Origin of the sequence: Siminovitchia sp. FSL W7-1587 (genome assembly GCF_037963795.1) — a bacterium.
GTDB classification, from domain to species: domain Bacteria; phylum Bacillota; class Bacilli; order Bacillales; family Bacillaceae_C; genus Siminovitchia; species Siminovitchia thermophila.
In genome coordinates, this window is the sequence record NZ_CP150169.1 from 3,222,246 (window position 1) to 4,144,991 (window position 922,746).

Annotated in this window: 832 protein-coding genes, 24 tRNA genes, 3 rRNA genes, 1 other RNA gene, 13 pseudogenes, 4 CRISPR repeat arrays, 7 riboswitches and 6 other annotated features (2 of these 890 running past the window's edge); of the genes and pseudogenes, 646 read left to right on the forward strand and 227 right to left on the reverse strand. The window is 41.6% G+C overall.

The window, feature by feature from the left end; all coding sequences use genetic code 11:
* The 5 genes from trxB to NST31_RS15060 form a co-directional block, all read left to right on the forward strand.
* Positions 1-207, forward strand: the 3' end of a protein-coding gene (trxB, locus tag NST31_RS15040; protein WP_339161679.1) for a thioredoxin-disulfide reductase. 741 nt of this gene lie to the left of the window's left edge; the window shows 207 of its 948 coding nt (coding positions 742-948); its start codon lies off the left edge, out of view; the stop codon is at positions 205-207.
* Between the two features lie 380 nt (positions 208-587).
* A complete protein-coding gene (gene rapZ, locus NST31_RS15045; RefSeq protein WP_077112876.1) occupies positions 588-1,481 on the forward strand; it encodes an RNase adapter RapZ in 894 nt (297 codons plus the stop codon).
* A complete protein-coding gene (locus NST31_RS15050; RefSeq protein WP_205178729.1) occupies positions 1,478-2,461 on the forward strand; it encodes a YvcK family protein in 984 nt (327 codons plus the stop codon). Before rapZ ends, NST31_RS15050 begins: the two co-directional genes overlap by 4 nt.
* Before the next feature lie 26 nt (positions 2,462-2,487).
* Positions 2,488-3,447, forward strand: coding sequence for a DNA-binding protein WhiA (gene whiA, locus NST31_RS15055; protein ID WP_339161682.1), 960 nt, complete (start codon positions 2,488-2,490; stop codon positions 3,445-3,447).
* Positions 3,448-3,466: 19 nt separating this feature from the next.
* Positions 3,467-3,724 (forward strand): HPr family phosphocarrier protein, encoded by a 258-nt coding sequence (locus NST31_RS15060; RefSeq protein WP_077112873.1) that lies wholly within the window; start codon positions 3,467-3,469, stop codon positions 3,722-3,724.
* A gap of 55 nt (positions 3,725-3,779) precedes the next feature.
* Here the strand turns inward: NST31_RS15060 and clpP are convergent, their stop codons facing one another.
* Positions 3,780-4,388, reverse strand: coding sequence for an ATP-dependent Clp endopeptidase proteolytic subunit ClpP (gene clpP / locus NST31_RS15065; RefSeq protein ID WP_077112872.1), 609 nt, complete (start codon positions 4,386-4,388; stop codon positions 3,780-3,782).
* A 237-nt stretch (positions 4,389-4,625) separates the two neighbouring features.
* Here clpP and NST31_RS15070 point away from each other — a divergent pair.
* The 3 genes from NST31_RS15070 to NST31_RS15080 all read left to right on the forward strand — a co-directional run bounded on the left by NST31_RS15070 (position 4,626) and on the right by NST31_RS15080 (position 7,788).
* Positions 4,626-4,697, forward strand: a tRNA-Arg gene (locus NST31_RS15070).
* Positions 4,698-5,412: 715 nt separating this feature from the next.
* Complete coding sequence (locus NST31_RS15075; protein ID WP_077112870.1) at positions 5,413-5,769, forward strand: VOC family protein; 357 nt, start codon at positions 5,413-5,415, stop codon at positions 5,767-5,769.
* A 339-nt stretch (positions 5,770-6,108) separates the two neighbouring features.
* Positions 6,109-7,788: a hypothetical protein gene (locus NST31_RS15080; RefSeq protein ID WP_339161686.1), complete on the forward strand. Its 1,680-nt coding sequence runs from the start codon at positions 6,109-6,111 to the stop codon at positions 7,786-7,788.
* A 507-nt stretch (positions 7,789-8,295) separates the two neighbouring features.
* Here the strand turns inward: NST31_RS15080 and NST31_RS15085 are convergent.
* Entirely contained in the window at positions 8,296-8,847 is a 552-nt protein-coding gene (locus NST31_RS15085; protein WP_077112868.1) for a hypothetical protein, read from the reverse strand.
* Between the two features lie 26 nt (positions 8,848-8,873).
* Positions 8,874-9,227 carry a DUF4064 domain-containing protein gene (locus NST31_RS15090; protein WP_077112867.1) on the reverse strand — a complete coding sequence of 118 codons (354 nt, stop codon included), beginning with the start codon at positions 9,225-9,227 and terminating at the stop codon, positions 8,874-8,876.
* Positions 9,228-9,864: 637 nt separating this feature from the next.
* Here NST31_RS15090 and NST31_RS15095 point away from each other — a divergent pair.
* The 9 genes from NST31_RS15095 (at position 9,865) to NST31_RS15135 (ending at position 17,328) form a co-directional block, all read left to right on the forward strand.
* Complete coding sequence (locus NST31_RS15095) at positions 9,865-10,494, forward strand: pyridoxamine 5'-phosphate oxidase family protein (protein WP_339161690.1); 630 nt, start codon at positions 9,865-9,867, stop codon at positions 10,492-10,494.
* 233 nt (positions 10,495-10,727) lie between these two features.
* On the forward strand, positions 10,728-11,396 hold the full coding sequence (gene queC / locus NST31_RS15100) for a 7-cyano-7-deazaguanine synthase QueC (RefSeq protein ID WP_339161693.1): 669 nt from the start codon (positions 10,728-10,730) through the stop codon (positions 11,394-11,396).
* Complete coding sequence (gene queD / locus NST31_RS15105) at positions 11,396-11,884, forward strand: 6-carboxytetrahydropterin synthase QueD (RefSeq protein WP_205178789.1); 489 nt, start codon at positions 11,396-11,398, stop codon at positions 11,882-11,884. The genes queC and queD overlap by 1 nt, the downstream gene beginning before the upstream one ends.
* Positions 11,877-12,605 (forward strand): 7-carboxy-7-deazaguanine synthase QueE, encoded by a 729-nt coding sequence (gene queE, locus NST31_RS15110; RefSeq protein WP_339161696.1) that lies wholly within the window; start codon positions 11,877-11,879, stop codon positions 12,603-12,605. The genes queD and queE overlap by 8 nt, the downstream gene beginning before the upstream one ends.
* Positions 12,606-13,379: 774 nt before the next feature.
* A complete protein-coding gene (locus NST31_RS15115) occupies positions 13,380-13,538 on the forward strand; it encodes a hypothetical protein (protein ID WP_339161699.1) in 159 nt (52 codons plus the stop codon).
* A gap of 340 nt (positions 13,539-13,878) precedes the next feature.
* Positions 13,879-15,000, forward strand: coding sequence for a HAMP domain-containing sensor histidine kinase (locus NST31_RS15120; RefSeq protein WP_205178759.1), 1,122 nt, complete (start codon positions 13,879-13,881; stop codon positions 14,998-15,000).
* Entirely contained in the window at positions 14,978-15,667 is a 690-nt protein-coding gene (locus NST31_RS15125; RefSeq protein WP_077112921.1) for a response regulator transcription factor, read from the forward strand. Before NST31_RS15120 ends, NST31_RS15125 begins: the two co-directional genes overlap by 23 nt.
* A 246-nt stretch (positions 15,668-15,913) precedes the next feature.
* The gene (locus tag NST31_RS15130) at positions 15,914-16,522 is read left to right on the forward strand and encodes a DUF5957 family protein (RefSeq protein WP_205178761.1); all 609 of its coding nucleotides are present in this window, start codon (positions 15,914-15,916) and stop codon (positions 16,520-16,522) included.
* Between the two features lie 305 nt (positions 16,523-16,827).
* Positions 16,828-17,328: a hypothetical protein gene (locus NST31_RS15135; protein ID WP_339161702.1), complete on the forward strand. Its 501-nt coding sequence runs from the start codon at positions 16,828-16,830 to the stop codon at positions 17,326-17,328.
* Positions 17,329-17,860: 532 nt separating this feature from the next.
* On the opposite strand, the gene NST31_RS15140 is transcribed toward NST31_RS15135, so the two are convergent.
* Positions 17,861-18,310, reverse strand: a complete 450-nt coding sequence (locus NST31_RS15140; RefSeq protein WP_205178763.1) for a YrvL family regulatory protein — start codon at positions 18,308-18,310, stop codon at positions 17,861-17,863.
* Positions 18,311-18,495: 185 nt separating this feature from the next.
* On the opposite strand from NST31_RS15140, the gene NST31_RS15145 reads away from it, so the two are divergent.
* Positions 18,496-19,503: a YHYH domain-containing protein gene (locus NST31_RS15145; protein WP_236016966.1), complete on the forward strand. Its 1,008-nt coding sequence runs from the start codon at positions 18,496-18,498 to the stop codon at positions 19,501-19,503.
* 916 nt (positions 19,504-20,419) lie between these two features.
* On the opposite strand, the gene NST31_RS15150 is transcribed toward NST31_RS15145, so the two are convergent.
* Positions 20,420-20,740 (reverse strand): CotD family spore coat protein, encoded by a 321-nt coding sequence (locus NST31_RS15150; RefSeq protein WP_083717621.1) that lies wholly within the window; start codon positions 20,738-20,740, stop codon positions 20,420-20,422.
* Between the two features lie 179 nt (positions 20,741-20,919).
* Between NST31_RS15150 and rpoN the strand changes: the two genes are divergently transcribed.
* The 15 genes from rpoN to ssrA all read left to right on the forward strand — a co-directional run bounded on the left by rpoN (position 20,920) and on the right by ssrA (position 37,828).
* A complete protein-coding gene (rpoN, locus tag NST31_RS15155) occupies positions 20,920-22,260 on the forward strand; it encodes an RNA polymerase factor sigma-54 (protein ID WP_205178771.1) in 1,341 nt (446 codons plus the stop codon).
* A 15-nt stretch (positions 22,261-22,275) separates the two neighbouring features.
* Entirely contained in the window at positions 22,276-22,518 is a 243-nt protein-coding gene (locus NST31_RS15160) for a glutaredoxin family protein (protein ID WP_205178773.1), read from the forward strand.
* A 110-nt stretch (positions 22,519-22,628) separates the two neighbouring features.
* The gene (locus tag NST31_RS15165; protein ID WP_077112918.1) at positions 22,629-23,666 is read left to right on the forward strand and encodes a sugar-binding domain-containing protein; all 1,038 of its coding nucleotides are present in this window, start codon (positions 22,629-22,631) and stop codon (positions 23,664-23,666) included.
* Between the two features lie 29 nt (positions 23,667-23,695).
* Entirely contained in the window at positions 23,696-24,706 is a 1,011-nt protein-coding gene (gap, locus tag NST31_RS15170; RefSeq protein ID WP_205178799.1) for a type I glyceraldehyde-3-phosphate dehydrogenase, read from the forward strand.
* 121 nt (positions 24,707-24,827) lie between these two features.
* Positions 24,828-26,021, forward strand: a complete 1,194-nt coding sequence (locus NST31_RS15175; RefSeq protein WP_205178775.1) for a phosphoglycerate kinase — start codon at positions 24,828-24,830, stop codon at positions 26,019-26,021.
* A gap of 36 nt (positions 26,022-26,057) precedes the next feature.
* On the forward strand, positions 26,058-26,819 hold the full coding sequence (gene tpiA, locus NST31_RS15180) for a triose-phosphate isomerase (RefSeq protein WP_077112852.1): 762 nt from the start codon (positions 26,058-26,060) through the stop codon (positions 26,817-26,819).
* The gene (gpmI, locus tag NST31_RS15185; protein ID WP_205178777.1) at positions 26,812-28,344 is read left to right on the forward strand and encodes a 2,3-bisphosphoglycerate-independent phosphoglycerate mutase; all 1,533 of its coding nucleotides are present in this window, start codon (positions 26,812-26,814) and stop codon (positions 28,342-28,344) included. The genes tpiA and gpmI overlap by 8 nt, the downstream gene beginning before the upstream one ends.
* Positions 28,345-28,372: 28 nt before the next feature.
* Positions 28,373-29,662, forward strand: coding sequence for a phosphopyruvate hydratase (eno, locus tag NST31_RS15190; RefSeq protein WP_077112850.1), 1,290 nt, complete (start codon positions 28,373-28,375; stop codon positions 29,660-29,662).
* 198 nt (positions 29,663-29,860) lie between these two features.
* Entirely contained in the window at positions 29,861-31,225 is a 1,365-nt protein-coding gene (locus NST31_RS15195) for an MFS transporter (RefSeq protein WP_205178779.1), read from the forward strand.
* A gap of 159 nt (positions 31,226-31,384) precedes the next feature.
* Positions 31,385-32,740 (forward strand): branched-chain amino acid transport system II carrier protein, encoded by a 1,356-nt coding sequence (gene brnQ / locus NST31_RS15200; RefSeq protein ID WP_077112848.1) that lies wholly within the window; start codon positions 31,385-31,387, stop codon positions 32,738-32,740.
* A 620-nt stretch (positions 32,741-33,360) separates the two neighbouring features.
* Positions 33,361-33,594 (forward strand): preprotein translocase subunit SecG, encoded by a 234-nt coding sequence (secG, locus tag NST31_RS15205; RefSeq protein WP_077112847.1) that lies wholly within the window; start codon positions 33,361-33,363, stop codon positions 33,592-33,594.
* A 115-nt stretch (positions 33,595-33,709) separates the two neighbouring features.
* A complete protein-coding gene (locus NST31_RS15210; protein WP_339161710.1) occupies positions 33,710-34,456 on the forward strand; it encodes a carboxylesterase in 747 nt (248 codons plus the stop codon).
* Between the two features lie 23 nt (positions 34,457-34,479).
* Positions 34,480-36,810: a ribonuclease R gene (gene rnr, locus NST31_RS15215; protein WP_339161711.1), complete on the forward strand. Its 2,331-nt coding sequence runs from the start codon at positions 34,480-34,482 to the stop codon at positions 36,808-36,810.
* A 76-nt stretch (positions 36,811-36,886) separates the two neighbouring features.
* Positions 36,887-37,354 (forward strand): SsrA-binding protein SmpB, encoded by a 468-nt coding sequence (gene smpB / locus NST31_RS15220; protein WP_077112844.1) that lies wholly within the window; start codon positions 36,887-36,889, stop codon positions 37,352-37,354.
* 109 nt (positions 37,355-37,463) lie between these two features.
* Positions 37,464-37,828, forward strand: a transfer-messenger RNA (tmRNA) gene (gene ssrA, locus NST31_RS15225).
* A 62-nt stretch (positions 37,829-37,890) separates the two neighbouring features.
* Here ssrA and NST31_RS15230 read toward each other — a convergent pair.
* Complete coding sequence (locus NST31_RS15230) at positions 37,891-38,976, reverse strand: tyrosine-type recombinase/integrase (protein ID WP_339161713.1); 1,086 nt, start codon at positions 38,974-38,976, stop codon at positions 37,891-37,893.
* Between the two features lie 68 nt (positions 38,977-39,044).
* Positions 39,045-39,692, reverse strand: a complete 648-nt coding sequence (locus tag NST31_RS15235; RefSeq protein WP_339161716.1) for an XRE family transcriptional regulator — start codon at positions 39,690-39,692, stop codon at positions 39,045-39,047.
* A gap of 207 nt (positions 39,693-39,899) precedes the next feature.
* Between NST31_RS15235 and NST31_RS15240 the strand changes: the two genes are divergently transcribed.
* The 3 genes from NST31_RS15240 to NST31_RS15250 are packed head-to-tail and all read left to right on the forward strand — an operon-like array spanning position 39,900 to position 40,611.
* Positions 39,900-40,112, forward strand: a complete 213-nt coding sequence (locus NST31_RS15240; RefSeq protein WP_339161718.1) for a hypothetical protein — start codon at positions 39,900-39,902, stop codon at positions 40,110-40,112.
* Between the two features lie 48 nt (positions 40,113-40,160).
* Positions 40,161-40,370 carry a helix-turn-helix domain-containing protein gene (locus tag NST31_RS15245; protein ID WP_339161721.1) on the forward strand — a complete coding sequence of 70 codons (210 nt, stop codon included), beginning with the start codon at positions 40,161-40,163 and terminating at the stop codon, positions 40,368-40,370.
* Positions 40,371-40,407: 37 nt separating this feature from the next.
* A complete protein-coding gene (locus NST31_RS15250; RefSeq protein WP_339161724.1) occupies positions 40,408-40,611 on the forward strand; it encodes a hypothetical protein in 204 nt (67 codons plus the stop codon).
* Here NST31_RS15250 and NST31_RS15255 read toward each other — a convergent pair.
* Positions 40,608-41,234 carry a hypothetical protein gene (locus NST31_RS15255; RefSeq protein WP_339161726.1) on the reverse strand — a complete coding sequence of 209 codons (627 nt, stop codon included), beginning with the start codon at positions 41,232-41,234 and terminating at the stop codon, positions 40,608-40,610. The genes NST31_RS15250 and NST31_RS15255 overlap by 4 nt on opposite strands.
* A gap of 67 nt (positions 41,235-41,301) precedes the next feature.
* Here NST31_RS15255 and NST31_RS15260 point away from each other — a divergent pair, with 67 nt between their 5' ends.
* The 49 genes from NST31_RS15260 to NST31_RS15500 all read left to right on the forward strand — a co-directional run bounded on the left by NST31_RS15260 (position 41,302) and on the right by NST31_RS15500 (position 76,568).
* Positions 41,302-42,006, forward strand: coding sequence for an ORF6N domain-containing protein (locus NST31_RS15260; protein ID WP_339161729.1), 705 nt, complete (start codon positions 41,302-41,304; stop codon positions 42,004-42,006).
* A 110-nt stretch (positions 42,007-42,116) separates the two neighbouring features.
* On the forward strand, positions 42,117-42,326 hold the full coding sequence (locus NST31_RS15265) for a hypothetical protein (protein WP_339161732.1): 210 nt from the start codon (positions 42,117-42,119) through the stop codon (positions 42,324-42,326).
* A 78-nt stretch (positions 42,327-42,404) separates the two neighbouring features.
* Positions 42,405-42,602 (forward strand): hypothetical protein, encoded by a 198-nt coding sequence (locus NST31_RS15270; RefSeq protein WP_339161734.1) that lies wholly within the window; start codon positions 42,405-42,407, stop codon positions 42,600-42,602.
* Positions 42,577-43,545, forward strand: a complete 969-nt coding sequence (locus tag NST31_RS15275; RefSeq protein WP_339161736.1) for a hypothetical protein — start codon at positions 42,577-42,579, stop codon at positions 43,543-43,545. Before NST31_RS15270 ends, NST31_RS15275 begins: the two co-directional genes overlap by 26 nt.
* A complete protein-coding gene (locus tag NST31_RS15280; protein ID WP_339161739.1) occupies positions 43,499-44,302 on the forward strand; it encodes a PD-(D/E)XK nuclease-like domain-containing protein in 804 nt (267 codons plus the stop codon). The genes NST31_RS15275 and NST31_RS15280 overlap by 47 nt, the downstream gene beginning before the upstream one ends.
* A gap of 25 nt (positions 44,303-44,327) precedes the next feature.
* A complete protein-coding gene (locus NST31_RS15285; RefSeq protein WP_339161742.1) occupies positions 44,328-44,888 on the forward strand; it encodes a DUF559 domain-containing protein in 561 nt (186 codons plus the stop codon).
* Between the two features lie 12 nt (positions 44,889-44,900).
* Entirely contained in the window at positions 44,901-45,779 is an 879-nt protein-coding gene (locus NST31_RS15290; RefSeq protein ID WP_339161744.1) for a hypothetical protein, read from the forward strand.
* The gene (locus tag NST31_RS15295) at positions 45,679-46,485 is read left to right on the forward strand and encodes an ATP-binding protein (protein WP_339161746.1); all 807 of its coding nucleotides are present in this window, start codon (positions 45,679-45,681) and stop codon (positions 46,483-46,485) included. Before NST31_RS15290 ends, NST31_RS15295 begins: the two co-directional genes overlap by 101 nt.
* A 19-nt stretch (positions 46,486-46,504) precedes the next feature.
* Positions 46,505-46,660, forward strand: coding sequence for a hypothetical protein (locus tag NST31_RS15300; protein ID WP_339161749.1), 156 nt, complete (start codon positions 46,505-46,507; stop codon positions 46,658-46,660).
* Positions 46,657-46,965, forward strand: a complete 309-nt coding sequence (locus tag NST31_RS15305) for a hypothetical protein (RefSeq protein ID WP_339161751.1) — start codon at positions 46,657-46,659, stop codon at positions 46,963-46,965. Before NST31_RS15300 ends, NST31_RS15305 begins: the two co-directional genes overlap by 4 nt.
* A gap of 146 nt (positions 46,966-47,111) precedes the next feature.
* Positions 47,112-47,420 carry a MazG-like family protein gene (locus tag NST31_RS15310; protein WP_339161753.1) on the forward strand — a complete coding sequence of 103 codons (309 nt, stop codon included), beginning with the start codon at positions 47,112-47,114 and terminating at the stop codon, positions 47,418-47,420.
* On the forward strand, positions 47,413-47,556 hold the full coding sequence (locus NST31_RS15315) for a hypothetical protein (RefSeq protein WP_339161754.1): 144 nt from the start codon (positions 47,413-47,415) through the stop codon (positions 47,554-47,556). Before NST31_RS15310 ends, NST31_RS15315 begins: the two co-directional genes overlap by 8 nt.
* Positions 47,557-47,973 (forward strand): RusA family crossover junction endodeoxyribonuclease, encoded by a 417-nt coding sequence (locus NST31_RS15320; RefSeq protein ID WP_077114099.1) that lies wholly within the window; start codon positions 47,557-47,559, stop codon positions 47,971-47,973.
* A gap of 124 nt (positions 47,974-48,097) precedes the next feature.
* Positions 48,098-48,334: a hypothetical protein gene (locus NST31_RS15325; protein ID WP_339161758.1), complete on the forward strand. Its 237-nt coding sequence runs from the start codon at positions 48,098-48,100 to the stop codon at positions 48,332-48,334.
* A 21-nt stretch (positions 48,335-48,355) separates the two neighbouring features.
* Positions 48,356-48,664, forward strand: coding sequence for a hypothetical protein (locus NST31_RS15330; protein WP_339161761.1), 309 nt, complete (start codon positions 48,356-48,358; stop codon positions 48,662-48,664).
* On the forward strand, positions 48,661-48,993 hold the full coding sequence (locus NST31_RS15335) for a hypothetical protein (RefSeq protein ID WP_339161762.1): 333 nt from the start codon (positions 48,661-48,663) through the stop codon (positions 48,991-48,993). The genes NST31_RS15330 and NST31_RS15335 overlap by 4 nt, the downstream gene beginning before the upstream one ends.
* Positions 48,986-49,291, forward strand: a complete 306-nt coding sequence (locus tag NST31_RS15340; protein ID WP_339161764.1) for a hypothetical protein — start codon at positions 48,986-48,988, stop codon at positions 49,289-49,291. The genes NST31_RS15335 and NST31_RS15340 overlap by 8 nt, the downstream gene beginning before the upstream one ends.
* Before the next feature lie 14 nt (positions 49,292-49,305).
* Complete coding sequence (locus NST31_RS15345) at positions 49,306-49,554, forward strand: hypothetical protein (protein WP_339161766.1); 249 nt, start codon at positions 49,306-49,308, stop codon at positions 49,552-49,554.
* 1 nt (position 49,555) lies between these two features.
* The gene (locus NST31_RS15350; protein ID WP_339161769.1) at positions 49,556-49,729 is read left to right on the forward strand and encodes a DUF3954 domain-containing protein; all 174 of its coding nucleotides are present in this window, start codon (positions 49,556-49,558) and stop codon (positions 49,727-49,729) included.
* 17 nt (positions 49,730-49,746) lie between these two features.
* Positions 49,747-50,037 (forward strand): hypothetical protein, encoded by a 291-nt coding sequence (locus tag NST31_RS15355; protein WP_339161771.1) that lies wholly within the window; start codon positions 49,747-49,749, stop codon positions 50,035-50,037.
* A gap of 221 nt (positions 50,038-50,258) precedes the next feature.
* On the forward strand, positions 50,259-50,714 hold the full coding sequence (locus NST31_RS15360; protein WP_339161773.1) for a DNA-binding response regulator: 456 nt from the start codon (positions 50,259-50,261) through the stop codon (positions 50,712-50,714).
* A gap of 147 nt (positions 50,715-50,861) precedes the next feature.
* Positions 50,862-51,401, forward strand: coding sequence for a hypothetical protein (locus NST31_RS15365; protein ID WP_339161774.1), 540 nt, complete (start codon positions 50,862-50,864; stop codon positions 51,399-51,401).
* Positions 51,402-51,417: 16 nt separating this feature from the next.
* A complete protein-coding gene (locus NST31_RS15370) occupies positions 51,418-51,762 on the forward strand; it encodes a hypothetical protein (protein ID WP_339161776.1) in 345 nt (114 codons plus the stop codon).
* A 34-nt stretch (positions 51,763-51,796) separates the two neighbouring features.
* Positions 51,797-52,210: a hypothetical protein gene (locus tag NST31_RS15375; protein WP_339161779.1), complete on the forward strand. Its 414-nt coding sequence runs from the start codon at positions 51,797-51,799 to the stop codon at positions 52,208-52,210.
* Complete coding sequence (locus NST31_RS15380; RefSeq protein ID WP_339161781.1) at positions 52,207-52,545, forward strand: HNH endonuclease signature motif containing protein; 339 nt, start codon at positions 52,207-52,209, stop codon at positions 52,543-52,545. Before NST31_RS15375 ends, NST31_RS15380 begins: the two co-directional genes overlap by 4 nt.
* A gap of 103 nt (positions 52,546-52,648) precedes the next feature.
* Positions 52,649-52,966: a P27 family phage terminase small subunit gene (locus NST31_RS15385; RefSeq protein WP_339161784.1), complete on the forward strand. Its 318-nt coding sequence runs from the start codon at positions 52,649-52,651 to the stop codon at positions 52,964-52,966.
* Positions 52,944-54,761 (forward strand): terminase large subunit, encoded by a 1,818-nt coding sequence (locus NST31_RS15390; protein ID WP_339161786.1) that lies wholly within the window; start codon positions 52,944-52,946, stop codon positions 54,759-54,761. The genes NST31_RS15385 and NST31_RS15390 overlap by 23 nt, the downstream gene beginning before the upstream one ends.
* 204 nt (positions 54,762-54,965) lie before the next feature.
* Positions 54,966-55,346: a hypothetical protein gene (locus NST31_RS15395; protein WP_339161789.1), complete on the forward strand. Its 381-nt coding sequence runs from the start codon at positions 54,966-54,968 to the stop codon at positions 55,344-55,346.
* Positions 55,347-55,377: 31 nt separating this feature from the next.
* A complete protein-coding gene (locus tag NST31_RS15400; protein ID WP_339161791.1) occupies positions 55,378-56,589 on the forward strand; it encodes a phage portal protein in 1,212 nt (403 codons plus the stop codon).
* Complete coding sequence (locus NST31_RS15405; RefSeq protein WP_339161794.1) at positions 56,582-56,833, forward strand: hypothetical protein; 252 nt, start codon at positions 56,582-56,584, stop codon at positions 56,831-56,833. Before NST31_RS15400 ends, NST31_RS15405 begins: the two co-directional genes overlap by 8 nt.
* 28 nt (positions 56,834-56,861) lie before the next feature.
* Positions 56,862-57,617 carry a head maturation protease, ClpP-related gene (locus NST31_RS15410; protein WP_339161795.1) on the forward strand — a complete coding sequence of 252 codons (756 nt, stop codon included), beginning with the start codon at positions 56,862-56,864 and terminating at the stop codon, positions 57,615-57,617.
* Between the two features lie 3 nt (positions 57,618-57,620).
* Positions 57,621-58,760 (forward strand): phage major capsid protein, encoded by a 1,140-nt coding sequence (locus tag NST31_RS15415; protein ID WP_339161797.1) that lies wholly within the window; start codon positions 57,621-57,623, stop codon positions 58,758-58,760.
* Positions 58,761-58,856: 96 nt separating this feature from the next.
* A complete protein-coding gene (locus NST31_RS15420) occupies positions 58,857-59,318 on the forward strand; it encodes an Ig-like domain-containing protein (protein WP_339161800.1) in 462 nt (153 codons plus the stop codon).
* Positions 59,318-59,575: a hypothetical protein gene (locus NST31_RS15425; protein ID WP_339161802.1), complete on the forward strand. Its 258-nt coding sequence runs from the start codon at positions 59,318-59,320 to the stop codon at positions 59,573-59,575. The genes NST31_RS15420 and NST31_RS15425 overlap by 1 nt, the downstream gene beginning before the upstream one ends.
* Before the next feature lie 4 nt (positions 59,576-59,579).
* Positions 59,580-59,924 (forward strand): phage head closure protein, encoded by a 345-nt coding sequence (locus NST31_RS15430; protein WP_339161805.1) that lies wholly within the window; start codon positions 59,580-59,582, stop codon positions 59,922-59,924.
* Positions 59,917-60,300: an HK97-gp10 family putative phage morphogenesis protein gene (locus tag NST31_RS15435; RefSeq protein WP_339161807.1), complete on the forward strand. Its 384-nt coding sequence runs from the start codon at positions 59,917-59,919 to the stop codon at positions 60,298-60,300. Before NST31_RS15430 ends, NST31_RS15435 begins: the two co-directional genes overlap by 8 nt.
* Entirely contained in the window at positions 60,297-60,683 is a 387-nt protein-coding gene (locus NST31_RS15440; protein ID WP_339161811.1) for a hypothetical protein, read from the forward strand. Before NST31_RS15435 ends, NST31_RS15440 begins: the two co-directional genes overlap by 4 nt.
* Positions 60,684-60,732: 49 nt before the next feature.
* Positions 60,733-61,302 (forward strand): major tail protein, encoded by a 570-nt coding sequence (locus tag NST31_RS15445; protein WP_339161815.1) that lies wholly within the window; start codon positions 60,733-60,735, stop codon positions 61,300-61,302.
* Between the two features lie 142 nt (positions 61,303-61,444).
* Positions 61,445-61,786, forward strand: coding sequence for a hypothetical protein (locus NST31_RS15450; RefSeq protein WP_339161818.1), 342 nt, complete (start codon positions 61,445-61,447; stop codon positions 61,784-61,786).
* Between the two features lie 176 nt (positions 61,787-61,962).
* Positions 61,963-66,843, forward strand: a complete 4,881-nt coding sequence (locus NST31_RS15455) for a phage tail tape measure protein (protein ID WP_339161821.1) — start codon at positions 61,963-61,965, stop codon at positions 66,841-66,843.
* Positions 66,844-66,853: 10 nt separating this feature from the next.
* Positions 66,854-68,836, forward strand: a complete 1,983-nt coding sequence (locus NST31_RS15460; RefSeq protein ID WP_339161825.1) for a distal tail protein Dit — start codon at positions 66,854-66,856, stop codon at positions 68,834-68,836.
* Positions 68,827-71,535, forward strand: a complete 2,709-nt coding sequence (locus NST31_RS15465; RefSeq protein ID WP_339161826.1) for a phage tail spike protein — start codon at positions 68,827-68,829, stop codon at positions 71,533-71,535. Before NST31_RS15460 ends, NST31_RS15465 begins: the two co-directional genes overlap by 10 nt.
* 12 nt (positions 71,536-71,547) lie before the next feature.
* Entirely contained in the window at positions 71,548-71,931 is a 384-nt protein-coding gene (locus tag NST31_RS15470) for a hypothetical protein (RefSeq protein WP_339161828.1), read from the forward strand.
* A gap of 29 nt (positions 71,932-71,960) precedes the next feature.
* Complete coding sequence (locus NST31_RS15475; protein ID WP_339161830.1) at positions 71,961-72,353, forward strand: phage holin family protein; 393 nt, start codon at positions 71,961-71,963, stop codon at positions 72,351-72,353.
* 40 nt (positions 72,354-72,393) lie between these two features.
* Complete coding sequence (locus tag NST31_RS15480) at positions 72,394-73,284, forward strand: N-acetylmuramoyl-L-alanine amidase (protein WP_339161833.1); 891 nt, start codon at positions 72,394-72,396, stop codon at positions 73,282-73,284.
* Between the two features lie 91 nt (positions 73,285-73,375).
* A complete protein-coding gene (locus NST31_RS15485; protein ID WP_339161834.1) occupies positions 73,376-74,293 on the forward strand; it encodes a M23 family metallopeptidase in 918 nt (305 codons plus the stop codon).
* 276 nt (positions 74,294-74,569) lie between these two features.
* On the forward strand, positions 74,570-75,346 hold the full coding sequence (locus NST31_RS15490; protein WP_339161837.1) for a hypothetical protein: 777 nt from the start codon (positions 74,570-74,572) through the stop codon (positions 75,344-75,346).
* 24 nt (positions 75,347-75,370) lie between these two features.
* The gene (locus NST31_RS15495) at positions 75,371-75,985 is read left to right on the forward strand and encodes a hypothetical protein (RefSeq protein ID WP_339161840.1); all 615 of its coding nucleotides are present in this window, start codon (positions 75,371-75,373) and stop codon (positions 75,983-75,985) included.
* On the forward strand, positions 75,978-76,568 hold the full coding sequence (locus tag NST31_RS15500) for a hypothetical protein (protein ID WP_339161843.1): 591 nt from the start codon (positions 75,978-75,980) through the stop codon (positions 76,566-76,568). Before NST31_RS15495 ends, NST31_RS15500 begins: the two co-directional genes overlap by 8 nt.
* Before the next feature lie 70 nt (positions 76,569-76,638).
* On the opposite strand, the gene NST31_RS15505 is transcribed toward NST31_RS15500, so the two are convergent.
* The 4 genes from NST31_RS15505 to NST31_RS15520 form a co-directional block, all read right to left on the reverse strand.
* The gene (locus tag NST31_RS15505; RefSeq protein ID WP_339165574.1) at positions 76,639-76,842 is read right to left on the reverse strand and encodes a hypothetical protein; all 204 of its coding nucleotides are present in this window, start codon (positions 76,840-76,842) and stop codon (positions 76,639-76,641) included.
* Between the two features lie 21 nt (positions 76,843-76,863).
* Entirely contained in the window at positions 76,864-77,184 is a 321-nt protein-coding gene (locus tag NST31_RS15510; RefSeq protein ID WP_253191977.1) for a toxin-antitoxin system HicB family antitoxin, read from the reverse strand.
* A 75-nt stretch (positions 77,185-77,259) separates the two neighbouring features.
* Positions 77,260-77,484, reverse strand: coding sequence for a type II toxin-antitoxin system HicA family toxin (locus NST31_RS15515; protein WP_077114133.1), 225 nt, complete (start codon positions 77,482-77,484; stop codon positions 77,260-77,262).
* Positions 77,485-77,543: 59 nt separating this feature from the next.
* On the reverse strand, positions 77,544-78,332 hold the full coding sequence (locus NST31_RS15520; RefSeq protein WP_339161846.1) for a helix-turn-helix domain-containing protein: 789 nt from the start codon (positions 78,330-78,332) through the stop codon (positions 77,544-77,546).
* Between the two features lie 1,513 nt (positions 78,333-79,845).
* Between NST31_RS15520 and NST31_RS15525 the strand changes: the two genes are divergently transcribed.
* A complete protein-coding gene (locus NST31_RS15525) occupies positions 79,846-81,246 on the forward strand; it encodes a sodium:alanine symporter family protein (protein ID WP_339161848.1) in 1,401 nt (466 codons plus the stop codon).
* Between the two features lie 672 nt (positions 81,247-81,918).
* Here NST31_RS15525 and NST31_RS15530 read toward each other — a convergent pair.
* The gene (locus NST31_RS15530) at positions 81,919-82,323 is read right to left on the reverse strand and encodes a DUF1259 domain-containing protein (protein WP_077112842.1); all 405 of its coding nucleotides are present in this window, start codon (positions 82,321-82,323) and stop codon (positions 81,919-81,921) included.
* Positions 82,324-82,560: 237 nt separating this feature from the next.
* On the opposite strand from NST31_RS15530, the gene NST31_RS15535 reads away from it, so the two are divergent.
* From NST31_RS15535 to NST31_RS15565, 7 genes are all read left to right on the forward strand, one after another.
* Positions 82,561-82,890, forward strand: a complete 330-nt coding sequence (locus tag NST31_RS15535; RefSeq protein ID WP_077112841.1) for a PadR family transcriptional regulator — start codon at positions 82,561-82,563, stop codon at positions 82,888-82,890.
* Positions 82,887-83,519, forward strand: coding sequence for a hypothetical protein (locus NST31_RS15540; RefSeq protein ID WP_339161851.1), 633 nt, complete (start codon positions 82,887-82,889; stop codon positions 83,517-83,519). The genes NST31_RS15535 and NST31_RS15540 overlap by 4 nt, the downstream gene beginning before the upstream one ends.
* A gap of 68 nt (positions 83,520-83,587) precedes the next feature.
* Positions 83,588-84,142: a hypothetical protein gene (locus tag NST31_RS15545; protein WP_077112839.1), complete on the forward strand. Its 555-nt coding sequence runs from the start codon at positions 83,588-83,590 to the stop codon at positions 84,140-84,142.
* Between the two features lie 60 nt (positions 84,143-84,202).
* Positions 84,203-84,577: a hypothetical protein gene (locus NST31_RS15550; RefSeq protein WP_339165576.1), complete on the forward strand. Its 375-nt coding sequence runs from the start codon at positions 84,203-84,205 to the stop codon at positions 84,575-84,577.
* Complete coding sequence (locus NST31_RS15555) at positions 84,564-85,082, forward strand: RNA polymerase sigma factor (RefSeq protein ID WP_339161855.1); 519 nt, start codon at positions 84,564-84,566, stop codon at positions 85,080-85,082. The genes NST31_RS15550 and NST31_RS15555 overlap by 14 nt, the downstream gene beginning before the upstream one ends.
* Positions 85,072-85,302, forward strand: coding sequence for a hypothetical protein (locus NST31_RS15560; protein WP_339161857.1), 231 nt, complete (start codon positions 85,072-85,074; stop codon positions 85,300-85,302). Before NST31_RS15555 ends, NST31_RS15560 begins: the two co-directional genes overlap by 11 nt.
* Positions 85,303-85,314: 12 nt before the next feature.
* On the forward strand, positions 85,315-85,563 hold the full coding sequence (locus NST31_RS15565; protein WP_339161859.1) for a DUF2164 domain-containing protein: 249 nt from the start codon (positions 85,315-85,317) through the stop codon (positions 85,561-85,563).
* Between the two features lie 31 nt (positions 85,564-85,594).
* On the opposite strand, the gene NST31_RS15570 is transcribed toward NST31_RS15565, so the two are convergent.
* On the reverse strand, positions 85,595-85,801 hold the full coding sequence (locus NST31_RS15570) for a hypothetical protein (protein ID WP_339161862.1): 207 nt from the start codon (positions 85,799-85,801) through the stop codon (positions 85,595-85,597).
* A 311-nt stretch (positions 85,802-86,112) separates the two neighbouring features.
* On the opposite strand from NST31_RS15570, the gene NST31_RS15575 reads away from it, so the two are divergent.
* From NST31_RS15575 to NST31_RS15610, 8 genes are all read left to right on the forward strand, one after another.
* Positions 86,113-86,853 carry an IclR family transcriptional regulator gene (locus tag NST31_RS15575; RefSeq protein WP_077112829.1) on the forward strand — a complete coding sequence of 247 codons (741 nt, stop codon included), beginning with the start codon at positions 86,113-86,115 and terminating at the stop codon, positions 86,851-86,853.
* A 163-nt stretch (positions 86,854-87,016) separates the two neighbouring features.
* A complete protein-coding gene (locus tag NST31_RS15580; protein WP_339161864.1) occupies positions 87,017-88,720 on the forward strand; it encodes a M20/M25/M40 family metallo-hydrolase in 1,704 nt (567 codons plus the stop codon).
* A gap of 893 nt (positions 88,721-89,613) precedes the next feature.
* The gene (locus NST31_RS15585) at positions 89,614-91,017 is read left to right on the forward strand and encodes an APC family permease (protein ID WP_339161866.1); all 1,404 of its coding nucleotides are present in this window, start codon (positions 89,614-89,616) and stop codon (positions 91,015-91,017) included.
* Positions 91,010-91,891 (forward strand): agmatinase family protein, encoded by an 882-nt coding sequence (locus tag NST31_RS15590; RefSeq protein WP_077112823.1) that lies wholly within the window; start codon positions 91,010-91,012, stop codon positions 91,889-91,891. Before NST31_RS15585 ends, NST31_RS15590 begins: the two co-directional genes overlap by 8 nt.
* Before the next feature lie 665 nt (positions 91,892-92,556).
* Positions 92,557-93,030, forward strand: a complete 474-nt coding sequence (locus tag NST31_RS15595; RefSeq protein WP_339161869.1) for a CarD family transcriptional regulator — start codon at positions 92,557-92,559, stop codon at positions 93,028-93,030.
* Between the two features lie 161 nt (positions 93,031-93,191).
* Positions 93,192-96,152: a formate dehydrogenase subunit alpha gene (gene fdhF / locus NST31_RS15600; protein ID WP_339161871.1), complete on the forward strand. Its 2,961-nt coding sequence runs from the start codon at positions 93,192-93,194 to the stop codon at positions 96,150-96,152.
* On the forward strand, positions 96,145-96,705 hold the full coding sequence (locus NST31_RS15605; protein WP_339161873.1) for a DUF1641 domain-containing protein: 561 nt from the start codon (positions 96,145-96,147) through the stop codon (positions 96,703-96,705). The genes fdhF and NST31_RS15605 overlap by 8 nt, the downstream gene beginning before the upstream one ends.
* A gap of 1,448 nt (positions 96,706-98,153) precedes the next feature.
* Positions 98,154-99,806, forward strand: a complete 1,653-nt coding sequence (locus tag NST31_RS15610; RefSeq protein ID WP_339161875.1) for a PucR family transcriptional regulator — start codon at positions 98,154-98,156, stop codon at positions 99,804-99,806.
* Here NST31_RS15610 and pepD read toward each other — a convergent pair.
* The 7 genes from pepD to NST31_RS15645 all read right to left on the reverse strand — a co-directional run bounded on the left by pepD (position 99,783) and on the right by NST31_RS15645 (position 109,585).
* Positions 99,783-101,243 carry a beta-Ala-His dipeptidase gene (pepD, locus tag NST31_RS15615; RefSeq protein ID WP_077111050.1) on the reverse strand — a complete coding sequence of 487 codons (1,461 nt, stop codon included), beginning with the start codon at positions 101,241-101,243 and terminating at the stop codon, positions 99,783-99,785. The two genes, NST31_RS15610 and pepD, sit on opposite strands and share 24 nt — an antisense overlap.
* Positions 101,244-101,458: 215 nt before the next feature.
* Complete coding sequence (locus NST31_RS15620; RefSeq protein ID WP_077111052.1) at positions 101,459-102,406, reverse strand: LD-carboxypeptidase; 948 nt, start codon at positions 102,404-102,406, stop codon at positions 101,459-101,461.
* 167 nt (positions 102,407-102,573) lie between these two features.
* Positions 102,574-103,785: a M20 family metallopeptidase gene (locus NST31_RS15625; RefSeq protein ID WP_077111054.1), complete on the reverse strand. Its 1,212-nt coding sequence runs from the start codon at positions 103,783-103,785 to the stop codon at positions 102,574-102,576.
* A gap of 23 nt (positions 103,786-103,808) precedes the next feature.
* Positions 103,809-105,224 (reverse strand): hypothetical protein, encoded by a 1,416-nt coding sequence (locus tag NST31_RS15630; RefSeq protein ID WP_339161879.1) that lies wholly within the window; start codon positions 105,222-105,224, stop codon positions 103,809-103,811.
* Between the two features lie 1,006 nt (positions 105,225-106,230).
* A complete protein-coding gene (locus NST31_RS15635; RefSeq protein ID WP_339161881.1) occupies positions 106,231-107,523 on the reverse strand; it encodes an MFS transporter in 1,293 nt (430 codons plus the stop codon).
* Positions 107,524-107,621: 98 nt separating this feature from the next.
* Positions 107,622-108,821 carry an amidohydrolase family protein gene (locus NST31_RS15640; RefSeq protein WP_339161884.1) on the reverse strand — a complete coding sequence of 400 codons (1,200 nt, stop codon included), beginning with the start codon at positions 108,819-108,821 and terminating at the stop codon, positions 107,622-107,624.
* Positions 108,822-108,874: 53 nt separating this feature from the next.
* Positions 108,875-109,585 carry a GntR family transcriptional regulator gene (locus NST31_RS15645; protein WP_339161887.1) on the reverse strand — a complete coding sequence of 237 codons (711 nt, stop codon included), beginning with the start codon at positions 109,583-109,585 and terminating at the stop codon, positions 108,875-108,877.
* An 836-nt stretch (positions 109,586-110,421) separates the two neighbouring features.
* On the opposite strand from NST31_RS15645, the gene NST31_RS15650 reads away from it, so the two are divergent.
* Both NST31_RS15650 and NST31_RS15655 read left to right on the forward strand, forming a co-directional pair.
* Positions 110,422-110,763 carry a DUF3139 domain-containing protein gene (locus NST31_RS15650; RefSeq protein ID WP_339161891.1) on the forward strand — a complete coding sequence of 114 codons (342 nt, stop codon included), beginning with the start codon at positions 110,422-110,424 and terminating at the stop codon, positions 110,761-110,763.
* A 202-nt stretch (positions 110,764-110,965) separates the two neighbouring features.
* Positions 110,966-112,543, forward strand: a complete 1,578-nt coding sequence (locus NST31_RS15655; protein WP_339161894.1) for a hypothetical protein — start codon at positions 110,966-110,968, stop codon at positions 112,541-112,543.
* Between the two features lie 812 nt (positions 112,544-113,355).
* Here the strand turns inward: NST31_RS15655 and opp4C are convergent.
* The 5 genes from opp4C to NST31_RS15680 form a co-directional block, all read right to left on the reverse strand.
* Positions 113,356-114,258: an oligopeptide ABC transporter permease gene (gene opp4C, locus NST31_RS15660; RefSeq protein ID WP_339161896.1), complete on the reverse strand. Its 903-nt coding sequence runs from the start codon at positions 114,256-114,258 to the stop codon at positions 113,356-113,358.
* 19 nt (positions 114,259-114,277) lie between these two features.
* Entirely contained in the window at positions 114,278-115,228 is a 951-nt protein-coding gene (locus tag NST31_RS15665; RefSeq protein ID WP_339161898.1) for an ABC transporter permease, read from the reverse strand.
* 91 nt (positions 115,229-115,319) lie between these two features.
* Positions 115,320-116,972, reverse strand: coding sequence for a peptide-binding protein (locus NST31_RS15670; protein ID WP_339161900.1), 1,653 nt, complete (start codon positions 116,970-116,972; stop codon positions 115,320-115,322).
* A 61-nt stretch (positions 116,973-117,033) separates the two neighbouring features.
* Positions 117,034-118,050, reverse strand: coding sequence for a dipeptide ABC transporter ATP-binding protein (locus NST31_RS15675; RefSeq protein WP_339161903.1), 1,017 nt, complete (start codon positions 118,048-118,050; stop codon positions 117,034-117,036).
* Positions 118,031-119,029, reverse strand: coding sequence for an ABC transporter ATP-binding protein (locus tag NST31_RS15680; protein ID WP_339161905.1), 999 nt, complete (start codon positions 119,027-119,029; stop codon positions 118,031-118,033). Before NST31_RS15680 ends, NST31_RS15675 begins: the two co-directional genes overlap by 20 nt.
* A gap of 669 nt (positions 119,030-119,698) precedes the next feature.
* Between NST31_RS15680 and NST31_RS15685 the strand changes: the two genes are divergently transcribed.
* The gene (locus NST31_RS15685; RefSeq protein ID WP_339161907.1) at positions 119,699-120,148 is read left to right on the forward strand and encodes a GNAT family N-acetyltransferase; all 450 of its coding nucleotides are present in this window, start codon (positions 119,699-119,701) and stop codon (positions 120,146-120,148) included.
* 328 nt (positions 120,149-120,476) lie between these two features.
* On the opposite strand, the gene NST31_RS15690 is transcribed toward NST31_RS15685, so the two are convergent.
* Positions 120,477-120,626, reverse strand: a complete 150-nt coding sequence (locus tag NST31_RS15690; RefSeq protein ID WP_139345603.1) for a lmo0937 family membrane protein — start codon at positions 120,624-120,626, stop codon at positions 120,477-120,479.
* A gap of 324 nt (positions 120,627-120,950) precedes the next feature.
* Here NST31_RS15690 and NST31_RS15695 point away from each other — a divergent pair, with 324 nt between their 5' ends.
* The 7 genes from NST31_RS15695 to NST31_RS15725 all read left to right on the forward strand — a co-directional run bounded on the left by NST31_RS15695 (position 120,951) and on the right by NST31_RS15725 (position 129,526).
* The gene (locus NST31_RS15695; protein WP_077111162.1) at positions 120,951-121,553 is read left to right on the forward strand and encodes a spore coat protein; all 603 of its coding nucleotides are present in this window, start codon (positions 120,951-120,953) and stop codon (positions 121,551-121,553) included.
* A gap of 144 nt (positions 121,554-121,697) precedes the next feature.
* Positions 121,698-122,876 (forward strand): rod shape-determining protein RodA, encoded by a 1,179-nt coding sequence (gene rodA / locus NST31_RS15700; protein WP_339161910.1) that lies wholly within the window; start codon positions 121,698-121,700, stop codon positions 122,874-122,876.
* 835 nt (positions 122,877-123,711) lie between these two features.
* On the forward strand, positions 123,712-124,524 hold the full coding sequence (locus NST31_RS15705; RefSeq protein WP_077111080.1) for a carbon-nitrogen hydrolase family protein: 813 nt from the start codon (positions 123,712-123,714) through the stop codon (positions 124,522-124,524).
* Between the two features lie 386 nt (positions 124,525-124,910).
* On the forward strand, positions 124,911-126,065 hold the full coding sequence (locus NST31_RS15710) for an iron-containing alcohol dehydrogenase (protein WP_077111082.1): 1,155 nt from the start codon (positions 124,911-124,913) through the stop codon (positions 126,063-126,065).
* Between the two features lie 17 nt (positions 126,066-126,082).
* Positions 126,083-126,253, forward strand: a complete 171-nt coding sequence (locus tag NST31_RS15715; protein WP_171973863.1) for a hypothetical protein — start codon at positions 126,083-126,085, stop codon at positions 126,251-126,253.
* Between the two features lie 26 nt (positions 126,254-126,279).
* Complete coding sequence (locus NST31_RS15720) at positions 126,280-127,683, forward strand: cytosine permease (RefSeq protein ID WP_339161913.1); 1,404 nt, start codon at positions 126,280-126,282, stop codon at positions 127,681-127,683.
* 283 nt (positions 127,684-127,966) lie between these two features.
* A complete protein-coding gene (locus tag NST31_RS15725) occupies positions 127,967-129,526 on the forward strand; it encodes a multicopper oxidase (RefSeq protein WP_339161915.1) in 1,560 nt (519 codons plus the stop codon).
* 171 nt (positions 129,527-129,697) lie between these two features.
* On the opposite strand, the gene NST31_RS15730 is transcribed toward NST31_RS15725, so the two are convergent.
* Positions 129,698-129,976 carry a spore coat protein gene (locus tag NST31_RS15730; protein ID WP_339165578.1) on the reverse strand — a complete coding sequence of 93 codons (279 nt, stop codon included), beginning with the start codon at positions 129,974-129,976 and terminating at the stop codon, positions 129,698-129,700.
* Between the two features lie 94 nt (positions 129,977-130,070).
* Positions 130,071-130,346 carry a hypothetical protein gene (locus tag NST31_RS15735; RefSeq protein ID WP_077111092.1) on the reverse strand — a complete coding sequence of 92 codons (276 nt, stop codon included), beginning with the start codon at positions 130,344-130,346 and terminating at the stop codon, positions 130,071-130,073.
* Positions 130,347-130,615: 269 nt separating this feature from the next.
* On the opposite strand from NST31_RS15735, the gene NST31_RS15740 reads away from it, so the two are divergent.
* The 12 genes from NST31_RS15740 (at position 130,616) to sufB (ending at position 144,073) form a co-directional block, all read left to right on the forward strand.
* The gene (locus NST31_RS15740) at positions 130,616-133,000 is read left to right on the forward strand and encodes a 3-hydroxyacyl-CoA dehydrogenase/enoyl-CoA hydratase family protein (protein ID WP_139345604.1); all 2,385 of its coding nucleotides are present in this window, start codon (positions 130,616-130,618) and stop codon (positions 132,998-133,000) included.
* Positions 133,001-133,036: 36 nt separating this feature from the next.
* Positions 133,037-134,215: an acetyl-CoA C-acetyltransferase gene (locus NST31_RS15745; RefSeq protein ID WP_077111096.1), complete on the forward strand. Its 1,179-nt coding sequence runs from the start codon at positions 133,037-133,039 to the stop codon at positions 134,213-134,215.
* 17 nt (positions 134,216-134,232) lie between these two features.
* A complete protein-coding gene (locus tag NST31_RS15750; RefSeq protein ID WP_077111098.1) occupies positions 134,233-136,017 on the forward strand; it encodes an acyl-CoA dehydrogenase family protein in 1,785 nt (594 codons plus the stop codon).
* A gap of 151 nt (positions 136,018-136,168) precedes the next feature.
* Entirely contained in the window at positions 136,169-136,528 is a 360-nt protein-coding gene (locus NST31_RS15755) for an arsenate reductase family protein (RefSeq protein WP_077111163.1), read from the forward strand.
* A 71-nt stretch (positions 136,529-136,599) separates the two neighbouring features.
* Positions 136,600-136,983: a glycine cleavage system protein GcvH gene (gene gcvH / locus NST31_RS15760; RefSeq protein ID WP_077111100.1), complete on the forward strand. Its 384-nt coding sequence runs from the start codon at positions 136,600-136,602 to the stop codon at positions 136,981-136,983.
* 733 nt (positions 136,984-137,716) lie between these two features.
* Positions 137,717-138,091 carry a toprim domain-containing protein gene (locus NST31_RS15765; RefSeq protein ID WP_077111164.1) on the forward strand — a complete coding sequence of 125 codons (375 nt, stop codon included), beginning with the start codon at positions 137,717-137,719 and terminating at the stop codon, positions 138,089-138,091.
* Between the two features lie 20 nt (positions 138,092-138,111).
* Positions 138,112-138,417: a thioredoxin family protein gene (locus NST31_RS15770; protein ID WP_077111102.1), complete on the forward strand. Its 306-nt coding sequence runs from the start codon at positions 138,112-138,114 to the stop codon at positions 138,415-138,417.
* A gap of 464 nt (positions 138,418-138,881) precedes the next feature.
* On the forward strand, positions 138,882-139,667 hold the full coding sequence (gene sufC, locus NST31_RS15775) for a Fe-S cluster assembly ATPase SufC (protein WP_077111104.1): 786 nt from the start codon (positions 138,882-138,884) through the stop codon (positions 139,665-139,667).
* Between the two features lie 17 nt (positions 139,668-139,684).
* Positions 139,685-140,995: a Fe-S cluster assembly protein SufD gene (gene sufD, locus NST31_RS15780; RefSeq protein WP_077111106.1), complete on the forward strand. Its 1,311-nt coding sequence runs from the start codon at positions 139,685-139,687 to the stop codon at positions 140,993-140,995.
* Positions 140,995-142,224 carry a cysteine desulfurase gene (locus NST31_RS15785; protein ID WP_077111108.1) on the forward strand — a complete coding sequence of 410 codons (1,230 nt, stop codon included), beginning with the start codon at positions 140,995-140,997 and terminating at the stop codon, positions 142,222-142,224. Before sufD ends, NST31_RS15785 begins: the two co-directional genes overlap by 1 nt.
* Positions 142,214-142,657: a Fe-S cluster assembly sulfur transfer protein SufU gene (gene sufU / locus NST31_RS15790; RefSeq protein ID WP_077111109.1), complete on the forward strand. Its 444-nt coding sequence runs from the start codon at positions 142,214-142,216 to the stop codon at positions 142,655-142,657. Before NST31_RS15785 ends, sufU begins: the two co-directional genes overlap by 11 nt.
* 18 nt (positions 142,658-142,675) lie before the next feature.
* Positions 142,676-144,073 carry a Fe-S cluster assembly protein SufB gene (gene sufB / locus NST31_RS15795; protein WP_077111111.1) on the forward strand — a complete coding sequence of 466 codons (1,398 nt, stop codon included), beginning with the start codon at positions 142,676-142,678 and terminating at the stop codon, positions 144,071-144,073.
* A 130-nt stretch (positions 144,074-144,203) separates the two neighbouring features.
* On the opposite strand, the gene NST31_RS15800 is transcribed toward sufB, so the two are convergent.
* Genes NST31_RS15800 through NST31_RS15815 form a run of 4 tightly spaced genes read right to left on the reverse strand, consistent with a single transcriptional unit; the run spans position 144,204 to position 145,744 of the window.
* Positions 144,204-144,518: an ABC-2 transporter permease gene (locus NST31_RS15800; protein ID WP_077111112.1), complete on the reverse strand. Its 315-nt coding sequence runs from the start codon at positions 144,516-144,518 to the stop codon at positions 144,204-144,206.
* Entirely contained in the window at positions 144,496-144,837 is a 342-nt protein-coding gene (locus NST31_RS15805) for an ABC-2 transporter permease (RefSeq protein WP_077111113.1), read from the reverse strand. Before NST31_RS15805 ends, NST31_RS15800 begins: the two co-directional genes overlap by 23 nt.
* Positions 144,834-145,367 carry an ATP-binding cassette domain-containing protein gene (locus tag NST31_RS15810; protein ID WP_077111114.1) on the reverse strand — a complete coding sequence of 178 codons (534 nt, stop codon included), beginning with the start codon at positions 145,365-145,367 and terminating at the stop codon, positions 144,834-144,836. The genes NST31_RS15805 and NST31_RS15810 overlap by 4 nt, the downstream gene beginning before the upstream one ends.
* Entirely contained in the window at positions 145,367-145,744 is a 378-nt protein-coding gene (locus NST31_RS15815) for a GntR family transcriptional regulator (RefSeq protein ID WP_077111115.1), read from the reverse strand. The genes NST31_RS15810 and NST31_RS15815 overlap by 1 nt, the downstream gene beginning before the upstream one ends.
* 388 nt (positions 145,745-146,132) lie before the next feature.
* On the opposite strand from NST31_RS15815, the gene NST31_RS15820 reads away from it, so the two are divergent.
* Both NST31_RS15820 and NST31_RS15825 read left to right on the forward strand, forming a co-directional pair.
* On the forward strand, positions 146,133-146,348 hold the full coding sequence (locus NST31_RS15820; protein ID WP_077111116.1) for a DUF3955 domain-containing protein: 216 nt from the start codon (positions 146,133-146,135) through the stop codon (positions 146,346-146,348).
* 377 nt (positions 146,349-146,725) lie between these two features.
* The gene (locus NST31_RS15825; RefSeq protein WP_077111117.1) at positions 146,726-147,202 is read left to right on the forward strand and encodes a glutathione peroxidase; all 477 of its coding nucleotides are present in this window, start codon (positions 146,726-146,728) and stop codon (positions 147,200-147,202) included.
* Between the two features lie 204 nt (positions 147,203-147,406).
* On the opposite strand, the gene NST31_RS15830 is transcribed toward NST31_RS15825, so the two are convergent.
* Positions 147,407-148,075 (reverse strand): helix-turn-helix domain-containing protein, encoded by a 669-nt coding sequence (locus tag NST31_RS15830; RefSeq protein WP_339161926.1) that lies wholly within the window; start codon positions 148,073-148,075, stop codon positions 147,407-147,409.
* 271 nt (positions 148,076-148,346) lie between these two features.
* On the opposite strand from NST31_RS15830, the gene NST31_RS15835 reads away from it, so the two are divergent.
* The 10 genes from NST31_RS15835 (at position 148,347) to NST31_RS15880 (ending at position 158,960) form a co-directional block, all read left to right on the forward strand.
* The gene (locus tag NST31_RS15835) at positions 148,347-148,730 is read left to right on the forward strand and encodes a hypothetical protein (protein ID WP_077111119.1); all 384 of its coding nucleotides are present in this window, start codon (positions 148,347-148,349) and stop codon (positions 148,728-148,730) included.
* 721 nt (positions 148,731-149,451) lie between these two features.
* Positions 149,452-150,414 (forward strand): ring-cleaving dioxygenase, encoded by a 963-nt coding sequence (locus NST31_RS15840; protein WP_077111120.1) that lies wholly within the window; start codon positions 149,452-149,454, stop codon positions 150,412-150,414.
* Positions 150,415-150,977: 563 nt separating this feature from the next.
* Complete coding sequence (gene panD, locus NST31_RS15845; RefSeq protein ID WP_077111121.1) at positions 150,978-151,361, forward strand: aspartate 1-decarboxylase; 384 nt, start codon at positions 150,978-150,980, stop codon at positions 151,359-151,361.
* Positions 151,362-151,509: 148 nt separating this feature from the next.
* On the forward strand, positions 151,510-152,352 hold the full coding sequence (locus tag NST31_RS15850) for a DUF72 domain-containing protein (protein WP_339161929.1): 843 nt from the start codon (positions 151,510-151,512) through the stop codon (positions 152,350-152,352).
* An 18-nt stretch (positions 152,353-152,370) separates the two neighbouring features.
* Positions 152,371-153,741 carry a bifunctional UDP-sugar hydrolase/5'-nucleotidase gene (locus tag NST31_RS15855; protein ID WP_339161932.1) on the forward strand — a complete coding sequence of 457 codons (1,371 nt, stop codon included), beginning with the start codon at positions 152,371-152,373 and terminating at the stop codon, positions 153,739-153,741.
* Positions 153,742-154,242: 501 nt separating this feature from the next.
* The gene (locus NST31_RS15860) at positions 154,243-154,545 is read left to right on the forward strand and encodes a DUF1805 domain-containing protein (RefSeq protein ID WP_077111124.1); all 303 of its coding nucleotides are present in this window, start codon (positions 154,243-154,245) and stop codon (positions 154,543-154,545) included.
* Positions 154,546-154,612: 67 nt separating this feature from the next.
* Positions 154,613-155,380, forward strand: a complete 768-nt coding sequence (yunB, locus tag NST31_RS15865) for a sporulation protein YunB (protein WP_077111125.1) — start codon at positions 154,613-154,615, stop codon at positions 155,378-155,380.
* Between the two features lie 216 nt (positions 155,381-155,596).
* Complete coding sequence (locus NST31_RS15870; RefSeq protein ID WP_339161934.1) at positions 155,597-157,174, forward strand: Na+/H+ antiporter NhaC family protein; 1,578 nt, start codon at positions 155,597-155,599, stop codon at positions 157,172-157,174.
* A gap of 167 nt (positions 157,175-157,341) precedes the next feature.
* A complete protein-coding gene (locus NST31_RS15875) occupies positions 157,342-158,856 on the forward strand; it encodes a sodium-dependent transporter (RefSeq protein ID WP_339161936.1) in 1,515 nt (504 codons plus the stop codon).
* Entirely contained in the window at positions 158,853-158,960 is a 108-nt protein-coding gene (locus NST31_RS15880; RefSeq protein WP_236016967.1) for a MetS family NSS transporter small subunit, read from the forward strand. Before NST31_RS15875 ends, NST31_RS15880 begins: the two co-directional genes overlap by 4 nt.
* 67 nt (positions 158,961-159,027) lie before the next feature.
* On the opposite strand, the gene NST31_RS15885 is transcribed toward NST31_RS15880, so the two are convergent.
* On the reverse strand, positions 159,028-159,999 hold the full coding sequence (locus tag NST31_RS15885; RefSeq protein ID WP_253191869.1) for a M23 family metallopeptidase: 972 nt from the start codon (positions 159,997-159,999) through the stop codon (positions 159,028-159,030).
* A gap of 58 nt (positions 160,000-160,057) precedes the next feature.
* Positions 160,058-160,651, reverse strand: coding sequence for a YhcN/YlaJ family sporulation lipoprotein (locus NST31_RS15890; protein WP_077111129.1), 594 nt, complete (start codon positions 160,649-160,651; stop codon positions 160,058-160,060).
* Positions 160,652-160,764: 113 nt separating this feature from the next.
* Here NST31_RS15890 and NST31_RS15895 point away from each other — a divergent pair, with 113 nt between their 5' ends.
* A complete protein-coding gene (locus tag NST31_RS15895; RefSeq protein ID WP_077111165.1) occupies positions 160,765-161,040 on the forward strand; it encodes a YutD family protein in 276 nt (91 codons plus the stop codon).
* 24 nt (positions 161,041-161,064) lie between these two features.
* Here the strand turns inward: NST31_RS15895 and NST31_RS15900 are convergent, their stop codons facing one another.
* Positions 161,065-161,379 (reverse strand): cytosolic protein, encoded by a 315-nt coding sequence (locus NST31_RS15900; protein WP_077111130.1) that lies wholly within the window; start codon positions 161,377-161,379, stop codon positions 161,065-161,067.
* Between the two features lie 110 nt (positions 161,380-161,489).
* Between NST31_RS15900 and NST31_RS15905 the strand changes: the two genes are divergently transcribed.
* Complete coding sequence (locus NST31_RS15905; RefSeq protein ID WP_077111131.1) at positions 161,490-161,927, forward strand: DUF86 domain-containing protein; 438 nt, start codon at positions 161,490-161,492, stop codon at positions 161,925-161,927.
* A gap of 13 nt (positions 161,928-161,940) precedes the next feature.
* Entirely contained in the window at positions 161,941-162,708 is a 768-nt protein-coding gene (locus NST31_RS15910; protein WP_339161941.1) for a TIGR01457 family HAD-type hydrolase, read from the forward strand.
* A 595-nt stretch (positions 162,709-163,303) separates the two neighbouring features.
* Here the strand turns inward: NST31_RS15910 and NST31_RS15915 are convergent.
* Positions 163,304-163,804 carry a phosphatidylglycerophosphatase A gene (locus tag NST31_RS15915; RefSeq protein WP_083717412.1) on the reverse strand — a complete coding sequence of 167 codons (501 nt, stop codon included), beginning with the start codon at positions 163,802-163,804 and terminating at the stop codon, positions 163,304-163,306.
* Between the two features lie 144 nt (positions 163,805-163,948).
* Between NST31_RS15915 and yutH the strand changes: the two genes are divergently transcribed.
* Positions 163,949-164,938, forward strand: coding sequence for a spore coat putative kinase YutH (gene yutH, locus NST31_RS15920; RefSeq protein ID WP_077111134.1), 990 nt, complete (start codon positions 163,949-163,951; stop codon positions 164,936-164,938).
* Positions 164,939-164,999: 61 nt separating this feature from the next.
* On the opposite strand, the gene NST31_RS15925 is transcribed toward yutH, so the two are convergent.
* Positions 165,000-165,236 (reverse strand): NifU family protein, encoded by a 237-nt coding sequence (locus NST31_RS15925; RefSeq protein WP_077111135.1) that lies wholly within the window; start codon positions 165,234-165,236, stop codon positions 165,000-165,002.
* Between the two features lie 117 nt (positions 165,237-165,353).
* Between NST31_RS15925 and NST31_RS15930 the strand changes: the two genes are divergently transcribed.
* Positions 165,354-165,677 (forward strand): YuzD family protein, encoded by a 324-nt coding sequence (locus NST31_RS15930; protein WP_077111136.1) that lies wholly within the window; start codon positions 165,354-165,356, stop codon positions 165,675-165,677.
* 47 nt (positions 165,678-165,724) lie between these two features.
* Here NST31_RS15930 and NST31_RS15935 read toward each other — a convergent pair whose 3' ends face one another.
* Entirely contained in the window at positions 165,725-166,792 is a 1,068-nt protein-coding gene (locus NST31_RS15935; RefSeq protein WP_339161944.1) for an NAD(P)/FAD-dependent oxidoreductase, read from the reverse strand.
* Positions 166,793-166,980: 188 nt separating this feature from the next.
* Between NST31_RS15935 and NST31_RS15940 the strand changes: the two genes are divergently transcribed.
* Together NST31_RS15940 and NST31_RS15945 are read left to right on the forward strand one after the other, a co-directional pair.
* Positions 166,981-167,217 carry a YuzB family protein gene (locus tag NST31_RS15940; RefSeq protein WP_077111138.1) on the forward strand — a complete coding sequence of 79 codons (237 nt, stop codon included), beginning with the start codon at positions 166,981-166,983 and terminating at the stop codon, positions 167,215-167,217.
* Positions 167,218-167,408: 191 nt separating this feature from the next.
* Positions 167,409-167,771 (forward strand): iron-sulfur cluster assembly accessory protein, encoded by a 363-nt coding sequence (locus NST31_RS15945; protein WP_077111139.1) that lies wholly within the window; start codon positions 167,409-167,411, stop codon positions 167,769-167,771.
* A 74-nt stretch (positions 167,772-167,845) separates the two neighbouring features.
* Here NST31_RS15945 and NST31_RS15950 read toward each other — a convergent pair whose 3' ends face one another.
* Complete coding sequence (locus NST31_RS15950; RefSeq protein ID WP_339161946.1) at positions 167,846-168,844, reverse strand: NAD(P)/FAD-dependent oxidoreductase; 999 nt, start codon at positions 168,842-168,844, stop codon at positions 167,846-167,848.
* Positions 168,845-169,191: 347 nt separating this feature from the next.
* On the opposite strand from NST31_RS15950, the gene NST31_RS15955 reads away from it, so the two are divergent.
* The 4 genes from NST31_RS15955 (at position 169,192) to NST31_RS15970 (ending at position 172,916) form a co-directional block, all read left to right on the forward strand.
* Complete coding sequence (locus NST31_RS15955; RefSeq protein ID WP_339165580.1) at positions 169,192-170,409, forward strand: NAD(P)/FAD-dependent oxidoreductase; 1,218 nt, start codon at positions 169,192-169,194, stop codon at positions 170,407-170,409.
* Between the two features lie 288 nt (positions 170,410-170,697).
* Entirely contained in the window at positions 170,698-171,180 is a 483-nt protein-coding gene (locus NST31_RS15960; RefSeq protein ID WP_339161949.1) for an NUDIX hydrolase, read from the forward strand.
* 110 nt (positions 171,181-171,290) lie between these two features.
* On the forward strand, positions 171,291-171,614 hold the full coding sequence (locus tag NST31_RS15965) for a YuiB family protein (protein WP_077111142.1): 324 nt from the start codon (positions 171,291-171,293) through the stop codon (positions 171,612-171,614).
* 657 nt (positions 171,615-172,271) lie between these two features.
* The gene (locus tag NST31_RS15970) at positions 172,272-172,916 is read left to right on the forward strand and encodes a 3D domain-containing protein (protein WP_339161951.1); all 645 of its coding nucleotides are present in this window, start codon (positions 172,272-172,274) and stop codon (positions 172,914-172,916) included.
* A 59-nt stretch (positions 172,917-172,975) separates the two neighbouring features.
* On the opposite strand, the gene NST31_RS15975 is transcribed toward NST31_RS15970, so the two are convergent.
* On the reverse strand, positions 172,976-173,461 hold the full coding sequence (locus tag NST31_RS15975) for a divergent PAP2 family protein (RefSeq protein WP_339161952.1): 486 nt from the start codon (positions 173,459-173,461) through the stop codon (positions 172,976-172,978).
* Between the two features lie 154 nt (positions 173,462-173,615).
* Here NST31_RS15975 and NST31_RS15980 point away from each other — a divergent pair, with 154 nt between their 5' ends.
* The 4 genes from NST31_RS15980 to NST31_RS15995 all read left to right on the forward strand — a co-directional run bounded on the left by NST31_RS15980 (position 173,616) and on the right by NST31_RS15995 (position 176,351).
* The gene (locus NST31_RS15980) at positions 173,616-175,133 is read left to right on the forward strand and encodes a leucyl aminopeptidase (RefSeq protein WP_339161954.1); all 1,518 of its coding nucleotides are present in this window, start codon (positions 173,616-173,618) and stop codon (positions 175,131-175,133) included.
* Between the two features lie 94 nt (positions 175,134-175,227).
* On the forward strand, positions 175,228-175,437 hold the full coding sequence (locus tag NST31_RS15985; protein ID WP_077111145.1) for a hypothetical protein: 210 nt from the start codon (positions 175,228-175,230) through the stop codon (positions 175,435-175,437).
* A gap of 75 nt (positions 175,438-175,512) precedes the next feature.
* Positions 175,513-175,920, forward strand: a complete 408-nt coding sequence (locus NST31_RS15990; RefSeq protein WP_077111146.1) for a hotdog fold thioesterase — start codon at positions 175,513-175,515, stop codon at positions 175,918-175,920.
* A gap of 59 nt (positions 175,921-175,979) precedes the next feature.
* Positions 175,980-176,351, forward strand: coding sequence for a DUF2188 domain-containing protein (locus NST31_RS15995; RefSeq protein ID WP_321189667.1), 372 nt, complete (start codon positions 175,980-175,982; stop codon positions 176,349-176,351).
* A 46-nt stretch (positions 176,352-176,397) separates the two neighbouring features.
* On the opposite strand, the gene mnhG is transcribed toward NST31_RS15995, so the two are convergent.
* The 9 genes from mnhG to NST31_RS16040 all read right to left on the reverse strand — a co-directional run bounded on the left by mnhG (position 176,398) and on the right by NST31_RS16040 (position 184,686).
* On the reverse strand, positions 176,398-176,739 hold the full coding sequence (mnhG, locus tag NST31_RS16000; RefSeq protein ID WP_077111148.1) for a monovalent cation/H(+) antiporter subunit G: 342 nt from the start codon (positions 176,737-176,739) through the stop codon (positions 176,398-176,400).
* The gene (locus NST31_RS16005; RefSeq protein ID WP_077111149.1) at positions 176,723-177,007 is read right to left on the reverse strand and encodes a Na(+)/H(+) antiporter subunit F1; all 285 of its coding nucleotides are present in this window, start codon (positions 177,005-177,007) and stop codon (positions 176,723-176,725) included. The genes mnhG and NST31_RS16005 overlap by 17 nt, the downstream gene beginning before the upstream one ends.
* Positions 177,007-177,483: a Na+/H+ antiporter subunit E gene (locus NST31_RS16010; RefSeq protein WP_339161956.1), complete on the reverse strand. Its 477-nt coding sequence runs from the start codon at positions 177,481-177,483 to the stop codon at positions 177,007-177,009. Before NST31_RS16010 ends, NST31_RS16005 begins: the two co-directional genes overlap by 1 nt.
* 81 nt (positions 177,484-177,564) lie before the next feature.
* Positions 177,565-179,046 (reverse strand): Na+/H+ antiporter subunit D, encoded by a 1,482-nt coding sequence (locus tag NST31_RS16015; RefSeq protein ID WP_077111151.1) that lies wholly within the window; start codon positions 179,044-179,046, stop codon positions 177,565-177,567.
* A gap of 1 nt (position 179,047) precedes the next feature.
* Positions 179,048-179,380 (reverse strand): Na(+)/H(+) antiporter subunit C, encoded by a 333-nt coding sequence (locus NST31_RS16020; protein ID WP_077111152.1) that lies wholly within the window; start codon positions 179,378-179,380, stop codon positions 179,048-179,050.
* Entirely contained in the window at positions 179,380-179,805 is a 426-nt protein-coding gene (locus NST31_RS16025) for a Na(+)/H(+) antiporter subunit B (RefSeq protein ID WP_077111153.1), read from the reverse strand. Before NST31_RS16025 ends, NST31_RS16020 begins: the two co-directional genes overlap by 1 nt.
* The gene (locus NST31_RS16030; protein WP_339161958.1) at positions 179,802-182,207 is read right to left on the reverse strand and encodes a Na+/H+ antiporter subunit A; all 2,406 of its coding nucleotides are present in this window, start codon (positions 182,205-182,207) and stop codon (positions 179,802-179,804) included. The genes NST31_RS16025 and NST31_RS16030 overlap by 4 nt, the downstream gene beginning before the upstream one ends.
* A 209-nt stretch (positions 182,208-182,416) precedes the next feature.
* Entirely contained in the window at positions 182,417-183,643 is a 1,227-nt protein-coding gene (locus NST31_RS16035) for an MFS transporter (RefSeq protein WP_339165582.1), read from the reverse strand.
* A gap of 632 nt (positions 183,644-184,275) precedes the next feature.
* Entirely contained in the window at positions 184,276-184,686 is a 411-nt protein-coding gene (locus NST31_RS16040; RefSeq protein WP_339161959.1) for a kinase-associated lipoprotein B, read from the reverse strand.
* 147 nt (positions 184,687-184,833) lie between these two features.
* Here NST31_RS16040 and NST31_RS16045 point away from each other — a divergent pair, with 147 nt between their 5' ends.
* The 3 genes from NST31_RS16045 (at position 184,834) to NST31_RS16055 (ending at position 187,386) form a co-directional block, all read left to right on the forward strand.
* The gene (locus NST31_RS16045; RefSeq protein WP_339161960.1) at positions 184,834-185,439 is read left to right on the forward strand and encodes a peptidylprolyl isomerase; all 606 of its coding nucleotides are present in this window, start codon (positions 184,834-184,836) and stop codon (positions 185,437-185,439) included.
* Positions 185,440-185,871: 432 nt separating this feature from the next.
* Positions 185,872-186,090, forward strand: a complete 219-nt coding sequence (locus NST31_RS16050) for a hypothetical protein (RefSeq protein ID WP_083717414.1) — start codon at positions 185,872-185,874, stop codon at positions 186,088-186,090.
* A 765-nt stretch (positions 186,091-186,855) separates the two neighbouring features.
* A complete protein-coding gene (locus tag NST31_RS16055) occupies positions 186,856-187,386 on the forward strand; it encodes a superoxide dismutase family protein (protein ID WP_339161962.1) in 531 nt (176 codons plus the stop codon).
* Between the two features lie 43 nt (positions 187,387-187,429).
* On the opposite strand, the gene NST31_RS16060 is transcribed toward NST31_RS16055, so the two are convergent.
* On the reverse strand, positions 187,430-188,593 hold the full coding sequence (locus NST31_RS16060; protein ID WP_339161964.1) for a PatB family C-S lyase: 1,164 nt from the start codon (positions 188,591-188,593) through the stop codon (positions 187,430-187,432).
* 76 nt (positions 188,594-188,669) lie between these two features.
* Positions 188,670-189,497, reverse strand: coding sequence for an alpha/beta hydrolase (locus NST31_RS16065; RefSeq protein WP_339161966.1), 828 nt, complete (start codon positions 189,495-189,497; stop codon positions 188,670-188,672).
* Between the two features lie 312 nt (positions 189,498-189,809).
* Here NST31_RS16065 and yugI point away from each other — a divergent pair, with 312 nt between their 5' ends.
* On the forward strand, positions 189,810-190,202 hold the full coding sequence (gene yugI, locus NST31_RS16070; RefSeq protein WP_077111159.1) for a S1 domain-containing post-transcriptional regulator GSP13: 393 nt from the start codon (positions 189,810-189,812) through the stop codon (positions 190,200-190,202).
* Between the two features lie 23 nt (positions 190,203-190,225).
* Here the strand turns inward: yugI and NST31_RS16075 are convergent, their stop codons facing one another.
* Positions 190,226-191,563, reverse strand: coding sequence for a sigma 54-interacting transcriptional regulator (locus tag NST31_RS16075; protein ID WP_339161969.1), 1,338 nt, complete (start codon positions 191,561-191,563; stop codon positions 190,226-190,228).
* Between the two features lie 145 nt (positions 191,564-191,708).
* Here NST31_RS16075 and pruA point away from each other — a divergent pair, with 145 nt between their 5' ends.
* The 5 genes from pruA (at position 191,709) to NST31_RS16100 (ending at position 197,074) form a co-directional block, all read left to right on the forward strand.
* Positions 191,709-193,253, forward strand: a complete 1,545-nt coding sequence (pruA, locus tag NST31_RS16080) for an L-glutamate gamma-semialdehyde dehydrogenase (RefSeq protein WP_339161970.1) — start codon at positions 191,709-191,711, stop codon at positions 193,251-193,253.
* Positions 193,254-193,313: 60 nt separating this feature from the next.
* Positions 193,314-194,504, forward strand: a complete 1,191-nt coding sequence (locus NST31_RS16085) for an ornithine--oxo-acid transaminase (RefSeq protein ID WP_339161972.1) — start codon at positions 193,314-193,316, stop codon at positions 194,502-194,504.
* Between the two features lie 45 nt (positions 194,505-194,549).
* Positions 194,550-195,794 (forward strand): Glu/Leu/Phe/Val dehydrogenase, encoded by a 1,245-nt coding sequence (locus tag NST31_RS16090; protein WP_339161974.1) that lies wholly within the window; start codon positions 194,550-194,552, stop codon positions 195,792-195,794.
* Between the two features lie 246 nt (positions 195,795-196,040).
* Positions 196,041-196,445, forward strand: a complete 405-nt coding sequence (locus NST31_RS16095) for a YugN-like family protein (protein ID WP_339161976.1) — start codon at positions 196,041-196,043, stop codon at positions 196,443-196,445.
* Positions 196,446-196,774: 329 nt separating this feature from the next.
* Positions 196,775-197,074 (forward strand): hypothetical protein, encoded by a 300-nt coding sequence (locus NST31_RS16100; protein ID WP_339161978.1) that lies wholly within the window; start codon positions 196,775-196,777, stop codon positions 197,072-197,074.
* Positions 197,075-197,272: 198 nt separating this feature from the next.
* On the opposite strand, the gene NST31_RS16105 is transcribed toward NST31_RS16100, so the two are convergent.
* Both NST31_RS16105 and NST31_RS16110 read right to left on the reverse strand, forming a co-directional pair.
* Entirely contained in the window at positions 197,273-197,554 is a 282-nt protein-coding gene (locus NST31_RS16105; protein ID WP_339161981.1) for a hypothetical protein, read from the reverse strand.
* A gap of 161 nt (positions 197,555-197,715) precedes the next feature.
* Positions 197,716-198,228 carry a DUF3231 family protein gene (locus NST31_RS16110; protein ID WP_339161982.1) on the reverse strand — a complete coding sequence of 171 codons (513 nt, stop codon included), beginning with the start codon at positions 198,226-198,228 and terminating at the stop codon, positions 197,716-197,718.
* A 156-nt stretch (positions 198,229-198,384) separates the two neighbouring features.
* Here NST31_RS16110 and NST31_RS16115 point away from each other — a divergent pair, with 156 nt between their 5' ends.
* The gene (locus NST31_RS16115; protein WP_339161983.1) at positions 198,385-199,098 is read left to right on the forward strand and encodes a TerC family protein; all 714 of its coding nucleotides are present in this window, start codon (positions 198,385-198,387) and stop codon (positions 199,096-199,098) included.
* Between the two features lie 307 nt (positions 199,099-199,405).
* Here NST31_RS16115 and NST31_RS16120 read toward each other — a convergent pair whose 3' ends face one another.
* The 5 genes and pseudogenes from NST31_RS16120 to NST31_RS16140 form a co-directional block, all read right to left on the reverse strand.
* Complete coding sequence (locus NST31_RS16120; protein ID WP_339161985.1) at positions 199,406-200,497, reverse strand: glycosyltransferase family 2 protein; 1,092 nt, start codon at positions 200,495-200,497, stop codon at positions 199,406-199,408.
* A 2,496-nt stretch (positions 200,498-202,993) separates the two neighbouring features.
* A complete protein-coding gene (locus NST31_RS16125; protein ID WP_339165652.1) occupies positions 202,994-204,991 on the reverse strand; it encodes a hypothetical protein in 1,998 nt (665 codons plus the stop codon).
* Positions 204,992-205,201: 210 nt separating this feature from the next.
* A pseudogene (locus NST31_RS16130) lies at positions 205,202-207,473 on the reverse strand (NTTRR-F1 domain); the annotation flags it as partial.
* Positions 207,474-207,737: 264 nt separating this feature from the next.
* Positions 207,738-208,724, reverse strand: coding sequence for a glycosyltransferase (locus NST31_RS16135; protein ID WP_339161988.1), 987 nt, complete (start codon positions 208,722-208,724; stop codon positions 207,738-207,740).
* 781 nt (positions 208,725-209,505) lie between these two features.
* A complete protein-coding gene (locus tag NST31_RS16140; RefSeq protein ID WP_339161989.1) occupies positions 209,506-210,927 on the reverse strand; it encodes a nucleotide sugar dehydrogenase in 1,422 nt (473 codons plus the stop codon).
* Positions 210,928-211,715: 788 nt separating this feature from the next.
* Between NST31_RS16140 and dcuS the strand changes: the two genes are divergently transcribed.
* The 3 genes from dcuS to NST31_RS16155 all read left to right on the forward strand — a co-directional run bounded on the left by dcuS (position 211,716) and on the right by NST31_RS16155 (position 215,829).
* Positions 211,716-213,317 carry a DcuS/MalK family sensor histidine kinase gene (gene dcuS / locus NST31_RS16145; protein ID WP_339161991.1) on the forward strand — a complete coding sequence of 534 codons (1,602 nt, stop codon included), beginning with the start codon at positions 211,716-211,718 and terminating at the stop codon, positions 213,315-213,317.
* Positions 213,314-214,036 (forward strand): response regulator, encoded by a 723-nt coding sequence (locus NST31_RS16150; RefSeq protein WP_339161993.1) that lies wholly within the window; start codon positions 213,314-213,316, stop codon positions 214,034-214,036. Before dcuS ends, NST31_RS16150 begins: the two co-directional genes overlap by 4 nt.
* A 143-nt stretch (positions 214,037-214,179) precedes the next feature.
* Complete coding sequence (locus tag NST31_RS16155; protein ID WP_339161996.1) at positions 214,180-215,829, forward strand: DASS family sodium-coupled anion symporter; 1,650 nt, start codon at positions 214,180-214,182, stop codon at positions 215,827-215,829.
* Positions 215,830-215,997: 168 nt separating this feature from the next.
* On the opposite strand, the gene NST31_RS16160 is transcribed toward NST31_RS16155, so the two are convergent.
* The gene (locus NST31_RS16160) at positions 215,998-216,372 is read right to left on the reverse strand and encodes a carboxymuconolactone decarboxylase family protein (RefSeq protein WP_339161998.1); all 375 of its coding nucleotides are present in this window, start codon (positions 216,370-216,372) and stop codon (positions 215,998-216,000) included.
* A gap of 247 nt (positions 216,373-216,619) precedes the next feature.
* On the opposite strand from NST31_RS16160, the gene NST31_RS16165 reads away from it, so the two are divergent.
* Positions 216,620-216,820 carry a hypothetical protein gene (locus tag NST31_RS16165; protein WP_339161999.1) on the forward strand — a complete coding sequence of 67 codons (201 nt, stop codon included), beginning with the start codon at positions 216,620-216,622 and terminating at the stop codon, positions 216,818-216,820.
* 944 nt (positions 216,821-217,764) lie between these two features.
* Here the strand turns inward: NST31_RS16165 and NST31_RS16170 are convergent.
* The 3 genes from NST31_RS16170 to NST31_RS16180 all read right to left on the reverse strand — a co-directional run bounded on the left by NST31_RS16170 (position 217,765) and on the right by NST31_RS16180 (position 220,372).
* Positions 217,765-218,919 carry an ISL3 family transposase gene (locus NST31_RS16170; protein ID WP_253191846.1) on the reverse strand — a complete coding sequence of 385 codons (1,155 nt, stop codon included), beginning with the start codon at positions 218,917-218,919 and terminating at the stop codon, positions 217,765-217,767.
* 237 nt (positions 218,920-219,156) lie between these two features.
* Positions 219,157-219,229 (reverse strand) — tRNA-Ala (locus tag NST31_RS16175).
* Positions 219,230-219,676: 447 nt separating this feature from the next.
* The gene (locus NST31_RS16180) at positions 219,677-220,372 is read right to left on the reverse strand and encodes an MgtC/SapB family protein (protein WP_077113002.1); all 696 of its coding nucleotides are present in this window, start codon (positions 220,370-220,372) and stop codon (positions 219,677-219,679) included.
* Between the two features lie 94 nt (positions 220,373-220,466).
* Here NST31_RS16180 and NST31_RS16185 point away from each other — a divergent pair, with 94 nt between their 5' ends.
* On the forward strand, positions 220,467-221,357 hold the full coding sequence (locus tag NST31_RS16185) for a DMT family transporter (protein ID WP_205180359.1): 891 nt from the start codon (positions 220,467-220,469) through the stop codon (positions 221,355-221,357).
* A 3-nt stretch (positions 221,358-221,360) separates the two neighbouring features.
* Here the strand turns inward: NST31_RS16185 and NST31_RS16190 are convergent, their stop codons facing one another.
* On the reverse strand, positions 221,361-221,552 hold the full coding sequence (locus NST31_RS16190) for a hypothetical protein (protein WP_077113000.1): 192 nt from the start codon (positions 221,550-221,552) through the stop codon (positions 221,361-221,363).
* 305 nt (positions 221,553-221,857) lie between these two features.
* On the opposite strand from NST31_RS16190, the gene NST31_RS16195 reads away from it, so the two are divergent.
* The 24 genes from NST31_RS16195 (at position 221,858) to NST31_RS16310 (ending at position 229,334) form a co-directional block, all read left to right on the forward strand.
* Positions 221,858-223,408, forward strand: a 16S ribosomal RNA gene (locus NST31_RS16195).
* Positions 223,409-223,909: 501 nt separating this feature from the next.
* Positions 223,910-226,840, forward strand: a 23S ribosomal RNA gene (locus NST31_RS16200).
* A 233-nt stretch (positions 226,841-227,073) separates the two neighbouring features.
* A 5S ribosomal RNA gene (gene rrf, locus NST31_RS16205) occupies positions 227,074-227,189 on the forward strand.
* Together the 16S, 23S and 5S rRNA genes with 21 tRNA genes alongside form the textbook arrangement of a ribosomal RNA operon.
* A gap of 17 nt (positions 227,190-227,206) precedes the next feature.
* A tRNA-Val gene (locus tag NST31_RS16210) sits at positions 227,207-227,282 on the forward strand.
* Between the two features lie 7 nt (positions 227,283-227,289).
* A tRNA-Thr gene (locus tag NST31_RS16215) sits at positions 227,290-227,365 on the forward strand.
* Between the two features lie 52 nt (positions 227,366-227,417).
* A tRNA-Lys gene (locus NST31_RS16220) sits at positions 227,418-227,493 on the forward strand.
* A 4-nt stretch (positions 227,494-227,497) separates the two neighbouring features.
* Positions 227,498-227,579, forward strand: a tRNA-Leu gene (locus NST31_RS16225).
* Between the two features lie 10 nt (positions 227,580-227,589).
* A tRNA-Gly gene (locus tag NST31_RS16230) sits at positions 227,590-227,661 on the forward strand.
* Between the two features lie 10 nt (positions 227,662-227,671).
* Positions 227,672-227,757: transfer RNA gene (locus NST31_RS16235), tRNA-Leu, on the forward strand.
* Positions 227,758-227,763: 6 nt separating this feature from the next.
* Positions 227,764-227,837, forward strand: a tRNA-Arg gene (locus NST31_RS16240).
* A gap of 15 nt (positions 227,838-227,852) precedes the next feature.
* Positions 227,853-227,929: transfer RNA gene (locus tag NST31_RS16245), tRNA-Pro, on the forward strand.
* A gap of 13 nt (positions 227,930-227,942) precedes the next feature.
* Positions 227,943-228,018, forward strand: a tRNA-Ala gene (locus NST31_RS16250).
* Positions 228,019-228,040: 22 nt separating this feature from the next.
* Positions 228,041-228,117, forward strand: a tRNA-Met gene (locus NST31_RS16255).
* A 5-nt stretch (positions 228,118-228,122) separates the two neighbouring features.
* A tRNA-Ile gene (locus NST31_RS16260) sits at positions 228,123-228,199 on the forward strand.
* A gap of 15 nt (positions 228,200-228,214) precedes the next feature.
* Positions 228,215-228,307 (forward strand) — tRNA-Ser (locus tag NST31_RS16265).
* Between the two features lie 145 nt (positions 228,308-228,452).
* Positions 228,453-228,526 (forward strand) — tRNA-Met (locus NST31_RS16270).
* A 6-nt stretch (positions 228,527-228,532) separates the two neighbouring features.
* Positions 228,533-228,608: transfer RNA gene (locus NST31_RS16275), tRNA-Asp, on the forward strand.
* 75 nt (positions 228,609-228,683) lie between these two features.
* Positions 228,684-228,759 (forward strand) — tRNA-Phe (locus NST31_RS16280).
* An 8-nt stretch (positions 228,760-228,767) separates the two neighbouring features.
* Positions 228,768-228,842: transfer RNA gene (locus tag NST31_RS16285), tRNA-His, on the forward strand.
* Between the two features lie 13 nt (positions 228,843-228,855).
* Positions 228,856-228,929: transfer RNA gene (locus NST31_RS16290), tRNA-Gly, on the forward strand.
* A gap of 6 nt (positions 228,930-228,935) precedes the next feature.
* Positions 228,936-229,012 (forward strand) — tRNA-Ile (locus NST31_RS16295).
* A gap of 1 nt (position 229,013) precedes the next feature.
* Positions 229,014-229,085: transfer RNA gene (locus NST31_RS16300), tRNA-Asn, on the forward strand.
* Positions 229,086-229,148: 63 nt separating this feature from the next.
* Positions 229,149-229,239 (forward strand) — tRNA-Ser (locus tag NST31_RS16305).
* A 23-nt stretch (positions 229,240-229,262) separates the two neighbouring features.
* Positions 229,263-229,334: transfer RNA gene (locus NST31_RS16310), tRNA-Glu, on the forward strand.
* A gap of 38 nt (positions 229,335-229,372) precedes the next feature.
* Here NST31_RS16310 and NST31_RS16315 read toward each other — a convergent pair.
* Both NST31_RS16315 and NST31_RS16320 read right to left on the reverse strand, forming a co-directional pair.
* Positions 229,373-230,131, reverse strand: a complete 759-nt coding sequence (locus NST31_RS16315; RefSeq protein ID WP_205179636.1) for a TraR/DksA C4-type zinc finger protein — start codon at positions 230,129-230,131, stop codon at positions 229,373-229,375.
* Positions 230,132-230,680: 549 nt separating this feature from the next.
* Entirely contained in the window at positions 230,681-231,607 is a 927-nt protein-coding gene (locus NST31_RS16320; RefSeq protein ID WP_205179635.1) for a 1,4-dihydroxy-2-naphthoate polyprenyltransferase, read from the reverse strand.
* A 190-nt stretch (positions 231,608-231,797) separates the two neighbouring features.
* Here NST31_RS16320 and NST31_RS16325 point away from each other — a divergent pair, with 190 nt between their 5' ends.
* The 5 genes from NST31_RS16325 (at position 231,798) to NST31_RS16345 (ending at position 238,352) form a co-directional block, all read left to right on the forward strand.
* Positions 231,798-233,198 (forward strand): isochorismate synthase, encoded by a 1,401-nt coding sequence (locus tag NST31_RS16325; RefSeq protein ID WP_205179634.1) that lies wholly within the window; start codon positions 231,798-231,800, stop codon positions 233,196-233,198.
* Entirely contained in the window at positions 233,195-234,937 is a 1,743-nt protein-coding gene (gene menD / locus NST31_RS16330) for a 2-succinyl-5-enolpyruvyl-6-hydroxy-3-cyclohexene-1-carboxylic-acid synthase (protein WP_339162006.1), read from the forward strand. Before NST31_RS16325 ends, menD begins: the two co-directional genes overlap by 4 nt.
* Complete coding sequence (gene menH / locus NST31_RS16335) at positions 234,937-235,749, forward strand: 2-succinyl-6-hydroxy-2,4-cyclohexadiene-1-carboxylate synthase (RefSeq protein WP_339162008.1); 813 nt, start codon at positions 234,937-234,939, stop codon at positions 235,747-235,749. Before menD ends, menH begins: the two co-directional genes overlap by 1 nt.
* A gap of 24 nt (positions 235,750-235,773) precedes the next feature.
* The gene (menB, locus tag NST31_RS16340) at positions 235,774-236,592 is read left to right on the forward strand and encodes a 1,4-dihydroxy-2-naphthoyl-CoA synthase (RefSeq protein WP_077110957.1); all 819 of its coding nucleotides are present in this window, start codon (positions 235,774-235,776) and stop codon (positions 236,590-236,592) included.
* A gap of 314 nt (positions 236,593-236,906) precedes the next feature.
* Positions 236,907-238,352: an o-succinylbenzoate--CoA ligase gene (locus NST31_RS16345; protein ID WP_339165584.1), complete on the forward strand. Its 1,446-nt coding sequence runs from the start codon at positions 236,907-236,909 to the stop codon at positions 238,350-238,352.
* 100 nt (positions 238,353-238,452) lie between these two features.
* Here the strand turns inward: NST31_RS16345 and NST31_RS16350 are convergent, their stop codons facing one another.
* The 3 genes from NST31_RS16350 to ytzI form a co-directional block, all read right to left on the reverse strand.
* Positions 238,453-238,608 (reverse strand): DUF1540 domain-containing protein, encoded by a 156-nt coding sequence (locus tag NST31_RS16350; protein ID WP_077110954.1) that lies wholly within the window; start codon positions 238,606-238,608, stop codon positions 238,453-238,455.
* A gap of 137 nt (positions 238,609-238,745) precedes the next feature.
* On the reverse strand, positions 238,746-238,967 hold the full coding sequence (gene yidD, locus NST31_RS16355; RefSeq protein ID WP_077110952.1) for a membrane protein insertion efficiency factor YidD: 222 nt from the start codon (positions 238,965-238,967) through the stop codon (positions 238,746-238,748).
* 27 nt (positions 238,968-238,994) lie between these two features.
* Entirely contained in the window at positions 238,995-239,144 is a 150-nt protein-coding gene (ytzI, locus tag NST31_RS16360; protein WP_139345598.1) for a YtzI protein, read from the reverse strand.
* Between the two features lie 222 nt (positions 239,145-239,366).
* On the opposite strand from ytzI, the gene NST31_RS16365 reads away from it, so the two are divergent.
* From NST31_RS16365 to NST31_RS16390, 6 genes are all read left to right on the forward strand, one after another.
* Positions 239,367-239,816, forward strand: coding sequence for a Dps family protein (locus NST31_RS16365; protein WP_077110950.1), 450 nt, complete (start codon positions 239,367-239,369; stop codon positions 239,814-239,816).
* A 359-nt stretch (positions 239,817-240,175) separates the two neighbouring features.
* Positions 240,176-240,634, forward strand: coding sequence for a VOC family protein (locus NST31_RS16370; RefSeq protein WP_205179628.1), 459 nt, complete (start codon positions 240,176-240,178; stop codon positions 240,632-240,634).
* 48 nt (positions 240,635-240,682) lie between these two features.
* Entirely contained in the window at positions 240,683-241,435 is a 753-nt protein-coding gene (locus NST31_RS16375; protein WP_083717400.1) for a glucose 1-dehydrogenase, read from the forward strand.
* Between the two features lie 17 nt (positions 241,436-241,452).
* Positions 241,453-242,499, forward strand: coding sequence for a TRAP transporter substrate-binding protein (locus tag NST31_RS16380; RefSeq protein WP_339162013.1), 1,047 nt, complete (start codon positions 241,453-241,455; stop codon positions 242,497-242,499).
* A gap of 49 nt (positions 242,500-242,548) precedes the next feature.
* Positions 242,549-243,037 (forward strand): TRAP transporter small permease, encoded by a 489-nt coding sequence (locus tag NST31_RS16385; RefSeq protein ID WP_077110944.1) that lies wholly within the window; start codon positions 242,549-242,551, stop codon positions 243,035-243,037.
* A 15-nt stretch (positions 243,038-243,052) separates the two neighbouring features.
* Positions 243,053-244,375: a TRAP transporter large permease gene (locus NST31_RS16390; RefSeq protein WP_205179621.1), complete on the forward strand. Its 1,323-nt coding sequence runs from the start codon at positions 243,053-243,055 to the stop codon at positions 244,373-244,375.
* Positions 244,376-244,545: 170 nt separating this feature from the next.
* Here NST31_RS16390 and NST31_RS16395 read toward each other — a convergent pair whose 3' ends face one another.
* Positions 244,546-246,210 (reverse strand): sigma 54-interacting transcriptional regulator, encoded by a 1,665-nt coding sequence (locus NST31_RS16395; RefSeq protein WP_339162018.1) that lies wholly within the window; start codon positions 246,208-246,210, stop codon positions 244,546-244,548.
* Positions 246,211-246,442: 232 nt separating this feature from the next.
* Here NST31_RS16395 and NST31_RS16400 point away from each other — a divergent pair, with 232 nt between their 5' ends.
* From NST31_RS16400 to NST31_RS16425, 6 genes are all read left to right on the forward strand, one after another.
* The gene (locus NST31_RS16400; RefSeq protein WP_321189664.1) at positions 246,443-247,375 is read left to right on the forward strand and encodes a thiamine pyrophosphate-dependent dehydrogenase E1 component subunit alpha; all 933 of its coding nucleotides are present in this window, start codon (positions 246,443-246,445) and stop codon (positions 247,373-247,375) included.
* 20 nt (positions 247,376-247,395) lie between these two features.
* Positions 247,396-248,376 (forward strand): alpha-ketoacid dehydrogenase subunit beta, encoded by a 981-nt coding sequence (locus NST31_RS16405; RefSeq protein ID WP_339162020.1) that lies wholly within the window; start codon positions 247,396-247,398, stop codon positions 248,374-248,376.
* A gap of 13 nt (positions 248,377-248,389) precedes the next feature.
* Positions 248,390-249,727: a dihydrolipoamide acetyltransferase family protein gene (locus tag NST31_RS16410; RefSeq protein WP_339162022.1), complete on the forward strand. Its 1,338-nt coding sequence runs from the start codon at positions 248,390-248,392 to the stop codon at positions 249,725-249,727.
* A gap of 12 nt (positions 249,728-249,739) precedes the next feature.
* Positions 249,740-251,122 carry a dihydrolipoyl dehydrogenase gene (gene lpdA, locus NST31_RS16415; RefSeq protein ID WP_077110933.1) on the forward strand — a complete coding sequence of 461 codons (1,383 nt, stop codon included), beginning with the start codon at positions 249,740-249,742 and terminating at the stop codon, positions 251,120-251,122.
* 21 nt (positions 251,123-251,143) lie between these two features.
* Positions 251,144-251,896, forward strand: coding sequence for an SDR family oxidoreductase (locus tag NST31_RS16420; RefSeq protein WP_077110932.1), 753 nt, complete (start codon positions 251,144-251,146; stop codon positions 251,894-251,896).
* A 599-nt stretch (positions 251,897-252,495) separates the two neighbouring features.
* A complete protein-coding gene (locus tag NST31_RS16425; protein WP_339162025.1) occupies positions 252,496-252,942 on the forward strand; it encodes a universal stress protein in 447 nt (148 codons plus the stop codon).
* 634 nt (positions 252,943-253,576) lie between these two features.
* Here NST31_RS16425 and NST31_RS16430 read toward each other — a convergent pair.
* The 3 genes from NST31_RS16430 to NST31_RS16440 are packed head-to-tail and all read right to left on the reverse strand — an operon-like array spanning position 253,577 to position 255,247.
* Positions 253,577-253,825, reverse strand: coding sequence for a GHKL domain-containing protein (locus NST31_RS16430; RefSeq protein WP_339165585.1), 249 nt, complete (start codon positions 253,823-253,825; stop codon positions 253,577-253,579).
* The gene (locus tag NST31_RS16435; protein ID WP_339162026.1) at positions 253,826-254,539 is read right to left on the reverse strand and encodes a hypothetical protein; all 714 of its coding nucleotides are present in this window, start codon (positions 254,537-254,539) and stop codon (positions 253,826-253,828) included.
* Positions 254,540-254,548: 9 nt separating this feature from the next.
* Entirely contained in the window at positions 254,549-255,247 is a 699-nt protein-coding gene (locus tag NST31_RS16440) for a LytTR family DNA-binding domain-containing protein (protein WP_339162027.1), read from the reverse strand.
* Between the two features lie 200 nt (positions 255,248-255,447).
* Here NST31_RS16440 and NST31_RS16445 point away from each other — a divergent pair, with 200 nt between their 5' ends.
* Positions 255,448-256,194 (forward strand): ATP-binding cassette domain-containing protein, encoded by a 747-nt coding sequence (locus NST31_RS16445; protein WP_077110925.1) that lies wholly within the window; start codon positions 255,448-255,450, stop codon positions 256,192-256,194.
* Complete coding sequence (locus NST31_RS16450) at positions 256,187-257,350, forward strand: ABC transporter permease (RefSeq protein WP_077110924.1); 1,164 nt, start codon at positions 256,187-256,189, stop codon at positions 257,348-257,350. Before NST31_RS16445 ends, NST31_RS16450 begins: the two co-directional genes overlap by 8 nt.
* 352 nt (positions 257,351-257,702) lie before the next feature.
* On the opposite strand, the gene NST31_RS16455 is transcribed toward NST31_RS16450, so the two are convergent.
* Entirely contained in the window at positions 257,703-257,957 is a 255-nt protein-coding gene (locus NST31_RS16455) for a DUF6154 family protein (protein WP_077110922.1), read from the reverse strand.
* A gap of 121 nt (positions 257,958-258,078) precedes the next feature.
* On the opposite strand from NST31_RS16455, the gene NST31_RS16460 reads away from it, so the two are divergent.
* Together NST31_RS16460 and ytkD are read left to right on the forward strand one after the other, a co-directional pair.
* The gene (locus NST31_RS16460) at positions 258,079-258,441 is read left to right on the forward strand and encodes a hydrolase (protein WP_077110920.1); all 363 of its coding nucleotides are present in this window, start codon (positions 258,079-258,081) and stop codon (positions 258,439-258,441) included.
* A gap of 56 nt (positions 258,442-258,497) precedes the next feature.
* On the forward strand, positions 258,498-258,974 hold the full coding sequence (gene ytkD, locus NST31_RS16465) for an RNA deprotection pyrophosphohydrolase (RefSeq protein WP_077110918.1): 477 nt from the start codon (positions 258,498-258,500) through the stop codon (positions 258,972-258,974).
* A 407-nt stretch (positions 258,975-259,381) separates the two neighbouring features.
* Here ytkD and opp4A read toward each other — a convergent pair whose 3' ends face one another.
* The 8 genes from opp4A to NST31_RS16505 all read right to left on the reverse strand — a co-directional run bounded on the left by opp4A (position 259,382) and on the right by NST31_RS16505 (position 268,378).
* Positions 259,382-261,202 carry an oligopeptide ABC transporter substrate-binding protein gene (opp4A, locus tag NST31_RS16470; protein WP_205179613.1) on the reverse strand — a complete coding sequence of 607 codons (1,821 nt, stop codon included), beginning with the start codon at positions 261,200-261,202 and terminating at the stop codon, positions 259,382-259,384.
* Between the two features lie 96 nt (positions 261,203-261,298).
* A complete protein-coding gene (locus tag NST31_RS16475; RefSeq protein WP_205179638.1) occupies positions 261,299-262,177 on the reverse strand; it encodes an ABC transporter permease in 879 nt (292 codons plus the stop codon).
* Between the two features lie 56 nt (positions 262,178-262,233).
* The gene (gene opp4B / locus NST31_RS16480) at positions 262,234-263,196 is read right to left on the reverse strand and encodes an oligopeptide ABC transporter permease (protein WP_077110916.1); all 963 of its coding nucleotides are present in this window, start codon (positions 263,194-263,196) and stop codon (positions 262,234-262,236) included.
* Positions 263,177-264,133: an ATP-binding cassette domain-containing protein gene (locus NST31_RS16485; RefSeq protein ID WP_339162037.1), complete on the reverse strand. Its 957-nt coding sequence runs from the start codon at positions 264,131-264,133 to the stop codon at positions 263,177-263,179. The genes opp4B and NST31_RS16485 overlap by 20 nt, the downstream gene beginning before the upstream one ends.
* A complete protein-coding gene (locus NST31_RS16490; protein WP_339162039.1) occupies positions 264,114-265,139 on the reverse strand; it encodes an ABC transporter ATP-binding protein in 1,026 nt (341 codons plus the stop codon). Before NST31_RS16490 ends, NST31_RS16485 begins: the two co-directional genes overlap by 20 nt.
* A 660-nt stretch (positions 265,140-265,799) precedes the next feature.
* The gene (locus tag NST31_RS16495) at positions 265,800-266,612 is read right to left on the reverse strand and encodes an ABC transporter permease (protein WP_339162042.1); all 813 of its coding nucleotides are present in this window, start codon (positions 266,610-266,612) and stop codon (positions 265,800-265,802) included.
* Positions 266,593-267,369 carry an ABC transporter ATP-binding protein gene (locus NST31_RS16500; protein ID WP_339162043.1) on the reverse strand — a complete coding sequence of 259 codons (777 nt, stop codon included), beginning with the start codon at positions 267,367-267,369 and terminating at the stop codon, positions 266,593-266,595. Before NST31_RS16500 ends, NST31_RS16495 begins: the two co-directional genes overlap by 20 nt.
* Before the next feature lie 31 nt (positions 267,370-267,400).
* On the reverse strand, positions 267,401-268,378 hold the full coding sequence (locus tag NST31_RS16505) for an ABC transporter substrate-binding protein (RefSeq protein WP_339165587.1): 978 nt from the start codon (positions 268,376-268,378) through the stop codon (positions 267,401-267,403).
* A 133-nt stretch (positions 268,379-268,511) separates the two neighbouring features.
* On the opposite strand from NST31_RS16505, the gene NST31_RS16510 reads away from it, so the two are divergent.
* Both NST31_RS16510 and speB read left to right on the forward strand, forming a co-directional pair.
* On the forward strand, positions 268,512-269,297 hold the full coding sequence (locus tag NST31_RS16510) for a prolyl oligopeptidase family serine peptidase (RefSeq protein ID WP_077110906.1): 786 nt from the start codon (positions 268,512-268,514) through the stop codon (positions 269,295-269,297).
* Positions 269,298-269,888: 591 nt separating this feature from the next.
* Positions 269,889-270,830 carry an agmatinase gene (speB, locus tag NST31_RS16515; protein ID WP_339162047.1) on the forward strand — a complete coding sequence of 314 codons (942 nt, stop codon included), beginning with the start codon at positions 269,889-269,891 and terminating at the stop codon, positions 270,828-270,830.
* Between the two features lie 22 nt (positions 270,831-270,852).
* On the opposite strand, the gene NST31_RS16520 is transcribed toward speB, so the two are convergent.
* Positions 270,853-271,002 carry a hypothetical protein gene (locus NST31_RS16520; protein WP_339162049.1) on the reverse strand — a complete coding sequence of 50 codons (150 nt, stop codon included), beginning with the start codon at positions 271,000-271,002 and terminating at the stop codon, positions 270,853-270,855.
* A 764-nt stretch (positions 271,003-271,766) separates the two neighbouring features.
* Here NST31_RS16520 and speD point away from each other — a divergent pair.
* The 5 genes from speD to NST31_RS16545 all read left to right on the forward strand — a co-directional run bounded on the left by speD (position 271,767) and on the right by NST31_RS16545 (position 276,690).
* Positions 271,767-273,074, forward strand: a complete 1,308-nt coding sequence (speD, locus tag NST31_RS16525; RefSeq protein WP_339162051.1) for an adenosylmethionine decarboxylase — start codon at positions 271,767-271,769, stop codon at positions 273,072-273,074.
* A 345-nt stretch (positions 273,075-273,419) separates the two neighbouring features.
* A riboswitch (glycine riboswitch) is annotated at positions 273,420-273,526 on the forward strand.
* Positions 273,527-273,698: 172 nt separating this feature from the next.
* Positions 273,699-274,949, forward strand: a complete 1,251-nt coding sequence (gene glyA, locus NST31_RS16530; protein WP_339162053.1) for a serine hydroxymethyltransferase — start codon at positions 273,699-273,701, stop codon at positions 274,947-274,949.
* Between the two features lie 15 nt (positions 274,950-274,964).
* Positions 274,965-275,459, forward strand: a complete 495-nt coding sequence (locus NST31_RS16535; RefSeq protein WP_077110900.1) for a serine dehydratase beta chain — start codon at positions 274,965-274,967, stop codon at positions 275,457-275,459.
* Positions 275,460-275,464: 5 nt separating this feature from the next.
* Positions 275,465-276,361, forward strand: a complete 897-nt coding sequence (sdaAA, locus tag NST31_RS16540; RefSeq protein WP_339162056.1) for an L-serine ammonia-lyase, iron-sulfur-dependent, subunit alpha — start codon at positions 275,465-275,467, stop codon at positions 276,359-276,361.
* A gap of 23 nt (positions 276,362-276,384) precedes the next feature.
* Positions 276,385-276,690, forward strand: coding sequence for an iron-sulfur cluster biosynthesis family protein (locus NST31_RS16545; protein ID WP_339162058.1), 306 nt, complete (start codon positions 276,385-276,387; stop codon positions 276,688-276,690).
* A gap of 266 nt (positions 276,691-276,956) precedes the next feature.
* On the opposite strand, the gene pckA is transcribed toward NST31_RS16545, so the two are convergent.
* Positions 276,957-278,546 (reverse strand): phosphoenolpyruvate carboxykinase (ATP), encoded by a 1,590-nt coding sequence (pckA, locus tag NST31_RS16550; protein ID WP_077110895.1) that lies wholly within the window; start codon positions 278,544-278,546, stop codon positions 276,957-276,959.
* Between the two features lie 264 nt (positions 278,547-278,810).
* Positions 278,811-278,939: riboswitch (SAM riboswitch) on the forward strand.
* Positions 278,940-279,092: 153 nt separating this feature from the next.
* On the opposite strand from pckA, the gene metK reads away from it, so the two are divergent.
* From metK to asnB, 3 genes are all read left to right on the forward strand, one after another.
* Positions 279,093-280,292, forward strand: a complete 1,200-nt coding sequence (metK, locus tag NST31_RS16555) for a methionine adenosyltransferase (RefSeq protein ID WP_339162061.1) — start codon at positions 279,093-279,095, stop codon at positions 280,290-280,292.
* A gap of 257 nt (positions 280,293-280,549) precedes the next feature.
* Positions 280,550-281,470, forward strand: coding sequence for a nitronate monooxygenase (locus NST31_RS16560; protein ID WP_077110891.1), 921 nt, complete (start codon positions 280,550-280,552; stop codon positions 281,468-281,470).
* Between the two features lie 161 nt (positions 281,471-281,631).
* Positions 281,632-283,527 (forward strand): asparagine synthase (glutamine-hydrolyzing), encoded by a 1,896-nt coding sequence (gene asnB, locus NST31_RS16565; RefSeq protein WP_339162064.1) that lies wholly within the window; start codon positions 281,632-281,634, stop codon positions 283,525-283,527.
* Here asnB and NST31_RS16570 read toward each other — a convergent pair.
* Together NST31_RS16570 and NST31_RS16575 are read right to left on the reverse strand one after the other, a co-directional pair.
* Positions 283,524-284,351: a C39 family peptidase gene (locus tag NST31_RS16570; protein ID WP_339162067.1), complete on the reverse strand. Its 828-nt coding sequence runs from the start codon at positions 284,349-284,351 to the stop codon at positions 283,524-283,526. The two genes, asnB and NST31_RS16570, sit on opposite strands and share 4 nt — an antisense overlap.
* A gap of 103 nt (positions 284,352-284,454) precedes the next feature.
* Positions 284,455-284,973, reverse strand: coding sequence for a gamma carbonic anhydrase family protein (locus NST31_RS16575; RefSeq protein WP_077110886.1), 519 nt, complete (start codon positions 284,971-284,973; stop codon positions 284,455-284,457).
* 366 nt (positions 284,974-285,339) lie between these two features.
* Between NST31_RS16575 and NST31_RS16580 the strand changes: the two genes are divergently transcribed.
* Positions 285,340-286,149: an alpha/beta hydrolase gene (locus NST31_RS16580; protein ID WP_077110884.1), complete on the forward strand. Its 810-nt coding sequence runs from the start codon at positions 285,340-285,342 to the stop codon at positions 286,147-286,149.
* Between the two features lie 14 nt (positions 286,150-286,163).
* Positions 286,164-287,261 (forward strand): tetraprenyl-beta-curcumene synthase family protein, encoded by a 1,098-nt coding sequence (locus NST31_RS16585; protein WP_077110882.1) that lies wholly within the window; start codon positions 286,164-286,166, stop codon positions 287,259-287,261.
* Between the two features lie 678 nt (positions 287,262-287,939).
* On the opposite strand, the gene NST31_RS16590 is transcribed toward NST31_RS16585, so the two are convergent.
* Positions 287,940-288,512 (reverse strand): class I SAM-dependent methyltransferase, encoded by a 573-nt coding sequence (locus tag NST31_RS16590; protein WP_339162071.1) that lies wholly within the window; start codon positions 288,510-288,512, stop codon positions 287,940-287,942.
* Between the two features lie 114 nt (positions 288,513-288,626).
* On the opposite strand from NST31_RS16590, the gene NST31_RS16595 reads away from it, so the two are divergent.
* From NST31_RS16595 to ggt, 6 genes and pseudogenes are all read left to right on the forward strand, one after another.
* Positions 288,627-288,917: a YtzC family protein gene (locus NST31_RS16595; protein WP_077110878.1), complete on the forward strand. Its 291-nt coding sequence runs from the start codon at positions 288,627-288,629 to the stop codon at positions 288,915-288,917.
* A 215-nt stretch (positions 288,918-289,132) separates the two neighbouring features.
* Positions 289,133-289,375: a binding site (T-box leader), on the forward strand.
* Positions 289,376-289,428: 53 nt separating this feature from the next.
* Entirely contained in the window at positions 289,429-291,843 is a 2,415-nt protein-coding gene (gene leuS / locus NST31_RS16600) for a leucine--tRNA ligase (RefSeq protein WP_339162073.1), read from the forward strand.
* A 79-nt stretch (positions 291,844-291,922) separates the two neighbouring features.
* Positions 291,923-292,237: a rhodanese-like domain-containing protein gene (locus NST31_RS16605; protein ID WP_077110874.1), complete on the forward strand. Its 315-nt coding sequence runs from the start codon at positions 291,923-291,925 to the stop codon at positions 292,235-292,237.
* A gap of 72 nt (positions 292,238-292,309) precedes the next feature.
* The gene (locus tag NST31_RS16610; protein WP_077110872.1) at positions 292,310-292,492 is read left to right on the forward strand and encodes a sporulation protein Cse60; all 183 of its coding nucleotides are present in this window, start codon (positions 292,310-292,312) and stop codon (positions 292,490-292,492) included.
* A 1,696-nt stretch (positions 292,493-294,188) separates the two neighbouring features.
* Positions 294,189-294,437: pseudogene (locus tag NST31_RS16615) on the forward strand (gamma-glutamyltransferase); the annotation flags it as partial.
* A 633-nt stretch (positions 294,438-295,070) separates the two neighbouring features.
* A pseudogene (gene ggt, locus NST31_RS16620) lies at positions 295,071-296,810 on the forward strand (gamma-glutamyltransferase); the annotation flags it as partial.
* 593 nt (positions 296,811-297,403) lie between these two features.
* Here ggt and NST31_RS16625 read toward each other — a convergent pair.
* Positions 297,404-298,657, reverse strand: a complete 1,254-nt coding sequence (locus tag NST31_RS16625; protein WP_339162076.1) for an NAD(P)/FAD-dependent oxidoreductase — start codon at positions 298,655-298,657, stop codon at positions 297,404-297,406.
* A gap of 307 nt (positions 298,658-298,964) precedes the next feature.
* Between NST31_RS16625 and NST31_RS16630 the strand changes: the two genes are divergently transcribed.
* A complete protein-coding gene (locus NST31_RS16630; RefSeq protein WP_339162079.1) occupies positions 298,965-300,584 on the forward strand; it encodes a polysaccharide biosynthesis protein in 1,620 nt (539 codons plus the stop codon).
* Between the two features lie 40 nt (positions 300,585-300,624).
* Here the strand turns inward: NST31_RS16630 and NST31_RS16635 are convergent, their stop codons facing one another.
* Positions 300,625-301,023 (reverse strand): hypothetical protein, encoded by a 399-nt coding sequence (locus NST31_RS16635; protein WP_236017095.1) that lies wholly within the window; start codon positions 301,021-301,023, stop codon positions 300,625-300,627.
* Between the two features lie 118 nt (positions 301,024-301,141).
* On the opposite strand from NST31_RS16635, the gene NST31_RS16640 reads away from it, so the two are divergent.
* Positions 301,142-301,861: a pseudouridine synthase gene (locus NST31_RS16640; RefSeq protein WP_077111915.1), complete on the forward strand. Its 720-nt coding sequence runs from the start codon at positions 301,142-301,144 to the stop codon at positions 301,859-301,861.
* Positions 301,862-302,269: 408 nt separating this feature from the next.
* Here NST31_RS16640 and NST31_RS16645 read toward each other — a convergent pair whose 3' ends face one another.
* Complete coding sequence (locus tag NST31_RS16645; protein WP_077111916.1) at positions 302,270-302,491, reverse strand: DeoR family transcriptional regulator; 222 nt, start codon at positions 302,489-302,491, stop codon at positions 302,270-302,272.
* A gap of 286 nt (positions 302,492-302,777) precedes the next feature.
* Between NST31_RS16645 and NST31_RS16650 the strand changes: the two genes are divergently transcribed.
* From NST31_RS16650 to NST31_RS16685, 8 genes are all read left to right on the forward strand, one after another.
* The gene (locus NST31_RS16650; protein WP_321189679.1) at positions 302,778-303,491 is read left to right on the forward strand and encodes an ABC transporter ATP-binding protein; all 714 of its coding nucleotides are present in this window, start codon (positions 302,778-302,780) and stop codon (positions 303,489-303,491) included.
* Positions 303,484-304,671 (forward strand): ABC transporter permease, encoded by a 1,188-nt coding sequence (locus NST31_RS16655; RefSeq protein ID WP_339162086.1) that lies wholly within the window; start codon positions 303,484-303,486, stop codon positions 304,669-304,671. The genes NST31_RS16650 and NST31_RS16655 overlap by 8 nt, the downstream gene beginning before the upstream one ends.
* Before the next feature lie 45 nt (positions 304,672-304,716).
* Complete coding sequence (pepV, locus tag NST31_RS16660; protein WP_339162087.1) at positions 304,717-306,135, forward strand: dipeptidase PepV; 1,419 nt, start codon at positions 304,717-304,719, stop codon at positions 306,133-306,135.
* 29 nt (positions 306,136-306,164) lie between these two features.
* Positions 306,165-307,007 carry a D-amino-acid transaminase gene (gene dat / locus NST31_RS16665; RefSeq protein WP_077111920.1) on the forward strand — a complete coding sequence of 281 codons (843 nt, stop codon included), beginning with the start codon at positions 306,165-306,167 and terminating at the stop codon, positions 307,005-307,007.
* A gap of 22 nt (positions 307,008-307,029) precedes the next feature.
* Positions 307,030-307,602, forward strand: a complete 573-nt coding sequence (gene thpR / locus NST31_RS16670) for an RNA 2',3'-cyclic phosphodiesterase (protein WP_339162089.1) — start codon at positions 307,030-307,032, stop codon at positions 307,600-307,602.
* A 29-nt stretch (positions 307,603-307,631) separates the two neighbouring features.
* Positions 307,632-308,399, forward strand: a complete 768-nt coding sequence (locus NST31_RS16675; RefSeq protein WP_339162091.1) for a hypothetical protein — start codon at positions 307,632-307,634, stop codon at positions 308,397-308,399.
* A gap of 248 nt (positions 308,400-308,647) precedes the next feature.
* On the forward strand, positions 308,648-309,421 hold the full coding sequence (locus NST31_RS16680) for a phosphotransferase family protein (RefSeq protein ID WP_077111925.1): 774 nt from the start codon (positions 308,648-308,650) through the stop codon (positions 309,419-309,421).
* A 172-nt stretch (positions 309,422-309,593) separates the two neighbouring features.
* A complete protein-coding gene (locus tag NST31_RS16685; protein ID WP_339162093.1) occupies positions 309,594-310,454 on the forward strand; it encodes an MBL fold metallo-hydrolase in 861 nt (286 codons plus the stop codon).
* Positions 310,455-311,554: 1,100 nt separating this feature from the next.
* Here the strand turns inward: NST31_RS16685 and NST31_RS16690 are convergent.
* Complete coding sequence (locus NST31_RS16690) at positions 311,555-312,391, reverse strand: MurR/RpiR family transcriptional regulator (protein WP_339162095.1); 837 nt, start codon at positions 312,389-312,391, stop codon at positions 311,555-311,557.
* Positions 312,392-312,604: 213 nt separating this feature from the next.
* On the opposite strand from NST31_RS16690, the gene NST31_RS16695 reads away from it, so the two are divergent.
* The 4 genes from NST31_RS16695 to NST31_RS16710 all read left to right on the forward strand — a co-directional run bounded on the left by NST31_RS16695 (position 312,605) and on the right by NST31_RS16710 (position 316,895).
* A complete protein-coding gene (locus NST31_RS16695) occupies positions 312,605-313,489 on the forward strand; it encodes a cell division protein FtsQ (protein ID WP_339162097.1) in 885 nt (294 codons plus the stop codon).
* Between the two features lie 26 nt (positions 313,490-313,515).
* On the forward strand, positions 313,516-315,225 hold the full coding sequence (locus NST31_RS16700; protein WP_339162098.1) for an energy-coupling factor transporter ATPase: 1,710 nt from the start codon (positions 313,516-313,518) through the stop codon (positions 315,223-315,225).
* Positions 315,200-316,024, forward strand: coding sequence for an energy-coupling factor transporter transmembrane component T (locus tag NST31_RS16705; protein ID WP_339162099.1), 825 nt, complete (start codon positions 315,200-315,202; stop codon positions 316,022-316,024). Before NST31_RS16700 ends, NST31_RS16705 begins: the two co-directional genes overlap by 26 nt.
* A gap of 106 nt (positions 316,025-316,130) precedes the next feature.
* Positions 316,131-316,895, forward strand: a complete 765-nt coding sequence (locus NST31_RS16710; protein WP_339162101.1) for a PHP-associated domain-containing protein — start codon at positions 316,131-316,133, stop codon at positions 316,893-316,895.
* A gap of 427 nt (positions 316,896-317,322) precedes the next feature.
* Here NST31_RS16710 and NST31_RS16715 read toward each other — a convergent pair whose 3' ends face one another.
* Positions 317,323-318,813, reverse strand: coding sequence for a peptide MFS transporter (locus NST31_RS16715; protein WP_339162102.1), 1,491 nt, complete (start codon positions 318,811-318,813; stop codon positions 317,323-317,325).
* A gap of 332 nt (positions 318,814-319,145) precedes the next feature.
* On the reverse strand, positions 319,146-319,463 hold the full coding sequence (locus tag NST31_RS16720; protein ID WP_077109986.1) for a PepSY domain-containing protein: 318 nt from the start codon (positions 319,461-319,463) through the stop codon (positions 319,146-319,148).
* Between the two features lie 142 nt (positions 319,464-319,605).
* Between NST31_RS16720 and NST31_RS16725 the strand changes: the two genes are divergently transcribed.
* Positions 319,606-320,676, forward strand: coding sequence for a M42 family metallopeptidase (locus NST31_RS16725; RefSeq protein ID WP_339162105.1), 1,071 nt, complete (start codon positions 319,606-319,608; stop codon positions 320,674-320,676).
* A gap of 38 nt (positions 320,677-320,714) precedes the next feature.
* Entirely contained in the window at positions 320,715-321,239 is a 525-nt protein-coding gene (locus NST31_RS16730) for a DUF84 family protein (RefSeq protein WP_339162107.1), read from the forward strand.
* Between the two features lie 166 nt (positions 321,240-321,405).
* Here the strand turns inward: NST31_RS16730 and NST31_RS16735 are convergent, their stop codons facing one another.
* Entirely contained in the window at positions 321,406-321,846 is a 441-nt protein-coding gene (locus tag NST31_RS16735; protein ID WP_339162109.1) for a YtoQ family protein, read from the reverse strand.
* Between the two features lie 127 nt (positions 321,847-321,973).
* A riboswitch (TPP riboswitch) is annotated at positions 321,974-322,071 on the forward strand.
* A 157-nt stretch (positions 322,072-322,228) separates the two neighbouring features.
* Here NST31_RS16735 and NST31_RS16740 point away from each other — a divergent pair.
* The 9 genes from NST31_RS16740 (at position 322,229) to NST31_RS16780 (ending at position 330,290) form a co-directional block, all read left to right on the forward strand.
* Positions 322,229-322,993 carry an ABC transporter ATP-binding protein gene (locus tag NST31_RS16740; protein WP_339162111.1) on the forward strand — a complete coding sequence of 255 codons (765 nt, stop codon included), beginning with the start codon at positions 322,229-322,231 and terminating at the stop codon, positions 322,991-322,993.
* Positions 322,990-323,742 (forward strand): ABC transporter permease, encoded by a 753-nt coding sequence (locus NST31_RS16745; RefSeq protein WP_205179319.1) that lies wholly within the window; start codon positions 322,990-322,992, stop codon positions 323,740-323,742. Before NST31_RS16740 ends, NST31_RS16745 begins: the two co-directional genes overlap by 4 nt.
* Positions 323,739-324,767, forward strand: a complete 1,029-nt coding sequence (locus NST31_RS16750) for an ABC transporter substrate-binding protein (protein ID WP_077109991.1) — start codon at positions 323,739-323,741, stop codon at positions 324,765-324,767. The genes NST31_RS16745 and NST31_RS16750 overlap by 4 nt, the downstream gene beginning before the upstream one ends.
* A gap of 138 nt (positions 324,768-324,905) precedes the next feature.
* The gene (locus NST31_RS16755; RefSeq protein ID WP_339162112.1) at positions 324,906-325,922 is read left to right on the forward strand and encodes a PTS sugar transporter subunit IIC; all 1,017 of its coding nucleotides are present in this window, start codon (positions 324,906-324,908) and stop codon (positions 325,920-325,922) included.
* A gap of 1 nt (position 325,923) precedes the next feature.
* Positions 325,924-326,241 (forward strand): thioredoxin family protein, encoded by a 318-nt coding sequence (locus NST31_RS16760; RefSeq protein ID WP_077109993.1) that lies wholly within the window; start codon positions 325,924-325,926, stop codon positions 326,239-326,241.
* A 257-nt stretch (positions 326,242-326,498) separates the two neighbouring features.
* Positions 326,499-326,590, forward strand: a riboswitch (TPP riboswitch).
* Positions 326,591-326,767: 177 nt separating this feature from the next.
* Complete coding sequence (locus NST31_RS16765) at positions 326,768-328,045, forward strand: acetylornithine deacetylase (protein ID WP_339162113.1); 1,278 nt, start codon at positions 326,768-326,770, stop codon at positions 328,043-328,045.
* 82 nt (positions 328,046-328,127) lie between these two features.
* Complete coding sequence (locus NST31_RS16770) at positions 328,128-328,946, forward strand: DUF1444 domain-containing protein (RefSeq protein ID WP_339165589.1); 819 nt, start codon at positions 328,128-328,130, stop codon at positions 328,944-328,946.
* The gene (gene ytpR / locus NST31_RS16775; protein ID WP_077109995.1) at positions 328,943-329,548 is read left to right on the forward strand and encodes a YtpR family tRNA-binding protein; all 606 of its coding nucleotides are present in this window, start codon (positions 328,943-328,945) and stop codon (positions 329,546-329,548) included. The genes NST31_RS16770 and ytpR overlap by 4 nt, the downstream gene beginning before the upstream one ends.
* A 322-nt stretch (positions 329,549-329,870) precedes the next feature.
* Complete coding sequence (locus NST31_RS16780; protein WP_077109996.1) at positions 329,871-330,290, forward strand: universal stress protein; 420 nt, start codon at positions 329,871-329,873, stop codon at positions 330,288-330,290.
* Positions 330,291-330,353: 63 nt separating this feature from the next.
* Here NST31_RS16780 and NST31_RS16785 read toward each other — a convergent pair whose 3' ends face one another.
* On the reverse strand, positions 330,354-331,871 hold the full coding sequence (locus NST31_RS16785; RefSeq protein ID WP_139345558.1) for a BCCT family transporter: 1,518 nt from the start codon (positions 331,869-331,871) through the stop codon (positions 330,354-330,356).
* 680 nt (positions 331,872-332,551) lie between these two features.
* On the opposite strand from NST31_RS16785, the gene NST31_RS16790 reads away from it, so the two are divergent.
* The 4 genes from NST31_RS16790 (at position 332,552) to NST31_RS16805 (ending at position 337,007) form a co-directional block, all read left to right on the forward strand.
* Positions 332,552-333,256, forward strand: coding sequence for a response regulator transcription factor (locus tag NST31_RS16790; protein WP_077109998.1), 705 nt, complete (start codon positions 332,552-332,554; stop codon positions 333,254-333,256).
* Positions 333,257-334,228, forward strand: coding sequence for a sensor histidine kinase (locus NST31_RS16795; RefSeq protein ID WP_205179310.1), 972 nt, complete (start codon positions 333,257-333,259; stop codon positions 334,226-334,228).
* 126 nt (positions 334,229-334,354) lie between these two features.
* A complete protein-coding gene (locus NST31_RS16800; protein ID WP_321189653.1) occupies positions 334,355-335,119 on the forward strand; it encodes an ABC transporter ATP-binding protein in 765 nt (254 codons plus the stop codon).
* The gene (locus NST31_RS16805; protein WP_339162116.1) at positions 335,094-337,007 is read left to right on the forward strand and encodes an ABC transporter permease; all 1,914 of its coding nucleotides are present in this window, start codon (positions 335,094-335,096) and stop codon (positions 337,005-337,007) included. The genes NST31_RS16800 and NST31_RS16805 overlap by 26 nt, the downstream gene beginning before the upstream one ends.
* 611 nt (positions 337,008-337,618) lie before the next feature.
* Here the strand turns inward: NST31_RS16805 and NST31_RS16810 are convergent.
* Complete coding sequence (locus tag NST31_RS16810; protein ID WP_339162118.1) at positions 337,619-337,768, reverse strand: hypothetical protein; 150 nt, start codon at positions 337,766-337,768, stop codon at positions 337,619-337,621.
* On the reverse strand, positions 337,765-338,001 hold the full coding sequence (locus tag NST31_RS16815; protein WP_339162119.1) for a DinB family protein: 237 nt from the start codon (positions 337,999-338,001) through the stop codon (positions 337,765-337,767). Before NST31_RS16815 ends, NST31_RS16810 begins: the two co-directional genes overlap by 4 nt.
* Positions 338,002-338,163: 162 nt before the next feature.
* Here NST31_RS16815 and sigY point away from each other — a divergent pair, with 162 nt between their 5' ends.
* The 12 genes from sigY (at position 338,164) to NST31_RS16875 (ending at position 346,269) form a co-directional block, all read left to right on the forward strand.
* Positions 338,164-338,700 (forward strand): RNA polymerase sigma factor SigY, encoded by a 537-nt coding sequence (gene sigY, locus NST31_RS16820; RefSeq protein WP_236017058.1) that lies wholly within the window; start codon positions 338,164-338,166, stop codon positions 338,698-338,700.
* The gene (locus NST31_RS16825; RefSeq protein ID WP_077110003.1) at positions 338,697-339,032 is read left to right on the forward strand and encodes a YxlC family protein; all 336 of its coding nucleotides are present in this window, start codon (positions 338,697-338,699) and stop codon (positions 339,030-339,032) included. Before sigY ends, NST31_RS16825 begins: the two co-directional genes overlap by 4 nt.
* The gene (locus NST31_RS16830; protein WP_139345559.1) at positions 339,019-339,219 is read left to right on the forward strand and encodes a transcriptional regulator; all 201 of its coding nucleotides are present in this window, start codon (positions 339,019-339,021) and stop codon (positions 339,217-339,219) included. Before NST31_RS16825 ends, NST31_RS16830 begins: the two co-directional genes overlap by 14 nt.
* 14 nt (positions 339,220-339,233) lie before the next feature.
* Positions 339,234-339,425, forward strand: coding sequence for a PLDc N-terminal domain-containing protein (locus tag NST31_RS16835; RefSeq protein WP_339162120.1), 192 nt, complete (start codon positions 339,234-339,236; stop codon positions 339,423-339,425).
* A gap of 12 nt (positions 339,426-339,437) precedes the next feature.
* Positions 339,438-340,325 carry an ABC transporter ATP-binding protein gene (locus NST31_RS16840; RefSeq protein WP_339165591.1) on the forward strand — a complete coding sequence of 296 codons (888 nt, stop codon included), beginning with the start codon at positions 339,438-339,440 and terminating at the stop codon, positions 340,323-340,325.
* Positions 340,322-341,098 carry an ABC transporter permease subunit gene (locus tag NST31_RS16845; RefSeq protein ID WP_339162122.1) on the forward strand — a complete coding sequence of 259 codons (777 nt, stop codon included), beginning with the start codon at positions 340,322-340,324 and terminating at the stop codon, positions 341,096-341,098. The genes NST31_RS16840 and NST31_RS16845 overlap by 4 nt, the downstream gene beginning before the upstream one ends.
* A 688-nt stretch (positions 341,099-341,786) precedes the next feature.
* Positions 341,787-342,425, forward strand: a complete 639-nt coding sequence (locus NST31_RS16850) for a hypothetical protein (RefSeq protein WP_339162124.1) — start codon at positions 341,787-341,789, stop codon at positions 342,423-342,425.
* Complete coding sequence (locus tag NST31_RS16855) at positions 342,422-342,964, forward strand: TlpA disulfide reductase family protein (RefSeq protein ID WP_339162125.1); 543 nt, start codon at positions 342,422-342,424, stop codon at positions 342,962-342,964. The genes NST31_RS16850 and NST31_RS16855 overlap by 4 nt, the downstream gene beginning before the upstream one ends.
* 206 nt (positions 342,965-343,170) lie before the next feature.
* The gene (locus NST31_RS16860) at positions 343,171-343,887 is read left to right on the forward strand and encodes a cytochrome c biogenesis CcdA family protein (protein ID WP_077110737.1); all 717 of its coding nucleotides are present in this window, start codon (positions 343,171-343,173) and stop codon (positions 343,885-343,887) included.
* Positions 343,888-343,901: 14 nt separating this feature from the next.
* Entirely contained in the window at positions 343,902-344,489 is a 588-nt protein-coding gene (locus NST31_RS16865) for a TlpA disulfide reductase family protein (RefSeq protein ID WP_077110739.1), read from the forward strand.
* 12 nt (positions 344,490-344,501) lie between these two features.
* Entirely contained in the window at positions 344,502-345,185 is a 684-nt protein-coding gene (locus tag NST31_RS16870; protein ID WP_077110741.1) for a response regulator transcription factor, read from the forward strand.
* Positions 345,172-346,269, forward strand: a complete 1,098-nt coding sequence (locus NST31_RS16875; protein WP_339162129.1) for an ATP-binding protein — start codon at positions 345,172-345,174, stop codon at positions 346,267-346,269. The genes NST31_RS16870 and NST31_RS16875 overlap by 14 nt, the downstream gene beginning before the upstream one ends.
* 350 nt (positions 346,270-346,619) lie before the next feature.
* On the opposite strand, the gene NST31_RS16880 is transcribed toward NST31_RS16875, so the two are convergent.
* On the reverse strand, positions 346,620-347,024 hold the full coding sequence (locus tag NST31_RS16880; RefSeq protein ID WP_077110745.1) for a DUF3021 family protein: 405 nt from the start codon (positions 347,022-347,024) through the stop codon (positions 346,620-346,622).
* A 7-nt stretch (positions 347,025-347,031) separates the two neighbouring features.
* Positions 347,032-347,478, reverse strand: a complete 447-nt coding sequence (locus tag NST31_RS16885; RefSeq protein ID WP_077110747.1) for a LytTR family DNA-binding domain-containing protein — start codon at positions 347,476-347,478, stop codon at positions 347,032-347,034.
* A 129-nt stretch (positions 347,479-347,607) separates the two neighbouring features.
* Here NST31_RS16885 and NST31_RS16890 point away from each other — a divergent pair, with 129 nt between their 5' ends.
* The 3 genes from NST31_RS16890 (at position 347,608) to NST31_RS16900 (ending at position 349,703) form a co-directional block, all read left to right on the forward strand.
* On the forward strand, positions 347,608-348,585 hold the full coding sequence (locus NST31_RS16890) for a D-glycerate dehydrogenase (RefSeq protein ID WP_205179298.1): 978 nt from the start codon (positions 347,608-347,610) through the stop codon (positions 348,583-348,585).
* Positions 348,586-348,632: 47 nt separating this feature from the next.
* Positions 348,633-348,908: a YciI family protein gene (locus NST31_RS16895; protein WP_205179296.1), complete on the forward strand. Its 276-nt coding sequence runs from the start codon at positions 348,633-348,635 to the stop codon at positions 348,906-348,908.
* Between the two features lie 102 nt (positions 348,909-349,010).
* Complete coding sequence (locus tag NST31_RS16900; protein WP_339162133.1) at positions 349,011-349,703, forward strand: ankyrin repeat domain-containing protein; 693 nt, start codon at positions 349,011-349,013, stop codon at positions 349,701-349,703.
* Positions 349,704-349,724: 21 nt separating this feature from the next.
* Here the strand turns inward: NST31_RS16900 and NST31_RS16905 are convergent, their stop codons facing one another.
* Positions 349,725-350,603: a cation diffusion facilitator family transporter gene (locus NST31_RS16905; protein ID WP_205179292.1), complete on the reverse strand. Its 879-nt coding sequence runs from the start codon at positions 350,601-350,603 to the stop codon at positions 349,725-349,727.
* Between the two features lie 578 nt (positions 350,604-351,181).
* Here NST31_RS16905 and NST31_RS16910 point away from each other — a divergent pair.
* The 3 genes from NST31_RS16910 to NST31_RS16920 all read left to right on the forward strand — a co-directional run bounded on the left by NST31_RS16910 (position 351,182) and on the right by NST31_RS16920 (position 353,129).
* Entirely contained in the window at positions 351,182-352,387 is a 1,206-nt protein-coding gene (locus NST31_RS16910) for an amidohydrolase (protein WP_339162137.1), read from the forward strand.
* A gap of 158 nt (positions 352,388-352,545) precedes the next feature.
* Positions 352,546-352,737: a hypothetical protein gene (locus tag NST31_RS16915; RefSeq protein ID WP_339162138.1), complete on the forward strand. Its 192-nt coding sequence runs from the start codon at positions 352,546-352,548 to the stop codon at positions 352,735-352,737.
* A gap of 197 nt (positions 352,738-352,934) precedes the next feature.
* The gene (locus tag NST31_RS16920; protein ID WP_077110759.1) at positions 352,935-353,129 is read left to right on the forward strand and encodes a hypothetical protein; all 195 of its coding nucleotides are present in this window, start codon (positions 352,935-352,937) and stop codon (positions 353,127-353,129) included.
* 20 nt (positions 353,130-353,149) lie between these two features.
* Here NST31_RS16920 and NST31_RS16925 read toward each other — a convergent pair whose 3' ends face one another.
* Positions 353,150-353,725, reverse strand: coding sequence for a YhcN/YlaJ family sporulation lipoprotein (locus tag NST31_RS16925; protein ID WP_077110761.1), 576 nt, complete (start codon positions 353,723-353,725; stop codon positions 353,150-353,152).
* Between the two features lie 190 nt (positions 353,726-353,915).
* Here NST31_RS16925 and NST31_RS16930 point away from each other — a divergent pair, with 190 nt between their 5' ends.
* From NST31_RS16930 to ccpA, 6 genes are all read left to right on the forward strand, one after another.
* Entirely contained in the window at positions 353,916-356,603 is a 2,688-nt protein-coding gene (locus tag NST31_RS16930) for a DNA translocase FtsK (RefSeq protein WP_339165592.1), read from the forward strand.
* Positions 356,604-356,688: 85 nt separating this feature from the next.
* Entirely contained in the window at positions 356,689-357,789 is a 1,101-nt protein-coding gene (locus NST31_RS16935) for a nicotinate phosphoribosyltransferase (protein WP_077110762.1), read from the forward strand.
* Positions 357,790-357,997: 208 nt separating this feature from the next.
* Complete coding sequence (murC, locus tag NST31_RS16940; protein ID WP_077110764.1) at positions 357,998-359,317, forward strand: UDP-N-acetylmuramate--L-alanine ligase; 1,320 nt, start codon at positions 357,998-358,000, stop codon at positions 359,315-359,317.
* Between the two features lie 139 nt (positions 359,318-359,456).
* Positions 359,457-359,960 carry a DUF948 domain-containing protein gene (locus tag NST31_RS16945; protein ID WP_339162140.1) on the forward strand — a complete coding sequence of 168 codons (504 nt, stop codon included), beginning with the start codon at positions 359,457-359,459 and terminating at the stop codon, positions 359,958-359,960.
* 36 nt (positions 359,961-359,996) lie between these two features.
* On the forward strand, positions 359,997-360,512 hold the full coding sequence (locus NST31_RS16950; RefSeq protein ID WP_077110768.1) for a YtxH domain-containing protein: 516 nt from the start codon (positions 359,997-359,999) through the stop codon (positions 360,510-360,512).
* 1,379 nt (positions 360,513-361,891) lie between these two features.
* On the forward strand, positions 361,892-362,893 hold the full coding sequence (gene ccpA, locus NST31_RS16955; protein WP_077110770.1) for a catabolite control protein A: 1,002 nt from the start codon (positions 361,892-361,894) through the stop codon (positions 362,891-362,893).
* 54 nt (positions 362,894-362,947) lie between these two features.
* On the opposite strand, the gene NST31_RS16960 is transcribed toward ccpA, so the two are convergent.
* The 3 genes from NST31_RS16960 to NST31_RS16970 are packed head-to-tail and all read right to left on the reverse strand — an operon-like array spanning position 362,948 to position 365,437.
* Positions 362,948-364,132, reverse strand: a complete 1,185-nt coding sequence (locus NST31_RS16960) for an acetoin utilization protein AcuC (RefSeq protein ID WP_339162142.1) — start codon at positions 364,130-364,132, stop codon at positions 362,948-362,950.
* Positions 364,129-364,776 carry an acetoin utilization AcuB family protein gene (locus NST31_RS16965; protein ID WP_205179290.1) on the reverse strand — a complete coding sequence of 216 codons (648 nt, stop codon included), beginning with the start codon at positions 364,774-364,776 and terminating at the stop codon, positions 364,129-364,131. The genes NST31_RS16960 and NST31_RS16965 overlap by 4 nt, the downstream gene beginning before the upstream one ends.
* Positions 364,777-364,804: 28 nt before the next feature.
* Entirely contained in the window at positions 364,805-365,437 is a 633-nt protein-coding gene (locus NST31_RS16970; protein WP_077110773.1) for a GNAT family N-acetyltransferase, read from the reverse strand.
* A gap of 190 nt (positions 365,438-365,627) precedes the next feature.
* Between NST31_RS16970 and acsA the strand changes: the two genes are divergently transcribed.
* Complete coding sequence (acsA, locus tag NST31_RS16975) at positions 365,628-367,346, forward strand: acetate--CoA ligase (protein ID WP_077110775.1); 1,719 nt, start codon at positions 365,628-365,630, stop codon at positions 367,344-367,346.
* 1,004 nt (positions 367,347-368,350) lie between these two features.
* On the opposite strand, the gene NST31_RS16980 is transcribed toward acsA, so the two are convergent.
* Together NST31_RS16980 and NST31_RS16985 are read right to left on the reverse strand one after the other, a co-directional pair.
* Entirely contained in the window at positions 368,351-368,503 is a 153-nt protein-coding gene (locus NST31_RS16980; protein ID WP_171973854.1) for a hypothetical protein, read from the reverse strand.
* A 63-nt stretch (positions 368,504-368,566) separates the two neighbouring features.
* A complete protein-coding gene (locus NST31_RS16985) occupies positions 368,567-371,569 on the reverse strand; it encodes a transglycosylase domain-containing protein (protein ID WP_339162146.1) in 3,003 nt (1,000 codons plus the stop codon).
* Between the two features lie 110 nt (positions 371,570-371,679).
* Positions 371,680-371,896, forward strand: a binding site (T-box leader).
* Positions 371,897-371,944: 48 nt separating this feature from the next.
* On the opposite strand from NST31_RS16985, the gene tyrS reads away from it, so the two are divergent.
* Positions 371,945-373,210: a tyrosine--tRNA ligase gene (gene tyrS / locus NST31_RS16990; protein WP_339162149.1), complete on the forward strand. Its 1,266-nt coding sequence runs from the start codon at positions 371,945-371,947 to the stop codon at positions 373,208-373,210.
* 73 nt (positions 373,211-373,283) lie between these two features.
* Here tyrS and NST31_RS16995 read toward each other — a convergent pair whose 3' ends face one another.
* From NST31_RS16995 to NST31_RS17005, 3 genes are all read right to left on the reverse strand, one after another.
* Positions 373,284-373,550: a phospholipase gene (locus NST31_RS16995; RefSeq protein WP_339165593.1), complete on the reverse strand. Its 267-nt coding sequence runs from the start codon at positions 373,548-373,550 to the stop codon at positions 373,284-373,286.
* Positions 373,551-373,630: 80 nt separating this feature from the next.
* Positions 373,631-373,798 carry a hypothetical protein gene (locus NST31_RS17000; protein WP_339162151.1) on the reverse strand — a complete coding sequence of 56 codons (168 nt, stop codon included), beginning with the start codon at positions 373,796-373,798 and terminating at the stop codon, positions 373,631-373,633.
* A 19-nt stretch (positions 373,799-373,817) separates the two neighbouring features.
* On the reverse strand, positions 373,818-374,027 hold the full coding sequence (locus NST31_RS17005; RefSeq protein WP_339162153.1) for a hypothetical protein: 210 nt from the start codon (positions 374,025-374,027) through the stop codon (positions 373,818-373,820).
* 312 nt (positions 374,028-374,339) lie between these two features.
* Here NST31_RS17005 and NST31_RS17010 point away from each other — a divergent pair, with 312 nt between their 5' ends.
* Entirely contained in the window at positions 374,340-374,882 is a 543-nt protein-coding gene (locus tag NST31_RS17010) for a GNAT family protein (protein WP_077110783.1), read from the forward strand.
* 227 nt (positions 374,883-375,109) lie between these two features.
* On the opposite strand, the gene NST31_RS17015 is transcribed toward NST31_RS17010, so the two are convergent.
* A complete protein-coding gene (locus NST31_RS17015; RefSeq protein ID WP_339162157.1) occupies positions 375,110-376,039 on the reverse strand; it encodes an aldo/keto reductase in 930 nt (309 codons plus the stop codon).
* 499 nt (positions 376,040-376,538) lie between these two features.
* Here NST31_RS17015 and NST31_RS17020 point away from each other — a divergent pair, with 499 nt between their 5' ends.
* The 6 genes from NST31_RS17020 to NST31_RS17045 all read left to right on the forward strand — a co-directional run bounded on the left by NST31_RS17020 (position 376,539) and on the right by NST31_RS17045 (position 382,284).
* Positions 376,539-376,655, forward strand: coding sequence for an RAxF-45 family protein (locus tag NST31_RS17020; protein ID WP_321189662.1), 117 nt, complete (start codon positions 376,539-376,541; stop codon positions 376,653-376,655).
* Between the two features lie 89 nt (positions 376,656-376,744).
* Positions 376,745-378,448 carry an ABC-F type ribosomal protection protein gene (gene abc-f / locus NST31_RS17025; RefSeq protein ID WP_339162159.1) on the forward strand — a complete coding sequence of 568 codons (1,704 nt, stop codon included), beginning with the start codon at positions 376,745-376,747 and terminating at the stop codon, positions 378,446-378,448.
* 106 nt (positions 378,449-378,554) lie between these two features.
* Positions 378,555-379,100: a DUF1697 domain-containing protein gene (locus tag NST31_RS17030; protein WP_339162161.1), complete on the forward strand. Its 546-nt coding sequence runs from the start codon at positions 378,555-378,557 to the stop codon at positions 379,098-379,100.
* Positions 379,101-380,076: 976 nt separating this feature from the next.
* Positions 380,077-380,553 carry a DUF2975 domain-containing protein gene (locus tag NST31_RS17035; RefSeq protein WP_077110793.1) on the forward strand — a complete coding sequence of 159 codons (477 nt, stop codon included), beginning with the start codon at positions 380,077-380,079 and terminating at the stop codon, positions 380,551-380,553.
* A gap of 10 nt (positions 380,554-380,563) precedes the next feature.
* Complete coding sequence (locus NST31_RS17040; protein ID WP_077110794.1) at positions 380,564-380,779, forward strand: helix-turn-helix transcriptional regulator; 216 nt, start codon at positions 380,564-380,566, stop codon at positions 380,777-380,779.
* Between the two features lie 743 nt (positions 380,780-381,522).
* Positions 381,523-382,284: an isoprenyl transferase gene (locus NST31_RS17045; protein WP_339162163.1), complete on the forward strand. Its 762-nt coding sequence runs from the start codon at positions 381,523-381,525 to the stop codon at positions 382,282-382,284.
* Positions 382,285-383,065: 781 nt separating this feature from the next.
* Here the strand turns inward: NST31_RS17045 and rpsD are convergent.
* The gene (rpsD, locus tag NST31_RS17050; RefSeq protein WP_077110798.1) at positions 383,066-383,668 is read right to left on the reverse strand and encodes a 30S ribosomal protein S4; all 603 of its coding nucleotides are present in this window, start codon (positions 383,666-383,668) and stop codon (positions 383,066-383,068) included.
* A 692-nt stretch (positions 383,669-384,360) separates the two neighbouring features.
* Here rpsD and refZ point away from each other — a divergent pair.
* The 7 genes from refZ to rarD all read left to right on the forward strand — a co-directional run bounded on the left by refZ (position 384,361) and on the right by rarD (position 392,541).
* Positions 384,361-385,023 carry a forespore capture DNA-binding protein RefZ gene (gene refZ / locus NST31_RS17055; protein WP_077110802.1) on the forward strand — a complete coding sequence of 221 codons (663 nt, stop codon included), beginning with the start codon at positions 384,361-384,363 and terminating at the stop codon, positions 385,021-385,023.
* 253 nt (positions 385,024-385,276) lie between these two features.
* A complete protein-coding gene (gene ezrA / locus NST31_RS17060) occupies positions 385,277-386,986 on the forward strand; it encodes a septation ring formation regulator EzrA (RefSeq protein ID WP_339162165.1) in 1,710 nt (569 codons plus the stop codon).
* 120 nt (positions 386,987-387,106) lie between these two features.
* The gene (locus NST31_RS17065) at positions 387,107-388,258 is read left to right on the forward strand and encodes a cysteine desulfurase family protein (protein ID WP_339162167.1); all 1,152 of its coding nucleotides are present in this window, start codon (positions 387,107-387,109) and stop codon (positions 388,256-388,258) included.
* The gene (gene thiI, locus NST31_RS17070) at positions 388,255-389,469 is read left to right on the forward strand and encodes a tRNA uracil 4-sulfurtransferase ThiI (protein ID WP_077110808.1); all 1,215 of its coding nucleotides are present in this window, start codon (positions 388,255-388,257) and stop codon (positions 389,467-389,469) included. The genes NST31_RS17065 and thiI overlap by 4 nt, the downstream gene beginning before the upstream one ends.
* A 100-nt stretch (positions 389,470-389,569) precedes the next feature.
* Positions 389,570-389,773, forward strand: coding sequence for an alpha/beta-type small acid-soluble spore protein (locus NST31_RS17075; protein WP_077110810.1), 204 nt, complete (start codon positions 389,570-389,572; stop codon positions 389,771-389,773).
* Between the two features lie 177 nt (positions 389,774-389,950).
* Entirely contained in the window at positions 389,951-391,537 is a 1,587-nt protein-coding gene (locus tag NST31_RS17080; RefSeq protein WP_077110866.1) for an acyl--CoA ligase, read from the forward strand.
* Between the two features lie 92 nt (positions 391,538-391,629).
* A complete protein-coding gene (gene rarD, locus NST31_RS17085; RefSeq protein ID WP_339162170.1) occupies positions 391,630-392,541 on the forward strand; it encodes an EamA family transporter RarD in 912 nt (303 codons plus the stop codon).
* A 5-nt stretch (positions 392,542-392,546) separates the two neighbouring features.
* On the opposite strand, the gene NST31_RS17090 is transcribed toward rarD, so the two are convergent.
* Positions 392,547-393,359 (reverse strand): NAD kinase, encoded by an 813-nt coding sequence (locus tag NST31_RS17090; RefSeq protein ID WP_077110868.1) that lies wholly within the window; start codon positions 393,357-393,359, stop codon positions 392,547-392,549.
* Between the two features lie 122 nt (positions 393,360-393,481).
* On the opposite strand from NST31_RS17090, the gene sppA reads away from it, so the two are divergent.
* The 11 genes from sppA (at position 393,482) to argH (ending at position 403,684) form a co-directional block, all read left to right on the forward strand.
* On the forward strand, positions 393,482-394,483 hold the full coding sequence (gene sppA, locus NST31_RS17095; protein ID WP_339162172.1) for a signal peptide peptidase SppA: 1,002 nt from the start codon (positions 393,482-393,484) through the stop codon (positions 394,481-394,483).
* Positions 394,484-394,498: 15 nt separating this feature from the next.
* Positions 394,499-394,969, forward strand: a complete 471-nt coding sequence (locus NST31_RS17100; RefSeq protein WP_339162173.1) for an RDD family protein — start codon at positions 394,499-394,501, stop codon at positions 394,967-394,969.
* 554 nt (positions 394,970-395,523) lie between these two features.
* Complete coding sequence (locus NST31_RS17105) at positions 395,524-396,213, forward strand: DUF2953 domain-containing protein (RefSeq protein WP_339162175.1); 690 nt, start codon at positions 395,524-395,526, stop codon at positions 396,211-396,213.
* A complete protein-coding gene (gene ytfJ / locus NST31_RS17110; protein ID WP_077110819.1) occupies positions 396,119-396,586 on the forward strand; it encodes a GerW family sporulation protein in 468 nt (155 codons plus the stop codon). The genes NST31_RS17105 and ytfJ overlap by 95 nt, the downstream gene beginning before the upstream one ends.
* An 81-nt stretch (positions 396,587-396,667) precedes the next feature.
* On the forward strand, positions 396,668-397,162 hold the full coding sequence (gene tpx / locus NST31_RS17115; protein ID WP_077110821.1) for a thiol peroxidase: 495 nt from the start codon (positions 396,668-396,670) through the stop codon (positions 397,160-397,162).
* Between the two features lie 160 nt (positions 397,163-397,322).
* Complete coding sequence (locus NST31_RS17120) at positions 397,323-398,312, forward strand: class I SAM-dependent methyltransferase (protein WP_077110823.1); 990 nt, start codon at positions 397,323-397,325, stop codon at positions 398,310-398,312.
* A 30-nt stretch (positions 398,313-398,342) separates the two neighbouring features.
* Complete coding sequence (locus tag NST31_RS17125; RefSeq protein ID WP_339162179.1) at positions 398,343-399,533, forward strand: acetate kinase; 1,191 nt, start codon at positions 398,343-398,345, stop codon at positions 399,531-399,533.
* Between the two features lie 68 nt (positions 399,534-399,601).
* A complete protein-coding gene (locus NST31_RS17130) occupies positions 399,602-400,444 on the forward strand; it encodes an EcsC family protein (RefSeq protein ID WP_339162181.1) in 843 nt (280 codons plus the stop codon).
* Complete coding sequence (locus NST31_RS17135; RefSeq protein WP_339162184.1) at positions 400,441-400,947, forward strand: molybdenum cofactor biosynthesis protein B; 507 nt, start codon at positions 400,441-400,443, stop codon at positions 400,945-400,947. Before NST31_RS17130 ends, NST31_RS17135 begins: the two co-directional genes overlap by 4 nt.
* 128 nt (positions 400,948-401,075) lie before the next feature.
* Entirely contained in the window at positions 401,076-402,317 is a 1,242-nt protein-coding gene (locus tag NST31_RS17140; protein WP_077110830.1) for an argininosuccinate synthase, read from the forward strand.
* Positions 402,314-403,684 carry an argininosuccinate lyase gene (gene argH, locus NST31_RS17145; RefSeq protein WP_339162186.1) on the forward strand — a complete coding sequence of 457 codons (1,371 nt, stop codon included), beginning with the start codon at positions 402,314-402,316 and terminating at the stop codon, positions 403,682-403,684. Before NST31_RS17140 ends, argH begins: the two co-directional genes overlap by 4 nt.
* 217 nt (positions 403,685-403,901) lie before the next feature.
* Here the strand turns inward: argH and NST31_RS17150 are convergent, their stop codons facing one another.
* Positions 403,902-404,357, reverse strand: coding sequence for a universal stress protein (locus tag NST31_RS17150; RefSeq protein ID WP_077110834.1), 456 nt, complete (start codon positions 404,355-404,357; stop codon positions 403,902-403,904).
* A gap of 259 nt (positions 404,358-404,616) precedes the next feature.
* On the opposite strand from NST31_RS17150, the gene NST31_RS17155 reads away from it, so the two are divergent.
* From NST31_RS17155 to NST31_RS17175, 5 genes are all read left to right on the forward strand, one after another.
* Positions 404,617-405,459: a basic amino acid ABC transporter substrate-binding protein gene (locus NST31_RS17155; RefSeq protein ID WP_077110836.1), complete on the forward strand. Its 843-nt coding sequence runs from the start codon at positions 404,617-404,619 to the stop codon at positions 405,457-405,459.
* 93 nt (positions 405,460-405,552) lie between these two features.
* Complete coding sequence (locus NST31_RS17160) at positions 405,553-406,209, forward strand: amino acid ABC transporter permease (protein ID WP_077110838.1); 657 nt, start codon at positions 405,553-405,555, stop codon at positions 406,207-406,209.
* Entirely contained in the window at positions 406,206-406,928 is a 723-nt protein-coding gene (locus NST31_RS17165) for an amino acid ABC transporter ATP-binding protein (protein WP_339162187.1), read from the forward strand. Before NST31_RS17160 ends, NST31_RS17165 begins: the two co-directional genes overlap by 4 nt.
* Before the next feature lie 647 nt (positions 406,929-407,575).
* Positions 407,576-407,788, forward strand: coding sequence for an HNH endonuclease signature motif containing protein (locus tag NST31_RS17170; protein WP_339162188.1), 213 nt, complete (start codon positions 407,576-407,578; stop codon positions 407,786-407,788).
* Positions 407,789-407,913: 125 nt separating this feature from the next.
* Positions 407,914-408,363, forward strand: a complete 450-nt coding sequence (locus NST31_RS17175; protein WP_339165596.1) for an SMI1/KNR4 family protein — start codon at positions 407,914-407,916, stop codon at positions 408,361-408,363.
* A 261-nt stretch (positions 408,364-408,624) separates the two neighbouring features.
* Here the strand turns inward: NST31_RS17175 and NST31_RS17180 are convergent, their stop codons facing one another.
* The 6 genes from NST31_RS17180 to NST31_RS17205 form a co-directional block, all read right to left on the reverse strand.
* Entirely contained in the window at positions 408,625-409,848 is a 1,224-nt protein-coding gene (locus NST31_RS17180) for a M20 family metallopeptidase (protein WP_339162189.1), read from the reverse strand.
* Positions 409,845-411,311 (reverse strand): sodium/pantothenate symporter, encoded by a 1,467-nt coding sequence (gene panF / locus NST31_RS17185; RefSeq protein WP_339162190.1) that lies wholly within the window; start codon positions 411,309-411,311, stop codon positions 409,845-409,847. The genes NST31_RS17180 and panF overlap by 4 nt, the downstream gene beginning before the upstream one ends.
* Entirely contained in the window at positions 411,308-411,595 is a 288-nt protein-coding gene (locus tag NST31_RS17190) for a YhdT family protein (RefSeq protein WP_339162191.1), read from the reverse strand. The genes panF and NST31_RS17190 overlap by 4 nt, the downstream gene beginning before the upstream one ends.
* A 108-nt stretch (positions 411,596-411,703) precedes the next feature.
* A complete protein-coding gene (locus tag NST31_RS17195; RefSeq protein WP_339162192.1) occupies positions 411,704-412,195 on the reverse strand; it encodes a hypothetical protein in 492 nt (163 codons plus the stop codon).
* Between the two features lie 4 nt (positions 412,196-412,199).
* The gene (locus NST31_RS17200) at positions 412,200-413,762 is read right to left on the reverse strand and encodes a sodium/proline symporter (protein ID WP_339162193.1); all 1,563 of its coding nucleotides are present in this window, start codon (positions 413,760-413,762) and stop codon (positions 412,200-412,202) included.
* A 21-nt stretch (positions 413,763-413,783) separates the two neighbouring features.
* Complete coding sequence (locus tag NST31_RS17205) at positions 413,784-413,909, reverse strand: hypothetical protein (protein ID WP_268920976.1); 126 nt, start codon at positions 413,907-413,909, stop codon at positions 413,784-413,786.
* A 198-nt stretch (positions 413,910-414,107) separates the two neighbouring features.
* Between NST31_RS17205 and NST31_RS17210 the strand changes: the two genes are divergently transcribed.
* The 6 genes from NST31_RS17210 (at position 414,108) to NST31_RS17235 (ending at position 420,434) form a co-directional block, all read left to right on the forward strand.
* Positions 414,108-415,370, forward strand: a complete 1,263-nt coding sequence (locus NST31_RS17210; protein WP_339162194.1) for a M20 family metallo-hydrolase — start codon at positions 414,108-414,110, stop codon at positions 415,368-415,370.
* Positions 415,367-415,588 (forward strand): DUF3311 domain-containing protein, encoded by a 222-nt coding sequence (locus NST31_RS17215; RefSeq protein WP_077110855.1) that lies wholly within the window; start codon positions 415,367-415,369, stop codon positions 415,586-415,588. Before NST31_RS17210 ends, NST31_RS17215 begins: the two co-directional genes overlap by 4 nt.
* Positions 415,588-417,054: a sodium:solute symporter family protein gene (locus NST31_RS17220; RefSeq protein WP_339162197.1), complete on the forward strand. Its 1,467-nt coding sequence runs from the start codon at positions 415,588-415,590 to the stop codon at positions 417,052-417,054. Before NST31_RS17215 ends, NST31_RS17220 begins: the two co-directional genes overlap by 1 nt.
* A gap of 25 nt (positions 417,055-417,079) precedes the next feature.
* Positions 417,080-418,699, forward strand: a complete 1,620-nt coding sequence (locus tag NST31_RS17225) for an amidohydrolase (protein WP_339165598.1) — start codon at positions 417,080-417,082, stop codon at positions 418,697-418,699.
* 294 nt (positions 418,700-418,993) lie between these two features.
* A complete protein-coding gene (locus tag NST31_RS17230; RefSeq protein ID WP_339162200.1) occupies positions 418,994-419,236 on the forward strand; it encodes a hypothetical protein in 243 nt (80 codons plus the stop codon).
* Positions 419,237-419,576: 340 nt separating this feature from the next.
* The gene (locus NST31_RS17235; protein ID WP_077112956.1) at positions 419,577-420,434 is read left to right on the forward strand and encodes an ABC transporter ATP-binding protein; all 858 of its coding nucleotides are present in this window, start codon (positions 419,577-419,579) and stop codon (positions 420,432-420,434) included.
* Positions 420,435-420,622: 188 nt separating this feature from the next.
* On the opposite strand, the gene NST31_RS17240 is transcribed toward NST31_RS17235, so the two are convergent.
* A complete protein-coding gene (locus NST31_RS17240; protein WP_339162202.1) occupies positions 420,623-420,775 on the reverse strand; it encodes a hypothetical protein in 153 nt (50 codons plus the stop codon).
* A gap of 286 nt (positions 420,776-421,061) precedes the next feature.
* Between NST31_RS17240 and NST31_RS17245 the strand changes: the two genes are divergently transcribed.
* The gene (locus tag NST31_RS17245; protein ID WP_236017056.1) at positions 421,062-421,751 is read left to right on the forward strand and encodes an ABC-2 transporter permease; all 690 of its coding nucleotides are present in this window, start codon (positions 421,062-421,064) and stop codon (positions 421,749-421,751) included.
* Between the two features lie 122 nt (positions 421,752-421,873).
* On the opposite strand, the gene NST31_RS17250 is transcribed toward NST31_RS17245, so the two are convergent.
* On the reverse strand, positions 421,874-423,487 hold the full coding sequence (locus NST31_RS17250; RefSeq protein ID WP_339162205.1) for a PucR family transcriptional regulator ligand-binding domain-containing protein: 1,614 nt from the start codon (positions 423,485-423,487) through the stop codon (positions 421,874-421,876).
* A 148-nt stretch (positions 423,488-423,635) separates the two neighbouring features.
* On the opposite strand from NST31_RS17250, the gene NST31_RS17255 reads away from it, so the two are divergent.
* The 3 genes from NST31_RS17255 (at position 423,636) to ald (ending at position 428,026) form a co-directional block, all read left to right on the forward strand.
* Positions 423,636-425,105: a CoA-acylating methylmalonate-semialdehyde dehydrogenase gene (locus tag NST31_RS17255; RefSeq protein ID WP_205179270.1), complete on the forward strand. Its 1,470-nt coding sequence runs from the start codon at positions 423,636-423,638 to the stop codon at positions 425,103-425,105.
* Positions 425,106-425,408: 303 nt separating this feature from the next.
* Entirely contained in the window at positions 425,409-426,764 is a 1,356-nt protein-coding gene (locus tag NST31_RS17260) for an aspartate aminotransferase family protein (RefSeq protein WP_339162209.1), read from the forward strand.
* Between the two features lie 149 nt (positions 426,765-426,913).
* The gene (ald, locus tag NST31_RS17265; protein WP_339165599.1) at positions 426,914-428,026 is read left to right on the forward strand and encodes an alanine dehydrogenase; all 1,113 of its coding nucleotides are present in this window, start codon (positions 426,914-426,916) and stop codon (positions 428,024-428,026) included.
* A gap of 395 nt (positions 428,027-428,421) precedes the next feature.
* Here ald and NST31_RS17270 read toward each other — a convergent pair whose 3' ends face one another.
* Positions 428,422-429,516, reverse strand: coding sequence for a Xaa-Pro peptidase family protein (locus NST31_RS17270; RefSeq protein ID WP_339162211.1), 1,095 nt, complete (start codon positions 429,514-429,516; stop codon positions 428,422-428,424).
* Positions 429,517-429,668: 152 nt separating this feature from the next.
* On the opposite strand from NST31_RS17270, the gene NST31_RS17275 reads away from it, so the two are divergent.
* The 3 genes from NST31_RS17275 to NST31_RS17285 all read left to right on the forward strand — a co-directional run bounded on the left by NST31_RS17275 (position 429,669) and on the right by NST31_RS17285 (position 432,044).
* Positions 429,669-430,352, forward strand: coding sequence for a metal-dependent hydrolase (locus tag NST31_RS17275; protein ID WP_205179048.1), 684 nt, complete (start codon positions 429,669-429,671; stop codon positions 430,350-430,352).
* Positions 430,353-430,404: 52 nt separating this feature from the next.
* Positions 430,405-430,659: a hypothetical protein gene (locus NST31_RS17280; protein ID WP_205179045.1), complete on the forward strand. Its 255-nt coding sequence runs from the start codon at positions 430,405-430,407 to the stop codon at positions 430,657-430,659.
* Positions 430,660-430,733: 74 nt separating this feature from the next.
* Positions 430,734-432,044 carry a CBS domain-containing protein gene (locus NST31_RS17285; RefSeq protein WP_077110082.1) on the forward strand — a complete coding sequence of 437 codons (1,311 nt, stop codon included), beginning with the start codon at positions 430,734-430,736 and terminating at the stop codon, positions 432,042-432,044.
* A 152-nt stretch (positions 432,045-432,196) separates the two neighbouring features.
* Here NST31_RS17285 and NST31_RS17290 read toward each other — a convergent pair whose 3' ends face one another.
* Positions 432,197-432,508, reverse strand: coding sequence for a YtpI family protein (locus NST31_RS17290; RefSeq protein ID WP_077110083.1), 312 nt, complete (start codon positions 432,506-432,508; stop codon positions 432,197-432,199).
* Between the two features lie 134 nt (positions 432,509-432,642).
* Here NST31_RS17290 and NST31_RS17295 point away from each other — a divergent pair, with 134 nt between their 5' ends.
* The gene (locus tag NST31_RS17295; protein ID WP_077110084.1) at positions 432,643-433,581 is read left to right on the forward strand and encodes a bifunctional oligoribonuclease/PAP phosphatase NrnA; all 939 of its coding nucleotides are present in this window, start codon (positions 432,643-432,645) and stop codon (positions 433,579-433,581) included.
* A 9-nt stretch (positions 433,582-433,590) separates the two neighbouring features.
* On the opposite strand, the gene ytrI is transcribed toward NST31_RS17295, so the two are convergent.
* Both ytrI and NST31_RS17305 read right to left on the reverse strand, forming a co-directional pair.
* Positions 433,591-434,097: a sporulation membrane protein YtrI gene (gene ytrI, locus NST31_RS17300; protein WP_077110085.1), complete on the reverse strand. Its 507-nt coding sequence runs from the start codon at positions 434,095-434,097 to the stop codon at positions 433,591-433,593.
* Positions 434,094-434,426 carry a YtrH family sporulation protein gene (locus NST31_RS17305; protein WP_321189654.1) on the reverse strand — a complete coding sequence of 111 codons (333 nt, stop codon included), beginning with the start codon at positions 434,424-434,426 and terminating at the stop codon, positions 434,094-434,096. Before NST31_RS17305 ends, ytrI begins: the two co-directional genes overlap by 4 nt.
* A 136-nt stretch (positions 434,427-434,562) precedes the next feature.
* On the opposite strand from NST31_RS17305, the gene dnaE reads away from it, so the two are divergent.
* The 7 genes from dnaE (at position 434,563) to NST31_RS17340 (ending at position 444,732) form a co-directional block, all read left to right on the forward strand.
* Positions 434,563-437,871, forward strand: a complete 3,309-nt coding sequence (gene dnaE, locus NST31_RS17310) for a DNA polymerase III subunit alpha (RefSeq protein ID WP_339165601.1) — start codon at positions 434,563-434,565, stop codon at positions 437,869-437,871.
* Positions 437,872-437,971: 100 nt separating this feature from the next.
* Entirely contained in the window at positions 437,972-439,210 is a 1,239-nt protein-coding gene (locus NST31_RS17315) for a malic enzyme-like NAD(P)-binding protein (protein WP_077110086.1), read from the forward strand.
* 111 nt (positions 439,211-439,321) lie between these two features.
* Positions 439,322-440,191: an acetyl-CoA carboxylase, carboxyltransferase subunit beta gene (accD, locus tag NST31_RS17320; RefSeq protein WP_077110087.1), complete on the forward strand. Its 870-nt coding sequence runs from the start codon at positions 439,322-439,324 to the stop codon at positions 440,189-440,191.
* Positions 440,185-441,162: an acetyl-CoA carboxylase carboxyl transferase subunit alpha gene (accA, locus tag NST31_RS17325; protein ID WP_077110088.1), complete on the forward strand. Its 978-nt coding sequence runs from the start codon at positions 440,185-440,187 to the stop codon at positions 441,160-441,162. Before accD ends, accA begins: the two co-directional genes overlap by 7 nt.
* Positions 441,163-441,543: 381 nt before the next feature.
* A complete protein-coding gene (gene pfkA, locus NST31_RS17330; RefSeq protein ID WP_339162218.1) occupies positions 441,544-442,503 on the forward strand; it encodes a 6-phosphofructokinase in 960 nt (319 codons plus the stop codon).
* Positions 442,504-442,538: 35 nt separating this feature from the next.
* Entirely contained in the window at positions 442,539-444,299 is a 1,761-nt protein-coding gene (gene pyk, locus NST31_RS17335) for a pyruvate kinase (RefSeq protein WP_077110090.1), read from the forward strand.
* 46 nt (positions 444,300-444,345) lie between these two features.
* The gene (locus NST31_RS17340; protein ID WP_077110091.1) at positions 444,346-444,732 is read left to right on the forward strand and encodes an FxsA family protein; all 387 of its coding nucleotides are present in this window, start codon (positions 444,346-444,348) and stop codon (positions 444,730-444,732) included.
* Between the two features lie 162 nt (positions 444,733-444,894).
* Here the strand turns inward: NST31_RS17340 and NST31_RS17345 are convergent, their stop codons facing one another.
* Together NST31_RS17345 and ytvI are read right to left on the reverse strand one after the other, a co-directional pair.
* Complete coding sequence (locus NST31_RS17345) at positions 444,895-445,182, reverse strand: hypothetical protein (protein WP_171973816.1); 288 nt, start codon at positions 445,180-445,182, stop codon at positions 444,895-444,897.
* A gap of 61 nt (positions 445,183-445,243) precedes the next feature.
* On the reverse strand, positions 445,244-446,374 hold the full coding sequence (gene ytvI / locus NST31_RS17350) for a sporulation integral membrane protein YtvI (RefSeq protein ID WP_077110093.1): 1,131 nt from the start codon (positions 446,372-446,374) through the stop codon (positions 445,244-445,246).
* 120 nt (positions 446,375-446,494) lie between these two features.
* Here ytvI and NST31_RS17355 point away from each other — a divergent pair, with 120 nt between their 5' ends.
* The 12 genes from NST31_RS17355 (at position 446,495) to NST31_RS17410 (ending at position 461,091) form a co-directional block, all read left to right on the forward strand.
* Positions 446,495-446,971: a DUF441 domain-containing protein gene (locus NST31_RS17355; RefSeq protein ID WP_139345563.1), complete on the forward strand. Its 477-nt coding sequence runs from the start codon at positions 446,495-446,497 to the stop codon at positions 446,969-446,971.
* Positions 446,972-447,218: 247 nt separating this feature from the next.
* Positions 447,219-448,337: a citrate synthase gene (citZ, locus tag NST31_RS17360; RefSeq protein WP_077110094.1), complete on the forward strand. Its 1,119-nt coding sequence runs from the start codon at positions 447,219-447,221 to the stop codon at positions 448,335-448,337.
* 105 nt (positions 448,338-448,442) lie between these two features.
* Complete coding sequence (gene icd / locus NST31_RS17365) at positions 448,443-449,714, forward strand: NADP-dependent isocitrate dehydrogenase (RefSeq protein WP_077110095.1); 1,272 nt, start codon at positions 448,443-448,445, stop codon at positions 449,712-449,714.
* Positions 449,715-449,832: 118 nt separating this feature from the next.
* Positions 449,833-450,771, forward strand: a complete 939-nt coding sequence (gene mdh, locus NST31_RS17370) for a malate dehydrogenase (protein WP_077110096.1) — start codon at positions 449,833-449,835, stop codon at positions 450,769-450,771.
* Between the two features lie 142 nt (positions 450,772-450,913).
* Positions 450,914-451,363 carry a MaoC/PaaZ C-terminal domain-containing protein gene (locus tag NST31_RS17375; protein WP_339162224.1) on the forward strand — a complete coding sequence of 150 codons (450 nt, stop codon included), beginning with the start codon at positions 450,914-450,916 and terminating at the stop codon, positions 451,361-451,363.
* A 752-nt stretch (positions 451,364-452,115) separates the two neighbouring features.
* A complete protein-coding gene (gene hflK / locus NST31_RS17380) occupies positions 452,116-453,078 on the forward strand; it encodes an FtsH protease activity modulator HflK (RefSeq protein ID WP_339162227.1) in 963 nt (320 codons plus the stop codon).
* Positions 453,078-454,013, forward strand: a complete 936-nt coding sequence (locus NST31_RS17385; RefSeq protein WP_339165603.1) for a protease modulator HflC — start codon at positions 453,078-453,080, stop codon at positions 454,011-454,013. The genes hflK and NST31_RS17385 overlap by 1 nt, the downstream gene beginning before the upstream one ends.
* 475 nt (positions 454,014-454,488) lie before the next feature.
* On the forward strand, positions 454,489-457,122 hold the full coding sequence (gene polA, locus NST31_RS17390) for a DNA polymerase I (protein WP_339162230.1): 2,634 nt from the start codon (positions 454,489-454,491) through the stop codon (positions 457,120-457,122).
* 625 nt (positions 457,123-457,747) lie between these two features.
* Positions 457,748-458,578: a DNA-formamidopyrimidine glycosylase gene (gene mutM, locus NST31_RS17395; protein ID WP_339162232.1), complete on the forward strand. Its 831-nt coding sequence runs from the start codon at positions 457,748-457,750 to the stop codon at positions 458,576-458,578.
* 95 nt (positions 458,579-458,673) lie between these two features.
* Positions 458,674-459,303, forward strand: a complete 630-nt coding sequence (ytaF, locus tag NST31_RS17400; RefSeq protein ID WP_077110103.1) for a sporulation membrane protein YtaF — start codon at positions 458,674-458,676, stop codon at positions 459,301-459,303.
* 18 nt (positions 459,304-459,321) lie between these two features.
* Positions 459,322-459,924 carry a dephospho-CoA kinase gene (gene coaE, locus NST31_RS17405; RefSeq protein WP_339162234.1) on the forward strand — a complete coding sequence of 201 codons (603 nt, stop codon included), beginning with the start codon at positions 459,322-459,324 and terminating at the stop codon, positions 459,922-459,924.
* A 138-nt stretch (positions 459,925-460,062) separates the two neighbouring features.
* Positions 460,063-461,091: a glyceraldehyde-3-phosphate dehydrogenase gene (locus NST31_RS17410; protein WP_077110226.1), complete on the forward strand. Its 1,029-nt coding sequence runs from the start codon at positions 460,063-460,065 to the stop codon at positions 461,089-461,091.
* Between the two features lie 28 nt (positions 461,092-461,119).
* Here NST31_RS17410 and NST31_RS17415 read toward each other — a convergent pair whose 3' ends face one another.
* Positions 461,120-461,536, reverse strand: coding sequence for a hypothetical protein (locus NST31_RS17415; protein ID WP_339162236.1), 417 nt, complete (start codon positions 461,534-461,536; stop codon positions 461,120-461,122).
* 56 nt (positions 461,537-461,592) lie between these two features.
* Positions 461,593-462,141 (reverse strand): signal peptidase I, encoded by a 549-nt coding sequence (gene lepB, locus NST31_RS17420; RefSeq protein ID WP_339162237.1) that lies wholly within the window; start codon positions 462,139-462,141, stop codon positions 461,593-461,595.
* A gap of 208 nt (positions 462,142-462,349) precedes the next feature.
* Here lepB and nrdR point away from each other — a divergent pair, with 208 nt between their 5' ends.
* Genes nrdR through dnaI form a run of 3 tightly spaced genes read left to right on the forward strand, consistent with a single transcriptional unit; the run spans position 462,350 to position 465,171 of the window.
* Positions 462,350-462,805 (forward strand): transcriptional regulator NrdR, encoded by a 456-nt coding sequence (gene nrdR, locus NST31_RS17425; RefSeq protein WP_077110107.1) that lies wholly within the window; start codon positions 462,350-462,352, stop codon positions 462,803-462,805.
* 16 nt (positions 462,806-462,821) lie between these two features.
* Complete coding sequence (locus tag NST31_RS17430; protein WP_339162238.1) at positions 462,822-464,252, forward strand: replication initiation and membrane attachment family protein; 1,431 nt, start codon at positions 462,822-462,824, stop codon at positions 464,250-464,252.
* Positions 464,236-465,171: a primosomal protein DnaI gene (gene dnaI, locus NST31_RS17435; protein ID WP_339162241.1), complete on the forward strand. Its 936-nt coding sequence runs from the start codon at positions 464,236-464,238 to the stop codon at positions 465,169-465,171. The genes NST31_RS17430 and dnaI overlap by 17 nt, the downstream gene beginning before the upstream one ends.
* 179 nt (positions 465,172-465,350) lie before the next feature.
* Here the strand turns inward: dnaI and NST31_RS17440 are convergent.
* Positions 465,351-465,536: pseudogene (locus NST31_RS17440) on the reverse strand (hypothetical protein); the annotation flags it as partial.
* A gap of 208 nt (positions 465,537-465,744) precedes the next feature.
* Between NST31_RS17440 and NST31_RS17445 the strand changes: the two are divergent.
* Both NST31_RS17445 and thrS read left to right on the forward strand, forming a co-directional pair.
* Positions 465,745-466,551 carry a putative sporulation protein YtxC gene (locus tag NST31_RS17445; protein WP_339162243.1) on the forward strand — a complete coding sequence of 269 codons (807 nt, stop codon included), beginning with the start codon at positions 465,745-465,747 and terminating at the stop codon, positions 466,549-466,551.
* A 61-nt stretch (positions 466,552-466,612) separates the two neighbouring features.
* Positions 466,613-466,833: a binding site (T-box leader), on the forward strand.
* 42 nt (positions 466,834-466,875) lie between these two features.
* Positions 466,876-468,807: a threonine--tRNA ligase gene (thrS, locus tag NST31_RS17450; RefSeq protein WP_077110112.1), complete on the forward strand. Its 1,932-nt coding sequence runs from the start codon at positions 466,876-466,878 to the stop codon at positions 468,805-468,807.
* Positions 468,808-469,360: 553 nt separating this feature from the next.
* On the opposite strand, the gene NST31_RS17455 is transcribed toward thrS, so the two are convergent.
* On the reverse strand, positions 469,361-469,906 hold the full coding sequence (locus NST31_RS17455) for a YusW family protein (RefSeq protein ID WP_171973818.1): 546 nt from the start codon (positions 469,904-469,906) through the stop codon (positions 469,361-469,363).
* A gap of 560 nt (positions 469,907-470,466) precedes the next feature.
* On the reverse strand, positions 470,467-471,339 hold the full coding sequence (locus NST31_RS17460; RefSeq protein WP_077110115.1) for an ATP-binding cassette domain-containing protein: 873 nt from the start codon (positions 471,337-471,339) through the stop codon (positions 470,467-470,469).
* A 682-nt stretch (positions 471,340-472,021) separates the two neighbouring features.
* Between NST31_RS17460 and NST31_RS17465 the strand changes: the two genes are divergently transcribed.
* The 13 genes and pseudogenes from NST31_RS17465 to rplT all read left to right on the forward strand — a co-directional run bounded on the left by NST31_RS17465 (position 472,022) and on the right by rplT (position 483,948).
* Positions 472,022-472,933, forward strand: a complete 912-nt coding sequence (locus NST31_RS17465; protein ID WP_339162247.1) for a class 1 isoprenoid biosynthesis enzyme — start codon at positions 472,022-472,024, stop codon at positions 472,931-472,933.
* 18 nt (positions 472,934-472,951) lie between these two features.
* On the forward strand, positions 472,952-473,113 hold the full coding sequence (gene comX / locus NST31_RS17470; protein WP_339162249.1) for a competence pheromone ComX: 162 nt from the start codon (positions 472,952-472,954) through the stop codon (positions 473,111-473,113).
* A 47-nt stretch (positions 473,114-473,160) separates the two neighbouring features.
* The gene (locus NST31_RS17475; protein ID WP_339162252.1) at positions 473,161-475,509 is read left to right on the forward strand and encodes an ATP-binding protein; all 2,349 of its coding nucleotides are present in this window, start codon (positions 473,161-473,163) and stop codon (positions 475,507-475,509) included.
* Positions 475,478-476,146, forward strand: coding sequence for a response regulator transcription factor (locus NST31_RS17480; RefSeq protein WP_339162255.1), 669 nt, complete (start codon positions 475,478-475,480; stop codon positions 476,144-476,146). The genes NST31_RS17475 and NST31_RS17480 overlap by 32 nt, the downstream gene beginning before the upstream one ends.
* 1,373 nt (positions 476,147-477,519) lie before the next feature.
* Positions 477,520-477,903, forward strand: a complete 384-nt coding sequence (locus NST31_RS17485) for a hypothetical protein (RefSeq protein WP_339162258.1) — start codon at positions 477,520-477,522, stop codon at positions 477,901-477,903.
* Positions 477,904-478,566: 663 nt separating this feature from the next.
* The gene (locus NST31_RS17490; protein WP_339162261.1) at positions 478,567-479,394 is read left to right on the forward strand and encodes a hypothetical protein; all 828 of its coding nucleotides are present in this window, start codon (positions 478,567-478,569) and stop codon (positions 479,392-479,394) included.
* Between the two features lie 15 nt (positions 479,395-479,409).
* Positions 479,410-480,264: an ABC transporter ATP-binding protein gene (locus NST31_RS17495; protein ID WP_339162264.1), complete on the forward strand. Its 855-nt coding sequence runs from the start codon at positions 479,410-479,412 to the stop codon at positions 480,262-480,264.
* A complete protein-coding gene (locus NST31_RS17500; protein WP_077110121.1) occupies positions 480,261-481,091 on the forward strand; it encodes a hypothetical protein in 831 nt (276 codons plus the stop codon). Before NST31_RS17495 ends, NST31_RS17500 begins: the two co-directional genes overlap by 4 nt.
* Positions 481,088-481,891: a hypothetical protein gene (locus NST31_RS17505; protein ID WP_339162267.1), complete on the forward strand. Its 804-nt coding sequence runs from the start codon at positions 481,088-481,090 to the stop codon at positions 481,889-481,891. Before NST31_RS17500 ends, NST31_RS17505 begins: the two co-directional genes overlap by 4 nt.
* A gap of 101 nt (positions 481,892-481,992) precedes the next feature.
* A pseudogene (locus NST31_RS17510) lies at positions 481,993-482,127 on the forward strand (ATP-binding cassette domain-containing protein); the annotation flags it as partial.
* Between the two features lie 454 nt (positions 482,128-482,581).
* Positions 482,582-482,726, forward strand: a sequence feature (ribosomal protein L20 leader region).
* Positions 482,727-482,836: 110 nt separating this feature from the next.
* On the forward strand, positions 482,837-483,340 hold the full coding sequence (gene infC, locus NST31_RS17515) for a translation initiation factor IF-3 (protein ID WP_139345566.1): 504 nt from the start codon (positions 482,837-482,839) through the stop codon (positions 483,338-483,340).
* A 19-nt stretch (positions 483,341-483,359) separates the two neighbouring features.
* Positions 483,360-483,560: a 50S ribosomal protein L35 gene (gene rpmI, locus NST31_RS17520; protein WP_077110124.1), complete on the forward strand. Its 201-nt coding sequence runs from the start codon at positions 483,360-483,362 to the stop codon at positions 483,558-483,560.
* Between the two features lie 34 nt (positions 483,561-483,594).
* The gene (gene rplT / locus NST31_RS17525; protein ID WP_077110125.1) at positions 483,595-483,948 is read left to right on the forward strand and encodes a 50S ribosomal protein L20; all 354 of its coding nucleotides are present in this window, start codon (positions 483,595-483,597) and stop codon (positions 483,946-483,948) included.
* A gap of 694 nt (positions 483,949-484,642) precedes the next feature.
* On the opposite strand, the gene NST31_RS17530 is transcribed toward rplT, so the two are convergent.
* The 3 genes from NST31_RS17530 to NST31_RS17540 form a co-directional block, all read right to left on the reverse strand.
* Positions 484,643-485,179: a hypothetical protein gene (locus tag NST31_RS17530; RefSeq protein ID WP_339162270.1), complete on the reverse strand. Its 537-nt coding sequence runs from the start codon at positions 485,177-485,179 to the stop codon at positions 484,643-484,645.
* A gap of 178 nt (positions 485,180-485,357) precedes the next feature.
* Positions 485,358-485,630, reverse strand: coding sequence for a hypothetical protein (locus NST31_RS17535; RefSeq protein WP_077110127.1), 273 nt, complete (start codon positions 485,628-485,630; stop codon positions 485,358-485,360).
* Between the two features lie 194 nt (positions 485,631-485,824).
* Positions 485,825-486,016, reverse strand: a complete 192-nt coding sequence (locus NST31_RS17540) for a hypothetical protein (RefSeq protein WP_077110128.1) — start codon at positions 486,014-486,016, stop codon at positions 485,825-485,827.
* A gap of 233 nt (positions 486,017-486,249) precedes the next feature.
* On the opposite strand from NST31_RS17540, the gene NST31_RS17545 reads away from it, so the two are divergent.
* Positions 486,250-486,825, forward strand: coding sequence for a VTT domain-containing protein (locus NST31_RS17545; protein ID WP_077110129.1), 576 nt, complete (start codon positions 486,250-486,252; stop codon positions 486,823-486,825).
* Position 486,826: 1 nt separating this feature from the next.
* Here the strand turns inward: NST31_RS17545 and NST31_RS17550 are convergent, their stop codons facing one another.
* Positions 486,827-487,219, reverse strand: a complete 393-nt coding sequence (locus NST31_RS17550; RefSeq protein WP_077110130.1) for a sigma-w pathway protein ysdB — start codon at positions 487,217-487,219, stop codon at positions 486,827-486,829.
* Between the two features lie 103 nt (positions 487,220-487,322).
* Between NST31_RS17550 and NST31_RS17555 the strand changes: the two genes are divergently transcribed.
* From NST31_RS17555 to NST31_RS17565, 3 genes are all read left to right on the forward strand, one after another.
* Positions 487,323-487,814, forward strand: a complete 492-nt coding sequence (locus tag NST31_RS17555; RefSeq protein ID WP_077110131.1) for a dUTP diphosphatase — start codon at positions 487,323-487,325, stop codon at positions 487,812-487,814.
* A gap of 61 nt (positions 487,815-487,875) precedes the next feature.
* Positions 487,876-488,961: a M42 family metallopeptidase gene (locus NST31_RS17560; RefSeq protein WP_077110132.1), complete on the forward strand. Its 1,086-nt coding sequence runs from the start codon at positions 487,876-487,878 to the stop codon at positions 488,959-488,961.
* 98 nt (positions 488,962-489,059) lie between these two features.
* The gene (locus tag NST31_RS17565; protein WP_339162274.1) at positions 489,060-489,512 is read left to right on the forward strand and encodes a small multi-drug export protein; all 453 of its coding nucleotides are present in this window, start codon (positions 489,060-489,062) and stop codon (positions 489,510-489,512) included.
* Positions 489,513-489,539: 27 nt separating this feature from the next.
* On the opposite strand, the gene sspI is transcribed toward NST31_RS17565, so the two are convergent.
* A complete protein-coding gene (sspI, locus tag NST31_RS17570; protein ID WP_339162277.1) occupies positions 489,540-489,749 on the reverse strand; it encodes a small acid-soluble spore protein SspI in 210 nt (69 codons plus the stop codon).
* Positions 489,750-490,182: 433 nt separating this feature from the next.
* Here sspI and NST31_RS17575 point away from each other — a divergent pair, with 433 nt between their 5' ends.
* The 4 genes from NST31_RS17575 to NST31_RS17590 all read left to right on the forward strand — a co-directional run bounded on the left by NST31_RS17575 (position 490,183) and on the right by NST31_RS17590 (position 495,914).
* Entirely contained in the window at positions 490,183-490,935 is a 753-nt protein-coding gene (locus NST31_RS17575; protein ID WP_339162278.1) for an RNA methyltransferase, read from the forward strand.
* Positions 490,936-491,260: 325 nt separating this feature from the next.
* Positions 491,261-492,298 carry a phenylalanine--tRNA ligase subunit alpha gene (pheS, locus tag NST31_RS17580; protein WP_339162281.1) on the forward strand — a complete coding sequence of 346 codons (1,038 nt, stop codon included), beginning with the start codon at positions 491,261-491,263 and terminating at the stop codon, positions 492,296-492,298.
* A 17-nt stretch (positions 492,299-492,315) separates the two neighbouring features.
* Positions 492,316-494,730: a phenylalanine--tRNA ligase subunit beta gene (gene pheT / locus NST31_RS17585; RefSeq protein ID WP_339162284.1), complete on the forward strand. Its 2,415-nt coding sequence runs from the start codon at positions 492,316-492,318 to the stop codon at positions 494,728-494,730.
* A 326-nt stretch (positions 494,731-495,056) separates the two neighbouring features.
* The gene (locus NST31_RS17590) at positions 495,057-495,914 is read left to right on the forward strand and encodes a cytochrome c oxidase assembly protein (RefSeq protein WP_339162288.1); all 858 of its coding nucleotides are present in this window, start codon (positions 495,057-495,059) and stop codon (positions 495,912-495,914) included.
* A 68-nt stretch (positions 495,915-495,982) separates the two neighbouring features.
* On the opposite strand, the gene NST31_RS17595 is transcribed toward NST31_RS17590, so the two are convergent.
* The gene (locus NST31_RS17595) at positions 495,983-496,750 is read right to left on the reverse strand and encodes an NRDE family protein (RefSeq protein WP_339162290.1); all 768 of its coding nucleotides are present in this window, start codon (positions 496,748-496,750) and stop codon (positions 495,983-495,985) included.
* Positions 496,751-497,349: 599 nt separating this feature from the next.
* On the opposite strand from NST31_RS17595, the gene NST31_RS17600 reads away from it, so the two are divergent.
* A complete protein-coding gene (locus tag NST31_RS17600; RefSeq protein ID WP_339162294.1) occupies positions 497,350-498,429 on the forward strand; it encodes a PQQ-dependent sugar dehydrogenase in 1,080 nt (359 codons plus the stop codon).
* An 18-nt stretch (positions 498,430-498,447) separates the two neighbouring features.
* Here the strand turns inward: NST31_RS17600 and rnhC are convergent, their stop codons facing one another.
* Positions 498,448-499,380, reverse strand: a complete 933-nt coding sequence (gene rnhC, locus NST31_RS17605) for a ribonuclease HIII (protein WP_077110141.1) — start codon at positions 499,378-499,380, stop codon at positions 498,448-498,450.
* A gap of 120 nt (positions 499,381-499,500) precedes the next feature.
* Between rnhC and zapA the strand changes: the two genes are divergently transcribed.
* The 13 genes from zapA to NST31_RS17670 all read left to right on the forward strand — a co-directional run bounded on the left by zapA (position 499,501) and on the right by NST31_RS17670 (position 514,468).
* Positions 499,501-499,761 carry a cell division protein ZapA gene (zapA, locus tag NST31_RS17610; protein WP_339162296.1) on the forward strand — a complete coding sequence of 87 codons (261 nt, stop codon included), beginning with the start codon at positions 499,501-499,503 and terminating at the stop codon, positions 499,759-499,761.
* A 7-nt stretch (positions 499,762-499,768) separates the two neighbouring features.
* Positions 499,769-500,311, forward strand: coding sequence for a CvpA family protein (locus NST31_RS17615; protein WP_339162299.1), 543 nt, complete (start codon positions 499,769-499,771; stop codon positions 500,309-500,311).
* A 91-nt stretch (positions 500,312-500,402) separates the two neighbouring features.
* Positions 500,403-502,115, forward strand: coding sequence for a DNA polymerase/3'-5' exonuclease PolX (gene polX / locus NST31_RS17620; protein ID WP_339165605.1), 1,713 nt, complete (start codon positions 500,403-500,405; stop codon positions 502,113-502,115).
* Positions 502,116-502,140: 25 nt separating this feature from the next.
* Positions 502,141-504,492 carry an endonuclease MutS2 gene (locus tag NST31_RS17625; RefSeq protein WP_339162302.1) on the forward strand — a complete coding sequence of 784 codons (2,352 nt, stop codon included), beginning with the start codon at positions 502,141-502,143 and terminating at the stop codon, positions 504,490-504,492.
* 37 nt (positions 504,493-504,529) lie between these two features.
* Positions 504,530-504,937 (forward strand): DUF350 domain-containing protein, encoded by a 408-nt coding sequence (locus NST31_RS17630; RefSeq protein ID WP_139345567.1) that lies wholly within the window; start codon positions 504,530-504,532, stop codon positions 504,935-504,937.
* Between the two features lie 224 nt (positions 504,938-505,161).
* Complete coding sequence (locus NST31_RS17635) at positions 505,162-506,856, forward strand: long-chain-fatty-acid--CoA ligase (RefSeq protein ID WP_339162306.1); 1,695 nt, start codon at positions 505,162-505,164, stop codon at positions 506,854-506,856.
* Between the two features lie 204 nt (positions 506,857-507,060).
* The gene (locus NST31_RS17640) at positions 507,061-507,654 is read left to right on the forward strand and encodes a TetR/AcrR family transcriptional regulator (protein ID WP_077110230.1); all 594 of its coding nucleotides are present in this window, start codon (positions 507,061-507,063) and stop codon (positions 507,652-507,654) included.
* A gap of 17 nt (positions 507,655-507,671) precedes the next feature.
* Positions 507,672-508,439 carry an enoyl-CoA hydratase gene (locus NST31_RS17645; protein WP_339162309.1) on the forward strand — a complete coding sequence of 256 codons (768 nt, stop codon included), beginning with the start codon at positions 507,672-507,674 and terminating at the stop codon, positions 508,437-508,439.
* 36 nt (positions 508,440-508,475) lie between these two features.
* Positions 508,476-509,240 carry an electron transfer flavoprotein subunit beta/FixA family protein gene (locus NST31_RS17650; RefSeq protein ID WP_077110146.1) on the forward strand — a complete coding sequence of 255 codons (765 nt, stop codon included), beginning with the start codon at positions 508,476-508,478 and terminating at the stop codon, positions 509,238-509,240.
* Positions 509,241-509,283: 43 nt separating this feature from the next.
* A complete protein-coding gene (locus NST31_RS17655; RefSeq protein WP_077110147.1) occupies positions 509,284-510,264 on the forward strand; it encodes an electron transfer flavoprotein subunit alpha/FixB family protein in 981 nt (326 codons plus the stop codon).
* A 119-nt stretch (positions 510,265-510,383) separates the two neighbouring features.
* A complete protein-coding gene (gene trxA / locus NST31_RS17660) occupies positions 510,384-510,698 on the forward strand; it encodes a thioredoxin (RefSeq protein ID WP_077110148.1) in 315 nt (104 codons plus the stop codon).
* A 440-nt stretch (positions 510,699-511,138) separates the two neighbouring features.
* Positions 511,139-512,917, forward strand: coding sequence for an excinuclease ABC subunit UvrC (gene uvrC / locus NST31_RS17665; protein ID WP_339162313.1), 1,779 nt, complete (start codon positions 511,139-511,141; stop codon positions 512,915-512,917).
* 38 nt (positions 512,918-512,955) lie between these two features.
* A riboswitch (Lysine riboswitch) is annotated at positions 512,956-513,143 on the forward strand.
* A 92-nt stretch (positions 513,144-513,235) separates the two neighbouring features.
* Positions 513,236-514,468, forward strand: a complete 1,233-nt coding sequence (locus NST31_RS17670) for an aspartate kinase (RefSeq protein WP_339162316.1) — start codon at positions 513,236-513,238, stop codon at positions 514,466-514,468.
* A gap of 94 nt (positions 514,469-514,562) precedes the next feature.
* On the opposite strand, the gene NST31_RS17675 is transcribed toward NST31_RS17670, so the two are convergent.
* Positions 514,563-515,006, reverse strand: coding sequence for a YslB family protein (locus NST31_RS17675; protein WP_321189656.1), 444 nt, complete (start codon positions 515,004-515,006; stop codon positions 514,563-514,565).
* Positions 515,007-515,240: 234 nt separating this feature from the next.
* Between NST31_RS17675 and NST31_RS17680 the strand changes: the two genes are divergently transcribed.
* The 6 genes from NST31_RS17680 (at position 515,241) to NST31_RS17705 (ending at position 519,617) form a co-directional block, all read left to right on the forward strand.
* The gene (locus tag NST31_RS17680; protein ID WP_077110152.1) at positions 515,241-515,864 is read left to right on the forward strand and encodes a succinate dehydrogenase cytochrome b558 subunit; all 624 of its coding nucleotides are present in this window, start codon (positions 515,241-515,243) and stop codon (positions 515,862-515,864) included.
* 64 nt (positions 515,865-515,928) lie between these two features.
* Entirely contained in the window at positions 515,929-517,695 is a 1,767-nt protein-coding gene (gene sdhA / locus NST31_RS17685; RefSeq protein ID WP_077110153.1) for a succinate dehydrogenase flavoprotein subunit, read from the forward strand.
* On the forward strand, positions 517,692-518,459 hold the full coding sequence (gene sdhB / locus NST31_RS17690) for a succinate dehydrogenase iron-sulfur subunit (protein ID WP_077110154.1): 768 nt from the start codon (positions 517,692-517,694) through the stop codon (positions 518,457-518,459). The genes sdhA and sdhB overlap by 4 nt, the downstream gene beginning before the upstream one ends.
* A 71-nt stretch (positions 518,460-518,530) precedes the next feature.
* Positions 518,531-518,980, forward strand: coding sequence for a thioesterase family protein (locus NST31_RS17695; protein ID WP_339165607.1), 450 nt, complete (start codon positions 518,531-518,533; stop codon positions 518,978-518,980).
* Positions 518,981-519,048: 68 nt separating this feature from the next.
* Positions 519,049-519,261 carry a hypothetical protein gene (locus tag NST31_RS17700; protein WP_077110156.1) on the forward strand — a complete coding sequence of 71 codons (213 nt, stop codon included), beginning with the start codon at positions 519,049-519,051 and terminating at the stop codon, positions 519,259-519,261.
* 131 nt (positions 519,262-519,392) lie between these two features.
* Positions 519,393-519,617, forward strand: a complete 225-nt coding sequence (locus NST31_RS17705) for a response regulator transcription factor (protein ID WP_077110157.1) — start codon at positions 519,393-519,395, stop codon at positions 519,615-519,617.
* 404 nt (positions 519,618-520,021) lie between these two features.
* Here the strand turns inward: NST31_RS17705 and NST31_RS17710 are convergent, their stop codons facing one another.
* Complete coding sequence (locus tag NST31_RS17710) at positions 520,022-520,189, reverse strand: hypothetical protein (RefSeq protein WP_339162320.1); 168 nt, start codon at positions 520,187-520,189, stop codon at positions 520,022-520,024.
* Positions 520,190-520,311: 122 nt separating this feature from the next.
* On the opposite strand from NST31_RS17710, the gene NST31_RS17715 reads away from it, so the two are divergent.
* From NST31_RS17715 to NST31_RS17780, 14 genes are all read left to right on the forward strand, one after another.
* Positions 520,312-521,505 (forward strand): FAD/NAD(P)-binding oxidoreductase, encoded by a 1,194-nt coding sequence (locus NST31_RS17715; protein ID WP_339162322.1) that lies wholly within the window; start codon positions 520,312-520,314, stop codon positions 521,503-521,505.
* Between the two features lie 12 nt (positions 521,506-521,517).
* The gene (locus NST31_RS17720; protein ID WP_339162323.1) at positions 521,518-522,057 is read left to right on the forward strand and encodes a hypothetical protein; all 540 of its coding nucleotides are present in this window, start codon (positions 521,518-521,520) and stop codon (positions 522,055-522,057) included.
* A gap of 15 nt (positions 522,058-522,072) precedes the next feature.
* Positions 522,073-523,473 carry a rhodanese-like domain-containing protein gene (locus tag NST31_RS17725; protein WP_339162326.1) on the forward strand — a complete coding sequence of 467 codons (1,401 nt, stop codon included), beginning with the start codon at positions 522,073-522,075 and terminating at the stop codon, positions 523,471-523,473.
* 358 nt (positions 523,474-523,831) lie between these two features.
* Positions 523,832-524,863 carry an ATP-binding protein gene (locus tag NST31_RS17730; RefSeq protein WP_077110162.1) on the forward strand — a complete coding sequence of 344 codons (1,032 nt, stop codon included), beginning with the start codon at positions 523,832-523,834 and terminating at the stop codon, positions 524,861-524,863.
* Positions 524,860-525,495, forward strand: a complete 636-nt coding sequence (locus NST31_RS17735) for a response regulator transcription factor (RefSeq protein ID WP_077110163.1) — start codon at positions 524,860-524,862, stop codon at positions 525,493-525,495. Before NST31_RS17730 ends, NST31_RS17735 begins: the two co-directional genes overlap by 4 nt.
* A gap of 227 nt (positions 525,496-525,722) precedes the next feature.
* Complete coding sequence (locus tag NST31_RS17740; RefSeq protein WP_339165608.1) at positions 525,723-526,499, forward strand: sulfite exporter TauE/SafE family protein; 777 nt, start codon at positions 525,723-525,725, stop codon at positions 526,497-526,499.
* A 165-nt stretch (positions 526,500-526,664) separates the two neighbouring features.
* A complete protein-coding gene (locus NST31_RS17745; RefSeq protein ID WP_339162330.1) occupies positions 526,665-528,011 on the forward strand; it encodes a cytochrome ubiquinol oxidase subunit I in 1,347 nt (448 codons plus the stop codon).
* On the forward strand, positions 528,008-529,048 hold the full coding sequence (locus NST31_RS17750) for a cytochrome d ubiquinol oxidase subunit II (protein ID WP_339162332.1): 1,041 nt from the start codon (positions 528,008-528,010) through the stop codon (positions 529,046-529,048). Before NST31_RS17745 ends, NST31_RS17750 begins: the two co-directional genes overlap by 4 nt.
* A gap of 836 nt (positions 529,049-529,884) precedes the next feature.
* On the forward strand, positions 529,885-530,031 hold the full coding sequence (locus NST31_RS17755; RefSeq protein ID WP_171973822.1) for a hypothetical protein: 147 nt from the start codon (positions 529,885-529,887) through the stop codon (positions 530,029-530,031).
* Positions 530,032-530,418: 387 nt separating this feature from the next.
* Positions 530,419-531,132, forward strand: a complete 714-nt coding sequence (locus tag NST31_RS17760) for a Fic family protein (protein WP_339162334.1) — start codon at positions 530,419-530,421, stop codon at positions 531,130-531,132.
* Between the two features lie 215 nt (positions 531,133-531,347).
* Entirely contained in the window at positions 531,348-532,316 is a 969-nt protein-coding gene (locus NST31_RS17765; protein WP_253191854.1) for a tripartite tricarboxylate transporter substrate binding protein, read from the forward strand.
* A 74-nt stretch (positions 532,317-532,390) separates the two neighbouring features.
* Positions 532,391-532,846: a tripartite tricarboxylate transporter TctB family protein gene (locus tag NST31_RS17770; RefSeq protein ID WP_339162337.1), complete on the forward strand. Its 456-nt coding sequence runs from the start codon at positions 532,391-532,393 to the stop codon at positions 532,844-532,846.
* A gap of 21 nt (positions 532,847-532,867) precedes the next feature.
* On the forward strand, positions 532,868-534,376 hold the full coding sequence (locus tag NST31_RS17775) for a tripartite tricarboxylate transporter permease (RefSeq protein WP_339162340.1): 1,509 nt from the start codon (positions 532,868-532,870) through the stop codon (positions 534,374-534,376).
* Positions 534,377-534,429: 53 nt separating this feature from the next.
* Positions 534,430-535,422 carry an asparaginase gene (locus NST31_RS17780; protein WP_339162343.1) on the forward strand — a complete coding sequence of 331 codons (993 nt, stop codon included), beginning with the start codon at positions 534,430-534,432 and terminating at the stop codon, positions 535,420-535,422.
* Between the two features lie 750 nt (positions 535,423-536,172).
* Here NST31_RS17780 and NST31_RS17785 read toward each other — a convergent pair.
* The 3 genes from NST31_RS17785 to NST31_RS17795 form a co-directional block, all read right to left on the reverse strand.
* Positions 536,173-537,063 (reverse strand): LysR family transcriptional regulator, encoded by an 891-nt coding sequence (locus NST31_RS17785; RefSeq protein WP_339162345.1) that lies wholly within the window; start codon positions 537,061-537,063, stop codon positions 536,173-536,175.
* 375 nt (positions 537,064-537,438) lie between these two features.
* The gene (locus NST31_RS17790) at positions 537,439-538,050 is read right to left on the reverse strand and encodes a DUF2812 domain-containing protein (protein WP_339162347.1); all 612 of its coding nucleotides are present in this window, start codon (positions 538,048-538,050) and stop codon (positions 537,439-537,441) included.
* A complete protein-coding gene (locus NST31_RS17795; protein ID WP_339162349.1) occupies positions 538,043-538,390 on the reverse strand; it encodes a PadR family transcriptional regulator in 348 nt (115 codons plus the stop codon). The genes NST31_RS17790 and NST31_RS17795 overlap by 8 nt, the downstream gene beginning before the upstream one ends.
* Before the next feature lie 280 nt (positions 538,391-538,670).
* Between NST31_RS17795 and NST31_RS17800 the strand changes: the two genes are divergently transcribed.
* The 6 genes from NST31_RS17800 (at position 538,671) to NST31_RS17825 (ending at position 546,735) form a co-directional block, all read left to right on the forward strand.
* Positions 538,671-539,120, forward strand: coding sequence for a GyrI-like domain-containing protein (locus NST31_RS17800; protein ID WP_339162352.1), 450 nt, complete (start codon positions 538,671-538,673; stop codon positions 539,118-539,120).
* A 342-nt stretch (positions 539,121-539,462) separates the two neighbouring features.
* A complete protein-coding gene (locus NST31_RS17805; protein ID WP_339162354.1) occupies positions 539,463-539,795 on the forward strand; it encodes a cupin domain-containing protein in 333 nt (110 codons plus the stop codon).
* A gap of 496 nt (positions 539,796-540,291) precedes the next feature.
* On the forward strand, positions 540,292-542,349 hold the full coding sequence (locus tag NST31_RS17810; RefSeq protein ID WP_339162357.1) for a penicillin-binding transpeptidase domain-containing protein: 2,058 nt from the start codon (positions 540,292-540,294) through the stop codon (positions 542,347-542,349).
* An 83-nt stretch (positions 542,350-542,432) separates the two neighbouring features.
* Positions 542,433-542,822 (forward strand): BlaI/MecI/CopY family transcriptional regulator, encoded by a 390-nt coding sequence (locus NST31_RS17815; RefSeq protein ID WP_077110173.1) that lies wholly within the window; start codon positions 542,433-542,435, stop codon positions 542,820-542,822.
* On the forward strand, positions 542,822-544,621 hold the full coding sequence (locus NST31_RS17820) for a BlaR1 family beta-lactam sensor/signal transducer (RefSeq protein ID WP_339165610.1): 1,800 nt from the start codon (positions 542,822-542,824) through the stop codon (positions 544,619-544,621). The genes NST31_RS17815 and NST31_RS17820 overlap by 1 nt, the downstream gene beginning before the upstream one ends.
* 95 nt (positions 544,622-544,716) lie before the next feature.
* Positions 544,717-546,735: a penicillin-binding protein 2 gene (locus NST31_RS17825; RefSeq protein ID WP_339162361.1), complete on the forward strand. Its 2,019-nt coding sequence runs from the start codon at positions 544,717-544,719 to the stop codon at positions 546,733-546,735.
* Between the two features lie 291 nt (positions 546,736-547,026).
* On the opposite strand, the gene NST31_RS17830 is transcribed toward NST31_RS17825, so the two are convergent.
* Together NST31_RS17830 and NST31_RS17835 are read right to left on the reverse strand one after the other, a co-directional pair.
* Entirely contained in the window at positions 547,027-548,109 is a 1,083-nt protein-coding gene (locus tag NST31_RS17830; RefSeq protein ID WP_339162363.1) for a tartrate dehydrogenase, read from the reverse strand.
* A gap of 275 nt (positions 548,110-548,384) precedes the next feature.
* The gene (locus tag NST31_RS17835) at positions 548,385-549,065 is read right to left on the reverse strand and encodes a GntR family transcriptional regulator (protein WP_339162365.1); all 681 of its coding nucleotides are present in this window, start codon (positions 549,063-549,065) and stop codon (positions 548,385-548,387) included.
* A gap of 873 nt (positions 549,066-549,938) precedes the next feature.
* Here NST31_RS17835 and NST31_RS17840 point away from each other — a divergent pair.
* A complete protein-coding gene (locus tag NST31_RS17840) occupies positions 549,939-550,541 on the forward strand; it encodes a YpjP family protein (RefSeq protein WP_339162369.1) in 603 nt (200 codons plus the stop codon).
* Between the two features lie 167 nt (positions 550,542-550,708).
* Here the strand turns inward: NST31_RS17840 and NST31_RS17845 are convergent, their stop codons facing one another.
* The 3 genes from NST31_RS17845 to NST31_RS17855 all read right to left on the reverse strand — a co-directional run bounded on the left by NST31_RS17845 (position 550,709) and on the right by NST31_RS17855 (position 554,827).
* Positions 550,709-552,232, reverse strand: a complete 1,524-nt coding sequence (locus NST31_RS17845; RefSeq protein WP_339162371.1) for an AbgT family transporter — start codon at positions 552,230-552,232, stop codon at positions 550,709-550,711.
* A gap of 95 nt (positions 552,233-552,327) precedes the next feature.
* Positions 552,328-553,626 carry an amidohydrolase gene (locus tag NST31_RS17850; protein WP_339162373.1) on the reverse strand — a complete coding sequence of 433 codons (1,299 nt, stop codon included), beginning with the start codon at positions 553,624-553,626 and terminating at the stop codon, positions 552,328-552,330.
* On the reverse strand, positions 553,607-554,827 hold the full coding sequence (locus NST31_RS17855) for a M20 family metallopeptidase (protein ID WP_339162376.1): 1,221 nt from the start codon (positions 554,825-554,827) through the stop codon (positions 553,607-553,609). Before NST31_RS17855 ends, NST31_RS17850 begins: the two co-directional genes overlap by 20 nt.
* Before the next feature lie 658 nt (positions 554,828-555,485).
* On the opposite strand from NST31_RS17855, the gene NST31_RS17860 reads away from it, so the two are divergent.
* From NST31_RS17860 to NST31_RS17900, 9 genes are all read left to right on the forward strand, one after another.
* Positions 555,486-556,802: a hypothetical protein gene (locus NST31_RS17860; RefSeq protein ID WP_339162378.1), complete on the forward strand. Its 1,317-nt coding sequence runs from the start codon at positions 555,486-555,488 to the stop codon at positions 556,800-556,802.
* Positions 556,803-557,107: 305 nt separating this feature from the next.
* Positions 557,108-557,680, forward strand: a complete 573-nt coding sequence (locus NST31_RS17865) for a VanZ family protein (RefSeq protein ID WP_339162380.1) — start codon at positions 557,108-557,110, stop codon at positions 557,678-557,680.
* A 655-nt stretch (positions 557,681-558,335) separates the two neighbouring features.
* Entirely contained in the window at positions 558,336-558,908 is a 573-nt protein-coding gene (locus NST31_RS17870; RefSeq protein WP_339162383.1) for a hypothetical protein, read from the forward strand.
* 170 nt (positions 558,909-559,078) lie between these two features.
* Positions 559,079-559,654: a cadmium resistance transporter gene (locus NST31_RS17875; RefSeq protein WP_077110186.1), complete on the forward strand. Its 576-nt coding sequence runs from the start codon at positions 559,079-559,081 to the stop codon at positions 559,652-559,654.
* A 181-nt stretch (positions 559,655-559,835) separates the two neighbouring features.
* Positions 559,836-560,387: a cupin domain-containing protein gene (locus tag NST31_RS17880; protein WP_339165611.1), complete on the forward strand. Its 552-nt coding sequence runs from the start codon at positions 559,836-559,838 to the stop codon at positions 560,385-560,387.
* A 152-nt stretch (positions 560,388-560,539) separates the two neighbouring features.
* Positions 560,540-560,794 (forward strand): hypothetical protein, encoded by a 255-nt coding sequence (locus NST31_RS17885; RefSeq protein ID WP_339162386.1) that lies wholly within the window; start codon positions 560,540-560,542, stop codon positions 560,792-560,794.
* 231 nt (positions 560,795-561,025) lie between these two features.
* Positions 561,026-563,236 carry a DUF2339 domain-containing protein gene (locus NST31_RS17890; RefSeq protein ID WP_339162389.1) on the forward strand — a complete coding sequence of 737 codons (2,211 nt, stop codon included), beginning with the start codon at positions 561,026-561,028 and terminating at the stop codon, positions 563,234-563,236.
* Positions 563,237-563,860: 624 nt separating this feature from the next.
* Positions 563,861-564,580, forward strand: a complete 720-nt coding sequence (locus NST31_RS17895; protein WP_077110189.1) for a cytochrome c biogenesis protein CcdA — start codon at positions 563,861-563,863, stop codon at positions 564,578-564,580.
* Positions 564,581-564,861: 281 nt separating this feature from the next.
* Complete coding sequence (locus NST31_RS17900) at positions 564,862-567,903, forward strand: ATP-binding protein (RefSeq protein WP_339162392.1); 3,042 nt, start codon at positions 564,862-564,864, stop codon at positions 567,901-567,903.
* 834 nt (positions 567,904-568,737) lie between these two features.
* On the opposite strand, the gene NST31_RS17905 is transcribed toward NST31_RS17900, so the two are convergent.
* Positions 568,738-570,375 carry a PucR family transcriptional regulator gene (locus NST31_RS17905; RefSeq protein ID WP_077110191.1) on the reverse strand — a complete coding sequence of 546 codons (1,638 nt, stop codon included), beginning with the start codon at positions 570,373-570,375 and terminating at the stop codon, positions 568,738-568,740.
* 285 nt (positions 570,376-570,660) lie between these two features.
* On the opposite strand from NST31_RS17905, the gene NST31_RS17910 reads away from it, so the two are divergent.
* From NST31_RS17910 to NST31_RS17920, 3 genes are all read left to right on the forward strand, one after another.
* Positions 570,661-571,809 carry a M20 family metallopeptidase gene (locus NST31_RS17910; RefSeq protein WP_077110192.1) on the forward strand — a complete coding sequence of 383 codons (1,149 nt, stop codon included), beginning with the start codon at positions 570,661-570,663 and terminating at the stop codon, positions 571,807-571,809.
* 99 nt (positions 571,810-571,908) lie between these two features.
* Complete coding sequence (locus tag NST31_RS17915) at positions 571,909-573,078, forward strand: iron-containing alcohol dehydrogenase (protein ID WP_339162395.1); 1,170 nt, start codon at positions 571,909-571,911, stop codon at positions 573,076-573,078.
* 27 nt (positions 573,079-573,105) lie between these two features.
* Positions 573,106-574,584: an aldehyde dehydrogenase family protein gene (locus NST31_RS17920; protein ID WP_339162398.1), complete on the forward strand. Its 1,479-nt coding sequence runs from the start codon at positions 573,106-573,108 to the stop codon at positions 574,582-574,584.
* Positions 574,585-575,266: 682 nt separating this feature from the next.
* On the opposite strand, the gene NST31_RS17925 is transcribed toward NST31_RS17920, so the two are convergent.
* Together NST31_RS17925 and NST31_RS17930 are read right to left on the reverse strand one after the other, a co-directional pair.
* On the reverse strand, positions 575,267-576,847 hold the full coding sequence (locus NST31_RS17925; protein WP_339162400.1) for a M1 family aminopeptidase: 1,581 nt from the start codon (positions 576,845-576,847) through the stop codon (positions 575,267-575,269).
* A 52-nt stretch (positions 576,848-576,899) separates the two neighbouring features.
* Positions 576,900-577,184, reverse strand: coding sequence for an AbrB/MazE/SpoVT family DNA-binding domain-containing protein (locus tag NST31_RS17930; RefSeq protein WP_205178512.1), 285 nt, complete (start codon positions 577,182-577,184; stop codon positions 576,900-576,902).
* 323 nt (positions 577,185-577,507) lie between these two features.
* Here NST31_RS17930 and NST31_RS17935 point away from each other — a divergent pair, with 323 nt between their 5' ends.
* From NST31_RS17935 to NST31_RS17960, 6 genes are all read left to right on the forward strand, one after another.
* Entirely contained in the window at positions 577,508-578,050 is a 543-nt protein-coding gene (locus NST31_RS17935) for a VTT domain-containing protein (RefSeq protein ID WP_328799764.1), read from the forward strand.
* 853 nt (positions 578,051-578,903) lie between these two features.
* On the forward strand, positions 578,904-579,611 hold the full coding sequence (locus tag NST31_RS17940; protein ID WP_205178508.1) for a cytochrome c biogenesis protein CcdA: 708 nt from the start codon (positions 578,904-578,906) through the stop codon (positions 579,609-579,611).
* 40 nt (positions 579,612-579,651) lie between these two features.
* Positions 579,652-580,182, forward strand: coding sequence for a thiol-disulfide oxidoreductase ResA (locus tag NST31_RS17945; protein ID WP_205178506.1), 531 nt, complete (start codon positions 579,652-579,654; stop codon positions 580,180-580,182).
* A 15-nt stretch (positions 580,183-580,197) separates the two neighbouring features.
* Entirely contained in the window at positions 580,198-581,823 is a 1,626-nt protein-coding gene (locus tag NST31_RS17950; RefSeq protein WP_339162406.1) for a cytochrome c biogenesis protein ResB, read from the forward strand.
* Positions 581,824-583,014 carry a c-type cytochrome biogenesis protein CcsB gene (ccsB, locus tag NST31_RS17955; protein ID WP_339162408.1) on the forward strand — a complete coding sequence of 397 codons (1,191 nt, stop codon included), beginning with the start codon at positions 581,824-581,826 and terminating at the stop codon, positions 583,012-583,014.
* 59 nt (positions 583,015-583,073) lie between these two features.
* Positions 583,074-583,802 carry a sulfite exporter TauE/SafE family protein gene (locus NST31_RS17960; RefSeq protein WP_205178493.1) on the forward strand — a complete coding sequence of 243 codons (729 nt, stop codon included), beginning with the start codon at positions 583,074-583,076 and terminating at the stop codon, positions 583,800-583,802.
* Between the two features lie 428 nt (positions 583,803-584,230).
* On the opposite strand, the gene NST31_RS17965 is transcribed toward NST31_RS17960, so the two are convergent.
* Both NST31_RS17965 and NST31_RS17970 read right to left on the reverse strand, forming a co-directional pair.
* Positions 584,231-584,548 carry a four-helix bundle copper-binding protein gene (locus NST31_RS17965; protein WP_205178550.1) on the reverse strand — a complete coding sequence of 106 codons (318 nt, stop codon included), beginning with the start codon at positions 584,546-584,548 and terminating at the stop codon, positions 584,231-584,233.
* Between the two features lie 485 nt (positions 584,549-585,033).
* Positions 585,034-586,317: a cell wall-binding repeat-containing protein gene (locus NST31_RS17970; protein WP_205178548.1), complete on the reverse strand. Its 1,284-nt coding sequence runs from the start codon at positions 586,315-586,317 to the stop codon at positions 585,034-585,036.
* A gap of 160 nt (positions 586,318-586,477) precedes the next feature.
* Between NST31_RS17970 and NST31_RS17975 the strand changes: the two genes are divergently transcribed.
* Together NST31_RS17975 and NST31_RS17980 are read left to right on the forward strand one after the other, a co-directional pair.
* Positions 586,478-587,035 (forward strand): hypothetical protein, encoded by a 558-nt coding sequence (locus NST31_RS17975; RefSeq protein ID WP_339162411.1) that lies wholly within the window; start codon positions 586,478-586,480, stop codon positions 587,033-587,035.
* Positions 587,036-587,264: 229 nt separating this feature from the next.
* Complete coding sequence (locus NST31_RS17980) at positions 587,265-589,226, forward strand: copper-translocating P-type ATPase (RefSeq protein ID WP_236016953.1); 1,962 nt, start codon at positions 587,265-587,267, stop codon at positions 589,224-589,226.
* A gap of 567 nt (positions 589,227-589,793) precedes the next feature.
* Here the strand turns inward: NST31_RS17980 and NST31_RS17985 are convergent.
* From NST31_RS17985 to NST31_RS18030, 10 genes and pseudogenes are all read right to left on the reverse strand, one after another.
* Entirely contained in the window at positions 589,794-590,708 is a 915-nt protein-coding gene (locus tag NST31_RS17985; protein ID WP_236016942.1) for an endonuclease, read from the reverse strand.
* 53 nt (positions 590,709-590,761) lie between these two features.
* Positions 590,762-592,207, reverse strand: coding sequence for a multicopper oxidase domain-containing protein (locus tag NST31_RS17990; RefSeq protein ID WP_339162414.1), 1,446 nt, complete (start codon positions 592,205-592,207; stop codon positions 590,762-590,764).
* Between the two features lie 17 nt (positions 592,208-592,224).
* The gene (locus NST31_RS17995) at positions 592,225-592,347 is read right to left on the reverse strand and encodes a hypothetical protein (RefSeq protein WP_268920943.1); all 123 of its coding nucleotides are present in this window, start codon (positions 592,345-592,347) and stop codon (positions 592,225-592,227) included.
* Between the two features lie 176 nt (positions 592,348-592,523).
* Positions 592,524-593,105 (reverse strand): annotated as a pseudogene (locus NST31_RS18000) (hypothetical protein); the annotation flags it as partial.
* A 12-nt stretch (positions 593,106-593,117) separates the two neighbouring features.
* Positions 593,118-593,432 carry a hypothetical protein gene (locus tag NST31_RS18005; RefSeq protein WP_339162417.1) on the reverse strand — a complete coding sequence of 105 codons (315 nt, stop codon included), beginning with the start codon at positions 593,430-593,432 and terminating at the stop codon, positions 593,118-593,120.
* 22 nt (positions 593,433-593,454) lie between these two features.
* Positions 593,455-594,132, reverse strand: a complete 678-nt coding sequence (locus NST31_RS18010) for a response regulator transcription factor (RefSeq protein WP_205178477.1) — start codon at positions 594,130-594,132, stop codon at positions 593,455-593,457.
* The gene (locus NST31_RS18015) at positions 594,132-595,511 is read right to left on the reverse strand and encodes an ATP-binding protein (RefSeq protein WP_339162421.1); all 1,380 of its coding nucleotides are present in this window, start codon (positions 595,509-595,511) and stop codon (positions 594,132-594,134) included. Before NST31_RS18015 ends, NST31_RS18010 begins: the two co-directional genes overlap by 1 nt.
* A gap of 699 nt (positions 595,512-596,210) precedes the next feature.
* Positions 596,211-596,657 (reverse strand): disulfide oxidoreductase, encoded by a 447-nt coding sequence (locus NST31_RS18020; protein ID WP_077110208.1) that lies wholly within the window; start codon positions 596,655-596,657, stop codon positions 596,211-596,213.
* Positions 596,650-597,324, reverse strand: coding sequence for a DsbA family protein (locus NST31_RS18025; protein ID WP_339162423.1), 675 nt, complete (start codon positions 597,322-597,324; stop codon positions 596,650-596,652). The genes NST31_RS18020 and NST31_RS18025 overlap by 8 nt, the downstream gene beginning before the upstream one ends.
* A gap of 29 nt (positions 597,325-597,353) precedes the next feature.
* Entirely contained in the window at positions 597,354-598,394 is a 1,041-nt protein-coding gene (locus NST31_RS18030; protein ID WP_339165613.1) for an NAD(P)-binding domain-containing protein, read from the reverse strand.
* Between the two features lie 159 nt (positions 598,395-598,553).
* On the opposite strand from NST31_RS18030, the gene NST31_RS18035 reads away from it, so the two are divergent.
* Positions 598,554-598,940 (forward strand): metalloregulator ArsR/SmtB family transcription factor, encoded by a 387-nt coding sequence (locus NST31_RS18035; RefSeq protein ID WP_205178471.1) that lies wholly within the window; start codon positions 598,554-598,556, stop codon positions 598,938-598,940.
* A 338-nt stretch (positions 598,941-599,278) separates the two neighbouring features.
* Here the strand turns inward: NST31_RS18035 and NST31_RS18040 are convergent, their stop codons facing one another.
* Positions 599,279-600,130, reverse strand: a complete 852-nt coding sequence (locus tag NST31_RS18040) for a cation diffusion facilitator family transporter (RefSeq protein ID WP_339165614.1) — start codon at positions 600,128-600,130, stop codon at positions 599,279-599,281.
* Between the two features lie 498 nt (positions 600,131-600,628).
* Here NST31_RS18040 and NST31_RS18045 point away from each other — a divergent pair, with 498 nt between their 5' ends.
* From NST31_RS18045 to NST31_RS18055, 3 genes are all read left to right on the forward strand, one after another.
* Positions 600,629-601,303, forward strand: coding sequence for a response regulator transcription factor (locus tag NST31_RS18045; protein ID WP_205178469.1), 675 nt, complete (start codon positions 600,629-600,631; stop codon positions 601,301-601,303).
* Positions 601,300-602,655, forward strand: a complete 1,356-nt coding sequence (locus NST31_RS18050) for a HAMP domain-containing sensor histidine kinase (protein ID WP_205178460.1) — start codon at positions 601,300-601,302, stop codon at positions 602,653-602,655. The genes NST31_RS18045 and NST31_RS18050 overlap by 4 nt, the downstream gene beginning before the upstream one ends.
* A gap of 104 nt (positions 602,656-602,759) precedes the next feature.
* The gene (locus NST31_RS18055; RefSeq protein WP_339162425.1) at positions 602,760-605,840 is read left to right on the forward strand and encodes an efflux RND transporter permease subunit; all 3,081 of its coding nucleotides are present in this window, start codon (positions 602,760-602,762) and stop codon (positions 605,838-605,840) included.
* A 574-nt stretch (positions 605,841-606,414) separates the two neighbouring features.
* Here NST31_RS18055 and NST31_RS18060 read toward each other — a convergent pair.
* On the reverse strand, positions 606,415-607,008 hold the full coding sequence (locus tag NST31_RS18060; RefSeq protein WP_205178456.1) for a TetR/AcrR family transcriptional regulator: 594 nt from the start codon (positions 607,006-607,008) through the stop codon (positions 606,415-606,417).
* A gap of 117 nt (positions 607,009-607,125) precedes the next feature.
* On the opposite strand from NST31_RS18060, the gene NST31_RS18065 reads away from it, so the two are divergent.
* The 11 genes and pseudogenes from NST31_RS18065 to NST31_RS18115 form a co-directional block, all read left to right on the forward strand.
* Positions 607,126-607,668 (forward strand): hypothetical protein, encoded by a 543-nt coding sequence (locus NST31_RS18065; RefSeq protein WP_339162429.1) that lies wholly within the window; start codon positions 607,126-607,128, stop codon positions 607,666-607,668.
* Positions 607,669-608,888: 1,220 nt separating this feature from the next.
* Positions 608,889-609,035 (forward strand): hypothetical protein, encoded by a 147-nt coding sequence (locus NST31_RS18070; protein ID WP_205178452.1) that lies wholly within the window; start codon positions 608,889-608,891, stop codon positions 609,033-609,035.
* Positions 609,036-609,039: 4 nt separating this feature from the next.
* A complete protein-coding gene (locus NST31_RS18075; RefSeq protein ID WP_205178450.1) occupies positions 609,040-610,632 on the forward strand; it encodes a sodium:solute symporter family protein in 1,593 nt (530 codons plus the stop codon).
* 438 nt (positions 610,633-611,070) lie between these two features.
* Positions 611,071-611,880 carry a TrmB family transcriptional regulator gene (locus NST31_RS18080; RefSeq protein WP_205178448.1) on the forward strand — a complete coding sequence of 270 codons (810 nt, stop codon included), beginning with the start codon at positions 611,071-611,073 and terminating at the stop codon, positions 611,878-611,880.
* Between the two features lie 72 nt (positions 611,881-611,952).
* A complete protein-coding gene (locus tag NST31_RS18085) occupies positions 611,953-612,669 on the forward strand; it encodes an alanyl-tRNA editing protein (protein WP_205178446.1) in 717 nt (238 codons plus the stop codon).
* Positions 612,670-612,697: 28 nt separating this feature from the next.
* Positions 612,698-613,414 (forward strand): AzlC family ABC transporter permease, encoded by a 717-nt coding sequence (locus tag NST31_RS18090; protein ID WP_205178444.1) that lies wholly within the window; start codon positions 612,698-612,700, stop codon positions 613,412-613,414.
* Positions 613,405-613,725 carry an AzlD domain-containing protein gene (locus NST31_RS18095; protein ID WP_205178442.1) on the forward strand — a complete coding sequence of 107 codons (321 nt, stop codon included), beginning with the start codon at positions 613,405-613,407 and terminating at the stop codon, positions 613,723-613,725. The genes NST31_RS18090 and NST31_RS18095 overlap by 10 nt, the downstream gene beginning before the upstream one ends.
* Before the next feature lie 899 nt (positions 613,726-614,624).
* Positions 614,625-614,912, forward strand: coding sequence for a DUF5316 domain-containing protein (locus tag NST31_RS18100; RefSeq protein WP_339162434.1), 288 nt, complete (start codon positions 614,625-614,627; stop codon positions 614,910-614,912).
* A gap of 371 nt (positions 614,913-615,283) precedes the next feature.
* Positions 615,284-616,747, forward strand: coding sequence for a hypothetical protein (locus NST31_RS18105; protein ID WP_339162436.1), 1,464 nt, complete (start codon positions 615,284-615,286; stop codon positions 616,745-616,747).
* Between the two features lie 95 nt (positions 616,748-616,842).
* Positions 616,843-617,277: a MarR family transcriptional regulator gene (locus NST31_RS18110; protein WP_205178433.1), complete on the forward strand. Its 435-nt coding sequence runs from the start codon at positions 616,843-616,845 to the stop codon at positions 617,275-617,277.
* A 172-nt stretch (positions 617,278-617,449) separates the two neighbouring features.
* Positions 617,450-617,601, forward strand: a pseudogene (locus NST31_RS18115) (DUF819 family protein); the annotation flags it as partial.
* A gap of 87 nt (positions 617,602-617,688) precedes the next feature.
* On the opposite strand, the gene NST31_RS18120 reads toward NST31_RS18115, so the two are convergent.
* A complete protein-coding gene (locus NST31_RS18120) occupies positions 617,689-618,861 on the reverse strand; it encodes an MFS transporter (RefSeq protein ID WP_205178424.1) in 1,173 nt (390 codons plus the stop codon).
* Between the two features lie 202 nt (positions 618,862-619,063).
* On the opposite strand from NST31_RS18120, the gene NST31_RS18125 reads away from it, so the two are divergent.
* The 8 genes from NST31_RS18125 (at position 619,064) to NST31_RS18160 (ending at position 626,230) form a co-directional block, all read left to right on the forward strand.
* Positions 619,064-619,573, forward strand: coding sequence for a type 1 glutamine amidotransferase domain-containing protein (locus NST31_RS18125; RefSeq protein ID WP_205178422.1), 510 nt, complete (start codon positions 619,064-619,066; stop codon positions 619,571-619,573).
* A gap of 88 nt (positions 619,574-619,661) precedes the next feature.
* Positions 619,662-620,117, forward strand: coding sequence for a MarR family transcriptional regulator (locus NST31_RS18130; RefSeq protein WP_339162440.1), 456 nt, complete (start codon positions 619,662-619,664; stop codon positions 620,115-620,117).
* A gap of 10 nt (positions 620,118-620,127) precedes the next feature.
* Positions 620,128-620,943: a glutamate racemase gene (gene racE, locus NST31_RS18135; RefSeq protein WP_205178418.1), complete on the forward strand. Its 816-nt coding sequence runs from the start codon at positions 620,128-620,130 to the stop codon at positions 620,941-620,943.
* Positions 620,944-621,822: 879 nt separating this feature from the next.
* The gene (locus NST31_RS18140) at positions 621,823-622,965 is read left to right on the forward strand and encodes a GerMN domain-containing protein (RefSeq protein WP_339162442.1); all 1,143 of its coding nucleotides are present in this window, start codon (positions 621,823-621,825) and stop codon (positions 622,963-622,965) included.
* A gap of 129 nt (positions 622,966-623,094) precedes the next feature.
* Positions 623,095-623,871, forward strand: coding sequence for a ribonuclease PH (gene rph, locus NST31_RS18145; protein ID WP_339162445.1), 777 nt, complete (start codon positions 623,095-623,097; stop codon positions 623,869-623,871).
* Positions 623,868-624,470 (forward strand): XTP/dITP diphosphatase, encoded by a 603-nt coding sequence (locus NST31_RS18150; RefSeq protein WP_339162446.1) that lies wholly within the window; start codon positions 623,868-623,870, stop codon positions 624,468-624,470. The genes rph and NST31_RS18150 overlap by 4 nt, the downstream gene beginning before the upstream one ends.
* A gap of 690 nt (positions 624,471-625,160) precedes the next feature.
* Positions 625,161-625,439 (forward strand): hypothetical protein, encoded by a 279-nt coding sequence (locus tag NST31_RS18155; RefSeq protein WP_339162448.1) that lies wholly within the window; start codon positions 625,161-625,163, stop codon positions 625,437-625,439.
* A 717-nt stretch (positions 625,440-626,156) separates the two neighbouring features.
* Positions 626,157-626,230, forward strand: a tRNA-Arg gene (locus NST31_RS18160).
* A 1,131-nt stretch (positions 626,231-627,361) separates the two neighbouring features.
* Here the strand turns inward: NST31_RS18160 and NST31_RS18165 are convergent.
* Positions 627,362-627,877, reverse strand: coding sequence for a DinB family protein (locus NST31_RS18165; protein WP_339162450.1), 516 nt, complete (start codon positions 627,875-627,877; stop codon positions 627,362-627,364).
* A gap of 512 nt (positions 627,878-628,389) precedes the next feature.
* Here NST31_RS18165 and NST31_RS18170 point away from each other — a divergent pair.
* Positions 628,390-628,737, forward strand: a pseudogene (locus NST31_RS18170) (hypothetical protein); the annotation flags it as partial.
* Between the two features lie 201 nt (positions 628,738-628,938).
* On the opposite strand, the gene NST31_RS18175 reads toward NST31_RS18170, so the two are convergent.
* Entirely contained in the window at positions 628,939-630,165 is a 1,227-nt protein-coding gene (locus tag NST31_RS18175) for a crosslink repair DNA glycosylase YcaQ family protein (protein WP_205178393.1), read from the reverse strand.
* A gap of 488 nt (positions 630,166-630,653) precedes the next feature.
* Between NST31_RS18175 and NST31_RS18180 the strand changes: the two genes are divergently transcribed.
* The 6 genes from NST31_RS18180 to glnA all read left to right on the forward strand — a co-directional run bounded on the left by NST31_RS18180 (position 630,654) and on the right by glnA (position 641,204).
* Positions 630,654-631,442: an AraC family transcriptional regulator gene (locus NST31_RS18180; RefSeq protein WP_205178391.1), complete on the forward strand. Its 789-nt coding sequence runs from the start codon at positions 630,654-630,656 to the stop codon at positions 631,440-631,442.
* A 256-nt stretch (positions 631,443-631,698) separates the two neighbouring features.
* Complete coding sequence (gene gltB, locus NST31_RS18185; protein ID WP_339162453.1) at positions 631,699-636,198, forward strand: glutamate synthase large subunit; 4,500 nt, start codon at positions 631,699-631,701, stop codon at positions 636,196-636,198.
* 22 nt (positions 636,199-636,220) lie between these two features.
* On the forward strand, positions 636,221-637,699 hold the full coding sequence (locus tag NST31_RS18190; RefSeq protein ID WP_339162455.1) for a glutamate synthase subunit beta: 1,479 nt from the start codon (positions 636,221-636,223) through the stop codon (positions 637,697-637,699).
* Positions 637,700-637,717: 18 nt separating this feature from the next.
* Entirely contained in the window at positions 637,718-638,959 is a 1,242-nt protein-coding gene (locus tag NST31_RS18195) for an LL-diaminopimelate aminotransferase (protein WP_339162457.1), read from the forward strand.
* Between the two features lie 14 nt (positions 638,960-638,973).
* The gene (gene dapF, locus NST31_RS18200; RefSeq protein ID WP_339162459.1) at positions 638,974-639,831 is read left to right on the forward strand and encodes a diaminopimelate epimerase; all 858 of its coding nucleotides are present in this window, start codon (positions 638,974-638,976) and stop codon (positions 639,829-639,831) included.
* Positions 639,832-639,878: 47 nt separating this feature from the next.
* Positions 639,879-641,204 carry a type I glutamate--ammonia ligase gene (glnA, locus tag NST31_RS18205; protein WP_339162461.1) on the forward strand — a complete coding sequence of 442 codons (1,326 nt, stop codon included), beginning with the start codon at positions 639,879-639,881 and terminating at the stop codon, positions 641,202-641,204.
* 578 nt (positions 641,205-641,782) lie between these two features.
* Here glnA and hisF read toward each other — a convergent pair.
* Positions 641,783-642,562 (reverse strand): imidazole glycerol phosphate synthase subunit HisF, encoded by a 780-nt coding sequence (gene hisF, locus NST31_RS18210; RefSeq protein ID WP_339162463.1) that lies wholly within the window; start codon positions 642,560-642,562, stop codon positions 641,783-641,785.
* A gap of 15 nt (positions 642,563-642,577) precedes the next feature.
* Positions 642,578-643,177, reverse strand: coding sequence for an imidazole glycerol phosphate synthase subunit HisH (gene hisH, locus NST31_RS18215; protein WP_339162465.1), 600 nt, complete (start codon positions 643,175-643,177; stop codon positions 642,578-642,580).
* Between the two features lie 313 nt (positions 643,178-643,490).
* On the opposite strand from hisH, the gene NST31_RS18220 reads away from it, so the two are divergent.
* The 6 genes from NST31_RS18220 to NST31_RS18245 all read left to right on the forward strand — a co-directional run bounded on the left by NST31_RS18220 (position 643,491) and on the right by NST31_RS18245 (position 652,058).
* Complete coding sequence (locus NST31_RS18220) at positions 643,491-645,239, forward strand: sigma 54-interacting transcriptional regulator (protein ID WP_339162466.1); 1,749 nt, start codon at positions 643,491-643,493, stop codon at positions 645,237-645,239.
* A gap of 264 nt (positions 645,240-645,503) precedes the next feature.
* A complete protein-coding gene (locus NST31_RS18225) occupies positions 645,504-645,881 on the forward strand; it encodes a Rid family detoxifying hydrolase (RefSeq protein WP_339162467.1) in 378 nt (125 codons plus the stop codon).
* A gap of 11 nt (positions 645,882-645,892) precedes the next feature.
* On the forward strand, positions 645,893-647,134 hold the full coding sequence (gene dpaL, locus NST31_RS18230) for a diaminopropionate ammonia-lyase (protein ID WP_339162468.1): 1,242 nt from the start codon (positions 645,893-645,895) through the stop codon (positions 647,132-647,134).
* 14 nt (positions 647,135-647,148) lie between these two features.
* Positions 647,149-648,333 (forward strand): YgeY family selenium metabolism-linked hydrolase, encoded by a 1,185-nt coding sequence (locus NST31_RS18235; RefSeq protein WP_339162470.1) that lies wholly within the window; start codon positions 647,149-647,151, stop codon positions 648,331-648,333.
* Between the two features lie 267 nt (positions 648,334-648,600).
* Complete coding sequence (locus tag NST31_RS18240) at positions 648,601-650,208, forward strand: D-aminoacylase (RefSeq protein ID WP_339162472.1); 1,608 nt, start codon at positions 648,601-648,603, stop codon at positions 650,206-650,208.
* Between the two features lie 452 nt (positions 650,209-650,660).
* Complete coding sequence (locus tag NST31_RS18245; protein WP_339162474.1) at positions 650,661-652,058, forward strand: hypothetical protein; 1,398 nt, start codon at positions 650,661-650,663, stop codon at positions 652,056-652,058.
* A 674-nt stretch (positions 652,059-652,732) separates the two neighbouring features.
* On the opposite strand, the gene NST31_RS18250 is transcribed toward NST31_RS18245, so the two are convergent.
* Entirely contained in the window at positions 652,733-653,482 is a 750-nt protein-coding gene (locus tag NST31_RS18250) for a cyclase family protein (RefSeq protein WP_339162475.1), read from the reverse strand.
* A gap of 302 nt (positions 653,483-653,784) precedes the next feature.
* On the opposite strand from NST31_RS18250, the gene NST31_RS18255 reads away from it, so the two are divergent.
* From NST31_RS18255 to NST31_RS18305, 11 genes are all read left to right on the forward strand, one after another.
* Positions 653,785-654,579, forward strand: coding sequence for a YwqG family protein (locus NST31_RS18255; protein ID WP_339162477.1), 795 nt, complete (start codon positions 653,785-653,787; stop codon positions 654,577-654,579).
* 161 nt (positions 654,580-654,740) lie between these two features.
* The gene (locus NST31_RS18260; RefSeq protein WP_077111194.1) at positions 654,741-654,989 is read left to right on the forward strand and encodes a CotD family spore coat protein; all 249 of its coding nucleotides are present in this window, start codon (positions 654,741-654,743) and stop codon (positions 654,987-654,989) included.
* A 443-nt stretch (positions 654,990-655,432) separates the two neighbouring features.
* A complete protein-coding gene (locus NST31_RS18265; protein WP_339162479.1) occupies positions 655,433-656,776 on the forward strand; it encodes a hypothetical protein in 1,344 nt (447 codons plus the stop codon).
* 459 nt (positions 656,777-657,235) lie between these two features.
* Positions 657,236-657,457 carry a helix-turn-helix transcriptional regulator gene (locus NST31_RS18270; protein WP_339162480.1) on the forward strand — a complete coding sequence of 74 codons (222 nt, stop codon included), beginning with the start codon at positions 657,236-657,238 and terminating at the stop codon, positions 657,455-657,457.
* Positions 657,458-657,554: 97 nt separating this feature from the next.
* Positions 657,555-660,137, forward strand: a complete 2,583-nt coding sequence (locus NST31_RS18275) for a type I restriction-modification system subunit M (protein ID WP_339162482.1) — start codon at positions 657,555-657,557, stop codon at positions 660,135-660,137.
* Positions 660,119-661,342 carry a restriction endonuclease subunit S gene (locus NST31_RS18280; RefSeq protein ID WP_339162484.1) on the forward strand — a complete coding sequence of 408 codons (1,224 nt, stop codon included), beginning with the start codon at positions 660,119-660,121 and terminating at the stop codon, positions 661,340-661,342. The genes NST31_RS18275 and NST31_RS18280 overlap by 19 nt, the downstream gene beginning before the upstream one ends.
* Before the next feature lie 16 nt (positions 661,343-661,358).
* On the forward strand, positions 661,359-664,442 hold the full coding sequence (locus NST31_RS18285) for an HsdR family type I site-specific deoxyribonuclease (RefSeq protein WP_339162486.1): 3,084 nt from the start codon (positions 661,359-661,361) through the stop codon (positions 664,440-664,442).
* A 567-nt stretch (positions 664,443-665,009) separates the two neighbouring features.
* Positions 665,010-666,122, forward strand: coding sequence for a dipeptide epimerase (locus NST31_RS18290; protein WP_205178355.1), 1,113 nt, complete (start codon positions 665,010-665,012; stop codon positions 666,120-666,122).
* A gap of 1 nt (position 666,123) precedes the next feature.
* Positions 666,124-667,518, forward strand: coding sequence for a TIGR00366 family protein (locus NST31_RS18295; protein ID WP_339162487.1), 1,395 nt, complete (start codon positions 666,124-666,126; stop codon positions 667,516-667,518).
* A 38-nt stretch (positions 667,519-667,556) separates the two neighbouring features.
* Positions 667,557-668,681, forward strand: a complete 1,125-nt coding sequence (locus tag NST31_RS18300) for an amidohydrolase (protein ID WP_339162489.1) — start codon at positions 667,557-667,559, stop codon at positions 668,679-668,681.
* Positions 668,682-669,613: 932 nt separating this feature from the next.
* Positions 669,614-670,842 (forward strand): IS3 family transposase gene (locus NST31_RS18305; protein WP_212951973.1). Its coding sequence is split into 2 segments (ribosomal slippage): positions 669,614-669,902 and positions 669,902-670,842, totalling 1,230 coding nucleotides; the frame shifts between segments, so codons are not numbered across the junction.
* A gap of 291 nt (positions 670,843-671,133) precedes the next feature.
* Here NST31_RS18305 and NST31_RS18310 read toward each other — a convergent pair.
* From NST31_RS18310 to NST31_RS18330, 5 genes are all read right to left on the reverse strand, one after another.
* Positions 671,134-671,613, reverse strand: a complete 480-nt coding sequence (locus tag NST31_RS18310) for a DUF4097 family beta strand repeat-containing protein (protein ID WP_339162491.1) — start codon at positions 671,611-671,613, stop codon at positions 671,134-671,136.
* Between the two features lie 360 nt (positions 671,614-671,973).
* Positions 671,974-673,202 (reverse strand): IS3 family transposase gene (locus NST31_RS18315; protein WP_212951973.1). Its coding sequence is split into 2 segments (ribosomal slippage): positions 671,974-672,914 and positions 672,914-673,202, totalling 1,230 coding nucleotides; the frame shifts between segments, so codons are not numbered across the junction.
* 70 nt (positions 673,203-673,272) lie between these two features.
* Positions 673,273-673,650 carry a DUF4097 family beta strand repeat-containing protein gene (locus tag NST31_RS18320; RefSeq protein WP_339162493.1) on the reverse strand — a complete coding sequence of 126 codons (378 nt, stop codon included), beginning with the start codon at positions 673,648-673,650 and terminating at the stop codon, positions 673,273-673,275.
* The gene (locus tag NST31_RS18325; protein ID WP_339162495.1) at positions 673,651-674,355 is read right to left on the reverse strand and encodes an ABC transporter permease; all 705 of its coding nucleotides are present in this window, start codon (positions 674,353-674,355) and stop codon (positions 673,651-673,653) included.
* Entirely contained in the window at positions 674,348-675,268 is a 921-nt protein-coding gene (locus NST31_RS18330) for an ABC transporter ATP-binding protein (protein ID WP_339162497.1), read from the reverse strand. The genes NST31_RS18325 and NST31_RS18330 overlap by 8 nt, the downstream gene beginning before the upstream one ends.
* 152 nt (positions 675,269-675,420) lie before the next feature.
* On the opposite strand from NST31_RS18330, the gene NST31_RS18335 reads away from it, so the two are divergent.
* Complete coding sequence (locus tag NST31_RS18335) at positions 675,421-676,143, forward strand: response regulator transcription factor (RefSeq protein ID WP_205178345.1); 723 nt, start codon at positions 675,421-675,423, stop codon at positions 676,141-676,143.
* Complete coding sequence (locus tag NST31_RS18340) at positions 676,140-677,228, forward strand: HAMP domain-containing sensor histidine kinase (protein WP_205178343.1); 1,089 nt, start codon at positions 676,140-676,142, stop codon at positions 677,226-677,228. Before NST31_RS18335 ends, NST31_RS18340 begins: the two co-directional genes overlap by 4 nt.
* Before the next feature lie 400 nt (positions 677,229-677,628).
* Here NST31_RS18340 and NST31_RS18345 read toward each other — a convergent pair whose 3' ends face one another.
* From NST31_RS18345 to NST31_RS18355, 3 genes and pseudogenes are all read right to left on the reverse strand, one after another.
* Positions 677,629-678,345 carry an alanyl-tRNA editing protein gene (locus NST31_RS18345; RefSeq protein WP_205178340.1) on the reverse strand — a complete coding sequence of 239 codons (717 nt, stop codon included), beginning with the start codon at positions 678,343-678,345 and terminating at the stop codon, positions 677,629-677,631.
* 61 nt (positions 678,346-678,406) lie between these two features.
* Positions 678,407-678,907, reverse strand: a pseudogene (locus NST31_RS18350) (LysE family transporter).
* A gap of 86 nt (positions 678,908-678,993) precedes the next feature.
* A complete protein-coding gene (locus NST31_RS18355) occupies positions 678,994-679,812 on the reverse strand; it encodes a TrmB family transcriptional regulator (RefSeq protein WP_205178338.1) in 819 nt (272 codons plus the stop codon).
* 224 nt (positions 679,813-680,036) lie between these two features.
* Here NST31_RS18355 and NST31_RS18360 point away from each other — a divergent pair, with 224 nt between their 5' ends.
* The 7 genes from NST31_RS18360 to NST31_RS18390 all read left to right on the forward strand — a co-directional run bounded on the left by NST31_RS18360 (position 680,037) and on the right by NST31_RS18390 (position 687,195).
* Positions 680,037-680,732, forward strand: a complete 696-nt coding sequence (locus NST31_RS18360) for a response regulator transcription factor (RefSeq protein WP_205178336.1) — start codon at positions 680,037-680,039, stop codon at positions 680,730-680,732.
* A 1-nt stretch (position 680,733) separates the two neighbouring features.
* Positions 680,734-681,669 (forward strand): sensor histidine kinase, encoded by a 936-nt coding sequence (locus NST31_RS18365; RefSeq protein ID WP_205178334.1) that lies wholly within the window; start codon positions 680,734-680,736, stop codon positions 681,667-681,669.
* Between the two features lie 106 nt (positions 681,670-681,775).
* Complete coding sequence (locus tag NST31_RS18370; RefSeq protein ID WP_328799759.1) at positions 681,776-682,699, forward strand: ABC transporter ATP-binding protein; 924 nt, start codon at positions 681,776-681,778, stop codon at positions 682,697-682,699.
* A gap of 32 nt (positions 682,700-682,731) precedes the next feature.
* Complete coding sequence (locus tag NST31_RS18375) at positions 682,732-683,424, forward strand: ABC transporter permease (protein WP_339162503.1); 693 nt, start codon at positions 682,732-682,734, stop codon at positions 683,422-683,424.
* Positions 683,425-683,937: 513 nt separating this feature from the next.
* Positions 683,938-684,240, forward strand: coding sequence for an MFS transporter (locus tag NST31_RS18380; RefSeq protein WP_328799758.1), 303 nt, complete (start codon positions 683,938-683,940; stop codon positions 684,238-684,240).
* 15 nt (positions 684,241-684,255) lie between these two features.
* Entirely contained in the window at positions 684,256-685,725 is a 1,470-nt protein-coding gene (locus NST31_RS18385) for an MDR family MFS transporter (RefSeq protein ID WP_205178328.1), read from the forward strand.
* Positions 685,726-686,061: 336 nt separating this feature from the next.
* The gene (locus NST31_RS18390) at positions 686,062-687,195 is read left to right on the forward strand and encodes a C45 family peptidase (protein WP_205178326.1); all 1,134 of its coding nucleotides are present in this window, start codon (positions 686,062-686,064) and stop codon (positions 687,193-687,195) included.
* Between the two features lie 174 nt (positions 687,196-687,369).
* Here the strand turns inward: NST31_RS18390 and NST31_RS18395 are convergent, their stop codons facing one another.
* On the reverse strand, positions 687,370-689,490 hold the full coding sequence (locus NST31_RS18395; RefSeq protein ID WP_339162506.1) for a sigma 54-interacting transcriptional regulator: 2,121 nt from the start codon (positions 689,488-689,490) through the stop codon (positions 687,370-687,372).
* Positions 689,491-690,008: 518 nt separating this feature from the next.
* Between NST31_RS18395 and NST31_RS18400 the strand changes: the two genes are divergently transcribed.
* The 13 genes from NST31_RS18400 (at position 690,009) to NST31_RS18460 (ending at position 704,394) form a co-directional block, all read left to right on the forward strand.
* A complete protein-coding gene (locus tag NST31_RS18400; protein ID WP_205178313.1) occupies positions 690,009-690,794 on the forward strand; it encodes an enoyl-CoA hydratase-related protein in 786 nt (261 codons plus the stop codon).
* Between the two features lie 11 nt (positions 690,795-690,805).
* The gene (locus NST31_RS18405; protein WP_339165616.1) at positions 690,806-691,021 is read left to right on the forward strand and encodes a biotin/lipoyl-binding carrier protein; all 216 of its coding nucleotides are present in this window, start codon (positions 690,806-690,808) and stop codon (positions 691,019-691,021) included.
* A gap of 25 nt (positions 691,022-691,046) precedes the next feature.
* A complete protein-coding gene (locus tag NST31_RS18410) occupies positions 691,047-692,411 on the forward strand; it encodes an acyclic terpene utilization AtuA family protein (RefSeq protein WP_339162509.1) in 1,365 nt (454 codons plus the stop codon).
* 6 nt (positions 692,412-692,417) lie between these two features.
* Entirely contained in the window at positions 692,418-692,753 is a 336-nt protein-coding gene (locus tag NST31_RS18415) for a hypothetical protein (protein ID WP_205178307.1), read from the forward strand.
* Positions 692,754-692,778: 25 nt separating this feature from the next.
* The gene (locus NST31_RS18420; RefSeq protein WP_339162511.1) at positions 692,779-693,936 is read left to right on the forward strand and encodes an acyl-CoA dehydrogenase family protein; all 1,158 of its coding nucleotides are present in this window, start codon (positions 692,779-692,781) and stop codon (positions 693,934-693,936) included.
* A gap of 14 nt (positions 693,937-693,950) precedes the next feature.
* Entirely contained in the window at positions 693,951-695,096 is a 1,146-nt protein-coding gene (locus NST31_RS18425) for an acyl-CoA dehydrogenase family protein (RefSeq protein ID WP_339162513.1), read from the forward strand.
* A gap of 174 nt (positions 695,097-695,270) precedes the next feature.
* Positions 695,271-695,702, forward strand: coding sequence for a MaoC/PaaZ C-terminal domain-containing protein (locus NST31_RS18430; RefSeq protein WP_339162515.1), 432 nt, complete (start codon positions 695,271-695,273; stop codon positions 695,700-695,702).
* Between the two features lie 150 nt (positions 695,703-695,852).
* Positions 695,853-697,196, forward strand: a complete 1,344-nt coding sequence (locus NST31_RS18435; protein ID WP_339162517.1) for an acetyl-CoA carboxylase biotin carboxylase subunit — start codon at positions 695,853-695,855, stop codon at positions 697,194-697,196.
* A gap of 14 nt (positions 697,197-697,210) precedes the next feature.
* Entirely contained in the window at positions 697,211-698,746 is a 1,536-nt protein-coding gene (locus NST31_RS18440; protein WP_339162519.1) for an acyl-CoA carboxylase subunit beta, read from the forward strand.
* A gap of 79 nt (positions 698,747-698,825) precedes the next feature.
* Positions 698,826-700,382: an AMP-binding protein gene (locus tag NST31_RS18445; RefSeq protein ID WP_205178289.1), complete on the forward strand. Its 1,557-nt coding sequence runs from the start codon at positions 698,826-698,828 to the stop codon at positions 700,380-700,382.
* Between the two features lie 43 nt (positions 700,383-700,425).
* Complete coding sequence (gene fadH, locus NST31_RS18450; RefSeq protein WP_339162521.1) at positions 700,426-701,193, forward strand: 2,4-dienoyl-CoA reductase; 768 nt, start codon at positions 700,426-700,428, stop codon at positions 701,191-701,193.
* A 143-nt stretch (positions 701,194-701,336) separates the two neighbouring features.
* Positions 701,337-702,893, forward strand: coding sequence for an AMP-binding protein (locus NST31_RS18455; RefSeq protein ID WP_339162523.1), 1,557 nt, complete (start codon positions 701,337-701,339; stop codon positions 702,891-702,893).
* A 313-nt stretch (positions 702,894-703,206) separates the two neighbouring features.
* Positions 703,207-704,394 carry a saccharopine dehydrogenase C-terminal domain-containing protein gene (locus tag NST31_RS18460; protein ID WP_339162524.1) on the forward strand — a complete coding sequence of 396 codons (1,188 nt, stop codon included), beginning with the start codon at positions 703,207-703,209 and terminating at the stop codon, positions 704,392-704,394.
* A gap of 386 nt (positions 704,395-704,780) precedes the next feature.
* Here the strand turns inward: NST31_RS18460 and NST31_RS18465 are convergent, their stop codons facing one another.
* Entirely contained in the window at positions 704,781-705,974 is a 1,194-nt protein-coding gene (locus tag NST31_RS18465) for an acyl-CoA dehydrogenase family protein (RefSeq protein WP_339162526.1), read from the reverse strand.
* Positions 705,975-705,986: 12 nt separating this feature from the next.
* Entirely contained in the window at positions 705,987-707,174 is a 1,188-nt protein-coding gene (locus tag NST31_RS18470; RefSeq protein WP_339165618.1) for a CaiB/BaiF CoA-transferase family protein, read from the reverse strand.
* 191 nt (positions 707,175-707,365) lie between these two features.
* Between NST31_RS18470 and NST31_RS18475 the strand changes: the two genes are divergently transcribed.
* From NST31_RS18475 to yihA, 6 genes are all read left to right on the forward strand, one after another.
* The gene (locus NST31_RS18475) at positions 707,366-708,352 is read left to right on the forward strand and encodes a tetratricopeptide repeat protein (RefSeq protein WP_205178281.1); all 987 of its coding nucleotides are present in this window, start codon (positions 707,366-707,368) and stop codon (positions 708,350-708,352) included.
* A 128-nt stretch (positions 708,353-708,480) separates the two neighbouring features.
* Positions 708,481-709,770, forward strand: a complete 1,290-nt coding sequence (gene tig, locus NST31_RS18480) for a trigger factor (RefSeq protein WP_339162528.1) — start codon at positions 708,481-708,483, stop codon at positions 709,768-709,770.
* Between the two features lie 328 nt (positions 709,771-710,098).
* On the forward strand, positions 710,099-711,349 hold the full coding sequence (gene clpX / locus NST31_RS18485; protein ID WP_077111233.1) for an ATP-dependent protease ATP-binding subunit ClpX: 1,251 nt from the start codon (positions 710,099-710,101) through the stop codon (positions 711,347-711,349).
* Positions 711,350-711,469: 120 nt separating this feature from the next.
* Positions 711,470-713,137 carry an ATP-dependent protease LonB gene (gene lonB / locus NST31_RS18490; RefSeq protein WP_339162530.1) on the forward strand — a complete coding sequence of 556 codons (1,668 nt, stop codon included), beginning with the start codon at positions 711,470-711,472 and terminating at the stop codon, positions 713,135-713,137.
* A gap of 155 nt (positions 713,138-713,292) precedes the next feature.
* On the forward strand, positions 713,293-715,617 hold the full coding sequence (gene lon, locus NST31_RS18495) for an endopeptidase La (protein ID WP_205178278.1): 2,325 nt from the start codon (positions 713,293-713,295) through the stop codon (positions 715,615-715,617).
* Positions 715,614-716,198 (forward strand): ribosome biogenesis GTP-binding protein YihA/YsxC, encoded by a 585-nt coding sequence (gene yihA / locus NST31_RS18500; protein ID WP_205178276.1) that lies wholly within the window; start codon positions 715,614-715,616, stop codon positions 716,196-716,198. The genes lon and yihA overlap by 4 nt, the downstream gene beginning before the upstream one ends.
* A gap of 662 nt (positions 716,199-716,860) precedes the next feature.
* Here the strand turns inward: yihA and NST31_RS18505 are convergent.
* Positions 716,861-717,349: a DUF5668 domain-containing protein gene (locus NST31_RS18505; protein ID WP_339162531.1), complete on the reverse strand. Its 489-nt coding sequence runs from the start codon at positions 717,347-717,349 to the stop codon at positions 716,861-716,863.
* A gap of 757 nt (positions 717,350-718,106) precedes the next feature.
* On the opposite strand from NST31_RS18505, the gene hemA reads away from it, so the two are divergent.
* From hemA to ysxE, 8 genes are all read left to right on the forward strand, one after another.
* Entirely contained in the window at positions 718,107-719,462 is a 1,356-nt protein-coding gene (gene hemA / locus NST31_RS18510) for a glutamyl-tRNA reductase (protein ID WP_339162532.1), read from the forward strand.
* Positions 719,463-719,474: 12 nt separating this feature from the next.
* Positions 719,475-720,305, forward strand: coding sequence for a cytochrome c biogenesis protein CcsA (ccsA, locus tag NST31_RS18515; protein ID WP_205178270.1), 831 nt, complete (start codon positions 719,475-719,477; stop codon positions 720,303-720,305).
* A 28-nt stretch (positions 720,306-720,333) separates the two neighbouring features.
* Positions 720,334-721,266: a hydroxymethylbilane synthase gene (gene hemC, locus NST31_RS18520; RefSeq protein WP_205178266.1), complete on the forward strand. Its 933-nt coding sequence runs from the start codon at positions 720,334-720,336 to the stop codon at positions 721,264-721,266.
* Entirely contained in the window at positions 721,263-722,063 is an 801-nt protein-coding gene (locus NST31_RS18525) for a uroporphyrinogen-III synthase (RefSeq protein ID WP_205178257.1), read from the forward strand. Before hemC ends, NST31_RS18525 begins: the two co-directional genes overlap by 4 nt.
* Before the next feature lie 2 nt (positions 722,064-722,065).
* Entirely contained in the window at positions 722,066-723,049 is a 984-nt protein-coding gene (hemB, locus tag NST31_RS18530; protein ID WP_205178255.1) for a porphobilinogen synthase, read from the forward strand.
* 12 nt (positions 723,050-723,061) lie between these two features.
* Complete coding sequence (hemL, locus tag NST31_RS18535) at positions 723,062-724,351, forward strand: glutamate-1-semialdehyde 2,1-aminomutase (RefSeq protein WP_339162534.1); 1,290 nt, start codon at positions 723,062-723,064, stop codon at positions 724,349-724,351.
* 321 nt (positions 724,352-724,672) lie between these two features.
* Entirely contained in the window at positions 724,673-725,848 is a 1,176-nt protein-coding gene (gene spoVID / locus NST31_RS18540) for a stage VI sporulation protein D (RefSeq protein WP_205178244.1), read from the forward strand.
* Between the two features lie 136 nt (positions 725,849-725,984).
* Entirely contained in the window at positions 725,985-727,007 is a 1,023-nt protein-coding gene (ysxE, locus tag NST31_RS18545; protein ID WP_205178236.1) for a spore coat protein YsxE, read from the forward strand.
* 15 nt (positions 727,008-727,022) lie between these two features.
* Here the strand turns inward: ysxE and NST31_RS18550 are convergent, their stop codons facing one another.
* Positions 727,023-727,214, reverse strand: a complete 192-nt coding sequence (locus NST31_RS18550) for a hypothetical protein (RefSeq protein WP_205178234.1) — start codon at positions 727,212-727,214, stop codon at positions 727,023-727,025.
* Positions 727,215-727,513: 299 nt separating this feature from the next.
* Complete coding sequence (locus tag NST31_RS18555; RefSeq protein WP_205178233.1) at positions 727,514-727,708, reverse strand: hypothetical protein; 195 nt, start codon at positions 727,706-727,708, stop codon at positions 727,514-727,516.
* 482 nt (positions 727,709-728,190) lie between these two features.
* Between NST31_RS18555 and NST31_RS18560 the strand changes: the two genes are divergently transcribed.
* Positions 728,191-728,370, forward strand: coding sequence for a hypothetical protein (locus NST31_RS18560; protein WP_205178232.1), 180 nt, complete (start codon positions 728,191-728,193; stop codon positions 728,368-728,370).
* A gap of 147 nt (positions 728,371-728,517) precedes the next feature.
* Here NST31_RS18560 and NST31_RS18565 read toward each other — a convergent pair whose 3' ends face one another.
* Positions 728,518-728,913, reverse strand: coding sequence for a hypothetical protein (locus tag NST31_RS18565; protein WP_205178231.1), 396 nt, complete (start codon positions 728,911-728,913; stop codon positions 728,518-728,520).
* A gap of 213 nt (positions 728,914-729,126) precedes the next feature.
* A complete protein-coding gene (locus tag NST31_RS18570) occupies positions 729,127-729,261 on the reverse strand; it encodes a hypothetical protein (RefSeq protein WP_339162537.1) in 135 nt (44 codons plus the stop codon).
* Positions 729,262-730,529: 1,268 nt separating this feature from the next.
* Positions 730,530-730,764, forward strand: a binding site (T-box leader).
* 98 nt (positions 730,765-730,862) lie between these two features.
* Here NST31_RS18570 and NST31_RS18575 point away from each other — a divergent pair.
* The 21 genes from NST31_RS18575 (at position 730,863) to NST31_RS18675 (ending at position 752,013) form a co-directional block, all read left to right on the forward strand.
* Positions 730,863-733,511: a valine--tRNA ligase gene (locus NST31_RS18575; protein ID WP_339162539.1), complete on the forward strand. Its 2,649-nt coding sequence runs from the start codon at positions 730,863-730,865 to the stop codon at positions 733,509-733,511.
* Between the two features lie 72 nt (positions 733,512-733,583).
* Positions 733,584-734,897 (forward strand): folylpolyglutamate synthase/dihydrofolate synthase family protein, encoded by a 1,314-nt coding sequence (locus NST31_RS18580; protein ID WP_339162541.1) that lies wholly within the window; start codon positions 733,584-733,586, stop codon positions 734,895-734,897.
* A gap of 98 nt (positions 734,898-734,995) precedes the next feature.
* The gene (locus tag NST31_RS18585) at positions 734,996-736,711 is read left to right on the forward strand and encodes a sensor domain-containing diguanylate cyclase (protein WP_339162543.1); all 1,716 of its coding nucleotides are present in this window, start codon (positions 734,996-734,998) and stop codon (positions 736,709-736,711) included.
* A gap of 37 nt (positions 736,712-736,748) precedes the next feature.
* The gene (locus tag NST31_RS18590) at positions 736,749-737,489 is read left to right on the forward strand and encodes a prepilin peptidase (protein WP_339162546.1); all 741 of its coding nucleotides are present in this window, start codon (positions 736,749-736,751) and stop codon (positions 737,487-737,489) included.
* 121 nt (positions 737,490-737,610) lie between these two features.
* Complete coding sequence (locus tag NST31_RS18595) at positions 737,611-738,630, forward strand: hypothetical protein (protein ID WP_339162548.1); 1,020 nt, start codon at positions 737,611-737,613, stop codon at positions 738,628-738,630.
* Positions 738,631-738,728: 98 nt separating this feature from the next.
* Positions 738,729-739,310 (forward strand): Maf family protein, encoded by a 582-nt coding sequence (locus NST31_RS18600; RefSeq protein WP_339162550.1) that lies wholly within the window; start codon positions 738,729-738,731, stop codon positions 739,308-739,310.
* A 21-nt stretch (positions 739,311-739,331) separates the two neighbouring features.
* Positions 739,332-740,018, forward strand: a complete 687-nt coding sequence (gene radC / locus NST31_RS18605; protein ID WP_339162552.1) for a DNA repair protein RadC — start codon at positions 739,332-739,334, stop codon at positions 740,016-740,018.
* A 1,687-nt stretch (positions 740,019-741,705) separates the two neighbouring features.
* Positions 741,706-742,716, forward strand: a complete 1,011-nt coding sequence (locus NST31_RS18610; RefSeq protein ID WP_077113066.1) for a rod shape-determining protein — start codon at positions 741,706-741,708, stop codon at positions 742,714-742,716.
* A 135-nt stretch (positions 742,717-742,851) separates the two neighbouring features.
* Positions 742,852-743,715 carry a rod shape-determining protein MreC gene (mreC, locus tag NST31_RS18615; RefSeq protein WP_205178217.1) on the forward strand — a complete coding sequence of 288 codons (864 nt, stop codon included), beginning with the start codon at positions 742,852-742,854 and terminating at the stop codon, positions 743,713-743,715.
* The gene (mreD, locus tag NST31_RS18620; protein ID WP_205178215.1) at positions 743,712-744,230 is read left to right on the forward strand and encodes a rod shape-determining protein MreD; all 519 of its coding nucleotides are present in this window, start codon (positions 743,712-743,714) and stop codon (positions 744,228-744,230) included. The genes mreC and mreD overlap by 4 nt, the downstream gene beginning before the upstream one ends.
* A 169-nt stretch (positions 744,231-744,399) precedes the next feature.
* Complete coding sequence (gene minC, locus NST31_RS18625) at positions 744,400-745,083, forward strand: septum site-determining protein MinC (RefSeq protein WP_077113063.1); 684 nt, start codon at positions 744,400-744,402, stop codon at positions 745,081-745,083.
* The gene (gene minD, locus NST31_RS18630) at positions 745,076-745,882 is read left to right on the forward strand and encodes a septum site-determining protein MinD (RefSeq protein WP_077113062.1); all 807 of its coding nucleotides are present in this window, start codon (positions 745,076-745,078) and stop codon (positions 745,880-745,882) included. The genes minC and minD overlap by 8 nt, the downstream gene beginning before the upstream one ends.
* Positions 745,883-746,285: 403 nt before the next feature.
* Positions 746,286-746,408: a hypothetical protein gene (locus NST31_RS18635; protein WP_321189687.1), complete on the forward strand. Its 123-nt coding sequence runs from the start codon at positions 746,286-746,288 to the stop codon at positions 746,406-746,408.
* Between the two features lie 180 nt (positions 746,409-746,588).
* A complete protein-coding gene (locus NST31_RS18640; RefSeq protein WP_339162558.1) occupies positions 746,589-747,362 on the forward strand; it encodes a M23 family metallopeptidase in 774 nt (257 codons plus the stop codon).
* The gene (locus NST31_RS18645) at positions 747,352-748,221 is read left to right on the forward strand and encodes a M50 family metallopeptidase (protein ID WP_339162560.1); all 870 of its coding nucleotides are present in this window, start codon (positions 747,352-747,354) and stop codon (positions 748,219-748,221) included. Before NST31_RS18640 ends, NST31_RS18645 begins: the two co-directional genes overlap by 11 nt.
* Positions 748,222-748,427: 206 nt before the next feature.
* Positions 748,428-748,509, forward strand: a sequence feature (ribosomal protein L21 leader region).
* Positions 748,510-748,523: 14 nt separating this feature from the next.
* Complete coding sequence (gene rplU, locus NST31_RS18650; protein WP_205178206.1) at positions 748,524-748,832, forward strand: 50S ribosomal protein L21; 309 nt, start codon at positions 748,524-748,526, stop codon at positions 748,830-748,832.
* Between the two features lie 7 nt (positions 748,833-748,839).
* Positions 748,840-749,178, forward strand: a complete 339-nt coding sequence (locus tag NST31_RS18655) for a ribosomal-processing cysteine protease Prp (RefSeq protein ID WP_205178204.1) — start codon at positions 748,840-748,842, stop codon at positions 749,176-749,178.
* A 5-nt stretch (positions 749,179-749,183) separates the two neighbouring features.
* Positions 749,184-749,468: a 50S ribosomal protein L27 gene (gene rpmA / locus NST31_RS18660; RefSeq protein WP_077113057.1), complete on the forward strand. Its 285-nt coding sequence runs from the start codon at positions 749,184-749,186 to the stop codon at positions 749,466-749,468.
* A gap of 206 nt (positions 749,469-749,674) precedes the next feature.
* The gene (locus tag NST31_RS18665) at positions 749,675-750,217 is read left to right on the forward strand and encodes a Spo0B C-terminal domain-containing protein (RefSeq protein WP_205178202.1); all 543 of its coding nucleotides are present in this window, start codon (positions 749,675-749,677) and stop codon (positions 750,215-750,217) included.
* A gap of 23 nt (positions 750,218-750,240) precedes the next feature.
* Positions 750,241-751,533, forward strand: a complete 1,293-nt coding sequence (gene obgE / locus NST31_RS18670) for a GTPase ObgE (RefSeq protein WP_339162563.1) — start codon at positions 750,241-750,243, stop codon at positions 751,531-751,533.
* A gap of 21 nt (positions 751,534-751,554) precedes the next feature.
* The gene (locus tag NST31_RS18675; RefSeq protein ID WP_339162565.1) at positions 751,555-752,013 is read left to right on the forward strand and encodes an ACT domain-containing protein; all 459 of its coding nucleotides are present in this window, start codon (positions 751,555-751,557) and stop codon (positions 752,011-752,013) included.
* Positions 752,014-752,057: 44 nt separating this feature from the next.
* Here the strand turns inward: NST31_RS18675 and NST31_RS18680 are convergent, their stop codons facing one another.
* Positions 752,058-752,597 carry a transcription repressor NadR gene (locus NST31_RS18680; protein WP_339162567.1) on the reverse strand — a complete coding sequence of 180 codons (540 nt, stop codon included), beginning with the start codon at positions 752,595-752,597 and terminating at the stop codon, positions 752,058-752,060.
* Between the two features lie 199 nt (positions 752,598-752,796).
* Between NST31_RS18680 and safA the strand changes: the two genes are divergently transcribed.
* The 5 genes from safA to NST31_RS18705 all read left to right on the forward strand — a co-directional run bounded on the left by safA (position 752,797) and on the right by NST31_RS18705 (position 758,000).
* Complete coding sequence (gene safA, locus NST31_RS18685; protein WP_339162569.1) at positions 752,797-753,882, forward strand: SafA/ExsA family spore coat assembly protein; 1,086 nt, start codon at positions 752,797-752,799, stop codon at positions 753,880-753,882.
* Complete coding sequence (locus NST31_RS18690; protein WP_339162571.1) at positions 753,875-754,858, forward strand: aminoglycoside phosphotransferase family protein; 984 nt, start codon at positions 753,875-753,877, stop codon at positions 754,856-754,858. The genes safA and NST31_RS18690 overlap by 8 nt, the downstream gene beginning before the upstream one ends.
* Positions 754,859-754,991: 133 nt before the next feature.
* On the forward strand, positions 754,992-755,711 hold the full coding sequence (locus NST31_RS18695) for a YebC/PmpR family DNA-binding transcriptional regulator (RefSeq protein WP_339162573.1): 720 nt from the start codon (positions 754,992-754,994) through the stop codon (positions 755,709-755,711).
* Positions 755,712-755,825: 114 nt separating this feature from the next.
* Positions 755,826-756,371, forward strand: coding sequence for a BofC C-terminal domain-containing protein (locus NST31_RS18700; RefSeq protein WP_339162575.1), 546 nt, complete (start codon positions 755,826-755,828; stop codon positions 756,369-756,371).
* 873 nt (positions 756,372-757,244) lie between these two features.
* Positions 757,245-758,000 (forward strand): exodeoxyribonuclease III, encoded by a 756-nt coding sequence (locus tag NST31_RS18705; RefSeq protein ID WP_339162577.1) that lies wholly within the window; start codon positions 757,245-757,247, stop codon positions 757,998-758,000.
* A gap of 99 nt (positions 758,001-758,099) precedes the next feature.
* On the opposite strand, the gene NST31_RS18710 is transcribed toward NST31_RS18705, so the two are convergent.
* Positions 758,100-758,999, reverse strand: a complete 900-nt coding sequence (locus tag NST31_RS18710) for a DMT family transporter (protein ID WP_205178181.1) — start codon at positions 758,997-758,999, stop codon at positions 758,100-758,102.
* A 126-nt stretch (positions 759,000-759,125) separates the two neighbouring features.
* On the opposite strand from NST31_RS18710, the gene NST31_RS18715 reads away from it, so the two are divergent.
* The 9 genes and pseudogenes from NST31_RS18715 (at position 759,126) to NST31_RS18755 (ending at position 767,983) form a co-directional block, all read left to right on the forward strand.
* Positions 759,126-759,632, forward strand: coding sequence for a DUF1648 domain-containing protein (locus NST31_RS18715; RefSeq protein ID WP_339162579.1), 507 nt, complete (start codon positions 759,126-759,128; stop codon positions 759,630-759,632).
* Positions 759,633-759,978: 346 nt separating this feature from the next.
* Complete coding sequence (gene glmS, locus NST31_RS18720; RefSeq protein ID WP_339162581.1) at positions 759,979-761,778, forward strand: glutamine--fructose-6-phosphate transaminase (isomerizing); 1,800 nt, start codon at positions 759,979-759,981, stop codon at positions 761,776-761,778.
* A 954-nt stretch (positions 761,779-762,732) separates the two neighbouring features.
* Positions 762,733-763,410, forward strand: a complete 678-nt coding sequence (locus tag NST31_RS18725; RefSeq protein WP_077114352.1) for a response regulator transcription factor — start codon at positions 762,733-762,735, stop codon at positions 763,408-763,410.
* The gene (locus NST31_RS18730) at positions 763,407-764,420 is read left to right on the forward strand and encodes a HAMP domain-containing sensor histidine kinase (protein ID WP_339162585.1); all 1,014 of its coding nucleotides are present in this window, start codon (positions 763,407-763,409) and stop codon (positions 764,418-764,420) included. The genes NST31_RS18725 and NST31_RS18730 overlap by 4 nt, the downstream gene beginning before the upstream one ends.
* Before the next feature lie 92 nt (positions 764,421-764,512).
* Positions 764,513-765,226: an ATP-binding cassette domain-containing protein gene (locus NST31_RS18735; RefSeq protein ID WP_339162586.1), complete on the forward strand. Its 714-nt coding sequence runs from the start codon at positions 764,513-764,515 to the stop codon at positions 765,224-765,226.
* On the forward strand, positions 765,223-765,972 hold the full coding sequence (locus tag NST31_RS18740; RefSeq protein ID WP_339162588.1) for an ABC transporter permease: 750 nt from the start codon (positions 765,223-765,225) through the stop codon (positions 765,970-765,972). The genes NST31_RS18735 and NST31_RS18740 overlap by 4 nt, the downstream gene beginning before the upstream one ends.
* Positions 765,969-766,727, forward strand: coding sequence for an ABC transporter permease (locus tag NST31_RS18745; protein WP_077114344.1), 759 nt, complete (start codon positions 765,969-765,971; stop codon positions 766,725-766,727). The genes NST31_RS18740 and NST31_RS18745 overlap by 4 nt, the downstream gene beginning before the upstream one ends.
* 91 nt (positions 766,728-766,818) lie before the next feature.
* Positions 766,819-767,052: pseudogene (locus NST31_RS18750) on the forward strand (prolipoprotein diacylglyceryl transferase family protein); the annotation flags it as partial.
* 310 nt (positions 767,053-767,362) lie between these two features.
* Positions 767,363-767,983 (forward strand): MepB family protein, encoded by a 621-nt coding sequence (locus tag NST31_RS18755; RefSeq protein ID WP_339162589.1) that lies wholly within the window; start codon positions 767,363-767,365, stop codon positions 767,981-767,983.
* 459 nt (positions 767,984-768,442) lie between these two features.
* On the opposite strand, the gene NST31_RS18760 is transcribed toward NST31_RS18755, so the two are convergent.
* On the reverse strand, positions 768,443-769,591 hold the full coding sequence (locus tag NST31_RS18760) for an MFS transporter (RefSeq protein WP_339162591.1): 1,149 nt from the start codon (positions 769,589-769,591) through the stop codon (positions 768,443-768,445).
* Positions 769,592-770,418: 827 nt separating this feature from the next.
* Between NST31_RS18760 and NST31_RS18765 the strand changes: the two genes are divergently transcribed.
* From NST31_RS18765 to NST31_RS18825, 13 genes are all read left to right on the forward strand, one after another.
* The gene (locus NST31_RS18765; RefSeq protein ID WP_339162592.1) at positions 770,419-770,817 is read left to right on the forward strand and encodes a RidA family protein; all 399 of its coding nucleotides are present in this window, start codon (positions 770,419-770,421) and stop codon (positions 770,815-770,817) included.
* A 575-nt stretch (positions 770,818-771,392) separates the two neighbouring features.
* The gene (locus NST31_RS18770) at positions 771,393-772,244 is read left to right on the forward strand and encodes a MerR family transcriptional regulator (RefSeq protein ID WP_339162594.1); all 852 of its coding nucleotides are present in this window, start codon (positions 771,393-771,395) and stop codon (positions 772,242-772,244) included.
* Between the two features lie 313 nt (positions 772,245-772,557).
* Entirely contained in the window at positions 772,558-772,728 is a 171-nt protein-coding gene (locus NST31_RS18775) for a hypothetical protein (protein ID WP_339162595.1), read from the forward strand.
* Between the two features lie 63 nt (positions 772,729-772,791).
* A protein-coding gene (locus NST31_RS18780) for an IS3 family transposase (RefSeq protein ID WP_212951973.1) occupies positions 772,792-774,020 on the forward strand; the annotation gives its coding sequence in 2 pieces (ribosomal slippage) (positions 772,792-773,080 and positions 773,080-774,020; 1,230 coding nt in all).
* A 319-nt stretch (positions 774,021-774,339) separates the two neighbouring features.
* On the forward strand, positions 774,340-775,323 hold the full coding sequence (locus NST31_RS18785) for a C45 family peptidase (RefSeq protein WP_339162597.1): 984 nt from the start codon (positions 774,340-774,342) through the stop codon (positions 775,321-775,323).
* 574 nt (positions 775,324-775,897) lie between these two features.
* The gene (locus NST31_RS18790; RefSeq protein ID WP_077114330.1) at positions 775,898-776,095 is read left to right on the forward strand and encodes a hypothetical protein; all 198 of its coding nucleotides are present in this window, start codon (positions 775,898-775,900) and stop codon (positions 776,093-776,095) included.
* 200 nt (positions 776,096-776,295) lie between these two features.
* A complete protein-coding gene (locus tag NST31_RS18795; protein ID WP_339165619.1) occupies positions 776,296-776,982 on the forward strand; it encodes a phosphoribulokinase in 687 nt (228 codons plus the stop codon).
* Positions 776,983-777,633: 651 nt separating this feature from the next.
* Positions 777,634-778,413, forward strand: a complete 780-nt coding sequence (locus NST31_RS18800; RefSeq protein WP_077114329.1) for an ABC transporter ATP-binding protein — start codon at positions 777,634-777,636, stop codon at positions 778,411-778,413.
* Positions 778,403-780,568 (forward strand): ABC transporter permease, encoded by a 2,166-nt coding sequence (locus tag NST31_RS18805; RefSeq protein ID WP_339162599.1) that lies wholly within the window; start codon positions 778,403-778,405, stop codon positions 780,566-780,568. Before NST31_RS18800 ends, NST31_RS18805 begins: the two co-directional genes overlap by 11 nt.
* 37 nt (positions 780,569-780,605) lie before the next feature.
* Positions 780,606-781,283 carry a response regulator transcription factor gene (locus tag NST31_RS18810; RefSeq protein WP_339162601.1) on the forward strand — a complete coding sequence of 226 codons (678 nt, stop codon included), beginning with the start codon at positions 780,606-780,608 and terminating at the stop codon, positions 781,281-781,283.
* Positions 781,280-782,317 carry a sensor histidine kinase gene (locus NST31_RS18815; RefSeq protein ID WP_077114323.1) on the forward strand — a complete coding sequence of 346 codons (1,038 nt, stop codon included), beginning with the start codon at positions 781,280-781,282 and terminating at the stop codon, positions 782,315-782,317. Before NST31_RS18810 ends, NST31_RS18815 begins: the two co-directional genes overlap by 4 nt.
* A gap of 469 nt (positions 782,318-782,786) precedes the next feature.
* Entirely contained in the window at positions 782,787-783,272 is a 486-nt protein-coding gene (locus NST31_RS18820) for a GNAT family N-acetyltransferase (protein ID WP_077114319.1), read from the forward strand.
* A gap of 887 nt (positions 783,273-784,159) precedes the next feature.
* A complete protein-coding gene (locus NST31_RS18825) occupies positions 784,160-784,975 on the forward strand; it encodes a DUF817 domain-containing protein (RefSeq protein ID WP_205178169.1) in 816 nt (271 codons plus the stop codon).
* A 506-nt stretch (positions 784,976-785,481) separates the two neighbouring features.
* Here NST31_RS18825 and NST31_RS18830 read toward each other — a convergent pair.
* The gene (locus tag NST31_RS18830; protein ID WP_339162604.1) at positions 785,482-786,117 is read right to left on the reverse strand and encodes a hypothetical protein; all 636 of its coding nucleotides are present in this window, start codon (positions 786,115-786,117) and stop codon (positions 785,482-785,484) included.
* 373 nt (positions 786,118-786,490) lie between these two features.
* Here NST31_RS18830 and NST31_RS18835 point away from each other — a divergent pair.
* Positions 786,491-786,580 (forward strand): annotated as a pseudogene (locus NST31_RS18835) (glutamine amidotransferase); the annotation flags it as partial.
* Between the two features lie 163 nt (positions 786,581-786,743).
* On the opposite strand, the gene NST31_RS18840 reads toward NST31_RS18835, so the two are convergent.
* Positions 786,744-787,430, reverse strand: coding sequence for a zf-HC2 domain-containing protein (locus NST31_RS18840; protein ID WP_339162606.1), 687 nt, complete (start codon positions 787,428-787,430; stop codon positions 786,744-786,746).
* Positions 787,420-787,917 carry a sigma-70 family RNA polymerase sigma factor gene (locus tag NST31_RS18845; RefSeq protein WP_339162608.1) on the reverse strand — a complete coding sequence of 166 codons (498 nt, stop codon included), beginning with the start codon at positions 787,915-787,917 and terminating at the stop codon, positions 787,420-787,422. Before NST31_RS18845 ends, NST31_RS18840 begins: the two co-directional genes overlap by 11 nt.
* A gap of 798 nt (positions 787,918-788,715) precedes the next feature.
* Here NST31_RS18845 and NST31_RS18850 point away from each other — a divergent pair.
* The gene (locus tag NST31_RS18850; protein WP_339162610.1) at positions 788,716-789,348 is read left to right on the forward strand and encodes a type 1 glutamine amidotransferase family protein; all 633 of its coding nucleotides are present in this window, start codon (positions 788,716-788,718) and stop codon (positions 789,346-789,348) included.
* 283 nt (positions 789,349-789,631) lie between these two features.
* On the opposite strand, the gene NST31_RS18855 is transcribed toward NST31_RS18850, so the two are convergent.
* Positions 789,632-790,054, reverse strand: coding sequence for an FtsX-like permease family protein (locus NST31_RS18855; protein ID WP_077114307.1), 423 nt, complete (start codon positions 790,052-790,054; stop codon positions 789,632-789,634).
* Positions 790,055-790,934: 880 nt separating this feature from the next.
* On the opposite strand from NST31_RS18855, the gene NST31_RS18860 reads away from it, so the two are divergent.
* The 8 genes and pseudogenes from NST31_RS18860 to NST31_RS18895 form a co-directional block, all read left to right on the forward strand.
* Positions 790,935-791,429: an RNA polymerase sigma factor gene (locus NST31_RS18860; RefSeq protein WP_339162611.1), complete on the forward strand. Its 495-nt coding sequence runs from the start codon at positions 790,935-790,937 to the stop codon at positions 791,427-791,429.
* Positions 791,416-792,075: a zf-HC2 domain-containing protein gene (locus NST31_RS18865; protein ID WP_339162612.1), complete on the forward strand. Its 660-nt coding sequence runs from the start codon at positions 791,416-791,418 to the stop codon at positions 792,073-792,075. The genes NST31_RS18860 and NST31_RS18865 overlap by 14 nt, the downstream gene beginning before the upstream one ends.
* 808 nt (positions 792,076-792,883) lie before the next feature.
* Positions 792,884-793,516 carry a TetR/AcrR family transcriptional regulator gene (locus tag NST31_RS18870; protein WP_339162614.1) on the forward strand — a complete coding sequence of 211 codons (633 nt, stop codon included), beginning with the start codon at positions 792,884-792,886 and terminating at the stop codon, positions 793,514-793,516.
* 393 nt (positions 793,517-793,909) lie between these two features.
* A complete protein-coding gene (locus tag NST31_RS18875) occupies positions 793,910-796,234 on the forward strand; it encodes an FtsX-like permease family protein (RefSeq protein ID WP_339162616.1) in 2,325 nt (774 codons plus the stop codon).
* Complete coding sequence (locus NST31_RS18880; protein ID WP_339162617.1) at positions 796,231-796,989, forward strand: ABC transporter ATP-binding protein; 759 nt, start codon at positions 796,231-796,233, stop codon at positions 796,987-796,989. Before NST31_RS18875 ends, NST31_RS18880 begins: the two co-directional genes overlap by 4 nt.
* A 731-nt stretch (positions 796,990-797,720) precedes the next feature.
* On the forward strand, positions 797,721-798,164 hold the full coding sequence (locus tag NST31_RS18885; protein ID WP_077114288.1) for a GNAT family N-acetyltransferase: 444 nt from the start codon (positions 797,721-797,723) through the stop codon (positions 798,162-798,164).
* A gap of 118 nt (positions 798,165-798,282) precedes the next feature.
* Positions 798,283-798,717: an aminoglycoside 6'-N-acetyltransferase gene (gene aac(6') / locus NST31_RS18890; protein WP_077114287.1), complete on the forward strand. Its 435-nt coding sequence runs from the start codon at positions 798,283-798,285 to the stop codon at positions 798,715-798,717.
* Between the two features lie 710 nt (positions 798,718-799,427).
* Positions 799,428-799,930: pseudogene (locus tag NST31_RS18895) on the forward strand (GyrI-like domain-containing protein); the annotation flags it as partial.
* A 414-nt stretch (positions 799,931-800,344) separates the two neighbouring features.
* On the opposite strand, the gene NST31_RS18900 reads toward NST31_RS18895, so the two are convergent.
* From NST31_RS18900 to NST31_RS18915, 4 genes are all read right to left on the reverse strand, one after another.
* Positions 800,345-801,373 (reverse strand): serine hydrolase domain-containing protein, encoded by a 1,029-nt coding sequence (locus tag NST31_RS18900; RefSeq protein ID WP_077114281.1) that lies wholly within the window; start codon positions 801,371-801,373, stop codon positions 800,345-800,347.
* Positions 801,370-801,966 (reverse strand): TetR family transcriptional regulator, encoded by a 597-nt coding sequence (locus tag NST31_RS18905; RefSeq protein ID WP_339162619.1) that lies wholly within the window; start codon positions 801,964-801,966, stop codon positions 801,370-801,372. The genes NST31_RS18900 and NST31_RS18905 overlap by 4 nt, the downstream gene beginning before the upstream one ends.
* Before the next feature lie 430 nt (positions 801,967-802,396).
* A complete protein-coding gene (locus tag NST31_RS18910) occupies positions 802,397-802,597 on the reverse strand; it encodes a hypothetical protein (protein WP_205178127.1) in 201 nt (66 codons plus the stop codon).
* A 590-nt stretch (positions 802,598-803,187) separates the two neighbouring features.
* On the reverse strand, positions 803,188-804,690 hold the full coding sequence (locus tag NST31_RS18915; RefSeq protein ID WP_339162621.1) for a CapA family protein: 1,503 nt from the start codon (positions 804,688-804,690) through the stop codon (positions 803,188-803,190).
* A 408-nt stretch (positions 804,691-805,098) separates the two neighbouring features.
* Between NST31_RS18915 and NST31_RS18920 the strand changes: the two genes are divergently transcribed.
* The 6 genes from NST31_RS18920 (at position 805,099) to NST31_RS18945 (ending at position 812,048) form a co-directional block, all read left to right on the forward strand.
* Positions 805,099-805,533, forward strand: a complete 435-nt coding sequence (locus NST31_RS18920; protein WP_339162623.1) for a VOC family protein — start codon at positions 805,099-805,101, stop codon at positions 805,531-805,533.
* A 259-nt stretch (positions 805,534-805,792) separates the two neighbouring features.
* Positions 805,793-806,434 carry a hypothetical protein gene (locus NST31_RS18925; protein WP_339162625.1) on the forward strand — a complete coding sequence of 214 codons (642 nt, stop codon included), beginning with the start codon at positions 805,793-805,795 and terminating at the stop codon, positions 806,432-806,434.
* A gap of 656 nt (positions 806,435-807,090) precedes the next feature.
* A complete protein-coding gene (locus NST31_RS18930; protein ID WP_205178119.1) occupies positions 807,091-807,930 on the forward strand; it encodes a CPBP family intramembrane glutamic endopeptidase in 840 nt (279 codons plus the stop codon).
* Positions 807,931-808,361: 431 nt separating this feature from the next.
* Positions 808,362-810,269 (forward strand): ATP-binding protein, encoded by a 1,908-nt coding sequence (locus tag NST31_RS18935; protein WP_339162627.1) that lies wholly within the window; start codon positions 808,362-808,364, stop codon positions 810,267-810,269.
* On the forward strand, positions 810,235-810,858 hold the full coding sequence (locus tag NST31_RS18940) for a response regulator transcription factor (RefSeq protein WP_339162628.1): 624 nt from the start codon (positions 810,235-810,237) through the stop codon (positions 810,856-810,858). Before NST31_RS18935 ends, NST31_RS18940 begins: the two co-directional genes overlap by 35 nt.
* 749 nt (positions 810,859-811,607) lie before the next feature.
* Positions 811,608-812,048, forward strand: a complete 441-nt coding sequence (locus NST31_RS18945; RefSeq protein WP_339162629.1) for a GNAT family N-acetyltransferase — start codon at positions 811,608-811,610, stop codon at positions 812,046-812,048.
* 889 nt (positions 812,049-812,937) lie between these two features.
* Here the strand turns inward: NST31_RS18945 and NST31_RS18950 are convergent.
* Entirely contained in the window at positions 812,938-813,372 is a 435-nt protein-coding gene (locus NST31_RS18950) for a PaaI family thioesterase (RefSeq protein ID WP_339162630.1), read from the reverse strand.
* A 795-nt stretch (positions 813,373-814,167) separates the two neighbouring features.
* Positions 814,168-814,668: a CRISPR direct-repeat array (repeat unit 19 nt; unit sequence ATTTCAATCCACGCACTCA).
* A gap of 1,105 nt (positions 814,669-815,773) precedes the next feature.
* Positions 815,774-816,946, reverse strand: coding sequence for an MFS transporter (locus NST31_RS18955; RefSeq protein ID WP_077114258.1), 1,173 nt, complete (start codon positions 816,944-816,946; stop codon positions 815,774-815,776).
* A 364-nt stretch (positions 816,947-817,310) separates the two neighbouring features.
* On the opposite strand from NST31_RS18955, the pseudogene NST31_RS18960 reads away from it, so the two are divergent.
* From NST31_RS18960 to NST31_RS18995, 8 genes and pseudogenes are all read left to right on the forward strand, one after another.
* Positions 817,311-817,654: pseudogene (locus NST31_RS18960) on the forward strand (MazG-like family protein).
* Complete coding sequence (locus NST31_RS18965) at positions 817,647-818,213, forward strand: TIGR00730 family Rossman fold protein (RefSeq protein WP_139345765.1); 567 nt, start codon at positions 817,647-817,649, stop codon at positions 818,211-818,213. Before NST31_RS18960 ends, NST31_RS18965 begins: the two are co-directional and overlap by 8 nt.
* Positions 818,214-819,714: 1,501 nt before the next feature.
* Complete coding sequence (locus NST31_RS18970; RefSeq protein ID WP_339162632.1) at positions 819,715-819,870, forward strand: hypothetical protein; 156 nt, start codon at positions 819,715-819,717, stop codon at positions 819,868-819,870.
* Between the two features lie 340 nt (positions 819,871-820,210).
* The gene (locus NST31_RS18975) at positions 820,211-820,921 is read left to right on the forward strand and encodes a LytTR family DNA-binding domain-containing protein (RefSeq protein WP_339162634.1); all 711 of its coding nucleotides are present in this window, start codon (positions 820,211-820,213) and stop codon (positions 820,919-820,921) included.
* Positions 820,918-822,231 carry an ATP-binding protein gene (locus tag NST31_RS18980; RefSeq protein WP_339162636.1) on the forward strand — a complete coding sequence of 438 codons (1,314 nt, stop codon included), beginning with the start codon at positions 820,918-820,920 and terminating at the stop codon, positions 822,229-822,231. Before NST31_RS18975 ends, NST31_RS18980 begins: the two co-directional genes overlap by 4 nt.
* 140 nt (positions 822,232-822,371) lie before the next feature.
* A complete protein-coding gene (locus NST31_RS18985; protein ID WP_339162638.1) occupies positions 822,372-823,169 on the forward strand; it encodes an ABC transporter permease in 798 nt (265 codons plus the stop codon).
* Positions 823,170-823,177: 8 nt separating this feature from the next.
* The gene (locus tag NST31_RS18990) at positions 823,178-824,647 is read left to right on the forward strand and encodes a hypothetical protein (RefSeq protein ID WP_339162640.1); all 1,470 of its coding nucleotides are present in this window, start codon (positions 823,178-823,180) and stop codon (positions 824,645-824,647) included.
* A 16-nt stretch (positions 824,648-824,663) separates the two neighbouring features.
* Entirely contained in the window at positions 824,664-825,335 is a 672-nt protein-coding gene (locus NST31_RS18995; protein WP_339162642.1) for an ABC transporter ATP-binding protein, read from the forward strand.
* Between the two features lie 463 nt (positions 825,336-825,798).
* Here NST31_RS18995 and NST31_RS19000 read toward each other — a convergent pair whose 3' ends face one another.
* Genes NST31_RS19000 through NST31_RS19010 form a run of 3 tightly spaced genes read right to left on the reverse strand, consistent with a single transcriptional unit; the run spans position 825,799 to position 828,460 of the window.
* A complete protein-coding gene (locus NST31_RS19000) occupies positions 825,799-826,788 on the reverse strand; it encodes a HAMP domain-containing sensor histidine kinase (RefSeq protein WP_339162644.1) in 990 nt (329 codons plus the stop codon).
* The gene (locus NST31_RS19005; protein ID WP_339162646.1) at positions 826,785-827,456 is read right to left on the reverse strand and encodes a response regulator transcription factor; all 672 of its coding nucleotides are present in this window, start codon (positions 827,454-827,456) and stop codon (positions 826,785-826,787) included. The genes NST31_RS19000 and NST31_RS19005 overlap by 4 nt, the downstream gene beginning before the upstream one ends.
* Positions 827,453-828,460, reverse strand: a complete 1,008-nt coding sequence (locus NST31_RS19010; protein WP_339162648.1) for an alpha/beta hydrolase — start codon at positions 828,458-828,460, stop codon at positions 827,453-827,455. Before NST31_RS19010 ends, NST31_RS19005 begins: the two co-directional genes overlap by 4 nt.
* 361 nt (positions 828,461-828,821) lie before the next feature.
* Between NST31_RS19010 and NST31_RS19015 the strand changes: the two genes are divergently transcribed.
* Positions 828,822-829,034 carry a DUF4428 domain-containing protein gene (locus NST31_RS19015; RefSeq protein ID WP_339162650.1) on the forward strand — a complete coding sequence of 71 codons (213 nt, stop codon included), beginning with the start codon at positions 828,822-828,824 and terminating at the stop codon, positions 829,032-829,034.
* A gap of 212 nt (positions 829,035-829,246) precedes the next feature.
* On the opposite strand, the gene NST31_RS19020 is transcribed toward NST31_RS19015, so the two are convergent.
* Positions 829,247-829,633 carry a sporulation protein gene (locus NST31_RS19020; protein WP_339162652.1) on the reverse strand — a complete coding sequence of 129 codons (387 nt, stop codon included), beginning with the start codon at positions 829,631-829,633 and terminating at the stop codon, positions 829,247-829,249.
* Positions 829,634-831,027: 1,394 nt separating this feature from the next.
* Positions 831,028-831,325: a CRISPR direct-repeat array (repeat unit 31 nt; unit sequence GTCGCACCCATGTGAGAGCGTGGATTGAAAT).
* A gap of 316 nt (positions 831,326-831,641) precedes the next feature.
* Positions 831,642-831,940: a CRISPR direct-repeat array (repeat unit 20 nt; unit sequence ATGAGTGCGTGGATTGAAAT).
* Between the two features lie 263 nt (positions 831,941-832,203).
* On the opposite strand from NST31_RS19020, the gene cas6 reads away from it, so the two are divergent.
* From cas6 to qoxD, 16 genes are all read left to right on the forward strand, one after another.
* A complete protein-coding gene (gene cas6, locus NST31_RS19025) occupies positions 832,204-832,959 on the forward strand; it encodes a CRISPR system precrRNA processing endoribonuclease RAMP protein Cas6 (RefSeq protein WP_339162654.1) in 756 nt (251 codons plus the stop codon).
* Between the two features lie 17 nt (positions 832,960-832,976).
* Positions 832,977-834,020, forward strand: a complete 1,044-nt coding sequence (locus NST31_RS19030) for a DUF6602 domain-containing protein (RefSeq protein WP_339162655.1) — start codon at positions 832,977-832,979, stop codon at positions 834,018-834,020.
* Positions 834,004-835,581: a hypothetical protein gene (locus tag NST31_RS19035; RefSeq protein WP_339162657.1), complete on the forward strand. Its 1,578-nt coding sequence runs from the start codon at positions 834,004-834,006 to the stop codon at positions 835,579-835,581. The genes NST31_RS19030 and NST31_RS19035 overlap by 17 nt, the downstream gene beginning before the upstream one ends.
* Positions 835,578-837,776: an RAMP superfamily CRISPR-associated protein gene (locus NST31_RS19040; protein ID WP_339162659.1), complete on the forward strand. Its 2,199-nt coding sequence runs from the start codon at positions 835,578-835,580 to the stop codon at positions 837,774-837,776. Before NST31_RS19035 ends, NST31_RS19040 begins: the two co-directional genes overlap by 4 nt.
* On the forward strand, positions 837,769-839,106 hold the full coding sequence (locus NST31_RS19045; protein WP_339162661.1) for an RAMP superfamily CRISPR-associated protein: 1,338 nt from the start codon (positions 837,769-837,771) through the stop codon (positions 839,104-839,106). The genes NST31_RS19040 and NST31_RS19045 overlap by 8 nt, the downstream gene beginning before the upstream one ends.
* Position 839,107: 1 nt before the next feature.
* Complete coding sequence (csx19, locus tag NST31_RS19050) at positions 839,108-839,725, forward strand: CRISPR-associated protein Csx19 (protein ID WP_339162663.1); 618 nt, start codon at positions 839,108-839,110, stop codon at positions 839,723-839,725.
* 1 nt (position 839,726) lies between these two features.
* A complete protein-coding gene (locus NST31_RS19055; protein WP_339162664.1) occupies positions 839,727-841,688 on the forward strand; it encodes a TIGR03986 family CRISPR-associated RAMP protein in 1,962 nt (653 codons plus the stop codon).
* Between the two features lie 675 nt (positions 841,689-842,363).
* A CRISPR array of direct repeats spans positions 842,364-842,664; the repeat unit is 32 nt; unit sequence GTCGCACTCTATATGAGTGCGTGGATTGAAAT.
* 399 nt (positions 842,665-843,063) lie between these two features.
* Complete coding sequence (locus tag NST31_RS19060) at positions 843,064-843,618, forward strand: delta-aminolevulinic acid dehydratase (protein WP_205178110.1); 555 nt, start codon at positions 843,064-843,066, stop codon at positions 843,616-843,618.
* A 190-nt stretch (positions 843,619-843,808) separates the two neighbouring features.
* Positions 843,809-843,967, forward strand: coding sequence for a hypothetical protein (locus NST31_RS19065; RefSeq protein WP_171974069.1), 159 nt, complete (start codon positions 843,809-843,811; stop codon positions 843,965-843,967).
* Positions 843,968-844,198: 231 nt separating this feature from the next.
* Positions 844,199-845,713, forward strand: a complete 1,515-nt coding sequence (locus NST31_RS19070; protein ID WP_339162667.1) for an AbgT family transporter — start codon at positions 844,199-844,201, stop codon at positions 845,711-845,713.
* Between the two features lie 32 nt (positions 845,714-845,745).
* Positions 845,746-847,515, forward strand: coding sequence for an alpha/beta fold hydrolase (locus NST31_RS19075; RefSeq protein ID WP_339162669.1), 1,770 nt, complete (start codon positions 845,746-845,748; stop codon positions 847,513-847,515).
* Positions 847,516-848,008: 493 nt separating this feature from the next.
* Positions 848,009-849,301 carry a hypothetical protein gene (locus NST31_RS19080; RefSeq protein WP_339162671.1) on the forward strand — a complete coding sequence of 431 codons (1,293 nt, stop codon included), beginning with the start codon at positions 848,009-848,011 and terminating at the stop codon, positions 849,299-849,301.
* Between the two features lie 706 nt (positions 849,302-850,007).
* On the forward strand, positions 850,008-850,892 hold the full coding sequence (qoxA, locus tag NST31_RS19085) for a cytochrome aa3 quinol oxidase subunit II (RefSeq protein WP_077114247.1): 885 nt from the start codon (positions 850,008-850,010) through the stop codon (positions 850,890-850,892).
* 65 nt (positions 850,893-850,957) lie between these two features.
* Complete coding sequence (gene qoxB, locus NST31_RS19090; RefSeq protein ID WP_077114245.1) at positions 850,958-852,904, forward strand: cytochrome aa3 quinol oxidase subunit I; 1,947 nt, start codon at positions 850,958-850,960, stop codon at positions 852,902-852,904.
* Complete coding sequence (gene qoxC / locus NST31_RS19095; protein WP_077114243.1) at positions 852,904-853,500, forward strand: cytochrome aa3 quinol oxidase subunit III; 597 nt, start codon at positions 852,904-852,906, stop codon at positions 853,498-853,500. The genes qoxB and qoxC overlap by 1 nt, the downstream gene beginning before the upstream one ends.
* Before the next feature lies 1 nt (position 853,501).
* Positions 853,502-853,783, forward strand: coding sequence for a cytochrome aa3 quinol oxidase subunit IV (qoxD, locus tag NST31_RS19100; protein ID WP_077114241.1), 282 nt, complete (start codon positions 853,502-853,504; stop codon positions 853,781-853,783).
* Here the strand turns inward: qoxD and NST31_RS19105 are convergent.
* The 4 genes from NST31_RS19105 to NST31_RS19120 form a co-directional block, all read right to left on the reverse strand.
* Entirely contained in the window at positions 853,740-854,057 is a 318-nt protein-coding gene (locus NST31_RS19105) for a hypothetical protein (protein WP_077114239.1), read from the reverse strand. The two genes, qoxD and NST31_RS19105, sit on opposite strands and share 44 nt — an antisense overlap.
* 323 nt (positions 854,058-854,380) lie before the next feature.
* On the reverse strand, positions 854,381-855,007 hold the full coding sequence (locus NST31_RS19110) for a sterol desaturase family protein (RefSeq protein WP_339162673.1): 627 nt from the start codon (positions 855,005-855,007) through the stop codon (positions 854,381-854,383).
* Between the two features lie 3 nt (positions 855,008-855,010).
* Complete coding sequence (locus tag NST31_RS19115; protein ID WP_077114235.1) at positions 855,011-855,703, reverse strand: GntR family transcriptional regulator; 693 nt, start codon at positions 855,701-855,703, stop codon at positions 855,011-855,013.
* Between the two features lie 371 nt (positions 855,704-856,074).
* A complete protein-coding gene (locus NST31_RS19120) occupies positions 856,075-856,668 on the reverse strand; it encodes an rRNA adenine N-6-methyltransferase family protein (RefSeq protein WP_077114231.1) in 594 nt (197 codons plus the stop codon).
* Between the two features lie 193 nt (positions 856,669-856,861).
* On the opposite strand from NST31_RS19120, the gene NST31_RS19125 reads away from it, so the two are divergent.
* The gene (locus NST31_RS19125) at positions 856,862-857,347 is read left to right on the forward strand and encodes a metallophosphoesterase (RefSeq protein WP_339162675.1); all 486 of its coding nucleotides are present in this window, start codon (positions 856,862-856,864) and stop codon (positions 857,345-857,347) included.
* On the forward strand, positions 857,289-857,564 hold the full coding sequence (locus NST31_RS19130) for a metallophosphoesterase family protein (RefSeq protein ID WP_339162676.1): 276 nt from the start codon (positions 857,289-857,291) through the stop codon (positions 857,562-857,564). Before NST31_RS19125 ends, NST31_RS19130 begins: the two co-directional genes overlap by 59 nt.
* Before the next feature lie 365 nt (positions 857,565-857,929).
* Here NST31_RS19130 and NST31_RS19135 read toward each other — a convergent pair whose 3' ends face one another.
* Positions 857,930-858,853, reverse strand: coding sequence for a PhzF family phenazine biosynthesis protein (locus NST31_RS19135; RefSeq protein ID WP_339162678.1), 924 nt, complete (start codon positions 858,851-858,853; stop codon positions 857,930-857,932).
* 1,065 nt (positions 858,854-859,918) lie between these two features.
* A riboswitch (cobalamin riboswitch) is annotated at positions 859,919-860,107 on the forward strand.
* Between the two features lie 225 nt (positions 860,108-860,332).
* Here NST31_RS19135 and NST31_RS19140 point away from each other — a divergent pair.
* The 13 genes from NST31_RS19140 to NST31_RS19200 all read left to right on the forward strand — a co-directional run bounded on the left by NST31_RS19140 (position 860,333) and on the right by NST31_RS19200 (position 878,790).
* On the forward strand, positions 860,333-863,743 hold the full coding sequence (locus NST31_RS19140) for an InlB B-repeat-containing protein (RefSeq protein ID WP_339162679.1): 3,411 nt from the start codon (positions 860,333-860,335) through the stop codon (positions 863,741-863,743).
* Between the two features lie 93 nt (positions 863,744-863,836).
* Positions 863,837-864,928, forward strand: a complete 1,092-nt coding sequence (locus NST31_RS19145) for a DUF4430 domain-containing protein (RefSeq protein WP_077114223.1) — start codon at positions 863,837-863,839, stop codon at positions 864,926-864,928.
* 162 nt (positions 864,929-865,090) lie between these two features.
* The gene (locus NST31_RS19150) at positions 865,091-867,211 is read left to right on the forward strand and encodes a DUF4430 domain-containing protein (RefSeq protein ID WP_205179835.1); all 2,121 of its coding nucleotides are present in this window, start codon (positions 865,091-865,093) and stop codon (positions 867,209-867,211) included.
* A gap of 29 nt (positions 867,212-867,240) precedes the next feature.
* Positions 867,241-869,163: a hypothetical protein gene (locus NST31_RS19155; RefSeq protein WP_339162680.1), complete on the forward strand. Its 1,923-nt coding sequence runs from the start codon at positions 867,241-867,243 to the stop codon at positions 869,161-869,163.
* A 15-nt stretch (positions 869,164-869,178) separates the two neighbouring features.
* Entirely contained in the window at positions 869,179-869,751 is a 573-nt protein-coding gene (locus NST31_RS19160; protein WP_205179833.1) for a DUF4430 domain-containing protein, read from the forward strand.
* Positions 869,748-870,662 carry an energy-coupling factor transporter transmembrane component T gene (locus NST31_RS19165; protein ID WP_339162681.1) on the forward strand — a complete coding sequence of 305 codons (915 nt, stop codon included), beginning with the start codon at positions 869,748-869,750 and terminating at the stop codon, positions 870,660-870,662. The genes NST31_RS19160 and NST31_RS19165 overlap by 4 nt, the downstream gene beginning before the upstream one ends.
* Positions 870,602-872,296 (forward strand): energy-coupling factor transporter ATPase, encoded by a 1,695-nt coding sequence (locus NST31_RS19170; protein WP_339162683.1) that lies wholly within the window; start codon positions 870,602-870,604, stop codon positions 872,294-872,296. The genes NST31_RS19165 and NST31_RS19170 overlap by 61 nt, the downstream gene beginning before the upstream one ends.
* Entirely contained in the window at positions 872,289-872,972 is a 684-nt protein-coding gene (locus NST31_RS19175; RefSeq protein WP_339162685.1) for an ECF transporter S component, read from the forward strand. Before NST31_RS19170 ends, NST31_RS19175 begins: the two co-directional genes overlap by 8 nt.
* A gap of 36 nt (positions 872,973-873,008) precedes the next feature.
* A complete protein-coding gene (locus NST31_RS19180) occupies positions 873,009-873,956 on the forward strand; it encodes a MoxR family ATPase (protein WP_339162686.1) in 948 nt (315 codons plus the stop codon).
* Between the two features lie 106 nt (positions 873,957-874,062).
* Positions 874,063-875,232 carry a DUF58 domain-containing protein gene (locus tag NST31_RS19185; RefSeq protein ID WP_339162688.1) on the forward strand — a complete coding sequence of 390 codons (1,170 nt, stop codon included), beginning with the start codon at positions 874,063-874,065 and terminating at the stop codon, positions 875,230-875,232.
* A gap of 13 nt (positions 875,233-875,245) precedes the next feature.
* Positions 875,246-877,675, forward strand: coding sequence for a transglutaminase-like domain-containing protein (locus tag NST31_RS19190; protein WP_339162690.1), 2,430 nt, complete (start codon positions 875,246-875,248; stop codon positions 877,673-877,675).
* Positions 877,676-878,168: 493 nt separating this feature from the next.
* A complete protein-coding gene (locus NST31_RS19195) occupies positions 878,169-878,456 on the forward strand; it encodes a hypothetical protein (RefSeq protein ID WP_205179821.1) in 288 nt (95 codons plus the stop codon).
* Entirely contained in the window at positions 878,419-878,790 is a 372-nt protein-coding gene (locus NST31_RS19200) for a multidrug efflux SMR transporter (protein ID WP_205179819.1), read from the forward strand. The genes NST31_RS19195 and NST31_RS19200 overlap by 38 nt, the downstream gene beginning before the upstream one ends.
* Positions 878,791-878,910: 120 nt before the next feature.
* Here NST31_RS19200 and fabZ read toward each other — a convergent pair whose 3' ends face one another.
* The 3 genes from fabZ to NST31_RS19215 form a co-directional block, all read right to left on the reverse strand.
* Positions 878,911-879,342 carry a 3-hydroxyacyl-ACP dehydratase FabZ gene (gene fabZ, locus NST31_RS19205; RefSeq protein ID WP_205179817.1) on the reverse strand — a complete coding sequence of 144 codons (432 nt, stop codon included), beginning with the start codon at positions 879,340-879,342 and terminating at the stop codon, positions 878,911-878,913.
* Entirely contained in the window at positions 879,308-880,324 is a 1,017-nt protein-coding gene (locus tag NST31_RS19210) for a ketoacyl-ACP synthase III (RefSeq protein WP_328799806.1), read from the reverse strand. The genes fabZ and NST31_RS19210 overlap by 35 nt, the downstream gene beginning before the upstream one ends.
* A gap of 70 nt (positions 880,325-880,394) precedes the next feature.
* Positions 880,395-880,982, reverse strand: coding sequence for a lysophospholipid acyltransferase family protein (locus NST31_RS19215; protein ID WP_339162691.1), 588 nt, complete (start codon positions 880,980-880,982; stop codon positions 880,395-880,397).
* A 139-nt stretch (positions 880,983-881,121) separates the two neighbouring features.
* Here NST31_RS19215 and NST31_RS19220 point away from each other — a divergent pair, with 139 nt between their 5' ends.
* Positions 881,122-881,598, forward strand: coding sequence for a DUF523 domain-containing protein (locus NST31_RS19220; protein ID WP_339162693.1), 477 nt, complete (start codon positions 881,122-881,124; stop codon positions 881,596-881,598).
* 254 nt (positions 881,599-881,852) lie between these two features.
* On the opposite strand, the gene NST31_RS19225 is transcribed toward NST31_RS19220, so the two are convergent.
* The 6 genes from NST31_RS19225 to NST31_RS19250 all read right to left on the reverse strand — a co-directional run bounded on the left by NST31_RS19225 (position 881,853) and on the right by NST31_RS19250 (position 886,797).
* Positions 881,853-883,076 (reverse strand): MFS transporter, encoded by a 1,224-nt coding sequence (locus NST31_RS19225; protein ID WP_339162694.1) that lies wholly within the window; start codon positions 883,074-883,076, stop codon positions 881,853-881,855.
* Between the two features lie 980 nt (positions 883,077-884,056).
* Positions 884,057-884,980 (reverse strand): YafY family protein, encoded by a 924-nt coding sequence (locus tag NST31_RS19230; protein WP_339162696.1) that lies wholly within the window; start codon positions 884,978-884,980, stop codon positions 884,057-884,059.
* Positions 884,977-885,153 carry a hypothetical protein gene (locus tag NST31_RS19235; RefSeq protein WP_205179809.1) on the reverse strand — a complete coding sequence of 59 codons (177 nt, stop codon included), beginning with the start codon at positions 885,151-885,153 and terminating at the stop codon, positions 884,977-884,979. The genes NST31_RS19230 and NST31_RS19235 overlap by 4 nt, the downstream gene beginning before the upstream one ends.
* 34 nt (positions 885,154-885,187) lie before the next feature.
* Positions 885,188-885,283, reverse strand: a complete 96-nt coding sequence (locus NST31_RS19240; RefSeq protein ID WP_205179807.1) for a hypothetical protein — start codon at positions 885,281-885,283, stop codon at positions 885,188-885,190.
* Between the two features lie 238 nt (positions 885,284-885,521).
* Positions 885,522-885,839, reverse strand: coding sequence for a hypothetical protein (locus NST31_RS19245; RefSeq protein WP_339162699.1), 318 nt, complete (start codon positions 885,837-885,839; stop codon positions 885,522-885,524).
* Positions 885,840-886,194: 355 nt separating this feature from the next.
* Complete coding sequence (locus tag NST31_RS19250) at positions 886,195-886,797, reverse strand: LysE/ArgO family amino acid transporter (protein ID WP_205179804.1); 603 nt, start codon at positions 886,795-886,797, stop codon at positions 886,195-886,197.
* Positions 886,798-887,015: 218 nt separating this feature from the next.
* On the opposite strand from NST31_RS19250, the gene NST31_RS19255 reads away from it, so the two are divergent.
* The 8 genes from NST31_RS19255 (at position 887,016) to NST31_RS19290 (ending at position 897,768) form a co-directional block, all read left to right on the forward strand.
* On the forward strand, positions 887,016-888,434 hold the full coding sequence (locus tag NST31_RS19255) for a PLP-dependent aminotransferase family protein (protein ID WP_339162700.1): 1,419 nt from the start codon (positions 887,016-887,018) through the stop codon (positions 888,432-888,434).
* Positions 888,435-888,848: 414 nt separating this feature from the next.
* Positions 888,849-889,574 carry an MOSC N-terminal beta barrel domain-containing protein gene (locus NST31_RS19260; RefSeq protein WP_205179800.1) on the forward strand — a complete coding sequence of 242 codons (726 nt, stop codon included), beginning with the start codon at positions 888,849-888,851 and terminating at the stop codon, positions 889,572-889,574.
* A 52-nt stretch (positions 889,575-889,626) separates the two neighbouring features.
* Entirely contained in the window at positions 889,627-889,860 is a 234-nt protein-coding gene (locus tag NST31_RS19265; protein ID WP_077114170.1) for a hypothetical protein, read from the forward strand.
* Between the two features lie 341 nt (positions 889,861-890,201).
* Positions 890,202-891,599 (forward strand): S8 family peptidase, encoded by a 1,398-nt coding sequence (locus tag NST31_RS19270; RefSeq protein WP_339162702.1) that lies wholly within the window; start codon positions 890,202-890,204, stop codon positions 891,597-891,599.
* A gap of 311 nt (positions 891,600-891,910) precedes the next feature.
* Positions 891,911-892,237 (forward strand): hypothetical protein, encoded by a 327-nt coding sequence (locus NST31_RS19275; RefSeq protein WP_339162703.1) that lies wholly within the window; start codon positions 891,911-891,913, stop codon positions 892,235-892,237.
* Positions 892,238-892,272: 35 nt separating this feature from the next.
* Positions 892,273-894,234 carry a putative thiazole-containing bacteriocin maturation protein gene (locus tag NST31_RS19280; protein ID WP_339162705.1) on the forward strand — a complete coding sequence of 654 codons (1,962 nt, stop codon included), beginning with the start codon at positions 892,273-892,275 and terminating at the stop codon, positions 894,232-894,234.
* Positions 894,231-896,174, forward strand: a complete 1,944-nt coding sequence (locus NST31_RS19285; RefSeq protein ID WP_339162708.1) for a TOMM precursor leader peptide-binding protein — start codon at positions 894,231-894,233, stop codon at positions 896,172-896,174. The genes NST31_RS19280 and NST31_RS19285 overlap by 4 nt, the downstream gene beginning before the upstream one ends.
* A gap of 22 nt (positions 896,175-896,196) precedes the next feature.
* Positions 896,197-897,768: a SagB family peptide dehydrogenase gene (locus tag NST31_RS19290; RefSeq protein ID WP_339162711.1), complete on the forward strand. Its 1,572-nt coding sequence runs from the start codon at positions 896,197-896,199 to the stop codon at positions 897,766-897,768.
* 475 nt (positions 897,769-898,243) lie between these two features.
* Here NST31_RS19290 and NST31_RS19295 read toward each other — a convergent pair whose 3' ends face one another.
* Positions 898,244-899,116, reverse strand: a complete 873-nt coding sequence (locus NST31_RS19295) for a GNAT family N-acetyltransferase (RefSeq protein ID WP_339162713.1) — start codon at positions 899,114-899,116, stop codon at positions 898,244-898,246.
* A gap of 327 nt (positions 899,117-899,443) precedes the next feature.
* Here NST31_RS19295 and NST31_RS19300 point away from each other — a divergent pair, with 327 nt between their 5' ends.
* From NST31_RS19300 to NST31_RS19325, 6 genes are all read left to right on the forward strand, one after another.
* A complete protein-coding gene (locus NST31_RS19300; protein ID WP_339162716.1) occupies positions 899,444-899,701 on the forward strand; it encodes a hypothetical protein in 258 nt (85 codons plus the stop codon).
* A 1,097-nt stretch (positions 899,702-900,798) separates the two neighbouring features.
* Entirely contained in the window at positions 900,799-901,635 is an 837-nt protein-coding gene (locus NST31_RS19305) for a deoxyribonuclease IV (RefSeq protein WP_339162720.1), read from the forward strand.
* A gap of 124 nt (positions 901,636-901,759) precedes the next feature.
* A complete protein-coding gene (locus NST31_RS19310) occupies positions 901,760-902,002 on the forward strand; it encodes a hypothetical protein (protein ID WP_139345586.1) in 243 nt (80 codons plus the stop codon).
* Positions 902,003-902,576: 574 nt separating this feature from the next.
* Positions 902,577-903,152, forward strand: coding sequence for an HXXEE domain-containing protein (locus NST31_RS19315; protein WP_253191863.1), 576 nt, complete (start codon positions 902,577-902,579; stop codon positions 903,150-903,152).
* Between the two features lie 43 nt (positions 903,153-903,195).
* On the forward strand, positions 903,196-904,209 hold the full coding sequence (locus NST31_RS19320) for a DUF1835 domain-containing protein (RefSeq protein ID WP_077110437.1): 1,014 nt from the start codon (positions 903,196-903,198) through the stop codon (positions 904,207-904,209).
* A gap of 331 nt (positions 904,210-904,540) precedes the next feature.
* Positions 904,541-906,106: a Vga family ABC-F type ribosomal protection protein gene (locus NST31_RS19325; RefSeq protein WP_077110439.1), complete on the forward strand. Its 1,566-nt coding sequence runs from the start codon at positions 904,541-904,543 to the stop codon at positions 906,104-906,106.
* Between the two features lie 142 nt (positions 906,107-906,248).
* On the opposite strand, the gene NST31_RS19330 is transcribed toward NST31_RS19325, so the two are convergent.
* Positions 906,249-906,734, reverse strand: a complete 486-nt coding sequence (locus NST31_RS19330) for a GNAT family N-acetyltransferase (protein WP_339162723.1) — start codon at positions 906,732-906,734, stop codon at positions 906,249-906,251.
* 836 nt (positions 906,735-907,570) lie between these two features.
* Between NST31_RS19330 and NST31_RS19335 the strand changes: the two genes are divergently transcribed.
* The 4 genes from NST31_RS19335 (at position 907,571) to NST31_RS19350 (ending at position 912,144) form a co-directional block, all read left to right on the forward strand.
* On the forward strand, positions 907,571-909,313 hold the full coding sequence (locus NST31_RS19335; protein WP_339162725.1) for an ABC transporter ATP-binding protein: 1,743 nt from the start codon (positions 907,571-907,573) through the stop codon (positions 909,311-909,313).
* On the forward strand, positions 909,310-911,058 hold the full coding sequence (locus tag NST31_RS19340; RefSeq protein WP_339162727.1) for an ABC transporter ATP-binding protein: 1,749 nt from the start codon (positions 909,310-909,312) through the stop codon (positions 911,056-911,058). Before NST31_RS19335 ends, NST31_RS19340 begins: the two co-directional genes overlap by 4 nt.
* Before the next feature lie 345 nt (positions 911,059-911,403).
* Positions 911,404-911,802, forward strand: coding sequence for a MarR family transcriptional regulator (locus NST31_RS19345; RefSeq protein WP_077110446.1), 399 nt, complete (start codon positions 911,404-911,406; stop codon positions 911,800-911,802).
* Positions 911,803-912,144 carry a DUF3147 family protein gene (locus NST31_RS19350; RefSeq protein ID WP_077110448.1) on the forward strand — a complete coding sequence of 114 codons (342 nt, stop codon included), beginning with the start codon at positions 911,803-911,805 and terminating at the stop codon, positions 912,142-912,144.
* A gap of 49 nt (positions 912,145-912,193) precedes the next feature.
* On the opposite strand, the gene NST31_RS19355 is transcribed toward NST31_RS19350, so the two are convergent.
* Entirely contained in the window at positions 912,194-913,600 is a 1,407-nt protein-coding gene (locus NST31_RS19355; RefSeq protein WP_077110450.1) for a dipeptidase, read from the reverse strand.
* A 150-nt stretch (positions 913,601-913,750) separates the two neighbouring features.
* Between NST31_RS19355 and NST31_RS19360 the strand changes: the two genes are divergently transcribed.
* The 6 genes from NST31_RS19360 (at position 913,751) to fosM (ending at position 920,045) form a co-directional block, all read left to right on the forward strand.
* Positions 913,751-914,119: a hypothetical protein gene (locus tag NST31_RS19360; protein ID WP_321189661.1), complete on the forward strand. Its 369-nt coding sequence runs from the start codon at positions 913,751-913,753 to the stop codon at positions 914,117-914,119.
* A 143-nt stretch (positions 914,120-914,262) separates the two neighbouring features.
* A complete protein-coding gene (locus NST31_RS19365) occupies positions 914,263-914,514 on the forward strand; it encodes a hypothetical protein (RefSeq protein WP_339162733.1) in 252 nt (83 codons plus the stop codon).
* Between the two features lie 408 nt (positions 914,515-914,922).
* Positions 914,923-915,031: riboswitch (SAM riboswitch) on the forward strand.
* A gap of 167 nt (positions 915,032-915,198) precedes the next feature.
* A complete protein-coding gene (locus NST31_RS19370; RefSeq protein ID WP_077110453.1) occupies positions 915,199-916,392 on the forward strand; it encodes an acyl-CoA dehydrogenase family protein in 1,194 nt (397 codons plus the stop codon).
* A complete protein-coding gene (locus NST31_RS19375) occupies positions 916,389-917,774 on the forward strand; it encodes an LLM class flavin-dependent oxidoreductase (RefSeq protein ID WP_077110455.1) in 1,386 nt (461 codons plus the stop codon). Before NST31_RS19370 ends, NST31_RS19375 begins: the two co-directional genes overlap by 4 nt.
* 466 nt (positions 917,775-918,240) lie before the next feature.
* Positions 918,241-919,122: an aminoglycoside 6-adenylyltransferase gene (locus NST31_RS19380; protein WP_077110457.1), complete on the forward strand. Its 882-nt coding sequence runs from the start codon at positions 918,241-918,243 to the stop codon at positions 919,120-919,122.
* 500 nt (positions 919,123-919,622) lie between these two features.
* Positions 919,623-920,045 (forward strand): FosM family fosfomycin resistance protein, encoded by a 423-nt coding sequence (gene fosM / locus NST31_RS19385; protein ID WP_077110458.1) that lies wholly within the window; start codon positions 919,623-919,625, stop codon positions 920,043-920,045.
* A gap of 186 nt (positions 920,046-920,231) precedes the next feature.
* Here the strand turns inward: fosM and NST31_RS19390 are convergent, their stop codons facing one another.
* The 3 genes from NST31_RS19390 to NST31_RS19400 form a co-directional block, all read right to left on the reverse strand.
* Complete coding sequence (locus NST31_RS19390) at positions 920,232-921,425, reverse strand: chromate transporter (protein ID WP_077110460.1); 1,194 nt, start codon at positions 921,423-921,425, stop codon at positions 920,232-920,234.
* A gap of 714 nt (positions 921,426-922,139) precedes the next feature.
* Positions 922,140-922,637 (reverse strand): hypothetical protein, encoded by a 498-nt coding sequence (locus NST31_RS19395; RefSeq protein ID WP_077110462.1) that lies wholly within the window; start codon positions 922,635-922,637, stop codon positions 922,140-922,142.
* 12 nt (positions 922,638-922,649) lie between these two features.
* Positions 922,650-922,746 carry the 3' portion of an ATP-binding cassette domain-containing protein gene (locus NST31_RS19400; protein ID WP_139345588.1) on the reverse strand. The gene runs 554 nt beyond the window's last position, so 97 of the gene's 651 nt are visible here — the last part of the coding sequence; the start codon falls outside the window, past its right edge; it ends in the stop codon at positions 922,650-922,652.

The following is a 922,746-nucleotide window of genomic DNA, read 5'->3' on the forward strand; positions in this document are numbered from 1 at the left end:
GTGGAGAATCTCGGAATTACGAATGATTCTGGTTATATCGAAACGAACGAAAACATGGCGACAAGCATACCAGGCGTATTTGCTGCAGGAGATGTTCGTGACAAACTGCTAAGGCAAATTGTCACCGCGACCGGAGATGGGAGCAACGCTGCCCAAAGCGCGCAAATATATATTGAACACTTGAAGGATCAACAGCTTGCCCAGTAAGCCGTAATCGCCATTTAATCTGTTTGTAACAGTGGTGAAATGTTATTTGTGTATATTTGTATATGAGATATTGACCCCCTTTTTATACAATATCCCTTTTTGAGCACAGGTGATCCTGTGCTTTTTTTAGATGCTTTTATTATGACGCTGATTCGTCACTGTTTTTCTCGGCGTGAAAATAGTATAATATAGTGAACAGTGTTTTATCTCGTTTCAGAATAATGTGCGGCGAGCGTTGAAACAGAGTCAAGGTGCGATTACGCACTGTTATGTGGATAATCGGCAAGGCGCTTTCGTGTTTACGGAAGAACTCTCATACGGCCTTGCATATACATATAGAAAGGTTCTTATTAGTTGATTAGTGGCAAGGGGTGAGGTCATTGTTAAATGGGACTTCTGAGGACATCCAATTGGTCATCATCACTGGAATGTCCGGAGCGGGAAAAACAGTAGCGATACACAGTTTTGAGGATCTTGGGTTTTTCTGTGTGGACAATTTGCCGCCTGCATTAATGCCGAAATTTCTAGAACTGATGAAGGAATCCGGCAATAAAATGAATAAGGTGGCATTGGTGATGGACTTGAGGGGCAGGGAGTTTTTTGACACGCTCCTTCGAGTGATTGATGAGTTATCGGATTCTAATTGGATTACCCCGCAAATCTTGTTTCTTGATGCTGATGATGGTGTGCTTGTGAGGAGATATAAAGAAACACGCCGCTCACATCCGCTTGCTCCGTCAGGTCTGCCGTTGGAAGGCATCATGCAGGAGCGTAAACTGCTGGAAGAATTGAAAGGCCGGGCACAGCATATTTACAATACGTCGGTCATGAAGCCGAAAGAGCTTCGTGAAAAAATTCTCACGGAATTTTCCGCGGATAGGCAAGCGATTTTTACGGTAAACGTTATGTCGTTTGGGTTTAAACACGGCATTCCGATTGATGCCGATCTCGTATTTGATGTCAGGTTTTTGCCAAACCCGCATTATATTGACCATATGAGACCCAAAACCGGATTGGAAGAAGAAGTTTCCAATTATGTGTTAAAGTGGAGCGACACGCAAAAGTTTTTGGCCAAAGTGACTGATTTGCTTAGCTTTATGCTTCCCCATTACAAACGGGAGGGAAAAAGCCAGCTTGTCGTGGCAATTGGTTGTACCGGAGGACAGCATCGTTCCGTGGCACTCGCCGAATATATTGGCCAATATTTTGAAAATGATTATCAAATCCGGATCACTCACCGTGACATCGAGAAAAAGAGGGGATTGGCTACATGAATAACAAACCATTGCCTAAAGTTGTCGTCATTGGCGGAGGAACCGGATTGTCGGTGTTGCTTAGAGGACTAAAGAAATATCCTGTTGACTTAACAGCGATTGTTACCGTTGCCGATGATGGCGGCAGTTCAGGGCGCTTGCGCAATGAGCTGGAAATACCGCCGCCTGGTGACATCAGAAACGTTCTAGCGGCTTTGTCGGATGTTGAACCGCTCATTGTAGAGATGTTCCAACATCGCTTTAACACGTCCAACGAGCTTTCCGGGCATTCTCTTGGAAATTTGATTATCGCTGCATTGACGTCCATTACCGGTGATTTCGTCTATGCTGTGAAGGAAATGAGCCGTGTTTTAAACGTACGGGGAAAGGTTCTTCCCGCCGCAAACCAGAGTGTGATTCTTCACGCGGAAATGATGGACGGTACGTTCGTTTCCGGGGAATCAAAAATTCCATATTCGGGAAAAGTAATTAAACGCGTCTATCTGACGCCGGAAGTGATTCAACCGCTGCCGGATACAATTGCAGCGATACAGGAAGCCGATTTAATCGTGATCGGGCCAGGAAGTTTATACACGAGTATTCTGCCAAATCTGCTTGTTCCAGGGCTCGGCGAGCAAGTATGCGCTGCAAAAGCGAAAAAAGTGTATATTTGCAACTTGATGACCCAGCCTGGAGAGACCCATGGTTTCACGGCGGCGGATCATGTCAAAGCGCTCAACGATCACATGAAGTGCTCGTTTATTGACACGATCATCGTGAATGACAATGGTATTCCTTCAGCCTTGCAGCACCGATATGAAGAAGAAATGGCTGTTCCTGTATATTATGATTTTGACCAGCTCCGTTCGTTCGGGATGGAAGTAATTTGCGACGAAATTGCCAGCATTGAGCAAGGGCTGATTCGGCATGATACTGAAAAAGTAGCTAACATCCTCTATTCATTATTGGGAACCAACGTGAGCCGCATTGCCAACTCGTAGGAGGTTGGTAAAGGGAGGAATATCTCATGTCATTTGCCTCGGTAACGAAAAAAGAGTTGACAAACTTATCTATAAAAGACTGTTGTACAAAAGCCGAGCTGTCAGCACTGATCAGAATGAACGGTTCACTTTCTTTTTCCAACCGGGAACTGATCGTCAATATCCAAACTGAAAACGCGGCCATTGCAAGAAGAATTTATATTCTCATCAAAAAAAATTACGATGCGGTGGTTGAACTGCTCGTCCGAAAAAAAATGAGGCTGAAAAAAAACAATGTGTACATTGTCCGGCTTCGGGATAAAGCAGAACCTCTATTAAAGGATTTAAAAATTTTGGGGGACAATTTCACGTTCATCCGTGAAATATCCCCAGCTTTGATTAGAAAGAAATGCTGCAGGCGATCCTATCTTCGGGGAGCTTTTTTGGCCGGGGGCTCAGTGAATAATCCTGAGACTTCTTCGTATCACTTGGAAATATTTTCGATTTATAAGGAACATAATGATTCCTTATGTGAATTAATGAACTCATTTCAATTGAACAGCAAGACGTTGGAGCGAAAAAACGGTTTTATCACATACTTAAAGGAAGCTGAAAAAATAACCGAGTTTTTGAATATTGTCGGGGCCCACAGCGCATTGCTCCGTTTTGAAGACGTCAGGATTGTCAGGGATATGAGAAACTCGGTCAACCGCCTTGTAAATTGCGAAACAGCCAATTTGAACAAAACGATTGGGGCGGCACTCCGGCAAGTTGAAAATATCCGCTATATTCAAGAAACCGTTGGCCTTGATTTACTTCCCGATAAATTGCGGGAAATTGCAGAGCTAAGAATGGCCCATCAAGATGTAACACTAAAAGAACTGGGAGAAATGGTGTCAGGCGGACAAATCAGCAAATCCGGCATTAATCATCGCCTTAGAAAAATCGATGAAATTGCCGATAAGCTGCGTCACGGCGATCGCTCTCTTTTATTAAATAAAAAATAAAGAATGGGAGGAAATTATTTTGGCAGAAAAAGATGTAACAGTAAAATTAAAATCAGGATTGCAGGCAAGACCTGCGGCTCAATTTGTTCAGGAGGCAAATCGCTTTTCATCCGATATTTTTATTGAAAAAGACGGAAAAAAAGTAAATGCGAAAAGCATCATGGGCTTAATGAGCTTAGCTGCGGGTTCCGGAGCAGCCATCAAGTTGATTGCTGAAGGACCTGACGAAGAAGAGGCATTGAAGAAGCTTGCCGAATTTGTGGAAAATGAACAGTAAAACAAAAAGGCCACCCCTTGGATTCCGTAAAGAACCCGGGATGGCCTTTTTCATATCATTCATTTTTATCCGTCTTCAAACCTTCATTACGCTGGATAATATGGTCAATGAGACCGTACTCTTTTGCTTTTTCTGCGGACATGAAATTGTCGCGGTCAGTGTCACGCTGAATGACTTCGAGCGGTTGGCCGGTACGTTCAGCCAAAATATTATTTAATTTTTCACGCATGGAAAGGATGCGCCTTGCAGCGATTTCAATTTCAGTCGCTTGTCCCTGCGCTCCGCCAAGCGGCTGATGGATCATAACTTCACTGTTTGGCAACGCGTACCGCTTTCCTTTCGTGCCGGCTGCAAGCAGAAATGCACCCATCGATGCAGCCATGCCGATACAGATCGTTTGTACATCTGATTTGATAAATTGCATCGTATCGTAAATGGCCATTCCGGCTGTAATGCTTCCGCCAGGGCTGTTGATGTAAATGGATATATCTTTTTCAGGGTTTTCCGCTTCAAGGAATAATAATTGAGCTACGATGGAATTCGCCACCGTGTCGTTAATGGGGCTGCCGAGCATAATGATCCGGTCTTTGAGCAATCGCGAATAAATGTCATAAGCACGTTCCCCACGGTTTGTCTGTTCAATGACTGTTGGAATTAAGGTCATAATTTATCCTCCTCATTTTTCAAGGCTTTCAACAAGCCTTTGGTAATTTGTGTATTACATTATATGTAATGATATCATACATGGATGGTCAAGGAAGGTCAAACAATTCGCTTTCTTTCCCAAAAATATATTTCCATACAAACCATATTATCCATATTACCGCATTTTAAACTAAAATAAAGGTTGCAACCTTTATTTAATTGGACTATAATAATATATCGTACGGAAAAAAAACAAGCCCTCGTAGTGTAACGGATAACACGCAAGATTCCGGTTCTTGAAATGTGGGTTCGATTCCTGCCGAGGGCGCTAAAACTTTGAAGCATCAACGTTTGTTGGTGCTTTTTTAATTGAAAGACCGACAATAGTCCGACTGGCTAATTTATTTCCTCTAACTTACGTGAACAATTCTTCTATTGTTTTATTGGGCTGAAGCTTCGACATATGCCCATAGGTTTCTAATAATATACTTTTGTCTCCAATGTAATTTAAAACAGAAATACCAGCTTCCCACATCGTCATTTCATTAGTATGACTAAACATATGTGGTGTTGTGTGTATTAGACCATTACTTTTACACAATGTTTTTAGTGCCCCGCCATAGTTTGGCATTTTAATCAATTCGCCTAGGGATTCATGAAAAACACTTTGGTCTTTTCTTTTAATCTGAGAATCATTTGTTAGCCATTCATCCTATTTGGAAATGTAAAGTCATCCAAACCAATCTCTCTTTCTCCTGTTTTGTCGTGCCATCTTCTCTCATAAGTGTTTTATCCAAGTTTAGTGTACATTTATCCTCATCAAAGTCAGAGAGCCGCAGAGCGCAAATCTCGCCTGCCCTGGCGTCAGTTACTGACAGCAAGCGGGACGCAGGTTTTATTTTTTAACGGCCAAATGTAACAGTTTTAGCTCCAATAACCTGTAAATTCCATTATTTGCTATTATCCTGCCGAATCGATAAGATAAAAAAACAATGATGTTCTGTTGGATAAAATAAGATATGAAAAACGCAGGAGGATGTAGAATGAAGGTTAAAAGAATTGTTGCCAATGTGGAGACACCGAACATTTCTAAAGCAATGTACTTCTATGGAGAAGTGCTCGGACTTGACCAGTTGATGGATATGGGATTCATTGCAACTTATGGCTCCCATGAGAAAATGGACACTCAAATTAACTTTCTTTCAGAGGGCGGCTCTGGGACACCAGTGCCCGATTTGTCAATTGAAGTTGATAATCTTGATAGTGCCCTGGCTCGGGTGAAAAAAGCAGAGATTCCAATTGAGTATGGGCCAGTTGAGGAGCCTTGGGGAGTTCGACGCTTTTATGTAAGGGATCCATTCGGAAAGCTCGTCAATATTCTTACCCACCTGCAGGAATAAAATGAATCTTGCTTTTTTAAGACTGGTTCTTTGCCTTATTTGAGGAGTGTTTATCATCCACTATTGCGTTTTACTTTTTAAAAGTAAATGCCTGTACTTCCTTTAATGACAATAGCAAGTATGCTGAGTTTAGTCACTTAAAAGTATAAGTGATCTTCGCGAAATCCCAGTAATGATGGAAAAAAATGTGTTTTACTCTACCGCAATCATCCAGACTATGGTATTTTCTTCTTAAGAGATCAATCGCATGATTAGGTGAATGTTTCCCTTAATATGGCGGAAACTCTATGGGATCTCTGTATATGACAAAAAGAAGTATTATAGAACAGGGTGGGCAAATTGGTAGAACTGAAGTTAAGAAAAATTTTAAGAAAGCTCAAAAGCAAGCATCCGCAAACGAGATATGATGCGCTTGGTGAGCTTTTTCAATTTAAGCAGCAGGATGATCTTCAGGTACAGGTTGAAGTGCTTGTAGATTGTGTTAAAGTGGCTGCCTCCAAATTTCCTGAACGTGTGGATCATTGGGATAATCCTTCTTATTATCTGATTGATTTTGTCTGTGATTTTCCAATGCCGCAGATTATGGAAGCTCTTATGAAGCATTTCGATAATCTCGATATATATGCAAAGGAGAGGACAATTGAATTTTTATTAACGACGGAGGATGATAAGGCTTTTTATTTTCTTCAAGCTAAAATCATCCATTTAATTCAAACGGAAGAATTTCCTCTTCCGATTAGAGCACTTGGTTCATACCCCGTTTTAGTGAAAAATATTCTAAATGCGACTTTGGACAAGATTCATACCGATTATTATAAATTCATGTTCTATCCTTTATTATCGATCATCAATGATTCAGGACTCGATCAAGGATATAAAAAAGAGTTCATTCTTCCTCTTTTACTAGAAGACTATCAGGCTGTAAAACAAGAATATTTACAGTTCGATCCTGATTATTCAACGAGATTTGTCTATGTGTCTTGGACGGATAGTTATTTTCTGATTAGAAATAAAATGTGTTTGTTGATTCGTTTAATGAATTACTATTTTTCAGCAGAGATTGCAAAAGAGTTAAAAGATGCTTTATCTTTTCGCGATCCTATTATCAAGACTGATGCTTTGCTCGTCTGTATATCAAAAAGCTTGCCTTATGACGATCAGATATTACTGGAGTGTGCGACACATATTGAAAGTGCTGAAATGCTCTATTGGAATTTTTTGGAACATAATTGGGAGCATCTTTATCCCGTTCACGAAGAAGTTCAGCTATTATTAGCGAGAACAAGGTTCTTTCATACAATAGCAGACAGCCCTAATGAAGATGGGACAGTGAACTATCCCGAGGATATTGAGATTGTAGACCACCTTGATACGGAAAATATCCATGGACGTCTTGTCCGTTACTATTTGATTCGTTTTAAGGTCCAGAATACTGAATATGCTGGTTGGGCCGGAGGCTATTCACTTGAAGCTGAAGACGCGCAAGGAACAATATGGGATGAGACATATTCAGATTATGTTGAATTTGACTCTGTAAGCATAGAAGAACATAAGCAAAAATTTCTTGAAAGAAGAGGCCAGTATTTTGATGCTCATGAGAACCATGTATTTTATGAGAGTTCACCGAAACTTGGTAGTGGTGTTTGGCTCACTTTAGGTCTGTTACTCCCGATTACCATAAAAACAGCCTATACAGTATTTGAGTCCCCGCTTAAATTTATTTTTACCATTGTCGCTTTAGCAATTGGTTGGTCTCTCAATGAGGCAAGAAGAAATAAGAAGAAAAAGGTGCTGATCATAGGTGACCAGCTTGTTGTTCAACACGGTTCCAAGCAGCAAAGTATTGAATTGCAAGAAATCGAGAAAATAGAGTACGACCGTAAGAATGTATTCGTTTATAATAAAAAACTTGAGCTAGCTTTCAAATTCCCGCTTAAATGGGTTCATTATTTTTTATTTCAACAACAAATGAACGAAAATGTAGCTCACTTCAAGAACAGACCATTTATACAGGCTTAGAATGTAAGCAACTGTCCCAATAGCGAATTCCATATGACTTCCTGGGACAGTTGTTTTTCTTTGATAAACCTTCTAAAGAGAAAGCGCGCCATTCGTAACATCAGGTACACGAACAACGCCGTGGAGCCAACATGTTAAGAGTATTGTTTTTGCCCATAAAAGAACTGTAAACGGATGGCGAGCTGACAGATAAAATAGCTCGAATAATGAAGTTACACACTTCATTTGAAAAACCTGCTCTTTGTTAGAGAATCGTTTCTGATAGGAAGTCCCCTGTCCCAGGAATACTGCCGGAAATAGTCGTTTCTCGGCCGCTTTTGCTCACTCCTTTTATTCTAATAGCGTTTTGACTGATTTACTTCCGAATACAAACGGTCTTTAAAAAATTAAATACTACGTTTTCTTCCTATATAAACAACAGATTGTTGCTTTTTTTACTTCTTTTGCACACATTTCAAGTTTCTCACTTATATTTGCATAAAAAAAAGCCCTTTCGGGCTTCTTTCATTACTTTACAGGAACTTCAAAGCTTACAGGCTCAGTTTGCATAAAATCGGCAGTAGTGATATCTCCAAAAACCAATTTAATGCTAGTTATAGATTCAACATCGATTTTCTTTCCTTCAGGAGCTAAAAATTCTATTACTCCATCTTGTTTCACGCCACCCTGAACTTCACCGCCGACTTTACCGGAAGTCATAAACAAATTTGCATCTAATTGCATGTCGCCAATTATAGCTTGGCCCTGGTCAGGGTAAAAATTTAGAGCAGCGCCTGTAGTATTTTCTATGTTCATACCTACAGAAACTTTATCCTCGGCAATTTTGATTTCACCAAGCGCAACCTTCATGCCCAAAACTTCTGTAGACTGATCGGAAGCGTCAAACTTTTTGGCTCCATCATCTTTGCTTTCCTCTTTGTTTTCTTCTTTTTTACCTGCTTCTTCTTTCTTTTCAGCTGTGTTTCCTTCTCCGCCTGTACCTACATCAGATGATCCACAAGCTCCTAGCATCAAGCCTAAAATTAAAAATACTAAAAACAACCATGACTTTTTAAACATATGAATCCCCCTAATTTGTATGAATATTATGCACTTATCATTTCTGTTTTTGGTTTTGTTTTTCTAAAAATACCCATTAAACCTGCAATCAATAACAGCACAAAAGGCAACAAGTAAAGTAAAAAAATAGAGATTAATCCGCCTATTGCAGATACTAACATAAGTATCCCGCCGACTTTTGGTTTCCCTTTTACCATGACAGAGCCGATGATGCCCAAAATGGATAGAGCAATTGCAACCCAACCCGAGCTGATGATAGAGCTTTCTCCCGAGCTATTAATTGTAGCGTCTACTCCGCCAATAAACAAAGCCATTATTGCTCCAAAAAAACCAAAAATGCTGCCGATTAAACCTAGCACAAATTCAGTAGTCCTTTTCAACTGTGCACCCCCCCTGTATGTTATTTTTATATAAACAAGAAAAAGGTCTTGTTTACAGCATGTATAATGGTTACATCTTCATTTTCATGAAGGTGTCGATACATTCGCTCTGCTCGTTTTCCTGAGAAAGTCAAGATCATCTGTATTTATGTATAGAGCAGAACAACTCGAATAAAAACAAAGAGAACATAAGTATGTCGTAAAAATGTAATGAGACAATATATCTAGTTTTTGTCTAAAATTTTTTATGTAAGATAACATTCAAATTTTTTAGAATGGACCACTTATTATCCGCGAAAATATATTTGTCGAGATTCATATTTTTTAAAATCAAACATTTTTTATTCGGTGATGTCTGATAGCTTGAATCTATGTTTATCCATTATCTCAGCCACACTAATGATCTACTTTCTCTTCATATGTCTTGTTGGAATTAAACATTACACACCCATTATATAACCTTACATGGTATCTTACTAACATGCAAGTGTTTGCGGCAATTTTTTCATATGCTTACATAATATGTTTCCCAGCCGCTGTAAAGGCGGGCTTAATTGGTGGATAAAAATAAGTGAAAGGTGCAGGTAGAACTGCTTTTGTGTATATAATAAAGGTAATAAAGGAGGAGTGATTCGGAATGGGGGTTACTCAACGGTTTAGCCAAACGATTGAATCTGAAGAAGAACTTCGTACCATTGTAGGGTTCCCTAGTACAATAGTAAAAAATAAGGTTATTACATATGTAGATGATCATTGTTCAAACTTTATTTCTAAATCACCATTTTTAGTTATTTCCACAGCAGATGAAGCTGGTTATTGCGATGCTTCTCCAAGGGGAGACATGCCAGGGTTTGTTCTTGTCTTAGATGAAAAGCATTTGATTATACCAGAAAGACCGGGAAATAGAAGAATTGATTCTATGCGTAATATTTTATCCAATCCCAGAGTGGGCCTTCTTTTTATCATCCCAGGTATGGAAGAAACGCTGAGAGTTAATGGAAAGGCATCCTTGGTGAAAGATGAAGAACTTCTTGAAAAAATGAAAGTGAAAGAACGAAAACCACTATTAGGTATTGGTGTAGAAGTGGAAGAATGTTTTATCCATTGTGCCAAAGCATTTAAACGCTCTCATTTATGGCAACCGGATTTCTGGGAAGATAAAGAAACATTGCCTTCTGCTTCAACCATTTTATCTGCTCACTCGAAAATGTCAAATCAAGATGTTGTTAATATTTTAGAAGAAAGTTATACGAAAAGGCTTTATTAAGTTTCCGTTGTTGAATTGAAATAGCTACTAAAAAGAATATGCACCTTGGCGAAGGGGAGACTGATATCCGACCGGATGGGCAGTCTCCAAAGTATTTTTCGTTTATGCTATAATGAGTTGACAACTTGATAATATGTGGTAGAGGTTCTAGCCCCCCTCGTTAAAAAAACTAAGCAGAAGCAATACTTCTATCTTGGGGGTATTGTTTTTTCTTTTTGTAAAGGAGTTTATCAATGCTAAAGAATGAAAAAGCGATTGTGGTTTTTAGTGGTGGACAAGATAGTACGACGTGTTTATTTTGGGCATTAAAAACGTTTAAGGAAGTAGAAGCTGTAACATTTGATTATCAGCAACGGCATAGAAAAGAGATTGAGTGTGCCAAAGCGATAGCACAAGAGTTACATGTCAAACATCATTTGTTGGATATGCAGCTGCTAAATCAATTAGCTCCGAATGCTTTGACAAGGGATCAAATTGAAATAACAAACGAAGAAGATGGAGAGTTGCCTTCGACGTTTGTTCCAGGGAGGAACTTGCTCTTCTTTTCATTTGCCGCTGTTTTGGCAAGCCAAGTGAATGCGAAGCACATTATAACGGGTGTGAGTGAAACGGACTTTAGCGGATACCCCGATTGTAGGGACGCTTTTATAAAATCTCTAAATGTGTCTATTAATTTGTCAATGGACAAGCAGTTTGTCATTCATACTCCACTCATGTGGCTAGACAAAGAAGAAACTTGGAAACTAGCCGATGAATTACATGTGTTAGATTACATCCGAGATAAAACATTGACATGCTACGAAGGAATCATCGGTGATGGCTGTGGCGACTGTCCTGCATGTCAGTTGAGAAACAAGGGGCTAGAAAAATACCTTATAGCACGAAAAGGAGGGGAGGCATGATGGGCAAAGACTTTTTCGGGTTTCGAATTGTAGAAGATTTACAAAAGCTGGGCCGGGATATTCAAAAAGATGAACTTACATACCATCATAAACGCGTGCTTGTCAGTAAGGAGTTTACCTTTGATGCGGCCCATCATCTTCACTGTTATGACGGGAAATGCAAAAATCTGCACGGGCACACTTATAAAGTCATATTTGGTATTAGCGGGTTTGTCGACGAAATAGGTCTTGTGATTGATTTTGGGGAAATCAAAGAGATTTGGAAAGAGGAAATTGAAATTCAACTTGATCACCGCTATTTAAATGAAACCTTGCCAAAGATGAATACAACTGCTGAAAACATGGTTGTTTGGATATATGAAAAAATGAGAGATTCTTTGAAAAAGAGGGCAGGAACATATAATGATGTAAAGGTGGAATTTGTTCGTTTGTATGAAACCCCTACTAGTTACGCGGAAGCTAGACGGGAGTGGATGGAAGTTGAGTAAAGTACCTGTAATAGAAATTTTTGGACCAACGATTCAAGGAGAAGGGATGGTTATCGGCCAAAAGACGATGTTTGTCCGAACAGCTGGTTGTGACTACTCTTGTTCATGGTGTGATTCTGCTTTTACGTGGGACGGTTCAGGAAAAGATACGATCAAGCTCATGGACGCGGAAGAAATTTGGCAAGAGCTCAAGTTACTTGGCGGTGATGGTTTTACTTTCGTGACGATATCTGGCGGCAATCCCGCATTATTAAAAAACCTCAGTTATTTCATCAACCTATTAAAAAAGAACAATGTACAAATCGGCTTGGAAACACAAGGAAGCAAGTGGCAGGATTGGTTTTTGGAAATTGATGAATTAACGATTTCTCCAAAGCCGCCAAGCTCTGGGATGGTAACGAACTTTTCCGCGCTTGATATGATTTTTGACAAACTAAAAAAAGCTGGCCCAACGCATAGCAGTAGTTTAAAGGTCGTTGTTTTTGATGACCGGGATTTCGACTATGCAAAACAAATGCACTATCGATACCCGGAAATTCCATTTTATCTGCAGGTAGGAAACGCCGATCATCAAACACGTGACAATCAACAGCTCGTTGAACGGTTATTGCAGAAATACGAATGGCTTGTTCATAAAGTAGTAGCAGATAACGAATGGAGGAATGTGAAAGTCCTACCCCAGCTTCATACGTTGATTTGGGGAAACAGGCGTGGCGTTTAAGAGCGATTGTAAGATGGCAGTTGATATGGTATTACCGCAAAAATTTTTGATGCTGGGACATAACTAAATCAGCTGATGAAAAAACGAACAATAAAGTGAAACTTCATTCAGTAGGGCTACTACTGAATGGTAGTTGAACCAATCGGGCATTTAGGTGCCGTTTTCTCACACTTAGACCTTTTGTATTCACTCAAGTTTTTGAAGTGGGAGTCTAACGGCACCTTACATACGGGATAAAGTAAAACTTCATTCTGTAGGCGATTTTTCCATCTCCTACAGAATGTTCGTTCAACGGCTGGGACATAAGTTGAAAGCTGATTCATATTCGTAAAATCGTGAGAATAAAACCACGTGAAATCAAGGTTTTAAACTTGATTCCATGTGGTTTATTTCATTTTTACAGGGTTTTGTCCGGGCCCCTTTGCTATTTCATATTTGCTTATGTCCCGGCCTTTTTTATTCTTTCAAAAATAAGTGATGAAGGAGGAGTCGTTTAGAACCCGATTGAGAGTGAAACGCTTTTTTTAAGGATTTAAGAAAAATGTAATCACTTCGTAATTGTTTGGTTAGAATCTTTGTTTACGATTTTGATGTATTCGAAATGGCACCCGAGCAACGGAGGAATTACTATCTGTTGCTGATACGGAAAAGAAGCGGGCTAGCGTTTTCCGATAGAGCTGCCGTGGGCATACTGCTGTTTATTGCTGCTGACTGAAACTTGCTCTGGAACGTCATGAAGATGGATCCGTTAGAGGCCAGGGAGAGGATTGAATAATGAGAAATGACATTTTAAAATTGGAACATAATGGAGATGCGCAAGCAAAGGTTCTGAAAGTTTTTTCATTGGCAGTTAAGGTCCTTGCGTTCTGGAAAAAGCTATTTAATGGCGCCGATAGGCAGACTCACCATCGGCCGTGGATTCCAAGTCTTTAAACTGGGAGTCCGGCATGTCGATATGAGTCTGGATGGGAGAGGCGGCCAAGCATCATTTCCCAAAACAATATCAACGGTTGGCACTTGCGAGAGCTTTCATCAATCATTCTTCCATTACTTTCGCTGATGAGCCGACAACGCTCAAAGCAGGGAAGGCGAAAGGAGAGTAGTTGAAATACCTCAAGGTTAAATCCCGCAAAAGCGCCCATCATTGAAGAGCGTATGTTTGATCTCTGTAAAAGTTATCAGATCGGTAATGATAATAATGAGTGTAAAAGATTCGTTTCGTACACTCCGTTTGAGTCACTTTTATATAGCAGTTCATTATTGGGGTGAATAGATGTCCATCAAAAAACGTTTACTTTTATCAAATATAGGCATGGTGATCATTCCTGTTATTTTATTTATTGTTTTGGAAATGATTATTGGATATATTTTGTTTTATCCTTTGAAAGGTGAGATCAATAAAGCATCACTGGATTTTTTTCTGTCGATTAGGCTTTTCATTTTAATCTTTGTACTTATCTTAACGAATGGGCTTTTGACATTTTTAGTGTCAAAAAGTATTATTAATCCACTCCGAAATTTAAAGAAGGCGACCCGTGAAATCAGCAGTGGAAACCTTGATGCGAAAGTGGAGGTAACAGGTTCAAACGATGAATTAAGTGAACTTGCCCATGCTTTTGAAATTATGAGGCGTAAGTTAAAGGAAGCACATGATATACAAAAACAATATGAAGAAAACCAGAAGGAGTTAATAGCGAGTATCTCGCATGACTTGAAAACCCCTTTGACAAGCATCAAGGGATACATTCGGGGCATTTCTGATGGAGTAGCCAATACACCTGAAAAGATGGATCGCTATATAAAGATCGTTGAAAAAAAAGCTGATGAAATGGAATCATTAATTTCCGAGCTGCTCCTGTACTCCAAACTGGATTTACCCCATGTTCCTTATGAAATGCGTGAATTGGATTTGTTAGCGTATTTCGAAGATTATTTGGAAGATTTACGCCCCCATTTGGCCAAGCGAAACATTCACATAACGTTGGAATATGATCGCAGCCATTCTTATTTGGTTATGGCCGATCGAGAAAAACTGAATCGTGTCGTTGCCAATATTGTCCAAAACAGCATTAGTTTTATGGATAAGGAAAATAAACATTTGAAATTCAAGTTGACATCAAACAACAAAGAGGTGCTGATTGAAATTCAAGATAATGGGATGGGTGTTTCAAGAGATGAGTTGCCCTATCTGTTTGACCGTTTCTATCGCACCGATGTGTCCCGCAATTCAACTACGGGAGGCAGTGGACTGGGCTTGGCGATCGTTAAAAAAATCATTGATGGCCACGGCGGGGCAGTTTGGGCAAGAGGTGATATTGGACAAGGATTACGTATATATTTCACTTTGAAAAAGCGAGTGGAGGCGGATCATGTTGAGCAGGATATTGGTGATTGAAGATGAACTGAGTATTGCCGAGCTGGAGCGGGACTATCTTGAATTGAACGGATATGAAGTTGATATTGCCACAAACGGGCGGGAAGGACTCAAATTATTTAAAGAAAAATCGTATCGGTTAGTTCTTTTAGATGTTATGCTTCCCGACAGTGATGGTTACGAAATTTGCAAACAAATGAGAGATATATCCGATATCCCAATCATCATGGTGACTGCTAAAAATGAAGACATAGACATGATTAGGGGACTAGGGCGTGGTGCGGATGACTATATTGAGAAACCTTTCAATCCGAATAAATTAATAGCTAGGGTAAAGGCTCATATAGCAAGATATGACCGCCTTGTATCCCGCGACCAAAAAGCACTGGACGAAATAAAAATAAGAGATTTGCTCATACAGCCTGCTACTCGGAAAGTATATGTACATGATCAGGAAAAAATATTGACAGCCAAAGAGTTCGACTTGCTTGTCTTTTTAGCTTCTTCACCAAATCAGGTCTTCAGCAAAGAACATTTGTTGGAACAGGTGTGGGGATTTGATTTTTATGGCGACATTACGACTGTTACGGTACACATCAGAAGACTTAGAGAAAAAATGGAGGAAAACCCCTCCCAACCAGAATATATTGAAACCGTTTGGGGTGTTGGGTACCGATTGAAACGATAAGCAGGAACCGGGACAAAAGTTGAAAGCTAATGGATATTCTTAAAAATCGTGAGAATAAAACCTAAACCGCGTGAAATCAAGGTTTTCTAAACTTGATTCCATGCGGTCTTTTCATTTTTATAGGGTTCTGTCCCGGCTTTTTTTGTAAAAAACCACATTTAATATTTATGTAAGAAATTCATAAGAGTGTTGTTAGAATGGCTGGATAAAATGACGTTGTAAATAACGTAAACCGGAGGGAATCATATGAATGAAACAATGTCACGAAGGCCGTTACTTCAAAATACGTATATAGGATTGGGCTTTATTTTTTTAGTTTGTTTATTGATTCAATTTTTGCTGGCAGGTTTGTCTATTTTTAAAGATCCGGCAACATGGGCCGCCCATAGAAATTTTGTCCATTTGTTTGGCTATACGCTCCCTATACTGATGATCATTTGTTCAATGATGGGAAGATTTTTTGGCCTTATTTACAAAGAGTTGTTGGCTATTTTTCTTCTCATTTTCTTGATGTACCTAACTGCAAATTCGGGCTGGAAAGTTGGCTGGTTAGGCGCCCTTCACCCGGTTGTGGGCTTACTTTTAATGTGTGTAACAGGTGTTGGTTTAGTGAAAGTGTACAAAAGAGGCGGGCAGAAAACCGATAAAAAAGTGGAGAATAAGAAGAGAGGACTCATTTCGTTGGTTTTGATCGGTGCTGTCGGCGGTTTTGTTGCCGGGCTTCTATTATCAAATATAGTAGGGGGGATTGGAGTTATTCTATTTGAAAAAGCAATAGGGGTTCAATTTTTGCCAATCTATCTTGCTGTTATTTCATCTATTATGGTTCCGGTTTTAAAGTACCGAAGAGAATAATATGAAAATGCGAGTCTAGAGATGAAGCCATCTGATAACAGGTATTATGGATTGGATATATAAGATAGTTACCGTTGTAGAAAATGCCAATCATGAGGTTTCCAGATGTTGGGCATGAACGGAAGGCTGCCTTTACAGGATGGGCAGGTTATAAAGACTTTTGCCAATCTGATGAAAATGGACGTAATAGAACTCACTCTGGATGTGGAATTGAGCTCAGAAAAAAGCATATGCCATCTTTTTACTGAGGATAAAAGATTAAGTATATGGCATTTTCATTACCCTACTAGAAAAGAGGAAATAAAATGAAGCAAAAGATAGCTTATGTCTTTATGTTATCCTACCTGTGGGTAACGTTGATTATGTTGGGGGCTTTTGCTCTGGAAGTTTTTATGGTGTATCCTAATATATTTCACGATGTTCCAAATTCATTTGAAATTTCAATGGACTTTATGAAAGTGGCCAGTCCACACACTTTCTTTCCTCCTCTTGGATTGGCAAGCTGGTTGACTGGCCTGGGAGCTTTAATCCTGAGTTGGGAAGCAAAAGCAGCGCGTTACTGGATATTAGGAAGCATTATGGTGATGATTTTATTAGGGTTGATATCAATGGTGTTCGAATGGCCCCGAAACGAGATTATGTTTATCGAAGGAAATAAAGTACATTCAGTTGCTTTTCTTAAACAAACCGCCCGCGAATTTTTGGTCATCAATTGGTTAAGGATAGCATGTAATACGATTGGCGCAGTCCTAGTATTTAAGGGTTTTCTGATGTTTTTTCAGTATAGATTGCGTGAAGGTAAATGATACTCGACGAATCAGCGATATTGTGAAACATGCTTCCTGGCGAGAGCCAGACTCCCTTGGAGCGTGTTCGATAAACTGTAAGCCAAACAGGGATCTTCTAAAAAGCCCCAAAAATCTATCAGTCGGAAGAAAACAAAGTGTTTTCCTTCGGCTGATTTTGTACTTTCAGGCCCTCACCTTGCAAGCAACTGAGGTGGGTAATTCATTAAACAAAACTATAACTAAAATAAAGTTTCATTATACTGATTGTAAAGGGATTTACTTCGCCTTTCCGCTTATATTTCTCAGCTCCCAAGCTCTCACAATTGCGAACTTTACTAGTTATTGGATCCTATAAGGCCGAAAATTGTTTAAGGAATGATTCGATATCCTTTACATTCTTTGAATGTGAACGGCCAGTTTATTGCTGAATACCCTACGATGATTTGTATAAACTTCCAGAAAATTGAATGGGTCATGGCCGATATTGAAACGACGAGGGCCTTTAAAAAGTGTTAAAGGTGGTCATGATGCCCAATGAAAATATTCAACTTTACACTGACTTTTTTTCGTCTGTTTCCATTGCGAAATCTATTATTGCAAAAATTAAAGATAATATCATTTTCGTAATGAACTGCAAATCAATAGAATTCATGAATGCATCCAAAAAGGAAATGATAGCCCAGTTTACTAAAAATGAAAACATGAATAGGCCCATTTTCATATGGAGTTTTGACCATTTTCCGGAAATCTTCATTAAAGAGAGCAAAACTTTTACGACACCATCGCCAATAATTCCTAAAAGAAAATAAAATAGGGTAAACAAAAACAGTGACCAAAGAGTATCGTATTTGACGCCTAATATGCTGAATAAACCTAGAATCCCAAAATAATAAATTGCTATTACAAAAGCAATTGCCCCTACTACCAATAAAGTAAGGATCGTAATAATAAAAACCTTTGATCCAAAGCTTTCATCTTTGGATGATGTATGATTGCTCATTAAGAAACACCTCGCGTCTATTATAACAATAAGGGGTAGCATCCAAAAAGGATATTTACAAAAATGAAACACGATACATCAAAAAACACGAAAAAACTTTTATGAGAGGACGTTATTTTGGGCAATTAGTTGCAGGAAAATATATCCTTTTGTCGAAATACAGTATGTGGAAGGGGGAGATACTCTTGTTTAGAAAGATTTTTTCAGGGATATGTTGCATTCTCATTTTTATGCTCATTATTCCAAGCTATTCTCATGCTCATCCTGGCAGAACTGATGCAAATGGAGGGCATACCTGTAGAACGAATTGCGAAAAGTGGGGGTTAAAGCAAGGAGAATATCATTATCATAATGGTGGCAGTTCCGGAGGGGGAGGAGGTTCATCCAATAACAGCGCACCCACTCAAACTCCAAATGTGAATAAGCAAACGGAGGAACAACGCAAACAAGAGGAATTAGCTAGACAAAAAGCGGAAGAAGAAAGAAAAAAAGCGGAAGAAGAAAAACAGAAGGCTGAACAAGAGAGGCAATTGGGGGTAAAAGAAGGAGCCGCCCAAGCTGCAAAAGATTTCGAGGAAAATGTAAATGATCCTGATAAATATCTTAACGACAAGTCAACACATTACGTGGAAGGGTTTAAAAAAAGTTATAACGATACCTGGAACGATAAGCAAGATGAAAAAGATTATTATCAAAAGGGATATGATCAAGGATTACATCAAGAAGAACTTAATGTAGATCAAGTTCCGGATCATAGAGTAGACGTTTTCAAAGAAGGTTTTAAGTCGGGCAACGATGAAAGAATAGAAAAAATAAAAAAAGAGCAGTACAAATTGGGGAAAAACCACGGTAAGAAAAAAGAAGAAATGAATCCTGGCAATACCGACCGCGAGGAATATGTTAAAGCTTATAACAAAGGTTACAGGTCCGGCATAAAAAAGACAATCACTAAAGAGGGAAAAAAGTTTGCAAAGACTAACTATAGTGTCAAAGTTCCCAAAGAGTATAAAAACAATAAAGATTATTCCAAGTGGTTTAAGCAAGGGTTTAAGTCTAATAAAAAAGCAGCAGAAGTTAGAAAGGCGGGATTCAAAAAAGGAAAGAAACTTTTTTCAACTAGTCGAGTCCCCAAAGAGTATAAAAAGTATAGTGAATTATATAAAGAAGCCTATAAAAAAGGCAAGGCCTCTTAAATTATTTTCTTTCCCGCTTTCCATAGGGATCTGCCATTTGGCTATATTAAAAGCCAATAAATGAGCACTTATATTTATTAGCACGAATCCGGTGCTTTATAACATGAAACAGATTATAGTGAAGTTTGGGGAGTCAACCGCCTGGGGCGCTTTGATTCCCGTTTTTTATACACTTTAACGTCCCTCTCACTGTATGCGCGAACCTTTTACCATTATATCCAAGTAGCCTATGAAGAACATATTGGCGATAACTTAATCCTCAAGCGGGCTCTCGGTAACTAAATCATATAAATGGCCCGGCGTTGGCCGGGATTTCGTACTTGATTAAATCGTCGTGACTTTATACTTCCTTTTCGGATAGTCTCGACCTTGCCTGTCCGCTAACCGTGTACATTTACCAATGCATTTTTTCTCTGTATAGTCGCTATTCATGTGATTGTGCGTTTAATCCCTCATCATGCAGAGCGTTTTTGTAAGGATTGTTGCGCTTGACAATATTTCTCTCGACATTTTTCGCAACCTTGAGTAATATCAATATATGAGTAGGTTTAACTGATCTCATTCATGTAGCTACATTTCTTCAAGGTGCAAGCAAAGTGATTATATGAAGCGATAAAATCTTTTATGGCCATAATGGTTAAAGCCTTGAATCATCAACATTTGTTGGTGTTTTTTTGTACAGTCGACCCATTTTTCCTTTTTGTTAGAAAAAAAAGCCCGGAATATCCGGACGGAAAGAAAAAAAGGAGATAACCTCCTGGGAGGCAAAGTCTCCATCTATACTAAAAAGGGGGTATTTACAAGGCCATTCACCTTGCTTATCATCATTGTACAACAAGTTTTTATTGATTACATGTGCCATTAGGCTCGACATTTTATGAGAAAAAAGCCCATATTTGGACTTTATGTTGCATATTTACCAATATTTTTTATGCTTCCAGCCGCAATGGTGTTTTGGAGGGCAGACACAATAATGTTCTTCCGAAATGGAGTTGACGGCAGATTTTGTATGTGGATAGGAATGCATGTATTTATAAGTCGTATGGTTGATTTGGGTTGTATGGCTCGGGTGCATAACCGGGATATAGACATCTTGCCCGACATATTCAGTGTTTTGCTTAGTGGGGCTGATTTGGGCAGGCATCGTTTTGGCGGGCAATTGCATAGCCGGTTTGACCGGTGGATAGCCGCACTTACACGGTTTTTTGCAGCTGCAAGGCTTATGGTACATTCTCATGAAAAAAGCCTCCTTTTTAAAATATCGTATACTCATTCTTATGAAAGACAACCGTCCAACGGTTGTACAACGGCCTAGTTCGCTGAAAAATAGGCCTGATGGGTGAGGCGACGAGAAAATGATTCTATATACGCGAAAATCAAAATATAGTAAAATAGTTGTGGGGGGAGGAAGGGCAAATGAAAATGGAACCGGCTTTACTACAGAAACAGACGCTTAATTTGACAATGACACAGGAATTGCAGCAAGCAATCACCATTTTACAATACACTGCCCATGAGTTAACGGCGTTTCTTGAAATGAAAGAAATGGAAAATCCGCTCATCCAGTTGGAATCACCGATCGTCCAGTCCGTCGATCCCCGCTACGACATGGTGAAGAAGCGGAAAATAACGAACCAGGAACACGATCAAAAGAAGTGGCTCGAACAAATGGCGGAGCCGACTGAAAATTTGGCGGATCACTTGTTTTCTCAGCTCTTGATGAAAGCGTTATCGGAAAAGCAACGCAAATTGGCAGAGCAGTTTATATATAATCTGGATCCTAACGGTTATTTAACGATTACCCTGGAGGAAGCGGCTGCTGCCGAACAAGCAACTATAAACGAAGCGGAAGAAGTGCTTGAAATCATTCAAAGCCTTGAACCGGCTGGAATCGCCGCCCGTTCATTGCAGGAATGTTTGCTGCTCCAAACAAAAAGAAAGCAAAGCACACCGGCGCTTGTGATCGATTTGCTCTCGGGCTTTTTCACAGAGTTTGCGGAGAAGAAATGGAAGCTCCTTTCTGAGCAACTGTCTGTCAGCTTGCAAGAAATCCAAAAAGCGGCTGATTTTATCACGACACTCGATCCGCGGCCCGGCATCCAGTTTGATCATGAGAGGACACAATATGTCATACCGGACCTTATTCTTGAAATCAATGACGGAACACTTGAGTTACGTCTGTTTGAAAGGAACCTTCCCGACATTCGCTACCAATCAGACTATTATAATACGATGTCGCAAATTGCGGATGAAAAGGTGAAGCAATTTTTAAATGATAAACGCCAGGATTACCGCTGGATTGTGCGCAGTATCGAACAGCGGAAGCAAACTTTGATGAAGGTGGGCATGGCCATTTTGGAAGAACAGCAGGATTTCTTTTTAAAAGGCCCGAGTTATCTAAAACCGCTCACGTTAAAGGATGTGGCTGAAAAAATTGATATGCATGAATCAACTGTTAGCCGGGCCGTTAGAGGCAAATACATCCAAACGCCAAGCGGTATGCATGAACTAAAGAGATTCTTCTCGCAAGCTCTCCAAACCGGAGCCAATTCGGATACCGAACAGGCTTCTGCCGCTCAGGCGAAAGCGCTGATCGAGGCAATGATAGCCAAAGAAGACAAAAAGAAGCCTCTTTCCGACCAATTAATCGCGGATAGGCTGAAGGAAAAAGGGTTGAAGCTCTCCAGAAGAACGGTAGCCAAATATCGGGAACAGCTCCGCATCCCTTCATCCACGAAAAGAAAACGGTATGAGTAAGGAATGGAATACAACATGGAAGTTTATTATTATACAAGAAAAAAATGCCCCCTCTGCGATGAGGGACTGCTGGTTTTACAAATGCTTCAACGAAAATATTCGTATGAGTTAATTGAAAAAGACATTGACGAAAGTGATGATTTAACAGAAAAATTCGGCTTAATGATCCCGGTAGTAGAAATTCGTGGAAAAATTGTTCAATATGGGATGATCGATCCTGTCACGATAGAAGATCAATTACGTAAATTTGAAAGTTGAAACGTTGCTGCGTACCTGTTACAATCAGTATGAAGGTAACAGGTTTCTTTTTTTTTTGATGAATTGGGACAAAAAACGTCCATGTGGGACGATTTTGAGGGGGTCGCATATTGCAAAAACTGTTAAAACTTCAACAAAAGCTGGTGCCAGATCTCCTTAAGATCATCCAAAAGCGGTACCAAATTTTAAAGTCCATTCAATTGACAGGACCTATCGGAAGAAGACCGCTCGCACATATGCTCGATATGACGGAACGTGTACTCAGAAGCGAGGTTGACTTTTTAAAAGAGCGGCAACTGATATCGGCACGGCCGGCGGGAATGGAAATTACAGATGACGGCATGGTGCTACTGAAGGAGCTGGCTGAATTAGTTCGCGGGATAACAGGGATTCATGAACTCGAAGAGCAGTTGAACAGGCTGCTCGGAATCGCTGAAGTGAAAATTATTCCCGGCGATTCAGACGACACTCCTGTTGTCAAGGAAGAGTTGGGCCAGGCCTGTGCCGATCAATTAAAAAAGATTTTGAAAGCCCAAAATATCATTGCCGTGACCGGTGGGACAACAATGGCCTGCGCCGCGGAAATGATGACACGGGAAATCGGTAAAGGAAAACAGATACTATTTGTACCTGCCCGGGGAGGCGTTGGGGATGATGTGAAAAATCAAGCCAACTCTATTTGCGCCAAAATGGCCGAACAAACGGGCGGGAGCCATCGGGCATTATATATTCCGGATCAGGTGAGTGAAAAAGTACGTGAGTCGCTTTTGCAAGATCCCAATATATCGGAAGTATTAAATTTGATTCAATCGGCTAATATCGTATTACACGGAATCGGGGATGCCATTAAAATGGCAACACGGCGAAACACGAACGATGCAGATATGGATAAACTGCTCAAAGAGCAGGCAGTGGGGGAGGCATTTGGCTATTACTTTAATATCGAGGGAGAAGTTGTCCATAAGGTATCCACTGTCGGCTTGCAATTGGCAGATCTGCACCGCGCCCGTCATGCCGTTGCGGTTGCCGGAGGAAAGTCAAAAGCAAAAGCGATCCAATCTTATATGAAAAGTGCTCCACCCAACACGGTGTTTATTACAGATGAGGGTGCGGCCAAAGAATTGTTCAAAGCACTGACAAACATATAAACAGCAACCTTTGAAGGAGGACATACATGATGACAGTGAAAATAGGAATTAACGGGTTTGGAAGAATTGGCAGAAATGTGTTTCGGGCGGCCTTGGACAATCCAAGTGTCGACATTGTGGCAGTGAATGATTTGACGGACGCGAACATGTTGGCGCACTTGCTAAAATATGACTCGGTTCACGGCACACTTCGGAATGACATTACAGTTGAAGGCAATGACATCTTAGTGGATGGCCAGCGCTTACAGGTGATGGCTGAAAGGGATCCGTCTCAATTGAAATGGGGAGACCTTGGTGTTGATATTGTCATCGAATCAACTGGCCGTTTTACAAAACGGAACGATGCGGCCAAACATTTGGAGGCTGGGGCAAAAAAAGTCATTATATCTGCGCCTGCAACTGATGAAGATATCACGATAGTCATGGGCGTGAACGAGGAGAAATATGATCCGGCGAATGATCATATTCTTTCCAATGCATCTTGTACAACAAACAGTCTGGCCCCTCTTGCGAAAGTGCTTCATCAGGAGTTCGGCATACGCCGCGGAATGATGACCACGGTTCACTCTTATACGAATGACCAGCAAATCCTGGACCTTCCCCACAAGGATTACCGACGGGCTCGAGCTGCCGCCGAATCGATTATTCCGACTTCAACAGGCGCCGCAAAAGCTGTCTCTCTTGTGCTTCCGGAGTTAAAAGGCAAGTTGAACGGAATGGCGATGCGGGTTCCGACCCCGAACGTGTCAGTCGTTGATTTGGTCGCGGAACTGGAAAAGCCTGCTACGGCCGAAGAGGTGAATGCAACATTGCAAGCCGCCGCGGAAGGGGAATTGGCGGGTATTCTCGCTTATTGCGAAACGCCGCTTGTTTCCCGGGATTTCAACGGGAACGCCCATTCATCCATTGTGGATGCTCTTTCGACGATGGTATTAGATGGAAATATGGTTAAGGTTGTCTCTTGGTATGACAACGAAACGGGCTACTCCAATCGTCTTGTCGATTTGGCGGAATATATCGCCAAACGCGGATTAGCATGAAAAATGGAGAATAGTATTGGATAAATCACGGGTTGGCATCTATAATATAGAGGGGAAATAAAAAAAGGGAGCGGGAAAGACCCACTCTCTTATTTTCTGCTTGAAATAGGAGGCTGTCCAAGTGAGGAAGAAAACAATAAATGATTTACAAGTAAAAGGGAAACGAGTTTTTTGCCGCGTGGATTTTAATGTGCCGATGGATGGTGGAGTGATCGCCGATGATACAAGGATTCGGGCGGCTTTGCCAACGATTCGGCATTTGTCTGATAATGGCGCAATGGTCATACTGGCAAGCCATATGGGACGGCCAAAAGGCAAGATTGTCGAAGAATTGCGGTTGGCGCCGGTTGCAAAACGCCTTGAGGAATTATTGGAGAGAAGCATTCATTACACAAGGGAAGTCATCGGCGAAGAGGTTGAAAAGCAAGTTTCCGAACTCCGGGAAGGCGATATTTTATTGCTGGAAAATGTGAGATTTCATCCAGGAGAGGAAAAAAATGATGCGGAGCTTGCGAAGGCGTTTGCCAACCTGGCCGAACTATATGTCAACGATGCCTTTGGCACTGCGCACCGCGCCCATGTTTCTACAGAAGGGGTGGCAAAATACTTGCCTTCCGCTGCCGGCTTTTTAATTGAAAAGGAATTGGAAGTGCTGGGCAACGCATTGTCCAATCCTCAGAGGCCTTTTACGGCGATTATTGGCGGCGCAAAAGTGAAGGACAAGATTGGTGTTATTGATAATCTTCTTGACAAAGTAGATCATTTAATGATTGGTGGCGGGCTTGCCTTTACGTTTGTCAAAGCCCAAGGTCACGATATCGGAAATTCGCTGCTTGAAGAAGATAAAATAGAACTTGCCAAAAGCTTTATGAAAAAAGCGGAGGAAAAAGGCGTACAATTTCTATTGCCGATTGATGCAATTGTAGCAGATTCTTTTTCTGAACATGCTCAAACGAAGGTAGTCGATATTGAACAGATTCCTTCTGGATGGCTAGCCTTGGACATCGGTCCCAAAACAACCGAGCTGTACAGCAATGTCATAAAAAAATCGAAGCTTGTCATTTGGAATGGGCCAATGGGTGTATTTGAAATGGAGCCTTTCGCTCAAGGAACGAAAGGTGTCGCCCAAGCGCTTGCAGAAGCGGACAATACATATACGATCATCGGCGGCGGCGATTCTGCCAGAGCGGTGGAACATTTTGGCCTTTCGGAAAAGATGGACCATATTTCGACAGGCGGGGGAGCATCGCTCGAATTTATGGAAGGAAAAGATTTGCCGGGCATTGCTGCGCTGGATGACCGTCATTCCGAATAACAGGTGCTTTCGTACAGAAAAGAAAGGATGTATGGTATGCGAAAACCGTTGATAGCAGGTAACTGGAAAATGAATAAAACGATACAAGAAGCGGTCGATTTCGCGAATGAAGTAAAAGGGCTTGTTCCCGACCGCTCCAAGGTTGACTCGATCATTTGCGCACCGGCCCTGTTTTTAGACCGGCTCTTGGCGGCGGTTGATGGCTATAATGTACATATTGGAGCGCAGACTATGCATTATGAAGAAAGCGGAGCCTTTACGGGAGAAATCAGTCCTGCGGCCCTGGAGGATTTAGGTGTGTCTTATTGCATTATCGGCCATTCCGAGCGCAGGGACATGTTTAATGAAACAGATGAATCCGTCAACAAAAAAACAGCGGCCGCTTTTCGTCATAACATTAAGCCGATCATCTGTGTCGGGGAGACATTGGAGCAGAGGGAGCGAAATGAAACAAAAGGGCATGTGGCTAATCAAGTGTCAAAAGCCCTTCAAGGGTTGACCGAAGAACAGGTAAAACAATTGATCATTGCTTATGAGCCTATTTGGGCGATCGGCACTGGAAAATCATCGACAGCAGAAGATGCCAATGAGGTATGCGGACATATCCGCCAAGTTGTTGAAAGCAGTTATTCCGGTTCTGCGGCACAATCAGTGAAAATTCTCTATGGAGGAAGCGTTAATCCCGGCAATATTGATGAATTGATGGCAAAGCCGGAAATTGACGGGGCTTTGGTTGGCGGAGCAAGTCTTGACCCACACTCATTCCTTCGCTTATTGGAGGCGGCCGCCAATGGGTAAATCCCCAGTAGCCTTAATCATTTTAGACGGCTTCGCATTAAGAGAGGAAGGGCATGGGAACGCTGTTGCCCAGGCAAATAAGCCGAACTTTGACCGCTATTGGAATATGTACCCCCATAATACACTGACAGCATGCGGTGAAGCAGTCGGCCTTCCAGAAGGGCAAATGGGCAATTCCGAAGTAGGACATTTAAATATCGGGGCAGGACGGATTGTTTACCAAAGTTTAACGAGAGTGAACATTGCCATTCGAAATGGTGAATTTGCAAAAAATGAAACCATTCAGGAAGCCCTTGCCCATGCAAAGAAAAACGGCAAAAAACTCCACTTGCTCGGTTTACTTTCTGATGGAGGCGTGCATAGTCATATCGACCACCTTCATGCTTTATTAAAACTGGCAGTTGAAGAAGGAATAAAAGACGTATATGTACACGCCATATTGGATGGACGGGACGTCGGGCCGCAAACGGCTGAGCGTTACCTTCGAGAAACAGAAGCGAAAATGAAAGAATGCGGTGTTGGAAAGTTTGCCACCGTTTCCGGCAGGTATTATTCAATGGATCGCGACAAGCGTTGGGATCGTGTGGAAAAAGCCTATCGGGCAATGGCTTTCGGAGAAGGACCGCAATACACAGATCCGCTTCAAATGGTGGAAGATTCTTATAAACAAGGCATATTTGATGAGTTTATGCTTCCATCTATTATTACGGATGAAAATGGAAAACCAAATGCGACTATTGACAGTGGTGATTCGGTCATCTTTTTCAATTTCAGGCCCGACCGGGCGATCCAAATTTCCAATGTGTTTACAAACAAAGATTTTCCTTCGTTTGACAGAGGTAAAAACAGGCCGAAAGATTTGTATTTTGTCTGCATGACCCACTATTCTGAAACAGTGGACGGACATGTGGCTTTTAAAACAGTGGACTTGGAGCAGACGCTGGGAGAAGTAGTGTCCCGTCATGGGCTTCAGCAACTGCGCATCGCGGAAACGGAAAAATATCCGCATGTTACTTTTTTTATGAGTGGCGGCAGAGAAGCGCCATTTCCGGGTGAAAAGCGGATATTGATTGATTCGCCTAAAGTGGCCACTTATGATTTAAAGCCTGAAATGAGCGCTTATGAAGTGACAGAAGCATTATGTGAAGAAATCCAAAAAGATATATTCGATGTGATTATTTTAAACTATGCCAATCCTGATATGGTCGGACATTCCGGCATGCTAGAGCCAACCATACAAGCGGTGGAAGCAGTTGATGAATGTCTCGGCAAAGTAGTGGATTTGATTTTGGAAAAAGGGGGAGCGGCGATCATTACGGCAGATCATGGCAACGCGGATGAAGTTGTGACACCGGAAGGCACCCCGATGACAGCCCATACGACCAATCCGGTGCCTGTTATCGTAACAAAACATGGCCTTCAGCTTCGCGATGGGGGCATTCTCGCCGATCTTGCGCCAACGATGCTCGATTTGCTAAATGTAGAACAGCCGCCAGAAATGACAGGCAGCAGCTTGATCAAATAAAACTTCATTTTTTTAAGGGGAGATATCGATGCCATTCATAGCAAATGTTTATGCCAGAGAAGTGTTGGATTCCCGCGGTAATCCAACGGTGGAAGTCGAGGTTTATACAGAGACAGGAGCTTTCGGAAGGGCTCTTGTTCCGAGTGGGGCATCCACTGGTGAATATGAAGCAGTTGAACTCCGTGATGGCGACAAAGACCGCTATTTCGGAAAAGGCGTTGAAAAAGCCGTCAACCATGTTAACGAAGTGATTGCCGAAGAACTCATCGGATACGATGTGACTGATCAGGTTGGAATTGACATGGCGTTGATGGAACTTGACGGAACAGATAATAAAGGAAAATTGGGCGCCAATGCCATTTTGGGAGTATCCATGGCAGTTGCCCATGCTGCTGCGGATTATTTGGACATGCAACTTTATCAATACTTGGGCGGATTTAATGCCAAACAGCTTCCAGTGCCGATGATGAATATTTTAAATGGCGGGGAGCATGCCGATAATAACGTGGATATCCAGGAATTTATGGTCATGCCTGTCGGAGCTTCCAGCTTTAAAGAGGCGCTCCGCATTGGTGCAGAGATTTTTCACAGCTTAAAAGCTGTTTTGAAGGAAAAGGGTTTGAGTACAAGCGTTGGAGACGAGGGAGGGTTTGCGCCGAACTTGAAATCCAACGAAGAAGCGCTTGAAACGTTAATGACAGCGATTGAAAAAGCCGGCTATAAACCGGGTGAAGAGATCAAGTTGGCAATGGATGTTGCTTCTTCGGAAATGTATAACAGAGAAGACGGCAAGTACCACTTGAAAGGTGAGGGAATTGTCAGAACATCTGAAGAAATGGTCAAGTGGTATGAAGAGCTCGTCAATAAATATCCGATCATTTCAATCGAAGATGGTCTGGATGAAAATGACTGGGAAGGCCATAAACTCCTGACAGAGCGGATCGGCTCCAAGGTACAGCTTGTCGGGGACGACTTGTTTGTGACAAATACGAAAAAGCTTGCGCGCGGTATTGAAGAAGGTGTTGGCAATTCCATTTTAATTAAAGTAAATCAAATCGGCACGTTGACCGAAACATTTGATGCGATTGAAATGGCAAAGCGTGCCGGCTATACGGCGGTGATTTCCCATCGTTCAGGTGAAACGGAAGACACGACAATTGCCGATATCGCCGTTGCGACAAACGCCGGCCAAATCAAAACAGGGGCCCCGTCCCGCACGGACCGTGTTGCCAAATATAACCAACTGCTTCGTATCGAAGATGTACTTGGAGATGCGGCGAGCTACGCGGGTGTCAATGCGTTTTACAATATAAAATAATGTGGGCAAAGGGTCTGGCGATGCGCCGGGCCCTTTGGCTCCAACCATTCCCCTTACACTTGTTCCTCTGACAGAAATCTTCCACTTTTATCTTTCCGGCAGTTCCGTTAAACTTAAATAGTTGTCTGTTTGAAAAATCTGTTCTATAGTAATTCGGAGCATGAATGTAACGAGCCGTATAAAAAAACAGGTGATGAAATGGCGAAATACATGGAAAAAAAGCAGTGGATATTCGTATTGACCATCGGGCTTGGCACTATGCTGAATCCGTTAAATTCGTCAATGATTTCAGTTGCTTTGACGCGTTTGCAGCATGACTATCAATTGTCGTTTGCCGATGTTTCTTGGCTCATCTCCATTTTTTATTTGGCAAGCGCAGCGGGTCAGCCGGTGATGGGAAAATTAAGTGACATGTTTGGCGCAAAAAAACTATTTTTGACCGGGTTAATCATCGTGACTGCAGCGTGTCTATTAGCCCTGTTTTCTCCTAACTTTTTGTTTCTGCTTGGCTGCCGGGCATTACAGGCAATTGGGAGTTCCGCATTATTTCCGAGCGGCATGAGCATGGTCCGCTCTCATATTTCAAAAAACCAGGCGCACGCTTTGGCCGTGTTATCTGTCTTTGCTTCGACTTCAGCGGCATTTGGTCCCTCCATAAGCGGTTTTCTCATCGCGGCGTGGGATTGGCACGCCATTTTTTGGATCAACTTCCCATTCACAATCATCGGTTTTGTCTTAGCCATTTTTATTTTGCCCAAAACCGAGAGTGGAACGATTGATATCCGGCGTATCGACTTTAAAGGAATTTTTCTTTTTATCGCTTCCATTGTCGGCTTAATTTTGTTTTTATTATCCCTGGATGGATATATTCGCTGGTGGGCATTGCTGATTTTTTTGGTGGGCGGCATTTTATTTTACGTTCAGGAAAAAGGGCATAATGAACCATTTATTGATATACAAAGCTTGAAAAAGAACCGGAATGTGACGATGGTCTATTTGCAGTTTACAAGTATTAATACGGTTTATTATTGCTATTTTTTCGGTTTTCCGACTTTTTTGCAACAAGTGCAGGGCTATACAGAGGAGCGCACTGGTTTGATCATGCTGGCACTGGCGGGCTTTGGTGTAATTGTTTCACCTATTGCCGGCGGACTCATTGACAGGCATGGTTCGAAATTGCCGATGATGATTGGAGCGGTTTTGCTTTTAATCGGGACGGGGCTCTTGTTGACCTACAGGGAAACTTCCCCGCTTCTTTGGCTGCTCGTTATTATGGCTGTACTGGGAATGAGTAATGGATTTAACAATATTTCGACCCAAACGGCTTTGTATGAACATGTGAACCCGGAAGACACGGGAACGGCTTCAGGCCTATTTCAGACAAGCCGTTATCTTGGCTCTATCCTCTCGGGAAGCTTGCTCGGTCTAACGTTCAACCGCCAATTAGATTTGTCCCAATTTCACCTTGTCGCGATGGTTTGCTTTACTTTTTGCTTATTGATTGTCGCCATGTCTTGGAAGCTTCCGGGGCAAATGGAGATAAGCAGGGAGAAAAAGGTGTAACTGACATAAAAAACCGGTTTTTATTTCGAGTATCTACAACGGGATAGATCGCGTTTTTAGATTTTAGGTCATACATTGCAAGCTGTCGTAAAAAAGAGTAGGATAGTACACATAATCGAATGAAATAGTAGAGGAACACATCTTAGGGGGAGCTATATTTTGAGTAAAAACCTGACATTTTCATCATATTTTGTTATTGGCGTTATGTTATTCGCATTATTCTTTGGAGCCGGAAATTTGATTTTTCCTGCATCGCTTGGTCAAAATGCCGGTACAAACATTTGGCCTGCCGTATTTGGATTTTTAATAACCGGAACCGGACTGCCTTTCCTCGGGGTGTTGGCAATGGGTTTTTCGGGAAGCAGGAATCTTCAGGAGCTTGCCAGCAGAATTCATCCGTGGTATGGCATCATTTTTACCGCACTTCTTTATTTGACAATCGGGCCATTTTTCGCCGCGCCTCGTACAGGGGCTGTTGCTTTTGATATTGGCATTTCTCCTTTTATAGAAGCAGATTTCACAAAAACCGGACTATTTATTTTTACATTTATATTTTTTGCTGTGACAACATGGCTTTCTTTAAATCCATCGAAATTAGTCGATCGAATTGGTAAAATTCTTGCGCCGGGGATTATCATTTTACTTGCTGTATTATTAATCACTGCGCTGGTAAATCCGATTGGATCGATCGAGTCACCACAAGAAGCATATGCCAGCGGTGCTTTTGTGAAAGGATTTATGGAAGGGTATAATACGATGGATGCACTTGCCTCACTTGTTTTCGGAATCATTGTGATCAATGCGATCAGCTCTATTGGAGTGACGACAAAGGCCGGCGTATTATCCGCAACCATTAAATCTGGAATTGTCGCCATTTTCTTTCTTTCTGTCATTTATGTGGGGATTGCTTTTCTTGGCGCGACGAGCACAAAAGAATTTGGCCTTTTTGAAACAGGAGGCCCTGTCCTCAGTCACGCATCTACCTATTATTTCGGAACATTCGGTTCTATTATATTGGCAATCATTATTATATTAGCATGTTTAACGACAAGCATCGGGTTAATGACAGCTTGCGGTGAGTATTTTCATACATTGATTCCAAAGGTAAGTTACAAATGGTTCGTCATTTTCTTTTCACTGCTTTCTTTTATAATTGCGAACTTCGGATTGGCGAACATCATCAATTATTCAATTCCAATTCTTATGTTCCTTTATCCGCTTGCCGTAGTGCTGATGCTTCTGACCTTTCTGTCACCGCTATTCAACCATGCCCGGCTTGTTTATGTGTCAGTGGCGGCGTTGACATTTTGCATAAGTATCATAGATGGTTTCAAAACATTTTGTGACCTGATTAAAATTCCTTATTTTGATTGGATGTTACCTATTATTTCTTTTTACGAACAAACATTACCGTTATATAAGCAAGGGCTTGGCTGGCTTGTTCCCGCTTTAGTCGCCATCCTGATTACTGGAACGATCAGCCGCCTTGCCGGGCTAACTGCTTCAGAAAGTTAAAACGAGCCTTTAGGCTGGGACAAAGCCTTGTAAAAATGAATAAACCGCATGGAATCAAGTTTAAAAGCCCTGGTGGTTAACCCTTGATTTCACGCGGTTTTATTTTACGAATATCCATCAGCTTCCAACTTATGCCCAGCCCTTCAGCATTAAATGAAGAGATTGCGGATGGGGTGTGGAGAATGGATGGGTGCGAATCATTACATGGAAGCGGCCAGTAATCGAAAAAGTGGTCGTAATCGCTAAAGTCGGTCGTAAAAGGAAAACTAAAGTATAAATGTTGGGGCCCTCTTCACCCTTTATACGTTGCCGAGAAAGCGTACCCTCTAGTCGTTGCTGAAAAAAGGGCTATGTATGGTCATTCTCTAGTCGTTGCTGAAAAAAGGCCATGTATGGTTATTCTCTAGTCGTTTCCGAAAAAAAGCCATGTATGGTCATTCTGATCGCTATCGTATTCGGACATCATTCATGCCGACTTTTCCCGATTATTAGTCACGTTTTGATTACCGAAAGATGAAACGCCGGCGGGGCAGTTTGACGGTGTAAAAAGCACTCTTGTGCAGAAAGGCTGTTTATGCTACATTAAAATTACTGTAGGCAGGCTCGGGAGGTGTGTACCAGTGCATACATTGGCCATTACTTTATTAATTATTGTTTCAATTGCATTGATTATTGTTGTATTATTGCAATCTGGAAAAAGTGCAGGTCTTTCAGGCGCTATTTCCGGAGGGGCGGAGCAGCTTTTTGGAAAACAAAAAGCTCGCGGAATGGATCTAGTGCTCCAGAGAATCACAGTCGTACTTTCGATATTATTTTTTGTACTAACAATGGCCGTTGCTTTTTTTGAAGTATAATGTTGACACAAACCTGGTTTCAATGATAACCGGGTTTTTATTTTGCCTGAAACTGTTACTTTGCTTAAAATAGGGTAATAGTGTAAATAAAGGAAGATATAGAAGGAGAAAGACCATGAAGATAAAACCACCGAAACCCTTTTTGTTTGAAGCCGGGAAGCGGGCTGTCTTGTTGTTGCACGGATTCACGGGAAGCACTGCAGACGTGAGAATGCTCGGCAGGTTTTTGGAAAAAAAAGGATATACCTGTCATGCGCCCCAATATAAAGGACATGGGGTGCCTCCTGAAGAGTTGGTTGTGACCGGTCCGAATGATTGGTGGCAGGATGTAATGGAAGGCTATCAATTTTTACAAGAAAAAGGGTATGAGGAGATTGCTGTTGCCGGGCTGTCGCTTGGAGGAGTATTTTCCCTGAAATTGGGTTACACTGTTCCGGTAAAAGGAATTGTTCCGATGTGTGCCCCGATGTATATAAAGAGTGAAGAAGTCATGTATCAGGGGATATTACAATATGCGCGTGAATATAAACAGTTTGAAGGAAAGTCCAAAGAACAGATCGAACAAGAGATGGAACAGTTTCAAGAAAGACCGATGAAAACATTAAGGGCGCTTCAACAGCTGATTGGCGATGTGCGGGATTGTGTCGATATGATTTATGCCCCTCTTTTCGTAGTACAGGCGCGGCATGATCATATAGTAAACCCCGACAGCGCAAATATTATATATGACAAATCGGAATCCATTCAAAAAGAGTTGAAATGGTATGAGAATTCCTCCCATGTGATTACTCTTGGAGAGGAAAAAGAACAATTGCACGAAGATATACTAAGTTTCCTCGAAGGGCTTGATTGGTCCGTTTAGGGTTATTTTAAGGAGAGATGTATATGGAAGAACAAATACAGCATCAAGTGGACAAAATATTGGCGTATATGAGAGAAGAAGCCTACAAGCCACTAACCGTTAAGGAATTGGAAGAAGTTTTTCAAGTTGAAGGATCGGAAGAATTCAAAGATTTTGTAAAGGCGCTCGTACAGATGGAAGAAATGGGGCTTGTCGTCAGGACAAGAAGCAATCGATATGGCGTTCCGGAAAAAATGAATCTCGTTCGCGGGGTATTGACAGGCCATGCGAAAGGATTTGCCTTTCTCATTCCGGATGAGGCGGGAATGGATGATGTTTTTATCCCCCCTCATGAGAAAAATGGGGCGATGCATGGCGATCATGTCCTTGTCAGAGTATCACCTTCCAGTTCTGGTTCCCGGAGAGAGGGTGCTGTTGTCCGCATCTTAAAGCGGGGGACGGTTCAGGTTGTCGGCACTTACAATGAAAGCCAATACTTCGGTTTTGTAATACCGGATGACCCGAAAATTGCAGATGACATTTTTATCCCGAAAAATGCCAATATGGGAGCGGTTGAAGGGCACAAAGTGGTTGTTCGCCTTACCGCCTATCCAGAAAATCGGAAAAATGCCGAAGGGGAAGTTGTAAAAATCCTTGGGCATAAAAACGATCCGGGCGTGGATATCGTATCGATCATTTATAAGCATGGTTTGCCACTCGCTTTTCCAGATGAAGTCATGGAGCAGGCGAACAGCATTCCAGAGGAGATTGTCGAAAGTGAAATAGGAGATAGGCGTGATTTGCGAAATGAAACGATTGTCACAATTGATGGCGCAGACGCCAAAGACCTTGACGATGCCGTGACGCTTTCCAAACTCGAGAATGGCCATTATAAATTGGGCGTCCATATTGCCGATGTAAGCTACTATGTAACGGAAGGCTCACCGATTGATCGGGAAGCGTTTGAACGCGGTACGAGTGTCTACTTGGTCGATCGGGTAATCCCGATGATTCCCCATCGATTGTCGAATGGAATTTGCTCACTCAATCCGCAAGTGGACCGCTTTACCTTGTCTTGCGAAATGGAAATCAATCCGCAAGGAGAAGTCGTAAACCATGAGATTTTTCCAGGGATCATCCGCACTACCGAACGGATGACCTATTCCGATGTCAATAAAATTTTGATCGACAAAGATCCAGAGCTCCGAGCAAAATATGAGCCTCTTGTTCCCATGTTTGAGTTGATGCAAGAGCTTCAGGGCATTTTACAGCATAAGCGAATGAAACGTGGCGCGATTGATTTTGATTTCAAAGAGGCGAAAGTGATTGTGGATGAGGAAGGAAAACCGGTCGATGTCGTGGTCAGGGAGCGCTCCATTGGCGAACGCATTATCGAGGAGTTCATGTTGGCGGCCAATGAAACGGTTGCTGAGCATTTTCATTGGCTGGATGTTCCGTTTATTTACCGGATTCATGAAGACCCTAAAGAAGAAAAATTGCAGCGTTTTTTTGAATTCATAACGAACTTTGGTCTTCTTGTCAGAGGCACAGCCAATTCAATCCATCCGCGGGCTTTGCAAGAAATCATCGAGGCTGTTCGGGAAAAGCCGGAAGAAATGGTTGTCTCGACCGTCATGCTCCGTTCCATGCAACAGGCCAAGTATGATCCAAAGAGTATCGGACACTTCGGGTTGTCGACGAAATTTTACACGCATTTTACTTCACCGATCCGCAGATACCCTGATTTGATCGTTCATCGGCTGATCAGGACCTATTTATTTGAAGGAAAAATGGACGAGACAACGCGTGAAATTTGGAAAGAAAAATTGGCGGATATCGCCCACCATTCATCAAAAATGGAGCGTCGGGCAGTGGATGCGGAAAGAGATACGGACGAGCTGAAAAAAGCGGAGTTTATGGAAGATAAAATTGGTGAGGAATTCGATGGCATCATCAGTTCCGTCACAAATTTCGGGTTGTTTGTTGAACTGCCCAATACGATTGAAGGCTTGGTCCACGTCAGTTACATGACCGATGATTACTATCACTATGATGACCGGCAATTTGCCATGATCGGCGAACGGACTGGGAATGTATTCCGTATAGGCGACGAAATTACTGTACGCGTCATTCATGTCAACAAAGATGAACATGCGATCGATTTTGAAATCGCCGACATGAAAAAAAGCCGCAAGCAGCCTGAAGAAGGCAAACTCAAAATTGTCAAATTGAAAAATGGGAATGGCAAGAGCAAGGGACCCCAAGGCCATGAAGAAGGGGAATGGACGACAAGGCGCCCGAGAAAAAAGAAAAAGTCATACGAAAATACACCCGCCAATGTTCGGCGTAAGCGCGGGAAAAAACGAAAAGGTTAGAGGGCCAAACTTCTAACCTTTTTCCGTTTCATGTTATAATTGTCCGAAGAGAAAACGGCAAGGGAGGGAAATCAGAATGGCGAAGGGAGAAGGAAAGCTGGTCGCTCAAAACAGAAAAGCGAACCATGACTATTTTATAGAAGACACGTATGAAGCAGGGATTGTTTTAAAAGGAACGGAAATTAAATCGATCCGCGCGGGACGGGTCAACTTAAAAGATGCTTATGCCCGCATACAAAACGGCGAAGTATTTCTTCATAACATGCATATTAGCCCCTATGAACAGGGAAACCGATATAATCACGATCCGCTCCGAACGAGGAAATTGCTGTTGCACCGCAAACAAATCAATAAGCTGATCGGGGAAACGAAAGAACAAGGATATACACTTGTTCCGTTAAAGCTCTATTTGAAAAACGGATTTGCCAAAATTCTTATCGGTCTCGGAAAAGGGAAAAAGCAATATGATAAACGCGAAGATCTAAGACGGAAGGAAGCGAAACGGGATATCGAAAGAGCATTTCGTGAACGCCAAAAAATGTAAACTCGAGTGACAAGTCTTGCATTATTTGCGTTTTCTGCTATAATATAATTTGTACCTGACAGACAGGTACTCCCGAAACGATCCTTTTTAAAGGTGTTTCTCATTTCATGGGGACGTTTTGGATTCGACAGGGATAGATCGAGCTCGAGTTGCGAGTCGAGGGGATCGTCCTCGTAAAAAACGTCAACGCCAATAATAACTGGCAAATCTAACGATAACCTCGCTTTAGCTGCCTAATAAGGCCTAAGCGGATCCTCCCTCCATCGCCCATGTGGTAGGGTCAGGGTCTCACTCTCAGTGGGCTACGCCGGAAGTCCTCCGCCTGGGGACCATGGAAGAGATGAATCAGGCTAGCGCTTTGGAAGCCCGTCGATAGGCCGAAGAAGACGCGAAACGCTAATATATCGACTACACTCGTAGAAGCTTGAGTGGCGATATTCTTGGACGTGGGTTCGATTCCCACCGTCTCCACTTATTGCGTTTTAGGGTTGATTTGACGCTGTTTGTGGAATCGTGGTAACATTTGTGGTAACATTTTATGCCTGTTTAAACTGAATAATTTCAGCAAGTTTGAAGTCGTCTTCCATTTTGAGGACGGCTTCTTTTTCGGTTGAAGGATAGAGGTGGCTATATGTGTTGAGTGTTGTTCCTACATCCTTATGACCGAGTCTTTTTGCCACAACAGATGGGATTGTGTTCCTGTTAATTAAATAGCTAGCATGCGAGTGCCTGAAGTCATGTAGGCGAATTTTTTTTACTTGCGCCGCTTTTACATATTCATCATATTTCCTATCCAATGTTGTTGTTGAAATGTGATCGTAAAACTCTCCAAATACTACATAGGTCATTTTAGGATTCACTTCCGCTTTTAACTGAGACAATAATTTCATGACGTGTTTAGGCATCATGATTTTTCGTATAGATGATGTTGTTTTAGGTTTGGTTACTACCCGTTGGTAAACTGTTTTGTCTATATTTATCGTGTTACTGTCAAAATCAATGTCTCCCCATGTGAGTGCTAGTAATTCGCCTTTACGCATCCCGCTATAATAAAGAGTCATAAAAAGGGCATAATACATTTGGTCATCTACATGTTGAATAAATGCTTTAAACTCGTCTAAAGTCCAATAGTTTATGTGTCTATCTTCTTCAATATCCACATTCCCGGCCAAACGCGCCGGATTGTCTTTTGTGTACTCCTGCTTAATTGCAAAGTTATAAACAGCGGATAATACTTGGTGTATCTTTTTGACATGAGTAACGGCATATGAATCGAGCAAATCATTCTGAAATCTCATGATGTCCCTTGAGCGGATATTGTTAATTTTTTTGTCCCCAAACTTGGGAATCAAGTGAGTTTCTATAACGCTGCTTGTTTTTAAGTATGATGATGCTTTTCTTCTTTTTTTGTACCATTTCAAATATTCTCTTGCCATAAATTCAAAAGATGGATTTTCTTCCTCGAACTCTTCTTCGTTTGCGATCACGAGCGCCTCTGCTTTGCGGGCTTCAGCGCGTGACTTAAAACCTCTTCTTTTTATCTGCTTTGTCCCTCCACCTTTTTTAGGTATTCGAGTAACAAAATAATAGGTTCCTCTTTCCTCATCTTTGTAGACAGGCATGGTTATCTTCCTTTCAAAAAATAGGCGGGTGATCAGCCCGCCGTGATTAAATTCTAACGCGTTAAAACTTAATCGAGTTCTACCAGGTAGAGAACAACTCTTCCATGAATTGTTAAATCCTCATTTTCTGTAGAGGTTTCGTAATCAGTGAACATAATATCGCTCGAGTCGGGTTTGAAGATGATTTTATCTCCCCTCTGATAAAACCTCTTAACAGCATAATCCCCGCCGTCACTGTATACGACAATGTCACCATCCTTTAACTCTGATAGAGACACAGGCTTGACAGCAATCAGCGATCCGTGTGTCATGATTCTGTTCATGCTGTCGCCGTTAACCCTCATCAAGAATATGTCGCTCCTCCCTGCCCATTTTCCCATAAGGTTATCCGGTATGGAGATATGCTCCAAATCACCCTCCTCTATGCTGTCTATGCATAGAGGAAGTCCGGCGGATACAGTAGCTGGGATATAGGGATATTCGGAAGATTCGATAGGTAGCTGAACAACCTTTTTGTCATCTTCATTGAGTAAATCTTCCACACTTATCCCTAGAGCCTCACAAATCTTTATAGTGTTATCAATAGATGCATTGGACAGGTTTCTTTCAATCATAGACCTGATAGTTGTATATGCTACTCCGGATCTTTTCGATAACTCCATAACCGTGTAGCCTTTCGAATCTATATAGGCCTTTAGTTTTTCACCTCTACTCACCACAATCACCTCCCTATCAATGACGCAATAAATTACGGTTTGTCGTAACTTACAAATTAATCATACCATGACTTACGGCAAATTGTAAATAAAGAAATTACGATAGGTCATAAATATTTTATAAAAAAGCGTTGACATGTTACGACAGATTGTATTATATTAAAATTGCGACTACGACAGATCGTAAATTGAGTCGGAGGTGATTATATGTACCCAAATTTAGATGCTGAAATGGCTAGAAAAGGAATAAAGCGAAAAGATCTTGCCCAATTATTTAAAGGACGTGTACCAACTGTATCCGAAAAACTAAACGGAAAGTATCCTTTGCTACTGGATGAGGCAGTACGAATAAGGGAAACGTTTTTCCCTGAGTATTCACTTGAGTATCTATTTGAAACTTGTGATAACAAAACTGCTTAAGGAGGAAAACAAAGAAATGGCAATCACGTACGGTGTGGGTGAGGCGTCATGATCCACAAACTCTATGTTGCTCGCCGAGAACGTGGGTTGTATCAAAAAGATGTGGCACGCAAAATCGGTATACACCCTCAGACCTATCATGAAAAAGAAACTGGTAAAAAGCAATTTACCATTCGCGAAGGGTTGATATTAGCGAAGATGTTTGGTTGTACGTTGAATGATTTGTTTCAAAGTGAGGACGAAAAGGAGTCTATGTAAAAATGAACAGAAGTATCAATTTACGGGAGGTGATTAAGTGAACAACGAAAAACGTGTTGCTGACCTCGGACAACGAGTTAAAAATATTGAAAAGGAAGCCACCGCGGCAACGATGGCTATCACAAACAGAAAGTGTTCTGTATGTAAAGAAAGACATGGTGCGTTTCACTGTGATGATGATTCGTGGATTTGTGAAACGTGTGCCCAGGTTATGAGTGAATTAGGTAATGAATTAAATTAATTTGTTTCCCCGTCCCAAATATTCCTAAAAGTAATAGCTTCATATTTTAATGCTTTTAAAATCTTCGGGGAGGGACTCTGTTCAACAAATAACCTAGATTTTTTGATATTTAACACACTTACGACTGTGCCTTCAGGGCACTGATGTTCTCGAGTTGAAGAAAGCATTAAATTTAATATTGGTTTAATGTTTCTCTCGGTTATTTTTTCGGTATTCCCCTTAAAAAATAATTTTACTAAGTGAGGAATGTCGTCAATTATTAAACCTAATTCCGGAGTTGAACGAACTACTACTTGATCACTGTAATTCCAATGTGATTTCGGGGGATCAAACCACGAAATTTGTTTGTTCTTAACAAACTTTTTAAAAGACAGAACAGCTTTTCTGTATGAGTTTGCTTTTCGTTCGTGTACCTCTTCCGGAAGACTATCGAGCACATTGAAATCCAATTGATTTTCACAACAATATCTAATTCGTTCACGTAGTTGCTTCCAATGATCTCTTGCAGGATGATATTCTCCCTGATTTTTAATTTCCGTTACTTTGTTTATTTTTGCTGTCATTGTTTGCTTTACCGTGAAATCAATAAACTGCGTAAGACCTATAACAGGTTTTTTATCCAATTATAATCACCTCCTTCTATTTACCTATTTCGACAAGAAGAGAGGAAATCCTTCAAAGGAGGAGACCATGAATCAATTACAACCAATAACTAAAAACGGCCAACGCGTATTGACAACGTTACAACTCGCCGAATCATTCGGTGCAGACACCAAAATCATCAATAGAAATTTCCAACGTAATTCAGACAGATATGTTCAAGGAAAGCATTATTTTTCCTTAACTGGTGAAGAGTTAAGGGAGTTTAAAGGGTCACGTCAAATTGACGACAGCCTAAAATTTACTTCTGTTTTGTACCTTTGGACAGAAAAAGGAGCATGGCTCCATGCAAAATCCTTGAATACCGATCAAGCTTGGGATGCTTACGAAATGCTCGTTGATGATTACTACCGTGTGAAAGAAAATGTCACTTCGTTATCAAAAGACCAAGCCCTGGTAACGGTACTTAGAACAACGGCAGATCTCGTTGAAAACTACGATTCGGTTGTCAAAGAGCAGCACGAGTTAAGAAAACTTGTGATTCAAGTTGACCAAAAGGTCGAGGAGCAAATCACACTAGACCATGGCGAACAGCGCCGATTACAAAAAGCAATCGCAACAAAGGTATACGAAGTTTGCGACGATCCGGAGGAAAGACCAAAATTGTTCCGGGAGATTTACCGAGAAATCAAAGATAGATTTGCTGTCACCAGCTATAAAGATGTTAAGCGGAAAGAGTTACAGTCTGCCATTCGGTACGTTGAAAATTGGATACCTAGAAAGGTGGTGAGTTGAATGTACATCGAGCCTGTAACGTTGATCTTTTTGATCTTATTAGTTTTCTGTCTGGGCGGATATGCCGTCTCATTATTGGAAGACAAAAATTAAAAAAAGGAGGAACAGAAATGTTTAGGCAGGATGTAGAAAACCCGATGGTGTTAGATCATCTTTGGAATGATGAACCAAAGGTGATCGGGACTGATGCCCTTGGAAATGAAATCTTTGCAGGGGATGAAGTTTATGAATATGAAAGTGAGTTGTTTGTTATCGAAGAACTTTCACATGATGCAAGGGAAATCCTTCAGTTACTTGGAGCGACGAAAAAAACAGCATAAAAAAACTTCCTTCAGCAAAAGGAAGTTCACTAAAAAAACAAACACTTTTTATTATACCACACTTAAGGAGGAAGTGGAATGTATTTTGAAACTCCTAGTGGCTCGGTTTATGAGCCGGAGAACCCGATGCTTAGATCGTTTTATGAAGCGCTAAAAAAACACGCTCCCACACTTGCTGGTAGTCCGGTATTTGAAGATTTTAAAGAGGTGTACGAAGCACTTGAATTTGATATGAGAGGAGAAAAATCGAATGAACCAACTATCACAGCAGTATAACCAAGATCACAACCAAGGAAATGTATTAGCTCAAGCATCGAGCAGCCGGGAAATGGAGGAAGTTAAGGGGCAGATATTCATGGCCCGTCAGTTTCCGAGGAATGTATTCCAGTCGGAGCAAAGAATCCTCGATGCCTGCAAACGTCCATCTTTAGCACAAACTGCTGTTTATAGATACCCAAGAGGCGGCGCAGTGGTTGAGGGTCCATCTATACGACTGGCCGAGGTTCTTGCCCAGAATTGGGGGAATCTTGCTTTTGGTGTAAAGGAGTTGGAGCAACGTGAAGGTGAATCAGTTGCAATGGCTTATGCATGGGACCTTGAAACAAATGTCCGGCAAGAAAAAATATTTACTGTAAAACATATTCGTGATACAAAAAATGGCCCTAAACCACTAAAGGAGCAACGTGATATTTACGAAATGGTAGCAAATCTGGGGTCCCGCAGAGTGAGGGCTTGTATCTTAGGAATCATCCCTGGCGACATCGTAGAGGCGGCCGTCAACGAGTGCAACAAAACGCTCCAAGGAAACAATAAGGGTCCACTAAAAGACCGGATCGCTAATGCTCTATCTGCATTTAAAAATCAATATAAAGTTACGCAAGAAATGATTGAGGAACGTTTTGGCTATAATGCAGATGCCTTTACAGAGGTTGATTACTTGGAGCTAATCAAGATTTATAACTCGCTAAAAGACGGCATGTCAAAAGTTGATGACTGGTTCGATAAATCAGTTAAAAACAATAAAGACTCAAAGCTTACAGAAGCGTTTGAAGAGAGTACTACCAAGAATCTCAAAAAAGCTCCAAAAGAATGGTTTGAGAAAGGAACCCCAAAAGAGGATGTCAAAGCCAAAAAGGACAAGGCTTCAAAGTCGAAAGACGAGGTGAAGTCTGATGCCACAAACGATAAGCCTGGACAAGAAGAATTACCATTCGACTAAGGCTAACAAACACTACTTTTCTGTTTCGCAGTTTAAAAGCTTTGAAGAGTGCGAAGCACGTACTATGGCAGAACTGGACGGGTCTTATACAAGGCCCTCCACTAACGCCTTGTTAGTAGGCTCCTATGTACATGCGGCATTCGAAGGTGATGAAACCTTTAACCAGTTCATCGAAGAGAACAACGGAGCTATTTTCAAGGGTCGTGGCGGTAAATATGCAGACTTTGAAACGGCAGACAGAATGATAGAAACAGTGAAAAATGACTCGTTTTGCATGTTTGCCCTAGACGGCGAAAAGGAGCAAATATATACCGCCAATTTATGGGGTGTCGACTGGAAAATCAAGGTCGACAGCATCAATCACGATCGGAAAACGTTTAGTGATTTGAAGACGACTCAAGACCTCCATAAACGCTATTGGAGTACCAAATATGATGACTGGGTATCTTTTGTCGAGGCGTGGGATTATGTCCTGCAAATGGCGGTTTACAGGCGTGTGATCGAAGAAAATACCGGAGTGCTTTACACGCCTTACATTGTCGCAGTAACAAAGCAAAACCCGCCAAATAAGGCAGTACTTCATTTTGCTGAATCTCGATTCGGCTTTGAGTATGAGTATATTGAAACGAAGATCGAACGGATGAAAGATGTGAAGGCCGGGGAAGTGGATCCCATCCGGTGTGAGAAGTGCGATTATTGCCGGATGACTAAACGGACGCGGGACACGATGGAGATCGGTGAACTCATTTGGAGTTAGCACAAAAATAAAGGAAGGTGATTTGATGTCAAACATTTATGAGGGTCACTGTAAAAAGAACATCGAAATGAATTGGGACAATCTTACTCCTAAGGTTCAAGAGGAAATAAATAAACTCCTACTTTTTCACAAAAATGCCTATTTAGCAGGTGCATTAAAATGCGATAGCCCAATTGAACAATTATTGCTAGTACGAATCATGCACTGGATCGACTCTTCGATAACGCAATATCAACACTATGACCCTAATTTGGTAATGATATATGACGCACAGCGTGAAGTTGCTGCATGCGGGAAGAAATATCGGATTGATATTTATGTTGAGGTTGTCTTTAAGGGTGAAGAATATCGTTTTGCGATAGAGTGCGATGGTCATGACTTTCACGAAAAAACAAAAGAACAGGCAGCAAGAGACAAACGAAGAGAACGTGATTTACAAAGTGCCGGCATTCACGTAATCCGTTTTACGGGATCGGAAATTTGGGCAGACGCCTACGAAAAATCTGTAGAGGCAATGAAAATAATCGAAGTTGTTTCGGGGTTGAGAAAAGCAATAAACGAAAACATTATACCTTATCGAGAGTAAAGGGGTGATTTGATGCCTCACGACAGCTATCCGTTTAACACATACACTGGATTGCTTACACCGGAACACTACAAAAATATAGGAAACGCCATCTGGTTGTTCCTATGGTGTATCAGTTCCACTACAGACGAAAAAGAGCGAGACGGAGTAGTGTGGGGCATCGTGTTAGGGAACAAGCCCCACAAGCTATCTGATTTATCCAAGATATTCGGAGTTAACGAAAAAACGGTCAGACGGTGGCTCGATGTATTAGAACAGCATGAATACATACGAATCACTCGTGCACCCTACGGATTGATTTTAACCGTTAAAAATTCAAAAAGGGGCTTTATTGAGAGAGTGGACAAAAATGTCCAATCCGAAAATAGAGATCGGACAAAAATGTCCAATCAGTTGGAGAGAGTGGACAAAAATGTCCATTCCAGATCGGACAAAAGTGTCCACTCTAATAAAGATATTATAAGTACTACTATTACTACTACTAATAAAGAGATGGATCCCGTGGATGTTATTGCAGAAAAATTCATCGACTTGCGAACGATGCAAGAAGGTCGTGTAATTCATCCGAATGTGAAAGACTACGATGCAATCGCCCGGATTGTCGCCCGTGGTATGCCGTTGCCACAAACAATCAAATTGCTCGAACAGTGCTTTCACGAATATGCAGAACGTGAACCTAATGGCGCCATTAAAGCCTTTAGTTACTGCGAAAAGTACATTACAGACCACTACGAAAAGCTAAAAGCTGCCGAAAAAGCTAGACAACTCGCGAAAAGGAGGATACCTGATAATGGCAAACCAGAACATAAACGAGGTGCTGGAAAAACTACACCAGAGGACTCAATCACCGGAGGCCAAGTCGGCCGAATCCGAAGAAGAAAGACAGTATGAGTGCCAAAAATGCAAAGATCAGCTTGGCTACATTCAAGGAGAATGGCCTAATGAAGTTTGGGTCCGGTGCAACTGCATCGAGTGGCGCCGAGCAAAAAGGTTGATGAAATCCAGTGACATTACCGAAGAATTTAAAAAGCTGGGTTTCAAAAACTTTATAACGGACGGGAAGCCCCAAGTGATCAAAGAGGCCTTTGATTGTGCCTTGGAGTATTTCCAAGAGTTTGACGCCATCAAGAGGCTGCGGCAAAACAGCATCGCTCTACTTGGACAACCCGGAGCTGGCAAGACTCATTTACTGACTGCTATAGCCAATAACTTGATTAATAGATTGCATGTGCCGGTTCTATATTTTCCATATGTCGAAGGATTTAATGATTTAAAAGACGACTTCGACAAGCTTGAGGAAAAGTCGGAGCGGATGAAAAAGATTGATGTGCTATTTGTAGATGATTTGTTTAAACCTGCTAAAAGTAAGCCCAGAGCTACAGACTGGCAAGTTGAGCAGATGTATGCCGTCATAAATCACCGATACCTTAACCACATGCCGATCATGGTGTCGTCCGAATTGACAGTGGACGAGCTATGCAATATTGACGAGGCGCTTGGGACTCGGATTTATCAAATGTGCCAAGATTATACAGTTGTGATTCAGGGAGATCGTAAGGTATTAAACCACCGATTGGAGGGATTGGTCGATGTGTAAATTTTGTGGAGGAACCCACGTGATCAAAGACGCAGGCGGGGCATTGGCGTTTTTTCAAGTATGCCCCGTATGTGGGCCAAAGGCGGCGGAGAAATTGGCAGAGGAACGGAAAGAAAGACTGCGACGATTGGAAGAGGCCAAAGCGAAATTCGGGATGGGGGTTGGATCTGCATGAGTTTAAGTGCGGTGTCAGCAAATGAAAATGCCCTCCGAAAATTGGAGTGGCAATACCTGAAAAACAGAGCCGGGCAAACGTACATTGCTTGCGAGGACTTGAATTTCCTTTGGACAAAGGAAGAAGTATTTGACTTTGATTGCCTGTGGGCAGAGGGAAAGAGGCTTGACGAACTAGCCCGATATTTTGGTAGACCGCAGGAGGAAATCCTTATCCTTGCCCTTGATCGCGGGACAAAAGGACGGATCGGTCCCAGAAAAGGAGGAATACTCGGTGAAATGCCCAGAGTGCGGGATGAAAACTAGGGTGATAGATGTTCGACACTTTGAAACATTTACAAAGCGAAATCGACGATGCTATGGGTGTGAAACGAGATTTGCCACGACAGAGAGCATCTCTCATGTGTATGTGGATCGTGGAAAGAAAATTGTAAAGGATGTGTACCAATAAAATGATGCAAGAATTAACCAAAAAAATACAAGAATGGGCAGTTGAACGGAATTTACATACAGCAGACCCAAACAAACAAATATTGAAACTTGGCGAAGAGTTTGGAGAGTTATGCCAAGGACGAGCCAAGGGCAACCCGGATCAAGTAAAAGACTCTATAGGCGATATGTACGTAGTACTTACTATTTTGGCGATGCAGTTGGGCACTAGCGTAGAGCATTGTGCGTCATTGGCATATGACGAAATCAAGGACAGGAAAGGAAAAATGGTTAATGGCGTGTTTATCAAGGAGGATGATTTGAATGTCTGACGAAAGCAAAGAATTCTATGTCAATGAATTATTAAGAGTAACTGGTTACAACGAAAAATACCTTCGATCACTACATATCAAGAAGCTATACGATCTGTATTGTGAGCGAGTGCTGGAAGGTCAGGGGATGGTGTGAGTGATAGAGTTTACCATCCCTGGGGAACCCGTAGCACAAGGCCGTCCCCGGGCATCTACTAGAAACGGAAAAGTAAGGATGTACGATCCGGCTAAATCCAAAAACTACAAGACTTTTGTCCAATTAGTAGCGAGACAGCATGCCCCGAAAAAGCCATTGGAAGGCGCCGTAAGCATGACAGTGAAGATTTATAGACCAATGTTAAAAGGATTCAGCATGAAGCGCAGAAACGAAGCGGAGGCCGGATTATATAGACCGATTACGAAGCCTGATAATAGCAATTACTTAAAAGGGATTGAGGATGCTTTAAACGGAGTGATTTATCACGATGATTCTCAAATCGTGACTAGCAAAGTTGAAAAATATTATTCTTACAACCCAAGAGTTGAAATAAGGGTGGAGGAAGTGATCCCATGAAACGCAAATACAGGGCAGGCTGGTATCTGCTCTTTCGCAAAGAGGGGCGGGACCGCGTTTGGCTCTATGAGAAATTACAGAATCATGAAGTACAAGCCCGGTTCCGGCAGGGATGGAGGATAGCATGAAACAAATCAATCAAGGCCTGCGGGAAATTACTTGTGGAAATTGTGGAAAACCCATAACCACTAAAACCGATGTTGAATATAGTCGATTTTATAGTCAGTTTTACTGTAATTATAACTGTGCATTAAATGATTTTTTCGATAGGGCGCAATGCACACCCTTCGACTTTACGGACAAACAACAACTAAGTGATAAAGGGATTGAGATAAAAAAAGGTAAATTTCATTGGAAATAAGAAGTAAAGGAGGAGTACGAATTGGATTTAATAGAGATTGACCGCCTTATCGCTGAAAAGGTGATGGGGTTTGAAGTGACCAAGGATGGCGAAAGGGTTCAAGATGGAAAAAGATTCGGAATACCATCCTATAGCGAAAAGATTGAACATGCTTGGTTGGTAGCTGAAAAGCTAGGTGATGAATACGGAGTGTGTATTAGTAATCAAGGTGGATGGGGTTGCTTAATATACGATTTGGACACGGAAACAAGCTATACAGCACAGGGACAAGTACCACTAGCAATCTGTTTAGCTGCACTGAAAGCTGTTGGAGTGGAGGTAGAGGAATGACTGATGAAGAAAAAATCGAACAAATAATAAGTTCTTTAGAAAATGGATATGAGTACAATCCACATACAATTGAAGAACAACGAATTATTTTGGATATGAATTGGCTTATCAATTATGCCAAAAGCGCATCTAAGCAAATAAATGAATTAAAAATAAACAATGAAACCGCTAGAGAGAATAGTAGAAGGTTAAGAAAACAAAACAAACGCTATCGTGAAGCGATTGAGAAAGCTATGGGGGAAGGAATTCTAATTAAAAATTGCGATAAAGCAATAGACCATATGTATGGAATTCTTGGTGAAGTATTGGAGGGTGAATCAGATGAATGATGAAACAGCAATCAATATAGCAATTACTTCTGTAATGGCAAGTGCACTAGATAACGACACAAAACAAGAAGTTATTAAAGTTCTTCGTGCATTGGAGGAACAGCAGAAGGAAATAGGACGGCTTGAAAAATATGTAGAAACTTTGCAGGATGTGCATTTCACGGAAATGCAAACAGAAAAAGCTGAAAACGACCGGTTGCGGAAAGCGTTGGAGAAGATTGGCAGTCCGATAATAGGAAGCACTTTTGCAGACATGTTTGAGTTAAAACAAATTGCCCGGCAAGCACTAAAGGAATGACAGGAGAGAATGGGATGATTGGTTACAAGGATAATGAAATGGCGACCATTACATTAGAACGATACGATGAATTAAATGAAGAAATCGAGCGTTTAACGGAAAGGGTAAATGACTTTGAGGCCTTATTCCGAAAAGAAAACGAAGGTGGCAGAATCGTGATAAATGTGGATAAGGCTTCATTGGACGACTGGTTAAAGTGTTGGCTTGGCTATGGATTTACTCATACAGAGGTACGGTACAACGACAAACGACAGGAGGACTAACATGCAGGACAACACAACAAAGGCGGTTATAAGCCTGCTTGACAACGCAGTTTATAGGGTTGTCGATGGAAAACTGGAACAAGTGGACAAACCTAAAGATGGATTTGGGGAACAAACGATATATTGGCAGGATGGTAAGCCACATAGATACAAAGTGAGCTATACAAAGAGATGAAAGGAAGGAAAAACAAAATGACTTTAAAAGGCGCTTCAGTAATAGGCGGACAAATAAACTATCCTAGTTTAACAAATAAACTCCCATCGGAAGAGTATGCAAAAGCAAAGGTTCATATCTGGTTAATGATGCTGAATGATGGTCAAAATCCCGTAAGGTGGCTTAAACCCAACGGTAAAGGAACGAAAGTGAATTTTGAAACACTGAAAGACCAAAGCGATTATGATGAGAAATTGCTTTTGTTGCAAGAATATATAAACCAAGTGAATGAAGATTACGGGCTAGATTTTAAGCTAAAACGAACCTAAACATTCTGGAAAATAACTAAATAACGCTATCGGAAAAACCGAGGCACTGAAAGGCGAAAGCTTTTTGGTGTCTTTTTGCATTTAGGAGGGAGTCATTTTATGAAGATGAAACGCCCAGAATGGCACTGTAAGGATTGTGTTTGGATTACGAGGGAAAATCTATGTCCATTTATTAGATGCGTCAGATGGAACGGATTTATTGCTAATAAGGGGGCGAAGTCATGCAAAGAAATGAAATCGAACAAATCTTAAAAGACTATCACTGGATGATCAATAGCATCAAAATCATGCGAAAATCATTGGAGCAAGCAGGCGAGGGGTTAACGGCCCAATACGGATTAGAAGCAGCTATGCCAAAGGCGAAAGGTGAAACAAGCGATCCAGTGCATAGAGAGGTTGTCAGAAGGGGTAAACGGTTCAAAAAGATTAGGGAGTTTGAAGAAAAGATATTGAAGTTTCAGGGGCTGTTCCATAAAGTAAGCGACGAAAGGGAGTGCGAGGTCCTGTACTGGCTCCTGGAAGGGAGAAGCTATCGGTGGATTGGCCATCACATGGGATTGTCCTTCTCTCACATCAAACGGATTCGGGATTCTATCGTGGATAAACTTTCATTTGAAACAAATGGCACAAATGGCACAGATGTTACAAAGTTGAAAAAAGAAAAATGTGCTTGTTAAAATGGGAGGGAGGTTCGGCGCGGATATGTTCTGGCTGATCCTCTATAACCTTACGTATCTGTCGGCGCTGTCCCTTGGAAAAGGATGGCGCTACTCTTTTTAAATTGGTAAGATATCCCTATACATAATGTGTAGGGGGATGGTGTCTTGAAGAAAGTTCTATTTATTTTTGCAGTAGCTTTATTGTTTGTGGCTGGGTGTTCAGGTGGTAAGGAAGAGTCTGCTGCGCCGAAAGAAGAAAAGATAAAAGAAAATCAGCCCGATCAAGAATCGCCTGAAAATGAAGAAAGCGTATATAGAGAAATGCATATCAACTTGGAACAATTTGTTACTTCATATAACGATATCGTGAAAGATGCTGATTTACCTCAGCTTGAACTTGCTGGAAATGAAAGCATTACAGCTGGTGGATTGGCCGTTAGCGTAAATGATAACGGAACGGTATGGGGGATCCTCCAACCAATGGGAGCAACGCCGTTATCAGTAACATCTGTACTGGAAGCAATAAGTGAACAATCCAGTTCGGAAGATGCTGCAAAAATTGATGAATACGCAAACAGGTTTATGTCCTCTTTAGACAACGAAGAATTATTTGTTGAAGAATTGGAACTGGAAAGTATGACTATTAGCACAAATGCATCAGGATCAGATTTTATCATGTTCTCAGTTTTAGGAGAAGAGAAATAAAAAGCGGAGTGATCAAATGAACATAGTGGAATGTGACCACTGCCGTAAACCAATCACGATCCGAACCAAAGAAAAGAAGCACGGCAAGGGAATCGTTGAAACTTACTTTGTATGTCCACATTGCCAACGTCGGTACACTGCATTTGTCACGAATGCGGAGATCAGAAAGAGACAACGAGAAATAAGACAGCTACATGAGTCGGTGAATAAACCTGCCAAAGACTTTACCGCTGGACGAATAGATAAGCATGAGTATAAACAAGCGATAGACAAGATCCATGAAAAGATCCACAAAAAGAAAGCAGAGCTTGAACCGTTGATGCAGGAACTGAAGAACAAAGTACAAGAGACACTTACTTAATTGTAGGTGTCTTTTTATTATGCCAAGAGAGGACGTGCTTATCGTGACGGAGATGACCAATAGGGTTGAAGGTGTCACAAAAAGAACAGAAAAAGAATTTGAAGTCTTGGAGAAAGAAGCAAGGAAGTTGGGCAAACAAACGAAACGATCTTGCAATGAAGCACATGATGCTTTAAAAACTTTAGCAGAACTTGGAGGCGGCCGAACAGATAAGCCACCATTATTAGTTATTGAATTAGAAAATGAAACAGCTGTCCCGAAAGTATTTTACAAAGGCGAAGAGATGACTGCTAAAGTTCATGTGGGCTTTGATTGGGAAACTAGAAGTTGCGAGCCATTAAGCGGTGGGATGAAGCTCAACATTGAACATGTTGACAAAAAGGTAAAGTGCCCAAACGTTAGACAGATTACTCATAAAGTCGGTAAGTTTGCCTTTGATGACGAATGACCAACCACCAACTCTACGACAAACTCAAACGCAATCAAGAAGCAAAGCGATTCTATAACAGTACAGTATGGATAAAGTGTCGGGAGTCGGTACTGATTAGGGACGACTATCTTTGTCAGGAATGTTTAAGACAAGGCATACTAACACCAGCTGATATGGTCCATCACATTAAACACTTCTTGGATTATCCAGAGCTTGCACTTGTTCAGGATAACTTGATTAGTCTATGCAATCCTTGCCACAACAAAGAGCATCCCGAAAAGGGAGGCGGCGAGAAGAAAAGGAAGGTGAAAATTGATGTGGTGGAGTTTGGGGCTAACCCAGAAATAACATAGCCCCCCCTACCCTCAAAAAGAAGAAACACTTTTCTCCCAGACCGGCCGCCCCCTTCGTTTGCACCGCAGGGAAATTTTTCATGAAAGGGGGGTACCCTAAAAAATGGCAGTTCCTACTAAAAAAATGTTGATTGGATATCTAGGTGAAAATTATGAGGAATCAGACGAACAACTCATCCAGCTGTATATTGAAACTCATCAATTTTATAGAAGGCTACAGCGGGAGATAAAAAAATCTGAATTGATGTATGAGTACACAAACAAGGCGGGAGCCACTAATATGGTTAAAAACCCCCTTTCAATTGAATTGACGAAGACAGTACAAACCTTGAATAACCTATTGAAATCGCTTGGTCTGACACCTGCTCAAAGAAAGAAAATAGTGAGTGGGGATGACGATGACGACTTCGATAATTTCTGAAAATGTAAAAAGAGAAAAACAAAGTTTTAGCTTCATTACTTGGAAAAAAGAGCAGGTTAAAAAAGGTCATATCCTTGAAAAGCCATCCGATAAATTACTGACTACTTGGTACGCTGATCAAGCTGTAAAAGGTAAAATTAAGGTCAGTAAAAAGAATAAAATGGCTGCAAGAAGGCACCTAAAAGACTTAAAAAGGCAAGGAACCGACGACTTTCCTTGGATATTTGATGAAGAAAAAGGGCATCGCCCTATCCGGTTTATAGAGAAGTTTTGTAAGCCATCAAAGGGTGACTTTGATCAATTAACTGCCCAACCTTGGCAGCATTTTGTTATTGGATCGCTTTATGGGTGGATTCATAAAGACACAGGTATACGGCGCTTTCGTGAGGGCCTTATATTTGTTGGTCGTAAAAATGGAAAATCTACTCTTGTTAGTGGATTAACTCTTTACTCATTTAGCAAAGACAATGAAAATGGTGCCGATGTGTTTTTGTTGGCCAACACCAGGAAGCAAGCAGGCATCATTTTCGATGAAGCCAAGGCTATGGTAAAAAAATCACCTAAGCTTCGAAAGCAGTTTAGGCCAACCCGAGACGCAATTTTCTATGATAAAACGATTTCAAAAATAGAGCCTCGTGCATCCGATAGTGAAAATCTTGACGGATTGAATACGCACCTTGGTATTTTTGATGAAATTCACGAATTCAAAGATTATAAGCTGATCAACGTTATCAAAAAATCTCGGAGTTCCCGTAAACAGCCGTTGATTTTGTACATCACAACCGCCGGCTATCAATTGGATGGCCCGCTTGTAAACTATTACGAGCAATCAGCAGATGTGCTTGAGGGTGCACTTGAAGACGAGCGCACTTTTTATTTTATTGCCGAACTTGACAGCGAAAAAGAGTTTGAACAGCCGGATGAGTGGATCAAGGCCAACCCAAATATGGGAGTCTCCCTTGACTTGGATATTCTGGTTGAGGACTGGGAAAAAGATAAACGTACTCCCGAGGAACGGTCAGACTTTATCACAAAACAGTTCAATTTCTTTGTTAAAGCTGATAATCAATCATTTTTGGATTATAGGACTATCAAGAAAAATAATAAGGTCATTGATTTAGAGACTCTAAAAGGAGCTCCTTGTGTTGGGGGGTACGATTTATCTGATTCAGAGGACCATTCAAGTGCTTGTTTAGAGTTTCCGCTTGATACAGGAGAGGTATTTGTCTATTCCCATACGTGGGTCCCGGAAAAGAAAGTTGAGGAAAACAATGAAAAAATACCATACCGGGAATATGAAAAGGAAGGTTGGCTAACTATTATCCCCGGAGAATATGTAAAAAAAGAATACATCGAAAACTGGTTCATAGAACAAAGCAAGCATTTTGTTATCCAAAAAGTAACCTACGATCCAGCAAAGGCTTTCAGATTAAATAAAGCACTTGAAGCACACGGATTCGAAACAGAAGTGGTAAGACAGGGAGCTATAACGCTTGGACCAGCAGTGGATGATGTTAAGGAATTGTTTATTGACGGACAAGTTATTTTTAGTTATCGAACAAACGTTAATGAAAAAGCAAAGATTAACAAACTTTTCCGTTGGTACGTGAATAACGTCAAAATGAAACCGGACAGAAAAAATAATATGCTGCCACAAAAACAAGGTCGCTACCGTAAAATTGACGGCTTCGCGGCTTTTTTAAATGCTCATACAGAGGTCATGAAATTGATGGTAGAGCCTGCGGGGGATGGAAATATTGAATTCTTATCTGTTAATGATTTGTTGGGAGGGTGAAAAGAATTTGTTCAAATTACTTCATAAATTTTTCTCTATGTTTGGGCTATCATTAGGCGGTGCAAGTGCTTGTATCAAGTACGAATGTAAGGAGTACTGCGGGTTATCACCTTCTCAATTAATATATTTCGAACAAATAAAAGCTATCAACAAGCACTTAACGAACATAATTAAGTGAAATTTTGACTGAAAGGTGGGCGAGAAATGGAATTGCGATTAGCAAACAGAACAATTTACAACCTTTTAGAGATAGCTGCTTTAAAGGATGAATACATTAGGACTCTTATAAATCATAGGAAAATAGGTAAAACATCAGCACTTGTTCAGTTTGCGAAGGATAATGGTTATTTTGTTTTGGTTGGTAGTACAGCAATTGCTAAATTCCTTATACGAGAACACGACTATAAGAATATAAGAACCGTCAACTCAATTGCTCTGGACGGAATACCTGGCTTTGTTTTTGATGAATGTTGCCCAATTGACAGGATAAACCAATTAAAAGAGAAGGGGTTCAATATCGTAACGGGGTTTGTTAAAGATGAAGATTTCTATGCGACTGTTTGTAATTGCGGAAAGTTGAAGTAAACGCGCAACCTATTTGAAAGGTGGTGAGAGTTTGAAATGGTTCAATCGATTTAAGGCGGCAGCTAAAGGAGCAGCTGCGGGGTGGAAAGGGAAAATGTACGACTTTTCTTCTTGGTTCGGTCGTAAATTTTGGGGTGTCGATAATAGCAAGCTGGCCACCAATGAAACTATCTTTTCTGTCATTTCGCGGTTAGCAAATACGGTTTCTATTTTACCCATTAAACTTCACCAAAATTACGAAATGAAAACCAACCAGGCATATGATGTATTGGTCAATAGCCCTAACCAAAACATGAATGGCTTCGATTTTATAAACAAAATGGAAGTCTCTAGGAATGAACGCGGCAACGCTTATGCTGTGATTATGCGAGATATACGTATGCAACCGGAGGCACTTATTCCAATTGATCCGACGTACGTCACGCCGTTTTTAAATACCGATGACGACACATTGTGGTACCAGGTTCAGGGGGCAGGCGGGACTTATTATTTTCACAATATGAACATGCTGCACGTGAAGCATATCACAGGTATATCACGGTGGCAGGGTATAAGTCCGCTGGATGTTCTTAAAAATACCCTTCTTTATGATAAAGCCGTTCAAGAATTTAGTTTGTCGGAAATGGAGAAACCAGAAAGCTTTGTCCTTAAATACGGGTCGAATATCAATGAGAAAAAAAGAGAAGAAGTCACAAAAAACTTCCGTGAATTTTATAAGAACAACGGCGGCGTCTTATTCCAGGAACCGGGCGTTGAAATTGATCCGATCGAGAAAAAATATTTTTCTTCAGACACTTTAAAATCTGAAAGGATTACCCGGTCAAGAGTGGCCAACGTGTTCAATGTTCCGGTTTCTTTTCTAAATGACGGGGAAGTACAGGCTTATACGTCAAATGAACAGGTCATGATTCAGTTTGTTCAAATGACCCTTACGCCGATAGTCCGGCAATATGAGCATGAGTTTAACAGAAAGCTTCTTACTGAGCATGAGAGGAAGCAAGGATACTACTTTAAATTCAGTCTCGGAGGATTGCTGAGAGGGGATACAGCTGCTAGGACGGCCTATTATCAATCCGGTATCCGCAACGGGTATTTAAAGCAGGATGAAATAAGGATGTATGAGGATTTACCTCCGGAAGGTGGCAATGCTAATAAACTTTGGGTTAGCGGGGATTTGTACCCGATTGATATGGATCCAGCTGAAAGGAAAATCACATCGAAAGGTGGCGGAAGTGATGAATAAAGCGAAACTAATCGCAGAGTTTGATAGGGCTCAAAAAGATAGTGATTATTCATTCGTTATTTTAGAAATAGTCGCTGAGGGCACGAGGGAATTTATTGTTGTACCAAGAGAATCATTTGCTGATAAACTGGCCTTTTATAAAAGGAGCTATACAGACGATTTAGTACACGTTATGAACAAAAACGTTTCAATTACTAGCTTTGCAGCAGTGAAGCATATCCTAACAAATACGATGTTTATGTAAGAGCAACCCTTGAAAGGTGGTGAGAAGAGTGAGGAAAAATCAAAAACCGAATAAATTTTGGAAAATGAAGGTGTCTGCCGATTCAAACGATACGGCGGATATTTTTATTTATGGAGAAATTACTAAATGGGCTTGGACAGAAGACGGGGAACATTCAGCCACTACATTCAAAGAGGAATTGGACAGCTTGGGAGAGGTTTCAACCATCAATCTCTATATAAATAGTCCAGGAGGTTCTGTTTTTGAAGGAATCGCCATTCATAACATGTTAAAGCGACACAAAGCGAAAATTAATGTTCATGTGGACGCTTTGGCAGCTTCAATTGCAAGTGTCATAGCTATGGCTGGTGACACTATTTTTATGCCAAAAAACTCTATGATGATGATCCATAATCCGTGGACGTTCACTTGGGGGAACGCTGCCGAATTAAGAAAAGAGGCTGATGATCTCGACCGAATTGGTAATTCCTCCAAACAAACCTATTTACAAAAGGCGGGCGACAAGCTAACTGATGAAAAACTGCAGGAAATGCTTGATGCTGAAACTTGGCTATCAGCTGAGGAAGCATTTGGATACGGCCTTTGTGATGTGGTGGAAGAAGAAAACAATATGGTTGCCTCCATAAGTGAAGAAGTGTTTTCAAAGTATAAGAATATCCCAAAACAGTTTGCGGCGAAAAAAAGCGCAACTATAACAGCTAAGGAAATGGCAATTCGACAAAAAATCGCAGAGGAAGCAAAAGCAAACTCTGCTTATTTAAATACAATTCTAGGAGGAATTTAAAATATGAAAACACTGTATGAATTAAAACAAAACTTGGCTACTGTTGGCCAACAATTACAAAAAGTAGAAGGAGAACTTGCTCAAAAAGCAATTGACCCTTCTGCTTCTATGGAAGATATCCAGGCCCTCCAAAAGTCAAAAGAGGACTTGAAAGCTCGTTTTGATGTAATTAAAGAGCAGCATGACACAATGGAGGCAGAGCAAAAAGCACAATTTGCTCAAAACAAAGGATTGCAAGCTGTTGCAGACCCAAAAGAAAAGGTAGTTCAAGCAAAAGCGGAATTGATTAAAAATGTTATGGCAAACAAGCCCGTTTCTCAAGAGATTTATCAAGCTTTGGGCGATGATTCCACGGGTGGAGGTAAATTCTTGCCGAAGACAGTGGCAAACGATATTATTTCCGAGCCACTAGTTAAAAATCAATTGCGTGAGATTTCTACTTTTACAGCCATTACTAATCTTGAAATCCCGAAGATCAATTTCACTCTTGATGATGATGACTTTATTGCGGACAAAGAAACAGCGAAGGAGTTAAAAACCACTGGTGATGTTGTTACTTTTGGACGTAACAAATTTAAAGTGTTTGCGGGGGTTTCCGAAACTGTTTTACAAGGTACGCATACTAACCTGGTGTCGCATGTGGAAAATGCTTTACAGTCCGGCGTGGCGGCAAAAGAAAGAAAAGTGGCGTTTGCTCAAAATCCAAAAACAGGAGAAGAGCACATGTCTTTCTATTCCAGCCAGAACGGCATTAAAGAGGTTGAGGGTGACAATCTCTATCAAGCTATAAAAAAAGCAATTGCTGACTTGCACGAGGATTACCGTGAGAATGCCACAGTCGTCATGAGGTACCAAGACTACTCTGACATCATCGAAACGCTAGCGAATGGAAATGCAACGCTTTACAGCGCACAACCTGAACAAATTCTTGGTAAGCGCGTTGTATTTAGTGATGCGGCTATTTATCCTATCGTGGGTGACTTCTCTTACTCACACTTCAACTATGACATTGGCACGACTCTATATGAGCGCGACAAAGATGTGAAAACAGGAGTCGAGCAGTTTGTTGTGACGGCTTGGTTTGATCATCAGATTAAACTAAAGTCAGCTTTCCGCATTGCAAAAGTCACTTCTACACCCTAACAGGCCCGTAAATGTAAAGGCTAGTGCTACTGACACGAAAGTAACTCTCTCGTGGGACTAGCCTTTATACAGGGCTATTCATAAAGGAGGTATATCATGACAACTTACAACGTTTATCGTAACGGTTCAAAAGTTAAAAGAGGTTTGACCGAAAAGACGTTTACTGATTCTGGACTGTCGCCTAACACGGAATACACATATCAAGTCAGTGCTGAAAACAGCTCAGGTGAAAGCGAGCTATCTGACCCAATTAAAGTAACAACTAATTATAGTGATCCGACAGCTATAGAGGTTAGCCCAAAAACAAATAATTTAGAGGTTGGCGGCACTCGTAATCTATCAGCTACTGTTTCGCCGTCCACTGCCAAGCAGACTGTTACATGGACGAGTTCGGACACTAAAATAGCTACAATTGATAATAACGGCAAAGTGACTGCTATTGCAGCAGGAACAGCCACAATAACGGCCTCGTCGACTGAAAAGAGCACTGTTAAAGGAACTGCTTCGGTGAATGTAACTGCGCCAGAACCTGAACAACCGCCTGAAGGTGAAGGATAATGCAGGATGACCTTTTGACTTTATGTAAACGGCAATTGAGACTTGAACTTGAGGAAGCTGATCATGACGAAGATATCACTTTCTTAATTGAATCAGCAAAAGATGAATTGGAAAAATCGGGAGTTGAAGACGATGAGTCGAAAAGTTATCAAAGACTTGTCGTTTTAATGGTCTCAAAAGCACATGAAGGCGAAGAAACACCAAAAAATCTTGATAAGAGTATTCAAACTCTGCTTTTGAAGCTGAAAAGATGGTGATCAAATGCCATTCAAGAAGAGTAGAAATCCAGCTAAATATCGGAATCGAGTCACCTTCCAAAAGAAAGAAAAAGTAAAGGACAAAGAGGGTAACACGGTTACAGAGTGGGTTGACCAATTTACGGTTTGGGCATCCATTAAGGGTTTGCGTGGTAGAGAGTTAATTGACGCTGGTGCTCAAGCTGTTAAAATCTCTACCCGTATTTATATACGGTACCGACCGAGCGTGACTCACGACATGCGGATAAAATTTGGAAGCAGAATCTTTGACATTGTCAATGTAAACAATATCGAGGAAAGAAATATCGAATATGAGATTCTAGCAAATGAGGTGAACCTCAATGGCTAAATTTGAAATGACGGGGCTTGAAGGAACCATGTCATTTTTTGAGAAGTTGGGAGAAGAAGCAGAAAAAGCGGAAGATCAAGCGTTAAAAGCTGGCGGTGAAGTTATTAAAAAGCATCAGATCGATAATGTTAAACGAAGCGCTAAAAATCAACCTCATATCCAGGACAATATTACTGTCGGAAGGCCGAAGGAGACAGATGAAGGAAAATTGGTTGAAGTCGGACCAAACAGAAAGGTTGCCTGGCGGGCTAAGTTTTTAGAATACGGCACATCGAAGATGCCTGCTTATCCTTTTATTGAAAAAGGCGGCGATCAAGGAGAAAACGAAGCTGTTAGTGCAATGGAGAAAGTATTCCTGGGAGCAATAAAAGGATGAGTGATATTACAGACAGCTTCGATGCAAAGGCGGAGCTTTTAAGAGCATTTGAATCAAGTGATCTCTTAAGTAGAGAAGTCGCGGGCGGTTTTCATAATAAGGTGGCCCCAGAAGTGGAGCCCTTCCCCCGAATTGTTTATCAAGAGATAAGAAATAGTGACGAGGACTATGCGGATAATGAATCAACATCGGCAATTGTCGCTTTCCAAATAAGTATTTTTTCCGATGAAGAGACTGTATCAAAAGAAACCAAAATAGCCAAAGAGGTTGACGAGGTACTAAAAATTATCGGTTATAAGCGGTACGATTCAATTGACCTGTACGAGGATGATACAAAAAGGCACCACAAAGCAATGAGATATAGAAAAAAGTATTTTTTTTAAGCGCTCTTTAGGAGTGCTTTTTTATTTTACATTTTTAGGAGGTTTTATAATGGGAAAAGTTTTACATGGATTGGATATGTTCCACCTAGCTTTACTTACTAGCGATAACGCAACAGGGGTTGAATATGAAACTCCAGAGGCGGTACTTGGTGCAGTGAATGTTAACGTACAGCCTAACATGGAGTCTAATCCATTTTATGCAGATAACGGAGTTTTTACGGTTCTTAATAGCTTAGGAGATATCGATGTTGATATGGAAGCTGCGGACCTACCTTTTGAGCTTCAAAAGAAAATTTTTGGTCATCAGGAAGAGAACGGAGTCCAATTTGCTAGTAAGGACGACATTTCGGCTGAACTAGCCTTGGGTTTTAGGGCTAAAACATCAACAGGTGGATACCGATTCTATTGGTTCTTGAAAGGAAAGCCTGAATTGCTTCCTATTGAGCATCAAACAGATGAGGGAAACACCACACCGCAAACAGCTAAGCTTAAACTGAAGTTCATGCCTCTCCAACACAATGGGCGCTGGAAAGCTCAAGCAGAATCAGATCAGTTGCAAGGCGCCGATTGGTTTAAACAGGTTGTATATAAAGGAGATATTTTAACACCTACTCCCTAAGGAGCCCTCGTCAGTATCGGCATCTAGCATCACAGACACTTCTGTCACATTAAACTGGACCGATTAGAACGAGGGTTTTCATTAAGAGAGATTCATTATCGAATCTCTCTTTTTATTTTAATTTTGAGGAGGATGTGCAACAGTGGAAAATCTAACAATCGTTTTAAACCTTGAAGGTAAAGAGAAAAAGTTTGTTACTCCCGACTTTATCAGTGGCCTTAAATTCAGAAGGGCTGCTGAAATAGCGGAAAAGATTGAAACGGGACAGGTATACGACGGAGAAGACCTGGACTCAATGATTAGCTTTGTGTGCGAACTTTTTGATCATAAATTTACAATTGAAGAATTTGAAGAGGGAACAGATTCAAGGGTACTTTTGAAAACCATTTATGGAGTAACTTGCTTCGTAATAGGAAATATTGCGAAAGCAAGCGAGCTGATCGGCGGAGAATTGCCAAAAGATGAAGGGGGAAAGTCAAACTGAGTGAAGCAGTCAAAGACTTGTACAACTCATTAATTGATGTTGGCTTCACTCAAAACCAAATAGATCAAATGGATATAGTCTATCATTTGCAATTACTTGCAAAACGTAAAAACGCCACTAAAGAAGATGAAGTAGTTTATATAGATCAAGTTCTTGGATAGGGAGGAGGTAGGATAATGGCGAAAGATATTAAGGTTAGACTGTATTCAAACTCGAGACAATTTAACAGCGAGATGTCCTCCATCTCAAGACAGATGAGGGTTGTAAAGTCCGAGTTTGAGGCTAACAGAACCAGCGTCCAAAACTGGGGGAATCAGATCAAGCAGTCTGAAGCCAGAATAAAATACCTCAACCAATCTATCGATCTCCAAAAACGTAGGGTCAGCGAACTAAGGAAAGCTCATAGTGACTCCGCCCAAGCAAAAGGAAAAGACGCCAAGGAAACCCAATCCCTTGCAACTAGGCTGAACAGGGCCACGGCCGAACTGAATAAGATGCAAGGCCAGTTGAAAACTGCTAATGCCGAGTTAAAAAGGTTCGGCCAACAACAATCCAGTAAGAAGTTGGAACAGGATTTAAAGTCTCTGTCCAATGAAGCCAAAAGGATTGATAACCAATTTAAGTTAGCCCAGTCCTCTTCCAAAAATTTCGGTAATGAGATGCGACAAACCAGTCTTGAAGCCGAACGCTTAAAACAGCAAATGACAGTTCAGTCAAATGTAATTAAGCGTTTGGAACAAGAATATAAAAAGGTTTGGTCTGAGAAACGGAAAAATACTGCCGAAGCCCGTAATCTTGCGAATGCGATTGATCAAGAGCGGATTAAATTAAATGGCCTGCAAAATAGCTTGACGCAAACAACAGCTAAAATGAAGCAGATGAACGCCCAATCCAAGTTAAGTGCCGCGTCCGTGAACCAATTTGGTGACCGAATGAACCATACAGGCATGGAAATGCGCCGGATGGGGATGGGCGTTGGTATTGTTGCTGGTACAGCTTTTGCCACTCTTACTGCAGGGTTGACCAGTGCGTACGGAGCTACTGCCAACTTTGAGCAAGGGATGTCCAAAGTTCAGGCTGTTTCGGGATCCAGCGCCAAAGAAATGAAGCTACTTGATAAGCAAGCGCGGGAGTTAGGAGCATCTACCAGATTTACGGCTACGCAAGCTTCCGAAGGCATGGAGAAGCTTGCACTTGCGGGATGGAAAGCTAACGAAATAATGGCGGGCATGCCGGGTATGCTCAATCTTGCCGCGGCGGGAAACCTTGATCTGGCAACAGCGGCTGATATTACCTCAGATACGATGGCGGCGTTTGGGTTAGAGGCTAAAAATGCAGGGCATTCAGCAGACGTTTTTGCTTACGCTCAAGCCAACGCAAACACCAACGTGGAGCAAATGGGAGAGGCTATGAAGTATGCGGCTCCTGTCGCCAACGCACTTGGATGGACTCTTGAGGAAACAGCGGCTGCGCAAATGGCTTTGGCCGACAGCGGGCTGAAAGGCTCGATTGCCGGGCAGGCTTTTGCTACCTCATTGGCTCGTCTAGCAAAACCGACAGACGACATGGTGGCAGAAATGGATCGTCTTAATATGAAATTCTTCGACGCTCAAGGCAATATGAAGCCTCTCCCGAAAGTCATGGCCGAAATAGAAAAAGGCACAAAGGGTATGACCAGGGAGCAAAGGTCAGCCACCTTGACAACTTTGTTTGGTGCAGAAGCATATAAACACTGGGCAATTTTGCTTGAAAGAGGATCAGATAAGCTCGCCAAAACAACTGAAGAGCTAAAAAATGCTGATGGCGCTGCCGAAAAAATGGCTAAAACGATGATGAATAATGCCGCAGGTAAGGTCATCGAGTTTCAGTCGGCTATTGAGGGTCTGCAAATTAGTCTGACTCGCCATTTAATGCCAGCATTCAGTGAAATAGTCGAGACGGCGACAGGCTGGGTTCGGAGTTTTACTGATTTGGACGAAAGTACACAAAAGACGATAGTATCAACAGCGGCTTTTGCAACAGCTGCTTTAGGAGTTACAACTGTTGTAGCAGGATTAACAGCTGCAGTTGGTGCATTTTTAACATTTGCTGGGCCTGTTGGACTTGCAATTGCAGGGGGAACAGCGGCATTAGGGGCGCTAGGTGTTGCTTTGTATGCTGCTACAACACATACTGAAAATTTAATGAAAGAGCAAGAAAAGGCAAAAGAGGAAGCTGTTCGTTACGGAGACGGCCTTTCGGCAGGGACCAAAAAAGGTGTAAAAGGGTACGTCGATTTGTACGAGGGCGCCAAGTTAAAAATGCATCAACTCAAAAATATGTCAGGTGAAGAAGCACAGAAAACTTCTGCGGAAATCGTTAATGCTTTTTCAAAAATGGCCGATCAAGTTATCGCTGAGCTAGAGACTCAAAAAGAAAAGTTGACCAGAACCATAAACGATGTTTATTCTATAGCCGGCGATGCAGGAAAAGAAGCAGCGCAGAAACTGACAGATGAAGTGCTCGCGAGATTCGATGAAGATATTGCGAATTATAAAAAAGCATTGGATATTGTAAAGAAAGCTCATGATGAGTACAATAACGACCTTTCAAAAATGCCAGCCGATTTTGCAAAAGCATATCAGGAAGCCTTGACAGTCCTAGAAGGAGGATCAAGGGAATTTGCTAAAAGCCAGGAAGAGATCCAAGCTATTCAAAAGAATATGGCTGAATCTCAAGGTAAAATTCTTTTTCAAGAAGCTGAAAAATACACTAAAAGTGTTAACAAAGCCTATAACGAATCACTTCGCAACGCGAATAAATTTTATGCTGATAAAAAAGAAATTCTTGATCAATCTTTAGCCCAAGGGCGAATCACTCAGCAGGATTATAATAATTTAATTATTGGTCTTGAAGCCCGTACGTATGACATGTATGCCAAAGCAAATACAGAGTATGAAAAAGCTTTAGGGATTCTCTCCCAAAACCTTGATAGTCGAGGTAAGCTGATTGATATTGCTACAGGGAAAGAGTTCAGAGCAATGAGACAGGCTGAAATTGATCGCCATGGTTTCATTGTCAGGGAAGCAGAAACACGCGAAGAGTATGTGCAGTCGTGGATGGAGCATACTCAAAACGTCTTAAAAAATACAGCAAATTTCTCTAAAAAGACAAAAGAAATTTACCAAAAAGACTTGCAAGCATTTCTTGAATCTACTGGCATGACTAAGCAGGAGGCAGTCATTTTATCCAAACAGATGACAGAAGAGGCGCTTGCGGAACTGGGCAAAGGTGAAGAAAAGGCAAGAAGCGCTGGCGAGAAAAACATCTGGGCTTTCGCAGAAGGACTAAAATCCAAAAAACCAAAAGAAATTGCTAAACAGATGGGACTGGATTTAAAATCTGAAATGGAAATTGATCTAGGTCCACAGGGTAAAGTTACTTCAGCAGCTTTTGCTCAAGGGCTTTCAGAAGGCACTTATGGATTGGATGCTATTTATAACTACTTCCAAGGTTCCTTGAAAGAAGGAATGAAGTTTGATCTATCGGATGAGGGAAAGAAAAACATTGAAACCTTGAAGTTGGGTATGCAGGCAGGGGCGATTGACGCTCGAGAAGCCGCACGCACAATTGGTTTAGATATTGAAAACAATGTGATGGTGGATCTAGGAAAAGCAGGAAAACACAATGTCGAATCCCTCATTTCAGGATTGGAAAGCGGAAAAATTAGCATCGAAACTTTTACAAAAGGCATAGAGCTAATACTCAAAGAAGGCGCCAAGGTTGATCTTACGGCGGAAGGCCGACAGACCGGAGAAACCGTAGCGGCTGGTTTGGATCAAAGCAAACCGTCAGTGGAAACATCGGGTCGTAATTTAGGGACTTCTTTTGGAACCGGTCTTAATAGCACTTTAGGGTATAACGAGAATGTTAGCGAAGTGATAAACAAGGCGACTTTAAACAAGCTTGGCAGCGGAGAGTCCATCATGTTCTCATCTGGAAACAATCTAGGACTTTCCTTTGGAACTGGTCTTAATAGTACTTTTCCGTATAACCAAAATGTCAGTAATGTTATAAATCAGGCGGCCTTAAATCAGCTAGGACAAGGAAATGTAGAAGCTGGCAAGCATGGTAAGAATAAAGGTGATGCTCACAAACAAGGATTGGATTCCACGAAGGGCGCAAACAAAACAGCTGCCGATGGGGTCGCAAAAGCATCTGATGACGGTTTAAAGCAAGGAAAAAATGAAGCCGGAAAACACGGAAGTGATAAGGGCACCAAACACAAACAAGGCCTAGACTCTACCCGGGGGGCTAACCTAGGATCAGCAGGAATTTTAGGCCGACTAGTTTCATCTGTTCTCGGAAAGACCACGGACGGTGGCGGAGGGCAAAGGGCAGGCATGATGTTTAGCTTAGGTCTGCGTGGAAGAACTGGAGCCGCATCTTCAGCTGGAAGTGGCGTAGCTAAGAGTGGGGAGAGAGGCCTGCGATCCATAAATACAAGCGGCGCAGGTATCGGATTTGTTTCTGGTTTTGTGGGGGCCATTAGTAGCGGCCGCGGATCAGTTTGGAAAACGGCCTGGAATTTAGGGCAATCAGCATTGTCAGCATTAAAAAAATCTATTGATTCGCGATCCCCTTCTAAGCGGACAGCTCTAGAGGGGATAAACTATGTTGATGGTTTCGCTGTAGCGATCGAGAAGCAATCCAAAAAAGCAGTCAAAAGCGCTGTTGAAATGGCAAAAGCAACTCACAAGGCTTTTACTGGCGAAATCGACAATTCGGCATTTATCATTGATGCAGCCGCAAAAGAGATTCGTGCAAATAAAGATAAATTTGTTATTCAGCACAAAGTCGAAAGCGACTCTTTGAAGGTTGAATTGACAAATTTAAAAAGCGAGATGGGCAGTATGGTAGAACTGTTTAAACAGATGCTGCACATGCAATCTCGCCAATTGGCATTGGCAGAACAAGGACAGCAACCGGTGTTTAAAATAAGTGGTCGAGAAATAGCAAGGGCGACCTATAAAGAAACAAAAAAATTAATTGATTTTGATGAGAATAGGTTTAGGTAGGTGGTGAAGTGTGACAACCATAAATTTTAACGGGAAAACCGACAAGCGACTTGTTGTCTTACGAGGAAAAGAACGGCCTGCCTGGGCGCCAGTGAACAGGGAATTTATCCGAGCGCCGGGTAGACCAGGAGGATACCCAGCAGAAACACAAACAGAGGAAAGAGTCATCCGTCTGCCAGTGTTAGTACAAGGTTTAACGATGGAAAATCTTCAAAAGATAAAAGAGGAATTGGCAGATTGGCTTGTAACAGACGATCCCGCGCCCCTTATTATTTCGGACGAACCCGACAGAACCTATTACGCTTATGTCAATGGTAGCCTTGATTTAGAAGAAGTGGTGAATTGGGGAAGTGGTACTTTAGAATTTGTCTGCCCCGACCCCCACAAATACGGCACGGAGCAATCCGCCCCTAGCGACGAGCCGGGGAGTGGACGTAATTATATAAGGAATTCCAACTTTCCGAATGAAGATTTAACTAGTTGGGGTATTCAAGGAGGGAATCTCTTTAATCAGGAGTTTATAAGGGCCGATAAAAACTATTTGCATATGTACAGTAGTACCGCGGACACATATAGAGGTCTGCAACAAGTGTTTAATTTAAACTTAAAAGCTAAAGATGTAATTACGGTGTCTTTGATAGCATACAAAAGGGCGCCAGATGTGGGCGGCTTTCAAATAGGGATACATTGGCGTAAAGACAATCAAATCGTATCTCAGAGTTGGTCAACGATAGACGGAAAGATCACAACGATGATTGATGACATTGGTGTAGAGCCCTCACGTTTTGAGTTTACTTATGCGGTCCCCAACACCACGGACGAGGTCGATCAAATAAATCTCATGTTATATGGGAGTCGCGGCAAGCCATTCGATATTTTCGTTACTGAAATAAAACTAGAGCTAGGAGACACCGCAACCCCGTGGTCACCGGCTCCCGAAGATACGGGAATATTAGAAATTAACAACGAAGGCTCGGCCGACACGTTTCCAGTCGTGGAGGTCAAGCTTAAAAAGCCTACCCCATTTGTGTCGATCAGTAACGGTCATGACATCAACATGATCGGAGAGATACCGGACGCAGAGGAACCGGTATACGAAAAATATAGTAATATCTTGATGGACTATCTAAAAACGACAGTCGGATGGGCAAAAATAAAGTTTTCTCCTTACACTGGCACGATCACGGACGGCATTATATCAGCCGATTCGCAAGGCTTTTTTCCGTCAAGTTACGGTTATGTTCCGGGCTTAGAGTGGCACGGTCCAGCATTGGCAAAAAGCCTGCCAGAGCCTGTTCAAGATTTACTTTTGCACTTGACATCTTATCTGCGGGCGGCTACCCCAAGGTTCCCGGCCGGTTTGTCGAGTGTCGGGCGCCAAGAACTGTATGCGTTAGACAGCGTAAACAAACCTGTCATGTCACTTCACTTTATAAAAGACAGTTATGGCAAAGTGGTGCGTCCCGAAGTAATCGTGTATAATTCTCGCGGTGAACCGAGAAAAATACTCTCGCTAAAGCGCGAGCAGGTGCCCGATTGGAAAGACTTTTACGGATACATCTCTATTTTGCGTGAAGGTCGGAGGATTGTTGCCCAAGCGGAGGAATCAGCGGGTTTATTCGGAGGTGTACGAGACCGAAGAATACAGATATTTCAAGACGTAAAAGGAGAATACCAACGTCCGATAGTGTCGGTGGCAATCGTTTTCCAGGCGTATAGGCAAATTCCTACATTGAATCGCAATCGGGCTGAAAGAGCGGCCGTTGATAAAATTGTACAAAAGCCCGGTGTTCCGTATGTCGCTACAACAGGCGACATTATTACGTTTGATCATCCGCAAAATGTCATTTATAAAAATGGCATTGATGTAAAAAAAGAAAAAGCCTTCATCGGCCAATATTTCGCTTTGAAACCGGGTGAAAATGCTTTGGCTATCGAGCCAGCAGACGCTATCGAGACTATGTCAGTGAGGTGGAGAAACAGATGGCGCTGATACACGTATTGGACAAGCAAACTGACGAAATCATCGAAACACTCAACAATGAGACAGGGGAATATTATGAGTCTCTTATAACAAGTTCACTTGAAAATCAAAACACATTCGATTTTATTGCACTAAAAAAGTTTGACAAACTGGAAAAGAGGAACCGCCTGCTTGTACAAGATGCAGACGGTTTTTTTAGTGAGTTTATTATCAATTACGCCGAGCAATATAAACGAAATGAAAAAATCGTTAAGTCTGATGCAAGTTTTATCGACCTGAAAAAAGCAAAGGTTATTGAGCCGATACGCCTAGAAGGACAAACCCCGGAGACTGCCGCCCACTATGCGCTCGAACGTACAGAGTGGCAGCTAGGCGACATTGATTTTGTAAATATACGAACAATCACCATAACCGATCTAACCAATCCATATGACTTTCTAAAACAGGTCGCCTCTACATTTGACTTAGAGTTGCGCTTTCGTGTGGAGGTTAAGGGCAGGCGGATAGTCGGCCGATACGTTGATCTGAAAAAGCAGATTGCAGGCTTCGAGGGAAAAGAAATTACCTTTGGAAAAGATTTAATCGGCATCAAGCGTGTTGAGGACAGTAGTCGCATTGTTACGGCACTTTTGGGAGTAGGTCCCGAAAAAGAGGACGGATCAAGTCTTGCCGTACTTGTTGAAAACGAAGAAGCTCTACAACGCTGGGGCCGTAATGGCCAACATCTGATTGAGGTGTACGAACCGGAATCAAGCGACCAAGATATGACAGAAGATCGGTTACGAACTCTCACGCAAAACGAACTGGAAAAACGCAATGACGCAGCAGTTAGTTATGAGTGCGAAGCTGTATCTCTCGAACACGTCTTTGGCAGGTCACATGAGCGTATCAGGCTTGGGCAGACTGTTCGGATTAAGGATGAAGGGTTTAATCCGCCTTTGTATCTTGAAGCCAGAATACAAGAGGTGCAAGAAAATCCAGCCACAAGGCAAGTCGTAAACTTTAAAATCGGGAATTTCATCGAGTACAAAAAAGAGGACTTGGAAAAACAAATAGCTTTATTAAAAAAAGTACTCGCTCAAAAAGTTAATGCAGCCGAACTAGAAGCTTTGGAAAGAGCTTTGCAAGGGGAAATAAGCGATATAAACGATGCTCTAACAGACATGGATGAATATATCGAAGGGGCCTTTTCGGATGGCCTTATTGAAAAGTCAGAAGCCCAGGCAATCGAGAAATACGTTAATTCCCTCAACGTGGAAAAAGCAGAATTGGATAGTCAGTATAGCTCGATTTATGATAATGCTGGTTTAACTGGTTCGGCTAAAACAAACCTTTTTAATGCAAAAAATGCATATAACATGTCTCATTCGGCGCTCATTAACTCAATTAACGCAGCAATCGCCGACGGAAAAACTACACCGTCTGAAAAATTAGATGTTGACAATAAATTCGTGGATTACCGATCAAAACTATCGTTATTATCGCAAAGGTTAGAAGAAGCACTTGACGGTATTGCCCAAGCAAAAGCAAGCAAGGCGCTTAGTGATGCCAATACGTTTACGCAAAACAAGATTAATGACGTAAACACAGACATCACAAACATTAATAACCGTGTTAATAATCTGGATTCGTATATAGATGGTGCTTTTTCTGACGGGATTATCGAGCAGTCAGAGGCAAAGGCGATTGAAAAGTATATAAATAGCCTCAATACTGAAAAGACAGACGTAGACAACAGATATATCACTGTCTACAATGACGCTGACCTTACCGGTACTGCTAAATCCAATCTGTACAACGCTAAATTATCATTTAATACGGCTTATAACTCTTTGGTCAGTTCAATAAATTCAGCAATCGCCGATGGAAAGACAACTCCTGCCGAAAAGCAGGATGTTGACAACAAATTTACTGCCTACAGAAATGCGATCGGCACCTTATCCACACGCTTTGAACAAGCGATTCGGGCAATCGAAAAAATGAAGGCTGACCGAGTTGAGGCAGAGGCTGAAAACTTTACAAGGGGATATGCAGAAACGCCTACTGGCGCACAACAAAAGGCGAATGCCGCCAAAGAAGAAGCTAACCAACACACGGATAAACAAGTAGAAACCCGTGTCGAAAAAACAAAAGTCATCCAGAGGGTCAACGAATCTCCTGAACCTAATCAAGTGATTGCGAGCCGTGTTGCTATGGACATCATCGGCCAAACTGGAGCGCCTCAGGCAGGGTCCCCGTTAGTCACAAACTGGGGGTCATTTTATTTCACTCATGAGGCTCCTTATGATTTCGACACCACGGCTCCCAAAAGTATGTTTTATATTGCGGTGGTGCATCAAAAACGGAAAATTACGGTACGTTTGCAAGGCGGGTGTTCTTGGGATCGAATTTTAAATGGCAGACCCGCCAATATTTCTGGCGCGAAAAATGAATATGCCATTACCAAAAACCGAGTAGCGTGGAACGATGAGTATATTTTGCACTTAGGTACTTTTACCGATGCATACAGAAATGAGACATGGGAGCCTCCAAAAGGTTTCACCCCACCGTCTAGTGTACAGGACATCACCATTGATCTGGGGCAACCCACAGGAGAAATGACCTTTTTATATTTTTTAGCAAAAGGAAATTACTGGCGGAGAACGTCAACCGAGAACGCATATGTAAGTCCATATTTACGAATTAATTATTTCCGTATGCACGATTAAAGGAGGGGTACCATGGCTTTTTTGCACATAGAAGAAATAGGCGGAGAGATTACAAATGTAGCTGTTCAGATGGCCGGGAGTTCGCCGTCCACTATGTTGGGCTACAGGTTTGCATACTCGTTACCAAAAGACGTAGCGCTATATATATTTGAAAACCGAGAAGAAGCTGTTTTGGATGGAGAAACATTGAAAATAAAAGACTTATCATATGTGCCTGTTGCTTATAATTTCCTCGGTTGGAAAAACGATTATGTTGTTGATAGCTTTGGTTATATACAGCAGGTGGAGCGTGTCTTGGCAGACGCAGAGGGCGGTATATATGTTGAGCCAGACTATTCAAAGGGTAAGCCAGTGTGGGATTTTGAAAAGCAGGAATGGAAGTACGAAGCCGAGTAGGGCTTTTTTATTTTGAAAGGAGTTAGGGCATGGAAAGCTTAATAAAATCAATTGTCGCTGTCACAGGGGCGATCATTACTTTTTTATTGGGAGGCTGGTCGCCTTTGTTACAGGTGCTTGTTATTTTTATCATCATGGATTACGTGCTGGGTTTCTTGGTTGCGGCCACACACGGGGAATTAAATAGTTCAGTTGGCTTTAAGGGGATTGCCAAAAAGGTAATCATCTTGTCACTGGTAGCAGTAGCATACTCAATTGATACGATTATGGGAGATGGCACGTTTATGAGAGACGCTGTCATCTTCTTTTATTTGGCAAATGAATTGTTGAGTATTTTAGAGACAGTAGGCAAAACCAATTTACCAGTGCCGGATGTTCTCAAAAAAGCAGTGGAAAAATTAAACGATAAGAGTGACGCATAAGCGTTGCTCTTTTTTTATTACAAAAAGGAGAGGACAAATCATGGTAGCAATCAAACAACAATTGGCATCACAAAACGTCATCAACAATCGAACTTTCGGCGCAGGCAATCCGTGTAACTTTATTACAATACATGAGACGGCTAACGAGAGTACGGGAGCCAATGCCCAAAGTCATGCAAACTTGCAGTCTAAACTTAACCCTCGTCAAGCAAGCTGGCATTATCAGGTTGACGAAAAAGGGGTTATTCAATCCTTTCCTGATAATATAAAATGTTGGGCCGGAGGAGATGGGAAAGGTCCAGGGAACACTCAGTCGATTCATATAGAGATATGTGTAAACAAAGATGGAGATTTTAATAAGGCTGTCAAAAACGCCGCAGAGTTGGTCAAGGTGTTAATGGCTCGTCACAAAATCCCTATAAGCAATGTCGTACAGCATAACAGATGGAGCAGGAAAGACTGCCCTCGATACTTGCGGAATGGCAAAAAGGGGATCAATTGGGGCAACTTTATTGCAATGGTTAAAGGTGCAAGTGCAGCCAAACCTGTAGCATCAAAGCCCGCCAGCAAGCCATCCAGCGGCTACACCGGTAGCAGTATCGTTGACTACCTGAAAAGCATTGGTGTGGATTCCAGCTATGCTAACCGGGCTAAATTGGCCGCACAATACGGGATCAAAGGATATAAAGGGACTGAGGCTCAAAACCTCACATTGCTAAATAAAATGCGTGCAGGCAAACCCGCCGCGGCCAAGCCCGTGACTGCCAAAAAAGGCGATCAAAAAACGAACAGCATCGTTGATTATCTCAAGTCGATTGGCGTTGACTCATCTTTTGCTAACCGGAAAAAACTTGCTTTAAAGCACGGTATCAAGAATTATGCGGGAACTGCTGCTCAAAATTCACTGTTGCTTAGGAAGATGAGAGGGTAAAAATTTAATCAAAAATAGAACGTACGTTCCTGTTTTGTGTTATAATAAATAGGAACGTACGTTCTATAGATAATATATAGGAGGTTTGCAAATGAGTTTTATTTGGCCATTACGAGGGGATTTTGTAGTAACATCAGGCTTTCGGACTCCGAGCAGACGGAACCACCATGGGATTGATTTGGACGTGAAAGGTTCCGGGTATCAATATAATGTTCCTGTTATTGCATCCGCAGCTGGAACGGTTTCGCGTTCCTATTTCTCAACAGGAGGCTACGGTGAGTGTGTGATGATTGTTCATAACATCAACGGCCAAACCTGGGAAACTGTTTATGCTCATATGCACAAAGGATCAAGGACGGTTAAGGTTGGAGACAGAGTTAGTCAAGGACAAAGAATAGGATACATGGGGGCAACAGGTCAGGTAGATGGTCAACACCTGCACTTTGAGCTTCATAGGCCTTCGTGGAATGGTAATAAAAGTAACGCTGTGAATCCATTAAATTATCTTTCTGATTCCGGAGGTGGCGATCCTGGAGGTGAAACTGGAGTACCGCAACCAGAGTATGCTCATCTTACGAAAAACGGACGAATCGGCATAGGAACAATTGTTGTTCCCGTATTAAACGTAAGGAATCAGCCATCTACGAATGGCAGAATTATAAGAACAAAAAAACGCGGGGAAGGATTTTATGTTTATAAAATAAGTGGAGACTGGCGTTGCATTGGGACAAACAAAGGAGAACAAGAATGGATTTCAAATGCTAATAAAGAATATGCTAATATTCGCTGGTTTGATTTAAAAGGTGGTAGAATTGGCGAATTTACAGTAACTGTAAAAGAAGTATATTCAAGATATACGACAGATCAAAATGGTGAAATCTCACGACTGCTAAAGCAAGGACACAAGGGTTTTATTTATAAGGAGTATGGAAATTGGATTTGTATTGGGAACAATAAAGGCCGAGAAGAATGGCTCCATAATAATTACGTAAATAATTTTTGGTACTGATCAGAGCTTCCGCATTTGCCCTCTCTGGTGTGAGGGGGCTTTTTAATTGCTTGAACTAATTCCGCATAATCAAGATGTGGAGAATGGAATATTTACGTTGAGCGGGAGACAGGCGCGGTGATTAAATAAAAAGAATTAGACGATATAATGTTATCTTTCGCATTTGGTCCCTCTTCAGTAGTTGAGATTATAAAAATCAAAATAAAAATAGAAAAAGAAGGAAAAATGCCTCCATCTGTCGAAGGAATTCATTAATTATGGACAGGGGGGCTTATTTTGGCATCTATTACTGTATATAAGTTAAATACAGCTGAACAACTTGACTTATTCTATACAACAGAGGGTAAACTAAACTTAAATAAAGTTCAGGAAGAAATGAATACAAAGTTTGCTACAATTGGACAAGATGGAAGGATAAGCGGTCAAGGCTTTTTAAACCCTCAAATTAAAACTCGTGAAGATATACAGCTTTTGGAAGCTTATGGAACTGACTTAATAAATTTAGGAAATTATTTTGATACGGTTTTTGATGAGGATGACATAACAACGAACGAGGCACAGTTTACATTTTACTCTAAAGCACGTATTATTATAACGGAAGATAGTGACTTGGTTTTAAGGTTTGAAAATAGCACTGAAGAGAAGGTAAGAGGAAAGATAAAAGCTCTTGTGGAAAGTCTGGGGTTCGAAGCCTCTTTATTGAAAATTGATGATATCTTATTAAGAAAAATTATGGACAATGATTTGTATGATTGGTCCGCAGCTAAAATAGACCGAGTAGATAAAGATGGAGATAAAACCACAAAAGTTTCCTACGAGATTGATTTGGCAAATGATTTACACCCATCAGAAGTTGATGAGGCTTATAGAAAATACGGAAAAATTTCCCATATAAAGTTTCAATTACCTATATCTAGATCCGGAGCACCTGACAGCATTACCATTAATTTGTATAACAATGGACATAGGGCATATTTTGAGACAAATGAATTAGGGACGTTTTCAATTGATAATTTTACGGTTTTTTTAATGAAAAAATTGAAGAGCATATAATACTGTAAAGGAGGCGGAGTAGGGATGAAATTTTCATTATTAAAAGTTGACAATCCACAGAAATTAATAAAGTTGTCAAAAAATAAAGTGAGTTTTTTAAAGAAAGAAGATGATGTCTCTCTTTTTCACTTTAATAAATTTAATAATGGTTTATATCATGCAGTATTCAACATTAATGATGAATACCAAATTGGCACCAAAAAATTAGGGAAGCAGTACAACTATCCCTACTCCTCCTTGGTAAATTTCTTTTTTACTTTAGAAAGTAATTTTGCTTTAGTGGAGTATGTAAACAGAAAGTATCAAGATGAAGTAATAAATAGTGTCAATAATAAGACAAAAGCGAAAATCAAAAAAAGTGTTTTAGATAATTCATCGATAATTAAACTAATAAAAAATTTAGGAGGGAGTATAAAAAAATTCGAGTACACCAATGAGGCTGATGAATTATTAAGTCAAGATTTTATAACTAAAGAAGAAATTTATGAGATAGCTGATTCATGCACCATAGACAGAGCTCTTTTATTGATTGATAGTCAAAACGTTAGTTTTGCAAATAACGGTGATATATCGGTGGATAATAGCGATGAAGTATTTTTAATTAATTTTACTAAAAGGATAATTAGTACAATTGAATAGGATTATAGGGATAGCAATAAGCTTTTTACTCATTATTTTAGGAGCGCTTATTGGGGAAGGTTTTAAGAGCCCGTTATATTTTTATTGGGTAAGCGTGTTAATTATTTGTCTACTGTGCATTGAGGTCCTTCTTGATTTATATACAAATAAGAAATCAGAACTTCAGAATGCTAATGACAAAGTGTCAACTTTATTAATACTTAAAGGCAACAAATCTGATGCTGTGCAAATAGCTCTTTTTCCAAAAGAGAAGATTTTTATAAATAAAGAAACGCAAATTGATTTATTTGTTACTTCCTCGATACCGACAACAAAAATACCTGATGTCAAACTAATTACAAAGACAAATTGGGAAGTAAAAATATCTAATCAGACTCAAAGAGAAGCGAAGTATGCAGATGGTTATGAATATATACTAAGACAGTCATTTGTGACGATTAAAGAAGATCGGTTTATTCATTACAAATTCTTTGTAATTTTTGATGCCCCTGGTAAACATGACTTTAGTCTAAAAGTGGATAATGGTGAAATTAGCGGGCAGTTAAAAAGTTCTATAATCGCCCATAGAGTTAAAGTCCCTTGAAAAATTGCAGCACCTAGCAAAGGGGCTTTTTTAGTTTGTGCTAAGTAACATGCCCGGCGCTGGCCGGGCTCTACTTAAACAGCTTTTTAATCAATTTAAAAATATCAAACGTTGTCCGGTTATACACTTTATTATAGACGTACCGTTTAGGATTTCTGACCCACCCATACCCACGCGGCATCTTAAGCCCGGCACGATGGACGACCTGTCTTTTGATACTCGTCCGGGCGCTGATACGCTTTTTAAGGCTGGGTTTACGGGGGCCGATTTTAATTTTCATTTTTTAAAAACTCCTCTACTGACTAAGTTTATACAGCATGTATTGATTTAGACTAACGCCTTCATGCTCCGCTAACATGGCCAGTTTTTGATGCAAGGATTTTGGCATGCGAAGATTGATTTTCCCACTGTAATCCTCACGTGGTTCTGGAACGGGATCGCCGTGTTCCAGTTTTGTTTCAAGCCATCCCTCCATAGCCTCACGGGCATTTTTGTATGCTTCTTCAGCGGTATCTCCGTGGCTGTGGCAGCCATCTAATTCCAGCACATCGGCAAAATAATACTGGCCGCTGCCATCGTTAATCTTTTTAATAACGATTGAATAAGGTAACTCCATGTAATAACTAACATCTTTTTTTACCATTTTAAACAGGCGAGGAATTGTCTATAATAGATGGTAGGAAAGGGGAACCTACTCCCCAATCCTTTTTAAAACATCTTCCACATAAACCGCCTTAACGGGATTGTGTTTAGGTATCGTGATGACGTCTCCGTACTCGTTTCGGAAATGATGGTGTGAGCCTCTAATTCTCACCATTATGTATCCGTTAGATTCAAGGACTTTGACGATCTCATTAAACCTTATTCCGTTAGGGCGGTTTCTCATCTTTTCGATGAGCTTTTCAACCCTCGCCATTTGTTCCCTCCTTCCATTATTATAGTATCATATATGGTACTACAAAGCAAGTCTTTTTGTTACTCTGCCATAAATTCCCGGTCAAAATAGAGCTTGTCCATCAAGTTATTAACAATGCCATTAAAATACCCAAATTTATTTTTCATCCGAACACCTTCTTTTACCTTCATCACAAACTCTTTAATCGCCCTGATCCCAATAGACAACTCCTGCTCACTGTTAAATGCCCTGTCACCAGTAAAAACATTTACAACGCGATTGCATTGTTTAATAACCTTCCAAAATTCTTGGATGGTTTTAGCTTCTTGGTAAAAACAGCTTACTAAAGATGCAAAGCGCTCCGGTACCCAATGTGCAACAAAATTAGCATTAAGAGAGGCGTCATTACGTTTATTAGTATTTTGTTTTAAAGAAATAGAAGTTGTTTTATTGGCCGGACACTTTGTCGGACTTTTAGCAGGGGTCTTGTCGGACACTTCCTTTTTAACAGGTTGAATAATGACAGCGTTGGCCGTCTGTAGCATATCGGATTTCCGTTTCATTGCTACTTGCCGGATCATGCCAAGGTCAACGAGTTTTTTCATAAGTCTTTGTACAGTTTTGTAGCTTACTTCTAACATGCCAGCAATTGAATTTTTGCATAGGAAACTAACGCCTACATATTTGCAACTGTGGCGCTTTAAAATTTCCAATAGATTAATCAGTCTAGCTTGTACATCAGCCCGTTTAACGGACGACTTGATAACGTCTCTGTAAGTGCGTACTGTTTCATTTAATGATTCCACATCTTTAAATGTAGAAAGGTTTGTATATGATTCTTCGTTTGCTATAACATCAATCTTCTTCATTTTTTTGTCTCCCTCTGGAAACAAAAAAGCAACGGCCTGTTAGCAAACCGTTGCTTAATAAGCCCTATGACTGTAAAATAGACATAAGGGTACAGCAAGTGTTTGCCTGGTCTGGACAGGCGGACGGTATAAGGGTGTGGGGACACCACTTATACACGCTGTGCTCTTTTGTTTTTAAAAGTTATTTTTTTATTTCTCCCTTTCCGTGGTAACATTTTTGGTAACAAATCAATAAAATTAAACACTTATTCATGGGATCAGCAAGTCATTGAAACGCCTGACATCAAGCCTTTTTGCTTAATGTTAAACCATTAACAGTACTGTCTATATGATTCCCACCGTCTCCACCAATACATACCTGCGTTCATATGACGGAGATTGTAATTGTGTGGTAACATTCGTGGAATAAGCTATGGTAGCTTTCATTTAATAATTTCAGCAAGTTTGAAGTCGTCTTCTATTTTGAGGACGGCTTCTTTTGTTGGTTCTATGTCAAATGTTGGGTAAGGTGATTTCTGCTAGAATTATTTTCAGATTGTGTTTTTAGGAGTGAGTCAAAATGAAAGAAAAATCAATCATAGGACTACTGTTGATACTTACAGGTATTTTAATCACCTTTTTCCTAAATACAGCTACAATGATTATTTCATTAATAATCCTTATATCAATAGCAATTTTTGATATATTTACCAAGCCTTCATTGAAAAAAATTCTTTTTTATGTGATTTTGTTTTTCATCTTTTTTCTTTATCTATATTTCAGATAGAGCTTTTGCATTACTCAAGAGTTTTAATTTCCTAACCCGATCATTAGTCTAGTCGAAAGTTAGTGTAAACAATGATTATAGATTTAGTTTTTTAGTGTACTTCTCCCTTTTCCATGGCAAGAAAATGGTAAGAACATATTAAAATTATAGACTTATCCTCAGAATTCACAACTCTATTAACCCTTAATACAAAGGCTATAGGGTTTTTTCCTACGTTAAATTTTCATTATGAACAAAAAAAGGCTATGACAGAGGTGTTGACATTTGTTCATTTATTTGACAAGGATTGTGGATATGATGGGGCTTCTGTTAGGGGGACAGACTTTAAAGGAGTGAAGCGTATTCGCATGGAAGAGAGAATACCGATTGTAAGTTGTCGCAGTGGATTTACCGTGACTTGAAATAAGTTACTGGATTGAGCGAGTACAGGGACATCTTTTGACATCATGAACTCCTATTCGAAAAGCGGAACAGACATCATGAACCCATGTCATGAACATTTTATAACATGAAAGGGATGAAGCCCGGTTACCACTCCGCCCTCCACACTTTGGTGAGGGTATTTTTTATGTCAATAACTTTTTTTTCAGTTGATAAAGTAAAAAAATCAATGGACAAATTTTTCTGGGTTGTTTATAATATGAACATGAATGGAAACGTTTTCCGTATAGCAGAAAAATAAAGGGGAGCGTTTTCTTCGTCTGCACTAAATGAAAGCGCTATTGCGGATCGAAGGAGAGAAGATTGTTGGAAAAATTGATGGAGCTAATTTCGAAAATATCCGAAGTGATTTGGGGTCTTCCCATGATGTTGCTTTTGCTGGGGGGCGGTTTATTTCTTACTTTTCGTTTAGGTTTTTTTCAGTTCAAGTATTTCCCTCACATTATTAAGCAAACTTTTGGGAAGATTCTGAGCAAACCGGATTCTGGCGAAGGAACATTAACCCCTTTCCAGGCAGCAACTTCCGCATTGGCTTCGACTGTCGGAGCTGCCAATATCATCGGTGTGCCGGTTGCCATTGCTTTTGGTGGGCCGGGTGCTATTTTTTGGATGTGGCTAGTCTCATTAATTGGAATGGCATCTAAATATTCAGAGGTTGTATTGGGTGTCAAATATCGTGAAAAGAATAAAAAAGGGGAATGGGTCGGGGGACCGATGTATTATATCGAAAAAGGTTTGGGGTGGAAACCTGTCGCACTCTTTTTCGCATTTGCCTTAATGCTGGAAATTGTGGCAAGCACGATGGTGCAGTCCAATTCATTGTCAACAACGATTAAGGGCGCTTTTAATATACCTCCAGAAGTGACAGGACTGATCGTAATGTTTCTTGTTGGGATCATCGTTTATGGTGGAATTTCCAGGATTGGCCAGGTGGCGGAAAAGTTTGTCCCCTTTATGGTTGGAGTGTATATTATCGGGTCACTCATCATTGTATTTTCTAATATATCCGTTATTCCGTCCGTATTCACCATGATTTTTAAGCATGCTTTTACGCCAATTTCAGCTGCCGGAGGCTTTGCCGGTGCGGGAGTTGCGGCCGCGATTCGCTGGGGGCTTGCGAGGGGAACCTATTCCAATGAAGCAGGAATGGGAACGGCGCCAATCGCCCATGCCACGGCTAAGATTGATCATCCTGCCAAGCAAGGTTTTTGGGGAATATTTGAAGTAATTGTCGACACACTCATCATTTGTACAATAACGGCTATTGTTATTTTAGGGACCGGGGTATGGAAAGAGGTTAAGCGGGAACAAGCTTCTTCCATGGTGACAGAAGCTTGGAGCCAAGTTTTCGGAAGTCAGCTGGCTGGAACCTTTATGGCGGTCAGTTTATTCTTTTTTGTCCTCTCCACTGTCGTGATCATTATTTTTTACGGCGAGAAACAGGCGGAATATTTATTTGGCACAACATTCTCCAAGGTCATGCGATTTATTTATGTGGTTGCCATTTTTATCGGAGCGATCGGGGGACTAAAGTTTGTATGGCAATTCCTCGACATATTATTGGCTCTGATCGTTGTTCCTAACGTTTTGGCACTCATATTACTGAATAATGATGTAAGAGAAGTGACCAATGACTATTTTACACGAATTTATAAGAAGAATAGGTCATCTTCACAGTCAAACTCCTCTGAGAAACAGGCCGAGTAGTCTTTTGTAAAATAATGTAAATCCGTATACAAAACTTTTGCTCTTTAAATGACCGAAGTGCGGCGTTAAGAGGAAATGATTTTGTTCAAATGACAGTCGGGGTGAGACTAGTTATAAAAGGTGCGAATTGCTCTATCCTTCATTTTAAAAATGCCAAGATCTCGAAGAAATTTTAAAAGTGACCCATTTTAAAATGTACGCATTCTACGTAAGAGGCTCTTGAACAACAACTATCAGTCGCCCATCATGTCAATCATGTCAATTGGAGTTTTTTGCCCATTTTAAAAGAAAAAAGAAAATGTTCTTTAGACTATGGGCTTTGCAATATTTCGGCAAGCATTTGGGATGTCACGGTATACTTGATAAATGGTTCGATTGATTCTGTCCGTCCAGCTTTCAATGAAGTTCTGTCAAGTTGGTGGAGAAAATCACTGGGGGATTGTTCCCTACGATCTGATATGTAAGAGTGATTTGCTTTGTACAGTTTGCCATTTTGAATCTTGGATGTCCCACACATCAGGCCATTGAGAAAATTTCCGAACATGTTGATGTGCATTCATGTCATCATTCAGTTCCACTTTTATAAAATATGTCTCTCTTTCATGAAAGTATCATTAAAAAGTCAATCTTATAAATGTAGGGCACCTCATCAGTTTGGGGTGCCCTGAAAATTTAGTAATCGCGTCCTTTAAATAGTCCTGCTTCTACTGCCGCTTCGAAGCTCGCACGTGCGAAATTAAAAGGGTTGCCTGTATTCTCCCAGTGCATGTACATAAGGCGCGGTTTATCAAACAGCCAGTGGTTATGGACGGCTGTAACAATCAGTCCGCGTTTTCTTAATGCTGACATAAACGGGTTGATTTCCCGCTGAAGTATCACGGTTTCACCCAGGTTTAATGTGTTGCCCCCTTTATTATTCTCAAATGACAATGCAAACGGAAGAGCCAATGGTGAACGTGTTCTTCTGCCTAAAATAGTGGCATTTATATTTCTAAGGCGTTGAACAACACAAACAGGTGCAGCCGTAATGACCTGTCCTCCAATAATATCTGCTAATTTCTGGCATGTTTTGGACATGGGTTCTCCTCCTTTCGAACCTTTAGAATATGCTATGTAAAGGCGGGGGAGCTTGTATAGATAAGAATCTAATAGTAGAAAAACAAGGCAATTAAAATAGAAAGGAATATATAGAAGGAGAAAGCCTGTCTGTCCTCCAGGCTCTATAAAATCCCGCACAACACTTATGAAATCATTGCTTTTTTGACAAAAAAAAGGTATGTTTTATATACATAGAATCTCTAGGTAGGTGCGGACATGTTTGACAGAGAGCTTTTAAAAGGAAGTACTTCTTTGCTCATTTTACAATTATTGGGTGATCGTCCGATGTACGGCTATGAGATTGCCAAGGTCATGGAACAAAGAAGTGATCATACATTGCGTGTCAGGGAAGGGACATTATATCCTGCCTTGCACAAGCTTGAACAGCAGGGGTATATTGATTCCTATTGGGAACAGCAAAAAAAAGGGAAGCCGCGTAAATATTACCGTTTGACAACGGAGGGTGTTAAAATGCTGGAAGCCAAAACGAAAGAATGGACGTTATTTTCAAATATGATGGACCGCATGTTGGGGAAAGAACAATGATACATACAAAGAACGAATATATTGAGCAGCTCAGGGAATTGTTAAAAGATCATTCGGATCGGGATGCCATTGTGGATGAAATTTCGGTTCATATTAATGAATGTTTGCGCCAAGACGGGCTGTCTGAACAGGAGGCGATATCACTGGCAATCAGTCAAATTGGCAGCCCCCAACAACTGGCGCAAGGTTTTATCCGTTCATCCACACCTCATACAACAGCGGCTAAAAAATGGTTTATTTACATGAACTTCATGTTTTTCCTTGCGGGTGGATTCCTTGCGGTTGGGGCGAATGTCTTACAAATCGATATGTTGCAGTGGATGTGGGACATGTTGTCGCAATCCGGCTGGACGATTTTGCTGGCGTATACGGGATACTGGGCATTTTTGGGATTTGAAATGGGCAAAGAATATGGTGTTTCGGGTAAAAAGCTTTTGTCGCGCACGATTGGAACCGCGATTATTCCCAATTTCATCTTAATGTTGGCGACATTGTTCGGTTTTCTTCCCATTGGGTGGTTTCACACCTTGCTGAACTCTTCATTTCTTATTGCGTGCCTGCTTGCCACATTTTGTTTTTTTCCAATTAGCCATATGGGATATTATGTTGGAGTACGTAAAGCTTTTTAAAGGAGTACTCTCTTTTTTTTGAAAATATACCTAGAATTACGATGTATAAACAGATAGAGGTGAATGAAATGGGATTAACAAGTATTGTTGGTATTGGTATTGTACTCGTCCTGGTTGTTTTGATTAAAAAGAATACGATGATGGAATGGGTGGGAAATCATTGGATAGTACGAAGATTATCTAAGCAACGATGGTTTAAAAATAAGTGGCTGAGCGGTTTGTTTTTATTTTTCTTGAATGCTGTATTATTTTTCTTGGCAACGGCGTTCATTGTTTTGTCAAGTTATATGTTGATTCCTTACCTTCATGTCGCGTTCATGTTTGCGGCAACCATTGCGAGTATCTATTTATGGATCGCAGTTCGCCGCTCGGGAAACAAAGGCCGTACAGAACAACGCATTATGGGTTTTGTCGGAAGCAGTTTTTATATGATTCTTTTTTTCATTTTTCTCTACCTGTTTTTGACGTTGGAGCCGGCAACACCGGAGCATGATCCATTCATGGCGGCCATCGGCTTGATGTTTGGGATGATCGTTTCTTTTGTTGCCTGGCTAACATGCTTTTTGATTACTGGAGGGGGAAGCGGGAAGCATCGTTTTATAAATAATGTGATGAAAAAATGAACCTTTTTGTTTCGCCAATTGTATTACATATAAAGAGACAAGAAGGGATGGTGTTTTGTGATGCCGGTAACTGGATGGGTGGCCAGCAGTATTGTCGCGGGCGTACTTGGTTCCCTATTCGTTGTAATCATTGCGCCCATGAATAAAAAAGTTGTTCGCGATAAATGGGGAAGAATTGATTTTTCAAAAACAGATATTTATTTTTATTGGACCCGCTGGGATACGATTATTCTGATTGCTGCGATTTACACAATGCTCAATATAACAGGGCTGCTTGTTTTTCTTTTGAGGGGAGATAATATTGAGAGCCCGTTGATCCAATATTTTATTCACCAAACATTTGTGTTCGGCGTTTTCACGTTTATGTGGTTGATTACGAAGCTTGCTTACGTATTTAAGGGAATTAAAGAACGGTGGCCCAATGAATTCAAATAAGGAGATTCGATTGGAAGATGGACGGGTAGAAACAATCGAATCCATTTATCAAGTATACCGGGACCCTCTATATCGGTTCGTTTATCGCTATTCAGGCGACCAGCAATTAAGTATAGACATCGTCCAAGACATATTTGAAAAACTGATCAAAAAACAGCAATATTCCCCAGAAAAAGGCCGTTTTAAAACGTACTTGTTTCAAATTGCGTATAATACAATGATCACAAAGTTGAAAAGAAGGCAAAAGCTTAGAACGCTGCTTCCTTTTTTGGCTTCCGAACGGCCCACCGCCATATCGATTGAAGAAAAGATGTCCGTGCAAAAAGCGGTGCAACGATTGCCGGAAGAGCAAAGAGCGGTTATATTATTAACGTACTATCATGATTTGTCGCAAAAAGAAATCGCCACAATATTGGAAGTTCCAATTGGAACAGTGAAGTCGCGAATACATCATGCGATCAAGAAACTGAAGGAAGAGTTGGAGGTGGACGGGGATGAACGATAAGGAGTATGAAAAGCTTGTTCAAAAGCTTGACGAGTATCAAGTCGATGTGCCGGACTTTCCCATGAAAAAATCAAGATTGGATAGAGCTGCTAACTGGCTGTTTGATCCGGTTTCGCTACCGGTATGGGAAGTTCATTTCACGAAAAAAGGGATGGCAGTCGCCATGTTTTTCCCCGTTTTATTGACCATTATTTCCGCAATTCCCTTCATCTTTTTGTAAAGAGGTGAGTCCATGTTTATGCCCAGGTTGTCACTGGAAAAGAAGCGAAAAATGATCAAAGAAATTCAAGCGTTTTTCCTAAAAGAACGTGGCGAAGAGATAGGAGAATTGGCCGCAGAAATATGCTTTGAATTTATAAAAGACCGCCTTGGTCCCGTCTTTTATAACGAGGGCATCCGTGATGCACGAGAGGTTGCCAACGAAAGAATGCAAATGCTGGAGGAAGATTTATATTCGTTGGAGCGAAAACTTTTTAATTAGGGCTGGACTTGAAAATGCCGCAGTGCCTTTTTCAGTTCGCCAATTTGGGACGGGGATGCCCCATCAGTTTATTGGGGCTTCCTATTTTTTTGGCCTCATCTGTCCCAGCTTTTGAAAAAACAGGCTCTTGTAAAAATCGAAAGAAGAGGGATGGAACCGGAGTGGCCGATTTGGCGGCTTTATGGAACGCCTTCAAAGTATTTTTCGTAGTAAAAAAGCGGCTTTTTTCAAGCCGCATCGAAAGATGGACCGCTTTTTTCTTCCATCACCAACTGTGATATTCGGAAGCACTTGTACATTGTGAGGCAGTAGAGCGAAATACCCGCGGAACGGTTTTTGAGATTTGCCGGAGATAGTGGATGGCGGCGGAAGGACGGGGAGCCCTCATTCCAGTTTGTTGTCAATATGGGGATTAAAAAAAAGATAGTGTTGTATCCAATACAAGTGGAAAAGTTCTCTAGATTCTAGTTTCATCAGCATATTTACTGTAACCTTTTTAAAAAAATAGTATAATTATGGAAACGCTTTTATTAGAATAGGAGAAATAGGATGATCCAGTCGATTGACAGAGCGATGGCCATTATTCACATTTTAATATCTGACCCGTATAAAAGAGAATGGTCGATCTCCGATTTATCAGAGCGGGCAGAATTGCCAATCAGTACAATGCATCGTATATTAAGTTCGTTGATTAAGCACAGACTCGTGACGCAAAATCCTGTTACAAAACACTATAGAGTCGGATATTTTTGGATGGAAGTTGGGATGCAGGTGCTTGAAAGCATTGATTTTCGAGGCGCAGCCCAGCCAGTGATGGAAAATCTCGCCAAAGAAGTGGAGGAAAGCATCTATTTGAACATCCAGGATGGAACCTTTGGCATTACAATTGAGATTGTGGACAGCCCGTTAAAAGTTCGTATCGCTGAAACAGTAGGTACTCGCATTCCCTTATATATCGGCGCTCCCAATAAAGCCATTTTATCTTTTTTAATGGAAGATGAGAGGGAACAGATTCTGGAAGAATCAGAGCTGACCAAAGAAGAAAAAGAAAGTTTGCGTAAAAGCATTGCCATGATTCAAAAAACAGGCTATGCCTATAGTGTGTCCGAACAGACAGAAGGGACAGCATCGCTTGCCGCGCCGGTTTTCGGTTATGGCAACAAAGTTGTGGCGGCAGTCAGTATCAATGGGCCCAGTTTTCGCATTACGAAAGAACGCATGCCGCTGCTTATTGAAAAGGTTAAAAAAGCAGCGGAAGATATATCAAAAGAATTAGGAAGGCATTACTAATCCACCTCCCCTGATAGTATCAGGGGTATTTTTTGCACCTGTTATTCTGAATATTCTTTTATTAACTAGAAAGTGATGACAAGAGGAGAGAAATGTTATATATTTAAATTAATCCACGAAGTAGAAATGAATTCCACAATACGGAAACAAAGGGGTGTCAACAATGTATGAACAATTAAAAACAATGAATTTGCCTGAACAGGCAGAATTTTTGACAAAGTATCTTGTGGGAGTCAACAGCATAAATGGCACGGCAGGGGAAGGAACCATAGCTGACATCCTCCAAAACATTCTTCTTAGCTTCCCTTATTTCCGGAAACGTCCGGATCATGTATGGGTGCAAAAAATACCCGATGATCCATATAGAAAGAATGTATTTGCCCTGATAGAAGGGCAGAAAGGATCTAGTCAAACAGTCATTTTTCATTCGCACATAGATACAGTGGGCGTAGAAGATTTTGGACATTTAAAGCCTGCCGCCTTTCAGCCGGATGTGTTGGAAGCGTTTTTTGCCACTTATGATTTAGACCCCAATGTGCAAGCGGATGCACAATCAGGAGATTGGATGTTCGGCAGGGGAGCGGTTGATATGAAAAGCGGAGTTGCCGTCCATTTAGCCAATGTATTGTATTTTTCAGAGCACTTAGACAGGCTTCCCGGAAATATTCTTCTCATGTTCAATCCTGATGAAGAAAGTCATCATAAAGGAGTCATTTCAGCTATTTCGGAGCTAAAGCGGTTACGAGATGAAAAAGGTTTGACATTTGTGTCGGCCATTAATAATGATTTCATTACGCCCCTTTATGACGGCGACCCGCATCGATATATTTATACAGGTGCTGCCGGGAAAATCTTGCCGAGCTTTTATATTTATGGTCGTGAAGCGCATGTGGGGGATACCCTTTCTTCTCTCGATCCCAACTTTGTTGCGGCCGAAATTACCCGTCGGATCCATAATAATGTGGAATTGGCGGAACATATCGAAGGAGAATTGACGCTTCCTCCAACTTGTTTGCAGCAAAGAGACAATAAGGAGTTCTACACGGTACAGACTGCAACAAGCAGTTATCTCTATTTCAATTATTTCCTCTTTGAGTTGTCTGCAAAAGAAGTGATGGAGAAGTTGATGGCCATTACGAAAGAAGCATGTATGGATGTGGAGTATTATTTTAAGAGGCAATATCAGCAGTTTATCGAGCGTACCGATTTACCTGGCAAGGACATTTCTTGGCACATTGAAGTTGTTAGTTTGGCGGACTTCATAAAGGAATTGGAAGGGAAAGGAATTCCGGCGCGGGAAGTGGCGAAAAAAGTGTGTTTGGAAAATAGTGAAATGGAACCGAGGGCGCTTTGTTTTAAAATGGTAGAAGAATTGCAGAACCTTGATCCTAATAAACAACCGAGAGTCGTGATTTTCTTTTCTCCTCCCTATTTGCCACACAATTATTTAAATGAGCAGAATGAAAGGGATGCCAAACTTCTTCAGTCCGTAAAAGAAGTATTAGAGGAAACAAAGTTGCAAACTGGAGAAACATTTGCCTTGAAAAGATTTTTCCCTTATTTGGCTGACGGCAGCTTTCTATCGCTGCACGAGACGGAAGAAGAACTTCACTCATTGATTCAAAATTTTCCCGAATGGGAATCGATTTACCCGTTGCCAGTCAATGACATACGTGAACTAAATATTCCATCCATCAATATGGGCGTGTACGGGAAAGACGGACATAAATGGACGGAGCGGGTGTATAAACCTTATTCATTCCACGTATTGCCAAAGCTGATTCGTCAAACGACTGTCAAATTGTTGGAACAGAAAGAAAGCGCCATTATTCGTTCATTTTTGAAAACAGAAAGTGCTCGCTTATAGGCTATTTACAATGTCACTTTCATTTATAGAAGTGACTACGACTTGTTGGTATGAGTCCGGTGTTGTGCCGGACCATACCTTTTCATTTTGCCTGAATCCCGTTTCATGCTGCGTTCCAGTGTTCGTTCGACTTTCATCTTGATTACGCCTTTATGTAATAGTATCCTTTATAAATGACATTTTTGCCTAAGAAGTCAAACAAGGTCTAATACAGTCAAACTCAAGCATTTTTCAAGTTGACATAGGGTTCGCCAATTTCATTGATCGCTTCAAAAGGCGGAAAAATGCAGCGATGTATGTGAGGAAAGAAAGGACTCTAGTAAAAAAGTATTGACAAAGTACATAAAAACTTATTTAATATAGTTATGCAATTTCAGAAAGCGATTCCATAATACGGAAATAAGGAGTAGATACATCTCGTACATGCGAACAATAGATGTAACACTTAATTATCCGTATTTTCAGAATAATAATACAATAAACAATCTGTCGTAAGCGATTACGACAATGTATGGGTTAAATGAAATGTAACTGAAATATTGAAAAAGGAGTCATCCAAGAGTAATTATTTTCACCTTGCCATCCCGGGTTTAGGGGAAAAAGCAAAAGATCTCGCAATTCATCAACGACTTTATTCCAGGAACAAGCACATTCCTTTTACCAATAAAGGAAATGGTATGAAAGGAATCCTTTAAAAAATGCTTTAAGGAATGGCAACAACAAGACGGCTTGGAGTCCAAGGGTGTCTTTCGCATTCAAATGGGAGTTTACTTGGATTGCCTACTTGAGTACCATGAACATTTACAATAAAGATTGGAGCGTAAAATGACGATGTAATGATGAAACAAGTTGCACCCAAGATCATTTAACTTTATTGAAGGAGGTCTTTTGTTTTGGCGAAGAATGGGATGTCTCCAAGAGATTATTTTAGTTTGGCATTTGGAAGTATGATTGGGATAGGATGGGTTATTTCAGTTCCTGCCTGGATGTCCTCTGCGGGCAGCATTGGCGCCGTTATCGCCATATTGATAACGATGTGCATCATTATTCCCATCGGCTTTGTTTATGGAGAATTAACCTCGAGCCTTCGGGTTTCTGGCGGAGAGTTTGCTTATACGTTTAAAGCGCTTGGCAAGCTTCCGGCATTTATATGTGGATGGTTTTTAATTTTGGGGTATTTAATCATTCTTCCTTGGGTAGCTATTTCTGTTGCCGCTCTAATTGCTTATTTATTTCCTGTCATGAATTCCATTCCGTTATATACAGTGCTTGGAAGTAAGATTTATTTGCCCCATTTGCTGATCAGCTTTCTTATGGTAGGAATCATTGTTTATTTAAACTGGAAAGGTGCTAAACAGTCCAGTACTTTTCAAAATATAGCAACCCTGTTAATGGTGATAACATTTCTTGTTTTTATCATCGGAGGTTTTATCAGCGGGTCTCCAACCAACATGAAGCCGCTTTTCCCAAGTGGAAATTTGTCCAGCGGTATTGCGCTTGCGATAGCTTCCATCATCTTTTTTATGAATGGATTTGATACCATTCCAAAAACGGTTTCGGAGGCAGATTCTTCCATAAATTATTCGAATCTTGGGAAGGCGATTACGGGAACAATAGTGATGGGGAGCTTGCTCTATGTTCTCATCGTTTTATCTTCAAGTTTTATTATGCCGGCATCACAATTGGTAAACTTGGGTGAACTTCCGCTTATTGCCGCTTTCGAGACAGCTACCGGCTCCAACCTTTTGGCAGGCATAATCGTCTTTGGGGTTTTAATGGGAGTCATCACAACGTTTAATGGCTTTTTGTTTGCGGGGAGCCGTTTAATTACTTCTTTTGCGAAAGCCGGATTTTTACCAAAAATATTTTCCAAGGTTGACTCTCGATATAAAACACCTAAAAACTCCCTGATATTTATGTTGGTGATCTCGGTAGCCGGCATTGTAATGGGACAAGGAATTCTTCTTCCGTTGATTGTAATGGGAGGAATCTCCTTTTTAATTGCTTGGTTTTTCATGGCGCTCAGCAGTATCAGCCTCAGAAAAAAAGATCCCAACTTGCACCGTCCGTATAAAGCGCCAGGCGGTATTGTGATGGGATATATCGCTGCTGTATTTTCGGGTCTGCTTTTGCTGTTGATGATTGTCCCCGGGACCCCTATTTCTTTAAAAGGCATCGAATATGTTCTATTTATCATATGGGCAGCTGCCGGCTTGCTGATGTATGCTATATATCATAAACAATACATTCAGATAGAGGAATTAACGTATACAAAGGGAGAGATTGTAAATGAGTAATGAAAAGTTTGGCATTGTAGGTTTTCCGTGGGATGGGGGAGCATCTTTAGGAAGACCTGGCGCCCGCTTTGCACCAAAAGAAATACGGGAAGCTTTCTCATGGTTTGCCAATCGAATTGAAGATAATCAAGTGTACGATGTTGAAAAAAGAAAGACATTTACACTAAGAGAAGACGGAATGGTAGATTACGGGGATATTGATATTGTCTCTTACAGTACAGAAGAAACATTTAAAAATGCGGAGACGAAAGTAAAAGAGCTGCTACAAAAAGATGTTTTTCCTTTTGTTCTTGGAGGGGATCACTCCATTTCGTACCCTATCATTAAAGCTTTGCATGATGAGTCAGAAGGAAAAGTCGGGATCATACAATTTGATGCGCACCTCGATTTAGTCGATGAAACACCAGTTCAGGGAAGATTCTCCCAAAGTAGCCAAATTCGCCGTTCCTTGGAATTGCCGAGGATTCAGCCCGAACACGTCGTGCAGATCGGTGTGCGAAGCTATAATTATCCATGGTATGGAAAATATTTAAAAGAAAATGGCATTGTTCAAATATCGGCAAGAGAAGTACATGAATCTTCTCCTGCCCAAGTTGTTAAACAGGCTCTTGATGCCTTAAAAGATGTTGAGAAAATTTATTTGACATTTGATATCGATGTATTGGACCCGGCATATGCACCCGGATCGGGTGCCAACGAACCGGGTGGCTTGACCCCTGTCCAGTGCATGTCCATGTTGGAGAAGTTATACAATGTCGTTGATGCTTTCGATATAGCTGAAGTCAATCCGCTATATGATCATCAGGATATTACAACTGCCTTTGCCGCCCGCATCATGTTTGATTGCGCAGTCGCTAGGTTAAGTGTTGAATAAAACAAGGAAATAGAGGAGAAGCAACTTTTTGCGATATTTGTTGGCGCCAGTTAGTCAACGAAGGGAAAAAAGCAATTTGCCGAATGTAAAACAAGGCTAACTATATAAAGTCAATACTGTGTTATTGATGTACTCCATCCATTTTCTCAGTGAAAATTAGGCATGACAAAAAAGCTTGATGATTCAAAAATGTAAATTTGGATCATCGAGCTTCTTTATAATCCTCATCAGTTTCGTGCCTATCCAAGAGTAAGTCGAAAAGCGTTCCCCCAACCCTAGTCTCGTGCCTGTAAGGAGAAAGTCGGAAAAACGTTTCCCAACTCGGGTCTCATGCTCATCCCAAATCAAAAAAAGCGTTCATCCAATCGGTTTTGTACCCGCTCAAGGTAAGAAGTCGGAAAAAACGTTCCTGCCCGAGTTATTCATACATACTCCAAGTAAGAGTGGTTCTATCACCTTTTGCCGCCCCTGCTTTCCCTTTAAAAAAGTTGTAATATCAACGTTTTTCAATTTTCCCTTTTAAGGAGTCGGTCCTTTATTTTTGGATATAAAAAGCCTATATAAAATCGTTGACATTGTATTAAAATCATGATATTATTATAAATTTTGCATTTTTAATTATTTGTGATATAATGAACATAAGAGATGAATGGGAGGTCGGTCTTTTGTTTAATGTTGGCGATAAAGTATTTTATCCAATGCATGGTGCTGGAATGATTCAGGCGATTGAGGAAAAAGATTTTCTTGGTAAAAAAGAAATCTATTACACGATCTTTATTCAGACAAGCGATATGAATGTCATGATTCCAAAAAAGAATGCGGAGGCTGTAGGTCTTCGCTCAGTCACCGACAGGGAAACGGCCAAAGAGATTTTAACAATTCTTCACGACTCGGGGACAGCTTCCAATTTGACGTGGAAACAGCGATACAGTTCAAATGTGGAAAAAATGAAAACAGGCGCTTTTGATGCGACTGCAGAAGTGATACGTGATCTTTTAAGCCAAAGAAGCGCAAAGCCGTTGAACGGCAGTGAGAAACAATTGCTGAATGAGGCGAGAAAATTGATGATCAGCGAATTGGCGCTTATTACAGGTGTAAGTGAAACCCAAGCGGCCAAATTATTAAAGCAAACTAGCTAAGGGATGATTCCTCATATAAAGGAGTCGTCCCTGTTTTTATTTTTAAAAAAAGGGTACATAATATAAGGGTATCCGATTTTATCGTTTGAAAACCGAGGTCCTTATGTTAGACTTTTAACTAATCAGAACTTTCTAAAATATGAAAAGGAGGAGAGAGCCGGGTGGCGAAAGAATACTTTGTAACCATTAACGGTGAAAAGGTTCAAATGAAAGGCGTCGGAACGATCATGGAAACATTGAAGGCTTTGGAAATTTCCGTTCCGGACGTCTGTTTTCATCCGAGCCTTGGTGCGATTGAAACATGTGATACGTGTCTCGTAAAGGTGAATGGGGAATTCGTCCGATCTTGTTCAACTGAAATTAAGGCAGAAGATGTTGTTGAGACGATAACGGATGATGTCAAAAAAGCCCAAGTCATCGCAATGGATCAAATTTTGCACAACCATGAATTGTATTGTACCGTTTGTGATTACAATAATGGAACATGCGAAGTACATAACACAGTCAAAGAGATGAAAATCAACCATCAAAGCATTCCGTTTGAGCCCAAGCCTTATGAAGTAGATGACTCTCATCCGTTTTACCGCTATGATCCCGATCAATGCATTTTATGCGGACGCTGCGTGGAAGCATGCCAAAACGTCCAGGTAACAGAAACGCTGACGATCGACTGGGAACGGGAACAACCGCGGGTGATATGGGACAACGATGTTCCCATCAACGAGTCGTCATGTGTTTCTTGTGGCCATTGTTCCACCGTCTGCCCTTGCAATGCCATGATGGAAAAGGGAATGGAAGGGGAAGCGGGATATTTAACAGGTCTTAAAAGGGAAACGTTGCGACCGATGATTGACTTGACAAAAGACGTTGAAACCGGGTACGGCTCGATCTTGGCGATTTCTGATATGGAAGCGGCAATGAGGGAAGAACGGATAAAGAAAACAAAGACAGTCTGCACGTATTGCGGAGTTGGCTGCAGTTTTGATATTTGGACAAAAGGACGGAAAATCTTGAAAGTGGAGCCGACCGTGGAAGCGCCCGCCAATGGCATTTCTACATGCGTAAAAGGCAAATTTGGCTGGGACTTCGTGAATAGTGAGGAACGTCTGAAAAAGCCGCTCATCAGGGATGGAAATGTTTTTCGGGAGGCGGAATGGGAAGAAGCTTTAACACTTATTGCCGAACGGTTGACCGCCGTCAAAAATGAATTTGGGCCCGATGCCCTCGGTTTTATCAGCTCTTCTAAATGTACGAACGAAGAATCTTATTTAATGCAGAAATTGGCAAGAGGGGTAGTCGGTACAAATAATATTGATAATTGTTCCCGCTATTGCCAGACTCCGGCGACGGTAGGATTGTTCCGGACGGTGGGATATGGGGGAGACTCAGGTTCCATCACAGACATTGAGCAATCGGACATGGTGTTAATTGTCGGCTCCAACACGGCCGAATCTCATCCTGTCCTGGCGACAAGGGTGAAGCGTTCCCATAAGCTCAAGGGGCAAAAGCTTGTCGTTGCGGATCTGAGAAAACATGAAATGGCGCAACGGGCAGATGTGTATATAAAGCCGAAACCGGCATCCGATCTTGTCTGGTTGTCTGCTGTTACGAAGTATATCATTGATCAAGGATGGGCAGATGAAACGTTTATCGCTTCTAAGGTCAATGGCTTTGATGAATATTATAAGAGTTTAGAGTCATATACGCTTACATTTGCGGAAAAAGAAACGGGTGTATCACAGGAAACACTTATCAAGATTGCCGAAATGATTCACGAATCAAAAAGCCTGGTCGTTCTGTGGGCGATGGGTGTGACGCAGCAGCTTGGCGGAAGTGATACGAGTACAGCCATATCCAACCTTCTGCTTGTTACCGGAAATTATGGGCGGCCCGGTACTGGATCCTACCCGCTTCGCGGCCATAACAATGTCCAGGGGGCAAGTGATTTCGGCAGTATGCCGGATCGGCTTCCCGGATATGAAAAAGTGGTGGATGAGCAGGTGCGAGCCAAGTATGAAAAGGGCTGGGGCGTAAAACTCCCGAAGCATCCGGGATTGAATAATCATGAAATGGTAGATGCCATGCATGACGGCAAGTTAAAGGCCTTATATTTAAAAGGGGAAGAGATGGCCCTCGTTGATTCAAACATTAACTACGTGCAGGCGGGGTTTGAAAAATTGGATTTCTTTATTGTGCAGGACATCTTTTTTTCAAAAACGGCCCAGTATGCGGACGTTGTTCTCCCGGCAGCGCCAAGTTTGGAAAAAGAAGGTACATTTACGAATACAGAGCGCCGAATCCAAAGACTTTACCAAGTATTTGAACCGCTCGGCGAATCGAAGCCGGATTGGCAAATTATGATGGAAATCGCCAACAGGCTCGGAGCAAATTGGAAATATGAGCACCCAAGCGATATCATGAGTGAAGCCGCCAGCCTTGCCGCACAATTTGCCGGTGTCAGATATGAACTGCTTGAAGGCTATAACAGCCTGCAGTGGCCTGTAAAAGAAGATGGGACAGACACCCCGCTTCTCTTTACAGACGGATTTCCATTCCCGGACGGAAAGGCACGATTATTTCCGGTTCAATGGACAAGACCATTGGAGTATGACGAACAATATGATCTTCATCTGAATAATGGACGATTACTTGAGCATTTCCACGAAGGAAACATGACATACCGCTCCGAAGGCATTTCTTCGAAAACGCCGAGCGTATTCCTGGAAGTGTCTCCGGAATTGGCAAAGGAAAGAAAACTCGCAAGCGGCACACTCGTCCGGCTTACGTCACCTTATGGCCAAGTCGTTGTCAAGTGCCACGTCACTGACCGTGTACAAGGAAAGGAAATATACTTGCCGATGAATGATGCCGGCGATGCCACGATTAACAAACTTACGAGCAGTTACGCGGATAAAGACACCGATACACCTGCCTATAAGGATCTCATGGTCAAACTTGAAGTTCTTCAAGAAGAAGGGGAAGACCCACTCCCGCCAGTGAATCATAGATTTGGCAACCCGCAACCGCAAAAAGGAGTGGAAGTGGAAAGAAAGTGGGCAAGGTCTGATTACGTATTTCCGGGTGATCTCGTAAAAAGGGAGGGCAAAGCGACACATGGCTGAACCGATTAAAGATATTCAATTTCAAGTACCCGATAAAGAAAAGCAGAAACAAAAAGAACTGCAAGAAATACAAGAAGCCCTTTTAAATAACAAAGAGGCAATACTTGAGACGATGGAGATCCTCGGTTACTTGAAACAAAGGGGCCTCCTTGATCTTGTAAAGGGATTGCTCGGACAAGGCGACAAAGTGCTGGAAGTTCTTGTGAATACGGCAAACATGAACGAAAATAAAAATACCATTAAAAATATTCTCCTCTTGCTCGGCACAATTGGAATGATTAATGTTACTCAACTTGAACCATTCCTTCTCAAACTAAATGCGGGAGTCGCAAGAGTGGCTGAAGTTGAGGAACAGCAAGAGGGGAAAACAGGCTATATTGAGCTGGCCCGTGCTTTAAAGGACCCTGAAATCAACAGAGCCATTACGCTGATGCTTGAATTCTTAAGAGGGATGGGGCAAGATATGAGCGATTTGGAAAAAAACAAACCATCCTCTTCTCCGGATACTAAACAGATGATGGACAGTGGAGAAACAATGGAACCAAAACGATAAAATGGAGCTGGTGATCGCCTGATCTTTAAGATCGGGCGGTCTCTGAGCTTCCTAATGAGAACGGTGCTGGGACATAAGCAAATACGAAATAGCAAAAACCGAACAATTCATTTATAATTGTTCGGTTTATTTGTGTTAAAAAAATCCTTATTATCGCTACGTCAACATATTTCGCGTTCCGCAGGTCTCTTCAGCTTCCTCGGCTTTCCTGCGGGATCTTCAGCTCAAGCTATTCTCGCAGGAGTCTACCTATTTTGACCACGCTAAAAGCTTGCGTATTAAGCACTGGGGCAATTTATCCCGCATGTAAGGTGCCGTAAGACTCCCACTTCAAAATCTTGAGTGAATACAAAAGGCCTAAGTGGGAGCAAACGGCACCTAAATGCCCGATTGGTTCAACTAACATTCAGTAGAAGCCCTACTGAATGAAGTTTCACTTTATCCCGCATGTAAGGTGCCGTAAAAAAGACTCCCACTTCAAAATCTTGAGCGAATACAAAAGGCCTAAGTGTGAGAAAACGGCACCTAAATGCCCGATTGGTTCAACTAACATTCAGTAGGAGATGGAAGAAAACTCCTACTGAATGAAGTTTCACTTTATCCCGCATGTAAGGTGCCGTAAGACTCCCACTTCAAAATCTTGAGTGAATACAAAAGGCCTAAGTGTGAGCAAACGGCACCTAAATGCCCGATTGGTTCAACAAACATTCAGTAGGAGATGGAAGAAAACGCCTACTGAATGAAGTTTCACTTTATCCCGCATGTAAGGTGCCGTAAAAAAGACTCCCACTTCAAAATCTTGAGTGAATACAAAAGGCCTAAGTGTGAGAAAACGGCACCTAAATGCCCGATTGGTTCAACTAACATTCAGTAGGAGATGGAAGAAAACTCCTACTGAATGAAGTTTCACTTGATCCCGCTCAGTTACTTTTTTTCCGGACGGTAAAGACAGAAAAATATCTGAAACAGTCATACATCCTCGAATAACACTTTGAAATGGTGGCGACGTTCTTTCATATGTTTACAAGCATCATTTTTAAATGCCTGATCTTCCCGGTTCGATGTTCGTTTATAACTTTGAATCTATGCTTTTTCTTTCTTTTTACAATCAAAAAGGGATGTGTGAGGGTTCGCGCTGTTTTGCTTGAGTATTGCATTGTGAATCGTTTTGCCACGATAATGTATACTAGAAGCAGGATTGTAGAGGTAGTCTAACGCCTAGGCACCCTAAACGAATCGATCAGGTTTATTTTATCACACATGTAAGGTGCCATATACACCACTTCAATACTTGAGTCGATACAAAAGGTCTAAGAGGGAAAAACGGTATCTAAATGCCCGATTGGTTCAACTAACATTCAGTAGAAGCCCTACTGAATGAAGTTTCACTTTATGGCGGATGAATAAATGGTTGTGGCTTCACCATTTATTTGCAGGGGGTTAAGAACATGTCTAATGAGCTAACGCTGACCGTACAAGATATTATGCGTCGTCCTCTTTTTCAACGAGCTAACATGATTGCCGGATTAAAAGGGAGAGATCGTCCGGTAGAGTGGGTGCATATTCTCGAAGATGGCCACTCTGGCATTGAGATCAATGGAAATGAATTCATTCTGACGACTGTTCATTTTTTTGATCGTGCCAGAGACGTATATATGTCTTATTTGAACGAGTTATTACGTCAAAAAGCGGCTGCGCTATGTGTCGTGGCTACAGCCGAACAGATTCCGAGTGACGTATGTCGATTTGCCGATGAGTATGAATTTCCGATTATTTTGTTGGATGACAAAGTCAGATTTGTCGATATAACAAAGGATATTCATATGTTTATTGTGAATGACCATGCGAAAACGGTTTTAGAATTGGAAGCTTATTCAAAAGAGCTATCTCATCTCACGTTACAATCCAGAAGTATCGGTCATATTTTGCAGGCTTTTTATCGATTCACCTCACACCACATTGTATATTATCCGATTGATGGAAATGCTGTTACGTTACCGCAGACTCAAAAGCAAGATTATGAGAGTTGTATACAAATCTTCCATGAACAGATTCTCCGTGATCATCAAGGGGCACTCACTCAAACTGAAACGATAACGGCTGGCAACATCACCATTTTATATCAGCCAGTAACGGCAATGGGGCAAGTACTCGCGTATGTCGCTGTTCTGCTGCATGATGGCGGGGGCGATCGTTATATGACTCGTGCGTTGGATTATACGGTAACAGCGATCGCGCATCACTTATTACGGGAATTATTTATTGAAGAACGGAATTTACAGAATCAAGCATTGTTGTTAGATGATTTGGTGAACAACCGAATGCAAAGTGAAGAATTGATGCGGACGAAGCTAGGGATTGTTACTCAAGATATTCATAATTTTTCTTATTATTGTGGCGTGATTCAGTGGGGCTTTTCGAAGTCGAATTGGAATGTGGGGGAACGTAATTCATTATTGCAGAACATCGCTATTGTTACGAGGACGATTATGAACCGGCATCAGTTTCATCCGGTTACTCTTACAATGGGCAACCGTCTTTATTTTCTTGTTTATCAAGTGCAAGCGGAACATAAAAATATGTTGCCCATTCAAAAGCGAATTGAAACAGCGACAGATCAAGTGAAACATGCGATGAATCAATTTTTAACAGATGGGGATTTTCTGATTGGCATGAGTAAAGCCAACCATATGTTGACGGATGCATATGAGGCGTTTCAACAAGCGCGGCAAGTGATTGAAGTGGCGCAAATTACGGAGTCTATTACTGATCCGTTTTATGAACATATCGGGATTTTTCGCATTTTACTCAACGTAAAAAATAATCAGACTATTCATTCGTTAATCCAAGATTATGTGGGAGAGGTATTGAAACATGATCAACAAAATGGGGCGGAATTATTAAAAACCCTTAAAGCGTATTTGAATAATAATGGTTCCAAACAAGCTACAGCCAATGAGTTATTTATTCATCGGCAAACGGTCAATTACCGTGTGGAACAACTGCATGAGTTGCTTGGTGATTTTATGGATCCAGACCGTCGTATTTGTATTGAAGTTGCTTTAAGGGCTTATGAATTACATCGTATTCATTTCTTTTAAAATAGTAAGTAAGTATTCCCACGTTTTCAATGTGGATGAAATGCTTAAGTGTTCACTGGGCGTATCAATGTTATGGATGTCAGGACCAATACAGACCGCGTCGACATCCATTTTTTTGACGAGGATGCCACACTCAATTCCTGCATGAGTAGAAACAAATGTCACTTCTTCATTATATGTTTCCTTGTAAATTTTTTTGCAAAGGGAGCGAATATTCGAAGTGGGGTGATACGGCCAAGCAGGATATTCTGAATGAAAAATAACACGACTTTGTAATAGCCTGGCTAACACCTTCATTTGCTGGCTGATATGTTCTTGCAAGCTATATACGGAGCTTCTGATTTCATTTTTTAACATGATGTGATCACTATTTGTCCGCATTGTACCTAAGTTATTCGAACTCTGAACCAATCCAGGGACTTCAGTAGACATGCTTTGCACACTATTTGGCATGAATGTTAAAGCTGTTATTACTTTTGTCATTGTTTCTTGGGAAAAGACGTTATTTCCTTTTCGCATCGAGGACGTACACTGTACGTAAACTTCAGGATCTGCCATATCCAGTTCTTTCTTTAATGTTTCATCCCATTTAAATATGAATGAATGGATCAGAGGAATATGTTTTCGTTCTATCGCAATCGTCGCTTCTGCTTCTCTTGGAATGGTATTTGCCTTTGCGCCTCCGCGAAGGTGAACGAGTTGATAGTCAAAATGTTCCGCGCAATGTTGCAGCACTCTACCGAGCAGTATATTGGCATTGCCTCTTCCTTTAACGATGGAACCGCCTGAATGTCCACCTTTCAGTCCGCCAATATGAATGTCGTACAGTACAGTATCTGGCTGTCTTTTATCGTACATAATCGGGATTGTAAATTCAGCAATCACTCCGCCTGCACTGCTGACAAGCAATGTTCCTTCTTCTTCCGCATCAATGCTGATGAGGATACTTCCGTTTAGAAGTGCCGGATCAATACGTTTGGCTCCGTTCATAGTTGTTTTTTCTTCTGTTGTGAGCATGACTTCAAGGTTAGGATGTGGAATATGTTTCGAATCTAATAATGCCAGAGCATAGGCGATTGCGACTCCGCTATCGGCACCTAGTGAAGTGTCCGTAGCATAGAGCATATCTCCTTCTATCCTTAATTCAAGAGGGTCTTTGTTAAAGTCATGAGGATTGTCTCGATTTTTTTCACAAACCATATCCATGTTTCCGTGGATAATGACGGTCGGTGCGAATTCATATCCGAAAGTTGCCGGTTTTTTAATAATGACGTTTTTTGCTTCATCTTGAATGACTTGCAGACGATGTTTGTGAGCAAAGGAAACTAAATAATCGCTCATTTGTTGTTCTTTACCTGAACACCTTGGGATACGTGAGACTTCAGAAAAATAATGAAAAATACGGTATTTTGTCAGTTCCTGTATACTTGTATACAAATTTGTCCCTCCTGTAGCACTATCATCTGAATAGGCGGGTAGTCCAATAGATTAAAAAAAGAAACAAGCACTGATTTCGTCGCTTGTTTCTTTTTATTGTAACATATGGATTACAGGGGGACACATGGTGAAATCATACCCCGATCACCCTGCGTTGTGCTGGCAGATGTTTTTCGCAAGGAACAGGAAGGTTGCATATAATGTTCCGGCGTGAATTATAATACTCCCGATTCTTCAATAATCAGTTGTCGTTTTGTCGCATTTACATATGCTTTCGCACCTATCGGGATTGTTGCAAGGTCATTTGTATGGCCTAAAGGCAGCCCGTAAAAGGCCGGTTTTTTCACTAGTTGCGTAAAGTGTTCAAAGATTTCTTCCAAGGTTAAAGAGTTTTCAAAGCCGATATTGTTAAAAGGTATACAATTCACACATTCCCCAAATACAATTCCGACCGCATCGTGGAGCTTTCCGGCATTGTATAAATGGTTCATAAAATGATCAATTTGCCATGGTTCCATGTTCCATTCTTCAATGAATAAAATCTTTCCTTTTGTATCTATTTCGTACTCTGTTCCTAGCGAAGCACTTATTAACGCTAGATTTCCACCGACAATCTCCCCGCGTGCCTCACCAGGAAAAAAAGTATGCAACCATTTTCTCTCGTCGGCCCGCTTTATTTCTCCCAGTGTTTCATTCGTAGTGATCGCTTTTAACATTTGTTCTTTTGTATATTCCGTCAACTCTTCACGATTCAATCGCAAGAGACCAGGGCCATGGAATGTTGTCAGCCCTGTAAACTGATGAATGGCGATATGGAGCGTCGTAATATCACTGTAACCGATTATTATCTTTGGGTTCTTTTTGATTACGTCATAGTCAATTTTATCAACGAGCCTTGCGGTCCCATATCCCCCGCCTGTCACCATAATGGCATCGACTTCATCATCTCTGAACATTTCATTTACATCATGGGCACGTTGTTCATCACTTCCAGCTAAATAGCCCATTTGTTCATAAATATATTTGCCTAGTTTTACGTTATATCCCCATTGTTCTAACTCATAAACGCCTCTTGCCAAAGCGCTTTTATAGTAAAATGGGCTTGCCGGTGCAATAATACCTATCGTATCGCCTTGATGTAAGGCTTTCGGCTTTAATGTCATTTGCGTAAACCTTCTTTCCTATATTTGCTAGGACGCATGTAAGGTGCCATATACACCACTTCAAGACCTGATTTGATACGAAAGGTCTAAGTGGGAGAAAACGGCACCTACATGCCCGATTGGTTCAACTAACATTCAGTAAAAGCCCTACTGAATGAAGTTTCACTTTATGAAATAATGTGTTGATGTTCTTGTTTTATCTCCGCCACTTTTTTTGGATCGCGAAATAGTTCTAATGCACTTGACGATAATGCACGGATTACTTGTGTCATTTTAAGATAGGCGTAGTGAGAGTTTACGTATTTCAAAGCATCTTCTTCATGCACCCTAAGCGGTTGGTCAGCCTCCAGATCAACTTCTACATACAAAGTCGGGCATTTATAACTGACGTTTCCAATGTCTGTTGATCCAGGAGGCGGTGCTTCTTCTTTCGATAATATGTTATGGATTCCCGCTGCTTCGAGATGTTTCTTTGTCAGTTCCATCAAGGAAGGAACATTGATTAAATCGTCGAAGGAGTTCCCGAGCTCTTTGTAGGAAAAAGAGGCGCCAGTCATGAGCGCAGCTCCTTTTCCACAATCAATGATGCGTGATTTTACATGCTTTAAGTATTCCCTGTCTTCAGATCTTACGGTAATAAGACATACTCCTTTATCTGGAATAATGTTTGCTGCAGCGCCACCTTCCGTAATAATTCCATGGATACGAACATCCGGTTTCACATGCTGCCGCAGGGCATTGATTCCCATAAAGGTTAGTTGGACAGCGTCAAGTGCATTAATGCCTTCCTCTGGATAAGATGCGGCATGGGCAGCTTTTCCAGTAAATTCAAATTGAAAGTCGGTCATCGCAAGTGCTGACGAGTCGATGACAGTTTCATCCGCCAAATGTGCTTGAAAAACAACATCGACGTGATCAAAGGCCCCTTTTTTCAACATGTTAATTTTTGCTCCGTAAGTTTCTTCAGCAGGTGTGCCAATAAGGAGAATTTTTCCTTTAAAGTGTTTTTTTAGCTTAGATAAAACGATTGCACAACCACACATTGTCGCGGCAATCCAATTATGTCCGCAAGCATGGCCGTTTCCGCTTGGCGTATTGTATCCCGGTAACGCGTCATATTCCGCTAAAAAGGCAATAGCAGGACCGTCTTCATCCCCGAACTCTGCAATAAAAGCCGTTTGCAATTCGGCATCATCAGGGTATGGGAAATGAACGCTAAATCCAAACGCTTCCATCATATCCGCTACATACTGAGAGGAGATATATTCTTTTCCACTTAATTCGGGGTGATGAAATAAATAATCACTGATTTGTTGAAACTGTTCCCGATAAGTTGCTTCGATTTCATTTATTTGATCTTTTAAAGCATTGACATCCATTTTCAGCCCTCCGTTTTATTTCATTAAAATATTGCTGTCGCTACCATCATTAATATGACTTGTAACACAAGCATGATTCCAAATAAAGGCATGATAAACCTGTACCATCTAACCATGGAAATGCCCATAATCGCACATTCAATCGCTACCCCGGTTGGCCAGAACATGTTGGAAAATCCATCACCAAATTGAAAAGCAATAACGGCAATTTGTCGGTCCATTCCCGCCAAGTCGGTAATGGGGGCCATGATCGGCATGGTTGCCATCGCTTGTGCAGCTCCTCCCGATATAAATAAGTTTATTAGATTTTGAGAAAAAAGCATCCCTAGTGAGGTCAAGTAACTATTTGTGCCTACTAAGAAAAACGACAAATAGTAAATGACAGTATCGAGAATCGCGGCATCTTCCATCGTAATAATGGCTCCCTTTATAAAACCGATCGTCAGAATCCCGAATAAAATTTGTTTCGCGCCATCAATAAAGATGTCCATGATTCTTCCCAAGGAATATCCGCTCAAAAATCCTACAATGAAAAACATGAGTAAAAACAGCGCGGCTAATTCATCAATATACCATCCCAATTTTAACGTAGAATAAATGATCATAGCGAATGTAATGATTAATGCAAGGAGACTTAACTTATGCTTCCATAACAACTTCTCTTTTTTTAGTGTGATTTGATTAATGGCGGCCACTTTTGTTCCATATAAAATTGATTTTGTAGGGTCTTTTTTTACTTTATGCGCATAATACATCACATAAGAGATGACTGCGATTTCAAAGATGATAAAGACGATCAAACGAAACGATAAACCAGAAGAGAGGGGGACATTTGCAATTTCTTGAGCAATTCCGATTGTAAATGGATTTGTAAGCGCGGCGGCAAAGCCTGTCGCAACACCGACAAAGACGATGGCCCCGCCAACGATGGCATCGTAACCAAGGGCGATTGCCACGCCGATAAATACAGGAATGAGTCCGTATACTTCCTCATAAAGTCCAACAGTTGCCCCTAAGATTCCGAACATCACCATTGAAATAGGAATAAATAGGAACGTTTTATTTTTTAATTTATCTACAACATTACCTAATACGACACTGAGTGTTCCATTTACTGTTAATATGTGGACAAACACATAAGCGAAAATTATAAAGAATGTGATTGATGCTGTATCAACGAATCCCAGTTGAATATTTTTAAATAAAGCAAAGACAGATGGAAGGTCTTTTTCTATGGTTTTATAAGTGCCGGCAACGACAGTTACGTCACCATTTTCATTTTTAACCCGATCAAACTCTCCTGATGGAAGTACTAAGGAGAGAATGTAAATAAGAAAGACGATACTTAAAATGACAACATATGGATGAATGTTTTCAAGATTAAAAAACTTCTTCTTAAAGTTACGTGGTTCTTGTTTTTTTGTTTGAACAGTATCCAATATTTTACCCTCTCTTCATCGCTTTGTTCTGTCATTTTGCTTGGTTGTCGTCCAGGGGAGGTGGGCATGACAATTGTGTAATAGATTGTAAAAGTTGACCGACAGAACGATGGCATTGCTGTCAGAAGCAAGTTAACGGATTATATAACTCGCTCTAAAATCCCAATGAAAGACGGAACACACTTTTAGCAATCGCTTTCAAAAAGGATTCAACCACGCTCTTGCTTCCAAGATGATTGCCCTCAGACCTACCGCTATCTATCGACAAAACAAAATACAGACAAAGTTAATATGGATCTTATCATTCTTTTTCTTCTATGAAAAAATCGAATCACAAGATAGTAAATGTATCTTATCCCATCTTTATCTTCCTTCGATATATACAACTTGTATAAAAATACCCAATATAATTATCCGATACGTATAAAGTCCCTATAAAAGCTTACATATCCGGATATTCTATCATCTTATAAAAAATAGGACGAAGCACGACTACGCTTGCACTAATAAAGTTGATAGTATAACTCGATCTAGAATCCGCGGGCGGCTGGTAAGCCTCCCCGTGCTTGTGCGCTTTTGCAGGATCATTGATGCCCTCTTTTCTCTTGCGGGAGTCTACGTATATTCCACCGTTAATACAGTGCATTGTGTGTCGCCCATTAGTGTCGATCTTTTGAGGTATGCTCCAGGCTTGTTTTTCCCTCGCATGGAAGGAAGATATTCAACATCGTCCGATTTACGACAACGATGTGTGATCCGGCTTAGCCGAATAGGTGCATAAAGAAAAAGAGGTGCCGGTTTTTCTAAAGAAGACAAAGCTTCAAAGGAGAGAAACGACAACCTCTATCTGATTGATAACTTAATGAGGAATTATCATTTAAAACGAGTTAATCTATACGAGGAAAAACATCAATTCCTCTTATAAGTCAAAAGTGAAAAAATAGTCAATAACTTATAACATGTTTGTGTCAAGGACTCCATTTTTTAAAAAAAGTGATGTGACAAGTTACTGTTGTTCGTCACCAGCAGGTTCTCCAATTTTCATATTGAAGAGAACGATTGTCGTAATAATGGTACTAAAGATAACATAAAATGCCGGCGCGATTTGCATGTTTGTTACTTGGATTAAATAGGTGGATATAAACGGTGCTGTTCCGCCAAAACAAGCCACTGCGACATTGTAACTAAAGGAAAGAGTGCTATGGCGCACTTTTACTGGGAAAATTTCTACTACGGTTGCAACACCCGGTCCAGAATAAAGCGCGATCAACAATGCATAAATAATCATGGCGATAACAATCAAGACTGATTTACCTGTTGCGATCATGAGAAACAGCGGATATATTAAAATGCCTAACGAAATAGAGGAAGCGAGCAATAATGGTTTCCGCCCAACTCGATCAGAAACAAATCCAAAAATCGGAACAAAAATTAAAATGATCATTGGTGCGATAATTTTTGCAATTAAAGATACTTTATCTGGAAGTCCAAGTACACCAGTTAAATAAGTCGGAATAAAGGTTAATAATCCATAATAAGAAACTGTCCAAAAAATGGTAAAGCCAATTCCGGTTAACATTTGTTTTCTGTATTTTGAAAATAATGAAAAAACATTCCCATTACATGTATCTTCACTTTTCTTGGCATCCTCGAACTCAGGAGATTCATTTGCTTTTTTGCGAATATATAACCCTGCCACACCAAGAATACCTGAAACGAAAAATGGAATTCTCCATCCCCATTCTTCTAACATAGGTACGGGCATGAATGTCGTTAAGAGTACGAAGAACATTGCGCCACTTAGTGTGCCAACCGTGACACTGACTTCTTGAAAGCTGCCCCAAAAGCCCCGTAAATGTTTATTTGCTGATTCAACGATATAGGATGCGGCCGCTCCATATTCTCCGCCTGCTGAAAACCCTTGTGATAATCGGGCGATCACAAGTAAAATCGGTGCCCAAATCCCGATTATTTCATGGCTCGGTATGATCCCCATTAAAAAAGTTCCGAGCGACATGATGATGATTGTTAACGATAAGGCTTTTCTTCGCCCCACTTTATCTCCATAGCGACCGATAACGAGTGCTCCGATCGGCCGCATCAAAAATCCAACTGCGAAGGTAGCGAATGTTTGCAGAAGACTTGATAAAGAGTCATCTGTCATAAACACATTGGCTGCGATATATGTTGCAAAATAAGCATAAATACTGTAATCAAACCACTCGACGACATTTCCGATACTTCCTGCAAAAACGGATTTACGGATGTTTCTATTGTTATTTACTGCTGTTGAGGCCATCAAAAAACCCCTTTCTTGTAGAAATATGAGCTGTCGCGGATCGTTTTGCTTTTATGTTTGACGTAAAAATGTATATGGATCCGCTATCATTGCAGTATTTATGATGATACATGGCGTCGATATGGATAATTGTCGACTAATTTGCCATTTTTCATGACCATTTTATCCGATTTTAAGAGGTGTAAGTTTTCTAATGGGTTGTTAGGTAATATGAGTAAGTCAGCTTTTTTTCCTTCGGCAAGCACACCTCTATCAGGTAAATCCAAACATTCCGCAGCTACCCGGGTCGATGCGTGGATGACTTGCATAGGTGTCATGCCGACATCATGCATAAACAATAGTTCATCGAAATAGGCGTCTGCACCCGTGACAGATGAACCGGCATCTGTTCCAGTAACGATATTGACACCGATTTCAATTGCTCTTTCAAGCATTTGGCGATGGGGTTCTAACACTTTTTCCGATTTCATACGAACCCACGCCGGCACACGTTCATCAAACGCCAGTCGTTTGTAAACTTCGAGTGTGGGAATCAAATAAGTTCCCTGTTCCTTCATCTGTTGCAATGCTTCTTCATTGGCATATATACCATGTTCAATCGTGTCAATTCCCGCTTCTAAACAAGTAAGAATTCCTTCCAATCCGCCAGTATGGGCCGCCACTTTTTTATTGCGCTTATGTGCCTCTTCGACAACAGCTTGTAATTCTTCTTTCGTTAACTGCGAGGAACCGGGCTCTTCTCCGTAGGTCGTCATTCCACCGGTAGCCATTACTTTGATAAAATCGGCCCCTTCTTTAAACAGTTGTCTCGTTGCTTTTCTAGCTTCATCTGCTCCATCGATTTCCCGGCAAATATGGTATACATGCCCGCCAGTCATTGAGATGGCTTCTCCACAAGTAATAACGGTTGGACCCATCAACAATCCGGATTCAATGGCGTTGCGCAGTTCAATGATCGTACGATGTATCGAACCGACATCCCGAACGGATGTGATGCCTAATGACAACGTTCTCAACGCGTTACGATATGATTTTAACGCAATAAAACTATCATCTTTATGGTGCATGACAAATTCATCGTCTGCACTCCCATCCCACATTAAATGGACATGGGCATCAATAAGTCCGGGGATAACGTATTGATTTGAACAGTCTATCACGTGATCTTCCAGCCCGATGGAAGGAGGTTCGTTGCTCATTTGTATAATCATATCCCCCTCGATGACAATGTTCATATGAGGTGTCACATCATTCGTTTTCCCATCAATGACATGACAATTTTTTAAAATCGTTTTCACAAAGATCCTCCTTTAGTCATTACGGCCCGAGCAAAACATAGAGTACTAGTTTGCTATCTGAAATTTACTTTATATTTCCAAATGTTTGTGTTGACATAGTGAGTGTTTATATCAATTGGGTTGGAATCGGTATCCGATGAAATACGAGTGATTTTTAATATGGGCTCACCTATTTTTATATCCAAGTGTTTGCCAACTTCTTCATCCGTTATAAAAGGTTCTACTTCTTCTTCCACTTCTTTAATTTCAATATCCATTTTCTCTTTTAACATTTCCCCGAGGACGACAAAATCATCGTTTTCTTCAAACACTTTGATCGGGATATTCGGATCAGGGTAGTGATGAATATAAATAATCGGCTTCTGATCGATGTAGATCACCCTGTTGACCTGTGTAAGAAGCCGTGACGCTTCTACGTGATAAAGTTGGGCGATTTCTGCATTCGTCACTTGATCGATGGAAAGAACTTTCGCTGATAAATGTCCTTCTTGTTCTAGATAGTTTAGTTTAAATCCGGTCATTCTAGTCCAAGCTTCAGAGACTGTACGACTAGCGACAAAAGATCCTTTTCCTTGAAAACGATAAATATACCCATCGCTTTCTAACTTCGCCAACGCTTGCCGGACAGGAGAACGACTCGCATTGTACAGTTTGTCCAATTCAGATTCAGAAGGCAATTGTTCACCAACTTTATAAGTTCCACTTAAAATCTTACTCACCAAATCATCGTAAATTTGTTGATGAAGCGCTTTTTTTATTCGCAAGTTTCTTCCTCCTTTCTTGTCATCAGTAGTATAGAAGAAAACGGTAACATAATGCGTGCTGCTTCTTCTCTCATTTGCTGTTTACATAAAGTTATTGCAACTTATTATAACAAGTTAAAGTTATTATAATAAGTTGGAGAAGCAAAGTAAAGAAGTTTTTTATGGGAAATTTTGGATTTAGTGTTAAGGGTTACGTGTTTGTGGGAGGAAATCAAGCTCAAGAATCCTTTAATAGTAATAGGAGACCTAGGGAGATGACAACATTAAGGAGGAAATACCAAAGGTTAGGAGGAAGTTGTGAAAGAAAACCCGTTTCCGGTGCTCAGATATTGTGGCAAACAAAACAAGGTGACTTTGACAAAGACTAGAAGGTTTTCACCAGAAGGTCCTTCTTGGCTTGATCTCCATTGAAAAACATATGAATGTGTGATATTGATTGTTAAAACCTCCATTTTATTTAAAGAGATGAGTCAGAAAGCAACGAAATTGGCTATTTTAATAGTTTCAGCTTTGAAAATACTATTGTAGGAAGCCTTTCAAAGGCTATGTGCTTGAACCGTGACGGCAATACTAAAAAGCGCAATAAAAGTGATGTTAATAGAACACTGTCTAATTTTCCGAAATGGAGGAATCCTCTTATTTATAGAGAGCCAACGGCGTTCGATAGATAGCGACTGCGTCATCCAGTCCATTCAAATAATTCTAGAGGTGCTAGTCTTTCTACTGAAGACAAAGCTTTAAGAAGAGAAACGAAAACTTCTATATTGAAACAGAATACTTTGAAATTGCACTTGTAAAAAAACCAGGTAATCACAATATACGGGGAGGTCGTCATAATGAAAAAGTACGTAATTGTCATTTTTTGTTTGATTACGTTTATTTTGGGGAGTGTTTTTGCTGTTAAATGGTACGAACGGCACCAAACGAATAAAATCGTGATGAAATACTTACAAGAAAAAAAGTATGACGAAAATATCAAAACCAAAGAAATCAAGTATGATTGGAAGCAAGGGGGGTTTTACATAAAAGTGATTTATAAAGATGAGCCGGACTACAGGTATGAGTATTATCCTCGACGTAGTGAGAAGCATGGTGTTTTTATAATGGGATTTGATGAACAAAATGTTAGTCTTAGAATTAGTAATAAAGGTAAGTATATGGATTATGATGATTCGTGAATTGTTGCATACGATCGTAGACACGACACTGTATGTAGCGACTTTCCCCTTCATGTCAAGCTTTCCAAGAGTAAAGGCTAAATATTCCAATATTTCCACGCTGATTATTCAGTTTATTTAAAAACATCATTCATTTTAGAATTGAACAACCACCCGCTTTCATAATGATCAATAAATGATCAATTAAATGGAGGAGAATTAAATGAGAAGCCGCTTGCTCGTCATGTTCTTGTTGGGGTTGTTTGTCCTATCCACTCCAATCCACGCATTTGCCCAATCAGAAGGTTTGCAAGAACAAAAATGGGGCAGCAAAGAAAATGATTTTTCGAAAATGGGGAAGATCGGCAATAGAAATAATGAAACACCAGGGGAATGGTTTTTGGGAGACACGCCGCCTAATCCACAACCAGATGCTCCGGTTTTGTTGTTTGTTCCTGGTTTAAACAACGTTGCTCAAATTTTTCTAGAGAAAAATGGTTTGTATCAAGCGGCATATCAGGCAGGTTATGAAACGGCCTTCATCCAATTGTATGATGCAGGTGGAACCTCAGCAGATATGTGGAAGAATGGAAAGTTACTTGCTGAAAAAATAAAAGAAATATCGGAGTATTTTAATGGTAAGCCGATTACCATTATCGCTTATAGTAAAGGAGGAGTTGATACACAAGCAGCGGTGACGTATTATGGTGCATGGCCATATGTGCACAATGTGATTACATTGTCCAGCCCCCATCATGGGTCTGAATTGGCGGATTTGGCAAATAGTAAGTGGGCTGGGTGGTTAGCAGATTTATTAGGTGTACGAGGCGAAGGAATGGCAGCAGTAGAAACAGGTTATATGGAATATTTCCGCTCAATGACAGATGACAAACCGTATGCGTATGTAAATGATTTTTATACTGTTGGCGGAAGAGATTGGGGAAAAATATTTTCTCCGACGTGGTTTGGTGGTGTATACTTATCTGAATTTGGCGAAAATGATGGGGTAGTTACAGTAGCGAGCTCACGTTTGCCAAAAGGACAAGAAATAGAAATTGGTAATTGGAATCACATCTCCATCCGTAGCAGCATTATTTTCCCCGTCATTGAACATTATCTTTCAGCCCCTGGGAAGAAAAATAATAAACAAAAATCAAGCTTAATGTACCTGACAGTTCCTAACGGTGACCGATTTATACACGGTAATAAAATAACTAAGAATAAGAAGACCAAACAGGTTTTTCCAATTGAGACGCATGTAGATAAGGCAACATTACAACTATACACTGGACATCAACTAGCTGAAGTGCACCTTGTTGATCCCAAGGGAAATGTTCATGCTGTCACACAAAATGTGACCATGGAAGACACAGGTATTTTTGATGGTGCAAAAGCCTACTCTGTTGAAGTGGAGAACCCTTTACCAGGAGAATGGTCGATTCAAATGAAGAGCTCACAAGAAAATGCTTATTTGCTTCATGCTCAGTTTAACAAAGCAAAGACCAAGAACATTATTTCACATGTCAACCATGACAAAAATGTCGTTAAAGAATATCAATTAAAAGTGGATAAATCTGCTGTAAAAGAAACTAGTTTGGAAGCGGTATATACAGTAATTGATTCGAAAAACAGGACCAACGTATGGACATGGAAAACGAAGGGAACTTTAAATTTATCAAAAGATCTCTCTCATTTGCAAAAGAATCGCAACTATAATATCACGGTTGATATTACTGGAGAGACGAATTCGGGATCGCCATTCAAACGGACAATTATCGATTCCGTGTACTTGTCTAATTAAAGGGAGCATATCCAATCTCGTCCATGATCAGGACGGTAGGACTCGCATGTTGACGCAGAAATTTTTTGATCTAATCTGAAAAAGAGTTAAGAAGAAAATTCTAATAATTGGCATATTTATTGTTGTGTTAGTAGTGATTGCTGTTGCTGAAGCTTTTATTTCACTAGCGTTGCCGTACCTTTCTTTAAAATGATACTGATTGACTATCGCGGACATGGTGGTTATGGAAAATATTTCCCGCAATATAATAACTGAAGATATTTCGGCTTTTTTAGATGCTCTTTCTCTTAATCGTGTAAACCTTGTGGGAGTATTTCGAGGGACAGATTGCTACCTTTGTTGGCCATAAAGAGACCTGACATAATAAAGAATTCAGTTATCGCAGATAGCTTCAGTGCCCCCTCATTGAGCTCTAAATTTGTATAAATATCAAACGCTTTGTTTTCATTACTTCTTTACAACGATTATCAATCTTATGATGAAAGTTTATAAGCCATATCCATTATGAGTATTATCCTCGGCGTAGTGAGAAGCATGGTGTTTTTTATAATGAGATTTGATGAACAAGGTGTTGATCTCAGCATTAATAATAAAGGTAAGTATATGGATGATGATTCATAAATCTTAGATGAATGAAAAAACATGATTTCAAGTTTAGGTATTTGTGTCAAAGGTGACAACTGGTCACCTTTGTGATTCCAATGACACAATCGCGGGGTAATGATAAAAATACTTGTGCAAATATATACGCTTTACGCGCTTTTGGTGAAACGGGGAAGGTAAGCTCAATAAGTATATTCGCTCTTGTCTCATTAGCGTTCTTTTGGATCGAGTGCATCCCGAAGTCCGTCTCCCACGAAGTTAAAGCATAAGACTGTAATGAATATCATGAACCCGGGAAAAGCGGGATACCAGGGAGCTTTCATAAGGACGGTGACATTTTGGGCATCCTGCAGCATATTCCCCCAACTTGGTGTTGGCGGCTGGACACCCAGTCCAAAATAGCTTAAGGCGGCCTCAGTCAAAATGACCGTGCCAATCAGTAAAGTAGCCGTTACGATAATCGGGCTCATGGCATTTGGCAACATATGGCTGAAAATTATTTTATACGACCTTGTCCCGATCGTTCTTGACGCTAGTACAAACTCTTTTGTCCGCAACGCTAAAAATTCCCCCCGGACAATTCTTGCAGTGCTTGTCCATGATATCAGGGCTAAGATGAAAATAAGTTTGTTCATGCCGGGCTCAAAAATCGTGACAATTGTGATTAAAAGAAAAATAGAAGGAATGGAGAGCACAATATCTACTAATCTCATTAAAACAGCGTCGAGGAATCCGCCATAATAACCTGCAAGCGCTCCAATTGTCGTGCCGATGACAAGGGTGCCTGCAACTGAGCTGAACGCTATAAGCAAGGAAATTCGGCCTCCATATAGTAAACGCGCTAAAATGTCACGCCCAAACCTGTCTGTGCCAAGCCAGTGTGCGGCACTGGGCGCCGCGAGTTTATTCGCTACATCTGTTTCAGCCGGGTGATAGGGGGATATCCACGGGGCGAGTATTGTTAAGAAGATAATGATCAGTAATACAATAGCACCAAAAACAGCTAGTTTATTTTTCTTGAATTTATGAAAATATAGCTTCATAAGCGTTTCAGGCTTCTCTTGTATTGATTGAATATCGTTTATCATTGATTCACAGTCAGGATGTGCCATCCTAATCCCCCTTTCTCCTTTAATACTCGATCCTCGGATCAATGACAGCATATAGTATATCCGCCAATAAATTTCCGAAAACGACAAAAATGGATGAGAGAAATGTAAGAGCCATGAGAACTGGATAGTCACGGCTAAATGCGGATTCAATAAAGAGTCTGCCAATACCCGGCCAGCTGAAAACCGCTTCTGTAATGGCTGCTCCCCCAATAAGTGATGGAAGCATCAGGCCGAAGAGGGTAATAATGGGAATCATTCCATTTCTTAATCCGTGCTTTAACACGACTGTCCTCTCATCAAATCCTTTTGATCTGGCGGTTCTGATATAATCTTGTTGTAACACCTCCAACATGCTGGCACGAGTGTATCTCGTCAGAGCCGCCATATCGGCAACAGCAAGTACTAATGCCGGCATGATCAGATGGTGGAGCCTGTCCCATATGCTGAAAGGAGCATTCAATGTTGCTGTGCCACCGGTCGGAAACCACCCAAGCTGTACTCCGAACAAAATAATCATCATCAGGCCCAGCCAAAAATTGGGGGTAGCCATTCCCAAAAATGAGCCGGCTGTCACTGTATAATCGAGTTTCGTATAGGGCCTTATGGCCGATAATATGCCAAGCGGCATCGCAAGGAGGAAAGTGATAAGTAAGGATACGCCCATTAGTAAAAGGGTATTGGGCAAGCGATTCATGATCATTTCACTAACCGGGACACCTCTTCTGATCAAAGAAGTTCCAAAATCGCCTTTCAGGATGTTTCCCAGCCATTTTCCATATTGGACGTGGATTGGTTCGTTCAACCCGTATGCTTCTTCAAGCTTTACGATATCCTCATGTTTGATCCTCGGATCCATATACAGACTTGCGGGGCCGCCCGGAGCTGCTTTCATAATGGCGAATGAAATCATTGTGATGCCGATCAGCAGCGGGATGGCCATCAAAATCCGGCGAATAATGAAAGAAATCATTCGTATGCTCCTTCCGCTGAATCAGAATGCCCGACCCGCTCTATCATAGGTTGGATGAAAATAGAGTGGCCCCCATCCCTTTTCTATAAACTTATTTGCTCAGCCACCATTTATGGGGTTTATATATCTTGTGTAGGGGATGGAACTCATACCCTTCAAGTTCTGCAGGCATTGCCCGATATTCTGTTGGATAGAAAAGCAACGTATAAGGCAAATCTTCAGCAAGTTTTACTTGAATGTTTCCAAGCAATTTTTTGCGCTTTTCGCGATCTCTTTCTTTCAACTGTTGTTCCAGCAATTTATCAAGTCCCGGATTGGAATAGCCAATAAAGTTGAGTCCTTTTTCAATTTCCTTTGAATGAAAGAAAATGCTTGGGTCCGGGTCTGTCCCAAGTAACCAGGCGAAAATGACCGCATCAAAATTCCAAACACCTGGTTTAACGTCGTTGGTAAAAGAACTGTACTCTACAAAAACGGGCTTTACTTCGATCCCTACTTTTTTCAATTGTTCATGTAAAAGAACAACAACATCTTCTCTTACTTGGCTGCCAAGGTTTGTTTTTAGTTCAAAGGAAAATCTTTTACCGCCCTTTTTAAGAATGCCGTCTTTTCCCGGCTTCCAACCCGCATCGGCAAGGATGCGCTTTGCTTTGCTGGGGTCGTACGTAAACTTTGGCACATCATCATGATAAGCCCAGCTTAAAGGACTTTCTGGAACATGGGCGACTTCGCCGTGACCTTCCAAAATTTCATTTACAATCGCTTCCCGGTCAATTGCGTGGTTGATTGCCTGGCGCACCTCTTTGTCTTTGAATAATTCATTTCTCATATTCCCGGCAAAAAAGGTGTAGGAAGGGGCCAATCCTTCTTTCAGTTTAATTCCGATCTTATCTTGGAATGACTTTACTGTTTCAATATCCGAAGCCGGGATGCCGGCATAAAAATCAATGTCGCGGTTTTGTAACTGGGTGAGCAAGGCATTGGTGTCAGTTGCAAATTTCATCGTAATCGTGTCCAAATGAGGCCTGCCTTGATAATAATCTTCAAAAGCTTCGACTTTTACAAACTCCCCATCTTTCCATTCAACAAATTTAAAAGGCCCTGAACCGATCGGTTTTTTTGTGTTGAATTCGTGTTCAGCCAGTTCGCGAATGGGAACATCTTTTAAAATGTGTTCCGGCAAGATCCCAAAACTCAAGCCAATCGAATGAAACTGGGCATCCACTTTGTTCAAGTGGAATTTGATCGTTCTGTCGTCAATTTTCTTTACACTTTCCAATGCTTCAAAGTAGGATTTTCTGGGCCCGTCGTAATCATCGCTCAGGGGAATGCGGTAGGTAAAGACAACATCATCTGCAGTAAGAGGCTCGCCGTCATGAAACTTGATGCCATCTTTTAATTTAACTGTGTAAGTCAGTCCATCTTCGGATTCTTCAACACTGGCTGCCAGCTTTTCGGTGTTAGGGCCGAAGTCTTTCTTGTTTGAACCAACAAGACCTTCAAAAAGGAAGTCTTGAATATCTGTACTAACGCCATCAGAAGAATAGAGCGGATTAAAAAGGATAGGTGAACCAATTGATCCAATAATCAAGTCTCCGCCATCCTCAGGCTTTTTCTGTTCTGTTAGTGCTTCGTCCCCCTGAGGCGCGCGATCGTCGGTTGTCGTTTTTTTTTCCATGCATCCACTAAGAAACAGCGATAGAAAAAGCATGATGCCTAACAATAACCATGCAGGTTTTTTCATGAAAAATCCTCCTAACTGTCTGTATAAAAAACCCCCATGTGTTTGATGGTTTGTATCATTTTCAAGTCATTTTGCAGTTTTTATATAAATGACATGTGACAAAATGCTCTTTCCTTATCTCATAAAAGTGAGGCTCCGTATGCTGGCAAATATCCATTGCTGCCGGACAGCGGGTATGAAATACGCATCCCGCCGGGGGATTTGCCGGACTGGGCAAGTCTCCTCTTAATACAATTCTTTCACGGGGTTTTGCCCCTTTTTTTCGTAGAACCGGTACTGTTGACAGCAAAGCTTTTGTATATGGGTGAAGCGGGTTTTCATACAAGGATTTTTTATGGGCAAATTCCATTATTCTTCCAAGATACATCACAGCGACACGGTTGCTGATGTAACGTACGATGCTTAAATCATGTGAAATGAAAATATATGTAAGACCAAACTCCGCTTGCAATTCTGTCATTAAATTAAGAATTTGTGCCTGGATGGAAACGTCAAGTGCCGACACGGCTTCATCCGCAATAATCAGTTCGGGATGAAGAGCCAATGCCCTGGCGATGGCTACCCGTTGGCGTTGGCCTCCAGAAAGTTCATGTGGATATCGATTCATGTACGCCGGGCTTAGGCCTACTTTCAAGAGTAGTTCCGCCATTTTTTGTGTGCGCGTGTTGCGGTCGTATAGGCCATGGGTTGCAAAAGGTTCGTTTAAAATCGATTTTAGTGTTTTTCTTGGATTCAAAGAAGCGTATGGGTCCTGAAAAATCATTTGGATGTTTTTTCTGACGGAGCGGAACAGTTCCCGTTCCGGCAAATGCGATATATCTTGTCCCTTAAAAAAAATCTTTCCTTCCGTAGGTTCGTATAAGCGAACAAATATCCTGCCGGCTGTTGACTTGCCAGAACCCGACTCTCCGACAATACCGAGTGTTTCTCCTTTTTTGACATACAGATTGATACCGTCCACAGCTTTTATTCGCCCTACAGTCCTTCGGAAAATACCAGCTTTGACAGGGAAATATTTCTTAAGATTTACGGCTTTCAACATATACTCGTTTGACTTATTAACCGGTATTTTCGACATTTCTTTCCCCCTTGACATCATATAAAAAACAGCGCACAGATCGGGCGGTGCCAATTTTTTTCAAATCGGGGGACTCTGTAAGGCAACGGTCAAATGCGTGAGGGCAACGCCCGGCAAAACGGCAGCCTTTTGGAAGGTGTTCTGGTAAAGGAACGTTACCCGGAATCGGAATCAGTTTCCCGTTGTCATCATCCATGACAGGAATCGAATTAAGCAGTCCAATTGTGTATGGATGAAGCGGTTCATGAAACAGACTATCTACTGGAGATTCTTCAACAATTTGTCCACAATACATGATCAGCACTTTGTCTGCTGCTTCGGAAACAACCCCAAAATCATGGGTAATGAGGAGAATCGCTGTTTGACATTTTTTATTTAGGTCCTTCATCATATCTAAAATTTGCGCTTGTATCGTTACATCCAATGTAGCGGTGGGTTCGTCTGCTATCAGAAGCTTTGGGTCGCAACTCATTGCCATGGCGATCATAACCCGTTGTCTCATTCCCCCTGATAGGCTGTGGGGATATTCATCTACCATTTCCCTCGCCCGCGGGAATCCAACCATTTTTAGAAGTTCAACGGCTTTGCGGGAAGCTTCTTTTTTCGATAGTTTTTTATGATACATTAAGACATCGATTATTTGCTCTCCTATTGTTAAAACAGGATTTAAAGAGGTCATCGGTTCCTGAAAAATCATTGAAATCTCGTTTCCTCTTATGTGATACATCTCCTTTTCCGGTAGGGGGAGCAAATCAACGTCATTAAATATCATTTGGCCCTCCACTATCTTGCCCGGCGGATTTGGAATGAGTTTCATAATGGATAAGGCTGTGATGCTCTTTCCTGATCCCGATTCTCCGACCAGGGCAACCGTCTCTCCCTTTTTAATGAATAAGTCGACTCCGTCAACTGCTCGAATGCACTTTTTATCAACAAAGAAATACGTCTTTAAATTTTTTACTTCGAGCAATGCGGTCAATCCTACCACCATCCTTGTTCAGGCTTATCATGATGCTTGTTTAAGGTAATGATAAAGGGAACTCGATTGTGTCATTATAGGAAAATTTTGAACAAAAATAACAAGTAACTGTCTCAATAATTCATTTCCGAATATATCATAATTCAGTATTTTATTCATGAGTGTAAAGGGCTATTCATAGGACCGGGAAGCATGCATGATTGAATAAATAGGAACAGGTTTTCCCTCTAATTGTTTATGTTTTCAGCTTTTCGTGATCCGACTGTTCATGAACGGTGGAATTGTCTGGTTTAATAGATCAAAAGACCTGCATCTAATAGCTTGCCATTCAGCTACGGTTTATAAGACCATACTAGTACAAAATGTATCCCAGTACAATCAGTTTTTGACGAAAATTGTCAAATTATGTCGTTAAAAGTAATAGTAACCGTTTTCTTACGTGTTTACTTGTACCATCACGTTGCCTGGAGTTACAAATGAGTTTTTCCTTCGTATTTGCCCGAGATTAGGCGTCATTAAAAAGTCTGTACGTCGGCTGATTCATCTGCCCTGTTTTTTAAATAAGTATCGACATTGCTGAATGATCAAGCCGGTTTTTGATCATTTTTTGAAACTTAAGTCATGTGTTATAATGAAAATTTTAAAAAAGTTGGTAAGGGGTAGAGGAAAATGGAATGGAAATTGAAAACGTTCGATGAATTGACAGTGGATGAACTGTATTCAATACTGCAGGCAAGGGTAGATGTTTTTGTTGTAGAGCAGGAATGTGCTTACCGTGAACTTGATGGTCATGACCGGGTCGCTTTTCATCTGTATGCTGTCGATGCTGAAAAATTGGCCGGGTATGCACGGATTTTGCCTCCGGGAAGTGCTTATCCGGAACTGTCGATAGGAAGGGTGCTCATTCGAAAAGAGTATAGAAGAAAGGGGTTGGCGAAAGAGTTAATGAAAAGGGCTCTGCGGTTTATTCGAGAGCAGACAAAGGTAGACTGCGTAAAAGTTCAAGCCCAAGAGTATTTATTATCCTTTTATGGCTCATTTGGTTTTCAACCTGTTTCGGAAGTCTACATGGATGAAGGGATACCGCACGTAGATATGATCTTGCAATTCGATGATTAAAGGCCCGCGCGATAGTCTAAATGGTGTTTCTCGAAATGTATACTCAGACGGGCAGGACGGTTTTTGGACCGCTGTCGCCATCGGACCAGAAGGGCTTTGATTAAGAGGAAAAACTGGGCACAATAAATGCTCCTGTGACGTACGACATTTACTAAATAAGATTCAGACAGTTCCTGCGATGAGCCGGTCAGCATCGACTTGGTTAAATGTATCCAGTCAAGTTCCATGAACATCGCAGGAAATTGAAAACGAGCTGATTGAATCGGGGGTTTCATACGTGAGCAGGCAAATGAACGGGAAAACGGAGCCACTCAAGAAACGTGCTGGATCAATCGGTGCCGCGTCTTCCTGTAATCAAGTTAATAATGAAGATAATGATCGCTGCAACGAGAAGAATATGGATAAGGGCACCGCCTACTTTGACAACAAGTCCGAGGATCCACAGAACAATTAATATCCCAATAATGGTCCAAAGCATATTTTTCACTTCCTTTCTTTGTCATAAATTACCCAAAAACAAGCAAATGAAACAACTATTTTCAACAGAGTTTCTCCCCCAATCGTTCGAACGCGGTTCAGGTAAAGAACAGATACAGGCGGATGGGCGGAATACTCTTACGTGTATTTTATGGATGGATAATTGATTTTATAAATCGGACAAGAAATTTTTGGAAAAATCAATCGCAGGCTGTGTTAAGCGCAAGATCGGTGGAACAGGTGCTTTCAGCATTTTTTCATGCTTATTTTTTCGCATAAAAAAGAGAAAGAGATCAACAATAATCGAAGATGGAGGTGAAAAATGATGCAATTAGCAGGACATGAACTACGGGATCTCAGTGAACTCATTGCAAGCTGTTACAACACGGTCACTTGCATGGGAGCTTTTATCAACCAGGCGCAAGATCCTGATTTGAAGTCGATGCTTCAAAGGCATTACCCGAAGCATATTGCCGACTATAACTTGAAAGTGGAGTTTGTCCAAAGCAATACCACTCCTGATATTTCCAAGTTTATGCCGGATGATTTAATGACGAAACTGGATAATTACACGACTCCGCCTGTACAGCCTGTGCCTGCCGGAGCACCAAGAACAAATGCTCAGACACATACAGACAGGGAGATTGCCCTTGCCTACTTATTGAACCAAAAGGCGGCGGCTAAAAATTATGCGGCAGCCGTTTTGGAGTGTGCCAACCCGCACCTGCGGACATTTTTGGAAAATGCTTTCTTGAACAGCAGCAGGCATTCCTATGAGGTATGGCAATATATGACAGAAAGGGGATATTACCCGCTTTCCCCCGCACCCCAGCCAGATATTCAAATGGTGGGCAGTATGTACGAAGTTGTTCCACAGCCGGCGACTTACATGGGAGATCAAGAGCCTCCTCAGCAGTTTTTACAGTGAAAAATGGAGACAGGCAAACGTTTGCCTGTCTCGGTTTCGTTTCGGAGGCGGCATCTTCAAAATTTGTTCCTTTTTAATTCGTCCCTAATTCAGTATAATGTTAAGATGGTAGAGCGTTATTTTTATGGAAGAGGAGTAATCGAGATGACCTCTGAGAAAAAGCCCATCCCTAAACTGGATTACGGAATTGTTTTAACAATCATGTTAATGATGATTGCAAGTGCAATTGTCATTTACAGCGCCCAAACGACGGGACAATATGGTGGAACAAACTTTGTTTTACAGCAACTCGTGTGGTATGGAATCGGAACGGCTGTTGCAGTGTTCGTCATACAGTTTGATTCTGATCAGCTAAGAAAAGTGTCCTGGTACTTGTATGGAATTGGCTTGTTGATGTTAATCATCTTATTTCTCGCACCTGAAACCTGGTCGTTAACAAAGAAGACAAATGGTGCGCAAAGCTGGTTTTTTATTCCTAAAGCCGGGGCTATTCAACCGTCGGAGTTTATGAAAGTGTTCACGATTCTTGTCCTTGCAAAAGTGACGGCTGATCATCATGTGAAATTTATTCGAAAAACGACGAAAACGGATTTTTGGCTTCTGACCAAGCTAGGTCTCATCGTGGTAGCTCCCGTTGTGTTTATTCTAAAACAGCCCGACCTTGGAACATCTCTTGTGTTCGTGGCCATTTTTCTTGGAATGGTGTTTGTGTCAGGCATCACCTGGAAGCTTTTGGTCCCCATTTTTTCTGCAGTCTCGTTATTGGGCGGCACGGTCCTGTATATCGCGATCAACAAACCGGAGCTGTTAAAATATTTTGGTGTGAAGCCATACCAATTTAAGCGGATCTATTCGTGGCTTGATCCATACACACATCAATCGGATGCAGGGTTCCAGCTCATGAGATCAATGCTTGCCATTGGCTCGGGACAAACGAGTGGAAAGGGATTTGGGAACCGTGAAGTATACATGCCGGAAAGCCATTCAGACTTTATTTTCAGTACGCTCGGCGAGGAATTTGGTTTTATCGGCGGAAGCATTCTCGTTAGTTTATTCTTTTTATTGATTTATCAGATTACAAGAGTGGGACTAGATACAAAAAACCCATTTTATTCTTATATTTGCGTCGGGGTAATCTCGATGATCACTTTTCATGTTTTTCAAAATATCGGTATGACAATCGGGCTTTTGCCGATTACGGGAATCCCGCTTCCGTTCATCAGTTACGGAGGAAGCTCGCTCTTGTCGAATATGATGGCGATCGGACTTGTTCTATCCGTCCGATATCATTATAAAAAATATATGTTCTCTTCAAGTGAATAGCATGGGCAAGCTGATTCAAAAATGAATTGCAAGTCACTTTTGCATCGATTAAATCGACAAAGATGCATAAGTGACTTGTTTTTTTGTTTTAGCATGTGTTTGTTAGTTGGCATGAATTTTGCGAAATATAAAAAAGAACTACAGGCAAGACATGCTTGCAGGTGAAATGATCAAAGAAGGGAGATAGATGATGAGAGGCAACAGTGTCCGATAAACGATCCCGTGATGATTTAACCAGTTTCAGTCATTTAGGGCAAAATGAGTGCGTGGATGGAAATAAATAACATAACAACAGAACTTCTGTTTGTGTTTTTCACACCCATACATTGTTGTAGTATGACTTGCGGAATTCACGACATTGATGAAATGCGTTTTGTATGTCTACTGCGATGAGAGTATTCAGTGGTTTTCACAATAGGTCAACATACACTCTGGAAGTATCGCTGCTTTTGGCGTTTCCCTTGAAACCGCTTTTTTAATGTCTGAGTTTAAGACGATTATGGGAGCGTGGATTGTAACCCGGCTAAACCGATTTTCGCGATTGTTTAACTGTTTTCGATATCGTTACAAAAATATGCTTCATCGCGGATGATAGCGCTTGAAATACTGTCTTATAAAAGATGCTTTTTGGGCATTTGTGTTGGCGTATTTGAGTCCGCTTTCTGTGGGTACGTTAGGAACGTAATGTGCTGGTGTTCCTTTCCAAATTTGAGCGCCAGGTGATCGAAAGGCTTGGCACTTGCCAGGTTTAATGAAATGACTGGATTCTATGCGTTGGTCTGGCAAAAGCAACGTATTCCAGTTCCATCAAGAATATGGAAGGTGAATAAGTGGTATGGCGAATTGGATGCTGGCAGTTGTACAAGATGATTTTAATAGTGAAAATAACTTGGGATTAATCGAATTTTATATACATGATTGTGTAGAAAAGTATCCCGAAACGAAGCTTATTTTATTTCCTGAAGCGGCAGCCTCGGGCTATCTTTTTTCGGAAGACCATGTGAAATGGAAAGCGGAGGCCGCAGATGGAGCTTCATTCGTTTTTCTATCCAATTTGGCAAAAGTGTATAAGCTATACATTGGCTATGGTTTTATCGAAAAGAAGGATGGCAAGATTTATAATTCAGTGAATTTGATTGGACCCGACGGCGAGCTTTTGGCTACTTATCAGAAAATGCACTTGACTCCTTTGGAAAAGCATCTGTTTACACCAGGAGGCCGCCTTGTCACTGTAAAGACCGAGCTTGGAACGATTGGTTTTGTTATTTGTTGGGACATGGCTTTCCCGGAGTTATCCCGTCTGTTGGAAAAACAGGGAGTGGATTTAATCCTTGCTCCCAGTGCATGGGAACGTCCTTATGAAGATTCATATGAGCGAATGGCGACTGCCCGGGCAATTGACAATACTGTATTTTTGGCAACATGCAATTACACTGGTGGCAAAGGAGAAATTCAGTTTTTCGGAAGGTCCGCCATTTATGGTCCCGATGGCGGGATGATCAGTGGGAGGCCAAAAGAGGAGAAAGGTATTGTCGTGGCTCCTATAGAAATCGGCAAAAGAAAAGAATTGAAAGAAAGCTTTTACTCTATGCGTGTGGATGAACGAACGGATTTATATACGATTCTATGGAGAGACAAAACGGACTGAGAATCAGTGGGGCATATTGGGATGTTTCCGGTTGATGCCAAACCGAAATCCGGCCCGAACATGCAGGGGTATTGAAATCATATAACTGTACTGATCACATACGAGCACAGGAATAGCTGTTTCCTGTTTTTCCATAAGGATGAATTGCCTGCTTCAGTGAGGAACTTTTAAAAAAGACGTGAACTTTACAATGTCGCTTTACTGATGGGAAGTAAGGCAAGTCAAATGCTGAGGCCTAGACGCTTTTTATTGATGTGAATAGGGGGAAGGATATCGCGCACTTACCTGGTGAATGCTCTATATCATTCTCGTCGGTCTTTAGAAGTTTGTGGAAAGTTTTCAGTGACCTAGGAGATATAGGAAATGAACGCTAAGGAGGCAATAAAATGGAGTATCAATTTATTTTGCGTACAAAAGTGATTTCTGAACAAGGCGCAACGAACAAAGCAGGCAGCTTTTTGAAAGAATATGACGTCAAAAAAGTGCTTCTTGTGACGGATCAGGCGATTGTCAATGCAGGTCTGTTGGGAGGCATGCTCGAGAATTTGAGGAAGGAAGGTTTAAGCTGCGTTGTTTTTGACCGTGTGAAACCTAATCCTAAGAATACAGAAGTGGAAGCTGTAGCCAGCATTGCCAAGGAAAATTCTATTGATGGCCTGATCGCTATCGGCGGAGGAAGTGTGATGGATTTTGCCAAAGGTGTGGGCGTGTTGCTGACACATGAGGGCAGTGTAAGGGAGTGGGAGGGCGATTTTACGCTTGAAAGGGATATTGCTCCTTTAATTTGTATCCCTACGACGGTTGGGACAGGTAGTGAAGTAACATGGATTGCGGTTATAACGGATACGGACAGAAATTTTAAGATGGGAATCGTTGATCCAAAAATTGCTCCAAAAATAGCATTACTAGATCCGGATGTAATCAAAACATTGCCTTCTTCTACTGTCGCCAGTACCGGCATGGATGCATTAACACACGCGATTGAAGCATACACTTCCCGTCTTTCGTCACCAATGACAGAAACACTGGCTTGCAAGGCGATCGTGATGATCAAAGAGAATTTGACAAGTTTGGTTAACGATTCAAGCAACCTCCGGGCTTCCCGGGCCATGCTGAGTGCCAGCATGATGGCGGGAATTGCTTTTAACAACGCTAATGTCGGGAGTGTGCATTGTCTTTCCGAAGCGATAGGCGGCTATTATGATCTTCCTCACGGTGTTTTAAACAGTATTTTCTTGCCTTTTGTATTCCGGCGTAATATTTCGGCCGATCCCGCCAGACATGCAGAAATCGCTTATTTATTAGGTGCCGAGAAACGATTTGCATCTGAAGAAGAGGCGGCTCTTGAAGGGCTCAACATAATCATGAATATAAGAAAAAGCTTACAGCTTCCCAAATTCAATGAATTGAAAAAGGTTTCGCCGGAAAACTTTGAATATTTGGCGAAGGTCGCGAAAGAAACGCCTATGGATGAAAGCAATATAAAAGAAATAAGTGAAGAGGAATATTTGGACATCATTAAAGAGGCGTTTAATGAGTGAAACAGGAGGAAATTGTGATGGATGAGAAAAACCTTGAATATAGAGAAGAACTTGACCGGAGAATTTCAATACTCACGGAAAACGGAAAAAAAGATAGTGTTATTGAACAACTGCAAACCTTAGATTATATCATGATGGTGATGATTGGAATGGCTTCATTTCTAACCTTTTATTGGGGTTGGCAGTAAGCTTACTATAAAAAGGGGAATTAGTGATGAATAAAAACGATAGTGCATTTGGTCTTTTACCCGTTTTGCCTAAGGAAAGGGTATGGAATGGCTTTGATTTTTCGATGGTGAATATTGGACTGGCTATTGCCACTTGGGGATTTTTAATTGGCGGCACACTGTCGGAATTTGTCGATTTAAAAATGGGAATTGCCGCTTCACTTGCGGGTAATACTCTTGCAGTAATGATTATGGCACTGGTTACGACTTTGCCGTCGACTAAATATGGGATCGATCAATATGTTTCTTTTCGAAGTGTGTTTGGCATTCAAGGAGTTAAATTGACTCTGGCGGTGATGGTTTTGATCGAGTTCGGCTGGTGCGCCGTTTTGGCGATTATGTTTGGCCGCGCTTCCAGTAATATTCTTGGAGAAGTGACCAATATATCATCTACATCGGTGATGCCAGTTATTATTTTTGCATTTATAGCGATTGTCATAAGTTGGCTCATTGTCGCTAAAGGACCTGTTTCTATTAAGTGGCTTAATCGAATTGTTGCCCCTGGCTTAGTTTTGATCCTTCTTATTATGCTGGGCATATTATTAAGCAAATATTCGGTTGCTGAAATTTTTTCCTTCAAACCTTCTAATCCCGCTCCCGACCGCTGGTGGAATTATATGATCGCCTTTGAATTAAACCTTGCTGCTGGGCTTTCATGGTGGCCTATCATGGGAGGGCTTTCAAGACTTTGTAAAACACAGCGTGCCGGCTTTTGGCCGAATTTGATTGGATTAAACTTTTTCGCGGTATTTGGGCAAATTGTCGGTTTGATGGCAGGGCTTGCTCTTGGAACGAGTGATCCTACAGAGTGGATGATCCCGCTTGGGGGAGCGGTGCTTGGTATGATCGTCCTTATATTTATTGCATTCGCCAATATTACGTCAATTACCTCGCTTGTTTTTTCAACATCTATGGCTTTAAAGCAGATTAAATGGGTTGAAAAAATGGAGTGGTCAAAGCTCACATTTTACTTTTTGTTATTGACCGTACCGCTCATCTTTTTCCCAGATGAAGTGTATAGTCGCTTTAATACATTTCTAGCGGTGTGTGGAACTTTCTTTGGGCCGCTTTCCGGGATATATTTTGTGGATTATTTTATTCTTCGGAAAAGACAGCTTGATATTCGCAATCTTTATTTCACCGATTCCGGAAAGCCATATTACTATTGGGGCGGATTTAACTGGTCCGCAATAGCGGCATTTGTGATTTCGACGGCCGCTTATTTCATTATGTTAGATCCGATTACATTTGAGCATTCTACGGCTTTTCTCTATTTATCAGCGTCCATTCCAGCGACGATTTTTGGTGGAATCCTCCATTATATTTTCACAAAAATGATTGTGATTCCGAAACAATTGGGTGGATATGTTAAAAGACAAGAGGAGACATGAACATGAAAAAAGCTGTAATTGTCGGTAAAGGTGTCTTTCAGCAGTCTCCTAAAGGCGTCGCAAGGGGGTGCTTGCGATCTTAGCTTTTTTTTCTGCTTCTTAACAGCGGACTAAAACCCCGCTGCTAGAAATTTTGCTTATTTTCATGAGGGAACGCTCCCGTTTGTACCTCGCTAAACGGGCGCTCGCCATTTTCTGAGCATTTCCAGAATAAGCAGGCACTTGCTCCAAACAAGGCTGTGTTGCATAACATGGCATTAAAAACAGTGGAGGTGCCTTTTAAATGAAAACACATGATAAACCAGCGGCTGCTGTTGACCCTTCGAAACCCGAGACAATCCCAAAGTTCATTGATGATCTGCCCATTCCTGTAACGGCCAAACCCAATCATAGAGAGGGGAAGGATTATTACGAAATCACAATGTTGCAAACTAAACATCGCTTTCATACATTTTTTCCGCCCACAACGGTATGGGGCTTTAACGGGCAGTATGCCGGACCGACCATTCAGGCGGATTCACATAAACCAGTGCATATAAAATGGAGAAATAATCTTCCTGATAAACACCTTTTGCCGGTGGATCGGACGCTCCATGGTGTAGAGGGTAATCCCGAAGTACGAACCGTTGTCCATCTTCATGGAGCACATGTGTCCCCGGACAGCGATGGAAATCCCGAAGCCTGGTTTTCCAGAGATTTTGCGCAAACAGGCCCTGCTTTCAAACGAAAAATATACGAGTATCCCAATTCCCAACCGGGAGCCACCTTGTGGTATCATGACCATGCAATCGGTATTACAAGATTGAATGTGTATGCGGGGCTTGCCGGTTTTTATTTCATTCGTGACCCCTTTGAGAAACAGCTGAATCTTCCGGACGGAAAATACGATATACCGCTGATGATTCAAGATAAAGCTTTTCATGCGGATGGCTCCCTGTTTTACCCTGAAAATTCAAATCCTCCGGCATCAGTGAATCCATCCGTTCTTCCCTTTTTTGTCGGCAATACGATTACAGTGAACGGAAAGCTGTGGCCTCGTCTGAAGGTTGAGCCAAGGAAATACCGCTTGCGATTTTTAAATGCATCCAATACGATTGGGTACACATTGAGGCTGGGGGACGGACGGGAGTTTTACCAGATCGCGACGGATGGAGGGTTGCTGGAAAAACCGGTTAAACTTCAGACGTTTTTGCTGGAGCCGGCTGAGCGGGTAGAGATCATTGTTGATTTTTCAAAGTTTCAAGGTAAAAAAATGATCCTGCAAAATACAAATGTTGAAGGAGATATGGGAGTGATCATGCGCTTCGATGTCACTTTGCCACTTTCTAAAAAAGATACGAGCCAGGTTCCCGAATATATGAGGCCCACACAATTTCCAGTAGAAGATGCAGCTGATAAAATAAGGCTGCTTACATTAAGTGCCAGTACGGACAAATACAATCGACCAGTTTTCTTGCTTGATAATCGGACGTGGGATGACCCGGTGACTGAGAAGCCGGTTCGCGGCAGTACAGAAGTTTGGAAGTTTATCAATCTCACGGATTTTCCGCACCCCATGCATATCCATCTTGTCTTCTTTAAAATTTTACATCGGCGGCCGTTTGATCTTGAACGTTTTCAAGAGGACGGATCAATCGTATATACGGGACCTGAGGTGGAGCCGGAGCCGTATGAACGGGGGTGGAAAGACACGGTGAATGCCGCACCCGGTATGGTTACCAGCATTATCATGGCATTTAAGGAATTTACCGGCGACTATGTGTGGCATTGCCATATATTAGAACATGAGGATTATGATATGATGCGGCCGATGAAGATTGTCGATGGGCCTGAAAAGTTTTAGAAAGCAAGTTTCGTTCCATCAGCCGGCGCTATTACATTCAAAGTCGGTGAGATGTTCCATAGTTCTTGTTTTCCAACTTTACCTGGATTGGGAGATCGAAAATGCGCACCCACGCTGTTCAAAATAAAAAAGCAGACCAAATAAAAAGGTCCGCTTTTTTATTTTGAAAGTTTATTGGATGTTGCCGCTATAGGGGAATTGATTCGTATAGCCAGTGTGCTGCTGGTATGATTGCTGGATTTTTTGCTCGTTTTCAGCATCCATTGCATACCAGCCCTTTCTGAACATGAGTTCAAACAGTCTTCTTTGTGCATGCTGGGTTTCATTAAAAATAGTCAACAAATCGTCGTATAAATGTTGATGGCTCGCTTCGTGCAGAGCGACCGCATAACTTCTTGTCAAGTATTTTTCCGTGGAAAGCATGTCATTCGTAAAGTCTCTTTCATTCATTTGCGGCGTCTTCGGCACTTGTGTGGCCGGGTTCTGGATTTTACGGCCTGTCTGGTTGTTGTGATTTGTTTGCAAAATGATTTCTCCCTTCATCTTACATGAATTGGTTGTTCTGTTGTTTTTCTTGTAAATGGGTCATAAGTAATTCGTAGTGGCGTTGATGCATTTGCCCGCACTGGTCCAGTTCAGATTTTATGTCCCTATCCTGGCACTGCTGTGCAAAGAAATGGGCTTTTTTCATCGCCAGCAAGTTCCACGCCAACATATCATTGATATACGCCAAATCTTTCGTTGTAATAACATGGGGCGGCTGCTCCATCATCGGCTGCTGATTTTGTGCTTGCTGCGGATTCATTTGTTCATTATGCATTTATTTCCCTCCTCAATGATGTCGGGATTAGTCTTTGTGGAAAAAATTGTTTTTATACATAATGTTGAGGAAAAGCCATTTTTTAAAAGGCAAAAATGGCTGGAAAGAGTCTCTAAAAGATGAAAAATAAAAAATTTTATAGAATTGATTGCTTCACATTGAAAATTTCGATATATTAATAAATAACCATACTTCATTTTCTAAAGGCATTTTTTTTAAAAAGAAAATGAATGAGCATTCATTCAAAAAGTTGCAGAGGAGGAATTGCATTGTCATTTCGCATTCGAAAAGCGGCAGTCCTTGGCTCGGGTGTTATGGGATCCGGCATTGCCGCGCATCTTGCCAACGTGGGCATTCCAACTATCTTGTTGGACATCGTCCCGAAAGAACTGACTGCAGAAGAAAGGGAAAAAGGCCTGACACTGGAAGACAAAGCAGTACGGAACCGAAACGCGGAACAATCTTTAAAAAAGCTGTTCAAACAAAAACCGGCTCCGCTTTCCAGTAAAAAGAACATCAAGCTTATCACCGCCGGAAACTTGGTGGATGATTTGGAAAAGCTCGCTGAAGTAGACTGGATTATTGAAGTCGTTGTCGAAAATCTTTCCGTTAAAAAGCAAGTGTTTGAACAGGTGGACCGATACAGAAAGCCGGGAACACTTGTCAGCTCCAACACTTCGGGCATCTCCGTTGAAGCAATGGCCGCAGGGAGATCGGAGGATTTTCAAAAACATTTCATGGGAACGCATTTTTTTAACCCGCCGCGCTATTTAAAGCTGCTGGAAATCATTCCGACAGAGAAAACAGATCCGGAAGCATTGGCGTTTATGAAAACATTCAGTGAGGATGTCCTTGGCAAAGGAGTTGTCATAGCGAAGGATACACCTAACTTTATTGCCAATCGAATCGGGACGTACGGGTTGCTCGTAACGGTCAGGGAAATGTTAAAGGGAGGCTACAGCATCGGGGAAGTGGATTCGATAACCGGACCGCTCATCGGAAGGCCGAAAAGCGCCACATTCCGCACCCTTGATGTTGTCGGGCTAGATACTTTTGTCCACGTCGCCAATAATGTATATGAACAAGTTGACGGGGAAGAGAAAGAAGTATTTAAAGTCCCCGGTTTCATGATGAAAATGCTTGAAAACGGCTGGCTGGGAAGTAAATCGGGACAAGGATTTTATTTGAAAAAAGGAAAAGAGATCCTTGAACTAAATCCGGAAACATTGGATTATGGAGAGCGAAAAAAGCTAAAAACCCCTGCTTTGGAAATGGCAAAACAGGCCAAGGGAACGAAGAAAAAGTTGAAAGCGCTTATTTATTCGGATGATCGAGCAGGGAAACTGCTTTGGAACATCACTGCCCCCGTTTTGTCCATCTCAGCTGAATTGCTAGGTGAAATCGCCGATGACATTGTGTCCATTGACCGGGCCATGAAATGGGGATTTGGCTGGGAGCTTGGGCCGTTTGAAATATGGGACGCCATTGGAGTCGAACAATCCGTCCAAAAAATGGAAGAAGACGATATCAAAGTGCCTGAGTGGGTGAAGCAAATGATCGCCCGCGGAGAGTCCCGTTTTTACAAAGAAACGGAATCAGGACGGCAATTTTACATGGGCGGCGAGTATAAGGAAGAAACACAGAATCCGAAGGTCATAGATTTGCGGCAATTGAAAAAACAAGGAAAAGTGCTCAAGAAGAACACTGGCGCGAGTTTCATAGATATCGGAGATGGAGTAGCCTTGCTGGAATTCCACTCTCCCAATAACGCGATCGGCTTCGATATTATTCAAATGATCAATCATGCCATCGAAGAAACGGAGAAGAACTTTAAAGGACTTGTCATTGGCAATCAAGGAAAAAATTTCTGTGTCGGCGCCAACTTAGCGATGATATTGATGGCTGCCCAGGATGACGATATTTTTGAAGTGGATCTCGTTATCCGCCAATTCCAGCAGGCGATGATGAACATTAAATACAGTGAGAAGCCCGTTGTGGCAGCCCCATTTGGGATGACGCTGGGCGGAGGCACGGAAGTATGCCTGCCAGCTGCGCGTATACAGGCATCTTTGGAAACATATATGGGTCTTGTTGAAACAGGTGTTGGCCTGATTCCGGGCGGAGGCGGAAATAAAGAGCTGTATATAAGAACGTTAAAACATTTTCCGGAAGGCATAGAGTTCGATTTGCAGAAAGTGGCAAACAAAGTGTTTGAAACGATCGCTATGGCGAAAGTATCGACATCCGCAGAAGAAGCAGCAGAAAACTTCTTTTTAAGTAAGGACGACGGGATCTCCGTCAATGGCGATCATTTGATCCATGATGCGAAACAGGTCGTTCTTGACCTCCACGAAAAAGGATACAAGCCGCCTGTTCGAGAGAAGGTTCCGGTTACGGGCGAAACAGGCTATGCGACACTGTTGCTTGGCGCGGAAGCGATGCGTCTTTCAGGGTATTTAACGGAGCATGATATGAAAATAGCGAAAAAGCTGGCATACGTCATTGCTGGGGGAAAAGTGCCTTATGGAACTGAAGTGGATGAGCAATATTTGCTTGACCTGGAAAGAGAGGCATTCATCAGTCTCGTGGCAAACCCGAAATCACAACAGCGCATGCAGCATATGCTCGTTAAGGGAAAACCGTTAAGAAACTAATTATAGATAGATTGATAGAAAGCGAGGAGGAACATCATGCGTGAAGCGGTCATCGTAGCCGGTGCGAGGACACCGGTGGGAAAAGCGAAAAAGGGGACACTTGCCCATGTGCGTCCGGATGATCTAGGGGCGCTCGTGGTCAAAGAAACGCTAAAGCGTGCGGGCAATTATGACGGAAATATTGATGATGTCATTTTTGGGTGTGCGATTCCGGAAGCGGAGCAAGGATTGAACATGGCCAGAAACATTAGTGGACTGGCGGGCTTGCCGGACGATGTTCCGGCCATTACGATCAATCGGTTTTGCTCATCAGGCTTGCAGTCAATCGCTTATGCGGCGGAAAGAATCATGCTTGGGGCATCCGATACGATCATTGCCGGCGGCGCGGAGTCGATGAGCCTCGTACCGATGACGGGGCATATTGTCCGTCTAAATGCCAAGCTTGTCGAATCAGCTCCAGAATACTATATGAGCATGGGCCATACGGCGGAGGAGGTTGCCAAACAATTTGGCGTAACCCGGGAAGACCAGGATGCATTTGCCGTCAGAAGCCATCAAAAAGCAGCGAAGGCCATTTCTGAAGGGAAATTCGATGAGGAGATCGTTCCGGTTGATGTGGCAGTTAGAACTGTTGGTCCCGATTTTAAACTCAAGGAAAAACAAGTCCAGTTTACAAAGGATGAGGGTGTGCGTCCTGATACCAACATGGAGGCACTCGGAAAACTGCGGCCGGCATTTTCAGTCAACGGCTCGGTGACAGCGGGCAACTCATCGCAAACAAGCGATGGGGCGGCAGCTGTTATGGTCATGGAGCGTACAAAGGCCGACTCCCTTGGACTTACCCCCTTGGTAAAATTCCGTTCTTTTGCTGTGGCGGGTGTTCCACCGCAAATTATGGGAGTAGGGCCTGTAAAAGCCATACCGAAAGCACTCGAATTGGCAGGCTTGGAATTATCCGACATTGGTTTGTTTGAATTGAATGAAGCATTTGCGTCACAGGCAATTCAGGTGGTAAGGGAGTTAGGGATTAATGAAGAAATCGTAAATGTCAACGGCGGTGCCATTGCGCTTGGGCATCCGTTGGGATGTACGGGCACAAAACTCACTTTGAGCCTTGCCCATGAAATGAAAAGAAGAAATGTTGAATTTGGCGTTGTGACGATGTGTATTGGCGGAGGAATGGGCGCCGCGGGAGTATTTGAATTACTATCCTAAAAAGGGAGGTTACTATTATGGAAAAAGAAACAAAAGATTTGGTAAAAGGCGGGGCATTTTTAATAGAAGATATTTCTCCGGATCAAGTGTTCACACCAGAGGAATATACGGAAGAACAAAAAATGATTGCGAAAACGACGGATGACTATGTCACGAATGAAGTCATGCCAAACATGGAGCATCTTGAAAACCACGAGTTTGACCGCTCAGTCAAATTATTAAAACAAGCAGGAGATCTTGGCTTGCTCGGAGCGGACGTACCGGAAGAATATGGCGGACTGGCGCTTGATAAAATCAGTTCTGCACTCATTGCGGAAAAAATGTCAAAAGCAGGCGGCTTTTCGATTTCTCACGGGGCGCATGTTGGCATCGGTTCCTTGCCGATCGTATTGTTTGGAAATGAGGAGCAAAAGCGAAAATACTTGCCCGCTTTAGCCACGGGCGAGCTGTTGGCGGCTTACGCCCTGACAGAACCAGGCTCGGGATCAGACGCGCTGGGAGCCAAAACAACGGCCAAACTGAATGACGCCGGGACTCACTATGTTTTGAATGGTGAAAAACAATGGATCACAAACGCGGCATTTGCCGATGTGTTTATCGTGTATGCCAAAGTGGATGGCGAGCATTTTACAGCATTTATCGTTGAGCGCCAATTTCCTGGTGTCTCAACGGGGGCCGAAGAAAAGAAAATGGGCATCAAAAGTTCCTCCACTAGGACACTTATTTTGGATGACGCCCACGTTCCTGTCGAAAATGTTCTTGGTGAAATCGGCAAAGGCCATAAAATTGCGTTCAATATTTTAAATATAGGCCGTTACAAGCTTGGTGTCGGCGCAGTTGGCGCATCAAAACTGGCATTGGAAATGACGCTGAAATATGCGAATGAACGCAAGCAATTTAAGACGCCGATTTCCCAGTTTAATTTGACGAAGGAAAAATTCGGAACGCTTGGAGCGGAAATTTATGCTTGTGAAAGCTCAGTCTACCGTACAGTTGGCCTGTTTGAAGAGCGGATGAGCAGGTTGACGGAAGAAGAGATCAACGACGGAGCGGAAGTGGCGAAGTCGATCGCTGAGTATGCCATAGAATGCTCACTGAATAAAGTGTTCGCAACTGAAGTTCTCGATCATGTTGTCGACGAAGGTGTGCAAATTCACGGCGGCTATGGTTACATGCAGGAATACGAGATTGAAAGAGCTTATCGGGATTCGAGAATAAACCGCATCTTTGAGGGAACAAATGAAATTAACCGCCTGCTGGTGCCTGGCACTTATATAAGAAAGGCATTTAAAGGGGAACTGCCGCTTCTTGCCAAAGCTCAGAGTCTGCAAGAAGAACTAATGATGCTCATGCCGGATGAGCCGGGTGATGAGCCACTTGCCAAAGAAAAACATTTGGTAAGGGGTGCTAAAAAGGCGGCTTTAATGATCGCCGGCCTTGGCGTACAGAAATATGGTCAGCAATTGGAAAAAGAACAGGAAATATTGGCGAAGCTTGCAGATATCGTTTCTTTTGCCTATGCAATGGAATCGTCTGTACTTCGGACGGAAAAAGCGATTGACCGTGATGGTCTCGAAAAAAATAAGCAGAAGCATTTGTATACGGAAATCTTTTGCCAGGATTACATCGTTAAGGTGGAACACTTGGCAAGAGAGTGCCTGGCCGCTCTTGAGCAAGGGGATTCGTTCCGCATGATGAACTCTGCTCTCCGCAAGCTGATCCGTCACAACCCGATTAATGTAATCGCCAAAAAACGCGAAGCGGCCGATGAATTGATCGCGGCGGAACGTTTTATCGTGTAACCATTTTTTCAAGCCATCGTGAAGCAGTCATTTGCCTGCGCACGATGGTTTGTTTTATATTTATGGTATATTTTATTTTTTTAAAAAAAGGTTTTTTGAAAAAATTGGCGAATCTATTTGTCGTATGCATGAAGAAAAGGAAGGTGATTCAATGCCACTTACGATGTATTCCTATCCAAAATGCGGAACTTGCCGAAAGGCGAAAAAATGGATGGAAGAAAATCAACTTGAGTTCGAGGAAATACACATCGTTGACAGTCCTCCGTCAAAGGAGGAGTTGAAAAGCCTGCATGAAAAAAGCGGCTTGAATGTAAAAAAGTTTTTTAACACGAGCGGAAAAAAGTATCGTGAGCTCGGATTAAAAGACAAAGTAAAAAGCGCTTCCGACGAAGAGCTCTTTGACCTATTAGCGTCAGATGGAATGTTGATCAAGCGCCCGATTGTAACGGATGGAAGCAAAGTCACTGTTGGATTCAAGGAAGAAGAATATGAAGAAACATGGCTGAAATAAGCATGTTTTCTTGCTTTACACGTTTTCTTTTTGTACATTTAAATCAGTAAAGTGAAGATGGAGGGATTTGGATGAATACACCAGCTGAGCTAAGATATTCTGAAGAGCATGAATGGGTAAAAGAAGAAGGGGAGAAGGTGAGAATCGGGATTACCGATTTTGCCCAATCCGAACTTGGGGACATTGTTTTCGTTGAACTTCCTGAAGTGGGTGACGACATTACAGCGGACGAGCCTTTCGGAAGCGTTGAATCCGTGAAAACAGTATCTGAATTATATGCTCCGGTCAGCGGCAAGGTTGTTGAGGTAAACGAAGAACTGGAAGACAATCCGGAATTTGTAAACGAATCTCCTTATGAAAAAGCCTGGATGATCGTTGTGGAACTGTCTGACCGCAACGAGTTAGAAAATTTAATGTCTGCTGAAGATTACGAAAAAATGACAAGCGAAGGATAAATACAAAGCGCCTTGGACGAGTGCCAAGGTGTTTTTTAAAAGGTCGGAAAAATACCTGTTTTATAATGCGTTCGAACATGAACATCTGAAATAATCTCGCTTTGCCCGACTTCGCCGTACAGGACTTCCCAGTTCGTTCGACTTGACAGTAAGTTGCCGCCTGATCCAGATGCGGTTCAGGACTTCCCAGTGCGAGCGAACCGGCAGTAATTCGTCGCCTGATCCAGTTGCCGGATAAGGCCCCCAGTTCGTTCGACTCGACAGTAAGTCACCGCCCGAGCCAGTTGCGGTTCAGGGCGCCCCAGTGCTGGTGAATGTCCAGGGCGCAAATAAGGCTTTTCAGCATATGATCTTATAAGGAAACAGTGCAAGCTCAAGCTTCGAAGATATCGGTCTTTGAATGATGATATATGCAGGACACCTTAGTGTTGCCTCGCCTTTAAACAAGAACTTTTGCGCCGCTATCATCTCATGGAAGAAATGAGCAAGTCTGGCAAGAAGCCAGTTACTTGATGGGCAGGCTTCATGTTGAACTTCTACAGTACTGCTTTATTCAGGAAGAAATAGCTGCTCGAGCTTTATCGAAGGTGTTTCCCGTGAGGCAGCAACATTGGCAGCTTTCTGCGGGACGCCCAAAATCGGTTTGCCTCTGGTCTATGCGTCAAAAAGCAAGGCGCTTGCGTTTTTCTTGCCTCCTTCTATGGCGCTAAGACAGCCGCGACTTTTGGCAACTATGGTTTTTCGTGAAAGCGAGGTTAGCAACGTGAATGTTTCGATGGAGAAAGTGATTATTGTTGAAGGATTGTCAGATAAGAAGAAAATCATGAAACTCATTAAGGAATCTGTGGAGATCATTTGTACAAATGGTACAATCGGGCTGTCCAGACTGGATGAGCTGTCAGAAGAACTTGAGGGAAAGGATGTATACATACTCGTTGACGCGGATGGCTCCGGTGAAAGTTTGCGTAAACAGTTGAAGCGGGAGTTTCCCCAGGCGCGGCATTTATACATTGACCGAAAGTTCAGGGAAGTGGCCACTACCCCATCTGAGATCCTCGCTAATATTTTAATTAGGGCACATATCGATGTTTATGCCGATTATCTTTAAAGAAGGACGATGTACAGCTTATGAAAGAATGGACAAAACAAGACATCCATGAAGCCATCGAAAAAAAAGAAAGTGCAATCATTTACTTTTATACGCCATTATGCGGAACCTGCCAAGTGGCAGGCCGCATGCTTGATGTCATTGAGGACATGACAGGCAAGATCATTTATCAAGCCGACTTGAATTATCTTCCGGATATTGCGGAACTTTTCAAGATTGAAAGTGTTCCGTGCCTACTGTTGTTAAACCGCGGTTGCGTCTCCAAAAAAATATACGCTTTTCGCTCAATTCCATACTTGCTTGAAATCTTAAAGGAATACAGTTAAAATAAAATCCCAGCCAAAAAGTTTAATTGCCTCCAAAAGAGGCAAAACATATCATTGTAAACAATGATAAATGAAAGGATTGGTTTTTTATTAACTCCCTAGACATTCAATACACGAATGTAATGGAAAAAGCTCTACATGGAGCACACGGCATTGGGTATGAAACATACAGGCATGATCATGCCGCCAGAATGGAAGTGGAAAAAAAGCGGGAAGCGGAATATGTAGAATCCCGACAGGTAATATTAACGATATCCGGAAACATGACGCATGGACAATGACAACCAGGCCTTTGTATTAACAAAGGCCTGTTTTTAATGAGAAAATTCTCAAATAAAATTTGAAAAACCGATACTTTTACGCTGTCTAGTTGATAATAATTTTAAAATGCGATAATATGGAGACTAGGAATTAGACAAAAAACAATTCAAGCTTCAAATACTTTTCTATATCCGGAGGTAATGATGATGGCTTCAACGTTAACAATTAAAGATCTTAATGTATCCATTGACGGAAAAGAGATCTTAAAGGGCGTAAACCTGGAAATAAATGGCGGAGAATTTCATGCTGTAATGGGACCAAATGGAACCGGTAAATCGACATTGTCCGCTGCAATCATGGGTCATCCCAGATACGAAGTAACGAGTGGAAGCATTACGCTGGATGGCGAAGATGTCCTGGAAATGGAAGTGGATGAGCGTGCGCGGGCTGGTTTGTTTGCGGCCATGCAGTATCCGAGTGAAATCAGCGGAGTGACAAATGCCGAATTTTTACGCACAGCGATAAATGCTCGCAGAGAAGAAGGAAAAGAAATTTCCTTAATGAAATTTATCCGTGACATGGATAAGAAAATGGAACTTCTTGAGATGGACCCCAACATGGCTCAGCGCTATTTGAATGAAGGATTCTCCGGCGGGGAGAAAAAGCGCAACGAAATATTGCAGTTGTTAATGTTAAAACCGAAGATTGCCATTTTGGATGAAATTGACTCTGGCCTTGATATAGATGCATTGAAAGTAGTTTCGCAAGGAATCAACGAGATGAGAAGCGACGACTTTGGGTGCTTGATCATTACTCACTACCAACGGCTTCTTAACTACATCGCCCCCGACTATGTCCACGTAATGATGCAAGGAAGGATCGTAAAATCCGGCGGTCCTGAACTGGCACAGCGTTTGGAAGCGGAAGGGTATGACTGGATCAAGGCAGAACTTGGCATTGAAGATGAAACAGTTGGCCAGGAAGCATAAGCGGTAGGGGGATTGAAATGACAACTGATACGAAAATGACGATCGATCAACAATACATTCGCTCTTTTTCAAGCAAGCATAACGAACCTGAATGGTTTACACAGTTTAGATTGGACGCATTTGGCAAAATGGATGAACTTCCGATGCCAAAGCCGGACAAAACAAGGATTACGAATTGGAATTTCACCGAATTCCCGAAACATGAGGCCGAAGGCCAGACATTTGCTTCTCTTTCCGATTTGCCTGAAGCGGCTCAATCTGTCATTAATATAGAAGAAAAAGATCAGAATTTATATGTCCAGTTTAATCAGCAGGTTGCATATATAAATGTATCCGAACAATTGAAAGAGCAGGGTGTCATTTTTACTGATATATTCACAGCCATTGCGGAGCATTCCGATCTGGTGAAAAAATATTTTATGACGGATGCAGTAAAAGTGGATGAACATAAATTGACGGCGTTTCATGCAGCGCTTGTCAATGGTGGAGCATTTTTATATGTGCCGAAGAATGTTCAAATAAAAGATCCTGTTCAGGCTGTTTATATTTTTGATGATAAAGACGCCGCCATGTTTAACCATGTCCTCATCGTGGCGGATGACAACAGTTCGGTCACATATGTGGAAAATTATTTGTCCACGAACGATGAAGTAAACGGAATCGTCAATATTGTTTCCGAGGTGATTGCCAATCAAAACGCCAAAGTGGTTTATGGGGCGGTCGATACGTTGGCAAAAGGCTCCACTGTATATATCAACCGCCGGGGAATTACCGGACGGGACGCACAGCTTGATTGGGCGCTTGGATTAATGAATGACGGCAACACGATTGCAGAAAATACAACAAACTTAATTGGCGAAGGTTCAAGCGGGGATGCGAAGACGGTTGTGGTTGGAAGAGGCAGCCAAACGCAAAACTTTACGACAAGCATTGTGCATTTTGGCAGACATACGGAAGGTTTTATTTTAAGCCATGGTGTGATGAAAGATTCTGCTTCGTCCATCTTTAACGGAATTGGGAAAATTGAAAAGGGCGCATCAAAGGCAAACGCTAATCAGGAATCTCGTGTCTTAATGTTAAGTGAAAGGGCAAGAGGGGACGCCAACCCGATTTTGCTCATTGATGAAGATGACGTTATTGCGGGACATGCGGCATCAGTAGGCCGTGTAGATCCATTACAGCTCTTTTATATGATGAGCCGCGGGATTTCCAAAGCGGATGCTGAGCGTCTCATTATTCATGGGTTCCTCGCTCCTGTTGTAGAAAAGCTGCCGATCGAAGCAGTGAAACGCCAATTGGTCGAGATTATTGAAAGGAAAGTGCAATAATGAACTGGAGTGAGGTTCGCAAACAGTTTCCCATATTGGACCAGGAAGTGAATGGACATCCGCTTGTGTACTTGGATAGTGCTGCGACCTCTCAAAAGCCGATCCAAGTCATTGCAGCTCTGGATGAATATTATAAAGGCTATAATTCGAATGTTCACCGTGGTGTGCACACGCTGGGGACGAAGGCAACAGACAAATATGAAGGCGCCCGCGAAAAGGCAAGGAACTTTCTCAATGCTTCCTCTGCCGAAGAAGTGATTTTTACAAGAGGGACGACAACGGCGCTCAACATAGTTGCCGCCAGCTACGGACGTGCCAATGTAGAGGAAGGCGATGAAATCGTCATCACCTATATGGAACATCACAGCAACATTATTCCTTGGCAGCAGATCGCCAAGGAAAAAGGGGCAACTCTGAAATATATACCTCTTCAAGAAGACGGCACGATCAATCTGGACGATGCGGCCAATACGATCAGCGAGAAAACGAAAATTGTTTCCGTTACACACGTATCGAATGTGTTGGGTGTTATCAACCCGATTAAAGAATTGGCTGCCATTGCCCACCGAAATGGCGCGGTCATGGTCGTGGATGGCGCCCAGGGTGCGCCGCATATTAAGGTTGATGTAAAAGATCTGGATGTCGACTTTTATGCGTTTTCCGGCCATAAAATGGGCGCGCCGACAGGGATTGGCATTTTATATGGAAAAAAAGAACATCTTGAAAACATGGAACCGATCGAGTTTGGCGGTGAAATGATTGACTTTGTCGGGCTGTACGAATCAACGTGGAAGGAACTTCCATGGAAATTTGAAGCCGGAACGCCGATTATTGCCGGCGCAATTGGTCTTGGTGTCGCGATCGACTTTTTAAATGAGATTGGACAGGAAGCCATCCTGGAGCATGAGCATAAACTTGCGGCTTATGCGATGGAGAAGATGTCCCAACTTGACGGTTTAACCATTTATGGACCTGTTGAACCGGAAAAGCGGGCAGGCGTTGTCACATTCAATCTGGAAGAAGTCCATCCCCATGATGTAGCTACAGTGCTTGATTCGGAAGGGATTGCCGTCAGGGCAGGTCATCATTGTGCACAACCGCTTATGAAATGGCTGGATGTTTCTGCGACAGCCAGGGCAAGCTTTTATATATACAACAACGAACAAGACATTGACAGACTCGTTGAAGGCCTTGTCAAAACAAAGGAGTATTTCACGAATGTCTTTTAACAACCTTGATAATCTGTACAGGCAAGTGATCATGGACCATTACAAAAATCCGCGGAACAGAGGGAGTTTACAAGACGGAAGCCTGACGGTGGACATGAACAACCCGACATGCGGAGACCGAATCCATCTAACGATGAAGCTGGATAACGGAAAAGTGGCTGATGCCAAATTTGAAGGGGAAGGCTGCTCCATTTCCATGGCATCGGCTTCCATGATGACACAGGCAATCATTGGCCAAGATACGGATTCGGCTTTGAAACTTGCGCATATCTTCTCTGAAATGATTCAAGGGAATGATCTTGACGACGAAGAAGAAGATCTTGATCTTGGCGATATCGAAGCCTTACAAGGAGTATCCAAATTTCCAGCGCGTATTAAATGCGCCACGCTCGCATGGAAAGCGATGGAAAAAGGATTAAAGCAGCACCAATAAAAGAGGGAGGAATGTACAATGGCGAAGCAAATACCCGAAATTGGTGATTACAAGTATGGTTTCAGGGATCGAGACGTTTCCGTTTTCCGTACCGAGCGCGGTTTGACGCGGGAGATCGTTGAAGAAATATCAAAAATGAAAGAAGAGCCTCAATGGATGCTCGATTTCCGGTTGAAATCACTTGAACACTTTTACAAAATGCCAATGCCGCAATGGGGCGGCGATTTAAACGCCCTAAACTTTGATGAAATTAGATATTACGTGAAACCGTCTGAGCATACAGAGCGTTCCTGGGACGAAGTGCCAGAGGAAATTAAGCAAACATTTGACAAGTTGGGCATCCCGGAGGCTGAACAAAAATATTTGGCCGGTGTTTCGGCGCAATACGAGTCTGAGGTTGTTTATCACAATATGAAAGAAGATCTCGAAAAAATGGGGATCGTCTTTAAAGATACGGACTCAGCTCTGAAAGAAAATGAAGATATTTTCCGTGAGCACTGGGCGACAGTTATTCCGCCAACCGACAACAAGTTTTCTGCTTTGAACTCGGCAGTCTGGTCCGGAGGATCGTTTATATACGTGCCGCCTGGCGTAAAAGTCGATACGCCGCTACAAGCCTATTTCCGGATCAACTCCGAAAATATGGGACAGTTTGAACGGACGTTGATTATCGTGGATGAAGGCGCGTCCGTCCACTATGTGGAAGGGTGTACGGCGCCTGTTTATACGACGAATTCATTGCACAGCGCAGTCGTTGAAATCATCGTCAAAAAAGACGGGTACTGCCGATATACGACCATTCAAAACTGGGCGAACAACGTTTATAATCTTGTTACAAAACGGGCAGTCTGCCATGAGCGTGCGACGATGGAATGGATCGATGGCAACTTCGGCTCCAAGGTTACGATGAAATATCCTGCCGTCTTTTTAAAAGGAGAAGGTGCAAGAGGCCTGACATTATCTATTGCGTTGGCCGGAAAAGGCCAGCATCAGGACTCAGGCGCTAAAATGATCCACCTGGCGCCTAACACGACATCATCAATCGTATCCAAATCAATGTCACAGCACGGCGGTAAAGTCACATACCGCGGAATCGTTCATTTTGGACGTAAAGCAGATGGCGCGCGATCCAATATCGAATGTGATACGATGATTTTAGATGACAAATCCACTTCCGATACAATCCCGTATAACGAGATATTAAACGACAATATCTCGCTTGAACACGAAGCGAAAGTGTCCAAAGTTTCGGAAGAACAGCTCTTCTATTTGATGAGCCGCGGAATCAGCGAACAAGAAGCAGTCGAAATGATCGTTATGGGCTTCATCGAGCCCTTTACAAAAGAACTGCCAATGGAATACGCGGTGGAAATGAACCGTCTCATCAAATTTGAAATGGAAGGTTCGATTGGTTAATAGATGATAAAACCCGTCACAACAACGCTTGTGGCGGGTTTTTTGTACCCATTTATTTTTCGCGAAACATGTACGATTTAGAAACAAAATCAAGTGACATAGGATATATATAATAGCTCTTTATCCTTTTTTAATATTCTTTCTTCATCATAATACGAGCAGAAAGCATGTAGCCGATGAGCATCCAAATGATGACGAATATAGGTGAGAAGGCAAACAGCTTTAAAATGGTTTGTTGTGTGAGTACGATGCCCATCTCTGATAGTTTTGAAAAGATAAAGGCGATGATGGCACCAGGAACAGCATAGCTTACGAATAAGTACATACGTGTTTTTTCGGCACCGAATTTAAAGAGCATGACTATGGAGTTTGTTCCGAAAATAAGTGATAATAATACGCCTAAAGCGATAAAGGAGGTAAATTCAGAATGTTGGTATTTTTCCAATAATAAGTGCTATGAGGCCGCCAATAATAGTGGACAGGATAACGCCAATCAAGACAAAGACAACTAGCGTAATAAATTTATTTTTTGCAATGTCCTGTCTTTTTATCGGAAATGTGAGTGCGAATTTTTCCCACTCACTTTGATGGTCTATTGAAAATGAAGTAATACTCATCATGCTACAGATGGCAATGCCAGCAATCACGAATGAAGCTAGATCTTGTGTCGGTACAATGGCAACGGCTAAAATGGTCATCATAAGCAGCAAACCTTTTCCATTGTTTATGACGGTTAATAAGTCTTTTATAATTAAACCTTTCATGCGGTGTTTTTCTCCCTTCTAATATAGATCGCTAATAGTTCATCGAGTGCGACTTTGTCGACGACAATTTCGGGATACGCTTCTTTAAATCCATGTGCGTCGTTAATAATGACATGATAAATTGCTTCATGTTGCAGATAAGCAAATATTAGTCCTTTTGGGATCAACTCAAATTGTTGTTTGGAACAACGCGCAATCCCGTAACCATACAATAAATCATCTTTATTCATTATAATTTTATCAATTTTGACAGCGTTTAATTTGTCATAAAAATTTATGTCATCATAGACGATGGCAATATCTTCTTTTAAGTCGGTACTGTTTACTTTTTTTTGATCGGAAAAAAATGTTACATCACCACTGTCTTTTTTCATAACGTCCATCAATAATTTTATGGTAGTTGTTTTATCAGCGCCATTCTCACCAACCAAACCGACAATTGCTCCTTGAGGCACGGTAAAGCTAATATCGTTAAGTGTGAATGTATCAAGTTTTTTACATAAACGATTAACATCAATTGCATTTGCCATTAGTCTTCCTCCTCGTTAAAAAAATCAATGAGTTCATGCAAAGTTGTGATGGGTATATCGAAATCGTGTGCGATTTGCACCGCTGATTGTAAATGCATTTCAAGCTTTTTTGTCATTTCTTCTTCAAAAAATGCCAAACAGTTTTCTGAGATAAATGATCCCTTTGCTGGAATCGTCTCAATAAAACCTTCTTTAGCAAGTTCATCATAAGCACGTTGAACGGTGATGACGCTAATACCGAGCTTTTTAGCAAGCGCCCGCATTGAGGGAATCGCTTCACCTGGCGATAGTTTTCCTTTTGAAATAAGTGCTTTGATTTGGGTCGTCACTTGTTCATATATAGGTAAATCGCTGTTTTTGCGAATGAAAATTTCCATTACAACACCTCTATTTAAAGTGTGCTAACTGTATAATCTGTATAAGTACAATATAGTCAAATTGTGCGAGAAGTCAAGTGAACCTAATGATTTATTATTACCAATTTTCGTTGCTAAGATTTAGTCCTTCACTTCATACCTATAATGTAAAAGGGTAAAAATATATTGAATTACGATAAAAAAATATTGAAAATTGATCAGGTTTGTATTAGAATGCAATAGTAACAAGAGAGGGGAATGGTATTTGAAACAAAGAATTAGCAAAGTGGTTAAAGATGATAAGCATGAGCGTTGCCTTTTTTAGGTTTGCTGTTTTGGCGTTTGTTGCCAGCCAGGCCATATTTTTAAATATCAAGAAGATACATTAAATGAATGAAGGAGAGTTAACATGAAAAAAAGATTTTTATTAGCTTTATTACCAATTGTAGCGGGTGTTATTTGTTTGATTAGTTATGAGGTCATAGGAGCAGAGGTTGAAGCAGATGGAACATTAAAAGAACCTTTTTTCTTAATTCCGATTAGTTTTCTTTTGTTATTTAGTGGAATCGCAGCGTTATTATTCGTGACTATTGTGACAGCCATCCAAAGAGGGAAACATGATTAAGAAGGATAGTATAAAAAACGACATAGCAGTCAGTTCGGTGTTATTCATGGAATATTATGAATAGTGGGGTTATTATAAAGGTTTCATTTGAATTTCAAGAAGTGAAAATATATGAGTTCTTGATCCGATACGGGCGTGGTAAAACAACAACCATGTGCAAGATGGCAGGTCTTTATTCAATGATATCTTGAGATCACTCTTTGGAGTCTCGTACAAGATTTAAAGAAGAAAATGTTCATCTGCTATTGTATCAATGTTATAGTGTAATCAATGTATGCTCTTGTGGCCATATAGACATCATGAGCAGTTTCAGAAAAAAGTTGTATTGTGTGCATTACATTTCATCGCGATAGATGGATGATGAGGGGGGAATCATCATGACAACTGTTTATGACTTTGAAGTAAGAAAGACAAATGGTGATTTGAAATCTCTGAAAGATTACGAAGGCAAGCCGCTCATTATTGTGAACACAGCAAGCAAGTGTGGATTAACACCACAGTTCAAAGGATTGCAGGAACTGTATGAAAAGTACAAAGACAATGGTTTGGAAATCCTCGGCTTTCCTTGTGATCAATTTCAAAATCAGGAATTTGCTCATATTGAAGAAACGATTGAATTTTGTCAAACTAACTATGGAGTGTCTTTTCCGATTTTCGCAAAAGTCGATGTAAATGGAGCTCATGCTGATCCTCTGTTTATTTTTCTAAAGGAACAGAAAAAGGGGTTCTTAATGAAGAACATCAAGTGGAACTTCACGAAATTCCTTGTAGACCGCAACGGCATTGTGGTTGAACGCTATGCCCCCACAACAGATCCGGCGAAAATCGAAGCTGATGTACAGAAAGTATTATAAGCTTTACTTATCCATTGACCTCATTGAAAGATTTCCGAGTAATGTATCAATCAATAACCTCTTGAATAGGGGTTTTTTATTATGAGGGCCATCATTTATGAGAATTCGGTACGGCATGGTCATTTAATGCTGGTCTTTGTTTATTCGCTTCCGTTTTTACGAGTGTAAAGTTTCGGCAGTATCACAAAAATATCAGGATCTGTTTTATGTTTCTTTCTTTTCAGTCAGCTCTGCGTCTTTTATGATCTCTTTGTAAATTTCTATATTGGCTTCAATGACTGTATATAGCAGCCTTTTTAAGTTTTGCGGCAACACAAAACTTTCCTCGCGCGGTTCATTCCAACTAACAGGTTTATCATTCTGGTTCAGTATACGCTTTAAATTGTATAAATTATTTTCATCTAGCTGTATTTTTATTTTTTGGCCATCCGAGAGGGAATATGTTTCTTCATTTTCAGCTTTGATCCAAGTGTTCCATTTTTTTATGTCTCTTATAAAACTTTCAGGCATGTAACTTTTTTCATGCTCTGCAACAACATTTGCGTTGCGTACGTTACCAGTACCTAGCTGGAGCTTGTCGGGCATTGGTTTTGCAAATTCTAGCGCAACTGATTCTAATAATCGCTGGCCTTTGGCTAACTTTGAGTATCCTGATTTTTCCAGCAGGTCCGCAAAGCTCACTTTATAATGTAGGTTTTTAGTGAGATTGTTAGCGATTTTTTCTAAGATGTCAGGTGTCGGAATTCTTTTTCCTGTTTCGATTTGGCTCATGTAAGGCTGACTCACTCCTGAATATCTGGCCATCTCAGATTTAGATATATTTTGAGATAATCGGATTTCTTTTATAAATCCCCCTAACTCATTTTTACTCACCTTCATCACCTCAATCGTATTATATAACAGAATTATAACTAAAGCAATAAAATTACATTATAAAAAAACATTTGCAATAAAGTGAGGTATGTGTTATTTTTAAAGAAATAATTTGGTAATGTATTTATTGCAATAGAAATAAATGAGAGGTCAAAACGATAATCGACAGGAAAAATGCGATAAGGGATCAAAAAGAATCTATGAGTTATGCTTTGTCAAAGTAATGTTGGAAACTGGCGATGGGATAAAATAATAAATGGGGGAATGGAATATGGATATTGAATTATTGCAGGAATTTCAACGTTATTGTTCAGAAAAAAGGAGCTTTTTGGATTTGAAGCCACATTTAAAGAATTTCGTTGAATTTGACGGCAGGAAAAAAGAATACAAGCTAAAAAACAATATTATGTTAGATAAGGTGGATAAAACAGCTATTTATAGCCTGCTGTGCCTCAAAATACGCATTGGTGGAGACAATTTTGAGTCTTTAAAAGAAGTTCTAGAGGTGGGTGTCACTATGCTGAACTACAGTTATCAAAATGTTATGGCCGCCGAGTTGAAATGGATTGGCTATGGGTTGCAACATCTAATCGCTAAAGCCGAGCCTTTTATTGTTTATACTGACTGCAATCCCAAACATGATATGTCTTATTAATCAGTTTGTTCGCTGTACTTGTGTCCGTAAAATCAAAGAATATCGTAGTATGTGGCTGATAACGATCGTTGTATTATTAAGAAAAAAGCATCATCGAAGTGTTTATTTCAATATTTAGCGACTTTTACTGATAGCAAGGAAGACTTACCTAGTGGGATAAACGCGTTCGAAATGGAAAACAGCAGCGGATAAGCACTTTCATTACGCTCCCCCAGTTATGTCCTCTAGTGGCACGAGTTAATGTTGGCCGGTCTCTTATATAGTGTCATCATGCGTTATGACTTTTCGAGTTTGTTTGCTTGTTTTAGCAGCTTAATCGTTCCGCTTCAAACTGATGAAATATTGTGTTCTTTTATATAGGTTACGTTACACTTGCTTTAGTAAAAAAACAGGGTTTTTAAGTGAAAAATTTAAATGCCAATGGATGGTCAGTGACTGGATCCATTTTTAAAAGTTGACCTTTTAGTGTTAAACTGATAAAAATTAGTCAAACTAGGGAATGGTTTTTTAAAGAACAATAGATTTTTGGTTTCGGTTTTTAATCAAGATTTGGAGAGTACTTGCTGTATAAATTTGACGTTCTTGTACCAATTGGATTAAGTGAACAGCCTTAATGTGACATAGTGCACGGTGTTGCAAATGGCGAGTAGTCCTCGTTCAAGAAGTAAATGGAAAAAGGCACCATTTTATTGCCGAAAAATCAAACCAAGGAGGAGTTACAGTGGAATTAAAAGGAATCCATCATGTTTCCGCTATTACAGCAAATGCAAGGGCGAATAAAGACTTTTATACAAATATTCTGGGTTTGCGCTTAGTAAAAAAAACAGTGAATCAGGATACCCCATCTATGTACCATTTGTTTTATGCTGATGAAACAGGCAGTCCAGGAACAGATTTAACTTTTTTTGAAATTCCACGAGCTGGAAAAACATATCAAGGGAATAACAGCATTTCTGCAACATCCCTTCGAGTACCGAATGATAAAGCTCTTTCTTATTGGCAAGAACGCTTTAAAAGAATGAGTGTGCCTCATGAAGAAATAAAAGAGCGAGCAGGTAGATTAACGTTGGCTTTCAATGATTTTGAAGGGCAAAGGCTTATTCTGGTGTCGGATGAAAATAACAAAGGAGTAAAAGGTGGTACTCCCTGGGGTAAATCTCCGATTCCCAAAGAGTTCGGTATTGTGGGACTTGGTCCTTCACAATTAACCATTGCCAATATAGAGGGGACTGTAGACTTGTTTACTAATGTTTTGGGATTCCGGAAGAAAGGGCAATATGCATCTTCTGTTAAAGGGCAGCCGGATATTGTAGTATACGAAACGGGAGAAGGAGGAACAGGTGCTGAGATTCACTTAGAGCACAGGTTAGATGTAACCGAGGAGCGCCCGGGACGCGGGAGTGTTCATCATATTGCATTACGTGTAGATAATGAAGAAGAATTCCATGCATGGATTGATAAGCTAAATGAACATAATATTGCTCATTCCGGTTTTGTTGATCGCTTTTACTTTCGCTCTGTTTATTTAAAAGATCCAAACGGGATTACGATTGAACTGGCGACAGACGGGCCCGGTTTTGATATTGATGAGGAATTGGAACATTTAGGTGAAAGCTTGGCACTGCCTCCATTTTTGGAGCATCGTCGTGAAGAGATAGAGGCACGATTGAAGCCTTTAGACTAAACTTGAGAAAAGGAAGAAATGAAACCAAGTCCGATTGCCAAAGACTTTTGAAGATCGAGAACAGTGGCATGCCAATTTTTTCAACCGGAATAAGTGAAGGGTTTTTGAGAAGCTGAAAGAAAATGTCTTCTACATTCCCATTTTTGATCCATCAAAGTTTGTTCGTTTGGGACTCTGTTTGTCAATAACATATACGGTCCATAATGGCTTTCATGTATATATTGAATCTTCCTTTTTTACTATAAAAATATGGCCTTAGTGGTTATCGTATTTGGAAAAATTCTCAATCTGACATGATTTTTTCGTTGTTTTTATATTGTCTTGCAGAATGTATGCCGTGTGGATTTTCATAGCTTTAGAAATTCTGTTGTTGATATCATTTAAATGGGCGGTATCATGGTTTGAACCGCACCTTTGCTAAGCTGTTATGATATGTATGTCTGCCCGGATCCATTTTCGGACAGGGACAGAGGGTGAAAAATTAAAAGTATCATAGGAACCTTCTGCCTTTTTGCCAAGATTTTTTTGACTGATAATTGAATGTTCAAGCAGGAGGAATGAGTATGTTTAGAACGATGATGAATGGGAAAATTCACCGCGCACGTGTAACTGAGGCCAATTTGCATTATGTGGGAAGTATTACAATTGACGCGGATATATTAGATGAAGTAGGAATGGTCGAAAACGAAAAAGTTCAAATTGTCAACAATAACAACGGTGCCCGCTTGGAAACATATATCATTCCGGGAGAAAGAGGAAGTGGTATCATCTGTTTAAATGGGGCTGCAGCTCGCCTTGTACAAGTGGGGGATATCGTTATTATCATTTCCTACATTCTTGTTCCGGAAGAAAATATCGCTGCCCATAAGCCCAAAGTTGCGATTATGGATGAAAACAATCGTATTCAGGAAATTCTGTCGGCCGAGCCAGAAAATACGATTTTGTGATTGTCATGAAAGCGCAAAACACCTGTCAAGCGATTTTTGACGCCAGATCATTGCCTTGATCATCTGAATGCCGAATAACAGGTAATATGCTTCGTGTTCATGATTGCCTTTGCTATAATAGTTATGAAAACGAAATGTTGGTGAGTATATGATTTATGTAGGAGTAACTGGTTGGGGCGACCACGATATTTATCCGAAAGGAATCGCTTCGCGTGATAAATTAAAAGAGTATAGTGCCCATTTTCCGGCCGTTGAGGTTGACTCCTTCTTTTATGCTGTTCAGCCGGCCCGCAACGTGGAACGATGGGTCAAAGATACACCCGACGATTTTCGGTTTGTTGTGAAAGCCTACCAAGGGATGACAGGGCATGAGCGCGGGGAAATGCCGTTTTCTTCGAGAGAAGAAATGTTTAACGCTTATGTTGAGTCCATTGAGCCGTTCGCTGAAAGTGGGAAATTGGCGATGGTATTGTTCCAGTTCCCACCATGGTTCGATTGTACGAAAGAGAATGTTGATTATTTACGGATGTGTCGGAAATGGATGGAAAGGTTTCCGGTTGCCGTGGAATTTAGAAATCGAACTTGGTTCTCTCCTCATTTACAGGAAAAGACACTTCAGTTTTTAAAAAACGAAGGGTGGATCCATGTTGTGTGTGATGAACCGCAAGTGGGGGAAGGCTCTGTTCCGATCGTGCTTGCGGCCACCCATGAGGAAAAAGCGCTTATCCGCATGCATGGGCGGAATACGGCCGCATGGATGAAGCCAGGTGGTAAAAATTGGAGGGCGACTCGCTATTTATACCGCTATAATCAAGCGGAGTTGGAACAATGGAAAGAAAACATTTTAAATCTGCAAACGGAAACGAAGGATGTCTTTGTCCTCTTCAATAATAATTCCGGCGGGGATGCCGCCGGCAATGCGAAAGAATTGATTCATTTGCTGGGCATACAATATAAAGGACTTGCAACAAGGCAACTTGATTTGTTTTGATGGATGGGAAGTGGATCAGTGAAGGAAAAAGTCCATATTTATCATACGAACGACATTCACAGTCACTTGGAAAATTGGCCGCGGATCAATCATTTTTTAGTAGAAAGAAGAGAGGCTCACGAAGCAGACGGTGAAGATGTTTTCATTTTTGATTGCGGCGATTTTGTTGATAGATGGCACCCTTTTACAGAAGGGACTAAGGGAAAAGGGAACGTCACATTGATAAATGAAGCCGGTTATACAGCTGTTACGATCGGTAACAATGAGGGGATGACATTGGATCATCGTTCATTGAATGAGCTGTATAGTGACGCACAATTTGATATAGTGTTGGCCAACCTTTTTTTGCCGGAAGGAAAAAGGCCGGCTTGGGCCCTTCCGCGTCAAATTTATATGACTTCCAGAGGGACGAAAATCGGGGTGACGGGCGTAACCGCCTATTATCACCGATTATATAAGCTTTTGGATTGGGAGCTTACTGAACCTCTTCATGAACTCTCCAAGCAAATTGAACTACTTCGGAAAGAAGCGGATGTCATTATTGTGCTATCTCACTTGGGCCTGCAGGCTGATCGCTGGATAGCGGAAAATGAACCCGGAGTTGATCTCATCTTGGGAGGACATACGCATCACGTTTTGCCAAATGGAGAACCGGCAGGTGCAGCTTTATTGGGAGCTGCAGGAAGGTATGGTGAATATGTCGGTTACGTGGCGGCGGAATGGGAGATTGAAGATGTATCTGCCAAGACATTCAATGCTACCCTATTTGAAACGGCCTACTTGGCTGCTCCTCCAGATGAAACCGAGCAAATGCACGAATGGAGAGAAATTGGCAAAAAGTTGCTATCCACGGAAGTTGTTTCCCTTCCGAATCCGCTTACATATTCTTGGGATAAAAATTCAGAGCTTCCGGCGATGCTCGCCGAAGCCCTCTATCACTGGTGTGGTGCGGATGGTGCACTGGTCAATTCAGGGCTGTTCCTTGCCCCGCTGGACGAGGGTCAGGTCACTAAATATGATATACACCAAATGCTGCCGCATCCGATCAATCCTTGCCTAGTGGAGCTGGACGGTGGAGCATTACGAGAAGTCCTGTATCAAGCTGAGGAGACCCAGTTGCCTCAACTTACATTTAAAGGATTGGGGTTCAGAGGTGTCATGATGGGAAAATTTGTTTATCATCATATTGAAGCAGATTTTCAAAACAATATCCTCCAAATTGGCGGCAAGCCTCTCAATCTTGAAGAGACCTATAAAATTGCCACAATTGATACATTTACTTTCGGTAAATTTTTCCCGCAAATCCAGCATGCTCAAATGAAAACATATTATCTCCCCGAATTTTTGCGAGATGTAATGGAGTGGCATTTAATCCAGTTGTATAAATAAGGGAGAATGCCCGCATATAAGGAGAAATGCTGTGGGGTGAGGAAAGCTCCTTGCGTATAAGGAGAAGCTCCCCATATAGGAAGATTCCCCGCATATAAGGAGAAATGCCGTAGGGTGAGAGGAAAGCACCTTGCGTATAAGGAGAAGCTCCCCGCGTATAAGCAGAGATTCCCCGCATATAAGGAGAAATGCCGTAGGGTGAGGGGAAAGCTCCTTGCGTATAAGGAGAAGCTCCCCCATATAGGATAGATTCCCCGCATATAAACAGAAATACCCACGGATAAGGAAAAACTCCCCCGAGGGTAAGGGGAAAAATTCCCCGTATACGGATAACCTGCTCGCATATTAGCAAGGGCCCCTCCCACTGTATAAGCGAAATACCATTGGATAAAACGAGAAACGCGCGTTTATGTGGCAGGGCGCAAGCTCACGCTCACGCCCAGTTGCGGGAACGCTCATTTGCCCTTTTCATATATATGGGTATCAGAAGGGGTGGATGGAATGATTTCTATTGAACCTGTAATCATTGACGGGCACATGTTTGTAGCCTCTGTTGTCCGCTTGCCAAAAACGACGCTTCTCACTGTGTCCAATGATCGTGGATACATTATGTGTGGTGCTCTTGATATCGGGCTTTTAAATAAAAAGCTTAAAGACCGGGGGATCATTGCGGGGAGAGCTGTTGGAGTGCGAACGATAGAAGAACTGCTGGAAGGCCCGCTCGAATCCGTGACAATTGCTGCTGAGGAGCGTGGGATATTTGCCGGAATGGCAGGGCGCGATGCGCTATTAAAAATGATTTAAATGAATTTTTTCTCAAAGAGCTATTACCCTAAATGTTCGCATATGCTAGTCATGGGAGGGGATTTTTTTGGCTCATTTTCGTGCGCGCAAGTTCCGGCGCGGTCCGTTGCCGTTCCGTTATGTTATGTTGATTTCATTCGTCTTTTTTTTATTGTCAACAGCTGCCGGGCTTTGGATCGTCAATTACGGGATTAAGCCAACATTAACGAGATATGCGGAATCACAAACGAAAAAAATTGCTCCCATGGTTATTAGCCGGGCTGTCAAAGAGGTGATTCCAAACGTAAAAGACATACGGGAGATTACGGAAATCGTTCCGAATCAATCGGGAGGTTCCTCTGTACAATATAAAACAGACATCATCAACCAAATTCAAGCAGATATTTCCAGGGCAATCCAGTCGAATTTAAAGCAGGCCGAAGCTGGTAATCTGGATGCCCTTAGAGAAGACACCGGGGTCGAATTTGATTATGAATCATCTTCTCAGGGTGAAGGAATCGTTTATTCTTTCCCGCTAGGCCAGGCGACAAAAAATGCTCTTCTCGGTAACTTGGGTCCACGGATTCCAATCCGGTTTACCGCTATTGGGGATGTCTCCACAAACGTTGACACAAGAGTGGAACAATATCCCATTAATAATATGTTTGTTACGATATCCATTCAAGTTCAGGTGAATGTACAGATCATTATCCCGTTTGGGACTAAAGAGGCGGTTGTTCAACAGGAAGTTCCTATTGCTATAGGATTGTATCCGGGAGACGTTCCACAATTTTACAACAACGGCGGAACAACCAACCCATCCATACAATTCCCAAAACAGGACAATTCTCCATAGTATTGTCAGCGAAAAAAATTAATGATATCATGTTTTGGTACGTTCTGAAAACATTTTCAACATGGTGGTAGAAGTTTATAAATCGCTTTTCTTGGATGGCCAATACTATTTTGCTAAAATTTCCTTTTACTCGTCTGCTCCCAAAGAGGATGGAAAGAGAACGTGCGCGTGAAAAATCATAAACGCATCTTTGTTTTTACTCAATGGAGGTTTGTCATGGAAAACTCAATCTTGTCTTTGCTTCCGCCATTACTTGCGGTCGTAATGGTCATGCTGACGCGCCGTGTTTTACTGTCTCTCGGAACAGGGATTGTCGTATCTGCTCTTCTGCTTGGAAAAGGGGATGTTGTCGCGACATTCATTCTGATATGGGAGGCAGTAAAAGGAATCTTTTTGAAGGAAGACGGATTCGATACTTGGAATATATATATTATCTTATTTTTGTTTATTTTAGGGGCGATAACAGCGCTCATTAACATAACAGGAGGAAGCAGGGCTTTTGGAGAGTGGGCACTTACCAAGGTGAAAAGCAGGATCGGGGCGCAAATATTATCCGCTATATTGGGAATCGCCATTTTCATTGATGATTATTTCAATGCGCTTGCGGTTGGTCAGGTTGCCCGACCGATTACAGATCGGCATCGTGTATCAAGGGCAAAGCTCGCCTATATTATTGACTCGACGTCGGCACCAGTGTGTGTTGTTTCTCCTGTTTCCAGTTGGGGCGCCTTTATCATTGGAATCGTCGGAACCGTATTTGCTACCCATAATATCAATGACATTTCCGCATTTGCCGCTTTTTTGGAAATGATACCGATGAATCTATATGTTTGGGCTGCCCTGGGGCTCGTTTTTATCACTGTCTCCCGAAATATTGATTTTGGAAGCATGAAAATGCATGAAAGGCGTACAATGGAAACAGGGGTTCCGTACGACCCTAAAAAAGAAATTCCCGGGGAGATTAAAGAAGATTTGCCTGTCGGAGAAAACGGAACCGTTGGTGATTTGATTGTTCCGATTGTAACGCTGTTTATTGGGACGATTGCTGTGATTGTCTGGAGCGGATTAAAAAACAGTGACAGCGTCACGGCGCCTATAGATATTTTTGGAAATGCGGATGTTTCGCTGGCCCTTGTATGTGGCGGTGTTATTAGCCTGGCTATTACGATCTTTTTATTTATTCGTCAGCAGGTGGCCCATAGAAAACTGCATTCTTCACTTTTGTTAACCGGGATTAGATTTGGCATCCAATCCATGGTACCTGCAGTGCTCATTTTAGTGTTTGCTTGGACCATTACTTCGCTTATTGATCAGTTGGGAACAGGTGTTTATTTGGGGAATATCGTTGCAAAGTCGTCTTTAAATATATCATTTTTACCTTTTATCGTATTTGTTTTTGCCGGACTGATGGCATTTGCTACAGGCACATCATGGGGCTCGTTCGGGATTTTGTTGCCGATTGCGGGGCAAATTGTTGCAACGACAGATGTGTCTATGTTGCTTCCCGTCATGGCTTCCGTGTTAGCGGGTGCCGTATTTGGGGACCACTGTTCACCTATTTCGGACACAACGATCCTTTCATCGACCGGTGCTGGATGCAACCACATTGACCATGTGTTGACACAATTGCCGTATGCTCTTACGGCAGCTGCCATTTCGGGAGCGGGATATATCGTGCTGGGTCTGACCCATTCTACCATTTGGGGTTTAGTGACCGTAGCTGCATTACTACTCATATTTGCGCTGTTTTTTAAACAGAATGATTTTGGGCATAAGACATTGAAAACCAAATAGGAAGGCGACAGCACAAGCTGTCGTTTTCTATATTAAAATAGTAATGATGTCACGCTGAAATGATATTTCCTTTGACAAAGGCATTGTGAGTCGCTATACTAATTCTAAGCTGTTGAATTGTCAGACTTTTCTCAAGAGAAAATTAAATGATAAAGGGGGTTTTATGTATGGAAAACCGAGCGCAATTCGGATCGAGGGCCGGTTTTATATTTGCCGCGGTCGGTTCGGCGATCGGGCTGGGAAACATTTGGCGCTTTCCGGGTGTTGCGTATGACAATGGGGGAGGGGCATTCTTTTTTCCCTATTTGTTTGCCTTGCTTACGGCAGGGATCCCACTTTTAATTTTAGAGTTTACGATTGGTCATAAGTACCGGGGATCTGCGCCGCTTTCTCTGGCAAGAATTAAGCGGGGAGGAGAATGGATCGGCTGGTGGCAAATCGCCATTGCCTTTGTCATCGCAACCTATTATTCCGTCATTATTGCATGGGCTATGTCGTACACTGTTTTTTCATTCAATCTTAAGTGGGGAGCGGATACGACGGACTTTTTAGTCGCTGATTACTTGAAAGTAGGAGATACTGCTTCCTTCGGCAGCTTTGTTCCAGGTGTTCTTATTCCATTAATTTTAGTTTGGTTAATCGTTCTTGGAATCATGTATGCCGGTGTTAAAAAAGGTATTGAGGTAGCAGCAAAAATTATGATTCCTTTGCTGGTCGTTTTGTTTGTCATTATTGTTATTCGAGCTCTTACTTTGGAGGGAGCAGTCGACGGGCTGAACACTTTCTTCAAACCTGATTGGGGCTCTATTATGAATGGAAAAGTTTGGGTTGCCGCATATGGGCAAATCTTCTTTAGCTTGTCTATCGGATTTGCTATTATGGTTACTTATTCCAGTTATTTGCCTAAAAAAGCTGATATTACAAATAGCGCCTTTATTACTGGGTTTGCGAATTCCGGTTTTGAATTGCTCGCCGGCTTTGGCGTTTTTGCGGCATTAGGATTTATGGCTGCCCAGCAAGGAGTTGGGGTGAACGAAGTTGTCCAGGGGGGAGTGTTGCTTGCGTTCTCCGTATTTCCGAGCATTATTAATGAAATGCCAGGATTTCAGCATGCTTTTGGCGTTTTGTTTTTCGTATCGTTGACGTTGGCGGGCCTGACCTCGCTTATCTCGATTGTAGAGACGTATATTGCGGGAGTCCAGGAAAAATTCAACGTCTCAAGAACGAAAGCGGTTACATTTGGCGGAGGCTTGACAGCTCTTGTTGCACTGGTGTTTTCCACGCAAAACGGGTTGAATTTGCTTGATGTTGCCGACTATTTCATCAATCAATTTGGAGTAGCCTTGGCAGGGCTGTTTGAAGTTGTGTTTATCGCCTGGTTTGCAAAAGAACTAAAGTCGTTGCAAGCACATGCTGACTCTGTTTCCGATATCAAACTTGGCGCCTGGTGGAGAATTTCATTGTCTGTCATCACGCCAATTGTTCTCGGTTACATGATGTTTGATAACCTGCGTCAAAACCTTATCGGCGATTATGGAGATTTTCCACGCGAATTCTTGTTCAAATATGGATGGACGGTCGCCCTTGGCGCCATGTTCTTCGGCGTACTTATGACATTAAAGCCATGGAAAGGCCACAGTCTGGATTACTCGGCTTCCAAAGTTGATAAGGAGGTTGTATGATGAGCGGCAGTGCTATTGCGATGATGTTTATTGGCGCTATTATTATTTGGGGTGGATTTGCTGCAAGCGTTGGAGTAGCCATATCCAAGTCGAAAAAACAATAAACCTGCATGATGGCCAAAAAGCTTCGGGCTCCCCGAAGCTTTTTGATATGGTTGACGAACGATATCCTCAAGTCTTTTCTGCCCGTTCCCAAGCTTTTAAATGGGGATAAGGGTCGAATGCCCATTCGTTGATCCCGTTATCTTTATACATACCAAAATGAAGATGGGGAGGAAATTTCCCTGATGTACCCGGAGGTCCATATCCTGAACTGCCAACGCTCCCTATGACTTGTCCGGCTTTCACAACATCGCCAATTTTTAAATCTTTTGCAAAACCGTTCAGGTGAGCGTAATAATGGTACGTGTTGTGCAAGTCTCTGATACCCACGCGCCATCCCCCATATTTATTCCAGCCTTTTAGTTCAACAACGCCATGTCGAACTGCGCGCACGGGTGTACCGTATGAAGCGAATATGTCCGTACCTTCATGCATTCTCCTGCCGCCCCATCCTCTGCGGTCTCCCCAAGTATTATGGTAGGTATAGTTGTATTCTTTTGGAATTGGAAAAGCTTTTTCATCTAAGTTTATTCGATTAAAGGTCCTGTATATTTTGGCATTGGCCATAATGGCGCTTACTGTTTTATCTCTTTTATAATAATTCCATAATGCTATTCGGACGCTTGTATCGTTAACACCGTATAGAGAGATGAGGGAGGCGGCTGTGTAAAGAAGGTCTTCATCATCTGTCCGGCTTGCTTTCCCATCCCCGTTACCGTCTCGTCCCTTCCCGGAAAAAAAGTCGATTGTCAGAGGATTATGATCTCCTTTGTCCGGATTTAGCGGTCCGCTCCAATGGGTGGCATCCATATAAAAGCCAGTCAACCCATCCGGTTTCGGCAGGTCTTTCCTTACATGCCGGATGCTGCGTTCGTATTGATCAATAGCAGCAATAAAATACCAAGGAACCCCGGAAACGACCTCCGTTTTTTTGTATAAATCCATCCTTTGTTTATACATCTCTTCAGGAGATATTTCCTTCGCGTCACCACTCCTAAATGGTATGAATATAAGGAGTATCAGTATCAGGAATTTCTTCACTTTCTCACCCCTTTCAAAAAGAGGGCCCATGATAAATAAAGATCACGGGCCGTCACAATTATTGATTCATCTTGGTGTCATTTCGCCCTTGAGGGGAATTTTCTTTCATCATTTTGACAGTGTCTTTGACTGCTTTATCCGTATTTGCCTGGTTGGGAGTCATGGAGGCAATGTTTTCCACATTTTGTCTAAGCGCTGGATCATCGGTTACATATATCCCAAACCATTTTGGCACAGCTGATTCAGCGGTTTTTTTAACTTGGTCGGCCACCTGGGCCCGCGAGCGTTCGTCCGAAGTATCTGCCTGATAAGCAATCAATACTTCTGCATCAGTAACAACAACGCTGCTATCGTTTACATCAGGCAGGCCAACAGTTAATTTGCTGATTTGATTGGCCAATTGCTCTCTTGTTATAACATCTCCAGCGTTAATGTTAGTTGATTCCCCTGGTACGGGATTTTTTACTTGACGGACAAAGCCGTAATTTTGATTATCATTCGATTCATTATATAAATCGTTTCTGTCTGTTTGATTCATTGTATTGCCGCTTTTTTTGTAAACTGAATCATTATCGGCAATTTGTTGGTCATTGCCACCGCAAGCGGATAAAAGAATTCCGCTTATGGCAAGTGCCGAAATCATTTTCTTCATAATTGGCACCTCCTTTTATATAGGTTGCTCATGATGAAATAATTTTTACTAGTAAATGTTGGTGTGTGAGTTATAATTTATGTAAGAGAAAATTTAAAAATGGGTGAATTTATATGATTGTCGTTCAAAATAAACAGTATGAATTAATCGAGGAGTTTAAGGACGGATTTAACGAGGAAGCTTTTAAGGCTCGTTTCAGTGAGATTTTGTCTAAGTATGATTACATTGTAGGAGATTGGGGGTATGGGCAGCTTCGGCTAAAAGGATTTTTTTCTGATGACAATCAAAAGGCTTCTTTTGATACAAAAATCAGTACACTGTTGGAATATTTGTACGAATACTGCAATTATGGCTGCGCTTATTTTGTTTTAAAAAGAGTGGACAAATAAGGGCCAAGCAATGCCTGGCCGGTTTCAGCTTTTTTGGTAAGGCGGTTCCGTATCTCTGTTCGGATCGTCGTGTGTCGGGTGCGCTCCTGGAAATTCACGTGGCCTGTTTTGATGCATGGATTTAAATTCATAGTTGAAGGCGCTATATTTGCGCTGTCCTTCCTTCCACGGTGTGGACTTATTTTCCACTGGAGCATGCCTTCGCCTTGGCGTACCGTATGGCCCTTCCGGAAATTCTTCGGCCGTTAAAAAGTTCCTTCTTGTCTCAGCTGTTGAAACATCGGTATATTCGTTTTCTTCTTTATCAATATCGTTTTTTTTGTCACGGGTTTCATCCATATTCGTTACCACCTTTCATTTATAAGGTGCCCCGACCTTTGGGCTATATTCGTAACGGCTTTTTGGATATGGTAAAATGAAATGGATGATCATTAATGGAGGTCTTGTCCGTGTACTTTGTTGACCGTGAACATATTGAAGCGACTCTTCAATATTTGGAAAAACAGCTTGCATTATTTCAAATCGAAAAACAGTGGGATTCAGATATCAAAAAAGCAGCGCTGGAAAGGTTGTTGCAAACTGCCATCGAGTCGATTTTGGATACAGGAAATGCCATGATCGACGGGTTTATTATGAGGGACCCCGGTAGCTATGATGATATCATTGATATTCTTGTGGATGAAAAAGTTATTGAAAGCGCAAATGGCGACAGTTTAAAAAAAGTGATTTCGTATCGGAAAATGCTTGTACAGCAATATATTCACGTAGATCATGAGCAATTGATTGCTGTTTTTGTGGAGAATTTGAATGCACTCCAGCAGTTTGCCCCATCTGTGCGGGCATACTTAACGAATGAGCTGGGACCTGTATCTGCTTTTAAGAATTAAAAGAGGAGAGACAATGAAACAATACGCGGGATATTTGATCGATTTGGATGGAACGGCATATAAGGGAATAGAAGTGATTCCCGAAGCAATTGAATTTGTTAAGCGGATAGAAAAAAAGGGGCTGCGTCATTTATTTGTTACGAACAATTCTTCCAAAACTCCGACCCAAGTTGCTGGCCATTTAAACCAATTGGGTTTTCGGGCTGGACCGGATGACGTATTCACCGCTTCTTTGGCCACGGCAAATTATCTATACGAAAAACACCCGAATGCCCGGGTATATGCCATTGGGGAAACAGGGCTGAAAGAAGCTTTGGCTGAAAAAGGTTTTGAACTGACAGACAGCCGTCCTGATGCAGTGATCATCGGGATCGACCGGGACATTAATTATGAAAAGCTGGCAAAAGCTTGTTTGGCAATTCGGGACGGAGCCGAGTTTTATTCGACAAACAGCGATGCGGCCATACCGACGGAAAAGGGACTCTTGCCTGGAAATGGGGCGCTTACCTCGGTTATCTCTTACTCGACACAGAAGGAGCCTGTCTTTATCGGAAAACCGCATCAGATTATTATGGAACAGGCCCATAAAATACTGGGTACTCCAAAAAAAGAAACCATTATGGTAGGAGATAATTACGACACAGATATATTGGCGGGCATGCGTTTCGGTATCGATACGCTGCTCGTCCATACAGGTGTGACAACGCCCGAGATGCTGGCAAAAAGACAGGAAAAGCCAACATATGTTGTTTCTTCCCTCGAACAATGGGAAATCCGCTGAGATCGTGTTGGACAAATACAAAAGCATGTGGAAAAACAAGCCGTTTTCTCGCATGCTTTTATTTTCATTCGGATATGAAAACAATAGAACAATAACGGTTACAATAAGACGACGCCTGAAATAAGCAACTTTTTAAATCGCCGCAGGAAGTAGCTGATTTTTTCGCATCATGTCGTAAAAAGTTTCCCTGGTCTTTAATCTAGAGCGAAAAAACTTACGTCCGTACTGGTTATTATTGAAATCGAAAAACTTATTTCAATGCTGGCTAGATTGAAAAAAGTTACATGCTTATGGTTGAGATCGCAAAGGCTACGTTAATCTGGTTTTGATCGAAATCAAAAAAAGTAACGTTTATATTGGCAATATGGTTGATATCGCAAAAGGCTACGTTAATCTGGTTATTATTGAAATCAAAAAAAGTAACGTTTATATTGGCAATATGGTTGAGATCGCAAAGGCTACATTAATCTGGTTTTGATCGAAATCAAAAAAAGTTACGCTTATACTGGCAATATTTATCGAGATCGACAAGACGTTATACTTGCTTTTATCCATGTTCAGAAAATGTTACATCCATAACATGCCACGCATTTCATTACTCTTCGCCTTTGGCGCTATGTGCCAGCCTGCTTGAAGCGGCTGCTGCGATGGCACCGACGATGTCGTCCAGAAATGTATTGACCATATCGTTAGAATGGTCATTCAGTTTTTCCAATATCCCAGGTTTTTGTTTATCGATATAACCGTAATTTGTAAAGCCGATCGAACCGTAGACGTTAACGATTGAAAAGGCAAGTATTTCATCTACTCCATACAGGCTTTCGTCAGTACCAATAATCGTTTGGAGCGGCTCTTCCAGTTTCCCCTGCTCCGCTAGTTTATCCAATTGGATGCCAGTCAAGATTGCGTTTTGCACTTCTCTTTTGCGAAGAACGCGTTCAATATTGTATTTACATTCATCCAATGTTAATGCAGGATGATATTTTTTTTGTAAAAACATTACAAGCTCTGCCAAATCATCAATCGTTACACCACGTTCATTTAACCATCGGCGAGCGGTCACTTCTAATTCGGTCATTTTTCTATCTTCAGCCATTCTCCTCATCCTTTACATTGCAATTTTACATTTTATCGCCTGGATTCCACTGCTTTTACACTCCCTCTTTATTCTATCGGCAAATTTTTCCGGTTTTGCTCATATAAATGAACAAAAGGGAAAAGCAAAAGAGAGGGATATGCCGTGGAAATTTTAGAGAAGTATTTTGGGATTAATCCCGACAGGTCAATACATCTTAACGGAAAAGAACGATTTTTGGCCGGTGATGTATTATATACTATTGTACCAGTAACCCATATGGAACAAAAAGTTTTAATTGAGCGATATGAAATGTCTGAGCATTTGGCAACATTGCGTGATCGGAAGGTGTCTCGCTTTACAGCGGCAAAAGATCATAAATTTCTTGTTACTCATGAAGATCATGATTATGTCCTTCTTAGAAACGAATTTCGGCCACAGTCAAGGCGAATACAAAAAACTGGCCGGAAACTGGCTAGATTTCATGAACGCGGAAAAAGACTGCAAGCTGAAATTGAGGCGTTAAATCGAATCGGCCAGTGGAAATCGCTCTGGAGTATGAGGGTGGATCAAATGGAGCAAGCCTGGTCTGCTTTTATTCAGGAGCCTCCGCGGGAGGAGTTTGAACGTTTGTTTTTTGAATCATTTCCATATTTTATGGGGTTGGCGGAAAATGCCATTCAATACGTTACAGATACGGAATTGGATGAGAAGCCTTACCACTGGGATCAGGCAACCATTTGTCATGAGCGATTTTCTAGCGGTTTGTGGGAAGGGGCGCAGGAAATCCGGGATCCTTTTGAATGGGTTTATGATCACCCATCAAGAGATATCGCGGAATGGACCAGAAGCCAATACTTTAAAAGCAGGCGTGCTCTGCGGCCTGAACTGCAAACTTTTTTGTATGAATATGAATCAATTGCCCCTATCTCCCCATTTGGATGGAGGTTGGTATATGCAAGGCTTTTGTTCCCTCTCCATTATTTTGTAACGGTTGAAGAATATTATCAGTCGAATTCACAGTCAAGACAGAAGTGGCTTGAGGAAAATATGAAGAGGTATTTGCGGGACACATCCGACTATGAACGCTTTTTACGGTCTTTTTACCAACTTGCGGATGTAAAACTTCACTTACCAGCGGTAGAATGGCTCTAAAAATGATGCAATAACGAACAAAGAAAAAAGCGATCCGGATGTTAACCGCATCGCCATTTAATTAAAATACTTGCTCTACTTCAACGACTCCCGGAACTTCTTCTATTAAAGCTCGCTCAATACCGGCTTTTAAAGTAATGGTGGAACTCGGACAAGTACCGCACGCACCAAGAAGGCGCAATTTTACGATTCCTTCTTCAACATCTACGAGTTCGCAGTCACCGCCATCGCGAAGCAGAAATGGACGTAATTTATCTAATACTTCTTGAACTTGATCAACCATTGTTTGATCGGACATTCCAATCTACTCCTTTCCTTATTCCCCATTATAAGCAGAAACGAAAAAAAAATCTATCGCCAAGTTTGTTGGCATTCTGCTAAAAAACGGTACAATAAGGAAAAGGGGGAGAGGTACGTGAAAAAAGAAGCCGAAATTTTTGTGTATGGTGCTGATCAAATTTGCGCAAGCTGTGTCAATTTGCCGTCGTCCAAAGAAACATACGAATGGCTGGAGGCGGCCATTTCCAGGAAATTTCCAGATCAACCGTTTACTATTCGCTATATTGATATTTTTAACCCTCCCGAGGAAGAGGAAGCGAAAGCTTTCTCGAAGCGGATCATTGAAGAAGATTTGTTTTATCCAGTTGTAACAGTTGGGAGCGAAATGATCGGAGAAGGAAATCCACGTTTGAAAGACGTATACAAAAAGTTAGAGGAATATGGTTATCAGGCTATGTAAAAAACCGGAGCGCACTTTTGGTTGCTCCGGCTTTCTAATACGGCATTTTACCCGTTATGATATTTGTACATCCAAAGAATTCCCGACTTGAGGATACGGGCGATACGCCCGGTAATGGCCCGGTCCGCCATGAGTCCGAAACCTTGTTTCTTTCCAAGGGAACCAAGCACACCTTTTAATTTGATGGTTGGAAGCGTTTCGGGAAGCTCCTGTCCGCTCCAACGCTTTAGGAGGACCTGCACAATTTGGTCGGCCTGTCCCTCGGCGAGCTGGGCGCTTGGAGCATAAGGAAGACTGGCGCAGTCACCGACAACATAAACATGTTCATTGTCTGGAATATTATGGTATTTAGTTAAAACGACTCTGCCCTGCGCATCCTTTTCAACATCCATTTCCTGAACAATGCGGTTTGGCTGAATCCCCGCTGTCCAAACAACAACATCTGAGTGGACAGGCTCATCGTGATTATACAACGTCTTTTCTTCCACTTTCGTAATGTTGGCCTGGTTAATGACTTCCACGCCGTTTGTTTGAAACCAGTTTTGTACATACCGGCTCACCCTTTCGGGAAAAGCTGAAAGGATGATTTTACCGCGGTCAAATAGTTTAATGACTAAATCAGAGCGGCTTTCCCTCAATTCGCTTGCAAGCTCAACACCGCTTAAACCTCCGCCTACAATACTTACAACGGAATTGGCTGGCAAGTTATTCAACGTTTGATAAGTTTCCCGGGCATTTTCAATGTTTTGGATGCTGTGTGTAAATTCTTTGGCCCCCGGAATGTTATGGTATTTATCTTCGCAGCCAAGGCCGATAATGAGATCATCGTAAGGAATAGGATCTTCTTGGTCCAAATGCACTAGTTGATTCTCTAAGTCGATGTTTGTTACTTCCCCATATTTTACTTCCAGGCGCGGATGTTCCGGGAAGGGTACGCGTACTTCTTGATCGGAGATGGTTCCGGCCGCTAAGGCATAATACTCGGTTTTTAGACAATGGTAAGGAACCCTGTCAATCAAAGTAATGGATACGTCTTCTGGTAGTTGGTTCGGTAATAAGCGGTGCAGCACACGCATATTCCCATATCCTCCGCCAAGCAGGACTAATTTTTTCATATTATATCTCCTTTTGCCATCTATATTAAAACAAACATTAGAAATAGTTAACAATATGTTCAAATATATCCCACGTAAAAGTATATCTGAATCTACATTTATATACAACCGGAGTCATCATTATCTTTCGGCGTTGACGAATCAGTGTGAAAGGAGTAGCATTATGACTGGTGATGAGGTGATATGGAATGAATCCAATTGTGGAATTTTGTATCAGTAATTTAGGAATGGGCGGATACGAAGCCCTGCAAAAGTTGGAGGAAGATCCGGATCTCGATATTATTGAATACGGCTGTCTGGATCATTGTGATCTTTGCGCCGAATCGTTGTATGCCCTTGTTAACGGTGAGGTTGTTACAGGTAAAACTCCGGACGATTTAGTCAAAAATATATACCAATATATAGAGGATAATCCGATGTTTTAATGATCATAAAATGCCCTAAATCTAAGCTGGGAGGAAAATGCATTCCAGCATTAAAACCTTGCCGGATATGCTTCGCGATGCAAGCCCAATTTGAAGGTTGCAATGTTGTAGAAGCCGGATAGGTTGAGAACGAAGCCCGCGGGGTATATAATAAAAGAAAGGTTTTATTTCGCAATAGGGGGTGCTGATTCATGAGTGCCATCGTTACTTTAACCGAGGCGGCTGCCTTGCGAATTAAAGAAATGATGAAACAAAATGGCGAAGAAGGTGCTTATTTTCGCTTTTCGATTAATGGGGGCGGTTGCAGTGGACTATCATACGGCATGAGTCTCGACCATGAAAAAACGGATGAGGATAAGCATTTCGAACAGCACGGCATTGAAGTCGTGATCGACAAGGACAGTGCGCCACTTGTCACCGGGACAACGATTGATTTCAAACAATCTTTAATGGGCGGCGGATTTACGATCGACAACCCCAATGCGTTGGTTTCTTGTGGCTGTGGTACGTCCTTCCGGACTGCCAAAGTGACCGGAACGCCGGAAGAATGTTAATGATAAAAGACCTGGACTTATGGAGGGCCTAAAGGGGCCCGCTAAAGTTCAGGTCTTTTCGTTTGGTTTGATCTCTATTTATCAAAAAGGGATGTGCTGTGCATTGGTTGCACACGCGCTTTCGGATCAATGTATGCTTTTGCATTGCTGACAGCGGTAGGAGCTTCGCCAAATCCTGTTGCAATGAGTTTGACTTTGCCTTCATATGTCGTCACATCGCCGGCTGCATAAATGCCTGGAATATTGGTTTCCATCTTGGAGTTGACAACAATCGAATTTTTTTTAATGTCGATTCCCCATTCTTTAATAGGGCCAAGCGAAGAAACAAAGCCATAGTTGCAAATGAGTTCATCAAGTTCAATTTCTTTCACTGCTTCGCCCCGAACTTCCTGGATAATAATTTTTCTGACAGCTTCTTCATCACAAATCATATCTGCCGCAGCAAAAGGGGTTATAACTTCAACAGTAGAAGCTTTCAGTTGTTCTACGCTGCTTTCGTGGGCCCGAAACTTATCCCGGCGGTGAATCAAAGTAACTTTTTCCGCAATAGGCTCCAACATAAGCGCCCAGTCTACGGCCGAGTCTCCTCCACCTAAAATGACTACCCGTTTGCCTTCAAACTTTTTCATGTCATCCACGAAGTAATGAAGGTTTTTACCTTCGTAATGTTCAGCTTCTTGAAGTTCGAGGCGACGCGGTTGGAAAGCTCCGATTCCTGCTGTAATAATAATCGCCTTTGTATAGTGGATTTCTTTATCGGTTGTTAACTTAAAAGTTCCGTCTTCCAACTTTTCAACGTTTTGGACTGACTGCCCTAAACAGATCGTTTGATCGAACAATTGTAATTGCTCTTTCAAGTTATTGACAAGGTCAATAGCTTTCACTTTTGGAAAACCCGCGACATCATATATATATTTTTCGGGATAAAGAGCCGCAAGCTGCCCGCCTAATTGAGGAAGGCTTTCAATGATCTTTACGGTCGAATTTCTCATCCCTGCGTAAAAGGCGGTAAATAGTCCAGCGGGGCCTGCCCCGATGATCGTCATGTCATATATTTGTTGATCTTCTTTCAAAGAAAATCCCTCCAGTTTAAACACCTTATAATTTTGTCATCATAACACTTTCCTATTGTGACATATATCATTCACTTTTGCATATGAAATGCCCAAAAAAAGAATGAAAAACGACGATTTTCACGCTTTTGTTTCAAAACTTTCGAAACATTTACATTTCCTATAAACTGCTTGAAAAAAGTATGCAAAAGCCATATGATGAACATATATTAAGTTTTTGTGACATTTATCTCTTTTTTTTTTGTCCTGGTACGTGAAGTGCATCACAATATTTTATATTTTATTATTTATTCCCGAGCATTTCAAACGTACTGATTGAATATTATGTAAAGGTGGAAGTGATGAAAGTGAGAAAGCCAAAGATTGTAGTACTCGGCGCAGGTTATGGAGGCCTCATGACGGTCACGCGTCTTCAAAAGCAAATAGGAAGCAATGATGCCGAAATTGTTCTAGTAAATAAAAATGATTACCATTATGAAACGACATGGCTGCATGAAGCTTCTGCCGGAACATTGCACCATGATCGTGTTAGATATGCCATCACCGATGTAATTGATAAAAGCAGGGTTCAATTTATTCAAGATACGGCGGAAAAAGTTGACTTGGAAGCGAAAAAGGTTCTTCTCAAAAATGGCGAAGTGACATACGATTATTTGGTTGTCGCCCTTGGAGGGGCACCTGAAACATTTGGCATCCCCGGGCTTGATAAATATGCATTCTCCATTACAAATGTAAACTCCGCCCGCCAAATACGCGAACATATCGAGTATCAATTTGCCACATATAAAGTGGAGCAAGGCGAAAAGCCGGAGCGGCTTACCATAGTTGTCGGCGGTGCCGGGTTTACAGGAATTGAGTTTTTGGGAGAGTTAGGTAACCGGATTCCGGAACTGTGCAAGGAATATGATATTGATCAAACTTTAGTCAAAGTCATTTGTGTAGAGGCGGCCCCTACGGCGTTGCCTGGTTTTGATCCAGAATTGGTCGAATATGCGACAGCCCAACTGGAAAGAAAAAATATTGAATTCCGCATTGGAACAGCGATTAAAGAAGCAACTCCTGAAGGAATTATCGTAGCAAAAGGTGAAGATGAAACAGAAGAAATTAAAGCGGGAACAGTGGTTTGGGCTGCTGGAGTCCGCGGCAATCCAATCATTGAAGCATCCGGATTTGAAAACATGCGCGGCCGTGTTAAAGTCGATCCGGATCTACGTGCGCCAGGACAACCAGATGTTTTTGTCATTGGCGACTGTTCTCTTGTGATCAACGAAGAGATCAACCGGCCGTATCCGCCAACTGCACAAATCGCCATGCAGCAAGGTGAACTAGTTGCTGCAAATCTTGCAAGACTTGTGCAAGGAAAATCGGATCTTGAGACATTCACATTCGAAAATAAGGGGACAGTTTGTTCCTTGGGCGATGATGACGCGATCGGTGTGGTCTTTGGAAAGAAAATGACTGGAACAAAAGCCGCCTTCATGAAAAAGATGATTGACAATCGTGCTTTATACATGATCGGTGGAGTCTCGCTCACGATGAAAAAAGGTAAATTTAATCTTTTATAATAGTTCATTGGCGAAAAGGCAGAATCAATTTGATTCTGTCTTTTTCAAAGGAAAGAATACGCCTAAAGAAAGCCTTGTTTTTTATGCTTCAGTCTTTTCTCGTTTGCTTTTTGTGACTGGATGCACAACGACTCTTGTGTATGTTAGAATGTTTGAACGATTATGTCAAAACGAATTGCGCAGTCATTATTAGTGGAACAGGGCAATAATCGTTTGCACCAGCTAAATGGTCATTTTACCCCAGTGGTGTAAATGTTTTTTCTATTATGCAAATAATAAGGAGAGAAAATGAATCAAAAGAGAGGGAATGTGTGGCTTGCCGCTTGTGGTTTAGTCGTTGACAAGAAAGGCCGTTGGCTTGTCGTCAAAAAGAAGTATGGCGGAGCAAAAGGTCAATGGACACTTCCCGCAGGATTTGTCGAAGCGGGGGAAACAGTTGATGAAGCTGTAAAGCGGGAAGTGCTTGAAGAAACGGGAATCGTCTGCCATATAAACGGTCTGCTGGGGATGAGGACAGGCGTGATCGACGAAATGATCAGCGACAATATGATTTTGTTTTTATGTACGCCAGAAAATACGACACTTCATATCGAAGAACGTGAAATTGACTCGGCCAGCTGGATGGCACCTGAAGATTTAGCTTATGATGAGAACGCTTCGCTCATTTTAAAAGAAATAATGAAAACTGGAATTTTACCCCTTCAAAAGGAGAGGACAGGTTTTCATCCGGGCCCGCAATTTGGATATACCGCATATAAGTTATTTTTATAAAAGCGACAGCAAACTGGTAAAAATGTCATGAATTCTCCTCTATTCTTGCATTGACGCTCTATTCACCATTCTGTAAACTTGTTAGTAGCGAACTTTAGGAGGATACATCCATGCCAATGACCGTTCCTGTCCTGCTTATTTCCATGTTATTATTTTTTGTCCTATTCTATGGAATTGGTTTTTTGTTGAATATGTTGTTGCGAATGACATGGATTATGGCAGTCATTTATCCAATTATCGCGATATTGATTGTAGATAAAGTAAGGTTTACAGAATATTTCACAGCCCCTTCTGCTTCTTTTTCCAGTCTGGGAGAAGTCATATCCCATTTGGCGCCCGCGGACATGCTTATTTTGGGCAGTGGCCTTGTGGGAGCCATAGCAGCAGGGCTTACCATGCGTTATTTAAGAAAAAAAGGATACAGAATGTTTTAAGGAGATGTCGCGGTTGTCGAGAACACCCTTTCGTGATTTCTTCAACATGGCAATATAAACGTACGGAAAAAAGCATCCCTTAGGACTCCTTCGAATGCTCTGAATAGGCCAAGGGTGTTAGGCTATATGGTGGCCTGTAAAGAGAAAAGAACAGCTTCGGATTCGTTTCGCAGCTGTTTTTATTTTTTAGTGAATAATTTAGCATCCCATTCACATTCCGACTTCACAATCGCAAGTCCTATCCACCTTTTTGAAAACCTCTCCATGTGTCGCAATGCTCCATATGTTATGGAAATCCTCTCGGACATGTATTGTCCTCCTCACCCGCTATCGAAATCCTTGTCTTGTGTCGCCCTCCTCATCACATGATCTCTCACACGAGTCGTAATCCTCTTCACATGATCGAAAACCTCTCCACACAAGTCGTAATCCTCTTCACATGATCGAAAACCACTCCACACGAGTCGTAATCTTCTTCACTTGATCGCAATACTGGCCCCTTATGCCGCAATCTTCTTCACATAATCGAAATCCTCGCACCCACAGTTAATCTTTAGGCGTATCGTAGGAGGGATTTCGATTTTCGCGACTTACTCAGCTTAAGCTAAAATGAATACTTCTTCTCAAGCGGGGCAACAATAGCCTTGAGAGGAGTGAATGCATGTCATGAAGGTTCTTTATGGCAGAAGGTTTGCCATGACGGTTTTATTTCTTGGGGCGTTGGCGGTAACTTATGAAACATTGTCCGGCATTCAGGCGTATACACTTGTTCAAGATATGATGGCCAATGCAAGTGTTGATCAAAAAAAATCCGATAAAACAAATGCTCAAGCAGAGGCGGAAAGCCCTGCACCTTCTTTGGAAGAGTCGTTCGATTGGTCCAAATACCCTGTAAAAAAGGTCGTTGCCACCGGTTACACTGCCGGGGAAGAATCGACAGGAAAAAAGCCGGGGCATCCTTCCTACGGGATTACATATTCGGGTGTCAAAGTAAAAAGAGATCTTTATTCAACCGTCGCCGCTGACCCCGATGTATTTCCTATGGGAACGATTTTATTTATTCCGGGTTACGGGTATGGTGTTGTGACTGATACGGGATCTGCCATTAAAGGCAATAAAATAGATCTCTATTTTGAAACAGTACAAGATGTTTATAAAGAGTGGGGAAAGCGTACCGTGGATGTTCATGTGATCCAGTTGGGATCTGGAAAAGTCACGGAAGAGGAACTCACGGCATTAAATGAAGATGAAACGATGCAAGTATTCCGGCAAAACTATTTAAAAAATGCGAATGAAAATTAGGTTGTTTCACATATATGGGCGTCCGCCCTGAAAAGCGGGCCGCCCTTTTTGTTATTTCGTTAAGTTACTTTTGAAAAAATATACCATAGGAACAAAGTTAATCCAACACCTGTAAGCCCTCCAAAAAAAACTTCCACAGGTTTGTGTCCAAGCAATTCTTTCAATTCTTCTCGCTTTTTCTGCTGCGGCTTTTCCGGCCATTCCTTCGCTTCTTCGATAAAACGCTGAAAATCGGATACGAGCTGGTTCAGCACGACAGCATGCTCCCCTGCTTGCCAGCGCACGCCTGTCGCATCAAACATGACAATAATGGCAAATACCACGGAGATGGCAAATAAAGGCGAATCCAGACCCGTTTCCAAGGCAACACCTGTTGAGAGGGCAGTAACAGCGGCTGAGTGGGAGCTGGGCATCCCACCTGTTGAAGTCAACAGTGACCAGTCTACTTTTTTGGTGATAAAAAACTGAAGGGGCACTTTAATAAACTGAGCGAAAAAAATCGAAGTAAGGGCAGACCAAAGTGGAAAATTGGAAAAAAGCTCCATCGATGACATCCTTTCTTTCCAACAACGTCTTCTTATTTTTTATCATACCATATCCAAGAAGCAATCAATCATTTCCTTTTAAGAAAAACAACCTGCCAGCTCGATGCATCCTGCTGTTTCGTCTATAATGATGAAAAGAAGGGAGTTGAAAGTAGTGGATGTCATTCATGCACAAAACAGCAATCCTTTTGAAACGGAGCAAGAATGTATGATCATCGGATTGCTTGATAAGCCGGAAAAATTTTCGGGCCCCCTAGAAGGACTGGATCAAATGTTTCAGGGAGAATTAACCAACCTCGTCAAAAGGGGCGACCTTTCGGCTAAGCTTAAAAAGGTGCGTACTGTATATAGCCTGGGATTATCGCCCATCAAGCGATTCGTTTTTGTCGGGTTGGGAAAAGAAAAGGATCTGACAGCCGATTTCCTAAGAGAGGCAGTCGGCAAAGCCTGTAAAATGATAAAAGAAATGCGGGTCCCATCCTTTGCAATTGCGCTTGACTCTTTTGTCCACGGGGATCTAAGCAGTACGGCCGTTGCTCAAATCATCGGCGAAGCTTTTACGATGGCAACATACGAATTTCCGGGCTACAAACAAAAGTCAAATGAACCCGAAGTAACCATAAAGAAAATGAATGTATTTACAAGTGAACAGCAACACGAAATTGAAACCTCTCTGAAAAATGGCATGATTTATGGAAAAGCGACCAATGCTGCACGGACGCTCGTAAATATGCCGAGTAATTTGCTGAACCCTGCTTATCTGGCGGAATACGCAAAAAATTTGGCAGGACGGTTTGGGTTTGAGTTGGAAATATTGGAAAAGGCGGACATGGAAAAGCTGGGAATGGGGGCTATGCTTGCTGTTAACCAAGGATCTGAGGAACCTCCTTATATGATCGTTTTAAAATACAGAGGCCAAGAGCAATGGAATGATGTTCTGGGACTAGTCGGAAAAGGGATCACGTTTGATACAGGAGGCTATTCGTTAAAACCAAAGTCGAGCATTGTTGAAATGAAGACGGATATGGCAGGCGGAGCGGCGGTCTTGGGTGCGATGGAAATTATCGGAGAACTGCGGCCAAACCAGAATGTAGTGGCAGTCATTCCCGCAACTGATAATGTAGTGAGCGGCAAAGCATTTAAACCGGATGATGTTATTACCAGCTTAAACGGCAAGACTATTGAAATATTAAATACAGATGCAGAAGGGCGACTCGTCCTCGCCGATGCGATTACGTATGCTAAAATGCATGGAGCTGAATATGTCGTGGATGCGGCTACTTTAACAGGTGGGGTCGTCGTAGCCTTAGGCCTTGATAAAACGGGAGCCATGACCAATCATGATGCTTTTTATGAAAAAGTGTTTCAGGCTTCAGAAAAAACAGGTGAATTTATATGGAGGCTTCCTCTTACAGAGCAAGATAAAGAGAGAGTGCGTTCAAGCGAAATAGCCGATTTAAACAATTCGCCGGGCCGGGAAGGCCACGCCATTATGGGTGGAGCATTTCTCGCTGAGTTTGCAGAAGACACACCATGGGTGCACTTGGATATTGCCGGAACAGCGACTTCGAAAAAAAGCTCCGAGCTTGGTCCATCCGGCGCCACAGGTGTCATGGTTAGAACCCTGGCAACTCTCGTCTGTGATGAAGACTTGAATGGGCTCGGCCAATGATTATTCATGGAACGAATGCCCATCCCAACCAGCCCTTTGTCGCATAGACAATAGTGAAAGGCTTTTATGCTTTCGACAAAGGAGGTAAACCTGGATGTATTATCGAAGTTTCGCACCACCAGTTGCCGACAGCAGGTTTTTATGGGGGTTTCCATTGCTAGGTGGTTTCCTTGGCGGATTAATTGGCGGCGGTATAGGAGGAGGGATAGGGAGCTATCTAGCTGCCCGTCCAAGACCTTTTTATCCCTATCCTTACCCTTATGGCTATGGAGCTCCCTACGGCTATGGAGCACCGTATTGGTAGATGTAATAAAGAGCCCGTCGGCCTTACGCGGATGGGCTTTCTTTTTTGAAGTTGGAAGAGGAGGAGAATACATAGATGGATAAGGAAAAAGTACAAGAACTGGCTAAAAATACGCTGCATGATTCATTGGGAATCGAGATTACATCGCTGGAAGAAGGAAGAGTAACAGCAACCATGCCTGTTGACGGGAGAACGAAACAACCATTTGGTTATTTGCACGGGGGTGCTTCCGTTGCATTGGCTGAAACCGTTGCCAGCATTGGGGCTGTATTGATGATTGACTTGGATAAAGAAATATGTTTTGGCCTTGAAATTAATGCCAATCACATACGCTCTATGCGGGACGGTATCGTCACTGCAGTAGCGGAAGTTGTTCATCGTGGAAAGAGTACGATGGTTTGGGATATTAGGATCAGGGATGAACAAGAATCCCTTGTTTGCATATCGAGGTGCACCATTGCCATTGTGCCAAAGCAGTCGTAGCCCTCGTGTTTGAATGCTGATTATTCCGGGAATCGTAACACCATAAGCGAAACAAAGGAGTGAGTGCATTGCCTTGGTCGCAAAATGATTACCCGGATTCCATGAAAAACCTGCCTGACCATGTTAGGAACAAAGCAATTGAGATAGCGAACGCTTTATTGGAAGAAAGATATAGTGAAGGGCGGGCCATTGCCATTGGAATTGCCCAAGCCCGCAAGTATTTCGAAGAGGATGTTGATCGTCCCGAGTACCATATAGAACCGAATGGAACAGACTGGGTATTGAAAAAGAAGGACGGAACAAAGGCGATTATGCGCGAAAATACAAAAGAAGATTTGCTAGAAAAGGCGAAAAGCTATGTCAATGAACACAAAGGAATGTTGGTCATTCATAAATCGGATGGAGCGATTTCCGAGACATTATATGATTGAAAAAAGAACGGGCAATTCCTTTTGGGAAAAGATTGCCCGTTCTTCTTTAATCCTTCGCTTCTTTCAGATCATCCTGCGAAGTTTGATCACACATTTTTACCCCTGTACGGTAAGCCGCTCTGCTGATCAAATGCCCCGCTACTGGAGCGGTAATGAATATAAAGGCGATTCCTAGCATAATCCGGGAATGAATAATGCCATCTTGAAAGAAAAAGTACATTAGCACCCCAAGCAAAGTGAACAAAACCCCGAGTGTTGTTGATTTTGAGGCGGCATGATTTCTCGTATAGACATCAGGCAGCCTGATAACTCCAAACGCTGCGGCCAGGCTTAAGAACATGCCGATGAGGATAAAAAAAGCGATAACTGTATCAGCGATTGCGTTCATACTCGATAATTTCTCCTTTCTCCAAAAATTTGGAAAAAGCTGTAGTGCCAATAAACGAGAGAATCCCGATCAGCAATATCGTGTCGAGAAACGCATTTGTCGACAATACGATCGAAACGAGAGCGCTGATCGCCACCAAGTTTATGCCCATGGCATCGAGAGCAACAACCCGATCTGGGATGGACGGCCCTTTTATTACCCTAATGAGGAGAAGAAAAGAGGAAACCGCAAACCCGATGATTGCGACCTTAACGACTATATCCAACATTATTGGCCCACCTCCATGATTGCCTTCTCAAAGGATTGCCTTATACTTTCGACCGCTTCATCGACGTCCCCTATATCCATCGCATGGATGTATAAGGTTTTGTTATCTTCAGATACATCCACTACAAGTGTTCCGGGCGTAAGCGTGATTAAATTTGCAAGCAGTGTTATCTCCCAATCTTCCTTCAGCTTTGTTTCAAGAGCAAAAATGCCGGGCTGAATGTTTAATTTTGGTTGAAAAATCACCTTTAACACAGCAAGGTTTGAGAGCATAAGTTCTTTAAAAAAGATGAGAAGCAATTTTAATATGGCATACAGCCGGTGTATATAAAATCTGGTTGAAAAAAAGCGCCGCATGAAAAAAACAACCAGCAGTCCAAGTAAATATCCAACGATAAAAGTCGTGGCGTTCATCGATCCCTCAAAAAACATCCATAAAAAAGCCAAAAAGATGTTCAGTATGATTTGAAATGCCATTGTTATTTGCCCCTCCTTTCAAAAACCTTCCGTCTTAACGAATTTTTTGGACTTTATATGGCAAAAGGCTTTCGTGTTTGCTTATTTTTGCAGAACAGCTTCAATATACATTTCCGGATTTTCAATCACTTCCACTGCCTGCGAAACATACATATGGACGTATTCCGAAAAGACTCCATAAGCGACCGCCGTTCCGACTAAGATGATCACAGGGAACAGATAGGTTCCCATTCGAATACTTTCTTTTTTCTTGCTCCCTTCAGGGTCGCCCCAAAATCCGTTTATAAATACTCTCATTAAAGAATACAACACGAAGAGGCTGGAAATGAGTATGATGAGCCCGCCAACAAGGTCCCCGTTTGAGAACGCACCGTTTACGATCAATATTTTTCCGATAAAACCGCTTAAAGGCGGGATTCCGGCGAGCGCCAATACCGAGATAAAAAACAGCCATCCCAGCAAAGGATAATGTTTGATGAGTCCGCTGAACTTATCGTAGCTGTTAGCACCGGTGATCGAAATAATCAATCCGACTAAAAGGAACAGTACCGCTTTAATCACCATGTCATGGATTAAATAGAAGACTGACCCGGTCAAGGCGTCGGTATTCATCGCTCCGATTCCATAAGTGATAACTCCAATGGCAATAATAATATTGTAAATGACGATCTTTTTCATGTCTTTATAAGCTACGGCGGCGATAGACCCCAAAACGATCGTAAGCAAAGACAATATCATCAGCAGTTCATGAGTAAACCCGGTGTCATGGTAAAAGAACAACGTATATGTTCTCAAGATGGAATAGACGCCGACCTTTGTGAGCAATGCCCCGAATAAAGCCATAATCGCGGCTGGCGGTGCATAATAAGAGCCCGGAAGCCAAAAGAATAATGGGAAAATGGCTCCTTTGAGGCCAAAAACAATCAAAAATAGCACGGCCAGCACGGTTAAAATAGCAGGCTGATTAACCTCGGCGATTCTCTCGGAAATGTGGGCCATGTTCAGTGTGCCCACAACAGAATATAGATAGGCGACGGAGATGACAAACAAGGCTGATGATGTAATATTGACCAAGATATATTTGATGGTTTCCCTCAATTGAATCTTTGTCCCGCCGATTACGAGCAGGACATAGGAAGACATAAGCATCACTTCAAAAAAGACGAACATGTTGAATATGTCTCCTGTTGTAAAAGCGCCGTTTACCCCAACGATCAAGAATTGCACAACAGGGTAGTAATAATTTCTTTCCCGTCCTTCACCGATGGAACGAAACGAATAAATGATACAACAAAGGGCGATCAGGGAAGTGGCCGTAACAAGTAAGGCCGACAGCATGTCCGATACAAGTGTAATACCGAAAGGAGCCGGCCAGCTTCCCACGTCCAATGTTTGAATTCCGTCATTCTTCACTTTTTCAACCAAAATGATAGAAGTCACAAGTGTTGCAGTGACGGAAATAACAGAAATCCATCGCTGCACCAGAATATATTTTTTAAAAAAGATCAGAAATACTGCTGTCAGCAAGGGAATGATAATGGGTAAAATTAACAAGTTGCTCATATTATTCAGTACCTTTCATATCTTCGACGTTATCCGTTCCAAGCTCCTGGTACGCCCGGTAGGCAAGCACGAGGAAAAAGGCTGTAACACCGAAGCTAATGACGATTGCAGTTAAAATCAATGCCTGCGGAACAGGGTCTGTATAAAATAAAGCATTCTCCCCCAGCAACGGGACCGTTCCACGCTTCAGGCCAGCCATCGTCAGCAGCATCAAATGGGCGCCGTGGCTTAATAGGCCGGTACCGATGATAATGCGGAGCAGGCTTTTGGACAGCATCAAATAGACAGCACATGCAAATAAAAGACCAATTAAAATAGACATCAAAACTTCCATTATTCGTTCTCTCCTATCGTTTGAATAATGGTCATCGTTGTTCCAACAACGACTAAATAAACTCCTATATCGAACAAAACAGCGGTGTGCAAATGGGTTTCTCCCAAAATAGGCAATGTAAAGATATCATGGGCGTGGGTCAGAAAAGGAACATCAAATACAAGAGACCCTAGCCCTGTACCAACGGCAAATAAAAGACCGACGGCTATTAAAATTTTATAGTCGATCGGCAGGCTGCCTGCCACAGTTTTTAGATCATAAGCGAGCAACAAAAGTACGATTGCTCCAGACGTTAATAATCCTCCGACGAACCCTCCACCCGGATTGTTGTGACCGGCAAAGAAAATATGGAGGGCGAACATGAAAATCATGAATGAAACGATTTTCGTCACTGTTTGCAATATGAGGTCGTTCGTTTTTCTCATCCGTCTTGCCTCCTTGATAAGCGAAGCTTGATCATCCCGAATATGCCCAACGCAGCAATGCCTAGAACGGCTATTTCAAACATTGTATCAAAACCCCTGAAATCAACAAGAATAACGTTGACCATGTTGGCACCGCCGGCTTGTTCCTTCGTATTTTCAATATAATATTGAGCAATGGAGTCAAAGAGTTTATTGTTGTGCGCAGATAAAGCGATCAGCGTAACCACAACTCCGACACCGAGAGATACGACAGCGCTCGCCATTTTAAATCGAATGCGCTCTTCTTTGCGGCTCATTTTAGGCAAGTGATAAAAAGCGAGCAGGAAAAGGGCGACGGAAACAGTCTCGATGACAAGCTGTGTCAAAGCAAGATCCGGGGCTCTGAATAAAACGAAAAACAAGGCCACAGTATAACCGACTGCACCCAATGCAATGATGGATGTCAAGCGCGACTTGGCAAACAGAATGGTAATGCTGGCAACCGTAATAATGATGGCCAAAACGATTTCATAAACACCGATTGGAGCCAAGTTGGACAACTCGAAGGAAATCGCTTTTTTCTCTATCATTGAATAAGAAAGAATGCCGATAAACGCTATGAATATATAAATCATATAGGAACGGATGGATCCATTCATGTAGGCATTTGTCATATTTTTTGAGATTTTTTCAGTCCGAACAAGTCCTTGATCATATAAAGCATTCAGTGAAAGCTTTTTTGGAAAAATATTGTAAATGTGTTTCCATTTCGGCAAAAATACATATAGGAATAATCCGACAACGACGACAGCAATTGTCATATATAATTCCGCCGAAAAGCCGTGCCACATAGTAATGTTGACGTTAAATGCCTGTCCTGCTTCAGCAAATGCGGGCATGATGGCATCAGCCGCGGGCTCAATGATAGAAGCTGAAAGGATATTTGGAAACAGTCCAAACACAATGACCAGCGCAGCTAAAATGATCGGGGATAAGAGCATGCCGAGCGGAGCTTCGTGCGGTTTCTTTTCCCATTTTTGCGCCGGCTGTTTTCCTGTAAAAGTTTTAAAAAGCAAAATCATACTGTAAATAAAGGTGAATACACTTCCGACCCAAGCCAAAACAGGGAATAAAACGCCATAAGTTTCCAAGTTGAATATATCTAAAGAAAGAACATTCACCATCGCTGCAAAAAACATTTCCTTGCTTAAAAATCCGTTAAATGGCGGGAGTCCGGCCATAGAAAATGTACCAATAAGAGCGATAGTAAAGGTGATCGGCATAAGATGCATTAAACCGCCAAGATGTCGGATATCTCTGGTCCCGGTTTCATGATCGACAATTCCCGCCACCATAAACAAACTTCCTTTAAAGGTGGCATGGTTAATGAGGTGGAATACAGCTGCTACAGTTGCCGCCATATAAATATTGTCGTTCAACTGTGTGTAGTGTAAGGCAGCAGCTCCGATACCAAGCAGGGACATGATCAAACCAAGCTGGCTCACTGTAGAGAATGCCAAAATGGCTTTTAAATCTGTTTGCTTGACCGCATTGAATGAAGCCCAGACCAGTGTGATAATGCCGAATATGGATACAAGCCAAAACCAAGTCCCTTCCTCTGCGAACACGGGGCTCATTCTGGCAACAAGGTATATCCCTGCCTTTACCATTGTCGCTGAATGCAGATAGGCGCTTACAGGAGTAGGCGCTTCCATTGCATCAGGCAACCAAATATGAAACGGGAATTGGGCAGATTTCGTAAAAGCACCAAGCAAAACGAGAATGAGTGCGGGAATAAAAAAGGGATCCCCTGTCATGTCGCCGGCCTGAGAAATGATCTCTCTAATGCTGAAGGACCCTGTCATGAAATAGAGAAGTAAAAATCCCCCAAGCATGGCCAGACCGCCAAAAACAGTAATGAGCATAGACTTTTGGGCACCGTATCGAGAACGTTCCCGATGATACCAATAACCGATTAAGAGAAAGGAAGAAAATGAAGTCAGCTCCCAAAATGTGTAGAGAACAATTAAATTATCCGATAAAACGACACCAAGCATCGCACCCATAAACATGAGCAAGTAGACATAAAAGCTTCCGAGGTTTTCTTTTGCTTTCGATAGATAAAAAATCGAATACAAAACGACTAAAGATCCGATTCCTGTAATAAGAAGTGCAAAAAGCAGCCCGAGCCCGTCTACATAAGCTGTAAAATCAATTCCCAACGATGGAATCCAATTCACTGTTTCCTGGATGGCTCCTTGATTTTTGACTGCAGGAAGAAAGCGAAGAAAATAGGCAAATAGTATTGCAGGCAAAATGAGGACAAACCAACCGGTATGAACTGCTTTTATTTTTTTATAAAAAAAAGGAACAAAAAAAGCGAGTATGAACGGGGCAATAATCGCCAAGTGCAATAGTGACAAAATGTTACCCTCCTATCCAAATGATTCTTGCATTCCGACTAAAGAGATTATAGCCTAGTTGGAGCAAAGTTTCATGGAGGTATTTCTTGAAACTGTAATTTGCTTCAGAAGTTATTAAATAGGTAGGAATAGATAAAACCCTGGAAAAATGTCATAAAATGTTCACAAATAAAAAAGGAAAAAATCCGGAGCTACTCCGGATTTTCACTTCATTTTGAATGCGTACCATCCAACATTTCTTTAAATCGTGATTCTTTTTGTTTCATACTCCACCATAGCATCGCAAAACCAAAGAGGAACAGGCTCCCCGTGACGTAAAACACGGTTGAAATGTCAAATTGAGCTGAAATAATGCCACCGAGAAGAGGACCTGCTACATTGCCAAGAAAGCGGAAGCTTTGGTTGTAGCCAAGAATTTCACCTTGCAGTTCAAGAGGAGATTCCATCCTGATATGGGCGGTAATACACGGCAGCATTCCCCCGACTGCCATGCCAAACAGGAAACGGAGAAAGACAAGTTGCCAAAGAGCCGTTACAAGCGCTTGCGGCACAATCAATATGGCAGCGAGCACCAGCAGAATCATTAACACTTTGTCATGCCCGATACGGTCCCCCAGGTCGCCCCACTTTCTGGTAAGAAGCAGGTTTCCAAACCCTGTTGCAGAAAAAGCGAGGCCCGAAAGAAAAGCAAGGTTACTTCCGGTGGTCAATTCACTGACATATAAGGCAAGGAGCGGCTGAATGCTGAACAGACCTACTTGAATGATAAAAGCAATTGCCATGACGCTAAGGAGCATGCGCCGAGATATAATCATTCGCATGACGTCTATTCTTGACGGCTGGGTTTTCTTTTTTTCACCAGGGGCCAGTGGCTTTTCAACGATGCCAAGGATGACAACAATCGTTGCAATAACAATGGAAACAGAAGTAATGACAAACGTATATTGGAAACCGAATGAATCGGCCATGAGCCCTCCGATGACAGGTCCAAACAATGTGCCCGACACGGTTCCCATTTGAAGCGTTCCGAGGACTTTTCCAACTTCTTTCTTAGAGGTTTGTTTAGAAATAAGTGCGGTAGAAGTTGGGATAAAGCCCGTGACAATTCCCATGATCAATCGCAACAAAAAAAGCCCATGTACGTGATCCATGAACCCCATCAAGAAAATGCTCGTCGCTATACCTAAACCATTCATCACAAGAATCGGCTTAAAGCCGTACTTATCACCAATTCGTCCCCAAACGGGAGACATCAGAAAGGCAGTTACGAAAGTTACTCCAAAGATAAAGCCCGCCCAGCGCTGTATATATTCATCACTAAAGTGTCCAAAAGTACTGATATACAAGGAAATGAAAGGCAGAACCATTGTCATGCTGGCGGCCACAAGAAAGTTGCAAACCACCATGATCAATAAATTCCGTTTTTCATAATCGATAAAAAACACCTTCTTAAATTTTTGTTTCGCTATCCTAAATATTATTATATACGAAAACACTTACTTTTCAATTGATTGGCACTGTCCCATGGCGCAAGACCAAACAGTGTGGGTGCAGCTTTTCAGCCAACGCAGTATCTTTGCATTAGTGACGTATTGAACAATCCCTAACTTCGAAAAAAGTTGTACGGGAGAGGAGAAATTCTTCCTCTCAATTAAGGCGTTGAAGTTATGACTCAAGTCTCCTACAATGCCACATCCGTTCCTTCCTTATTTATAGTTTGTCCGGTGGAGCTGGCGGCCACAAGAGTTTCTTGCCGGCGACGGTGTTAAGCGGTGACACCTTGTAACTGAAGGCGCTCTAATAATCTTGATGGCGGGGAGTCCAAACATCGGCATTGTCCGGGTGAAGGGAAGATTCCTAGCGAATCGTTCTTGATTCTGTTGTTTCGTCTGTCTCAGTGCTTCATGTTTGGCGGTGGGGAGCCAAGCTCCGCACTTTGGGAACTGGAAGCTTTATTCATGAAGTGATATGCCGACAAGTGTTCTTGATCCTGTTCTTTCAATCACATTGTGTTTTCGATGAAAAGCCTGTTTTTGGAAAACGTGAAAAAGCCGAACCCTTGCATGATTCAGCTTTTTCGAAGAGCCGGAAATTCAATGGAATACATCAGTTCATAGTCTTTCATTGATTCATACAACATTTCCAGGCTCTGGGAGCAGTATGGGTCCTCTGGTTTTGCGGAAAGTTCATCATATAGTTTCTGGACGGATTCGAGTAAACTTTTTTTGTAGTTTGGGACAGGGCCTTCAAAAGGACGGACCATATTGGCGGGAACATTTGTCTGTTCGCGGTAGGCGAGCGCTTTTCTACCGGGAAAGAAAGGAACGTCTGCCTGCCTCGGGTTATGAAGGTCTCCCTGTATCGGATGTTTTAAAACTGCCATGATGCGGACAGTATAAGTGTCGGGATTGATAGTCGTAATCTCACCGATATAAGTACCTGTTTTCTTGAATGCCTTTACAATTTGACCGATTTCCATAGTAATCACCTCTTAACCATCATTATGGATGAGAATGCAGAAAAATGAAAGAAGGATGATTTTTTATAGAGATTACTGTAAAGTATGTTTTGAGGTTTATCTTCGTTTGAAAATAATGAATCCTGAACAGACAAGGAGATGCAGAATATGGGAGAACAGACAATGTACCCGCAGCTATCAGCTGAAACAGTGGAAAACGAAAAAATTGTTCAAATGAATACGTCTTTAGGAGCTATTAAATTGAAATTATTTCCCGAACACGCTCCGAAAACGGTCGAAAATTTTATGACACATAGCAAAAATAATTATTATAACGGGATTATTTTTCACCGCGTAATCAAAGACTTTATGGTGCAAGGCGGGGATCCGACCGGAACAGGCATGGGTGGCGAAAGCATTTACGGAGCCCCTTTTGAAGACGAATTTTCGCGCGAACTGTTTCATTTGCGCGGGGCACTTTCCATGGCCAATGCCGGTCCCAATACGAACGGTAGCCAGTTTTTCATCGTTCAAAACAGTCATATGGATGCCGGAATGAAAGGGCAGATGGAAAATGCCGGCTTTCCGAAAGAGATTGTGGAGGCGTATATGGAGTCAGGTGGAACACCGCACCTGGACTTTAGGCATACAGTGTTTGGACAAGTAATTGAGGGCATGGAAGTTGTCGATAAAATTGCCAATGCTGAAACCGGTATGGCGGACAAGCCAGTAGAAGACATTACGATTGAAAGCATTGATATTATTAAGGAATAAGAGAAAAGCCACGGCTTTTTAATCGGAGCGATGCTCTCGACCCCGTTTTTATGGGCGAGCATCGCTCTTCCTATGTATTAACGAAATGATGGAGGAAGGCTTGGGTCATGTAGCTCAGGCCGAACGAAATACCCGCGCATAGCAGAAAATACCCGCGTATAGCCGGAAATACCCGCGTATAGCCGGAAATACCCGCGCATAGGCGAAAATACCCGCGCATAGCCGGAAATACCCGCGTATAGGCGAAAATACCCGCGTATAGCCAGGAAATCCCTTCAGCTGAACGATATGCATGCGTACAAATAAATGTAACATTGATGACGGTCCGTTTTTCACAATGGTATTCATAATCGTCACTATTTCGGCATTGGAACGGCTTGTGGAAACTTGCTATAATGGATGTATATCCAATGAGGAAAGGATGCGTCTCTCATGTTATCGATCGTAGATTCTTTTATGATATATATGCCATTTTTATATTTTCCGGAAGATAAGTCAGAGTATATTCCGGCAGCAATTTCAATGGCAATCTTTGGAGCCGCATGTGTCCTGACTTTTATATTTATTAAAAGGGTTTCTAAAAAGCAGGAGCTTAAAACGAAAGAAATTGAAGAACGCATTAATCGGGAACGAAACAGCAAGCACGTTTAAGGCACCTTTGTAAGGGTGCTTTTTATTTAGGGGGAAAATTTATAATATTCCGACAAAATCAAGGGTGTGCCGGTGCAGAGGATGCGACGGACAAGAAGCTTTTTCAGTAAAGTTGCCAGCAGAAAAGCATGAGCTTTTTAAAGGTTTCGTCCTAGTGGCCACCGCTGTCCAAAAGGAAAAAGCATTATTGCCCTAAAGCAAAACGAGCTCTATTAAAACTTTTCCATTCTAGTGTCGCCATTGTCATAAAGGAAAGAGAAATATTGCTCAAAGCAAAACGAGCTCTACTAAAATTTTCCATTCTAGTGTCGCCATTGTCATAAAAGGAAAAAGCAATATTGCCCTAAACTAAAGCCAAATGAGCTCTATTAAAACTTTCCATTCTAGTGTCGCCATTGTCATAAAAGGAAAAAGCATTATTGCCCTAATGAAAAACGACCTCTATTAAAGCTTTCTATTCTTGCGCCACCACCATCGTGCTAAAGGGAGTAAAGTATTGCCCGCAGGAAAGAGTGAGTATGAGGCCGGTGTCTGTTTGCCGGACTAGCTGGGAAGTCATGATGCTATGTTCATCTTGAGGCAAAATTGCATGGCATTCTATTACGGTCTTCCATTTGGTGCGATGCTTGCCGGAGATCAAGACGGAGTCCACTTTACCGTTAGTATGAAATGAGTATTCAATGCGCACTCACATCCTCTCGCTAGCGTCTGGAATAAACCCGCAATTTCATGGTTACAATGGGATAAGAAAGGAGCGGGGATGGGATGAATATTCAAAAGCTCGGGATTGTGACCGTTTTATTTCTTGTCGGTTGTACGGGGAATCCTCCTACGAAATTTGATGTAGACGTGAAAAACCCGGATGGCGATTCACTGGGAAAAATTACTTTTGAAGAAAAAGCAGATGGCATGCATTTAAAAGGGGATTTACAGGGCTTGCCTCCAGGTGAGCTTGCGATGCATATTCACGATCGCGGCAAATGCGAGCCGCCTGATTTCATTTCGGCAGGCAATCATTTCAATCCAGATAAAAAAGAACACGGGTTATTAAATGCGAAGGGCCCGCATGCAGGGGATTTGCCTAATATTACCGTCGATGAAGACGGAAAGGCCAAGGTCAAGATAACGGCAACAGGGATTACCTTTAAGGAAAGCAAGATCTCTCTGTATACAAATAAGGGAACGTCACTTGTTATCCATGAAAAAGCTGACGACGGAATGTCACAACCGGCAGGAGATTCAGGGGCAAGGATTGCTTGTGGGGAAATTACGAAAGACCGAAAGCCGGCAAAATAAAAGAGAGAACGAGTTGTTTTTACGTTCTCTCTAGACAGAGCCCTTATGTAAGGGCTAATCTTAATCGGTTCATGCCTTCCTTAACTATGTCTCTCGGGCAGGCGACGTTCATGCGCACAAATCCTTCTCCGCCGGGTCCGTATCCGTCTCCAAAGTTCAAAGCAAGCTTGCCTTTTTTCAAAAGGCGCTTTTTCAATTCCGCATCTGGTAATCCCATTTTTCTGCAGTCGATCCAAACCAAATACGTTCCCTCCGGCTCAATCACGGACAGTTCTGGCAGATTCTTCGCCACTTCCTCTTTCACAACTTCGATATTGCCGCGAATATAGTTCATCGCGTCATCCAGCCAGCTTTTTCCATGGGTATAAGCAGCTTCCATCGCAATTTGCCCGAATGTGTTGAGAAAGGAGAAGCCATCTTTGGCTTGGGCGGCCGCCATTTTTTTTCTTAAGTCAGGGTTCGGAATTACCATGAATGAAGCCTGTAATCCAGCCAGGTTGAATGTCTTCGATGGAGCCATGAAAGTCAGGGTCATATCCGCTATCGAATTGTCCAATGTCGCAAGTGGGACATGTTTATATGGTGGAGCTACGAGATCGGCATGTATTTCATCTGCCGCAATCACCACACCATATTTACGGCACAGGCTGGCCATTTCAGAAAGCTCATCCCTAGTCCACACCCTGCCGGCAGGATTATGCGGGCTACTGAGCAAGAATAGCTTCACTCCGGCTTTTAACTTTTCTTCGAAGTCGGCAAAGTCAATTTCATAGCGGTTATTTTTCAATAACAACTGCGAGTTGCACACGATCCGCTCGTTTCTTTCAATTGTATGAAAAAAAGGGGTGTAAACAGGGGATTGTAACAGCACTTTGTCTCCCGGTTCCGTAAATGTTTGAATCGCCATGCGTAAAGATGGAATAACACCGGGACTGAATAAAATACATTCTGAAGAAACGTCCCATCCATGCTGGTGTTTTAACCAATCGATGATTGCCTCATACGTACTGTCAGTAGCAATGGTGTATCCGAAAACCCCATGTTCGACTCTTTTTTCCAATGCTTGCAACACAGCCATGGGCGGGGTAAAATCCATGTCTGCTACCCACATCGGGAGTAAATCTTCTTTTCCAAAGACTTCTTTCAACCCGTCCCATTTCAGCGCCTGGGTATTTTTGCGGTTTATGTATTTGTCAAAATCAACCATACCAGTATTGCCTCCCCTTATCACAGTATCCAGATTCCTTGTAGCCCCCATTATAATTCATTGCGGGAAAAAATTGTTAGGTATTTAAAAATTTGCGGATTTGTTCGTATACTTTCTGGGGCTTCTCTTCCGGAAGTAGATGACCGGTGTTTTTTAGCACAACGAGTTGGCTGTTCGGCAAATCTTGTACAAGTCTTTCCCCAATTTGAAGCGGAACGATCCGGTCGTGCTCCCCCCAAATCAGAAGGCAGGGCGTTTGGATTTTTCGCAAACACTCTTCGGGAAGGTCTCCTTCTCTGTGCCGAATCATTCGCGCGAGTGCGGAAAATATTCGCGAATCCTCAAACTGTTCCGCATATCCCTGAATCATTGTGCCGTCAATTAAAGACTGGTCATATACAACATTTTTTAAATTTCCAATAACGCCGGTTCTACCTAAATAATGTTTTACGAATTGCGAAAAGAATGGAAGGTAAGATGCCAGCACATGGTGTTTCTTGGCTCGTTTATAGTAGCTGGAACTGGCCAACAGTATCGCTTTTTTAATTTTCTCGGGATGATGGAGCATCATGTTCAAGGCAATTTGCCCTCCCATGGAATGCCCGGTAAGAGAAAAAGTTCTGATTCCGAGAGTGTCTGTCAGCTGTAGCACGGTTTCAGCAATATTTTTGTAAGAGTAGAAGTATTTTTTAGATTTGTCGCTTTTGCCAAATGGGGGCATGTCGACGCAAATGACGTGATAATCGTTCGTTAAATAAGGTATAAGCTTTCTAAAGCTGAATGAAGAGGACAAAAAACCGTGGAGCATGACAAGTGTTTGCCTTTGTTCCATGTTTTCGCTTTCCTCATAATAAATGCGGAATCCGTTTATTTCCGCCGTTTTTCCAATTAAGTTGGTACCCACGGACATCCCTCCTTTTTAAGCTTAAATCAAACATTCATTGCCTTGTCAATAAAAAAATCCGTGACCTGTACACAGGCCACGAAAATCAAAAAAGGGGGAATACTGGAATGTCTTACAATAAAAGTATTACCGAAAATATGGCTTTTAAAACTTCGATTTTATTTTTTTTGTAAAACAGCGGCATCGCTTTTCCACTTGGGTCGGAGGACCATATTCCCCAAAACAGCCGATTGATTTCAGTCGTGTTTCATGTTATTATTCTTTATTGCGTTAATCAAAGGATAAAATTCAATTATATTTAGGAGTGTTTCCATGGCAACTCAATACAAGCAAGGCGACATACTGACGGGAAAAGTAACGGGTATCAAGCCGTACGGGGCCTTTGTCGCGCTTGATGATGAAACCCAGGGTCTCGTTCACATTTCCGAAATTAAACACGGATTTGTAAAGGATATCCATGACGTTTTGCATATCGGTGACGAAGTAAAGGTAAAAGTGCTGCAAATCGATGAGGAAAAAGGAAAAGTCAGCCTTTCCATCCGTGCGCTTGAAAAAGAAAACGCTCCACAAAAACAAACAAAAGCCCGCAGGCGGCAAGGAAGTATCCAGCTGGATCATGCAGGCGAGGAAGGCTTTAATACGTTAAAAGCCAAATTGAAAGAGTGGATAGAAAAGTCCGAAAGGGAGGATTTGATTAAAAAGTAAGCAAAAGCTGATTCCAAGCTGAATCAGCTTTTCTTCTTTTTATCAAGCAGGCCGAGTTTCCGAATTCGGTATTGCAAGTTTTGCCTGCTCATTTTTAATGATTCAGCCGTTTTTGTAATATTATGATCGTGTAACTTTAAAGCTTTTTGCAAGTAGTAAACTTCCGCTTCTGTCATATACTCATCAAACGGTTTTATGTCCTTCCCTCTTTGAACGAGAAGTGCATCCGCCTTTTCAAACGTTTTTTTCCGAAATAAGGATGGCAGATGGCTTACGGCTAATTGTTTTGCATCATCCGCATTTTTAATTGCCGATTCAATAACATATTTTAACTCTCGCACATTCCCGGGCCATTCATACTGAGAAAAAAGCTCAAAGACTCCGTTTGAAATGGATTGTACAGAAGCGCCAAGCAGCTCATTGTATTCGTTTAGAAATTGATGAGCCAAGAGCGGCACGTCTTCCAACCTGCTTTTTAACGCCGGGATGAAAATGGCGGCACCTGCCAGTTCGTAATAAAGGTTTTTCATTAGTTTACCATCTGCTGCCGCGTCGATTGGATCGAGGCATGTTGCAAAAATCAGGCGCGGCAAGGCTTTTTCTGATGATTGTTTTCTATCACGGATGATATGAAGGAGCCTTTGCTGAAGCGGGATAGACAATGCTGTCAGCTCATCAAAAAAAATGGTTCCAATGTTCGGATCGTTCAATATCCCGCCATCACGCATGCCAAACAACATTTCTTCCAATTGCCTGTTTTCATAGGAGATGCAACTTAATAGATAAAAGGGTTTTCCGGATACTTCGCTGTCATGATGTATGCAGTGGGCAAATGTTTCTTTACCGGTGCCAGCTTCTCCACTGATCAGGACGGGGAAGGTTGCGCCGGCCATTTTTTTTGCTTGATGTACCGCACTGACAAACTCGGGATGCTCTCCTGCAAGGTCTAAAAATGCACAACCGATCTGTATGTCTCTTTGCAGATGGTTTTGCACAACCTGCTCCAGTCTCGTTACATCCTTTGCTATTTCAATTGCGCCAATGATTTCCCCGTTGTGGAACACTGGGTGAGAGTCGTTGATCGTATTAATTTCTTCCCCTTTTATATTGATGTATTTTTGCCGCCTGTTGCATTCGGGCTTTTTTGTCCGCAACACTTTTAAAAGAGTACTTTCCTCATCATAAAATTGAAAAACATCCATAATGTTTTTATCCAATAAGTCTTCCAATTCCATTCCTTCGATTTCTCTCATTTTTCGATTATAAATGATCGTTTTTCCTTCAAGATCAACAGCATGTACGCCCGCATCGATGTTTTCCAGAACAGCGTTATATAAATGTAAAAGCATCTTTTGATCCATCTTCAAGATTCCCCTTTAAAAAAATACTTGAATTTTGTTGAATTATTTTGCATTATTATATACAGATACAACTTATTAATGCAAATTTTTTTTGCGTTTAATAAGTTGTTGTGAAAGGAAAAATAATAAAAAGGGAGGATATGAAATGATTGAATACAAACATGAACCATTCACGGATTTTTCAAAAGAGGAAAACAAGAAAGCGTTTCAAGCGGGAATGGAGCTTGTAGAAAGCTATCTTGGCCAGGATTATCCATTAATCATCGGCGGTGAACGGATCGAAACGGAAGAAAAAATCACTTCGGTTAACCCCGCGAACAAAGTGGAAGTTGTCGGCCGCGTATCCAAAGCGAACCGGGAATTGGCGGAGCGCGCCATGAACAGTGCGCTGGAAGCCTTTGAGTCGTGGAAAAAAGAAAAGCCGGAAGTCAGGGCAGACGTTCTTTTTAAAGCCGCGGCCATTGTCCGCCGCCGGAAGCATGAATTTTCCGCCTTGCTTGTGAAAGAAGCCGGAAAGCCGTGGAAAGAAGCCGATGCCGATACGGCAGAAGGCATTGATTTCTTGGAATACTACGGCCGGCAAATGCTGGAGCTCAAAGACGGCAAAAAAGTGCAAAGCCGTCCGGGGGAATATAACCGCTATGATTATATCCCGCTTGGCGTCGGCGTCGTTATTTCTCCGTGGAACTTTGCGTTTGCGATTATGGCGGGGACAACCGTTGCTGCCGTCGTGAGCGGAAATACGGTTCTTTTGAAACCGGCTTCCACAACACCTGTTGTTGCTGCCAAATTTGTGGAAGTGCTGGAAGAAGCAGGATTGCCAAAAGGTGTTGTCAACTACATTCCGGGAAGCGGCGCGGAAGTCGGCGACTATCTCGTCGACCATCCGAAAACACGCTTTATCAGCTTTACAGGCTCAAGAGAAGTCGGAACGCGAATTTATGAGCGCGCGGCTATCGTGAACGAAGGACAAATCTGGTTGAAACGTGTTATCGCCGAGATGGGTGGAAAAGACACGATCGTGGTCGATAAAGAAGCGGACCTTGAACTGGCTGCGCAATCCATCGTCCAATCGGCATTCGGCTTTTCCGGACAGAAATGTTCTGCTTGCTCCCGAGCAGTCATCGTCGAAGACGTATATGACCAAGTGCTCGAACGGGCAGTGGCGCTTACGAAAGAATTGACAGTCGGCGACCCGATGAATCCGGACAATTTCATGGGGCCGGTGAACGACCAAAACGCATTTGATAAAATCATGAAATACATTGAGATCGGGAAAACAGAAGGCGAATTAATGGCTGGCGGTGAAGGAGACGACTCGAAAGGATATTTCATCCAACCGACGATTTTTGCGGGGCTTGATCCGAAAGCGCGCCTCATGCAAGAAGAAATCTTCGGACCGGTCGTGGCTTTTGCCAAAGCGAAAGACTTCAATCATGCTCTGGAAATCGCCAATAATACGGAATATGGCTTGACAGGAGCCGTTATTTCCAACAACCGCGCGCACTTGGAGCAGGCGCGGGAAGATTTCCATGTGGGCAACTTGTACTTCAACCGCGGCTGTACGGGAGCCATTGTCGGTTACCAGCCTTTTGGCGGTTTCAACATGTCGGGAACCGACTCAAAAGCGGGTGGCCCGGATTACTTGCTGCTTCACATGCAGGCGAAAACAACGTCTGAAATGCTGTAAGAAATGGAAGGCCCTCTTCTTTGAGGGTCTTCATGTGAAAATATAAGGGGGAACATACGAATGTCCAATTCTGCTCAAATTATTGAACAAACCGAAAAATTTGGTGCCCGCAACTATCACCCGCTTCCCATTGTTATATCAGAAGCCGAAGGTGTATGGGTCCAAGATCCGGAAGGCAACCGTTACATGGATATGCTAAGCGCTTATTCAGCAGTAAATCAAGGTCATCGCCACCCGAAAATTATCCAGGCGTTGAAAGAACAGGCCGATAAAGTAACGCTAACTTCAAGAGCTTTTCACAATGATCAGCTTGGACCTTGGTATGAAAAGGTTACGAAATTGACCAATAAGGAAATGGCTCTTCCGATGAACACGGGCGCTGAAGCTGTTGAAACAGCAATTAAAGCAGCTCGCCGCTGGGCATACGATGTAAAAGGAGTTGCCAATGACAAAGCGGAAATTATTGCGTGTGAAGGCAATTTCCACGGACGTACAATGGCTGCCGTTTCACTTTCTTCTGAAAAGGAATACCAACGCGGGTTTGGTCCGCTGCTCCCTGGAATCAAGCTTGTTCCATATGGGGATTTGGAGGCCTTAAAGGAAGCCATTACACCGAATACAGCGGCATTTTTAATTGAACCAATTCAAGGAGAAGCCGGTGTTATCCTCCCTCCTGAAGGATTTTTGAAAGCTGCTCGGCAAGTATGTAAAGAAAACAACGTCCTCTTTATAGCCGATGAAATTCAAGCGGGGCTCTGCCGCTCGGGTAAAATGTTTGCTTGCGACTGGGAGAACGTGGAACCCGACATGTTTATTTTAGGAAAAGCACTAGGCGGCGGGGTATTCCCAATCTCTTGTGTGTGTGCCGACCAAGACATTTTGGGCGTATTCAATCCTGGTTCACACGGATCCACGTTTGGCGGAAACCCATTGGCCTGCGCCGTATCAATCAAAGCTCTGGAAGTATTGGAAGATGAAAATCTTGCGGCGCGTTCACTTGAACTTGGGGAGTATTTTATGTCAAAATTGAAAGAGATTGAAAACCCAATGATCAAGGAGGTCAGGGGAAAAGGTTTATTTATTGGCGTAGAATTGCATGAGGAAGCACGTAAATATTGTGAATCGCTTAAGGAACAGGGACTGCTTTGTAAAGAGACACACGATAATGTAATCCGCTTTGCTCCGCCACTTGTCATAACGAAAGAAGATTTGGATTGGGCGCTCACACGTATTAAAAAAGTGCTATCATAATGGTATAATGTTTTTGATCACAATATAAAGAGGCGAAAAAAAACGATGGCAGAGAATCTTAACTTATTTACATCAACTCAAAAGGTTATTAAACATAGCCTGAACAAGCTTGGATTTGGGGAGGAAATGTATGAACTGTTAAAAGAACCGATTCGAATGTTGACCGTAAGAATCCCGGTTAAAATGGACGATGGTTCCGTCAAAGTTTTCACCGGATATCGTGCCCAGCACAATGATTCCGTCGGCCCTACCAAAGGAGGGGTTCGCTATCATCCTGATGTGACGGAAGAAGAAGTCAAAGCGATGTCTCTATGGATGACCATCAAATGCGGGATCGTCAACTTGCCGTACGGCGGTGGAAAAGGCGGGATTGTTTGTGATCCTCGTACGATGTCTATGGGTGAAATCGAACGTCTCAGCCGCGAATATGTAAGGGCCATCAGCCAAATTGTCGGCCCTACAAAAGATATTCCGGCACCAGACGTATATACGAACTCCCAAATCATGGCTTGGATGATGGATGAGTACAGCCGTCTCCGTGAAAACGATTCTCCAGGGTTCATCACGGGTAAACCGATTGTTCTTGGCGGTTCCCAAGGAAGAGAAAAAGCCACTGCTCAAGGAGTAACTATTTGTATAGAAGAAGCTGCCAAAAAGCGCGGGATTGATTTAAAAGATGCGAGAATTGTTATACAAGGATTTGGCAATGCGGGAAGCTTCCTGTCGAAATTCCTGTATGATGCGGGTGCAAAAATTGTCGGTATATCTGATGCTTATGGCGCTCTTCATGATCCGGACGGACTTGATATTGATTATTTGCTTGACCGCCGGGACAGTTTTGGAACGGTTACGACCCTTTTTGAAAATACCATTACGAACAAAGAACTGTTTGAATTAGACTGCGACATCATCGTTCCAGCAGCTGTTTCGAACCAAATTACTGGGGAAAATGCTCCGAATATTAAAGCATCCATCGTTGTAGAAGCTGCCAATGGACCGACAACAGACGAAGCGACGAAGATTTTGACCGAACGGGGAATTCTCCTTGTGCCTGACGTACTTGCGAGTGCCGGTGGAGTGACCGTTTCCTATTTTGAATGGGTGCAAAATAACCAAGGCTATTATTGGCCCGAAGAAGAAGTCAATGAAAAATTAACAGCCAAACTGGTAGACGCCTTTAATAATGTATATAATCTATCGCAAAGTAGAAGAGTCAATATGCGCCTTGCCGCATATATGCTGGGTCTTCGCAATGTCGCTGAAGCGTCCCGTTTCAGAGGCTGGGTATAAAGTGAAACTTCATTCAGCGAGTTTTTTCGCTGAATGTTAGTAGAACCAATCGGGCATTTACTGGCAGTTGACCCAGCACTTTCTACCTTACATTTAGATTTCTAAGCAAAGGGGCTTACTGCCAGTTAAATGCGGGATAATTAAGAGAAGACTGCCAAAAAGGTGGTCTTCTTTTATTTGAAAATAAAAAGCATAACTCCCCCGTTAAGGAGGAATAATAAGAAAAATAACGGAGGGAGTAGCAGTATGATTCAAATCGACTCAACGATAGAAGGCAGACGCTTTAATTTGCACCACCTGGAGCAGTTGCTAAAACCGCGCGGATATACAATTGGCGGAAACTGGGACTATGACAGAGGCTGTTTCGATTATAAAATGGCTGATGATGGCGGCTATCAATTTTTGCGCATTCCTTTTACCGCAGTGGAAGGCGAACTTGACAGCAGAGGAACAGTAGTTGAGATGGGAAAGCCGTTTGTCCTCAATCATGTTTACCAACGCGGATTGGACGACCATGTAGATGTGGGCAATATGACCGCTACACTAAATCAATTTCAAGAACCTGAAGATCCGGATGGCTCGGTTGATGAAAAATATATCATCCAAGGAAAAAAACTTGTCAAGCAACTCGAGTTCATTCTTTCTAAATGATACAGATATTGTTGTTCAAAAATTACTATTATCACCTTCGGAAGATTAGAGTGAGAAGGCTGCCACGAAAGAACATGGACAGCCCTTTAGATATTCTTCATTGACTAGGCAATGATGAGGACTTTAATATCCCGGCAGTCTACATATGCATCTGCTGTACCGATACGTAGTGTCACGTAGCAAGTTTCACTATCATAGCTAATAAACAGTGCACTTAAGAGTTGCGGCGCATCACCAGTAGAGAATAAAATGGGAGTATTTCTGGCAAGATCCTTTAGCTGCTCACAGGCAGAACCGTTGCATTGCTCTCGTTCGCAGCAGAAATGGTCATGTTTATGCATGTGCTCACCCCTTTCATGCAAGTAATGCATGTGGTTATCCCAATCATGGTGACAATGACCTTGTTTATGCATGTGATCGTCCCAATCTTGGCAATCATGTTTATGCATGTGATCGTCCCAATCCTGGCAATCATGTTTATGCATGTGGTCATCCCAATCGTGGAGGTAATAATCGTGCGTTTGTTTGCGTTGTTTTCTTTTATTATCGCTATGGCGATGTCTGCGCTCTGGGGCTCCGCAATCGCACCAATCATCGTCGCTGTGTCGATGTTCGACGACATCTCCTGAGTCCCAGATTAATGGTCTGCGTCGACAAGAGTAGTCTTCACGTTCGTGCGCAAAATCTTCCACGATGTACACTTATATCACTCCTTTTTCGTTAATAAAGGCAAATATGCCTTTGTTAATAGTCTATTAAGGAAATTTGTACATTGATTGGACAATCGCTCTAATGAAAGAGAACATTTTTTATGTGAAAACGCCGATTTAATTCGATGCTCGCAAAGCATTTACTGATTGTTCTACTGCTGTTTTTGTTTGCTCCAATATTTCTGAAAGATCGGCTTCCAAGTTTACTTCTTGCAGGTTTTGAAGGGGATCCAATATTCTTTTGACATGCTTTAATGCTTCGTTGTTTTCAAGGACCTTGGAAAGTTGATCCAGGTTTTGTTGAGAAATGGCTGACCCTTTTGCTGGATTTAAGATATCTGCTTTCATTTTCTCGGAAAGCTCCTTGAGATGATTAAGCGAATTTTGGTTAGAAGGCAACACTGATCACTCCTTTTTCACTTTTATTAATAGGATATTATTCAGGAGTGAATAACGATTGGACAAACAAAATAGATAGATGCACATTTTTTCTATACATGTTCAGAGAGAGTTTCTGAAAAGACGAAAAAAGCAAGGTCTGCCAAGGACCTTGCTTTTCTTTATGGTTGTTCGGGAGCTGATAAATGGAGTGGAGGGGGAATAAGCCACCCTTTTTCTTTGTTTAATCTTAATATCTTTGCGCCAAGCTGGGCTTTACTCATGTGCATTTGTCCGAACATCATTGCAATATCTTCTCGATTACACATTCCCATTGTTTGACTACAAGCAACTAGGCCGGCAGCTATATCAATTGAAAGCTTGGCTGCGATTTCCTGGTCGTAAAACTTGGCACCTGCCGGAATGTCTTCCAAATCAGCCAAAGGCCGTTCCGGAGGAGCTGGTGGAAGGTTGATACCATTTATCTTGAGTACATCCTCCAACCCCTTGCTATCGGTTTTTGCTAACTCGATAGCTTCTTCTAAAATTCTTTTCAGATCTTTGTCTCCTACATGATTTAGGAGTGTTTGATACCCGCCTATCATTACTTTACAGCCCATTAAGGCTGTCCAAATTGCAAACACCTCACCATAATGCAACGGTTCGTTTTTAGGATTGCCACTTAAAACGCCCATATAACTCCTCCTGTAAATATGTTTTTTCACGTGTTAGTTTTTGTAAAAAGGGAAAAGTTATACCAAATAGGGGACAAAATAAATATAGACAAGTCTATGCTATAATGAATAAGCAAAAAATATGGGAACGAAAGTTCAGGGAAAGAAGGAAGTTTAATGGAGACGGCTGCAACAACTTTGGGATTCACTATTTCTTCTGCAGCGATGATCGCATTACTCAAAATTATTTCAATCGATATTATATTGTCCGGCGACAATGCAGTAGTCATTGCGATGGCTACAAGGCAATTGCCGAAAGAACAGCGCAATAAAGCCATCGTTTGGGGAACAGCAGGTGCAGTGGCACTGAGGATTCTATTTGCCATTTTGATTGTCTGGCTGTTGAAAATACCATTCGTTCATTTAATTGGAGGATTACTGCTTCTTTGGATTGCTTTTAAAGTACTTGTCGGTGGTGAAGAAACGGCTAACATTTCTGCCTCAAACAGTTTGATGAAAGCAATTGGAACGATTATTCTCGCAGACGCGGTAATGAGCTTGGACAATGTAGTGGCTGTCGCTGGAGCAGCCGACGGGCATATATTTATGTTAATGCTGGGGGTCGTAATCAGTATTCCGATTATGATTTATGGTTCGGTTTTTATTGTAAAAGCAATGGAGAAATATACGTGGATCGCCTATGCCGGATCAGGGATTCTTGCCTGGACAGCCGGAGAAATGATCCTGCGTGAAGATCATGTCCATGATATCTTCAACATTGCGAACAACTCAATAGAGTACATGATTACAGCCGGATTGACCTTTTTCATACTGCTGGCCGGATATATATCGAACAAAAAATCACGAGTAAAAAGAAAAGAAAAGCATTAAGAAATGATGCTGCAACAAGTGACAAAAAATCATCTATAGATCGTCTATATCGTTAACCACGGGATGTTCGCCTTTTATCGGCGTTTTTCCACAAAATGTTTAAGAGGCGAGTGTTATCAAAAATATCAATTAACCGCTTGTTTGCTAGACTTGAATGTGGAATAGGCGAATAGAAAGAGCGCTCCTATTCTTCTAAACTCTTATTTTGAATATAGCAACCATTTTTCTATTAAAATAGCACTCTAATTGCAGGTGGTGTCTACAATCAGAGTGCAGGTCAAATCACTAAATAATTGGAAGTTTTTTTCTATGTTTCTTGGGATATCGTCTTTAACTTATTTTCAAGCAATTTTTTATTATTCAAGATTCTCTCATCTGTTGGACGGTATTCTCGGGCTTTTTCGTTGTGTTCATAAGACTTTTCAATATCATTTAATTGATAATAACATACACAAAGTTGCAAATGTGGATACCAAGTAGAGTAGGCAGGATAGGTGAAGCTCCATCTGTTAGGGTCATCAGGCAGATTTGTAGCCAGCTCATACCAAAATATAGCTGATTGATAGTCCTTCTGTTGTTGAAAATGGTAACCAATTCGACTGCAAACTTCGGGACGAGGAATTTTAGAAAACGATAAAGACATTAATAATGATCGTAATTCTTCCTTGTTATTTCCCAAAACACGATGGCAATCTGCACGGAACATACAGGCATATATTTTATCTTCTACCCAACCTTCAGCCATTTCGATGTTCTTAGTGTAACTCTCAATCGCTTCTTTATAATATTGATTTTCCCGTAATTCATTCCCATAATAAAAATAATCCCGGGGTGAAAACGGATCGCCATTCGCAATTTTTTCTTTGTAAATGGAGAGGTTCCTGCCAACGGCGTGTTTCTTTTTTAAATGGGTGACCGCGATATCGGAATTTATTATATTACCCCATACTGCAATGTAATTGTGAACATCACCATGCCATTGAAACTGACGGCTTCGTTTTAAAAGTCGATTTCTTCGGTATCGTAATGTGACATTGCCGTACTCATCTATTCCCGCATTGTAATACATTGAAACAGAATCGACCTCAGGGTCCAAAGTTTCTTTCAACAATTTAAATTTTTCCCGATCTTCTTCCATCAGCACGTCGTCCGCATCAAGATATAGTATATAGTCCTTAGTTGCATATTTAAAAGATTCATTCCTGGCATCTTTAAATTTTCCTGTCCATTCAAAGAAAAATACACGGTCCGTATATTTTTTTGCGATCTCTACCGTTTTATCTGTTGAACCTGTATCCACAATGTTAATTTCATCTACTAAATCCTTAACCGAATCAAGGCATCTTTCAAGTACTTCTTCTTCATTTTTGACGATCATACATAAACTAATGGTTATCATGATTTTTCCCTCCTATATTTTTAAATAAGAAGATACTCAAATGAGTATCTGAGTATCTTCCATTTTAGGAATTGGGGGAAGAAGCCTGATGCTAAAGGTGTTATTTAAAATAAAGTATGAATGTTTTTATGATTGGTGAGCCCCCCCAACTCAGTTTTTGTCACTAAGGCCCAGTCGGTCCAGTCGGTCCAGTCGGTCCTTGAGGTCCTGTGGCTCCTGTAGGTCCTTGAGGTCCGGTAGGCCCTGTAGCTCCCGTAGGTCCTTGAGGCCCTGTGGCTCCCGTAGTTCCTGTAGGTCCTTGAGGTCCCGTGGCCCCCGTAGTTCCCGTAGGTCCTTGAGGTCCAGTAGCTCCCGTAGTTCCCGTAGGTCCTTGAGGTCCTGTGGCTCCTGTCGTTCCTGTAGGTCCACTAGGTCCGGTAGCCCCTGTAGTTCCTGTAGGTCCACTAGGTCCGGTAGCCCCTGTCAGTCCCGTAGGTCCTTGAGGTCCCGTGGCCCCCGTAGTTCCCGTAGGTCCTTGAGGCCCTGTGGCTCCCGTAGTTCCTGTAGGTCCTTGAGGTCCGGTGGCTCCTGTCGTTCCTGTAGGTCCTTGAGGTCCCGTAGCTCCTGTAGGTCCCGTCGGTCCAGTAGGTCCTTGAGGTCCCGTCGGTCCAGTAGGTCCTTGAGGTCCCGTGGCCCCCGTCGGTCCAGTCGGTCCAGTCGGTCCTTGAGGTCCCGTGGCCCCTGTAGTTCCCGTAGGTCCTTGAGATCCAGTGGCTCCCGTAGTACCCGTAGGTCCTTGAGGTCCCGTAGCTCCCGTCAGTCCCGTAGGTCCTTGAGGTCCCGTGGCCCCCGTAGTTCCTGTAGGTCCTTGAGGTCCCGTGGCTCCCGTAGTACCCGTAGGTCCTTGAGGTCCGGTGGCCCCTGTCGTTCCTGTAGGTCCTTGAGGTCCGGTGGCTCCCGTAGTTCCCGTAGGTCCTTGAGGTCCAGTAGCTCCTGTTGGTCCAGCAGGTCCGATAGGTCCCGTGGCTCCCGTCAGTCCCGTAGGTCCTTGAGGTCCTGTGGCTCCTGTCGTTCCCGTAGGTCCTTGAGGCCCTGTGGCTCCCGTCGTTCCTGTAGGTCCAGTCGGTCCCGTAGCTCCCGTCAGTCCCGTAGGTCCTTGAGGTCCCGTAGCTCCCGTCAGTCCCGTAGGTCCTTGAGGTCCTGTGGCTCCTGTCGTTCCCGTAGGTCCAGTCGGTCCCGTAGCTCCCGTCAGTCCCGTAGGTCCTTGAGGTCCGGTGGCCCCTGTAGTTCCTGTAGGTCCTTGAGGTCCTGTGGCTCCCGTAGTTCCCGTAGTTCCTGTAGGTCCTTGAGGTCCTGTGGCTCCCGTAGTTCCCGTAGTTCCTGTAGGTCCTTGAGGTCCCGTAGCTCCTGTTGGTCCAGCAGGTCCGATAGGTCCCGTGGCTCCCGTAGTTCCCGTAGGTCCTTGAGGTCCTGTGGCTCCCGTAGTTCCTGTAGGTCCTTGAGGTCCCGTAGCTCCTGTTGGTCCAGCAGGTCCGATAGGTCCCGTGGCTCCCGTAGTTCCCGTAGGTCCTTGAGGTCCGGTGGCCCCTGTAGTTCCTGTAGGTCCTTGAGGTCCGGTGGCTCCCGTAGTTCCTGTAGGTCCTTGAGGTCCCGTAGCTCCCGTAGTTCCTGTAGGTCCTTGAGGTCCCGTAGCTCCCGTAGTTCCCGTAGGTCCTTGAGGTCCAGTAGCTCCCGTAGTTCCTGTAGGTCCTTGAGGTCCCGTGGCTCCCGTAGTTCCCGTAGGTCCTTGAGGTCCGGTGGCCCCTGTCGTTCCTGTAGGTCCTTGAGGTCCGGTGGCTCCCGTAGTTCCTGTAGGTCCTTGAGGTCCCGTAGCTCCCGTAGCTCCTTGAGGTCCGGTGGCTCCCGTAGTTCCCGTAGGTCCTTGAGGTCCAGTAGCTCCTGTTGGTCCAGCAGGTCCGATAGGTCCCGTGGCTCCCGTCAGTCCCGTAGGTCCTTGAGGTCCTGTGGCTCCTGTCGTTCCCGTAGGTCCTTGAGGCCCTGTGGCTCCCGTCGTTCCTGTAGGTCCAGTCGGTCCCGTAGCTCCCGTCAGTCCCGTAGGTCCTTGAGGTCCAGTAGCTCCCGTCAGTCCCGTAGGTCCTTGAGGTCCGGTGGCCCCCGTAGTTCCCGTAGGTCCTTGAGGTCCGGTGGCCCCTGTCGTTCCTGTAGGTCCTTGAGGTCCAGTAGCTCCTGTTGGCCCAGCAGGTCCGATAGGTCCCGTGGCTCCCGTCAGTCCCGTAGGTCCTTGAGGTCCGGTGGCCCCCGTCGTTCCCGTAGGTCCTTGAGGTCCGGTGGCCCCTGTCGTTCCTGTAGGTCCTTGAGGTCCAGTAGCTCCTGTTGGCCCAGCAGGTCCGATAGGTCCCGTGGCTCCCGTCAGTCCCGTAGGTCCTTGAGGTCCAGTAGCCCCCGTAGTTCCCGTAGGTCCTTGAGGTCCTGTGGCTCCTGTAGTTCCTGTAGGTCCACTAGGTCCGGTAGCCCCTGTCAGTCCCGTAGGTCCTTGAGGTCCCGTAGCTCCCGTAGTTCCCGTAGGTCCTTGAGGTCCGGTGGCTCCCGTAGTTCCCGTAGGTCCTTGAGGTCCGGTGGCCCCCGTAGTTCCCGTAGGTCCTTGAGGTCCGTAGCTCCCGTCAGTCCCGTAGGTCCTTGAGGTCCGGTGGCCCCCGTAGTTCCCGTAGGTCCTTGAGGTCCGGTAGGCCCTGTCGTTCCTGTAGGTCCTTGAGGTCCAGTAGCTCCTGTTGGCCCAGCAGGTCCGATAGGTCCCGTGGCTCCCGTAGTTCCCGTAGGTCCTTGAGGTCCGGTGGCCCCCGTAGTTCCCGTAGGTCCTTGAGGTCCAGTAGCTCCTGTTGGTCCAGCAGGTCCGATAGGTCCCGTGGCTCCCGTCAGTCCCGTAGGTCCTTGAGGTCCAGTCGCCCCAGTCGTTCCCGTAGGTCCTTGAGGTCCTGTGGCTCCCGTCAGTCCCGTAGGTCCTTGAGGTCCCGTAGCTCCCGTCAGTCCCGTAGGTCCTTGAGGTCCTGTGGCTCCCGTAGTTCCCGTAGGTCCTTGAGGTCCCGTAGCTCCCGTCAGTCCCGTAGGTCCTTGAGGTCCGGTGGCCCCTGTAGTTCCTGTAGGTCCTTGAGGTCCTGTGGCTCCCGTAGTTCCCGTAGTTCCTGTAGGTCCTTGAGGTCCCGTAGCTCCTGTTGGTCCAGCAGGTCCGATAGGTCCCGTGGCTCCCGTAGGTCCTTGAGGTCCGGTGGCTCCCGTAGTTCCCGTAGTTCCTTGAGGTCCGGTGGCTCCTGTCGTTCCCGTAGGTCCTTGAGGCCCTGTGGCTCCCGTCGTTCCTGTAGGTCCAGTCGGTCCCGTGGCCCCCGTCGGTCCCGTAGGTCCTTGAGGTCCCGTGGCCCCTGTCAGTCCCGTAGGTCCTTGAGGTCCCGTGGCCCCTGTAGTTCCCGTAGGTCCTTGAGGTCCCGTAGCTCCCGTAGTTCCTGTAGGTCCTTGAGGTCCCGTAGCTCCTGTCGTTCCTGTAGGTCCTTGAGGCCCTGTGGCTCCCGTCGTTCCTGTAGGTCCAGTCGGTCCCGTGGCCCCCGTCGGTCCCGTAGGTCCTTGAGGTCCCGTGGCCCCTGTCAGTCCCGTGGCCCCTGTCAGTCCCGTAGGTCCTTGAGGTCCCGTGGCCCCTGTAGTTCCCGTAGGTCCTTGAGGTCCCGTAGCTCCCGTAGTTCCTGTAGGTCCTTGAGGTCCCGTAGCTCCTGTCGTTCCTGTAGGTCCTTGAGGTCCGGTGGCTCCCGTCAGTCCCGTAGGTCCTTGAGGTCCCGTAGCTCCCGTGGCTCCCGTAGTTCCCGTAGGTCCTTGAGGTCCTGTGGCTCCCGTAGTTCCCGTAGGTCCTTGAGGCCCTGTGGCTCCCGTCGTTCCTGTAGGTCCAGTCGGTCCCGTGGCCCCCGTAGTTCCCGTAGGTCCTTGAGGTCCCGTGGCCCCTGTCAGTCCCGTAGGTCCTTGAGGTCCCGTGGCCCCTGTAGTTCCCGTAGGTCCTTGAGGTCCAGTAGCTCCCGTCAGTCCCGTAGGTCCTTGAGGTCCGGTGGCCCCCGTAGTTCCCGTAGGTCCTTGAGGTCCGGTAGGCCCTGTCGTTCCTGTAGGTCCTTGAGGTCCAGTAGCTCCTGTTGGTCCAGCAGGTCCGATAGGTCCCGTGGCTCCCGTAGTTCCCGTAGGTCCTTGAGGTCCGGTGGCCCCTGTAGTTCCTGTAGGTCCTTGAGGTCCGGTGGCTCCCGTCGTTCCTGTAGGTCCTTGAGGTCCCGTAGCTCCCGTAGTTCCCGTAGGTCCTTGAGGTCCCGTGGCCCCCGTAGTTCCCGTAGGTCCTTGAGGTCCCGTGGCCCCCGTCGTTCCCGTAGGTCCTTGAGGTCCAGTAGCTCCTGTTGGTCCAGCAGGTCCGATAGGTCCCGTGGCACCCGTCAGTCCCGTAGGTCCTTGAGGCCCGGTGGCTCCCGTAGTTCCTGTAGGTCCTTGAGGTCCCATGGCCCCCGTAGTTCCCGTAGGTCCTTGAGGTCCCGTGGCTCCCGTAGTTCCCGTAGGTCCTTGAGGTCCGGTGGCCCCTGTAGTTCCTGTAGGTCCTTGAGGTCCGGTGGCTCCCGTAGTTCCTGTAGGTCCAGTCGTTCCCGTGGCCCCCGTCGGTCCAGTAGGTCCTTGAGGTCCGGTGGCCCCTGTAGTTCCTGTAGGTCCTTGAGGTCCCGTAGCTCCCGTCGTTCCTGTAGGTCCAGTCGGTCCCGTAGCTCCCGTCAGTCCCGTAGGTCCTTGAGGTCCAGTAGCTCCCGTCAGTCCCGTAGGTCCTTGAGGTCCGGTGGCCCCCGTAGTTCCTGTAGGTCCTTGAGGTCCCGTAGCTCCCGTAGTTCCCGTAGGTCCTTGAGGTCCCGTGGCCCCCGTAGTTCCCGTAGGTCCTTGAGGTCCCGTGGCCCCCGTCGTTCCCGTAGGTCCTTGAGGTCCAGTAGCTCCTGTTGGTCCAGCAGGTCCGATAGGTCCCGTGGCTCCCGTCAGTCCCGTAGGTCCTTGAGGTCCCGTGGCCCCCGTAGTTCCCGTAGGTCCTTGAGGTCCCGTGGCCCCTGTAGTTCCCGTAGGTCCTTGAGGTCCGGTGGCTCCCGTCGTTCCTGTAGGTCCTTGAGGTCCCGTAGCTCCCGTCGTTCCCGTAGGTCCTTGAGGTCCCGTGGCCCCTGTAGTTCCCGTAGGTCCTTGAGGTCCCGTGGCCCCTGTCGTTCCTGTAGGTCCTTGAGGTCCGGTGGCTCCCGTAGTTCCCGTAGGTCCTTGAGGTCCGGTGGCTCCTGTCGTTCCTGTAGGTCCTTGAGGTCCCGTAGCTCCCGTAGTTCCTGTAGGTCCTTGAGGTCCCGTAGCTCCCGTCGTTCCCGTAGGTCCTTGAGGTCCCGTGGCCCCTGTCGTTCCTGTAGGTCCTTGGCTCCCGTCGTTCCCGTAGGTCCTTGAGGTCCGGTGGCTCCTTCGTTCCTGTAGGTCCTTGAGGTCCTGTGGCTCCCGTCGTTCCCGTAGGTCCTTGAGGCCCGGTGGCTCCCGTAGTTCCTGTAGGTCCTTGAGGTCCCGTAGCTCCCGTCGTTCCTGTAGGTCCTTGAGGTCCCGTAGCTCCTGTAGGTCCAGTCGGTCCAGTAGGTCCTTGAGGTCCCGTGGCCCCTGTAGTTCCCGTAGGTCCTTGAGGTCCCGTGGCCCCTGTAGTTCCCGTAGGTCCTTGAGGTCCTGTGGCTCCCGTCGTTCCTGTAGGTCCTTGAGGTCCCGTGGCCCCCGTAGGTCCTTGAGGTCCCGTGGCCCCTGTCGTTCCCGTAGGTCCTTGAGGTCCTGTGGCTCCCGTCGTTCCTGTAGGTCCTTGAGGTCCCGTAGCTCCCGTAGTTCCCGTAGGTCCTTGAGGTCCGGTGGCTCCTGTAGTTCCCGTAGGTCCTTGAGGTCCGGTGGCTCCTGTAGTTCCTGTAGGTCCTTGAGGTCCCGTAGCTCCCGTCGTTCCTGTAGGTCCTTGAGGTCCCGTAGCTCCTGTAGGTCCAGTCAGTCCCGTAGGTCCTTGAGGTCCCGTGGCCCCTGTCGTTCCCGTAGGTCCTTGAGGTCCTGTGGCTCCCGTCGTTCCCGTAGGTCCTTGAGGCCCGGTGGCTCCCGTAGTTCCTGTAGGTCCTTGAGGTCCCGTAGCTCCTGTAGGTCCAGTCGGTCCAGTCGGTCCTTGAGGTCCCGTGGCCCCCGTCGTTCCCGTAGGTCCTTGAGGTCCCGTGGCCCCCGTAGTTCCCGTAGGTCCTTGAGGTCCAGTAGCTCCCGTAGTTCCCGTAGTTCCTTGAGGTCCAGTAGCTCCCGTAGTTCCCGTAGGTCCTTGAGGTCCCGTAGCTCCCGTAGTTCCCGTAGGTCCTTGAGGTCCCGTGGCCCCCGTCGTTCCCGTAGGTCCTTGAGGTCCCGTGGCCCCTGTAGTTCCGGTAGGTCCTTGAGGTCCGGTGGCTCCTGTAGGTCCAGCAGGTCCAGTAGGTCCAGGAAAACCAGGAGAACCAGGAAGACCCTCGAATTCCAGTAAATTAACATCATCTACCAATACTCTATAAATAGAGCCCACCACACCTGGTTTAATAATTTCTACTCTTGCTTGAGTTGCTGTAGGAGGTGCTGGATCTGTAACGTGATAAATTTCTTTCCAAGCTTCAAAAGTCGGGCTAGAGAAAATGCTTCCAAAGTTAACTTCTGTATCCAACCCGATCCCAACTTCTTCATCATTGTCATTTAGATATACAATTCGTAAAATGATTTGGTTATTAAATCCTTGGGTTGCCAATGATACTTTAAATAAATAGGTTTCATTAGGTGTGATTGGAACGGTTTGCGAAAGGGAGGATGTTTGGGAACCTATATCGAAGGAAGCTGCAAATTCGCCGCTATGAGCATTTGTTGAAGTAATGGTAGCATTGACAGCATTCCAGAATTCGAAGGTTCCAGTTTCGAATCCTTCATTTCTTATTAAATTAATGACTGACAAGCAATACCCTCCTTTTTTTAAAAAAGTAGTTCAATTGAATTGATCCAAAATGAACTCACAATATACTATGTATTGGAGAGAAGCTTGTTCAGGCAAAATCTCTATTGTTAACACACATTTAACTAATAAATTGTCGTTTTGGCTCGATACCGCCTATTAGAATAAGGATTAAAGCTGAAAGGAAAAGATAATGAATTCAAAAAAATCTGTAGTTCATATGGGTATCTACAGATTTGAAAATAATGGAGTTTATATAGCAGATCCTTATAAGATGGCATTTATTTCTTTCAGCAAATATTTTGCCCGTTCGTCATTTGTATGGTGTTTATGAATAAATTGATAACCGTTTTCTGTAATCCGCATGCGTTCTTCATCATTGGCCAAATAATACTCTGCCTTTTCCATAAAATTGTCAACCGTGCAAGCAACATAGTTTTCTTTATCAATGAAACCTAAGTCTACGATGTCATCATTCGGCTCCGCCAAAAGTAGTGTTTTACAAGCGGGCGCCTCAAAGAACTTGAGAACGGCTACCCGGCCTGTTTTGTAGCGGCCGCCGCAAGTGAAAAATATTTTGGCGCGATTCAGCTCTTTGGCATATTTTTTATTTACAATTAATTGGTCGGATTGTTTCGCTAGATGACCTGGATGGGGATGATAGACAAATCCCGGTTTATCCTTCAGATTGGAAAAAACAGCGTCCCTGAATTCATACCTTCCTTTTAAAGGTATCGTATTGGGCAGTTGATGACGTCCATGTGCATTTTTATCAAGATACACCAATCCCATAAGCAATAAATCAATTTCTTTTTCCAATCCATAATCTTTCATTACTGCAGGGTTAATCGCCCAAGGGAGCCAGCGGAACTTATGTTTAAATTGTGGAAACGACCTAAGAAATGGATACTTAGTCGCTGAAAAAATAAGGTCTATGTCATTTTTTTGAAAATATTGAATTCGTTCATCAGGATTCCAGTGAAGATCAATAACAAAGCAACCTTTGGGAATATCTATATCGGCTAAACCTTCAATTTTGGGCGCCATGAGATCATACCAAGCTATATCATAATGGAAGATAAAGTCGGGTTCCATATTTAATGTTTTTAGTATGTCTTTTATATGGCCATTATGATGCCAATAATAGACATCAGCGTACTTTTCAAGGGCATCAAAAATATCTTTTTTTACTTTATGTTTCGGGTATAACCAAAAAGGTTTCACAAGTACTAAGATTTTTCGTTTTTTTTCCATGCGCCTCATCACCTTTGATTCTTTTTGTGTCAATATATATATGGTAAAAAGCTGAATTTGTTTGGACGGCGTGAATAATTAAAAATAAAAAAACTGGGACACAACAAAATCAGCCGATGAAAAAACGAACAATACAGTGAAACTTCATTCAGCAGGAGTTTTCTTCGATCCTCCTACGAATGTTAGTTGAACCAATCGGGCATTTAGGTGCCGTTTACTCCCACTTAGACCTTTTGTATTCACTCAAGATTTTGAAGTGGGAGTCTTACGGCACCTTACATGCGGGATAAAGTGAAACTTCATTTCTTGGTATGTCTTTCCCAAGAAATGTTAGTTGAACCAATCGGGCATTTAGGTGCCGTTTTCTCCCACTTGGACCTTTTGTATTCACTCAAGATTTTGATGTGGGAGTCTTACGGCACCTTACATGCGGGATAAAGTGAAACTTCATTTCTTGGTATGTCTTTCCCAAGAAATGTTAGTTGAACCAATCGGGCATTTAGGAGCCGTTTTCTCCCACTTGGATCTTTTGTGTTCACTCAAGATTTTGAAGTGGGAGGCTTACGGCACCTTACATGTCGGATAAATGGTCCCAGTGTATCATACGCAAGCTTTTAGCGTAGTCAACATATGTAGACTCCTGCGGGAATAGCTCGAGCTGAAGATCCCGCAGGAAAGCGACCTTTGCTTTCCGAGGAAGCTGAAGCAGGGCCCGCGGAAAGCGAAATATGTTGACGTAGCGATGAAAATAGTATTTACTGATGTCCCAGCTTTTTAGTGGTCACATTCTCCAAACAAATATGCTTTTCTGGAGTGATTCTGTAGGAACAGCTCCTTTTAAATCCATTAAGATTCCTTTGTTGTTTTTAAATAAGGCATTCAAATCAGCCATTTTAAACTCTTTATGAGGTACAGTTAAAAGAACAACATCGGACTTTTTAAGTTGATCGAATGGTTTCAAGTCGATATTCATATGTTTTTTCTGGTCGTTCGTAATGTTTGGATCACATACTTGAAGAGGTAAACCAAGATCCATCAATTTCTTTACTAATTCCAAAGACTTTGAATTTCTGACATCAGAAATGTTTTCTTTAAAAGTGATGCCGAGGATTGTAATCAACACGTCTTGAACATTTAGTTTATGGGATATCATTAATTGCAATAAAGACGTTACAATATATTCTGGCATAAAATCATTTATTTTCCTGGCTTCAGAGAGAAAACTTGGATAATACCCTTCCAATTTCGACTTGTGCATTAAGTAGTAGGTATCGACTCCGATGCAATGGCCTCCAACTAAGCCAGGCGACAAGGGAATAAAATTCCATTTTGTTTTCGATGCGGCAAGTACATCATACGTATCAATGTTTAGTCGATCAAATATGAGAGAAAGTTCATTCATAAAAGCGATATTGATGTCACGTTGGGTGTTTTCGACAATTTTGGAAGCTTCCGCAACTTTGATGGAGGAAGCTTTATAAATGCCGGCATCAATCACGCTATGATACATTTTGAATATTTTTTCCAAAGTATGATTGTTTTGCCCAGAAACAACCTTTGGTATTGTATGAAAAGTATGTTCTTTATCCCCAGGGTTAATTCGTTCAGGTGAGTAACCGACAAAGAAATCAACTCCGGATTTTAATTCGGAGTATTTTTCTAATATTGGAATGCAAACATCTTCAGTCGTGCCAGGGTATACGGTAGATTCATAAACTACGATTGTTTGTGGGGAAAGATTTCTTCCGATGATGGCGGATGCTTCTTCAAGATAAGATAAATCAGGTTCCTTCGTTGAAGTAATCGGTGTTGGAACCGCCACAATAATGAAGTTACACTCTTTGAGCTTTTCTTCATTATATACAAATTCAATACCCGCTTTTTTTAAATCCTCGCTTGGAACTTGGCCTGCTGGATCTACATGATTGCTTAACAAGTTAATTTTCTGTTGATCAATATCAAATCCCACGACCTTGTATTTTTTAGAAAATCCCACTGCCACGGGAAGGCCGACATAACCAAGGCCAACGACACCTACTTTTGTGTTTTGTAATGTCAAGTCTATTTGGTCATCTTTATTCGAATTTTTGGCATGAATGTTGGTTTCATCCTTCCCTGTTGCTCCTATTACCTGTTCCCCCTGTTTTCCAAAAGGGACGTTTTTTTTCATTTTCGAGTAATGTGAATCCTGCTGAATGTCCACTATTGATTTTCCTTTCCTAAACGAAATTATTAATTTTATATGCAACAGGGCGTAAAACTGCCAAGCATTCTTGGAAAAAAAGGCGTCATCACTAGGATCAATGTTATTCGTATCTTTTCGAGTCGGGGGATGTGTCAGAGAAAGCAGTGATTTAAGATATGCGGCTTGTTATCTATATTGTTACTTTTTATTTTTGGTGCGTGATGTTGACTCTCTGGTTATATTTCAAATAAGATCGTGCTCAAAAAGGGAGGAGTATTTATGGATAACACTATGCTATAATAAATGGCGGAAAAAAAGAGTTGCTTATTTTATCGGGCATGAACTGGCAGTAAGATCCCCCAATCAGAATGCGGGATGAAAAAGAAAAGCGTGGATCAACTGCCTGATTAGCTCAGGCAGCAGGAGAAAAAAACGTCGGTGTCAAAGCATTGCGTGTTTTTCTAGGTTCTCAATACAATACACAAAGGCGTTGCGGTGGACAGGAAATCATTGGCAAGTGAGTCGACAGCTCAAGGAAAGCTCATCAGCTGCAAGTGAATCGACAACTCAAGGAAAGCTCATCAGCATCGTCATCATACGAAGAAAAAAGCGCGCGCTTCGAGGTCGCCATCGCTCGGCTTGCCGACAGGACGCGGCTTAGCTTTTTTGCTTCTTATCAGCGGGGATTTGAGATTCGCAGGCTAAGCAACGCCTGAATGACCCACATTCTGTGGATATCCCCGTTGGCCGGATAGTTACGAAAGATAACCATCTGCTTCACAATCTGTTTAAGGTAGGTTGCTAGTATGAATTTTGGCAGTAAATATCTTCCACTGCGCACCGTCATTATCATGTTGGTTTGTTCAGTCGTGATCATTGCCCTTGTAATTACAGGTGTGCTGTTAATAAACGCAAGTACGGAGAGTATTGAGCATCATCAAGGTGAAAAAGCAATGAGTATTGCCCAGACAGTCAGCATTACACCGCTCGTTATAGAAGCTTTGGAAAAAAATCAAAGGGGAAGGGACGTTCAGTCGTTTACGAGGAATATTCAGCAGGAAACAAATATGCTTTTTATTGTCGTCATGGATATGAACGGGATCCGGCTTTCCCACCCCGACCCATCCAGAATCGGAAAGAGATTTATTGGCGGGGATGAGAAGGAGGTTTTAAAAGGAAAGAAATATACTTCTACTGCGGAAGGTACGCTCGGGCCTTCTCTTCGTGCTTTTCATCCTGTATTTAATGAAAGTGGAAAACAAATTGGTGCGGTTTCAGTCGGCATTTCGCTTCAAAGTGTGAATGAAGCCGCGAATAAAAGAAAAAAAATTATCTTTACAGGAATGGGCGCTGGCATTGTCATTGGAATGATTGGCGCCATTATTTTGGCCGCAAATATTAATCGCATTTTATTTGGGCTTGAACCGGCTGCCATAGCCAGTTTGCTCCAAGAAAGAAATGCCATGCTTGAATCGGTGCGAGAGGGAATCATAGCGGTTAATAATAAAGCAGAGATTGTAGTAGCTAACGCGGAAGCGATAAAAATTTTTCAAAAAGCCGGGCTTGAACCCGATCCGATCGGGAAAAAAGCGGATGAATATTTACCTAAAAGCCGGCTTGTTAGAATTTTGCAATCCCCGAAAGCGGAATATGATCAAGAAAGTGATATTAACGGCCTGCCCATTTTGGTGAATCGGGTACCGATTATACTAAATGGAAAGCTGGCGGGGGCCATTTCAACATTTAGGGATAAAACCGAAATGAAGTTACTGGCCGAACAGCTGACGGGCATTAAAACATATGCAGATGCGTTGCGTGCCCAAACACATGAATTTATGAATACTTTGCATGTGATAACAGGTATGGTTCATATGAAAGAATACAAAGAACTGGAGTCTTATTTAAGAAAACAAACGAAACTCTACCAAACGGAAAGCAGCTCGATTGGCCATATTGTGAAGGACCCGGTCATTGCCGGATTTTTACTAAGCAAAAGAAGTTACGCCAGAGAAAATAAAGTGAAACTCAATTTGGAAGTAAATCGTCCCCTCCCGGCTTCCAACAATCATGAAATGACCCATCATATCATCACTATTCTTGGCAACTTGATTGAAAACGCATTTGATGCTGTAAAAGAAAAGCACGAAAAAAGGGTAGATATTACGATCGAGTATAACGGTTTCGCCTGTACGATTACCGTAAAGGATAACGGAGAGGGGATTCCTTTAGAGATAAGGAATTTATTATTCGATCAAACTGTTTCTACTAAAGGCGCGAATCATGGATATGGATTGCTCAATGTTAAAAAAAGCGTACAATCGCTAAGCGGCAAGATTTCTTTTCATACAAGTAATGAGGGCACTGTGTTTAAAGTGGTTTTTCCTTATAGAGAGGAGCGATCAGAATGATCCGGGTTTTAATAGTTGATGACGACCCGATGGTGGCGAAAATTAATAAGCGTTACTTAGAGGCGGTTCCTGGCTTTGTTTGTGCAGGAATCGCCGAAGGCGTTGATAGTGCCATCGATATGTTAAATAGCACCGAGATTCATCTTGTCCTACTCGATGTATATATGCCGGGGAAACGGGGGCTGGAGCTTTTAAAGAGAATGAGGAATGAACAAAAAGACATAGATGTCATCATCATTTCCGCGGCAAGCAACATTGAAACGATCCAATCAGCTTTACATTTTGGCGTTGTTGATTACTTGATTAAGCCGTTTGAATTTGGCCGTTTTCGGGATTCATTGAAAAAGTACAAGAAAAAGTTTGAACTGCTGCATGGGCACGAAAAATTCAGCCAGGAAGAGCTGGATAAACTGTTAAAAGGCAATGGCCAGACACCACGTCTGGAGGATATTCCAAAAGGGTTAACAAAAACGACGTTGCGAAAAATTGTCAAAACGATTTTAAGGAATAAAGACGCCACCTTTTCAATAGAGAGACTGGCGAATGAGATCGGAATCTCCCGGGTATCGATGGGAAAATATTTAAACTTTTTAACCGAAATTAAATTTTTGGATGTAGAAGCGGACTATGAAACGAAGGGCCGGCCAGCAAGAAAGTACCGTCTATCCAAACAAAATACCGAAGCGATCTATGTTTATATTGAGGCTGCCGATTTATAAAATAAATGGCAGTCTCGCTTTTATTACTTACATAACTATTTATTTAATTTAACAGCCTTTTATCTTCAACAAAGTAGATATAACATTAAAAGTATCTTGTAAGCGCTTTTTTACATCGGTAGAAAAAGGAGAGACTCATAACAATGGAAAGAACATATATACACTCTACATGGGATTTTCTATGGAAAACACATCGTCAAACGAAAAAATGGTTAATGATGGCCATACCGAACAAAGTGTTAAAACAGACACTTACATCAAAAGATGAGAAGACTAGTGAAAAAGAAAAAGGGACAGGCCCCGGACCTTACAGTACTGTCCAAAAAACAGGGCTGATTCTTGGCCCGCTTTTATTTGCATTGACCATGCTTTTCTTTTCTCCGGAAGGACTAAGTGCGGACGGAAGGGCTGTTTTAGCTGTTACTTTATGGGTAGCTACCTGGTGGGTCACAGAAGCGATTCCCATTCCTGCCGCATCGCTTTTGCCCATTATTTTGCTTCCTTTAACAGGAGCAGCGGAGGGTGGAGATGTAACCGCTGCCTATGGAGATCCGATTGTCTTCCTGTTTTTAGGTGGATTTTTCATTGCTACTGCCATGGAAAAGTGGAATTTGCATAAAAGAATAGCATTGTCGATTATTTCTTTAATTGGAACAAATATGTCCAAGATTACACTTGGATTTATGATGGCTACCGGGTTTTTATCAATGTGGGTATCCAATACGGCAGCTGTCATGATGATGATCCCCATTGGAACTGCTATTATTTATCAAGTTTCCCAGGCAGTGAAAACAAGCAAGGACGCTTCTGCCGATGACTATAGAAATTTTGAGAAATCCATTATATTAGCCATTGGCTATGCTGGAACGATCGGCGGACTTGGGACGCTTATCGGGACACCTCCCAATATTATTTTGGCAGCAACCGTTAATAAACTGTTTGACGTGCAAATTTCATTTGCCGGCTGGATGGCGTTTGCAACTCCTGTAACCGCAATCTTATTGGTTTCTATTTGGCTTTATATTACTAAAATTGCTTTTCCCGTAAAATTAAAGGAACTTCCTGGTGGAAAACAATTAATTCATGAGGAAAAATTGAAGCTTGGAAAGATTACGTTTGAGGAAAAATTTGTGTTGGCTGTTTTCTTGTTTGCGGCATTTATGTGGATTACGAGAACGTTTCTTTGGGAAAACGTATTAGGAATCAAAACGTTGTCTGATACGATGATTGCTATTATTGCGGCTGTTCTGCTATTTTTAATCCCTACTGTCAATCAAAAAGGAAGACTGCTTGCTTGGGATAGTGCCAAAGACATTCCGTGGGGCATTTTGCTCCTTTTCGGAGGAGGTTTGGCCATTGCCGGCGGATTTATTGAAACTGGACTAGCAGAGTGGATGGGCACCCAGCTTACCGTGATGCAAGGTGTTCACTTTATCTTGATTATTTTACTGTCATCCGCACTTGTTCTGGCTTTGACAGAGTTTACATCGAATACAGCGACAGCAACAATGATTCTCCCTGTTTTGGCATCATTGGCATTGGCGATCAACGTTCATCCTTACGCATTGATGGTTCCAGCGGCAATGGCGGCCAACTGCGCGTTCATGCTTCCTGTTGGGACACCGCCAAACGCCATCATTTTTGCTACAGGAAAAATAAAAATTATTGAAATGATAAGAGCCGGTTTTTGGGTCAACTTGTTTGTCCTCATTTTAATCGTCCTCACCGTATTCTTTGTTCTTCCAATTTTTTGGAATGTAGACTTAACGATTTATCCGCAAAGCTTTAAATAAGAAAAGGCAGGTTGTCCAAACAGGGGGACAACCTGCTTTTTTGTATTGGAATACATGATGGTGAGTCAAGAACTTGGCTCTGCTGTTTGGGGTATCAAGACATAATCAGAATTTCGTTCAACTGAATGTTCGGGCACAAAAGGAAACTTCCGCTTCATGAATTTAGGTTTAATGTGATTGTGGTTTGTTTTTTAATTCTTCAATGGATTGCTGAACAAGTGTTACTGCCTGACTCATTGCCGCGCCCCCGCCAAATGCTGCGGAAACCCCGCCAACCTCCAAAATTTCATCTTCACTGCACCCTTGATCAAGGCAGCCTTTTGTGTGGTAAATGATGCAATACTCATCCTGCGCATAGATGCTGATTCCAAGAGCAATCATCTGCTTCTCTTTTTGCGAAATTTTTCCTTCTGAAAAACACGCCTCTGTAAATGAATTATACGATTCCGCTATCTTTGGCATCTTTTTTGTAAAGATGCCCAGCCCTTCTTTATACTCCCGAATAGCTGCTTCTGTAAACGTCTGTTGATCCAACTGTTCCATCTCCTTTCAAAAAATAGTATTTCAAGTTTCCTGCGATTCATTCAATAAAAACCATGACAGCTTATAGAAGGCAATCAGTAGGACTTTTTTAAAACGGAAGGTGCTTTTATGGAACAGCTTTTAATAGTTTATTGGATGGAGAAATGTTTTATTGTATCAGACTGTCTGTCCAATCAATTTCGATAACCTCCAATATATTATTAATGAGTCGGCCGGCTTAAATAGATATAAAGGAGGTGTAAGCTGTATGTGGTTTGAAGATGATTTTGTTGGCGGCGAAAGAGAAGAACGGAGAAGACGCGTGAAATTAATCTGTAGATGCCGTGAAGTAAGACGTGAGCGTGAGAGGGAAGAGCGTGAGAGAGAAGAACGAGAGAGAGAAGAACGTGAAAGGTTTATTTGCAGATGCAGGAGAATTAGACATGAGCATGAAGATTGCGATTGGTAGGTAACTGATCAATAAAATGAGAAATCCCTAAGTGTAGGCTTAAAGGGATTTCTCTTTAGGTTTATATCATCGGTCTTCTTGGAAAATGCTGATCGTAGGATTGTTGACAAGATGTAAATGAGAAGTAATGCCTTACGTAAAATGAAGGCGAACTATGCTTTTTTCCCTCTTTCCCGATGATAGATTTTTTCATCAGATGTAAAGCTCTATCAGCCAATCCATTATACAAGTTCTATTGGATTACAAATGATCGTAAGCATAAATAAGGAAGGGATCAAATGATGACGCATCCATTGCTACTGCGATGAAAACTGCCTGAAGCAGCAAACTATTGATGAATTCTGCCGATCGAGGGAATTGAAACTGCGTTTGTCAAATAAACTAGCCAGCGAGGTGAGTTTCTCAAGAAAAAAAAATAATTTTCACCAAAAGAACTTATTAATGAAATCCTACATATATGATCTTTTTTAATACGATGACTAAAATAGTTGTCCGCTTATTAATGAATATAAGCAAAATGATATTCAACTTATTGCAGTAAAGAGATTCCGTCAAAAGGAAGTGCTGTAGAACCTTAATTGGAGAATAGAAATATTTAAAATATAAGAACCCTAAAAGGAAGCTGGCTTTGGATGTTCCTAGTAGGCGTTTAAGCCTGTAATAAAGGTATCGTATAAAAAACGAATCATTAGACTTGCAAACGATCGTTGTGGAGCTGCAGCACTGGTGTTGAAATTGGCCAGATAAGATTGTTCGAAGAGGTTGCTTATACATATTCGGGTAGTCATAAAAATGTTGAACGCATATATTTACATAAAATAAGCCCTTCTCGACAAATGAGAAGAGCTTATTTTATTTCACTTTGAAATTAGTCACGCGCATCAACAAACAATAAAAAATGGGTTCTATGTCAAATGTTGGGGTGAAGTGAGATGGAATCTCACCTACCCAACATGACTTCCAATTTTTTTATACTTATGTAAAAGAAGTATTCTTGCCCTTGCCCTTAGGAAGTTCCTAAATCCAAAGGCGTTCCTCTTCATGACTTTCGTCAGGTTATTAATTCCCTCCAAAAAACCATTTGAGTAATCAAATAAAAAGCTGTTTAGTACCTCTGTCTGCCAGTTCTTGAATGTACGGATAGCCTTCACAAATTCAGGGATGCCCTCTTGTTCTACCTTCCTATAAAAATCCATTAATCCTTGCTTGGTTTCTTGGATCTTAGCCTGTCCATTTTCCTTGGCTTGCTTAAACCAACAGCAGTAGGACTCTTTCAACTCGTAAGCCCTGCGAAGCTCTTCGTCCATCCCAAGGTACCTGTCCAAATACCAGCGATCCTCTTCGGTCAGCTTTGCACTGTCTTTGTAAAACACATAGCGCATCCTTTTACATTTCTTCCGATCATAATCATTCCAATCAGACTGGATTCTTCTTCTGACCCCGTCAAGAGCCCAATAAATATAACGGCAAAAATGAAAACGATCTGCTACAATAACTGGCTTCCCCAACGCCTTTCGGACAGCTGCTTTAAAAGAAGGGCTCATATCCATAATGACCACTTCCACATTGGTTCCATGTTTTTGGAGATAATCCTTGATGGTCTTCTTTTTTCGGTTTGGCAAGATATCAATCGGTTCCTTTGTCTCCCCGTCAGCAATAATCAATTGATATTTTCCTTCCTTTGTATCTCCCTTGTACTCATCGATGGCGATCACCCTGGGCAGTTCTTGAACCTCTGTCATTTCCTTTACGGCCAAACGATCAAACCTGCGCATGACAGTTGATACGGAGACACCAAACTGCTGGGCAGTTTCCTTAAATGTCTTCGCTTGCACGATCCGAACGGATACTGCCTGATTCCACTCGATAGAAAGCCGTTGATATCGATGAACAAAAGGATTGTCCTCCGCAAATCTCTTCCCGCACGAACAGGCATAGCGGCGCTTTTTGTAGAAGAGGTACGTCAACCGTTCAAACCACTTTAAATGTTTGATCTTTTGGATCCGGTAATCATGAATTTTCTTAGTCCTTTCCCCACAGCTGGGACACTTATGTACCTTGACAGCCATTTCTACATGAAGCGCAATACGATCTTCCATTTTCTCCACTTTTGTGATCCATACATCTTCAAGGCCGGGGATTTTTATGGTAAAATTCACTTGCACGCAACTCCAATCTTTTCTTGTTTCTAGGCAATTCAAGTATAAAAGAATTGGATGTTTGCGTGTATATTTTTATGTGCAAATTATGTGGAAACCCCAACATTTAGTATAGAGCCAAAAAATGCGCCACTTCTAAGTGCTTAGAAATGGCGCATTTTCAACGTTTAAAGCATATGGAGCATAGCGGGCTCGAACCGCTGACCTCTACACTGCCAGTGTAGCGCTCTCCCAGCTGAGCTAATGCCCCTAAAATTAGAATACATTTTCCATTATAAGAGCTTTTTAAAAAAGTGCAAGCTTTATTTTTAATTTATTGTCTCAAATTGTTGAACAAAGCTACGAACCCGCGGTTTTTTCAGGTGGAAATCTTTTACCTAAAGCACAATTATTGAAACTTAGTGCTTTTTTTATGTTATAAAAGAGAGGGTGGCGAGATCTGGTTAGCTGATATATTGATTAAGTATTTCAGATAAGGTGGTTTTATCTAACCAATTTTCGTATCTTCCATTTCAACGATTTCTGGAGAAATGAAACAGCCTGAGTTCAAATAATATCGAACGCAAGCTGTTTCGTAATATAGTCTTTTCCGGTGTCCTGTCGGGTGCAAGGAATTCCATTTTTCGAGGTGTTGTAATATGTCGTTGTATATTAAGAGAGATTTCCATAAGTAACGGGATATCATATAGGATACCCGTTAACTGATGATCTCGATTTCTTGAACATCGTCTAAAAGGGAAATTGTATAATAAATATTCGTGACAGGTCTGTTCGTGTTTACTCGCGTTTTTAATTCCATAAGATGAGCGGCGTTTTCTCTTAAATCTTTAATTCGCGTATGCGTAATCAAAATTTTGTCTTCCTGCAATTTTTTCATTACAGTCTCAACACTTTCCCTTTTACTTACTGTAATTTTGATTATCAGGTCTCTTTTATGCAATTTTTTCGGGCCAATCCTCGTTAGCAGGGAAGGGATTAATTCAACACTAATAATGAGGAGAATGACTCCGGCGATAGCTTCCATGTAAAATCCGGCTCCAACTGCAATACCAATTCCCGCTGCCCCCCAGATCAAGGCTGCGGTTGTTAACCCGGAAATATGGTCATTGCCTCTTCTTAAAATAACGCCTGCTCCCAGAAAACCAATACCCGATACTATTTGTGCAGCCAAGCGGAGCGGATCCATTTGTATACGAACATCATCACTCCCGGGAAAAATATAGGCAGCTTCAATTGAAACAATTGTGAGCAGACAACTAATAATGGATATGACAAGACTTGTTTTTAAACCGAGCGGTTTTCTTTTCAGCTCCCTTTCTAAGCCGATGATTAAGCCGAGAGCTGCAGAAATCCCCAATCTTGCCAATAGTTCCCATTCAAAAAAATATTCCATAGGCTTCCCTCCTTGCCGCCTGTTTATTGGAAAAAAGAAATAAAAAAAGTAAAATTTAATTTATTATATTATACTTCTTTAAGGATAAGATAAAATGGAAACACGAAGAAAACTGAATCCGTATATTGTTGTTATGATTGGTGTCCTGACGATTTCAAGTTCCGCGATCCTCGTAAAATTGTCATCCGCTGAGGCGGGAACTATTGCATTTTACCGTATGTTTTTCAGTGTTTGCATCTTGCTTCCCATGTTTTTACGGCGCAGTAAATCAGAGTTGCGGATGATGAAACGGAATGATTGGATATATTCTCTTTTAGCCGGTATATTTCTTGCTTTTCACTTTATCCTTTGGTTTGAGTCGTTAAACTACACATCTGTTGCAAGTTCCACAGTCTTGGTGACATTACAGCCTTTGTTCGCTTTTATAGGGACTTTTTTATTTTTTAAAGAAAAATATTCGATCAAAAGTATAACAAGTGCGGCAGTGGCAATGATAGGCGGCTTTGTGATTAGTTGGGGGGACTTCCGTTTGAGCGGCGCTGCGCTGTTGGGCGATATGCTTGCGCTGAGTGCATGTGCCCTAATTACGGCCTATTTGCTTGTCGGACAATCACTTAGACAAAGGATCTCATTAATTACTTATACCTTTTTAGTGTACTCCATAAGCACCATCGTTTTATTTTTTTATGTCATTATTAGAAACGAACCGCTTTATCCATATCCGATTGAAGATTGGATATATTTCCTGCTTCTGGCTATCTTGCCAAACTTGCTTGGACATTCTTTATTCAACTGGGCCTTAAAATGGGTCAGTACGGCAGTTATTTCTATGGCCGTGCTATTTGAACCTGTCGGAGCAACGATCCTTGCTTATCTTATATTAAGTGAAAAAGTTGCCTGGTTCCAGCTTGCAGGTGGTTCGATCATTATCATAAGCGTACTTTTATTTATTATGAATGTCAGGAGGGAAGGAGGCCGGATTTAAAGACTATATGAATAAATAAGTTAATCCGGAAAAAACAAAAGCCATGATCGACATGACGAGAAAAGTTCCTCCTTCAACTTTTTTATCTACATCTGTATCACTTATGCGCAATGCTTCAACGTAGCAATAACTAAATAGATAGATAGCCATTAAAAAAGAAATGACAAGGGCAGCCTTTGTTAAAATAGTTTTCACCTTCCCAATAGAATAGATATTTGTTATTATATTATGTACAGATTGATAGAAAGATGTCTGAGTGAATAAAATTTCAAAAAAACTATTGCATCATAAAAATATCTATGTTATATTATAATTCGTCCGATTGAACGAGTCGAACACAAAAAAGTTTTTTAAAAAAGCTATTGACTTAAAATCGAGACCGTGTTACTATATAAAAGTCGCCCAAAAGAGCGATACCAAGTTTGATCTTTGAAAACTGAACGAAACGAAACGTCAATCAATAATTGATTAGTCAGCTTTAATTATGAGCTAACCAAACTTTACATGAGAGTTTGATCCTGGCTCAGGACGAACGCTGGCGGCGTGCCTAATACATGCAAGTCGAGCGGACAAAAGAGGAGCTTGCTCCTTTTTAGTCAGCGGCGGACGGGTGAGTAACACGTGGGCAACCTGCCTGTAAGACTGGGATAACTCCGGGAAACCGGGGCTAATACCGGATAATTTCTTTTTCCGCATGGAGAAAGGATAAAAGACGGCTCTGCTGTCACTTACAGATGGGCCCGCGGCGCATTAGCTAGTTGGTGGGGTAACGGCCTACCAAGGCAACGATGCGTAGCCGACCTGAGAGGGTGATCGGCCACACTGGGACTGAGACACGGCCCAGACTCCTACGGGAGGCAGCAGTAGGGAATCTTCCGCAATGGACGCAAGTCTGACGGAGCAACGCCGCGTGAGTGATGAAGGTCTTCGGATCGTAAAACTCTGTTATCAGGGAAGAACCCGCATCGGAGTAACTGCCGGTGCGTTGACGGTACCTGACCAGAAAGCCACGGCTAACTACGTGCCAGCAGCCGCGGTAATACGTAGGTGGCAAGCGTTGTCCGGAATTATTGGGCGTAAAGCGCGCGCAGGCGGCTTCTTAAGTCTGATGTGAAAGCCCACGGCTCAACCGTGGAGGGTCATTGGAAACTGGGAGGCTTGAGTGCAGAAGAGGAGAGCGGAATTCCACGTGTAGCGGTGAAATGCGTAGAGATGTGGAGGAACACCAGTGGCGAAGGCGGCTCTCTGGTCTGTAACTGACGCTGAGGCGCGAAAGCGTGGGTAGCGAACAGGATTAGATACCCTGGTAGTCCACGCCGTAAACGATGAGTGCTAAGTGTTAGGGGGTTTCCGCCCCTTAGTGCTGCAGCAAACGCATTAAGCACTCCGCCTGGGGAGTACGGCCGCAAGGCTGAAACTCAAAGGAATTGACGGGGGCCCGCACAAGCGGTGGAGCATGTGGTTTAATTCGAAGCAACGCGAAGAACCTTACCAGGTCTTGACATCCCGATGCCCGCTTTAGAGATAAAGTTTTCCCTTCGGGGACATCGGTGACAGGTGGTGCATGGTTGTCGTCAGCTCGTGTCGTGAGATGTTGGGTTAAGTCCCGCAACGAGCGCAACCCTTGATCTTAGTTGCCAGCATTAAGTTGGGCACTCTAAGGTGACTGCCGGTGACAAACCGGAGGAAGGTGGGGATGACGTCAAATCATCATGCCCCTTATGACCTGGGCTACACACGTGCTACAATGGATGGTACAAAGGGCCGCGAGACCGCGAGGTGGAGCGAATCCCATAAAACCATTCTCAGTTCGGATTGCAGGCTGCAACTCGCCTGCATGAAGCCGGAATCGCTAGTAATCGCGGATCAGCATGCCGCGGTGAATACGTTCCCGGGCCTTGTACACACCGCCCGTCACACCACGAGAGTTTGTAACACCCGAAGTCGGTGGGGTAACCATTTGGAGCCAGCCGCCGAAGGTGGGACAGATGATTGGGGTGAAGTCGTAACAAGGTAGCCGTATCGGAAGGTGCGGCTGGATCACCTCCTTTCTAAGGATAATTGAAATGTGGAGGCGACTGCTCGGCAGGAGCCGCAACTGAACATTTCCAATAGATACAAATTGACGCTTTCGTTTCGTTTAGTTTTGAGAGGTCAAACCTTTCTCGCTTTATGAGAAACAACTCTCAAAACATGTGCTCTTGCGGCACAATGTGTTCGAGGAACTTCACCTCGTCGCAAAGCTGCATGAAGCATAGGCGCTGATGAATCACATGACGTGATGGAAGTCAGCAGCTTCGTTCTTTGAAAACCGGATAACATGAGAAGAAACAAACCGAGAATCGTTCACCTTATGGATGATCCATTATGGAGCAACCATAAGAAGTGTAAAACCTTTAGGTTTGAGTGTCAGTATCACTCAACCAAGGGCAACGAGAAGCGAGAAGATCAAGGAAGCGACCGAATGAGCGCCAGAGCGCACTACGAGTGCGTGATGATGTGAATGAGGGAGCTGACACAGAGATTCGACGCTAATCGTTGACCGAAAAAAAGATTAAGTTAATAAGGGCGCACGGTGAATGCCTTGGCACTAGGAGCCGATGAAGGACGGGACGAACACCGATATGCTTCGGGGAGCTGTAAGCAAGCTGATCCGGAGATTTCCGAATGGGGAAACCCACTGCCAGTAATGAGGCAGTATCCATTTCTGAATCCATAGGGAATGGAAGGCATACCCGGGGAACTGAAACATCTAAGTACCCGGAGGAAGAGAAAGAAAAATCGATTCCCCCAGTAGCGGCGAGCGAAACGGGAAGAGCCCAAACCGAAAGGCTTGCCTTTCGGGGTTGTAGGACACTCAAAGTGGAGTGACAAAGGAACGGCGTAGACGAAGCGGCCTGGAAAGGCCGGCCAAAGAAGGTAACAGCCCTGTAGTTGAAACGTCGATCCCTCCCGAGTGGATCCTGAGTACGGCGGGACACGAGAAATCCCGTCGGAATCCGGGAGGACCATCTCCCAAGGCTAAATACTCCCTAGTGACCGATAGTGAACCAGTACCGTGAGGGAAAGGTGAAAAGCACCCCGGGAGGGGAGTGAAATAGAACCTGAAACCGTGTGCCTACAAGTAGTCAGAGCACCGCGTGTGTGATGGCGTGCCTTTTGTAGAATGAACCGGCGAGTTGCGATTTCATGCAAGGTTAAGTTGAAAAGACGGAGCCGCAGCGAAAGCGAGTCTGAATAGGGCGCAAGAGTATGAGGTCGCAGACCCGAAACCAGGTGATCTACCCATGTCCAGGGTGAAGGTCAGGTAACACTGACTGGAGGCCCGAACCCACGTATGTTGAAAAATGCGGGGATGAGGTGTGGGTAGGGGTGAAATTCCAATCGAACCTGGAGATAGCTGGTTCTCTCCGAAATAGCTTTAGGGCTAGCCTCAAGGTGAGAGTATTGGAGGTAGAGCACTGTTTGGACGAGGGGCCCTCATCGGGTTACCGACTTCAGACAAACTCCGAATGCCAAATACTTATCCTTGGGAGTCAGACTGCGAGTGATAAGATCCGTAGTCGAGAGGGAAACAACCCAGACCACCAGCTAAGGTCCCCAAGTATACGTTAAGTGGAAAAGGATGTGGAGTTGCTTAGACAACCAGGATGTTGGCTTAGAAGCAGCCACCATTCAAAGAGTGCGTAATAGCTCACTGGTCGAGTGACTCTGCGCCGAAAATGTACCGGGGCTAAACGTATCACCGAAGCTGTGGATTGCAATAGCAATGGTAGGAGAGCGTTCCAAGCGCGGCGAAGTCGTCTTGAAAGAGGCGGTGGAGTGCTTGGAAGTGAGAATGCCGGTATGAGTAGCGAAAGAAGGGTGAGAATCCCTTCCACCGAAAGCCTAAGGTTTCCTGAGGAAGGCTCGTCCGCTCAGGGTAAGTCGGGACCTAAGCCGAGGCCGAAAGGCGTAGGCGATGGATAACAGGTTGAGATTCCTGTACCGCCTCATTGCCGTTTGAGTGATGGAGGGACGCAGGAGGATAAGGCAAGCGCGCAGCTGGAAAAGCGCGTCCAAGCAGTAAGGCCGGTAAGTAGGCAAATCCGCTTACCGTGTAGGCTGAGCTGTGATGGCGAGGGAAAAAAAGTACCGAAGTTCCTGATTCCACACTGCCGAGAAAAGCTTCTAGCGAGGCAATAGGCGCCCGTACCGCAAACCGACACAGGTAGGCGAGGAGAGAATCCTAAGGTGAGCGAGAGAACTCTCGTTAAGGAACTCGGCAAAATGACCCCGTAACTTCGGGAGAAGGGGTGCTTTTTAGGGTGAATAGCCCTGAGAAGCCGCAGTGAATAGGCCCAGGCGACTGTTTAGCAAAAACACAGGTCTCTGCGAAGCCGCAAGGCGAAGTATAGGGGCTGACGCCTGCCCGGTGCTGGAAGGTTAAGAGGAGAGGTCAGCTTAGGCGAAGCTTCGAATTGAAGCCCCAGTAAACGGCGGCCGTAACTATAACGGTCCTAAGGTAGCGAAATTCCTTGTCGGGTAAGTTCCGACCCGCACGAAAGGCGCAACGATCTGGGCACTGTCTCAACGAGAGACTCGGTGAAATTATAGTACCTGTGAAGATGCAGGTTACCCGCGACAGGACGGAAAGACCCCGTGGAGCTTTACTGTAGCTTGATATTGACTGTCTGTGCAGCTTGTACAGGATAGGTAGGAGCCATGGAAACGGGAGCGCCAGCTTCCGTGGAGGCAACGGTGGGATACTACCCTGGCTGTATGGACCGTCTAACCCGCGACCCTGATCGGGTTGGGAGACAGTGTCAGGCAGGCAGTTTGACTGGGGCGGTCGCCTCCTAAAAGGTAACGGAGGCGCCCAAAGGTTCCCTCAGAATGGTTGGAAATCATTCGCAGAGTGTAAAGGCAGAAGGGAGCTTGACTGCGAGACCTACAAGTCGAGCAGGGACGAAAGTCGGGCTTAGTGATCCGGTGGTTCCGCATGGAAGGGCCATCGCTCAACGGATAAAAGCTACCCCGGGGATAACAGGCTTATCTCCCCCAAGAGTTCACATCGACGGGGAGGTTTGGCACCTCGATGTCGGCTCATCGCATCCTGGGGCTGTAGTCGGTCCCAAGGGTTGGGCTGTTCGCCCATTAAAGCGGTACGCGAGCTGGGTTCAGAACGTCGTGAGACAGTTCGGTCCCTATCCGTCGCGGGCGCAGGAAATTTGAGAGGAGCTGTCCTTAGTACGAGAGGACCGGGATGGACGCACCGCTGGTGTACCAGTTGTCTCGCCAGAGGCATAGCTGGGTAGCTATGTGCGGAAGGGATAAGTGCTGAAAGCATCTAAGCATGAAGCCCCCCTCAAGATGAGATTTCCCATTGTCTGGCTTGCCAGGCAACGTAAGATCCCTGAAAGATGATCAGGTAGATAGGTCCGGTGTGGAAGTGTGGCGACACATGGAGCTGACGGATACTAATCGATCGAGGACTTAATCAAATATAAAAAGCGCAGGACGCTCATCCATCGCTGCAGCTCACTGGAGCTTCTGGCGGAAAAGTCAATCGACTTTGCCAGAAGAAGCGAAGTGACGCAAAGCGATAGCGTCCGAAGCTGGATTGAACAAAAACGGTTCTCGGAAATCTTCTCATGTATCCTGGTTTTGAGAGAATGAAAAAAACTCTTGAAAAATACATAAAACGTATTATAATAAGATATGTTGTTAATTTTTGTCTGGTGGCGATAGCGAAGAGGCAACACCCGTTCCCATCCCGAACACGGAAGTTAAGTTCTTCAGCGCCGATGGTAATGAGGGGTTTCCCCTTGTGAGAGCAGGACGTTGCCGGGCAAGAATCACAACATTACGGAGGATTAGCTCAGCTGGGAGAGCACCTGCCTTACAAGCAGGGGGTCGGCGGTTCGAACCCGTCATCCTCCACCATAAAAATGCCGGCCTAGCTCAATTGGTAGAGCAACTGACTTGTAATCAGTAGGTTGGGGGTTCAAGTCCTCTGGCCGGCACCATCCTTTGTTTTTATTGTCATTTTCTGTCGATTGACAAAAATGAAATAAGTACGAGCCATTAGCTCAGTTGGTAGAGCATCTGACTTTTAATCAGAGGGTCGCAGGTTCGAATCCTGCATGGCTCACCATTTTGCGGGTGTGGTGGAATTGGCAGACACGCTAGACTTAGGATCTAGTGCCGCAAGGCGTGGGGGTTCGACTCCCTTCACCCGCATTATTATGAAGCGGAAGTAGTTCAGTGGTAGAACACCACCTTGCCAAGGTGGGGGTCGCGGGTTCGAACCCCGTCTTCCGCTCTTTTAACTTGCCGGGGTGGCGGAACTGGCAGACGCACAGGACTTAAAATCCTGCGGTAGGTGACTACCGTACCGGTTCGATTCCGGTCCTCGGCATATATTGCGCCCGTAGCTCAATTGGATAGAGCGTCTGACTACGGATCAGAAGGTTATGGGTTCGACTCCTTTCGGGCGCGTATAACAGGTTGTCTCGGGAAGTAGCTCAGCTTGGTAGAGCACTTGGTTTGGGACCAAGGGGCCGCAGGTTCAAATCCTGTCTTCCCGACCAGTATAAAGAAATTGGGGCCTTAGCTCAGCTGGGAGAGCGCCTGCTTTGCACGCAGGAGGTCAGCGGTTCGATCCCGCTAGGCTCCACCATATAAGGTCATAAATATTTTTGGGCGGCGTAGCTCAGCTGGCTAGAGCGTACGGTTCATACCCGTGAGGTCGGGGGTTCGATCCCCTCCGCCGCTACCAAGATAGGACCTTTAGCTCAGCTGGTTAGAGCAGACGGCTCATAACCGTCCGGTCGTAGGTTCGAGTCCTACAAGGTCCACCATTTTCTTATATTTTTGGAGGAATACCCAAGTCTGGCTGAAGGGATCGGTCTTGAAAACCGACAGGCGGGTCAAACCGCGCGGGGGTTCGAATCCCTCTTCCTCCGCCATCTGCATTATTTCATTCACACAACCAAGATTTTATCGAGTGAAAGTATTGTAGTTGCACTTGTCGACATACTTCTTGATTTACATTTCTGATGTGGAATAGTCAAGATACATCAGCGGCATTGACAACATCATATTTTTTATCGTCGCGGGGTGGAGCAGTTCGGTAGCTCGTCGGGCTCATAACCCGAAGGTCGCAGGTTCAAATCCTGCCCCCGCAATCATCAGGTCCCGTAGTGTAGCGGTTAACATGCCTGCCTGTCACGCAGGAGATCGCGGGTTCGATTCCCGTCGGGACCGCCATTTTTAATACCATCCACTTGTTACATAAATGCTGATGATGCGAAATATTAAAACGTCATAGCATGGATTATATAGGGCTCAGTAGCTCAGTCGGTAGAGCAAAGGACTGAAAATCCTTGTGTCGGCGGTTCGATTCCGTCCTGAGCCACCATTTTCATGGCGGCTATGGCGAAGTGGTTAACGCATCGGATTGTGGCTCCGACATCATGGGTTCGATTCCCATTAGTCGCCCCATTTACATTCCTATGCGGGTGTAGTTTAGTGGTAAAACTACAGCCTTCCAAGCTGTTGTCGTGGGTTCGATTCCCATCACCCGCTCCAAATGAAGGGCCTATAGCTCAGCTGGTTAGAGCGCACGCCTGATAAGCGTGAGGTCGGTGGTTCGAGTCCACTTAGGCCCACCATTCCGCAGTAGCTCAGTGGTAGAGCTATCGGCTGTTAACCGATCGGTCGTAGGTTCGAATCCTACCTGCGGAGTTCTTTTATCATATTCGATCAACCGTTTCAGTTATGTACATTCCATAAAAGCTTATAACGATTGGGGAAGTACTCAAGAGGCTGAAGAGGCGCCCCTGCTAAGGGCGTAGGTCGCGTAAGCGGCGCGAGGGTTCAAATCCCTCCTTCTCCGCCATTATAAAAATTATTAATCACTAAGGCCCCTTGGTCAAGCGGTTAAGACACCGCCCTTTCACGGCGGTAACACGGGTTCGAATCCCGTAGGGGTCATCCTATGAAAAATGCCACTCAACATAGAGTGGCATTTTTTATCTTTGATTGTCCTTATCATCCACATAACCATCAGTTTTTCGGTATGGTATGTCTCCGATTGGAGATTCAATTCCTTCTTCATCCAGTTTTTCTACATATTCCCGTTTGTTTTCAGAGGAATAAATTTGAATATCATCGCCCTCTATATCCGTCCCCACAAAGGTTTCATACTGTTCAGGGGCGCCTTCCCGTTCGTCGTCACTGTATAGTTCATTATAGCTGTCAAAGTCCCCTGTAAAGTCTGAGGGCGTCTCAGAGGTACCGAACGATGCGACTTCTTCGAAGCTGTCCTCATAATCATCTGCTTCACTCAGGTCACGGTTGGAAAATGTATCATTTTTCGCGGGATTAATAATGTCTTCTTCCACAGGTCTGTCCCCAGGTAGCAATTGATCTGGCGAGTGTTCAACACAAGTGGTTGCATAAGGAATGGCATCAAGCCTTTCAAAAGAAATATCTTTGCCACACTGTTCACATCTGCCATATTCGCCTTTATTTATTGCAGCCAAAGCTTTTTCTGTTTTTTCAAGCTCATCTTTATTGTGCACCGAAATCGCTCTGTCTTTTTCCCTTTCAAACAGTTCTGTTCCCATATCAGCGGGATGGTTGTCATATAAAGAAAGTTCTCCACCTGTACTTTCACGCATATTATTATTTTCCATATTTCCTCCGGTTTCTTTCATATCTTCCCGAAGTTCTTTTTGAATATTTAAAAGCTTTTCTCTTAAATGGGCTGTTTGTTCTTGTGTCAGCATAAAGTCACTTCCTCATCATCTGTTTTTCAGTAGTATTTACTATTTTTACGATTTCATCATAATCCTTTTGTTATCATCTGTTTTCCTTTTTTTAGCGATCGTAAACACGGGCATATGGACACAACTAAATAAGCTGATGGAAAAACGAATAATAAAATGAAACTTCATTCGTAAAGCGTTTTCTTTCATCTCCTACTGAATGTCAGTCAATCGGGCATTTAGGTGCCGTTTTCTCCCACTTGGACCTTTTGTATTAACTCAGGTCTTGAAGTGGTGTATATGGCACCTTATATACGGGATAAATTGTCCTAGTGTATCATGCGCAAGCTTTTAGCGTAGTCAAAATAGGTAGACTCCTGCGGGTATAGCTCGAGCTGAAGATCCCGCAGGAAAGCGACCTTTGCTTTCCGAGGAAGCTGAAAAGACCTGCGGAAAGCGAAATATGTTGACGTAGCGATGGTAAGGATTTTTTCACACAAATAAACCGAACAATTATAAATGAATTGTTCGGTTTTTGCTATTTCATATTTGCTTCTGTCACAGACTCTTTTAACTGATCACATAACTGATAAAAAAACTGGCCGCCATTAGGAATCCGAAAATGGTATTCGTCTGGGCGGTTGCTTTCATTGCTGGCATCATTTGGATCGGCTCGGTTTTTCCAATAAAACCCTTAACGGCCTTGATAGCTTTCGGAATGCTTGCGAACGTAAGCAAAAGCCATGGAGATAGAGAAAAGAAGAAAATAAGTATGAGTATAAAAACATAAGAAACGATGAACATAGCTGCAAGCAATTTGATTGCCTTTTCCCGGCCTACAAGGATGGCAACCGTTTTTCTTCCGCTTTTTTTGTCTCCGTCCAAATCTCTGATATTATTGGAAAGCATAATTGCGCCAATTAAGATAGATATAGGCATGGACACAAGGACGCTTATAAGGCTTATACTTCCTGTTTGAATAAAGTAGGATATTTGCGTAATGACAAAACCCATGAAAAAGCCTGATGTGATTTCTCCGAAAGGCGTGTAAGCAATCGGGTAAGGTCCGCCCGTGTAAAAATAACCGGCCGCCATACTGACGAGGCCAACGAGTGCGATCCACCAGCTACTGCTAGCAGAGATATAAACGCCTAATAGTACCGCTGCGCCGAGGAAAGCAAAGCCGAGCCCAAGAACAGTCGCAGGTTTTACACCGTGTCTTACGATGGCACCGCCAATGCCGACAGAATGCTGGTTGTCCAAGCCTCTGGCATAGTCATAATACTCATTAAACATATTCGTTGCAGCTTGAATAAGCAAACTTGCAACTAGCATGGAGGCAAAGAGAAGCCCGTGAATAGGCTGTTGATTTGCTGATAACGCCGTTCCAAGCAAAACGGGAACAAAAGCGGCGGTTAATGTATGCGGGCGGGTCAACCGCCACCAAATCCGCCAGCCTTTTTCTTCAGGAAAGGCAGATTGAGCTTGAATATTCATTCAAAATTCTCTCCCTTAACATATTTCACCTACTAAAGTGTAGAAAATGTAGGCAAAAGTGTCAATGCTTTTTGAGCTAGAATACGGAAATCTTTGCCGAAAGCGAATTTACTACATTTAGTCCTTATATTCATATATAATAAGTAAATAGGGTAAAAATGAAAAGTCCACGATGTAGGAGAGAGTTACTTTGATTAATTTAACTTTTCGGGACAAACAATTAAATATATTGAGTCAAGATAAAGATCAATCCAATAAAACTCTATTTAGCTTCACAAAAAAAGTCAAAAACATAAACCCGGCTTTTTTTTATGAATCTAATCGTCCTCATTACAAAGGAAAAAGTTTTTTCTGGAAAAGTCCGGATGATGGGCTGGTGCTCGTTGGACTTGGGATCACCCGCTCATTCATTAATAACAGTGCCGAAGAGCGTTTTGGGCAACTAGAAAGAGTGTGGAAAAAGCAGCTTGGATCGGCGATGATAGATAACCCATTTGAAACCCCGGGAACAGGACCGCTTTTGTTTGGGGGTTTTTCTTTTGATCCATACAGTATTAAAGAAGAACTTTGGCAGCCATTTGGAGATGCCCTGTTTTATTTGCCTAAGTTTATGCTGACGGCTTTAAACGGCGATTGCTTTATGACGGTTAATTTGCTGGAAAATAAAGAACATGAGGAGGCGGCGCGTCTTCATGCAGAGAAGGAAATTGAAGAGCTCATCAGCCATCCAATGAATGAGAATGAACATCACGCATCTTCATCTTTACTGTATAAGGAAGAACATTCAGTAGGTGAATGGCTAACATCTGTCCGGGATGTCGTAAATCTTATAAAGGAAACGAAAGTTGAAAAAGTCGTATTGTCTAGAAAGATGAGGCTTGTGTTTTCCAATCCTCCTGCGCCCGAGGAGGTATTACAAAATTTGAATTCTCAACAGCCCAATAGTTTTATCTTTGCCATTGAGTCCGGAGAGCGCTGCTTTGTCGGGGCATCTCCGGAAAGGCTTGTAAAAAAATCCGGAAATACTATTTTTTCTGCGAGTCTTGCCGGCTCGATCGGGAGAAATAAAGATCCGGAGGAAGATCTAAAGCTTGGTCAAACCTTGATCACCGATGAGAAAAATTTGCATGAACACGCGCTTGTTGTGGAAATGATTAAAAATGCCCTTGCCCCTCATTGTAAAAGCATGGAAGTTCCAAAACATCCAGAGTTGCTAAAGACGCCCTATATTCAGCATCTTTACACTCCTGTCAAGGGAACGGCAAAGTCGTCCACATCCATTTTTCAGCTCGTAGAAAAGCTTCACCCTACTCCGGCGCTGGGAGGCGTTCCCACTGACAAAGCTCTCGAATTAATACGGGAAAAAGAAATGATGGACAGGGGTTTGTATGCTGGACCAATCGGCTGGACTGATTTTCGTGGAAATGGTGAGTTCATTGTCGCTATCCGCTCGGGGTTGATGAAACAGGACGAAGCTTATTTGTATGCCGGGTGCGGACTTGTTGCCGATTCAAATCCGGAAGAGGAACTAAAAGAAACGAGCATGAAATTTGAGCCGATGCTGCTGGCAATGGAGGGAACGGAAGAATGAGCTGGCAAGACACTTTAACGGAATATATAGCAGCATTTATAGACGGTCTGGCCAAATCCGGGGTTCGGGAAGTAGTCATTAGTCCCGGCTCCCGTTCCACGCCGTTGGCCATGTTATTGGCTGATCATCCATCCATCCGGGAGTATATCAATATTGATGAAAGGTCGGCAGGCTTTTTTGCACTAGGATTAGCCAAGGCATCTAAGCGGCCTGTTGCCGTTTTATGTACCTCCGGGACTGCAGCCGCCAATTACTATCCTGCTGTGGTTGAAGCAAATTTATCAAGAGTCCCATTGATCGTTTTGACCGCGGACCGCCCGCCGGAACTGCGAGACGTTGGAGCGCCACAGGCGATTGATCAGCTAAACCTGTATGGAAATCATGTAAGATGGTTCAGGGAAATGGCTTTGCCTGAGGGAGGGGATAACGCCAAAAAATATGTGCGTTCCCAGGCGACCCGCGCGGTCTCCATCGCAGGTGGGTTGATGCCAGGGCCGGTACATTTAAATTTTCCGCTGAGGGAACCGCTGGTTCCAAGGCTGGAGCCTGCGCCTTATGAACAATCAGACCCTCTTCATCCCATTGTTCTGAAACAACACCTGGATGTGTCAGAGGAAACAATCAATGCGGTGGCCGATCTATGTATGCAGGCGAAAAAGGGGCTTATTGTTTGTGGAGTGATTGATGACAAGGATTTTTCAGCAGCTGTTTTGCAACTTGCTGAAAGTCTTGGTTACCCTGTTTTGGCCGATCCCCTATCGCAGCTGCGGAGCTTATCAGATGCGTCGGACCTCATAATGGACAGTTATGATGCCATACTTAGGTCAGAGGCTGCCAAAACAGAATTGGCGCCGGATGTGGTGATTCATTTTGGGGGAATGCCTGTTTCCAAACCTTTAGCCCTTTTTTTCAAAAGGCTGGCCAAAGTGAATCATATTTTTGTGGACGGAAACGGTGGATGGAGAGATCCCCATTATTTAAGTTCGGAAATGATTTATGGCTCCGAAACCATTTTTTGTAAAAAGCTGAGTCAGTTTCCTTATCCAAAAAACCAAGCTTGGATCAACAATTGGAAGCGGGTAAATGCCCTTGCCAAAAATACGATACGCTCTCATATAAGCATGAGCGATGAGCTTGATGAAGGAAAAGCAGTTTCCAAATTTTGTGAATTACTCCCGCCTGAATGTGCAGTCTTTATTGGTAACAGCATGCCGATTCGGGATATGGATACTTTTTTTCATGCAAACAATAAAAATATCCGTCTGTTTGGCAATCGTGGCGCAAATGGAATAGACGGGATCGTTTCGAGTGCTATTGGTGTCGCTGTTCATTATCACCCGCTTTTTCTATTGATTGGAGACCTTTCCTTTTTCCACGATGTAAATGGTTTGTTGGCAGCCAAGCAACATAAAATTAACATGAATATCATTTTGCTTAACAATGATGGAGGAGGTATTTTTTCCCATCTCCAGCAAGCTGAAAATGGGACGCATTTTGAATTGTTATTTGGCACACCAACGGGACTCAACTTTAAACACGCAGCAGCATTATATGGCGCCCAATATTCCAAAGTGTTTAGTTGGGAAGATTTAGAGGCGTCTATGTTGGACGCAGTTCAAAATGAAGGTATCAATATCATTGAAATTCCGACAGATCGTAACAAAAACCTCCAGAATCACAGATCGTTATGGCAAAATGTTTCCCAGGAAATAAACCAATTTTTTCAAGGTGAAACATAATGTTCCTATCAATAAATGGCAATTCTTATCATTATGATGTCCAAGGATCTGGTGAAGCAGTAATGCTCCTTCATGGGTTTACTGGTGATGGTGGCACTTGGAAAGATACAGTGGAGATCTTGTCGGGATCATTCAAAACGATTGCGGTGGATTTACTTGGGCATGGAAAGACGGATGCTCCAGAAGATCCATCCTTATATAAGATGGAAGTGGCTGCATCCCATCTCATGAAAATATTGGATAATCTTCAAATCGATCGCGTTCATCTGTTAGGTTATTCTATGGGCGGAAGGCTTGCTTTGGGTACATCGCTCCTCTATCCGGATCGTATCAAAAGCTTAATAGTGGAAAGCTCTTCGCCAGGATTAAAAACAAAAGAAGAACGTGCAAAAAGGGTAGTGGCCGATCAACAATTGGCCAATAAAATCAAGAAAGACGGGATGAGGAATTTTGTCAATTACTGGGAAAACATCCCGCTTTTTGCTACCCAGAAAACGTTGCCTGTTGAAAAACAAAAAGCCATTCGTCAAAGCAGATTACAGAACAGGCCGGAAGGGCTTGCCAACAGTTTACTTGGAATGGGGACGGGAAAGCAGCCATCTTGGTGGGACCGGCTTCAAGAAATCCAAGCTCCAACATTGATCATGTGTGGTGAACTGGACATTAAATTTTGTCGTATTGCTAAAGATATGGAAAAAATGATTCCGGGCTCGGAGCTTGTCATGTTGAAAGGGACGGGACATGCATTACACGTGGAAGACCCGATGAAATTTGGTACAATAGTAAAAGAGTTTTTATTGAAACTAGCTTGAACTATATCATGAGGAGGTCTCGATATGTCGGTTCAATGGACAAAAGAGAGAGAATACGAAGATATCATATATGAAACGTATAACAGCATTGCCAAAATAACGATTAACAGGCCGGAAGTACATAATGCCTTTAGGCCTCAAACAGTCATGGAATTGATTGATGCCTTTGCTTATGCCAGGGATGATTCGGACGTCGGCGTGATTATTCTGACAGGTGCAGGGCAAAAAGCATTTTGCTCAGGCGGTGACCAAAAAGTGAGAGGACACGGGGGGTATGTAGGATCAGATAATATTCCTCGCTTGAACGTACTGGATTTACAAAGGTTAATTCGTGTGATTCCAAAACCTGTCGTAGCAATGGTAGCGGGATATGCTATTGGAGGCGGCCATGTACTACATGTCGTCTGCGACTTAACGATTGCGGCGGACAATGCTATTTTTGGCCAAACTGGCCCCAAAGTCGGCAGCTTTGATGCTGGTTACGGTTCGGGGTACTTGGCGAGAATTGTTGGCCATAAAAAAGCGAGAGAAATCTGGTTCCTCTGTCGCCAATACAATGCCCAAGAAGCGCTTGAAATGGGTCTTGTCAATACAGTTGTTCCACTTGACCAATTGGAAGAGGAAACAATTAAATGGTGCGAAGAAATGCTTGAAAAAAGCCCAACAGCCCTGCGCTTCCTGAAAGCTGCATTTAATGCGGATACAGACGGTCTTGCCGGACTCCAACAGTTGGCTGGGGATGCTACGCTGCTTTACTATACAACAGACGAGGCAAAAGAAGGCCGGGATGCCTTTAAAGAAAAAAGAAAGCCGGATTTCGGACAGTTTCCCCGTTTTCCGTAAAACACTCAAAGAGGATCTGGTGAACTCGTTACGGAACAATATGATTGAGCGCGGAGTTTATTCGAAGTAAATATGCATGTCCTAAATATCAGCGGCGATAATGGCAGACGGGCCGCTTGTGAGCCTGCTCGATGATATCGAAGCAGGTTTTTTGTTTTGCTGCTTAAAATAGGAAAGCGACAGGGTTCATGTACATGCTATTTTAGCTGGCATCAATGAAGCTCTGGATGAAGGTCCTAGCGTATCGGGTTTATAAATGGGAAAGGAACTTTCATGCCAGTTTTTTGTAAAGGAGGGTTTTGTTAGTGAGTACGATGCCCAATTGGCTATTAAAAAGGGCGGGGCTTACCCCGCGGCGCAAGGCTCTTGTTTTTGGGAGAAAATCATGGTCATTTGAAGAAATGCTTCATATAGTGTTGGAAACAGCAGATAACTTGGCCTTCTTGCCGATTTTTAAAGGAAGCCGGGCAGCGGTACTGATGAGCAACCGGCCAGAAACGGTTTTTATCATCCATGCTCTTCAGCAGATCGGTGCAGAAGTTGTCTTTTTAAACAGCAGGCTTACGCCCAGTGAGTGGGCTTTTCAATTAAATGACTGTAAAGCGGATATTTTGTTATTTGAAAAAAGCTTTGAAAAATCCGTCCAACAATTATCGGTAACGACGAAAACAGTTTGCATTAACCGATTGCCCAAAGAAACGGGCCAGTTAAAAATCCGAGAAGAATTCAATCTGGATGAAGTTTGTTCCATTATGTATACATCCGGAACAACGGGTAAACCCAAAGGAGTGTTGCAGACGTACGGAAATCATTGGTGGAGTGCTGCGGGATCCGTTTTGAATCTCGGGCTTCGTGAAGATGATATGTGGCTGTGCACCGTTCCGCTTTACCATATTAGCGGCTTTTCCATTTTGCTTCGCAGTGTGATTTATGGTATTCCGGTAATGCTAATGGACAAATTTGATGAAAAAAAAGTCAATGATGCTTTATCTTCGGGGAAAGTGACGATCATGTCAGCGGTCAGTTCCATGTTGAATCGCATGTTATCCGAATTGGGAGATGAAACGTACCATCCGAATTTCCGCTGCTTGCTCCTTGGCGGTGGACCGGCTCCGCGCCCGTTGCTGGAATCGTGCAAAAAGAAAAACATTCCTGTTTATCAAACATATGGCATGACCGAAACAGTTTCTCAGATTGTTACACTCTCGCCTGAGGACAGTCTGGTGAAAATAGGTTCCGCTGGTAAGCCGCTCTTTCCTTTTCAACTCAAGATTTTGAATGAGGGGCGGGAGGCGGCTCCTTTGGAACCAGGTGAAATTGTCGTAAGAGGACCAAATGTGACTCCCGGTTATTTAAACAGGGAAACTGCAAATAAGACATCTTTTCAGGATGGCTGGTTTTCAACAGGCGATATTGGCTACCTCGATGAAGATGGATATGTCTTTGTACTTGATCGTCGCTCGGACTTGATCATTTCCGGGGGTGAAAATATTTATCCTGCCGAAATCGAAGAAGTCCTTTTAGCCCATCCTTCTGTCATTGAAGCAGGTGTGACAGGTGTGGCCGATGAAAAGTGGGGACAGGTCCCTTACGCGTTTATTGTATCAAGGGATGATATTTCAGAAGAAAGACTGGTTGACTTTTGCCGGGAAAGACTGGCGCCGTACAAAGTCCCAAAAAAGTTTATCCATGTCGGAGAGTTGCCGAAAAATGGAGCAAACAAACTTGTTCGCCGAGAACTTGTGCAATTTTTAAAATGAAAAAAGCGGGAGTTTTCAATTTGAAAACATCCCGCTTTTTCATATGATTCAACTTCGTCCTATCATTTGAAAATCCTGCAAACAAAACCGTTTTCCTTCATTATTTATGCGGTTCAAACGTCTGGCAATCGGTTTCCTTCTCGTTATCGGCCATTTTTCCCGCATGGCTCACGATATAGATTCTGTCAGCCGCACATTTGTTGCCCTTTGCCCAATAGAGACAGTTTTGCACTTCACACAATACATCTTCAGCCACGTGTATCACTCCTTTTTGTTGATACATGAATAGTATCGGAAGACGGAGTGAGACTATGAGTGGAAAAATATTGATAGGGCATGCAGCAAGACTCCCTCGGGTGGAAGTGAAGGCACGATAGCACTACAAGAAGCCCCTTATTGTTTTTTTTCTGGAACGTGATCAATGCCGCCGGGATGAAATGGATGACATTTGACAAGGCGCTTGATCGTCAGCCAGCCTCCACGAAATGCGCCAAACCTTTGAATGGCTTCAAGTCCATATTGGGAGCAGGTTGGGTAGAAACGGCATGTGGGCGGCTTCAATGGAGAAATCATCTTTTGGTAAAAACGAATAAACGCCAATAAAATGTATTTCATAATGAACGCTTCTTTCCCATCAAGCTTTTATGATGTTTTTTCACCAGAGTGTTTTGTTCCGTCAACCGGTTCTGGATCAACCGTATGTTTAAATGAATAGGCTTTAGTGGTAACGAGGGCTGTTACAACAATTACCACGATGCAAATGATAATGGATATAACCATGACAAGCTTCATTCATTGTTCCCCCTTTTAACTGATCCTATTGTAGCACAGTTCGTTCCAGGTTGAACATGTATCATCTTTACATTCATTTTCAAATGGGGCTTGTTGAACAGAAGAGTTGTCTTTCTATTGATCGAGCGTTTTTTTAATGAAAAAAATTTGCCGCATATAGGCATTAAATTGTTTTGTTTTAGGCGTTTAGGGTATATTACATGGTATAGGAGGAATGATAAAATGGCTGAAAACAGTAAGGGATTGGTTGATCTTGTCAATAAGCAGATAGCGAACTGGACTGTCCTGTACACAAAATTACATAATTATCACTGGTACGTAACAGGACCCGATTTCTTCACTCTCCATGCCAAATTTGAAGAACTTTACAACGAGGCCGCACTTCACATTGATGAATTGGCAGAAAGATTGCTTGCGTTGGAAGGGAAGCCAGTGGCAACCTTGAAGGAATCTTTGGAAATGGCTTGTGTAGAGGAAGCAGGATATGGAGTTACAGCCAAAGACATGGTGCAAAACATTGTCGATGACTTTACGAAGTTGACAGAAGAGCTTAAAGAAGGAATGTCTTTAGCCGCTGAAACCGGTGATGAGACAACAGGTGACATGCTCCTCGCCATTCATCAGAGCTTGGAAAAACATAACTGGATGCTCAAAGCTTATCTAGGAAAATAATAACAGCAATCGTCCGGCATATTGCCGGGCGTTTTTATTTACATCCCGCATACAGATCATTCAGCGTTTCCCCTTCAATTTACTTTCTAGAGGAACTTCTCAGTTTAAATGTCTTTCCCTTTATCCCTTATGCGTTTCCCTATCACCTTCCCGAAAAATTGAATAATGCTTCTGTATAGTCCCTTCTCCGAGTGTTATTTATTAACTAAAATTATTCATTCTTAAAAAGAAAATCTTTGGACTTTTGCATCACTGTTGTTTTTTTGCATCAGAAAAACGAATAAACATATTTGATTTTAATAGATTAAGTTTGGCATGGTTTTTGCAAAGTTACTTATACGGAAAGAGGAGGAACAAAAATGGAAAAAGGTAACATAACAGGATTTATACATAGTGGAATAACTGTAAGGAATTTGAACAATGCTCTTGATTTTTATGTTAATACATTAGGGTTTGAACTTTTATCAACGCAAAACGTCATCAGTGATTATATTTTGGAAATCGTAGAAATCCCAGGATTGAAGGGGATTGACATTGCTTTCGTTCAAGTTCCTGGAGGACATGTCATTGAGTTATTGGAATACACAGGCATTGACACCTATCCGGGAAACGCGCGGTCCTGTGATTATGGAACAGGGCATATTTGTTTGCAAGTAGACAATTTGGATGCATTATTTGAGGAATTACAAGCTAAAGGAATCAAGTTTAAGTCAAAAAAAGTGGTTAATATCACGGCTGGAGCAAATAAAGGATCAAAAGCTGTGTATATGCTCGACCCGGATGGCTATGTGATCGAGTTAATGGAAAGAGGAAAGTGAGAAAAACGAGCAAATGTGCAAGCGAATACATTTATGGGGGTAAAAAATATGGAAGATTTACATTCAAAAAAAGCGATCGTTACCGGAGCAGCCCAAGGATTGGGAGTGGCTATGGCCGAAGGGCTTTGTGAATATGGGGTGAAAGTTTGTATTTTAGATATTTCACCTAACTTACAACAAACAGTAGAAGACTTATGTAAAAAAGATTTTGACGTGATTGGTTTACAAGCCGATTTATCTGACCAAAGGAATTTGCCGTCAGTGTTTGATCGGGCATTAGAGTTATTGGATGGTGAATTGGATATTTTAGTAAATAATGCTGGCATTCATAAATCGTTGCCGGCTATTGATTTTCAGATTGAAGATTTTCAGAGAATTTTACAGGTAAATATCATGGCTGTTTTTCAATTATGCAGATTAGCCGCTGAGGATATGAAAAAGAGAGGAAAGGGAAAGATAATCAACATTGCCTCGGTACTTGCCAGCCAAGGAGGATTTCACGCTTCTGCTTATTCTGCCAGCAAGGGAGCGGTGGCTCAGTTAACGAAATCTTTGTCGAATGAGTGGGCAAAAGAGGGTATAAGCGTAAATGCCATTGCGCCGGGATACTATGAAACAGAATTAAATCACCATATTTTGATTGATGAAAAGAGATATGAATCTTTAGTGAGCCGAATACCAATCGGGCGATTTGGACAACCTCGGGAGCTTGCCGGAACTGTTCAATTTCTGGCTTCGGAAAAGTCTGATTATATTAGCGGAGCGATCATACCAGTTGATGGCGGGTTTTTAGGGAGATAAAAAAGGGGGGAATTATTGTGAGAAAATTAAAGCTGCAGTCCATTTTTTTCTCATTTATGGCCATTGTCTTGGTGCTATCTGGCTGCGGCACTAATAAAGAAGCCGGGACAGTTGGCGCAGATGGTGGAAAGGTTGTCATTAGAATGGCGAATTTAGTGACAGATAACAATTTTTTAAATACCGGATATAAAAAATTTAAAGAGGTAGCTGAAAAGGAAAGCAATGGACAAATAGAAGTGCAAATATACAGCGGAGGCACTTTAACGCCGTCGGAAGATATGGAGTATGAAATGTTGCAGACAGGTGTGCTGGATGTTGTCACAAATGCAGCCTTTATTGTGGCAAGTAATGCCAAGGCGCCTTCTTATAATATTTTTGATGTCCCGTTTTTATTTTCAAATGAGGAAGAAATGTATAAATTAACCGATGGCGAGTATGGCGAAGTCCTAAGGCATGACTTGGAAAGTAAATCAAACGCCTATTATTTAGGGGTTTTCAGTATTGGTTCTTTTGCCATTGCCAACAATCAACGGGAAATACGCAAACCTGATGATTTAAAAGGTTTGAAGATTAGGAGTACAACGACGCCTCTCCAATCGGGGACCATTTCTGCAATGGGGGCGAACCCTACACCGATTTCATATGGTGAAATTTTCACCTCTTTACAGCAGGGGACGATAGATGGTGTACAGACGACAACCCCGTTAATCCATGCAGACAGATTTTACGAAGCGGCGGAACATTTAACACTTACCAGACATTTTCCATTGCCTCATGTTTTGATGGTAAATAAAAGTTTTTATGACAGCCTGACAGATGAGCTAAAGTATGTAGTCGACAAAGCTGCTGAGGAACAAATTAAATATGCCAGAGAGCTGGCAATCAAAGCAGAAAAAGATGCGATCGAAGAAATGAAAAAAGAAGGTGTAAAAGTTGTAGAGCCGAGTGAAGATGAACTTGAATTATTCAAAAAAGCTGTTCAGCCGGCCGTTGACAATAATATTGATAAAGTGGGCGTGGAAAATTATGACATGGCATTGGATATTTTAGGGAAAAGCAAATAATCCATAAGGATTGGCTTCAATAAATAGAGTTGGGGTGAGTAAAAACAATATGAGTGATAAGAAGGATCTTTTTAGAATGGAAGGTTTCTTTTGCGTTTTTTTATTGGTGATAATGACTGTCATTATGTTTGTTGAAGTAGTGGCAAGGTATATTTTTGGGACTTCTTTCATGTGGATTGAGGAACTAACTAGATATCTATTTATTTGGCTTACTTTTACCGGGGCGGCATATGTAACTGCTACACAGTCTCATATAAAGGTTGATGCTACTTTGGCTTTATTTCCAAAGAAAGCGCAACCGATTGTAAAAAAAATAGGCTTGTTTATCTGGTTGTTATTTTCTATTGTGATTACTTATGTGGGTTTTGAGTATTCATTCACGATGCTGGAAGTTGGCGGAGATTCGCCGGCCATGGGATTGGCGAAAGGAATCGTCTATCTGGGGATTCCATTAGGATATTTACTAATGTCTATTAGACTTACAGTTCAATTATTCAGGAAAAATATGAATCCGACACAACAAGATGTTCAAGTGTAAGGGGGGGGAGCATTCATGGGTACAGTTATATTGCTGCTGTTTGGGATATTAATTTTGTTAGTTTGTCTACAGGTGCCGATCGCTATTGCATTAGCCGCATCAAGTCTTTTAGTAGTATTAATTGAGGGATCTGTTCCATTAACCTTATTTATTCAAACATCTTTTAGTTCAATGGATTCTTTCCCCTTAATCGCGATTCCGTTTTTCATTTTGGCTGGTGATATTATGAGCAGAGGCGGCATGGCGAAAAGATTGGTGGAATTTATTCAAAGTATGGTTGGTTCGTTAACAGGAAGTCTCGGTATCATTACTATTATTGCCAGCTTTATTTTTGCTGCTATTTCAGGATCAGGAGCCGCAACAGTAGCAAGTATTGGTGCTATCCTTATTCCTTACATGTTAAAGAGCGGATATGCCCCGGGATATGCTGCATCTATAGCTGCCAGCGCGGGCGGATTAGGTCCTATTGTTCCTCCAAGTATTGTATTTATTTTATACGGGGTCATGTCCGGCACATCAATCAGCGATTTGTTTATTGCGGGGATAATGCCTGGTATATTAGTGGCTGTTTCCTTACTTATCGTGAATTACCTTATTTGTAAAAGAGAAGGATATGGCACGGTAAATCATAGGGTATTTGCAGAAACCGCGGCTACCTTTGAGGAAAAGCAAAAAGTAAGCTTTTGGAAAGCGCTTAATGAAGCAAAGTGGGCGCTTTTAGCTCCCGTTCTCATACTTGGAGGGATATACGGCGGAATCGTTACACCTACCGAAGCAGCAGTTGTCGCTGTAGTATATAGTCTTATTATTTGTACATTCTTTTATCGCGAGATTAACTTGAAGAACTTTTTGGAGATTTTCCTTCAATCAGCCCGTACATCGGGATCTATCTTGATTTTTGTCAGCGCGGCTTCGTTTTTTGGACAAGTATTATCCATTGAGAGAATACCTCAATTCCTGGCCGACACCATTTCAGGCTGGACAACGAACCCGTTAATTATCCTACTATTAATTAATATTTTTCTTTTAATAGTTGGCATGTTTATGGAGACAATAGCAGCAGTACTCATATTTGTTCCGTTATTACTTCCTATTGTCCTTGCTTTGGGGATCGATCCTATCCACTTTGGGATGATTGTGTGCTTGAATTTGAGTTTGGGGTTAATAACACCACCGCTTGGAATCAATTTATTTATTGGTAGCAACATCGCCAATATATCATTTGAAAAGGCCTTAAGATATGTCGTGCCTATTTTCGGCGCATTACTTGTTGTGTTATTCATCATAACGTATATTCCTTCCATTACGTTATTCCTTCCAAAATTAATCGGTGGATGAAGAAAAGAAGCATCGCTTTTTTCGGCGATGCTTTGTTTTATCCGTCGTTAACTGGCAGTAAGCCCTTAGGAAAACGAGCACGGTAAGCAGTAAATCAACTGCCCGTAAACGCCCGATTGGTTCAACTAACAAGCAGCGGACGAAAGGTCCCCGCTGCTTGAAGTTTCCCTTTATTTTTCAATGTTGTATTTTTTCATTTTTCTTACAAGCGTTGATTGGTCGACTTTCATGGCCAAAGCAGCTTTTCGGATGCTTGGGAAATTTTGAATGGTGTCTTTAATAATTTGCGCTTCAAATGCTTCTAAGCGATCTTTTAAAGGTGCTGCGTTAGGTTGGTAGGCCGATGCGCCTATTGCCGGTCCCTTCATGCTGAATTTCAAATCGTCCTGAAATCTGAGTTCATTTTGCAGGTCATCAATCCCAATTTCAGGGTTTAAGCTCATCAAAGCGACTCTCTCCACTATATTTTGTAATTCACGGACATTTCCCGGCCAATCATAATTGATAAACGCATTTAAAGCCTCATTGGAAAACTTACGGTTAATCCCATATCTTTGATTAATTCCGTTTAAAAAATGATAAATAAGCGGAATGATATCCTCTTTTCTTTCTTTCAAAGGGGGTATCTCGATCGGAATGATATTTAAACGATAATACAAGTCTTCTCTAAATGTCCCTCCGGCAACCATTTTCGATAAGTCGCGATGTGTTGCGGCAATGACACGTATATCTACCGGAATGGGCGTGGTTCCGCCTATGCGTGTTATTTCATGTTCTTGGAGAACGCGCAACAATTTTACTTGCAATTGCAGTGGCATCTCCCCAATTTCATCCAGAAAGATGGTGCCATGGTTGGCCGCTTCGAATAATCCGGCTTTTCCTTTTTTATGGGCGCCGGTAAAAGAGCCTGATTCATAGCCGAATAATTCAGATTCCAACAGAGATTCGGGGATGGCGCCACAATTAATTTTGATTAAAGGATGATCTTTTCTAAAACTATGGCGATGAATCAATTCCACAATTTTTTCTTTTCCCACCCCCGAAGCTCCTTGGATTAAAACGCCGGAATCTATTTGTGCTACTCTCAGTGCGCGGTCGAGCACATCTTTCATCATATCAGAATGTGCGATAAGGGAAAGTTTTGGATCGCTTTGTTCTTTTAGTAATTCTAATTCTTGATGAATTTGCTTATTTTTCTGTTCCAATTGTTTGATTTCTGCTTCGAGTAAATTCAATTGGGTTAGATCCCTGACATTATTTACGACCTTTTCGATTTCGCCATCTTTGTTACGGATCGGGACCGCTGACACAAGGATGGTGGCGCCGGTATTTATTTTTTGAATAATCGTAACTGCTTTGTCCTCTCTTAAAGCTTTTAAAGAAGCGGAAGCATCAATAACGCCTTCTTCTTCGAGCTCTTTTAGGCTGCGGCCAATACAATCTTTTGTGGATAACCCTGTAATTTTTTCATATGAAGGATTCTGATGTATGATCACGCCCTCATGATCGGAAATCACAATTCCGTCAAAAGAGGAGTTGATTACCTCATTTAATTCGTTTCTTAAGCTTTGTAATGAATCTTTTTCTTTTGTCAATCTCAATAATTGATCAATCGGGTTTATAAAGACGATAAATTGATTGTTATGAAACAGGGCGGATACTTCTGCCGGATAGTTGAGTAAGCAAAAAGACTGGGCTCCTCGCAAGGTAGTCTCAATCATAGTGTCAAAATAATAGCTGAATTTTTGAGCGATTGAATTTGAAAATAGAATATCACCTTGTTTATTTAATACTAAAACACCAATTATGTTTATTTTAGACAGTAAATTGTGCATAAAACCCCACCTTTTATTGCTTTGTGGCAAAAATGATGATATTTTGCATCACTGTAGTTAATCATACATCATTTTTTGATGAAAAAATACATACAATCGCTAAAATGACAGATTAAAAGTTGGCATAAAAATTGCAATAAATTAAGAAGGACAGGAATATGTACAATCAGGAGGTTATTTTATGTCTAAATCAACAAGCATATCTTCCTTTTCATCGGAAAAGTTGAAGTCCATGTTACACGATATGATGCTCATTAGGAAATTTGAAGAGACCTTAAAAAAGCTATATCAGCAAGGAAAAATCCATGGAACCATGCACTTATGCATCGGACAAGAAGCGACAGCGGTAGGAGCGTGTGTGCCCTTAACGAAGGAGGATAAAATTACAAGCACTCACCGCGGCCATGGGCACAGTATCGCCAAGGGGACAGATGTCAAAAAAATGATGGCTGAACTGCTTGGAAAAGAAAGCGGATATTGTAAAGGCAAAGGAGGGTCGATGCACATTGCTGACTTGGATGTTGGAAACCTTGGGGCAAATGGGATTGTGGCCGCAGGGTTGCCGTTAGGAACAGGCGCAGCTCTAACATCGAAAATGAAGGACTTGGGATATGTTGTTTTATGTTTTTTTGGAGATGGCGCAACCAACGAGGGAGCTTTTCATGAAGCCCTTAATTTGGCTTCGGTGTGGGATCTGCCTGTTATTTTCTTTTGTGAAAACAATCTTTATGGGATGTCCGGATCGGTAAAAGAAATGACAAACATTGAAAACATTGCAGATCGCGGAGCAGCATATGGAATTCCGGGTGTTATCGTTGATGGAAATAACATAATAGAAGTCGTGGAATCTACAACAAAGGCAGTAGAAAGAGCAAGAAGCGGGAAGGGACCGACTTTAATAGAGGCCAAAACATATAGATGGGAAGGCCACTCTCGCAGTGATGCCAGAAAATATAGAACAAGAGATGAAGAGAAAGAGTGGAAAAAACAGAGAGACCCCATCTCCCTATTTAAAGAGCGTTTAATTGCTGAAAACGTTTTGACAGAAGAAGAATTTAACGAATTGGATAAAAAAGTACAGACGCAAATGGATGAAGCAATTGAGTTTGCCGAAAACAGCCAAGACCCCAGCTTGGAAACCCTGACAACAGATATTTATGCATAAAAAGAAAGGTGACGGAAGAAATGCGAGAAATCACATATTCGGAAGCGATTAGAGAAGCCATGAGCCAAGAAATGAGAAAAAATCCGGACGTTTTTATAATGGGAGAAGATATTGGTATCTATGGAGGCGCCTTTGGTGTAACAAATGGAATGGTTGAAGAATTTGGAAAGGAACGGGTAAGGAACACCCCCATCTCCGAGGCGGCTATTAGTGGTTGTGCAGTAGGAGCCGCAATGACAGGCATGAGGCCCATCTTAGAAATTCAGTTTTCTGATTTTATCATGATTGCGATGGACAATATTGTGAACCAAGCAGCAAAAATGCGCTATATGTTTGGCGGTAAAACGAAAGTACCTATCGTTGTGAGGCTCCCGGGAGGCTCCGGTGCGGGATTTGCCGCACAGCATTCCCAAAGCTTGGAAGCTTGGATGGCGCATGTTCCAGGCTTGAAAGTGGTTCAGCCTTCAACAGCATATGATGCAAAAGGATTAATGAAAGCAGCACTTAAAGATGACAACCCTGTTTTATTTTACGAACATAAACTTCTTTACAATTCAAAAGGAAAAGTCCCGGAAGAAGAGTATGAGATTCCATTGGGTGAAGCAGATATTAAGAATGGGGGAACTGATATAACGATTATTGCAACCGGTATTATGGTCAACAGGTCGCTTGAGGCGGCCAAACAGCTTGAACAAGAAGGGATTAGCGTGGAAATTATTGATCCCCGTACATTAGTGCCGTTAGATACAAAGACGATTTTAGAGTCAGTGAAGAAAACAAGTCGCGCCTTGGTAGTATATGAAGCTGTAAAAAGAGGCGGATATGGCGCGGAGATTGCAAGTATGATTGCGGAAAGTGATGTCTTTGACTACTTGGATGCCCCTATTAGACGGTTAGGAGGTGTTGCCACGCCAATTCCCTATAATCTGAAATTGGAAAAAGCGGCGGTTCCCCAAGTAGATGATATTGTTCGAGAATGCAGAAAGTTAATGAATAAGTAAAGGAGGTCTCGTCATGGCATCAGAAGTGGTTATGCCGAAAATGGGCGCAACAATGGAAGAAGGAACCATTGTCGCCTGGTTGGTTCAAGAAGGAGAAATGGTGGAAGAAGGGGACCCCGTTGCTGAAGTTCAGACAGATAAAATCACTTTAGAAATTGAAGCGGAGACAACGGGTGTTTTACTGAAAACCTTATTTGATGCAGGGGCTACCGTACAAGTCCATGAGGTGATTGCTTACGTTGGTGAGGCTGGTGAAAGTATAGAAGATGTTGCGGAAAAACCAAAAAGTACCCGAAGTAAGTACGCTGGGGACGATGGGCAAAAAACGGTTGAAAAAGATACTGTTGAAGATAAGCCGGCCGAAACTGGAGAAAAAGTCAGGAGAACGCCCGCTGCGAGAAAATTGGCAGATGATCATCAAGTAAATGTAAGAGATATTACCGGTTCGGGCCCGCTTGGCCGAATTCAAAAAATAGATGTTGAAAACTATTTGGCAGAAAAAAGAAAAAGAATTACCCCTTTGGCTAACAAAATGGCCTATGAACAAGGGATTGACTACAACGGTTTACAAGGAACTGGGCATCGCGGGAAAATTGTGAAAGATGATCTTGTTTCCTTGGATTCCGCTACTATACAAGAAGCACAACCAGTGGGCGGTCAGGCCGTTAAGCGAGTTCCGTTTAAAGGAATGCGCAAAGTGATAGCTGAGAGAATTTCGGAAAGTGCTTATACAGCTCCTCATGTCACTCTTTTATCGGAAATAGATATGACAAAATGTGTATCCCTTCGCCAGGAGTTGTTACCTGTTATTGAAAGTATGGAAGGGCTAAGAATTTCTTATAATGAGATGGTCATAAAAGCGGTGGCTTATACGTTAAAACAGCATCAAGATATTAATATTTCCCTGGAAGGAAATGAAATCGTCCACCATTCTGGCATTCATATCGGAATGGCGGTGGCGGTGCCGAATGGTTTGGTTGTTCCTGTTCTGCGGGATGTGGAGCAAAAAGGATTGGTGGTTCTTACGAAGGAGGCAAAACATATCGGAAAGCTTGCCCGTGAAGGCTGGTTGTCTCCTGATGATATGCGAGGAAGCACGTTTACAGTCAGTAATTTGGGAATGTATGCTGTTGATGGATTCACACCGATTATTAATGCCCCAAACTCAGCCATCTTGGGGGTAGGCCGCATTCAAGAAAAACCCGTTGTTGTAGATGGCCAAGTTGCTATTCGTTCCATGATGAACGTAAGTCTGTCTTTTGATCATCGCATTATTGATGGTGCTCCTGCAGCAGCGTTTCTTACTGATTTAAAAAACACATTGGAAAATCCCTTTAAATTAATCGTATAAGGTGGTAACAGTATGACGTCGTATGATGTTATAATCGTTGGCGGAGGGCCGGGTGGATATGTCGCGGCACTCAGGGCAGCGAAAAATGGAAAAAGAACAGCACTTGTCGAAGCGGATCACCTGGGAGGCACATGTCTAAACAGAGGATGTATCCCTTCCAAGACGCTGTTAAAACATGCCGAATTGATCGAGAATATTGAGAAGGCGAACAATTGGGGAATTAAGACAGAAAATCTGCGTTTTTCCTTAGAAGAAATGTTTGCGCGCAAAGACCAGGTAATCGCCACTCTCAGAAGCGGCATTCAACATTTATTACGTGCCCAAAAAATAGATGTCTATCATGGTTATGGCACCATCCATAATGACAAACAAGTGACCGTTCAAATGGAAAATGAATCAAAGAAAATAAGCGGTCACAACATTATTATTGCGACAGGAAGCCAACCTGCCGTCCCGCCCATTGATGGACTGGATGTGGTTGCTTATCAAACAACAGATACCATTTTCAATATTTCATATATCCCCCAGTCTATTATTATCGTGGGTGGAGGAGTCATTGGCGTGGAGTTTGCCAATATTTTTGCCAGTTTGAAAACGAAAGTCACGATTATTGAACTTGGCGATACAATTATACCAACTGAAGATGATGACGCTTCAAAAGCCTTGCTGAAGTGTCTAAAGAAAAAGGATATAAAGGTATTAACAAAAAGTCAGGTAGAATCGGTTTATGAAAGCGATCAGCAAAAGGCAGTAAATATTACTACACAAACAGGTAAAACAGAGACTCTAACAGCCGATGAAATACTGTTGGCTGTCGGCCGCAACCCCAATTTGTCCGCGGTTGCAGAATTGAATCTTCAAATGAATGGCGGGCACATCGCTGTAAACGAGTATTTGGAAACAAGCAAAAAGGATTATTTTGCCATTGGAGATGTGATTGGAAGAATGCAATTGGCTCATGTAGCCAGTGCAGAAGGGGTAACCGCCGTTGAAAATTTGGATGGCAATAAAGTAAAAATGAATTATACAGTCATGCCACGCTGTATTTATACAAATCCGCAAGTAGCCAGTGTAGGAATGAGTGAATCCGATCTAAAAGAAAAAGGGATTCAATATAAAGCGCATAAATATTCTTTTTCTGGAAACGGCAAAGCTTTGGCGGCGGGAGACACAGATGGTTTTTCCAAAGTGATGATTGATGAAAAATATGGGGAAATCTTAGGAGTTGTCATGGTCGGTGCTCATGTGACCGAAATGATCAGCCAATCTTCTGCCTATATGTTTTTGGAAGGAACAGTTGATGAGCTGGCTGAAATGGTACAGCCTCATCCATCCTTCTCTGAGGCATTGATGGAATCCGCGAACGCATTGATTGGAAAAGGAATTCATTCTTAATGATAGAAAGAAGGGCATTCTATGTTTGATGTAAAAGGAAAAAAAGCAATTATTACCGGTGGTGCTCAAGGACTGGGCTTTTCATTGGTAAAAGCTTTTCATAACGAGGGTGTTGAAATTGCGGTGATTGATATTTCGCATGAAATACTCAATATTGCCGAGAAAATAGGTAACGATGGCTCAACAATTCATGCTGTAAAGGGAGACTTGTTACATATAGAAAGCCTCAGAGAATCATTTAAAAAGGCTTTAGAACATTTAGGCGGAACTGTTGATATTTTAATTAACAGTGCCGGTTTAATAGAGAGAAAGCCGGCTTTTGAGTTTTCGCTTGAGAGTTGGAACAGAATTTTGGGGCTTAATGTAACTTCGGTTTTCGAATTATCCAGATTAGCTGCGATTGAAATGAAAAAGCAAGGATCGGGAAAAATTATGAATATGGGATCGATTCTCTCGGTGTTGGGCGGCTTTCATGCAGCAGCTTATTCGACCAGCAAGGGTGCTATTTTGCAAATGACAAAATCGTTATCGAATGAATGGGCGTGTTACGGGATCCAAGTGAATGCAATTGCACCAGGCTATATGTTAACAACAATGAATAATGATCTCGTGAATGATGTAGAACGAAGAGTGCAAGTAGACGCTAGAATCCCTGCTAAAAGATGGGGCACACCTGAAGATGTTGTTGGTCCTGCCTTATTTTTAGCTTCTTCGGCTTCTGACTATGTGACAGGAACGTTAATTCCTGTAGACGGTGGAGTATTGGGCAGGTGAAACTATATACCTCCTTGTCAAAAGAAGGTCATAAGAGGAAAAGAACACAGATAGGAACCCGTCAATGATGGTCGTGAATATCTGCCTGAGATGGAATGGCAGTAAACGAAATAGCGCAAGTTACAATATGGTTAACCGCTTTGAAACGAAGGAGGGATTTTCGTCCGTTTCTCCAGGTGAAGATATCATCATTGCGGTTTCTTAGGTGTTTTTGAAAATGACCGCTATGGTCGAGAGTGTCAATATTTTGTTCAGGCAGGTTACCTGTCTAGGAGAAAAGTAAGCGGCCCCCTGCCAAGTAGACAGCGGAAATAAACGGCTTTAGATCTCTATATTTTCAGGGACTGAAGCCGTTTCATTTTTCATGGTATCTCTTGTGTTCTTTAGCGTTTTTCTCCACCATTCGTATCATGAATGACCCCTATTTCTCAAGGTTCTGTAAAATAATCGGCAGAGGGGCCGAAATGACCGTGAATGATAGAGCAGTAAGATTTGTATGGATCAAAATAGCTCATCAATCGCGGGTTTCTATATTTTTCTGGCTATTAAACGAATAAAATAGTTTAATAGAGATAATATAATAAAAAGGGGTTGTACATATGGAGATGTGTTATCGCCATATTCTTGTAGCAGTGGACGGTTCGGAGCCTGCGGAATGGGCTTTTCGAAAAGGGGTTGAGGTTGCAAAGAGACATGATGCAACGTTGCACCTTGTTCATGTGGTAGATACAAGCCAATATCGCGGTATTCAAATGTATGATATACATTTTACCGAAAAAGCCATAAATCGTGCCAAGGAGCTTTTAGATGGCTACGTACAGGAAGCAAAAGACAAAGGGATTGAAAAGGTCGAAACGCTCGTTGAGGAAGGCTCGCCAAAGGTGGTTATCACGAAGAAGGCTGCAAAAAAAACTGGTTCCGACCTCATTATTTGTGGAGCCACCGGGGTGAATGCGGTGGAAAGAATGTTTCTTGGCAGCGTTTCCGAACACATTACCCGCCACGCTGAATGTGATGTCCTTGTTGTAAGAACAGAAAAAGAATAAATGAACATGACGAAGAAGGGCCTGTCAAAAAAGCCCTCAAAACTAATCAGTCGGAAGAAAAAAACATTTTTCTTCCGACTGATTTTGCATTTGTAGGATTGGATTGTCTGTAAATGGAGGTAATCGAAAGAACGGACATCTTCCCGATTTATCCGTGACCCAATGATGGAAAGAAGCCCAAATGCCGGTCACCATTCCGCGCTATTCAAGGGAGTAAAACGAAAGCCCATCATCATTCGGAACCAAGAGAGGAAGTCGCAAACCTGTTCATCCCCCCCCGGTTGATCGTCCCCGCTCAAGAGAGGAAGTCGCAAACCTGTTCATCCCCCCGGTTGATCGTCCCCGCCCAAGAGAGGAAGTCGCAAACCTGTTCATCCCCCCCGGCTGATCGTCCCCGCCCAAGAGAGGAAGTTGCAAATCTGTTCATCCCCCCGGTTGATCATCCCCGTCAAAGAGAGGAAAACATAAAACTGGCATTACTTCCGGTTGATGATCCCTTCCAACTGAATAAACCCGCAAAGAGGGGCGGAATCGCATTTAAGAAAAGGGGGCAATCAGGCAATTTGTCGGTCTTTGGATATGTTCTCTTTATTAAAAATCTTTTTAAAGGAATGATCTTTTTTGGATAATCCCTTTAATCCATTGAAGATTTAGATGCGTTTCGCTTGTTTTCTCTAATATCCGGGATTTTTATTTTTAATGTAAATTGATTTTGAATCACGGAAAAATCGAGCACTCCACGGTATTTATTGACGATTCTATTGATTTCCCGCGTTCCGATTCCTTCGTGATGTCCCGCTTTTGTAGTTGTTGCTTTGTTCGTAAACATTCGTTCGATTATGTGTTCGGGAAGGGGCAGGGTATCGTTTTGGCAATGAATGATTCAGATACCGCTCTGTCTTCGGCATATTAGGCACACTTTACCCGGTTTCTCCTTATTTTTTCCAAATTCGGCTGCGGCTTCAATAGCATTTTCCAACATATTTCCTAAAAATGAGACACATTCGAATTCAGAGAGCGGCAATCCCGATAAAGGGTGTTGGATGTGATAGTCCAAGAAAACTTCCTGTTCCTTTGCTTGTTCAAGATATGAGTATAAAATGCCCGCGATGACATTGGATTCACCGCGAATGATTTGATCCAATTCGATATAGCGGGAATGTACATCAGCCTTATAGGCTGATATTGCCCCGGATTCCCCGTCATGATGCAATAGGGCCGCTGCATGCTTTTGAAGATCGTGCCGTTGTCTTCTTAATTCATATAATAAGGCTTTTTGTTGTTCAAAGTTTGCAGCCATGGCCATTCTTCTTTGTTTTTCTTCCCGAACCGTTTGCATCATCACCAATAACGCAATAAGCTGCGCAATCATTCCGAGCATTAAAAAGGGCGTGTCCGTGAAAAATGCCGCGGCAATCCAGCATAATTGCAATAAAGCGGACATGACAAGCCATAAAAATGGAGCAGGGCCTTTTTTCGCAAGCGGAATATGTAAAAGTGCCCCGATGCATAATAGAGCAGCGATCATCAGATGTTTCGTCCAGAACATCCATCCGACCGCCAAAACCCATGGAATCAGAAGTATGAATAATTCCACCTTTTCACCTCAAAAATAATACTTTTGCAAGTAATCCATTTTTTCTTTCGTTAACATGGCGATGTTTTTTGTACCTTCAAATGATACACTGTATGATTTTTTTGTATAAACCGAAAAGCTTTTTACATAATGAAGATTAATGATAAAGGAACGGTGGGAACGGATAAATTGGTGTTCCCTAAGACTCCCCTCCAGCTCCGTGATCGTCATATATGTGATAAAAGTATCGTTACTGGTATGGATTGTTGTGGTGCGTCCTGTTCGTTCAACAAAGATGATGTCTTTTTTGGGAATCAATTCAATGCGTCCTTTTTGCTTTAGGACAAGCCTGCCCGTAAGATTTCCGGAGTGCTGCTTTTCCCGATATTTATCCAATGCCTGTAGCAGACGCTCTTTTTTATACGGTTTCAAAATATAATCATGGACATTCAGTTCAAAAGCATGAACGGCGTAACCGCTCTTGGCTGTCACAAAGATGACCGTGATCAGCAGTCCATGCATTTGGATAAAGTCTGCCAGTTCATATCCCGAAATGCCCGGCATTTCGATATCGGCTATTAAGAGGTCGATCTTGTTTTTTTGAATTTCCAAGTAGGCTTCTTCGGAATCGGTTGTGGCAAAGACAATCTCAACGTCATCTATCGGCTCCAATATAAACTTTATTTTTTCGAGATCAATGAATCTATCATCGACGATTCCAACCCGCATCTGAAAAGCTCCTTTGAAAAATCTATGTATTATTATAAAGCAATTCTCAGCAATATTCAGGAAAATCATGTAGGGACAGGCCAAGTAATCCATACTTCGCTCTTTTTGCGACATATAACTCCCCCTTCGCGACATGATGGCAGACGGAGTCTCCTTATCGATATACAATAAGATTGAGTGCAAAAAGGAGATGAGTGAAAATGATTCAAGTAGCGCATGTCTCAAAACAATTTAAAGATAAAAAGCAAGTGATAAAAGCGGTTGATTATGTATCGTTGCAAATACGAAAAGGGCATGTGACAGGTTTGATCGGGGAAAATGGCGCGGGAAAAACAACGTTATTGCGCATGCTTTGTACGCTGATTGAACCGGATGAAGGAACCATCTCGATTGATGGTGAAAATATCTTTCATCATAAAGAAAAAGTGAGACGCCGACTCGGTGTTTTGTTTGGATCGGAAACCGGCTTGTATAACCGCTTGACAGCCAAAGAAAATCTGGAGTATTTTGGGAATCTTTACGGCATGACGCAACATGATATTAAAAACAGAATAGAGACGCTGGCGAAACGCTTTGGCATGCGCAAATATATGGATAGAAAAGTGGAAGGCTTCTCAAAGGGCATGAAACAAAAAGTGGCGATTGCCCGCACACTAATTCATGATCCGGATATTATTTTATTTGATGAACCAACGACGGGCCTGGATATTACTTCTTCCAATATTTTTCGTGAATTTATTTATCAGTTTAAGAGTGCGGGGAAAACGATTGTTTTTTCTACTCATATTATGGATGAAATCGCCCATCTTTGCGAGGATGTTATTATGATGCACAAAGGACAGATTGTATATGAAGGTGGATTGGAAGAGTTATATGAAGCAGAAAACAGCAGGGATCTGAATTATTTATTCACTTCAAAAGTAGTTAGGGGTGATTTATATGTTTAAAACGATATTTTTAAAAGAGATGAAAGATGTACTTCGCGATAAAAGGAGCATTACTCTGCTTGTTTTGCTGCCCTTATTGATGATGATGGCATTAACGATCTTTTATGATAAAATCTTGACCTCCCACAGTGATAAAAGCTTCCAAGTCGGTGTTGAGAAAGCAGCGGACCGAGAATTCATCGATCAGTTAGAAACGTATTTGCCTGATGCGACAATCAAGGAATATGCAGATGTGCAAAAAGCGGTTGAAGAGAAAGAGGCCCAGATCGGGATTTCGATCGATTTCGCTTGGAACGAAAAGCTAAAAAAGCAAGAGAAAATCCCTGTACATATTTACTTTGATCCCGGGAGCCAGGAGTCATCAAACGCCTTCAGTCTTGTACAGACCGTTTTTTCCAACTGGCAAAATGAGACCGTTCAACTTCGTTTGAAAGAACAGCAACTGGATCCGTCTGTGCTTGAAGTCTTTCAAATAAAAACGAAGACAACGAAAGATGAAGATGATGCGATCGCCTCATTTATGTTGACCATTTTGATTCCTTTACTCATTCCGATAGCGATCGCAAACGGTTCTTATCCATCCGCCACCGAGCTGTTTGCGGGAGAAAAGGAAAAGAAAACAATTGAAGCATTGCTCATAACGCCTGTAAAACCGATAAAAATTTTATTGGCAAAATGGCTGACTATATCACTCCTGGGCATTTTTACGGGCTTGCTGTGCATTGGGCTGCTCAGCCTACTCATGAATTTTACAACGGAACTTAAAAAAGGGCTGGGCGCGCTGGAGCATCCACTGTTATTTGTTTCCATGAGCGTTGTCATCATCGTTCTGTTCTCCATTTTCATGGCGGAGGTTGAAATGATTTTAAGTATGCTGGCCAAATCGGTAAAGGAAGCCGGATATTATATTACGCCGGTTATGGGTCTGATGACGCTTCCAATGCTGTTCATGTTCTTTACAAACGAATCGTTAAATCTTGCTTTATATTCCATCCCGTTCATGAATCTGTTTATATTTGTCCGCGATGCATTTACCGGCCAATTGACCGTTGCGGCATTTTTGATCGCTGTGGGATGTTATGTTGTTATCATCGGCTTACTATTTCCGATTGCCCTGAAAATGTTTCATAATCATCGTCTCATGCTGGGGAAATAATCTATATGGATAAATAAGGCATTTTTGGGGAAGGCAAGTTCTTCATATATCATTTTTTTCAATCAACAAGAGGGGATGGATGCCAAATGCTGCAAGTGTGACGATGGACGCGTGGTTGAGGGATTGAATAGGGATTCTCGGTGCTCCCAAGGGATGTCTGGGTGAAAGTAGGCGCTCAAGCAATCCCTGACTCTAACCTGAAAATTTCAAGCATCGTTAGAAATAGCAAGACACACTAGTTGAGCACCTTACCTTACTATTTGCAAGCAGCTGAAAAGGACTTCTTCTCAAACGAATAAAGGCGCATAGCTAACGTAGCATGCGCCAATTTGTTTCTTTGAAAATGTATGTATTAATGCAATGGTCTATAATAAGATGAAGAATCTTCTTTCTTTCCTTCCAATTGGGCGAATTTACCTTTTAGTGTTTCAAGCAAGTACAGCCTGATAAAATATTGCAACTCATATTCGTCCATTTCTTTTACAATTTCCAACAGATCTTCGTGATCATACCCTTCCAAAACGGCAAAAGTAATCATGTCTAAATCTTCTTCCTCTCCGGTTAATTTATCCCGGTATAATTCAAATAACTCATCAATCAGTTTCATTTTGATCAACCCCCTTTCAGAATACGCTGCTCCTTTTATATATACCCATAATTGAAGTAATAAATCAGAGTCACTATTAATCCCATTATTAAGAATAAAATAAGATTGTGCAAGGCAAAATATGCATAAACAATTGGTTGAAGGAGTCATAACAGTGAACGAGGAAAAGAAAACTTACTATATCTCCGTTGGAGCCGGCGAAATTATGAGGGTTCCGAACGCGTCCCCATGGGAATTTAAAATTGAAGCCACCGATGAAGAAATAACAGAGATGCGCGCAGTATTTGATATGATGCAGGATAACAGCATAGGTGATTTCCTTCGCACGCATGTTCCATTTGTTGAGTATTCTCACGACCCGACTAATGATGCCCATGATGAAAGTCTGCACAAAATTTTTACGATGATTTACGAACTGGGAGATGCCGAAGCAAAGCAACATGTCAAAAGCCTTGGCATTTTGGACGGGTTTAAAAGTGATTGACATGTGACTCCTTTTCTTTATAATTGGTTCGATAACCAATTAAAGGATGATCTCACATGAGCATACAGTTTTTTGATCAAAAAGGAAAGCGTGTAACGCTCGCTTTTCAAAAAAACGCCTTTCAACAAAGTTCAGGCCATGTTTTGGCGATTTGCCGATACCGAGATGAATGGCTGTTAACAAACCATCCCGCAAGAGGTTTGGAATTCCCCGGCGGTAAATTGGAAAAGGGGGAATCCGTTGAAGATGCAGCCATCAGGGAGATCTATGAAGAAACCGGGGCTGTTGCGAACATCCAAGCATATGTCGGAGAATATTTGGTGGAAGAAAAAACTGGCGCATCATTTGTCAAAGCGATTGTTTTGGCAAACATACTCAAACTGGAAAAAAAGAATCATTATCATGAAACAAAAGGCCCCGTTTTCGTCCAGGGCGATTTGCTTGCGAAAGTACATGGTGAGGAATTCAGTTTTATCATGAAAGACCGAGTCGTAGAAGAAGCATTGAAAAGATGCTGTCCAGAAAGTCAGTAACACCTGATTTTCTGGACATTCTAACCACAAACATTTCCGAAATGTTAAGACCAATCCGAAATAACGAGTACACCATACAAAAGGACCTTCGTTTAGAAAAAAGGAAGCCCCTTTTCAACAGCAGAAAATACATTACTCGATATCATAGAATTATTCTTGAAGCAAAAGCTTTTTGAATGGGTTGACAAAAAACTGATCATAACACTGATTTCCAGAAGTGATGCATACAACAAAAATGGAAAAGAGCACCGCCAGTCTGCCTTGAATAAAGAGGACTTACACACTTTATTTGACAAACCTTTACGTATCGGCGATCAAAAAAGATTAAACGGCTTAATGCCCTCTAGAATACAGGGATCAAGCCGTTTAACACATTTTATTCATGCAAAACAGCCGTGTAACAGCTATTATTTTTCTTTGATTGGTTCTTCCTGGGTTACCGCAATTTCATGCCGGTCTAAGCCATAATACTCTACGGTATAGTTTAACACGCGATTATTAACAGGCGTGATTTCAGCGCGATAAAGCGTTGGGATAACGGGAACTTCATCTACCATTAACTGTTGCCATTCTTTATACACTTCCTGACGATACTCCTGATCCATCGCTTTTTCGGATGCTCCTTCATCTAACAACCTATCATTTTCTTCACTTGCATAACGTGGAAAGTTAAACAATGCTTTGCGGCCATAGGTACCAGCAGGATTGACATCTGTTGCTACACTCCATGCCGCCATGTAGATATCAATCGCCGGATCATCTTCTCCCGTGTTTCCGACTCGATCATAAAAGGAGTTAAATTCGTGCAAACGACCGTCTAACAATTGAACATGTAAGCCAACGTTTTTCCAAGCTTGAATATAGAAATTAGCAAGCGGTTCAGCCACATCTCCACCAGACATGGACGCAAAGTTAATCACCAGTTCTTTTCCTTGCGGATCTTCGCGCATGCCATCCCCATCGACATCCTTATAACCGGCCTCATCCAAGATTTTCTTTGCTTTTTCCGGGTCATATGTTAATCCCGGGTTATCTTTATCATGAAAAGTTGGATGTGATGGTGGGATTAAGGTGTTCGCTCTCCAGCGTAACCCGTGATAAAACTGTTTCCCTACTGCGTCGTTATCAATTGCGTGCCACATCGCTTTACGCAAATTCACATCGGCCATTTTCTTCTTTGGGTCAGGCTTTACTTCTTTCTTTTCTTTATCCCATGTTCCTAATTTAAAACCAATATAAGTGTAAGACATTTCGATATTGCCTAAAAATTCAACATTAGACATCTGCGCATTATCCGGGTATTGATCGGCTGGAAAACTATCAACTGTATCCACTTCACCTGTTTTTAATGCTTGGACGACCGTTTTAGGGTTAATGATTTTAAGCGTCACCTTATCTAATTTTGGTTCTCCCTCCCAATAATCTTCGTTTTTTGTCATCACTACAGCTTCTCCCGGGGTAATGCTTTCTATTTTAAACGGGCCGAAGCCAATCGGATTTTTCCGCACCGCGTCGGATTCCTCCATTTTGGCTACCGGAATATCTTTAAAGATATGCTTCGCTAAAGGCCGACTCCAAACACCGCCACTTAATAAAGAAGGGGATGCTTTTTTATACGTTATTCTTAAAGTTTTGTCATCAAGCACTTCAATCCCTGAAATAGAGTCGGCTTTCCCGCTATGATACTCTTCCATTCCTTCAATATTAATAAAATCATCATTATACCGGACCCCCGTGTAATCAGGATGTCCAATCACTTCATGAGCAAATGCCCAATCCTCGGCGGTTACCGGTTTGCCATCATGCCAATTGACATTATCCCGAATCTTAAAGGTAAACACTCTGCCACTTTCATCTACTTCAAATGTTGCGGCGCCATCTTGCGTTATATTATGATTTTTATCAGCATTTAGTAACCCACCATAAAACCAATCAATAATCTCTCCATCAGGTACCCCTGAGGAAAAATTATAATTTAAGATTCCCTCAAAAGGTGTATCATAAACGATGCCGTATTTAAAATGCCCACCATCTATGGCTTTTCCTTTGTTTGTCTTCTCCAGTTTAAAATCATCAATGGAATATACCTGTTTACTCTCTTTTTCTGTCTTCTTATCACCAGACTCATCTGCCATACTGTCCTTTTTACCGCTGCATGCCGCCAAAGCAAGCAGCAGCCCAAGCGTACATGCATATAGCATGCGGCGCCATTTTCTTTTACTGCTCATTCAATGAACCTCCCCTTTTTTCATTTCTGCCATGGTGACTTCATCCTTACCATCATTATATGATGTAAGTAGCTTAAAAAATGCCGTGTTTATTTATCACCCCCTGCGTTGTCTGGCATCCGTCGCGCGCTTTAAAGCTTCTCCAACATTGCGAACAGCCAACATTAGTAGAAAAATCATTGCCGCAGCCGGCAGCCAAACCCACCATCTGAGCTCCAATGTTTGCGGATTGCGCGCATATCCCAACAATGTCCCCAAGCTTGGAGTCGATTCAGGAAACCCAAATCCTAAAAAGGATAGCCCGGATTCCAAACCGATATTGGCAGCTAAGTTTAATGTCATGGTGACAATAATAATGGAACTTAAGTTAGGCAGTATTTGCGTAAACATAATCTTCCAATCTGGTGTACCTAATGTTTTGGAAGCTTGGGCATAGTCCAACTCTCTTTCTTGCAATGCTTTTGAACGGATTAGACGAGCTTTTCCCATCCATAAAAAGGCTGTCATAATGAAAGAAAATGACCATATGCTGTATTTGGGCACAATCGCTACAAATACAATAACAATCATTAAAAAAGGTAAGATTAAGAAGAAATCAACAATTCGCATCATGATATTGTCGATTGTTCCACCGTAATAGCCGGAAACCAATCCGTAAATAATGCCAATCATTCCTGTCATTAATGTAACTAGTAAAGCGATGGATAAAGAGTTGCGTGTTCCGATAATAAGCTGGCCAAAAATATCCCGCCCGCCATAATCGGTTCCGAGCCAATATTCGGAAGACGGAGGCTCGTTAATGGCAAATAAATCAACTTTAACAATTTCTGCTTGATTTAAAAATAAAGAAATACCATAGACAAATGCTGTAATGATCACAAGAAATAGTAGTGAAAAAAGCGCGATTTTATCGCGGACGATTTCTCGCCAAATAATTTGCAACATATCAGGAGCTTGTTCCGTCCCTGTATTCATCGTTTCAACATTTACTTGTTCCAACAGGTATCACCTCCATGCCTATCAGAATAAACTTACTTGATCCGTATTCTGGGGTCGACTAAACTTAAAATAATATCTGATAGTAACGCCCCTAAAATAGAAGCAATGCCTAATAATAAGACAACAGATGTTACCACACTATAGTCGCGTTGTAAGATAGATTCCATAAATAAGAGTCCCATTCCCGGATAACTGTAAATCGTCTCAATAAAAATGGTTCCGCCAATTAAGCCCGTAATCTCAAAGCCTAAAAATGCTGCTATCGGCAGAATAGAATTTCGCAAAATATGCTTGTTATAAACCCGGGACTCCGAAGCGCCTTTTGCTCGCGCCGTGATGACGAAGTCTTTTTGCTTCGTATCAATAATTTCACTTCGCAAATATTGGACTGTACTTACAGTAGTAATGAGCGCCATTGACAAAGCTGGCAACAGCATATGGTTAAACTTGCTCATGATATAGGCGAATGACCCGGGTTCTAACCCCGGTGTAACGCTCCCCCCTGTAGGAAACCAGCCAAGTGTATATCCAAAAACCCACAACATGACAAGCGCGAAAATAAACAACGGTGTGGCAAACCCGATATACGTATACCCGGAGATTAATTGATCGCGTAAAGTATCATGATAACGACCGCTTATAATACCAAGAGGAAGCGCTATCATATAAGTGAAAATTAACGTTACCAAAGAAAGCCAAAAGGTATTAACAAGCCGCTCTCCTATCAGTTCTTCAACCGGCATTTTAAAACGGAAAGATTGCCCTAAATCTCCTTGCAAAGCTGAGGTAACCCAATCAGCATATTGCACATACCAAGGATTATTAAGCCCTAATTTTTCCCGTTGTTCTTCGATCGCAGCCGGATCAATATTCGGATCGATTAAACCTGATAAGGCATCTCCAGGCATCATTTGCGCCATAATAAAGACCAATACACTCAACAAAATGATTTGCGGCATGGTAATCAACAGTCGTCTAACAATAAATTTCCACATTGTTATCACCTTTCTCTGGCAACGCGACTAAATGTGTATTGGATATACTCCGTAAGCCGTAAGCCATCCCTTCATGATCAAAATAATCGTCATAATGTCTGTTATATTCTTTCTCTACTTTATCGCGCCATTTCTGCTGTTTTTCTCGATTAGAAGGATCAATATCCGGAATTGCGGCAATAAGGCGTTTCGTATAGATATGTTGCGGATTATTGAAAATATCATCTCTAGAACCTTGCTCGACAAACCTTCCTTTGTACATGATGCCGATTTGATCACACATATGTTTGACAATACCTAAATCATGGCTAATAAAAAGATACGTCAAATGTAAATCCTTTTGGATATCCTTTAGGAAATTTAAAACTTGAGCTTGAACCGATACATCAAGAGCAGATACCGGCTCATCCGCTATAATTAATTTCGGCTTTAAGGCGATTGCTCGGGCAATGCCAATTCGCTGGCGCTGTCCTCCTGAAAATTGATGTGGATATTTATACATATTTTCCGCCGTTAAACCAACTTGTTCCAGTAATTCTTGCACTTTTTTTCTTTCTTCTGTTTTTGATAATGTTTTGAAGTTGCGCAGCGGTTCTGCAACAATATCGAGTACTCTTTTTTTGGGATTTAATGAGGAGTAAGGATCTTGAAAAATCATTTGAACCTCTTTTCGAATCTCTTTTCTGTTTGACTTTACATTTGTTAAATCGACATCCGAAAATCGGATTTTTCCTTCAGTCACATGGGTTAAACCAATAATCGCCCGGCCTAAGGTCGTTTTTCCTGAACCTGATTCCCCTACAAGCCCGTAAGTCTTGCCTTCTTCAATTGAAAATGAAACCCCGTCTACAGCTTTGATCTCACCAATTTTACGATTTAAAATGCCTCCACGAATGGGAAAGTGGACTTTCAAGTCTTCAACCTCTAAAAGAGCCATATGCATTTACCTCCTTGTCGATTTCATCCGGAAAATAAAAGTGCTGATAACATGTACAGCGGACAAAATGGCCAGGAGCTACTTGACGCAATTCCGGATGCGATTCATGTGCTGTTTTATCTATCCACGGAATCCGGGCGGAAAATCGACACCCTTCGCGCGGCATTTTTTGTAAAGAAGGGACAATTCCTTGAATCACATGAAGCTTATCTTTTATTTGATCAGTACTTGGTATGGAGTTTAATAGCGATCTGGTATAGGGGTGTAACGGCTTGTTAAACAAAGTGTGAACATTTGCCACTTCAACGACTTGCCCCGCATACATGACTGCTACGCGATCTGCCATCTCTGCAACCACCCCTAAATCATGGGTGATTAAAATGACCCCCGTTCCCATTTTGTTTTTTAAATCATTGATTAACCGTAATATTTGCGCTTGAATAGTGACATCTAAAGCTGTTGTGGGCTCATCGGCAATGAGTAGTTTTGGTTTATTGGCAATAGAAATGGCAATCACAACCCGTTGCCGCATGCCTCCTGACAGTTGATGGGGATATTGCTCACATGTATACTCCGGTCTGGGTATACCGACTTGTTTGAGTAAATGAACTACCTTACTTTGTCGTTCTTGCTTGGATAGTTGTTTATTGTGAAGCAATAATGCTTCACCAATTTGGTCTCCAATTGTCATCAGTGGATTTAAAGCGGCTAATGGGTCTTGAAAAATCATCGCCATATCATTACCACGCAACTTATTTAACTTCCCAATCGGTAAATTCATGATGTCTTGGCCATGAAAGTAAATATGGCCTTCTATTTTAGCGCGATTATGCAAGCGCATGATGGAGAATGCTAAAGCACTTTTTCCGGAACCCGACTCACCTACAATCGCCAGCGTCTCATTTTTATTGACCGATAAAGAGACATGATCGACCGCGGCGTAATATTGATCTTTTATTCTGAAAGAGGTTGTTAGATCTTTAATTTCTAATAAACGATCGCTCATATGAATCCCTCCCGTTTCATTGGGTAGCGCTAAGCGTTTTTTTATGATCTTCGAATGGTAACCACCGTCTAGCAGAAATCTATCAATTTTAAAAAATATAAAAATATTTATTTAACAGTATATTATACCTATTTATTTTAAAGAATCAAATAATTCAAATTTGATAAATAGTTTAATCTGGAAGTCATCACTTCTACGAAATGGTGTTCGAATACAACAACTGAAATGATTTCAAAATCCCAAGCTCTCACGCAAAAAGGCAGCACTTTTTTTGGTTCGATGAGGTTAAAACAAGAAAAACAAAATCGCTATTTAATGATGATCAATCTTTTCTGAATAGGTGATGGAATGTTAAAAACTCTCTATCGTCTTGTAGTCTAGAAAATTGCCAGAATGACGCCTGTTTAAATATTATCCATTGACAGATGGGGCTTGTGGAAGGTGAATTACAAACAGACGAGTGTCTTTTTCAAAAAAATGGAAACCTTTTCAAAGGCTTTCAACAAGTTTCATACAGGAAAAGACTCTATTATGGCGGATAGCTTTTATAAAAAGATGATACCTCTGACAGTACGGTGAGAAACTGACGGGGCTGTCACAGAAATCGGTATTTATGGACTTTCCGGACAGTCCCGTGTTGGGGCTTTTTAGATGTCCCCCTTAACGGTGATCTTTAAGGAGCTTTTTTTCCAGCAATTCAACAAGCATATACATGATTGTGGCAAAAATGACAATGAGCAAGAGAGCAAGCATGACGAGCGTAAAATTGAATACTTGAAACCCGTAAACAATCATATACCCGAGACCTTTTGCCGAAACGAGAAACTCACCGACAATGACACCGACCCAGGAAAGACCGACATTGACTTTTAATGTTGAAATAATCGTTGGAAAGGATGCGGGCAAAACCGCCTCTTGAAAAATATGTCTCTTACCGGCGCCAAATGTCCGGAGTACTGTTAAATAGTTTTCGTCGACATCCCGAAATGCCGTATAGACAACGATTGTCGTAATAATGATGGATATGATCGCCCCCATCGCAATGATCGATGTAAATCCGGGACCAAGACCGACGATCAGGATCGGTCCCAGCGCCACCTTTGGCATCGCGTTTAAGATAACGAGGTATGGATCAAGCACCTTTGAAAGAAATGGGGACCACCATAAAATAGCAGCCAGAATGGTTCCCAGAAAAGTGCCCAAAATAAAGCCGAGTACCGTCTCGAACACTGTGACTCCCACATGTGAAAATAGAGAACCGTCGGCGATTCGTTCTATCAGCAGCGCCCACACTTTGGAGGGATAGCTGAAAATAAGCGGGTCCAGCCATTGGTTGCGACTCCCTGCCTCCCAAACAATGAAAAAGGCGGCCAGAATGAGAGATTGGTAAAAACGAATCCAGCGCTTTTCAATCACAATCTGCTGTTTGTATTGCTCATGAAGGAGGAAAGGATCAACGGACTTCTTTTTCAAGGGATTCCAACTCCTTCCATATGGTTCCGAATAATTCATGGTGAGCATCTTTCGTCCTGGATTCGAAAGGACTGGCGTTTCGGAGTTCCTCTGGGACGTGAAATACTTTATGAAGCCGTCCCGGATTCGTCGCAAAAAGCAGTATGCGATCGCTCATGGAAATGGCTTCGGCAATATCATGTGTGACAAGAACAGCTGTTTTATGGTAGCTTCTTAATATATGGAACACTAGATCTTCGAGCTTTAACTTGGTTTGGTAGTCCAGTGCGGAAAATGGTTCATCCAGAAGCAGCAGTTTAGGCTGGACTGCCATGGTTCGAGCCAATGCCGCCCTTTGGCGCATTCCTCCGGAAAGCTGGCGGGGATAGGATTTTTCCACATCACCTAGTCCGATCTGCCTTAAAAAACGAATGGCATTTTCTTTCGTTTCACGATTGAGCTTCCCGTTAAGTTTTAGTCCGATTAACGTGTTGTCCTCGATTGTTTTCCAAGGAAATAAGTAATCTTGCTGCAGCATATAACCGATGCTGCTTTTTTGCGATTCCGGTGGCTTGCCATCAATCTTTACATCTCCGGTTGTCGGTTTTAACAGTCCCGAAACAATGGAAAGCAGTGTTGTTTTTCCGCAGCCGGATGGCCCGATCAGTGAAATAAACTCACCTTCATTTACAGTAAAAGATACATCCTTCAAGGCGATTTTGACTGATGAAGGGGAAAAATAATGATGTTCTATTTGTTCTGCCACAAGGAAGCTCACGATGTTTTGACCTCCTTCTTATTCAATAAAGTTATTCAGCCATCACCTTTTCAACGATGTTTGTATTGACGAGTTTGTCGTAATCCACTCTTTCCGGGAGCTCGCCAGCTTCTTCCATAATGGCCTGCAAATTTTCCCACCCTTCCTTTGTTAGCGTCATTTTCTCAGCAAACGAACCTTGATTTTTATACCGGTCAATGACAACGGCCAATGTTTCAATGTCCGAGTCTTCAAAATAAGGCTGTACGACCTCCGCTATCTCTTCTCCACTGCTTTTTTCAACCCATTTCTGGGCTTTATAAAGAGCTCTTACAAATTTTTCTACTGTTTCCTCGTTTTCTTTCAGATAGGTTTCTTTTGCCATAAATGTCGTATAAGGAACATGACCCGATTCTTCACCGAATGAAGCGATGATGTAACCTTTTCCTTCCTTTTCAAACACCGATGCAGTCGGTTCAAAGAGTTGGACGTAATCTCCGGTGCCGGAGGCAAATGAGTTGGCAATATTTCCGAAATCGATGTTTTGGATTAACTCCAAGTCCTGCTGAGGATCGATGCCGTGCTTTTTCAAAACAAATTCGCCAACCATTTGCGGCATGCCTCCTTTTCGCTGGCCGAGAAAAGTGGTTCCTTTTAGCATCTCCCAGTCAAAGTGGTCGACTTTTTCGCGTGATACGAGGAAAGTTCCATCGGTTTGCGTCAGCTGCGCGAAGTTAATGATAGGATCACTGGTACCTTGGGCATATACATAAATCGAAGTTTCCGAGCCGACGAGGGCAATATCGACTGCATCTGATAAGAGAGCCGTCATTGTTTTATCACCGCCCCAGGTCGTCTTTAATTCAACGTCGAGCCCTTCTTCTTTAAAGAATCCTTTTTCCAGCGCCACATATTGCGTGGTGTAGAAAACAGATCTGGTCACTTCAGCAAGCCTGACTTTTTGCACTGCATCTTTCTTGTTGGAGCATGCCGCGCCAATCAGCAATAGAAATGATGCAATGAATATCATTCCAACCTTTAGCGATATCTTCACGAAAGAACCTCCCATCAATGTTTGTAAAACGCCGTGAAATTGGGCTAACATATCGTATGATGGATGTTTAAATATGTGAAACAAATTTTGATGGCAGGAGGAACGAGTCATGAATGAAACTTCAATCATTGAGAAATGGTTGTTCCCATCTCCCAATCCGAACGTACGCATGTATTTAATGACATATATGTCTGCGGGGCTCTGCGTGAAGGGATTGCTCGCGGAGCCGACCGAGGCGGGTATGTATGATGGCCTTTTATATTTAAGGGGCGGCATTAAAAATGTCGGGATGGTGAGGCCGGCACGCATCGGCCAATTTGCTTCGGAAGGCTTCGTTGTCTTTGCTCCGTTTTATCGGGGAAATCGCGGGGGTGAAGGAAATGAAGATTTTGCCGGGGAGGACCGGAAGGATGCTTTTTCGGCATTGGCTGTATTAAAGAGCCACCCGGCAGTCCTGGAGGATCGCATTCACATTTTCGGTTTTTCTCGCGGCGGCGTGATGGCATTGTTGACCGCCATTAAACACAAAACGGCCGCTTCTCTCGTGACATGGGGAGGAGTAGCGGATATGGCATTGACATATGTCGAGCGGAAAGATTTGCGCCGGATGATGAAGCGTGTTATTGGCGGGTCGCCTAAAACGGCACTTCAAGCATATACATACCGCACTCCTTTGTACGAGCTTGAGCATCTCCGTTGTCCCGTACTGATTGTTCATGGCGAGCGCGATGAACATGTTTCGATTGAACATGCATATCGGCTGGAAAAAAGACTATTGGAACTTGGCAAGAAAGTGGAAACGAGATATTTTAAGCATGTTACGCATTACTTTCCGCCATCCTTAAACAGGGAAGTTGTGAGCGAAATCGGGAAGTGGATGAAGGGGAGAGTGTAAAAGAGCCGGAATGTAAACGTAAGGGGCTGTCTAAGAAGTCCAATTTAGAGTAAATGCACTACAATGTAAAACCAAAGAATGTTGATTTTACAGCATTTTTTTGTTTCAAGCTGCGATATTACTTTTCGGACACCCCCTCAGGAATGTTTTAGAGAAGCCCATTTTCCCCTATTGGCGGTTGGATTCCTTTGGAAGAAGAAAGATCCTTAGGTGCTGGCATCTGCCGAAGCTCTTATCTTTAATTCAGAATCCAAAATGCTGTGCCAGAATGAAGGAAATTTTCTGCCCGAGCGTTTTCGAGAGCTTTTTCAATTAAAGCGATTGTCAATAAAGGAATCCTATCCCAATGGAGGGTGTTACACTGCTCATTTCGATCGTTTTCCAGCTAGGAAGATCGTGCTTTTTCATGTACTTGCTTTAATAGTTAAAATGCTTAATGGCAAACTCCCAATAGCTCTTTCAAGAAAGCGATTATGGGGTCGATGGGCCGTTTTTTTATTTCCCAAATGAAACAAATACAGATAAGATAGAACATAATGTAAGGGCTTACTAGACTGATTTGAAATATTGATAGAAAAAGAGGGATGACATTTGAAAAAGGTTTCTAAGATGATCCAAGAAGAGGGTATTTGGGCTGGGTTAAACCGTCCAGGCATTGATATGGAAGAGGCGGATATTGTTGTCTACGGGATTCCATATGATGGAGGGGTCAGCTTCCGTTCGGGTGCAAAAGAAGGCCCGGCCGCTGTTCGCAATATAACCTATACAATTCCCCCGACAACTGAAAGATGGGAAGATCTTTCGTCCTTAAAGATATTGGACTTGGGGGATATGGAAGGTGCCAGCCGTGATGAAATCTTTTTGCAAGCAGAAGAAGCCGCCTACTCTATCGCTAAATCAGGCAAACTGCTAACGATGATCGGCGGTGACCATTCTACGACGATTCCTGTCTTAAAAGGCATTGACAGAGCTTTGGAAAAGCCTTTTGGCATCATCCACATTGATGCCCACTTTGATTTGTGTCATGAAATGGGGGGAGATTTACTCTCGCATGGTTCTACCGGAAGGCGTGCTTTGGAGCTGGAAAATGTGCCGGATACGGAGAGTATCTTCTTTGTGGGAGTCCGTTCTGTCGAGTCAGAGGAGCTGGCGTTTATTCAGAATCATGACATGAATATGATCAAAGCGCTCGAAGTAAGAAGAAATGGTGTGGAAAAAACATTGGAAACCATTCAAACCAAAATGGCCCGATTTGAACAAATTTATATTACAGTGGATATCGATTCGCTTGATCCAGCTTATGCCCCGGGAACCGGAACGCCGCAGTTTGGCGGTTTGGATAGCCGGGAGCTGCTTGATTTGTTATACGGCTTGTTTGAGCTTCCTGTCATTGGTTTTGATGTCGTGGAAGTGTCACCTAAATTGGATGATTCCGCACTCTCGGTTTTTGCTGCGAGAAAAATATTGACGGAATGCTGGGGACATCATCAGCGGAAGAACAAGAACATAAGAGGGAAATATGTAGTGGAATAAACGCAATTCGCTGGATCCCGCATTAACCGGCAGTAAGGCCCTTTGCAGAAAGGATCCGAAAAAAGTAAACAATGGGTGCAAACAACCAGTATCCGCCCGATTGGCTTAACGAACAATCAGCTGAATAAAAAGCTTTCGTTCCTTGAAATTTCGCTTGACCCGGCATTAACATCCTGTCATGCCCCCTGAAGAAAGGGAGATGCCCGGAGAAAAGTTAGTTGGTCCAACACCCAGTGCCGGATTGGCTTAACGAACAAAAAGCGGAATAACAACCTTCGCCGCATGAAGTTTCGCTCTATCCCGAATATAGCGTGAGGAATTTACACAGTAAAATGGACTGAACTCGATCTTGGCCTTTGTCTTGCTGTGTTCAGTGGGGAACGGGGGCGGAGGAAAGAACGCGACATCGTGTGGCAACCTTGTCTGGCTTACATCTTGTAGGTCTGTGTCCATTGCTGGAAGTTTTTCTTTATGATGAGTGCGTGGATTGAAAATCGGATTCCTGAAATGACTCTTTCAAACTCTTTTTCTCGCACTCTATATGAGTGCATGGATTGAAATTTGTATTTCATCCTTTAAAGTGCCATCATCATCCGCGTCGCACTCTATATGAGTGCGTGGATTGAAATAACGCTATATATGGAGTTTTATGTCATTGTATCGTGTCGGACTCTATATGGCTTCGCAATGATTTTTTCCAACTTCCTCACATTATTCCTTCATGACCGCGGAAGCATAGTGGATTAATGTTTTACGGATTGGGAATTATCCATGAATCCTACTCATAGACGAAAACGTGCCGTTCGCTCAATCGAGAAAGGCAGAGTTTTCATTTTTTAGCATTTGCACATTGATAAGTTCATACGTTAGTTATGGATGTGTTTGCGGGAATATGGGTGATTCGGGCGAAGCGAAAAAATATCAGGACTGGAAGGAATGGACGACATGGAAGCAACGGGCGTAATAGGACAACATTTTATCGTGGATGCATATGATTGTAATGCTAGTGTCATTGATTGCGCTGATGAGGTAAAAAGTTTGATTTTAGAGTCCTTGAGAGAACTGCGATTGGAAATTCTGATGGCTTATTTCCATACGTTTTCACCCCAAGGAGTAACGGGTACGATCGTTATCTCTTCGTCCCATTTCTCTATTCACACTTGGCCTGAATACAGGTATACAGCTTTGGACTTATATACATGTTCCCATCAGGATGTCTGGAATGTGTTACAAAGATTTCTACGCAAAATAGGCGCAAGGCGCGTCTTTATGCATGAAATTCCAAGAGGGCATAAAAGCCGAATTTTTTCCGGAAATGAAAGTATTCGTGAGCCGGGAAAACCACTTCATGTAACAAATAAAGAGCGGGGAAATGAGTCGGACATGAAGGTTCTTAAAGAACTTATAAATGGAAAGCACAATATTTTGTATAGAGGATTCAGTGGTTTTCAGGATATTTTGCTTGTCGAGGGAAAAGACCTTCGATTGTATCTAAATGATGAGTTGCAGTTTTCATCCCTTGATGAAAGATATTACCATGAAGCACTGGTATTTCCGGCAATGGAACTGGCAAAAGCAAGAAAAAGAATACTGATTTTAGGCGGAGGGGACGGGCTGGCGCTTCGTGAAATATTAAAATATACTGATGTAGCACATGTAGATCTTGTGGATATTGACCCCGTCATGATTCGTTTGGCAAAAGACGAGCCCGCACTTGCTGCTATAAATGCCGGCTCGTTAAGGGATGGCAGGGTAAAGGTGCATATAATGGACGCGATGGAATACTTAAAGAAAACAATGGAGGGTTATGATGTCATCATCGTTGATTTTCCTGATCCCGCCGATCCTACAACCAGCTTATTATATACCAAAGAATTATTTATCGGGGCCGGCAGGCATTTGAATGCGGGAGGAGTCGTTTCATGCCAATCCAATTCCCCGAGGGATACTCCGAGAGTGTATTGGAGCATAGCCAAAACATTGAATACTGCTGGTTTCAAAACGAAAGCCTATTATACAGTGGTGCCGTCGTTTGGTGTCTGGGGATTCCATTTGGCCAGCCGTGAAAATATCATGAAAATAATCCCGGACATTTCAGTTCCCCATCGAGCAATCGACTCAAATCTAGAAAGATTATTTCATCTGCCTCCAAGTCTTCAGCCTCCGAAAACGGGCTTAATCAGTAACTGTATAAAAGACCTCAAACTTCATGTAATATACCAAAAAGAAATAAACCAATTTTGAGTATCTTACAATTTCTCAAGACAAGGGGATTTTTCATATCGAGTAATGATTCCTGTAATCGTCAAGAACCATCGAAAGCAGAGGGCCGAGGATTCCCGGGAGTACCCAGGCGGCGCGGCAGAGAGATCCTAGCGATTGGAAAAACGCAATTTGCCAAGGCTTCCCTTTTAGATGTTGTGAAAAATCTTGAGAATAGCACTTTCAGCGAATCCTTTTTCAGTTCTTTTTCTACAGCGGCTAGGGATAAATGCCATGCTTTCATGAAGAGTAAGGTACAGAAAAAGATTTTTTTATTGACAATCCCTTGAAGTTCAGATATATTATGAAATAATCAAATAATTGCGAATGACAATCACGGGAGAGACTAAACCGTTGGGTTTGGCACCGAAGGAGCAAGTCCCAAAAAATTCCTTGGGATCTAATCTCTCAGGTAAAAGTACCGTGCTTGGACGCGTCTCTGGAGAGCGCCTGTAAAGGCCACCAAAGGGGAATACTTCGTTATGAAGTTTTAAACTCTCAGGTAACAGGACAGAGGAAGGGTAGATTAAAATGCTATCTTTCCCCTGTCCTTTTTGTGTGCGAAAAAATACAAGGAGGGGAAGATAGGGAAAAGGAGGAACCAAAATGAGCTTGTTAAACGGGGATGTGGAAATTTATCGGGCTATTCAGGCAGAAAGAAAGCGCCAAGATGGATCATTGGAATTGATTGCTTCTGAAAATTTTGTCAGTGAAGATGTGATGGAGGCAATGGGTTCTGTTTTAACGAACAAGTATGCGGAAGGGTATCCGGACAAACGGTATTACGGAGGATGTGAACACGTAGACGTTGTTGAAAAATTGGCGATTGCCAGGTTAACGGCTTTATTTGATGCCCATTTTGCCAATGTTCAGCCCCACTCCGGTGCTCAAGCGAATACGGCTGTTTTCTTCTCGATGTTGGAGCCGGGCGATAAGATCATGGGGATGAATTTATCACACGGTGGGCATTTGACTCATGGAAGCCCCGTCAATCTGTCAGGAAAATGGTTCGATGTCGTCGCTTATGGTGTAAGAGAGGATTCCCACTTGATTGATTATGACGAGGTGGAAGCCATCGCTTTAAAAGAGCGTCCTAAAATGATCATTGCCGGTGCAAGTGCATATCCGAGAATCATAGATTTTTTCAAGTTTAAAGAGATTGCGGACAAAACGGGAGCCATTTTAATGGTGGACATGGCCCATATTGCCGGCCTTGTAGCCAGTGGCCTTCATCCTTCTCCCGTCCCGTATGCGGATGTCGTTACGAGTACAACACATAAAACATTGAGAGGCCCGCGCGGGGGAATTGTTGTGACGAATGATGAAGATGTGATGAAAAAAATAAACAAAGCAGTGTTTCCAGGCATTCAAGGCGGACCGCTCATGCATGTGATTGCTGCTAAGGCGGTGTCATTCAAGGAAGCGCTTCAACCGGACTTTAAAGCGTACACTCAACAAATTGTGTCAAATGCCTCAAAACTTGCTGAAACCTTATTAGAGACGGGGGCCCGGCTCGTTTCAGGCGGAACGGATAACCATCTTGTCTTGTTGGATGTGCGTGCTTGGGGACTGACTGGAAAAGAAGCGGAGCATTTGCTGGAAGCAGCAGGCATCACCGTCAATAAAAATACAATTCCATATGATCCGGAAAGTCCATTCGTGACGAGCGGGATTCGGATTGGAACCGCTGCTGTCACAACCCGCGGAATGAAAGAAAAAGATATGGAGCTCATTGGTCGCGCTATAGCGGATATTTTAAAGAGCAAGGGAGATCCGGCTGTTACGAAGCGCGTGCAAGAAACGATACAGCAACTTTGTCGCGAATATCCCCTTTATCAAGAGCTATTGGTTAGATAAAGTGGGGTGGCGAAAGTGATTTATAACAGTTGTTTTGATATTATCGGTCCAATTATGGTGGGGCCTTCCAGCTCTCATACGGCTGGTGTCGTGTCCATCGGAAAGTTTGCTTATGATCTTCTTGGGGGTGTTCCCGACTATGCCCATATCACTTTCTATGATTCGTTCGCGGAAACATATCGGGGGCATGGGACAGATAAGGCCATTTTAGGCGGCCTGCTTGGCATGGATACGGATGACCCGGGTATTCGCTATGCCTTCGATCTTGCGCAAGATGAAAAAATGAACGTTACGTTTCAAATGGAGAACCAATGTTCTTACTTTGACCACCCTAATACGCTAATGGTTGAAGTCAGAAGGAAAGGCAAGCGGCTGGAAATTGGAGGTGCATCCCTGGGAGGGGGGCTTTCAAAAATTTTTTACATGAATGAGCATCGGCTGGATCTGTTGTTGAATACCGAGATTGATATGGAGTGGATCAAAGAAACATATCTATCAGAAAGCAGGTGAAAAGAATGGAATTCTCTTCGATGGAAGAGCTGCTCCAACAGTGTCATGAAAAAAATTGGGGAATTGGCGAGCTTATGCTGGAATGGGAAGCAAGCAAGACCGGCCGAAGCCAGAAAGACATTTTCGAGAAAATGAAAGAGCGGCTTTTGAGGATGAAAGAAGCGGTTGAAACAGGCATTGAAGACAAGTCAACGGCTCCAAGCGGTATTTCGGGCGGTGACGCTTACTTGCTGCAACAATATAAAGAGAAAGGCAATTACCTGACAGGAAGCATAACGGTCGATGCCATGAAGTATGCGTTCGCGACTTCCGAAACAAATGCAAGGATGGGAGTCATTGTGGCCACGCCCACCGCCGGTTCTGCCGGAATCCTTCCAGGATGTATTTTTGCCCTCAGGGACAATACCGACATTCCATTTGATGAACTGGTGATGGGCTTGTTTACTGCCAGTGCCATCGGATATGTGATCGCCAACCGGGCTTTCATTTCGGGGGCGGCAGGCGGATGCCAGGCCGAGGTGGGATCCGCAACAGCCATGGCAGCGGCCGCCATCGTTGAAATGAATGGAGGTTCGCCTAAACAGTCGGTGCAGGCAGCGGCCATGGGGCTTAAATCACTGCTTGGACTCGTGTGTGATCCGGTTGCCGGGCTTGTCGAAGTGCCTTGTATTAAAAGGAATGTCATCGGCACTTCAATTGCTTTTACAGCGGCGGAAATGGCTCTTGCCGGCATTCAGAGCAGAATTCCGTGTGATGAGGTCATTGGAGCGATGTATGATATCGGGAAAAGCATGCCGCGGACTTTAAAGGAAACAGCGCTCGGCGGATTGGCCGCTACCCCGACGGGAGAAGAGTTAAAGCAAAAAATAATGGGGAAACCGTGTTTAAGAAATGTGAATTAATATCAGTGAAGAGGGATGAAGTCATGGTAATCAACATAACGGATACAGCTTTAAAGGAGTTAAGGGAACTTGTGTTGGAGGAAGGAATTTATCCCCGGATAGACGCTGATATTTCGGGGGGCTGCGGTATGGCTGTCAAATGTAGAGTTGTTTTTGATGAACCGCGTCGAAATGATTCAATTGTAGAGTATGAACATATTCAGATTCGGCTGGACCGGTTTACAAAACGGATTTTACAGGAAGAAACAAATATTGATTTCACTGAAGAACTTGGCTTTTTTATCAACGAGAGCTTTGTTGCCAGTGATTGTATGATCGAAATCGTATAGGTTCAAAAATGAGAGAAGGGAACAGTATCCAGCTCCTTTCTCTCTTTTTTATGGCTATTGAGGCGTTTTTTCAAATCCGGATGCAATGAAAGGATGGGCTGGTCTCCACATTATGCATCCTTGGGCCCTGACGGAGCTCCCCAAAACAGCTTTATTCACATAAACTACTTCTGCGAGTTAACGTCAACTGTGAGAAAACAGGAAGCGCCATTTTAAAAGCAAAAAAGTTTGCAGAGGCATATTTTCCTCCGCAAACTTTTCAATCATTATTTAGCTATTGGTCCACCCAGTTGTTTGATGAGTTTATCAACATGTGAAAACTTGGAGAAGTTTTGATCGAACTTGCCAGCCAATTCTTTGGCTTTCGCATAGTAGGCTTTTTCATCAGACCAGGTTTTGTTTGGTTGAAGTACTTCATCAGGCACTCCAGGAACGTGGAGTGGAATAGAGAGACCAAATACTTTATCTTGAACGGTTTCAACGTTTTCTAATTCTCCATTTAGCGCTGCTTGAACCATGGCGCGTGTGTAGCTTAAATTCATTCTGCTGCCGACTCCATATTCTCCTCCGGTCCAGCCTGTATTAACGAGGAAAACCTGGACTCCGTGCTCATCAATTTTCTTTCCGAGCATTTCAGCATATCGTGCAGCCGGGAGCGGTAGGAATGGCGCTCCGAAGCATGTCGAGAATGTCGCTTCAGGTGATGTAACGCCTCTTTCTGTTCCAGCGAGCTTGGACGTGTACCCGCTCAAGAAATGGTACATGGCCTGCTCCTTTGTTAACTTGCTGATTGGAGGCAGTACGCCAAAAGCATCGGCAGTTAAAAATACGATAACAGAAGGATGGCCGGCGATGCTTGGTTCAACGATGTTGTCGATTGCCTGGATTGGATAGGCCGCTCTTGTGTTTTCCGTCAGCGTTGTGTCATCATACAGCGGTTCGCGTGAATCCGGATCAACAATGACATTCTCTAAAACAGAACCAAATGTAATGGCATTATAAATTTGCGGCTCTTTTTCTACTGATAAGCCTGCCGTTTTTGCATAACAGCCGCCTTCAACGTTAAAGACTCCGTTTGGAGACCAGCCGTGCTCGTCATCACCGATTAACCGGCGGTTTGGATCGGCAGACAATGTCGTTTTGCCTGTTCCGGACAATCCGAAGAACAATGCTACATCGCCCTCAATTCCAACGTTGGCCGAGCAATGCATCGATAAGATGTCCGCTTCCGGGAGAACATAGTTCATGACAGAGAAGATGGATTTCTTCATCTCTCCCGCATACTCTGTTCCACCGATTAAAACAATTTTTCGTTCGAATGACACGATAATAAACGTTTCTGATTTTGTGCCGTCAACTTCAGGGTTCGCTTTGAAGCCTGGAGCTGAAACAACAGTAAATTCAGTTTGATGTTTTGCAAGTTCTTCCGCGGAAGGGCGTATAAACAGCTGATGGGCAAAAAGATTATGCCAGGCATATTCATTCACGACTTGGATCGGTAAACGGTACTTTTCATCAGCTCCGGCAAATCCTTTAAAAACAAAAATTTCATCTCTTGATTGTAAATATTTGATCACCTTCGTGTAGAGCTTTTCAAATACATCTGAAGAAATGGGCTGGTTAACGGAACCCCATTCAATTTTGTCTTTTACAGATGGTTCCTCTACAATAAACTTATCCTTAGGGGAACGGCCTGTATATTTTCCTGTTTCGGCGCGCACTGCACCTGATGCAGTAAGAATTCCTTCATTGCGGTTTAATACTTTTTCGACCAGCCGAGGAACTGATAATTGTAAATGAACGTTTTGCCCATTTATTAATTGAGTTAATTCGCTTTTGATGCCTATTGAACTCATTCCTTACCCTTCCTTTGTTTTGATTTTTAAGTTTTAGGTACTTGAGAATTAGTATAACACATTTAAATGAATAGTCTATACTATTTTTGAAGATTTCATGAACATGGGCTGGCATTTCATTATATACCCTATTTCTTTAAAAAAAGCCAGAAAAGACTCTTTTTCATGAAAATATCGCCCGATTTTCCAAGATCTTTATATAATTAAGGGTTCCCTGTTGACATCGTTTTATCATTTAGGTTATGATTTTATAATGAATGGATACTCTTATCCTGAGATGGTGGAGGAAACAGGTCCTTTGAAGCCCGGCAACCTGCTATGAGCAAGCGAGTATGCTTGACGAATAGAAAGGTGCTTACCTGTAGCAAGGTCGAAAGCCTTGGACGATAAGAGTGAAAGGCTCGAACACGATGACAAAACCTTTCCTCAATGATTTACTGTGGGGAAAGGTTTTTTTGCTTTATTTGGCAAGTTCGCATGAAAATGCTTCATATGAAGCATTTTCTATTGGATCCATTATTTTTATTGTTAAAAGGAGGAGCTTTGATGTCCAAAAATCGGCGGTTATTTACATCTGAGTCCGTTACTGAGGGACATCCGGATAAAATTTGTGATCAAATATCTGATGCCATATTGGATGCCATCCTTGCCGAGGATGCAAATGCCCGTGTGGCTTGTGAAACATCCGTTACGACCGGGCTTGTTTTAGTTGCCGGGGAAATTACAACATCTACTTATGTTGATATTCCAAAGATCGTTCGCGACACTTTGAAAGGCATTGGGTATACACGTGCAAAATACGGCTTTGATGCCGAGACATGTGCGGTCATTACTTCGATTGATGAGCAATCGCCTGATATTGCTGCGGGGGTAGATGTCGCCCTTGAAGCAAGAGAAGGAGAAATGAGCAATGAAGAAATCGAAGCGATCGGAGCAGGAGACCAAGGGCTTATGTTCGGCTATGCATGCAATGAGACGAAAGAGCTGATGCCGCTTCCCATATCGCTAGCTCACAAACTTTCAAGGCGGCTGGCTGAAATCCGCAAGAACGAAGTGGTTCCGTACTTGCGCCCCGACGGAAAAACGCAAGTAACGATTGAGTATAACGAAGACGGAAAGCCTGTTCGTGTGGACACGATTGTCATTTCGGCCCAGCACCATCCAGAAATTACCTTGGAACAAATTCAACAGGATATAATAGAACATGTCATTAAGCCAGTCGTGCCTCCCGAATTAATGGATGATAAAACCAAATATTTTATCAATCCCACGGGACGCTTTGTTATTGGGGGACCTCAGGGAGATGCGGGGTTAACAGGAAGAAAGATCATCGTCGATACGTATGGAGGCTATGCCCGCCATGGAGGCGGCGCCTTTTCCGGAAAGGATCCTACGAAGGTAGACCGCTCTGCGGCCTATGCCGCAAGATATGTGGCGAAAAATATCGTGGCAGCGGGTGTTGCGGATAAATGTGAAGTGCAGCTCGCGTATGCGATTGGTGTCGCCCAGCCTGTTTCCATTTCAGTAGACACGTTTGGCACCGGAAAAGTGGATGAAGAAACACTTGTAAAAGCGATTCGGAAAACCTTTGACCTTCGCCCGGCAGGGATTATTAAGATGCTCGACTTGCGACGTCCTATTTACAAGCAAACGGCTGCTTACGGCCATTTTGGCCGGGCGGATATCGACTTGCCTTGGGAGAGGACCGATAAGGCTGATGCCCTTGTCAGCTTAACTTCTGTGTAATTTGATGCAGCGGAGCCGCATAAGTGCGGCTTCGCATTTTTTTACCTGAAAGAGCCAAAAAATTGTGTCATTGACATCAGTTATTGATGTGGGAGAATAGTTAATTAAGTAAGAAATATTTGGCATTGGGGGAATGATGATGAAAAAAAGACATACCTTTGTTGAATTGAGGGAATTTTTCGCCGATGGAACATGTGCTTGTGAGTATCCGAATTTGGGAACGAAAGAGCGAAAAAGAAGTAAGAAGGTGATAAAAAATGCTTAAACTTCCTGTCATCGTAGCGCCGATGTTTTTAGTATCAACGCCCAAAATGGTTATTGAAGCGGGGAAGTCGGGCGTCATCGGTTCCTTCCCGCTTTTAAATGCTCGTCCTGCTGAAGTATGCGCGCAGTGGCTTGAAGAAGTGAATAAAGGCTTGGCGGGAAAGGCTTGGGCTGTAAATTTGATTTGTCACAGAAAAGCAAATAAACGATATGATGAAGATATTGAGCTAATCCGGACATATCAACCGCCGATTGTGATTACATCTCTGGGAAATCCCGGTGAAGTGCTGGACATTGTACATGGATATGGCGGACTTGTTTATTCGGATGTTGCTCATATCAGCCATGCGAAAAAAGCGGCACATATAGGAGTAGATGGATTGATTTTAGTATGTGCTGGCGCCGGAGGGCACGGTGGTACGCTGAATCCGTTTGCTTTTATCGCGGCGGTAAAAGAATTTTATGATGGAACAATTATTTTGTCGGGGGCGATTTCTACGGGGAAGGATGTTTTGGCCGCGCGAGTAATGGGAGCTGATTTTGCCTATATGGGTACTCGTTTTTTGGCTGCACATGAAAGCAATGCGGATGATGAATATAAAAACATGGTGCTTCAGTCCACCATTGAAGACATTCTTTATACAGATGCTTTGAGCGGAGTCCACGCGAATATTCTGATTCCCAGCCTGATCAAGGAAGGGATTGATCCAGAGACATTAAAGCCGAACGAAAAGGTGGATTTATCGCATTTGGTTAACGTGAAAGCATGGCGCGATATTTGGTCTGCGGGCCAGGGAATCACCACTGTCAAGAAAAAGGAAACAACGAGGGAAATTGTGGAAATACTGTTAAAAGAATATGAGGAAGGAAAAGCGGACTTATTACAAAACGAATTTAGAGTAAAAATAGACTAATTGCTGAAACAACGGATCATACGAGAGGGCCGTTCACATATTGTCTCTCTCTTTTTTGCCAGGCAATATAATTTTGATTCGTTTATATCTGCAAATGAGGAGAAAATAATGTTAATATAAGTAAGGTATTGCTTGAATTTAATTAGAGTAGGTGACACACAATGTGCGGTTTTATCGGTTGCATCCATGAACAAGCAAAAGAACAAAATGATTCAGAGAAGAAATTGTTGAAGCAAATGAACGATTTAATCGTCCACCGCGGTCCGGATGATGAAGGCTTTTTTTCTGATGAACATATCCGTTTCGGATTTAGGCGGTTGAGTATTATCGATATAGAAAGTGGAAGCCAGCCCTTATCATATGAGAATGACCGTTACTGGATTATCTTTAATGGAGAAATATACAATTTTGTCGAATTGCGTGAGGAACTCGTAAAGAAAGGATTTTCCTTTGAAACGGAATCGGATACGGAAGTCATCCTTGCCCTGTTCAGCGAGTTAAGGGAAAAAGCGGTTGAGCGTTTGCGCGGCATGTTTGCTTTTGTCATTTGGGACAAAGAAAAGCAGGAGCTGTTTGGCGCGCGCGACCCATTTGGAATCAAACCATTTTTTTATTTGGAAAACGATGAGGAGACATTTTTTGCTTCAGAGAAAAAGAGTATTTTGCTTGCGATGGAATCCAGTGAGTTACATTTGGATTCATTACAGCAATACATGACTTACCAGTTTGTGCCTGAACCGGAGACGATGACGAAAAACATTCGAAAACTGGAACCGGGACATTATTTTACAAAAAAGCCTGGAGGGCCCTTGAATATCGCCCGTTATTGGAAAGCAAACTTTTCCCCTGTCGGACACCGTTCGCAGGAAGAGTTTATCAAAGAAATCCGGGATGTGCTGTTCGACTCGGTTAACATTCATATGAGAAGTGATGTTCCTGTCGGATCTTTCCTGTCAGGCGGAATAGATTCATCATTAATTGTATCAATTGCCAAACAATTCCACCCGAATATTAAAACATTCTCCGTCGGTTTTGAAAGGGACGGATTCAGTGAAATTGATGTGGCAAAAGAAACAGCCGATCGTCTAGGAGTGGAAAACATCAACTATGTTATTTCTCCTGAAGAATATATGAACGAGCTTCCCAAAATTATGTGGCATATGGATGACCCGTTAGCGGATCCTGCGTGTGTTCCTTTATATTTTGTCGCGCGTGAAGCGAGAAAGCACGTCACCGTTGTTTTATCCGGAGAAGGAGCCGATGAACTCTTTGGAGGTTACAACATCTACAGGGAGCCACAATCGTTGGAGATGTTCAATAAAATCCCCGATGTCGGAAAAGCTTTGTTAAGGTCTTTGGCCAGCGCTCTTCCTGAAGGTGTAAGGGGAAAAAGTTTCATCGAACGCGGTGTTACTCCAATGGAGGAGAGATATATTGGGAATGCGAAAATGTTCTCTGAGGAAGAAAAGCGGTCTTTACTCGTCAAATACAACGGAGCCGTCGACTTTCGCGATGTAACAAAGCCTTTGTATGCTGAAACGGCCGGGTATGATCCGGTTGACCGGATGCAGTATATTGACATCCATACATGGATGCGCGGGGATATTTTGCTGAAGGCGGATCGGATGACGATGGCGCATTCTCTTGAATTACGGGTGCCTTTTCTTGATAAAGCAGTGTTTGATATCGCTTCGAAGATTCCGACATCGTTAAAAACAGCCGAGGGTACGACAAAGTACATATTGAGAAAAGCGGCGGAAGGAATTGTGCCGGATCATGTACTTAACCGGAAGAAGCTTGGATTTCCAGTTCCGATCCGGCATTGGCTGAAAGCCGAAATGCATGATTGGGCGGTTGATCTCATTAAACAAAGTGAAACCGGCCACTTAATCAACAAACAGTATGTACTGGATTTGCTGGATGAGCATTGCCGCGGCAAGTTGGATCATAGCCGTAAAATTTGGACAGTACTTGTCTTTATGGTATGGCATGGAGTGTTTGTAGAGGAAAAATATGATTTTCAAAAAGAAAAAAAGGCAGCCGTTTCAGGATCTTAGTCTCCTGAATATGTAAGAGCTTGGCTACCCATTTGCACCCATGATTTTTCGAAATCTCTTATGGGTGCTTTTTTATTTTTCTTTCCTGTTAACGGGTCGTTGAAATAGACATATTTTTCATCGTAACCGGTAATCAGGACGGAATGTTCTTTCATGGTGATTTTGACTGGGCCTGATTTTGTTTCCCACGTTTCAAAATAGGAATCATCCAGTTCACGGTATTCGGCATTAATGATGACCCAGACCGGCCGGCCGGTTGAAAGGGGAATCTTTAATTCTTCGAACGATTGCCCAGTCAAGTTGACCATTTTTCCAGGAAGGTATTTTTCTCCGAGTTCCATAATCGGCCCGTGGTAAACGCCAAGGCCCGGCTCGCTGAATGTATACATATTTCCAACAAAGCCTTCGTTCGGATTTCCGAAATACACTTTGCCGTTTTTTACAGTGCGGGGCGTGGGATCTTTCTTTATTTCTTTTGCGAGTTTCATTTTGTCGGTAGAGACTCCCGCACTTTCCAAAAGCATGGAAAGGGCAGTTACTTCACAGCCGCGGGGCAGTTCGGGCATCTGATTCACAACGGGGGCGTCTATTAACACCTGATCTTTAATGGGGATGATTTCCATATTCCCGCTTTTTGTTCCTCCTTGAAAAGCGATCGCCTGATTGCTTTTCGGGGATTGAACCGTGTTAAATAATACAAATATGAAGGTTGCTGCTGAAAGCAACACAGCAATCGTATAGCCCCATGAATCCCGTTTAAAATAAAGAAACAGCAACACGAGCAGCAGTGAAGGGATCATAATATACAACACTGATGTATTCATTTTTTTATCACCCGTCTTAAAACAATTCGTTTGAAATGCTTATTGTTTTAATCGGCATAAATCATGAAAGCTTAAGGTGAAGAACCGTCAAATATGTGAACATTTACTTTTTTTGCAATGATTGATAGTAAACCCCTTTTTCCGCATACTCCCTTGAAATTCTTTCCATCTCCGCCCTGTCGGCATCGGTGACCTCGCGGATCACTTTTGCCGGACGGCCAAAGGCGACCGTGTTTGGGGGGATTACTTTTCCTTGGGGAACGAGGCTTCCGGCTCCAATAAAGGCGCCTTCCCCGATTTCCGCCTGATCCAATAGGATGGACCCCATGCCAATAAGGGCTTTTTTTCTTATAATACAACTATGGAGGATCACTTGATGTCCCACTGTCACTTCATCCTCGATAATAAGCGGGTTCCCGGGACTTTGATGCAGTACAGAGTTGTCCTGGATATTTACTTTTTTACCGATGATGGTTGGGGCAACGTCCCCGCGAATGGTACAATTAAACCAAACGCTTGATTCCTCCCCGATGACGACATCTCCAGTGATTGTCGCATAGTCCGCTATAAAGACGGATGGCGCGATTTGCGGTGTTTTTCCATTGTAAGGGTAAATAGCCATAATAAAACATCCTTTCTTGCCATTAATGTATATCGCTTTAACTGGCAGTAAGCCCATATCCAAAATTCGATGTGAAGTAGGGCAACTGGCAGTAAGCCCTATTTCAAGAAAACGAGAATGGAAAGTATGGGATCAACAGCCAGTAAATGCCCGATTGGTTCAGCGAACCATCAGCAGACGAAAGTCCGCAGTTTGAAGTTTCACTGTACCCCTATCTTAACGAAAATGACGGAAAAAGTGTTAAAGAAGACTCATTAAGTAGAAATACGGGGAGAGTATACGTATGATAGAAGAAGGAACTTTCACATTGGTTTATCAAACAGCCAATTTATTGTTCTTGAAAAATACAGGCAAGGAGTTTACAACATGAGGAAATGGGAAGCTGTAGGGCAAGCCCGTGGCGTTATCGTACTAGTTCATGGCGCTATGGAGCACCATCGGCGGTATGGATGGCTCATAGAAATGTGGCGTGTGAACCATTTTCATATTGTAACGGGGGATCTGCCGGGACAGGGGCTGACGACCCGCTCGCACCGGGGCCATATCGACTCTTTCAATGAATATATTATCGAAGTGGAAAGCTGGATCGAGGAAGCTGAAAAATATGAATTACCCGTATTCCTTCTTGGCCATAGCATGGGTGGTTTGACAGTGATCAGGCTTCTTCAGGAAAGAAATATAAAGCCGGCAGGCGTCATTCTTTCATCTCCTTGTCTCGGTCTTGTGGAATACCCGTCGCTGACGATGAACGCCTTATCTGTCGGGTTGAACTGGATTGCCCCAGAGATCAAGGTAAAGAGCACTTTAAATATTGATATGGCTACTAGAAACGAGGATGTGAAAGACCGGGCTTTAAACGATAGTTTATTTGTTACAAAGGTATCTGTCCGTTGGTATCGTGAACTTTTAAAAGCCATGAAGGCGGCTTTCACACACATTTCAACCTTTCCTGATGTTCCTCTTTTGGTTATGCAGGGCGGGGATGATAAAATTGTAGATAAAGCAGAAGTGGTCGAGTGGTTCAATCAGCTATCGGTTACGGAAAAGATTTATAAAGAATGGCCGAATTGCTTTCACGAAATCTTCAATGAACCTGAAAGAGAGCTTGTATTTGAATATGCAAAGAACTTTATTCACAACGAGCTGCTTCTGATAGAGTATAATGGTAACGAATGAGGTGATGTCAAAACATGTTGCCAACGCATCCAATTACATTAATGAATAAAGTATACCGCCAAATTATGCCGGCTGTTCATGAAGAGCTCGGTTACTGGAAACAACGTGCGGACGAGATACCAAATAGAGAGCTCCGACAGCAGGCTTTGGCAAGCATTGAACATAAAACGTTTCATTGTGAAGGCGGGTCTATCATGGCATTGGCTGCGCTGGAAAAAAAGCGGGATGTAATTAAATTTATCGTCGCCTACCAAACAATCAGCGACTACCTGGATAATCTTTGTGACCGGAGTACTTCTCTTGATCCGAAGGATTTCGCGGCGCTTCATGAAGCAATGGAAGACGCGTTGACGGTTGGTGCAACGGAACGGGATTATTATCGCCATCGGCAGGACCGGGATGATGGCGGTTATCTCGTTGATTTAATGAAGACGTGCCAATCTGTTCTTGAAAGAGTCCCCCATTATAAAACGATCAAACCCCATTTATTTGAACTATGTACGTATTATTGTGATTTGCAAATACATAAACATGTTCGTACGGAAGAACGGGAAGACCGTTTAAAAAATTGGTTTGCTCAATATGAGCACGGATTGCCAAAGATGGGATGGCATGAATTTTCCGCTTGTTCGGGTTCCACTTTGGGGATTTTCTGTCTAGTATCTTACGCCATGCGGCACGATTTTATGGATGAACATGCCCATATGATACGTGATGGGTATTTCCCCTATATTCAGGGTCTCCATATTTTGCTCGATTACTTTATCGACCAGGAGGAAGACCGCAAAGGCGGGGACTTGAATTTTTGTTTTTACTATAAAAACAATGAGGAAATGTTAAACAGATTCATCCACTTTTTGGACGAGGCCGACAAACATACGAATAATCTTCCAGACAGGAAATTCCATCGCTTAATCAATAGGGGCTTGCTCGGTGTCTATTTATCAGACAATAAAGTCCACAAACAGGAAAATGTCAAGTCGATGGCCAGAAAAATGATGAAGCGGGGCGGTTTCATCAGTTACTTTTTTTATTGGAACGGGCGGGCCTACAGGGCTGTCCAAAGAATGCTGATGGGAACATCCAAGCAACTTTCTTCATCCATTAAATAACGGGAAAATGGTCTCCGCAGGCAATAGGAAGGAGATGTCCAATAAGTCGACTTTTCGGCTTCGGACGCTCCTCCTAAAACGTTATGATTTCAATATATAGAGAATATATTCTTTTTGAACAGATTAGGGCTGTTTTAACATTTTTATATAGCGAACTTAACAAAGTTATTGCTAAGCCATTGATCAGGAGACGAGCCCCACCGAATTTCGTTAAACCCCCGAATATGCAGGGATATAGGCTGGGCTTTATGATGAACATTTGGACAGAGGAAAGAGATTGGGACAAAATCGTATAAAAATGAATAACCGCATGAAATCAATTTTAAAACCTTGATTTCACGCGGTTTTATTTTGGCGCTTTGGGCAAAAAATGTCATAACGCTAATAACTAGTATGGATTGACCTAAATTTTTTTCGGCAAATAGAAATGAATGAGGAGGAAATCAAGACGAAAAAAAGACAGGCGATATGCCTGTGAGATAAGACGACCCACGGAACGGACAAACTTGCAGTGAAATCAGAGGAAACTGGTAGCCATGGGTTGATCCAATAAACTAAAAATGATCAATCACAAAGGATATTGCAATCCCCGCTTCGTAGCAGACTTCCGCTCAAATGACAGTAGTTGCTGTCATCTTCCATAAGAAAAAACGGCAAGACTACATCAGACTGTCCGTCTTATCTTTTTTCAAAAGCAAGTACGAAGGGCGCATTGTTTTTTAAATTGATAAAAGCATATTGCAGGACATGCACCATGTCTTGATCAAGGTTTTGTGAAAATTTTAACAGCTCGTCCCGCTCTTTTTCCCCTTCTTTATGCCCATGGTAAACAACGAGAACAATGATTCCGCCTGGAGCCATCATGTTCAGCAACTGTTTCACAGCCATGATCGTCGTTTCCGCTCTCGTAACGATGGATTTATTCCCGCCAGGCAAATAACCGAGATTGAACATGGCTCCGCTTAGGCTACCATGGATTTCTTCAGGGATTGTAGCGGAAATGTTTTCGTGGCCTGTCTGAAACAAGGTAACCCGTTCAAGAAGTTCTCGTTCCTGCAACTGCTTTTTCGTATTAGCAATGGCTTCTTCTTGAATATCATAGCCAAATACTCGGCCTGTATCTCCGATAAGCTGTGCCAAAAAAAGTGTGTCGTGGCCATTTCCAACTGTCGCATCCACTACAAAGCCACCTGGTCGAACAACCCTCTGCATGACGGTTCTTGTAAAAGAAAGTACCCCTTCAAGATTCATGGTTTAGCTCCTCCTAAGGCATTCATACAAAATTGTAACATAACCGTCAAGATTTGAGTATATACTACAGGAAGACGAGCTGATATGCCGTCGAAAAAAGGGGAGGATTGTTAAATGGCTACCAGACAGTCGATTGAACACTTTATCAACCGGTGTGAAACAGCCATTATCAATGCGGAAGAGCAATACGACCTGGGCAGCAGGCAGGAGCACCACTATGATATAGAGTATAGTGATGCCATGCAAGAGCTTGAAGCCATGCTCGTACAGCTCCGAAAAATATCTGACAGCGCCAACCCGGAGCAGCGTGAACGGCTCCACAGAGTGCGCTTGAAGATTCAGCAGTTGCAAAACAAAATGATTCTCCTTAATCATGATCGTCCAGTATACAGCACGTGGCATTAACAGGAAGACAGGCTGAATGTGGCCTGTCTTTTTACATAAAAACCGGAGACAACACCCCCAGATTCGTCAAATAGGAATGAAAGTCGTTTCTGAATAAATAAGGGAGAATCTTTTGTATCTGAAGCCCATCCATCTGAATAGAATACGCAGCCCCAATATAGGCTTGAAAACCTGTCTAAAATTGTCTACAATGGGGAATAAAGATAATAAAATATGTTAAAACGGTAACGAAGGACCAGTATTGATGTCACCCTGTTTTCAGAGAGTTGGCGGCAGGTGGGAGCCAACCAGGATCATCAGGAACTCCCCTTTCGAGTTGCAGGTGTGAAAGAAAACGGTTTATCCCGATTTTTTCCGGTAATGCTTGCCGTTCTCTGCGTTAAGGAACAATCAAGTGAGTGAGCTATACGCTAAAAATGGGTGGTACCGCGGGAGAAATCACACCTCTCGTCCCAGGAATATTACCGGGATGAGGGGTTTTTTTATTTAGTATAAGGTAGGAGGCATCTCGATGATTTACAATCATAAACAGATTGAACAAAAATGGCAACGTTATTGGGAAGAAAACAAAACGTTTAAAACGACTGAAAATGAAGGAAAAAAGAAATTTTATGCTCTTGATATGTTCCCATATCCGTCGGGAGCAGGGCTTCATGTCGGGCATCCGAAAGGATATACGGCATCGGACATTCTTGCCCGTATGAAGCGAATGCAAGGATACAATGTCCTCCACCCGATGGGGTGGGATGCGTTTGGTCTTCCGGCTGAACAATATGCGATTGATACGGGAAATGATCCAGCCGAGTTTACGGAGCATAATATCGAGACATTCCGGAAACAAATCAAGGCGCTCGGCTTTTCTTATGATTGGGACCGGGAAATTAACACGACCGATCCATCCTATTATAAATGGACGCAATGGATTTTTCTCAAGCTGTTTGAACATGGCCTTGCTTATATTGATGAAGTTCCGGTCAATTGGTGCCCGGCGCTTGGAACCGTCCTGGCCAACGAGGAAGTCATTGATGGAAAAAGTGAGCGCGGCGGGCATCCCGTTGAACGCCGGCCGATGAAGCAGTGGATTTTAAGAATTACGAAATATGCGGACCGCCTGCTTGAAGATTTGGATGAACTCGATTGGCCCGAAAGTATTAAAGATATGCAGCGCAACTGGATTGGCCGTTCCGAAGGGGCGGAAATCACCTTTTCCATTGACGGTCATGACGAAACGTTTACGGCTTTTACAACTCGCCCCGATACATTGTTTGGTGCGACATATGCGGTGCTGGCTCCAGAACATCATCTTGTTGCCAAAATTACCACTCCTGAACAAAAGTCAGAAGTGGAAGCTTATATAGACAACATTAAAACAAAAAGCGACTTAGAAAGAACAGATCTTTCCAAAGAAAAGACGGGCGTATTTACAGGTGCTTATGCCATTAATCCGGCAAACGGCGAAAAAATGCCCATTTGGATCGCCGATTATGTATTGGCTTCCTATGGAACTGGCGCTATTATGGCCGTGCCTGCACACGATGAGCGGGACTATGAATTTGCCCGGAAATTCGGGTTGGAAATTAAAGAAGTCGTTTCCGGCGGAAACATTGAAAAAGAGGCCTATGTTGGCGACGGCCTTCACGTAAACTCGGGATTCTTGGATGGTTTGGGCCTTGATGAAGCCATCGAAAAAATGAATGACTGGCTGGAAAAAGAAGGACATGGCAAAAGAAAAGTCACATATCGCTTGCGTGACTGGTTGTTTAGCCGCCAACGTTACTGGGGAGAACCGATCCCGATTATCCATTGGGAGGACGGGACAATGACGGCTGTTCCCGAAGAACAGTTGCCAGTTTTACTGCCTGAAACAGACGAGATTAAACCATCGGGAACCGGTGAGTCGCCGCTTGCCAATATTACTGACTGGCTTCATGTGGAAGACCCGGAAACCGGGAAGAAGGGCCGCAGGGAAACGAATACGATGCCGCAATGGGCCGGAAGCTGCTGGTATTTCTTGAGATTCATTGATCCTGACAACGACAAGGAGCTTGCCGACAAGGAACTATTAGAAAACTGGCTTCCAGTCGATGTTTATATTGGCGGCGCGGAACATGCCGTACTACACTTGCTATACGCCCGTTTTTGGCATAAATTCTTATATGATATCGGAGTTGTTCCGACAAAAGAACCGTTCCAAAAACTGTTTAACCAAGGGATGATTCTTGGAGAAAACAATGAGAAAATGAGTAAATCAAAAGGGAATGTCGTCAATCCGGATGATATTATTGAAAGCCATGGAGCAGATACACTCCGGCTCTATGAAATGTTCATGGGCCCTCCTGAAGCATCCGCTGCATGGTCAACGACCGGACTTGACGGTGCCCGTCGTTTCCTTGACCGTATTTGGCGCCTTCTCGTTGCCGAAAATGGTCATATTACGGATAAAATCAGTGATCAAACAGGCGGACAGCTTGAGATAGTGTATCATCAAACGGTCAAAAAAGTAACGGAAGACTTTGAAGCAATGCATTTTAACACTGCAATTTCCCAATTGATGGTGTTCATCAATGAATCATATAAAGCAGAAGTACTTCCAAAAAAATATATTGAAGGCTTCCTGAAACTGTTATCCCCGATCGCTCCGCATATGGCGGAAGAGTTGTGGCAAAAGCTTGGTCATAAAGAGACGATTTCCTATGAACCGTGGCCTCAGTACGACGAAGCAAAACTCATTTCTGATGAAGTGGAAGTCGTTGTCCAAATCAATGGAAAAGTAAGGTCCAAATTGATTGTTTCTCGTGAAGCAAGCAAGGAAGAGCTAGAAAAAGCCGCTAAAAACGATGAGAAAATCAAAGCACTCATAGAAGGTAAGACTATTAGAAAAGTGATTGCAGTACCAGGAAAATTAGTCAATATCGTTGCGAACTGATGATGAAAAGTCTCCACTTCAGGAGGCTTTTCTTTATTGTTATAATGTTAAAAGATTTCTTGATGGGAAGGTGTCAAACATGAACATAAAAACGATTACGCCTGATGAGGTAAAAGAACGGCTTCAAAAAGGAGAAACGTTACATTTAATTGACGTAAGGGAAGATGAGGAAGTGGCTGAAGGAATGATTCCGGAAGCAGTTCATATCCGCATGGCGGATATTCCGGATCATCTTGACAAACTGGAATCGAAAAATGAATACATTTTTATTTGCAGATCCGGGGGCCGAAGCGGAAAAGTTTGTGAATATCTGCAGCTACAAGGATATGAGCATGTAGTCAACATGGTTGGCGGCATGCTCAAATGGACCGGAGAGCTGAAGCAGAAGCGCTAAACATTTCCTAAGACAGGCATAAAGTCTGACTATTATGGAAACAATGGTTGAAAAAACAAAGAGGTGGAGACAGTGCTTCAGGTGAAGCTGTTCGATTGCGAGCACGAACAGGATCTCGAAGAGGAGATGAATAACTTTCTAAGCGGTCTGGACAGAAAACACATTGTTGACATCAAATACAACATTGCGATGCTTGGGGAAGCAGGAGATGAACAAGTATATTGCTTTAGCGCCATGGTCATGTATGTTCGCTGACAGCGGATTAGGAAGATAAACCTTATTGTAAGTCGGCAAAATAAAACGGTGAGTCTGGGACATAAGAAATATGAAATAGCAAAAACCCGAACAATTCATTTATAAATTGTTCGGGTTATTTGTGTAAAAAATCCCTATTACGCTACGTCAACATATTTCGCTTTTCGCTGGGCTCTTCAGCTTCCTCGGAAAGCAAAGGTCGCTTTCCTGCGGGATCTTCAGCTCGAGCTATTCCCGCAGGAGTCTACCTATGTTGACACGCTAAAAGCTTGCGTATGATAACACTAGGACAATTTATCCGGCATGTAAGGTGCCGTAAGCCTCCCACTACAAAATCTTGAGTGAATACAAAGGGTCTAAGTGGGAGAAAACGGCACCTAAATGCCCGATTGGTTCAACTAACATTCAGTAGGAGATGGAAGAAAACGCCTACTGAATGAAGTTTCACTTTATCCGGCATGTAAGGTGCCGTAAGCCTCCCACTACAAAATCTTGAGTGAATACAAAAGGTCTAAGTGGGAGTAAACGGCACCTAAATGCCCGATTGGTTCAACTAACATTCAGTAGGAGATGGAAGAAAACTCCTACTGAATGAAGTTTCACTTTATCCCGCATGTAAGGTGCCGTAAGCCTCCCACTACAAAATCTTAAGTGAATACAAAAGGTCTAAGTGGGAGAAAACGGCACCTAAATGCCCGATTGGTTCAACTAACATTCAGTAGGAGATGGAAGAAAACGCCTACTGAATGAAGTTTCACTTTATCCGGCATGTAAGGTGCCGTAAGCCTCCCACTACAAAAGCTTGAGTGAATACAAAAGGTCTAAGTGTGAGAAAACGGCACCTAAATGCCCGATTGGTTCAACTAACATTCAGTAGGAGATGGAAGAAAACGCCTACTGAATGAAGTTTCACTCTATTGTTCGTTTTTTTATCAGTTGATTTAGTTTGGTCCCAGGCTCCTTTCCTTTTTTCGATAAAGGACATCGTACTCGACTGAACCTTTCTTGCGCAAATCTGGTAATGATGATAACGAGGAATCTTGCCCATAAGACCGTTCCTTCCACAAATTTGATAACGATAAAGAAAAAATCCATGCCTGAATGATGTTATTTTCGTCATTCGATAACGATAAAGAAAGAATTGTTCCTGAGTCAAAAGTCCATAACGAATTATTATTTATCACCATTCAAAAGTAATGTTATATTCAAATGTAAGCGAATACATAAAATACCACATTGCACGGATAATTCGGAATATAATGAAAATAAACGCGAAAAAATTTCTACATGATCGCTATGTAATCTTTCTTCAGTGTATTTGTTCTTTTTTTCCCAGTTCGATCAAATTGCTTTGTATGAAGTGACAACAGTATTTCACTGTTACCGGGAGGGGGTGCAAATGGGCATGTTGATCAATGGGAAACGTTCGTTTCACTATTTTATGTTTGAACATGGACTTGTCTAGAGAAAAAATGTTTTTGTATTTCATTCATGAGACACAATAGAAATGGAAGCGGGTGTTTGAATGAGTAAAAACAAATACAGCTGGTTATCAACGTTATTTTCAATGGTCCTTATCGTTACTTTTGGCTTTTCGGCTCCGCCCCAACCTATTTTAGCCAGTACGGATGATAATACCGGGTATGAACCAGAAAATCCCGGTGTACAGCCTGAGCAAACTGCCGAAGGAGACTACGGCATGGTGGTTACGGCCCATCCACTTGCGTCAAAGATTGGGGCAGAGGTTTTAAAAAAGGGCGGTAATGCAGTAGACGCAGCTGTCGCCATTCAATTTGCTTTAAATGTTGTGGAACCAATGATGTCCGGAATTGGTGGCGGCGGCTTTTTCATGTACTACGATGCAAATAAAAAAGATGTGTCCATTATCAATAGCCGAGAACGAGCCCCAAGTGGGGCAACACCAGATATGTTTATGGATAAGAGTCAAGTAGTAGAAGGTAAAGGGAAATTCCTGATAGGAGCAAATGAGTTAAATAATAACGGCGGAGAACAATTCCATATTGGAGAAGTCCATGTCAATGATTTGAGTTCAAATCAAAATATGTTCACATACCATTTTGAAGGAGATGAAGGGGAGTGGAATCCTGAAAAATTTCAAGTCTTTGAAAGAGGAACAACGTTAACATTAGATCAAGATGGAGGAAGCATTCATTTTGGTTCTGAGAAAGCAGATGGTGAAAAAAAATCTTTTGCACAAGCCGTCTCTGTAATGGATGAGATTGCGGAAGGCGAGTTACTGATTCGATTTAGGACAGATGATCCTGGGGATGACAGAAGAATTCGATTATGGTTACGTGCTGATGAGTTTCAATCTGCCAACACTACATTTGTCAAAAATGGCTATGGAATTGAAATTGACACGAAAGCAAATGAAGTGAAATTGATTCAGTCTAAAGGATCAAACAATACCACATTACAAAAATACAAAGTTGAGCAATCAACAGATTGGCAGTGGTTAAGATTTCAAGTTGCCAATAACAAATTGAAAGTTCGGACATGGAATCATCATTTGGAAGAACCGGAAAAATGGAATATAGACACAATGATGGGAACCGTTATTCCTTTTTCTGAAAGAGTACAAAGCGGGCTTTCAGTTGGAGTTCCCGGAACATTAAAAGGGTTGGAAGCGGCTTTAAATCAATGGGGAACAATGTCTGTAGCTGAACTTATTTCACCTGCAATCAAATTAGCTAAAGATGGGGTGAAAGTAAACTGGGCAGTAGCTGCGGCGATAAGCAGTAACCAGGACAAACTATCACAAGGAGCGGCAAAGGATGTATTTTTGCCTGGTGGCCAACCTTTAAAAGAAGGTGACTTACTCATCCAAAAGGATTTGGCTCGCACTTTTACATTAATCAAAGAACATGGTACAGATGTGTTTTATAAAGGAGAAATCGCGGATGCCATAGCTAAAATTGTACAAAAAAATGGGGGCTCAATGGCTCCTGGTGATGTTCACAAATATGCTGTGTCGTACCATAAACCGGTGTGGGGAGATTATCTAGGCTATGATATCGCATCCATGCCCCCGCCGAGTTCCGGCGGATTGACAGCATTACAAATATTAAAAATGTATGAAAAAATGGATATGACTAAATATGGGGTAAGGTCCCCCGAAAAATACCATTATATGGCGGAGATTACACGATTAGCTTATGCAGACAGAGCGGCCTACATGGGAGACCCGGAATATGTCGATGTGCCTGAAAAAGGATTACTAAATGAAAACTATATTGATAAAAGAATCAAAACAATTCAGTCTGATAACGCAAATTCGGAAATTCAGCAAGGTGATCCTTGGGAGTATCAGGATAAAGGAACGGCAATGACCATTGATCAATCAAATGAACAACAGGATGATAAGGTTGACGGTGAAACAACTCATTTCACGGTAGCAGATCGGTGGGGGAATTTCGTTTCTTTTACAACAACCATTGAGCAACTATTTGGATCAGGGATCATGGTGCCTGATTACGGAATAGTTTTGAACAATGAGTTAACTGATTTTGACGCAACACCGGGAGGCGCGAATGAAGTTCAAGCGAATAAGCGACCATTAAGCAGCATGACACCTACGATCGTTTTAAAAGATGGAAAACCCTTTATGACAGTCGGTTCGCCTGGAGGAACGACTATTATTACTTCAGTGGCACAAACGATATTAAATGTCATTGGTTATAAGATGGACCTGAAAGACGCCATTGAAGAGCCGCGTATTTTTACAAATTCTTTTCCGACCATTCGTTGGGAATATGGTATTCCAAGTAATGCCCGAGAAAAACTGCAACGAAGGGGACATAAATGGGAGCCTGCTCCTAAAGAAATTGGAAACGTAAATAGCATTATCGTTGATGAAAAGAGAAATCTTTTTATTGGGGCCGCCGATTCTACAAGAGAAGGTTCAGCAATTGGCCTTTCAGCGCAAGACTTCATTGATAAGTCGGGATTACAGAAAGCGATTGATAAAGTCAAAGCGGAAAAACGAGACACATCCGCCTATACGAAAGCAAGCTGGAAAGCGTTGCGGGATGCACTGCGACATGCCGAATCTATATTACATGACGAACAGGCGACCCAGGACGATATAAACAAAGCATTACAAGTGTTAAATAGCGCCAGAGAAGGATTGGAATTGTTAGGCGAGGAGAAAGAAGAATTAAAACCTGGTAAAAAGGACACGACGGATGCAGGTGAAAGCAAGTTGCCAAACACCGCAACAAATATATTCAACTGGTTCATTGTCGGGCTAGTACTGTTCTTAGTTGGCGGCCTTCTAATATACAGACATAGAAAGTAAAAAATGACTAAAAGAATGGAAGACGGACAGGTGTAACGATTTGGCAACGAGAACTATCTTTACGGTTGCTGATGGATTTGCCATTTACCGATGATCCAATGTTACAGGGATTGTTAAGTAAGTCGACGGTGTTACTTCCTTCCGCAAATCCTGATGGGAGAGCAGCAAACACACTGAGAACTGCAGGTGGATTAACTTGAATAGCGATCATATGACACCTGAGATTCATGTCGCTTGCCATAGGCTTTATGAGTGGTAACAGTGATTTTTTGTAATGGAAGCTGTCGTTGGTAAAATGCAGTGCGATGTGAATAAGAGATCAGCCGACCAATGACAGCTTCCGTACTTTTACGGAAAAAATAGGGTTGTTTTTCGGATACTTTTCTTGCTAGCATGCGGAGTCTTACATTCTGAAATTGACTAGTCCTCTTTTCTCGAATTATAATTTGGTTTTCCTTCTTTGAAGCAAAGGGGTAGGAGGACGGGAATATAAGCAGGCGAGCGTCTCGTGTTTCGGTGCCAGCTTGGGGAAGCAGTGGGAAAACGAGCAAAAGATTTGTCACAAGCCGGCTTACACGTCCATGAACGAGAGCCTACTTTGCCGCATTTTCCCCCGCGAGGCGTCCAGTGACAAGCGCCGCGGTAATATTATAGCCCCCGGTATATCCGTATATATCCAATATTTCTCCGCAAAAAAACAATCCTTTCATCAGTTTTGATTCCATCGATTTCGGTTCGATTTCTTTGACTGAGATGCCTCCGCCCGTAACGAAGGCTTTTTCCAACGGAAGCGTGCCTTCCACGGTAAATTCGAACTGCTTGCAATGAGTGGCAAAGGTCCGTATGTTGTCTGTTGATATGGAGGCACCTTGCGCGGAAGGGTCAATTCCGCTTTTTTCCAGCAAAAAAAGCAGATAACGTTCCGGAAGCAAGCCTTTTAACGTATTTTTGGCCGCTTTTTTTGGTTCATCCTTCAACATCTTTTTTAGTTGCCCAAATAGTGGCTCCAGATGTTTGTCAGGAATTGCATCAATGCGCATGACGACTTCTTTTAAATTCCATTTTTTCTTCGCTTTTACAACAAATTGGCTGCAACGAAGCACGGCCGGGCCAGAAATGCCGAAATGAGTAAAGAGCATGTCCATTCGATGTGTAATGATCGGCTTTCCTTTCGGATTGAGAACGCTGACTTCCACATCCCTTAATGACAACCCTTGCAACGTTTTTTCCCTGATAAAAGTTTCATTGGATGTTACGGGTACTTCTGTCGGAAAGAGATCGGAAATCGTATGTCCCGCTTTTTTCGCCCACGGAAAACCGTCGCCGGTGGAACCGGTATGGGGAACAGATTTTCCGCCAACAGCCACCACAACAGACCGGCAGGATAATGTTTCACCGTTTTCGAGTAAAACGCCTTCCACTTTGTCCTTGCCATATAAAATATCTTTGACGGGAGTGTTCGTGCGAACGGAGACGCCCAAATCTTTCATATGGGATAATAATGCGTCCACGACCGACTGGGCTTTGTTCGAAGCCGGGAACATTCGGCCGTGATCTTCTTCTTTTAGCCGGATTCCCAGGTTTTCAAAAAAACTGATAATATCTTCATTGTTAAAAATGGAGAAAGCTCCATAAAGAAAGCGGCCGTTCCCCGGAATATGACGGATGATTTCATCGGTTGGAAGCCTGTTCGTCACATTGCAGCGCCCCCCGCCCGATATGGCCAGTTTCCGCCCAAGTTTATTACCTTTATCCAGCAACAGTACGCGGGATTCCCGTTCAGCCGCAGCGATAGCAGCCATGAGGCCGGACGGGCCGCCGCCTATCACAATTACATCCGCATTCATCTATGTCAACACCTTGTCGTTTTTTTGCTATTTCATTGTAAACTGTCAAATATCGTAAAAGCAAATGTCACTAGACTGTTCATTGTCAAATGTCGTCGATCACTGTAAACTATAACAGTAGAGCTTGATGAAGCAAATGGTGAGAAATAAAAGCTGGGAATGATTCGTCCTTGAATTGAAGAGGGAGTTAAACTGCATGAGGAAGAGCATCCATTTTCTAGTTAACATACAGGAACAGGTCGCATACAATCATTCTTAGCGGTATCAGGCCGCCTTTTAAATAAAACAATGGAGAGTAAGAGATTGCATGTCTTCTAAATTAATTCGGGGTACATTTATATTAACGCTCGGAACCATTTTGTCAAAAGTCCTTGGACTTCTTTATGTCATTCCGTTCTATAGAATCATCGGCGGAAATGAACCCGCCGCATTATATCAGTTTGGATATGTTCCTTATACGATTTTTATTAGTATTGCGACAGCGGGCGTCCCGCTTGCTGTCTCCAAATATATCGCAAAATACAACGCGATGGAAGAATATGCGGTTGGCCGAAAGCTGTTTCACACAGGCATTTATGTCATGTTGGCTACAGGGATTGTTTCGTTTTTGACCATGTATGGACTTGCTCCGTGGCTGGCGGAGCTTGTGCTAAAAGGAGCGGAAACAAAACATCATTATACAACGGCCGATGTTGCCGTCGTTATACGGGCTGTCAGCTTCGCGCTCTTGATTATTCCCGTGATGAGCTTAATCAGAGGTTTCTTCCAGGGACATCAATCAATGGGCCCATCCGCTGTTTCAACGGTTGTAGAACAGTTGGCGCGCATCATTTTTCTGTTGGGGGGCACTTTTATTGCCTTATATGTGATGAAAGAAGATATTGTCACTGCCATTAGTGTCGCTACTTTTGCCGCATTTATAGGCGGAATTGCCAGCCTGTTCGTTCTGTTTTGGTATTGGAGAAAAAGAAAGCCCGGTTTGGATCAAATGCTTCAACATGATCGGGGGACATTGGAAGTATCGCTGCCGGAAATGTATAAAGAAATTATCGTATACGCATTTCCATTTGTTTTGGTCGGGATTGCGAATCCGCTTTTTCAATTTGTCGATCAAATGACATTTAACAGGGCAATGGCGGAAGCGGGGAGAGCCGCCGAAGCGATGGATTCTCTCGGAATCTTGAATATGACGACCCACAAGCTTGTCATTATTCCAGTTTCCCTGGCAACGGCATTTGCGTTGACGCTTGTCCCGCTTATAACCGAATCATTTGTGACACATAATAAAAAGCTCATGTTCCGCCAGCTTGATCAAACAATTCAACTCCTTCTTTTTATCACCATGCCTGCCGCGATCGGGCTTGCCCTGTTGGCGGAGCCGATGTACACAATGTTTTACGGCTATGATGAATATGGGGCACAAGTGCTCCGCACATATGCCCCGGTGGCTATTTTATTTGCCTTATACTCTGTTACAGCAGCGATTTTACAAGGGATTAATGAACAGCGGTTTACGATTCTCAGTTTGCTCACGGGTCTCCTTGTCAAGCTTACTTTCAATATGCCGCTCATTCAGGCTTTTTCAACAGAAGGCGCCGTTTATGCCACAGCTTTGGGTTATGGAGCCGCGATTGCCATCAATTTGTTTGTCATCAAACAATTTGCATCTTACCCAATTCGGCTTGTGTACCGCAGATCACTGTTAATCGTCATTTTCAATTTAGTGATGGCTGTTCCCGTCTATGGGTTATACCGTTTGCTGTTACTTGTCTTTTCTCCGGAATCGGTCTTTCAGTCGATCTTGATCATCTTGTTGTGTGCGGGCTTGGGTGCGGCCATTTATGGTTATCTTGGGCTGAAATCCGGCTTGGCGGACCGATTATTTGGCGACAGGCTGCAACGATTGAGGCAGCGTCTTCACATTTGATGAAAAGACAAAGGAAAGAGGCTTCCTTGCGGATGCCTCTTTAATAATATCCTCCAGAATAGTGCTGGACTTCAAGGTCTTCGGGTCTGCCAAATCCGAGTTGTCTTTCGATTCTTGAGATGCGGCGATCGAACCGGTTAATTTGTCGGTCGACCCGTTCAACTTGCCTTTCAAGGCGTTCCAACCTTCTTTCGAATCCGGCACCGCTTTGCCCGCCGCCCGGAAAAAGTGAGGGCGCGCCCTGTTGCTCTGCCGTATGCGGTTGGAAACCTGTTGGCTGCTGCATTTCACTCGGCTGCATTTCCATGGGCTGGCCCATCGGCATTCCCATCTGAGGATATCCTTGCATCCCCATTGGCATTTGCTGCATACCGGGTATTTGCGGCATACCGGGCATTTGTTGCATACCGGGCATTTGTTGACGATAATCTGTATACATGACATAACACTCCTCATGAATTGTATCCTGCAACATCAGCCTATGATACTGCGCCTAAAACGTATGGACGATGGCCTATTTCCACGATTTTTTTTGTAAAAGCAAGGTGGTGATTTTTGTGAGAATAGATAAATTGTTAAGTAATTTGGGTTTCGGGAGTCGAAAAGAAGTAAAGAAGTTTTTAAAAAAGGGCTCCGTTTCCGTAAATGGGCAGGTGATCAAGGATCCGAAGCACCATGTCCACCCTCACGAAGATGAGGTTTTCATTTTTGGGGAGGAAGTGGAATATAGAGAATATATATATATAATGATGAATAAGCCGTCTGGCGTTATTTCGGCAACGGAGGATGTGCGTGAGCCGACCGTCATTGATTTGCTGGAGGAAGAGGAGAGAATATTCAAGCCGTTTCCGGTTGGAAGACTGGATAAAGATACAGAGGGGCTCATGCTGCTGACAAATGACGGCAAGCTTGCCCATCAATTGCTGTCTCCCAAAAAGGATGTGCCTAAAACATATTTTGCCATCATTGACGGAATTGTCACGGAAGAAGACATCCAATTGTTTGAAAAGGGCGTTACACTGGATGACGGGTATCAGACAAAGCCGGGGAAGCTGCACATTATCAAATCCGGAACATATTCAGATATAGAACTAACGATCACAGAAGGAAAATATCATCAAGTCAAGCGGATGTTTCAGGCGGTTGGAAAAAAGGTGAAATATTTAAAGCGGGTTTCGCTTGGGCCGCTCGTACTCGACAAAACGTTAAAAGAAGGAGAATATAGGGAGTTGACGGAAGAAGAAATCGGGCAGTTAAAAGATGTAGATCAGAGTTAATCATGTGTATAAAAAAATCCGCCACTGTTTGAAACAGCAGGCGGCATTTTGTTATGAAAAAGAAAGTAAGTTCTTTCTTTGGCATTTCATTTGAAAAGTCTGGCTCCAGCGCTATTGACTGGCAGTATTGCCTTCATACTCTAGCGGTATCGCTATTTTTGGAGGTAGAACATCATGATAAAAACGTTGCACGAAGCTTACATGCTACGTTTCTCATGGCGTCCTGCGATAAGTCAACATGACTGAGGCTCGCGTCGATGCTTCTTCAGCCTGTACATTTGTGAAAGGCATCTGCGCTTTTCTGCTAAAGGAAAGCAAACATAAACGTAGTGGGTTTGTGAATCTTCTAAGTATACGTGTAGTTAAGCGATCGTATGAGCTTTGGGGCCAGTCAAATTTTCTTTTTTTCTAAGATGTTAATTTCACTTTTTTCTCTGTTGTTGTCCACTTCCCGCGGCGCGGGCTGCTGATTAGGTCATTGTATTCTAACACATTCAAATCCCTTTGAATGGTGCGAGGTGTACTGCCGAATGCATCAGCCAGCTCCCGTGTCGTCACGGTACCATTTTCTTTAATGTACAAATATACATCCTTGATCCTGGTGAGCATCCTATTCGTAGAAGGTTTCAAAAAACCACTCCCTCATCTTGAATTCCTTGGCAGATGGTGCGGACAGCTGCATTGATGAAGTGCAGTCTACGTCGTGATTCCTTTCGGACAACTCCTTTTCTTTGTAATTAACATCTTGTGTCTGAAACTAAAATATCAGACAGTTTTATTCTACCGCAATCTTGCTTGCTTTAAAAGGGATTTTTAACAATTGGAAGAAAAAGGTCGTAATTTGTCACATTTTATCTTTGCAATGAAACTTTTATTATGTTATATCGTATATCTTTAAAAGCGAATCTAGGACGGGGTGAAGGATTTGGCGCTTATACATGTAAAGATCAAACAGGCTGGATATAAACCGAATGAATCTATTATTTCCAATATTGATTTTTCCATCAATAGAGGCGAATTAGTTGGCATGATTGGCAACAATGGAGCTGGTAAAAGCACGACAATCAAAGCAATGCTGGGAGAATTGCCATTTTTGGAAGGGAAAATTGAAAAGAATGAAGACTCTTCTTATTCTTATATTCCGGAAAGGCCAATATATTACGATGAATTGACTCTTTGGGAGCATTTCGAGTTTGTATGCGCGGTGGAACAGTTGCAGGAAGAGAATCTTGAATATGCCAAGGAACTGTTAAATGTTTTTCGGCTCATTGACAGAATTCATGAATTTCCGTCTACCTTTTCTAAAGGGATGCAACAAAAAGGGATGATTGCGCTTGCTATGTTTTCAAAGCCGGATTTGCTTGTCATTGATGAGCCTTTTATGGGACTGGACCCCGGTTCTACGAAGCTGTTGCTTGACATGATTGATCAGGAGAGGGTTTCTGGAACCGCCATATTAATGTGTACACATATTGTGGACACGGCACAGCGGATTTGCGATTCTTTTTTGGTTGTGGAAAATGGAACGATTAAGGCATCGGGAACACTGGATGAGGTGCTCTCTCAATGCGGTGCAGAAGATGGCAATTTGTATTCGTGTCTTTCACTGGAGGATGAAGGGGATGAATAGCGGGCGACTGCTTTGGACGAGGGTGTTGGAAAACGGAAAGCATAAGTTGAAAACGATGCGGGCGGTAATGGATTGGACGATCATCGTTTATTTTGTCATTCCAAGTATCGTCATTGGATTTTTCATTTATCGGTCTTGGTGGCTGGAAATGCCTGGCTGGATTCAACACATTCCTTTTTCTTTCCTGTTTATCGGTTCTTTTTTTCTGTTATGGAATAGCCATTTCAGAACGTATGTCAGGGAAGCGGACACCATTTTTTTAATGAAAAAAGAACGCCTGTTTATTGGTTTAAAAAAGGGCGGAATACTATTTTCATATACATTTGAAATACTGACAGCAGGCCTTCTCGCTTTGTTGATAGCCCCGTTTTGGTTTCAACATTACGGTTTTACCGGACTTCAGCTGTTATCCTTTTGCATCTCGTGGATCACGTTAAAATGGCTCGTCATGGCTGTATCTGGCCGTTTGGACGTTCAGTTACGCGGCTTGATCAGCATCTTGAGAAATATCCCGCTTGTGATCGGAGCCGGCGCCATATGGTATGTCAGCTTTCTGGCATTTGAACATGGATCTATTTTACTGATCATCCTAATCTCTTTGCTCAATACAGTTGGATCGATCGTGTTGAATTATCCCCGATTTACGAGCATACATACTTTTGAGCAGGATCTCGCTATTGATGAACGGGAAAAAAGAAAACATACGGAGTTCGTGCTGGGGATGTCCTCGGACATTGAGAAATTACCGAAACTAGGGACAGTGCGAAAAAATCCCCGCTTGTATTCCAAATCAAACCGTTTATTTAAAAAACGGACTGAAATGGTCGGCTATTTGGAATTATTTATAAAAGTAACGACGAGAAATACAGAATATTTTTGGGGATATGTAAGAATTATTGGTGTAACGGTGGCTGCATTGATCATGCTTCCGCCGCTTTGGATGAAGATCGGTATAACTGCTTGCGGTTTATTTACAGTGGTTGCGTGGAGCGGATCAATATGGCATAAAATAGTCGGCAGCCATCCTTTTACAAAGCTATATTCGGGGAAAGACGGATATTTTAAAGGTAAAAATACTGTGACTGCAGTGCTGGCAGTGCCTTTTACAGTGATATGCCTTGCTTATTTTTTCGTCATACAATACGTTCAAAAAAGTATTCCCCTTTTTTTGAATGGCTGAAAAGTTGTACAATAGAGTCAGCAAGCATTCAAAGGAGCTATGTCTATGGCAAATATTGATTGGATCTCTGAAGCAAAAAAGAGAAAAGATGACATGATAAGAGATTTGCAGGGACTTTTGCGAATCAAGAGTGTTTTAAATGAACAGAATCAAACAGAGGACGCCCCGCTTGGAAAAGGAGTAAAAGAAGCATTGGATTATATGCTTCTGCTTGGGGAAAAGGATGGTTTTACTGCAAAAAATGTCGGAAATGTAGCCGGGCATTTGGAGATGGGATCAGGTGCCGGGCTTATTGCTGCGTTATGCCACGTGGATGTCGTCCCTGAAGGAGATGGCTGGACGAAAGATCCATATGGCGGGGAAGTGGAAGACGGCAAAATTTATGCCCGCGGCGCTATTGATGATAAAGGACCGACGATGGCCGCTTATTATGGCATGAAGATTGTGAAAGAGCTGGGATTGCCTATTGAAAAGCGCATACGACTGATCATTGGAACAGATGAGGAAAGTGATTGGCGCTGTGTCCACCATTATTTTCAGCATGAGGAAATGCCGGATATGGGATTTGCTCCGGATGCCGATTTTCCGATTATTCATTCCGAGAAAGGTATTTGTGATTTCGACTTGGTGCAAAACAATCATTTTGAAAAGGAATACGGTGCCCCCAAAACGCTCATTTCCTTTGTGGCGGGACGCCGATATAATATGGTTCCTGACCATGCGCGAGCGGTGCTTGATATCCAAGGCGACCACACTGAACTACTCCAACTTTTTAATCATTTTAAAAAGGAGCAAAATATAGCCGGGTCTTATTATGTGGAGAGCGGATATCTTGTGATGGAAGTGGAAGGTGTTTCGGCCCACGGAATGGAGCCGGACAACGGAAAAAATGCCGGCTTGCTTTTGGCGAGTTTTCTTTATACATTGAAGCTTGACCGTAGAGGAAGAGAGTTTGTGAAAGCGGCCGTCCATTTCTTTTTCGGGGATTCACGCGGCCGGGCTTTGGGTGTCCAGCATGAAGATGAGATTACAGGTGAATTGACAATCAATGTTGGCATTATGACGTATAATGAAGAAGATGGGGGACGTTTTGGATTGAATATGCGCTACCCCGCCACTTTTCCTTTTGAAAAAGGGATTCAAGATATGGCAAGCGCAGTTTCAAGCGCCCATTTTGATTTTGTGAAGATTAGAAACTTACCACCCCATTACGTTCCGAAAGATCATGAATTGATTCAAAAGCTTATAAAAGTTTATGAAGAGCAGACAAATGAAAAAGCGGAGCTGCTATCGATCAGCGGCGGGACATATGCGCGCTCATTGACAGCGGGAGTCGCATTTGGGGCATTGTTTCCCGGCAGGGACGACGTTGCTCATCAGAAGGACGAATATATGCATATCGATGACTTAATAAAAGCGACAGCGATCTACGCCCAGGCATTTCATGAATTGGCACGTTCATAATGACATTAACGATAGGAGATTGATGACGTATGGGAAAAGTGATTTTGAATGGGGAAATGATGGAAAGGTCCGAAGCGGTCATTGACATGGAAGACCGCGGATATCAATTTGGAGACGGCGTTTACGAGGTGATTCGCGTATATGACGGCAATCTTTTTACAGGTGAAGAACATATTGAACGTCTGTTTGCGAGTGCCGGAAAAATAAAGCTCGACATTCCTTTTTCCAGGGATAAAGTTCTTTCCCTTGCCCGCCAACTTGTCAAAGAAAACGGCGTGAAGCTGGGAACGGTCTACATGCAAGTAACAAGAGGAACAGCTTCCAGAAGTCACATTTTCCCGGACCCAAGTAGAACGAAAGGGGTTTTTTCAGCCTATACGACAGAAGCGCCGCGTCCTGAAAAAGCACTTGAAAATGGAGTGGCCGCCATCACCGAAGATGATATCAGATGGCTCCGTTGCGATATTAAAAGCTTAAATCTATTGCCAAATGTGCTGGCAAAGCAAGAAGCATCCGGTCAGGGATGTTATGAAGCGATTTTGCATCGTTCCGGAACGATTACGGAAGGATCTTCATCAAACGTGTATATTGTAAAAGATGGAACAGTGATCACTCATCCGGCGACCAATTTGATTTTAAACGGTATAACCCGGCAAGTCACACTGAAATTATGTGCAGAAAACAATATTCCTTTTTCAGAAAAAGAATATTCCTTGGAAGAGTTGCGGCAGGCGGATGAGGTATTTCTTACAAGCACAACATCCGAAATTATGCCGATCGTAAAAGTGGATGGCCGCCAAGTTGGTGAAGGAATACCCGGGCCTGTAACGCGCAAACTTCAATTGCTTTTTCAAGAAGAATTAAACAAATAAGGAAATCTAAGGGGAGTTATAGATGCATTCTGACCACTTTTTCTTTGCCCTTGCATTGCCTGGGGAGATGAAGATGTATTTACATTCGATCAGTGAGCGGATCAAGAGCGTTTTCCCTTTTAAGACCTGGGTTCATCCGGAAGATTACCATATGACGTTTGCGTTTCTGGGGAAGGCAGAAAAAGAGGTGCTGGCCTCTTCCATTAAACTCGTTGGGGATGCGATTCAGGGGGCCGAGCACATAACGCTCCGCCCTAATCAAGCCGGGACGTTCGGACAAGCAAAAAGACCGCGGATTTTATGGGTGGGCACTACAGGTACAGACCAATTAGAGGCACTGCGGAATAATGTTTTTTCAGCATGTCAGCGGGCTGGTTTTGAGCTTGAAACGAGACCGTTCAAGCCACATATTACAATTGCCCGCAAATGGATGGGGGAGGAGCCATTTTCCTTGAGCCAGCTTCAAGAACTTGCGCGTAATGCCTCCCCCAGTTTGCCCGGCCCGGCTTTTGACGCCGTGGAAGTGGTGCTTTACCGCACCCGGTTGGATCATTCCCCAAAATACGAGAAAATCGAATCATTTACATTGATATGAAAGGTTGTTTTTAAAAGGAAATGGCGCAGTTGATCAAATTACAAGATTACGTATCACGCTATGAAGAGGACCTTTCGGAATACTCTTCTAAGTTTGTTCGCCTTAAAAAACGAAGATGGCAAGCAATCGTGAATACTCTGGAACAGCGGGGAAGTCGTCTGAAAAACATCGAAATCGCCAAACGGAAAACTGCTTTAAAGCAGTCTTTTTTGGATAAGTTATTTTTATCACAAATTCAATGGGCCAGCACGACCATTTCGGAGAGATCGTTTGTCCAGTCCAGCTACTACACGGATCCACGTTTGCGCGGCCTCTTACAACGGTTTCCCGACTCTTTTTTTGTCATGTACCGGCCTGTCATGCGCTTCGAAAAAACGGAAGTGGAATTGGAAGTGTTGCTCCTGACTCCTTCGATGATTTTCTGCATTGCTTTTTTAAACGGTGCAGAGGAGGCGGTATATATTGGGTCTTCTTCGCATTTTTGGAGAAATGCTGTCAACGCGGATGATAAAGTGTTAAATCCATTAATTTCAGCCAATCGCATGTCTACAGTAGTCAAGCGGATTTTTAAAAATCATAAGGTCGATTTACCCATCCAACGCACTGTTATATCAGAAAATAGTTACATAGACTACCCAGAGGGGCAAAGCGATGTGCTTTTTATAGATAAGCATCATTATGAAAGCTGGCTTCGTAAATTAAAAGCGCCGCGCTTACCTGTTAAAAGGATGCAAATGCTTGGGGCAAAGGCCTTGATGGACAGTTGCAAAACAGTGGCTATTAAAAGAACTACATAAATCATTTTTCGGCCATACATTCATTGTATCCATAGCCTGAAGCGGCCTGTAAAAGATAAAGCGCAGATTTCGACAAAAGTAACATCTACTTTATCGGAATACGGACTTGACGAAAAATGCAACTTAGAGTTAAAATTTAAAGAAGGATGGCTATTGTATTTTATCACTCCAATAGCTGTCTTTTTTCTTTCTACTGAGATAAATGGGAGAGGAACGTCCCTTTCCATAAATATTGAAGGTGAATGACGGTGAAACATTTATTCGAGCATAATTGGGAAATCATTCCTGCTGGTGGTGCGACAGGGGAAGCTTTTTTCGCGTGTAATGAACGGGAAAAACTTTTCTTGAAGCGCAATTCCTCTCCTTTTCTTGCCGTATTATCTGCGGAGGGCATTGTTCCGAAATTGATTTGGACAAAAAGAATGGAAAACGGAGATGTCATTACAGCTCAGGAATGCTTAAACGGCAGGGAATTTAAACCCCAAGATATGACTCACTCCCGCGTTGCGAAATTACTGAAAAAAATACACGCATCGCGCGCGTTGTTAACAATGCTTTCTCGCCTCGGAAAAACACCTTATAAGCCGGAAATGATCCTGTCAGATGTAGTCGCCGTGGTGGATGGGGATTTACTTTCGAATGAAATTGTTCAATCATCCCTTCAATTTTTGCAAACGGAAAAATCCAATGTCCATCATGACACATGGACAGTTTGCCACGGTGATGTCAATCATAACAACTGGCTTCTTTCCGACGATGGTGAGCTCTACTTAATTGATTGGGATGGAGCGGCGATTGCAGATCCTGCTCTTGATATCGGGCCTCTTTTATATTTTTATATCCCGCGTACTGATTGGCCGAAATGGCTTGAACAATATGGAATAGATATGACAGATAACCTGCTGCTTCGAATGAAATGGTATGTTATCGCCCATACGATGCTTTCTGTTGGTTGGCATAAAAGTAAAAATCGTATTCAAGAAGTAAAATTCTGGATCGGATATTTAGAGAAATTTATCTAATGCTCATTTTATAGAACCCCGCCGCAGTCTTCCAAATGATGATGGTATGTTAACAGTATGGACACCATTTTTCATTGGAGATTGCGGTTTTTTATTTTTTATTTGCTTTTACATGGCTGAATATTCAATTAATATGGTACAATAATTTCGAAATGTGCGGGAGGTCGAGAAAATGGAAACAATGAACATTGGTGAATTGACGTTAACCTGGCTCAATGGCGGAGATACGTATCTTGACGGGGGAGCCATGTTTGGTGTAGTGCCCAAGCCCTTATGGGAAAAAAAATATCCGGTTAATGAAAAGAATCAAATTGAATTAAGGTCAGACCCTATTTTTTTGAGAGTAAATGGAAAAAACATCTTGATTGAAGCAGGGCTTGGCTACGGCAAGTTGTCCGCAAAGCAATTAAGAAACTACGGCGTTACGGAACAATCGAAAGTGGAAGAATCGCTTGCCAAGTTGGGGCTGGCACCTTCTGACATTGATATTATTTGTATGACCCACATGCATTTTGACCATGCAGGCGGATTAACGAAAAAAGTTGGAGATCGTTATGTTTCTTTTTTTCCGAACGCAGTGATTTACACATCTGCCATTGAATGGGATGAAATGCGTAATCCCAATATCCGCTCCCGAAATACATACTGGAAAGAAAACTGGGAACCAATTCAAGAACAGGTGAAAACGTTTTCTAAAGAGATTGAGATTGAAGGCGTCATTAACATGGTTCATACAGGGGGACACAGCGCCGGGCACAGTATCATTACGATCGAAAGTTCCGGTGAAAGGGCGGTTCACATGGCTGACATCATGCCGACCCATGCCCACCGAAATGTATTATGGGTTTTGGCTTATGACGATTACCCGATGGATTCTATTTATGCAAAGCAAAAATGGATTCCGGAAGCAATCAAGTCAGGAAGCTGGTTCACATTTTATCACGATGGCCATTACCGTGCCATCAAATGGGACGAAGATGGCCATATCATTGATTCGGTTAAAAGAAACCGTCCCGCAGCCGTGGTAAAATAAGTGCCGGCTATCCAAGCAAATTGACTAAAGGTAAGAAGAGGGCGGTTAAGAAAAAAGAACTGCACCCTGCCTACCAATGACATAAGAGGCTTCAGCCCCGTATGTAAACGGGCTGAGGCCTTTTTGTCCGTTGATAAAAATGATCGTAAAGCACTCCAAGGACGAATCCTGATGGGAGAGCCGCCCAATCAGGCAGTATTATTTACACACAAAAAAATGGATGTCACAACGAAATAAAAGAAAAGGGTATTGACAACCTATCTGAAAGAATATGAACGCATTCTTTTAATGGAGTCCGAGTCTGGGACACGACTAAATCAGCTGATGAAAAAAAGAACAATAAAGTGAAACCTCATTCAGTAGGCGTTTTCTTCCATCTCCTACTGAATGTTAGTTGAACCAATCGGGCATTTAGGTGCCGTTTACTCCCACTTAGACCTTTTGTATTCACTCAGGATTTTGAGGTGGGAGTCTTACGGCACCTTACATGCGGGATAAAGTGAAACTTCATTCAGTAGGGCTCCTACTGAATGTTAGTTGAACCAATCGGGCATTTAGGTGCCGTTTACTCCCACTTAGACTTTTTGTATTCACTCAAGATTTTGAGGTGGGAGTCTTACGGCACCTTACATGCGGGATAAAGTGAAACTTCATTCAGTAGGGCTCCTACTGAATGTTAGTTGAACCAATCGGGCATTTAGGTGCCGTTTCTCCCACTTAGACCTTTTGTATTCACTCAAGATTTTGAAGTGGGAGTCCTTACGGCACCTTACATGCCGGATAAATTGTCCCACTGTATCATACGCAAGCTTTTAGCGTGTCAACATAGGTAGACTCCTGCGAGAATAGCTCGAGCTGAAGATCCCGCAGGAAAGCGACCTTTGCTTTCCGAGGAAGCTGAAGAGACCTGCGGAAAGCGAAATATGTTGACGTAGCGGTGATAGGGATTTTTTTTTACACAAATAAACCGAACAATTATAAATGAATTGTTCGGTTTTTGCTATTTCGTATTTGTTTGTGTCCCAGCCCCGCCCGATTAGCCGCAGTTGCCCCATTTGAGATTTCTACTAGTGAATGTTTCAATTGAATGTTTCAATTGTTCAGCCTTTCCGTGGCAGCCGATTCTGATAGTCTTTTCGAATTTGATGAAGGTTGTGAAGCTTGTCAAAAGCGTCATTGCCCATTTTTTTACTCACATTAATAATCATACTTTCAATCATGGCGACAGGTGCGGCCATCGAATGAAAGTCTCCTGCGTCGCCCCGACTAGTGTAAAGGACGTATGTTGCCCGTTCCAACATCGGGGAAACGAGTAAATCAGTCATTAAAATAGTACAAACTCCTTGCTTTTGTGCAAAGTCCAGCAAGACATTGATTTCCACTGAAGCTTGAACGAACCCGAATATGACGAGTACATCGCCTTTTTCCATATGAATCATCGCCTCAAATATTTCATGTCCACTTGGGGGAAGGGAAAAAACATTTCCATTGAAACGCTTTAAGCGAAAGGAAAACAAGCAGACGAGGCTCTGGGCAGAACCTGCTCCATACAAATGAATACGCTTTGCGTTTGCTAGTGCAGCAGTGGCTTGTTGAAACTTTCTTTCAGACAAATGGTGCTTTGTTTCATTTAGGCATTGCACAGCATGATCGAATATCACTTGTCCATGAGATGAACTGTGTTTTTTGACGGCTGCTTCCACTTTGCTGGCAGGCGTAATGGCGGTTTCTTGTTTTAAGTGTTGTTTAAACTCCTTTAAATTCAAAAAACCAATGGCCTTCCAAAAGCGAGACACGGTTGCCACACTAATATTACATGCTTTGGCAATCTCTTTTTCATTCATATATGGAATGAGGTCGAGATGCTTTTGGATATAATCAGCAATTCTTTGCTGGCTTTTTGAAAGATCCCATGTTGAAAAATTCACCACATTCATTAACTCCCCTCAATTGAAACGCCTAACATGTTCCTACTCTTTGACATTTACCAACACTTCTCCTAAACGCGTTCTATTACTATAGTATACAGCAAAAATGAAAGAAAAATATCATTTATATCAAAAAGATAATAAATTTACAATAAATTAAAATCCTCTTTACAATCGACTCGTATAGTAAAGAGGACAATAAGGAGTAAAGGAGTGGAAAAAATGGGTATCAATGAGGAAAGAAAGCTAACACAGTCACAAAAAATGATGATTTTCGTGTTGTCCATGTCTTTATTCGGATTATCAAAAATGATTACTGAATTATTGCCGGCAAATGAAATCGGACCAATTGAATTTTCTATTTCTTATTTTGCTTTTATTCCCCTTGTTTTGGCTGCTTTGTTTCATCCGCTATATGTTGCTGTTGGTGCGTCTGTTGGAAATATTGTATTTGCCGGATTACTTATGGGGGATTTTGGCGGAATTGGTGAAGTGGAAGGTTTTATTGAATTCACATTGGCGATTTATGTTGCCGGATTGTTAGTACGAAATCCCTTGAGCAAACGCCAACTCGCGGTTGCTTCACTTGTTGGTGTCGGCATTGACCAATTGTTGAGTTCAATTGTCGATATCGGAAAAGTATGGTTTGGAGTGGAAGGGTTTGACGCTGTTCCGGGACTTCCTGAAAGTATTGTCATTTTAGAAGGCGTGAGCTTTTTAAATGAAATGGTGATCACAGGGGTATTATTCGGGTTGGTTCCAACTCTTTATTTAACACCCAAATTGTATGGGAAAATAGAACCGCTCTTGGGAATGAAACCGCGTGAAGCGAGAGTGAAAGCATCCATCGGTTCATATATTTCACTACGTCTCATCATCGCCGCGGTCATGCTTACATTTGTTGGGATGATTGCCGAGTTTATCGCAGAGTTAGATATGAACTTGGCGTTTTGGTCAAGTAACTTTATCGAGCAATTTGATGAGAGCCAAAAATGGATTGGATATAGCGCTTGGGCTATTCTGTCTGGGTTAGCCATTTATATCATCTATCGAATCATTCGAAAATCAAAAAAAATGCCATCCAACACCGATCAGAAAACGGCATGATGTTAATGGGAAAGGAGTAGGAAAGGTTGATTACATTCGATAAAGTGTCCTTTCGGTATCCGGGCGCGAAAGATTGGGTATTAAAGGATTTGTCGGTGACGATTCAAAAGCATGAGTTTACTGCCATCATCGGAGGGAACGGGGCAGGAAAATCGACCTTCTGTAAAGCGATTAATGGCTTGATTCCTTTTTATTATGTTGGTGATTTTCAAGGAAAAGTGTATTTGGACGGAATCGATACGACAACTGCCAATGTAGCATCTCTTTCCAAAAAAATTGCTTACGTATATCAAGATTTTGAGAACCAGCTTGTGCGTCCAAAGGTTATGGATGAGGTGATCTTTTCACCGCTGAATTTCGGCTATTCCGACTATAAGGAAAGGGGCCGGCGGGCATTGGAGTTGCTGGATATTGCCCATCTCGCTGAGGAATACGTTTGGCAACTTAGCGGCGGTCAAAAACATTTAGTGGCGCTGGCAGGGGCGATCGCATTATCTCCTGACGTGCTCATTATTGATGAACCCGTCGCACAGCTTGACCCTGCACATGCGGTTGAGTTATATGAAAAACTCAAAATGCTCCATGAACAATATAAAATGACCATTTTGGTTATTGAACATCACACTGAATTCATAGCGAACTACTGCAAAGAAGTCATTTTGCTGGAAAATGGGGCGGTGAGATGGAAAAAGCCGGTGCGGGAGGCGTTAAACAGTGTCGATGAGTTAATGGCTATGCAAATATATCCGCCACAAGTGACCATTGCCGCGGCGAATTCAAAACGGGATGAGGAGGGACTTTTGCCTGTGACGGTCGAAGAAGCGGCACTGTTTTTCAACGAATGCAAGCAACGTACAACACAACCGCGACCTATCGCTCTTACAAAAAATGGGGAGCCGATGATTGAATTTCAAAACGTTCATTACGGGTATAAGACTTTATCAAGAAAACGAGTGCCCGTCATTAAGGAACTGGATTTAACGATTCGTTCTGGTGAACGCATTGCTTTGGTTGGCAGTAATGGGGCAGGAAAGTCGACCATTCTGAAGCTCATCTCGGGCTTGATGAAACCGTTGGAAGGAGACCTGTTCGTCAACGGTGAATCAACGGCACGTGTATCGCCTGAAAAACTTGCGGAAAAAGTTGCTTATATTTACCAAAATCCTGAGGAAATGTTTATTGAAGACGACATCGAGAAGGATGTGTCGTTTTACTTGAGGGCACGGAAGCGGGCAGAGCTTGAAACTATTTTGGATAAGGTGATGCAGCAATTTTATTTACAGTACATTAAAAGCCGGGATGGCCGTTTATTAAGCGGTGGACAACAACGGCGCGCTTCCTTGGCAATCGGGCTGGCGATGTTGCCAGAAATTGTGTTACTGGATGAACCGACAGCGAGTCTTGATATTGCGACGAAAAAAGAAATGATTGCGATGCTCCATCAGTTAGACGAACAAGTCCAGGCAACGATCGTCGCAACGCATGATATGCAATTAGTGGCGGAATGGGCGTCACGGGTAATTGTACTGAATAAAGGGCGCGTTATCGCGGATACGACACCGTTTGACTTATTTTCTGATGAAGCACTGTTACGGACGGCATCCTTAGTCGAACCACAAATTGTCACGTTATGCCATTGTTTAAAGTTAAACCCGGTTGAGTTGACGATTGATGGCTTTCTCGGCCGCTTTCAGTTGGAGGAGATTGTAAGTGAACGCATTTCAGAAGCTTTTTAGTAAGGCCACGATTGAAAACATTAAAATTGAGCTGATGCGAACGGCTTACGGCAATGAGCAAACACCACTTGCGAAGCTCGATCAGCGTGTGTTAATCATATGGATGCTTGTCTTTTCTATCATTCCTTGGCTGACACATAATCTCACCATTTTAATCGGCTTTACTCTTTTCACAGTAGCTCTTGCTTACGTATCAAGAGTAAGTCCGCTGCTTATCTTTTTATTAATCGTCGGGATTATTTCACAATTTACGTACTTAGTGTTTGCAGCAATATTTTTAGGTAATAGTTTTATGGCGCTTGTTTCGATTATCCCGGTTACGTTAAAGGTTGCTTGTGTTTCTTTAGCGACGATGGCTGTTGTGACAAGTATGGATCCTGAAAAGTTCAGTGACGCTCTTTTGAAATTGGGAGTGCCGGGAAAGTTCAGCTTCGGTGTGTCCTATGGTTATCGCATGCTTCCGATTTTAATTGAAGAATATCAAAATATTATTCATTCATTTCGATTGCGGGGAAAGCTGCCATGTAAGCCAGGTTTTTTATACAGGCGTTATATTTTTTATTACATCAAAATGAGTGTGTTGGCATTTTATCCGATGATGCTTAATACAGCGAAGCGCACAAGGACAACAGTGGAAGCACTGGAGGTAAGAGGGTTTAGCTACACGTTGGAAAACAATATCGCGAAGAAATTAAAACTGGATTATTTAAAATTGACGAAGTATGATGGGCAATTTATTGCACTGACGTTTGGCATTACACTTTCCATTTATGTCATCGGTTATTGGATGCCTCTTTGAAAGAAGACTTTTATTTTTTTGGCTGTTGAATCAATCGGGCAGCAAATTGGAGATGTTCGAAGTTTCATTACCAGTTGGCGCGGAATATTAGAAAGGGCGGGTTTTGTTGAATATTGATTTTCATACACATGTGAAATTAGCAAAACGGGTTGATTTTGATCTTTCATTTTTTTATGAGATGGTCTTGAATGCGAAGGACGCGGGCTTAACAGCATTTGCGATGACCGAGCATTTTAATACGAAACACTTTTACGATCTGTATGGGCAGCTTGATCGCCAGTTTGACTACAAAGGCCATTATTTTGATGTCGATGGTTTTAAAGTCTTTACAGGAATGGAAATCGATGTAAAGGAAGTTGGGCATATTTTATTTATCGGCCATAGAGCGGATTTGTTAGACATCCGCCATCATCTTGAGCACCATACGAAGAAGGATGCATTTATATCGTTTCCAACACTGCTCGACATGGGGGAATCCTATGATCTTTTGATGATTGGCGCACATCCATTACGGAAATCGACGCCATTGCACCATCATGATCCAGCGTTGCTAGAACGGTTGCACGCTTTTGATTTAAACGGGAAAGATATGTTCGAATTTGGTGTTGGCAAGATGCAATTGGAAGTGCGGGCATTTGCCGATCAGATTGGTCTTCCAGTCGTTTGTGGCAGTGACTCGCATCATCCCATTCAAATGGGCGTTGTGGAAAATATGCTTCAAAGAGATTGTGAAACGGCGGGTGAATTGCGAGATGTGATTGTGAAAAAGCAATATAAGCGCAAGATTTCCCCCATTCTTCAAACGAAAGTGAATGCGGCGAAAATTGTGAAGAGAAAAATGAAAGATCAATATATGGCCTTACAGCAATAATGGTTAAAAGCGGCAGGTAACAAAAATGGGATGTTTTTTGTTATCTGCACTTTTTGTTCCGCCTGAACAGACTGACTGGCCAATATGGCTCTGCATGTTATGTTGTTAAATGAATGGTAGTTTTTCTAATACAATATTGTTTTCAAACCAACCAAAACATGTCGATTCTCCCCCTAAGGAAATAATCGACATGAATTGTCACGGACCTCTGCTTATCTCGATTGTAGAGACGTATATTGCGGGCGTCCAGGAAAAACTCAACGTTTCAAGATATAAAGCGGAATAGTATATGATCTCCCATTTTCATTTTTGATTGATTACCTTTAAAACAGAACAAACTGCCCGCGATTCAACTGTATAAAAAAAAAGCATTTTTCATCACAACCCGATGTGCGCGTGTTGTGTGCGCAAGCAGTTTTTACCGATGTTAACGCACGCCTTTCATATACTTTTGAATCAAAGGAGTAACGATGAACAGAATGATACTTAATAGGATGGCCATTCCGCCAATGACTCCAAAGTACAGCATTTCTGTTTCGGGTTGATAGAATTTTACGATCTGGGCGTTCAGCCCTTGCGCGGCCGCATTGGAAAGAAACCATAGACTCATTGTTTGGGCTGAAAAAGCAGCCGGCGCCAGCTTGGTTGTGGCAGATAAACCAACAGGCGACAAGCATAATTCACCAATGACAACGATCAAATAACTGAGTACGAGCCACATGGGATGGACCAAAGAATGTTCACCGCCAAAATGGGCCGGCAATAAAATGACAAGGAAGGAAAGACCCGCAAACAATAATCCCAAAGAAAATTTTTGGGGGATGGAAGGCTGGCGTTTTCCCAGCTTCACCCATAACCAGGCAAAGACAGGCGCTAACAGTATGATAAATAACGGATTCAGTGATTGAAACCATGCGGGAGAAAGATGGATTCCCGCAATCTCCAATTGGGTCCGTTTATCCGCAAAGTTGGCAAGAATGGTTGAGCCTTGCTCTTGGATGGACCAAAACATGACTGAAGCCAGGAACAGCGGGATAAAGGCCAGAACACGGGAACGCTCCACTTCCGTTGTTTTCGGACTGCGGTACATGACAATAAAATAGATGGCTGGAATAAGGAATCCCAATAAACCTACAAGAGCGATAAAAGATTCAATCGTAAGCAAACCCGCCGGGATTGTTACCGCTAACATAATCCCCAATAGAACGACAGCCCCGCCAATTACCATATAGACCTTTCGCTTCTCGGCTGGGGATAAAGGATTGGCGACATATGTGCCTGCCAGCCCCAAGCTTCTCTTTTTCGTGACCAGAAAGATGATAAGCCCAATCAACATTCCGATTGCGGCAAACCCAAATCCTAGGTGAAAACTATAGTTCATAACAGAACCAACAATTAATGGCGACAAGAAACCGCCTAAGTTAATTCCCATGTAAAAAAGACTAAATCCAGCATCACGGCGATCATCCTTTTCACTATAAATATCACCTACCATTGCTGATACATTCGGCTTGAGCAATCCGGTCCCGATCACGATCAGAATCATGGAAACAAAGAACATTGTTACATTTCCCGGAATCGCCAATACAATATGGCCAAACATAATCAATATTCCACCGTAAAATACAGCTTGGGACGTACCGAATATTCGATCAGCTAGCCAACCACCGATAATACCTGACATATAAACGAGCGAACCATAGATGGACATGATGGCAAGAGCTGTCTGTTCATCAAGACCTAGACCGCCTTTGGATACTTCATAGTACATATAAAAAACAAGGATGGCCCTCATCCCGTAATAGGAAAAGCGCTCCCAAAACTCTGTAAAAAAGAGAGTAAAAAGACCTTTAGGATGTCCAAAAAACCCCGTTTGAGGGACGCTTGAAACAATTTTATGTTTGTCGACTACAGACATTTCTACACCCTCCATTATTATATTAAAGTAGTAATGGTTATATAGTTGATAAAGAGTAAATCATTTCGAAATATTATAGTATTTTTTATTACTTTTCCCTTCATAACCCTTTTTCTAACAAGTATCAATGCAATTTTCAAAAAAAAGCATCTTCTCCGAATGATATTTGGAAGAAGATGCTGTTTGTTTACCAATAGGGTTTTGCCGGGAATCATGATCATATGACCGTCCCTTCAGTTTCCCGAGAAGTATGAGTCTAAATATAAAAGGATGGATCAACGAAACATTTTTTTCGCTGTCCATCCCTTTTTTCGACTATGAATATGTAGTTCTTAATGTGATACCGGGTATACGTCTATAACACTTCCAGTGTACGCGTCAGCGATGAACTCAAACTGTTGTGAATTCCCATTTTGCTTATGGGAAACGCCGCCGCGGTACACCTTTGTTTTAATTCCGTGTTTTTCAAACTCTTCTGGTTTAAACTTAATCCATGATCCGTCCACTTCACCTGTTTGTTTAAAAGCGTTTTTCACATCTGCCAATACTTTTCCTTCTGGTACAAGACAATTTTTTCTTACGGCTTCACTTGCAAAATAGCCCGCAATGACCCCGGCGCCAGCTCCAAGTACAAATGTTTTCCAGTTCATATTCTGCACCTCCAAAATATCACCATACATTAAGTATACAGGAAGAAGACAGGCAGTTCGACCATAAATCACAGGATTCCTATTTCTGACAAAAACGATTTAATGGTAAAATGAAATAAATATCCGAAAAGGGGTTGAAGAATTGGAGAAAGATACACTCGCTCTTTTTCAAACGCTGACGGAGCTTCCGGGCGCACCGGGAAATGAGCACCAAGTCAGGGAATTTATGCGCAAACAGCTTGAGAAATATGCTGATGAGGTAGTACAAGACAGGCTGGGCAGTATTTTTGGGATCAAAACCGGCGACAAATCGGGTCCTAAAATAATGGTCGCGGGTCATATGGATGAAGTTGGCTTTATGGTGACACAAATTACAAAAAACGGGATGATCCGTTTTCAGCCTCTGGGTGGTTGGTGGAATCAGGCAATGCTTGCCCAGCGGGTTCAGGTCATCACTGACGACGGGCCGGTAATGGGAGTTATCGGGTCTATTCCGCCGCACTTGCTTACCGAGGAACAAAGGAAAAAACCAATGGAGATCAAAAATATGATCATTGACATTGGGGCGGATGATCGTGAGGATGCCGAAAAGATAGGGATTAAACCGGGACAACAAGTAATTCCAGTCTGTCCATTTACACCGCTGGCCAACCCAAAGAAAGTGATGGCCAAGGCGTGGGATAATCGTTACGGATGCGGGCTGGCCATCGAGCTGTTAAAAGAACTGCAAAATGAAAAACTGCCAAATATTGTCTACTCCGGTGCTACGGTTCAGGAAGAAGTTGGTCTTCGTGGCGCGGCATCAAGCGCGAATATGATTAAGCCTGATCTCTTCTTTGCACTTGACGCGAGTCCGGCCAACGACATGACGGGAGATGAGAAAGAATTCGGCCACATTGGAAAAGGGGCATTGCTTAGAATTTTTGACCGCTCAATGGTTATGCTTAAAGGGATGCGGGAGTTTGTTTTGGACATGGCCGAAACACATGACATTCCGTACCAATATTTTGTCTCCCCGGGAGGAACAGATGCGGGCCGTGTACATACTTCCAACGAAGGGGTGCCTAGTGCGGTGATCGGGATTTGCGCACGCTATATCCACACACATGCGTCGATCGTTCATGTTGATGACTATGCGGCGGCGAAAGAACTCCTCGTTCGCCTTGTAAAAGCAAGTGATTGGTCGGCAGTGAAGACGATTCGACAACAATAATCGCATTTAGAAAAGATCAGTAGAGTAGGAGTGGCTTTATGATTGTTGCTGTTGGCTCACAAAACAAGGCGAAATTAAAAGCTGTACAGAGAGCTTTTCAAGAACTGGAAATAGAAGCCGAAATTGTGCCGGTCGATGCGCCATCGCATGTAAGTGCCATGCCTTTTTCCGATGAAGAAACGATACACGGGGCCATCCATCGTGCCGAATTTTGTTTGGAAAATAGTAGAGCTGATGTGGCAATTGGTTTGGAAGGCGGTGTTACGGAAACTACTTTTGGGTTATTTTTGTGCAATTGGGGATCATTGGCTGAAAAAGGAAAAAAGCCGCTGCTTGCTGGTGGAGCCCGAATTTTGCTGCCGGAGGAAATTGCGGGTCGCCTGCGCATGGGAGAAGAGTTGGGGCCCGTGATGGACGATTATAGCAAACGGAGCGGGATCAGTTCCAATGAAGGAGCAATCGGCATTTTCACGAATGGGCGAATTGAACGGGCTGAAATGTTCAAACATATTATAAAGCTGCTGATCGGGCAAAGAGAAAAGAAACATTACGTCAAGAAGTAGAGAAACGCGCGGGACACAGTTTGTAACTGCTCCCTGCGCGTTTCATATTTTCCGTTAATTATGTCCATGTCCTAAGGATAAGTACAATGTGGACAACCGTTTGTATTCTCATTTCTATTGTCTATTTGCTATCGGTTCTATTCAACAAATTTCAGGTGATAGGGACCTATTCAATAATATATGAGAGCGCTTTTATTGCTTGGTTCACTGTTTCCACTGTTGCGTTAGCTTTTCGGGACAACTCTTTTAACGGATGGTGGAGATTTTCCGGACGGATTAAGATGAGCGGTTTTCCCAATGCGACGGCAGCGCTCGCGTCCATGGCCGTATTCCACTGCTTGTACTTCTCTCCAAACAGGGCAATAACGAGGTCTGATTTGTGCATGAGGACTTGTGTTCTTAGATTGTTAAAGCTGGAAGCTGCCGCGTCCCGGTAGATGGCATTGGGCTGCTCTCCAAGAATTTCTTCACCAATGGCGTCTGAGCGGTTATGATCTTCCATTGGCCCGACAAAGTCGATCGGCAGCTTGAGGGCTTGTGCTTTTTCTTTGATTTCCTCGCGCCATGTGCTGTGGATTTCTCCAGCCAAATATACGGTTAATCTCACGATATTCTCTCCTCCTTTGCATTTACATTTATCATATCATCAACTACGCCTTTTTTCTTGCAAACTCTATTTGCTTTTTTTGAATAAATAGGATATATATATAGGGGCAGGAATGTTAATTACATACGGGAAACACTAGGGGTGCCAAAAGCTGAGAGAGGATTTCCTCAACCCTTTTAACCTGATCTAGGTAATGCTAGCGCAGGGAAGTGGAGAAGATGCGTATTCATATTCTCATGTTTGTTTACGCATGCCTTTTATTAGATGGGTCAGAGCCACTTCTTTTTAAGAAGGGCTCTTTTTTCATGCATGGTGCCTTGTATTTCTCGAAAAAAAGAAAGGAGGGCTCATAAGCAACCATTTCAAGAAAGGAGTTTTTAAGATGGGTGAAGCTCTTGTTTTTCAACAAGTATCTTTTGCTTATGACTCGAATGTACACCAGGCTGTACTTCAAGATGTCAGCTTTTCAGTGAAAAAAGGCGAGTTTGTAAGTGTTGTTGGTCCAAGCGGTGCGGGGAAAAGTACACTGTTCCGACTTGTATCAGGGCTTGAGAAGCAAAACAGCGGACGCATTTTGGTGAATGGAAAGGAGCTTTCCGACAGGCAAGGGCACGTCGGATATATGTCTCAAAAGGATGGGCTGCTCCCATGGCTTTCAGTCGTTGATAATGCCGCCTTGCCACTTATATTAAAAGGGTTCAGCAGAAAAGAAGTGTGGCCCGAGGTCATTAAAAAGCTGGAAGCATTTGGTTTGAAGGATGTTGAGCATCGCTATCCCGATGAATTGTCCGGAGGGATGCGGCAGCGTGTTTCGTTTCTGCGTGCCTTGTTGGGCGGGTCTGATTTATTACTACTTGACGAGCCATTCAGCGCACTTGATGCCGTTACAAAAACGGTCATGCATGAATGGCTGCTTGATCAATGGGCTGAATCGGGGAGAACCATTTTGTTTATTACTCATGATGTTGAGGAAGCGCTGTTTCTTTCCGACCGCGTACTATTATTCAGCGAAAAGCCGGTAAGTCATTTGGAAGAAATTCTGGTTCCGCTTGACAGGCCGAGGATGGTCGAGGATTTAAAAGATCCTGCTTTCACCGAATTAAAAGAAAAATTATTGCTTGATTTAAGAAAATTGGTGACGTTATGACTTTTTTAAAAAAATACGGCTTATCGATCCTGCTCGTATTATTGCTTTTAGTTGTATGGGAGATTGGCGCCCGCTTATATGGAAAGCCTTTTATCCTGCCATCACCTTTACAAATTGTGGACAGACTGTGGGAACTCAGAAGCGTTCTTTTTGTTGGACATTTGCCGTCCACAAGTCTGATCATGCTGATTGGCCTCTTATTGTCACTGGTGTTTGGTGTCGGCTTATCCATCTGGATGCATAAGAGTGATATTGTAAGGAAGGCGTTTTTCCCTTTGCTTATCGCTTCGCAAACGATACCCATTATTGCGCTTGCGCCGATATTCGTCCTTTGGTTTGGCTATTCCCTTTGGAGCAAAATCGTTGTGACCGTGCTCATCACTTTTTTTCCGATTACGGTTAATACGTTTGACGGTCTGCGGTCCGCCGATATTCACTTAAAAGAAACACTTCAAGCGATGGGGGCCACAAAACGACAGATATTTTATAAGGTGGAGCTTCCGTCGGCATTACCCCATTTCTATTCGGGATTAAAAGTAGCCGTTACATTGAGCGTCATCGGAGCGGCCATCGGGGAGTGGCTGGGAGCTGACAAGGGGCTTGGATACTTTAGTCGAAGAATGATGACACAATTTGATGGAGCGGGAGTGTTTGCGCCAATCGTTCTGTTATCGCTGACGGGCATTATGTTGTTTTTGCTTGTCGCTTGGCTTGAAAAAATAACGATGAAATGGAGAAATATAAAATGAGAAAGAGAATTGTATTCTATTGCGCATTATTCGCTGTAATGCTGCTTTCGGCATGTGGGGGAGAACAGGGGGAAACTGCTTCCAGCCCAGATAAAACGAAGGAAACGGATAAAGAATTACAATCTTTTGACATTATGCTGGACTGGTATCCCAACGCCGTCCATAGTTATTTATATGCTGCAAAGGAAAAAGGTTTTTTTGAAGAGGAAGGACTGGATGTGAACATCCGTTTTCCTGCCAATCCAACGGACCCTATTAATCTGGCAGCTACAGGAGATATTGAACTTGGCATCGGTTATCAATCTGATGTGATCACGGCAAGGGCTGATGGGGTACAGGTAAAATCGGTCGCTGCGATTGTCAGAAGTCCGCTCAATCATATTATTTATTTGAAAGACAGTGATATAAAGAGACCGAAAGATTTGGAAGGAAGAACAGTCGGCTGGCCGGGAACGCCGCTTAATGAACCGCTCGTACAAACAATCGTGGAGTCTGATGGCGGAGATATGAGCAAGGTGAAGATGACGGACGTCGGTTTTGAGCTGAATGCGGCGATTGCGACAAAGCGGGTGGATGCGGTTACCGGTGCTTTTATCAATCATGAAGTCCCTATGCTTGCCAACCAAGGAGTAGAAACGGAGCATTTTAATCCAGTAGATTATGGTGTTCCAAGTTACTACGAGCTGGTGTTTGTCACAAATGATGATACATGGAAAGAAAAAGAAGATTCAATCCGTTCTTTTTGGAAGGCAGCTTCAAAAGGGTATGAGTTTATGAAAGAAAACCCGGAAGAAGCGCTGGAAATTTTATTAAACAATCAGGACGATGAAAACTTTCCTCTCAACAAAGAAGTAGAACAGGAAAGCTTGAATATTTTGCTTCCAAAAATGGAAAAGGAAAACGAAGCGTTTGGAAGTCAGTCGGAAGATTTATGGAATGAAGTCATCCAGTGGCTGGAAGATACGGATTATGTGGAAAAAGCTCCTCCAGCAGAGGAGATGTATATCAATATCGTTGAATCATAACGATTGACACCCCCCATTGTGTGGGGGTGTTTTCTTTGTTTATGGGGAAAAATATGAAATAAAAGATAGACAAAAAATACAGTTGTCTTTACACTAGTTAAGTGGACTTGTATTTATTTTTTACAGGAGGATTTGGCGTTGAAACAATTTCTCGACAGGAAAGGTGTCCATTTAACTGCAAAAGCTTATGTAATTGATGCGTTAAGTTATATGGCGCTCGGACTTTTTTCTTCTTTGATTATCGGTTTGATTATGAAAACGGTTGGTGAACAGCTCGGATGGCCATTTTTCGTTGAAATGGGCGAAATGGCGATGGGATTAATGGGGCCGGCAATCGGAGTGGCGATTGCCTTTGGACTTGGCGCGCCACCTTTGGTCATTTTTGCGGCAGTGGCAACTGGTGCGGCCGGTGCTGAATTTGGCGGTCCCGCAGGAAGTTATGTGGCCGCGTTAATGTCAACGGAAATTGGAAAAATGGTTAGCAAGGAGACGAAAGTTGATATTATTGTTACTCCACTTGTTACTATTTTTACCGGATTTGCCGTGGCAAAGTTCGTGGGAGCGCCCATTTCGACATTTATGACGGTCTTCGGAAGCTGGATCATGTGGGCTACAGACCAGCGTCCGATCGTCATGGGGATGGTGGTCGCCACATTGATGGGACTTGCTCTCACGGCTCCCATTTCCAGTGCGGCTATCGCTTTGATGCTTGATTTGAATGGACTTGCCGCCGGCGTTGCCACGATTGGCTGCAGTGCACAGATGGTCGGATTTGCGGTGGCAAGCTACAGGGAAAATAAAGTGGGAGGTTTGCTTGCTATCGGGATTGGGACTTCCATGTTGCAGGTTCCGAATATTATTCGCTATCCGCTTATATTAATTCCACCGACAGTTGCCGGCATCCTATTGGCTCCAATTGGGGCGACCGTATGGAGAATGACCAGCAATGCCGCTGGAGCCGGTATGGGAACGAGCGGTTTTGTCGGGCAGATCATGACATTTACAACGATGGGATTTTCAACAAGTGTTCTGATCCAAGTCATTGTACTCCATGTTATTGGTCCGGCTGTGATAAGCTTAATCATATCAGAATATATGAGAAAGCGCGGCTGGATTAAACCTGGCCAGATGCTTATAAATGCTGGAGGGAAGTAATATGGAAAAACTGCAATCAAAAGAACAATTTGAGCAATTGAAGAATGAAGAACGTGCCATCTTTATGTTTTCCGCCGACTGGTGTCCGGACTGTAAGGTGCTTGAACCTGTATTGCCGCGGTTAATAGCGGATTATCCGGAATATCATTTCGTATACGTCGATCGGGATGAATTTCTTGAACTATGCCAAGAAATGGATATCTTTGGTATTCCAAGTTTTGTCGCATACCATGACGGGAAAGAAGCAGGAAGGTTTGTAAGCAAAGACAGAAAAACGCTGGAAGAAATCGAGGACTTTATAAACGGCCTGTCTGAGTAAGTGTGAAGGAGCGCTTTTTCGCTCAGCTTTCAGCGAAAGTCGGCAAGAATTCGCCGGAGCTGTTACAACGCTGGACAGTTTTTTTCAAAAGCTTGCGGTTGGAAGGAAGCGTGCTTCACTTTTTTATGTATCGCAATCTCTTTCGATGGCCGAGCGCTTTGTGATCGTTCATGCTTCAATGCGCGGCGCCTTCCGGTATTGTGTACAATCAGTAATATTATGATAAGATAGATGATGATAGAAGAATATTGCGAAATATTTTCTGCTGGGGGAGCCTTGACGGCTGAGAAGTAAACCCTTTGAACCTGATCCGGTTTATGCTGGCGTAGGGAAGCAGGCTGCTTTGTCATTGTTTTAAAAGCCGCTGCCTTCCTGCGTGAAGAGCGGCTTTTTTCACGTTTGGAACGTAATAAAGTGTCAGAGATGGAAGTAGCTCTATGTAATTGATATGCCAGTTGTGACGGGGAATCATCGGCCTAAGCACTCGCCAGGGATTTTCATCCATATATAGAAAGGAAGAATTATCATGCTAAGTATACAAAATGATTTGAGCGCAAGTGTTGATCAGAGGCAAGGTGAATTACTGGACATTTTAAAGGAGTTAGTTCGTTATCCAACGGTTAGTCCTCCTGCGAGAAATACGAGGGAGGTCCAACAATATATTGAATCGTTTTTACAGCAGGTACATTTCGAAACAGATAGCTGGGACGTTTACGAGAATGATCCGAATGTGGTTGGGATCAAGAAGGGGACCGAGGGGGAGCGTTACAACAGTTTGATTATCAATGGCCATATTGATGTAGCGGAAGTAGGAGATCAAAGTGAATGGACTGTCCCTGTTTTTGACATGATAACCAAGAACGGTTTTGCTTATGGTCGGGGCGTTGCGGACATGAAAGGTGCAATGGCGGCAGCGCTTTTTGCTTTTAAATTGTTAAATGAGCATGGTATTGAGCTGAAAGGTGATTTGCAATTCCAGTCGGTAATTGGGGAAGAAGTGGGAGAAGCCGGAACACTTTCTTGTATTGAACGGGGATACTCAGGTGATTTTGCCCTTGTCATGGATGTGAGCGATAGTGAAATCCATGGGCAGGGAGGAGTGATAACTGGCTGGATCACCGTGAAAAGCCGTGAGGTTTTCCACGATGCTATGCGTCTACATATGATTCATGCCGGCGGTGGGGTATATGGAGCGAGCGCCATAGAAAAAATGATGAAAATCATTGCCGGGTTGCAGGAATTAGAACGCCATTGGGCGATAACCAAGCACTATCCGGGCTTTCCGGCTGGGGCGAACACCATTAATCCAGCCGTAATTGAAGGAGGAAGGCATCCCGCATTTATAGCAGATGAATGCCGTTTGTGGGTGACCGTTCATTATTATCCGAATGAAACATATGAGTCTGTTACTGCTGAGATCGAAAGCCATATTCGCCGTGTCGCTGAGGCTGACCCTTGGCTAAAAGACAATCCTCCGCAGTTTCGCTGGGGTGGCCGATCCATGATCGAGGAAAAGGGTGAAATTTTTCCGGCTCTGGAGCTTGAGGAAAGTCATCCCGCGATTAAGAGGCTGCAGCAGTCTCATCAACACGTATGGCAAACGGCTGCAAAAACAGGGATGTCCAAAACAGTTACGGATGGAGGCTGGTTCCAGGAAGCGGGAATCCCTTCAGCTATTTACGGGCCGGGTACAGTAGAAGAAGCTCATTCCGTGGATGAAAAAATAAACATTGAACAGTTATGCAAGTTTACGAAGACTTTGTTGCATTTCATGGTTGAGTGGTGTAATACGAAAAAAGAGTAAAGCGTTCATTCTTTTAGCCCGTGTCATTTTGATGTATGATGGATGGTAGCGTATTTTACCCAGGGAGGGTCTTTCATTGAAAATGAGTGAGCGAAAACTAAAAGAAGAGCTTGAGGCGCGGCTAAGCAAAGAAGGCCGGACGATTACATATGATCGAAAAAAAGAATTATTGCGTGTTGAAAATGCGGAAAATGGCAAAGGGATTGATATTTCCTTGCCGGGAATCGTTGCCAAATGGCATGAGCGCAAGGAAAAAGCGATTGATGAAGTCGTTTATTACGCCGAAGAAGCGCTTGGTGTCATGGATCGGGAACAAGTTGTTGCCGGAAGTGAAAAAAATATTTTTCCCGTGATTCGCTCCACCTCGTTTCCCGTTGAATCCGAAGACGGCAATAAGTTTCTTACCGATGAGCATACGGCAGAGACAAGAGTGTATTATGCGCTCGACCTTGGAAAAACATATCGCCTGATTGATGATGAGTTTATACAGAAAGAGGGTCTCGATCCGCACGAAATCCGGGAAATGGCACGATTCAATGTCCGCTCGCTTCCGACGGCCATGAAAAAAGACGAGGTGGCCGGAAACGAGTTCTACTTTCTGAATACAAATGACGGATACGACGCAAGCCGAATATTAAACGAAAAGTTTTTAGAAGAAACGGCAACAAATATAAAAGGGGAAATGGCTGTGGCGGTTCCTCATCAAGATGTTCTCATCATCGCCGACTTGCGGAATGAGACCGGCTACGATGTACTGGCGCAAATGACGATGAGCTTTTTTACAAATGGCCTTGTACCCATTACGGCGCTCTCATTTATATATGAAAAAGGAAAACTTGAGCCGATATTTATTATGGGTAAAAATAGAAGAGTAGACAATGGAAAGGGGAACAATACATGAATGTATTTTATAACCGTGAAGGAATTGGCGATACGTTAATGATCGTGTTGAAGGATGTAGACCGGGAAAAGTTTCAATTTGAACGAAAAAGGGATGCGGTCCGGATCTTTGACGGGGAAACGAATGTAACAGGAGGGTTCAACCTTTTTCACGCATCCAAATACATAGATATTGATGCAAATGGAAAAGTGGAACTGACCGAGCAATTGGTGAAGAACATCGAGAAGGCGCTGGCAGAAAACGGAATGGAAGAGAAGTTGGAAGCAGATCTTTCACCAAAGTTTGTTGTCGGGTTCGTTAAACAGAAAGAAAAGCATCCGAATGCAGATAAACTAAGTGTCTGTCTCGTCGATGTCGGGTCGGAAGAACTGCAAATCGTTTGTGGGGCTCCCAACGTGGAAGCAGGCCAAAAGGTTGTCGTGGCCAAAGTGGGTGCCGTCATGCCAAGCGGCATGGTTATCAAGGATGCGGAGTTAAGGGGAGTGGCTTCCAGCGGAATGATTTGCTCGGCACGTGAGCTCGGTCTCCCAAATGCACCTGAGAAAAAAGGCATTCTCGTATTAGAAGACGATCAATATGAAACGGGTCAAGCCTTTGCATGATTGATAAAATGTGAACAAACAACGAACCCCGTTTGAAATAAAGCGGGGTTTTTTTCATGGGTGATGAAATGTAGAGCGCTGTATGTTATGATGTTAACCGTTGGTAAAAGTTTTCCAAATGGATGATAGAATAGTATATCGTTTTTCTTGTGATGTTTCTAAATCAACTGAGGATGGCTTACATAGAATGATCACGATATACTAGAATCCCGAAATTGGCAATCATCCACATTGGCTGGTTTTGATATACCGGCCGCCTCCAAAAAACTGGCAAATCGCATGGTTGGTAAAGGCCATGAATAGACAAAGGCAGGAGATCAACATGTTAAAAAGGTTAATAGTTGCTGCTGATGGATCCAATAATTCGCTCCGTGCAGCAGAGAAAGCGGCACTACTTGCGCAAATGTCCGAAGGTATTGAAGTAGAAATTATTTACGTAGTAGACTTTTCAAAAGCGAAAAGTGAGGTGCTTCAGAGCCAAAATATTGAAGAATTGGAAGCGGAACGCAGGAAAAAATTGATTCCTGTAGAAGAAGTTTTCAAGAATGCCAACATTTCCCATACACTCACCATGCTCCATGGCGATCCAGGACCAGCGATCGTGGAATATGCCAATAAAAGCTCATGTGATATGGTGATTGTCGGTAGCCGCGGGCTCAATACACTCCAGGAAATGGTGCTTGGCAGCGTCAGCCATAAAGTCGCCAAAAGAGTGAAGGCACCTGTTTTAATCGTAAAATAAATATATAACTTAAAAAGCTGATTTCCCTTAAAGCGGAAATCAGCTTTTTTTGAGTCGCGCTGATTACATTTGTTGCATTTTTTTTCTTCTGGTCAAACCTAACTCGGCCCGCTCTTTGCGCAGAGCCTTGTAAATCGAGAGCATCATTAAAATCATGATTATTGAAAAAGGCAAGGCCGCTATGATAAGCGCGTTTTGCAACGCATCCAGACCGCCGCTGTAAAGGAGAATGGCAGCCATGGCAGCCAGCATGATACCCCAGACGATCTTCACACTGTTTGGCGGTGTTAAAGAACCGTAGGATGTCTGCATTCCAAGTACGAAGGTTGCCGAATCCGCCGAAGTGATGAAAAAAGTTCCGATCAAAATGAGAGCCACTATTGAAAGAATGGCGGAAAAAGGCATTTGATTAAATACAGCAAATAAAACTTCCTCCGTGGCGTATTCTGTTAAATCAATAGCGCCGGCCTGTTGAACATCAATTGCTGTGGAACCAAAGGCCGCGAACCAAATAAAGCTGACAATGACCGGAAGGATTAACACACCAATCATAAACTCCCGAATTGTCCGGCCCTTTGATACACGGGCAATAAAAATGCCGACGAACGGCGACCAAGATATCCACCATGCCCAATAGAAAATGGTCCAGTCGTTTATCCACTCGCGGGAGCCGGGTTCAAGCGGAGCAATTCGCAAGCTCATTTGAATAATGTTTTGGATATAGGCTCCAACGGTATCCGTAAACATGTTTAAAATAAACAGGCTGGGGCCAAGGATAAAGATGAGTACTAATAACACGACCGCCAGTACCATGTTCGTATTGCTCAAATACTTAATTCCTTTACTTAAACCGGACCAGGCAGACATTAAAAACAATGCCGTGACGATGACAATAATGATCAGTTGTATGAGAAAGTTGTTTGGAATGCCCAGCAAATATGAAAGACCACCATTGATTTGCGCAGCGCCAAAACCGAGTGTCGTCGCCACTCCCACAACGGTGACTGTCACCGCAATAATATCTATCAACATGGGAAGTCGACCTCGGGCATATTTGCCTAAAACGGGACTGAGCGTTGCGCTAATCAAGCCTGGTGTTCCTTTGCGGAAATTAAAATAGGCCAGGCAAAGGCCCACCAGGGCATATATGGACCATGCGTGAATTCCCCAATGAAAGAAAGTAAATCTCATTGATTCTTTAATGGCGGCGTCTGTTCCAGGATCAGACATGGGTGGGACATCAGCGTAGTGGGATATAGGTTCGGCAGTTCCCCAAAAAACGAGGCCGATACCCATTCCTGCGGAAAAAAGCATGGCGAACCATGTTGGTTTGGAGTATTCGGGCTTTTCCCCTTCTTTTCCCAGCTTGATGGCACCTACGGGGCTAAAAATGAGGAAAAGACAAAACGCAACAATGACAGTAACCAAGATTAAATAATACCAGCCAAAACTAGAGGTAATCATAGATTTTATAGAAAAAGTAGCTGCTTCAAATTGACTGGGGGCAATTACCCCGAATAAAACCGCAACCAATAGTATGGCTGTTGATACCCAAAAAACACTAGAGACTTTACTCCACAAAACTTTTTCTCTCCTTCCATTTATGGAGATGCTTCGGACTGCTATCAACATGTTTTACCTTAACAATGATGGCGAGGCAATTCAAGGGATGAGAATTTTTAAGAATATTTGAAAAACAGATGCAAATCTATTAAAAAGTGCTTTATGCCATATGTTATCAACTTTAACCGGCAGTAAAGCGCCACTCCAAAAAGTCGAGATAAAATGAAAATGGTAAGTGTAGGATCAACTGCCAGTAAAAGCCCGCTTGGCTTGGATCGGCAAAACGCATCGCACGAAGAAAAAGCCGTAAGTTTTTTCGATGATGTCGCACAAGGGCGGGCGTTTTGATGTACAGGATGACAAGCGCGAGCGAAACGACAGGACAAGGACAGCTCCCTCCACATCGTCATCGCATTAAGAACAATTGTAAGTTTTTTTGATGATCTCGCTGCTTGAGCTTGCCAAAAGCCCGCTTGCGATCTCACTTTGTTCCATTGTTGTCAACGAGAATATAAGCAGATGTTGAGCGAGTTCACTTTATTAGTTTTTTCAAAAAAAAGGTTTATTATGAGCCGGCTGTTACATTCATCGTTTTCAAAGCGTGACGACACCGTCAAGTATAGCCAAATGCAGAGCCATTTTTTGTATTTCGCCTGCTATTGGATTTACAATAAAAAGAAAACAAAGGAAGAGGGACTATGTCAAAAATTATGATTGTCGAGGACGATCCGAAACTGGCAGATCTTTTGCGGACCCATCTTGAAAAATATGGTTATGCTGTTGTATTGATCGACCATTTTGACGCCATTTTGGAATATTTTATGAAAGAAGAACCTGATCTTGTTCTATTGGATGTGAATTTACCAAGCTTTGACGGCTTTTACTGGTGCAGACAAATTCGCAATGTGTCCACATGTCCCATTTTATTCATATCGGCACGCTCGGGTGAGATGGATCAAATAATGGCATTGGAACATGGTGCGGATGATTATATTACAAAGCCGTTCCATTATGATGTTGTTACCGCAAAAATTCGCAGCAACTTGCGAAGGGCGTATGGGGAATATGCGCCGCAAATGGAAGAACGAATTATAAAGAAGGAGGGACTCTCCCTTTATATAGAAAGAATGGAAATCCATTTTAACGGTTTGGAAGTCTCTGTAACGAAAAAAGAAGCGGTTTTGCTTGAAATGCTCCTCAAGCGATGTCCGCGAGTCGTCAGTCGTGAAACCTTATTGGAAAAGCTGTGGGATGATCAATCTTTTGTGGACGATAATACATTGAATGTAAATATAACCCGTGTCCGAAAAAAACTGAATGAGCTTGGGATTGACAATGCGATCGAGACGATACGGGGGGAAGGATACCGGATCGTTCCCACATGGGGAGGCGAAGAAGCGTAAATGAAACTGTTTATTCGGGATCATATCCCTTTCATGTTTGTCGTCATTGTTCAGCTTTTGGCTGTCTTGTTCATTATTTGGCTTGATGGTTACCGGCATATATCCGTTGCTATTTATGCGTTGTTTATCGGGCTGTTTATTTTCGGCTGTTATTTATTGTATCGCTATATCAGTCATAAGGCATTTTATGAACGATTATCTTCCAGTCTTCATTATTTGGAAGAAGTCAATCAAACATACGGAGATGCTCCTCTTCCCGTTGCCCTGGGCAATTTGTTGAAATCTCAATATGTTTATTACATCAATCGGCTCAACAGCTATGAGGAACAGCGAAATACACACGCGACATTTATCAATCAATGGGTTCATCAGATGAAAACACCGCTTTCCGTCATCGAATTATTAGTTCAGGAAGAAGATAATCCGCAATTTTCCAGTATTCGCGAAGAGGCTTACAAAATTGGAAAAGGACTTGAAATGGTATTATATGCGGCACGGCTTGATACCTTTGAACATGACTTCAAGGTAGAGCGTGTTTCATTAAAAAAGCTGGCTTTACAGTCGGTTCATGAAAATAAGCGGCTTTTTATTAAAAGCCATGTTTATCCCGAGGTGAAAATGACTGATGATTTAATAGTCGAGTCAGATCAAAAGTGGATGACCTTTATCCTGAACCAGCTCATTACCAACGCCGTGAAATATTCAGGAGAAAGCAATAAAAAAGTAATCGTTGCCGGCTTTCACTGCGATAAAGGAATTTGCCTTGAAATACGCGATCAAGGAATCGGCATCCCGAAAACAGATATTAAGCGTGTGTTCCACCCTTTTTATACCGGTGAAAATGGACGGATATATCGGGAATCGACAGGTATGGGCTTATATCTGGCCAAAGAAGTGTGTGAACGCCTCGGCCATCACATTGATATTGAGTCAGAAGTTGGGGTTGGGACAACCGTTCGCATTACGTTTTGAACAACCTTACATCATTGTAAGGAAAATGAAAGGTGAACCGATAGATGGAGGCCCCGCTTAACGATTAAGCTTATGATAGTGCCAGTTTTAACACTTGAGTTAAGAAAGGGGTTTTTTTGCATGGAAATGTTACATGTCAAGCAGCTCAGTAAGATATATGACGGAAAAGTACCTTACAAAGCACTTGAGAATATTCATTTCACGATTAATAAAGGGGAGTTTGTCGGCATTATGGGGCCTTCGGGAAGCGGAAAAACAACGCTGCTGAATATGGTTGCCACGATCGATCAGCCGACAACAGGAGAAGTGTTGATCAATGGAAACAATCCGTTTCAACTGACAAATGAGCAATTGGCTCTTTTTCGCCGTAGGCAGCTTGGGTTTGTTTTCCAAGACTTTAATCTGCTTCACACATTAACGGTCGAAGAAAATATTGTGCTTCCGCTCACTCTTGACGGTGAAAAAGTGAAAGTCATGAAAGAAAAGTTGCAAAAAGTCGCTGAAAAACTTGGGATCAGTAAACTGCTAAAAAAGCGCATTTATGAAATTTCGGGCGGACAGGCCCAACGGACGGCGATTGCGCGTGCGATCATTCATTCACCGGATATGCTGCTTGCGGATGAACCGACGGGAAACCTTGATTCAAAATCGTCAAAAGATGTCATGGAAACAATGGAAGAGATTAATCAAAAAGATCAAACAACGATGATGATGGTGACTCATGATCCGATTGCCGCAAGTTATTGTCATCGTGTGATTTTTATTAAAGATGGCAAGCTTTATAATGAAATTCATCGCGGAGACAATCGCCAGGCTTTTTTCCAGAAAATCATTGATGTGTTATCACTATTAGGAGGGGATTCGCATGACCTTTCGACAGTTCGCGTTTAATAATGTCATGCGAAACAAACGGACGTATGCCGGCTATTTTTTAAGCAGCACGTTTGCGGTGATGGTGTTTTTCGTTTATGCCATGTTTGCCTTTCACCCCGCTTTTAATAAAGAAACGATTCATTCAAGCGTCTCGCTTGGATTGCATTTTGCGGAAGCGATCATTTATGTCTTTTCCTTTATTTTCGTGTTATTTTCTATGAGTTCGTTTTTAAAAACACGAAAAAAAGAATTTGGCTTGCTTGTCATGCATGGGATGACAAATATGCAGCTCCGCAGAATGGTGTTCCTCGAGAATGTAATCATCGGTTTTTTTGCAACAATATTGGGGATCGGCCTCGGGATTATTTTTTCAAAAATGTTGCTGTTGGCGGCGGAAAATATATTGGAATTGGAAGAGCCATTACTTTTCTACTTTCCTGTAAAAGCACTCGCTTTAACGTTTGTTTCATTTCTCTTCCTGTTTGTGATTATTTCTTTTGCGACAGTTGTTATTTTAAAAGGGAGCAAGTTGGTTGATTTAATGAAAGGAAGTTCTGTCCCGAAGGCTGAACCGAAAGGATCGTTGCTACTTTCTCTTTTAGCTGCCGTGTTGCTCATCGGTGGATATGTCGCCGCATTGCTTGTGAAAGGTTTGGGGGTGGCGGTGGCGATGATCCCGGTGACAACGGTCGTCATCATAGGGACGTATTTTTTGTTCACGCAGCTCAGTGTCTTTGTGATCCGTGCTTTAAAGAAGAGGCAATCTTTCTTTTGGAAAAAAACGAACCTTGTGCTTTTTTCAGACCTTGCCTACCGAATGAAGGATAATGCGCGTACGTTTTTCTTTGTTGCCATTGTTTCAACTGTTGCTTTTACCGCTATTGGATCGCTTGTCGGTTTTCGGTCGATGGTGACGACTTCGTTAGTGGAGGAAAGTCCCTTCGCGTTTGAATATGTATCAGGGGAAGAGAACAAAAGTGAAACAGAACATGTTTCTTTTATTCGCGATGAATTGGATCAGGAAGGAATTCCTTTTCAAGAAACGAAAGTCGTGGTGAAAGAACTGCTCGCTACAGGTGAGGAATATGATCAGTCCCTCAGTATTGTAAGGGAGTCGGATTATAATAATCTTATTCAAAGTGGTGAATTCGAGCTTAAGAAGGCAAACCTTAGCGGGAACGAAGCGATGGTCGTTTATCCGAAACGTGAATTAAATGGCAGTCAACGAAATGTAGAAAAGGAGAGCAATAAGACGATTGTTCTGAAGAAAAATGAAGTGAGTTTGGAACAAACGACTTCGCAAGAGGCCGGTATATTTCCAGACTATCAAGATTATATCATCGTTGATGATCGCTTGTTTGAAAAGCTGACAAAGATTGAAAATCAAAAAACTTTTTATGCATTTTATACAAAAGATTGGAAGGAAACGAGCGAGATTGGCAAAAAGATCAACAGTGCCATTCAGCCCGAAGGATTTGAAGAGCCCTATCAATTCTTTTCGCTTGCCGCTACGTGGAGCTTTATCAATCAAGCGTTTGGCGCGACGTTATTTATTGGTTTGTTTATAGGAGCGGTCTTTTTTGTCGCCGCAGGCAGCTTTCTATACTTCCGCCTTTACACGGATTTGGATGAGGAAAAGCGCAAGTTTGCAGCGATCGGGAAGCTGGGGCTGACTCATAAAGAGCTTTCCAAAATCGTTACGATCCAACTTGGCCTTTTGTTCTTCGCTCCCATACTAGTGGCGGTGATTCACGGAGCTGTGGCACTGACGGCATTACACAATATGTTTGATTTTTCACTTCTAAAAGAATCAACACTTGTGCTAGGCAGCTTTTTTGTCATCCAAGTCATTTATTTCCTGTTCATACGAATGGGATATATTCGCAAATTAAAGCGCGCGATCTAGCCACTGTCAGCGGAATATTTGCCGATATGCATTCGCCTTTTCAAGCAATCACTTGCGTGTCACAGTATCCAGCTCAAATGCTTCAATGAGGGGATCGAAACTTAATGAACATTTTGGTTCCCTCCATCTAATGTAGAAATTCATAAAGGGTCCTGTTTTGAATGAATGCTTCAAGACAGGATCCTTTTTGGCTTTATCCCGCATGTAAGGTGCCAAATACACCACTTCAAAATCTTGAGTGAATACAAAAGGTTCAAGTGGGAGAAAACGGCACCTACATGCCCGATTGGTTCAACTAACATTCAGTAGGAGCCCTACTGAATGAAGTTTCACTTTATCCCGCATGTAAGGTGCCAAATACACCACTTCAAAATCTTGAGTGAATACAAAAGGTCCAAGTGGGAGAAAAAACGGCACCTCAATGCCCGATTGGTTCAACTAACATTCAGTAGGAGCCCTACTGAATGAAGTTTCACTTTATAAAATATTTTTCAAAGTTTTAATGATCCCGCTATGAAGGCCTTCGTGATAGGAGGTAAACTGAACGAGCAGGTCGACTGTATCCATGTTGTTGTTAAAAAAGATGGGATCGGTTGAAAAATCATCCTCGCTCATATCCCACGCACGCTTTGAACCGCTATAACAAATGCTTCGGTTGCTTTATTTTGCAGTTTGCCGGAAAAATAATCGGTGATTCGCTGCTTCTGTTGTTCTTTCAATGCTTCTATTATGTTGGCAGGGGATGGCGGTTCTTCCGTCATTCCGAAGGCCTTGTTCCGGGAGCGAAAAAGGCGCTCCATTCCGGTTGGTGAACTTTATAATGATGATCAGTTTTATTCATGAGGAACTCGCTCGTTATGTATAAATGGCCGGTATTCCAGCAAATAGTATTAGGCTGCCCCGGGTGCTGTGCATCCCATTTTGTTTCTTCCAAATCCTCCAGTACTTGGAGCGTGAGGCCGCGAAACAGTTGAAATTGACGTAATGAATTCACGAAAATCCACTCCTTGCATCATTTTGCACTACATACTACATTCTGTATCGCTGTAATCCTTTATGTCATTCCCAAAAAAATTATTTATTTTTGAACGATTTGGTCCGCATGCGCGTCATAATAAGTGAGAGAACAGCAGAAAGAAAGGAGGCTTGGCTGCGGTTGAACGTGGGCGATGATGAGAAAAGATTGATTCAAGAGGCAAAAAGCGGAAAGGACGAGGCATTCGCCACGTTATTTCAAAGGAATTATCCATTTTTATATAAATATTTAATCAAGCTGAGCCTCCGGCCGGATGTTTCTGAAGATCTGGCCCAGGAAACGATGCTAAAAGCATACGTTCACATACAAAGCTTTAAGGAAGAATCCAAGTTTTCTACTTGGCTTATTTCGATCGCTTCCCGCCTGTTTCTTGATTTACAGCGAAAAGAAAAAAGGCGAAGAAAAATATTTGAAAAGGCAAAAGCTGAAGCCCTTCGGAAAATGAAATGGCAACTTGCCATGAACGGAGAGAGATGGACAGAGAATATGGAGCTGTTCGCTGAACTCGAACCGGAAATGCGGGTACCGATATTATTAAAACATTATTACGGTTACACGTATGCAGAAATCGCTATTATACTTCGGCTGAAAGAAGGAACAGTAAAATCACGCGTGCATCATGGGTTAAAACAATTAAGAAAGGAGTGGCCGACGTGAAGGAGAACAAAGAGTGGATGAAACATTTCACCGAAGACTTGAAAAAAATTGAAAATGCCCAGGACGCCGCAACACCGAGTCGCAATCAAATCATGAATGCCTTGATGGAACGTAAAAAAGCACGCCGGCAAGCGCTGAAGCGTGAGTTGATCGTATTTATATGCACCGCTCTCGTCATTTTCATGTCTTATGTGGTGATCGCATTCAAGTTGCCGAAAGTATTTTTATGGATTCAGGGATTGGCTTTGGCAACGGTTCCGATTATTTACATGGTGGAAAGAAAACGCCGGAATGAATCGGCAGAGGTGGCTGAGATTGATGATGGAGTCTGATAAACTGCTTGTCTTATTGATTCTATCGCCGTTTATGCTGACACAAAGCATCCTTCTCTTCGTGGATGCCAGAAAAAAGGGCGCATATGCCTGGTTTTGGGGACTGTGGGGGCTCATTCAATTGCCGTTTCCAACTATCTTTTATTATTTCTTTGTCGTCAGGCCTTATCGTAAAAAACAAAAGTGAGAGGAGAGTTACACATGACCCCATCTTGGGAATTGATCATTCCATTCATTGTGTTGGATCTCGTATTAATTGTTACAGCGCTTATCAGCTGCGTAAAGGAAGAACATACAAGGGGACCCAAATGGCTGTGGATTCTCATTATTTTATTCATCAGTATACTGGGGCCGGTTTTATATTTTGTATTTGGCAGGCCAAAAAGAGGGTAGGGGTGCAAAATGATATTATCAGCGGAAAAATTGGTGAAAACGTTCAAGCTGCATACAGCAGTTGATCAAGTAAATATCACCATGAAAGAAAAGGAATGTGTCGCTTTATTGGGACCAAACGGATCGGGAAAAACAACAACACTCAAAATGCTTTCCGGCCTTTTAACACCGGATTCCGGCAGGATCATATTTTTGGGGAAGACAAACATCAATAGGCAGCACATCGGCTATTTGCCACAATATCCATCCTTCTTTCCGTGGATGACTGCCGAGCAATATTTGCATTTTTCCGGGAATCTTTCCGGCGTACCGAAAAAAATATTGAGGGAAAGAGTGGAAGAGATGCTTGCTTTTGCAGGTCTGGAAGACGCTAAAAAGAAGCAAATCGGCGGCTTTTCCGGCGGGATGAAGCAAAGGCTTGGTTTGGCACAGGCCCTACTTCATAAACCAAAATTATTAATTTTGGATGAACCTGTTTCCGCTTTGGACCCGACAGGGCGCAGAGATGTATTGATGATGATGAATGAGTTGAAAACGAAGATGTCGATCCTGTTTTCTACCCATGTTCTACATGATGCCGAACAAATTTGTGATGATATTGTCGTGTTAAAAGATGGAAAGGTCAAGTGGGCAGGTCCTCTTTCTTCTTTAAAAAGGGACCATCTGGGCAGTTCCTTTATTCTCGAAACAGAAGAAGACTTGAAGGGGTGGCTTGGGACTAGAAAATATGTAAAGGACGTTTTTTTCCCAACACCCAAAACAGCGCAATTTATGTTGGAAAAACCAAATGACCGCAACCGCCTGCTGACAGAATGTATGGAGAACAGGTTGACGATTACCCGCTTTTCCATATTGGAGCAAACATTAGAAGACGCCTATATGGAGTTGATTCAAGAATGAATATTTTTTGGACATTGTTTAAAAAAGAGTGGCGGGAGGCTTGGCACGATAAAAAACTGATCTGGATGCCGGTTGTTTTATCTTTACTGGCCATCTCACAGCCGATCACCCAGTATTATATGCCCGAAATATTGGATAAGGCGGGAAATCTGCCCGAGGGAGCCGTTATTCAAATTCCGATGCCGTCCGGGGAAGAAGTCCTGGTAGGAACGCTGTCCCAATTTGGGTTGATCGGAACAGCCATCTTTGTCCTTGGCGCCATGAGCCTCATTGCCGATGAAAGAAACAGCGGCTCCCTGACACTCATCATGGCGAGGCCGGTACATGCCTTACACTATATCGGAAGCAAGTGGCTCTCCCATGCGCTGCTCTACCTTTTGTCGTTTGCGTTGAGCTACGGACTCGCCTATTATTATACAAATCTCTTATTTAAAGACGTGGCACTTATCCGTTTTATCAAAAGCTTTGCCGCTTACAGCATATGGATTTTATTTGCCTTGACGGTTACATTGTTGGCAGGAACAGTGCTGAAAAAAGCCGCCGGTATTGCTGGTGCCAGTTTGGTTACAGTTGCAGCCATCGCGCTTTCCGGCTCCCTTTTTCCAAAATATATGGGATGGAGTCCAGCCAATGCGCAAGATCAAGCGGGTAGTATGTTAATGACTGGCAAATGGGCGGACTCCTTTGAGACAATGGCAGTAACAAGCATCATTTTACTCGCTTGCATGTTTTGGGCGTCCTGCATTGTGTTTAAAACATATGAAAGCTATTGATATAGCTTGCTTCATCAAAAAACAAGTCCGGCGCTACATTTGTTTTTGGGAAAGACTGTCGAGGCCGGGACATAAGCGAATACGAAATGGGACTGCGACATAAGTTGAAAGCTGATTCATATTCATAAAAAACGTGAGAATCAAGCCGCATGAAATCAAGGTTTTTAAACCTGATTTCATGCGGTTTATTTCATTTTTACAGGGTTTTGTCCCGTTATTTGTGTAAAAAAAATTCCTATCATCGCTACTCAACATATTTCGCTTTCCTGCGGGATCTTCAACTCGAGCTATTCCCGCAGGAGTCTACATATGTTGACTACGCTAAAAGCTTGCGCATTATACACTGAGACAATTTATCCCGCATGTAAGGTGCCGTAAGACTCCCACTTCAAAATCTGAGTGAATACAAAAGGTCCAAGTGTGAGAAAACGGCACCTAAATGCCCGATTGGTTCAACTAACATTCAGTAGGAGCCCTACTGAATGAAGTTTCACTTTATTGTTCGTTTTTTCATCAGCTGATTTAGTTGTGTCCCGGACTTTTTTATTTTGTTTGTGATACCACTTCTGATATCGAATGACGTAAGGCCATCTTTGGAGTTATGATTCGGTTCTTTTTCTTTATTCACACATTCTTAACATACCTATCGCATAATAGGTGAAATTCTGGAAAAAGGAATGAAACTGTCATGCGACTCTTGCAATTTGGTACATTCACGATTCCCCTTCATTGGGTATTGGCACTGCTTTCGCTTGTTGGCGGGTGGCTTTTAACGAGCGTTTATGTAAAACACCATCAAATGAAGAAAGAGTCGCTGGAAATGATCATCAATGCTTTATTTGTCATCGGGGTTGTGTGGAAATTCAGCATTGTCGTGTTTGATTTTGACACTGTAAAAGCACATGTATCATCCGTTTTATATTTTACCGGCGGCACGAAAGGGTTTTTTCTTGGCCTGTTTGTAAGTTTTTTGTATCTGTATCGCCAAGCAAAAAAGAAAAAGATTTACAAACAGTTGAGTGAGACGTTATTGCTATTTGGTACAGCAGGATATGGATTGTATTTATTTTTACACGCTATTACCCAAGGGGAAAATCTTTTCATAATCCTTTCCTTTGTATTCACAACGACATTATTCATCGTATGGCTGTGGGACAGAAACGCGCTTGATCGCTTGCCGAAAAAAGCGGGACTAATTTTCATTGTCTATGCCATGATCTTTCAACTGCCGAATGAGTTGACACTGGCGGAATGGAGTCTGGCGATTATTTTTCCATTATGCGCCATTCTTTTGAGCAACAATTTGTTCGTAAAGGAGAACGTATGAAAGAAAAGATGATTATGTCGCTTATTATGTTTAGTATTGGGCTTTTTCTCATTGGGCATTTCAGCGAGGATTTCGAAAAGCAAACATCCACAGCGCCGGAAGGAGTCGGCCATTTACCCGGACAGCGGGCACCCGATTTTCGATGTAAGACGGATGGGGGAGAAGAGCTCACGCTTGCGGACTTGAAAGGAAAACATGTGTTTATAAATTTCTGGGCAAGCTGGTGCCCTCCGTGCCGTGCTGAAATGCCGCATATACAAAATTTTTTTGAGGAAAACAAAGAGGAAAATATCGCGCTCCTTTCAGTGAATCTCTTGCATTTGGAAAAAAATAAAGAAGCAGTCCGGACATTTTCCGAACAAAATGAGCTCTCATTCCCGATTGTTTTCGATGAGAAGGGTGAAGTAAGCAATATGTATCAAGCACAGACGATTCCGACAAGTTATGTTGTTGATAAAGAAGGGGTTATTCGACATAAGATTATAGGTCCGGTCAGTAAAGAGCGATTGCGCCGTATATTTACGGAACTTGATGAATGAGTTGGATGGGCATTTTCAAAAACGATATCACTTTACATGAAAGCCGGTCAATTTCACATGAGGTTGATTGGCTTTTATGATGCGCTAAGGAAGGAAGCCCGTTCGGCTTACCGCAGAATCACATGCGCCGAGGCTATTTAAGTTCTTCATCAAACTTTAACAATCATAACCCAGACTGTAGAAAAAGATGTGTGAGGAGTGGAAAAATGGAATCGGTTTCCATGTGGGTGGCATTTGTAGCCGGGCTGTTATCGTTTTTTTCGCCGTGTATCTTTCCGGTTCTGCCCGCTTATTTATCGCATTTAACGGGAGGAAATGTTCAGAACCAGCAGCTGCGTGTTGACAGAAGCTTGTTGCTCCAACGTTCTATCGCTTTTATTGTGGGCTTTAGCATTGTATTTATGATAATGGGCGCTTCAGCCACTTTTGTCGGACAGTTTTTTCAAGCAAACAGAAAGTTGATTGAACATATAAGCGGCATTTTAATTGTCGCTTTTGGGCTGCAAATGCTCGGGGTCTTCCAACTGAATTTTTTAATGAAAGATCGGAAATGGGAGCATAAATTGCAAAAGCCGAAAAATTGGTTCTCATCTGTCCTGGTTGGAGTCGCATTTGGAAGCGGCTGGACTCCATGTGTAGGGTTAACGTTATCAACGATCTTACTGCTGGCGAGCGCAAGCACTACTGTAGGGCAGGGAATGCTGCTTCTCGGTGTCTATTCATTGGGCATGGCTTTGCCGTTTTTGTTTATTTCTTTCATGATGACTAAATCGGTACGAATGATTCGATCCATCAATCGCTATTTAGGGAAATTTTCCATTGTGAATGGCTCGATCATGATTTTACTCGGCCTGATGATTTTTACCGGCCAGATGACAAAAATAAGTGCCTATTTTGCGCGGTTTTCCGTTTTTAACTTATAAAGGGGGCATGAGCAATGAAGTGGAGATGGCTCTTATTAGTCGGCTTAGTGGCATTCATGGGTATTTTCTTGTATAAAGAATATATCGGGAAGGACAAGTATGAAATAGCTGATGAAAGTCAAATGGATGTCCTGTTACCGGACGCTCAAGCGGAATCCGGTCAAGAAGAAAGCGGCCTTTCAGCAGGAAGCCGCCCTCCGGCAATCGAACTGCCCACACTGGATGGACAACAGTTCCGGCTTGCTGATTATAAAGGAAAAATCGTCATATTAAACTTTTGGGCAACTTGGTGTCCTCCTTGTCGGGCGGAAATGCCGGATATGCAAAAGTTTTATCAGAATTACAAAGATAAGGGAGTCGAGATTGTGGCAGTCAACTTAACTGCTGCGGAAAATAACAAAGAAGTGGTACAAACATTTATTGATGAATTCAATGTTGCATTTACGATCCCCCTTGATGAAACAGGGATGGTTGGACAACAATTTGAAGCTTTCGCTATTCCGAAAAGCTTTATCATAGATCAAGAGGGTGTGATCCAGCAAGGAATCATTGGTCCGATGACGTATCAGTGGATGGAGAATGAGGTCAATAAATTGCAGTAGCGGGTGAGGAACATGTCAAAAACACTTATGGTCGTTGAGGATGACCAAATGTTGCAAAAGCTGATGGCGGCTTATTTTCAAAAAGCCGGTTTTGATGTAGTGACTGCGGCGACGGGGACGGAAGCCATCCGTCTGTTTCAAAAAGAGTCGCCTTGTTTTGTCATCCTGGATTTAATGCTGCCCGAAAAATCGGGTGAAGAGGTATGTGAGTATATTCGGGAAACGGCTGTCAGTGATGTTCCCATTATTATGGTCACGGCAAAAATCCACGAAAAAGACCGCATTCACGGGTTGAAGATGGGGGCGGATGATTACGTGACAAAGCCGTTCAGCCCGGAAGAACTGGTCACAAGAGTAGAAACGGTATTGAGGAGAGCCGGTCATTACTGTCAAAAGGTATCTTTCGGCAATCTGACCTTAAAGCCGAACAAACATGAAGTTTGGGTCGGTTCCAAACAGCTCCAATTGACAGCTTCCGAGTTTGCCATTTTAAAAAAGCTCATGCTTCATCCTGATCAAGTCATGACAAGAGAACAATTGCTACAGACGTTATATCCGCTACATGAGAAAGATATTTTTGAGCGAACGATTGACGTTCATGTGAAAAATATTCGAGAGAAAATTAAAAAAGGGGGTGTTTCTGCACCCATGATTCAAACCGTAAGAGGGGTGGGATATAAATTTGTCACAAAATAAACCGTATATGAAAGGGATTTGGAGAACAGGGATTTTTTGGGAGTTAACGTGGGTCAATTTGGCAGTTATTGTAGTTGTCATTATCATTGCCGGTTTTTCCGTCAAAGAATATGCTTGTTTTCTTGCGAATGACATGAATATTGCCGGGCCATTCATGCAATCATCGTTCGACGAGACGATGGATTTTTACTTAATTCGGGTAAGTATTATTGCGTTCTTGGTAGCTGTTGTCATTCATTATATTTGGATCAGGAGAATTATAATTCCGATCCGAATGCTTTCTGATGTGACGAAACGTATGAGCGATGGGGAAGAAATGCGGCTCGTTCCGATTACAACGAGGAATGAAGTCGGGCTTCTCACTGAAAATTTTAATAGTCTGATTAAAAAAATCAAAAGAAGTGAAGAGCTTCGCAATAAAATGGCGGCAGATTTAGCCCATGAAGTCCGTACGCCATTATCCAATATTACAGGTTATTTGGAAGCCATCAAAAACGGTGTCATCGAGCCGGATAAAAATGTGCTGCACTCTCTACATGGCGAAGCTGAACGGCTAAGCAAGTTAATTGAGCAACTGCATCATCTTTCGGAGCGGGAATGGAATCAATATTTGGATGCCAAACCAAGCAATCCCGCAAATATCAAAACAATCGTCAATCATATGGTTTCCATTCATCAAATGAAGCTGGATCAAAAACATATTCAAATAGAAGTTGCTGTTGAAGAGGCGGCTTTCCATATAACGGAAGATACCATGAAACAAATCGTTGGAAATTTATTGGATAATGCAATTCGCTATGGTATCGAAAATACGACTCTTCATTTAAAAGGAAAGCGGAGAAAAGATCATTATGTTTTGCAAGTCGAAGGACAAGGCCAATTCATTCCTGAAGCATCGCGCCCGCAGATTTTCGAACGTTTTTACCGCGTGGATACATCAAGAAACCGCGAATCGGGCGGAAATGGCCTGGGACTGGCCATCGTAAAGGAACTGGCAGAACGACAGGATGGAAGTGTTGCCCTGGAAACGGACGGAAATTATCATCAATTCATCGTCAAGCTGCCATCCACTGCTATGCTTTAAACCTCGAAAACAAGGTGCAGTCCGTAACAATGAAAAGGTTATTTGTTGTTGATGAGTTTAATGAAACAGAAGTATCTTGTTTAAAATTGAGAAGATATCTTCCATGTCTTCACATGTAAAACGTTGAATGGGATGTTGATGGCAAACAGAGCGGCGCAAAGTTGGTTTTTAATAAAGAAGGGCTTTAGAAAGTGTCTGTTTCACTCGAAAGAAAGCCATATACAGATTTTATTGTTGAGGCGAGTTAGAATATCACCCTGGAATAAAACCTGACCCGCTGTTTTCTCAGTGTTTAACGAGGAATCAATGCCAGTGCTTAACATGACAGAAGCGGGTAAGACATATACCCGCTACTTTATTCCTTTATTCAGTTGGTCAGCCAATTTTTTTTGAATGATATACATGAACAGCCAAATAATCACGTATATAATCATAAAAATGATGAGCATAAACATCATCTCTTCAAGTGAACGGAACCACCCTAGATAATAGCCGAAAGCGGCAAATCCAATAAGTAAAGCGAAAAGCTGTATACCAGTTTTAATAACAATGGATAATCGTTGACTTTCAAATATTAATGATAAGATTCCGCAAAATGCGCCGAAGCATATACTGCCAATCACTTGCGTCCTTAATATGTCAATATCGATTTCTGTCTGGCCAGCTGCACCCGCAAACAGAATAAAAATAAGTAAAAAAATGTTCGCGATGCCAAAGCCAATTAAAATATTTCTGATTGATTTAACGACCAGCATGTTGTGTTCACTCCTTAAATAGTGCTTTGTTTAATTCCTTTGCATATTTTCGGGAAACAATTTCCTTTTCCCCGTTTTTAAAGGCGACGACCAGACTGCCGCCGAAAGTAGCTTCAAAGTAATCCATCCACTCCACGTTTGCCAAACAATATTTTGAGATTCTCACAAAGTGATGCCGACTGTACCGCTCTTCAAATTGTTTGAGCGTATCTTTGTATCGGTATTGCTGCTTACCTCTAAATGCAAAGCATTTATTGTCTTTTGAAAAAACATGGGAAATTTCTTTCGGTTCTACAAGATAAATTCTCTCCTCCCTTTGTAGAGAAATGACCCCATTTTCTTTCTCATCATGAATGATAGATAATAGCTTTTCCACTTTGGCATTCATTTCTTTGATTACGATCATGATTTCGTCTTCTTGAATGTTTGGGTTGATATTCAAATGGACTTTCAAGCAATCCCCCCCTCTTTTATTTGAGTATACGTTCATCGAGTTTCGCTGAAAAGGAGATTTGCGGCAAGTGGTCGAAATAGTATTATAAGATGATAAAATGTAATGATATGTGGAAAGGAGATAAACAATTTGAAAGAGAACATTTACATTACGCGCAAACTCCCTTCCAGTATTATAGAAAAGCTGGAAAAGTCCTTTCATATCGACATGTGGGAAAAAGAAGAAGAAGCGATCCCAAGAGAGCTTTTGCTGGAAAAGGTAAAAGAAGCTAAAGGATTGCTTTGCATGTTGACTGAAACGATTGATGAAGAAGTAATGGAAGCCGCTCCCAATTTGAAGGTGATTAGTAATATGGCTGTAGGCTATAACAATATTAATGTTAATGAAGCGACAAAAAGAGGAATTCTCGTCACCAATACACCTGGAGTTTTAACAGAAACGACTGCTGACTTAACCTTCGCTCTTCTCATGGCAACGGCCAGGCGGCTTGTGGAAGCATCCAGTTATCTGCGCGAAGGTAACTGGCAAACTTGGTCACCTATGCAGTTGACGGGGATGGATATTTTTGGCGCGACGCTGGGCATTATCGGGTTTGGCCGCATCGGCCAGGCGGTAGCGAGGCGGGCAAAAGGGTTTCAAATGGAAGTGCTGTATTATAATCGCTCGAGAAAAAGAGAAGCCGAAGAAGAAATTGGCGCCACGTATGTCGACTTTAAAACGGTTTTAACAAAATCCGATTTTATTTGTCTTCTTTTACCATACAGCCCGGAGGTCCATCATCTTATTTCCAAAAATGAGTTGTCCTTTATGAAGAAAACAGCTGTGTTGATCAATACAGCCCGCGGGGGGATCGTGGATGAGGAAGCGCTGTATCATGCGCTCAAAAACAAAGAAATTTGGGCAGCAGGCCTTGATGTTTTTGAAAAAGAACCGGTAGATCTTTCTCATCCTTTATTGACCCTTTCAAATGTTGTCACACTCCCCCATATTGGCAGTGCGAGCATTGCCACACGGATGAAAATGGCTCAGTTGGCCGCCGACAACTTACACAATGCGTTATCAAATAGGGGGACAGTGATGAAAGTGAATGATCCGGTTCAAGCATAATTCATGTATAATGAGAAGAAAAATGATGATGTGCTGGAGGAAAAGACATGAAATATTTTGCCGTTTTTTTACCAATGAAAGATGAAGAAAAGAGCAGGGAGAACCGCCCCGCCCATTTGGAGTTTTTGGCCCGCAAACGAGAAGAAAAAAAAGCAGTCATGTTTGGCCGTTTTGTTGATGGGACTGGCGGACTTGTCATTTACCAGGGAGAAAGTCTTGAGCAAGTTGAATCTTGGGTGAAAGAAGATCCATATGTTATAACGGGAGCACGCCATTATGAAATCCACGAATGGGAAATCGCCGCGATGGATATACATAAGTAAACTGAAAAAAAACTGCCTTTTCCGCCGTTTTTTCGGATAAATTGAGAAAAAGGTCGGCTTATGTTCATCTAGGCCTGACTCTCTTGAAAGAAAGGTGTTCGTTTGAAAAAGCATACTTTACTATTTATAGTGTTGTTGTTGCTTCAGGGGTGTTCGGAGAGCGGGAAGGAGGATGCAAACATGAAGAAGGAGGAATCGCTAACGTTACAGGAACAATTGTTCCTGGCGACAGAACAAGGGGATCGTCAGCAGATTCAACAACTCCTGAAAAAAGGGGCAGATGTTAACGGACAAGATGCAAAAGGCCGGACGCCTGCCATGATTGCCACCTACAATGCTGATACAGATACTGTAAAAGTGCTAATTCATGAAGGGGCGGATGTCAACATTCAGGATGACATGAAGAATAATCCATTCCTCTATGCCGGGGCGGAAGGGTATTTGGACATATTGCAATTGACCATAAAGGCAGGCGCAGATCCATCCTTGACAAACCGATATGGAGGCACTGCCTTAATTCCGGCGGCGGAACATGGATATACGGATGTAGTCAAGGAGCTTCTTGAAAAAACGGATATCGACGTCAATCATGTAAACAATCTGGGCTGGACTGCTCTTTTGGAAGCAATTATCTTAAACGATGGAGATGTAAAGCAGCAGGAAACGATTCGAATGTTGATACAACACGGTGCAGATGTTCGTATTGCTGATAAAGACGGGGTCACTCCGTTGCAGCATGCTCGTAAAAAGGGCTTTAAAGAGATTGAGGAAATCTTAATAGAAGCAGGGGCTTAGCCGGTACCGCACAGGTGCCGGCTATTCATTTGGCTCCGGTTCAACGTGAACATGGACATCGTACACTCCGTGTTCGTTTTTCATTTTTTCCTCCACAAGTGTGGCAATGTTATGCGCTTCTTGAATATCCAACGTTTGGTCTACGAGGATTACGACATCGATCACTTCATTACTTCCGTAGTTCCTCCCTTTTACTTCTTTAATTCCTTTTACTCCATCCACTTTTCTCATTTCCTTTTTGTACAAGGAAATTTTATTCTCATCAAAGCCATCAGAAAGCTCGTGGGATGCCTGTTTAAAAATATCCCACGCCGTTTTGCATATGAGTAACCCGACAATAAAGGCGGTGATGGAATCGAGCAAGGGCATGCGAAATTGGGAACCAATGATCGCCACAACGGTTCCAATGCTGACCCAGGCATCAGAAAGATTATCTTTGGCAGCTGCCATAACCGCGGTGCTGCGTATTTTCTTTGCCAATCTTTTGTTGTACACATATACGAAGTACATGACCGCGGCTGAAAAGAGTGCAACATAGGCGGCTATCGTATCAGGAGGCTCATTTTGGCCATGGATGATCGTCTTAAAAGCGCTATTTAACACCTGAATTCCGACTCCGAGCATAATGAATGAAGCTGTCATAGAGGCGATCGTTTCACTTTTCCAATGGCCGTATCGGTGGTCTTTATCGGGTGGTTTTTGGGAAAGCTTCAATCCGATCAATACGGCGATGGATGCTGCTATATCAGTGGTATTATTCAGGCCGTCCGCTTTTAGAGCCTCTGAACCGGCCGTATAACCGAAATACAGTTTGAGAATTGAAAGAAAAATGTACGCGCCAATACTCAAAATGGCCCCGCGCTCACCCATTTTGAGGTTTTCATAAGACTGCTGAGACATACATATCATTCCTTCCCGCTTGTTCATCTTATGATAGCAACCAACAGTCGAGTGGGTCTACAGCAACCTTTTTGGGCTGTTGTCAATAAGTAGGCTGGAGATTATATTGTTTACTGGAGTAAACATTTTGACTTCATGAACAATTCATTCAACGACAAACAGACAGGCAAAATCTGTTTGTCTGCAGATCGATCTATTTGGATAGTTTCTTTCTTCCAAAATTTTGAGATTTGAGTCTGATAAAAGAAAAAGCTTTCAAATGTAGCTTTCCATCATGGAAGCGGCCAGAATTGAATAAACAATAATGAGCCCTTAAAAATTGGTGCGCAAAAGCAATAAAGAAAACGAATCCCGGGGGGAAGAATGGAGGTTTGTATGAGGGTACAATTGGTGACCAACTCCGTTGTAAGGTTGACGGCAGAAGATTATCTTGCGAAGTGCTGACAAGTCAGAAGAACTGATCATTTACGGATTTGAAATGGATCGGAACCATAACTTGATCAACACCAATACACATTGTTTTATGGTGAGAAAATAATATGCTGTTAGCGCGGCATATGGTGAAAGGGGAAAAACTGATGGAAAAGACAGTTTTTAATCAGGTAGACATCAGCTCCTATATCGATGAAGTCGTTAAATGGAGAAGACATCTTCATAAATATCCTGAACTATCATATAAAGAAAAGCAAACTTCCCAATTTGTTTATAAAACGTTGAGTAACTTCAATAATCTAGAAGTTACAAGGCCAACTGAGACAAGTGTAATGGCAACATTGACTGGGGGATTACCCGGAAAAACCATTGCTTTTCGAGCAGATATGGATGCTTTGCCGATAGAAGAAGAGACTGGCTTATCATTTGCTTCTCAAAACAAGGGAGTCATGCATGCGTGTGGCCATGATGGGCATACAGCCATGTTGCTGGGCGCGGCAAAGTTTCTTTCTCATATTCAACAAGATATACCGGGAAAAATCATATTCTTGTTTCAACATGCTGAGGAGCAGTTTCCAGGCGGGGCAAAAGAATTAGTGGAGGCTGGTGTATTACATGGTGTGAGTGAAATAATTGGGATGCATTTATTTTCTCCAATACCAACCGGAACAATATCCATTAAATCCGGAATCTTTACAGCTAATTCCGACATATTCGACTTACATATTATCGGCAAAGGGGGCCATTCGTCAGAGCCGCAGGAAACAATCGACCCGATTGCAATTGGAGCACAGGTCGTTAATAATTTGCAACATATTATTTCACGAAAGATTGACCCGGCTGAAAGAGCGGTAGTATCCATAACTGAGTTTAAGGGAGGAACAGCTAAAAACATTATCCCGGAAACTGTTCAAATTGGCGGTAGCGTGAGAACTTTTTCCAAGGGGGTTCGCGAGAAAATCGCATTGCAAATCGAGAAAATTGCGTCAGGAGTCGTAAAAGCGCATGGGGCTTCATACGATTATCATTATCAATATGGATACGATTCCGTATACAATGATCCGGATATGACGTTGAAAATAAAACAGTTGGTTCAAGAAACATTTGGTTTTTCCTCGATTTTGGAAGCGCCTCCAATAATGGGCGGGGAAGATTTTTCTGCTTATTTACAGAAAGTTCCTGGTTGCTTCATAGGCATAGGGGCCGGCCATCCTGATTATAAAGAAAATTTTCCCCATCATCATCCTAAATTTAATATAGATGAAAATGCTCTGGAGGTTGGGGTTAAGCTTTGGATTCGTATGCCATTCTGTTTACAGAATTCACTAGGTTTCAAATCAAAGGAGGAATAAAATGTTTCAGGAACCAGTCATCGCGGCGATGGTGATTTTGGGTTTAATCGTATCGCCACAAGAGCGAGAATCCCGATGTTATTTACGGTGTTGCTCGGTTATTTAATCTTAATCTGGACGGGGCTTTTGCCTAACCAGTCGCAACAGGATGTTTAGCAATGATAAAGAAAAACAGCAAGAGAAAAAAGGGAGCGCTTTCTTATAGAGCGATAACAATTCACATGTACTCGTTTGGCATGATCCTTATGAACAAAAAGAAGTTTGAATCGCTTCCTGACGATACGCAACAGATTTTGCTGGATGCTTCAAAAAAAGCCGGAACCTATCAGCTTGAGTTGTCCAAAAGTTGAAAAAAGAGTATAGAATGACAGCAAAGGAAAATGGCATGGAGATCATTGAAGACATAGATCATGAACCATTCAAGGATGCGGTGGAACCGATATATGAAAAGTATGCGGACAAAGTACGGGGAACTACATAAAATCATTCGTGGAAAGTAATCAGCAAAGTGTTATTCCCAGTTTGAGTAAATAAGGGAGTCGTGTGGGTGAAAAAGTTAAAGTTCTTTCAAGTCCGAGGGCCAAAGCAGGATTATATTGGGGATGTCCGTGAAGGACTTCAGGCAAAATGGCCGCATGATGCACGAGTGGTCGTAAATATTGCCGTGAACTATGAAGAAGGCTCCGAGCAAATGAAAGCTTCAGGAAATGGAAGCATTGAACAGGACTTCCCGCATTCATAACGGGGAAGTCCTTTCCTGTTTTATCTGGCATTCGGAAAAACGCGCCTGATTGTTTCTGTAAATTCATCAAAGAAACCACTAACAGGCCGGCCATTGTTAATGTCATTTCGGTAACCTTCCATCCGGTTATAAAAATCCGGGTTTTCCGAAACGTACACATTATCAAGGCGATCGTTCGCTTTTCTTGCTTCCTTGGCGATTTTTCTTTCCGTATCCCTAGTCAACTTGTTGTTGGCACGGTCGGTTAGTTTTACAGCCACATAGGCGTTGCGGTTTGTGACAAGCACATATGCCCGCTCCACTTCATCCAGCCCTGTAATTTTGTCAGCAACATCATCGGCAACATCAACGTTTTGGTTATTATTGTTTCCGTTATTCGTGTTGTTGACGTTGGTTCGATTATCGCTGTTGTCATCAACACCGAGACCATCATCATTATCAAAAATTCCGTCACGGTTGTTTTGAGGATCATAACGAACTCCGAGCGGCTGATTATCATCACTGCCGAATCGATCGTGATTATCATTATTGGCACCGCAACCTACAAGCATTAACGAGATTAATCCTGCACCGATAATGGGCTTTAAAAATTTCATGTTGTCCCCTCCTTGTCAAATCTGTAATTCTTTTTTAATGTTCCAAACGAATCAATTTCTATGCATTATTTGTTATAATGAAGGCTGGCAGTATTTGTACAAAATAAAAAGAAAAAATCACAAATGGAAAGTGTGATCATAATTGAAGTGGTGGAAAAAATTTCTTTCAACTTTTTTTTCTGAAGAAGAAATGATTGAAGATACAAAGGAACATGTTGCTGCCAATGAACTTCACAAGAGCAAACAGCATACTGAAATGAAAACACGCGTAACGTACCAATATCCGAAGGGAGAATTTCGTTTCCCCTTAATCAAAGATCCGCCTCAAAAAAGTCGGACAGAACGTAAGGAACAAAATCAATCTAAACATCCGTCTCCTCGTTCCCCTGAGATCAAAACGGGCAGAACCGATCAAAAGCGCGTTACCGAGTCCGTCCCAAAGGAGAGCCGGGAGCAACCATATGTAAAAGAGGGGTGGCGCAAGGTTGAACCAAAAAACAGCCGGCCTTTTGAGCCGACGAATATACCTTCGCCAGTTCACGGCTTCCATCGTCCCAAAAAACAGAGAAACAATGCCCCTGAATTTGAATTGACGGCTTCTTTTTCCCGCCAGTTTAGCGAAGAAGTGAAAGAAGAAGAATTGAAGAACGAATTTGAAACACATTCAGGCTTTAATTCCGGTTCAAATCAGGACTCGGAAGTGGAAATTTTTCCGGCTCATGAAAATATCGAGGAAGACCCTTTTGAAGAGGAAATTCCGGATATAGAATTTCCTGAAGAAGAAAAGGCTATTCAGGAAGCCGCCTCGGTATTGGAACCAGTGCCATGGCAAGAGAAGCCATTTAAAACTGATACAGAAAGCGAAGATCTACACGAATTTGCAGAGAATCATGATGAATCGGTGCTTATGAAGAATAAGTTGGAAAAAACACCAGTAGATATCAAAGTGGATGACGAAAAGGAACTTAATGCAACAACCTATAGCGAATCATCCTCTTCTGCAAAAGTTGACGAATATGTTGAGACCGTGGATTCAGACACGACCCTTGATTCACCAACCGAAAAAGTTCCATCTATCGGGGACGCTGAAGATAAGATTGCGCAAACTGAATCTATAGAAGTTGAGTCCCTAATTCAAGATCAGACAGAAAAGACCCATACAGCACTGGGATTAGAAGAACAGGAGAATGCGGAAAAGCGCACTGACTTTGAAAGCGGAGTACAGCAACCAGAAGATAGCCGCTCTTCGAACCAAGAAGAAAAGAAGCGCGAAGAGCCTGCCCAAACATCCAAAAGTAAACAAAGGGCTCATTTGCCATTCAACGTATTGATGCTTTCCCAGGATAAACTCAAATGGCAGAAACAAAAAAACAAAGAAGCGGCTCATTCTCGTTCTCCTATTCCGGGCAAATCGTCAGCCGATGAGTCGAAAGAAACGAACGATGGACATTCATTGTCATATGTTTTTCCACGAATTGATTTGCTTGAGCCTCCAGTGGCCAGGACAAATGATGAGGACTGGGTAAACGAACAGTCGGCACTTTTGGATGAAACTTTGGAAAATTTTAATGTCAAGGCCCGAGTCGTCAAAGCGAGCCAAGGCCCTTCCGTAACGCGATTTGAAGTGCAGCCGGACCCGGGCGTGAAAGTGAACAAGATTACGAATTTAAGCAACGACATTAAACTGAGCATGGCGGCCAGGGATATTCGGATGGAAGCTCCGATACCAGGAACTCGATCCATCGGGATTGAATTGCCGAATAAACAAAGCCGTCCGGTGCAAATCAGTGAAATTATCGGGAGCGACACATTCTTTCGCTCTCCATCCCCTTTAACAGCGGCCCTTGGATTAGATATATCTGGGACTCCTGTCGTCACGGACTTGAGAAAAATGCCGCATGGTCTCATTGCTGGCGCCACTGGATCAGGAAAAAGCGTATGCATCAACTCCATTCTTGTCAGCCTTCTGTATAAAGCAAGGCCGGATGAGTTAAAATTGCTGCTTGTTGACCCAAAAATGGTGGAACTCGCGCCGTATAACTATATTCCTCACCTAGTCAGCCCGGTGATTACTGATGTAAAAGCGGCAACCGCCGCTTTAAAATGGGCAGTGGATGAAATGGAACACCGCTATGAGTTGTTCGTCCATGCAAATGTACGGGATATAAACCGATTTAACAATGTGGCTGAAAAGAATGGAAAATACAGCGACAAATTGCCGTATATTGTGATTATCATTGATGAGCTGGCTGATTTGATGATGGTAGCGCCAGCGGAAGTCGAAGAGTCGATATGCCGGATTGCCCAAAAAGCGCGGGCGTGCGGAATTCATCTTTTAATCGCGACACAGAGGCCTTCCGTTGACGTCATTACGGGCCTGATTAAAGCAAATGTCCCAACAAGAATCGCATTTTCCGTTTCCTCACAAGTCGATTCGCGGACTGTCATCGATGTAAGCGGAGCAGAAAAACTGTTGGGGCGTGGCGACATGTTGTTTTTAAATAACGGTTCCGTCAAACCTGTCCGCCTTCAGGGAACATTCGTATCAGATGAAGAAATCGACCGTGTCATTGAACACGTGCGAGATCAGGGGGAACCGCAATATTTGTTTAAACAGGAAGAACTGTTAAAAAAAGCCGAGCTACAGGAAAATGAAGATGAACTGTTTGTGGAGGCGTGCGAATTTGTCATCAAACAGGGCCATGCATCTACTTCATTATTGCAAAGACAATTCCGGATTGGCTATAATCGGGCTGCCAGATTAATGGAAATGATGGAGGAACGCGGAGTAATTACGGGAGCACGTGGAAGCCGTCCGCGGGATGTCCTCATCAAAGAAGAAGATTTACATTCGTTAAAAGATTCGCTAGTACAATAGTGAAGAAAATGGTATTCTATTTGTGGATCGCTCAATGCCTGTTTTTTATCCTATTGGGCAGACGATGACACAAGGAGTATTTGCGATGAAGGAAATTGATTTAAAGCTGCAGGGAAAAATCAAACGGCTTACAAATGAAACGTTTAAGTTTGATGAACGAGTGAAAGATGGGTGGTTCTCTGCAGTTTATTTTTTAAAAACGAGGGAAATTGCCAAGCGTTACAAACAAGACAATACTGTATTAATGCAGTTTTTCCAAAGAAAACATGCTGTGTTATGCGGAACGGATGAAGCGATCGCGCTCGTGAAATGCTTCGCCGATCATCCTGAAAACTTGGAAATATATTCATTGAAAGACGGAGATAAAATCACTCCCTTTGAAACAGTGTTAACAATTAAGGGACCATATCAGGATTTTGGTTTTTTAGAAGGGATCATTGACGGTATTCTTTCCAGAAGAACTTCGGTTGCGACAAACGTGTATAATGTATCAAAGGCCGCGGCCATTTCTGGAAAACAAAAACCCGTCATCTTTATGGGGGACCGTGATGATCATTTCACACAGCAGGCGGGAGACGGATATGCGGCTTATATTGGCGGATCAACAGCCCAGGCCACACCGGCCATGAATGAGTGGTGGGGAAAAGAAGGAATGGGAACGATGCCACATGCCTTGATTCAGCTTTTTAACGGCGATATCGTTGCCGCCACCAAAGCATATAAAGAGACGTTTCCGGAGGATGAACTCGTTTCGCTTGTTGATTATAATAACGACGTGATAACCGATTCTTTAAAACTTGCCCGTGAATTTGGGTCGGAATTAAAAGGAGTAAGAGTCGATACGTCCCGGACTATGATTGACAAATACTTCCTGAGAAACCAACATTTACTTGGCACCTTTGATCCTCGCGGGGTTAACGCGAATCTTATTTTTGCTTTGCGAAAAGCGCTGGATGACGAGGGATTTCACCATGTGAAAATTGTTGTTTCTGGCGGATTTAATGAAGAGAGAATAGCGGAGTTTGAAAAAGCTGGTGTACCGGTTGACATGTATGGTATCGGCAGCAGTTTATTAAAAATTAACACCGGTTTTACCGGGGACTGCGTCATGTTAAATGGAAAGCCTTCCGCAAAAGCAGGAAGAAGGCACCGTCCCAATCCGCGGCTTGAAAAAGTTTGTGATTAAAAGGAAAATTTCCCCAAGCCGCTTTACCATTGGTTCCCATTTGGAAACAATGGTATAATGACACAATACAAAAACCTATCTGTTCATACATATGAATGTTGTCGGAAGCTCATAATATAATGAGCAGTCAATTCCAGAAAGACCTTTGAGCAAAAAGTTTTCCACTTCATATAATACATACAGATAGACGATCGCTGGAGGTTCTGCTATGACTGTATACCATTTCGTCGGTATTAAAGGTTCCGGAATGAGCGCTCTTGCACAAATTCTCCATCATTCGGGTTATAAAGTGCAGGGATCGGATGTGGAAAAATATTTCTTTACCCAAGAGGCTCTGGAACACCTAAAAATAAAAATATTACCTTTTCAACGTGAAAATATTAGACCGGGCATGAAAGTCATCGCCGGCAATGCTTTTCCTGATTCACATGAAGAAATAGATGAGGCGTTAAGTCAAGGGGTAGAAGTGATCCGTTATCACACATTCATTGCCGAATACATGGAACAGTTTGTGAGTATAGGCGTAACGGGATCGCATGGGAAAACCTCTACGACCGGTCTGCTTGCCCATGTTATGCAAGGTGTCAAGCCCGTTTCGTATCTGATTGGAGACGGGACCGGCAAAGGGGATAAAGAGGCTGTCTATTTTATCTTTGAAGCCTGTGAATACCGAAGACATTTTTTATCATACCATCCAGATTATGCCATCATGACCAATATTGATTTTGACCATCCAGACTATTTTTCCGATGTGGGTGACGTTTTTAGTGCGTTTCAGGAAATGGCTCTGCAGGTCAACAAAGCGATTATCGCTTACGGGGATGATGAACAACTTCAAAAGATACAAGCGAAAGTGCCGGTTCTTTTTTACGGTTTTGGCGACGGAAATGACTTCCAAGCCCGGAATATGATAAAATCGACGGCCGGAACAAAGTTTGATGTCTTCGTTCGCAATCATTTTTATGCGACATTTGAAATTCCAACATATGGTGACCATAATATTTTAAATGCTCTTGCGGTCATCGCCTTATGCCACTACGAGCAAATTGATTGTAAGATTTTGCAGAAGCAACTGAAAACGTTCAACGGTGTCAAGCGCCGTTTTACCGAAAAACAAATGGGAAGCCAGATTCTTGTAGATGACTATGCCCATCATCCAGTTGAAATTAAAGCGACGATAAATGCAGCCAGGCAGAAGTATCCTGATAAACCGATCGTTGCCGTCTTTCAACCGCATACTTTTACCAGAACACAAACGTTTTTACGTGAATTTGGGGAAAGTTTGGGTGAAGCCGATAAAGTATATTTATGCGATATCTTCGGCTCCGCCAGGGAAAACCAGGGAGAGCTTTCCATCAATGACTTAAAAGCCAAAATTGAAGGTGCCGAGATACTACAGGAAGATGATACTTCCCCGCTTTTATTGTTGGATGATTCCGTACTCCTTTTTATGGGTGCTGGAGACATTCAGAAATTCCAGATAGCATATGAAAATCTATTGCAGCAACAGTTAAAAAAAGCACAATGAAACCGCCTTTGGGGGGCGGTTTCCTTATAATATGTAAAGAGAAAAAGAACAAGCATGTTTGCATCAAGAAGATTGTTAAAAGAGTTTATCCTTGGACAAACTAGGGTAGGAAATGTTGTATACAGGAGGTGTGGAGTGAATGAGTATCATTCTTTATTTAAGCGTTGCCTTAATTGCTATTGCATTTTTCATTCTTGTCATTAGTTTGACGAAAACATTAAAGGCAATGAAAGAAACGATGGAAAGTGTTTCTACAACCTTAGATGGGCTTGAAAACCAATTAAAGGGTGTAACAGGCGAGACAACAATGCTATTACATAAGACGAACGCCCTTGCTGATGATATTCAAGTGAAAGTAGAAAAACTCGATACAGTTGTAGATGCGGTGAAAGGTGTGGGAACCGCCGTACAAGGGGTTGGCGACACTGTAGTGGACCTCAACACATCGCTGCAAAGAGTGACGAAAACGGTCTCTTCTACAGTTGTGAAAAATGAGGACAAGATTGCCCAAGCTTTACAATGGGGAGCAGTCGCAAAAGAGATTAAGGATAAATGGTTTACAAAGAAAAAAGCCAAGGAAAGTGAAGAAGCCAAGTCTGAAGTAATGATCCATACTCAACAGTTGGAAGGCGGAAGAGGATAAATCAATTATACCAATTTGAGGAAGGATGAGAAATAGATGGGTAATCATGACAATAATACTGGTAATTTTTTAACAGGTGTGATCATCGGCAGTATCGTAGGAGCTGCAACCGCATTATTGATGGCTCCAAAGTCAGGCAGGGAATTGAGAAGTGATTTGAGTGAACAAATGGATGTACTAAAGGATAAATCAAGTGGATGGAAGGAAACCGTCATGGAAAAAAGCAGTGACCTTACCACGACGGCCGTTGAAAAAACGAACCAGCTCCGCCAAGCCGCAATGGATAAAGGCAGCAATTTGGCAGACACGGTAAAGGAGAAAGCGGGTCAGTTCCGCAACACGGCGAAAGAAACAACGAATACGATGGCAGAAGCCGCTAAAGACGGAGCGAACCAAATGCAGGAAACGGCCCATCGTACAGTTGACCTTACCGCGGAAAATGCCAAAGGAGCTGCCGATCAAGCTCAAACCGCGGCAAACGAAGCAAGCGATGAAGTAGCGGAGAAGGCTGAGCAACTGGCGGAAAAAGTCAATAAATCCATGAACCCTTAAAAAATAGACAGGCGGCTTGATAAAAGTTGCCTGTCTATTTAATTGGAACAAAGAAAGGCGGGGGTTGCCCTTTATGGGGAATAGTTTAAGTGTTTCTCTGATATTTCGTTTCTCGATCGCCAGCGCGTGGCCAGTTTGAAAAAAATTTCTGTCAATCTAGCAACTTCCAATTCCCGTCTCGTTCAAGCCGGTTTTAAAGGTCATCTTTTTCCTGTCAAATTAATTCCTTTCCAACTATTCCGAAATCAATTTTTTCATGTTTATTTTCCTCGGTGACTTGCGACAGTAATTCTTCCAACGACGGTTTTTCCTTTTCCATATGGAACTCTCCTTTTCGATTGTTTGTCCCACCCATTTTAACAGTTTTTAATTTTATACAAGATGGCGTTGTTTATCGAATTATACTTGTAAAGTGAAAAAAACGCCATTGAAAACCTAATGCTATGGACAAGATAATCAATTGAATAAAAAACGCTGTTACTTTTTCCTGCTCAAAGGGTATAGCTACAATGATGTCCTGGATAAAAGCAGCAATGCTTTGATAGAGGAATTTCGTTTAGGAACATAGTGAATGGCCATAAATTGCGAAACATGAATGGTTACCATTTTTAAGCTAATAATAGTACGGATCGATCAAAGGGGAAGGACTCTCACGGAATAACGACTGCGTTACAATAATGATTGTTCGGTGCTGATCCATAAAATAAGATTGAATTTTCGATCAGTTTTTGATAAAGTCAACATATTAACCGAACGTTACTGGGGGAAACCTTCAAAAGGATGATGAATAGCAAATCCACTCGGAATTGATTGGAATACGCAACAGTGTCACGAAATGGATGGAGGGGTTGGCAATAATCTGATGAGGAAGTGATTGTACTCACGTTGTTACATATCAACTTTACGATTTCTCATGGATTTGTGTTGCCGACATTACAAATAACAGGGATGTTCTGCCTCGCTGTCTTCTACTTGAAACGATCGTACATCAGAGAGGTAAAAGTCGCTTTTCGCAAAGCAAAACAGTGCTCCCAAAATGGACAACAGTCGAACTTTTTTGTCAAATTCCGTTTGTGAAAGAAAAGTTATGAAAATTTATTGACGAGAGGTGAAAAGGTTTGCAACAGGATGGCTTTTTGGCGTATGATTATGAAAGAAGTGAAAAATGTATATAATAAAGGTGAAACTTCATTCAGTAGTAGTTTTCTTCCATCTCCTACTGAATGTTAGTTGAACCAATCGGGCATTTAGGTGCCGTTTTCTCCCACTTAGACCTTTTGTATCAACTCAGTTCTTGAAGTGGGAGTATTACGGAACCTTACATGCGGGATAAATGAAAATACATCGTGTGGCAAGCTTTGAACAGGAGAGTGAAGAAGATGAATGTAACAATATATGATGTGGCAAGGGAAGCAAATGTTTCAATGGCGACCGTATCAAGGGTGGTCAACGGAAATCCAAATGTGAAGCCCGCCACGAGGAAAAAAGTACTGGAAGTAATCGATAGATTGGAATACCGGCCAAATGCGGTAGCGCGTGGACTTGCGAGTAAAAAGACAACAACGGTTGGGGTAATTATACCAGATGTCGCAAATATTTTTTACGCAGAGCTTGCCCGCGGGATTGAAGACATTGCGACCATGTATAAATACAATATTATTTTGAGCAATTCAGACCAAAATGTAAACAAAGAATTGCATTTGCTAAATACGATGCTTGGAAAGCAAGTAGATGGTATTGTCGTCATGAGCCAAAATATTACAGATGAATTTGTCCAGGAGTTAAAGCGGTCTCCTGTTCCGATCGTGCTTGCGGGTTCAATCGAATCTTCCAATTCGCTTCCTTCTGTCAATATTGACTACAGACAAGCTACGTTTGATGCGACAACGCATTTTATTGAAAAGGGGCATAAAAACATCGCATTTGTGATGGGGCCGATGCGTGATTTAATTAATCATGGGCATAAGCTTGTGGGTTATAAGGAAGCAATGGAACAAGCAGGATTGGAATTCAAAGAGGAATACGTCATTGAAGGCGAATATACGTATGATACCGGGCTTGAGGCGTGGCAAAAAATGAAGCAACTTGACCCGAGACCAACAGCGGTTGTATCGGGTGATGATGAAATGGCCCTTGGTGTCCTGCACGGTGCCCAAGATGACGGCTTATCGATACCAAATGACCTGGAAGTAATCACTTCTGATAATACAAAGCTCACATTGATGGTGCGCCCGCAATTGACAACAATCGTGCAGCCGCTCTATGATATTGGGGCTGTTTCCATGAGGCTGCTAACAAAATATATGAACAAAGAAAAAGTACAGGATAACGTTGTTGTTCTTCCACACCGTCTGGAAACAAGAGGGTCTACGAAAGAATAAACCGTTATGCTTCGAATGCCAATCAAGAGAGATGTCCAAGGTTGAAAATTCACCTTATTGGACATCTCCTTTTTTTCTTTCCCTCTCCAACTGTTGGCGTAGGAAATATAGGGCCCGCTCGACTGTTTGTGCATTCTTTTGTGTAATTTCTTCCTTGCGCGGAATAGGCTTGTACAAATTTGGCTCATCTTCCCAATTTTTCGGCAGCTCAAAAGGAGCAAGCTTTTTCCAGCGATCCAGCCATTGTTTGGGTAGCGGACCGGAAGCATGTTTTCCTGTCATTTCCAGCCAAATAAGGGACCAAGCGCGAGGGACGACTCGCCAAATATCATAGCCGCCCCCGCCAACGGAAATCCACCTGCCCTCACAATACTCATGGGCAAGCGCATGTTCCAGCTTCGGAATTTCCCGATATGTATTCATGGTGACAGACAAATGTGTCAGTGGGTCAAAATAGTGGGCATCCGCACCGTTTTGGGAAAAAATAACATCTGGTTTGAAATATTCGACAATCTCGCGCAAAGCCGTAGAATAGGCCCAAATAAAAGATTCATCTTCTGTAAACGCATCCAGTGGGATATTGAAAGAATAGCCATATCCTTTTCCCTGGCCCCATTCATTTGTGCTGCCGGTACCGGGAAACAAGTACCTTCCTGTTTCGTGAATGGAAAATGTGCATACCGTTTCATCATCATAAAAGGACCATTGTACGCCGTCTCCGTGGTGGGCATCGGTATCTATATACAAAACCCGTGCGCCATATTTCTTTTGGATATATTTGATCGCTACGGCACTATCATTATAAATGCAAAATCCGGAAGCTTTTCCCTTAAATCCGTGGTGGAGCCCCCCGCCCAAATGCAAAGCGTGGTTCGCTTTTCCTTGCATCACATAATCAACAGCTGTCAGCGTTCCGCCGACAATATAAGAGCTGGCTTCATGCATGCCTTCAAAGATGGGCGTATCTTCGGTTCCAAGCCCAAAACTCTCCGCTCTGCTTGGCGGCAAATATCCACTGCTTGCCTGCTTTACTGCATGGATAAATGCCGGATCATGATTAAGCTGAAGCTCTTCCTCCGTTGCTTTCCTGGGGGGAATGATAGCGTCGTCTGCAAGTGCCCCCATTTTTTTTAGCAAATCGTTTGTTAGAGTGAGCCGAAACTGATTAAACGGGTGATGTTCAGAAAAGCGATATTTTAAAAGTTCATCCGAATAAATAAATACTGAATCTTTTTTCATGATGATATCCCCGGCAGATTGGGCCATAGTACGTCAAATCCTTCTTCTTTCAAAGCTTCAATCATCCGGATGGGATTGATCGTGGCAATTCGGAAAACGAGGATCTGATATTGATCGTCATCTGGGTCCGGATAAACGAGTACACTATGCAAATTGACGCGATGTTTGCGAAATACTCCAGCCGCATCATATAGCACTCCGGTTTTATTTTTCACCCGAATTTCCAGTTGCGACCCTGGTTTATTGGCGCCGGTTAATTCAACCATCGTGTGCAGGAGATCAGTGCTCGTAATAATGCCGACCAGTTTCCGGTCATGAATGATCGGCAGACAGCCAATTTTATAATCGTAGAAAAGGACGGCCACTTCTTCCACAAAATCGAGAGGATGGCCTGTAATCACATTTTCCGTCATGATGGTGGACAAAGAAGCGGCGAGGTGTTCCTTTAATGCTTCTCCTTTTAAAAAAGAAGGCAGGGTGCTTTTAATATCACGTTCCGTGACAAGGCCGACAATTTCTCCATCGTTATTCACTAGCGGAAGGTGGCGTATGTTATTTTCACGCATGAGGGACAGGGCTGACTTGACATTGTCTTCCGGCGTAAGAACCAATACATTTTTCGTCATGATTTGCTCGACAATCATCCATCTCCACTCCTTTTCATTACTAACGCTAATACATTAAACGGTTCGTAAATCGCAGACGATCAAACTGCTCTATTGAACGCTGGTCAACCCTTTTTCCGATTCGTGCCATGAGACAGTTGGCAGGGTGTGAACAAATCTCCGGATCGTCGGTCGCATACCATTCCAGGCCTCCGGCCTGCATCATTTTCTCCATCACTTTTCGATATTCCCACACATTTAGGCCAGTTCCTTTTAAATCCCAGTGCCAATAATATTCCGTTGTAATGATAATATAATCTTCCATCGCGTCATCCATCATGGAAACTTTCAATAAGCCTTTCCCAATTCCTTCTCCACGATATTCAGGTATTACTTCAATTGCTCCAAGCTCTATTAAATTATCCATTTTTCCCTCTGACCAGCGCTCAAGCGGATCGGGATATACGAATGTGACGTAACCGACCACTGTATTGTTGACACGGGCAACAATGATGCGTCCTTCGGGCAATGCGGCAATCTCAACAAGTGCTTCTTGCTGTTTCTGGGGAGGGCGGAAAGAAATGAGATCTTTATGAAACTCCATGTCTTGGAGGGATTCGCTGCTAATAGGTCCTTCGATCAGGACATTCCCTTTACGGGTTTTCAATTCCAGAGCATTGTATCTTTTTTTATGCTCCATTCAAGCACCTCCTTATAGGTCAGATATTTCCGGTCTGTCTATTTCTTTTTTCATTATACACGAATGGTGCAACGCTTACATTTGTAAACAGCAAATTTTATACATGATTTGGAAGAAATTTGAACTAATTGTGAATGTTTGGCTTTTATATTATAATGAATGAATAATTCTTAACAGGGGGGATTACTTCATGGGAACACAACGCATTCCTGCTGCCCAAGGTGTTTACAATTTGCAAGATTATGATAAAACAAGGCAAACATTTGATTGGCAAGAAGCTGAAAAGCACTTTTCTTGGGCTGAAACCGGCCAAGTTAATATGGCCTATGAAGCAATTGACCGTCATGCAGAAACCTTTCGGAAAAATAAAGTCGCCCTTTATTACCGGGACGAGTCAAGAAAGGAAACATATACGTTCGAAGAAATGAAAGAGCTTTCTAATAAAGCGGGAAATGTTTTAAAAACATACGGCGGTGTCAATAAAGGAGACCGTGTTTTTATTTTTATGCCGCGTTCGCCTGAATTATATTTTTCTATTTTGGGAGCCATTAAGCTCGGCGCGATTGTAGGCCCCCTGTTTGAGGCTTTTATGGAAGGAGCGGTCAAAGACAGGCTTGAAGACAGTGAGGCAAAAGTGCTTGTGACAACGCCTGACTTGGTTCATAGGGTTCCGGTAGATGAACTTCCTGCATTGAAAGCCATTTTTCTAGTAGGAGAAAACATTGAGGAAACCGGGCCGTTTATTAATTTTAACAAGAAAATGAAAGAAGCGGACAAGCATTTGGAGATAGAGTGGGTCGATCGCGAAGACGGCCTGATTTTGCATTATACGTCCGGGTCAACGGGAAGGCCAAAAGGTGTTTTGCACGTTCATAATGCCATGATTCAACATTATCAAACTGCCCGTTGGGTGTTGGATTTGCAGGAAGACGATATTTACTGGTGCACGGCCGATCCCGGCTGGGTAACGGGCACTTCCTACGGAATTTTCGGTCCTTGGCTTACGGGAACTTCGAATGTGATTACAGGCGGTCGTTTTAAGCCGGAAAATTGGTACCAAGCGATTGAGGACTACGGTGTGACGGTTTGGTATAGCGCTCCAACGGCATTTCGGATGTTGATGGGTGCAGGTGATGAACTTGTTGAAAAATATGACCTATCTTCACTTCGGCATATTTTGAGCGTCGGCGAACCGCTAAATCCGGAAGTGATTCGTTGGGGAATGAAAGTGTTTGGCAAACGTATTCATGATACATGGTGGATGACGGAAACAGGCGCCATTGTGGTTGCCAATTATCCTTGTATGGAGATAAAGCCTGGATCGATGGGGAAAGCGATCCCTGGGGTGGAAGTCGCCATTGTGGATGATCGGGGGAATATATTGCCACCAAACCGGATGGGCAATCTCGCCATTAAAAAAGGCTGGCCGGCGATGATGCGGGAGATATGGAAAAATCCACAAAAATATGATTCTTACTTCCTTCCAGGAGGATGGTATGTATCGGGAGATTCCGCCTTTATGGATGAAGAAGGATATGTTTGGTTCCAAGGCCGAATCGACGATGTCATTATGACATCCGGCGAGCGGGTAGGTCCGTTTGAAGTAGAGAGCAAACTGCTTGAACACCCTGCCGTGGCAGAAGCGGGTGTCATCGGGAAGCCGGATCCTGTCCGCGGGGAAATCATTAAAGCATTTGTTGCACTGATGGAAGATTACGAACCAAGTGAGGAATTGAAAGAGGATATCCGCCAATTCGTCAAAACGGGGCTGGCTGCTCATGCCGCACCTCGTGAAATCGAGTTCCGGGACAAGCTTCCAAAAACGCGCAGCGGCAAAATCATGCGCCGTGTCTTGAAATCATGGGAACTCGGACTGCCGGCAGGCGACTTGTCGACGATGGAGGACTAACCATAAAAAAGCTGTCCCAAAAGTGAAATGTTTCTGTCAAGTAGACAGTGGAAGCGGCTTGAACCCTGATTTTTTGAGGGCTTAAGCCGTTTCATCTTTATTGCTAGCGCTGATAGACCTTGAATTAATTCATGATCTGGGTCTACTGAAGTTTACAAGGTTTTCTATTTTTGGGTAGGAACGAAAGTCAAAGGGTAGGAGCGAAAATCCAATGAAGGGGGCCATGTACAAACAAAATGCTGATCAATCGCCTGAAGTTTCCCTGCCATGTAGCGTTCAATTAAATCCAACCTAGTCAAAAGCAGAGAATACATCAAATCGTTGGGACATTCAAGAATCTTGAAATGGTTCTGCGGCCATTTTTTCATTGATTCATTCAATGCGGCTTTTTGCTTAAATTCCTTCGTCTGATCTTGTCATCCACGACTTATTTACCTATTTCATTAAATTTTTTCCTGAAATTCAGGTGCTTTTTCACGAGCGCTGTCACTTCTGCTCGTTCGGAATAACTTCGCTTTAAAAAAGTAACAACGAAAACGACTTCACCAACATTTCAATGTGCTTGTGTGATTTGAAACACGATTGCTTGTTGAATGCCAGAAACTATCAGTTTTTTAAATAGCCTCTTTTAAAATGTTACTCACTCATTTGATTGATCATTTGAATATAAAAAAGCTAAGAAAAATGATATTGATAAAACAAGAGGAGTAAATAACACAATATTCATAAAAAACCCATTTACCTTTATCCATTCTATAGCTACATTGCTTTCATGAAATGCAACAAAATCAGGGTTTTCCAATGCTATGAGGAATCTGTTTAGTATGACTCATAAACAAAACATGAATAGAGAGTGAATACTCATCTTTGTTGAAATGAATTTTCATACTCCTTAATCCCTTTTTTATATGCGGTATATTCATTATATTACAATAATTGATGATGGTCATTTGTTAAGGGAAAAAATAAAGCCCCTCAAAGAACTTCATGAGTAAAGAATTTCTTTATTTTTCATGGTCCTTCTTTTGTAAAAAGATGTAGGATATCGTAAATTTCACATATATTCTCTCAATCGCTTGAATCTGTTTGTTGTGCTCTTTTTCGGCCAAACCGACTGCCCTGCATTTATCTTTCACATTCAAGTCAATTCTTGTCATGAGGGAACATCAGCTCAAAAGCGAACCTGCTCCGCCCTGGGAGCAGGTTTCTTTTGGAATATTTTATTGATTCGGTTCCTCTTTTTTATCTGGAACCGGATTGCCGCCATTTTCGTTCCCGTTCCCGTCGTTTCCACCTTGGTTAGGCTCTTTTGGTTCTTCCTTTTTCCCGTCATCTTTCTGTTGGTCTTTTGGCTCCTCTTTTGGTTCCTCTTTTTTAGGCGGCGGTGTATTTGGAGCCGGTGGTGTTGGTGCTTGTTGTTCCTTGTTGTTATCTTTATCTTTGTTTTTATCAACTTCGGTTTGTTTCTTTTGAGTATCCTCTGTTTTTGCCGGTTTGTTTACTTGCTTGGTTTCCATTTTGTTGGACGGTGCCGATTCACGGCCGGCAATATCGACGGCCACTACATAATACGAACCGCCGCCCGCCCGGTAGGATAGAGAAGAACCGGATGCGATAGACGCGACTCTTTTGCCTGACCCGGAATAGACCCGATAACCAACGACATCATGGCTGGGAGATTCATTCCAAGTGAGCAATCCGTTAGACATGGTGGTTGAAACACTTGCCGGTGCCTTTCCATCGTCCCGCATGATCGCTCCGGCAGCCAGTAAGTTTTTCCACCTTGGATCATTGTCCGGAATCAAATAAGCCGGATTGATCGCTCGTCCAAGTGAGATTTGTTTCACGAATTCTGGACTGAGCATACCGCCTGGTTTTGTAAATTCTTGTGGTGTGGAAGGCAGAGCCATGTATTTTTTTCCTTTGATCATGACGTACCGCCCGTTTCCTAAACTATTATCGACCTTCGTCGGCACAAATTTCGCGTTAAACAGATCAGACTGTACCAAGCCTGCTGCTGAACAGGCTTTTGATGGAAGCATTCCGGAAATGCCGCAATACGAACGCCGTACAATTCCACCTGGCATCTTGAACCTTTCTTTTGGTTTGACCAGGTCGGGAGCCGCGTCATAGGCGCCATTCATTAATCTTGCCCATATGTTGAGATTGCGTCTTCCTTCACTTCCATCAGTTGAAAGTGGGGCCGGCTTCCCATATCCAATCCAGGCGCCAAGTGTGACATTTGGATTGGAAGCAACGAACCATGCATCATTCGGTCCATTCGTTGTTCCCGTTTTTCCAGCCCAATCCGCTGAAAATTTTAGCATTCCGGGGACAGCAGAAGCCGTTCCGTATCTAAGCACATCTCGCATCATGTCAATCATTAAATAAGATGTTTGTGGGCTAAATACATCGACAGGCTTGGCTTTATGTTCATAAATAATATTGCCGTCATGATCCGTAATTTTTTCAATCATATAGGCATCGATGAATTTACCGCCATTGGCGAATGTCGTGAAAGCATTCGTGTTTTCTTCCACTGTAACCCCGTCTTCAACCCCGCCGAGTGCAGCGGCTATGTTGGTATGATCCGCTTTCGTCAGTGTCGTAAATCCCATTTTTTCCAAATAAGCGGCCGGGTTGTTGTTGACCGTTTTTAAGTACGTATAAACGGCGGAGGCGTTGTACGAATGGGCAAGCGCTTTTCGGGATGAAACAAGTCCATAATACCTGCCTGAATAGTTTCTAAAAACTTTACCGCCTGTTGAGAGTGGAATATCTGCCACAACCGCGCCAGGAGCGCTGAGCCCCATTTCCATAGCAGGCGCGTAGACGAGTAGTGGTTTCATCGTTGAACCATTTTGCCGCTTTGCCTTGGTGGCATGGTTCGTTGCTTCCAGTTTATGGTCGCGGCCGCCGACAAAGCTTAATATTTTACCGGTTTTATTTTCAATTAAAATGGCTCCCACTTGGACAGGTTCTTTGATTTCCTCCAATTTTCCCGTTTCCGGATTTCTCTCCTGCCTAACTTTCGTATAACCGTAATTGTTGTATTCATCTTTTACTTTTTGATGAGTGTCATATATTTGTTTATGAATTGTCGTATGGATATGATAGCCGTTGTGCCGGATGTCCCGACGTGCCAAAGTCTCATACTTGTTGTAAAGGCCCTTGTCCTTTTGCAAGTCCTTTTCACTGTAACCATCTTTCTTGGCAAGGATTTCCATCAATATGGTAATGCCGCGTCTTTCAATTTCTTCGGTCAGATATGGATATTGCTCATAAGCCCGCGGCTGTGGCTTGATAAAATCGCCTACAATATTATAATGAATCGCTTCTTCATATTCTTTTTGGGTAATAAACTCTTCTGCGCGCATCCGGGCCAAGACGGTTTTCATCCTGTTTAAGCCGGGTTCAAGAAGCGATTCCTCTTTTAATCCGCCGCCGTTGGCAAATGGCGTATATCTGAACGGGCTTTGCGGCAAGCCGGCAATAAAAGCTGCTTGCGGCAAGTTCAGCTCTTTCGCATCCACCCCGAATATTCCTCTTGCCGCGGCCTGAACCCCGCCAATATTTTGTCCAGATGAATTTCTGCCAAATGTAGAAACATTCAAATAAGCTTCTAAAATTTCATCTTTTTCAAGAAACTTTTCAAGCCTTAGGGCAAGCAGGATTTCTTTTGCTTTTCGGTCAAAAGAAACTTCGTTCGTTAAAATTTGGTTTTTAATGAGCTGTTGTGTCAAAGTACTGCCGCCTGTTTGGACAGAAGAGTTGGTTAACTCCTGAAAAACAGCCCTCATTAAAGCTTTGGGAACGACCCCTTTATGCTCGTAAAAATACTCATCCTCTGTCGCGATGACGGCTTTTTTCAAATGATCCGAAACTTCTTCAATGCTGACTTCTTCTCTGTCAATGTCAGACTGGAGTTTCCCCAAATAAATATTGTCGGCAAAATAAAGCTTGGATGTTTCTTCATAATGGAAAATCTCCTGTTTCATATTGGAAGCGGGCCGGACTTTTTCATCTTTTACAAGTGATGCAAAATAGCCGGCGCCAACTCCGCCTGCAAAGATGCCTCCCAGTACGAGAAATATCGTCAATAGAAAGGTCAAGTTCCACGCCACGCCATATGTAATCCGGAAACCTTTCATCCATTCTTTTTTCTCAATGGTAAAAGCACGCTGTTTAAGTCGCTCCCATCGTGCCTTCAAAAAACTCTTCATACAAATACCTCCTGAAATCACAACTAATTATAGCATATGGAAGGCGTTTTTTCGTGACAATTTGACATGGCGGTGCATTGTAGCTACAATATTTTCTATACAACGATATATATTGAGCTAAGAATGGATCAAGTAGTCGACTGTCCCTGTTATGAAGAGAACCGGTGGTTGGTGAAAACCGGTACAAACAGTACGATGAAATACTTCCAGGAGCTTTTGCCGTGAACTTTCATAGTAGCGGCAAACGGTAAGAACCGTTATATCGATGAGCGGGGAAATTTGATTTCCCAAGTTGGGTGGTAACGCGGTGAATAAATCGTCCCTTCGTAGACAACGAAGGGGCGTTTTCTATTTTTAAACAGAAGGCAGGGAAATATGTTGAAGCAATTATTAGATGACTTAAAGTGGCGCGGCATTATTTATCAACAAACGGATGAAGAAGGCATAAAAGAAATTTTGGAGAAGGAAAAAATTTCTTTATACTGTGGAGTCGATCCCACGGCAGACAGCATGCATATTGGACATTTATTGCCGTTTCTGACAATGCGCCGCTTTCAAAAACACGGGCATCGTCCGATCGTTTTGGTCGGAGGATTTACGGGACAGATTGGTGATCCGAGCGGTAAAAAAGAAGAAAGGCAGTTACAAACGCTGGAACAGGTTGAAAAAAATGTTCAAGGCATTAAGGCCCAATTGAGGCGGATTTTTGACTTTACGGGTGAAAACCGTGCTCGTATGACAAACAACTATGAGTGGCTCGGTTCAATGGACTTAGCGACATTTTTGCGTGATTTTGGCAAGCATATCGGCGTGAATTATATGCTTGCGAAAGAAACTGTTGCTACTCGTCTGGAAACGGGCATTTCCTTTACGGAATTCACCTATACGCTTCTGCAGGCGATCGATTTTCTGCACCTCTATAAAGAATACGGCTGTAAAATGCAAATTGGCGGTAGCGATCAGTGGGGGAACATTACGACAGGACTTGAATTTATCCGCAAAATGGCGGGAGAGGATGCCAAAGCCTACGGTTTAACGATTCCGCTCGTTACGAAAGCGGACGGAACAAAGTTTGGGAAAACGGAGGGAGGCGCCATTTGGCTTGATCCTGAAAAGACGACTCCTTACGAATTTTATCAATTTTGGATTAACACGGCCGATGCAGATACGGTTCAATACTTAAAGTATTTTACGTTCCTTGAGCGGGAAGAAATTGAAGCGCTTGAAAAATCACTGAAAGAAGAGCCGCATCTTCGCAAAGCACAAAAGGCGCTTGCTGAAGAAATGACACGTTTGATTCATGGGGAAGAAGCGCTTCAGCAGGCGATCCGGATTACCGAAGCTCTCTTTAGCGGTAATATAAAAGAGCTATCTATAGAAGAAATTGAACAAGGCTTTAAAGATGTTCCTTCATATGAGCATCAAGCTGAAGAAACAAATGGACTCGTGGATTTGCTCGTAGCCGCCAAAATTTCGCCGTCTAAGAGGCAGGCGAGGGAAGATATTCAAAATGGAGCGATTTCCGTTAATGGGGACCGAATCACCGACACCGGGTATGAGCTTGGGGAAAAAGACAGGCTCGGCGGAAAATTCACGATCATCCGTCGCGGGAAGAAAAAATACCATTTAATTCAATATTAAAAGTGAAACTCGGCAGCCTTCTGGCTTGCCGGGTTTTTTCATGAAAAATATTCCCGAATTCAATCCGATTATTTTAGCCGCAAAAGAACGCGGTTTTTAATCTCATAAAGTTGTACATAAGCGCACTGGCCCGGCCTTTTTGTGTGTACGGTTCGATTTTTGGTTTTAAACAATGCATAAACTCATGATCGCATATACAGGGATGAATATTGTTTTGCAGACAGTAGTCGTGTCTCATGCAACAAGCATCCACATCATTTACGGGAGCTCCAGGGCCGCTGCAGCCGGGGCCGCACCAATTGTACCCTGGAAAAAGACAAAGACCCCGGCTTCTTCTCATGGCTCTTCGCAATCACAACACCTCCTGTATTAATATATGGAGGGATTGGAATATTGGCGATGGCATACGTCTTTTACCATTTAAATTGGTTTGTCGCCACTTTTTTCCTTTGGTGCTTTTTGCTCATTGTTTTTGTTTCTGCTCAGTCTATTTCCGGAGCTATATTCATAACCAAAATGTAGTCCGCCTGTTTTATTTTCATAATCGCCTGTTGTTACTCGATACTGCTTTTTTCCTTTTTGAACCATTTCGCGCGTTCTGCCTCCTTTAATAAGATTGTTCCCGATCATCTTCTTGAATGGATGCCTGCATTTCTTCCTCGTCAGGCTTTTGAAAACCTTTCTCCGGCTTGCCGGCGTTTTCAATGTCGCCGGAAGTTTCATAACCGCCAATATTCTTATTAGATGTCGTTCCGTAAAGGCCCATGCCATCTAATTCAGCATTCACGTTCTTTTGTCCTTTCTGTTTCTTGTCCAATGTTTCCACCTCCTACTGGTAATATGTCCTGAGAGGGATGAAATATGAGGAAAGGAAAAGCCTTAGAATCGGGAGCGGGCCGCAAATCTAAAGCTTCAGGGGCTTTTTCTAAAAAGATGTAATGATATGAAATTTTAACGTTTGATAATGGGTCATATTTTCCAGGACGAATGTGATATTATTCATGGAAAGGCTGGACATGTTTCAGTTGGGGACCGACAAAACAAATGTAAAGGATCAATTATCAGTCTAGCTTTTTTCTTTGGAAAAAATGTTGATCCGAAATTGAAAACTTGCGGGGAGTGACGGAGAATGCTGTTTGAATCAGAAAGATTAAGGTTAAGACAAATGACAACAGAGGATATAGAACTTTATCATGCATGGAGAAATGATATAGAGGTCATGCGTACAACGAATCCTTTTTTAGATGTATATCCGTTGGAAGCAACGAGACAATTTGTGGAGCAAATCATTTTGGGCTCCTCATCAGCAAAAAGTTATATGATCATTGAAAAAGAATTGAATTCACCCATTGGCATTACCTCGTTAATCAACATTGATTATAAGAATAGAAACGCTGAATGCATTATAGATATTGGAGAAAAAGATTATTGGGGAAAGGGTTATGGTTCAGAAGGGTTGAAGCTTTTGCTTGACTACGCATTTCTGGAAATGAATCTGCACCGGGTATCTCTAAAGGTTTTTTCATTTAATGAAAAAGCCATAAAATTATACAAAAAGATGGGATTTCAACCTGAGGGCACCAGTCGTGAGTGTTTGTTCAGGGAAGGGTCATGGCACGATATTATTCACATGGGGATCCTTCAGCATGAATATATGAATAGAAGCTTATAGGGAAGGGATGGAAAAACTCGTTCTCATGTACATGGAGGAAGACAAGGAACTGACAGAACGTCATGATGAACATGCAGACTGCGTAAGCACAAGCTGGCTGTCATAACGAGTTCTATGTCAGAAGGCAAGTTTTCACCAACTTATTGCTGGGACGATGTGACATGTTAATCTGAAGGGCGATAAAAAGCAGGCTGAGAAATTTCTCCGCCTGCTTCTGTCCATATTTCTTATTGAAAAATACGATCAATTTCCTGTATTTCTTCATTTGTTAATGTAACTTGCAATGTTTTTAAATTGCTTAGGACTTGTTCTTTTCGCTTCGCACCCGGAATGACGACATCAATGGCTTCCCTCGTTAAGTACCAGGCAAGCGCGACGTTTGCCGTTTCGACTCCTTTTTCATCCGCTATTGTGCGAAGCCGCTCCACTTTCTCCAGATTTTGAACAAAGGCTTCCCCTTGGAAATGAGGCATGTCAGCCCGCAAATCATCGAATGTTGATTCTTTCGTATATTTGCCAGCCAGCAGTCCGGCCGCAAGCGGAAAATACGGGATAAAGGAAAGATTCTGCTCAATCACATACGGGAAAATATCCTGTTCTGCTTCCCGGCTTAACAGATTGTAATTCCCCTGATAAACATCGACATAGCCATCTTTATTCGCTTCTTTTAACTGCTCCAGAGAAAAATTTGACAGTCCGATGCTGCGGATTTTTCCTTCATCTTTCATTTGCTTTAATGCGCCGACCGCTTCATCTTTTGGCGTGTCTTTATCGGGAAAATGAATATAAAGCAGATCAATATAATCAGTCTGCAGTCGTTTTAAGCTTTTTTCCACCTCTTTACGCAAAAATCCGGGGGAGTTGTCATATACCATTTCATCATCAACCTGCTTATGCGCCACTTTCGTCGCGATGACCACGTCCGTTCGATTGAAGTTTTCTTTCATGACCTCTCCAATCAATTCTTCCGAGCGGCCCAACCCATATATGTAGGCAGTATCCAGCATATTGATACCATTTTCAATCGCTGTCCGTACAAGTTGTTTTCCGGCTTCTTCATCTACATCACCATATAAGTTGTGGCCGCCTACATAGTTTGTTCCCAAGGCAATCGGATTGACAAATAGGCCTGATTTCCCTAACTGCACTTTTCTCATATGAATCCCTTCTTTCTTATGGTTGATCACTCGTGGCAAATGGACTTTTCTTTAGTAAAAATACTAAAGAAGCGTGATGGTGAATTCAACTGAAATGCTTTTTTGCAAGGATGTCGCCGGTAGTTTTACTTGTATTCGACCAGGCGAGTGCCGTTTATTTTTTGCAGTTTCCGTATTGCCCTTATTTTGACTTCGGACATTTTGGCGGGAAGCTACATCGACAAGAATGTGCTGGAATTTGGACAAGGAAATGAAAGCTGGGCTATCCCGGGTTCCGGTGTGGACATTGATCACTATATCCCTCGTCGGAACACTGGCATTCCTCGCTTCTTTTTTCGTGAACGCAAATGATTTGAAAGGAGGGTTGGGCATGCCCGGGTGGCGGGATATATTGTAAAAGATATGTCTCCTTACTTGAAAAAAGAAGGAGGACCCGATAAAATGAAATCAATGAATCATGAAACGGAGGTGGGGAGAGATGTTGAATCAAGCTGTTTTAGTGCACGGATTTTGGACGGAATTCTTATTGTTTAACCGTGCAAAATTTGCTGTTGCAGTTGTTAACGGGACACGTATGCCCTTTTTTAACAACTTAATAGCAAATCTAAAACGGTGAAAACATCTCTATACCCACGATATATAAGAACGGTTGAAGAGGAGCTTTCATGCTCTTTTTTTTGTGCCATTCATTATGCGTCAAAAGCCATGGGGAAAGTGTGTTTCCCATGGCTTTTTTGTGTTTATGTACTAAAGGAGGAAGTATACATGGTGATTTGCAGCGTAAATAAACTTTCTAAAATGTATGGAGGAAATCTTTTATTTGACAATATATCATTTGACATTCAAGAAAGGGACCGAGTGGGGTTGGTCGGACGAAATGGAAGCGGCAAAACTACGTTATTGAAGTTGTTGGCTGGCAACGAAACGCCTGATTCGGGTCTCATTCATTGGAAAAAAGGCATTTCCATCGGTTATCTTGCACAAATTCCGGACTATCACAACCAATTGCCCGCTAGGGAAATATTAAAAACCGCTTTCACGGAACTTTTACAAATGGAAGAAAAGCTGAGGAAACTTGAAGAGAAAATGAGTCGTGAAACAAACGAAGCAACAATGGGGAAGTTAATAGACCAGTATGGCCATGTGCAAGATCAATTCACCGTAAGGGGCGGATATGAAATAGATGCCAAAATAGAAAGAATCGTCAATGGCTTAAATATTTCCGACTTATTGGATAAGCGATACTCGGCCCTCAGCGGCGGAGAAAAGACAAAGGTAAGCTTGGCTTTTATTCTTCTCAAGAATCCTGACTTTTTATTGCTTGATGAACCGACAAATCATTTGGACTTGGCAACGGTGGAATGGTTGGGACACTTTTTGCAAGTTTACAACGGGACAGTTGTTGTCATTTCCCATGACCGTTATTTTTTGGATGATGTCGTAGATAAAATGCTGGATTTGGAAGATGGGAAAGTTGAGCAGTACCATACAAATTATTCAGGCTTTGTGAAAGAAAAAGAAGAACGTTTACTAAGAGAATTCCGTGCCTATGAAGAACAACAAAAGAAAATAAAGAAAATGCAAGAAGCGATCAAACGCTTGCGCGATTGGGCAAACAGGGCCAATCCTCCCAATGAAGGGCTTCATAAACGAGCAAGAAATATGGAAAGGGCATTGGAAAGAATGGAAAAGTTGAATAGGCCTGTATTGCAACGCAAGAAAATGAAACTGGAAATGGCGGCAGGAGATCGAAGTGGAAAAGATGTCATACGGCTCAAAGGCGTCTCAAAGAGGTTTGGAGAAAAGCTCCTATTTAAGGATGTCAACATGCATGTGGCTTATCAACAGCGAGCGGCGATTATTGGAGAAAATGGCACAGGAAAATCAACGTTGATCAAAATGATTCTTCAACAATTCGCCCCCGATGAAGGAGAAGTGAGAATAGGCAGTAATGTAAAGATTGGCTATTTGTCTCAACATATTTTTTCGGAAGTGAAAGGTGAGACCGTCTTAGAAGCATTTCGCAATGAGGTGAGGATGACGGAGGGGGAAGCGAGGCATATTTTGGCGAGATTTTTATTTTATGGACATATGGTTTTCCGCAAAGTTTCACAACTGAGTGGAGGAGAAAGAATGAGGCTTCGTCTGGCTCAACTGATGCACCAAGACACGAATTTGCTCATCTTAGACGAACCAACGAACCATCTTGATATTGAATCCCGAGAAGTATTGGAAGAAGCACTTGAAGATTATGACGGCACCATTTTAGCGGTTTCTCATGATCGTTATTTTCTCAACAAGCTGTTCGACAAGATTTATTGGATTCATTCAAAAGAAATGTATTGTTTTGGAGGAAACTTTAATTGGGCCAAAGAGAAAATGGTTGAAATGGGCATGTTTCCTAAATAACGGAGAGATCCCAACTTCATGACAAATGCGGGGGATAGAAAGTGCGTTTTTTATCCGAGTTTCGTGTTGTATAATAACTGTAACAAAAACATTGGGGGAATCGTCTATGATCCATGTTGCACTTCTTCGAGGGATTAATGTGGGAGGAAAAAATAAAGTTAATATGAAAGTGCTGAAACAATCATTTGAACGGGTGGGCATGAAAGCTGTTGTGACATATATCAATACGGGCAATATCATTTTTACAAACGATAGCCTTTCAAAAGCAGAAATCTCTCACATGTTGGAAGAAGTGATACAGGAAGATTTTGGATTATCCATTAAGGTGTTGGTCCGTAGCCTTGATGATTTTTCAATGATCATGGATTCCCTCCCTGAATCATGGAAAAACGATCAACACATGAAAAGTGATGTGATGTTTTTATGGGATGATGTGGATGATGAATCAGTACTCGGCAAGTTAGTCATTAAACCGGAGATTGATACAGTTCAATATGTGCCTGGGGCTGTTTTATGGTCCATTGACAGAAAAAATGTGACCAAAAGCGGGACGACAAAACTGGTGGGCACAAATTTATACAAGAAAATGACCGTCAGAAATGTTAACACAACACGCAAAATATATGAACTTATGCTGACAACACATTCATAAATGTTTATTCGCCGGTTTTTTAATCCGCAAGTAGGAAGGGAAAATCAAAAGCGGCCTTCGTCCTATATACCAAGGATGGAGGCCGCTTTTGCTTCCGGCTTGTTACATAAAGTGAGGTTACACACTCTTTTTGTTAAAAGAAGAACGCAATACAGTTCTCATTTCTTTAGCCGCGGAGGAATGAAATGAATCTCGGCGGGCATTCTACATTTTTGCGTTAGGATTAATCCAGAAATATCCCCAATAGACAGAAAGCCCTGATACGCAGATTTAATACATACCGCACAAATCATGGTCATAGTTTGAAGTCTTTACCCAATGTAATATATTGGAAGGGGGAGGATGTCAATGAGGACAAATTTAATGAGATTTATATTCATTGCTGTTGCACTAGCGATGGGTGTAAGTACATTGGTTTTAAGTATTTAGGGAAAATTGAAGTTAATCATGCAATCACTTTATTATCAATTTTGGCGTTGTCTGTTTAGCAATATTGAAGTTACAAGAAAAATAATCAACCTTTTAAATTGCTATTTTTTTAATGCTCAAAGACCCTCAGAAATCGAGGTGGGGGGAGCTATTGATTTGTTTGGTGCGGCGGCTGGACAAAGGAAAAACTTCGGGAGCAAAGCATTCTTTAAAAACTGCCGCCAAAAATTCCCCAAAAGGATGCTTTGCTATGAGTGAATTCAATATTCCAACCATTTTTCATAACACTTGTATGGTGGTTTCCAACAATCTGAATTTGTGCCCTTTTTATTATAGAAGCAGATTGTGGAACAACCACTTATAACTGTCGCTTAAACACAACAGAGAGTTGAAATTATAGCATTTCCTTATAATGAAGAGTGCTTTTTGCTTTTCAATAAAAATTGATGAATCGATAATTATGTATTAATAAAAAGAAAATTTTTATTGAAATTCGATAAACAGTATCTTATAATCAATTTAAAAATAATGAAGTGAGGTGCTTTTTATGAAGCGGGGATCAACACTCTTTCTAAAGACGGCTGTTATTTTTATGGGAATGCCTGCTCTTGCTTTTTGTATATATGGATTGACTTGGTTAGTTAAAAATCCGGTAAATCCAGATTATGCCCATCTACTTTATCCAATTGGGATTGGTTTGTATGTATCGGTGATTCCATTTTTCGTGGCATTGTTTCAGGCTTTTAAGCTTTTAGGCTATATTGACAATCACCAATCTTTCTCTGAATTATCTGTTAAACGTCTGAAAAATATCAAATTCTCTGCAATGGTGATCAGTGGCTTGTATGTCGTAATGACGCCATTTGTTTATCTCGTAGCAGAGATGGATGATGCACCAGGTCTCATCATAATCGGAATGATCCTTATCTTTGCTTCAATGGTAATCGCAGTCTTTGCTGCTGTTCTTCAAAGACTTTTAGAAGAAGCGATTCATATAAAATCAGAAAATGACTTAACAGTCTGAGGTGAAAGCAATGGCGATTATAATCAATATTGACGTGATGCTGGCTAAAAGGAAAATGAGCGTAACAGAACTTTCGGAAAAGGTTGGAATCACAATGGCTAACCTTTCTATATTGAAAAATGGAAAGGCAAAAGCCATTAGACTTTCAACTTTAGAGGCAATTTGCAAGGCCTTGGACTGTCAGCCCGGGGATATTTTAGAATACAGAAGTGATGAAAACACTTAATTGATTCTTACTCCTGTTGAATGTTGATTTATCTTTTCATATGAATCAAATGTATAAAAAAACTGCTACTCATGAACGAACAATAATCTCCGAAAAAGCATTGAGCTTGAACAATGGAGTTGTTCCGCCTTCTCTTAAATTTTTCCAGACATATATAGGCTTTTGGTCCTACTTACAGGAGTCCTTTTTACAACGTATTCATGTCACAAGTGTAGTAGTTATTTATGCCAGATGTGGTGAGGCTTGCAGATATCTCTTTGTGGCAGTTGTCCCCTTGCAGCTGCGCTGTATTTGAACTTTTTACCCACCAATATGTGGGGCAGTGGCGTCTGCCCGTGGTTATTAGTCGTTATTATCGTCTTTTTATGCTACTTGCACTTGCTTTAATATATGCATAGCAGAAGAGCTCGCATCCTCTTTGGAGCTTGGGAATATCCAAATCAAACCTCTTGTTCACGTGGGTTCATGAGTTTTATTAGGATGTTGCAGTAGCGACGTTAAAGCAGGCTAAGGGAGGGAAAATGTCACGAGAGTAGATGCAAACAGGTTAATGTTCAGAAGGTGAGAAACGATCATATCAGCATATTAAATAACATATAAAAATAGAAGGAAAATAGCTTTTTAAATATATAAAGGCTTCTGAATTACATCTGAAAAGGTGCTGTGTCCGCCTCTGTCTGCAGTCTTGAACTGTGTCCAGAGGGTAATTGGAAAGATTTTAACAATATCGCGGGGGACAGACAATGTCAATGAAAATTCCTTTTTTAAAAAATAAGCAATCGAAAGAACTCTTCCACTATCCAGAAGATAATATACCCGAACATATATCCATCATTATGGACGGAAACGGACGCTGGGCGCATAAGCGGGGCATGCCCAGGGTTGCTGGCCATAAAGAAGGGGTATCTGCCGTCGTAAAAATTGTCAAAGCAGCAGTCAAGTGCAAAGTGAAGGTTCTGACACTTTATACGTTTTCCACGGAAAATTGGAAACGTCCAAAGCCAGAGATAGACTTTATATTGAGACTTCCCAAGGAGTTTCTGCATATTTATCTGCCAGACCTTATAGCCAATAATGTCCGCATCGAGGTAATCGGTGACAGGGCCAATCTTCCGGCCCATACATGGGAGGCCTTACAGTATGCAATTGAACGTACGCGGCATAATGACGGTCTTCAGTTGAATATTGCGCTCAACTATGGAAGCAGGAGCGAGATGCTGAGTGCTATGAAAGAAATGTTCGCGGATGTAAACGATGCGAAATTGTCACTGGCTGACGTTGATGAAAAGCGGTTTTCAGAATATCTGTATACAGCTGGTATGACAGACCCCGACTTGCTTATTCGCACTGGTGGGGAAAAACGCCTGAGCAATTTTCTTCTCTGGCAGCTGGCGTACACGGAATTCTGGTTTACCGATGTGCTGTGGCCGGATTTCTCCGAGAAGGAATTTTTGCGCGCGCTTGAAGAATACCGAAAACGAAAAAGAAGGTATGGCGGAATATAAGATGGTGAGGGAAACATGATGCAGTCTCTTTTTTGTTAATCTCGAAACTTTCGTCGCGGTTGATGGCGTTTGGAGCGATTCACAATCAAGGAACGACGTTAGTGCTTTACCCGGACACCCGAACTGCTGAACAAGAACTATCGAAATATATGTTCAATAGCAATTGATAAAGTCCATACTGTTCCAGTGGAAAAAGACGTTCCTCGAATAACGCGGTGATATGGAATGATATGGAGCTAATCCGCGTCCGCATCGGCATCCGCGTCGGCTTTGAGTTACGTTTGAAAGGACGTTGTTGAATTTCATTAACAACGACGACGCCAAAAGGATTGAACGATAAAGCTTCTAGATAGGATACTCGGTTTTGAGCCAATCCTGCCACTCCGGACCGAGTTGAATTTTTGATGGGAAAATTTGTGGGATTGAAGCAAAGACTAAAGAAGACAGGGTTTTTTTATACAAAGAGGCTTTAGCGAAAATATGATCAAATGGACTGGAATGTGAATTGTTACATGCAATGGTGATATTGTTCCAGCCCCAAAAACTTTTGGGCTGGCTGAAAAAGACATTAGTGATAAAGTTGGGAATCGACATAAAAAATCTTGATAAGAATTGTTAAGCAAGATACATGAAGTGATCAATCCGGCGTCTGGCCGATCATTTTGATTAAGAACTTCCCTAAACAGCTAAATGATACTGTTACTCAAATAAAAAGCCCCAAAACCTTTATATACCAAGGGTTTGGGGCTTTCTAAATACTGTGTTCTACAAAGCAATTCTATTAACGTGAGTAGAACTCAACGATAAAGGCCTCATTGATTTCCGGAGGCAATTCGGAACGCTCTGGGAGACGTACCAATGTTCCTTCAAGCTTGTCTGGATCAAAAGAAACGTATTCTGGAACAAAGTTAGTAGCCTCGACAGAGTCCTTGATAATGTCAAGGTTTCTTGATTTTTCACGAACGCTGATGACTTGGCCAGGGATGACTTTGTAAGACGGAATGTCAACGCGACGTCCATCTACCAGGATATGTCCATGGTTTACGAGCTGGCGTGCTTGGCGGCGAGTGCGCGCAAGACCTAGACGGTAAACGATGTTGTCAAGGCGCTGTTCAAGAAGGATCATGAAGTTTTCACCATGTTTACCTTTCATTTTTCCAGCTCTGTTAAAAGTGTTTTTGAACTGGCGCTCAGTAACACCGTACATATGGCGAAGCTTTTGTTTTTCCTGAAGCTGCAATCCATATTCAGATAGTTTTTTGCGTTGGTTCGGACCATGTTGTCCTGGTGCATATGGGCGTTTTTCCAATTCTTTTCCAGTACCGCTTAAAGAAATGCCGAGTCGGCGTGATAATTTCCAGCTTGGGCCGGTATAACGAGCCATAAATGACTCCTCCTTTGGTTTTATTTTGTTGTAAAATAAAAACCGATACGAGATTTACATAGACGGATATTTTATTTTCATGCACCTTCGCCCTAGCAGCAGCGGGTTACGCGATGCACCTCAAAAGAGGAATAAAATACGGCACATCCATGCAATCTTTCAGGCTGCATTATTTTACACACAAGCTCAATTATATGGGGAATTACGTATAAAGTCAAGATTCTCTTTTTCGTTTGGCGCGGCGGAGAATCTGATTTCGCGCAGACTCTTTGGCAGCATATGATCAAGCCGCCAATTCCGGGCTGATCGCGGGGCAAGCCAAAGCCCTTACCCGCGCATAGCCGGAAATACCGGCGCATAGAAAGAAATACCCGCGCATAGCCGGAAATACCCGCGTATAGCTGGAAATACCCGCGTATAGCCGGAAATACCCGCGTATAGCTGGAAATACCCGCGCATAAGCGAAAATCTCGGCACTAAAGCGCTGCCCGGTCCTCAAAACTAAATGTGACCATTGTTCGACTGGCCTGTGGACCCTATTCCCACTCAAAAAACATCATTTTTATCACATTTTACAAAAATATGTCGAGAAATTTTCGCAGGTGAAAGGCGTGACCGAACCGAAATGGTATATATCATGTCTTTTACGAGCTCCGGATCTTCAAGACAATGGATCAAAAGGAGGTTTCACATTGTCTGTTTCTGTAAATAATACGAAAGAATTGATCTTTGAAGCGGCGATAGAACTGTTTCATGCCAAGGGTTTCAAAGGAACAACGATCCGTGACATAGCTGCCAAGGCAAGGGTTAATCCTGCGAATATTTCTTATTATTTTCAAGGAAAGCAAGGTTTGCTTGAAGCTTGTCTGATCCGCTTTTTTGAATCTTATGTGCTGTGTCTGGAAGAAGAAGCAAAAAAGTTGGAGTGGGAAGAGCCCGAAATTTGTTTCAATAGAGCGATTAAAAAGATTTTATATTATCAAAGTGAATGCTATTTGTTAACAAGGCTTGTATGGAGGGAGATCACGATTGATTCCCAAGTGTCACGGGAAATTATTTCATCCTATTTGATGAAGGAACGTTATTACCTGAAAATATTGGCTTCAGCGGTGCTTGAGGAAAAGAAAACAGTTTTGCCGTTGAGTATGTTCATTATCCAGTTGAAGGGAATGCTGACCATGCCTTATTTAAACAGCCAATATGTAAGTGAAGTGTGGGGAATCCATCTGCAAGATTCTTATTTTATAGAAAAATATTACGGATTTATCAAGGACTGGGTTGGTGCAACGATCGGGTCCCGACGAGATTCTGCCTATGTTGAGTCGCTTCAGCCTGCTGCTTTGAAGAGTGTTTAACGCCCGGCATGACAGGGCGTTTTTTTATTGTTTAAGCTCAAAAGACAGGCAGGATATGGATTGAAAAATGGGAACTCAAGAGGCGGAGCGAATTTTTTTCCTTATTCGTTATAGAAATAAATTGAGAAAAATATGCATTTATCAGTCAAAAAATGTCGCCGACATGGTATTATAGAAGGAAATAAAAAGATATACGAAAGTTGATATATATATATATGTTTGGGCTGAATGATGGAAGGAGCAGGGGCAGACAATGAAATACGGTGTTGAACTCGTCATCAGCGCGATCATCTTTGTCATTCTTTTGTTTGTGGTGGGTTATATCATCCGAAAAAAGTATTACAAGGACATTGATCAGCTGGAAGCGGTAAAAATGGAAATCATGAACCAGCCTGTCGCAGCAGAATTGGCAAAAGTAAAGCAGTTGAATATGACAGGAAAAACGGAGGAATTATTTGAAAAATGGCGGAAAACATGGGATGAAATTGTCACTGTCCGATTACCTCATATTGATGAGCTTCTCTTTGATGCGGAGGAATTTACGGATAAATTCCATTTTAACAAAGTGAAAGAAGTCCGTGCAAAAATTGAAACGAGCTTGTCAGAAATTGATAAAGATATTCAAGAAATTCTCGATCAATTAAAAGAGCTTGTTGAAAGTGAAGAAAAAAATAGAACTGATTTTGATCAGTTGAAAGAGACATATAACAAAACAAAGAAAAGGCTGATTACAGAAGGTCATACATATGGAAGTGCGCTGAATCGTTTGGATAGCATGTTAAAAGAAGTTGGAGAAAAAATTGCCAACTATGAGCAATTAACGGAACAAGGCGACTATCTTGGGGCGCGGAAAGTAATTCTTTCTGTAGCTGATGAGTTGAAGCTGCTGGAAGAAAAGTTGCAAAAGGTTCCGATCTTGTTGAAGGAATGCCAGACAAGTATTCCTTCCAAATTGGAAGAGTTGACAAGTGGCTATCGGGAAATGATCGAACAAGGATACGTCCTGGAACATATCCAAATGGACCAAATGATGGAAAGTATCAAAAAAGAGATGGAAACCTACAAGGAGCTTTTGTCCAATACCGAAACCGAAGAAGTGGAAAAAGGGCTGGAAGAAGCGAAAGAAAAAATTGAATCACTTTATGACCTTTTGGAAAAAGAAGTATATGCAAGGCAATATATCATGCAAAAAAACGAAGAGACGGAAGCCTTTTTGCTTAAACTGGTTGAAGAAAATGCCAAACTCCTATCGGAGACTGATCAAGTTCAAGAGAGTTATCAATTAATGGAGAATCATTTGGACATCCCAGTAAATTTGGAAAAATCATTAAGCCAGCTAGTAAAGCGCAACGAGTTGCTCAAAGAAAAACTGGCAGAGGATCGATCAGCTTTTTCTTTTCTAGGTGAAGAATTAGCCGAAATAGAAAGCGAGCTGGAACAATTGGAAAAGGAGCAAAAAGCTTTTGCAGAACATCTCCAACGCTTGCGAAAAGATGAGCTGGAGGCACGGGAAAAAATTGCCGACCTCAAGAGGAAAATAAGCGAAATCGTCCGGCTTGTGCAAAAAAGCCGTATGCCGGGATTGCCAAGTGATGTCGAGTCGCTTTATGAACAGGCGGGCGAGCAAGTGGAAGATGTGTTTCGCTGTCTGCGGGAAAAACCATTGAACATGGAAATGGTTCAAAAATATTTATATGAGGCAACCGATACGGTCGATCACTTGTATAACCGGATGGAAGAGCATATCGAAAACGCAAGGTTTGCCGAACAGGTTATTCAATATGCAAATCGGTACAGGGGACAAGATAAGGAGCTTCGGGAAAGCTTGGAAACGGCTGAGCGCGCCTTTCGTAATTATGAATACCGTGCGGCATTGGAGCAAGCAGCCACAGCCGTTGAAAGAATAGAACCCGGTGCCTTAAAGCGGATTGAGCAAATGTTTAATGAAGAGCTGCATGTGTAAAAAGAGCGAACCGAAGGGGATTCGCTCTTTTTGCTTAAAATTTTGCCATCCATATTTTCATCATTCATTGTGTATGTTAATATGTATGATTGACTATCGAATTCATTAGTAGGTGTAACCATGATTTATTTGGATAATAGTGCTACTACAAAACCTTATGACGCTGTCATAAAAGCATTTACAGATGTCAGCAGACAATTTTTCGGCAATCCTTCTTCACTTCACGTCATGGGAGGAGAAGCGGAAAAGCTTTTAACAAAAGCACGTGAACAAATCGCGCATCTTGCTGCTGTAACACCCGGTGAAATTTATTTTACATCGGGGGGCTCCGAAGGAAATAACCTGGCGATCAAAGGAACGGCCATGATGTATCGAGACCGCGGCAACCATATTATTACGACAAGCGTGGAGCACCCGTCCGTAAAGAAATCTTGTGAACAATTGCGGGAATTGGGATATCAAGTGACGTACATTCCCGTAAACAAAGATGGATTTATTCATCCAGATGATATAGCACATCATATAACTGATCAAACGATTCTTGTTTCCGTCATTCATGTAAACAATGAAGTGGGAATGATACAGCCGATTGCCCAGATCGGCAAGCTTTTAAAACAATTTCCGAAAGTACTATACCATGTCGACCACGTTCAAGGTGCGGCCAAGGTGCCTTTGGATCTGTATGAATCGAACATTGACATCTGCACTTTTTCTGCCCACAAATTTCATGGATTGAAAGGGAATGGGTTTGTTTTTATAAGAGATGGCGTTAGAATCGCGCCGCTCTTATCAGGGGGAAACCAGGAGAATGGTATGAGAAGCGGGACGGAAAATACAGCCGGGATCGTGGCAATGGCGAAGGCCTACCGGATGGCGGAAGAAAAGCGGAAACGAGAAATGGAAAAGCTGTGGCAAATCCGCGCCTATTTGTTCAACGAGTTCCAAAAAATGCCGGATTTGCTTGTCAACACGCCTGAAGAAAAAGCGGCCCCCCATATCATCAATGTTTCTTGCGTGGGACTAAAAGGTGAAGTCGTTGTTCATGCTTTATCGGAAGAAGGGATGATCGTATCAACGACGAGTGCCTGCTCTTCCAAAGATAAAACACCAAGCGGTACGTTGAAGGCGATGGGGGTGTCTGATTCAATCGCAAATGGGGCGATCAGAATTAGCCTTTCGTATGAAAACACAATGGATGAAGCGGTGCAAATGGTGGCCGCGCTTGAAAAAGTGCTGGTTAGATTAACGAAAGTAATGAGGCGAAACGGATGAAATATGACAGAATATTGATCAGATACGGAGAAATGACATTAAAAGGGAGAAATCGCAAGCATTTTATCAGAATGCTGAAGAAAAACATTCAATATATTTTATATAAGTTCCGCAATGCCAAAGTAGAAGCGGCACATGACAGAATGTACATCATTTTAAATGGGGAGCCTTACGAGCAAATTATGACAAAGCTGCGTCATGTTTTTGGGATCCAATCGTTCAGCCCCGCGGTGAAAACACCAAAAGATATAGAGGAAATCAGGAACGCAGCCCTTTTTGTCGTTCAAAAAACGTACGAGCCGGGGAATACGTTCAAAATATCGGCGCGCCGGGCCGATAAAACGTTTGAATATGATACGAACGAGCTTAATCATGCTGTTGGCGCCCATATTTTGATTAACGTGGAAGGCATTCGGGTAAATGTGAAAAAACCGGATATTAATGTGGTTGTTGAAATCAGGCACGATGCCGCCTATATATCCGGAGAAATCATTCAAGGCAGAGGCGGCTTTCCCGCGCGTTCATCTGGAAAAGCGATGTTAATGCTTTCGGGCGGTATTGACAGTCCCGTTGCCGGATATTTGGCAATGAAGCGGGGAGTTGACATTGAGGCCGTTCATTTTCATAGTCCGCCGTATACGAGTGAGCGGGCCAAGCAAAAAGTGCTGGATATAGCGGCCAAGCTTGCTCCTTTTACCGGAAGGGTTAAAGTCCATATCGTTCCGTTTACGAACATTCAGGAAACGATTCATAAGGTAATTCCTGAGGGATATTCCATGACTGCCACAAGAAGAATGATGCTCAGGATTACAGATGAACTGAGAGAAAAACATGAGGCGCTTGCGATTATTAATGGAGAAAGCCTGGGACAGGTTGCCAGTCAGACAATGGAAAGCATGTTGGCTATTAATGATGTCACGAATACCCCTATACTGAGGCCGTTAATTGCGATGGACAAAAATGAAATTATCCAAATTGCAAGAGATATCGACACTCTTGACATTTCTAACAGACCCTATGAGGATTGTTGTACCATTTTTACCCCGCCAGCACCAAAAACAAGGCCAAAAAGAGAAAAAATCATTGAATATGAGAGTAAGTTTGATTGGAAACCGCTGTTATCCGAAGCCATTGACCAAACGGAGACGGTTGTCGTCAAAAGCGGCGGAATCGAACAGGAAACCGGAGAAGATCACGCCCATTTATTCTAATTGTAGAATCTTTTTTCAAAAGCAGGAACATTTACCAAGTTTTTTTTGAATGATGCCGTGTGTTTTCGCACAATCTATCCTTACAAGGAGGTGAAAACACATGGCAAACAACAACAGCAACCAAATCCTTGTTCCTGGAGCGGAGCAAGCTATCGATCAAATGAAAATGGAAATTGCTCAAGAGTTTGGTGTCAACCTTGGTGCTGACACAACTTCCCGTGCAAACGGATCTGTTGGTGGTGAAATCACCAAGCGCCTTGTATCAATGGCTCAACAACAAATGGGTGGCGGACAATTAAGATAACAATCTTATAACGTATGGCTATGGAAGCGGGCTTTGTCCCGCTTCCTTTCCTTTTATTTAGCGATAAGAAAGCGGCTGCGTTTAGTGTAATGAAATAGTTCTTTTTGATATTAAATTTTCTTATTATTTTGTATAATAATAGGCGAATAAAAAAAGGGGGAGACCATAGTGGATAAAGTGGATCGAGACAGCTTGATCGCGCCGGAAAACTATAACATCATGCTGGAAATGGAACGATTTGCAGATCAACAAAAGCGAATTGCGATTCAGTGGGAAAATGAAGAGGGAAAAGAGCAAGAAATTACGTATCCCGAGCTGTTGAAAAAGGCGAATAAAATTGGAAATGTTTTCCTCCAATCCGGATTGAAAAAAGGGGATACAATTCTCGTGATGATTCCGCGGCTAATTGAAGCATATGCTGTTTATATGGCGGCTCTTAAAGCCGGCATCATAGTGATTCCAAGCTCAGAAATGCTCAAAACGAAAGACCTGGAATATCGAATTGTCCATGGAGACGTAAAAGCAGTTGTCACATATTGTCCTTACGTTGAGCAATTAAATCAATCAGAGTATGCTGGTCGTTTGAAAAAGTTTTCTGTTGGCGGGGAAGCCCCAGGGTGGCAGCACCTTGAAAAAATGATGGAAAGCGCCGGAGACGAAATGAAAATTGCTCCTACCACAAGAGAGGATACGGCATTTTTATCCTATACTTCAGGGACGACCGGCAATCCGAAAGGCGTTGTACACACGCATGGATGGGGTTATGCCCATTTGCGGACAGCCGCGCCCAATTGGCTATGCATTGAAGAAAATGATGTTGTTTGGGCGACTGCAGGTCCAGGGTGGCAAAAGTGGATTTGGAGCCCCTTCCTTTCGGTGCTTGGAACAGGAGCCACGGGGTTCGTCTATCATGGAAAATTTGAACCGGAGAAGTACTTGGCTTTAATGGACAAATATCATGTGAATGTCCTTTGCTGTACGCCAACGGAATATAGGCTGATGGCTAAAGTGGATCAGTTGGATCAATACAAGTTGGAGCATTTACATAGCGCCGTTTCTGCGGGAGAGCCGCTAAACCGGGAAGTAATTGATGTGTTTAGGAGACATTTCAATATTGATGTCAGGGATGGATACGGGCAAACGGAAAACACGCTCCTTGTAGGAATTACGAAAGAGATGGAACTCCGTCCAGGTTCGATGGGGAAACCGACACCCGGCAATATCGTTGAAATTATTGATGAAGACGGGAGTCCATGTGTGGTTGATGAAGTCGGCGATATTGCCGTGCACCGAAATTCACCGGCTTTATTTAAAAAATATTATAAAGATCCTGAAAGAACAGCGATGCAATACCGGGGCGATTACTATATTACAGGGGACAAAGCGCGAAAAGATGCCGACGGGTATTTTTGGTTTGAAGGGCGCGGTGACGACATTATCATCAGTTCCGGCTACACGATTGGTCCGTTTGAAGTCGAAGATGCCCTCATCAAGCACCCCGCGGTCAGGGAGTGTGCGGTTGTGGCCAGCCCAGACGAAATCAGGGGAAATATCGTAAAGGCCTACGTAGTATTGAAAGAACAATATGAAGATAGTAAGGATCTGATCGGTGAATTACAAGAACATGTGAAGCAGATGACCGCTCCATACAAATATCCAAGGGAAATTGAGTTTATTGACGAACTGCCTAAGACAGTTTCAGGAAAAATACGCCGGGTTGAGCTTCGGAAACGAGATCAGGAAAAAAAGCAATTCAATAGTTAGTCTTTCAGAAAATGCATCTTATATAGCCAAATTTCTCAAAATCGGATATAATGAAAATATTTCGAGAAACTAAATATCGGGAGAAATTGGCCATGACTAAAAAAGAGCAAGGCGGCGTTTTTTATGGAACTGCCGCCTACTTTATGTGGGGGATCTTACCTGTTTATTGGAAACTGCTGGATACTATTTCGGCGCAAGAATTATTGGCGCACCGGGTCTTTTGGTCTTTTTGGTTTATGCTTTTGTTAATGGTTTTTAGCAGAAAGTGGAATTTTTTTATGAAAAATGCAAGGGAAGTGATCCGTCGTCCCAAAACGATACTTGCCTTTTTCGCTCTTTCTCTCTTGATCAGCGCCAACTGGTTTATTTTTATTTGGGCGGTCAATGTGGGAAAAGTAGTAGAAACAAGCCTGGGTTATTATATTAACCCGCTTATCAGCATCGTTTTAGGTGTTGTTGTATTAAAAGAAAGGCTGGCGAAAATACATGTCATTTCCTTTTTTCTCGCTTTGGTCGGAGTACTTATTTTGACTTTTGCCTATGGGCAATTTCCGTGGATATCATTTGCTTTGGCTTTATCGTTCGGAATATACGGATTGATTAAAAAAATGGTTGTAATGGATTCAGCTTCGGGGCTGACCATTGAAACGATGTTTGTCATGCCTGTAGCGCTTATCTATTTGGCAGTCCTTGCTGTTAAAGGGGGCGGCTCTTTTTTGTCCGGTTCCTGGAGTGTGGATCTTTTACTTGTGGGATCGGGAGCTGTCACCGCTTTGCCGTTGTTGTTTTTTGCAAAAGGGGTACAGAGGATCCCACTTTATCTAATGGGATTTTTGCAATACATTGCGCCATCCCTCATGTTGATACTCGGCTTGTTCCTGTATAAGGAACCTTTTGGAACGGTCAGGCTTGTCGCTTTTACTTTTATATGGGGAGCGCTCGTCCTATTTTCCCTGTCCTCCGTTAAGTGGACACATGTGCGACAGCGCGATAAAACGGCATAACATCCTTACAAAAAGGTTCTTTTGACTTTTTCCCAAAAAGAATTGTTTTTCAGTTTGACTGTTTTTATATAGCGGTCGCTTAATTGAATATCAACTTCTTTCACATGCTGGATGCTAAGAGCCTCATTGTCCATGCCCATTGTCGGATATTCATTTCCGCCTTGGGCTATTTTCAAGGTCAACGTCCTGTTTTTGCTTAATATGAACGGGGATCCGAGCGTTCGATAGCGATTGCTGTTAACGGACGCCATTTCACTTACTTGGAGACAGGGCAGGAGCGGATCGACAACGGCTCCCCTGACTGACTTGTTATATGCGGTGCTCCCTGTCGGTGTAGCAATAATCATCCCGTCCCCGCGGAATGTTTCAAAATGAAAGCCGTCTATAAACACGTCCAGTACAAGTGTTTTAATGATTGTGGAGCGAATGGTAAATTCATTCAAACAATAAAAGGAGCCTTCTTCATCAATATCCACTTTAATGACAGGATATTTTCTTACCTCGATTTGCTCCATTGTCATCGCATCGATCATTCCGTGGAGATCATCTATTTGAAAGTCGCAATACAGACCGCGGAAGCGGTCGTCATCAATTCCGACATAAAGAGCATCTTGACGGAATCCTGTTTTCCGAACGGCTTGCAGGAAAGTCCCGTCTCCCCCAATACTGGCAATAATGTTGGCTTCACGAGCGTTTTCAACGATTGTAAAGCCGTGTCTTTCTGCCGTTTCATGAAGAACGGCTATTTTGGCGCTCGCTGCCTTGTCGTTTTGATAGAAAATATGCTTATAGAAAAAGTATATTTTTTTCCGGACCATTTGGTAAATTCTCCCTTCGCCCATTTCACTTTCTTCATGTTCCTTATTTTGATAAAGTTTATCATGAAAGTGAAACCCTTTAAAAGCTTTATCCGTATGTATCATTGGAAGGAGGAAGTCGAATGAATGGAAAAAGGTGGGCCGCACTTGGTATTGCGGCGGGTATATTTTTTGTGTCCATTATAATGAACATGGCCAGTGCTTTTTTCTTTGGCGATTTTAAGAAAATGTTTAAGGAAAATTTTCTGGCAACCCAGACGTTCAGCGAAGAAGTTATGGAGTCTGGAGATCCCATGAAGCGGATTGCTGTTTTAAATGTGGATGGGGTTATTCAGGATACAGGTGAAGCACCTTCCTTCATGTCGGAAGGATATTTTCACAGAGACTTTATGAAGCAATTAAATCAGGTTAAAGACGATGACAGTATCAAAGGAATCGTTCTCAATGTAAACACCCCAGGAGGCGGTACGAAAGAGTCGGCTGAAATTCATGACAAATTAGTCGAAATTCAAAAAGAGACGAAAAAGCCCGTTTATGTATCGATGGGCTCTATGGCTGCATCTGGAGGATATTATATATCAGCATCTGCTGATAAAATTTTCGCAACTCCTGAAACGATCACCGGTTCTCTCGGTGTGATCATGCAAAGCTTAAATTATAGCGAATTGGCTGATAAGGTCGGTATCGACTATAAAACGATCAAAAGCGGCAAATTTAAAGATATTATGAGTCCGTCGAGAGAAATGACAGATGAAGAAGCCCAGATCCTTCAAAGCATGATAGAAAACTCGTACAACGGCTTTGTCAAGGTCATTGCTGATGGGCGGGGCATGTCTGAGGACGAAGTCCGGAAAATCGCCGATGGCCGCATATATGACGGTTATCAGGCGAAGGAATTAAATCTGATAGACGAGTTCGGTTATAGTGAAGATGCGATTGAAAAGATGAAAAAAGACCATAAACTGCAAGGTGCCGAAGTAATTCGATTTACTTCCGACGCCGGCTTTGGATCGTTTTTCAGCGTGGCAGCCCAAAAATTATCAGGAACATCTGGGGTAAATGAGCTTCTCCACGCCTTGAATCGTCCAAATTCACCGCGGCTCATGTATTTATACACGCAATAAGGGAGGTGGCAATGAATGGATGAACTGCAACCTGACAAGACGGCAGCATGGGAATATGGCGGATTTTGGATGCGGTTTTGGGCTTATTTACTTGACTTGCTTGTGATCGCCGGTATCAATGGCATCTTAATCAAGCCGATTTTTCGCCTTTTCGATCTTTCATTAGACGCGAGTGGGATTTTTACCCCCATTAATATCACAACGGCTGTCGTATTTTACGTATATTTTATTTTGATGACAAAGTTTTTTGGCCAGACACTTGGAAAAATGGTCTTTGGATTAAAAGTCGTCCCCCTCAACGATCGGGAATTAAGCTGGACAACGGTTATTTTTCGGGAATGGATCGGACGTTATATTTCTGCCACTTTTCAGATCTTGTATGTAATAGCCGCTTTCACGCCAAAGAAACAGGCACTGCATGATTTGTTTGCCGAGACAACCGTTATACACGAGCGTTCCAACACGATGAAACCTGCCTATGAGTAGGGCAAGGTTAGATTCTAACTGCATAGGAATTGCTCAAAAAGAACGGGTTAAATCGAAGTATGGGCTAGAATATAAAAAGTGGATGGCAATTTTTGCAAGTTGCAAGTAATCGTAAAAATGGATTGTAATTCCAAAGCAGCGAGTAACTGGTAAAAGTGGCTAGTAATTTCCAAAAAGTCTCGAGTAACTCAAAAAAAGTGGATAGTAATTCTTACAAGTTGCAAGTAAGTCGCACAAGGTAATTCCCACAAGTTGCAAGTAAGTCGCACAAGGTAATTCCCACAAGTTGCAAGTATAATTTGCAAAATGGATCGTAATTTCCAAAGTCGCGCGTAACTCAAAAAAAGGATGCAAATCCCATAAGTAGCTCATAACTCGCAAAAGACGATCGTAACGCCCGAACGTCGATTTGACATGGGAAAAAATATAAAATCTCTCCAAAACGGTGAATGGATTTGCAGTGCTTAAGCTTTCGAGGGTTTTTCAATAACCTGCCTATAAAGAGGCAGGTTTATTTTTTTTTCATACGGCAAAACTGATGCCGGAGGTAGCTTATGGGTACGGTTTTGATTACAGCGATGATGGTGGCAGGCTTGTTGGTCATTTTCATCCTGTTATCCAATATAAAAGTTTCATTACAGTTGAGCGCGGATGTTTCCAAGTGCATCTTATCCATTCAAATACGTTTTTTATACGGACTCATTCGGATCAATAGAAATGTTGATCTTAAAAAGCTTGCTGAAAAGTTGAAAGAAAACAAAACGGCGGAAGAGGTTTTTCGTTTCCGGGAAAAAATAAAGGATGAAGCCAATGTTGAAAAAATGAAAGGGATTAAGTCTTTTTTATGGAAGCAGCTTCCGAAGATACAAATTCACCGGTTCGTTTGGCATTCCAGCGTCGGCTTGAATGATGCTGCCGCAACAGGGGTTTTGTCCGGTGCTGTTTGGGCTTTAAAAGGGACGGCTTCCGCCTGGCTTAAAAGCTTATCCTGCATGAAATGTGAGCCGGAAATCTCCCTTGATCCTTCTTTTCAATCCTACTCAGCGAAAACGAACCTTTCATGTATGGTATCGATCCGGACAGGAAAAGCTATATGGACGATACTGCAACTATATTTACAACGGAAAAAGTTACAAAATGGGAGGACAGATGATGGAACATCCAATCAAAGGTGTAATGACAACGGCCATGGAGAATCTAAAGGAAATGATCGATGTGAACACGATCATCGGCGATCCGGTTGAAATTCCTGATGGCGGTGTGATTTTAACAGTTTCTAAAGTAGGGTTCGGGTTTGCCATGGGAGGAAGCGAATTTTCGGCAGGAAGCAAATCGGGAGGGGGTTATGATGAGGAGTCGACAGACCTGCCGTTTGGCGGTGGAAGCGGCGGGGGAGTGTCCATCACGCCTATTGCCTTTTTGGTCGTCAATTCCGATGGCGTCAATATGCTTCACCTTGAACAGAATACTCATCTGCTTGAAAAAATGATGGATATGGCTCCCGCGGCGATCGAAAAAGTCCAATGGTTTATGAAAAACAGTCAATCTGCCAAGAACAAGCATTCTTCCGATGAAAAACATGACCAAAAGGATAAAAGATTGGATTATCATATTTAGTTTTTTTCTGGCATCTTTTTCCTTGCCATTTCGAATAAAATCCATCATGATGGGAGATATAATCGACAAGGGGGAATGTTTATGCCAGCAGTGACATTTGGCGGCAATCCGGTTACACTTGATGGAAATCCAGTCAAACCGGGAGATGCAGCACCTGATTTTACCGTTTTGGCCCAAGACTTGTCAGAAGTGAAGTTGAGCGATTTTAGCGGCGTGCGCGTCATCAGTGTTGTTCCATCCGTGGATACGGGAGTATGCGCGGTACAAACAAAACGTTTTAATGAAGAAACAGCCCTTAAAAATGCGACTGTTTTAACCATTTCTGCAGACTTGCCGTTTGCCCAAAAACGATGGGCCCAGGAAAATGGCCTTGACGACGCCAAGATTTTTTCAGACCACCGTGACCTGTCTTTTGGACAAGCCTACGGGGTTGTCATAAAAGAATTCAGGCTTCTTGCCCGCAGCGTATTCGTCATCGACAGCAATAATCAAATAGCTTATGCAGAATATGTCAGTGAAGTAACCGATCATCCTGATTACGAAGCTGCCATCGAAGCGGTAAAAAATGCGAAGTAACAAGATCTAATCCCCGGTAAGGGGATTTTTTTCTTTCACGGCAATGACCTTCTAAGTCAGTGGCCAAATTGAAAATATATTAGCGAAACAGCAAATCCTTGTTAACAAGACGTTGCAAAGATAAAATAAGTAAGAGTAGTTTGTCGCGGGAGGTAGAACGTTGAAAACATTTCCAATCGAAAAGTTGTTTGAAGTGATCAATGAAACAACTGAAATATTACAAGAAGAATTAAAGTGCACCTATTTGGAAGCTCTTGCTGAAACAGGGGATAACCTGTTTCACCAAAAGGTTATGCAAGCTGAACTGAGCGAGCTGACTGAAAAAAGATTGGCGAAAAAGTATTCAGAGATTCAGCTTTCAGCCTACCATAACGAAGAAATCCGCAAGGCATACCAATTTGCCATTTTAAAAGGTATGAAGAACCATGTCCAGCAAAACCATCAAATGACACCGGACACCATCGGATATTTTATCAGCTATCTGCTTCCAAAATTTATGAATGGGAAAAATGAAATTCGGCTTCTCGATCATGCCGCCGGGACAGGCAACTTACTGACAACCATTTTAAATAAAAAAGCACCGGACGTGAACATGCATGCTTATGCCGTCGAGGTAGACGATATTTTGATCAGGCTGGCATACACCGGAGCAAATCTGTTGATGCATCCGATCGAGTTGTTTCATCAAGATGGGCTTGGCCCTTTGTTGATTGATCCGGTTGATGCCGTTGTCTGCGACTTGCCAGTGGGCTACTATCCAAATGATGAACGAGCTGCGGAATTTACTTTAAAAAGTGATGAAGGCCATTCTTATGCCCATCATCTCTTCATTGAGCAGGGACTTAACTATACGAAGCCGGGAGGATATTTATTTTTCCTTATTCCAAACGATTTGTTTGAAACAAAAGAAGCGCCAAAACTGAAGCAATTCTTAAAAGAAACAGCTTACATTCAGGCAGTCTTGCAATTGCCGTTTTCCATGTTCGCGAATAGTCAGGCGGCAAAGAGCATCTTTATCATTCAAAAAAAGAAACCTGGGATTAAGCCGCCCCAAGAAGTGCTCTTGGCTGCTCTTCCAAAGCTGTCCAATAAAGAAGCATTGGACAAAATATTGGTTAAGATGGAAAAATGGTTTCAGGAAAACAAATAAAATAAACAGACCGCTAAAGGATGATTTTTATTGGCTAAAGTAATTGCTGTTAATGCGGGCAGCTCTTCGATTAAGTTTCAGCTTTTCGATATGCCGGAGGAGAAAGTGATAGGGAAGGGGCTGATAGAAAGAATCGGCCTGCCCAACGGTCTGGTGGCCATGACGATTGAAGGAGAAAGGCTGAAGGAAAAAGCAGATATTCCCAATCATGAAGCGGCGATAAAGCTTTTGCTTGACCGTATGATGACGAATGGGGCGATTAACTCCCCGGAAGAGGTGGTCGGGATTGGCCACCGGGTTGTGCACGGCGGAGAAATCTTTCATGATTCAGTGCCCATAACACCAAAAACGTTAGAAAAAATGGAGCAACTGATAGAACTTGCTCCATTGCATAATCCGGCCAATATTGTCGGGATAAAAGAATGTCAAAAAGCCCTTCCCTCTGTGCCGCAGGTTGCTGTTTTTGATACGGCATTTCACCAAACTATGCCCGAAAGCTCCTATTTATACAGTCTTCCATACGAGTATTACCAAAAATATGGTATTCGAAAATATGGCTTTCATGGAACATCGCATAAGTATGTATCACAGCGGGCGGCTGAGCTTCTTGGAAGGCCCCTTGAACAGCTTCGCCTCATTTCCTGCCATCTTGGAAATGGAGCGAGCATCGCCGCCATCAAAGGAGGAAAGTCGATCGACACGTCGATGGGGTTCACGCCGCTCGCCGGGGTGACGATGGGAACAAGGTCAGGAAATATCGACCCCGCGCTAATCCCCTACTTAATGGAAAAAACAGGGAAGTCAGCAGACGAAATCTTGGATATTTTAAATAAAAAATCCGGTCTGCTTGGTGTTTCCGGTTTTTCAAGCGACCTTCGCGATATTGAATTGGAAGCAGGCAGAGGAAATCACCGCGCAGAACTGGCATTGGACATATTTGCTGACCGTATTCATAAATACTTGGGATCTTATGCCGCCCGCATGTCGGGGGTGGATGCGATCATTTTTACCGCGGGAATCGGGGAGAACAGCGATGTGATCCGCGCGAAGGTGTTAAGCGGCCTTCAATTTATGGGGGTGTATTGGGACCCGGATTTAAATAAAATCCGCGGCAAAGAGGCTTTTCTAAATTATCCGCATTCGCCGGTAAAAGTTCTTGTCATACCGACAAATGAAGAGCTCATGATTGCGCGCGATGTAATGCGTCTAGTAATTCACTGAATCTATTTTTTGTGTTTTTACTCTTACTTTTTTATACTTAAGAATAAAACGATGAAGGGATGATTGCAATGGATTGGACAAAAAGGGAAGCAGTCGTTTGGGAAGAGTTGCAAGAATGGCGGCAATCAATGTTTGAACATGAACCGACCGATTTTGAGAACGCATACGATAAATGGATAGACCAAGTCTTTTCATTATTGCCTGATTCATTGCAAATTCAATTTTTTGAAAAAGTGGATGGATGGCTTTTCCATTTAAATTCATTGCTTCGGGGATCGCAATTGCAGTCCGAAGCGCCTGAAAAAATCTTGAGTGTTGCCAGGTCAATGAGCGGAGACATCGAAACATTAGCCGATTTGAGAAGGCTTTCTGTAGACAAGCTGACGTATTTGGCAGAACAGCAGGCGGCAAGACACAGATTATACTCCCTCATCCAAGGCGGTATGACCGGGTCAGGGAAAGCCATATGGGTGAGCAGCGATTTTCTGGCCATGCTCGTCATTAACCTGCGAGCCATCCAGTTGACCGCGATGTCATTCGGTTATAATGTCCAGTCCCCCGCCGGCCTCCTTGAAACATTGAAAGTATACCACACAGCCATTATGCCGAACCGCCTTAAAATGTTCGGCTGGGAAGATCTCATGAACGACTTGAAAAAAGAGGGAGAGGAATATTACTACGACATTCCCGAACGAGTGACGGACCAGTCTTGGATTGACGAGCCAATGAAACAAGTTTTAAAAACAGCGTTGATTGTCATGTTTGCCAAGAAAAAAATATCCGGCCAGCCGTTTCTTTCCATGCTGATCGGTGCGGGCATCAACTACAGGACGACTAGAAATATTACTGAATTTGCTTTAAAGTATTACCAATATAAACATTTGCTTCAAAAAGGCGGCGGAGAACTATGAGTGTCCATGAGCATAAAAAAGAAGCGCCGCGCTCAGTCCGCTGTGCCGTTATCACAGTCAGTGACACAAGAACGGAAGAGACGGATAAAAGCGGAAAGTTAATAAAAGAACTCTTACAAGCACACGGGCATTCTATTGAGTATTATGAAATTGCCAAAGATGACGGAGAGACTATTCAAGCGGCATTCGCCAATGCCATCCGGCAGCCAGAAGTACAAGCCGTCATTGTCAATGGCGGGACGGGAATAGCCAAACGAGACGTCACGATTGAAACGCTCGTTCCGTTATTTGATAAAGAAATTGTCGGTTTTGGCGAGCTGTTTCGAATGATCAGCTATACGGAGGATATTGGCTCTGCTGCCATGCTGTCAAGAGCGGCGGCAGGCGTATGCCAAGATAAAGCTGTATTTATCACCCCTGGATCAAGCGGTGCCGTCAAGCTGGCTATGAAAAAATTAATTTTGAACGAATTGGGACATATCATCAGGGAAATACAAAAATAATGGCAGGGACTACCCGATTTTTCGGTGAGTCCCTGTTATTATTTTTATACATAATGATGAATAAGTATTGTACAATAGCGAAATGTATGTTATTATCTCTTATATTAAATGATTAATTATAAATTTTCATGTATAACTATACACCCCAAACGGAGGTTTTTTGTGTGAAAAAGAAAGTTGTTCTCGCTTATTCCGGAGGGTTGGACACCTCTGTTGCAGTAAAATGGTTTATTGATCAAGGATATGAAGTTGTCGCCTGTTGCCTCGATGTCGGCGAGGGAAAAGACTTGAATTTTGTAAAAGAAAAAGCTTTGACAATGGGCGCTGTTAAAAGCTATATGATTGATGCAAAAGAAGAATTCGCCAATGAATATGTGCTTCCCGCACTTCAGGCGCATGCTTTGTACGAGAACAAATATCCGCTCGTTTCCGCTTTATCCAGACCGCTAATCGCGAAAAAGCTTGTGGAAGTGGCTGAAAAAGAAAATGCGGATGCGGTGGCTCACGGATGTACAGGAAAAGGGAACGACCAGGTCCGTTTTGAAGTTTCCATTAAAGCGTTGAACCCCAACTTGGAAGTATTGGCGCCTGTCCGTGATTGGAGCTGGTCCCGTGAAGAAGAAATTGAATATGCAAAAGAAAAAGGTGTCCCCATTCCAATTGACTTGGACAGCCCGTTCTCCATTGACCAAAACCTTTGGGGAAGAAGCAACGAATGCGGGATTTTGGAAGATCCGTGGGCCGCACCTCCAGAAAATGCGTATGAATTGACAGCAGCATTGGAAGATACGCCGGACACACCGGATGTCATTGAAATTGAGTTTGAAAAAGGCGTACCAGTTGCGGTTGACGGAAAAAAATACCCATTAAGTGAATTGATCCTTCACTTGAATACGCTGGCCGGAAAGCATGGTGTCGGCAGAATCGACCATGTTGAAAATCGACTTGTCGGCATTAAGTCCCGCGAAGTGTACGAATGCCCCGGAGCCGTTACTCTACTAACCGCCCATAAGGAATTGGAAGACTTGACCCTTGTAAAAGATATCGGCCACTTCAAACCTGTGATCGGCAAGAAGTTGACAGAACTTATTTATGATGGTCTCTGGTTCTCACCGCTCACACCGGCACTCCAAGCATTCTTGAAAGAAACACAGCAATATGTCAATGGGACGGTACGCGTCAAACTGTTTAAAGGACATGCGATCGTTGAAGGCAGAAAATCACCGAACTCGCTTTACAATGAAAAACTTGCCACGTATACAGCGGATGATGAATTTGACCAATCTGCCTCTGTCGGTTTCATAAAGCTCTGGGGATTGCCGACGGAAGTGCACAGCACGATCCATAAAAAGGATAAAGTCCAACAATGAAAAAATTGTGGGGAGGCCGCTTTTCCAAGACGCCAGAGCAATGGATCGAGGAGTTTGGGGCCTCCATCTCCTTTGATCAGCAATTAGTTTTGGAAGACATTGACGGTTCGCTCGCACACGTGAAAATGCTCGGTAAAACAGGCATTCTTTCACAAGACGAATGTGAACAGATCCAAGCCGGTCTATTGAAACTGAAGAAAAAAGCGCAGGCAGGAGAATTGGAATATTCCGTTTCAGAAGAGGATATCCATTTAAATATTGAAAAGATGCTCATTGAAGAAATCGGGCCGGTCGGGGGCAAGCTTCATACGGGAAGAAGCCGAAACGATCAAGTGGCAACCGATATGCATTTGTACTTGAAAAAGCAAGTCAAGGTCATCATAGAGCATATAAAAGAATTGCAGGCGGCTCTAGTAACACAGGCAGAAAAAAACGTGGAGACCATTTTACCGGGTTACACGCATTTGCAAAGAGCGCAACCTGTCTCTTTCGGTCATCATTTATTAGCCTATTTCTGGATGTTGGAGCGAGATAAGCAACGGTTCGAAGAGAGCTTGAAAAGAATCGATATATCGCCGTTGGGAGCCAGTGCGTTGGCAGGGACGACTTTTCCGATTGACCGCCACTATTCGGCGGAAATGCTCGGCTTTTCCAGTGTATATGAAAACAGTATGGATGCTGTCAGCGACCGTGACTTTATCGTGGAATTTTTGAGCAATTCGGCCTTGGCCATTACTCATTTAACGAGGCTGGCCGAGGAAATGATTCTATGGTCGAGCAAAGAGTTCAGCTTTATTGAACTTGATGACACGTATGCAACGGGAAGCAGCATCATGCCGCAGAAGAAAAATCCCGATATGGCAGAACTGATCAGGGGAAAAAGCGGAAGAGTGTTCGGAAATCTTATTTCCATGCTGACGATTTTAAAAGGCTTGCCACTGACATATAACAAGGATATGCAAGAAGACAAAGAAGGCATGTTTGATACAGTCCATACAATGGTCGGTTCATTGAAAATCTTTGCCGGAATGGTTGAAACGATGGCGGTAAAGGCAGATGTCATGAAAGAAGCTGTCAATCAGGATTTCTCGAATGCGACCGAACTGGCCGACTATTTGGCGGCCAAAGGCATTCCGTTCCGTGAAGCGCATGAAATCGTTGGAAAGCTTGTTCTCTACTGCATTCATAAAAACTGTTATTTATTGGATCTTTCTTTGGAAGAGTTCAAGGACGCTTGCGATAAAATTTCCGATGATGTTTATAACGTACTGTCACCGATCGAAGCGGTAAGAAGAAGAAATTCCTATGGCGGTACGGGATTTGAGCAAGTAAAAATACAATTGGAACGAGCTAAGAAACTCATATAAAAGAGCGTTTCCCGTAAGGAAGGGATAACGCTCTTTTCCTGGAACAACCGCCTCGGCGTCTTTGCTGAGATGGTAATATGCTCTGCTTGATTGCCGTTTCTGCAATGTTTTCAATGCGGTATTCAACGTTGTTCTTTACCAGATTTCGTTGGTTGAAATGCTGTTTCTTCGCAATTTGTTAGGCATTGCCACTAAGGCTGCGCGTCTTGCGTTTTTCTTATGATTGTTCAACTTCCGTTCTAACGACCAGGACATCACATTTTGCGGAACGGGTGATGTTCTCAGAGACGCTCCCGATCAACAGGCGTTCAACCGCGTTAAGGCCGGTGGCGCCACAGACGATCAGATCAATATTCAAGTCTCTTGCCACTTCTTTTGAAATAACGACTTTAGGAGACCCATGTTCAATCATCGTATGTACATTCGAAAGACCTTCGGATTCGGCTTCTTTACGATAGCCTTCGAGCAGTTCTTCGGCATAGGCCCTTGCTTTTTCCGCCATCGTTACATCATAAGCTTCGATAGCACCATATGACCGGGTATCCACAACATGGATAAGGTTCAGCTTTGCGTTATTGTTTCGTTTGGCAATTTGTACCGCTTTTTTAAATGCCCATTCTGCCTGTTTTGATCCATCAACTGCAACGAGAATGTTTTTATAAGATAATTCCATTTTGAAACGCCTCCTTTTTTATTATTTTATCATTTATATACAAATATTTCTCTTTTTTACGATATTGAAACATGAAAACTTTACGAACAAAAAAAGAAAATCCAATATGGACGTTTCTATATGCGAAATAAAAATAGGGCAATTTTAAATAATACAAATAATTGTATTGATTATAAAACGATTACAAGCTATCATTTTATAATGTGATCATACGAAATTTCATCAAGATACGACAGTATCAAGAGGAGGATCTATAGTGATGTATTCTATAAAAAAATCTTTTATGGCCGTTTTGGCCGGATCTGCCCTGCTTTTGGCAGCCTGTGGGGGAGGCGGCGGAGATACCAAATCGGGAGAATCGAAGGATGGGCAAAAATCGGGAGATAAAAAAGTGTTGAATGTTGGTACAGAAGCAACCTTTATTCCTTTTGAGTTTATGGAAAAAGGTGAGGTAACCGGATTTGATGTGGACTTGCTAAATGCGGTTGCCGAGGAAGCTGGGTATGAAGTGAAAATTGAAAATACCGGATGGGATGCCATGCTCGCGGGATTGCAGGGCGGACAGATTGACATCGGCATGGCGGGAATCACGATGACAGACGAACGTAAAAAAACATATGATTTTTCGAAACCGTACTTTGAATCCATCGGTATGATTGCTTTTAAAGAAGGAGCTGATATTAAAAGCGCTGAAGATATAAAAGGCAAGAAAATTGGCGTGCAAAATGGGACGACGGGACAATTTAACGCGGAAGAAGTTGTAGGAGAAAACTCCCCGGATATTTCCAAATACGAATCTGCGGCACTTATGTTCCAAGCATTGCAAAGTGACAATGTGGATGTCGTCGTAACCGACAAAGCCGTTGCAGAAGCATATAAGAAGAAATATCCTGATAGCAACATTCAAACAATTACTGATGACAAAGCATTTGCCATTGAGCATTATGGGATTGCCTTCCAGAAAGGAAGCGAATTGAAAGCCGAGTTTGATCAAGCACTTGATACGATATTGGATAACGGCAAGTACGCCGAAATTTATAAAAAATGGTTTGATGGTGCAGAGCCGGATATAGAAGCTCTACGTAAAGCGGCGAAAGAATGATTACATGCGGCTGTCCATTAACTGATGGATGGCCGTTTTTTCAGTTAAGTATGTAACGGCCGATTCGAATCGTAACAAAGAAAGGTGAAAACCATGAATATTCGCTTTGACATTATTACTGAATATATTCCATTCTTTTTAAAGGGTACTTTATTAACCTTGGGTCTGACATTAGCAGGGACTTTGATCGGACTCATTTTAGGCTTGATGATTGGATTGGGAAAAATGGCCAACTCTGCTGTCGTTCGCTTTCCTTTCGTTTGGTATATTAACTTTTTCCGGGGAACTCCTTTCTTAGTGCAAATATTTCTGATACATTTCGGGGTTGTACCACTCTTTATGACACCAGCCAACCCAATCGTATCAGCTATTATTGCCCTTTCTCTGAACTCTTCAGCGTATATTGCGGAAATCTTTCGCGCTGGAATCCAGTCGATTGACAAGGGGCAAATGGAAGCGGCGCGTTCTCTTGGCATGAGTCATAACCAAGCGATGAAGCTCGTCATTTTACCGCAGGCCATCAAGCGGATGATCCCTCCTCTTGGAAATGAATTTATTGTGTTATTAAAAGAAACATCATTGGCGGCCATTATTGCTGCGCCTGAATTGATGTATTGGGGACGAGCGGCTCAAGGTGCCCATATGACCGTATGGGAACCATATATTACAGTCGCCATCATTTACCTCATCCTCACACTTTCTTTAACACAGCTCATGAACTATATTGAAAGGAGAATGAGGACCGAATGATCTCTGTAAAAAACTTAAAAAAATCTTTTGGGGACAATGAAGTCCTCAAGGATATTTCTCTTGAAGTAAAGCCTCAAGAAGTGGTCGTTGTCATCGGGCCGTCTGGTTCAGGGAAATCTACATTTATTCGTTGTTTAAATCTGCTTGAATCTGTAACGGGAGGACAAGTGATAGTTGACGGAAAAGACTTGACAAATAAAAAAACGGCCATTAATGAAGTCCGCAAAAATGTCGGTATGGTCTTCCAACACTTTAATTTGTTTCCCCACAAGACCATTTTAGAAAACATTACAATGGCCCCCATTCATGTAAAAGGACTGGCAAAACAGGAAGCCGAACAAAAAGCAGTCGATCTGCTGGCCAAAGTAGGCCTGTCCGATAAAGCTTCCGCCTACCCTGACTCACTCTCTGGCGGACAAAAACAGCGAGTCGCCATTGCCCGGGCTTTGGCCATGGAGCCAAAAATAATGTTGTTTGACGAACCAACATCGGCTCTGGACCCCGAAATGGTCGGCGAAGTCCTGGAAGTCATGAAGCGGCTTGCAAAAGACGGCATGACCATGATTGTTGTCACACATGAAATGGGCTTCGCGCGTGAAGTCGGAGATCGTGTCATTTTTATGGATAACGGCTATATTGTCGAAGAAAATGACCCCTCTGAATTGTTCAGCAATCCACAGCACGAGCGAACAAAAGCATTTTTGAGCAAAATATTATAAACATACAGGCGGAAGAAAATAAATTGTTTTCTTCCGCCTGATTTATTGTCTTGGATGCCGTTTCCCTGGATCATCATGGTATAAAATTACTTTTTATGGAAAATCCGGGCATGCCGACGCGCCCTCCAATGGACCGATTCAATGCACTCGTGGCAGCGGGGAAATTTATTGATGAGCTTCGGCAACTGCCCAAGCAGGTAAGTTCATCTGCAGTCTCAACTATTGGAATAATATCCGTCGAACCCTATGGAACAATGTGATTTACGAAGAGGTCACTCTGTTTGTGGATATTCGTGATATATTTGGTAATGGAGGTAAATGTTTCATTCGTTGATAATGCCCATAAGTTAAAAAATTGACATAGAACCTTTAATTATTTAGAGTGCGACCAAAAGAAATCCTTTTACAACTCTGCTGCATGGAGATTTCAATCCACGCGCTCATATAGGTATTGTCGATCTTTTATAAAAAACATAATATTTTAAAATTTGTGCAGGTTTTTTCAATAATATGTTGAAGATACTTTAGTACAACAGGTTATCCATAAACGCTTACTTAATAAAAAAGCACAACCATATCCAGAAATTAGACATACTGCTTTTAACGGAATGACTATGCCTAGACCTGATAGGGCAGATTACCGTGAAGTGCCTAAAGAAAAGAGAGTGGCCCCATTAACATATGAAGAAAGAGGGCAATATATTAAAAGATTTATTGATACTTACAAAGATACTAAATGGGATTGGAGTAAATATGATATTCACCATGTAGTTCCAATACAATATGGAGGGGATCATAGTTTTGATAATTTATTTCCGTTACCTAGAGATATACATCAACAGGTAGGAACTCCTTGGTAGAGAGCTTACTAAAGTTCAAGGAGGGGGTCTATAAATGTTAATAAAAAAAACCTTAGATAATTTGAAACAACAACTAAAAAAAAAATAACAACAGATTAGAACTTATTTTTTCCCAAGGTAAAGTCATAACCGTAGGTTGTAGTTTTAATCCTCCAGCAGATCCAGAAGCTTTAAAGCAGGTTCAGGAAAATAATGACTGGGATATACCAAAGGATTATGAAGCGTTCTTATTACAGCATAACGGGGCACAATTGCTTCAAGCGTATCTTGGTGATATGAACATTGGCGGAGGCTTAATATTGTTTTCGTTAGATGAAGTCATCCAAGCTCATCAAAATCTTTCTATGGATCACATGTTTTATCCGATTGGCATGGTAAGTGAAGAGTATCTTATGGTGAAAAATAACAAAAATACGCCAAACTATCTTTATATTGAATATTTAGACCCCGCACCATTAAACATGAATCTTGAATTATTTGTTGACCGGTATATCGTTTCGAGTGGTGATATCTTTTGGGAATGGCCGAGATTGGATGCAATCAATTACTATAAGTTTTATTCAACATTCAAATGAACAAAAGCGTCTCATCACTATTTTGACATAGCGATGATCGGGATTTTTTAACACATATAGGGGCTGGGACATAAGTTGAAAGCTGATTCATATTCGTAAAAATCGTCAGAATAAAACCGCGTGAAATCAAGGTTTTAGGGGGAACCACCCTTTTAAACGTGATTCCATGCGGTTTATTTCATTTTTACAGGGTTTTTTCACGGCCCTTTTGCTATTGTATTTGCTTCTGCCCCAGTCCCGTTGTTTTCGCCGTATTCCATCCTAGCTTTCTTGTAAAAAGAGTAAAGCTGCCCTGCGATAAATTTCCGTCATGATCACAAGGTCTTCCACTTCGACATATTCATCTATTTGATGGGGAATTTCGCGGTCGCCCGCTCCAATGGTCACAATGGGGATGCCTTCCAAGTGTAAGAATGTTCCATCCGTTGCTCCCGGAACTCCATTGTACGTGGCGGGTTTTTTTAGCACTTCTGTCACAGCTTGGGATACACTTTTGACAAGCGGATCATCGATGGGTGTTTCGGTCCAAGGACGATCTTCGATGACTTCATAGGTTGCTTTAAAATCTGGATCATCTTTTGCCAAATGGTCAAAAATGGCTTGGATCTTATGTTCCAGTTCCTTATGGTTTTGGCCAGGAATTGTTCGGATATCTAAGGTCGTCATGCATTCATCGGGCATTACATTGATTTGTGCCTCCCCGGCAACAGGAGCTTGCAAGATGGTAGGGGTGATGCTCGGATATCCCAACATGGGATGTTTTCCGAGATGCTGTTTCTCTTTTTCCTCAAGCGCATGCAGCTCACAGATGATCCGTGCCATCCGGATATTTGGATTAATACCGCTTAAAGGCATGGCCCCGTGGGCCATTTTTCCATATGTTCGAATAATCACTCTCATGGCGCCTTTTTGGGTGATGCATACTTCCTTATCCAAAGGCTCACAAATGATGGCCCCATCAACGTCTTTGGCCCAACCTCTCTTAATAAAGTCTTTAATGCCAATCATCATGCCTTCTTCATCACAAGGAATGCACAATATGATTTTGCCGCTCCAATTTTCTTTTTCTTCATGTAGGGAAAGTCCGGCGATCATCATGCAGGCCAGATTTCCTTTCGTGTCATTTGTGCCTCTGCCATACATTTTTCCATTGACAATCTCCGCTCCAAAAGGGTCGTATGTCCATGAACTGTTCTTACCTTCCGTTACAACATCGGTATGACCTTCGAACAATAACGTTTTGCCAGGCTTTCCAGAATCAATGATTCCTATGACATTTGGTCTCCCCGGCTCTACCTCTTCTATGTGGACTTCCACTCCGTTCTTTTTTAAATAATTGTAAACGAAGCGGGCAACCCTTTCCTCATTCCCGTCTTTTTCTCCGGGACGATAAACACTTGGAATGCGCACAAGTGCTTGTGTTAATAAGATGACTTCCTCCGTTTCACTTTTCAATATGCGGTTGGTCGTTTCTGCTTTTTTCATTTGCCCACACCCCTTTGTAAATGTTCATCGGTTTGACTTGAGGTATATTTGTTTGTCAGGAGACTGACAATGACAAATCCAATCAAAGACATGACTACAGGCAAGGTCACTGAGTGCATTCCAAGGGGTTGGGGATAAAAAGTATCAAATAAAATATAAGAGCTAATGCCAATCACCATGGAAGTCAAAGCGCCATATTTATTCGCTTTCGTCCAATATAAGCCAAGAATGAGCGGCCAAATGAAAGCTGCTTCCAATCCGCCAAATGCGAATAAGTTCAACCAAATTAACAGGTTGGGGGGATCCAAAGCCATTAAAAATACAATGATCCCGAGAATCGCCGTAACACCAAAGCTTAATTGTTTTACCTTGGCCTTCGTTGCCTTCGGCTCTATATAGTTTAAATAAATATCCTTTACGATCGTTGAGCTGACAAGAATCAAGAGCGAGTCAACGGTCGACATGATTGCGGCCAGCGGGGCTGCCAGTACAATTCCGACGAGCCAGGGAGGCAACACTTCCATTGCCAACAGCGGCATCACTTTGTCCCCGACCTCGATTCCGGGAAGAATGGGTCTGGCAAACACACCGATCAGATGCATATTCAGCATAATAAATCCAACGACGATCGTTCCGACGATGATGGCCCTATGCATGGATTGCGTACTTTTATAGGCCATTGCCCGGACACTTATTTGCGGGAGCGCAACGACTCCCACGCCAACCAAGATCCAAAAAGACGATACATAGGCGGGTGTAAGGGAAGCTTCAGCGCCAAATGGGGTCACCAAGTTTGGATTTTCCCTCGTTAAATCAGCTATAATATTGGAAATTCCGCCGCCGGCAGCAATGGTTGCGATTAAAAGGATGAGCGTCCCAAACAACATGATGACGCCCTGAACCGCGTCGGTTAAAGCCACTGCCCGGAAACCTCCGATGATAACGTAAATAATGACCGAAGCGGCAAAAATGGCCAATGAGGTGAAGTAGCCCATTCCGGTAATCGACTCTATGAGTCTTGCGCCGCCCACCCATTGGGCAGCCATCGCGGAAAACAAAAAGATGATAATGCTGAGAGCAGAAATGATAACAACCCACGGACTTTTATATCTTTCCTTCATATAATCCACCATCGTGATGGCTTTATATTTTCGGGCCATGATGGCAAACTTTTTGCCCAAAATCATGAGGACAAAATATCCAGTAACTACTTGGGTCATCGCCAGCAACACCCAACCAAGCCCTTGGGTATAGGCCACACCGGGACCACCGATAAAACTGCTCGCGCTTCCATATGTAGCAATCATCGTCATGGCTAAGACAAAGCCGCCTAATTCCCGGCCTCCAAGAAAATACTCCTGCAAAAAATTGTTTGAAGATCTGATAGAGCGGCTGGACCATATTCCAATGGCAAATATGATGATCACAAAGCAGGCGAGAGAAACAATAATGGCCCAGTTCACTTTTGATCATCCTCCTCGACATCCAGGCTCACATCAACAAACCAAAATTTCACTACAAGGGTCACCAATACGGCCATGACAATAAAGCCCAGTACACAACTGTAAAAAAACCATGCAGGCAGGCCGAAAACATACTTGTATTCTTTTAATGGCTTACTGCCCAATCCATATGCAAAACCGTACCACCAAATAAAATTAAAAATGGCTAGCGCAACTCCGATTAGCGCTTCACGGTGGGCAATTTTGAAGCGGGGATCGGGCTTGTTTGGAGAATCTGTCTCCATTCATCACTCCTCCTTCTTTTTTGATCATGGAACGGCTTTATAAGCCTGCAAGATCATTTATTCTTTTTAAATTAAAAAAACAAAAGCATCTAGGATGAGAGAGTCACTTTATAAAGGATGATACTTTCCGCTAACCCCGTCAACCATTAATCTAAAATCGTCTTTTCCGATCTGCTTCGCATCCACAATCCAATAGGGGCGGTAAAATAATAATTGCTTTTGCAATGTGACTTTTGGAGTTAGCAGCACCTTTATTTTAGTGGACAGGGTACGAAATATATAGTCTTCGGCGATTTGGACCGCTCGATGTTTCTGAATGGTGCTGGGAAGAAGGCGTTCAGCAGAAACGGTCTTGATCTGAAATGTTGGGGCTTTATCAGCCAGTGCGGCAACGCCTGATATGCCATCAACTATACTGCCGATTATTCCTTTCAAAGGTGATAATGGATTTTTTCTGGCAAATGAGTGTTCAAAAAATAAGTATGGGTAATATAATAACTCATCAACAGAAAAATGGAGAGAAGGCTGCAAGTTCTTAAAAGACCGGATTGTATCTTCTTTCGAAATCTCTATCTCTTGTGTGTATATTTCTTTTTCCATCGTCTTATTCCTTCATCAGATTTCTTTCTGCGAGAAAATCGGAAACATTTTTTGTTTCCGGGCTTAGATCACGGGCAATGTTTTTCTCAATATTAAGCGGTATTTGTCTATTTCCTTTCGCTTTTTCAAAAGCATCTTGCATGGGCTGCGAAGGTTTTCTCCCAAACTGACTGCCGATCACCATGCCTAAAATAGAGATGACCAATCCAGCCAAAAACGGGTGAATAGCCGTTGCTCCTTCTAACCCCATGGAAGTCCAAATGATGTTAGTTGTTCCCCCGCCGATCATGGCACATAAAGCACCTATATGGTTTGCTTTTTTAGAATATACGGAAGCTACGTATGGAACAAGGAAGCTGTTTCCAAGAGCACCAAAGGCAAATATAACGAGTGTAAAGACGGAGGGAGGTTCATATATAGCAACAACCACCCCGATTATTCCGGCTAATAAAATACATATTCTCGAAACAAGGATCATTCTCGGCTGGCTTGCCTCCCGATGAATAAACCGTTGATATATATCCCGGGAAAGGATCGTCCCGGCTTGCATTAAGATAGAGTCGGAAGTGGACATAATGGCAGCCATTACAGCTGAAAGCAAAATAGCGGCAAAGATCCCTGGGAAGTACGTATACGCAAGTGTGGGGATCACCATTTCAGGGTCTGAAAGGTTTGGCAGCATGACGATTCCAATTAACCCAAGTATATAAGGGGTAAAAATAAACATTTGATTCCATAGAGCCGACCACATGATCGCGCCTTTCACCGTCTTTGTACTTTCCATCGACATATGGCGCACAACGACATGAGGCAATCCCATATATCCGATCGAATAGATGAGTATGGCTCCCAAGACAACTCCCCATTGTCCATAATACGCCAAGTCTTTCCCCCATATGCTGAGATAAGTGGGATCTATGGCAGCCAACTTTTCGTTTAAGGCCGATAACCCTCCAATATGTGCGAGAGCCACAACAAATATCGCTACAACGCCAAGCACCATAATAATTCCTTGGATAAAATCAGTCCAGACAACAGCGAGATATCCGCCGGTCACAGTATAAATAATAATAACACTTACCCCAAGAATAAGAGCAATTTCATAGGAAAGTCCCGTTAAAGTTGACAACGCTTTTCCTGAGGCGATAAATTGGGCAAATACGTATGCGAATAAAAAAACGATGGAAATAATGGACGCCACTATTCTTACCGCCGGGCTTTCGTACCTTTTCTCCAAATATTCTACAGGTGAAAGGGCACCGAGTATTTCGGACATGCGTCTCATGCGCTTTCCCAAAACAGAGAGATTGATAATCGAACCGCCGGCATCCCCTATCGCATACCATAAGGCGTACCAGCCTTGTTGAAAAGCCAGCGCGGGGCCGCCCATAAACATATATCCGCTCATAGCAGTGCTTTGCATTGTTAAAGCTGTTACAGCAGGTCCCAATTTTCTACCGCCCAAAAGATATTCATCCACTGATTGCGTGGCTCTACGGGAAAAATACAAACCAACTCCCAGTAATCCTAACAAATAGATCATAAAAACGATCAAATCCGGTTTCATTTTTTCGCCCCCGACTCATCATTATTCACTCTTGTCTTCTGCTTCATCTTCTTTTTTTAATTTGTTATACATAAAGAAAGCCAAGCTCAACCAAATAAGCGGCCATGGCAGCAGCAACCAAAAAGTTTCAGGCGGTAAATGAAACATCCATTCTCCTCCTTGGGTGAATTTTGCGAGCGATTTCATTTTGGTTTTATACATGTATACGGATGATGATTACTGATCATTCAAAATTTCAAACGATAAGAAGTAAAAACCTCACATAATATTTGATAAATTGAGATAATTTGAAAGTATAGTGAATTGTTTATAACATATCAAAAATAGCTTTAAGGAGGGGACGGGATGTCGTTTTTTACCATTAATGGCGAACGATTATACAGTCGTATAATGGAACTTGCAAAAATCGGACAAATAGGGAAAACGGGAGTACGAAGGCTGGCACATTCTCCGGAAGATAAGGAAGCAGTGCTACTTGTGAAGAGGTGGATGGAAGAAATCGGACTCAAAACGAGAATCGACCATTTTGGAATTCTGATTGGACGTCTTGGTGGCGCACATTCTGATTTGCCCGTTTTGATGGTCGGTTCCCATATTGATACACAGCCATATGCCGGCAGGTTTGATGGGACCGTGGGTGTTTTAGGCGCCCTTGAAGCGCTTCAAACCATGATCGAAAATAATGTTGTTCCGGTCATGTCAATGGAAGTGGGCGCTTTTTCCGATGAAGAGGGAAACCGTTTTCATAAAGGATTGTTTGGGTCGAGTGGTATTCTTGGCCTTTTGGAAGATGGAGAGCTTGACAGGCAGGATAAGGAAGGAATGACGAGAAGAGATGCGCTAATCGAATTCGGATGCGATCCTGGAAAATTTCCTGAATGTGAATATCGGCATGATCAAATCCATGCTTTCCTTGAATTTCACATTGAACAGGGGCCCGTGCTTGAATCGAAAGGAGAGCCGATCGGAATCGTATCGGGCATTTCCGGTCCGCTTTGGTTGACGGTGGAATTGAACGGATTTGCAGGCGATTCCGGCTCCGTCTCGATGGGAATACGCCAGGATGCTCTTGCCGGGGCTGCCAAAATTATTACAGCTTTGAACGATTTGGCAAGTGAAGATCCTGAGGCTTCGACGGTCGGTACAGTTGGCAGCTTGCGCGTTTTCCCGGATTCCCGAAATATTATTCCTGAAAAAGTGTCCTTTACGATCGACTTGCGGGACATTGATGAAGAGCGGAGAAATGCCATAGAAACAAGATTAGTAGAAGTCATCAAGGAATCGGCGAAAAAACATCAGTTAACATATGACATTAGCGAAGATACCCGAAGTGAGCTGCGGTATTGTGCTGATTGGATCAAACAGATCATGCGGGAAGAAAGCGAGGACATGGGGTTAAACCCGCCAGAGCTCATGAGCGGGCCGTTCCACGATGCCCTTGCCATGTCTACAGTGTGTGACTATGGAATGATCTTTGTCCGTTCCAAAGACGGGGTCAGTCACAATCCGAAAGAATACTCTTTCCCCGAAGATATTTCCCTTGGGGCCGAGTTATTGTTTAAGACAATGCTGCAAATAGCGGAAAAAAAGGCAGGCGAAAATACATGAGTACAAAAAAGTTCAACCTCATTTTTTCCATTGCTTGCGTTATCCCGTTCCTATTTTTGATCTTTCCATTGTATGAAATCGGGAACAAGGCAACACCAATCATTTTAGGGATGCCATTTTCCTTCTTTTGGGTTTTGTTATGGGTTGCCGTCACTTTTATCGCGGTTGCTTTTTTATATGATGTCGATCCAAATAAAGACGAAGAGGAGGAAATGTAATGCCCCATTGGCAAATTGCGTTATTTATTATGACCGGCTATCTTGTGACAGCTCTTATTATCGGGATTCTTGCGGGGAAGGGAAGAGATCATGGATCTTTGGATGAGTTTGCGGTCGCTGGCGGCAAACTTGGCCTGATTGTCATGTGGTTTTTGATGGGTGGGGCCATTTTTAGCGCATTTGCTTTTTTAGGTTTGCCCGGGTGGGCATATGAGAGGGGAGCACCAGCATATTATATCGTTATTTATTCAGCCTTTGCCATTTTACCATGGTATATTGTCGGTCCAAAGGTTCGAAAAATCGGCCAGAAATATACAATTTATACCGTTTCGGAATTTTTAAAAATACGATTTCAAAGCAAGGCGCTGGCGGTGATTGTCGGACTGATTACATTTCTGGCCTGCATTCAATATTTGGCGACACAGTTAACGGGAATGGCCCATATTTTCAACATGATGACAGAAGGAAGGATGCCTTTTTGGCTGGGGGCTCTTGTATCATATGGCATCGTGGTTATTTATGTAGCAACAGGTGGATTGCGGGCGGCGGCATGGTCGGACGTCTTTCAAGGCTTTCTCATGATTGTCATTTCCTGGGTTGTTGGCTTGGCAATCGTCTTTCAACTTCATGGAAGCGTAGGCGAAATGTTTAACGGCATTATTCAGGAGCAACCAGCCTTTTTGCAGATTGGAAAAGAAGGATCCCATATGGGGGCCATTCCCTTCACAACGACCATTCTCGTATCAGTGATCGGGTTTCTGATGTGGCCGCATTTATTTTCGAAATCTTATGCTTCCACCCCGAACACGATTAAAAAGACTGTGTTGGTTTATCCACTATTTGCATTATTTTTGGTGCCACTTATACTCGTCGGCTTTGCGGCAAAAGGGGTCGTGGATCAGCAGAATCTTGAAAGTGCCGATCAAATATTTCCGTTTTTGATCACGACTGTTATGAATCTTCCTGGGTGGATATATGGCCTCGTTGGAGCGGGAGCGCTTGCGGCAGCGATGTCTTCGGCTGATGCCATTACCCATAGTGCGTCACTGGAAACAACGGATGGCATTGTTCGCAACATATGGACCAATCTATCCGATAGAACCGTTTTACTGATCATGCGGATTGGCGTATTTGTAATTGGTGCTCTTGCTTATCTCATTACCATTTTTGGCGGACAGGGGTTAGTCGCCCTTCTGATTGGCGCCTATGGGGCGATTGTCCAGTTTGCTCCCGCGATATATAGCGCGCTTTATTGGAAAAGGGCTACTGTACCCGGGGTAATCGCCGGGTTAATAGTAGGGACGGTCTTCAATTTTTACTTCCAGCTTGTGGCAACTTCAACGCCTTTTGAGATTCATGCAGGTATATTGGGACTAATGGCGAATATTGTGATCACAATCGTTATCAGCTATATGACAAAGCCTCAAAATCATAAGGAAGTGGATGATTATATCAATGCTGCTTAAAAAGATGTTACAAAGAATGGATGAAATGAAGGCGGATATCGTTTTTAAGAATGGCGAGGTGGTGACTGTCAATGCCGACAATGATGTAAGTGAGGCAGTTGCTGTAAAAGGAAACAAAATTGTGGCCGTTGGTACGAACGACGAGATAACGTCTTTTATAGGCCATCATACAACTGTCATTGATTTGGAAGGAAAATCGCTTCTGCCCGGATTCATAGACGCTCATCTGCATTTAACGGTTTACGGTTTAAACTTATTGGGGGTAAATTGTACGGCTCCCCATGTTCAATCTTTGCATGATATCTTTACAGATATAAAGAAAAAGGCGAACGAAACAACAAGAGGGGAATGGGTGAGAGTTTGGGGATTCAATGAACAGAACATCACCGAGAAACGATTTCCGACAAGGGGAGAATTGGATGCCATTTCGCTTGATCATCCCATCGTGATTACCCGATTTTGCAATCATTTCTCCATCGTCAATAGCAAAGCGTTGGAGTTGGCCGGAATCAATGAAGCAACGCCCGATCCCGAAGGCGGGATCAGGGAACGGGATTCAGATGGACGATTAACCGGAAAATTGATTGAAAATGCTCATATGGAACTTTTCCATACAGCATCTTTTACCGATCACGAGTTGGAAAGCGCACATAAGCTGGCTTCGGATACGTTCGTCAAAGCCGGAATCACAAGTGTACATGATGCCGGAGGATATGGATGTGGCCCGGACATTATAAGGATGATGCAAAAAGGAGTCAGATCCGGCGATATTAAAGTAAGAGTGTATGCCATGGTCGGTTCCTTGACCAATTCTGAAGAATTTATTCAAACGATGCTCCGCGCAGGGGTTGTGACGGGACTCGGGGATGAGAAATTTAAAATCGGTCCTGCTAAATTGTTTACTGATGGAAGCAGCACCGGTCCGACCATTGCTACCCGCAAACCTTACACGAGTGATCCAAATGATTACGGGATTCAATATATTGAACAGGAGAAACTGAACCGGATATTGGGGGAAGCCCATGAAAAAGGGTTTCAAATTACGGCCCACGCCCAAGGAGACAAGGCGATTGAAATGGTGATTGATTGTATTGAGCAGGCCCTTGAGCGGTGCCCGCGCGCTGACCACCGCCATCGGATTGAGCATGCGGGGATTGCTGCAACCGACCTGCAAGAACGGATGAAACAGCTGAACATTATTCCGATCCCCAACCCCGTTTTTATATATATGAATGGAGAATCGTATATGCATCATTATGGAGAGCGAGTACATGTCATGTATCCGGCAAAAGATTATGTGGATAAATCTATTCCGGCAGCCTTTGCGTCTGATGCGCCGGTCGCCGATTGTAATCCGTTTCTTGGAATACATGCTGCGGTAAATCGGATGACCCAATCAGGACAGGCGGCTGGTCCGGGCCAGGCTGTCGATGTGATGAACGCTGTCAGGGCATATACGTATAATGGAGCATATGCAAGCTTTGAGGAACATCTCAAAGGTAGTATTGAAGAGGGAAAACTGGCTGATCTTGTTGTATTGGATCGCAGCCTTCTGCAAACAAATAAGGAAGACATGAAACACATTTCCGTGGAAATGACGATGCTTGACGGTGACATTTTGTATCAAAAGAATGCAATATACTAACATTGGCAGCACAGACCAAGATCATGTTTTAGGGGCTGGCACACAACTAAATCAGCTGATGAAAAAACGAACAATAAAGTGAACCTTCATTCAGTAGGCGTTTTCTTGCATCTCCTACTGAATGTTAGTTGAACCAATCGGGCATTTAGGTGCCGTTTCTCACACTTAGACCTTTTGTATTCACTCAAGATTTTGATGTGGGAGGCTTACGGCACCTTACATCAGACTGTCTAACAAATAAAACCAAAAAAAGGTATAATATAGGTAACTTATAAGCAGAGGAGATTCTTTAGAATGGGCAATGTTCACGGTTTTTCAAGAGATCAAATAAGTTTTCAATTACTGTGTTTAGATGAAATGATTGATAAGGAAAACCCTGTTCGAGCAATTGATGCTTTCGTAGAATCACTCTGCTTGGTCGATATGGGAATTAAAGAATATAAAAAACACAATCCTGGACAACAACCTTATGAGAGAAAAGATTTATTAAAGTTGTTCATCTATGGATACTTTAACAAGATCAGATCTTCTCGTTGAGTATGAATATAATATATCAGGATTCTGGATCAATTTAGAACAAATTGCTGATTATCTCGTGTATATTCAAAACGGCAAAATTATCTTTGATGATAGTAAGGAGGTGCTTAAAGAGCGTTACTATTGTTAAAGGTGCCACAGATTTATTAAATAAAGACCTGCGTAAATACTTTATCCAAACTCGAGAAACATTAACGGGTTTTGAAGGTCTTGTTGATCAACCAGGGATGGTAAGAAAGTTAATGGACAGCCAGCATCATTGGAAGATATAATGTTTTATACAGCGAGAAGCTAAATAGACGGTATCTCTTAAATCAAGTAATCATGAGGAGGATTTATATTGGCCGTTATCTTAGAAGTAAGTAATTTAAGGAAAAGCTATGCCGATTCTGATTTTGCTTTAGATGATGTTTCTTTTTCAATTAATTATGGTGATATCGTCGGATTTATTGGAGAAAACGGAGCTGGTAAATCAACAACAATGAGTTCAATACTAGGAACTTTATATAAAGACAGTGGGACTATTCATATTTTCGGTGAAGAAATAGACCCAAAAGATCCAGACCTAAAGAATGATATCGGTGTTGTATTTGATGACATGAAGTTACCTGGAGACTTAACCATCCTAAACTTAAAAAAAGTTTTTAGAGGTATTTATAAAAACTGGAATGATGATCAATTTGATTATTACGTAAAAATGTTCTCTTTACCTCTAAAAAAGAAGGTTAAGGACTTTTCAAGAGGGATGTCAATGAAGCTATCAGTTGCGATTGCTTTGTCTCACAACGCAAAGTTATTAATCTTGGATGAGGCTACGGCAGGACTAGATCCAACGGGAAGAGATGAATTGCTAGATGTATTACAGGATTTTGTTCAAGATCAAGATCGAGGGATTCTCCTTTCCTCTCACATAACAAGTGATATCGAAAAAATCGCAAATAATCTCATTTTTATAAAGGGCGGAAAAATACTATTAAAGATTCAAAAAGATGAACTTTTAAAAAACTATGCAATTCTTACGTGCAACGAGCATGAATTTAAAGAAATTAATCAGGACTTGGTAGTAGCTTATAAACAAAACGGAGATGATACAGATGTTCTGGTTTCTGATCGTGAAAAAGTAAGACATCTAATAAAGAAAGAATCTTTCTCTATAGATGAAATCACTCTACTTTTAATGCGAGGTGAGAAAGTTTGAAATTCATTAGTTGTAGGAGTTAGCCTTAGAGTTCTTAAAAAAGACAATACGAAATAAAAAAAATTGCAAAAAAATACGCTATCTTAAAACCGTGACTTTTTGCAAATTGTATGGCCTCTTCAATAAAAAGCTCCTTATCTGGAGAAATATAGCTAGTCACATGATATAAATCCGCATTATAAGGCTCTTTATTGAAAAGGACATGATAAATTGCCACTAGCAAACGGTGGGCAATCGCAATATTGAGTAAACCCTTGATCATCCGTAATTGCGATGACAGCAACAACAAAGGTCTTGTGAACGTCAATTCCGCAGCAATTCGGATAAACGATTTTTAGCATGCTAGCTACCTCCTATCCATTTGATTGAAGAAGAACTATAGATGGACTGCAAGGCTTTTTATAAACGAGACGCTTATGCAAAGATAAGTTTACGTGCTCTATGTCACAGTTAGTTGTTCTTGAAAAGCCAAGCTACACATATAAAAATGCGAGGTCATGTAGTGAAACCATGCACTTATTCACCTCCCCGTGATTTGTAGTGTATATAGGCTCCTTCAAAAATAGGTTACTACTTTAAAAACGAAAGATAAAAGGCATAATCTTCATTTTCATGCGGTGTTGTGCCTTGAGCGAAGCGAAAGGAATGATTATAAAAATGAGAGGACTATTTTTGAATCAATATTTTACAGTTGAAAAGAGTCTTAGAAATTACGTGTTTATAAGTGTTGTTATAGTCTGCCTTCTCATAATAAGTAATAATGAGATGATGTTGTCTTTCGCCACATGGTTGCCTATCTTATTTATGATCACTCCAGCTTTTGAAGCTTTAAAACACGAATCCTCATCTGGTTGGAATAAATTTGTGTTAGCATTACCAATCAAAAGAAGTCAAGTTGTACAAAGTCATTATATTTTCTATTCACTAATCATGCTTTCAGGGATTATTTTGACTTTTGTATTATTTGTTTTAACAGATCTAATAATGGGACAAAATCAAACAACAACAGCCGTTTATTCAATAATGAATGGGGTTGGATTAGCACTGATTATAGGTTTTGTTACTTATCCTTTAACCTATCATTACGGTACAGAGAAATCTGATATGATTCTGATGATGGGTGTACTTGCAGCTATAGGATTATTTTTCTTGAGTGAATGGATATATAAAGGGATTTTAGAAAATTTTGGTGCGCCACTTAGTCCAAACACAAACCACGATCTACTTTTTTCTTCAAGCTTTTTATTGATTAACTTGTTTCTTTTCATCATTTCATACTTTGTGACGCTTCAAATTTACAAACGCAAGGAGTTCTAAGCATAATCGAGTAGAGGGAAAAGCTAAATAACTTTTCGCCCCTCTCACACCACCTTACATGCCGGATAAAGTGAAACTTCATTATAAGGCGACTGTCAAAGAGAAGGCAGTCCCAGCCCACATTAATTGACAGCTTTTATCAAGTCGTACGCTTTCAGAGCTGTTTCGATTGCAATTCTTTTATCCGGATTCACGAAGTCTGCGCCCAACAACTGCTCGATTTTTGCAAGCCGATGATAGAGGGTTTGTCTGACGATAAACAGTTTTTCGGCAGCTTCCTTTTTTGCCCCGCCACACTCCAGATATACTTTTAAGGTTTGGAAAAGTCCGCTTTCTGTTGTTCGGTCGTATTCCAGTATGGGACCTAGATAATCCAATACATATGCTTCCAGTTCGCCGGTATTTTTTAAAGGAAGAAATAGCCTGTAAACGCCCATTTCATCATATAAATGGATGTTTGCCTGAATGCCGATCACTTCTTTTGCTTCTTTGTAGCTTTTTGTTAATTGCTTAATACGGGTATATTCCCGGCCAATTCCGATGGTGAATGTTTTTCCGAACAAACCTTTTTTCTCATTATTTTCGTCGATATAGTGGATAATTCTTTTTAAATGTTCCACTGCCTTTTCTTTTTCTTCAACTGTAATCGCTGCAATCACGGCAATTTCATCTCTTGTAGCTGATACAGAGGGGAGAAATCCATGTCTTTTAAAAAGGGTGCGTATAAGCATTGCCCTTTGCAAGTTAATGTCTTCCCATTCTTCTTCGCTGATTTCTTGATCGTGTGGCTGAAATTGAAGGACAAATACCCGGTAGCACATGTCCATATGGATGAAGGGCAGATGGGTGTGCATTTCGTTTATATCAAACTCGCGTCCTTGTAAAATATTTCGTACGAACTTATCTTCTGAATGCTGCTTTCTTTCCTCAATCGTTCGATTTCTTAACATGATTTGCGCAATTGAAAGGGCAGCCCGGTCAAGAATGAGATAATGAAATTCTTCCGGTGCGGAACTTGCGGTATGGAGGAAAAGGCATCCCCATGTGTGTCCAAGGCCTTTGACCGGCATGACGACGAAGCGCTCATGTTCAATGTTGATGATCTGTTGTTGCCGAATGTCATTTCTCTCCATTTCGACATATTGTACTGCTATGTCAAGAAGTTCCTTTTGGTCTGCGGGAAAATAAAAGTTCCTGCCTTCAGCCGGTAAAAACATAACCGTGTGATGGAAATATTGATAGAGCTCTTGCAAAATTTTCTGGATTCCATTGGATGACATTGACAGCTCAATAAACTTTCGGGAAGACGTATCGAGGTATTTTAAAAGGTCATGATGTCTGTTGATGATTAAACTGTGAAGGTCTTGCGTAATGTCTACAAATTTTACAGTCTCTTCAAACAAGATAATGGGAAAGTGATGTTTGTTGGCCAGTTGCAATATATCTTCGTGAATTTCCTGAAAGTAGGGTCCTTTTTCAATACAAATACCGGCAGCATTTGATTGAATCAATTTCCGTACAAATGTAAGCTGGGTAAGAAAATCTGTTTGAAGACCGACGCCTGTTGTCAGAATCAATTCGCCGCCGTGAATGAGCGACTCGAAATCGACAACTTCCAATACATGGACCCAGCGAATAATCCGATTCAGTCCCTCTGAACCAGCTAAAACTTTTGCATGGTGAAAATGTTCCCTTGAAAGAATGTCTCCCACTTTTAACGTAAATTCGTTCATCATATCGTTGGCCTCCAATATGTAAAATGAATCGCGCGATGATTTTACACTTTGTATAATGTATTGCCTAAGATTTATTTGTAAAATTGATTATGAAGGGAATATAAATTTGAGTCAACCATTAATATGGTAAAGATAAGGAGGAGAAAAATTGAGTACAGTTGCAGAAAATACGAAAACGCTTGCAAATTTCATAAATGGACAATGGGTAAAATCTAAGACTGAAAAGTATGAAGATGTACCGAACCCCGCCACCGGGGAACTGCTTGCCAAAGTTCCGATCTCAACAAAAGAGGATTTGGATGAGGCGGTCAAGGCTGCTAAAGAAGCCTATAAAACTTGGAAACAAACACCTGTTCCCCAGCGCGCCAGAGTTTTATTCAAATACCACCAGCTGCTTGTCGATGAGTGGGACGAGTTGGCGCGGCTCATTACGGTTGAGAATGGAAAAAATTTCAACGAGGCGTATGGTGAGGTTCAAAGAGGGATAGAGTGTGTCGAGTTTGCGGCCGGAGCACCTTCCTTGATGATGGGGATGCAGCTTCCTGACATCGCTACAAATATCGAATCGGGAATGTACCGCTATCCTTTGGGCGTCATAGGCGGTATTACGCCGTTCAACTTTCCGATGATGGTTCCTTGCTGGATGTTCCCGCTCGCGATTGCGTGCGGCAACACGTTTGTGCTAAAACCGTCAGAAAGAACGCCGCTTCTTGCCAATCGTTTGGCGGAATTGCTTCAGGAAGCAGGGATTCCAAAAGGGGTATTCAACATTGTTCACGGCGCCCACGATGTCGTAAACGGGATGTTAAGCCATCCTGATGTTCCGGCTGTCTCTTTTGTAGGTTCACAACCGGTTGCTGAATATGTGTATAAAACGGGAACCGCCCACGGAAAGAGGGTTCAGGCGCTTGCCGGAGCGAAAAACCATACGATCGTCCTTCCGGATGCCGATTTAGAATCCGCCGCAACAAACATTTTTAATGCTGCCTTCGGATCAGCGGGTGAACGGTGCATGGCCTGCTCCGTCGTAGTAGCTGTTGAAGAAATCGCAGATGAATTGGTTCAAAAGCTTGTGGAAAAAGCCGACAGTATCAAAATGGGAGACGGGCTTCAAGAAGACGTGTTCCTCGGTCCGGTCATCCGCGATTCCCATAAAGAGAAAACACTCGGCTACATCAAATCCGGGATTGAAGAAGGGGCCAAGCTTGTGCGTGATGGCCGGAAAGATGAATCTTTAGCAAAAGGCGGCTACTTCGTAGGACCAACCATTTTTGAAAATGTGACACAAGACATGAAAATTTGGAAGGAAGAAATTTTTGCTCCGGTCTTATCAGTTGTACGTGTGAAGAATTTGGATGAAGCGATTGAGTTTGCAAACAAGTCCGAATTCGCAAATGGAGCTTGCTTGTTTACGGACAGCGCGAAAGCGATTCGCAAATTCAGAGAAGAAATCGACTCGGGGATGCTTGGGATTAACTTGGGCGTGCCTGCCCCGATGGCATTTTTCCCATTCTCGGGCTACAAAAAATCTTTCTACGGTGACTTGCATGCCAACGGCCGTGATGGCATCGAATTTTACACGCGCAAGAAAATGGTGACACAGAGACACGCCTATTGATCTGGGAAAATGGGATGCGGCGCCTAGTCTGGGAAATTGCCGGATGAAAATGTGTAGGTGGACCAATTTACCAAGGTCAGAGCTTTGGATCAGGCTGCCACATGGAGGAAGGGAGAACTCCTCTGAAATGAAGCCAAAGCTCACGCATCACGCTTTCTATCAGGCGCTGCATTTTTTTCTAGTCCTGGTGTTCGCATCTTGTTTGTTATCGGACGGTAGAAAAATAGAATACGAAAATAATCGTTCGGCCATCCCGCAATTTATGCGGGATGCTTCTGGCCTTGAACAAGAAAGGGGTTTCATATGTCAACAACCCAAACAGATTCATTGATTGAAAAAGATCGCAAACATGTTTGGCATCATATTTCTCCTTATAAGGAAACCAGTCCCCCGACAATTTTTACTGAAGCAAAAGGGGCTTGGATGATTGATCATAAGGGGAACAAAGTGTTGGACGGCATGTCGGGGTTGTGGTGTGTCAATGTCGGATACGGAAGAGAAGAGCTTGCCAAAGCGGCCTATGACCAAATGATTAAAATGACGTATACACCGATGACGCAAAGTCACCAGCCGGCAATTGACCTTGCTGAAAAATTAAATGAATACCTGGATGACGATTATATGATTTTTTACTCGAATAGCGGTTCGGACGCAAACGAGGTTGCTTTTAAGATTGCAAGACAATACCATCAACAAAATGGGGAGCCTTCCCGTTACAAATTTATTTCCCGGTATCGCGCCTATCACGGAAGTTCAATGGGAGCGCTGTCTGCAACAGGGCAGGCTTTGAGAAAGTATAAGTATGAACCGCTCGTGCCCGGCTTTTTGCATGTGGCGCCGCCGGACAGTTATAGAAGGCCGGCAGGAATGTCAGTGGAAGAATTCAATATTCAAAAAGCCCGGGAATTTGAGAAGAAAATCATTTGGGAACAAAAGGAAACGATTGCCGGCATTATTATGGAACCGCTCATCACCGGCGGCGGAGTCATTATCCCACATCCGGTTTATATGGAAAGAGTCCAGGAAATTTGCGGGAAATATGGGGTTCTTCTCATCATTGACGAGGTGATTTGCGGCTTTGGAAGAACAGGTAAAATGTTTGGCCATATGCATTTCAATATAAAGCCCGATATGATTTCCATGGCAAAAGGTCTGACAAGTGCCTATTTGCCTCTTTCAGTCACAGCGGTCAGAAAGGACATTTACGAAATATTCAAGAAAAGTGAAGAAAACAGCCATTTCCGCCATGTCAATACATTTGGCGGAAATCCCGCGGCTTGTGCATTGGCGTTGAAAAACTTGGAGATTATGGAAAGAGAAAATCTCGTAGCCCGTTCTTCAGAATTGGGAGAGCGCTTAAAAAACGAGCTGGCTGTATTGAAGGATCACCCTTATGTCGGTGACATTCGGGGTATGGGGTTTCTGATGGGGATAGAAATGGTGGAGGATAAAGAAACGAAGGAACCAGCAAAAAATGAGCGGGTTGCGAAAATCATGTCCGAATGCAGAGATAAAGGACTCATTATTGGTAAAAACGGAGACACGGTAGCGGACTATAACAATATTTTAACATTATCTCCACCACTTTCCTGTACAGATGAAGATGTCGATTTCATTATTTCAACCCTAAAAGAAGTTTTTCATCAAAATAAAAATTGACCATTAAGCGCAAATGGAGCGGGGATGTTTCAAAGCATCCCCGTTTGTTCACGAAAAAAATAAAAATGTTTTTCGGGAAAGCTTTCGTTTATAGAATGAAAGTGATATATTCAAATTGTGGCTAGTAAGAACAGTTAGGAGGAAATATGATGATTATTGGTGTGCCAAAGGAAATTAAAAGTAATGAGAATCGCGTAGCCATGACACCTGCCGGTGCTTATACATTAACCCAAGCAGGACATGAAGTACATATCGAAACAGGGGCGGGGCTTGGATCAAGCTTCACTGACGAAGAATATGTACAAGCTGGTGCAAAAATCGTAAATAGCGCCAAAGAAGCATGGGATGCGGAAATGGTCATGAAAGTGAAGGAGCCTCTTGAGGAAGAGTTCGGTTACTTCCGCGAAGGATTGATCCTTTTCACATACTTGCATCTTGCTGCAGAACCTGCATTGACGAAGGCGCTTATAGAAAGCAAAGTGGTTGCCATTGCGTACGAAACTGTACAGCTTCCAAACCGCTCACTTCCGTTGCTATCTCCAATGAGTGAGGTTGCAGGAAGGATGGCTACTCAAATCGGTGCGCAATTCCTATCCAAAACTTATGGAGGAAAAGGAAAGCTTTTAGCAGGTGTACCGGGTGTTGAACGTGGGAAAGTCACGGTCATTGGCGGCGGCCAGGCTGGTACGAACGCTGCAAAAATGGCAGTAGGCCTTGGAGCCGACGTAACGATCATCGACTTAAGCGTAGACCGTTTACGCCAGCTTGATGATATTTTTGGAAACGACGTTAAAACATTAATGTCCAATCCATTCAACATTGCCAATGCCGTGAAAGATTCTGACTTGGTGATTGGCGCAGTTCTTATTCCTGGAGCAAAAGCCCCTAAACTGGTTTCCGAAGAAATGGTGAAATCCATGTCTCCGGGCTCTGTTCTTGTGGACATTGCCATTGACCAAGGCGGTATTTTCGCGACAAGCGACAGAGTAACAACTCATGACAACCCAACATATGAAAAACACGGTGTTGTTCACTATGCTGTTGCCAACATGCCTGGTGCTGTTCCGCAAACATCCACGATGGCTTTGACGAACGTAACAGTGCCATTTGCACTGCAAATCGCCAACAAAGGCTACAAACAAGCTTGCTTAGATAACGAACCTCTATCAAAAGGAATCAACGTCCTAGACGGAAAAGTGACATTCAAAGCTGTCGCAGATGACCTTGGATACGAGTTTGTTGACGCAAAAGAATTGCTATAATACTAATAACAATCGCCCGGGTTCTTCCGGGCGTTTTTTTTAGAAGACTCGCTTTCTTGTTTCACCATGAGGCGAGCGAAAGCAACCTCGTGCCACTACTGCGGACTAAATAGGGCGGTAACGGCGAAAATCCCGGTGGATCAACAGGAGTACCCGCGCAAGGGAGCAGCTTACCCGCGTATGGGGGCAACTTACCCGCGCATAGAGACGCATAGAGAAAAATACCCGCGTATAGGAGCAGCTTACCCGCGTATAGGAGCAACTTACCCGCGTATAGGAGAAAATCCCCGCGAAAATCAAAAAATCGCGCACAATGTAAATCCCCGCTTGTCATCTGAAACTCTACTCTACGAAATCTGGGCTTAGTCTGCCACGGCGGTTGCTCTGCCTTTCAATTATTCTACTATTTGCAACGTTTTGGGATATGTTGTCATGACCCGGACGCCGTTTTCTGTCACGAGCACGTCATCCTCAATCCGGACTCCGGTAAAGCCGGGTATATAAATTCCCGGTTCGATTGTAAAAACCATCCCTGTTTTTAAAGGCATATCATTTCGTTCGTGCACCGACGGATATTCATGGACGCCGATGCCAAGGCCGTGTCCCAGCCGGTGGGTGAAATAATGGCCGTATCCCGCCTCAGAAATAATATTGCGGGCTGCAATGTCCAGTTCTTTTGCCGGTACTCCCGGTTTTGTAAGTTGCACGGCTGTTTCCTGTGCTTTCAGAACCGTTTCGTATATTTTTTTCTGTTCATCGCTAACTTCGCCAAAGGCAATGGTTCTTGTAATATCTGAACAATATCCATTAAAAGAGACGCCCAGATCAAATAGAACAAAATCTCCTTTTCGTATTTTCGTATCTCCCGGTACGCCATGTGGAGAAGCGGTGTTTGCCCCGGCAAGAACGAGTGGAGAAAAGGCCATCCCGGCTCCTTTTTTCGTTATTTCATATTCGATTGTTGCGATGAGGTCAACCTCTGTTCTTCCTTCGGCTATTTCATTCACGCCAACTTTTACTGCAAAATCAACGAGTTCGCATGCCTGTTCCAATAGCTCAATTTCTTTACTGTCTTTGATGAGGCGCAACTCATTAAGAAAAGGTTCGGCAGGGAGAAATGAAGCATCCTGATACAATTTCCGAAGCTGTTCAAACTTTGTAATATTCAAATGGTCTTTTTCGATCGCCCATAAGCGGATCTTGTCCAGACGGGCACTCATGCGTTTTTGAATCAAGTCCCAAGGATTGTCCGTGTCGCTGTATCCGATAATTTCTTCATTCCATCCGGCCCGTCTCGCCTCTTCCGTCTCCATTCCCGGACAGACAAGGATAGGCTCTTTCTCTTGAAAAACGATGAGGGCAAGGAGTCGTTCATGAGGTTCACATCTAAAGCCTGTAATATAAAAAACATTGTCCGGCGAAGTGATAAAAGCAGCATCAATTCGTTCCTGGCGCAACCATTCCATCAATTTTGTAAGTTTTCCACTCATGGACAAACCACTCCCTTTTCATCCGGTTACCTAAAGATTACCATTTTAAGCGGTTGCATAAAAGGGAAATGGATTATTTGGCAGGAAGACAATGAATGGTCTAGAATGATTTTATGTTGAGGATTTTTTAAAAACAAGGAGGTTGCTGCATGATGAAAGTATCTTATCATGGACATTCGGTTGTCAAAATGGAAACGAACGGCAAAACAATATTGATCGACCCATTTATTACAGGCAATGAACTTACTGATTTAAAGGCAGAAAATGAAAATCCCGATGTGATTATTTTAACCCATGGGCATGCTGATCACGTCGGGGATACGATCGAGATGGCCAAGCGGTGCAATTCCCTCGTTGTGGCACCAAATGAACTTGCTACATATATCGGATGGCAAGGGGTGCAAACGCATCCTATGCATATCGGCGGATCCCGCGAATTTGATTTTGGAAAAATTAAATTTACCCAGGCTTTTCACGGCTCAGCTATTTTTACGGAAGATCAACAAATCATTTATTTGGGAATGCCCGCAGGTGTGCTCTTCATGGCTGAAGGCAAAACAATTTATCATGCAGGCGATACAGCGCTGTTTTCAGATATGAAGTTAATCGGTGAACGTCATCCCATCGACCTGGCTTTCTTGCCGATCGGCGACAATTTTACAATGGGGCCGGAGGATGCGGCACTGGCAGCAGAATTCTTGCAGGCAAAAACGGTTGTACCGATCCACTACAATACGTTTCCGCCCATTAAGCAAGATCCTGAACAATTTATCGGGATGCTGAAGGAAGGACTAAACGGGAAAGTAATGAATCCGGGCGATTCTATCGAACTATAAGCATATCCCCCTGCATACATTAGTAGAAATATTGTATGGAGGGGGATTTTACATGAAAAACCGATACTTGCTGTGCTTGTTGCTTTGCTGTGCCCTTATTTATATTGCTTTGCCAAGACTGAATGTACATGCCCAGGGACTAGAAGGTATTTTTTCACTTTCGTGGATTGCTTTTGCTCTTCTCGTTTTTGCCGGGAATTTAGCAGCGCTGCTATTTTTTAATAAAAAATCCCTGAAGAAACATCAGGTGAAAACGATGCATAAAGATACCGAGGGCAGACGAATACGGCCAAAAGGGACAACATAAGTTTGATGTAGCAGGCTTTTCCCGATATAATGGAATAATAAATAACTGTACGTTTCAGGAAAAGGGTGAAAAGCTTGTCGACGAAGCATGAACAAATTATCCGTCATATCGATGGCCTTCCCGTTGGCGAAAAAATCTCCGTCCGTCAAATTGCAAAAGTGTTAAACGTTAGTGAAGGGACTGCGTATAGAGCGATCAAAGATGCAGAAAACAGGGGATATGTCAGTACAATCGAACGGGTCGGCACGATTCGGATCGAGCGCAAGAAAAAAGAGAATATAGAAAAGCTCACCTTTGCGGAAGTCGTCAATATTATAGATGGACAAGTGCTAGGTGGAAAGGCGGGCCTTCATAAAACACTTAATAAATTTGTCATCGGGGCAATGAAACTTGATGCGATGATGAGATATACGGGCCCTGGCAACTTGCTGATTGTCGGAAATCGAACGAAGGCGCATGAGTACGCTTTGAAGGCGGGAGCGGCGGTTTTGATTACGGGCGGTTTTGATACGGAGGATCACGTAAAACAGCTTGCCAACCAATTGGAACTCCCCATTATATCAACAAGCTACGATACGTTTACGGTGGCCACAATGATTAACAGGGCCATTTATGATCAACTGATCAAAAAGGAAATCGTTCTTGTGGAAGATATTTTTATTCCGCTTGAAAAAACGATAAGCATGTCAACAACAGAAAAAGTGGCAGATTGGTACGCTCTGAAAGAGAAAACAGATCATAGCCGGTTTCCTGTCGTTGACGCAAATGGAAGAGTGCAAGGCATGGTTACAGGAAAAGATGTGATTGGCCAGGATCCCAATTTGGGGATCGAAAAGGTAATGACGAAGAATCCCATCACCGCCTCGCAAAAAACGAGTGTCGCTTCGGTTGCCCATATGATGATTTGGGAAGCAATCGAAGTTCTGCCCGTTGTCGATAACCAACAAAAATTGGTGGGGATTATTAGCCGCCAAGACGTCTTGAAGGCGCTTCAAATGATTCAAAGACAGCCGCAAGTTGGCGAGACGCTGGATGATACAGTATCGAAGCAGTTGTCCAGCGGCAAGCAAGGCGGGGAGACGACATTTCAATTTGAAGTGACGCCGCAAATGACGAGCCAGCTTGGGACAATCTCAAACGGCGTATTTACTTCCATCGTGGCAGAATCGGCCAACCGTTTTTTCCGGCTGAAGAAAAAGGGAGAGCTCGCTGTAGAGAGTATGACTATTTATTTCCTGAAGCCAGTGCAAATGGATAGCATGATCGAAATCATTCCCAAAATATTGGAATCCGGACGCAAATACGGAAAAGTGGATGTTGAGGTATATAATAATGGCGAGATTGTTGGAAAAGCATTGATGATGTGCCGTCTCATTGATAAATAAAAGTTTGTTTAAGTAGTTAAAACGCGACGGGGGACTGGCGTTATTTCCTTTTTTATTCAGATAAGCGCAAAACGGCTGGCTATGCGTCTGGGAAGTCCTGGCCGTTGAAGCTGTTTGAACGAAAAAAAGCCGCCTTCCAAGCGGCTTTATCATCAGCTTTTTTTCTGTTCCAACTGCCGGGCTTCTTCTTGGGCATAAGGAACGTGATGCCGATAGCTTCTAAATCCTGCCCAAGTACTTAAACCGCCAATGATAATGAAGACGGTGGCTACGATATATGTTACGGTTGTATTGAAAAGGAAAAGTTGATTGATTCCAAACAAGGCAACAAACAAGCCAAGTGCCATGCTTGATTTACCACTCAACAATTTTCTTTCCATGGGGCGGCGGCTCCTTACATACTTTATTTTATAATAAAGATAAAATGAGAACGAAAGAACGATAAAAAAAACAAGAAATGGCAATTTTGTAACCTCCAAAAAATCAGCGTTCATATCCACACCATTGTAACGTCATTTTTAAGGAAATGCCACTGGGTGCATCAATGAAGTTTTAATAAAAATGTGAACAGGCTCCGCAAGAGCGAAAGGAGTTACATATGAAAGAGCAAATATTCGAAGCGATTAAACGGTATCAAAAGATTATTATCCACCGGCACGTTCGGCCGGATCCCGACGCTTACGGCTCTCAAGGCGGATTGGCGGAAATTCTGGCGGCATCTTTCCCTGAAAAAGAAGTTTACGCTGTGGGTCGGCATGATCCGTCACTCGATTATTTGCGTAAGCCGGATGTTATTGACGATGATGTATATGAAGGGGCGCTTGTCATCGTTTGTGATACAGCCAATCAGGAACGGGTATGTGATGCCAGGTATAAAGACGGCGAAATGCTGATAAAAATAGATCATCATCCGAATGAAGATCCGTACGGGGATCTTTTATGGATTGATACGGAAGCCTCTTCCGCAAGTGAAATGATTTATGAGTTGTATGATACATTTCAAGAGCAGGGTTTAAAGATGACCGACGAAGCGGCAAGGCTTATTTATGCCGGAATTGTTGGAGATACAGGCCGGTTTTTATATCCGAGCACGACGGCAAAAACGTTTCAATATGCCAAGGAGCTCATCCAATATTCGTTCGACCGCTCCCTTTTATATGATCAGATGTACGAGTTGTCTGCCAATATGATCAAACTGCAAGGGTATGTATTGGAGCACTTTGAGATGGATCCCGACGGGGCGGCGTTTGTTTCCATTGATAAAGAAACATTGAAGAAATATAACGTACAGCCCACCGAAGCTTCCTTGTTGGTCAGTACGCTCGGTATCGTAAAAGGGATCAAGGCATGGGCATTTTTTATAGAAGAAGAGGATCAAATACGGCTGCGGCTGCGTTCCAAGGGGCCTGTCATCAATACGATTGCCATGAAATATGATGGCGGCGGGCATCCTTTGGCGGCAGGAGCATCCGTTTACACATGGGAAGAAACAAAGCAAGTTATCAAAGATGTGAAAGCAGTTTGCAGACAAAGCTGAGCCGACGGATTAGCCGGCCAGCTTTATTTCTGCAATAAGCGCAACGGTTGTATAAAAGTATAATTCTTTCACTTCAAGCTCGTATGTTTTCCCATTGATTTTGAAAGACTTATTTTCAACTGTCTTTTTAATAATCTCCTTATTTTTATATACATCCGTCAAATTTTTCGCGATAAGCGACTTTAAATCTTCTTTGACCGCTTCTTCTGCTTCAAATATGCTTTGTCGGTCTGTGATGCGGTATCGCTCAAAACCGATAATTTTAACGTCGATTTTTTGAATGGTCAGCATTTCTTCGTTTTTCTTATTTAATTCTTGATAGTCCTCTTGGAAAATTTGAATATAGCCTCTTAGTTCCTTAATTTGAACGGCTTGTTTTTCTATGAGGGCGCTGTTTCTTTCTTGCAACGCCCCAAACATGAACAAAAATATAAGCCAGCTAATGCAGCCGCCTACTGCAGCCCCGGCTAAAAACCGTTGCCAAGACGGCTGCTTGTAATAAGGCGGTATCCTCATGAAAGATGCTCCTGAGTGAGCCAAGAAATGATGAGTGAAGCGGTTTTGGCTCCGCCCATTGCCGACAGGATCCAAAGAAATTGTTTAAATAAATCTCTTGTGCCGCCTTCCAAAAAGCCTTTTTCAAAACTGTATACAGTATCGAATGTGCCGCCGATCGCGGCAATAATTGCCCAAATACGGACCTTTACGGCAGTATTGGCAATTTCAGTCAAAAGGGGTTCTCCAGTAATAAAAGCCGCCAATCCCCCAATTAATGAACCACCCAACAACACGCCTAGCGCGACAAAATAACAGTAAAAAAAAGTCGGGAAAAATGATTCATGCACGGTTATCATCCCCAAAGTTTTATAAAGCTTCCACTATTACATATATGGGACAAAACATCATTATATGAAGAAAGTATATAATAGGGTTGATATTCTTTTTTTAAAAAATATGCAAAGAAGGAAAGAGGTGAATCCGTTGAACTTTCCCCAATTGAATATATCCACAGCATACAGCTTGCTTTCCAGTACAATCTCCATACCCGCCCTTATTAAAAGGGCGAAACAGCTGCAATATCCAGCCCTTGCTTTGACGGATCATCACGTTTTGTATGGCGTGCTTCCTTTTTACAAAGCTTGTATAAAAGCGGAAATCAAACCGATCATTGGGATGACCGTCCATGCCGGAAATGGGGAAGAAAGGGCGCAAGCGATCCTGCTTGCCGAAAATAATGCCGGATATGCCAACTTATTGAAGGTTTCCAGTTTCATTCAAATACAACACAGCGAAATAATTCCTTGGGAAAAGCTTGCACAATACAGTGAGGGATTATTTGCTGTTTTTATCGGTCAGGAAGCAGATAACCAAAATGGAGACCTGAACCGGTTTTTACATATATTTGGCAACCGATTTTATATCGGATTACAAAATTACGGCAGACAACAAGATCGCGACAGGATGACTTCCCTTGCAACATTGGCCCGGTCCCTTGGCATCCCTATGGTTGCAGCCAATAATGTACGGTACTTGGACAAGCAAGATGCGTTTGCTTATCATTGTTTACTTGCGATTCGGGATGGAAATCAAATGGCAGTAGAGGAGCTTGACCAGACAGAAGGGCTTTATGATTTGAAAAGCCGGCCGGAGCTGGAGCAATTATTTTCAGATTTCCCGGAGGCGCTTCAAAACGCCGCGGATATCGCTGAAAAATGCAATGTCATGATTGAAACAAATCAACATTTACTTCCGAGATATCCAGTTCCGGCTGGTGAAACGTCCAGGGAGATGCTCCGCATGCTGACTTTTCAGGGATTGAAGGAGCGGCGCGTTGACCAAGAAGAATACATCTCAAGACTGGAATATGAGCTTCATGTTATTCATGAGATGGGGTTTGATGATTATTTTCTAATCGTATGGGATTTTATGAAGTATGCTCGTGAGAACGGTATTTTGACTGGACCGGGACGGGGGTCGGCAGCCGGATCTCTCGTTGCCTATTCACTTGGCATTACCGAAGTGGATCCGCTAAAATATGGTCTGCTGTTTGAACGGTTTCTCAATCCGGAACGAATTTCACTTCCGGACATTGATATTGATTTTCCTGATATTAGGCGGGATCAAGTCATTCAATACGTTGTCGAAAAATATGGAAAAGAGCATGTCGCCCATATTATTACGTTTGGAACGTTTGCCGCAAAAGCCGCAATTCGCGATACAGCCCGCGCCTTCGGGTTTGATTCAAAAGAATTGGACAAACTTTCACGTATGGTCCCCGGGCGGCTTGGATTAACTTTAAGAAGGGCCTATGAAGAATCGGAACAGTTGCGCCAATTCGTCAACGAGTCTGACCGGAATCGCCGCCTGTTTGAGACGGCTTTGAAAATTGAAGGCTTGCCGCGGCACGCTTCGACCCATGCTGCCGGAATGATCATAAGCGACCAACCGCTTGTTGATATTATCCCGGTTAAAGAAGGGCCTGACGGTACGCCCATCACCCAATTTCCGATGGAAGATCTGGAAGAAATCGGTCTATTAAAAATGGATTTTCTCGGTCTTAGAAACTTAACCCTCCTTGAACAAATTGTGAAGAGTATTCAAATCGAGACGGGCGTCAAATTGAGAATCGAGGATATACCGCTTTCGGATGAAAAAACATTTGAACTGCTGCAAAGAGGGGATACAACAGGCATTTTTCAGCTTGAGTCGGGGGGCATGCGAAAAGTGCTCCGTGATTTAAAGCCGACTGAATTTGAAGATATCGTGGCTGTCAATGCGCTGTTCAGGCCGGGTCCGATGGAAAATATACCTGTCTATATTGCCCGTAAGCACGGGAGGGAAACGGTCCGGTACCCTCATCCGGATTTGGAGCCGATTTTGGATTTCACATATGGTGTCATTGTCTACCAGGAACAGATCATGCAAATCGCTTCCAAGATGTCCGGATTTTCTCTTGGCGAGGCTGATCTTTTAAGGCGGGCCGTCAGCAAGAAAAAGAAAGATGTCCTTGATCAGCAGCGGGATCGTTTTGTAGCGGGAGCCCGAAAAAACGGCTATGATGAAAAAACGGCAAACGAAACGTATGATTTGATCGTTCGTTTTGCCAATTATGGATTCAACCGCAGCCACGCGGTCGCATACAGCTATATCGCCTGGCAATTATCTTGGTTGAAAGCTCATTATCCGAAACATTTTATGGCTGCTCTTTTAACATCCGTCATTGGAAATGAAGATAAAATCGCTTTGTACGCAGCCGAAGCAAAACAAAAAGGAATTGCTATTTTGCCGCCTTCAATCAATAAAAGCCATTATCCGTTTAAACCGGAAGACGAGGGCATCCGGTTTAGCCTTGGGGCGATCAAGGGACTGGGAGCGGCCGCGCTGAAGGAAATTGTCCAGGCGCGGAAAAGTCGGCCATTTGAAGATTTGTTTGATTTTTGCCTCCGGGTGTCGCCGCGGATGATCAACCGGAAAATACTTGAATCTCTTGTCTATTCCGGCTGCTTCGATGAATTTGGCCATGATCGCGCTGTATTGCTGGCCACACTTGATGTGGCGATTGAGCATGCCGAACTGATGAGACCGTCACGAAACGCCCAAACAGAAGATTTATTTGTGGATGAAGCCATGTTTCAATTCAAGCCAAAGTATGTGGAAGTTGAACCGATGGGCTTGTCAGACAAGCTGTTTTTTGAAAAAAAGGCTACGGGCATTTTTCTATCAGACCACCCCGCTAGTACCTTTAAAGCGGCATTTATGTCCAATGGGGCTGTCGATTTAATCAAGCTTTCCCCGGGGCGGCGCAATGTTGCCGCTGGAGTATATTTGGCAAAAGTCAAGACGATCCGGACAAAGAAAGGCGACATGATGGCATTTGCGACATTGAGTGATTCTTCAGGTGAAATGGAGGCAGTGATTTTCCCGGAAGTGTACAAACGTCATATGAAGCTTATTCAACAAGGGGAAGTTGTCCTGGTGGACGGGCATGTCGAAGAAAGAAACAATCAACCGCAATTTATGATCAATAAAGTGACATCAGCAGAGGAACTTGACATTATGGATCATAAAATGTTGTATCTTAAAGTCATTGAACCGCTGCATGAAAAGGAGACATTAAATCAATTAAAGAAAATATTGAAAAACCACCCCGGCAAAACAGGGATCATATTGTATTATGAAAAAAAACGCCAGACGATTAAGCTGGGTAAAAATAATTTGGTAAACCCAAGCGAAAACTGTTTAAAAGAATTGAAGGCTTTGCTTGGAGAGCCATGTGTCAAGTTAAAATAATTTTTTCAAATGGACCATAATATGTTATATTGTTTTATAAGCTTTTAGACATATAAAAAATGAAAAAACGGGTATGGCAGGAACGAAGGAGTGAACCTTTTTGACATTAAGAGAAGAAGCATTGCACATGCATAAAATATTTCAGGGGAAGTTGGAGTCAAAATCCAAGGTTGAGGTTAGAAATGCAAAAGATTTAAGTCTTGCTTATTCTCCTGGTGTTGCAGAGCCTTGTAAAGAAATTTATGAAAATCCAAGTTCGGTTTATGATTATACGATGAAAGGAAATATGGTTGCTGTTGTTTCCGACGGAACAGCGGTTCTTGGACTTGGAAATATCGGGCCTGAAGCAGCTTTGCCGGTGATGGAAGGAAAAGCAGTTTTATTCAAAAGCTTTGCCGGCGTTGATGCGTTTCCTATATGTCTTGACAGCACGAATGTAGATGATATTGTCAAGGCGGTTAAATTGCTTGAACCGACATTTGGCGGTGTCAATCTTGAAGATATCGCAGCTCCGAATTGTTTTGAAATCGAAGAAAGATTAAAAAAGGAATTGACGATCCCTGTCTTTCATGATGATCAGCATGGAACTGCTATTGTAACGGTAGCCGGACTTGTCAATGCGTTGAAATTGACAGGCCGAAAAATGTCTGAAATCAAAATCGTTGCCAATGGCGCAGGTGCAGCCGGAATTGCCATCATCAAGCTTTTACATAGTTACGGTGTGCGCGATATTATTATGTGTGATTCGAAAGGCGCCATTTATGAAGGACGCCCTGAAGGCATGAATGAAGTGAAGGAAGCAGTGTCCAAATTTACAAACCGCGACCGTCAGGATGGAAACTTGGCGCATGTCATCCAAGGAGCCGATGTCTTTATCGGGGTGTCGGTAGCGGGTGCGCTGACAGAAGAGATGATTGCGACGATGAATGACGATCCGATCATTTTTGCCATGGCAAATCCAGATCCGGAAATTATGCCGGAAAAAGCAATGGCGGCCGGGGCAAAAGTCGTCGGGACAGGCCGTTCAGATTTCCCCAACCAAGTAAACAACGTTCTGGCGTTCCCAGGCTTGTTCCGGGGTGCCTTGGATGTGCGTGCGACTCATATTAATGAGGAAATGAAGCAAGCGGCTGTTGAGGCCATTGCAGGGTTAATTTCAGAGGAGGAACTTTCCTCGGATTACGTCATTCCACGTCCGTTTGATCCCCGGGTTGCACCACATGTCGCCGCTGCTGTAGCGAAAGCCGCAATGGAAACTGGTGTCGCCAGACAAAGAGTAGAGCCTGAAACGATCAAGCAAAGAACGATGGATTTGGCTGTCGTTGGAAAAAACAACTGAAATAAGCCTAGAGACAAATCAACGAAGGCCGTGCCGCATATTAAGGGCCGGTCTTTGCTGTGCAACGGTAGCGAATAAAGAAATGATAATAGTTGAAAGGAGGGCGTTACTTTGCTAAAGGATTTTTTTTCCAAGCCTAAAAAGAAAAAATATGCCACAATCCCACCGGAAACAGCAAAGCAAGATGTTCCAGAAGGCATCATGACAAAATGTCCGAATTGTAAAAAGATCATGTATACAAAAGAACTGCAAAAAAACTTAAAGGTTTGTCTCCATTGCGGATATCATCACAAAATGACCGCGTTTGAAAGGGTAGACAGCCTGTTTGATGAAAACACGTTCGTCCGTTTTGAGGACAATCTTACTTCTGCAAACCCGCTCGGCTTTCCAAATTATTTAGAAAAACTGGAACAGGACAAGAAAAAATCCAATTTGGATGAAGCGGTTCTGACAGGTTCGGGCTCCATCAATGGAACGGAAGTGGTCACGGCGATTATGGACTCCCATTTTCGAATGGGAAGTATGGGGTCGGTCGTCGGTGAAAAAATTACTAGAGCCATTGAAACTGCGGCAGAAAAAAACGTGCCGTTCATTATTTTTACCGCTTCGGGCGGAGCCCGGATGCAAGAAGGCGTGTTATCGTTAATGCAAATGGCGAAAACGAGCGCGGCATTAAAAATGTTCAGCGACAAAGGCGGACTGATCATTTCGGTTATGACGCACCCGACAACAGGAGGCGTGTCAGCAAGCTTTGCCTCACTCGGGGATTTTAATTTTGCTGAACCAGGTGCTTTGATCGGCTTTGCTGGCCGCAGGGTTATTGAGCAGACCATCAGGGAAGAATTGCCCGACGATTTCCAAACAGCCGAATTTTTGCTGAATCACGGACACCTTGATGCTGTGATCCCACGCCTTGAAATGAAAGAAAAGCTGACAACGGTGCTGGAAATCCATCAACAAGTAGGTGAACTATCGTGGTAAACGAGCTTGAATTTGAAAAGCCCGTCTTGGAATTGCGCAAAAAAATTGCCGAGCTAAGGGAGTTTACGAAAGATTCCGATGTCGACTTATCTGATGAAATCGATAAGTTGGAAACCCGATTGGAAAAGCTTGAGAAGGAAGTATATGAGAATATGCGGCCATGGGACCGGGTCCAGCTTGCCCGCCATTCAGCGCGGCCGACAACACTTGATTATATAGGTGAGCTGTTTACGGACTTTTTCGAGCTGCATGGAGACAGGCTGTATGGTGATGATGCGGCGATCGTCGGTGGAATCGCCAAATATAAGGGCCTGCCTGTTACGGTCATTGGCCATCAGCGCGGGAGAGATACGAAAGAAAATATTCGCCGCAATTTTGGCATGCCGCACCCGGAAGGCTATCGCAAGGCGCTGCGTTTGATGAAGCAGGCGGATAAGTTTAACCGGCCGATTATTTGCTTTATCGATACAAAAGGCGCGTATCCCGGGAAAGCTGCCGAAGAACGTGGACAAAGCGAAGCAATCGCGCGAAACTTATTTGAAATGGCTGGTCTTAAAGTGCCGATCATTTGTATCGTGACCGGAGAAGGCGGAAGCGGAGGCGCTTTGGCACTCGGAGTCGGAGACCGAATTTACATGCTCGAAAACTCAACATATTCTGTGATTACTCCCGAAGGAGCGGCAAGCATACTGTGGAAAGATGCTTCATTCGCCAAGCAGGCGGCCGAGGCATTGAAGATAACCGCCCCTGATCTGAAAGAACTCGAAATTATTGATGAAATTATACCGGAAGTAAAAGGCGGAGCCCACAGAGATATGGAAAAACAAGCCGTCGAAATCGATAAAGTCATGACAAAAGCTTTGCGTGAACTGTTGGAAAAAAGCCCTGAAGACCTTATAAAAGAGCGTTATTTAAAATACAAAAAAATGGGTAAATACATACAACAAAAAGCAGTTGAAAATGTAAAGTGATAAAGATTGCCCAACGCGGGCATTCTTTTTTTTGTTGGGAAGTGTGTATTCGCCAAGTTTTTATATAAAAGCGAAAGAGCTGTTATAGCGCAAATGATCGGAATGTGTCAGGCATCTCCCATTTTGCGTGTTTCGGTTATGGTGCTGCCCCAGCCGTTATGAAGCGTGCGACAAGGCTGGCATTCTTAATTTCCACAAGCCGATTTTTCGCTTTGGCATTCCGAGACGGTATTATTCGAAAACAGCGATGCTTGTCGCAAATGCTTTTTCATGCAAATTTCACATACCCAATATACTCTTGAAAAATTTGTGAATCATTTCATTTAATGGTATTTTTAACTTAGCTAGGATTGTTGACAACTTGTGTTGGGGGTGGACTATATGAGAAAAATGGCGGTTCTAACGAGTGGAGGAGATGCTCCCGGGATGAATGCTGCCATCCGTGCCGTCGTGAGGAAGGCAATTTTCCATGGGCTTGAAACGTATGGCATTTATCAGGGATTCAGCGGGTTAATCTCGGGCAATATTAAAAAGCTTGAGGTAGGAGCGGTTGGGGATATTATACATAGAGGCGGAACAATTCTTCAGTCAGCCCGCTGTGAAGAATTTAAGACGAAGGAAGGACAACTCCAAGGGTTAGAGCAATTAAAAAGCAAAGGTATTGACGGTCTGATTGTCATTGGCGGAGATGGCTCCTATAAGGGGGCACAGGGATTGTCTCAACTTGGATTTCCTTGTATCGGCGTACCTGGCACGATTGATAATGATATTCCAGGCACTCAATATACAATTGGATTTGATACTGCTTTGAATACTGTTTTGGATGCAATAGATAAAATCAGAGATACGGCTACTTCTCATGAACGCACTTTTATTATTGAAGTAATGGGCCGCCATGCGGGAGACATAGCACTTTGGTCAGGACTGGCGGGAGGGGCGGAAACGATTTTGATCCCGGAAATTCCCGGTGATTTGAAAGAGATTGCCCAACGTCTTGAAAAAGGAATGGAAAGAGGCAAGAAACACAGTATTATTGTTGTTGCAGAAGGTGTGACGAGCGGTACGGAAATCGCACTGAGATTGGAAGAAGAAACGGGGCTTGAAATCCGGGTGTCCGTATTGGGGCATATGCAACGAGGAGGATCGCCAACAGCATTTGACAGGGTGCTTGCAAGCAGACTTGGTGCAAGGGCGGTGGAATTGCTGATGGATGGCAAAGGCGGTCGTGCAGTCGGAATACATAAAGATGAAATAATAGATGAGGACCTTTTTTCAGCATTGGAAAAAGCCCACGATTTTAAACAGAACTTATACACGTTATCAAAAGAGCTATCCATCTAACAAAAAACAACTTCAGAGGAGGTTTCCCCATATCAATGAAAAAGACAAAAATAGTTTGTACGATAGGGCCGGCGAGTGAAAGCCCCGAGCTATTGGATCAAATGATTGCTGCGGGAATGAATGTGGCACGCTTAAATTTTTCACACGGAAATCATGAGGAACATAGCGAAAGAATCGCCAATATTCGCAAGGCAGCTAAACGGGCAGGCACCGAAATTGGTATATTGCTTGACACGAAAGGGCCTGAGATCAGAACGCATGACATGGAAAATGGGGCTGTTGAACTAAAAGAAGGATCCGAAGTCATTATCTCGATGAAAGAGGTAACGGGGACAGCTGAAAAAATGTCTGTTACATATGAAGGTTTGATCGAGGATGTGCATGTTGGCTCGAAAATTTTATTAGACGATGGATTGATCGAGCTAGAGGTGATCGAATTAAAAGAGGACAGGCAAGAGATCGTCACGAAAGTCATCAACAGCGGAATATTAAAAAATAAAAAAGGCGTCAATGTACCCGGAGTTTCCGTCAACTTGCCGGGTATTACGAACAAGGATGCGAAAGATATTTTGTTCGGCATCCAGCAAGGAGTCGACTTTATCGCTGCCTCGTTTGTCAGAAGAGCTTCCGATGTTTTGGAGATCAGACAGCTCCTTGAAGAAAATGGGGCGCCGCATATGCATATCATCCCAAAAATTGAAAACCAGGAAGGTGTTGACAACATCAATGAAATCCTGGAAGTTTCCGACGGTTTAATGGTTGCCCGCGGGGACCTTGGTGTTGAAATTCCCGCTGAAATGGTGCCCCTCGTGCAAAAAGAATTGATTCAAAAGTGCAACGAGGCGGGAAAACCGGTGATTACCGCTACACAAATGCTTGATTCTATGCAAAGAAATCCGCGGCCGACGAGGGCGGAAGCAAGTGATGTGGCCAACGCCATTTTTGACGGATCAGATGCCGTTATGCTTTCCGGGGAGACGGCTGCCGGGGCTTATCCGGTTGAAGCAGTCAGAACGATGGCCAATATTGCTCTAACATCCGAACAAGCGATGAATCACAAAGAGCTTCTTTCGAAAGTTAGTAAAAACGGAAAACGCAGTATGGTGGACGCCATTTGCCAATCGGTGGCACATACAGCCATTAATTTGAATGTAAATGCAATTGTTGCTCCGACGGAAAGCGGACATACAGCGAGGATGATTTCAAAGTTTCGACCAAAAGCGCCGATTGTGGCGGTGACATCCCATGTTGCGGTTACCAGGCAGCTGGCGCTTGTTTGGGGAGTACAACCCCAGCTTGGCCAAAAGGTGACAACAACTGATGAAATGCTTGACCTTGCCGTTACCGAGAGCCTAGATAGCGGTCTTGTAAAACATGGAGATCTCATCATTATTACCGCAGGTGTTCCCGTTGGTGAAAAAGGAACAACAAACTTAATGAAAGTGCATGTTGTGGGCGATATATTGGCAAAGGGACAGGGAATTGGCAAAAAATCAGCGTATGGAAAAGCAGTGGTTGTGAAAAGCGCTGCAGAAGCACGGGAAAAAATGGAAGAAGGAAACATTTTGGTTACGATTGGAACAGATCGGGAAATGGTACCAGCCATTGAAAAATGCGCTGCCCTCATAGCAGAAGAAGGCGGATTGACAAGCCATGCGGCCGTTGTTGGAATTAGCTTGGGCATTCCCGTTATCGTTGGGGTGGAACGCGCAACCGAAATGATAGAAGACGGCCAGGAAATAACAGTTGATGGAACCCGGGGGGTCATTTATAACGGCCATGCAAGCGTGCTGTAAACTGTGGTATAATTATTATAAACAACCACCGGGGATGTGAAGCCGAATGAAATATGTAATGCTTGTATTTATTATCGTTCCGGCATTGGAAATTGGACTGTTTATTTTAACAGGCCAGGCAATTGGAAGCTTTGCCACGGTTGCCCTTATTATTGCAACAGGCATCTTGGGCGCCGCACTTGCAAAAAGAGAAGGGCTAGGTGTACTGAGAAACATCCAAGAACAAATGCGTTTTGGACAACCGCCCGGTGTCGCGCTGCTGGAAGGCTTTTGCGTCCTCGTTGGAGGATTGCTTTTGCTCACACCGGGATTTATCACCGATGCTATCGGCTTAATAATGCTGTTGCCTCCTACAAGGAAGCTTATGAAACCGATGTTGCTGAAATTGTTTAAACTCTGGATCTCAAAACGGCAGATTTATATATACAGATAAAAAGGATAGACCGGGAAGTAGGATGTTCTCCCGGTCTATCCTGTTGTTTTGCGTGTTGGAATGTATAATCTTGCAGCTCGAAGTTGATTTCACACGGGGAAGTAAAAGTGCCATGAAGGATATCTCCTGCACTTAAAAAGGTTTGTCGCCGGACGACTTTCGTTAAACGAAACGCTTTTTTCCACCCACAATGAGAATCAATGCCGCTATACATTTTGCTGCCAGTCCTATAGGGCTTTCAGCCAGCTTTTCGAACCCAAAATCAAGAGGAACATGTAAAACAATGTCTCCCACAAGGTTCAGTTCACTTCCAAGTATCCCGTGCTCATTACATTCATTCCCGGGCTGGCACGGATACTGCCACCATTGAAATAACGGTAAATCCTTGACGGTGATGCTTCGTTTACCCTGGATACATAAAGCAAAAATGATCGTTGTTAAATCAAGCATAAACGTTAAAGGAACCAGGCCGGGAAAGACCATGAATGTTCAAGCGGCTCAACTTAGCCCATTAACTTTCCCTTGGCGGCCGGGGCGTACCTTTGATATAAGCCCAAATATCGCGAAACACGTTGGCTCTGTGGAGTGTGGTAAGAAGCACGAGTGTTACCGGACCAAGAATTAAACCCAGAAAGCCGACCAGCTTGAATCCGACAAACAAGGAAACAAGCGTTGCCAGCGGGTTCATCCCGATGTTGGAAGATAAAATTTTAGGCTCCATCAATTGCCTTTGGACAATCACAACTGTATATAAAATTCCAAGGCCGATCGCAAGCCCGAAGTTGCCGGTCAGAGCTTCATAAATGATCCACGGAACAAATACCACACCCGTTCCAAGATAAGGCAGCAGATCCACAATTCCTGCAATGAGGGCAATGGTAATGGCGTAGTTTACACGCAAAATCAATAATCCGATTAACACAATCACAAGCGTGATGGAGATAAGGGTAAGCTGCGCCTTTACAAAACCGGCGAGCGCCTTTCTCAAGTCGACAAAAACCCTCAACCCGCTGTGCCATACTTTTTCGGGTAACATCTTTGTTAAAGAAGTGGAAAGTTTGTCCCAATCTTTGCTGATAAAGAAAGTTGCAAGCAGTGAAAAAATAATGACAGTTGCCGCGTTTGGAATCCAGGAAACGAGGGAAGGCAATTTGAGAAAGAAGTTTTGCAAAAAAGCTGTCGCATTTTCCGATATTTTATTGCCGGTCTCGCTTATACTATTTAAAATAGTCTCTTGTTGACCACTGTCAAGACTTTTAAACATGCTGGCTACTTTATTGTAAAAAGGGATGACTTGATTGGCAAAAAGTTTTTCTAAATACGTGATCATTGTGCCCACATGTTCAGGAACAACTTTCGCTAAATAAGAGGCGCCTGCCACGATTTCCGCAATTAATAAAGTGATCAGACCTGTAAATACTCCAATCACAACGAGAAGTGCCGTTAGCACAGCGAGTATCTTGGGAAACTTCCAGCGCTTTTCAAGAAATCGGACCGCGGGATTGATCGAAACGGCGATCACGATCGCAATAATGAAAGGATAGGTTAACTTAAAAATGTAATAAATCGCTATAAGCGAAAGGGTAATAACAGCAACAACAATCAAAAATCGAATGAATCTGTTTACATTTTCACGATCCAAAGAACCCCCACCTTCATTTCGGCTTATTGGCTGTCCGGGCAAGATGCTCCGGAACACGATCTTTTCTTTTATAATACCATGTTATGAAAGATTCTGTTATTGATTTGGGAGATGAATTATTTGTTAAACCAGGCTTATTTATTTTTATTTCTATTGCTGGGCATCGGTTTCCTGGCAAAAAACCAATCTCTTGTTGTAGCTGTTTCCGTTTTGGTCATACTAAAAATGGCAGGGGCAGATGAAAAGCTTTTTGGCATCATACAGGCAAAAGGAATTAATTGGGGAGTTACCGTTATCACGATTGCGGTACTAGTTCCCGTGGCAAGCGGCCATATCGGTTTTAAGGAACTGGGAGGCGCAGTCAAATCTCCTTATGCATGGGTTGCCTTGGGAGCTGGAATGGCCGTGGCGCTTATTGCCAAGTATGGCGTTACCCTGCTCACTGAAGATCCCCACATTACAACAGCTCTTGTTCTCGGAACGATCATGGCGGTTTCCCTGTTTAAGGGGGTTGCGGTCGGGCCGTTAATTGGGGCGGGGATTGCATACTTCATCATGAGAATATTCGAGTTGTTGCGGATTGGAAAAGGTTTGTGAAAGACCTTACTGGATCAATCTGTCAAAAAAGGAAAACACCATTTTCTTTCCGTATTTGCAGCAAATCAGTTATAATGGTCATGGATAATTAAGAATGTTGAAAATTAGACAAGACTTTTTTATTGACTATAATAGGATTAAGGGACATTTTTACTACGGAATCATTATTGCATCGTGATTCTTTCCTCCGGTTTTCTATTGTTTCACAACTATAGATAGATAAATTAGATAAAAAGGAGAGGTTATTATGACAGCAACACGCGGGTTAGAAGGGGTAGTGGCCACAACATCTTCGATCAGCTCCATCATTGACGACACACTTACATATGTCGGCTACAATATCGATGATTTAACAGAAAACGCGAGCTTCGAGGAAATCATTTACTTATTGTGGCATTTGGAATTACCAACGGAAGAACAGCTTCAAGAACTGAAGCAGGAATTGGCCGACAACATGGACTTGCCACAGGAAGTTATTGACAGCTTTAAAACATATCCGCTCGACAGAGTGCATCCAATGGCCGTACTTCGCACCGCTGTATCGACTTTGGGCATTTTTGATGAGGAAGCGGACACTGTCACCAAAGAATCAAATTATAAAAAGGCCATTCGCATACAGGCTAAAATGCCGGCCATTGTAGCTGCTTTTGCCCGGATCCGAAAAGGATTAGAGCCTGTAGCACCGCGAAAAGACCTGGGGTTTGCCGCCAACTTTATGTACATGCTCAAAGGTGAAGAACCTGCAGATATTGAAGTTGAGGCAATGGATAAGGCGCTCATTCTTCATGCAGACCATGAATTAAATGCATCCACTTTTACCGCCCGTGTTTGTGTGGCCACTCTCTCGGACATTTACTCGGGATTGACCGCAGCAATCGGCGCCCTGAAAGGACCATTGCACGGGGGAGCAAATGAACAAGTTATGAAAATGCTTACAGAGATTGGTTCCGTTGATAAAGCAGAAGGATATGTACGTGAAAAATTAAAAAACAAAGAAAAAATCATGGGCTTTGGCCACAGAGTTTACCGTAAAGGCGACCCTCGTGCAAAGCACTTAAAAGAGATGTCCAAAAAACTGACAGAACTGACCGGAGAACCGGAATGGTATAATATTTCCGTTAAGGTGGAAGAAGTATTTACTTCTGAAAAGCCATTGCCGCCTAACGTAGACTTCTATTCTGCATCTGTTTATCACAGCCTTGGCATCGATCATGATTTGTTCACACCTATCTTTGCAGTAAGCCGTACATCCGGCTGGCTCGCTCATATTTTGGAACAATATGACAATAACAGGCTCATTCGCCCGCGTGCCGAATATACAGGACCAGGCATGCGCTCCTATGTTCCGCTAGATGAGCGTAAATAGTCTGCTTAGATTTTTACAAGATCTTTTGATATGATAGAACGGGGAAAAGGTTAGAAGCATCACCATCGCTTTCTAACCTTTGATATTGAACTTGGAGGGATAAAATTGACACAAGGTGAAAAAATCACAGTAACCAATGGGGTATTAAATACGCCGGACAACCCAGTTATTCCTTTTATCGAAGGGGATGGAACCGGTCCTGATATTTGGGCGGCCGCTCAACGTGTTCTGGATGCCGCTGTAGAAAAAGCTTATGCCGGGAAACGTAAAATTGAATGGAAAGAAGTATACGCAGGGGAAAAAGCTTTTAACAAATTCGGCGAATGGCTTCCTGAGGAAACATTGGAAACGATCCGCGAATATCTAATTGCTATTAAAGGTCCGCTCACTACGCCAATCGGAGGCGGCTTTCGCTCTTTGAACGTTGCGCTTCGCCAAGAACTGGATCTGTTTGTATGTCTTCGTCCGGTAAGATACTTTGAAGGAGTACCTTCTCCGGTAAAACGTCCCGAAGATACAGATATGGTTATTTTCCGTGAAAATACGGAAGACATTTATGCCGGAATCGAATACCAAGCCGGTACAGAAGAAGTTAAAAAAGTGGTAGATTTCCTGCAAAATGAAATGGGCGTCAATAAAATCCGTTTCCCTGAAACATCAGGCATCGGAATCAAGCCTGTTTCCCAGGAAGGGACAGAAAGACTTGTCCGGGCGGCGATCAACTATGCCCTTAAAGAAGGACGCAAATCTGTCACTCTCGTACATAAAGGAAACATCATGAAATTTACAGAAGGGGCCTTCAAAAACTGGGGCTACGAACTGGCTGAAAAAGAATTCGGCGATAAAGTATTTACATGGGATCAATATGACAAAATAAAAGAAGAGCAAGGAGCGGACGCTGCGAATAAAGCACAGGCTGATGCGGAAGCGGCTGGAAAAATTATCGTTAAAGACGCGATTGCCGATATCTTCTTGCAGCAAATCCTTACCCGTCCAAGAGAATTTGACGTGGTTGCCACGATGAACTTGAACGGTGACTATATCTCTGATGCTCTCGCTGCTCAAGTAGGCGGAATCGGAATTGCTCCTGGAGCCAACATCAACTATGAAACAGGCCATGCCATTTTTGAAGCCACTCATGGCACAGCACCAAAATATGCGGGCCTAGATAAAGTGAATCCATCTTCCGTCATTTTGTCCGGAGTGCTGATGCTTGAGCACCTCGGCTGGGGAGAAGCAGCCCAATTGATTACCAAATCAATGGAAAAAACAATCGAATCCAAAGTCGTTACATACGACTTCGCCCGTCTCATGGATGGAGCGACAGAAGTAAAAACCTCCGAGTTTGGAAATGCATTGATTGAAAACATGGATTAATCTTTCCTGATTCGAATGGAATAATTTTAGGGCTATTGGGGCTATAGAGCTACACACTTTTAGGCTGTTCAAAGAACGGCCTAAAAGTGTGGAAAATTAAAGAAAGAAGGGAACTTCCATGTCAATGAAACGGAAAAAAATCTCGGTAATCGGTGGAGGATTTACGGGAGCTACCACTGCATTTTTAACGGCGCAGAAAGAACTTGGAGATGTTGTACTCGTCGACATTCCACAAATGGAAAACCCGACGAAAGGAAAAGCGCTGGATATGTTGGAAGCGGGTCCTGTACAAGGTTTTGATGCCAACATCACCGGGACTGCCAACTATGAAGACACGAAAGATTCCGATGTTGTCGTCATTACGGCTGGTGTCGCCCGCAAGCCAGGCATGAGCCGCGACGATCTTGTCCAAACAAACCAAAAGATCATGAGAAGCGTTACTCGGGAAATTGTTAAGTATTCACCAAACTGTATCATCATCGTTCTAACGAATCCGGTAGATGCCATGACGTACACAGTTTACAAAGAATCCGGTTTCCCGAAAGAGCGAGTCATTGGACAATCAGGTGTCCTTGATACCGCGCGTTTCCGTACATTTGTTTCTCAAGAACTGAATATATCCGTAAAAGATATTACCGGCTTTGTTCTCGGTGGACACGGCGATGACATGGTGCCGCTCGTCCGATATTCCTATGCCGGCGGTATTCCGCTTGAAAAGCTGATCCCGAAAGATCGGCTCGATGCCATTGTAGAACGCACAAGAAAAGGCGGCGGTGAAATTGTAAACTTGCTGGGTAACGGAAGTGCCTACTATGCCCCGGCTGCCTCTCTCGTTGAAATGATTGAAGCCATTATCAAAGATCAACGAAGAGTTCTGCCAGCGATCGCGTATCTTGAAGGAGAGTTTGGGTTTGAAGGCATATATCTCGGCGTTCCTACGATTCTCGGCAAAAATGGCATTGAGCAAGTGATTGAACTTGATCTGACTGAGGAAGAAAAAGCTGCATTAAACAAATCTGCCAATTCCGTTCGCGAAGTTATGAACGTTCTTGAGTAGAATGCTCAACTAAAAAGCCCTGTTACCCTCGAATGAACCTTTTCATTCGGGGGATTATTTTTTAGTCTTTGTTTTTTAAAAAAGACATGATATGATGTTCAAAAGAGATTTGTAAGCGCTTATAAACACGGAGGTGTTCTTATTGTTACTTGGGAAAAAAAGAAAGCTCGGGAGACAGATTGGAGAATTAACAGAAGGTGAAAAATTAAAACTGACTGAAAAAATCGAAGATAAGGATCTACTGTTGTTTCTAGGTCTAACGAATGATGCCAATCCTCTCTATATCCAGCAAGACTATGCTTCCCAAACGCCATATAAGAAACCTATCGTTCCTTCCGTTATGCTGACGGGGATTATTACCTCTGCTATTACGAAATTTTTACCCGGTCCGGGATCCCATGTTCTTAAGCAAGAAATTGAATTTGTCAAACCAGTTTATCATTATGCAACGGTTGAGTTTTTATTTGAAGTCGCACATGTCGACCGCGAGGCACATACAGTGACAGTAAAAGTCCAAGGAACGGACGAAAATGAACAAACCGTTATTAAGGCTGCGATTCTTGTAGCCCCTCCCCATGGAAATGAAAGCTAATGAATTCATATGGAAACAGGCAAATGATACCTATTCAGACAGGCCCAACGGTCTGTTTTATTTTTTGTGAACAAAAATAGGTCAAAATGCTTTCCGAAAAGGGTATATCCAGTTTCGGCGTATGGATGGGTCGTCCAAGTGCGTCCCGATCGGTAAGAACATCGCCGTATGGACAGGTTGTCCAAGTGCGTGCGAATCGACAAGGAAAATCGCCATATGGATGGGCCGTCCAAGTGCTTGGTAAAATCGTTAAGGCCATCGCCGTAAGAGTAGGTCGTCCAAGTTCGTGGCGAAATCGTTAAGGCCATCGCCGTAAGAGCAGGGGCCTCCAGTGAGTGCGAGTGTAAAGACCATCGGCGATTGAGCCTTCTCGCCGGATAGGTGTTCAATAGGTCTCATAGGCGGAGAACAAGAGGGTTCGTAACATCCAATCTAAGAAAAAGGACACGCTTTCCAAAACATAGCGGTTTAGGCGCCAGAGACGAATGGCCCAAGCTTTAATCAACAAGGTTTTATTGACGGCACTGTTTTTATTTGAGGAAACGATGCAAATTTCCAAGATCCGTTTTTCTACAGGAATTGTACATGAGCCAGGAAATTGGCAGTTTTCTAGGATACGTCATTTTGGTTCTCTGCCAGTCCTTGTATTAACTTGTGCTTTCCTCATTTTGAAGGTCAATCAATTCACCGAAACTTTTTTCCCATACTTCCGTAATACAATATAAGAGAATATAAGAAAGGAACGTGGAGGTATGAGTTTAAAGAGGATATATTCTGTCATCGGCATGGCTATAGCAGGGATCGTTCTGACTGTCTCCTTGTTTACATCTTGGTACACGTTAGGAGAGTCGGACCAGGCTGTTATACTGACATTTGGAAAAGCAGAAGATACGGTCACAGAGCCAGGACTCCATTTTAAGCTGCCTTGGCCGATACAGAACGTAGAAAAGCTGGCCCGCGAAACGATGAGCCTTGAGTTTGGTTATAAAGAAGAGAACGGCAAAAAGGAAAAGTTCTCGGATGAAACAAAAATGATTACAGGTGATGAAAACATCGTCTATGCCGATCTTGTTGTACAATGGAAAATTACGGATCCGAAAAAATACTTATTCCATTCCGAAAACCCGAAAGAAGTTTTATACGATGCGACATCCGCTTCTTTAAGGAGCACTATCGGCAGTTCAAAAATAGACGATGCTCTAACTTCCGGAAAAGCGGAAATTGAAGGAAGCGTCCGGGAATTACTAACCTCCCTGATGGATAAATATGATATTGGGATTTCCATTTTGGCGGTCAAATTAAAAGATGTGGAATTGCCCAATAAAGAAGTACGCAGTGCTTTTACAGCCGTGACCGATGCCCGGGAAACGATGAATACGAAAATGAATGAAGCAAAAAAATATGAAAATCAGCGATTGAATGAGGCGGAAGGTGAAAGAGCAGCCATTATGCATAAGGCTGAAGGGGAGAAAGCGGCCCGTTTGGAAACAGCCCGCGGGGATGTAGCTGTTTTTAATAAATTATATGAACAATATAAATCCAGCCCGGAAGTAACGAGGGAGCGGCTTACAATTGAAACACTCGAGCAGGTGTTGCCCGGTGCCGAAATATATATTATGAACGACGATGGCAGTACAATGAAATATTTCCCGATTCGGCCATTGGAAAAAGAACAACAGCCGAAAAAATCCGATGAATCGAAGGGAGATGAATAATATTGGACAAAAAAGTGGTCGATTTTAATGAGCGCAAGCCTGTGGATATTCAATGGCGCAAATATACGAAAATAGGTATCTTTATTCTTATCATTATTTTATTGCTTGTACTACTTGTTTCAAGCTTGTTTATCGTCAGAGAAGGCGAATATAAAGTTGTCCGACAGTTTGGTGAGGTAGTAAGAATCAAGACAGAGCCGGGGCTTTCCATGAAAGTGCCATTTATCCAAAGTGTCTCCACTTTGCCGAAATACCAAATGACATATGATGTTTCCAGTGCAGAAATTAATACGAAAGATAAAAAACGGATGATCATTGACAACTATGCCCTCTGGAAAATCGTTTCTCCTAAAAAAATGATTACAAACGCGAGAACGGTAGAGAACGCGGAATCAAGAATGGAAGAGTTTATTTACTCTGTCATCCGAACCGAATTGGGCCAACTGAATTATGATGAAATCATAAATGACGAGAAATCGTCACGGGGTAGTCTGAATGACCGAGTAACAGAAAAGGTAAATGAACTTCTCGCCAATGATGAATATGGAGTCGTTGTAACAGACGTCCGCATGAAGCGTACGGACTTGCCAAATGAAAACGAGAATTCCGTCTATACGAGAATGATTTCCGAGCGAGAGTCCACAGCCCAGGAATATTTATCAAAGGGTGACGCGGAAAAGAACCGAATTACCGCGGAAACGGATCGGAAAGTTCGTGAAATGCTCTCCAAAGCCCAGGCAGACGCGGAAGTAATCCGCTCCGAAGGGGAAGGAGAAGCTGCTAAAATGTATAATGAGGCTTTTTCAAAGGACCGGGAGTTTTATCAACTATACCGTACTCTTGAATCTTACAAGAAAACGATCGGAGAGGATACTGTGATCGTTCTTCCGGCTGATTCCCCATATGCACGCCTGTTGATGGGCTACACACAATAAAATAGCAGGGTCTTTATCTTCTGGTGAAGCAGAATCCGATCGTCTCGTTGGAAAGTTCAGACAAGCGACGTCCTCAAAAAACTTACGACGCTGTTGTGATGCGGTTCCGTTTGCGCTCGCACATCCTGTATGTTGCACCAGCCCCATGAAAAAGAAGAATATTTCTTCTTGTGATATGTCGCCGCTCTTTTCTTGTCCTGTCGGCCTGAACGAACCGATTTTACTGGCGGATAGGCTTTTTCGACTTACTTAGGCTAGGAGTATAGCTGTGAGAAAAAGCGGGATAAAGGTGGCCGTCGGACTTTTGGGCCGGCGGCTTTTCTTCATAAAAGAAACTTTCTTTTACAGCCACATTCATCCAGTATTTCTCATCTCTTTATCATCTTCCGAAACGAATTTTTCACTTTCACCATTCCACGTGCTAGAATAAATATATTGATATGTTGGACGAGCTGGAACATTGGGAGGGTTTGTTGTGAAGAAAAAATTAATGCTGATCGACGGAAATAGTGTCGCCTATCGCGCTTTTTTTGCGTTGCCGCTGTTGAACAATAACAAAGGCGTATATACGAATGCGGTATACGGTTTTACCACCATGCTGATGAAAGTCCTTGAAGAGGAACAACCAACACACATCCTCGTCGCATTTGACGCGGGAAAGACGACTTTTCGGCACAAAACATTTCAAGAGTACAAGGGAGGACGGCAAAAAACGCCACCCGAATTGTCCGAGCAGTTGCCGTTTTTACGTGAACTGTTGAATGCTTATGGTATTAAACAGTACGAATTGGAAAATTATGAAGCGGACGATATTATCGGTACGCTGGCTGTCGAAGCAGAGAAAGATGGATATGAGGTTAAGGTTATTTCGGGTGACAAAGATTTGACGCAACTCAGCACGGATCATGTCACAGTAGGGATTACGCGAAAAGGTATGACGGATATAGAGAACTACACACCTGAGCATGTGATGGAAAAGTACGGGCTCACTCCTGGACAAATCATTGATATGAAAGGATTAATGGGAGACCAATCTGATAATATCCCTGGTGTTCCTGGAGTTGGAGAAAAGACGGCCATAAAACTGTTAAAAGAATTCGGGACATTGGAAGCCTTGCTCGACTCGATAGACCAGGTGAGCGGCCCCAAACTGAAGGAGCGTTTAACGGAGCATAAACATTTGGCCATACTGAGTAAAAAGCTTGCTAAGATTGAAACCGCGGCTCCAGTAGATATTTCAATGGATGAGATAGAATACAAAGGTTACGATCCAGCCGACTTGAAAGCAGTGTTTCAAGAACTGGAATTTAATTCTCTGTTGGACAAAATAGAAGGTGGAGATTCGCCTGAAGAAAGTACAGAATTAAAACAAGTCGAATTTACAACTGTGGAAACGATCAATGAGGATCTTTTCTCAAATCAAATGGCTTTTTACCTGGAAGTACTCGAAGAAAATTATTATACAGGTGAAATTGTCGGGTTCGGGCTGGCGGATGAAAACGGACCGGTGTTTTTACCGGCAGATATCGCCTTGCAATCAGCGTCCTTTAAAAAATGGGCTGAAGATGATACACAGAAAAAGTTGGTTTATGATGCAAAGCGCTCCATTGTAGCGTTAAAAAGGCGCGGCATTGAATTAAAAGGCATCGAATTTGATCTGCTGCTGGCGTCTTATTTGCTGAACCCTTCCGAATCAACAACTGATTTTGCGGGAGTAGCCAAACGCCACGGCTTCACGGATGTGGAAACAGATGAAGTTGTTTACGGCAAAGGGGTCAAGAGAAAAGTAGCAGAAAAAGAAGCGCTCGGCGAACATTTGGCAAGAAAAGCGCTTGGGATTCATGCTTTATACAAAACATGTCTCGATGAATTAAAAGAAAACGAACAGTTAAAATTGTTTTACGAGCTGGAGCTTCCGCTGTCACTTGTCTTGGCGAAAATGGAATACACAGGTGTAAAAGTGGATGTCGGACGGCTGAAAAAAATGCGTGGCGAAATGGCGGAGCGGCTTACTGATATAGAAGCCAAAATTCATCATTTGGCCGGACAGGAATTTAACATTAATTCACCGAAGCAGCTCGGGGTCATCCTCTTTGAAAAGCTTGGACTTCCAGTCATTAAAAAAACAAAAACAGGCTATTCCACAGCTGCGGATGTTTTGGAGAAGCTGGCACCTTCACATGAAATCATCCAGGAAATTTTAAACTACCGCCAGCTTGGAAAGCTGCAATCAACTTATATTGAAGGTTTGCTTAAAGTGGTACAAAAAGACACCGACAAAGTACACACCCGATTTAACCAAGCTTTAACACAAACAGGAAGACTCAGCTCTACAGATCCCAATTTGCAAAACATCCCGATCCGGCTTGAGGAAGGGCGGAAAATTCGCCAGGCATTCATCCCGTCCCAGAAAGACTGGGTGATTTTTGCAGCGGATTATTCGCAAATTGAATTGCGTGTCCTCGCCCATATTGCGGAGGATGAAAATTTAATCGAGGCCTTTCGCCAAGATATGGACATTCATACAAAAACCGCGATGGATGTGTTCCATGTCAGCAAAGAGGAAGTCACCCCTAATATGAGGCGGCAGGCAAAAGCAGTAAACTTTGGAATCATATACGGAATCAGCGATTACGGTTTATCGCAAAACTTGGGAATTACAAGAAAAGAGGCCGGAAAATTTATTGAGCGCTATTTGCAAAGTTTTCCGGGTGTGAAAAATTATATGGAAGACATCGTGTTGGAAGCAAAGCAAAAGGGCTATGTATCCACTCTTTTGCACCGGAGAAGATATATACCTGAAATTATGAGCAGAAATTTTAATGTGAGAAGTTTTGGCGAACGAACCGCCATGAACACCCCCATTCAAGGAAGTGCGGCCGATATCATTAAGAAAGCGATGGTCGAGATGGCGGAAAAACTGGAAGAAACCGGGCTTCAAGCGCGCCTCCTGCTCCAAGTACATGATGAGTTAATCTTTGAAGTGCCTAAAGATGAGATAGAAAAATTAAAGGTACTTGTACCAAGCGTCATGGAAAACGCGTTGGAGCTGAAAGTTCCGCTGAAAGTGGACTATGCGTACGGACCGACATGGTACGATGCTAAATAAGGTGAAACAGCAATCAGCTGGGAGGCCCACCACAGGATGTGGGGGAATACAGGCCAGGCAGTACCACACGGTACGGCGCCAGCCGCATTTTCCCATTGATAGAAATAAAATCGAAAGCCGCTATTGGCAAGTGTAAGCAGCGACGTCCGCTTTACTTGTACGCTACATCCTGGCCCTGTACGTCGCAAAGCCTTTGTCGACTTCTTGAATAATTGGACACTTTTATTGGGTGAGATGTGTCACTGTCGAAGTTTTTTCCTGTCCTGTCGACTTTTACTGGCGATAGCTCCTCCCATTTCCAATCTTGCTTTACCGGGAATTCTTGAAGTGAGGGGGCTTGTTGCCAGTTAATACTGGATAAGGCGAAACTTCAATCAACGTGTGTTTTATTTGTGAAACCACTCGAGCTATGCTGGGAGATGCTCCTCACTTTACCAATTGAAGTGGAAGTCGTACTGCCAGTTAATGCTGGATAAGGAGAAACTTCAATCAACGTGTGTTTTATTTGTGAAGCACTCGAGCCATGCTGGGAGATGCTCTTCACTTTACCAATTGAAGCGGAGGTCGTACTGCCAGTTAATGCGGGAAAAAAACAGAACCAGAAAGACAACGGGGGGAAGGATCGATGCCGGAATTGCCTGAAGTGGAAAATGTGTGCCGCTCTTTATTAAAGCTGGTAAAGGGGAAAACAGTGGAAGATATACACATTGGGTGGCCCAAAATCATTCATTATCCACTGGAAATCGAGCAATTTCAAGACGCGTTGCGCGGGCAGACGTTTCGTGGACTTAATAGAAAAGGAAAGTTCCTTGTATTTGAATTGGATGACTATTCGCTTGTCTCCCATTTACGTATGGAGGGGCATTACAGCGTTCATAAAAAGGGTGATCCATCCGATAAGCATACACACGTTGTGTTTTGTCTGACGGATGGAGAGGAATTGCGTTACCGTGATGTCCGCAAGTTCGGGACAATGCATTTGTTTAAAAAAGGGACGGAGCAAGGCCAGCTTCCGCTCTCCAAGTTGGGGCCAGAGCCTTTTTCCGCTGATTTTTCCGCCGAATATTTAATGGATCGTCTCAAAAAAACCGACCGGATCATCAAGGCGGTACTGCTCGATCAAGCGATCGTCGCCGGCCTCGGGAACATATATGCGGATGAAGTCCTGTTCAGAGCCGGCATTCACCCGTGCCGGAGGGCAAAAACGATAACGGAAGAAGAAGCGCGGGTGCTGACAAGCCAAATGATTGAAACGCTGAACGAAGCCATAGAAGCCGGAGGGAGTTCTGTCAATACGTACATGAATTCTCTAGGCTTGGCCGGCTCATTTCAAAATAACCTTCACGTTTATGGAAGAAATGGCCAAGAATGTGTAAGCTGCGGTACACTGCTTGAAAAGATCAAAGCTGCAGGAAGAGGAACCCATTTTTGTCCATCATGCCAAATAATTGAATAAATGCCTTGAGGTGTGTTACGCCCAAATGTGATTAACCATCAGCCAGCTCATTTCATATACTGATTTACCGACATTGAAGGGAAAGGAGCTGGCCGATGAGCTACATCTCTCTTTTATTGCTTGCGGTTGCAATCAGTTTGGATGGATTGGGCACCGGATTCGCATATGGCCTTAGGAAAATGAGAATACCATTTAAATCCATTATGATAATCGCATTTTGTACCGCCCTTTCACTTGGCATCGCCATGTTGTTTGGGCAGTTCATTCAAAGTTTTTTATCGCCGCTTGCTGCCAGCCGGATTGGCGGCATGATATTGATTATCATCGGCAGTTGGATCATATTTCAATTTTTTAGATCAGAAATAGAACATTCGGGGTCGCATGAGAAATTTGAATTTAACTGGGAAATTAAATCGCTCGGCATTGTCATTCACATTTTGAAAAAGCCGACACGAGCAGATTTTGACAGTTCGGGCACGATCACCGGACTGGAAGCGATCATGCTTGGTGCCGCCCTTTCTCTTGATGCTTTTGGGGTGGGGATCGGTGCGGCCATGCTTGGTTTTAGTCCTTTGCTTTTATCCGGGGCTGCTGCCTTGTCAGGTGTTCTTTTTTTAAGTGCCGGGCTTGCTCTTGGCAAGTTATTCTCTCATATGAAAGCAATGCAAAAAATCACTTTTTTTCCGGGGTTATTACTCATACTAATTGGCATTTTAAAAATGTAGTGGAAAGAGGCTAGTTTCATGGCATTGATCATAGGTTTAACTGGAGGAATCGCAAGCGGCAAAAGCACTGTTTCCCAAATGCTTGAACAACGCGGATTTACAATAGTTGATGCAGACCTCGCGGCAAGAAAGGTTGTCGAACCCGGAGCATCCGCATATAAGCAGGTGGTAAGTCGATTTGGCGAGGGCATTATACAAAATGACGGGACACTCAATAGGGAAAAGCTTGGAACTATTGTATTCAATGATGAGGAAAAAAGAAAGAAGCTGAATGCCATCGTACATCCCGCTGTTCGGGAAAAAATGAAAGAGTGGCAGGAAGCGGCCATTCAAAACGGAAAAAAAACAATCATTTTGGATATTCCGTTATTGTTTGAAAGTAATCTCCTTCATATGGTCGATAAAACGATTGTCGTTTACGTTGACGAAGAAACACAACTCCGAAGACTTATGGAAAGAAATTCGTTCAGGGAAGATGAAGCCCGGGCACGGATCGCATCGCAACTGCCATTAAGACAGAAAAAGGAAATGGCCGATGCTGTGATTGATAATAATGGTTCGCTCAGTGAAACAGAAAGACAAGTCGAAGTCCTCATTAAAAAATGGAAAATGGTACCTTAAACAGGAGTGGATGGGCGCTCTTGTTTTTGGTTAAGATAACAGACACATTTTATTGTTCCTTTTTATGATAATTATGTTATACTAATTACGATAATATGAAATTACAGTATAACACTATATAGGGGGCTCCCGGTAATGATGAAGGCTAATGTTGCGATTAATGGATTTGGCCGTATTGGCCGCATGGTATTTAGAAAAGCGATCATGGAGGACCGTTTTAATATCGTGGCGATCAATGCCAGTTATCCGCCTGAAACGCTTGCCCATCTTATTAAATACGATACAACTCACGGAAAATTCGAGGCTGATGTGCAACCGAAAGAACAAGCCCTTGTAGTTAACGGCAAGGAAATTACATTGTTAAATAACCGCAATCCTCGTGAACTTCCGTGGGATGAATTGAATATAGACATTGTCATTGAAGCGACGGGAAAATTTAACGCTCGTGACAAGGCTGCAATGCATCTTGAGGCCGGTGCCAAAAAAGTCATCTTGACCGCGCCAGGGAAAAATGAAGATGTTACAATTGTGATGGGAGTAAACGAAAACGACTTAAACATTGATAAGCATGACATTATTTCAAATGCTTCCTGTACGACTAACTGTCTTGCGCCTGTAGCAAAAGTACTGGACGATTCATTCGGAATCGAGAATGGTTTAATGACAACTGTTCATGCTTATACAAATGACCAAAAGAACCTTGATAACCCGCATAAAGACTTGCGCCGTGCCCGAGCATGCGCTCAATCCATCATTCCCACAACAACCGGGGCTGCAAAAGCTTTGTCGCTTGTCCTCCCTCAATTAAAAGGGAAGTTACACGGAATGGCACTTCGCGTACCAACACCAAACGTATCGCTTGTAGATCTAGTTGTGGATGTAAAACGCGAAGTAACCGTACAAGAGATCAACAATGCGTTTAAAAAAGCGGCCAATGGTTCTTTAAACGGTATATTGGAATTTACAACAGAACCACTCGTCTCGATTGATTTTAATACAAACCCGCACTCTGCGATTATTGATGGACTTTCCACAATTGTCATGGAAGGAAAAAAAGTCAAAGTATTGGCTTGGTATGATAATGAGTGGGGATACTCTTGTCGTGTAGTGGATCTCGTTACTTATGTAGCATCCTTACTAAACAAAAAAGAAGTAAAAGCTGGTTAATTTAGGGTTTTCTAAAAAGCCCTTAAAATCAATCAGGCGGAAAAATCTGTTTGTCTGCACCGACCTGTTGAAATGAGAAACATAAAACACCTTCGGACGTGTATGTTGAAATAACATGCGCCATTCCGAAGGTGCTTTTAGTAAATACGGCATGAAATTCTTTCAAGGTCAACCTTGCCATCAAGTGTGAAAAATCGCAAAAGCGGTTACCAAACCCCTGCGAACCGCACCTAAGAAAAAAATCGCAAAAGCGTCCCAAACCCGGCTGGTCGTAGCCGTCCAAGGGAAGAAAGCCCAAACCCGGCCATCCATCTGTTTTATCGTGTCCGTCCAACGAAGGAACTCGATAAGCTTCCACCAATATAAAGCCTGTTCGAAAAAGCTTCATCAATGTAAATAGCTTTCCGATAATAACGGGCAACATTGGCCAGCCTCTGCTCTTCATTACCGATTTTCCTTCTCGTCTTATACCTCAATAGCAGGCTGCTATATGAACCGTCATTAGCTGGATGGCCCAAATGCTTCAAATGGATAAATGCGGAATTTTACTTCGCCAATCACAGCATCATAAGAAATGAGCCCGAATGTACGGCTATCCTTGCTGTTTAAGCGGTTATCGCCCATCACGAACAACATTTGTTCCGGAACCTTGGCTTTTCCAGTTTTCTCCAGCAAAGAAAAGTCCTCGGTCAGTTTATGAAATGGATTGTTTTCTTTATTTTCCGTTAAATACGGCTCCTTGAATCGCTTTCCATTGATATAAAGAGTGTCATTTTTCATTTCAATGCTGTCTCCCGGAAGTCCAATGACACGTTTAATATAGTGCTCATCTTCGTTATCCGGCGCATCAAAAACAACCACATCAAACCGTTGAATTTTGGAGGTTTTGCTAATGATTACCTTGTCGTGATCCTCAAAGGAAGGCGACATGGATTCTCCAAATACAGTGATGGGCGAGAAGAGAAATTGTCTGCAAACAAGTGTGATAATAACTGCAAATGCGAGTGATTTCATCCAGGAAACTATTTCTTCCTTAGTGCTTTCTTTCAAAGGACTCCCCCTCCAAATTTCCTATTTATATATATTTACTGTACCATATCAATCCGTATAAACAAGATATTTTATGTATCATTTTTCCTTTTATGCTGTTTTACTGAAAAGCTTTTCAAGGCAATCCCCTGCCTCCCGTTTTTCTCCTTTTTCTTTCCTCTTCAATTGCTGTATAATGGGAGAAGCACACTGGAACGGAGCTGAGAAGATGAAATGTCCTTCATGCAAGCATAATGGTACACGTGTCGTAGACTCGAGACCGGCGGACGAATGGAGGTCCATCAGAAGAAGAAGGGAATGTGAACGCTGTTCCCACCGCTTCACCACCTTTGAAAGAGTCGAAGAAATGCCTCTAATCGTCATTAAAAAAGAAGGGATACGTGAAGAATTCAGCCGTGAAAAAATTTTACGCGGTTTGATTAGGGCTTGTGAAAAACGCCCTGTCACCCTTGATCAGCTTGAAAAAATTACAAATGACATTGAAAGCGAACTGCGCCGTCTGGGCCAGCCTGAAGTGAAATCCGAAATAATCGGAGAAATGGTTATGGACAAGTTGGCAAAAGTGGATGAAGTGGCATACGTCCGCTTCGCTTCCGTATATAGACAGTTTAAAGATATTAATGTATTTCTTGACGAGTTAAAAGAATTGATTAAAAAAGATTAGTGAAAGTGTGTTTGGCGTGAAGCAATATTGGAATGAAGTTCAGCCTGTCGATAGTCTTTTTGTTACAATGAACGGTGTACTCCATGAATATGATAAGAAAGTGATTTCACTTTTATACCAGCCTCTTATCGGAGTAGTCAGTACAAATTTATACAATACACTTACATATGCCGTGGAAAAAAACAGCCTATCTTCAAATGAATGGAACCATTATCAACTGATGAATTTAATGGAACTCAACTTGGAAGAAATTTACGAAGCAAGATTAAAACTGGAAGGGATCGGACTTTTAAAAACTTACAGAAAAAGCACCGATGAAAAAAGAGCCTATATTTATGAACTTCAGCCCCCGTTATCTGCCGAACAGTTTTTTACAGATGGTATGTTAAATATCTATCTTTATCAAAAAATAGGCCACACTCACTTTATGAAACTGAAAGGCCAATTTTTGGAAAAAAATATAAAATCTGCTGAATACAAAGAAATTACCCGCACATTCCAAGATGTGTTTACTTCAATGAGCGTTGAAGCATTGCATTCAGGAAAAGGTGAAAAGGCGAGCGAACCTGAAGAGAACACTTCCTTTGTTCAGCGAAAAACGGCGGAGCCGATTCAAATTTCTGGAAATCATTTTGACTTTGATTTGTTATTATCAGGTTTAACAACTTCTATGGTTCCCAGAAAACTGTTGACGCCGACTGTAAAAGATACGATCAAAAAGCTGGCGTTCCTTTACTCGATCAACGAGGTGGAAATGCAAAAAATCATTCTTTCCAGCATGACAGCAGATGAAACGATTGATCTCGATGAACTGAGAAAATGGGCACGTGACTGGTATCAAATGGAAAATGAAGATATGCTTCCGCAATTGGTCAACCGGCTTCAGCCGCCGAATCTGCGTGAAAGCGAAGGGCCAGGAGATACCAAAGAGAGTAAGTTGATTTACTATTTGGAAACGACATCACCCCGTCAGTTATTAATTGATCTATCGGGGGGCGCACTGCCGGCAATGTCTGATTTGACTGCTGTAGAAGATGTGATGCTTGGCCAGAAGCTTGACCCCGGAGTCATAAATGTGCTGATCCACTATGTCATGTTAAAAACAGATATGAAGCTGTCCAAAAATTATATGGAAAAAATCGCTTCCCATTGGGCCCGAAAAAAAATAAAAACAGTCAAAGCGGCGATGGAATTGGCGAAAAGCGAACATCGCCAATATCAATCATGGGCAAGCAGCAAAAAAGACGGGAAGGAAGCACGGAAAAAACCAATTCGAACGGAAATGCTTCCCGACTGGTTTCTGGATGAAGATCAAGAACAAGTCCCAACAAGCCAGTCACAGACTGCAAAGGGTTCCGATAAACTGGATGAACGTCGCCGCAGATTGAAAGCCATTCAACAAAAATATCAAAAACAGGGAGGTGAAAAAGGTGGAACGAATCAATGATACATTAAGCAGGCTTTCCGGGGGAGAGGTTTTTAAAAGAAGGTTTGAAGATTTGAAGCAGGAAGTGCTACATCATCCCGATGTCCAAGCGTTTATCAGAGAAAACGCGGGACACGTCACGAGAACCATGGTCGAAACCAACTTAATTAAGCTTTACGAATACATATCCCAAACAAAAAATTGCGCGGATTGTCCGGATCTTGCCAACTGTATGAATATGATGGAGGGATATGAACCTTCTCTCGTCATAAATGGCCAAACGATCGAGGTTCATTACAGGCCATGTGCCAAAAAGCTCATTGATGACGAGCGAAGAAAAACAGAAAAATTGATTAAGAGCTTTTATGTTCCGAAGGATATTTTACAAGCCTCCTTTGCCGATTTTTCTTTGGACAGCCCCGGCAGGATTGATGCTTTCGAATATGCGGAAAAATTTGCCGCCGAATTCGACCCGCAAAAGAAAATGAAAGGTTTGTTTTTATATGGAGGTTTCGGTGTCGGTAAATCTTATTTGTTGGGGGCAATTGCCAATCAATTGGCGGAAAAAGGGGTGTCCTCTTTTATCGTTTACGTCCCGGAATTTTTCCGGGAAATGAAACAATCACTTGGCGATCAAACATTGAGTGAGAAGCTGGAGCTTGCCAAAAACGCGCACATCCTGATGCTTGATGACATTGGCGCGGAATCGATGTCAAGCTGGACGAGGGACGAAATTCTCGGCTCTATTTTGCAATACCGCATGCACGAACATCTTCCAACCTTTTTTACTTCTAATTTTGATTTTCAAAGTCTTGAACACCACTTAACTTATACCCAACGTGGTGAAGAAGAGAAGATGAAAGCCAAACGGATTATGGAGCGCATAAAATATCTTGCCAAGCCGATCAAACTTGATGGACCGAACCGAAGACATAAATAAGCCTGCATTTACCGGCCTGTCAAAAATAAAAAGCCCGCCTCCACCGTACTGTCAAAAAACAGCCTGTATCCTGACTATGCTTTGTGAAGGATGCAGGCTGTTTTCATGCTGCCCGCAGTGTAAAGTTAGGCCGCAGGATACATCTCCTGCTTCGTTTTGAATTGAAAACTCCAGGTATTTTCATGTGCCAGATCTTTACGGTTCCAAATGGCGATCTTTAAACGTGGTTGCAAGTCAAGTCAAAAAACGAACTTTGCGCCATGTTTAAGCTTATTTCCAATGATTCCTTCTGGAGGAAAATCAAGCCCGACAAAAGCCCAGACAAACAAAACGGCAAGCCAAAGCCATGTTACAGATCGTGTTATCCCAATGAAATGAATAGTTGCTACTTGGCGAAAACGATGAAAAGCTGGCGACTTTTCCCACAAAGATCTCACAATCCCGTTCCGCAGCTTTTTAACGGCGCCATTCCAGTTAAATCCATCGCTTTTTTCATTCATTGGCATAGCGTGGACGTGCCCTCCATATACATATATCAGTGCAGTAAAGTTTTTGAATGAGGAGGGGGCCGTCTTGGAACTCATTTTTTTAACTGAAGAGGATGCTTGTCAGTTACAATCTTTCTTTACCAAAACGGGCGTACATTTATCCTATACAAAACAACAAAACCGTTATGTATTCTTTTTTCCGCGAAACGAAAACACGGATCGTTATGCAGAAGCTTTAACGGACTTTATTATAAATGTAAAAAGAGCCGAATTTTTGGATAAGATGTTGTCCACTCACTTTTTTTATGAGAATGAAGAGGAGCGCATACAAATTATCGACATTGTTACAGCGATGTGTTTGGGGAAACGAAAAGAACTGACGGCATTTACAGGCAAGATGAATGAGCATTCCATTGTTAAACAAGCTGTAATCGCCGTTTTTGAAACAAGTGATGCCGTTTTGTTTGATTCTTTGTTAACGTTTCGGCTGCAAGATTATTATGATGCGCTGAAGAAATATTTGTGTGTTGCCATTGATGAATATAAAATGGAGCAGGATTATCAAATGTTTGTTAACATGCTCAGAGACTATTTACACAAGCAAGAGCCGAAAAAAAAGCTCGTTCACTTGTCACTAACGGACCCTGTATGTTTTTACGATGAAAACTCCAAAGTCATGACAAGGGATGAAGTCATGAAACTGGTGGATCGCCGCCTATTGTTCAATCATCCTGTTTATATTGACTCAGCCGTGATCGCTCCGCTTCTTTCCATCGCGCCTAATGAAATTTTACTTTACACCGATTCTGAGGAAAAAGCGATTATCCGTACATTGTTAAACATTTTTGAAGAAAGATTGAAAATTCTTCCTCTTGCCGATTTCCGTAAATGATCAGTCAACCCCTTGCATTTCCTCAAACAACGATCTATAATAACCTACATAATCATATCATGAAAAGGTTATGACAAGGACATGAGTGTTCACTTACGGTTTACAGAGAGGGAAGATGAAGCTGGGAGCTTCCCAACACGATTTGAATGCTTACCCCCTTGGAACTCCATTCGCGAATTTACAGTAGTGAATGGCGGAGACTTCCGTTACATCTTCTGAAAGTCATTGGCTGTTTGCCAATGAGAATTAGGGTGGAACCACGTGAACAAACTCGTCCCTTTCTGGGGGGCGGGTTTTTTTATTTTGGAAAAGGAGAGGATAGCATTGACTGAACAACTACAAATTACTTTTCCGGACGGAGCGGTGAAAGAATTCCCAAAGGGAACGACAACTGAAGAGATAGCAGGGTCAATCAGCACGGGTTTACGGAAAAGTGCGATAGCCGGTAAACTGAATGGCCGTTTGCTCGACCTGCGGACGCCGATCCAGGAAAATGGAAGCATTGAAATTGTCACGGCGGGCAGTGAAGAAGCACTGGAAATATTGCGCCATAGTACAGCACACTTAATGGCCCAGGCGGTTTCGCGGTTATATCCGGGCGTCAAACTCGGTGTCGGTCCTGTTATTGAAGGCGGGTTTTACTATGACATGGATTTGGATCATTCCTTGACACCTGAAGATTTGCCAAAAATTGAAAAAGAAATGAAAAAAATCATCAGTGAAAATTTGGAAATCGTACGGAAAGAAGTGGAGCGAGATGAAGCGAAAAAGCTTTTTTCCCATGATCCGTACAAGCTGGAATTGATTGACGCCATTCCGGAAGAGGAAAAAGTCACGATCTATGAGCAGGGTGAATTTTATGACTTGTGCAGGGGCGTACATGTTCCTTCTACAGGGAAAATAAAACAATTCAAGCTGTTAAGCATTGCAGGCGCATACTGGCGCGGTGACAGTAATAATAAAATGCTTCAACGCATTTATGGAACGGCGTTCTTTAAAATGAGCGAGCTTGAGGCTCATCTCAAAATGCTGGAAGAAGCAAAGGAGAGGGATCACCGCAAGATTGGAAAAGAGCTCAGCTTATTCACAAACTCGCAAAAAGTGGGACAAGGGTTGCCGCTTTGGTTGCCAAAAGGAGCAACGATCCGCAGAATTATCGAACGCTATATTGTGGATAAAGAAGTGGAGCTTGGCTATGACCATGTCTATACACCTGTTTTGGGCAGTGTCGATTTATATAAGACAAGCGGCCATTGGGATCATTATCAAGAGAACATGTTCCCGATCATGGACATGGACAATGAACAGCTTGTCTTGCGGCCCATGAATTGCCCGCATCACATGATGATCTATAAAAATGAAATCCACAGTTATCGCGAATTGCCGATTCGAATAGCGGAACTCGGCACGATGCATCGCTATGAAATGTCAGGCGCGCTTTCCGGCCTGCAGCGGGTTCGCGGCATGACATTAAATGATGCCCATATCTTTGTCCGGCCCGATCAAATCAAAGAAGAATTTATCCGGGTTGTTCAATTGATCGAAGAAGTATATCGGGACTTCGATTTAAAGGATTATTCATTCCGCCTTTCGTATCGTGATCCAGAAGATACGGAGAAGTACTATGATGATGACGAAATGTGGGAAAAAGCGCAGGCGATGCTGAAAGAAGCGATGGACGACTTGAACCTCGATTATTATGAAGCGGAAGGAGAAGCGGCATTTTACGGACCGAAACTGGACGTCCAAGTGAAGACGGCTCTCGGAAAGGAAGAAACGTTATCCACTGTACAATTGGACTTCTTGCTTCCTGAAAAGCTGGACTTGACCTATATCGGAGAAGACGGGAAGCAGCATCGTCCAGTTGTGATTCACCGCGGCGTCGTATCAACGATGGAACGATTTGTCGCATTTTTAATTGAGGAATATAAAGGTGCATTCCCAACTTGGCTTGCGCCTGTACAGGTCGAGGTCATTCCTGTTTCGCCGGATGTCCACTTCGACTATGCCAAACAGGTCACCGATACATTGAAAGCGAACGGCTTCCGTGTCGAAATGGATAAGCGCGACGAGAAAATTGGCTATAAAATCCGGGAAGCACAAATGCAAAAAATCCCTTATATGATCGTTGTGGGCGATCAGGAAGTAAGCTCTGAAACAGTCAACATCAGAAAATACGGCGAGAAAAAAACAGAAACGCTTCCGCTCCGGCAATTTATCGAAGAACTGAAAGAAGTTGTAGAAAAATATCAGTAACCGCCGCTTGAATCAGCTACTCGCGATTACCCGGGAAATCATGGTAGTACAGAAATCGGACGATTGCAAGACAACCAATCATATCGCTGGCAGGTTTTAAGTGGCGGGAATAGCCTTTCCTTTACAGCTCCATTAGAAAAAAGGACGTTCGCCGCCTGTATGATAAGCGAAAATCACCGGGAATGGGTTTGATCATTGTACGGGGATCATTCTTGTGGAGGTTTTGTCCGAGAGAAAAAATAAGGGCTGTTTCGCCAAATCAGATTTCACTGATTGCGGAACAGCCCTCTTAAAATGGCCGTGGACCGGCAAGCTCGTGCCCGTCAACGGCGAATTTGCCAACACGGTCACCAGCCGGCCGAGATCGAGTACCGAGTTGGAAGTGTCCAATAGTCGTTTTTTCGGCTTTTGAACGATTTCAGTCAACAGTATTGCACATGACCAAGGGATCCATTTTACAGCTTTTGTCGATTTTTTGAGTCGTTGGTTTGGCTCGGTATTCGGGAATGTCAGAGCCTACTCCAGTTTAGCAGAGGTTTTTGCGTCTCCAACCTTATTTTCGATCTTCAAACTCTTTCTTCGTTCCGTTTTTTAATACATAATCGAGTTCAAACTTCGTATAATTGTCATCGATTTGAAATGTATCGAAAATTTGTTGCATCGCTTCCTCTTTCGTTGTGTTTTCATCCAGGTGGATGTCTTGCATTAATGTATAAAGCGTTTGAAAAGCCTCTTTTCCCTTTAATTTTTTATCATGGACGGAATCTTCCAATTCCGCACGATAGCTCGCACCGTTGTCATTTACTTCATATTCGAAGTCATATTGCATATCAGGCGCATAATCTATTTCCAGGCTGAACTTGGTAAAAGGGATTTCTTCCATCATTTTTTGTTCATCCATTGCTCTCACATTTCCGTCATCCGAATTATTGCCGCTTTCGTCTTCCCTTACAACGTCATCATTCGTATTAGCGGATTTATCGTTCGCAGACTGTGTTAATTGCTCCTTCGGATGGTTGTCAATGGAAGGATCATCAGAGCAGGCGGCCATTCCAAAAACGGATAAAGATGTTAAAAATACGTAAAACCACTTTTTCATATTGGCGATCTCCTCCAAAACGCATTTGTTATAAAAAGTTTTTCCCATTTCTTTGGAAATAAACATGATTGCGATAGAAACCTTGTAAGGAGATCAATTTTATCATTGTCATTTGCTATTTCAGGGCGTCATTGGGCTTATTCCTTTATCAAGGATTGGCCACGTTTTTTAATTGAAAAGGGCAGATACCCCATAAAGAATACCACCGAGATAAAAGGCAAGCCAGACGATTGGTCATCGTATAAAAAGGTAGCTCACTATAACCTATGATAGCAATGCCAATCATTTGACAGAAGATAAACATCGAAAACAATAAGCATGTTGGTGAAAAAATCCGGTCATTAATTCAGACGGTCAACCCCGCCAGCAAAAAATAACAGCCCATATAAAAGAGATCAATATGAAAAAAAGGAATCTTTTTCTTCGAAATACTGCTGTATGAAAAAAAAGCCAACAACCTGTAAAGATGAAAGGTAAAAATCGTATTCATGAATAAGGCGCATCGTGCAAGCGCCAGGAATGGAAAGCCGCAGCAACTGAATATGGAATGTACAAATGAATCAGCTTAAGCCTTGGGGAACCTCTTTTAAAAGCGTGAGATACCCATCCATCAAACGGGGACAAACTGGTCGGCCTACTGGCTCATCTGATAGGACACGCACAATCATATAGGAATGTTCTTCGTGCATTTGTACAACTTCTTTAGTCGCAATCACTTCATCTAACTCCGCAGGCGGAACGTACAATTCATATGTGCAATGCGCAGCTTTTTCTTTGAGTGTTTCCGGACTGCCTTCAAACAACACTTGTCCATCGCGAATAATGCCAATTTTTGTACACAGAAATTCAATATCTTCTACAATATGCGATGAAATAATAACAGTGTGACGCTGCCCCAACTGCTTTAACAGGTTGTGAAAGCGCACACGTTCTTCCCCAACAAGACCTGCGGTCGGTTCGTCAAAAAGCAGGATCGACGGCTTGCGAAGTAAAAGCTGTGCGATGCCGACACGCCGGCGCATTTCATCGGATAATTCCCGGATTTGCTTATATAAATGATCGGTTAAATGGACTTGCTCCGCAACCTCTTTAATTTGTTTGTGGTATGTGGCAGAGAGCTCGCTTCCTTGAAGGATGGCAATATGTTCAAGCACATCATACATCTTGAGCTCCGGGTAAATCATCAAGTCATGGGGCAAAAATCCAATACGATTTGTACGTTTCACATAAGTGGCTGTACTGATTAATTCCTCTCCAATGAACACGCTTCCAGATTGAAAACTTGCCAATCCCGCCAATATTTTCATTAACGTTGTTTTGCCGGCCCCATTTGGTCCCAATAGACCATACACACCTGAGAAAGAAAGGGACACATTCGATAATATGGGCTGTTTTTTAATGATCTTTGTCAGTCCTTGAACCTGAATCTCCAACGAGCTTCACCTCTTTCCTAAATCCAACGCCTGATTCCGTTTTCTCGTACCATTTTTTAGAAATTGCTGCTGGGGGCAAACATCCAATTGATAAAGTTCATTAGCTTCCGAATCGAAAATTCTACGATTGAACAAGAAGATGACAGAACCCCAAAAAGGAACACTGGTGTTGAAGACCGCTACCAGATGTAGAAAATTGATGCTTTTGCTGAGCATTGCCGATCTCAATAACAGTTTTCGTAATTCTGTAGCTATTCGCAGTTGTGATGAACTAAATCGAGCTTGAAAATTAATAATTTACTTCTGTAAAATGTTTCACATAAAAAAGAGCTCGCTTCATGTCACATAAGGAAGAAGAAATTCATACGCCATCCGTTTTTCTTATATTTTGTTTAAATTATGACATAGTTACTATTCGATTTCACCGTAATTCAAGTTGCGGATTTCCGTAACATATTTGCGCTCAATGGACAATCAAGCTTAAGCGAAATTCTGTTGATATTTGCTAGAAGAAAAGCAAATATATGAAAAAAGACTTACTTTCACATAGCAACCTTTTGCCTATTACGTCATATACCGCAATATGATTTGCGGATAACCGCAAGGAAGGTTGCGGCAAAATTCCGCTAAATATATTAAAATATACATAATAGGAACAATTTACTAGCGGGGAGGAGGAAAGTTGACCAGTGTCGAAGACAGAATCGTACACTCAATAAACTGGATCGTAGATCAGGAAATTCAACAAGAAGATTTAAAAGAAACACTCAAAAAATATGTAGCTGCCCAATCTGCCAAAGGATTTCCTTTTGCAGAACTGACAATTTTACACTATCAAATGCTCAATGGATCGGAGCTGGGCGAAGTAATCCCTGTTGCAGCCGCGATTGAACTATTGGTGTTGTCTTTTGATATCTTGGATGATGTAGAGGATGGTGATGACGATTTAAAGCTTTGGATGCAGGAGCCCAGCGTGGCGTTAAATGCATCTACCGCAATGATTTTTTTATGCGTACATGTCATTAGAAAATCAAAATTGCAGAATAAAGAAAAAGCCGTATCTATCCTCTTGGATTACGCGCTACTTGCCATTAATGGGCAGCATATGGATCTTCTGGGCCATTGCCGCACAGAACAGGATTATCTTGAAATGACGTTAAAAAAATCGGGGGCATTGGTATCGCTCGCTTGTTTGTCCGGGGCCGTGTTGGTCCGTGATGATTATCCGCAAGAGATAAGACAATATCCCAAGTTCATAGGATTGATCGGTCAATTAAATAACGACCTCTCAGATTTAAAAACTTGGGAAGGAAAGAACGATTTATTAAATAGAAAAATGTCGCTTCCTATCATTTACTTATTACATCTTGATGGAAAAGACGCGGACATAATTCGTGCTTATTATCAGGGCACGGTTGAAAAAGAGGAACTGCTGGGCAAGCGGGAGCAAATAAGCAAATTGATCATAGAGAGCGGAGCGCTCCATTATACTGAAATTATGAAAAAAGTGTATCAACAACAGGCGAAGAGTCTGCTGGACAAGCTGGATGTCGAACGCAAATACATTCATCAACTATCTGACTATATAATTTGATAGAAAGGGGAAATAACAATGATAGAAATGGTACAATACTTATTAAACAACCCGGATATTTTAGTCAAGGTGAAAGAGGGCAGTGCGAGTTTGATTGGCGTGAATGAAGAACAACTAACAGCAATCAAGGATGTTTTCTTTGGAGAAAGCATTGTCCCCAAATCATACTTTTGGAAATAAACTTTTAGCTGGGATAGTACACTCCAGCTTCTCCCAAGGTGATGAGAGTGAAATGGTTCCAGAAATCTAATATTATTTTCTCAATAATGGTATTTTTAAAGATGGGGCTGATTCTATATTTTGGCTTATTGATCCTTCAATATCCATTAATTGGTATAGAAGTTGAGCATAGAAACGGAAAATGGATCGTAGAGCATGTGTATGATAAGGGATGGGCTACCAAAAATAAAGTTGAAAAAGGCGATATTGTTCAAGCGATTAATGGCATTGACCCTGGCGAGCATAAAACGGTTATTCGGTTTAATTCGGTTGAGAAAGCCAAGTCCATTACAATCGCTGATCAGCAAGCGAATACGAATACATATGCGATCTCTTATAAAGATGTAGACGTTCAGTATTTCATGTATTTATTTCTGCCCCTTTTACTTTGCCTTGCGACTTTCTTTTTGGGGCTATTTTTTTATTGCGCAAATAAAGAAGAAAGCTCGGCCATGATCCTCGTATGCTTTCTCTTTTCATTGGGATTATGCTATTTAAGCGCTCCGGTATCCGCAAGGGCCGACTTGATCGGAAGAATGACAGTAACAGTGACCTTTCCGGGTTCATTGGTGTTACTGATTCATTTTTTAAAAAGTTATTTTTCGAAACATCATCTCGAGTTTGTAAAAGATCGCATGATAAACATATTGTATATTGCTTACTTTCTAGTGCTCACGAGCCACTTCTTTTTTAATGGCGAGCCCCGTGCTTTCACGAGAATGGTTGAATTGGTTTTTTTCATTTTGTTAGTATGCTTGTTGCTTTTTCTTTTAGCAAGATTGTACTATAAGTATAAACATTCCGAAGGTAAAACGATCATCCAAATTCTTTTGACTGCCTTCGTGATTGCTTTTAGTCCTTTTATCATTCTATATGCAATCCCTCACATTTTTTGGGGGAAAGGTTTTGTTTCAGCTGAATTGGCATCCATGTTTTTATTGGTTATCCCACTTGCTTTCGTTTATTTACAAAGAGCAAAAAAGCTGTTTGATATTGAATTTTTACTCGGCAGGCTCCAGTATTATGCGCTGCTTTCGTTTGCTTTGACTACTTTTGCAATCATTATTTTAATCACAGTTTTCGATATGAAGATCCTTTCCGGTTCCGCTTTCCTATTTTTTTTCTTGTTCTTTATTGTAGCGATTTTATTTTTGTACATTAAGGAATATATCGATTATCGTTTGAGACATCATTTATTTTGCCAAAAGAATCATGTTGAAGCAAACCTTCACAATTTTTTTCAAAAGGCGAAACACGAAACAAAAGTAAATGGGTTTATCGCAAGTTTGCTGAGAGAAATAAAAGAGGTATTAAGGGTAAAAGAAGTTCATTATATCAATATCCAGGAAAATAAAGATCTAAACAGATGGATTGTAAAGAATCAACAAGAATTCTCTTTCAGCGAAGAAATAGAACAAGTGAATTGGAGAAATTGCCACCCTGGTTCACTTATAGAAGTTCAGACGGGGTTTTGTGTTGTCATTGGCGAACATTATCATGTGAAAGAAATTATTTTCTGTGGTTTGAAAAAGTATAAGACCACTTTGAATATTCAAGAAAAAATTTGGCTGGAAAATATCGCCTATTTTTCGAGTGTTTTGCTTGAGAACTTCAAACTGATAGAAGGATTGTTTGAAGAAATCGAACATTACCATAAAACAAGACAAAATGAAAACGAATCCTATCCTTCGTGGCTGTCCAGGCTTTTATTTTCTTTATCGGAAAAAGAGCGAATGAATTTGTCGATCGATCTTCACGACACCATTTTGCAGGATCAATTGCAGCTCCTAAGGGACATTGAAGCAATCAAAACCAAAATGACAGATCCTTATCTCAAAGAAAGTATGTACCACGTGAAAGAAACAATTCTTGATAATATACATCTTATCCGAGAGACATGTAACGAATTAAGGCCACCGTTTCTTAGTGAATTAGGTCTAATTCAATCGATTCAAAATTTAATCGAGCGTGTCAAATTACGTTCCAACTTTCTCCTGCATGCGGATTTGGACCCTACGATTCAAAGGATGGTTCCAGAAGATGAGTTAACTGTTTATAGAGTGATTCAAGAACTTTTGAATAACGCCATGAAGCACTCGAAAGCTTCTGAAGTGAGTATTTCGTTGAAAAAAATCAACCGTGGCTTCATGTTGTCCTATATAGACAACGGGATCGGCATTCGTATGAGCGAACTAAATGATTCCTTCAAAACGATGGGAATATACGGGATCAAAGAGCGTGTGCGCTCCATGGGCGGCAAGATAAAGATCGAATCGGCGCAAAATCAAGGGCTAAAAGTTCAAATCTTATATAGACAGGGGGATAATGAGATTGATCAAAGTGTTAATTGTGGATGACCACCCTGCCATGGGAGAAGGAACCAGGGCCATTATTGAGTCAGAACAAGACATGGAGGCTGAAGTGTTAACAGAAAGTGATAAAATTACGGAAGTATTGAAAAAAGAAACATATGATGTGTACCTGATCGACTTATATATGCCGAAGATGAACGGAATTGAATTGACAAAAATGATTCTGGAATTCGATCCGGATGCAAATATTCTTATTTACACAGGATATGACGTCATCTCCCATTTTAATTTGCTTACGGATGCAGGCGCATCGGGATTTATCAGCAAAACCTGCACACGGGAACAATTATTGACCGCCATTAGATGTTCCTTGAGGGATGAGGCAGTCATTCCTATCCAATTATTAAAACAATTAAAAAGAGTGGAAGCGGCTCCATCAGTCAATAAAGGAAAACAACATTTGGGAAGTATCAGCTTATCCAGAAAAGAACAACAAATTTTAGAAGGTATATCTAAAGGCCATACGAACAGAGCGATTGCCCTAGAACTGTCTATGAGTCAAAGAAGTGTTGAATACCACTTAACCAAGATTTTTTCAAAACTTGGCGTTGGCTCAAGAACAGAAGCGCTGTTAAAAGCAGAAGAACTTGGACTATTATCACTATTCTCTGTGAAAAAATAGACGCAGTGGAGGTTGTAGGGTACGGGACTAATCCAAGTGTCTTTTTTTTGATACTACCGAAATACTTTGCGGAAAACCGCAACATGATTTACGGTGAAAATTCCTGAAAGCTATGTGAAAATTAGGGAGGAGGCTTACAGCTTTAGTGGATCATTAAGGAGTAGAGAGGTCAACTGAAATGGTCAAAGTGACGCGGACATGGATGACGGCTAATGCGTGAATTTTAGTTTAGAAAACGATAATTCAAGTACAAAGTTTTCAATATATTCCTGATCAACACTTTGGAAAAATACATAAAAAAAGCTTTAGAAAGATGAAAAGCTAAAACAGTATACAAACTTCCAGAAGCTCAAATGGTAGTATAATTACCTAATCATGATGCAAAGCAGTTACAAAGGGCCTTACAATCATAGGATCGAATGGAATAAGACTGTTAAATCACAAAAAACATCCTCCGGCTGTTGTGATGCAGGCGATGCCTGGCAAAGGTAAATATATTTGCTGATAAACTAAGTTCAGCACTTACGATAAAACAGTAAAAGCGTTCAAATAGAAACAAGTAGGTGCCGTTAATGAAAAAACGCAAGGGCACAATACTAGTTATCGGTATCAATGCTTGTTTTTTTACCAATCAGATCGTGAAGATTTAGTTATCAACCAGTTAATTATACGAGTGCACTAGGGTTAGCTTAAAAGTATTCCTCTGTATACATGCGCGATTCGCCTTACATCAAAAAGTAAAAGGCCTCTTGATGAGTGCGTTCATAAAGGGGAATGATTAATGTGATCAGCATGAAGTACATGGCATACTTTGTGGTTTCGTTGGTACTATAATTGCTGTTGTTCTGGTTACAAAGGAAAGCCCTATTATAACAGTGCTAGATTACGTTAATTATTCTCAATTATCCACATTAATTATGTTCATTATCGATAAACTACTCCAACACATAAGCTTGCTTTTTTGCGATGGACAGCATTAGGATCATAACTCAACATTAAAATCTATCATATTTTTTATCAATTCCTTAGTAAATTGGAATACACCAATTACTACTTCATTTACATCAAGAACGATTGCGGCAAACCGCAGGTTAATTGCGGAAAACCGCAAGTTGATTTACGGTGTAATTAGAGAGGATGTATGCAATAATCATAAGTAAGATTCAATTTGCATTTGTCGAAAAAGAGAGTTCCCTTATGAATAGGAAGGGAGGGTTTTTTGAAAGAGAGGGGATTCTTTCAGTACCTTTTAGGCAGTATGTTTGATTATAGACTAAGAGGAACTGGAACCTTATTTAAGTGACAAATCCAAGGGAGTTCACTTTTCAAAAGTGACTGAATCTTAGGAAAATAAGAAGGGGAGAGGTGTAGTAATGGGGAAAATTAAGCTGAAGAAAAAAACTTTAATGCTCTTTGCTATGGTTTCAATGGTGACTATCATGTTATCTAGTCAAGTTTTGGCAGCCTGGTATACTAGCACCATTACATTACCCCGTAATGGTTGGTGGTACACAGTAGAGAGAACTGCGACATCAAATGTACAAAAAACGAGAGTGTCTAAACCTAAATATGATGTTGTTTCGAATATTGCGAGTCCTAGGAATGTGAAATTATCTTCAAATAAGACCCACACAAAAAATAAGACCATTACAAATACCCACGTTACGGGTGCCAAAGGGGCAAAGGTAAAAGGAGCTTTTCGCTCATCTATTATTAATCAGCGTACAAACAGAGTTACCTTAAGTTGGGAGCCATAATTTTCAAGAAAAAGCATCAAACGTGCTTTGATGCTTTTTCTTCTTCTTGATACGCCCAGCATAAGCCAGTCTACAGGGGGCAAGTCCCATCCATGTAGTCAGAAGTAATGTAAGCTTAACGCAAGGAATCCCGCGTAAAGTAGGATTTGAAGGAAGGGGGCGGCAAACTTCCAGTCCGAGGGACACGAATTTTATAATAAGACCTGGGGATGATTGGTAATTTTTCCAAACCAAAACAAAGGTTATATCCATTAAATGAAGTGGACAGAAGGAGGGAAAGACTACGATTCTTACCTAGGGAGGTTTGATGGACACGCCCAATTCCCTTGGTAACCTGTCCAGTGCGATGGACAGTTGAACTATCAGAAGTCAGAAGAGCGGAAGTACTGCGTCCAGCTAAAGATGGACAGGAAGGGCTGAAAAATTGAGAGAGAACAGCATATTTGTATCCAGTCTTCTGTGGTGACTATTGGTCAATCTCGTGGCTGCAGGACGGTGAAGCAGAGGATGGCATAAGAAGGAAATCTAGTTAACATAAATGAGAACTTCGCGTCATCAAGTTTAAATGAGCTGCCCTGTTTCGAACCTTAACGTACTAATGTGAAGGCCGGAGATTAGTCACTCCCTTTTACCCATTAAACAACTGCATTAAGGAGAATGCACATGATTTATAGATTTATACAAGATTGTTTAAAAAGTTTGATAAAGAAAAAGTTTACGTGGATGGCGTTCTTTTTCTATCTTCTAATTGCTGCGGGCAATATTTTGTTCATTCGCAGTGAAGAACCCGTTGGGAATCCTTATTTTACACCGACGTCCGCTTTTGAATACTTTGTTATGATTCAAGGTGGAGGGTCTGGTGTTTTAATGGTTTTCCTGCCTTTGCTGGTCACATTAGCAACAGGAGATTTTTTTATCAAAGAAAGGCGCTCCAGTCTATTATCTTATAGTTTGATGAGGACAAGTCTGCGGCAGTATATTCGCAGTAAAGTGCTATCGATTGGTTTCAGCAGTTTTTTATTTCTCTTTTTTTGCCAATTGCTCCTGTTTATCAGCTTGCTATTGATTTTTCCATTAACGAAGCCGAGTGTTGATAACATCAATTATGCAACGGATTTATTGGTACATAATCCATGGATATATTGTTTGCTCATTATCCTTAATAGTGCGCTTATGGCTTTTTTCTATAGCTGTTTGACGATAATCATTGGCATTATTTTTCAGAACCTTTATGTTTCGATCATGCTTCCGTATGTTTGTTTCATCGGACTATCAGAAATTTTCATGTCATTTCCGCTTTTCCTTGATGGAAAATTAGGAGCTTTTTTTTATGATTTTGCTCCAATGGCTATGGCTGGAGATTATATCACAAGCACATTTTACTGGGCTGTTATACCTTTATATTGGATCGCGCTGGGAGGGCTGAGTTATCTATTCGTCATTTGGCTGTTTGAATGGAAATTTCAAAGAGAAAAGCTTTTGTTATTATAAAAGGAGAAGATATGAATGACAGAAGAGAATAGAATTGTATTTCATCATGTCGATAAAAGTATAGGCGAACAAACGATTCTACAAAATGTCACATTTAAAGTGCGTGCTGGAGAAGTTGTCGGTATCATAGGCGCGAATGGATCTGGAAAAACAACCATCCTTCGACTTGCAGCAGGCTTAAGTTACCCTTCAAAGGGAGAGATCCTTATAAACGGCAAATCTATCCAACCAGGATTAGTAGGGAATTTACCTGGCGGGATAGGGGTGCTTATTGAATCACCGACATTTTTAGAAAATGTAACCGGTTTTGACAACCTTTATTATTTATCAAAAATTAGGAATCAAATTGATAAGGAAGATATTTATCATGCGCTAAAACAAGTGGGCCTTGATCCAAATAATAAAAAGAAAGTGAAAGCTTACTCATTAGGGATGAAACAGCGCTTAGGGATAGCGCAAGCAATTATGGAGCGACCAGAAATTATTTTATTTGATGAGCCGACTAACGCGTTAGATAAAGAAGGAATATCGTTATTCGGAAACATTATTGACGAGTGTAAAAAAAGAGGTACAAGCTTTTTATTTGTCTCTCATAGTATGGAGGATATCCAAAATTATTGTGATCGTGTCTTTAAGATCGAAAATCAGACCGTTGTCTTACAAGAAAACATGCGTTATTACACAGTAATGCTAAATAAATTAGAAGATGTAGAGAAAGTGCTACAAATAAAAACAAATGCCCGTATTGGTGAAAGACTGGACGGAAACCCGGTGATTCGTATACCTTTTGAAACAGAAAAAGAGCTCCATTCATTTTTTGATGATTTGCAATTAGACTATCAACTATTAAAGGATAAAAAATCATCATGATGCCTTTTGAAATCGCCAAATATTTGAGGCATTGTTGGAAACGACTAGCCGTTGTCACAGGTATACTCATATTAAATGCTATTTTTAATAAGAAAAATGTCTATACCCTTTTAGAATTATTGGATTTAATCCCAGAAGGGGCAGTCTTAACCGTACAGGATTATATAGTCGGCCTTTTTAATTCAGCACAATTTGTGATGTTTTTTATATTTCCCGTTTTGTTTGCTGTGTTGATTGCAGATTTAATCACAGCCGATTTTGATGATGGCTTTATATATCTTATACTTTCCAGATTGGAAAGTCGTTTTCATTATCTTATCACGAAATGCGCCATTGTTTTTTTGATGGCCATTATCTTTACATGTTTAGTTGTCATTACCGCACTCTTTGTAGTGGCTGTTTTCCGTATTCCTTTTTCCGGAGAAACATACCATTATCTCTTTTTAGCAGACCAACGTGCTAGTTCCATCATGACATATGTCATGATCCTAACAACGTTTATACTTGGTCTAACTTTTATCGGAATGCTGACGCTTGTTATCTCTGTTTATACAAGAGGGGCTGGTATTGCGGTGGCTGTAATCATTTTGCTCGGCTTTATACATAATATTTTTTATGTACTCGGCAGTCCTTTTTTACTTTGGTTACCTTTTACACAATATGTTGTCGGTATGCATGCAAACTATGCCCCATTTGGGATCTCGGTCCCTTACTTTACAAACGCATTTTCCAGTGCGTATTTGATCATCGGGATTATTTTTTCTTTTGGACTAATGATGTGGAAAATACGATCCAGTGACATAAATAAAGTGAGGACCAGTAAATGAATGTACTCGTATTCCTGCAATTAAGGTCGATATTTACGAAAAAAACAAGTATCATACTGTTGCTTTTTTTCATTATTCTTGCTTTCTTACAAGGGTTGCGGTTGCGTCAATATTTCTTAATCTATGAAGTAGAAGGAAACGCATTAGACTTTTTGATGTTTACGGTTGGTGGTTGGCAAAGTCCGACATTATTTACATTTATCTTATCATGGCTACTTTTCATGTTCATTTTTCTTTATTTCTCCTTACTTTCATCAACCATTGTTGATCAGTTGTTTAACTACGTGTTGCCGCGATTGCAAAAACGAGTCATTATATGGGGAATTACGTGTATGATGCAAAGTATCTTAAGTGTTCTTCTTTTTCTCTTATTCGTTTTTCTACATCTGTTGATTGGTTGCTTGTTATTTGAAAACAATTGGAATTTCAGCACGTACAGTTTGCAGTTTTACCCGGATTGGGTGAATGCTTCTCTTTCTGTCAAAACGATGTTATTTCGGATAAGTGTGATATTTATTAGTGGATTATATGCCTTATTTATGATGCTGCAAATAATCTTACTTTTCCCGTTGAATAAAACTTATTTGTACATCAGTTTTGTTCTAGTCGGTATAGGGACTAGCATCGCATATGTGTATACCACTATGCCGAGAATGTTTGCTCCATTCTTTTATGTCAGTACAATGTCTTTGCCAGCAGATCAGACAGCCTTTATTACGGCTTTTCTTAGTAATATGCTGATTGTTGTTTTTTGTGGGCTGATTGGCATTTTCTTGTGGAGAAAGCGAGAAATGCTTTAATTAGATGCTTTAATAAATGTTTAAAATTGACGACAAGTGAAAAGGAGGTTCTATTCAAGAAGGCATGACTGTCCTTATTAACCTGAATAAGGGGGATAACAATGAATGAGGTCTTAAAAATTAAAAACCTACATAAAAAAATGAATTCAAAAATAATTATTGATAATGTATCTTTTAAAGTAAAAAAAGGAGAAACATTTGGACTTTTGGGCCCTAATGGTGCTGGAAAAACCACTAAAAGTTGGAACTGTCTAACGAAATCATCTGAAAGCAAATAAGCATTTGACCTCTCTAAAAAAGTTAGAGGTATGTATTCGGTTTTAATCTCTTATATTCTGTTACAATGCTTACTAAATTGTGAAAACACTCCTCTAGGTAGAGTGCGACTGACGGAATGGAGACAATAGTTGGATAGTCAACTGATTTCAATCTACGCACTCACATAGAGTGCGACAAGCTACACCACATGGCCAATAAATCATGGTGTACAATTTCCATCCAGGCTCTCCCATAGGGAAAATCGAAAACAGGGATTGTAAAAGACAAAAAGCAGTCGTCACTATATCAAGCGATATGAAGTGCTATTTGGATGGCATAATTTTTAACATGAACAATCATTATTTATAACAAATGTCATTTGACAAAACTTCTTGTATATGGTAAATTTACTAAGGTGAATCGAATACTCGTTTGTGTAAGAAGGAGCTGCCCGCTTCTCGCCTGATTGACGCAATTTGGCTGTTGACAGGTTACGAATTCATAATCTATTTTTCACATTTTACATGATAAGTGATAATAGCGCGGGTCCTCTGCATACCCGTGCTTTTTTGTTTTGGATGTTTTTAAAATAGGCGAAAAAGCAAGTGAAGGAACGATCGAACAGCCCATTTTACCAAACAAAGTATTCTTAAAAAAACTTGGAGGTGGCTAACTATTAGCAAAGATATGTTTGTAAATGAGGGCATACGTGCCCGTGAACTTCGTCTCATTGATCAAAATGGCAATCAGCTCGGAGTGAAATCCCGAAATGAAGCGCTTGATATTGCTGCCCGCGCTAACCTTGATCTCGTGCTTGTTGCACCGAATGCGAAACCGCCTGTAGCCAGAATTATGGACTATGGTAAGTATCGTTTTGAACAGCAAAAAAGAGAAAAAGAAGCACGCAAAAATCAAAAAGTGATCAATGTGAAGGAAGTTCGCCTCAGTCCCACAATTGATGAACATGATTTTAACACAAAACTCCGCAATGGAAGAAAGTTTCTTGAAAAGGGAGATAAAGTGAAGGCTTCCATTCGCTTCCGGGGACGGGCCATTACCCATAAGGAGATTGGCCAGAAAGTTTTGAATCGATTTGCCGAAGAATGCAACGATGTTGCTACGGTCGAGTCAAAACCGCGAATGGACGGCAGAAGCATGTTCTTGGTGTTAGCACCGAAAACGGAAAAGTAATTTTGAGGAGGAAATTGACATGCCAAAAATGAAAACACACCGCGGCGCGGCGAAGCGCTTTAAGAAAACAGCTTCAGGCCAATTGAAGCGTTCACATGCATACACAAGCCACTTGGCTGCAAATAAATCTACAAAACAAAAACGCAAATTGCGCAAATCAGCGCTCGTTTCAAAGGGTGACTTCCGTAGAATCCGTCACCTTCTTGACAATATTAAATAATTCATTGAGCAATTCATCATAGGAGGGAAATCAAATGCCACGTGTAAAAGGCGGAACAGTAACTCGCAGACGTCGCAAAAAAGTATTAAAATTAGCTAAAGGATATTACGGTTCTAAACATAGATTATTTAAAGTTGCCAATCAACAAGTCATGAAATCCTATATGTATGCGTATCGTGACCGCAGAAACAAAAAGCGCGATTTTCGCAAACTATGGATTACACGTATTAATGCCGCTGCCCGCATGAACGGTCTTTCATACAGCCGTTTAATGCATGGCTTGAAAGTAGCCGGCATCGAAGTAAACCGTAAAATGCTTGCAGACCTTGCTGTTTCTGACGAAAAAGCATTTGCTGAACTGGCGAACAAAGCAAAATCTGCATTGTAAACATGTAAATGAAAAACCATGCCATCATAATGGGATGGTTTTTTTATTTGCGCCCGGCATGGGCTATAACTTGGTGGTGAAAGTCCACTACAGGCTTGGCAGTAGGAACTGTTAGCTAATGGCAAGGGTGTCCATGGGACGTGGAATCTGAAGGAAGCTCGAGGCAAACCTCTGGTCTGACGAACAGAAATCATATAAGAGGCAACGTACGAGGATAAGACTGCAAAAGAAGTTAAAGTCCGATAGCTACGACTGATCATACGGTGTATATATGGCAGATAGATGGAGGGAAAGAGTTCGCGCTTTAACTGAGGAGGTCACACTGATCTACGCCAAAATCTTATAGCGATGTAAGACTGGATAGTGAGAAGTCAGCAGAAGACGTAGTAGTGAAGAAGTCTAATGAAAGTTAGAAGGAGCGAAAGGCTGAGAACCATTTTATCGTTTTAGAAATCTTGATTGGAAGAGGAAAAAAGACCACTGGCATCATGCGTAAAAGTGGATACCAACTTCACGAGACAGAGATGAAATAACGAGCGTGTACGAAGAAAAACTACTCGACAAAATTCTGGAAAGAGAACACCTCAATCAAGCATTCAAGCAGGTGAAAAGGAATAAAGGTGCAGCCGGAGTGGATGGAATGACTGTAGAAGATCTAGTGGGATATAAGGTAAGAAACAAAGAGGAAATCATCTCACTTATAAAATTTTAGTGTTTTTAAAAAAAGATTGACAAGTAAGGAAACGTGATACAAAAGTAGTGATGGCACAATTCCGGTTGCTAAGCTTGCTAATATACTAAATGGGTTATCAATATTTAACATAGAAGTTGAGGTGGAAATTAAAATTAATAATACACCTACACTTAAGATGCCTCCTAAAGCATATCCAATAAGTTTCACAACATACGTTAAAAATAAATTGTGTATCTCTAGCTTTGCAGATTTATAATCTATAAAATAAGATAGGACGGTTCCATACACTAAATAAACAGGCAAGAAAAAAGTAAGATAAATACCGAATAGTTCTTCAAAAGAACTATAGGGAACGCCTATTTCTCGATTTTCTACTGGAGTATAACCTAATTGCGCGAAATACAATGAAATTAGTAATGCCGAAATTAAAGATGATATCACTTTTTCAAAAATGATTAACCCCTTATTCTCAACTTTACTATTTAAGATAATGAAATAACCAATAATAGAAATGATTACTAAAATAAATGGAGCCAAAAGATCCCCTCCACTCCAGAATAAATTTAAGCTCGGTTTAATACAACATATCATAAACTAACTTATTTAAAAACATATCCTGAAACACTCTTTTGTCTATAAAGAGAATTTCAAATATTAGGAAAGTAAAAGACATATAAACAAAAAAGAAGGAAGATATGTCGGCTTTCCTGATGAATCAGAGAGAAAAAGTGTGCTGGATCTCTTCGGCACTTGGCTGGCCATTGGCCCAAGCCAGAGCCAACGCTTCGTTTAACAGAGAAAAGTCACTTTTTTTCAGAAGCTTTCCCAATAACCGAAGAATAGCTTTCTGTTCCTCTTCTGTACAGTCGCGGAGAAACTTTGTCCACACTGGAGGGAATTGGTCGTACATATTTGAATACTTAATCGCTCTTGGCCGTTTGGCAAGCAGATCCAGATAAGGCTGGCACACTATGGATTTGCGCTTCATTCCATACAGCCTGGCGTGTTTGGCCATCACTTCATTTTATATGATGATAGATTCATGGCTGATATGCATACAAACCTTATGCCTCGCTAACCGGGGGGGAGGTGGAATAGTGCTTCTGATCAATAACGAATAAAGTGAAACTTCCCGCATGATCTCCATATTTTAAAACAATAATATCTTCGGCAAAGTTTTGTTTATAGTGTTCCTAAACTAATTGGTGTGCTGTTTAAAAACTTTGTAGTATAAGCCCTTTGTGCTGCGACTCCATCAAAAGTCCCATGAAACGCACCTGTAACAATAACGATTTTATCTTTCCCCGCTGTAGCACGTGCAGCTCGGATAGCTACCATCACCGCCTCGGATTTGTAGGCCTTCAATGCGGTCATCCATTTTCCCGACCTGGCTCCGGCTGTCAACAGGAATGAATAATATACGTTATAACGGAGGGAAATTGGTATACGGTCGTTTCGGAAGCTCGACAACCTACTTTAAAATGTAAGCTCGATCCGATTTATCCGTACGTGGCTAAACACGATTTAAGCCGTTTGTTACTTCTTGGCCATCAGTCATAACCAAAACAACATGAAAATACAATTGTAGAGGAAAGCAGGTGATCACCTTGAATGAGCAATTATTTATAATGCTTTCACTCGTGAAGGATAGCGGAATGTTAGCCCCCGTGATCTTTATTTTTTTTCATGTTGTCAGGCAATTTATGTTTATTCCAGTTGCATTTGTTTGCATGGCTGGCGGTATGATGTTTGGAAGTTTGTTGGGAACGGCTTATTCATTGGCAGGATTGCTCGTACTTTCGGCCGTATTTTATTTTGGCATCGGCAAGCTTCACAGGACACGGTCCAAACTCATGTCCATCAAAACGAAATGGTTCGGTCCCTATACAAAAATGACGGTCGGCCAAATTGCGGTCCTCAGGCTCATTCCTTTTTTTCATTATCACTTGCTCAACCTTTGTCTATTGGAAAGGCGGCCTGATTTTCGCGGATTTATGAGGGGAGCAGTTGCAACGAATGTTCCGCTCGCTTTTTTCTACACTGTATTTGGAGAATTTATTACCAGCTTTTCACCGTTCATGGCCATAATGATTGTTATATCTTTATTCATTTTGGTTTATATTCTAAGGGAAAGGGTCAGTGTCATTAAATGGTCTGATTTTTTTGGCCACCATTCGGCATAAATTAGTCCGCTCTGTTTTTTTTCAGCAATTCTTTGATCGGGCTTTTCCAGTCAATTACTGCATTGGGATAGCGCAATTTGATTTCGTTTTCAATAAAAACAAAATCTTCATAACCCAATCCATGAAGTAAATCATTGTTATGTGGAAAAACAAAAATGGATACGACTTCAAATGACTTGTCAGTCGTCCCCAAATATTTTTCTCCCTCAAACATGACACCTTTATAAGTAATGAGAAAATTTTTTCTTATGTTGTCAGGGATATCATAAAAAAAGAATCGTTTCTGTTCATGGGCGCTTTCCAGCTTCCTCTTTGGATCAATAATAAACTTGATTGCTGTATAAAATAAGTAAATAATGAGTGCCAAAATAGCGATCCTAAACAGCAAAATCATGACGATTCCTCCCATTCAATATCAATACCCCCATATACGTACAAACAAGCGAAAAGGTTTCATTTCTGGTATAATTTTTTAAAAAAGAGGAGTGAGCCAAAAAATGACTTTTCAGGATTGGTTTACCATGCAGCGGGAGCTGGACCGTTATATAGAAACAAATCATGGTTTACAGAAAGAAGATGTAACAGACAAAAAAATATTGGCTTTACTAGTAGAAATCGGAGAATTGGCGAATGAAACAAGATGCTTTAAATTTTGGAGCAAAAAGCCGGCAGCGGAAAGGGAAAAGATCTTAGAGGAATTCGTCGATGGCATACATTTTATTTTATCGATCGGGCTGGATCTCGGGTTGGAGGAAAGGGAGTTCTCTATTATATCTCATGAAGGAAATGAAGATTTAGTCCGTGGATTCCTTGCGGTATTTGAACGTGTGAACGCTCTGCGCCAATCGAGGAGCGCGGAAGATTATGAACAGTTACTCCGCAGATACTTTGTTTTGGGACATTCACTCGGATTTTCGATGGATGAAGTGCAAGAAGCTTATAAAATGAAAAACAAGGTAAACTATAAACGGCAAGATGAAGGATATTAAGATCGCTTTTTTCGTTTCAGCCATTTAACTATAAGTTTCGATCAATGGAGGATGAAATAAAATGAAGCAATTAGATGAGACGCTGACAATGCTGAAAGAGTTAACGGATGCAAGAGGAATTGCCGGAAATGAACGGGAAGCGCGCGAAGTGATGGAAAAGTACATAGCTCCCTATTGTGATGAAATCAGCACTGATGGCCTTGGAAGCTTGATTGCCCAAAAAACGGGTGAAACAAATGGCCCGAAAATCATGATTGCCGGGCACTTGGATGAGATTGGCTTCATGGTAACGCAAATTGATGACAAAGGATTTTTGCGCTTTCAAACGGTTGGCGGCTGGTGGTCACAGGTGATGTTGGCACAGCGGGTAACGGTTGTGACGGCCAACGGTGACATAACGGGCGTGATCGGATCCAAGCCACCCCATATATTATCTCCTGAAGCGAGAAAAAAGCCGGTTGATATAAAAGATATGTTTATTGACATTGGCGCATCCAGCAAAGAAGAAGCAAAAGAGTGGGGAGTCCGTCCCGGAGACATGGTTGTGCCATCGTTTGAATTCACAGTAATGAAAAATGAAAAAATGCTGCTGGCGAAAGCATGGGATAACCGTATTGGCTGCGCTATTGCGATAGATGTCTTGAAAAACCTAAAAGATGAAAAGCATGGAAACGTCGTGTACGGAGTGGGCACTGTCCAGGAAGAAGTCGGTTTAAGAGGTGCTAAAACTGCGGCTAACCGCATTCAACCTGATATTGCCATCGCGGTGGATGTAGGGATTGCCGGAGATACACCCGGTGTATCGGAAAAAGAAGCCCAAGCAAAAATAGGTGAAGGTCCGCAAATTATTTTATACGATGCTTCCCTCGTATCTCATAAAGGGCTTCGGGATTTTGTCACAAAGACCGCTGACGAGCATGACATCCCTTACCAGTTTGATGCTATGCCCGGTGGCGGAACCGATGCCGGAGCTACGCATTTGACCGGAGAGGGTGTGCCATCTATAGCGATTACGATCGCAACCCGCTACATTCATACACATGGAGCCATTTTGCACCGTGATGATTATGAAAATACGGTGAAATTGATTACAGAGGTCGTTAAAAGATTGGATCGGGAGACGGCAAAGCACATCATTTATGGATGATGGAGCACGGAGAGAATCAGGTAGTGCTCGAAAACATTGGTTAAAGCAATAAAATTTGGGAATGTTCATTCGTGATTTTTTATTGCAGAGGAGAAACGATGGGAAGTATATGGGAATATGTCATTATTTTCTTATTGGCAGCTGTACCATGGATTGAAGTGGCTGCCGTCATACCGCTTGGCATCATCCGGGGTTTGTCGTCGACTTATGTTGTGATTGTGGCTTTTCTTGGTAATTTGTCGACAATCATCTTACTCGTATATTTATTTGATAAAATCAAGGATTTTTGGGTGAGAAAAAAAGGGGAGCAAAAAACATCCGGGAAGCGGCTGGAGAGAGCGAAGCGAATTTGGAATAAATATGGTTTGCCGGGCCTTAGTTTGCTTGGACCGATTTTCATTGGTATTCACATTGCGGCTTTCATTGGTCTAACCCTTGGAGCAACGAGAAATTGGACACTGCTGTGGATGACAAGCAGCTTGGCGTTATGGTCTATTGTTTTTGGTGTAGCCGCGCACTACGGCTTGTTAACATTCAAGATGCTTTTTTAAAGCAAAAAAGCGGCTTTTATGCCGCTTTTACTGTTTCAAGCCTTGTTCTAATGTTTCGAGCATATTGCTTTTCTCTTGTTCATCAGCATGTTGCCAAATGACTTCAAAAAGAACTCCTAGCCCTGGAAGCAATTTTTCTTCTCCGCGCTGAATGGCATCAACGATCGTATCCCGCAATTGCGCCTGGTCATTATCTGATACGTTATGGATTACGGCTTTTCGAATATTTATATCCATCCTTTAGACTCCTTTTCAAATCTTTTTATTAGCTTTTCGCAAACGGTCAGAATTATGTACAATGATAAAGCGAAACTTTAATCAGAAGGGGGAAGGCGCTCGCGATGCGGCGTTATGAGTCTGCAACCCTTAAGCACCCATAACTCCTGTTAAGAGCTATCCTTACCTTAAAGCTCGCGCTTTTTTCAAGCCCTGACGATGCGTCAATTTCCGCTTTGCCGCTTCGCTTGCACTCGTATATTTTGCCTATCACCACTCCTTTGTTTGTGGTTGCCATCATTGAAAAAATGCCATGCCTGGTGCGTTGTTGTCGACCCGAAACAATCGGACTTTGAGTGGCGGTTGTCCCGAATAATCCCTTCGATACCCTTTAGATTATGTGGGGCTGACTATCCGTTATTGCGGGATATAACCAGAAAGGAAATACTTTGTCATGGACGTATTACAATCTGTGAAAAATCCGCGTGTCAAAGCGTGGAAAAAACTGCATACAAAAAAAGGGCGCGACCAAACCGGGACCTATTTGATCGAAGGAGCTCATCTGATAGAAGAAGCGCTAAAAACAGATGAGCTTATCGAGCTGATGATTGAACACAATCAGCCGATCCCGGAATATGTCAAAGAAGCCGATATTCCCATTACGTTCATTTCCCCGGAAATCTGCCATGTGATATCAGGGACGGAAACTCCGCAAGGTATGTTCGCTCTTTGTAAAAAAAAGTTGGTGAAGCCTGATCCAACTGTCAACAAACGTTTTTTGCTGCTGGATGGCGTGCAAGACCCGGGAAATATCGGAACCATGATCAGGACGGCGGATGCGGCGGGTGTTGAGGCTGTTATTTTTGGCGAAGGTACGGGGGATTTATATAATCCGAAAGTGATTCGTTCAGCCCAAGGCAGCCATTTTCACCTCCAAATTGCCTCGGGCAATGTACTGGAATGGATTCCGCCATTAAAAGCCCAAGGCATCCCTGTTTACGGTACAGCACTCCGCAACGCGGTCACTTACAAAGAGATACGCCCAGCGGAATCATTTGCATTGATCGTTGGCAATGAAGGTGCCGGTGTTTCGGAACGAATCCTTGACATAACCGATCAAAACATTTATATACCAATTTATGGAAAAAGTGAATCCTTGAACGTGGCAGTCGCTGCCGGTATCCTTATGTATCATTTAAGAACATGATTTGAATTTTTCAAAATGAACGGCTATAATGTGAATATCTATATGGAAAAACGATGACGGAGAAAAGTAACCGGAGGAAACTTACAGGGAGAAAGTGCCTTGACTGCAAGCATTTTCAGTGACAATCCAGGTGAAGTTCATCTCTCGAGTTGGCATCGGGACCGCTGTCTGGCAAACAACAGCGTAAAGATGACCCGGCACGGCCGTTATGACAATGAAGTGAACATGATAACATGTTTATAAGGGTGGTACCGCGACCATAGCCTCGTCCCTTGCTTGGGGGCGGGCTTTTTTTATTTGCAATAAAAGAAGGAGGAATTCATAAATGGAGGAAAAGTTAAAGAGCTTGGAGACGAAGGCGCTTGTGGAAATTAAAGATGCCGCTAATTTAAAAGAGTTAAATCAAGTTCGTGTTGCGTATCTGGGAAAAAAGGGGCCCATTACGGAAGTGTTACGGGGCATGGGCAAATTATCAGCGGAAGAGCGCCCGAAAATGGGGGCACTCGCCAATATGGTGAGAGAGACGATTGCCAAAGCGATTGAAAACAAACATGAGGAATTGGAACAAGAAGCTGTTCGCAAGAAGCTTGAATCGGAAACAATCGACATTACGCTTCCCGGCAGGCCGGTTAAAATGGGGAGCCGTCATCCGCTTACGAAAATTATCGAAGAGGTGGAAGACTTATTTATCGGCATGGGATATAAAGTAGCGGAAGGTCCCGAAGTGGAATTGGACTATTACAATTTTGAAGCAATGAATTTTCCAAAAGGACATCCAGCGCGTGATATGCAGGATTCCTTTTACATCTCAGAGGAAATCATGCTCCGCACTCACACATCGCCGGTACAGACCCGAACAATGGAGAAACACAAAGGGAAAGGGCCGGTCAAAATCATCTGTCCAGGAAAAGTATATCGACGTGACGATGATGATGCGACACACTCCCATCAATTTATGCAAATCGAAGGGCTTGTCGTTGATGAAGACATTACAATGGGTGACTTGAAAGGAACGCTTGAAGTGTTTGCGAAAAAAATGTTCGGGGAAGATCGGGAAATTCGCTTGCGTCCAAGCTTTTTCCCGTTCACGGAACCATCCGTCGAGATGGATATTTCCTGTAAAATTTGCCAGGGCGACGGCTGCCGCGTTTGTAAACAAACGGGTTGGATAGAAATTTTGGGGGCGGGCATGGTTCATCCGAACGTGCTGGAAATGGCCGGTTTTGATTCGAAAAAATATACAGGATTCGCGTTTGGAATGGGGCCTGACCGAATCGCCATACTGAAATATGGAATTGATGACATTCGCCATTTCTATACAAATGATATTCGTTTTCTTAAACAATTCGCTGTCCAAGAATAGATCGGGAGGGTAAACACATGTTAGTTTCTTATAAATGGCTGCAAGAATACGTTGACTTGGGAAATATAACAGCCGCCGAACTGGCGGAAAAAATAACGAGAAGCGGAATTGAAGTAGACGGGGTAGAACAGCTCAGCAAAGGATTGAAAGGAATTGTCGTAGGGGAAGTCCTTGAATGCGAACAGCATCCCCAAGCGGATAAACTCAAAAAATGTCTCGTGGATATTGGAGAAGGCGAGCCTGTCCAGATCATCTGCGGCGCACCAAATGTCGCAAAAGGACAGAAGGTCATCGTTGCAAAAGTTGGGGCTGTTCTGCCAGGTAATTTTAAAATTAAAAAAGCGAAGCTCCGTGGAGAAGAGTCAAACGGCATGATTTGCTCCCTTCAGGAGCTTGGGATCGAAGGAAAGCTCGTTCCCAAAGAGTTCGCAGACGGTATTTACGTTTTCAAGGATGACGTCGAAGCCGGCACCGACGCGATACCACTGCTCAATTTGGATGATGAAGTACTTGAGCTTGATTTAACGCCAAACCGGGCAGATGCCCTCAGTATGCTGGGCATGGCATACGAAGCAGCGGCCATCCTTGACCAAGATGTCAACTTGCCGGATATTGAAATCAACGAAACAGACGAGAAAGCGGAAAGTATGATTTCCGTCAAAGTAGAAGCACCCGAGGATAATCCGTTGTATACAGCCAAAATCATTAAAAATGTGAAGATCGGACCGTCGCCGCTTTGGATGCAAATGCGTCTTATGGCAGCCGGTATCCGGCCACATAACAATGTTGTTGACATTACAAACTATATTTTACTTGAATATGGCCAGCCGCTGCACGCCTTTGATTATGACCTGTTCGGCTCCAAAGAAGTCGTTGTTCGTCGTGCCCGCGAAGGGGAGAAAATCGTTACATTGGATGAAATTGAGCGGACATTGACTTCCGAACAGCTTGTCATCACAAACGGAAAAGTCCCAGTAGCACTTGCGGGTGTTATGGGGGGCGCCGACTCGGAAGTAAATGACGATACGACAACGATTTTACTAGAATCGGCTTATTTTTCAGGACAATCCATTCGCGATACCTCAAAGTATCACGGCCTTCGAAGTGAAGCAAGCCAGCGTTATGAAAAAGGTGTTGACCCGGAACGGGTGCGCCCCGCGGCCGAGCGGGCGGCGCAATTAATGGCCAAATATGCAGGCGGAGATGTGTTGACAGGGCTTGTCGAAGCGAATCATTTATCGATTGAGCCGGCGGTTGTGTCCATTACTTTAGAAAAAATCAATCGTGTACTTGGTACGGAAATTAGTATGGATGAAGTGAAGAAGATTTTTGAGCGTTTAAAATTCGGGGTTCAAATCGAAGGCAGCCTTATTACAGTCACAGTCCCAACACGACGCGGCGACATTTCGATTGAAGAAGATTTAATTGAAGAAGTGGCCCGGTTGTATGGCTATGATCGTTTACCAAAAACATTGCCAAAAGGAGAGGCAACTCCCGGTGGGTTGACCAAAGCACAAAGAAACCGGAGAATGACAAGAGACTTCCTTGAAGGGGCAGGATTATTCCAAGCGATTACGTACTCGCTGACAAGTGAAGCCAAATCAGTGATGTTCTCTCTTGAACATCGGGAACCGGTAAAGCTCTCTATGCCGATGAGTGAGGAGCGAAGCCGACTGCGATTAAGCCTGATTCCCCAATTACTGGAATCCTTGTCGTACAATATTGCCCGGAAAAATGAATCAGTTGCTCTTTACGAAATCGGCTCCGTTTTCTTAAACGAAGGAGAAGGGCGCCAACCAGAAGAAAGGGAACATATCGCTGGGGCTATGACAGGAATATGGGTTGACCATCCATGGCAAGGGGAAGAAAAAATGGTTGACTTTTTCGTGGCAAAAGGGATTTTAGAAGCGTTATTCAAAAAGCTCGGCGTGGATCCCCACATCGAATGGAAGCCTGCACAAATCGAAGGCATGCATCCCGGTCGTACGGCGCAAATCTATTTAGCCGGCGAAGAAATTGGATTTGTCGGCCAGCTGCATCCACACTTGCAAAAAGAGTTCGATTTAAAAAATACGATTTTGTTCGAATTGATGGCTGAACCGCTGTTTCATTATGAGCATCCGGAATTGCGATACAAGCCGATTCCTCGCTTTCCGGCGATTTCAAGGGACATCGCGCTTGTGGTTGACAAGGCCGTAGATGCCGGTACATTGGCATCTATTATCAAGGATGCAGGCGGGAAATGGCTCAAGGATATATATGTCTTTGATCTTTATGAAGGAGAGCATATGCCGGAAGGCAAAAAGTCGATCGCATTCTCACTGACTTTTGCTGCTCCTGACAAAACGCTCACCGACGAAGAAGTGGCGGCAGCCCATTCTAAAGTAGTGGAGGCTGTCCAGAAAAAAGCGGGGGCGGAATTAAGAAGCTAATCACACATTCCGGGGCATAATCGCCCCGGAATTTTCTTTCGGGAAGGATTCCATCTAAAACACTCGCCTTGCGCTTGGCAAAATTCGAATCGCCGGCGTTAAAAAGTCAATCTATGGAATTCATATGGGAGAGCCTTCGATATAAAGTGGTTTAAAAGAGCCGGCACGCACTCCAATTTATCCCAGATTTTCATTAAAAACCCGATTATATCTATTGTTCACGGATTTGTCATCTAAAGGTTTCGGCACCGGAAAATACATGATAAGATAATAATAAAATGTGCTGCAGGCAAGTCGAGTAATGCGGGAGAGGAGGGACCAATTACTTGAACACGACTATTCTTTCAGGCTATTCCTGGTTAGAATTGTGGAGCCCCGTTACTTTTGTTGCTGTAGTTCTATTGTCATTTTTATATTATAAAAAGGTGGCCGGCTCTTCCCGGTATGTCGTGACCAAAAGGCAAGTCACATACTTTTTTATCGCCGCTTTTATCTTTTATATTGTGAAAGGAAGCCCGGTGAAAGTGATTGCCGACACATTTTTGTTTAGTGCCCACGTCTTTGAAATTATGGCGCTTCTATTTATTGTGTTGCCGCTTCTCATTTTAAGCATGCCGGCCGAGTGGGCCAGAAAGTATTTCTGGAATCATCGTTTAAAATTTGCGATTAAGTTGTTCGGTCATCCTTGGATGGCGGCGCTTTTATTTAACGGTGCCTTGACCGTTTATTTTGTTCCGAGGTTTTTCAACATCGTCCACGAAAGTTTGCTTCTTTCCATTATAAGTCAATTATTTTTAATGTTTATGGGCTTTTTAATGTGGTGGACGATTATTATGCCGCTTCCGGAAATAAGCAAGTTTTCTTACTTCACAAGAGTGGCTTATATCTTTTTAAACGCGGTTTTGCTCATGCCGATCGGAATTTATTTATTGATTATCATCCATCAGGTGCATTACCCGATTTATGAAGCGACCGCCACCCAGTTTATTCCGTCGATAACGGCTGTGTATGACCAGCAGCTTGGCGGGGGACTGCTTAAAGCGATCCAACTCGCGAGTTATGGAATTGCTTTATTTTACCTCGTTAAAAATTGGAGCAGAAAAGAGGACGAACAAGAAGGACAAGTAGATGATGAAAATATTCGTGTTGTTCAAGGAGTCGTCATACACTTGCCTAAAAAATAAAAAGCTGTTTAACGGGCACATCAACCCGGAAACAGCTTTTTATATAAAGGATATATCTGAATTTTCCGTTATAAAAATTCGTTTATCTTAAACTGAAAACGGCGTTCATATTCCGAAGGGTTTGAGTAGGTTCGTTCAATCAACTGCACCTCCCCCTTCTTACTGACTGTAAGGACTGTCGAGCAGCGGGTTCCATAATGGGGACTTCGGATAAAGATAGATGAAAGCGTTTTTTCTAAATCCAACGGAACTCCGGTTTTAGGGAGTTCGTCCTCCAGTGCAGGTTCATCGTCACGGAGTATTTCAAACAATTTTTCATGATCTATTGTTTTCTCAGCTATTAATTTGAGCATAGATGCCTTCCCTTTTTCCACTTTAGGCCAAGGGGAATTCAACAAGTGGTTGCTCAGGCCGTAAACTCCTGGGCGCAGTGCTTTTGCTTTGTTTTCGATATTGGAATAGTACATCAGTGAGCTTTGATTTCCAACGAGCAGATTGAACCCGCGAAAGTTTTTCTTCTTGCTTTGGAGACCATCCAAGAAATGTTCCGGTTCTTCCGATCCCGATAAAAAATCTCGGACGATGTGTCCCCTGGACTGTTTGTTTGCCTGTTCTTCGTTTGGATCTCGATAATTTGTCAAAGCCGCAAATCGGCCGCTTAATGTTACGCCCATCCATGTACCCATTTGTTCCAAATCTCTTCCCGCAAGAATGTTGGGGTCGTCTTTCCAAAAGTGGGCCGGAGCCGCTTTCCTGCTGTAAAATTCATCACGGTTTGCGGCGACAATCAGGTTGAAATCAGGGTGGGATTTGTAGGCGGCAAATATAATGCACATACATAATCTCCTTCAGTCGGCATTTTTCTTTTTCTGTATTTTAACATGAATCAGATTGATCAGCAGCAAGATCCCCACTTCGCCATCTGGGTAAAACAATAATGGGAAGAGGAGAGCAACAGCCAGTAACTGCCGATTGCCTTAACTAACAATAGCTGAAGCCTCCAGCCAGCAATCGCAATTGGCCAACGAACGATTAGCTGAAGTCCCCACAGTAACTTACGATTGGCTCAACTCACAATCAGCGGTGTAAAAGCTCGCCGCAGCTAGAAGTTTCACTTTATCCGGCGTTAACTTGCAGTAAGACTTCTATTTAAACTGATTTGTAAAATAGCAAGGTTTTTCATTGAAATCAACTGCCAGTAATCGCCCGATTGGTTCAACTCACAGTCAGCGGCGTAAAAGCTCGCCGCGGCTAGAAGTTTCACCTTATCCGGCGTTAACTTGCAGTAAGACTTCTATTTAAACTGATTTGTAAAATAGCAAGGTTTTTCATTGAAATCAACTGCCAGTAATCGCCCGATTGGCTCAACTCACAGTCAGCGGCGTAAAAGCTCGCCGCGGCTAGAAGTTTCACTTTATCCATGGAGGGATCGGTTATGAAAAAGGTATGGTATGTATTGATGATATTGTTTGTTGTAGCCGCTTGCTCTAAAAAAGAGCAGGAGCAGAACGAAAGCGCCGAACGAAAAGAAGAAGCGCCGGCTTCCGGAAGGGTTGCTCCTGAAGTTATTGCCGATCATCTATCCGTACCGTGGTCGATTACAAAGAAAGGGAGCCAGTTTTATATAAGTGAAAGGAATGGCGCGATTGTTTCCGTAGATCCAGAAAGCGGGGAATATAGCCGGCTGCCTGTCATGACCACAAAGGATATATTTACCGGGGGAGAGGCGGGTTTCCTTGGACTGGAGCTTATCCCGAATACGGATTTGGAAGCATTCGCCTACCATTATGAAGAAAATGGAGACATTTTCAACAGGCTTATAAGGTTGAAAAAAGAGGCGGACGGTTGGATGGAAACGGATAGCATACTGGAGGGAATACCGGGGGCTCACATTCATGATGGCGGCAGGATAAAGATCGGGCCGGACGGAAAAGTGTTTATAACAACAGGGGACGCCTCCGCACCTGATTTAGCCCAAGATGTAAACAGCTTGGCCGGAAAAATATTAAGGGTTGAAATGGATGGAACGATCCCTTCTGATAATCCATTTCCAAACTCTCCCGTTTATTCGTATGGCCACCGCAACCCGCAAGGCATCACCTGGGATGATAATGGAAATATGTATGCTTCAGAGCATGGATCAAGCGCACATGATGAATTAAATCAAATCGAACCCGGAAAAAACTATGGCTGGCCTGTCATCCAGGGGGATGAGCAGCAAGCAGGAATGGAAACCCCGATGTTTCACACAGGCGAAAAGACGTGGGCGCCTGGAGGCATCGCCTATGCCAACGGCAGGCTTTACATTGCGGGGCTCCGGGGCCAGGCAGTCTTTCAATATGATTTATCAAGCGGAAAGGCCGATGTTTTTCAAACGGGACAAGGGAGGACTAGAGATATATTCATAGAGAAAAATGATTTGTTTTTTATAACAAACAATACGGATGGCAGGGGAACACCTGCCGCAAATGATGATAAGCTTTTACACCTTGAATTGAACTGGGCGCCTGATTAATCGGCGCCCCTTTTCGCACTATGAAATCCCCGCTATTTTCTTCGCTTTTTCAGTATTGGCAAAATGCACTTTGGCAAATTCGGACAAAGCGCCCAAACCTTTATTCCTTATCAGCCTGGCGGCCGCAACATCCACGATGGAGCCGGCCCCTTTCGGAAGGGAAAAACCGGCTTTTTTGCTTAATTGCTCCATTGCTTGCAAAAAGGAGTACCTCGCCAAAATGGAAGCGGCGGCAACAGCAAGGTGGATACTTTCTGCTTTTGTACTGAAGTAGACATTTTCTTTTAAAATTGTTTCTTGCCCCTTTAAATGGCGGAAATATATTTGGGCTTCCGCAAACTGGTCAACCAAGATCGCTTCCGGCTTTTCCGGTGCTATTTTTTCCAAAACATGCAAGAGAGCCCGGTTGTGCAGGATGGCCGTCATTTTTCCTTGCGTCATTCCAGACGCCTGCGCCTCGTTGTATTTTTTGTTATTGAGCTTTAACGAGCTGTAGGGAATAAACGTGAGAAGATCTTTGGCGATGTCCGTAATTTGCTTGTCTGATAAGTGCTTGGAGTCTTTTACACCAAGTTCCTTTAAAAGAGGAATATGCTCTTTTTTTACATAGGCTGCCACGACAGCGAGCGGGCCGAAATAATCTCCTTTACCGACTTCATCCGATCCGATGACCGAAAGGTTGGTAATGTTTTCCGGAAGCGGAGTCCCGGAAGCTTTTCTCGGCTTTGTAGCCGTTGGCAGATCGTGTAGGTTCGCCCACTTTCCAGCTTCCCCTTCACGTCCAACACCTTGAAACATTACTTTTCCCGAACGGTAGGCCGTGATCGTGCATCCGCCTTTTTTTGCAGAAAAAACACTGCCTGGAGGAGAAGTGTCTTTTAAAAATGGACGGTAGTATTCTTTCATTTTATCTATTTCTGCTCGCTTTGCTTGAATAACAATATTTGCCATATCCATTGCTCCCTTACATGAAAGATCAGGAATAAACAAATTTAGACATCTATTCCCATCTATTTTTATTCGTGATATGATAAGAAAGTGGGATTTCTTTAGGAAATGGAGGCATCCGATTTGTCGGGAAATCAAAAAATCCGCACTCCTGTTACAATCTATGGCCAACATTATATCATTACGGGGACGGAAACGTCAGCACATGTAAAAAAAGTGGCCCGATTGGTGGATGAGAAGATGTATGAGATTCGCTCGGCGAATCCAGATCTCGATACAAGCAAACTAGCTGTACTAACGGCTGTCAATGCCGTTCATGATTATATTAAACTGCACGAGCGCTTCGAACATTTGGAAAAAGAGCTTGAACGCTTAAAGGAATGAGCTTTTCATGTTGGATTTAGTATTATTGATTCTATTGGCCACCGGTTTTTTCGTTGGGTTGCGAAGAGGATTTATCTTGCAGCTTATTCACATGGTTGGCTTTATCATATCTTTTATCGTCGCATACATTTATTATGATGATTTGGCACCAAAATTGAAACTTTGGGTTCCTTACCCTGATTTTGATCATGGACAAACTATGAAAATACTATTGGATGGAGCGGGCGCTGATGAAGCATTTTATCGGGCCATTGCTTTTGTCATCCTTTTTATTGCTGTTCGTATTATCCTTGGGATCATTGGTTCGGCATTGGATTTTGTCGCCAGCTTTCCAATTTTAAAGACACTGAATGTCTGGGCTGGGGGCATACTGGGCTTTTTGGAAATCTATATTTTGCTGTTCATCCTTTTATATATTGGGGCCCTATTGCCGATTTCCAATATCCAGGATGCTCTCGATCAATCCATCCTCGCCAAATGGATCATCCATTACACCCCTTTCCTTTCCGGCGAGGTCAAGAATATGTGGTTTAACTACATTAAAAGCTAAGCTTCTCTTTGCGCAAAGAGAGGTTTTTCTTTTGTCTTGCTAATTTGCTACAATGATAGGCAGGAGAATGAGAACGGTTGGTGACATAAATATGGGAATCAACAAAAAAGATGTGATTCGTTTATTGGAAAAGATTGCAATATACATGGAGTTAAAAGGGGAAAATCCTTTTAAAACAGCTGCTTTTAGAAAAGCGGCTGCCTCGCTGGAAGCAGATGACCGGAGCCTTTCCGAGATAACAAATTTCACCGAAATTCCGGCGATTGGGAAAGGAACGGCCGCTGTTATCGAGGAATTTGTGGAAGATGGTGTTTCTTCCGTTCTTGAGCAACTTCAGGAAGAAGTTCCAAAAGGCTTGATTCCGCTGCTGCAAATTCCGGGGCTTGGCGGTAAAACGATCGCAAGGCTCTATAAGGAATTAAATGTCACAGACGTGGAGTCTTTACGAGAAGTATGCGCTGCCGGAAAGCTCAGGAAGCTGAAAGGCTTTGGGAAAAAAACAGAAGAAAACATTAAAGACGCTCTTGAACAAATGGGCAGACAGCCTGACCGCTTCCCGATTGCTTATATGCTTCCATTTGCTGAGCAAATAGAGTCCTATTTAAAAGAAGTCAAAGAAATCAAGCAATTTTCCCGGGCCGGCAGTTTACGGCGCTTATCGGAAACAATCAAGGATTTGGACTTTGTCATAGCGACAGAGCATCCCAAGGCTGTAAAAGAACAATTGCTGAAATTGGATGGAGAAGCCGCTGTGAGCGGAGATACGAAAGTAACCTTGCACCTGCAAGCCGATTATACAATCTCTGTTGACTTCCGGATCGTTAAACCGAGCGAATTTGCCACGGCCCTACACCACTTTACAGGATCTGCCGAACATAATGTCCGGATGCGCCAAATTGCCAAAGAACGGGGCGAAAAAATTAGCGAGTACGGAGTGGAAAACACTGAAACGGGCAAAGTGGAGACGTTTCAGACAGAAAAAGAATTTTTCAAACATTTTCAGTTACCTTGGATTCCTCCTGAAATCAGGATGAATGGAAAAGAAATTGAACATTTTTCGGAAGCAAAACAGTTGATCAAATTAGCCGATATAAAAGGTGATCTTCATATGCATACGACTTGGTCGGATGGCGCCTATTCCCTTGAAGAAATGATCGAAGCATGCAGAAAAAAAGGGTATGAATATATGGCCATTACGGACCATTCCGAATTTTTGCGGGTTGCAGGCGGCCTTACGCCCGACCGGGTGAGAAAGCAAAATGAAGAAATCAAAGCCTTAAATGAAAAATATGACGATATTTTCATTTTATCTGGAATCGAGATGGATATATTGCCGGATGGAAGACTAGACTTTGAAGATGAGCTCCTTTCTGAGCTTGATATTGTCATTGCCTCTATCCATTCCAGTTTTTTTCAGCCCAAGTCCCAAATAATGAAACGCTTAACAAATGCCTTGCAAAACCCGCATGTCGATATCATTGCCCATCCGACAGGGCGCTTGATTGGAAGGCGTGACGGTTATGAGGTAGACATGGACATGCTGATCGAATTGGCCAAAGAAACGGATACGGTGCTTGAATTGAATGCCAATCCGGCAAGGCTTGATTTGGCGTACAGTCATCTCCAAAAAGCCCAGGAAGCCGGAGTGAAGATCGTCATCAACACGGATGCGCACAACATCAGTCATTTGGAATATATGGATGTCGGCGTATCATATGCGAAAAAAGGCTGGATCCGTCCGGGATCTGTTATAAACACATGGAAAAAAGACGAGCTGCTTGCCTTCTTAAAACGCGGCGATTAATAATGGGAGAGTGATGTTTTACCCCATGAACGAAAAGATATTAAAAACATTAGAATTTGATAAAATTCTTTCCCGAATGGAACCATTTGCTTCTTCAACGCTCGGGGCAGAACAAATCAGAACACTTAAACCTTCCACCTCATTTGAGGAAGTTTCCATGCTTTTGCAGGAAACTGATGAGGCTTCCACTGTTTTGCGACTTAGGGGCCATGCGCCATTAAGCGGTATCCATGATATCAGACCGCATCTTAAACGGGTGGCAATCGGAGGAGTTTTGAACCCGGCGGAACTTGTTCAAATAGCTGATATGATACGGGCAGGGCGGACGATAAAACGCTTTATTGAATCTTTGCTTGAAAATGAAGTGGAGATCCCCATACTGGAAGAAAAAGTGAATGACATCGTCACCATGAGTGAGCTTGAAAAAGAAATCCGAAATGCGATAGACGACGGGGGCGCCGTGCTTGATTCAGCAAGTGATGCGCTCAGAAATATCCGGCAGCAAATGCGGAGAAATGAAAGAAAAATCAAGGAAAAGCTCGATAGTTTCGTCCGAAATGCACAAAAAATGCTTTCAGACGCGATTATTACGATCAGAAATGAGCGGTACGTCATCCCGGTGAAGCAGGAATACCGTGCAAATTATCCTGGAATCGTCCATGATCAATCTTCTTCCGGACAAACCCTTTTTATCGAACCGCAGGCTGTCGTTGACTTAAACAATGAACTTCGCGAACTCGCATTAAGGGAAGACAGGGAAATTGAACGGATTTTGATGGAGATTTCAGCAAATGTGTCAGAGTTTGCCGATGATCTGCAACTTTTGGTGGATATCATGGAATCACTGGACTTTATTTTTGCAAAAGCACGATTTGCGAAAGACATACAAGCTACTCGCCCAAACATTAACAAAAAGGGCGTTATCCATCTATACCGTGCGAGACATCCGCTGATTCCCGCAGATGAAGTGGTTCCGAACGATATATCTCTTGGCCAGGAATATTCAACCATTGTCATTACTGGCCCAAACACCGGAGGAAAAACGATCACGTTGAAAACGGCCGGACTTTTAACGGTAATGGCGCAGGCCGGATTATTTCTTCCTGTATCAGAAGGCTCCGAAACAGCCGTTTTCCAACAGATTTATGCTGATATTGGAGACGAGCAGTCCATTGAGCAAAGCTTAAGTACTTTCTCCTCTCACATGGTCAATATCGTTGACATTCTGAAAAAAGCAGACGAAGAAAGTCTCGTTCTTTTTGATGAATTGGGTGCCGGTACGGATCCACAAGAAGGTTCCGCTCTTGCCATCTCGATCCTGGATGACGTTTATAAGCGCGGAGCGCGCGTTATTGCAACGACCCATTATCCGGAGCTAAAAGCTTATGCTTATAACCGGGAAGGGGTTGTGAATGCCAGCGTCGAGTTCGATGTTGAAACGCTGCGTCCGACATATAAACTGTTAATCGGTGTTCCCGGCAGAAGCAACGCCTTTGAAATATCGAAGAGGCTGGGGCTTTCGGATCGGATCATTGATTATGCAAAATCATTGATTAACGCCGAGAGCAACGAAGTGGAAAATATGATTGCTTCACTGGAAAAAAGCAGACATGAAGCAGAAAGAAAATATGAAGAAGCAATGGCTCATTTAAAGCAGGCGGAAAAGCTGCATAAGGATCTTGTACAGCAGATGTCCGAATTTCAGTCAAGAAAACAAGAGTTGTATGAAAAAGCGGAGCAAAAAGCTTCTGAAGTCATTGAGAAAGCAAAAGCTGAAGCGGAAGAAATCATAAAGGAACTCCGCCAAATGAGGCTGGCGAGTGGAGCAGGGGCCAAGGAACATGAGCTTATTGAGGCAAGAAGAAGGTTGGAAACGGCTGTTCCGCAAATGGGTGATGGGCAGGAAACAGTGAAGTCCAACCTAAAAGCACGCTCATTTAAGCCTGGTGATGAAGTAAAAATCGCCACCTTGAACCAGAAAGGCATATTGCTTGAAAAAACCGGTCAACACGAGTGGCAAGTTCAGGCAGGCATCATGAAAATAAAAGTGGCGGAAAAAGACATGGAATTCATTCAATCCGAGCCAAAGAAAGAGCCGAAGCCGCTCGCTTCCATTAAAGGAAAGGACTACCATGTCGGAGTAGAACTGGATATTCGCGGGGAGAGATATGAAGATGCCCTTCGGAAGGTCGAGAAATATTTGGATGACGCACTTTTAGCCAATTATCCCCGTGTATCGATCATCCATGGGAAAGGGACCGGGGCTCTTCGTACAGGAGTTTCCGAATTATTGAAACGTCATCGCGCTGTGAAACGTATTAGATTGGGAGAAGCGGGAGAAGGCGGTAGCGGTGTGACCATTGTTGAATTTAGATGAAGCCACACTCTTCCAAAACAAAAAAGGAGCGATGATCTTGGGCTCGTTTTGGGAAAACAATTATGTCCAAACGGCAGGTTACTATAGTGTTACGGTTCTTTGTATCGTGGTCTTCCTATTTATATTTGAGGTTGTAACGAAGTACAACAATTGGGAAGAGATCAAGAAAGGAAACGTGGCGGTGGCAATGGCTACCGGCGGGAAAATTTTTGGGATCGCCAATATTTTCAGACATTCCATTTTGCATCATGATGGATTGTTCGTCATGCTTGGCTGGGGAATGTTTGGCTTTTTACTGTTGTTGACGGGATATTTTATATTTGAATTTTTAACGCCGAAGTTTAAAATTGACGAAGAAATTGAACAGGGCAACCCCGCTGTTGGCTTGATTTCAATGGTCATATCGATCGGATTGTCATTCGTCATTGGTGCCGGCATATATTAAGGAGGAAACGGTGGAAAAACTGGCAAAAGTACTATTTGTCGTGTGTGCAATTTTCGTATTGGTAGGAGTTATATATTTAGTCCGTATGTAAAACCGCTTTTTACCGAAGCGGTTTTTTGCGTTTCTTTTATTCTATAAATAATGTAATTCGTTGTATGTAAGATTTTATTGTAATATAATAAGCATAAGTTTAAATTTTCTGTTTATGAAAAGGGGGACTATACTTGTATGAAACATGGTTAGAGCATTACCCTGACGAAATTCCGAAAACGCTCACATATGAAGAGAAGCCGGTCCAGCAATATTTAACGGAAGCTGCACAACGTTATCCGGATAAAACGGCCATTCATTTTATGGGCAAGGAAATGTCATATAAAGAAGTGTATGAAAGTTCTCTCAAAATGGCCAATTACTTGACAAGCCTTGGTGTGAAAAAAGGCGACCGTGTCGCAATCATGCTTCCCAACTGTCCGCAAGCGTTTATCAGCTATTATGGCATTTTATACACCGGAGCCATCGTCGTACAGACGAATCCGTTGTACACCGAACGGGAATTGGAATACCAAATGAAAGACTCAGGGGCCATCGTAATCATCGCTCTCGACTTGCTTTATCCCAGAGTCGCCAAAGTCAAAAAGGAAACGAATTTACAACATATTATTGTAACCGCTATCAAGGATTATCTGCCTTTCCCGAAGAATTTTATTTATCCTTTTATTCAAAAGAGGCAGACCGGAATGGTTGTGAATGTCCAACATGAAGGCAGCCAGCACCTTTTTCCAAAAGTTATGGCCCAGTCAACAGCAGAACCGGTCACAACGGATCTTGATTTTGAAAACGATCTGGCACTCCTTCAATATACGGGGGGAACAACTGGAAAACCGAAGGGGGTTATGCTCACCCACAAAAACTTGATTGCCAATGCGACTGCATGTGACGCATGGCTGTACAAGATGAAAAAAGGAGAAGAAAGCATTCTTGGCATCCTGCCATTCTTTCACGTATATGGAATGACGACAGTGCTTATTTTAGGCGTAATGCAAGGGTACAAGATCATTCTTCTGCCAAAGTTTGATGTCGAAACAACGTTGAAAACAATCCATAAACAAAAGCCAACGCTTTTTCCAGGGGCGCCAACGATGTATATCGGGCTTTTAAACCATCCGGATATTAAAAAATACGATCTCTCTTCCATTGAATCATGTATTAGCGGCTCTGCACCGCTTCCAGTAGAGGTACAAGAAAGATTTGAGAAAATCACTGGTGGAAAGCTTGTAGAGGGATACGGCCTGACAGAAACATCCCCTGTAACCCATGCCAACTTCTTGTGGGCAAAAGACAGGGTAAAAGGAAGTATCGGAGTGCCTTGGCCCGATACAGATGCAGTAATCCTATGTATGGAAACGGGCAGCCCGCTCCCGCCGGGGGAAGTGGGGGAAATTGCTGTTAAGGGTCCCCAAGTCATGAAAGGCTATTGGAACATGCCCGAGGAAACGGAAAAAACATTTAAAGACGGTTGGTTATTAACCGGCGATCTCGGGTATATGGATGAAAAAGGTTATTTTTACGTCGTTGACCGGAAAAAAGATATGATTATTGCCGGTGGATTTAACATTTACCCGCGTGAGATCGAAGAGATACTGTACGAACATCCAGCGATTCAAGAAGTGGTAGTTGCCGGTGTTCCCGACCCTTACAGAGGTGAAACGGTGAAAGCCTATATCGTTTTCAGGGAAGGAATGACGTCGACAGAAAAGGAACTTGATGAATATGCCAGAAAGCATCTCGCCGCATACAAAGTACCAAGAATATATGAATTCCGGGATGAATTGCCCAAAACAGCCGTAGGAAAGGTCTTGCGCCGAGTATTAGTAGAGGAAGAGCAAAAAAATCAGGCGCAAGATGAAAAGCTTGGATAGATCGGACGGACGATTTTTTTATCACATATAAGAAAACTTCACAGCGATTTTCCCTTGGTTTGTTGGACAATGAAAAAGGCGTATTGCTGGAGCCGGCGGGCTCTTTTCTTCTGCACGGTATTGCTTGACAGATGAAAAATGAACCTTTAGGATAGAATGATGAATGAACAATCATTCATTTTATGGTGCGGAAAGGTGAAACATGTGAAAAGAAACAGACCGAAATATAAACAAATTATTGAGGCGGCTGTGGTAGTAATAGCCGAAAATGGTTACCATCAGGCCCAAATTTCTAAAATTGCCCGCCAGGCCGGAGTCGCTGATGGCACAATCTATCTTTACTTTAAAAACAAAGAGGATGTTCTCATATCCGTCTTTAGAGAGAAAATGGGCATGTTTGTACAAAAAATAAATGAAGTAACAGCAGGAAAAAAAACGGCAGCAGAGAAATTATTAGTAATGATTCAAAACCACTTTCGGATTTTATCCGAAGACCAATACTTGGCCATCGTGACCCAGCTTGAATTGCGGCAATCCAATAAGGCGCTCCGCTTTAAAATTAACGAAGTGCTAAAAGAATATTTAGAAGTGATCGACCATATATTGGTTTTCGGAAAAGAAAACGGGGAGTTGGCCGCCGACTTGGATATCCGGCTTGCAAGGCAAATGATCTTTGGCACGATGGATGAAACAGCCACAACGTGGGTTTTGAATGAACATAAGTATGATTTGGTTGCGCTTGCCCCGAAAGTACATGAATTAATCCTGTATGGGTGTAAATTAAAAAGCAGTGTATAAAGAAGGAGGACTACATAATGGAGTTCATCACTGTCACTAAAGAGGGGAATGCAGCGATCCTAAAGATTGAACGTCCGCCCGCGAACGCATTGTCTCGGCAAGTGATGCAGGAGCTTGCGAGCGTGTTCGAAGACCTTGAACATGATTCGGAAATAAGGGCAATTCTTTTGTATGGCGAAGGCCGTTTCTTTTCTGCCGGTGCCGATATTAAAGAATTCACAGCGGTTGAAAGTGGGGAAGCCTTTACTGGTCTCGCCCAAAACGGACAGGAAGTCTTGGAAAAGATTGAGAACTTTTCAAAACCGGTTATCGCTGCAATACATGGCGCTGCGCTTGGGGGTGGTCTAGAGCTCGCCATGGCATGTCATATCAGGCTTGTAAGTGAAAACGCTAAACTTGGGCTTCCGGAACTGCAATTGGGGCTGATCCCCGGTTTTGCGGGAACACAGCGGTTGCCGCGCTATGTGGGAACTGCAAAGGCGGCTGAAATGTTATTTACAAGTACTCCGCTCACGGGGGATGAAGCAGTTAAATGGGGACTGGCCAATCATGCTTATCCGGAAGAGCAATTGCTGGAAAAGGCAAAAGAAATGGTACATCTAATCGCGCAAAAGAGTCCACTCTCTTTAAAGGCGGCCATCGAGTTGCTTTACCATGGCGGACGGTTTGAAGAAGGGCTGAAACTGGAAGCCAAGAGATTTGGCGAACTTTTTGATTCAAACGATGGAAAGGAAGGCATCTCGGCGTTTATTGAGAAAAGGGAGCCCAAATTTATAGGAGAATAGCAACTTTTGATTTTCAAAGACTGGGAGGGTCATAGAATGAACATTTTTGTACTGATGAAAAGAACATTTGATACGGAAGAGAAAATTACGATTTCTAACGGCCAGATTGATGAAGAAGGGGCCGAGTTTATCATCAACCCATACGACGAATATGCGATTGAAGAAGCAATCCGTGTCCGTGACGACCACGGCGGGGAAGTAACAGTCGTAACGGTTGGGGATGAGGAAGCCGAAAAGCAATTGCGCACCGCCCTTGCCATGGGAGCGGACAAAGCAGCTTTGATCAACATCGAAGATGACCTGGATGAATATGATCAAACGACTGTCGCGCACATTTTGGGCGAATATTTAAAAGACAAGGATCCCGACTTGATACTTGCCGGTAATGTCGCTATTGATGGTGGTTCCGGACAAGTTGGCCCCCGTGTTGCCGACATACTCGATATACCATATGTGACAACGATTACGAAACTCGAAATTGAAGGTGAAAACGTCAAAATTGTCCGTGATGTAGAAGGTGATTCTGAAACCATAGAAGCTTCGCTTCCTTTGCTCGTAACAGCCCAACAAGGACTGAATGATCCGCGTTATCCATCTTTGCCTGGAATCATGAAAGCCAAGAAAAAGCCGCTGGAGGAACTGGAACTGGATGATTTGGATCTCGATGAAGATGACGTAGCAGCCAAGACCAAAACGGTTGAAATATTCCTACCGCCGCAAAAAGAAGCAGGCCGCATTTTGGAGGGGGATATTTCCGACCAGGTGAAAGAATTGGCTGGCTTGCTTACCAAAGTGATTTAACTGATTTCGGATTCTTATATAGAGAAACAGGAGGTTATAGGTGATGGCAAAAAAGGTGTTGGTACTTGGTGAATTGCGTGAGGGCATATTGAGAAACGTATCGTTTGAAGCGATTGCCGCAGGGAAAAAAATAGCTGCAGGCGGAGAGGTAACGGCTGTACTGATCGGCAAATCGGTCAAAGATCAAGCAAATGAACTTTTTCAATACGGTGCAGACCGGGTCGTAGTGGTCGAAGATGATCAACTCGAACACTACACACCCGACGGATATTCCCAAGCATTCATGGCAGTGGTCAATCAAGAAGAGCCAGAGGGAATTGTTTTCGGCCATACGGCGCTGGGGAAAGATCTGTCTCCGAAAATAGCGAATAAAATGAGCGCCGGTTTAATATCTGATGTAACGGCGATTGAGGAAGTGAACGGTGAATTTACGTTTACCCGCCCGATTTATTCCGGAAAAGCGTTTGAAAAAGTGGTGAGCACCGAAGAACCGCTCATGATCACAATCCGCCCAAATAATATAGATAGTTTGGTAAAGGACGCTTCCAAAACCGGAAATGCGGAAACGATGACTGTTGAAATAAAAGACCTTCGTACAATTGTGAAAGAAGTTGTGACAAAAGCGAGCGAAGGCGTTGATTTGTCGGAAGCGAAGGTCATTGTTGCCGGTGGACGGGGAGTGAAAAGCGCGGAAGGCTTTGAACCGCTCAAGGAATTGGCGGATGTGCTCGGAGGCGCTGTTGGAGCTTCGCGTGGTGCATGCGACGCGGATTATTGCGATTATTCCCTGCAAATTGGACAAACAGGAAAAGTAGTAACGCCTGATTTATATATAGCTTGCGGCATTTCAGGAGCGATCCAGCATATGGCCGGAATGTCCAACTCAAAAGTGATTGTTGCCATTAACAAAGATCCCGAAGCCACCATTTTCAATGTGGCGGACTACGGCATAGTCGGCGACCTGTTCGAAGTCGTTCCTTTACTGACGGAAGAATTCAAGAAAATCAAGGTTGCCTCCTCTTAAACCCCGTGTGTAAATGCTTTTGTTTCGGGTATACTAAAGTGCAGGCAAATTGTTAGCGCGGATCACTGCCTGATGATATACTTGCGTTAGCTTCGGATAGTTTATTAGGAGGTAAAAAAATGGCTATAGTTAATGCAACTGACCAAAACTTTGCAGCGGAAACAGGGAGTGGAGTCGTTCTTGTCGACTTTTGGGCGCCATGGTGCGGACCATGTAAAATGATTGCTCCCGTTCTTGAAGAACTTGATGGCGAGTTGGGAGATAAAGCGAAAATCGTCAAAGTAAACGTTGATGAAAACCAGGAAACAGCCAGCCAATACGGCGTAATGAGTATTCCTACTCTCTTTGTCATGAAGGATGGAGAAGTAGTAGATAAAACAGTCGGCTTTCAGCCAAAAGAAGCATTGGCTGAGTTAGTCAACAAACATTTGTAAACCGAAGTGAAAATCCGAGCCGAAATTGCTCGGATTTTTTTCTGACCAAGGTCAAATGCAACTCAGGAAGCATGTGCTCCTGAAGCATGCTATCGCAAGTGTTTCAAGTTAGCTTACTCAGCATGCAAGCGCCCCTAAGGGCAGTAGCGTTTGCCTTGACAAAAATTTCAAGGTGGCACATTCAGTATGCGTATGCTCTTGCGGCGCAGCGAAAGCGGGGAAGACACTTGTTTCACATCGTTGCCGAATCTCAGGAAGCATGTGAAGGTCCTTTTACCTCGCGGAAAGAGCATAAAGGAAGCTTGTTTTTTTCGTATACGCGTGTCCCTAAATGAGGAAATCTTGTTTCACCTTATCGCGAAGCTGCATGAAGCTTAATCCGAACTTATCACACATGATATGAGCGTAGGGCAGTCGCTTGGCACCGGGAGGTAACTTGAATGAATAATGCCATCAAACATAAGCTGGAAATTTTGCCTGATCTTCCCGGCTGTTACTTAATGAAAGATAGGCATGGAACAATCATTTATGTTGGAAAAGCAAAAATATTAAAAAATAGGGTTCGTTCTTATTTTACAGGAGCCCATGACACAAAAACGCAACGCCTTGTATCTGAAATACAAGACTTTGAATATATCGTCACCTCATCTGATATTGAGGCACTCATTTTGGAAATGAACTTGATCAAAAAGCATTCGCCGAAATACAATGTTCTTTTAAAGGATGATAAAAGCTATCCATATATCAAACTGACGAATGAACGCCATCCGCGGCTGATCACGACTCGCAAAGTGAAAAAGGATAAAGGGAAATATTTTGGCCCCTATCCGAATGCTTATGCAGCCAATGAAACGAAAAAGTTGCTTGACCGCATATATCCCTTGCGGAAATGCCGGGCGCTTCCTGACCGGGTTTGCCTTTATTACCATATGGGGCAATGTTTGGCACCGTGTGTAAATGAAGTATCTCAGGAAACATACAAACAACTGACAAGTGAAATTGCCCGCTTTTTAAACGGTGGTTATAAAGATGTAAAAAAAGAGTTGGAAAACAAAATGTACGAAGCCTCCAACAATCTTGAATTTGAACGGGCCAAAGAATATCGCGATCAAATATCCCATATTGAATCAACGATGGAAAAACAAACGATTATTTCTACTGATTTTACAGATCGGGATGTTTTTGGTTTTTGGATTGAAAAAGGCTGGATGTGTGTGCAGGTTTTTTTTATCAGACATGGCAAGCTAATAGAAAGAGATGTTTCCCTTTTTCCGGTATATGCCGAGGAAGAGGAAGAGTTTTTGACATTTCTGGGCCAGTTTTATTTACAGCCGCAGCATTTTAAACCGAAAGAAATTCTTCTTCCCCAAGCGGTAGACGAGGAGCTTGCGGAACAGCTTGTCGGGGCAAAAGTGTTAAAGCCAAAAAGGGGACTAAAAAAAGATTTGGTGGAGTTGGCAGAAAAAAACGCCAAAATGGCCCTTCATGACAAATTTGCGCTTATTGAACGGGATGAAGAACGGACGATTGGCGCAGTGGAAAAACTGGGCAAGGCAATGGGCATTTATCCGCCATATCGTATAGAAGCATTTGACAACTCCCATATACATGGAACTGACCCGGTTTCTGCCCTTGTTGTCTTTACCGATGGAAGGCCTGATAAAAAAGAATACCGTAAATACAAAATCAAGACGGTTGAAGGGCCGGATGACTATGAATCAATGCGTGAAGTCGTCCGGCGGAGGTATACGAGGGTGTTAAAGGATCACCTACCGTTGCCTGATTTGATCATAATAGACGGCGGCAAGGGGCAAATAGAGGCGGCCAAAGATATATTAATCAATGAACTGGGACTGGAGATACCGGTTGCGGGGCTGGCCAAAGATGATAAGCACAGAACTTCTGAGCTTTTGTTCGGCGATCCCCTTGAAGTGGTGGAATTGGGAAGAAGCAGCCATGAATTTTATTTACTCCAACGGATTCAGGATGAAGTTCACCGATTTGCCATTACTTTTCATCGCCAGCTAAGAGGAAAAAGCGCATTTCAGTCCGCATTGGATGAAGTGCCGGGTATAGGGCCGGCCCGGAAGAAACTGCTTCTTCGCCACTTTGGCTCATTGAAAAAAATGAAAGAAGCGTCGCTGGAAGACTTTACGAATATCGGCATTCCGTTGCCTGTTGCCGAAAAGCTGAAAGAGAAGTTTGAAGAGCAGAGTTGAATGTTTGATTATTGCATGCTATAATAATTCAAATTTAACAAACTGATAGAGGTGCGGTCCTTAAAGAGTAACCGTTTGGAGAAGTGTGGGCTTCGAAGAAGGATGGTGAAAGGGAAGGATCGCCGAAGTGAAAATAAGACCCATCATTATTTTTGCTGGTTCTGCATTGAAGAAGTGCAGGATTGTCAGCATGAAGGTACATTCATGCTGGAGGGCTATCTCAGATTGTGCGTCGATATGATGTGGCATCGTGTATCACAAGCAATGAGAGCAGCTTCTCATTGCTTTTTTATTATGAGAAAGAAAGAAGGCATGTAAATGGGAACGGTAGTCATTAAATTTGGCGGCTCATCATTAAGTACCACGGACAAAATCAAGCAGGCGGCGAAGCGGATTATTAACATCAAGAAAAGTGGCAAGAACGTCGTCGCCGTAGTATCTGCGATGGGTAAAACAACTGACCAGCTCCTTGGACTGGCGGGGCAGATAACAGACAACCCGGCAAAGCGTGAAATGGACATGCTTTTGGCGACAGGTGAACAAGTATCCATCTCCTTGTTGACCATGGCGCTGACTGAAATGGGAGAGCAGGCTGTTTCCCTGACCGGCTGGCAGGCCGGAATTGTTACGGAAAAAGTCCACAGCAACGCAAGAATCGTTGATGTAAAAACCAACCATCTGGAAGAAATTCTTCAAGAAGGGAAGATTGCTGTTGCGGCGGGCTTCCAGGGGGTAACCGAAGATGGGGAAATCACAACACTTGGCAGAGGCGGCTCTGATACGACAGCAGTGGCACTTGCAGCGGCCCTTGATGCAGAACGTTGTTCCATATGCACGGATGTAACCGGCGTATTCACCTCTGATCCTCGCTACGTCCCGCAAGCAAGGAAGCTTTCATCCATTTCGTATGATGAAATGTTGGAATTGGCCAACTTGGGTGCTGGCGTATTGCATCCGCGGGCAGTTGAATTTGCGAAAAACCATAACGTCAGCCTGGAAGTCCGCTCGAGCGTGGAAGATGAAGAAGGAACTGTGATTGAGGAGGAAGTATCTATGGAAAAAAATCTCATTGTTCGCGGAGTTGCTTTTGAAGATCAAATTACGAGAATGACCGTTTTTGGTCTTTCAAATGAAATTACCGGATTGCCGGCTATTTTCTCTACTTTGGCGGCAAATCATATTGATGTTGATATCATTATTCAAAGTCAAATTGAAGGTGGAAAAACAAACTTGTCTTTTTCTATTAAAAATAAGGACCGTCAAGAAGCAGTCCAGGTTTTGGAACAAGAAAAGGATGCAATCGGATTTGAGCATATTGAGTGTGAGACGGGGCTTGCCAAAGTATCAATTGTGGGTTCCGGAATGGTCTCTAATCCGGGAGTGGCCGCAAAAATGTTCCAAGTGTTGGCTGATAAAAATATTCAAATCAAAATGGTCAGCACGTCTGAAATCAAAGTGTCTGCCGTCGTCGATTCAGATTGCATGACAGAAGCGGCTCAAAGCTTGCATGACGCTTTTGAACTAGGCGTCTTGCAATCGGCTGAAAAATAAAAGATACAGGAAAAGAAGCCTGCTTCTAAATAGAGCAGGCTACTCCTTCGTGCCCAAAGGGATGCATTTCTGACGAATAGCGCAAATAAGGGATTCACGAACCTACCGGGTCGTTTTTATCCCATCTGACGGTGATGATCACCTTCATTTGTTTTTTGTCGATTTCTTCAAAGGCTTCCGCCAATGCTTGTTTCATCGACTGTACTTGTTCGGCAATAAAACCCGATTCCAGGCGGAAACAAGATTGGGAGTTGATTTGCAGCCGTCTTTTCACGATCCAGCCGCTTAATTCAAGCTTGTATTCATTTCTTTTTTCATGAACGATCTGCAAATGACCCCATCCGGCTTCGGCAAAAAACGACAAAGCTTCGTCGATTGATAACAGGGGAAACTTTCTGGCCAAGTTTTTACCCGCCAAATAAGAGATTTCGAATATGTCATCGCCAAGCAAGTCCGGAATGAGAACATCTCTGAGCAGTTCGTAGGCAAACATGGGCACTTCCTGTTGTTTGTTTTCCTTTTTAGTTAGAGATTCCACTATTCATACCCCTCTCTAATGCTAGTTTCTATTATAAACGATTTTTGAACAGCTTAGGGAAAATTCTGTAGGGCGTTGAATTTCGAATATTGGAATCCATTGCCTTGACGAGCCATGAACAGGGGAGTAGAATGTAATATGGTCACATAATTGTTACAAAGAATTGTGTTATTCGACATCCATAATTTGTACAAACGATTAAAGCACATGCAAAGTACTAAGGGAGGTTACATTGTGGCAGGAAAAAATGAGTTTTATTGGCGCAGGCTGCATTCATTGCTCGGGGTGATACCGGTAGGGGTCTTTTTGGTGCAGCACCTTTTCATTAACCATTTCGCTACTATGGGAGAAGAAGCATTTAACAGGGCGGCAGGTTTTGTCGGAAATCTTCCATTTGTCATTATTCTGGAATTTGTCGTTATCTATATACCGCTGTTGTTTCATGCTATTCTCGGGATCTACATTGCATTTACCGCAGACAATAATCCAGTCAGATTAAGCTTTTTCAGAAACTGGATGTTCACACTGCAAAGAATTTCGGGTATTATCCTATTACTTTTCATTTCCTGGCACGTATGGGAAACACGTATCCAAAAAGCTCTGGGTGCAGAAGTGAATTTTCAAATGATGGAGGACATTTTGTCCAATCCAATCATGCTCATCATTTATATCATTGGAATTCTTTCTGCGACTTTCCATTTGTCCAACGGACTGTGGTCTTTCCTTGTTCGGTGGGGCATTACCCAGTCACCACGTTCACAATATATTTCATCTTGGGTAATGGGAGTATTTTTTGTCATTCTTTCGGTCATTGGCATCCGCGCAGCGTTGGCCTTTGTACCAGGATTCTTTAGCTGAGTTTTTTGCACGGATTGCGGATAACCAATAGAACAAGTAGCTAAAAAGGAGTGTAAACCACACGATGAGCAAGGGTAAAATTATCGTCGTCGGCGGCGGATTGGCCGGCTTGATGGCAACTATAAAAATTGCAGAACAAGGACACCCCGTAGATCTATTTTCGCTAGTACCCGTAAAACGGTCACACTCGGTGTGTGCCCAGGGTGGAATTAACGGGGCTGTAAATACAAAAGGGGAAGGAGATTCCCCTTGGATCCATTTTGATGATACGGTTTACGGCGGAGACTTCCTGGCTAACCAGCCTCCTGTAAAAGCCATGTGTGAAGCAGCGCCAGGGATCATTAACTTGCTTGACCGGATGGGCGTTATGTTTAACAGAACGCCGGAAGGATTGCTTGATTTCCGGCGCTTTGGAGGAACACAGCACCATCGGACGGCATTTGCGGGGGCGACTACGGGGCAGCAGTTGTTATACGCCCTAGATGAACAAGTTCGCCGTCATGAAGTAGCTGGCCTTGTCAATAAATTTGAAGGTTGGGATTTCCTTGGCATCATTCAAGATGATTCCGGTGTCTGCCGTGGAGTTGTCGCGCAAAACTTGACAACAATGGAAATCCAATCATTCCCTGCCGATGCTGTTATCATGGCAACCGGAGGACCGGGAATCATTTTTGGAAAATCAACGAACTCTGTCATTAATACCGGCTCTGCAGCATCGATTGTATATCAGCAAGGTGCAGCCTATGCCAATGGAGAATTTATTCAAATCCATCCGACTGCCATCCCCGGTGATGACAAGCTTCGCTTAATGAGTGAATCTGCGCGTGGTGAAGGCGGCCGTGTTTGGACATATAAGGACGGAAAGCCTTGGTACTTCCTCGAGGAAAAATATCCGGCATACGGAAATCTTGTTCCGCGTGATATTGCCACACGGGAAATCTTCCATGTGTGTGTGGACTTAAAACTCGGTATTAACGGGGAAAACATGGTTTACTTGGATTTATCCCATAAAGACCCACACGAACTGGATGTGAAACTTGGCGGCATTATTGAAATTTATGAAAAATTCACGGGTGATGACCCGCGTAAAGTGCCAATGAAAATCTTCCCTGCAGTTCATTACTCGATGGGCGGCTTGTGGGTTGACTATGAACAACATACAAATATTAAAGGTTTATTCGCGGCCGGCGAATGCGACTATTCACAGCACGGAGCGAACCGTCTAGGAGCAAACTCATTGCTATCCGCCATTTTTGGAGGAATGGTCGCGGGCCCCGAAGCATTAAAATATGTGAATGGCCTTGATAAAACAGCCGAAGACCTATCTTCTACACTATTTGATTCAGCCGTTAAAAAGGAAGAAGAAAAATGGTCTGAAATTATGTCGCTTGACGGTACGGAAAACGCCTATGTCCTTCATAAAGAACTCGGCGAGTGGATGACAGACAACGTAACAGTCGTTCGTTATAATAAAAAACTACAAGAAACAGATGATAAAATTCTTGAATTAATGGAACGCTGGAAAAATATCAACATTAACGATACAACGAGCTGGAGCAACCAGGGGGCGGTCTTTACAAGACAGCTATGGAACATGATGCAGCTTGCCCGCGTTATTACAATCGGAGCTTTAAACCGAAACGAAAGCCGTGGAGCGCACTACAAGCCAGACTTCCCGGACCGTAACGATGAAGAATGGTTAAAAACAACAATGGCGATGTATAATCCGGGCAAAAACGGGCCTGAATTCAGTTACGAGGAAGTAGACGTATCGTTAATCAAACCTCGGAAACGCGACTATACCAAAAAGAAAGAGGAGAACAAGGGATGAGTGAAAACAAAACAGTTACCTTTATCATAACTCGTCAAGATCATCCTGACTCACCGCCATATACAGAAGAGTTTAAACTGCCATACAGGCCGAATATGAATGTTATCTCCGCTTTGATGGAAATTCGCCGAAATCCGGTTAACGCAAAAGGGGAAAAAACAACACCTGTTGCCTGGGACATGAACTGCCTTGAAGAAGTTTGCGGAGCATGCTCCATGAGAATCAACGGAAAGCCGCGTCAATCGTGTACGGCACTCGTTGACCAACTGGAACAACCCATCCGTTTGGAACCGATGGATACGTTCCCGGTAGTACGCGACCTGGTCATTGACCGCAGCCGAATGTTTGATGCGTTGAAACGAATCAAAGCATGGATTCCTATTGATGGCACATATGATCTTGGACCGGGACCGCGGATGCCGGAAAGAACACGTCAATGGGCATATGAACTTTCCAAATGCATGACTTGCGGCGTTTGTCTTGAAGCATGCCCGAACGTAAACAGCAAGTCCAATTTTATTGGTCCTGCTCTGCTTTCGCTCCCGCGCCTATACAATGCCCATCCAACCGGAGCAATGAATAAAGATGAACGTTTGGAAGCACTGATGGAAGACGGTGGAATCAGCGGTTGCGGAAACTCGCAAAACTGTGTGCAAGTTTGCCCTAAAGGCATTCCTTTGACGACTTCGATTGCCGCAATGAACCGTGCAACGAACATTCAAATGTTTAAAAACTTCTTCGGAAGCGACCATATGGTGGATTAAGGAAGAAGATCATTTTCAAAAACAGCAGTTTTCCCATGTGGAGCTGCTGTTTTTTTAAAAGGAGGATCATGATGTCCCGAATCAGTTATATTCATGACTTTAACGAATGGAAAAAAGAATTTTCATTTTACCAGGAAGTGAAGGTCCGTTTTTCGGAAACAGATATGTTCGGCCATTTGAACAACACAGTTCCATTTGTTTATTTTGAGCAGGCGCGGATTGCTTTTTTCAAAGAAAAAGGATTTATGCAGAACTGGGTAAAACAACAACACGAAACGATGCCGGTAGTCGCCGATCTGCAATGTGATTTCATGGCCCAGGTGTATTTCGACGAATTGTTAAAAGTATATGTGAAAGTAGGTGAGGTGGGAAAATCCTCTCTAGATCTTCATTACCTTGCGACACGTGAAGATGGCTCACCATGCTTTACGGGGAGAGGCGCCATGGTGCAAGTATCCAAAAAGACAGGAAAAAGCGTTCCATGGACAGATGAGATGAAGAATAAGTTGTTAAGCTCCTGAAAGGCGAAAATGGTTGCATGTCACGAATAGGACCTCGGATACATACTTTTTAATAAAGGAAGTTGACAATGAAGAGAATCGCCTTGTATGCGCTCCCGATCGGGATTATTGTTTATTTTCTGTCAATGTGGTGGCTCAATAAGCATTACACAGACATCGAACCGAATATCCGCGTATATCTTGCTATTGGAGCAGCCCTCTTATCCGCTATTATCTCCTTTTTCTTATTTAAAGGAGATGCAGGGGACATCCATCCCGGAAATCAACGTAAAAAAAAGTAATCGTAAGCCTATTTATCCTTTTCTTGCCTTCAACATGTCACTCACGATATTTAATTCACATATGATGTGGTGACAATTAAAATACCCATCCCCACGGTTTAAGCTGGCGAAGGCAAGGAGGGTTACAATAGTTGAAGGAGAACGATTTCACTCATAAACCGCTGCTCACGAAAAGAGAAAAAGAAGTTTTTGAGCTGTTAGTTCAGGATAAGACCACAAAGGAAATCGCAAGCGAACTGTTTATTAGTGAAAAAACGGTTCGGAATCATATATCCAATGCCATGCAAAAGCTCGGAGTCAAGGGGCGTTCTCAAGCTGTCGTTGAACTTTTGCGCATGGGGGAACTAAAGCTATAATAAGCAAAACCGGTTTCCGTAAGGGAACCGGTTTTGTTTTTGCGGCCAGCAAGGCGCGCCGATTCTTGACCACTTGTTTTTTCATTAAAGGAGATTTGTTATGCGGTGATGATTCGTTCCAATTTCTGTTCGTTAGGTTGACGGTTAAGGTAAAGGTCTGATGAAGCATCTTTTGATATTGCTTTCGAGCCCATAGTGGGCTTGTGTTTCAGGTAACATTCCCGGCAAGAATCCATTTCTGAGAAAATCCATCATCAAAACCATCATTGTCAAGGGTTATTCTTAATACCCTATAGCTCTTTTCCCATCTCTCATACATAATAGCATGATTGGCTTTCCAACTGTTCTCCGGATAGCCTCTACACAGATCGTTCTTTGGGAAGATCAGCATCTTCTTTTCATCTTCAGCAGCCTGACTTGGTCATTTCTTTTCCGTTTTCTTTTTGATGGTCCGTTGCTGTTTCACGATTGATCAATACTTTATTGACTTTAACCAAAGTAATTGCGTTGATGGCAGGGCATTGATAAGAACGATAGAAATATTGCTGCAAAATGAGTGGAAACAACCTCACCTATATTGACAACCCTTTTTTTCGCACGAATGAATTAGGGGATTTCCCCTATAGGATTCTCTCCCAGCTTTGATTAAGGTTAGAGTAGAAAGTTCATAGAATATAAGAAAGAAGGCTAACGCATGAGAAACTCTTTTAAAGTTGTTATTGTCGGAGCCGGCACAGCTGGAATATCTGTCGCAGCGCGTTTACTTCGCAAGTCACATCATTTAGCTAATGAAGTAGCTATTATAGATCCCGCACAAAAACATTATTACCAACCACTATGGACCCTTGTTGGAGGTGGAGCGGCGAAAAAAGAAGATTCAGAACGTGATATGGAAAGCCTGATACCAGAAGGAGCTTTTTGGATTCAACAAGCTGTCGACACTTTTGATCCGGATCATAACAAGGTTATTTTAAAAGATCAAACAGCAGTTACCTATGACTTTTTAGTAGTCGCAGCAGGAATCGAAATCGACTGGGGTTCCATTAAAGGGTTAAAAGAGTCACTCGGTACAAAAAACGTCTGCAGTAACTATTCATTTGAACATGTGCAGTATACGTGGGAAACAATCCGTCATTTCACATCAGGAACAGCTTTATTCACACATCCAAATTCCCCAGTGAAATGCGGAGGTGCTCCACAAAAAATCATGTACCTGGCTGAAGATTTTTTCCGAAAAAAAGGGATACGGCAAAATGTGAACATTGTATTCGGTTCAGCAAACCCGGCAATTTTTGATGTGGTAAAATATCGCAATGCCCTTGAAAAAGTAGTGGAACGTAAAGAGATCAATGCGCGGTTCCGCCGCGACCTCAAGGAGATCAAAGCGGAAGAGAAAGTGGCAATATTTGAGAATCTTGAAACGGGAAGCATCGAAGAAGTTCGGTATGACATGATACATGCCGTCCCCCACATGAAAGCTCCAACATTTATTGCCAACAGTCCCTTGGCAGATGAAAACGGCTGGGTGGATGTGGATATGTATACGTTACAGCATAAAAAATATGAAAATGTATTCGGCTTGGGAGATAACGCCAACTTGCCAACATCAAAAACAGGCGCCGCCATCCGGAAACAGGCACCAGTCGTTGCCGAAAATATTGTTGCGAGCATGCGTAACCAGCAAATGAATCACCATTACGACGGATACTCTTCCTGCCCGATCGTCACTGGCTACAACAAATTGATCTTGGCGGAGTTTGACTATACAAAGGAACCAGCGGAATCTATGCCGTTTAACCAAGACGTTGAACGGGCCAGCATGTATATGATGAAGAAAGACTTACTTCCAATCATGTACTGGAACGGCATGCTAAAAGGAACAATGTAGAGGAGCGCGGATATGATGGAAATGAATCCGATACAACAGCAACTACAGCAGCCAGAAACACAGAAAGCCATTGTCAACTTACTCGTCAATTTACCAACATATCAAAAGAACATGGAAACTTTGGGAGAATGGATCGACTTTGGAAAAGCCGTTTTACAAGATAAACAATCACTCAATCAATATGACGAGCTGATCCGCAGCTACAATCTTGATTTGGAAACAGTAGAAGCACTCATCAGTCTTCTTGAAAAATTACCGCGTTTAAATGAACTCATTGAAAAACTCGATAACTTCCTGGAATTTGGCGAAGCCATTTTACATGACGAAGCCTCTTTGGAATATGCGGCAGCCACCTTGAAATCATATGCTGATCCCGTTGTTGAAAAAGGCAGACAGGGGCTGCGCATTGTGAAGGATATTCAGCAGAAGGCGCAAGCCGACTCTGAACCTATCAAACTAATCACTATCCTGAAATGGTTAAAAGAGCCGTCAGTACAACAAGGACTGAAATATGTACAAGCTACGCTGACCACTTTGAATAAAACAATATAAAAGGGGAGATTCAGAATGTTATTACGGTATTTTTATGATGAAAAACTGGCACACGCATCTTATATGGTCGGATGTCAGCAAAAAGGGGAAGCAGTCATTATTGACCCTATGCGAAATATCGAACCTTACATCCAGGTCGCTGAAAAAGAAAACATGACAATTGTTGGCGCGCTTGAAACACATATTCATGCCGACTTTGTAGCAGGATCACGCGAATTGGCCGATAGATTTGGTGCAAAACTATATCTATCCGACGAAGGGGATGAAAACTGGAAATATCAAAACCTTGACGGAATATCGCATCAATTGCTCAAAGACGGCGACAAATTCGAATTGGGACGTTTAACATTTGAAGTGATGCACACACCCGGCCATACACCGGAATCCATTTCATTCCTGTTGACTGACGGAGCAGCCGCGGATAAACCAATCGGTATTTTCACCGGCGATTTCGTATTCGCGGGCGATATCGGCCGCCCCGATTTACTGGAAAAAGCGGCAGGTATACAAGGAACGGCAGATGCTGGAGCGAAAGCAATGTTCAAATCCGTCGAGCGCTTCAAAAAGTTACCCGATTACCTGCAAGTGTGGCCAGCACATGGGGCGGGAAGCGCATGCGGTAAAGCATTGGGAGCCATTCCATCCTCTACTGTCGGGTATGAAAAACAATTCAACTGGGCCATGAAATATGACAACGAAGATGAATTCGTCAAAGCATTGCTGGAAGGTCAACCTGAGCCCCCCTATTATTTTGCTGTGATGAAACATGTCAATAAAGTAGGAATCGGTCTGATCAAAGATTTGCCGCCAGTCCAAACGATCACATCCATTGATGAGGTAGAGCGCCTGGTCACAAAAGGAAGCCAAGTAATTGATACACGGGATGCAGCAATCTTTGCAAGAGGACATATAAAAGGAACTATGAATATTCCCTTCAATAACTCATTCACCAATTGGATGGGGTGGATTGTCGACTATGAAAAACCATTATACCTGCTCGCAGACCCAGCTCAACTTGATGAAATGTTGATTGCCCTCCGTTCCATCGGCATCGACAAAGTGGCAGCATATGCGGATGCAACAGATATGATACAGCAAGCTCAAGAGCTAGATTCTTATGAAAACGTAACTCCTTTAAAAGCAAAAGAGCTCATGGAGCAAGAGGATGTGGCAGTGCTTGATGTGCGTAATTTAACAGAATATCAAGAAGGCCATATCGAAGGAGCTCAGCATATCATGGTCGGAACACTGAAAAATCGCTTGGACGAAGTGCCTGCGGATAAAAAATTGATTGTCCAGTGCCAGTCTGGAGGCCGCTCCGCCATTGCCGCCAGTATTTTAAAAGCGAATGGCTATCATAACCTTGTCAATATGGCTGGCGGTTATGGCCAATGGATCAAAGATGTAAAAAATTAATCCATTTTACTCAAGAGTGCTCTTGTTCATAAGGGCACTCTTTTTGGGGATGATTGCGTGTCATTTCGTTTCTTATTTTCTTTGTCCCGGTTTGGGCCACCTATACAAAAAGAAGAAAAAACGGGTGACGTTTAAAATGAACAAATCTTAGATGCGTGGGACTGCTATTCAGGCGGTTGCTGTCTCAAACAGGGAATTCCTATTCCTTACAGCTATTAGCCCCACTGAAAAAAACAGCCGTACAATAACAACTTGAAAGTAACTGCTTCATCCGATGGCTGCAAAAACATGGCTTTTCAATCAACAACTTTATTAAAATAGATACAACAAAGGAGTTGTAGCTAAAGGAGGCCCAATCATGAATCCAGACATGGAAAACAAATATCTTCGGAGAATATATGAGCACATGTTGGAAGGCATCATTGTCATGAAGGAAAGCAGGGAAATTGTCATGATTAACCCTGCCGCTGTAAGAATGACAGGTTGGAAAGTCGGCGGGTATGTCGATTATTGCTCTTATTGCAAAACCCGCGAATTGAAAGAGGGCGAACCCACATGCTACTTGATAGCAAATAAAGAGGTGCCGACATTCTTATCGGAGATGCCGACCTATCATGGAAAAACCATTGATGTGGAAATGAGTACCGCTGCTATATATATGAATGAAGATACCGGAGAGACTGAATATCTGCTCGTTTTACGGAATCATGAACTGCATAAACGGGCAAGGGAAGCGGCCATCAATAAAAAAATGATCCGCGCACTAATCGAAGCAAAGGAAGAAGAGCATAAAAGGCTGGCCCACGAACTGCATGACGGTGTTGGCCAATCGTTGTTTTCCGTGTCTGTCGCCTTACAAGCCATTGAATCATTTGTGCATGATAACAAACAACTGAATGAATATATTGTCGAAGTGCGAAAAGAGTTACAGAAAGTGATGGACGACATTAATTCATACTCGCATCGCCTGCGTCCCCATAGCCTTGATCAACTTGGCTTAGAGCCAACGATCCGCCATTTGATCGAATTGATCCATAAACAGGTCCCGGGGATTGATATTGAACTAACCACGGAAGGGATTGATCGTAGCGACCCAGCCGTAGAAATCAACCTGTATCGTATTACACAGGAAGCTTTGCATAATGTGATCAAATATGCGAAAGCAACGAAAGTAGATATTAATCTTTTGCGTGATAAAACCCATATATATTTAACCATCAAAGATAATGGCATCGGCTTTGCTCGTGATAAAATCCAAAATGAAGGACTCGGCTTAAAGCATATGGAAGAACGGGTTGATCAGCTGGGAGGCACGTGCAAAATCCTGTCGGAAATCGGGCGGGGAACGTCCATTGATATTGTTATTCCAAGATGGAGGCCTGAAATATGATTAAAGTGTTACTGGTGGATGACCATGTGTTAATTCGAAAAGGTATTGGACTGTTATTAACAAAGTATCAAGATATCGAAGTGGTAGGAGAAGCCTCTGATGGTGCCGAGGCGATTCAACTCGCGGAACAATTGCGGCCGAATGTTATTTTAATGGATATTTCGATTCCCAAAGGCATTGACGGTTTTACTTCCACCATCGAAATTAAAAAACACCAGCCTGATATCAAAGTCATCATGTTAACGATGCATAACGAGCTCGCCTACATCCGCCAGGCCATTGAAGTGGGAGCGGACGGATATATTTTAAAAAACAGCCAGGGGGGCGAAATGTATCAGGCGATTCAAGCTGTCTATACGGGCAGGAATTTTTATGAAGTAGGCTTACCTGAAGAACAGATTGAAAAGCTGTATAAACAAAAGGGGAAGAAGAAAGCGGATATCCTTTCGACTCGGGAACAAGAAATTTTACGCTTGACCGTTCTTGGTTATTCCAACATTCAAATTGCCGATCAACTGTTCATCAGTACAAAAACAGTAGAAAATCATAAGTCCAATATAATGCAAAAGCTTAATGTCAAAACAAAGGCTGAATTGATTCAGTACGGAATTGCCAATGACTACATCAAGTAGTGATTGGCTTGTACCTGTAAAAGATGATCACGCTTCAAGGAAGATCCCGAATGCCGGCATGCATTTGGGTTTTTTCGTTTTTTCTAGTTGATCTTCCTTCAATGGAATTTCTGTCACAACCTTGTCAAACTGATTTTACTTATGGTGGAATCCCCCTATACTTTTTTCTTTTCCCTTTTTTTATACTGAGTTTAAAGATAAGTGAATAAAGAAAGAAGGTGTTAAAAATAGATTGGACATTTTTTATCGTCATATTTCTCATTGGTTTTGTCGGATCGTTCGTTTCCGGACTTGTCGGGGTTGGCGGGTCAATCATTAAATACCCGATGCTTCTCTATATACCGCCCCTTCTCGGAATGGCCACATTCACTGCCCATGAAGTATCGGGGATCAGCGCGATTCAAGTTTTTTTCGCATCTATTGCGGGTGTTTGGGCCTATAGGAAAGGCGGCTTCTTAAAAAAAGATTTAATTATTTATATGGGATCTGCTATCTTGATCGGGAGTCTGATCGGCAGCTTGGGCTCAGGCGCCTTGTCAGAGAATACTGTAAATATTGTATATGGTACACTTGCCGTCATTGCGGCGGTCATGATGTTTATTCCCAAGAAAAAAGTGGATGATAAGCCGATGCATGAGGTGACTTTTAACAAACCATTAGCAATGGGGTTGGCGTTGATTGTCGGTATTGGTTCAGGAATTGTTGGTGCTGCCGGAGGTTTCCTATTGGTGCCGATTATGTTGACCGTTCTTCATATTCCTACACGTATGACGATAGCTTCAAGCTTGGCCGTCACATTCATTTCTTCCATCGGCGGAACGGTAGGAAAAATAGCCACGGGCCAAATTGAATATAAATCGGCGGCCATCATGATCATCGCAAGTATCATAGCGGCTCCGCTTGGCGCAAAAGTAAGCGGCAAATTGAACACAAAGGTATTGCAACTCATTTTGGCTGTTTTGATTTTGGCGACAGCTATCAAGACTTGGACTGATATTTTATAGATTTTTTTGATTACGATTTAATCAGCAAATCAAGACAGGGGTGACGCAATGCTTTACAAAAAACATGAAAAGGTATTGATGGGACTTGTATTTGGCGTAGCAGCCATTATGCTTTTATCCATGCTTGGACGAATTCTCGGAAGTTGATGAAAGGGTGAATGTTTCATGTTTAATGGAGATTCTTTATTTTACAGCAGATTATTAACCGAACTTACCCTCTCCTTCCATATTATTTACGCCACAATTGGAGTCGGTGTCCCGCTGATGATCATGATTGCACAGTGGGTCGGCATCAAGAAAAACGATGAGCATTATATTTTACTTGCAAGAAGGTGGGCTCGCGGTTTTGTGATAACGGTTGCCGTCGGAGTTGTGACCGGAACAGCAATCGGCTTACAGCTCTCCCTTTTGTGGCCCAACTTTATGGAATTGGCGGGGAATGTCATCGCTCTGCCGCTGTTCATGGAAACTTTTGCTTTCTTTTTCGAAGCCATTTTCCTGGGAATTTATTTGTACACATGGGATCGGTTCGAAGACCAGCGCAAGCATCTCTTGCTTCTGATCCCAGTGGCGGCGGGGGCGGCTTTTTCCGCCGTTTTTATCACAATTGTGAACGCATTTATGAATGCGCCGCAAGGTTTCGATGTTGTCAATGGTGAGCTTGTGAATATCAACCCGATCTTAGCCATGTTTAATCCGGCCATGCCTACAAAAGTGGCACACGTTGTGTCAAGCGCGTTTATGACATCCGCTTTTATTTTGGCAGCCATCGCCGGTTTCAGATTGTTAAAAGGTTCAGACCATATTTATCACAAAAAAGCTCTTTATTTGACAATGAAGTTAGGATTGATTTTCTCTATCGCAACGGCAATCATCGGTGACTTTTCAGGAAAATACCTGGCTGATTATCAGCCGGAAAAACTGGCGGCTGCCGAGTGGCACTTTGAAACATCTAAAGACGCACCATTAATTTTGTTCGGGAAATTGGAAAATGGAGAAGTTAAATATGCCATTGAAATTCCCAAAGCGTTAAGTATTTTAGCATACACCGATCCTTCGGCTGAAGTTATCGGATTGGATCAAATCAAAGAGGAAGAAATTCCGCCTCTTTATATCCACTACTTATTCGATATCATGGTTTCCATCGGTGTATGGATGACGCTCTTATCCTTTGTCTACTGGTTGGGAATGAAAAGAAGCTGGTCCTTTATAAACAGCAAGTGGTACCACTGGCTTATCGTTCTCGGCGGTCCCTTATCAATCGTGGCTATCGAGACGGGCTGGTGGCTGGCTGAAGTAGGAAGACAGCCTTGGATTCTCTACGGCCTTATGAAAACTTCCGATGCTGCAACAACAAGCGGTCACGTTGACATGATGCTCATCCTTTTTGCTGGGTTATATCTCATTCTTGCCGTAGGCAGTGCCATCGTTTTAAGCAGAATGTTCCGAAGAAACCCCGTAGAACGTGAGCTTGAGGAACGGAGAGCGGAAAAAGGCGGTGCAGTTCAATGAATCTGGAAATCTTAGGCATTATGGTGTTATGGACTTTTTTATTCGGCTACGTCATTGTGGCTTCGATTGATTTTGGGGCAGGTTTCTTTAACGCATATAGCTTATTTAACGGCAAGCAGCATATATTGACGAATATTATTCAGCGCTATCTCTCGCCTGTCTGGGAAGTGACGAACGTGTTCCTCGTATTCTTTTTTGTTGGCATCGTCGGTTTCTTCCCCAAAACGGCTTTTTACTACGGAACAATACTACTTGTCCCTGTCAGTATCGCCATTTTATTATTGGCAATCAGAGGGTCATACTATGCTTTTGAAACGTATGGAGCGAGAGGGCATAAAGGATATTCGTTCATGTACGGATTGTCAGGACTGTTCCTTCCTGCCTCTTTGTCGATTGTGCTGACCATTTCAGAAGGCGGATTTGTTTCGGTCGTGGATGGAAAGCCCGTGCTGGACTACTGGGAGTTGTTTACCAGTCCCCTTACATGGAGCATTGTGGTATTGAGCATTGTGGCCGTACTTTATATTTCCGCCGTTTTTCTGACTTGGTATGCCCATAAAGCGCATGATCAAGATGCAACGGAGCTGATGCGCAACTATGCGCTCATCTGGTCAATGCCATTGATTATCACCGCTTCCGGGATCATTGTCGAAATCCGGGCCCATAATCCGGAACACTTTGGGAACTTGCTCAATCTCTGGTGGATGTTCGCTTTATCATTCCTTCTATTCTTGGGGACGGTTTGGCTCATCTGGAAAAGGAAGCATTACGGAAGAGCTTTCGGCTTATTGGCGGGTCAATTTGCCCTTGCTTTTTTTGCATATGGCTTTTCACATTACCCTTACTTGCTTTACCCGCATTTAACGATCTATGATGGCTTTACAAATAAAACGATGGCAATATCGCTGGTTGTCGCCTTTATTGCCGGACTGGGATTATTGATCCCCTCTCTTTATTTACTGTTGCGATTATTTCTTTTCAACAAAGATTACGTCACCGGACAACACATTCATACAAACAAAAGGAGATATTCCTGATGCAGAATTTCTTTATCTTCTACGCACCTTTTCTTACCTTGGCTGCAGCAGTCGGTGTTGCGTTTTGGGCAGCTTTAAAAGATGTACATTTAACAAAATAACAAATGTAGACGTGTCCTAAAGTAATAGTAGTGTCCTTATAACAGGTTGCCAAAATCGGTGAAAAATGACCATTTCCTAATCGGGCTGGGTATTGTGTTCCTTCTATTTTGTAAAACAGGAAATGAAACGTGGGAGCAAGTTCGCTTTGACCCAACAGAAAATGTAGCTAAAAATGATAATAGATCCTTTTGAAGAGTGAAATAATGTGCCTTTTTTACTCAAATAACTTTTAAAAACCACATCTGAAATCAGAAGGTATTCCTTACCGAGTTGGACGAGCCTTTTTTTCAACGAGATAAAGGGATATTGAAATGAGCGTAATTTCTTTATTGTGATAGGGAAATTACGCTTTTTACATAATCAACCCTATTTAAAAAGTGTACAATTTAATTCTGAAACACGAATGTCATTCGGTTATGTACAAGTCTTCCGTAACAACAAAATAATCGGTCGGAGCATCCATTTTACCTTCAAAAATCCCCTTTAATATTACCCCCGTTTTTTAAAATGAAGTGGCAAAAAGTGAGTGAAATCATTACATAGCGACATGCGATGGCTGGCGTTCTGCGATAGGAGCTGCGAAGGTTGGCCAGAGTGTACTTCCTGCTGAACCTCTTGAAAAATGAATGAACTTTGTTAAAAATCTATTTGCCAAACTGGCAAAAAAGAAGTTGATTGTATGTAGGGCCGTCCACGTGTCCCACCTGCATAGGGTTTCATGAGGTGATTTTACGGTGAGCAAGAAAAAGAGAAAATCTCCTTTGTATATTGGTAAAGAGTATTATGGCGATATTCCAATTGAGGAAGCTTTTAATACAGCGTTAGCACCGTGTTTTAACCTTGATAACTCAACAGAAGCTAAAGAAAAAACAAGCTCATAATGTTAAGACTTTTTCTTTTTTTTTAAAGGACAAGCCTCCTATGTATATGTTTTTGTTGACATTTATCGTTTTGATAAGATGAAGTCCATGGTTGCAAAACTGCTATAAGATCGGTCACGATTAAGAAAAAGTGGATGGGCTCATTCACGGGGCGGTTCAACATAAAAAAGGAAGGGTATTGATTTTTCTACCAATAGTAAACAAAAAAATTTTAAGGCTATTTCAATAAAAAAACCATGCTATTTCCCGGCTATCCTTTGCCATGAGGAAGTCTTATCATGAATATCAAAAGGAAAGAAATATTGGAGAATTCGATCGGATGCTTGATGGATATGACCGTTAGTCTTGTATAATATAATTTATAAAATCTGTTCGGGAGGGATTGTTTTGGATTTATCCAAAGAATATGTTGAGGATTTGTTGGTGAGAATGTCGCATCACTCAAGCGCAATTGAAAACAATACAATTAGCTTGCCAGAAACCGTATCAATCATATTGCATAATACCGTGCCCAATAAAGTTTCTCTTAGAGAGTTGTACGAAATTGATAATCATCGTCACGCGATGGAGTATTTGCTTTCACCGGAAACTCTAAAAAAAGATTTTACTTTCGACATCTTGTTTGAGACACATGCAATACTAATGGATCGGCTGCATCATGAAAGAGGTAAGTTTAAAACAGAGGAAAACTTTATGAAAGGTGCGGATTTTGATACCGCACATCCCAAAGAGACTCCTATGTTAATGAAGCAATGGATTGATAACGTAAACTTTCGACTGAACACCTCTCATTCAGATAAAGACGTAATCGATTTATTGTGTGAAAGTCATATTGAATTTGAACGGATACATCCATTTGATGATGGAAATGGACGGACAGGGCGATTGATTATGAATTACCTCTTACTGAAAAAGGATATTGCTCCCCTCATTATTGAAAAGAAGGATAAGGAAAGGTATATCTATTTTATAGCAAACCAAGATGGTAAAAGCTTTTCTGATTTTGCGGAAGAAAAAATAAAAAAAGAACAAAAACGAATTAAATCTTTTGCGCCTTCAAAAGTAAATAAGAAAAATAAGCATTCAGAATTTGAAAGCTAATACAATGTCCCATGCAACATTTTTTTGCGTGGGGCTATTTTTTGTAGGGCGTTTTTTATGGAAGCTCCTCTGTTTCATAAAAAAAGTGAATAGATCAGCATTGAAAATTTCTATTTTACGTGTTTGTTTTATTTCACTATAATCAGAATGAAATCGTTACCAAAGTTAAAGGGGGAAGGATTTTGAGGAAAAAGTTCTCATTTTTAGGGATATTCATTGCACTTTCATTTATTCTTGCTGCCTGTAGTGAAAGCAGTCAAGGAACCACAAATGGAGATTGGAAACCAGAAAAGTCAATAGAAATTGTAGCACCATCTGGAGCAGGCGGGGGGTGGGATACAACTGCCCGAATGGCCGCAAAAGTCTTAGATGAAGAGGGAATTATTGATCAAGATATTGGTGTTGTGAATAAAACCGGTGGAGGCGGAGCAGTAGGCTGGGCATATGTGGCCAACTTCAAAGGTGACCCCTATCATCTGTTCGTCGCTTCTCCACCTATTATCGATGTGCCTTTAAATGGACAGTCTGAATATGATCATACCGACTTTACACCAATTGCGAATATCATTGCAGACTATGGTGCATTTGTAGTTAAAGCTGACGCAAAGTGGAATACATTACCTGAATTATTTGAAGATATGAAGAAGGACCCTTCCAGCATTACGGTCAACGGTTCTTCTTCACCAGGAAGTATGGATCATTTACAGTTTATCCGTTTTGCTAAAGCTTATGGTGTGGATATTACAAAAATCAAATACGTATCTGAACAAGATGGCGGTGAATTAGCTGCTTTGCTAAACGGAAGTGTTGATGTGTTCTCAACCGGAGTGGCTGAAACAGTTGAACAAGTTCGTGCAGGTAATGTGAAAGTGCTTGCCATTACTGCTGAAGAGAGACTTGAAGGGGAAATTTTCTCTGATTTCCCAACAGCCAAGGAACAAGGAATTGATGAAACTTTTGTTAATTGGAGAGGATTTTTTGGACCGCCTAAAATGGATGAGAATGCCAAGAAATTTTACGAAAATGCCTTCAAACAGTTACATGAAAGTGAAGCTTGGAATGATATTCGTGCCCAGTTCGGTTGGAACGAAATGTTCATGGGCAGTGAGGAGTTCGAGAAATTCTTAGAGGAGCAAAGAGAAGAGGTAAAAGAGCTTTTAGACGAACTGGGACTCACAAAATAGAAACAGCCATATTCTATCAAATAAGAGGGATGGGTAATACATTCCTCTTATTTGAATGAAAGGAGAAAGGTCAATTGCTACGATCAAAAAATAAGCTGGCAGCAAGTGTTTTATTTTTAATATCTGTTTTTTATCTATTTTTTGCTTTTCGCTTGCCAGCGTATGACTTAGTCCCTGTTGATTCAGATGCTGTTCCCTATGTACTGGGTGTTTTATTATTGATTTTGTCTATTGTTTTATTTTTTGAAAAGGATCAGGGGAACGAAGATCAAGAAAGCGCCATTGAGTTAGACAAAAATGCTTTGAAAATGCTGGGTGTCATTTCTTTATTTTTCATTCTTTATGCCATCCTATTTGAAGTACTTGGGTTTATGATTTCATCCATGCTTTTCATCTTCATTTCGACCTTTGTTTTAGGATACAAAAGGCATATTGTGAATATGATCGTTTCAATTATGATACCTGTAGTATTTTACTATATTTTTGAATTACTACAAATCTCACTGCCAAAGGGAATTTTACCGCTTTAGTCTACCATAAGGAGGAAGAGAATGGACATTTTAAATGGTGTAATGCAAGGGCTTCAAGTGGCATTTAGTGTTGAAGGAATCTTGCTTGTTTTTATAGGTGTCCTAATAGGTACCCTAATCGGGATGATTCCCGGACTTGGACCGATTACAGCAATAGGCGTTATGATTCCTATATCATATGGAATGGATATATATTTAGCGCTCATTATGATGGCGGGGGTTTACTATGGAGCTATTTTTGGCGGTTCCACTTCATCAATATTGTTAAATGCGCCTGGTGTAGAGGGAACCATTTCGACTGCCTTTGATGGGTATCCTATGGCGCAAAAGGGGCATGCAGGAAAAGCATTGGCAATTGCCGCCATCTGTTCTTTTGTCGGCGGTACCGTAGGAGTTGTTTTATTAATGACATTTGCACCGGCATTGGCTTCTGTTGCTGTTGCCTTTGGGCCGGCTGAATACTTCGCGTTGATGCTTTTAGCGCTGACGGCTATCACAAGTTTATCAGATGGATCTATGTCAAAGGCTTTGATTTCCGGAGTATTAGGGTTTATGGTTGCAACAGTAGGGATTGATGGACAAACTGGTACACCAAGGTTTACTTTCGGCAATATCAATTTATTAAATGGAATTGAATTTTTGGTTATTGGTCTCGGTTTATTTGCCATTGCAGAAGTTGCGGTTTTGATCATTAACCGTCATAAAGCCCAAGCAAAAATGCATAAAATAGGGTCCTTACGATTAACGAAAGAAGATTTTAAAGAAATGAGAGGACCTATGGCCAGACAATCGTTAATCGGTTTTCTGATTGGCGTATTACCGGGTGCTGGTGCCACAATTGCATCATTTATTGGATATACATCCGAGAAAAAGCTTTCCAAAAAGCCGGAGGAATTTGGAAAGGGGGCTGTAGCCGGATTAGCCGGACCCGAAACTGCCAATAATGCTGCGACTAGCGGCGCTTTTGTACCTCTTTTAAGTCTTGGGATTCCAGGTTCTGGTACTACGGCTGTCATGTTAGGGGCATTCCTTGTCATGGGAATTCAGCCTGGTCCCTTATTAATGACGGATCATCCTACATTATTTTGGGCCATTATTATTAGTATGTATATAGGTAATATATTTTTATTAATCTTAAATTTACCATTAATTCCATATATATCAAAGATATTGATGATACCACGCCCAATGTTAATTTCACTCGTTATTTTTTTCTGTGTCATTGGCATTTACACATTAAGCTTTAACGTATTTGATTTATACTTGCTCTTATTCTTTGGCGTCATTGGCTTTTTGATCAAATTGGTCAGAATTCCGGCAGCACCATTTATTTTGGCGTTTATTTTAGGAGATATGATGGAACAATCTCTCAGAAAGGCATTAACGATTTCCAATGGCAGCTTATCCATTTTTATTGAAAAACCGATTGCCGTGTCGCTTTTAATCGTATCTGTCCTGTCTTTGATGATTCCGCCGCTATTTAAATATATTAAGAAAAAGAACACGAGTGAGCAGCCGATGGATATGTAAGACTATGGATAGAGTCATTAAAAACAGAAACAGGTCTGTTTTGCTGGAGGAAGATGATGAAAAAAATTGCATTTATTACGTTAGGTGGTACGATTTCTGCAAAAGGAACGAATAGACTCGACTTAAAAGATTATAAGTCAGGTTTAATAGATGGGACATTTTTTGTGGAAAATATTCCTGAACTGAAAGAATTAGCCAAAATAAAAGTAATACCCTTTGATAATGTGAGCAGTACTCAAATTAACAGCCAGCATTGGATTCAATTAAAATATGATATTGAATATTATTTAAACGAAAAGGATTTTGACGGGGCTGTCATTTCTCATGGAACGAATACATTGGAAGAAACCGCTTATTTTCTCCATTTAACTGTATATAGTTCCAAACCAATTGTACTGGTAGGTTCTCAGCGTCCTTATACTGCTATCAGCTCCGATGCCCAATTGAATTTATTGAATGCTTTTAGGGTAGCCATCCATCCAGATTCATACGGGAAAGGTGTATTAGTCGCATTCAATAATAAGATTCATAGCCCGAGGGAAGTAACGAAAGTGGATACATACGATGTGGATGGGTTCCAATCGGGGACGATGGGATGTTTAGGGTATATCGATGCAGCCCATGACATTGTTTATTACCGCGAGCCAGTTAGAAAACATACGATAGATTCCCAGTTTTCACAAATCAAAATAACCGATCTGCCAAATGTTGAGATTGTCTACTCCTATGCTGGCGCTACTGGAAATTTAATTAACCATATTGTCCAAAGTGAACATTATCAAGGAATCATAATGGCGGGTACAGGCGCGGGGCGATTTTCAAAAAGTGAAGAAGAAGCTCTCCTAAATGCTGTGGAAAAAGGAATTAATGTGGTACGGAACAGCAGGGTTGGGAATGGCCGAGTAGTTTGTATCGAACCCTATGACCAGCTCAATGCCATTAGCGGAGATAATTTAAATCCTCAAAAGGCACGCATTTTACTTTCATTAGCACTGTTGCTTGATCGTGATAGAAACTCCATTCAAGAAATATTTCATCAATATTGAGGTTGGGGATGATATGAAAGAGCTGGGACGCAACTAAATCAGCTAAATAAAAAACGAACCATAAAGTGAAACTTCATTCAGTAGGGCTTCTACTGAATGTTAGTTAAACCAATCGGGCATTTAGGTGCCGTTATCTCCCACTTAGACATTTTGTATTTACTCAAGATTTACGGCACCTTACATGCCGGATAAAGTGAAACTTCATTCAGTAGGGCTTCTACTGAATGTTAGTTAAACCAATCGGGCATTTAGGTGCCGTTATCTCCCACTTAGACATTTTGTATTTACTCAAGATTTACGGCACCTTACATGCCGGATAAAGTGAAACTTCATTCAGTAGGGCTTCTACTGAATGTTAGTTGAACCAATCGGGCATTTAGGTGCCGTTATCTCCCACTTAGACATTTTGTATTTACTCAAGATTTACGGCACCTTACATGCCGGATAAATTGTCCTAGTGTTATAATACGCAAGCTTTTAGCGTAATCAAAATATGTAGACTCCTGCGGGAATAGCTCGAGCTGAAGATCCCGGAGAAAGCGGCCTTTGCTTTCCGAGGAAGCTGAAGAGACCTGCGGAAAGCGAAATTTTTTTGACGTAGCGATGATAGGGATTTTTTTACACAAATAAACCGAACAATTATAAATGAATTGTTCGGTTTTAGCTATTTCGTATTTGCTTATGTTCCAGCCTCTTTCTTACGATTAGTCAAGTGTATTTCATCAATTTCTTTTGTTGTGATGATTAGTTTTATAAATGGTTATGATCATGTAATTTCGCGTAAGAAGAGTGGTTTTTGAGAAACTTAAAAAACTCTTGAACGGCAGGGAAATTCAATGTTTTATGCCTGCAATATGCCCATGTATCACGTTTGACTAACTGCTTATCATGGCCATATAAATTTTGAATAGATAATTCGTGCTCATTCATGAGGCAAATGCCGGGCAATATTGTATATCCAAGTCCCACACGAGCCATTTCCTTTGCTGTTTCCAGGCTATCTACACTCATAGAAATAATGCTGGGTTTTTTAAAAATATCTTTCCACCATTCATCTACCATCCCCTTCAAATAGCTGTCCATTTCGTATTGAATTCTCAGTAATGTAGGTAAAGCATTCATTTCAATAGGTGCCTTTGACACAATGCTGATTGGCTCTGAAACTAATAAATGCTGTTTCTCCTCCCAAAAATACTCCCCTCTTAAAATGGCGATATGAACATCCCCGGATAAAAACAATTTATATATATTCGAACTTAATCCTGTAATGATATGAAAGTTAACCTCTGGATAAATGGATTGAAATTCTTTTAGTATGGTAGGCAATATGTATTGTCCAAAAGTTGATGCTACACCTAGCTTAACCGTACCACGAACACTTTGTTCCATTAATTGTATTTCATCTAGAGTCAATTCTATGTTTCTTACGTTTTTCTTTGCTAATTTAATAATCAATTCTCCCTCTGGAGTAGGGAAAAGACCAGACCGATCACGAATAAAAATCTTTGTATTGAAATATTCTTCAATCTGTCGAAGTCTATAGGTTAAATTGGGTTGCGAGATAAACAACTTTTCAGCAGCCTTTGTCATATTTCTTGCTTGATCAAGCATGATTAAAATAGCGTAATCTTTTTTGTACACTGGAAGTAATCTCCTTTATTTTAAGTACATGAAAATAAAGGTCCGTTGCTGTTTACTCATATGGTCTATCGTAAATACTCGGTATTGAACCATTTTTCAAACTTTCGTGTATTCAATGACTATTATAACATGTATCATAAATGATTTTTCAAAAGCATTAGGTTCAAGAAAGGCGGGAAAAAGGTGTGTTGGAAAAAAAGTCCGCCCGAAAGCATGATAAACGTTAGGCCCTGGAACTGCACTTTTTTTCTTTCTACCGAAGAGTGTTTGTAATTTCAAAGACACTTGTATATCCGGCGCCGGGGAGGATTGTCACTGTTTTACAGACAACGTGATATTCCATTGCCAGTCATTTTCCACACTTTTTTCCATATACTAACTTTTATTTTGCAAATACAGTTTATTCGACCTATACCCAAAGAAAAAAAACAGGATGATTGCCAATGGAAAAAATACCCAACTATATCCCCGCATTAGCGCAAATGGTGTTTCAAATAGAAAGGAAGACCAAAAAGATATCCCGGTCTTATCCCATAAACCAGGTGTAAAATAGAACTCTTGTGGATTCGTTAACGCCTTGAAATCAATGATATCTATCAAATAAAATACTACTAACAGCGGTAAATAGCTGATTGCCAATTCAAAAAACATATTGGCCAATCTTTTATATCTGGCAGCTTTGGAATGATTATCAGAAAAAATCTCATCTCCAACAGTATCGTCCATTTTTTTAAAGTATTGAACCCCTGAGCTTTTCGTGCCGGCAAGATGTTTCCAGCCACCGTCCTCAAACATCGTACAATAATCGATGAAATCCTCCTTTTTCTTAAACATTCTGAAGTCAATTTTTATCGTTGCTTTTTCAGGCTCTCCCTTTCGAAAGTGATATCCGAAGAACTTATTTTGTAAATGATAACCCTCATTGGCCATCTGCTCTAACCATTGTTCCTCTTTTTCAAAGTCGATAAAAAATTTCAGTTTATACATCTTCTTTCCCTCCATTACCTGACATTGCCGTAGGCAGCAATTTTTCAGTTGCTTGTACAATATGCTTCATTCGTTCACAATCCAGTCGCAATACTTCTTTGCCCTTCTCGGTGATGACATATGTTTTTCGCCGTTTATCCGTACTTTTTACTGCTGTAATCAGTTGCTGTTTTAGCAAGTTTTCAATTGCTCCATACATCGTACCCGCAGCTATCTTTACAGTCTGATTGCTTAGCTCTTCGACCTTCTGCATCATAATATAACCATGAGCGGGCTCAAGTAAGGATAATAAAATATAATAGGTCGTTTCAGTCAATGGCAAATATTTATGTAACTCCATATCATTCACGCTCCACAAATTTTTCAAACTATACAGTTAAACTATATAGTTTAACTATATAGTTTAACTGTATACAACCTAACTGTATAAGTCAATCAAAACTTGAGCCCATTTCCAAAAGAATGGATCTTATGCTGGCATGCCTAATCATTTTACATTCAAAATCCTTTTAAATATAAAAATAATTCAATTTATTTTTAAAAATATACTGTATATATTTTTAAAGCATGTTACATTCGAAATGTGGCAAACAAATACAGGAGAAAGGAAGAAAACAGTGATGCACTATAAAGTAGAAACACTTCCAAACTATCGCCTAGCTTATGTACGAAGGGTTGGTCCATATGGACCTGCCAATGTCGATGTCATGGAGAAGTTAAAAAAATGGGCCAGGGAGAGAAATCTTCTTGAATCGGCAATCCTATTTGCCATTCCACGAGATAATCCTGAGACAACACCGCCTGAAAACTGCAGATTCGATGCTTGTATTGTGATTTCAAAAGATGATCAAATGGATGGTTCCATTTATGAAGGTGAACTCTCTGGGGGAACATACCTCATTTACAAAGTGAGACATACCGCAGAAGATATTCAAAAAGCATATGCTGATATTTTTTCATCCTTACAAAGCACCGGCTATCAAATTGATCATAAACCTATCTTGGAAAAATACACTGGCGATATGAAGAGCAATCCATATTGCGAAATATGCGTACCTGTAAAATCGTAATTTAATTCATTTTCGCGGTTTTAGAAGCGGAGAAGCGTACGGCAATCAAATTGGAACAATATATACTGTATCAATAAGTGCATTCTTGAAACAGGCTGTGTATAAAAAAGTGAAGTATCAAGAACGGAGTGACATTCCTAGAGTCTTTTGATTTCTCCCTGGAAGTTTAAAACGGATGATTTAGCTCTTGAAAATGATACGCCATCCTTGACGCAAATGAAAAGTCTGTTATTTATTGATGAGGCTGTTTACGCTAGTTACAGTAGTAGAACTATCATGTGTTTTAAATGATGAAACAGCTTATCGCAGTCGATCGGCTATCAAAATAAATAAGGAATGGGAGTGGGGAATGCGCATCTATCGAATGTTAAAGTGGCCAAAAATGAAGAAAGATTCACGCCTGGCAAAGCGTCAACGGGTGCTCTGTCCAAATGGTTGGAAACTGAAAAACAGCGTCTGCGGGTAGTAAAGTACCCATCTGGTTATCAAGCCGATCACGTTTGCTATGATGGGCACGCGTTTTATGTCGTAAGTGGCACTATCAAGATCGAAATGGGCGCAGATCTTACTGAGCGGGAAGCGGGAGATGCCTTTATTATTCCCGATGAAGTGCCGCATCGAGTGGTGAATCCTTTTGATGACGACGCTGAGGTTGTTGTTGCAGATCAAGGGTGAGCCGTGCTGAAAGGCAGGAGTACGAAAATGAAATGTGAAGAATCAAGATTGAATCAAGAGAGTTAGAAAGAAGTGCTCGGACAACTGGTGCATGATCACCAAGCCTTTAGCAAATGATGGGAGGAATTCGTTTTTCCAAATGGAAAAATATGGATATTATCCGTTTTTTGCAAGCAAATAAATTCCGCGCAAAAGCTTGAAGCTAGAGTCAGCATTCAAGCCGACACTGAATTTTTGGCAAGACTAACCCTATTCTCGTAATAGGTGATTTCGTTCGAACAATCCGCAGCAAGACGGATTTTGCTGGGGATTGTTCTTTTTTTGAACCTGCCTAGTAGGCTACAAGCTGACGTCGGCACGGATGAACCAATTGAACGATTTTTTATATTTGCTATTCATCTTATTTATGCTATAATGATCCCTATTACTACAAGTGTAGTTAATTCATAAAAACTACATTTGTAGTAATTAAACTTAAGGAGAAGAAGGGGAGCGTGTGAATAGTCGAGTCAGAAGAAAAAAAGATAACAATAAAATTGTTTCTATCATACTATTAATCTTCTTAGTGGTGGGCGGGGGCTTTGGTCTGTTCTTCTTCATTCATAAAAATGATAACAGCCAAGCACGAGAAGCAGCAGATGCTTTCATTCAGATTTTAGAGAACAAAGAATATAAAAAAATGGAGGATGTGCTTGAAAAACAATCATACACTTCGTTAGGCTATACTTCCCAAGAAGTGATAGATAAATATGACCACATCTTCAACGGAATTCATATTCATAACATACAAGCATCCAAAATCTCATTTAAAAAAATAAATAATAGTGAACATGAGCTTTCCTATCAATTAAGGTTTACAACTCCACTAGGTACTTTGAAAAATGTAAAATACCAAACAAAAATCATAAAAACGGATGGTCAATATTTGGTAAAATGGGCTCCTTCCTTGATTTTTCCGGGAATGGAAGGAAAAGATAAGGTGGCTTTCCATGATTGGCAAGCAGAACGCGGAGAAATAACAGATCATCTAGGAAACGGATTGGCGGTAAACGAAGCTTTTAAAGAGGCTGGAATTGTTCCGAAAGATTTATCTCAGGGGAATGAAAAAGAAAAGAGGCTGGAAAATGTGAGTCGGCAACTCGATATTCCTATAGAAGAGATACATCGAAAACTACATCAAAAATGGGTAAAAGATGACTTGTTTGTTCCTCTTAAAGTATTAGAATCCAATAAAACGGAAAATATCCCGGGCATTTCTTATCGAAATATAATACTGCGATATTATCCTTTAAAGGAAGCCGCGGCCCATTTAACCGGTTATATAGGTAAAGTAACAAAGGAAGATTTGGAGGAAAATCCACATGTGGCAGAAGGGGACATGATTGGCAAAGCGGGATTGGAAAGAGCGTTTGACCGGGAATTGCGCGGCAAAGGTGGAGGAGAAATTGTTATTGTCAATGAAGATGGTCAAAGGAAGAAAGAAATTCAAAAGCGGGAAAAAATAGATGGGAAAAATATTCAGCTAACGATTGATACGTATATTCAAACGGAGGCATTTAAACAATTGAAAGGAAAGCCCGGTGCTACCGTTGTCATGAGCCCGAATGATGGAAAACTGTATGCTCTCGTTAGCTCTCCTTCATTTGATCCAAACAAAATGGTTCAAGGAATAACTCGGGAAGAATATGATCAATACGCGAATGATGAAGATAAGCCGTTTATTTCAAGATTTGCTAAACGATATGCACCCGGCTCCACTTTTAAAACCATCACCGCCAGTATTGGCCTTGACGCCAAAATAACATATCCAAGTAAGCTCAGAAAAATAAATGGATTAAGCTGGAAAAAAAATGAAACGTGGGGAGGGTATTCGGTTACTCGGGTTTCTAATGTGCGTGATGTCGATATGAGAAAAGCGCTCATTTACTCGGATAATATTTACTTTGCCCAAGAAGCCTTGGAAATGGGGGAAAAAACTTTTAGAAATGGGTTGGATCAGTTTATCTTCGGCGAGGAATTAAATTTGCCGATCGCCATGAACCCGGCGCAAATTTCCAATCATTCGGCATTTGATTCAGAAATTCTGCTGGCAGATACGGCATACGGACAAGGGGAATTATTGGTCTCGCCGATTCAACAAGCCGCTATGTATTCTGTTTTTCAAAACGAAGGAAAAATTGTTTACCCGACATTATTGAATGATAAAGCCGGGCCAAAGTCAAAATCAGCCATTACTCCTTCAACAGCCAATGAAATGAAAAAACTTTTGCAAGAAGTAGTCAATCATCCAAATGGCACAGCTCATCTTCTGTACAACCATCAGCAGCAATTGGCTGCCAAAACCGGTACAGCGGAATTAAAAATGCAGCAAGGGGAAAAAGGGGATGAAAATAGCTTTTTGCTTGCCTTTGATGCGGGGCATGATCAATTTCTTCTTCTTTCCTTTGTAGAACATTATACCGGGGGAAGTTCCGCAACCCAGTTGAATAAAACATTTATAGCGGAGTTATATAAATATTTTCAAATGCGGGAAGGGATGCGGACTCCATCATAGCGAGTAAAGGACTCGTTAGCTCTTTAAGAAATCAGCACTGCCTGCTATAATAAATACTACAAATGTAAAAGCAGGAGGCCGCGATGAAGGAGATTCCGCAAATATCAGAAGCAGAATTTGAAGTGATGAAAATAGTATGGAAATATGAACCGATCTCCACCCCCGAAGTAGTAGAGAAAGTTTCAAAAAAAATTGATTGGAAGCCGAATACGATTCAAACTATGCTTTCACGCCTCGTGAAGAAGAAGGCTTTGCAAACGAAAAAACAGGGGAGAGTATTTGTTTACACATCTCTAATCGAAGAACATGAATATGTGGAACAAAAAAGTAAAAAATTTCTTAAACAATTTTTCGGCGGTACGTTGAATACAATGGTCTTAAATTTTATTGAAAATGATCAGCTTTCAAAGGAAGAGATTTCGGACCTGAAGAAAATATTATCTGAGAGGGATACGAAAGAAGGGGAAAAATGATGGATATTTTTATACTCCGTTTTCTATTAAGTACGATTCTCGTATCTCTTCTTATTTTAATAATTCTCTTCACGAAAAAAATATTCGCCAAACATATGTCCAAACAAACACATTATAAAGTTTGGTATTTTCTATTTACTCCCCTTCTTATTTCCTTTTTTCCTTGGGATTTTTTCCGCCTACATGAAATATCCCAATATATGAAAAGCCTGATGTTCACTAATAGGAACACGCCATTGAATCATGAACAGATAAGTGGAGTGGAAGTTTCACAAGCACCCAACACAAATGTCCTGCATGATTTCTCCGTGTCTGTAAATAAGGCAACGCCGGATTTCTTCTATCATACCTTTATGGCTGTTTGGATCACTGGAATGGTTATTTTCGTTGTGATGGCGATTTACGCAAACTATCAAATCCGGCAATTAAAAAAGTCGGCTGCTCCTATTCAAAATGAAAAAGTAAATGAATTGTTAGAAGTGTGCAAAGAGATGGTCGGAGTGAAAAGAAAAATAAAGTTGCAAGAAACAGCGCTTATTGCCTCTCCTAGCACGCTTGGACTGATACAGCCTTATATTCTTTTACCAAAGACGACACTGGAAACATTCTCATTAAACGATTTAAAATATGTTTTTTTACACGAATTAACCCATCAAAAAAATAAAGATGTGCTTATTAATTACGTCATGTTGTTATTAAACATTATGTACTGGTTTAATCCATTCGTATGGCATGCCTTAAAAGTCATGAGGATGGATCGAGAATTGGCTTGTGATGCCGCTGTTTTAAATCGCTTGGATGAGAGCGGATATATCGAATATGGACAGACGATCATTCATTTTGCAGACAAACAACAAAGCCGCGCCTTTGGACAGTACGCCTCCGGGATGGGCGGAACAAAAACACAAATCAAACAAAGAATCAAGAGCATTGCGAATTACGCTGGGGATTCTCAATTATTGAAATGGAAAAGCAAAGCAATCTGTGCGGCTCTCGGGATTTTTATGCTCTGTCTGACACCGCTCACCTGGGTGATCGCCAGTTCAGACGACGTATATCAATTTAATAAGAAAAATGTAATATATGAAGATTTAAGTTCTTATTTTCATGGATATAACGGGAGTTTTGTTTTATATGATCCCTTTAAAAATCAATATCAAATTTATAACCGCAAGATGAGTGAACAGAGGGTTTCTCCCAACAGCACGTATAAAATATATTCTGCATTATTTGCTTTGGAAACAAATGTCATAACTCCTCATCACAATGAACAATTTTGGGATGGAACAGTTTATCCCTATAAAGAATGGAATACGAATCAAAGCTTATCAACTGCATTGGGCAGCTCTGTCAATTGGTATTTTCAACATTTAGATCAAAAAGTAGGGAAAAAACAACTACAATCTTATTTTCATCACATAAACTACGGGAACGAAGACCTGTCCGGGAATCTGGAGCGTTACTGGATAGAATCTTCATTAAAAATATCACCAATTGAACAAGTACAAATATTATATGGATTAGATGAAAATACATTTGGCTTTAAAGAGGAAAACGTTCGTGCAGTAAAAAACGCAATCCTTATTGATGAGCAAAAACATCGTCAATTATTTGGAAAAACAGGCACTGGTTCGATCAATGGGAACAATGTCAATGGTTGGTTTATCGGCTTTGTAAAAAAGAATGATCGTAGCTTTTATTTTGCTGTCAATATCCAAAATAAAAAAGGACATGCAAACGGGAGCAAGGCGGCGGATATCGCCCGGCAAATACTGCGTGATAAACGAATATACGAATAAAAAAACCCAAAAAGGATTACTTCATCCTTTTTGGGCATTTTCTCCACTTAATACTACAATTGTAGTATTTATTCCTGTAAAAGGAGCTTTTTATAATGGAACAAAAAAAGAGAAATGTAACCACATTACGAATCAATTTCCTGCTTTTTATCATTTTTCTGCTTTTTTCTGCTCTTATTTTGCGGTTAGGTTACCTTCAAGTTGTACACGGTGAACAGTTTTATAAAGAGGCTGATAAATCGCATTTGGTCGTTGTAAAAAAAGCTGTGCCAAGGGGATCTATTTATGATCGGAAGCATCGTCTATTAGTCGGAAATAAGGGGAAGAAAGCCATTACGTATTTTCGAAATAATGATAGTACGCCAAAAGCGATGGTAAAATTAGCGGAAGAACTAACGAAATTTATTTCCATAGATACGACTGGGCTTAAAAAACATGATTTACAAGAATACTTTGTCGCCAAATATCCGGATAAAATCAATCATCGGCTTACTGGAATGGAGCAGCGTTTAAAAGCAGGAGATTTATATAAAGCGCAAATAAAAAAAGTGACTGACGACGACCTGGCTTCCTTAAACGAAACAGAAAAAAGTGTTGCCAGTATATATAAAAAAATGAACAGCATTTCCGCATTTGAAACTGTAACTATTAAAAATAATCATGTGACGGATGAAGAAGCGGCCAAGGTAAGCGAACATATGCAAGAGTTACCGGGCATCGACGTTACAATGGATTGGGAACGTGAATATCAGGAAGGCACCGTGTTAAAAAGTGTATTCGGTTCGGTAACATCCGAGAAAACAGGTTTGCCTAGTGATGAAAAAGAATTACTGCTGGCTAAAGGCTACACCTTAAATGACCGGGTCGGAAAAAGCTACTTGGAAAAAGGATATGAAGATGTGCTGAAAGGCACTAAGGAACAATATGAATTAACAATTAACAACGGAAAAGTGGAAAAATCTGTTCTTAAAACAGAGGGGAAAAAAGGAGATAATCTCGTATTAACGATCGATATTGACTTTCAAAAAGAACTAGATGACATTGCAACCAACGCGTTGCTTCAACGGAAAGGAAAATTGGCAGATCGGCTTTATATTAGTGCCATTAATCCGCAAACTGGGGAAATTCTCGGCATGACCGGAAAAAGGATTAACATGGCTACAGGAAAAATAGAAGATGATACATTAAGTGTTTTTAATACTCAATATACGATGGGATCCAGCATAAAAGCGGCTACTGTTCTTGCGGGTTATATGGATAAAGTGATTTCATTGGATGACAATACACTCATTGATAAACCACTTAAATTTGCGGAGACAAAATCAAAAAGTTCTTGGTTTAACCGCCGGGGAAGTATGCCATTAAATGACATCACCGCGTTAGAAGTATCTTCGAACTCCTATATGATGCAATTGGCTATGCGGATGGGCGGAAAATATGACTACATGCCTGAGGAAAGCTTGAAAATGGATAGTAAAGCGGCTTTTCATAAACTCAGATATTATTTTTCGCAATTTGGCCTCGGTGTTCCAACCGGACTGGATATTCCGGGGGAGACGCATGGTTTAAAAGGAGTAGAAACAAATCCTGGTCTCGCTCTTGATCTTTCTTTCGGGCAATTTGATACGTATACAACTCTGCAATTAAATCAGTATATATCGACGATTGCGAACGGGGGAGACCGGATCGCTCCAAGAATTGTAAAAGAAGTTAGAGGCTATCATGAGAAAGGTGAACTAGGTGAACTAAAAAAAGCTTTTACTCCAAAAGTCATCAACCATGTAAATATCGAAAAAAAATATATTGATAGGATTCAATCGGGCTTATATCATGTTGTATACGGCAGCAATCCATATGGAACAGGAAAGAAACTTTCCGATTTGCCATATAAAGTCTCTGGTAAGACCGGAACTGCCCAAGCTTTTTATAGTGGGCCCATTCAATCGGCAAATATGACGGCTGTCTGGAATTTGACTTTCGTAGGCTATGCCCCGTCGGATAATCCGGAAATTGCGATCGCTGTTGCTTTGCCTTTTATGGATACAGATAAACAAGATGCGATCCTGGATATCCCCAAAAAAGTATTTGCTGCTTATTTTTCGCTTAACACATGATGATTAAGTCGTTTCATTTTGTCCTAAATACAAACTCTCTAAAAAGAGTAAAGTCCATCAGAAAGGCTCGATTGACTCGTAAATGCAGACGAAACTGTGTAAGTGGGAGGTGTACGCTCCCGCTTCACAGTTTCGTTTCGGTTTATGACAAATTAAATCCTGAAAAACCGCCATTTTAAAGACAATGGAAAATCGCCAGAAAAAGCTGCCAATCAATAAGGAAGGAAGCTGACTTGCCAGCTGCCGCTTTTAAACAATGAAATTCAATTCATTGTAGTAATGATTGATGGATTATTTACTATGAACCCCTTTTTTGTCGACAGCAATAAGCCGCTTGATGATTTCATTTGTAACCTCTTTTGTGCTATGTTTCCCACCAAGGTCTGGCGTTAAGATGCCATCGTTTGTGACGCTTTCAATAACAGTCAATAATGTATTTCCCAAATCTTCTTCTCCAAAATGATCTAACATCATTTTAGCCGTCCAAATTTGGCCAATTGGGTTGGCAATCCCTTTTCCGACAATATCCGGAGCCGATCCGTGAACAGGCTCAAACATGGAAGGATATTTTCCGTTGACATTAATATTCGCTGATGGGGCAATTCCAATGTTGCCCATAATCGCCGCCCCCAAGTCTGATAAGATATCTCCGAATAAATTGCTTGCCACAATGACATCAAATCTTTCAGGCCGGGTGACAAAGAACGCCGATAAAGCATCGATATGTTGGGAATCAGTGCTAATTTCCGGATATTCTTTGGCAATCTCTTTAAAAATTTTGTCCCAGAAAGGCATCGAGTATGTAATGCCATTTGATTTTGTCGCGCTTGTTACATGCTTTTTCCGTTTAGCCGCTAATTCAAAAGCATAACGCATGACTCTTTCCGTTCCTTTTCTTGAAAAGACCGCATTTTGAATGGCCAATTCATCTTCACCGTTGTAGATATTTCCCCCAATAGCGCTATATTCTCCTTCACTATTCTCTCTAACAACGACTATATCAAAATCCTTAGGGTTTATAAGCGGGGATCTCACACCACTCATCACTTTTGCGGGACGAATATTAATCACTTGATCAAATTCACGACGAATTTTAATGAGTAATCCCCATAAAGAAATATGGTCGGGAACAAGATTACTATCTCCCACAGCTCCCAAGAATATACTATCGAAATCTTGTAATCTCTCCATGCCATCATCAGGTATCATTTTGTTATGTTCGAGATAATACTCACAGCTCCAAGGAAAGCTGGTAAAATCAAATGTTAATCCTCCATGAATATCTGATACCGTGTTCAAAACATCGATTGCTGCGGGAACAACTTCTTTACCAATTCCGTCTCCTGGTATAGCGGCGATTTTTAACGTTTTCAATTTCAATCTCCTCGCTTTCATATATAATTGTCGTGCAACAGGTCGACAGTATCCGGTCGACCAGATCATAATTTGATTATACGAGACGAAAAAACGTAAAGCAAGCTCGTTTTTTTAAAAAACTTCTTGTGTGAGTGCGCGTATTTTTACAAAAATGGAAAGAGGCCACCACTCTATGTAAGTGTGTGGATTGAAATATTTTCAATGAGCGGCAAAAGGGGAAGTGCCGCATGTCGCGCTCTATGGGGAGTATATAAAAAGCCATGATCTACTCATCACGGCTCAGTTGTTTCGGTTGTATGAAGAACGCCAATCAAATGGGATAAATCTAATTTCAAATGTTCAACCATTTCTTTGGAAGCTTGTTCCGCATTTCTTTTCTTCATTTGTGAAAATATGTCCCAATGTTGGCTCAGGATTTGATCTGCTCGACCTTCTCCCTGGAAGTTTAAGATACGGAAAAAGTACATAAGTGATTTTAAATCATTGAGTTGCTTTTGCAATCGGCGGTTATGCGTATACTGGACAATTAAATTGTGAAATTGTTCATTTAATGTAATAATCGTATTCGCTTCTTCTGAATGAAGGATTGCCTGCTCCGTTTGTTTTAGAGTACTCTCAATGTCAGCCAACTCCGTATCCGTTGAAATGGTAGTCGTTAACCCGACCGCGAAGGACTCGAGCGCCATACGGCAAAAGTATATTTCCTCAACATCCTTTATGGTTGGCTCGTAGACGATTACTCTGGACTTTTCGTCAACTGTAACAAGCCCTTCTGTTTCTAAAATACGAATGGCTTCTCGAACTGGACTTTTACTGACATTAAATTCTTTAGCCAATTGCGTCTCGATAATACGTTCTCCCGGTTTGAACTTACCTTCAAAGATCATTTTCTTTATGGAGTGATAAAACTGTTCATAATACGGTGTCGGTTTCTCAATCTTATAATCACTCATATTCCTCACCTTTTTCTATACTTTCTACATTTATATAAAAACGAAGCCAATTTTCATTGGCGATGAACATGTTTCTTGATAACAATATTTTCTTCCATGTCTTAATCCTTTGTTTTCTACAGCATACATAAAGCTTGCTCAATTGTCCTCTTTAAGGATAAAAAGAAAGGGGGCTGAAGTCAATGTATGTTCACGAAAATGAGGCTAAACCATCTTCCCTTTAGACTGGTACTTAACGCCGCTTTGCCAGATGCCATGAAGGGGAAAGCCGGATGCAAAAGGACTTGGTGTATACGAAGGGGATTATTTTAAAAAAGGGTGGTTACTGTCGACGAAAATGAATAAAAAAGGCGGGTTTCTTTGTCTGCATTATTGTATGGAGAAGATTATACTACAGCCATTATACTCTATTTACATCCGAAAAAAGTTCAGCCTTTTGAGAAAAATGCCTATGCAAACTATTTATTGTTGTAGGAAAAAGAGATTCTGTGAAAAGGAAAGATGCTTATTCAAAACAATGTTCCATCAAGGACTTGGGACCTTGCCCAAAGCTATATTGAAAACTAGTCCAAAAAGTTGGAAAAGTCATCGTTGACCGATCAAGAATTCCCTTGAAATCAAATAAGCGGATGGGGCAGCTGACAAAAATGATCCATTCCTTCCACATATTATTTCCCTAAAATGAGGAAAATCAGTTGGCTAAAACGGAAAAAATATATTAACATATACATAATGATCATGTTCTTATATACATGCTTTTTTGGTAGATCGTTTTGATTTTTCGGTGAAAGATACGATAGATTCATATTTTGAATGTAGACCGTCTATATTCCCGATTACATATAGGGGTTGTGAAGAAAGGAGATCCCAAAAATGAAGCTATGGCTCAGAAGAATGTTCGTCTTTTTTGTAGCCATCATGACCTTTGGATTGTATATCCCGTCAGCTCAACCGGATTCGAAAGTAAATGATGAGAAAAATATCCTTTCTTCTAGTAAAATCGTTGAGGAAAATGATGAAGGCTCCGACTCTCCAACTGAAGATGGAGATTGTGTCCATTATCCCGAAGAAAAGGAAAGCAAAACGACTTTACTGGCCAAACAGGCAAGAGAACAAGCGATAGCGAAATTGGGACCAAGAATTTTGGAGCAGGTGGAAGATGACTTCATGGAGGTCATTTTACCGACAATGGAAGAAGTTTTGACCACCCTGCTTGTCGAGGCGGGATCGCAAGAAGTTCCCTATTTCATGATTACTGATCAACCCGCCGATGGGTACGGAGAAAAAATATTTCATGTATATGATGTGCGAAATGATATGGATATTGCCAGATTTCATGTCAGGCGTGATAAGAGGCCGTTAGAAGGATACTGGTTTAATTTCCATTATCATTTGAGTAAAGATCATTTTGAAAAGCACCATGAAATTGGAGAGATTTACTGGTCTAAAGATGACCCGCCAAAATGGATGGCATGATGATTGTTCATAACAGTGTTTGCGATCTTTTTTCGTTTTGACTTCATGCAAAAACACCTTCGAAATTGTGTATGTTATTTCTGCGTACCTGTTCGAAGGTGTTTTTTGTTGTTAGGTTAATCCATGATCGTGTTCAGCCTTGTTAGTAATGATTTTTCATCACAATCTTATAAATGAACGGTTATTCCCGGCCCAAACGGAATTCCGAGGTAGGCAAATAACAATAGTAAAAGAATCCATGTTCCCAAGAAAAACAGACTATATGGCAACATGAGGGAAATCAATGTGCCAATTCCGGCTTTCTTATCGTAGTCTCTCATAAAGGAAAGCACGATCATCATATAGGGGTTCATGGGTGTAATGACATTTGTCGACGAATCCGCAATTCGGTATGCCGCTTGCACAAAAGCGGGGTGATAATCAAGAAAATAAAACATTTTAACAAATATGGGCGCTTCCAAAGCCCATTGCGCAGAGCCGCTAAAGACAAACAAGTTTAAGATCGCTGTTAATAAAACAAAACCGATAATGACCAATATGCCTGTTAAACCGATGGACTGTAAAAAATTTGCTCCGCTTACCGCAATCCATAAACCTACATTAGACCAATCAAAGTAAGCGATAAACTGGGAAGCTGCAAATATGAGCACGATAAAGCCGGACATGTCTTTCATGGCATCTCCCATATATTTTCCAATATCTTGTGTCGATGTGATTGTTTTCAATGTGAGGCCATACGTAACACCGAGAATGATAAAAAAAACGATAATAAGGGGAATAATGCCATCTAAAAACAATGAAGGGACAATTCCACCACGTTCATTTGTTAATGGAGAATGAGGAATAAGCAGGACAATGATTATAAAAGCAATATAGGCTCCCCCCGCAATCGCGGCATTTTTTAACCCTTTCATTTCTAATGCCGTAGCCTTTTCAAATTGTTTCCCGACAGATCCTTCGTATTTTCCAAGTCGGGGCTCAACTATTTTTTCTGTAACTAAGGCCCCGACAACAGATAAGATGACAACAGAAGTTACCATGAAGTACCAGTTATCTGCCGGTGTAACAACGATATCTGACCCGAGGGATTGCATTACTTCTGTAGTAATACCGGATAAGAGTCCATCTGTTCCCGTAATCATAAAGTTTGCTGTAAAGCCGGAACCGACGCCGGCAAAGCCCGCAGCTAATCCCGCCAATGGATGTCGTCCAATGTTATAAAACACCATCGCGGCCAGGGGAGGAATAATCACAAAGGCTGCATCAGAAGCGATATTTCCCATAATTCCGGTAAAAACAACCGCGTATGTCACAAGTGATTTTGGCGCTTTTACAATGGTGCTTTTAATCGCGGTTTCCAATAAACCTACTTTATCGGCTAATCCAATCCCAAGCATCATCGCTAATACAAGACCTAAAGGTTTAAAGCTGACAAAGTTATCCAGCATCGAGGTCAAGATGAATTCCAACCCTTCTGTTGACATTAAGCTTTTGACGAAAATCTTTTCTTCTTCTCCCGGCTGGATAAATGAAACGTTAAAAAGAGAAACAAGCCAGGAGAAGATCATCACGATGATTGCAAGATACACAAACAACATAAAGGGGTCTGGCAATTTATTCCCAACTCGTTCAATTCCATTTAAGAAACCTGTCAGTTTTGACCTTTTTACGGAGTTATTTTCTAAAGCCATATCATTTACCCTCTCTTTACTTTTTATCTTATAAAGCGCTTACATATAATCGGTGTGAATGAATTGTTTTTCACTTTGGGAAAGGCCATCAATTACTAAGAGGATGTTCTTTCCGCAAGCACAATCCGAATAAACGTTTCCAATGCCACGGGCAGCAATTTTTCTTGAAAATCAAATCGTGGATGATGGTGAGGGTAGTGTAAATGAGTGCCAAACAACATATAAGTTGCTTTACCACCATTTTTTTGAACCTGATCCACCATATAGCTTGCATCTTCTGAACCCATCACAGTTATTTCCGGAATGATGTTTTTAATATAGACACCATTTGCGCAACATGCTGAAATATGAGAGATCAACTCCTCACTGCAAACTATTTCATTGGTGCTGCCCACTTCTTCAATATGTGAGTGAACATCGTGCATGGAAGCCGCGCTCTCAATGATGCGTTTTGCCTCCTCAAACATATACTGATTTACTTTTCGTGTGATTCCTCTCGTTTCGACTTCCATCTTGCTGTTATCGGCAATAATATTTCGCCCATTTCCAGCCATTAATTTTCCGACATTGATACGTGTGATTCCCTCACTATGACGAGGGATTGCATATAAATTAGAAACGGCTGTAGCGGCAGCCAATAAAGCGTTTTTCCCTAATTCCGGTTGCATTCCCGCGTGGGAAGATTCTCCTTGGAACGTGACATTCAATTTGGTTGAAGCTAAAAACCCTTCTGTAGTTGCGGCCACTTCTCCCACTGCCAGAGGTTGAATGCCAATATGTCCGGCGTAAAAATAATCAACATCATCAAGCCACCCTTTATCAACAATTGCTTTCGCACCGCGCCCACCTTCTTCGGCAGGCTGGAAAATAAGCGTATAGCGTCCCTTTAGTTCATTTATATATTTAGCAATAAAGGCGGCCAACCCTAAGCCAATCGTCATATGGCCGTCATGGCCACAAGCATGCATGACATTCTGAAACGCAGATGCAAAATGGTGTTGAGAAGGAAAATGAGATGACTCTTTACATTCATCAATTGGCAATGCATCGATGTCGAATCGAAAGGAAAGATGGTTTCCTGTTTTACCTGTATCGATCGTTGCTATAACACCTGTAAATCCACCCCGCATGTGATGTAACCAAGACTCTTCGACGCCCCACTCTTGGGCAATCGTCTCTTGTTCTATTAACTTCTTGTTCTCGGGAACACCTAATCGTGATTCGTCTTGCATTACATCCTTTCCAAGGTAGATTGTATATCCAAGTCTCTGTAATTCTTTTCCAATTTTATACGTTGTGATATATTCCATAAATCCAAGCTCAGGTTCTCGATGGAATGAGCGCCGCCATTTTACTAGTTGCGGCGATATATCGTCAATAAAAGCAGCTATCATTATTTTCATCCTTTTTTAATTCATGTAATGTGTCGATGGCAATTTGGGTTAATAAGGCGCTTCCAAGCGGCAAAGCTTGTTCATTTAACTTAAAAAGAGGGTCATGCAGCGGTTTTTGTGCTGTTGGATCATCTAGTTGAGTTCCTAACCATATAAGTGCTCCCGGATATCGGTTTAAAAACCGACTGAAATCTTCGGCTGTTAATGCTGGCTTTACTTCTGGCGCCGCATCTGGTCCCATTATTTTTCGTGCCGATTTACGTGCCAAGCTCGCCCATTTGGGCGTATTAACGGTAGGTGGATATCCATCTTGGTACTCAATTTCTACCCTTGCTTCATACATCTCGGCAACTTGATTGGTAATGATAAAAAAGCGTTCTTTGATTCGATTTTTAATAGATTGCTTATACGTTCGAATCGATCCTTCAAGTATTACTTTGTCCGCGATCACATTTGGCGCGTAGCCACCTTCTATTTTGGCGATGGTAATAACAGAAGCCTCCATTGGATCAACATTTCGACTAACAATAGATTGCAAGTTTGTAATTAAATAGGCCGCGGTCACGATGGCGTCACTCGTCTCATGAGGCATACTCGCATGTCCCCCGTTGCCATGGATCGTAATATGAAAACGATCACTCGCACCCATCATTTCCCGATTTCGAATGCCTACTTTTCCAACGGGAAGTTCGGGCCAGACATGTTGTCCGTAAATGACATCAGGTGTATATGTCGCAAAAACGCCATCCTCCAACATGGCTTGTGCGCCCCCAATCGGCGCATCTTCTTCCGCTGGTTGAAACACGAGCAAAATCGTTCCGTGAATATGTTCCTTCAAGTTATTCAGCATATAACCGGCTCCAAGTAACATGGCTGTATGCGCATCATGGCCGCAAGCATGCATGATACCATGATGTTTAGAGGCAAAAGAACAGCTATTTTGCTCCACAATCGGGAGAGCGTCCATATCAGCTCGTAAAGCGACTGTTTTTCCTGGGTAATGACCATGAATAATGCCTAAAACTCCTGTTTTCGCGAAACCGTTTTCAAAAGGAATATCGTATTTTTGCAGCGTTTCCATGATTAGTTGTGAAGTGTTCCATTCATTATTACTCAGTTCCGGATATTGATGCAGATGCCTTCTGATCTCAATGATGTCATTTTCCACCTGTAGTATATGTGTCTGAATATTGATGTCCATGGTTAACCTTCCTTCTTTATGATAATGGAATATTTCCATATCTATTCCGTAAATGGTCATTTTACATGGGGTCAGCGTTATAGTTTATGAGTATGTTTATACCAAGAATAAGATGAATCATTTCTGTTGGGGGGGAGGATGAAGGCTTGCTCAAATCTGGTATATTAGCCCTGTCCCGCGCCGCGATCCATTTCGAGATAGATTACTGTTTACCCTTATAAAGCTCAACAAATGAATGACATTCTCCTTGAGTTTTTGCTGTCCTAAGAGGGGGGGACTCCCAACCTGACAGCATTTTTTCCTCTCAACAACTTTGGCAACCTCTAAGCCCGCCAAAATCACCCAACAGCCACATACATGACAATGGCTGGTCAAAGTATGTCCCATCTTATACTGATCTTATGCAGTTTTTCGACGACTGGCAGGCGCCCTTTAGTTCATTATTTCTTTGCGCTGCTTATATTAAGGATATTTCCTTATATATTCCTTAATATAAATAAACGATGTTTTATTGTCAATAGTAAAAAAATTTAAATAGAAATGGAGAGGAAAGGAAAGATAGGGTTTTTTCTATGGTATAATAACGGTGTTTGGAGGAGATCTGTATATAAAGTAATCTGTAAAATGAACGGACGACCATTATCGAAGGAGAACATCAATGAAAAATCGAATAGGAATTGTCGGACCACAAGATTCCGTTGATCTTATATTGGAGGTTGCACAAGAATTTCATGATCGAATCACGCAAGTCCCGTTTGTTTATACACATTCGGAAGAGGCAAAAGACATTGTATTGGATCATAAAGATAAAATTGATGTGTGGTTTTTCTCGGGACAAGCTCCTTATGCGATAGCAAAGCCATATATCAAATCAAAAAGCGGTTTTTACCCATCTTTAACGGGGTTTAGTTTAACCAAAGTGTTGCTTGATATATCCTATCGTGATCAAAAAAGCTTAGATCGTTTGAGTTTTGACACAATACCTGCCAGCGAAGTAATGGAAACTTTTTCCGAACTGCATTTGCAAACGAAATCGTTGGAACTTTTTCCTTATAGCGGTTATAAGCCCAGCGAGGAATTATTTCAATATCACTACGATCTTTATAAACAAAATAAAGTGGATTGTTGTATCACGGGCATTCACTCTGTATATAAGAAGTTAAATGAATTGGGCGTACCTTCTTATCGGCTCATTCCGACTAAAATGGATATTAGGGATAAAATGTTGATTGCGACACAGCGAAGTGAAATTATGCAATTTCAAAGTTCCCAAATTTCTATCTTGATCCTGCAAATACATGAGATGAGCCATTTGATTAGTAAAAGCAATGTGTCCTTTGATGCGCATCGTTTAAGTTTAAAGTTGCAAGAAATCGTGATTGAATTTGCCGAAAAAATACAAGGATCTTTTATCCAACAAGGGATTGAAAAGTTTATTATTTTTTCTACAAGAGGCACGCTGGAAGACCAATCCAATCAATCCATATTTGATTTATTAGAAAAGATAAAGCTCATTACGAATCTCCCGGCCAATCTGGGGATCGGCTATGGCATTACCGTTGTAGATGCGGAGCAAAATGCCTATCTGGCATTAAACCATGCAAATCAATATGATAAAAACACGATCATGTTAGTAGATGAAAAGGGAGTGGTGAACGGGCCGCTTTTCGATAAAAACAGTATTTCATTCACACGGCGCATTCATGATTCGGAAGTCGTAGATAAGTTGCAGCTTGCAGGTGTAAATGTGAGTACCTACACGAAAGTACTAGCGGTTCAAGAAAAATTAAGAAACGGTTCCTTAAGCGCCCATGAACTTGCTAAATGGTTAGGAATGACACAACGAAATGCCAGAAGAATATTAAGTGACTTGGAAAAGCACGGATTGGCTCAGATTGTGGGGGAAGAGGTCCCCGGTACACGTGGAAGACCTCGAAGAATCTTCAAAGTGGGGAAGGTACAAGACACCCCATGAAGCTTCCCGATATAACTTGGTCGCTTTTTGGCTGCCGCCAAATTTCCGGATCATTGGAAGTAGTTTAGTTGGTTGCCAGTCAAGAAGGGGGAGGGCAGCTTAGTTCGAAAAGGTAACAAAAAAAGAGCACTGTAATGACTCATAAAGAAGAAAATAGGCTCCGCCTTCCCATCGTCACGAGTTCTTAATGCGGGAAATAAAGTGGCGAGCTTACTACATAAAGCTTTGAAAGATTGTCTTTCCTCATTCTGCGGAATCAATAAAGCATCATGTTCCGAATAGTAATAGGTAAGGAGAAGTTTAATATGAGCATTAACATCATAACTGTAATCGGATTCATCGGCTTATTGTTATTTATTATATATGATCTTTTTAGAAAAAAATTGAAAAACCTATTAAAGAGAACGATCCTGTTCAGCTTTATTTTCTATTTCATTGTAGTAGCCACTGTTACAACGGGATATATTCACATCCCTCCTCTTGAAAGGGGAGTTGTCAATATACAGCTTTTTCCGTTTTATTTTATTTGGGATTTGAGCGGTTATGGCCCAAACAGTTGGTTCTTTTGGAATGCGGTAAAACTCTCCTTTTTTAATCTCATCATGCTGTTCCCATTGGGTGTGTATTTACCGTTCATTTTTAACATCCAGAGTATAAAAAAAGCAACGCTTATCGTGTTTTTTACAAGTTTATTGATAGAGACTTGCCAACTTGTTCTTGTATGCTTTGGCTTTTTATCAGGACGGACGTTTAATGTAGATGATTTACTATTAAATACATTGGGTGGTACTTTAGGTTTTATCTGTTTTAAAAAAATCGCTGAACTGATTCTTGGGAAAAAAAGCAAGACCAAACATATAAGCAGCTTTCCACAATAAAAATCAAGGAGGAAAAAATGAAAGAATTTCCGTTCGAACGTCCAACTATTTATTATGATGAACCTTCTGATGAAGGCTTTGAGCGGCATGTGGCAGTTGTAGATAAACAAGAGACTTTCATTCATTAGAGATGCCTTTTACTGAATCGTTTGGGGAAGTTTATCAACATATGAATTTCCTCCATGAAAATCTTGATGAGAACACCCCGTATTTCCCCGTCATGTTATACCATGTTTGAAAGAGGGGATACCTCATATGACTAAAAAAGGGGCATTTCCTACTGAGAATGAAATCGGATGGTGGGTTGAACCAGAAACTAGTTGTTCCTTCAAGCCTCCCTTAGCCCAATTAAAATATCATTCCAGGCTGAATCCTTTTTGGATTCGGTCTTTTTTGGCTTTCCTGCCATTTTTTATTTCAAACAGTAATCAAAAACATTCCAAAATGAGGGCTTTCGCTCTCATTCCTCCAGTGGTCATACGGAGAAAAATGGGAGTGGCATTTAGACGACATTGGGAAAGAATAGAGTATTTACCGCGGCTTTTAAGTAGGTGTTTTAAGGATACGCTCGGCACTCGGCTTACATATGATAATTTGCAGGGCTTCATGATTAAATTACTGGAATGGCCATTAAACAAAAAGTGAGGGATTTTCGTTGGAATGGCTCAGCTCTTTTTTTATCATCAATCTGATCGGATTAAGTGCCAATTTAGATAATACGGGAGTTGGCATTGCATATGGGCTTAAACATTTTAGAATACCTTCTTGGTTCAATGCCATCATTAATGTCATTGGTTTCTTTAACACACTGATTGGTGTTTTTTTAGCATCTATCATTTCGCAGGTTATTTCTCCTACAGCAACTGGACTTGTTTCTTTTTGTGTGTTTTTTTCTATCGGATTTTTGACAATTTATAATCGTTATTCTGGCTTACTTGATGGAAAAAATAAACCGATGGTAAAAATTCATCAGCCTACATTGCGGCAGGCTATTATCCTCGGTTTTGCTTTGTCGGTCACCAATATTGCTGCCGGATTTGGAGCGGCGGTTGCATATGAATTACTTATTTGGCCTTTGATCATTAGTATTACTTGTTGGGGATATATTTGCATTTGGATTGGAAATGTGATAGGAAATACTGTTTTCTTAAAAATGTTTGGCCAATACTCTTCCCTTGTTGCCGGGCTCATTTTTATGGCAATAGGTCTTAATCAACTTTTTCAATAATGCCCACGCAAACTCCAAGAATAAAATGTTAATGAGATTTTACGTATTAGGCATTTGTATTGCTTTTATCAATATAATGGAATGATAACGATTCTTACTGAGATGCTCTTTTGAAAAAACAAATGGGATTAGGAAAGAGAAAACCAAAAGAAAAGGTGATTTCATAAGAGATGTTAAGTCTTGTTTCAATAATCCTATTCTTTGTAGCAACAAATCTTGATGACCTCTTGTTTTTAATAACCTGGTTTTCACAAGCAAAAACAACAGAAGAAAAATGGTATATCGTAGCAGGGCAATACATTGGTTTTATTCTCCTTCTATCCATTAGTTTTATCGGGGCTTTTGGAACTTTGCAACTTTCCGAGGAGTGGGTAGGTTTATTTGGGTTCATTCCGATCTATCTCGGAATGAAATCACTCATGTCTTTATATCAGTCGCGAAAGAAAAAAAGCCGCCCTGTTATGTGGCTGTTCAAAACCGCAGTCATAACCTTTGCAAATGGCGCCGATAATATGGGAGTCTATATTCCGCTGTTTGCAACTTATAACCTTGAGAAGATTATGTTGATATTAGTGATTTTTTTAGTCCTAGTAGCGATTTGGTGTTATTTGGGACTTGTATTAGTTCAACAACCTTTATTTGCCCGGGCACTCGAACGCTACGGTCATTTTATCGTTCCTTTTGTTTTAATAGGCTTAGGCGTCTTTATTATGGTAAAACAAGGCACATTTCATTACTTTTTGTAAAGACGGCTTCTAAATGATTCAAAACAACATATAGAAAAAAGATGTGAAGGATATTTGTTGAAAGGAAATCTTTTTTTCGCGGTAAAAGTGGTTGGAGCCCGGAATAGTGTCAAAAGTCAATGTACCTTCCCAAAGCATCTTGCATAGGATGATGTATATATTTGTGAAGGGAATGAGCAAATTGTATCAAACTTCTTATATGTTTCCATACCCTTATTATGCATATGACTATGCAAGACACCCGGTATATTGGACTGCTCCATATTCAAATCAACTTGATTCCTCGCACTCATCAATTCCCACTGACAGATTGAAAAGAAAGGACTATGGAAGTCAACCATTTGTGGTGAATATCGAGAAGGCCGTAAAGCAAAATCGCACGTTTCGGACAGCCTTGTGGACAGGGAAGCATTTACAGGTCACATTGATGAGTATCAAACCGGGAGAGGATATCGGCTTGGAAATTCATCCACATCTTGATCAATTCTTAAGAATTGAACAGGGGCAAGGAATTGTTCAAATGGGTAATACGAAAGAAAATTTATACTTTAGGAAAAGAGTTTATGAAGACTATGCAATTATGGTGCCTGCCGGTACATGGCATAACGTAACCAACACTGGAAATATACCATTGAAATTATACTCCATTTATGCACCGCCACAACATCCATTCGGTACTGTTCACAAAACGAAAGCCGATGCGATGGCCGCTGAAAGAAATCAATTTTATTAAAGGTGGGGGCGTAAAGAGTTGATGATGTTTCATCAGCTCTTATTTTCATTTTGTTGACGTGGGTTAACGAGGAGTTGCCCCCGGAATAAAGTTGTTGATTCTACCGTTACGCTAGACAAATGTATTCCATTGTAAGAAGGAAGGAAAAACCGTTGGGAATAAATGACATCGACAGCGAAAATGACAGAAGAAATCATTTACTGCGAATTTCTTCTATTGGCATTCACCGTCACGTTTTTATGGCCGATGGCATTCACCGTCACGTTATTTTCAGAATGGCCGATTTGATTTTCCATACATATCAAGTTGTGTCTCGTATCATTGAGACAACCTTTTTTGGCTTTGTATATGATTGCCATCACCTTGGACTTCATTATCTCGCTGACCCGTCTTCACGCTGTGGTTGATTACGGCGGAAAGTTGTGTGATGTGAGGAATAAGGGGAAGTAAATCAGTTGCATTCCAAAATAGCCTTGTTTTGTTATGATCTTAGTAAGACAGCAATAAATATACAGCAAGGAGTAATGTGATGGAACTTGTGTGTAAATTCTTTTTTATAAGACTTTCGTACATTGTACATGATGAATCTTCCAGATATAATGGCGGGAGGACATATTTCCATAAAAAGGAGCAGTATAATGGATGAAAATATAAAGAAATTAGTCCGAAGAGTTGAAACCTTGGAAGAGGAAGTAAGTACTTTAAAGCGAAAAATTGCGAAAATGGAGCCCCTGTCAACTGCTGACATCAGGAAAGCGGAAGTAAAGGAATCACCACAAAAAACAACGGTTGAGCAAACAGGAGAACGAATGACGGCTGAGCCGGAAAGCAAGCAAACAGCTGCGCAGACAATGGCCGAGTTGGAAGACAAGCAAATAGTTGCGCAGACAACAGCCGAGTTGGAAAGCAAGCAAACAGTTGCGCAGACAACAGCTGAGTTGGAAAGCAAGCAAAAAGCTCAACCTGTTCAAATGAAACAGGAGCCGAAAAAAGAAGTAGACTTTGAAAAAATATTGGGAATTTGGCTGCCGCGCGTTTTCATGTTCATTCTATTACTGGGCGTTTTATGGGGATTGAAAGTCGGCATGGACAACGGCTGGATTACCTATTCAGTCAGAATTGTGATGGGATATGCAAGCACCATACTTCTTTACTATTTAGGAATGCGCTATGTAAAAGGCGAGAAAAAATTGTTCGGGGTGACGTTGCTGGGCGGAGTTATTGCTTTGGGGATTTTAACGACATTTGCCGCACACTATTTATACGATTATTTTCATTATATGTTGGCGTTTATAATTGGCATCTTCTACATTGCGCTTGGATTATTTTTGTCTAAAAAAACAAAGTCCGAAACGCTTACCATTTTCTCTGCCATCGCCGGATTTTTACTGCCATTTTTATTAGAAGGTCAAGGAGCAACAGCTCTTCAATTTTGTTTATATATCTTATTGCTTTTCTTATCATTATTTTATGTTTCATTAAGTGAGAAACACAAAATCACTTTTTATGTAACCTTTGTCTTGTTCCATGTAACGTTAATGATTTATGCCAACTTTGCAGGAACGTATGGCAGTGAATATATTATTGTAGCCACCGTCCTCATTCAGCATATATCCTTATTGACTTTTTATATAAGAGGACTTATTTCAAGACAAGTATTTACAGAAGTATTAATTTATACAAACTTTGTATTTGCGATAAGCTGGATTAAATTGCTCATCCAGCCCCAAGAAGTGGTTGTTTACGGGTTGTTTGCATTATTATACATCGTTTTAACAGCATATGTGTTTTCCGAAAAAGATCGTTCGTTACAAGGCGTGCTATCGGCCGTAGCGGTATTTGCAACGAGTGTGTTTATCTTGTCATTTCAGCTTGAACATATTCAAGTGAAATTAATGTTATTGCTTATTAACGGCGCGATCGGATTATGGGTCGGCCTCTATTATGCTACGAAACGGACGATTGTCACGAGTTCGATCATATACGGGATTACAGCCTGGACGGTTATCTTAACTGTATATATGGAGCGGTTTGTTTCATATGATCATCTCGTTTGGCTCCTGTTGTTAATAACGATGGGGTGGATCTATCATTCTATTTATCGCTTTGGGCCGAACAAATTTCATTTACAAGTCCAAAAGATTGATATGAGTCTGATGATCGGGCAAATCATTAGCCTGCTTTATATTTTTCACTTAACCCAAATTTGGCTGGCTCAGACTTACCTGCCATATGAAACAGAAAGTCATATTCAAGCGCTCATCTTTATGGCCGCCTTGCTTTTCATGTATTTTGCATATAAATGGAAACATGGGGTTTATGTGACGTATGCGGCCGTGATCGAATATTTGGTGTTGGGGCTTGTCATTGTTTCTCTGCCATTAACCGATGATTTTCTGAATCAATGGTTTTTATTTCATTTATTTGTGGAAATCGGATATGTCTTTTTGTTAACATGCCTTTTTGTGATCATTTTCAAAGGAAAACTTCCTAATAAGGAAGGATTGAAAGCAAAAGCTTCTGCGTATTTTATTGCGCTGCAAGTTACTTGTTTTATCTTCTTAAATAAATGGTATTTCGCCATTACAAATGTGTACGATTGGGATAGAGAATATGTCTTTTTAGTTCATACATTTTTACTCTTTTTATTCGCGTTTCTCTCCATTAGTTTGGGACGGAAATGGAATTGGAAAGCTGTAAAAATCATCGGGAGCTTGCTCATTGGCTTTTGTTTATTGAAATTGTTTTTCATTGACTTGATCAATATTTCCATCATTATTCGGGCTATCCTCTTTATTATCGTTGGGGTTGTTGGACTGTTGTATTCAAGGACATTATTGAAAGATTAGTTCATGAAAAGAAGGGAGCCAGAGCGGTCATTTTGTAAAAGTGAGCCGCTTGGGCGGCTCCCCTACAATGGAGTAGAGACACGAAACCTTGGCGTCAAACGGAAAAAAATAGCGGAACGTCAACTCATTCATGGGCCGTCTGTATCCTTTCTTGATTTGTTTCCAGACTTCAAGGAAACAGAACAAAAAGCGAACTGATCACAAGTTTGAAAAATAAAGCGGGGCTGGGGACATAAGCAAATACGAAATAGCGGGACAAACCCTGTAAAATGAAACAAACCGCATGAAATCAAGTTTAAAACCTTGATTTCACGCGGTTTTATTCTCACGATTTTTACAAATATGCATCAGATTTCAACTTGTGTCCCAGCCTCCAGTTGTTGAGAAACCCTTGAAAACTGAATCACGGGCAAATCCATTGGGGAGTTGCTCGCTTCTTTGTTCATTTACTCTGTCCTTATGGGCTTACTATCCACTTTCTCTAGAAGCGGTAGTTTGTTCTTAAAGTCGTCACAGTGTATTCAAGCACCCTATTGTTTTATTTTGGGATAGGCTATACGATTGATGCAAACAGCTCCCATATTTCGGGTATGTAAGCGAGTATGGCTGTAGGAGTGAAAAAAGTTGGAAAATGTCACTGTATTACTTGCATTTAGTGCAGGTTTTTTAGCGTTTATTTCTCCATGTTGTTTGCCGCTGTATCCGTCTTTTATTTCATACATAACCGGGGTCTCTGTAAATGAGTTAAAAGAACAAAAAGAAACTTTCTTCAGCAAAAAAGTATTGCTTCATACGCTGTTCTTTTCTTTAGGTTTTTCGGTTGTTTATTATATCCTGGGGTTTTCTGTTAGCAAGCTCGGAGCGTTTTTTTCTGCCTATCAAAGCTATATTAAAATGTTTGGCGGCATTTTCTTAGTGGCAATGGGCCTGTTTTTAATGGGCGTTATTAAACCGGCATTCATGTTCAAAGAAGTTCGGCTTCATTATCGAAAAAAATCTTCTAGCTATTTCAGTTCTTTTTTAGTTGGTTTCGTATTTGCCGCTGGATGGACACCTTGCATAGGGCCTATTTTCGGGGCGATTATATATGCAAGCGTTTTAAATCCCGGACAAACATTTGCCAATATTACGGCTTATTCATTGGGCTTTTGCATTCCCTTTATTTTGATGGCGCTTTTTATTAGTAAGACTAAGTTCATCTTAAAGTATTCTTCCGCTTTAATGAAATTTGGCGGTTTTGTTATTGTCATTTTGGGTCTCATGCTTTATTTTGATAAAATGCTGTATCTAAATATATGGGCTTCCACTTTACAATATTTTATTGAAAGTTTATTTTTCGATTAACCATTCCTATTTTGAGGAGTCTTTTTCTTTCAGTGAAAATAGATCGCGGTTGTTAACTCCCTGCTTTAGTCTGCTACATGACAATGTCTTGTTTTAATTGTTAAATTTGATTGGTCTATCAAATTTCATCTTAATCAAGCAAATAATAGGGTGTTTATGGGTCAATATAATAATCTTCCGCACGGATTTCAACGTATAAGCATTGTTTTATGTGCGGTTATTTTGCCATCAGGCTTTTTGCGATGCCTATACCATGGCATGGAGAGGGTGGGGCGTCTGTTTTGAGTAATTTTAAATTGAAGCCTTTGTTAACCCTAGGGTTCATTTTTATCTTTCTGACAACTCTTCGTCTTTTATGGGTGGCGTATCACTATCCTCCAAAGCAACCTTTGGCGCATGATGGTGTTTTGGATTTGCAAGACTATGATTTAAGTAATGATCAGACCATTACGCTGAACGGGGAGTGGGCTTTTATTCCAAATACTTTCATTTCTCCCGACCTGACAAACGGCAATGTAAGCAATATGGAAAAAACTTTATTGCGGGTACCATTTGAGGGGGAAAAGAACGTAACTTATCAATTTGGAACATATCGGTTACGGATTTTACTTGACGGAAATCAGGGAGATGTGCGTACATTTGGGATTCGGTTACCATCAGCAAAAACGGCTTCTGCATTGTTTATCAATGGACGGTTAAAAGCACGCTCTGGTACAGTGGCTGATAATCCTCATGAACATAAAGGGGAAGATATACCGTCCACAGTTTTCTTTAGCACTGATCAACAAGAGATTGATATTATTTTGCATATTTCTAACTTCGATACTCCTGAAAGTACAACGATCAATAAAACGATCACATTCGGTATGGCCGAGGCGATTATCAAGGAAGAGAGTTTCATAAAAAATTTGATCACGATGATTGTCGTTGTCCTTATTCTTCATAGTATATATTCACTACTCATTTATTTTTTTATTTATCGACATAAAATGTTGCTTTTTTTTACAGTCGGTTTCCTTTTTCCGGCGATAGATGAGGTCTTGATTTACGATAAAGGTATGCTCTCATGGCTTCACCTTGATTATGATTGGTCCATGAAGCTGGGGAACTTGATTTATTTGGGCTCTTCATTTTTCTTTGTGCAATTAATGAGGATGTTATTGGAAAAGCACCGAAATGACCAATGTTTTCGTTGGTTTACGATATTATACGGTCTTTGCGCATTAACCATTATCGCGCTTCCCACAGAATATTTAGTACCGGCAAATGCCCTCTTCTTTATCGTTTATTTCTTGTCATTTATCACGATTCTTTTTTTGGCTCTGAAAGAATATTTTCATCATCACAAAGAATCTTTTTTTCTTGCCTTCGTTACTTTGAGTACGACCTCCGGAATTATTTGGGGACTGATCAAAGTCTTGGCCAAGATGGAAATACCATTTTACCCCTTTGATTATATATTCGCCTTTCTCGGATTTGCTATCTTTTGGTTTAAACAATATCATAAGAAAAACAAGCAAGCGGCAGAACTTGTCCATGAGTTACAAAAGGCGGATACATTGAAAGATGAATTTTTAAAGAATAGTTCTAAAAAGTTGCGGACACCTTTGAATGAAATGATCATTATGGCACAAACGATATATGATGGGAAAAGGACCGAATTTGCAAAACAAGACAAGGATGATCTTAAATACCTGATCAATATGGGAAGAAGCATGTCCTTTATGCTCGCCGATCTTCTTGATTATACACGGCTCAAGGAGCGGACAATCCAGATAAACCCACAAAGTACGAATATCCATGGATCTGTCTCGGGGGTGTTCGACATGTTAAGGTTTATTTCAGAAGGAAAGCAGGTTCAAATGATATCAACGATTCCGTCTTCTTTTCCAAACGTATATGTTGACGAAAATAGACTGATTCAAATATTGTTTAACCTTTTGCATAATGCCATTAAGTATACACATGCAGGAAAAATAGTCATTGATGCCGATGTGCGTGATAATATGGCGGTGATTCATGTTCAGGACTCCGGGCAGGGAATGGATGAGGAAACACAGAAGCGAATATTGGCTCCCTATGAACAAGGAGAACCATATGATACTGGGTTGGGCCTAGGTCTGAATGTTTGTAAGCAGTTAATCGAATTGCATGGGGGCACTTTACAAGTGGAATCTGTATTAAGGAAGGGATCAGATTTCTTCTTTACATTGCCACTGGCCAAAAAAGAAAATGTCGCGAATATGGCAATACAGAGTATGGATATAAATGAATCGGCGGCTGCGGTTGATGGTAGTATGCGCAAGCGGCAAAATCATATGGCTGACAGCAAAAAGCATTATATTCTTGTGGTAGATGATGATCCGGTCACTTTGAAAGTCATCAGTAATCTTTTCCCGGCTAACAAATATGATGTCTTAACTGTCATAAGCGGTAAAGAAGCACTGGACATGTTAGATAAAGTTGAATGGGATTTAATCATTATCGATGCCATCATGCCCCATATTTCCGGCTATGAATTGACGAGGTTGATTCGGGAGAAATATTCCGCACTGGAACTCCCGATCCTTTTATTACCTGCCAGAAATGATCCTGAAGATGTGTATACTGCTTTCTCTTTAGGGGCGAATGATTATGTGACAAAGCCCATTCATTCTCTCGAACTGAAATCTCGCGTACGTGCCCTTATTGATTTTAAAGACTCAGCCAATGAGCGTCTTTATATGGAAGCCGCGTGGCTGCAGGCTCAAATTCAGCCTCATTTTCTCTTTAACACTTTAAATACAATCGCATCGCTAAGTGAAATTGATTCAGAAAGAATGATTAACCTACTTAATACATTTGGAGAATACTTGCGCGGAAGCTTTAATGCGGAAAATTTGAAGCGGCTCGTTCCTTTGAATCATGAACTTGAACTGGTTCGTTCTTATCTGTATATCCAAAAGGAGAGATTTGGAGATCGCTTGCAAATAAAATGGGAAGTGGATGAAAACGAGGTTTTCGAAGTTCCACCCCTTTCGATTCAACCGCTTGTGGAGAATGCTGTCCGTCATGGCGTTATGAAAAGAATACGCGGAGGAACCGTTGAGATACGAATTGAAAATCATCCTACATTTACAACAATTGCCGTTGCGGATGATGGTGTGGGCATCAGCAAAGAATTAATGAGCCGAATACTGAATGAGAAAACCAAGATTGGAAGCGGCATTGGGTTGATCAACACAAACAGACGACTAAAACGAATATACGGACACGGATTAGAGATTACCAGCTCGGTGAATCATGGAACAGAAGTGAAGTTTAACGTCCCTAAATTAGAATAGTGGGGATGTAGACAATATGATCATACGTCTTGCATGAAAATCATTCAAGGGCTACCATTTTTTTGGAATATGCATAGCTGTATGAGGGTCAATATTGAAATGAAAATGGGTAATACAGTTGACGAAAACAAAACACTCATCCTATTAGGTGTCATGAACTTGATCTGATCATCAAATATGTAACAGGCAATTTTTCATTTTCTTGAAGCTTACAGAATATATCCTTTGGCGCTTAATATATGGTCGTGCTGGTTGTCAGCGGATTTCGTTTTTCTCGAATTTTTGAGCCATTTCCGGTTTGTTCCCAGGTATTCCGATTTTGCTTAAAACGGGTTTAACATTTTGTGAACAGACTATAGTTATACGAAGAAACAGTCTCCTCATAACAAGCAAGCGCTCATTATCGAATATAATATTATACGCTGAAAGAAACTACATATGTCTATCATTTTTACACAACAACGTTCTGTTTGATTGACAAGCGCCTCGATGATCAATCCATTAGCATCATAACTCAAGATGCAGGGATGCGGAAAATATCTTGGATTTGGGCAATGAACGCGCAGAGAACGAGTTTTCTTTGCGCTTTTTTTCGGGTTACATCTTGTTAAGTCTATGGACATCATCACCATCTGGATGTTAGATATAAGATAAATATTCGTGCTATTTATCTATTAAAATGAAGATGGTAACGCTACTGAACTTATTATCTTATGGGGCGGAAGCCTTAAAACCATAAGTCTTCTGTATAAGAAGGGTTCCCGTGGAGATTTTGGGCCGCTAGATGCGGCAATGAAAAATCTACCGGGGGAAGCAGAAATATTGATGGGCTGCCTATAAATGTTGTTTCATTACATCTAGTGCCGCCAATGACATTTGGAAAAGGAGTTGGTCTTTTATATTTTTAGGATCTAGTTGAGTTAATTCCTGAATCATTTTTAAACGATACCTGACAGTATTCTTATGGATGTATAATGCATCCGCGGTACTATCAAAATTCGCGTTGTGAGCTAAAAATGTTTTTAAAGTTTCTAATAGATCACTGTTTTTTTCTTTATCATATTTGATTATGTTTACCAAACAATCTTCAACGAGTTTTTTTGCTTCATCACTCGGATTATGGGAAAAAAGGAACCGCTCAACATTTAATTCGGAAAAGGTACGGACATACAGCTGATTCACTTTCTTTTGATTAAAATCTTCAGGTATGTTGGCATAGGCTACTTTTAAAGCCAACAAGGCTTCATTATAACTCGCTGCTAAATTTTCAATAGGATGTAATCTTCCAATTCCACCATAAAAAGAGGTTGAATTTATTTTTTTGACTAATTTGTTTAAATGATGAATAAGATCTTGTTGATATTTCTTTGGAATGAGTAATGTAAAAAAATTATGTTTATCAAAGCCTATAAGTGATCCTGGCGATAACCATTTTAACTCATAGTCGATCATTTCTAGAATAGTTTCTTTCTTTTGCCATGTGGCCAGGTTTTTAGACTTGTTGGATACATATTTTTCTTTCACATCAAAATCCAACAATACTACATGATAGTGACTTTCGAGATTCCATTTGACCTCTTCTGCCCGTCTGGATAATACTTCGTGTGATTCAAATCCTTCAGATAACAACATGTTTAAAAAATCATTTCTAAAACGTTGAAAAACTAAAGATACGCTTCTCATGCGTTCTATTTCTAATGCTAATATAACAGCGGTTTGCTCTAGAGCTGCTTTTTGCCATGTGTGAAGATGAGTATGTACTCCCCATAGGAATACGCCCCCTTCTAATTGATCTGAATTGTATACCCACCTGACAGTAAATTTGTTTCCTTGCCAATTCAATCTCTGGATTGGCCGCTCCTGTACACAAGACAACGCCGATATCATACTTTCAATTTCATCCGCCGAAAAAAAGCTGTGATGTACGTCAATTTTTTGATGAGCGTTTCTAACGTAGATGGTAACCGGTTTGTTTAAAATCTTATTGAGTAATTGGGCAAGATCCTGTAAGTCACCTTGCATCTTTAGATGGTGATGGAACATCTCGTAAACAGTGTGATTCATTTCTAATTCATTTTGATGTTGTTTATTGATTTGGGTAACAATGGGCATAATAATCTCTGACCAAGAGACATTATGCGGTAAAGAAATAACCGGAAAGTTATTGTCGTTGGCATAAGAAAGGGCCTCTTTTGGAAAGGACGGGATGTAACGCCCCAGCTTTATTCCTAAACCCGAGCATTCTTTCTCAATAAGCGCATGTAGTAACTTCATGATTCCCGCTTCCCAATGCATATTACTTGTAAAAGGATATCCTGTTGTGATGATGAAATCCCCTTTCGAACACCACTTATAACCATCGGGTGCATCAATGATGGTAGCATGAAGTACTCTATTGTTTAACCCCTTTTTTCCGGCAAGAATTTCTGAATCTTTTAGTACATCTAATTGGTTAACATCATTAATATTCATCACTCACCACTCCTCTCCGAATATGTCAAATTCAAATACCATTTCGGCCTTAGTTTTATAGATTACTAATATCGGGTTAATTTTGAAATATTTAGAATAGGCCTTTGACTCAATTCCCTTTATTTGTTCGTATATACAAAGTAGTTCACTATTCTTTGTGCTTATTTCCAAATGTTACTATGCTAATATTGTATAACAGTTAGAAACAATAGAAACGTTTAAAATGAAAAAGTTTTTTAAATACAGGAGATGTATTTCACAAAATAATGATAGGCGGTTGATCTGATGGTAAATCAAGAAAGGGCTATCAAATTTTTGCAAAAGCTAATCAAAATAAAAAGTGTCAACCCTCCTGGAAACGAGCTTGGGGTTGCCAAGGCAATCGTTGAGCATGCCGCAAAAGCAGATTTGCAAACTGAAATTAAAGCGCTTTCTTCAAGTCGGGCAAATGTGATTGTTCGTTTAAAGGGGAATGGTTCAAAACATCGTTCTTTACTATTTAGTGGACATCTTGACACTGTGCCTGTAGGAGAAACTGAATGGAAGCATTCACCGTTTTCCGGCAGTCTCATAAATGGAAAAATCTTTGGGCGAGGCTCTTGTGATATGAAAAGTGGTGTTGCCGCGTTAATAGAAGCAATGATTACTTTGAAGGAAACAAGGACAAGTCTGGATCATGATGTGGTTTTTGTCGGGACTGCGGGTGAGGAGGTCGATTGTATAGGTGCTTCAATGATGGTTAATGATGAAGCACTTAAAAATGCTGGGGCCATGGTTATAGCAGAGCCTAGTAATGGAAAGGTTTTCACGGCTCATAAAGGGGCTTTATGGATTGAAATTAAATTATTTGGTAAAACAGCCCACGGTTCCATGCCCCATGAAGGTATAAATGCTATTGTTCATATGAGTGAACTGATAGAAAGACTGAAACATTTTTCTTTTTCATACGAAAAAGAACATAAGTTATTAGGAAAGCCGACACTCACTATCAGTACTGTCAATGGGGGAATAAAGACAAACTTAGTGCCAGATCAATGTAAAGTGACGATTGATATACGAACAATCCCTGAAATAAAGCATGGCAACATCATAAAAGACATCAAGGAAATCCTGAAAGATCTTGAAATGAAAATTGCCCACTTCAAAGCTGAGTTAAAGATCATAAATGATTTGCCGGCGCTGGAAAACGAAAGGGATAGCGATTTTGTTTCATTAGCTTTGGAACTTAATAAAGAATTGAACAAAATAGAAGCAGAAGAAAAAGGCGCAAATTATTATACGGATGCATCAGTCTTTTTTCCCGCTTTAAAAATCCCGACGATTATCTATGGACCGGGTGATGAGAAGCTGGCACATCAATCTGATGAATATGTCGAGGTAAAAAAATATATAAGGGCTATCCAATACTATGCGGAAATAGCTAAAAGGTTTTAAATGAAAGGAGGTGGTTACTGAGACCGTTCGATCATCCATTTTACATACAATTACGCAATCTCTTTTAACAAGACCACCACATGATAGGGAGGAATTCACATGAGTGCCAACAAATTGACAGAGTTCATGGCTAAAACAAAATTGATAACTGGCTCGGGTTGTGTAAAACAACTCAAAGATGAAGTGAACAACAGAGAATACAATACGATGTTAATTGTCACCGACAAAGGAATAAGAAACTCTGGAATTCTTGAAAAAATTGAAACTATATTACAATCTACCTCTATAGAAACGCTGATCTATGATGAGGTTAAACCAAACCCCACAGTAACAGCTACTAATGAGGCATATATATTATTTAAAGATAAAGGGATTAAAAGTATTTTAGCTGTGGGCGGCGGAAGTGTGATAGATAGCGCAAAGGCGCTTGCCGTATTATTTGCAAATGGCGGTTCCATTGCCGATTATTTTGGCTTTGATATATATGGCAATGACCCCATCCCTCTATTTGCTATTCCCACTACAGTAGGGACTGGAAGTGAAGGGGGGCATGCAGCCGTTATAACGGAAGATCATGTAGAGCTAAAAACAAAAAAGCTTGTTTTTGGGGAAACGTTGTTTCCCAAGGTGGCGTTTTTAGATGGCGAGCTATTACAAGGTATGCCTGGTTCACTTGTGGCATCAACAGGGATGGATGCTTTAACACACGCAATAGAAGGTTATGTGTCAAGAAATGGATCAGTCATTACAGATGCGCTTAATCTTCATGCGGTACGGGTGATTGGAGCGTCCATTCTCGAAGCGGTTGGCAATACGGAAAATGTAGAGGCAATGAATAAAATGGTTCAAGCTAGTTGTTCAACAGGAATAGGCATGGCAAATGGCGGTCTCGGTTTGGTTCATGGGATCTCACATGCCATTGGTGCGCAGTATGACGCTCCACATGGAATTGTAAATGCCATTCTTCTTCCATATGTTTTAGAGTTTAACTGGATTGCCGATCCTTATAAATTTGCGCAAATTGGTGAGGCTTTACGTGTTAATACATGGGGAATGACGGTTGAAGATGCCGCGAAAGCAGCTGTGGAAAAGGTAAAAGAATTGACACGGGAAGTGGGGATTCCTGACAAGTTAAGCGCAATTGGGGTAGATAAACAGAATATAGATGTGTTAACGGATATTGCCTGTAAAGATGAGCTTTATATGATACCTAATCCACGCAAAGCGACTCGTCAGGATATATATAACATTTTAGAAGCGGCAATTTAATTCTTATCTAAAAAAGGAGGTTTTAAAGTGACACAAACAATACAAATTTCAAATAAAGTGGCGGCGTTTTTAAAGGGCACGAAAAAATTGTTTATAAATGGGGAGTTTGTAGAATCAAGCTCCGGTAAAACTTTTGAAACGTATAATCCGGCAAATGGCGAAGTCCTGGCATATGTCAGTGAAGCACAAGCTGAAGATGTCGATAAAGCAGTCACTGCCGCTAAAAGAGCGTTTGAAGAAGGGCCTTGGTCCAGAATGAGCGCAGCGGATCGTGGCAGGCTCATGTATAAACTTGCTGAATTAATAGAAAAAAATAAACAAGAATTAGCGGAAATCGATACGCTCGATAACGGAAAGCCCATCAATGAAGTATTAGGCAATGATATTCCCAATGCAGTTGGCCAATTTCAATATTTTTCTGGATGGGCGACAAAAATAGTCGGACAAACAATTCCGGTTTCTGGAAATTATTTCAACTACACCCGACATGAACCTGTTGGTGTCGTCGGTCAGATTATCCCATGGAATTTCCCGCTCATGATGGCTGCTTGGAAAATAGCCCCGGCATTGGCTACGGGTTGTACGGTTGTTTTAAAGCCAGCCGAACAAACGCCACTTTCCGCTCTTTATCTAGCCCAATTGGCCGCTGAAGCCGGTTTTCCGGAAGGGGTCATCAATATCGTTCCTGGTTTCGGTGAGGTAGCGGGAGATGCATTGGTCAAACATCCTGATGTAGACAAAATTGCCTTTACAGGCTCCACCAGCGTCGGAAAGGCCATCATGAGAGAAGCGGCAAATACAATGAAACGGGTAACACTTGAACTCGGTGGAAAGTCTCCCAATATTATTTTGCCAGATGCCGATTTGTCAAAAGCGGCTCCCGGCGTTTTCTCGGGTATTATGGCGAACCAAGGTGAAGTGTGTAGTGCCGGGTCCAGGGTTTATATTCAGAAGAAAGTGTATGATCATGTATTATCCGATTTAATCAATTATGCTGAAAACGTGAAGCAAGGCAGTGGATTATCGACCGATACTGATATGGGGCCGCTCGTTTCGAAAGAGCAGCAAAACCGTGTTGTTGATTATATCAATAAAGGCAATGAAGAAGGAGCAAAAATGCTTTGCGGCGGCGGGCATACTGAAAAGGGGTATTTTGTAGAGCCCACTATTTTCACGAATGTTGATGAAGAAATGTCCATTGCGAGAGAAGAGATTTTTGGACCGGTGGTCGTTGCAATGCCGTATGAAAGTCTAGATGAAATCATTGAACGTGCCAACAATTCCAATTTCGGTTTGGCCGCGGGGTTATGGACGGAAAACCTAAAGAATGCGCATTATGTTGCCAATCGGCTAAAAGCAGGGTCCGTATGGGTTAATTGTTACAATATAACGGATCCCGCCTCGCCATTTGGCGGGTATAAAGAATCCGGATTTGGACGGGAAATGGGCTCCTATGCGTTACAAAATTACACAGAGGTCAAAAGCGTTTGGATCAATTTGGATTGATCTGTTCAAATAAGGAGGAGACTGGGACAAAACCAAATACGAAATAGCAAAGGGGCCGGGATACAAGGTTCGTAAAATCTTGAGAATAAAGCCGCGTGAAATCAAGGTTTTTAAACTTGATTCATGCGGTTTATTGCATTTTTACAGGGTTTTGTCCCGGCCTTAAATGTGTTAAAAAAATCCCTATTATTGCTACGTCAACCTATTTCGCTTTCCGCAGGTCTCTTCAGCTTCCTCGGAAAACAAAGGTCGCTTTCCTGCGGGATCTTCAGCTCGAGCTATTCCCGCAGGAGTCTCCTTATTTTGACTACGCTAAAAGCTTGCGTATGATACACTGGGACAATTTCCCAGCATGTAAGGTGCCGTAAGACTCCTACTTCAAGACCTGAGTTGACACAAAAGGTCTAAGTGTGAGAAAACGGCACCTAAATGCCCGATCGGTTCAACTAACATTCAGTAGGAGATGGAAGAAAACGCCAACTGAATGAAGTTTCACTGTATTGTTTGTTTTTTCATTAGCTGATTTAGTTGTGTCCCAGCCTCACGGTTTCTTGTAAAAAGGATGCCATTACGTCAGGTGGACTTCATTTTCATCCTTCACTTTAAACTTCAAGGTTGCTTTCTATTTTTTTCAATAGCTCCCTTTTACTTGCTCCGGGATTATTACTTTTGCGATAGGGTCCTATTTTCGGGATTCGTCAACGGCATTGCGTTTTGATTCATCGTCAGCACTAATCACTTCAATGTCCCATTTTGTTTGCTGATAAGGTTCGTGGACCCAGTTGGTGAATAGATTCGTTTTTAAGTTCAGTGAATCCTCTAAAGCTTGGACAATATGATCCTCTCGAATATCCTGTCCCATGTTCGTTTTGTAAAGGGTGTTCAAAAAATAGTTGAACTTTTCCTCGCCAACTTTATCACGCAAAGTCAAAAACATATCTGCAGAACGCGCATACCAGGAATCATAAAACTCTTGTTTATTTTTAAAACCGTACATCCCGGCAGCCATTGTTTGAAGAGGTGAATTTTTCACGAGAAGCTGATTTCTTTGGCGATATTGATCCCTTAGTTGTTTTCCGGCGGATTTGGAATAGCGGTTTTCCAAATATAAGACAACACTGAGTTCTGCCAAACCTTCATCGATCCATCCCTCTTTTATTTCATTTACACCTACAGCGTTATACCACCATAGATGGCCAATTTCGTGGGGCAGCCAGTGTTCAATCTCATTGTTGGCATACATATCTTTGGAGAAGATGGCTACATTTGGATACTCCAGTGCGAAATTGGTGCCATGGCCTGTTTCAACGATGGCGATGTTGGAATAGGGAAGCTGACCGTATAATGATTGAAAAAGCGGGAAGGAAAAGCGCACGATATCAACGACTTCGGAAAATTTTTCCTCGTCTGTCAAGGCGATTGTCACGGTTGTGTTCCCCTTAAATTGTAAAGTTTGTTGTGTGTAATTTTTACTCCCGGCCAAAGCAAAATTGCGGACGTTTTTTACTTTCCAGGTTGTTTTTCTTTTGTTCTCTATGATTGTATCGGATGTTAAGTCCCCTGATGTTACCCACTTAATGGACGGTGAACTGGACCATTCAACGACATAGTCGGCATAGTTGAATAAAAAAGGGTCACCCATGCCGATGGGATCTGGTCTCGTCATCCAATTTTGCTGCTCGTCCAAAACACCGAGCATCGGATACCAAGTGGTGATCAACCATACATCCTCTTTATACCCGAAACGGGTTCCTTCGCGGGGGACAGGTGTGATAAACTCGATGGAAAAGGTAAGTTCTTTTTCTTCTTTAGGGTTTTGTATCAATAATTGTTTTTTGTCATAGGAAAAAGTAACTTCTCTCCCATTTAAAACGACTTTGTTGATTTTCATAGGTGACCACGAATATGAATACGTATAAAAAGTGATGAAGTCGGTACCCGGATTCTCAATCGTAACGTTCATTTGTCCGTCAATTTCATAGCTGTTTTCATTTAAATCAGCCTTGATATAGTATGTGGGTTTGCTTTCTTTTGTTATCTCTTTGTCATTGGAAATGTCGTTTTCTGACGCACTGTTACTCGTTTGCAACCAATTGCCGAGGTTGAATGTGACGGCCAGTTCCTGTCCTAGATCTTCAACAAGTTTTACAGCTCTGTCCAACATAAGAAGCGCCTTCATTTGCGGAAAAAAATAGGTCAGAATGATCGTGTAGGTGATCGTCATCATCGTTACGATAAAAATGTTTTTCATGTGTCGTTTCATTTATATAAACTGCTCCATTTTTTCTTCTCATTAATCTAGTTATTACGGTTTTTTAAGGATCATTTTTCATTAGACGAATGGTATTGTAATCGGAAACATCCAAGTATAGATGGGTCCCATTCGAGATATTAAGCAATTTTCTAAGCTCCATAGGTATCGTAACTTTATCATTTGCAAAGAGGCACTGATTTAACGTATCGTCCTCATGATCTTTTTCAATATAGATGCACTTTTGCGATTCATATATATATAGATAATGTCCTTCCAATAGATTTAACTCGTTTTGGACTTTTTTGGGTATTCGTATTTGACCATTTTTAGTTATTTTGGTGTACATTAGTAACACTAACCCCTTTTTAGCATGTTGTATCATAAAAGCTTTCTGCTGACGCTTAAAAAAATACGAACTTATTAGATGAATCTGCAAGCGGTTTGTAAATCGGGCTTTTCGGTTGTATGCCCATTATACAAAAGAATTCTGAAGAAATTTTGCAGATCCCATTTCTTTGAAACTTCGTGAATAAATTGTCTGACCGCAAGTCAAAAATGGACTTTTCTATTTGATTGAATTATATTTTTGTTGAATCTACTCTTCATTGTCATTTGTCGGCAAGAATTTCAATTTTTACACTAGGAATTGATGAAAATATGGAGCATGTGGTGACGGAATGGTTTCCTGAACATCAATGGATGGCAGTGATCATAAGTATCTGCCTTAATATGATTATAGCAATCTCGGGAATTCTTCCAAGTGCCCCGGTGACTGCTGGAAATATCATTTTCTTCGGTTTTAAGACAGGGTTGCTTATTTCCATTATCGGGGAGGCGGCGGGGGCTGTTGTCAGCTTTTTGCTCTACCGCAAAGGTATTCGTACATGGTTTGCGCGAAATAAAGTAAAGAACAGATTTTTGAACAAGCTAAAACATACCCATGGGGTGGAAGCCGCTATTCTCGTCATCATGTTGCGAATATTGCCATTCGTCCCTTCAGGTGCTGTTACGCTAGCCGCCGCCTATAGTCAAATGCGTTTACTTTCTTTCAGCATTGCCAGCACATTGGGAAAAATCCCCTCACTGTACATAGAAGCTTATTCAGTGGATCGTGTACTTACCTTAACAGTTGGATGGCAGATTGGCATTGTTTTCGCCATGATTTTTATCTTCATCGTTTACAGGCATTGGAAACAAAAACGGGCCGACTGAAAGCACGTCATCTGTTTAGTTTTTTTGATGAAAACAAATAGATGAATTGTGCCAGATCATTTTCAAAAACAGCAGTTTTTCCATGTAATTGTGCCAGTATGAAGATCAATAAAAAACCAACATAACAAAACCGAGATGGTCTGTACCAGGTTCCCTCGAGTAAATCCTATTCAACCGCAATGGAGAGATCAGCAAGCGCACCATGGTTCAACAGTTTCCATCTTTTATGAGCTTGAGCCTGATCCAGCGCTTTGCATAGATTGCGTTGCGGCTATCTTCAATGAGCGCTTGGATTGAGACTTTTGCGGGACCAGCTTAGTCTTATCGATCACCGTCTCACTCTATATGAGTGGGTGAATTAATGGTATTTCTATTTTCTTCTGCTGATCCTACACCATGTCGCACTCTGTACAAGGCTCCTTCCCCAGATTTTATTCGTTACATCAGCTGTTTTACGAGCAATATGTTTGTGGAACATCACTGACTGAAAATGTTTGGTAAAGTCTATCATACCAGATTTATAATTGCTTCTTCACAGGTTGGCTATGCGTTAGCCGCCCCGCAAATGTTCATCAAGCTATTGAACCTTCGATTTTAAGCTTCGGGTTGCGCCCATTTTCCCTTTCAACATTGAATAGTCTAATGGAAAAAGATGAAGAAATGATGAAGATATCATTTCGAATCACAAAGAAATAACAGCAAATCGTTCAGATGGATGTGAGGATTGTCACACTTTATTGCTCCATTTTCAACTATTTTATGTCTTTTAAGTTAACTGCATAGTTTCTTCACATTCATACCTTATCTTAATGGTGCGTATATCCAAAAAACCTGGGGAGGATGTGTACATTTTTTGGAACAAGTGAACCTGTTTCTGGCATTTGGCGCGGGCTTTTTATCTTTTATATCACCTTGTGCGCTCCCTTTATATCCAGCTTTCCTTTCTTATATTACAGGAATGACAGTGAGCGAATTAAAAAGCGGACAGGCAATTTTAAGAAAAAAAGCGTTTATTCATACGATCCTATTTTTAGTTGGTTTTTCCATTATCTTTTTAGCGCTTGGGCTGTCCACATCTTTTATAGGAGCTTTTTTTGCAAAATATCAAGATCTTTTAAGGGAATTAGGCGCCATACTAATGGTGTTTTTTGGGCTGGTTCTTGCCGGTGTGCTCCGCTTTCAATTTTTGCAAGCGGATAAAAAATTTCAGTTTCGCAATCGTCCTTCGGGTTATTTGGGATCGGTGTTGATCGGAATTGGATTTGCCGCAGGCTGGACTCCCTGTACAGGGCCGATTTTAGCCGGAGTGATCGCTCTTGGTATAGCAAACCCGGGTATGGGACTTCTTTATATGGCGTTTTATGTGCTTGGTTTTTCTATCCCGTTTCTCATCATGGCCTTTTTCATCGATAAAATGACTTTTTTAAAAAAACACGGAAATCGTTTCATGATGTTTGGGGGAATATTAATGGTTTTGATGGGGATTCTCCTATATTTTGATTGGATGACCGTCATTATTTCATTGTTGGTTCCTTTGTTCGGCGGTTTTACAGGATTTTAGGATTCGTCATAACGAACATGGCTTAAAGAGGAGGTAAAAGATGAAGAAAAAGAAACGGCTCGTCATGCGAAGTATCATACTGGTCATTATGTTGGCGGCTATCGTCTACACACTCTATGCAAATTTCACCAAGGAAACGAGAGGGGAGATGGCGGTAGGGGAGCAAGCGCCGGACTTTATCCTTTCTGATATGGATGGCAATGAACATAGATTATCAGACTATAGAGGCCAGGGAGTGTTTTTGAACTTTTGGGGTACATGGTGCAAGCCGTGTGAAAGAGAGATGCCTTATATGAACAATCAATATGAAGTGTACAAAGATCAAGGGGTAGAAATATTGGCGGTAAACGTGGGTGAGCCCGAGTTTGTCATCAATAAATTTATCCAAAAGCATGGTTTGAACTTTCCCATTTTGAAAGATACGAACAAAGAAGTTTTGAATCTTTACGGTGTCACTCCTTTGCCTACTACCATGCTGATTGATCCTGAAGGCAAGATCACCGCAATAGAAACAGGAGAACTGTCAGAAGCAAAAATTAAAGGAATGATGGAGAGCATTAAGCCTCAATAAGGAGGTGATGAAATTTTGGATAAAATAAAATGTGTGTGCGGGCATGTGAATCCGAACGGAACCGTTTTATGTGAAGCATGCGGACGGGCTTTGGCCGAAGAAGCTAAAAGTCAAAGGCTCCATGATATGCGCTATGAAGGAAGTGCCCGCAGATCGCAGACTTATAACAGAACCATTGTTGATAAAATCTGGACATTCTTTTCTTCGGTAAAAGTGGGTGTGTGGTTAATCGTCATTACGTTACTGGCTTCGGCTCTTGGAACCATTTTGCCGCAGGCCATGTACATTCCGCCGTTTGCCGATCCCGCCGTTTATTATGAAGAGCAATATGGAATGGCTGGAAAGGTTTTTTATCAGTTGGGCTTCCACGATTTATATAGTTCTTGGTGGTATCTGCTTCTGATTGCCTCTATCGGCGTTTCACTGGTGATTTGTAGCCTGGATCGTGTCATTCCGCTATATAGGGCTTTAAACAACCAGCGTGTGAGCCGGCATGAAAGCTTCTTAAAAAGGCAAAGGCTTTTCAACCGTGGAGTTGCGGCCCAGGCTGATCAAGATTTTGAGCTCATGAAACAAAAGCTGAAACAGAAAAAATACCGTATTCGGGAAGAAAACGGGAATATCCTGGCTGAAAAAGGTCGTTTTTCCCGTTGGGGACCTTATGTAAACCATATCGGATTGATTATTTTTTTAATCGGGGGCATGCTTCGCTTTGTTCCCGGCATGTATGTGGATGAAGTGCTGTGGCTTCGGGATGGGGAAAGAAAAACCATTCCGGGCACTGATGAAAAATACGTACTGGAAAGCAAGGGGTTTAAAAGGGAACTATACGATAAGGAAACCGATAGAGAGGAATTTCGGGAAGCGCTCGATCGGGTAGGTGGTGTCATTAAAAATTTCCAAACCGATGTCATTTTATATGAGCGGGATTCAAATAAAACAGTGGGTGCTGATGAAAACCTCACAAAGTTGCAGGAAGCAAAAATTCGTGTGAATGAGCCTTTAAAGTTTGACAAATTTGGCGTTTATCAAGTCGATTATAAACTTGACGAGTTTAAAAGCATGTCATTTAGTTTCCTGGACAAAAAAACGGAGAGTTCCAAAGGCGAATTGGCCATTGATTTGTTTGACCCGAAGGATATATACGATCTAGGCAACGGCTATCAAGTAGAACTGTTGGGCTTTTATCCCGATTTTACAGGTTTTGCCGATAACGGCGAGCCGCAAAATAATTCGCCTGTTCCCAATAATCCCGCTTTTTTATTTAACATGATTTCGCCGGAACATCCCGATGGAGAAGTTAGTTTTACCGCTATTCGCCAAACCATTGAGCCGCTTGGAGAAACCGACTATAAAATGGCGTTTTCAGGGATTACAACCCGCAATGCCACTGCGCTTGTGATTCGAAAAGATCTCACTCTCTGGGTTGTGGGAGTTGGCGGTTTGATTTTTATGATTGGTGTGATCCAGGGTTCCTATTGGAATCATCGCCGCATCTGGTTGCAAAAGCATGAGGGAGAAGTGCTGATTGCTGCTCACACCAATAAAAATTGGTACGGGCTAAAAAGAGAAATTGCCGGTATTATCAATGGAACGTCAATACCTGAACCACTAGACCAGCACACGGGAGGGAGAAAATAAATGTTAAATTTTATACAAATAAGCAGTAGTTTGTTATATGCCGCATTTGTACTGTATTTAATTGCTGTGCTATTCTTCTCTGGAGCGATTAGGGAAAAAGGAAAAGAAGAGATATCATCTCATAAAAATCGTTGGGGGAAAATAGGGATTGCATTGGCTATTGCCGGTTTCATTTCGCAAATTTTCTCCTTCGTCACGCGCTGGATCGCGGGAGGGCATGCCCCAATCAGTAATATGTTTGAGTTTATCAGTTTTTTTGGAATGATGATTGTAGGGGCTTTTATTCTCATATATTTTATCTATAAAATAAATGTGTTGGGGATTTTTGCTTTATCCGTAGCCGCTATATTAATAGCCTATGGAAGCATGTTTCCCCGTGAAATCAACCCTCTCATTCCCGCATTGCAAAGCGATTGGCTGTTTATTCATGTATCGACAACCGCAACCGGACAAGCGATACTTGCTATCAGTTTTGTGGCAGGCTTGATCTATTTGCTCAAGGCAATCAACCCCGCGGTAAAAGACAAACGATCATTTATGCTGGAAGTGATCATGTTTGGTGTTATTTGTGTGATTGGTTTTATTGCTGTCACATCCTCTTTTGCAATCGCCGACTACAAGGCTGAATTTAACTGGGTAGACAAAGAAGGTAATGAAAAAGTCATGAAATACCAATTGCCTGCACTTGTAGGGCCAAACGAGGGGACTATGTCGACTCCGGACCGCTTCAGCCCGATTGTTGAAATGCCGGCCATCATCCATGCGAGAAAGCTAAATACGGTCATTTGGACCTTGCTTTCAGGGACAGTCTTTTATACGGCCATACGGCTTCTCACTAGAAAGCGAATAAGCCAAATTCTTCATCCGGTGGTCAGAAAGGTAAACTTGGATCTGATGGATGAAATCAGCTATAGATCTGTCTTGATCGGTTTTCCGGTGTTTTCTCTTGGCGGGCTAATATTCGCGATGATCTGGGCCCAGATTGCTTGGACACGTTTTTGGGGATGGGATCCCAAAGAGGTATGGGCGCTTATTACCTTTTTGTTTTATGCGGCATTTCTTCATTTGCGTCTTTCAAGGGGCTGGCACGGGGAGAAAACGGCATGGCTTGCGGTCATTGGGTTTGTCATTATTATTTTTAATCTCATCGTTGTCAATCTAGTGATCGCCGGATTACATTCTTATGCCTGATAAAATGAAGCAACTTTGACAGGAATCATGAAATCCATCAGTAACTGAGGTTGATCCATATGTATCAAGAAATCAGCAAAATAAGCCAATTATTAAGTGAGCCTTTCATGTCACTGTATCACGGAGCGGAAGCACCTATTGTGGCCGCCTTTGTGCTCGGTTTAATAGGCGCTCTGGCTCCTTGCCAACTAACTGGAAATATTGGCGCGATTACACTTTATGGAAATCGGAGCCTGCAACATTCTCGTTACTGGGGCGATGTTATTTTTTTTATCCTTGGCAAGATTGTAGTGTTTAGCGGGCTGGGATTATTTGTATGGTTGGCGGGACGGAGCTTTGAAGAAAATCTCATCATATTATTTCCTTTTTTCCGCAAAGTGATCGGACCGTTCCTTATCTTGCTTGGTCTTTTCTTAATGGGGGTTATTCAACTAAACATCATCAATAGACTGGCGAGTAAAATACCGTTAAAACTGCGCAGTGGAAAAATAGGCTCCTTTTTAATGGGCGCAAGCTTCTCTATTGCTTTTTGTCCGACCATGTTTGTCATATTTTTCGTTACTCTTATGCCGATTGTTTTGGCTTCTTCATACGGAATGATTCTTCCCACAGTGTTCGGAATTGGGACTTCCATCCCCGTGCTTGTCGTAATGGGGATGACTTCTTTCCTTGGCTTAAGTGGCTCCCTGCTGAAACGAAGTAAAAAAATGGGGCTCTGGGTTCAACGGGTAGCGGGAGTCATACTCATATTACTCGGTTTATTCGATACCATAACATATTGGTTGTAATGTGGCCCCTTATTTGTGTAAACTTTTCCAGCAAGTCGATTGAAGAAAACAGGCATCGTTTGATGTGTAGTTTCAGTAACAGCTTAGAGGGGTGTAAATGTGTTTAAATTCAGTCTATTTCGAGAGGTCACAATAAAATAAAGCTTTACTTAAAAGCTTTATATCAGAATGAATGAGCGCCTTTATATGAGGGTCCCCGCATTTGTAGTAATCTTCCATTAATCGTTTAAGTTCGTAACAAACAAGTTGTATTGGCATATATCAGTAGCTGTCCTTTCTGTTCGATGATAAAAATGAAATGGGGAAGATGTTTTAAATGGGGACATTTCTGCTCGTCTGTTGTTGGAAGTATTGTCCGTGTCGCTTCATGAAACAGGAGAGCATATGCTATTTCTTATAACAAATGCTCTCCTTTCCCCATTTATGCATTAAGAAGCCATTTTTCGACATTCTTCCGCACATTTAAAGCAAGCTTCTGCACATCTTTGACAGTGGTCGTGATCATGCTTTTGACACTCATTTCCGCAAGCTTCGCAAATCTCCGCGCACAATTGGCAAATTTGTTTTGCGAATGGGCTGCCAGACTGCATCGCCTTGGCTGCAAAAGCACATATATCTGCACATTCCCGATCCATACGAATACAGTCAGCCATTTTGGCTATGTCCTCTTCTCGTAAGCAAGCATCATAACAGGTGTTGCACGCCTCCATGCACTCCAGGCAAGCTTGGATACATTGTTCATACATTTGGTTATTCACCAAATCATCCTTCCTTTTGAGGTATTCATTTTTTATTTTCCCCTTGGAAGATTTGAATAAACTGCAAAAAAAATGCATATTTTCCTGTTTTCTTCATCAACTCTTTTTGAATGTACCCGTTAACCCCATATACCCTCAATAGGTATGAAGTTAAACCTGAAGGAGAGGACACAGCATGGAAATAATTTTTTTTACATTCGTTTCTTGAAAAAATGTAATGGCAAGAATTTCAAACGATGGCTGGCTATCTTTGCCGCCGTAAAATCGTCAGTTGGCAAAGAGAAATACGGATCTTGCTTTAAGTTAAGTAAGACGGAGTTTTAGATGAAGTGCCTTCCATTTGAATGTTTATGTTTCACAATTAGCCAAATATAAAGAAAAACATAAAAATATGAGCCCGGTACAATACCGAACTCATACAAGCAAGCTGTCTTTTCGTCCATTTCATTAACGGAACAATTTAAAAGCTTTTTCTAATGGCCCCCGTGTCCGCCGCCGCTCGCATTTGTAATTTCCAATTTCTCATCAATGATTCCCTGGGTCTTGAACGAAATTTGATCAAAAGTTCCCGTCATAAAGGCATGGTTGAATGGTCCGTCTTGAGGGTTATTTGTAAATGTCGGGCGGATGGTTGCCAAAAACTTGTAAATATCCTCATGAAGCTTACCATTTTCGAGCCAAATGAGCGGTGCGTGTTTGCCTAAATGTGAAAACGGGGCAGCGGCAATGGCCAATTCCGGGGTTTTCGTCGATACAAAGGAAAGACCGTGTCCAGGCTCATTCATCCCCCAGCCAAAACCAGTGTCTTCATCTTTAAATTGAGCAAAGGAAATAGCATTGGAAACCGGGTCTTCACCCGCGATTCTTGTTACTGTCCCAATCTCGCCAAGTTGATCTTCTACCTTTTTTGAAATCACTGATTCCGGCCCCAAAATATACATATTCGGTTTCTTTTTCCTTACTTCTAGAGCAGCAAGGGTCGCTTCAGGAATGTCGTCCTTGTTCACAAATAAAACAGGCTCCGGCATATGCGCAATCCAGTTAACGGCGGGAAGTGAAAATAACTTGGCCTTTTCTTCAGGTGAAACGATGATCACACTCTCGGGAACTTCTCCCGCCACTTCGGCATACACCCGGTCAATATCGGCCGCGAATTTTGCGGGATCACTTCCTTCTATATGTTGTACTTTATACTCTTCAAGCTGCTTCAAGACATTTTCGGAGACGTCCCCCATGACCATTATTTGAGTTCCAGCCTCATTTCCCACAGGTCTAAGCCGTTTGATTTCATCCAGCGTCTCTTGGGGCACGGCGTCTTTCTTCGTAAATAAGACAGGACCATTATTCGGATGATGGATTAAGTCGGCACTTGCCATACTGATTTGCCACTGGCCTTCTGGAACCAAAATCACTGTCCCCGGCTGATTCTCCTTGTGTGTCGCCGGCCAAATTGTTTGAGAAACAAGAGTGGCCGCTCTGGTTGTTTGCTCCTCATTGATCCGCGTTACATTTTTTGTGCTTTCTATTTTAAGATTTGTAGACGCTTGATCGTTAAAATCGGTTGGAGGGGCAGCGAATTTTTCTTGCATTTCTTTGCTCGGTTGTTTTCCATTGTTTTGTTCCTGCTTTGTTTGCTCCTGTCCATTATTGGCCGATGTCCCATTTTGGTTGTTGTCTTGTCCGGAAGCCGCGCAACCAGAAAAAACGAGCACCCCGGCAATGATGAATAAATGGATGGGATAAAAAACTTTTTTCATCATCAAACCGCTCCTTTTAAAAGATGATCTAATAATAGAATTCCCTAAATATATGCAGAATATCTGCATTTTTCTTGACAATTTTTATGTAAGGGAATATGTAGTGCTAATTGTTCTTTTGGGAGCCATATACTTGTACAAAGTCTTGGAGATGGTTTAGATGACGACTGGGTTTATTTTACTTATTTCCGTCTTTTTCACATGTTTTTTCGGAGTGGCTGTTTGCGCTTTTTTCGCAAGAAAAAAAGTAACAGTTATGCAAGGAATGATTTTTGCCATGTCGATGGCGATGGGAATGGGATTATTTGCTGGAACGCTTCTAGGCATTGTGTTTCAAGGGCATTTATTGTTATCTACTGCCGTGGGAATGGGGGCAGGGGCACTCGCGGGCGCGCTCATCGGCTCATCTTTTTCATTTCTTGCCCTATTAGAAGGTATGCTATCGGGAGTGATGGCGGGAATGATGGGCGCCATGCTTGGAGAAATGATAGAGCCTGCAGATTGGGATAAAGCCCTTATGTTGATGTTTACATTTGCGCTATTGATCTGTTTTTTGCTGGCATATGAGATACTTCCCTTGCTGAAAGAGCAGTTTAAATGGATGCGTTATTACCAGAATCCTTTTTTGCTGTGCTTCCTATTTTTCTTGCTGTGCTTATTCCTATATACTCAAACACCTTTTATTCAGAAAGTGATTTTACCTTATCATTTCCACTGATAACAATATTTTTATAGGGCATGCGCTTGTTTACTCTGCATATTTTCTGGACATATTACGTGTAAAATGGGGTAAATAAACAGAAAGGAGAGGAAGCAGTATGGATAAAAACGACCGCGAACATTCCAACCAACAAACAGACATCCCTCATTCCGGTGATCATCACCATGACCATGCAAAGCAGCATTCTCATGCTCATGGCGGACACGGGGGAGATCAGGGCGGCCACATGGGGCACCATGACCACCATGCCCATATGGTGGAAGATTTTAAAAAGCGTTTTTATATTTCCCTGATTCTCACGATTCCGATCTTGATCTTGTCTCCTATGATCCAAATGTTTCTGGATGTCAACTGGCGCTTTGCTGGTGATATGTACATATCGTTTGCCCTGTCAACGATCGTCTTTTTCTACGGTGGCTGGCCGTTTTTAACTGGTGCGAAAGATGAAATACAAGAAAAAAGCCCAGGGATGATGACGCTCATTACGTTAGCGATTGTTGTTGCCTATGTCTACAGTTCGGCGGCGGCATTTGGCTTCGCAGAACAGGATTTTTTCTGGGAGCTGGCTACATTAATTGATATTATGCTTCTAGGCCATTGGATTGAAATGCGTTCTGTCATGGGCGCCTCCAAAGCACTGGAAGAATTGGCAAAACTAATGCCTTCGGAAGCGAGTATTATAGATCAAGACGGCAATGTAAAAGTAGTCGATATTACCGAGTTGCGCCATGGTGACCATGTATTGGTCAGGCCTGGAGAAAAAGTTCCGGTGGATGGGGAAATTATTGAAGGGAAATCAACTATCGATGAATCGATGTTGACCGGGGAATCTGTTCCAGTGGAAAAGGAAACAGGAGACGAAGCCATAGGCGGTTCGGTCAATGGAGAAGGATCTCTTATTATATCGATTAAGAAGACTGGCGAGGAAACGTATCTTTCTCAGGTGATCAAGCTTGTGAAAGAAGCGCAGGAATCCAAATCAAAAGCCCAGGATCTTGCCAACCGTGCCGCAAAATGGCTGTTTTACGGGGCGCTTCTCGCTGGATTGCTCACGTTTGTTATTTGGTTGTCACTTGGTTATTCTGTTTCTTTTGCCATCACCAGAATGGTCACCGTTCTCATCATTGCTTGTCCACATGCGCTCGGGCTTGCGGCTCCTCTCGTCGTAGCTGTCTCCACATCCATTGCTGCCAAGAAAGGATTGTTGATCAGAAACCGTGCCTCATTTGAAAATGCCCGTTTCATCGAGGCGGTTGTATTTGATAAAACAGGAACGTTGACCAGGGGAGAGTTTGGAGTGACGAATATCGCTGCTTCAAGTCCTTATGCAGAAGAAGAAGTGTTATCATTGGCTGCAGCGGTTGAAGCCCATTCAGAGCATCCCATTGCCCGCGGCATTTTGAAATCCGCAAAAGAACGACAGCTTTCGATTCCGTCTGTAAGCAACTTCCAATCCCTTACCGGTAAAGGGCTTCAGGGAGAGGTGGATGGAAAAGAAATCATGGTAGTAAGCCCTGGCTATGTGCGATCTCAAAATCTTTCCTTTGATGAAGGGCCATTTAATGAATGGTCCGCTGAAGGAAAAACGGTCGTCTTTACTTTGGTCAATGGAAAAATTGCCGGTATGATCGCACTGGCAGATATCATTCGGGATACAGCTAAAGAAGCCATTCACCAATTAAACGAATTGAATATCAAGTCGATTATGCTCACGGGCGACAATACGAAGGTGGCGCAGTACGTTGGTGCAAAACTTGGGATGGATGAAATCTTTGCGGAAGTGTTGCCTCATGAAAAGTCCGATAAAATCGTTCATATTCAGACAAAAGAAGGGTTGCGGACGGCCATGACAGGAGACGGGGTCAATGACGCACCCGCTCTTGCCAAAGCAGACTTGGGGATTGCGATTGGCACTGGAACTGATGTGGCAATTGAAACGGCAGATGTTGTCTTGGTTAAAAGCAATCCAATGGATGTTTTGAATATTATTAAACTTTCAAAAGCCACTTATCGGAAGATGTTACAAAACTTGTGGTGGGCGGCAGGTTATAATATCGTTGCTATTCCTCTTGCGGCCGGCATACTTTATCCGATGGGAATTGTGTTAAGCCCGGCGGTCGGCGCGATCCTCATGTCACTAAGTACTGTCATTGTAGCCATCAATGCCAAACTGTTGAAAATTGATTAAGTCAAAAGGGGCCGGGACTTAAGCAAATACGAAATAGCAAAGGGATCGGGACAAAACCCTGTAAAAATGAAATAAGCCGCATGGAATCAAGTTTAAAAACCTTGATTTCAGGCGGTTTTATTCTCACGATTTTTACGAATATGAATCAGCTTTCAACTTATGTACCGACCCCTATTTGTGTTAAAAAAATCCCTATCATCGCTACGTCAAAACATTTCGCTTTCCGCAGGTCTCTTCAGCTTCCTCGGAGAGCAAAGGTCGCTATCCTGCGGGATCTTCAGCTCGAACTATTCCCGCAGGAGTCTACATATGTTGACTACGCTAAAAGTTTGCGCATTATACACTAGGCCAATTTATCCCGCATGTAAGGTGCCATATACACCACTTTAAAATCTTGTGTGACTACAAAAGGTTCAAGTGGGAGAAAACGGCACCTACATGCCCGATTGGTTCAACTAACATTCAAGGAGAAAAGCATTCCTTGAATGAAGTTTCACTGTATTGTTCGTTTTTAATCAGCTGATTTAGTTGTGTCCCAGCTCCTTATCAACATAGTAATTCCAAAAGCTAAAGGTTTGGCGCCAGCCGGTTTGCCAAGTCAGGAAAGTCGATAAAAGGATTCCGATTCCCTTGAATTTCAAAGATGGCTTTATTTCTATGTCTTTCATAATCGTTTACAGGGAATGTCTCATGCCATTTGATCAATAACGGAAGACAAATCGCTTTTTTATATTTTTTTAAAATGTTGGTCGGGTAACGCAATAGAAAATAAAGAGTGGCTCGGGCAACCGCCCCTTTTCCGTACTCGGGTTCAAATCGGCCATTTTCATATAAACCGCATTGGTTACGTAAGCTTGCCTGCTTTGTGTTTGCATCAAATTCATAATATGGAAAGTTGGAACGGATGCTATTGCATTCAGGCTCACAGGCAAATAGATGATGCAAGTCTCCTTTCATGGGTTCTTTGGCTTTAAACCAAGATTGGGGTACAACATGTTCGGCATTAAATTTATATTGGCGAGAGATGATTCGGATGTGCCTGTCAATTTCCATGTCGGAGTACCTTTGAGCCGTGATGAGATGCCGATACTGTGTAAATCGTTGTTGAATTGTTTCAAAGTCTTCTTCTATGGCTGTTTTGGGACTTTTTTGGACTCCGGAATAAATATTTTTTAGTTGGCCGTTTGGTTGAAGATCAACCCATGTATACAAGTATTGATCTTTGCTTATACCATACGGGTGTTTGTATTTATGTGTACTGGCTACGAGTCTTTGTAATTCTTTTAGTAAGTGGATCGGTGTTGCATTTTTAAAAGAAATGCTGCAATAATAATGCTCGATCCATGATTCATCTTGTTTCTTATGATAGTACAGTTCATAGCTTGCTTGAATTTTTTGTTGATTTTTTGTTAATTCGGCTACCAGTACATCCGAATCGCATTGCCCCATGCCTTTAAGCTCATCTAACTCGCATTGAATCATATGATTGTTCCCCAATAACACCACCAACCTTCAGACTTTTTCAGGCGGTCTCGCTAATTGACCTCAAACTGGCCCATCATTCCGGCATCTTCATGTTCGAGAATATGACAATGATACATAAACACCCCATCTTTTTTAAACGTGGCAATTGTTTTTACTTTATCGCCAGGCATGAGGAGGATCGTATCTTTCCACCCCTGTTCATTTTCAGGCGGCTCTTTCCCATTTCTTTCAAGGATCTGGAACTGTACCCCGTGTGGATGGAAAGGATGAGGCATTCCCATTCCACCCATCATCCCGTTATCAATATTTGTAATTTCCCATATTTCGGTAGCATTGAGCTGGACTTCTTCATCAATGCGATTCATGTCCATTTGTTTGCCATTGATGTTAACTGAATTACCCATGCCTTGAAAAGCAAATGTTCTTGTGACAGTTCCTGAAGGAGGATTGATTTTTTCGATTGTTGTCAGTTGGTCAGGGATTTCGAATTTCTCTTTTTCCGGAGTTCCTATAATAAAATTCATGAGGCGTACATCCTGATCAAAAAGTTGAACTTTATCACCTTGTTTATATTGTGAAAAATCAACAATCATTTCTGCTCTTTCAGCTGGCCCTAACACGATTTGATCCATTTTAACCGGTTTTTCAAGAAAACCGCCGTCACTGGCAATTTGCCAAAAATGGTTATCTTTACTTAGTTTCAGTTGAAAGATCCGGGCATTGGACCCATTCAGAAGTCTCAGACGGACCTTCCCTTGGGGAACTTCAAGATAGGGATCGAAGACACCATTAACGAGAGGCGTGTCGCCGTGCATCCCATGCATTAAAGACATCATATTCAGGTCATAGGATAATTGGCCATCTTCCCGTAAATTTCGATCTTGAATGACAATAGGAAAATCATTTTCTCCATACGACTTGGGGATATTCAGCCGATTAGATACCTCATCTTCAATATAAAATAAACCAGCCAATCCCTTGTACACTTGTTCTCCTGTTTTATGGAGCGGGTGGGGGTGATACCATAATGTTGCCGCTGGCTGGGTAATGGTAAAGGAAGGGCTAAATATTTCGTTTGGCTTTATGGCGTTATGCGGGCCTCCATCAGCACTTCCCGGGACTTCCAAACCATGCCAATGAACGGTCGTTTCTTCATCGCCCAATTCGTTTTTAATATGGACTTTCACCTGTTCCCCTTTTTGTACCTGAATGACCGGTCCCAAATAATCCCCATTATATCCGTATGATTCGGTTTCGACCCCATCCAAAAATGATTTTGTTGATTTTTGCGCTTTTAAATAAAACTCCGCGACATCGTCTGCCGGATTCTTATCCTCAAGCAGGGGGGGAATGGGGAGTGCGTTCTTTCCTTTTTGTTCAGGCGGCGGGGAGCTTACCTTATCCTGATCAGGAGCTTGATTGAAAGAGCAACCTGACAATATGGCGAAAAAGACGATTCCGAATCCGATTAATAGCTTTTTTTTAGAGCTTTTCATATTCTCACCTTTCGTCATTATTTTTTCATGGCAAGCTTGACCGCGATGTAAACGACGATTCCAGTGAGGAGTAAATGGATGATATACCCTAACACGCCAAATCCGCCCATCATTCCTCCGTAACCATATCCATGCATCATCACTCAACACTCCATTCATCCTTTTGGTTTTCATGATCTTTCCTTACAATTATTATCCCACCTGCGTGTGGAGAAAGTGTGCAGAAAGATGAAAAGAAATGTGAATGACGATATAGTTGTTTTTTCTGGGATGAACCAGCCAATAAAAAATCCCCCGTAGGGGGATGTTCCCTCTGTTATTCAAGTTTTCCTTCTTTGGCGACTTGTTTCCAATTATTACCGGAATCGTTCGTGATATAAATATCGTTTGCGTATGTTATGATCGCCATTTGCTCAGGTTTTTCATGACTTGCTGCTATAAACATGATCGGGTTCTTATCGGAAATCTTGGGAATTTGTATTTCAGCGGCCTCTTTTTCATTGATATTTTGATGATACAGATGAATGCCTTTATCCTCTATAGTTGAGTAAATCATGGCATCTTTAAGCAAAAATACCGCCGGGACCATAAAGGTATCTGTCATCAGTTCAAAGTTGTTTCCGTTATCCTTAGATAGATACAGACCATCTCTCGTAGAAACGGCAATCATTTCTTTCTTTTTCGGGTGGGCAGAAATACTGCCAATCGAATCGGACTCTATCCCGGAAAATTTGCTGGATTCCCACGTTTTTCCTTCATCCCTTGTGTAATACATGCCCGTTTTAAGCTCCGAGTTGGACTCCTGATTAATGACATAGATCGTGTCGGAGTCATAACCGGCTGTCAAGTAGTGAAAGTCTGATTCGCCATAGAGGGCAAGCCGGTCAAGTGTTTTTCCTTTATCGGTACTTTAAATTAACCCGAGCGGATCTTTTAAGTTCGACCCTTCTGCCGGATGGCCACTTGAGTAAAAAGCATCTTTTGTCATGGTGAATCCCATATAATCATGATTATTTCCAGTCGTTGTATACCAGTTTTGCCCATCATGCTTTATAATTCCTTCATGGGTGGCAACATAAAGATCATTTTCCAAAAAGCCAGCGCCGTGAACATGGTCTATTTTTTTATCTGTTTTTTCATAGGTAAATTTTTTTTCAGTTTGTGAGCAACCCGTCATAATAATGAATGAGGAGATTGCAAGCACGGTGAGTTTTGTTAACTTCATTGTTTTTCCTCCTGGTGTACAGTCAGTCATTTTCCCATTTATAGCCCACCCCCCAAACGGTGGTAAGGTGGTTATCAATAGGAAAACCGGCATTTCTTAATTTATCCCGGATGTTACGTATATGGGAGTCAATTGTCCTGTCTTCCGTTCCCGCTTCCAGGCCCCAAATGATGGTGAGAAGCTGTTCCCTTGTAAATACGCGGTTTGGATATTTAAGTAATAAACCAATAAGGGAAAACTCTTTTGGTGTGACTTGGATGGGCTTATCCTTATAATTGATGGAGTAAGAGTCCGGATTCCAAATAAGGCCATTAAAACGGATGGTTGTATCTTCTTTATGTTTTGTTCGTCTAAAAATGGCTTCTATTCGGGCAAGGAGTTCACCTGAATCAAAGGGCTTTGTTATATAATCATCCGCTCCCACACTTAACCCTTTTACTACATCGGTTTTGTCCGTTCTGGCTGTCAGCATAATGATGGGAACGTCGGAGAACTCCCTGATTTTCTGACAAGTTTCCCAGCCGTCCATGTCAGGCATCATGACGTCAAGGATGACCAGTTCGCATGACTTTTTCGATAAATAGGCTAACGCCTCGGTGCCAGAGGATGCTGGAATACACTCAAACCCGGCCGGAGATAAATATAATGTGATTAATTTTCTCATCCGTTCTTCATCATCTACAATTAAAATTTTTCGCACTATGATGACTCACCTCTTGCTATTATCGTAATAGTGGTACCTTTATTCACTTCACTGGCAACTTCAATCTCCCAATGATGGGCATAAATCAACTCTTTCACAATAGCCAATCCAAGGCCTGTCCCTCCTAAGTCCCTGGAGCGTGATTTATCGACTCTGTAAAACCGTTCAAAAATAAAGGGTATATCTTTTTTCGGGATGCCTTTTCCCTCATCACGGATAGCAATCTTTACATCCCCGTTTTCGTGTACAACTTCCAAGGTTGTAATCGTTCCGTTGGGAGAATATTTTCTCGCATTATCCAACAAGTTGGTTAAGATTTGCTCGAAGCGGACGGGGTCTGCATAGATTTGAATATTTTCGGGACAAATGACCACTAATGTAATGTCAGCTTCATGGAAAGAGGGCAGTATTTTTTTCGTTATTTTTTTCAAAGCTTCGCTGACTGGGAACCATTCCTTATGAATTGTAAAAGCGTTGTTATCCAGTTGAGCCAACTCTATTAATTCAGTTACAAGGGTTGTTAGCTTTTCTGTTTCGTCCATTATGATGTTCAGGTAATGCTCCCTGTCCTGTTTGCTCAAGTTATCTCTTTTGGCGACATCTGCGTATCCTTTCATATAAGTTAAGGGTGTTCTCAGTTCATGGGAAATGCTAGACAAAAACTCATTCCGTTCTGTTTTAAGATGATTCAGTTCATCAGCAAGCCGTTGAATGGATCCCGCAAGTTCTCCCAGTTCATCATTGCTTTTATTATCTAACTGAATGGAAAAATTTCCCCGGCTTAACTTTTTAGTCGCTTCCTTCATTTTTATGAGCGGTTTTGCAATAAAACGCGAGAGAATCAGGATGATAATGGCTGTCACAATGGCGGTGGCGATTCCCGCAATGAGAAAATGTTTATTAAGTTGTTTCATTAATTGTTTTACTTGGCTTGTATCTTGGAACATGTATACATAACCAGTTTTTATCCCCGTTTCAAATGGGGTGACTGTGGCAATATAGGGCTTGGACTTCCAGTCATTTTCAATGATTTGTCCACTTCTGGGGATATCCTTTTTTTCTGCTTTGATTAACTGACGGATTTGATTCGTGATATCCGTGGAGGAAATGATTATTTTCCCTTGTTCATCGGTGATCACAACCTCGGTAACCGATTTTACTTCCATTAAAGCGATGTGGTGGATTGTTTCTTCATTGTAGTATGTTTCCAACACGTCACGATGATTGTTGCCCCGGTTTACAAGTGCAGAAAGCTCTTCTTCAATTCTTGAGTGGGCAATTTTTTGATGCAACAGAAAAAACAAGCAGACTTCCATTGTAAAGATCAAACAAAAAAAGAGAAGGCCGATTTTGATTGATATTTTCTTCAAATTCACACCACCTACTGGACATTTTACAAATAAGATATCGAGATTTTATGCAGAAACAAAGACGATTCAATCATTGACATACGAGATAACAATGGTCTAGGGCATTTCAAAGTTTGGAAAAGGGAGGTGTGATTTTAATTTTTCGTTAAATATCGCGCTAACATGATTATAGGATAGCGATATTGAATCATAATCACAAATACCGGTAACGGGCGAAGGATAAAACTCATATGTTTATCATGTTAAAGGACATCCCCATAAGGGATGTTAGAAAAACTGAAGAATATGTCGATCATGTGGGTTCTTCATCTTAAGAACAGGAGTCAGGCCATTGACAAAGGCATTCATATTCTCAAAGCATTATGTATCATATAAAGGAATGAGTGGGAAGAGGTAAAAATATGGATGGCTAAAATAGCAAAAGTCTCCAAATGAGCCCTTTCAATACACTCACTATTACGAGACTGGTTTATTTGGAGGGACTGTGATTTCAAGCTGAAAGCAGAAGTATAAGTAACATAAGGAATCGTTTTCGGATTCCTTATGCCTTCTGAGTATTTGATGTCAGTTTAATATTGTGAACAATATATCAATGCTACCCGGAAGAATCCGGGTAGAGCTGCTCTTGTTTCATGTATTTTAAACAAGGAGAGAGGGAGACAAGTGTTTGTTTAATGGCTTTTTTAAATCGTAACCAAGCACCTTTTATTTATTTTTTCCAAATGGCTTATACAATACGATCATTAAAATGGTGATGATTGTAAAAGCGGTCAAAGCCAAAAATGGAATCGTCACAAAACCAAACCAGTTAATATACTGCATATTACAAGGCACACCTTGTACACAGGGCTTAATGCTGGCAAATCCAGGGACTTTTTGAACCATGTAATGATATAAGGAAATGAAGCCCCCAGTGATGGAGAGCGGCAATACATACTTTTTCAACTTTTTATCATTGTCAAATGCCGCAATTCCAAGAATAATGGCCAAAGGATACATGAAAATTCGCTGAATCCAGCATAACTCACATGGTATGAATTCTTTTATTTCACTGAAGTACAGGCTCCCTAAAGTTGCAACAACAGAGACCACCCAGGCTGCGTAAAGAATATAGCCTTTTGAATGAGCGTCAGATGGATTAGATTTACTCATTCTTCTTTTCCAGTTCCTTTTCTATTAAGGATACAATTGCCTCATAGTCAAATGGGTCCTCCACCATAACACCATTTATGATGATTGTCGGTGTCAATTCAACGTTAAATTCTTTTACTAAATCATCATCCTTTTTCACTTCTTCTTTCGTGCCCTCCGTATTGATATCTTCCTCTAGCTGCTTGAGATCAATTTCAGGAGCGGTTTCTTTGGCGATTTCAACTAATTTTTCAGGTGTTACCCATTGATTATCATGCTGTTGTGTTTCAGGCTGTTGAGCAAAAACAGCATTGTGAAAGGCCCAAAATGAATCGGGATCTTGTTTATATACCGACTCGGAAGCCAATGCAGCCAATGTAGATTCTTCTCCGTGAAATAAAACATTGATATAGGAGAAGCTAGCTTTACCTTTTTTAATAAACTCTTTCTCTAATTGTGGGAATACTGTTTCTCCCCAAGCTTTACAAGAAGGACATTTATAATCGCCGAATTCTACAATTGAAACAGGCGCATCCGTTTCCCCCATAGTGGGCTGCTGTTCAATAGGGGGGTGCTCCGCTTTTTTATTGCTTTGCGTATCTTTATCTTGTTGGTTTACCAGAAAAACGATTGCCGCCAGCAATGCGATAAAGCCTAAAGTGAATAAGACCAATTTCTTGCTGTTCATAAAAATTTTTCACTCCATTCGATATTGTTTTAATCTCTTTTGTCAATGAGTTCGGCTATATACTGCGCATCCTTGCCAACACCCAGCAAGAGTGCTGAACCACGACAAGTTTGCCAGGGAAGCCCTAAAAAGTATAGACCAGGTATGTTTGTTTCTCCTTTTGTTTGCAGGGGCATACCTTGCTGATCAAGAATCCCTTTGATGTTGATCCAGCTATAATCCGATTGAAATCCGGTTGCCCAAATGATGTTTTGCACATGTAAAATGGACTTGTCTTGAAACTGTACAGTTGTCCCTTCTCCGGAAATAGCCCTGCTTTTTAGGATCACTTTTCCCATTTCGATGGCCTTCTTTAATTCATATCCAAAAATAGGGTCCCCCTTGGCTCGCACCTTTCTTCCCAGCCATGAATCAGGGGCTGCTTTCGTGATTCCAAGCATGTCGAACCACCAAAATATGCTTTTATTGCCTATTTGATTAGGTAAAAATTGCAACTTATGGCCAATGGATAAATAGGTTTCCCGTTCTTCGGATAATTCGACGGCAATTTGGCCGCCGCTGCTGCCGCCGCCTACAACTAACACATTGCCTTTTCTAAGGTTGGCAGGGTTTTTGTATTCGGAAGAATGTAATTGTAATATATCAGTTGACAAGTTTTTTGTAAAAGCAGGTATATGCGGCTTCTGAAAAGGACCAGTCGCGACCACCACATTTTCAGCTTCGTAAATCTGCTTGTTTGTTTCTATCAAAAAGTGGTTGTTTTCCTTCCAAATGCGGGATACCTCTATGCCGGTTTGCACTGGAAGCTGAAATGTTTCACGGTAAGTGATTAAATAGCCCGCTATTTCATCTTTTGTTGGATAATCATGTGGATTTCCTGCCAGCTTTAAACCAGGTAAGGAACTGTATTGTCTTGGTGTGAACAGTATTAAGGAATCATATCTTGACTTCCATGATGATCCTATTGCTTCAGACTTGTCTATAATCAGAAAAGATTGATCTAACTGTTTGAGATAATAGCCCATTACCAGCCCAGCCTGTCCAGCTCCTATTATAATAGTTTGATATATTTTCATTAACCGCCCTTTCCAATGATTGATGGAAATAAAACATCTAATCCATCAAATTTCATAGTTTGGGTTAATTGTAACAGTGTGCGCACCTCATTAAAATACTCATTTGAATATTATAATTGAAAATTATTTGAAGGAAACTTACACTATAATCGAATGGAGGGGGATTCAGTGATTGAAAAAACAATAAAAAATGTGCCTGATACGTGTGAAACTAGATGTTATCATCAAGATGTGGTAACTCGGGTGCAACAGAGGATAAATGAAGTGAATGGAGTTGAATTGCTTTTCAAGGCTTTAGCTGATGCGACACGTTTAAAAGTGGCATATGCTCTGACCCTCGAAGATGAACTATGTGTTTGTGATGTAGCCGAAATTATTGGCTCAACGACTGCAACAGCCTCACACCATTTGCGCTACCTTCGAAATATGGGACTTGCCAAATATCGCAAAGAAGGAAAATTGGTTTTTTATTCTTTGCTGGATGAGCATGTCCATCAGATTGTGAAAATAGCTCTTATCCATCATACGGAAGATAGGTAGACTTTTTGTATAGGTTACAATCCTCATCTCTAGAAACATCATACTCATAATTCCTATCACAAATCCATAGCTCGACTGTAACGCGAGCATATGAGATTGAGAAAAAAAGTGCACTTGCCAGTGTTATGCAAGATTCGTTGATACTTGGGCTACGCCGTTTACACAATCAGGGGCGTAACATCTGGTGAACGAATCGTTCTAAAAATGAGGAACCTAGATACTAGTGGCATACTAATCCAAGGTAACATCTGTCGAACGAATCGCTCTAGAAATTGCGCCCAGTCCATCATAAAGAGCCTTTTAACAAATGCATAGAAAAGGCTCTTTATAGAATTTTATTAATGATAGTGGTAATCTTCCATGGAACGGGAGCCTTTTTTATTTACCTGGATGGTTGAATGTTTGATATGAAAGTCATGTTGGAGAATCCGCTTCGCCTCCATTAAAACTTGATCGTGATCGGCTTGTGATTCCACAATTAAGTGGCAGCTTAATGCCGGATAACCAGATGTAATCGACCACACATGCAAATCATGTACTTCTTCCACTTGATTTACTTCGAGCAATGCCTTTTTAAGTTCAAGAACATCTATATTAGTTGGGGTCCCTTCCATTAAAATATGATAAGAATCTTTTGTAACACGCCATCCACTAATAATAATCAAGATGGCCACCAGGAGGCTTGCAATCGGATCGGCAAGGCCCCATCCAAAAAATATCATGAGCAGCGCCGCGACAATTGCGCCTACTGAACCCAACAAATCACCCAAGACATGCAGAAAAGCACTCCGAACATTTAAGTTCTCTTTTCTGTCACTCTTCATAAGAATGAGGGCAGCTATGATGTTTACAATTAATCCGATCGTTGCGATCATGAGCATTCCTGAGCTCATCACTTCAGGAGGATTCGAAAACCGCTGAAAAGCCTCATAAAATATGTAAATAGAGATGACAACTAATGTAAGACCATTTAAGAATGCCGCCAAAATCTCAAATCTCTTGTACCCAAATGTTTTCGTCAAAGTAGCTTGCTTCTCTCCAAACTTTATAGCAAGATAACTTAAACCAAGTGCCACTGCATCGCTGAGCATATGCCCCGCATCCGATAACAAAGCAAGACTGTTTGTATAAATTCCACCTATTACCTCGATAATCATATAGGTAGTAATGATCCAAAACGTCCATCCCAAAGCTTTTTTATTGCTAGGGCTATGTTGATGCTGGACTTGACCATCTCTGCTTTTCTGATTGCCGCTTTCACGAGCATTCTGAGAGTGTTGCAATTTTTTACCTCCTTCTAAATTTATATATTACCCTTCATTACAGCTATTATGCAGTCCATTATATATCTGTTTGTAAAGGATTGTTACAAAAATGCAAGTCACTGTCGATTGATTACACATAACACATCTCTTTATGCAAAAACTTTGATTTTTCAAAGCGATGGTCATGTATAAAATGGTAAGACCACTATTGTATGTTGGAATATGCTTAGACATTAACCATTAAGGCCTCTTCTCGCATCCTTCATTGTGATTGATGACGCCGCATTTACGGTTTATGCGATTAGAACATGACTGTTATACCAGAAAAAACAATCCCATTTGTGTATAAGTATCTGCTATAAAAATAGTATAATATGTGGGTGGAATCAGAAAACGAGAATACCAATTTAAGGATGATGGAAAGTGATTCGGATATTAGTAGCAGAAGATGACCCTCATATTCAGCGGCTCATGAAAGTCTACCTTGAGCCCGAAGGATTTCAGATTTTACAAGCCTTTGACGGTGAAGAAGCTTTGGATGTCATAGAGAACAATCAAATTGATTTAGTGATTCTTGATATTATGATGCCAAAGGTGGATGGTTTTGACGTATGTCAGGAAATCCGCCGATTTTCGACTGTGCCGATATTAATGGTCACTGCGAAAGGGGAGTCTAACGATAAGGTGAATGGTTTTCAAAGTGGAACGGATGATTATATCGTGAAGCCGTTTGACCCTGTTGAACTAGTATTACGCGTAAAAGCGCTACTGCGCCGCTACCGGATAGCCTATTCTTCGATCATTACGATCGGCCATTTGAAATTGGATGAACAAAAACAAACGGTGGAAATAGATGGTCAAATCATTATGTTGCCGCCTAAAGAGTTTCAGCTCTTTTTTAAATTGGCCAGTTATCCAGGAAACATCTTTACGAGAAGCCAGTTAATCGAACAAATTTGGGGAATTGACTACGAAGGCGATGAAAGGACGGTGGATGTTCATATCAAACGTATCCGTCAACGGTTTGAAAAATGGACGAACCAGTTCCAAATCTTGACAGTCCGCGGTTTAGGCTATCAATTGGAAGTGAAAAAATGAAGACATTATATACCCGGATTGTAATCGTCTATATCATTACAGTTATGATTAGTCTTGTCATCGGCTTTTTCACGCTTACTCTATTATATCGGGAAATCCTTGGGAGTGAGCAAGAAGAGATGTTTATTAAACAAGGAAAAGGCATTATTACGTTATTTAGAGAATTTGATGATATGTCAGAATTGAAGAATGTGGCAAATGAATTGTTGAAGCCTATGCTTATCGATTTCACTATATATGATTCGGAAGGAGCGCCGGAGGTTTTTGGAACAGTCAAAAGATCAATTTCAGAAGAGAGGATTCAACAAGTTTTAAAAGGAGGTGTCTATCGGGAAGAAGGGAGTGACCCGAATAATCCAATCGTCGGCCTTCCATTTCAAAAAGATGACAAACAATATGCATTATTTGTTTATGTCAGTGATAGCGATCTCAACAAGGATGCTTATCAAGTAATTATTTTGGGCTTTTTAAGCATATTGATTTCTGGCAGTATTTTAATTTTGATTGTCTCCCGCTTTATCGTCAAGCCATTAACAAAAATGACTCAAGTAACGCAAGAATTGTCCAAGGGGAATTTTGACATTCATCTCAATTGGAAACGAAAAGATGAAATCGGTGTGTTGGCAAGAAATTTTGACATCATGGCGGAAGATTTAAAGAAACTCGAACAAATGCGGAGAAACTTTATTTCAGATGTTTCCCATGAAATTCAATCTCCCCTTACTTCGATTCGCGGATTCTCCAGAGCGTTGCGGGAGAAAGACTTGCCTAGTGCGGAGCGTCTGGAATTTCTACAGATTATCGAATCGGAAAGTGAACGGCTCTCCCGCTTAAGTGGCCACTTGCTTCAACTGGCATCTTTGGAATCGGACCAACACACATTTGAACCGAAAGTTTTTTCCGTTGATGAACAAATCAGAGCGATTATTTTAAAGTTACAACCGGAGTGGTCGAAAAAAGACATACAATTTACTGTAGATTTGCCAAAAACGTATATTGTAGCAGACAAGGATTTACTGCACCAAGTTTGGCAAAATATCATATATAACAGCATTAAATATAATAAGGACGGAGGTACCATCGGGATTCGATTAACGAAAAAGACTCGTATGGCCATCGTTGAAATTGAAGACACCGGAATCGGTATAGCCGAGGAACATTTGAGAAATATTTTTGAGCGATTTTACAAAGCAGAACAGTCCCGGTCAAAGAAAAATGGCAGCGGGATCGGGCTTGCCATTGTAAAAAAAATCTTGGAATTACATCATGGTAATATTTACGTAAGAAGCAAGCTTGGAGAAGGAACCAAATTCATCATTACACTCCCCTTAAAAAACAAACCGAAAAGATAAAATGCAGATGTGGCCGCAAATTTCATTTTGCGGCCACTTTTGTTCATATACAGTTCATATTGCATTGTTATCGTTTGTTTGAAGTCATTATAGGGGGTAGAAAAGTGTCGAGAATCACACAATGGAGTCTAAAAAATGGGATAGCTGTATTTTTTCTTTGTATCCTCGTTTTGGGAGGAGGATTATTTTCAACAACGAAAATTCAAAAGGCGATCATGCCAGATCTCTCCTTTCCCACTTTATTTATTCAAATAGCAGTTCCCGGACAGTCTGCTGAAGAAACCCAGAAAAATATTACTGTGCCACTGGAAGAAAAAATATTGGCGGCAAATGAAGCGGAAAATGTCATTGCTTCAACTACAAGTAATATGGTCACGCTTGAAGTTCAATATCCCTTCGGGACTGATCTTGACAGGGTAAACAGTAAACTCGAAGCGATTGTGAACAGTGTTTCATTGCCTGAAAATGCCGATAGACAAGTTTTAACGATAGATCACTTGTTAAATAGTGTTTATCAAGTTGCAATAACAGGAGAAGACCGCGATAAACTTCAGAAAAAAATAACTGACACCATTATGCCCGAGCTCAAAAAAGTGAAAGGGGTAGCAGGTGTAGAGGTTACCGGACTCAGAGAAAATAGTTGGCAAATAGAATTACAGCAGGACAAAGCGTTGGAAAAAGGAATCAGCTTACAAGCTGTCCAGGAGGCGCTGCAAAGTAAAAATGCCGATGTGACAGTTGGAACGGTTGAAAATGATGGGAAAACAATACCCGTTGATATAAAAGGTACCATTCAATCCGTTGAAGATTTGAACAAACTGATCATTACCAGCCAACAACCAGATGCGGCAGCAAGTGTAAAATTATCTGATATTGCCACTATTAAACAAACGGAAAAAGAGCAAGAAATTTCTCGTTACAACGGAGAGCCGGCATTTGTTTTCAGTATTACAAAAGAGAAAGACGCCAACACGGTTGCTGTAACAGACAAAGTTGAAAGTATTTTTGATGAATATCAGAAAGAAGCGAAGTACGAAAAGTATCCTATTCTGAATTATGGCAAGGAAATTGATACGTCCATCTCCAAATTGGTAAAAGAAGGACTGTTTGGAGCATTATTTACGATCATCGTCATCGCCTTATTTTTACGAAGCTTCCGCGCGACGATTATTTCAATCATTTCCTTACCAGTATCCATTCTTGTTACGATCATGGCACTGGATTATATTGGCTATACGTTGAATGTTATGACCTTGGGGGGGCTTGCAGTCGCAATCGGACGAATTGTCGATGATAGTATTGTCGTCATAGAAAATATGTACCGTTGGCTGCAGGAAAAAGGCAGCACAATGAGCAGGAAAGAGATTGCCTTCAAAGCAACGAAAGAAGTCATGACTGCCGTTGCCTCATCCACTTTTATCACTTGTATTGTCTTTTTACCGGTTGCCTTTGTAGATGGGATGATTGGGGAGCAGTTCCGTCCGTTTGCTCTAGCCGTTGCGATTTCCATCTTAACTTCACTATTTGTGGCGATTATGCTTATACCCGTGTTAGGGAACGCCTTTTTCAAAAAAGTGAAGTCGAAAGAAAAAGAAGGCAGAATGGTGTTAGGATATGAAAAACTTCTTCGTCTTGCGATCAGAAGAAAAGGCGTGGTGATCATTCTTTCGATCCTATTGCTTGTCGGTTCAGTGTCATTAGTGCCACTCATGGGATTTTCGCTCATTCCCGCGGGAAGTAGCACATCATTAAACATTAGTATGACGCTGCCCGCAGGGACAGAGCTGGAAGAAACAGACAAAATCGCCAAAAAAGTGGAAAACTATTTAGGTGAAAAGAAGGAAATTGATTATAGCAGTGCTGAAGTTGGTAAACCGGCTGATCCGATCTCATTCCAGCAAAAAGACAATGAAGCCGGCTTTATCGTGAAATTGAAAAAAGGCTATACAGCCGACGAAGAAATCAATTCATTAAAAAAGGATCTATCCAAGCTTGTCAAAGAGGATGTTCCAGAGGCAGACATAAAGGTTGAAGAGTTATCACAAGCACAAGGGCCTTCGGGGAATATTGTGGCCATTGAATTATATGGTGATGATCTCCAAACGTTGGAGAAGGCTTCAAAACAAGTGGAAAACTTATTGCAACAAAACGATCAATTAAAAAATGTAAAAAATGAAATGAATGAAGCTCGGGAAAAATGGTCAATCTCTTTAAATGAGCAGGGAACAGAGTTAAACATTGATTCCAACCAATTAATGGGATTGATCAATGAACAGTTAAATGCTGTTGAATTAATGGATTACAAAATAAAAGATGAGAAAATCAATATTACGATCAATTACAATAAAAAAATAACGAGCAAATCGGGATTGGAAGATTTACAAGTTCCAACTCCAAGTGGTGTAAAGCCGCTGAAAGACGTGGCAGAAGTCGTTGAAATGAAGACACCTGTTGAGATTAACCGGGAGAACGGCAAAACGTTGGCAAAAGTAACCGCGGAAATAAAAGGGAATAGCATTTTAGCGGAGTCAAACAAAGTACAAAAAGATGTCGATGCATTGAAACTGCCTGAAGGAGTAAGCTTAAAAACAGGCGGGGCTAATGAAGAAATCACGAAGCAATATACCGATATGGGTGTATCGATGGTCACTGCGATCGTCCTGGTATTTTTAATCTTATGTATGACCTTTAATGGCTTGTTGACACCAATGGTCATCTTGACTTCCATTTTGTTCGTGCCAATCGGCTCATTCGGATTTTTGCTCATCGCCGGCCAACCGCTGTCTTTGAGTTCATTAATCGGGTTGTTAATGCTAATCGGAATCGTTGTGACGAATGCGGTTGTACTTCTGGACCGGGTTGAAAATAACCGTAAACGCGGAATGGAAGTAGAAGAAGCCATCGTGGAAGCAGGAAAAATTCGCTTAAGACCGATCGTCATGACTGCCGTTGCAACCATTTGCGCGTTAATACCGCTAGCGATATCAGCCGATGTGGAGTCAGTTTCTGCCGCCTTGATTTCAAAAGGATTGGCAATCACTGTTATAGGCGGCTTGACGACGTCGACATTGCTCACATTGGTCATAATCCCTGCGCTATATCGAGCGGTTGAAAGATTCCGCAGAAACAAAGGGAAATTTGAGGAGGATACTGGGCTAGAAGACAAAATAACGGAAAGTATGTAAGATGGATTTTTTTACAAAAGGTATTCGCTGCTCTTTTTAAGCGGGAAGTGATCAGAACATCACGCCTTTCCGTAAGGAAGTCAGTCCAGCCAGGCTGTCGAGTTTTTGCTCGACAGCCTTTTTTAGGTGAGTCGGTGATTTCCTTAATTCCTGAACAATTACTATCCGCTTTTTTCAACATTATTCGCAGCTCGTAACCAATACCACCACTTGAGGGTATTTTTTCGTAATACTCGCTGTTTGAGGGCTTTCACATTTTTTGTAATACTCACATCCGTGGATTAATCTCTTCACATTTATGGAAGCACCCTCTGCTAGAGGGTAGTACTTTCTCCTTTTTCGTAATTCTCGCTGTTCGCGCGCTACTACTCTTCACATTTTCGTAATACCCACCATTTGTGAGTCAATACTTTTCACCTTATTGAAATACTCTCCACTCGAGGGTACTACTATCCACTTTAACGAAATACTCGCGACTTTTGAGCAAATCCTACTAAGTAATGACTGTCCAAATTACGATATATTCTCTGTAGGTGTGCCATGTCAAAATTATAAAATTTTAAAAGGTGTGATTTTACAGCGGGTCAACACAGATGGAATCAAGGTGGTATTCGATTGTTTTAATGACTCTTTTCTTACTTAAGCGGTTAGGGTCTAACAAAGCGTGGATCGCTATCCCATCAACGAGCGCATATAGCCTTTCAATTTCCATATCAATGTCCAAGCCAGGCTTTAACAAGCCATGTGTATCAAGGAAATGAATGGTTTGTTGCACGACTGTAAAGACCCCATCTTCAGGTATTGGCAGCTCATCTTTCCGATGTTTTACATGTGCCATAAAAGCAAACCAGACTTCCGTTTCTATGAGCTGTTCTTCATTGATGGGAACTATGTCTAATAAAACATTCATCACCATCTCTTTTGGCGAGAAATCACCTTCCGACTTAGTCCGAATGCGCTTTGTAACTTTTTCTTGTACGAGATCCATCGCATACACAATCAATTCATCTTGATTGGGAAAATAATGGCGCAACGCACCTAATGATAGTCCCGCCTCTTGGGCAATATTTCGTACTGTCGCTCCTTCCATCCCCTTTTTCAAAATAACTTTCCACATCGCCTCTGCAATCCGTTTACGTCTTTTTTCATGATCCACAATTTTTGGCATATGTGGATTTTAACATACAAAGATATGTTGGACAATTAAATAACACAATTGTATTGAAAAAAACATTGGTGTATACTGATTTTAAATAATACAACTGTGCTAATTAGGGGTGATCGGATGAGTGTGATTGTTTGGGCAATTATTTTAGCCGAAGTTAGTTTTTGGGTTGTCATTTTGCTCGGGCTCGTGTTTCGTTATGTATTCAACCGTAAAAAAATGGGTTTTTTCTTTTTAGCTTTAACACCTGTCATCGATTTGTTTCTCTTAATCGTGACTGCTTTTGATCTATTAAATGGGGGTACGGCCACACGAGCTCATGCAATTGCTGCTATTTATTTAGGCGTTTCAGTTGCATTTGGAAAAAGTATGATTAGGTGGGCTGATGAAAGGTTCTTATATTACGTGAAAAAACAGGGGGAAAAGCCAGAGAGAAAGACTGGCTTTGCCTACGCTCGCCACTCTTTAAAAGGCTCTTTTCAGCATTTGTTCGCTTATGTAATTGGAACAGGTTTTTTAATCTCCTTAATTTACTTAGTTGATGATCCAGCACGCACTTCCGTATTTTTCAGTACATTAAAAGTGTGGGCAGCCATTCTCCTGATTGATTTTGTTATTTCTATCTCTTATTTTATTTGGCCGCGAGAAAGAAGAGCATCATAGTTGATCGTTTTACCTATCTATAAGTAGCACTCTTATCTGTAAAGGTTTCTTGGGAAGTTCTACTCCAATGTTTGTGGAATATGTTGCATGGAGCAGGGCGGCGAGATGGACTGATGCCGATACATCAAAATAGCAAAAGCCGAACAATTCATTTATAATTGTTCGGATTATTTGTGTAAAAAGACCCCTATCATCGCTTTCCGCAGGTCTCTTCAGCTTCCTCGGACAGCAAAGGTCGCTTTCCTGCGGGATCTTCAGCTCGAGCTATTCTACCTATTTTGTCTACGCTAAAAGCTGCATATCATACACTGGGATAATTTATCCCGCATGTAAGGTGCCGTAAAAAAGACTCCCACTTCAAAATCTTGGGTGAATACAAAAGGTTCAAGCGGGAGAAAACGGCACCTAAATGCCCGATTGGTTCAACTAACATTCCGCAGGAGATGGAAGAAAACGCCTACTGAATGAAGTTTCACTTTATTGTTCGTTTTTTTATCAGTTGATTTAGTTGGGTCTCAGACTCTTTGTTTATTTAGAAAGTAAAAAAGGATACCGTCTGATAAAATGAATTCACAACCATAATTGATGGGAGGTATCCTTATATTTAATATTATAGCATGAACCAAATCGTTTGCCTGTTGGACTTGGAATGAAAACTTCTGGAAAAGGACATTGCCTATGTGTCAACAAGGTGGTGGAGAATATTCCAGATAAAGTTTTCACTGTTTTTTTGCGTGAAACCGCCTGTTCAGGAAGGGCGCTATAACTTTTATTTGAAAGCGTTTTCTTACAGCTGGCGGAATGGTTAAAAGATTCGCCACCAGATGTTACGTTCTATGGATTCACATGCTAAGGATTTTGCATTGATCCAGAACAAGAAATGTTTAAAGCGTTAAGAAAAGCCCGCCAATACATTAAAAGTAAATCGTTTTCATTTTGTTCTTTTACCGGAACGATTGTTACGGGCCTGACAGGAGGGAATCTTCATGCGCCGAATGAATGGGTAAATTTAGAAAGTGTAAAATCGTGACGAAAACATATTTTTACTAGAGTGGTGTAAATATAAAAACACTTGATAGGGATGAACTCGTTTTGATAGTAGATTGACGTGAAATGATCAAAAAGAGGTGTCGCTATTTGCTACGTAAAACCGCTGTTGGACAGTGTTAACCTGTTCACAGCACATGCCTATCTCACTTGTATAATAGGAGGTTAGTAAAATGAACACTGGTGTACTCATTTTATTTGTAAATGCAATCGTTACAACTCTCATCTCTTCGGCGGTCGTCATATGGATTTTAAAAAAAGAATACTTGCCAACGATTAAAAAATTAGAAGCCGATATGAGAAGTAAAGAAGGGGATTAATGCCATGGAGAAGATTGTGTTTTTTGCTGTCATTATTGTTTATATCATTGCCGGTGTTATCGTTACAAGGTATGTGAAAAGTAAAGATGACTTTTATGTCATGGGAGAAAAAGGTTCTACTGTTTTGATCGTAGGCACTTTAGCTGCTACTTATTTAAGCGCTGTCACATTGCTTGGAATTGGGGGGATGATCTATAATGAAGGGCCCGTTCCACATGCGGCATTTGGCTCGTTTGGCGCTTGGCTTGGGACGCTTATTGCTGTCATATATGTCGGCAGAAAAATGAAATCATTGAATTGTCAAACAATACCGGAGTTTTTCGAAAAAAGATTTAATAACAAATGGGTAACCGTTATTGCCGTATGTATTATGATTGTTGCATTATTAGGGTACGGAGTCGTCCAATTAATCGGGGCTGGAGTTGTTTTAGCTGAAATATTGGACATTCCATTCCCGCTGTTGATTTTACTATTTACTGGGGCTCTCTTAGTTTTTAGTGCGTTAGGCGGCATGTTTGGTGTGGTGGTGACTGATACGCTTATGTTTTTCACGATGCTTGCGATTTCTTTGATCATCGCTCCACTTATCATCGGACAAGCAGGTTTAGATCAAATTAAAAATTTGGGAGAAGTCATTCCCAATTACTGGGGAATGACAGGTGCGGCGGAAAGGCCAATCGGTTGGGTTATTTCTCAATTCATCATGTGGATACTATTTTTTAGTTGTACGCCTGCATTGGTGTCACGTGTTTTTCCGGCAAAAAATGATTTCGTTATTTTGAAAACAGCTGTCATTGGTATTTTTTGCGCCCCGTTCATGCAGCTTTTTATCTTTTTAGCCGCGGCAGCGATGCAAGTGCTACAGCCAGGAATTGATCCGGCTGATCGGATGTTTATCGTTGGATTAATGGACTATACTCCACCATCATTGGCAGGTGTAGGATTGGCGGGTTTAATGGCTTCGATTATGTCAACGGCTTCGACACTGTTTGTCTTAACAGGCTTTGCGCTTGCTAAAGATTTATTTGAGAATATTTTGCATATACAAATGGATGAGAGGAAAGGACTGATTTTGGGACGGGTCGCACAAGTTTTCATTGCTGTTCTCGTTTGTATCGTTGCAATCATGCAACCATCAACGATTTTCTGGATCTCCATATACGCTGGTTCCATTTTTGCCGTATCTTGGATGCCGACGATTATTGCCAGCTTTGAATGGAAAAGAATGAATAGTAAAGCCGCCATTGCTAGCATGACAGTTGGCGTAATTAGTTTCATTGTTTTAGGAGAATTGAATAAAAGTGGAATCATTCACTTGTCACCAAACTTTGACCATTTTTATATCTCGATGATTTTGTCTATTATTGCTCTTTTCGTAATAGGTTTTATGACGAAGCCTAATGAGCATGAAATCACATTTTATCAAAAAATGAAAACGGTGAAACTTTCCACCTCTACGATTGCAACTATTTTAAAGAAGGAAAATGGAATTGTCGAACTAAAAAGAGAGTATAAAACGACAATGATTTATGCCATTGCATTTCTCATTATGTCGATCGTTATTTGGGGTTATTTCATTGTGAAAATGGGGTTTTAATCGGATGAGGGGGGCGTTTTCCCACTCTTAATTTGCGGACTTCTTATATAGAAGTCTTTTTGAATTTTGTATGCGTTGCCCATTTAAAAAAAATTCTTCTTTTATAGCTTTTATTGGGAAATGAGCTTTTATCCCGCATATAAGGTGCCGTAATACTCCCACTTCAAAACCTGAATTGATACAAAAGGTCTAAGTGGGACAAAACGGCATCTAAATGCCCGATTTGTTCAACTAACACTCAGTTGGAGATGGAAGAAAACGCCTACTGAATGAAGCTTCACTTTATCCCACAGTATAAGAAGTACTGGTATTCATTTATGGCAGCAAATACATCGGGGAACGGACCCTGTCAAATTTATTGGGAGAGTTTTGTTATTGACAAACGTGATTGCCCATTTTATAGTAGGTATATAAATAACTACTAAAGGAGAACGCTTGATGGAAGCCATTTTTACAGAGCTCCAGAAGTTGGGTTTTTCGCCATATGAGTGTAAAGCTTATGTCGGCTTATTAAAAAACTCACCTGTTACAGGCTATGAAGTGAGCAAACGTACGGGTGTGCCCAGATCCATGATTTATGAGGTTTTAGGAAAATTATTGGATAAAGGGGCGATTTATGTTGTTCCTTCCGAACCTGTAAAGTATTCACCAATACCCGCAAAAGATTTAATCGAGCGTCTTCGCAAATCGTTTGCCGAAACTTTCGATGTATTGGAACAGCATTTGCCAGCGATCGAAAGTGAACGTGAAACAGATGTGATTTGGCATATTCGAAGCCATGAGCATGTGATAGAAGAAATGCTGAATATCATACGTTCGGCGAAAAATGAGCTATGGCTGTCTGTTTGGGAAAAGCAAGTTCCCCTAATCAAAGAGGCGATTGATCAGCGGGTCGAGGATGATATTCACATTTTCTCCATCCTTTTTGGGGCCCCGAATACGCAGTTGGGGTTAACATTTCACCACAACTATATGCCGCCTGAGGTTGTAAAGGAGCGTATGGGCGGTCACTTGACGATTGCAGCCCGTGACGGAGAAGAAGTGCTGATTGCCAATTTCACTGAAAACTCGTTTGCATGGGCTGTAAAAACGCAGGATCCGGCTCTTGTGCTTGTAGCTACTGAATATATTAGGCATGACATCATGATTGAGGAAATTACGAAAGAGTTTGGGCCTGATAAATTGGATGCTCTTTGGAGAACAAATATTGATTTAAGTCATGTTGTGAAAGGAAAGCGGTTCAAATAGAAATGAACCGTATTTTCTTCAAAATTTTTTAGTGGTTAGTTCTATAACATCTAATATGGAGATGATGAAAAGATGACAAAAGAGCTTTTCTTGAACGATTCATACGAAAAAACATGTGACGCTCAGGTTTTGTCGATTGACGGGGATAAGGTCGTTCTCGATCAGACAGTCTTTTATCCAACCGGTGGGGGACAAGAGTGTGACACCGGCCAATTGATTCAAGAGGGCAATTCGTTTGAAGTGTTTCAAGTCAAAAGGGCTGGTGGGAAAATCATCCACTTCATCAAAAATGCCGCGCGATTAAAAATGGGAGAGGTGACAGCCAAAGTCGATTGGGAAAGACGGTGGGGGCTCATGAGGCATCATTCTTTATTACATGTGTTGGGAGCGGTTGTTTATAAAAAGTACGGAGCATTGTGCACGGGTAATAAAATTTATCCTCATAGAGCGAGAATAGACTTTAATCATCTTCACGATTTGAGCGATGATCAATATGAGGAAATTGTCAGCGAAACGAATCACATCATTAAAGAATCTCATCCAATCAAATATGAATGGCTATCACGAAGAAAAGCCGAGAATCGTCCCGGTCTGGTCAAAACGGTTGTGAATTTGTTGCCTCCAACTGTTACGCAAATTCGCATCGTAAAGATTGATTCTGTTGATGAACAGGCTTGCGGCGGCACACATGTGGCAAATACGAAGGAAATTGGTGAAATGAAGCTCGTTAAGGTTAGCAGCAAAGGAAAAAACAACAAACGACTGGAAGTAGAGCTAACTTCTTCTTGAGTTCATGTGTGAAAGGGACATATAAGAGATGGAAAAGTTGATTAAGACAAACGATTCCCTTCATGCTTTTTTTCAAGGTGTGAAGGATTGTTTACCGACTGTATTAGGGTATTTAAGTATTGGTTTTGCCGCCGGTGTAGTGGAAAAAACAGCCGGATTAAGCTTAATGGAAATAGCGCTTATGTCATTACTTTTGTATGCGGGTTCGGCTCAATTTATTGCTGCGGGAATGTGGGTTGCAGGTGCTCCTGTCTTATCTATTATTTTGACCATTTTTATTGTGAATCTGAGATACTTTTTATTGAGCGCTGCTCTCGCTCCCCATTTCCGTCACTTGTCTGCAAAGAAGAATATGATAAATGGATTTTTGTTGACAGATGAAACATTTGGTGTAGCAGCCTATCAGTTGGCTAAAAGAAATGATGCTAATTATCACTGGATGCTTGGCCTAAACGTAACGGCTTATGTAAATTGGTTATTGGCAAATTTGGCGGGAGGCTATTTTGGCTCATGGATTGAACAACCGGAAGCTTTCGGCCTTGATTTCGCCTTGCCCGCCATGTTTATTGGCTTGCTTATACTACAAGTTATAAATCGGCCCACTATATCGATTGAGTTAATCGTTATTGCCGCTGCGGTTATTTTTACAGTGATGGCCAGTCAGGTTGTTCCAACCGGAATTGATGTTATGATTGGCACAATCATTGCTGCTTGTATCGGGATGGTGATAGAAAAGTGGAAATAAGGTGGGATGTGTTATTCATCATAATCGGAGGAGCGATCGTCACCCTTTTATCCCGGGCTTTTCCCTTAATCGTTTTTAGTAAGCTTCATATTCCGGAGTGGGGCATGCGCATGTTAAACTATATACCTGCCGCCATCTTATCTGCCTTATTGGCCCAAGAGCTCCTTCCTTTAGAAGATGGACAGCACTGGGAGGTTTCGCATCTCCTTGCTGCTGCGTTATGTCTGGCCGTGGGGCTCTTGACAAGAAGCCTAATATTGACAGTGGGGACCGGAATAGGGGTTGTCATATTGTATAATTTATTGCATTAAATGGGATTCTATTTAGAAAGAGGATGGTATATGGGATGGACTTTTTCTGATGCTTTGCTGATTATATACATCCCGCATATCCGTTACGATTCTTTGGACTAAAAGTGAGGATGATTCCATGTCACTAGATGCTCTGATTGTGATGATGACTAGTATCACTTTACTTTGGGGTGGTTTGGGTTATTTTATTTTTCGGTTTATTAGATATGGTCGGATAAAAAAGGGGCAACCTGGCAATGTGATCCGTTTAAAAAAGTATGACTAGATAGACCCTAACCCATTCACGGATATGGAAGGGCTTATTCCAATTTGGCAGGGCCGTGACATAACAAAATCAGCTGATTAAAAAACGAACAATAAGTGAAACTTCATTCAGTAGGCGTTTTCTTCCATCTCCTACTGAATGTTAGTTGAACGAATCGGGCATTTAGGTGCCGTTTTCTCCCTCTTAGACCTTTTGTATCAACTCATCAAGTCTTGAAGTGGGAGTCTTACGGCACCTTACATGCGGGATAAATTGTCCAAGGGTATAATACGCAACCTTTTAGCGTAGTCAACATATGTAGACTCCTGCGGCAATAGCTCGAGCTGAAGATCCCGCAGGAAAGCGATCTTTGCTTTCCGAGGAAGCTGAAGAGACCTGCGGAAAGCGAAATATGTTGACGTAGCGATAATAGGGATTTTTTTAACACAAATAGGGGCCGACATAAATAGAAAGCTGATTAATATTCGTGAAAATTGTGAGAATAAAACCGCGTGAAATCAAGGTTTTAAACTTGTGTTTATTTCATTTTTACAGGATTTGTTTTTTTGTTTTTTTAAAATATTGAAATAACAGGTTGTTTACTTGAAACTAATTGCCATATCGAGCGTATATAGAGATAAGGAGGGGAGAGACAGTGAAATATGTAATCATAGGCATTCTTTTATCCTTTGTTGCTGTGTTATTTAGTCTCGCAGTGTGGGGAATGGAGAAGGTTGTCTTGATTACCGGGGGTATTGGAGTATTGTTTCTTGGCTTAGCGGCATTGATGTCGGGAGCGCTTGTGAGTGGGGATCGGATGAGAGCCAATTATACAAGCGAATCTTCAGGAGAACGAAACGAAAGAACCACAGTGAGTACAAGACTTGCTTTAATTAGTTTCCCCAATCTGGTTGTAGCGGTATGCTTTCTTTACTTTGTGTAAACCTCAAACGAAAATAGCATATATGGAATACTGGGTAAATATCCAGAACAAACGAAACTTTCAGTCGTTCTCTTCTATGTATTTAATCCATCATACGAGATTTTTCCCCATATAGTTATGGTACAGAAGCATATAACAAAACCGGCTTTCCACTAGGAGGCCGGTTTTCCATTACCCAGTAAAATACGTTCTTGCTCCTAAAAAACAATGGCTGCTTGAAGCTGATTGATTGCTTGTTTCCGTTATGGTAGGGAATATCTGGGGTTGATCGCTATTTATAGAGTTCTTCTTAAAAAAATTGACATTTATATTCTTATAATATATAGTTAAGTTTAGTTAACTAAACTAAATTTAAATAGGAGTTGAGATTATTGAGGTTGTTTGAGGGGATTTTAATAGCAGTTCATACTTTGTGGCTTTTTTCTTTTTTGTTTAGATTTAATGCAAAGGTAAAAATAAGCATCAATGTCATCGCACTTTTCCTTTTTGTTATTCACTTGGGGTTTGAGGGTTACCGATGGCAAATGGGATTAACCTATATATTATTTATTTTTTTAACTTTGTTCACATTAAAGTCATTCATACAAAGGAACGCAGAAAAAGCCGCACTTGAATGCGCCAATCATAAAAAGAAGCTCAAAAAGCTTATATATATTACGCTTATTCTCATTTATTCGTTCAGCAGCTACGGTTTAGTTACTGTCATGCCTGTATTTCAACTTCCAAAGCCTACAGGTCCTTTTGAAGTAGGTATGAACTCAAGGCATTTGATAGATGAATCCAGACATAGTTCAGAACAAAAAGATCGGGAATTAATGATACAAATATGGTATCCGGCAGAGGTGGAAGATAATGCGAAGGACATTCAATATGAATCCTTTCCTTATGAAGAATGGTCAGGAACGATGGAATTCATTTTTTCTGTTCCGCGCTATTTCTTCGAGTATTTGAAGTATGCACAAACTAACAGCATAAAAGATATAGCTGTATCCAATCAAGAAAAGAAATATCCGGTTCTTTTATTTTCCCATGGGTTTGGCAGTACCAGAATGCAAAGTTTTTCCCAAATGGAGGAATTGGCCAGTCATGGGTATGTTGTTGTCAGCGTTGATCATACGAATGATGCAGCTTATACGAAGTTCCCGGATGGACGGGAGATGATGAATCAAACAGACGCATATTCTTATTCATTTAATATTGAAGATGAGAGAGATGTTAAAGCACGATCAGAAGATATAAGCTATGTACTAGATCAATTAACAAGTATCAATGATAAGGATCCTCAAGGTTTGTTTACTGGAAAGATTGACATAGACAGAATCGGTATATTCGGCCATTCATATGGGGGTTCAACAGCTGCACAAGCTTTGCTGGATGATAGCAGGATTTCTGCAGGAATCAACATAGATGGACCTTTGCATGAACCGGTAGCCAGCTCAGGGTTTGAACAACCTTTTATGTTTATTTTAGATGAAGATTATCTCTATTTATCAGAAGAAGAAATTCAGTATACGAATATCACCCAGGAGGAATTTCAAAAGTATCACGATAAAATTTCCGAGCTTGCCGATTTTCACTATAAAGAGGGAATTAAAGGAGATACTTATATGCTTACTTTTATAGCAGGAGATCACTATACTTTTACAGATTTCCCCTTTCTCTCTCCTTTATTGTCATGGAATGTTGACATAGATCAATTCCATCAAGTAATGAACCGGTACACTTTGGCTTTCTTTGATCACTATGTGAAAGATGAAGAGCCTGATCCCTTGCTTAGGAAAGAGAAAAAAGAAGATCAGTTTTACTATTTTAAAACCAATATTAAAAATGATTGACAGATTAAAATAATAAACATATAGTTAAGTTTGTTAAACTAAATGGTTGTATCTCCCTCGTATCTGTTAAAGAAAGCAAACAGGGAAGTGAGTTTATGGAAGAATATTTGAAAGTGATCGAACAAATTAACGAGAAATTTGATCTATTCAAGCTGCTGGTTTCACATGAAATAAAAGAGGCTGATCAATTGGAAAGTTTCGGTTTGACTCCGCAGCAGGAAATGATGATGTTATATATCATACGTAATGCGCCCGTGACATCGAATGACATTGCCTCTTATTTAAATATTTCAAAAAGTGCCGTCAGCCAGGTAATTCCGAAGTTGGAAGAAAAGAAGATGATCGAGCGCCAAGTGAATCCGTCCAACCGCAGGGAAATTTATATATATATTGGCAGCCGGGGAAGGGATTACTTGGAGCTTCTTAACAAAATTGATGAACTGCTTGTAAAGAAGTATTACTCGAAAGTAACCATCGAGGAATTGAGACTTGTCCTTTCTATATTAAGCAGAATTGTTGAAAGAGAGTAAGAAAAACTCATGGTGTCGGCTCTGTTGGATATCGGGAGCTTGTAATCACAAGCGTATTCGAAATCTACCTAGAGCAAAGCGCTGGAATTCCGCAGTCTCTCTTACCGATTCATAGGCGGATTTACCATTATTTAAGCGCTTTTGAGCGGGTCTTATGCTCCCGAGACGTTCGGCACTCATTGCCAACTGGACGGGAGGTTCAGCCAACATGGTCATATTGCAGGGGAATTTTGGATGTACCGGAAAACATTTACGGCTATGCCTTATTGATGGATACTGTCAACTATTGCTCTTTGGGTGATGCTTTTATTTTGGCTTGTACCATTAGCGGATTTTTCCCCTTTGCTTATAGTTATGGTACAGAATCATATAACAAAACCGGCTTTCCATCAGGAGGCCGGTTTTGTTTTTTTAAGATGACATCGACTTATAATGTCTTGCTTTTCCTTTATACAATTGATACAAAATAAACGCCAGCACTGAAATAATCATTCCTGAAATATACGGAAGGCCAATTGTGATAGAGAATAGCCAGCCGCCAAGCGGCGGTCCGATAATTCTGCCGAGCGAATCAAAGGAGGAGAGCAACCCGGTTGTGCTTCCATGGCCGGTCATTGATTTTTTCGTCAGAAGAGCGGAAACACTTGGCCTGATCACGCCGTTTCCAATACCGAAAATAGTCAAATAGATGGCTGCTGTAGTAAAGCTGTCCACAAGCAATATTAGAGCAAAACCGATGGTAGAAACAATAATTCCGCCTTGAATGACGGCGCCTTCTCCGTATTTTTTTGTAAGTCTCCCAACAAGGCCGCCTTGAACTATCGCTCCCGCCAATCCCATGATCATGAACAGATATCCAAGTTCAACGGTTCCCAATCCGGCTGTTTTTGCGGCAAAATAGGCAAATGTCGCTTCAAGCCCTGCCAATGAAACCGAAGTGAAAAATTGCATGATATATAATACAGAAACAGGTCCTTGTAATGCCCGGAAAATGGACACCTTTTTTTGAGCCTGTTCACCCCGTACCTCTTTAGGTAATGATTCTTTTAGAATAAACATCACTAGAACAAACGTAAAGAGCGATGAAATACCCGCTACATAAAAAGGCATGCTCAAACTTGTTTTTGAAAAAATTCCGCCGATCGCCGGGCCAAAAATAAAGCCGAGACCAATGGACGCGCCTATGATGCCCATCCCTTTTCCACGGTCCTCGTCAGTCGTAATATCTGCCACATAAGCCATAACCGTTGGCATATTGGCCGAAGAGAGAAATCCCCCGATGATCCTTGCTGCGAACAGCATCCAAAGCTGCGAAGACAGGGCCATCATGAAGAAGGATAGCGCCAAACCGAATATGCCGATCATCATGACGGGCTTACGGCCGATCCGGTCGGATATCCTTCCCCACATGGGAGAAAATAAGAGCTGCATTAGAGAATAGACAGCCATCAAAAGCCCTAATTCAGCCGGGGAAGCCCCCATATGTTCAGCATAAAACGGAAGAACGGGAATAATGATCCCAAATCCCACCATAACAAAAAACATAACCGCAAATAAAATCGGCAATGCTCTTTTCGTTTCCAAAAGAAGTCACTCCAGTCCACAGTCAGTTGAAAATCACATGTTTCTTTGTTGTAGATTCACTTCATCTTACCATGAACAAATTTAGGTTGTGAATTAAAAGGCTGTTCTGTGATAACTTATCCAAAAATATGTCACTTTTGGTTTGAGAAGAATCGTAAAGGGCAAATAAGAAAATAGAAACACATATAAGGAGTTGTTCCAATTGAGCAAAATTGCAACCGTCATAACAAACCTGTTTGAAGACTCGGAGTTTACAGAGCCTGCAAAGGCTTTTCGTGAAGCCGGCCATACGGTTGTCACGATTGAAAAAGAAGCGGGAAAAGTTGTCAAGGGTAAACAGGAACAGGACAGTGTTTCCATTGATAAGGGGATTGACGAGGTTTCAGCAGATGAGTTTGATGCCTTGTTTATTCCAGGAGGTTTTTCACCGGACCAGCTCCGTGCCGATGACCGCTTTGTCGAATTTGCGAAAGCATTCATGGATGCAAAAAAACCCGTGTTCGCCATTTGCCACGGTCCACAACTGCTGATTACGGCAAAAGCTCTAGAAGGAAGAAAAGCCACCGGGTACAAATCCATCAAAGTCGATATGGAATATGCAGGGGCCGATTACCACGATGAAAAAGTGGTCGTTTGCTCTAATCAGCTTGTCACAAGCAGAACCCCGGAAGACCTTCCGGCATTTATTGAAGAATCAATGAAATTGTTATAAACCAAGGGGAAATCACTGTGTTTCCCCTTGTTTTTTTGTTTAAAAAAAGCGACAATGCATATAAAAGGATGTGGGAGGAGCCTCATGAATGGATGGAAACATGATCCTGAAACATAATGATCAAATCATTGCCGCGCTTGAAAAGGATCTAAGGTACATATCGACGATTGTCAAACAGAAGGGACGAGAATTGCTAACCGACTATTCAATTACACCTCCGCAATTTATAGCCCTGCAATGGCTGTTTGAAGAAGGGGACATGACGATTGGCGATCTTTCGGGCAAGATGTTCCTTGCTTGCAGCACAACAACCGATCTCATAGACAGAATGGAGAAAAAAATGCTCGTTGAACGGGTAAAAGAACCGAAAGATCGGCGGGTCGTTCGCATACATTTATTAGAAAAAGGCGAAAAAATCATCGGCGAAGTCATCAAGAAAAGACAACAGTATTTGCACGATGTTCTTCAGGATTTTTCAGAGCAGGAAGTAATGCATTTAAAGGACAATTTGAAGAAGCTGCATCGCGAAATGAAAAAAGAATGAGGCGTTTTTATTGAAACAGGCAATAGGAGTTATTGATTCAGGCATTGGAGGATTAACTGTAGCAAAAGAAATTATGCGGCAACTTCCAAATGAACACATCTACTATGTTGGTGATACGGCCCGCTGCCCATATGGCCCGAGACCGCAAGAGGAAGTAAAGGGATTCACATGGGAAATGACTTCTTTTTTAATGGAATGGAATATTAAAATGCTCGTCATTGCATGTAATACGGCTACTGCTGTCGTGCTGGATGAAATACAGTCCGAACTTCCCATACCGGTAATCGGTGTCATTTCTCCCGGGGCAAGAGCGGCCTTAAAAGTAACAAAGAATAATCGAATCGGCGTTCTTGGAACGGAAGGGACAATCAAGAGCGAAGCCTATGTGCGCGAACTCATCGCCATTAATATGGAATCGAAAGTGACTCAGCTTGTTTGTCCCAAGTTTGTTCCCATTGTAGAGAGTTTTCAATATAACAGCGATATCGCCAAAAAAATTGTCAAAGAAACATTGACACCGATGAAGAAAACGGATATAGACACACTGATTCTTGGCTGCACCCATTACCCGTTATTGGGACCTCTCATTGAAAAAGAAATGGGACCCCAAGTCCAAGTCATCAGCTCGGGAGAGGAGACGGCCAGCGAAGTAAGCGCCATTCTCCATTATAAAAAAACATTAAATATCGAATCCGCTCCTCCGGAACATCGCTTTTTTACAACCGGATCTAAAGAGCTGTTTGGAAAAATCGCATCCGACTGGCTGGGAATCAGCGATCTATCCATTCAAACGGCAAGCATTGAAAAGGGCGTTATGAAAATATAAACTGCAAAACATATCCCAGTGCGGGATATGTTTTTTTCAAGTTAAGCAGTAAAGTTTTTGTATATATTCTTCTTGCGAAGTAAACGGGCGTTGTCCAGTGTCAGCCCCCCAACAACAAGCAAACTTCCTCCTCTCGAAAAAGCTCCAGTTGTTTTTTCAAAAAAGTGAATTCAGAGCACAACGATCAGTCAACAAACTGAACTAATACGAAAAAGTCTTGTTCCGCTCAAAGCTTTACGAAGCTCAATTTAAAGAACATGGGGTTTAGCAATCTGCGCCATCGCTTATACGAAAAAGTTTTGTTCTGCTCGATGCAAAGCTTTACAAGGCTTATGAAAGAAGAAAATAAATATGATTTTGAAGCAATCTTCTGGGCCCTTTTCTTCACTTTATTCTTCATTAGCTGGAAGTAAGCCCACCTACTTTAAGAATTCATGTAAAAAGGAAAATGGCATTGGATCAACCACTCGATTGGTTTGGGGCGACAGGACAAGTAAAAGCTTGGGAGCCCGACACATCTCATGTTTTTCAAGGATGTCGATCACAAGGGCGTTGCGACGTCCAAGATGTACGAGTGCAAGTGACAAGGAAGTCTTCAGGGAACATCGTCATCGCACGAAGAAAGGCGGGAGCTTCGAGGTTATCGCTGCCTGAGCATGTACTTCCGCTTTAGCCTTTGTTCTGCTTTTGAAACGCGGACTGAAAGCTCCGTTGATCGAAGTTTCACTTTCTCTTTTGGAGTGCTCCCGTTTGTACGTTGCTAAACGGGGGCTTGCGCTTTTCTTAAATTGTTTCCGAAAACATGTGCCCAAGCGGTCTAATTGGACAAAACAGCTCGTATACATAAAAGTACAAACCGGATAATTAGGAGGGGTAGGTATGTTTAAACGAGCGCAATTGGCCGCCTTGATCGTTATTTTGGCAGCAAGCGGGTTCATATCTGGCTGTGGTCTGTTGAACAAAGGAAAAGAAAAGTTGGATCCTCCCAAGGAAGTCTCCTACTTAAAAGAAGGAGAAGAAATCGAAACATCTCCGAAAAAAGAAGGAGAAGAAATCGAAACATCTCCGAAAAAAGAAGGGGAGGAAATCGAAACATCTCCGAAAAAAGAAGGAGAGGAACAAGAAACTACAGGCGAGGAAGAGAAAGAAAGTACAGTCATGAGAGATTTATACTTGATTGACCGAAACGGATTAGTCGTTTCCCAATCACTTCCTCTTCCTGCCTCCGATAGTGCAGCCAAGCAGGCCTTGGAATACCTTGTTGCGGACGGACCGGTCACCGACATTTTGCCAAACGGTTTTAGAACTGTGCTTCCCGCAGATACAGCAGTGGATGTAGATATACAAGACGGAACGGCCATTGTTGATTTTTCAGAGGAATTTGCCAATTATGAAGCAAAAGATGAAAAGAAAATTTTACAGGCGATTACTTGGACATTGACACAATTCGATACAATTGACCGTGTCGAACTGAGGATGAATGGCCATAAACTAAATGAAATGCCGGTGGACAAAACTCCGCTCAGTGAAAAAGGAGTATCGAGACAGGACGGCATTAATGTAGAGAAAACCGGGGTTGCAGATATTACAAATACACGGCCATTGACTGTTTATTATTTAGCCCAGTCAAATGACAAACCGTATTATGTCCCTGTCACAAAACGGGTTTCAAACACTGAGATGGATGACGTAACCGCAATCGTCAATGAACTGATAGAAGGTCCCGGAATGATGACCGCTTTAGTTAGTGGAATGGGCAGCGGCATCCAATTACTCGAGGAGCCTAAAATAAAAGAAGGGGTTGTCACCTTAAACTTTAATGAAGCGGTCCTGGGCAGTTCCAAAGAGCAAATGATTTCGGAAGAAACACTTCAATCTTTGGTTCTTTCTTTAACAGAATTGAATGATGTGAAAAGTGTCGCCATATCTGTGGAAGGCAAGAAGGAATTGGTGAACGAAAAGGGTGAACCGTTAACAGCTCCTGTTTCCCGTCCGGAAAAAGTGAATACCGGAAGTTATTAATTCAAATATTTTTGTTATACTAAAGAGGAACGTGAAAGAGGCTGACAAAAAATTGGTGCAGCCTCTGTTGTTTTTTATAATAATTGATCTCATGAAGCGGTTCAGCGAATGATAAAGGAGGACAAGCAGTTGCGAATTGATGAAAGAAAAGCGGATGAATTAAGAGAGATACATATTGAAACCGACTTTTTAAAGCACCCTGAGGGCTCAGTGCTCATTACTGTCGGCGAAACGAAAGTGATTTGTACGGCAAGTATTGAGGAGCGGGTGCCGCCTTTTATGCGCGGGGAAGGAAAGGGCTGGATTGCGGCTGAGTACTCCATGTTGCCAAGGGCTACGGAAACCCGGAATATCAGAGAATCATCTAGAGGAAAAGTCTCAGGAAGAACGATGGAAATTCAGAGGTTGATCGGAAGGGCGCTTCGGGCAGTTGTTGATTTAAATACCATTGGTGAAAGAACGATCTGGATTGACTGCGATGTTATCCAAGCGGATGGCGGAACGAGAACGGCTTCCATAACTGGCGCCTTCGTTGCCATGACAATGGCAATAGCCAAACTTGCCGAAGAAAAAGAAATAGCGGGATTTCCTGTTACAGATTTTCTGGCTGCTACAAGCGTCGGTATCGTAGAAGAGGAAGGCGTCTTATTGGATCTGAATTACCACGAAGACAGCGCCGCACTTGTAGATATGAATGTTGTCATGACAGGTTCAGGAGAATTTGTTGAACTGCAAGGAACTGGGGAAGAAGCGACCTTTTCTGCTCTCCAACTGCATGACATGCTGGCCGCAGCAGAAAAGGGAATGAAACAATTGTTTGATATGCAAAGAGAGGCATTGGGAGAAATAGCCCTCAAAATCGGGAGCAAACTCGAAAAAGTGGATGAGGGCGGTGAGTGCCGATGAAAAGCATTATCGTGGCTACGAAAAATAAAGGGAAAGCGAAAGAGTTTGAACAGTTGTTCTCCCGCTATGGAATTGAGGTAAAAACACTCCTCGATTTTCCGGATGTTCCGGATGTCGAGGAGACAGGGGAAACTTTTGCGGAAAATGCCATCCTTAAAGCAGAGACAATAGCCAAACTTTCAGGTCAATACGTTGTGGCAGATGATTCAGGCTTAATGGTCGATGTGCTAGACGGAAGACCTGGCGTCTATTCGGCCAGGTACGCCGGGCCTGGAAAAGACGATAATGCCAATATTGATAAAGTATTGCAGGAGCTGGATGGGGTCAAGGAAAAAGACCGCACTTCCCGCTTTTATTGTGCGCTGGCATTGGCCGGGCCGGAACTCAAAACGATTACGGTAAATGGAACATGCGAAGGGATCATTTTACAGGAGCGGAGAGGAACGGGCGGCTTTGGGTACGACCCTATTTTTTACGTTCCATCCGAAGACTGTTCCATGGCCGAGCTTACGCCGGAAACGAAAAACAACATCAGTCATCGTGCCCAAGCGATGAAGAAGCTGGAGCGGTATATAAAAAAACTGGCAGAAGCCCGGTAATAGGCAAGTCTACATAGTTACGATTTAGTAATAAATTTGGTAAAATGCCTATAGTTTGCATTTGAAAGCGGCATTGTGGCTGGACAAGAAAGCGGCAAATGAAAAGGCATGTTGGTCCATTATTTCCGCCATTTTTTTCCGGAACTTTTCAGCAGTGCATGTCAGCAATTAATATTTGCTATTCATCGTTTATGAGAGAGTTTGCCGCAAAGTTGGCGTTAGCGCAATGCTGGTTGCTGGAGTCGCTGTACCTTTTGAAGGCTGTTTGTGCCCGTTTTGGTTTTAAAAAAGTTTATATGAGGGCATTATTGGACTTTTTTATATGCTCGCCGATGAAAGTCTCTTGGTCTATTGGAATACTAATGATTCCCGTATGCTTCAAGATGCTTTCAGCGGCATTTTAATGCCGACTACGATAACGCTTATCAGAGGGTCGACAAACGGTGGCAGGCATTTGGGATGAGCCTCTGGAACATGTCTTTAGCGCTTGTACCCGCGGTTGGCCCGGTGCTTGCCGGGTTTTTGATTGATTTGATTGATTATGTTTGATTGGCAGGCATTATTTTGTTTTAACACGCCAATCGCAGTGGGCGCGATAGTGATCACTCTGAAGTACTTGCCTAAAACAGGAATAAAAAAACCCGCTTTAATCTTTGGGGACTCGTCTTTTCTTTTGGCGGCAGTTTGTTCTTGCTGGCCGCTTTTGCGGAAGCAGGGTCGTGGGGCTGGCTAGACAAACGGACAATCTCCATGGTTTTAGCAGAGGTGATCCTGTTGGTCTTATGTGTAAAAAGAGAGTTGGGACTTGAATTTCCGCTGTTGAACTTTAGTGTGCTTGCCCATCAAAGATTTACGTACAGCATTACTTTGAACGTCGTATTGTCGATTGCCCTCTATTCAGGCGCTTTTTTAATGCAGTCTTGTGAGGGGGATTGCAAACTGGATTGCATGATGCTAGAGCATTTGTGATGACACTGTTTACTCCTGTCACCGGAAAGTTATATAATAAGACAGGGACATTGCCACTCATATTGGCGGGTTTGGCCATTATGGGAAGCGATACATATATAATGAATAGCCTCACAATTTAGCGACAGCTTTATATGATTATTTTTTCATCAGTCCGGTATCGTGCTTTTGCAACATGCCAATTGTGAATGTCGGGATATCTGCTGTCCCGTTAAATATCGCAGGCTACGCCTCAGCACATAATGGACGCGGCCGGCTAATGCATCCTTCTTTATCGATTACCCTGTTCTCCGGGTAATCACTTAGCGTCTGCAGTTTATGCGCTACAGGAGTCATGCGGATGCAAGATGCAGCATCTGTATGGGCGGCGGGTGATGTATTTTTGCTTTACTTCATTCCAGTTCTCATTTCATTGCCACTGGCTTTGCTGTTGAAAAGTAAAAAAGCATAAACATTTGGCGTTTCCACACGCGGTGTTGTTTTAGTCTGTGAACCCGGACCCGTTTGGATTGATCAGGATTTTACAGACAATTGCTCCCCTACAAAGCGTCTTCAAATGCCGACAAGTTGGAGTGCGGGCGGATGATACGGGATAAAAAGCTGCTTTTGAGGAGGAATGACGGCCTGACAATTTGATAATAAGAGTTTATTTTTTAAAAAAAGGTTGACTTTATGAAGCGCCAACCATATAATTAATAATGTCTTTCAAAATAATATGTCCCAGTAGCTCAGCTGGATAGAGCAACAGCCTTCTAAGCTGTGGGTCGGGAGTTCGAATCTCTCCTGGGACGTCTTTATATTTGGGTTAAGATTGATACCATGGGAAATACTCTGAAGCGTTTCTATATCAACGTTTTGGGGTGTTTTTATTTTTTATGGGGAATACGCTGAAAAACGAAAAGCTTTTTGACACAAACATCTCTCGAAAGTGGTGATGATGCTCTCTTTTGTATAGCTTTTATTTTGATTTCGTTTTTCTCAAAATTGAAATCTTTTCGGGTAAGGCCTACCATTTCACCAATTGAGCCGGACTATTCAAAGGGAAAGCCGGATGGGATGTTGAAAAGCGGGAATAGAAGTATGAAGCTAAATGGGGGTTTCTTTTATTTTATATACATGGTACAATAGAAGGAATGCTTTTTCGAATGAACTTGAAATATCAAAGGTGAAATAAATGATGTGGCGTTCTTGATTAAAATAATTAAGAACTTAATCACACTGGATCGACTACGGAGTCGTAAGGATGTATGAGAGGTAGGGCATACGTCGTTTAAGTTTTAAATACAGGAATATTATCGCGGCAATTTATCTTGAGATATAGAGTAATAACAAGTTTTTTTAACATATTCGTGAAGTATTATAAGGCACCTTAGCGGGTGCTTTTTTTAATGCAGGAAAAACTCCCTCCTTGACGTATTATGGGGATGAGGAGAGAGGGGGGACTTTTAAACACTATTTGCGGCATTTTATGTACCTGATGGGATACAAATATTTCGGATAGTAGAAGAACACGAAGAGAATAAAATCTTTTCAGATACAGAGCAAAAAATTTTTCTTTTAAGAAATAATGATATGAGTATGGTTTATACGGCAAAGGGTATGCCTGTTGATCTGAATATGCAGGAATTCACATGAATTTTGAGAGGTTTTTTGTGAAATCTACGGATTCTATTTATACAATTGCAAGATTTTTTACCTTTTATATCATTGGTTCCGGGTATTCTAGTAGATATTGTGTACGTAGCCGAATTGACTTAAAGCAAGGTATCTTAGTCGAGCCATGCTAGGGATGTCGGCATCCGGTTTATACAGCTGACAAAAAATATAATTGAGAGCAAAAGTGACGCATAAGTGTTACTCTTTTTCCCAGCATAGGCGAACAAAAAGAGCCCGGCGCTGGCCGGGCTTTACTTAAGCAAGGTTTAGGGTGTCGCCCCTAATAGTAATTTTAACTCGTTTATTTGTTCTATGTGTCGCTGTTCATGCAAATATATTTGTTCAATCCATTGATCAAGGGGTAATTCACCCAAAGCTGGATGCATCACTGATTTTTTCGCCAGCATAGATTTATCTTCTAAAGTATTAAGAAAAGTCATCAACTTTTTTCTGGAATGGGTCAACAAGTCAATTATTTGCTGAACTTTAAATGGTTTTACATCTGGTTCAACGATTTTTGGAGCTTTAATCTTTTTTGTTCTATTCAATAATATAGTGCTAACATTTTTACGCTCTTTTGGGGCGCAATCAGTCTCTTTTAACCCCCATGCAATAGCCTTTATGGATGCCTCTTCCACTAAAACCAAGTGATGGCAAACTTGTGCTATACTCCATTTATTCATACTGGGCTTACTGTTAAATTGAGCATCGCTTAGTAAAGTAATCTCCTTTACTAGGTTATTTCTCGTTTCATGTAAATTGTCATCTAGAAATTTATTCATCAGATTCCTCCCTTCATTAAAAAGTGCGTACTTCCTGTATATATTCTCTACGATGAAAAATATTCAACTTTGTCACGAGTCTTTTTTTCTTTTTCTACATCTAATCCAAATTATCCTTCTCAAAATTTTTCCGTTTGCATACACAGAAGAACTTTCGTAGGCAATATAAAAACATAAGTTTGGGATGGAGACTATGGACAAAAAATGGACAGCAGTAATGCTGCCGATTTGAGTGTTGATTACGAACGAGTGAAAAAAGCCGCGACTGGATGAACAAAGCTGGGAGCAGATCAATGAAGTGTTACATACGGTGATTATGGGTTGCCTGTTATTTTTACTTTGTGGGTCGATGGTTTTTTGAGGAAGTGGAGGGAATTTTTCATTATATTAACGAAGTCAAGAAGATGGTCCACGTTGTTGATATATACGGAAATGTTCAAATAATTAAATTGTCGGTTCGGTGTCAAGTTTGCAAATAAAAATTTGCGAGGATTATTCTTTCTAAATAAACAAAATACATTTTAAGTCGCCTTAAATTGTTTCACTCTGACCGGGGAAGTGAGTTTAAAAGCAGCGTGATTGTTCAAGACTTAGGTACGTTTGATATCAAACTGTCATTGTTTGAAAAAGGGGCTGCGTACGACAATGCGGTCGCTGAGGCGACAATTAAAATCATTAAAGCAGAGTTCGTTAGTGGCAGAGTTTTTCCTTGCCAACAATTACTTGAATTTGACTTTTTGATTCAACAATTTTCGTATAGAAGGATCGTTAAACCATTTTACACCAAATGATACAAGTTAATGCACCTTTCATTTTTTGTACAGTTTTGTTTTGACATGCCAATATACTTATTACAGTAATTAGCTGGGATAATGATAAAGAAGTTAAATTTGAAACAATGGATGGCTAGAGAGAGTATGGAGAAGTTCAATTTCAGAAGCTGCGAGGTGACCACTATACATTTTTAAATGCGCCAACGGAGCTGTTAGATCTTATTTCATCAAAAATTCAGGAGAAATAAAAATGCGAGGTACCCGCTTTATGAGCACCCGTTTACTCTTCTAGATGCTTATTTTTTTAATAAGTGATTTAGGTGAAGTAGTTTCTATGACAATATTTTTAGCTTTATGAAACACGGCAAACTGTTTTAAGGCTTTTCTTAGTTCGTTAAGTAATTTTGAATCTATTTTTATGTGACTTTCTATCTGAAGCAGTTTAATTTGTAATATATTGCTCTTGCGCAAATATTTAGGGTCGATTCTACCAATTAACTTATCACCATAGAGTATTGGCATTGCGTAATATCCAAATTCTCTTTTCGATTCGGGAAAATAAATTTCCCATTTGTAGCTGAAGTTGAATAAATCCTCTATTCTAGACCTTCTCCATAACAGATTATCCAAGGGGGGAAGAAATTTAACGGTAGAACAATCAGTATACTCATCTGATGTTTCCAACTTTTCTACATCTTCAGTTAAAATGTAATATTGTCTTTTTACATTTTTTATGTCGACTGGGATGACTATCCCTTGATGTAAAAGTTTATCTCGTATTGCTATGCGTTCTTTTGCGGTAGTTTTAAACCAACCAAATCTTGGATCTTCAAAGTCAAAAATACGATAAGCCTTCATATATTTTCTTATTAACGCTTCTTTTGAATCATTGATACTAATATTTGAGCGTTCATTTAAAAAAGATTTAGGCACATGATTTTCTGTAGCAGTATAGAATTTTTCATTACCGTTTCTTTTTGCTACTGTAATTTTACCTAAATCAAATAATATATTTAATGCTAATGTAGTTTCTTTTGTTGTAGGTTTTGCGTTGTCCCAATATCCTTTCACTATTTTGTCCGATTTTAAAGCCCTTGAAGGTAGCGGTTCACTTTTCATCATTTGATCCATTACCTTCTCCATTATTTCATTAAGACTTTGAGTGGATGTATGAATGGTATTTATATAAAAATCTTGTATTATCTTAAATTTAGGAAAGTCCTCTATAGGAATAATGCAAGCGGCATTAGCTACATATTCAAAGAGGTGACGGTTAGATATTAACTTTTCAAGTATTTCTACACGGTAGTTTGGCTGTCTTGCTTGAAGGACTAAATGATGATTTCTTTCTACGGCAGCAATGGGGTCAAGCTGTATACATTCTAAATTTCTAATAATGTTTAAAGCTAACTCTGATTCATTTTTATTAGATGGAGTCTTTGAATCATTCAGCAGTTGGAAGTCTAATAGAAATCTTTTAGCATTGGTTTTGGTGGTTGAAATGTTAGATATCATTTCTTGTCTCCTTTTCTGTAATTTGGTAAGTCTATATAAGATTTTAACATAAAAATATAGGGTATTTTTTGAAAATTTTAAATAAGGGGTGTTTGTAAATAGATAATAAAAAAGGAAAGAGTCCAATAAGAGGAGTAATCGGTCATAAAAATTATTTAAAGTGGTCATTAGCTGTTCAATTGATGAGGGCACCTTCGTTAATGACCTCACTTGCTTTTGTCATTATAGGGTATTATGCAACAGGGAGCCACACTGTTGGTGGATTGATAATACATTTTTGAGTCAAATAACCTTCTAATGTTTACACTTTTCCATACCTAAAACGTTTTCTATATACATATTGGGGAATTAGGTATATTCTTTTGTGAAAACTACTAAGATGAAACTAATTATATTTACACTCATCTAAGACGGACCGGTTGCTAAATGGGGCTTGATACGATTAAATGATACAGAAGGTTTTTCATTTTCGAAAAGGAGGGAGTTGGATGCTTTATCTGAATCCAGACGATTTTGTGTTGAAACCGGCATTAGCCACTATTCATTGTGAACCGAATTGGAAGTGGAGAAAAAGAGCTACTCCCATGCCTAATTATGATTTATTTTATGTTTGGAGTGGTGAGGGTACTGTTTTACTAAACAACAAGCCATATCATGTAGGGAAAGGTCATTGTTTCTTGTTTAGGCCAGGTGATGAGACGGAAGCGACACATAATCCCCAAAATCCCCTAGTGTTAACGTATATTCATTTTGATATAGCTGAAACACCTCGATTGATCCCTGCCTCACATCGAATTCTAGAAAATACGATTAGTTTTGAATCGCTGTTGACCCAATACGTTCGTTTGTTCTTAGTGAAAACATATGGTGCGGAAATTGAAGGGAGATTGATTTTGAAGCAGTTGATGATTCATCTATTAAGGGAAGAGCAAGAAAAGGAAGAGAAGTTGGGGGATGCCAGTCATAGCTTATTGGAAACGATTCATGAAATCGCCAATTATGTTCAACAACATCCTGGAGAGCCGCATACGATTGAGAGTTTGGCGGCACGCGCCAATCTTTCTCAGCGGTACTTTTCTCAAAAGTTTAAACAAATCATTGGGCAGACGGTTAAGTCATACATCGTTTATTCTCGTATAAAACGCGCAGAACATCTACTCCATTTTACCGGCATGACAGTAACGGAAGCTGCATATGCCCTTGGTTATAATGATTTGCATTTTTTCAGCAGGCAGTTTAAACAATACACTGGTAAAAATCCTTCTGAAATTAGGTGAACAATTTTAAATAAACTGGAACAGGTTGCTAGGGGATTTCATCAAGATTCCCCGGCAACCTTATTTATTGTACGGACAATACATGAATAACAGGATAAAAATGAAAAAATGAACATTGTCCATTCTAAAATGCAATATTGCCTGCTTGTAGGGTTATCAAAAAAGTGTAAATGATTCACCAATAACTCTAAATACATTTGGCTTCAAATTGATTAACATAAAAAAATAGATAAAGGATATAAGGGGAGGATACGATATGCATCGGACGTGGACGATAGACAAACAAGGGATGTATGATCCTCAATTAGAACATGATGCTTGTGGGATTGCCCTGCTTGCGCATATCAGTGGTAAGCCAACTCACTCGATTGTATCCCAAGCATTAATGGCCCTTGAAAGGCTTGATCATCGGGGAGGGCGGGGCGCAGATCAGCTGTTAGGGGATGGAGCTGGTATTTTAACCCAAATTCCTCATGAATTTTTTCAAGCGGAGTGGGAAAAAGCGGAAAAGCGTCTACCCGATGCGGGGAAATACGGCGTAGGAATGTTCTTCCTTCCGCAGCAAAAAAACGCCAGACAGCGTTGTGAAAAAATCATTGAACATACAATTGAAACAGAAAAATTGGGATTGCATGGTTGGAGGACGGTGCCAATAAATGATGGTAATCTACATCAGCAGGCAAAAGAAACACAACCGGTGATCCGCCAAGTATTCGTGAAATCTCCATATGACGAACCAGGGGATATAAAGTTTGAAAGAAAATTGTATGAAGTTCGCAGAAAGATTGAAAAGGTACTTAAAAATGCTCAGTTCGCCAATGATGAGCACTACTATGCCGTCAGTTTTTCAGCGAGAACGATTATTTATAAAGGTTTACTGCTCCCTGAACAATTGAAAGATTATTATGTTGATTTAAATAGTGAATTATATAAGTCGGCGATGGCGCTGGTCCATAATCGTTTTAGCACGAATACATTTCCGAGTTGGCAAAGGGCGCAGCCCAATCGTTACACCATGCATAATGGTGAAATCAACACGATAAAAGGAAATGTGAACTGGATGAATGCCAGAGAAGCAACATACAAAAACGACTTAATGGAAAAAGTTGAAATTGTGCGGCCGATTGTTGATATGGATGGCAGCGACTCTGCGATGTTTGATAATGTGTTGGAGTTTCTCGTGTTATCGGGATGGTCATTGCCGCATGCCATGATGATGATGATTCCGGAACCATGGAAAAATAATAAAAAAATGGATGAACAGAAAAAGGCGTTTTATCAGTATCACAGCAGCTTTATGGAACCATGGGATGGACCGGCCGCAATGGCGTTTACGGATGGAAAACTTGTGGGAGCATGCCTTGATAGAAACGGGTTAAGGCCAGCGCGCTTTATTGTGACGGATGATGATTTTATATGTCTTTCCTCCGAAGTGGGGGTTGTTGATATTCCGGAAGAAAAAATCAGCAAAAAAGATCGTTTGAAACCGGGACAAATGCTTTTAATAGATTTAGAAAATGGCCGTTTATATGAAGATGAAGAAATCAAACAACTGATTATTTCCCAGAGACCTTATCAGAAGCTCGTGGAAGAAAACATTGTACCTTTAGAACATTTTACAGAAAATACAGCTCAAGCCAAGGAAATATCGGATGGAGAAACGCTTCGCAGACAGGTGATCTTTGGCTATACAAATGAAGAGTGGGAGAAAGTGTTAAAACCGATGGCCATGGATGGTTACGAACCTATTGGTTCAATGGGCTATGATGCGCCTTTGGCCATATTATCAAGGAAACCTCAACTGTTATTCAATTATTTCAAGCAGAAATTTGCTCAAGTCACCAACCCGCCCATAGATGCGATCCGGGAAGAGTCTGTTACTTCAGTTGAAGTCATGTTAGGACCCGACGGCAACTTATTTCAACCTACACAAAAGGGATTTAGAAAAATACGTCTGAATACACCGATTTTATTAGATTCAGAAATGAGAAAAATAGGCGATTTACAAACAAAGGACTGGATGGCGGCACGTATTTCAACTTTATTCCCCAGTCAAGGAGATTTGGGAGTCGCGGTCGATGAGTTGTTCCAGAGAGTAGATGAAGAGATTGAACGCGGGAGCAATATCCTCATTCTCAGTGACCGAATTGTAAATGAAGAACTTGCGGCGATCCCTTCATTACTTGCAGTATCCGCCGTTCATCATCATTTAATTCAAAGCGGCAACCGAAGCAAAGTGAGTTTAATTGTAGAATCCGGAGAACCGAGAGAAGTACATCATTTTGCGGCGTTACTTGGATATGGCGCCAATGCCATATGCCCTTATCTCGTATACGAATCACTTCCTTTATTAGTTGAAGAAGAGGAAGATAGTCTTTCCATTGATGAGGCGTCCAGAAATTATGTGAAATCAGTCACAAAGGGCATCATGAAAATAATGTCCAAAATGGGCATCTCAACCGTTCAAAGTTATATGGGTGCGCAAATCTTTGAGGCTTTGGGGATAAGTCAGGAAGTGATCGATCGTTATTTTCCAAATACATCTTCGAAACTTGGTGGAATGACATTAGAAGATATCGCGAAAGAAGTCCGTTTGCGCCATGAAGGTGCATTCCATTCGGAAAAAGCAGATTTGGAAACCGGGTCGGATTTTCAATGGCGTTATGACGGGGAGATACATTTATTCCAACCGAAAACGATCCATACGTTACAACATGCCGTTCGCACAGGAAAATATGAAATATACAAAGAATATAGCCGCCTGTTGCGGGAGGAAATCAGCCAACAGACGACACTGCGTGGCTTACTGGACTTCAATGATAAAAGAAAACCAGTGCCGATCGAAGAAGTGGAACCGATTGAGTCAATCTTTAAAAGGTTTAAAACAGGGGCGATGTCATACGGATCGATTAGTAAAGAGGCTCATGAAGCAATCGCGATTGCGATGAATCGAATTGGTGGAAAGAGCAATAGCGGTGAAGGTGGGGAAGACCCGAAAAGATTCAAACCAATGGAAAACGGTGATTCCAAATGCAGCAGAATGAAACAAGTGGCATCAGGAAGATTTGGGGTTACGAGCCACTATCTGGTGAATTGTGATGAAATCCAAATTAAAATGGCCCAAGGAGCCAAACCCGGTGAAGGGGGGCAATTGGCAGGTCACAAAGTAACACCTGAAGTAGCAAAAACAAGGGGATCCATTCCAGGCATTGAATTGATATCGCCGCCACCGCATCACGATATTTATTCCATTGAAGACTTGGCCCAACTCATTTATGACTTAAAAAATGCAAATCCTAAAGCAAGAATCAATGTAAAACTCGTTTCAGAATCTGGAGTTGGAACCATCGCCGCAGGTGTGGCGAAGGCGAAAGCGGATGTGATTTTAATTAGTGGTTATGATGGCGGAACTGGAGCAGCTTCCCGTTCAAGTATCAAACATGCTGGTATGCCTTGGGAGTTGGGGCTTGCTGAAACCCACCAAACATTAAAGCTGAATGGGTTGAGGCATAAAGTGACACTGGAAACGGATGGAAAAATGATGAGTGGACGAGATGTGGTCATAGCCGCTCTTCTTGGCGCAGAAGAATATGGATTTTCAACATTACCACTAGTTTCCCTTGGCTGTATCATGATGAGAGTTTGCCATTTGGATACATGTCCAGTTGGAATCGCGACTCAAAACCCCATCCTTCGTAAAAATATGGTTGGTACGGCGGAACATGTTGTTCATTTGATGCATTTTATTGCTCAAGAAATTCGTGAATATATGGCTGAATTAGGGTTCAGAACATTGGATGAAATGATAGGACAGACTCATTTATTGAAACCTGCTCCATCAGATAATTGGAAAGCGCAAAAACTTGATTTGTCGCCCATTTTATATGATTTCCCTTACGATAAGCACTCTAAAGAAGAACAGGACCATGAAATGGATCAAACCTTGGATAGGCGTAAACTGCTGCCCATTTACCATGAGGGATTAAAAAATGCCCAACCGATTCATGCGGTACTTCCCATTTGTAATACGAATCGCTCCGTCGGAACGCTGCTGGGAAGTGAAATTTCAAATACATTCGGATTGGAAGGATTACAAGAAAACTCGATAACGTTTCATTTTATCGGTTCAGCCGGTCAAAGCTTTGGGGCATTTTTACCAAAAGGAGTGACGTTGACATTAGAGGGAGACGCCAATGATTACGTCGGAAAAGGATTATCTGGCGGGAACATGGCCATTTTTCCCTCACCAAAATCCACTTTCTTGGCTGAACGAAACATCATCATTGGTAATGCGACATTTTATGGGGCAACGAGCGGAAAAGCATATATTCGCGGGATGGCGGGGGAAAGATTTTGTGTAAGAAATAGCGGTGCCCATGTAGTTGTCGAAGGAATCGGCGACCATGGTTGCGAGTATATGACGGGAGGCAGTGCAGTCATCCTTGGAGAAGTAGGCCAAAACTTTGCGGCAGGAATGTCAGGGGGAATTGCTTATGTTCTCGTTGACGAAGTAGAAACTTTCCAGAAACAATGCAATCAAGAACTTGTCATCATTGAACCATTACAAGATAGGGAAGAAATGAATGTTGTAAAAGAACAAATCAATCAACATTATCAATATACAAAAAGTACGAAAGCCGCGGAAATCTTGGAAAAGTGGGACTGCTTTGTCTCCCATTTTGTGCGGGTGATTCCGACAGAATATAAAAGAATTCTTGCTGAATCCAAGAAAAACGGACATTTGCAATACAGCTGAATGTAGATAGGGGGTTAGGTAGATGGGAAACATAACTGGGTTTATCGACCACCGAAGGAGTTCAGAACTCTATCGTGACCCGCTGGAAAGAGTGAAAGACTGGAAAGAGATCGCCCAGCTTCCTTCTGAAAAAGTGTTACGGGAACAGGCTTCTCGTTGTATGGATTGTGCTGTTCCCTTTTGTCAAAATGGCAGTGAGTTGGCAGGGATGACAACGGGATGTCCGGTTTATAACTTAATCCCGGAATGGAATGATCTCGTTTATAAAGGAAGATGGAAGGAGGCGTACGAGCGCTTAAGCCGGACGAATCCCTTTCCGGAATTTACGGGACGTGCTTGTCCGGCTCCATGTGAAGGCGGATGTGTCGCCTCGCTCGCCAATGATTCTGTCACCATCAAAAACATCGAACGCGCCATTATTGATAAAGCATTTGAAAAAGGATGGGTTCAACCCCAAATTCCTAAACAACGGACAGGTAAACAAGTGGCCATTATCGGATCTGGTCCTTCCGGGCTCGCTTGCGCCTCTATTTTAAATCAACAAGGACACATGGTGACGGTTTATGAACGTGCGGATCGGATCGGCGGCTTGTTAACATACGGAATCCCTAAGATGAAAATTGAACAACATGTTGTCGAGCGCAGAATCAAGTTAATGCAAGCAGAAGGAATTCAATTTGTTCCCAATACGGAAGTGGGGAAGGAACGATCGCTTGAACAATTACGTTCGGAAAATGATGCGGTTGTCCTTTGTATCGGCGCCACTCGGCCTCGGGATTTGGCGATTCCGGGAAGGGAACTTGAAGGAATCCACTTTGCCATGGATTACTTACATGCAAATACGAAAAGTTTACTGGATTCCCATTTGGCTGATGGAAACTTTATCTCCGCAGAAGGAAAAGACGTCATCGTCATTGGAGGTGGAGATACAGCAACAGACTGTGTTTCTACCGCCTTGCGTCAGAACTGTAAAAGTCTTGTGCAATTTGACATTTATCCGATGCGGCCTAATAGCCGATCTGATGACAATCCATGGCCGCAATATCCACTTATTCATAAACAGGATACGGGTCAGGAGGAAGCTGCTAGTGTATTTGGGCGGGATCCGAGAGTGTTTGCCACAACAACAGTAGAATTTGTGGGTGATGGGAACGGAAATGTAGCAGGGATAAAAAGCGCCAACATTCAAACAACTTTTATGGAAAATGGTCAAAAAGTAAGAGAAGTGATTCCCGGAACGGAAAAATTGTGGCCAGCACAATTGGTGTTACTCGCTGTAGGCTTTGAAGGCCCTGAAACAGAAATGTTCACCAATAGCAATATAACAGTGAACCATCGTTCTAATATCGCAGTCAAAAGCGGCACATATCACACACATGAAGAAGGTGTTTTTACTGCAGGAGATGCCCGAATGGGTGCCAGTTTGATTGTTTGGGCGATTCAAGAAGGAAAAGAAGCTGCTATGGAATGTCATGATTACATGATGAGAAAGATGTCGTGAAAGTGTGGAGGAATCAATATGTTGGCAATGGATTATATACAACAACTTTTTGCGGACCGAATAGGTGGAGCACAATTTGGTGTTAAAGATGAAGTCTATAAGTTTGAGAAAATAAAAAGAGCGAAGAAGGTGGCGCAGCAAAACAATCCCGGCAAGGCATTAATCGATCTTGGTGTCGGTGAACCGGATGACATGGCGGATGATAGGGTCATTGGAAAATTGGCAAACGAAGCCAAAAAACCAGAAAATCGTTTTTATGCTGATAATGGAATACTTGAGTTTAAGCATGCCGCGGCATCTTATATGAAAGAAGTATTTGGGGTAGATGATCTTGATCCAGAAGAAGAAGTGAATCATGTCATTGGTTCAAAATCGGCATTAGCCATGCTGCCAACAGCATTTATCAATCCTGGTGATATAACGATCATGCCTTCGCCCAACTACCCGATTTTAGGCACTCATACGAAATATCTAGGTGGAGAAGTTGTACAATTACCGTTGCTAGAAAAAGACTCTTTTCTTCCAAGACTTGATTCATTGCCTGAGGACATATTGAAAAGGTCTAAATTACTTTACTTAAACTATCCGAACAATCCAACAGGCGCTGTAGCGAATCGGGCATTTTTCGAAGAGGTTGTGTATTTTGCCAAAAAACATGAACTGATCGTTGTCCATGATGCCGCATATGCCGCGCTTGTATTTGACGGTCAAAAGCCGCTCAGCTTTTTATCGGTTCCAGGTGCAAAAGAGATTGGCGTTGAACTGCATTCTTTATCAAAATCATTCAATATGACAGGCTGGCGCATTGGTTTTATCGCGGGTAACCGGAAACTTGTTTCAGCATTTGCAACGGTAAAGGATCATTATGATTCGGGGCAATTTATTCCTATTCAAAAAGCTGCAGCTTACGCTTTATCACACCCTGAAATCACAACACAAATTGCAGAGAAATATTCACGGCGCCACGATGCTTTATCAGCCATTTTACGTGAAAGTGGATTTCATGCGAAAAAACCAAAAGGCTCTTTTTTCTTATATACAAAAATTCCGAAGGCAGTAGAAAACGGTCCGCAATTTCAATCAGCAGAAGATTTTAGCCAATATTTAATACAGGAGCATTTGATTTCGACTGTTCCTTGGGATGATGCCGGTCCATATGTGCGCTTTTCAGTAACTTTTCAAGCCGATCGCCGGGAGGAAGAACAGCGCATTTTTGATGATATAAGAGCAAGGCTTAGCACTTCCAAATTCGTCTTTTAAGGGGGAATGAGGGGATGATTTTTACGAAAATGCATGGATTGGGAAACAATTATATTATTTTTAATCAATTGGACGATCCAGACAATGTACTGGAAGAACGAGAATATCCAGCACTTTCAAGAAAGGTTTCTGATGTCAATTTTGGAATTGGTTCCGATGGTATCATTCTCATTTGCGCATCGCAAATGGCTGATTTTAAAATGAGAATTTTTAATGAAGATGGTTCCGAAGCGAAGAATTGCGGGAATGGTCTACGCTGTGTCGCCAAGTTTGTATTTGACCACATGTACGCGACGAAACCCCGCTTTACGATTGAAACATTGAGTGGTGTGGTAAGTGTTGAAGTGGAATTGGATAAAAAACAATTTGTTCAATATGTCAATGTGGATATGGGTGAGCCGAAATTATTAAAAGGAATGATTCCTATGGAAGGTGATCCTTTCGTTGCGGCAATAAATGAACCTCATACCTTTGGGGAAGAAGAGTATTTTTTGACTTGCGTCTCGATGGGCAATCCCCATGCAATCATATTTGTTGATGAAGTGAATGCTTTTCCGCTGGAGAAAGTGGGACCAGTCATAGAGCATGCCAGTCTATTTCCGGAAAGGGTCAACGTAGGAATTGTTCAAGTGAAAGGACGTCAGGAGATGGACTACCGAGTATGGGAGAGAGGATCAGGGATCACAATGGCTTGCGGTACTGGCGCTTGTGCTGCGGTAGTTGCCGCTACAATGAATGAATTTCTTGATAAACACGTGCCAATCACCGTTCATCTTCCTGGAGGAGACTTGACGGTAAGATGGGACGAACAAGGTCATGTTTGGAAAAGAGGAGAAGCTACCTATATTTGCCATGGTGAATTAGAATTATAACATTCATTTTTAGCTAAAAATAATGGACAACAAGGAGAGCTGAAGATATGAACAGAGAAAAAGTACTTGAAATGGTAAGAGAACATAATGTCCGGTACATCCGTCTGCAATTTACGGATTTATTTGGTACGATCAAAAATGTGGAAATTCCCGTTAGCCAGTTACCAAAAGCTTTAGACAATAAAATGATGTTTGATGGTTCATCGATTGAGGGGTTTGTCCGAATTGAGGAGTCAGACATGTATTTATATCCCGACTTAGATACATTTGTTATTTTTCCTTGGACATCAGAAAAAGGAAAAGTAGCCAGACTGATCTGTGATATTTATCATCCCGATGGGACGCCATTTGAAGGAGATCCCCGTAATAATCTAAAAAGGGTTTTAAAAGAAATGGAAGAACTGGGGTTTACCGATTTCAACGTTGGCCCTGAACCTGAATTTTTCTTATTTAAACTGAATGAAAAAGGTGAACCAACACTCGAATTAAATGATCATGGCGGTTATTTTGACCTTGCTCCAACCGATTTGGGGGAGAATTGCAGGCGTGATATTGTGTTGGAATTAGAAGAAATGGGCTTTGAAATTGAGGCATCCCACCATGAGGTGGCCCCGGGTCAACATGAAATAGACTTTAAATATCAAGATGCTTTAAGGGCGTGCGATGATATTCAAACCTTTAAATTGGTCGTTAAGACGATTGCCCGTAAACATGGTTTGCTGGCAACTTTTATGCCAAAACCAATGTTCGGTATAAATGGGTCGGGGATGCATTGTAACTTAAGCTTGTTCAAGGGAGGAGAAAATGCTTTTTATGATCCGAATGGGTCGTTGGAAATGAGTGATACAGCGAGAAGTTTTTTGGCAGGAATATTAAAGCACGCACCAAGTTTCACAGCCGTTACAAACCCAACTGTCAATTCTTATAAGAGGCTTGTTCCAGGATATGAGGCGCCATGTTATGTGGCCTGGTCGGCAAAAAACAGAAGCCCGCTTATTCGTATCCCGGCTTCACGCGGCTTAAGCACCCGTGTAGAAGTCCGCAGTGTCGATCCTGCTGCGAATCCTTATCTAGCAATGGCTGTGCTATTGGCTGCCGGATTGGACGGAGTCAAAAATAACATAACAGCACCTGAACCAGTAGACAAAAATATTTATGTGATGACAAAAGAACAGCGCAAGGAATATGGCATCGTTGATCTGCCAGCCACGTTGGCACAAGCGCTCGAATTGCTAAAGACGGATGAAGTCGTTACGAATGCTTTAGGCAGCCATTTGCTTGAACACTTTGTAGAGGCAAAAGAAATCGAATGGGATATGTTCCGGACCCAAGTACACGCATGGGAAAGGGAGCAATATATGACACAATATTAAGGAGGCATTTTGCGAAAAAAAGTGCTGGCGAAGTATGAGGAATGGTCGCAATAAGGGAGTTTTACGCAAGGGTTAGCATCATGATCTTCTATATCATAGCGAATCTAAAAAACACCCGGACAATCATTCATCACTAATATGTGAAATCATTACAGAGCAAAAAGGGAAGGATTTTCAGATGGCACTTCGTTTAAAATTTATTGGGGAGGGCTGTCGAAAAAGTCCAATGTAAAGCAAATGCATTTAAAACTTAAACCCCGAGAATGTGAACAGCATTTTCGGGGTTTTGCTTTTTTCAATGACACCCCACCCATTTTTTTACTCATTTGCTCTCAAGAGAATCGCAAATTCATAGGGCATCTCAAGTTGACTGATCTAAGCAACTCAGTCATAAAGGCTGTTAGACTGTTACAGAATATTTAGCAAGGCTAAAACCCAAGGAATGTAACATTATCCTTGGGTTTATTTTGTCCGGCGGTAACTAGTAGTAAGACTCGAAAGGGGAAAGGGGCGATAAAAATTCCCATGTCCCGATCGACTTAACTAACAATCAGCAGTGCGCTGATTGAAGCTTTGTTCTATATATGATTACGTACAGGGATATCATGATGTATCAAGTATTTCTTGATATCCCTAACGGTTAACTCTTCGTAATGCAATAATGAAGCAACTAATGCCGCATCTACATTTCCATCTTTAAATGCTTCGTGGATATGTGCTACATTTCCCGCACCACCAGAAGCTATGATTGGAATGTTAACGGCCTCTGTTAATAAATGCAGTAGCTCAATATCATAGCCATTCTTCATTCCATCTCGATCAATACTTGTACAAACTATTTCTCCGGCTCCTAATTCCTCCGCGCGGCAGGCCCATTCAATCGCGTCCATTCCACTACTTTCATGTGCTGAATGTGTATATACTTCCCAGCGAATAACTTCACCGTCGTTATTTTGAATCGGCTTGGCATCGAGTGCCAAAACGACGCATTGCTTGCCAAAAATATCAGCTGCTTCCGTTAATAATTCTGGCTTCTTGACAGCAGCTGTATTAACACCCACTTTATCAGCTCCAGCACGTAACACATGCTTGAAATCATCAATGGTGCGAATCCCCCCTACGACAGAAAACGGGACATATAACTTTTCCGCGACACGCCGGATCCATTCATACTTAACATCATGACTGTGCAAAGAAGCCGTTGTGTCTAAATAGAGGATTTCATCGGCTCCTTGTTCAGCATATTTCTGGCCCAGCTCTGCTGGATCCCCGATAACTGTAGGGTTCCGAAATTGCACATATTTAACAGCTTGGTTATTTGCAACATCAATTGCTGGAATGATTCGTTTTTTTAGCATAAACATGCTGCCTCCTTAGAAGTTGCCGCAAAAGTTTTCTAATATTGTCAGTCCCGCTTCTGCACTCTTTTCAGGATGAAATTGTACACCAATGACATTGTCCTTTGCGATTACTGAACAAAAATCTTGGCCATAATCTGTGATCCCAATCGCGTCGGACTCATCATTTGGCTTGACATAGAATGAATGGACGAAATAAAAATCTGATTTATTCGGAATATTGCGGAAAATGGGATGCTGTCTTTTTTGATGAACTTCGTTCCAGCCCATATGAGGAACCTTTATGCTTTTTTGAAAGGGGTAAACGGCTCCTTCAAAGATTGATAGACAATCTGCATCATTTTCTTTGCTATATTCCATTAAAAGCTGCATACCCAAACAAATGCCGAGGAATGGGATTCCTGCTTTTATCGCTTCTGTTATTTTATCATCCAATCCATGGAATCTAATCATTTCCATTGTTTTTCCCGCGTTACCCACACCAGGGAAAATGATTTTATCAATTCCTGTAAAATCCGTGGGCTCAGCAATGATTTTAGTTGGAAAATCAAGCTTTATTACAGCTTTTTCAACACTATGCAAATTGCCGGCTCCGTAATCTATAATGCCAATCATTAAACGACCTCCCATCTACCTGACATACTTATTTTACTTTATTACACTAATGAAGTAAAAGGTTTTTAGTAAACATCATTATACTATTTTGGTGATGCTTTATTTTCCACTTATGGCAATAAGTAAAGCGCTTCCTGGCTTGACCTTGTTGTACTACAGGGAATGTTTGGCAAGATCAAACAAGAATGTTAGGTTTTTCCCGCGTCTTGCAAAAAATACGAAAGGGAACATCTTGCATTCTTCAAAAACAATTATGTCGAAAAGTCGATTTTTGTTATAATGTGTAATTAACTATCGTATTGGTGGTGTAGCAATGAACTTAATGGATATTCAACCGATTGTGCAAAGTATCGCAGAGGCGACGGCAGCAGTGTTGAAAATTGAAGTAGAGATTGTGAACCATGAGTTTATTCGTATTGCATGTACAGGGGAAATGCAAGTCGATATTTTGAAAAAATTGGAAGGTGATCGTGTTTATAAAAGCGTTTTCGCTAACAAAAAACCAATTATTATCAAAGAGCCTGGTTATGAAGAGATATGCGGCAGTTGCAAATTTTTTGCGAATTGCATGGAAATGGGAGAAATCAGTGTTCCTATAATGGTTTATGGTCAAGTTGTTGGTGTCATTGGATTACTCGCTTTTAATCAAGATCAGAAAGCTCGATTATTCGAAAATATCGAAGGTATTTTAACTTTTTTAGATAAGATGGCAGATTTGCTTGCTAGTAAATTGGATCAATTTTATATGATGGAGGAATTGGAAAAGCATAATCATAAAATGATTAAAATGCTTGGCCTTGTTCAAGAAGGAGTGTTAATTATCGATCAACATTCTCGCATCATTGAGTTAAATGAACAAGCAAAAATGATCTTGGGAATCTCTCAATCACATGAGCTTCCTGCGGCAGTACAAGTGTTTATTGACAAAGTATTAGAAGAAGATGAGGTAACCAATCAAGCATTTGAACTGCAACATCAGTTATTTCAAAAAACGGTCATTGTAACAAAAAAGATATTATTTGACAGAAATAATGTCAAAGAAATACTGCTCATTTTACAAGATGTAGAAACGATTCAAGGTATCGTAGAGCGTGCTAGCGAAGAAAAAATGAAGCCCTTTCAACGCATTATTGGTTCGAGCAAACAAATACAGGAAGTGAAATCTTATGCGTTTAAAGCGTCACAATCGAAATCTACCATTTTAATTCAAGGGGAGAGCGGAACAGGAAAAGAAGTCTTCGCAAACGCTATTCACAAAGCAAGTGATCGAAAAGATAAAATGTTTGTAGCGGTAAATTGCGGAGCCATTCCAGATCATTTACTTGAGAGTGAGTTGTTTGGATATGAAAAAGGAGCATTCACAGGAGCGAGTCATGTCGGCAAAGTAGGAAAATTTGAATTAGCAAACGGCGGGACAATCTTTTTAGATGAGATTGGCGAGATGCCTTTACATTTGCAAGTAAAGCTATTGCGCGTTTTACAAGAAAATGAAGTTGAACGAGTAGGCGGAACGAAAGTCATCCCCATTGATGTACGGATCATTGCGGCGACAAATCGTGAGCTGAGTGATTTAATTGCAGAAGGACGTTTTCGGGAAGATTTATATTTTCGTTTAAATGTCATTCCCATGATGATTCCTCCTTTACGCAGCCGGCGAGAAGATATTTTGACGTTAAGTAATTATTTTATGGCGGAATATAATAAATTGTTTCAAGCCAAAGTACTTGGATTTGATAAAGAACTAACGAATTTAATACTGCAATATCCGTGGAAAGGAAACGTGCGCGAATTAAAAAATTTTATTGAGTATTTATTTAACTTTATTCAAGATGGCTATATGACGATGGAAAATGCCGGTACGTTAATTGAGCGTAAATTGCATGTCGCTCAACCAAAAGAAACAAAAATGGTGATGTATTCATTGGAGCGAATGGAAAAAGAATGTATTGAAAAAGCGGTTGATTATGTAAAGAAAAACAATCAAAATATCGAAGATGCCGCATCTTTACTTGGAATAAGCCGAGCCACTTTATTTAGAAAATTAAAAAAATACAAACTCTGAAAAATAAGCAAGAAAAGTCATACAGTAAGTTTTATCGTTGAGCTTAGCCGCTTCCGTTTAGGTATCAAAATGATATTAAGTGTCGTTTTGATACTTTTTTGTTTAGATCGTTCATGTGGGTGTTTCTTGTCCTTACTAGAACTAGAACTCAAGTATCAAAATGATACTTCCATGGAAAGAACTCATCTCTGAACGAGCCATACATCCACTTTATTGATTGGCATGATATTTGCATTTTTAGATGAGTCAAGGGGGGATTTAAAAATGAACGTAATGTCCAGTAAGTTTGCTCCAACGGCAATCGGTCCTTATTCACAAGCAGTTGAACATCGTGGCTTCATTTTTATGTCAGGAATGTTGCCGATTGACCCTGAAACTAACCAGCTAGCCAGTTTAAACATCCAAGAACAAACAGAACAAGTTTTAGCCAATATAAAAAACTTCTTAAATGATCAGGGCTTAGAAATGAACCAAGTAATCAAAACAGTTATGTATATAACTTCAATGGCTGATTTTCAAGTGGTGAACGATATATATGCCTCGTATTTTACAACCCATCGGCCAGCCAGAAGCTGTTTGGAAGTAAGCGCTCTCCCCAAAGGAGCACTCATTGAGATAGAAGCAGTTGTAGCTAAAGAATAGGAGGAAATGATGTGACAAAGTCTGATAGGCAATACATTAAATGGGTGAAAAATAATTTTAGAAAAAATGAGGTGGTTGAACAAGACTTGAAGGATTTTCATGCTGAGCAAGTTCGGCATATCCATGAGTTTCAAAAAACGCACCCTGCGTACACGTATACGCCACTATATGAGTTGCCGAATTTGGCGAGTTATTTAAATGTATCCATGATTCAAGTAAAAGATGAGTCGCAGAGATTTGGTTTGAATGCTTTTAAAGTACTCGGAGGCATTTATGCAATCGCTAAATACATTGCAAATCAATTAGGTGAACCGATTGAACACCTATCTTTTGAAAAGTTAAAACACCCTTCGGTCAAGGAACGCCTTGGTGATGTCACTTTTATTTCAGCGACAGATGGCAATCACGGGAGAGGTGTGGCGTGGGCGGCACGAGAGTTGGGTTTTAAATCCGTTATTTATATGCCGAAAGGTTCTTCGCTGCAACGATTACAAGCGATTCGAAATGAAGGGGCAGCAGCTGACATACTAGAAGGAAATTATGATGATACTGTTAGAACTTGTGCAAGACTGGCTGAAAAAAATGGCTGGGTTATGGTACAAGATACAGCATGGGAAGGCTATGAAGAAATTCCACTTTGGATTATGCAAGGTTATTCCGCAATGGCCTATGAAATGATCGAACAATGGAAACAAACATCAAAACAACCGCCTACCCATCTTTTTTTACAAGCAGGCGTCGGCTCCTTTGCTGCGGGAATAGCTGGATATTTTTTACATGTTTACGGAGAAAACGCGCCTAAAATGATCATTGTCGAACCAGATCAAGCCGATTGTTATTACCAATCTTTAAGTACAAAAGAAGGGCGTCGTGAAATTGTAGGGGGAGATATGGCAACCGAAATGGCGGGATTGGCTTGTGGAGAACCGAATACAGAAGCGTTCAAGCTTTTGAAAGCGTACTCAACCGGGGCTTTATCTTGCCATGACACGATTGCGGCGATTGGGATGCGTGTATATGGCAATCCTTTAAAAGGAGATCCGGCGGTTATTTCGGGAGAATCGGGTTCTGTAACGTTAGGTGTTGTGTATTATTTGCGAAAATTTATGCGGGATAGTCCGGTTACAGCCGATTTAGAACTTGATGAAAATGCTCGTATACTAGTGATTAATACAGAAGGAGATACAGATGAAGAGAATTATCGAAAAATAGTTTGGGATGGATTTTTGCCTGTTCAATCAATAGAGAAATGAAAGGAGTCCACGACATGTTAACACAAGAGCGTCTAGACGAGGTCGTCCAGTTATGCAGTTCACTTGTTAAAGTTCCAAGTTTGTCAGGAGAAGAACAAGAGGTAGCACATTATATTAAACAGTACGCTGAGAACCACGGTTTTGACGAAGTTCATATAGATGCTTTGGGCAATGTTACAGCGGTCATTAATGGAACAATGGAAGGGCCGACTATTTTGTTGGATGGACATATAGACACCGTGCCAGTGCAAGAGAGTAATTGGAGTGAAGACCCATATGGTGGAAAAGTGTCTGAGGGTAAGATATTTGGGCGTGGAACTTCAGATATGAAGGGTGCGGTAAGCGCCATGTTGCTTGCAACAAAATATTTTGCGCAAGACCGAAAAAAGAATTTCCCAGGGAAAGTGGTTGTTTCTTGCAGTGTCCATGAAGAATGTTTTGAAGGAGTCGCTACACGTGAAGTGAGCGCTCAATATAAACCAGATTATGTTGTCATTGGAGAAGCAACAAATTTGCGTCTTAATCGTGGTCAGCGCGGGAGAGCGGAAATTGTACTTGAAACGTTTGGAAAGCCGGCACATTCGTCTAATCCAGAAGCGGGAATTAATGCCGTTTATAAAATGGTAAAGTTGCTGGCCGAAATTAAAGCTTTAGAAATGAATGAACACCCGATTTTAGGAAAAGGGATATTGGAATTAACAGATATTATTTCTTCGCCTTATCCCGGGGCATCAGTTTTACCGTCACATGCACGTGTCACATTTGATCGGAGACTCTTAGTCAATGAAACACGTGAAAGCGTATTAGAACCTATTCAGCAACTCATTAACGAAGCTATGAAAGAAGATCAGGAATTACAAGCAAACCTTTCTTATTCCAGTGGAAGAGAGAGGTGCTATACTGGAGCGGTCATAGAAGCGGAACGCTTTTTCCCAGCTTGGCTTTACGATGAGAATGAGCCATTTATTCAAAAAACATTTCAGCAATTACAAAGTGTTTTACCTGAAACGACCATATCTCATTATTCTTTTTGCACAAATGGAAGCCATTTCGCGGGAGAAGCGAACATCCCAACGATCGGTTTTGGTCCTTCATACGAAAATGTAGCCCATATTGATAACGAATATATTGAAATCGAGCAACTGGAAAAAGCAGTTGTTGGTTATATGGCAATCATTGACGCATTAACTAGTTTATAAAAAGTCTGCGGCAGCTAGAACGCCGATCGGGGGCCTCGTATTTGAGTACTATCTTACGCCCTGGAACTGCTGACATCAGGTTCGTACAACAAGGTATACACATCCGTGTATGAGGAGCGAAAGCAGATTATCCGGTTAATCCCGTAAGGAGAATGGGAATTGTACGACATGATCTTATGAACAAGAAGCTTGACATAGTGGCGGAAAAATAAGCAAGAATTTATAGGCGAAAAAACTGTTTAAAAATACGATGCGAGGAGAATGCACATGTACGATTTACTGATCAAAAATGGCCGTATTATCGATGGAACCGGATCACCTTGGTATTACGGCGATATTGGTATAACGAACGGAAAAATAGAAGCGATCGGTTTATTAAATGCCAATGAAGCAAAACAAATCATTGATGCAGGGCAGCAAGTCGTGTCTCCGGGTTTTATTGATATGCACACTCATTCAGATTTGGTCATCTTAGATGAACCGCTTATTGAAGCGAAAGTACGCCAAGGAATTACGACAGACTTACTGGGGCAAGATGGGATTGGCGCTGCCCCTCTCCCTTCCGAATATATTTCTACATGGCAAAAAAATTTAGCAGGATTGAACGGTACACCTCTGATTGAGTGGGATTGGGAAACGGTTGGAGATTACATGAGAAAAATAAGGCATAATCAACCGAGCTATAATCTAGCTGTTTTAGCACCGCATGGCAATATTCGTATGGAAGTCATGGGATTAGCAAATCGCCCGGCTACAGATGACGAAATTTCAAAAATGCAAGATGTATTACGGCGCTCTTTGGATGAAGGAGCAGTGGGGTTATCGACAGGACTCATATATTTGCCATGTTGCTTTGCCGAGATGAAAGAATTGGAAGCGCTTTGCATGGTGTTAGCAGAGTACGGTGCGCCACTAGTCATTCATCAGCGAAGCGAGGGAGACGAAATACTCGAATCAATGGATGAACTTATAGCAATGATGAAAAAATGCGGAGCGCATTTACATTTTTCACACTTGAAAGTTTGCGGAAAAGATAATTGGTCTAAGACAGAACAAGTATTACAAAAAATAGACGAGGCGCGTTTAGACGGCTTGGAAGTCACATTCGACCAATATCCATATATCGCCGGGAGTACGATGTTAAGCGCTATTTTACCTCCATGGGCGCATGATGGCGGGACGGATGAAATGTTAAACAGATTAGAAAATGAGCAGATGCGTGAAAAAATGATGGCTGAAATGGAGACGGCTTTCGCAGGCTGGGACAGTATTTCGAAATGGGCAGGCTGGGACGGGATTATGATTACTTCTGTCGCCTCAGAAAAAAAGAAGTACTGTGTCGGGAAAACAATAAAAGAAATTGCTGTACAGGAAGGGAAAAAGGAAGCCGATGTTGCTTTAGATCTTATTTTACATGAAAAGAATAGTGTTGGAATGGTTGACTTTGTCATGGAAGAAGCATCTGTCAAGCGGATCTTGGCACATCCTGCCGGAACAGTGGGTTCAGATGGTTTACTGGGCGGTGAACCACATCCACGCGCATACGGGACTTTCCCGAGAATTTTGGGGAAATACGTGCGTGAAGAAAAAGTGACATCATTAGAAGAAATGATTCGCCGCATGACTTCTCAACCTGCTCGTATTATTGGACTGCAAGATCGGGGCATTATTCGAGAAGGGCTGGCCGCGGATATTGTCATTTTTCATCCCGATACGATTATAGATCAAGCGACTTATGAAAACCCGCGTCAATTTAATATGGGAATTAGCGCTGTTATTGTGAATGGTCAAATGGTTATTGAAGGGGAAAATGCTTATCGAAAACCTTCCGGCAAGGTATTTACGCGGGAATATGCTGTAAAGAAGAGAGGGTGACTTTCATTGGAACTTCTCTATGAAGCCATCATTTGTGGAGAATGCTCTTAACAAAAGAACTATGCTAGTCCTTCAGTATTAGGTCAAGCACGACACTTTTGGTAGCTCATAACTTTGTAACTTCCTGTTGTTAAAGCAGGTGGGGGAATGATTCGGAATGCCCCGAATCACCTTCGCCTATAAGAACCTATTTGCACTGATCGCAAAAAAGGGGGCTCTGACGGGAAGACTGGTGAAATAGATTGATAGGGTAATGGGCTGCAGTGGAGTAAGTACTCCTCATACGATCCCAAGCCGATTATTGAGGGGACAGCACGAAAAGTTCGCCTCTGAAATTGGATTTTTCAGATAGCAGTGGATTGATCCCGCTATCTGGACTTTCTTCTATGGGTTGCCAAAGTTGAATCATTGAACTGAAAGGACTACAAACTTACTTATGAGGAGCAGATGCTATGACAATTATTTGGATCATTATTTTGGTTTATATGTTAGGGATGATTGGGATCGGCTTTTATGCAAAAACAAAAATTAAAGACAGTTCAGACTATCATTTGGCAGGCAGGAGATTGGGGCCGGTCATGTTAGCCGGGACGTTGGCCGCGACTGAAATAGGTGGAGGAAGTTCTGTTGGCGTGGCGTCCAAAGCTTACGGGGAATGGGGGCTTTCAGCAGGTTGGTACGTTGTTTCAGCAGGGATAGCGATCATTTTAGTATCTTTTATCGCTCCTTACATGAGAAGGGCATTGGCTACCACTGTACCGGAAGTCATTGGAAGACGGTATGGCAAATCAAGTCAACTAATCGCCAGCATCCTTTCGTTAATTGCTTCTTCAGCCTTAACAGCAGTACAAATTACTGCAACCGCTTCCATCGTTCATGTCTTAACAGGCTTTGATGTAAAGTGGGCGATCATTATTTCTGGAGCAGTCGTTGTTTTCTATACATTTCTAGGCGGAATGTGGAGTGTAACATTAACTGATTTTGTTCAATTCTTCATTATTGTCATCGGTTTTGCAATTGCTGTGCCATTCGCTTTTTCGAATGCAGGAGGAGTTGAACATGTGATGAATCAATTGCCAAAAGAGCAGTTGGGGTTCACAAAAATCGGCTGGACAACCATTATAGGATTTATTGTTCTATACTTTATGACATTTTCAACTGGCCAGGAAGCAGTTCAACGTTATTATTCGGCCAGAGATGAAAAAACAGCAATTTGGGGCTCGGTGATGTGTGGAGTACTGATGTCTCTCTATGCTTTTATTCCAGCTGTGCTCGGATTAATTGGTTTAGCAACTTTTCCAAACATTGATGAAAACAGTGCGCTCGCTACGGTATCGACAGAATTGTTGCCTCCCGCGATTGCCGGCATACTTTTATCAGGTGTCATTTCAGCCACATTGTCTAGCGCATCTGGCAATTTACTAGCTGTTGCCTCGGTCTATATTAAAGATGTACACAGTTCCATTTTCAAAAAAGAGTTAAAAGATGAAGCAGAATTAACCGCTTCTCGTTGGATAGTGATCATTACAGGGATGGGCGCAATCGGGATTTCTTTATTCAGTCAACAAATTATCCCCCTTCTTGTTTTCGCATTTACGATTAGATCGACTGGCCCGTTTGCCGCCTATTTATTAGGGCTTCTAGTTGACAAAGTAACAAAAAATGCAGGGCTATTATCGATCATAATCGGTACAGCTATCGGAATTATCTGGGAGTATTTAGAGAATCCGTATGGAATTATGGCGGTTATCGTTGGAAGCGTTGCTAGCTTAATTACATTCTTGATCGTGAACAAAATCGAGTTAAAGCGGGGTGTGCCAATCGCTCCATCTCCCTACGTTGATAAATAAAAGGACTACTGCGCAACTTTTATAGCTGAATAAGCTAAGTATGGCATATTGAAAAGCATTTATTTAAACGGCAAATATACCTCACAGTTAAATCGTGAGACACGAACGATGTCAAACTTCTCTCTGAGTGCGTTTCCATTGCAGATTATGATGGATAAAAAATGTATACGATTGCTGCTTGTGATCACACATTTTATCTGATGTCATTGATAAAGCGGCTCGGTTTCGCAAGAAACATATTTTTTGCAATGTAAGGCGACTTTATTGGAAAGTACGACCACATAAATAATATTAACTCGATATAGCATGGAGTCAGCCAGAGGTAGTGCTTGATCCGACTATCACTAAGCAGGTTGTCGAGATGAACCATGGCATAGAAAGTGTCATTTTATTATTAGGAATATTCAAAATACCATAGATAACGAGCAAATATTCGAGGTAGTGAGTGTCCATGTGCCGGCGCTATATAATGCACAAAAATAATCCCCGTGTGTTTTTAGGCTTGTAAGCGGGGATTTTTCCTTTAGTAGTAACGATAATTGGACAATTCGGCGGGCTTTATTTCATCGTTTCCTTTTCAATTTGTCTTAGTTATTTTTTCTCGCTGTTGATATATGTAAAATGGTCTGGGTGCAAGAAACTTCCTGCAAGGTTTGCGCGCAAATAGGATAACGTTATGATTCAGCTTCAGGCAAGATGGCAAATGAGCGAACAGGGAACCCCGAGGCGTTTTCTGGTTTCGCTACGATGTTAAAAATATAAGCACCTTTGGCCGGAACTCGATCCAAATTGGCCATAAGCTCAATTTGGTAAGTGTCTTGATCAAGAACGTAATATTCTCCAATTAATGCGCCGTGTTTTTGGAGTTCCATAGCCGAGTCCGTGTCATATGTCTCATGGCCAATGGCTTGAATCTTTCTTTCTTCAAATAAAAACTGTAAGGCATCCATACCCCAACCGGGAATTTGATTATTTCCTTCCTCGTCTTTGTTATTGAAGGCATCTTTATCGGGCCAACGCTTGCTCCAGTCTGTTCTAAGGGCTACAAAGGTGTTTGGCTCAATTTTTCCGTGAATTTTTTCAAAAGCGAATAAGTCGTCGATGGATAAAGTAAAATGATGATTGTTTTCAACTTCTTTGGAAACGTCGATGACGATGAGCGGGAGAATAAGTTCTTTTAATGTAAGCTCGTGAATATAGCGAGTATCACGGATAAAATGAATGGGAGCATCAATATGAGTTCCATATTGACCGGCAAATGAAAATTGTTGTGCGAAAAACCCTTCATCATGGTTGAATAACGTTTCAAAAGTTGCGTCATTGAAAGCCTCAAAATGGGGTGTGTCGGGACCGAAAGCATGTGTCAGATCTACCCATTTTCTTTGTTTTATATATGAAATAGCTTTAGCTAATTCATGTGGCATAGTATTCCTCCTTTTTATCTCCGTAAAAAAACTTCCTTATATAAAACCAGCATCTTTTTATCTCTATAGAAGTTAGCCCCGTTTTTTCCAATCTGTTCTTTATAAGGCCAATACTGAGGATCAGATATTTGTTTTTTAATAACACAATAATTTCAATATTTTTAAAAGTAAAGCAGTTCTGGGTTGCAGTTTAATAAAATGATACATTACGATTTTAAGGGCCGGAGTAGGGCTAGAAAATGCTATACTTTTGCTTTTTTTTACAGTATAGTAAGAACGAATGTTCCGAGGGAGGGGAAGAAATGAAACTACCAAAACAATTACAGCCTTTTGCCAAAGAATTAGCAGAGAGCAAAAAGCCGAGTCTTATGATTCACGGGAAAACTCGAAGCACGACACCTTTGGAAAGTAAGTTCGGGGGGCGCCCGTATTGGCTTAAAAAGGAGCCTTATCCAACAGCCAAAAATGGAGATCCCTTGCGTTTGCTGGCGCAAATCAATTTTAGTGAAATGGAAGTATCAATCCCTGACTATCCAACGGCAGGCATTTTACAGTTTTTTGTTGCCGACGACGATGTGTATGGCTTAGATTTTGATGATATGACGAATCAAGATACATTCCGTGTCGTTTATCATGAAACAATTGAGTTTGATGAGTCGAAATGGATGACGGAATTTCCCGCGTTTAGTGATGACAGTTATTTTCCCATAGAAGGGGAATGTGTATTATCTTTTGAGCGTTCAGAAGAAATTGTGTCGGCTAATGATTATCGTTTCAACGCTATTACGAAAGTCGATGCCTTATTAGATCATGCAACAGATGAAGATGATGATATGCACGACGAGATCATGGATGCGTATTATGATATCGCGGATGGACAAGGTTCAAAGCTTGGAGGATATCCGTTTTTCACCCAAGAAGATCCAAGAGCGTACGGTGACTACCCAACTTTTGATACCCTCTTATTGCAAGTTGATACGGATGATGATTTGAACATTATGTGGGGAGATGCGGGAGTTGCAAACTTCTTTATTGCGTTGGATGACTTAAAAAAGCGGGATTTTTCCAAAGTGCTTTACAACTGGGATTGTCATTAAATATAAAATATGGCGCAGAATGCACTACTTGGGAAAAAAGAAGTAAAAGTCTGGCAACATGACTATTTTTGACAAAATATGAAATCTCGGGCTTGTCGTCTAGACAAGTCTTCCCCTTTCTTCATATATTATATTAACATTAGAAAGGGGGTTCTTTTATTATGGGTTCAAATTGCCATGATAAAAAAAGAGAAGAGACAATCGTTAGCCCTACTAAAAAAATTGTAAGAAGAAAAACAAGAAAACGAGTCAGAAAGCATATTCATCCAACTGAAGTTATAAATGTCAATAGAACGATTATTAGAAATGAACATTACTATCCGGTTTATGAAAGGGAAGTTAAAGAAACGATTGAAGAAAACTATAATTGTGGAAGAAATATAAAGAAGCCCAGATGCAGGCGATATTAGAATGAATGGCAACCATTGATGAAAACCGAAAGCGCTGTCCTGATTGAAAAAGGATGGCGCTATCTTTTTATAGCAGGGATAAAGGGAAGAAAGATTTGGCTTTAATAGAGTAGACGGATTGAAATGCTTAGATTAAAAGTGTGGAAAATAAAATGAAAATTCCCTGTTTTTTTGCGGTTGGGTCATTGAAATACGTGTTTTCGCCGCCAGTCGTGTCCCATCTTGGTCGCACTCTTTATGGATGCGTTAATTGAAATCGGACAAATTCTTAGCCTGTAACGATTACTACATCGAAACGGCAACTGTAGTAAAAAGTACAGAATTACTTGATGTAAGCCGCTACTTCTATAGTGGAAGACTTCCATATAAAACACGACTTAGCAAGTCTACGGACTTTTAGATACAATAAGGAAGAAGATTTTGTATATAGCGGGGTGAAAGGCATGGTGGTGAAGGTTGGATATATTGGTACGGCCCATTCCGTTCGGCGAATTAGGAAGTTGGCAGAATCCCTCCCTGGAATAAAGCTTATAACATATATTTATGAAACGCCAACGGATGTAAAAAAGTTGCATCAGCAAGCGACTCAAGAAACGGATGTTGTTTGTTTTTCAGGCATCGTTTCATATTATTATCGGGACAAGGCGCTGGAAGGAGCAAAGCCTGTTACATTCCCTCCTTTTCATGAGTACATGATCGTTGCTTCGATCATGAAATGCCTTTTACATGATAAGATCCATATACATGACATTTCCATTGATCTTCCAAATCGAGACGCATTGGAGCGCTTGTCGAAAGATATTGATTTTCAGTTGCATGATAAGCAAATATATGATTATCAGTGGATTTATGATGATGCCATCAGCAAGGATTTCAACTTTAAGGAGATAGCGAATTTTCATCTCGAACGATACAGGAGCGGCCAAACGAAGATGGCCATCACTAGCGTTCACTTTGTATATGATATGTTGAAAAAACAACATATACCCGTCATATATATGGTCGACAATGATCAAATTCAAGAAGAGGCATTATATGATGCCTATGAACGGGTCTTGTTTTCACGTCTTCAGGATGGAATGATTGCCGTGATGTATTTATCATTGCAAGATAACCGGCCTTTTTCAGAAAGCGACTATGATGTCATCTACTCCTACTTTCAACCGATGGTCAGTTTCCACCAAAGCAAGCGCCTTAAATTAAAAAATAAACATATGATCGTGTTGATTTCTACACGAGGATTTATTGAAAAAAATCTACTAGATCAAGTAAATAAGAACTGGCTAACGGAACTGGAAAGAAACCTTGATAAGCAGATTTATTTTGGTGTTGGCTATGGAAGACAGCTTATAGAAGCGGAAGAAAATGCCGGGCAAGCGGTGCAAATTGCTCTGAGTAAAAAGGAAGGCAATGGATACATACTGACTGAAACGAAAGAAAAAATCGGGCCTGTTTTTGGGGAAACGAAACACGAGAATATTCGGATGACTGATGAATGGATGCAACAAATCGCTCATGATATAAAAGCGAATATGAAAACATTGCAGCGCTTTTTCAGCTTTATGAAAACAATCGACTTTCAACCATTCACTGTCAATGAGCTGGCGGCTTATACACAAGTCTCCATTCGAACATCTGAACGGTTCGTGAAGCGGTTGTATGAAGCAGGATATATAGAACTGTATGGACAAGAGCAGAGTTATCATATCGGCAGGCCAAGACAAGTTTATATTCTCCGTAAACATATAGAAACGGCGCTGCGCAGGAGATTAGGGAATCTAAGCTAAAATGAAGATGGTTATGAGGGGCTGGGACATAAGTTGAAAAAGTGCATACGTTCCAAGCATTGCCTTCCCCCTTTCTTATTCCTTTATTCAAATGCGATAACGTTTCAATTGCTTGTTTTCGTTTTGGGGAAGTATGTGGCAGGAAATTTATTATTTCTCAAGTTGCACGATGTCTTGTTTTTTACTCAAAGACTCGCTCGGAATACATTCAAGTGTATGTTTCATACTTTGGGCGATTCAATTGTCAAGGAACAACGAGGGAGAAAATCGTTAAAGCGCAAGTGCTGTTTTATTTCATGCATAAAATTTTATTCTCGATTATTCATTACTTGATTCACTTAAAAAAGCATAAATGTAAGTCGACTTATTTGAGTAAAATATAAAATTGAGTGAATGGATCACGACTTCGTGATAAGATGAAAAGAGGTATGAATTGTTTGTATCGAGGGGGTATGTCAAGTGAGTGTCAGTTATCATAAGCTTTTTCACTTATTAATTGACAGAGGCATTACAACGATTGATTTACAAAAGCAAGCAGGCTTTTCTGGGAACATCATCACACGTATGAAAAGAAACCAATACGTATCGTTAGAAAGTATTGAAAAGATATGCCATGCCCTGCAATGTGGTGTAGATGATATTTTGGAATTCGATGTGGAAGAAGGAAAAGCTAAAAAATGATTGGAAGAAAAAAAGCTGATTAGACAAGTTGTTATTTATTAAAAAATAATGATATGACTAGAAGATTATGCAGCTTTCTGTATAGGGAGGATACATCATGATCACATCAGATGAAATTAAAAAAAGACTTTGGGACGGCGCCAATGAATTAAGAGGATCGATGGATGCGAGCCGATACAAAGATTATATGTTAGGTTTAATGTTTTATAAGTTTTTAAGTGATAAAACACTAGACACATTTAAAAAGACAAGCGGTATGAAGCAAAATGACGAGAAAGAAATTGTACAAGCTTATCGTGAAGCGTATGAACAATACGGTGAACAATTGGTATCAATGATTCGGAATGTGCTTGGTTATTATGTGTTACCTGACAATTTATACCAAACATGGTTAGAAGATATTCGAACAGGTGAATTTGAAGTTCAAAAAGTAACGGATAGTTTAAACAGTTTCGAACGAACGATAGCAGTCACTGGGGATTCGGATGACTTTAAAGGACTGTTTTCTAATTCCACAATTGACTTCACAGACACCGCTTTAGGAAGTAATTTGAATGAACGTAGTAAAAATATAAAATCGCTTATCTTACTTTTTGCTGATTTAAATATGGTTGCCTTACAAAAAGGTGATGTTTTAGGTGATGCATATGAATATCTCATTGGACAGTTTGCAATGGAGTCAGGAAAAAAGGCGGGAGAATTCTATACACCTCATCAAGTCAGTGAAGTAATGGCGCAAATTGTTGCGAAAACGTCAAAGATTGAGTCAATCTATGACCCGACAGTTGGTTCAGGCTCTTTATTGTTAACAGTTAGAAAGCATTTAACAGAAGATGCACAAAAAAATTTAACGTACTACGGACAAGAAAAAAATACTGCCACCTATAACTTAACACGAATGAACTTATTACTGCACGGTGTGCGTCCTGAGAAGATGACGATTCGAAATGGCGATACGTTAGCAGAGGACTGGCCTGAAGACCCACAGCGACCAAATGAAGGTATACAGTTTGATGCGGTTGTCATGAACCCACCTTATTCGGTAAAAAACTGGAATAAATCAGACTTAAAAGTAAGTGATCCTCGATTTGAAATCGCTGGCGTGTTGCCACCAGATTCAAAAGGAGATTATGCATTCCTTTTACATGGATTATTTCATCTAGGACAGCATGGTACGATGGCAATTGTTTTACCTCATGGCGTGTTATTCAGAGGTGGAACAGAAGGAGAAATTCGTAAACGACTAGTAGATAAAAATCGTATCGATACAATTATCGGATTACCCGATAAATTGTTTACAAATACAGGCATTCCCGTTGCTGTTATCATTTTAAAAAAGAATCGTAACATTGGTGATCCAGTGTTAATGATTGATGCATCGAAAGATTTTATAAAAGTAGGAAAGCAGAACGTCTTACAAGAAAAAGATATTGCAAAAATTGCCGATACATATACAGAGCGTAGAGAAGAAAAAGGTTATAGCCATTTAGCAACACGAGAAGAAATCATGAAAAATGAATATAACTTAAACATTCCACGCTATATTGAATCAATCGAAGAAGATATTCCGCACGATGTTGATGCGCACTTATTTGGTGGGATTCCACGTTCAAATATAGCTGAGTTAAAGGTTTTACAATCAACTGTTCCTATTATTTTAGAACAATCTTTGAAAGAAATTAGTGATGGCTATGTCGTATTATCAAGTTCGATCGATGAGATAACGAAGAATGTTTTAAATGATCCTCGTGTCATAGAGAAATCAGAAGAAATGGAAGTTAAAATAACGGCTTATATGAATAAGTATTGGCAAGCACTTAAAAATATTGAAGATGTAAATCAAATAGCAGAATTAAAAAATGAAATGCTGATCGAAATTAAAAACGTTTTATCCGAATTCAACCATGTTGATGTCTATGATGGATATCAAATTATTGCAGAAATTTGGAAAAATACATTGACAGATGATACTGAAATTATTGCATCTAGCGATTTTTATACAGCAGGTCGGACACGTGTGCCACGTATGGTAATAAAAGGTACAGGAAAGAAAAAACGTATAGAGCAAGATGGTTGGATGGGTAGTATTGTACCTAACACCTTAATTACCAAGCATTTATACAGTGGTGAGTTAGCAGAAATTAAAGCGAAGAAAACGAGATTACAAGAAATTGAAACAGAATTAGCTGACTTAGTGGAAGCTGCCAAAGTAGAAGGTAGTGAAGAAGAATTTGCATTAGGTGAAACATTAAATGATAAAGAAAATGCATTTCTTGTTGGATCTGTTAGAGCGGAATTAAAAGAAGCGAAAAAAGATACGGCAGAATATGCATTGTTAAAAAACGTAGAATCATTATTAAACGAAAAAGCCACATTAAATACTAAAACGAATAAATTAGAAAAAGAATTAAAACAGGCAACGGAAGAACGTATTTTAACATTAACGGATGACGAAATTGATCACTTAATGTATGAAAAATGGTTTGGAAATGTCCTAGAGAAAATGGTGCGTTTAATCGAAAACCCTTTAAAAGAGGAGTTACATACACTCGAAAGGTTACAAGAACGCTATTCAGAGACATTATCTGAAATGGAAAAAGAAAGTGAACGATTAGAAAAACAACTCGAAGCAATGATGCAAGAATTGGTGGTGAACGAATCGTGGAACAAAAGAAATTAGTTCCGAAAAGAAGATTTGCAGGGTTTGTGGATGAGTGGGAAGAACGGAAGTTAGGAGATTTGGCAGAAATTGTTCGAGGAGCTTCCCCAAGACCAATTCAAGATCCAAAATGGTTTGATAAGAAGTCTAATATTGGATGGTTACGAATTTCTGACGTAACTGAGCAAAACGGTCGAATTAGGTATTTGGAACAACGTTTATCAAAATTAGGTCAAGAAAAAACACGTATCTTAAATGAACCACATTTGTTATTGAGTATTGCCGCAACAGTGGGAAAGCCGGTTGTAAATTATGTAAAAACGGGAGTACATGATGGATTTTTAATTTTTAAGAATCCAAAATTTGATCGTGAGTTTTTGTTTCAATGGTTAGAGATGTTTCGGCCAATGTGGAATAAATATGGACAACCTGGAAGTCAGGTTAATCTTAATTCTGATATAGTAAAAGAACAAATAATTGTTGTGCCAAACCTAGAAGAACAAAAGAAAATAGGAGTATTTTTCAAAAGTATTGATACCATGATTATGAATCACCAACGCAAGTTAGAAAAAACAAAAGAAATAAAATCTGCTTATCTTGCTGAAATGTTCCCTGCTGAAGGCGAGCGATTGCCAAAAAGAAGATTTGCAGGATTTACTGATGAATGGGAAAAGTGGAAGTTGGGAAATTTGGCAGAGATTGTTAGGGGAGCATCCCCAAGACCAATTCAAGAACCAAAATGGTTTGATAAGAAATCTAATATTGGGTGGTTACGAATTTCTGACGTAACTGAACAAAACGGTCGAATTAATTATTTGGAACAACGCTTATCAAAATTAGGTCAAGAAAAAACTCGTGTTTTAAATGAACCACATTTGTTATTGAGTATTGCAGCAACCGTAGGAAAGCCAGTTGTTAATTATGTGAAAACAGGAGTACATGATGGATTCTTAATTTTTATGAATCCAAAATTTGACCGTGAGTTTATGTTTCAATGGTTAGAGATGTTTCGACCAATGTGGAATAAATATGGACAACCTGGGAGTCAGATTAATCTTAATTCTGAAATAGTAAAGGAACAAATAATTGTTGTGCCAAACCTAGAAGAACAAAAAAAAATAGGAGCATTCTTCAAAAGTATTGACACCATGATTACGAATCATCAACGTAAACTAGAAAAGTTACAAGCGTTAAAACAAGCGTATTTACATGAGATGTTTGTGTAAAAAGGAAGTGAAATAGATGAGCAATGCACCAAAAAACGCTGCTGAGAAGACGTTTCAAGAGAAGTTTGTGGAACGATTACAGAAGTATAAATGGGAAGCGCCTGAGGAACTGAATGGAAATAAACAAAAGGTAACCGTTCAACATTTAATTAACCATTGGCGTAGTGAGTTAAATCGCATCAATGTTGATCAATTAGAGGGTGTTCCACTAACAGATAATGAGTTTAGTCAAGTGATGGCACAGGTCAATCAAATCGCTAATAGTTTTGAAGCAGCAAAACGATTAGCAATGGAAGGATCAAAAGGTAAGATTGATGGCATATATCGTGATAATCACCCTGATGTGACGAGAGAGCAAATTACATTAACGATTTTTAAAAAGGCGGAAGTACGTGGTGGGGATTCCAGTTATCGAATTGCAAGAGAAGTAGAAACGGCGAACGGCAATCGCTTTGATCTTGTTCTCCTTATCAATGGATTGCCTTTAATTAATATTGAGCAAAAGCGTACAGATAAAACATTAGACGAAGCATTTCGACAATTTAAACGGTATTACCAAGATGGAGAGTATACACATAACTTCATGGCATTCTCACAAATGATGGTCATTACATCAGAAATTGCAACACGCTATTTTGCGACACCAAAAACGGTGCATGATTTTAACCCGAGTTTTGTTTTTCATTGGGCAGATGAAAACAATCAAGCCGTTAATAATTGGGAAGAAGTCATTAGCCAATTTTTAATGATTCCGATGGCACATCAAATGGTTGGTGACTACTTAGTCATTGACGAGGCGCGTGAAGAAGAGAATAGACGGCATATGCTTATGCGCCCATATCAAGTGCATGCGTTACAAGCTGTTGAAGGAGCTGCATTTGGTTGGGATAATGAAGATAAAATACCCCATGGTGGATTTGTTTGGCATACAACAGGGTCTGGGAAAACAATCACAAGTTTTAAAACAGCTCTATTCCTATCAACTCGTGCAGGATTCGATAAGGTCGTTTTTCTCGTGGATAGAAGAGAGTTGGATAATCGCACGAGTGAAAACTTTAAAGCGTACGCAGCATATGAGTCAGTTTCTGTCGACGATACGAAACATACGTATCAACTAAAAAAAATACTAAAATCACCCAACAATGGTATTGTCGTTACGACAACATTTAAACTAAATAGTCTAGTAAAAGAATTAATGGATACACAGGATAATAGTTTAGCTGAGAAGCGAATGGTTTTTATTGTCGACGAAGCACATCGGACGACGATGGGACAAATGATGGGAACGATCAAGCGTTATTTTAAGAAAAATAGCTTGTTTTTTGGCTTTACTGGAACGCCTCTTTTTGATGAAAATAAAGTAAGAGGAAAAATTAATGAAAAAAGCGAAGTTATTAATACAACAGAGAAGTTATTTGGGCCATTATTACATCAATATACGATTGATGAAGCAATTGCTGATAAAAACGTGTTAGGTTTTCATGTCGATTATATTAATACAGGTGAATTTAATAGCTACGATGAATTAAGAGAACAAATCATATCTGAAATGAAAAAAGAGCAACCCAATGTAGCAGAAAGAGAAATCGAGCGTCTTGTATTTGGTTGGTCTGAATTAGAAGTTGAAAAGCAAGCAAAACGAAGAGGTATTCTTGTTTACCATGATGAAACGCATATTCCACGTGTTGTTGAAGAAATATTAAGTAATTGGGAGTCTCAATCACAAGGTAGGGAGTTTAATGCAATTTTAACCGTTGCTTATAAGAAGCGGGTAATCGCTTATTATCATGAATTTAAAAAACAGATGAAAGAAAAAGGAATATCATTGAATGTGGCGATGACGTTTAGTTTCGGTAATGAAGATGACCCTAAACCGTTAGATCCGCTTATTGTAGAAGAGATGTTTCAAGATTATGCTGCATTTACAGGAATCGAATTTGTTGTAGGAGACAAAAAACATGGTGAAGATGCTTATTTTGAAGATGTTGTAGAACGAGCGACACGTGGAGGCAGTGGACGTAATCCTAAAAATATCGACCTTGTCATTGTAGCAGACCAACTATTGACAGGATATGATTCGAAACGTCTAAATACACTCTATGTTGATCGTTCACTCGAATTACAAGGGCTAATTCAAGCTTACTCGCGAACGAATCGTGTATATGGGCCTAATAAAGAATTTGGAACGATTATCAATTTTCAATATCCTAGAATAACTGAGGAAATGGTAAATCAAGCACTAACGTTGTATGGAAGTGGTGGCAAGAGTAGTAAGGCGATTGTTGAGCCATATCAAACAGCGGTTGAAAAATTAGCAATAAAAATAAGTGAAATGATTACAACTCTACCTGACCCAACGAGCTGGCAAACAATTGAACATGATGAAGAGAAGAAAGAAGCATTTATTCTTGCTTATAAAGATGCAGCTGAACAACTTCATTTAGTTCAACAGTATTATGAATATAAATGGGATGACGATGCTTTTGGAATTGATGAGCATACGTGGTTGCGCTATGTCGGTGCGTATAAAAATCTTACGTGGGAACCAGGGAACCCAGCGTCTCCTACACCTGCGAATGTGCTTGTCGGAAAAACGAAACTCGCAGGTACACAGGTGATTGATGCAAATCATATTTTAAATTTAATAGGTTCAAAAACAACGTCATCTAATGGAAAACAGACGGTAGATACAGAAACATTGCGAATCATTTATCAGCAAATCAATGAATTAAGTAATATGGGAGAGCATGAACAAGCCCAATTATTAAAAGAATTTGTAATGGAAGAACTTGAACCTGGTAACATATCAAGTGAGATTAACTTTGATGATGCATTTGAAAATTGGAAAAACAATAAAAAGAAAAAGGTTATTTATGAAATATCTAAAGAATGGGGATTAGATTGGACGGTTTTCGAAAAGTCAGTAGATGCATATTCAAGTGCAAGTCCTGATGAAATTCCTTTTATTGACGATTTAATGGAAAGCGTAGATTTTGAAGCCGCAACAAATAAAAAGGCGAATGATCAATTACAACATAATCTAGCGTTAACACCATACCTTTCTAAAGTCATTCCAGAAATTAAATTAAAATATAAGTAATAAAGAAGTGTTAACTTGTTGGCTATTTGCATACTAAAATTAAATCATGTTTAAATGTATTAAATGAAAAACGACCCTATAAAAAAATTAATCTTAAATAGGGTCGTATTTTTATATCCGCATGAAGCTGTCATTTCCCGTTATTTTATGCGAAACACTTGGTGAATTAGCATTCGGAGGTGTTTTATGGCTAAATATAGATAAGGAATTAAAATAAAGCTTGTCATCGAGTATTTATAAGGCAACCAAGGATATGAATCATTGGCAAAAAATATAATATGGGTAGCCAAGCATCAATAATTGAATGGATGCAAGTCTATAATTCTCAGGGAATGAATGGGTTACAGCGAAGAAAAAAAAGGAGTTAGTATCCTATCCAATTTATGTTAAAGACAGGTACTAAAAATTGACCAACAAGGACACACTAGTCCGGTATTTGAAGCAGATGATCAATCTAAATGGTCAAAAGCCATTGACAAGCAACAAAGTTTATTATAGTTTGTTTTTATATTAGCGACATCAAAACGACATTTATTTGAAAGCGATGTCAAGAAGGAGAGATACAAATTGAAAATAACCAAAGCAGAAATTTTCCAAATTGATTTACCCTTAAAAGAACCTTTCATCATTTCGTACGCTTCTTATCATTCCATGCCAGCCATCATCATAAAGTTATATACAAGTGAAGGAATTGTGGGTTATGGAGAAAGTGTTCCCGATGAACATGTGACGGGAGAATCGGTATATAGTGTATTTCACGCGTTAAAACATCAACTACTTCCGGCGGTGATGGGAGAGGATCCGAGAAACATTCGGGAAATTCACCAAAAAATGAACACCGCATTGGTGCGAAATGGTGCGGCAAAAGCGGCGATTGATATTGCCTGTTATGACATTTTGGGAAAAGTCAGTCAATTACCTGTTTATATGTTGTTAGGAGGAAGGAAAAAAGAACAGCCGTCTATTCCGAAAGTATTGAGTATTTTAGAACCAGAAGAAGTTGCCCAACAAGCGTTAAAGGCGAAAGCGGAAGGGTATCGAGAAATCAAGATGAAGCTTGGTATTGACCATGAAAAGGATATTGCAAGAGTCGCAGCTGTCAGAAATGCGGTTGGCGAACAGGTGCTCATTCGTTTAGACATTAACCAAGGATGGGAAAGTGTGCAAAATGCCCAACAAATGATGCGAAAGTTAGAGCCATTTAATATATCTTGGGTGGAACAGCCTATCGCCGCGATGGATGTATCTATGTTTAGAAGTTTAAAAGAGAAAAGTACGATACCGTTGATGGCCGATGAAAGTATGGTAACGGCACAAGACCTAAGGACTTTGACGGAACATCGCTCTGTTGATTATATAAACATCAAATTAATGAAGAGTGGTGGAATCTATCCGTCTTATAAACTCGCAACTCAAGCTGAGTTATTCGGAATGAAGTGCCAAATCGGATCGATGGTTGAATCTAGCATTGCTTCTGCAGCAGGATTTCACGTGGCGCTGGCAGGAGAAAATATTGTGTCTACGGAGCTATCCGGGCCTACCAAGTTTACGATTGAACCGGGGAATTTGCAATACTCTTTGCCACACGTAAATATAACTGATCATCCTGGATTAGGCATCTCTGTCGATGAGGACATCATTGAAAAACTATGTATAAAAAAAGAGGGGTTGACAGGCTAGTATGAAAGAAAAAAGGTGGGTCATCCCACATACGTACGCCATTATTTTTACCATTATTCTGATCGTTGCGATGGGCACATGGCTGATACCGGCGGGAGAGTATGAAAGGCATGAAATTGATGGAAGGCAAGTTGTAGTCGAGAATAGTTTTCATTATGTGGAAAAAAGTCCTGTATCCTTTTTTGAGATTTTCACATCCATTCCACTAGGTATGGAAAAAGGAGCAACCATTATCTTTTATATTTTTTTAGTGGGTGGAGCGTTTGGAGCAATCCAGGCAACTGGCGCAATCGATTCAGGCATTCACAAGCTTGTGTTGAAAATGGGAAAAAATGAAAAATTTTTAATACCTGTCGTCATGCTTATCTTTTCCATTCTTGGTTTCACTACTGGTATGGCGGAAGAGTCCATTATTTTTGTTCCGATAGGAATCGCCATTGCAAGGGCTTTAGGTTATGATGCCGTCGTTGGAACAGCAATGATCTCTCTGGGAGCTGCGAGTGGATTTATAGGCGGAATGATGAATCCGTTTACAGTAGGGGTGGCCCAAGGTATAGCTGAAATCCCTATCTTTTCAGGGTTTGCGTTTCGGGCAATTGTTTATATTTTTATACTGAGTGCCGGTATCATGTATGTCATGCGTTATGCAAGCAAAGTAAAAAAAGATACATCACATTCGGTTATGTATGAGGTAGAGCAGCAAGTTAGTACAGTTGATAAGAAAGATATTCATTCGGGTTTTCAAGAAAAATTTACGAAAAGACATATGCTTGTTCTTTTTACATTAGCTGGCGGGATCGGCATTAATATGTACGGAGTATTCAACTGGGATTGGTTTTTAAATGAATTGGCGGCTTCTTTTATTGTGATTGGGCTTATTGGCGGTATGATAGGCGGATTAGGAATCAATAAAACCTTTTCCTCTTTTGTAGAAGGCATGAAATTGGTTGCTTTTGGAGCATTAATCGTGGGTTTTGCCCGTACGATTCTTGTTGTTATGGAAAATGGCGTCATTATTGATACAGTCATTCATTACCTCGTCAATATCATTTCCGGTTTGCCGGCAACATTGAACGTTATCGGCATGTATGTGTTCCAGATTTTCCTGAATTTCTTTATTCCGTCGGGCAGCGGACAAGCAGCAACAACGATGCCTTTAATGGTGCCATTAGCCGATTTGTTGGGAATTGAACGGCAAGTAGCGGTATTGGCATTTCAATATGGTGATGCCATCAGCAATTCAGTGATTCCAACATCCGCAGCATTGATGGGCTACTTGGCAGTTGCGGGAATTCCGTACGACCGTTGGGTCAAGTTTATCTGGAGACTCATTATCATTTGGTGGGCAATAGCCGGAATAGGATTGGTTATGGCAGTATTGACAGGTGTAAAATAACAAAAATACAGCAAATAAAAAAATGGAGTGATTCGGTTTTGGAAAGAAAAGAAATGTACGCGTTATGGGAGCACTTGCATGCAAATCCGGAAGTGAGCTGGGAAGAAAAGGAAACATCGGCTTATTTAATCAAGTTTTTTGAAGATCATGGATTTCGCCCGGTCCCATTCGCATCTATACCAGGTTTTTACGTAGATGTGGGAAACGGCAGTCCAAAAATAGGACTGCGCGCCGATATGGATGCTTTGCTGCAAGAAGTGAACGGACAATTGCAACCGAATCATTCTTGTGGCCATGACGCTCATATGGCAATTGTTACCGCGGTTATGCTCCGCTTAAAAAAAGTAGAGTCAAAGCTATCTGGAACAGTTCGGGCTATCTTTCAACCGGCGGAAGAGCTTGGCAATGGTTCTGTCAAAGTAGTTGAAGCAGGGTGCGTTGATGACCTTGATTACTTATTTGGAATCCATCTTCGGCCTCAAAATGAATTGCCATACCCACATTGTGCTCCCGGGATTCAGCATGGCGGATGTGTCTTTATCAAAGGGAAAATAAACGGAGCGGACCATCATGGAGCAAGACCGCACGAAGGGGTAAATGCAATTGAAGTAGGCCATGCGATCCAACAGCAGATTAAGGACATTCATACATCCCCATTAGTGCCGGCAAGTATTAAAATGACTAACTTTCATGCAGGAACAGAAAATCTGAACATCATCCCGGGAAAAGCAACATTTGGATTGGATGTCCGCGCGCAATCTAACACAGTCATGGATGATATAAAGAAAAAACTGACCAGGATTTTCACGCATTTAGAACAAATTTATAACGTGCCGATAGACATTGAATTCGTTGATGATGTTCCGGCAGCTATCATCCACCCTGAAGCCGAGCAAATAATGGGTCAAGCCATTATAAAAGTGTTGGGCAATGGCAACTTTGTGCCGGCCATTGAGACATCGGGATCAGACGACTTTCATTTTTATACTTTGTTAAGACCGGATATGAAAGCGACTATGCTCGCTCTGGGAGCCGATGTAAAGCCCGGCTTGCACCATCCGAATATGACCTTTAAAAAAGAAGCAATGGAAAATGGTGTAGAAATACTCACAACGGCATGTTTACTGTCTTTAGAAAGAAATGGAGAAAAACGGAATAACTGAGTAGCAGGGGAATGAGAAAAGAATAAAGCTTATGACTCCAACAGATCAGTGTTCATATGAAAAAATAGATTTTACGATAAATGGTTCCCTCATGTACTAGAAAAGTACAGAATCATAGAGTTTATTTAGGGTAGCCTATTCACTTTTTTTCCAACAAATTTATGAGACGGACACATCAGGAGCTGCTAGTGTTAATCTCAAATTATTGCCATTTAAACGCTTGCCAGAGGACTTTTATCCCTTTTCAACTTTAGAAAATGACAAGGTTGAACGCAATTTTTGCTGGGGAAAATGGAAATGGCCGCTCAAAAAATCTTTCTACAAAATGCTTCAATCATCTTTGTGCTGAAAAATAGCTTGTTTGAGTATTGCTTCCCTAATTTGTATTTCTGTAGTATGCGGGGCTAAAATACACTTATGGATTACTGATTATGGATAGAAATAGTACAAAATGAGGCTCAGATCGAAGCCTGAAAAATGAAAACACCGCATGAAATCATATTTAAAAGCTTGACTTCATGCGGTTTTATTTTCACGACTTGACTAATATCAACTCTTGCGACTTTTATGGATTATCATCTGCTTTTTTCGCTTAACTCTCGAATTCAGGGAAATACTCTCCACTTTTGGATTTACTCTCGACTTTTATGAATTACTTTCCGCTTTTTCGCTTAACTCTCGGCTTTTGTGAATTACTCTCCACTTTTAGATCTACTCGCCGATTTCGGGTTTTCTAGTTTTACTCTCGACTTTTGGGCTTAGTGAAGGTAAAATCTCTATTGGCTATATGGTTTAAACAAGTAACGATTATGATAGATTACTTAAAGTTCTATTTAATCATAATCCCGCCATCTCTAATTAGCCCCTAAATGAACTTGGACAATAAGGGTAAAAAATAATATACTGCTTAATGTACCAAGGAGGCTAACAACATGACACGAAACAAACACTCCAAGGAGTTTAAATTACAAGTCATCAAAGAGGCCCAGGAGACAGGCAATAACAGCCTTGTTGCCCGCCGTTATGAACTGAATTCCAACATGGTATGCCGTTGGGTGCGGGAATATAAAGACGGAAAATATGGTGATGTTGATGTCGCTGTTTTACCAGATTTTGACCCGAAAGAAGTATCCAAGGAAAATGAAAAGCTTAAAACATTGCTTGGTGAAAAAGACCTTGAAATCGCGATTTTACGCGACATTATAAAAAAGAAAAACCCTCACTTGCTGAAAAAATTGAAGTAGCCGACCACTGGATTCAAAAAGGCTATTCTATTTCTAAGGTGCTAAAGGTCATAGGGATCGCTCGTTCCACCTATTATTACCAAAAGAACTACCGTGTGGAAGAGAAAAAAGTGAGTGAGGGACGTCCAGCACCAGGTTATTCCTTCACAGAAGACGGACGAAAAGTATCAGACGAACAAATCAAAGAATTCCTTCTGGAGGAAATTGCAGGCGATGGCTTCAACTATGGCTACCGCAAACTGACTAAGAGGCTTCGCCGCGAATATAGCCTTGTCATCAACAAGAAGAAAGTCTACCGGTTGTGCAAAGAGCTGGGTATCCTGCGTCCACAACGCAAAAAGAAGACCCAACACCCTAGGAAACTGGCACGAAACCGTACGATAACAGACTCAAACCAACTATGGGAAGCGGATATCAAATACGGCTACATCGAAGGGGAAGACCGGTTTTTCTTCGTCATGTCCATTATCGATGTATATGACCGTGGAATTGTCGCCTATCATAACGGATTAAGCTGTACAGCTAAAGATGCCGTCCAGGCACTTCAACAAGCATTGTTAAGACGCCAACAATTCAACGCAGCGATCAAACCAGTGATCCGAACAGACAATGGGCCACAGTTTGTTTCCCATACTTTTGAGGAATTTTGCGAAAAATACCATATGGAACATGAAAGAATTCCGCCAAGAACGCCGAATATGAATGCCCATATTGAATCTTTTCATCGAATTTTTGAAGATGATTGCCTCTCAAGGTGGCAGTTTGAAACCTATGCGCAAGCCTATGAAGCTGTCACGGATTTTATGGTCTTCTACAACGAAAGACGGATGCATTCAAGTATTTTGGACCTATCACCTCAGGAGTTTTACGAACAAAATAAGCATCATAAATTGGAAATCAAAGAGGTTCGCGTGTGATCGATTTGAGGGAGTCAGGGCCGATAGGAATCCTAGTCAGGCTACGAAAGGAGCCACAGCGCAGCTGCTTGCCATTTACCGCAGCGCCCGATTCTTAGTAGGCGGTGGAAGGGGTCGGGGCCCCGCCAACGAATACTTAGAATCGACTTGTCCGTGTTACCATCTGTTGCAGGCGAGCCTCTAGGCTTTTATTTTCGCTAACCTGCATGGATACCGCTACACGGACAAAAGCAAGGTCAATGGTGGCGGACAAGAAGCACAGAATCCAAAATCAAGAAATAGAGAGCTATTTTAAGAAAAAGATAGATTAAGAGTAACCATGTCCAAAATACGGGGGTTAATCCGATCTTTCGTTTTGGCTGAAAGGATATTTGATCCATCGCCGATCATATGTGTTTTTTTATCATATTTTGGTAATGTCACTTCGATATCTTCACCTTCTGTTATGAATTGAAGTGATGTTGGCGATTTTAGATAGTCGATACTAATATCTCCAGAAACACTTTTTATATTGAGATTTGGCTGTTCTGTTGCCTCTTTCAATTCGATATACCCATCCGACGTTTGTATCGTATGCGCTGTTCCGGTGCTTTTTTTTATGGCGATATCACCTGCATTTGTTTTAATATTCAAGTTTTCCAGAGCGCTTTTAGCGATTGTCACATTCCCATCATTCGTATGAAGTTCAGCATTTGAAGTGGAAAGGTTTTTTAAATAAGCCATCCCTGAAGATGTTTCAACTTGTACTGTATCCAAGGCTACATCTTCCATGGCGACATCTCCATACGGATTAACCCCCGTATTTTGGACATGGTTACTCTTAATCTATCTTTTTCTTAAAATAGCTCTCTATTTCTTGATTTTGGATTCTGTGCTTCTTGTCCGCCACCATTGACCTTGCTTTTGTCCGTGTAGCGGTATCCATGCAGGTTAGCGAAAATAAAAGCCTAGAGGCTCGCCTGCAACAGATGGTAACACGGACAAGTCGATTCTAAGTATTCGTTGGCGGGGCCCCGACCCCTTCCACCGCCTACTAAGAATCGGGCGCTGCGGTAAATGGCAAGCAGCTGCGCTGTGGCTCCTTTCGTAGCCTGACTAGGATTCCTATCGGCCCTGACTCCCTCAAATCGATCACACGCGAACCTCTTTGATTTCCAATTTATGATGCTTATTTTGTTCGTAAAACTCCTGAGGTGATAGGTCCAAAATACTTGAATGCATCCGTCTTTCGTTGTAGAAGACCATAAAATCCGTGACAGCTTCATAGGCTTGCGCATAGGTTTCAAACTGCCACCTTGAGAGGCAATCATCTTCAAAAATTCGATGAAAAGATTCAATATGGGCATTCATATTCGGCGTTCTTGGCGGAATTCTTTCATGTTCCATATGGTATTTTTCGCAAAATTCCTCAAAAGTATGGGAAACAAACTGTGGCCCATTGTCTGTTCGGATCACTGGTTTGATCGCTGCGTTGAATTGTTGGCGTCTTAACAATGCTTGTTGAAGTGCCTGGACGGCATCTTTAGCTGTACAGCTTAATCCGTTATGATAGGCGACAATTCCACGGTCATATACATCGATAATGGACATGACGAAGAAAAACCGGTCTTCCCCTTCGATGTAGCCGTATTTGATATCCGCTTCCCATAGTTGGTTTGAGTCTGTTATCGTACGGTTTCGTGCCAGTTTCCTAGGGTGTTGGGTCTTCTTTTTGCGTTGTGGACGCAGGATACCCAGCTCTTTGCACAACCGGTAGACTTTCTTCTTGTTGATGACAAGGCTATATTCGCGGCGAAGCCTCTTAGTCAGTTTGCGGTAGCCATAGTTGAAGCCATCGCCTGCAATTTCCTCCAGAAGGAATTCTTTGATTTGTTCGTCTGATACTTTTCGTCCGTCTTCTGTGAAGGAATAACCTGGTGCTGGACGTCCCTCACTCACTTTTTTCTCTTCCACACGGTAGTTCTTTTGGTAATAATAGGTGGAACGAGCGATCCCTATGACCTTTAGCACCTTAGAAATAGAATAGCCTTTTTGAATCCAGTGGTCGGCTACTTCAATTTTTTCAGCAAGTGAGGGTTTTTCTTTTTTATAATGTCGCGTAAAATCGCGATTTCAAGGTCTTTTTCACCAAGCAATGTTTTAAGCTTTTCATTTTCCTTGGATACTTCTTTCGGGTCAAAATCTGGTAAAACAGCGACATCAACATCACCATATTTTCCGTCTTTATATTCCCGCACCCAACGGCATACCATGTTGGAATTCAGTTCATAACGGCGGGCAACAAGGCTGTTATTGCCTGTCTCCTGGGCCTCTTTGATGACTTGTAATTTAAACTCCTTGGAGTGTTTGTTTCGTGTCATGTTGTTAGCCTCCTTGGTACATTAAGCAGTATATTATTTTTTACCCTTATTGTCCAAGTTCATTTAGGGGCTAATTAGCATACGCACTTTTCAGTGTCAGTGATTTACTTTGGGATTTGGGGAGTTGCACGATGATGGTTGGCGTTGGACGAAAACGGATATTTTCTTGCCATTTTTTTTTGCGTTGCTGCTCCTTTATGACGAATCTATTGTTTTCTTTATTGACTGTCAGCCTATGCTTTTTTAATGTATGTCCTTGCATTTGAACGTGTATTTGATCATCAGGCGAGTCGGAAATAGCGATATTTAACTCATCGAGTGTCACTTCGATATGTGGCATTGCTTTATATTCACCTATTGTGATGGTCTCAGCCGGTTCTTTCATAAAAAGAATTATGGCTACGGTGATGACGCTAAGCAATAGCACAAATAGGATTTTTCGGATCATTTATGCCACATCCTTTACATCAATGTTGCGGAATGATAAATAAGCAATGCCAATTCCACACAACGCTAATATGATTGGAATGATGACGACATTCGCTAAGCTGAATGAGGCACCGCCATTTGAAACCGTTGAGTTCATCAAAAAAGCGATGATGACAGCAGATGTAATCGTAGTGGCGGTCGATTTTTTCCGCATACCGAAAAATAACGGAATTAATGAGATAGCGCCCATCATGAACGCGTTCGTCACTGTATTTGGCAATGTCGCCCATAAATCTTGTGGTGTGACCGTGCCTTCAAATAACCCGAGTGATGGCTGTAAAAAGTATGTGATGATTTGCATGAGCCAAATGCCAGCAAATAAACTTCCTGTTGTAAATAAGTAAGCGAGGATTAATTTGGCAAATAAAAGTTTTTTACGCTTTATAGGATAGGTAAACAATACTTGCATCGTTTTCGTACGAAACTCGGAAATGATCAAGCGAGATAAAATAACACTGCCCAAAATGATAAATGTAATATTCGAAAAAATCTGTATGAGTGACATAAATTCTTGAAATGAACCCATAGCCCCGTCAACATCATTTTTTGAAGCTAATGAAATGAAAGCCACAAAGCCATAAATGCCAATCACACAAGAGAAAAAGTTTGTAAAATATCGTGCCATACGATGTTTGCGCCATTCTAATTTAATTAAATCAAGCATGCTGTTTCCCTCCATTAATACGATTGACAAAGTATTCTTCCAACGATTTTTGCACCGTTTCAACCTCTTCTACATCAATACCTTGCATGATTAAATGCTTTGTTAATGTGGATGGTTTTTCATTTATTTGTTGAATATGCAAGGTTCTAGCATTCACGACTCGCACCTTAGCGTTGAATGTTTCCTCTAATAATCGTTTCGCTTTGTTCGTGTCACTTACAACCATTTCTATCGTTGATTGTTGTTGATCACGCAGGGAATGCATCGAAATTTCCTCCATTAATTCACCTTGATGTAATACGCCAATCGTATCTGCAATGGATTCGATCTCTGAAACGATATGGCTTGAAATTAAAATGGTCATGCCATATTGCTGATTTAATGTGACAAGCAGCTCTCTTACTTCTTTAATGCCGATGGGATCCAGCCCGTTAATGGGCTCATCTAAAATCAGCATTTTCGGTTTGGTAACAATGGCGCGCCCAATTGCCAGACGTTGACGCATACCGAGAGAAAATTTCTTTACTTTTTTCTTTTCAATTTGCTGCAAGCCTACAATGTCTAACACTTTTTTTATATGGCTTTGGTCTTTATAACCCATATAAGCACAATGCATTTGCAAGTTTTCTTGTGCGGTTAGTTCCTCATAAAAAATCGGATATTCAATAAGGCTGCCGATGTTTTTTAGATATTCATAAGATGTTGGTATAATAGGTTGATTTTGAATGAAAATTTTCCCGGATGTTGGTTTCACTAAATTTAAGAGCATTTTCATCAACGTCGTTTTTCCAGCCCCATTTGGACCGAGAAAGCCATAAATTTCTCCTTCTTTAATATTCATACTTACTTGATTAATGACAGATTCAAGCTTAAACTGTTTTGTCAATTGCTGTGTTTCAATTATGTTTTTCATACATAAGCCTCCCGTTTCATTGCTTAAGACAATCGTAAAAGATGAAAGTAAAAAGAAAGTAAATAAGCAGGAAAATGTAAGTAATTTTTACTGAAAAGGATAGGTATGGATGAAAAAACTTGTTAGGATAGAAAGAGAAGAGAGGGAAACGCATGAAAGATGATGCAAACATTTTAATAGTGGATGATGAAGCGGGCATTTTAAAAATGCTTGACATCACATTGCAAAAAGAGCATTTTACACATATTACAACAGCGTCAACGAAAGCAGAGGCGCTGCAAGCGATAACGGGTCAAAACTTCGATGTTATTTTGTTGGATGTCATGTTGCCAGACGGGGATGGCTTTGCATTATGTTCAGCTATTCGTCAGCAAACAACAGCACCGATTCTATTTATTAGCGCGCGTTCCAGTGATTTTGATAAATTAACCGGACTCAGTGTGGGCGGCGATGATTATATTACAAAGCCTTTTAATCCACTGGAAGTTGTGGCAAGAATACGGGCGATTTTACGCCGTCAGCGTGTATACGAAAAAAAAGCAGATCAACCTGAAATGAAAAGCTATATATATGACACATTCACATTTTCACCAGATAAGGCTGTATTAACTGTGCATGGGAAAATCGTTCAAGCTACTGCCAAAGAGCTGAAATTACTGCATTTCTTTTGTGAAAATCCAAACCGCGTGTTTACGACTTCACAAATTTATGAGCGTGTATGGGGAGAAGATGTGTTTGGGGAAGAAAAAACCGTCACGATTCATATCGCAAAGCTGCGTAAAAAGTTGGGTGATCATACGAGGAAGCCAAGTATTATCGTGAATTTGCGAGGGATTGGCTATAAATTTATTCCGCCAACAGGTGATGATTCATGAAAATCCAACAACGCTTTATTCAGCATTTATTATTGGGCTTTGTCTTTTGGCTATTTTTCCTGGCGTTTATTGTTCCACTTGCGATGGAAGGAATTTTGCCGAAGCTGGGGTTTGGCGATGAACGTTATGAATGGTTTGTAGCGGTTGTTATTGGCTTTGTTACAGTCGTATGGCTCATATGGTTCGGCTGGTATTTTGGCAGCCCCTTATTACTCGTGATGAAATGGATTGGCCAACTTGAGAATGAAGACTTTTCACCCCTTAAAGAGCGGCATAAAGTGTATAAGCGCAAAGGGAAATTTAAAATGCGCTTTCGCGTATATCAAGAAGTGATCACTCAACTTGATCATATGCGGGCACAATTGCAAAAAGCAAAGGTCGAGCGCGCACAAGTGGAGGAAGCGAAACGCGACTGGATTGCGGGCATTTCACATGATTTGAAAACACCTTTAACCTATATTAAAGGCTATTCCACATTATTATTAAATCCTGATTATGAGTGGTCAAAAGAGGAACAGCGAAATTTCATTCAAGAAATTGATGATAAGGGGACGCATATGGAGCAACTAGTGCAAGACTTGAATTTAGCGCTGCGCTTTGATGGCTCACAGTCTGTACCCATTCGTACAACAACACAAAATATAGTATCGTTTGTTCAACATGTGATAGCCGATACGAGCAATGATTTGCGCGCACAAAAGCACCAATTTGAATTGCAAACGGAAATACAGGATGCAGCTATGACATTTGATCCGCATTTATTAAAGCGGGCACTCCATAATATTTATTTGAATGCAGTCATCCATAATGAACAACCTGTCATGATTTCAACAACGATTGAAAGACAACAAAATGTGGTAATGATACGTATCCAAGATAACGGGGTAGGGATGACAGAGGAAACACAACAAAATCTATTTAATCGTTATTATCGTGGCACGACGACCGAACATAATTCTGAAGGAACAGGCTTAGGCATGGCGATTGTGAAAAGTTTGATTGAAGCGCATGAAGGCACGATTTTAGTTGAGAGTGCCCTACAGCAAGGTACAACATTCACTATAACATTACCGGTTGTAAAATAGTGCAGAAAGCGAAGCTTACATATAAGTGTAACAGGCTGACATGCGTTATGGGCAAGCAAAATAACAAAGGAATAGGGAAAGGTGACACACCATTTAAAGTCGAGGGTGAGTGCATGCAGGCAGGATTTTAAAAATGCGCATATTTTCCAAAGTGACAGCGAACATTAAGGCCCTTTTTAACTATATCTATACCCGCAAGTAAGAGTGGGTATGGCTTTCCTTTTTGATTCAATTGGCTACATCTAGATCAGTTTCCTATTCAGAAACAGGCCATATTACTTTGCAGCACAAGCCCTTTCCAGCAGCTTCGCCATGAGTGGAAAGGGGCGCGTATCCTAACCATAGGGCCAGTGTTTTGGAGGCACAACGGTTGCCTTACTGAACTCATTGACACGCCAGCTTAGTCAATGAGTTTCACTTTTATTCTTTTTTTCTTAGGGCCTTTATTTTGAATTTTTATGATAGAAAAATCCCCAATATCTTTTGTGTTTTTCACATGCGTTCCTCCGCAGGCTTGTTCGTCGATATTGTCAATTTGAACAATTCTAATTTTATGAAGTTGCTGTGGCAAAAGGTTGATGACCGTTTTAATAGCTCCTTCCTTTTTCTCCTCCTCTTTTCTGCTAATGATTGTAGTATGAACATCGTGCGGTTGTGCTAATACGTTTTTAAGCGATTGATCGAGTTGTTCAAACGGAACGGTTTCGATTACATCGGCTGGAAAAGCCAACTCTATTCTGGCATACTCTTTTTCAATGTGGCTGCTCGTAGCCAATGCTTTGTAATGTTGGTAAATATATCCGGCAATCACATGTAATAATGTATGATATCGCATATTTCGAAACCGCCAAGGCCAATCAATCTTCATGATTACTGGACTACTTCTACTTTGTAATGGGCGATCAAGCTCGTGAACAATTTCTCCATTTTCTTTTCTAATGTTTACGACTTTGTAAGCTTGTCCCTCCTGTTGCATCAACCCTTTATCGCATGGCTGGCCGCCTCCTCCCGGGTAAAAAATGGTTTGATTGAATGAGACAAACCGTCCATCCATTGAAACGATGTTGGCTTGACATTCTTTCAGAAAGCTATTTTCTACATATAGTTCTACTGCCAAATGACAACCTCCTCTGCAATATATGAAACTGTCGTGTAGCCAATGATCACTCCAAAAATCATTAACATGGCATGGCACCTAGTCCGCGGTCAAACCAATGCATATGTTTTTGATAAAATGTTCGAAAATAACGATTGGAAATCAGTGTTGCCAGCAAAATAAACCACAGACTCACAGCAAAAATGATTTCTCCGCCATAAATCCATCTCAACCACCCCGAAGTATTTGCATCTATAAATTGTGAAAAAATACTTAGAAAAAACAAGGCAGATTTGGGATTTAAGACGTTGCATAAAAATCCTTGCCAAAAACTTTTCCTTCATGTAGTTGGTGCCGCAGATTGGTAAGAGACAACAGGAGAAGCTTCAGGTTTTGCCCGCGATCGAATACCTTGAAAACCTAACCACAGTAAATATCCTGCGCCAAGAAGTTTAACGAATTGAAAGAGCATCGGCCATTTTTCCAATAAAATCGTAAACCCTAAAATGGTATAAGTAATGTGGACAATAAGTGTACAAGAAATTCCCAATGCCGTGAAGATCCCGTTTTTTCTCCCCAACATTAAACTGTTTTTCACTACGACAACAAAGTCCGGACCAGGAGATAACCCGGCTAAAATCCCCACCAAAAAAACTTCCGCATACACTATTATTCACCTTGCTTTTTCTCGTTCTGAACAATGTAATTGCATAAGTCATCCTTACGCCAAAGTGCATCAAGCTGTTCATGGCCAAATTTGTTGCCCACTATTTTCATCATCATATCGTGGCGTATATATTCTTTTGCTAAAAGAATGAGCATCGTATCTTTCGTTTGAATGGCTTGTGGAATCTGGCCATCTATAAAACCTGCAATTAATACTTCTTCATGATCTCTAATCACAATAGATAATCTTTGCCCCATTCGCTGTTTTTCAATCGTAGAGGTATGTTTGTGATGATAAAAAGATTTGCCGAAAGAGTCCGTTTCTTGATCTGTAAAGAGCACTGAATACATTTCTTTTCCGTTTTTACATTGTGTTTCTGCAGTCGTTTGTAAATCCCCCAGTTCATCTTCCCATAAAGAAAGCCAAATCTCTTCATATGCACCGTTCATTAGTTTTTTCATAGCATTTAAAATATATTTTCGACCTTCTAAATGTTGGATGACTTCGACCTTTACCGGTTTTTCAATAGTGCTCAGTTCTCTTTCTAAAAAATCAAAGGTTTCTTCCGCTTGTTTTTTTCGATTCATCACGAGTTCTTTTACAGGTATTGGAACATAAGTCGGTGGATCGGTTCGTAATTCCAAGATCGCTTCCTTTGCTACTAATTTTTCAACTACCGCATAAACCATTGATCGGGGAACACCGCTTTTTTTACTAATTTCATATCCAGTCAATGGGGACTTTGCGAGCAGTGCCATATAAGCCTTTGCTTCATTCTTTGAAAAACCAATCTCTTCAAATTTGTCTATAACATGTTCCAAGGTACCCCTCCTATATAGTAGTAATATCTATTATGACTATAATGAAGGTGTATCATGTTGTCAATGGCAGACAGATGTCGGACAACTAATTCACAAAGCAACATGCTAAAACATGGGGAAATAATGGTACCTGTAATCATGGTGGTTTCGTAAAGTTTGCGAAATCATTGTTATTTTTGTAGTAAAATTAATGTAGATCATTTGTGGAATGAGGGCATGTAACGATGCAGGAAAATATTTTGCTTATTGAAGATGACGAGTCGATTCGTGAAATGGTTACAACGTATTTAACGAAAGAGGGCTTCCGTATGCTGCATGCATCTGATGGAGAAGAAGCGATGAAGTTGTTTTATACACACTCTTTTGACTTGATTCTCTTGGATTTAATGTTGCCGAAAATGAATGGAATGGACTGTTTAAAAGAAATAAGGGAACAGAGTCTCGTTCCTGTTCTGATCCTATCCGCCAAAGATAGTGATGTCGATAAAGCGCTGGGATTGGGCTTTGGCGCAGATGATTATATCGCTAAGCCCTTTTCGATGATCGAACTGCTGGCCCGGGTAAAAGCCGCACTCAGAAGGGCCGGTTATTCCAGTAAAAAAGAGAATGTTCATCAACCGATTATTCACGTTCATGAGCTTGAGCTTGATATGGACAATTTCCTTGTCAGCAAACATGGGGTATCTATTCAATTAACATCAAAAGAATGGGAAATATTAAAGCTATTTGTTTTGCATCCAACAAAAGTATTTACGAAAGAGCAAATATACCGGTCTGTTTGGAATGAAGAATATTATGGGGATGCAAACATTATTAATGTGCATATAAGCCGGTTGAGGGAAAAAATAGAAGACAATCCATCCAATCCAAAGTATATCAAGACCCTTTGGGGCATTGGATACAGGCTTGGGGAGTTTTAACATGAACGTTGTGTTGCTGGCCATTATATGTGTATTGGTTGCTTTTATCATTGTACAACAGCAACAAAAGAAAACGAGGAATAAACACCTAATGTATATGGCCAAAAAAATCAACAGTATATTAAGCCAGGATTCCAAAGAGCAACTTTTATTGCTGACAGACGATCAAGAATTGAGAGCGTTATTGATAGAAATCAATCTTTTATTAGATAAGCAACAACGTGAAAGGGCCATGTTTGAAAAATCAAGACACTCCATGAAGAGAATGTTGGCAAACATTTCACATGACTTAAAAACGCCATTAACGGTTGTGTTGGGCTATATCGAAACGCTGAAAAATGATCAAAACATCGCTCTAAAAGAAAGGGAAAGGCGATTGCGCCATGTCGAGAAAAAAACGCTGGAAATCATTCAATTCATGAATGCTTTTTTTGACCTGGCCAAATTAGAATCCGGCGATAAACAAATCCAATTAACAAAAATCAATATGATTGAAGTGTGTAAACAAAATATACTTTCATTCTATGATTTTGTAGAAGCAAATGGCCTTGAAGTGGATCTCCAACTCCCTGAGGAGCCCGTATATGTATTGGGCAATAAGGAGGCCCTGGATCGGATTTTGCACAATTTATTGTCCAATGCCATTCGCTATGGCGGGGACGGGAATGTGGTTGGCTTAGCTTTGTTCTATGACGATAAACAGGTATATGTCGAAGTGTGGGACAAAGGAAAGGGGATAGCGGAGCAAGAGCAGGATCAAGTATTTGAAAGAATGTTTACATTGGAAGAGTCAAGAAACAAAGCATTTCAAGGAAGCGGTTTGGGATTGACCATTACAAAAAGGCTTGTGGAAAAAATGAACGGAAAAATACACTTGCATAGTATACCGAATGAAAAGACAACCTTTACAATCACATTCAAGCGATTTACCTATTGACAACTTAAGAAATTCTTAAGGTTTCAGAAAGAAAAAAGAAACAGCCGGTTGTTAAGATAGAAAGCAGCAACCAAACTACTGAATGGAGTCAGGAAGGATGAACTGTGTGTATATCGTTAAGACCCGCAACTTGACGAAATGTTTTCAAGGACAAGAAGTTGTCTCAAATGTCAGCATGAATATTAAGAAAGGAGAAATTTACGGATTTCTCGGACCAAATGGCGCCGGAAAAACAACTATCATGAAAATGCTGACAAACTTGGTTAAGCCGACATCCGGAGAGATTGAAATATTTGGTCAAGTGCTAACATCTTCGTCATATGACGTGTTGGGAAGAATGGGCAGCATGATTGAATATCCCATTTTTTACGAAAAATTGACAGCTAGGGAAAATTTGGAGCTTCATTGTGAATACATGGGTTACCATCATCATCATGCCATTGAAGAAGCGTTGGACATGGTGAATTTAAAACATGTCGACAACAAATCCATCTCGCAATTTTCACTCGGCATGAAGCAGCGGCTGGGCATCGCCAGAGCCATTATCACCAGGCCGGAATTGTTGATTCTTGATGAACCGATTAATGGGCTCGATCCCATCGGGATCAAAGAGATCAGACATTTATTTCTTGTACTATGCAAAGAGTACGGGATCACGTTGTTAGTTTCCAGTCACATATTGGCTGAAATCGAGCAAATGGCCGATACGATCGGAGTGATAAGCAAGGGAAGATTGATTACCGAAGTGTCTATGGAGAAATTAAAAGGGGAAAACACGGAATATATTGAGTTGGTGACAACCAATCCGACACAAGCATGTGTTGTCCTTGAAGATAAGCTGCAGATTACCAATTTTAAAATTATCCAACAAAGAATGATTCGTATTTATGAGCAAGGTATATCCCAAACAGACATCTCTAAGACAATGATTCTAAATGGGATCGAAATTGAATCCATCAATAAACAAGTAACTTCGTTGGAAGAATATTTTTTGGCATTAATCAACAAAGAAGAAAGCACATCCGGGTAAATTGATTACACATTGTACGAGGTGATTGTTCATTGTTTACATTAATGAAATTGGAATTAAAGAAATTCAAATTAGGATGGTATGTGAAGGGAGTCATTATTGCGAACATCCTTATTGCAGCATTGCTCGTTTGCATCGGTTATGTAGAAAAACTGGAAGGAAACGTCGGGATTTCAAGCTATGATGAAGCTTTCTTAATTGCGGGTACGTTGGTAAGGGCTACGTTTATTATCTTTGCCGCAGTATTAATTACAAAGTTCATTATTGAAGAATTTAAAAATAAAACAACCAATGTCCTTTTTACATATCCCGTTCCCAGGAAGAAGTTTATAGTAGTCAAATTATGGATCATTGGTTTATTAACTTTTATCACGATTTTCATTTCCAATGTGTTTGTGCTTGTTTCCATTATCGTCTTTGATTCATATTTTGAGTTTATCCCGGGAACCTTTTCTACAGCTGCTTTAGGCCAACAACTGTTGAGTATGGTCACGTTCGCGTTTGCTGCAGCGGGAACCAGTTTAATCCCGCTATATTTCGGAATGCGCAAATATTCGGTTCCGACAACCATAATATCGTCTATTTTAATCGTTTCTCTTATCAGTTCGCATAACCCAGTTTTCTCTACAGCTTCCATTGTTTATATTCCGCTCTTCCTTGCGGTGATCGGCATTGTCATCGCCTTTTGGTCAATCAGAAATATCGAAAAGGTCGATATGATTTAATGCGCGGATCTCATGTACTGGCTGTTGCGGGTGTTTACTCAAGAGAGAGCTGTTGAATCTGCACGAGTTTGTTTTTTTAACAATATAAGTGGACCTGCCACTTTTTATCCGGCATGTAAGGTGCCGTAAGACTCCCACTTCAAGACCTGAGTCGATACCAAATGGTCTAAGTGTGAGAAAACGGCACCTAAATGCCCGATTGGTTCAACTAATGGAAGAAAACTTCTACTGAATGAAGTTTCACTTTATCCGGCATGTAAGGTGCCGTATACACCACTTCAAAATCTTGAGTGGATACAAAAGTCCAAGTGGTAGAAAACGGCACCTAAATGCCCGATTGGTTCAACTAATGGAAGAAAACTTCTACTGAATGAAGTTTCACTTTATTGAATAAAGGAGCTTTGTTTGTATGAAAGACAATCAGCAAATGAAAAAATGCGGGTTTCTGTCTGACGATCCGAATGTAAAAGTAATACCGATTATGATTTCCTTGAACGTGGGGGCTTTTTTGTAGTGTTAAACGAAACGCTCTTCAATATTGCCTTTACTACAACGTTGATGCAAGAATTTCACATTTCATTACGGACATTTCCATGGATGGTTACAGGTTTTATGTTGGTGATGGGGATTGTCATTCCTGTCTCTGTCTTATTATTGCAATGGTGGTTCACAACTAGACAATTATTATTAGGGATGATACTCATTTTTACGGTTGGTACAGTCATCAGTGCTGCAGCGTACACTTTTCCGATTTTATTAGTTGGACGTTTAATCCAGGCTGCCGGAACAGGATGGGTTATGCCTATTTTTTACTGAATAAAGGAGATTTGTATGAAAGACAATCAACAAATGAAAAAGTACGAGTTTCTGGCTGACGATCCGAATGTAAAAGTAATGCCGATCATGATCTCTTTGATCGTGGGTGCTTTTTTTGCGCTGTTAAACGAAACGTTATTAAATATTGCCCTTACGACGTTGATGGAAGAATTTCACATTTCGTTGCCAACAGTCCAATGGATGGTTACAGGTTTCATGTTGGTGATGGGGATCGTTATTCCGGTCTCTGCCTTATTATTGCAATGGTTCACAACTAGACAATTATTTTTGGGGACGATGATCGTTTTTACGGTTGGCACAGTCATCAGTGCTGCTGCGCCCACTTTTCCGATTTTATTAGTTGGACGCTTAATCCAGGCTGCTGGAACAGGATTGCTTATGCCCATTATCTTTAATGTGTTTTTATTGGTTTTTCCGCCGGAAAGACGAGGAAAGGTGATGGGGGTTATCGGTCTTGTCATGATGTTTGCTCCTGCTATTGGACCAACTTTGTCGGGTGTCATTGTAGAATACTTGGGATGGCGCTTTTTATTTATCATTGTGATTCCATTCGCTTTATTCTCGATCGCATTTGCTTATAAATATCTCATGAATGTGTCGGAAGTGACGAAACCGAAGATTGATATCCCGTCCATTGCGTTCTCAACCATTGGATTTGGCGCCATTATTTATGGGTTTAGCGCGATGGGAGAAAGTGAGGGCGGATTTTTCAGCGCAACTGTCTATATTCCAATCATTGCCGGAGTTGTAGGTATCGCTTTATTTTCCATCAGACAGCTAAAACTGGATGAACCGGTAATGAATTTAAGGGTTTTTAAATACCCGATGTATACACACGCGGTTTTGATGTTCTTAATTATTATGATGGCCATGTTTGCTTCCGAAATCATTTTACCGATTTATATGCAAGGACCGCTGGCTTTAACGGCAGCCACCGCAGGACTCGTTTTACTGCCTGGGAGTATATTGAATGGGGCAATGGCGCCGTTCATGGGTCATTTATTTGATAAATTTGGCCCGCGCGTGTTGATGATCCCTGCCACGATTGTGTTGAGCGGAACGATGTTGATGATGAGCAGATTACATACGGATACGCCTCTATGGGTAGTCATCGTTGGGTATATTCTATTGATGCTATCGGTTTCGGCCATCATGATGCCTGCGGAGACAAATGGCTTAAATCAGCTGCCAAAACATTTGTATCCGCATGGGACTGCCGTGATGACAACATTGCAGCCGGTGGCCGGGGCTATCGGCGTCTCGGTGTTTATTAGCATCATGAACACAAGACAGCTTCACTTTTTGCAACATGCAAATAATCCCCAGGATTCCGCCACTATTCACCAGGCGATGGTGGCTGGGGTTGAACTCGTATACTTCATTGCTTTTATGATGTCGGTAGCAGCGGTGATCTTGGCGTTTATTGTGTATCGTGCCGTATCGGAAAAAGATGTTGCTGAATGATCGATATAATTGTGTGAAACAACTCAGTATCTCGTCATCACGTGATTGCGTTTTTCTAATAGAGTTGGATCGATCATGATGGTACAGAAGCAAAAAGAATGTTGTAAGAGGGTGGGTGCTGGGAAACACTCTGACAGAGATCGGAGTGTTTTTCTTATTCGCGGATGAAAGGGTAGGTCACCATTATAGACTGTTACATTTCAGCTTTTTTATTTTTATGCTATATGTGCCTGTTTTTATTTTTCGCAATAGACCTAATTTTTTTATTATGCTAGGATGACGTTATCTCGTATAGAGATTTTGAAAAACAATATGATAAAGGAAGGATGCAAGGATATGCTGAATAATGAAAAAAAAGACCCTATGATATTTGACATTCATGTGGCTGAGGGAAGCCATTATGAGGTAGGAAAACAGCGGGCCATTACTTTAAAAGAGAATTATCCGGAAGATATCTCTTATTTTATTAGTCCCATGGAAGGACGGGACTATATATCTCCGGCAATTGCCCATAAGAGAATGATGTTAATAGATAAAATATGTCCCGGTTTTGTGGATGAAATCCAAGGGTTTGCTGATGTAGTAGGGATAGAATCCGAAAAAATAATTGGTTACGCGAATTCATATCACGACTCTCCTCATTGCTGCCAATTTGCGGTGCTCCCTTCAAACACGAGCGATGGACATTTTTATGTGGGAAGGAGCTATGAATATTTCGTAAGGGATGAAAGAAGCTTATGCATTACCCGGGTAACTGGAAAGCCAAAGCATATTGGTTTTTCGCTGCAAAATGCGGGCAGAATGGACGGCATGAATGAATATGGACTCGTTGTTTCCATGTCCAGTACCGCCTACTTGAAACCTCTCGCTGGAAACGGCTGCGAGTTTTGGGTTGCCATTCGTGCCATTTTAGACCGCTGTAAAGATGTTTATGAAGCGAAATGTTTGCTTGAAGAAATCCCGTTGTGTACGAATGCGAACTTTTTAGTAGCAGATGCTTCGCATCATGCATCTGTTTTTGAGGTGGCAAGTTTTTCAACCGACAAGAAAAGAATTTCCGAACGGAAACCTTTTGGTGATGTATTAGTCGCCACCAATCACTATACAAGCCCAGAAATGAAAGAATTTGATGAATATCATTTTTGGCATTCCGAAATGCGTTATTCTTCCGTGTGGAATTCATTATTGCGAGAAGCCCCTTATTTGAATGATGAAAAGATAAGGAAGCTGCTTTCTACATGCTATCCAGATGGTCCCTGTTGCCATTTTTATTCCAGTGGAATGGGTACACTTAGAAGCATGGTATTTGATATAACTGAAAAAAACCTGAAGGTTAGCTTTGGTCCGCCAGACAAAAATCCTTGGTATGAAGTTGATTTTGACGCGCCAATCGGTCTTGAAGAGATTGTATGCGAATATGATGATGTGAAAATAGAGAATCCAGAGCAATTTTGGAGAGAAATTTATTAATCGTTTGCGGAAGCGGGCTACTGGATAGAGGGACTGGAGTGAACTGCGTGGGAAAGAAAACGGGGCGGCCCATGATGGGTTCCCCGTTTTTGTTTGGGATAAGTGTTTGTCTTGAACCAAAGCCACCAAGTAACAGGTGGAAAAATCATCATGTTCATCAAAAAGAAAAAGCCGCTAATGGAAATCGTTTAACTCTTTAATATGATATTTTTTCATCTTGTAATAGAGAGCAGAGCGGCTAATATGTAATAGTTTGGCGGCCTCTGTTCGATTTCCGTTTGCTGTAGTAAGGGCTTGAATAATCAGTTTTTTCTCCGTATCATCCATTATTTTTTTAGCATTGGACAAGTTGTTTTTATGATGATTGCTTTCCGCTTTAATTGTTTTTCTTTCTTTTGGGAGATCTAGAAGTATATTCTCGGGAAGAATCCATTGTTTATTGCAAAAGTGAAAAGCACGCTCTAAAATATTTTCTAACTCTCTTATGTTCCCTGGCCAATGATAGTCTTTTAACATGAGCAATGCTTCGGGTGTGACCCCGCGAATTTTTTTATTCATTTTCTGATTGAATTTTTGGATAAAATAGTCACAAAGATAGGGAATGTCTTCTTTCCTTTCTCTCAATGGCGGAAGGTGTAGATGAATGACATTAATTCGATAATATAAATCTGCCCTAAATGTTCCCGCTTGTACCATACTAAGTAAATCTCTATTAGTCGCGGAAATGATTCTTGCATCTGTATAAATGGTGTTTGTGCCGCCGATCCGTTCGAATTTTTTATCTTGAAGAACACGTAACAGCTTTACTTGTAAAGAAATCGGCATATCTCCAATTTCATCCAGAAACAGCGTCCCTTCATTGGCAAGATCGAATTTTCCTGCCTTGCCGTCTTTTTTTGCCCCCGTAAAGGCTCCTTCTTCATAACCGAAAAGTTCAGATTCCAGTAAGTCAACGGGAATGGCGGCGCAATTAATTTTGACAAATTGTCCCGTTCTGCCGGAAGCATTGTGAATACCTTGGGCAAATAATTCTTTTCCTGTCCCGCTTTCACCTGTCATTAATATATTAGAAAATCCTTTGGCAGCAACATGAGCATTACTTTTTAAGCTTTGAATGAGTGGACTGGATGAAATGATGTGATTAAAATGTGCTTCTTGTTCGGAGACTTCCTTTAATTTGCTCCGATAGTAAGATATTTCTGTTTCCAGCCGATCCATGTGATGAAATAAATCTTTCCATAATTCTAGTTGTCTAAAGATGATTTTAATGATGATTCCAATATTTTCATTATTTCGATATATCGGTGTTTGCGTCACTACAGATTTATAGCCGTTGATATGTATGTATTCACCTTCTATTTGTTTTCTTTGTTTAATACTTTTTTCGCTTGGTATTTCAGGAGCGATGGTTTCTATCGGTTTTCCGATTAGTTCATTCTCATGGTGGTAATCCAGTAATTCTAAAAAGCCTTGATTCACTTTCATGATCTTTCCGTTTGGGTCTGTGATGACTATGCCGTCGTAGGCGGCTTCCAAAGCACTGTCGAGCATTTTTTCAATTCTTTTTGTTGTTTCCAATTCACTGGCGATTTTTTCATATTTTGAAACATTTTCTAAAACGATCATGACTCCGTTTATTTGTCCCCACGCTTTAATGGGGATAAAAGAACTGATATATGTGGTGTTGTTGATCACGGTGTTTTCAAAGTCGATTAATTGATCTGTTTGAATGACATCTACAATATGTTGCGTTAGCTCGGGAAGAAAATGCCCAATATGTGTACCAATACTATTTTCGTTCGATGATCCAATGATTTTTTTCGCTGAATGATTAAGGGTTGTAATCGTGAGGTTTAGATCGACCGAAATGATCATCGTTTGCAGGTTGTTCATTAAATTATTTAACTTCTTTGATAAATGTTGTGTTTCCGCCACGAGTCCTTGAAATATATTAGCTCTGGAAATAATCCCGACAACATGGTTGCGATCATCAACAACGACGGCATGGGCGACTTTCAGATTCACTAGCTTCTCTCTTGAACGATAAATGTTATCGTTTTGATTTAATGTGATGGGATTGTAAATGATGGCCTCTTTAACGGGGTGATGAATGTCGTTTGTCGTTAAGAGCAAACGATATAATGAATATTTGGTCACAATCCCGATCAGGCGGCGCTTTTCTACGACACAAGCAATATCCTGATGCTTTTTTAAAAATAAACTTAACACATCTTTTATCTTGTGGTGTTTGGATAAAGAAATGAAGTTTGTAGAAAGGATTTTTTTCACTTTCATTATGACACCTTCTTCCCCATTCATGTCTCATTTATCCCGCATGTAAGGTGCCGTAAGACTCCCACTTCAAAATCTGAGTTGATACAAAAGGTCTAAGTGGTAGAAAACGGCACCTAAATGCCCGATTGGTTCAACTAACATTCAGTAGGAGATTAAAGAAAACTCCTACTAAATGAAGTTTCACTTTATCCCGCATGTAAGGTGCCGTAAGACTCCCACTTCAAAATCTGAGTTGATACAAAAGGTCCAAGTGGTAGAAAACGGCACCTAAATGCCCGATTGGTTCAACTAACATTCAGTAGGAGCCCTACTGAATGAAGTTTCACTTTATAATCAAATATACAATAAACGACACAATTGTACAAATATTAAAACAAATGAGCGGAACGTTTTTGAACAGGGGAGAGGCTATCTTCTGGGCTTTGTTCTATGTTATCTATTTGGCATGTAAATTGCATTTTATATTTGCAACTAGCTCATTTGCAACAACACTTTATGCAAAGTGAGGGGAGAAGAGGATGGCATATGAAACCGTTTTATATGAACAAAGTGATCATGTTGTAAAAATACAATTAAACCTCCCGAAATTAAGGAATCCATTGACAGAACAGCTGGCGGGAGATTTGGTGAACGCTATTCGAAGAGCTGATCGGGACAAAACAGTTCGGGCCATTGTTGTTACTGGCAGTGGAAAAGCATTCTCGGCAGGTGGTAACTTGAAAGAGTTTAAAGAGAACTTTGTGAAGCCGGTGCCACAATTATATGATGAGGGAATAAAAAGTAATGAATTATTTCGGTTAGGGGCCGAGGTTTCAACTCCCATTATTACGGCTGTAAATGGCCCGGCTTTGGGTGGCGGGACGGGTTTGGCAGCAATGAGCCATATCGCCATTGCTTCAGATCAGGCCACACTTGGTTTAACTGAATTGCGATTAGGATTAGTCCCTTTTGTGATATTACCGTGGGTTCGGCGTGCTGTTGGGGAAAGAAAAGTAATGGAAATGATGCTCACAGCGAAAGTGTTATCTGCAAAGGAAGCCGAGGAAGTAAATCTTGTTCATAAAGTCGTTCCGCACGCTCAATTAGAGGAAGAGACTTGGAAAGTAGCAGAAACGATCTGTTCGTATAGCCCCCTTGCAGTAAGATTGGCATTGGATGCATTTTATACAACAGAACAAATAGATTTGGCTAAGTCGTTTGATTTATTATCGACACTTCGCTTGGTATCATTTCGCAGTGAAGATTTAAAAGAAGGAGCTTCAGCCTTTTTAGAAAAACGGAAACCGGAATGGAAAGGTAAATAGTGAGGAGGAAAATAAAAATGAAGGCATATGCACCAATGGGTGGTACTGTATGGAAGATTCAAGTTGGCGAAGGAGATCTAGTGAATAAAGGTGATGCTTTGATTATTTTGGAGTCCATGAAAATGGAAATTCCAGTGGAAGCACCGCTGGACGGAAAAGTATCGAAAATAAATGTACAGGAAGGAGATTTTGTTCAGGAAAATGATGTAGTCGTAGAAATGGAATAACGAGTACTTGAAAGGATGACCTTACTTGAAATCAATCAGAGTAGGTGCTGCCCAAGGATTTTATGGAGATTCAGTAGATGGCGCCATAGCCAACGCAAAGTATGGAAATGTCGATTATTTGGCTTTTGATGCTTTAGCTGAATTAACGATGGCCATTCTTGCCAAAGATAAAGACAAAAATCCGGATATGGGGTATACACGTGATTTATATCTATATATGAAAGCGCTTTTACCTTATGTAAAAAAGAAAAGGTTTAAAATACTGACGAATGCAGGCGGGTTAAATCCAAAAGGGGCACAAGCAATCGTATTGCAGATGGCAAAGGAACTGGGCATAACGGATTTGAAAGTCGCGGTGGTCACCGGTGATAACATTTTATCCGATATTGATCCATTAAAGGAAAAAGGGGTCTTTTTTCAAGATGTGGAGACCAAGCGGCCTTTAGCGAAAAATATTCAAGAAAGATTGCTGTTTGCCAATGCTTACCTTGGAGCGCAACCGTTAGTGGAGGCGTTAAGGCAAGGGGCTGATATTGTAATTAGTGGCCGGACAACGGATACTGCGCAGTTTTTAGCTCCGTTGATATATGAATTTGGCTGGCTGGAAGATGAATGGGACCGGTTGGCAAGCGGCGTTTTTATGGGACATTTGTTAGAATGTTCCGCTCAGTCGACGGGAGGAAATTTTATCGGCGGTTGGCAAGAGGTAGATGGGTATGAAACGATTGGCTACCCCATTGCCGAAGTCAATGAGATCGGGGAATTCGTCATCAGTAAGGTGGAAGAGTGTGGCGGGATCGTGAACAAGAAAACGATCAAAGAACAAATGCTATATGAAATTCATGATCCGGCGGCATATGTGACACCGGATGTTGTGATGGATGTGACAAATGTCCAGTTAGAAGAAATCGCGCCCCATAAAGTGAAGGTAACAGGTGTAAAAGGGAAAGAAAAACCGGCAGATTTAAAAGTCGTGATGGGATATGCGGACGGCTTTTTGGGGCAAGTGCTTATTGGCTATTGTTGGCCCGACGCATTACAAAAGGCAAAGTTGGCCGAGCAAATTATTTACCGGCAGATGGAAAGAAAAAAGCTTGAATTTGATGGAATCCGAGCGGATTATGTCGGCTATAACTCTTTGCATGGACCTCTGTCTCATGAGCCGGAAGGAGAGCTGAATGAAATATACTTGCGCATGGCTGTAAAATCCGAAAGCAAGCAAAAGGCGGATTCTTTCTTTCGCTTATTTCCGCCGCTGGGATTAAACGGCCCGCCATCCATGTCATATATCGGGAATATACCGACGAGACAGCAAATTGGTATGTGGTCATCTCTTATACCGAGAACGTTGGTTGAAGAGAGGGTAACAGTTGAAGTAAAGGAGGTGTGATATTTAGTGGCTAAGGTCAAGTTAAAAGAAATTGCCCATGCTCGTTCAGGAGATAAAGGAAATACGGTGAATATCGCGGTATTTGCCAATCACAAAGATTACTATCCCCTTCTTGTTGAACAAATGACTGTTGCTAGAATGACAGCTTTTTTTAAAGGCCTTGTGTTAGGGGAGATCAATCGGTATGAACTTCCAAATATTGAAGCGTTAAATTTCGTTTGTTATGAAGCGTTGGATGGTGGAGGTTCTTCTTCGATGCGGATTGATCATTTAGGAAAATGCTTTGGATCGAATATTTTACGTTTTGAAATAGAAGTTCCTGATTCATTTAACGTGAAGTGAGGGGGAAAAGCAAGGTGATGAATCGATGAATTATGCGCCCTATTTTACAGAGGAACATCGTTTATTGAGAAAAACAATTCGGCAATTTTTAGAGAAAGAGGTGACGCCATTTTTAGGCGAATGGGAGGAAAAAGGTGAATTTCCAAGAGAGATTCTACAAAGGATGGGCGAGCTTGGTTTTTTAGGCCTCCGCTATCCGAAAGAGGCCGGCGGGCAAGGATGGGATTATTTCGCGGGAGTTATTTTGGCGGAAGAGTTAAGTCGCACGGGCTTTGGCGGTTTTCCAATGGCGATCGGTGTCCAAACCGATATGGCGACCCCACCAATACTAGAGTTTGGTAATGAGGAGCAAAAGGAGCGTTTTTTAAAACCGGCTCTTCAAGGTGAAAAGCTGGCGGCCATTGGTATTTCGGAACCTAATCATGGCTCTGATGTCGCATCGATTCAGACGAGAGCGGTGAAAGACGGGAATGATTGGGTCATTAATGGAGCAAAAATGTTTATTACAAATGGGCCGCGAGCTGATTTCATTACTCTTGTCGTTCGCACGTCTGATGCGCCAGGGTATAAAGGGCTGAGCATGATTCTTGTTGAGATGGATAGGCCGGGAATTACGGTGAGTAAAAAACTAGATAAGGTCGGTATGAGGTCAAGTGATACAGCCGAAATTGTGTTTGAAAATGTCCGAGTTCCTTTGGACAATATACTTGGAAAAGAAGGGAACGGATTTGCTCAAATTATGTGGGAGTTGCAAGGTGAAAGAATGATCTCCGCCGCCGGCTCGATCGGGATATCCGAATATGCGTATGAATATGCTTATCGTTATGCAAAAGAGCGAAAACAATTTGGACAGCCAATCGCCAATTTCCAAGTGATCAGCCATTTGCTTGTCGACATGAAAACAGAAATCGAAGTGTGTAAAGAAATGACGTATGCACTTGCTTACCGCTTTTCAAAAGGTGAAATTCCGAGTAAAGAAATTTCAATGGTTAAAATGGCGGCTGCGCAAACAGCTCATTGGGTGGCGGATCGCGCTTTGCAAATATTAGGCGGAAACGGCTATATGATGGAATATCCGATTCAGCGAGTTTGGCGGGACACCCGGCTGCATCGAATAGGCGCCGGAACAGACGAGGTTATGAAAGAAATTATCGCAAAACAACTGGGATTAGAAGAATATTGAAGGGGTGTGCCAGGGTGAAGCATTGGATGTTTCAAGAAGAACATGAGATCTTCCGCAAGGCGGTGCGCCGCTTTGTCGACAAGGAAATATCTCCACATATCGAGCGCTGGGAACAAGAGGGCCAAGTTCCGAGAAGCCTGTTTAAAAGGTGTGGGGAGCTTGGATATTTAGGAATTAAATACCCGGAAGAATACGGTGGAATGGGTTCGGATTTCATTATGGAAACCGTCTTTGTGGAGGAGTTAATGAATTGTGGTTCGGGAGGAGTAAGCGCCTCGATCGGCGGCCATGTCGGAATTGCCTCTACACCCATTTGGCGGTTTGGCAATGAGGAACAAAAGAGAAAGTACTTAATTCCGTCTGTAAAAGGAGAGATGGTGGCGGCATTGGGCATTACAGAGCCATATGCAGGAAGCGATGTCGCGTCTATACAATCAACTGCCAAAAAGCAAGAAGAGTACTATATTTTAAATGGAACAAAGACATTTATTACAAATGGGGCAAATGCCGATTATGTTGTCGTCGCGGCCAAAACGCGGGAGCGTCCCGTTCACGAAAATATAAGCCTGTTCATCGTTGAAACCGACTGGGAAGGCTTTTCAATTGGAAAGAAGCTGCAAAAGTTAGGATGGCGGGGCTCGGACACTGCGGAGCTGTTCTTTGAAAACGTGAAAATACCAAAAGAAAATTTACTCGGAAAAGAAAATGAAGGCTTTAAATATTTAATGGAAAACTTTCAGTGGGAGCGCCTTACTCTTGCTTTATCGAGCATTGCTTTAGCGGAAAAGGCGCTAGAAGAGGCGATGAAGTATAGCAAAGAACGCATTCAATTTGGGAAGCCGATCCGCCAGTTCCAAGTGTTGCGCCACAAAATGGTTGACATGGCTGTCGATATCGAAAAGGCAAGATATATCACATACCGTGCCATTTACAACTATAACAAAGGTGAAAATGTCATAACCGAAGCAACGATGGCAAAAGCTTATGCGGGCGAAATGGTTAGTAGAGTATGTGATGAAGCTGTGCAAATCCACGGCGGAAACGGCTATATGATGGAATTTCCTGTACAGCGTTACTGGCGGGATGCAAGAATTCAAGCGATCGGCGGCGGTACGACGGAAATCATGAAGGAGATTTTAGTGAAGCAACTTGATATATAGATATAAGGAAGATGGCGTTAACTTTGTTACTATTCGAGAATATATGGAGGTGCACCTCAAGGGAAATTAGCCCGGTTGGAAATACGATCAGAACTTCCGAGAAACGCGACTGGGAAAGTATTAAAGATTGTTCTGCGTAAAAAAGCCATCGAGCATGATGAGGAGGCATAACAATTGTTCGCGAAATATTTTGAAGAGTATCAAATCGGTGAGTCATGGCAGTCAAAAGGGAGGACCATTACCGAAGCGGATATTGTAAATTTTGCTTCTCTAAGCGGAGATTGGTATCCGCTCCATACGGACGCTGAATATGCACGGCAAACACCTTTTCAACAACGAATTGCCCACGGTTTGCTCGTTCTTTCTGTTGGATCGGGATTACTGCGTTTTGAACCTGGTATTGTAGTTGCTTTTTACAGTATGGATGAGGTGCGTTTTTATCATCCAACTTTTATTGGTGATACGATTCACGTAAACCTGGAAGTGACGGAATTAACAGGGCATAAGAATGAAACAGGTTTGGTGACGGTCCGTCAACAGTTGGTCAAGCAAACGGAAGAGGAAGTCGCCACATCAAAAGTGAAAATACTCGTAAATAAAAAATGAATGAACAAGATGTAGTACTTGAACGTTGTAAGTTTCTATAGCTTGCTGAAGATGTAAGCAGTCGGGTTTCTAAAAAGACAAAGTTGTTCAAGCTGAAAAAACCAGATTGATGTAGGGATATTTATACCGCGAATAAAGAGGGAGATACAAATGATGTTGCAGAAAGTTTTAGTGGCTAATCGTGGTGAGATTGCGTCCAGGATTATTCGCACGTTGAAGAGATTGAATATTCAATCCGTAGCTGTTTATTCCGAAGCTGATAAAGATGCCCCGTTTGTTCAGATGGCTGATGAAGCCTATTATATTGGGGAACCACAGGTGCAAAAAAGTTATTTGAATGTGGAGGCAATCATGGAAGCAGCTCGAAAAGCAAATATTGATGCGATTCATCCGGGATATGGCTTTTTATCTGAAAGCAGTGATTTTGCCATGGAGTGTGAAACTAATGGGATCACTTTTATCGGTCCCCAGGCGGGGATCATTCAAAAAATGGGCGATAAATTAGAAGCGCGTAATTTAATGAAACAGGCTGGTGTTCCAGTCGTTCCCGGCTCACAAAAGAGTTTACAACATATTGGAGATGCGAAACAACTGGCCAAAGAAATTGGTTATCCAATTATGCTGAAAGCAAGTGCGGGAGGCGGGGGAATTGGCATGTCGGTCATTCATTGTGAAGCTGAATTAGAGAAACATTTTAATCCTAGCCAAAAAAGAGCCGAAATGTATTTTGGCAATGGAGCGTTGTTCATTGAGAAATGGATTGAACATCCCCGCCATATTGAAGTACAAATTGCATGTGATCAAAAAGGAAATGCCCTTCATTTATATGAAAGAGAATGTTCCATTCAAAGACGGCATCAAAAGGTGGTTGAAGAATCGCCCACCCCCGCTTTGTCAAAAGAAGTAAAGGAGAATCTATTAAGGACAGCTCTTAAGGGCGCCAAGGAAATCGGTTATCAGAATATAGGAACGATGGAATTCATTTTTGATGAACATATGAACTTCTATTTTCTGGAAATGAATACGAGGCTTCAAGTGGAGCACCCAATAACAGAAGAAACGACTGGGGTTGATTTAGTTGAAATGCAAATAAACATTGCGGCAGGATACGAATTGGATGTTGAACAAACAGATATTAAACAACATGGACACGCCATCGAATGCCGGTTATACGCAGAGGATCCCGTGCGCTTTTTCCCATCTCCCGGCATGTTGACAACATTAAAATTACCTGAACATGGAGCCCGTTTTGATTTTGGTGTGGCAGAAGGAAATGTCATAACGCCATTTTACGATCCAATGATTGGAAAAATCATTACCCATGGCGGTACGAGGGGTGAAGCCATTGCAAAAATGAAAGAGGTTTTAGCAAAAATTGAGATTACAGGGGTAAAAACGAATTTGCCCATTTTAATAGACACAATGAATGATAGCCGTTTTACGGAAGGAATGTATACAACGAGCTTTTTAAATAAAGAAAAAAGGTACAGATGAAAGGTTGAGTGGTGATGAATCGAGAGCAAAACGTAATGAATGAAATAGAGCGGATTCGAAAAGGAGGGCCGCAGCGAAATCATGAGAAATTAAAGAAAATGGACAAGCTGTTTGTCCGGGATCGGCTTAGGCTCTATTTCGGCGAAGATAATATATATTATGAGACGGGCACATTTGCAAATGTTTTTGAGAAAGAGTTACCTAATGATGGCATCATAACGGGTGCTGGAAAGCTGGACGACAGACTCATTTATTTTACAGCAAGTGATTTTACGGTCAAAGCAGGGTCTATTGGAAAAAAACACGGTGAAAAAATTTTGCGCGCACAAGAAGCTGCGTTAAAAGGAAAGAGGCCTATTCTTTATTTAATCGATTCTTCTGGTGGAAGAATTGATGAGTCGAATGGCTACCATGTTGAAAAATACTCTGGCGGTAAAATTTTCTATAATCACAGTATTATGTCGGGGAGAATTCCCCAAATTGGCGTTTTATATGGCCCTTGCTTTGCAGGAACAGCTTATATGCCAGTGTTTTGCGATTTCGTGGTAATGGTGGAAGAAATGGCTGGGATGGCAATCGCTTCTCCGCGAATGGTTCAAATGGCGACCGGCCAAAAGGTGGATGTGGAAGAGTTGGGTGGTGCAAGAATGCACGCGGAGAAAAGCGGTTCGGTTGATTTTGTTGTCAAAACAGAAGAAGAAGCGGCCGAAACGGTCAAAAAATTACTGTCTTATTTGCCTGATCATTTTGAATTGGCGCCTGAAAGAGTAGCAGCCAAAAGCCCAAGTCGCAGTCCGGAAGAGATAGATCGGATTATCCCGCAAGAACCAAATCAGGCGTACGATGTGAAAGAATTAATTGACTGCCTTGTAGATGGAGACAGCTTTTTGGAAGTGAAAAAAGATTACGCGAAAGAACTTGTTACAGGTTTTGCAAGAATGGATGGCAGAACGATAGGAATCGTTGCCAATCAGCCCGCGGTGAAAGGAGGGGCTATTTTTCCAGAATCTGCTGATAAAGGGGCGAAATTTGTCTGGACATGTGATGCTTATAATATCCCGTTATTATTCCTTTGTGATACCCCCGGGTTTATGGTGGGTACTCAAGTGGAGCAAGCTGGTATTTTACGACGCGGGCGAAATTTTATATATGCAAGCTCCGTTGCTAATGTGCCCAAGCTATGTGTAGTTGTTCGTAAAGCGTATGGGGCTGGAATTTATGCAATGGCCGGGCCGGCATATGAACCGGACGCGACCATTGCTTTGCCATCAGCCGAAATTGCCATTATGGGTCCGGAAGCGGCGATAAATGCTGTTTATTTTAACAAGATTCAAAGCATAACCGATCCTAAAGAAAAAGTAGAAATGGTGAAAATGCTTCGGGATGAGTATAGGGCAGAATATGATATTTTTAAACTTGCCGGAGATTTAGTCATTGATGAGCTGATTATGCCCAGAAATCTAAGAAAAGAAATTTCCAATCGTTTTGAATTAATTGGAAGGAAAGATTTTCCACTGCCAACGAAAAAGCATAGTACCATTTTAAGCTAATGATTGCTTTGCGAAAACAGCAACATTCAAATGATCTCATTCTTGGACTTTTATTCACAATAGTTGGGAGGATAAAAAAATGAATGATATCTCAGTTATCAATCGTATTGCTGTTGGTGATATCGTGCGGCGTTCGGCAAGTCGGCATCCAAATAAAATAGCGATCATTGACGGGGAGACAAGAATGACATTTTCCCGGTTGGATGAAGCAGCAAATCAGTTTGCACATTATTTATTAAAAAAAGGATTCGAAAAAGGGGATCGGATTGTCACAATTAGCGCGAATTCTTGGCAGCTTATTGTGGCAATATTGGGTATTCAAAAAGCCGGATTGGTTTGGGTTCCGATCAATCCCGCTGTAAGTCTGAAAGAAAAGAATTTCATCATATCGGATGTAAAAGCGAAATTAATAATGGTCGATAAAGATTTTATTCAACAAGCCGATGTGATGAAAAAAAGCTGTCCCAACATATTATATATGGGTAGCCAAAGTAGTGACCAGAGCAGTTTTGAAGCACTCTTACATGGCGAAGATACATTAGAACCTGAAGTTCATATTCAAGATCGGGATTTGGCGCAAATTATGTATACAAGCGGTACGACTGGAAGTCCGAGGGGAGTAGCCATACCCCATGTCGCCGTTTTTATTTCCAGTTTGGGCAATATTGTCGAGATGATGATTAAAAAAGATGATATCGTGGCAGTTATCTTGCCAATTTTTCATTGTGCCCTGCACTCGGTTGTGATGTCTTTTATTCATATTGGCGGTACGATGGTCGTTTTTAGGCAATTTGAACCAGCTTCCTATCTGGAAGCGGTAAAAAAAGAAAAGATTACGATTATGATCGGACTTCCGATGATGTATCGTGCGCTGCTCCATGTTCCGACAAGAACGAAGAAAGATACTGAATCGTTGCGTTATTGTGTATATGCGATGGCGCCGATGGATGAAAAAACATTAAAAAGCGGTATTGAGGAATTTGAGGCAAAGTTTTGTTTAGCTACGGGGCAAACAGAGATGTACCCGGCAACCGTTATTTTTGGGCCAGAATATCAATTGAGCAAATTCGGATCGTATTGGGGGATTCCTTCTCTTATTAATGACACAGCCATTATGGGTGAAGATGGTCATATTTTAGATAAAGGTGAAGTGGGAGAAATTGTTCATCGCGGGCCCAACGTGATGGCTTGCTATTATAATCGGCCGGATGAAACTGAGCAAAGCCGTTTATATGGTTGGCATCATACAGGAGACTTGGGATATTTTGATGAAGATGGTTTATTAGTGTTTGTGGATCGAAAGAAAGATATGATTAAAACAGGGGGTGAGAATGTAGCATCCATTCTAGTCGAGCAAACTCTGCTCTTACATGAAAAGATTGAAAACGCTGTCGTCGTAGGATTGCCACATGCCCATTGGATAGAGGCAATCACCGCTTTTGTCATTCCGAAGGAAGGCGTAAATGTCACGAAAAACGAGATTGTCACGCATTGTAAAGAACATCTCAGTGCCTTTCAAGTACCAAAAGAAGTTATATTTGTTGATAAGCTGCCGATCACTGCCACGGGAAAAATTAGAAAAAATATATTAAGAGAGCAATACAAAACGTATTATACGGAGCAAACAATAACATAAAGAATTTTTTCAAACATTTCAGCAAATACAGGGAGGATATGATATGAAAGATGAAGTTGTTATTGTTACAGGCGGTTCTAGTGGATTAGGGAAAGCGATGGCGCGGCGCTTTGCGAATGAAGGCGCGAATGTCGTCATCACGGGAAGAAATGAAGAACGTCTGCAAGCTGTAAAAGATGAATTGATGGAAACGGCAAAAGGGGAAGTAGCATATGTTCCAATGGATGTCCGAAATATTGAAGATGTAAAACGAATGGTTGAAGAGACAATCCGCACGTTTGGCACGATCGATCACCTTGTGAACAATGCCGCCGGCAATTTTGTCGTGGCTGCCGAGGACTTAACCATTAACGGGTGGAACTCAGTCATTGATATTGTTCTGAACGGAACGTTTTACTGTACAAAAGCAGTGGGGCAGTATTGGATAAATGAACAGAAAAAAGGGACCATTTTAAATATGGTGGCCACCTATGCCTGGGATGCCGGGGCAGGGGTTGTTCATAGTGCCGCAGCCAAAGCTGGCGTGTTAAGTTTGACTCGCACCCTTGCCGTAGAATGGGGCAGCAAGTATGGCATCCGTTCAAACGCAATAGCTCCCGGACCAATTGAAGGAACAGGCGGCGCTGATAAGTTGGTGCTTTCTGAGAAAATGGCGGAAAGAACTTTACAATCGATTCCCTTAAAAAGGTGCGGCAAACCTGAGGAAATTGCGGCACTTGCCTATTTTCTCCTCTCAGATGAGGCTTCTTTTATGAATGGAGAAGTCGTCACAATGGACGGGGGACAGCATTTAAACCAATTTCCATTTTGATCATGGAATTGTGGAGAATGAGTGAAGTAGGAAAAATGTGCTTCATTGTATTAACGTTGTACTCATTTAGGAGAAAAATAAGCAGTATATGATCTTCCAGTGCGACGCTCATACAAATCATAAAGCGAAAGGAGATGGTAAAAATGAAGCAGATGCTTGTTGGCGATCCGATCAAGCTCAATTCTATTCGTTACCCGGAAAAGGTAGCGCTTTCATTTAAGGGGAAGAGATTTACCTATCGTCAATTTAATAATAGGGTCAATCAATTGGGCAACGCCTTACTGGATATAGGAATTCAAAAAGGTGATAAAGTGGCATTTATGTTGTTTAATGGCAATGAGTTATTTGAAATCATAGTAGCTTGCAGCAAAATTGGCGCTATGTATGTCCCGATAAATTCACGTTTTACAGCGAGGGAAATAAAGCATGTGTTAGATGATTCCGGAGCTATATTATTTATGTACGACTACCGTTTTGGTGATGAGGTTTCAAAAATTCACCAAGAATTGTTGACAACAAAATATTTTGTCACTGTTGGGAATCAAGATCGCTTATCTTTTACAATATATGACGAATGGATAGAACGTTTCCCTGCCAGCGAGCCCGAAATAGCGGAACCGTTAAGCGAGTTAGATGAATTATGTTTGATGTACACGGGTGGAACAACTGGGCTTCCCAAAGGGGCTATTCATACTCATAGAAGTTTATATCTCGTACTTACACACTTTAGTATTGAATTTTCAATTAGCCGAAATGGAAAGGGACTTGCTGCCGGGCCGCTGTTTGGTGCGGCTGCGATATCCATTGCAATGCCGAATCTGTTCGTGGGAAATCCGATTCATATAGTAGAACAATTCCATCCATTAGAAGTATTAAAAGCGATCGATCAGGAAAAGACCACTACCGCTTTTTTAGCGCCACCCATGTTAGACGCGATTTTTGCATTGCCAGATGAAATAAAAAATAGTTTTGATGTATCTTCAATGAAATCAGTTATTTCAGTTGGTGCACCACTACTGACTCGTACAAAGACAAAAGCGCTCGAGTTCTTTCCGAATGCAGAACTAAATGAATTTTATGGCGCATCTGAGCTTGGTGGCGCTGCCAATTTACATCATGAATATATGAGAAAAAAAGACCGTTGCGTCGGTTTGCCTATGTTGGGAATGGAATTAAAAATAGTAGATCAAGATGGCAAAGAAGTAAAGCAAGGAGAAGTGGGAGAAATCCTTGTTAGGGGTCTTACACTTTGCAAAGGATATTATCATAATGCTCAAGCCACGAATGAAGCTTTCCGGGGGGAGTGGCTTGGCTTAGGTGATATGGCTCGACAGGACGATGAAGGCTTTTATTATTTGGTAGAAAGAAAGCAAGATATGATTATCTCAGGAGCATTTAATGTCTATCCTGCTGAAATAGAGGCCGTTTTACATGAGCACCCTTCAGTACGGGAAGCGGCAGTGATTGGAGTCCCCCATGATCAGTGGGGAGAGGTGCCAATGGCGGTTATCGCTTTACATGATGATCAAGATGTTAGTGAGAGAGAAATCATTGAATACTGTACTGGAAAAATGGCGAAATATAAAATCCCGCATAAAGTCGAGTTTGTGAAGATGTTGCCAAGAAATTTACAAGGTAAAGTATTAACATATACTTTGAAAGAAAAGTATGGAAAAGTGAATCAATCCAACATCAATTAAAAGCGCTTTCGATTTCTTTGTACAATTGCCGCGGAGCATATGCGTTAATAGAATGAGATTAGGTGGTTATTGCACCAAAAAAGAGACACACTAGCTGGTAATAAAAATTATACTGTTTGGGATTCACAATGATGAAGAAGCGTTATTTGCCCCGCCCTTCATTAAGTGGTAATAAAATCCTTCCTTACTGTTTGGGATAAAGTAACCTCTTTTTCTGAAAGTCTATATGGCGAAGGCTGATTCATTCGCTAAAAGAGGTATTCGCTTGTATTTTTGCACGCTCTTTTAATTCTTCCGTCGCCCCCGGCATAAAATGATAAAAAAGCTGGGGAGGGGAAGAAGTATGCGTGCAGCAGTATTAGGGGCAGGATTGATGGGTAAGGAAGCGGCGAGGGATCTTGTAAAAGGGAAACATGTAGAGGCGGTGGGTTTGGCGGATATCGACTTGGAACGGGCAGAGGAAGTGTGCCGCCAAATACATTCCCCGAAAATAAAGGCGTTCCGTTTGGATGCGGGCAATTCGCAAGAGCTTGTTCGATTTTTACAACATTATGATGTTGTTCTCAACGCCCTTTTTTACTCATTTAATGAAAAGGTTGCAAAGGCGGCGATTGAAGCCGGAACGAGTGTGGTGGATCTTGGGGGACATATTGGCCACATTACCGATAGAGTCCTGGCGCTTCATGAGGAAGCTAAGAGGGCGAATGTTACTTTGGTTCCCGATCTAGGTGTAGCGCCCGGCATGATCAATATATTGTCTGGCTATGGCGCCAGTAAACTGGATTCCCCGCAATCGATCAAACTATATGTCGGCGGCATTCCGCTTCGGCCGGAGCCTCCGCTTGAATATCATCATGTTTTTTCTTTGGAAGGGCTGCTCGATCATTATACAGATCCATCCTTGATTATTCGTGACGGAAAGAAACAGGAAGTTCCCTCCTTATCAGAAGTGGAGCCAATTTATTTTGAAAAATTCGGGCCACTGGAAGCTTTTCATACATCAGGAGGAACGTCGACGTTGTCCAAGTCGTATCCGGAATTAAATACATTGGAATACAAAACGATCCGCTACCCGGGCCACCGCGACAAATTTCAATTGCTTGTCGACCTCCATTTAACCCGGAATGATTATTGGGTTCAAATAGGTAAAATGAACGTAAAGCCGCGTGATGTTTTACTAAAGGTACTCAACCCCATTACGGAATTGGGGGACCGGGATGACGTTGTTTTGCTGCGTGTCATTGTCTCAGGTGAAAAGGATTTTAAAAATAGAACATTTGCATATGAGATGGCGGCATATAAAGACCGCCGGGAAAACGTGACAGCTATGGCGCGAGCCACAGCCAATACGATCTCTGTCGTGGCCCAAATGATCGGAACTGGCGTCATTAACAAAAGAGGTGTGTTTCCTCCCGAACAGATCGTTCCGGGTCCGCTTTATATAAAAGAAATGGCAGACAGGCAGGTTTTGATCAAGGAGACCGAATACGAACGAGCTTGATATTATTCGTATCCAACAAGAATGCAAGAGAGGGCGAGACATAGTTAAAAACGAATTGCTATTCTTACAAATCGTGAAAAAACCGCGTGAAATCAAGGTTTTAAATTTGATTTCATGCGGTTTACTCATTTTTATATGGTTTTGGTCCTTCCTTTTCTGCAATGTGGATCGATTCAATCGGGTATTTTTGTGCTGAACTATTTTTTTACTAGATCATATCCGCTTTTTGAGGAATACTTGCCAATTTTTTAATCACTGCTTTAAGACTATTCACTTTTCGAAAATACAACCAACTTTTTCAAAAATGCTCAGGCACTTATCCTGAAAAACTATCTATCTAATCCAATATAAACTTTTTCCAAGTCACGAATAACGAGCAGAACATGTTACTCCTCAAACGGCCAGGCCGGAAGCATTTTATTTAACGGCTTATCTTTCCTGTAGCCCAACACATAATCTGCTTGCATGATTGTATGAATTTCCCGAGTTCCTTCATATATAACTGGCGCTTTGGAGTTTCTTAAGTAGCGCTCGACGGGATATTCGTTGGAATATCCATAAGCTCCATGAATTTGCACCGCGTCGTCTGCCGCTTTATTGGCAAAATCGCATGCTTGCCATTTGGCAAGGGATGTTTCCCGCGTATTTCTAACGCCTTTATTTTTCAACTCCCCGGCCCGATATACGAGCAGACGGCTCATTTGCAAGCCTGCTTCCATATTGGCGAGCATTTGCTTGACAAGCTGATGTTCCCCTATCTTTTTCCCGAATGTCTCTCTTTCATGGCAATACGTTAAGCTTGCTTCCAAACAGGCCATAATCAGTCCGCAGGCGCCCGCAGCTACTGTAAAGCGGCCGCTGTCCAGTGCAGACATGGCAATTTTAAAGCCTTCTCCTTCCTCGCCAAGCAAGTTTTCCTTTGGCACTTTCATATGATCAAAAAATATCTCGCCGGTATTTCCCGCGCGTATCCCCAGTTTGCCCTTGATGGCTTTTGATGAGAACCCTTCCATCGTTCTCTCTACGATGAACGCGGAAATGCCATGATGCTTTTTGCTTTTATCCGTATAGGCAAACACAAGGAAGTGATCGGCCACATCACAAAGGGAGATCCATGTTTTTTGGCCATTCAAAATATAATAATCTCCATCTTTGACAGCGGTAGACTGCATGGCGGCTACGTCAGACCCGGCATTCGGTTCGGTCAAGCCGAATGCTCCAATTTTTTTCCCTTTTGCTTGCGGCACCAAATATGTTTGTTTTTGCTCTTCTGTTCCCCATTGCAGCAGTGTCATGCTGTTTAAGCCGGTATGTACCGACACCGCCGTGCGAAAAGCCGTATCTCCTCTTTCAAGCTCTTCGCATACGATGGCGAGGGAGTTGTAGTCCATGCCGCTGCCGCCATATTTTTCCGGTATACAAACCCCCATTAATCCAAGGGTGGCAAGTCTTCTGATGATTTCCGGATGAAACTCTCCCTTCTCATCCCATTCACCGATATAAGGCATGATTTCTTTGTCTACAAAGTTGCGCACTGTTTTTCTCAATAACAATTGTTCCTCGGTAAAATCGAAATTCAATGGGACCCCTCCTCAAACGATATTGTTCATTTTCAAAGATTGTATTTGATCTTTTCCGTAGCCGAGAGCTTGCAAAACTTCTATTGTATGCTCTCCGGCATCAGGCGGGTAATATTTAATCGCGGCCGGTGTTCGTGATAGTTTTAACGGACTTCCAACCAGTTTGATTTCTCCGGCTGTTGGATGATCCATAGAATGGAACATACTTCTTGCTTGAAGCTGGGGATCGCTTTCCAATTGGTCCATACTTTGAATCGGGCCGCATGGAATGTTTTTCTCGCGGAAACGATTGATCCATTCGGCGGCCGTTTTTGTGAAAAGTTGCGTTTGCAAAAGCGGTATTAGCTGTTCGCGATGTTCGACCCGTTTTGAATTGGTCAGAAATCTTTCGTCGCATGCCAAATGGGGAACGTCCAAAATCTCGCATAATGTCATAAATTGCTTGTCAGTGCCGACAGCAATGACAACTTTATCGTCTTTTGTCGAAAAAGCTTGATAAGGAACGATGTTGGCGTGCTCATTGCCGATCAGCTTGGGAGCAACTCCCGACATTAAGTAATTGCTTGCCATATTGATTAAAGCGCTTACCGCACTGTCATATAGCGCCATGTCAATTTTTTGCCCTATTCCCGAATGCCGGCGCTCAATGAGGGCTGCTTGGATGCCAATGCAGGCATATAAACCAGTCAGTACATCGGATATGGCCACACCTGTTTTTTGGGGCCCGGAACGCTCGTCCCCCGTGATGCTCATGAGGCCGCTCATTGCTTGGATGATAAAGTCATAGCCGGCCAAATGCTTATATGGTCCTGTTTCTCCAAATCCGGTAATGGAGCAGTATACGAGTCCGGGGTTTATTTCTTTTAAAGATTCATAGCCCAATCCAAGGCGTTGCATTGTCCCGGTTTTAAAGTTGTTGATTAACACATCGCTTTTTCCAACGAGTTTTTTAATAATTTCTATGCCTTCGTCTGTTTTTAAATTGACAGTGATACTTTTCTTGTTTCTATTGGCGCATAAATAATAGGCACTCACTCCTTTTTTGAACGGGGGTCCCCATTTTCTCGTTTCATCTCCTCCATTGGGCGCTTCCACTTTAATGACTTCAGCACCCAAGTCCCCCAGTATCATGGAACAATACGGTCCTGCCAAAACTCTGGATAGGTCGAGCACTCTTATTCCTTGCAGTGCACCAGCCAGTGAATACCCCTCCTTCCAGCTTTTGAGTGAAAAATTTGCTGTATTTTGTCCTATATCATGTATATTCTATTAAAATTACAAATATTCCTTCTTATTTGTACTCTTTTCATGTTTGTTTTTGAGGGAGGCTCGTGCTAAACTATTTTTTACTATCTTATAGAAGTTGTGTCGACAGATAAGAAGGGATGGAAATGAAAAAAGATAACGTAATCCTTTTTCCGGGATTAAAAGAAAGGCTGTTCCGGAAGGGGATTGACAGCTTGGAAAATCATCAATATGCAGATGCGGTGAATTTGCTGCAGCAGGCAAAAGAATTGTCGCCTGAAGACCCTCAAATTGATAAAGCGCTTGTAATCGCTCTTTATGAAAAGGGAGATTATGAAGAAGCGAAAGATATTGCGAAAGAAATGCTTCTGCAAGGAGCAGGAGATTATTATGAAGTATTCGATCTTTATTTAATGATTTTAATACAATTACATTTGCATGACGAGGTGGTCCACACACTGGAAACCCTTTTTGAAGAGCAACATGTGCCGGAAGACAAAAGAGAGCACTATCAAACGCTTTTGAACTTTAGCAAAAAAACAGTTGACAATAAAAAGAACGATTTTGTAGAAAAATCCGTGTCCGCAGAAGAGGTAACCGAAGGAAGCTTTCAAGAGCAGATTATAAAACTCGGTTCGCTGGCTGATAAAAATATTCAGCCTTACTTGGAATCGGTTGTGGGGTTACTGAAGAATGGCCAGGCGCATCCGTTTTTACAGACAGTCGCTTTGAATGTTTTGAAAGAACATCACATCGAGCGAACAGTTGAAGTCAGAAAGCTAGGCTTTTCGGGGACATTCAATCCGTCAACTCTTCCAGACGTAACAGAAACACCTTTTTTTCAATCAGTTCAATCAGAGTTGGAAAAAGAACTTGAACATGAAAATCCGGTTTTGATGAGACAGGTCAAAGAAATGATAAAGCGCCATCAGTTCCTGATGTTTCCTTTTGAACCCGAATACGAAAAAATGATGCTATGGGCAGCCGTCTACCGCGGATATAGCCGAATGATGTACGGGGAGGATTGGAACAAAAAAAAGGCGGCGGAAAAACTTGGATTGGAAGAGACAGAGCTTGATGAAGTCCTCTCATTTTTGGAGCTTCTTGAACAAGTATCAGAACAAATGGGTTGAGTACATGGCTTTTCATGAAAATAATATTATGTTACAATGTAATGGTTATGCCAGTGCCAGTAATATCAAAAGTTATAAGGTTTACATAATCTTAAATAATGAAGTAATCGTGGTTGGAGGTAATAAATATGTCAGCAAAATGGGAAAAGTTAGAAGGAAATAAGGGGATTCTTACCGTGGAAGTTGATGAAGGAACGGTAAGCAAAGGACTTGACGAAGCTTTTAAGAAAGTTGTCAAGCAAGTGTCCATTCCCGGCTTCCGTAAAGGAAGAATTCCGCGTTCTTTATTTGAAAAGCGTTTCGGAGTAGAGGCCCTGTATCAGGACGCGCTTGATGTCATTCTGCCTGAAGCTTATATGGCCGCGATAAAGGAAACGGGAATCGAGCCGATTGATCAGCCGGAAATTGACATTGAGCAAATGGAACAAGGCAAAGAGTTAATTTTCAAAGCAACTGTCCAAGTCAAACCCGAAGTAAAACTTGGTGATTATAAAGGGTTAGAAGTGGAGAAGATGGATACGGAAGTAACAGACGAAGATGTGGAGAATGAATTGAAAATGCTCCAAGAGCGTCAAGCAGAACTCGTGATTAAAGAGGAAGGCAAGGCTGAAGAGGGCGACACGGTCGTCATCGACTTTGAGGGCTTTGTTGACGGAGAACCATTCGAAGGCGGCAAGTCAGAGAATTATTCGCTTGAATTAGGTTCGGGAGCCTTCATCCCTGGTTTTGAAGAGCAGCTCGTAGGGGTTGAGCCTGGTGCGGAAAAAGATGTGGAAATCACATTCCCAGAGGAATATCATGCGGAAGAATTAGCCGGCAAGCCTGCTGTTTTCAAAGTAAAAGTTCACGAAATTAAAGCGAAAGAGCTTCCTGAGCTTGACGATGAGTTTGCCAAAGACGTCGACGATGAAGCTGAAACACTTGATGAGTTAAAAGCATCGATCAAAGAACGTTTGACAAAAAGCAAAGAGCAAGAAGCGGATCAGAAACTGCGTGACACGCTCGTTGAAAAGGCGACGGACAATACAGAAATCGATTTGCCTGAAGTGATGGTTGACAATGAATTGCAGAACATGATGCGGGAGTTTGAACAGCGTCTGCAAATGCAAGGCATGAACCTCGATTTATATTACCAATTCTCCGGCCAGGATGAAGAAGCGCTTCAGAGCCAGATGAAAGAGGACGCCGAAAAACGCGTTCGCATGAACCTAACGCTCGAGGCTATCTCTAACGCGGAAAATCTTGAAGCAAGTGATGAAGACGTCGAGAAAGAACTTCAAAAAATGGCGGATACGTATAATATGTCTGTTGAAGAAGTTAAAAAAGCGTTCGGCGAAAACCTTGATCACATTAAAGCCGACTTAAAAATTCAAAAAGCAGTCGAATTTCTTGTTGAAAACAGTAAAACTAGTGCATAATATAAATAAACATAACGTTCACTTACTCAACATACGATAGATAAAACAAGGCGCGGGTTACTTCGTGCCTTGTTTTATACCAATTACAGATTTTGCCAGTGCGGGACCGCTCCCATCATTTTTCGCTATTCAAACATAAAAAGCTTCCGAAATACATACATAATAAATTTAGCCGACATATCAAGCAAGAAACACAACATACTATTTCATGAGCGAAAAATTGTATATTTTATGAAAAAGTATGCTACAATGCAATACATAACTATTTAACAGCAGCATCATTTCCACGATGAAACCAGCGTATAGTTATTAAAGGGGTGAGAGTTCATTGTTTAAATTCAATGAGGAAAAAGGACAACTAAAGTGTTCCTTTTGTGGAAAAACACAGGAGCAGGTTCGTAAACTGGTTGCCGGACCAGGTGTATATATATGTGATGAATGCATAGAGCTCTGCACCGAGATAGTCGAGGAAGAGCTTGGAACAGAAGAGGAATTTGAGTTTAAGGATATCCCGAAGCCGCGTGAAATTCGCGAGATTTTAAAAGAATATGTAATTGGCCAGGAACAGGCGAAAAAATCACTTGCTGTAGCGGTTTATAACCATTACAAGCGGATAAATTCCAACAGCAAAATCGATGATGTGGAATTGACGAAAAGTAACATCTGTTTAATTGGACCGACTGGAAGCGGAAAAACACTCCTTGCCCAAACACTCGCCCGGATTTTGAATGTGCCATTTGCGATTGCGGATGCGACTTCTTTAACTGAAGCGGGATATGTCGGGGAAGATGTCGAGAACATTTTATTAAAATTAATCCAAGCCGCAGACTACGATGTGGAGAAAGCGGAAAGAGGGATTATTTATATTGACGAGATAGACAAAATCGCCAGAAAGTCGGAAAATCCTTCCATTACACGTGACGTATCTGGAGAAGGGGTACAGCAAGCTCTCTTGAAAATTTTGGAAGGAACCGTTGCCAGCGTTCCGCCCCAAGGCGGAAGGAAGCATCCCCATCAGGAATTCATCCAAGTTGATACAACCAATATTCTCTTTATATGTGGAGGAGCATTTGATGGAATTGAACAGATCATCAAACGCCGCCTTGGACAAAAAGTGATTGGGTTTGGTTCTGATAATCAAGGTGATGAGGTTGAGGAAAAAGGATTACTGGCCAAAGTGCTGCCGGAAGATCTGCTTCAATTTGGGTTAATTCCGGAATTTATCGGACGCCTTCCTGTCATTTCAAGCTTGGAACCTCTTGACGAAGACGCGCTCGTTGAAATCTTGACGAAACCAAAGAATGCCCTCGTCAAGCAGTATCAAAAAATGCTTGAGCTTGACAACGTGGAACTTGAGTTCGAAGAACAGGCCCTCCGTGAAATCGCTAAAAAAGCAATTGAAAGAAAAACCGGAGCGCGCGGCCTTCGCTCCATTATTGAGAGCATCATGCTGGATGTCATGTTCGACTTGCCTTCTCGAGAAGACATCAAAAAATGTATCATTACAAAAGAGTCCGTTTTGAACGACTTGCCTCCAAAACTCGTACTGGAAGACGGTACCATTTTAAAAGGGGCATAATATAAGATGAAAGGAAGCAAAATTGCTTCCTTTTTTTGTTTGAAAGAAATGTACCGTTTATTCCTGATCGCCTACGGAGATACTACCCATATGCAAAAAAAGTGATCAGGAGGGAAGGCGATGAACTGGACAGTCATAGTTTTGTTCATTCAATTATTTTTTGGGACGGTTATCGGGCTCTATTTTTTTAACTTGCTCAAAAATCAAAGGACCCAAAAAGTAACAATTGATCGCGAATCGAAAAAAGAAATGGAGCAACTGCGTAAAATGCGCTCCATTCAATTAACGGAACCGCTATCTGAACGTGTCCGTCCAACAGACTTTGCAGAGATTGTTGGCCAGGAGGATGGAATCAAAGCACTGCGGGCAGCACTTTGCGGCCCAAATCCCCAGCATGTCATTATTTATGGCCCCCCGGGAGTAGGTAAAACAGCAGCCGCTAGGCTTGTTCTTGAAGAAGCTAAAAAAAATCCGCGTTCTCCCTTCCGTTCAAATTCCGTATTTGTTGAGCTTGATGCGACTACAGCCCGATTTGACGAACGAGGAATCGCAGACCCGTTAATCGGCTCGGTGCATGACCCCATTTATCAAGGTGCGGGGGCGATGGGACAAGCGGGAATTCCGCAGCCTAAGCAAGGCGCTGTTTCGAATGCCCATGGCGGTGTGTTATTTATTGATGAAATCGGCGAACTTCATTCAATCCAAATGAACAAGCTGTTGAAGGTTTTGGAGGACAGAAAAGTATTCTTTGAAAGTGCTTATTATAGTGAAGAAAACAATCAAATTCCCGCGCATATTCACGAAATATTTCAAAGAGGGCTTCCTGCCGATTTCAGGTTAATCGGCGCCACTACCAGGACGCCCAGTGAAATCCCCCCAGCCATCCGTTCGCGTTGTATGGAGGTTTTTTTCAGGGAACTTGACCAGCCTGAAATAATGAGCGTAGCAAAAAATGCAGCAAATAAAGTCAATCTTTCTATATCGGAGAAGGGTCTTTCCACTTTATCGTCTTTTGCTTCAAGTGGTAGAGAAGCCGTAAATATGATTCAAATTGCCGCGGGAATTGCCATCACGGAGAACAGGAACCATATTCTTGACTCTGATTTGGAATGGATTGTGCAGGCGAGCCAATTAACACCAAAATATGAAAAGAAAATAGGAAAAACGCCCACGGTGGGCATCGTCAATGGACTGGCGGTTACCGGGCCAAACAGCGGCGCACTCCTCGAAATTGAAGTTATCGTCATTCCTTCAAAGGATGCCGGCTCCATCAATATTACCGGAATCGTCGAGGAAGAAAGCTTTAATGGACAGGGAAAATCGGTTAAACGTAAAAGCATGGCGAAAGGTTCATTGGAAAATGTGTTAACGGCATTAAGGTCGATGGGAGTTCCGGCGAATCAGTACGATATCCATGTAAACTTTCCGGGCGGTATTCCGATCGACGGTCCTTCGGCCGGCGTTGCGATGGCCGCGGGGATTTATTCCGCCGTTTATAAATTGCTCGTGAAAAACACTGTCGCCATGACAGGGGAAATCGGTATCAAAGGGGATGTGAAACCTGTCGGGGGAATTTATTCGAAAGTAAAAGCGGCCAAACGGGCCGGAGCGAAAACGGTACTCATTCCAAAAGAAAACATGCAAGCGATTTTAAAAGACATTCAAGGCATTGAAATTGTTCCTGTTTCAAGAATAGAAGAGGTATTTTCAGCAGTGTTCGTCAACAACGCCGAACATGAATTTGTTTTCCCGGATATATTTGAAAAGGACAGTAAGAAAAGTGTTTAGTGCGACTTGCCGATTTGTACAAAAGCTTTGAACTTGGACCAATGTATGTAACAATGCCTGTTCCTCGACATAAACTGTCTTCATAAGCTAAAATGATATAAGCGGTCAGAACGTCTTTTTATAAAGGAAGATATTTTATTGGGAGGTGCACGAATGTGACGAAACAAAAAGAATCGTTCGTTCCCCTGCTTCCATTACGTGGAATGCTTGTGTTCCCTACAATGGTGTTGCATCTTGATGTCGGGAGGGAACAATCCGTACAAGCATTGGAACAGGCGATGCTCACCGACCATCTTATTTTTTTGACGACTCAAAAAGATACATCCATTGATGAACCCGGTGAGGACGATATATATAAAATGGGGACGCTGACGAAAGTCAAACAAATGCTCAAGCTGCCAAATGGAACGATCCGCGTTCTTGTAGAGGGGCTTACCCGGGCTGAAATGAAAAAGTATGTTTCGATGGAAAATTACTTTGCAGCCGATTTGGAGCTTTTTAAGGACGATGAAGAAAAAGATGTTGAAATTCAAGCATTAATGAGAACGATGCTTGAATATTTTGAGCAATATATCAAGCTTTCCAAAAAAATCTCGGCCGAAACATTTGCGACCGTTTCTGATATTGAAGAGCCTGGAAGAATGGCTGACATAATCGTGTCACACTTGCCATTAAAGCTGCAGGACAGGCAACAAATCTTAGAAACGATTGATGTGAAAGAAAGACTCGCCAAAGTGATTGAAATCATCCACAATGAAAAAGAAGTACTTCATTTGGAGAAAAAGATTGGTCAGCGGGTCAAACAATCCATGGAAAGGACTCAAAAAGAGTACTATTTGCGTGAACAGATGAAAGCGATCCAAAAAGAGCTTGGCGAAAAAGAAGGGAAGACCGGGGAAATTGCGGAGCTTACCGAAAAAATTGAGAAAGCCGGAATGACCGAGCATGTCAAGATGGCCGCGCTCAGGGAGTTGGACAGGTATGAAAAGGTCCCCGCCACATCTGCAGAAAGCTCGGTTATAAGAAATTATTTGGATTGGCTTATCGCTTTGCCATGGACGAAAGCAACAAAGGATGATTTGAACATCAATAAAGCGGAGAGAATTCTGGAGCGTGATCACTACGGGTTGAAGCACGTCAAGGAGCGCGTGCTTGAGTATTTGTCTGTTAAGCAATTGACGAAATCACTAAGAGGCCCGATTCTATGTTTAGTCGGTCCCCCGGGAGTCGGTAAGACAAGCTTGGCCCGCTCCATTGCCCAATCAATGGGAAGGAATTTTGTGAGAATTTCGCTTGGTGGCGTTCGGGATGAATCGGAAATCAGAGGGCACAGGCGCACTTATGTCGGTGCGATGCCTGGCCGAATTATACAGGGAATGCGAAAAGCGGGGACCATAAATCCTGTTTTTCTTTTGGATGAAATTGATAAAATGTCCAATGATTTTCGTGGAGATCCATCTTCTGCCATGTTGGAAGTGCTTGATCCGGAACAAAATAAAACTTTCAGCGATCATTACATCGAAGAAACATACGATCTCTCCAATGTGATGTTTCTCGCTACGGCCAATGATTTGGCAACCATTCCGGGGCCATTGCGCGACCGGATGGAAATCATTACGATTGCTGGATATACGGAAGTCGAAAAAATTCATATAGCGAAAGACCATTTATTACCAAAACAAATTAAGGAACATGGTTTAACCAAAAGCCAGTTGCAAATCAAGGAAGAGGCTTTGAGGAACATCGTCCGTTACTATACGAGGGAAGCCGGCGTTCGTGAACTGGAAAGACAGCTTGCTTCAATCTGCCGAAAGGCCGCCAAAATGATTGTTTCCGGGGAAAAGAAGCGGGTGATTGTCACAGTACGAAATTTAGAGGACTTACTTGGCAAGAAAAAGTACCGCTATGGCCAAGCTGAAATGGAAGACCAGATTGGAGTGGCGACCGGGCTTGCCTATACAACAGTGGGAGGCGATACGCTTCAAATCGAAGTGACGCTAACACCTGGTAAAGGAAAGCTCATATTAACGGGAAAGCTTGGCGATGTTATGAAAGAATCGGCACAAGCCGCATTTAGTTATGTCCGTTCCAAAGCGGAAGAGTTGAAATTGCCCGATGACTTTCACGAAACATGTGATGTGCATATTCATGTTCCGGAAGGAGCGGTTCCTAAAGACGGGCCTTCAGCTGGAATTACGATTGCTACTGCTCTTGTGTCAGCATTGACTGGCCGCAAGGTAAAAAAGGAAGTAGGAATGACAGGGGAAATTACACTCAGAGGCAGAGTATTGCCAATCGGCGGTGTAAAAGAAAAAGCGATGGGCGCCCACCGGGCAGGCCTGACAACGATTATAATACCAAGGGATAATGAAAAAGACATTGACGATGTTCCAGAAAGTGTTCGGGCGTCTTTAACATTTTATCCCGTATCCCATATGGATGAAGTGCTTGAATTGGCATTGACAGGAGAAGCAAAATGAATGTAAACAATGTAGAGCTCGTCATTAGCGCCGTAAAACCGGAACAATATCCTAATGAAGGTCTGCCGGAATTTGCCCTTGCCGGCAGATCGAATGTGGGGAAGTCTTCTTTTATAAATAAAATGATCAACCGCAAAAGCCTGGCCCGGACTTCATCCAAGCCGGGAAAAACCCAGACGTTAAACTTTTACAAAATTGAAGAAAAGCTATTTTTTGTAGACGTTCCCGGCTATGGATATGCGAAGGTATCAAAGAAAGAGCGGGAAGCCTGGGGGAAGATGATAGAAACGTATTTTACGAGCAGAAAAGAGCTGAAAGCAGTTCTGCTGATTATTGATTTGCGCCATCCCCCGATGGATGATGATGTACTCATGTATGACTTTTTAAAGTATTATGAACTGCCTTGTATAGTTATTGCCACAAAAGCGGATAAAATCCCTAGGGGCAAGTGGCAAAAACACGTTAAAATGGCAAAAGAAACGTTAAACCTGCAACAGGAAGACAAAATCATCGTCTTTTCCTCGGAAACAGGGGAAGGCAAGGATAAGGTATGGGGAATACTGGGAGATTTTCAAAATTAAGATAGAGTTTTTTCCTGATCAGAGGCTGAGACACAACAAAATCAGCTGATGAAAAAACGAACAATAAAGTAAATTTATTCAGTAGGCGTTTTTTTCCCTCTCCTATTGATGTTAGTTAAACGAATCCGGCATTTAGGTGCCGTTATCTCCCACTTAGCCCTTTTGTATTCACTCAAGATTTTGAAGTGGGAGTCTTACGGCGCCTTACATGCGGGATCAATTGTCCTAGTGTATCATACGCAAGCTTTTAGCGTAGTCAAAATAGGTAGACTCCTGCGGGAATAGCTCGAGTTGAAGATCCCGCAGGAAAGCGACCTTTGCTTTCCGAGGAAGCTGAAGAGACCTGCGGAAAGCGAAATATGTTGACGTAGTAAAATCTTGAGAATAAACCGCATGAAATCAAGGTTTTTAAACTTGATTCCATGTGGTTTATTTCATTTTACAGGGTTTTGTCCCGGCCCCTTTGCTATTTCGTATTTGCTTATGTCCCAGCCTTTTTTACAGCTTGGCTTTTGATCTGTTGGCCATCAAAAATTGGTTATAGAGCTGCTCGGAAATTGACTGATTGAAAAGATCACGCGTCTTTGACTTTCGGGCATATAAAAAAAGCTTGTGGAGAAAATGGTTATCTCGACCAGCTGATTTGGAATATGCTCCTGCTGCTATTTTTTTCGCTGGAGAAATAGAAAGTATAATCCAACACCAATAAAGAATATGGGCCAAAAATTCTCAACGACTGAAAGATCATAACCCTTGGCGGCTGCCCACTGAGTTAAGCGGTCAAAAAACAGTAGGAGAGTTGCGGCGATTAAAAAAAGCAACCCCAACATAAATCCTGATCCTGTTTTAATATATGTCAGCAACAACCCGACAGAGACAAGCAAAAGAAACACTCCGGCATGGTCTTGAAACAGCTCGAACTTATGGATGACATGAAAGTGAATGCCAATACCTGTTAGGACGACGCCCGGCAAAATAAATTCGTAATTTTTCTGCTTGTAAGCCTGGGTGATAAAACCGACGCCCAAAATGATGATGAGCGTCGGCCAGGTGTATAACCCGTCAAAGAATTGTACATTATATTGTTGTAGCAGGAAGTATAGGCCAAAGCCCAAAAACGTAATTCCGGAAAGAATTGCCTTTTTTGTCAAAATACTCACACCCAACTCTAATTCATTGATTTCAGTATGTTTATTTGATATGTTCCATTAAGGGAATAATCCGGATTATAACTTGTGAATAGGCTTGTTCACAAGCCTATCAGTAAAGGTGTTTGGTTTTCGCCCTCTATACCTTTAGGTCATAACCCTGGGACGAATATACACTTGCGGTGATTGACGCCAAGATGGATTGAAGTCAACAGTCTATCATATATTCGACTTTGCGGCCACGCTGAATACAGGAAGAATACACGCTTATTCGGCAAAGCTTATCCAGAGTTCACCTCGTCGCCAAGCTTCATCGTAGAAGCTTTCACGATGTGATAGAAGCCAGGTAGCCTGTCTACGCGCTTATTGCCCGTCGAAGTCATAAGGAAAGCTAGATCTCAGCTGAAACGGAGAAGAATGCGCTCCTAAGGCACTTCCTATACAGGAGAGCGTTCACCTAGTCACAAAGCAGCACGAAGTTTATTCGAGGAATTTGTACATGAGGTGAATGAAATCAGCAGCTTGTCTCCGCATTTATATATCCGGCTGCGGCTCCTAGCCCCTCGAGGTCATGAGTCATTCAGCCTGTGCGGCAAAATACGCCGCCGTGCTGTCTGTCTTATGCTAGTCGGGGCTGATCAGTCGTCTCCGCACTTAAATATATCATATTTCGGTTTCTGTTCACATCTTTTTTAGAATTCTTCTAATCTAAATGGTATACTAGTTGTAGTAGCATTTACATGGAGGTGCCTATATTCATATGCACATCATCGTTGTAGGATTAAATTATCAAACGGCCCCCGTGGAGATCAGGGAGAGGCTTGCTTTTGCCGAAAATGATTTGTCTTCAGCCATGCTGGAGTTAAAAGGCAGAAAAAGCATTCTGGAAAATGTTATCGTATCCACCTGCAATCGGACGGAAGTGTATGCAGTGGTGGATCAACTTCATACAGGGCGCTATTATATAAAGCAATTTTTGTCTGATTGGTTCCAAATCGACAAAAGTAAATTCGAAGAGCATTTATTCATTTATGAAAGTGACGCGGCTGTCAAGCATCTTTTTAAAGTGACATGTGGTCTGAACTCCATGATTCTCGGCGAAACCCAAATTTTGGGACAAATCCGTGACAGCTTTCTTTTGGCACAAAAGAACGGGGCAACCGGCACAGTGTTTAACCATTTGTTAAAGCAGGCGGTTACATTGGCCAAGCGTGCCCATTCCGAAACGGATATTGGAGCAAATGCCGTATCGGTAAGCTATGCCGCGGTGGAGCTCGCCAAAAAAGTGTTTGGCCACTTACAGGACAAGCATGTGTTAATTATTGGCGCAGGAAAAATGAGCGAGCTTGCCATTAAAAATTTATATTCTAATGGTGCCACAAAAGTAACGGTTATCAATCGGACATTTGAGCGGGCAAAAACATTGGCCGACCAATTTTCCGGACATGCCAAATCCTTAAAGGAACTCCAATGCACTGTCATGGACGCGGATATTGTGATCAGCTCGACTGGAGCTAAAGATTACATTCTTACAAGCGGCATGATGACTGTAATGGAAAAAATGAGAAAAGGCCGTCCGCTTTTTCTCGTTGATATAGCCGTACCGCGTGATATTGATCCTGCCATATCGCAAATGGAGAACGTTTTTTTATACGATATAGACGATTTGGAAGGAATTGTCCAAGAAAATCTTGCTGAGCGGAAAGCTGCTGCAGAGAAAATCATGGTAATGATTGAACATGAACTTTCAAACTTTAAAGAGTGGCTGAGCATGCTGGGAGTCGTTCCGGTAATTGCCGCTCTAAGAGAAAAAGCTTTATCTATCCAAGCGGAAACAATGAAAAGCATTGAACGGAAACTGCCAGATTTAACGGATCGCGAAAGGAAAGTATTGAGTAAACATACGAAAAGCATTATTAATCAGCTTTTAAAAGATCCTATTTTGCAAGTGAAGGAATTTTCGGGAGAACGGGATGCTGCCCAAAAAATAGCTCTTTTCAAACAAATTTTTGACTTGGATATAGTGGAGGAAGCGCAAGGCGAGCGGGAATCGGAAAAAAGTTCGGATAAGAAAAAAATACGCTTCGCGGCAGCTCTGCCTTCTCTCCACTCATAGAGGAAAAATACAATGATTGAATTGATTTTGGCGAGGCTCCCGGAAATTGTCATTGTGATTTATGCTTTATCTATCCTGTTTTATTTTATTGATTTTGTTCAACAAAACCGGGAGGCAAGCCGGCTTGCTTTCCGGTTGCTTTCGATTGTTTGGATTCTTCAAACAATCTTTTTGTTTATATATATGTATCATGCGGGAAGGTTTCCGGTGCTGACCCTGTTTGAGGGATTGTATTTTTATACGTGGGTGCTCATTACGTTATCGCTGGCAATCCATAAAATATTTCAAGTGGACTTTACTGTTTTTTTTACAAATATCATTGGTTTTATTTTTATGGCGATTCACGCTTTCGCGCCTGCGCAAAGCTTCGCGGTTTCTGCGGAACAGCTCATGTCCGAACTGCTCCTAATTCATATAACGATGGCGATATTATCGTACGGAGCTTTTTCTATCTCTTTCGTTTTTTCCATTTTGTATCTGCTTCAATATCGTTTGTTGAAGAGGAAAAAATGGAAAAAGAAGTTATGGCGATTAACGGATTTGGCGAAGCTGGAAAGGAGTTCCTTTGCGTTAAATGTCATTGGGGTGCCAATGCTTTTACTAAGTTTAATCCTCGGACTCCGCTGGGCGGTTATGAAACTCTCAGTCTTTTATTGGTATGATCCCAAAATAGTCGGTTCCTTTGCTTTACTGGGCATTTATGGGCTTATACTGTATCTTCATATGAAAAAGCAACTGTATGGACGGAAGTTGGCTTTATGGAACACTGCGGCTTTTTTGCTGGTCTTGATTAACTTTTTCCTGAACAGCCGACTATCCACATTTCATTATTGGGATTCTTAAATATTCATGTCGTTTGGAGGCAATATAAATGAGAAAAATTGTGATTGGATCAAGGAGAAGTAAGTTGGCTTTGACGCAAACAAATTGGGTGAAAGAACAGCTGAAACAACTTGGTGCCCCGTTTGAGTTTGAAGTGAAAGAAATTGTAACTAAAGGGGACCGCATCCTTGATGTCACTTTATCCAAAGTCGGCGGAAAAGGGCTGTTTATTAAGGAAATTGAACAGGCCATGTACGATGGGGAGATTGATATGGCTGTTCACAGCATGAAGGATATGCCTGCAGAATTGCCCGATGGTTTAATGATCGGGTGTATTCCCCCGCGAGAAGATCATCGTGATGCTTTTATTTCAAAAGGGAATGTCAAGCTGAAGGAACTGCCTCCGGGATCTATCGTTGGCACGAGCAGTTTGAGAAGGAGCGCCCAGATTCTTGCGCAGCGACCTGACCTAGAAATCAAGTGGATACGCGGCAATATTGATACAAGGCTTAGTAAGCTGGAAACAGAAGAATATGATGCGATTATTTTGGCTGCCGCGGGATTAATTCGAATGGGATGGAATGACGAGATTGTCACGGAGTACTTAGATCCTGATGTTTGTTTGCCGGCCATTGGGCAAGGAGCTCTGGCGATTGAATGCCGTGAGGATGATCATGAATTGCTTCGAGAGTTGGCGAAGCTAACGTGTGAAAGAGCCGCCAGAGCAGTCAATGCCGAGCGGGCTTTCCTTCATAAAATGGATGGAAGCTGTCAAATCCCCATCGGCGGATATGCAAGAATCCTGGAAGATGACACGATTGAACTGGCAGCTCTCGTCGCTTCACCTGATGGAAAACTTCTTTATAATGAAATCGTGAAAGGCACAGATCCGGTGAAGGTGGGTATGAAGGCGGCAGAAAGCTTGATGGAGCAAGGAGCCGGCGAGTTGATTGAAAAAGTTAAGAAGGAACTGGACCAATGATGGAAAGGCATCCCTTAAAAGGGAAGCATGTCCTCATTACAAGGGGCGGGGAGCAAGGAGAAAAATTTTGCCATGATGTTGCTTCTGCCGGCGGAATTCCCTACATGGTGCCGTTGATTGACTTCCGTCCGTATGAAGACTTGAATGCCCCATGTTTTATTCGATCGCTCGATCGGTATGATTGGATTATTTTTACAAGCCGGAACGGGGTAAAATACTTTTTTCGCCATATTGGACATGGGCGCGAGTCATTTGAACTCGTTAAACAACATATTCGCTTTGCGGCAGTAGGAGAAAAAACGAGAGCGGAACTAAGACGCTATCATATTTCAGCCGAATTTATGCCAAACGTTTATACGGCTGAAGATTTTGGACGTGAATTTTTTCAACAAGGATATACCGCAAATCGAGTGCTTATTCCAAAGGGAAACTTGGCAAGCAAGACAGTTGCGGAGCATTTTCGCAGACGAGGTATCATCGCTGACGAATGGATTGTTTATGAAACGTTTTATCCGACTAAGGATGTCACCAGGCTTGTCCAAATTTTGCGGGACAATCAGTTGGATGTGGCATGCTTTACAAGTCCTTCCACTTTTCATCACTTTATGAAATTGGTGAATCAGTATCATTTGCGCGAACATGCTGGTAAAATAAATTTGGCCAGCATTGGCAAAGTGACGAAAAAAGCGATCGAGGAAGAAGGATTTTCCGTGAAAATTTGTCCGAGAAACTATACAATCGACTCGATGTTTCATGAGCTGTGTCAATTTTACGGACAAAAAGAAAGGAAAGAATAGCAATGGAACCCATTCAGTTTAAACGCCATCGGAGACTGCGGAAATCCGCCAATTTAAGAAAAATGGTGAGGGAAACCCATCTCCATGCGGAAGATTTTATTTATCCGCTCTTTATCGTGGAAGGTGTAAATACAAGGAATGAAGTCTCTTCGATGCCGGGTGTAGAGCAAATTTCCTTGGATTTGCTAAAGGATGAAATTGATGAACTTGTGTCACTGGGGATTCAATCGGTTATTTTGTTTGGAGTACCCGATGAAAAAGATGACTGTGGAACAGGGGCATATGATGACGAAGGAATTGTTCAAAAAGCGACCCGTGTGATCAAAGAGCATGCTCCTGAAATATTGGTCGTTGCCGATACATGCTTATGTGAATATACGGATCACGGCCATTGTGGGCTTGTCGAAGACGGTGTGATTTTGAACGACTCCAGTCTTGAATTGCTTGTACAGACAGCGGTCAGCCAGGCGAAAGCAGGTGCGGATATCATTGCCCCTTCTAATATGATGGACGGCTTTGTTGCTGCTATTAGAAAGGGGTTGGACGACAGCGGATTTCAGGATGTGCCCATTATGTCCTACGCTGTGAAATATTCCTCCGCCTTTTATGGACCGTTTCGGGATGCGGCCAACAGTACACCTCAATTTGGAGACAGGAAAACATACCAAATGGACCCTGCAAACAGGTTGGAAGCCCTTCGTGAGGCAGAGTCGGATATGGATGAAGGAGCAGATCTTTTAATTGTCAAACCTGCATTATCCTATCTTGACATTATCCGTGATGTAAGAAACAACTTCAATGTTCCGGTTGTTGCCTATAACGTAAGTGGGGAATACTCGCTCATTAAAGCCGCGGCCCAAAATGGCTGGATTGATGAACGGGCAACTGTGTTGGAAATGTTGACGAGCATTAAGCGGGCCGGAGCAGATATTATCATTACATATTTTGCAAAAGATGCCGTGAAATGGCTGCAAGAGGATAAATAGGAGGTTTTATGGATGCGTTCTTACAATCGATCAAAGGAAGCATTTAAGGAAGCGGAAACGTTGATGCCAGGTGGTGTAAACAGCCCTGTACGTGCATTTAAATCCGTGGAAATGGACCCGATTTTTATGGAACGGGGAAAAGGAGCCCGTATTTTCGATATTGATGGAAACGAATATATCGATTATGTGCTGTCATGGGGGCCGCTTATTTTGGGTCATGCCGACGAACGGGTTGTTTCAGCTATCAAAGACACGGCTGAGAAGGGCACAAGCTTCGGGGCATCAACCTTGGTGGAGAACAAACTGGCCAAGCTTGTACAGGAACGTGTTCCTTCTATCGAAGTGATTCGCATGGTTTCTTCAGGAACTGAAGCAACAATGAGTGCACTGAGACTTGCAAGAGGTTATACTGGCAGGAATAAAATCATCAAGTTTGAAGGCTGCTACCATGGTCATGGGGATTCCCTCTTGATTAAAGCGGGCTCTGGCGTCGCCACCCTCGGTTTGCCGGATAGCCCCGGGGTTCCGGAAGGGGTAGCCAAAAACACTATCACTGTTCCATACAATGATCTGGACAGTGTACGGGTTGCTTTTGAACAGTATGGGGAAGATATCGCCGGTCTTATCGTGGAGCCGGTCGCAGGCAATATGGGCGTTGTTCCGCCGGTTGAAGGTTTTCTTGAAGGCTTGCGTGAATTGACAACGGAATATGGTGCTTTACTCATCTTTGATGAAGTGATGACAGGCTTTCGCGTTGATTATCATTGTGCACAAGGTTATTATGGCATCACACCCGACATTACTTGCCTCGGAAAAGTGATTGGCGGGGGTCTTCCTGTTGGGGCGTACGGAGGAAAAGCCGAAATTATGAGACAAATTGCGCCCAGTGGGCCTATTTACCAAGCGGGAACCTTATCGGGAAATCCGCTTGCCATGACAGCCGGATATGAAACGCTTGTTCAGCTTACGCCAGAAGCATATACAGAATTTAACCGCAAAGCGGAAATGTTGGAAAAAGGATTAACGGAAGTTGCAAGCAAATACGACATACCGCATACCGTCAACCGGGCGGGTTCCATGATCGGCTTCTTTTTTACAAATGAAACGGTTACGAACTATGACAAAGCAAAAACGAGCGACCTTTCTCTCTTTGCTGCTTTTTACAAAGAAATGGCCAACAACGGCATCTTTTTACCGCCGTCGCAGTTTGAAGGACTATTTTTATCCACAGCCCATACAGATGAAGATATTGAAAAGACGCTGGATGCCGCTGAACGGGCATTTGTCGCGATTACAAAATAGGAAAACCGGGATTGCTTCCCGGTTTTTTTGTATGTTAAAAAGTATAAAATGTGAGCCTCCAAGCCCGCCTAAAGCATGTAACATGCAGGCTGTTTACATGGTGCACATCTGGCAATCCGCCATTTCAGATTAGCTTTTACTATAATTAGTATATTGAATTGGTTGCTTATGACGATTGGAGGCATCCAGATTTTTCATCTTGGAAAAACAACTGTCAAGAGCTTCCTTCACTTTCACTTTTCATCATCATATTTTCATTTTTAGAATCATACGATGTAATTGAGCTATATTTTTGGCACGGAGTGAAAGGAGGAAGCCGTCTTGCCTGATCAACAACAATCGTCCATCAAGTTTTCATTGGAAGAATCCGTTTTGTTTCAAAGCGGACAGGAAGTCGATGAACTTGTGTCAATTTCATTGGATCCGAATATATCCATTTTAGAAGAAGATGATTTCGTTTTTTTAAGGGGATATTTGGGGCTTGCCGGAGAATATAAACCGGTTATACCAGAGCATGGAGAAGACCAGCCGCATGATGATACAGGTCATTTTATACAAGTTCAGGAACGTGAAGAGGGGGATTTCGTATTTTCCCATCAATTTCCTGTCGATATTACCATCCCGAAACAGCGAGTAGCGAATGTCGATGAATTATTTGTAGAGGTCGAAAGTTTTGATTATGATCTTCCAGAGAATTCCTGTTTGAAAATTGACGCGGAAGTCATTGTTTATGGGCTACATGATTCCCAAGGAGAGGAACAAATTAAGAAGGACGATGGGGATGAGCCAGAAAGAAGTTCTTACGTGGACAAACATGAAGAACAAAGCGATATTGATGAGGAAAGCGGGGAAGGTGCAGTTGAAATTCAACTGCAACATGCTGAGGAAGAGACGCTAGAGAGTATAAACAGGAATGATACGGAGGAGGAAGCTGGTAAACATTCTGCAGAAAGCGACAGTCTATATGAACCTTTTACTGCGGAGGCGAGATCCATTTCTGATTCCAACGAGGCCGATCCTCCTGCACATCTCCAGCATCAACCGGCATTTCCGTTCCCATTTCCTGTCCTTCCGGAAATGGATATGGATGAACTTGCGATGCGAGCAAAAAAGTTTTTCAAAGAAATGGAAAAAAGTGATGAGTCCTCCTCATCTTCAACAGAGTCGCCGCAAAAGGTCGAGGAAACTTCCTCCTACGAATCAAGCGGTCAGGAAAGCAGCGATAAGGCCCAACCTAAATACAAAGAAAAGCCGAAGAAAAAGAAAGGGAAATATCATACGATGTCTTTCGCTGATTTCTTTTCCAGAAAAGAAGATGATGAACCGGCAAAAATAAAAGTTTGTCTTGTGCAACAAGGGGATTCAATTGAAAGACTGGCCGATAAGTATGAAGTCAGTGTTCAGCAAATTTTAAGAGCCAACAAGCTAGAATCAGAGCACGAGCTATATGAAGGGCAAGTGTTATATATACCGGAAAAAACAGCTTATAGAAAATAATGGTAAAGGCGGGGAGGACGATGCGGGGGAATGTCCTCCTTTTGTTTTTATGGATGTAATGATTGTTAGTAGAAGAGATTCCTGCCGGTTTATGCAAATCCATAGGCCATACGCACAGTAAGCGGGTGATGAAACGATGGACGATCCTGTAAAGAGCCTCAAGGAAATTGCCGGCCTTTATGGCCTGAATTTGAAATTTGCCGAGAGGTTTGGACGTGTGTATAAAATTTACACAGATAAAGGTGAATTTGCACTAAAGCGCATTAACGCCAATCGGGGAATCGATTTTCTTAAGTATGTGCAGCTTTTGTACCAGAGAGGGTATTATCGCATCGTGCCCATTTATCCCGCATTGGATGGAAGGTATGCTGTGTTGTCTGGGAACAGCTTGTATTATTTAATGCCCTGGTTGGAAAATAGAGAAAGAGAAGGACAATTTAAGAAAAATCAGGAACTGTTTCGGGAGTTGGCGCGTCTCCACACCATTTCCGCCCGGGAAGTGGAGGTCTCACCAGATGATCGAAAAGAACATTATGAACAAACGCTGTCAAGGTGGGAAAAAGAAAAAGAAGGTTTGGAACAATTTGTGGAGCGATCGGAAAAACCTTGGTATATGTCTCCTTTTCAACTGCTTTTTTGTTCTTATTACCATGAGATTGCCCTGGCCCAAAGATACGCCATTGGAAAATTAAAAGAATGGTACGAAGTGACAGAGGATGAGAAAAAAGCCCGAAGTGTGATTATCCACGGAAAATTATCGCCAGAACATTTTCTATACCATGAAAGCGGCTTTGGATATTTTACAAACTTTGAAAAAGCTGGAACCGCATCGCCGATTCACGATCTACTCCCTTTTTTGGCCCGGACGATGGAAACGTATCCGAAGGCGTTTGATGAGTGTATTGACTGGCTTCACATCTATTTTAAATATTTTCCTTTTAGAAAAGAGGAAATGCTTCTTTTTTTAGGCTATTTAGCTCAGCCGGGAAAAATGTATCAAACAGTGGAAAACTACTATTCTGCGGGAAAAGAGAAACATGAATTAAGATGTGTTCAAGGACTTCAACGACAATATTGGTATATGAAAAACACGGAATATATCGTTATGCGCCTGGAGGAATATGAAAGACAAATGCAGGATCCCCCTTCCGAATCATAATTGGAAAGGGGATTATTAAATTAATTCATAATGATAAACGAGTGCGGTCGCAATAAAAACCGTCAACAACAACACGTCAAAAGTAGTCGGAAACAAAACTGTGCGGATCGCCTGAAAAATGGTAAACGGGATAATGAGTTGTTTACATACAGCCTTAAACGTCCTTATCCATGACTGGAAAGTATGTTGATTTATTCTTCTCTTCATTTCCGTCCCACCTCCGAAAAATCCCCTTTGAATAAAATATGTGCAACGGAAAAAAATGTGAAAAGAGGCCATGCAAAAGTTGACTCTATCAACGATTTTCATATTATAAAGGTACGGCGGAAGCTTCACGATTGCGCACAGGACGGTGGTAAATTCAATCCCTTAAGGAAGTTCATTTCTCTTGCGGAAATAATTTTTATAGGCTTTAATATGACAATTTCACTTCCTCCACCTCTACGTCGATCCTCTCCCTTTCGAATTGGACCGGAACCGCGAAATCCGTCAGACAAAATCCGGTTCTAAGCATTGGATGGCGCTCCACCAAACGGCCCATCGCTTCGCAAATCCTCTCCTCTTCCAGGCCGGGCACCGACACTTTGTACACAAACTGGTCGTGATAAATGCCCGCACCCTTCATGGCGCATGTTGTGAAACACCATCCCTTGCTGAATATCGCTCATCGGAAACAGATCGACAACATCAGACGGCAGCAAAGAACGATAACATTCGCCCCTTCGCCTTACGAAATATTCGAAGCACTGCTAAACGGCGCTGCGCTGGTTCTCATCCGCAAATCCGCTGTCCCGAATGATTACTTGCTTCATTCCCAAAACAAACACCAATAGTGCAGAGCCGGAGCTTATTTATTCCATTCGAGCAAATGACCTAGCTAAGGAGCATATCTGGCCTCCATCTCATGGATACGCAGGACGAAGGAATGTATGGACTCCCGATCCGGAGAGACATAGGAGGGTGAGCGACCGTGAGTCGTGTGGAGATCTTACGCACGGTTATACCTTATATTTACCAAACTTATCCAGTTCGGTCGTTAGGATTGATCATACCCTAAAAGAATATTCTGTATATATCTCTTTTGAGGTGAGAGAACTATGCGGTGCTAATCCAATGTCAATGAAATTTTGAGAATTAGCGAGTATACTAAATATAATTTAACTTTATTGAAGGAGGAATGAACATGAGCAAGAAAAAATTCCGTTTCGGTATTATCAATGGTGAGGATGTACCGGAAGAGGTAAAAGAGGTAGAGGAAGAGTTGGAAAATTTGCCCGAGACGATCTCCGAAACGGTGCTTGAAGGAATCCGTGATGCTTTGACCGATGAAGAGGACAACAAAGATAAAAATAAACGCGATTAGTTTCACTTCCCGGGGCTGTCCGAAAAGTAATATTGGAGCTTGAAAAGCAAAAAAATAAAACATAAGAATGCTGTAAAATCAACATTCTTGGGTTTTAAGTTTTAGCGCCTTTACTCTAAGTTGGACTTTTTAGTCAGCCCCGGTTTTTTATATACTCCTGAATTTTGCAGTTATAATGTATGGAAAACAGCCACGAACCCTTGCAAATACTGGGTTTGTGGCTGTTGTTTTTTGCAAAAAATCATAGCGGATTTTAATTTCACCAAGGGAACGAATTCTTTTGGAAAAATCAATATTAAAAATGGATCCGAGATCATTAAGGATTTCATCAAAATAATCAAACAAGTAGCAGTTTTGTTTCAAGTGCGTGCACTCTGAATTAGAAAGACTTTCTAGAATGCGTCCAATACTGTATTTGTGGTTTAACTTGAGTTCAATAATCCTGGCACTGGTCAGTGCGATGGAACAAGTTGGAAAATGCGCATGTATGTGTTCTTCTCTGGAAACAAAAACAGGGCGTGCTTCAAGATCGCTTTTGGTCACACGAAAGGATTCTTCAATTTACCATAATCCTCGATAAATATCGATAATACGATCGTCAGTTTCTTTATATTCACTTGTTACAATCGCATAGTAGCCGTCAAGAGCTTCTTCCGCTTTTAATTTTTCCAAATCAAGCTCAAGGAATGTTTTTGGCGAAAGAATTTCACCCGTCTCCTTATCAAACGTTATATTCTTTATATAACTAGCGGCACCCTAGGTAGTCGCTCGAGAATATTTTCCGGGCTTTTGAATAATATCCATTGCTTTTGCGATGACCTTTGCCCGGTCTGCCTTTGCCTTTTTCGCATATTTTTCACTGTAGAAGACCACCTGTTTTTCATAGACCACTTTTTTATCTTTTTCTCATTCTTTGAAGTGACGTATATGGTTCGGGGATAAAGAGCGACTTTCTTTTATACTCTGAGCCATACCACGTGTAACCATCTTCATCCACCACATATTCTTTGAACTCTTTATCGGCACTTCGTACAGCCTCGTACCGACATACTAAATACATGACCATGTTTTCCGGACAGGGTGTAATAGATGTTGTCTCCAGTGGTCATGCCTTTATCGGCAACAACTATGATTTTACCAAGATTATATTCTTTTTGGATTCGTGAAAGTCCCGGCCTAAATGTTAGACAATCGTTCGTATTACGCAGGAACAACTCGAAGGTAATGAGAATACCCAGATTATCTATGAATAATCCCATTTGAACAATAGGGTTGGGCCGGTGTTCTTTGGATACGCCTTTCTTTCTTAAATGATCATTTTTATCAGTTTCAAAGTAATAATTTGTCACGTCATGGTCACAATATCGCTTTTACGCCCATACAGGTGTTAATACGTTCGTTAAGTCGTACCTGTAGCGCTGAACTATGTTAATAAAGAAAGGATAAACAACGGTAAACATCATCCAATGAATAGTTTTGCTTTTAAAAGTATCGTGTTCTATTTTCAAAGGTTTTTTCTTCGAGGCTGGATATAGCAGCCTTGAAAAGAGTTTCTTAATGTCATTACTACTAAAATCTATTTTTGAACCACGTTGCTTGTTCATAAGGAACTTATCAATTTCGAGTTCATGGTAGGTCTGACTAAGTACAACATAACCGAACTTTTTTCGTTAGTCTTGACCGTATATAAGTTTTTCGTCATGAGAAAACTCCATGGAAATAGGGGATAATCGCTCCGCCTTTTTCTGTTTAAGGATCTGAACCCTCTCGTTAAAAAAAACGATGGGGTCTTCATATTGCTTTTCCAGTTCATCCAGATATCCAACCTTCTCAATCGTAATGGTTCGGGAATGTCCTTTTTCTTTATCATAATAGCCATCAAAAAGATACGGCCGTTTTTTTTGACGTGTTTTTTTAGATACATGCGAATCCCCCATTTGATTCGCTATATAAATTTATGTATAAAATAAAAATAGCCTGAAACACTAGGTGTACCAGCGCTTCAGGCTATATAAACTTTAATTTCAAGTGCAAAACTGTGGCGTCCCACCTCCGAAAAATCCCCTTTGAATAAAATATGTGCAACGGAAAAAAATGTGAAAAGAGGCCATGGAAAAGTTGACTTTGTCAACCGATTTTCATACTATAATACATAATAAGCAATTGCTATGACAGGGAAGAGTATATTGTATCCTGCTTTCAGAGAGGGGAATCAAAGCTGGAAGATTTCCTAAGCAAGGACAATGGAATGTCGCCCTTGAGCAGCTTCCGCGAACTTTATCATGTAACGGAAGCCGGTGAAGAGCCGTTATCGATATTAGAGAGCCGGATTTATGTTCATTCCTTTATCCGGAAAAAAGGTGGTACCGCGAAACAAAACCCTTCGTCCTTTTTTACGAAGGGTTTTTTTGTGTGAAAAGAAAGAGTTAGCTTTGCTCGCCACAACAACTACTTCACCATTCAACCATATTCAATAAGAGGAGGAAGAGAATATGTCAAACAAGGAGCTGGAAATGGCCACAAAATACGATCCGCAGAAGGTTGAAAAAGATCGTTATGATTGGTGGCTTTCCGGAAAATTCTTTGAAACAAAAAATGATCATAAAAAGGAGCCTTATACAATTGTCATTCCGCCGCCGAATGTAACGGGCAGGCTTCACTTAGGGCATGCGTGGGATACCACATTACAAGATATCTTAACACGGATGAAAAGAATGCAAGGATATGATGTACTTTGGCTTCCCGGAATGGATCACGCAGGGATTGCCACACAGGCGAAAGTAGAGGAACAGCTTCGAAAAGAAGGAAAAAACCGCTACAACTTGGGGCGGGAAAAATTTCTTGAGGAAACGTGGAAGTGGAAAGAAGAATATGCTTCTTTTATTCGTGAGCAGTGGAAAAAACTCGGGCTGGGTCTCGATTATACGAAAGAGAGATTTACGCTTGACGAGGGGTTGTCCAAAGCTGTTCGGGAAGTATTTGTCCGTTTGTATGAAGAAGGCCTTATTTATCGCGGCGAGTACATCATTAACTGGGATCCTGCCACTAAAACCGCACTTTCAGATATCGAGGTTATTTATAAGGATGTCCAAGGAGCTTTCTACCATATGCGCTACCCGCTTGCCGACGGGTCCGGGGCGATTGAAATTGCCACAACCAGGCCGGAAACGATGCTTGGTGATACGGCGGTGGCCGTTCATCCCGAAGATGAGCGCTATAAGGATTTGATCGGTAAAACGGTCATCCTGCCGATCATTGGAAGAGAAATTCCCATTGTGGCCGATGATTATGTCGATATGGAGTTTGGTTCGGGTGCTGTAAAAATTACGCCTGCCCATGATCCGAATGACTTTGAAATTGGCAACAGACATCATCTGGAGCGTGTCCTCGTCATGAACGAAGATGGAACGATGAATGAAAACGCCGGCCAATATCAAGGAATGGATCGGTTTGAATGCCGAAAGCAAATCGTCAAAGACCTGCAGGAAAAAGGAATATTATTTAAAATTGAAGAGCATATGCATTCTGTCGGTCATTCGGAGCGAAGCGGGGCAGTTGTCGAACCTTACTTATCAACCCAATGGTTTGTCAAAATGCAGCCTCTTGCCCAAGCGGCGGTTGAACTGCAGAAAACGGATGAGAAAGTCAACTTTGTACCCGACCGGTTTGAAAAAACATATTTGCACTGGATGGAAAACATCCGTGACTGGTGTATTTCCCGGCAACTTTGGTGGGGACACCGGATTCCGGCCTGGTACCATAAACAAACGGGGGAAATGTATGTCGGTCATGAAGCGCCGGAGGATGAGGAAAACTGGGAACAAGATAACGATGTTCTTGATACTTGGTTCAGTTCCGCCTTATGGCCTTTTTCCACAATGGGTTGGCCGGATACGGATGCAAACGATTATAAGCGCTACTACCCAACCAACTGTTTAGTGACCGGATACGATATTATTTTCTTCTGGGTTTCCAGAATGATCTTCCAAGGGCTCAAATTTACCGACAAAAAACCTTTCCACGATGTGTTGATTCATGGGCTTGTACGCGATGCCGATGGCCGTAAAATGAGCAAGTCGCTCGGCAACGGAGTCGATCCGATGGATGTGATTGAAAAATACGGGGCGGACTCTTTGCGGTTCTTCCTTGCTACGGGAAGCTCGCCGGGGCATGATCTCAGATTCAGTATGGAAAAGGTGGAATCTGTATGGAACTTTGCCAATAAAATATGGAACGCCTCGCGTTTTGCCTTAATGAACATGGATGGTTTTACGTATGAAGACATAGATTTAGAGCAGGAAATGATGGTCGCTGATAAGTGGATTTTAACAAGATTACATGACACAATCGAAATGGTGACTAGACTTTCTGATAAATATGAGTTTGGCGAAGTCGGAAGGGTGCTTTATCACTTTATTTGGGATGATTTATGCGATTGGTATATTGAAATGGCAAAAGTTCCATTATATGGTAATGATGAGGTTGCCAAAAGTACGACACGCTCTGTTTTGGCGTACGTTTTGGATCATACGATGCGTTTGCTTCATCCGTTCATGCCATTTATTACCGAGGAAATATGGCAAAATCTTCCACATGATGGAGAATCCATCACAGTTGCTTCCTGGCCGCAAGTAAATGAACATTTGACCGACCGACAGGCAGCAAGTGAAATGAAGACGCTAATGGAAATCATTCGCGCTGTCCGCAATATTCGCGCGGAAGTCAATACTCCGATGAGCAAAAAAATCACTCTCCTGTTAAAAGCGAAGGATGAAACAGTACTTTCCGTCCTGGAAAAGAATCGTATATATATCGAAAGATTCTGCAACCCCGAGGAGCTTAAAATGGAGGTGGGGATGAAGGCGCCCGAAAAAGCGATGTCAGCGGTCGTAACCGGTGTCGAGCTTTATCTCCCATTGGCAGGCCTGATTAATATTGATGAAGAAATTGCCCGCTTGGAAAAAGAGTGGGATAAATGGAACAAAGAAGTGGAGCGGGTTCAGAAAAAATTAAGCAATGAAAAGTTTGTCAGCAAGGCTCCGCAGGCCATTGTAGAAGAAGAGCGTGCCAAAGAGAAAGACTATCTTGCCAAGCGAGCAGCGGTTGAAGAACGCATGGCGGAATTAAAATCAGCTACATGATGGGGCAAGAAGGGTGAATCCGCCATGCGGATTCACGTTCTTTTTATTGAAGGACCGATGGGAGGACAACGGATGAATACATATAGTGAAGCAATGGAGTGGATTCATTCACGGCTAAAGTTTGGAATCAATTTAGGGCTTGATCGCATGGAATGGCTGATGGAGCGGCTCGGGCATCCCGAAAGACGCATGAAGGCGCTACATGTTGGCGGAACAAACGGAAAAGGTTCGACAGTGGCTTTTTGCCGTTCTATTTTAAATGAAGCCGGATATGATGTCGGAACTTTTACATCACCATATATTGAACAGTTTAACGAAAGAGTCAGTGTGAACGGGATTCCGATTTCGGATGAAGAAATCATATCACTTGCCAATACCATTAAGCCAATGGTAGAGGAATTGGAATCGTCCAAGCTGGGGTCCCCAACAGAATTTGAAGTGATCACGGCGATGGCGATGTATTACTTTGCCGAGCTTCGTCCAGTTGACTTTGTTTTGTTGGAGGTAGGGCTTGGCGGCCGTTTTGACTCGACCAATGTTGTTTATCCAGTACTCTCTGTGATCACCAATATAGGAATGGATCATACTCGGATATTGGGAAATACGGTCGAAAAAATAGCTTATGAAAAAGCCGGTATTATCAAAGACGGTGTCCCGGTTTTTACGGCTGTGAAACAAGATCAGGCGATGCGCGTATTAAAAGCAGAAGCAAAAGAGAAAGCGGCTCCCTTTTTCCAACTGGGCATTGACTTTTCAGTTAGTCAGTACGAACCCCGGGCTACGGGAGAACGTTTCCGCTTTACTGGAAATGGAAGGGAACTTGATCAGTTAGAATTGTCTCTAATGGGAGCCCACCAGATTGAAAATGCGTCTCTGGCAGTGGCCTCTTTGCTTTATTTAAAAGATGCCAACATGATTTCGTTGAAAGAACAGCATATTCGAACAGGGTTGGTCAAAGCGTATTGGCCGGGAAGAATGGAAATGATCAGCAAGACTCCTATGATCATCGTCGATGGGGCGCACAATCCCGAAGGGCTGCGTGCTTTTGTGGCTACCATGAAACAGCGTTTTCCAGGGAAAAAGTTGACAGTTGTGTTTGCTGCGCTTGAAGATAAGGATTTGGGGAGCATGCTCCCGTTGTTAAAAGAGCTCGGGGAAAATATTTATTTTACTGAATTTGACTTTCCACGGGCTGCCCCTGCGGATAAGTTAAAAAAAGTGAGCGGTATAGCAGTAGCCAAAGTGGAAAAAGATTGGCAGGCACTTCTGAAAAGATTTATTCCATTATTGAATTCAGACAAAGTTTTGGCGGTTACCGGCTCGCTTTACTTTATTTCGGAAGTGAAACCGGCTATCGTAAAATTATTAACGAACCATCCAGCTTAAACATTCGCTTAACCACTAACCAATGACAAGGTCCCCTTAATTTGTTAATATGACTATAAGCCTAAGTCTTAATAACTATAAAATAAGGGGTGGAGTGTGTGAATACGAGGAAAAAAATAATTACATGGGCCTTATGGCTCATGATCGTCCCGATATGTCACTGGTATGCCTATCAAATTTCTCCACCCCAATATGTCGGCTTCTGGGACATTTTTGCGTTCTCACTTACTGCTGTTATTATCGCGTGTATTCCGCTGACGGTCAATAAAACAGTCGTGTTTTTAACGCAATGGATATCGATTGCCGTTTTTCTTTCTTACGGGATGTTTTATGAAATGGTTCTTCTCCAATTGGCGACGGTCGTTTCCATGCTTGCCATTCAAGATCAGTCGCAGAAATTTTACCGTTACCTCTTATACTCTTCTATGTTCACGTGCATATCATTCATATCAGGGATTGGCTTTTTTGCGGCAGGTGGGGAAGTTGGCTATGACTCCTCACACAATGCTGTATTTCCAATCGCAACTTATGTCATTCTTAGCTTTTCATCTGCATTATTATTACGGGGTTTGTTGCGTTTTTTTACAAATGTGAAAAGCACGCTTTTTGGAAGTGGATTGCTGTGGGACATTTGTCTCCGCCTTGTTGTTTATCCGTTAGGAATCGGCTTGTTCTATTTGAATAATATTATAGGTCCGGCCGCATTTGCTTTAATAGGGATTCCCGTATTAAGTTCTTTGCTCGTGTTAAAGATGTACCAATCTTCTTTGCGGGTAAATTTGCATTTGCAAACCGCCGCTGAAATTGGGCATCAACTCGCTGAACGCTTGAATGTCGAAGAAGTATTAAATTTATTTATGAAAAAAATCACAAAAACATTTCCAGTTGAATGGGCCTATATACTTGGTTTAAAGGGTGACATGCTGGTAGTGGTCAGACAATATGAAAAAGACAGTGATATATTAAACATGATTCCACCTATTCCGAAGGACAAGGGGGTTTGCGGCATCGTTTTAAAGCGGGAAAAAGGCCTTATATATGGGGAAAAGTCAGAATGGAGAAAATTTTCACATGGATATTCTCCGAATCATGCCGAGAGTGTCATATGTGTTCCGATCATGCAGGCAAAACAAATCGAAGGCGTTCTATTTCTCGCGTCTTCCAGGAAAAATGCTTTTCATAAGTTTCAACTGATGATTGTCGATATTATGTGCTCTTATCTGGCGGTTGCGCTAAGCAATGCCCGTCATTATGAAGAAACGAAACGGGAAAGCGAATATTGTCCGATGACGAAGATTCCCAACTTCAGATATTTTGATAAATACATATATGAAAAATTTAAGGATCTTCAGGATAAAAAAATAGAATGCATTTCTCTCATTATCGTCGATATCGATCATTTTAAAACGATCAATGATCAATATGGACACCAGGCGGGAGATCAAATCTTAATCACACTGGCTGATAGGCTGCAAGCGCTTGTTGCTGTGCGTGGCGTTCTGGCCAGGTACGGAGGTGAGGAATTTGTCATCCTTCTCCCGGATACAGATGACAAAGAGGCACACGAGCTTGCCGAAACGGTTCGCCAAGCCATTGCCAACCATCCTTTTCTTGTGCATAATGAACTCGACCCTGCCAGAAATATAGTCGAAGTATCAATTACAGCCAGCATCGGAGTTTCAACCGCTCCAAAACATGCCAATGATCCTGTATCATTGGTAAAGTACGCTGACCGAGCATTGTATATTGGCGCAAAACGGGCGGGCAGAAACAGGGTTGCGAAATACGTGCAGGGAGAAAAAGAAACTGATTAGAGCTAGTTGAGTTTCATAAAGAGAGGTATCACAATCCATGACTTTTGCTGTTTTTATATACGGTCTTCTTTTAGGTTCTTTTTTTAATGTGGTGGGAATGAGAGTACCGGCCCAGAAGTCTGTCGTAAAACCGGGATCGGCTTGTCCGAAGTGTGGCCAACGGCTGTCTCCTTTGGAGCTGATTCCTGTTTTGTCATTTGTCATTCAGGGGGGAAAATGCAGGCATTGCCATTCAAAAATATCGCCTCTTTATCCAGTGGTGGAACTTTCAACCGCTTTGTTATTTGTATATGCATATTCCAGGTTTGGCTGGACCTTTGAATTTCTCTTCGCCTGTACCCTCATTTCTCTGCTTGTTATTATTTTTATGACAGACATTAATTATATGCTGATTCCTGACAAAATATTATTAGCTTTTACAGCAATTTTTTTCATTGAAAGACTTATAGAACCGCTTTCCCCCTGGTGGACTTCAGTCACGGGAGCCGCAACGGGATTTGCGTTGCTTCTCCTGATTGCGATTGTCAGCAAAGGAGGCATGGGAGGCGGAGATATCAAGTTGTTTGCCGTGATCGGCTTTGCCCTCGGGACAAAGATTGTTTTACTATCCTTTTTTCTGGCTTCGTTGGCTGGAGCTGTTTTTGGCGCTTTTGGGCTATTGACAGGCACATTCAAGAGGGGAGATCACATTCCATTCGGTCCTTTTATTTCAATTGGAACGTTAGCGGCCTATTTTTTTCATCATGAAATATTTCTTTGGTATTTTTCCCTTTTTTAGGAATACACTAGTAATTTGGCGAAAATCCTTCCCGGGCGAGACGACAAAAGTCTTGTCCTTTTTTTATTTTGACATGCTAGCATAAGGCAAAATACAAAATAGATCGGGAGGAATATAGCATATGGCAAAGAAAAGAAAAGCCGGCAAACAAAAAATGAAGGTTCATATTAATGGACAAGAAAGCCAGGTCTTAAAGGATATTGTCATAAATGACTGGACAAAAGCAGAGAACGAGACGGCGGCAGCGGGTGACAAAGCCGAAACGGGAGACTTTGACTGGGTTTTGCCAGAAAACAAAAAGAATGAGCCTGATGTAGAATATGAACCTATCAATACCCATTTGCCGAAAGAAACAAACAAAAAAGGTCCGCGACATTTTTTCAAAAGTTTTTCACCAAAAAAAGCAGGGGTCGCCCTCTCCACAGTGTTGGCAATCGTGGTTGGACTGGCGTTTGGACTGTTTGTGTATAAGCTGGTCGTTAACTCTGAAAACGATGCCCAGTTGACGGATGCGTCTGTATCACCCGCTGCCAATCGAAAAGCGGAAACCGCTAATTTATCCGTAAAAGCCCCGGAAATAAACACTGCGGTCATCCAAGGCGGTGTATTTAATACAGAGGAAGCCGCAAAAGCAGCTGTCGATAAGCTTTCTGAGAAAGGCATACCTAGCGCAACGATTGCGGTAGACGGGCAAAATTTTCTGTTTATCGGGGTAACGGCAGATGTGTCTTCGGCGAGGGTTTGGTCACAAGAGCTTGCAACATCGGGCATTGATGTATACCCGAAAGAATTTGCCATTCCGGAAAAGGAAATTAAGGTAGGTTCGGAGGCTGAATCTGCCCTATTGTCAGATTCAATACAAATCTTTCAGAGTCTTCTTGGACAAGCTTCCAGCGCTGAACTGAAAGGTGCAGCAGATCCAGATGAGTTAAAGCAAATCGGGGAAAAGGTAGGATCAATTAGTAAAAATAATGAGGGAAGTGACGGTATTAACGATTTAGGTAAATATTTAACAGAAGCGCAGAAGGCTCTTCTTGAATTTACGGAATCAGGAGGCCCGGACAGCTTGGCTAAAGCCCAGCAAGCGCTGTTGCTCTTTTTAAAAACATATCATGACCTAGGTCAAGAGCCCGCTGCGTAAAAGCCGGGCTCTCTTTTTTGGGACCAAGAGCAAGTATTGTTTCTTCGGTTTTGATTTGGTACGATAATAGTGTATCTCCCAAGAAAGGAAGAAACTTTATGCCCCGACTCGTTTTAGCTTCCACATCTCCCCGCCGAAAAGAACTTCTAGAAATGCTTCATATTCCATTTACGGTTTGTTCCCCACAAGTAGATGAAACGATTTCCGCCTCCATATCTCCAGCGAACATGGTGATGGAATTGGCCGCTCGAAAAGCAAAAGACATCGCTAAGCATCATGGTGATAGCTGCGTGGTTGGCGCAGACACAATTGTAGCGATTCATGGCGATATGTTAGGCAAGCCTTTTGACAAAAAGCATGCTTTTCAAATGTTACAAACATTATCAGGACAGACCCATTCCGTTTTTACCGGGGTGGCCGTATTCTTTGCGGACACCATTGAAACATTTTATGAAAAAACGGAAGTTACTTTTTGGGAACTGTCAGAAAAAGAGATTGAACGCTATATTGCAACAGATGAACCGTTAGATAAAGCAGGCGCGTATGGCATTCAAGGATGGGGATCCTTATTGGTAAAAGAAATTCACGGGGATTACTTTTCAGTTGTCGGTCTTCCAATCGCCCGTGTTGCAAGAATGCTTGAAAAAATCGGCTTCCCCATTTTTCAACAATACGAATGAAAGGATGAAAAAACAGCGAAATTGGATACTTTAATGATCAAAGACTTTCCCATTGAAGACAGGCCGCGCGAAAGACTTATTCAACATGGCGCAGCCAGTCTTTCCAATCAGGAACTATTGGCGATCTTGTTAAGGACAGGAACAAAGTCAAAATCGGCTCTTCAACTGGCGAATAAGCTGCTGGCACAATTTGATGGGTTATTATGGCTAAAAGAGGCGGCTCTGGAAGAGATAATGGGAATTAAAGGAATCGGCAAAGTGAAAGCGGTACAAATTGCTGCCGCGATAGAACTCGGGAGAAGAATCGGCAACCTCACTTATGATGATCGTTACATCATTCGCACTCCTGAAGATGGTGCGAATTATGTTATGAACGATATGCGCTTTTTAACACAGGAACACTTCGTGTGCCTCTATTTGAATACCAAGAATCAAGTTCTCCACCGACAAACCATTTTTATCGGAAGCTTAAACGCTTCTATCGTTCACCCTCGAGAAGTATTCAAGGAAGCTTTCCGCCGATCGGCCGCTTCCATCATCTGTTTTCATAATCATCCATCAGGAGACCCGACACCATCGAGAGAGGATATTGAGGTGACAAACAGGCTCGTTGAATGCGGTAAAATGATGGGAATCGAAATCCTCGATCACTTGATCATCGGCGATAATAAATATGTCAGCATGAAAGAAAAAGGTTTTATACGATAAGACGTTAGGGAGTACAACATGTTTATTGGAATGCATCGGGGTTAGAAAGGGAGATACATGTTTGCTAGGATAATGTGGTTTTTTAAAAGTCCCGAAAAACCAGGTGGAGAAAGTAATCTTGTTGTTTTCTCCACCTGGTTTACGATTTTCCCACATAGACAAACAAAACTTTTGGAATGGAGATTCGCAAACTAAGCACCAAAAGCCGCATCCTGACGGCCCAACCTCGGCAAACTGTAGGAAATAAACAAGATTTTGATTCAGGATGAAAATTGCAAGAATCATTGTTACAGAGAAAGAAGTTGTGCGGGTATAGCAAAGTTATCAGGAGAACGGTCTCCCAATAATGATGTGGGTGAAAAAATAGACCCCCTGCAGCGGGCTATGAATCCGATTCTTCCACCAGAAATTTCTGAGTTAATGAGCGTCTGTTGCCGCATTATAAGCTGATCATTTAAATAAGAAGATAAAGCTTTCAATTTTTTTAATATCTCATATATACCATACAAAAGAGAGCCAGCTTTCGGTATAATTAAGTTTCGAACGATTGCCTATATGGAAGAAAATAGACGCTATATTCCATGCGCGAGGTACTATAAATTGAAATAATGGCCATTTTTCAATGGGAAAAAGACTTTCTTATCGAATATACAAAGTGACATCTATTCTAGCCCTTCAACATTTTAAAAGTGAGCTTTTTTCTTGAAACCTACGGCGCACGATAAAATGCACCTTGGTATATGAGGAGGAATCAGGTATAATTCCCTTTATGCCAGCTAAAGTTCCAGCAAATAAAAAAGAAGATTTTTAAAATATAGATAAAAGTGCAACTTAGAGGGTAGGGTAGAATTAGTTGAAGCTTTTGCCTTCCATTGACTTGGCTTAACTTTTCAATTTGTGCGCATTTGAAAAGGAGGGTTTCATCCGATAATAAATAGGCGCCATTTGGCTGATGCCATGTATGACGCTTTGTTAAGAATCTATGAACAAACAGGGTAATCATTGTTTAGGCAGATGTAGATTTAAATGGGTAATTTCATAAAAAATTCTAGAAGAGGAATGATTAGATAAAAGATCAGAAATACATTGTGATCATGAAAAATTCTACGAGGCTTTTGTAACTTCTAGTTACAGAATGAATGATTCGAATGCTAATTAGATTAACAGGCGGATCAAAAGCCCCACAGTCGAGCAAGGCTTTGATTTCATTTTTTAAACATATTCATTTTCGTTCGTATTATCTAGACTAAATGTTATGGAAGTGGTTTCTTATCTTAACCATATCAGCTATATTAAGTATATACCTCAACATGAAAAATCTGTTTTCCACTTCGGTGGCTTCAATACTTCGAGAATACACTCCGGGGAGTAAGCATCGCATTAGGCAGCCGCTACATCACTAATTATCCACCCGATGAGGGAAGATGTCTATATGACAAAGAGGCTTTGAAAAGCGCGAAAAAGACCATTTTGACTTCGCATGGTTCAGTGTATCGTCAGTCGTCGCTTACCAATATGTCAACATGAAAGAAAAAGGATTTAAGTGACACTATGCTTTTCATAAATGATAAGATATAATTAGTCTTGTGATTTTTTTTTCAAAGTTGTAATGAGGTTGTAATAAAACACAATTCATAATAAAGTCCATCCTGACCAATTGTAATGGGGTAGAAAGGGAGATACATACATGTTTGGAATCGGTACAAAAGATTTAGGAATTGACTTGGGCACAGCCAATACACTTGTTTTTGTCAAAGGGAAAGGAATTGTATTGCGGGAGCCTTCAGTGGTTGCCATCAACACCGAGACAAAGAAAATCGTTGCAGTCGGAAATGATGCCAAAAAGATGATCGGCAGAACGCCGGGAAATATAGTGGCGATGCGGCCAATGAGAGATGGCGTTATTGCCGATTATGAAACGACAGCAACGATGATGAAATATTTTATAAAACATGCAGGAAAAGCAAAAGGAGCTTTTGGGGGCAAGCCGTACGTTATGGTATGTGTGCCTTCCGGAATTACAGCAGTGGAACAAAGGGCGGTGCTCGATGCCACTAGAGAGGCGGGAGCCAGGGAAGCTTATCCAATCGAAGAACCTTTCGCTGCTGCGATCGGTGCTGATTTGCCTGTTTGGGAACCAACTGGAAGCATGGTCGTGGATATTGGCGGCGGAACGACGGAAGTGGCAGTCATTTCCCTGGGAGGGATTGTTACAAGCAATTCCATTCGAATTGCCGGAGACAATTTTGATGAAGCCATTGTCAACTATATCCGAAAAACATATAATTTGCTCATTGGGGAAAGAACGGCTGAAGCTATCAAAGTTGAAATTGGCTCGGCTGGAGCAGTCGAAACGAACGAAAAGATGGAAATTCGCGGCCGTGATTTATTGACAGGGCTCCCCAAAACAATTGAAATTACGGCGGAAGAAATTTCGGAAGCTCTCCGTGATACGGTTTATACGATCATTGATGCTGTGAAAAACACGTTGGAGAATACACCGCCTGAGCTTGCGGCAGATATAATGGATAGAGGAATTGTCCTTGCAGGAGGAGGAGCCCTCCTTCGCAATTTGGATAAAGTCATCAGCGACGAAACAAAAATGCCTGTTCTGATTGCGGATGAACCGCTGGATTGTGTAGCGATCGGAACCGGGAAGGCGCTGGACCATATTAACATGTTTAAAAATCGTGCGTAAGATTGTATTTGCTTTAATTGAGAAAATTGGCAGAGGTCGTCTTTTTTTTGCGGCCCTCTGCTTTCCTATGCAGACATCTGACTCCCTTTTTAGAAGGGACAGATACCGGCTAATTGAAAACTGGGGTGGGTTTTAATGCCACATTTTTTTCTGAACAAGCGGCTGATCATCTTGTTAATCGGAATCATTATTCTTGTTTCTTTAATCGGTTTTTCATTAAGGGACAGAGACAATATCTCGCGGCCAGAGCAATTTGTGAAAGATGTCGTGGGTTTTGGCCAATCCCTCGTTGCAAAACCCGCACACAAGATAGCGGGTTTTTTCGAGGGCTTCGAAGAGTTGCAAAATACATATAAAGAAAACAAAAAATTAAAAGCTCGCTTGGAAGAAGTGGCGAGACTTGAAAAAGAAATGACCGAGCTCAAAAAAGATAATGCTGAATTGCGCGAGGCTCTTGGTAAAAAAGAGAGCTTGAGAGATTTTACCCCGATTCAGGCCACTGTCATCGGCCGAACACCAGACCGGTGGTTTGAAAAGATCGTTATCGATAAAGGGGCAAAAAGCGGCATAAAGCCTGATATGGCCGTCATTACGTCCAAAGGACTTGTTGGGAAAGTTGTTTCTACATCAGAAATGACATCAACGATTGAATTGCTCAGTTCGGATAATACAAAAAACAGGGTTTCCGCTTTGATTCAAGCAAAGGGTTCCGTGCATGGCTTAATTGACGGGTACGACAAAGAAAAGAAAATGCTGATAATGAAGGATTTGCCCATTGATGAAGCCCAAATTGAAAAAGGACAAAATGTCATTACTTCGGGCTTAGGCGGTATTTTTCCAAAAGGACTTGAAATTGGAACGGTTGAAGAAGTGACCCTTGATCAATATGGACTGTCGCAAATCGCTTATATTAAACCTTTTGCCGAATTCTATGATTTCGAACACGTAATGGTTGTTGCCCGCTCGATGCAATCCGGGGATAAGGAGGAAGACGAATGAAGCGGGTTCTTCTTCCTCTCGTATTGATTGCTTGTTTTTACGCTGAAAGCCTATTTACTGATTTTTTTACAACAGCCTCTTTATTTAAAGACCGGATGGTTATCCCTCATTTTTTGTTGATCGCATTAACATTGATGGGGATATACTTTGTTCGTAACACAACGATCATATATGCGGCGTTATTCGGACTGATTTTTGATATATATTTTACGGGAATTATCGGGGCTTACCTGTTTTTATTTCCCATTTCCGTCTACATAGCTTCTAAAATGATCAGGATTTTACATATCAATGTGCTGACTGTAGGGCTGATTGTGATCGTGAATATTTCACTGGTGGAATCGCTCATTTTTGGATTAAACATACTGCTTTTCAATGTTCCTGTAACAATGATGGAGTTTCTTGAAAACAGACTGCTGCCATCTCTTGTACTGAATTTAATTTTCTATTTCATCATTTTTATCCCATATACAAGATGGCTGCAACATTTGCATAAGCAACTGTCATCCGAATAATACGGAGATGATGAAAATTTGCCCACGAAAAAGGGAAATCGCCAGCGATTGTCGAAAATAGAAGAAATGAACCTTGCTGGTGTTCATCAAACTGTACCGGATAAGATGTTCGTCGTTGAAAGGAGAAGTAAGGGCCCAATGAATGCAATTCCTTGAAGCCCGCTAATTCATGAAAAGACAAAATGTAATGATTAAAGGAACGAAGAGCGGTCTTTCGCTTCAGTTAAATGATCGTTGTTCGTATGAAGATATTTTAATAGAGCTGGAAGAGAAGCTTGCGGAATTTCAAGGATTAGAGGAAAGTCCGCTTATTTCAGTTCGCATTCTTACGGGCAACCGCTATTTAAATCCTGAACAAGAAGAAGAAATCAAAGAACTTATTCGGCAAAAACAAAACCTGATCGTGGAGGAAATAGACAGCAATGTCATTTCAAAAGAAGAGGCCAAAACGGTCATCGAGAGCCAGGAAGTAACTTCCGTCGCAACGATCGTAAGATCCGGGCAAATTTTAGAAGTGCCGGGGGACTTACTTCTCGTGGGGGATGTTAATCCAGGCGGCACGGTAAGGGCAGGCGGTAATATTTTTATCATGGGGGCATTAAAAGGGATTGCCCATGCCGGATACACGGGCAGAAATGAAGCCGTTATCGTTGCCTCATTCATGACCCCGTCACAGTTAAGAATTTCTGATTGCATCAGCCGTTCTCCCGACCATTATGATCAGGAGGAACGTCACCAAATGGAATGTGCCTACATAGACAGGAATCATCAAATTATCATTGATCGATTACAAGTGTTAAAACACTTACGACCGAATATTACGAGATTTAAAGGGGGACATTATTATGGGTGAGGCGATTGTAATAACATCCGGCAAGGGAGGAGTCGGAAAGACAACAACTTCGGCAAACCTGGGTACATCACTTGCCTTGCAGGGGAAAAAAGTGTGTTTGATAGATACGGATATTGGCCTTCGCAATCTCGATGTTGTGCTGGGGCTTGAAAACAGGATTATTTATGATCTTGTAGATGTTGTTGAGAAGCGTTGCAAGCCTCACCAAGCAATTGTAAAAGACAAAAGGTTTGAGGACAAGCTGTTTTTGCTTCCAGCGGCACAAACAAGCGATAAAACGGCGGTCACACCTGAGCAGATGAGAGAACTTGTGGCCGAGCTCAAGCAAGATTATGATTATGTTCTCATTGATTGCCCTGCGGGAATTGAACAAGGTTACAGGAATGCGATTGCCGGAGCAGACAAGGCGATCGTTGTAACGACACCTGAAATTTCCGCTGTCCGTGATGCGGACAGAATTATTGGCCTTCTTGAAAAAGAAGAGAATATTGAGCCTCCCAAATTGATTATTAATAGAATCAGGCCGAGGATGATGCGTGAGGGTGATGTCCTCGACGTGGATGATATTACACAGCACTTATCCATCGACCTGCTCGGTATCGTGCAAGACGACGAAGAAGTCATCAAGTCATCCAACGAGGGTGAACCCATTGCCCTCAATCCGGAAAGCAAAACATCAATCGCATACCGAAATATCGCAAGACGGATTCTTGGGGAATCTGTACCGCTTCAGCCCCTGGAAGAAGATAAATCCGGATTCTTCACTCGAATTAAACAGCTTTTTGGATCATCCCGATAATCGGTGAAGCTGGGACATAAGTTGAAAACGAATTGCTATTCGTCCAATCGTGAAAATAAACCGCGTGAAATCAAGGTGTTTCAAATTGATTTCATGCGGTTTATTCATTTTTATAGGTTTTTTGTGTTTCGGACCGGAAATTTGCAAATCGGCATTTCAGCGGCCGGGAGATCATGATCGGATATGGAGCTTTCGATAAACAGGGTTCGGTTCAGGAGCATATAGAGTGCGACAATGGCGATGGCAGCCTCGACGCTTTCGATGAACAGGGTTCGGTTCAGGCGTAGTCGTGTTCAACAAGCGCAAGTTTCCAATAAGTTGTCATCAAGCGGTTCTGATCTTGCCTGTCCAAACCAGAGATTTTCTGAAAAAAGATCTATATACCTAATAGCGGGCACATCGTTTGTTTGCAATGAAACGAGCGGCCATTAAAGGAGCAGAAATAGGAGAACAGACAGCGGTGGCGATGTTAACATCGCATGGCGAACAGCAAAATTATTTACGGGAAAGTGACTTTGGAAGTTAAAATGTTCGTTCGGAATAGTGAGGAAAAATTTTATAAGAAGTTTGTATTCTGCTACGCGAACAGCTAACAGCATACAATTAATTTTACAAAGGAACGCCCCGTCTTTTCTTCACAACCGAAGCATAATAGGGAGAGACAAGTCATAGGGTAGTAGAAACTTGGTAAGGGAGATGGCGGGGTGTGAACCATCGGGTAAATCAAATAAAAAAGCGAATTGCCAAGAGAAGAAAGTCCTATGACCGGAAAAAGGATAAAGGTATTCAGTGGTCAAATGAATGGATTGACAGCAATTATACGGATGAGCATTCTCTATATGATTCAAAAAATCAGGAAAAATTTCATCCTCTTTGGAATCGTGAAGTATTTATATTCAAAGTTCTCGCTTCCATAACGCTCATTCTCCTTGTCAGTATCATTTACAAATCCGATTCCCCGGCATTTCAAGCGGCTAAATCAGTCGTCAACGAAGCAATGGAAACGGAATTCCGTTTTGCCGCTGTTTCTGAGTGGTATGAAGGCCGTTTTGGCAAACCGCTTGCTCTATTTCCCGACAAGGACAAGGCAGATGGAGACATTATCCAAACGGGGATAGAAACAGACTATGCCTTGCCTGTTGGAGCTAAAATCGCCGAAAATTTCGATCAAGATGGCCGCGGGATCATGATCGAAACGGAACATCAGGCTCAGGTTGAAGCTATTGCCGGCGGAATCGTTATTTTTGCAGGAAAAAAAGCAGATACCGGCAACACAGTGATTGTGCAACATGAAGACGATACTGAATCATGGTATGCCCACCTGAACAAGCTTCATGTAAAACCACATGAACGTATTGAAGGCGGAAAAGTGTTGGGAACCGTGTCATCTGGTGAAGAAAGTTATTCAGGAAAATTTTATATTGCCATTAAAAAGGGAGATGTTTTTATTGATCCCCTCCAGGTGATTAATGTTGAATAACTACGGACGACTTTTAAGAAAGATACATTTTCATCCTCTCTTTTGGATTGTGGCTTGTTTTGCCATTATCACGGGTTATTATTGGGAATTGCTCACATTGTTTTTGATTGTTTTTATTCACGAGATGGGACATGCCACTTGTGCCCATTTTTTTTCGTGGAAAATCAATCGCATCTTGATTATGCCGTTTGGTGGTATTTGTGAAGTGGATGAACATGGAAATCGGCCTGTTATTGAAGAACTGCTTGTCGTCCTTGCCGGTCCTTTTCAGCATATATGGATGGCGGCAACTGTCTTTATTCTGGGGACAAATGAAGTCATTTCGATGGAATTTGCAACAATGTTTCAACAGTTTAACATAATGGTCTTTTTGTTTAATCTTCTGCCTGTATGGCCGCTTGATGGTGGCAAGGTTATTTATTTATATTTGAGTTCCCGGCAACCGTTTTTAACGGCTTTCAAACAATCATTGCTTTGTTCCTTTATTGTTTTGACGTTTCTTCTTTGTCTTTTTTTGATCGTATTTCCGTTTAACCTGAATGTGTGGGTTGTTCTAGTGTATTTATATGCATCATTGTGGCACCAATGGAATCAAATGAGATTTTCCTTTATCCGGTTTTTATTAGAGCGGTATAGCGGGAAGCAAACAGGTTTTAAAAAGCTTGATGTGATTGAGGTGGAAGGAAGCGAATATGTGTCCTCGATCATGGAGCAATTCAGGCGTGGCTGTAAGCATGTCATCCATGTGGATGATGGGAAACGAATGCTCGGAAAACTGGATGAAAACGAAATGTTGCATGCCTTCTTTGCAGAAAAGCAAATACGCGCACGCTTGAAGGATATCGTGTATCATGATTGAACATCATTGAGTCTACTTGAAATCAATGATCGAATATGAAACAAAATTCTCCCAAATATAGAATCTGAGAATAAACCAAGTAAATGAATAGGCAGTATCTTTGATCAGAGCGCTTTCGAAGTAAAAGAAAGAGTAGTAAAATGAAGAGAAGCGCTATTGACATAAGGCATGAGAATGTGATAGTATTTTTATGTTAGATTGTAGCACCCGTGCTACAACCGCACAGCACAGGTACACAAGCGCTTATCCAGTATAAGACACCTGAGTCTGGCGAGTCTTAGTTATTGAGGAGGTGCGATACATTGTACGCAATCATTGAAACAGGCGGAAAACAAATAAAGGTTGAAGAAGGCCAAGCAATCTTTGTTGAAAAGTTGGATGCGACTGAAGGTGACACATACACTTTTGACAAAGTGCTTTTTGTCGGTGGTGAAGATGTGAAAGTTGGCAGCCCATTTGTTGAAGGTGCCACCGTAACTGCCAAGGTGGAGCAACAAGGCCGTCAAAAGAAGGTCGTTGTTTTCAAATACAAGCCTAAGAAGAATTACCGTAAAAAACAAGGCCACCGTCAGCCATATACAAAACTGATCATCGAAAAAATCAACGCGTAACAGATCCATGATTCTCGTTGAAATATATAAAGATTCCAAAGGCAAGATTGAATCTTTTACGATGACCGGGCATGCCGAGTTTGCAGAAAAAGGCGCAGATATCGTCTGTGCCGGCGCTTCAGCAGTTGCTTTTGGCAGCCTGAATGCAGTTATGGCACTGACGGGTGTCACTCTAAACATAGAACAGTCGGAAAGCGGTTATCTGTCATGCAAGCTGCCCGCGGACTTGCCGTTGGAAACTTCCAAACAAGTTCAGCTGTTGCTTGAGGGCATGGTTATTTCATTAGAAACAATCGAACGTGATTATAAAGATTATTTAAAAGTTAACGTTAAAAATAGGGGGTGAATCACATGTTGAAATTGGATCTTCAATTTTTCGCAACGAAAAAAGGAGCAGGTTCCACGAAAAACGGCAGGGACTCTGAAGCTAAAAGACTTGGCGCTAAACGTGCAGATGGACAATACGTTTCCGGCGGTTCGATTCTTTACCGTCAGCGAGGCACAAAGATTCATCCAGGTGAAAACGTCGGTCGCGGGAAAGACGATACCCTTTTTGCTAAAGTGGACGGCGTTGTTCGGTTCGAACGGCTTGGCCGCGATAAGAAAAAAGTGAGCGTATATCCGCAGGCACAATAGTGATAAAAACTCTAACCATTTGGGGTTAGAGTTTTTTTTGTGAATAATTGATGTCTCAAAAATATATGTTTTCCTCCTAAAGATGTTCACCGGTCATTTTATCAATGGTACAATTACTTCAAGTACAACTCTAAGTCGCTTCCATAGAGGAGAAATTTGTTATACTATAATATAATTTGTAAAGACCAGACTGGGGAGAACAAGGGATGAGCGAAAATTGGACAGTAGTAGAAATACTTCGATATACGCGCCACGAGTGGTTAAATAGATTACAGTTAATTAAAGGAAACCTTTCCATGGGAAAAACAGAACAGGCTAAGCGCATTATGGATGAAATTGTACTGGAAATGAAGCAGGAAGCAATTCTTTCCAATCTAAAGCTATTTCGCTTTGCTGAATTATTGTTGACACACAACTGGAAAGGGTATCGTTTTCGTCTTGAATATGAAATTGTCAACGGAGTGGAAAAGCTGGATCTGGATGATCAACTGCTTTCAGATTGGATGGGAGAATTTTTTGAAGAGTTAAACCGGGTATCATTACCTATTTATGATAACTGCCTATATTTGACAATCGAATCAGGAAAAGATACCGTCGGTTTTCTTTTTCAATTCCACGGTATAATAGAAAATGAGTCGGAACTGAAAAGTTGGCTCTTTCGCAAAGATGTGTATCCGGATCATGTAACATATGAACAGTTATCGGAAAATGAATATCAAATTCAAGTATTGTTTTGTTTGGAAAGTTAGATGGCCAGAATGGAGTGTCCTTAATGTTTGTCGATCGAGTAAAAGTATATGTTAAAGGCGGAGATGGCGGAAACGGCATGGTAGCGTTCCGTCGTGAAAAATATGAACCAATGGGCGGACCGGCCGGAGGCGACGGCGGCAAAGGAGCCAGCGTTATCTTTGTTGTAGACGAAGGTCTGCGAACGCTCATGGACTTCAGATACCAAAAGCATTTTAAAGGCAAGCGCGGAGAAAACGGAATGTCAAAAGGGCAACACGGTAAAGGTGCAGAAGATCTTATCGTCAAAGTGCCTCCTGGAACTGTTGTGACCGACGAAGATACAGGAGAAGTGATTGCGGATTTGATCAAAGACGGTCAAAGAGCTGTTATCGCCAAAGGAGGACGCGGCGGAAGAGGAAACGTCCGCTTTGCCACACCAGCAAATCCAGCCCCTGAAGTCGCTGAAAATGGCGAACCTGGCCAGGAAAGAAACGTTACACTTGAATTAAAGCTGCTTGCCGATGTCGGACTAGTCGGTTTTCCGAATGTAGGAAAGTCCACGTTTCTGTCTGTTGTATCAGCGGCAAAGCCAAAAATTGCGGAATACCATTTTACAACGATTAAGCCCAACCTTGGCGTTGTGTCAACGGATGATGACCGAAGTTTCGTCATGGCAGATCTGCCTGGGTTAATCGAAGGAGCGCACGAAGGAGTCGGGCTTGGCCATCAATTTCTTCGCCATGTCGAACGGACAAGAGTCATCGTTCATGTTATCGACATGTCGGGGATGGAAGGGAGAGACCCGTACGAAGATTATATAACGATCAACGAGGAATTACAGCAGTATAACTTGCGTTTGCTGGAAAGACCGCAAATCATAGTTGCCAACAAAATGGACATCCCTTCTGCTCAAGAAAATATAAAGGCATTTAAAGCAAAGCTCCAGAACGAATATCCTGTTTATCCCATCTCAGCAATTACGAGGGAAGGTGTACGGGAAGTTCTGTTCGCCATAGCCGATTTACTTGAAGTGACGCCTCAATTCCCCCTTCATGAAGAATTGCCTGATGAAAAGGAGATACATCGGGTTGTTTACAAACATGAAGAGGAGGAAAAGCCGTTTACCATTACGCGCGATCCGGACGGAAGCTTTGTTGTCAGTGGTGACAAGATTGAAAGATTATTTAAAATGACCGACTTTTCCCGGGAAGAAGCCGTCCGCCGATTTGCCCGCCAATTAAGGTCTATCGGTGTGGATGATGCGCTTCGAGAGCGGGGAGCGAAAGATGGCGATACCGTTCGCCTGTTTGATTACGAATTTGAATTTATGGATTAGTTCTTTGTATGGAGGGGAACTATGGTGGGGAAAAGGGAAATTGATCAAAAATTCTATCTCGTACGGGAAGACGTTTTGCCTGAAGCCATGAAAAAAACGTTGGAAGCAAAGGCTCTGCTGGAGCGGGGAACGGCAGAGTCGATATGGGACGCCGTTCAGCAAGTCGATTTAAGTCGAAGTGCTTTTTATAAATATAGAGATACGGTATTTCCCTTCCATACCGTTGTGAAAGAAAAAATCATTTCATTGTTTTTTTTCCTTGAAGATAAGCCGGGCGCACTATCTAAGCTGCTTAGTATCGTGGCTAGCTGTTCATGCAACGTATTAACGATTCACCAAACAATTCCGTTACAGGGACGGGCAAACGTTACACTGTCTCTGGATGTGACAGAAATGAATGTCAATATGGATGAATTTCTGGGGAAATTACGCCGGCTCGAGTTTGTGGCCAAAGTGGAAGTTGTCAGCTCGGGAGGCTGATAAGAAAACAAGCGGAAGTGCGCTTATTGAAGCATTTCCGCTTGTTAGTTTTCTTCGACTAAAATCCCCGCTTTTGAAAGTGCGGCCTCTGCCCTTTCAATCATTTGCCTATTTGGTGCGGACAATGTGTGTAAATGCATCCCAGCTGTTAGTTGCGACAATAATGGTGCATTTGTTTTGTTAATTTCTTTTAAAAAAGCGTTCACTTCTTGTCGGTTCGAAACCATGATGGAGGCGGTCAAATCTCCATATACTGGATGCTCCACTTTTACATCTTTCACTGTAACCCCATGATCAACAATGATATTGAGTTCCTCTTCAGTTCTATCCCGCTCATGGCAGCAAGCTACTATTTTCTCGACACGTTCGCTGCTCATCACCGGCATATATAAGTAACCTTGACTCGTGGCGATGATGGGTTCGTTATGTGCTTTTAACAATGTAATATCCCCAACAATAACCTGCCTGCTGACATTTGCTTTTTTCGCCAAAGCCGTTCCGGTTATCGGACCATTGTTTTGTTTTAAATATTCCAGTATCCAAGCTCTTCTTTCTTCCCCAAGCAATTTCCTTTCTTTTTTCATCAGGAGTCCTCCGTTTCCAATGCTTACGATTAAATAGTATCACATATTTACAGCCGCTTGAACTCTTCCGGTACGAGACGGATCTTTATAAGACTCATAAAGGCTTTCATTATTTCATATGTATTTTGAAGAGGAAAAAATAACAATTTGCCCACACAATCATACACTATATGGACGTATGCAAGAGGAGGGGAAATTAGTGAAGATTCATATCGTTCAAAAGGGCGACACGCTTTGGAAGATCGCGCAAAAATACGGCGTGGATTTCGAAGAGTTAAAAAAAATGAATGCACAGTTGTCCAACCCTGATATGATTATGCCCGGTATGAAAATAAAGGTGCCAGCAGGAGGTGCTGCAGTAAAAAAAGAAATGCATCACCATCAAATGCATGGGCATAAAGAAGTGCCAAAAAAAGCACATCCGCCCAAAAAAGCACAACCACCCAAAAAAGCACAACCGCCAAAAAAAGCACAACCACCAAAAAAAGAGGTGATTAAAGAAGTGCCGAAAGAAAAACCGCACAAAATATATCAGCCAGTAATGCCGCAGCCGTTGCCGGAGATTGATGTTAATAATTATTATATGATGAATATGAGCCAAACGCAGGCCCAAGTTCAGCAAGCAGTAAAAGAAAAAGAGCATGTACATCATGAAGAATCTATAGAAATGCCCGTGATGCCTGTACAAGGAGGTTATACTCAGCCTATGTATTCTTATTGCTACCCGGTTATGCCCGTGTGTGATCCATGTTACCCGTATCCGCATTCAATGATGCCGCAAGTGCAAGGGGCAATGGCTTATCCGCAAACGATGTACGGTCAGATGCCGATGTATGGCCAGATGCCGATGTACGGTCAGATGCCGATGTACGGACAAATGCCAATGTATGGCCAAATGCCACAAGTGATGCCTGCAGTGGAATACGAGATGCCGCAGCAGTATTGGGGTGACGAATCTTCCAGCTCATCAAGCCCATTCATGCATCATCACCACGGTCATCATCATCAAGGATATCATCACGGTCATGTCATGCATGGAATGGATTGGGATGATGATAACGATGATCCGCCACAGGGAATGCCAATGCAAGGATATACACAACCTTATGGAGGATACCCTGCGATGCCGGCTGCACCATACGGTGCCCAGATGGCAGCACCATATGGGACCCCGATGGCCGCTCCTTATGGAGGGGGGCAGTCTTACCCATACGCACAGCCAATGCCGGGAGGAATGGGACAATTCGAGATGCCAAGAGATGAAGCCGGAGAAGAAAATGAATAATCAAGCGAAACGAAAGAGAGACGGATTTGAAAACCGTCTCCTTCTTTATATAAAAAAGGTAGTTGGCCACCATTTTCGTCATATTTTTCACGTCAAAAAAGGGGTTTGGCTCATACAATCAGAAAAAGAACGGTGGATAGTCAAGGAGTTTGCCGCGCGAAAAAAGTTGCATACCCAAATCCGTTTGACTCATTATTTATTTGAAAACGGCTTTCAGAATACGTACGATTTTCATCCTATCGGGGCGATCTATTTTGATGGTCGCGTATTTGGTTTAATCCGGCATATTGAACAAAAGCAAGATGAACCATTTCACTATGGAAGCGCCCGCTGCCGAAAGGACGCCCTCGCGCTTCTTTCTCATTTTCATGCTACTACAGCCCGATTTACCGATCAGTTTACACCCCATCTTGCTTTGTTTGATCAACTAAAAAAATGGGATAGACGGTTGCTGGATTTTAAAAAGAAAATGGGTTCTTATGAAGATACAAGCCTTTACCCGTATATGGAGCATTACATGTTTGCAGGGGAGTGGGCCATTCAATTCTTGAAGCGCCATGCGGATTATTTCTTGGAGGGGCCGTATTGTATATTACATGGTGACGTTGCACACCACAATTTTATAAGAAAAGCTGACGGCTCCTTATACTTAATAGATTTTGACCTGATCAGCATCGGGCCGAGCCACATAGATCTTCTTCAATTTTGCAATCGCATTTTGCCGTCGCTTCAATGGTCAAGCGAGCGGCTATTTTCCGACTATATGGAAATCAATCGTTATCAAAACGATCCCCCGTTTTTGGCTGCTCTCGTATATCCAACCGATATATTCCGTGAATGGATTTATTATATGAATAGCAGGAAAAAAGAAAGAACCAATCGAAGGCATCATTTAGAAACCATTACGTTCAAACAGTACAAAAAGCGAATGCAATTTATGAAAGCCGTGATGGCAAAGGTGAAAAACGGTCTGTAACTAGTTTTGGATTGCAAACAGTTTCGCTCAAAGTGTAAAATATTTTCGGGCGGTATTCCAAAATTTCTTATTTGCCAAGAAAAGATGATTCAATATATGATTAAGTACAGGTGAAAGGATAGGGGGATTTTAAATGGCAGGACATTCCAAATGGAAAAATATTCAACGCAGAAAAAATGCACAAGATGCAAAGCGCGGCAAGATATTTCAAAAGCTTGCCAAAGAACTGTACGTCGCGGCCAAAAGTGGCGGGGTCGATCCGGATACAAACCCGGCGCTACGGCTTGTCGTGGATAAAGCAAAATCGGCAAATATGCCGAATGACAATATAAAGCGTGCAATTGACAAAGCCACTGGCAGCCAAAATGCGGAACAGTACGAAGAAATTATTTATGAAGGATACGGGCCCGGCGGTGCAGCGGTCATGGTGGTGTGTTTGACCGACAATAAAAACAGGACCGCTTCAAACGTCCGCCACGCTTTTACAAAAAATGGCGGAAATCTCGGCGAAACCGGTTGTGTTTCCTATATGTTTAACCGGAAAGGATACTTGGTGATCGACAGGAGCAACTATGATGACTTAGATGAGGAAGAACTGTTGCTGCAGGTAATCGAAGCTGGAGCGGAAGATATGGAAACGAGCGATGAGGCCTTCGAAATATATACAGAACCGGAAAATTTCATGGATGTAAAAGAAAGTCTCGAAGAGGCCGGCTTTGAATTTATGACGGCTGAAATGACAATGGTTCCACAAACCGATGCGTCATTAACGGAAGAGCAGGAAGAAAAGCTGGAAAACCTTATCGACATGCTTGAAGACGATGATGATGTTCAAGAAGTATACCATAACTAAACAAAGCTTTCCCAAAAGAGCAATTCTTTTGGAAAAGCTTTTTTTTATTGGATAATCATGTAAAAGTATGGTCACACTATATGTATAAAATGAACTAAGAACTTGAGGTGATTCATGATGAGTGTTGTAATGAAAGCTGTATTAGCCTTCACGATGATTTGCTGCGGCAGCTTTTTCATTGTTGATCTCAACCAATCACCCAGTCATGTACAAGCCAGTGAAGAGAAGGAATTGCTGATTCCGGAAAAGCCCTTAGAACTGACCATCAAGTTAAAAAGAGTATATATTGACGGAGAAGAAAGCGAAGAGACGCTTACTGAAACAATATGGGCCCTCGAAGACTTTTGGGCAAAGTATGAAAAATGGCGGCTGGTCGATATGAGTGAAGACTATCTTGTTTTTGAAAAGAAAGTGAATGACATCTCACCTTTGTCAAAAATGAACGGATATTTTGGCATTACGGAAGACGGCACATTATCCATTTTCAATGGAAAGCCGGAGGAGTCGGATATTATCCAATCATTTTTTCAAATTGATGTGAAAAAATTGGAAAGCAAACAACATCAGGAGTTGCTACAAGGAATACCGGTAAAATCAAAAAAGGACTTTGAGAAGGTTGTTGAAACAATGAAGAAATATGAAGTTAAAAAGGAATTGTAAACAGGCTGGGACATAGGTTGAAAGCTGATTCATATTCATAAAGATCGTGAGAATAAAATCGCGTGAAATCAAGGTTTTAAACTTGATTCCATGCGGTTTATTTCATTTTTACATGCCCCTATTTGTGTTAAAAAATCCCTATCATCGCTACGTCAACATATTTCGCTTTCCTGCGGGCACAGCTTCAGCTCGAGCTATTCCCGCAGGAGACTACCTATTTTGACTACGCTAAAAGATTGCGTATTATACACTAGGACAATTTACCCGGCATGTAAGGTTCCGTAAGACTCCCACTTCAAAATTTTGAGTGAATACAAGAGGTCTAAGTGGGAGAAACGGCATCTAAATGCCCGATTGGTTCAACTAACATTCAGTAGGAGGTGGAAAAAATTCCTACTGAATGAAGTTTCACTTTATCCCGCATGTAAGGTTCCGTAAGACTCCTACTTCAAAATTTTGAGTGAATACAAAAGGGCTAAGTGGGAGAAACGGCACCTAAATGCCCGATTGGTTTAACTAACATTCAGTAGGAGCCCTACTGAATGAAGTTTCACTTTACCCGGCATGTAAGGTGCCGTAGGACTCCCGCTTCAAAATCTTGAGTGAATACAAAAGGCCTAAGTGTGTGAAAACGGCACCTAAATGCCCGATTGGTTCAACTAAAGGAGCCTTACTGAATGAAGTTTCACTTTATTGTTCGTTTTTTCATCAGCAGATTTAGTTGTGTCCCAGTTCCTTTAATGGGGTAGCGGTGGCGCTTTTGTTGTATGAAAATGTATCGTCTCCCATACCAAAGTTTTGCGCTGCTTGTTTACTGATAAAAACAGTGGCAAAATAGGTAGAGAGAATAGCAATAGAGGAGAAAATGACGGGATGAAACTTGTATCTTGGAACGTCAATGGATTAAGAGCTTGCATACGTAAAGGTTTTCTCGATTACTTTCATCAAGTGGATGCCGATATTTTTTGCGTCCAGGAAACAAAGCTGCAAGCTGGACAAATTGACTTGGAACTGAAAGGGTATGAACAATATTGGAACTATGCGGTGAAGAAAGGCTACTCCGGAACAGCCGTATTTACCAAACACAAACCGATCTCTGTCAAATATGGGGTTGGTGATTCTGACGTTGAGGAAGAAGGCCGGATCATTACGTTGGAATTCGCGGATTTTTTCCTAGTTAATGTGTATACGCCCAATGCGCAAAGGGATTTGGCCCGCTTACCTTACCGTTTGGATTGGGAGGACCGCATGCTTGTATATGTAAAAGAATTAGATCGCCAAAAACCGGTCATTTTATGTGGTGACCTCAATGTGGCCCATCAAGACATCGATTTAAAAAACTTCAAGTCGAACAGGGGAAACTCGGGATTTACAGAAGAGGAACGGGGGAAATTTTCCAGATTGCTTGAACATGGCTTTATTGATGCGTTCCGCCACTTTTATCCAGATAAGGAAGGCGCTTATACATGGTGGTCATACATGAACAAGGTAAGGGAAAGGAATATTGGATGGCGGATCGATTATTTTATCGTTTCACAAAAGTTGCAAGAACGATTGCTAGATTCATATATTCATTGTGACGTAATGGGCAGTGATCATTGTCCGGTTGCCTTGGAGATCAACATATGAATAATTTCTCAAAAAAGACTCCCCCATTTTGTGCTGAACTCCAAAAGTTAGAATTGGTAATCTAACTTTTGGAGGCACATCATGCTGGAAGCTCGTTCATTACTCAAGTTTCTTTTTGGTTATGTATCGCTTTTTTCCTACAAAATTTACTACAAATACACTTGTGAGGGCAATGGCTCCTCCAATCAGGGAGAGAGTATTGGGCCATTCGTTCAACCATAACCACGCGATGATGATGGCGAGCGCCGGTTCCAGATAAAGCATGCTGGAAATGGTCGTGGCATTTCCTGCGGACAAGGCGATGGCCCACGTTGCGTACGCGATCGCTGCAGGGAAAATACCAACATAAAGAGCAGATACATGAGCGCCGAAGTCGGCATTTTGAATGTTTTCCCATAACCCGGGCATAAAGAAAAGCATGGGTAGCGTTCCGGCCCACGTAAAATATGCCGTTAAATCAATCGGATGATATTTCGCCAGTAGCGGTTTTTGATAAACGAAAAAGATGGACGTGGCGATCGTGCTGATCAAAATATAAATAGTACCCTTGGAAATTGTAAAAGAAGCTCCTGATGTTCCGATAGTAATTAAAATGATTCCGATAAACCCTATCCCCAAGCCGATCCAGCCAAACAAATCCATTTTTTCTTTTAAAATGATAACGGCGAGAATTGATGTAAAAATGGGTGCTGAACCGATGATCATACTGGCGGTGCCTGCGGAAACCGTTTGGACGCCAAATGTGAATCCGATTTGGTACACGCTGATCCCCATGAAGCCAAGAAAAATAATGCGCGGAATGTCCTTTTTTGCCGGCAACTTTATATGAACACTCGGCCATAAAGCATATAATAAAAAAACACCGGAAGCGATCAAAAAGCGGAGAAGCACAAGGTGGGAAGGGGTATATCCTCCGAGTAAGCTGGCTCTAACAGCGGCAAAGCCCGACGACCATATGATAATCGTGAAAGTTGCTATCCAAAACGCCTTTTTGTTCATATGAAACCTCCTAACTCATAACAACGATTCTGTCTTAAAAGCATATCTATATCATAACTCATAACCGCTGTTTTTTATTTCAGTGACAATAAAAATGTGTATAAAAGTTTTTTGTGGAGTGATCTAATGTCAAATTCATGGGAACGACCCAAGTTAAAGATACCGAAAACAAAGAGTGAATGGTTCTGGGATATTATCGGATGTTCACTTTATATGGCTTCCATTCTTTTACTCATTTTCATCTGGAATCAACTTCCCGACAAAGTGCCCGCACATTATAATGCTCTTGGTGAAGTGGATCGTTGGGGCTCTAAATCCAAATTGCTTATTTTGCCGGGGATGGGCGCATTCATCATTGTATTCATGCGATTTTTCGAAAAAAGACCGGAACTTCATAATTATCCCGAACGCTTAAACGAATCCAATGCGAAACAATTTTACTTATTAAGCCGAAAGATGGTCAATCAAATAAAAAACGTATGCCTAATTATTTTTGTGCTCATCACATTTGAATCAGTATCCATCGCACTGGGGTGGAGCGGCGAATTTGGAGTGTGGTTTTTGCCGGTGGCGGTCATCCTGTTATTAACCCCCATCGCGGCAGGGCTATTGAAGCAAAGAAAGATCAAATAATGCATAAAAAAATTTAGATATAAATCTAGTAATAGGTTGACCGTCAAAAAAAGAATATAGTATGATATTCATGTTTCACTTTACTTTAAATGGAAAGGAGCATAGGGGTTTTTTATATAAGCGCCAGAACTAGTGAAAGTTGGTTGATAAGCTCGCTAGTTGACGAGGAGGAGGTTTATCGAACGTTCGGCGGATGCCTCCCGGCTGCGGCACACAGTCGAATTTTCTTTTCGAAAGCATCGAGGCGACTCGATGGACAAAGGAAAGAAAATGTGGTCGAGAAAATGAAAAAAGAGGGCAAGTATGCCCTCGTGCTGCTTGCCCTCCTTTTACTGGAGGAAAGACAATGTGCGGAATTACAGGTTATATTGGGACAAATGATGCGAAGGAAATTTTATTAAAAGGCTTGGAAAAGCTTGAATACCGCGGCTATGATTCGGCAGGAATCGCTGTTGAGAATCAAGACGGCATTCATGTTTTTAAAGAAGAAGGACGGATAGCAGACCTCAGAAATGCAGTGGACGGAAATATTAGTGCTCGGTCAGGAATCGGGCATACGCGCTGGGCAACCCACGGATCGCCCAGCAAAAGGAATGCCCACCCTCATCAAAGTGCGTCAGGCCGATTTACTTTGGTTCATAACGGGGTCATTGAAAACGAGTCGGAACTGAAATCAGCCTATTTACGTGATGTGACGCTTCAAAGTGAAACAGACACAGAAGTCATCGTTCAATTGGTAGAAAAGTTTTCCCAAACGATGGAGGCGGAAGAAGCTTTTCGTGAAACGCTGCGTTTGCTCAACGGATCATATGCAATAGCGATGCTGGATATTGAAACACCGGGAGTTATCTTTGCGGCAAAAAATAAAAGCCCGTTGTTGATCGGAGTCGGAGAAGACTTTCAAGTTGTTGCCAGTGATGCCATGGCAATGATTCATGTCACAAATCAATTCGTTGAACTGTTGGATAAGGAAATCGCTATTGTGAAAAAAGATCGTGCAGACATTTATAATTTGCAAGGCGAAGTCATCATCAGGGAGCCTTACAAAGCGGAGCTTGACATGACAGATATCGAAAAAGGAACGTATCCGCATTTCATGTTGAAAGAGATAGATGAACAGCCACTTGTCATGAGAAAAATCATTCAAGCGTACCAGGATGAGAACGGCCGTCTACAGATCAATGAGGAAATCACAAATGCCATGCTGAAAGCCGACCGAATTTATATTGTGGCATGCGGAACAAGCTATCATGCGGGATTGTTTGGAAAACAGCTTATTGAAAAGCTGGCGGAAATTCCGGTGGAAGTCCATCTCGCCAGTGAATTTGGCTACAATATGCCTTTGCTTTCCAAAAGACCATTATTTATTTTCATTTCCCAGAGCGGAGAAACAGCAGACAGCAGAGCAGTATTGGTGAAAGTGAAGGAAATGGGGTACCGCGCACTCACGATCACGAATGTGCCTGGCTCCACCCTTTCAAGAGAAGCGGATGATACACTGCTTTTACATGCCGGACCGGAAATTGCCGTCGCTTCCACAAAAGCATACACAGCCCAGATTGCCGTCCTTGCGATTTTGGCATCCGTAGCCGGGGCTGCCAAAAGAGTACCTACGGACCTTGACTTAGTCAAAGAACTGGGGATCGCCGCCAGCGCGATGGATACATTATGTGACGCCAAAGAAGCGTTCGAGCAAATTGCGGCTGAATATTTGCCCGCGACTATCAACTGCTTTTTCATTGGCCGTTCCATCGACTATTTTGTCGGGTTAGAAGGAGCGCTAAAGCTGAAAGAGATCTCCTACATTCAGGCAGAAGGATTTGCCGGGGGAGAATTAAAACACGGCACCATTGCCCTGATTGAAAAAGGAACCCCCGTCATCGCATTGGCAACCCAGACCAATGTTAACGGAAGCATTCGGGCAAACGTCAAGGAAGTGGAGACACGCGGCGCCCACGCATGCATCATTTCCATGAAAGGCCTTGATACAGCGGGAGACCGCTACGTACTGCCTCATGTCCATGAACTGCTCACTCCGCTCATCTCCGTCATTCCGCTGCAACTGATCGCCTACTATGCGGCGCTACACCGCGGATGTGACGTTGATAAACCGAGAAATTTAGCAAAAAGTGTAACGGTGGAATGAGGGGGAGTTTGTTTGAATAGAATCTGTGTAAATTAAAAATTAAGTTGCGATGTTTATAAAAAAGATGCATCTTTAAAATAAAGTCGTAACGTTTATAAAAAAGTTGCGAAGCTTTTCCCCTTTGGATATGATTATCTAGAGGGGTGTTTTTGTGTCGAAATGAAAAAGAACATCTAAAATTGATAAGTGGATTAAAGAGGGTCGAGGAACTGGCAGTGGGGCAGATTATCAGAATTCAAGATGTTTCCTCATTAGGTCGGTTTACAAGGTTAAAAGGTATAAAAACCGGCAGACAACATGAGTTTTTATCGGATATTTGGAGCGAAACTACTTTCATTTGACTGAATTTTCTGATGTTTTTGGGTATTCGCGAACAATTTCCTTTATTACCACAAGAGGAGACGATTATCATTGCTGAAGAGCTTGGGATTAAACACCTAGAGATCCAAAAACAGGCGATCAATTGTTATGACAACGGACTTTTTATCCCGCCTGTAAGGTGCCGTATACACCACTTCAAGACTTGAGTTGATACAAAAGGTCTAAGCGGGAGAAAATGACACCTAATTGCCCGATTCGTTCAACTAACATTCAGTAGGGATGGAAGAAAACGCCTACTGAATGAAGTTTCACTTTATAATAAATTACTTGTGAATCTTATTAATGACAATGGCGCTTGGACGAGTAAATCATTAAAGATTATTGAAAATCAGGATGTTATTGTAATGAAGGCGAAGTATAGTTCTAAAGGTATTCGTCATAGGAGAGAAATATTGTTAAACAAGTTCATTTAACAAATTTCTATAAAATTAGTGTTCTTCCACAATCGGGCTTTTAATGGAAAGTATTTCTAAAAAAAATGGATATTTATATTCGGATATTGTTCAATGAAAGTATAGGCGTATTAAGGGTTCAGGAATTTTATAGAAAAATGTTCAGAGAGGGGGATGCTACTTGAAAAGAAAAGTATTATATATTGAAGATAATGAGAAAATAGGCAGTTGGGTAAAAGAAGAATTGGAACAGCGAGGATTTTCAGTTCAGTGGCTGCTTTCTGGTGAAGGAGCCGAAAAAGAAGTAAATCTGTATGAAATCATTATTTTGGATATTATGTTACCTGGTTTAGACGGATTTACTGTGGGAAAACGATTAAAAAAGGCAGCACCTGCTGTTCCAATATTGCTGTTATCTGCTAGAACATCTATAGATGATAAGGTGGATGGTTTACAATTTGCGGATGACTATTTAACGAAACCATTCCATACAGATGAATTAGTTGCAAGATTAGAAGTATTAATCCGTCGAAGTGGTGGTATACATTCCGAACGAATTGCATTAGGAAATCATATTGAAGTAGATCCAGAAGTCCAAATGGTATATGACAAGTACACAGGAGAAGAAATTATATTGACAGGGAAACAACATCAAATTTTAATGTACTTCTTACGACACCCTAATCGAGTTTTACCAAAAGAACAAATTTATGAAGCGATTTGGAACGAACCCTACATAACTGGTGATAAAACATTAATGGTGCATATCCATCGACTGCGGCAAAAATTGGAGCGTCATCCAGATTCCCCAGAGATTATTGAAACGTTGAAGGGAATAGGCTATCGGGTGAAACTATGAAACAGACAAGATCATTATTTCGTCGCTTTCTAAAAGGACATTTTCTATTTATCTTTTTTCCTTCACTTGTGCTTATTTTCTTCTTTGCGTCCTTTGGGGTTTCTATCAATGAAGAAGATTTGAATATCAATACCTTACATCAATTTTACATTACACTACTCTTGTTGGGTTTTATTATTGTCGCATTTGTTGTAATGTCTGGGCTGTTCTTCGTGAGACTCCGTAAACGCCTCACCCGCTTACAGGAAGTTATGTCATTTTCAGCTAATCACAACACATTTCCTACACCAATAGCTGTTCAAACGGATCGTATGGATGAAATAGACCAATTAGGAAGTTCTTTTAATTGGATGATTCAGCAGCTTGAAGATAGCCGCAAGCGAGAATATGAAGAGGAATTATTACGACATCGACTGATTGCGAATTTATCTCACGACTTACGAACGCCACTTACTATTTTGAGGGGCCATATCACCAAATTAAATAAAGAATCCATGAGTTTAGAAGCACAAAATTCGTTAACAGAGATGAACCATACGATTACAAGAATCGGAGATCTAATGGATGATTTGCTTTCCTATACATTGCTTACATCAGGAAAATATCCTTTTGGGCCGACACCAACAGATATTGGACGTTTAGTAAGAGCATCTGTTGCTGCGTGGTATCCTGCATTTGAAGAAAAAGAAATTCAGTTTGATGTTGATTTACCGACAGAGAAGACTTTTTATTGGGAAGTAGATCCTACATGGATGACACGAGTTCTGGATAATTTATTTCAGAATATTCTTCGCCATGCAGCAGAGGGAAAGTATGCCAACATTGTAGTTGATGTAGAAAAAGAACAGATCATTGTTGCAGACAGAGGTCCAGGCATGGATCACTCATCCTATGAGCGTGGAGCGGGAATTGGTTTATCGGCTTCAAATTATATGTTGAAAAAAATGAAGCTGAAAGCTGATTTTACATCAACTGAAAATGGCACAAAAGTAGCTATTGGCAGAGCTTAATTTAAAGTTAACCCAGAAGTAAACAACATGATAACCAAGATGTAACTTTGCTTCTTTATAATGAGAACCATAACAGAAAGGAAGTGTTATGGTTGCTTACAATTCATAACTTAGTCAAACAACGCGGCAATCAAGAAATCTTATCAGGTGTCAGTTTTAAAGCCAGACCCGGAAGAGTAACTGGCTTTTTAGGTCCAAATGGGGCAGGGAAAAGTTCTACACTTCGCATCCTGCTTGGATTAGATCGTGCCACCTCAGGGAGTGCACTCATTAATGGAGTGCCATTTGCAGAATTACAGAATCCTCTAACAACAGTAGGTGCCGCACTTGATGGATTTGGAGCTCATCGTATGCGAACAGGACGGGCACATTTGCGTTGGATTGCTCGTGCCGCAGGGTTGTCTCGGTCACGTGTCGAGGAAGTTCTGGAAATCGTAGGTCTTACGAATGCAGCTGGGAAAAGAGTTGGGAGTTATTCCCTTGGCATGGGAAGAAGACTTGGAATGGCGGCTGCACTACTTGGGGATCCAAAAATATTAGTTTTAGATGAACCTGTAAATGGGCTCGACCCAGAAGGGATTCGTTGGATTCGGACATTTTTACGTGAACGTGCTGCGTCTGGTAAAACGGTGTTACTATCCAGTCATCTAATGGGTGAGCTTGCAGAGACTGTTGATGATGTTGTGATTATTAATCATGGAAAAGTCGTTGCAGATGGAACATTGGAAGAAGTAATAGGTAACCATTCCACGCTGGAGGAAGCCTTTTTTGCCCTGACATCTAAATATGCAGGTGATGTTGTATGAGGGCATTCAACGCGGAACTATCTAAATTGTTTTCCCTGCCGGGCATTTGGCTTGCCTTTCTTATTGGAGCATTTGCCCCAGCGGTCATTGCTGCCTTGGACAGTATAGTAGAAAAAGAGGATATTGTAGCTGGAGTAAGCACACGACTATCAGAAGTTGGCTATATTGGATTAGGTCTTGGTGTGCAAGGTATCATTATTCTTGGTGTGCTTGCTGTCAGCAGTGAGTATTTGACAGAGAGCAGTGAATCTGGTGGAGGGAATCAGATTACAACGAGTTTAACCGTTGTTTCATCCCGTTTCCACTTTTTGCTGGCAAAAGCAAGTGCTGTGACAGTGATCAGCATACTGCTTTCCATTGTTGCTATTCTAACAACTGTATTGGCAACAAATCTTATTCTTGGTGAATACGCCCCTGCATTTGAAGCATCTAGACTGGTCGGCGCGGTTTGTTACTGGGTATTTACCGCTCTTTTGGCATTTGGAATTACGGTTCTAACTAAGAATGGGATTATCCCGCTTGCTGTGCTCATGATAAATTCATCTGTTGTGACAGTCTCTTACCTCCTTACTAAGGTTACAGAATTAGCGTTTTACTTACCAGACATGGCTGGCCTTGATATGTTTATGTTTAGGAGCGACAGCTTTCACACCCCATTCACAGGTGGTTTCATCATGTTTGCTTGGGTAGCCGTTCTTTTCATTGTAGCCGCCATTGTATTCCATAGGAGGGACGTTGCATCATGAGTGCCTCTTCCAGTAGAAAGATAACACGAATCCTTGGTGCTGAACTGGATAAATTAGTTACATTACCGTTGGTATGGCGCACTCTTATGGGTACATTCATTCTAAATGTAGTTTTAGCAGCAGCTTTTACTTCTGCTGGTCCACAAGGGGCAGCAGGAACGCAAAGTATACTGAATATAGGACTTGCTTCTATGGGATATCTTCAAGCAGGGTTCATTATTCTTGGTATCTTAGCTACTTGTTCGGAGTATACGGGTGGACAGATTCGAACTACGTTAACTACGATTCCTTGGCGTGGGTTTCAATTATCCATGAAGCTCTTAGCTTTGGCAATTGTAACCATTCCTATGGCGTTTATCATTGCTGCCTCAGGCGTACTATATGCTTTTATGATGATAAGAGACACAGCATTCGTGATTGAAATAGACGCTATGATCAAAACTTTAGCAGGTGCAACAGGCTATCTAACATTAACCACCCTTCTCAGTGCGGCTATCGGAGCTCTACTCAGACGAACCACTCCTGCTCTAGTGGTCCTGCTTGGTCATTATTTCATTGTCAGTCCATTATTGAGAGATTTTCTACCCCGTATTAAAAATGTTTTTCCGGATACGGCAGGATATTATATGTACATGCCGCCTACCTCTAATGAAATAAATATCCTTACACCAATGAAAGGAACAGGTATCTTCATGTTATGGACACTGATATTTATTACAGTAGCTATTGTATTTTACCGTAAACGAGATGCCTAAGTTTAGGTTTTATCATTTAGACAAAATAAAGAAATTGATTTATAGAGAATCTAGGGGAGGGAACCCCCCACTGATGGAAGTTTTGTTTATAGGTTTTGCTATTTTGCTTGTATTAAGAAAAGTAAATCTACGGCGTAATGAGCTTTTCTATTTTATGTTATTTGGTATTCAATCGCTCGCTTTTTTTTATCGAGGCTCTACGGACAGATAACTTAATGCTTACAGAGCATCTAAAAATGGCGCAAACAATTTCAATTTTGCTTATTTAACATTTAGAAGGATAAAGGGCTATGCGCATGTTCGTTATTTAGATAACGGATCCTGAATTTAAAAAGTCTGGAATTGTTTTCGAATAAAATTGAGAGTCAGAACTCAGGGTAATAGCTCTCTAATTTGCAAGAGAATTTCCGTAAGTAACTTATAGGAAAATGGAAGAGGTTATTCATGAAAATATTTGAGGCACATAAAGTGAAATTTCATGTATTGGGAGTTTTTTCCATCTCCTATTATTACTATTAGACGAGCCGCTAACTGGGTTAGATGATAAGGCAAAAATTGAACTTTTGAGTAAGCTAAATTCACTTATTAAAAATTTCAAACTTGCAAAATAGGTAATTGTGCTAGACTGGTATTCGATGGATAATTTTACAACGCAAAGAAATATGTATAGTTTCCATAGAAAGGAAGGGTATATGACTACTCACAAATCGGAAATTAGATTGGAGTCCGGGCAGCAAATTGTTGATCCAGAAACAAATATTTTGCCGCATCACATGGAAATGGCTATGAAAGTTTATGAAGCTAGTGGAATGACAGTGACGAGTAAGGTTATTCGAGAACCAGAAAGTGCTGAGTATGGTGCTTGCCGTTTTGGACTGGAAGGGAAAGATATCGTTTTTCGCGAAGCAAAGACAACACCAGTTAAAATAGGTCAGTTCGTAACCATATGGAAACGACCTATAGATATAATTCTCCCATTTGACAGCACGGATAGTGTAGATTTTGTCGTTATAGGTGTAAGCAGTTCACAAAACCAAGGCCAGTTTGTTTTTGATAGAAAAATACTCATCGAAAAGGGAATTATGTCTCATAATGGCAAGAAAGGAAAAACGGCTTTTCGAGTCTATCCGCCGTGGACTGAACCTGCGAGCAAACAGGCTCTGAAGACACAACAATGGCAACTCCGTTACTTTTTTTCTTTTGGGCCACATGTGGCTATTGACAAAGAAAACATACGTAAACTTTTTAATCTTTAACATATAAAAGTTGTTGTTGAGTTAGAAAACGAAACAACCAATGACGAAAAAGCAAAACTTGGCAAAGTCATTAATAAAATTTAAATGTGTTAAGGCACATTTAAGAAGGAAATGTTTTTGCCTCCGTTTATCCCGCTTGTAAGGTGCCGTAAGACTCCCACTTCAAGACCTGAGTAGATACATAAGGAGAAAACGGCACCTAAATGCCCGATTCGTTCAACTAACATTCAGTAGGAGATGGAAGAAAACGCCTACTGAATGAAGTTTTACGTTATGAATATGACAAGCGGGAGTGAAATTCATGTTCATCAAAGGAAATAACAGCCAAGGGTAGAAGAAACCCAAGCATTTTGGAAAAAAGATTGATCCATGCTTGGGTTTGATTTTGGAATAGATTTAGTCTACGTAAAAAGACTGCGAATTTCCCCAGTCTTTTTACATAAAAGTAATTATTTTTTATTACGCAGAAATGTTTTGATGAGATGAAGACTTCTTTGTTAGGGAGGCGTTTATTATTAACGCTATACAAATTGTACCTGTTGTAGAAAGAACAACGCCGTTCCATGCAAATTCATCCCAGATAATACCTGGAATCCAAGAACCGAGACTTCCGCCTAGATAGAAAAAGAATAAGTAAAGGGAAGTAGCCGCTCCACGAGATGTTGTTGCAATATCAGTAACAAAAGCTGTAGTAGCTGATTGTGATGCGAAGTTTCCAAAAGCTAATAAAGAAGCACCGATAATAATTGTTGGCAATGTCCCGAAAAGGGTTAACAATATTCCTATAACTGCGATTATATGCCCATTAGCCATCGTCCATCTTCTTCCAATTTTATCTGATATATATCCTGATATTGGTGCTGATAATAATCCAAACGCATAAGTTAAATATAATAAAGAAACTTCCGTAACAGTTAGGTGAAAAGGTGCTCCACTCACATAAAACGGAATATAAGTAAAGAAACTAATAAATGCAAAGAATTGTGCAAAACCAATAGCGAATGTTCCAACTAAGGTGGGGTTTTTAAAGTGAATAAGAGCACTATCATTATTCTTTTTTGTTTGATTTTTAGGATTGGGCAGATATATCCATACAAGAAAAGCTACAACAGCAGAGAGCGCAGCCATACATCCAAAAACAGCTTTCCAGGAAAAGAGATCTGCTATTGGGCCAGAAATAACCCTACCTAATAATCCTCCTCCGACATTCGCACTTACATAGATACCCATGATTTTACCTCGATGTTTCGCTGGAAACTCTTCTGAGGCATAAGCCATCATGACAGCCGTTACACCAGGTATAAATAAACCATATGCAAATCTCCAGAATAAGATCGTAGTGAATGAATCTGATACGGCAATCATGGCACTTGGAATAATTAAAGCTATACTCGCTAACAAAATAATTTTCTTTCGGTTATACAAATCAAACTTTGATGCCAACATAAAAGAGGTTATAGCTAAGGTGATAATGGTGATAGAAATAGTATGACTAACAGCCGAGATGGATAATTGAAATTCATTCTTCCATATAGGTAGCAGGGGCTGAGGTGCATAGAGAAGAATGAATGCATTGGCTGTAGCCAAAAATAATGCTAGAAGCCGCATGAATCATTATCACCCCTTTATAGATAGTCCAATGTCCCCTTATATACTAATTTTGGATAGATTAATCGTTCTGCAGATGCTTCTGTAATATGTGCACACCATCAGTGTCATGATTTACTAGAAAAGTTCCTAATATTTGATATAATTTTCGAAATAATGTTAACACACACCCTTTTATTAAACAAGAATATTTTTACATAAATGACATCTTGTTCTTAAAATCCCTTAATATGGACGTTTATAAATGTAAATAAAAGTTAATCAAAAGTACGCAACAAACGCTGATTTTGTAAATATAAAAAAACATCAAATTGGGTTCTACCGTTTTGAATAGTTGAACTCAGTAGCTAGTTTTTCAAATCATCATTTACTATTTAGCCTTTTTGACATCTGGCACACGAAGTGTTGTATTTCGTATTTCATCAACGACAATCTCTTTTCTGGTGAAAAAAGTTTTTTTAATCAAACTTTATTTCAACCAATAAAACAAAGAGCGACTATTTAAGATAAAGCTTGATAAAAACCTTGCTCTATGTGACAATATGTTCGTACAGAATAAGTTTTTTATCCTGATAATAAAAATCTAATTAAAGCAATGCTAGGTTGAAACTAGCAATAAACCGTAGATTCTTTTTTTAGTTACGTAAAGAATGCTGTCATTTAGAGAGAGGAGTGTCCACCCATGAAGAAAAAATCACTTAAGTTCTTATCTTTTGGATATGGATACTCTACTGCTGTTTTTTTCTAGAAATCATTCCACAGGTGAAGTGTGTCTAAATTTGATTTTCTAGAAAAACGGCAGAAAATTTCTAAATGGCGGTGAATAAATGGAAAACAGAAAAGTTACAAGGAAAAACCCATCAAGTATGCCTGCACCGGTGGGGAATTACACACATATCACAAAAATCCCAAGGAATGCAGAGTTATACGTTGCATCAGGTCAAGTCGGTATGGATCAAAATGGGCAATTTCCGCAAAATATGAATGAGCAAGTGAGTAATACGTTTACCAATATAAAAAAAGTGATGGAATCCGAAGGGTTACATGCTGAAAATATTATAAAAGTAAACATATGGGCTACTGAGATAATTGATTGGGATTTCTTAGATTCAGAGTGGGATCATTTATTTAGCAATGATTATCCGGCAATGACGATTGGATATCTTTCTGAGCTAGGTTTACCTGAGATAAAAATTGAAATAGAAATTTGGGCAGCCAAAGTATAAAATATAAAGCTTTAACACACTTCATCAAAACCATGGAGCATCTAAAACCAGATGATTCCATGGTTTTTCTTATGAGAAATTTCAAAACAAACGGGCTCGATTGTGGAAGTGGTTGGAAAATGATCAAGCTATTTTATAAAGGCTGTGACTTATTATTGCTTCTTCGATGATCAATATAAAAGTTGTGGAGTAAAGGAGTTAAATGTAAGGTAGAAGCTGTAAGAGAGTTTCCGAGCAGATAAAATCTTTTTGCGTAAATAAAAAGAAGACACTTGCCAACTTCCAAAAATAATTGTAGACTCCCGTTCATCCACGTTTGACAGGATGCAGCGGTTAAGATTGATTATATGAGACATGAGGATCATTTAAAAATGGCGGATTGTTGGGAGCCGTTTGCCAAGCGGCCGAAAACAATCATTATTCAAGTGTGTATATTAACTCCGACCAGTTCACCCATCATTTTCATCGACAGCTCAGTTATAAAGAATTCTTATTGCATTTGTAAGGCAGGCATGGTTAATTGCATTTCATACATTTTTTACTTGCTAAAGAAAATATGTTGAAAGGATGAAAAAATGTATTCTATAGGTAAATTTTCTGAAATATGTAATATTCCTGTTAAAACTTTACGTTATTATAGCGACATTGGATTACTAAAGCCTTCTTATATAGATCCTGTAACCAACTACCGATATTATGACTATGATAAAATTCAAACTTTGAAAAAAATTAAGCTTTTAAAAAGCTGTCATCTCTCTTTGGCGACAATTAAGGAACTGATTGAAAGCTCTGATCAAATAGACTGGAAAAGCATATTAGAACATAAGGTTACTGAACTTGAGGATGAAAAAAAGCAAATTTCCAAGCAAATAGAAGAGATGAATCGATTAAAACTACAAATCGAAAAAGAGGCTTCTATCATACCAGGACCGCTTTTATCCGACTGTTTTATGGAAAAACGAAAGGAACTACTAGTTTATACGGTTCGTGAGAAAATAAACGTTACATTTATTGATCAGTTGGTTAAGAAGTTGTTTGATCGAGTTTATGCTTTTAATCTGGAGATTATCGGTAATCTCATGGCTGTTTTTCACGAACGAGACTTATATCAAAAAGAGGCAGATGTGGAACTGCTGATTCCAATAAAAGAAACGAATAAAATAGACGGTTGTAGTATGTTAGCTGGTGGAACATACGCATGCCTGACTGTGAAAGGCCCCTATTCAGAGTTGGATGCAGGATATGAAAAGTTGAGAAGCTGGCTAATCGAACAGAATTTATCCCCTGTAGGGAATGCGTTTGAGATCTATGAAAAAGGACTTGTTCCTTCCGATTTTAATATAAGAGAGATCCGACCAGATTTGAACAGACATCCTTCCGAGTTTATCACGAAAATATGTGTACGGGTTACCAAGAAAGATCATTAAACAACAGTTTTTATATAGAAATAGGGTAAACTCTCCACCTGCTGGAGGGTTTATTCTTTATATAGACAAAGAAATAAAGGGGGAAAATTATGATGTATATCCGGGAATAAAAGGCAAGACTTACGAGGGAACCCTTTATCGATCCGTGCCAAATTCAATGCATTGCTCGAACGAACCTTCACGGATTTGCTGATGCTTGTCATTCTTTATGGGAAGAAGTTAGTTCATTTCTTTTAAGAATATGCGTATTTGAAATAGCTAGTATGTATTTCCACGATATGCATCCATCATTTTGACTGAGGAGAGATAAATTATGAAAGAAACCATTCAAGCTTCTTTTTCGTATCTTGAAGGCACTAGTTATGAAATTGGTAGAAGGCAAGGAGAAGAAATAAAAAAGAATCCTGTAGCAAAGAATACAGTTTTATCAGTCAAACCAATAGACGAGGCAAAATGTAAGGATATGGAACTAATTAGCCCCTAAATGAACTTGGACAATAAGGGTAAAAAATAATATACTGCTTAATGTACCAAGGAGGCTAACAACATGACACGAAACAAACACTCCAAGGAGTTTAAATTACAAGTCATCAAAGAGGCCCAGGAGACAGGCAATAACAGCCTTGTTGCCCGCCGTTATGAACTGAATTCCAACATGGTATGCCGTTGGGTGCGGGAATATAAAGACGGAAAATATGGTGATGTTGATGTCGCTGTTTTACCAGATTTTGACCCGAAAGAAGTATCCAAGGAAAATGAAAAGCTTAAAACATTGCTTGGTGAAAAAGACCTTGAAATCGCGATTTTACGCGACATTATAAAAAAGAAAAACCCTCACTTGCTGAAAAAATTGAAGTAGCCGACCACTGGATTCAAAAAGGCTATTCTATTTCTAAGGTGCTAAAGGTCATAGGGATCGCTCGTTCCACCTATTATTACCAAAAGAACTACCGTGTGGAAGAGAAAAAAGTGAGTGAGGGACGTCCAGCACCAGGTTATTCCTTCACAGAAGACGGACGAAAAGTATCAGACGAACAAATCAAAGAATTCCTTCTGGAGGAAATTGCAGGCGATGGCTTCAACTATGGCTACCGCAAACTGACTAAGAGGCTTCGCCGCGAATATAGCCTTGTCATCAACAAGAAGAAAGTCTACCGGTTGTGCAAAGAGCTGGGTATCCTGCGTCCACAACGCAAAAAGAAGACCCAACACCCTAGGAAACTGGCACGAAACCGTACGATAACAGACTCAAACCAACTATGGGAAGCGGATATCAAATACGGCTACATCGAAGGGGAAGACCGGTTTTTCTTCGTCATGTCCATTATCGATGTATATGACCGTGGAATTGTCGCCTATCATAACGGATTAAGCTGTACAGCTAAAGATGCCGTCCAGGCACTTCAACAAGCATTGTTAAGACGCCAACAATTCAACGCAGCGATCAAACCAGTGATCCGAACAGACAATGGGCCACAGTTTGTTTCCCATACTTTTGAGGAATTTTGCGAAAAATACCATATGGAACATGAAAGAATTCCGCCAAGAACGCCGAATATGAATGCCCATATTGAATCTTTTCATCGAATTTTTGAAGATGATTGCCTCTCAAGGTGGCAGTTTGAAACCTATGCGCAAGCCTATGAAGCTGTCACGGATTTTATGGTCTTCTACAACGAAAGACGGATGCATTCAAGTATTTTGGACCTATCACCTCAGGAGTTTTACGAACAAAATAAGCATCATAAATTGGAAATCAAAGAGGTTCGCGTGTGATCGATTTGAGGGAGTCAGGGCCGATAGGAATCCTAGTCAGGCTACGAAAGGAGCCACAGCGCAGCTGCTTGCCATTTACCGCAGCGCCCGATTCTTAGTAGGCGGTGGAAGGGGTCGGGGCCCCGCCAACGAATACTTAGAATCGACTTGTCCGTGTTACCATCTGTTGCAGGCGAGCCTCTAGGCTTTTATTTTCGCTAACCTGCATGGATACCGCTACACGGACAAAAGCAAGGTCAATGGTGGCGGACAAGAAGCACAGAATCCAAAATCAAGAAATAGAGAGCTATTTTAAGAAAAAGATAGATTAAGAGTAACCATGTCCAAAATACGGGGGTTAATCCGGGAAAAGCTCATGAACCAGTATTGTCCAGGTTTAAACGAAGAATTACAAGGGTTTGCAGATGAGCTTAATGTAAAGCCAAGTGATCTTAACTTCTTCGATGAAGCGTTGCTACAACTAGGTGGATGTAGTTTGGGTGCTGTTTTACCGATTAAGACAAATGATCATAAAACGTATGTCCTAAGAAACTACGACCTGTCCCCAGCCATCTCTGATATGAGACTCTGCACAACAAAAGTAAAGGGGAAATACAGTCATACTGGATTTTCCGTTTCATATTTCGGTCGAAGCGAAGGCTTAAATGAAAAAGGGTTTTGTGTAGCTTTTGCTGCTTGCGGTATGCCAGTTGGAAAACACCCGGGAATGAAAAAGCCGACTATAAAAGGGTTACAGTTTATGGTGATCGTCAGGGCGTTACTTGAAAATTGTAAAGACGTTGAGGAAGGAATTTCTTATATAGAGGATATGCCTATTGGAACAAATATGAATTTGCTTTTAGCAGATGCTGATGGTCATGCAGCTTTAATCGAAACTTATGATGGAAAAAGAGCTGTAGAAAAGAGCACCAACAAATCAGAATACATGATTGCCACTAACCATGCCCTATTCCCTCATATTTCGAGAATAGAAAATAGCATGTTGGAACAGTCCAAAGTACGTTATGATTTTATGGAAAATAGTTTAAAAAGCAATGATCTTATCTCGAAAAATCATCTGCGAAGTTTCCTATTACAAGAGTATCCTGAGGGGTTAACTGTGCATAATTATCAACAACATTTTGGAACCGTGCATTCTATATTGTTTGATTTGAATGCCAAACAACTGGAATTCTCCTTTGGCTCTCCTATACAAAATAACATGCATCAGTTAACAGTTGGAGAAGCTTTACCTGCCTCTGATTTAAATGTTTTGGTTGAGAATACAGATTATGGACCCAGTTTTTGGAGAATGAAAGTGTAGTTGAAAAGTGATGAAGAAGAATGAAGCAACTTGATGAATTATTTATTTCTTGGGAGAAAAATAAATTTTTTAAACTGTTCTGTTTTTTGAACGATTTTATACCGCATATAAGGTGCCGTAAGACTCCTTCTTCAAGAGCCTTGAGTTGATACAAAAGGTCTAAGTGGGAGAAACGGCACCTAAATGCCCGATTCGGTCAACTAACATTCAGTAGGAGATGGAAGAAAACTCTTACTGAATAAAGTTTTCACCTGATGCGCATTTGCGTCTTTAAAATGTTATGATTAAAATAAATTTTGATCACAACAACCCTTTAACAAAAAGGATTGTTTTTTTCTCAAAAATAAAGTGAACTAAGGCAAGTCCTGGAATTGATCGGGTGAGGTTTGAAGGAAACGCACAAGAAACATGATCAACGACAGGGAGCAAATTCGTAAATGAGTATGCCTAAATCTAAATCCCGTGTCACCTAAAAGCCAATGTTCAAATACATGATCGGTTAAGGCTAGCCATGAAAAAGATTAGCAATGCCAATGATGTTGCTTTATCAGTAACATAGAAGGGAACATTCGGTATGAAAAAATCAAAAGACACTAAAGTTTTAATAGATAGTTTAATACCATTGGGAATGATTTTTGGTTGTGCCATTGGTGTCGTTTTCGGCATATTTTTCCTCGACTTTCTATTGTTAACAATTGTGATAGGTGCAGGTATAGGTTATTTATTTGGAGTTATTGCTTATGTAATGTTTAGTAAGAAAGAAAAATCATAGCTTCAGAATATAAATAACATATCTATAGGAGAAGCGTGCTGTATTTTAGCATGCTTCTTTTTGGTTGGTATATTGAAAGGCCCCCCGAAGTTGCTTTGCTACTACTAGAAGACAATTAAAGCGGTAATATCGCATGTTTTGTAGAAGGAATTGGAATATACTTAATGAAAATCAATCATAAACCGAAAAAGGGGAGAATGATGGACAAGATATTACAAGGGATAGCTAACTTTATAAATAAAACAGATAAAAGATTAATCATTGGGATTTCGGGCCATGGTGCTTCGGGAAAGACAACGTTTGCAACTAGTCTTGCAAAACTTTTGGAACAACAAGGTGTTAATGAGCTGAATACTGATCCATATATAATTGGCTCTCATCTTAGGAAATATGCTGTAATAGATTATGAATACAAAAATAAGAATCATCATTATAAAATGACCGCCTGTCACCCTGCAGCTCATCATGTATCAGCTTTAGAGAGAGACATAAACATGATCAGGGATGGCTTAGACCTCTATACAATTGGGACACATTATATAAAGAGCAGTTTACTCTCTTCACAAAACAAAATAACCATTGTTGAAGGAATGAGTGTTGCATTTACCAATCCTGATTTGTACGATTTAACCATTTACTTATATACGGATGGAGAAACGGAGTTAATGAGAAGAAGTGAACGGGATGTTTCGGAGAGAGGAATAGACATCCATTATGTAAGGCAATCTCATGAAGAGCGTAGAATTCAATATGATTTGTTTATGCATCCTTTTCATCGAAGTTTTGATATTGTTATCAAAAATTCAAATGAAGAGGTTATTGTAGAAAAGGGTCATTTTAAAAAAAACGAACCGAGCGGAAGAAGAACTAACATCCTGTTATTTTAAGATGTCGTCAACGGATAAAGTCGAGCTGGCGATACTTAGATATAATCTTTTCTAAATGTTTAATCATAATGGCGACAGCAACTAAAAAACATCTTGCTTTATTGCATATGTGATTTGTTCAGGCATGGGCAGGAGCTTTATTAGGCAAACTTGTTTAATGGCACATGTCCTTTATTGGAGGTCATGCTTACTCCATATAGTGAAACTTCATTCAGTAGGAGTTTTCTTCCATCTCCTACTGAATGTTAGTTGAACCAATCGGGCATTTAGGTGTCATTTTCTTCCACTTAGACCTTTTGTATTCATTCAAGATTTTGAAGTGGGCGTCTTCCGGCACCTTACATGCGGGATATAGTGAAACTTCATTTAGTAGGAGTTTTCTTCCATCTCCTACTGAATGTTAGTTGAATTAATCGGGCATTTACTGGCAGTTGACCCAGCACTTTCTACTTACATTTTAGATTTCTAAGCAAAGGGGCTTACTGCCAGTTAATGCGGGATAACTGAACGATCGCGGGACACTATATATAGTGATTAACATCAGTTACGTTTCCTTACATCATCTGTAAGTGTTCCTCGACTTTTATGCTGGTTATAATGTGTATAACTCAATTCGATTTCAAAAATGATCATAAAAAAGGGGAGTTATGCATGGCCAGAGAAGGAAAATTACTAGAGGTTCAAGACTTACAAAAAAACTTCGGAAAGAAAGACAATATAACAAAAGCTTTAAACGGTGTCAGTTTTGATATTCTCCCAGGAGAATTTTTAGGAATCATGGGACCAAGCGGGTCTGGTAAAACGACGTTATTAAACTGCATTGCCACGATCATCAAGCCAACTGCCGGGCGGGTACTTTTAAATGGGAAAAACATCAGTGCTTTTGACAGTAAAGATTTAGCAGAATATCGGGGTAGTCGAATTGGGTACTTGTTTCAAGACTTTGCGCTGCTAGATAATTTAACGGGACAAGAAAATATCCTATTGCCGCTGTCTATTCATGGGGTGGATTTTGCGAAAGCACGTGCCAAGTTAGATGAGCTGGCCAGTTTTTTTGAAATTACCGATATCCTTCATAAATTTCCATCTCAGATGTCTGGAGGACAAAAGCAAAGGGTGGCTGCTGCCCGCAGTTTGATTTCTGATCCAGATATCGTTCTTGCAGATGAACCGACAGGAGCATTGGACACACGCTCTGCAAAAATCTTAATGAATAAGCTGGAAGGAATTAATAGAAGTAGTGGAAAAACAATTTTAATGGTCAGCCATGACCCGAATGCTGCAAGCTTTTGCTCCAGAATTCTTTTTATTCAAGATGGTGTCATCTTTCATGAACTGCGTCGCAAACAAGATGAGTCTCGCGAGAAATTTTATGACAGAATTTTAAAGGTATTAGCTCAGCTTGGGGGAGGAAGCGCAAATGTTCTATAGGCTGATTTATCGTAATGCGAATCGAAGTCGGAAGGAAAATTTAATCTACTTTGCAACACTAGTCACAGCAGTGGCCTCGTTTTATATCATTCTTTCACTTGGAAGACAAGATGTGATCCTATTCTTGAAAGAATTTGAAAGTGATGCGATCGATAAACTCTTATCGCTCATGCCCCTTGTGTATCTATTTGCCTTATTCCTATTGTTTTTCTTGATTTTATTTGCGAATCAGTACCAATTAAATCGGAGAAGCAAAGAGTTTGGACTTTATCTCATGTTAGGAATGCGCAAAGAGCGTCTAGTTCTTCAACTTGCAGCAGAGGGGCTTATGACGTCAATTTTGGCGCTCATTGGCGGGATTTTAATAGGCGGATTTTTAGCGGAAATCATCAGCTTGACGGTTTCTAAACTAGTCGGACAGGGAATTATCGGTCATCAAATAAGCTTGTCGGTAAGCGCGATAATCTTTACGATCATTGGTTTTTTATTCATCCAGCTCATCGCATTAGTCATTCTTGGCGGAAGATTATTTAATCAAGAGGTACATCAATTACTTTATGAGCAAATGGATAAGAAACAAGATAGGGGACATTTTAAAGGCAACATACTCCATATTTTAGTGGGTATTGTCTTACTAGGTGTTGCCTACTGGATTGTTTTATATCGTTTTATGGATTTTGCAGGACTGCTCTTGTTTGTGGCATTGGCTCTCGGATGTTTGGGAACGATCTTTTTTATGAGGGGATTTGGAAAACTATTTGGCTTAATGGCAAGCTTGTCCGAGGGTAAATCTACGAAAGGGCTGCGCACATTTACTTTAAGGCAGTTCCAGGAAAATGTAGCGAATAAATCCATTTCTGTTGCTGTAACATCGATCCTCATCACATTGTCGATCATTTTGATCACAAATGGTGCTTCAACGATTATCGGTTTCGATAGTGCTATTACTAGGACTTCCTCGTTATATGATTTTACGGTTCATGGAGATCATCAAAAGGTTGAGCAATTTCTTACTTCAGAAAAAATGGTACCATATGTAGAGGACTTGAATCTATTAGAAATCGGGAAAATGAAATATAAGGATGAACAAGGGGATGGCAACTCGCCCTCATCGTTGGTAGACTGGTCTGAATTAAGAGAGCAGCTCATTATGGCTCTGCCAAGCGACTATAAAGAGCAGCTTTTATCCGGAGAAATGCAAGGTTACACGATTAGTTCGGAAAACCCCGATGCACTTAACTTGCTTGGGGTCCTAGAGATTGATGCAAAAGCACCTTACCTCATTCCCGAATCATCTTATAATGGACTTTTAAAGGCAATAGGAGAAAAACCACTGAACCTGCATGCAGATGAAATTGCTCTATACTTTAATCCAGACCTTTTGCATATGGATAATTTAGAACGCATGCCTGTATTAGATCGTATTCTTGAAAAGGCTGAAAAAGAAGGGCAAAGTTTGATGAGCATTCATGATCAGGCAATATCTATACGACCATCCACTCCGATGAGAGGGTTAGTCGCAGACCGTTCGGTAGAAATTCATTCCGCATTTATCGTCCCCGACCCTATGTTTGAACAATTTTTAAATACGGAAACTTATGTGTCTTATTGGAATTTTCGCATCCCACAAAAGCTGCAAGATGAGCAAGGTTTAATGAAACCCATGATGGAAGCCAGAGACTTATTACAATCTTCGGGCTTTCAGTTTGAAAGTTATTTGCAAAACTTTGGACGTCAACTCTTCTATGTTGTTGCGGGTAGTTATACGACACTATATGTGGGATTCTTATTCTTGATTATTGCTTGTACGGTATTAGCTTTACAATTTTTGACACAGATGAAGCAGACTGGACAGCGCTATGTAACACTTTCCATGTTGGGAGCAAAACGGAATCAAATGAAAAAGTCGATGCATAGACAAGTGTTGTTGGCTTTTCTGTTACCTATGTCTCTGGCATGTGTGAGTGCGGCTGTTGGGATAAAGGCAATGATTTCATTTGTGGTGATTCGCATCGAAGACAATGCGTTACTTTATCCGATTTCCTTTGCCTTTGCATGTGTCGTCATCCTCATTTTTGTGATTTATGGAGTAGCCGTTGCCCGTTCAGCAGGTCATGAGATCGATAAATTGCGCTGGAAGCCAAATATAGATTAAAGAAAGGTTACATTTTTATGTAGAAGGAGGTGTCAAAGTGGCGACGATTGCTGTTGTTGAAGATGATTTATTGATGAGAGAAGAGTTAATGGATATATTGCAAAAAGAAGGGTTTGAAGCAGTAGCAATTACCGACTTTCATGATGTAGTCGCGCAAATTGCCACTTTGGCACCAAACTTAGTCTTATTGGACATCAATTTACCGGGACAATCTGGATTTGAAATATGTAAAAGTCTAAAATCCAAAGGGATTGGTCCCATATTGATGCTTACTTCCAGAGATAAGTTGCAAGATGAATTACATGGTCTTCATTTAGGTGCAGATGATTATCTCACTAAGCCATGTAATCGAGACCGATTATTGGCGCGCATTCAGAACTTGCTAAGAAGGTTTGAAAGACAACCAGACTTGATCGATGGTGGCAGTTTTTCATTAGATCCCAATACGTTTACGTTGTATAAAGGATCCGAATCGTTATTATTATCAGCGAATGAAGGAAAAATTTTATTGGCTTTAGTGCAAAATAAACCTGAGGTTGTAACCAAATCAACACTGAGTGAAATTTTATGGGGAACAGACCAATATATAGACGAAAATGCCCTTCAAGTAAATCTGACTCGCTTACGAAAAACATTGCGGCAGTTAGGCTTGGAGAATCAAATTGAGACGATCAGGGGCAAAGGTTATCGACTGAGGGGGCAGGAGAAGCCATGAAATGGATAAAACAAATCTATGATTGTATTCATGCCCATAAACAATGGTTTCTTATCTTAATGGCTATAAGCCTCCTTTTTAGTTATTTAGCTTGGCTGGCTTACCCTGAAACTTTTAAGGTGTTAGTGGGACTCATGATGATTTTTACACTGGCGATGATATTATTGTCTGTATTCCTGATGATAAGAAAGCAAAAAATCATCGAAGCTGTCTTTCAAGATTTTTTGTCAGAACCGAATGAAGCGAACGAAGAAAGATTATGCCGCGTATCTCCTAAGACTCATTGGTCATTTATCCGCAGGATGGGAAGTACCATTAGGTCATATCAGGCGGAACTGAATGATCAAGTCATTGAACTCGCCGATTATGAAAACTATATCGAAGGATGGGTTCACGAAATTAAAAAGCCGCTCTCATTGATGACATTGCTATTAGATAATCGCAGTGACGAAATGTCTCCCCTTGTGAGACAGCGTATGCTTCATATTAGAGATCAAATGCATGGAGACGTAGAGCGAATTTTGTATTTTGCAAGGCTTGGGGCTGCTCATAAAGATTATATTTTTGAACCAATACATGTGCTCGCATTTTGCAAACAGACTGTTGAAGACCATCAAACACTACTAGATGAATCCGGTTTTCAAGTACAGTTCAAAGGTGAAGAGATGGAGATTTTATCCGACCGCAAAGGATTAGCTTTCATCATAGAACAAATCATCTTTAACAGTACGAAATACGTTGCGCAGAATCAGAATGATCCCATTTTGGAGTTTGAAACGGGTTATGATCGAGCGAGTGAACAAACCATTTTATCTATACGAGATAATGGGCCTGGTGTCTCTGAAGAAGATTTACCATTTATTTTTGATAAGGGCTTTACTGGAGGGAGAGGTACCTATACAAGACAAGCAACAGGTATGGGACTCTTCTTAGTGAGCAAGATGGCTTATGATTTAGCCATTCAGTTGGAGGCAAAATCAGAGCTTGGTTCGGGGTTGACCATAGCGCTCAAATTTCCAAATGTGAAACAGTAAAAACACCACAAAAGAGGGGTGTAAAAGTTGAAACAAAGATATATAGCTTTTCTTAAATTGTGTTTAGGCTGGTTGATTATACTATCGACTTATGTACTGATATACTCGGTACCGTTCTTGATAGGTTTGAATTTAAAACATGTTTTAGGTGTTTTATTGATAGTCTTACCCTATACAGCTGGAGCATGGTACTATTCAGTCTACTGTAAGGGAAACAGTAAAACTTTTTATGCGTTAGGTTTTTTGGTTCCTTGTATCATAGAGAAAATTCTAATATATTTAATAAGCACATTTATGTATGATATGAATCCTTTGTATATTGCAAATGTTATGCGAAAGATTGAGGAAGGATCGCTTTATTCTGTTTCATTTTTCAGCTGGGGTTATGTGTTTGGAGGATTGCTAATTGCTGTAATGATGACGATATTTCTCGTTAGATTACAAATAAAAACCAAGGAGCAGTAACGCTATGGAAAAAGTGGATTATGTTGCGTTAAAAATGTTTTCCGATGAACATTTGGAAGTGCTTCATTCTTTTAAACTCCCTGAAGAACAGGAACAGTTTACGGCCTTGCCAAGCAATATGTTAGAGGTGGCGGAAGGACAACATCGGATTGTGATTGTCAGTGATCATGAACCTGTAGGTTTCTTTTTATTACATTCAACTGAACGTGTAAAGGAGTATTCAAATAATCCGAAAGCTATGTTGCTAACTTCATTATCAATTAATCATGCCAAACAAGGAAAAGGTTATGCCAAGCAAGGTATGCTGTTATTACGTGATTTTGTTAAAGCTGAATTTCCTAATTGTGATGAAATCGTCTTAGCTGTTAATCATAAAAATATTCCGGCTCAACGCCTATATTCAAGAGTAGGTTTTGTAGATACAGGTAAGAGAAAAATGGGACCAATTGGTGAACAGTTTATCATGAAACTTTCGTTGAAAGGATCATAATGTGTATTCCATAGGGAGATTTCCGAAATATGTAATGTTCCTGTAAAAACACTACGTTATTAGAGCGACATTGGATTGCTTAAACCATCCTTTATAGACTCTGTAACGAACTATCGTTATCGTGATGATGACAGCATACAAACGGCAATTACTGGTTTGATGTTCCTCCATATGGGCTTTTTATTATGCCGCTTTATCCCCATTCATTATTTCCGCCGGTTCAGCGCAAATAGAGCAGGATAGAGCATCAAGCCCCTACAATTATTTTCCTAGTTATATAGTTTACGTCAGTATATCTTATCGAATACTCTTTTCACCTTAAAGGACTTAAAAGATCATACGCCATTAATATCTAACTCAAGTGTTACTGCCATGGTAAGAATACAATGGATTGGTTATACAATTTGATGATATTGGAGCATGAAGCATAGACGTTGTGCCTATAAATGTAGGTGCGACGTTTTTTTATAGGGACGATTGGATATCAATAAAAATATAACCAAAAAAGATAATTATTTATTGATAATCGATAAATAATCGGTTAGAATCAAGGATATACGAAATAAGTGAGATGCCTGAAAAACGGTTCAACTCGCTTTTAAAAGATTTTCTGTTTTTCTTATCGGAATTCCGCTTCTTGCTTTGGTGGGTGCTTTGCATCGCGAATGAAACAGTAAAGCATATTCGCTAGTTTGCTTTTTACCATACCTCGTTTGACAGGGGTGTATAACGGCTATAACGTTTTTTAGTGAATTGTATGTATTAGGCATTTGAGACTTTTGGCCATATACACAAGAATGGACAGCTGTCCGAATTGTCTGGAACATATTTCCGAAGCGATGAAAGCACCCAATATGGATAAAAGAAAAAACTCGGGAGGTCCAAGGATGAGAGCATTCAAACAATTCGTTCGTTTTGGTTGGGAGCAGGCCCTCGCGTGTTTGTTTCCAGTCGTTATTTTTGCTTCTTTGGCTATTACAAAAGTTATACCACTTCCTTTCCTGCCTCGGTATGACTGGCTGCTCATCATCTGCCTTCTCATGCAGTGGTGGATGGTGAAGTCCGGGCTTGAAACACGGGATGAACTAAAGGTGATCACCGTGTTCCACCTTATTGGACTGACGCTTGAAATTTTCAAGGTACATATGGGTTCCTGGTCTTATCCGGAGGAAGGGTATTTCAAAATTTTTGGAGTACCTTTGTATAGCGGATTCATGTACGCAAGTGTGGCTAGCTATCTTTGCCAGGCATGGAGGAGGCTCAAGATTGAACTGGTGAAATGGCCGCCGTTTTGGGCAGTGGCGGCTCTTGCGGCCGCGATTTATTTGAATTTTTTTACCCACCATTATTGGATTGACGTTCGTTGGTGGTTATCTGGACTTGTGATCATCGTCTTTTGGCAATCCTGGGTTCTCTACGAGGTTGGTGGAACCCGTTACCGTATGCCGCTCACCCTTTCTTTTGTACTCATCGGATTTTTTATTTGGATCGCCGAAAATATCGCAACGTTCTTTGGGGCTTGGAAATATCCAAACCAAACTGATGCGTGGAATCTCGTTCATCTGGGCAAGGTGAGTTCTTGGCTCCTATTGGTGATTGTTAGCTTTCTTATCGTCGCGACGTTAAAACAGGTTAAGGGAAAAAGTTTCGCCCGACTCGATTCGTCAGTCTCCAACAGAAACTGCACAAGCAACAACCTATAAGCTATTCAGTTGGAGGCAAAAGCGGAGCTTGGTTCGGGGTTGACCATAACGCTCAAATTTCCCAATGTGAAACCATAAGCATTTTGTTCATTCGTTGAGGGGTTTTTTGGATAAAGGGAATATGGATGCAACATCTAATATATGTAATTTGTCGGCTCTTCCAAACCACAAATAGACAATCTCATTTCTACTGTTGAGTCTGAAAAATAATCATTTAGAATGGCCCGTTACCATACGGGAATTTGATTTGTAGCTTATATGAATTGATTGGGAATGGTTAAAAATAGCTCCTGTTGAAGCTGTTTCAATGTTTTTAGTTGACAAACTATACTATGATGCATTTTTAAATATATATAGAAACTTAATCAAAGAACGGCTGATCATTCAGGTCAAGGTTAGCGTAAGCGAAAAAAGATGATTCATCAGCAATATTCACTCACCATCCATCAGAAAAAAGATACAGATCGTGCAAAAAACCGGACATGTTGAAGCCGCAGCATATCATTTTATTTATAATAAAGATGCGCAGTATCTAGATAGATCGTTGGCTGATTGGGATCTTCATTTAGCAATTGAATCTTATAATTTCCACTATACTTTGTAAACTTATGAAGAGGGATATTTGCTACACTTGAAAAGTTTGCGATTTTCACGCTTCCCACTGGAGTTGCAGAGCCTTGACGATATACTCTCGTTATTATAGAGTTCATTTTCTTCTTAGGTCTTATTTCTATACTTTGGGGTTGATGAAAATATGCTCCATCAGCAATCCAAATATTGTGTGTAAACGAGGCAGGATCATACTTATAAGCTTGTAAAGAAGCTGCTTTCACTGCCGCCTCGGCCTTACTTTGGGCTTTCAGAACATTTTCATCCGTTGAATCTATTATGAAATTATTTTCATTATAAATATGTACATGAGGGATATCATCAGTGACTTCAGGTACTTCCAAAATTGGCGGGTCTATAGGTGGTTTCAGAAGTTCTTCTGCTTCTTGACCAGAATAAGATTCTATGAATGTGCCATCTGCATCATAAAATTCCACCAATAGTTTTCCATCATTAACAGGGGGCGTCTCCCCATATGAACTGCCAGTGGGGATTAGCAAAAGAGCTAATAAAACAATCCACATCTTTTTCATAATGCAATGCCCTCCTAAACATTTTTTTGATTATTAAATCAATTGAATCATAAACGATGCGATAGTATGAGTCAAGTTTCCTCGCCAAAGACTTTATGTTATTCATTAAATAAAATTCCACACGATCTTTGCGGAAACTTTAAGGTACAATGTACACGTATCTTACTATCATATTTTTTGAAAAATCATACAGTTCACCGACTCTATGATAAGATGCTTTTACTAAAGCGGTTTCACTTTTATGCTAACGTTTATAACGGAATTGATACAATCATGGGATTGCTTAACAGCCTAAATGGTGCCTTCCCTGACGCCAGTTGTCAGGGAAGGTGTTTTATAATAGGTGATATTCATTGTGATGGAGTGTAGTGGGATGCAACCGAAAAAAGCGTATCTTTATGTATTTTATACAATGTCGGATTGGGAATACGGATATTTAATGGCCGAACTAAATTCAGGCAGAAATAAAAAACTGACCACTTGTTCCCCCTCCATTGCCCCATAAATAATACACAATAATGTTGATTCCACGAAATCCTTTGCCTCCAGTAGACCATAACCACCCGGTGCAAGCACAATGGGAATGTCTTTTAACACCATCGTATCGTGTTAATTATTCCTCAAATTTAGTTATTATTTTTTGCACGATACAGATCCTTTAATCGGATTACTTCGGAATGGTCTTTATATTCAATTGTTATTTTATCCTCATCAGTCAGTTTCTTTTTTTCTCCATTGTCCAATAGTAAGGTATTTTCATCTAAAAAAACATATGAGATTTTATCTCCGTTTTGACGAGCCTTTGCTAATTCTGAAAATGGATTTAGTTTTGTATCTGAAAAAACATTCCAACTTTCATAAATGGTAATAAAATCGGTATAATCATGTTTTGCTGTTTGGTTTCCAACAGCCAACAGATAACGATTGTCGTTTTTTGATTGAAAGGTTAGTGTCACTTTAGAATCTTGCTGTTGGATGGTTGTTTCCACATCATTTTTATCTGCCATCCACATATGAACAAAGAGGAAATAATAACTGATCGATAAAACAAGAAAAAGAGATAGCAGTGCCCCAGTAATAGTAATAATCTTTTTTCTGTTCTTTAAGCGCACTTTTTTCAAATAGTCAATATTTCTGTTCTCTTCTTTTTGTTCATTTCTACGTTCTATGGATAAGTCTTCCCGCATTTCTTTTACATACTCCCGACAATCCTCACATTGCTCCATATGTTTTTCCATTTGTCTATTTGTCTCTTCAGTCGTTAAATTTTCAATATAGTTTGGCACTAGATCTCTGAAAACACTATGATTCATCGCCTTTATCACCCTTTCTCATTTGTTGTTTTGCACGATAGAATGTCACTCTCGCCCAATTTTCTGATTCTCCAAAAATAGAGCCGATTTCTTTAAAAGATAAATCTCCTAATAACCTGAGATAAAGTATTTCCCGCTTTTTCTCACTAAGCTGATGTGCTAGTTTGAAAAATTGAATTTTATCTTCATTTCTAAAGTATTCTTCTTCCAAATTATAAGCTAGCTTTTTTTCATCACTTAATGATTCCGCCAATTGATGTCTTTTCTTTTCACGATGTAGTTCCTGCAGCCAAACATTTTTAGCAATCGAACAGAGCCATGTAGAAAATTTTGCTTTTCCGTTATCGTGAAAGTTATCAATAGACTTAATGGCTTGATAAAACGTCTCCTGCGTTAATTCCTCGGCAGCTTGTTCATTATTCGTCAAGGTTAATAAGTATTTAAATATAAAGCTGGCGTATTTTTGATAGACATCTGCTGTGTTCACCGTTTCCCTCCTTTCATATATGTAGCAAACGTCGGAAGAGTTTACTCTTTTATATATCCAAGAAAGTGTTGTTTCGTTACATTTTAATGTAAAAAATTTTTCACTATACGTCTAAACGCACCTATTCTTATACATACTATTTGTTTTACGTACGCACTTTATCCCGCATGTAAGGTGCCGTAAGCCTCCCACTTCAAAATCTTGAGTAAATACAAAAGGTCTAAGTGTGAGAAAACGGCACCTAAATGCCCGATTGGTTCAACTAACATTCAGTAGGAGCCCTACTGAATGAAGTTTCACTGTATTACTTTCAGTTGCTGTTCAGTGCAAAATAAAAGTAGAGAGTGGTGGAACCAAAGTCTTAGAAGGGTGTATATAAAAAGCTTGCCAGCAGAAAATAACCTACCGTCTTATGGTGTCTATTCAATTAATGGCGGGGGAGTGAAAAGATGCTAAACGCCTGAAGTGAATCATATCAAAATATGAGGAATATAAAAATCGCTACCAATCAGTTTTTTGGTGGAAAATGGTTAAAAATAGGGAGTTGAAGATCTGGTACGGTTTCTTGCCATTTTTTACTTTAGACCTCCTCAATTATGACAAAAGGCTGATTCTTCATAAATATGAAAATCACCTCTGTTTATATTTATTTATTTTCTGAATATACAAATGTTGTACAAGCGGGTTCAGAAGCTCTGCCATGATGGGAGAGCTCAAGTATTTTTCCTTCCCTGACGCTAGTTGTCAGGGAAGGTGTTTTATAATAGGTTATATCAATTGTGAATGGAGTGTAGTTGGATGCAAACGAAAAAAGCGTATCTTTATGTATTTCATACAATGTCGGATTGGGAATATGGATATTTAATGGCCGAACTAAATTCAGGCAGATATTTTAAAAAAGATGTAGCGCCTTTAAAAGTCATTACAGTAGGAACGACGAAAGAAATGATTACGACAATGGGTGGACTGAAAATAAAACCGGATATGTCTGTTGATGAGTGTGCGCTTGAGAGTAGAGATCTTATCGTTTTGCCTGGAGGGAATACATGGGAAGAAGCTATTCATGACCCTATCTTAAAAAAGATTGGCGAAGCTTTAAAGAAAGGAACTATTGTTGCGGCAATTTGTGGCGCAACGCTGGGATTGGCAAACTTTGGTTACCTAGATTCTAGAAAACATACAAGTAATCACTTGGAGTATATGAAAATGACTTGTCCCCATTATAAAGGAGAAAAATATTATGAGCTAGGGCCCGCAGTATCTGATGAGAATTTGGTAACCGCATCAGGAGTAGCTCCTTTGGAATTTGCGATGGAAGTGCTGAAAACCTTAGATGTATTTGCGCCAGATACACTGCATTCATGGTATAACCTCAATAAGACTCAAAAGCCTGAATACTTTTTTCAGCTAATCAATTCGATAAATGGATGAGCCCAAAAATCAATCGTATAAACATGTTATGTCCCTATATGATGAACCGTTCTTCCGTCATCAAGATGTGAAATAACATTCATTTCTTTCTTTATTAAATCGACATCCATTCCAAAAAGAACTGGCTTGTAATGAAAAAGACACCTCTTTTAATGATGATTGTAATGAATTTTTATTTTAATCATACTAACATCGAGGTGCTTTTCATTTTTAAAGTTACTGTCAAGTACTACATGTTAAGGGGGGGCGGTCTCTGCTATTATTGATCTTAAGCTTCTTAACACTATTCCACTTCCCGTAATCTTTCTATAATTGTATCTTTCGAAAGTAATGAATAAGCGACCCAGGTTATGGTGATTGAAATAGTCATTAACAGCAGAATAGCTAGGGATGTAGGCCAAATACTCATTTGAAACTCTGTAAAGTCCATACTTTCTGTTATGCCTTTCCCTACCGCATATGTTATATACAGGCCTGCCGTCAAAACAATCGTACCTGTCAGCATAACGCTGAGCAATCCCTCGTAAAAAAGTAGCTTTTTGAGCTGTTTTTTCGTCATACCGATGCTTTCCAGTACAGCAAGTTCGTTTCGGCGTGAAAGGATACCAGTGATCATCGTATTGATGTAATTCATTACTCCAATAAATGCGATGATAAAGCTCAATCCATAGCCAATAGACTTGAACACACGGATAAATCCACTCAATTCTTCCTCTTTTCCTTTAAGTTATATGGCGCTGTCCAAAAGCAGCTAAGGAAACCACCACTACATCCAGAAAGTACGATTTTTTTGAGCAATCCGAAGATCACTACTAACGAATATATCACATAATTGGCCCTTTGAAGGATATGGTTCACCTGCAGAGTTGCTTGATCATGTAGATATTCGTTCCATTTGCAACATGAATGATAGAGATGAAATATCTTTGCCGACAAAATAGAATTGTTGCTGGTTACTGATGCAGTATTTGGCAATCAAGTATATTCACAAATGAGTGTTATTTCCACGGCTTTACACTGGAGTGGCGGGTATGTGATAGGCTCTTGCAAAGCCCTGCGGCTCGTTGTTCCTTTGCGGAAAACTGTATCCGCATACACTTCGGCATGGCATTGGAACGGAAAGTATTCTGGATTTACTAGTTACATCGCGATTTGGATATTTTTTACGAGGGATGTTATATAGTAAGAAGGAAAAGAACACTTTAGGAACTGCGGAGTGGTAACAGAGTTGTTTTCTTACAGAAGAATAACTGACAAGGAGTAGGATATTTATGTTAACATTCAGAGAGTAGAAACATACGTAAGCTAACAGGCAGGCGAGTTTACAGTGTTTATTTTATTATTCTACACTGGGAAAATAATACAGTTTAATATAAGTTTTAATCAACCATATCATAAAGTAATGGAGGCGGGTATATTCATTTTCGTTTGAATATGCCTTATTTCGTTTGTGGAAAATTTGTCGATGTTAAAGGAAGATCGGCAATCGTGAGGATCATGTAATGGCTCTGAGTGTAAAATATGTCAGTATTTTTTGTAACGTAATCAAGTTCTGGGAGTTATATCAGTATAAGGGGTGAAAAGAGGTGGACTTTGAGGAAATCTATCGCGAATACTTTCAAGAAGTTTATTTGTTTATGAAATCATTAAGTCATGATGAAGGTGTAGCGGAAGAAATGACGCAAGAGGCTTTTTTTAAAGCATTAAAGGCAATCGAAAAATTTGATGGTTCTAAAGATATTCGAGCATGGCTTTTTACAATTGCCAAAAACACCTATTTTTCTCATTATAAAAAAATGAAAAGGCAAATCAACTCGGACTTCATTGATGAACCAGAGACGGGAGTACAAATTGTACAACATTTGATGAACGAGGAAGAGGCTTTTACTGTTCATCAGTTTCTTCACTCGATGGATGAGCCATACAAAGAAGTGTTTTCACTACGCACTTTTGGCGAACTGCCTTTTGAGAAAATAGGAAGACTCTTTGGAAAAAGCGCCGGATGGGCAAGGGTAACCTTTTACAGAGCCCGGAAGAAAATTTTGGAGTATATGGAGGAGATAAATCATGAAAGAGATTAAATGTACCATCATACAAGATGTTTTGCCTCTTTATGTTGATGGAGTAGTCAGCGAAGATACAAAAGAAATGGTCGATGAGCATTTACAGCATTGTGAGACGTGTCAAAAGGAATACGACTCCATGAAGCGTGAACTTTATATTCCGGCAGAAAATAAAGTCTCTCTTTTTAAGAAAATCAGTAAAAAATGGCGCAAGAAAAAAATACTGATTTCAATTGCTTCTGCTGTCGCAACTGCTATCGTTTTATTTGGGGTATTTGCGTATGTTTTTTATTATGAAACGGTCATTCCATATTCAGAAAACCTCATAAAAATTGAAAAACAGGATGACCATCAATTGGCTTCCCGTTATTATGGGGAAAGCTATGCTAGTGTTAGCGTAACCCATCCTATGAAAATGGAAATTGAAGGAGAAAATAAGAATGTAAGTTTTATTTATTATACAAAAACAATCGCTGATTCACCTTCAAGAGAACTTATTAAGAATGGGGAGGATCCTAATAAGGAAGGGTATGTCTTTGAACTTCCAGAAAGTAAAGAAGTTGATGCCGTCTATTATGTAGATTTTGATGCAGAAAAAGTCACTGCCGGAAAAGAAACTTGGGATTCAATTTTAGAACGAGCCGTATTAATTTGGGAGAAATAACGGATCGAGAAAATGTCGTGATGCAAGGAGGAAAAGCAGAGAGTGTCAATAGATGAGTAGCGGGGACCGTACCGTAAGAAGTTTGGGCTTGGAACTGAGAAATTCCCAAATATCATGCCGGCAATCAAGTGGAAACAGCCGCTGGGTTAGGGATTACAGCTTAGCATATGGCTGTAATCCCTGAAGGGCAGGGGTTATTTCTTTTTCTGATGGAATGTAGAATCAGAGTCTTGGGATAGTCGGTTTGGTTAAGTAAGCCGGCAACATTTTGACGGTAAAAAAATTGGAAATTAAAGGCGCATGCTATCATCGGGAATTTCTCAATTTCTAAAACGTACGTAAGGACCGTAATGAATATCACAGTGGGTAATATTGGGAAAAACTTGAAGGCAAAAAAAGAAAATGATGTTTTTGTGATAAAGACAATATTACGCGACTTTATTGTCATTTAACATTAGCTAAACAAAAATTACCTACAAAAAATAACCTCTTCAATGTCATATGTATAAGGGGTTATTTTTTTATTGAGTCAAACTTTCACCATATTGCTTTATTAAGCAGGTGATCAAGTGAACTTTGCACAAAGGGACTATTGGCGTAACAGTGGATTCCACGCTATCCTAATCGAGATCAAACCCGTGGAATTGTGATCGAAAAATGGCATCAGCCTGGTTAGTTTACATAAAATTTTATTGGTTGCCATGTCCGATTATTTTTTGTCTAGGGTTCTGTTATTTTTACTCTTGACATCCTCCATTACAATGTTACAATTTTATAGACAGGCAGTCGGTCTGTAAGGAGGGATAAAATGAGAAAAGAGGCAGTGGAACGCAAAAATGAAATTCTTGATGCGGCAGATGAGCTTTTTGGCCAGAAGGGCTTTGATGGCACGAGTACGAAAGATATTCTTGAAAAGGTCGGCATTGCGCGTGGGACATTATATCATCACTTCAAATCGAAGGAGGATATTATGGATGCACTGATTGAGCGGTATAGTAACCGTCTTTTAGGGACGGCGCAGCAAATAGCCGCCGATAAGAGCACACCTGTCATTGAACGCATTATCCGTGTTGTCATGTCACTGAACATAAGTGGAGCTAGCAGCCAAGAAATAATGGAGCACATTCACAGGCCTCAGAATGCGCTTATGCATCAGAAAATACAAAAAGTGATCATCAATGGAGTTACACCAATACTGACGGAAATTATTCGGGAGGGCATTGAGCAAGGCCTGTTCAGTACACCGTATCCGTATGAATGTATGGAGATGGTTGTTGCATATACGAATACCGTTTTTGATGATGATATGGTGAATATGACGGATGAAGAGCGTGTTTCACGTATAAAGGCGCTCATATTCAATGTAGAAAGGATGCTTAAAGTTGAAAGCGGAAGTCTTATGCACATGATGAAAATGTTTGGCAGCGGAAATGGAGAATGAGTATTCAAAGATTTGTTCTTCTTTGATCAGGTTTGCTTATTTCAGCTTTAGAAAATGGGTTTCCCTCGTTCAGGCTTTTTTTGGGAAACAGGCAGGCCATCCGCGTCAGGAGTCTCTATAAACGCAGGCTTTATAATGGTGATAGACGACAGTCTTTTTGTAAGAGCATGATCTAATTTGCTTTGTGTCTTTTCGGATAAGTCTGGCTATGGCAGATTGGTAAGCTCGTTTTTTGACTCAAGACTGCGGTCGCAGATTGGTTTACTGGCAAGATTGTATAGGTTGCCCTTCGGAAAAGTAGTTGAGTTCTCACGATGGCAGAGCTTTATGAACGCCGCTTGCATCAATATTTGTATATTCAAGAATCGAAAAAAATATAAACAGGGGTGACCTATGTATTTCAGAATAATCCGTAATGACATTTCAAAGAGCAAGCTAATCACGCTGACAACGATGATATTTGTCGTTGCCGCGGCGATGCTTGTTTCTCTTTCGGCGATTCTTGTCGTCAATCTTTCGGGTGCGATAGATACACTCATGAAGCAGGCGAAAACGCCGCATTTTATGCAGATGCACTCAGGTGCTATTGATACTGTCAGGCTTGCTGATTTCGCGGAGCAAAACAGCAATGTCGAGGAGTTTCAAATAGTTGAATTTCTCAATATGGAAGGTGCGAAAATTGTCATTGACGGAAACTCGCTTGCGGGTAGTGTTCAGGACAACGGTTTCAGCACACAGAGTGAAAAATTTGATTATCTCCTAGATCTAGACGGAAATGTGATAAAGGTTTCCGATGGGGAGATTTATGTTCCAGTAGTTTATATGAAGGATGGCACGGCAAAAGTTGGTGACAAAGTGGAGGTTTCTGGAAAAAATTTCATCGTAGCGGGATTTCTCCGTGATTCGCAGATGAATTCCTCACTCTCCTCCTCAAAGCGATTTCTTGTAAGCAAAAATGATTACGAGGAAATCAAAAGCCTTGGAAGTACGGAGTATCTGATTGAGTTTCGATTAAAGGATTTGTCAGCTCTAAGCGCATTTGAAACTGCTTATACGTCCGCGGGACTTGAAGCGAACGGACCAACGGTGACATATAAGCTTTTCAAAATGATGAACGCACTTTCAGACGGGATGATGATTGCGGTTATCCTTCTTGTCAGCGCACTTGTCATTGCCATCGCATTGATGTGCGTACGATTTACACTCCTTGCGAAAATCGAAGATGATTACCGGGAAATTGGCGTTATGAAGGCAATCGGGTTGCGTGTTTCCGACATCAAAAAGATGTATTTGGCGAAGTATGCGGCGATTGCGGCGGCAGGCAGCATTCTCGGCTATGCTCTTTCGTTTGTGTTCAAAGGTATGCTTCTTGAAAATATACGGCTTTATATGGGAGAAAGCGAAAACTCCTCATATGCCTTGCTTTTCGCCATCATCGGGATATTGCTCGTATTTCTTGCGATTATTGCCTATGTAAGCGGAGTGCTGAGACGTTTTCGGAAAATATCTGCAGCCGAAGCGATACGCTTTGGTACTTCACAGGAAAAAACAGCAGGTGCAAAACGTTTTCATCTAAGCGCGAACAGGCTGTTTCATACAAATGTTTTTCTTGGTATCAAAGATGTGCTCGCAAGGAAAAGACTTTACGCCACAATTCTTGCGGTGCTGGTGATTTCGACTTTTATTATCATTGTTCCGCAGAACTTATACAATACGATTTCGTCCAATAGCTTCATCGAATATATGGGGGTTGGAAACTACGATTTGCGCATTGATCTACAAAAAGCCGACAATATTTCTGAAAAAGCCGATGAGATTGTAAAAACGATGGACAGCGACAGCGCCATTGAACGGTATGCCGTCATGACAACAAAGACTTTCAAAGCAAAAATGGAAGATGGAACGGAGGAAAATATTAAAATTGAAATCGGCGACCATTCCATCTTTCCTATCGAATATTCCAAAGGCAGAGCCCCCGCCGGAGAAAATGAAATTGCGCTGTCAGCACTAAACGCCGATGAGATGGGTAAAAAGGTGGGCGATGTCATTACATTGGTGATTGGCGGCAAAGAAAAAGATCTTACGGTAAGCGGAATTTATTCCGACATTACCAACGGCGGCAAAACCGCAAAGGCTGTATTTACCGATCATTCTGCGGATATTATATGGAGCATTGTGTGTGCTAAACTGTCGGACCCCTCTCTTGCTAACGATAAGGTTTCGGAATATGCGAATAAATTCGCTTTTGCGAAAGTTTCCGATATTGATGAATTTGTTACACAAACATTCGGATCGACAATAAGTTCCGTCAAAAAGGCCACGTATGTCGCACTTGCCGTTGCGCTCATGATTACGGCACTGGTTACAGTGTTGTTTATGAAAATGCTCGTTACAAAAGATAGAAATTCCATTGCCATATTAAAAGCGCTCGGTTTTACAAACACGGATATTTCGGCGCAGTATGTTTCGCGCTCGGTTTTCGTTCTGATGATAGGAGTTGTTCTGGGTGTGCTTCTGGCAAATACTCTAGGAGAAGTACTTGCAAGCACGGTTATTTCATCGTTTGGCGCGTTGTCGTTTCAGTTTGTTACCAATCCGCTTTCTGCATATGTATGGAGTCCATTGCTGATGATATGCACAGTACTTATCGCAACCTTAATCGGCACAGCGAGCTCGGGACAAATAAAAATATCTGAAAATATAAAGGGGTCATTATGAAGAAGATTATGATCGGTGAAAATATAGTGAAATCTTTCCAGGTAGGGCATGAAAAACAAATTGTTCTCGATGGCGTGTCCATTGAAATAAACGAGGGAGAATTTGTTTCGGTTATGGGGCCTTCGGGCTCAGGGAAATCGACATTGTTGTATGCGCTGAGTGGAATGGACGACATTAACGGTGGAAAGGTTTCTTTTGACGGCAAGGATTTATCATTACTTAGTGAAAAGGAGCTTGCGGATATACGCAGAACTAAAATGGGCTTCGTTTTTCAGCAGCCGATTTTGCTTAAAAACTTGAACATTCTCGATAACATCATTCTTCCTGCAATGCGGGATAACAGAAAAAGCGCTGAGAAGGTTACTGAAAAAGCAAGAGCCCTTATGAAAAAGGTTGGTATTGACGGGCTGGAAAACCGTGATATTACACAAGTTTCGGGAGGACAGCTTCAGCGTGCGGGAATATGCCGCGCACTGATTAGCAATCCTGAAATGATCTTCGGTGACGAACCGACTGGCGCGCTTAACTCAAAAACCGCACAGGAAATGATGGATATCATTTCTGAAATTAACTCCGAAGGCACAGCGGTTATTCTTGTAACTCATGACGCAAAGGTTGCGGCTAGGACGGAGCGTATTATGTTTATGCGCGACGGTAAAATCGTGAGCGAAATGCGACTTGAGAAATCCAGCGGTACCGATATGGAGGACAGGACGAAAAAAGTCATGGTAAAGATGCGGGAAATAGGAATCTAATAGGCTGTTTACGACTGCTATATATGGAAAAAAATTACAGATTGACATAAAAAAGTCTCCTAAAGAAGAAGTAAGACGCAAAAAGCGTGGTTACCCACCAACTTCAACTTTAGGAGATGGTAAAAATGGTTGTTCATCAATCTATACCCGAATCTACGTAGTTGAAAACGATTTACGCTTATTACATTTGGAAAATTACCGAGCCGGAGGGGAACTCGAACCAGAGATGGTTAGCGATCATCGCATGAAGCGAAGTTTTTTTCTTGCTTTTGCTAATATGATGATCTACATCCATTGTGGCCATCTCCCACAATGCCTTGGAATTTTTTTCGTACGATACATCCTACGCCATTGCTGGATGGTTATGTTGGATGATCAGTTTATTATTGGCAGAAATCATGATAGAAAAGAAGTATTTACATAACCCTCATATCACATCTGATGGCAGTGGTGTCGTATCAGCAGGTGGAGCATAATAATAGAAGAGATTTATCATGGATCATGCTGTCGATTGTCATTTTAAAAAAAGGTGTCCTGCTTTTCCTTTGTCTATTAACTGCTTATATAACAAACAAAATACAATATTGGTTATCATTCCGTTATTTGATATGCTATTTTTTATGTATGAAGTCGGGAAGAATATAAGTAAAAAATGGAGTATAAGCCTTTTCATTTTCATACTCGACTTCCAATACAGTCCAAATATAAAAGCGCAAAAATAGGAGAGTAACATGATTAAGCAAATTTTTGAGCATAAAAAAAGATTCTTGCATCTATTGCTTCTTGCTGACGAGCAAGAAGATATGATTGATCAATACTTAGAACGTGGAGAGATGTTTGTCCTTGAAATAGATGGTGAAGTAAAAGCGTTATGTGTCGTAACAAATGAAGGTGAGGGCGTTTTTGAAATCAAAAATCTGGCAGTAGAACCTTCCGAACAGCGCAAAGGGTATGGAAAAAGATTGGTTCAATTTGTTTGTGAGCATTACAAAAATAAAGGGCATACCATGCTCGTTGGAACAGGGGACAGCCCATTAACCATCCCTTTTTATCAGGCTTGTGGCTTTACGATTTCACACCAAATTGATGACTTTTTTATTCGTCATTATGATCAACCGATTTATGAAGGTGGAAAGCAGTTAATCCATATGATTATTTTAAAGAAATCATTGTGAGAGGAACTGATCTCTTGATCAGGGTTTTCACTTGGCCGAACTGTTTTAAAATCAAGTTGTTATGATAAACTCGGTGTTTCAGCGGCGGTTTATTGAAAATTCATTTGGAGGTGTTTGTATGCTGAAAGAGGCGACAATATCAGAAACGGAAGATGCGGCCCGACTTGCTTTGCTGCTTTGGCCCGAGCACACTTTACAGGAATTTATACAAGAAATGAACGGGCTGATTGCGCAGCGGGATGCCGTTGTGATCTTGGCTTATCATAGCGACGACGCAATAGGATTTGCACAATGCCAATTGCGCTACGATTATGTTGAAGGGACAAGTTCAAGTCCGGTAGGATATCTAGAGGGGCTTTATGTTAAGGAAGCATTCCGCCAGCAAGGCTATGCGAAAAAATTAGTTCATGCTTGTGAACGTTGGGCCAAGAAAAAGGGTTGCCAGGAGTTTGCCAGTGATTGTGAATTAGAAAATAGGGAAAGCTTAGCGGTACATCTTAAATTGGGATTTAGCGAAGCCAATCGGATTATTTGTTTTAAAAAGATGTTATAATTGAATTCAAGGTCGCAATTTTCGGAAAACAACCCTAATCTTGATGCTTTTCATGAACGCAGGAAAATGCATAACCAATTGCTACTTCATCGGCACGTTGTATGGATCCTATCATTGTTTCTCCAATTCTGAAACTCTCTTTTCTAGTTTTCTTATTTTCGATTCAGCATTACTGACAAGAAATAATGCACAAGCAGATACAGCCAATGAAATGACCCACGACATAAGTAAGGAACCTCCAATTATTTCATTTGTTTGATTATAGCATGTGAGTCAAAGAATTGGGATGCTTAAAAATGGGTGTCACACAATTCGATTATGGTGATTATTCAAGTAGATTGCTTCGTTGGTTCCTAATACTTACTATTCATCCCCTGCCGCATGCGATTGGATATTTGGAATACGGTTTAAGAAGCACTTCTTACGATGAATGTAAAGGATCGTAGATAGGGAATTTCAAAAGCAATCTTACAGTATTTGCCTTAGTTTAAGGATTAGAAAGCAATATGTTGGAAAGCATCGAGGTAAAATATTTGTCACTAGTTCCTATATGAGAAGACATTTTTCAATCTATTTTTCCAAAATGGACAAAATGCAGACGTATTTAAAAGGAGGGTATATATTTTGGGGATATATTTGCAGCCATGATGCTTGCTTCATACATTTTGGATATAGCCAATTACATACTTAAGCTTGTCAAAGACTTTCTTCAAATTTCAATAAAAGGAGATACGAGATGGAGTATCGAATTCAGAAGCTTGATTTTGAATTAAGGATTGTAGGGAAGGGCAAGTCAGTGAAGACAAATAGCGCTTTTAAAACTATTCCTACTCTTTGGAATAACGCCAAAAAAGATGGTTTTACGCAGCAGTTGATAGATATGTCCTGGGAAAATCCAAAATGTACACTTGAAAGTCTTTTGGGGGTTTGCGGTAACGAAGCAGCCATCATGGATGAAGAATTCACGTATTTTATGGGAGTACGCTACGATGGAGATGTCCCTAATGATATGGAGAGCCTTTCTATTACCCATGCTGATTGGGCAGTTTTTCCGAATATAGCGGAAGTAAGGAAACGTTTATATGCCGAATGGGTTCCCGCTTCTGGATACGAACTTGCCGACATACCTTGTATCGAATGTTTTTACCCGCCAAAGCACAAACCAAGAAACGAACTGTGGGTACCAGTATTGCCTAAAAATAGTAACAAATAATAAAAGCGGCTGTCTAAAAAGTTCAATTTAGAGTAAGTGCACTAAAATGTAAAACCCAAGAATGTTGATTTTACGGCAATCTTCGGTTTGGTTTTTTAGTTTTCAAGCTGCAACATGACTTTTCTGACGACCCCTTTTTACCTTCATAGGGCTGTTTGAGTAAATGGGACATTTGAATGTCTATCAAACTTAGAATTGACGTTGGCTCGTGGCCAGGACGGCGCGTTCCCCAAAGAAAATTGGTCTAAGTGGGAGAAAACGGCACCTAAATGCCCGATTCGTTTAACTAACATTCAGTAGGAGCTGGAAAAAACGCCTACTGAATGAAGTTTCACTTTATCCGCTTATATCATTTGCGGCAAACCGACAAAGTGTCCAGGAATCCTGTTATGGGACATGCTACACGATTACCCTCTAGGCCGACTTCTTAATTTTATTCATTAACCGCGCAGCGGCGCTATGTCCTGTAACTTGATTAACTGTGCCTGTAAAATAAAGATCTTTCTCGGGATCATGGAATGCGAAAGCCCCCGATTGGCCCCAATGTCCCAGCAATCCCTTTTTTAGCCCCCATAATGACAAGGGTTGCCGGGATATTCCGACTCCGTAATAAAAGGTGCCCGGTAAAAAGAGGAGATTCCAGTTTTTTTGCAGCTCGGACAATTCTTGCCTCGAGAAGAAATGCCCGTTGAAAAAAGCTTTTAAAAAAGTCATCGTGTCTTTCGCGGTGGCGACGATTCCTCCTTCCGAAGCAATTGATGCCATGTAGCGGGGCAGATGGAGCGGTTTCGATTTATAGTAGAGCGGAACTGGACGCGAGTCGTTCACATCCTCGAATATATACGTTTCCTCTAGCCCGAGCTCGTCAAAAATAAGCTGTTTAAACACATCTTTGACGCTTGTGCCTGTTACCGCTTCGATGATAATGCCTAATAACTGGTAATTGGTGTCGGAGTATTGTGCCTTTCCTTTTTGTCCCGGCATAAATCTGGGCTTTTTTTGTTTGATCAGCGTGAGCGTCTTCTCCAATGACCACGCTTGATCTTTACCGCTAAGAAATTCGCTAAAGACATCATTTGAGAAGTAATCGGGCAATCCGCTTGTATTGGACATGAGATGTTTAATCGTAATGGCTTGTGTGTAATCGATTCCTTTATAGACATGGAGGCCGCTTGTCATGTCCGTGGGGAGATATCTGCTTATTTTATCTTCTAGCCGCAAACGGTTTTGCGCTCTTAATCTCAACATGACCGCAGTAACATACAATTTCGTGACGCTTGCGAGAAAGTAGAAATCAGAAGGCTGGATGTTTCCCGCACTGCTGGTGAAAGACAATGCGCCGCTTCCATTTTCTACGCAAATCACGGCACCGTGGATGTTTTTTCTGGAAATGACCTTGGACATGTACGCATCAAGAAGCGACTGTGTCAGCTTATGATTCATCGTAAATTTTCCCCCTCTGACATTTGGTTACTTTGGCGTAAACGTGCGGCGGTGATGACATCATCCGCGGTGCGGTCAAGCATTTCTATCATTTTCTCCTCGTTAAAGTCGTCAGGCAGCAAGTCGTTTGCTACCATCATCGACAAACCGGTTTGAAAAATTTGCATCTTGAGCAAAATTTGCTTTAGCTCCTCATCGGAAAAGCCTTTAAGAAGCGGATCGCTCTTCATCTGCTGAACCAAGATGTTCACGTGGTCTTCATTGTGCTTCATATGACTATTGTTTTTCATAACCAAATCTCTGAACAGTACACTGTATTCTTTTGCGAAACGAATACTTGCGATTCCGATGTCGCGGAACGGCTCTCCCGATTGCTGTTCGCTTAACAATTGCCTTGACACTTCCAAGGTTTTAGCTACGACCTCTTGAATCAATTGTTCGACATCCGTGAAGTTAACGTAAATTGGGGCGATAGAACTGCCTAATTTTGCGGCTACTTTTCGGATCGTGATGGCGTCAATTCCTTCGGATTTGGCAATCTCGAATGCGGTATCGATAATTTTTTGCCGTGTAAATTTTTTCGGCGGGGCCATCGTTAAATCTCCTTTCTATTATATAAAACATGTAATATGTATCAGGTGATATGTATTATTATAATGCTTAGTAATTCATTTTGCCATCGTTTTTCCAGTAAAAAAATTTCCCTTGGCACTTGACCTAGGAAAATTGCTTCCGCCCGCACCAGCTCCTCAAGCTTCTCTTAATGAACAGAGAGGTGATAGGTCTAGAATGCTCGGGCAGATAGCGGCTGCCGCTTTTTCGGGAAGGATGCATTGTGAAGGGAAAACGGAAGAAATTGAGAAGAGATTCATTATTGGCAGAACATCTTTTAGCCGACGAACAAATCAACATTCATTGCGGGCATTGCTGACATTAGCAAGACATGCTCATGAAAGTGTATATATCCCTTTAATATCAATTCATCGGGTTTATTTTAAATCAGAAGCTCGAGCAATAAACATGTTAATATTGCTTTAAATTACAGAGTTCTTTTACTTTTATGGAAGCGACTTCCCCACAATCTTGGCAATAGGTGAGCAGGATTGGTGAACCTGTTGTTAGCTTTTTGTTCACTGGTCTGATATTTGCATAGCCATGTCCCAATTGCCCTACAGCAAAGGAAGAACCTCCACATGATTTACATGTTAATGTTTGATCACTCATTGAAATCACCTCCTCAACTTTATTAAATATGTAATACGAATGAATCATAAGTACGTTTCATTTTTTCAAGAAGTAACAAGTTGGCCAATTTTCACAAGTGATAAAACTGGAGAACCATCCCTTTGTTTCAAAGAGAATAAAGTTTTGAAAAGATAAGGGGATTAGATGGTTTGGATCTTGGCTTGCTTTATTTAATATGGCAATGCAGTTGGAAGTCTCATTTATGGTTTTAAGTATAAATAAGCTCGAAGTTATTCTTTTCATCCAATTAGCTTTACTGCAAGCTAGAATGTGTCCTTTTTAATAAAGGGAGGGTGGGGGGATTTGCTGCCGTTCGGATTGCTATTGTTGATCGTTTCTTGAGAAATTTGTTACATGAAGCACGATAGTAGGTCTTTTACTAAAATGAAGCATACTTTGATCATTGTAAATGATGAATGAGCGATCGTTTTGTTATTAAATATAGGGGCTATCAAGTGTTTTTCACAGGAAAAAAGCTATTCTGTTAGTGCTTCTCATTATTGCGATTTTATAAAACGAATATATAAGGGCTGTCCGCAAGCCTGAGTAACCGGCTTTTGGACAGCTCATTATTTAGTTTCCTTTTCAAGAAAAGGGTCAAAATAATCAATCTCACTGACACCATTCGGGATAAGGGTGCTTATCCTCGTTAATTCATCCACGATTTCCTTCGCTTTCTCGCCAAATACCGGGAGCGGCTGATAGTTATTTTCTGTTTCGCTATCATTTGAATTTTCGAGAGCCGGGGCAATTCTCAGCCCTTTTGTGACTACCGAACCGTTTTCCTTTGCAAAGGTGAGACGGAAGATCGCTGTTTCACGTGATTTTAATGTTGGGTCGGCACCAAACGCATAGTCTCCCATGCTGTATATGATATACTTCCCATTGTACTTTTCAATGCTTTGCAAACAATGAGGATGATGGCCGACGATGATATCAGCTCCGGCATCCAAAGCGGCACGACCGAATTTGGTTTGATAGGCAACGGGTGTTTGCTTGTATTCAATTCCCCAATGCATATTGACGATCACTAAATTATCTTTTCTTTTATATTTTTTAACATCCTTAATAATATTGTGGAGGTATGTATCGGCAGATTTTCTGTAGCGGTAATCGTAACCTAGAAAAACTGTTTCAATATCTTTAATGTTTACAATGAGCGGCATACCTTCATTAAAAACAGCCACATCTTGTTCCTCAAAAGCTTTTAATGTATCATGATATCCCGCCTCAAAATAATCCATTGTATGATTGTTTGCCAAATTAGCCGCTTCTATTCCGCTTGCCGGTAAAAAGGCCGCATACTTGGGATGGCTTTTAATTCTCCACATTTTTTGTTGGGCCTTCGTCTCCGTTGTAAAAGCACTTTCCGCATTGATCACGGTGTAGTCATCGGAATGAAACCATGGAAGGCTGTTTTTATATACATATTGATTATCACCATTATTCTTTTCAAACACATAATCGAACTGCAAATGCTCAGGGGCTTCCGGATATGTGCCGAACGAATTATCGCCCACCATGCTAATCGTAATTTCTTCAGGCTTCCTTTGTCCCTGCTCGTAATTAGCCGCCGCGGCATAAAACCACACGAATTGATCGATTTCTTCCAAACTTAGTGAAGAATCTGTTTCTTTTAATTTTTCCAGAGCAGTGAGATAGTCTGGATACACCTGACCCAACACTTTTTCATCAGTATCCGCCTTTCGATAGGAATGAACAGCTTCTAAAGAGGAGTTTAACATTTTCATATATTGTCCAATGACATCATCCTTCATCTTGTATTGATTGATTTGAGACATTAATTTTTTCATTTTTTGTTCTGCTTCAGCTGATCCGCCCGAAGAGGCGACCAGCTTTAAAACCTCATCGGCTTGTTTAGAGAGACTTTCAACAGCTTCTTTGGTAAGAACTGGTTTTTCTATTTTCTTATTGGCACTCTGAACATCAGATATTGCTGGCTTATTTTCTGTAACAATCGAAATAATAATGCCTATCCCAAGCAACGTGACAAAAATTGTCAGTAATCCCCTTTTTCTTAGTTTCCATCTTCTTATTCTTTTCCTGGTCATCGTTTTCCCTTCCTATTCTTTCAATTCTCAGCCAATTGGACAACCCATCCCACTTTTATTTCAAGAAATTTCGGTGTTTTCTGTAAAGAGGTGTAGAGCAAACTTCAAGTAATTCCTTGGGGCCGCAAAAACTGCTGTACTTGAATTCTATTAATGAAACATTTTTAGTATTTTGACCAATATGAGCAAATATAGGCCTTATGAATCAGCTCTATTGTACCTCAAGCTTGCTGTTTATGCATCAAAATCTTTCCTAAAAGGGAAAAAATTAAGTATTTATCCATGGATTGGAATATCCAACATAAGAATGATTATTAGGCATGTCTGTTCAATATGGAAATGCCTGCTTGACTCCCACGCTGCGTAATAGTTTATATTTGACTTATCTTAATCATGGAGGGAAGCACAATGGAATTTTATCCTATGCCTTTTTTTGTAAAGCTCTTTGTCAGTCGTATGGAAACTTCTCTGTCTTGGTACAAAAATGTGCTTGGCTTTGAACCTGTATTTGAGTTGCCGGACAAAGATGGAAATGTTGTAATGGCACATATTCGAGGTGAAAAGTATCAAGACATCTTGTTGGTGTTAGAGTCGGAGGAAAATGACAAGAGTTCTAATGGGAAGGGAGTTGTTTTACATTTTTCAGTGGAAGATGTTGATTTGTATGCTGAAAAAGCAAGTGCGGCCAACGCCTTCATTGTGGAAGGTCCTATTGATCGTCCCTGGAACGCACGTGAGCTTACGTTGAGAGATCTTGATGGTTATGTAATCACACTTTCAATGAGGATAGACAGGGAAAAGACGTTTGATGATGTTGTGAGCCAAGTGCAAAGTACATTTTAGGTATATTGAAAAACGAGTGATTTTCCTTATTTTCCCCATGAAATTTATTTTAGCAGGAGAGGTAATATCTCTCCTGCTAGATTGGTATGCGTGGCAGCTATTCCAGTGAAAATGATAGTAACGTTAAAAACAAATTCCTGAACTATCAAAAAATTTAAATATATAGTAAAATGGAGTTTATATTCAGTGAGCCATTTAAAGGGGGTTGATATTTTTGCAAATAAAATTACTCACGTTACAAACAAATAAATTGGAACAAATGAAACAATTTTATACGCGAGATTTAGGGTTTTCTATCTGTGCGGAAGGGTCAAATAGTTTTCAAATTCAAGCGGGAACAAGCATTTTAGAATTTACGAATGAAAATGTGGTGGGGGAACCATATTATCACTTTGCTTTCAATATTCCAGCCAATCAATTTCAAGAAGCAAAGGCATGGTTGAAAGGAAAAACAACGCTTTTACTAGAAGACGGAGAAGACGAGGCAGACTTTTCATTTTGGCCTGCACATGCTTGTTATTGTACAGATCCAGCCGGAAATATAGTAGAATTCATTGCTCGATATCATGTAAATCCAATTTGTGAATCCCCATTTTCAAAAAATAATATTTTAAATATCAGTGAAATTGGTTTAGTTGTACAAGATGCACCAAGGGTTGGTGAGCGCTTGAAAGAAATCAACATATTTGAAAGTGATCATGATCCGATTACGAACTCTTCTTTAAGTTTTATGCAAGAAATTGAAAATGGCGTTTTTATTCTATTAACGGGTGTAGGGAGAAGATGGCTGTTTTCGGAGAAGACATCCGCCATTTTTCCAATGGCAATAACACTTGATAAACAAACTGTATTAGGTGTGAATGAGGAGTCTGAATTTTTTATTGAAAATACGATGATATAGCCTGGCTTTCAGAGGGAAGAAGAGAGATTATTAAATTCAACTCGTTAACAATTTTTCATGGGCGTGTAAAAGGATATTAAAAATCGTTATGACTTGCGATTTATGCTGAATTGTTTAAAGTTTAATAGCCACCTATCTGGTTTGGGATAGGTGGTTATTACGTTTGTAAAGAAAAATGAACGATTATTATCAATCCCGAAGCGGTAGATTGCGGAATAGAATGCGAGGTTCTTGCGCACCGAAGGCTGCGGTATTTTAATCCATGAGAGGAAAATTGGTTTTTGCCGACAAACGGAACGATCGTTGCTAACTACTCTGGAGAAATCGCTCTAATCCCGTTTGCGATATTCCTGCTATTCGGGTTACGAGCTAGGCTGGCGAGCCTGGTCCAAGCCCAGTTAGGTAAGAAGGGAATCGGCTCGTGTTTTCAAACTCTAAAGGGCGCAACGGGAATAGATTGAAGTGGCATCAAGAACACCATGGCACAGAATTCGATGATGTTGGAAGCGCATGTAATGAAGGTCTCATAGCAGATTGAAGCTAGGCATTTTATTGCGTGATCACGCAAAAATAATGCGTGAGCATGTCTAAAACTGACGGGAAATACGGATTCATCTGTCGGCGAACTCCGGTATGATCAAGGAGCGTAAAAATAAATGAACGCTTACTTTGATCTTATTTGGAGGGATCTCGTCATGTCCACGATTTATCAAAAATTGGCCGGTTTTTTCAACCTGTCTGATCCGAAATATGTCCGTTTCGTCCGAAAGTATGAAGCCAAAACGAAGAAAGAAATCGCCTTCTACCTGTTTTTAGGATTGTTACCCGGTCTGCTAGCGTACCTGTTTACTTATCCGTTGCGCGAGCCCATTATGGAGTGGACAGGTTTATCCGCGTTATATGTACAATTTCTAGCGCTCGTCATTATGTCCTTTGGCTGGCATTTGTTCGTTCCGTTCCTCATGCTGCGTTACAAGGACGGACTATCGTTCAAGGAATCACTCGTATATCTTGGCTTCGCCAGGCTTGATCTGAAAGGCTTGCTAATTGTCTTTCCAATCTTGACGATACTGTTCACTCTCATATCGTTGCCTTATATGAAATATGTGTTTCCACCGTTGTTTGATTGGTTGAACGGCTTCCCGGCGTTCCATATGGGAGAGTGGCATATTTTCAATCAGGGGTATTATGACTTTCCTTGGTTGTTGCTGTTGATTGGTCTGGTTGGCAACTTCATAGGCGAGGAAGTCTATTTTCGCGGCTATTTATTAAGAAAAGTGGGTCGCCTCAGGTTTGATTGGATGTGGATCGCTATCATTTTCCAACTCTATCATATGTGGCAAATCCCGATGAATTGGGCGTTCGTACCGCTTGCCATCTTTATCCCGGAAGAAATATTGGTTAAGTTGCGCAAAAATATTTACGGCGCTATCCTGTTGCATCTGTTCGTAAACTTTGTATGGGGGATGATTACGCTGTATCTTGTTGGCGTCTAAATCATGTTGGTGTAATGCATCATCAGGCATTTCATGGCTGTCGGAAAGATGGTACACTCGAAAAGGGGTGATGCAATTTGCCGAAAATTGTTCGCAAATACAATTTGGCCGTATACGGATCGGCCCTGCTTTTCTTAATTGTTGCGGCTTATATTCATACTGCTACACTGCAGAATCCATATACGGGCTTACTGTTCCGCGAAGATGCGGGCGTCTGGACCGTCGTCTCCATCGATCCCGCCGGTCAGGCGGAAGAATGGGACGTGCGCATAGGCGACCGCCTGATGGCCGTTGACGGTAAACAACCGGATTTGATGAAGCTTGGCGACCGCGCATATCTAAAGCGTTCGGGGACGCTTCTATTCGAGCGTAACGGCATGGGGCGCTTCGAAGTCCGGAACGACGCGGCGGCGACGGACGTATACAAGGGCATGTTCGCCGTCAGTGCGGAGCTGGCTCTAATCGTCATCGGGCTGATGGCTTATCGGAACAAGCCCGAATCTTATATGGTGCGCCGCTTTTACGCGCTAAATATATTCATGGCAGCCACACTGCTATTCGTCTATTCGACTGAAACGGCACTTACCGGATTGGTTTTGCCCGTTGTTGCAAGTTGGCTACCTTACATGCTGTTTGCTTTCTTTGTACCCTTCGTATTTCGTTCAGTCCCTGGTTGGATCGGTTCGGCGATGGCGGCCTATCGGGTACTGGCTGCCTTATTCGCTGTGTATGTTTTGCTCGTCTTCGCGTGGGGAGCCATTCCGTGGTGGACCCGGAGCGTCCTTCATGCCACTCTCATCGGCACATTGCTTGCTATATTCGTGATTGCAGCTGCGTATTGGCGCGTGATGGATCGCGCTGAGAAGAATCGGCTGCTTACATTTGTTGCCGCGCTGGCATTCGGCTTGCTGCCGTACCTGTTTTTGTACGCGCTGCCCGACCTGTTATGGGGAGAATACATAGCGCTGCCGGATATGACGCTGGCAGGTCTCATCGTTCTCCCCGCTGCTATATTATTGCTATGGGCCAGGCAGAAGCTGCTCGACATACGTTTCTATCTTCCCCGCTTGGCTATTCATAGTCTGTATGCAGGAATTGCGACGATGCTGATTGCCGCACTTGTCCGGAGCAGTGCCTCCCCCGCAACACTTGCGTTGTGCGGCGGGTTCGTTGTCCTGACACTGCTTCATCAGCTCAGCCTTAACCGCTTCAAACGACAACGCGAGCGAAGGGAAGACCGGCTTGACCGGCAGCGGCTGGAGATGTCGATTCGATTTGCTGAGCATCGTAATAGTCATGATTTATTGCGAATGCCTGCAGAGCTTATTCATAGCGTGACAGATATTGAAGGGCTGTGTTTCGTCTGGTATCGCGGGGATGACGCAGTTGTATATGGAACCGGGCCATACACTCAGATTGCGGAGCTTCCCGATCCCCGCAAATCTATTTCGGGCATCTTTGCGCAGGTGATGGACTTAATGCAGCCTGATGGGACGGTTATCGGCTTTTTAGGGCTTGGCTCGAAAACAAATAACACCTCCTTTACCCCCGAGGAGCTTGGCCTGATCGACAAGGTGAAGTTGGAAACCGTCCGCTTGTTGACGGGAGCCGCCTTACTTGACGAGCTTCGCGGAGCACAAAGCGGGCTGCCTGGGGAAACCTCAGAATACCATTTGTTGGAAGCACAACAGGCGGAGCGAGTACGAATGTCATACTATCTGCATGATCATATTTTACAAAATCTAATTTTCCTAACACGCGATTTGGAAGAATTACATGATACTGGACAAAGTGAAAAGCGGCTAACCGCCGTTTGGTTGAAATGTTTGTATGATACGCAGCATGACATCCGTATGTTGTGTGATGATCTGTACCCGCACATTGTTGATCAGGCGGGACTGGGCACGGCGATGCGCTGGCTTACACGTATCGTAAAGGAGAATGGGGGACCGCCGATCAAGTTGGATAACAGGCTACCAGAATCATTGCCTCCCTTATATAAGATGACGCTGTTCCGCATTGTTCGTGAACTTGTCAATAATGCGGTCAAGCATGCGAAGGCCGACAAATTAGAGATTAAGTTATGGGAAACTGATGAAGCATTCTGTGGACAGGTCAGCGACGATGGCATTGGGTTCGACCCGGAAAATGTAAGCGGCATTCGGACAGGTCCTCAAGGATTCGGACTAGTCACAATTGGCAGTCAGGTCGCCCAATTTGGAGGCGGAATTGATATTGATTCGGGAGTTGGGCACGGAACGATTGTCCGTATTCGACTGCCGAAACAGGGAGGTGAAGCGAAAGATGGAACCGCCGATCAAAGTTTTGTTGCTAGATGATCATCCGTTGGTTATGGAAGGATTGAAGAATCGGCTGGAAAGGGAGCCGGATATGCGGGTCGTTGGGACATTTAGTGAGCCACACGAACTGCTCAGGCGTATCGGCACACTTAATCCGGATGTCGCCGTGATCGACATTTCAATGCCCGGCATGAATGGGTTTGACCTGGCGGCGGAATTGAAGCGGACTTACGACATGGCAATCAAGCTGATTGTGCTATCGGGGTATGTCTATGATGAATATGTGCATAAAGCTTACGAGCTGGGTATTCACGCTTATTTATCCAAACAGGCGACCTATCCGCAAATTATCAATGCCATTCGGCAGAGCATGCTCGGACTTCGGCTGGTGCCGGAGAGAATGGCCGCCCTGCCAGGGTCCAATCATTTGACGCCGACGGAGAGGGAAGTGCTAAAGAAGGTCGCGCTAGAGAAAACAAATAAAGAAATTGCCAGGGAGCTGGCGATGAGCCAGCGCACGGTAGAGTATCATATGGCGGCTATTAACCGAAAGCTTGACGTCAGGACAAGGGTTGGAGCGGTCGCCAAGGGCTATGAGCTGGGATTGCTGGAACGGTTATACGACTGAGGTTGACGGTTGACAGCCAGGGCAAAGCGCCCCCTCTATTAATATTAGATACGATATAGAGAGGCAACACACTGTTTGTTTGATAGATATAGAGCGACTATTCATTAATATCATATCCATATTTTTCATGCGCTTGCCGTCATAAATCGCGATACAGACTAATTTGATCCGGTATTAACTAAGTAAAGTAAGATCCCGCGTTTCAAGAAATCGAAATCGGCTGCCATTAAAAGCCCGATTCTTTCTATTAATAATTAGTGAAGGACTGAGGTTCGCAGACCAAAAACAGCGACATCGTGTGGCAACCCGCATTTTGTGATTGAAGCTGGAGGGCATTTGGCTTTTTTCACAACAGTCCATAATAACGCAAACAAATGGAAAAAGTAGAAACCAATAGCAGGTAGGCTGGCGCATGATATTAAATGGAAAAATCAAACAAATTAACTCATAAACGAAAAAGTTCCAATGAGCCTGTTTCTGGATGATATCTCGATCAATAAATTTCATATAAATACACAAAGCGAAAGTTATAGAAGGAATTCGTCTCCTTGTGTCGAATTATATGAAAGTACAAAATAGGGAGATCGTTCTCTTTTTATCATTGTACAGTTTAGTGTTGGTATCCATCTTATGAGGAGTGATGTGGTATGTATATGAAATCAATAAGGTGCTTCATCAGTAGTAACATCATAATGTAGTAGAGAATTCATCGCAATGGATTTCTCTACTAAAGGGGAGGAATCCGAGATTTGATTAGTTTGAAGTTGATTGATGAGAGTAATTGGGAAGATTGTATTGAACTAAAGCCTAAGCAAGAACAGGAAGTGTTTATTGCCTCGAATCTGTATTCTATTGCTGAAAGTAAATTTTTTCCGAATTTGGAAATAAAGGCAATCTATTATGAGGAGAAGATGATCGGTTTCGCAATGTACGGATTAGATTCCGATGATGGGAACTATTGGATATACAGATTCATGATTGATGAGCGATTTCAAGGTCGCGGATATGGCAAGAGTGCGATGAACTTGGTCATTCAAGACATCGAGAGCAGAGAAGATCGAACTGATGTCATATGGCTTGGGTATCACGTGAACAACGAGCAAGGAAGAAAGCTATATGCGAGCTTGGGTTTTCAAGAAGCAGGGATAGCTGATTGGGGAGAAATGTTGGCAAAATATAGTTTTCGTTAGCAGTTTGAGAGAGAATAAGTAACGTAACAACATAATCGTGCTAAGGGCGGCATGTCGCCCTTAGCCCTTAGAATAAAGTCTATAGTGACAGGGCTGAAATGCAGTGATTTTTATCCCGCATAAGGTGCCGTAAGACTCCCCTTCAAAACCTGAATAGATACAAAAGGTCTAAGTGGGACAAAACGGCACCTAAATGCCCGATTTGTTCAATTAACATTCAGTAGGAGATGGAAGAAAACGCCTACTGAATGAAGTTTCACTTTATAAGTCCAGACCTAATCATAGTTGGGGCAAGCTAAAACCAAGAAATGTTTGGAGATTCGCCAAATTGGTCGCCCCCACATGACTTACATGAATAAGCAAGTTTTACTGCAGTGACTCCATTGAACGTAGAGGTTCATCCACTAATGCTTCATAAAAAGATCAATTGACACATGCGTTGAAAAGCTATAGTTCTTTCATATCAGAATAGACAGACCAAAAGTTTTTTAACAAGCTGTTTGTTCACCCTCGTTGTCACCCTATTTTAAAATGAAAAGTCAACTGATTCCCTGAGAGTTTAAAGTTTTTCTAGAAGGCATAACGAGTATTCTTTTCTTCATAAGCTGGTGCGCCGAGACTCATGGCAGATGGTAGAAAAGTCATTTTATACCCCTTTTCTTCAACGTTCCCCATCTTTTCGAATCTGTAACTAAATCACAAACCATATGAATTGCCGTTATATAATGTAATTATCGGCAACAAAAATCATATAAGATGAGTGATCCTTTTCTTTTACAGTTTGTTTGACGAAACACAAATAAAAGAATCCAAATGAGTAAGTACATATTTGCGAGATTTTTAATTCTTTAGGTTGGTCTGATTACCAATGTCTACATATATGTATCGTTCAACTATTGTTATTTGCTGTTGGGTCCATGGTCACGATTGTACCTTGTGCGGTGGCACAAGTTTTCTTTTCGCCATGATGCAGTACTTGTACATCACAACGGCATACAGCTTGCCGTTTTCCGGCATGAATAACAGTGCCGATCGCAATGATTTTTTCACCTACCGCTGGCCTCAAGTAATTAATTTTGTATTCTGAAGTCAAAACATGCGGTCCTAAAACAGAGCCACCGACAAAAGTTAGCGCGTTGTCCGCGGCATAGCTTAAAACACCACCATGCACAAAACCATTTTGCTGCAACAAACTATCTTTTATTGGTATTTCCAAAACAACTTCCCCTGCCGCAAACTTTGTGAGAGTGGCACCAATCAGTTTACTAAATGATTGCGCTTCCAATATCTGTTTCCCTAAATTGATGAGATCTCGATTTTCCACTATAAAACCTCCCTTAGATCAATCTCTTAATTTGCAGACAGTCATTATCCGATTTTACAATTTGAAGTAGGAAAAGGTAAAGAGGGAATGAGTTGACCGAAAAATCTATGGATATTTGCTCCTTATTGCCGGAGCAGCGCACATAAAAGCAACTCAATAAGAAATTTGAAAATTTCATACAATAATTTTAACATAAAGATGTTATTAAAGGGAGTTACTCATGAAAATTATAGAATAGAAGAGAAAAGTAAAAGATAGATTTAGCTAAGGAAGCAAAAGTAGTAGTGATAATTTGCGGAGAAAAGCTACTGAATCATTAGCAAAGCAGGGAGAGCTTCTGAATCCGATAATGTAAAACTTGGCTTGATTTTTAAATGATATCTTTAAAATAATGGTCGTGGAGGTATCCTACAAGGCAGTGTTCGTGACAGTTATTCGCTCATCATAAATTGAATAACATCGATAATTGAAAACTTGCTGTAGACTGATTAGTTTGCCAGGCGATTTTTTTCAAGTATCAGGATCCAATGAGCGAACTCAATCATCATTATGCCGTTAAAACAACTGATTGCGCTTTATTGTCAAACAGTTTACAGATTGCAGGAAGCCGTGATGAACCTGATAAGTGGTTCATTCACGGCTTTTTCTTTGTGTGTTCTGGAAACGGCGTTTAAGAAAAATGGAGGTTAACATGACTCATTATTTAAAAGCGGATATTTTAGTAAAGTTAACAATTCACGCACTGATGCAGAGTGCGACGATCTAGCAAACGGCATTTACGAGGTTTGCGACGCTATTTCAATCAACGCACTCAAGTAGAGTGCGACATACAAGTGGCAAATTATCTGATTTAATTGATACAATTTCAATCCACGCACTCATATAGAGTGCGACATGGGTGAAGGAGCATACTCCTTTTTGAAAAAAATTTCAATCCACGCACTCAAGTAGAGTGCGACACGTATAAATCGCGAGCTAGAAAAATTTATTGATATTTCAATCCACGCACTCAAGTAGAGTGCGACCCATGTAGTGTGCATTCATTGGTTTTTCTTTATAATTTCAATCCACGCACTCATGTAGAGTGCGACTGATTGCAACGGCGATAGATTATAGGGTTAAGTCTGATTTCAATCCACGCACTCACATGGAGTGCGACAAGGCGTATTTCATTTTCGTTGATTGGCATGTCATTATTTCAATCCACGCACTCACATGGAGTGCGACAAGATATGCCTGATACATCCGGTCTGCTGGATAAATTTCAATCCACGCACTCACATGGAGTGCGACAGCGAAAATCTCCTAATAAAAGGGAAATCATTTCCTGAATCTAGTAGAATAAACTATTTTTTGGGTGTTTCGCCTATCTTCTTTTCAATTTTACCATATATTTTCGTATTATACTGGGTTTTTTTGGTGCGGGTCCCCTGGAGATTTTATGTTCACTTGGGGTCCGCACCAAAGTTGTTTACGTTCAATTTTTTATGAGCTGACGTTTCTCTTTTTAATTAAAATTATGTCCCGTTCTTCATTAAAGTCCCAGAATCAGTTCAATCCTTTTTTGAACTACTGTATTACCATCCAGTCCTCATACAAAGTGCGAGCGGTATTCAAAGCTTCATTTTCACGGCATTAACAATTTCAACCCCGAATTCCAATTGAAGGAGAGCGCTTAGTGAGATTGTTTCGCTGTTTTTTGCAAAATTGCACGAAGTGAAATGAGTTTCTATGGATTTATTATTTTCAAAAAACCCATTATCAACACTGACGTAAAGCTATAAAATTTCAATTTTGTAAAATAGCTCATAATACGTAAAAACGCTATATTATATGAAGAAATTTGCCAAGATCGTGCCGTCCAATGAGGATTATTAAGAAAACGTTTATCAGAACGTTGGTATCTTGCTTGTCCAGCGGAGATGAGCGAAAAGCAGCCATTTGAAAATTGGAAGGTACAGGGCTCAAAAGGAGGAGATTCACATACTCCTTCTTTTACCCCGCATGAAACGGTAGTAGGACTCCCGCTTAAAGTGATCGTAAATTAGAAAGGCTTATCCCGGAAAACAACTGGCAATAGAAGCCCGATTGATTCGGGTAGACATGAAAAGTAAAAACTTTGGCAGGACAATCGCATGTTCTTCAAGGATGAATCACAAAGGCGTGGTGACGGATAGGCGTACGAGCGCCAGCGACGCGGCAGGACAAGGAAAGCTTCGACAACATTGTCAACGACCAAAAGGAAAGCTTTTTCGATGATGTCGCTGTTTGAGCTTGTCGACAGGGCGCTTTCGATCTTGGCCTTTGTTCTGATTTCTATCAGTGGGGGCGCGGACTAATAACGCCCATCATGTGTTAATGTCTGCATGATCTATGTTCGCCTAATCCCGGTTATGTTGTGTCATGAATTGGATAAATCTTCAACTTTTTTTGTCATGACGGTTAGCGTCATACCAACTACCAGCATGCAAGCCGCGATGATCGTAATCCACATGTAGCTTACCTCGCCATGCAGTAGGAACGTTCCCAATGTAGCGCCTATGCTATTGGCCAAATTAAAGGCTGATGCAGCGATTGTACCTGATAGAGAGGGGGCTTCTTTGCCGCCAATAATAATCTTTGAGTTGAGAATGGTTGCTGTTCCAAATGTTCCGGCCCCAAACAAAAAGCTCATGACCAATGCCAATGGAGTTATACGGATCACAAATGTAAATGCGGCGAGTGTCAGGGCTAAGATGGCTAATGAGAAAGCCAATCTTTTCGTTAACAAGCCGGTGCGAATTCCACCGGACATAAAATTCCCAATCACTGCACCGAGACCGAAGCAGAAAAAGGCAGTTGTAATGCCGGTAATGCCAAATCCCGCATATTCACGCAACATCGGTTCGATAAATGTATAGGCAGTAAAAGCGCCGGAATATCCACATATGATAATGGCCAAGACAAGGAGGACATGTTTATTTTTAAAAATACGCAGCTCGGTCTTTACATTAGGGGGCGTTCCTGGTTTGAGATCAGGTGTATATGCGATTAAGCCAATGAATGCCAGCACCCCGAGGAAGACAATGAACCAAAATACGTAGCGCCAATCTAAAATTCCGCCTAGGTAAGAACCAAAAGGCACACCTAGCATAATTGCTATTGTCAAACCTCCTTGCACCGCGGCAATCGCACTTGTTCCTTTTTCCGGAGGTGAAATGTTATAAGCAATTGACATACATAGCCCAAAAAATGGAGCATGCATAGCCGCCGAAAATAACCGGGATAGTAATAACACTTCAAAATTGGCTGCCGTTGCCGCCATCACGTTGCTGCATATAAATATGGCCATGAGTCCAATCAGCAGTGGCTTTGGAGCAAGTTTGATCGTCACGATCCGTAATAATGGGCCAAAGATGGCTACACCGATAGCGTAAACACTTAATAACAATCCGGTGGTAGAGACAGATACATGTAAATCGGAAGAAAATTGGGTAAGCAAACCGGTTACGACGTATTCGGTCATCCCGATGGCAAAGGTTGAAATCATAAAGATGATTAAAACGATATGTCTGGATGCGGTAATACGCTTCATGATCCAAACCTCCTTTGCTTCTAATCAAGCCAAGGGTGACATAATAATATAAAATTATTTTCGTGTCTATATTTTTTTGTTAAAAAAACGTTAAGCTATGATGAAGATCATCTCTTTCAGATCAGATCGTTCATTGTAACGTCGGGTGTGTACTAATGTAAGGAACAATTTTTAGTTGACCATTTCCTATCAATCTTTTTCGAAGGAAGGAAAATGAAATAAGAATCTTCTCCTTTTTCCAGCCGAAGCAAACAAGGGGAGGGTTATCTAACTAACTATTATGAAAGAAATATTCTTCTAAGTATCTATATATTGTGTTATGCTAAATAAGGCTTAACTATAGGTTGAAATGGAGAGCCTGAAGTTGAATGCGAGAGACTTCCAAAAATGGATACGGGATTATTATCAACAAAGAGGCTGGTCTGATCTAGATATCTTTGTGCGGATTGGTTTTTTATCAGAAGAAACGGGGAAGTAGCGAGGGCTATTAGAGCACTGGAAATAGGCAGAGACAGGCCGGATGAAGCCGATTATCCGTATGAGGAACATAAGAAAAATTTAACAGAAGAATTGGGCGATGTATTGGGAAACGCCGTTGTTATTGCTAATAAATACGATATAGATATTGAAGAAATTTTTTTACTACATAAGGAAAAATTGTCCAAAAGCATCAAAACAGTAAAGGTGATGTGTCATGAAATTGAATAGTTTAGCAGTGTTTTGCGGTTCAAGTACAGGGAAGAATAGCATGTATGTGGATTACGCAAAAAAGTTTGGTGAAAAGTTGGCCTCTAGTAATAGAACGTTAGTGTATGGCGGCGCTCAGGTCGGTTGTATGGGGGCATTAGCGGATTCAGCCCTTCATCATGGGGGAGAAGTCATTGGTGTCATACCGAAGAAGCTCATAGATGTAGAAATAGCCCATAATCATTTAACTCAACTTTATGTGGTAGAAACGATGCATGAGCGCAAAGCAAAAATGGCGGAGCTAGCCAATGGATTTATTGCTCTTCCTGGAGGCGCAGGAACATTAGAGGAATGGTTTGAGGTGTTTACTTGGGCACAACTTGGTTATCACCAAAAACCATGTGGCTTATTAAATATAAATGGATTTTTCGACCCATTAATTTCCATGTTAAACCATATTATTGATGAGGGATTTATGAATCCAAAATATAATGATTTGATTATTATTGATTCTGATATAAACGACTTATTAGAAAAAATGGAGCACTATTCTCCAACGACCACGACGAAATGGGAATAAACAATCCCTCTTTCGGGATTGCCGCTGATATCCATTTGTTTATAAACTCGGCAATACAAACAGGAATACAAATGAATTTTGAATAAAAAATTTAAATCTCTATAAAACTTTCTCAAAGAGAACGATTGGATATAGAGAAAATTGATTATTTTTTAATCTAAAATACTTCCTGCCTCTGACTGGATTCCTAGCCAATCCAGTCTTTTTAGATTTATCCCGCATCAACTACAGCACGCTCCCTCGTTAAAAAGAGTGGGGCAACTGCCAGTAAAACTCCGATTTGTTCAGGTCGACAATCGATATTACGCTTAGAAAAAGCGTAAGCTTTTTCGAGGTCGTCGCTACTTGAGTTTGCCAACAGGACGCTTTCGCTCTTAGCCTTTGTTTTGCTCTTCATCAGTGGAGATTCGCAGAAGTAAGAATGTTACGTCTGACTGACCACATTCTGTGACCCAATCCTCCGCTTGAAGTTCGCTTTATTGCAAATGATTTTTTTAAAAATAGGAAGGGGAATGTAAAACTGTATGTATTCGGGTGAGACTATTTGTATAAATCAATCGTATTTATGGGTGAATTTATATTTGGAAGTGGGAACATGTTTTCGATAAATGAACTAACTCAATTGCATTTCAAGACAAGCCATTTTTAGTAACGTTATTGGTCATCTTGTTTTATTAGTTATTGTAACTGGATTGATATGGGCAAGTTATCAGTTTGCATGGTGTCATTAGGATTGCTGTTATTTTTTGGTGTTGAGCGGCTTAGTGCTTATTTCCGATATTTTCTTCAACCCTTTATTATATAAATATTGGAGTGACAAATGCTAGGTAGGATCGAATTGATTAAGGAAAGGAAATTTTAATGGAAGAACTTGAATAATTCTTATCTAAAAAGAGAAACGTCAGTTCGTATAAAATAAAACGTAGACTTGGTGCGGACCCCAAGCGAACATAAAATCTCCAGGGGACCCGCACCAAAAAAACCCAGTATAATACGAAAATATATGGTAAAATTGAAAAGAAGATAGGCGAAATACCCCCAAAAACAGGTTATTCTACTAGATTCCGGAGGGGTATTTTCCATTTATTAGGAGATATTCGCTGTCGCACTCTATATGAGTGCGTGGATTGAAATGATTATAAAACAGCTCGTGCATTTGCTCTTGTAATGTCGCACTCTATATGAGTGCGTGGATTGAATTATCGCGCAATACAAGCGAAGCCAGGCGGTCTAGTTGTCGCACTCTATATGATTTTTGATGTCATGTATTATTCAATGGAAGCGTAGTCAGGTCAACCACTTGTGAACAAAAATATTTGCTGAAGGTACGGGGAGCAAATTTAACAATATGAATAATGATGATGACAAAAGGGCCGGTAAAAGGAGAGAAGGTAAGGTGTAGCAAAACGCTATTTTACAAGCAATACTTGAATTTTCGAAGATATAAGAGGCTATAGAAGAAAGAGCATTATTAGATGTAGCTGGAAGACGTTGGGATTCGATGGAAAACAGATTAGACTCAGTAGGAACAAGACTAGATTCGGTTGAAAAGAATGTAAGTGAAAAAATGAGCAAAGTCGATGCTAAAATGACTTATTTGACAGAAGAGCTGGTAGAAGCGAAGGCGGATATTATATTGTTAAAAAAGGCAAAATAAATGAAAATCATGTACTGTGAGTCGGAGGATACTATGTTCACTTTAAGAGCATATATCCTCTTTTTTCATAGAATGACAAATGGGTATTATGGACGATCCTGAACTTCCTGATCAAATCGACTTTTTATGTTATCCTCACTTTAAAACAGTTTGAATCATTGAATGATGGAAGAAATCATAAAAAGAGCACCTTGTCTTCTTCAACAATTTTTAAAATAGATATTGGCGTCTCTCTCTAATGGGGTTTTTCCTTTACAAAAAATAGATACAGCTATTTTCATTAAAATATTTATAATAGGAGAAAGGGTTTCATTTTGGCAGGGAAGAAAGGAGCTTCAATGTGAATTTATTGCTCGTTGAAGATGATGTTCATATACAACAGTTATTTAGAGCGGCTATTGAAGAGTTGGAAGAGCCTTTACATGTATATACGTCAGAGAGTTCCAACAAGGCGCTGCAAATAGCAGCAGAAAATGTCATAGACTTATTTGTCATAGATATCCAATTGACTGATTATAAAGGAACACAATTGGCGAAACAACTTCGGGAAATCGAAGTTTATTCGTATACACCGATGATTTTTGCCACCGCTCTTGCAGGAGAAGAGCTTATGGCCTATCGAGAATTAAAATGTTATCACTTTCTTATTAAACCTTTTACAAAACAGGAAATAAAACAGGTTCTGATCGAAGCTATTGCCTATAGGAAGCATTTATCAGAGCCGCCTAAAACGATTCGAATTGAACAAAGGGGATTTATTCTGGAGCTTAGCTTGAAAAAAATGATGTACTTAGAATCGTTTGGGAAGAAGATCGAGATCCACATCGTAGCGCCGGATGGGACGGAACGAATTGAAGTCATATCCGGTTTTTCCTTAAAACGGTTAAAGGAAATGATTGGTGATGACGATTTTATTCAGTGCCATAAAAGTTTTATTGTCAATAAACATTATATTTACAAGATTGATAAAGTGAAAAACAATCTTCTATTGACCGAATTTAACAGGGAGATTCCCATTGGAAAAAAATTCCTGGAGCACTTACAGACATGATTGAATACTTTCAAGTTTTCATGCAAGCTTCTTTGGATGCGGTGACGATGTATGTGATTTGCGGTTTAGTGGCTGTTGGCGGGATTCATTGGAATAAGCAAAGCCTTTTATGGCTGTTCTGGTTTTTACTTTTTTGCTGTATCAGCCAGTTTACTTTTATTGTTTCCGAGCCGGCCACTATTGTAGAAGTGGCTTTTGAAAACTATGATCTCCTGCCAGTGAACTCCTGGGAAATGCTCATTTTGCTCTTTTTAACTGTGCTGATTTTGAATAGTTCATTGTTCAAAACAGGTAGTATCGAAGCCATTTTTATGACTGTTCTTTCGTTTGTGATATGGATTATTGTACGGTTAATGAGCGTGGTGATGGTCGGGTTATTTTTACAGCATTCATTGCTTGACCGCATCATTTCGCTTCTCATTGTCAGTGTTCTAATCATCTCGCCTATTAATAAGTTACTAAAAGTTTTCCGGGGGCGAAACTTCTATACAAAGTTCATGATGTTCAACTCATTCGTTGTTCTGATTTTTATTCTCGCATTCACTAATTTTAATCAGGCTCTGGTCTTAGAGAATGTTTCGTTCGTATTCGTCGCTCTTTTATTGATTATTAGCCTGAATCTATGGATTCTGAATGAACAGAGAAAGAATCTCGTTCAAGAAAATCGCTTAACCGTTATTGAACAGTATTTGCCTGTGATTGATGATCTTGTTACCGAAATGAGGGCAAAGCAACATGAATTTAATAATAAGCTACTCGCCATTTCCGGTATTGTAGAGACAGAAAATGATGTGAAATTCATAAGGGAAAAGGTGAGGGAATATACGGAATACGCCTTGCCAAAGCTGGCGATCCAGCAATTGTTAAGCATTGATGATAAGGTCATGGCTGGCTTCCTTTATTCTAAAATGAAGCTGGCGGAGTGGAAGAAGATCAAAATTGTCACGGAGATCAAGACGGACTTTCGCGGGTTCCAATCAAATGAATATGACTGGATTGAGGCTCTTGGGATCCTGCTTGATAATGCCATTGAAGCGACTCTTCCCTTGGAGGAGATCAAGGTCACCTTGAAACAAAGCGGAGAAATGCTGGAATTAAGTGTATCGAATCCCGGTGATTATATGACGAATCGAGAATTTATAAAGATGTTCGAACGGGGGTATTCGACAAAAGGAGATAAACGGAGGCATAGAGGTTATGGTTTGTACGCATTGAAGCAGTTAACGGAACAGCATAGCGGTAAAATCATAACGAAAAACGAAGAAATGCATGGGCATAACTATGTGACTATTGGCGTATTGCTGCCATAATGTTTTGTCAAGAGAGTTTTCATAAAAGAAGGGTTTAGAGGAATGAAAAGTATTGATTCCGCTAAACCCTTCTTTCGTTTCCAACGTATTGTTTTGCCATGAACTCAGCGTTATAGTGAAAAAAGAGAGGAGATCAAGACATGAAAAAGTTACTTTTACTCGAATGGAAAAAGTTAAAAAAGCCCATTTTGATCACCCATACCGTCAGCATTGTTTTAATGATCATATTAACGTGCACATTATACAAATATCACATATTAGAATATGACATTGAAGCTTGGGAGCTTGCGAATGAGTATTTCTCGTTTATATTTCCTTTACTTGTTGTACTGCCGACATGCTGGTTGTTTTACTATGAACGGAAAAATTCGTTTGTCATGTATACTTTGCCTCGCGTATCAAAACGGAATTATCTATTCGCAAAATGGTTGATTATCGCCGGCAACGGATTTATGTTGATTTTCCTTACGATGATCATTGGCGTCATCGTAGCTCTGTATATCAAACCGGAGATTACCCCGGTTTTAACGGCGATTGACCCTGACTCTGGCAAACTGATATCTCAAGTGCAGAAAACCCATTTTATGGCCGAGTTATTTACAGAGAAACCACTTTTATATGGATGTCTGTTTAGTGTTTGGCGTGGCTTGTTGGGAAGCCTTATGGCAACCATGGGTTTTGTCCTATCTTTGTTTAGCCGTAATATTTTTATCATCTTATCTGGTCCATTCATTTATTATATTTTGGAAAACTATTTGCTTTCCATTTTACAAATGCCGCAATTTAGGCTCGTCACAGCGTTTGAACCGAGGACACTTGATTTTGCAGAACTCAGCCCGTTTTCGATACTCGTAGGGCCGACCATTGCGATCGTTGTGACAGCCGGGATTTATTATTATTTTAAAAAAATAAAAAAACAAGCAATATATCCGTTTTAAGGTGAGTCATGAAAGCGATTATTAACTTGTATCTTAAACAATTTTTCACGGGAAAACTGTTGTTTCTATTGGCAGGCTGCTTGCTATTTAGTATCGGGGAGAGGCAAAATACGTCGGTTTCTTATGAACTATACGTGCTACATATGCTGACAGAGCATTATTATCTCACCTATTTGATGGTCCCGATGTATTTATTGTTTTTTTATCAAAGTCTTGAAAGTCTTCCAGCGTTTGTCCTTATTCGGACGCGCTATTTTTGGAAAAGCTTTTTTGCAAGAGCCGCGGCTATTTTTATGACTGCTTTTGGTTTTGTTGGTTTACAGGTGATCATTTTTCTTCTAGTGGGCATGGGCTTAAAAAGGTCGAATCAATTCCCTGCTGATTTTTTGGTTGAACTTGAGGTAGCTCGTTTATTGGGCCATTATTTTCCTAACCCAGTGATGGCAATTGTAGTGGTGGCTTTGTTCATGGTTGTGGGTTTGGCGACTGTTTCCATTGCCATGCTGGCCTTCCATCATTTTTTCGGAGAAAAGGCGACATTGGCCATGATGATTGGCCTGTATATTTGTATGACATTTGGGATAAAGATTCCGGGAGCTGCACAAATTCCGTTTATATTCATAGACAGTTATATTATTTTTCATCACAATTTCTCTTATCAAGGAAAGCTCATCGTTACCATCGTAAGCATGGTGATGATTTATGCAACTGTTTATGTGGTCGTGAAACATTACTGGCAATATGATCCTGAATGGAATTGGAAGTGGCGTCGATCGGGAATGGGCCGCTTTTATAGAAGGCAGCTCTTTACCGCGAAAAATATATGGGCATGTGTGGGAATTATCCTCACTATTTCTTTGTGGAAAGCAACTACCTTAGAAGAAGCAACCTATCGAGATTATGTTACGGCGTTATTTTATGGACATGGAAGCAGCGAATTTCATTTATTTTCCTTTTTAGAAATGATCATTATGAACAGTACGCCGCTTTATGTATTGGCCGTTTTTTTGGAGGAAGAGAAACGGGACCGAAATCTTGCGATTACGATCCGATTAAAGAAAAAAGTATCTTGGTTATATGCGGTGAGCGGCGCCGGTATGGCTTTCATTGCGATCTATGTGCTTGGATTCATTATGATTGGCGGCATTGTGGGAATTGTTTTTGAATTTAGAGGACAAGCGATTGTGCTGGCACTGAATACAGCTATATTGAAATTCCTTGATCTTTTTGCACAATTTTTATGGATGATTTTACTTTATACGTTGAGACGCAATATAACTTGGGCCTTTTTAGGAGTTATGATAGTGAATCTTCTCAGTATTTGGTTTGTGTATGTTCCGGCGGGGATGTCCAGTATAGCGAGAAGTGAGGAAATGGGCGGCCTTTCGTTTGTTATGCGGATGAGCATTCTTCTTATTTCACAGCTTATCATCTGGATATATGTGAGGACAGTCAGCTACAAGAAAATATTTCAATAAGCGAGGAGATATCAATATGACAGTTGAAATAAATGTGCGAAATGTATCAAAGTCTTTTCAGCAACATCAGGTTTTAACAAACGTAGATCTCACTGTGGAAAAAGGACAAACGGTCGGAATTGTTGGGGCAAACGGCAGTGGGAAATCAGTTCTATTTAAAGTGATTTGTGGCTTTATTGCCCCCGATCAAGGGGAAGTGTTTATCCGCAATAAGAAGTTGGGAACGGACATTGATTTTCCAGAACGAGTCGGCGTCTTTATCAACTCGCCTGGTTTTATTGATCTGTATACGGGTCTACAAAATCTGCAATTTTTAGCAGATATAAATGGAAAAATAGATGATAAACAAATACGCCAAACAATGGAATTGGTCGGTTTGCAACCAGACAATCAAACAAAGGTGAAAGACTATTCACTGGGGATGAAGCAAAAATTGGGCATTGCCCAGGCAATCATGGAAGATCAAGACATTATCATCTTGGATGAGCCGTTTAATGCGTTAGATTATAAAACGTATCATGACACAAAAGAAATTGTGAAGAAATTAAAAGAAAAACAATGTACGATTTTAATGACGAGCCATCATTATGAAGATATAGAAGAACTATGTGATGTAACGTATTTACTTGTTGATGGCGAGTTAATGGAATTGACAGAGGAAGCAAAGGAAAAATATTTTCGCAGATAACCCTGATGATTGGCTGGAAAGATTTTGTTAGGTCGTTTAAACGGGGGGTCTATCTGTTGAAGTGGCGTGATCAAGATCAAAATAGAAGGCGTTTTTAAAGACTGAAAAATGAAAAAAGTTTCATTTGTAAATGCGGGATGAGAAGAAGTTTTGAGAAAAGAGCCAGTTTGAAAAAAGTCTGAACGGCTTTTAAAAACAGTTTGTAAACTGTTCTCGTTTGAAAAGCAGATCAGCTTAAAGGTGGAAATGCTGGGACAAGCGTTTGCCCTCTAGGAGTAAAGGAAATGACAAAATTGGATGAGACCCCTCTCAAAAAAGTAATTTGGACAAAAAATGAAAGAGGGAAGGGTCAAATACAGTCTTCTTACACACTTTATTTGATAAACCCTCTTTCATGTTGCTTCATGCAACACAGCAGCTAAATCTTCGTTTTTCTTTGGGATTGTGACGTGCAACTTTTCCATTATTCGCTTTTTGTAAAACGAAACGAAGTGCCGTTTTCATCAGAGTGTATTGTATATCCGATTTTAAGAACCCTCGTTATTTCTTCAATGATTGTTAATCCCAAGCCCGGCGTTTTGCGATGAACATCGAAACCAATGCCGTCATCGCTCAGCGTAATCAAGTTGTTCTCAATGGTTATGATCATTTTTTTAGCGTTGGCATGTGTTAATGTATTTTGGAAAATGTTATCGAATAATCTTTGAAGCCACAATTCGTTGCTAATCCAAATCAAATCTTGATGCTGTGGATTGTAAATCAATTCAATACCATTGATATGATATAAATAATTCCATTTTTTAATGATGGTTTCTAATAAATCATTTATATTCACTTCATCATTTACAATATGAGAATGCCCGATTGTATCAATGGTTTTTATGTTAAATTCATTCGTTAAATCAGCAATATATTGGATTTGCCGATATAATGAATCGATCGGTGCCCGATCGTCAATCTGATTTTCCAAATTAAATAATTGTAACCGAATAGCTGTCAACGGTGTATTAATATCATGCCTTAATTTATTTAATACCTCGTTTTTGATTTCCTCTTGCTGTTTTAGTTCTAGTTCCCGATAGGTGGTTCTTTCAATTAATAAATTGACGGCCTTGGTAAGTTCACCTACTTCATCATTGTTGCTTACGTGTAATTTATTTGGAATGTTTTCATCACCAGCTAAGTTTCGAATCGTTTTATTTAATAAGTTTATTTTATCCAACAGGGAGTTAATTGATTTTGAAAATAGCAGCGCAAGAATAAACAGTGATGCGAAAAATATGACCAGCATCGTTGGATAGGCAAAAGATGCATGAAAGGGAATGCCCTGATTGGCTGTTTTAAAGACAGTATCATAAATGATGGTCATCAAGACACTAATCAATAATAGTATGACGGGCACGCTGATGATCGCTGAAAATAACAATAGCCGATATTTGGTCTTTAATGTCATTTCTTCATATGGGTATTGAGCCGATACCCTTCTCCATAGATATTTTGAATGATCTCGCCCGTATGATCATGGATCTTTTCTCTGATTTTTTTGATGTGTACATTCACGATATTGGGGTTTCTGTCTTCAAGTTGCCATAAATAATCAAAGAAGTGCTCTTTCGTTAAAGTTCTATCCCTGTTTTCATATAAATAGAAAAATATCTTTCGCTCAATTGCCGTAAATGCCACTTCTTGATGCAAGCTACGATGGAATACCTTTTTATGTTCAGCATCAATAAATACATGTTTAATTTGTGTAAAAGTGCCGTATTGATTTTCAAGCATTTTCTTCATTCTGAGTAATAGCTCCCTAGGATCAAAAGGTTTGATCATATAATCCTCGCCAATTGTCAGACCTTGAAGTTTACTATCTATGTCATTACGGGCGGATAGGAAAATAATAGGAATATTTAACCCCGCATTTTTTATTTTCTTTGTCACTTGGTAGCCGTCTTCACCCGGCAGCATGATGTCCATAATGACCAAGTCTATTTGATGAATGATATCGAGTACGTTTTCACCATCTTTTTCCCATGTGACTTGGTAGCCTTCACGCACCAACATTTTTTGTAATAAATCGCCAATCATTGAATCGTCTTCAACGAGCAAAATATGATATCCGTTCATTCCAAAGACCTTTCATCATTATTTTTCTCCACTTTCTCACGAATAAAATCTATCGAAAGATTGTATATTTCATCAGGAGCGTATAAATGGATAGAATGTTTTCCTTTTATTTTTTTCACATCTGAAATAAGAAGCTGCTCCGCAAATTCCTTATAGTTTTTATTTTTTCGCTTTGTGTATTTGGAGTGTTTATTGTCTTCCGTATATGCAGACAGAAATAAGATGGGAGTTTCTTTCGGCATTGGCAGTTTAACTGATTTTTTTCCATTCGTGGGACTCTGCAAAATTTCTTGTTCCATATTATCATTAAACATTTGTTTATACGATAGGGCCTTGAAATTTTCTTTTTCCTGTTCAGTTAAAAAAGATTGCCTTATCACTTCAGGATCATACGCAGCTGAAGGAGCAAGGCGATAAAAACCCATTTTCGTTAACAAATTCATGCCCTTTATCGTCAAAACATCGGTAAATCTCAATGGGTTGTTTGCATATTCTTTAGGCAGCCCAATATCAAGGGCAATGATCGCTTTTACTTCATCCGGGTACTTTTGAGCCCAGTATACAGCTTCCAACCCTGATAGTGAATGTGGCACTAATATATAGGGAGGTTTATTCCCGCTTTTACTGAGTGCTTTTCTCGTTTGATGAAGGATCGTATCGATGTCCCGCTCATCATGAAAAACATCACTGTATCCATAACCGGCTCTTTCAACAACAGCGATTCGATTGTCTTTGGAAAACTTGCTATATAGTCCCTTCATTTCATAGACAGGAGCTGCGATACCAGAGCCAGGCATAAATACATAAGTATTATCTCCATTTCCCTCATGATATACATTCATCTTTTTGTTATGAAACTTTACGAATGTCCCATTATTTGAAATGATCGCCGATTCCTTGTGTAGCTGAATCTTATGGTAAATAAAAACCGATAATGAGACTAGTAAAATGATAGAAATAAATGTAACAGACACTATTTTGAACACTTTATACATTTTTTTCATGATGTACTCCTTTCAAGGTTATATAGAAAGGATATATCGTAAAAATAAAGATCTCATAAATTTTCGTAATGAATGCAAGCAAATTTGAAGATGTATGATGAATAGGAAGTAGAACTTTTATGAATCATAACAGTTTATTCTGAAAGTAACGTCAGTTGAAGTGACGATCGGAAATATTTATAATGGGTGGTTGAAAAATAAAAACTTAGATGGTCTAAATAACGTCAAAGCCGAAAGCATGTCAACTTGGATACGAGAAGCGAATCGGATATGGGAATGAGAGGCCATTAAGAGAGCGTGAAGTGCAAAATATAAAAAGTCTGATAGGCTATTAAAAACAATTTAGAGGAGTGACCTCATCATGGGCTTTTTTAGTTTAAAGGCAATTTGTGCCATATGTGATCGGAAGGTCGGTTTAAATCGATTCAGAATCGCCGACAAGAAATGGATTTGTCCTGGTTGCTTTAGTAAAGCGGGAGGACTCAAGGAAATTGTAAAATCGGGTAAACCAATTCAAAAGATGTCAGTAGAAGACATACAAGCACTCATTGCCCAAAAAGAAAATAGCAACTAAATCAGCTGTCATGACAGCGGTGTAGCCTTTAAATGGGGAAAGGCCAAAAAGCGTGTTGTGAATGTGATTTCGTTTCTCTAAACCGCTTCTTAGGTACGGGGCGCAGGGAACAATTGTTGTTCACCCTAACATGAAGGGAATGAGCCCACTAGAACAATGAAAGCTCTTCTGTACCTAAGATGCGGCTGTTATATAATGTTCTTATTAATCAACTAGATAACGCGAATGGCAACCTGGTCCTTGCTTTCTACGCCTTCACTGAAAGTAAGTTTTACATGAAAACGGTAAGAGATTTCATCTGTCGATGCCGGAAGCGTTGATGCCAGCCTAAACGTAAAGGGTATTTTATATGATTGTTCTGATTGTATAAGTTTTGATGTCAAAATAGTTGGCGCATCAAACGTTTGCTCTATTTTTTTGTCTTGTTTCAATTTGATTAATTCGCAGTCGATTCGTTTGATTTTTTGGTCGATCACACCACCTTTGATATGGTACTCTCCTTTCATATCTTCACCCGGCTTAAAAGTATCCTTAGGAAGAACAAGATTAATCCGCGCAGATCCAATTCCCAACAAAGACATGTATTTCCTTAGTATCATTTGAACACCCCTAAAGTTAATATCGATATATTTTTATCAGTGTATGTGCCATTCTTTTTATGGAGGGCTTTTCTTTCATTTACATGTCACATAATCCTTCCTTAAGTTTAAGTGAAAAAGAAAAAACCTTTACCGATTTTCGGCAAAGGTTTTTTTACAAATAAAGACCTTTACCAGCTGGTAAAGGTCTTGCTAACAACGTTATGTTGCCAACAAAGCCGAGAGTGTGTACTCTGTAATGACGACTTTGTTATAAAAGCTACTCCCCTTTAGGAAATCTATTCGATTTTGACAATTTAAATATAAAGTATACTCTATGGAGTTGTCAACAATTTTTTCTAACATTTCATACGCAACATCGTTAAAAAAATGGAATGTCGACTAAAAACCCAATAATATGAAGGCGTCATTATTCAGACAGGCTGCACAGAGCAGTATTTCCGGGCAACATGTCCCTTCGTAAAGCGATTCGTTATCGGGTTAACGGATTGTTGTTTTAGTATGCCAGATTTGCGCCATCTTAGGGTTCAAGTCCCGAGTTATGAAGGTAACAGTGATGGTTAGGTGATGTCCGGGGTGATCGAAAATTTGGAGGAAGTTCGGCGGACAAACTTCATATATAAGGCTTAGCTGTTCTTGGATGAGGGTGCTAAACAATCCAAAGTCCATACTGCCAAGGGAACACAAGTAAATAAAGTCAGGAGATGGGAGGAAGAGGTATGATGGATATGGATGGTATCAAACGCTTCAAACACCGTGTTCGAACTAATGAAGCGATAGAAATTTGATATACGAAGACATTCTGTCCACTGAGGTATTCATATAGAAGACTATTATTTTAGGAAGAAAAAAGAGTATGACTGGAGCCGCAAGTAGAGAGTGCAGTATTGGAAAAGATTGTTAATTCGCCCTAGACGGCGAATGTTTAAGAATAAAAGATAAATAAAAAAGCCAAATGACCGTTTGTCTAATCAATGAAAGGGAAGAGAGATGCTTATTGCTTGCCGGATTTAGACATGAAAACTCAAAAAGGTGATGACCAAGAATGTTTAAAATGATTTCAAAAAAACGAGCCAGATATATGTATATAATGGCTTTTATATTTTATATATGTAAAAAACCAAAGTAATGCCACTACCTTTTTTAAAAAGAATTTTCTACAATAGAGGAATAATTAGAAGGTAAAGATAGGGAATAAAAATTGAAAATGTAATGTGCTGAAAAGTTAGTGGAACCTCAAGCATACATAAACCGCCTAAGGAGCCTGCACCAAAACTTGAGAGAATGGTCATAATATGTATTGGCAAAACAAGAAAAGCAAGCTATTCTAAGAGAAAGTATGTCTGTTAACTATAAGGAAATCGGATTGTTTCTAATTTTGCGGAGGAAATCGCTGTCGCACCCATGTGAGAGCGTGGATTGAAATGCTCATACTGAGATGGAATCTGCACCATCATTTTGTCGCACCCATGTGAGAGCGTGGATTGAAATTGATTGAACCATCTTCCAATTTTTTAATATCTTCAAGTCGCACCCATGTGAGAGCGTGGATTGAAATAATGGATTTATCAGCATGGTCAAAAGCAGACATATTGTCGCACTCATGTAAGTGCGTGGATTGAAATCTGAAATACCAACATCAACATTAAGAAATCAAGATGGTCGCACTCCTTGTGCGTGCGTGGATGAATGCCTCAGGAACGGCTCTGGTTTGATGGATGAGCGCTTGATTGAAATTCACTTCGTAAAAAGAGGATTGAACGTTTAATACTAGGACTCTTAGGGACTGGAAAATGATTTTTTATTAAATAAGCGAAATAAAGAAGGGTGTAAGCTTTGGTGCGAACCCCAAGCGAACATAAAATCCCTAGGGGACCCGCACCAAAAAACCCCAGTATAATACGAAAATATATGGTAAAATTGAAAAGAAGATAGGCGAAATACCCAAAAAACAGGTTATTCTACTAGATTTAGGAAATGATTTCCCTTTTATTAGGAAATTTTCGCTGTCGCACTCTACATGAGTGCGTGGATTGAAATTTCTACCCGTGTAACACGTTCCCCAAGGTGCGCCAGTCGCACTCTACATGAGTGCGTGGATTGAAATATTCAGATGAAGAATAAACCCCCTATCTGCCGGAGGTCGCACTCTATATGAGTGCGTGGATTGAAATATGTCATGGTTTAATAATGCATCCAATAATTCTTGTCGCACTCTATATGAGTGCGTGGATTGAAATGTAACAGCTATATTAAGGTTTAAGGCCAGTCGATAGTCGCACTCTATATGAGTGCGATTTTTTTCTTATATAGAATGTAGGATAAAATAACTAGTTATATTTGACTATTTTATTTCTAATATTGTGATACAATAGAATAGTAAAATACATTATTTGACATAAAAGGAAGGTTGTTCTGTGTTTCGACATATGAAAATAATGACACTGCGAGCAACTTTTGCAGCTACAGGTAGAGGGAAGCTCCCTCCATACCTAGGGTCGACTATACGAGGATTGCTAGGCCACTGCATTCGTAATCTGGTATGCCATACACCTCATGTAAAATGTCATATGTGTGAAATTTCGAGTGATTGTGCATACGCACAGCATTTTTCAACACCAGGGCATCAAGCAGGTTCTGTTAATCCATATGTACTCCATGTATTAACGCGTGGAAAAGTAGATTGGAATGAATCGGATATATGCCAGTTTGACATTACATTGATAGGTCGTTCTAGTGAGCAAGGCGGATTAATTGTCGATGCCCTCCAAGAGATGGGAAAACGAGGATGGGGTATAGCCAGAATCCCTTTTAAGCTGTTAAAGATTAGTGATCCACTCCGCAATACATTAATCTGGCATCAAGGTAAGACGTGGCTTCGCAATTTTCGTCCATATCCATTAGTTTGTGAAGAACGATTGGCACGAACTGCTGTCGTTCACTTTGAGACGCCTGTTCGGATTAAAGAAGGACAACATTTAAAATACCGTCTGTCTTTTGCCGATATTATTCAATCTCTTAGCCGCAGGATGAGTCTGCTATCCCATGCTTATACAGACCGTCGTTTGGAGTGGAACGAGGATGAAATGCTCTCGGCCGCAAAAGAAATAAGTATAGCTGATGAGGAATGGTATGAAAACAGGTTTAAGCGCTATTCAATGAATAGAAAAGGGAGGCACCTCTATTTGCCTGCCATTGAAGGGTGGGCACGTTATGAAGGAAATATCACCCCATTTACTCCGTTGTTGGCGGCAGGGGAGCGATTACATATTGGTAAAAATACAACACATGGCTTTGGACGTTTTTATGTGGACTATGATCAATAATAGATGAGGTGAGAAAAATGACAAAACATAAAGATGAAAAAAAGGACAATATCTCGAATAAAGTTTCTCGAGAGAAAGTAATCCATCGTCTTGCTGAAAATTATGAAAGTATCGAAAGTTCTTTGGTGAAACAACTTGGCCTTGAAACACCTAACCATCATTTAACGACAGGCACAAATCGTGAAGATATTTGGCTTACCTTATTCCAGCGAATTATTCCACGCAAATTTTGTATCGAACAAGGAGTATTCATTATTGACTCCTATGGGAACATCTCTGCGGAAGTGGATTTAGCGGTATTTGACGAACAATATACTCCGTACATTTTCAACTATGGAACAATTAAATTTATTCCCATCGAAGCTGTCGCGGTGGCGATTCAGTGTAAAAGCAAAAGTGTGGATAGTAAAAATATTAAAGATTGGGTCAGTACAATAACAGGCTTAAAAACAGCTTTAAATGCATTTGCAAGGATTCAATCGCCGGGTTTGATAGACACAAACCTGGATAAATTGCATGAAGAGTACATAAAGGCGATTAAAGAAAATAAAAGTCCGCGACTTCAAGCTCAAACCTCAACGAGACCCATTCTTATTTTATGTAAATTGAGTAATAGTGCGGAGGATTTAACTAATTATTTTGATATTGTATTAAGTGTTGCCGATGATAAGAATGTTGACAATGTTAAAGAGTTGCAGTTAGTAAAAGAAATAAAGAATGAAAAAAAGGATCTTTTCTATTGGTATTATGATTTAAATCATTATAAGCATAAACGCTATGAAAAAGATGAGCAAAAGTTAAAAGATTTATCGGGCATTGATATGGAAAAAAATACTGAATTGAAAAAGAGACAATCAAAAAGAACTTTGCAAGATTTAAAAGTGTATATGGATCCAGGACGTAAAAATGAAAACGTCACGCTTTCCTTAACGTTTCAGTTAAATCAATTACTGATGCTCATTAATAATCCGTTGTTCTTTCCCCATCAGTCGTATGTTGAAATGTTCAATGGTCATATAAAAAAATATAAGGAGAGCAAAAAAAGTGGCAAAACAAAATGAGCAATTTTTACTCGCCGTTTATGATATTAGTGGGATCCAGGAATTTATTTTTGCTTCCAATCGGTTGAAGGAAAATATTGGTGGGTCCTACATTGTTGGTTCGATGATGAGGACGCATTTTCCAGAAGTATTAGAACAGGTTGCTTCCAAACGCAATGGAAAAGTGATGACAGATTGGGAAGAGGCTTCTTTTGGGCTGTTCGATGACCCGGATGGGTTAGCCGAGATTATTTATATTGGTGGTGGCAACGCACTTGTCGTCTATCGAGATTGGAAATTGTACAACGAAGTGAATAAGCAGTTTTCATTAGAAGTGATCAAGGAAAGTTATACATTGACGCTAGTGACAGAGGCGATTGCGTTTTCTCCTTCTGGAGAGAATTCATACGGCCATTTATTCAAACGATTAATGGAAAAACTAGATCGCACAAAGTCGGAAATCGTCCGCTCCAAACCGCTTGGAACGTTGCCCATTTTCACGCAAGAACGTTTTGGCGGGTGGCCGGTAACGAGTATGGATAAAAACGCCAACCATGAAGAGGTTTCGACGGAACAAGCGCTCAAACGAAAAGAGGCACTGAAGAAGTCGCCAAAAAAGCTTTTTCCGTTACCCGATCGATATAAATCGTTAGATTGGGCCTATGAGATGGAACATATGAAGCGAAAAAAAGGGGAGGACAGTTATGTAGCCGTCGTCCATATGGATGGCAATGGAATGGGGCAATGGCTGCGTCAGGAATTACATAATCTGAAAAACAAGTCGATGGCTGAACAGATCGAGGAGCACCGCAAACTATCCAAGCAGATTACATCGCGCTATCGTGATGAATTTACTTCTGTCGTAAACGAGTTATCTTTTAAATCAAATGAGGACGTAATCCCTATTAGGCCACTCATCCTGGATGGAGATGACGTCACGTTCATTTGTCGGGCTGATTGGGGAATTCCACTGGCGCAAGCGTTTTTACGTCGATTAGAAAAAGGTTCAGCAGAATATCCGATATCGGCTTGTGCAGGGATCGCACTCGTTCACAGTCATTTTCCTTTTCAAATTGCTTATGAGATCGCGGAAGAATGTTGCCAAACGGCGAAGAAAAAATATTATGAGAACAAACAAGGGTCTTATCTCGACTTCCACCTTGTGCGAGGTAGTTATGTACAAACGAGGCAAGAACAGTTGAGTCAAGGATTGAGCAGGAAGCAGCAAAGACCGTATCAGGTGAAGGCTGATTGTGACCGCAAAGATATCAACTCCATCGATGCACTCGCCGAAGTGATACAAAAAATGAAGCAAACGCCAGAGCAATTTCAAGGAGCATGGCCCCGTTCCCGGCTTGTGCGATTGTATCAAGCTTATTTGCAAACGGATGAAGCGGTACACTTGGTAAAAGAAGAAGCGGCTTCTCGAGGATATTTTCTTTCCTATTTTATGAACGAAATTCAACCAGGTGAAGAAGCCCAAGAAACGATTAATGAAGTGGATGGTCTTTTATTCGATGCACTTGAACTGTTGGAAAGCTATGACTGCGACCTCTTTAAATTGGAGGAGAAAACACGATGAAACAATTTGAACTCATTATTACATTGCTTAGTGATTTGAGTCCAGGCGATGGAGACAGTGTGGCCGGGTTGATTGACAATGATATAGCCCATCAATACGGACTGCCGATTATACCTGCTAAACGGCTGAAAGGTGCACTTCAACATGTCGGCAAAGAACTGGTTGACTGGGGGCTTGTTGAACAAAGCGAACTGGAGAAGCTCTTTGGTGCTGCAGGCCAAGCTGAATCGGGTCCCATTCAGTTTTTCGATGCCGTCCTTTATAAAATTCCCTGGTCTTTTTATAGGGAAGATCATGAAGAATTATCGTCTATCGAGCAGGAAAGTGACAAGGAACTCAAGATTGAACAGTACGCTCCCTTTGTCCAACTGTTACGCAAGGAGAAAACGATCCATCCGAACGAATGGCTTCAGTTGTTTTCAACGGTAAGAGCGAGAACAGCTATCGATATAGAAACGAATACGGCAAAATCACAATCATTACGCACGATGAGGGTCGTTCATCGCGGGCTCACCTTCAAAAGTAAAATAGTTCTAAATACATCAAACAAAGAAAGTGAACGGCTGTTAGAAATGTGTGTGCAAGGTTTGCGACGACTCGGATTAGGAAGTACGAGAGGATTAGGAGAAGTCGCTTGCCAAATCGGTCCTGCGGATTCATCTCCATCTATTTGGAACGTACCTTTGCCAAAAACAACCCAAGACGATGATGAGCTAGAAGCATTGTTTCGGATCACGTTAGATCAACCGGTGATGATTGCCGGAAGTCAGGGACTATACCATAGTTGTGCTGATTGGATTCCGGGAAGCGCGCTACTCGGAGCCTTTGCCGGGGTGTACATAGCTGATCACGAGCTAGGGGAGAACGCGCATCAAGATGAAACGTTCTCACGCATTTTTTTACGTGACGGAGTCGCATTTGGCTATGCGTATCCGGAGATAAACGGAAAAAGATTTGCCCCATGCCCTGCTCATTGGCAACGTGAGAAAAATAAAAATGTGGCTTATGCCCTTTCACAAGAAAAGCCGCAAAAAAACAGTAAACAAGCGGAAGATATTGTTTTACGCAGCATTGGCGCATTGGCACTTCTGCAAGAGGACGATACATTGCTTTTGCATGAACCGGAAAAAGAAGTGCGCATGCATTACTCTCGTCCAGACAATCGCGGAATCGGACGGCCGCTTGGTGAAGAGCCTACAGGAGAAGAAAAGGACGAAAAGATATACGGCAAAAGAGGGCAGTTTTTCCAATATACCGCTTTGCGTCAAGGCCAAACCTTTGTTGGTTCTTTGCGAGGAAAGAAGCAAGATATTGATGCTTTGCTGGCATGTATCGAAAAACGAAACGGCAAGTTGCGATTAGGCCGCTCACGGACGGCAGAGTACGGGAACGTAACGATGGAAATGGTAGCCGATAACGAAGCCTCATCCTTGCTTATAGAGCAGGGACAGCCCTTAATAGATAAAGCGAAGCCATTTGCTATTTGTTTCACAACACCCATGTTGTTAATTGATCAAGCGGGTCGTCCTGATCCAGACCCGACTCTTTTTCTATCGGAAGTGCAAGAAACCTTGCAGGTGAAATTAAAATTAGAAAAACAATTTCTTAAGCATACGATTCTGTCTGGATATAACGGAAAATGGCGGATGCCAAAACCGAAACAAACCGCTCTCGATGCGGGAACGGTACTGATCGTATCCGTCATGGACGGTGCGGTCAATGGCAAGGAATTAGAGTCGCGTTTATGGGGGGCGAGTACAGGAGAAGGCTGTGGCCGGCTCAAAGCAATACCGATGGCATCGTTACAAGAAACAAAGAAGATGAAAGTCGAGTGGATGCAATCGCCCTCTTCACCTCGAACTCAAGTTGATCCAACGACAGCTGAATTAGCAAAGGTAGTCGCGTTAACTAATAAAATAATCAAAGAACGAGAGAAAAAGAAACAGGCGATTGAAGGAAGAGATAAAGCATTACAGTTGATTAAGCAGGAATCTCAACTGTTGGAGATGGGTCAAACCAAGCTGTATCAACTTTATCTCCATCTGACCAAGCAAAGAGCCATTCGGTTTTTAGAGGAACAGGAAAATAAAGAGAAATTTAAAAAAGTGATTGATGCTTGCGAAGGTCAATCGTTATCTTTTATCGAAGCATTTTTTCATACATGCAAATTGGAGGTGAGGAAAGCACATGGCTAATCCCATTGTAGAAAGGACATATATCCGAATTGATGGCAAACTGGCTGCGCCGTTACTTATCGGTTCAGGACAGGATGAAAAGACGGATCATGATCTGATACGCGATCAGCAAGGACAACCCTTTGTCCCTGGGAGTTCGCTTGCCGGTGCTTTTTTGCATCAATTGCAACAGTTATATCCGAATCTTGAAGATAGAGAGCTTAAAAAGTTGTTCGGTACCAGCATCTGGCAAAGCCGGCTCATCGTCTACGATATGACTTTGCATGCTCCAAAACTGGTTACACGTGATGGAGTGAAGCTAGATTCCTATAAAACAGCGATCGATCAGGCGAAATACGAGCTGGAGGCGGTTGATCGGGAAGCTTCTTATACGATGAGGTTGGAATGGATTGTACGAGCGGATACGGAAAAAGAAAAAGAGAAAGAAGCACAATGGTTGTATCGCATGATCGATGGGCTTGCCGATGGAAGGATAACGATCGGTGCCAAAAGCAATCGGGGTTTTGGCAAATTAACCGTAGATCGTGTGGAATGCAAGCATTTCAACCATCGCCATCCAGAGGAAAGTCGAAAGTGGCTTCAGTGGTCTTGGGATCAATTAAGCGAGGGAAGCAGGTGGGAGCGAGAGAAAAGTCAATTGCCAGTTCCACGAGCTGCAACAGATGCAGCAGCAGAGCATTGTTTAACGATACCGCTTGCGATTGATCAGACGTTCATGATCCGCTCCTATCGGGTAGGAGAGCAACTTTTAGATTACAAGCAATTATATTCTGGTATGGAGAGGGAATGGCCGGTCATTCCGGGCACCACTTGGGCAGGAGCTTTACGACATCGCTTGCTCGTGTTACTGAAGTCGTTCTTCCCTTCAGAAAGTAATGAACATGAAAAAATTGTTGATGAATTATTTGGTACGAGTAGTGATAAAAAAGGTGATGGAAAAGCATCGCGTATCCTTGTGGAAGAGTCGGTTATAACAGAAAGCAGAAAACTACCTATTACCCGCAATGCAATCGATCGATTCACTGGCGGAACCATTAAAGGAGCGCTTTACTCATCTGAACCGATTGTGGGCGGTCATACCAAGCTGGTTTTGCGGTGGAGAGAAGGTAGGGAAAAGGAGCTTTCATCAAAAGCCATTATCGGAATGTTACTGTGGGTCGTGAAAGACTTGCAGGAGGGCTTACTTGCTGTAGGAGGAGAAACCGCGGTAGGACGCGGAGTGTTTAAGAAAAATGGAGCCATTCAATTTGATGGTGTAGAGTTAGAAGAGGAATCACTCTATTTTCGCGAGGCTGTTCAAGCCGTTAAGAAAAGAATAGGGGGACGTTAGGATGAGCCCACGAAACGAGAAAGTCTTGATGAATCTGACAGTAACGGAACGTCGCTCTAAAATAGAAGTGGGCTCTGTCCCTTCTAGTAAATTACTTGACTTGATCAAAGTGAAATCCATTCCAAATGGTTGTGTCTATGCAGCACTGGATGATGCGATCTGTTTAGGAGTTTATGAGAATGATCAGGTGATCATTGGGAAAGGCCAGGAGCGGGTGACGGAAGTTCTGCAAACAGCAGATTATTTGCAAGAGCTGCGGATTTTTAATGATCAGCAGGAGTTTAAAGCGACGAGAATCGGGCAGGAGTTTAGATGGCGTATCCGTCAAGATGATGTAGAAGATGGGGAACGAATGACTTGTTTAGATGAACCACACAAACTGTGGGGCAAAGCAAAGAAACTGGATGGGGCGAAGGGATGGAGCCTATTGGAAGAAGAACGAGGCCCCCGTCTGTATATCCCTCAACCAATTCAGCCAAATGGCGAAAAAGGAATTTGGTTCAGGAAATACATCACCTTTTATGAATGGAGTCTGGAGCCGCCACAACCTTTTCATTATCGTTTTAGTGACGAGCGACTTGTTGCTTTTGTCGATTGGCCTGTAGAGGGGGAAGAATAACATGGCACAAAATGAAACGAATGAAAGATTTGTCAATCCGTATAATTTTGTTCCTTTGGAAGAGAAATGTGAGAGAAGAAAATATGGTGAGAAAAGCGAATCCAAAAAGAGGACATTAACAGGCTATTTAACATGTACGTTGACAACATTAACGCCTCTTTTTATTCCAAATACATCGTGTAACCACGCGCTTCACAAGGAAGAAGAGAAGGACAGCAAGCATGTCAGCTATAACTTTTATTCCTATGAGGATTTAAGTCATGAAGGTATCCGCAAGGACGGATTTTATTCGCCCGTTATACCCGGGTCGGAAATTCGCGGGACCATTCGCGGCGTATTTGAAGCTGCATTCAATGGTTGTCTGTCTCAAGTGAATAAAGACGAGCCTCTACACCGGCGCTCGATGCGACCGAAAAAACCTGGGCTATTACACTATAATAAAAAGTTGAATAAATGGGAGATAGAACCGTGCGAGCGAGTGATGCTAAATACAACTTTTGATGACAAGGATCGGCAAAAGCAACATGGGAAATATTTTAATTTTTATGAAGAAGGTCTTCGTGAGGGAGATACATTATTTATAAAAAAGTCCAAAACTAAGTATAAAAATAAAATAAAGTATTTTGTTGTTGAAGATTGGTGTGTTCATGAGCCTAAGCCTGAGGGGTGGCATAAAGGCGTTCTACATATTGGAGAACCATTTGGCAACAAGAAACACCATGAATCTGTCTTTATTCCTTTAGAGGAAGAAAGTAGACTTCCCGTCCCAAATGAAGAAATAAAAACCTTCTACCAGCTCTTACATCAATATAATGATGAAAAAATAAACAAGAATTTAAATATAAAGCGTCACCCGAAAGATAAAGAACATCGTGGTTATGAAGCTTATATTAATCAGAAGTTTCAAGGAGAAGGAAGGATTCCAGTTTATTACTCTGAATATAAACTGGCAAATTCATCTCAAATAGTGGCTGGCTTTTTGTCACCGGCCATTCTTTCCAAAGAAGTATTCAAAACAAAGGTGGGTACTCTTTTACAAGTCAATGGGGACTATCAGCCTTGTGTAAGTCGCGACTTAGTTTGCCCAGCATGTACTCTATTTGGCTTAGTATCGGAAAAATCAGGAAAGTCATTAGCTTCCCGGGTTCGTTTTAGTGATGCGAAAGTTGAAAAAGAAGTTGAGCACTTTGAGTCTTATATGAAGCCAGTTCTACTTCCTGAAATGGGCGAGCCAAAGCCAGGGACAGTAGAATTTTATACCGATATACCGAAGGAGGTTGAGAGGAAGGAAGGTAAATATTGGACGTATGATTATACGGAGAAAAATGACCAGCGCTTTGAACTTCAGCCAAACAAACTAAAGATTAGAGGCCGGAAGTTTTATTGGCACCATTCTCATGACAGTCTTGCAAACAAATTATCAGATGGGGATCTCAGTGAGATGAAACAACGCATTCGTCCACTGAAAGCAGGGAATAAGTTTACGTTTACCGTTTATTTTGAACAAATTACAGAAGAAGAGCTTTCTCGATTATGTTGGGCGCTTGATTTTCATAATCCAGATTGCGCTCATAAAATCGGACGAGGGAAGCCGCTTGGATTGGGCAGTGTTCGAATCAAAATAGATGAATTAAAGTTACGTGAGATCGATCGGAATTCGGGAGTATGGCATCTACAGGATACGCCGGTCAAAAAATACACAATCAACAATAATACAACATCGATGGATAATATGTTAAAAATAGCACGATTTGAACATCCACTTAAGGACAAGATCTCTTACCCGAGAGTGACCGGGGGAAATCAAAGAAAAAATAAACCAAATGAAACTGCCTCTCATCAATGGTTCAATAAAAATAATAAAAACAAAAAGTCTTTTTCAAAGGTGTTGCCTACGATAGAGGAAGAATTAGAAAAGGAAGATAAGAAAAATAAATGGTTAAAGGTCCTAAAGATCGATTAAAAAAGGATTAAGGTTAAACGTGGGTGCGGACCCCAAGCTCACATGAAAACCCTGGTGAACTCGCACCTGCGTCACAACGCGGGGTTGCGGCAATCTTTATGAAAAAGTTGTCTTGAAAAATCGCGAAAATGGTGATTCGCACTTTTAGGCTCGCCAGCCCTTATGGTATGCTTGGGTTAAGAACCCGCTGTCGCACTTCATGTGAGTGCGTGGATTGAAATAACAATGTCCAGTAAATCCATCCCTTGAATGCCGTCGCACTCCATGTGAGTGCGTGGATTGAAATACCTTCTACGATCTCCATTTTTCTTTCAGTAGCGGTCGCACTCCATGTGAGTGCATGGATTGAAATGGCTTGGGTTCAGGTCTGGATGAGTACTTGGTTGAAATATACTGGGAAAAAAGAGGGTTGAACGTTTGATTCTAGGGCTCTTAGTGGAAACTTGAAATAATTTTTTAATTAAAAAAGCGCAACATCAGTTTAATAGAGTAGGGTGTAAGCTTTGATGCGGACACCAAGCGAACATAAAATCCCTAGGGGACCCGCACCAAAAAAACCCAGTATAATACGAAAATATATGATAAAATTGAAAAGAAGATAGGCGAAACACCCAAAAAACAGTTTATTCTACTAGATTTAGGAAATGATTTCCCTTTTATTAGGAGATTTTCGCTGTCGCACTCTACTTGAGTGCGTGGATTGAAATTGGAGAAGGAATTTCAGGCCTTTCAACCACGGAAAGTCGCACTCTATATGAGTGCGTGGATTGAAATGCAAAAAAAATGAAGTGGATCTCCGAAAACCCTGCCGTCGCACTCTATATGAGTGCGTGGATTGAAATCGTGCTGGACCGATTTTTGAAATTCCGCCACTAATGTCGCACTCTATATGAGTGCGTGGATTGAAATTTGTGACCATCTACTTGTTTTCGCATGGCGCTTATTGTCGCACCTATATGAGTGCGTGGATTAAAATGGCTCTGGTGTGCGCCACTCCATGATTGAATGTTATTGATGTTGTACGCATCATTTGTTTTCCAGCTCGACGTGCTCCATGTGGATAAAATAAAAGTTGGTTTGATTTAAGTAAATGTCTAATAAAAGGGAAACGTCAAGGAGAGTACAATAATGTCATTTGGAAATAGTGGATTTAAACTATGGACATTGTAACTACTTTGATCTCGTACATTTTTAAAAAAGCATATATTCAGGCGATCATTCGCTACAAAAAATTCATGTTTGATCGAATGATATAATTGGTAAAAAGTGGACGTTCATGTATAATGGCTTTATTCCCTCTGATGATGAATCTGATTGTTTTGATAAATAGAATCCGTTTGTCAGGGGCTGTATTCTGTAAAAAGGGAGACGGCAGATGAGTAAACCGGAGTTATATGTAAGTTTAGTTGTAGGCCCAGATTGTGATTTGGAATCATTTGCTCTTCGGACAGCATTAGAATCTTTTGGAGCCAGGGTTATTGTACACTGGATAGGGCGGCCAAATGATCTGGTGGATGTGTTGTCCGGTGAGGATCTGGATCACAGGGTTGATTATCTCATTTTGAATTTTCATGGGGACGAAGAAAGGTTTTGTTTGCCTGAACTTGGTGAGGAAGTCTATGAACCTGGTGAGCCTCGGGGAGAATTTTTTGATCAACACGATGTGATGCGTTATACAAGCTTAAAAAATGTGAAGGTGATCGCTTCGGGCTGTACATTGGGAGCAGAAGCGCTTGCGAAAGCATTTCTTCATTGTGGTTGTCGTTCTTATATGGGACCTGATGATTATATAGATGGCAACGCCAATTTAATGTTTCTTTTAAGATTTATGTATGAGGTCATACAGAATAAAAAAAGTCAGCTAGAAGCGTTTGAGATCGCAAAATCGATGGATGAGGAAACTTCTATGTACCGACTTTATGTATCGTAAATCTTTTGGTTTTTCTTCAATCTCATATTTTTTTATTTGAACTGGATCCAATAGGGGTTCAGTTTATTTTTTTATCTGGTGTTCATTGGCAGTAAGTCCCATGAAGAATCGAGATGAAACGTGCAGGTCAATAGCTAGTAAACGCCCGATTGTTTTTTAGTCTATCATGTTTTCGGAAGGTGGTGAAGCGATGGCCGATCACAATGATATTTTTCAGGATGTAAACGCGGAGTTGAGAGTCACACTGAAAGAGCCATGGAAAGTTTGTCAAGCATTTCTAGTCATGCTTTTCGAATTCGTCCGTCCAACCGTTTTACTTTTGGCGGACATGGCGCATTATTCAAATTAGATTTTACCAGTATCAGTGGTGTTTTGCCATTATACGAATGATACGATGCGCTCTTACGCAGTATCCATTTCACTTACAGCAAATTGTCAATTTGCAAAAAGTCTCTAATTAAAAAAGAAATTCCCTCTTTTCAATTTTTGAAAAATAGGTATAATGAATATAATTATGGAATAGATACTGAAAATATTCCATAATTAATTGTCTAAAAGGGGATTAAAGGAGGATGTGAAAATGGTAAGCGCTTTAAACAAATTTATGTTGGAATTTTTAAATTTTGTTGAAAAGGTAGGAAATAAGTTTCCTCATCCATTTATGATTTTTATCTATTTAATAGTGGGGTTATTGATCATTGCTGAAATGGCGAGTTTTTTGGGTGTCTCGGTGGTTCATCCGGGAACTCAAGAAACTATGAAAATTAAAAGCTTCTTTTCAAAAGATGGGGTACAATTCATTTTTGGTGATATGATTACGAACTTCACAAGCTTTTATCCGCTTGGAGTTGTTTTAGTATTGATTTTGGGAATTGGGATGGCTCAGAAGGCGGGACTTTTAGATGCGTTTATGAAAAGGATGATTTTAGGGGCGCCAAAGCGGGTTGTTCCTTATGCGGTTGTTTTTACAGGAATAATAGGAAATTTGGCTTCTGATGCAGCATTTGTGATTATCCCTCCTTTGGCAGGAATGGCATTTTATGCACTTGGCAGACATCCGCTTGCAGGAATGGCAGCGGGATTTGCCGGCGGGGGAGCAGGATTTACCGCCAATATTTTCGTGGCGGGTACGGATGCCCTTTTATCCGGTATTTCAACTGAAGTAGCGAAAAGTATAGATGAGACTTTGGTTGTTACATCTGTAGACAATTATTTTTTTATGGCGACATCCGTTGTACTTCTTACTTTTTTAGGCGGGCTTGTCACTGAAAAAATAATTGAGCCGCGACTGGGAGAATTTAAGGGGACAAAGGCTCAAGATGAATTTTCCATTTCCGCCATCGAAAAGAAAGGACTGTTCGCAGCCGGCATAAGCGGACTTATATATATTGGTTTGGTATTATGTCTTATTTTACCAGGAAATTCACCGTTGCGGAATGATGATGGGGGACTGATTCCATCTCCTTTTTTAAGCTCAATCGTACCATTTATTTTTTTGTTTTTTGTTGTGGTGTCTATAGCTTACGGAATTAAAGTCAAGAAAATAAAAACAAGCGCGGATGTGCCCAAGTTGATGACAGAAGCAATCATGGATATATCCGGATATATTGTTCTTGTATTTGTTGCTGCGCAATTTATAGCCTATTTTAATTGGTCAAACTTGGGTATATGGCTGGGAGTAAATGGGGCAGAGCTTTTACAAGATTTTCATTTAACCGGCCTGCCTGTTATTGTTGGGTTTATCCTTCTGACCGCTTTTCTAAATCTTTTCATATTTGGTGGATCTGAAAAGTGGCTGATTATGGCTCCTATTTTTATTCCGATGCTTACGATCGTTGATTACCATCCTGCTTTTATTCAATTGGCTTATAGAATTGGAGACTCATCAACGAATATCATTACACCATTGAATGTGTACGTACCAATGCTTCTTACATTTATGAAGCAATATGATCACAAAGCAGGATTTGGGACACTTTTATCACTCATGATGCCTTATTCAATTATATTTTTATTTTCTTGGATTGTAATGTTCATTCTCTGGAGTATTGCGGGCTTGCCGATAGGTCCGGGAGTTAATCAATTTTTAAATTAACAGATATTTCATTCAAAAGGTGAGGAGTCAAATTGAAAACAATCGAACCTATCTTACAGATTGGACAAGTTTTAAAGAAAACAATTGCATACCATAACGGCTTTTACTTCATTTGTGATCTTTCGGAAACACCTCAAGTGTGGTATGAATCATCGGGGAAAAAAAGACAAGTAACCGAGATAAATGGCAGGGTGAATCAATTCGTATTTTCGCCCGATGGAAAGAAAATGATGATTTTATTTGATGTGGATGGAAAAGAAATGGATCAAATCACAATGCTTGATTTGAAAGTAAATACGTATACACCAATTGCGATAGATCATCAATATTTTCACTTTTTTGGTGCGTGGTCACCAGATGGAAAGCAGTTGGTTTACACCAGGGTCCATGAAGAACAAGGATTGTTTGAACTCATGGTCTATGATGCATCATCCGGAAGAAATGAGAAGATTTACTCAAGCCCTTCTAAGCTGGTGCCCGTTAAATGGTTCGATAACACACTGCTACTGAAGGAAGAACACACTCTTATCCACCATCAGTTACATGTATTTGACCTGCAAGCAAACGAGCTGAAACAACATTTGCTTCCGAGACCTGCCCGCTGTTATGGCGCAGACATTGATGAACATACAAATCATTTATATGTTGCGGTTGATTTGGAGGGAGAATTTACCAGTGTGAACAAATATCAGCTGAAGAGCGGCGAAAAGCAATTATTAGTACAGGCTGAATGGGATATAGTTGATTTTAAGCGGTCTCCTGATGGAGAAAAGCTGGCCTTTGTGACCAATGAAAATGGGGTGTCCAGGCTTTTCCTTTTTGCTGAGAGTGAAGGGACAAAAAAGCAGATTGAATCGATCCCTTATGGAACGATCAGTTCACTAATATGGTTAAATAATGATGAATTCGCTTTTGTCTGTGATGGCCCAACACACCCTGGTGAAATCTGGAGCTATTCAACCCCGAAAGAAAAGCTGGCACAACAAACGAACATGACGAAGTCAGCACCATTAAAGGGGTTGCTTGTTCGGCCGGTTGAACGCTCCTTTAAAAGTTTTGATCAGTTAGAAATACCTTATTTTCATTATTCAAAGTCTCATGGAAAAATAAAGCGCCCGGCTATTGTTTTTATTCATGGAGGGCCAGAATTTCAGGCAGTGGCTGAGTTTTCACCGCTATTTCAATCGTTTGTCCAATTCGGTTTTGATGTGATTGTACCTAATATTCGTGGAAGTAATGGGTATGGAAAATCGTTTATCCATTTGGACGACAAACAACGTCGAACGGATGCAATGAAAGATGTTGCAGCACTTATACAGCATTTAAAATCGAATCCTGAAATAGATCAGGATAGAATCGCTATTATGGGAGAAAGTTACGGCGGATACATGGTGCTTTCCATCCTTACTCAGTATCCCGAGCTATGTGCGGCAGGCATCGATGTAGTTGGAATGTCGGACTTAAATCAATTTTTTCAGCATACCGCCCATTGGCGCCGGAAAATGCGGGAAGCGGAGTATGGAGGCGCAGATGAGCTGAAAGCTTTCTTTCATTCAATAGCCCCATTAACCAATGCTGAAAAGCTCAACAAGCCACTTTATATTTTTCATGGGAAAAATGATATTCGGGTATCAATAAACGAATCGATCAACATGCTGGAGCGCTTAAAAGATAAGAAAAATATCCATTCTCTTTTTTTTGAAAATGAAGGTCATGAATTTTATCACCGTAAAAACCTGACTATATATTATCAAGAAGTTCTTCACTTTTTGCGATCACACTTAACTGGCTGGAAGTCGTAGGAGGCGTGAAAATGCATGGTTGGAAAATGTAATTGATTCCCTGTAACGAGAAAATGAATCTACTATACCCGGGGAAGAAAACCAAATGCACAATAAAAATATGACAAATAAGCTCGAGTGATTTTTTTATATCGGCAAAAGGGCCTTGGATGGTGGTGACTCGTTATAGGAAAAGGTTTATACTAGGATAAAGGATCAACTAGAAAAGCGGTTTCATGTTAGTGATTACCGTGAACAATGAATCTGAATGCTTCGCTCGAAAAAATGAAAGAGTTATTTTTCGGCTTTTGACCGAGGTGAATCTTGCAGCTACATGAAATGCCGGTAAAAAGCCGGTTTTTCGTTCATTCCCCGGAAAACTGGCATCAGCCGTTCTGAAAAATAATATCCATTTTATCATGGCTGTTACATCGTATCTGAATACTACCGCTATTATTGCAAAAAAATAGATGGCGGAAGGCAGGGAATAGAGGATTGAAGGAGTTATTTCAAAATGAAAGTATGGATTGGTGTTGTGGGTCCTACGGATTCTGTACATTTAATCGGAAACATAGCAAAGAATATGTCCAATATCAATGTCAAACTATTTCCCTATAAAAACCGGGTTGAAGTACATGATATCATTCAAAAAAATGAAGGCATGATCAGCCAGTGGCTTTTTTCGGGCCGTGTACCGTATTATTTTGCTCTTGAAAACAACCTTTTAAATGAAGATCAAGCCATTTATCCTCCGATTTACGGTCCTAGCCTCCTGGGTACACTGCTAAAGGCGGTTAGTGAAAAAAACGTAAAAAAATACAGTCTTGATACTATCCAACCTCAAGAAATTACAGACATCCACTATAAATATGATCTGGACAATTTAACACTCCTTCCGATCAAGTATGATAAATATTACCCTTCTGAAGAGATAATGGCGGAACATCTGGAGCTGTACCGAAAGGGAGAGATAGAAGCGGCTTTAACTTGTTTACAGGATGTATATGAAATGTTAAAAGCGGAAGAAGTTCCCTGTTACAGGGTGACTCCTTCGGAATTAATTATCGAGCAAGTGTTGCATTTTTTAAAAGAAAGAGCACAGTCCGCGATTTATAAAAAGGCGCTGTTTGCGGTAATGAGTATTAAGATTATTGAAGCGGAAACCTCATCTCTGACCGATCAGGCTTCATTCGATGACAAAAGAAAAGAGTTGGCATTAGAGAACATCCTGTTGGATTTTACCCAAAGCGTACAAGGTTCATATGTGAAAATAGGTGATGGTCTGTTTTTTGTATATACGACAAAAGGTCAATTAGAATTATTTCAAAAGAATCATCCATTGCAATCGCTCTTGCCTCAAATTAAAGCCCAAAGTCAATTGGATGTTCATATTGGCATTGGCTACGGATTGACGAACTTACAGGCTGATACGAATACCCGGCTTGCTTTAAAACATCTTAAAGAAAAAACGACCTCTTCAATTGCGACCGTTAATGAAAATAAGGATGTGGTCATTTGGAACAAAGACGATACGCCTCTTCCATTTTCCCATCGGCATGTAGCAAAAAATAAGGAGACAAAAATAAGCTTAAGTTCAACCACTCTTTCCAAATTGGCCTCCTTAAGTAAAATACATCAAACGAACTTAGTTACGGCCAAGGATATTTCGGAATGGCTCGGATATTCTGAAAGAAATGCAAGAAGGGTATTATCAGAGCTCCAAAAAGCCAAGTTGGCATCAGTGAAAGGGGAAGAGCAGCCCGGAAACCGGGGAAGACCCCGCAAGATTTTTGAATTGAAGCTGTGAGGTTCCGTCATGGAGTGATATGCATTTTGGGATTGAAAACTGTGGAGACAATATGAGTGATGATACCCATCCATAATGTCAATTTTCAGAGAAAACTTCTTGGTGGGGAAAAAGAATATCTTACTAGTCTCTCAACACCTGGCTCTTCATTTCAAGGAATTTGGCCATGTGGGAGAGGGAAGTTTACTTGAACGTGTAGAGAAATATCGTTGTGGAATTCGAAATTGAAATAAGGGACTTTGCCAAATATTGAAAAGATGGAAGGACAAGAAAAACGATAGAAAAGACAAATATTAGAAGCAATCATCCGCAGTGAAAGATTAAAAGGGTGGTTGCTCTTTTTATGTTCTAAGTCAAATTATTTTTTGTCATATATACTGGGAAGAAATCGTATTTACTCCTTCGAATCTTTTATGTTTCCGCGTTTACGTACAGTATGATGGCCAGTTTTATTTACCCCCCAAACTTCAAAAATACTATAGATTTAAAAAAAACGCTACTCATTTAAATCTTCTTTTTTCCTGCTTCTTCCGTTTCTTTGAACATTTTGTTACTGATCTCTTTTTTGATTCAAGGACATTTTGTGACATATGTCACAATCGATTGTTTTTAAACGATCATGATAATAAGATATTTGTAAATTAAATACAAAAAACGATTGTTATTTACAATCACCCTTTTTAATCGAAAGAAAGGAGTTTCCTGCATGAAAATGAAATGGGCTTTTTTATGTGTGGCCATCGCGATTCTAGCAGTGTTGGCGGGTTGCGAACCAGTAATGGTATTGGATCCGAAAGGTCCTCAAGCAGAAACGACAGCAAACGTCATTTGGATATCGATTGCGATGATGGCCATCATTGTGATAGCCGTTTTCGTCCTTTTGATCATAATGATTGTAAAATACCGGGCTTCAAAACAGGATGAGAATTATGAACCTCCGCATATTGAAGGAAATCCGGTGGTGGAATCCATTATCGTTGGAATTCCGGTTATAATCATTATTTTCCTTTCAGTTATTACGGTGAAGTCCACATACGCAGTTGAGGCACCACCGAAAAAGTATGAAGAACAAGAACCTTTGGTTGTTTACGCTTCGTCTTCTAATTGGAAATGGCATTTTAGTTATCCGGAAGAAGATATCGAAACGGTTAACTATTTGTACATCCCGACAGACCGTCGATTGGAGTTTAAATTGTATTCATATGGCCCCATTACAAGTTTTTGGATTCCGCAGCTTGGCGGACAAAAGTATGCAATGGCTGACATGGTAACCACATTACATTTGGCTGCTGATGAGCCCGGTGAGTATATGGGAAGGAATGCAAACTTTAGCGGCAAAGGATTTGCTGAAAATACGTTTCTCGTAAAAGCAATGCCGGAAAAAGAGTTTGACGATTGGGTTCAAGAAGTGAAAGCAACGGCTGAACCTCTTACGGAAGAAAAATTTGACCAGTTGTTAGAACCGGGCCATTTAGGACAATTAACATTCAGTGGCACACACCTGGGATTTTTGCCTCCTCCGGAGGGAGAACATAGTGGACATCATCATGGAGCCAATGAAGAACATGATAAAACGAGCAAGCATCAATAGTAGCTTCAACATGAATGATTGGTTGTTTCCAAGGCTGATAACTTACCAGGAAGGAGTCCTAAAGGATGGATTATCTTGAACGTTTTGCCATTCCTCATCCAAGTCCAGCCATTTATGCATCGATGGTAGCCATCGGGTTAACAGTTATCGCAATCGTCGCTGGTTTAACCTATTTTAAGAAATGGGGTTATTTATGGCGGGAATGGTTGACAACCGTTGACCATAAACGGATTGGCATTATGTATTTAATCTCCGCTTTGCTGATGATGTTTCGCGGAGGCGTAGATGCGATTATGATGCGGGCACAAACGTCCGCACCTGAAAATACATTGTTGGATGCGCAGCATTATAATGAAATTTTCACCACTCATGGGGTAGTGATGATTATCTTTATGGCGATGCCATTTATATATGCCCTGATGAACTTCGTTGTTCCACTGCAAATAGGCGCGCGTGACGTCGCGTTCCCGCGCTTAAATGCTTTGAGCTTTTGGCTATACTTCATGGGCGCGATGCTGTTTAATATTTCTTTTGTTGTTGGTGGTTCTCCTGATTCGGGTTGGACATCTTATTTTCCGCTCGCAGGTAATGATTTCAGTCAATCAGTCGGCACAAACTATTATATGCTGGCGATTCAAATTGCCGGGATCGGCACATTAATCTCTGGGATTAACTTTATTGTGACGATCTTAAAAATGAGAGCACCTGGCATGACGCTCATGAAAATGCCAATGTTTACATGGACCGCTTTCATTACGAACGTCATTGTCGTTTTTGCTTTCCCAGTATTGACTATTGCGCTTCTATTCGGAACAATGGATCGGCTGTTTGGTTCAAATTTCTTTACAACGACAAATGGCGGGATGGATATGCTTTGGGCAAACCTGTTCTGGGTTTGGGGGCATCCGGAAGTATATATTTTAATTTTACCGGCATTTGGTGTATATAGTGAGGTTATTTCTACATTTGCCCGGCGTAACCTCTACGGTTATAAGTCAATGGTTGGTTCGATCGTGATCATTTCGTTTTTCTCATTCTTAGTGTGGACGCACCACTTCTTTACGATGGGGCAAGGCCCGCTTACGAATAGTATTTTCTCCATTACCACAATGGCGATCGCGATTCCGACCGGAATCAAGATTTTCAACTGGATTTTGACAATGTGGAAAGGGAAGATTGAATTTACTGTTCCCATGCTTTATGCAGTAGGTTTCATTCCGATCTTTACGATCGGCGGGGTTACAGGAGTTATGCTTGGGATGGCGAGTGCCGACTATCAATACCATAATACGATGTTTTTAGTCGCACACTTTCACTATACGATTATTCCTGGTGTTGTATTCGCGATGCTGGCCGGCCTCACTTACTGGTGGCCCAAAATGTTTGGTTTTATGTTGAATGAAAGAATCGGAAAATGGGCGTTCTGGTTTATCGCCATCAGTTTTAATGTCACCTTTTTCCCGATGTTCTTCACCGGTTTGGATGGGCAGGCACGAAGGATGTACACTTATTCGGAAGCAACCGGATTTGGGCCGCTTAATCTGATCTCATTCATCGGTGCGATTGGGCTCGCAATTGGTTTTGCTTTGATTGTGTACAATGTTTATTACAGCACGCGCTATGCTTCAAGAGATATTAGCTCCGATCCTTGGGATGCGCGCACCCTTGAATGGGCAACACACAGTCCGGTCCCGGCGTATAATTTTGCGACGATACCGCAAGTTCATTCCGTTGAGGCGTTTTGGGATCATAAGAAAAAAGACCGAAAGCTATTTAAAGATAAAATTGAAAAAATTCATATGCCAAATAACACCGGAGGCCCGTTTATCATGAGTTGCATATTCTTCTTATGGGGATTCTCCTTGGTGTTCAGCATGTGGATTCCGGCTATTATTACAACCATCGGGATTTTGGCTTGTATGGCTTACCGTTCATTCGAGAAAGACGACGGTTATTACATTTCTGTTGAAGAAGTGGAAGAAACTGAAAAAAAGTTGCGAGGTGCTAGCTGATGAATGTAGATCACTCGCTGCCGCTTGAATATAGCACAGATCAAAATCAACTGAATATACTAGGGTTCTGGATTTTTATCGGGGCCGAAATCATGCTTTTTGCAACACTTTTCGCCTCTTATTTCACATTAGTCGACCGGACAGGAAATGGGCCTGCCGGCGCGGAGATATTTGAAATAACGCCGGTGCTCATTGAAACACTCGTGCTTTTGACGAGCAGTTTTACCATTGGTCTTGGCGTTCATGCGATGCGTATTGGCAATAAAAAAGCAATGCTGGCCTTCTTTGCGGTCACGTTGCTTCTCGGTCTCACTTTCTTAGGCGTTGAAATTTATGAATTCGTCCATTACGTCGATGTTGGAGCGGGATTACAAACAAGTGCGTTCACGGCCATCCTATTAACAACTTTAGGAACACATGGCGCCCACGTAACACTTGGTTTATTCTGGGGACTATTCATCATTCTGCAAGTAAAGAAACAAGGACTTACACCAAAAACAGCCAATAAAGCGTTCATCTTTTCTCTTTACTGGCATTTTCTGGATGTCGTGTGGATTTTTATTTTCAGCTTTGTCTACTTGAAAGGAATGATGTAACATGAGCGAATTATTCCCGCGCAAACAAGTTGCAGGATTTGTATTTTCATTGGTGCTCACAGCCATTGCGCTTACTGTTTACTTCTTTGACCTTTCGTTTGCGGCTGGAATGACGATCTTATTAGTGACGGCATTCGTGCAAGCCGCTGTCCAGCTCATTGTATTTATGCATGCTGGTGAAACGAAAGACAAAGGATCGATTCTTACGAACATCTATTATGCCTTTGCCATCGCTTTAGTCACGATCTTCGGTACATTGTTAATATTGATCTGGGATATGTAAATCCCGTTTCAAAAGGAGTGTCCACCGGGCGCTCCTTTTGTTTAGGAGAAAGCCTGACACCTTTATCTGTTTTGCTCTCCATTTCTTCAGTTGCCACAAAAAATACACCTATTAGAAAGATAAAAATAGCTCCCATGACTGTGCCGATGCCTATGCCGATCATCGCGCTGGTATCGCTTACAAAAAAGCCGTACAAGAAAATGCCCATTCCGAGTAAAAGGATGGTACTGCCAATATACTTTACGGCATTTAGTATTTTATATGCAGATTCCATTTTCTACATCTCCCCTCTACAATGTATTATTCAACTTGTTCACATTTTTGTCAAATATTTTGTGATTTTTTTTGCCCTAAGACCATTTAAGAATTGACAATGTGTCATGTGTATCAGAAGTATTTTAATAGATAGATTAACAAATCGTATTTTTCCGAAGTGAAGGAACCCCTTTCACTGAAAAAATGGAAAGGGGCGTTGATTTGAAGAAATGCCAAATAAAAATATCACATTATTTAAAATAAGGTGCTGTAGATTCATAGCTTAGCGAATTGATAGGATGAATGCGAAGTGTGACTGCAATGGATTCGATTCACTCCTATTCAATCATGATTCGCTTTTCGCTGTTCCAGGTTTCGAACAGATTCGCTTCGTTTGACGTTTTGCTGTTCTTTAAAAGTGCCCATTGCCCAATCGTAAACAGGGTTTGTCACCCCGTACCAATAGTTTTCATTTTTAAAATGATGCCATAAATGCATTTTTTTCATCCATCGTCCCCAAGGGGAAATGGGCTTGATGGGACGATGGGCGATATAATGTTTCCATTCGTAAAAGAGAAGGAACAAAACGACTCCGGCTAAAAATGAATTTGTTAGTGCGAGACTGGAAGTGACAAGATATGCGATTATACCCGCAATAAGCAAGTTGGGCAGTGTATACCATAATGGTAAAAACAATAAATGTAATTCATTGGGGTTTACATGGTGATCATAATGTAAGCGCTTTAATAAATGTAGTAAAAAAGGATTTTTCGGCGGGTTCATATGAAAGAGAAAGCGATGTGTCATATATTCAACAAGTGTATAAGCAATCATTCCTAACACAAATGCAAGCCACGTCCACAATGAACCGACATGAGGCATCATGAATCCAACACTGATGATCCAAAGAACCGTCATGACAAAAATGTCTGGGTAGAAAAAATATTCTTTCAAGAACTTCCGTTTCATTTTTTACTCCTCCACCTTTTTTCTTGTTTTCCAAAGTGTTAAACTTTTCTCCATTGCATTTTTGGCCACCATTTCCGCTTCCGCAGCATCTCCTAGTAACGCCATTGCCAATAAGTCATTGTAGAATTGAAAAGATAAGTTCCTGTGTTCTTCGATTGCAAAGTAGTTGATCGCCATTTCATGATAAAAGGTGTGAAAGCTATTTAAAATGAGGAGATAGATTGGATTGTGGGATAGGGCGGCAAGGCTTCTTTGCAATTGCCAATCAAATGTGGCATAGCTTTCTGCTTCATTTTCAAGTCGTTCTAAATGTGCGAGTTCTGCCACAACTTTTGCCTGACTTGCAGCGACGGCATCCCGAATATATGTCGGTGTGAGTGAAATTCTTAATTCCAGCAAGTAAACGATAAAATCTTCCGTGATCGTCTCATGGTGGTGAAGAAGATGAACGAGTGTTGTTAAATTGCCTTTACTCCAGTAATCGTTGATGATTGGCGAATGACCTTTCCGACAAGTAAGCCATCCATCTTTTTCTAATCGTTGAATCGCTTCTCGAACAGTTGGTCGGCCGACTTCAAATGTTTTCGCCAGTTCACGCTCAGGAGGCAATGTACTCCCAACAGGATAGTGGCTCGATAAAATCGCTTTCACCAATGTTTGTTCAATTTTGTCTGACGAGCGTTCTCTTCTTCTCACGTTCTTTCCTCCATCATGAGTATAAATGGTCAAACAATTTTCATTGGTGGTATTACCACAAGTTTATTCAAAAATAAAAGAAAAGTCAAACATTTATCAGGGGTAAAGAATCATTTTTTTGTTAACACAAGTAACGAAATGATACAGTAAAGTGATGATGTACTTGCTATGGACGAATGTGATTGGCAGAAAAGTCGTCACAAGTATTATATGTGCTTATACAAGAAGCTGGAACAAAGTCGGGCCATGGCAAATCCGGGCGTTGGCCTAAGCTAACCCTTTTATTGAAAGAACTCGTGATTATTTGTCAGGATGCCTCCTCAATTCCTACAGAGAAAGGAAGATTTTGCGCAGGCTTTTAGTTATCTTTGTTAATCATTGTGACGGTCTTCCGCTATACTTGTATCATACGGCTTGCAGCTAAACACATAAGCCGGCGGCATATTTCTCATTTCTTTTTTTACTTCACTTATCTGGAAAAATTGTTGGATGAGTCCTTTTTTAAAGCCGGTATATTGGAATGTGATGAACCTTCCATTCTCCTTTAATATGTTGGAAGTATGTTGTAAAATCCGGGTGGAAACTTCTTTCGGCAAGCTGGCAAATGGAAGTCCGGAAATGACATAGTCTGCGTATGGAAGGTCATATTCCTTTGCGTATTGTTCAATATCTTCTGCGGAGCCATTGATAATAAACAGATTCTGTTCCTCTTTGAACTTTTCCTTCAGTACGGAATAGAACGTTTTGTTGTGTTCGACTAGTAAAATGATCGTGCTTGGCTTCCTTTTTTTAAGCAATTTTTCAGTAAATATGCCTGTTCCTGGCCCGAATTCCACAATGTACTCACTTTTCTGAAAATCAACCGTTTCCAACATTTTGTCGCCAAGGAACTGTGAACTCGGCAGGATGGCCCCGACCGACCGGGGATTTGTTATATATTGAAACAAGAATAGAAAGAACTTCATCTTTTCACATCCCAAGCTATATTTTATAAGTCTATTATAAATCTAAAACTTGAAAAAACGTCCAATAAAATCCTCAAAAATTGTAAATTTTTTAGAGTGATTTAGGGAATGTTGAAAAAATATGCATGTATGGCAAATGAAAAGAAGGAAGGTTGGATGGAGTCAGCAAAAGAATATGTTAAGGAGGGGTTTGATGCGTGTAGCAGCCATTTACGATATTCATGGGAACCATTTTGCATTGGAAGCTGTTTTAACCGAAATCAAGAGGAACAACGTTCAAAAAATTGTCGTGGGTGGAGATTTGGTTTGGGGCCCACAACCAAGAGAAGTGATGAATACGCTCATGAGGTATAAAGACGAGTTCGTATTCATAATGGGAAACTCGGATCGGGAAGTTGCTTCCGGTGATGGGGCGGAAAAAGAGCCACAACATTTTATAGCGGAATTAAATCAATGGTGTGCCGGGCAGTTGAGTGATTCGCAAATGTCATTCCTTAAAAACATGCCAAAACATCATAGTTTATCAATTGATGGGGTAGGGGAGGTATTATTTGTTCATGGTTCCCCGCGTAGTGATGAAGAAGCGATTAGAGTGGATACTCCTGGAAGCAATATTACAGATGATACAGGATACGAAAGAAAACATCATTGTTTACGGGCATACGCATATACAATTTGACCGGATTATTGAAAATAAAAGAATCATCAATGCTGGAAGTGTGGGCTTACAAAGCCGGGCAAATGGAGCTTGTTGGTTACTGATTGATAACGAATTCCACTTTAAAATCACCGAATACAATGTTGAAGAAGCGGCTGAAAGGTTTCTCCAAGGGCAATGTCCTTATAAAAAAGATTTTGCAGAACATCTACGAAACCCGCCTTACGCAGGGCCTTAATAACTCAAGAGTGATAAAATTTTCAACAAACAATTTTATCAAAGGTGCAAACAACAGAGTAAACATAAAGCAGTCGCATTATCTTGCGGATAAAAGCGGCTTTCACGTGCCCGATGCGATTAATATCGTTGCAGGATTGTTTTATCCCGCATGTAAGGTGCCGTAATACTCCCACATCAACATCTTGAGTGAATACAAGAGAAAACGGCACCTACATGCCCGATTGGTTCAACTAACATTCAGTAGAATCCCTACAACTAACATTCAGTAGAAGCCCTACTGAATGAAGTTTCACTTTATGAGAACAGTTTCTTCTAGTTTACTTGTACTTTTAGTAGTATGTATTTGCCATGAAACAGGGTTGCTTAAGTATTATTTTTCACAATCTCATCATGATCCAGCAAAACTTCGAAATCTTTCACATAAACGGCATTTCCGGTGATTTCAACATCGAGACAGTCACTGTTTTTTGAAACTCGCACGATAACCCGGCCGTTTTTTCCGATTTCATGACCCTGCTCCACAACAAGGTTCAGAGAATCTTTAAAATGAGTATGGATGTATTTCGCATAATAAGCGCCCATTACCCCTGAAGCAGTACCCGTTACCGGGTCTTCAATCGTACCGGAATATGGTGAAGAGAAATGCCGGGCATGCATATCGGCGTGTGAATCATGCGTTTCCAAACAGAATGGATGGACAGAAGCTTTTGGCATCTCCTTTAAAATAGAAGGGAACGTTTTGTTATTGGGTTTCATTTTCTTAAAAGCGCCCAATTTCTTTATAGGGATTAATAATGTCCAAGTACCGGTACTTCCATATAAAATAGGTAACTGATCATGGATATCAGATTTATTTAACCCAAGGGAGCCAGCCAAATCCGCTATGGAACCTGTAAACTCTTTAAATGTTGGAGAAGCTTGTTTCATGGTGATCCATATGTCGTTTTCGGCTGTTGATTTAATCGTGATCGGTAAAATCCCAGCCCTTGTTTCAATGGTAAAATCGGTCTTATCGCCCAATAATCCTTTTGTTTGGAGCGCATAAACAGTTGCCATTGTAGCGTGGCCACATAAATTCATTTCATGACCCGGTGTAAAAAATCGTATTTTCAGGTCTGCGGCTTCGGATGCAACTGGAAATGCCGTCTCATTAAATCCTACTTTAAAAGCAATCTCTTGCATTTCGGCATCTGTCAGCTGATCTCCGCTTAAAACGACTCCCGCTGGATTTCCCTTATTAGGTTCTTTACTAAACGCATCGTAGTGATAAACCGTTATTGACTTCACACCCGATCCCCCCACCAAGATTTAGAAACTCATGTTGATTGTATCATGTATAATGGCTTTCTTGTTCAATAAAAAATGGACCCCGTTAGTGAAAAACGAAACCTGTTTTTTCATAGTAACAACCTTTATGTTAAGACCATGTGCTTTATCCCGCATGTAAGATGCCATATACACTACTTTAAGACCAGAGTTGATACCAAAGGTCTAAGTGGGAGAAAACGGCCCCTAATGGCCCGTTTCGTCAACGAACATTCAGTAGAAGATGGAAGAAAACGCCTGCTGAATGAAATTTCACTTTATCCGGCATGTAAGGTGCCGTAATACTCCCACATCAACATCTTGAGTGAATATAAAAGGTTTAAGTGTGAGAAAACGGCTCCTAAATGCCCGATTGGTTCAACTAACATTCAGTAGAAGCCCTACTGAATGAAGTTTCACTTTATGTACAACTTCCTCTTTATCGCATACTTCTAAAATAAACTTTTTGTTTTAGTAATTTTATTAACTTGTATAAATAATGTGAACCGAAAAGCTGTTGTGCAATTTGATAATCCATATATGCCAGTGAATCCATTGTTACTTGCCTGGCTTCGGCAAGACTTTGCCGGTTTATTTTTCCCAATATATCCCGGACGATTTCGAGCAAGTAAACGGATGATTGAACAGTTTGGATGATTAGCAAATAGAGAAGATCGACTTTATTGTGGATTTAGGCCCTGAAGGAGGAGAAAAGGGCGATCAAATCATTGTCAAAGGAACACCGGGTTCGATTGTGAAAAATAAAAAATCATATACAGGACAATATTTGTAAATTCCTTTTAGAAAACAGCTATTATTTTTGGAAAAAAACATTGATTCATATGATGTTAGGCACATCAGGAAAAGACATGAAGATTTTGTTTTTTATTTTATTCACAACTTTTACAGGTTTTAATCGTTTTTTAAAGGTTTGTTTGGAAGCAATTACATAAAGAAACCACCAATTCTTGCTTTGGAAAGTTGACATTTTTTTTAGAATTCTGTAACATTTCAAATTGAGAGCTTGTACTCCAAATTACAACTGAATAATGGAAAAACGAATTAGGTTCTTTTTATTTGTAAAAGATTAAAAGGGAATCAGGTGAAAGTCCTGAACGGTCCGGCCACTGTAATTGAGGAGCGACTTTCCATTATGCCACTGGGGAATACCCCGGGAAGGCGGAAGGAAGCGATGATCCAAAAGTCAGGAGAACTGCCTAACGCGTATATATGTAGCCTTCCGGAGAAAGGTGAAGTATGAGTCACTATGTCATCAATATAGATGGAGACAACCATCTATTATGTTTATAGATTTGCAAAATACCTAATCGCCTTGGGCTTCTCTGGAAGTCCAAGGCTTTTTCGTTTTTCCGAAGTTGGAGGAGGGAAAGATTTTTCTCGAGCGTCATTTTACATACTCGGACAAGAACAAGCTCTACAGACAAATGTGGGGGGAAAAAAGTGGGGGTTATTAAGAAGCGTTCGTTACGGTTATCTGCGGTTTTACTGACTTTTCTATTGATGTTAAGCATTGTGCCGCAAGTTGCTTTTGGGAAGGCTTACGATCCGAGAACAGGTTATCAAGAGTTGGACATTCGCTTCTGGGAAGATAAGGAACCGGAAATCGGTTTTTATATGAATGCTTCCTCCAGGTACATACTTGAAACGCTAGAAAAGCCAAGTATGGGATCGGTTGGTGGAGAATGGGCTGTCATGGGTTTATTGCGAGGCATGTATGCGGGTCACGATTACATGAACCATGTGCCAGATACCTATTTTGAAGATTATCTTGGCCGGATCGAACAATATGTGGCGGATAAAAAAGGAAACCTTCATCGGGCTAAATCTACTGAATGGTCGCGTCTCATTCTGGCGCTTACAGCATTAGGCTACGATATTACAGATGTAGCAGGCTACGACTTTATTGAAAAATTATCCAGCTCATATCGTTTTTCTTATAGGCAAGGAATTAATGGGCCGATTTGGGAAATTATCGCGATGAATACGGGAGGATATGAATTTTATCCTGATTCCACAAATCCGGACGTAAATACTTTCGGAAAAATGATTGATTACATTTTAAGTAAAGAGATTACGCAAGCTGACGGAACGGTGGGAGGCTGGTCTTTATTTGGCAACCCAGACCCGGATATTACAGGGATGGCGCTGCAAGCGTTAGCTCCGTACTATGGTGATGAAAAGCGCTATGCTGCGAGCGGGGCGGAGGCGTCATATGAAGAGTTTGCGGCAGCCGTGGAAAGAGGAATTTATATGTTGTCTGTTCTGCAACAGGAGAACGGAGCATACGCCGCTTTTGGAAATGTGAATGCGGAAAGTACTGTCCAAGTTATCGTTGCGCTAACCGCTCTCGGCATCGATCCATTACAAGAAAAGGTGGAGCTTAAGCGGATTGGCAAACATGTAAGCTTTATTCAAAAAGGCGCTGTTCAAGACGGCGTTTGGACGAATAATATGATCGATGCACTCCTCACTTTTTGGGATGATGGCAGTGGTTCTTCGCCAGAAATAGGCGGTTTTAAGCATGTCACGACAGGAAATGACGGCGGCGGTGGTTCGGGACATAGAGTAAATGCCATGGCGACCGAACAATCGCTTTATGGACTGATTGCCTATGATCGGTTTAAAAAAGGAATGAATGCCTTATATGATATGACCGATATGAAAAACGGCGAATACAAAAACATGGCTGCTAAAAAACATGATGCCAACTTCCATTCTAATGGTGAAGTACAAACAAACAAGGTTTCACCTTATGCGTTAGTGCAAATTCCCGAAGGTAAAAACATCCAGGGGAAAAAGTTCAAAGCTTGGAATTCCAAACAAGACGGAAGCGGCACGGATTATCTACCCGGTGAAAAGCTCGTCATGCCGGAACACGATATTACATTGTATGCACAGTATGACAACATTGAATATAACATCCATTATGAAACAAATGGCGGGACTTTAATTGGGGATGACATACCGAAAACATATACGATAGACGACGCGGAAATTCCACTTCCGGCAGCCGGGCAAATGGAACATGAAGGCTATCTATTTGAAGGCTGGTATGACAATCCAAGCTTTGAAGGCGAACGAGTAACAGCTATCGCGAGCGGAAGCTATGGAGATAAAACGTTTTATGCAAAATGGGTGGATGAGTCAGGCGCAAATGAAGAAGCAGCAAAGGAAGTAGAAGAGATGATTGCGGCTTTGCCTGATATCGAGAATGTAACCCTTCATGATAAAGAGGCCATTGAAGGGGCGCGAGCGGCCTATAACAACTTGACTCCACCGCAGCAAACATTCGTTGCCAATATACAAAAGCTTGAAGCGTTAGAAGCGAAATTATTAGAGTTAGAACAAGATTTAGTCAATAAAGAAGCCGCTAAAAAAGTGGAGGAAATGATCCAACAGCTGCCAGAAGCGGCGAATCTAAAGCTAGAAGATAAAGCGTTAGTAGAAAATGCCCGTTTGGCTTATGACAGTTTAACAGAAGTACAACAAAGTCTTGTCGCCAATGTAGAAAAGCTTGTTGAGACAGAGGCAAAGCTGAAAGTATTGCAAGAAGTAGCAGATAAAGAAGCGGCACAAGCTGTCGAACAAATCATTGCTGAATTGCCTGAAGTCGAAGAATTGACATTAGACCATAAAACAATCGTTGAAAATGCGAGAACAGCGTTTTATCGTTTAACAGCATCACAGCAAGATTTAGTGGCCAATAAAGCAAAACTCGACGAAACTGAAGCAAAAATGTTCGAATTGGAACAAATCGAGGCGGATAAGGCCGCTGCCGATATCGTTGAACAGATGATCGCCGGGCTTCCAAATGAATCGGAAATCCATCTAGATGATAAAGCGTCTGTTGCCAAAGTAAGACAAGCCTATGATGGCTTAACAGAGGCCCAGCAAAAGTTAGTGCCGAATATTGAAAAACTCACATCACTTGAAACGAAATTAAGTCAATTGGAACAGGAAGAACTGGACAAACAAGCGGCCAAAAAAGTGGAAACGATGATTGACATGCTCCCTGAAGTGTCGCAACTATCACTAAACCAGAAAGCACTGGTCGCGGAAGCGCGCAAGGCATATGATCAATTAACGCAGGTCCAACAAACATTAGTGGCTAATACCAATAAGCTCGTTGCACTAGAGGCGAAACTCAAAGAATTACAAATAGCGGCCGAATTAGCAGATAAAGAAGCTGCTAAAAAGGTGGAGGACATGATTCATAGGCTTCCGAAAGAAGCCGATATCAATTTATCGGATAAAGAATCGGTCATAACAGTGCGGCAAGCTTATAATCGTCTTACAGAAACGCAGAAAAAATTAGTTTCAAATGTAGCGCAATTATCTGCATTGGAATCTAAAATAATCATTTTGGAACAAGAAGCCAAAAACAAGGAAGCAGCTGAAATCGTTGAAAATATGATCCAAGAACTTCCTGATCTGGACAAATTGACTGTCGCGCATAAGGAAGCAGTAGCCGCCGCCCGAGAAGCATATGATTACTTAACGGCAGAGCAAAGGCAGTATGTTTCAAATATGAGTAAGCTTGAAGCGCTCGAGGAAAAATTAACCGAACTAGAAAAGGAGAATCAAGCACAAGATCCGGAAAATGAGGGCATTGTTGGTTCACCCGCAATTAAAACGGCCGAAGATGAAAATAAAGATAAAAAACGAGAGCGTCCTTCTGGTGATCATGCAAATGCCAAACAGAACCAAGAATATGGAAAGAAAAAAGCTTCCAACGGCGCCAAAAAATTGCCAAACACAGCGACCAATATGTTTAATTTGCTGATCATTGGTCTAGTTTTCATCATCGCAGGTATAGCCATTTACTTCGTCCGTAAAAAAAGATCAGTTTAAATGGAAGTCCAGCTCTAAAATCGTGAGGTTGCTCACGGTTTTAGAGCGCCCACTTTGTAGTACGTTCATTAATAAAAGAAATGAGGCGAAGGTGTGAATACACTAAAGAAACGTTGTTCTTTATTATTCATTTTGTTCATCCTTTTAATGCCTTTTATGACATCAGCGGCAAGTGCCAACTCGGTAGTTGACGGCATTAACACAATAGAATCAACTGAAGTGACGATTACAACGGGTTTGGAAGATCGTGTAACGACGAAAGCGGATAAACTTACGTTTGATCTATGGGCAAAAGACAGTGACGGTAATAAGATCGAAGCTTCACATGTAAAAGTAACGAATAACGGTAACCCGGTAGCGGTTAATTGGGATGATTCGGAAAAGACGAGCTATACATTACAGCTCGAGGTCGGGGAAAACAAAGTTGAAATTGTTGTTGATTATAATGGGAAAACGTATTCCGCACAATATACGTTAATTCGTGAAGAAGCGGAAGATGGCGATGTAATTGGCAGTTTCACGTTCAGTTTAGAGGCGTTCACCATCGGTCTCGGTTATGTCATTGAACCTGTACAAGTGGATATTACGAAAGGAAGACGGGCATCACACGAATTAGACGCTTTAATAAAAAAGTACGGGTACGATTACGACCATACAGGAACACTTGAGAATAGTTTCTATCTTTCCTATTTGTTGGATGGAACTAACAATATTTATAAGTCACCTCCTGCCATTCCCCAGGTTTTGAAAGAGGCGTTGAATGGTCACTATGACGAGGAAAACTATCATGATGGGGCATTGGGAGAATTTAATTTTAATAGTTTATCGGGTTGGATGTATTCAGTAAATAACATCTTTCCCAATGTCGGCTTCGCTGATTATTATCTGAGTGACGGCGATGTGATGCGTGTGCAATATACAATCGCTTTGGGTAGGGATATTGGAGGCGGTTGGGATTACAACTTTTTTGAGTTGGTCAATAAAGATGCACTAACGAAAAAGATAGCGGAAATTAATAGCAGTAGTGAGAAAGAAGAATATTTATCTGTAAAAGAATTGAAAGAGGCCTATGATCATGCGTTAAATGTTCTTCAAACAGTCGATGCCACTCAAGCAAATATAGATGAGGCTCTTCGTCAAATAGAATTGGCGGAAGAAGAACTGACTGCTCCGAAAGCCGCCTAACAAGCAGCAACATATCGTTGTAAAAGCTTATATTTTCCGGCTTTTACAACGATTCATTTCAAGCCGTTCCTTTTCTTGTAGTGACCGAAGGAGGACAATACTCTTGACTGCTTCGATGAGTACAGGAATGAAACAATGGTAGTAAAAGGCAGGCGTATTTTTATGGGAAAAATAATGAATAAACTGAAAAGGGCTTTTCCAAAGCGACAAACAATGTTTAAAGTGTTGACCGCATTTCTCATTGTGAGTTTTTTCATGACGTATGTCGGTTACGCTCTAAGTCATCAAAAGACCGTGCTTCCTGATAATCCTCTTAAAGATACGTCAGACAACAGTTCGCGTGTTCCTTTAGTAAGCGACCATAAACATTTAGTCCATGCGGAAGAGACAAGGGACAGTCAAAGTGAACGAGAGAATAAAGAAAATATAGACCGCAAAGAAAACGAGGAAGAAAAAAACGATCAGCAAGAGTTCCAACACGCTAAAAAAGAAAAGCAGAGTAAAGAGGGACAAGCAAATCAACAACATGGCCATAACAGTGACGGATACACAAAAGGTGAGAATGCTGAAGGCCAGGGAACTGGTGAAGATACTGGACATTCGGGTGAAGGCGATCAAGTGGACAACGATTCCCCGCATATTGAAATCAAAGATCCTGATCATGTAACCGATGGAAATGGCTTAAAAGACAACGACTATTTTACAACGACCATTGTGAATGGCGAAGTTGTAACAGATGAAGAATATTCGTTTCGCATTAAGCAAAAAGAACATGACTACATCGTGAAACAGACAGAGGTCTTTGTGAATGAGCAATTAGAAGAAAAGTTCAAAGGCTCGGTTACTTTGGCCGAAGGTCAAAATACAATCACCGTGAAAGTAACGTATGAAGATAAAGACGGCAAGATCTTTTCTGTCTCTAAAACATATACCGTTATTTTAAAAGTAAAAGAAATCATCATTTATTCTGATCTGGAAGATAAAGCTGAAGTCAATAAACAAGAACTATCATTTAAAGCGAGAGCTGAAGTCGATGGTGAAGAGATACCGCTAACGGTCCTTGTAAATGATGGCCCATTGAAAGAAGCAAGCACGCATCAATACGAAGCGGTTTTACATGCCGGGGAGAATCACATTGTTATTTCCGCAGAACATGAAGGAAAAAAAGCGGAAAAAGCATATAGCGTTATATATCAGCAACCAGAAACGGAATCAGAATTAACCATAGACACTAATTTAGAGGATCAAGAGGTCACTCACGCCGCATTTTCCTTTTTTGCGGTTGCTAAAGATGGAGACGAAAAAGCGGATTTATCTGTGACACTCAATGATGAATCGATTGAGGATGATGGAAAAGGAAACTATTCCGTAACGCTGTCAGAAGGCACAAACTTCTTCACACTAACAGCCAAAAGTGGTGAAAAAACACTTACCCAAGACTATACCGTTACTTACGCAATACCTCAAAGCGGTGAAGCAGAAGAGGAAGATGGCGATGAAGCGGAAAATATTCTGAAGATCATCGTACCGGATCTTGAAGACGGGCAAACGTTAAGAAACCCGAGACAAACCTTCCATGTCAAGGTGGTCGATGATAATGGCAAGCAGCTGCAAAGTAATCATATAGCGATTACCGTTACAAACAATGGGAAAAGGGTTCCTTATAATCATAGTAATGGGACACTAGTTAGTTATTCTCTCAATGTGCAAAATGGACCTAACCATATTGAAATAACAGCCATAGACCAAAAAAGCGGGAGTATCGGGACATACGAACTGACGGTATATGGGGAAATTGCCAACGAAGACGAAAAGATTGGGTCGATAACGTTTAGTCTTGAAGCGTCTACGATCGGACTGGGCTATATCATTCCGCCACAAGAAGTTGATCTTTATCCAAACGAACCCGGATCTAGGACGATTGACCGGGTGTTTAAAGAATATGGCATTGAGTATGACTATACCGGAAAACATGAAAACTCATTCTACTTAGAAGCCATTTATAAACCGGGTTTAGTGACGAATCCGGTCATTCCTGCAGACTTAGCTGAGCTCGTTGAACGAGATTTTGAATTAAATGATTACTATTCAGACTTCTTAGGTGAGTTTGATTTTTCGAGTGGGGCGGGGTGGATGTATAGTGTGAACGGCCATTACCCGAACGTCGGTTTTGCCGATTATTATTTTAAAGATGGTCAAGTCGTTCGAATTCGCTTTACGCTGGCATTGGGCGCTGATATTGGCGGAGGAAGTCCGGGAACGAATTATCATAAGGAATGGTAAAGTAGGATTTCGATAGTGAGGATGTAAGCATGCAGAATAATTATGTATCACGAATTGTGACAGTGTTCATCATATCGGTCGTTACTGTCGTCACGATGGCCGCTTCGGCAGATGCGGAAACTCCGCCCGTGGAACCGGAAGCTCTATTAGAAGATATAGAGAGGGTTATCAATTGGAAAAAGGGCAGTATCGGCTTGAGCGCGGGAGATCCATTACTGAACAATCCATTTTTGGAAAATGCCGGGGATACCACGGGAGACTGGTATCCGATCGGCATTGGCAGAATTGGCTATCCTGACGATTATGAAGCCTATTTGGCGGTCATTGGCGATACGGTTACACAACGTTATCAACAAAAAAATAAGTTGAGTGATTCAAAAGCGACGGAATGGCATCGGATCTCATTAGCGATTTTAGCGATGGGCGGCGACCCGACACAAATCGGAAAAGATGAGAAGGGACAGCCGATCAACCTCATTGCAGATGGTACGTATGATCGCGGCAAGACGAAATCACTCGGCAAGCAAGGGATAAACGGCTGGATTTGGGGATTGATCACGCTTGACAGTATGCGTTATAAAGTGCCAAAGGATGCGTCTGCTGATCGAAATGATATGATACAAGCAATTTTACGCATGCAATTGCCTGATGGCGGCTTTTCCTTACATGGCCCCCAAACCGATCCGGATATGACGGCAATGGCTTTGCAAGCATTGGCGCCTTACTATAATAGCGAACAAGTGTATACGTATGAACAAAAGGCGGCAGAAGAAAAAGTAACAAAAACAGTGCGTCAAGCGGTTGATGAAGCGATTGAGACGTTGTCCACATTGCAATTGGATGATGGGGGCTATGCGAGCCAGGAAGCGGAAAATGTAGAAAGCATTGCTCAAGTGATCGTCGCCTTAACAGCGCTCGGGATAGACCCACTACAAGATGAAAGATTTATAAAAAATGGCAATACGTTACTTGATGGATTGAAGAAATATCAATTGAATGATGGCGGGTTTATTCATTCAGAGACATATGATCCCGAAAACCCGTCGTCTTTGCCGAATGAATCGAATCCGATGGCAAGTGAACAAGCGTTATATGCTCTTGTCGCACTATATCGCTACTATGGCGACTATCGAACACTTTATGATTTTCGCAGTGAAATGGATGCCCCTTTAAAAAAACAAATACATTCGGTTCAACATTCGATTGAGAATTTGCCAGAGCCCGTGTCAAATAAAGATCGTGAAAAAGTGAAGGAGATTTTTTCGTCCTATTTGAAGATTCCGATCGCTGAACGTTCTTACGTATTTAATTACGCCAAACTGGCGGATGCGATGAATTCTTTACAGATAGAAAATACGTCAGAACGGATTGCTGAAAACATCGGCGAAACAAAAAGTGGAAATGGTACAATTACGCCTTTATTTAATCAAAACGCAGAAGTCTTTTCACCTGCTATTTTTACAAAAGAAGAAGAGGATCAGGCCAAAAAATTACCGCAAAAGGTGACTACAGAACATTACGTAGAGGTCGTTAAACTGCTTGAGAAATTAGAAGCGGCAGAAAATCGCAACGAATATGAGCATCTTTTAGATGATTTACATGACAAGAAAGCGGCCATAGAAAAAATCAAGGCCGAAATCGAAGCCTTAAACAAGGATATTTTGGATAAGTTGTATCCTTTTCATCAGCTTTCGATCAAAGATAAGGATCATGTCGAGGATATTGTTGCCCGTTATGAACAATTGAGTACCTATGACAAACAGAAAATATTAAGTTATGAAGATGTTGAAAAGTCAAAAACACAAATCGATAATCTCATTCGCGCGCGCATGATCTCTATCGCCATTGGTATCATCCTTGTTGTAGCGACAATGGTATTCATATGGAGACGAAGAAAAAGGAAGCTGGAAAAGTTAAAACAGAAAATGCTTGTCACCGACGAGAATATGTAGCGAGGGGGAGTGACGTTGCGAAAAGATCTGTTACTGCTCGCTTTTATCGCTCTCCTCGTGGCAGTCTTAATCTCCGGGACAAAGATTCAATCTGTCGATGAGTATTACTTAACGCATATTGATGACATAAGAGAAGACTCAGAAACGGTTACGATCAGTATCCGGGCTGATACGATTTTACAGAACTGGGATAAATTATCTCCTGAACTAAGATCTGAAAAATATGTTCCGAAAGACGGTGTCATTTTAAAAGAAACAGAATATGTGCTGCGGCCAGGGGATACAGTTTTTGATATTTTGCACCGGACAGTTCGCCATAATCGCATCCATATGGAGTTTCAAGGTGCGGATGAAAATGCGTTTGGAAGTGTTTATATCAAAGGGATTCATCATCTCTATGAATTTTCCTGCGGTCCTTTAAGTGGTTGGATGTACGCGGTAAATGGGACATTTCCCGATTATGGTGTGAGTAAATATGTGTTGGAAGATGGAGATGTGATCGAGTTTCACTATACGTGTGATCTGGGGAGAGATGTAGGCCATGAATTTAAACGAAACATGAACGAAAACGAGGTGAAAGTAAAATGAAGAGCTTTTCCTCGTTTCATCCAGCCGTTTTATTTTTTTATTACGTGTTCGTTCTATTTATTACGATGTTTACGTTAAATCCCGTCGTTTTAGCTTGTTCTCTGATCGGGAGTTTGCTTTTTTTCGCGATGATGACACCATTGAAAACCTTTTGTAAGGATATCGGCTTTTATTTGCTCGTGTTTTTATTAATTGCGATAACCAATCCACTATTTAGCCATAATGGTGAAACGATTCTCTTTTTTATGAATAATAATCCTGTGACTTTTGAAGCGATCATCTATGGCGTGGCGATTGCAACAATGCTAGTGGCCATTATTTTTTGGAGCAAATCGTATAGTGAGCTTGTGACGGCCGATAAATTTCTTTATTTGTTTGGAAAAGCGGTTCCGAAATTGGCTTTAGTTGTTTCTATGGCTTTACGATTTATTCCGCTATTTAAATGGCAAATAAAAAAAGTGCACCAGGCGCAAAAAACACTGGGCTTATATACGAGTGAAAGTGTAACAGATAAAATGTTGAGCGGTATGCGCGTTTTCAATAGTATGTTGACTTGGTCTTTGGAAAATGCGATCCACCAGGCAGATGCGATGAAGGCAAGGGGGTATGGGCTGAAAGGACGGACGAATTTTTCGTTGTTTAAAGTGGAGGCAAGGGATCGCTGGATGTTTGGCATTCTGGTATTACTGCTCATTTTGATCGTGATCGGCTTTCACAAAGGAGATTTTGCGTTTCATTATTATCCGTTCATATCTCCATTCGCCATCACTTCAGCAAACCTGATCCATTATATCAGTATTTTTTTACTCATGTTTTTTCCTTGTATTATGGAAGCGAAGGAGAATATCCAGTGGAGATTATTAAGGTCGAAAATGTCGGTTTCACCTATCCGCAGCAAAAGGAAAGTGTGATTCAAAATATACATTTTAATGTTCGACAAGGAGAATTTATTGTTCTGTTTGGTGAATCCGGCTCAGGCAAAACGACACTATTACGATTGCTAAAAAGGGAGCTGTCTCCTCATGGAAAACGGCAAGGGGATATTTATTACAAAGGGGTCAACATTGACGAATTGGACGAACGAACGGCGGCAAGTGATATCGGCTTTGTGATGCAAAATCCGGAACACCAAATCGTAACCGATAAAGTATGGCACGAATTGGCGTTTGGTTTGGAAAACATCGGTGTTCCTACATCTATCATTCGCCGCCGAGTCGGAGAAATGGCGAATTTTTTCGGCATTCACGGCTGGTTTCGAAAAAAAACAACGGAATTATCGGGTGGGCAAAAGCAGTTGTTAAACTTGGCTTCGATTATGGTGATGCAACCGCAAGTGCTTATTTTGGATGAGCCGACATCTCAGTTAGATCCCATTGCGGCATCAGAATTTATTGGCACATTACAAAAAATAAATCGAGATTTAGGTGTAACCATTTTGTTGGCAGAGCATCGCTTGGAAGAAGTCTTGCCGATCGCCGATCAAGTCATTGTATTGGAAAAAGGCAATCTCATCCTCAATGAACGCCCTGAATCGGTCGGGCAGCAATTAAAGAAAATCGACGCAACTCATAACATGTTGCAAGCTTTACCGAGCGCTGTCCGCATTTTTTATGGGGTAGGTGGGGAAGGGAAAAGTCCTTTGACGGTTCGTGAAGGCAGAGCTTTTTTACAGCATTTTCACAACGATATTGTCCGAGTGGATTGTGAAAACAGGGATCATGATAGCGAAGAAGAAACTGTCTTGCAGCTGAAAAATATTTGGTTTCGCTATGAAAGACATTTACCGGATGTATTAGCCGGAGTCTCTCTTGAAGTAAAAAAAGGAGAGATTGTTAGCATTCTTGGAGGAAACGGCTCGGGCAAAACAACGTTACTAAGCGTCATAGCCGGTCAAAATAGAGCATATCGCGGGGATGTTTTCATTCAGGGGAAAAATATAAAAAAATATAAAGGAAAGGAGCTGTATAAGCATCTTTTAGCGTTATTGCCCCAAGACCCGCAGACGGTGTTTTTGAAAGCGACTGTGAGCGAAGATTATCAGGAAATCGGCAAAGTAATGGACTATACAAAAGAATTGGTTGAAAAATATACAAACGAAGTTGCCGAAATGCTCTCGATTACGCATGTATTAGACAAGCATCCTTATGACTTAAGCGGCGGGGAGCAACAAAAAGTAGCACTCGGAAAAATACTTTTATTAAAACCGAAGATTATTTTATTAGATGAGCCGACAAAAGGAATTGATGCCTTTTCCAAGCTTGTTTTACGCGATATTTTACTGGATTTAAAACAGCAGGGAGTGACGATGATTGTTGTCACACACGATGTTGAATTCGCCGCGTTAATTTCCGATCGCTGCGGTTTGTTTTTTGATCAGGAAATCGTGTCGATCGACAAGCCGGGACCCTTTTTTTCCAATAATCATTTTTATACGACGGCGGCGAATCGGATATCGCGGCATCGTTATGAGAATGCGATCACTTGTGAAGATGTGATTGAAATATGCCGGTTAAATGGTGTGAGAAAAGAGTATGCACATGTATAAAAAACAAACAACCTATTTGATGATCTTATTTCTCATTCCTCTTTTGATCGCGTTAGGTGTTATTCCTTTTCGTGATCGGAGTTATATGGTTATTTCTATTTTCATTGCCGTTTTATCATTTGTCCCGATTTTTTTTACCTTTGAGCGCGGGAAAACGAATACGAGAAAAATGGTCATGTTAGCTGTCATGATTGCGATGTCGGTAGTGGGACGGTTTATTTTCGCGGCCCTTCCGGGGTTTAAGCCTGTTACTGCGATTGTTGTGATTACGGCGATGTTTTTTGGCGCGGAGGCGGGTTTTTTAGTCGGGGCTTTATCTGCTCTTCTTTCCAATTTTTACTTCGGACAAGGACCGTGGACACCTTTTCAGATGTTTTCATGGGGAATGATTGGTTTTATCGCAGGATTGCCATATATAAGTGAGCAGTTGAAAAGTCGGCGATTGCTTCTTATTTTATATGGGATCTTTGCGGGTATTGTCTTTTCTTTACTGATGGATATATGGACTGTGATGGCGTTGGATGGTACGTTTCATTTTTCTCGCTACGTGGCAACCGTGGCGCTTTCATTGCCTTTTATGGCGGTTTATGCGGTGTCCAATGTGATCTTTTTATTGTTGACGATTAAGCCAATCGGTGAAAAATTAGAAAGAATAAGAGTGAAATATGGCATGTAACCGTATTTGACTTAAAAAACGAGGGAGAATTTAGTGATGAACCATAAATCTCAAGAAGTGATCGATGAAATAAAGAAAGTGATGAAAGGGAAGGATGACGTTATCAAAAAAGCCTTTATGGCCATTTTAGCACAAGGCCATATTTTGCTTGAAGATATTCCAGGGGTAGGAAAAACAACACTTGCCCTCGCTTTTAGCAAGGTGATGGGGTTAGATTTTAATCGCATTCAATTTACACTCGATGTGGTTGCTTCAGATGTCACCGGCTTTACGATGTATGAGAAAGAGCAGGGGACATTTATTTTTCGACATGGGGCTGTTATGTGCAATTTGCTTTTGGCGGATGAAATAAACCGGACATCCAGTCGTACGCAGGCGGCCTTGTTGGAAGTAATGGAAGAAAAAAAAGTAACTGTTGATGGAAAGACATATCCTTTACCAGTACCTTTTCATGTCATTGCAACTCAAAATCCAGTCGGCTCGTATGGAACACAATTACTGCCTCAATCTCAATTGGATCGTTTCATGATAAAAATGAGCATCGGCTATCCAGATTTTCAAAGTCAGGTAGAAATTTTAAAAGATCGCCAGATTGAACAGCCGCTTGATCTCGTACGCGAAGTGATTTCCAGGGAAGAGCTCATTGAGATGCAGCAAGAAGTGAGCCGGATTCATGTATCAGACGCCATTTTAGAATATATTACGCACTTAACAGAGGCGACAAGAGAGCACCCGTTGATTGTCCAAGGGATAAGCCCGCGGGGAGCGTTGGCCATAAGTAAAATTGCGAAGGCAAATGCTTTTGTCACAGGTAGGGATTATGTAATTCCTGAAGATGTGATTGATCTGTTTATTGATACTTGTAATCATCGAATTATTTTAGACCAAAAGTCGAAAATCACCTATGAACGTTCACATCATGTATTAGAAGAAATTTTAGCAGAAATAAAAACGCCGGATATTCAAGGGATGGCCATGAATTAATATATGAATCCGGTCATGCGGCGAGGCACGCTCAATGGAAAGAACGGCAATAAGCGCATGAATGAACATGAACAGCCGCGGAGCATGTTGGTCGAGGGGGAAAAGGATGCTGCAATCAAGAATACAAATGGTTCTCTTGCTTTTATTTGTTCTTTTATTCTATGTATTTTCTGATTCTTATTTTGCACTATTTTTACTCGTTGCTTCAATTGTGATCGTACTTTTCTTAGGAATGAGCATCCTGATGATAAAAAATAGATTGGTAATCTCCATTGAAACAGTTGGAACTGTTCATAAACATGAAGAAGGTGCTATCTACTTGCGAGCAAAAAATCATTCCTTTTTGCCCATTGCAAAAGTAAAATGCACTTTATCGGTTCGCAATCTTTTGACCGGTGAAAAACGGAAACAGCATGTATTTTTCGCGATCAATGCGAAGGCGCGGGAACGGATCGATTTAGAAATGGTTAGTGCTTATAGCGGTTGCATAGAACTGAGGATCGAACAAGTCACTTGTTACGATTTTATGGGTGTGTTTTCAACAAGAAGCGAGCCGAAGTCGATGGCCCGGCTGTTTGTTTTGCCAAACACTTTTTTGGCGGCGATCGATCTAAGTGAAGCGAATGTAGAACATCGAGATGGCGTCATGTCGGCCGCTGTAAAAAAAGGGAGCGATTCCAGTGAAATATTCGGCATAAAGGAGTATGTTCCCGGTGACAATGTGAAACAAATTCATTGGAAATTAACCAGTAAGTTCGATGATGTGATTGTAAAGGAACTAAGCGAAACGGTCGATCATTCGTTTCTCATTTTACTGGAAACTTCGATTTCTCCGGGGCGTAAAAGAGAAGCGCCCGCAGTAACAGATGCGATGATGGAAGCTTTTGTTTCGATTTCAAACTCATTGTTGCAATATGAACATGTGATTTCAATCGGTTGGTTTGATCATGAATCGAATCACTTATGTATAGAGGAAGTCTATTCTGTTGATCATTTCATTGGTTTATACAGCAGATTCCTACAGATACAAATGTTGGAAAGTGAACAATCTGTCATGAGGCATTATTTGAATATGGGAGAAGAGATATGTTCTCATATCGTCTATATCACTTCGGAACAGGCTGGTGGATTCGCCGAAGATTGGCCGAGTGAATTAGAAATAACGGTATTAAAGTGCGTAGAATCTTTACCGGATGATAGAGAACGGCTGACAGCGGAAGGAACGATCTTTACGCCAAACAATGTAGAAGAGGAATTACGCCAGCTTAGTATATAAGGGGTATGTAGCAATGAATGATCATTTGCAAGCGGTGGGCAGCCACATTCACATTTTGAACAGAAAAGCGGAAAGCGGCCAGGGAGCAACTCACTGGCGGTTTATGGGGAATGTGTTGATTTCGGGCTTATTATATACAGCACTTGTATTAAATATATTATCAATGTTTCGTCTGGAAGATGTGTCCTTTTTAGCCGTCATTCCCGGCTTCTTCCTGATTGCCTTTTTGAATAACGTTTTTGGGCGATCTACATTACGCTTCGCATTGCTTGCGTCTTTCCTGTTTCTGCTGATCATATTTTTGGTCATACAACATAAGCTGATGATCGCCGGCTTGTTGTTAATCAATAACCAAATAGCGGAAACGATAGGAATTCATACCGGATTTATGATAAAGCAGTATGCGATTTCGATTGACGCGGATCAATATCGGCTGGCCGCCAGTTCTTTTTGGAATTGTGTTTCGGTCATGCTCGCATTCGGATGTCATGTCATCGTTCGATATCGTAAAGCTCTTTTGATGTGGATCGTTATTTTGCCCCTCTTTGTTTTTCAAATATATACGGGAATGACGCCCAGTATTTATCATCATGTTCTTTTGTTTTTTAGCGCATTATTCGTTGTCAACGACTCGTTTATACATCGAACAGACCGGGGGCCCTTATTCGGAAATCGTAAAAATGGCGTCGTTCTTTCCGTTTCATTGATTGTGCTTGTGTTATGTAGCAGTACTTTTCTTATATTGAATATGATTGAACCGATTTCGGGTTATTCAAAAAATGAAACAATTGCTGATTTACAATATGCATTAACGAATAAAGTGGCTGAATTTCGTTATGAAAAAGAGAAAACGAACACTTTTACTCAAGGAGACTTCAGAAACCTTGGCGAGCTTAAACTGTTGGATGTTCCTGCTCTTGAAGTCATTATGGATCAGCCGACATCGCTTTATTTAAGAGGCTATGTGGGTTCTGTTTATACTAAGGAACGCTGGACGGACTTGGATCAGCGTGTTTATTATGATTCACATGGATTATTTTATTGGCTGAACAAATCGCATTTTCATGCGCTTAATCAGTTAAATACTGTGTCCGATATGACAACTGTCGCTTCAAAAAAAAATCAAAATATCCAAATTACTATTCATAATGTAAATGCCAATAGCAAATATCTTTATGTGCCCTATGAACTGGCAACGAGAAAAGATCAGTTTGACAAAGTAAAAACGTTCGCTGATAGTAAGGTGATGTCTACCGCGTTTTTCGGTGAACGCTTTTATAAGTATCAATCTAAAGTTAATTTAGTAACAAAATATCCTGCGTTGGCAAGTCAATTGTATGAGGCAAAAAATCATGTGGCAGTGGATGAGTATTTAAAGAATGAAAGCCATTATAATGCGTTTGTTTATGAAAACTATACATCCATTCCGCGCGAAACAAGATTGTTGCTTCAGAACCATCTCGGGATGATCAAAGAGGAACAAGAGACTCGGCGATCATATGAGCAAGCGATTGAAGAAGTAAGAAGTTATTTAAGAAAGAATTTGACATACAACATGAATGTGGAGCCCGTTCAGAAAGACAAAGATTTTCTCATGCATTTTTTAGAAGATACAAAGGAAGGATATGCCACGCATTTTGCGACAGCGGCGACGGTCATGTTCCGCTACTTAGGTATTCCTTCACGATATGTGGAAGGTTACTTGATTACACCAAAGGACGTCAAAGGAACTTCACCATTTGAAAAAATGACGATAAATGGCACGAATGCCCATGCTTGGACAGAAATTTATATTGATGAAATTGGCTGGATTCCGATCGAGGTCACTCCGCCTTACTATCATATGATGGAGAAAACAGATCTATCCAATTATCCAACGGGAGCTGCGGCACCCGATCATCATCAGTCAGTGGCTCCATCTTCCAGTAACGCACCTTCCGGAAAACAAGAAGTGATAGATCGAGAACACAAAAAGACGAAAAAACAAAAACCGAAAGAAAAAATGTCTTTATTGGAAAAATGGACAATCGCCATCATCATTGTGATAGGGCTGCTCCTTGCAGGTTATATGTTATATTTAATGAAAAAAAGAAGAGACGTCCGAAAAAGAAAGGAAAGTTTTGAAGGGACAAATTATAAGGAACTCATTCCCAACCTATTTGCATATATCATGCTCTTGTTACATTATGACGGGATTCCCAAAAAGGGGGGCTCAACGTTTTCTTATGTGGAGGCCTTGGAAAAGAAGTATTCGAAAGAATATATACAACAGTTTGAACAAGTAGTGAAAATCAATCAAAAATCTATTTATAGTCATCATGAAATCACGGAAGAACAATATATCCAGGTGAAACATTTTATGAATCAAACCTTGTCTGATCTGGTGAAATCGAAAAATATGTTGCAGCGTGTAAAGATGAAATTCTATGACTTTATTTATTAATGAAAAAAACATTTATGGGGGATAGGCAAGGGTGTTCAATGCTTTGGATGCTATGCATGCGGAAGAACAGATGTCGGCCCCGCCATGGTTGAGCGGCCGATTTTGAAGGCTCGGTGTATAGGCTTCCTTGCAGAATTGGATGAAACCGGGATTTTCAATAGCGATATGATCGAAAAGAGATGAATGGAGACAGTACGAACTAACACCTTTTTGAGGAAAACGTGGGAAAATACGGCTTAGCCATCAAATAAGATGGCTGTTTTTTTTTGAATTTTATTCGCGCGTTCCATTGACGAATGTGGTATCTGAATAGTATAATCCAAACGCCAATAACCGTATTGGAGAACGTTTATGTTTGATCCCCGTTTTTAAAATCGTAGGTTAAAAGGTTGAACTGGCAATGGAATGATGTCGTGCGGAACAAGGGAACAGCAAAAGAACGATTATCGAAGCAACATGTGTTTTAGGCAATTGTAGGAGTGAAAGTTTTACAATGAAAGCAATGGCGGACTGCTTGATTGTTCCCAAAGCAGAGTTCAGAGCAAATGAACGGTTGGCTTCAGAGAGAATAAACAAAATGAACCACTTTGAATGGCTTACGACCCAACAGCTTCTGAAGCTTGGGATGGAAAGTGGAGAATTACGCTCACTGCCATTATTTTTATGCCCAGTCAATGAACTCACTAGAAGAAAATGTAGCAATGATGGTGGATGTGCCATCATTAACGACAAGGAGGAAGAATATGTCTTGGTTTTATTTGGCAGTCGCAATCTTATTTGAAATAGCAGGAACCGTCTCGATGAAGTTGTCCGAAGGGTTTACCAAAGTGACTCCTTCCATCTCCATGATTGTCTTTTACATACTTGCTTTTGCCAGTCTTACTTTTTCCTTGAAAACCATTCCGGTAAGTGTTGCCTACGCGATTTGGTCAGGGGTGGGCACGGCAGCTATTGCCATTATCGGATATCTTGTTTTCAAGGAGACATTAACGGTGACAAAGGGTTTTGCTATTTTATTCATTATCGTCGGGGTCGTCTTGCTCAATGTCAATTCGGAATCAAGCGATTCAAGCAAGACTCAAATGAATGCGGAAAAATATAAAATGGAAGTGTAAGGTGAAAGTCATTCAAACAGTGTCGCAGGTAATGGTAATGACACGCGAAATAGGAGAAAATGATCAGGGAAGCTTTACATTCTTTCAGGAAAGGGGAGGGGCGACTCCCCAGGCTGATTTTTACGGTTGATCACTAAATGCAATAATGAGTTCCAATTGGCAAACTAATTCCCCATCAACGGCAGCAATTCCTTTTCTCTTGCCAATAGAACCTTTTACTCGCATAATTTCAACTTCGAGCCGGAGCTGATCTCCTGGTTTTACCTGCTTTTTAAAACGGCATTTATCTATTCCTGCCAATAACCCAATGTTTCCCTTGTTTTCATCTTTAGATAGCATGACAATTGCACTTACTTGAGCCAATGCTTCTACAACTAATACACCCGGCATGACTGGATGATCAGGGAAATGACCATTAAAAAAGTGTTCATTTATGCTTACATTTTTGATTCCAATTGCTCTTTTTCCTTCTTCCAGCTCTATAACCTTATCAACCAATAGAAATGGATGGCGATGTCTAATTATATCCTTCACTTTTTGGGTGTCCAACATGATCAGCACCCCACTTCATAATCAGTCCTGCATGTGTAAGACCTCCGCCAAATCCATAAACTAACAGGGTATCCCCGGTTTTCAATTTGCCCTCATTGATCCCAATTTGTAATGCCAATGGGATAGAAACCGAAGATGTATTTCCCATATATTCAACGCTTGTCAATGTTTGATCCAAGGATAAGCCCGATCTTTCACATATAGATTCGACCATTCTCAAGTTGGCACTGTGGGGAACAAACCAGTCGATGTCATCCATTTGCATCCCTGCTTGTTTCAGCAACTCGTTTATACCCGATGGAAGTGTACGTGAAGCCCACTTATATATTTCTCTTCCATTTTGGACAATTTTCCCAATTTTACTGAGGCCATTTCCATGCATTTGCTTGGATAAGTTTGTTCGATATAAATGTATCCCGCCTGCTCCATGGGTCCCCATATGGCTTGCGATGAAACTTGGCAGTTCCTCATCTTTTTCCACTAAAACTGCTGCTGCGCCGTCTCCAAATAAGACGCATGTCGTCCTGTCTGTATAGTCCGTGATCTTGGATAAGGTTTCTGAAGCGACGAATAAGACTTTACGATGAAGGCCGGATGTAATGAGCCCATTGGCCACATGCAATCCGTACGTAAATCCGGCGCAAGCCGCATTCAGATCCATTGCGCCTGCTTGCTGAATGCGAAAATGCTCTTGAATTTGGCTAGCTACACTTGGAAATGTAAAGTCAGGTGTTGTGGTTGATACGAGGATACAATCCACATCAGAAAGATCTTTGTTGTATTGTTGAATTAAATGTTCTATCGCTTTGAATGCCAATGTGGATGTAAATTCGTTTTCATTGGCAATCCTTCTTTCCTTCATGCCTGTTCTTTGTACAATCCACTCATCGCTCGTATCTACCATTTGTTCTAAATCATCATTTGTCAGTATTTTTTCTGGCACATAAGTTCCTAATGCGGTTATTCTTGCTTTGGATGGGATGTTATTCATATAATCGCTCCTTTAGATCAGTAGATATTATGACCTGGTAACATTCTCAACCATATAAAACTCAATTTTGTTTGCTTATTTGGCTTTGCAAAAAATGTGTTTTTTCGGATAGAAGATTAGTAAAAGCATTCAACTCATCTTTACTATTTGTATTGACATGGAAGGGTTCTCCAAAAATGACTGTAGCTTTTCGCGCTTTTACGAGTTCTTTTAAAGTAGCAGGCCCTTCGTATGCTGCGGGAACGACTGGAACCTTCGCCAAATTGGCGATCGTAACGGCTCCTCGCTTTAAGGAAACATCTTCTACCGTCCTTGTTCCCCCGGGGAATATTCCGACAACTTCTCCGGATTTTAATTGTTTCACAGGTATCTTGATGCTGCTGGGTGAAGGGGTTTCGCGGTTGACCGGAAAGGCATTGATCGCAAAAAGAAAACGGGCAATCAACTTGTTTTGGAACAGTTCTTGTTTTGCCATAAAGTGGATCGGGCGTGGCGTGCAAATGGCTAGAACGACAACATCCAGCCATCCTTTATGAGTACAAGTTAAAACATAGCCCCCTTCACGAGGGAGTGTTTGTTTATTTTGAACTTCCACTTTACCAAGAGTTCGAATTATGATCGTTGCCAAGATTAAAACGAATGAATACATAAAATCACCCTTATTTATCACCAAGTTTTAGTACCTGGTTCTAATTATATAGAAAGTGTAAAAAATATTCAATGAGAAATCATAAGTATCTTACATATAGTAAAATAGGTAGAGAATCAAGAAAAAAGGGGGCAGTTGAATGATCTTGGTCAGTTCATGTCTGGCAGGACTTGAAGTTAGATATAATGGAACACATTGTTTAAATAAACAAATCCATAGATTGGTGGCGGAAAAGAAGGCGGCCATGATCTGCCCTGAATTATGCGGTGGGTTGCCGATTCCAAGAGAACCAGCGGAAATTTTAGCCGGTAATGGTTTTGATGTCTTGGATGGCAAGGCAAAAGTCCTGACAAAATCAGGCGCGGATGTAACGGATTTTTATATAAAAGGGGCTTACGCCACTTTGGAAAAAGCGAAGGAAATCAATGCGTCCATTGTTATTCTGAAAGAAAACAGCCCTTCTTGCGGAAGTTCCATGATCTATGACGGCGAGTTCAAAGGTAATCAAGTTGTTGGGGACGGAGTTACTTCCGCATTATTAAAAAGAAACGGATTTCGGGTCATTTCTGAGGAGCAACTGGATGAGGAATTGATTGATTCATTGATGAACATGTAACTAAATAAAGTGGGATAAACGGTAAGACCATAGGCGATAACAAAAAAAGGGCGTGAAGTGGTAGACTTATGTTCGCAAGAGGATGCAGCGGGAGATGGTTACTATTTATTATTTCGGGGAGCGATCAAGATATGAAGGGAATATCCAAAACAATTCCTTTGGTTTGTGATCAATGTTGAGACCGACCTTCAAATAAAAAAAACGCTTATTTTCATCTTAAAAATGGATAAGCGTTTTTCATTTTCGTCTAAAGATTAAGCTGTTTTTCCCTTTACTTGCTTTATTCCCGTTTGTAGCAACAAATAGGCGATAACAAATGTAAGAGCGGCAGTGTAAAATAATGCTGGATGTCCGAATAAGTCCATTGTTAAACCGAGTGTCGCGGGTGCAATGACAGATGCTGACATAGAGAACAAGTAATACATTCCAGTAAAAAAGCCAATTTTTGTCAGTCCTCCCAGATCGGCAACGAGCGGATAGGCCTGCACGTTAATGAACGCCCAAGCGATTCCGCCAATAAATAGGACTATTTTCAGAACGAACATGGAACTGAGCCAAGGCATGATTAAAAATACAATAGGTAAGAAAACCAACCCGAGTAACATCGTCTTTCCTTTGCCAAGCCGTGTTCCAATGATACCCGCAGGAATTGCAAACACGACAAATGATAAACTAAAAAAACCAAGTGTCAACCCCGCATCTCCGGGACTTGCTTGTAAATGTTCAGTGGCGTACACAGTAAATTGCGCTTCTAGCCCACTGTAGCCTATAAAGTATAAAAAGATTGCTAGTAAAATAAATAAATGCCCTCGAAAATCTGTATGGAATAATTTGGAAGTACTTTCCTTTAATGCTTGTAACGCCTTCACCTCTTCGTTTTCTTCTTGATGGACAGCAGCATACTTTGGATTTCGTTCAACAACAAAAAATAAGAGAACGGCAGCTAGAAATAATAATATACCACCTATGGAAAATGGATAATAAATTGATTGATCATAAAGTGGGGCTAAAATGAAAAGAGCGATTAAAGCGCCGATCCCGCCCATGAAATTGATATAACCGTTTGCTTTTGAACGATCGTCCTTTGGAGTGTGATCGGGCATTAACGCAATGACTGGCGCACGGAAAATAGTCATCGCCAATAAAAAGATGATATCAACAATAAGCAAGATGAGAAGAGTCGTTTGACTGGAAAAAGGAAGAATAATAAAAAATAAGGCTGCTAATGGCATTCCAACGAGTAAAAATGGTAATCGTCCGCCAAGTGGCGTTTTCAGTCGGTCCGACCAAGCCCCAATGATGGGAATCAACAAGACGGCCAGTAAATTGTCTAGTCCCATAATGGAACCACGGATTGCTCGACTTTCAATAAAGTCTCCCAAGATGATCGGCATATATGCGTTATATACTGTCCAAACGAGTGTTAAAGCAAAAAATCCGCTTCCAATACTTGTATATATAAAAGTAGGTTTCCTCATATTCACACTCCTCAATAAAAATTACTTATTCTTGACGAGAATCTATTCGCACTCGAGAAATAAATCAAACGAAAGGCCATACAAAATGATTGATTTAGGCTTTTTGAAAAATTACTAACGATTTGTATTCCCCCTTTACTTTTAGGGCTGGTGCGCCTCTTTGCAGTGAAAGAAGAGCGCTAGTTCTATGTTATGCTAAAACCAACTCGATTTATATGAATATTTCATAATTTTTATAATGCCGTTTCATATTAAGCTTCAACATTTGCATGACGAGCTTGCTATTTGTGACGATTCAACGATGTTTTCTGGATTTCTTCCATGAGGATATTAATAATAGCTGTTACCCTTTATCCCTGGAATTTTAAAAGAAGTGAATGGCATTTCTGGCTTGGACAGTGACATCCGCTATCGTGTAAGACATACGGGACTGATTCGTTCATATTTCGTATCAAAATAACAGATATGAGGTCCCTTTTTCTAAATCATATCATATGAAAACACAAACCCACACTATAAATAGGGAATATGTGAAACCTGTCTTAAGGGCTTCGGAAAAACGCAATTCATTTTCGGAAGAGGAGATAGCTGTTGGAGTCATAAAAAAAGTAGTATAGGGCTTGCTCTATAAATGGAAGCGATTGAGCTGCAATTGCTGGCAAAAGAATGAGCATTTTAACTGCTCTTCTCCCGGTATTTCAGATGCGTCCAAGGGGATAAAGCAAGTCAGTTTTGAAAGAGACAGAACTGTTTTTCATATTGCTATGAAATGTAGACTGATGAAAGTGGGGAGTAGGATCGCCAAAAACCGATGATCCTACTGTTTGTCTTTGGTCCCGCCCTGATTCATTGATATGAGAGAGGACCGTCCATTAATTGGGAATTTCATATTGGTTGTTCAGCCGTCTGTCAATCTAGTTAAGGAAAAATGTATAATGTTATGGCATGAAGGTTTCTTGGTTTTCCATTTCATGGCGATTTTATTCTTTATATATGTTTTTCATGTCATCTAAACAATTTATAAACTTGTGAATCAATTCTTTCGGATGCATGATACGGACTTTGTTTCTATAACTGATAATGTGGGTAAGGGCTTGATCAATGGTGTAATATTCTTTCGTTACACTTATTGTCCCATCTGGATGATTCATTATTTCGTCTTCCTTGAAATTATCCAGCACTTGTGCTCTCGCCTCTTGACTAAACTGGAGGCGCACTGTGAATGGGATTGCGTTGTTTTCCGATTTCCCATTCTTCTTTGCGTCTATATCCTCCATTGTATAAGGACGTCTCGTAAAATAGCGATCAGTGTTATGTGTTTCGATGATACGTGTGAGTTTGAATACCCGGAGCTCATGTCGTAATAAACAATAAGCCCAAGTGTACCAGTTGTAATCTTTTAAAAAAATGGCCATAGGTTCAATATATCGCTCTGTTTCATTGCCGTTATAGTCAACATATCGTATTCTGATCACTCTGCTATGTTGAATCGAGTGATAAATGACTTGAATATGATGCTGCGTAAGATCACTTGACTGCGAAATTTGAAAATGGACACAATGATCCTGTATTGATTCTGGATCAATTAACTGGTTGACTTTTGCAAGCAAAGACTCAATATCTTTTAAGCCGGTTGCGTTTTCTACGCTTTTCAATGCCCATTGTATAGAAAGCAGATCGTCTAACGTCAGGTATTTTTTATCTAATCGAAATCCCTCCATTAATTCATAACCGCCCTCTTGGCCGGGAAGTGACAGGATGGGAATCCCTGCACGGCTTAGAGAATTGATATCTCTGTAGATCGTTCTCTCCGATACTTCAAAGTACCTGGATAGCTCTGCCGCTTTCATTCTTTTTCGATGGATTAGCAAGACAGTGATTCCAAATAGACGCTCGATTTTCAATGTTCATCCCTCTGTTGAAAATCTTTTCTTATATATTGTGCGGTTAGGGAGTTGCTCTTTGTTGTGAAATCATATGGTGTACCAGCAAACATGATTTCTCCTCCTTTCTTTCCGCCACCCGGTCCAAGGTCAATGATCCAACCCGCTTGTTTGATCATATCTATTGTGTTCAATGGCAATAACTACTTCCATTATCAATCAAACGATTCAAGATAGCTCGATATCGGACATATGAAGTCCAGTTGTCGGCTCGTCAAGCACGTAGATGTTTCCGGTTCGATGCAACGCGCTTGCCAGTTTCACTCCCTGACACTTTCCACCAGATAGTGTATTAAGCGGCTGGCTTAATTCGCTAGGAATCTTTCTTCACCCGGAGAATGCCCTCTCCACCAGATAGTGTGTCAAGTGGCTGGTCCAATGTCATGTAGTCTAGGCCCACTTCCGATAATGTTTTTAAATTGCCAACGATCTCTTTACTCCGAAAAAAATGCACATGCATTCATCACTGTCAGATCTAAAACATTCTATATGGATTTGCCATTTAATGTATACTGGAGAACTGCTTCTTTAAACCGTTTGCCATGACATCTCTCATAAGGAGCTCTAACACTTTCGGGGAATACGAGATCGATATAAATAAATCCGTTCCCCTGACATTCGGGGCAAGCTCCTTTTGAGTTGAAACTAAAAAGCTTGGGCAAAGGAATCTCTTATCGTATCCATTATACCTGTATAGGTTGCCGAGGGCGACCGTCCCTTTTGGATGATTGAATGAGAAAACATCGGATTCTTCCATACGGGAAAATAATAATCGTAATAATGAATCAATATCTGTGATTGTACCGAGCGCTGAACGCACATTTCCTCCTAATGACTACCGCAGGGGAAAGATTCTCGATGGACAATGTGTTTGGTTGACTGGGCGTCGGCAATGTATTTTGAATATATGTCGTAAAAGTTTGATTCAACTGACCCTTACTGATTGTATCGAACTGCCTGATCCGGAAACGCCGGTGAACACCGTAAGCTTCTTCTTTGGAATCTCGAGTGACACATTTTTTACATGATTTTCTTGCAAACCAACCAATCGCATCATTTGATATTCAGCCATAACGGTTCGTTCTTGAAGTCAATATATAAAAGACTATACAGCAACTCCTTGACAGCATTATGTCAGGGATGCAAAAAAATTACTTTCAGCTTGATGGGGCTGTTCAAATAAAGTCAAGCATGAGATAAAGCGCAGTTCCCCATATAAACAGCGCTGAGCACTTGTTGAAGATGTTCATTAATTTTCCTCCGCCATCCAGTTGCTTCATGATCCGGCCCGCCGCTGTTAATCCAAAGAACCAAATCCAGGACACTGAAATGCAGGAAATTGTAAAAAGAATTTGTTCCCATCCGGTATATTTTAAAGCGCTTGTCCCAATGACGCCGATGATATCCAAGATAGCATGGGGATTTAATAAAGAGACGGACAAGGCAAAAATGATTTGCTGGCGGATTGGCAATGCTTTATTCGTCTCAGTTGTTGCGGGTTTTGCCCTCCAAATTACGTACCCCATGTAAAGTAAAAATAAAATGCCTGCAGCCATGAGGCCCATCCGCAGCCATTCAAATTGCAACACAATGGCGGATACTCCTAAGATGGCCAAAAGAATCAACAATGTATCGCATAGACCGGCTGTAATAGCCGCAGGCAGGGACCAAATCCATTTTGGCTGGGTGGCCCCTTGTGAAAATATAAATACATTCTGCACACCTAAAGGCAAAATGAGGCCGAATGCCAAGATGATTCCGTGTAAAATGCTTTCCAAAACGATCAGCTTCCTTTCTAATTCTAGCGCACTATGTTACAACTAAAAGAAAACGGCCAATTGGATGGTTTTTTGCCCAACCATTTAGGGATGGTGAGGCGAATGGGAAACCGAATCGGCCTACTCTTTTTTCTTTCTAATTCTAGCGTACTATGTTACAACTAAAAGAAAACAGCCAATTGGATGGTTTTTTATCCATCCAATTTAGGGGTGATAGGATGAGTTGGAAACCGAATCGACACTCTCATTTGACGATTCATGAACAAATTGTTGAATGGATCAAGTCCAGAATTGAGAGAGGGGATTGGACAGTTGGCACGAAACTTCCGACACAGCGCCAGCTTGCGGCACAATGTGAAGTGAATCGCAGTACGGTGCAGCTCGCTCTTGATGAATTACGGGCGGATGGGTGGCTGGAATCGAAGGTCGGATCAGGCGTATACGTGGCGAATAATGTTTGGAACATGCATTTGAGAAAAGCCCAGCCGAATTGGAAGAAGCATATTGAATCAAGTATCTATAAACCGAACTATCATACGATTCAACTGATCAATGAGTTTGAACAAAATGATCGGATCATCCGGCTTGGAACAGGTGAATTATCACCTGAATTGTTGCCAACAAAACTGCTGGAGCAGTCTTTACAAGAAATATCACTTGAACAAAAGGCAATCGGTTATTCCTCGCCGAAAGGAAGCGAAAAGTTGCGCGGCATTTTATGTAAGTATTTAAAAGCCAGGGGAATCGAAACCGCTCCGGAAAACATACTGATTGTTTCCGGTGCGCTTCAAGCGCTTCAATTAATTGCCATGGGCCTATTAGAACAGGGCTCGATTGTATTCCAGGAACAGCCCTCATATTTACATTCCGTCCATCCTTTTCAATCAGCCGGCATGCGTATGATATCCGTTTTACGAAATAGTCGCTTGGCTGGCCATTTGCGAAAAATTAAGAGAAACAGGCAATCTTTATTTTATTGTGTGCCGACATTAAACAATCCGACGGGGCATAGTTGGTCTTTGGAGGAAAAGAAACATTTGTATGAAGTGTGCAAAGAGCTGCAAATTCCCATTATTGAAGATGATGTATACCATGAATTATTATTTCAGCGGCCATCTCCTCCTATCAAGTCGTTTGACACATCAGGACAAGTGCTATATATCGGCAGTGTTTCCAAGACACTAAGCCCGGGTTTAAGGATTGGTTGGGTAGTTGCGCCTGAACCTGTTGTGAAAAGATTAGCAGATATTAAGATGCAAACAGATTATGGTTCAAGCGCCTTTTCCCAAGAAATTGTTGCTCACTGGATATCGACCGGTTTATACGACATTCACTTGGAAAATCTCCGTACTCAATTGAAGAGAAGAGCGGCATTTGTAGAAGGATTATTAGAACAGCACTTTCAGAAGGTGGCCAGTTGGAAAAACTCGGAGGGCGGTTTTTACATATGGCTCAGGTTCCATGAACCGGTTGTCAACAAGGCTCTTTTTTTAAAATTGCTTCACTATCATGTCTTAATTAATCCAGGCTACATTTATGAAACAAGGGATTTACATCATATTCGCCTTTCATACGCCTATGCGTCGTTGGAAGAATTAAAAGAAGGGTTGCTTATTTTATTGGAGCTTATAAAGTGAAACTTCATTCTGAGGCGTTTTCTTCCCTCTTCTACTGAATGTTAGTTCAACCAAGCGGGCATTTAGGTGCCGTTTTCTCCCATTTAGACCTTTTGTATCAACTTAGGTCTTGAAGTAGGAGTATTACGGCACCTGACATGCGGGATAAAACAATAAGTTGGCAGAGGAAAGATATACATATTTTTCAATTTGATATAAAAAGCCGGGATTCCTTCCCGGGAAATCACCGCCTGGCAAAAGTTCAGAAAGTTCACTAACTAGAATGTACAAACGTACTTCCATTCGGTGCGATCACTTTTACCAGGCTGCTATTTTCTTCATTTTCAAGGATTTATCAGCGGAAAATTAGTAATATAGTGTTGAAGCTGTTACCGGCATGTTACCATTGAATAAAACAGATGCGGGAGGAATACAATGCTGATCGGCCATATCAAGGAAATTGTTCGTCATCCTGTAAAATCTTTTCACGGAGAGAGAGTCAACAAGACAAAAGTAATGGCGTATGGCTTATACGGTGATCGAAGCCACGCCTTTTTAGATAAAAAGCGCCCCGGGAAGTTTTTAACCATTACTCAATTTCCGGGAATGGTCCGCTATAAAGCGAGATTCGCGGGAGAGGAATCGATGACGCGGTATCCTAGAGTGGAAATAACGACCCCAGCTGGAAAAGTGTTTAACTGGGGAGATGAAGATCTGATAAAGGATATTGAAAATAGAGCAAACAGGGAAGTAGCGTCAATTGTTTATACACCCGAGCAAGTTCCTCTCGGGGCTATAGAAGAGGAGCATATTCAACTTGTAACGGATGCCTCCGTCGAAAAACTGCAAGAAATATGGGGGAAATCGGTCAATTATCGACGTTTTCGTCCCAATCTATTGATTTCTTTAAAAGATAAAATCCCTTTTATCGAAGAGGAATGGTTCGGCAAAAAAATAAAAATAGGCAAGCAAGTTGAAATAGAGCTAAAAAGACATTGTGAAAGATGCATGATCATCACGGTCGACCCCAATCATGCGGAACGGGACCCCAGCTTGCTCAAAACAGTTGTTAAAGAAAGGAATAATCATTTTGGTGTTTATGCTTCTGTCATAAAAACCGGTGACATTCAGGTGGGTGATGAAGTATTTCTTATGGATTGATCTGCGTTAAAACGATTATAATAGAAGAATGAACATGATAGGGGGCATGCTGATGAATCCAGGACAACAGAAATTCAAGTCGTTTATTTTGGAAAGAGTAAAAGAGGGCGAGCAGGACAAAGCCGAAGTGTTACTTTCCGAAAGCTTTCAGAAACTGGATGAAAGAAGTTTTGACCAAAGCTATCTCAAGAGCTTTATGCCCAGAATGAAAAGCTTGTTAAAACCAGAACATGTTGAAGAGGTTGAAGCGATCATGAAAGAATTCGGCGCGAAGTTTTCCGGATAATGTGCAAGGACAGGGGGAGAAAGCCTGTCCTTGTTTTTTTTTCGAAAAAAGCTTTCCAGTTTTTAATGGGAATATGATTAGAATGAAACAGCCAAAAACCAAAAAAAGCCAGACGGCCACCTCCCAAGTAAGGAAGGGAAAACCGAATATCTGCTTTGTCAGGGCTGATTTTTATAAAAATTTGGCTCCTTTTATCTTGATCCCTGAGTTGATGGTTTATCCGTCAACTCATTTTTTTATGGGCTGAATTTGCCCATTATAAAATAATTCATGTTGGACAGGATATACGGTAAACAGGGATCATTTGCTCCCATTTTCATGTCACAATTTGAGGTGCAACTATGCGAAGAAAGGCCATTATCATTACTTTATTCTTTATTTTGGGGTTTGCGGCTATTATGGGAGTGAACTTTCAAAGGCAGGCGGAACAAGAGCCTTTTCACTCCAACGAAGAGCAGAGTGTCAGAAATTTACAAGTGAATAACTTACAGCAAGAAAGTTCCCGTATTCAAAAAGTAGATATGCTTTCTGTCGGCAACAATATAAAAATGAAATTGAACAGCAACCCCTCTATCAAAATCATCCGCCATAATGAGAAGGATCAAAGTCATTACTACGATAAAGAAGCCGTTGTGGATTTTATAGGTCCTCCTACTGAAGCGGAAATCCATAAAATAGTCCGGGAAATTGACGGGGAACTGAAGAAAAAACTCGATTCCGTCTATATTTTTCAATCAAATAGCCAATCCACGGCTGAATTGATACAATATTTTACCCAAAACGATCAAGTTGCGTTTGGTGAACCGCATTATATTTATTTGCAAAATGAAGTGAACGATACTTTTTTTCGCAATTATCAATGGAATCTGCCGGCGATCGGAACAGAAAGAGGATGGAATGTCACGCGGGGTTCGGAAGATGTAAAAATTGCCGTAGTTGACACAGGTGTGGATTTGGATCACCCTGATTTATCCGGCCGGTTGGCAGAGGGGTATAATGTTCTTGCTCAAAATGACAATCCGGATGACGATAATGGACATGGCACTCATGTAGCCGGGATTATCGCGGCGGTGACGAATAATGCCGAAGGGGTGGCGGGAATTACATGGTATAACCCGATTATGCCGGTAAAAGTGATGAATGCCGAAGGAATTGGCGGTTCCTTTGATGTGGCTGAGGGCATTCGCTGGGCGGCCGATCATGGGGCTAACGTCATCAACCTGAGCTTGGGGAATTATCAGCCCTCTGTCATTTTAAAGGACGCCATTCGTTACGCATTGGAAAAAGATATCATTGTCATCGCAGCGGCCGGAAATGATAATACAATTCAGCCGAGCTTCCCGGCAGCCCTGCCGGGGGTCATCAGTGTAGCTGCGGTCGATTGGGAAGGAAAGCGGGCTCATTTCTCCAACTTTGGGGATCATATTGACATAGCGGCGCCTGGAGTTTATATTCCCAGCACTTTTACGGACGGGCAGTATGCAAGTCTCAGCGGCACATCTATGGCTGCTCCCCATGTCAGCGCTTTGGCTGGCCTCATCCGTTCTGTAAATCCGGATATGAAGAACACGGAAGTGCTGGATATCATCACACAAACAACACAAAATATTGGAAGGAACGGCCCAGACATTTACTACGGGAACGGGATTATAGATAATACGAAAGCATTGCGGGTAGCCTATAATAGAACAAGGCCTTTTGGACGGGCCCGAGAGTGGTTTAATCAATTTGGCGGCTGACAGCTGATTCGAGTGTTTGCTCAGCCGCCTTTAGAGCTGATGATTGATCTTCTTGCTATATGAACAGTTGTACGAATACTCATAAAAAATAGGCATTGGAATCAGTAACAATACCCACCCATCGTTCATAATTTGTGAGTATTGAAGTACAGGTGGACTTAAAATCAGCAGTTACACATTTGTAATTCCATTTGGTTTTGTTCACCTTTCCATACTTCTGGAAGATCTTTTCATTACATTTTCGGAGGCGGCAAAAATGAACGATTTCCAAAACGAACTACAAATGTTAAATGTGGGTGATTTCCAAGCAAGTGAGGCAATTCCTTGGGACTATAGCCAGTACAATTTGGATTCCTCTCGACAATTCGGCGTTTTTGGCGGCTATGGCGGTTGTTTTCGATGTTATAGTTGTTTTAATTGTTTCAATTGTTCTAACTGCTATAGTTGTTTTAGTTGTTACCGTTGCTATAGTTGTGGTGGCGGCTGTGGTGGTCGTTGTGGCGGTCGATGCGGCGGCCGTTGCGGTGGTCGATGCGGTGGTTAAAAAAAATACCAAAGGTCCCTGTATAAGTTGTGCGGGGACTTTTTTTAAAAAGATTAACATAAGAAACAAGTTCCTTTACATAACATTATATTGATAATGATGATTCAGTTAAGGGTAAGGAGGAGCGGAATGCCAAATGTGACCCCTGATATGCGCTTGAAGGTGAAAAGAGATACGTTTTTTCTCCCTGATTCAAACAATAGTGTGTATTTCCGAAATAACGTCAGTTCTTTCCGCATGGAAGGAAGCGCAATCGATCAGTGGATTGAAAAGTTATTGCCGATGTTTAACGGTGAGTACACGCTGGAAGATTTAACGGAGGAATTACCAGGTTCATACCGGGATCGTATCTATGAAATTGCTGAAGTACTGTACCGGAATGGATATGTTCGGGATGTGAGCCAAGATCTTCCGCATCAGTTGATGGATCAGGTTGTTAAAGAATATGCTTCTCAAATTGAGTTTTTAGATAGTCTGGGAGGTTCTGGTGCGAACCGATTTCAAACCTATCGTCAGTCCAAAGTGTTGGCAGTCGGCTCTGGTCCTTTTTTCGTCTCGTTGGTATCCTCGTTGCTTCAATCCGGTTTGCCAAAGTTCCAAATGTTAATGATGGATACTGTACCGACCAATAGACAGCGATTGAAGGAGATTGTGGCACACTCTCGTAAAACAGACAGCGAAGTGGAGGTAGAAGAGATCCGCTTTCAGAAGGAGGGGATAAGTGCTTGGCGAGAGGTTGTTCAACCGTTTGATTTCATATTGTATGTATCTCAAGAGGGAGATATAGAGGAATTGAGAGTTCTTCATACGATTTGCAGGGAAGAGAAGAAGACTTTTTTCCCAGCTATTTGCCAACAGCATGTGGGACTGGCAGGTCCGTTGGTGCGTCCGGACTCTAAGGGGTGTTGGGAGTCTGCGTGGAGGCGCGTGCATAGAACTGTATTTTCTGGCGAACAGCAGGCTCCCGGTTTCACTGCTACAGCATGCGCAATGCTGGCTAATGTAATGGTGTTTGATTTGTTTAAAGAGATTACAAGAGTGGCCGGAACTGAACCGGACAACCAAATCTACCTGCTTGATCTGAATACATTGGAAGGGAACTGGTATTCTTTTTTTCCCCATCCGTTGGTGGCAGGCCAACGTTTATCTGCTGAATGGGTAAGAGATTTAGAATTGCGTCGCGAACGAAAACCAGACATAGATGTTCAACCGGATGAATTACTTCTTTATTTCGATCAGTTAACATCAGAGGAATCCGGGATTTTCCATATTTGGGATGAGGGGGATTTGAAGCAACTGCCTTTAGCTCAGTGCCGGGTTCAGGTAGCCGACATGTTGTCTGAGGGACCTGCGGAGCTGTTGCCGGAAATCGTTTGTACCGGTCTGACGCATGAGGAAGCACGCAGGGAAGCTGGTCTGGCCGGAATTGAAGCATATGTTTCGCAAGCAGTCGATTTGCTTGATATGACTCCTTCATTTCACGAAGTAGAGGAAAGCGCGGCAGTACAGGAATTCATTGGCGTTGGTGCGGGTGAAACGTTTGTTGAAGGTGTTTGCCGGGGATTGCAAAGGTGTTTAGATGAGGAACTGAACAAGCAGCGGTTCCATAAGAAAATGACTTTTACCCGATTGCAGTTGGCTAAGATAGAGGATGAACGCTGCCGGTTTTATCTGGAATCACTGGCCACCATGCAGGGAATGCCAATTATTGGTTTAGGAGAGGAAGTGGCCGGTTTCCCTTTGGTATGGGTCGGTACGAAGGACAACTGGTTTGGCAGTGTAGATTTGAATATCACAATGGCATTAAGAGAAGCTTTACAACAAGTGCTTATGAAGGCCCAAAACAAAGAAGCTTCACTCACGTTGAAAACATTGAAGGCTTCGTCCATCTTAATGGAAGAAAAGATTCCCTTAAGACTTGAAATCCCGGCTTGTGAAAAGATAACTGGACCAGATATTCGTTCCGCTATGCAAGTTTTGGAGCGTAACAACAAGAGGCTCTTAGTCTTTGATTTGGCCTTGGAACCATTTTTGAAAGAAGGAATCGCAGGCGTATTTGGTGTGCTGTTGCGGGAGGAGGGATCACGATGAGTGCTGTAGTGGCGGTTGTAGGAGAAGGGTTGCTTGCAGACATTATGTCAAAAGAACTGTGCGCTCAAGACATAGTAGTTCGCCGTATCAATCTTGAGGCGGGGGTACCGGAAACAGCTGATCTTGTTCTAGTATTACATGATATGTGGCATCCTTCCATTCATAAAAAGGCGGAAGAAGTGTTGCGGACAAGCGGGATCCCGTGGCTGCGAGGCTTTGTTTCATTTGGAGAGGGTGTGATTGGACCGCTTGTACGTCCTGGTACACCAGGATGTTCCAATTGTGCCGACAAGCGACGCTTTATGGCTGGGCGAGACCGCAATGAAATGTGGGAAATAGAGAAGGGACTGGAAGCGTACGGAGAAGTGCCGCGTGACGCATGGGCATCGCGCACGGGACTATCACAGCTGGCCTGCCTTCTTGAGGCGGAGGCAAGGAAAGTATTGGAGGGCGCTCAGGCTTACTCGGAAGGCCGCTTATTTTTAGTGAATCTGAAAACGTTGAAGGGTTCGTGGCATTCGTTTCTTCCCGACCCATCATGCCCGTTTTGCGGCCATTTACCCAATGATTCACCTGCAGGGGCCAGCATTTCTCTGCAGCCCAGTCTTAAGATCCATAGCGACAGTTACCGCTGCCGTTCGATGGATGAGCTGAAAAATGTACTAATCAAAGACTATCTCGATCATCGGACTGGTTTATTAAATGCTAAAACGTATGAGCTTGTTCTGCCATTTGCCGATGTAAGTGTCAATCTGCCATTGTTCAGCGGGGACGAAGGAGTGGCTGGCAGGACTCATTCATATATGATTAGTGAGTGCACAGCTATTTTGGAAGGATTGGAGAGGCATTGTGGTCTGTCTCCCCTTGGAAAACGAACAGTCATTCATGACAGTTTTCGTCATTTGGAAGACCGGGCACTCAATCCCATCAAAGTAGGCGTTCACTCTCAAGAACAGTATGCACAGTCCGATTTTCCTTTTAAAGCATTTCATCCCGATCAACCTATTAATTGGGTGTGGGGCTATTCATTTTTGCTCGAACGACCTATTTTGGTTCCAGAGTTGCTTGCTTATTACAGCTTGGGCTGTGGAGGGGGTTTTGTCTATGAAACTTCCAATGGATGTGCAGTAGGCGGAAGTTTAGAGGAGGCCATTTTTTACGGTATTATGGAAGTCGTTGAGCGTGATTCGTTTCTGATAACTTGGTATGCCGAGCTGACACTCCCGCGCATTGACCCTTTCTCCACTGATGACCAAGAGTTAAAGCTGATGATTGAACGTGTGCGGGCAGTGGGCGGATATGATCTGTATTTTTTTAACTCAACGATGGAAAACGGAATTCCAAGTGTTTTGGTGTTGGCGAAAAACAGAAAAAAAGAGGGGCTAAATATCATCAGTGCTGCTGGTGCTCATCTGGATCCGATAAGAGCTGCGAAGAGCGCGGTTCATGAGTTGGCTGGCATGATGCTAATACTCGATGAGCATTTTGAGACTAATAAGCAGGAGTATATGCGAATGTTGCAAAACTCTTCCCTTGTGCGGAAGATGGATGATCATGGCATGTTGTATGGGTTGCCGGAAGCGGAAGAACGCTTGCATTTTTTGCTGGCAAATAATCGTCCATTGCGAACGTTTGGAGATGAATTCAAATGCAGGGAAGGGCATGCAGATCTTACTGATGAACTGCGGGATGTTCTTAAGGTGTTTAGCCGATTGAACCTGGATGTAATAGTAGTCGATCAAACGACACCGGAAATCAGACGAAACGGACTGTTTTGTGTGAAAGTACTAATTCCAGGGATGTTGCCGATGACATTCGGGCAACATCTTACCCGCTTAACAGGGCTGGATAGAGTGCTCAAGGTACCAATGGAACTCGGTTATGAGAGACAACCGCTCACATTGGAACAACTCAATCCATATCCACATCCATTCCCGTAACCGATGGCTAGGAGGCAGGAGGATGAGTTTAGAGGAATTTTTATACAATCTCCATTTTAACATTGATAAGGCAGTCCCAGCAGAATGGGAAGTAGATTGGGACGATGCGCCGCTTTCGTATAAGCTCTACCTTGGTTTGCCTGCGATTCCGCTTTCATTGGAAGTGCCACTGACGCTTGAAGGCAGAGAAGCATTTTCAAAGCTTGACTTATATGGAATTGGTCATTTTCTTTGGTATGTCTTCGGTATTACTCAATTTTGCGAATCGGTTAATTCCTTGGATGCCAAAATGGATTTCATGCAGTCGCATAGGCGTTTTGTACCTTCCGGTGGCGCATTGTATCCCAATGAATTGTATATTTATCTAAAGTTGGAGAATGTTCCTGCGGGTGTTTACCATTATGATGTGGCACATCACCGATTGGTGTTACTGCGGGAAGGAAACTTCGATTCATATATATCGCGCGCTCTTTGTAATCAATGTCATATATCCGATTGTTTTGGTACTGTTTTTGTGTCGACAATGTTTTGGAAAAATTACTTTAAGTACAATGATTTTTCCTATCGTCTGCAAGGATTGGATGCCGGTGTGTTGATTGGACAGTTACTGGAAGTGGCAAAGCGCTTTGGCCTCGCTTCAGGGATATACTTTCAGTTTCTTGATCGAGCCATCAACCACCTGCTTGGACTTTCTGAACAGGAGGAGAGCGTTTATGCGGTTATCCCGCTATCAGTTGAGCCAACAAGCAACTTTACGGATGAGAGCGACACAGACGCAGCTTTCACCAGCACTGACTTGTGTCAAGAGTTGCCGGCGATTCAACCTGTTCACGATGCACAGTCCCGAAGTGTTTTAGAGTATCAGGCGTTAACCAAAATGAATGAAGCATCCATGATGGAAACAACTAGATCGTTTCGGCAAATCAAAGTTGAGGGAAATTTTGAATGTGAAGGTGAAGCGGTTGTTTTGCCCCACGTGAAGCGAATGTCATATGATTTAGCGGAAGTCTGCAGAAAGCGATTTTCACCAGATATAGATTTCGTTTTCGGAAAGGTAAGTCAGTTGCAGTTGGCTACTTTGCTGAAGGAGGCAATGGATTCTTTTTCATACAGAAATGATTTGGATGGACTTGATCAAAAAGAGCGTGAGCCACGCGTCTCACTTTACTGTTGCTTGTATCATATCGAGGGTATTCCGGATGGTGCTTATCGTTATGACCGCTCAGCTCACGCATTACGCCGGATACAATCTGGAGATTTTCGATTACTGTTACAATCCGGATTGTCGGGAAGTAATGTAAATATGTTTCAGATACCGCTCTGCCTGCATGTAGGAGGGAGCAAAGATTACTTCAAAACGGAACTGGGGTACAGAGGATATCGTATCCAACAAATGGAAGCGGGCATGCTTGTACAACGAATACTATTGGCAGCATCGGCACTCGACATGGGGGGACATCCACTTCTGGGATTTGATCCGAAATTGTGTGATGAGATTTACAACATGGGGCCACAAGGAAAAACCAGCCTCATTCAAATTCCGATTGGCCCGTATCGACAGCGACCTTGGTTAAGGGGCAATCTGCATAGTTAGGGAAGAAAAGAATGAAAAACGTAGATTTTGCTACTTTGTATAACTTACAATGAATGTTGGTCTGAAATAAAAACATTCCGTCCCTCGTTTGGATAGTGTGTAAATAACTCTCTTAAAATTCTAAACCAGTTATTATTTCGTTCACAAGCAAAACAAAATGCAATGAAAGCTGGAGGTAACTGATTCTATTAATAATGTGGATGAAGAGCGATGATGATGATGTAAAAAGAGTTGATGATTTTTTCATTGACTCTTATTTTAGTGCGCCCAGTGTGGGCATAGTTGATAAGGGGCAAGTTCCCAAAGATGTAAAGTGCCTTCAAGAGCTATCTGGTTGGTTGATTTTAGTCGTCAAGTATGAGAAATCATAAAAAATCCCCCATGAATCTTAAAAGGAGAGGGTGCCATGTTGTCTGCTTATTATCAAGATTTTTTAAAGACCCGCATATTATTTTTAAGTCGATGTTTTTACAAATTACCCAAAAACTTGGGCGGCAATTCCGACTAATGTATTGTTTCTGGAAGGCATATTAACAGCATTCATAACCATTATGGGCGGTTGATTTACATTAACAAATCCACTTTTTTCCAATAACATCATAAACTCATTATTACCTGATGGGACATCAATTCTTAATTTTCCTTGATGCTTAGAAGATAATTTATCTATTAAAACTATTGCTGTTTGGTAGTCTGGTGCTACAATGGGACCCAATATGAGATTTATTGGCCCTGAAATGGAAAGTCCATATCCCACAATTAATCCATTATTATCTTTAACAACCATGCATTTTTCACATTGTTTTATTCGAGCCATGAGAAAACGGCTTCTTTTGTCTCCAAAAGCATCCTCATCAAGTTTCAGTAATTCATCAATATCAACTTCACTAAACTCTTCAATGATAATCTCACTGTTATTCAACGGTTTAGTATTAGCTATATAATGATCACATATATATTTATGGACAAAATCAACAGTATTGAAGCCCATTTTTTCATACAGGGGTTTTCCTTCTTCTGTTGCAATGAGCATAATGACAGTTTCCTTAGAAACACTTTCTATACATTTTTTAGTAGCCTCTTTCCCTAATCCCATACCTCTAAAATTTTTATGAACGATAACCATACCAATGGAAGCTAAAAAAGTATCATAAGGAATGATTGCAGCACTAGACACAATTTCCCCCTCGGCATTTTTATGTCCAAATATTTTACCTGATGACAGAACAGTTCCAATTTCTTTTTTATCATAATCCCATCCAACTGATGCAGACAGCTCGATTAAACCTGGAACATCAGATTTATCAAATGGCACTAATGTTAATATTTGTTTATTGGATGTGACCATTATGATTTCTCCTTTTTTAGGACATATTTTATAAATACTCCATCTTTAGGACGTTATTTTATAAGTACGCCATTTTTGATATTTTTCCTCCAGTAAATGGCCCATTTGCTAGAGCTGTCGCCATTCTCTCGTTAACTTAATTGTATAATCAGAGAAAAATTTCAAAGTTTGATATTACACAAGGAAAAAAATAGCGATGAAATCAGGTAATGTCATAAAGTATCAATGCAATGTACAATGACGCCCGTAAAAAAACATTTCATTGAAAAACGAAACTATTTGAGTTGTAAATCGTAGAAAAGATAGAATGTGGAGGTGACACATAAATTGATACCGATTATTTTAACTGCAATTCTGCTAATCGCTCTCATATTTTCCATATATGTTGTGATAAAAAAGAGAAAAAAAGCTGGAGTAACAGGGATAAAAAGCGCTTTAACCTCAATTTGTTTTTATCTAATCGCTATAACAAACGTATTAGCTTATTGGCTTGATTTTATAGGATTATTTAGTTGGTCTATCACTATGATTTTATTGATTTTAGGAGCTTATTTTACAAGATATATGTTTGTATCCCAAAAGTGATTTTAAAGCTAATGATGTTTCTCTTTTAAAATGGAGGGTGAAGCCTTGACATTATTGTAGTTGATATCGTCAGTCGTGTTGTTATTTCTTAAATGGAAAAGCGAGAGTAAAAATAAGATTTTTTCTTCAACATTAGCTGTGTTAAAAGGTGATTGTTTAAGTCTGTATGAGTTGACAATAAAAAAATGAGCACTATATTTTGCATCAATCGTACCGAAATGAAATTTGTTTTGGCTATCAATTATATTCTTCCTTTGCGCAAATATGAATGTTCGTAATCGAGATCATTCCAATTGAAAGAAAAACAGACCTGAAAAGCAAATCAAATTGCCTGTTGAAAAGTTTCTCCGGACTGTTGCCGATTGAAGCTATCTTTTGCCATCAAGAAAAGGGAACCATCCTAAGGCCTTTTGGGAGATCAGCCGTGCACTTATTTGAAAATCGTGCCGCTACACTCAAGTAGCAAATCATAAAGAATGAGCCCGCCATTTGATAATCTGACTGCTGTCAATTTAGGTCAACCTCATGGCCCCTTTCCAAATTGGGCCGCCTTTTCTTCCGGGGTTCATTTCAGCTGCAGAACTATTTCACACCATATTGCACACATTTTAAAAAAGCATTGTCTACTACCTTTTATGGGTGCGTGACATCGGCTCTCGCTGAACTCCATTTCCGTCGCACTCTATATGGGGGGCGTGAATTGAAATTACAGTCATTCTGTAGCCCGTCCAAGTCATTTCTGTCGTCGCACTCTATTCCATTATATCATTTTAGAGCACCACTATATCATACCTCTATATGGATCTCATCATTTTCTCATATTGAGGAATACTGAACATATCAGTTCCCAAACAATGGAGGAAGAACAATGCCCGAATTACCGGAGATGGAAACGTATAAAGTGAAACTTCATTCAGTAGGGCTCCTACTGAATGTTAGTTGAACCAATCGGGCACCTTACATGCGGGATAAAAACTTACTGGAGCAATTGATTTTGAATAAAACCATTACAGGAGTAGCGATCAACCGGGACAAATCCATTAATGTCCAGTGGAACATTTTAAAAGTTGTCAGCATGAACGATAAGGAGAATCTATATGAAATTTGGCTGCCATCTGTCTATACGAGACGGCTACCTAGGAGCTGCAAAACGAGCGTACGCAATGAATGCCGGCGCTTTTCAATACTTTCCGAAAAACCCCCGAAGTTTATCTGTAAAAGACTATCCCAAGGAAGATGCGGCATTATGTAACAACTTTTGCAAGAAAAATGGCTTATTATCCGTCAGCCACTCTCCTTATCCCACCAGCTTAACTCCGAACAATGACAATAAACGTGAGCAAGTAACGGATTCATTATTAAATGACCTGGAAATTTCAGAGGCTTGCGGTTCAATTGGAGTTGTCGTTCATTTTGGCAAACCGGTTCCTCATCTGACCTTGCTTGAAAGCTATCAACTTATGATTGAAGTGCTGAATGATATTCTGAGCCGGTGGGATGGAACTGCCAAAATCCTGCTGGAAAATAACGCGGGTTTGCCTGGAACGATGGGAACTACGATAGAAGAGCACGTCCAAGTCCGAAAATTATGTGAGTATCCGGAAAAAATCGGGTTTTGTTTTGATACATGCCATGCGTTTTCCAGTGGATTGTGGGATGGAGAAAATTGGGATGACGTCTTGGAAAAAGGGCAGGAGCTTGGTTATTTCGACGAGTTGCAAGTCATTCATTTTAATAATTCCAAGTATGCCACTCGTGAAGGAAAAGACCGTCACGCTTCTATATTTGGGACTGGTTTCATAAAAGAGAATCAATTTGCCCAAATCGTAAAGACTCCGCAGTTGGCGGACATCCCCTTTATTTTGGAAACCCCTAAAGAGGAGATGTCACATGAAAAAGAAATAGAGTTATTACAAGACAAATGGGGTGATTGAAAAGCAAATTTTTCATTGTCACGGACAGACATTCATCATATGATTGAATGATGAAATAGAAAAAGGAGAAAGAAATGGACCGCGATTTTTTTCATGTCATCATGATTTTGCGGGAAACCTCCAATTGGTTGATGACATGATGATTGTAAGTTCAAAGTGGGGAATATACGCTTTTATCCTTACAGTCGTTCTAATTGCCGTTTTTAAAAAGCAGCGCTTGTACGGGGGTTACGGCATCATAGCGCTTGTTGCAGCCTTATTGATTAGCCGGATTTTAAAATATACGGCGAACCGAGAAAGACCTTTTATAGCGGAGGACGTACATATACTGTTTGAAAAATCCGCCCCTCCGTCGTCCCCCGAGTGACCAAGGGATTATTTGTGTTTGCCGCATTATGATGGATTGTTGCTCCCGAATGGAGAGGGCTCACGTTGAGCATGGCGTTATGAGTGGCTGTTTCCCGAGTTTAGGTGGGACATCATGATCCGTCGGACGTAGCGACGGGACTGATCATTGGCGGTATTTGCTTCTTTGTCATGTATCGTTGGAACCCATGGGACAAGCATAAAGTGAAACTTCATTCAGTAGGGCTCCTACTGAATGTTAGTTGAACCAATCGGGCATTTAGGTGCCGTTTACTCCCACATGCACCTTTTGTATTCACCCAAGATTTTGAAGTGGGAGTCTTACGGCACCTTACATGAGGGATAAAGTGAAACTTCATTCAGTAGGCGTTTTCTTCCATCTCTTACTGACTGTTAATTGAACGAATCGGGCATTTAGCTGCCGTTATCTCCCACTTAGACCTTTTTTGGATCAACTCAGGTCTTGAAGTGGTGGATATGGCACCTTACATGCGGGATAAAAAAGATTGATATTCACAATCACATATGAAGTTAAAAATCTCCAGCACCTAGTAGAGTAAGAGATTGTCTGTTTGGTGGGGAAATTGGCCGGAAAGGAGGCAGGTAAATTGATTTCCTTGCTTGATTCCGCAATCAGTATACACTCATTGATTTGGCTATTTCTTGTTGCTTTCATGCTTCATGATTTCGAAGAAATCATCCGGATCGAACCTTGGATGCGAAAATATTACGATCAGATTGAGCTTAAGATTCCTGAAAAGTTCCGTAAAGATGTTCAGTCGTTTTCACAAATCACTTCATCGCAGTTTGCGGTTGCCGTATGTATTGAGTTTATTGTGTTTGTTCCCTTTACCTTCATGGCGGCTGAAAAAGGACAGTATTTATTTTTCTTGGGTTTCAATACGGTGCTGTTGCTCCATGTATTCATGCATGTTGGGCAGGCGTTATATGTAAAAATGCTTGTCCCGGGTGTTGTTACGGCTGTCGGCATCACTTTACCCTATTCCGTTTATTTATTTTATCGATTACTTCATGAAAATGTCATTTCATTTACGGATATTTTGATCAGTTTTCCAATCGGATTGACATTAATGCCAATTGTCCTTATTGGGCACAAAGTGGGAAAGCGGCTCATTCCAGCGACTAAGTGAATTCCATCTCTTTATGAAGACGAGAAAGGAGAATCAGCTTACTATGAAAGACTTATCTCGAATCATTGATCAATTACCTGGGAGTGAGGCAAAGAACATATTGGTAAACATCATGTACCGGTTGGACCTGATGAAGGAATCTCCGGAAATTCAAGATGAAATGATCAAAGAGCTTTACTCCTTGTACGATGAGATTGTGGACGGATGTCAAAATGATTCGTACTTGGAGCGGGAATATGAAGCTGTCCATATTGCATGTGGAGAAGCTGCCGCAGGTTCGCTACGAGTAGGCTTAGACCACAAAAACAAAGTGATCGGCTTTCCTGATTTCTTTGCTGTGGGGCCGATATGGCAGCTTCATCGTGACGTCGGCCGTCAACACCGTTATGAGTGGCTGAAGAACCATATCCATATAGAGATGGATTATATGGAAGAAGAGTATAAGCAAAAATTTCTAAAAGCTCTCGAAGAAATCAAAGTTATCCCGGATCGTCTCCCCATTGTATTGTGGACGGCTGAAAATGCGGATGAACAAACGGGCATGCGGTACATCCTGTACTTATTGAAGGAAAAAGCAAATCCCGTTTTTCTCATCCATTCAACGCTAGCCTATAAGGAGCTATATGATACAGAGGAATATCAAAGTTTTCGTCTGCACACGGGAGAAATTGAACCGGAAAAACTGAAAGCCATTGATCACAAGATGCGGTCAAATGCGCTGAATGCGGAAAAAAGAAAAAGGTATGAAGGGGAATGGATGGCCCTTGCAGATACAAAAGAAGTATTGCGAATTTGGGAAAAGGGGCAAATAAAATCTGTAAGCGAACATTATTTTGATGCCTTTATAATAGAGTGTGCCCAAAAACTGCAAGCTGATCACGATCATTATGACTCTATATTATCAACGAGAGTGATCGGTGAAGTGCTGGGGAATTTGGATCAGAGCATAGGAGATGCTTTTTTGGAATACAGGCTCAGAACGCTTATTTACAAAGGGGTTTTTGAGATAAAAGAAGTCCCGAAAAGCATGAGGTTTTATAGTGTGAAATTAAGATGAAAGACCAAACAGTGTGAAAACCATTTGACAATGGTGGAAATCCGCTATAAAGTGAAAGTATATTAAATGATCGGAAGGGTGAACCAACTGAATGCTGAACTAATCCTATTTACGAAAACCTTTAATGGAAGGCGATTTTTAAACAGATGTATATCTCGTTTATTTATGTTGCCTTTAACAGCGTTTTCAGAATAGGATTGGTTTTTCTTAGTTGGGCCCAACAAGGGATTCATGTCTTTTTTTGTTGTCCGCCTATACTTTATGCCTCCTATTCTGAATTCGAATAGGGGGCGTTTTTTGTCCCCTGATCTTAGAGATTGGGGATGGTTACATGGCTTTATTAGAAGCACTCAATGTAAAGCATTATATCAAGGATCGTTTATTGCTGGATATAAAGCGGCTGGAAATTCAGGAGAATGATCGGATTGGCCTCGTTGGACGAAATGGCAGCGGAAAGACCACTCTATTGAACGTGTTGTCGGGAAAACTGGTTCCGGATCAAGGGACAGTGATCCGGCATGTGACGAGTGAACTGTTACCGCAGCTAAAACGAACAGATACTACGAAAAGCGGGGGAGAAGTGACGCAGGAATATATTCAAGAAACGCTAATCAAGGGACCTAACATCTTATTTGCTGATGAACCGACAACAAATCTTGATACGGAGCATATCGAATGGGTTGAAAAAAAACTGGCTGAATGGCCGGGCGCTTTTGTGATTGTATCCCATGACCGGGCATTTTTGGATGCGCTTTGCACGACCATATGGGAAATCAATGAGGGGCAGATCAAAGAATATACCGGTCATTATTCTGATTATGAAAAGCAAAAAGAATGGGAGCATCGTCAACATAAGCTCGCTTATGAAAAATATGAAGAAAAGAAAAAGCAGTTGGAAGAAGCGTTGAAAGCCAAAGAAAGAAAAGCCGAAAAAGCAACGAAAGCACCAAAAAAGGTCAGCAAATCAGAGGCGAAAATAACGGGCGCGAAACCATATTTTGCCAAAAAACAAAAGAAGCTGCAAAAGACGGCAAAGGCCATTACAACGAGGTTGGAAAAGCTTGAAAAAGTCGAGAAAATGAGAGAGCTTCCTCCACTTAAAATGGGTTTGCCCAATGAAGAGTCATTCAAAGACCGGATTATGATTCGGGTAGAGAATGTAACAGGTACCATAGATGACCGCCTTCTTTGGAACAAAGCGAGCTTTCATATTCGCGGTGGAGATAAGGTCGCGATTATCGGTCCCAACGGCAGTGGAAAAACCACTTTTGTGAAAAAGTTGATCCATCAAGAAAAGGGGATCACTGTTTCTCCAGCCGTGAAGATCGGCTATTTCAGCCAGAACTTACATATATTGAATGTTGATAACTCGATATTGGAAAACGTTAGTTCCACTTCCAATCAGGATGAAACATTTATTCGGACCGTATTGGCAAGATTGCATTTTTTTCGGGAGGATGTTCATAAGCCGGTTGCAGCTTTGAGTGGTGGAGAGCGTGTCAAGGCAGCGCTCGCCAAAATATTTGTGAGCGCCAGCAATACATTGGTATTGGATGAACCGACAAACTTTCTCGATATCGAAGCCGTCGGCGCGTTAGAATCGCTGTTACAAGAATATGAGGGAACCGTCATTTTTGTCTCTCATGACCGCCGGCTGATTGAAAAGGTCGCCACTCGGATAATGGTGATTCGCGATGGAAAGCTTGACATGTTTGAGGGAACGTATAGACAATATGCAGCGGATAAACGTGAAAAAACACGAGATGCAAAGGCCGATCGGCTTCTCGTACTGGAAACGAAAATATCAGAAGTGCTTAGTCGTTTGAGCGTTGAACCGAATGAAGAGTTGGAAAAAGAATTCCAAAAGCTTGTAAAAGAAAAAAGAACATTAGAGTAATCATTCAACAAACAGAATCCATTTCGAAAAAGGCCAAATGGATTCTGTTTGTTATTTTACATTCAACGTAGAAATTTCATCTCAATCTGCCAATCGTATTACTCATAAGGTGGCGCCCAGCGGAGTGTTTTCATACATTATCTTACAGCTTCAAGACCATTCTCACTGTCTTTAAAATATGTCCGTCAAACTTCTCAGCGAATTCTGTGACAGTCGTAAATCCTTTTGCTTTGTAAAATGCTATTCCGGAATCGTTCTCCTTTTCAACGTTTACAAATATGTTTTGCGCATCGTTTAAGTGTTTAATCCCTTCGTTGAGCAAGGCTGTTCCCAGCCCATTGCTTTGGTGAGCAGGATCAATATATATTGCTGTAAGTTCCGCATGGCCATTTTCTTGTACAGGAGAAAAGCCGGCAAAACCAACTATTTTTTCGCCAACTTCCGAAACGAACATCATGGATCTTGCCAACCGTTTATTCAGCATCGCATCACTATATGCGAACTCCAAGAACCTTTCTTGTATTTCTGATGGTATGATTCCTTCGTATGTATGATTCCAGCTTGTTTTGGCGACTTGCCGGACTTGCGGTATATCGCTTTTTTGCATTTTCCGGACATAAAATGGCAATTAGATCACTCTTTCGAGTTTGAATTGTAAAATAGTCGGAAAAAACGCCGCTCGATCAGAATGTAGAAGTTTCTATGGACAATATAGCATATTTTTTCATGAGCGGGGAGCTTGTTATATAAAACTCGCATGCCGGATAGGAGCTATATGTAATGGAGGAAGAAGTCGAGCAATTTAGCTGTATTGAAAGGAAGTCTGACTGATTTTCGAAACAGTTGTTTTTGGCGCAGAGGTGATTATTGGTCGATTGATGGAAACGCTCGTAATGACTACAGCAAATATCAGTATTGAGAGGAGGGTTTATGAAATTAGTTGACGGGCTTTTTCAACATCTTGGAACAAGCTTTTTACAGTAAAGACAAAGGCCTTCTTCCGGAAGAATTTTTAGAGCGAAGGACAATATAAGAAATGGGAGGGGCAAAAACCGAAATAAAAATATACTTAACTGTTGAAATATATTAAAAACGGTGATATTATTCAAGAACTACATATTTTTGCAGAAAAATAAGGGCGCTCTAAACAGGAAAGAACGTTATGAAGGAGGAATGGACAATGTTTGTACGTGCTGAAAACTTTGAAGCAGCTAATTCCATATATTGTCCATACTTGTTTTCTGCATTACTGTAATTTTCACCAACACAAACGGTATGGAAAAATTCTATACCCATTTGGAGATGCATACTCTGTTAGGGTATGCGTTTTTTTGTTGCCATTTAAAAATATCTTGAAAAAGGAGTAGATGGAAATGTTCTGCAAACAAAAAAGGTTGAGATATGAAAAGTTGTTGCTTGATAGCGGTTAGCCATAGGTACTGAAACGGAAAGAAGGGTTTATATATGTTTGGTGTATTAGGAAAATTGGGATGGTTCTTTCAACGGTATTGGGTGCAGTATTCGATCGCTATTGTACTCCTCATTATTACGAGTGCACTAGAAGTCATTCCACCGTATTTACTTGGTAACATCATCGACATTTTAACGGCCGGAGAAATGACGAAAGCGATATTGGGTAAATATATGCTGATATTCGCTGTGATCATTATCGGTGGTTACGTTTTGAATTTTGTTTGGGAATATGGGTTATTTGAGGGCGCCATCAATTTGGAAAAGATCATGCGCCGCAAATTAATGATTCATTTTTTAAGAATGTCTCCGCCTTTTTACGAAAAATACCGAACCGGTGACTTGATGGCACGCGCGACAAATGATTTGAATGCTGTATCTTTAACAGCAGGTTTTGGAATTATGACTCTGATAGACGCCACTATTTATTTGGGTGCGATTATTTTGGCGATGGGTTTCATGATTTCATGGAAATTAACGTTATTTGCAATGCTGCCGGTGCCTGTTATGGCCATATTCATCCAATATTTTGGCCGGCTTATACATGAACGGTATATAGAAGCACAGGATGCGTTTGGGGAAATGAATGACAGCGTTTTGGAATCCGTGGCGGGTGTGCGTGTGATTCGTGCCTATGTGCAAGAGAAAAACGATGAAACAAGATTTGGCAATATGAGTGAAAAGGTATACGAAAAAAATATGCAAGCCGCCAAAATCAATGCTTTATTCGGTCCCATAACGAGGTTGGGAACAGGGGTCAGCTATATCATTTCGCTTGGATACGGTGCATTCTTAATAGCAAATGGTGAAATGACGGTTGGGCAGCTTGTCACATTTAACGTATATTTGGGGCTTGCCGTGTGGCCTATATTCGCCTTCGCCGAATTGGTCAATGTGATGCAACAAGGAAATGCTTCGCTTGATCGTGTGAACGCCATCCTTGACTATAAAGCAGACATTCAAAATCGGAGAAATCCTATACGGGTGACGGAACCCCATACGATTCGTTTTGATGAGTTGGCGTTTCAGTATCCGACGAGCCAAGTGAAAAATTTGCAGGAAATTACCATGTCTCTAAAAAAAGGAGAGACACTTGGCATTGTCGGAAAAACAGGTGCCGGGAAAACAACTTTACTCAGGCAGCTGCTGCGGGAATATCCTTTTGGCGATGGACAATTATCAATTAATGGAGTAGAGATAACGGCACAACGAAAAGAGCAGATTCTGGATTGGATCGGGTATGTGCCGCAGGATCATGTGTTGTTTTCACGCACTATCCGGGAAAATATTTTATTCGGCAAAGAAGATGCAACAGAAGCCGATTTGCAAAAAGCTATTCGTCTAGCTTCCTTTGAAAAGGATTTGGAACAGCTTCCGATGGGTCTTGAAACGCTTGTAGGAGAAAAAGGGATTTCGTTGTCAGGGGGGCAAAAGCAGCGTGTGTCTATTGCTCGCGCCTTGATTAAAGATCCGGAAATATTGATTCTCGATGATTCGCTTTCGGCTGTTGATGCCAATACAGAAGCTGGCATTATCAAAAACATTCAAAATGAACGCAAAGGCAAGACAACCATCATTACGACACATCGTCTATCAAGCATACAACATGCCAATCATATTATCGTCCTTGATGAAGGGCGGATCATCGAGCAAGGGTCTCATGATGAGTTGATTCAGCAAGAAGGCTGGTATCAAGATCAATTTGTCCGCCAGCAGCTGGAAGGAGGCGGCTCATGAGTACGAGTAAACGATTGACAACATATGCCATGCAATATAAGCGACCTATTTTTCTGGGGCTGCTTTTCTTGACGGCAGCCGTTTTTACAGAACTGTCCGGCCCATTTATCGCAAAGTATATCATTGATGAACATATGACGATGGGAACCATTGCCATAGAGCCGATTGCTTGGCTGCTTTGTCTCTATTTGTTATTGTCTATCGCCACAGCGGTTTTGCGTTACTTTATGTTTGTTTTTTTGCAAAAGGGAGCCAATCGTGTTGTACAAAAGCTGCGTCAAGATGTGTTTGGACATATGCAAACATTGCCGATTCAATATTTTGATCATCTTCCTGCCGGTAAAATAGTGGCGCGTGTGACAAATGATACAGAGGCAGTCAGAAACTTATATGTCCAGGTTCTTTCCAATTTTGTGACAGGGCTCATTTCGATCGCCGGTGTGTATGTGGCCTTGTTTATTTTAAATTGGAAAATGGCGATGATTGCTTTGACGTTGGTCCCGATCATCTACCTATGGATGATTTTATATAGAAGATATGCTGCGGGATATAACAAGGTGATTCGCTCAAAAATTGCCGATCTGAATGCGATGATGAATGAATCTATACAAGGAATGGCCATTATCCAAGCCTTTCGGCGAGAAAAACAAATGACAAGCGAATTTGATGAGATGAACGAGGAACATTATGCGTATCAGCGAAAATTATTGGTTTTGGATTCGGCTACGTCTTTTAACTTGGTAGGTGCGATCCGTTTGCTCATGTTTGCGATTTTCATTTTTTACTTTGGAACTCAATCAATTACGACAGGGGCAGTCGTCACGGCAGGCACTTTATATGCTTTTGTGGATTATTTAACAAAGTTATTTAATCCCATTACGAATATCGTCAATCAATTCTCACAGCTTGAACGCTCCCTCGTTGCCGCAAGCCGTGTATTTGAAGTATTGGACATAAACGGGGAAGAAGTCTCGCGGGAAACCGTGCCAAGATACGAAGGGCGTGTCACTTTTAAAGATGTTTCATTTGCATATAAAGACGATGAATACGTTTTGAAAAATATTTCTTTCGAAGCAGACCGTGGCGAAACTGTGGCATTTGTGGGCCATACAGGATCCGGAAAAAGTTCGATTATGAATCTGTTGCTTCGTTTTTACGATCCGTCGAAAGGGAAAATTAGTATTGACGGGATAGACATCACAACAGTCCCGAGACAGGCGATACGGAAGCATATGGCTATTGTTTTGCAAGATCCATACTTATTTACAGGGACTGTATACTCTAATATCAGCTTACATGACCCGCGAATCACTCGGGAAAAAGCGGCAGAAGCGTTGAGAGCAGTCGGCGGCGAACGTGTACTTGGCCATCTAAAAAAAGGGCTGGATGAACCAGTGGTGGAAAAAGGAAGTACGCTATCTTCCGGGCAGCGCCAACTCATTTCATTTGCCCGGGCGCTTGCTTTTGATCCGGCGATTTTAATATTGGATGAGGCAACATCCAATATTGATACGGAGACAGAAGAAGTCATCCAACACGCGATGGAAGTTCTAAAGAAAGGACGGACAACATTCATGATTGCCCACCGTCTTTCCACCATTAAAAATGCCGACCGTATTCTTGTGTTGGAACGTGGCAGCATGAAAGAACAGGGAACGCACGAGGAACTACTGAGGTTGGGCGGTATTTACAATCAAATGTATCAAATGCAGGCGAAATCGCTGAAAGGAAAAATAAGTGTGTAAATGAGATTACTTTGGTCGTTTAACCATCAGATTCTAATAACTGTTTCTTCCAAGAAACATAACATTGAAGAGCGCTGAAGCAAGCTTAACTAAAGCGAACGTTTGAATGCCTCCATGACCTATCATAAAGCGGACTGATATTGACAGTAAAAAGTTCAATTTAGCCTAAATGCATGAAATATAAAGCCCAAGATTGTTGATTTTACAGCATTCTTGGGTTTGTTTTTAAAATTATTACTTTTAGGATATCCTCTTTTTCTTTCTAATATAAGGAAAACATGCACTTCATTTATATCGATAAATACGATATAATCTGAATGAGCGATATAGTGAGGAGGGTTTTGTATGTTGGAAGAACTAAACCGATACTTTACCGATATTTATTTCCATTTACATGCTGCGCATGAAGAAACGATTTCTCACCAAAGTATTCGGATTTTACAATTCGCGCAGAAAAAGCAATCCGTCATGATTCGTGATATTGCCGAGTATTTATCGATATCACATAATACAGCTTCTGAACATGTCAAAAAATTAGTAAGCAATGGCTGGTTGTATAAAGAGAGAGCGGAGCAAGATCAGCGAAAGGTATACATACATTTAACAGATCGCGGTTCTTCCATATTAAAAAAGAATACAGAATTGGATGAGGTAAAACTTCAGGCTGCGCTAAGCCGCTTATCCGTCTTTGAAAGAAAAAAGGTGGTTGAAGCATTTCGGATATTAAGCGAGGTCTCAAAATAAATGTTTTTCGTGATAAAAATAATCAGTTCGGCAGTTATTATCGGCATTGTAACAGAGCTGGCTAGACGATTCCCGTTATACGGCGGAATGCTTGCTGCCCTTCCCTTAATCAGTCTGTTAAGTATCATTTGGTTGAAAATCGAAGGGGAGTCTCTTCAGGGCATTTCCAAGTTTACTCTTGGGGTTCTAGCAGGTTTTCCGGCGACAATTATAATGTTATGCGTGGTATTTGGTCTCTTAAAGCAGTCCCTTCATTTAGGTATAGCAATTGGGGTGGGAATGATTGCTTGGGCGCTATGTTTAATCGTTCAAGATTTTATTGTAAAAGGGTTTATTTCATAAGCTTTTTAAAAAAGAACAGGATGGCGTAAATCACCCTGTTCTTTGACTTTTAATCATTTATATAAAAGATCCTTGTTTCCCTTGTGACTTTGCCAGCCTTGTTTGCTGCTTCAAAGGTCACAACGTGGAATCTTTCTTTCAAAGCCTCATGTAGCTGCAGTGACATGGTAGAATGTTGCCGATCAAAAACAGGTTTGTAAGGAATACCGTCAACAATAACGCGAAAGCTGCTTTCATCTGCTTTGGCCCCTTTTTCTGCTGTCACTTTTGCAGAAAGAAGCGGTGTTCTCTCCTGGATGATTTCACCCATTTCGTATTCTGGTGTAATGGTAAGCCCTCTCCCAACTTTTGCGGGGTCATGATCGGCAGTTTTTTCTACTACCTTTAACACACGAAGCATATTTTTGCCAAGAATTTTTTCTATGTCTTGCTTCGTATAACCTCTTTTTACTAATTCCTCTGTTAGCTTTGGCAGTTGGGATGAATCTTGGAGGTCTTCCGGCAGAGAAGCACCGTCAAAATCAGATCCAAGACCGACATGATCCACTCCGATTACATTCACGACATGATCAATATGATCAACGATATCTTTTACATAAGCCTGCGAATTGTTGGTCAAAAATACCGGATAAAATACGATATTAATGACTCCGCCATTTTTTTTCAACGCCCGTAATTGATGATCCGAAAGGTTCCGCTGGTGATCTTTTAATGCTTTCACACCCGAATGAGAGGCGATTATAGGCGCTTTGGAAACTTTGATGACATCCCAGAAAGTACTTTCAGCCATATGGGAAACATCAATCAACATCCCTAAGCGGTTCATTTCCCGGGCAACGTCCGACCCGAGTTCTGTTAGTCCTCCTTCGGAGGGCGTTTTGTCCGGATCATTGTATTCCCTGTTGGCTCCTTCACCCAAATCATTGGAATAATTCCATGTAAATCCGATCGCTTTGATACCCAAATCATCATATTGACGCAAAAGTTCGATCGCATTATTCTTATCCATGGAATAAGCGCCCTCTATCGTTGGGACGGCTGCGATGTTGTTATCGCGAACCGCTTTCATGATTTCTTTATACGTTGAAGAAATTTGAAATGTGTCCGGATTGTTTTTCTCCGTCCAATACAATGCATTGATCAGGGCGAGCGTTCTGCTGATACTGCGAGGAGTGTTATTGTAATAGCCGGATGTATATGCCGCAAAAAATGGAACATGGAGGCCTCCTGTCTGAAGCTTTGGTATATCTACCTCAAAAGGTGTATTCTGTCCAATATTCACGCTCGGAAGCCATGTTTCCGGGTCGATGACCTTACTCATTGTATCGCTATGGCCATCAGTAATGATAGAATCAAAATGAATATCGTGCGGTGAATCGGACTTCGCCAAAGCTACGGGAGCCTGAAAGAGGACAAGAAGAACTGTTGCTACGAGGTAAAGCAGCTTTTTTTTCAAAATAAACCCTCCTTTTAAGAATTATTCTACTATTCTAAAATATATATGGGAATAGGACGAAGGATTGGTTTTAGAGCGCCAAAAAAGCCTGGCGGGTCAAAAGGAACCTTTCTAATGATTATTCGTAGAAATAGATAAAGATTCGAAAGGGTGATTGCTTTGCTATGTGGATGTGATCATGGAAAAACAACTGAATTAAAAATAGAAGGAGATATAGGCGCAGATCCGGTATGGTGCCATCATTGTGGGATGAATTTGGAGTTAACAAAGATCCCGATTTCGCAAGAATTGGCCGGGCAACTGTCGGATTGGTGCGCCACTTATGGAGAATGGATTGACTGGGAGAAGGACCGTTTGAAGTGTAATGGTATCGAGCTTGAGGAAGCGCATAATCGAAAAGGGGCTTTATTAACAGAAAAAGTGAAACAGGAAGTCGGTAATGAGTATGTAGTCATATTTTCACCATCAACAAGTGCGCAGCTGTACAAAAGTATCATGGGCGGGCAGCGTGAAACATAAATGGTCGTGAACGATGCTTGAAAGCATAGCCGGCCACGGCTTCCGAATCAGGTTGTCCAGGTGTCATTGCATACATTTTATTCAAATAGTTTCAATAAGTTTATGAAGAATGGATCAGATGAAAATAACGGGGTTTTGAGGAATTGAAAAGAAAGATTCACCGATCGGAAAAAGTGCTTATAACGGGATCGGGTTTCATATTACTTTTTATGATATTTCATGACTGGTTGCCACTCGGGCCACTCAATGATGTTCAAGCAGTTGCCGCGACTCGTTCTACTGGAGAGTTGGTGATCATTACTTTATTCTGGACAGCCCAAATTATGCTGCTTATGGGAATCATATTATGTTTCATCGGCAAAACATATCCTTTTTCTGGGCCAAGTTATGGCTGATGATCCAGCGATCGCTGATCATGGCGGGGGTTCTCCTAGATTGGTGGATTCCTTATTTTTTTGGAATAGGTTCGGCAGATAGAGTAGAAAGCTATCAAGTCATGTTTGGTGAGACACATACTTTTTTGCCTGTTATGAATGGATCGTTCCTAATACCATCCATGTACTTTTTCACTCGACTTTGCTGATTTGTCTTATTTTGACTGTGTAAATCAGCTTTACCAATCAGAATAAATCGGCCATTCAAGCCGCACGCTACATACACAAGCAATAAGCCTTCAGTGCTGGTCCATCCTGTTATTTTGTTCGCGATTGTCAGACCAATGAGGATAGATGTTATTCTTCATTTCAAAAAGTGTTGACTATTTTTGAAATATTGATTATACTCTACACAAGTTAATAATTATTTTCTTATCGAGAGAGATGGAGGGACTGACCCGATGATATCTCAGCAACCAGCAATACGATTGCCCGGTGCTAATTTCAGAAGAATACGGAAGTATTCTAAAGATGAGAATGGATGGAAAAACATGCCCTTCTCTCATCTTTTTTGAGGAAGGGCTTTTTCAATTGAAAAATAGGATTTGGCCTACTAGTCAACTAGCGGCTCTCACTTTAAGGATTCCCTTAGTGAGAGCTTTTTTAATGGGCTAAACCAATATGTAGGAAAAGGGGATAGTTGGTATGGCACTTCATGTTCAAAAGAAAGAAACATATGGCGCAATTAGAGAACAATTAAGTGAAATCATTGATCGTGTTATTCGACCAAATGCTGATCGTCTCGATCGGGAAGGGGCTTTTCCGCTTGAAAATTTAAAAGTGCTGGGCCAAGAGGGTTGGAGCAGTATTTTTCTTCCAAAAGAGCTGGGCGGATTGGAGCTTGATTATGAGGCATTTGGCCTCATTGTTCAAGAAATTGCACAAGCATGTCCATCTACCGCGCTCGTCTATACGATGAACGTTGGAGCGGCCGCTATTATTTATCATTATGGCAACGAAGATCAATGGCATCGTTGGTTGAAGCCATTGCGTAAAGGAAAGTTCGGGACGATTGCCAATAGTGAAAGGGCATCAGGCGGCCAATACTGGCTCAGTCATAGCAGGGCCGAATGTAAGGGGGATGGGTATCTGCTGAATGCGGAAAAATCTTTTGTCACCAGCAGTGGTTATGCTGATTTTTATGTGTTGCTAACGAGGTCTCCTCATGCGGAAGTGTCTTATGACCTTTGTTACTTTATTGTGGATGCGAAACAGGACGGAATTGAAGCGGGTGTGTGGGATGCGCTTGGTGTGCGTGGAAATCATAGTTCTCCCGTTCGTTTTGATCAAATTTTTGTGCATAAACGTGACCGAATCGGTGAAGAAGGCACTGGAAAAACAATAGTCGAGAATAGCCATGTCTATTTATTTGGTTTGGGTGCTGCTTGGGTGGGCACAGCCATTGGCATTTTTCATGAGGCTGCTGCGCATGCGAAAAAATCTTCGGCAAAATATCAAACGATAAGAAATCAGCTTGCCTCGGCAAAGATATTGATCAACAGTTTATCCGCTTGGCAAAAGGATATTGCCGCCCGATTGAATGAATGGATTCAATTAGGCGCACCTCTTCCGAATGAATTACGGACACTGTTGTATCAGTTTAAAGTCCATGCTTCCGAGACGGCCAATCAAGTTGCGCAAATCTCCATGGATGTAGCCGGCGGATTTGGATATAAAAAAGGAACGTTGGAACGTCTATACCGGGATTCGCGTGCGGGCATTGTGATGGGCCCTTCTAACAATCTGGCAAAAGAATTAATCGGCAAGCAAATTGTCGGAGTGGAAACATCCCTTTGGCCTGAATATAACAATCAACAGCAAGGAGAGCGTAGAAAATGACCAGTAAAAAAATGTTATTAAATGCTTTTGTCATGAATTGCCCGGGAAATCAGTCTCCTGGATTGTGGCGGCATCCAGATGATCAATCCCATCGTTATACTGATTTGGAACAGTGGATAGAGTTGGCGAAAACGTTGGAAAAAGCCAAATTTGATGCTGTTTTTATAGCGGATGTGCTCGGTCACTATGATGTCTACGAAGGAACCAGGGATGCGGCGCTTCGGCAAGCCGTGCAATCACCCATCAATGACCCGCTTTTGATTATACCGGCCATGGCATCTGTCACAGAATATCTTGGATTTGGCGTAACCGCTTCGGTGACACATGAGAACCCGTATCCATTTGCCCGCCGGATGTCGACTTTGGATCATTTGACAAAAGGAAGAGTCGGCTGGAATATTGTCACTTCTTATTTGAAGAGTGCTTCATTGAACATTGGCTTGAAGAAACAGATTAAACATGATGAACGCTATGATATTGCCGAGGAATATTTGGAAGTATGTTACAAGTTATGGGAAGGCAGTTGGGAAGATGGTGCTGTTGTAAGGGATAGGGAAAGAAAAATGTTTGTCGATCCAGCCAAGGTTCATGATATTGATCATGATGGCCGTTACTTTCATATACCCGGCGCCCATTTATGTGAACCGTCACCACAGCGAACTCCCGTCATTTATCAGGCAGGCTTATCTCCGAGAGGAAGTGCCTTCGCCGCCAAGCATGCGGAAGGAGTATATATATCAGCTCCCGTCATTTCGATCGCCAAAAAATATGTTAATACGATTCGGAAGCAAGCGGAGCATTATGGAAGAAAAGGTGATGAAATCAAAATATTCAGCTTGTTTACGCCCATTGTTGGCAAAACACAAGTGGAAGCGGAAGCTAAATACAAAGATTATAAAAGTCACATTAGCCGGGAGGGGGCATTGAGTTTATTCAGCGGCTGGACCGGTATAGATCTTTCACAATACGATCCCGACGAACACCTGCAATTCATTGAAAATGACGCAATGCGTTCCAGGGTGGAGATTTTTACGAAAGCGGATCCTGATAAGCAATGGACTATAAATGAAATTGCTGAATTTGTAGGTATTGGCGGAATTGGTCCCGTTGTTGCAGGAACACCGGAAACGATTGCCGATGAGATGGAAAAGTGGGTAAATGAGGCTGGTGTGGATGGCTTTAATATCACATACACCGTCATGCCTGGTTCTTTCGAGGAATTTTCAGAGCTTGTTATACCTGTGTTGCAAGAGCGAGGATTGGTAAAAAAAGAATACGAACAGAAAACATTGCGCGGCCATTTATTTGGCTTTGACCAGTTGGCAAATCATCATCCGGGAAAACAATACTCATGGAAACACTTGTCCACACATCGCTCTTAAGAAAGTTGACTGGACGACTGGAGCCTCTTATGAAAACGAGTAAGAGGCTTTTTCTATTGTGACTTTATTCAATGATGAAGAGGCGGCAAATTGAATGAAACAATAAAGCATATATTTCATGTTTTTTTCTCGCATCATATAGTTGGGGAAAAACAAGAAATCAATATAGGAGCAACTGCTGTAGATTTCAAATAAATTTTACTGTTTAAAAAAGTTGCGCCGATTTGAAAAAGTTACTCATAGATAAAAAAGAAGGGGTTTCGGCTTACCTTATGGAACTAACAGGATAGCAGAGTGAATCTGCGAATAAATGTGGAAATGGTGATGAAAAAAAGCTGGCTCCAAATAGGGAGGAAGGTTAGATAAAAAAATGTTAAATAAATGATAATTTGGTTTATATCATCCACGAGCCCTCCATTTTGAATTTTCCATGTAAAGCCAACTATATATATCCGAGGGAAATGAAATGAGAAATGAACAAGAAATGATGGGGCTTATCATAAACATCGCCAAAGAAGATGAACGTATTCGGGCCGTCTATATGAACGGTTCAAGAACAAATCCGAATGTGCCAAAGGATATTTTCCAGGATTACGATGTTGTTTATGTTGTGACAGAAACAGTATCTTTTGTAAAAGATAAGACATGGGTAAATGCTTTTGGGGATTTAATCATGATGCAAGAACCTGACAAAAATGATTTCGGCGAGGAAATAGATTTTGATTTTACGAGCTCTTACGGATTTTTAATGCTCTTTACAGATGGAAATCGCATAGATCTCCGCATCCAAACAAAAGAAGTTGTATTTGAAGAGTATGGAAAAGATAAGCTCACTCTTCCCTTAATGGATAAAGATCATCTTTTACCGGCAATCCCTTATCCCACTGATATAGATTACCATGTCAAAAAGCCATCCCAAAGTGAATACGATAGTTATACAAACAATTTTTGGTGGTGTTTACAAAACGTTGCAAAAGGAATTTGGCGTGATGAGCTTCCGTATGCAAAGCATATGTTTGAATATACGATAAGAGAATCTTTGGATAAAATGGTTACTTGGTGGATTGGGACACAAGAAGATTTTCAAGTTTCAACAGGTAAATTTGGTACATATTTTAAAATATACCTTCCAGAATCATATTGGGAAATGTACCAAAAAACGTATGCTGATTCTGAATATACAAATATGTGGGAATCAATATTTGTTACTTGTGAATTGTTTAGAATCTTATCTAAAGATGTCGCTAAACACTTTCAATTCACTTATCCAATGAATGATGATAGAAACATGATTCAATATCTTAAACATGTTAGAGATTTACCTTCTGACGCAAAAGAAATATTTTAAGAAAACGGACGCACCCTGTTAATTATGGGGTGCTTACTCAATGAACGGGCGCTTACCATATCTCATGATCCGATTTTTGAGTGCTTGCTCAATATTGAATCGGCGCTTTGTCGACAAGGATGTCAAAAATGCTCACACTTTTTTATAAAGTGAAACATCATTCAGTAGGGCTTTTACTGAATGTTAGTTGAGCGAATCGGGCATGTAGGTGCCGTTTTCTCCCACTTAGACCTTTTGTATTCACTCAAGATTTTGAAGTGGTGTATATGCACCTTACATGCGGGATAAATAAGTAAATGTGTTACAATCATTAGAGCAGAATTGAACAATCTTGTCCTATTTCTCAAACAAGTTATTAGGAATTTGAATCAAACTTACTTCTAAAGCTACAGCTATAAGGAATTGATTTTTTGCGGTAACTGGGTTTTGTCCCATTTCCGGAGGTACAATTCTGGCCGATAAAACGATCTATAGTAGAGATCATGTTTGGGGGGATAATGGTGTCCATCAAAGGTCTTAATCATTTGTTATTTTCTGTTTCTGATCTGGAAAGAGCGATTACGTTTTACCAAAATGTATTTAACGCCCGATTGCTTGTTAAGGGCAGAACGACAGCCTACTTTGATTTGAACGGCATGTGGCTTGCGTTAAATGAAGAAAAAGATATACCCCGCAATGAAATAAGCAAATCTTATACACATATCGCTTTTTCCATTGATGAAACGGAATTTGAAAAAATGTATAAGAAACTGCAAAAGTTGCATGTCAACATATTACCAAGCCGTCCAAGGGATGAAAGGGATAAAAAGTCGATCTATTTTACCGACCCTGATGGACATAAATTTGAGTTTCACACTGGTACGCTGCAAGATAGATTGGATTATTATCGTGAAACCAAATCACATATGACGTTTTTTGAATAAGCGAGATCGAAAAAGCCGGCTCTCCCTTTACGGGGCAGCCGGCTTATTTTATAAAGTGAAACTTCATTCAGTAGGCGTTTTCTACCATCTCCTACTGACTGTTAGTTGAGCGAATCGGGCATGTAGGTGCCGTTTTCTCCCGCTTAGACCTTTTAACTCAAGTCTTGAAGTGGTGTATATGGCACCTTACATGCGGGATAAAAGGGAGATGATGAACCCGCCCGCAGCACCGGTAAAGACGACCAGCCATGGCGGCCATTTCCAATAAACAAGCATACTGAATAAGATGGCGGCGAGAGAAAAGTCCAATGGCGATGAAATGGAGCTGGTCCAGATCGGATGATAGAGCGCGGCAATTAAAATGCCGACAACTGAAGCGTTCACTCCCATAAGGGCACTCGCCACTTTCGGGTTACCACGCAGAACATCCCAAAAAGGGAGAACGCCTAAAATGAGCAGAAAAGCAGGCAAAAAAATGGCCGCTGTTCCCAACAATCCCCCTGGCCACCCACCAACCACAGTGCCAATATAGGCGGCAAAAGTAAAGAGGGGGCCCGGCACAGCCTGTGCCACTCCGTATCCGGCCAAAAATTGCTGCTCGTTCAACCAGCCGCCGGGAACAAATTCACGTTCCAATAACGGCAAAACAACATGTCCCCCGCCAAATACGAGGGAACCAGAACGGTAAAAGCTGTCAAAAAGAGCAATCCAATCGGCAGTGCTCCACCCTCTTAACAGCGGTAGCAGGACAAGCAATCCAAAGAAAAGGGATAAACATATAAATCCAGTAGTTCGGGAAACGGGGAATTTGCTTGTGACCGCTTTTTCCAATTCTGTTTTTTGACCGTACAAGATCAATCCGATGATGCCTGCCGCCAGGATGACACCTACTTGTGTATAGGTGGCGGGCCATACAAGCGTCACGATAAGTGCAAATAAGGCAATCGATTTTCTTTTCGCATCCGGAGTCAAGCTTTTGGCCATCCCCATAATCGCATGGGCGACAACGGCTACGGCCACGATTTTGAGACCCCTGATCCAACCGGTCTCGTCTACTTGAAATGTATGTAAAAGGGAAGCGAAAATCATGAGCACGATAACGGAGGGAAGCGTAAAGCCGATAAAAGAAACGATTCCGCCCAAGATACCGCCACGCATGACCCCAATTCCAATGCCAACTTGACTGCTGGCAGGTCCGGGTAAAAATTGGCACAAGGCAACCAAATCCGCATAACTTTTTTCGTCCATCCACTTTCTTCTGCGAACGTACTCTTCATGAAAATAACCTAGATGAGCAACTGGACCGCCAAAAGAAGTGAGCCCTAACCTTGTGGAAACGAGTAAAATTTCCCACAGTCGTTTTAACAGATGCTGATTCATGTAAACCACCTTCTTTCAGCTAAAGAAAAAACATCGGTAGGATGAAGCATGGTCAATTCGGTGTTCGAAATGTGATGGGTTGACATTGAAAACCTCCAAATCGTTACTTTTTAAAAGTATTATAGCATCGGGAAGGAGCCCTGATGTTTAAGAAAATACATTTTTACAAAAACGTAACAACCGCTTGTTGATGAAAAGAGGGGAAAATGCCCTCTTTCAGCGTTTCTGAAATGACAAGTTCAACAGTCTTCCTTATCATAACATTTCAAAAACGGATAAACATTCCTTTTCTTATTTTCGGCCATCTGAAACGTGGGACATGCTTGACCATCGCTTTAAAAATGATTCCCCATGGGTGCTCTGATAAACTGCCAACTGGAATAGCACTGTTTATGCGCATATTTCTCTTTAAGTGTTTCAGTTGGGGGACGGTAAATATTCCTCTTGTTCTATAAATTGTCCAGCTGTTCTTTTTTTTATTTCGGCATAGTGAATCGTTATCCGTAAACTTTTTGGGCCCGGTCCACCTGGTAATATCGCCCCCTGTTTGCTCATAGGAATCAATTAAAGAGGAAAAGAATAAGCAGAAAAAAGCAGCAACGACCATATAGTAAGCAATGATATAATACGATTTTGTTAGTAGTGCATGATCCTTACTAAGATAAGAAATGAGCCTCCAAACCTAGAAATTGTTTTGGAGGCCCTCATTGTCTATTATATTTCAAATTCTACGAGATCTCGTTTATCTTCATTCCATACCCCTGGAGGAACAGCTAAATAAATCTTTTCATTTGAATGAAGAATGTTCTTGGGAACAACAAATTTTAAAACATAATCTGTTTCACTATCTTTTTGTATTAACTCTCTACTTGCATAAGTCACATAGATTCCTTTATTTAATTGGAATTCACTCATCATAAGTCTGTCATCTGAACTTCCATTATTTTCAACATTCAGTTCAACTGCCAAAATAGTATCCGAATCTTCCATATAAAATGTAGGATCCATTTCTTTTTGTAACTTTATTTCCTCTTCCGTCATTTCATAAGCCTTCTTCACCATGATGGTAAATTCTTTTACTTGAAAGGGTTCTTTTAATGGGTGAAGAGTATCCTTAAATGCAAAAGCATTTGTATTCACTTGAGAAATTCGGATGATACTAGTCGCTATAACAACAAGCAGCATGATTAATAAAAGTATTTTTTTATTCATGTAGACGGCCCCCTAATGTACCATTGAGCTTTGTTTAGACAAAGCCCCATTCTCCATTTCATATATCTCATCTGATAAATGGAGAATTTCTTGATCATTATGGCTTGCA

Coding starts and splice junctions, on each gene's coding strand:
- NST31_RS15050 (WP_205178729.1), top strand. CDS start 1,478: ATGAATAACAAACCATTGCCTAAAGTTGTCGTCATTGGCGGAGGAACC.
- whiA (WP_339161682.1), top strand. CDS start 2,488: ATGTCATTTGCCTCGGTAACGAAAAAAGAGTTGACAAACTTATCTATA.
- clpP (WP_077112872.1), bottom strand. CDS start 4,388: ATGACCTTAATTCCAACAGTCATTGAACAGACAAACCGTGGGGAACGT.
- NST31_RS15075 (WP_077112870.1), top strand. CDS start 5,413: ATGAAGGTTAAAAGAATTGTTGCCAATGTGGAGACACCGAACATTTCT.
- NST31_RS15085 (WP_077112868.1), bottom strand. CDS start 8,847: ATGTTTAAAAAGTCATGGTTGTTTTTAGTATTTTTAATTTTAGGCTTG.
- NST31_RS15095 (WP_339161690.1), top strand. CDS start 9,865: ATGGGGGTTACTCAACGGTTTAGCCAAACGATTGAATCTGAAGAAGAA.
- queC (WP_339161693.1), top strand. CDS start 10,728: ATGCTAAAGAATGAAAAAGCGATTGTGGTTTTTAGTGGTGGACAAGAT.
- queD (WP_205178789.1), top strand. CDS start 11,396: ATGGGCAAAGACTTTTTCGGGTTTCGAATTGTAGAAGATTTACAAAAG.
- NST31_RS15115 (WP_339161699.1), top strand. CDS start 13,380: ATGAGAAATGACATTTTAAAATTGGAACATAATGGAGATGCGCAAGCA.
- NST31_RS15120 (WP_205178759.1), top strand. CDS start 13,879: ATGTCCATCAAAAAACGTTTACTTTTATCAAATATAGGCATGGTGATC.
- NST31_RS15130 (WP_205178761.1), top strand. CDS start 15,914: ATGAATGAAACAATGTCACGAAGGCCGTTACTTCAAAATACGTATATA.
- NST31_RS15135 (WP_339161702.1), top strand. CDS start 16,828: ATGAAGCAAAAGATAGCTTATGTCTTTATGTTATCCTACCTGTGGGTA.
- NST31_RS15140 (WP_205178763.1), bottom strand. CDS start 18,310: ATGAGCAATCATACATCATCCAAAGATGAAAGCTTTGGATCAAAGGTT.
- NST31_RS15150 (WP_083717621.1), bottom strand. CDS start 20,740: ATGAGAATGTACCATAAGCCTTGCAGCTGCAAAAAACCGTGTAAGTGC.
- rpoN (WP_205178771.1), top strand. CDS start 20,920: ATGAAAATGGAACCGGCTTTACTACAGAAACAGACGCTTAATTTGACA.
- NST31_RS15160 (WP_205178773.1), top strand. CDS start 22,276: ATGGAAGTTTATTATTATACAAGAAAAAAATGCCCCCTCTGCGATGAG.
- gap (WP_205178799.1), top strand. CDS start 23,696: ATGACAGTGAAAATAGGAATTAACGGGTTTGGAAGAATTGGCAGAAAT.
- tpiA (WP_077112852.1), top strand. CDS start 26,058: ATGCGAAAACCGTTGATAGCAGGTAACTGGAAAATGAATAAAACGATA.
- gpmI (WP_205178777.1), top strand. CDS start 26,812: ATGGGTAAATCCCCAGTAGCCTTAATCATTTTAGACGGCTTCGCATTA.
- eno (WP_077112850.1), top strand. CDS start 28,373: ATGCCATTCATAGCAAATGTTTATGCCAGAGAAGTGTTGGATTCCCGC.
- NST31_RS15195 (WP_205178779.1), top strand. CDS start 29,861: ATGGCGAAATACATGGAAAAAAAGCAGTGGATATTCGTATTGACCATC.
- NST31_RS15210 (WP_339161710.1), top strand. CDS start 33,710: ATGAAGATAAAACCACCGAAACCCTTTTTGTTTGAAGCCGGGAAGCGG.
- rnr (WP_339161711.1), top strand. CDS start 34,480: ATGGAAGAACAAATACAGCATCAAGTGGACAAAATATTGGCGTATATG.
- smpB (WP_077112844.1), top strand. CDS start 36,887: ATGGCGAAGGGAGAAGGAAAGCTGGTCGCTCAAAACAGAAAAGCGAAC.
- NST31_RS15230 (WP_339161713.1), bottom strand. CDS start 38,976: ATGCCTGTCTACAAAGATGAGGAAAGAGGAACCTATTATTTTGTTACT.
- NST31_RS15240 (WP_339161718.1), top strand. CDS start 39,900: ATGTACCCAAATTTAGATGCTGAAATGGCTAGAAAAGGAATAAAGCGA.
- NST31_RS15245 (WP_339161721.1), top strand. CDS start 40,161: ATGATCCACAAACTCTATGTTGCTCGCCGAGAACGTGGGTTGTATCAA.
- NST31_RS15260 (WP_339161729.1), top strand. CDS start 41,302: ATGAATCAATTACAACCAATAACTAAAAACGGCCAACGCGTATTGACA.
- NST31_RS15265 (WP_339161732.1), top strand. CDS start 42,117: ATGTTTAGGCAGGATGTAGAAAACCCGATGGTGTTAGATCATCTTTGG.
- NST31_RS15270 (WP_339161734.1), top strand. CDS start 42,405: ATGTATTTTGAAACTCCTAGTGGCTCGGTTTATGAGCCGGAGAACCCG.
- NST31_RS15275 (WP_339161736.1), top strand. CDS start 42,577: ATGAACCAACTATCACAGCAGTATAACCAAGATCACAACCAAGGAAAT.
- NST31_RS15280 (WP_339161739.1), top strand. CDS start 43,499: ATGCCACAAACGATAAGCCTGGACAAGAAGAATTACCATTCGACTAAG.
- NST31_RS15285 (WP_339161742.1), top strand. CDS start 44,328: ATGTCAAACATTTATGAGGGTCACTGTAAAAAGAACATCGAAATGAAT.
- NST31_RS15290 (WP_339161744.1), top strand. CDS start 44,901: ATGCCTCACGACAGCTATCCGTTTAACACATACACTGGATTGCTTACA.
- NST31_RS15295 (WP_339161746.1), top strand. CDS start 45,679: ATGGCAAACCAGAACATAAACGAGGTGCTGGAAAAACTACACCAGAGG.
- NST31_RS15305 (WP_339161751.1), top strand. CDS start 46,657: ATGAGTTTAAGTGCGGTGTCAGCAAATGAAAATGCCCTCCGAAAATTG.
- NST31_RS15310 (WP_339161753.1), top strand. CDS start 47,112: ATGATGCAAGAATTAACCAAAAAAATACAAGAATGGGCAGTTGAACGG.
- NST31_RS15315 (WP_339161754.1), top strand. CDS start 47,413: ATGTCTGACGAAAGCAAAGAATTCTATGTCAATGAATTATTAAGAGTA.
- NST31_RS15325 (WP_339161758.1), top strand. CDS start 48,098: ATGAAACAAATCAATCAAGGCCTGCGGGAAATTACTTGTGGAAATTGT.
- NST31_RS15335 (WP_339161762.1), top strand. CDS start 48,661: ATGACTGATGAAGAAAAAATCGAACAAATAATAAGTTCTTTAGAAAAT.
- NST31_RS15340 (WP_339161764.1), top strand. CDS start 48,986: ATGAATGATGAAACAGCAATCAATATAGCAATTACTTCTGTAATGGCA.
- NST31_RS15345 (WP_339161766.1), top strand. CDS start 49,306: ATGATTGGTTACAAGGATAATGAAATGGCGACCATTACATTAGAACGA.
- NST31_RS15350 (WP_339161769.1), top strand. CDS start 49,556: ATGCAGGACAACACAACAAAGGCGGTTATAAGCCTGCTTGACAACGCA.
- NST31_RS15355 (WP_339161771.1), top strand. CDS start 49,747: ATGACTTTAAAAGGCGCTTCAGTAATAGGCGGACAAATAAACTATCCT.
- NST31_RS15360 (WP_339161773.1), top strand. CDS start 50,259: ATGCAAAGAAATGAAATCGAACAAATCTTAAAAGACTATCACTGGATG.
- NST31_RS15370 (WP_339161776.1), top strand. CDS start 51,418: ATGAACATAGTGGAATGTGACCACTGCCGTAAACCAATCACGATCCGA.
- NST31_RS15380 (WP_339161781.1), top strand. CDS start 52,207: ATGACCAACCACCAACTCTACGACAAACTCAAACGCAATCAAGAAGCA.
- NST31_RS15385 (WP_339161784.1), top strand. CDS start 52,649: ATGGCAGTTCCTACTAAAAAAATGTTGATTGGATATCTAGGTGAAAAT.
- NST31_RS15390 (WP_339161786.1), top strand. CDS start 52,944: ATGACGACTTCGATAATTTCTGAAAATGTAAAAAGAGAAAAACAAAGT.
- NST31_RS15395 (WP_339161789.1), top strand. CDS start 54,966: ATGGAATTGCGATTAGCAAACAGAACAATTTACAACCTTTTAGAGATA.
- NST31_RS15405 (WP_339161794.1), top strand. CDS start 56,582: ATGAATAAAGCGAAACTAATCGCAGAGTTTGATAGGGCTCAAAAAGAT.
- NST31_RS15415 (WP_339161797.1), top strand. CDS start 57,621: ATGAAAACACTGTATGAATTAAAACAAAACTTGGCTACTGTTGGCCAA.
- NST31_RS15420 (WP_339161800.1), top strand. CDS start 58,857: ATGACAACTTACAACGTTTATCGTAACGGTTCAAAAGTTAAAAGAGGT.
- NST31_RS15425 (WP_339161802.1), top strand. CDS start 59,318: ATGCAGGATGACCTTTTGACTTTATGTAAACGGCAATTGAGACTTGAA.
- NST31_RS15430 (WP_339161805.1), top strand. CDS start 59,580: ATGCCATTCAAGAAGAGTAGAAATCCAGCTAAATATCGGAATCGAGTC.
- NST31_RS15435 (WP_339161807.1), top strand. CDS start 59,917: ATGGCTAAATTTGAAATGACGGGGCTTGAAGGAACCATGTCATTTTTT.
- NST31_RS15440 (WP_339161811.1), top strand. CDS start 60,297: ATGAGTGATATTACAGACAGCTTCGATGCAAAGGCGGAGCTTTTAAGA.
- NST31_RS15445 (WP_339161815.1), top strand. CDS start 60,733: ATGGGAAAAGTTTTACATGGATTGGATATGTTCCACCTAGCTTTACTT.
- NST31_RS15455 (WP_339161821.1), top strand. CDS start 61,963: ATGGCGAAAGATATTAAGGTTAGACTGTATTCAAACTCGAGACAATTT.
- NST31_RS15465 (WP_339161826.1), top strand. CDS start 68,827: ATGGCGCTGATACACGTATTGGACAAGCAAACTGACGAAATCATCGAA.
- NST31_RS15470 (WP_339161828.1), top strand. CDS start 71,548: ATGGCTTTTTTGCACATAGAAGAAATAGGCGGAGAGATTACAAATGTA.
- NST31_RS15475 (WP_339161830.1), top strand. CDS start 71,961: ATGGAAAGCTTAATAAAATCAATTGTCGCTGTCACAGGGGCGATCATT.
- NST31_RS15480 (WP_339161833.1), top strand. CDS start 72,394: ATGGTAGCAATCAAACAACAATTGGCATCACAAAACGTCATCAACAAT.
- NST31_RS15485 (WP_339161834.1), top strand. CDS start 73,376: ATGAGTTTTATTTGGCCATTACGAGGGGATTTTGTAGTAACATCAGGC.
- NST31_RS15495 (WP_339161840.1), top strand. CDS start 75,371: ATGAAATTTTCATTATTAAAAGTTGACAATCCACAGAAATTAATAAAG.
- NST31_RS15510 (WP_253191977.1), bottom strand. CDS start 77,184: ATGGAGTTACCTTATTCAATCGTTATTAAAAAGATTAACGATGGCAGC.
- NST31_RS15515 (WP_077114133.1), bottom strand. CDS start 77,484: ATGGCGAGGGTTGAAAAGCTCATCGAAAAGATGAGAAACCGCCCTAAC.
- NST31_RS15520 (WP_339161846.1), bottom strand. CDS start 78,332: ATGAAGAAGATTGATGTTATAGCAAACGAAGAATCATATACAAACCTT.
- NST31_RS15530 (WP_077112842.1), bottom strand. CDS start 82,323: ATGTCCAAAACATGCCAGAAATTAGCAGATATTATTGGAGGACAGGTC.
- NST31_RS15535 (WP_077112841.1), top strand. CDS start 82,561: ATGTTTGACAGAGAGCTTTTAAAAGGAAGTACTTCTTTGCTCATTTTA.
- NST31_RS15540 (WP_339161851.1), top strand. CDS start 82,887: ATGATACATACAAAGAACGAATATATTGAGCAGCTCAGGGAATTGTTA.
- NST31_RS15545 (WP_077112839.1), top strand. CDS start 83,588: ATGGGATTAACAAGTATTGTTGGTATTGGTATTGTACTCGTCCTGGTT.
- NST31_RS15550 (WP_339165576.1), top strand. CDS start 84,203: ATGCCGGTAACTGGATGGGTGGCCAGCAGTATTGTCGCGGGCGTACTT.
- NST31_RS15555 (WP_339161855.1), top strand. CDS start 84,564: ATGAATTCAAATAAGGAGATTCGATTGGAAGATGGACGGGTAGAAACA.
- NST31_RS15560 (WP_339161857.1), top strand. CDS start 85,072: ATGAACGATAAGGAGTATGAAAAGCTTGTTCAAAAGCTTGACGAGTAT.
- NST31_RS15565 (WP_339161859.1), top strand. CDS start 85,315: ATGTTTATGCCCAGGTTGTCACTGGAAAAGAAGCGAAAAATGATCAAA.
- NST31_RS15570 (WP_339161862.1), bottom strand. CDS start 85,801: ATGCGGCTTGAAAAAAGCCGCTTTTTTACTACGAAAAATACTTTGAAG.
- NST31_RS15575 (WP_077112829.1), top strand. CDS start 86,113: ATGATCCAGTCGATTGACAGAGCGATGGCCATTATTCACATTTTAATA.
- NST31_RS15580 (WP_339161864.1), top strand. CDS start 87,017: ATGTATGAACAATTAAAAACAATGAATTTGCCTGAACAGGCAGAATTT.
- NST31_RS15590 (WP_077112823.1), top strand. CDS start 91,010: ATGAGTAATGAAAAGTTTGGCATTGTAGGTTTTCCGTGGGATGGGGGA.
- NST31_RS15605 (WP_339161873.1), top strand. CDS start 96,145: ATGGCTGAACCGATTAAAGATATTCAATTTCAAGTACCCGATAAAGAA.
- NST31_RS15610 (WP_339161875.1), top strand. CDS start 98,154: ATGTCTAATGAGCTAACGCTGACCGTACAAGATATTATGCGTCGTCCT.
- NST31_RS15620 (WP_077111052.1), bottom strand. CDS start 102,406: ATGACATTAAAGCCGAAAGCCTTACATCAAGGCGATACGATAGGTATT.
- NST31_RS15625 (WP_077111054.1), bottom strand. CDS start 103,785: ATGGATGTCAATGCTTTAAAAGATCAAATAAATGAAATCGAAGCAACT.
- NST31_RS15635 (WP_339161881.1), bottom strand. CDS start 107,523: ATGGCCTCAACAGCAGTAAATAACAATAGAAACATCCGTAAATCCGTT.
- NST31_RS15650 (WP_339161891.1), top strand. CDS start 110,422: ATGAAAAAGTACGTAATTGTCATTTTTTGTTTGATTACGTTTATTTTG.
- NST31_RS15655 (WP_339161894.1), top strand. CDS start 110,966: ATGAGAAGCCGCTTGCTCGTCATGTTCTTGTTGGGGTTGTTTGTCCTA.
- opp4C (WP_339161896.1), bottom strand. CDS start 114,258: ATGGCACATCCTGACTGTGAATCAATGATAAACGATATTCAATCAATA.
- NST31_RS15665 (WP_339161898.1), bottom strand. CDS start 115,228: ATGATTTCTTTCATTATTCGCCGGATTTTGATGGCCATCCCGCTGCTG.
- NST31_RS15670 (WP_339161900.1), bottom strand. CDS start 116,972: ATGAAAAAACCTGCATGGTTATTGTTAGGCATCATGCTTTTTCTATCG.
- NST31_RS15675 (WP_339161903.1), bottom strand. CDS start 118,050: ATGTCGAAAATACCGGTTAATAAGTCAAACGAGTATATGTTGAAAGCC.
- NST31_RS15685 (WP_339161907.1), top strand. CDS start 119,699: ATGGAATGGAAATTGAAAACGTTCGATGAATTGACAGTGGATGAACTG.
- NST31_RS15690 (WP_139345603.1), bottom strand. CDS start 120,626: ATGCTTTGGACCATTATTGGGATATTAATTGTTCTGTGGATCCTCGGA.
- NST31_RS15695 (WP_077111162.1), top strand. CDS start 120,951: ATGCAATTAGCAGGACATGAACTACGGGATCTCAGTGAACTCATTGCA.
- rodA (WP_339161910.1), top strand. CDS start 121,698: ATGACCTCTGAGAAAAAGCCCATCCCTAAACTGGATTACGGAATTGTT.
- NST31_RS15705 (WP_077111080.1), top strand. CDS start 123,712: ATGGCGAATTGGATGCTGGCAGTTGTACAAGATGATTTTAATAGTGAA.
- NST31_RS15710 (WP_077111082.1), top strand. CDS start 124,911: ATGGAGTATCAATTTATTTTGCGTACAAAAGTGATTTCTGAACAAGGC.
- NST31_RS15715 (WP_171973863.1), top strand. CDS start 126,083: ATGGATGAGAAAAACCTTGAATATAGAGAAGAACTTGACCGGAGAATT.
- NST31_RS15720 (WP_339161913.1), top strand. CDS start 126,280: ATGAATAAAAACGATAGTGCATTTGGTCTTTTACCCGTTTTGCCTAAG.
- NST31_RS15725 (WP_339161915.1), top strand. CDS start 127,967: ATGAAAACACATGATAAACCAGCGGCTGCTGTTGACCCTTCGAAACCC.
- NST31_RS15730 (WP_339165578.1), bottom strand. CDS start 129,976: ATGAATGAAAGAGACTTTACGAATGACATGCTTTCCACGGAAAAATAC.
- NST31_RS15735 (WP_077111092.1), bottom strand. CDS start 130,346: ATGCATAATGAACAAATGAATCCGCAGCAAGCACAAAATCAGCAGCCG.
- NST31_RS15745 (WP_077111096.1), top strand. CDS start 133,037: ATGCGTGAAGCGGTCATCGTAGCCGGTGCGAGGACACCGGTGGGAAAA.
- NST31_RS15750 (WP_077111098.1), top strand. CDS start 134,233: ATGGAAAAAGAAACAAAAGATTTGGTAAAAGGCGGGGCATTTTTAATA.
- NST31_RS15755 (WP_077111163.1), top strand. CDS start 136,169: ATGCCACTTACGATGTATTCCTATCCAAAATGCGGAACTTGCCGAAAG.
- gcvH (WP_077111100.1), top strand. CDS start 136,600: ATGAATACACCAGCTGAGCTAAGATATTCTGAAGAGCATGAATGGGTA.
- NST31_RS15765 (WP_077111164.1), top strand. CDS start 137,717: ATGGTTTTTCGTGAAAGCGAGGTTAGCAACGTGAATGTTTCGATGGAG.
- NST31_RS15770 (WP_077111102.1), top strand. CDS start 138,112: ATGAAAGAATGGACAAAACAAGACATCCATGAAGCCATCGAAAAAAAA.
- sufC (WP_077111104.1), top strand. CDS start 138,882: ATGATGGCTTCAACGTTAACAATTAAAGATCTTAATGTATCCATTGAC.
- sufD (WP_077111106.1), top strand. CDS start 139,685: ATGACAACTGATACGAAAATGACGATCGATCAACAATACATTCGCTCT.
- NST31_RS15785 (WP_077111108.1), top strand. CDS start 140,995: ATGAACTGGAGTGAGGTTCGCAAACAGTTTCCCATATTGGACCAGGAA.
- sufU (WP_077111109.1), top strand. CDS start 142,214: ATGTCTTTTAACAACCTTGATAATCTGTACAGGCAAGTGATCATGGAC.
- sufB (WP_077111111.1), top strand. CDS start 142,676: ATGGCGAAGCAAATACCCGAAATTGGTGATTACAAGTATGGTTTCAGG.
- NST31_RS15805 (WP_077111113.1), bottom strand. CDS start 144,837: ATGAAAGGTTTAATTATAAAAGACTTATTAACCGTCATAAACAATGGA.
- NST31_RS15810 (WP_077111114.1), bottom strand. CDS start 145,367: ATGGCAAATGCAATTGATGTTAATCGTTTATGTAAAAAACTTGATACA.
- NST31_RS15815 (WP_077111115.1), bottom strand. CDS start 145,744: ATGGAAATTTTCATTCGCAAAAACAGCGATTTACCTATATATGAACAA.
- NST31_RS15820 (WP_077111116.1), top strand. CDS start 146,133: ATGAAAAAAAGATTTTTATTAGCTTTATTACCAATTGTAGCGGGTGTT.
- NST31_RS15825 (WP_077111117.1), top strand. CDS start 146,726: ATGACAACTGTTTATGACTTTGAAGTAAGAAAGACAAATGGTGATTTG.
- NST31_RS15835 (WP_077111119.1), top strand. CDS start 148,347: ATGGATATTGAATTATTGCAGGAATTTCAACGTTATTGTTCAGAAAAA.
- panD (WP_077111121.1), top strand. CDS start 150,978: ATGTTTAGAACGATGATGAATGGGAAAATTCACCGCGCACGTGTAACT.
- NST31_RS15850 (WP_339161929.1), top strand. CDS start 151,510: ATGATTTATGTAGGAGTAACTGGTTGGGGCGACCACGATATTTATCCG.
- NST31_RS15860 (WP_077111124.1), top strand. CDS start 154,243: ATGATTTCTATTGAACCTGTAATCATTGACGGGCACATGTTTGTAGCC.
- NST31_RS15870 (WP_339161934.1), top strand. CDS start 155,597: ATGGAAAACTCAATCTTGTCTTTGCTTCCGCCATTACTTGCGGTCGTA.
- NST31_RS15875 (WP_339161936.1), top strand. CDS start 157,342: ATGGAAAACCGAGCGCAATTCGGATCGAGGGCCGGTTTTATATTTGCC.
- NST31_RS15880 (WP_236016967.1), top strand. CDS start 158,853: ATGATGAGCGGCAGTGCTATTGCGATGATGTTTATTGGCGCTATTATT.
- NST31_RS15890 (WP_077111129.1), bottom strand. CDS start 160,651: ATGAAGAAAATGATTTCGGCACTTGCCATAAGCGGAATTCTTTTATCC.
- NST31_RS15895 (WP_077111165.1), top strand. CDS start 160,765: ATGATTGTCGTTCAAAATAAACAGTATGAATTAATCGAGGAGTTTAAG.
- NST31_RS15900 (WP_077111130.1), bottom strand. CDS start 161,379: ATGGATGAAACCCGTGACAAAAAAAACGATATTGATAAAGAAGAAAAC.
- NST31_RS15910 (WP_339161941.1), top strand. CDS start 161,941: ATGAAACAATACGCGGGATATTTGATCGATTTGGATGGAACGGCATAT.
- NST31_RS15915 (WP_083717412.1), bottom strand. CDS start 163,804: ATGGCTGAAGATAGAAAAATGACCGAATTAGAAGTGACCGCTCGCCGA.
- NST31_RS15925 (WP_077111135.1), bottom strand. CDS start 165,236: ATGTCCGATCAAACAATGGTTGATCAAGTTCAAGAAGTATTAGATAAA.
- NST31_RS15935 (WP_339161944.1), bottom strand. CDS start 166,792: ATGAAAAAATTAGTCCTGCTTGGCGGAGGATATGGGAATATGCGTGTG.
- NST31_RS15940 (WP_077111138.1), top strand. CDS start 166,981: ATGAATCCAATTGTGGAATTTTGTATCAGTAATTTAGGAATGGGCGGA.
- NST31_RS15945 (WP_077111139.1), top strand. CDS start 167,409: ATGAGTGCCATCGTTACTTTAACCGAGGCGGCTGCCTTGCGAATTAAA.
- NST31_RS15960 (WP_339161949.1), top strand. CDS start 170,698: ATGAATCAAAAGAGAGGGAATGTGTGGCTTGCCGCTTGTGGTTTAGTC.
- NST31_RS15965 (WP_077111142.1), top strand. CDS start 171,291: ATGCCAATGACCGTTCCTGTCCTGCTTATTTCCATGTTATTATTTTTT.
- NST31_RS15970 (WP_339161951.1), top strand. CDS start 172,272: ATGCATGTCATGAAGGTTCTTTATGGCAGAAGGTTTGCCATGACGGTT.
- NST31_RS15975 (WP_339161952.1), bottom strand. CDS start 173,461: ATGGAGCTTTTTTCCAATTTTCCACTTTGGTCTGCCCTTACTTCGATT.
- NST31_RS15985 (WP_077111145.1), top strand. CDS start 175,228: ATGTATTATCGAAGTTTCGCACCACCAGTTGCCGACAGCAGGTTTTTA.
- NST31_RS15990 (WP_077111146.1), top strand. CDS start 175,513: ATGGATAAGGAAAAAGTACAAGAACTGGCTAAAAATACGCTGCATGAT.
- mnhG (WP_077111148.1), bottom strand. CDS start 176,739: ATGAACGCAATCGCTGATACAGTTATCGCTTTTTTTATCCTCATCGGC.
- NST31_RS16005 (WP_077111149.1), bottom strand. CDS start 177,007: ATGTTGGATATAGTCGTTAAGGTCGCAATCATCGGGTTTGCGGTTTCC.
- NST31_RS16010 (WP_339161956.1), bottom strand. CDS start 177,483: ATGGCATTTCAAATCATACTGAACATCTTTTTGGCTTTTTTATGGATG.
- NST31_RS16015 (WP_077111151.1), bottom strand. CDS start 179,046: ATGAGCAACTTGTTAATTTTACCCATTATCATTCCCTTGCTGACAGCA.
- NST31_RS16020 (WP_077111152.1), bottom strand. CDS start 179,380: ATGGAAGTTTTGATGTCTATTTTAATTGGTCTTTTATTTGCATGTGCT.
- NST31_RS16025 (WP_077111153.1), bottom strand. CDS start 179,805: ATGAGAAAAACGAACGACCTCATATTGCAAACAGTGACGAAAATCGTT.
- NST31_RS16040 (WP_339161959.1), bottom strand. CDS start 184,686: ATGGAAATCGGTCAAATTGTAAAGGCATTCAAGAAAACAGGTACTTAT.
- NST31_RS16045 (WP_339161960.1), top strand. CDS start 184,834: ATGGGAGAACAGACAATGTACCCGCAGCTATCAGCTGAAACAGTGGAA.
- NST31_RS16050 (WP_083717414.1), top strand. CDS start 185,872: ATGTTATCGATCGTAGATTCTTTTATGATATATATGCCATTTTTATAT.
- NST31_RS16055 (WP_339161962.1), top strand. CDS start 186,856: ATGAATATTCAAAAGCTCGGGATTGTGACCGTTTTATTTCTTGTCGGT.
- NST31_RS16060 (WP_339161964.1), bottom strand. CDS start 188,593: ATGGTTGATTTTGACAAATACATAAACCGCAAAAATACCCAGGCGCTG.
- yugI (WP_077111159.1), top strand. CDS start 189,810: ATGGCAACTCAATACAAGCAAGGCGACATACTGACGGGAAAAGTAACG.
- NST31_RS16075 (WP_339161969.1), bottom strand. CDS start 191,563: ATGGATCAAAAGATGCTTTTACATTTATATAACGCTGTTCTGGAAAAC.
- pruA (WP_339161970.1), top strand. CDS start 191,709: ATGATTGAATACAAACATGAACCATTCACGGATTTTTCAAAAGAGGAA.
- NST31_RS16085 (WP_339161972.1), top strand. CDS start 193,314: ATGTCCAATTCTGCTCAAATTATTGAACAAACCGAAAAATTTGGTGCC.
- NST31_RS16090 (WP_339161974.1), top strand. CDS start 194,550: ATGGCAGAGAATCTTAACTTATTTACATCAACTCAAAAGGTTATTAAA.
- NST31_RS16095 (WP_339161976.1), top strand. CDS start 196,041: ATGATTCAAATCGACTCAACGATAGAAGGCAGACGCTTTAATTTGCAC.
- NST31_RS16100 (WP_339161978.1), top strand. CDS start 196,775: ATGTTTATGCATGTGCTCACCCCTTTCATGCAAGTAATGCATGTGGTT.
- NST31_RS16110 (WP_339161982.1), bottom strand. CDS start 198,228: ATGGGCGTTTTAAGTGGCAATCCTAAAAACGAACCGTTGCATTATGGT.
- NST31_RS16115 (WP_339161983.1), top strand. CDS start 198,385: ATGGAGACGGCTGCAACAACTTTGGGATTCACTATTTCTTCTGCAGCG.
- NST31_RS16120 (WP_339161985.1), bottom strand. CDS start 200,497: ATGATAACCATTAGTTTATGTATGATCGTCAAAAATGAAGAAGAAGTA.
- NST31_RS16125 (WP_339165652.1), bottom strand. CDS start 204,991: ATGGGACCTCAAGGACCTACAGGAACTACGGGAGCCACCGGGCCTCAA.
- NST31_RS16135 (WP_339161988.1), bottom strand. CDS start 208,724: ATGGAAAAAAAACGAAAAATCTTAGTACTTGTGAAACCTTTTTGGTTA.
- dcuS (WP_339161991.1), top strand. CDS start 211,716: ATGAATTTTGGCAGTAAATATCTTCCACTGCGCACCGTCATTATCATG.
- NST31_RS16150 (WP_339161993.1), top strand. CDS start 213,314: ATGATCCGGGTTTTAATAGTTGATGACGACCCGATGGTGGCGAAAATT.
- NST31_RS16155 (WP_339161996.1), top strand. CDS start 214,180: ATGGAAAGAACATATATACACTCTACATGGGATTTTCTATGGAAAACA.
- NST31_RS16160 (WP_339161998.1), bottom strand. CDS start 216,372: ATGGAACAGTTGGATCAACAGACGTTTACAGAAGCAGCTATTCGGGAG.
- NST31_RS16165 (WP_339161999.1), top strand. CDS start 216,620: ATGTGGTTTGAAGATGATTTTGTTGGCGGCGAAAGAGAAGAACGGAGA.
- NST31_RS16170 (WP_253191846.1), bottom strand. CDS start 218,919: ATGGAAGATCGTATTGCGCTTCATGTAGAAATGGCTGTCAAGGTACAT.
- NST31_RS16180 (WP_077113002.1), bottom strand. CDS start 220,372: ATGGAATATTTTTTTGAATGGGAACTATTGGCAAGATTGGGGATTTCT.
- NST31_RS16185 (WP_205180359.1), top strand. CDS start 220,467: ATGGAAACACGAAGAAAACTGAATCCGTATATTGTTGTTATGATTGGT.
- NST31_RS16315 (WP_205179636.1), bottom strand. CDS start 230,131: ATGCTGACACAAGAACAAACAGCCCATTTAAGAGAAAAGCTTTTAAAT.
- NST31_RS16320 (WP_205179635.1), bottom strand. CDS start 231,607: ATGAATATTCAAGCTCAATCTGCCTTTCCTGAAGAAAAAGGCTGGCGG.
- menD (WP_339162006.1), top strand. CDS start 233,195: ATGAGCTGGCAAGACACTTTAACGGAATATATAGCAGCATTTATAGAC.
- menH (WP_339162008.1), top strand. CDS start 234,937: ATGTTCCTATCAATAAATGGCAATTCTTATCATTATGATGTCCAAGGA.
- menB (WP_077110957.1), top strand. CDS start 235,774: ATGTCGGTTCAATGGACAAAAGAGAGAGAATACGAAGATATCATATAT.
- NST31_RS16345 (WP_339165584.1), top strand. CDS start 236,907: ATGCCCAATTGGCTATTAAAAAGGGCGGGGCTTACCCCGCGGCGCAAG.
- yidD (WP_077110952.1), bottom strand. CDS start 238,967: ATGAAATACATTTTATTGGCGTTTATTCGTTTTTACCAAAAGATGATT.
- ytzI (WP_139345598.1), bottom strand. CDS start 239,144: ATGAAGCTTGTCATGGTTATATCCATTATCATTTGCATCGTGGTAATT.
- NST31_RS16365 (WP_077110950.1), top strand. CDS start 239,367: ATGGCTGAAAACAGTAAGGGATTGGTTGATCTTGTCAATAAGCAGATA.
- NST31_RS16370 (WP_205179628.1), top strand. CDS start 240,176: ATGGAAAAAGGTAACATAACAGGATTTATACATAGTGGAATAACTGTA.
- NST31_RS16375 (WP_083717400.1), top strand. CDS start 240,683: ATGGAAGATTTACATTCAAAAAAAGCGATCGTTACCGGAGCAGCCCAA.
- NST31_RS16385 (WP_077110944.1), top strand. CDS start 242,549: ATGAGTGATAAGAAGGATCTTTTTAGAATGGAAGGTTTCTTTTGCGTT.
- NST31_RS16390 (WP_205179621.1), top strand. CDS start 243,053: ATGGGTACAGTTATATTGCTGCTGTTTGGGATATTAATTTTGTTAGTT.
- NST31_RS16395 (WP_339162018.1), bottom strand. CDS start 246,210: ATGCACAATTTACTGTCTAAAATAAACATAATTGGTGTTTTAGTATTA.
- NST31_RS16400 (WP_321189664.1), top strand. CDS start 246,443: ATGTTACACGATATGATGCTCATTAGGAAATTTGAAGAGACCTTAAAA.
- NST31_RS16405 (WP_339162020.1), top strand. CDS start 247,396: ATGCGAGAAATCACATATTCGGAAGCGATTAGAGAAGCCATGAGCCAA.
- NST31_RS16410 (WP_339162022.1), top strand. CDS start 248,390: ATGGCATCAGAAGTGGTTATGCCGAAAATGGGCGCAACAATGGAAGAA.
- lpdA (WP_077110933.1), top strand. CDS start 249,740: ATGACGTCGTATGATGTTATAATCGTTGGCGGAGGGCCGGGTGGATAT.
- NST31_RS16420 (WP_077110932.1), top strand. CDS start 251,144: ATGTTTGATGTAAAAGGAAAAAAAGCAATTATTACCGGTGGTGCTCAA.
- NST31_RS16425 (WP_339162025.1), top strand. CDS start 252,496: ATGGAGATGTGTTATCGCCATATTCTTGTAGCAGTGGACGGTTCGGAG.
- NST31_RS16440 (WP_339162027.1), bottom strand. CDS start 255,247: ATGCGGGTTGGAATCGTCGATGATAGATTCATTGATCTCGAAAAAATA.
- NST31_RS16445 (WP_077110925.1), top strand. CDS start 255,448: ATGATTCAAGTAGCGCATGTCTCAAAACAATTTAAAGATAAAAAGCAA.
- NST31_RS16450 (WP_077110924.1), top strand. CDS start 256,187: ATGTTTAAAACGATATTTTTAAAAGAGATGAAAGATGTACTTCGCGAT.
- NST31_RS16455 (WP_077110922.1), bottom strand. CDS start 257,957: ATGAAACTGATTGATGAGTTATTTGAATTATACCGGGATAAATTAACC.
- NST31_RS16460 (WP_077110920.1), top strand. CDS start 258,079: ATGCATAAACAATTGGTTGAAGGAGTCATAACAGTGAACGAGGAAAAG.
- ytkD (WP_077110918.1), top strand. CDS start 258,498: ATGAGCATACAGTTTTTTGATCAAAAAGGAAAGCGTGTAACGCTCGCT.
- opp4A (WP_205179613.1), bottom strand. CDS start 261,202: ATGAGCAGTAAAAGAAAATGGCGCCGCATGCTATATGCATGTACGCTT.
- NST31_RS16475 (WP_205179638.1), bottom strand. CDS start 262,177: ATGAATACAGGGACGGAACAAGCTCCTGATATGTTGCAAATTATTTGG.
- opp4B (WP_077110916.1), bottom strand. CDS start 263,196: ATGTGGAAATTTATTGTTAGACGACTGTTGATTACCATGCCGCAAATC.
- NST31_RS16485 (WP_339162037.1), bottom strand. CDS start 264,133: ATGGCTCTTTTAGAGGTTGAAGACTTGAAAGTCCACTTTCCCATTCGT.
- NST31_RS16490 (WP_339162039.1), bottom strand. CDS start 265,139: ATGAGCGATCGTTTATTAGAAATTAAAGATCTAACAACCTCTTTCAGA.
- NST31_RS16505 (WP_339165587.1), bottom strand. CDS start 268,378: ATGATATTCATTGCATCATTTCTATTGCTGATTGGCGCGGCATGCTCC.
- NST31_RS16510 (WP_077110906.1), top strand. CDS start 268,512: ATGAATGAAACTTCAATCATTGAGAAATGGTTGTTCCCATCTCCCAAT.
- NST31_RS16520 (WP_339162049.1), bottom strand. CDS start 271,002: ATGTTAATGCCGGGTCAAGCGAAATTTCAAGGAACGAAAGCTTTTTAT.
- speD (WP_339162051.1), top strand. CDS start 271,767: ATGGACGACATGGAAGCAACGGGCGTAATAGGACAACATTTTATCGTG.
- glyA (WP_339162053.1), top strand. CDS start 273,699: ATGAGCTTGTTAAACGGGGATGTGGAAATTTATCGGGCTATTCAGGCA.
- sdaAA (WP_339162056.1), top strand. CDS start 275,465: ATGGAATTCTCTTCGATGGAAGAGCTGCTCCAACAGTGTCATGAAAAA.
- NST31_RS16545 (WP_339162058.1), top strand. CDS start 276,385: ATGGTAATCAACATAACGGATACAGCTTTAAAGGAGTTAAGGGAACTT.
- pckA (WP_077110895.1), bottom strand. CDS start 278,546: ATGAGTTCAATAGGCATCAAAAGCGAATTAACTCAATTAATAAATGGG.
- metK (WP_339162061.1), top strand. CDS start 279,093: ATGTCCAAAAATCGGCGGTTATTTACATCTGAGTCCGTTACTGAGGGA.
- NST31_RS16560 (WP_077110891.1), top strand. CDS start 280,550: ATGCTTAAACTTCCTGTCATCGTAGCGCCGATGTTTTTAGTATCAACG.
- asnB (WP_339162064.1), top strand. CDS start 281,632: ATGTGCGGTTTTATCGGTTGCATCCATGAACAAGCAAAAGAACAAAAT.
- NST31_RS16570 (WP_339162067.1), bottom strand. CDS start 284,351: ATGAATACATCAGTGTTGTATATTATGATCCCTTCACTGCTGCTCGTG.
- NST31_RS16575 (WP_077110886.1), bottom strand. CDS start 284,973: ATGGCTATTTACCCTTACAATGGAAAAACACCGCAAATCGCGCCATCC.
- NST31_RS16580 (WP_077110884.1), top strand. CDS start 285,340: ATGAGGAAATGGGAAGCTGTAGGGCAAGCCCGTGGCGTTATCGTACTA.
- NST31_RS16585 (WP_077110882.1), top strand. CDS start 286,164: ATGTTGCCAACGCATCCAATTACATTAATGAATAAAGTATACCGCCAA.
- NST31_RS16590 (WP_339162071.1), bottom strand. CDS start 288,512: ATGAATCTTGAAGGGGTACTTTCTTTTACAAGAACCGTCATGCAGAGG.
- NST31_RS16595 (WP_077110878.1), top strand. CDS start 288,627: ATGGCTACCAGACAGTCGATTGAACACTTTATCAACCGGTGTGAAACA.
- leuS (WP_339162073.1), top strand. CDS start 289,429: ATGATTTACAATCATAAACAGATTGAACAAAAATGGCAACGTTATTGG.
- NST31_RS16605 (WP_077110874.1), top strand. CDS start 291,923: ATGAACATAAAAACGATTACGCCTGATGAGGTAAAAGAACGGCTTCAA.
- NST31_RS16625 (WP_339162076.1), bottom strand. CDS start 298,657: ATGAATGCGGATGTAATTGTGATAGGCGGCGGCCCGTCCGGCCTCATG.
- NST31_RS16630 (WP_339162079.1), top strand. CDS start 298,965: ATGTCTTCTAAATTAATTCGGGGTACATTTATATTAACGCTCGGAACC.
- NST31_RS16635 (WP_236017095.1), bottom strand. CDS start 301,023: ATGTATACAGATTATCGTCAACAAATGCCCGGTATGCAACAAATGCCC.
- NST31_RS16655 (WP_339162086.1), top strand. CDS start 303,484: ATGAATAGCGGGCGACTGCTTTGGACGAGGGTGTTGGAAAACGGAAAG.
- pepV (WP_339162087.1), top strand. CDS start 304,717: ATGGCAAATATTGATTGGATCTCTGAAGCAAAAAAGAGAAAAGATGAC.
- dat (WP_077111920.1), top strand. CDS start 306,165: ATGGGAAAAGTGATTTTGAATGGGGAAATGATGGAAAGGTCCGAAGCG.
- thpR (WP_339162089.1), top strand. CDS start 307,030: ATGCATTCTGACCACTTTTTCTTTGCCCTTGCATTGCCTGGGGAGATG.
- NST31_RS16685 (WP_339162093.1), top strand. CDS start 309,594: ATGGAAACAATGAACATTGGTGAATTGACGTTAACCTGGCTCAATGGC.
- NST31_RS16690 (WP_339162095.1), bottom strand. CDS start 312,391: ATGAATGTGGTGAATTTTTCAACATGGGATCTTTCAAAAAGCCAGCAA.
- NST31_RS16695 (WP_339162097.1), top strand. CDS start 312,605: ATGGGTATCAATGAGGAAAGAAAGCTAACACAGTCACAAAAAATGATG.
- NST31_RS16715 (WP_339162102.1), bottom strand. CDS start 318,813: ATGTCTGTAGTCGACAAACATAAAATTGTTTCAAGCGTCCCTCAAACG.
- NST31_RS16720 (WP_077109986.1), bottom strand. CDS start 319,463: ATGAACTGGAAAACATTTGTACTTGGAGCTGGCGCCGGGGTCATTGCG.
- NST31_RS16730 (WP_339162107.1), top strand. CDS start 320,715: ATGATTGTTGCTGTTGGCTCACAAAACAAGGCGAAATTAAAAGCTGTA.
- NST31_RS16740 (WP_339162111.1), top strand. CDS start 322,229: ATGGGTGAAGCTCTTGTTTTTCAACAAGTATCTTTTGCTTATGACTCG.
- NST31_RS16745 (WP_205179319.1), top strand. CDS start 322,990: ATGACTTTTTTAAAAAAATACGGCTTATCGATCCTGCTCGTATTATTG.
- NST31_RS16750 (WP_077109991.1), top strand. CDS start 323,739: ATGAGAAAGAGAATTGTATTCTATTGCGCATTATTCGCTGTAATGCTG.
- NST31_RS16760 (WP_077109993.1), top strand. CDS start 325,924: ATGGAAAAACTGCAATCAAAAGAACAATTTGAGCAATTGAAGAATGAA.
- NST31_RS16765 (WP_339162113.1), top strand. CDS start 326,768: ATGCTAAGTATACAAAATGATTTGAGCGCAAGTGTTGATCAGAGGCAA.
- NST31_RS16770 (WP_339165589.1), top strand. CDS start 328,128: ATGAGTGAGCGAAAACTAAAAGAAGAGCTTGAGGCGCGGCTAAGCAAA.
- ytpR (WP_077109995.1), top strand. CDS start 328,943: ATGAATGTATTTTATAACCGTGAAGGAATTGGCGATACGTTAATGATC.
- NST31_RS16780 (WP_077109996.1), top strand. CDS start 329,871: ATGTTAAAAAGGTTAATAGTTGCTGCTGATGGATCCAATAATTCGCTC.
- NST31_RS16790 (WP_077109998.1), top strand. CDS start 332,552: ATGTCAAAAATTATGATTGTCGAGGACGATCCGAAACTGGCAGATCTT.
- NST31_RS16795 (WP_205179310.1), top strand. CDS start 333,257: ATGAAACTGTTTATTCGGGATCATATCCCTTTCATGTTTGTCGTCATT.
- NST31_RS16800 (WP_321189653.1), top strand. CDS start 334,355: ATGTTACATGTCAAGCAGCTCAGTAAGATATATGACGGAAAAGTACCT.
- NST31_RS16805 (WP_339162116.1), top strand. CDS start 335,094: ATGACCTTTCGACAGTTCGCGTTTAATAATGTCATGCGAAACAAACGG.
- NST31_RS16810 (WP_339162118.1), bottom strand. CDS start 337,768: ATGACGGAAGAACCGCCATCCCCTGCCAACATAATAGAAGCATTGAAA.
- NST31_RS16830 (WP_139345559.1), top strand. CDS start 339,019: ATGATGGAGTCTGATAAACTGCTTGTCTTATTGATTCTATCGCCGTTT.
- NST31_RS16835 (WP_339162120.1), top strand. CDS start 339,234: ATGACCCCATCTTGGGAATTGATCATTCCATTCATTGTGTTGGATCTC.
- NST31_RS16845 (WP_339162122.1), top strand. CDS start 340,322: ATGAATATTTTTTGGACATTGTTTAAAAAAGAGTGGCGGGAGGCTTGG.
- NST31_RS16850 (WP_339162124.1), top strand. CDS start 341,787: ATGCGACTCTTGCAATTTGGTACATTCACGATTCCCCTTCATTGGGTA.
- NST31_RS16855 (WP_339162125.1), top strand. CDS start 342,422: ATGAAAGAAAAGATGATTATGTCGCTTATTATGTTTAGTATTGGGCTT.
- NST31_RS16860 (WP_077110737.1), top strand. CDS start 343,171: ATGGAATCGGTTTCCATGTGGGTGGCATTTGTAGCCGGGCTGTTATCG.
- NST31_RS16865 (WP_077110739.1), top strand. CDS start 343,902: ATGAAGTGGAGATGGCTCTTATTAGTCGGCTTAGTGGCATTCATGGGT.
- NST31_RS16870 (WP_077110741.1), top strand. CDS start 344,502: ATGTCAAAAACACTTATGGTCGTTGAGGATGACCAAATGTTGCAAAAG.
- NST31_RS16880 (WP_077110745.1), bottom strand. CDS start 347,024: ATGCTGGTCGTTAAATCAATCAGAAATATTTTAATTGGCTTTGGCATC.
- NST31_RS16895 (WP_205179296.1), top strand. CDS start 348,633: ATGAAATATTTTGCCGTTTTTTTACCAATGAAAGATGAAGAAAAGAGC.
- NST31_RS16905 (WP_205179292.1), bottom strand. CDS start 350,603: ATGTCTCAGCAGTCTTATGAAAACCTCAAAATGGGTGAGCGCGGGGCC.
- NST31_RS16910 (WP_339162137.1), top strand. CDS start 351,182: ATGGAAAAGACAGTTTTTAATCAGGTAGACATCAGCTCCTATATCGAT.
- NST31_RS16915 (WP_339162138.1), top strand. CDS start 352,546: ATGATAAAGAAAAACAGCAAGAGAAAAAAGGGAGCGCTTTCTTATAGA.
- NST31_RS16925 (WP_077110761.1), bottom strand. CDS start 353,725: ATGAAATTTTTAAAGCCCATTATCGGTGCAGGATTAATCTCGTTAATG.
- NST31_RS16930 (WP_339165592.1), top strand. CDS start 353,916: ATGATTGAAGATACAAAGGAACATGTTGCTGCCAATGAACTTCACAAG.
- NST31_RS16935 (WP_077110762.1), top strand. CDS start 356,689: ATGAAGGAAATTGATTTAAAGCTGCAGGGAAAAATCAAACGGCTTACA.
- murC (WP_077110764.1), top strand. CDS start 357,998: ATGACTGTATACCATTTCGTCGGTATTAAAGGTTCCGGAATGAGCGCT.
- NST31_RS16945 (WP_339162140.1), top strand. CDS start 359,457: ATGAGTATCATTCTTTATTTAAGCGTTGCCTTAATTGCTATTGCATTT.
- NST31_RS16950 (WP_077110768.1), top strand. CDS start 359,997: ATGGGTAATCATGACAATAATACTGGTAATTTTTTAACAGGTGTGATC.
- ccpA (WP_077110770.1), top strand. CDS start 361,892: ATGAATGTAACAATATATGATGTGGCAAGGGAAGCAAATGTTTCAATG.
- NST31_RS16960 (WP_339162142.1), bottom strand. CDS start 364,132: ATGAAAAAAGATTCAGTATTTATTTATTCGGATGAACTTTTAAAATAT.
- NST31_RS16965 (WP_205179290.1), bottom strand. CDS start 364,776: ATGATTGTCGAGCAAATCATGACGAAAAATGTATTGGTTCTTACGCCG.
- NST31_RS16970 (WP_077110773.1), bottom strand. CDS start 365,437: ATGGAGCATAAAAAAAGATACAATGCTCTGGAATTGAAAACCCGTAAA.
- acsA (WP_077110775.1), top strand. CDS start 365,628: ATGGGAACACAACGCATTCCTGCTGCCCAAGGTGTTTACAATTTGCAA.
- NST31_RS16980 (WP_171973854.1), bottom strand. CDS start 368,503: ATGACAAGAATTGACTTGAATGTGAAAGATAAATGCAGGGCAGTCGGT.
- NST31_RS16985 (WP_339162146.1), bottom strand. CDS start 371,569: ATGAAGAGTTTTTTGAAGGCACGATGGGAGCGACTTAAACAGCGTGCT.
- tyrS (WP_339162149.1), top strand. CDS start 371,945: ATGTTGAAGCAATTATTAGATGACTTAAAGTGGCGCGGCATTATTTAT.
- NST31_RS16995 (WP_339165593.1), bottom strand. CDS start 373,550: ATGAGAAGAAGCCGGGGTCTTTGTCTTTTTCCAGGGTACAATTGGTGC.
- NST31_RS17000 (WP_339162151.1), bottom strand. CDS start 373,798: ATGGTTCAAAAAGGAAAAAAGCAGTATCGAGTAACAACAGGCGATTAT.
- NST31_RS17010 (WP_077110783.1), top strand. CDS start 374,340: ATGCTGTTTGAATCAGAAAGATTAAGGTTAAGACAAATGACAACAGAG.
- NST31_RS17015 (WP_339162157.1), bottom strand. CDS start 376,039: ATGAGAAAAGTGCAGTTAGGGAAATCAGGCCTATTTGTCAATCCGATT.
- abc-f (WP_339162159.1), top strand. CDS start 376,745: ATGGGGAAAGTGTGTTTCCCATGGCTTTTTTGTGTTTATGTACTAAAG.
- NST31_RS17030 (WP_339162161.1), top strand. CDS start 378,555: ATGATCCATGTTGCACTTCTTCGAGGGATTAATGTGGGAGGAAAAAAT.
- NST31_RS17035 (WP_077110793.1), top strand. CDS start 380,077: ATGAAGCGGGGATCAACACTCTTTCTAAAGACGGCTGTTATTTTTATG.
- NST31_RS17040 (WP_077110794.1), top strand. CDS start 380,564: ATGGCGATTATAATCAATATTGACGTGATGCTGGCTAAAAGGAAAATG.
- NST31_RS17045 (WP_339162163.1), top strand. CDS start 381,523: ATGTCAATGAAAATTCCTTTTTTAAAAAATAAGCAATCGAAAGAACTC.
- rpsD (WP_077110798.1), bottom strand. CDS start 383,668: ATGGCTCGTTATACCGGCCCAAGCTGGAAATTATCACGCCGACTCGGC.
- ezrA (WP_339162165.1), top strand. CDS start 385,277: ATGAAATACGGTGTTGAACTCGTCATCAGCGCGATCATCTTTGTCATT.
- NST31_RS17065 (WP_339162167.1), top strand. CDS start 387,107: ATGATTTATTTGGATAATAGTGCTACTACAAAACCTTATGACGCTGTC.
- thiI (WP_077110808.1), top strand. CDS start 388,255: ATGAAATATGACAGAATATTGATCAGATACGGAGAAATGACATTAAAA.
- NST31_RS17075 (WP_077110810.1), top strand. CDS start 389,570: ATGGCAAACAACAACAGCAACCAAATCCTTGTTCCTGGAGCGGAGCAA.
- rarD (WP_339162170.1), top strand. CDS start 391,630: ATGACTAAAAAAGAGCAAGGCGGCGTTTTTTATGGAACTGCCGCCTAC.
- NST31_RS17090 (WP_077110868.1), bottom strand. CDS start 393,359: ATGGTCCGGAAAAAAATATACTTTTTCTATAAGCATATTTTCTATCAA.
- sppA (WP_339162172.1), top strand. CDS start 393,482: ATGAATGGAAAAAGGTGGGCCGCACTTGGTATTGCGGCGGGTATATTT.
- NST31_RS17100 (WP_339162173.1), top strand. CDS start 394,499: ATGGATGAACTGCAACCTGACAAGACGGCAGCATGGGAATATGGCGGA.
- NST31_RS17105 (WP_339162175.1), top strand. CDS start 395,524: ATGGGTACGGTTTTGATTACAGCGATGATGGTGGCAGGCTTGTTGGTC.
- ytfJ (WP_077110819.1), top strand. CDS start 396,119: ATGATGGAACATCCAATCAAAGGTGTAATGACAACGGCCATGGAGAAT.
- tpx (WP_077110821.1), top strand. CDS start 396,668: ATGCCAGCAGTGACATTTGGCGGCAATCCGGTTACACTTGATGGAAAT.
- NST31_RS17130 (WP_339162181.1), top strand. CDS start 399,602: ATGGATTGGACAAAAAGGGAAGCAGTCGTTTGGGAAGAGTTGCAAGAA.
- NST31_RS17135 (WP_339162184.1), top strand. CDS start 400,441: ATGAGTGTCCATGAGCATAAAAAAGAAGCGCCGCGCTCAGTCCGCTGT.
- NST31_RS17140 (WP_077110830.1), top strand. CDS start 401,076: ATGTATAACTATACACCCCAAACGGAGGTTTTTTGTGTGAAAAAGAAA.
- argH (WP_339162186.1), top strand. CDS start 402,314: ATGAAAAAATTGTGGGGAGGCCGCTTTTCCAAGACGCCAGAGCAATGG.
- NST31_RS17150 (WP_077110834.1), bottom strand. CDS start 404,357: ATGGAATTATCTTATAAAAACATTCTCGTTGCAGTTGATGGATCAAAA.
- NST31_RS17155 (WP_077110836.1), top strand. CDS start 404,617: ATGTATTCTATAAAAAAATCTTTTATGGCCGTTTTGGCCGGATCTGCC.
- NST31_RS17160 (WP_077110838.1), top strand. CDS start 405,553: ATGAATATTCGCTTTGACATTATTACTGAATATATTCCATTCTTTTTA.
- NST31_RS17165 (WP_339162187.1), top strand. CDS start 406,206: ATGATCTCTGTAAAAAACTTAAAAAAATCTTTTGGGGACAATGAAGTC.
- NST31_RS17180 (WP_339162189.1), bottom strand. CDS start 409,848: ATGAAAAAAGCAGAAACGACCAACCGCATATTGAAAAGTGAAACGGAG.
- NST31_RS17190 (WP_339162191.1), bottom strand. CDS start 411,595: ATGGAGACAGATTCTCCAAACAAGCCCGATCCCCGCTTCAAAATTGCC.
- NST31_RS17195 (WP_339162192.1), bottom strand. CDS start 412,195: ATGGAAAAAGAAATATACACACAAGAGATAGAGATTTCGAAAGAAGAT.
- NST31_RS17200 (WP_339162193.1), bottom strand. CDS start 413,762: ATGAAACCGGATTTGATCGTTTTTATGATCTATTTGTTAGGATTACTG.
- NST31_RS17205 (WP_268920976.1), bottom strand. CDS start 413,909: ATGTTTCATTTACCGCCTGAAACTTTTTGGTTGCTGCTGCCATGGCCG.
- NST31_RS17210 (WP_339162194.1), top strand. CDS start 414,108: ATGTCGTTTTTTACCATTAATGGCGAACGATTATACAGTCGTATAATG.
- NST31_RS17215 (WP_077110855.1), top strand. CDS start 415,367: ATGAGTACAAAAAAGTTCAACCTCATTTTTTCCATTGCTTGCGTTATC.
- NST31_RS17220 (WP_339162197.1), top strand. CDS start 415,588: ATGCCCCATTGGCAAATTGCGTTATTTATTATGACCGGCTATCTTGTG.
- NST31_RS17225 (WP_339165598.1), top strand. CDS start 417,080: ATGAAGGCGGATATCGTTTTTAAGAATGGCGAGGTGGTGACTGTCAAT.
- NST31_RS17230 (WP_339162200.1), top strand. CDS start 418,994: ATGGGCAATGTTCACGGTTTTTCAAGAGATCAAATAAGTTTTCAATTA.
- NST31_RS17240 (WP_339162202.1), bottom strand. CDS start 420,775: ATGCTAAAAATCGTTTATCCGAATTGCTGCGGAATTGACGTTCACAAG.
- NST31_RS17250 (WP_339162205.1), bottom strand. CDS start 423,487: ATGATGAACGAATTTACGTTAAAAGTGGGAGACATTCTTTCAAGGGAA.
- NST31_RS17260 (WP_339162209.1), top strand. CDS start 425,409: ATGTCAACAACCCAAACAGATTCATTGATTGAAAAAGATCGCAAACAT.
- ald (WP_339165599.1), top strand. CDS start 426,914: ATGATTATTGGTGTGCCAAAGGAAATTAAAAGTAATGAGAATCGCGTA.
- NST31_RS17270 (WP_339162211.1), bottom strand. CDS start 429,516: ATGAGTGGAAAACTTACAAAATTGATGGAATGGTTGCGCCAGGAACGA.
- NST31_RS17275 (WP_205179048.1), top strand. CDS start 429,669: ATGAAAGTATCTTATCATGGACATTCGGTTGTCAAAATGGAAACGAAC.
- NST31_RS17280 (WP_205179045.1), top strand. CDS start 430,405: ATGAAAAACCGATACTTGCTGTGCTTGTTGCTTTGCTGTGCCCTTATT.
- NST31_RS17295 (WP_077110084.1), top strand. CDS start 432,643: ATGAAAGAGCAAATATTCGAAGCGATTAAACGGTATCAAAAGATTATT.
- ytrI (WP_077110085.1), bottom strand. CDS start 434,097: ATGAGGATACCGCCTTATTACAAGCAGCCGTCTTGGCAACGGTTTTTA.
- pfkA (WP_339162218.1), top strand. CDS start 441,544: ATGAGAAAAATGGCGGTTCTAACGAGTGGAGGAGATGCTCCCGGGATG.
- pyk (WP_077110090.1), top strand. CDS start 442,539: ATGAAAAAGACAAAAATAGTTTGTACGATAGGGCCGGCGAGTGAAAGC.
- NST31_RS17340 (WP_077110091.1), top strand. CDS start 444,346: ATGAAATATGTAATGCTTGTATTTATTATCGTTCCGGCATTGGAAATT.
- NST31_RS17345 (WP_171973816.1), bottom strand. CDS start 445,182: ATGCTTGATTTAACAACGATCATTTTTGCTTTATGTATCCAGGGTAAA.
- citZ (WP_077110094.1), top strand. CDS start 447,219: ATGACAGCAACACGCGGGTTAGAAGGGGTAGTGGCCACAACATCTTCG.
- mdh (WP_077110096.1), top strand. CDS start 449,833: ATGTCAATGAAACGGAAAAAAATCTCGGTAATCGGTGGAGGATTTACG.
- hflK (WP_339162227.1), top strand. CDS start 452,116: ATGAGTTTAAAGAGGATATATTCTGTCATCGGCATGGCTATAGCAGGG.
- mutM (WP_339162232.1), top strand. CDS start 457,748: ATGCCGGAATTGCCTGAAGTGGAAAATGTGTGCCGCTCTTTATTAAAG.
- ytaF (WP_077110103.1), top strand. CDS start 458,674: ATGAGCTACATCTCTCTTTTATTGCTTGCGGTTGCAATCAGTTTGGAT.
- coaE (WP_339162234.1), top strand. CDS start 459,322: ATGGCATTGATCATAGGTTTAACTGGAGGAATCGCAAGCGGCAAAAGC.
- NST31_RS17410 (WP_077110226.1), top strand. CDS start 460,063: ATGAAGGCTAATGTTGCGATTAATGGATTTGGCCGTATTGGCCGCATG.
- NST31_RS17415 (WP_339162236.1), bottom strand. CDS start 461,536: ATGAAGAGCAGAGGCTGGCCAATGTTGCCCGTTATTATCGGAAAGCTA.
- nrdR (WP_077110107.1), top strand. CDS start 462,350: ATGAAATGTCCTTCATGCAAGCATAATGGTACACGTGTCGTAGACTCG.
- NST31_RS17455 (WP_171973818.1), bottom strand. CDS start 469,906: ATGAAAAAGTGGTTTTACGTATTTTTAACATCTTTATCCGTTTTTGGA.
- comX (WP_339162249.1), top strand. CDS start 472,952: ATGATAGAAATGGTACAATACTTATTAAACAACCCGGATATTTTAGTC.
- NST31_RS17480 (WP_339162255.1), top strand. CDS start 475,478: ATGAGATTGATCAAAGTGTTAATTGTGGATGACCACCCTGCCATGGGA.
- NST31_RS17485 (WP_339162258.1), top strand. CDS start 477,520: ATGGGGAAAATTAAGCTGAAGAAAAAAACTTTAATGCTCTTTGCTATG.
- NST31_RS17490 (WP_339162261.1), top strand. CDS start 478,567: ATGATTTATAGATTTATACAAGATTGTTTAAAAAGTTTGATAAAGAAA.
- NST31_RS17495 (WP_339162264.1), top strand. CDS start 479,410: ATGACAGAAGAGAATAGAATTGTATTTCATCATGTCGATAAAAGTATA.
- NST31_RS17500 (WP_077110121.1), top strand. CDS start 480,261: ATGATGCCTTTTGAAATCGCCAAATATTTGAGGCATTGTTGGAAACGA.
- NST31_RS17505 (WP_339162267.1), top strand. CDS start 481,088: ATGAATGTACTCGTATTCCTGCAATTAAGGTCGATATTTACGAAAAAA.
- infC (WP_139345566.1), top strand. CDS start 482,837: ATGTTTGTAAATGAGGGCATACGTGCCCGTGAACTTCGTCTCATTGAT.
- rpmI (WP_077110124.1), top strand. CDS start 483,360: ATGCCAAAAATGAAAACACACCGCGGCGCGGCGAAGCGCTTTAAGAAA.
- rplT (WP_077110125.1), top strand. CDS start 483,595: ATGCCACGTGTAAAAGGCGGAACAGTAACTCGCAGACGTCGCAAAAAA.
- NST31_RS17535 (WP_077110127.1), bottom strand. CDS start 485,630: ATGAAGCGCAAATCCATAGTGTGCCAGCCTTATCTGGATCTGCTTGCC.
- NST31_RS17540 (WP_077110128.1), bottom strand. CDS start 486,016: ATGACCGCATTGAAGGCCTACAAATCCGAGGCGGTGATGGTAGCTATC.
- NST31_RS17550 (WP_077110130.1), bottom strand. CDS start 487,219: ATGATTTTGCTGTTTAGGATCGCTATTTTGGCACTCATTATTTACTTA.
- NST31_RS17555 (WP_077110131.1), top strand. CDS start 487,323: ATGACTTTTCAGGATTGGTTTACCATGCAGCGGGAGCTGGACCGTTAT.
- NST31_RS17560 (WP_077110132.1), top strand. CDS start 487,876: ATGAAGCAATTAGATGAGACGCTGACAATGCTGAAAGAGTTAACGGAT.
- NST31_RS17565 (WP_339162274.1), top strand. CDS start 489,060: ATGGGAAGTATATGGGAATATGTCATTATTTTCTTATTGGCAGCTGTA.
- sspI (WP_339162277.1), bottom strand. CDS start 489,749: ATGGATATAAATATTCGAAAAGCCGTAATCCATAACGTATCAGATAAT.
- NST31_RS17575 (WP_339162278.1), top strand. CDS start 490,183: ATGGACGTATTACAATCTGTGAAAAATCCGCGTGTCAAAGCGTGGAAA.
- pheS (WP_339162281.1), top strand. CDS start 491,261: ATGGAGGAAAAGTTAAAGAGCTTGGAGACGAAGGCGCTTGTGGAAATT.
- pheT (WP_339162284.1), top strand. CDS start 492,316: ATGTTAGTTTCTTATAAATGGCTGCAAGAATACGTTGACTTGGGAAAT.
- NST31_RS17595 (WP_339162290.1), bottom strand. CDS start 496,750: ATGTGCATTATATTTGCCGCCTACAAATCCCACCCTGATTTCAACCTG.
- NST31_RS17600 (WP_339162294.1), top strand. CDS start 497,350: ATGAAAAAGGTATGGTATGTATTGATGATATTGTTTGTTGTAGCCGCT.
- rnhC (WP_077110141.1), bottom strand. CDS start 499,380: ATGGCAAATATTGTTATTCAAGCAAAGCGAGCAGAAATAGATAAAATG.
- NST31_RS17615 (WP_339162299.1), top strand. CDS start 499,769: ATGTTGGATTTAGTATTATTGATTCTATTGGCCACCGGTTTTTTCGTT.
- polX (WP_339165605.1), top strand. CDS start 500,403: ATGGGAATCAACAAAAAAGATGTGATTCGTTTATTGGAAAAGATTGCA.
- NST31_RS17625 (WP_339162302.1), top strand. CDS start 502,141: ATGAACGAAAAGATATTAAAAACATTAGAATTTGATAAAATTCTTTCC.
- NST31_RS17645 (WP_339162309.1), top strand. CDS start 507,672: ATGGAGTTCATCACTGTCACTAAAGAGGGGAATGCAGCGATCCTAAAG.
- NST31_RS17650 (WP_077110146.1), top strand. CDS start 508,476: ATGAACATTTTTGTACTGATGAAAAGAACATTTGATACGGAAGAGAAA.
- NST31_RS17655 (WP_077110147.1), top strand. CDS start 509,284: ATGGCAAAAAAGGTGTTGGTACTTGGTGAATTGCGTGAGGGCATATTG.
- trxA (WP_077110148.1), top strand. CDS start 510,384: ATGGCTATAGTTAATGCAACTGACCAAAACTTTGCAGCGGAAACAGGG.
- uvrC (WP_339162313.1), top strand. CDS start 511,139: ATGAATAATGCCATCAAACATAAGCTGGAAATTTTGCCTGATCTTCCC.
- NST31_RS17670 (WP_339162316.1), top strand. CDS start 513,236: ATGGGAACGGTAGTCATTAAATTTGGCGGCTCATCATTAAGTACCACG.
- sdhA (WP_077110153.1), top strand. CDS start 515,929: ATGAGCAAGGGTAAAATTATCGTCGTCGGCGGCGGATTGGCCGGCTTG.
- sdhB (WP_077110154.1), top strand. CDS start 517,692: ATGAGTGAAAACAAAACAGTTACCTTTATCATAACTCGTCAAGATCAT.
- NST31_RS17695 (WP_339165607.1), top strand. CDS start 518,531: ATGTCCCGAATCAGTTATATTCATGACTTTAACGAATGGAAAAAAGAA.
- NST31_RS17700 (WP_077110156.1), top strand. CDS start 519,049: ATGAAGAGAATCGCCTTGTATGCGCTCCCGATCGGGATTATTGTTTAT.
- NST31_RS17715 (WP_339162322.1), top strand. CDS start 520,312: ATGAGAAACTCTTTTAAAGTTGTTATTGTCGGAGCCGGCACAGCTGGA.
- NST31_RS17720 (WP_339162323.1), top strand. CDS start 521,518: ATGATGGAAATGAATCCGATACAACAGCAACTACAGCAGCCAGAAACA.
- NST31_RS17725 (WP_339162326.1), top strand. CDS start 522,073: ATGTTATTACGGTATTTTTATGATGAAAAACTGGCACACGCATCTTAT.
- NST31_RS17730 (WP_077110162.1), top strand. CDS start 523,832: ATGAATCCAGACATGGAAAACAAATATCTTCGGAGAATATATGAGCAC.
- NST31_RS17735 (WP_077110163.1), top strand. CDS start 524,860: ATGATTAAAGTGTTACTGGTGGATGACCATGTGTTAATTCGAAAAGGT.
- NST31_RS17745 (WP_339162330.1), top strand. CDS start 526,665: ATGTTTAATGGAGATTCTTTATTTTACAGCAGATTATTAACCGAACTT.
- NST31_RS17750 (WP_339162332.1), top strand. CDS start 528,008: ATGAATCTGGAAATCTTAGGCATTATGGTGTTATGGACTTTTTTATTC.
- NST31_RS17775 (WP_339162340.1), top strand. CDS start 532,868: ATGGACATTTTAAATGGTGTAATGCAAGGGCTTCAAGTGGCATTTAGT.
- NST31_RS17780 (WP_339162343.1), top strand. CDS start 534,430: ATGATGAAAAAAATTGCATTTATTACGTTAGGTGGTACGATTTCTGCA.
- NST31_RS17790 (WP_339162347.1), bottom strand. CDS start 538,050: ATGTATAAACTGAAATTTTTTATCGACTTTGAAAAAGAGGAACAATGG.
- NST31_RS17795 (WP_339162349.1), bottom strand. CDS start 538,390: ATGGAGTTACATAAATATTTGCCATTGACTGAAACGACCTATTATATT.
- NST31_RS17800 (WP_339162352.1), top strand. CDS start 538,671: ATGCACTATAAAGTAGAAACACTTCCAAACTATCGCCTAGCTTATGTA.
- NST31_RS17815 (WP_077110173.1), top strand. CDS start 542,433: ATGAAGGAGATTCCGCAAATATCAGAAGCAGAATTTGAAGTGATGAAA.
- NST31_RS17820 (WP_339165610.1), top strand. CDS start 542,822: ATGGATATTTTTATACTCCGTTTTCTATTAAGTACGATTCTCGTATCT.
- NST31_RS17825 (WP_339162361.1), top strand. CDS start 544,717: ATGGAACAAAAAAAGAGAAATGTAACCACATTACGAATCAATTTCCTG.
- NST31_RS17835 (WP_339162365.1), bottom strand. CDS start 549,065: ATGAGTGATTATAAGATTGAGAAACCGACACCGTATTATGAACAGTTT.
- NST31_RS17840 (WP_339162369.1), top strand. CDS start 549,939: ATGAAGCTATGGCTCAGAAGAATGTTCGTCTTTTTTGTAGCCATCATG.
- NST31_RS17845 (WP_339162371.1), bottom strand. CDS start 552,232: ATGGCTTTAGAAAATAACTCCGTAAAAAGGTCAAAACTGACAGGTTTC.
- NST31_RS17850 (WP_339162373.1), bottom strand. CDS start 553,626: ATGATAGCTGCTTTTATTGACGATATATCGCCGCAACTAGTAAAATGG.
- NST31_RS17855 (WP_339162376.1), bottom strand. CDS start 554,827: ATGGACATCAATATTCAGACACATATACTACAGGTGGAAAATGACATC.
- NST31_RS17860 (WP_339162378.1), top strand. CDS start 555,486: ATGAAAAATCGAATAGGAATTGTCGGACCACAAGATTCCGTTGATCTT.
- NST31_RS17865 (WP_339162380.1), top strand. CDS start 557,108: ATGAGCATTAACATCATAACTGTAATCGGATTCATCGGCTTATTGTTA.
- NST31_RS17875 (WP_077110186.1), top strand. CDS start 559,079: ATGTTAAGTCTTGTTTCAATAATCCTATTCTTTGTAGCAACAAATCTT.
- NST31_RS17890 (WP_339162389.1), top strand. CDS start 561,026: ATGGATGAAAATATAAAGAAATTAGTCCGAAGAGTTGAAACCTTGGAA.
- NST31_RS17905 (WP_077110191.1), bottom strand. CDS start 570,375: ATGAATATTAATGATGTTAACCAATTAGATGTACTAAAAGATTCAGAA.
- NST31_RS17910 (WP_077110192.1), top strand. CDS start 570,661: ATGGTAAATCAAGAAAGGGCTATCAAATTTTTGCAAAAGCTAATCAAA.
- NST31_RS17915 (WP_339162395.1), top strand. CDS start 571,909: ATGAGTGCCAACAAATTGACAGAGTTCATGGCTAAAACAAAATTGATA.
- NST31_RS17925 (WP_339162400.1), bottom strand. CDS start 576,847: ATGAAACGACACATGAAAAACATTTTTATCGTAACGATGATGACGATC.
- NST31_RS17930 (WP_205178512.1), bottom strand. CDS start 577,184: ATGTACACCAAAATAACTAAAAATGGTCAAATACGAATACCCAAAAAA.
- NST31_RS17945 (WP_205178506.1), top strand. CDS start 579,652: ATGAAGAAAAAGAAACGGCTCGTCATGCGAAGTATCATACTGGTCATT.
- ccsB (WP_339162408.1), top strand. CDS start 581,824: ATGTTAAATTTTATACAAATAAGCAGTAGTTTGTTATATGCCGCATTT.
- NST31_RS17960 (WP_205178493.1), top strand. CDS start 583,074: ATGTATCAAGAAATCAGCAAAATAAGCCAATTATTAAGTGAGCCTTTC.
- NST31_RS17965 (WP_205178550.1), bottom strand. CDS start 584,548: ATGTATGAACAATGTATCCAAGCTTGCCTGGAGTGCATGGAGGCGTGC.
- NST31_RS17970 (WP_205178548.1), bottom strand. CDS start 586,317: ATGAAAAAAGTTTTTTATCCCATCCATTTATTCATCATTGCCGGGGTG.
- NST31_RS17975 (WP_339162411.1), top strand. CDS start 586,478: ATGACGACTGGGTTTATTTTACTTATTTCCGTCTTTTTCACATGTTTT.
- NST31_RS17980 (WP_236016953.1), top strand. CDS start 587,265: ATGGGGCACCATGACCACCATGCCCATATGGTGGAAGATTTTAAAAAG.
- NST31_RS17985 (WP_236016942.1), bottom strand. CDS start 590,708: ATGATTCAATGCGAGTTAGATGAGCTTAAAGGCATGGGGCAATGCGAT.
- NST31_RS17990 (WP_339162414.1), bottom strand. CDS start 592,207: ATGAAAAGCTCTAAAAAAAAGCTATTAATCGGATTCGGAATCGTCTTT.
- NST31_RS17995 (WP_268920943.1), bottom strand. CDS start 592,347: ATGATGCATGGATATGGTTACGGAGGAATGATGGGCGGATTTGGCGTG.
- NST31_RS18005 (WP_339162417.1), bottom strand. CDS start 593,432: ATGAAGTTAACAAAACTCACCGTGCTTGCAATCTCCTCATTCATTATT.
- NST31_RS18020 (WP_077110208.1), bottom strand. CDS start 596,657: ATGAGTAAATCTAATCCATCTGACGCTCATTCAAAAGGCTATATTCTT.
- NST31_RS18025 (WP_339162423.1), bottom strand. CDS start 597,324: ATGAACAGCAAGAAATTGGTCTTATTCACTTTAGGCTTTATCGCATTG.
- NST31_RS18035 (WP_205178471.1), top strand. CDS start 598,554: ATGGAGGGGGATTCAGTGATTGAAAAAACAATAAAAAATGTGCCTGAT.
- NST31_RS18050 (WP_205178460.1), top strand. CDS start 601,300: ATGAAGACATTATATACCCGGATTGTAATCGTCTATATCATTACAGTT.
- NST31_RS18060 (WP_205178456.1), bottom strand. CDS start 607,008: ATGCCAAAAATTGTGGATCATGAAAAAAGACGTAAACGGATTGCAGAG.
- NST31_RS18065 (WP_339162429.1), top strand. CDS start 607,126: ATGAGTGTGATTGTTTGGGCAATTATTTTAGCCGAAGTTAGTTTTTGG.
- NST31_RS18070 (WP_205178452.1), top strand. CDS start 608,889: ATGAACACTGGTGTACTCATTTTATTTGTAAATGCAATCGTTACAACT.
- NST31_RS18075 (WP_205178450.1), top strand. CDS start 609,040: ATGGAGAAGATTGTGTTTTTTGCTGTCATTATTGTTTATATCATTGCC.
- NST31_RS18080 (WP_205178448.1), top strand. CDS start 611,071: ATGGAAGCCATTTTTACAGAGCTCCAGAAGTTGGGTTTTTCGCCATAT.
- NST31_RS18085 (WP_205178446.1), top strand. CDS start 611,953: ATGACAAAAGAGCTTTTCTTGAACGATTCATACGAAAAAACATGTGAC.
- NST31_RS18090 (WP_205178444.1), top strand. CDS start 612,698: ATGGAAAAGTTGATTAAGACAAACGATTCCCTTCATGCTTTTTTTCAA.
- NST31_RS18110 (WP_205178433.1), top strand. CDS start 616,843: ATGGAAGAATATTTGAAAGTGATCGAACAAATTAACGAGAAATTTGAT.
- NST31_RS18130 (WP_339162440.1), top strand. CDS start 619,662: ATGGATGGAAACATGATCCTGAAACATAATGATCAAATCATTGCCGCG.
- NST31_RS18140 (WP_339162442.1), top strand. CDS start 621,823: ATGTTTAAACGAGCGCAATTGGCCGCCTTGATCGTTATTTTGGCAGCA.
- NST31_RS18150 (WP_339162446.1), top strand. CDS start 623,868: ATGAAAAGCATTATCGTGGCTACGAAAAATAAAGGGAAAGCGAAAGAG.
- NST31_RS18165 (WP_339162450.1), bottom strand. CDS start 627,877: ATGAATAAATTTCTAGATGACAATTTACATGAAACGAGAAATAACCTA.
- NST31_RS18175 (WP_205178393.1), bottom strand. CDS start 630,165: ATGATATCTAACATTTCAACCACCAAAACCAATGCTAAAAGATTTCTA.
- NST31_RS18180 (WP_205178391.1), top strand. CDS start 630,654: ATGCTTTATCTGAATCCAGACGATTTTGTGTTGAAACCGGCATTAGCC.
- gltB (WP_339162453.1), top strand. CDS start 631,699: ATGCATCGGACGTGGACGATAGACAAACAAGGGATGTATGATCCTCAA.
- NST31_RS18190 (WP_339162455.1), top strand. CDS start 636,221: ATGGGAAACATAACTGGGTTTATCGACCACCGAAGGAGTTCAGAACTC.
- NST31_RS18195 (WP_339162457.1), top strand. CDS start 637,718: ATGTTGGCAATGGATTATATACAACAACTTTTTGCGGACCGAATAGGT.
- dapF (WP_339162459.1), top strand. CDS start 638,974: ATGATTTTTACGAAAATGCATGGATTGGGAAACAATTATATTATTTTT.
- glnA (WP_339162461.1), top strand. CDS start 639,879: ATGAACAGAGAAAAAGTACTTGAAATGGTAAGAGAACATAATGTCCGG.
- hisF (WP_339162463.1), bottom strand. CDS start 642,562: ATGCTAAAAAAACGAATCATTCCAGCAATTGATGTTGCAAATAACCAA.
- hisH (WP_339162465.1), bottom strand. CDS start 643,177: ATGATTGGCATTATAGATTACGGAGCCGGCAATTTGCATAGTGTTGAA.
- NST31_RS18220 (WP_339162466.1), top strand. CDS start 643,491: ATGAACTTAATGGATATTCAACCGATTGTGCAAAGTATCGCAGAGGCG.
- NST31_RS18225 (WP_339162467.1), top strand. CDS start 645,504: ATGAACGTAATGTCCAGTAAGTTTGCTCCAACGGCAATCGGTCCTTAT.
- NST31_RS18235 (WP_339162470.1), top strand. CDS start 647,149: ATGTTAACACAAGAGCGTCTAGACGAGGTCGTCCAGTTATGCAGTTCA.
- NST31_RS18240 (WP_339162472.1), top strand. CDS start 648,601: ATGTACGATTTACTGATCAAAAATGGCCGTATTATCGATGGAACCGGA.
- NST31_RS18245 (WP_339162474.1), top strand. CDS start 650,661: ATGACAATTATTTGGATCATTATTTTGGTTTATATGTTAGGGATGATT.
- NST31_RS18250 (WP_339162475.1), bottom strand. CDS start 653,482: ATGCCACATGAATTAGCTAAAGCTATTTCATATATAAAACAAAGAAAA.
- NST31_RS18255 (WP_339162477.1), top strand. CDS start 653,785: ATGAAACTACCAAAACAATTACAGCCTTTTGCCAAAGAATTAGCAGAG.
- NST31_RS18260 (WP_077111194.1), top strand. CDS start 654,741: ATGGGTTCAAATTGCCATGATAAAAAAAGAGAAGAGACAATCGTTAGC.
- NST31_RS18265 (WP_339162479.1), top strand. CDS start 655,433: ATGGTGGTGAAGGTTGGATATATTGGTACGGCCCATTCCGTTCGGCGA.
- NST31_RS18275 (WP_339162482.1), top strand. CDS start 657,555: ATGATCACATCAGATGAAATTAAAAAAAGACTTTGGGACGGCGCCAAT.
- NST31_RS18285 (WP_339162486.1), top strand. CDS start 661,359: ATGAGCAATGCACCAAAAAACGCTGCTGAGAAGACGTTTCAAGAGAAG.
- NST31_RS18295 (WP_339162487.1), top strand. CDS start 666,124: ATGAAAGAAAAAAGGTGGGTCATCCCACATACGTACGCCATTATTTTT.
- NST31_RS18310 (WP_339162491.1), bottom strand. CDS start 671,613: ATGGAAGATGTAGCCTTGGATACAGTACAAGTTGAAACATCTTCAGGG.
- NST31_RS18320 (WP_339162493.1), bottom strand. CDS start 673,650: ATGATCCGAAAAATCCTATTTGTGCTATTGCTTAGCGTCATCACCGTA.
- NST31_RS18325 (WP_339162495.1), bottom strand. CDS start 674,355: ATGCTTGATTTAATTAAATTAGAATGGCGCAAACATCGTATGGCACGA.
- NST31_RS18330 (WP_339162497.1), bottom strand. CDS start 675,268: ATGAAAAACATAATTGAAACACAGCAATTGACAAAACAGTTTAAGCTT.
- NST31_RS18335 (WP_205178345.1), top strand. CDS start 675,421: ATGAAAGATGATGCAAACATTTTAATAGTGGATGATGAAGCGGGCATT.
- NST31_RS18340 (WP_205178343.1), top strand. CDS start 676,140: ATGAAAATCCAACAACGCTTTATTCAGCATTTATTATTGGGCTTTGTC.
- NST31_RS18360 (WP_205178336.1), top strand. CDS start 680,037: ATGCAGGAAAATATTTTGCTTATTGAAGATGACGAGTCGATTCGTGAA.
- NST31_RS18365 (WP_205178334.1), top strand. CDS start 680,734: ATGAACGTTGTGTTGCTGGCCATTATATGTGTATTGGTTGCTTTTATC.
- NST31_RS18385 (WP_205178328.1), top strand. CDS start 684,256: ATGAAAGACAATCAACAAATGAAAAAGTACGAGTTTCTGGCTGACGAT.
- NST31_RS18390 (WP_205178326.1), top strand. CDS start 686,062: ATGCTGAATAATGAAAAAAAAGACCCTATGATATTTGACATTCATGTG.
- NST31_RS18395 (WP_339162506.1), bottom strand. CDS start 689,490: ATGAAAGTGAAAAAAATCCTTTCTACAAACTTCATTTCTTTATCCAAA.
- NST31_RS18400 (WP_205178313.1), top strand. CDS start 690,009: ATGGCATATGAAACCGTTTTATATGAACAAAGTGATCATGTTGTAAAA.
- NST31_RS18420 (WP_339162511.1), top strand. CDS start 692,779: ATGAATTATGCGCCCTATTTTACAGAGGAACATCGTTTATTGAGAAAA.
- NST31_RS18435 (WP_339162517.1), top strand. CDS start 695,853: ATGATGTTGCAGAAAGTTTTAGTGGCTAATCGTGGTGAGATTGCGTCC.
- NST31_RS18440 (WP_339162519.1), top strand. CDS start 697,211: ATGAATCGAGAGCAAAACGTAATGAATGAAATAGAGCGGATTCGAAAA.
- NST31_RS18445 (WP_205178289.1), top strand. CDS start 698,826: ATGAATGATATCTCAGTTATCAATCGTATTGCTGTTGGTGATATCGTG.
- fadH (WP_339162521.1), top strand. CDS start 700,426: ATGAAAGATGAAGTTGTTATTGTTACAGGCGGTTCTAGTGGATTAGGG.
- NST31_RS18455 (WP_339162523.1), top strand. CDS start 701,337: ATGAAGCAGATGCTTGTTGGCGATCCGATCAAGCTCAATTCTATTCGT.
- NST31_RS18460 (WP_339162524.1), top strand. CDS start 703,207: ATGATAAAAAAGCTGGGGAGGGGAAGAAGTATGCGTGCAGCAGTATTA.
- NST31_RS18475 (WP_205178281.1), top strand. CDS start 707,366: ATGAAAAAAGATAACGTAATCCTTTTTCCGGGATTAAAAGAAAGGCTG.
- tig (WP_339162528.1), top strand. CDS start 708,481: ATGTCAGCAAAATGGGAAAAGTTAGAAGGAAATAAGGGGATTCTTACC.
- lonB (WP_339162530.1), top strand. CDS start 711,470: ATGAACTGGACAGTCATAGTTTTGTTCATTCAATTATTTTTTGGGACG.
- yihA (WP_205178276.1), top strand. CDS start 715,614: ATGAATGTAAACAATGTAGAGCTCGTCATTAGCGCCGTAAAACCGGAA.
- hemA (WP_339162532.1), top strand. CDS start 718,107: ATGCACATCATCGTTGTAGGATTAAATTATCAAACGGCCCCCGTGGAG.
- ccsA (WP_205178270.1), top strand. CDS start 719,475: ATGATTGAATTGATTTTGGCGAGGCTCCCGGAAATTGTCATTGTGATT.
- hemC (WP_205178266.1), top strand. CDS start 720,334: ATGAGAAAAATTGTGATTGGATCAAGGAGAAGTAAGTTGGCTTTGACG.
- NST31_RS18525 (WP_205178257.1), top strand. CDS start 721,263: ATGATGGAAAGGCATCCCTTAAAAGGGAAGCATGTCCTCATTACAAGG.
- hemB (WP_205178255.1), top strand. CDS start 722,066: ATGGAACCCATTCAGTTTAAACGCCATCGGAGACTGCGGAAATCCGCC.
- hemL (WP_339162534.1), top strand. CDS start 723,062: ATGCGTTCTTACAATCGATCAAAGGAAGCATTTAAGGAAGCGGAAACG.
- ysxE (WP_205178236.1), top strand. CDS start 725,985: ATGGACGATCCTGTAAAGAGCCTCAAGGAAATTGCCGGCCTTTATGGC.
- NST31_RS18550 (WP_205178234.1), bottom strand. CDS start 727,214: ATGAAGAGAAGAATAAATCAACATACTTTCCAGTCATGGATAAGGACG.
- NST31_RS18560 (WP_205178232.1), top strand. CDS start 728,191: ATGAGCAAGAAAAAATTCCGTTTCGGTATTATCAATGGTGAGGATGTA.
- NST31_RS18575 (WP_339162539.1), top strand. CDS start 730,863: ATGTCAAACAAGGAGCTGGAAATGGCCACAAAATACGATCCGCAGAAG.
- NST31_RS18580 (WP_339162541.1), top strand. CDS start 733,584: ATGAATACATATAGTGAAGCAATGGAGTGGATTCATTCACGGCTAAAG.
- NST31_RS18590 (WP_339162546.1), top strand. CDS start 736,749: ATGACTTTTGCTGTTTTTATATACGGTCTTCTTTTAGGTTCTTTTTTT.
- NST31_RS18595 (WP_339162548.1), top strand. CDS start 737,611: ATGGCAAAGAAAAGAAAAGCCGGCAAACAAAAAATGAAGGTTCATATT.
- NST31_RS18600 (WP_339162550.1), top strand. CDS start 738,729: ATGCCCCGACTCGTTTTAGCTTCCACATCTCCCCGCCGAAAAGAACTT.
- NST31_RS18610 (WP_077113066.1), top strand. CDS start 741,706: ATGTTTGGAATCGGTACAAAAGATTTAGGAATTGACTTGGGCACAGCC.
- mreC (WP_205178217.1), top strand. CDS start 742,852: ATGCCACATTTTTTTCTGAACAAGCGGCTGATCATCTTGTTAATCGGA.
- mreD (WP_205178215.1), top strand. CDS start 743,712: ATGAAGCGGGTTCTTCTTCCTCTCGTATTGATTGCTTGTTTTTACGCT.
- minC (WP_077113063.1), top strand. CDS start 744,400: ATGAAAAGACAAAATGTAATGATTAAAGGAACGAAGAGCGGTCTTTCG.
- minD (WP_077113062.1), top strand. CDS start 745,076: ATGGGTGAGGCGATTGTAATAACATCCGGCAAGGGAGGAGTCGGAAAG.
- NST31_RS18645 (WP_339162560.1), top strand. CDS start 747,352: ATGTTGAATAACTACGGACGACTTTTAAGAAAGATACATTTTCATCCT.
- NST31_RS18655 (WP_205178204.1), top strand. CDS start 748,840: ATGATTCTCGTTGAAATATATAAAGATTCCAAAGGCAAGATTGAATCT.
- rpmA (WP_077113057.1), top strand. CDS start 749,184: ATGTTGAAATTGGATCTTCAATTTTTCGCAACGAAAAAAGGAGCAGGT.
- NST31_RS18665 (WP_205178202.1), top strand. CDS start 749,675: ATGAGCGAAAATTGGACAGTAGTAGAAATACTTCGATATACGCGCCAC.
- obgE (WP_339162563.1), top strand. CDS start 750,241: ATGTTTGTCGATCGAGTAAAAGTATATGTTAAAGGCGGAGATGGCGGA.
- NST31_RS18675 (WP_339162565.1), top strand. CDS start 751,555: ATGGTGGGGAAAAGGGAAATTGATCAAAAATTCTATCTCGTACGGGAA.
- NST31_RS18680 (WP_339162567.1), bottom strand. CDS start 752,597: ATGAAAAAAGAAAGGAAATTGCTTGGGGAAGAAAGAAGAGCTTGGATA.
- NST31_RS18690 (WP_339162571.1), top strand. CDS start 753,875: ATGAATAATCAAGCGAAACGAAAGAGAGACGGATTTGAAAACCGTCTC.
- NST31_RS18695 (WP_339162573.1), top strand. CDS start 754,992: ATGGCAGGACATTCCAAATGGAAAAATATTCAACGCAGAAAAAATGCA.
- NST31_RS18700 (WP_339162575.1), top strand. CDS start 755,826: ATGATGAGTGTTGTAATGAAAGCTGTATTAGCCTTCACGATGATTTGC.
- NST31_RS18705 (WP_339162577.1), top strand. CDS start 757,245: ATGAAACTTGTATCTTGGAACGTCAATGGATTAAGAGCTTGCATACGT.
- NST31_RS18710 (WP_205178181.1), bottom strand. CDS start 758,999: ATGAACAAAAAGGCGTTTTGGATAGCAACTTTCACGATTATCATATGG.
- NST31_RS18715 (WP_339162579.1), top strand. CDS start 759,126: ATGTCAAATTCATGGGAACGACCCAAGTTAAAGATACCGAAAACAAAG.
- glmS (WP_339162581.1), top strand. CDS start 759,979: ATGTGCGGAATTACAGGTTATATTGGGACAAATGATGCGAAGGAAATT.
- NST31_RS18730 (WP_339162585.1), top strand. CDS start 763,407: ATGAAACAGACAAGATCATTATTTCGTCGCTTTCTAAAAGGACATTTT.
- NST31_RS18740 (WP_339162588.1), top strand. CDS start 765,223: ATGAGGGCATTCAACGCGGAACTATCTAAATTGTTTTCCCTGCCGGGC.
- NST31_RS18745 (WP_077114344.1), top strand. CDS start 765,969: ATGAGTGCCTCTTCCAGTAGAAAGATAACACGAATCCTTGGTGCTGAA.
- NST31_RS18755 (WP_339162589.1), top strand. CDS start 767,363: ATGGATAATTTTACAACGCAAAGAAATATGTATAGTTTCCATAGAAAG.
- NST31_RS18760 (WP_339162591.1), bottom strand. CDS start 769,591: ATGCGGCTTCTAGCATTATTTTTGGCTACAGCCAATGCATTCATTCTT.
- NST31_RS18765 (WP_339162592.1), top strand. CDS start 770,419: ATGGAAAACAGAAAAGTTACAAGGAAAAACCCATCAAGTATGCCTGCA.
- NST31_RS18770 (WP_339162594.1), top strand. CDS start 771,393: ATGTATTCTATAGGTAAATTTTCTGAAATATGTAATATTCCTGTTAAA.
- NST31_RS18775 (WP_339162595.1), top strand. CDS start 772,558: ATGAAAGAAACCATTCAAGCTTCTTTTTCGTATCTTGAAGGCACTAGT.
- NST31_RS18785 (WP_339162597.1), top strand. CDS start 774,340: ATGTCCAAAATACGGGGGTTAATCCGGGAAAAGCTCATGAACCAGTAT.
- NST31_RS18790 (WP_077114330.1), top strand. CDS start 775,898: ATGAAAAAATCAAAAGACACTAAAGTTTTAATAGATAGTTTAATACCA.
- NST31_RS18795 (WP_339165619.1), top strand. CDS start 776,296: ATGGACAAGATATTACAAGGGATAGCTAACTTTATAAATAAAACAGAT.
- NST31_RS18800 (WP_077114329.1), top strand. CDS start 777,634: ATGGCCAGAGAAGGAAAATTACTAGAGGTTCAAGACTTACAAAAAAAC.
- NST31_RS18805 (WP_339162599.1), top strand. CDS start 778,403: ATGTTCTATAGGCTGATTTATCGTAATGCGAATCGAAGTCGGAAGGAA.
- NST31_RS18815 (WP_077114323.1), top strand. CDS start 781,280: ATGAAATGGATAAAACAAATCTATGATTGTATTCATGCCCATAAACAA.
- NST31_RS18820 (WP_077114319.1), top strand. CDS start 782,787: ATGGAAAAAGTGGATTATGTTGCGTTAAAAATGTTTTCCGATGAACAT.
- NST31_RS18825 (WP_205178169.1), top strand. CDS start 784,160: ATGAGAGCATTCAAACAATTCGTTCGTTTTGGTTGGGAGCAGGCCCTC.
- NST31_RS18830 (WP_339162604.1), bottom strand. CDS start 786,117: ATGAAAAAGATGTGGATTGTTTTATTAGCTCTTTTGCTAATCCCCACT.
- NST31_RS18840 (WP_339162606.1), bottom strand. CDS start 787,430: ATGAATCATAGTGTTTTCAGAGATCTAGTGCCAAACTATATTGAAAAT.
- NST31_RS18850 (WP_339162610.1), top strand. CDS start 788,716: ATGCAAACGAAAAAAGCGTATCTTTATGTATTTCATACAATGTCGGAT.
- NST31_RS18865 (WP_339162612.1), top strand. CDS start 791,416: ATGAAAGAGATTAAATGTACCATCATACAAGATGTTTTGCCTCTTTAT.
- NST31_RS18870 (WP_339162614.1), top strand. CDS start 792,884: ATGAGAAAAGAGGCAGTGGAACGCAAAAATGAAATTCTTGATGCGGCA.
- NST31_RS18875 (WP_339162616.1), top strand. CDS start 793,910: ATGTATTTCAGAATAATCCGTAATGACATTTCAAAGAGCAAGCTAATC.
- NST31_RS18880 (WP_339162617.1), top strand. CDS start 796,231: ATGAAGAAGATTATGATCGGTGAAAATATAGTGAAATCTTTCCAGGTA.
- NST31_RS18885 (WP_077114288.1), top strand. CDS start 797,721: ATGATTAAGCAAATTTTTGAGCATAAAAAAAGATTCTTGCATCTATTG.
- NST31_RS18900 (WP_077114281.1), bottom strand. CDS start 801,373: ATGAATCATAAGCTGACACAGTCGCTTCTTGATGCGTACATGTCCAAG.
- NST31_RS18905 (WP_339162619.1), bottom strand. CDS start 801,966: ATGGCCCCGCCGAAAAAATTTACACGGCAAAAAATTATCGATACCGCA.
- NST31_RS18910 (WP_205178127.1), bottom strand. CDS start 802,597: ATGAGTGATCAAACATTAACATGTAAATCATGTGGAGGTTCTTCCTTT.
- NST31_RS18915 (WP_339162621.1), bottom strand. CDS start 804,690: ATGACCAGGAAAAGAATAAGAAGATGGAAACTAAGAAAAAGGGGATTA.
- NST31_RS18920 (WP_339162623.1), top strand. CDS start 805,099: ATGGAATTTTATCCTATGCCTTTTTTTGTAAAGCTCTTTGTCAGTCGT.
- NST31_RS18925 (WP_339162625.1), top strand. CDS start 805,793: ATGAAACAATTTTATACGCGAGATTTAGGGTTTTCTATCTGTGCGGAA.
- NST31_RS18930 (WP_205178119.1), top strand. CDS start 807,091: ATGAACGCTTACTTTGATCTTATTTGGAGGGATCTCGTCATGTCCACG.
- NST31_RS18935 (WP_339162627.1), top strand. CDS start 808,362: ATGTTCGCCGTCAGTGCGGAGCTGGCTCTAATCGTCATCGGGCTGATG.
- NST31_RS18940 (WP_339162628.1), top strand. CDS start 810,235: ATGGAACCGCCGATCAAAGTTTTGTTGCTAGATGATCATCCGTTGGTT.
- NST31_RS18955 (WP_077114258.1), bottom strand. CDS start 816,946: ATGAAGCGTATTACCGCATCCAGACATATCGTTTTAATCATCTTTATG.
- NST31_RS18970 (WP_339162632.1), top strand. CDS start 819,715: ATGGAAAACAGATTAGACTCAGTAGGAACAAGACTAGATTCGGTTGAA.
- NST31_RS18980 (WP_339162636.1), top strand. CDS start 820,918: ATGATTGAATACTTTCAAGTTTTCATGCAAGCTTCTTTGGATGCGGTG.
- NST31_RS18985 (WP_339162638.1), top strand. CDS start 822,372: ATGAAAAAGTTACTTTTACTCGAATGGAAAAAGTTAAAAAAGCCCATT.
- NST31_RS18990 (WP_339162640.1), top strand. CDS start 823,178: ATGAAAGCGATTATTAACTTGTATCTTAAACAATTTTTCACGGGAAAA.
- NST31_RS18995 (WP_339162642.1), top strand. CDS start 824,664: ATGACAGTTGAAATAAATGTGCGAAATGTATCAAAGTCTTTTCAGCAA.
- NST31_RS19000 (WP_339162644.1), bottom strand. CDS start 826,788: ATGACATTAAAGACCAAATATCGGCTATTGTTATTTTCAGCGATCATC.
- NST31_RS19005 (WP_339162646.1), bottom strand. CDS start 827,456: ATGAACGGATATCATATTTTGCTCGTTGAAGACGATTCAATGATTGGC.
- NST31_RS19010 (WP_339162648.1), bottom strand. CDS start 828,460: ATGAAAAAAATGTATAAAGTGTTCAAAATAGTGTCTGTTACATTTATT.
- NST31_RS19015 (WP_339162650.1), top strand. CDS start 828,822: ATGGGCTTTTTTAGTTTAAAGGCAATTTGTGCCATATGTGATCGGAAG.
- NST31_RS19020 (WP_339162652.1), bottom strand. CDS start 829,633: ATGATACTAAGGAAATACATGTCTTTGTTGGGAATTGGATCTGCGCGG.
- cas6 (WP_339162654.1), top strand. CDS start 832,204: ATGTGTGAAATTTCGAGTGATTGTGCATACGCACAGCATTTTTCAACA.
- NST31_RS19030 (WP_339162655.1), top strand. CDS start 832,977: ATGACAAAACATAAAGATGAAAAAAAGGACAATATCTCGAATAAAGTT.
- NST31_RS19040 (WP_339162659.1), top strand. CDS start 835,578: ATGAAACAATTTGAACTCATTATTACATTGCTTAGTGATTTGAGTCCA.
- NST31_RS19045 (WP_339162661.1), top strand. CDS start 837,769: ATGGCTAATCCCATTGTAGAAAGGACATATATCCGAATTGATGGCAAA.
- csx19 (WP_339162663.1), top strand. CDS start 839,108: ATGAGCCCACGAAACGAGAAAGTCTTGATGAATCTGACAGTAACGGAA.
- NST31_RS19055 (WP_339162664.1), top strand. CDS start 839,727: ATGGCACAAAATGAAACGAATGAAAGATTTGTCAATCCGTATAATTTT.
- NST31_RS19060 (WP_205178110.1), top strand. CDS start 843,064: ATGAGTAAACCGGAGTTATATGTAAGTTTAGTTGTAGGCCCAGATTGT.
- NST31_RS19065 (WP_171974069.1), top strand. CDS start 843,809: ATGGCCGATCACAATGATATTTTTCAGGATGTAAACGCGGAGTTGAGA.
- NST31_RS19070 (WP_339162667.1), top strand. CDS start 844,199: ATGGTAAGCGCTTTAAACAAATTTATGTTGGAATTTTTAAATTTTGTT.
- NST31_RS19080 (WP_339162671.1), top strand. CDS start 848,009: ATGAAAGTATGGATTGGTGTTGTGGGTCCTACGGATTCTGTACATTTA.
- qoxA (WP_077114247.1), top strand. CDS start 850,008: ATGAAAATGAAATGGGCTTTTTTATGTGTGGCCATCGCGATTCTAGCA.
- qoxB (WP_077114245.1), top strand. CDS start 850,958: ATGGATTATCTTGAACGTTTTGCCATTCCTCATCCAAGTCCAGCCATT.
- qoxC (WP_077114243.1), top strand. CDS start 852,904: ATGAATGTAGATCACTCGCTGCCGCTTGAATATAGCACAGATCAAAAT.
- qoxD (WP_077114241.1), top strand. CDS start 853,502: ATGAGCGAATTATTCCCGCGCAAACAAGTTGCAGGATTTGTATTTTCA.
- NST31_RS19105 (WP_077114239.1), bottom strand. CDS start 854,057: ATGGAATCTGCATATAAAATACTAAATGCCGTAAAGTATATTGGCAGT.
- NST31_RS19110 (WP_339162673.1), bottom strand. CDS start 855,007: ATGAAACGGAAGTTCTTGAAAGAATATTTTTTCTACCCAGACATTTTT.
- NST31_RS19120 (WP_077114231.1), bottom strand. CDS start 856,668: ATGAAGTTCTTTCTATTCTTGTTTCAATATATAACAAATCCCCGGTCG.
- NST31_RS19125 (WP_339162675.1), top strand. CDS start 856,862: ATGCGTGTAGCAGCCATTTACGATATTCATGGGAACCATTTTGCATTG.
- NST31_RS19130 (WP_339162676.1), top strand. CDS start 857,289: ATGATACAGGATACGAAAGAAAACATCATTGTTTACGGGCATACGCAT.
- NST31_RS19150 (WP_205179835.1), top strand. CDS start 865,091: ATGGGAAAAATAATGAATAAACTGAAAAGGGCTTTTCCAAAGCGACAA.
- NST31_RS19155 (WP_339162680.1), top strand. CDS start 867,241: ATGCAGAATAATTATGTATCACGAATTGTGACAGTGTTCATCATATCG.
- NST31_RS19165 (WP_339162681.1), top strand. CDS start 869,748: ATGAAGAGCTTTTCCTCGTTTCATCCAGCCGTTTTATTTTTTTATTAC.
- NST31_RS19175 (WP_339162685.1), top strand. CDS start 872,289: ATGTATAAAAAACAAACAACCTATTTGATGATCTTATTTCTCATTCCT.
- NST31_RS19180 (WP_339162686.1), top strand. CDS start 873,009: ATGAACCATAAATCTCAAGAAGTGATCGATGAAATAAAGAAAGTGATG.
- NST31_RS19185 (WP_339162688.1), top strand. CDS start 874,063: ATGCTGCAATCAAGAATACAAATGGTTCTCTTGCTTTTATTTGTTCTT.
- NST31_RS19190 (WP_339162690.1), top strand. CDS start 875,246: ATGAATGATCATTTGCAAGCGGTGGGCAGCCACATTCACATTTTGAAC.
- NST31_RS19195 (WP_205179821.1), top strand. CDS start 878,169: ATGAAAGCAATGGCGGACTGCTTGATTGTTCCCAAAGCAGAGTTCAGA.
- NST31_RS19200 (WP_205179819.1), top strand. CDS start 878,419: ATGTCTTGGTTTTATTTGGCAGTCGCAATCTTATTTGAAATAGCAGGA.
- fabZ (WP_205179817.1), bottom strand. CDS start 879,342: ATGTTGGACACCCAAAAAGTGAAGGATATAATTAGACATCGCCATCCA.
- NST31_RS19215 (WP_339162691.1), bottom strand. CDS start 880,982: ATGTATTCATTCGTTTTAATCTTGGCAACGATCATAATTCGAACTCTT.
- NST31_RS19220 (WP_339162693.1), top strand. CDS start 881,122: ATGATCTTGGTCAGTTCATGTCTGGCAGGACTTGAAGTTAGATATAAT.
- NST31_RS19225 (WP_339162694.1), bottom strand. CDS start 883,076: ATGAGGAAACCTACTTTTATATATACAAGTATTGGAAGCGGATTTTTT.
- NST31_RS19255 (WP_339162700.1), top strand. CDS start 887,016: ATGAGTTGGAAACCGAATCGACACTCTCATTTGACGATTCATGAACAA.
- NST31_RS19260 (WP_205179800.1), top strand. CDS start 888,849: ATGCTGATCGGCCATATCAAGGAAATTGTTCGTCATCCTGTAAAATCT.
- NST31_RS19265 (WP_077114170.1), top strand. CDS start 889,627: ATGAATCCAGGACAACAGAAATTCAAGTCGTTTATTTTGGAAAGAGTA.
- NST31_RS19270 (WP_339162702.1), top strand. CDS start 890,202: ATGCGAAGAAAGGCCATTATCATTACTTTATTCTTTATTTTGGGGTTT.
- NST31_RS19280 (WP_339162705.1), top strand. CDS start 892,273: ATGCCAAATGTGACCCCTGATATGCGCTTGAAGGTGAAAAGAGATACG.
- NST31_RS19285 (WP_339162708.1), top strand. CDS start 894,231: ATGAGTGCTGTAGTGGCGGTTGTAGGAGAAGGGTTGCTTGCAGACATT.
- NST31_RS19290 (WP_339162711.1), top strand. CDS start 896,197: ATGAGTTTAGAGGAATTTTTATACAATCTCCATTTTAACATTGATAAG.
- NST31_RS19295 (WP_339162713.1), bottom strand. CDS start 899,116: ATGGTCACATCCAATAAACAAATATTAACATTAGTGCCATTTGATAAA.
- NST31_RS19305 (WP_339162720.1), top strand. CDS start 900,799: ATGAAATTTGGCTGCCATCTGTCTATACGAGACGGCTACCTAGGAGCT.
- NST31_RS19320 (WP_077110437.1), top strand. CDS start 903,196: ATGAAAGACTTATCTCGAATCATTGATCAATTACCTGGGAGTGAGGCA.
- NST31_RS19325 (WP_077110439.1), top strand. CDS start 904,541: ATGGCTTTATTAGAAGCACTCAATGTAAAGCATTATATCAAGGATCGT.
- NST31_RS19335 (WP_339162725.1), top strand. CDS start 907,571: ATGTTTGGTGTATTAGGAAAATTGGGATGGTTCTTTCAACGGTATTGG.
- NST31_RS19340 (WP_339162727.1), top strand. CDS start 909,310: ATGAGTACGAGTAAACGATTGACAACATATGCCATGCAATATAAGCGA.
- NST31_RS19345 (WP_077110446.1), top strand. CDS start 911,404: ATGTTGGAAGAACTAAACCGATACTTTACCGATATTTATTTCCATTTA.
- NST31_RS19350 (WP_077110448.1), top strand. CDS start 911,803: ATGTTTTTCGTGATAAAAATAATCAGTTCGGCAGTTATTATCGGCATT.
- NST31_RS19370 (WP_077110453.1), top strand. CDS start 915,199: ATGGCACTTCATGTTCAAAAGAAAGAAACATATGGCGCAATTAGAGAA.
- NST31_RS19375 (WP_077110455.1), top strand. CDS start 916,389: ATGACCAGTAAAAAAATGTTATTAAATGCTTTTGTCATGAATTGCCCG.
- NST31_RS19380 (WP_077110457.1), top strand. CDS start 918,241: ATGAGAAATGAACAAGAAATGATGGGGCTTATCATAAACATCGCCAAA.
- NST31_RS19390 (WP_077110460.1), bottom strand. CDS start 921,425: ATGAATCAGCATCTGTTAAAACGACTGTGGGAAATTTTACTCGTTTCC.
- NST31_RS19395 (WP_077110462.1), bottom strand. CDS start 922,637: ATGAATAAAAAAATACTTTTATTAATCATGCTGCTTGTTGTTATAGCG.